This is a genomic window from Pseudomonas sp. SWRI22 (assembly GCF_014268395.2).
Classification (GTDB): Bacteria; Pseudomonadota; Gammaproteobacteria; order Pseudomonadales; family Pseudomonadaceae; genus Aquipseudomonas; species Aquipseudomonas paracarnis.
Genome location: NZ_JABWQK020000002.1, coordinates 344,617 through 1,189,690, shown reverse-complemented (window position 1 = coordinate 1,189,690; position 845,074 = coordinate 344,617). Strand labels below are relative to the sequence as shown.

Below are 845,074 nucleotides of genomic sequence, written 5' to 3'. Positions count from 1 at the left end.
GCTCCTACAAGGGGCGACCGTGCCGCTGCGTTGAATCGTTTCACCCAAGTCATCGTATAACTTCTGCTTGACACGACCTCAAAACCTCGCAAATATCGCGCTCAATGTTGTACGACAACGTATGACAAATAATAAAAACAACAAAACAAAGGGAGCCTCACTGTGAGTCAATCCGCCCGTCATTCCTGCACTCGCCTGGGCCTTCTCGGTCTCGGCAGCCTGGCCGTCACTCTGCCGCTGGGTGCCAACGCCGAAGGCTTTATCGACGACGCCAAGGCCACGCTCAACCTGCGTAATGCCTACTTCAATCGCAACTTCACCAACCCGACCAACCCCCAGGGCAAGGCCGAAGAGTGGACGCAGAATTTTATCCTTGATGCCAAGTCCGGCTTTACCCAGGGCACGGTCGGTTTCGGGATTGACGTGCTGGGCCTGTATTCGCAAAAGCTTGATGGCGGCAAAGGCACCGCCGGTACCCAACTGTTGCCGGTGCATGACGATGGCCGCCCCGCCGACAATTTCGGGCGTCTGGGTGTCGCGCTGAAAACCAGGCTGTCGAAGACCGAGTTGAAGGTTGGCGAATGGATGCCGGTGTTGCCGATCTTGCGTTCCGATGATGGCCGCTCCCTGCCCCAGACCTTTCGTGGCGGCCAGGTCACCTCCAATGAAATCGCCGGCCTGACGCTCTACGGTGGCCAGTTTCGGGGCAACAGCCCACGCAACGACGCGAGCATGGAAGACATGTTCATGAACGGCAAAGCCGCGTTCACTTCGGACCGTTTCAACTTCGGCGGCGGCGAATACACTTTCAACGACAAACGTACCCAGGTCGGCCTGTGGTACGCCGAACTGACTGATATCTACCAACAGCAGTACCTCAACCTCACCCACAGCCAGCCGCTGGGAGACTGGACCCTGGGCGCCAACCTCGGGTTCTTCAACGGCAAGGAAGACGGCAGCGCCCTGGCCGGCGACCTCGATAACAAGACCCTGTTCGCCCTGCTCTCGGCCAGATACAACGGCCATACCTTCTATGTTGGCCTGCAAAAACTCAGCGGCGACAGCGCCTGGATGCGCATCAACGGCACCAGCGGCGGCACTCTGGCCAACGACAGCTACAACGCCAGCTACGACAACGCCAAGGAAAAGTCCTGGCAGGTGCGCCACGACTTCAACTTTGTGGTGCTCGGCGTTCCGGGGCTGACCCTGATGAACCGCTATATCAGCGGCAGCAATGTACACACCGGGGCGATCACCGACGGCAAGGAGTGGGGGCGTGAGTCGGAGTTGGCCTACACGGTGCAGAGCGGTGCGCTGAAGAACCTCAATGTGAAGTGGCGCAACTCGACCATGCGCCGGGATTTCAGCAATAACGAGTTCGACGAGAACCGGATTTTTATCAGCTATCCGATTTCGTTGTTGTAGCTCCAAAGGCAAATCCGATCTCAAAGGTGCCACATATCCATGTGGGAGCTGGCTTGCCTGCGATAGCGGCGGGCCAGTTACCACATTCTTTTCTGACTCACCGCTATCGCAGGCAAGCCAGCTCCCACATTTGATCTCATGCGCCTGGAAGGAAGTTGACAACACCAGGAATCCCTAACACTATTTCTCCATAGTCATACGACAACCTACAACAAAAATCTGGAAGGCCCATGACCACCACCACACCCGCTCCCTTCAACCGTCTGTTGCTCACTGGTGCCGCCGGCGGCCTGGGCAAAGTCCTGCGTGAACGCATGCGTCCTTATGCCCAGGTGCTGCGCCTTTCGGATATCGCTGAAATGGCCCCCGCCACTGACGCTCGCGAAGAGGTACACACCTGCGACCTGGCCGACAAACACGCCGTGCATCAGTTGGTAGAGGGCGTCGACGCCATCCTGCACTTTGGCGGCGTTTCGGTGGAGCGCTCGTTCGAAGAGGTGCTGGGCGCGAACATCAGCGGCATTTTCCATATCTACGAAGCGGCCCGCCGCCACGGGGTCAAGCGGGTGATCTTCGCCAGCTCCAATCACGTGATCGGTTTCTACAAACAGGGCGAGCAACTCGACGCCCATTCCCCGCGCCGCCCGGACAGTTACTACGGCCTGTCCAAGTCCTACGGCGAAGACATGGCCAGTTTCTACTTCGACCGTTATGGCATCGAGACCGTGAGCATCCGTATCGGCTCCTCGTTCCCGCAACCGCAGAACCGCCGGATGATGCACACCTGGCTGAGTTTCGACGACCTGACCCAACTGCTCGAACGCGCGCTGTACACGCCCAACGTCGGCCATACCGTGGTGTACGGCATGTCGGCCAACCTCGACACCTGGTGGAACAACCGCTACGCCGCGCACCTGGGCTTTGCCCCCAAAGACAGCTCCGAAGTGTTCCGCGCCCAGGTCGAAGCCCAACCGCCCGTGGCCGCCGATGACCCGGCCAAGGTCTACCAGGGCGGTGCGTTCTGCGCCGCGGGGCCGTTCGGTGACTGAGTACCCCGCAACCCAAGGGAATGACCATGACTGCTGAACTGATTGTCGATGCCCGCAATGCGGTGGGCGAATGCCCGGTGTGGGTGCCCGAAGAAAACGCCCTGTATTGGGTAGATATCCCCAACGGCGGCCTGCAACGCTGGAACGCCGCCACCGGCCATCTGGCGGCGTGGAAAGCCCCAGAGATGCTCGCCTGTATTGCGCGCACCCAGGCAGGCAATTGGGTCGCTGGCATGCAAACCGGCTTCTTCCAACTCACGCCCCACAACGACGGCAGCCTCGACACCGTGCCGCTGGCCAGCATCGAGCATTCGCGCAAGGACATGCGTTTGAACGATGGCCGCTGCGATCGCCAGGGCCGTTTCTGGGCCGGCAGCATGGTGCTGGACATGGGCTTGAACGCCGCCGAGGGCGTCCTTTATCGCTATGGGTCCGGGGCTGCGCCCCACGCGCTACTGGAGGGGTTCATCACCCTCAACGGCCTGGCTTTCAGCCCCGATGGTCGCACGATGTACGCTTCCGATTCGCACCCGAAGGTACAAAAGGTCTGGGCGTTCGACTACGACATCGAGACCGGCACGCCGTCCAATCGCCGCCTGTTCATTGATATGAACGACTTCCCCGGACGTCCCGACGGTGCAGCGGTGGACGCCGAGGGCGGTTACTGGATCTGCGCCAACGACGCCGGGTTGGTTCACCGTTTCACCCCTGACGGTCGCCTGGACCGCTCCCTGAGCGTGCCCGTGAAAAAACCCACCATGTGCGCCTTCGGTGGCAGCCGCCTGGATACTCTGTACGTCACCTCCATCCGCGACGACCCGAGTGAACAGTCGCTGTCTGGTGGCGTGTTCGCCCTCAACCCCGGCGTCCAAGGACTGCCCGAACCCCGCTTCATCGTTTAATCGCTGTGCCTTGAATACAACAATAACAAGACAGGAGTGACTTCCATGGACTTCAAACGCACCTTGCTCGCCGCTGCAATCTTCACCCTCAGCAGCGCAGCCCACGCGCTGGAAATCAAGTTCGCCGACATCCACCCCGCTGGCTACCCCACCGTTGTCGCAGAAGAAAACATGGGCAAGGCCCTGACCAAGGCGAGCAACGGCGAGCTGACCTTCAAGTATTTCCCCGGTGGTGTGCTGGGCTCCGAGAAGGAAGTGGTCGAACAGGCCCAGGTCGGCGCCGTGCAAATGACCCGCGTCAGCCTCGGCATCGTCGGCCCGGTGGTGCCGGACGTGAACGTGTTCAACCTGCCGTTCGTATTCCGCGACCAGGCGCATATGCGCAAGGTCATCGATGGCGAGATTGGCGACGAGATCCTCGCCAAGATCACCAACTCCGAGTTCGGCCTGGTGGCCCTGGCCTGGATGGATGGCGGCACGCGCAATCTCTATACCAAGAAACCGGTGCGCAAGATCGAAGACCTCAAGGGCATGAAGATCCGCGTGCAAGGCAACCCGATTTTCATAGAAGCCTTCAACGCCATGGGCGCCAACGGCATTGCCATGGACACCGGCGAGATCTTCAGCGCCCTGCAGACCGGGGTCATCGACGGCGCGGAAAACAACCCGCCGACCTTGCTGGAACACAACCACTTCCAGAACGCCAAGTACTACACCCTCACCGAACACCTGATCCTGCCTGAACCCATCGTGATGTCGAAAATCACCTGGAACAAGCTCGACCCCGCCCAGCAGGACATGGTCAAGGCCGCCGCCAAGGCCGCCCAGGCTGATGAGCGCGTGCTCTGGGACGCCAAGTCCGCCAGCAGTGAAGAGAAACTCAAGAAGGCCGGCGTGGAGTTCATCACTGTCGACAAAAAGCCCTTCTATGAGGCCACTGCGGCGGTGCGTGCCAAATACGGTGCGCCGTATGCGGACATGATCAAGCGCATCGACGCGGTTCAATAACCTCCCCTGCCCCTGCATAAGGCCCGGCGCGGTCGGCATCGACGCGCCCGGTCACGGTGAACGCCATGAAGACTTTACTGCTGCGCTTCAATGACCGCCTTTACATGACCTGCATCTGGGTAGCCGGTCTTTCCGTCCTGGGGGTCGCCTTGATCATTCCCTGGGGTATCTTCACCCGCTACGCCCTCGGCACCGGTTCCAGCTGGCCGGAGCCCACCGCCATCCTGCTGATGCTGGTGTTCACCTTTATCGGCGCCGCTGCCAGTTATCGTGCCGGTGCGCACATGTCGGTAGCGATGATCACTGACCGCTTGCCGCCTGTCCAACGCCGCCTCGTCGGCATCCTCTCGCAACTGCTGATGGGCACCATCTGCGTGTTCATGACGATTTGGGGCACCAAGCTGTGCCTGTCCACCTGGAACCAATTCATGAGCGCCATCCCTACCCTGCGCGTAGGCATCACCTATATGCCGATCCCGATTGGCGGCGTGCTGACCCTGGTGTTCGTGGTCGAAAAGCTGCTGCTCGGTGATCAGAGCAACCGCAAGGTGGTGCGTTTCGACCTGGTTGAAGAAAACGAAGGGGCCGCCTGATATGGACGCATTGATTCTGTTGGGCAGCTTTGTTGTATTGATTCTGATCGGCATGCCGGTGGCCTATGCATTGGGGCTGTCGGCGCTGATTGGCGCGTGGTGGATCGACATCCCGTTCCAGGCCCTGATGATTCAGATTGCCGGTGGGGTGAACAAGTTTTCGCTGATGGCGATTCCGTTCTTCGTACTGGCCGGGGCGATCATGGCCGAGGGCGGTATGTCGCGGCGCCTGGTGGCCTTTGCCGGGGTGCTGGTGGGCTTTGTGCGTGGCGGGTTGTCCCTGGTCAACATCATGGCTTCGACGTTTTTTGGCGCGATTTCCGGCTCATCCGTGGCCGATACCGCCTCGGTCGGCTCGGTGCTGATTCCGGAAATGGAACGGCGGGGTTATCCGCGCGAATTCGCCACCGCCGTGACCGTCAGCGGTTCGGTGCAGGCGCTGCTGACGCCGCCCAGCCATAACTCGGTGCTGTACTCCCTGGCGGCAGGCGGCACCGTCTCCATCGCCTCGCTGTTCATGGCCGGTGTGGTGCCGGGCCTGTTAATGAGCGCGTGCCTGATGGTGCTCTGCCTGATCTTCGCGAAAAAGCGCGACTACCCCAAAGGCGAAGTCATCCCCTTGAAGCAGGCGCTGAAGATCGCCGCCGATGCGCTCTGGGGCTTGATGGCCATGGTGATCATCCTGGGCGGCATCCTCTCGGGCATCTTCACCGCCACCGAGTCGGCGGCGATTGCGGTGTTGTGGGCATTCTTCGTGACCATGTTCATCTACCGCGACTACAAATGGCGCGAGCTGCCCAAGCTGATGCATCGCACGGTGCGCACCATTTCCATCGTGATGATCCTGATCGCTTTCGCCGCCAGCTTCGGCTACATCATGACCCTGATGCAGATCCCGGCGAAGATCACCACGCTGTTCCTGACCCTGTCGGACAACCGCTACGTGATCCTGATGTGCATCAACGTCATGCTGTTGTTGCTCGGCACGGTGATGGACATGGCGCCGCTGATCCTGATCCTCACGCCTATCCTGATGCCGGTGATCCTGGGCATCGGCGTCGACCCGGTCCACTTCGGCATGATCATGCTGGTGAACCTCGGCATCGGTCTGATTACACCGCCGGTGGGCGCAGTGCTGTTCGTCGGCGCGGCGGTGGGCAAGACCAGTATCGAGAAAACCGTGAAGGCCCTGCTGCCGTTTTATGCGGTGTTGTTCCTGGTGCTGATTGCGGTGACCTACGTTCCGGCGTTGTCGCTGTGGTTGCCCCATTTGGTGCTGTAAAGGCAAACCAATGTGGGAGCTGGCTTGCCTGCGATAGCGGTGTATCAGTCATGAATGCATTGACTGACAGATCGTTATCGCAGGCAAGCCAGCTCCCACAGTTGAATCCTCAGTGTTTGTTTTGACTTCACTAGGCAGGTCAATCGTGATTGAGCTTACAGATCAATTCACCCATCTGGTGCTCGCCCCCGCCATCGGCGGCAGCCTCGTCAACTGGACGGTACGCGACACCGGGCAACCGCTATTGCGGCACAGCGACAAGCACGCGATCAATACCGGGCTGCCGGGCAAGCTGGGCTGCTATCCATTAGCGCCCTGGTCCAACCGCATCGCCCACGGCGGCTTCGACAACCCCGATGGCTGGCTGGCACTGGCACCCAATAGCCCCACTGACCCTTTTCCGATTCACGGTTCGGCCTGGCAGCAGGTATGGCAGGTGACAAGCCAGTCAGAACATGAAGTGGTGTTGGAGCTGCGCTGCGAAACGCCCTTCGCCTATCACGCCCGCCAACGGTTTCGCTTGAACAACGGTGAGTTGAATATCCAATTGTATGTAACTCACTTGGCCGAGCAACCCGCCTGGCATGGGCTGGGCTTGCATCCGTACTTGCCGCGCCGGCCGGGTACGCGGCTGCAGGCAAAGGCTAGGCAAGTGTGGATGAGTGATGCAGCCAAGCTGCCCACAAGGCTGGAACCTGTTCCCGAGGCCTGGGATTTTCGGCAACTCAAAGGATTGCCAGAGGGGCTGGTGGACAACGGCTTTTGCGGCTGGGATGGGCACTGCGTGATCGAACAACCGGAGCTTGGCTATCGCCTCGAATGCCAGGCCAGCGGCGCCGATTACTTCCTGCTGTACTGCCCGCCAGGGTTGGAGTTTTTCTGCATCGAACCGGTGAGCCATCCGGTGAATGCCCATCACCTGGCGGGCAAGCCTGGCCTTAAGCTGCTGGAGCAAGGCCAGTCAACCCACCTGGCATTCAACCTGAAATGCACTCCAAATGCCTGAACTGTAGGAGCGAGCTTGCTCGCGAAAAACTCACAGGCGCCGCGTTCATTCAGAAAACACGCGTTATCGTTGACGTTTTTCGCGAGCAAGCTCGCTCCTACAGTCAGAGGATGCGTCAACGTCAGGGTGGGCTGTTTTTCAGGCGCCCTGCCGTATCGATACTCACCACCACCGACAACCCCGGCCGCAAGCGCTCACTCTCGGCCTGGTCCGGGTCCACGATGATGCGCACCGGCACCCGCTGGGCGATCTTGACGAAGTTGCCGGTGGCGTTGTCCGCCTGCAACAGGCTGAACTCGGAACCGGTGGCCGGGGAAATATGCTGCACCGTGCCATGGAATTTGCGGTGGTTCAGCGCATCCACGGTGAACGTCACCGGCTGGCCGACCTGCACATTGTCCATCTGGGTTTCTTTCATATTGGCAATCACCCACAACTGCTTGGGCACCAGCGCCATCAGTTGCGCGCCGGAATTGACGTAGGCGCCCAGGCGCACGCCGATTTGCCCGAGCTGACCATCCCGTGGTGCCGTGATGCGTGTATTGGACAGGTCAATGCGCGCCAACTCCACCGCCGCCTCGGCACTCGCGACAGCTGCCTCCAGGGAGCCGCGGTTGACGATTACCGTCTGTAAATCCTGGCGGGCGATTTCCAGGCTGGCCTGGGCCTGGGCCACGGCAGCGATGGTCTGTGCGTTGGCCGCACGGGTCACGTCCAGTTCGCGTTTGGACACCGAGCCATCGCTGATCAGTTCTTCATTGCGGCGCAAATCCGCAGTGCTCTTGCGTGCCTGGGCCTGACTGTCGACCAGCGCGGCCTGGCGCAGCTTGATGGTCGCTTCGGCGCTGTTGCGTTGCTGCACCACGTTGGCCAACGAGGCCTTCTGCACCGCCAGTTGCGCCAGGGCCTGGTCGAGGCGTTGCTTGTAGATACGGTCATCCAGGCGCACCAGCAAGTCGCCGGTCTTGACGTACTGGAAGTCCTGCACCGGCACTTCGAACACATAGCCGCTGAGCTGCGGGCCGATAATCGTCACCTGCCCACGCACCAAAGCGTTCTCGGTGGTTTCCACCGCACTGCTGAACGGCGGCAGTTGCCAGGCGTACAGCACGATCAGCACACCGATGATGGCGATGGCGGCAAAGCCCAGGGACGAGACGATACGCACGCGCAAGGGCCGCAATTGGGTAGGCACCGCGCCCGGGGGCGTGCTGCCTTCCGGCGTGGCGGCGATGGCGGTCGTGGTGGTGGTTGAAGGTTCAGTCATGAAGTTGCGCCGCTGGGTTGAACAGGAGGAATTGCCTTGGTGGTGCTCATCAACCACAGGCTACGGGTGAAGATCCACAGCATGGTCAGGATCGCGATAATCGCGATCAGCATGAAGACATCGTTGTAAGCCATGACGTTCGCCTCGCGGGTGGCCGCCGTGGCCAGGCTGCGGATGCCCATGAGGTTGCGCAGTTCCGGGTCAGCGACGATCTTGCCATAGGCCGCCCCACCACTCTGCACCCGCGCCGCCACAAGCGGATCGATCAGGGTCAGGTGCTCGACGATCATGCTCGAATGATACTTCTCGCGCACGATCTGGAAAGTGCCCAGCAACGCCGCGCCGATCAGGCCGCCAAGGTTCTGGCAGATTCCGAACATCACCGAGAAGCTCACCAGGTTGCGCGGGTTGGTCAGTACGTTTTTGGTGCCCAGCACCATGGTCGGCCCCAGGAAGAACGTACCGCCGAAGCCTAGCAGGAACTGGCTGATATAGAGGTTCTGCGGACGGGTCAGGTTGCTGGAAAAACTGTCCATCACCGAACCTGTCGCCATCAGCGCCAGGGAAATGATCAGCGGCATCAGCAAATGCGCCGGGTTGATCGTCAGCGCGCTGACCACCAGCCCGGCAATCGCCCCGGCCAGCATCACCACGTACAGGGTGTGCATCTGCTGGTAGCTCATGTTCAACATCTGCATGAACCCCACCGCACCGGTGGATTGCTCGGACAGCACCATGCGAATCAGCACCACCGCCAACGCCAGGCGGATCATCACGCCGCTGCCCAGCCAGCGCGTCATCAGCATCGGGTTGCTGCGGTTATGCTCGATGGCGAGCCCCGCCATGATCAGTACCAGGGAACAGGCCGAGGCCACGCCGATCCACGGCGCTTCCAGCCACCAGTCAATACGCCCCAGGGACAGCACCGCACAGAGCAACGCCACGCCGCTGGCGAGGATGGCGAAGGTGAGGAAGTCGAGTTTTTCAAAGGTCTTGAAGCGATCGCCCGGCGGCAGCTTGAGCAGGAACACGCAGCCCAGGCAGATCAGCGCCAGGCCCAGTTCGAACAAGTACAGCCCGCGCCATTCGGCAATTTGCAGCAAATCTTCGGAAAACAGCCGCGCCAGGGGCAGCGCCAACTGCGCGGTACCCAGCCCCAACACCAAAGCTTTCAACCGCCACTTGGCCGGGAATGCCTGGATCATGTAGTACAAGCCCAACGAACTCAGCGCCGCACCCACCATGCCATGGGCGGCCCGTACCGCAATCGCCGAATTGAGGTCATTGACGAACAGGTGGCCGAAGGTCACCAGCGCGTAGAGCACCAGGAACACCTCGGTAAACGCACGCAGGCCGAACTGCTGGCGAAACTTTACCAGCAGCAGGTTCATGCACACGTTGGTCATTACATAGGCGGCGGGCAGCCAGGCCATTTCCGCGGTGGTCGCGCCCAGGGCGCCTTGCAGGTATTGCAGGTTGGCGATGACCAGGGCGTTACCCAAGCCGCCGGTGATTGCCACCAGCACGCCGACCAGCGCGAAAAGCCAGCGCTTACGCGTAGGATGCAGCGGCGTCGACGGCGAGCCAGGCAGGCTCGGCCGCTCGTGGGGTTGCCAGGTGTGGGGGGTGTATTTATCCATTCGGTGACCTTGGTAAGCCGGGGTGCAAGGCCGGTGAATCCGTTATACAGAGGAACAGTAACCTGAGAGGCGTTCATGTTGCCATCTTGAGGACGCAATTGATCGTCAATGGGGCACAGTCAAATGGCGCCCACTGCCCGGCATCATTTGTCTTGCCCCTTCGCCCAGCGCTTGAACTCAGCGATCAGGGTCCGGCTTGATCGCTATATCAGGCACCGGCTTATAGAACGGTCCATAGTCCAGCAGTAGCTCCTCGCCTCTCTTGATGTCCTTGAGCGCCACATAGAACGTCAGGTTTTTCCCGACCGCGATGGACACGACATTGTTGGACATCCACGCAGGCCCCTCGCCCAGTTGCGAGGTATTGATCAGGCTCAGGGTGTTGCCAGTGTGCAGGCCGCTCACCGTCCGGGTACCCGAGCGCGTACCGAACAGGTAAGTCATTACAGCTCGCGAACCTTGCTTGCGCTGCTCCTCGAACAGTGACGCTTCGTCTGCATGGTATTTGCCTGCATAAGGGCCAAGCACTTCAAATTGGGGGATATCGCGCCGCGCCCATACCGAAGCGCCGCGAGCCGGCCCCCCATCGTCCAACGGCGTGACCACCTCCAGGGCATCGTCAAATCGGGTCTGATGCTGGCCTTCGGTGCGCAGCCAGTCTTTGATCGACGCCTTGATCTGTGCTGAAACCCTCGCCTTAGTCGGGCTATCAAGCCCATCGAGCACGCCATTCCAGTGGGAGATGCGGATGTCATCGATCGGGCCTTCGAGTGATTGGGTCAAGCTGACTCTGGGGTTCACCGGGTCCTGCAGAATCGGCAGCGTGTTGTCGATCTGATGACGAGGCAATGTCGGGAAATCGCTGGGTTCAACCTTGATCACCACGGGCGGGACTGTCGAAGCGGGGGCTGGGGCCTCCAGGCCTTGCGCTGTGCCGGCGCCGACCTTTGATGGTGGCGGGTCCAAGGGCTCTGATGCGGGGCGTTTTCGTGGGGTATCCGTAACCGATTGCCCAGGAACGGGGCGCGGCCCAGTGCCTTGCTGTAACCGTCCCAGACGTTGCGAGGCGTTCGCTGTAAACGAGCCGTCCGCTCTCACGTACTTACTCCAGAGGTCTGGACTAAGCCTGTGCTGTTGCACAAACTGCGCCTGCGTGACGGAGTTGTCTGCGCTCTCGGCAAGCGCTTGCCACTGGCGCAAAAGGTCACTGGTAATCCTGCGATAGGCGCCATCGGTTACATTCTTCATCAGGGCTTCGCCGGCCGCCGACAGGGCACCATCAGGACGGACATACGCTCTGAACGAATGCACACTCAGGTTATGCTGAACGGCGAACCCCTCCATGGTCATGGTCTCACGCGCCTGCTGAGTCAGCTTTTGCCACCTATCGATATGCGTTTCGGTCACCCTGCCCGCCGCCATGTTGGCAGAGCGGTCGCGCACCGTCACACCGGCAGGGCTCAGTTTGCCGTCAGGCTGCACGTAATACTCAAAGGTTCTCGGGGATAGATGTTTCTGGCGAGCAAAGCCCCTGCGTGTAAGGCTTCGTTGCTGCGCGGGCGGCAACGCCTCCCACTCGCGCAAATGCCCAGCCGTGACCAACTCCATGCGCGCCCTGGGAACATGGGTGATCGGGCCCAGTGCGGCGCGCTCAAGGCGTTCGCTGGCGGTCTTTTTCAAGGAACCATCAGCGTTGACCCAGTCTCTCCAAGTGGCTGGATGGAGCCCGTTCTCGCTTGTGAACTGCGCTTGCGTGATCGCATTATTCGGGTCCTCGAAATAGGCTTTCCACTGGCGAAGGTGGTCGTCGGTAATCTTGTTAGGGGCAATACCGACCACCCTGTCCATCAGTTCTCTACCGACCGGCCCCAATGTACCGTCTCGCCGCACATGGGTTTTGAACGAGCCTGGATTAACGTGATAAAGCTCGGCAAACCCCTCGAGCGTCATTTCGTCACGCTCCGTCTGTGGCATGTCTTGCCAATCACGGATATGGGTTTCAGTCACGGTATAAAATGGCGTATTGGGTGCACGGTCGCGCACCGCCACGCCGATAGCGGTCAACTGACCATCTGGTTTTACATAGCGATTGAACACTTTCGGGTGCAGATGTTGCTGCCGGGCGAAGCCTGCGGGGGTAAGGCTTTGCTGCTGCTCCAATGATAACGCCTGCCAAGCGCGCAAATGATCGGCCATGGGGGTCTGGGCCTGAACAGCGGACGCCCGTGCGGCGCTTTGCAGTGCGCGTTCCAGACGCTGCGCGCCCGCTCCCTTCAATGAGCCATCCGCGTTGACGTACTGCGCCCAGCTACGTTGGCTGAGCCCGTGCTGGCTCACGAACTGCGCTGACGTCAATGAGTTGCCTGGTTGCCTGAAAAGCTCATCCCACTGGCGTAAATGATCATCGGTAATCTGGTTACTTTTGGCGGGACCAGGGGAGTTGATCAGCGTTTCCCCGCGGGTCATCAGGGTACCGTCCTTGCGCGCATACGTTTTGAACGTACCCGGCCGAAGGTTATGAAGAACAGCAAACCCCTCCTGGGTCATTTCGTCACGCTGCGCCTGGGTCATGTTTTTCCAATCACGCACATGCGTTTCGGTCACCTTTGCGGTGAATGCGTTGGCAGGGCGATCACGCACGAGCACGCCGCTATCGGTTAACTGACCGTCTGGCTTTACGAAAAACTCAAAGGTTTTCTGTGTGAGTTTATTCTGCTTGGCAAAGCCCTTTCGGGTCAGCCTTATCTGCTCCTGCGGCGACAAGGCCTCCCAGGCCTTCAAGTGCTCTGCAGTGATCTGCCCGCCGCCGGGTGCCCCCAGGCGTTGCCATTCGTCGCCCTGTACATGCTGGACCAACAACTCGGTTTGCCGGTTGTTGTGATAAACCCGGGCCTGCACGGTGCCGTCTTCCGTGCGCGACACCTGGCGCACCTCATACACCGCTGTGTCACCGTTGCTGTCGGTATGGCGTATGTGCGAGGAGTGCCCATCGGCTGCCACATATACGCCCTGGCTATTGCGTGTGAGCCCTGCGATTTTGGATTCAGGTACTTTGAAGTGCCCGAACAGCTCATGGCTCAGCTCACTTGGCCCATCGAAGCTCGCAGTGTCCACCTCACCGTCGACAGCCTGGGTTGCGGCCTTGAACTCATCGAGCGGGCCGCCATAAGGCCGCATCGCGTCGGCATCGAATGCATACCACTTGCCACCCTTGAGCACCGCGGCCCCCTCCACCGTCTGGCCTGCCACCTTCACGGTGCCCGTTGCGGCGGCTTCGTACTGTTTGCTGATCGCCTTCAACACGTCATAACTGCCGGTGGCGCCCCTGAGCTTGTTGACGGCCTTGACGCCTTTGGACAATACATAGAGACCAGCGCTACCCACCAACCTGGGCAAATCGCCCACCCCGCCGACGGGGTTGAGTACGTCAATGGCCGCCACGCCGATGACCTTGACCGCCCGCAATGCCTTGGCCCCGGCAGACAACGCAGAACGGCCGACCTTGAGCAACTTTCCTGCGGTGGAGGTGCCGGCGGTAAGAAAACCGAATACATCCAGCAAGAGGTCAAAAGCACCCGCGCCATACTGCCCGTTCTGAAAATTGACAATGGCGGACCTGAACGGGATCAGGTTCAACAAAAACTCGCTCAGCTGTGCGTTCGCCTTGTCCAAGGCGGTTTGCCCACGGGCCTGCTGTTTGATAGCGGGATCGTCGAGGTCCAAGTGTTCGACAAACGCCGTGGCAATCCCATGGGATCGAGCGCTGGTAAAGCTATCCCAAGGCGCGTTATTCAGCGGTCGCTCACGTCCCAGATCATCGGCTTTATGGCTGGGCGTGAATACTTTGGTCGTCGAAACCTTGTTGCCATCCCTGTCTTCCTTAACCTTTGTACTGTAAAGGCTCGTCTTTTCGATCGTGCCTTTGTTGAAGTCGATGACGTAGGCGTGCGACGTGCCTTGCAGCTCGGTTTTGACCAACAGCCCCGGTTCATTTTGAGCATACGTATTATTGAAATGCCCATCCATGACGTATGAGCCTTCCTGGAAAAAACTGACCTTTCCAAACTCGAAATGCTTGCGATCCTGTAAGGGCAGTTGCGAGATCATGTGCCTGACCGTTGTATTGACGGCGGCCTTTTTTTCCTCCATTGCACGGCTGAACTGCCGTTCGAATTCTGCCGGCACGCCAAATTGCCGATTGGCGTTCAAACTCGTTAGTACCCTTTGCAGGTCGTTGCCCTTGAGTGAGCTGCTGGGTTCGTGCGCCTTGAAAGGCCGGGACTCCAGCCAGTCGTCCATGGCGACATCCAAGAGTGAAATACCTCCCCCTTCAATCTTCACGTAGTGCTGATCGACAGCAAATACTTTCGCCTCGAAAAACGCGCCAAGGTCGCCAAATCGCTCCTTGAGCCTGGTCAGGGCGATCTCTTTTCGCGTGGGCAATGCCTTATCCAGTGCATAGGAGGCAGTGAGCCGGGTGTCCAGCTGGGCGTTGAATGCGGCCCTTGCCGATTCAAGTTGCGCGGGTGGATAGTCGCCATTCTGTCTTTTTGTGAGAACGCCACTGGCCACGGCCCAGTCCAGCAATGCCACCGTCTCTGCCGCTTGGGTAACTCCTGGGTCAACCCGCCGTGCTTCTTGCGCCTCGCTCATGACCTGGGCAAACGTCATGCCGGGGACTTTGCCCGGCGTCTGCGCCTCAATCGTCATCGCAGCAATCGCCAGGCTGGCCCATGCCTGGCTGCCGACTTTCACCGTCGCAGGAATGTCTTTGATCAGAAACTGCGGCGCCGACTTGGCCAGCAACAGGTACGCGCCGACACTTGCGAGTGCAGCGCTGGTTTTGCCAGTACGACTCAAATGTTCGGCCAAGCCAGCCATCACCGTGGCTGCGTGGTGTCCCCCATGCGTGTCACCGCCCAGATCAAACCCGGCGACGCTGTTGCAATCGGGTGCGGTGATCGACTCAGGGTCCATCTGCAGTGCGATAGCGGCCAGTAGGTAATCGCTCGCGCTGCTTTCGCTGTCAATGCCCTGCATTGTTTGCTGCAGCGCGTTGCCCATCCGTTGCCCTTGCGGGGAATTGACCAGCGCTTCGAGTATTTTGGCCGGGTCGCTCCCCACTTCTGCCGGCAGCGGCTGGCGATACCGCAGAAACTCCAGTACGCCACCCTTGGTTTGCATCACCAGCGGTTGGTCGCCCAGAGGGTGTGCGTAATTCATCGTCGCAAGGCGCAAGCGCCGCTGCTCGTCTGCACTCAAGGGATTTGGCCAGGATAATGCCCCGCCCAAATGGCCCAGTGAGAAGACAGGACTGTTGGGCAATGGCAAATTCTGGCTGGGACGCTGGGGCGTCAACGACGGTTCAAGGTCATCGGCCACAAGCGGTGGCCGTTTTTCAGTTGCTGCCAAGGGAAGCGAAAAATGCGTATGTGCTGCGGTAATTGTCATAAAGCGCCTGTGCATAGTCGAAGAATCATCCAGGCAAAAGCGCGTTTCGGCGCTTGCGGCCGTTCACTGAGTGTCAGCGCTCAATGAGGAGGTTCCTGACCAAGTACAAGATTTCGTGACAGCGCACAGGTACAGCGTCAGAGCAACGCGCTGGCTAGCATCCCAATCGCCACCAACCCACACAGGCTGGCGAACCCCACTTGCAACACCCGCGCGGGGATCACCGAACACAACCGCCTTCCCGCCAACATGCCGACGACGCTCGCACCAATAAACACCCAGCCCACCGGCTCGATGCTCACGCCCGCATGAAACGCACCGGCCACGCCGATCAGCGACAGCAGGCTGACCACCATTAACGACGTGGCGACGATCCCGCGCATCTGCACGTCGGTCAGTTGCTTGAACGCCGGCACGATCAGGAAGCCGCCGCCCACGCCCAGCAAACCTGAAACGGCGCCGGTCACCGCTCCCAACGCCGCCAGGGTGGCGCTGCATTTGGCGGTCCAGGCCAGGCGACCGGTCTGCTGGTTGAGCATGCAGTTTTTCTGGCCCCACGACGCCGCACCATGGTCACTCGGCCCAGCCTCGCGCTTTTCCCGTTGCAGCATGCGCCAGGCCACCAGCACCATCAGCGCACTGAACAGCCCCATTAGCACCGGTTCCGACAGTTGGTGGGCGACAAACACGCCCAACGGCGAAAACAGCGCGCCGAGCAAGGCGATCAGTAACGCCGCACGGTAACGCACCAAGCCATGACGCAAGCCATCAATGGCACCCACCGCTGCCGCTGCGCCCACCGCAAGCAATGACACAGGCGCGGCCTGGGTCATGGTCAAGCCCAGCCCCAGCACCAGCGCCGGCACCCCAAGGATGCCGCCGCCCGCGCCAGTCAGGCCCATGACCAGGCCCATCAATACACCCAACACACTGGCCAGCAGCATTCAGTCCACCTTGCTCAGACGGGTCAGCCACTCGCGGCCCTTGAGCATGCCATTCCAGTAGAACCACGGCAGCAGCGTGGCCTTGAGGAACCACATCGAACGGCGTGCTTGCGTGGGATCGAGGGGAAAGGTCGGCAGCAACGTGCCGCCGTAGCCAAACTCGGCAAGCACCACCTTGCCCTTCTCCACCGTCAGTGGGCAGGAACCATAGCCGTCATATTTGAGCGGCAAAGGTGCCTGCTTGCGCAGGGCCAGCAGGTTTTCGGCCACCACCACAATTTGCTTGCGCACCGCTGCCGCCGTCTTGGCGTTGGTGGTGCCGCACACATCGCCCAGGCCGAAGATATGCGGGTAGCGCAGGTGTTGCAGGCTATGGGGGTTTACTTCGCACCAGCCGGCGGCGTCGGCCAGTGAGCTCTGGCGGATAAAGTCCGGGGACAACTGCGGCGGTACGACGTGGAGCATGTCGAAGGTTTTCTCTTCGACCGTCGCGTTGCCTTCGGCATCTTTGACTTCAAACCAGGCTTTGCGCGCCGGGCCGTCGACTTTCACCAGGTTGGAGTTGAACGCCAGGCGAGCGTTGTATTTTTCGACGTACTTCATCAGCGGCGGCACAAAGGTTGGCACACCGAACAACGCCGCACCGGCCAGGTTGAACTCGACGTCGATGTGTTTGAGGTCGCCCTGCTTGAGCCAGTGGTCGCAGGACAGGTACAGGGCTTTTTGCGGCGCGCCGGCACATTTGATCGGCATCGCCGGCTGAGTGAACAACGCCTTGCCACCCTTGAGCTGCTGCACCAACTGCCAGGTGTACGCGGCATGCTCGTAGCTGTAGTTGGACGTGACACCGTGCTGGCCAAGGGTGTCCTGCAGGCCTTCGATTTTTTCCCAGGCCAGGCGCAGGCCAGGGCAGACGATAAGGTTCTTCCAGGTGACGCGCTGGCCGCTGTCGAGCACCAGGGTGTTTTCATCGGGCAACAGTTCGCTGACGGCGGCCTGCACCCAGCTGACGCCATTGGGCAGCACGTCGGCCAGGGGCCGGCGGGTCTTGTGCAGGTCGTAAGCGCCGCCGCCGACCAGGGTCCAGGCCGGTTGGTAGCAGTGGTAGTCGTTAGGTTCGATGAGGGTGATGTTCAGCTGCGGGTCGCGCTTGAGCAGGCTGGCCAGCAGGCCGATGCCTGCCGAGCCGCCGCCGATGACTACGATATCGCCACTGATGGTGGGTCCCCAGTGTTGTTCGGTCATTGTCTACTGCCTTTTTGAGTCAATGCACACAAGGGTCGCTGCCGGATGGCGTCACGCCCAGCTTTTTATGACCGCGCCGCAATACAGCCCGGACAGGGTTTTCATCACTTGAATCACTTCGTGGCTGGCAAGCCCGTAGAAAATGTATTTGCCTTCCCGACGGGTGGCGACCAGCCCTTCATCGCGCAGGATGCCCAACTGTTGTGACAGGGTGGGCTGGCGTACGCCGGTCAGGGCTTCCAGCTCGCCGACGTTGCGCTCGCCCTGGGTCAACTGGCACAGGATCAACAAGCGATCTTCGTTGGCCAGGGCCTTGAGCAAGGCACAGGCCTTGGACGCCGATGCACGCAACTGGGCGACCTCGCCCTCACTCAACGTAGATTCCATTTGCCTCGGGTCCTTTATGTCACTTAAGCTCAAAACATTATGTGTAAACGTAAACTGATTGTAACCACTTTTTTCTTCAGCAGAGACAGCCGCCATGCCAGCGTTGATTCAAGCCTTTCTGGATGACGCATCGTCGACCTACACCTATATCGTCTATGAGGCCGATGGCGGCCCCTGCGCCATCGTCGACTCGGTGCTCAATTACGACCCGGCTTCGGGGCGCACCGATACGGCACAAGCCGACAAGGTGATTGCCTTTGTGCGCGAGCATGGCCTGCACGTGCAGTGGCTGCTGGAAACCCACGCCCATGCCGACCACCTGTCCGCCGCGCCCTACCTGCGCCGCACCTTGGGCGGCAAGATCGCGATAGGCGAATCGATCAGCAAGGTGCAGGGCGTGTTCAAGAACCTGTTCAACCTGGAGCCGGAATTTCGCGTGGACGGCTCGCAGTTCGATCACCTGTTTGCGCCGGATGAAGTCTTTCATATCGGCAACTTGAAGGCCCAGGCGTTGCACGTGCCTGGACACACCCCCGCCGACATGGCCTATTTGATCGACGGCCGCTTGATCCTGGTGGGCGACACCCTGTTCATGCCCGACGTCGGCACCGCGCGCTGCGACTTCCCCGGCGGCGATGCGCGGCAGTTGTACGCATCGATGCGCAAGCTGTTGGCGTTCCCTTCGGACACCAAGTTGTACGTGTGTCATGACTACCCGCCCGAGGGTCGAGAGGCCAAGTGCCAGACCACCGTGGCGGAACAACGAGCGGGGAACATTCATGTGCATGATGGCGTGGATGAAGCGGCGTTTGTACAGATGCGCACCCAGCGTGATGCTGGATTGGGCATGCCAACGTTGTTGCTGCCGGCGATCCAGGTAAATGTGCGGGCTGGAAATATGCCGCCGGCAGAAGAGAACGGCGTGACGTACCTGAAAATCCCTCTCAACCAACTCTAGAAGCACCGCCCCCCCTGTGGGAGCTGGCTTGCCTGCGATAGCGGTGGGTCAGTTGGCCTATTTGCCCGATAGACAGCTCAATAACGACCAACAGTAACCACGATGCGAAGCGAGCCGCTCTTGCTCTTGCTCTTGCTCTTGCTCTTGCTCTTGCTCTGCTTTTGATCTTGATCTCAGGCGCTCCGTTAAACCACGCTGGCCGGAATTCGACAGGGATTTGGGGGGGTAAACCGGCAGGGATGCCGGTTTAGCCGCCCCGCGCCATGGATGGCGCGTGGCGGCGGCCCCCCAAATCACTGGCGGATTACGGGCACACCGAGCCTAAGCGAGGTGCCGAGTGGTGGGGCAAGAGCGCTTTGCTTACTTTCGCGCTTTTCGAAAGTGAGCCGCCGTCAGGGCGGAACCCTAAGTGGCCGTTACCGCAGGAATGGATATGTACACAATCCAGCTGCATTGACTGTGAGGCCGTCTTCGCAGGCAAGCCAGCTCCCACAGTTGGATCGTTAGGGTGTCAGGTAGGTAGTCGTCGGCTGTCAGGCCGCCATCGCAGGCAAGCCAGCTCCCACAGTTGGATCGCGGGGTGCCGTCATCACAGGCAAGCCCCACATTTTGTCCCGTGTTGAATCAGGAACCGAGGCTGATGCCGTTGGCCGGCAACGGCAGCGCGGTTTTGTAGCGCACCTGCTTCAAGGCAAAGCTGGAGCGAATGTTCGCCACCCCAGGCACTTTGGTCAAAAAGTCCATCATGAAACGCTCCAGCGACTGGATCGTCGGCACCAACACGCGGATCAAATAGTCCGGGTCGCCGGCCATCAGGTAGCACTCCATCACCTCAGGCCGATCCGAGATAGCCCCTTCGAATTGCTGCAGCGCCAGCTCGTTCTGTTTTTCCAGGCTCACGTGGATGAACACATTGACGTGCAGCCCCAGCAGATCAGCATCCAGCAGCGTAACCTGCTCACGAATCAGCCCCAGTTCTTCCATCGCCTTGACCCGGTTGAAACACGGCGTAGGCGACAGGTTGACCGAGCGGGCCAGGTCGGCATTGGTGATCCGGGCATTCTCCTGCAGGGCGTTGAGAATGCCGATATCGGTACGGTCCAGTTTGCGCATGAGACAAAATCACCTGTTTATTATGTTTATGCAGTTTTTTTATCCGCAAATGGCCGGCGACGCAATGAAACAGAGATAAATATTCTTCTACGCCACGCCTATGATTGTTGTAGGACAAGATTTCTTCTATCCGAAGACTGACTGTCAGCTAGCGCGCCCACTACAAGAAATTCACAAGATAGAGCGTAGAAAGCCATGACCCAGCCGTATGCACCGCTGCGCCTGCACGTTCCCGAACCCTCGGGCCGCCCAGGCTGCAAGACCGACTTCACCTACCTGCGTTTGACCGACGCCGGCCTGGTACGCAAACCCGCCATCGACGTAGAGCCCGCCGACACCGCCGACCTGGCCAAGGGCCTGATCCGCGTGCTCGACGATCAGGGCCAGGCCCTGGGCCCGTGGGCCGAAGGTGTCTCCACCGAGATCATGCGCAAAGGCATGCGCGCCATGCTCAAGACGCGCATTTTCGACAACCGCATGGTGGTCGCCCAGCGTCAGAAAAAAATGTCGTTCTACATGCAAAGCCTTGGCGAAGAAGCCATCGGCAGCGCCCAGGCCCTGGCCTTGAATATCGACGACATGTGCTTCCCCACCTATCGCCAGCAAAGCATCCTGATGGCCCGCGAGGTGCCGCTGGTGGACCTGATCTGCCAACTGCTGTCCAACGAGCGCGACCCGCTCAAGGGCCGCCAATTGCCGATCATGTATTCGGTCAAGGAGGCGGGCTTCTTCACTATTTCCGGCAACCTTGCCACCCAATTCGTGCAGGGCGTGGGTTGGGGCATGGCCTCGGCGATCAAGGGCGATACCAAGATCGCCTCGGCCTGGATCGGCGACGGCGCCACTGCTGAATCGGACTTCCACACCGCCCTCACCTTCGCCCACGTGTACCGCGCGCCAGTGATCCTCAACGTGGTCAACAACCAGTGGGCGATTTCCACCTTCCAGGCCATCGCTGGCGGTGAAGCCACCACCTTCGCCGGACGCGGTGTGGGTTGCGGCATCGCTTCCCTGCGCGTGGACGGCAACGACTTTATCGCCGTGTACGCCGCCTCGGCCTGGGCCGCCGAACGTGCGCGCCGTAACCTGGGGCCCACCCTGATCGAGTGGGTCACCTACCGCGCCGGCCCGCATTCCACCTCCGATGACCCATCCAAGTACCGTCCCGCCGACGACTGGAGCCACTTCCCCCTGGGCGACCCGATTGCCCGCCTCAAGCAGCACCTGATCAAGATTGGCCAGTGGTCCGAAGAGGAACACGCGGCGGTCAGTGCAGAACTTGAAGCCGAAGTGGTCAAGGCGCAGAAGGAAGCCGAACAGTACGGCACCCTGGCCGGTGGCCAGATTCCAAGCGCCGCGACCATGTTCGAGGATGTCTATAAAGAGATGCCGGAGCACTTGAAGCGCCAGCGTCAAGAACTGGGGGTGTGACATGAACGACCACAACAACAGTATCGAACTGGAAACCGCCATGACCACCACCACCATGACCATGATCCAGGCCCTGCGCTCGGCCATGGATGTGATGCTTGAGCGTGACGACAACGTGGTGGTGTTCGGCCAGGACGTCGGCTACTTCGGCGGCGTGTTCCGTTGCACCGAAGGCTTGCAGACCAAGTACGGCAGCTCGCGGGTGTTTGACGCCCCCATCTCGGAAAGCGGCATCGTCGGCGTGGCCGTGGGCATGGGCGCTTACGGCCTGCGCCCGGTAGCGGAAATCCAGTTCGCCGACTACGTCTACCCCGCCACCGACCAGATCATTTCCGAAGCGGCACGCCTGCGTTATCGCTCGGCCGGCCAGTTCACCGCGCCCTTGACCATGCGCATGCCCTGCGGCGGCGGCATCTATGGCGGCCAGACCCACAGCCAGAGTATCGAAGCGGTGTTCACCCAGGTCTGCGGCCTGCGCACGGTGATGCCGTCCAACCCCTATGACGCCAAGGGCCTGCTGATCGCCTCCATCGAAAACGATGACCCGGTGATCTTCCTCGAACCCAAGCGCCTGTATAACGGCCCTTTCGATGGCCACCACGACCGCCCGGTAACGCCGTGGTCCAAACACCCCCAAGCCCAGGTGCCGGACGGTTACTACACCGTGCCCCTGGACGTAGCCGCCATCGTGCGCCCAGGCTCGGCCGTGACCGTGCTGACCTATGGCACCACCGTGTATGTGTCGCAAGTCGCCGCTGAAGAAACCGGCATCGACGCCGAGGTCATTGACCTGCGCAGCCTGTGGCCGCTGGACCTGGAGACCATCGTCAAGTCGGTGAAAAAGACCGGCCGTTGCGTGGTGGTGCATGAGGCCACGCGCACCTGCGGCTTTGGTGCCGAGTTGGTCTCGCTGGTGCAAGAGCATTGCTTCCACCACCTGGAAGCGCCGATCGAACGCGTCACTGGTTGGGACACTCCCTACCCGCACGCGCAGGAGTGGGCGTATTTCCCAGGGCCGTCCCGAGTGGGCGCGGCGTTGAAACGGGTCATGGAGGTCTGAATGGGCACGCACGTTATCAAGATGCCGGACATTGGCGAAGGCATCGCGGAAGTTGAATTATCGGTATGGCATGTAAAGGTCGGCGACCTGGTGGTTGAAGACCAGGTGCTGGCGGATGTGATGACCGACAAGGCGATGGTGGATATTCCCTCGCCGGTCCACGGCAAGGTGATTTCCCTCGGCGGCGAGCCGGGTGAGGTCATGGCAGTGGGCAGCATTTTGATCAGCATTGAAGTGGAAGGCGCAGGCAATACCAAGGATATGCCGGAGGTTGCCGAGCCGGCGAAGGCCGCGCCGCCTGTGGCCGAAGCCAAACCGGTACAGGCGCCGGTAGAAAGCAAGCCCGCTGCAGTAGTGAAAGCGCCGCAAGCGCCCGTGGCCCGTGAAGCCAGCGAACGCCCGTTGGCCTCGCCTGCCGTGCGCAAACACGCGCTGGATGCCGGGATTCAACTGCGCCTGGTCCAGGGCACAGGGCCTGCGGGCCGGATTCTGCATGAAGACCTGGAGGCTTACTTGCATCAAGGGCCGGCCACCAGCACCAGTGCCGCCAACCCGTATGCCGAGCGCAATGACGAACACCAGATCCCGGTGATCGGCATGCGCCGCAAGATCGCCCAGCGCATGCAGGACGCCACCCGCCGCGCCGCGCATTTCAGCTACGTGGAAGAGATCGACGTCACCGCCCTCGACGAGTTGCGCGTGCACCTCAACGAGAAGCACGGTGCGACACGCGGCAAGCTGACCCTGCTGCCGTTTATCGTGCGGGCCATGGTGGTAGCCTTGCGCGACTTCCCGCAGATCAATGCGCGTTACGACGACGAAGCCCAGGTCATCACTCGCCTTGGTGCCGTGCACGTGGGCGTCGCCACCCAGAGCGACGTGGGCCTGATGGTGCCGGTGGTGCGCCACGCCGAAGCCCGCAGCCTATGGGGCACTGCCGAAGAAATCGCGCGTTTGGCCAACGCCGCACGTACAGGCAAGGCCAGCCGTGAAGAGCTGTCCGGTTCCACCATCACCCTGACCAGCCTTGGCGCCCTGGGCGGCATTGTCAGTACGCCAGTGCTGAACCTGCCGGAAGTGGCCATCGTCGGCGTCAACCGCATCGTTGAGCGGCCGATGGTGATCAAGGGCCAGATCGTGGTGCGCAAGATGATGAACCTCTCCAGCTCTTTCGATCACCGCGTGGTCGATGGCATGGACGCGGCGCAATTCATCCAGGCCATTCGCGGCCTGCTCGAACAACCCGCCAGCCTGTTCCTGGAGTAAGGGCATGACTCAGACATTGCACACCACGCTGCTGATTATCGGCGGCGGCCCCGGCGGTTATGTCGCGGCGATTCGCGCAGGCCAACTGGGCATCCCCACCATTCTGGTGGAAGGCCAAGCACTGGGCGGCACCTGCCTGAACATTGGCTGCATTCCCTCCAAGGCGCTGATCCATGTGGCCGAGCAGTTCCAGCAAACCGTGCACCATAGCCAGGGCTCGCAGTTGGGCATTGAGGTGGATGTACCGACTTTGGACATCCGCAAGAGCGTGGAATGGAAAGACGGCATCGTTGACCGCCTGACCACCGGCGTCGCCGCACTGCTGAAAAAACACAAGGTGCAGGTGATCCATGGCTGGGCCAAAGTCATCGACGGCAAGACCGTCGAGGTGGGCGAGCAACGCATCCAGTGCGAACACCTGCTGTTGGCCACCGGCTCGACAAGCGTCAACCTGCCGATGCTGCCGATTGGCGGGCCGATTATCTCGTCCACCGAAGCCCTGGCACCGACCCATGTACCCAAACGTTTGATCGTGGTGGGCGGTGGTTATATCGGCCTGGAACTGGGGATTGCCTACCGCAAGCTGGGTGCCGACGTCAGCGTGGTCGAGGCCCAGGCGCACATCCTGCCGGCCTACGACGCCGAGCTGACCCTGCCGGTGGCTGAATCCCTGAAGAAACTCGGCGTGAAGCTGTACCTGGAACACAGCGTCACCGGCTTTGCCGACAACAAGCTGCAAGTACGTGCACCCAATGGCGACACCCTGGCGCTGGACACCGACCAGGTGCTGGTCGCCGTGGGGCGCAAACCCAACACCCAAGGCTGGAACCTCGAAGCGCTGAACCTGGACATGAACGGCGCGGCGATCAAGATCGACAGCCGCTGCCAGACCAGCATGCGCAACGTGTACGCCATTGGCGACCTCAGTGGCGAGCCGATGCTGGCGCACCGGGCCATGGCCCAGGGCGAAATGGTTGCCGAACTGATCAGCGGCAAAGCCCGCGAATTCAACCCGGCGGCAATTCCGGCGGTGTGCTTTACCGACCCGGAACTGGTGGTGGTCGGCAAGACCCCGGACGAGGCCAAGGCTGCTGGCCTGGATTGCATTGTGTCGAGCTTCCCGTTCGCCGCCAATGGCCGGGCCATGACGCTGGAGTCCAAGGCCGGCTTCGTGCGGGTGGTGGCGCGGCGTGACAATCACTTGATTGTTGGCTGGCAAGCGGTGGGGGCTGGGGTTTCGGAACTCTCCACTGCGTTTGGCCTGAGCCTGGAAATGGGCGCGCGCCTGGAGGATGTGGCCGGCACCATTCATGCCCATCCGACCTTGGGTGAAGCGGTGCAGGAAGCGGCGTTGCGGGCATTGGGGCACGCGTTGCACCTGTAAAAACACAACCCATGTAGGAGCGAGCTTGCTCGCGAAAATCGCCAACGATAACGCGGGCCACCCAGTTAAACGCGGCGTCCTTGCGTTCTTCGCGAGCAAGCTCGCTCCTACAGGGGATGCGAACAGCCCTGTGAATGCAGTATTGTTCGCCCATCCAGAAAAAAATCCGACTTGACCAGAGATAGAGGGTGTCATGGGTAACGAGAGCATCAATTGGGACAAGCTGGGTTTTGACTACATCAAGACCGACAAGCGGTTTCTCCAGGTCTGGAAGAACGGCGAATGGCAAGCTGGCACCCTGACCGACGACAATGTGCTGCACATCAGCGAGGGCTCCACTGCCCTGCATTATGGCCAGCAATGCTTCGAGGGTCTGAAGGCCTACCGTTGCAAGGACGGTTCGATCAACCTGTTCCGCCCGGACCAGAACGCCGCCCGCATGCAGCGCAGCTGTGGCCGCCTGCTGATGCCACAAGTGCCGACCGACGCGTTCATCGACGCCTGCAAACAAGTGGTCAAGGCCAACGAGCGCTTCATCCCGCCGTACGGCAGTGGCGGCGCGCTGTACCTGCGCCCGTTCGTGATCGGCACCGGTGACAACATCGGCGTGCGTACCGCGCCGGAATTCATCTTCTCGGTGTTCTGCATCCCGGTCGGTGCCTACTTCAAGGGCGGCCTGGTGCCGCACAACTTCCAGATCTCCGGCTACGACCGCGCCGCGCCGCAAGGCACCGGTGCCGCCAAGGTTGGTGGCAACTACGCCGCCAGCCTGATGCCGGGTTCGGAAGCGAAGAAATCCGGCTTCGCCGACGCGATCTACCTGGACCCGATGACCCACTCGAAAATCGAAGAAGTCGGCTCGGCCAACTTCTTCGGCATCACCCACGACAACCAGTTCATCACGCCGAAGTCGCCTTCGGTATTGCCAGGCATCACCCGCCTGTCGCTGATCGAACTGGCCCAGACCCGCCTGGGCCTGGAAGTGGTAGAAGGCGAAGTGTTCATCGACAAGCTGGACCAATTCAAGGAAGCCGGCGCCTGCGGTACCGCTGCCGTGATCTCGCCTATTGGCGGCATCCAGTACAACGGCAAGCTGCACGTGTTCCACAGCGAGACCGAAGTCGGCCCGATCACCCAGAAGCTCTACAAAGAGCTGACCGGTGTGCAGACCGGTGACGTGGAAGCGCCAGCGGGTTGGATCGTCAAGGTCTGACAGCCACAAAAGCCAGCGATACCACAAAACCCTGTGGGAGCTGGCTGGTTGATCGTTCCCACGCTCGCTTGATCGTTCCCACGCTCCGCGTGGGAATGCAATGCATCCCCTGACGCTCCGCGTCACCTGTTGTCCGGCGGGACGCGGAGCATCCCAGGCGGCATTCCCACGCAGAGCGTGGGAACGATCAAAGGCCTATCGCTATCGCAGGCAAGCCAGCTCCCACACTGGTTTCTGCACCTTCATGAGCGTGGCGTAATATTCTCGGCAATCTTCTTGCCCATACTGATCCTCGGCTCCACCCCATACCCCAACGCCTCATAAAACCCCACCACCACGTCATTGCCGCCGGTGATCTGCAGGTTGATTTTCATGCAACCCAGCGCTGTCAACGCCTGTTCGGCATAGCGCACCAGCGACGACCCCAGGCCATGGCGCCGATAGTCGGTATGCACCGCCACCGAATACAACCAGCCACGATGCCCGTCATAGCCGGCGAGGATGGTACCGATCACGGCTTTGTTGTCGGTGGCAACGAAGAACAACCCGTCATTGACCGCCAGTTTCTTATCAATCGCCAGGCTCGGCAGGTTATGCGCGGTGTCATAGCCAAACGCCTGCTGCCATAACTCAATCACCTGGGCACGGTGTTGACGGTCGCGATACGGCCCGATGGGGTGGCGGGACAACAGCGCCTTTTCCATCACCAACGTGCGCTCGTTGCCGTGGTACACGTCACGCACGTTGTGAAAACCCAGCTTGGCGTAGAAGGCTTGCGCCGTCAGCGAGGACGGCACGCTCAGCAGCGTCACGCCGGCTTCACGGGCGCGCAGCTCGATCTCGATCATCAACAATCGGCCAATGCCCTGCCCTTGCAGCGCCGGGTTGACGAACACCGAGCGCACCACGTTGCCGTCCAGTGCGGCCGTAGCAACGATCAGTTGATCCTGAGTCGCCACCAACACCACACGCCGCTGGAGTAACGCCATTACCGCGTCGGGAGTGAAATTGCTGGCAACCCGCGCAATCACATCTGCTGGGTAATCACGTGCGTTGCTGCTGTGCAGCGCAGCCAGGATGACCTGGCTGATGCCCTCGGCATCTGAAGGTTGGGCAAGGCGAACAGCGGTAGACATGGTTCCTCCTGGCTGACACAACGATAACAATCACCACAATACCAATGTGGGAGCTGGCTTGCCTGCTCCCACAGGTTGATCGTATTTCAATCTGGCAGCCGATTCGGCTGCGCCACCCCCGTTTTCAGCTTTCTTGGCTGAGCCACCCCGCTGTTTCAGCCGGGATCCTTTCCCCGCAACGTACACAATAGCGGCACAAGATCCCCAACGGACCCGTGCCCCCATGCAAACCACCAACACCGTCCTGATGATCCGCCCGGCGCGCTTTGCCTTCAACCCGGATACCGCGATCAACAACCGTTTCCAACGCCCGCCGCTGGACCCGCTCAGTGCACAGCACAAAGCGCTGGAGGAGTTCGACGGTTATGTCGACACCCTGCGCCAGCATGGCGTGGAGGTGCTGGTGGTGCAGGACACGCCGGCGCCTCATACGCCCGACTCGATCTTCCCCAACAACTGGTGGAGCAGCCATGCCGACGGCAGCCTGGTGCTCTACCCCATGGAAGGCCAGAACCGCCGACTGGAGCGCAACAAGGGCGTGCTGCAAGTACTGGAGCAACGCTTTGCGATCAACACCACCATCGACCTCAGCCACCTGGAACAACAGAACATCTTCCTGGAAGGCACCGGCAGCATGGTGCTCGACCGCCAGCACCGCATCAGCTACGCGTGCCATTCGGGGCGCACCCACCACGCGGCCCTGCGCCAGTTTGCCGAACGCCTCGACTACCAACTCTTTGTGTTCCACGCCCTGGACCGTCACCAGGCCCCCATCTACCACAGCAACGTGATGATGAGCGTTGGCCGCGACCTCGCGGTGGTGTGCCTGCAGGCCCTGCCCGACGACAGCGAGCGCCTGGCCCTGGAACGCTCCCTGCGTGACACCGGCAAGGACATCCTCAGCCTGGACTTCGACCAGTTGGAAGCCTTCGCCGGCAACATGCTGGAGGTCCACGACCGGGACGGCCAGCCATTGCTGGTGATGTCCGCCAGTGCCTGGGGCGCCCTGCATCCGGCGCAGCGTCAGCATGTGGAACGCCATACGCGGCCGGTGGTGGTGAATATCGACAACATCGAACGCATCGGCGGCGGCAGTGCCCGCTGCATGCTGGCCGAAGTGCATCTGCCGGCCCGTCCCTCATTTCAATAAGGAGTCCTGCCATGACCCGTTATATCGACGTCAACGACCTCAGCTACCTGGTATCGCAAAAAGGCCTGCAAACCTGTATCACCGAGATGGCCGACTACATTCGCGCCGACTACCTGCGCTGGCAGGATTTCGAAAAGTGCGCGCGCCTGGCCAACCACTCACCGGATGGCGTGATCGAGCTGATGCCGGTGTCCGACGCTTCGCTGTACGCCTTCAAGTACGTCAACGGCCACCCGAAAAACACCCTGGCCGGCATGCTCACCGTGATGGCATTCGGCGCCTTGGGCGACGTCGACACCGGCAAACCGGTGCTGCTAGCGGAGATGACCCTGACCACTGCGATCCGCACCGCTGCCACCTCGGCCCTGGTCGCCCGCTACCTGGCCCGCGCCAACAGCCGCAGCATGGCGCTGATCGGCAACGGCTGCCAAAGCGAATTCCAGGCACTGGCCTTCCACGCCATGCTGGGCATTACTGAAATCCGCTTGTTCGACATCGACCCCCAGGCCACCGCCAAGCTCGCCGCCAACCTCAAGGCGTTCCCGGCGATCAAGGTGATCCTGGCCGCCAGCGTCGCCGAGGCAGTCAAAGGCGCGGACATTGTCACCACCGTGACTGCAGACAAGGCCTACGCCACCATCCTGACTGACGAGATGATCGAGCCAGGCATGCACCTCAATGCCGTGGGCGGTGACTGCCCGGGCAAGACCGAGCTGGACCGCCGTATCGTCGAGCGCGCCAGGGTGATCGTCGAGTACGAACCGCAAAGCCGCATCGAAGGCGAAATCCAGCACATGCCGGAAGATTCGCCGGTCACCGAGCTGTGGCAAGTGATCAACGGCCAACAGCCGGGCCGCGAGAATGAACGCCAGATCACCCTGTTCGACTCGGTGGGTTTTGCTATCGAAGACTACTCGGCCCTGCGCTATGTACTGGACGTGGCCAAGGCCCTGGATGTGGGGAGCGAGCTGGAGCTGGTGCCAGACCTGGCCGACCCGAAAGACCTGTTTGCACGCCTGGCCCAGCAACCTGTGGTACAGCATAAAAAGCGCGCCTGAAACCGCTCTGGCTTGCCGCTTTGCGCCCAGGGCAGGCCAGATTCGGGTGGGTTGAAAGCCGATTTTGCCGGTGTCACAGCCGATTCCGCTGCATTGCCTGTTTTAACAGCGCAATTTGCGCTTTGCGCAGGGGGTAAACGACACAAAAAACGCACCATCATGAAGCATTCTCTGCTCCCAGTTATTCACTGCCCCTGACATCAATTACAAAATATAGGGACCGACACATGACTCCTCTGCGATCACTCTTCGCTGCGTTGCTGTTGCCACTGTGCGCCACTGCTGCCCACGCCCAGGACTGGAAAGAAATCCGGTTTGGCGTGTTCCCCGAATACCCGCCCTTCGAATCCGTCGCCGCCGACGGCAGCTTGCAAGGTTTCGATATCGAACTGGGCAACGCCATCTGCGCCAAGCTCGAAGTGAAATGCACCTGGGTGCACAACGAATTCGACGGCATGATCCCGGCCCTGCGTGCGCGCAAGTTCGACGCGATCATGTCCTCCATGGCCGTGACCCCGGCCCGCGAGAAAGTCATAGACTTCACCGACCGCCTGTTCCTCAGCCCCACCTCGGTGATCACCCGCAAAAACGCCACCTTCGGTGACACCCCCGAGTCGCTGAACGGCAAGCAAGTTGGCGTACTGCAAGGCTCGTTGCAGGAAGCCTATGCCCGCGCGCACCTGGCCAAGCTCGGTGCACAGATCAAGGCGTACCAGTCCCAGGAACAGAACTACGCCGACCTGCAGAACGGCCGCCTCGACGCCACCCTGACGGACAAGCTCGAAGCCCAGCTCAACTTCCTGTCCAAGCCCGAAGGCGCCGACTTCAAGACCGGCCCGGCCTTCAAGGACCCGACCCTGCCTCTGGACATCGCCATGGGCCTGCGCAAAAACGACCAGGCGTTGCGTGAGCTGATCAACAAGGGCATCGCCGCCGTCCAGGCCGATGGCACCTACGCCCAGATCCAGAAGAAATACTTCGGCGATCAGGACATCTACCACGAGTAACCGGCAACCCGTGCCCATGTGGGAGCGGGCGTGTTGTGGCGAGGGAGCTTGCTCCCGCTGGGGTGCGAAGCGCCCCCAAAAAGCCGGCTCCAGCTGCGCTGTCGAACTGGAGCAAGCTCCCTCGCCACAACAAGCCAGCTCCCACAGTAAATCCGTGCACTCCTTCGAGATCTTCCCCATGAACGACCTCCTCAACCTGCAAGGCTACGGCCCCATGCTGGCCCAGGGTGCCTGGATGACGCTCAAGCTGGCGTTCCTCGCCCTGGCCCTGAGCCTTACCCTGGGCCTGGTCGCCGCGGGCGCCAAACTCTCCAGCGCCAAATGGCTGCGCGTGCCGGCCACGCTCTACACCACGTTGATCCGCAGCGTGCCGGACTTGGTGCTGATCCTGTTGATCTTCTACAGCCTGCAACTGTGGCTCAACGACCTGACCGAAGCGTTCGGCTGGGACTACGTTGAAATCGACCCGTTTACCGCCGGAGTGATCACCCTGGGCTTTATTTACGGCGCGTATTTCACCGAAAACTTCCGAGGCGCGATCCTCAGTGTGCCGGCCGGCCAACTGGAAGCCGCCACCGCCTACGGCTTGAGCCGCTGGCAGCGCTTTCACCTGGTGCTGTTCCCGCAACTGATGCGCTTTGCCCTGCCGGGCCTGGGCAATAACTGGCTGGTGCTGCTCAAGTCCACGGCGCTGGTGTCAATCATCGGCCTGTCAGACCTGGTCAAGGCCGCGCAGAACGCCGGCAAGTCCACCAGCGAGCCGCTGTACTTCCTGATCCTCGCGGGCCTGGTGTACCTGGTGATTACTACCCTCTCCAACCGCATCTTCAAGCGCCTGGAACGGCGCTATAACCTGGGCATCAAGGGGATGGCGCGATGATCGAACTGTTCCAGCAATACGGCCTGGCCTACCTGTTCAGCGATGGCAGCGGCCTGTCCGGTGTCGCCATGACCTTGTGGCTGTTCATTATCTCGGTAGTGCTGGGCTTTGGCCTGTCGATCCCCCTGGCGCTGGCACGCGTGTCAGAGCATTTCTGGCTGCGCTGGCCGGTGGAGGTCTACACCTACCTGTTCCGCGGCACGCCGCTGTATATCCAACTGTTGATTTGCTACACCGGGCTGTACAGCCTGGAAGTGGTGCAGGACAACGCCCTGCTCAACCAGTTTTTCCGCAATGCGCTGAACTGCACGCTGTTGGCGTTTGTGCTCAACACCTGCGCCTACACCGTGGAAATCTTCGCCGGGGCAATCCGCAACATTCCCCATGGCGAGATCGAAGCGGCACGCGCCTATGGCCTGCACGGCTGGCGGCTGAACCTGTTTGTGATCGTGCCCGCCGCATTGCGTCGCGCCCTGCCGGCCTACAGCAATGAAATGATCCTGATGCTGCACGCCACGTCGCTGGCGTTCACCGCCACCGTCGCCGACATCCTCAAGGTCGCCCGCGATGCGAATGCCGAGACGTTCCTGACCTTCCAGGCTTTCGGCATCGCCGCCCTGCTTTACATGCTGCTGTCCTTTGCACTGGTGGGCCTGTTCAGGCTGGCCGAACGTCGCTGGATGCGCTTTCTTGTTCCTACCCGAGGCTAACCCATGAATCAGTCCGCGCAGGCCCTGGCCGCTTATCCAATGGATGTACCCGTCGGCAACACCGCCACGGCGGCCATCAAGCTGCAAGTCGAAGGTATCCATAAACGCTACGGCGAACACGAAGTGCTCAAGGGCGTGTCCCTCAACGCACGCCAGGGCGATGTGATCAGCTTGATCGGCGCCAGCGGTTCGGGCAAAAGCACGATGCTGCGGTGCATCAATTTTCTGGAACAGCCTGACGCCGGGGTGATCACCCTGGACGGCATCAGCATCGAAATGCAACCAGGCCGCGCCGGCACCCGCGCGCCGCACCAGGCGCAACTGCAAAACCTGCGCACGCGCCTGGCCATGGTGTTCCAGCACTTCAACCTGTGGAGCCACATGACCGTGCTGGAAAACATCACCATGGCCCCGCGCCGGGTGCTGAACGTGAGCGCCGCCGAAGCCGAGAAACGTGCGCGGCTGTACCTGGACAAGGTCGGCCTGCCGAGCCGCGTGGCGGACCAATACCCGGCGTTCCTGTCCGGTGGCCAGCAGCAGCGGGTGGCGATTGCGCGAGCGCTGGCGATGGAGCCGGAGATCATCCTGTTTGATGAACCCACCTCGGCCCTGGACCCGGAGCTTGTAGGAGAAGTGCTTAAAGTCATACAGACGTTGGCCGAGGAAGGTCGTACCATGCTGATGGTCACCCACGAAATGGGCTTTGCCCGCCAGGTGTCCAGCCAAGTACTGTTCCTGCATCAGGGCCGAGTCGAGGAACACGGCGGCGCCGAGATCCTCGACCGTCCCACCAGCGAACGCTTGCAGCAATTTCTTTCCAACCGTTTGAAGTGAACTCATGGATACCAAGGCCAACGGACCCCATTCTTCCCCTACGCTGGATCGCATCGACGAAGCGATCATCGACGTACTCAGGCATCAGGGGCGTATCACCTACGAAAAGCTCTCGTCATTGGTGCACCTCACCCCCAGGCCCTGCCTGGAGCGGGTGCGCAAGCTGGAGCGACGCGGGGTGATCCGTGGGTATGGGGCGATCATCGATGTGCAGATGGTCTCACCGGGGCTGTCGCTGCTGGTGCTGGTGGCCCTGTCCAACCAAAGCGGGCGCTCGGCGCAAAAGGCCTTCGAAGCCTGCGTGAAAGCCTGCCCGCAGGTATTCGAATGCCAGTTGATCAGCGGGCCGTTCGACTACAGCCTGCGCATGCGCTGCCGGGATATGGAGCATTACCGGGTGCTGACCGAGACCTGGTTGAACAATGATGAGTTGCACATTGATAAGCTGGTGGCGCATCCGGAGTTGGCGGTGGTCAAGAACACCGCGACCGAACTGGCCTGAACCAGCTAGCTCGTTCCCACGCTCTGCGTGGGAATGCATCCAATGACGCTCCGCGTCACAACTTCAAGAGCAGACGCGGAGCGTCCAGGGTGGCATTCCACGCAGAGCGTGGGAACGATCAATCAGTCACCCCACATCTGACGGGTCGACCGCTATCGCAGGCAAGCCAGCTCCCACATTGACCGGGTTTGCAATTCTTTTGCCTGGCTTGGCACCCACCAGCTTCGCCTGCCCATCCTTCTGCTTGCCCGTACGCGCCTCGCTGATCAGCCCCGGGATCAACTTGCCCTCCGGCAAATTCTTCCAGAAGCGGCTGGGCAAATGCCCTTCCATCACCTTGGGATTCAGCCGCGCCGGGTTGAAGATGTGGCTGTAGTAGGTCAACCACATCGCACTGTGGGGATCTTCAACATTCTGTGCCAGTTGCTGCCAGGCCTCGGGGCACTGGCGCTGATGAATCAATTGCTCGCCGTCGTAATACACCCCGTCCAGGGGCGTGGCGATCATCCAGCGATGGCGGCCCATGCGCCCGATAAAATGCTCGCTGGCGCTCTTGAGAATGTCATGGGCCGGCTCATGCCAGGCCACGTACTCTGGCAGTTCCGGCCCGGCCCCGTCCGGCAGCGCGATGAAGCGCACAAACGCATGCAAGTGGTGGGCTTCCCGGCTGACTTGCTTGATGCGCCGCTGCAATTCGCTGCCAAGCTTGTCCCCCGCGAGCATGGCCGTGCGATCACCATGGCTGACCCGCCACAGCACTTCATACAACAGGCTCCAGCGCTGATCACCGTGATAACAGGCAGCGGACTCCAACAATTGCAACAACGCCTTGGGTATGCGCGCCTGAAACGGTCCCATCCCTGGTGGGATCAGTTCATCGGTAGCGAACAGGTCCGCCGCCTGCACCTCGCCCCAGCTGACCTGGCTGGGGTCGACCTGATGGCTGAGCAACCAGCGCGCCTGTTCGCGCCAGGTGCTGAACAGGTTGTCGCACTCCAGGCTGATCATCCCCACAGCCCCATCTGTTGCGGCTGCGGACGGTCACGCAATTGTTCGCGCAACAACACACTGGTGCTGTCGGCCTGCTGCGGGTGGTAGTCGCTGGTGATGAAAAACGGCTTGGCCTTGGCCAGCACGCAGCGCATGCGCGCCAGGTCTTCGAAGCGGATCTTGCGTTCACGGCGCAGGTCGACCAGGCGCTGGGTGGTGCGCAGGCCGATGCCGGGGATACGTGCGATCAGGGTCGGCTCGGCGCGGTTCAGGTCCAGGGGGAACACCTCGCGATGCTCCAGGGCCCAGGCCAGCTTGGGGTCGATATCCAGTGCTAGGTCACCGGGGCCGGCGAACAGCTCATTGGCGCTGAAACCGTAGCTGCGCAGCAGGAAATCAGCCTGGTACAAGCGGTGCTCACGCATCAAGGGCGGCGCGGCCAGGGGTACGCTTTTCGGGCTGTTGGGGATGGGGCTGAACGCCGAGTAATACACGCGGCGCAGCTTGAAATTACCGTACAACGCCTCGGCACCGTGCAGGATGGTGCTGTCGTCGGTGTCGTCGGCACCGACGATCATCTGCGTGCTCTGCCCGGCCGGAGCGAAACGTGGCGCGCGGGGTTCGTTGAGCACCGTCTGTTCGCCGGTGTAGATGGTCTGCATGGCCTGCTTGATCGAGCCGATCTGCTTCTCGGGCGCCAGGGTCTGCAGGCTGGCGTCGGTGGGCAGTTCGATATTCACGCTGAGGCGATCGGCATAACGGCCAGCCTCGGCGATCAGGGCCGGGTCGGCATCGGGGATGGTCTTGAGGTGGATATAACCGCGAAAGTCATGCTCTTCGCGCAGCAGTTTGGCGACCCGCACCAGTTGCTCCATGGTGTAGTCCGACGAACGGATGATGCCGGAACTGAGGAACAGCCCACTGACGCAATTGCGCTTGTAGAAATCCAGGGTCAGGGTGACCACCTCCTCCGGGCTGAAGCGCGCACGGGGCACGTCGCTGGAGCGGCGGTTGACGCAGTATTGGCAGTCGTAGAGGCAGAAGTTGGTGAGCAACACCTTGAGCAACGACACGCAACGGCCATCGGGCGTGTAGCTGTGGCAGATGCCCATGCCATTGGTGGAACCCAGCCCCGCCTTGCCCTCGGAACTGCGCTTGGGCGCGCCACTGCTGGCGCAGGACGCGTCGTACTTGGCGGCGTCGGCGAGGATGCTGAGTTTTTCGATCAACTGCATGGAGGGCTACCGATACTGGTTTTTTGTACAGTACCAATAGCCACACTTTGTCACAAGTGCCGTCTGTAGGAGCGAGCTCTTGTGGCGAGGGAGCTTGCTCCCGCTGGGCTGCGAAGCGGCCCCAAAAGCTTGCGGGCGCTGCGCACCCGAACGGGAGCAAGCTCCCTCGCCACAATAAGGGGATCGGTCAGCTGGCGGTTGCCAGGAGCAAGTCCTGCACCGAACGCGCCTTGCCACGGTGATGGTCCAGCGCATACAACGACGCCGCAATCTCATCCGCCCGAATCGGCAACACCGACAGCAAGGTATCGCTCAAGCCATGGCTGGCCTGGCTGAAGCCCTGGATGTAGATGCCAGCCTTGCAGCGCTCGTCGGTGACGATGCGGTAGTCGCGGGCCACTTCGAAGTCGCCCATGTAGGCTTGCAGCGGCGCCAGCAGTTCACGGTGCATCTGGCGCTCGTAGCCGGTGGCCAGGATTACCGCGTCGTAATGGTTGAGGCTGGTTTCGCCGGTGGCGCTATTGCGCAGGGCCAGTTCGATACCCAGCGGGCCTGGGGTGGCCTTCTCCACTACGGTCAGGGTGCGGAACGCCTGGCGGGCGATGCCGGAGACTTTCTGGCGGTAGAAAATCCCGTAGATTCGCTCGATCAGGTCCAGGTCCACTACCGAGTAGTTGGTGTTCTGGTATTCGGCGACCAAACGCTCACGCTCGGCACCGACTTGCTGGAACACCAGGTCAGTAAAGGCCGGCGAGAACACTTCGTTGACGAACGGGCTGTCGTCAGCCGGTTTGAGCGCCGAACCGCGCAGGATCATATCGACCTGCACCGACGGGAAGCTGTCATTGAGGTCAATAAAAGCTTCGGCCGCGCTCTGGCCGCCGCCGATCACGGCGATGCGCATCGGCTTGCCGTCTACGCACGGCTGGCTGGCCATGCGCTCCAGGTACTGGGAATGGTGAAACACCCGGCTATCGCCCTTGAGCGCCTTGAATGTCTCGGGGATGCGCGGTGTGCCGCCGGCGCTGACCACCACCGAACGGGTGGTGCGCACATGCTGCTCGCCCTGGGCATCACGGGAGATCACGCGCAACGCCTCGACCTGTTGCTGATGCAGGATCGGCTCGATGGCCAGCACTTCCTCGCCGTAGTTGGCCTGGGCCTGGAACTGCCCCGCCACCCAGCGCAGGTAGTCGTTGTACTCCATGCGGCAAGGGTAAAAGGTGCCCAGGTTGATGAAGTCCACCAGGCGGTCGTGGGCCTTGAGGTAGTTGACGAAGGAATACGGGCTGGTGGGGTTGCGCAGAGTCACCAGGTCCTTGAGGAAGGAAATCTGCAGTTCACTCTGGGTCACCAGGGTATTGCCGTGCCAGCGGTAGTCGGCTTGTTTGTCGAGAAACAGCACGTCCAGCTTGCCCTGGGCCTTTTCACGCTCCTGCAGGGCGATGGCCAGCGCCAGGTTCGAAGGGCCGAAACCGATCCCGATCAGGTCATGAACCGCGGGCGAAGCAATTGCCTGTGTCATTCCAGTGTCCTCTGGATAAGCCCCTTGGCGGTGGGGCGGGAATACCTTCATGGCCTGAACAACAGGCCGTGTGTTGATAGGAAACGAGGACAGTGAAATAAAATTTAACTAACAGCCGATCAGTGCGCTTCCCACTCGCGCATACGCACCCGGCAGTGCTTCATCGCGTTGACGATGTGTTTTTCCACCAGGCTGCGGGAAATGTTCAGGCGTTCAGCGATTTGCAGATGGGACAGGCCTTCGAGTTTGCGCAACAGGAAACTGTCGCGACAGGCCGCCGGCAGCTCGGCCAAGGCGCGCTCGAGCATCTCCAGGCGCTGGCCCTGATCGTGGCTGGCGTGGGGGGAACAGGCGGCGAAGCGCTCTTCGCTGTCCAGCACCTCCAGGGGCTCGGTTTGGCGCACGGCGTTGCGCCGATGGCCGTCGATCACCAGGTTCAAGGCGGTGCGGTACAGGAAGGCGCGGGGCTGTTCGATCGGGGTGTCGCTTGCGCGCTCGAGCACCCGCACATAAGCGTCATGCACCACATCTTCGGCCACCTGACGGTTGCCCAGCTTGGCGTTGAGGAAACACACCAGCTCGCGATAGTAGTTTTCCAACATGACTCCTGACCCCACGGCCTTGGTACAAACGACACCCGGCCCCTGTAGGAGCGAGCTTGCTCGCGAAAAACCCAAGAGCGCATCCCCTTACCTGGATGCGCCCGCAATCATTGGCGGTTTTGCCATCACCGATGATGGCAGTTTGAGTGTGTGCAATTTATAGTAATTCTCATCTACTTTTAAAGAACTCTCTCATCAGCGGTCGGTTTTTTTCGCAATTCGCGCTGTAACTACTTATGTAACAGCCTAAATTCCGGAGCATTTTCCTCGTTTACCTGTCAGCTCTGCGCGACTGCGCCCCGAACTTTCCTGGCTGGAAGCTACCCATGAAACGCCCTCGACCTGCCCGACGCGCCCTGCTTGTGGTGGCGTGCCTGATTCCCATCGTTGCGTTTGCCACCTGGCAGAGCCTGACGCCGGGCCGCGATGCCCTGGCCACCGTCACCGTGACCCGCGCCGACATCGAAAACAGCGTCACCGCCCTGGGCACCCTGCAACCGCGACGTTACGTAGACGTCGGCGCCCAGGCCTCCGGGCAGATCCGCAAGATCCACGTCGAGGCCGGCGACCAGGTCCAAGAGGGCCAATTGCTGGTGGAGATCGACCCCGCCACGCAAAAAGCCAAGCTCGACGCCAGCCGCTATGCCATCGAAAACCTGCAGGCCCAGTTGCAGGAGCAGAAAGCCCAGCACCAACTGGCCCATCAGAAGTACCAGCGTCAGCAGCGCCTGAGTGCCGGCAACGCCACCCGCGAGGAAGACGTGCAGACCGCCAAGGCGGAACTCAGCGCGACCCAGGCGCGGGTCCAGATGTTCCAGGCACAGATCCGCCAGGCCCAGGCCAGCCTGCGCAGCGATGAAGCCGAGTTGGGCTACACGCGCATCTACGCGCCAATGACCGGTACCGTGGTGGCCGTGGATGCACGCGTCGGCCAGACCCTCAACGCGCAACAGCAAACCCCGCTGATCCTGCGCATCGCCAAGCTGTCGCCCATGACGGTGTGGGCGGAAGTCTCCGAAGCCGACATCGGCCATGTCAAACCCGGCATGAGCGCGTATTTCACCACTCTGAGCGGTGGCAGCCGGCGATGGACCAGCACCGTGCGCCAAATCCTGCCGATCCCGCCCAAGCCCTTGAACGAAACCCAGGGCAGCGGCAGCCCGAGCAGCACCAGCAAGAGCGGCACTGGCCGAGTGGTGCTGTACACGGTGCTGCTGGACGTGGACAACGCCGACAACGCGCTGATGGCCGAGATGACCACCCAGGTCTTTTTCGTCGCCAGCCAAGTCAAGGACGCCCTCTCCGTACCCGTCGCCGCCTTGCAAAGCGTGCCCGGCTCCGCAGCGCAAATCGCCCGGGTGGTCGCCAAAAACGGAGCCATCGAAGACCGTGAAGTGCGCCTGGGCATCAGCGACCGCCTGAGGGTGGAAGTGCTCGAGGGGTTGAGCGAGGGCGACCACCTGTTGATCGGCCCGGTTGATAGCCATGGGGGCTGAAATGACCACGCCCCTGATTGAACTCAAAGGCATCCGCAAATCCTACGGCGGCGGCGACAGCCCGCAGGTCGATGTGTTGCGCGGCATCGACCTGTCGATCCATGCCGGCGAGTTCGTCGCCATTGTCGGCGCCTCGGGCTCGGGTAAATCGACGCTGATGAACATCCTCGGCTGCCTCGACCGCCCCACCGAGGGCGACTACCTGTTCGCCGGGGAAAACGTCGCCCACCTGGGCAGCGACGAGCTGGCCTGGCTACGCCGCGAAGCCTTCGGTTTTGTGTTCCAGGGCTACCACTTGATTCCCTCAGGCTCCGCCCAGGAAAACGTCGAGATGCCGGCGATCTATGCCGGCATCAGCGCCGCCGAACGCCATGCCCGCGCCAGCGCCCTGCTCACCCGCCTGGGCCTGGCCGAGCGCACCGGCAATCGGCCGCACCAGCTGTCGGGTGGGCAACAGCAACGGGTGTCCATCGCCCGCGCCCTGATGAACGGCGGCCATATCATCCTCGCCGACGAACCCACCGGCGCCCTCGACAGCCATAGCGGCGCCGAGGTCATGGCCTTGCTCGACGAGCTGGCGAGCCAGGGCCATGTGGTCATTCTGATTACCCACGACCGTGAAGTGGCGGCGCGAGCCAACCGCATCATCGAGATTCGCGACGGCCAGATCATCAGCGATTCGGCTGACACCCGCGCGGCCACGCCCAGCGTGGCGGCCGGCGCCTTGCACGCCGTGGACCTGCGCCAACGCCTGGTCGACGGCGCCGAGCACAATGGTGCCTGGAAAGCCGAATTGCTGGATGCCGTGCAGGCCGCCTGGCGGGTGATGTGGATCAACCGTTTTCGCACGGCGCTGACACTGTTGGGCATCATCATCGGCGTCGCGTCGGTGGTGGTGATGCTGGCAGTGGGCGAAGGCAGCAAGCGCCAGGTCATGGCGCAGATGGGCGCGTTCGGCTCCAATATCATCTACCTCAGCGGGTCTTCGCCCAACCCGCGTACGCCGCTGGGTATCGTGTCCCTCGACGATGTCGCGGCCCTGGCGACGCTGCCTCAGGTCAAGCGCATCATGCCGGTCAACGGCACCGACGCGGGAGTGCGCTTCGGCAACGTCGACTACATGGCTTACGTGGGGGGCAACGACACCAACTTCCCGGAGATCTTCAACTGGCCGGTGGTCGAGGGCAGCTACTTCACCGAGGCCGACGAACGCGCCGCCGCCACGGTCGCCGTGATCGGCGCGCGCATCCGCCAAAAATTGTTCAAGGACGTGGCCAGCCCTATCGGCCAGTACATCCTGATCGAGAACGTACCCTTCCAGGTGGTCGGCGTGCTCGCGGAAAAAGGCTCCAGCTCCGGCAACAAGGACAGTGACGACCGTGTCGCCATTCCCTACAGCGCCGCCAGTGTCCGCCTGTTCGGCAGCTACAACCCCGAATACGTGGCGATTGCCACCACCGATGCACGCAAGGTGCATGAAGCCGAACGCGCCATCGACCAGTTGATGCTGAAGCTGCACAACGGCAAGCACGACTACGAGCTGACCAACAATGCCGCGATGATTCAGGCCGAAGCCCGCACCCAGAACACCCTGTCGCTGATGCTCGGCTCGATTGCGGCGATCTCCCTGCTGGTGGGCGGCATCGGCGTGATGAATATCATGTTGATGACCGTGCGCGAACGCACCCGTGAAATCGGCATCCGTATGGCCACCGGGGCACGCCAGCGCGACATCCTGCGCCAGTTCCTCACCGAGGCGGTGATGCTCTCGGTGGTCGGCGGCCTGTTCGGTATTGCCCTGGCATTGCTGGTAGGCGGCGTGCTGGTGCTGGCTGAAGTGGCGGTGCAGTTTTCCCTGGTGGCGGTGCTCGGCGCGTTTGGCTGTGCGCTGGTGACCGGCGTCGTATTCGGCTTTATGCCGGCCCGTAAAGCTGCCCGGCTCGATCCGGTTAAGGCGTTGACCAGTGAATAAACGATCTCTCACTCCACGACTGTCAGCGTTCAGTGTGTGCCTGTTGCTCACGGCCTGTGGCGCTAACCCGCCGGCCATCGACAGCGGCCTCGCCACGCCCGCCGCCTGGCACTATGCAGAACGCGAAGCGACCCAAGCCATCAACCAGCGCTGGTGGACGCAGTTTGGCAGCCCGGCGTTGAACCGCCTGATCGACCAGGCCCGTCGTGACAGTTTCGACGTAGCGGCCGCCATGGCGCGGGTCCGTCAGGCCCAGGCCACGGCGGTGATTGCTGGCGCGCCGCTGCTGCCGGAGCTGAAGTTCAACCTCACCGCCAGCCGGCAAAGACTGTTGCGCGGCAGCGGCAACTCGGACCTGGACGCCACCGAAAGCAATCGGACCGTCAACAGCTATGACGCCAGCCTCACCGCCAGCTATGAAATCGACTTCTGGGGGGGCCGTGCCGCTGCGCGCGACAGCGCCGTGCAGAGCCTGCACGCCAGTGAGTTCGATCAGGCCAACGTGGAGCTGACACTGCTCAGCAATGTCGCCGACCGCTACGCGCAAACCCTGGCCGCACGCCAGCGCCTGCAGATTGCCGAGCTCAACCTGGCGAATGCACGCCATGTGCTGAACCTGGTACAGACCCGCCACGACGCCGGTTCCGCCACGGCCCTGGAACTGGCACAACAGAAGAGCCTGGTGGCCAGCCAGCAACGGCAGTTGCCGCTGATCCAGCAATCGGTCGAAGAGTCGCAAATCACTTTGGCCGCCTTGCTCGGCCAACCCGTACAGGCCCTGGACCTGGGCGCTGAACCCTTCCAGGCATTGACCTGGCCGAGTATCGGGCCCGGTGTACCGAGCCAGTTATTGAGCCGGCGCCCCGACCTCGCCCAGGCCGAAGCCCAGTTGGCAGCGGCCCGTGCCGATGTCACGGTGGCCCGTGCAGCGATGCTGCCTTCAGTGACATTGGGCGCGACCCTCGGCTCTGGCGCATACAAGGCCCAAGAGGTCTTGCGCAGCCCCTTCTACACCCTGACCTCGGGCCTGATGGCGCCAATCTTCAACAATGGCCGGCTGAGCGCCGAGCGCGACAAGGCTCGGGCACGCCAGGATGAACTGCTGCAAAGCTACCGCGGGGCGATCATCAATGGCTTTGCCGATGTGGAAAAAGCCCTCAGCAGCATCACCCGCCTTGACCAGCAACGCCAGTGGCAAAGCGAGGAGCTGCAACAGGCGCAGACCGCGTTTCAGATTGCCCAGAGCCGCTACGAAGCCGGTGCCGAAGACCTGCTCACGGTGCTGGAAACCCAGCGCACTTTGTACGGCGCCCAGGACCAGAACGTGCTACTGCGCCTGTCGCGCCTACAAGCCAGCATCGCCCTGTACAAGGCATTAGGCGGTGGCTGGAAAACCAACATCTGATAAACGAAACTCATATTTCATACACGAATTGTTTCTTCACCCTACATTCTCCACCTCAAGGTCCTTGGTAAAAAAGCCGTTATCACACGGAAGCCCGGGACCTCATGATGAAACCCAGCGTTGTTGTAAAAGGCCTGGCCTGCATTGGCTGCTGGTTGATACCGAACCTGGCGCTCGCCAAACCCTTGATCGCCCCCACCGCAATCGACTGGCTGCTGGACTGCCCCCTCACCACGACGGCGCACTTGAACCCGCAAGTGGTTGGCCGCACCCAATGCGGCCTGGTCAACGTCCCCCGCGACCATGCCGCCCCCCAGCGCGGCCGCCTAAGCTTGAGCGTGACACGGGTAGGCGCACGGCAACCGCTCAACCGTGAAGGTGTCGTGTTCATCCAGGCCGGCGAACCCCTCCAGGCCAAGGACGCGCCTTTCGTTCTTCACCTCGCCAGCCGCTGGGAGTCGCTTGCCACCCAGGCCTATCGCACCCTGGTCGACCGTTATGACGTCATCGAGCTGAGCGCCCGCGACCTGCGCGAGGGCAATGCCGTGGAACAGGCCGCGCGGGACATGGAGTTCGTGCGCGGGCAACTTGACGAGGCGCGCCTCAACTACCTGGGCAACGCCGCTGCCACCCGCCTCGGCAGCCGCTACGGCACGCTGTTTCCCGAGCGTGTCGGGCGCATGGTGCTGATCAATGCCGAGCCTGGCGAAGCAGTCGCCACCGGTGTCGAGCAACTCTTGCTCAAGGAGTCGGCGCGCGCAGGCGCCGACGGCTGCGTCAACCGCTGGCTGGGGGATTTTCTCGCCTATGGTAGACAACCGCCGGCGTCCACGCGCTGTCTCGACCTCAGCGCCTGGGAGTAAGTAGCCCACGCATTTACGACCTCTTGCCACCAAAAACGACAGCCTGCGTTGACGCACTTCCCCAATCGTTATTAAGTGCTATTTATCCGCATTAATACGATAAATCACCGCCATGCTGACTCGCCCGCTACGCCGCAAACGCCAGAAGCTGTCCGATGTGATTGTCGAGTCGGTCAAGCGCTCGATCGTCACCGACGCCTTGAAGCCCGGCGACCGCCTGCCCACCGAACGCGAGCTGATGGAAAGCTTCCAGTGTTCCAAGGGTTCGGCACGCGAAGCGCTCAAGGCGTTGGAAGTGGAGGGCCTGGTGAGCACGCGCACCGGCCCCAGCGGCGGGGCTTACTTGAACCAGGCCGGCACCGAGCCGGCCAGCCGCGCCTTGCGCAATTACTTGCACTTCCAGCACCTGGACGGCGAGCAGGTCTACCAACTGCGCAAGGTCATCGAAGTGGAATTGGCGGTGTCGGTGCTCGGGCGTTTGAGCGAAAACGATTACACCGCCCTGCAAGCCAATGTGGATTTTTGCAGCGCCCCCGAAGACAGCGAAGCCGGCCAGCGCGAACAGCGCCTGGCGGAACTGGAGTTCCACAACCTGCTGGCCCGGGCCTGCCCCAACCCGCTGCTGAGTTTCATGGCGCAGTTTCTCAATGACTTGCTGCGCGACCTGGTGGTGCTGAAAAAGGCCTACAAGCCCAAACGCAAGCAGTTCGACGCGGCCAACCTCGACTATCACAAGCAACTGCTGATCGCCTTTCGCGCCGGGGACGAAAGCGCGGTGCGCAGCTTGATGCATGAACACATGTGCGATGCCGAACACCATATGACCGCGCTGGAAGGCCAAGTGAGCCCGCATTTCCTCTTGGAGTTCGACCACCCTTAAACACGCCAACAATCCAATGTGGGAACCCGATCAATGTGGGAGTTGGCTTGCCTGCGATGCGGGCGCCTCGGTGTTACAGGGGACCGAGTCGATGCCATCGCAGGCAAGCCAGCTCCCACAGTTGACCCCGTTCACCCGCGAAATCGAGTTACCCAATAACAAGCCTGCCCACAGGCCCTTGCTCCACCGTATCGCCCTTGCCGCTCCTGCCAATAACTAAACCAGGGAGTCACCCCATGCAGCGTCGTACGTTATTGAAAGCCAGCCTCACCGCGGCCGCCGCCCTCAGCCTTCCGCTGAGCGTGCGTTCGGCATTCGCCGCCGAGCCCTTTACCTTTTACGGCCTCAAGTCCATGTCTGGCGCCTTTGCCAGCTATGGCAAATTTGCCGACATGGGTTCGCGCCTGGCGGTGCAGCAACACGCCCAATTGCTCGGCCGCCCACTGAACTACAAGGTCATCGACACCGAAGGCAACGCCGGCAAGGCAGTGCGCAAGGTGCAGGAGGCCATCGCGCAGGACGGCGCACGGTTCTTCCAGGGATGCACGCTGTCATCTTCCGCGCTGGCAGTGGCCAAGGAAGTGGACAAGGTCGGCGGCGTGTTCATGACCCCGGTGGGCGCCGATGAAGTGACGGGCAAGGACTGCAACAAGGCGACCTTCCGCTGGTCGGTGCCCACCTACGGCGCGATACGCGAAACCATGGTGCCGCTGATCAAGCTGCTGCCGGACGCCAAGCGCTGGTACACCATCACCCCGCAATACGTGTTCGGCGAAGCCTTGCTCGAAGGCGCCAGAAACGTGCTCAAGGAACATGGCCTGGAACACGTGGGCAACAGCTACCACTCGCTGCAGGAACAGGAATTCTCCGGCTACCTGACCAACGCCATTTCCACCAAGCCCGATGTGCTGGTGCTGCTCAACTTTGGCAGCCAATCGTCCAACACCCTGCGCCAGGCCGTGAACTTTGGCATCAAGGAGCGCATGAAGGTGCTGCTGGTGTGGTCTGCCGGCCTGGATCAGTTCCAGGAACTGGGCAGTGATGTGCTCGAAGGCGTGTACCTCGGCGCACAGTACTGGCACCAGGTCGACACCCCGCTCAACCGTGAACTGGTCAAGCTGACCCAGGCCCAATACGGCATCAACCCCACCTACCCTCTGGCCGCCGACTACATCAGCACCAAAGTCATGCTCGACACCATCATCGCGACCGGCAGCTTCGATGGCCCGACCGTGGCCAAGGCCCTCCAAGGCTTGAGCTACGAAGGCCCGACCGGCAAGGAGTCGATCCGCGCCGGCGACCACCAGGTGATCAAGGACTACTACCTGCTGATCGGCAAGGCCAGCGGCGACATGGCTGACAAGGACGACCTGGCCAAAGTGCTCAGCGCTGGCCAATCGTTCCCCGCAGTCGAGGCGACAGGCTGCACGCTCGGCTGACCGCTTAACTTTTGTCGCGCAGGGCCGTGCAAGCGGCCGTCTGCGGAGGGTGCCTGCATGCTTAATTTGTACCTGTTCCAGATTCTCAACGGCCTTGGGCTGGGGATGATCTACTTCCTGATCGCGGTAGGGCTGACGATCATTTTCGGCCTGCTCAACTTCGTCAACTTCGCCCACGGCGCGTTTTTCCTGCTCGGTGCCTACATCTGCTACACCGCGGTGAGCCTCACCGGCAACTTCTGGCTGGCGCTGCTGATCGCGCCGCTAGTGGTGGCCGCACTGGCCTGGGTGATTGAGCGCTTGCTGATCCAGCGCATCTACCACTTGCCACACATGTTCCAGATTCTGGTGACCCTGGGGATCGCCCTGATCATCCAGGAAGCCAGTGTGATGATCTGGGGCCCGGTGGGCAAAAGCGTCGCCGTGCCGGAACTGTTGCGCGGCGTGCTGGTAGTGGGTGATTTCGTCTACCCCTACTACCGCCTGTTCCTTATCGTGTTTTCCGGGCTGGTGGGCCTGGGCCTGTGGCTGCTGCTGGAGCGCACGCGCTTCGGTGCTCTAGTGCGCGCCGGCAGTGAAAGCACCGAAACCGTGTCGCTACTGGGCACCAATATTTTCCGCCTGTTCTCCATGACCTTCGCCCTCGGCGTCGCCCTGGCCGGTGTCGCCGGGGTGTTGTTCGCGCCCTTGCGCGGCGCCCAGCCCTTCGTCGGCCCGGAGATTCTCGGCATCGCCTTCGTGGTGGTGGTGATCGGCGGCATGGGCTCGTTCAGCGGTGCGCTGGTCGGCGGTTTGCTGGTGGGCGTGGTGCAAAGCCTGATGACCACACTCTGGCCCCAGGGTGCGAGCCTGATGATCTACGGCGCCATGGCCGTGGTGATTCTGGTACGCCCTTACGGCCTGTTCGGGAGAGCCTGACATGAGCGAGAAAAACCCCCTGCCGTTTGCCAAGACCCAATCCAGAGCCATGTTGCTGTGGGTGTTGGCCGTGCTGATCGGCCTGCCGTTGGTGTTGCCCTCGGCGACCCTGGCCACCGAGATCCTGATCTTTGCCATGGCCGCCCTGGCCTGCAACCTGCTGCTGGGCTACACCGGGCTGCTGTCCTTCGGCCAAGGCATCTTCTTTGGTGCCGGTGCTTATTGTGCGGCGCTGTTGATGATCCACCTGCAACTGGGCCTGTTCACCGCGTTGCTGGGCGCGGCGATTGCCGGTGGTTTCCTGGCGCTGCTGGTGGGCGCCCTGGCGATTCGGCGCACGGGCATTTACTTCGTGATGCTCACGTTGGCGTTCAGCCAGATGGCGTACTTCGTCGCCTACACCCTGAGCGACTGGACCGGCGGCGACAACGGCCTGCTCAGCGTGCCGCGCCCGGAGATTCGTGTGGGCGACACCGTGCTGCTGTCCCTGGCCGATGCCCGTGCCTTCTATGGTTTTGTCGCGGTGCTGTTCCTGCTGATCTTCATCGGCGCACGCCGGGTCATCGCTTCGCCGTTTGGCAGTACGCTGATGGCGATCCGCGAGAACGAAACCCGCGCCTCGGCCATCGGCTACGACACGCGCCACTTCAAGATCCTGGTGTTTGTGCTGTCCGGTGCGGTCACCGGGATTGCCGGGGCGCTGTACGCCATGCTGCTGCACTTTGTGCCGCTGTCGAATATCGATCTGGCAATGTCCGAGAACATCCTGATCATGACCATCGTCGGCGGCACCGGCTCGCTGTTCGGCTCGCTGCTGGGCGCCGGCTCCATCGTGCTGCTGGGCGACTTTCTCTCCGACCTGTGGCCGCGCTGGCTGATGCTGCTGGGGGTAATCCTGATCCTGGTGGTGATCTTCATGCGCGGCGGTTTGTGGGGCGGCCTCGCGTCGCTATTCGAGAAGGTGCGCGGCGCGCGCAAACCCGCGGTCGTCGCCAAGGAGGACGGGCTATGAGTATCTTGCTGGAAACCCAGAACCTGGAGCTGGCCTACGGCGCGTTCCATGCGGTCAATGGCGTCAACCTCAAGGTCGAAGCCGGCACCATCCACACCATCATCGGCCCCAACGGCGCGGGCAAGACCAGCCTGTTCCACTGCCTGACGGGTGAACGCCAGGCCACCGCCGGGGCGATCCATTTCGACGGCAAGAACCTGATGCGCAAGCCCGCCCACGGCCGCGTCTGCCTGGGCATGGCGCGCTCGTTCCAACTCACCAGCCTGTTCCAGAACCTCAGCGTGCGCGAAAACCTGCGCCTGGCCGCCCAAGGCCGCGATGGCTCGCGTGCCTTGAACTTCTGGCGTCGGGTGGACAGCCAGCGCGAACACCTGGAGATGGCTGACCAGGTGCTGGAACGCCTGCAACTCACGGCACGCGCCGACACCCTGGCCGGTGAGTTGTCCCACGGCCAGCAACGGGTGCTGGAGGTGGGCATGTCGATCTGCTCCAAACCCAAACTGTTGATGCTCGACGAGCCCACCTCGGGCATGGGCATCGACGATATTCCGATCATGACCCAACTGATCAGCGACCTTGGGCGCGACCATACGGTGTTGTTGATCGAACACAACATGAGCATCGTCATGTCCATCAGCCAGCGCATCACGGTGATGAGCCATGGGCAGATCCTGGTGGAAGGCACGCCGGAGTTCGTGCGCGCCGATGAACGTGTGCGTACTGCCTATCTTGGGGAGGCTGCCTGATGCTGATCGTCGAGAATATCCATTCCTACTACGACAAAAGCCATGTGCTTGAAGGCGTGTCGCTGAGCGTCAACCCTGGCGAACTGGTGACTCTGCTCGGCCGTAACGGTGCCGGCAAGACCACCACCCTGCGCAGCATCCTCGGCATCATCTGCCCGCGCCAGGGTCAGATCCACTTCAACGGCCAGGCGTTGGTAGGGCAAAAGATCTTTGAAATTGCGCGCCAGGGCTTGGCGCTGGTGCCGGAAAACCGCGGGATTTTCCGCCTGCTGACGGTGGAGGAAAACTTGCGCATCGCTGCCCGCAAGCACAGCCGCTGGCAACTGGAAGACGTATACGCCATGTTCCCGCGCCTCAAGGAGCGGCGCAAAAACGCCGGCCATGCGTTGTCCGGCGGCGAACAGCAGATGCTGGCCATCGCCCGCGCCCTGCTGAACGACCCCAAGCTGCTGATCCTCGACGAACCCACTGAAGGCCTGGCCCCGGTGATCGTCGACGAGCTGGTGAAGATCCTGCGCAAGGTCAAGGACGAGGGTCTGCCGGTGTTGCTGGTGGAACAGAACCTGATGGTCTGCGACAAGCTCGCCGACCGTCATTACGTGCTCGAACAGGGCCGCGTGGTGTACGAGGGCAGCGCCGCTGACTTCCGCGCCGACCCGACGATCAAAAACCGTTACCTGGCCTTGAGTGCCTGAGTGGAGATTCCTGATGAACAGTCTTGCGCAACCGCTCCAGAGCAATGCCCCGCTGATCAACCGCGACCGTTTGTGGCAGTCACTGATGGACCTGGCGCAGCTCGGCGCCACGGCCAAGGGCGGCGTGTGTCGCCTGGCCCTCACCGACCTGGACCGCCAGGCCCGCGACCTGTTTGTGCAGTGGTGCGAAGCCGCCGGGTGCAGCATCAGTGTGGATGCCATCGGCAATATCTTCGCTCGCCGTCCTGGCCGCAACCCCGCCCTGCCCCCGGTCATGACCGGCAGCCATATCGACACCCAGCCCACCGGCGGCAAGTTCGACGGTTGCTACGGGGTAATGGCCGGGCTGGAAGTGATCCGCACGCTCAATGACTTGCAGATCGAAACCCAGGCACCCATCGAAGTGGTGGTGTGGACCAACGAAGAAGGCTCGCGCTTCCCGCCGTGCATGATGGGCTCCGGGGTATTTGCCGGGAAGTTCGACTTGCAGGAGACCCTCGACAAGCGCGACGACCAGGGCCTGTCGGTAGGCAGCGAATTGCAGCGCATCGGCTATGCCGGTGCGCGTGCGGTGCTGGGCCATCCGGTGGGCGCTTATTTCGAGGCGCATATCGAGCAAGGCCCGGTGTTGGAGGACCAGGCGATTACCCTGGGGGTTGTGATGGGCTGCCTGGGCCAGAAGTGGTTCGACCTGACCCTCACCGGCGTCGAGGCGCATGCGGGCCCTACGCCCATGCACCTGCGCAAGGATGCCCTGGTGGGCGCTGCCGAGGTGGTCAGCGCGGTCAACCGTATTGCCCATCAGCATCAGCCTCACGCCTGCGGCACCGTCGGCTGCCTTAACCTGCACCCTGGCTCGCGCAACGTGATCCCCGGCCAGGTGCACATGACCATCGACCTGCGTCACCTGCACGCCGACAAGCTGCAAGCCATGGTCGATGAAGTGCGCGCAGTGATCGAAGACGCGGCCGCCCGCCACGGCTTGACGTTTGAACTGACGCCCACCGCCGACTTCCCGCCGCTGGACTTTCACCCGACCTGCGTCAACGCCGTGCGCGAGGCTGCCCAGGCATTGGGCTTGAGCCATATGGACATTGTCAGCGGCGCCGGGCATGACGCGATTTTCGTCGCTGAACTGGGCCCGGCCGGGATGATCTTTGTGCCGTGCGAAGGCGGCATCAGCCATAACGAAATCGAAAACGCCGCGCCGGATGATCTGGCCGCAGGCTGCGCGGTGTTGCTGCGCGCCATGGTCAACGCGGCGCAGGGAGTTCAAGCATGAGTGAGATCGGCCAATTGACGGCGGTGCAACTGCTGCAACACTTTCGTGACAAGACCTTGTCGCCCGTGGAGGTCACCGAAGACGCGTTGCTGCGCATCGAGCGCTACAACCCGGTGGTGAATGCTTACTGCCATGTCGACCCGCAAGGCGCCCTGGACGCTGCGCGGGCGTCGGAACAACGCTGGTTCAAGGGCGAACCTTGCGGCGCCCTGGATGGCGTGCCGGCGTCGATCAAGGACCTCACGCTGACAGCCGGCATGCCCACGCGCAAAGGCTCGCGCACCTCCAGTGCCGAGGGCCCGTGGGACGTGGACGCGCCCTTCTCGGCCTTCATGCGCAAGGCTGGCGCGGTGCTGCTGGGCAAGACCACCACCCCGGAATTCGGCTGGAAAGGCGTGACCGACAACCCGCTGTACGGCATCACCCGCAACCCGTGGGACACGCGCACCACCGCCGGTGGCTCGTCCGGGGGCGCCGCTGCGGCGGCGGCATTGAACCTCGGCGTGCTGCACCAGGGCAGCGACGCCGGCGGCTCGATCCGTATTCCCTGTGCGTTTACCGGCACCTTCGGGATCAAGCCGACGTTCGGCTATGTGCCGCAATGGCCGGCCAGCTCCATGACGATCCTGTCGCACCTGGGGCCGATGACGCGCACCGTGGAAGACAGTGTGCTGATGCTGCAAGCCGTGGCGCGACCGGATGCACGGGACGGCTTGATCGGCGCGCCGCGAACCACGCCCTGGCTCGTTCCAGGGACGGACTTGAAAGGGTTGCGTGTCGCCTATAGCCCCACGTTCGGCTATGTGAAAGTCGACCCGCAAGTCGCCCAGGTAGTGGATCAGGCTGTGCAGGGTCTGGTGCAACTGGGCGCCCATGTCGAGCAGATCGACCCTGGCTTCAGCGACCCGTTGGATGTCTTCAGCACCTTGTGGGCCGCCGGTGCCGCTCGCCTGACCGGCACGATGAGCGAGGCGCAAAAGCAACTGCTGGACCCTGGGCTGCTACGCATTGCGCAACGGGGCGAGCGCTTGAGCCTGGACAATTTCAACGCAGCCCTGGAAGCCCGGGCGGCGCTGGTTGCACGGATGGCAGCTTTCCATGAGCATTACGATGTGCTGGTGTCACCGATGATGCCGATCACCGCGTTCGAAGCCGGGCACAACGTACCGCCGGATTCGGGAATGACTGAGTGGATGGAATGGACGCCGTTCACCTACCCGTTCAACCTTACCCAACAACCGGCGGCGTCAGTGCCCTGTGGGTTGGCGGCAAATGGCTTGCCGGTGGGCTTGCATGTGGTGGGTGCGCGGTTTGCCGATGAGCAGGTACTTAGGGTGTGTCACGCGTATGCACAGGCATTCCCCACAGCGCACTTGCACACACCGAAAATCCCGACCTGAAATACCTACAACTGTGGGAGCTGGCTTGCCTGCGATAGCACAGGTTCAGTCAGCACATTGGCCCCTGACACACCGCCGTCGCAGCTTCTACACAATTTTGTAGGTTGTAGCAGCCAACGGTAACCACGATGCGAAGCGAGCCGCTCTTGATCTGCTTTTGATCTTGATCTCAGGCGCCCCGTTAAACCACGCTGGCCGGAATTCGACAGTGATTTGGGGGGTAAACCGGCAGGGATGCCGGTTTAGCCGCCCCGCGCCATGGATGGCGCGTGGCGGCGGCCCCCCAAATCACTGGCGGATTACGGGCACACCGAGCCTAAGCGAGGTGCCGAGTGGTGGGGCAAGAGCGTTTTGCTTACTTTGCCGCTTTTGCAAAGTGAGCCGCCGTCAGGGCGGAACCCTAAGTGGCCGTTACCTAAATAACGGATATGTACGCGCTCTGATCCAACATCCCAGTTGACTGTCAGGCCGTCTTCGCAGGCAAGCCAGCTCCCACATAGAACTGCGGCGCGTCAGGTGGATAAGCGTCGCTGTCAGCCCGCCACGGGAGCAAGCTCCCTCGCCACAGATACAGCGTCGTACCAAAGTTATGTAGATATCTATGCTGCGATAGCGGTGTGTCAGAGGCCAATGGGCTAACTGAACCAGCGATTTCGCAGGCAAGCCAGCTCCCACATGGATCGCATTCCAATCCTGCATCGCTCTACAATGCCCCCATTCATCCCCGGGGGTTTCATGGACATCGAACTGGCACGCACTTTCCTCGAAATCACCCGCTGCGGCAGCCTGGCCGCGGCGGCCGAGAAACTGCACGTCACCCAGACCGCTATCACCGCTCGTGTCAAAAACCTCGAGAACCAGCTCGGCTGCACGCTGTTCGTGCGCAACCGTGCCGGTGCGCGGCTGACCGCCGACGGCGAGGCGTTCGTGGTGTACGCCAACCAGTTGCTGCAAACCTGGGAAGCCGCCCGCCGTGACCTGCCATTGCCGGACGGCTATCGCAATGTGCTGCATATCGGCGGGGAGGTCAGCCTGTGCAACCCGTTGATGCTCGGCTGGGCCAAGGCGCTGCGCGAGCAGATACCGGGGCACGCCTTGCGCACCGAAGTGCGTGAAGGCGAATACCTGCTGCGCCAACTGGAGCTGGGTGTGCTAGATGCCGCCTTGGTGTTCCAGCCGCAATACTGGCCGGGCTTGCAGGTGGAGCAGGTGCTGGAAGAAAAACTGATTCTGGTGCAACTGGCGAGCAAACCCTCGCCCTACGTGTATATCGACTGGGGCCAGGGTTTTCGCCAGCAACACGACGCCGCCCTGCCCGACCGTGCGCGTGCCGCGTTGAGTTTCAACCTGGGGCCGCTGGCGTTGCAGTACATCCTGGAGAATGGCGGGGCTGGCTACTTCCGCACGCGGGTGGTGCAGAGCTACCTGGACAGCGGCGTCATGCAGCGCGTGCCCAAGGCGCCGGAATTCAGCTTTCCGACCTACCTTGTGTATTCGCGGGCGCGAGATTCAGCGGTGTTGCAGCAGGCTTTGGAACTGCTGCGCGAAGTGGTGAAGGCCGAAGGCGACTGGTCGCAACGCTGGGATCCGCTGATTTGAATCACTCTACGCTTGCGCACATGCTAGCCTGCTGGTGTTTACTCTCGCAGTCTTACCGATGAACAAGAAAAAGTCCGTCACCATCAGCGACATTGCCAAACGGGTCGGCATGACCACCATTACGGTGTCCCGCGCTTTGAGCAAACCCGACCTGGTCAAACCCGCCACCCTGGCGCGCATCCTGGAAGTGGCACGCGAGCTGGACTACGTGCCCAACGCCTTCGCCCGCGGGCTCAAGCGCAGTGAAAGCCTGATCATCGGGGTCATCACCGCATCGGTAGACAACCCGTTCTACAGCGAGATGATCAAGGCGATTTCCCGCGAGGCGAAAAAGCACGGCTACACCATCATGCTGGTGGACACCGATGAGCTGGAAGAACTCGAAAGCAAGGCAGTCGATACCCTGCTGGGCTATCGCGTGGCGGGGATCATCCTGTCGCCGGTCTCCGACGAGCCGAGCTACCAGCCCGACTACCTGGAGCGCCTGGGCAACGGCAAGACCCCGGTGGTGCTGCTCGATCGCACGATCCACGACAGCCCGTTCAGCCGCGTGGTGCTCGACAACTACCACAGCGGCCTGCAAGCCGCGCACTACCTGTTACGCCAAACCCCGAACCTCAAGCGCCTGCTGGTGCTGACCGGCCCCGAGCACTCCCGTATCAGCGTGGAGCGCCTCAAAGGCCTGCGGGAAGTGCTGGCCGAACATCCCGACATCCAGGTCGAGGTGCAGGCGGGCGACTACACGCTGATGCCGGCTTACCTGCATACCCTCGATTACCTGGCCGCACACTCGGCACCGGACGCGATCATGGGTTTCAACCAGTTGATCACCCTGGGCGCCCTGCGCGCGTTGCGCATGCACAACATCGCCCATGACAGCTTGACCATCTGCGGCATCGACCGCCTGCCCTTCGCCGATATCTTTGGCGTGCCGATTGCCTGCGTGGCCCACGACGCGTCCCTGGCCGGCAGCAGTGCGGTGCGCCTGCTGCTTGATCGCCTGCAAGACCCGCACAAGCCACGGGACAAAGTGGTCATCGCCGGGCAGTTGGAAAACGGCTAGCGGCTGGTGTAGCCGCCGTCCACAGGCAGGCTCACGCCACTGATCATGCTGGCCGCGTCGCTAAGCAAAAACAGCACCGGCAGCGCCACTTCCGCCGGTTGCGCAAAACGCCCCAAAGGAATCGCTGCCAGCGCCGGGTCGCGCTTGGCCGGGTCGGACCAGGCCATGGTCGCCATGGGTGTCAAGGTCACGGTGGGGTTGACGCTGTTGACGCGTATGCCAAAACGGCCCCACTCGGCGCATTGCACGCGGGTGATCGCATCCAGTGCAGCCTTGGAGGCGCAGTAGCTCAGGTGATCATCCAGCGCCACCAACGACGCCTGGCTGGAGACGTTGACGATGCTGCCGGCCATGTTCGCCTCGATCATCTTTGCCGCGACCCGGCTGGCCACTTGCGCAGCGGCGCGGGCGTTGACATGCATTACCTGGTCGAAGGCGTTGGCGCTGATGGCAGCGGCGGGCTCCAGGCGTGAGATACCGGCGCAGTTGACCAGGCCGTGCAGAGGCGGCAGGTCGTGCAGGGCGTTGTCGAGGGCGATGCTGTCAGCGATGTCCACGCACAGGGTGTGGCACCCCAATGCCGCCAACGCCTGGGCATCGCGACCGAGAGCGAAGACTTCAGCGCCGCTGGTGATCAGTTGCTGGGCAATTTCGCGACCGATGCCGCTGCTGGCACCGGTGACGAGGATGCGCTGGTACGAAAAGTCGAAGGTGGTAGACATAAATAAAGATCTCAAAACCAATGAAGACCCACTGTGGGAGCTGGCTTGCCTGCGATAGCGGAGTGTCAGTCTCCTTATCGGGTGCTGATACACCGCTATCGCAGGCAAGCCAGCTCCCACAGTTTTGGACAGTGTTGAATCAGCTGGCTTGCAGGTTGTGCATGACTGGTTTCAGGGCTGGGTACAACTTCAGGTACTCGGCAAACGCCCGGTCATAGGTCATGACATTCTCCCGCTTGGGCTGCGCCCGCAATTGCAACTGCACCCAACCCGTGTCCATCTGCCCATCACTCACCAACCCCATCGTATGCGCCGCCAACAACGCCGCGCCCAGGGCTGCTTCTACCTCCTGCACGATCGTGTACACCGGGTAGCGTGTGACGTCGGCGATGATCTGCATCCACAGGTCCGAATGGCTCGCCCCGCCCACCACAATCAAGCGCGGGTCCAGGGAATGCGCGCCCTGGCTGCCCGCTTCGATATTGTGGCGCAGGGCAAAACTCACGCCCTCCAGCACCGCGCGGTACAGGTGAAAGCGGCTGTGGTAGAGGTTGAGCCCGACAAAACTGCCGCTGGCGCGGTCATCCCACACCGGGCTGCGCTCGCCCATCAAGTAAGGCAAAAACACCACGCCTTCGCTGCCTGCCGGAATCTTCATCGCGCTCTGCTCCAGCAGCGCCAGGCTGTCTTGCCCCGTGGCCTGGGCCTGCTGTTCTTCGGCCTGGCAGAACTGCTCGCGAAACCAGCTGACCGAGGCCCCGGCGGTGATCGCACCGCCGAAGATGTACAGGTCGCGGTGGCCGTTGTAGACGTGGGGCATGCTCACCAAACCGTGACGTGCATCCACCTGCTGGTTCAGATAGCCCCAGCACATGCTGGTGCCGATCATCGCCACATGATTGCCTGGCTGAGTGACACCCGCCGCCAGGGTCGCCATGGCCGCGTCCACGCCCCCAGCGAGGATCGGCGTGCCCGCCTGCAAGCCCAGGCGTGCGGCCCAGTCTGCAAGCAAACCACCCACCACCTCGCCGGAATACAGCAACCGCTCGGGCATCATCGACTGCGCGATACCCAACGCCTCCAGCATCTCGCCTGACCAGTTGCGCGCCGCCACGTCGTAGACACCGCCGATATTCCCGGCGCTGCTGTGGTCCACCGCCAACTCGCCGGTCAGGCACCAATTGATGTAGCTGTTGGGCGGCAACAGGTAACGGGTATTCGCCCACACCTGAGGCTGGTGCTGCTTGAGCCAGAGCATCTTGGTGAAGCCGTAGTAGCTGTCCACCGAATTGCCGGTGATGGCGAACAAGCGCTCCAGGTCCACATGCTCACGCACCCAGGCCACCTGCTCGCCGGCGCGGCGGTCCATCCAGATCAGGCACGGGTGCAGCGGCGTCATCTGCGCATCCACGGCAATGCCCGAACCGCCGTACAAACTGCTGATGCACAGCGCCTTGACCTGCGGCGCCGGCACACCGGCCTTGGCCATGCACTGGGCCACGCAGGTTTGGACGGCATCCAGCCACACCTGCGGCCACTGCTCGGCCCAGCGCACTTTCGGGGTGTCCACTCGGTAGCCGTGGCTGTGCTGGGCGATGATTGTGCCCTGGGCATCCACCAGCAGCGCCTTGGTGCTCTGGGTGCCAATGTCTACACCGATGACGTAGTCCATCTCAGAGCACCGGCTTCAACAGCACCTTGATCGACTTGGTCGAATTGGCCAGTTCAAACGCCTCGGCCCAGTCGTCCAGCGGGAAATCATGGGTGACGATGCCTTGGGAGGTGACCAGGCCACGCTCGAACAGGTCGATGGCGATCGGGTAGCAATACGGGCCCAGGTGCGCGCCGCGCACGTCGAGCTCCTTGCGGTCGCCGATGATCGACCAGTCCACGCTGGTCTCGGCGCCAAACACGCTGAACTCGACAAAGCGCCCGAGCTTGCGGATCAGGTCCAGGCCCTGGGTGACGCCGGCCGGTACGCCCGTGGTTTCGATATAGACGTCGCAGCCGTAGTTGTCCGTCAGCCCGTTGATGATCTCGCGAGCGTTGTCACGGGCGGGGTTGATCACCACATCGGCGCCGAATTTTTTCGCCAGCTCCAGGCGTTCATCGACCATGTCGATCACCACCAGCTTCTTCGGGGTCTTCAGCGCGGCGACCTGGACCATGCACAGGCCCAAGGTGCCCGCGCCGGCAATCACCACCACGTCGTCGAGCTGGATATCGCCACGGTTGACGGTATGGATCGAGCAGGCCATCGGCTCCACCAGCGCCGAGTCTTCCAGGGACACCGACTCAGGGATCTTGTGCACGATGGCGGTCTTGGGAATGCGCATGTATTGGGCCATGCCGCCTTCGGCCACTTCGCGCTGGAAGCCGAAGATGTTGTGCACTTCGCACATCCAGTATTTGCCTGATTTGCAGAAGCGGCACTTGCCACACGGCACGATCTGTTCGGCGATGACCTTGTCACCGACCTTGACCTCAAAGTGCTCCTCGGCGCCCTCGCCGGCTTCGACCACGTAGCCGAAAAATTCGTGGCCCGGTACTACCGGCGCCTTGACCCAGGGGTTGTCGCCGCCCCAGAACATCGCCGCGCCCGAGTGGCACTTGCAGTCACTGGCGCAGATGCCGCAGGCGGCGATACGGATCACCAGCTCATTGGCACGCGCCTGGGGTTTGCCGATGCGCTCCAGGCGGTAGTCTTTCGGGCCGTGGCAGACGACGGCTTGCATGTGAGTGTGCTTGTCCATGTGTTCGGTCCTGTGTAGTGAGGTATTAACGATGGCGCTGACGGCTGATGAAAATCGCCAGCAAGATGATCCCGCCCTTGATCACGCTCTGGACGTAGGGCGACACGCCAAGCATGTTCAAACCGTTGTTCAACACGCCCAGCAGCATGGCGCCGAGCAAGGTGCCGATGATCACTCCGCGGCCGCCGGCAATCGACGCACCACCCAGTACCACGGCGGCAATCGCATCCAGCTCGAACGACACGCCGGCATTCGGCTGGCCGCTCATCAAGCGCGAAGTGAGCACCAGCCCGGCAATCGCGGCGGTGAAGCCGCTGATGCCATACACCAGCAGCTTGAAACGCGCCGCTCGCACCCCGGACAAGCGCACCGCTTCTTCATTGCCGCCGATGGCGTAGATGTAGCGGCCGATGCGGGTGTGTTGCAGCAGCACATAGGCCGCCAGGTAGGTGATCAGCATGATCAGGATCGGCACCTGCAGGCCAAACACACTGGCGCGACCGAAGAACGCGAACCACTCTGGCAAGCCGGAAATCGGGTAGCCGTCGGTGTACATCAGCCCGAACCCGCGGGCGATGCCCATGGTCGCCAGGGTGACGATGATCGGCGGCATATGCAGGTACGCCACGAACAGCCCGTTGCCGATGCCGAAGGCCACGCCCACCAGCAGCCCGACGCCAATCGCCAGGCCCGGCGGCAACCCGGCGACCATCAGCCCGGCGGTCAAGGTGCCGGACAACGCCATCACCGGCCCCACCGACAAGTCGATGCCACCGGTGAGAATCACGCAGGTCATGCCCACCGCTATGATCGCGTTGATCGACACCTGGCGGGCGATGTTGGAGAGATTGCTGGCAGTGAGGAAGGTGTCACTGGCGAGGATCATCACCAGGGTCACCACCACCAGCCCGACAAAGGGATAAAACGCCGGCGAACGCAGCAGCCGCGCCAGGTTCAGGCGCAAGCGGCCGGTGCCGGCGGTGTTAATGGACGTATTCACTTGAGCCCCCTGTTGCATGGCGCATGACCTCTTGAGGATTGACGGCGGACGCTTCCAGTACCTTGACGATGGCGCCCTTGTGGAACACGGCGACGCGGTCGCACATGCCGATGACTTCGGGCAGCTCGGAGGAAATCATGATGATCGCGTAGCCCTGTTCGGTGAGGCTGCGCATCAACGCGTAGATCTGCGCCTTGGCACCCACGTCGATACCGCGTGTGGGTTCGTCGAACACCAGCACGTCGCAGTGGTGGTTGATCCAGCGGGCGATCACGACTTTTTGCTGGTTGCCGCCGCTGAGGTTCACCACAAGGCTTTCGCCACTGGGTGCCTTGATTGACAGCTGGCGCATCAGCGCGTCGACGCTGGCGCATTCCTTGGCCTTGTCGATCAAGCCCGAGGCGTTCTGATACTTGGGCAAATTGTTCAGCGAGATATTTTCGCGAATGCTGAAGGCGGTGATCAGCCCTTCGCTCTTGCGGCTTTCGGGGAGCAGGCCGATGCCGCAGGCCAGGGCTTGGGCCGGGTCATCGAGGCTGACTTTTTCTCCGCGCAGCCACACGTCTTTGCTCACCGTGGGCAGCGCGCCCATCATGCCCAGGGCCAGCTCGGTGCGGCCCGAGCCCACCAGGCCGGCGAAGCCCAGGATCTCGCCTTTATGCAAATTGAAACGGTTGTGGGGACCGTTGCGCACCAGCTGGATATCCTTGACCTCCAGCAGCAACGGGCCGCGTGCGGTAGTGGGTTTAGGCGGAAAACTGCACTCCAGGCGGCGGCCGACCATCATCTCGACCAGGCGGTCGATGTCGCTGTCGGCCACCTCGGTGACGCCCGCATTGCCGCCGTCGCGAAGCACGCTGATGCGGTCGCAGACCTGGAAAATCTCTTCCAGGTGGTGCGAGATAAAAATCACCGCCACGCCCTGGCGCTTGAGTTCGCGCATGATGCCAAACAGCAACTCGGCCTCACTGGGGGTCAGCGTCGCGGTTGGCTCATCGAGCACCAGCAGGCGTGCGTCCAAAGCCAGTGCCTTGGCGATTTCGACAAACTGCTGCTCGGCCACGCTCAGGTGCTTGACCGCGCAGTGCAGATCGATGCTGACCCCGAGGCGCTCGAACAACGCATGCGCCGCCTCGGCCATTTCGCGCTTGCGCAACAGGCCGAAGCGGTTGCTCAGCTCATGGCCGAGGAAGATGTTTTCTACCGCCGTGAGGTAGGGAATCAGGCTGAATTCCTGGAACACAATGCCAATCCCGGCGGCAATCGCATCCCGATAGGTCGCAAATTTTCGGGCCTGCCCGTCGATAAGGATCTGCCCTTCGTCCTGATGCTCGACACCGCCCAGAATCTTCATCAGGGTGGATTTGCCCGCGCCATTTTCCCCGAGCAAGGCGTGGATTTCGCCGCGCTCCACTTGCAGGTTGATGGCCTTGAGGGCCTGCACCCCCGGGTAACGCTTACAGATGTTTTCCAGCTTCAGAAGACTGCTCATACCGCCGACCTCGCACTCAGAAGGAAGACCTGGGCCCCACGAACAACGCGGGGCCTGGGGGGGGTTACCAGCTGAAGTCCTTGGCCTTGGCCTGGTCGATCAAGGTGATGTCCACCGGCACGCTGGCCGGTACTTGGGCGCCCCACTTCTTGGCCAGGGCAATGCCCAGGGCCAGGCGGATCTGATCGCGGGGGTATTGGGCCGAGGTGGCGATGAAATGGCTGCCGGGTTTCTGGATCGCCTTGATCGCTTCCGGCGCACCGTCGACGCTGACAAGCTTCACGTCCATGCCGCTGGCTTCGATGGCCGACAGCGCGCCGAGGGAGCCATTGTCATTCACGCTGAAAATGCCCTTGAGGGTAGGCTGGGCCTGCAACATGTTTTCGGTGACGGTGAGGGCCTGATCGCGTTCCTGTTTGCCGTTCTGGATGCTGACGATCTTGATGTCCGGGTGCTTGGCCACCGCCTCCTTGCAGCCGCGCACACGTTCGAGGATCGGCACCACGGCGATGCCGTCAAGGATAGCGATATTGCCTTTGTCACCGATGGTTTTAGCCAGGTACTCACAGGCCTGGAAACCGGCGTCGAAGTTCTTCGACCCCACGAATGAATCCAACGGGCCATCTGCCTGGGCATCCACCGCCACCACTACGACACCGGCAGCATGGGCCGACTTGACAGCCGATTGCACACCGACGGAATCAGTGGGGTTGATCAGCAGGATGTCGATGCCCTTTTGCAGCATGTCTTCGACATCACTGACCTGCTTGGACACGTCGTGGCGGGCGTCGGTGATGATCAACTTGGCACCGATGGTCGCGCCGGCTTCTTCCAGGGCGTTTTTCATGGTGACGAAATAGGGGTTGTTGATTTCCTGGAACGAGGCGCCGATGCGGATGGGCTTGGCGGCGTCGGCAAACGCGGGGGTCGCGCTGCCCAGGGTGATGCTGGCAGCCAGTAAACACAGGGTTTTTGGGAGCATTTTCATGGCGTGGGTCTCTGTTTTGTTTTTATTTTTAGAGCAAATGTTATCGTTAACATTTTGCCAGAAACTAACAAGTAATTCAGACCTGTGCAAGCCTCCACTGGTCGGTCTCGGGCAAAAACGTGGGAGCTGGCTTGCCCTCCGGTTGTAGGAGCGAGCTTGCTCGCGAAAAACTCACAGGCGCCGCGTTTATTCAGAAGCCCGCGTTATCGTTGACATTTTTCGCGAGCAAGCTCGCTCCTACAGGGGGGATGAGGTGGTCAGTAAAAACTCGCACATCCGCTTACGCCAACTAAGCTCAGCCTCAAATAAAAACACAGCGAGCAGCCGGCCATGCCCCACCCGACCGAGACTTTCCGCGACCGTTACCGCGCAAGCGTCAACCCGCGTTACAACCCCTGGCTGCACGCCGCATTCGTGCTTGGCTACGGCATCGCCTGCATCACGCTGGCCTGGTCCTCCACCGCCGATATCACCGCCCTGCAGTGGCTGACCGTGCCCCTGACCCTGCTGTTCTTCAACCTGTGCATCTACCTCGTGCACCGCCACCTGGGCCATCACAAACATGCATTCGCCCGGCTGTTTTACGCACGCCACACCGGCGATCACCACAGCTTCTTCACCCCCGGCCACATGACCTACGACAGCCCTCGGGACTGGCGCGTCATCCTGTTTCCAGCCTGGCTGATCATGCTGCACAGCCTGGCCATCACCCTTCCCGCCTGGTGGCTGCTCAGCCAACTGAGCACCAACGTTGCCGGGTTGTTTGCAGGCTGCATGATCCTTGGCTACCTGCTCTACGAAGTGTTCCATGCCTGCGAACACCTGCCTGCCGAACACCCGGTGGCACACCTGCCATGGATTCGCCAGATGCACCGCCTGCATGCCTTGCACCACCGTCGCGAGCTGATGCAGGGGCGTAACTTCAACATCGTGCTGCCGTTGATGGACTATCTGTTTGGCACTTTGTATTGCGAGCCGGTCAGCCACGATAACCAGCGGTCGTCATAAGCATCCGGCGGAAAAATGCAGCAATGGCGTTACGCCTTGACGCAAAAAGGGCATACAGGTGCTTTGCCTGTATGCCCTTTGCGCTAAGCCGTCACTGGCTTAGCTCTTGGTACTGCTGAGCAAGGTTTGTTTGCACAAATGGCCAAAGCTCACGAACTGGGTGTTCTCACCGCCGACACCAATGCCCGGGTACTCCAGTACCTCCATGCGCCAAACCCCATAGTTGAAGTCGGTACGCCAGGTATTGTTGTAACCTTGGGAGTAATCGACAAACTCAGTCTGGAAATCACCGAAGCAGGTACCCACGTTGATCGTGCCGCCGGCTTGGCCCGAGCTGTCGGTAGCCGCCGAGTAAGCCTTGTAGACGATATTTCCGGTGTCCGGGTTGACGTGCTGGTCGAGGTAGACAATCGGGTGCAACCCCACCAGGGGCGCACCGGTGCTGTCCGACAGGCCCATGGTCCAGGTCAGATCCCGGTAGGCTTGGGTGGTCATATAGCCGTAACCCACGTTGGAAGCGGAATACGGGATACGCAACACATTCGCCTCGCCTTTCATATCCGGGTTGTTAACACGTGGGTTGGAACCAAAGGACAGCGTGTATTTACCCGTCGCACTCCAAGGCTCATTCGGGTGCTGGTTGGGCCGCACGCGCACCTTCACCACACCGCCTACGCCTGGGCTTGGGATCGACGTCGAGATCACATTGGCGCCCACGGTGACCCACTGGCTGCCATCGAAACGCTCAAGGATCCATTTGCCACGGGTACTACCGCTAGCGGCATCGGCCACCAACGCAATACCCACACTCTGGCCACGCACAGCGGTGAAATCGAAGTAATCAACATCGTCGAGGCTGTCGGCATTACCGCTGAGGTAGTTCAGCGTGTCCGGCAGCTGGAAGGCCGTGTCCGGCGTGTCGTTGGGCTCGTAGGCGTCGATATTGGTGTCGACCGCCACACCGAACTGGAAGCTCGACCCGTCGACCGCCGCATTGGCCTCCATGAACCAGTAATAATCACCGGCCGGCACCACACCGCTTAGGCTTTCGTCGCCATTGCCCGGGTTATTGGAGGTGCCCATGGGAAGCGGGTTGCCCTGACCATCGTCCTGGAACAGTGACAATGACATGTCGGTACCCACCGTCTGATTGACCAGCAAGGCGTTGATCCTGGCCTTCTGCGGCAAATTGAAGTGATAGCACAGCAAAGCGCCGGCCTGCACGCCCTCAATTGTGTAGAGCGCGTTCACGTCCAGCGTGACTTCACAACCCTGGACCAAAGCCGCTTGCGCGGCAGACGCTTGCTTGCCAGTGGCCTTTTGCACTTTGCCTACCGCAGCGGGCGCAATGATGTCTTCCACCACCGAGTCCGCCTTGGACTTGGCAGCGAACACGGGCTTCTTCAGGTGAGCGCTCGATTGCAGTCGCTGTTTGAGCGTAGCGGGTGCCTTGTTGGCTTGGATTTTCGAAGCATCTTTCAAAGCTTGCTTGACGCTGACTTGAGGCGTTTGCGCCGCCAGATGAGGGTATTGCTCGGCCAGGGCAAAGGCCGAAACGAAGCAAGAGGCCGCCATGGCCGCGCCCATAATGAAGGCTTTTTTCGATTTCATTTTTTATCCATCCATAGTTAAAAAATTGAAGCTCAGGTAACCGGCGACATCCGGTCACCTGGGATGGACTGTAGGATAAGACTGTATGCATGTACAGCACTTTTTCTAAAAAATGTGAGCCTGGAATTCAGGCTCAAGAAGCGAGAGCACCTCTAAAGCCAGGTGCACCAATAGCCCCAACTGATCGCCCACATTATCGCGAGCCGATAGGGCCATACAGCCCAACGCTTGAGCGCTGGCGGAATGACGGCTAGCTCTGCCTCGGTCATGTAACCTTCTTTCACGGAGCGTTCTGGCGCGCGGAGGATATCAATCATTAGACACATGCGATGAAACCTGACGAACCGCTGGTTTCGTCCCCAGCGTTGCTGATATTTACGCACCTGCACGTTTTCAATGAAGTAACCTTCCAACGCCTCGAGTTTTGTTCGTTCGACAAAGAGCATTAATCCCAAAATGACGAACGCTCCAACCAACATCACCAGGGTGTAAGCGAGAAAAAACGACATTGTCATGCCCCAGGTGGGAAAATCGAATCACTCTTGATCTATAGCGCCCCGTAATGACCGCCTGCTGGTTCGCACACGTCTACCAATTGCCAATTCAAGAGGTGTTTTCGCGAGTGAGGCCTAGTTCTATGGAATTGGGATATCGCACCATCTGCGCCATACCTCCCACACAATCATTTCGATGATACAAACATCCGCGAGGCGATACGGCCACAAGGCCCAGCGCTTAAGCGTCAAGGGGACAGACGCCAGCTCGGCTTCGGTCACAAGGCCTGCCTTCAGAAAAGCTTTCGGCCCTGACAGGATGTCGATCATCAGGCTCATTCGATGATATCTATCGATCGGATCATATCCTTCCCTGAAACGCTTATGTCTAAGAACCTTCTCGTTCTCACTGAAGTAACTTTCCAGTTCATCCAGCTTTGCGTATTCAGCAAACACTATCAGTACGAAGACGACAAATACCCAAGCGAACATCACAATGCTATATACAAGAAAGAGGGACATCGTTATGTGCCCTCGGGTTGGAATATCAGATCGCCGTCGACTGCCAATATTCTTCCCCCCAAAAACCCACCAAACTCACCAAAAAAAGCGCCTCCCGCCGCCCCACCCACAGCCCCTCCGATAATTCCACAAGCCAGTTCACCGTTGCCTTTCAGTGAAACACCCAATGCAATCCGGCATGCACTGCGAGAAATAGTTGCGCCACGCTTGCCCAAAACAGCAGCCCCAAATACTCCACCCAGCAACCTCCCCGTCTCCACATACTTCGCCCGCCGACACTGCGCCTCCCTTCCCACCACACACGCCTCCTTGATTTCCAAACCCGCCACGCCCACATCCAACGCCAACCCCAGATATGTTCCTTGCTTTAACCATTTCGACATCTGCGTAATCGTCTGAACCCGCTGCGCATACCCCACAATTTCGCCTTGATGCAGATAGCTTTTGGTCGAGATCCCAAGCGCCTCCTTAAGCGGTTGATTGCCACGCAATCCAGAACCAAATCGCGCAGCCCCTTGCAGTTGCATATCCAAAACGCCAAACATCCTTTGACGCTGTCGTATAAACGACTCTTTGTCCAAACCACCGTCCTTCAATTGCCGATGCAACTGCTCGATTTCCTCCAAAGTCTGTGCAACCGCCTGCAGGTGCCGGCTCCAAGCCGACGTCGCACTGCCGATGCCTATCGACCCATACCCCAGAATGCTCTGCGCCAAGTCGTAATTTGTATTTCCTGCTCTATCGAGCGGCACATTCTGGTCCAGTTGGCGACTAATCTCTTCAGCGTGGCGCATCAACCAGGCTTCTTCGATTGAGCAATGGGCACTGGACATTTCGGGAACGATCACCAACTCACCCGGCCTCACCATTCCTTGGCTCAGGTGTTTATTCAGCACATCAAAATGATCTGGGCCCTGTAACAAGCCTCCGCGCCATAGCCGTGATTTCAAAAACGGGTAAGGTGAAGCCTGTTGATTGATGTAACCGTACGCCATGTCCTGGATTCCGATACCGAGAAAGGCATCGAAATATAAGCAAGCACCTACAACCCGGACACAAGCAGGCGGGGGTCAAAAAGTACGTTTGGGAAGTTGCCTACACAGCAAAAGATGAACGCCTACAGAAAGCGCCCCTAATACCCAGTCATCTCCAAATACCCCACCCCACCCTCAAACCGCACCGGCCCTTCCCAGTACGGAATACCCAGGTCCATCCACGCCTTCGGGTTGACGGCCTCGGTGGTGATATCCAGCTGTTTGCCGGGAATTTTCAGCGACCAGCGTGTGGGAATACTGCGCCCGTCGATGGCCGTGGTGGTCAGCGGTGTGAGTTGGATATCGCTGTTGTGCAAGGTCTCGGTGTGGCCCTGGGCGTCGATCCAGGTGCCGGTGAGGTAACCATCGCTGTCTTTCTGCCGCACGCGAAACAGCATCAGCTGCGCGCCGCGGTCCAGATGCAGGGAGAACCAGTCCCAGCCGGTCTGGCTGGCGGCAAGGGGTTGGCTGCTCCATTCGCGGTCGAGCCAGGCTGGGCCGCTGACCTGGTAGGTGTGGCCGTCGAGGTTGACGCTGCCGCTGGCGGTGAAAAACGGCTGGCTGTAGTAGTACGACGCCTGGCCCTGGTCGGATTTGCGGCTGTAGCCATGGTCGCCTTGCAGCACCAGCGGGCGGCTGGAAGTCAGGTGCAGGTCGTAGGCAAATTGCGCGCCACTGGCCTTGAGTTGCATGTCAGCCAGGGGGCTGGCGGCGCCGGGGCGGGTGGCGAAGTTCCAGTCGTCGATCCAGGCGTTGAACGGCTCTGCCTGGGCCCCGGCTTGCCCCACGCCACCCCGGGCCAGGCGTTCGGCGGCGTAGTGGCGGGTGGCGGAGGTGACGGCGGCGTGGCCGAGCCACACGGTTGAATCGCGCCAGCCCGGTTGGACGGGGCCGGCCTTCAATGCGTTGCGAAACAGCGTCCATTGCACGCCGAAGACATTGCCCTGGGCATCCTTGAGGTTGGCCGTGACGTACCACCATTCGATGCGAAAGCCGTCGTGGGGCCCGTGGTCCTCGGGGAAACTGAAGACTTTGCCGGGCACCACCTGGGCAAAGTCCGCCGCATCGCTGCCCAGCCCGGCGAAACTGTCCTCGGGTGCGGGCGCCTGGTCGCAGCCGCTCAGCAGTAACCAGGCGATGCACGCCAATGCCTTAATCTTCATGGGCGAACGTCCTCAACAAATCCGCCGGACGGCTGCGGTACAACTGCCATAAGGGCCAGGCCGACGCGAGCAAGGTGGCAAGCATCGCCAGCCCCAGCAATTGCGCAAGCTGCCCGGGGAATACCTGCAGCGGCAGGCGCCAGCCGAAGGCCTGCACGTTGATCACCGCATCCAGGCACCACGCCAGCAACAGCCCCAGCGGCAACGCCAGGATCAACGTGAGTACCGCCAGCAGCCAGGTCTGGCCGAGGTTGAGCAGCATCAATTGTCGGCGCGTCACGCCCAGCGCCCACAACGGCGCGAGTTGGCCGAGTCGGCTTTGGCTCTGGGTCAGCAGGCTGATGAACAACGCCACGCCGGCGACGCCAAGGGTCAGGCTGTTCAACGCGGCAGTGGCAGCGAAGGTGCGTTCGAAGACCTGGCTGGACCACCCCTTGAGTTGCTGTTGGTCGACAATGCGGCTGTCTTCCATGGCAAACTCACGCTGCACTTCACGGATCAGCGACGGCACGTCGGCGGGCGCTACCCGCAGGTTGAAGCGTGCCGGTGAGAGCGTCGGCCAATGCGCCAACAGGTGCCGGGCATTGACCAGCAGATGGCCCTTGGGGTTGCCGTAGTCGGCGTAGATGCCGACGATCTTCGGCGCCCAGGTGCCCTGCGGCGTGGGGATGGAAACCGTGTCGCCCAGTTGCACCTTCAGGCGTCGCGCCAGTTGTTCGCTGAGCATCAGGCTGTCGTCTTGCAGCAAGCGGTCCCAGGGCGCGTCCACCGCCTCCAGCAACGGCCAGTGTTGACGATAAGTGGGGTTGTCGACCACGCCGAACACCTCGGCGGGCCAGCCTTGCAGTTGCACCGCCACCTGCCAGGCGGGCAATACGGCCTGCACCAGGGGCTGACGGGTCAACCACGTCTTCAGTTGCTCGGCCTGCTGCGGATTTTGCGGGTTGAGGTACAGCTCGGCGGTGAGGCGTTGCTCCAGCCAATGGGTGAAGGTCTGGCGAAAGCCCGAGGTCATGGAGCCGGCGCCGATATTCGCCGCCAGGGCCAACAGCAACGCCATCAGCGCCAGGCTCAAGGCCGGCAGTTGCTGGCGGCAATCGGCCAGGAACCACTGGCCCAGTACCGAGCGACTACGCCCCAGCACGGCTTTCAATAACCCGTTGAGCAGCACCGGTAATGCCAACGCCGCGCCCAACAGCAAGGCCGCCATCAGCACAAACCCGGCGGCCAGGCTATCGCCCAGCCACAGCGCCAACAACGCGATCGCCAGGGCCGCGGACGCCACCCACCCCTGGCGCCGCAGCCAGCGCCCATGGGCTTGATGCCAGGCTTGGGCGTTGGCCAGCGCCAGTAACGGCAAACGCGCTGCGCGCCACAGGCTGCTGGCTCCAGCGAGCAATGCGCCGAGCAGGCTCACGCCAAGGCCGGCCAGCCACCACCAGGGGCTCAAGTTCAATTGGCCGGCGACTTCGGCGCCGTACAGGCCGCGCAAACTGGCGGCGACATCCGGCAGTAACAGGCTGGCCAGCAGGTAGCCGCTGGCGATACCGAGCACACCGCTCAACACCGCCAAAGCGCCCAATTCGACGCCCAGGCTCAGGATCAGCATGCGTGCGCTGACTCCACAAGCGCGCAAGGTTCGCAGCAGGCCACGGCGCTGTTCCAGGGCCAGGCCGATGGCCGCATGCACGATAAACAGCCCCACCACAAAGGATAAAAAACCCACCGCATCCAGGTTCAGGTGAAAGCTTTCGGTGAGGCGTGACAGGTTGCTGTCCTCGCCCTGCTTGAGTTGCAACGCGGCGGGCGGCGTGGGGTGGTGGGCGGCGAAGGTGTTGTCCAACAGTAGGCGCGACAGGCGTCCAGGCATGTTGAGCAGGGGTTGGGCAAAGCCGATATCGGTCAGCAGCAGGCCGGGCGCCATATCGGCCTGTACCTGCAACGGTGGCAGGCGTTGCCCGGTGGACGTCAGCGGCTGCTCGCCCGCCTGCAGCCCCAGCGCCTCTAACGTTTGCGCAGCGACCCAGGTACGCCCCGGCGGCTCGAAAAACGCCAGCATCTGCGCCTGGCTCAAGCGTTGCCCCGCCACGCTGCCGCTGCCGGGTAACGACACCGGGTCGATGCCCATCAGTTGCAGACGCTGCTGCTCACGCCCCTGGAGCACCACCCGCCCCTGCACCACCGGGGATACCGGCCAGCCGGCGCGGCGCAGCTCGGCAAACAGTGCCTGGGGGAAACTGGCGGCGTCCGGCGCAACCAGGCTGGCTTGGGGTTCGCCACCGATCAATTGGCTGGCACGTGCGTAGCTGTCCCGCGCCTGGCTGTTGAGGGCCTGCACGCCGGTCAGTAGCGCGGTGGCCAGCCACAGGCCGGTGAGCACGCTGAAAAATTGCACCGGATGACGCCGCCAGTGGCTCAGCAACGCGCGCAGCGTCCAGTAAAACAGCGCCATCTCAGCGAGCGTCCATCGGCACGACACGCCCACGGTGCAGCACCACTTGCCGGTCAAGCCGTGCGGCCAGGCGCGGGCTGTGGGTGACCATCAGCAGGCTGGTGGGGCTGTCCCGCAGCAGGTCCAACAGCAGTTGCAGCACTTCATCGCTGGTGGCTTCGTCGAGGTTGCCGGTGGGTTCGTCAGCCAGCAACAAACCCGGCCGCGAGGCCAGCGCCCGCCCGACGGCAACCCGTTGCTGCTGGCCACCGGAGAGTTGCTCGGGGTAACGCCGGAGCAAGTCGCCCAGCCCCAGGCGCTCCACCAATTGCGCTTGCCAGTGCGGGTCGAAACGCCCTGCCAGCCGCGCCTGGAACGCCAGGTTGTCTTCCACGCGCAAGCTGCCGATCAGGTTGAACTGCTGGAAGACCAGGCCGATTTGCGTGCGGCGCCAATGGGCCAGTTGCCCTTCGTTGAGTTGGTCAAGGCGCTGCTCGCCGATGCGGATGCTGCCGGCGTCCACTCGGTCCAACCCAGCCACCAGGTGCAGCAAGGTGCTTTTGCCACTGCCCGATTCGCCCATCAGCGCCAGGCTGCTGCGTTCACCCAGGTGCAGGTCGACGCCAGCCAGAACAGTCAGCGGGCCTTGCGGGGTCGCGTAGTTTTTAACAACACCTTGCACCTGCAACATAAGAACGCTCATCTGAAGGACCAGCAATGAGAATAACGGCTGACGCTCGTGCCTACGCAAATTTTTCACATGGATTTCACCGTCTGCCCATCCACCGAACTTTAAAGTGCCCGCCAACTCGTGGTGACTCACAACTTATTAGTTAATCCAAGTGACACTCTTAACATGCAAGTGTTCAGCAAAAAGACAGCGGTGCTGTGACAGTCTCCTGCCTCACCAAGGGCAACTGCCCAATCGTGCAGCCTTTTTATAAACACAATAAACAGTGCCGAGGATGAACCGCGTGGCAGACATGATCCTGGCCAATCCCCAACCCAAAAGGTCAAGGTTAAAACGCCTGAGAAAATACCGCCTGCACCTGCTTGGCATCAGCGTTACCGCCTTGTTGTTGACGGGTTTTTTATTCTGGCCCAGCTCGCCCCTGGACCTGGGCGTGGGCAATCGCCTGGTGACCTCCGGGGTGCTCGCCAGTTGGCGTGAGGGTGAGCTGGTGGTGCTGGTGCGCCATGAGGAGCGCTGCGACCGCTCGGCCAACCCCTGCTTCGGCCCTGCCGATGGCCTGACCATCAACGGCACTGAACGCGCCGTTGAACTGGGCAAAGCCTTTGATTCATTGGGCATGGCTCTGACCGACGTGCTCAGCAGCCCCACCACGCGAACCGCCCAGACGTCACTGTTCATGTTCGGCAAGACCGAGCTGTCCCCCGGCCCGCTGGCCATCTGCGGCGACGCCATGGGCGGTGAAATCCTCGGCCACAAACAGCCGGGACGCAACCTGATGCTGATCACCCACAGCGCCTGCATGAGCGACTTCCAGACCAGCCTCGGCTTCCCTCACGCAGCCGCTGCAGAGTACGGCAGCGCACTGTTCGTCAAGGTGCTGCCCAACGGCACCTTCAAGGCCCTGGGCACCATGAACAGCGAAGAGTGGACCGCCGCACTTAAAAAACTTTAATTACACTTGTTTACATATTAAGCCTTGAGACGTTCAGCAAAACGACAGCCCCACTCTGGCATGTTTAGCCGCGCCTGTTAGTTATGCTCTCCAACAACAACTTAGTGACCCTTACGATGCTTCGCCCTATTAAGTTAATACCGCCATTGCCCGTACTTGAACGTTATGGAGCGATGTGCGCATGCCCCGCATAAACCCTGTGTCCTGGCTATTGCTGGGCGTTGCCGTGTTCTTCCTGTTGCCCCTGGGCTTTCACGGTTTATGGACGCCGGACGAAACCCGCTACGCCCAGGTCAGCCAGGAAATGCTGATGAGCGGTAACTGGGTGGCGCCGCACTTCATGGGCGTGCGTTATTTCGAGAAGCCCGCCGCCGGCTATTGGCTGATCGCCCTTGGCCAGGCGGTGTTCGGTGAAAACCTCTTCGGCGTGCGTATCGCCTCAGTGATGAGCACGGGCTTGAGTGTGGTGCTGGCCTACCTGCTCGCCCGTCGCGTGTGGAACGAGCCGCGCAAGAGCTTTGCCTGCGCCCTGCTCTACCTGAGTTTTGGCCTGGTGGCCGGGCAAGCCGGGTATGCCAACCTCGACCCGCAATTCACCCTGTGGGTGAACCTGAGCCTAGTGGCGTTGTGGTTTGCCCTGGACTGCCGCACGCCATGGGAACGCCTGGGTGCCTGGGCGGTGTTGGGCGTGGCCTGCGCCATGGGGTTCATGACCAAAGGGTTCCTGGCCTGGCTGTTGCCGGTGTTGATCGCCGTGCCCTATCTGGTCTGGCAGCGGCGCGTCGGTGAGTTGATGCGCTACGGGCCGCTGGCGGTGCTGGTTGCCGTGCTGGTGTGCCTGCCATGGGCCCTGGCGATCCACCTGCGCGAACCGGATTACTGGCATTTCTTTTTCTGGCATGAGCATATCCGCCGCTTTGCCGCCGACAACGCACAGCATGCTCGGCCGCTGTGGTTCTTCCTGCCAATCATGGTGGTGGCATGCCTGCCGTGGGCTGCCTTGCTACCCGGCACCCTGCTAAAAACCTGGCAGGAAAAGCGCCAGCCGGCGATTGCCTTTCTCGCCCTGTGGCTGCTGCTTCCCCTGGGCTTTTTCAGCCTGAGCAAAGGCAAATTGCCGACCTACATCATGCCGTGCCTGTTGCCCCTGGCCTTGTTAATGGGCCACGGTCTGATCGACCTGATCAAGCAAGGCAAGGCGCGCACGCTAGTCATCAACGGCGCGCTCAATTTCGTGCTTGGCATGACGGCCATGGTGGTGCTGATCTACCTGCAAATCACCCGCCCGCTGTACAGCAATAGCCATGCGGAGATGTTCAACCTGTCCCTGACGTTTATCGTGCTGCTGGGCTGGATCCTCGCCAACCTGTTGCAAGCGGTGCGCCCGCTGACGTTGTGGGCGATGCCTGCCCTGGGCATTGGTTTGCTGGTGGCATTGCTACCGGCGGGCATGCCGGCTCTGATCGAAGATAACGAGATGCCCGACCAGTTCGTGCTGGAACATCTGGACGAACTGCAACCTACCCGTGCTTTGCTGAGCAATGACCTGGGCCTGGCATCGGCCTTGACCTGGCGCCTGCGCCGGCCCGATGTGGCGTTTTATAACACCCAGGGAGAGCTGCGCTATGGCTTGAACTACGAAGACGCGGCACAGCGCAAGGTCACGCCGGACAGTGTCCAGGCCTGGTTGGCCGAGGCCCGCCAACACGGGTCGGTCGGCGTGCTGATGCAGGTCAAGAGCACCAGCGAACACCGTGAAGAAGGGCAGTTGCCGCCCGGCGGCAAACGCTATCGCAAGGGCAACCTGGTACTGACGATTTACTCCCAACAACCTTGAATGCAGCGCCTGCCACGGGGAACATCCCATGAGTTTCTGGAAAACCGAACGCGGCGCCCTGGTGTTACTGCTGGGTACCTCGGCCTTGCTGCTCTTGCTGGGCCTGGGCAGCCGCGACCTGTGGGGGCCGGAAACGCGCTGGGCGAATATCGCCTTGCAGATGCTGCAAAGCGGTGACTATTTCGACCCATACCTCAAAGGCACGCCGTATTACGACAAACCCCTGCCCTCCTACTGGCTGATCACCGGGTTTGCCCATCTGCTCGGCGGCCTCGGCCCGTGGTCGCTGCGCCTGTCATCGGTGATTGCCGCGTGGTTGAGCATCTGGCTGGTGTACCTGATCGGTGAACGCCTGTTTCGAAAAGGCACCGGGCTGATTGCCGGGTGGATGCTCGCCACCACCTTCTACTTCCTGTTCTGGGCCCGCGTGGCCACCGCCGATGTCCTCACCGTGTGCGGCGTACTGGCAGCGGTGTGGTGGTATTGGCGTGGGCCGGATGACACGCGGCTGGGGCGCTACACGGTGTTTTTTCTGTTGCTGGCCGCCACCTCACTGTTCAAGGGTTTGATCGGTGTGGTGCTGCCGGGCCTGGTGCTGTTGCCACACTTGCTCAGCGAACACCGCTACAAACGCCACCTCAACCTGCGCTTGGTGCTGGCCCTGCTCATCGCAGGCATCGTGTACGCGATTCCCTTTGTACTGTCCCACCGCTACGGCGCCCCCACTTACGGCGAGAGCGGCCTGGAGCTGGTGTTCCGCGAAAACGTGGTGCGCTTCTTCGACCCCTTCGACCATATGGGGCCGATCTACACCTACCTGATCTACTTGCCGGTCTACACCCTGCCCTGGGCACCCTGCTGGTTACTTGGCCTGTGGCTGGCCGTGCGCAACTGGCGCAGGGCGCCGCCCAACGTACGCTGGCTAGTGTGGGGCCTGGGCCTGTTGTTTGTATTCTTCACCGCCAGCGGCAGCCGCCGCAGCTACTACGTGTTGCCGCTGGTGCCCTTCGCCCAACTGCTCGCCGCCTGGTGGCTGAGTGAACGCCTGCACAAAAAACCTTCGAGCTGGCCGCGCTGGCAAGCAGGCTTTGGCCTCAGCGCAGGCCTGCTCTTGCTGGTGCTGGGCGTGATCTACCCCTGGACCAACGGCAACGGCGGCGTCACCCGCTTCGCCGCCGACCTGCAAGCCCAGGCAGAAAAAAGCGCACCCTGGAACCAATGGCAACTGGTGCTGGTAGAGGTCGACAACAAGCTGCCCATGTACCTGCAAAACCACGGCAAACCTTTCTACTACGTCAGCGAAAGCCAGGACTTCCCGCGCCAGGGCGACAGCGCCGCATTCATGGCCTGGCTGGAGAAAACCAACGGCCAGGGGTTTGATCCGCAACGCACGATAATCGTCGCGCAGTATTCCAAGGACGAGCCCGCGCCGTTGGCGTTCCTGGGGGTGGATCATCAAGTGGTGACGACGCAACCGGATAATGGGGAGCGGTTGTTCAAGGCGCGTGAGGGAGGCAGTGTGGCGTTTGTTCCGGGGATACGCTGAGGCACTGTACTTGCAGGCGTTTTTTCATGGCGAAGAACCTGGCCGTGTGGCACTTGTTGGAGATAGCCAAGACTACGGTAGATCGCTCTCTGTAGGAGCGAGCTTGCTCGCGAAAAACTCACAGGCGCCGCGTTTATTCAGGAGGCACGCGTTATCGTTGAGGTTTTTCGCGAGCAAGCGCGCTCCTACATTGGTATTGATGCAAATACCTTGGTAGTTCAGGCGCACCGAGTCGATGCCATCGCAGGCAAGCCAGCTCCCACATGGGTTCGCAGGGCATCAGTTGGATCAATGCCGGCTGTCAGGCCGCTTTCGCGAGCAAGCCGCTTCCACCGCAAGCTCCCCTCACCACAAGTCAGCTAAATCCGTCGACGGCGGTTGAGTTGGGGGATGGCGGCTTGGGGAGCTTCCACGCGCGGGGCCTGCGCCGCCGTTTTCGCGGCCAGTTGTGCCAGCGTGGGCTGGCTGAACAAGGTGCGTGCGTCCACGTCCATCCCGGCCTTGCGCAGGCGGGCTACCAGGTTCACTGCCAACAGGGAGTGCCCGCCCAGTTCAAAGAAGTGGTCATGGCGCCCTACCCGTTCGAGTTTCAACACGTCAGCCCAGATCCCGGCCATCAGGGTTTCCACCTCGCCCACTGGCGCTTCGTAGGCTCGGCTAAGCACGGCCTCCAGCCCTGGCGCCGGCAGGGCCTTGCGGTCGAGTTTGCCGGCGGGGTTGAGGGGCAGTGCGTCGAGTTGCACGAAGGCGGCCGGCACCATGTATTCCGGCAGGTGCTCCAGCACATGGTCACGCAAGGCTTGCAGGCTCGGCGCCTGGCCGCGCAAGGTGAAGTAGGCCACCAGGCGCTCATCGCGAATCAATACCGCCACCTCGTGCAGCGCCGGGTGGGCGGCCAGGTGTGCTTCGATCTCTCCCAGCTCCAGGCGCACACCGCGCAGCTTGACTTGGAAGTCGTTACGCCCAAGGAATTCAAGAGTGCCGTCTGGCAGGTAGCGCACCAGGTCGCCGGTGCGATACAGGCGGTCGCCGGGCACGAAGGGGCTTTCGATGAAACGTTCGGCGGTCAGCTGTTCCAAGCCCAGGTAACCACGGGCAACGCCGACGCCGCCGATGTGCAGTTGGCCGCTGATACCCATGGGCACCGGCGCATCATGAGCGTCCAGGACATACAGGCGGGTGTTGTTGATGGCGCGGCCAATCGGCAGTTGCAAGGCGGGCACCGGCGCGTCGGGTTCGAGGGTCCAGGCGCAGCTGTCTACCGTGGCTTCGGTGGGGCCGTACACGTTATGCAAGCGCACCGTGGGCAAGCGCGCCTGCACGCCACGGGCCAAGGCGGCGGTGAGTTCGCCGCCGCCGCACACTATATCAGTGAGGCTGGTGCACAGGGCCGATTCGTCCAGGTCCAGAAACTGCTGCAACATGGCGGGCACGAACTGGATCACCCTGATCTGCTGCTCACGAATCACCTGGGCCAGGTACGCCGGTTCACGGTGCCCATCGGGCCGCGCCAACACCAGGCGCATGCCGTTGCTCAACGGCCAGAACAGCTCCCACACAGAACCATCGAAGCTGAACGGCGCGCGCTGCAACAAGGCGCCGCCTTCGGCGTTCGGGCACAGTTGCGAGCCCCAATGCAACAGGTTGCCCAGGCCACGGTGCTCGATCATCACACCCTTGGGCGTGCCGGTGGAGCCCGAGGTGTACATCACGTAGGCGAGATTGGCGACGCTCAAGCCTGGCACGCTTGGATTGTCGATTGGCGCCTGATTCCAGGTGCAGTGGTCGAAGTCGATCAGCGGGATCGAGACATCGCCCACCCCTTCGCGAGTGGCAGCTTGTACCAACAGCGCCACTGGCTGGCTGTCTGTGAGCATGTAGGCCAGGCGCTCGCGTGGGTAACCTGGGTCGAGCGGCACATAGGCGCCGCCCGCCTTGAGAATTCCCAATAAGCCCACCACCAAGTCCAACCCACGCTCCACGCACAACGCCACCCGCGAGTCCGGTTGTACGCCGTGCTCACGCAAGTGAAAAGCCAGTTGGTTGGCACGTTCGTTGAGTTGGCGGTAGGTCAATGCGTGCTGACCCGCCTGCACCGCAATGGCATCGGGGTTTCGCCGCGCATGGGCTTCAAACAGCGCTTGCACGGTCAGCGTTTGTGGGTAGTCGGTGGAGGTTGCGTTGAAGTCCACCAATAGAGTTTGCAACTGGCTCGCGGGCAGCACCTGCACACCGCGCAGCGGCATATCCGGCGTGCTTTCCAATGCGTCCAGCAGGCCGTTCAGCACGGTGTCGAAGTAGCTCAAGACAGGTTCAGCGCCCACTGTGTCCGGGGCCATGACCTTGAGCCGGAAGCCGCTGGCCGTGTCGTCCACCGTGAGCATCAACGGGTAACTGAGGATGTCTTCACTGCTAAGCAAGGCAATGCCCGGCACAAGGTTCAGTCCAGGGTCCGCCGAGGTGTGACGATAGTTGAGCAAACTGTTGAACAGTTCCGGCACACCGCTGCGACGCTGGGCCAACGCCAGGGACGCCTGTTCATGGGCGAGCAAAGCGCTCAGTTGCGCGTGAGTGTCGTGCAGCGCATCCGCCACGTTTTGCCCGGCCAGGCGCAGGCGCAGCGGCAAGGTGTTGATAAACATGCCCAAGGCCCGCTCGGCCCCCTCGCCGGCTTGCAAGCGGCCGAGCAGCACGGTACCGAACACCACATCTTCGCGGCCGGCGACACGGCTGAGCACCTGAGCCCAGGCCAGGTGGAAAAGGCTCGCGGCACTGACCCCCAGGGCTCGTGCCTGGCTGCGCAGGCGCAGATTGAGCGCGTCGCTGAGCGAGCGCTGCGCCTCTTCGGTCTCGGCACGCAGGGCCTGACGCTTCTGTAGGCCGAACGCCAAGGTCGGCTCATCGACATCCGCCAGACGCTCTCGAAAGAACGCCTCGTGCGCCGCCTGGCGAGCCGTTGAGCGGGCCTGCGCGACCATGTTTCGATAAGGCACGGGCACAGGCAGTTGCGCCTGTTGACCCAGCAGATGGGCACGAATCTCGTCCACCAGCAGCGTGGTCGACGTGGCATCGTTGACCAGATGATGAAAGCGCAGCCTGGCGACCCAGCGCTGGTGCTGGGGCTCCTCGGCGTAATCCAGGGCCATCAGCGGCGCGTGGCGCAAGTCCAGGGGTTGCGCCGGTTCGCGCAGCGCTTCAACCCGCAGCTGCGCCTGGCGCCACACCACCTGCATCGGTTGTTCGAGGGCATCCCACACCAGGCTGGTGCGCAAAATATCGTGGCGATCGATCACCTGTTGCAGGGCACTGGCGAAGGCATCCAGCTGCTCGCGGCGCGCGAAGCTGAACAGCGCCTGTTGCTGGTACGGGTCGTGCGCGTCGGTGAGGTGGTGGTAGAGCAACCCTTCCTGCAACGGCGCCAGCGGATAGATATCCTGCACGTTGGCGGCGCCACCGGGGATGCTGGCGACGATGCGGTCAAGGCTGGTTTGGTCAAGTTCGGCAAGAACGAGCAAATCCTTGGTGATATGGGTGCAACCGGCCGGGATTCGATTGGCCGGCACCGCCTGTTCGTGACCGACGCACGCCGCCGCCAGCGCCGCCAGGGTGGGCTGGCCGAACAGCACTTGCACATCGGCGCGCAGGCCGGCCTCGCGCATGCGCTGCACCAGTTGCACCGCCAACAGCGAATGCCCGCCCAGCTCGAAGAAATGGTCATGGCGGCCCACTGGCTGCACGTGCAGCAACTCGGCCCAGATCTGCGCCAGTGTGGTCTCCACGCCCTCTTGGGGCGCTTCGAAGCGGCGGGTGATAAAAGCTTCCTGGGTCGGTGACGGCAAGGCTCGGCGGTCGAGCTTGCCGTTGGTGGTGAGGGGCAACGCGTCGAGGCACACGTAAGCCGCCGGCAGCATGTAGTCCGGCAGCGAGGCTTGCAGGTGAGTGCGCAGCACTTCGATTTCCACAGGCTGACGTGGCACAAACCACGCCCATAATTGCCCGTCGCGAAACTGCACCACTGCATCCTGAAGCGCCGGATGGCTGGCCAGGGCCGACTCGATTTCCCCCAGTTCGATGCGCACGCCACGGATTTTTACCTGGTCGTCATTGCGCCCCAGGTAGTCGAGATTGCCGTCTGGCAGCCAGCGCGCCAGGTCGCCGGTGCGGTACATGCGACCGCCGCTGAAAGGGTCGTCGATAAACCGTTCGGCACTCAACTCGGCACGGTTCAGGTACCCCCGCGCCACGCCCTTGCCGCCGACATACAACTCCCCCGCCACGCCAATCGGCACCGGGCGTTGCTGCGCGTCCAGCAGGTAGACGCGGGCATTGGCGACCGGCGCGCCGATATGCAACGGCTGGCCCACCTCAACGCGCCCCGAGGTCGCCACAACGGTGGCTTCGGTGGGGCCATAGTTGTTCACCACCGCGAACGTCTGTGCCTGGGGGAAGGTGCGCAGGCGGTCGCCGCCGATCAGCAAGGTGCGCAAGGTAGGATGCCCCAGCCCCTGGCTGAACGCATATTCGGCCACAGGCGTGGGCAGGAAACACACATCCAATGGTTGCGAGCGCCACCAGCCGAGCAACGCGTCGATATCTTCCGCGCCTTCATGGGCCGGTGGCAGGTGCAAGGTCGCCCCCACGCACAACGCCGGCCAGACTTCCCAGGCCATGGCATCAAAACCGAAGCCGGCGACGCTGGCAGTGTGGCTGCCCGCATGCAGGTCGAACGCTTGGCAATGCCAGTCCACCAGGTTCGACACGCTGTGATGTTCGACCATCACACCCTTGGGCAACCCGGTGGAACCCGAGGTGTAAATCACGTAAGCCAGGTTCGACGGCGTGACGGCAACCTGAGGGTTACTGTCGATGGATGCGCTACCAGGCTCCAGCGCGATCACCGGTACCGTCGAGACGGGCAGACGCTGGCGTAAATCGCGCTGAGTCAGGATGGCCGCGGGCGCGCTGTCGTGCAGCAGGTACTCCAGGCGTTCGCCGGGATGGGCCGGGTCAAGCGGCACGTAGCAGGCGCCGGCCTTGAGGATCGCCAACAGCCCCGCCAGGGTGTCAAGGCCACGCCGGGCCAGGATTGCGACACGGTCATCGGGCTGTACGCCGAGCGCCACTAGTTGATGGGCGAGTGCATTGGCCTGGCGGTTGAGTTGGGTGTAGCTCAGTGAACGGTCCTGAAACACCGCCGCAATCGCGTGGGGCGTGCGTGCGGCCTGGGCTTCAATGCGCTGGTGCAGGGTTTGCGGCGAAGCGTTGGGCTGCGCGGTGGCGTTCCAGTGCAGCAGTCGGGCCTGCTCCTCGGGCAGCAGCATGCAAAACTCGCCGATGGGCAGCGCAGTGTCCTCCAACCCCTGCTCCAGCAGCCCGATGAAACGCTGGGCCAACGCCTGCACATCGTGCGCCTGGAAATACGCCTCGTTGTAGACGCAATGCAGCCACGCATTGTCCTGGTAACGGTTGCTGCGCAAGTGAATGGCGAGCGGTAGCGCTTCATGGTGATTGGAGACTTTGATCGCGCGGGCCTGGACCTGACCGAAGCGCAGGTCGTGGTCGTCCTGCTCGAACGATACCGACACGTCGAAGAGTTGCCCGCGATCTGTTCGGCGCAAGCCCAGTTCGCGGTTCATCTCACTCAACGGGAAGCGCTGATGACGAAAATCCTGCTTGAGCTGATCACGGATGCCCCGTACCAGAGCACCGAAAGACACGCCCTCGTTGAACGCAAAACGTACCGCGCTGACCTGGGTGAAGAGGCCCACAGTGGCGCGGAAACGCGCGTTGGAGCGGTTGAGAATCGGCAGGCCCACTCCCCATTCCTGCCGTTGGCTGGTGCGGGTGAAATACACATACATCGCCGCCAGCAACACATGAAAGGCCGACGCCTGGTAGTGGTTGGCAACCTGCTCCATGCGGCTCTGCAACTGCACCGGAAAGCCTTGCACCCAGGTGTTGCTCGACGTCTTGGTGTTGTGCCTGGGGGTGAGCAGCGGCTCGGGCAGCACCTGGTATTTGCCCAGCCAATAATCACGGTCGCGGGCGTAGCGGGCCGATTGCAGGTAGCGTTGGTCGGTGTCGATAAAGTCGATGTAGGAAGGCGCCAGTGGCTCGGTGGCGCGCCCCTGCTCCAGGGCGCTGTAGAGCTGCGCGAGGGATTGCAGCATCTGGCCGAAGCCCCAGCCGTCGAGGATCAGGTGATGAGCCTGGGTACCGAGGCGGTAGTGATCATCATCAAGTTTGACCAGGAAAAAACGGCACAGTGGCTCGCCGCTCAGGGCGTAGGGCCGAGCCATTTGCGCCTGCATCAAGGTTTGGCTTGCCGCGGATGGGTCGGGCAGCGCGGAGAAATCATGCAGCGCCATTTCCACCTTCAGCTGCGGGGCGAATGTTTGCCCAGGCAGGCCATTGGCGTCGGTGTGCAGTTGGGTGCGTAGTGCATCGTGACGGGCCACCAGCAGTGCGACAGCATGCTGCATGCGTTCGGGCTCGACGGTGCCGGCAAAATCCAGATAGCCGCCAATGTTGTACAGCGGCGAATCGCCCACGCGCAGTTGGTCGAGCCAAATGTCTTGTTGGGCGCCAGTGAGGGGGAAGCGGGCCGGCTGGCTGGAGGAATACTGCATAAGATCCTTCTCATGGGGGTCAGGCACTGGCCGCGCAGAGGTGGCCCATTACGCCGAAGTTGCCGGATTGGAGCATGGCCGCCGAGGGGTGTCTGACACCCGAAACCCGGACATTCAAACGCATGGATAGGCCTTGATCGAAGGTTCATGGCTGAAACGATTAAAGCGTTGTAGGAGATTGGCTACAGCTCATCCATGCCGAGCCTCTGGATAACCCCTTTATTTTAATAATTAATCATTTACATCAATAACTTAACTAAAACTAAAAATAACTTACACCTGTACGTAGCCGGCTTAATTCACGAGAAACGTCGGATTAATGGCGCAGCTTTTATGGCAGCTTGTGTCCCTCGTTTCCGCTACATACGTAGGACAAATCCCTATGGCTAAATAAAATCTCGAACGCCGAGTTACGTTCAAGCAGTACGGAGTGCCCTGCACAGGCCCTGGGCAACCGTTGACGGTTTTCGACATCAAGGATGAGATGGCTATGAGTCTGACCCCAAGTATTGGCGACACCTGCGGCCCGCATTTTTATGCCGAAATGGGCGAGTTGATTTCAAACAGCGGCGACGAACATTTCGCCGCCACGATGTTGCAGCTGGTGGGCAAGTGGGTACCGATTCACCTGGTGGACCTCAGCGAATGGACCCTGGATGAACTGCGCGACCGCGTGCTGGACATCAAGTTACTGGGCAGCGCCGGGGTGAAAAAGGATTTGTCGGTGCCCCAGACCTTGCATGCGCTGAACGACCACCCGTTGCTGCAGCAGATGCTGCACATGCAAGACCCGCTGCTGATCCAGATGAACGCCAAGGCCAACAGCGCGCATCCGCGCGGCACTTCGCACCAGTGCAACCTGGTATCGCGCCAGGGCAATCGACGCTGTGTGATTTCGTTCTATCGCCCGCCGACCCAGCAGGGGTTCTCCCTGGCTGAGTTGTCGTTTCTCAAGTGCTTGTCGGACACGCTGTTGCCGTTGATGGAACGGCACGCCCAGAGCCTGCGCCAGGCGCCGCACGCCGAGACTGAACCGGCCCATACCCTGTTGGAACAATCGCAGTTGCAGCGTGAGTTCTACAAACGTTTATCTTTGAGCGACATCACCCTTTCGGCGCGGGAACAGGAGGTGTGCCTGGGCCTGCTGACCGGCGGTACCGTGCCGCAAATCGCGGAGAAACTCAGTGTCAAAAACAGCTCGATCGAGACCTACCTCAAGCGCGCCGCCGCCAAGCTGGGCGTGAGCGGCCGGCATGGCCTGGCCAAATGGATGGTGGGCGCCTGATGAGCACACGAGCACTGTGCACCGTCGGCATGGCCTGGATGCTCGGCGGTTGCTCGCTGATTCCCGAGTACCAGCGACCAGCCGCGCCGACGCCTGCGCAGTACCCCCAAGACGGCGTATACCGCCTGGCGCAGGCCGGCACCCAGGCGCAAAACCCGGACTGGCAGCAGCTGTTCCGCGACCCGGCGCTGCAACAGCTGATTAATGATGCACTGCTCAACAACCGCGACCTGCGAGTGGCGGCCCTGAATGTGCAAGCGTTCCAGGCCCAGTACCGAATCCAGCGCGCGGATCTGTTCCCGGCGATCTCTGCCACAGGCGCCGGCAAGCGCCAGAAGCTGCCGGGAAGCGTGACCGGCACCGGCAAGTCAGCGATAACCTCCAATTACTCCGCCACCTTGGGCCTGAGCGCTTACGAACTGGATCTGTTCGGCCGCGTGCGCAGCCTCAGCGAACAGGCGCTGCTCACTTACCTGGGCACCGAACAAGCGCGGCGCAGTACGCAATTGAGCCTGGTGGCCAACGTCGCCAATGCCTACCTGACCTGGCGCGCCGATCAGGAACTGCTGGCCCTGGCCGAGCAAACCCTGGTCGCCAACGACCACAGCTGGCAATTGACCAGCCGCAGTAAAAGCGCAGGCAAAGCCTCGGCGCTGGACGTAGTGCAAGCGCGCACAGCAGTGGAAAGTACCCGCGCCAGCGTAGCCCGCTATGAACGCCAGGTGGCCCAGGACCTCAACAACCTCACGCTGCTGGTGGGTGGCCCGGTGGATGAACACCTTCCTGCGCGCCCATTGGCCGACGATCTGGTCGCCCGCGTGCCCGCCGGCTTGCCCTCGGACCTGCTGCAACGCCGCCCGGATATCCTCCAGGCCGAATACCAGTTGCAGGCGGCCAACGCCAATATCGGTGCGGCCCGTGCTGCGTTCTTTCCTTCCGTGACCCTGACGGCAAACGCCGGCAGCACCAGCAAGGAGCTGTCGGGGCTGTTCAAGGGCGGCTCGGGTAGCTGGACCTTTCAGCCGCAGATCAACCTGCCGATCTTCAACGCCGGCAGCCTGCGCGCCAGCCTCGATTACGCCAGGCTGCAGAAGGACATCACGGTGGCCCAGTACGAAAAATCCATCCAGGGCGCCTTCCAGGAAGTTGCCGACGGCCTCGCCGCACGCCAGACCTTCAACGACCAACTGGCGGCGCAACGGGATTTCGTCGCCGCCAACCAGAACTACTATGACCTGGCCGAGCACCGTTACCGCAGCGGCGTGGACAGCAACCTGACGTTCCTCGATGCGCAGCGTTCGCTGTTCAGCGCGCAACAGGCGCTGATTGTGGACCGGCTGGCGCAGTTGGTCGCCGAGGTGAATTTGTATACCGCACTGGGTGGCGCCTGGGATATCAGCGCAACCCCGACTGCCGCAGCCGGTACTCCCCCGGTGTCATCTGTGCATAGCGCAAAAAAAACCGGCTGAAATACGCAGGGTCCTTGAACCCCAGCTGGTAGCAGATTTCATTCGCGGAACTGCCGGTAAACAACAGCAGGCGCTTGGCCTCTTGCATCAGCCGTTCAAGGATCAGGCGCTTGGACGGCAGGTCGGCAATGCGTCGGCACACTTCATTGAGCCGCGCCTGGGTCACGCCAATACTCTCGGCATAACGCGCCAACGGCCAATGTTCCAGGTAGTGGGCTTCGATCAGCTCGTTGAAACGATGGAAGATGCGCAGGTCTTCGTGGGCTGTCGGGCGTGCCGGCTGGGCGTGGGCGCACAGGCGCAGCAACCGGATCATGATCAACCGCGTCAGGCTGTCGAGGGCGGCGGCGCGCCCTGCCCGTTCGGCGTTGATCTCACTGCACAGCGCCTCGAAGAGTTGTTCCAACCCCTCAGCGTCGCCAGTCAAGGCCACACATGCGGCGCCGGAGGCGAGGCTGGGGTCGGCGTCGATCAATCCCCATACAAGCTGCTGGCGCACCGTCAACACATGCCCGTCGGCATCGGCTTCGGTGACAAAAGCATGGGCCACCGTGGGTGGCGTGAGGAAAAACATCGGTCCCGATTCAACGTACTGGCGGTCATCCAGATACACCCGCACTGCACCACTCTTGACGTAATGCACCTGGAAAAACCGGTCATGGCGATGCACCGCCATATTGCGCCCGAAAAACCCCGCCAGGTTGCCGAGCTTGTCGTAATGCACCTCGGCGTCGCTGTAGCGCTGGTCGTAGACCTGCCCGATGTTGATGTTGGGAATCGGCTTCACGGGGCTCTCTTCTTGTTGTTGTGAGGCCAGCGCAGTGTGCCACGCTTGACGGTAGTTAACATATTAATTATAACGTTAACAACTTAACGAACGGCCTGTGCAGCCGTCGTCACCGCCAGGAGAAACGCATGAGCCGAACCCTGCATGATGTTGCCAGCGGCACCCTATTCGGCGTTGCGCTGAACTACCAGGGCCTGCTGGACCAGCATCTCGCCGCCTTCCAACAGCCGCCCTACCAGCAGCCGCCGACCAAGCCGGTGCTGTTTATCAAAACCCCCAACACGCGCAATGGGCACGACGGCGTGGTGCTACACCCGCACGGCGAGCGCCTGCAACCGGGCCCGGCGCTGGGCGTGGTGATCGGTCAGCGCGCCAGCCGTGTCAGCCTGGAGAACGCCATGGCGCATGTGGCCGGGTATGTGGTGGTGAATGAATTCAGCCTGCCGGAAGACAGCTACTACCGCCCCGCCGTCAAAGCCAAATGCCGCGATGGGTTTTGCGCCCTGGGCCCGCAGTTGGTGGCGCGGGATCAAGTGGCCAACCCCAATCAATTGAGCCTCAAGCTGTTCGTCAATGGCGAGCTGCGCCAGGAAAGCTCTACCGCCGATTGGGTACGCGACATCCCGCAATTGATCGCCGAGATCAGCGAGTTCATGACCCTGTACCCCGGTGATGTGCTGATCACCGGCACCCCGCAAGGCCGCGTGGATGTGCAGCCAGGCGACCAGGTTGAGGTCGATATCACCGGCATTGGCCGCCTGAGCAACACCATTGCAGCGGAGGCATCGGCATGAAACGCGCACGTATCCACTTTGAAGGTGCAACCCACAACGTATTGGTGCAAGCCGACTGCAGCGTGCGCCTGGAGGATGGGCGGTTGCTGGCCGAAGACCAGGTGCAATGGCTGCCACCCGCCACCGGCAACATGTTCGCCCTGGGTTTGAACTACGCCGACCACGCCGCCGAACTGGCCTTTACGCCGCCGACCGAACCGCTGGCATTCATCAAATCGGTGGGCACCTACACCGGTCACCGCCAAGTCAGTTGGCGCCCCGACAACGTCGCCTACATGCACTACGAGTGCGAGCTGGTGGCGGTGATCGGCAAGACCGCGCGCAACGTCAAGCGCGCCGACGCCCTGGACTACCTGGCCGGTTACACGGTGTGCAACGACTACGCGATCCGCGACTACCTGGAAAACTACTACCGCCCCAACCTGCGCGTGAAAAACCGCGACGCCACCACCCCGGTCGGCCCATGGATTGTCGACGTGGCCGATGTGCCCGACGCAGGCAACCTGAAATTGCGTACCTGGATCAACGGCGAACTGCGCCAGGAAGGCAGCACGAAAAACATGATTTTCGATATCCCCTACCTCATCGAATACCTGTCCAGCTTCATGACCCTGCAACCGGGCGACATGATCGCCACCGGCACGCCCGAGGGCCTGGCCGATGTGGTGCCGGGGGATGAGGTAGTGGTGGAAGTCGAAGGCGTGGGCCGCCTGGTCAACCGTATCGTCAGTGAAACGGAGTTTTTCTCCGAGCGCAAAGAGGCTTGAGCACCATGATCAAACACTGGATCAACGGCCGTGAGGTCGAAAGCAAAGACACCTTTATCAACTACAACCCGGCCACCGGCGAGGCCATCGGTGAAGTGGCCAGCGGCGGTGCCGAAGAAGTCGCGCAGGCCGTGGCGGCGGCCAAGGCCGCGTTCCCCAAGTGGGCCAATACGCCGGCCAAGGAGCGCGCGCGCTTGATGCGCAAACTGGGCGAGCTGATCGAACAGAACGTGCCACACCTGGCCGAGCTGGAAACCCTGGACACCGGCCTGCCGATCCACCAGACCAAGAACGTGTTGATCCCGCGTGCCTCGCACAACTTCGATTTCTTCGCTGAAGTCTGCACCCGCATGGACGGCCACACCTACCCGGTGGATGACCAGATGCTCAACTACACCCTGTACCAGCCGGTGGGCGTGTGCGGGCTGGTATCGCCGTGGAACGTGCCGTTCATGACCGCCACCTGGAAGACCGCGCCGTGCCTGGCGCTGGGCAATACGGCGGTGTTGAAGATGTCGGAGCTGTCGCCGCTGACCGCCAATGAACTGGGGCGCCTGGCGGTGGAAGCCGGGATTCCCGACGGCGTGCTCAATGTGATCCAGGGCTACGGCGCCACCGCCGGTGATGCACTGGTGCGCCACCCGGATGTACGGGCGATTTCCTTTACCGGCGGCACCGCCACGGGTAAGAAAATCATGCAGAGCGCCGGCCTGAAAAAGTATTCCATGGAACTGGGCGGCAAGTCGCCGGTGCTGATTTTTGAAGACGCCGATCTGGAACGCGCCCTCGACGCCGCGTTGTTCACGATCTTTTCCCTCAACGGCGAGCGCTGCACCGCTGGCAGCCGCATCTTCATCCAGGAAAGCGTCTACCCGCAATTTGTCGCCGAGTTCGCGGCGCGAGCCAAGCGCTTGATCGTCGGCGACCCCCAGGACCCGAACACCCAGGTCGGCTCGATGATCACCCAGGCCCATTACGACAAGGTCACCGGCTACATCAAGATCGGCCTGGAGGAAGGCGCCACGCTGCTGGCTGGCGGCCTGGAACGCCCGGCCAACCTGCCGGCGCACCTCAGCCGCGGCCAGTTTATCCAGCCGACGGTGTTTGCCGACGTGAACAACCGGATGCGCATCGCCCAGGAAGAAATCTTCGGCCCGGTGGTGTGCCTGATTCCGTTCAAGGATGAAGCCGAGGCATTGCAACTGGCCAACGACACCGAATACGGGCTGGCCTCCTACATCTGGACCCAGGACATCGGCAAGGCCCACCGCCTGGCGCGCGGTATCGAAGCGGGCATGGTATTTATCAACAGCCAGAACGTACGGGATTTGCGCCAGCCGTTTGGCGGGGTCAAAGGCTCGGGCACTGGGCGTGAAGGCGGCCAGTACAGCTTCGAAGTGTTTGCCGAGATCAAGAACGTGTGTATTTCCATGGGCAGTCATCACATTCCGCGCTGGGGCGTGTAGCCCAGGCTCAAACAAGCCTCCTGTGGGAGCCGGGCTTGCCCGCGATGCAGACACCGCGGTCCTTCAGCCGTACCGAGTCGATGCCATCGCAGGCAAGCCAGCTCCCACAGGGACCTCACAGGCCATACAAGAATAATTATTCAGGAGAGTCATCATGGGCGAAGTGGTTCTGGCAGCGAAGATCTGCCACGTACCGTCGATGTACCTGTCGGAACTGCCCGGCAAACATCACGGCTGTCGCGAAGCGGCGATTGCCGGGCACAAGGAGATCGGCCGGCGTGCCCGCGAACTGGGGGCCGACACTGCGGTGGTGTTCGACGTGCACTGGCTGGTCAACAGCGGCTACCACGTCAATTGCGGCGAGCAGTTCCAGGGCACCTACACCAGCAACGAACTGCCGCACTTCATCAAGAACATGGACTACGCCTACCCCGGCTGCCCTGAACTGGGTGAGCTGATCGCCGCCGAAGCCAACCTGGCTGGCGTGCGCAGCATGGCCCACAACATCCCGAGCCTGGAGCTGGAATACGGCACCCTGGTGCCCATGCGCTACATGCATATGGGCGTGCCCGACGCAGAGAAATTCAAGGTCATTTCCATCGCTGCCTGGTGCGCCTGGCATCGCCTGGAAGACAGCTTTGCCTTCGGCGCCGCCGTGCGCCGGGCCATCGAAAAGAGCGACCGCAAGGTGCTGGTGCTGGCGTCCGGCTCGCTGTCCCATCGGTTCTCGGACGACCGCCAGGCTGAGGCGAATATCCACAACTGGACCCGCGAATTCGACAAGCAGGTGGACCTGCATGTCGTGGAAATGTGGAAGCAAGGTCGCTTCAAGGAGTTCTGCGCCATGTTGCCCGACTACGCCGAACATTGTTTTGGCGAAGGCAAGATGCACGACACCGCCATGCTCCTGGGCCTGCTGGGTGGGCCCGACTATGCCAAGCCGGCCGAGATCATCACGCCGCCGTTCGGCAGTTCGGGCACCGGCCAGATCAACGCGATTTTCCCGCTTTAACCCTGGGAGAACACCATGCCGCACTTTATCGCTGAGTACACCGACAACCTCGAACAGCAGGCCGATTTGCCCGGCCTGTTTGAAAAAGTCCACCGCGTGCTGGGCGACAGCGGTGTGTTTCCGCTGGGCGGCATTCGCAGTCGCGGCGTGCGCCTGGACACCTGGCGCATGGCCGATGGCAAGCACGACTATGCCTTTGTGCACATGACCCTCAAGGTCGGCCATGGCCGCGACCTGGCTACGCGCGAAGCAGTCGCCCAAGCGGTGTTCGCGGTGATCACCGCACACTTCGCCGAGCTGCAGGCGCAACGGTTGTTGGCGCTGTCGTTCGAGATGATTGAGCTGCACCCACAGCTCAACTTCAAGCAGAACAATGTGCATGCGTTCCTGAACAACCCGGCAAGCTGAAACGGCCCCGCCCCCCTGTAGGAGCGAGCTCGCTCGCGAAGAACCCACAGGCCCCGCGGATCACCGGCAGCGCTGCGTTTTCGTTAACGTTTTTCGCGAGCAAGCTCGCTCCTACAACAAAAAGAACAACGCCATGAGCACAGCCCATTCCACTGCAAGCCTGCGGCTTGCCGAGCACGACCGTACCCATCGTTTGGTGACCTGGCGCCTGATGCCCTTGTTGCTGGTGTGTTACCTGTTCGCCCATCTGGACCGCATCAACATCGGCTTTGCCAAGATGCAGATGAGCAGCGACCTGCACTTCAGCGACACCGTGTATGGCTTCGGCGCCGGCCTGTTCTTCATCGCCTACGCACTGTTCGGCGTGCCCAGCAACATTGCCCTGGACCGCGTCGGGCCACGCCGCTGGATCGCCTGCCTGATGGTGGTGTGGGGCCTGCTCTCCACCGGCATGTTGTGGGTGGAGAGCGCGCGCGGGTTCTACGTGCTGCGCTTTCTGCTGGGTGTGGCCGAGGCCGGTTTTTTCCCGGGGATCCTGGTGTTCCTCAACCGTTGGTACCCGGCACGCCGTCGCGCCCAGGTCACTGCCTTGTTTGCCATTGCGGTGCCCATGGCCGGAGTGCTAGGCGGGCCGATTTCCGGGGCGATCCTGGAGAACTTCCACGACGTCGGCAGCCTGCGCGGCTGGCAGTGGATGTTCCTGATCGAAGGCGCGCCCGTGGTGCTACTGGGACTGGTGGTACTCAAGTGGCTGCCGGACAGTTTCGAGTCGGTGCACTGGCTGACTGCCGAGCAAAAACAGCAATTGCACACCCAACTGAGCAACGAGGAACAGCGCAAGACCATCACCTCGTTCGGCGGCATCCTGCGTGACCCGCAGGTGTGGCTGCTGGTGGCCGTGTACTTTGCGGTGATGCTGGCGGTCAACACCCTGGCGTTCTGGATGCCCACCCTGATCCACGGCGCCGGCATCGGCCGTGACAGCCAGGTCGGCTTGCTCAGCGCCGTGCCGTACCTGGCCGGCTGCTTCTTCATGCTCGGCTGCGGGCGCTCGTCCGACCGCCACCGCGAACGCCGCTGGCACCTGTGCGTGCCGTTGCTGATGGCGGCACTCGGTATCGCCGTCGCGGGCCTGGCGCCCGGCAATGCGCTGCTGGTGATGGGCGGGCTGGTGGTCGCCGGCATGGGCGCCAGTGCCGCGCTGCCGATGTTCTGGCAACTGCCACCGGCGTTTCTCTCCCACACCACCCAGGCGGCGGGCATCGCCATGATCAGCTCGTTCGGCAGCATCGCGGCGTTCCTCGCGCCCTACCTGATCGGCTGGATGCGCGACGCCACCCAGAGCGCCAGCCTGGCCCTGTACGTACTCGCCCTGTTTATCGCCCTCGGCGGCTTGCTGGTGCTGCGCACCCAGGCCGCCATCGTCAACCCACACTAGAGACCGTTGCCATGCTCGACTCCCAGCAAATCCTTGCGGCCGCCGCCCACCTGGACCGCGCCGAACGCAGCCGCGAACAGGTGCGCCAGTTTTCCCTCGACTACCCCGATATGACGATCGACGACGCCTACGCCATCCAGCGTGAATGGGTCGCGCAGAAGATCAAGGACGGGCGCACGCTCAAGGGCCACAAGATCGGCCTCACATCACGGGCCATGCAGGTGTCGTCGAATATCACCGAACCCGATTACGGTGCCCTGCTCGACGACATGTTTTTCGACGAAGGCAGCGACATTCCCTTCGAGCGTTTCATCGTGCCGCGGGTGGAGGTGGAACTGGCTTTCATCCTCGGCAAGCCGCTCAAAGGCCCCAACTGCACGGTGTTCGATGTGCTCGACGCCACCGAGTGGGTGATCCCGGCGCTGGAAATCATCGACGCCCGCATCCAGCAGGTCGACCCGCATACCAACGCCACCCGCAAGGTGTTCGACACCATCTCCGACAACGCCGCCAACGCCGGTGTGGTCCTCGGCGGCCGCGCCGTGCGCCCCACCGAGATCGACCTGCGCAAGGTGCCGGCGGTGTTGTATCGCAATGGCGTGATCGAAGAGTCCGGGGTGTCGGCGGCGGTGCTCAACCACCCGGCCAAAGGCGTGGCGTGGCTGGCCAACAAGCTGGCGCCCTATGACGTCACCCTGCTGCCCGGCCAGGTGATTCTCGGCGGCTCGTTTACCCGCCCCGTGGCGGCCCGCCCTGGCGATACCTTCCACGTCGACTACGACCTGCTCGGCTCGATTGCCTGCCGCTTCGTCTGAACCCAGGAGTGCTTTCATGGACATGCCTGTCAACCGCTTCAAGCAACGCCTGCACAACCGCGAGGTACAGATCGGCCTGTGGCTCGGCCTTGCCAACGCCTACTGCGCGGAACTGGCCGCCAACGCCGGTTTCGACTGGCTGCTGATCGACGGCGAACATGCGCCCAACCAGCTGGGGGACATGCTCGCGCAATTACAGGCCATCGCGCCCTACCCCAGCCAGGCGTTGATTCGCCCGGTGATCGGCGACACGGCGCTGATCAAACAACTGCTGGATATCGGCGCCCAGACGCTGCTGGTGCCCATGGTCGAAAACGCCGCCCAGGCCCGGGAACTGGTGCGCGCCCTGCGCTACCCGCCCCAGGGTATTCGCGGGGTCGGCAGCGCCCTGGCCCGCGCCTCGCGCTGGAACACCATCGCCGATTACCTCGACCAGGCCGACGCGCAGATGTGCCTGCTGGTGCAGATTGAGAATGCCGAAGGCCTGGCCAATCTGGACGCCATCGCCGCCGTCGAAGGCGTGGACGGGGTGTTTATCGGCCCGGCAGATTTGAGCGCGTCCATGGGCCATCGGGGTAACCCGGGGCATCCGCAGGTACAGGCGGCGATTGAGGACGCCATCGTGCGTATCGTCAAGGCGGGTAAGGCGGCAGGGATTCTCAGTGCGGATGAAAATCTCGCACGACGCTATATCGAGTTGGGAGCGACGTTCGTGGCGGTGGGGGTGGATACCACGGTGTTGATGCGGGGGCTGCAAAGCCTGGCCGGGAAGTTCAAAGACGTACCGGTGGCTGCCAATACCGGTGGTGTCTACTGAAATCCATGTGGGAGCTGGCTTGCCTGCGATGGTGGTGCATCAGCGACAGATAAGCCAGCTGACCCGGCGCTATCGCAGGCAAGCCAGCTCCCACAGTTGACCGGTGGTGGTTCAGTCATTAGTTCAGCGCTTGATGTTCTTCAAGTCATCCAGCAACCCCAACAGCATCTGGAATTTCTCTTCGCCAAACTGATCCTGCAAACGCTGGTAGTTGGCCTCCATGCACTGGCTCATGGACTCGAAACTCGCCTTGCCCTTGTCCGCCAGGGTAATCAGCACCCGGCGCTGGTCCTGTTCGGCCTTGCGCCGGTGCACCATGCCGGCCGCTTCCATACGCATCAGTACGCCGGTCATGCTCGGCTTGAGGATGCAGGCCAGTTCCGCCAGTTGGTAGATCTCCAACTCACCATGCTGTTCAAGGATGCGGATGATGCGCCATTGCTGTTCGGTCAGGCCGTGTTCATTCAGGGAAGGACGGAAAAAACTCATCGCGGCCTCGCGCGCTTGCAGCAAGGCCAGGGTCAGGGATTGTCGAGGTGTGGACATAGGGCTCAGGGTCACGAAGTATTTAGTTAATAGTTTAACGAAACTCTAACATTCCCGGCCGGCGAGCGCGCTATAACTTGTAGGTGCCCTCGCCCGTGGCGCGCTGAATCAAAAACCCGGGCACGCAGGATCAAGACTTCCCGCCCGCCAGGGGCCCTAATGGAGGCATCCGCTTTAGCGCCTTCCTTCACTTTTTCAGGCTGCGCCATGATCAACATCGAAACCCCCACGTACTACACCGCCACCAAGAAATACAACCTCAGCTTCCCCACCCTGGAACAGGATATCGACGCAGACGTCGTGGTCATCGGCGGCGGCTTTTCCGGGATCAACACGGCCCTTGAACTGGCGGAAAAAGGCATCACCAACATTGTGGTGCTTGAAGCGCGCTACCTGGGCTTTGGCGGCACGGGCCGCAACGGTGGGCAGATCATGGCAGGCATCGGCCATGACCTGGAGAAGATCAAGAAGGACGTGGGCGAAGACGGCCTGCGCCAAGTGTTCGAGATCAGCGACCTGGGCGCCGACATCATCAAGAACCGCATCGCCAAGTACAACATCGACGCGGACTTTTGCCACGGCTACGGCTACATGGGCTTCAACGCCCGCCAGGAAAAAACCCTGCGCGCCTGGGAGAAGGACTTCAGGTCGATCAACAGCCAGCACGAAATCCGCTTTCTCGGCGGCTCCGACGTACAACAGATCATCGGCTCCACCGCCTACACCAGCGCCCTGTTGCACATGGGCGGCGGGCATGTGCACTCGCTGAACCTGCTGCTGGGCGAAGCCACCGCACTGGCCAGCCATGGCGTGAAGATCTTCGAGAACAGCCCGGCCCTGGACGTCAGCTACGGCGAGCGCATCACCGTGCGCACCGGTCGCGGTTCGGTACGCGCCAGCAAGTTGCTGTGGGCCTGTGACAGCTTCCTCAACAAGCTGGAGCCAGAACTGCACCGCTCGACCATCAACACCTACGCGTTCCAGATGATGACCGAGCCGTTGTCCGAGGAGTTGATCCAGCGCATCAGCCCGATCCGTGGAGCCTATAGCGACATCCGCCCAGTGATCGACTACTACCGCGTCACCAACGAGAACCGCCTGCTGTTCGGCGCCGCCACGCCTTTGGTGGAGCACATTCCCGGCGACCTGAAAGCCTGGAACCGCAACCTCATGCTGAAGATTTTCCCCTACCTCAAGGACGTGAAAATCGACCTGGCCTGGGGCGGCCCGATGGCATGCAGCCCGAACCTGTTCCCGCAGGTGGGCACCTTGCCGGGGCGCAGCAATGCATTTTTCGTGCAGGGCTATTCCGGCTTTGGCGTCACGCCCAGCCACATCATCTGCAAGGTGCTGGCCGAAGGCATGAGCGAAGGCTCGGCGCGTTATGACCTGGTCAGCTCGATTCACCGCCCCACCATCATCGGCAAGGACGCGATTCGCCCCCTGCTGCTGACGGCGGGCAAATCCTGGCACCAACTTTCCGGCTACTGGAACGGTCGCCGCTAACCCCCTGTAGGAGCGGGCTTGCCCGCGAAAAACTTCAACGATAACGCGGGCATTCAGGTGAATCGCGCTGCCTGACGTTCTTCGCGAGCAAGCTCGCTCCTACAAAAATCTCGTACTTATCGGAGCATCTGCCATGACACTTACCACCCTCAAACACAACGTCCAGCTGTCGGAACTCGACGCCTGGGGCACCGTGGCCGACCTCGGCTCGCAAATCCTCGAAGGCGAAGTGCGTGCCTTCGGCAAGATGACCTTCGGCGCGCCCACCGATTCGGTCAGCAGCGCGTACTTCGGCACGACCCAGGGCAAGTTCCGCATGGTCTACCCCTTCGCCGAGCAAGCCACGGTGGTCACCGGCGAAGTGGTGCTGACCGACGAGTCCACCGGCCAAACCACCCGCTACAAGGCCGGTGACAGCTGGTTCGTGACCAAGGGCACGCCGGTGCTGTGGGAAGTGGTCAGCGAGAGTTTCGTCAAACACTACTTCGCCGTCGTGTAAGGGAGGGGTTGCCATGTCGAATTCATCTGACTGGATCACCGTAGGCGCCCTGGCTGAGGGGTTTGCACCTGAGGCCTTCATCCTGCCGAACCTGGCCGACCTGGCCGGCCAGACCTTCACCCTGCACTTTGCCAATGGCTGGCAGATCGAACACCGCTTCGAACAGGAACGCCTGGCCTGGCACGCCGCCGATGGCCACTCTAGCGGCAGCGCCGCCTACCGCGCCAGCTCCATTCGCCCGGGCCTGTACCTGGTGGACTTTATCAAGCACGAGGCCGGGCAAAGCTGGTCGATCAGCCTAGTGCTGGACACACCAAATGCCTCCTTTACCGCGGTGATTGGCCGTATGCCGGAACCAGCGGAGACCCACGAAGGCCTCTACCACCGCGCCCTGGCCGGCAAACCGCTGACCTCGGTACAGGTCGACTTCCTCCACGGCAGCCTCGACCGGCCGTGGCAGGAGGGCCACTGCCTGCACGCCCCCACCGACGAGTTGGTCGGCCTGCGCAACCACTACCGCTACAGCCCTAGCGAGGTCTACGAACACATCTACCTCAACCCGCGGTTCTACGCCTGGCAATGCCTTGAGGGCGTGGAGAAAGGCTTGTGCGACACCGACCGCTGCCATTACTACAAGATCGCCGAACAGCTATACCTGTTCGTCTGGCAGGAGAAGATCGTACCGACCCTCGGCCTGGTGCTGATCGACCTGCAACAGCACCGCAGCGACGGCAAGATCTTCGGCTATGCCGGAGCGTCCTTCGACGCGCTGTCGAACTTCCCGATCAGTTCCTATTGCCAGGTGCTCAACCGCACGGAGTACCCCCGTGACTGAGCCGCGCACGGTGGTGATCACCGGGGCCGGCACCGGCATCGGCGCTGCCTGCGCACGCTTGTACGCACAGGAAGGCGCGCATCTGGTGCTGATCGGTCGGCGTCGTGAGCCACTGGAACAGGTGGCGCAAGACACCGGCGGGCTGATCCTGGTGGGCGATGCCGCCTGCCCGGACACCTGGGACGGCTTCATCCAACAAATCCGCAGCCACTTCGGGCGCCTCGATGTGCTGCTGGCCTGTGCCGGTGGTCACGGGCTGGGCAGCGCGACCCAGACCAGTCAGGCCACCTGGGAAGGCGCGCTGCGCAGCAACCTCGACAGTGCGTTTTACAGCGCCCGCGCCTGCCTGCCGCTGTTGCAGGAAAGCGCCGGGAACATCGTGCTGATTGGCTCCATCGCCTCATTGGCGGCAGGCCCCGAGGTGTGTGGCTACACCACCGCCAAGCATGCGCTGCTCGGGCTCAACCGCTCGCTGGCCCGTGATTATGGGCCCCATGGCGTGCGGGTGAACGCGGTGTGCCCAGGCTGGGTGCACACGCCGATGGCCGACGCGGAGATGCAGCCGTTGATGGAGGCGTACGCCGAGACCTTGCAGCAGGCCTATACACGGGTGTGTGCCGATGTCCCGCTGCGGCGCGCCGCCCGTGCCGACGAGATCGCCAAGGTGTGCCGCTTCCTGGCCAGCGACGACGCCTCGATCATTACCGGCGCCACGTTGGTGGCGGACGGTGGCTCCAGCATCGTCGACGTGCCGACGCTAGCGTTTACGCACCTGGAGCCTGCCCATGACGAATGACCTGGATTTCAGCGGCCAGGTCGTGCTGGTCACCGGCGGCGCCCAGGGCATTGGCCTGGGTATCGTCCAGGCCTTTGCCCAACGCGGTGCGCGAGTGGTGATTGCCGACCGTAGGGTTGAACAGGCTGAAGCCCTGGCTGCCGGGTTATGCGCCCAGGGGCATCACGTTGACGCCGTTGGCGTTGACCTGGCGGATGCCGAAGCGGTGTTCGCCTGCGTCCAAGGCTTGGCGCAACTGGATGTGCTGGTGCACAACGCCGGGTACTTTCCGCTGACCGCCTTTGCCGACATTACCCCAACGATCCTGGAGCGCACCCTGGCGGTGAACCTGTCTGCGCTGTTCTGGCTGACCCAGGCGGCGTTGCCGATGTTTCGCGAACAAGGCCGGGGCTGCGTGCTGGTGACGTCTTCGGTCACCGGCAACCGGGTCGGTTATCCGGGGCTGAGCCACTATGCGGCGTCCAAGGCCGGGGTGAATGGGTTTATCCGCAATGCAGCGCTGGAGCTGGCGCCGTTGAATGTGCGGGTCAACGGCGTGGAGCCCGGCATGATCGCCACGCCGGCGATGGGCAACCTGGGCGATGCGGCCGTGAATGACAGCATCGCCCGCCGTGTGCCGCTGGGGCGCCTGGGCGCTGCGGCGGATATTGCCGGGGCGATGGTGTTTCTGGCCTCTGACCTGGCGGGCTATATCACCGGGCAGACGCTGGTGGTGGATGGTGGCGCGACGCTGCCCGAAATCTGAAACCCGATCGTTCCCACGCTCTGCGTGGGAATGCATCCTGTGACGCTGCGCGTCACGACTTCTGGAGCGGGACGCGGAGCGTCCGGGGCGGCGTTCCCACGCGGAGCGTGGGAACGATCACGCTTACACCGCCTGCAACCGGCTGGAACGAAAATCCTTGGGCGATACTTCGAACTGCTTCTTGAACGAGCGGCTGAAATGCGCCGAGTCGGTAAAACCCCACTTGTAGGCAATCGAGGTGATCGACTCACTGCGCAGGAACGGGTTGGTCAAATCATCCGCACTGCGCTTGAGCCGTGCGCGCTGGATATAGCGGCAGACGCTGTCGTCCTGTTCTTCAAACAGACGGTACAGGTGCCGCACCGAGATATTCAGGCGGTTGGCCAAGCCGATCGGGCTCAGGCCTGGCTGGCTCAGCGACTCATCAATGACTTTTTGTACATAGCTGCGCAGGTTATTGCCGTGCAACGCAGCAACGCCCTCGCGGCACTCGTCGCCCTGCTCCAACGCCGAACCCAACAGAGAGACGAAGGCCGCTTGCAGCGCCTCCACTTGCGTGGCGTCATCGTCGGTATCGTCCTTGCACAGTTGGTCCATCAGCACATGCAGCATGCGCCCACAGGCCTTGGTCGAGGAGATCTTGCCGAAGGCCCGTGCCTGACCGCCAAGGTGCTTGCATACCGCGTTGCGCGACAGGGACAGCGAGGCGTGTTCGATCAGGCCGAAGGGGGTGATTTCGATGGAGCCCACCGAGTCCATCAACAGCATCTCGCCAGGCGCCAGTTGCACGGTCTGCTCATTTTGGGTGATTTGCGAATAGCCGCTGCGCTGGCTGACCAGGAAACATTCCTGGTCGTTGTCATGGTCGGCGTGGTGCGTCGGGCGCTTGATCAGCCCGGCATTGGTGCGCAGGATGGCCAAGCCACGCGGCAGGTTATGGATCTCGCCGATAAACAGCGAACGGTTGAAAGCCAGTTCGGTATCGAAGTGGCCGCACGCGTCGCGCAGTTCGCGGTTCCAGCTGTCGAGCCCGTCGGGTGCATGCTGTGGGATGCTCATTGGGTGTCTCCGCAGTGGCGTTATTCTTGTTGTTCTGGCGCAATAGTTAACATGTTATCTATATGCACGCAACAACAACCTGTTTGCCCTTTGCAGAAGCACTAATGGTGCCAATCAGAGGTCCGACAATACCCGCCGCAATCCGGCCAGTACGACCAAGAGATACCCGCGTTGCTCGGTGCTCAACGCAATGTAGCGCCGGAACGCCGGCATGCGGTTGACCACTTCACTGCCGCCCATATGCTCCAGGCGCACGCACCATTGCTGGTCTTGCAGCTCGATGCGCAGGCGCTTGAAATCCAGCGGCATCAACGCCTGGAACAACACGCTGTCAGCCTGCAAACGCGCCTGCAACTCACGGCCCAGTGCCTGGTTGCCAGCGCGGCGCCGCACATGAATACCGCTGCGCCGGATCGCGCCGCCATGGTGCACCTCGAAGCTGCCAGCGCCACCCGCTGCAGCAGGAACGCGCAGGACACATTCGGTCAGCACCAGGTGCATCAACAACTGAGACTCGGTGCGCTCGACAATCTCGAAGGCCACACCGCCCACTTCAAGGCTTGCCAGGCCCAGGTCACGCCGCAGGTGGGCCAGGGTCACCCCCGGCCGATACCCGCTGGGTGCGCGGTCAGCACGAAACAGCTCAAACAGTTTTTGCCGCAAGGTCGCTATAACCCTCATGGGCGTGCCCCGGTTCGTGATTGAATTCCTTGGCCAACACCTCTTCCACGCAGGCGGGCTTGAAGGGGTTGACCTTCTGCACCACCAGGGTCCAGAACAGCGCATAGGTGGCCGTCACGCCGAGCATCACGCCAAACGGCACATAAATGTCAGCCGGGTTCATGCCTGGCGGAGTGATAAACCACATGCCCAGCAGGATGCCGATGCTGGAGACGATCTGCGGCAGCGGGAACCACGGCGAGCGATAGGCCCGAGGCAAGTCCGGACGCCGAATGCGCAGGATCACCACCGACAGCGTCACCAACAGGTAAGCAAAACTCCACGCGCACACCGCCGCCAGCACCAGGTGCATGATGTTGTCGGTGTTGCCGCCCAGGTACAGCGCATGCAGGCACGGAATCAACATGGCCACCAGGATGCACAACAGCGGCGTCTTGAAACGCGGGTGCAGGTAGGTGAACACCTTGGGCAAGGCGCCATCCACCGCCATGCCATAGAGGATGCGCGGCACGCCGGCCATCAGGGTATTGATGGTCGCAGCGCCAGCGAACAGAAAGCCGATACCCAGCCACAACGGGCCGATCTGCCCCATTACCTGTTCGGCAAATCGGGGGATGGCCATGGGTGTGTCCAGCAGGTGCACGCCGGACGCGGCGTCGAGCACGACGTTTTCCACCTGGCGTTTCATCGCCGCGCCATAGATGAACATGCAGGTGGCCACGCCCATCAGCCCGAGCATCATCGCCCGTGGCATCACCTTGGCCGATTGGCGCAGGTCCGGCGCCAGCGGGGTGACGAACTCGCAACCCACGAACATGAACATCGCCATGCCCACCAGCGACAGCACGGTGACCAGGTCGGTGCCTACCAGCGACTCACCGAACCAGCCCTCCAATTGCACCGCCGGCGCGGCGACCAGGCCCAGTACGCCGAACACCATCAGGGTGGTCCACATGCCGAAGGTCAGGATGATCTCGGCGCGGCCAAATGCGCTGACGCCAAAGGCGTTCAGCACGCCGAACACCAGTACGAAACCGACGCCCAGCAACCACGAGCCGCCGGCCGACTCTGCCAGGGTGTTGAGGTGTTCGAAGTTCACCAGGGCCATGACGCCGGCGAGGATGGTTTCGGCGGTGCCGGCGAACACATGCACGATCAGGTAGGCCGACAAGGTCCCGGTGATCGCAAAGAACCGGCCCATGCCGCAGTTGATGTAGTCGTACACCGAACCGGTGGTGGGCAGCATCGAGGCGGCCTCGGCGAAAGTCGTCGCCTGGGCCAGCATCATCACCACTGCGATCAGCATCGCCAGGGCAAACGCGCTGCCACCGATGCCAAAACCCATCGTGGCGGTGAGAATCACCGGGCTGGCCATGATCAGGCCGATGGTGCTGGCCAACGCAGTGGGAAAACCTACCGTACCCCGGTTGAGGTGTGCGGTGAGTCGGTCGTTGATCGACATGGAGGGGTCCTCGAAGCGGTTTTTTTAATGTGTCGGCACTCTGCGCCCCACTCCCGTTGATCGTCTTGCCCCTGTCTGCCGCCGGTTTTGTTGCTGCCTGCCAAGGCCTGCTGCCTGGCGGCCAGAGTCAATTGTCTGGCACGCAGGGAAAAGACTTGGCCTCACACCGCTCGCCCTAATGCGCCCTCACTCTTAACCAAGATGGGGGCAATAACAATGGAGCACACACTGAAAAACCGCTGCCTGCGCCAGACGGTCGGCCTGGGCGTGGCACTGTTGGTGGGCCAGGCGCAGGCCATCGAGTTGTATGCGGACGCCGACACCCAGGTCACCGGCAACTTCCTCGCCGTGTACGGTATGTTCAACAGCCCGAAGAACTACGATGGGCGCAGCGGCGGCTCCACTTGGCGTGAGGCGTTCATCAAGTACGGTCTGAGCGTCGAACAGCGCCTGGGCAACCTGGGCGGTGTGTATGGCACGGCCAACCTGGTGAGTTCCGGTACCTGGGGCGACGGCGATGCGGCCGGATTGACCAACGGCACCGAGCGCACCACCAAGTTTGACGAAGCCTTCGCCGGCTGGCGGTCTGGCGAGTTGTTACCGGCGCTGGGCAAGGACGGCCTGGACCTGTCGTTCGGTCGCCAGATCATCATGCTCGGCGACGGTTTTATCCTTAACGACGACGGCCCCAACCTGGGCAATGGCGTCGGCGACGGCGACGGCGAGTTCAATCGCGGCGGCGCCTACTACATCGCCGCACGCCATGCCTTCGATAAGACGGCGGTGATTCGCCTGGGCGGCAAGGACGGTGTGCACGGCAGCCTGATGTGGATCAAGTCCGACAACCGCGCCCAAGCCCTCACCGAAATGGCCGCCGGCACCCTGGAATACAGTGCCGCGCCGGGCACCCTGGGGCTGACCTACATTCACGGCATCGATGTGGATGAGCGCTTCGCCACCGACCTGCAGCGCCAGCGCAAAGGCATGAACCTCTACAGCCTGCGCGGCACCGGCAATGCCGGTATCGACAACGCGCACTTCGCCTTCGAACTGGCGCGCCAAAGCCGTCGCGACGGCCAGGAAAATGCCGGTTACGCCGAAGCCGGCTACACCTTCGCCAACCTGCCGTGGTCCCCGGACCTGACCTACCGCTACGCCCGTTATTCGAAGAACTGGGACGGCATGTTCTCAGGCTTCAACCGTGGCTACGGCACCTGGGTGCAGGGCGAAGTGGCGGGCAACTATTCCGGCCCCTTCAACAGTAATACCGCCGTGCAGCACGTGGCGCTCAAGGTCAAACCACTGGAGAACGTCACCCTGGGGGCGCTGTTCTTCGACTACAACACCGTCAGTACGCGCGGCCAATTGAACCTGGATGGCCGCGAACTGGACCTGTATGCCGAATGGGCCGTCAACGAGCACCTGATCATCACGCCGCTGCTGGGCCTGTACAAACCCGATAAATCAGCCGATACCGGTGGCAATCAGGTCGGCGGCAACGGCACCAATGTCTACAGCCAACTGGTGGTCGCCGTGCCGTTCTAAACTGCTTCGGGCGCGCAGGGAGGCAGCGCCCGGACCTCGGCATAGGCGCCCTGATGATAGAGCAGCGGCGCACGGCCAAAATCATCGAAGGCCACCACCTTGCCGATCATGATCCAATGGTCGCCGCCGTCCACCTGCTGGTATTTCTCGCAGTGAAAACGCGCCGAGCAATCGGCGAATACCGGCGAGCCACCCTCCCCCGGCTCGTACTCGATCAGGGCGAAGCGGTCTTCACGGGGGCGGGCAAAATTGTTCGACAGGTGCACCTGGTCCGCCGCCAAGACATTCACGGCAAAGTGGCTGGCCTCCTCGAACACGGCATGGCTGTTGGAGCGCTTGTCAATGCTCCACAGCACCAGCGGCGGGTCGAGGGATACCGAGTTGAAACTGTTGGCCGTCACGCCCACCTTGCGCCCGGAGGCGGTGGCGGCGGTGACCACGGTCACGCCAGTGGCAAAATTGCCCAAGGCGCGACGAAAGGCCCGTGGGTCGAATACGTCAGACATGCAAGACTCCCGGGTGGCCTCTATGGGCCGCCCTGATTGTTGTAGGGAAAACGCAGCTACACCATGCTCGGGTCGGGCTCCAGGCCCATCAGCTCACGGCCAAGGATCTGCGCGCACACGTCATAGTCGGTGTAGGCATGCGCGCCGGTCATGTGGGCATCGCGGAACAGGCGCTGCATTTCGTTGTGTTCGAACCAGGCATTGCCACCGGCGGCGGCGAACAGCCGGTCTACCGCTTCGATGCACATCTTGGTGGCGTAGGCCTGGTTGGTGCGCCAGAACGCCAGGGTTTCTCGCGCTGGGTAGCGGTGGGCGGCGCTGTGTTCGGCGTGGTCTTGCCAGGTCTTCTCCAAAAACGCCCGAGCAGCGGCCACCTGGTGGGTGGACTCGGCCAGGCGCATCAGCGCCGGGGTCGCTGCGCCGACGGCGGCACCGGTATAGGCGCGCACACGGTTTTTGGTTTTTTCGCGGAACACCTCCAGCATGCGCTCGGCCACGCCGAGGCTGACGGTGGAAAAACCACTGGCGAAATACGGCCGGTACGGCGCGTAAAAAATCTGGCTGTCTGGGTAGAGACCAAAGCCTGCGGACTTGCCTTCCATCATGTCCTTGGCCTTCTGGATCCGGTGCTCGGGCACCCAGGCGTTGTCGATGATCAGGGTCTTGGTGCCGCTGCCTTTCATGCCGGCCGCGAACCAGTCATCGCGGATCTGATAGTCACTGCGCGGCAGCACGGCAAAGCAGTAATCCTGGGTACCTTCGGCATTCTGGCGACGGCAGCCGACAATCGCCCACTCGCCATGGTCACAGCCGCTGCTCCAGCCCATCTCACCACTGAAGTACACGCCGCCCTCGCCCTCGGTCACCCGGCCGAACGGCGCAATACTGCTGCTGGCCGTGGCATCCGGGTTGGCGCCCCAGATCTCCTCCTGCAACTGCGCCGAGAACAGCGCCAGTTGATGGCTATGGGTACACAACAAACTCATGGCCCAGGCGGTGCTGGCGCAACTGCCGGCGAGCAAGGCGATGCAGTCGGCGAATTCGGGCAGCGACAGTTCCAGGCCACCGAATGCCTTGGGCTGGAAGGCGCGGTGCAGGCCGATGCTTTTGAGCAGCGCGATATTCTCATCCGGCACCTGGCGAAGCTGTTCGGCACGGCTGGCGTTCGCGGCAATGGCAGGCAGAAGAGGCTTGAGGTCTTCGAGGAGCGGGTTTGGCTTTTTCATGGACGGCCCTGCTTATTATTGGAAGTCCGGCAGGCGCTCCGAATCGTGGAACGGCGCGGGATGCAGGGCCAGTATCAAACGGGTCGTGCAGGCGGGAAATGCACGTTCGGCAGGCAAGCTTGTACTTTTCACAAGCACGGCAGGCACAGACATAAAAGCTGGCAGGCACAGTCAAGCCGCTTATCAGTGCGTTGGTTAACCTCGGGGTTTCTTTGTGAACTGCCAGGAACCTGCCATGAGCGATATCCCGTTGCTGCCTCAAGTGGAAGCCTTTTTGCGTCGCCGCCATGGGCTGTTTATCGAAGGCGCCAGTGTGCACAGCCACACCGACGCACGCCTGAGCGTGACCAACCCCGCCACCGGCCAGGTGATCGCCGACGTGGCCGATGCTGACCTGGCGGATATCGACGCTGCGGTCGCTTCTGCCAACCGTGGTTTTCAGCTGTGGTCCCAGGCTGCGCCCGCCATCCGTGGCAACGTGCTGCTGAAACTGGCCGACCTGCTGGAACAGCACCGCGAAGAACTGGCGCAGATCGAAACCTGTCAGTCGGGCAAGATCATCCAGATTTCCCGCGCCTTTGAGGTCGACCAGGCCGCGCACTTCCTGCGCTACTACGCAGGCTGGGCCACCAAGCTCAGCGGCCAGACCCTAACGCCCTCCCTGCCTTCGTTCAATGGCGAGCGTTACACCGCCTTCACCTTGCGCGAACCGGTGGGCGTGGTGGTAGGCATTGTGCCGTGGAATTTCTCGACCATGATCGCCATCTGGAAGCTGGCCTCGGCGCTGGTGACCGGCTGCAGCATCATCATCAAGCCCAGCGAATTCACGCCGCTGACCCTGTTGCGCATCGCCGAACTGGCCATCGACGCCGGCTTGCCGGCGGGGGTGCTCAACGTGCTGACCGGCGGCGGCCATGTCGGCAAGGGGCTGGTGGAACACCCCGGCACGCACAAGGTGTCCTTCACCGGCTCAGTACCCACCGGTATTGCAGTAGGCCGCAGTGCCATGGGCGCCGGGCTGACCCGCGCGACCCTGGAACTGGGTGGCAAGAACGCCGCCGGCTTCCTGCCGGATATGGATGTAGACAAGGCTGTGGATGGCATTATCGAAGCGGGCTTCCTGCACTCGGGGCAAATCTGCGCAGCGGCCGAACGCTTCTTCGTGCACCGCTCACAGATCGATGCCGTGCTGGAAAAACTCAAGGCGCGTCTCAGCCGCCTGACCATCGGCTCACCCCTGGATGACCACACCGACTTCGGCCCCGTGACCCACCAGCAACACCAACACAAACTGCTCGGCTACTTCAACCAGGCCCGCACCGAAAACAACACGATCATCCACGGGGGCCACCTCATCGACCGTCCCGGCTGCTACGTCGAACCCACCGTGATCCTGGCCAACCACCTGTACGACACCCTGCTCAACGAAGAAACCTTCGGCCCCATCGCCACCTTCCTGCCCTACGACGATGAAGACGAACTGCTGGCGCTGATGAACCACGGGCCCTACGGGTTGAGTGCCAGCCTATGGACCAACGACCTGGGCAAGGCCCTGCGCATGATCCCGGCGATCAAGGCAGGCACCTTGTGGGTGAACATGCACACCCTGCTCGACCCGGCGGTGCCGTTTGGCGGCAGCCGGTCTTCGGGGGTTGGGCGGGAGTTTGGCAGTGCGTTTATCGAGGATTACACCGAGCTTAAGTCGGTGATGATTCGGTATTGATTGGGGGCAGTGCAAGCTTGGACTTGATAGGTGTCGAGTGTACGTCAGACCCAATGTGGGAGGGGGGCTTGCCCCCGATGACGGTGGGTCAGTCACAGATGTATTGACTGACACGATCTCATCGGAGGCAAGCCGTACCGGACAACCTCATGGAGCTGGTCGAGCGCAGTAATATTTTCATCGCCATTGGACATGCGCTGTTCCCATTGCTCCATAGCCAGACGCTGAGGCATCCGTACTTTCCTCCTCTGTCAACGCCGTGTCCTGCATCACACGGGTTCAATGCCGGAATTATCACCTTTGAGTACCAAAGTGACCGTACAAAAATTGTTTTTTGAATCAACCGACGAGCAGCGCCATCCTTACCAAAATGAGGCGCCGCCGCCGACGCGATGGCAACTGTTTCTCCACAGCAGATCGGGTGTGTAATCCACGGCAACAATGAGCAATGCCTGCTGCGGTTTGTGTGACGCAGGCATGCGCTATTGTCGTAGTACCAGCTTCACTACAACGGAATCATTGGCTTACTGTCGCAATTCGACTATCTGGTCAGCACCTACATCGCCATTCACGGCGGACTCCCGTTCGAGGTCGCGACCATCATCTGCGCAGCACAACCGCCAACAGCGAACGCGAAGCTCATCGGCTTGGTAATCGCCCCTCATCTGCTCCAACAGCAGCCTGCCACTACCCTGGCTACGCTGGCGCGCCTTCGCTCAGTAGCCTAACGCGCCCGCAACTCTGGGCGCTATGGGCGAAACAATAGGGCATGGCGTCAGCAATACCGCTCAGTGAGCTTGAGCATTTCTACTATGTGATAGAGGCGGTGAAGGCTGGATTGGGCATAAGCGTGATCCTCTGGCCGCTGGTGATGGATGATCTGCAACAAGGTCAATTGCTTGCCCCCTTTTGCTTTATCGGTAGTGGCCAGTCCTATGTGGAAGTAAGACGGCAGACGTGTTCGGCACGCGCCGAGCACTTTTGCGTATGGCTGGTCAGCGAGGCGCGGGCGACGCCTGTGCCGGGCGACACCAGCTAGCTGACAACGCCGGATAGCCCGAGCCACTCGTCAAGCGTAGAGGTCATTAGCTAGCGACTACCCCACCCTACCGCACTCAAGGCCTCTCCGCAGCAGCCAGCCAATCGCCGATACCTGAAACGCCAAGAGATAACAGTTCATCTTGCGCTGAAACGACTCGTTGCAACATTGCGCCTCCATCCACCTCTTCCCACTCCTCTGCTTCTGCAAATAATTGCGTAAGCAACTGGGTGAGATTTCCTCCGCGGTCATACATATGCGCGCCCTTACCTCGCACATAGGCGAGATACAGTTCGAAGACCACAAGCGCCTCTCCAGCGTCTCGTTGCGCAGTGACGCTTAACCACTCATCAAGCCCATGAATGTATGCACCGACACCACTGCTACCCATCTCACGCACGGAGAAGTAACGACGTACAAGATCAGAAGGTATGCCCGTTACATCACTACAAAACAATTGTCCCACTCGCTGCCCAATAACATCTGAATGCGTATTGAGTGACAACCCATAGTCGAGTCCAGCAATGCACTGCGCTCTGTACCGGGCAAAATTCTGGGCGTTCGCCCAAACGGCTGAAGCCCCCTGCCATCCGGCAGCATCATCTATCTCAGACAGCTCAAGCATCAGCTCCGAAGTCCGGCCAACATCCGACAAGGCGGCCAAAGCAGATATTCGCCCCCAGGTCTCAAAATCTTTACCCACCCCCTCCAAACGAAGTCGCGCCAACCATTTAGAAACTCTCTCAAAATCAGTGCGATAGGAGTAATAAAGACATTGCTCCGCCCCTCCCCAAAGTCCCGAGGTATTGCCTTTCATACATCGATCGAACAATTCCCAGCCTATACCGGAGTCCAGACTCTGCAGATACGCCAAACGCCGGAGTATCACGGCGGCAATAGCCGGATCACCTTCATCAGCAAAGTCGAACAAAAGACGCAGCAATGAATCAGGCAGCGCATTACCACTCTTCAGAAAGTTGATGGTCAAAATCACCAATGCCTCGGCAATATGACCGCGAGCCATATTTATTCCAACGTCGAGATGATCAACCCCATCACCGCTGATAGAAGCTTCTTCTCGCATTGTCAAAAAACATGTAGCAAATTTTATCATCCGTTGAGCTTGGTCAGCATCTTCGACCACATTGGCACATGCGTTGAGGGCGTTAGAAGCCGCGCGATTGTGCTGCCAATACTCTGAGTTAAGTCCAAGCTCGTGAATAACTTTCCCAGCCAATGAGGCTCCATCTATAGTTACAAATGGCGTCCAAGAATCCCCTGATTGCAAATTGCCGTGAAGATGGGCCAAGCAATTGCCCGCACCACTCATAATTGCATCGCGAAAAACTGACGAAAGATCAGCCCAGCTGTCCGTCATAATCCCCAGGAAACGATCAGGGTCACGGGACGCTGCCTCCCGCAGCATTGAAGCCACCTCACCTTCACCACCGACCAAGTGCTCCTCGAAAGCACGCTGATATCCGGTGTAATGCATAAGAAGCTGCAACACTCCGCGATCACTGATTTCAAGGAATACGCTATATGGGAAAGGCGCCGTAACCATCCCGCTCCAAGCCTGAATTGGGGGTCCTTCATTAAGGACGCCTTCGCGCTCAATTGCATCATCAAGTAAAAGCTGAGCACCGGCGGGTCGCAGATGACATGGAATGCACGCAATCAACCGCGCCTGTACCCCGTTTGCCCATAAAACCTCTCGCTCATCTCGTTCAATACCCTCGGTAATCGCGAATAATGCCGCCACCACAGAGTCCTGCTGACTTGAGTCAAAATGCACAAACGCGACCTTGGCAAGACAGCCAAGCTCGTATAAAAACTCACACTCCACCAGCGGCTCGATACAAAATAGCCGAGCAGCAATTTCAGAATTGGTAGACGGGTTTTCTATACAAGCCATTAATCCAAAGTAGCGCAGAGCTCCCTCATGATTAAAACAGAGGCGTTCCCGATTGCTTCGCCACCACTCTGAGTCAATTGAGGCATGACTGAGCACAGCCCCTTCGACCGCCCTCAATAGTAAATGCATAGAATCTTCATGCTGAAAATCACTGTGGGACCGGATTGCTCGGTGAGAAGTGCTCCGCAAAAAACCCGAGCTTCCAGCAGCCCAATCGCCGATTTCAGATATTCGAATTTGGCTCCAACCTTCTATAGAAGGTATTGCAATATTCAACAGGTCCACTGAAGACTTCATGCGCTCGGCGATGTAATTTTTACATTCGGCACCGAACTCATGATCCCGCCACCTTAGCTTGGTGCCAAAATGATGAAGCTCTCGCACGTCATCCTCTGTCACATCACCCGTAATGAATGCCCAAAGTACATCATCTGATAAGACGCCAGCGCCAACGCAACGTGCGATAGAACGTCCTAGGTAGCTGTACTCCTGTATAGGCATACGGAGCAGCGCCTCAACCAACTTACCCGTAAGAGCGGCATGTTCAGACGCTACATCGGATAGCAAGAAGCCCAGTCCGCCAGCGACAAGCCCTCTATCCATCCAGTCCGCCTCAAGCAACTCAGTCCAGAAAGGCAATATTAGTGATGGAGCGTGATTCACCCACAATGAAGATCTGTGCAAATGCGTCATCAGGCCTTCTTGGTCGCGCTCCGCCCTCAGCAGAGGCACTAAATGCGCGAACCAGAACGCCCCCCACTCCATCGCTTTGCCTCGCAAATAGATGATCTGAAACACATCTTTGTAATCTCGGCGGAGATCGCGAAGCATCGGCCAGTCATCACTATGGGGCGGCCGGTCAGCGAATGACTCCGCGACCAATCGACGCATATGGAATGGGCACTGCCCCATGAGAACAGCCCGCAACTGAGTTCGAAACAATCGGCGATCACCAGCAGCCAACTGCGCCACGAAACTTCGGATAGTTGGTCTGACAAATGGTACAGGTGACAAGCTCTGAATGAACTCATTCAACGTCACCCCCCTTCGAATCGCTGAGCTGATCACTAGCACATCAAGCAACGTCTGGTGACCAAACCCGACTCGCCCATCCATAGCCTGGTGCAGCACGTTGTGACTGAGTAGCACACGCAAAACACCCTGGGAGCCGCTGAATCGCTGCGCAGGAATAGTGAGGCTGCGGGTCCGGAGCATCTCGTCGGCAACTGACTCTATCGCTTCAAGCGCTGTGATGCCCAAATTCGCATCAGCATGAACCAGTGTATCCAGATACCGTTGCGCCAGCGCCTGACTAGTTACAACGCTAAACCCACCCCCCCATTGTGCTAGCTCAATAAAAATTGCAAGTTCACGGGGATTCGAGATGAGTTGACGCGTTGGCGCATCCACCCCAAAAATATCAATGCCGAGCGACTGTAGCAATGGAGATACGTCACAGTTCCAATCCAGGGGCTGACAAGCTAACTCGCACTCCCATACTCGCGACGCCAAACGGCGGTCATAGCGCCTATCAAAATCACGACAGGCTGTCAGCACTGTCACGTTGCTGATCAATAACAACCTATCGATCTGTGCCAGGAAATACGTCAACGCCGCGTGCTCCCGCGAGATCGACAATACATCAAGAGAATCAATAACAATGGCGACCCGAGCATTGTCTGCAAGACGTGCAACCTTTTCCACCCAGTCCTCGTACAGGCCCTGAGCGTGGCGGTCTTGGGCCGTTGCAAGGTCAGCAAACTCTCGGGACTGTATGAATAGAGGCACTATAGAACCGTCACCCTCAGCCAGGAGTTCCAGTGCTTCTTGCACTGCCAGAAGAGCGCAGGTTTTCCCCGCCCCAGGCAGCCCGGTGAGCAGTATTGAGCGCTTTCCGTTATCGATGGCAGAAAGCATGTCGTCAACAACACGAATTGGGAGCCGCCTCCCACCCATCTCGCGCCGCCAATTCCTACCGATAGCAGAAATTTCATCGAGAGAGGCACGAACCTCAGACACGTTCATATGCGGCGCGAGCATCGACCCTGATTGCTGAAGCAGGCCGAGAAGGTCCTCTTTTGTCAAACGATGTTGAACTGACGCCGCCTGTGAATCACGCGAGGGCATTCGTGAACCCAACTGATCGAGCCGGTACCAAAGTGCATCGTAAGCGGCCTCCGCATTGGTTGCCAGAATGCGAAGCCGCTCGAGCAACGACTCTTCCAAATCGTTGAAATCATTTGTGTTATGGAAAGTTGTGCGACGTAGAAAGTCATACGTGCGAAGCGATACAGCGGCATTAAACGTAGCACTTAAAGAAGCATCGATTGTCGCGTGCTCGTTCGTAAGGCTGTTCCGGTAGCTGCTCTCATCAGGCTGCGTTGCGCAATGCTCTCGCAGCTTAGCAATATGACCAAACGTACCGCGCGAATAGAAACGCACCACTGTGTTCAGATCCCCCACCAACAGGCGAGAAGCCTTCTCGAACTCACCGGACAGATCAGCAACCGTCCAAGGTTTGAAATCCGGCTGGTTCTTCTTGCATTGACAGCAAATGATTGAACCGTCGGACTTTCCGACAACCACGTCATCCACCAACCAACGAGTGGAGTCGACCTCCAGCCACTCATAGTCGGCGTCGGATAGCATCGAAATGGCAAACCACATAGCAATCAGCGTCTGATAGCTATCCCCTCGATTTGAACGAATACCTGAAAGACTCATTAGCCACCTAAAAAGGCAATAGAACGTGAAAGAGCCAGCTCAAGTGGTGGACAATGCCGACATTCAACAATGCCGTAACATAAAAAACGCAGGTCCGCTGCTTCCGAGCGTAGACGCATAAATCACAAGAGGTCGATATGTGACAACCTCCTCAATGCCCAGAACATTGAATGCTCCGGGCAGTGAGGATCATAGATTTAACGAGGCGACCAGTTAGTCTGTCCAATGGAGATCATTTCGTTCGTCCGCCCATAGCGCGCTTTCAAAATCGCGGAAATCCCAAGATCAACCGTGTCCAGATGCGGCAGCATCATCGAAACATACGTCTCAAACGTCGGATGTTTGGTCCAGTAGCCAGACTCAATCGCCGAGCGAAGAGACCGATCAAACCAACCCCGAGTGACCATGAGCAAACCTAAGATGCGATCCTCTTCATGTTCGCCATTGGTCATTAGATGGTAACCGTCCGTTTTCATACGCTCGCGCTGCACGTATGTCCCTGGCCGGTACCCCAACTCTTCTTCAGCTTCCATAAAAAGCTCATGGATCTCTCGATGCGTTTTCTGATCAGGCTTGTGATCGGACGCGAAGCGAAAGTCACAGTATCGGCAGTGGCTCACACCTTGATGTCCATCCGGCGTATCAATATGCTGACTGATTGTGCGGTCAAACCAACGGCTCAGCTCATGATAGTTCCGCGCACCACAAATCTCGACGGCAGCCTTATCGAGGCGCTTGCCGTGAGAAAGATCAGGGAAGTCGATTCTGAGTTGCTTAGCGTGGCGCTTGACGCGGTGAACATCAGCAAAAGTGATGGTGTTTTGCATTTCAGCCTCCGGGGCCGGGCCTAGTGTCCACTACGAGAACCCAATACAGGGCGGTTGGTACTGTCACGGTAGAGCGCGAGCTTTGCCATTAGTGGACGGCTGGCACCTACCGGGTGCCTTGATTGAATCCTATGTCATTCGCTCCGCAGACCGCAAGCACAGCGGGCTGAGAGCCAGAAGAGCAACTGTTCGGTGGTTGATTCAATGCTTCCGCATCTGGGCTGCACGGTAAGCAACCTAAGAGCGCTAGGCGCAAAAATGTAACCCTATGCGTCGACCGACTTAGCCATCAGACGCCCCACCACTGTCGTCTCTGGCCCGAGCGCGTTTTGCTGCTTCGCAAATCCCCGACATTGGTCGCCATTCTGCTGACTCGAACGCAGCCGTTCGTTGGATGATACCCACGACAGCTACCGGCACCTGCCTCATGACCCCCAACACAGCCGTTCAATCAAGGAACCCATTCAATGCGTCCACTTTTCATGCAGGGTATCGATCATATGACAGCGACCTTCCCCTTTGACAAAAGCCTATTCCCACCCGATTGAAGCGGCGATCCGTTGGAGTGATTCACACCGCTCAGAAGCCTTTATCCTAGCCCAACTTGGCGAGCGTCTACGCTCGACCGAAGATGACTTCCCCGCTGGCCGAAGCTGTATTTGAGCAGCGAACGACTCTACTGCAAGCTTTACAACGGCGAGCTACCCTTAGGCAAGCGCGGTGTGGTCTGTAAGGACCTGAGCCTGGCCGACGCCCGGAGTTGACGCCCCTCCTACATTTTGATCGCATTGCATCAGCGAGACAGCTGTCGTTTCAGCCCTCCAGCGGCCGCACTTCAATCTCGATCAACCTTCCGGCAATGGCCACCCGCTGACGTTGATCCACGCTGCGAGCTTGTCAGACCCCTCTTACATAAACTTCGGGTTGCGTCCGATGAGCCTCGCCGCTAACCTTCGCGGGTCGCTGCAAAATCAGCGGACGGGTGTGGAAGCCCGAACTCTCCAGGCGTATAAGCGCCCATAGCCTTAGCGGGCGCTTTTTTCATGCTCGCTATAAAGTGTTATGGCGGCTGTGCGCGGGGCATTTTCGAGTGCGCCGGGGTCCTGGAGTCCGGTCTTCCACACCTGCGTACAGTCGCCACCCCATCATGTGGAAGTGATTGTGGCGGCTCCTCTAACTCCAGGAGCAACCGTATGAAAAAAGTCACACCCAATCCCCCGTCATCAACTTCGGATGACGACCCACAACTACCTCCCGATGTCATCTTCACCGTCCGCCCCGGACTCAGCACGGAAGCCGCCTTGAGCAATGCCAGCGAAATGCTGGAGTCAGCGACTGTTGTGCCTACGACTGTGCCGAACAGCTCGATGGTCAGAGCCGCAAGCACGTGCTGGCGGTGGTGCAGCTGATCGAGATTGCGCAGTTGCTGGTCGATGAAGCGCTGAACCGGGAATGCCCGGTGGCCTGATGAAAAAACGCAAATTCATCAAGCAATAACGTTCCTATGTGGGAAGGGGCTTGCTCCCGATGAGGTAGTGTCAATCAATACATCTGTGACTGACCCACCGCCATCGGGGGCAAGTCGAATCGTCGCACCGCCCATCCCACATTTTGATCGGATTGCATCAGTGAGATAGCTGTCTTTGTCAGCCACTACTTGCTGCTTTCAAAAAGCGCTCGCCTAACTGAACGGAACCACCGCCTCTGCCTCCACCTCGATCAACCATTCCGGCAACGACAACCCACTGACCATAATCCACGAAGACGGCGGCGGGTTGTGTGCGAAGCGCTGACGCAGAGCTTCAGCAATCGGTTCCTGCTGATCCCGGGCAGACTCGACGATATACAACCGCAGCATGATCACGTGGGACAGATCGCCCCCCACCTCGGCCAGCACCTTTTCGACATTGTCCAACGCCATGACCGTCTGCTCGGCAATGTCTGGGCCCGCCGTGCGCTCTTGGGCATCGACGCCCACCTGCCCGGAAAGCATGATCCGTCGCCCTTGCGGCACTTCCAGGGCCTGGCTGAAACCGTATTGCAGGGAGTTGAATACCGTCGTGGGATTAATGACCTTTCGCTGCATGACCAATCCTTGTTTGTCAGTAGGAAGACAAGGCTAACCCAGAGAAACTGCTCTCGCTGACGGTTCAACATCCAGCAACATGTTCATGGGTGAAGCGCTGGCCTGATGAATAAACGCAAATTCAACAAGCAATGACATCCCACTGTGGGAGGGGGCTTGCTCCCGATGAGGTAGTGTCAGCCAACACATATGTGACTGACCCACCGCCATCGGGAGCAAGCCCCCTCCCACATTTGATCTGATGCACCCGAACCACCGTGTTCGGCGCTGGACGATCACTGCTATCATTCAGCCACTACTCATGACATGGAGGTCGCTATGCGCCGGATAACAGCCCTCGCTTTCGTACTGGCCTGCAGCGCCCTCACCGGCTGCAGCATCACGCAAACCGTCACGCCTGTTCCCGCTTCTACTGTTCACTCCCCTGAAATCTGCATGATCCCCGCTGCCGGCTTGCGTGAAGGCTTCAACACCACCTACACAGCCCAATTGCGCAGTAAAGGCTTTCAAACCCGCGAGTTACCGCCAGGCACCCCGCCCGCCAATTGCGCGCTTTCGACCACTTACATCGGTACATGGAGCTGGGACATGGCGTTGTATATGAGCTTCGCCGACATTCAGGTGTTCGAGAACGGTCGGCGGATCGGACAGGCACTGTATGACTCGACCTCGGGCGGCGCCCGAATGGGTAAGTTCATTGACGCACAAAGCAAGATCATCGAGATGACCAACCAACTGTTTCCCCACACTGACTACGGCAAAACTGCGGGTCAGGCTAACCGCCTTCCATAGACTGAATTCGTCAGACGGCTCTTACACAAACTTCGGGTTGCGTCCGATGAGCCTCGCCGCTAACCTTCGCGGGTCGCTGCAAAATCAGCGAATGGGTGTGGTAGCCCAGTTATTTCATAGACCCCGAAACGCTCAAGGGCGTTTTTTTATGCGGGCTGCTTTGTGGCGGCTGTGCATGGGAGGCTTCGGCCTGCCGGGTTTCTATGACCGGTCTACCACCCCGTGTACAGTCGCCTCCTTACTTCGTGTGGTAGCGAAATGGAGGTGCTCATTCATAGGAGCTTCGCCATGAAGAAAGTCACACCCAATCCCCCGTCATCAACTTCGGATGACAACCCACAACTACCTCCCGATGTCATCTTCACCGTTCGCCCCGGACTCAGCACTGAAGCCGCCTTGAGCAATGCCAGCGAAATGCTGGAGTCAGCGACTGTCTGCGCCTACGACTGTGCCGAACAGCTTGACGGTCAGCGCCGCAAGCATGTGCTGGCGGTGGTGCAGATGATCGAAATTGCGCAGTTGCTGGTCGATGAAGCGCTGAACCGGGAATGCCCGGTGGCCTGATGAGCAAACGCAAACTCAACAGGCAATGACGTTCCTATGTGGGAGGGGGCTTGCCCCCGATTGCGGTGGGTCAGTCACAGATGTGTTGGCTGACACTGCCTCATCGGGGGCAAGCCCCCTCCCACATTTGATCTGGCTGTGCCAGGGAGCGGGTGACAGGCTACCCGATGCCCATCGCCAGGCTGTGCGGCGAAAACTCAGCGAATTGCCAACGCAAGGCCAAGGCTGCCGGGCGGCGGACCACGTGCTCCACCGTCACCGTCCACAAGCGCTGCGCGCCTTCGAACTCAGCCACTTGCGGCCCGCTCAGGATCAACGATGTACGCCCGGCCACTTGCAGCACGTCGCCGGTCTCAAAATCCACAAACAATAACCCTGCCACCGGATTGGCGTGCAGGTTGCCAAGGGTGTTGAAGAACAGGTTGCCGGCGAAATCCGGGATGGTCAGCACGTTACCCTCCACCCGCACAAACCCCGTGTTGCCGCCGCGATGGGAAACGTCCACCGCGCGTTCGCCGTGCTGGTCCACGTAGCTGGCGACGAAGAAGGTGTCAGCGTTGCGGATCAGCGCTTGTGCAGCAGCGTCCAGGCCATTGCTGCGCTCGGCAGCGTTGCCGGGTTTGCGTGCAATTCCGGCGACGGGGCGCAGTTGGATGTACTTGGGGCAATTGCCGAAGGTGTGCACTACGTCCACCGCAAAGCCCTCATCCTCAAGCGATCCGATCCGGCCATTCATGCGATTGCGGCGGCGGGTATTGAGGTCGATGCCCAGCAGGCCGATCGCCGCGCCATCCGTTATCCCAGCCCAGGCGGGATCGCTTTTGGCGGGCAGGCTGTCGATCTGCAGCGTGTGTGGGTCCGGTGAATGCGCAAACCCTGGAGCGCCTTCCAGCATCGTTGCCCAGGGGATGCCTTGTTCGTCCACCACACCCGCGATCAAGTACGGCAGCAGCGGATAAAAATCGCGGTGCTGCTCAGGCAAATGATCACGAATGACCTTGGGCCCGATCATGGCCATGCGTTCAGAGACGCCGGCACTTTCCTGCATGTGTCGTTCGCCGACATGCCAAGGGGTTGCTTCAATCGAGTGCATGGCGCTCACCTCCGGTTAGATACGAGCATGCTGCGCCCAGGCCGTAATGGAGAGAATGCCCACCCAGGGCAATCCACTATTACGCCAACTGAAACGCCGGATGCTCGCGCAACGCGGTGACGCAGTAGTCGACAAAGCTGCGCACGCGCATCGACGCATGACGGCCTTCGCGGTAGACCACATGCACCGGCTGCGGCGGCAACTCGAAGGTAGGCAACAGGCGCTGCAACTGGCCGCTCGCCAGGTGTTCGTGCAGTGGGTAACTCAAGGCTCGAATCACGCCCGCCCCCTGCACCGCTGCATTGATCGCGCCTTGGACAGTGGCGCAACGCAGCCGGGCGCGAGCCTTGAGGGTGTAATGCGGGAAATCCCAGTGCACCGGGTCGGCGCTGGCAATCAGATGATGCTGCTTGAGTTCAGCCGGATGCCGGGGTTCGCCCCGGGTCGCCAAGTAAGCGGGGCTGGCACATACGACAGTGCGCACCTGCCCGACTTGCCGCGCAATGAGTGACGAGTTGGGCAATTCGCCGACCAGCACCGCCACGTCCAGCCCTTCTACGTGCAGGTTAGGGAAATAGTCGTGGTAATGCGCGATGACACGCACCGCTGGGTAGCGATCCGCATAACCGGCCAACAGCGGCGCCATGACATAGCGGCTGAACAGTAACGGCAGAAATATCCGCAGGTCGCCCTGGGCCTGCACATGCAAACCGTTGGCCGAGGCCTCGGCCGCGTCCACCGCTGCCAGCAGGCGCACGCAGTCGGCAAGGTAAGCCTGGCCTGCATCGGTCAGGTTGACACCGCGTGTACTACGTTGCAGCAACACCACGCGCAGGCGTGCCTCCAGGCGCGCAACTGCACGTACCAGCGTCGGCCCGGAAACCTGCGCATGACGTGCCGCCGACGCCAGGCTGGGTTGCCCGGCCAGCGCGGCAAACAGCTGCATATCGCGATAACGCTCCATCAGGCACGCTGCTTGGTCGCGGCGTTCAGGGCCGGGTCCTGCCCGAGGCGATGGCTGAGGAAATCCACAAACGTATTGACCTTGGCCGGTACTCGGCCGTTTTGCTGGAACACCACGTGGATCGGCAGCGGCGCCGGTTCGAAATCCTCCAGTACCAGTTCCAGTTCCCCCGCCGCCACCGCTGCCGCGACTTGATACGACAGCACCCGCGTCATGCCCCACCCCAGGCGGGCCAGGTTGATCGCGGCATTGTTGGCGGTGACAACCAGGCGTGGCTCGATGGGTACCTTCAGCGGCTGGCCGGCGTCAACGAATGTCCACTCACTGACCAGTTGGCTGGACGATGAGGTGACGAGCTTGGCCTCACGCAACTGCTCGGGGCGCTGGGGGCGCCCGTGTTGGTCAAGATAAGCCGGCGATGCGCACACCACCCGGCGTACTTCGCCGACCTTGATCGCTTGCTGCCCGGATTGCTGCAGGTGGCCGATACGCACCGCCACGTCAACACCTTCGTCGGTCATATTGACCACCCTATCGACCAGCAAGGCGTTGATACTCACCAACGGAAAACGGTCCAGATAATCCCCCAGTACCGGCGCCACATACAGCTCGCCAAACAGTACCGGTGCGGTCACCGTCAACTGGCCGCCCGGGATGGAGTAGCTGCCCGCCGCCGCTTCCTCGGCTTCGTCCAGCTCAGCAAGGATGCGTCGGCAATCGTCCAGGTAACGCTGGCCGGCTTCGGTCAAGTGCAGGCTGCGGGTGGTGCGCGCCAGCAACTGCGTGCCGATGCGTTGTTCCATGGCGGCAATGGCGCGGGTCACGCTGGGCGGCGACGTGTTCAGGCGCCGGGCGGCAGCAGCGAAGCCCTCCTCCTCGGCCACGGCCAGGAACACCTGCATTTCATGAAATCGATCCATCTTTACGCCTTCTGATTATGTGTCCCTGTGGCGAGGGAGCTTGCTCCCGCTGGGGCGCGCAGCGGCCCTGAAAGCTGCCAGCGCGGTTTGGCTGAATAAATACGGCAGCCTTGTTGGGGCTGCTGCGCAGCCCAGCGGGAGCAAGCTCCCTCGCCACAGGTGTTGGGCTTCAACTCGATTGCAAACCGACAGCCGTGCGCGGCATGCCCACAAAACCCGGCAGTGCTTCGATGCTGGCGAGCCAGGCGCGTACCTCAGGGTAGTCGGCCAGGGACACATTGCCTTCCGGCGCATGGGCCACGTAGGTGTAGAAAGCGATATCGGCAATGCTGGGCTGCTCACTGGCGAGGAAACGGCTCTGGTTCAGTTGCTGTTCCATCACGCTCAGCAAGGCATGGGCACGGTTGATTGCACTGACAGTGTCCACCTCGGCGCCAAACACCGTGGCCAAGCGCGCCGTGGCAGGCCCAGCATGGAGTGGGCCGGCGGCGGCCGAGAGCCAACGCTGCACCCGGGCTTGCCCGACAGGGTCGCTCGGCAGCCATTCGCCGCGGCCATAGGTGCTGGCCAGATAAATCAGGATCGCATTGGAGTCGGCCAGTACCGTGCCGCCGTCATCAATCACCGGCACCTGGCCAAAGCTGTTCAGGGTGGTGAGGAACTCAGGCGTTTTATGCGCACCTTGCTTGAGGTCCACCAGGATAAATTCACTCGCCAGCCCCAGCAGGGACAACATCAGTTCGACCCGGTGGGAATGGCCGGACAGGGGGAAACCATAGAGTTTGATCGCAGGCTGGGTCATGACAGGCTCCAAATGAGTGGGTATCGACGCCAGGGATGTTCTACCACTGCCATGTCTGGCGGAATGACCAGGATTCACAATCCAGCATTTCATCCAGCGAAACAATCTTCATTGACGTCATAGCCAAGCTTGGCGCGAGGTTTTCATGAAAAAATTCAAACTATCGCCGTCCCCATCGTTCACACCTTCACGTGCAACGTTAAGTAGGAGGCAACATGCAGTACAGACAACTGGGTCATTCCGGCCTGCTGGTATCGGAAATCATCCTGGGCACCGTGCCCTTTGGCGGTCGCGCAGAGTTTGAAAAATGCGGTGCGGTAGACGTGCCCCTGGCCAAGCGCATGTTCGATATGGCGTTCGACGCCGGGGTGAACATGGTCGACACCGCCGACCTCTATTCCCACGGCCTGGCCGAAGAAGTGGTGGGCAAGGCGCTGGGCGACAAGCGCAACGACATTCTGCTGGCCACCAAGGGCCGCAGCCCGGTAGACGACAACCCCAACAACTCCGGCTCGTCGCGCTACCACTTGATCCGCGCCTGCGAAGCCAGCCTCAAGCGCTTGGGCACCGACCACATCGACTTGTACCAACTGCACAACTGGGACGGCATGACGCCAATCGAAGAGACCCTGGAAGCCCTGCGCCTGTTGGTCGGCTCAGGCAAGATCCGCTACTTCGGCACCAGCAACTTCACCGCCTGGCAGATGATGAAAACCCTGGGCAAGGCTGAACTGCACGGCATGCTCAAGCCGATTACCCAGCAGATCTACTACACCCCGGAATCCCGCGAGGCCGAGTACGAGTTGCTGCCGTTGGCCCTGGACCAGCAGGTTGGCACTTTGGTGTGGGGCCCGATGGGCGAAGGCTTGCTGACCGGCACGACCCGACGCGGGCACAAGCCGCCCGCCAATACCCGCCAGGGCAGCGGTTGGCCGGAACCCTACGTCCACGACCAGGAACGTGCACTGGACATTATCGAGACCCTCGCCGCCGTCGGTGATGAACACGGCGTCTCGGTCGCCCGCACCTGCCTGGCCTGGCTCAAGGATCGCCCGGGGATAACCTCGCTGATTATCGGCGCCCGTACGGAAGCACACCTGCGCGATAACCTGGCGGCCACCGAGCTGAAACTCACCGAAGAGCAGTCGGCGCGCATCGAAGCCGTCACTCGCCGTCAGCCGTTGTACCCCTACTGGCACCGCTTCACTGCCGGGATTGATCGTTTTGATCCAGCGGAGCAACCCTTCCTGGCCGAGCATCAAAAAACCCTGGCTGCGCGCCAGGACAAGTAAAACAGCACCTGCCCCAATGTCGATGAATTAAGCGAACGCAATGCACGAAGATTCAATGTGGGAGCTGGCTTGCCTGCGAAAGCGGTGGTGCAGTAACAGATGCAGCGACTGACCTACCGCTTTCGCAAGCCCGCTCCCACACGGGAACTGCGCTTGACAGAGTGGCATTGGGGCAAGCCCACATTTTCAGGGTTGCACCGAACGGCAATGCTGCCTATATTTCCCGCCTGGCGCTCTCTACGCCACCTTCCGCGGAAAGGGCTGCGCCCAAGACATCCCAGCTCCACCACATTTCTACGACTCCCAACCTTGAAGCGGAAAAGGTTTGTGCAAGGAGCTCGTATGTCGCAACGCCCTTTGGCCTCCTCTACCAATGGCCGCCTCAACCTTGAGCAGCAGCGCAAGCGCGCCAAGGAACTGTTGTCGCACCTGAAAAAACTAGACCCCAGCGCCACCTTGGCCCAGGCCCAATGGCAGGTCGCCAGGCAATTGGGTTTTGCCAGTTGGCCCAAGCTCAAGGCGCATATCGATGCCCTGGACTTTGCTGCGCGCCACCCCGGTTTCGAGGCCAGCGACGAGGCACGCACTCACCATTGGCGCTGTGGCAATGACATTGCCCACAGCTTGCTGGTGGCTGGGTTCAAGGGCCGCTTCCAGATGCTCAGCGACCCACTGTGCATGGGCCCCGTACGCAATCTTCCCAGCGCCGAATTCCGCCGCCTGCGCAGCGCTTTTATCAGCCAGACTTTTGCCTTGACCCCTGCTGATGTAAACCTGCGCGTTGACGAGGAATACACCCAATTGGACGCACTGGCCGGCGCCGAACATAGCGTGCTGTGGTGTGAAGCGGACGCCTATGACCAACTGTTCCTGATTCGCGCACTCTCAAGCCTTGAACGCGCGCCAAAAAAGCTTGAGCTGATCGAGGTCGACCGCATACCGGGCGTCGAACGGTTTATCGGCATCGGGCAACTGGCGCCCGACGTGCTTGCCTGGCTGTGGCCTCAGCGACGCTTGATCGACGACGCGGCCGTGCACGTGGCCAAACAAGCCTGGTCGGCTTACTGCGCCCCCTCGCCGATCAAGCTGGCAGAACTGGCCCGTACCGCTCACCCGAGCCTGCCGCTGCTTGCACCGGCGCTACGCCGCCAATTGCAGGAGTTGCCAGGGATTGAGGATGGCCTCTCACTGACCGAGCGCTTGGCGCTGAGGTATATCGCCGAAAGCGGGCCAGTGGCGTTTGCCCGGGTCTTCGCAGAGTTGATGGCCAGGCGCGAACCCCTGCCGTTCCTTGGCGACCTGATGTTTCATGCGCTGATGCGGCCGTTGATCGATGGCGAGCAGCCGTTGCTGGTGGAAACAGAGAGGGATCAACCATGGCCTAAGCGCCCCTTGGCGTTGACGCCACTGGGGCAGGCTGTATTGAACGGCGACGCCAACTGGATGGACCACGTCAGCCATGAGCGTTGGGTCGGCGGTGTGTGCCTCAGGCCTCGGCAGCCCCATTGGCGAATGGGCAATCACCACCTGCCCAGCTGGGGGCGCTGACGCTCAACGCTTGGGTGACATCCCGGCGACACGCGCCATCGCCGCCGGGTCGAGCATTTCCAGGCAACGGCACAGGGAATTGAAATCCGGTGATTGCGACAAGGACAGATGCAAGGTCTGGCTGGCCGACACTGGCACCACCGACCGCTGCGCACACTGCCCGTCATAGATCAGCGCGTGCCGGATCATCGGGTTTTCACGGCAGAACTTCAGCAGGTCGACCTGGCGCGAACGCACCAGCGCGGTGTTGATGATCAACAGGTCGAACATCACGCCGTTCGAGCACGTCAGCGCCTGAACTTCGTCGAATGAGCTCAAGGGGGCGATACGGTAATAGCCCAACTGGTTGAGCATTTTCTCGATTTTGACCCGCTGCAAATGCTCCCCGTCGGCGATCAGAAAACGTAATGTTTTATTGGACATAGGCAAACCTGGCAGATGGGCAGCGACGACGATCCTTCAACGCTCGCTACATTACCCGCCAAGGGTGAAGCCTGGCTTTAAGACGATTCCGAAACAGCACCGAGCCGCGAGCCTCGCAAATGATTAGACTGGCGCGCCGACCACGCCACCACGTTCCTCGAGACCCAGCCCATGCGCAACCTGTTCTTCGCCAGCCTCTGCTTGCTCACCACCGCCCTCCCGGGCTGCCAGCAACACCCGCCGGCCAATGACCAACTCGACGCCGTGCTCTGGACCCAGACCTCCATCGAGCACGAGTTGATCTACCGCCAGCTCTTCGCCAATGCCACCCGCCAACTGGATGTCGCCCTGGCCGACCCGAGCTGGGACGCCCTGCCCTTTGCCCCACGCAACCTGGCCGGCTTGCCCCCGGCCGTGGTGGTGGACATCGACGAAACGCTGTTGGACAACGTGCCCCTCAACGCCCGCGACATCATCAATAATCAGGTCTATTCCTATGACCGCTGGAACACCTGGGTCAACCAGGCCAAGGCCCAGGCACTGCCAGGCTCGGTAGCGTTCCTGCAGGCGGCCCGGCAAAAAGGCATCCAGGTTTACTACCTCACCAACCGCGAACACAGCCAGGTCGCGGCCACCGCCAAAAACCTGCGTTTGCGCGGCTTTCCGATTGAGAGCGACGCACAGATCCTGGCGGCCAGCACCCCCATCGGCCACTGCGAAAGCGCGGGCTACGGCAAGCAGTGCCGCCGCCAGTGGGTCGCCAGCCATGCCCGCGTGCTGTTGATGGCCGGTGACTCGCTGGGAGATTTCGTGCAAGCCGAACACAACACCCTGGATGCACAACGCAAGGCCGTCGAACCCTATGTGAATTGGCTAGGCCAGCGTTGGTTCCTGCTGCCCAACCCGAGCTACGGCAACTGGTATAGCGCGCCGTATGGGGATGATGAGAGCTTGCCGTTTGCACAAAAACGCAGGCTCAAGCAGCAGGCATTGCTGTTGCAGGAATAGAGAGTAACCATGTGGGCCGTTCATCCCACTCATTTGCACCACCGCCCTCTTGTCATCACACTCGTCATCAACCCGCCAACTCAGGAATCACAGATGCCTCACTCGTTGCTCAAGCCTGCCTTGCCCGGCATTGCGCTGCGGCGGTGGCGTTTGCTGCACCGCATCAAGCAAAGTCATGCGGCGCAGTTGTTCAACGTCACGCAATCGACTATTTCGCGCTGGGAAAGCGGCGTACAAGCGATGGATCCGGCTGCGCATCAGCAGCTGGAGCAACTGTTGGCAGCCCGGCTTGATGCAGCCGCCGATCAGGCATTGGCCCGGCTGGTCAGTGAGAGCTCGCAAGCCATGCATCTGGTGTGCGACCTGACGCACCGCCTGCTCGCGTGCTCGCCCTCCCGCGCACGCCAGTTCAGCAGCCCGCTCGCCGAGCTTATGGGCCAGTCGTTGTGGCGCTTCGCAACGCCGCAAATCCAACTGATCGAAGCCAGCCTGGAGCACACCGGCTGGCGCGAAACTCAGGCGCCAGCGGCTCTTGAGTTCGCCACTGGAAGCAACGATTCCAACCTCGTGCCCATACGCCCCAGCATCTGTCGCTGGACACGCATGACCCTGAGCGATGGCAGCGCAGCACGCCTAGTCGAAACACTATAAAGCCCACCGCGCATACTTTATGCGTGGACGATCTGCACTCCCACACCTAGGCTTACCTGCACAACCGACCTTGCGGGGCAGCAGCATGGACATGGAAAAAATCAAAGGCCGTCTCGACTTTCTGCGCGAGGCGGAAAAACTCAAGGATGTGCTCAGAAGCGCCCACACGGCTTCGGGTCGCACTGAAAGCACGGCCGAACACAGTTGGCGCCTGTGTCTGATGGCGATGGTGTTCGCTGATCAATTGCCCGGCCTGGACCTGCTGAAAATCCTCAAGATGTGCGTTATCCATGATTTGGGAGAAGCCATCCACGGCGATGTCCCTGCGGTTAATCAGGTGGCCTTTCCCAACAAGGGCGAACAGGAACGGCGCGATCTGCTGCTCTTGGCGCAGTCCCTGGACAGCCCCCTGAAAGCCGAGATCCTGGCGTTATGGGATGACTACGAGAACGCGCTTTCGCCGGAAGCAAAAGCCGTCAAGGCCATGGACAAACTGGAGACCCTGCTGCAGCACACCCAGGGGCTGAACCCTCCCGATTTCGATTACGCCTTCAACCTGGCCTACGGCAAAAAACACACAGATGCCCAACCCTTGTTCGAAGCGTTGCGGGCACTGATCGATCAAGCGACAGAGCAAAGGCTCCACGCCACAGAGTGACGGGTGTGATCACACCGCCCTGGCCGCAATCGCCTCCACCTCCACCAACGCCCCCGGCAACGGCAACGCCACTACTTGCAACGCGGTGCGCGCCGGTTTGTTTGGCTGTTCGGGCGTGCCAAAGAACTGGGTATAGCCGCGCTGCAACCCGGCAAAATCCAGCTTGCCACCGGTCTCCTCGGCGCCGACCAGAAACACCCGTAACTGCACGATGTCGCCCAGGTCCAGGTCGTGTTGGCGCAGGATCTGGCGCAGTTTGTTGAACACTGAAACGCTCTGCACTTCGGTGTCGCCATACACCCCAGGCACCTTCGGGTCGGCGGGGTCCGGCAGCGTGCCGCTGACAAACACCAGGCTGGCCGAGGCCGGCACGGTGACGGTTTGCGAGATGGGAAATTCGCCGACGCTGGTGCGTTGAATGCTGTCGCTCATGGTGAGGCTCCTCAGGATGCGGCCAACGCCGCGAGTTGGTGTTGTTGGGTGATGCGCTCGGCCAGTTGCGCGACCACATGGCGCGCCGAGTTGGCTGCCGATTCCTGCCAGATACCCACGCCGCTCTGCACCAGGCCGTCGCCGGCGAAGTACATCCGGCCATGGGGCTGTTCAAGCAGGGCGTGGGCCTCGGCGGGGAAGTGTTCGCGTTGCAACCACGGGCCTTCGCTGTAGGGGATCTGCTCCCAGGACACCGCCAAAGGGCTGCGCAAGTGCCTGGAGTAACCTGGATGCAACAGCTCCACGGCTTGCCTGGAAGCGGCGTACTGCTGATTGAGGGGCTGGCCGCCAAACACGTCGGCGCCCTCGCCGGTCACGTAACCGGCCACCAGCACGCCTTCGCGGGTGTTGAGGTCGTTGCTGGGGTACCACAGCAGGCGCGCCGGGTGCTCGATCCACGACAAGCCGCCGTAGGTACGGTAGTCGGTCTCCCAAAAGCGCGGGGATTGCCAGGCCACCTTGGTCGCCTGGTCGCTGCGGGTGCTGAGCAGGGCCGCCTTGACCGGCGCGCTGAAGTCCGTATCGAGCTTGGCCAGCAGGGGCAGCGGCAAGGTGGAGACCAGAAAGTCGGCACGCACCACCTGTTCACGGCCAATGTGCTGGTCGTGGTAAGTCACCGCCACGCCGTCCTCCAGCTGGCGGATCTGCCGCACCTGGGCGCCCAGTTGCACCTGCTCCTGCACGCGTCGGTAGAAGGCCTCGGTGATGCGGTCCATGCCGCCCACTGGCTGGAACATGGTGGCCGAAAACTCCGGGAATTCGGTGTGTAACAGAGCGCCCCAGAGTTCCGGGTGCAGCAAGCGGTCCAACCCCAACGGTTTATGGCGGACGGGCAAGGCGCCAGGGTGGGCGGCAGATTCAAGGTGCCCGGAGCGCAGGGTGCCTTCAAAAGCCAGCTCTTGGGACAGGTCACCGTACACCTGCAAAAAACCGAGCAGGCGTGTGCGCTCTTCGCCACTTAATACATCATCGAGAGCGTCGCGTTGCACCGCCTTGGCCAGCAACCCCGACAGATGCCCGCGGGTATCGTTGAGCGCCTGGCCGACACTGAACGCCGCTTGGCTGAGGTCCGGCCGCACCTGGGCGCCATGGCTGCTGTTGACCAGCACTTCCAACGGCACGCCAAGCTCACTGCAATAATCGAGGATCGTGCGGTGCTGGCTGGGGATGCGCGCCGGCCCGGCGTTGAAATACTGGCCTGGGTCAAACCCCACCGTCTGCGAGCGACCGTCCTTATAGTCCACGCGGTCGCCGTTACGCAGGGTCCATGTGCGGCCACCCACGCGCTCGCGGGCCTCCAGCACCTGCACACTGAAGCCGGCGCGCGTCAACTCCAGCGCAGTGACCAGCCCGGCAATTCCGGCGCCCAGCACCAGAACCCGAGTGCCCTGCCCCAGGTCGTCCTTGAGTTTCAGCGGTTGCGGTCGGCGGTGTGACGATGGGCCCAGACCCAACACCGCCAATGCGTCCTTGACCGCCTTCTCACCGCCGACTGCGGCAATACTCGATAGCGCTTCACGTCGTGTCAGTCCCATGTCGATGCTCCTAGTCCGGCAGGCCCGGTGGGTTGATCAGCGACTTGTCGACGCGCTCGACATCCAGGCCCCAACGTTGCAGCACCTGCTCGTATTGGCCGCCGGCAATCGCACCCTGCAGTGCCGTGTGGATCGGCTGCACCAGGCCGTTGTCCTTGCGCGTGGTCACCGCGATATCCGCCTGCAACGGCCAGCCACCATTGACGGTGCCGACACGCTTGATGCCGCCGGTGATCGCTGCCGAATAGGCATACACCGAGTTCGGCCCGAACAGTGCGTCGCTGCGCCCAGACTGCACCGCCAGTTGTGCGGCGGCCTGGTCGTCGAAGTACTGCAACAACGCAGGTTTGAGGCCGGCTTTCTCATTGGCCTCGTTCCACGCCAGCAGGACTTTTTCCTGGTTGGTGCCGGAGCCGACGATGATCTTCAGCCCGGCAATATCCGCCGCCTGCTTGATCTCACTGATCTTGCTGGTGCTCTTGACGTAAAACCCGAGCACATCCTGGCGGTAGGTGGCGAAGTCGAAACGCTTTTTGCGCGCCTCGGTCACGGTGACGTTGCTGATCACCGCGTCGTATTTGCCCGAGCTGACGCCCAGGGGCCAGTCTTCCCAGCTGGTCTGCACTACGTTGAGTTGCAGGCCAAGGCTGTCGGCTACCAATTGGGCGGTGTCCGCCTCGCTGCCGATGGTGGTCTTGTCGTCACTGGCCAGCAGCGCCAGCGGTGGCCCGGCTACGCCTGACACGGCCACGGTGAACTTGCCCGGCTGGGCGAACTTGAAGCCGGGCGGGATCTGCGCGATGGCCGCTTCATTGCGTGGCGCATGGATGCGCGGGCGATCGGGGCTGAGGTCGACCTGTTGCACGGCAAATGCGCTGTGGGCAGCGGCCCCGGCAATTGCCAGCAGGACGACACGGGCAGTGGTGATAAACATGGGCAGTCACTCCTTGAACTAAAGCACTTTGCCGAGAAAGGCCTGGGTGCGGGGATGTCGGGGTTGGCGCAGGATCTGCTCGGGCGGGCCTTCTTCGATCAGTTGGCCGTCGCAGAGGAACACCACGTGGTCGGCCACTTCGCGGGCAAAGCCGATCTCATGGGTGACGATCACCAGGGTCACGCCCAGTTGGGTCAGGCCCTTGATCACGTCCAGCACCTCGCCCACCAGTTCCGGGTCGAGGGCCGAGGTGGGCTCGTCGAACAGCAGCACTTTGGGGTCGAGCGCCAAGGCCCGGGCGATGGCGACGCGTTGCTGTTGGCCGCCGGAGAGCTGGCGCGGGTAGGCGTCGGCCTTGTCCGCCAGGCCGACCTTGGCGAGTAATTCATCGGCCTTGTCACGGGCCTGCAGCCGGCTCCAGCGCTTGTGCGCCAGGGGCGCTTCGGCGATGTTTTCCCAGGCGGTGAGGTGGGGAAACAGGTTGAAGTTCTGGAACACGAAGCCCACGTCGATACGGCGCTTGAGAATCTCGCGTTCGGTGAGTTCAAAAAGCAGCTCGCCTTTGCGCCGATATCCGACGTACTCACCGTCGATGGTGATATGCCCGCTGTCGATCTTCTCCAAATGGTTGATGGTGCGCAGCAAGGTGGACTTGCCCGAGCCGGACGGCCCGAGGATCACCGTGACCTTGCCAGGGTCAATGCTCAGGTCGATATGATCGAGTACCTGCTGGTTGCCAAAGCGCTTGCCCACGCCCTGGATCTGAATGCGCCCGGCGCGTGCTTCAGGCATGGGCCTTCTCCTTGAACCAGCGGCGCACGCGCTGCAACGGCGTGGGTGGCAGCGCCCGCGCGGTGCCCCGGGCGAAGTGGCGCTCGACGTAGTACTGGGCGCTGGTGAGCACGGTGGTGATGATCAGGTACCAGACCGTGGCGACGATCAGCAACGGGATCACCGCCTGGGTGCGGTTGTAGATGACCTGCACGGTATAGAACAGCTCGGGCAAGGCCAGCACGTAGACAATCGAGGTGCCCTTGACCAGGCCGATGATTTCATTGAACCCCGACGGCAAGATCGAGCGCAGTGCCTGGGGCAGGATGATCCGGAAGATGCGTCGAGAGGCCGGCAACCCCAAGGCCGCCGCCGCCTCATGCTGGCCGGCATCCACGCCAATCAGCCCACCGCGAATGATCTCCGCCGCGTAGGCCGCCTGCATCAGGCTCAAGCCCAGGACGGCCACGGTAAATTGGCTGAGCACATCCACCGTCGACCACTCGGCGAACACCAGGTCGGTGAACGGCACGCCTAGCACGATGTGGTCGTACAGGTAGGCAAAGTTGTAGAGGATGATCAGCACCAGCAGCGCCGGCATCGACCGGAAAAACCAGATATAGCCCCAGGCCAACGCCGCCAGCAACGGCGAACCCGACAACCGCGCCAGGGCCAGCGCGGTACCCAGCAGGATGCTGAAGACTGTGCTCAACAGCGTCAGCAGCAACGTCTGGCCCAACCCGCGCAGCACCGAGGGCGAAAAGAACCACTGGCCGAACACCCCCCATTCCCAGCGCGGGTTCGTAGCCAGGGAGTGCACGATGGCGAGTAATACCAGCGCGGCGAAAATCGACCCGGCGCAGCGCCAGGGGTGCCGGGCCGGCACCACGCGCAAGGCCTTGATCGGCGTGGCGGCACGGCGCTGGCGCAGCGGTTGGGCGCTGACTTCATCCAGCAGGTCATAGGGTTTGGCGACAATGGGCATGTTCTTTTCCTCGCAGGCCTCAGAAGGCGTAAGTCAGCCGGGTGTAGTAATACCCACCGGTAAAACCGTAGGGCGAATAGGTGCCGTAGCTGGCAACCATGGTGCTGCTCGGCACCCCTTGTTTCTTGGGATAGAGGTCGAACAGGTTCTTGGCGCCGATGGCGATGTTCAGGTCTTTGGTGAGGCTGTAGCCCAGGTCGAGGTCGGTGATCCAGCGGGCGTTGTAGACCCGGTCCAGGTCACGATTGGCCGATGAGTTCACTTCCTTGTACGAGCCGTAGCGGGTCAGGGCCAGGTTGAGGTTGAAGCGTTCGATACTCCAGTCACCGCCCAGGATCAGCTTGGTGTTGGGTTGCACGCCGGTGATCAGGTTGCGCGCCTGGCGGTCCATCAGGTCGTAGGAGGTACCAAGAATGTGGGTGGATTCCTTGTAGTTGCGGATTTGGGTCTGGTTCCAGTTGAACGCGGCGGTCCACTTCAGCGCGCCGAACGCGCCCAGGTCCTGGTTGTAGCTGCTGACCTGGTCCAGACCCTTGGTGCGGGTGTCGGCGCCGTTGATAAAGTACTGGCCGCCGGAGGTGGAGTTGATGCCGTTGTTCTGCAGCACCTGGGTGACTTCCGGGCCCAGCAAGGTGCCGGTAAGGGTGATGCGGTCACGCAGGTTGATCACGTAGGCATCGGCGGTGAAGCTCAGGCGGTCGGTGGGCGTGAGCGTGAAACCAAGACTGAAGTTGGTGGAGCGCTCGGGCTTCAACGCCTGCGCGCCTAGCGCCTGGGCCGCCGCCGAGCCCACGGGGAGCACGCCATAGTTGATCGACTGATACACCCCATCGACGACGCCATAGGTGGTGGAGCGCGCACTGAACAGACTGTTGGCCAGGGACGGCGCACGAAAGCCATTGCTCACGGTGGCACGCACCGCGAACTGCGGGGTGAAGTCGTAGCGGGTGGTCAGCTTGCCGCTGCGGGTGGCGCCCACGCCCTCGTTGTAATGCTCATAACGCACCGCCGTGCCAACGTACCAGTCCGGCATGGGGTTGAAACCCACATCCACGTAACCGGCCAGGCTGTTGCGTGACGCGCTGCTTTCTTCGTCCGGTGAAATACCGTTGGTGACCTGTGCCCCGGACGACGCACAGTTACCCGGCGCCACGCAGTAACCGCCATTGGCATAAGACGCGTAATCGCCGGCTTGCACCTCGTAAGTGTCGCGCCGATGCTCGAAGCCATAGGACAGGTCCAAGGGCTTTTGCAGTCCGATGTCGAAGCCACGCTTGAAGTCCAGGTTGGTGGTCAGCTCGGTGGAAATCCAGGTACCGGAGGTGAAGCTGTTCGGCGTGGCTTCGCCCAGGGAAGGGTTCTGGTTGTGGGTGGTGCCCTGCTCCGCTTCGTTGCGCCCATAGGTGGTAGACAAGTCCCAGTCCCACTCGCCCACAGTACCCTTGCCACCAAACGCCGCCTGGAAGTCGTCCTCGTCGATGTACCAGGTCGGGGTGTACCCGGCCGGGTAACCGTTAGGCCCGGTGGTGATGGTGTTGGTGATGGTCGGCAGACGGAAGTTCTGCCCCTGCTCGGCCTTGCGTCGCGAGTAGGTGGTAAAGGAGTAGAGGCTGAGGCTGTCGTCGATCGGCAACTCGGCGTTGTAGCCCAGGGTCAGCAGGTTGGTCTTGGGCGTACCGTAGCCGCCATAGGTGGACTTGCCCGCCAGGCCATAGGCTTGCTCATAGGTGTAGCCGTTGGCGCTGGCCTTGTTGTCATCGTTCTGGCTGCGTGCATCCAGGGCCAGTTGCACGATGCCGCCGTTGCCGATTTCGAAGCCCTTGTTGAGGCTTTGCTGCACGGTCTGTTTCTTGCCGTCGTAGCCAAGGCCCGCGTGGGTCACCGAGGTACCGCGGGTGTCGGCCTTGAGGATCACGTTGATCACCCCGGCGATGGCGTCAGACCCGTATTGGGCAGCCGCACCATCGCGCAGCACTTCGACATGGTCGATGGCGCTGATGGGGATCAGGTCCAGGTCAGCCGGCGCCGCGCCGGTGTTGATGCCGTTGATATTCAAGGTGGCACTGGTGTGGCGGCGCTTGCCGTTGACCAGCACCAACACTTCGGCGGCGCTCAAACCCCGCAGGTTCGGTGCCCGGGCAATGCCGCTGGCGTCCCAACCGGTTTTTTCCGGCAGGGTCAGCGAAGGGATCACCGCGCTCAACGCCTCCATCAACCCGGGCTTGCCGGTGTTTTGCAATTGCCGGGCGCTGACCACGTCAATCGGCACCGGGCTGCTGGTGACCGTGCGCTGCTCGGCGCCACGGTTGCCGGTCACAACGACCGTCGACAAGGTGCTGTCATCCTGGGCCTGGGCTGCTGCGGCGAACAGCGACAGGGTCAGGGCAGCAGTAGGTTGCAGAATTTGCTTCATATCCATTCCCAGCTTTTTCCAAATCGCAAAGTCGGGCAGGCACGCGCCTGGCGCGACGTGGCCGGTAGTCAAAGGGGCGATGCGGCTTGGGCTAGGTGTGGGGCAAGCGAGGGGTTTGAAGTGGCAACATACGTTGAGCTCCCGTCCAACGACTCTGCGGCGGCGGGATGATTACCCGGTCAGGCGCGCAGAATCTGAATCACGCTGGGTACCATCCGAGGTCAGGGGTAGGCTGTTGGGATCAAACATAACGGAATGGATTTTAAAAATATAATGCTATTTGGGCATAAGCTAATATTCTGTACTTTCATTATTTATAAAAACAATTATTCATAAAAATGATTTTTAATCTGAGCGCGCAGAACGCTCAAAGTGTGGAAGGGGGCGTGCTCCTGATGACTGTGGGCCAGCCAAAATGCATTTACTGACACGCCCCCATCGCAACGGTAACTAAGGACGGTAACCACGATGCGAAGCGAGCCGCTCTTGATCTTGATCTGCTTTTGATCTTAAGCGCCCCGTCAAACCACGCTGGCCGGAATTCGACAGGGATTTGGGGGGTAAACCGGCAGGGATGCCGGTTTAGCCGCCCCGCGCCATGGATGGCGCGTGGCGGCGGCCCCCCAAATCACTGGCGGATTACGGGCACACCGAGCCCAGGCGAGGTGCCGAGTGGTGGGGCAAGAGCGTTTTGCTTACTTTGCCGCTTTTGCAAAGTGAGCCGCCGTCAGGGCGGAACCCTAAGTGGCCGTTACCGCAGGAATGGATATGTACCCGGTATAACTGCGTCGCCTGTTAGGCCGCCTTCGCGAGCAAGCCCGCTCCCACAGTTTGATTGCGGAGTGTCAGGTAGATAGGCGTCGGCTGGCACGCCGTTATCGCAGGCAAGCCAGCTCCCACATTTTTGATCGCGGGGTGTCAGGTTGATAGGTGTCGGCTGGCAGGCTGTCATCGCAGGCAAGCCAGCTCCCACATTTTTGATTGCGGAGTGTCAAGCCACCATCGGGAGCGAGCCCCCTCCCACATGGGTACTCGGTGCAGCCAGGATCATTGAGCAGGGCGCAACAGCTGCATCTGCTGGCGATAATCATCCGTCACCTGCCGCGCCTGGCTGCTGCTGGTAATCACCCTCGGCGTAATCAGCACAATCAGCTCCGTGCGGTCCTTGGACTTGCTGGTATTGCCAAACAACCAGCGCAACCCCGGAATCTTCCCCAGGTAAGGCACGGCACTGACGCTCTCAGCATTGTCTTGCTTGATCAACCCGCCGAGCAGCACCGTCTGGCCACTCTGCACCGCCACCTGGGTGGACACCGAGCGCGTGGAGATACGCGGGTTCACCGGCGTCTCACTGTTCCCCGTCGGGTTCTGGGCATCACTGACCTGTTGCTGGATATCCATGTACACCAGCCCACCCGGATTGATGCGCGGCACCACATCCAGAATCACCCCCGTCTGCACATATTCCACACTGCTCAAGGTGGTGTCGGCGTCCCCGGTATTGACGGTGGTCTGGCTGATGGGAATGTTGTCCCCCACCTGGATCTGCGCCGGCTGGTTGTTCATCACCACCAGCGATGGCGCCGACAGCACCTGGGTGCGGCCGTTGGTTTCCAGGGCGTGCAGGGCCACTTGCAGGTTGGAGCTGACGAAGGAGTAGAACAACGAGTCCGCCGCCCCCAGCCCTGCCCCGCCACCGCCCAGGGCGCCTTGGCTGCCGGAGGCGTTGGCCACCGTAGTGCTGGTGGAATTACCGGCCAGGCGGCCCAGGTACCACTGCACCCCCAGGTCCAGTTCGCCGGTGAGCTTGACCTCCAGAATGCGCGTCTCGATCTGCACTTGCAGCGGTGGGTTGTCGAGGCGTTTGATCGCCGCTTCGATTTCTTTCCATTGCGCCGGGCGGGTGCGCACCAGCAGTTGGTTGCTGCTTTTTTGCGCGGTGATGCGCGTGCCCGCCTCGAGGTCGCTGGTGGGCGATGCCTGGGTGTTTTCGGCAGGCTCGGATTCAGGTTCTTCGGCTGCGGGCACCGGGGCGCTCGCCTGCAAACCGGCACTGGTGGACGAGGACAAGGTGGTGGTACGCAACCCCGGCGCTACTTTCGCCGGGGCGTCATCCTTGATCGCGCCATTGCCGTAGATCTGCCGCAGGTACTTGGCCAGATCGGCGGCCTTCATATTGCGCACGTCGTACACATACATCTGCGGCTCGTTGCCGCCGCCCTCGTCGATGGTGCGGATCCAGTCGCCCACTTCGCTGAGGTACTGGGGCTGGGAAGAAATCGCCACCACCGAGTTGGTGCGCTCGACCGGCAAGAACCGCAGCATGCCGGCCAGGGGTGTGCCACTGTCCGCGCCGAACATGGCTTGCAGCTCGGGCATCAGCTCGGCCACCGAGGCGCGTTGCAGGCCGAACACCGCCACCGACATGCCCTTGAGCCAGTCCACGTCGAAGGTGTCGATGGTGTCCTGATAGTTGGCCAGTTCGTCGGGCGTGCCGGCCAGGCTCAGGACATTGCGCGCCGGGTCCACCAACAAAAAAGCGTTTTCACGGGCGAAGGGTTTGAGCAGTTTCTGCATCTCGGTGGCCGAGATATAGCGCAGTGAAAACAGACGTGCCGAGAGGCCGCTGGCCGGTTGCGCCACGCGCATCTGCGGCACCAGCTTGCCCGCCACTGCCTGGTTGGCCGGCAGGATCACATAGCGGTTGCCCTGTTTGATCATGGCGTTGTCGGTCCAGGACAGCAGGGTTTCGAGAATCGACAGCGCTTGCTGTTTGTCCACGGGCTTGGAGGTGGAGAAGCTGACAGTGCCCTTCACGCCCTCGGCGATGCTGTAGTTCTCGTGCAGCAGGTCGCCCATCACGCTGTTGATCACGGCCTCGATGGGCTGATCGGCGAAGTTGAACACGATGTCGCCGCCCTGCTCCGGCACGTTTACGGCTGCCGCGGGCTGGCGCACGAACGCTTGATTGCCACGAATGAGCTGGCGCTGCGGCGGAGCCTGGGTGGCAGGTGGAGCGGTTTCGGCCACAGGCGCCTGAAGCGGCGGGCGTTGTGCGCCGGTGCCCTGCAGGGCCTCGTGCAGCAGGTCGTCGTCCGGGTCGAGAGTGTCGGGCAAAGATCCACAGCCGCCCAGGGAGACGGCGGTAGCCAGGCAAAACAGCGAAGTGCGCATATCGATCAAGGGAGAGACTCGCGGGGATGTGAGTTCAGGGGTAACCGCTTACCGTAGAGGCTCAGGGTCTGGGTGCGCCCGTTGAGGGCAAAACGGGCGTATTGCGGGGTCAGGTGTTCCAGGCGCCAGCCGTTGGGCAGCGCCTGGCCCAAGCGCACCGTGAGCGTTGGGCCACCGGCTTGCTTGAGCATGGCCATTTGCAGGTTGCCGGTGATCATGATGCCGCTGAGGGTCAGGTTGGCCAGGCTCGCCACCTGGGTTTTACCCACCTCCCGGTCCGGGCGGCGATCCGGGCTGAACAGCGGCGTTTGCCAGGTACCGGCAAGGTCTTGCAACGCTGGCGTGGGAGCGGCTTGCACCTGGAACGAGGGTGGCGCGTGCACCGGCGCATCGGGTAACCACCGGGGTGCGTCGCCGATGCTGCTGAGGATCATCGCCATCAACAGCCCCAAGAGCCCGGCCATGCCGAGCCAACCCCATTCAAGAGGACGCAATGGGCCAATCATGGCGCCACCCGCGCCGGTTGCAGGTAGCCGCGCACCAGCAGTTGCACCGCCAGCTTGCCCGCCCCGCCACTGGCTGGCGCCTGTTTGTCGCGACGGATATGCAACTCATCGACGAACAGAAAAGGCGGTTGATATTCCAGCCCATGCAGGATCGCGGTCAGCGGTTCGATGGCGCAATTGAGCGTGAGGCTAACCTTGACCTGACGATAGGGCTCGCTGTCGTTCTGTTCAGGCGTGATCGGTTTGCGCTGGGTGAGGTTGCAGCCGCCACCGAGGTTGGCGTGGCTGTTGATCAGGTCGGCGAGACGCTGCATCAGGTCGGCGGCGACCACGTCCGGGTCGTCCCCTGGCAACAGGCTGGCGCTGCTGGCCGGGTCTTGCTGTGCTTGCGCCAACTGTTCGCGCAAGGCATCGCCCTGGCGTATGACGCTGGCATAGCGCTGCTGCTGTTCACGCAACTGTTCGGCCTGTTCACCCATGGCCCGCAGCGGCCCGGCGAACCAGCTGTCGATCAACAGCCAATAGGCCGCGCCGAGCACCAACGCCAGGGTCAACAAGGCGGCGCCGCGGCGTTCACGGCGTGTGAGGGGTCGGCGCATCGGCGGCCTCCTGGCGTAAGTGGGCACGCAAGGAAAACTGGTCCTTGCCGGTGCGTGCGTCGGGTTGGATCACCCCTTCGAACTGCGCGTTGTCCAAGCGCTGGCAGCCTTTGATGCGGCTGATCAGGCCACTGGCCTTGGCGCTCTGGCCGGAGAAACTCACCTCGCCGTCCTTGACGTCCAATTGGTCGAGCCAGGTGTCGGCGGGCAGGCAACTGGTCAAGTCATTCAGCAGCGCGGCCAGGGGCGGTTGCGCCCGTTTACGCTGGCTGAGGTACTGCGCCGCGCCACGGGTGTTGAGCAGTTGCTGGCGCAGGGCGTGCACCTGGGCGACCTCGGCTTTTTGCTGTTGGACAGTGGCGTGCATGCTGTCGAGTACCCGCTGGCGGTCGTTGAGCCACAACAGCATCGCCGCGATCAGCAACGCGCCGCACAACCACGGCAGGCTGCGCTGCAATTGCTTGCCGGCAGGCCGCGAACGCGGGCGTAACGGCGCGGGCAGCAGGTCGATACCCAGGCCCGCCACATCCACGCGGTGTGGGTACAGGCCGAGGGCGGCGCAGTCAGTGAGGACCTGGTCAAGGCGCTCGCGCAGGATCGCCACCACCCTCACCTCCAGGTGGCTGGGTGTGCGCCGCTCCTGGCGGGCGACGAAGTAGAGCTGCTCGGCATTGAACGGGGTGTAGCGGTCCAGTTCATAGCCAACCACCTCCACGAGGTTGCGCGCGGCAGCCAGAGGCAGTTGCACGCTTTGCTGCAACACGGCATCAGGAGCAAGCATCAGCACCTGGCGCGTATTGCCTGGGACCACCGGTGCCGTCAGCGGCCAGTGATGAACGAGCTCGGGAGGTTCCTGGAACGCCAGCCACTTGGGCACACAGCCGCGTAACTCCGTGAGCCACAAGCGCCAACCTTGTTGCAGCAGGCTGCCGCGCCAATAGCGGGCAATCGGTTCGAGTTGAATCATTCTTGCCACCGCACCACCCGATAGGGCTGTGCGCTGTCCTCCGCAGGGCTCAATAAAAGGGTCAGTCGCAGGCGTGCCTGATAGCCGCCGGGGCGCTCGGCGCGGCTGTCGATTTCCACGACCTGGCCGGGGTCGACGCCCTCGGCGTCCTGGCGTGGCAGGTTCAACGCCTTGCGCATCAGGGGGCTGGCGAATGCCGGAGCGGGCCGGTCGAGGTCGCTCCACAAGGTGATGTGCGGCAGTAGTTGGCTGTAGAGCGCCGGGGTCATGCCGGGAAGTTGACGTACCTCCTCCAGCACCCGAAACGGCGCCAGGCCCTGATGGCGGCGAGTCTCAAGGGCCTTGGCCAACTGCTGGGCCTGAACCGGTGTTGCGCCGCAGGCCAGGGCCAGGCGCGTGAGGTCCTGGGGGGCGGCGTTGACCAGGTACAGCTTGCCGCGCTCACTGCGCACACTGACCTGCAAGCGGGCGTCGTCGAAGGTCAGCGCAATAGAACGCCCGTCCGCCACCCACTGCCCTTGCGCCATCACCTGTGCGATACCGGCCTGGGCGGCCAACAGTGTCTGAGTGTGCTGGCGCAGCCACAGCGCCTGGCGACTTTGCAGTTGCACCCACCCGGCCAGGCCACCCAGCAATACGCTGAGCAAGGCCAGCACCCACAACACCAGCAACAGGGCCGCACCGCGTTGGCGCTTCATTCTTCGCTGCTCGCGCTGGACAGGTTCAGGCGCAGCGCAACCACCTGGGCGACCCATGGCACCGGCCCGTCGACGGAGGCGTCGATGCGCACCGCTGTGGGCAGGCGCCGGGGCCAGGGCCACGGGCTCAACCAGTCGGTGGGCTGGCCCAGTGGCGAGACACCGCGGTAGCTGAACTGCAGCGCCTCGACGTCATGCAAAAGCACCTGCGGCTCATCGCGCTGCGCGTTGGCGTGGGAGGCCCTCTGCGAAAAAGCCACCTGCAGATCCTGCCCGACCCGTTGCAGGGTAAAGCGCTGGATACCCCCGCCCAATACACCGGGCAAGGTCGCCACAAACTGCAGACGTTCAGGCGTGCCGATAAAAAAACCTTCTGCCTGGCTGTCATCGTCAGTGAGCTTTAGCGGCAGCGCCTCGCTGATCGAGGTGCGCAAAAACTGTTGGGCGGCGCGCATTTCATCCAGGCTGACGGTGTAGGCCTGGGCCTTGGCCACCGCCCGATTGGCCCCCAGCAACGCTGCGCTCACCAGCAACAACAACACCGACAGCAAGCTGAGCACCACGAGCACTTCCAGCAGCGCGAAGCCCTGCTCCCGGCGCTTCACAGGCGCGCCTTCAAGGTGCTGAAGTGCGCCTGATGCGCGCCTTCACGCACGTTAAGGTCGAGACGAAACAGGTGCGGCTGTTGGCGGGTACTGGTCAATTGCCAATGGATACCCTCGAGTTCGCCTTGGCGGGTTCCCTCCGTCAGCGGGCCGGCGGCTTCCTGGTCCAGCACCGTGAGCGCGGCATGGCTGAGGCGGTCGCTGCGGGCCACCTGGGACAAGGCGCGCGCGCTCTGGCCGAAGGCAACCAGCAACACGCTGCTGCATACCGCCATCAACGTCAGGGCGGCGAGCATTTCCAGCAGGGTGAAACCGGCCTGGTGCTTCATGGCAGCGCCTTGGACTGCACACTGCCGGTAAGCCAGCCAATGTCGATGCGCCAACGACGGCTGCCGTTGGCCAGCAGCAGGTTACCGCCTGTGGAACTGCCGTCGGGATAGAACACCACCGCGGGCCCAGCCTGCTCGGCACTGTGCAAGGTCACTTGCACCTGCGCTGGCCACTGCTGTGACGCACGCCCTGGAGCCTGGAACGAGCGGCCCTGGAGGTCGAACTGAGTGCGCGCCGCCTGGCCGCTGACGATGGCACTCGCCCGCGTGGCGCGCAGCGCCTCGACCATCTGCGCGACCACCCGGCGCTCTTTGGCCACCTGCAGCCCTTGCCGTACACCCAGCCCCAACAACCCCGCCGCAATGCCGATCAATAGAATGACCACCAGCATCTCCAGCAGGGTAAAGCCTCGCTGGGCCACGGGCGGGTTATTCCCAGTTGCCCAGGTCGGCACTGTAGCCCTCGCCGCCGGGTTGGCCGTCCTGGCCGTAGAAGATCAGGTCGAAGGCACCGTGCTCACCGGGGAAGCGATAGCCGAACCCGTGGCCGAACGGGTCTTTCAGCTCCGAAGGCTTGGCGTAGGGGCCGGACCAGTTGGAAGCACTGGCCGGCTTGTCGAGCAGTTGTTGCAGGTTGTTGGGCGGCGCCCCCACGTCCAGGGCGTAGCTGTCGATCTTCATGCTCAAACTTGCCAATTGCGCCTTGCCCGCGCCGTACTTGCCCTTGTCCACATTGCCACCGACCTGGCGCACCACAATGGTTGCGACAATGCCCAACAGCACGATCACCGCCAGCATTTCCAAAAGGGTGAAGCCGCCTTGGCGGTGTCGGGTTTTCATCGGTTCTGCTCCTTGAAAGTTCATATATGGCTGGTGAGGCTCATCAACGGCAGCATGATCGCCAGCATGATCACCGCCACCAGCACCGCCATGACCACGGTCAGGGTCGGCACCAGTGCCGCGAGCAAGCGTTCGATGGCGCGCTTGGCCTCGACGTCGAAGATGTCGGCGACCTTGAGCAGCATGCTGTCCAGTTCGCCGGCCTGTTCACCGACTTCAATCATGTGCAGCGCCAGCTCCGGTAGCAGCGGCTGGCGGCCGAACGCATCGGCCAGGGTGCCGCCGCCCTTGACCCGTTGCGCGGCCAGCGCCACTTGCGCCTGGAGCGCACGGTTGCTGCAGACTTGCCGGGCGATCACCAGCGCGGGCAGCAGCGCCACGCCGTTGCTGAGCAACGTGCCGAGAGTGCGGGTCAGGCGGGCGGCTTGCACCCGTTGCAATAGCGGGCCGATCACGCGGATGCTCAGCAGGTGACGGTCGTAACGCTCACGGCGAAGGGGGTCGCGCAGGCGCGCCGCCAGGATCCACCCACTGATCGACAACCCGGCCAGCACCACCAGGCCATAGGCGCCGAGGAACTCGCCGAGCGCCAGGATCACCTGGGTGATCAGTGGAATCGGTACGCCAAGGTCCTGAAAAATCGGCACGAATTGCGGCACCACATAGGCCAGCAACAGCGCCAGGGAACCCAGTACACCCACCACCAGGAACGCCGGGTAGATCAGCGCATTGATCACCTCGCCGCGCAGCAACTGGCTGCGCTCCAGGTAGTCGCTGAGCTGGCGCAGGGTGCCTTCCAGCGCCCCGCCGGCTTCACCGGCGCGCACCATGCTCAGGTACAGCGGGGAAAACGTGCCGCCCTCCTCCTCCAGCGCAGCCGACAGCGGTTTGCCGGCCTTGACCTGGTCGCGGATACGCTCGATCAAGGCCCGCACCTGAGGATGGCGGGCTTGCTTGAGCAACAGGTTCAAAGCGCGTTCGAGGGGCTGGCCGGCGCCCAATAACGTGGCCAATTGCTGGGTGAAACTCACCAGCGCTGCGCCCTTCAACTGCCCGTGCGCCTGGCGCAACAAGGGGCTGCTGGCCGTTTCGATGTGCAGCAGCAACCACCCGCGCTGCTGCAAGACAGCGACAGCGGCCGCCTGGTCAATGGCCTGCAACGTGCCGGTCTGGGCCACGCCCTGGCTGTCCAGGGCGCGGAACTTGAACAGGCTCACACGTCATCTCCACGGGTGACACGCAACACTTCTTCCAGGGAGGTGACACCGGCCAGGGCCTGGCGCAAACCGTCTTCATACAAGGTGCGCAAACCGGAGCGGCGGGCGGCGTGCTCGAGGCTGGCGGCGTCGGCGTGGCCCATCAGCAGGCCACGCAACTCGTCGTTCATTACCAACAACTCAGTGAGGGCACTGCGGCCGTGATAGTCACCGCGGTAAAGCAGGATCGGACGCTGCTCGGTCAGGCGATCCAGCCCGTGCTCCTTGATCAATTCCGGCGGGGCCTGGAAGGCCACGCGCGTGGCCGGGTCCAGGCGCCGCACCAGGCGCTGGGCGAGAATACCGCTGACCGTGGAGGCAATCAGGTAGCTCTCCACGCCCATGTCCAGCAAGCGCGTGATACTCGCAGCGGCGCTGTTGGTGTGCAGGGTTGAGAGCACCAAGTGACCCGTGAGGGAGGACTGTACGGCGATACGACAGGTTTCCAGATCGCGGATTTCGCCGATCATGATCACGTCCGGGTCCTGGCGCACGATGGCGCGCAGCGCTCCGGCAAAGTCCAGGCCGATGGCGGGCTTGACCTGGATCTGGTTGATCCCTTCAAGCTGGTATTCCACCGGGTCTTCCACGGTGATGATCTTGCGTTCAGCCGTGTTGAGTTGCGACAGCGCGGTATAGAGCGTGGTGGTTTTGCCCGAGCCTGTGGGCCCGGTGACCAACAGGATGCCGTGGGGCCGCGCCAATAGATCCTGGAAGGCCGCAAGGCGCGGGCCATCAAAGCCCAGGCTGGGGAAATCGAATTGCACGGTTTGCCGGTCCAACAGGCGCATCACCACCGACTCGCCAAAGCTGGTGGGCACCGTGGACACCCGCAGGTCCAACGCTTTGCCCTGGATGCGCAGCATGATGCGCCCGTCCTGGGGCAGGCGTCGTTCGGCAATGTCCAGGCGCGCCATGATCTTCACCCGCGAGATCACCGCCGCCGACGAACTGGCAGGCGGTGCTTCGGCGTCGTGCAGCACGCCGTCGATGCGGTAGCGCACCTTGAGTTGGTTTTCGAAGGGTTCGATATGGATATCCGAGGCGCGCTGTTCCACGGCGCGCTGCAGGATCAGATTGACCAGGCGAATCACTGGCGCTTCGGAAGCCATGTCCTTGAGGTGTTCGATGTCCTCCAGCACGCCGCCCTGCTCATCGAGGTTTTCGACCAGGCTGCCCATGGCGGAACGGCCCTGGCCGTAATAGCGCTCGATCAGCGTCTCGACTTCATTATGCGAACCGACGGCCAGCCAGACCGGCACCTCACAGGCATACGCCAGGGCCTGGAACGGATACCACTGCGCCGGGTTGGCGGCCATTACGCGCAACCCGCCCTGATGCCAACCCATCGGCACTAGCTGGTAATGGCGCATAAAGCGCTCGGTGAGCACGGGAAGCGGGTCGAGCAACGGCGGCGCCGCGTCGGCCACCAGTAGTGGCGCATCCAGCAAATCGGCCCACGCGCGAGCCAGTTCGACTTCGGACACCAGGCCCAGGCGCGTGAGTAAACCGAGCAGGTCGCCAGGCTCAGTGGATAAACGCTGGGCGCGTTCCAGATCAGCGATTTTGAGCCCGGCGTGCTGCATCAGCCACGCGCACACCTGGTCGGTATGCGGGATCTGCATCTTGCAAGCATCGATGGGCGCTGAGGACATCATTGAGGAATATCTAACGTTGCGAAAAGTATGGCTATTTAGAACTACCGAACAATGCCATTAGTTCGCCATAGCCCAGGCAGGCGTTAGCCGGGTGTATCGACTGGAAGTTATAGCCCTAGTTCCGGATAAGGGGGTAATTAAATACAAAACATTGCCCAATGCACTGATTTAGAGCGTTAGCAGCAAATAGCCACTAGTTGCAATTAGCCATAACGGCGGGTCATTCAGGTGCTCTCTCTTTCAATTAACTGACAGTGCAAAAGATTCAAGCGATTAACTTCATCGGTGGCTAATACGCCCAGACTTTGCAGGACGCGTGTGGCAGCGAGTACACCAATCTCCAACGCGGGTGGCTGGAGGGTGCTGAGGCTGGGCAGCAACATGTGGGCAAACGGGTAGTCGCCAAATCCCAATACGGCGCAGTCCTGGGGAATGCTCAGCCCGGCGCGTTGACCGGCCAGCAAACCGCCGGCGGCGAGGTTATCGTTGGCGAAGAAAATCGCGTCGGGCGTGACCGCCTGCCCCATCAGCGCTTCCATGGCCTGCTTGCCGGCTTCGAAGGGCGCACGGTCGGCGTCCGGCACAAAGACCCACGGCTGCACACCCAACTCGGAGAGGGTCGCGGTAAACCCATCGCGCCGCTCCAATGCGCTGAAGTCGCCCACTGCACTGTTTTGTACGAAGGCGATGCGCCGATAGCCTTTGCCATGCAAGTAGCGAGCGGCGGTGACGCCCACTTCATAATGAGAAAAACCCACTTGCAACGGTGCGCGTTCCGGCACGTAGTCCCAGGTTTCGACGATCGGTATATCTGCCTCGGTGATCATCTTCTCGGTGCCAGGGCTGTGAAAGCGGCTGGTCAGCACCAGCGCTGCCGGCGACCAGCCGAGAAAGGCACGCACCGCGCTTTCTTCCTGTTCGATGCTGAAATAGCTGGAGGCCAACAACAGCTGGTAACCGTGACGACTGAGGGTGTCGCTGAAGCCCTGCAGCGTATTGGCAAAAATCGGCCCCGAGATATTCGGAATCACCATCGCGACGATTTTGCCTCGCGCAGAGGCCAAGCCACCGGCCACCAGATTGGGCACATACCCCAATTGCGCCACCACCTCGGCGATACGCTCGCGGCGCTCGGGCGAGACCTGTTCAGGTTGGTTGAAGTAACGCGACACGGTAATGGCCGACACCCCGGCCTGGCGTGCCACGGTGTTCAGGGTGACGCGTCCGGCGCCCCGGCGTTTGCGCGGTGGGTGTTCGCTCACGAAATAGCCCTATAAAAAAGGAATATAAAACTAATTTTTTAGTATTTGACGCTCTAAACGGCCCGCTTCAATAATGCCGATGTTAGCGCTAACAAAGCGCGCTGTCTGCTACTCGCTCGAGCGAATGCCCAAGACATGTTCACAGGCGCTGACGGTCGCAGAACCGCAGCGGACCAGGGTATTTTTTCGAGCGGGCACAGCATGCATAACTTTCCACGGCACACCCATTTGTTGCTTCTGGCCGGCCTCAGCGCCTTGCCCGTCTGCGGCGCTGTTGCAGCTGATGAGCAGGAACCCACGCTCCAATCCGTGACAGTCACCGCTACCCGCCGCGAAGAATCGCTGCAAAAAGTCCCGGTGGCCGTCTCGGTGCTTGAGGGCGAGCAACTGGAGCGTGACAATCGCAACGGGGTGGCGAGCATCGCGCAGCAGGTGCCATCGCTGAACTTTCGCACCGGTGCTTCGAACAAGGACACCTCATTGTTCGTGCGCGGCGTGGGCACCATTTCTACCTCGCCTGGGGTAGAGCCCACTGTGGCCACGGTGATCGACGGCGTGGTCTATGCACGCCCCGGCCAGGCCACACTCGACCTGCTGGACCTTGAGCGCATCGAAGTACTGCGCGGCCCGCAAGGCACGCTGTTCGGCAAGAACGCCTCGGCCGGCGTGCTGAATATCACCAGCAAGGCGCCGACGGCCCAGACCCACGGGTTTATCGATCAGTCGTTCTACAGCGGCAATGAAAGCCGCACGCGCTTCGGCATCGGCGGCAGCCTGGTACCGGAGGTACTCAAAGGCTCGATCAGCACCTTGTTCGGCAGCTACGACGGCAACGTCGACAACCGCCATAACGGTCAGGAGGTCAATGGCTACAACCACAAGGGCGTTCGCGGCAAGCTGGAGTTCACGCCAAACGACGACGTGAAGCTGACCCTGATCGCCGATTACATGCAGTCCCACGATGACGCGCCCAATGGTGTGGTCAGCAAGTCCCTGAACCCGGCGTTCAGCAATGCCTTGAGGCCGGTGCGCGCCTCAAGCGACAACCGCGATATCAACACCGATACCCGCAGCCATGTGCAAGACACCAACAAGGGCCTGTCGGCACAGTTGGACTGGAACCTGGGCGACTACACCCTCACCTCGATCACCGCCTGGCGCGGCTGGGACAACATTCAATATCAGGATGGCGACCGTCTCGGCACGGTCACCGCCGCGTTCCCCGGCACCGCCGACAAAGGCGACCTGGCGTTCGACCAGTACTCCCAGGAGCTGCGCCTGGCCTCGCCCAAAGGTGAGTTCCTTGAGTACGTCGGCGGCCTGTTCTACATGCATGGCAAGGATGAGGAGACCTATCAGCGCACCCTCACCACCACGACGCGTGTCGATAGAGGCATTGCTAACTACAACACCACCAGCGACAGCTACGCGGCGTTCGGCGAGACCACGCTCAACTTCACCTCGCGCTTTCGCGGCATCGCCGGGTTGCGTTACACCCATGACGACTTGAAGTACGACCATCGCCGCGTGTCCACCTCCCTCACCACCGTCAGCGGCATCCAACCGGCAACATCAAGTTCGGGTTCGGTGGATGAGGACGGCTGGTCCGGTCGGCTGGGTGTGCAGTACGACCTCAGCGACAACATCACCAGCTACCTCACCTACTCGCGTGGCTACAAAGGACCTGCCTACAACGTGTTCTTCAACATGCAGCCGCGCGACACCGACGCGCTCAAGCCAGAGACCTCCAATACTTGGGAAGCCGGAATCAAGGCCACGGCCTGGAACAACCGCCTGACCACCAACCTGGCGGTGTTCCACAGTGACTACGACAACTACCAGGCCAACTTTTTCGACACCGTCGCCGGCCAAGTCGTGACGCGCCTGATCAACGCCGGCAGCGTCAGCACCGAAGGCGTCGAGCTCGATTACGCGTTGCAAGCCACCCAGCAACTCAAGCTCTCCGGTGCACTGGCCTATACGCGGGCACGCATCGATCAGTTCGCGTGCCCGCCAGGCGCAGCGGCAACCTGCAACGTCAATGGCAAGCCACTGCCCTTCAGCCCGGACTGGAAAAGCTACGTGCGCGCCGACTACAGCATCCCCTTGGATAACGGCCTGGATATCGAACTGGGCACTGACTACAGCTGGCAGAGCGAAGTGCAGTACGACATCAGCCAGAACCTGAACACCAAACAAGGCGCCTACGGCATCTGGAACGCCAGCGTGGCCCTGGCCGACTACACCAATGGCTGGCGCGTGGCGCTGTTGGCGAAGAACCTCGCCGACAAATCCTACTCACCGCTGCTAGCCAGCGGCGGCAACTACATCTACCGCGCCGTGCCTCGTGACGATGAGCGTTACTTCGGCGTGCAACTGCGCAAGGATTTCTAGCATGAGCCGTCAACTCAAACTCGGCGCCTTCCTGATGGCTACCGGGCACCACGTGGCCGCCTGGCGCCACCCCGATGTACCGGCGAATGCTGGCCTGGACTTCGCCCACTACAAGCATTTGGCACGGGTGGCGGAAGCGGCGAAGTTCGACGCACTGTTCGTGGCCGACAGCATCGCCGCCGCCACCGGTGAGGTCGCGAGCCAGATGGCGCGTTCGGATCATTTCGAGCCGCTCACCCTGCTCTCGGCCCTCAGTGCCGTGACCGAGCATATCGGCCTGATCGCCACCGCCACCACCAGCTACAACGAGCCTTACCACGTGGCGCGCAAATTCGCCTCGCTGGATCACCTCTCCGGCGGCCGCGCAGGGTGGAACCTGGTGACGTCGGATAACGCGGCCGAGGCGCTGAATTTTGGTCGTGACGAGCACCTGGGTCACGCCGAACGCTACAGCCGCGCACGGGAATTTCATCAGGTGGTGACGGGGCTGTGGGACAGCTGGGACGACGACGCCTTTGTGCGCGACAAGACCAGCGGGCGCTATTACGAGCCAAGTAAACGCCACGTGCTGGACCATGTGGGCGAACACTTCCGGGTCAAAGGCCCCCTGAACGTGGCACGCTCGCCCCAGGGCCAGCCGGTGATCGTGCAGGCCGGCTCCTCGGATACCGGCCGTGAACTGGCCGCGCAGACCGCCGAAGTGGTGTTTACCGCGCAGACCTCACTGGCCGACGCGCAGGCCTTCTATGGCGACCTCAAAGGTCGCCTGGGCCAGTACGGGCGCGAGGCCGATTCGCTGAAAATCATGCCAGGTGTGTTTGTGGTGGTGGGGCAAACCGAAGCCCTGGCCCAGGCCAAATTCGAAGCGTTCCAGGCGTTGGTCGAACCCGAGGTGGGAGTGGCGTTGCTGGGGCGCATGTTGGGTAATTTCGACCTTTCCGGCTACCCGCTGGATGGGCCGCTGCCGCAGCTACCCTTGACCGACAGCGGACAGCGCAGCCGTCAGCAACTGCTGAGTGAACTGGCCCAACGCGAACAACTGACGCTGGCGCAACTGGGCCGACGCATTGCCGGTGGACGCGGTCATTACAGCTTGATCGGCACGCCGCTGCAGATCGCCGATGAACTGCAGCGCTGGTTCGAAGAAGGTGCGGCGGATGGTTTCAATATTCTGGTGCCGCACTTGCCGGGCGGGCTGGAGGATTTTGCCCGCTGGGTGGTTCCCGAGTTACAGCGGCGCGGTTTGTTTCGGCGCGAATACACCGGCACCACACTGCGCGAAAACCTTGGTTTGGTGCGCCCGGTCAGCCGTTTCAAGCAAGCACAATTATAAAAACCTCGCCTTGCTACTGACCCAGGCTGCCTTGGGCGGCTGATCCGTCGACCTCATGCATTAAGGTAGGCACAGCCGTGGGCAACGTACGAAACAAAGACCGTGAGCTGACTCTTCCTCTGGATTAACCTCTCACAGTGCACACGCGCTAGTGAAAGCCACCTAAACTAACCAGGGTTTGGGCCGATACCCCGATCAAACTCCCTTTACCGGGAAATTGAGAAACGCTTCAGCGGATTTAGATTATGAAAGACATTTACCTACTCGTAGAACATGGAGCCGATCAAGGGGAGGTGTACATTTTGGGTTGGTTCGATGACCAAAAAAGTGCAGCCGATATTGCAGAAGCAAAGGAATGGCAGGCTTACCGAGAGGCGCTGAACACTGAACACTCATGGTCTCGCCAAAAACCTGTACCTCCCGACCAGACCAAATACCGCCGCTACTGGATTCAGAGTGTCTCTAAATTTTCTGTGCCGACAATTCAAGCAACACCCGCGCTTCATTAAGCTGCGCAACGTCATTTAACGCCGGCATAGCCGGTGCCGTAGGCTTGGTAGGCATGCACAGCCATTATGGCGCTGGCTCCGTCGGCGGTGATGGCGGCGGCGGTTGACAGGCGAGCCTGGCGCAACCGCTAACCCTCCAAAGCGAAAAGTTTTGGAACTCCTCTCAAAAACCGCCCCACCGAAGCGCAAAGCGCTCCATTACCTCAAGGAAATGACAGGGCTAAAGACTGCACTGCGCCTTTAGTTCTGGAACGGTCCACCCTCCCTCGGCGTCCTGCCGAACGAAATTTACCGAATGCCCTGTCGCAATTTCAAAACACGTCTACAGTCACTGTGATTCGAACGGACCTCGATTAATGCAATACAAAGGAATCATCATGCATAGGATTGCTTTTGCGAACGCCTTGCGCGGTATCGCCGCCCTCTGCGTGGTCAATGCCCACTACGTCCTGATGTTCAATTACATCAAGGGCGCATACGGCGGGCTGCTTCCCCTGACTGAGCCTGTATTCCCATCCTGGATGCTCGAAATCTTCAATCCTATAGGAAACATGAACATGGGCGGCTTTGGCGTGGCCCTGTTCTTTCTGATCAGCGGCTTGGTCATTCCGATTTCTGTCGCAAGCCTTAATGGAAGCGCTCTCGCAAAAACAAAATTTGTAATCGGACGTATTTTCCGTATCTGGCCGACGTACGCCGTTGGCCTGCTTGTCACCCTTGGAGCCCTCAGCGTAGCGGCCGCGTATATGGGCAATAACGCGCCCTATACCACTTCGCAGGTGCTCATGCAGATGTCCCTATTCCGTGATTGGTTCGGCAGCTCGGCGCCACTGGATGGGGTGGTGTGGACGCTAGAGGTTGAAGTTAAATTCTATCTAGTAGTGTTGCTGTTCTGGTCGATGATTAGCCGGGGGAAACTTTTCCCTCTATTCGTGCTAGGCGTATCTACCGTGATGGTGGCTAACTTTTATCCGGGGAATATCCACCAGGCCGGCGCGCTAGCCGCCTTCGTTTTTCCGATAAAGTACATTTTCTTCATGCTGATTGGCGTAGCATTCAACTATCACTACCGGCGTTTTATTAGCAGCGAAAAACTCTTTGCCATCACTATCAGTATGCTATGCGTTTTTGGTTACAGTGGATTCACCGAGGGATGGCCATTTGAAGTAATAGCGGCCTACTTTATGGCTTTTGCCGTTTTCACAGTTATGTATCTTTTTGCAAGCACTTGGGCGGGCGGCCCTATCTTCACTTTCTTTTCAAACATCAGCTATCCGCTGTATGCCTGCCATGGCGCACTGGGCTTTGTTGGCATGAGAATTATGATCGACCATGGAATTGGGGCCATGCCTGCCCTGATCATCCAAACGACGGTTACTATTTTTATTTCATGGATCATCCACAAGACGGTTGAAGATCCCACTCATCGTATGGGGAAAAGGATAGCCGCAAGCATAGGGAAGTCACCACAGATAAGCAGGTTCACTAGATCTACTCAATAAAAAAGCCCGCGTTCTGCAGGCTTTCCTTTCACAAAAAAATTCACGAAAAAGGTAGTGGCTCGACAATATAGCAATCCACACAATCATCCGTGATCACTGTATCTAGAATAATCCCGTCCTCAACAGCGGGCCGGAGAAATCCAGTCCGAATTGACGATGTATAAACTCCAACATTTACTGTATTGAGCTGCGCGCGCGCATTAATTGACACGCAATCAATACTGTAATTCATGCCCATCCCGACACCACAGTTCTCACCGCCGGAATTGATCACGCGGGTAGAGTCCTGTCCTTCAATGACTACGCCCCATGCGGTTTGACCGGATTCAATACCAGGTTCCGTCGCAGTGCAGTAACTATTAAGAATAGTGTTGTACTCACCGCCATTATCAAGCAAAAGCATGCAGCGGCCGGTCCAATCTACAGATGTAATGTTCTCGAAAACACAGTGCTGCGCGTAGTGCAAGTGCAGGCCGATAGTGGCGTTACCGGTGAACTCGAGGTTCCGAATGTAAACGTTCTTGATGGGTTCGCACAAGGCAACAATAGCGTTCTCGGGGTGATCACGCTTTATAACTCGGTTAAGAATCAGAGAGTCTGCCAATACATAGATGACTTGGCGCACCTCGAGCGGCCCATCAAGCGGCATCGAGTAGGTCTCGAAGTCTGTGGATGCGTCCGAGATCACGATCCACGACCCATTTGTATAAGGCGTCGTGTCAGCGACAGATATCTGAGTGGTATTTACGTATGCCGGAGCCGTCAGGTAGCTTCCCGGGCGCACGTTCCCCTGGTAGTCGATGCCGGCATAGCTAGGATCGGTCGGCTGTTCTGAATTTCTCCCAACGCCAGAAACGTCAATTGTCACCTTGTCGATGCCTGGTGCCGGCTCGATTATCTGGCCGCTATAGGGCCAGTTGTCGTCACGGTTGAGAAGGACCGTGGTTCCAATTGGGCATTCAGGACCATTGATTTGCAGCCAGCGGTAGCCAGCTTTTAGCAAGGACTGAATCTGAGGGCCGTTGTCATTTTCAGGGTCGGGGGTGAAAACGTAAGGGGTATCTTTATAAATTGGCATGCTTCTCCTCGTAATTATTTAAGTTACGCCAAATCGGCGCACCAACAACTGTACATCCATACAGCTGTTTATTTCAAGAAATTACGTAACCCATTGATAAATTTATTTTTTGCACCTCAGCTGATCAAAATTACCTTGCCACCGGTAGCTGCCAATTAATCCTTTAAGCCCAGCCAACGGGTAACCGCACGCGCGTAAGCCTGACACGCGCACTGAGCTATTACGGCTCTGTTTGCGTCGTCATTTATGACAGTAATTCTTAGAATATTCGCGGGGTCAAGTTTGCTCGACAGCTGTATGAACCATGCCAATTGAGCTACGAGTGGTGAGCTCATTGCAGCCACTGACTGAATCCCAGAGGAAAACTGACAGCCAGCCGGAGATCAGCAATAGCAAGCTGGTCGCGCAGGCGCCCTGGTTACGCTGGGCGTCAGACAATTCCTTGGTGTGTTGTTGATCCTGGGTTGCGAACTACTACTTGCTGGTCAGGCGCTTGTGCTGCTCGGAGGGAGCCTGGGGCAGCGCCCAGTATCTGACTGGGCATCGCACGACACACCCGTGAAGAAGTTGTGGTGACACAGGCGTAGCGTCTGCGCTGCCGCAGTGCCACGTCCTTGATCGATCCGGACGTTCCGCTCTAATAGAGCCACATCAGCGCGCAGTTAGCCTCCCGCTCCGACAGCTCGCCCAGATGGCCCTTTCACCATACCCTTGTGTACTGCAAGTCGGCCCGGCTGAAACATAAGCAAGCACAGACAACGGATACTGGACGCAGATTGAGGAGCGGTATTTGACGCGAGTGCTGAAGGAAACCGGGAAGGATGGGCAGACGATCGCATGCCATGCGAGTGAGGGCATGACCAAAAACTACCAGCGAGATCACGAGGAAATCATCTGGTCCGAGGCGATGCCGGACGTGAATATTAGCGAAATCACCGGATAGTTTGCGCGGGTTTTGCGCAGGCACAAAAAAGCCGATCCATCTGATCGGCTTAAGTGTCTGATTTTACTCAGGAATAATGGTCGGGACGGAGTGATTCGAACACTCGACCCCTAGCACCCCATGCTAGTGCGCTACCGGACTGCGCTACGCCCCGACTAGGCGTGTTACTGGGTTCGCTTCTTAACGAAGCGAACCGGAATATACCGCAAGCTTTTGAAATGTGGAAGTATTTTTAAAGCTTGAATCATTTTTTCAGCACCACCAGTACATCTTCCAATTCGGAGATCATCTGGCGGATCAGTTGCTTGTATTGGGTGGTGTCGTCTTTGGCTTCATCACCGGACATACGCTGGCGTGCGCCGCTGATGGTGAACCCCTGGTCGTACAGCAACGCGCGGATCTGTCGGATCATCAGCACGTCCTGGCGCTGATAATACCGACGGTTCCCGGTGCGTTTGACGGGGTTGAGTTGAGGAAACTCCTGCTCCCAATAGCGCAGCACGTGCGGTTTTACCGCACACAGTTCGCTGACTTCACCGATGGTGAAGTAGCGCTTGCCTGGGATGACGGGTAGCTCGTCGTTATGACTTGGTTCCAGCATAAGCCTCAACTCGGGCCTTCAACTTCTGCCCTGGACGAAAGGTGACCACACGGCGAGCCGTGATCGGGATTTCTTCTCCCGTTTTTGGATTGCGGCCAGGCCGCTGGCGTTTGTCTCGCAGGTCAAAATTGCCGAAACCGGACAATTTGACCTGTTCGTTGTCTTCCAGAGCGTGTCTGATCTCTTCAAAAAACAGCTCGACCAATTCCTTGGCCTCGCGCTTGTTCAGACCCAACTCTTCGTACAGACGTTCCGCCATCTCAGCTTTCGTCAAAGCCCCCATACGTCACTTCCTTAACGTGGCGTTCAACCTTTGTTCGAGCGAGGTGAGGATATTTTGCGTCGTGGTATTCACCTCATCGTCATTAAGAGTGCGCGATGGATGCTGCCAGGTCAAGCCAACTGCAAGGCTTTTTCTATGCGGATCAATGCCTTTACCCTGATAGACGTCAAATAGCCTGAGGTCTGTCAGCCATTCCCCTGCATTTTCACGGATTACATCCAGAACCGCAGTGGCGGCGACTTCACGGTCGGCGATCAGGGCCAGGTCGCGACGCACTTCAGGGAAGCGCGACAACTCGCTGAATTTAGGCATCTTGCCCGACGCAACTTCAGCCAAGACTAGCTCAAACACGAAGACTGGACGGTCCAGCCCCAAGGTTTTCGACAGTTCTGGGTGAATGGCGCCCACAAAGCCTACCAGGCGACCTTCACGCTCTATACGTGCAGTCTGGCCTGGGTGCAAGGCAGGGTGGCTGCCCGATACAAACGTAAAGGCGTCCAGCGCACCGGCAAAGCCCAGCACCGCTTCCACGTCAGCCTTGATGTCGAAGAAGTCGACGACCTCACGGCCTTGCGCCCAACCTTCCGGTAGACGGCTGCCGCAGACAACACCCGCCAGCATCGGCTCTTGCTTCAAGCCATCGAGCTGGCCGACGAAACGCAAGCCGCTTTCGAACAGACGCACGCGGTCTTGCTGGCGGTTCAGGTTGTGGGAAAGTGCCTTTACCAGGCCCGGCCACAGCGACGAACGCATGGCAGCCATATCGTTGGAGATCGGGTTGGCCAGCAGCAACGGCTCAACGCCGGGGTTGAACAGTTCGAACTGCTTTGGATCGATGAAGCTATAGGTCACAGCTTCCTGATAACCACGGGCCACCAGCAGGCGGCGCAGTTCAGGCAGGTGCGCACGCGCTTCGGCCTTGGGTTGCGGTGCCAGGCGTGCTTGCGGATAGCGAACCGGCAGGCGGTTGTAACCGTACAGGCGCGCCAGCTCTTCGATCAGGTCGACTTCCAGACTGATGTCGAAGCGATGGCTAGGTACTGCAACTTGCCACTGCCCTTCCCCGCCCGCAGAAATACCCAGGCCGAGCGCGGACAGCAGTTGCTCGATTTCAGCCGGCTCGATGACCAGGCCAAGCATCTGCTCAACGCTTTTGGCACGCAGGGTGATCGGCGCAATCGACGGCAGGAACTGTTCGTTGACGGTTTCGGTAATCGGGCCGGCTTCACCACCGGTGATTTCCAGCAGCAGGCCGGTAGCGCGCTCCATGGCTTCACGGGCGAGTTTCCAGTCCACGCCACGCTCGTAGCGGTGCGACGCATCGGTGTGCAGGCCGTAGGAACGAGCCTTGCCAGCGATCGCGATCTGGTCGAAGAACGCGCTTTCAAGGAATACGTCACGGGTGGTCGCGGATACACCGCTGTGCTCGCCACCCATCACGCCGGCAATTGCCAGGGCACGTGTGTGGTCGGCGATGACCAGAGTGTCGGCACGCAGGCTGACTTCCTGGCCATCGAGCAGCACCAGTTTCTCGCCTTCCTCGGCCATACGCACGCGGATGCCGCCATTGATTTCGGCAAGATCAAACGCGTGCAACGGCTGGCCGAGTTCCAGCATCACGTAGTTGGTGATGTCGACGGCAGCGTCGATGCTGCGTACATCGGCACGACGCAGGCGCTCGACCATCCACAGCGGGGTTGGCTTGGACAGGTCCACGTTACGGATCACACGTCCCAGGTAACGCGGGCAGGCGTTTGGTGCCAGTACCTCAATCGAACGTACTTCGTCGTGTACCGCCGATACGGCAGCGACCACTGGACGAGTGACAGGTGCGTTGTACAGCGCGCCCACTTCACGGGCCAGGCCGGCCAGGGACAGGCAGTCGCCGCGGTTGGGGGTCAGGTCGACCTCAATGCTGGCGTCTTCCAGTTCCAGGTAAACACGGATGTCCTGACCCACTGGCGCGTCGGCCGGCAGCTCCATCAGGCCATCATTGCCCTCACCCACTTGCAGTTCGGCCTGGGAGCACAGCATGCCGTTGGATTCAACGCCACGCAGCTTGGCCTTCTTGATCTTGAAGTCGCCCGGCAACTGGGCACCGATCATAGCGAACGGGATCTTCAGGCCCGGGCGCACATTAGGCGCTCCGCACACGACCTGAAAGGTTTCCGAGCCGTTGCTGACCTGGCACACACGCAATTTGTCGGCATCCGGGTGCTGCTCGGTGCTCAACACCTCGCCCACCACCACACCACTGAAAACACCGGCGGCCGGCGTAACGCTATCGACCTCAAGACCGGCCATCGACAGGCGAGCAACCAGCTCGTCGCGATCTACCTGCGGGCTTACCCAGCCACGCAGCCATTGTTCACTGAATTTCATCCTGCTCTCCTAAAGATTCGTTACGACTAGCGAAATTGCGCGAGGAACCGCAAGTCGTTGTCGAAGAACAGACGCAAGTCGTTCACGCCGTAACGCAGCATGGCCAGACGCTCAACGCCCATGCCGAAGGCAAAGCCCGAGAACTCTTCTGGATCGATCCCGGACATGCGCAGCACGTTGGGGTGAACCATGCCGCAGCCCATCACTTCCAGCCAGCCGGTCTGCTTGCACACACGGCAGCCTTTACCGCTGCACATCACGCATTCCATGTCGACTTCAGCGGATGGCTCGGTGAACGGGAAGAACGAAGGACGGAAACGTACCGCCAACTCTTTTTCGAAGAACACCCGCAGGAATTCTTCGATGGTGCCTTTGAGGTCGGCGAAATTGATATCGCGATCAACCAGCAGGCCTTCGACCTGGTGGAACATCGGCGAATGGGTGATATCCGAGTCGCTACGGTACACACGGCCTGGGCAGACAATGCGGATCGGCGGCTTGTTCGCTTCCATGGTGCGGACCTGTACCGGCGAGGTATGGGTGCGCAGCAGCATGTTGGCGTTGAAATAGAAGGTGTCGTGCATCGACCGGGCCGGGTGATGGCCTGGGATGTTGAGCGCCTCGAAGTTGTGGTAGTCGTCTTCGACCTCAGGGCCTTCGGCAATGCCGTAGCCGATGTGGGTGAAGAACTGTTCGATACGTTCCAGAGTCCGGGTGATCGGATGCAGACCGCCCGACGCCTGGCCACGACCAGGCAAGGTCACGTCAATGGACTCGGCGGCGAGCTTGGCCGCAAGATCGGCCTCCTCGAGCGACACCTTGCGCGCATTGAGAACCTCTGTGACACGCTCCTTGGCGACGTTGATCAGCGCACCGACTTGCGGACGCTCTTCAGCGGGCAGATTTCCCAGGGTCTTCATCACCTGAGTCAATTCACCTTTCTTGCCAAGGTAGTGAACCCGGATTTGCTCCAGGGCATTTACATCTTCAGCGCTTTGCACAGCCTCAAGGGCTTGGGCGACGAGCGCGTCCAGGTTTTCCATGTACAGACTCCAGATACAAAATAGGGGAAGAGCTTGAAGGCTCTTCCCCTATTTATGACGTTTACCACCTTGGGCCACAGGAGTAGCCCAGGGTGACTGTCGGGGGTACTTAAGCCAAGGAGGCTTTAGCTTTCTCGACAATCGCAGCAAACACCGCTTTTTCGTTCACGGCCAGTTCAGCCAGAACCTTACGGTCGATTTCGATGGACGCTTTTTTCAGGCCAGCGATGAAACGGCTGTAGGACAGACCGTTAACACGTGCACCGGCGTTGATACGAGCGATCCACAGAGCGCGGAACTGACGTTTTTTCTGACGACGGTCACGGTAGGCGTATTGGCCTGCCTTGATTACCGCTTGCTTGGCAACACGGAATACGCGTGAACGCGCGCCGTAGTAGCCTTTAGCAAGTTTCAGAATTTTTTTGTGACGCTTACGGGCCATGACGCCACGCTTTACACGAGCCATGAGTTACTTCCTCTATTCTTGAACCAAAATTAACGAAGGCGCAGCATGCGCTCGACTTTTGCCACGTCAGACGGATGCAGCAAGCTGCTACCGCGCAGTTGACGCTTACGCTTGGTCGACATTTTGGTCAGGATGTGGCTCTTGAAAGCGTGCTTGTGCTTGATGCCGTTAGCAGTTTTCAGAAACCGCTTAGCAGCACCACTTTTAGTTTTCATCTTTGGCATGTTCGGTACTCCGCATTCAGTTGATAAACATAATCAGAAGGCCTGCCGTGCCCTGTTGATTACTTCTTCTTTTTCGGGGCGATGACCATAATAAGCTGGCGTCCTTCCATCTTAGGATGCTGTTCGACCGAACCGTACTCCAGCAGGTCAGCTTCAACCCGCTTGAGGAGTTCCATCCCCAGCTCCTGGTGGGCCATCTCACGGCCGCGGAATCGCAAGGATACCTTGGCCCTGTCCCCATCACTCAGGAAACGTACCAGGTTGCGCAGTTTTACCTGGTAATCCCCTTCCTCCGTCCCTGGACGAAACTTGATTTCTTTTACTTGAATCTGCTTCTGGTTCTTCTTCGCTGCGGCAACCTGCTTCTTCTTTTCGAAGATAGATTTGCCGTAGTCCATCACCCGACAAACAGGTGGGATTGCATCGGCGGAGATTTCCACCAGGTCCAGCTTGGACTCTTCTGCAATACGAAGCGCTTCATCAATCGAGACGATGCCAATCTGCTCGCCATCAGCGCCAATTAACCGAACCTCGCGTGCCGAGATATTCTCGTTGATCGGGGCTTTCGGTGCAGCTCGTTTATCTTGTCTCATTTCACGCTTAATAATAATTACTCCGAATCTGGGCGACCACGCCGGGAAACCGCTTGCGCGAGGAACTCAGCGAACTGGGCGACGGGCATCGAGCCCAGGTCAGCACCTTCACGAGTACGCACAGCGACAGTCTGCATCTCGACTTCCCGATCTCCGATAACCAAAAGATAGGGAACCTTGAGCAAAGTATGCTCGCGGATTTTAAAGCCGATCTTTTCATTTCTCAAGTCGGACTTGGCACGAAATCCGCTTTCGTTGAGAGTTTTTTCAACTTCAGCGGCAAAATCTGCCTGTTTATCAGTGATATTCATGATCACTGCCTGGGTCGGAGCCAGCCACGCAGGGAACGCGCCCTCGTAGTGCTCGATCAGGATACCGACGAACCGTTCGAACGAACCGAGGATCGCCCGGTGCAGCATAACCGGGTGTTTACGGCTGTTGTCTTCGGAGACGTATTCGGCTCCCAGACGGATCGGCAGGTTAAAATCGAGCTGCAGGGTACCACACTGCCAGACACGGCCAAGGCAATCTTTGAGCGAGAACTCGATCTTCGGACCGTAGAACGCGCCCTCACCCGGCTGCAGATCGTACGCAAGGCCCGCACTGTCAAGCGCAGCAGCCAATGCCGCTTCGGCGCGATCCCATAGTTCGTCGGAACCGACGCGTTTTTCCGGACGAGTGGACAGCTTCATCTCGACTTCGGTAAAGCCGAAATCGCGATAAACGTCCATGGTCAGCTTGATGAACGCTGCGGACTCGGCCTGCATCTGCTCTTCGGTGCAGAAGATATGGGCGTCGTCCTGGGTGAAGCCACGCACTCGCATGATGCCGTGCAGCGCACCCGATGGTTCGTTACGGTGGCAGGCACCGAATTCGGCGAGGCGCATCGGCAACTCGCGGTAGCTCTTCAGGCCCTGATTGAATACCTGCACGTGGCACGGGCAGTTCATCGGCTTGATGGCGTAGTCGCGGTTTTCCGACTGGGTGGTGAACATGTTGTCGGCGTAGTTGGCCCAGTGCCCGGATTTCTCCCACAGGCTGCGATCAACCACCTGGGGAGTCTTGATCTCCAGGTAACCGTTTTCGCGCTGCACCTTGCGCATGTACTGCTCAAGCACCTGGTACAGAGTCCAGCCATTCGGGTGCCAGAACACCATGCCCGGCGCTTCTTCCTGAAGGTGGAACAGGTTCAGGCGCTTGCCGATCTTGCGGTGGTCGCGTTTTTCAGCTTCTTCGATGCGCTGGATATAGGCGGCCAGTTGCTTCTTGTCAGCCCAGGCCGTGCCGTAGATCCGTTGCAGCTGTTCGTTCTTGGCGTCACCGCGCCAGTAGGCACCGGACAGCTTGGTCAGCTTGAACGATTTGAGGAAGCGCGTGTTCGGCACGTGCGGGCCACGGCACATATCCACGTATTCTTCGTGGTAGTACAGCCCCATGGCCTGCTCGTCCGGCATATCTTCTACCAGACGCAGCTTGTAGTCCTCGCCACGTGCAGTAAACACGTCGATCACTTCGGCACGCGGGGTGACTTTCTTGATGACGTCATAATCTTTTTCGATCAGCGCGTGCATGCGCTGCTCGATGGCCGCCAGGTCGTCCGGCGTAAAAGGACGCTCATAGGCGATGTCGTAATAGAAGCCTTCTTCAATGACCGGGCCGATCACCATCTTGGCGGTTGGATACAGTTGCTTGACCGCATGGCCAATCAAGTGCGCGCAAGAGTGGCGAATGATCTCCAGCCCCTCTTGATCCTTGGGCGTGATGATTTGCAGGCTGGCGTCGCTGGTGATCAGGTCGCTGGCATCAACCAGCTTGCCGTCGACCTTGCCGGCCACGGTGGCCTTGGCCAGGCCAGCACCAATGGATGCGGCGACCTCGGCTACGGAAACCGGATGATCGAATGAACGCTGACTGCCGTCGGGAAGAGTAATAGTTGGCATGGCGCCTCCTCTCCTAGTGGTGACCCCTACCAAAGGTCACGTGGGTTGGGATGAGCCAGTACAAGATCCAACACCAGGCCGCTCAATAATGAACGCCTGCCTTACAGCGGCAGGAGCCTTTCGGCCAACCGATAATCGAACCAGAGTGACTGGAGTGAACAAAAAGAACCTGGCAAGGCGGCAAATGGCGCGCCCGGAAATAGCCAGGCAAGGATGCTAGCACAGATGAACGGTCATCGCGTCGGCCAAGCGCTGGGTAAAGAGCAATTCATGGCTTTATAGCTGCAAAAGTGAACTTGAGCTGTACGCAGGGCCTCAAAGCCACTGAGAATCGCCGTTCGTCCTCGACCCAAAGGAGCATCCCATGATGCGTTTTACCTCTACCCTCGCTGTCGCCGCTACCCTGAGCCTCCTTTCCCTCGGCGCGCAGGCTGCAGCCCCTTCCAACTGGCCAGCTGGCGCCCGTGACGCCTTCGTCAACGACTGCAGTGCCGCAGCCAGCCAGAACGTGGACGTCAAAACTGCCAAAGCCCACTGTGAATGTGGCGCTGACAAGATCAATGCCGAATTGAGCACTGCCGAGATCAAGGAATTGATGACCAACCAGAACGCCAGCCCGGAGCTTAAAAACAAAGCGGTCGCGGCTATTTCGTCCTGCAAAGTGGTGAAGAAAAAGTAAGATTGGCTGACGATTCGACGGTCATTTCGCTGAAAAAACAGCCTGAAAACTGCTATTTCACACAAATTATGCAGGTTTTACGGCTTTTTTTAACAGCTGATATTTCGTCGCGAAGCCCCGTAAATCGGGGCTTTCAGCCGAACAACGGATCAAACGCAAAGCGATTGATTAGCAAACAGTGCCTTGGGGGGGCTCCCAAGCCGAACATTTCGACTATGATAGCCCTGTGTGCCCAGTTGGCCTGAGCAGCACAGCACTACTGAAAATATATGTTTCTTGGAGATACACCATGTCTAATCGCCAAACCGGCACCGTTAAATGGTTCAACGATGAAAAAGGCTTCGGCTTCATCACTCCTCAAGGTGGCGGTGACGACCTGTTCGTACACTTCAAAGCTATCGAAAGCGACGGTTTCAAAAGCCTGAAAGAAGGCCAAACCGTTTCCTTCGTGGCCGAGAAAGGCCAAAAGGGTATGCAAGCTGCACAGGTTCGCGGCGAGTAATTCTCCGCTGAGCTAAAAAAACCCCGTCCATGTGACGGGGTTTTTTATGGGCGATGCAAAAGCCGTATCAGCCGCAGTTAACCCGGTTGATCACCAGATTGTCATCGGTGTTCAGGTTCAGGCGGTCAGAGCGATACTCCAGCGTGACCATGTCGTTGGGCTTGAGGATGCGTGCATTCTGCGCGCCAGCGCGCGTACGTGCTTGCTCCAGCAACTGGGGCGAGGCTTTCTGGCCGATGGCGAACTCTGCGGCCTTCGACTCACAGCGGCTATGACCGGCATCGGTCACAGTGGCAGCTTTGCCTGGCTCAGAGGCACCCGGGGTACTGCAACCCGCCAACGCGAGCGCAGCCAACAAAGTACCGAATGATGCGAGCTTCCAAGGCATGAAGCCTCCTATGATAAAAAGTGGACAGAGATCGTGCGACAGCATTCAAAGCGATTGGTTTCAAGACGTTAACCGCCTGTGGGCAAGTCTGCCTGAGTCACGGCCTGCAATCGCTTGGTGAATCGTGACTAGATATGAACGTATTCAGTAGATATCGATGTAGTCCGACGAAGGAGTAGGCCAATTCTGCTTCAGCGCGTTGAAAATCTGCATGACCCAGACTTCATCGCTGGCCGCCACGTTGCCGACATAGCCGGAACCTTTGGCCCAGGTCTCCAGGCGAAACACCAGGCCAGCGATATCAGCTCCCCCGACTACGCCGGAAGAAATGTAGGCGATGCCTTCTTTGGTCACCCGCAACTGGGTATGTTCGTCGTCACTGGCGCTGCCAAGCAATTGGCGCACGGCGTCCAGCGTCAGGTTGTCGGGCTTGCTCAAATCGATTTGCACGTGGTGTTCCCGGCCATTTAACAGGCCAACAGTGTCGCACAGCCGCTGCTTCATGCCTAAGTAGCAGTGCCAAATGGCGTACAAAATGCTTAACTGCGCCCCTCTGGAACGGCGTTCCAGTGCATTGCCCCCGCATTTTTAGCCCGTGAGATTTCCATGACCACCGTAACGCTTCAAGCCGACATCAAAGCCAAGTGGCCCCAAGGGCAAAGTTCCTACAGCCCCGGAAGCCCGGAAGAACTGGCGATCATTGGTATCGACCTGTTGATCAAGGAACTGGGCACCCAGGCGGCGCAAGCATTCATCGGCCAGATATTCGAGAAATACCCGGCCGACTACATGGGCGCCCAAGAGCGCGAATAGAACAGGGCGACGAGCGCCGCCCCGCTAACTTACTTCAGACGCGCCAGGCGCTCGGTCAGCAGATCGAAGAAGCCCTGGGCGTCGCCATTCTCAACCCAGAACACATTCTTCGGCTGCTTGAGGCCGTCATACCAATCGACGATGGTCTGGCCGAAGGTCGGGCCTTCGCGGCTGTCGACCACCATATTGGCCTCACGACCGCTGAACAGCGAAGGCTTGAGCAGGTACGCTACCACAGTAGCGTCATGGACCGGGCCACCCGGAATGCCGTAGTGCTCCATATCGCCTTTGACGTACTCATTCAGAATACTGCTGACGACCTTGCTCGCGTTGTTGTTCAGGTCCGCAATCTTCTTCAGGCGGGCGTCGCTGGTGAGGACTTTATGGGTCACGTCCAACGGCAGGTAGGTCAACTTCACACCGCTTTTGAGCACGATCTCCGCCGCCACCGGATCGGCGAACAGGTTGAACTCGGCCACTGGGGTGATATTGCCGCCGTTGAAGTGGGCGCCGCCCATCACGACCACTTCCTTGATGCCCTGGGTGATTTCGGGCGCTTGAGTCAGCGCCAGTGCCAGGTTGGTCTGCGGGCCGAGCATGGCGATGGTGATGCTGTGCGGCTTGGCGCTGCTCAGGGTCTTGATCAGGTAGTCGACTGCATTGCCTTCGGCCAGGCCTTTTTTCGGTTCATGCACCGTGACGCCCGAGATGCCTTCCTTGCCATGGATATTTTCGGCGTAGATCGGTTTGCGCAACAACGGCGCTGGCGCACCTGCGTACACCGGGATGTCCTCGCGCCCTGCCCACTCGCGCGCCAGGCGCGCGTTGCGGGAGGTCTTGTCCAGGCGCACGTTGCCGGCGACGGTGGTCAGCGCACGAATGCTCAACTCCTCCGGCGAGGCCATGGCGAACAGCAAGGCCACCACGTCATCGGCACCCGGGTCGGTATCGATGATCAGGTCGATTTTTTCCGCCGCTTGGGCGCTTGCAGCAGTGAGCGCGGACAAAAGCAGAACACTCCGGAACAGGTTTTTCAGGGTAGGTAGACCACGTTGCATAAAGCACTCCTTGTCATAGGGGGGACGCTAGAACGTTACGCCGGACACCAGCGCGATATTGCAGTACGGCTGGCACTCGCCAGTGCGCACCACAGCGCGGGCATTGCGGCTCAATTGCTTGAATTGGTCATGGCTGAGCAGGCGTCGCTCGCCCAGTGCAGCCTGCTCTGTAAGCGTATTTAGCGCGGTCAGCGCGGGCGGTTGTTTCAGCAGGATCTCTTCTGCCAGAACATGGCTTTCCACCTGCATTTCGCTAAGCACGATGCGCAAGGTGCTGATGAAGTCCGGGATGCCCTGGGTCAGTGCCAGGTCGATCAATTCGACGCCGGGAGGTACCGGCAGGCCGGCATCGCCGATGACCAGAATGTCACCGTGGCCCAGGGACGCGATCACGCGCGACAGGGCGATATTCAGCAAAGGTGTCTTTTTCATGCGGGCACAAAACCTTGTACGTCGTGCAGCGTAGGAATGGAAGGCTGAGCGCCGGCACGGGTCACTGACAACGCCGCCGCCACCTGGCCAAAACGGATCGCCTCGGCTTCGCTCTGGCCCGCGGCCAGCGCGGCGGCAAAGCCACCGACAAAAGTATCGCCAGCAGCGGTGGTATCCACCGCCTTGACCTTCGGCGCCACCAGGTGCTCAAAGCTCTTGCCGTCGGCAAACAGCGCGCCCTGGGCGCCCAGGGTGATGATGACCTTGCCAGCACCCGCCTGGATCAGCGCGGTCGCGGCGACCTTGGCGCTGTCGAGGGAGTCGACCGCTACGCCGCTGAGAGCACTGGCCTCGCTTTCATTGGGGATCAGATAATCGATCGAGGCATACCAGTCAGCGGGCAATGGTCCGCTTGCCGGGGCCGGGTTGAGGATGACGGTCTTGCCCAGCTCGCGACCCCGCTTGAGCGCATACCCAACGGTCTCCATCGGCACCTCAAGCTGGCAGATGATCACGTCTGCCGCCTGCAGCACAGCGTCACACGTTCGCAGCGACGCAGGCGTCAGCTCACCGTTGCTGCCGGCCACAATGACAATGGCGTTCTGGCTGCTGTCATCGACCACGATCAACGCCACACCGCTGGAGCCGTCCACCGTGCTGACTGCCTGGCAATCGATCCCTTCCAACAACAGCGCATCGCACAATTGGCTGCCATAGGCGTCGGTACCGATGCATCCCACCATTGCGACACTCGCTCCCAGACGTGCCGAGGCGACAGCCTGGTTGGCGCCCTTGCCGCCGGGCACAGTGGAGAACGTCTGGCCGATCAGGGTTTCACCGGCACGCGGCAAGCGACTGGCGCGGGTGACCAGGTCCATGTTCAAGCTGCCTATTACCACTACTTTTGCTGGCATACATCAGTACTCATCAATTCGGTTCAGCGGTATTGGGCGAACACATCAGCCAATGGCGCGGTCGACTCACGCAAAACAATACTGGGCGTCACGATACGTTGATCGATCGGCAGTTGGGGTGTTGCTATTCGTTGCAGTAATAATTCGGCCGCAGTCTCGCCCAACTGCAGGATCGACTGGCCGACCGTCGTCAGCGCCGGATAGACGTAGCGCCCCATCTGGATGTCATCGAAACCGATGACCGACAGCTCGCCCGGCACCCGCACATTGCGCTCGGCGGCGGCGCGCAGCACGCCAAAACCAATCATATCGTTGCTGGCGAAAATCGCGCTGGGCGGGTGTTGCGATAATAACTGTACAGCTGCGGTATACCCGCCCGTGCTGGTGAAATCGCTTTCCAGGGTACGACTGGCCAACACCTCGATGCCCGCCTCGCGCAATGCACGCTGGTAACCCGCCAGGCGCATCTGCGCCACGCGGGTATGCCCAGGGCCGCCGATACAGGCGATGTCCCGGTGCCCCAATTCCAGCAAGTGCCGGGTCGCCAGGTAAGCGCCCTCTTCGTGATCGATGCGCACCAGGTCCACATCAATCCCATCCAGCGCCCGGTCGACAATCACCATCGGCGTGCGCACTGCGCTCAAGCCTGCGGCAAGGCCACTGTCATCACCGCCCACGGATGTCACGATCAAGCCGTCGACGCGTTTTTCCAGCAACACGCGCAAATAACTGCGCTGTTTCTCTGCGTCGTCATCCGAGTTGCAGAGGATCACGCAATAGCCATTACGCTCGCAGTAATCCTCGATACCCCGAGCCAGCTCGGCAAAATACGGGTTGAGGCTGTTGGGCACCAGCAGCCCGATGGTGGCCGTGGTCTTGGCCTTGAGCGAGCGTGCCACGGCACTGGGCACGTAGTCCAACTGCTTGATCGCCGCCTCGACCTTGATGCGTACCGGCTCGCTGACTGGGCGCGTCTTGTTCACCACATGGGACACGGTGGTGTAGGAAATACCTGCAAGCGCTGCCACATCCTTGATCGTTGCCATGGTTCAGTCCCGCCGACTGGCGCGCTGGCTGCGATAAGTATCGAGGACCACGGCAATCACGATCACGGCACCGGTAATGATGCGTTTAGTCGGTTCCGTCGCGCCGATCTGCGCCAGCCCGGCGGCCAGGACCGAAATAATCAACACCCCGAAGAACGTACTGATGACCGAGCCACGCCCGCCCATCAGGCTGGTGCCACCGATCACTACGGCGGCGATCACTTGCAGCTCCAGGCCCGAACCGGCATTCGGGTCCGCCGCTTCCAGGCGCGAGATCTGGAACAGCGCCGCCACACCAGCCAACAGGCCCATCAGGCTGAACACCAGGACCTTGTAAGGCTTGGGATTGATACCCGCCAGGCGCACCGCTTCTTCGTTGGTGCCGATGCCGATCAGGTAGCGACCGAAGACCGTACGGGTCAGTACCAACTGGGCCGCGATGATCACCAGCAAGGCGATGATGAACGACGGAGAAATACCGAAGGCAATCGGGTTGGACAGCCAGGCAAACGAGTCACCGATATAAGCGGTGCGCGAGCCCGTCATCTGGTAGGCCACGCCGCGGGCCATCTCCAGCACGCCGAGGGATACGATAAATGACGGAATGCGCCAAGCCACCGTGATGGAACCGGTGATGGTGCCGGCCAACGCCGCGCAACCCATGCCCAACAGAGCGGCAGGCAACACGCTCCAGCCCCAGCCCAGGATCGCCACGCTGACTGCCGAGGCCGCCAATGCCAGTACCGATCCCACAGACAGGTCGATGCCGCCAATGATCAGGATGAAGGTCATGCCCACCGCCAGCACCATCAGGTCTGGAATCTGGTTGGCCAGGGTGCTGAAGGTGTCATAGGACAGAAAGTGATCGCTGAGCATCGAGAACAGCGCAATCATCGCCAGCAAGGCACCTGCCAGCCCGAGGTAGGTACCCAGGCCATAGAAGTTGCCGCCAGTTTTACCGGGGGAAATGTTTGTTTTCATGGGGTATTCCTAGGCGCTGCTTCGTTGAGCAGCGCATCACGTTTCTGATAGCCGGCAAAGGCGGCGGCGAGCAATTCGTCCTGGGTCCAGCTGTCACGCTCGAAGGTCTCGATCAGGCGCCCGGCGGACAGCACACCGATGCGGTCACAGATCAGCATCAGCTCACGCAGGTCACTGGACACCACCACCAGCGCTTTGCCCTGGCGGGTCAATTCACCGAGCAAAGCATAGATATCGAACTTGGCACCGACGTCGATGCCGCGGGTAGGCTCATCGAACAGCATTACTGCGCAGTCGCGCTCCAGCCAGCGGCCAATCACCACCTTCTGCTGGTTACCACCCGACAGCTCGGACACCAGTTGCGTCGGGCTGGAACTGCGGATTCGCATGGCGTCGATCTGGCGCTTGGCCAGAGCGGTTTCGTTACGGCTGTTGACGACGCCCCCGCCGGAAATTTCCGGCATGTTGCCCAAGGCGATGTTGGCGCTGATGGACTGGGTCAGCAGCAGGCCTTCGCCCTTGCGGTCTTCGGTGATCAGGGCAATACCATGACCGACCGCGTCCACCGGCGAGCGAATGCTCACCACCTTGGCCGGCGAACCCAAGGCCACGGTGCCGCTGTCGGCCGGGTCGGCGCCGAAAATCAGGCGCAGCAATTCGGTGCGGCCGGCGCCGATCAGGCCGGAAATTCCATAGATTTCACCGGCGCGCACTTCAAAGGACACATCGCGGACCTTGTCCGAACGGGTCAGGCCCGTCACGGTCAAGGCCGGGCCTCCGATGGTGCGCGGGCCCAAATCGATGTGTTCACCCAGTTCGCGACCGACCATCAAGGTCACCAACTGCTCACTGTTGTAATTGGCCATCGGCTCGACGCAGACCAGCTTGCCGTCGCGCAATACCGCAATGCGCTGGGCGACACGGGCCAACTCTTCGAGCCGGTGCGAAATATAAATGATCGCCACGCCTCTAGCCTGCAGGCGCGTGATTTGTTCAAACAGCATCTCGACTTCACGAGCAGTAAGCATCGCCGTGGGCTCGTCGAGGATCAATACATGGCAGTCGCCGATCAGGTTACGAGCGATCTCGACCATTTGCTGGTGACCAATGCCCAGGGTGCCTACCAGTGTGTCCGGGTCGATCGCGTCCAGGCCGACTTGGGCCATGGCTTCGATCGCGGCTTTGCGCAATTGTTTGCGGCTGATCCAACCACAGCGGCTCGGCAGGTTATCCAGGAACAGGTTTTCAGCCACGGTCAGCGTCGGCAGCAGGTTGAGTTCCTGCATGACCATGCGCACGCCCAAGGCTTCGGCCTGGGTGCGGCTGGCGGGGCGATAATCCTGACCGTTGAATTGCATGTGCCCGGTGGTGGGCGTGACCAGGCCGCCGATGATCTTCGACAAGGTACTTTTGCCTGCGCCGTTCTCACCGGTCAGCGCCAACACTTCCCCGCGATTGAGCGTCAGGGTGATGTCGGACAGAACCGGTTGGGCATAGGTCTTACCGATACCGCTGACCGAGAGGACAGCGTTCGGGGCGGAAGATGACATAGGAAAATCTCCAGGCGCCCGCTCAGGACGAGCGGGCGCTGTTGGGTACTGCCAGGATTACTGCTTGATGACGAGTTCGACCGGGGTTTCGATCACGCCATCTTTGGCATCGACTTTCTCACCCTTGACCAGCTTCAGCGCGTTCTGGATACCGAACACGGCTTGCTGGGCGGCGGCCTGGTCAGCGGTGGCCAACACGCGGCCGTCCTTGAGCATTGGCTTGATCGCGTCAATGTTGTCGTAACCTACCACCAACACCTTGCCGGCCTTGCCTGCCGCACGCACGGCGGAAACAGCGCCCAGGGCCATGTTGTCGTTACCGGCCAACAGCGCCTTGATATCCGGCGTTTCGCTCAGCATCGCTGCCGCGATTTTGTTGCCTTGGTCGATTTCCCAGTTACCGGATTGGGTGGAAACAATCTTCATGCCTGCCGCGTCCATCGCATCCTTGAAGCCTGCGGTGCGCTGCTGGGCATTGGTGGTAGTGGGTACGCCCTCGATGATGCCGACCTTGTCACCGGCGGCCAGTTGCTTGGCCAGGTAGTCGCCCACCAGCTTGGAGCCTTTGCGGTTATCCGGGCCTACAAACGGAATATCGAGGTTTTTGCTTTTGAGTACTTCCGGGTCCAGGCGATTGTCGATGTTGACCACCTTGATACCGGCATCGGAAGCCTTTTTCAGCACACTGGCGAGTGCCTTGGAGTCGGCGGGAGCAATGACAAGCGCATCAACCTTGGCGTTGATCATTTCGTTGACAATGGCGATCTGCGCGCTGGTATCGGTTTCGTTCTTGATGCCGTTGGAGATCAACTTGAATTCTGTTGGGTGCGCTTTCTGGTAATCCTTCGCACCGTCGGTCATGGTGACGAAAAACTCATTGGCAAGGGACTTCATGACCAAACCCACGGTAGGCGTTTTGGCAGCGTCCTCGGCAAATGCAGAAGAGAGAGGCAAAGCGGCGGATGCGGCAGCAAGCACAGCAACAGCAAGAAGACGTCCAGCAAATGGCAGCTTCATGGGTTCACTCCGATCTTATGATTATTGTGAGCAACGCCTGCACCGAAGAGCCCTTCGGCAGCCCTCCCACCTGGGCGGCTGATACGAGCTGTCACGATGCGCCAAGGGCGCAGTGAAACATCTCGCAAACGTTTGCGTTGAGCAAACTATGAGAACCTTGTCGAGATTTGTCAACGGTAGCAGCAAGCCTTTCATTGGCGCCCTCCAAGCTCTCCCTTGAGCCACCGACCGCTGATACGTTTAAGCCAGCTCGCCGTTTCTGCCGTTCGCTGAAACGACAGACTGCACTGCGAATGATCGACCACAGCGCTCGGACATATCGTGATCGCTTTCGGACAACCGAACACCACAACCCTTCGCGTTCGGAAAGCCGGACAGCGCCAAGCCCCATGAAACTAAAATCTTAGGTTAAGTTGTTTTAAATCAATAAGTTAATTTATAAAAACCAACATGCTCAGTCTGGTACAAATCCTGCTCTTTCTCAGCACCTCGCGGCGTTCAGAACCGCCCGGGTGTTCTAGATGAACCTGCTACAGCACTCATCAAAAACCAGAGAGAAAAATAATGAAATCTGCATTGAAGAACGTCATTCCGGGCGCCCTGGCCCTTCTGCTGCTGTTCCCCGTTGCCGCCCAGGCAAAGGAAGTCGAAAGCAAGACCAAACTGTCCAACGTAGTCATCCTCGCCACCGGCGGTACCATCGCTGGCGCCGGCGCCAGTGCTGCCAACAGTGCCACCTACCAGGCGGCCAAGGTCGGCATCGAACAACTGATCGCCGGCGTTCCTGAGCTTAGCCAGATCGCCAATGTTCGCGGCGAACAAGTGATGCAAATTGCGTCGGAAAGCATCAATAACGAAAACCTTCTGCAACTGGGTCGCCGTGTCGCCGAATTGGCCGACAGCAAGGACGTCGACGGCATCGTGATCACCCACGGCACCGACACCCTTGAAGAAACCGCCTACTTCCTGAACCTGGTGGAAAAAACCGACAAGCCTATCGTGGTGGTCGGTTCCATGCGCCCAGGCACCGCGATGTCGGCGGACGGCATGCTCAACCTGTACAACGCCGTTGCGGTCGCGGGCAGCAAGGATGCACGGGGCAAAGGCGTGCTGGTGACAATGAACGACGAGATCCAATCTGGCCGCGACGTCAGCAAGATGATCAACATCAAGACCGAAGCGTTCAAGAGCCCATGGGGCCCGCTGGGCATGGTCGTCGAGGGTAAATCCTACTGGTTCCGCCTGCCGGCCAAGCGTCACACCATGGATTCTGAGTTCGACATCAAGACCATCAAAAGCCTGCCTGACGTTGAAATTGCCTACGGCTATGGCAACGTGAGCGACACTGCCTACAAGGCATTGGCCCAAGCGGGCGCCAAAGCGATCATTCACGCCGGTACCGGTAATGGGTCAGTATCGTCCAAGGTCGTTCCAGCGCTGGTGGAATTGCGTAAACAAGGCGTGCAGATCATTCGCTCTTCCCACGTCAACGCCGGTGGCATGGTTCTGCGTAACGCCGAACAGCCAGACGACAAATACGACTGGGTCGCCGCCCTTGACCTGAACCCGCAGAAAGCCCGCATCCTGGCCATGGTCGCCCTGACCAAGACCCAGGACAGCAAGGAACTGCAACGGATCTTCTGGGAATACTAATCCCTGCTGATTCATCTGTAGAAAGATGCTTTTGTGGCGAGGGAGCTTGCTCCCGCTGGGCTGCGAAGCGCCCAAAATACTTGCGGGCGCTACGCACCCGAGCGGGAGCAAGCTCCCTCGCCACATTCAGCCCCTCTCCCCCCGAACTTCAACAAACTCCCTGATTCGCTGTCAGACGAACTTCTTGAAATTTAAGCAGTTGCGAAATTGCCTACAGTTAAATACTGTATGTGCGTACAGCCAATTAAGGAATGCTCTGTGGCAAAGCCCTCTTCCGCAGCACCTGCAGCGCCTGACGCCTATCAGCGCCTGGCTATCCGCGTGCAAAAAATCATCAATTCGACCAACGCGCAGAAAGCCAAGGCGGCGTTGATCTTCCGTTTACCCGAGGAACCGGAGAACGATTGGCAACGTTTACTGGAAGAGATTGCAGAGAATGACAACGTCACCCTCGCCTATCGGGACGACGGTGGCGTGCAGATTTTTTGGGTTGTACCGAAGGAAGATTGATTGTGAGTGCCCGTTTTATTGCTGTGTGCTGTCTGTTTTTAACCTTCACTGCCAACGCCCAAGCCCCTCGCACCTTTAGCGAAGCCAAGAAGATCGCCTGGAAGCTCTACGCGCCGCAATCCACCGAATTTTATTGCGGCTGCAAATACACCGGTAACCGGGTGAACCTGAAAGCCTGCGGTTACATCCCCCGCAAAAACGCCAACCGCGCTGCACGCATTGAGTGGGAACACATCGTGCCGGCCTGGCAAATCGGACATCAGCGCCAATGCTGGCAAAATGGCGGGCGAAAAAACTGCACGCGCCATGATGAGGTGTTCAAGCGCGCCGAGGCAGACCTGCACAACCTGGTGCCGAGCATCGGCGAAGTGAATGGTGACCGTAACAACTTCAGTTTTGGCTGGCTGCCGGTGCAAAGCGGGCAGTACGGCTCATGCCTGACCCAGGTGGACTTCAAGGCGAAGAAAGTCATGCCGCGCCCGTCCATTCGCGGGATGATCGCACGCACGTATTTTTATATGAGCAAGCAGTATGGCCTGCGCCTGTCGAAGCAGGACCGGCAATTGTATGAAGCCTGGAACAAGACCTATCCGGTGCAAACCTGGGAGCGCCAGCGCAACCAGACAGTGGCGTGCGTGATGGGACGTGGTAATGAATTCGTCGGCCCGGTCAACCTGAAGGCCTGCGGCTGACTGTGGGCGGGGGCCCGCCCACTTCGCCCGCTACTGCGCAGCCTGGTGTTCGATAATCTCCGACACGGTGTCGTTTTTCTTGGCCCGCGCCATTTTTTCGTTTAGCAGCGCCTGCTTGGCTTCGGCCTCGGCTTTGGTCGCGAACGGCCCCAATAGCACCTCATCCTTGCCGTCGACTTTCACGATGTAGAAATTGAACCCGTGCTCCAGCAACCAGGCGGTCAGGTCGGTGATCGCCTGCAGCTTATGGTCCGGCGGGCCGACCCGTATATCCCATTCCTGAGCGGCAATCGCACCGGTTTGCGGCAGGCTTTCGGTCACGGCAGGCTTGGCCTTGGGGGCGTCGACCGACTTACCTTCACCGCATCCGGCCAACGCCAACACCACAATTGCCATCGCTACTTTACGCACTGCCCTGCTCCTTTGAGGATCAAAGAGGCAACTTTACCATTCACTGTCTATTCTGGCCGTCATAAACGTTGGCTTAAACAATGCGAATCATGTATCGCGACCTGTATGATACCGCCATGGGAATTAATGTCGCCTCTATGCGTCCTAGAAAGAGGCAGTCACAGGGAAGCGCTTCGCAGTAAGCTACACACATCCGACACCTACCCTGTCTGAAACATGTGTCCTTAAAAGTAATTCAAGGAGAAGTCCATGCTTATACTCACCCGCAAAGTCGGTGAAAGCATAAACATCGGTGATGACATTACGATCACCATCCTGGGCGTTAGCGGCCAGCAAGTACGAATCGGCATCAACGCACCTAAGGATGTTGCCGTGCATCGCGAGGAGATTTACCAGCGTATCCAGGCCGGCCTGACTGCACCTGACAAAAACCAGACGCCTTGAAACGCCTCCAGTAGCCAGCCTTTTCGTTCACTGTAACGGCTGGCGAAAACCCAATTGGCCTGTTCGCGCTTCCCGGGTGACCAGCGCACGTTGAGCCCTTCCTTCGCTGCAAGATGAAACTGTCAGGGCATCCGGAACTTGTCGCGCTATTGGCAGCCCAACTTCTGACACTTTATCCTGCCGTCCGAGTGCATTTCGGGAACACGTCGATGAGGCCAGCCGCGTCGCAACCGCTTGTTTCAAGATCCTGGATGATCGCCCTGCTGATAGGGCTGGTCTTCGTGGCACTCGGGTGCTGCTTGAGAATGGAAGTGGAAGGGGCCGATCCCGACACCCATTCCTGGTTGGATCTTGCGCTTCTGCTCTGTGGCTACCTGCTTGCGTTCTGCCTCAAGCCCATCCAGAAGGTGATCTTGCGCAAGCTGCGTCAGCGCGCCGCTCATCGCACCCATGGAAAAACCGCACGTTGAGGGCGTTTACCTGTTATCGGATCGCCGGTATTTACAGCGCCGCCGCACCACCTATCATTGGGCTTGCGCAGTCAGTCAAAGGTGCAGATACAGATGGATACCCTCAGTAAAGCCCAGATCGAGTCAGCACTGGCAGCGCGCCTGCCCAGCTATACCGTTGAGTGCACGCTGCATGCCGACGGTACTCTCTCAGCCGTTCTCAGCGGCCCGGGAACCGATCACTTCGCGATTACCGGCATCGTGCGCGCGCATTATCACGGTACAGAAGCCATCAACCGGCTCGCCACCGAGATACTCAGGGAAATGGTGGTGTCGCGCCAGGGGATGAAAAACAGCCGACTGCAGGCACTGTCCGATCCCATCGACTGCATGGAAGGCCGAGACCGGTAACGGGCTCGGCCTTCCACGTATCATGGCGCCAACGAACTTAAGGACAGCAAGCCATCAGCCCCACGCTCGGCTTTCAACGCACCGTATTGCTCGATGCAAGCATGGGCGGTCACCATCGGCGCCACGTGTGTCGAGGTCACCACCATGATATCCGCCCCCGCCGCTTCCCCAGCCTGAATACCCACTGTGGCGTCCTCGAACACCAGGCAGTCCTGCACCGGCACGCCCAGGCGCCGAGCACCCAGCACATAACAGGCCGGATCGGGCTTGCCCGTCTTCACATCTTCGGCTGTCACCAGTACCGCCGGCACGGGGATGCCCGCTGCTTGCAGCCGGCGCACGGCCAATGCCTTTGGCGCTGAGGTGACCAACGCCCATTGATCGACGGGCAGGCTCGCCAAAAACGCCACCGCGCCGGGAATCGCCACGATGCCTTCGACATCGTCCAGCTCAGCCTCGGTGATCCATTGGGCTTCTACCTGCGGATCGACGCCCGGCAATGCCTGGCGGGTGATCGTATCAATCGCGCGGGCGCCATGAATGGTGTGCAGAAACGCCTCGACATCCAAGCCATGCCGTGCAGCCCAGATGCTCCAGACGCGCTCCGCAGCGGCAATGGAGTTGAGCAGGGTCCCGTCCATATCGAACAGAAAGGCGCGGTAACGCCGGGTAAATACATTTGGAGTTGGGCTGGACACTGCGCGGCTTCCTCATGGGCTGGGCCCTGCAATCTACGGATCACCTCGACGCTTGTAAACGCCGAGTCCTGGCCCGTCACCTCCAAGTAAAAAATGACGAACTTGTCATGATCCTGTTGGTTGGCTGTTGGGGTCGCCTGGTTACCGTGAGCTCACTACCCACCCGGAACGTGAGACACCACCATGAAACTGATTGCCCTGGGCTTCGCCGCTTTGCTCGCCACTGGCTCGGCATTCGCTGCCGATACCGCCCCCGCTACCAACGTGATCCACGACAAAACCGGCTTCTTCGTGCACCTGGATGTCGCCAGGGTGCTGTCGAGCACCGACACCTACGGCCAATGCGGGGTTGTGCCGGCGCAACTGCGCTATCTGGACCACCAAGACCGCGAACATGTGCTGGATTACCAAGTCCAGGGCACCGGTTGCGCCAATGACAATTGATCGGGCTACACTGGCGCAACTTATTGGAGCAGAGCACCTTCCATGAACATCCTCGTAGTCGAAGACGAACCCAAGGCCGGTAATTATCTGCTCAATGGCCTGCAGGAGCTCGGGCATTGCGTAAGCCTGGCCCGCGATGGCGTGGACGGCTTGCACCAGGCCCTTGAAACGCCGTTCGACGTGATCGTACTGGACGTGATGATGCCGAAAATGGATGGCTGGGAAGTGCTGCGCCGCCTGCGCAAAGAAGCCGATACGCCGGTGCTGTTCCTCACCGCCCGCGATGACATCGCCGACCGCATCAAAGGCCTTGAGCTGGGTGCCGATGACTACCTGATCAAGCCCTTTTCGTTCGCCGAACTGGTGGCGCGCCTGCGTACCCTCAACCGTCGTGGTCCGAGCCGGGATGAAGAGCAACTGCAAATCGCCGACCTGCACATTGACGTACTCAAACGTCGGGTCACCCGCGCCGGCACGCGCATTACCCTGACCAACAAAGAGTTCGCCCTGCTGCATCTGTTCGCGACGCACCAGGACCAGGTGCTGTCCCGCTCGCTGATTGCTTCGCGGGTATGGGACATGAACTTCGACAGCGACACTAATGTGGTGGATGTCGCCGTGCGCCGCCTGCGCCTGAAAATCGACGACCCGTTCCAGCTCAAGCTGATCCACAGCGTGCGGGGCATTGGCTACCGCTTCGATACCCAGCCATGAACCGTCAACACCCTTACTCCCTGACCCTGCGCCTGGCGTTGATCTTCGCCCTGCTCGCCTTCGCCTTGCTGGCCACCCTGGGCGTGGCGCTGTACCGGGAACTGGAGCGCGAACTGATCCGCCGCGATGACGCCGCGCTGATATCCCGGGTGGACCAGTTACGCAACCTGCTCAACGACAGCAATACCCTGGACCTGATCAAGACCAAGCCAGAGCTGTTCCAGAACATGTTGGGCAACCGCGAATCCGTGCTGAGCATTGCCGCCCCCGACAAACAGCCACTGCTGCTGGTAAACCCGGGGAATATTGAGTTGCCGTCGATCCAGCCGCTGCCCAAGGATCACAAACTCATGTTGAGCGACGTGCAACATTTGCCAGGCCTGAACGGTATTCCCTTCTCGCTGGTGGCCGTGGCTATCGACTCCGGCGACCTGGGCAGCCTGCAAATCACCAGCGGCCGCCTGATGACCGAGCGCACCGCGGTGCTCGCCAGTTATCGACTCAGCGTATACATCCTGGCGAGTATCGCCGCGATCATCCTGGCGCTGGTGGGTTACCTGCTGGTTCATCGCGGCTTGCTGCCATTGCGCCGCCTGGCCCGGCATGCCCAAGGGATCGGCGTCAGCAACCTGGCCGAACGGCTCGACAGCCACGGCGCACCGAAAGAGTTGCTGCCCATGATCGACTCGTTCAACACCATGCTTGAACGCCTGGCCAAAGGCTTTGTACAACTGGGCCAAGTGTCCACCGACATGGCCCATGAACTGCGCACCCCGATCAACAACCTGCTCGGCGAAACCCAGGTTGCCCTGCAGCAGCAGCGCAGCATCGAGAGCTACCAGCAACTGCTGGCCTCCAATGTCGAAGAGCTGGAACGCCTGGCGCGAATGCTCGACAACATGCTGTTCCTGGCCCGCACCGACCCCGCCAGCGCACTGCGCCAACGCCAGGCGCTGGACGCAGCGGATGAAGTGGAACGCATCGCGGATTACTTCGAGGGGTTGGCCGGTGATGTGGACATGCACATCACCGCCTTGGGCGAAGGGGTGATTTGGGCTGAACCGATGTTGCTGCGCCGTGCCCTGGCCAACCTGTGCGCCAACGCCATCAAATATGGCGCGCCGGGCTCGGAACTGAGTATCCAGGCAGTGCCGGATGGTGCGGGCATCAACCTGAGGGTCAGCAACCACGGCCAGACGATCCCGGCCGAGCACCTGCCGCGGCTGTTCGAACGGTTCTACCGGGTGGATGAATCCCGCGAGCGGTCAGCCCAGTCCAACGGCCTGGGACTATCGATCGTGGCGACCATCATGCAGCTGCATAACGGGCGGTACCGCGTAAGCAGTGAAGACGGCGTGACCTGTTTTGAGTTGTTTTTCCCCGGCCGTGAAGCCTGAGGGCGCTGCGACTCAATCAAACGCACCGTTCAGAACTTCGTAGATGATACCGGTCGCAATGGCCACCAATATCAAGTCGGTTCCCGCTTGCTGCCACTCGTAACCGTCGTAGCGAGGCAACTGCCCCAGCAAGCGGCCGTCCAGCTTCTTGGCAATGCCGGGCGGCAGGGGCTTGCCGCGTGCCAGGTTTTTCTGAATGCCAGGCGGCAAGGCTGGCCCTGGGCGCCAATAATCGCGGTGACCGCCCAGCACGTTCAGTACAAGACCGCGATCAACGCTGAAGTCATTTCTGGATTGGCCGCCCTTGTCTTTGGCCTTACCCGGCCCGCCCTGGGCATTACCTTTGTTATTACCGTGACCTTTGCCGTTGTCCTGCCCACCATAGGCATCACCCTTGCTATTGCCTTGGCCTTTGCCCTGCCCACCGTAGACATCACCTTTATTGTTACCCTGGCCTTTGCCATTCCCTGGATCTGCAAAGGCAAGGCCACTGGTCACGGACAGTGCAAGGGACAACGCAACCGACACGAACTTCGTACGCTTTAACATGGCGACTTCCCAAGGCAAATATGTCCTTGAACTGTAGTTGAAATCGCAACACAGCGTACCCAAACAACAGCGCCTGCCGTCAGCTCACCTGACCACCACTCAAGGCGATATCTACCTGGGTTTGCCAGGCTGCCAACGCCGCCACACGCAACCCCTCGACTATTGTCGATAGCGCCATCGAAGGCTCGCCCGCGTCAGGCAAACCAGGTACGTGAATAAACCCACTGCGCACCCCAGTCCCCACCAAGGCGTGCTGCAAATGATAAAACACCTGGTTGCACACAAACGTCCCCGCCGTCTGCGATACCGAAGCCGCGATACCCGCCTCACGTACCGCCTTGACCATGCCCTTGATCGGCAACGTCGAGAAGTACGCCGCCGGGCCGCCATCCACTACCGCAATATCAATCGGCTGCGCCCCCAGATTGTCGGGAATACGCGCATCGTTTACGTTGATCGCAACGCGCTCGACGGAAATATCACTGCGCCCAGGCCCCAGGCCCGTGGCGATGACCATTGCCGGCCGCAGTTCGTTGATCAACTGGAGCAAGGTTTCGGCCGCAGTGGCAAATGCGCAGGGCAAGCAATGCGAAACCATTTGCACCCCCTCGCACAGCTGCACACCGTCCAACTGGCGCACGGCCTCCCAAGAGGGGTTCACCGCCGCCTTATCAAAGGGCTCGAAGCCCGTCAGCAATACGTTTTGCACAGTCGCCTCACATCAACAGATAGAGCAGCACGATATTGACCACCAGCATCATCAGCGCCGTGGGTAGTTGGGCTTTGATCACCGCATTTTTATCCGGCAGCTCCAGTAGCGCCGCCGGTACGATATTGAAGTTGGCCGCCATCGGCGTCATCAACGTACCGCAATAGCCAGAGAACATGCCAATCGCCGCCATCACCGCAGGGTTGCCGCCGTAAATCCCCACCAGCACCGGCACGCCGACGCCACCGGTCATCACCGGAAAGGCCGCAAAACCATTGCCCATGATCACGGTAAACAAGGCCATGCCCAACACATAGACCATCACCGCCACCAACTTGTAGTCCAGGTTGATGTAGGTGGTGGTGACATGAGCGACCGCCGTGCCCACCCCGGCCTCATTGAACAACAGCCCGAGCATCGCCAGCATTTGCGGAAGCACCATGGCCCAGCCCAGGGCTTCGGTCAGGCGACGGGATTCGCGTAACGCTTGTACCGGCGTATCCCTGGTCAGCCAGCAGGCCAGGCCAAGGGCGATCAGGCAACCGATGCCGAGGGAGACAAAGGTGGTGTTCTTCGGGTCCAGCAGCGGTACACCACCGATTTCGGTGTGTTTGAGCAACACTGAGCCAATCACCGTGGTTAGCGGAATCGCCAACGCCGGAATGAACAATTTGTGGCCCAGGCGCCCGGCACTGGCGCGGGACGCCTTGTCGTGCAACTCGGCATGCTGGCCACGACCAACGCCGCCCAAGCCCGCAATCAATGCCATCACCACCACACCCACTCCGATGACCACCGAAGGCAGGCGCTCGCCTATAAGGAACGGTACGGCGAACAACAACCAGAACAGCGCACTGGACCAGCGCTTGGGGTGGGAACGGTCGAGCAGGATCATGCCGGCGGTGATCAGCAACAGCACGCCCGCCAGCCAGTACAGGTATTGAATGGAAATAATCATTGAGCAGCCTCCACCGGAGCGGTGGCCGAGCTCATTTCGTGGGTCAAGCGCCGGTCGAAACGATGCAACCGGATAGCGTGAATGATGAAGGCGCAGATCGCCGTCGGGATGCCCCACACCGCAATGTGCAGCGGCTCCACATCAATCCCCGAGCCAAGCAGGAAGGTGTGCATCAACGCAATCGCACCAAAGGCCACGAAGATGTCCTCACCAAAGAACAACCCGACGTTGTCGGTGGCAGCGCACATGGCCAGTACCTTGTGGCGCAGCTTATCCGGCAACTTGCCATAGCGTTTTTCCGCTGCGCCCTCGGCCATCGGCGCCAGCAGCGGCCGCACCATCTGCGGATGCCCACCCAGGCTGGTCAACCCCATGGCCGCCGTGGACTCACGCACAAACAGATAAATGATCAGCAAGCGCCCGACCGTGGCGCGTTCGAAGCGTGCAATCCAGTTCTGCGCATGCAGGCGCAGGCCATGGCGTTCCAGTAGGCCAATCACCGCCAGCGGCAATAACAGAATCAGTTGCAAGGCACGGGTCTGAAGGAAGCCATCGCCCATGGTGGCTAGGATTTTTTCCAGCGGGAACTGGGCGGCAAGCCCGGTGGCGATGGCGGCCGCGGTGACCACCAACAGCGGATTGAAGCGCAATACAAAGCCGACCACGATGACAAGTACGCCGATCAACGGCCATAAGTTCACAACAGTTTGCATGGCGGGGAGGTCCTTTAGTGCGCGCTGCGGCGCCATTACAGCAGGATGTGGGCAAAGGGCTCACAGCGTGAAAGTGGCGTGCAGTCGGCTCGGTTTTTTATTGTTGACCTGGAAGGTCGAGCGTCAGTGGCGCAACTTTGCTGCCTGGGGCCGGGGGTGTCCAACAAGAAAAATTGTTGCTGCAAACCAATAATTTTTGTGGGGGGATGGCTTCGGGCGGTACGGTGCCATGCAGAGATTCAGCGCAGTTTTTTTGGAAATATCGCGAGGATGAACGCGCTATGGCGTCGGCAGGGAAAATTCCTGATCAGCGCCTATACTCCACGATGCAGATGTGTGTACTTGGAGTTCATTCACGGCGTCATGCCGACAATGAGGGTTCCCGCTATGTATGCCGGACAAATGAGTAGTATGGCGACCACGCTTGGCGAAATACGCTGCCAGCTGTTCGCCCAGGTAATTTGCCTGCTGGCGGTGGCGACGCTGTTCGCCTGATCGAACATTCAAGCCCTGAAAGGACGCCGCTCGGCGTCTTGGCTTTCCTTTGCCCAAATTTCAGGCAACAAAAAAGGGCCCACCTTTCGGTGAGCCCTTCTAGACCGCCCAGCAGAGCGGATTTTGTTTGGTAGGCGCGATTGGACTCGAACCAACGACCCCCACCATGTCAAGGTGACCCCGGAACGCTCGTAAGCATTTGATATATATAGAAATCACGCGTATTTAGGCTAGGCCAAAAACAAGCTTATAGCCCTATAAGAATCAATAATTTAGCGTTGTATATTGCTACAGTGATTCCCATCCCGGCGTCCTGCCGACGAACACCACTCCCCAAACCTGCAACACCTCGATTACTGTACGCACATACAGTATTTGAGATTCACGCTATGAACGTTGACATGGACACCGATGACTGGCTCGGCTGCCCCACCCCGTTGGAGATGTACCAGCACCAATGCGCAATCTTGGTAGATGAGATGGTGGAGACCGAGCGCATGCTGCGTCGAGCGCGGGCGAATATCGCCGGCCTGGTGCAGATGAATGACCTACTGATGACGGGAAAGGATCAAGCGGAGAATTCCTTGAAAGCCGCCCTATCCCAAGTAGCTGTCTTGAACCTGGAAAACTCACGCCAGGGCCGCAAGTTAAACGGGTTGGCGATAATCACGGAACAGAGGGACCACCTTCTCAGGGAAAACCAGCGATTGCTGGAAGAGCTGCGGGCACTCAAGGAGCCACAGCCCTGACGTACGCCTGGCACGCACGCAAGGCGATTATGGCGTTGTCCCCGTCGTCGGTGATGGCGACAATTCGTTGCGCATGCGCTGGGTCAAGTTGGGCTCGACGGGCTGCATGAACCACGCCGACGGTGCCGGGGGCGGTAGGCACGTTGCAGCCACTGGTTGAGTCCTCGATGAGGACTGACAGCCGGACATCAGCAGTAGCAAGCTGATCACGCAGGCGAGCTTGGTTGCGCTGGGCATCGGATAACTCCTTGGAATGTTGTTGGTCCTGGCCGGCGAGCTGCTGCTCCAAGGCCAGGCGCTTGTCCTGTTCGGCCGCCTGCTGACGCCAGGCCTCGCCAGTGATTGCATCCAGTTCCTTCTGATGGTGGGCTCCCTGCTCCGCAATACGCTCGGCCATCTTCTTGCCCATACGCCAGCCCTGAACCTGCCACGCACTACCAAAGCCGATGGCCAGCGCCAGCAGGATTGCCAGCCCAAGGCCGATCAGCTTCTGTACCGGCGTCATCACGGCACATCCTTGAAGAATATGTGGTGACCAAGGCGCAGCGTCTGCTTGGCCTTTGCCGCCCAGGCTGGGGCCTTTGGCATCGTGGTCGCGTAGTAATGCGTGGCGCCGCCGGTTGGATCAGGCGCGGCGCCGGACATCACCTGGTCAGCCGCACGCTGGGCCTGGGCAAACTGCGCAGCCGGGATCTGCTTGGCGCCGCTCAGGTAGGCGTAGTTCGGGTCGTTCTGGTTCCAGCAGCTGAACTGCCAGGGTTTCAGGCACACACCGGCGTAGCCCTCCCCCCACCACGACTTAGCCTTGCCGTCGAACACACGGTTGCGGATGGTCCAGGCCACGGCAATTTGACCATCCAGCCCTTCGCCGCGGGACTCTCCCCACAGGGTGCGCGCCAGGATGTCCCGGTCTTTCTCGGTTGCGTTCATACTTTTCTCCAGGCAATAAAAAACCCGCTCAAGGCGGGCGGCGGTGACCGATGACAATCACGCGGGCACTACGGGCCATTCAATGGCATCCGGGAACTGCGGCTGCTCAATAACGCGGCTCAGCGCAACACGGTACTTTTTCCAGGAATTGAGTGCGGCGAGGTCTGCGTCCGTGGCTTCGTCGACATCTACGGCGTCCTGGAGTGGTGCGATCGCATAGTCTGCGACGGCCCGCAAGCGGGTGATCTCCGCAAAAGCAGTCTCCATGGGGTCGGCTTCAGGCGCTGTTAGCTCAGGAACCACCTGCACTGGCAATGAATCCACGGCTACATGCAGAGTGATGCTGTGCGCCAAGTCGGCGGGCTCGCCATCTTTCGCCACGCTTACGGCCAGCACCCCGTCGTTGTAATTTATGGCTACCGAGCAAGACGCATCGACCTGATTCAACACATAACCCCAGCCTTCTGGCGGCGGAACCATGCCAAGCGTTCCGTGCACCAGGTATTGGCCAGGGCCGGGGTGCTGGGTGGTGATGGTGTTAGCACCCAGGGAGGTGACATCAATAACGGCACCGTCAGCACCGAGAATGTTTACTGCTGCGCGAGTTGTCATTTAGATAGCCTTGAGTGTGCCGTCAGCGGCGCGAGTGGTATTTCCGGTGTGGTATAGCTCAAGCCAGGGTGTTGTGGCGCCATCGTAAATAGACTGAAACTTGATAGTGCCGGTGTTACCAGCCAGGCCGTACGGCCACGCGACTGTCAGTCTGTTAGAGCCGTCCGAATGACGGAAAATCTGCTTGTACCAGTAGCCCGTGCCGCCGGAGGGCATGCTAGGAGACCCTGGCGGATAGAGGTTGGGGTCAAGACCATGCACAGGATTGGTCAGCCAACTTTGAACTACGCTCGTCCGTGTTCTGCCAGTCGCATAAGCATCTGCGACGTTGCCGTTCTCGTAGCCGATAGAAGCCACAGCCGCACTACCCAACTGAAGCCCAGCTCGGGCCGCAGCTGGGGTGGTGCCGCCGGTGCCCCCCATGGTTACAGGTACAGTGTTTTGAGTGGAGACCGTACCAAGGCCCGCCAATGTCGCCCCCCACTGCTGAACCATCAGGTTGACCGCATCGGCCAGGGCCTTTGGGTACCCATTCACGGGCACGATTCCATATGCGGCGCCCGCTGAGGTGGCGCCCCGGTACGCTGGAGAGATCGAGACAGAGGTATTGCTCGACGGGTTGATTACCTGATAGATGCCGTTGTCTGGACCGACAAACATGTCGCCAGACCGGCAGTTAGAAAACTTCGTACCGACGCCAGTTACAACGGCATTGCCGTTCGTAACGTTAACGGTCCCTTCTGAAAACCAAGAAGCCATAGTCACTCTCCAAAACTTTCTAGTTAATATATGACTTACCGTCTGGCGCTACTGAGAAACCCTACCAACCATCACAGTTACGCCTGTGACAATCGCGTTCTGCACCCCAATCATACCGAGAGTGAGAATTCTGCTTGGATAGTTCCACATAGCTGCAATCTGGCGATTAGCTGTACCAGAGCCAATTGTTACCGCCTGCATACATAGATTATTTATGAGCATGTACTCGTCTTCATTCAGATTAAACTGTGAATTAAAGTACGTTATTGACACACCTTGCCCAGTAGTGCCGCTCCCGGCATAAGTCCAAGTATTGCTAGCCCTGACAAACTGAGCGGCGGGTGTACCTGAATCGAAAATCGTTTTGCGACTTGCATCACGAAGCCTCACACCAAAAATAGCTAATGGCTGGGCCACGTACCCAGCAACGAACCATCGCCCCACTGGCTTGATCGTATACATATTGAAAATACGAACCCTGAACCCCGTCCAGTTACCCGCAGATCCAAATATTTCAAGGTTGCTCATGCCAATGATGCCGTTTGCACTATCAGGACGAATGAAAACAAGGGGCTGTTCTTGGGTTGTGATGGGTGATGGGAAATAGGTTGAAGAGGAGTTACCACCCTCCTCGGTTCCAACGTACCTACCCTTGTACATAACAACGAGCCTCGAATACTCCGAATCAATTACTACTCGATTATCGTCACCAGACTTAAATATGAGGCCATACGATTCTGCCATATCATTTAAACCTTACGACTGTCAGTCGCTGCCTTGTAATTGTTATGGTAGATGTATTGTATGGATCGCCCTTGATGGTTCTCCATACCCGTACCGCACCATTTAGAATCTCTGGCTCTACCTGCGCGTCGGATAGCGAGTTGACTGCCTGAACTGGCGTAGGAAAAGCGGCGGCGTTTTGAGGGTTAATTCCGGGAATCGCTATATCTATAAACTTCGCCCCCCAAGTTTGAGGGGTTATTATTTCGGAGTACACCACCCTCATTGTGAATGACGTTTCATCAAGTTCAACGACGCCTGTAGGCCCCTTGATCCGCATACCGAAAGTCATACCGAAAGTCTCCCGACCGATACGCGGTCGACCCCACCTGCATCAAACACCGTCAATCCGTCGTTGTTGAGCAGCGATGAACCACCAGTGCCCGCGCTTCGCAACGTGAAGGTGCCAGCGGGAATATTGATTTCCAGCAGTGGACGCCCAAGCGAGTCCACCGCCGGAGAGCGAAGCACCATCCCCAGAACAATTTCTTGAATGATCGCCTTGCTGATAATCGCCGTATTGAATACGGCTTGGCCGTTCTCAATGACGAACATCGGGTCGATCTTTCCGTCTATCTCGTTAACGACGCCGAACCTTTGAGCGAAGATCAGAAACTCCGACTGCTCTCCGTTCGAACCGAACGCCAGGCCGGACACAACCTTTCTGCCATCTACGATGGTTTGAGCCTTCATGGTGGTCTGTGCCGATACTCTGCCGTCCAGCCGGACAACCGTCTCGCTTACCGTTTGCACCGACGCACTCGTCTGTCCAATGCTCGACTGCAGCGTTTCCGTAGTTTTGGTCAACGCCTCGTTTGCACTCGCCTGCACAACCTTCTCAGCTGCAAAGCTGGCGGTTGACTCCCATGCCTTGATCGCGCCAGCCAGATCACCAGAGCCATCGTCCCCACGAACGGAAGCCCGCAGCGCCTCATTGCTCGACGCCTGGGATGTGATCTTCCCATCCAGGTTTGTGACTTTTGTGTCAAGGCTGGTGAGCGCTTGAGCAGTGCCGCTCGCCTTTTCATCGACCGCAGACAGATCGCTGTTCAGTTTGGTGATCTGCGCTGCGGACGTCTCGCGGTTCGATGCAACAACCTGTTCCAGTACAGTAAGTGACGACTTGTTGTCACCTACCTGGGCACCCAGGTTTAGCAGCTGCTGAGCCATTGCATCGTTTTCGCTGGCTCGGGTTTTACGCTCTACAGCAAGATCAGCTGTTGACGTCCAGCCCCTGACTGCGTCTGCAAGATCGCCGGCGCCGTCATCACCACGAGCAGCTGAGCGCAACGCCTCAACTGAGGTGGCTGTGGCCAACACCTTGCCATCGATTTCCTCGATCTTGGTTTCGATGATCTGGACCTGGGACACCAATGCATCAGTGGTCTCAAGGATAGTGCCGATATCTATCCAGTACGTCACGTCGGGCGGCGTTTTTCCCGCAGGCACAGGGCCTTTCGCTTGGTAGAGGCGCTGATCCAGTCGGACAATGTCGCCCTTCAGATAAGGTTTCGCAGGGTCGTAGGCGAGTGCGTCGTTCACCTGGTCGATCAGGTCTTTCAGCTCCTGCTTGGCTTCCTCGAGGCGTTCATTTACTGAGCCAGGGCCGTCGCCGGTGATCAGCTCGATTTCTTCACGCAGGCTCTGGTACAGGGCGCCCTTGCCGATTTTCTCAGCGTAGTACGCCTCGTAATCGCTCTGTTTAGAACTGGCCTGGCCATTGACGGCGCCGGGTATAGGGAAGAACGGGCCAACGTTGCCAGTCCGGTCTACGAGGCGCGCCCAGAAGAACAGACTCGCCCCTGCCAGCAGGCTGTGCATCTCGTGCTTGGCCTGCGGGTAACTAAAGTCGCTCAGCTTTATCGCGGTCGCCCGGTCAGCCGATTGGCTGTACCAGATTTCCGTGCGCTCGGTGTCCTCTGCGCCTGGTGGAAAACCCCATTGAATGCCTATGCCGTACACAAGGCTTTTGGTGGTAAGGAACGACACTGCCGGCGGCAGGCCGGTTTTGCCTTCCAAGTTGGTCAGCGCAGAGGTTGCCGGAATCGACGAAACGTTGAGCGCACTAACCGCCCGCACCCGGGCCATGTACTGGCCCGAGTAAATACCGCGGACGTCGACCATCTGCTCGGCGGTACGCGGAACCCTGATCCACTCCCGGGCGCCCCACTTCCATTCAACGTCATAAGCCACAGCGTTTGGCGCTGCATCCCAGGCGATCGACATCACCGTGACGGCGATGCCCTGCTCAATCACGACGTGCTGACTGAGCATGACGCGGGCCGGTGCGTCCTGGCTGCCAATCGGAATACCAGTGATTGGGCGAGGATCCACTACGGCGCCGTTGTCGATAGCGTCAAACTTGCTCGGGTCGTGCTGGATCACCTCGAGCTGGAACTGGTGCCACTCCGGCCGCGTGACGTTGCGTACATAGAACTGCATCAGCTTCAAGTCTTGGTAGTCGAGAATCCACCCGCACTCCGCCTGCGGCTGCTCGCTGAAGTCGGCCATGACGGTCACATCTCGCCCTGCCACAGACTTGACCACCCGGCCCTCTGACTTGCCGCTGGGAAGGTTGACCATCAAGCGGGCACCGACCGGCACCACAGTGTCGCGATCCAGAGTGACCAACCGGCCCGCTGCTGCGGCAATACGTCCGCCGTTTTTGCGGCCCACCAGCATGGGGTCGGCCACCGCGATGACCTGCCCAGGCTTGGGAATGTCACCGTCAAGGCCGACACGAAACACTCCGCCCTGTGTTTGTAGCTTCTCGGTCAGCGCCGCCCACTGTCCTGCGCGCTGCGCCTGACCCAGGGATGTGCAGCCAATGGCGCCAACCGTGGTTTCGCGCACGATACCGCCAAGCTCGATCATTGCCTCATCGTCGAAGACAGGCTCTTTGTCCGTTTCAAAGCCCTGGTCTGGATTGTCCCATCCGACCATGTACAGCGTGTGCCGGTCCCGCGCCCGGGTGCCCTCGTACTTAATGGCTCCGTTGTTCAGGATCTGCGTCTGGTTGTAGGTGAACACCGGGTCGCCCGGCATATCGGCGTTGACCACGATCTGGCTGCCGTCCCAGTAGGCCAGGCCGTGGAAGATCGAGGCCAGGTCCTGGAGCACTGCATAAGCTTCGGCTTGCTTCTGGAAGTACAGGTTGCAGGTGAAACGCGGCTCCATGCCCCCCTTTCCGTCCGGCACCATCTGATCGCAGTACTGCGCGATGCGATAGAGCGACCAGCGATCAACCATTGTCGCGTCGATGCGGTCGCCGAGGCCGTAGTACGGGTGCAGCACCAGGTCGTAGAAGATCCACGCAGGGTTGTTGGTATAGGCCTCTTTGAAGGTGCCATCCCAAATGCCGTTGCTCGTACCCGTGCCAGATGTTGAGTACGTGCGTGTCTCCGGGTTGTAGTTGGTGGGAACCCGAATGATGCGCCCGCGCATCAGCACGGCAATCTTGGCGATGTCGCCGCCGAAGGTCTGGGCGTCGTACTCGATGCTGCTTACAGCGGTGAGCGGATATTCCTGATCGCTATCGACCACCTCCGCGATGGCCTTGACCACCATCTGATCGGACACCAGGTCGGAGTTGGCATTCGGAGTCAGGCGGCGCACCCGGACTGTCCAACGGTTGCCGGTGGGAAGCTCAAGCCGATGAGCTCGCTCGTACTCGGTAACGTTCTTCCGGTCGACAAACGAGACCAGCGCTTCTAGGTAGGGGCCATTATCAGTAGAGATATCCACCGCGTAATCAATGCGCACGCCGTTGATGTTGCCGGCTGCATCTTGGCTGCGAAGCACTGGCCAGCTCAGGCGCAGGCGCACCGCGTCGAGTACCGGGTTGGTGATGCTGTGCAGCCAGGGAGTGCCAAAGATCAGCTCTTGCTTGACGTCGATCTCGTTGCTGGACTCGGTGTTGCCTTCCAGACGAGCCTGATTCAGCTCACCGTTACGGAACTGCCATTTGACGCCAGGGTAGTTCAATGTGCCGTCCGGGCCCTGGATTGGGGTGCCGTCCAGCTTGATCGAGCGCAGGCCATCAACCGGGCCAACAATTGGTCCCCAGCTCCACATGTAGAGGATGCGCGCGGTAGAGATCGAAGGAACGCTATTCTGCGCAATGCTTGGCTTTTTCTCTTTGGCCTGGCCGCCTTTGCTGCCGATCACGGCGCGGCGAGTGCGCGCTGCGGCGCGGGACGTCTTCTTTGCTGCTGCGCTCATGCGCCCTCCATAATGCAAAAACCCGCCAAGGCGGGCTGCAAAAATATGCAAACTTGCTCGATTGTTTCGCTTTGCTACATATCTTTGATATACAAGAAACCCATGACAAGGAGCGCTGATATGACCGACTTATTCCACGTAGAAGCACTAGATCTAGCTACTCAGCCACAAGGCACGAAACAGGTTTGGTATGTAAAAGAAGGTGACTTTCTGCACTGCACCTGCGATAGCGAAGAAGCGGGAAGACTTTCTTTGCAGCACTTTAAAGATGTGCATCAAACCAACGCTTCTATAGCCAGAATGAAAATTTTGCATGAGACCCTGACTGCGGAAGAGCATGTATTTGTCGTGGAGACAGAGCTTGCAGCGCAAGCAGTTGGGAGGCTAAAAGCTGTCCTAGAACTTGAAGCTATGATGCAAGCTGCCCCTGATTCGGCTGACAATAACGATGATTCAAAAGCGGGGTTATCCAACAGAAACAAAAACGGTCTAAAGGGCTGAATCAGATGTTGTCTTGCGTGTAGACCCCGCCAGATTCGATGGCGCCACCGATCTCGCGCTCACCGTATAGCAATGGGTAGGGATTGCCCTGGGCAATTGTGGTCACCGCGCCGCCGAAGCCGTAGCTCGGGTTGTTGCCGTCGTCGTTCTTGCCCTCGGCGGTTGCCTTGGTGGTAGGCGAGAGCATCTGCACAACACCGCCTAGCCCCACGGCAGCGCCGGCGGCCAGAAGGCCCATGCCGAGCGCAGACGAAGTACCACCTGTAAACAGGCCGGCCACGATCAGCACCACCCCGAGCAATGTCTGAAACATGCCAGCCTGCTTGCTGCCCTGGATAATCGGCTGTATGCGAATATCGCCTTCGGCACGGCCGACAAGCTCAAGCTCCTGCGCGCTGACGTTCCGCTCATCAACAAACACAGCGAAGACCAGGCCCCGCTCGTGTGCGGTCCGCATGAACTTCTCGAAGCCGGGTTTCATCGCGCACAGCGCCGCAGTGGCGTCATGAATACCGTTCAAATCAAGGCGGTACTCCTTGCCGAACTTTTTGCCCAGCACCCCGCCGAGCTTGATAGTGCGCATGGTCATGGGCGGTAGTCCTTGTGCCGCAGGATCAGTTTCACCCTGTTCGCCATCGACCAGCCGTAGACTTCACGGGCAGCCAGGCGTCCGGGCATGTGGTGGTAAATGAACGGGCCTGACCCGCCGAGCTTCGGCGCCGGCTCACTGAGCAGCGCAGGCTCATCACCCAGATAAATCACGGCGTGGTTAGGGAAATAGCACTCCCGCCCGGGCGTAGGGATCTGCAACACAAGCATGTCGCCGCGCATTGCCTCGTTGACCTGGTAGAAGCCGGTGGCCGCAAAGTTGTCCTCGTAGAGGCTCGGGCCGTCCTTGCATTCCCACCATAGGTCGGCCCGTTCAAAGTTCGGCAACTGCAGGCCCCCCTCCCTGGCGTACCAGTCCCGGCAAGCTGCCCAGCAATCAAGCAGGCCATGGGAAAAGTCACGGCCCAGCAGCGGCGCCTGGAAGCCGGACGGCTTAAACCACTCAATGTCACCGCCAGGCCAGCCGACGATGCCCCAGGGCAGTTCGTGCAACTCGCAGCTGACCCGGTCGGCCATGCTGGGTCTCGGCGCTTTATCCGGATGGCTGTGGATGATCGCCAGCACTTCCCCGCGGTCTTCGGCGCGGGCCAGGTCCTTGTGATCGATCTGGAAGTGTTCTCGCGGCGTTGTGGCCAAGTTCGTGCAAGGCACATACTCGCGGCCCTCGGCAGACTTCACCAGCACCCCGCAAGCCTCGGACGGGTAAGCCCGCTCGGCGTGTGCGCGGATCTCGTTCTGCAGTTTCTGATTGATGCGCATGACTACCTCGAACTTGCGATGAGGCTTGCGCCCATGGAACCACCGAACCGGCGGGTGTTGCCCCTGATCTTGCAACTGCTCCACCAGCCCCCACAGCGGTCGAGCGCGGGGTTGTCGGTGGGTTGGTTCTTCTTATCGAACATCGCAGCTCCTGTGTAGGCGCAAGCCTCCTGCCGGTACCCGCCACGGCAGGCCCACCTGCAGAGCTTGGTTATCTGCTGGCCAGGGAGCATTTGCCCTTCCATATCGGTAGGGCTCGACAGCGAGAACGTGACCGAGATGCTCGGCAACGCCTCGGTCTTCTGCTCGATAAACCAGAGGTTCGTTTTCGATTGATCGCTGGCTTCCGGGTTGCCGTCGGGAAAGTTGGCGGCATCCAGGAAGTGGCGAAACGTCTCGATTACTTTGACCCTGGCACCGGCCAGGTCGCGGAACTGGAAGCAAAGAGCGGTAATCGCTCCGCGCACGCCGCCGAGCTCGTCATCCACCTGCAGCGTCGGTGTCGCTGGGCGGCCATCGCCGCGAATATCAAAGCCCTTGGCCTCGATCTGGAGTGGCGAATACAGCTGCCCCTGCCAGACGATGTCGCCCTCATGGGCGTGGCCGTGGAAGCGCCAAACCGTAGCGCCCAGGCGCGTAGCGTCCAGTTCGTACAGCCTGATCTGGTTACCTGGCTCGAGCTTTTGAATATCGGTGTTGTAATTCATAGGACCCCAGAAACAAGGAACCCCGCACTTGGCGGGGCTTGGTGAGGGTTAAATTCGGGGATTGAACACCTGTTTAACGGTGAAGGTGACGGTGTAGATTTCTTCGCCGAGCGCCTTTTTCTTGTATCCGTTCGCACGGTACCAGCCTTCCGGCTCGCCTGGCGGCGCATAGCGAAAGGCCTTGTAGCCTTCGTGCCGATCCAGAAACGCCAGCAACTCGGGCAACTCCTCGCCCGGCAGATCCTCACCGGTGTGCACCAGGTTCCAGATCTGGCTCTTGGTGTTGATGCCGATCCCGCCGGCCTGGGCCATGCCGTCACCGAACTCGTTCTCCCAAGTGCGCTGGCTGACATCGCCGTCGGCGCCGACCTCAACGTCAAAAGTAAATGTCTCAGCCATCAACGCCTCCACAGCCGGCCGCCCTGGCCCATTTCACGATCAAGGAATTTCCCGAACTGAGCCTCCAGCCCAGAAGACATTGCCTGTCCTTGGCGCGCTGCTTCCTGATCTGTCATGCCCGGTTGGGCCTGCACATTGATTGGCGCGTTGAACACGATCTGTGTTGGGGCGCTTGGGGCCGAGGCTGGCGACGTCCCCGCAAGGGCGACCCTTCCATTGCCGATCGACTCCAGGCTGCCAACTCCGATCTGTGCCTGTGGCTGTGCGCCGCTCAGGCCGTTGTCTATCCTGGACAGCATTGCATCCAGCTTCGCGCTGGTTTGAGCAGTAGTAACCCGCTCGCCCTTTTGCAGAAACCAGCTGCCATCCTCAGGAACCGAGTCGATACCGTCGTGCGCCATACCTGCAAGCGCAGTCATACCAACAGCCGAAGCCAAAGGCCCGGTAACAGCCATGGCCGTAGCCATTGCCGCCGGAGCGGCCGCAGGGCCAATGATGGGGATGCCCGCAGTGGCGGCATAGGCGTTAAGTCCTGCCGTCAGGGACATGGCTTGCGCATTGGCACCCAAAGTCCCGGCAGCGCTCGCCTGGGTGGTCTTGCCCACAAGCAACTGAATGCCCTGATAGATCAACCATTGCGCCGCCATGTCGCCCAGCGCCTTGAGCATCGACTTGGCGAAGTTGCCGACCATGTCGCCGAGAGCGTCGTCGGCATCCTCCGCATCGCTGGCCACGTCAGAAAAGAAGGTTCCCAGTCCACTGGTCCCTTCTTGCAGCGCTGTATTGGTGAGGTCTGCGGCCTGGGCCGAATAGTCCCGCGCTGCGTCTGCGTAGTTTGCCCAAGCTTCGTTGACGCCGTTCATCCAATTGGTTTGCTGCTCGTCGACAGCCTGGTAATACAGTTCTTGCGCAATGAGCCGCTCGGCCAGCGCCTCCTCGAGGACAGCCGTTTCTTGATCGTAAAGCGACTTATCAATGCTTTTCGCCTGCAACTGTTCGTTAAGGCTGGCGACATCGGCCGCGTACTTCTGCTGAAGCGCCAAATCAGCGCGCATACGGTCCCGGGCTTTATCGCCCATTCCTACGCCTTTCAGCTCCTGATCAAACCCATCTTTCATGGTTTGAGTGCCGACGCCCTGGGCATTCCTGAACGCCGTCAGCTTCAGGTCATCCTCGTTTGCCTTCTTCAGCTTGTTCAGCGCATCCAGCTCGGCAGCCATGCCCATAAGCTTTTTCTTTTGAGCCTCGCTCAGCTTGCCGAGCTTCCCCTCCTGCAGCTCAAAGGAAAGCTTCATCACCTCGGTGGCGTCTTTCTGCTTGTCACCGGTGGTGTTGATCAGCTCGATCTGGCGCTTGTAACCTTCCTCTGCGGTGTCAAACGACTTGAGCTGTTGCTTAGCGGCCGATTGCCCTTCGGTGGCGTTCTTCCGGGCGGCCTTGGTAGCGGCGTCATCAGAGGCTTTCTGCGCATCCTTCGCGGCGGCCGCGCGACGGATTGCGACGATCATCCCTTCAGTGAGATCTTTATTTTCAGCAATAAACCGATTGGCAGCTTCAAGAGCGGTTTTATCTTGAGCGGCAGCGATTTGTTTTTGCAACTGCTCCAGATACTTTTGCCCGATACCTGCGGCCGCAGCCTTGGCGGCAGCGTTCTCCAGCTGGGCGCGTGTGTCTTCATCGGTCTGGCCGGTGAGCGCAGTAAGTGCCGCTTTAAGCTGGGAAACCTTTTCGGCATTCTCAGCCGCAGCGCCACCACTTTTCTCCAGGGCGTCTGCCATCTCAGTAGTGACGCCGGGCACCACGCGCACTTGATCCGCCACCGACTTCCAGTCGACAACCATACCGGCCGACTGATCAGAGGACGCTTTCTTGATGATTTCCATTGCCGACTGGAATTCAGGCGGCAGCGGAGCTATGCCGGCCATGAAGCCGGAGGCGCCAGCAAGGCCGGCGTTTGTCAGGCTGCTTTGAAACTCAAAAGCGATTGAGCCCGCCGCGGTAGTTAGATCGCTCTCAGCATCCTCAATGGAAGCCTTGAGCTCCCGAAGGGTGACAGACTGCGTCGCCCTGTTGAGCTTGTTGAATTTCTCAACGAGCTTATCAATCGGGTCGCCGAGATCGCCCAGTTTCTTCTCAAGTCCGCTGGTATTGTCGCGCAAAGTAAGGAATGCAGTGGCCGCGCCTACGGCAAGCGCAGCGATGCCAACAGGACCGCCAAGCATTCCGACCAAGCCAAGGCCGGCCCGGCTGACACCCGACTGCGCTACAGCTACTGCGTTGGTTGCGCGCGTTTCTGCGAGCCTGGCCTCTGCGAGCTGGAGGGACATCTGAGTTTGTACGGCGGTGCCTCGCGCGGCGATAGCTTCTTTCTCAGCCAGAAACACCGATGTCTGCGCTTTCTGTTGCTCCGCTTGCGCAACCAGCAAGACCGATGTCGCTTGGGCCTTTCTCGCTGCCGCATCCTTGAGCGACGAGTAAACAGCCGCCGCGCCCGATGAGGCGGCCATTGCACCGTATCGAGAAAGAGCAGCAACCGCGGCGATGATCGACACATCTGCCAAGGTTGAAAAATTGTCGCCTATCGCGCCAATAGCGTTTCCGAGAACACCGGTAAAATTGGTAGTTTCGTCCAGGCGCCCGACATATACGTCGAAGGCATTTGTCAGATTTTGCAACGCATCACGGACTGCGACCGTCATGCTGTCAGCGAGCTTCCCATTGGCCTCAGCGGCCTTTTGCAAACCTTTCGTAAGTACATCAAGACCAAGCTTGCCGTCCGCACCAAGAGAGCGAATCGCTTCGGCGGATTTGCCAGTTGACGTGGAGACGGTTTCTACGATGGTGGGCATAGCGGCGAGCATCGCCTGCCAACCATCAGCATCTACCTTGCCTGTTTGCAGCGCTTTTGAGTAACCGTCAATAGCGGATTTTGCTCTATCAGCTGATGCCGAGTTGGTCACCAAAAGGAAACTGAAGCTGTCCATAACATCCAGCGCCTGGCTGGTGTTATAGCCCATAGATTTCAGGCTTCCCGAAGTCCTGATGTAGAGTTCTTGTGCTTCGGCGAGCGGTCGATAGGTGCGCTTAGCTGTATCCAGAAGACGTTGCTGGACCAGATCGTACTCAGCAACACTGGATGTGGCCATGCCGATACGGTCGGACATTTGCCCGTAGGAGTCGGCGGCCTCAATGATCTTTCCAATACCAGCCGCGCCGATAGCTCCTGCCAGGGCCGTCTTGATCAACCCTGACGCGTTGAGAGCCCGCTCGCCAACACGATCAAAAGCGCTGTCGATTCTCCCTAGGCTCTTATCAATCTTTCCCGATGCCATGCCTACGCTGGAGTCTGCGCGCGCCATCTCCTGACGCAGCTGGGCCGTGGTCGCTTCGATGCGTACCAGCATCCCCTGTACGTCGGTATCGGCCATGCTTTTCTCCAGACATAAAAAAACCCGCCGGAGCGGGTAGCGAAATTGAAAAAAATTAGCGGCAGAACTGTGACCAAGCTTGCTCAAAGTCAGTCGAGGTCATGCGATCATCACCCGCAAACACCACCATTTCCTCAGACGCCGCGATGAATCTCTTGAAGCCGGCATACCCCCCGAAGGAGTTCTTCGAATTCACCTCGCCGCAAAAACCTTTCTGATTACGAAATTCAGCGCTTTCTGGATCTTTCAAGACCCCGGACACGAACTCTCTCGCAACACGTTGAGATCGTATTTCAGCCATCTCGGCCTTGCTCCTGGCCTTATCGGCCTCGGACTGGCCACAAGCCGCCAGCAACAAAAAAAACGGAACAACCATCATCAGCTTTTGCATTCCCAATCCCTCGCGTTTAATCGGAGAAGACTATCAAAATGCTACGATGACTGCCTCCCCGTGAGCGCCTGCCGCAGCTTATCCGCTACGCTCGACGGCGAAGGTTTGTCGGTCTTGGTCTTTGTCTTGCCGGTGCCAAACGGGTTGGTCATCTGCGCCCACTCGATCTTGGCGTCCATGGCCAGGAACAGTTCGGGCATCGGAATTGACCAGGCCAGGTCTGGCGACCAACCCAGCCACCCCGTGGCCACCGCATAGAGCCGGTCGACGTAGCTGCCGTCCTCGACAGCACTTACGCCGCCGCCGGCTTTTCCTTTCCCGCATCAGGCCCTTTCGGGTTGTAGAGCGCTACCAGGTAGGCGTTCAGCTGCACGGACACATCCAACACGCCCGCCTGCCACACCTGCTCAGCCACGGTCTCGGCCGCCTTGCCATTCAAGCCAGCGCCGCCGGCGATGATCACGGCGCAACCGTCGATGCTCAATGCATTGATGGCCTGGGACGCACCGCGCAGGCCGCCGAAGTGGGCCTCAATCGCACGCACGGCGCCGAGCGTGGGTGTCAGGGTATAGGTCTCGTCGCCAAGCTTGATGTCGACGGTTCCGTAAAGGGTTTTGCTCATGTGTCGAATCCTTTGGGTTCGGGGCCGGAGCCCCTATGTTTAAGGGGTGACGGGCGCCGGGAGGATTTCCAGGATGTCGGAGTTGATGCCGATGGTGACGTTGCGGCGAACCACGTTGTCAGCAGCGCCGGCGGCTACGGTGTTGTTCATCACCTTGCCGCGCAGGTAGAACGTGGTCGGCAGCACGGCCGGAGTGGCATCTGGATCGCCATCGTTCAGGGTGATCTTGATGTTGTAATCGCCCTTGCTGCGATCCCGGTGAGCGATCTTCAGCTTGGCCTGGCCCAGGTCGCCGTTGTCGAGACCAACAGCCAGGGTCAGGTCGCCAGCATCAGCGGTACCCTTGTACTTGCGCACGCGGCCATCGCGCAACGACGTGAATGTCACAGAGCTGAACGTGTCGCCGAACTCGCCCAAGTCTTCCACCTCGCCGATATCGACATAGGTGTCTGCCTTGTAAAGCGCTTCAGTGTCCGCGCCGTTCTTGCTACCGATACCGATCCGGCAGCCGGCGGCTGTATTGAGGTTGTCTTCGGCCATGGGGGTTCCTCCAAGGGCACATTGGATAAAGCCGCGGTGCGGCCGGGTGTTGGGTTTAGTGCGTGGTAATGACGCGGACCGTGACCGATCCTTGATACGTAACGCCGTCAGCATCGCGCTGGGCGTCGGCTTGCTCGACACGGACCGATACAGCGCGCCCAACGGTCAACGGCAGGCGGCGCTCGTCCAGGGCGGCCACAACCTCACCGAGGATGCGTTTCACCTCGGCTTGGCCGTGGGCATCCGACCAGACCGACAGGTAGACCAGGCGCTGCTCACGCTTCCTGCCCGAGATGGGCGAGGCGTTGGCGGATATCTCCCGGTCAATAGAGACGTAAGGCATTGGAGAATCCAAGGGGGCACCATCGTAGACCGGGCATGAAACCTCAGCCGCAAGCCTGGTGAACAGCGCCTTCTGCAGCGCAACAGATGGATCAGCCATTGGATAGCCCCTTGCTTGCCTTGCTGAGAGTCCGACTTATTGCGGCCTGAATGTTGGCGATCACATATTCCCGGTTCACGTCCTTCGCGGGCCGAAGCCATGGATGCGCCGGGCGCGCCGGGATATCTGGGTATTTGCCAAAGAAATCGGCACCATCGCTTTTGTTGGTCGGGCGCCGGTTTCGCCCACCAGACCGCTTGGTGCCTGAATACCCCTTGGTGCCGTATTCAACGAACTTCAGGTAGAAAAAACGGTTGCTGTCCCTCTTCCCACGGATGCCGATCTGCGCATCAAGCCCGCTTTTGGACACAAACACCTTCAGCGCAGCAGCCGCCGCGCCCGTGTCTTTCGGGATCAGGTTCCTCATGGTGGAAAGAATGCGCTCAGCACTGTCGCGCATCACCGGCGCCAACTCGTTATCCATGGTCGCGTGGATGTTGCGTAGCGTCCGGCGCAACTTGAAGTCGCCGGACATGCGTGAGCGGCGGGCAGCCATGGCCTACTCCTTGGCCTTGGTGGCCTTTTCAGTCGCTGTGGCGGGAACAGAAGCTTCCTCTACCAGGCCACGTGCCACCAGGTCAGCGCCAAGCTTGGCGTCGACCACAAAATCTTCACCCTTCTCCCGATCGCCTGTGGCGCCGGACAGGGTTCCCAGGGCAATAACTTTCATGACTCACCTCTATGGGTTGGGTACGTTGGAACACAACAGCCGGAGCATGCTGTTCTCGTTGTCGACCAGCGCAGCGCCGATCAGGTAGGTGGTGGTGACGCCTTTCACCCTGTTAACAAGGCGATTGCCGGCGACGGCATCGGCACGCGGGCGGATGCGGATCTCTGCGGTGACTACGACCTTCAGTTGCTCCGCCACAGGGGTAATGCGTCCAGTTGGCAGCGTTATCTCAGCCCACAGCTTTCCGATTTCGGTCCAGGTAACGACATAACCACCGGAACCGTTGGGCGTGCGCATCTCTTTTTGAAGTGCGCAGCGGTGACGCATTGGGCCTGCTCTCATCAGAAGCGCTTCCTGTACCAGAGCAGCCTTTCGACTGCGAGCGGAAGGGCGGTGGCGATTGTGCCTACAGCCACAGCTTCCCTGTTGGCGTACCAGTGGCCCACGAGCAGCAGCACTGCCTGCTCAACGTCCGAGGTGAACCCCATCTGCTCTGGCCCAACCGGTGAGCCTTCGACCAACTCCCGGTCACAATGCATAGCGACATGGGACTTGGCGGCTTCGAAGTAACCGGTGATGAGCGTGTCTTCCTCGTCGCCGTCCACCTTCAGGTGAAACTTCACGCGCACCAGGTCGATCATTTACTTGGTCTCGTTTGGCTTGGACTGCTTGTTGGATTTCGGGGCGGTACCGTCATCGAGCGCGGCAAGCCCCTTACCGATCAAACAATGGGCGTACTCTTCATCGTCCAGGCCGATGACCTCACCTGCAGATACTCGCCCGTTGTTCACTTTGACCTTGTCAGGATCGCCTTCGAAGCCCCACAGAACTTTGACTTTCATAACGTTCTCCACAAAAAAGGGGCCGTCAGGCCCCGGGATCAATTCGACAAAATCAAGCCTGAGGCTTGAAGCGCCCCTTCACGAAGGCGTAAGGACGACGTACAGCCAGACCCAAACGTTCCTCGACCAAGATGGCGCGCTTGTTCTTGATGAAGTCGTCGTTGATCATGCCGACCTTGATGGTGAACGCCATGCGGTCATAGATCCGCGCACCCTGCGCGAAAGAACCCGTCAGAAACTCGCCGCCAGTGGTTGTGCCATCGCCTTCGTCCATGCTGTCGGAGGCCACAACCGGGCGCCCCCACAGGATCGGAGTAACCAGACCCTGCAGATTGGCGAACAGATAGCGGTTCTGGGCGTCCTTTTCCAACTCGATGTTCATCCAGTCCAGATCAGTCATCACCACGGCATCGGCCGAACGCTTCGATTGCCTGCCAACCTGATAAAGGGCGCGGCGGACAGTGTCGATAGCCGTATCATTCGCCTTGCTCAGCGCCGCGTTGAAAGCAGTAGCCTGAGTCATGATGCCGTTCATGTTTTTGCCGATGCCATCACCCTTGAGGATCTGACCTTCTTTCTTCAGCTTCAGGTCGTAGCGCAGCAGCTCCTGAATGTAGCTGTAGAGCTGCGGCACGTCGTCAAGGGCCTCGTCGGTTACCGGCATCCAAACAGCGATCTTCTTGATGGTGTCGGTGGCTTCTTCGAAGGTCACGTCGCTGGAGGGCTTCGCTTCACCTTCGCCGACCATGCCAGCACCCAGGGTGTGCAGCAGCTCCTTGAAGTAAGTGAAGGAAGTGCCCGTGACCGGCGTCGACGGGATCAGATCCTGAATCACCAGGTTCTGACGTGGCTTGTCCTGAATGATTGGATCGTACTGAGGCGCCACCAGACCCGCGCTGGTCACCTTGACCTCGGACATGGTCGCCATTGCCGATTTGGTAACTTCGATTTCGGCGCGATCCTGCTTCCTGTCGAGCAGCGCTTTGTAATCGTCGTTGCCTTTGACGAAGTCGATAAAGCCCTTCTGCTCGCCGCCGTGAGAACGTAGACGCACGCCCTTTTCTTCGAGCTTCTGCACCTGCTCGATGACGCGCTCGATTTCGCCCTTTTGGTTTTCGATCTGAGACTTAATGTCATTGGTTGCAGCGTTGCCCTTTTCGAGCTCCGCCGACACATGGTCATATTTTTTTTGCAGCCCGCCGAAGCCCTCGGAGAGTTGTTTTTCCAGGGCTTCGCGAATTTCTTTAACATCAGCGGTCATGGCTGAACTCCAAATTGGTTTTTGAACAGGTTGGATATTTCTTTCAGCTCATCCACGATCGCCGTGGCCGCCGTCCCACCATCACGGTGTACGGCGGAATAGCCGAGCGAGGCGACTGCTGCCGCCTCCTTTTGCGAGAGCCCCATGCGTTCGCGCAGGGCTGCTTCAAAAAGTCTGATATCCGACTTCACGTCGGTAACCTTTGCCTCTGGGTTCATGCCGAAAGGCACGATTGAGGCTTCCCACAGTTCAGCAGCACTGATCAGCCGCACAGTGCGGCCATCACGCTCTTCGAACGTGGCTTTGATGGTGTTGAAGCCGATGGACATACTGTCCAGCGTCTCTTCCTTCATGAGCTCGTATGCGTCACGCGCATAGCTCACGGCCAGGTTGATCTTGCCTTTGAGGTAAAGGCCATGATCGTCTTGGGTGAACGCCGCAGAGCCCACTAGCCGGGTCAGATCATGAAACAGCGCCAGTTTCAGGCGGCCCCCGCGAGTCGTCTTCACCTTCGTGAATGCGCCGGGCAGGATCACGTCGTCACCCAGATCGATGTTATTGAACACCGCGGCATAGCCTTCAAAGTTGCCCGCGTCGTCCATCCCTTTCAGCTCAAACGGGACTTCAATCTTTGACATTTGTCTGCATCTCCCACCGGGTGACCCGGTCGTATTCTTCGCCAACCAGCGGAGGAAGGTTTTCTTTGCGCCGAACTTCGTTGATGGTCATCCAGCCGGATCCGCCAGAGCCGCCCAGGGCGCTACCGTAGTAGGTGGCCCGACCAGCGCTGTCAGCCCGCAGAATGCCTTCCACCACGAACTCGACGAACTGAGTCGTGCCGCCAAAGAGCTTGTCGTTGATCTCGTCCTCGATCGCCTTGATGTAGGGACTGAGGCCGAAGGTAATAAAACCGCTGGTTTGCTGCTCCAGGTTGGAGCCCATGATCGAGGTCTTGCCGGCGCGGTTGGCCAGGTACAGCGGCACGCCCCAGATTCCCGCAAGGGCTTCTTCCTGAAACTGCTGAGACTCAATGAATTGGCTGTCTTTCTGCGTCATGCCGGCAGGGACAATCTTCGGGCCACCCTGAAGCAGCCCCATTTTCCCGATGTCCTCTACATCCCCATCACGAATCTTTGGGAACTTGTCGAGGACTTGCGCCTGCTGTTCCGCAGTCAAGAAGTTGTCGTAGATGACGTACCCGCCGGTGAAGCCGCCTTTGCGCATAAACCGCGACGACCAACTCTGAGCCGCTTTTGCCAGGCCCATCGCTTCCTTCTGAAACTCAACCGGGGACAACCCGTTGATTCCATCCGCGCTGAATATCTTGAAGTGCAACATGAACTCCGGAGATACCGGAAATCGTTCGCCCTTCAAGGTCACCCAGTAAATCAAGTCATCGTCGGTGTTCACCTCGACAGAGTCGGCGCCCAGCGGAATAAAACCGATGAACTCGCCTGCATCGTTGCGCTCGATCAGTGCAAAAGCATTCCCGCGCAGCGCCATGTTGACGATGATCGCTTTGATGAAGTTGAGCATTGTCATGTACGGGTTTGGCTTAGCCAGTAAGCGCGCCGCACGGCTGTTACCTTTGGCAAGAGCTCGCCCCGCCGGGAGATCGTCGTAGAGCTTCAGGGGAAGCCCCGACACTGTCTCGCTGAGTATTTTTACGCAGGACCAGACAATGGGAATCGCCATTGCCTTCTTGGGTGTGACAACTTCACCCGAGCGCGTTTGACCACCGATCTCGTTATTGACCTCGATGTACTGGCCTGTTTTTGGATCATTGAAGCCGAAGAAACTCCAGCTCATCGGGTTGTACCAGCGAGAAGCCATAGTGAGCCTATAGAAGTCCGGAGAATCCGTTTTTGAGATAGTGGTCGATGTCGCCCTTGACCTCTTCGGGAGCGCCGAGAGTTGCGCCGAAGGCCATAGCCAGGGCCGACATCCCGTCGATTCGCCCAGTAGCTTTGTCCTTGGCAAACTTGCGGTTGCCTGCCGGGTCTTTTTGGATCACCGCATTGGATGCGCACATCGTGAGCACTGGGTGCATACCGTGGCTTAGCCTCCCGTTGAGCAGCTCTGACTCCAGCGCATCAATGGCCGGGGTCATGTCCTTGTAGCCTTGGCCGTACTCGACCAGAGGTAGCGTGACGCCCTGAGCCTCGGCATCCCGCTTGAAGAGGTCGATCCGGTATCGGTCGAACGCAATGGCCTGGATGTCGCCGCCGAGCTCGGCAAGGATCCGAGCGATATCGGCGGCAACGTAGGCATAGTCCACGGTTGCGCCCGGGGTGGTCAGTAGCAGTCCCTCCCGAGCCCACACCTCGTACGCCTCCCGGTCACGCTTGGCGCGCTCGGCAAGGCCCTGCTCAGGCGTCCAGAAGAATGGCCAGACACTCCAATTGCCGTCGCGTTTGCCGATGACGACGAAGGCCGTAAGGTCAGTCCTGAACGAGAGGTCAAGGCCGCCGTACAGATCCATGCCATCTGGGCTATCCGGATCATCGCCGCAGCCGACCCAAACGCCCTTGGAGACGAACACCGAAACTGTCGACACCCGCTGATTCAGGCAAAGGTTGCGGAACGTGTTCTCCGAAGCAGGCATCCGGTCGGCACGCTCTGCCTGCTTCTCAAGATCTGCCAGCGAACGGAACGAACCAAGCGCCGGGTTTGCAGCCTTCCAACCTTCGCGGTCGGTGACCTTGCAGTCCTTGGGCGCCTGGTAGACGCGGCTGACGATGTGCGGGTCTTGAGACTTCTCCGCGTCGTCGAGCCAGATGCTGAACAGGTCACTGTCCTGCGCGGCCTGGGTACTGATCGCAATCAGCAGCGGCGCCGCGTGGGCGCCCTGTGCTGTCGTGATCGCGTCAATAAAATCGCTTTGCGGGCCGCGCACCTGACCAATCTCATCGAGGATGGCCAATATCGGCGACAGCCCGTGCGCGGTTTTCCCTTCGGCGGATAGCGCTCGGTACTCCACGTTCAGCGGCGTGCCGATCAGTGTCTTGCTGCTGGGCACGATGTGAATCAAAGACTGCAGTTCTGGGTTGAGCTGGATCATCTTCACGGCCAGCTTGAACACAAGCCCAGCCTGTTCGCGACTCATTGCGCCCGAAACGATCTGAGAGTTCTGCACCGCCTCAGGCCCAACGATGTGCGCCAGAAGGATGCCGGCGATCAAACCCGTCTTTCCGTTTTTCCGGGCAATGCTGAGAAAGGCGGTGCTGGTGCCAACAGGGTTGTCGTAGACATCCAGGATGAATTCTTTCTGGAACGGATCAAGCTCCAGGGGCTTGCCAACGTGCTGCCCTTCCGGTACGCGGCAGTATTTCTCGATGAAGGCGATGACCTTTTCGCCACGCGTCCTGCGCTTGACTGCCATCAGTGCATAGCCCTCGGAATGAGATCCTCGTCGTCCTGCTGAGCGAGAACCTTCTCGGCCTCGCGCTGCTTGGTTGCCTTCTTGCCTTGGTCGCGGGAATCACCCTGAGTTGCCTGGGCGTGAACCTGTAGCGTCCGACTCAATGACACAGCCCGACGACTTAGCGTTTCCAGCAGGCTGTGCTTGGGGTTGATGACCTGTGTTCCCCGGTCGTTTTTCAACACATCGCCCTCCAGATCGATTTCCTTTTGCAGGCGTTCGATGTCAGAAAGGCACCGCGCGAGGTTGCCGGCCAGGACCAAATCGGAGTCTGTCCAACTATCACGCGTGCGCGCGCGCACAATGGAATCCCAAAATGGCTTGTCGCCTTTGCGTAGATGGACGAACCTCGGCGGCTTAATTGGACCGGCACTGGCAGCCCGCATAGCGGCAACCGCCGATGTCGCGCTATCGGAGCGGGTGCGGTTGGCTGTCATAGATTTTCTCAATTCGTCCGCCGATGTGTTTTGGCGGGTTTTTCCGGGTTAGGAATGAAACAACAGATCGAGGGCGGTCCTATGTAGCAAGAATGGCCATATTTTGACCGCCCCCTGGGGAACTGACATGCCTCAATCGGGGCTTTGACGTGCTTCAACCCAGATTTCAATAGCTTCGGTCAATCGCGATTCCAGTGGTGGTTCGGGTCAACCGGTATGCCAGACACGTCATGACCAGGCAGGATGCCGGTCCGCTCCTGCCTCTGCTTGGCTCCGTCGTGACAGGGCTTGCAGAGGCTTTGCAGATTCGAGGCGTCGAAGAACAGATCCTCGTCGCCTTTGTGCGGTTTGATGTGGTCGACAGTGTTGGCAGCCTCGACCGCACCCAACGCACGACACAGACGGCATGTAGGTTCAGCCTGCAGTTGATGCCAGCGGAGTCGATACCAGCGCTTGGTCTTGTATAGGTGGTGCCAGGCAGAGGCGCTCGCCATCAGTCAGCATTCCTTCCGGGCAACTTGAAACCAGTGACGCGGTCGGCGAACGCGCGGACCTTATCCACACCAAGCAGCCCGACCATGCCACCAAGCAAGCCGGCAGCTGACGGCGGAATGCCAATCAGCTCGAGGCCGGACAGCATCGACAATGTGATGCAGCCACACAGCAGGCTTTCAAAGAACGCAGCCTTGCGTGTGCCACCGCCATAGATGATCCGCAGCGCAGAGATTGATATTGCAAAGCCTGCGGCATAAAAGGCCGGGGCGTGCTGGCTCAGCCACGCGAGTACAAGAACCCAGGTGTCTGGCTTATCGGGCATGTTGGGCATCTCGGGTTCCTCCCTCTCGGGGAGTTATGAAATAGAAGAGCCCGCTCATGGCGAGCAGCGGCTGCGTGCTATCGTCAGCACGCACTCTTAATTACAAGGAAGAATCAATGAAAACGCGGTTACAACAGACTGATGCTTTCCAAGCCAGAACCGATTCTGGAAAGGTCTACGGCATAACTGAGTTCACAGAACAGATGTATCAGGAGTTTCTCAACTCTGCCGACAACGGCTGGGCGGACGGCATGAAGGAATATCGGGTGTCCGGTGGCGGCCACGCGAATAAGAAAAGCAAAACGGAGTTCGAAATCGTAGCCACAGGAGAGATAGCGACTCGCATCTGATTGAGTAGTGCAGAAACTAAAAAGCCCCGCACATTGGCGGGGCTTTTTTTGGTACTGACTGTCTCTCATAACGCGCAAGATCGACATGATGGGGTTAATTTACGGCCAGTCGGCCAATGGGTCAAGCGGCATCTACAAAGATTTGTTCGCTATCGAATATCTCGGTCGCATGGATCACGGCCTGCTCTTCGAGCCTCTCCAAACGTTTGTGGATTCCGCCTCGCCAGTTGCGACGGGTGCGCTCTGGTGATCCCGCCAGGTCCCAGGTGTTCATGTCGTAAAACTCGGCAGGCAGCACGATCATGTCGGTGGAGCGCTTCCCAACCTGGACACCCTTCAGCTTTGGTATCGCCCAGGCCGTCAGCGCCTTATAGATGAACAGTTGAGGTGCAGGTGACACCATGCGAGCCACCAGCCTGCCGATGGCACCGACCTTGTTGGCCTTGTGCGTGGAGTACTTGGCCACTAGCACATCCCACTGCGCCGGGTCGAGCTGGCGGTGCAGCAGCGCATAGAGGCAGCAGTCGTAATCGAACTTGTCCCGGACAGATAGCGTGCTGCCGGTTCCGCCCTGGCGAAGGTCGGCGTCGATCAGCTTTTGCCAGGACTGCTTGGTGCTGTTGTCGATGTTGTCTGCTGCCAGCACCCGCACCAGGGTACCCATCACGTCGTTGTACATGGCCATGGCTCAATCCCCTGTGAAGTTGGTGGCACCTGGGCCACGGCGGTTGTTCTGTTCGTATTGCTCGTGGGCACCGCCGATGACATGGCGAGCCCTGGCGATCTCGGCGAGCGCATCTTTCAAGCGCGCATTCAGCACGAGCACCACATCGCTTAACGGTAGCGTCTGGAGTGTGTGACCACAGACCCAGCCAGAGCCCAGGCAGTGGTCGCACTCGAGGTAGTGGAAAAGCCCGAGTCGTTCGCCCTTCCCGACACAGGTGTTGCATTCGACGATGAACTTAAGCTCGCGCCTCTGGAGTGATCCGCGTGACTTCTTCATGGGCGCGCCCCGGCGAAGCCCTCAACAACTGCACCGGCAAAGAAGGACGCGATGACCATAGCTGCGGCCCAGCCCGAATTGAACGAGACCGCCAGGCCCATGCCAGCAACGCTGATGATGGTGACGTAGTGCTGCCAGAGGCTGATGCTCGGCTTGAAAAGGTCTTGATTCGCCATTTTTAAACCTCGCCTTTTATGGTTTCTGAATCTGGCTAGAGGCCGCGCCACTAAAGGCCTCGGCGTCATTGTGCGAATTTCCGTTTCTAGTCATGGTCGAGCGGTGAATCAGGTTGAAACCCTTCCCGTCTAACCAGTCATGCCACTTGTTCAATGCCTCGCGCTTGAGCAGTTCCGCCGAGGTATGGATGTAGGTCTGCACGTTTCGAGTCATCGTGTGGTTCACCAGCATCTCGCCAATGAGGAAGTCGACGCCCAGGTCAGTCCAGCCGGTGCGGGCAACCTTGCGCAGGTCGTGACTGGTCCACTCGCCCTTACCCAGTCGGGTGAACACGGCACAGGCCTGGCTATCGCTCATCGGTCCACGGGTGCGAGCCGGGAACAGGTAGGTGCCCTTGTAGCCCTTGGACGACTGCCAGTCCCGATACCGCTCCAGCAAGGCACACACCTGGTGGGTAAGTGGGAGGTGATGCTCGCAACGGGTCTTGGTGTTCTCGGTGGGGATGAACCACTCGCCCTGCTCACCCAGGGTCAGGTGGGACCACTGGGCTTGTCGAGTCTCGCCGGCGCGGGTGCCGTGGCACAGCATCATCAGGGCCAGCATGCAGTCCTGGGGGTGCTGGTCGAACGCGGCGGCCAGTTGCCCGATCACTTCCTCGAGCTGGACGGCGCGTAGGCGCGATGGCTTTGGCTGAATGCGGGCCTTGGTGAAGTCGGTGAACTTGAACCCGGCAATAGGGTTGGTGGTAATCAAGCGAAGCTTCTCGGCCTGGCGGAAGGCAACCACCAGCACGCCCCACATCAATCTCACGTAGGACAGCGACATTTCGGCCTGTATTGGCCACATGACCAGCTTGTCGAGCGTCGAACGGTCAACATCCTCCACCACCAGGGTGCCAAGCCGTGGCTTCAGGTGGCACGAAATGATCGAGGTATTGGTGGAGCGGCGCTTGGCTGACAGGCTCCGGTCCACGGCCTGGCGGGTGGTGAACCAGTCGAGCAGTTCGCCAACCGTGTGCAGTGTGCAGGCGGCGGCGGACGCCTTGGGATCGGCGGCCAAACGCTCGCGGATCTTCGGCAACGCGACGATCAACCCCTTTACCGGCAGTTGAGGAAACGCGGCGATCTTGTCCCACTTGCCACCCGACACCAGGTACCAGGTACCGCGCTCGCGGTTTTGATGGAAACGGAAGTACACGCCCGGGTACCGAGCGTCGCGCAGGTCACGCACTGCGCTGTTGCTGGCCTGGCGACGGATCTCCGCATCGGTAAACGAAGTGAGCATTGTCTGGGTCATGCGGCGGCCTTGGTCTGAGGTTGGAGAAGGTAGGCCCGGATCGCCTCGATGGCGTCGAAGTGCCCGCGGCAGACGATGGCCAGGTAACCCTGATCGGTCAGCGCCTGCAGGTATGCGTCCTGGGCCGGGGAAACGGCGGCGTCATGCGGCGCCGTGGCCTTGAATTCGATGTACAGCCCGAAGTAACCCCCGCGGGCCATGGGAAGCACCAGATCGGGCACGCCAGCCTTCACGCCCTGCTCTTTCAGCTTGATCGCCACCAGCTTGTGCCGGTGCCCACCGTTCGGGACGTGAAAAATGAGCTTGGCGGCGACTGGGTAACGCAGCGCGACTTCCTTGAGCAGCGCGGCCTGCTCCAGGCCCTCACGGTCGATGGACCTGGCGCGCACTGGCTTCGCAATGAATGGCTTCAAAGTTTTACCTTCCGTTCACTGATCAGGATGTCTTGGGTGCGCATGACGCCTTCAGCGAGGAACAGGCGGACCTCGTATTTGGTCAACTCCCCGGGCGCACGCAGGCGTCCGTCGGCAATGTCGTGGCAGTAGCCACAGGCCCAGGCCGCTTGGAAGTCGTTGGGTTTCATGCCCATGCCGCAGGTACCGGCCAGGCGGTAGTGCGCAAGGACTGTGGTGGACGGCTCGCAAGAACAGCCAGGGAACCGAACCTGGCAGTCGCGATCACGCGCGGCCTTCGTAAGCTTGCTCATTGCGCCTCCCGATACCGAATCTGGCCAGCAACTCTTGGCGGGCGGCCTTGCCATCCGTCTTGATACCCATCCGGGCGACCTGCGCACAGGCAACTCGCTCGGTTAGCTCAGAAGCCAGCTCGGCGGCCGACTTGTTGCCGTCATAACCAATGCCCACGGCGATTTCTTCAAGCGGAAGCCCCTGCACCAAGCGGCGAATGGTTATGTCGTAAGCCCGATCAAACACCTTGCTGGCCTTCTCCGGGATCAATTCGCCGAGGTTATGCAGTTCGCACTGCAAAGCAGCGTGACGGACCGCCGGGTGAGACCAGGTGCGCGCACCAAAACGGCTTGGGTGGGAGTTTTCCAGCGCCTCGCGGAACGCCTTGTCGTGGGAAGGTATGCCCAGCATCTCGGGTGTCGGCTGGCACCATTTGATGAACTTGCCGACGCTTGGCGCGAAGTCACCTCCGATCTGCCGGCAGTTCTGCAGGCCGTACCGGATCTGCTCAAGCGTTGTGATCCCCGCAACGATGAACGCCTTGATCCAGCTGCGCTTGGCGGCATTCAGCGATTCGGCATCAGGCCAAGCCTGTTTCCATGCAGGGAAAATCGCCTGCAACTCTTTGAACAGCGCGTTCACGACATCGGCGGTACCCGGCGGCAACTGCTTCGGCTGAACCAACGTTACCGGAGGAAGATTGCCCATCGTGCTGAGCAGTTGTTCGGTGCTGCGTGGCTTCTTGACTTCCATCACAGGTCCCCCAGATCATTCGCCCAGCTGGTGTCATCGAAGTCAGGCGCCTTGCCCTGCCCCGAAGCTTTGACGCGTTCGCGCTTGACCCACTGAACCAGGCGGTAGCACCAGCCGGCCGATGTATCAATGGTTGCTGGCTTGGCGACGAAGAACCCCATGAACGCCCGGATCGCCGCTTCAGGGACCGCATCGGCAGGAAGCCCGGCGATAGTGATTTGATCCGACAGCCCCTTCTCGCTCGGAACCCAGGTGGCGAACATGGCGAAGCGCTGGCGATCATCCTGCGGTTCGATGGCAGCGCTGTTCTGTTCGGCGAGAGCGGCATCAATCTCGCGCTGCTGCAGCTGCTCTTCGGTTCCTTGATGGTTAAGTGGTGGATTGGGTGCAGCTGCTGCACCCCGTTCTGTTCCAGGCTGCACCCCGTTCTGTTGTGGGTTGCACCCCGTTGCGTCATCTGCACCCCGTTTTGTACGGGGTGCAGGATTTGCACCCCGCGATATCTGAAGGTCGTAAACGACTGGGCGGCGGTCATGACGATCGATATGCACAGCCGCGATAGCCTGATTGCCCTTCTGGATCAGCCCGGACTTCTCCAGATCGTCCAGTTTGTAACGTACGGTACGCTCGGATAGTCCTGTGTCTTGGGCCAGGGTGGAAGCAGATGGAAAGGCGCCGGCACCGTTGGAGCCGGCATAGTTGGCCAGGCACAGCAGCACATGCCGAGCGCTGGAGTCTTTGAGGGTTTGAACGGGCAAAGAGAGCGCCCATGACATTGCTTGAACGCTCACAGCGTGATTCCTTGAAGTTTTTCGGCCAGTGCGACAATCCCCAAACGGGTGACCATCACTTGCTCGACCACTTTGATTTCATGCCCTTCCCCGCCGCCAACCTTGACCAGCTTGTGCTTGAGCCACCCAGCAGTCAGGCGGGGCTGATACGCAACCCAGCTGGAATGGGCGGTGCGGCGGTGAATCCAACGATTTTGGTTAAGCCAGGCAAACAACTTTGTCGGGCGAACATCGAGGATTTGTGCGGCAGTTGTGATGCAGACATCGCCTTGGGTTCTGGCGAGACGTTGAAGCGCCTCAACCTTTGGGGCTTGTTGCTGGATCAATTGCTGAAGCTGATGATTCTGTTCGGCCTGATCGGCGGCGAGGCGAAGGGCCTCAACAAATGTGGTGGGGATTTCAAGACGGCCGACCACTCGCGATTCCAGCTCCTGCCAGCGGTCAATAATTTTGGCGCGCAGGACAGCGTTGTAACCCGACACGAGAACCAGGCTGTCTCGTTGGTCAAGGATGAATTCGGGATAGATCTGGCCATTTTGCGAATGCCGATAAGGGGTCTCCTCAGTTTTGAGGACACCCGCTGCGACCAAAGCCCTCGCATCGCGAAGTACGTTGTCGTGAGACTTTCCAGTCAACTCGGCTATCTCACGGGACGACATCGAGTGGTGTGACACCTTTCCAGGCTTATTAAAAAGTGTCGCGACACCAGGGGTATTGCCAGGGGTAGCTGTCATGCTCATAATGGCCCCACAAGTTTTATTGCTGTTGAAAGGACCGCCCTGCCAGGCGGTTTTTTTATGCCTGCGATTTGGGTACTGGATGAATCAACAGCTAATCCAAATCACTTTTACCAAGATCAAACACAGTGGAAAATTCATCCCATCAAAGCGCTGCTGTGTGATGGAAAAGGTCGCACTTCTTCGGCGGTGAATGTCCCGTCCGGATGCTCTTGAACCTGGATATCTCGTTCAGCACGAATCGCTTTGGAGATGGCCGGAGAGCTGACGCCAAGGGCTTTGGCGACAGCGGTCTGCCCGATCTTCTCTACCAGCTCTGGCAATGGCGTCTTCTTCATTTCTTGGCTCAACAAGGATGATGTGTGACCACGATATTAACCGGCGGTTAGCATTCAAGCAATACCGGCGGTTAGCGCAAATTAATTAACCACCGGTTAAATTCCGCGAATGACCAAAAAGAAAGAGTTGTCCCCAGAACTGAAGGCTGAGTGTGAGGCGGCAAAATCCCTATTCGTCTCAAAGAAGAACGCACTTGGACTGACTCAGGCCAGCTTGGCAGAGGCGGCTGATATTTCGGCAGCGGCGGTAGCGATGTACTTAAACGGAACGAACCCGCTAAATGCGAAATTCGCGGCCGTGCTATCCCGGCTATTGGGGGTACCGGTAGATCGCTTCAGCAAACGCCTTGCAGACGAGATTGCTGGACTGACGAACACCAACCAGCAGGATGCCGGCCTTTCAGCATCAGAAATGGTTCGGCAGATGCTCGCCGCAAAGGGAAGGAGCCTTTCAGACTCTACACGTGCAAGCCTCCTCGCTGCTGCGGAGCAAAGCGACTCTGGAAATATGGTACCTGTTCAATTCGCTCGCCCAGGGCAGGTAGGCGACGAGGTATGGATCGCCCACTACGACGTGCGAGCTGCAATGGGCGGCGGACAAATCCCGCACGAATACCCGGAAATGCTCCAGGACATCAGGGTCAGCCCCAAGCATCTACGCGACCTCGGACTCACCTTCAAAGAACACTTTCACCTGAAGATGATCACCGGTTGGGGCCAGTCGATGGCGCCAACGATCAAGGATCGCGATCCGCTGCTCGTCGACATCACGATCCGGGAGTTCACAGGCGACGGTATCTACCTCTTCTCCCACGACGAGATGCTGTACGTGAAGCGTTTGCAGAAGAAAGGCAAGGATCGCTTCAAGATGATCTCGGACAACAAGCACCACGACGCCGAAGATATCCGCATGGATGACACCCATATCCTGGCTCGTGTGCTCTACGTATGGAACGGACAACCGGTGTAACGCTAGCTACTCACCAAGCCAATAGTTGCGCTGCGAATGAAGCTGGCGACAGCTTTTAACAACCGAGCACGGAATGCATTCAATGAGTGATGTTGTTGTCGTTGATGGACCTGAATCCTTCTTGGCCGCCTTGGATCGCATGGAGCTTCTCGGCGATTCATTTCCAGTTTTCCGTGGCTGGCCTAGATTCGACGTCAAGGTCGAAGGCGACCGGTATCATGGAACGCTCACACCCAAGTTCATGGCGGGTCTCATTGAATTTCAAGACCAACTGCTGCGCGCGTACGCTGAGATCCGCTATGGTTCTTCTTCTATTGGAAAGCTAAGCGCTGCCGATAAGGCCGATCTTGAGGTAGTCTTAGCCATCACGAAGGGAAGCACCAATGGGCAGGGTCCGCTTGATGAAGTCCTTAACAAAATCATTTCGGCGCTGCCCATGAACAAAATGAGCGGCGGCAACGTCACGGCCTTGCTAATCATTGCAGTGTTGTGCCTGTCTGGCTATATGGTCTTTTCTGTCTGGAACCAATCAGACTTAGAAAAAGCCAAAATCTCCAGCGTGGAGCGACAATCGACCACGCAAGCAATGCTCATCAGTAAGCTAGCGGATGCGCTTGCCTCTAAGAATCTGCCGCCCGAGGCTGTCGCTATCAAAGATAGAGCGGCCGAAGGTTACAGGGCCATCGTAGCCGGAGCCCCAGATGCCACTTCAATGGATATTCAGGGTGAACACTTCAACGCCGATGAACTAGAAAAAATTAGGACGCAGGAGCCGCAGCCTAAGAGCCGGCTGGAGCGCAGGGAAGATGTTTACATCGACATGGTGAAACGTCACCCGGACTACCTCTCGTTAACCCTTAGGTTGCCGGGGTCCAATTACACTTTCCCAGGCCGAGTTGACTTGTCGAAGTTTGATCAAGGAAAGGTCAATCAACTGTTCGACTCGCTTCGCGATTCCAGCCCTATTCGTCTCTACCACTATTCATCCGAGCAAAAAAACCGAATCCTGAGGACTGACGTAATTGCGGTTGACGACATCACAGTCGGCCAGGCGAAATCTGCACATTAGCGATTTTACGCGAAACCAAGTAGCCCGCCATAGAGCGGGCTTTTTTGTGTCGATCAGAACGGGACCGCTTCTTCTGGCTCAAACTCGACCTCACCCCTCCCCGCTGCCTCGACTTCCTGCTGCTCCCACCTCACCGTCACGCTGCTGTCGTCATTGAGAGTCAGCTCGAGCTCGTCAGTGTCGGCGATCACGCCGAGGACCTCTTCCCACTCCCGGTCGCCGTCTGTATCCAGGCGATGAATCGTGACCCAGCGCTGCGCCTGAGCCACCGGGTGATTAATCATTGAGGACACGCGTAGCGCTAAACGCTCCATTCCGCTCATTTCTGCTTTTTGTTCTTGCTTCTTCTGTGCGCTGGCCATCTTTAGCCTCCCTCAAATACTGTATAGACATACAGCTATAGAAAGATTAACGCATTCAACTTGAAAATAAATTAACCGCCGGTATTGACTCACACATAAACCGGCGGTTAACTTGAGTCATCGCCGGATAACAACCGGCCAGATGGGAGGCAGCGATGAACCGGCCTAAACGGTTCAGATGGGTGGCCACTACCCAAGGCGCGCAGCGTAAAGCGATCAAAAAAAGTGTTCTGGTGGGCTGAGCCGCGACCAGGTGAACAATTTGAATGAGCCCGTACCGCGCCAGCAGCGCCGAAGGGACGGAAATTTTCACTGATGCACCTGGTTGACCGGGTGCATTGGGAAACCAACCGGAGCATAACCATGAACGCAGACGAACGAAGGGTTGCCGCGCCAACTCTGCAGGAGCGAATTGAAGCCGCCCTGATGACCCTAGCTTGTCATGGGGACCCAGGCCTCAGGACGAAAATGAGCCTGATGTATCCGAGCGAGGACATTGCCCCGATCAGCTGCTTGAAGTTCGCGACGATTGTCCTCAGCCGGACAATAGCTGCTTCATTACAAGCTTTGCCTCCTGGGGAGATTGAGAGGACTTCGAAAGAGTTAGCTGAATATCTCTTTTCAGAATTCGAATGTCCGTGACGGCATGCCAAAAGCCATTGGCCACCAAGATGGCATCACCAACCTTGATCGGCTCATCGCTCTCGTAGCTCTTCGGGCATGAGTCATCAAAGTCATATCCGTACTTCAGTTTGAATTTGCGCATAGCAAGTTCGCCCTCCTTTGCAGGCTGTGTTGTGTGAGAGCGCTCAGCCTAGCGCAAAGCCCGTCACCTGGGCAGTGGTGAGGTGGCCGCTGGCCACCTACTAATTTCCCCGAGGGTTCGAAATGGACGCAACAATCATCAGCGGCGCATGGAAGGGTCATCTCGGACGCGGCCTTGCGCCAAAGGAAGTTCAGTACCTGCTGGGCACCGCCCAGGGCAAGACAGCAAAAGAGATAGCCCGCCAGTTCGACGTGGCGGCCTGCACAGTGGCCAAGCGTCTTTCCTGCGCCATGTTCAAGCTTGGCGTGACCCGCCAGACAGCGGCGGTCGCCGAAGCCATGCGCCGGCAGATCATCTCGCCGATGTGCTTTGTGCTGGCCAGCCTGATCGCCATGCACGCAATGATCGGTGACGACTCAATGCGTCGTGATCGCCGAGTACCGGAACGCCGTACGGCCCAGGTGCGGATGGTGCGCCGGGCCGAACAACCCGTGTTGCTCGCCTAATTCATCCACCAGAGGCACCCACCATGAAGCACGCTACAGCAATCTCCCAACTCGAAACCCACGCGTCCAACTGCGAAAACAACGCAGCCATCCAGGAGCGCGAAGGCGAACACGAAAGTGCCGCCACCAACCGTTCCAACGCTGCCGACTACCGCCAGGCAATCGAAGCACTGCAGGCCGAATAAGCATCACCTCTGCCCATTCGATGAGTGGGCTTTGGGATGCGGACGAAAACCCGGCACGCGCCGGCCACCTGCATTCAACAGGCCTAGAGAACGGTAGCCACTGCCAAACCAGTGAGCGAACAGAGGGAGGATTGGCAGCCATGTGAACCACAACGAACCCTAGACGCCACAGCGTCGACCGCGTGACGTAGGGAGGTCTACGAAACGCACTGAAAGCCCGGTTTCGACTGGGCTTTTTTATGGCTCGCCTTTACCCGTCAGCACCCTCCCCTGGGCCCACCGGCACATACCAGGCGGTCAGGGTGCTGACGAATAAACGCAACCCACTGAGGTATCCACCATGCACGCATCAATTCAACAGCGCGTAGACGGGGTTGCGGCCCTGCATATGCGCTCTCGTCTGGCCACTGCCGAGCTCTACGCCATAATCGGCAAAGAGCCGCCGGCGCAGAAGATTCGTTTTCAGATCCGCACCGCCGGCAAGGCTTACCACATCGTGGAGCTCGCCACCGACAAGGTGAAGGGCTTCCGCTGGACATGGAAAGAGGCCAGCAACTTCGCCCAGGCCCTGGAATCTCGTGCAGACGGCGTGAAGGTGACGCTGTCGGGTGGTGCGCAATGATCGGCGAGCCAATGCCGGATCCACGGCACTCGATTATCGACAACCTGAACCAGCAGCTGGAAGCGTTCTTCGGCTCTGGCAAGAAAGCCCAGGTCATCCCGAACGGCGTTGGTGTTGACGGTCCCTACAACGGCACCACGGCGCACCACGAACGCCTGCGCAAAGAACGCGACAAGCTTGCACCGGCCGTACGCGCCGAAGCAGCCGAGGGCGTCGTGGCCAGCGTTGCAGCAAAGAACCTGGGCATGCACATCAAGCGCGTGACGCTGATCGCCCAGGAGAACGGCTTCAAGTTCGCCGACACCCCATGAGACGCATCAGCAAGATAGCCGCCGCGCGGCGCAAACCGACCTGGCTGGCGTTGCCGGCAAGCGGGATAGAAGAGGTAGGCCATGGCCTAATCAGCAAAGGTGCAGCCGACACACGCTGCACCGAAGCGCCAATCGGAACTTCAAAAACGCCAAGCTTTACTTCATAAATCAGTCTTCCGGATTGTAATCAGAAAATGACTTTTCCAACAGAGCCGCAACAACTTTGTCCGGATTGCCCAGAAGCTGTTTATTGAACGTATCTCCTCTTGCTGAGCGCGTAGCGAGAAGCCCCCAGGACTTAGAGCCGTCCGCGCTGAAAACGACGCTGAGCTGATTGTTTGCACAGTCGTGTGGCTTGCACATGTGGCCTACGGTGAAGCTCTTCCCATCAGCCGAAACCTTCTCGACTGGCGACGCTGTGCCCTGAGCTTTACTGACCCAACTTGGAAAACTGAGCATCTCTGCATAGGCTTTTTTGTATGGAGCTTTGCTCGCGATTTCGGGCAGATACTGCTCTGCGAAAGCGCTCGAGGCCATGACCAACAGTGAGGCACCAGCAACAATTGAGAGGCTCAATTTTTTCATCCGAGTAACTCCTTTTCTAAACTACAGGTACGACATTTAGGACACAGCGACAGTATGGAAGTTTCAATATTGGTACGTAACCGAGCTTGGAAATCAGAGGTAGGCCATGGCCGAGGAAGAACAGCAGCCGACCGCGGAAGCGCTGAAGCAGCGACGCAAGCGCGAGAAGGCAGCAGCGAAGGACGCTGCATTGGGCGTCGAGAAGTTTACGGTTGAAGTGGCCGGGGTGTTCAAGGGCGATCTTCGCAAGGTGATGAAGGCCCACGGCATCAACAACCAGCAGGACATTCACCAGCGGCTGATCATTAATCTGATCGCCGCAGACTTCGAAACTCAAGCGCAGATGCTCAAGTGTGTCACGACACCTTTTGTAGTAACTGAAAAGGTGTCGCAGATAATCCGGGCGGCCGGTCTGAAGTCGCTTGCCGATGACACGCCCGAGCCTGACGACGAAATCGAAACACCAGCATAACCCACCCTACTCGCTGCATCCGGTAACCCGGAGGGCGGCGCCTGACTGGAGATAATCCATGAGCAACTACATGTACAAGACCACCGCTCCTGCCGTGGTTGCGGCGGTCATCGCCTGGGAAGCCAAGCGCAAAGAGTGGGACGCCCAGCGCGCCAAACTTGGCCAGGTGCTCGGTGGTGCGGCCTCGCCGATGCGGTCAGGTAGTCGAAGCTACGTCGGCGGGGTGAAGATCAGTGCCAGCCGGGATTTGGATGTGCACTGGTGCCGCCCCGACCAGTACGACTACCGCGCCCTTCGTTCCAGCGCCAAGCCGGCGAAAGGAACACCAAAGGAAGCGCGCGCCGCCCAGGTCGTCGAGCATGAGCGCCTTTCGGCACTGTGGAAGGAGCATTGCCCTGCCAGCATCGATATGGACGAAGCCTGGGAGGCGATCGGCCTGAATCCGGGCGCACTGTGGATGTGCGGCGGTGTGTTCTTCGAGCTGGATGGTGTCGTGTACCTGAACCTAGGCATCAGGCTTGAGGATGGGCACGAGAGCATCGAGGGTGCCGCCGAGATCCTGGGCAGCGAATTTGAAGCCGCACGCCAGCAAGTGCTGGGACAACGCCAGGCCGCCTGATCCGGCTCCATGCCGGTCACCCGTAATACCCCATATCACTGAACAGCGCCAGACGTACGCCGCCTAACTCCCCCACTCCACCGCCCGGGCATGGCCCGGAAGGAAATTACTGTGTCCGAAGTGAAAAGCTTCTGGTGCCACGAAGCATCCAACGTCTTGTGCGTGCGCGCCTCCGACTTCGACCGGGTAACCGCCGAGCGTGACGCCCTGCGAAACGAGGTCGGCCAAGTAAAGGGCGAATACGACCGGGCAGTAAGCAAGGTCGACGTCCTGCAAGCCCTGCTGACCGCAGCGGATGAGCGGGTGGATGTGCTTAGTCTGGGATCTGCGCTGGGTGATGTTCATCTTGAGCGGCTGCGCCAAATAGACGTAGAGAATCGATCCCCGGTTGACGATGACGATTATTCACTGGGCCAGCTTGCATATGCCGCTGCCGGTTACGCGCAGGGCTCTGTGCCGGCTCAGCAGGTTCAAGACTGCCTACGTCCATCCTACTGGCCTTGGCATCCGCACTGGTGGAAACCTGGATCGCCTCGCCGAATGCTGGTTAAGGCTGGCGCATTGATCCTGGCCGAGATCGAGCGCATCGATCGGCTGGCATCAAAGCCCTAACCAGCTCACCGCCTACTGCTGGTGCCTGCTGGCACTGGCACAACTGATTTGATGAGGTGATTTATGCGGAACATTCAAACCCGCGAGGGTTATGACCTGTGGGATAAGGTCCACGCTCTGCCGCGCTTCAACTTCTGGCGCGGCGGCGAGGATGAAAAAGGCAGCGTCATCCGCGTGCCGGAGAAGCATGGCAACTGGGTCAACTTCAACGACCTGACGACCCTGGCCGATCAGTACCAGGATGAAATCAACAGTCTGCGCGAGCGACTTGCCCGCCTCGAACCGAAATCGGTGAAGCCATGACCAACCAAACGATTGACGGCGTGATGGTACTGCGTGCGGCAGTTACCCTGGTCCGTAGCAATGAAGCGCCCGCGAAAGATGCCGCTATTCGTGAGCTGCGCGCCCTGCTGGATGCGCCTGCGTGCAAGACCTGCTGCGACCAAGGCGAAATATTCGTAAGCAAAGGCAAAGTTGAGTCGCACATGCTTACGGAGCCAGACCCAATTTATCGCGGCTGCCCCGACTGCAAGCCAGCCGCCCAGCCCCAGGACGAGCCGGTGGCGTGCGCCATCTGCCTGGATTTGGGCGATCAATGCCTAGAGTGTGAAGAGGCTGCGTTCGTAAGCTGGGCCAATAGACACTTCGCTTCAGCCGACTATAGAAAGACAAATGCAGGCGTCTACATACAAGACTGGATGCGTTCGGCTTTCGCAGCGTGGCAGGCCCGTAAAAGCGAGCAGCCGGCGCCGGTAGCGGTGGCGCTGCCTGAGCGTAGAGACTTCTCGCCTCAAAGCGATTCGGAATGTGGCTGGAACACCTGCCTCGACGAGCTGAAACGCCTCAACCCCTCTTTGTAACCCCTCCCCCTTCAAAGTCAGCCGCTATAGCGGCAAGGACGAACTCGCCCAATGAAAGTTACCGACGCAGAAATCCTGCAGGCCATCTGGCGCGCGCAGGTCAAAAAAACAGCCCGGGGTGTAATCGACAACTACATCGGCGGTACCAAGGGCCTGAAGCGTGATAGCGAGCAGGACCGACACTTTGCCCAGTACCAATACATGATCGGCCGCGGAAACCTGGGCATTGCGCTTGGCAAGGGCCAACTCGCTCGGCGCTTAAAGGCGCTGATCGGCGGGGAGAACCTTCAATGGCAAGGTTCGCCAGGGCATGTCTACGAGTTCCGGACTGAAGCAGCCATGGACGTGTTCCGGTTCGCACGTATCTGGTGGGGAGCCCGCGGTGTGCCGAGCGGATGGGATGCGGACAATCAGTGCATGCGAACCATGCGCCTCGATAATTACGACGACCTGGCCGCCCAGCTCGAACAGGAACTGCTGGAGCGCTATGGCAATTTGGCGGTGACGCGATGATCGCCCCCCTCTGGTTCGCCTACGTCTTCATCTACAAGGGGCCACGGTGATGATCCTGCGCGAAGGCTTCATTCGGCGAAAGCTCGAGGCTTCCCTAATCCGCCTGGCTATCGCAATCCTCATGGGGCGCAACGTTCAGCGCTCCTTGGTCGTTTCGCGCCGCGACAATAACGACATGTGGTACATGGCCGAAACGCTCGAAGCCATCGCCCAGCGCATCAGCAAGAACTACCCCTAACCCCAATCCCCCTACATGCCTGCCGGTGAGCGGCGGGCGAGGTATCTCATCGTGAGCGATGCGCCAATTGATCCGCAAGATTATCTATACGGCGTGAAGGTGGTGCAGATCGAGGACTTGCGAGTAGCCAGGGGCATGACTCGCAGGCCTATATCTTCATGCCGACACAAGACGCTGGTCTACGACGAAAAGGAACGTCGCGTCTGGTGCAGCGACTGCGAATCCGAGGTGGAGGCCTTCGACGCATTCGTTGGCATTGTCGGGGTGTTCAGCGCCGGCATGAGCCAAATAAAGCGACGTGGCAGCGAGTTAGCCGAGGCCGAGAAGTTTCAAATTCGGAGCCGCGCAGCAAAAGTTATGGATGACGCATGGCGAAGCACCAAGACAGCGCCGCTTTGCCCGCACTGCAATACAGCGATTCTCCCTGAAGACGTGGTTGGCGGAGTGGCGAAGACCTCAAAAGCCATCGTAGCTGCTGCCCGCAAGCGTCAGGCCCAGAACAAACCCACCTAACCCACCTTCTGCCGCCCAGCGCGGCAAGGACACCCCATGTTCGCTATGAAACTCACCCTGATACTGCTGGGCGCTTTTCTGTACCTGGTAGGAACACTCGGCTGGTTCTTCTGGGCCGGGCCCGGCCTTGTCGGCACGGGCACCACCGAGGCACTGCTCTACGCCTTCGCCGGCACATGCGCCTGGCTGCTGATTAGCTTCGGCTTGGCAATCCACATCATCAAGACAGCGCGGCCCACGGTGGGCGGGAGGTAGGCATGGCAAAAGTACTTGCCCAAATTACGGTCAAGCTGCCGCGTCTCATGGAGGCTGGCGAATACAGGAAGTTGCGGTACGTTGGCGGAAAGCCGAGCCTGCAGCAGTTGAAAAAATGGATTGAGGAAGGCGAAGTGATTGGAGAGGTAAAAGGCGGGATGTATTTCGTCGACGTGCAGGCGGCGGTTATGGGATCGAGTGACCCGCTGCTGGCCAAGATGCTGGAGATTGGGTGATGGCTGCCCGGCCCCGTACGCTGCAAAACAGAAAGCTGCCGCCAAACCTCTACCCGAACGGGAAGTACTGGCGGTACCGCAACCCGGTCACCGGCGTGATGACCAGCATCAACCGCCCACTGGAGGAGGCAATCAAGCTGGCCCGGGCGGCCAACCTCAAAATGGCCGAGCTGGTCGTAGATGACGGCTCGCTGCTGGCGGTGTTGACCGGCGACCGCCTACCGATCGTGAGCAACCTGCTGACGCGTTTCGAAGAAGATTGGTTGCCGCACCGCTCATACGCCGTACGCACCCTGGAGGAGATCAAGTTCAAGCTCGAGCGGTACCGGCAGGATCTGGGTGACCGCTTGATAGGCCAGTTGGATGTGCTGGCCATGGCCGAGTACCTTGATAACTTCAGCAACAACGCCTACACGAAGCACCGCGGGCTGTGGGTGCAGATATTCGCGTTCGCAGTGGCCAAGGGCCTGGCCGAACGCAACAACGCCGAACTCACCCTAGTGAAGAAGGAGGCAGAGAAAAAGCGCCAGCGCCATACGCTCGACGGGTTGAAGGTGATCATCAATGCCGCAACAACGCCGCCATGGCTAAAGCGGGCAATCCGCCTGGCCCTGGCCAGCCTTCAGCGCCGGGACGACATCGTCACTTGGCTGAAGTCTGCTGCGGACATGGAAAAGAACACGCTCACGGTGTCGCCAGGGAAAACCCAGGGTTACGACAACCCGGTACACCTGAAGATAACCATGGGCGCAACGCTGCGGGAGGTGGTCGGAGAGTGCCTGCGCTCACCGCTCGCCTCGCCCTACCTGATCCACTACAAGCCCAAAGCCCGCAGGCGGGAGCAGATAGACGCCAAGGATCACTGGACATCGGTAACGCCGGACTACCTGACCAAGGAATTCAGCAAGGCCAGGGACGCAGCGCACGCCTATGACCACGTGCCGGCCGGAGAGCGCCCCACTTTTCACGAGATCCGCGCATTGGGTGCCTGGCTTTACGAGCAGCAGAACTTCCCACAGGAGTACATCCAGGCGCTCATGGGCCATGCGGACGAGAAGATGACGAAGCATTATCAGGAGGGGCACGACGAAAAGAAGATCGAGTATGTCGAGGTGGGCGCCGAGTTGGCGTTTTGAGGTGGGGGTTTTGCAAAAGTTTTGCAAAAGTTTTGCAAAAGTTTTGCAAATCGCAGAAAGCAAAAAGGGGTCACCGTTTCCGATGACCCCTCTAGACCGCCCAGCAGAGCGGATTTTGTTTGGTAGGCGCGATTGGACTCGAACCAACGACCCCCACCATGTCAAGGTGGTGCTCTAACCAACTGAGCTACGTGCCTGCTGTGAGGCGGCATTCTACGGAATTCCGAAGGGGTGTCAACATCTTTTTTGCAGCTAACCCTATGAATATGCGAATTTTTTATTTGCGCCGGGTACACCCGTGATTTTCGGGTGGCTGGCAGGCAATTTTCAACTCAGGTAGGATCGGCGCACTCGTAAAAAATATAAAACAGAGGTTCCAGGATGGCGAACACCCCCTACCCCCAGTCGTATTACGCCGCTTCTGCGAATGCAGTTCCGCCCCGCCCTGTGTTGCAAGGTGAAGTCGAGACCGATGTGTGCGTGATCGGGGCCGGCTATACCGGGCTTTCCAGTGCGCTGTTTTTGCTGGAGAACGGCTTTCGCGTCACGGTGCTGGAAGCCGCCAAGGTGGGTTTTGGTGCTTCGGGTCGCAACGGTGGGCAGATCGTCAACAGCTACAGCCGCGATATCGACGTGATCGAGCGCAGCGTCGGGCCTCACCAGGCGCAGTTGTTGGGGCAGATGGCCTTTGAAGGCGGCAGGATCATCCGTGAGCGCGTGGCCAAGTATCAGATCCAGTGCGATTTGAAGGACGGTGGCGTGTTCGCCGCCCTCAACAGCAAGCACATGGGCCACCTGGAGTCGCAAAAGCGCCTGTGGGAGCGCTACGGCCATACGCAACTGGAGTTGCTGGACGAGCGCCGCATCCGCGAGGTGGTGGCCTGTGACAACTATGTGGGGGGTTTGCTGGACATGAGCGGTGGCCATATCCACCCGCTCAACCTGGCGCTCGGTGAAGCCGCGGCTGTGGAATCCCTGGGCGGCACGATCTATGAGCAATCGGCAGCGGTGCGCATTGAGCGCGGTGCCAATCCGGTGGTACACACCGCCGAAGGCAGGGTCAGGGCCAAATTCATTATCGTCGCGGGGAACGCTTACCTGGGCAATCTGGTGCCGGAGCTAGCGGCCAAGTCGATGCCGTGCGGCACCCAAGTGATCACCACGGCGCCACTGGGCGATGAAGTAGCCAAGACTTTATTGCCACAGGATTACTGTGTCGAGGACTGCAACTACCTGCTCGACTACTACCGCCTCACCAGCGACAAGCGCCTGATCTTCGGCGGCGGCGTGGTCTATGGCGCGCGGGACCCGGCGAATATCGAAGCGATCATCCGACCGAAAATGCTCAAGGCCTTTCCGCAACTGAAGAACGTGAAGATCGACTACGCCTGGACCGGCAATTTCCTCCTCACCCTGTCGCGTTTGCCGCAGGTCGGCCGCCTGGGTGACAACATCTATTACTCCCAGGGCTGTAGCGGTCATGGCGTGACGTACACGCACTTGGCAGGCAAAGTACTGGCGGAGGCCTTGCGAGGTCAGGCTGAGCGTTTTGATGCGTTTGCGGGCTTGCCGCATTACCCGTTCCCGGGTGGGCAAATGTTGCGCACGCCGTTTGCGGCGCTGGGGGCTTGGTACTACGGGTTGCGGGATAAATTCGGGATGTAAACACAGGCAGACTGTGGCGAGGGAGCTTGCTCCCGCTGGGCTGCGAAGCGGCCCCAAAAGCCTGGGAGCGCTACGCACTCCAGCGGGAGCAAGCTCCCTCGCCACATTTACATCAAGCCTTCAAGCAAAGATGCGCTCAGAGCTGGTCGCGAGCAATCCCGCTACGAATCCGTACGATATCCGCCAATACCGCCAACGCAATTTCCGACGGCGTCCTGCTGCCCAGGTTAAGCCCGATAGGCGCGTGTATCCGCGCCAGTTCAGGCTCCCCCAACCCACCGATGCGGCGCAGTCGCTCAAAGCGCTTCTGCGAGGTCTGCAACGACCCCATCACGCCAATGTAGAACGCGTCGGTACGCACCGCTTCCATCATCGCCAGATCGTCGATACGCGGGTCATGCGTCAGCGCAACCACCGCCGTATCACGGTGACAGCCGCCGTCGGCAATAAACACCGACGGCAACTGGCGACGAATCTCCACGCCATTGAGCACCACGCCTTCGAGCACTTCATCACGTGGGTCGCAGAGAATCACTTCAAACCCAAGGCCGACTGCAAACTCGGCACACGCCTGCGCCACGCTGGAGTACCCAGCCAGCAATAAACGCTGAGCCGCACCGACGCGGATGCGCACCCGCTCACTGTCACGCTCGATGCGCACGCCCTGCTCACAATCAGCGACCAGGCTGCGCGCCCCGCTGGCCAGGTCGACTTGGCGAATCAAGCGGCGCTGCCCGAGCAGCGCCGACTCCACTTCACGTAGGTGCGCCTGCACCTCGCAGTCAGGCTCGAACTTCTCAACCAATACATCGAGAATGCCGCCGCAGGGCAGGCTGACCCGCGAGCGCGGATCGTCCCCTGCGCCGTAGCGCACCACGTTGACCGCAGCGAAAAACGCACCTTCGGCGACGCGTTCGAGAAAGTCTTCCTCGACGCAACCACCCGACAACGACCCAATCCACTGCCCAGCGGCGTTCACCGCCAGCAGCGAACCCGGCGCCCGCGGCGCCGAGCCGTAGGTGGCCAGCACCGTACAGAGCCAAATGCGCTGCCCCGCCACCGACCACGCCAGCGCCCGTCGTATCACCTGCAGGTCCAGATGCTGCATGTCAGTGCGCCTTGTGCTCGATGGACGGCGCCTCAGCCTGCAGCTTCTGCACATCGCTCACCGCCAACTCCGCCGACTGCCCACCCCAACCTTGGCGCAGGTAATTGATCAGGTCGGTGAGTTGTTCCGGGCTGAGTTTTCCCGCGAAGCCCGGCATCGGTTGCATGTGCTCGAACCCGGAGAACTTCTGCTCGCCGATCCCGTCCTCGATCACCCGCACCAAGTTGCGCGGGTCTTCCAGACGCAGCGTGGTGTTGCCGCGCATCGCCACCGCGATGTGCGGCTTGCCTTCGCCCCCCGCGGCATGGCAACCGGCACAGACGTTCAGGTATTCCTGGCGGCCGCGCTGAGCGCTCGGGCCAAGGTGTTCCACCGGCACTTCGACCAGCGCCTTGGCTGCGGGCGGTTTATCACCGAGCAGGAAGGTCGCCATCGCGGCCAGGTCCGTATCGCTCAGGCCCTGGGTGCTGTTGTGGAACACCGGGAACATCTCGTTGAACATCGTCCCTTGTGCGCTCATGCCATGCTTGAGGAACGTGGCCAGGTCCTGCTCATTCCAGCCGCGCGCGGCCAGGTCGGTGGCGAGCAGGCTGGGCGCCAGATAGCCATTGAGGATGCCGCCGGTCAGGCGCTTGTCCAGCTCCATCGCACCGGGCAGGCCACGTGGGGTGTGGCATTCGCCGCAGTGGCCGAGCACTTCGACCATGTACTGGCCGCGCTTCCAGGCTTCGCTCTTGCCTTCGGCCGGTTCCAGTTTCAGCGCTTTGCCGTACAGCACGTTCCAGCCCATCAGGCCCAGGCGCACGTTGAAGGGAAAGCTCAGGCTCGTGACCGGCGCTGCGCGCTCGATCGGCTCGATGGTTTTGAGGTACGCATGAATGGCGTCCGAGTCTTCACGCGGCATCAGGTGGTAGGAGGTGTAGGGCATCGCCGGATACAAGTACGCACCGTCGCGACGCTTGCCTTCGGTCAACGCAGCGAAGAACTCGTCATCGCTGTACAAGCCGATGCCGTGTTCTTTGCTTGGCGTGATATTGGTGCCATAGATGGTGCCAAACGGCGAGACAATCGGCAGGCCGCCGGCAAACGGCGCGCCGCCCGGTGCAGTGTGGCAGGCCATGCAGTCAGCGGCGCGGGCGAGGTATTCGCCGCGCTTGGCTTGATCATCAGCGTGGGCAAACAATACCGGCGCGGCCAGGCCGACCGCCAAGGCCAGGCGGGTCAGAAAAAGCTTCATGCTTAACCCTCCTTGACCAGGCCGAGATCGGTCAGCACGTTGCGGGTGGCGTTGTAATAACGCACGTACCCGGTACAACGGCAGACGTGATGACCGAGGCTGTCCTCGATGACTTGTTCCAGCTTGCTGTGCACGGTCGGCTGGCGTTGCAGTTTCTCCACCAACACGGTCGCCGCGTTAACGAAGCCCGGCGCGCAATAGCTGCACTGAAAGGCGAACTCATCCACGAAGCGCTGCTGGATCGGGTTGAGCTCAGTGACCTGGCCCGACTCATCGCGCTTGGCGTGGCCTTCGATAGTGCGCACTTGCTTGCCTTCGAAGTAATGCGCGCCGGTGATGCAGGTGCGCACTTCTTCGCTGGTGCCGTCCGGGTTGTCGACGATCACCACACAGGCGTGGCAAATGCCTTGGCCGCAGCCCAGCCGCGAGCCCGTGAGGTTTTTGTATTCGTGCAGGTAGTCGATCATCGGCAGGTCATCAGGGATGTCCACCGGGCCGACGGGTTGACCATTGAGGGTCAGTTGAAGCGGACGGTTAGCCATTGAGGGCCTCCTTGATGCGTGCAGCCGTGATTGGCAGGTCGCGAACACGTTTACCGATGGCGTGTGCCACCGCATTACCGATGGCCCCGACAATCGGGATCATCACCACTTCAGCGATACCTTTGGACGGGTCGCTTGGCGACAGCGCCGGCAGAATCTCCGAGGTCTGCTTCCATACGGCAACGTGACGCGCCATCGGCAGACGGTAGCGGTTGAAGTTCCAGTCGCCCTCCCCCGGCCCGCCTTCGTACAACGGCATTTCCTCCATCAACGCGTGACCGATACCCATGGCCACTCCACCCTCGAGCTGGCCTTTGACCAACTCTTCAACCAGCACACGCCCGCACTCGACCCATGAATGGTGATTGAGCACTTCGACCTGCGCCGAACCCTTGTTGACCTTCAACTCGACCAACGTGGCGACGGGGCTGTAGTACGTCACCGCAGCGTTATTCAACTGGGTGGCGGGATAGCTGACGTTCTGGCGATCGAGCAGGTGGAAACCGGCAGTGCTCATCAGCGCCTGCTTGGCTTTCGGTGCGCCATCACCGTATTTCACCGCCAGACCGTCGAGCGGCAGGCGCTCGCGCACGCCGTCGATGCTGTACTCAGCCTCGGCCCAGCTCCAGCGGTTGAACCCGTGGACCGTGGCAGCGGTGACCAGGCCTCGCTCATGAGCGCGCCTGGCCAGTTCTTCAAAGCTCAATGGCTGCATGCCGTTGGCGGTGAGCTTGCCGTCCACCCAATGTGCGTCTTCGCGGCGTACCACATAGGGGTTGGCCTGGCCGCCGAACGGGCCCTGGCGCCAGATCTCTAGCGCCGCTGGCCACAGGCCGTGGTTGAACAGCACACGCGCCGCTTCGCGGGTGGCGTGGCTGAAGTAGTACGCCGAGTTGGTCGCCGAAGACGCCGAAGCGAGCTTGCCCACCCAACGCGGGTTACGCAGCAGGTTGTCCTGCTCGGCCTGGCTCATGGTGTAAGGGTTGCCGCCGGTGACCAGTTGCATTTCCTGCCATTGTGTTTCGCCGGTCTTCACTTCGTGGGCCGGGCTGCCGAGGAAGTCGGCAACCACCAGCGACTGCGAAGTGGACATGCCGGTGCCGATTTCGATTCCGATGTGGCGCAGGCTGATGCGACCGTCAGCGCTGAATTCAACACTGGCCATCGGCGCTTCGGAACCGGTGCCGAAGTCTTTCTGGCAGATGGCAAAACCGACGCCATACCAGTTATCCGGGTCTGCGGCTTCGCGTTGTTGCTTGATCGCGTCACGGTTTTTCCACACGTCGTGCACAGCGGCCTTGTCGAGAATTTCGTGCAGCCGCAACGCACCGGCAGGGATCGCGCCCTGGGTGTTCTTCATGCCCGAACGCAATGCGTTCTTGCGCCGCAGCTCGATGGCATCCACACCAAGGCGGCCGGCGATTTCGTCGACCATCATTTCGGTCGCCGCCATGCTTTGCAGGGTGCCGTAGCCCCGCATCGAACCGGCTTCAACGCCACGGGAATGGTACGCGGTGACTTGCAGGTCGTTCTGCGGCATGTAGTAGATCGACTGCGCCGCCGTGGCGCCGACCGCAGCCACCGATGGGCTGTAGTTGATCCGGCCACCGCCGTCGACGCTCATGTCGGCGAGGAAGATTTTGAAGCTGTGGTCGTTCTTGTCGACCGCCAACTGATAGCGGATATCGAATGGGTGACGCTTGATGCCGCTCTGGAATTGCTCGTAACGGTCGTTGGCCAGGCGCACCGGCACACCAGCGCCATACAACGCAGCGAGGGCGGCGTAGTAGACGAAAATGTTGTGGTCTTTGGAACCGTAACCAACGGTGTAACCCGGGTGCATGTTCAGATGAGCCAGGCCGAAGCGCGACGGCGAGATCATCTTGGCGGTCTCGGTCGCAACTTCCAATGGGCACTGGGTAGCCACCACAAAGTGCAGGGTTTTGGTTGCTGGATCGTACCAACCGTTGCCGTTGTCCGGCTCCATGGCGGCCGGTTCGATCGATGGGGTTTTGTAGCGCTCGTCAAACACCAGCCAGTTGTCCGGTGGCGTGTTGATCTGGCTCTTCATGCGCTCGGCGTAGAACAGCCCGCGCTCGGTCAGGTTGCCGTGCAGGTTCGGCTGGGAATTCCACACTGGGCGACGGTTTTTCAGCATCGGGAACAGGATCGAATCCTTGAGGCTGGCGAATTCGTCTTCATCGGCCGAGGTCGGGCCACCCACGCGCACGTAGCGGAAGCTACCGTAGGGGTCACCTTCGTAATACGGCACTTTGGCGCCGTAACGAATCGCCTTGTCATTGAACTTGAGTTTGTTCTTGGCCTGACGGAAACGCTCGAAGTCGTTCCAGATCAGGATCGCCACCGGGTGACCGATGAACATCGGCACTTTGCCCTCGGGTAGCAACGGGGCCGGCGCATGTTCTTCCGGGAAGACGATACCGTCCTTGTCCAGGTCGGCAGCGGTGACAATACGGTCCGGCTGCAGCTCGGCGCCAAGCCACGACAGGTCGTAGCCCGCGTAGATGTGGTCGGCCTTGATGGTTTTGAGCAACATGGCGTGACCTTGCTGCTGGGGCCAGCCAGGCATGTCCTTGGAACGGATGTCGCGGGCAAACACCTTGCTGCCGCAGACTTTCGACAAGGCATCGTTACGCTGGCGCGCCTTGCCGTTATGGCCAAGCCACTTTTCAGACGGCACGGTCACGCTGTTTTCCATCAAGGCAGCCAGCGCCTGGGTGCTGAGCGGCGTGAGCGTGACACTCACACCCGCCACCAGCCCGCCCTGGAGGAACGAGCGCCGGGTTATTTCACGGTTGGACATGGATCATCCTCTGAGCGGTTATAAATCCGCCCTTATGGTTAAGTACACCAAATCTGGAGACTTGCAGAAACCTTTCTCGACGAATCAAAAGGCCATGATGACAGTGCAAAGTTGACCGAAGGGTTAACTTTAAAGGTTTCTGCGCCTGCGGCAAATAACCACATTGAAATTTTTTGACACAAGAACGCAAAACGGCCGACAGAATCGAAATGTTCTGCCGGCCGTTTGCCGATAATGAGCACTGTTGGTAGCGAAGAAGATGAGGCTTTTTTTCAAACCCCAGACACAAAAAACCCCGGCCTTTCGACCAGGGTCTTTGCTATCGGATCAAGGTGAGCCAGTGGCTTTCCTTGTGCTTCAAGGCGTTCAGTGGGCCTTGAGGCAGATATGGCGCAGCGGACGGGACTCGAACCCGCGACCCCCGGCGTGACAGGCCGGTATTCTAACCGACTGAACTACCGCTGCGTATCGCTTGGCTGATTGAGCATGAACCCTCAACCACCTTAAACATCTGATCGATCAGCCTTGGCTGTTCAATCTCAAGCCCGATATATCGAACCTGGAAAATATGGCGCAGCGGACGGGACTCGAACCCGCGACCCCCGGCGTGACAGGCCGGTATTCTAACCGACTGAACTACCGCTGCGCGTCGGTGCAACCTTTAACGTTGCGTCTTGCCCTAGGGCAAAACTCTCAAGAAGTGGTGGGTGATGACGGGATCGAACCGCCGACCCTCTGCTTGTAAGGCAGATGCTCTCCCAGCTGAGCTAATCACCCTTTGCTTCGTTGAGGCCGCGAAATTTACGCAGGTAGCGGACCTAAGTCAATAGCCTGCTTGAAGTTTTTCTGAAAAAGACAAAATGACTTCAAGACAGCTACCCGCCCTACTCGCTGTAAATCATCTTCTTGCTCATGCCGCCGTCCACCACGAACTCTTGCCCGGTGACGAACCCGGCCTGGCGTGACAGCAACCAGGCCACCATCGCCGCCACGTCCTCCACCGTCCCCACCCTGCCCGCCGGATGCTGGGCATGATCGGCGTCGGTGAGCGGCTCTGCACGCCGCGCAGCCGGATCACGTGCGTCGATCCAGCCAGGGCTGACCGCATTGACCCGCACTTCCGGCCCAAGGCTCATGGCCAGGGCGTGGGTCAGGGCCAACAGCCCACCTTTGCTGGCCGCATAGGCTTCGGTGTCAGGCTCGGATTGACGCGCCCGGGTCGAGGCCAGGTTGACGATGGCACCGCCATGGGCACGCAGGTAAGGCGCGCAGTGCTTGGCCAACAGCATCGGCCCACTGAGGTTGACCGCCAGCACCCGATTCCAGTACGCCAGGTCCAGGCTTTCCAGGGTGATATTGCGTGGGTCGGCCACCGCCGCGTTGCACACCAACGCATCCAGGCGCCCGAACTGCCCCAGCACCTCGGCGACACCCTGGGCCACTTGCTTCTCGTCGGCCACGTCCATGGTGATAAACCAGGCATTGTCGCCCAGCACCTTGGATACCTTGGCACCGCGCTCGCGGTCCAGGTCGGTCAGCACCACCTGCCAGCCTTCGCTGATCAGCCACGCGGCAATCCCGAGGCCAATGCCCCGCGCCGCACCCGTCACCAGCGCCACGCGCCCGTTACTGGCCGCTGCGGCCTCCATGGACCACTCGATCACAAGGCCGCCAGCCCGCGGGCCAGGTCTGCCTGCAAGTCAGCGACATCTTCCAGGCCCACCGCAATGCGGATCAGGCTGTCACGGATGCCGGCCGCTTCACGCTCCTGCGGCGCCAGGCGCCCGTGGGAGGTAGTGCTCGGGTGGGTGATGGTGGTCTTGCTGTCACCCAGGTTGGCGGTAATGGAGATCAAGCGCGTCGCGTCGATGAAGCGCCAGGCGCCGTCTTTGCCGCCCTTCACTTCAAAACTCACCACTGCACCGAAACCGCGCTGCTGGCGCTGGGCCAAGGCGTGTTGCGGGTGACTCTTGAGGCCGGCGTAATGCACCTTCTCGATACCGTCCTGCTGCTCCAGCCACTCGGCCAGGGCCTGTGCGTTGGCGCAATGGGCTTTCATGCGCAGGCTGAGGGTTTCCAGGCCTTTGAGGAAGATCCAGGCGTTGAACGGGCTGAGGGTCGGGCCGGCGGTGCGCAGGAAGCCCACCACTTCCTTCATCTGCTCGCTGCGACCGGCCACCACGCCGCCCATGCAACGGCCCTGGCCGTCGATGAACTTGGTTGCCGAGTGAACCACAATGTCCGCACCCAGCTTCAGCGGTTGCTGCAAGGCCGGGGTGCAGAAGCAGTTGTCCACCACCAGCATGGCGCCCTTGGCATGCGCGACTTCGGACAGCGCGGCGATGTCCACCAGCTCAGCGAGCGGGTTGGACGGCGATTCGACGAACAACAGCTTGGTATTGGCCTTGATGGCCGCCTCCCAACCGGACAGGTCCGCCAGGGGCACGTAATCGACTTCAATACCAAAACGCTTGAAGTACTTCTCGAACAGGCTGATGGTCGAGCCGAACACGCTGCGCGATACCAGCACATGGTCGCCGGCGCTGCACAGGCTCATCACCACGGCCAGGATGGCCGCCATGCCGGTGGCAGTCGCCACGGCCTGCTCGGCACCTTCCAGGGCCGCAATGCGCTCTTCGAACGCACGCACGGTCGGGTTGGTGTAGCGCGAATACACGTTGCCCGGCACTTCGCCAGCAAACCGCGCAGCGGCGTCGGCGGCAGTACGAAACACGTAGCTGGAGGTGAAGAATATCGGGTCGCCGTGCTCACCTTCCGGGGTACGGTGCTGGCCGGCGCGCACAGCCAGGGTATCGAAAGCTACGCCATCGAGGTCGCTGTCCAACCGACCGGCATCCCATTCCTGACTCATGCTGCGACTCCTTATTCAATTCTTTGTTTAAGATACAAAACCGGCCCCTCAGGGCCGGTGTTTACTCAGTTGTTATACAGGTCGATGATCGCGCTGACCGCCTGTGTCTTGATCTTCGACGAGTCGTTGCGCGCCTGCTCGATCTTGTTCAGGTAGGCCTCGTCGACATCGCCGGTCACGTACTTGCCGTCGAACACGGCGCAGTCGAACTGCTCGATCTTGATCTTGCCACCGCCAACCGCTTCGATCAGGTCCGGCAGGTCCTGGTAGATCAGCCAGTCGGCGCCGATCAGGTCGGCCACGTCCTGGGTCGAACGATTATGCGCGATCAGCTCATGGGCGCTCGGCATGTCGATACCGTACACGTTCGGGTAACGCACCGCAGGCGCAGCGGAACAGAAGTACACGTTCTTCGCCCCGGCTTCGCGGGCCATCTGGATGATCTGCTTGCAGGTGGTGCCCCGCACGATGGAGTCATCTACCAGCATTACGTTCTTGCCGCGGAACTCAAGCTCGATGGCGTTGAGCTTCTGGCGTACCGATTTCTTGCGTGCAGCCTGGCCGGGCATGATGAAGGTACGGCCGATGTAGCGGTTCTTCACGAAGCCTTCGCGGAACTTGACGCCCAGGTGGTTGGCCAGTTCCAGCGCAGCGGTACGGCTGGTATCCGGGATCGGGATGACCACATCGATATCGTGCTCGGGACGCTCGCGCAGGATCTTCTCGGCCAGCTTCTCGCCCATGCGCAGGCGCGCCTTGTAGACCGAGACGCCGTCGATGATCGAATCCGGACGCGCCAGGTAGACGTGTTCGAAGATGCACGGGGTGAGTTTCGGCGCTACGGCGCACTGACGGGTGTGCAGCTTGCCGTCTTCAGTGATGTAGACAGCCTCGCCCGGCGCCAGGTCGCGGATCAGGGTGAAGCCCAGCACGTCCAGGGACACGCTTTCGGAAGCGATCATGTACTCGACGCCTTCGTCGGTGTGACGCTGGCCGAACACGATCGGGCGAATGCCGTGGGGGTCGCGGAAACCAACGATGCCGTAACCGGTGATCATCGCCACCACCGCATAACCACCGACGCAACGGTTGTGCACGTCGATCACGGCGGCGAACACGTCTTCTTCGGTCGGCTGCAGCTTGCCGCGCTGGGCCAGCTCGTGGGCGAACACGTTGAGCAGCACTTCCGAATCGGAGCTGGTGTTGACGTGGCGCAGGTCAGATTCGTAGATCTCCTTGGCCAGTTGTTCAACGTTGGTCAGGTTACCGTTGTGCGCCAAGGTGATGCCGTAAGGCGAGTTGACGTAGAACGGTTGAGCTTCGGCCGAGGTCGAGCTACCGGCAGTCGGGTAGCGCACATGGCCAATGCCCATGTGCCCGACGAGGCGCTGCATGTGACGCTGATGGAACACGTCACGCACCAGGCCATTGTCCTTGCGCAGGAATAACCGGCCGTCGTGGCTGGTCACAATACCGGCAGCGTCCTGGCCGCGGTGCTGGAGGACGGTTAGCGCGTCATACAGCGCCTGATTGACGTTCGACTTACCGACGATACCGACGATGCCACACATGCGACGCAACCCCTACTTAATGAATCTTGACTGAACACAGCTTACTGAGGCGTTTTGGCCGGTAAGAGGTGCTCCTTGAACGGAAGATCAGCGGGTACGCTGATTCCGCTGGCCAGCCACTGACTGCTCCACCCCAGGATGAGGTTCTTGGACCAGTCTGCAACCAATAGAAATTTTGGCACGAGTACCGACTCCTGCCACCACGAATCCTGCTGTACCGGCCCCAGGCTCAACAGCCCGACCGCCACGACCACCAGCAACGCGCCACGCGCAGCCCCGAAGGCCATGCCGAGAAATCGATCGGTCCCGGAGAGGCCGGTGACACGTATCAACTCGCCAATAAGATAATTGACCATTGCCCCCACCAACAGCGTGGCGATGAACATGATGGCGCAGCCCGCGATGACGCGAGCCGAAGGTGTCTCTATGTACCCGGCCAGGTAGACCGACAGTGAACCACCGAACATCCAGGCTACGACTCCTGCGATGATCCAGGTCAGCAACGACAGTGCTTCTTTTACGAAGCCGCGGCTCAGACTGATCAAAGCGGAGATGGCGACGATTGCAACGATCGCCCAATCAACCCAGGTAAATGGCACAGTGCAGCCTACGTACGGATAAGGCGGCGCATTTTAGCAGAGCGCCGGGCTATCGGTAAGCGGTGATTGCGGGTGCTTTGCAAATCAATAGATTGTGACGGGCCAATCGCATTTCAACCCCAGCACAAACCAATGTGGGAGCTGGCTTGCCTGCGATGAGGGCGGCACGCTCGACATCGTTGTCGATTGAACCACCGCCATCGCAGGCAAGCCAGCTCCCACATTTAGAGCATATTGCCCGTTCAGCCGCGCTCGGGCTGGAAACGCACCACAAACCCGTTGAGGTTCTGCTGACGACCCAGCAAATCGCGCAGGCGATCTGCCTCCGCACGCTCGATCAGCGGCCCGACAAACACACGATTCTTGCCGTCAGCGCTGCGGATATAAGCGTTATACCCCTGGGCACGCAGCTTTTTCTGCAAGGCGTCGGCACTTTCGCGATTGGCCAGGCTGGCCAGCTGGATCGACCAACTGATCGGCAGGCCATTAGGGTCGATGCGACTCTGCCCCACATCCGGCTTGCCAGGCGCTGCAGGCTGCGGCGCTACCGGCTTGGGCGCTGGCGCCGGTGCAGCCGGTTTGGCGGCGACAGCCGGGGCTGGCGTTGGCTTGACCACCGGCACACTTGGCTGCACCGGCATCGAAGGGGCCTGTGAAGGCGCCTGCTGTGTGACGACCTCCTCCTCGACGGGCACAGGCTCTTCCGGCAACACCTGAGGCTCAGGCACGACCACCGGTTCGACCTGAACCTGCGGCACCACCGGCGCCTGGGGCGCAGCGGGAGCTTCAACCACCACCTGGCGCTGTTCGTCCTGACGGGAAAACAGCATCGGCAAAAAGATTACCGCCAACGCCACCAGCACCAGGGCCCCGACCATTCGCTGCTTGTATGCGCTATCCAGTAATGCCATGTGCAGCTTCCTCCGTGGAGCGCCGGGCCAGCCATTCAAGCGCCTCGGCAACACAATAAAATGATCCGAACAACAGGATTTCGTCCTCGGCCGTCGCTACCGCACACTGCGCCTCCAGGGCTGCAGTGACGCTTGCATGCGACGTCACCGGCGCGCCAAGGTTCTGCAAGGCAGTTTCCAACTCAACCGCAGGACGGCTGCGTGGCGTGTCCAGCGGCGCAACGGCCCAAGACTGGACGCTGCCCAGCAGTGGCGCAACCACGCCGTCCAGGTCCTTGTCGACCAACAACCCGAACACCGCCAGGCGACGCCCCACCGGCGGCGTACGCGCCAGACGCTGAGCCAGGTACTGCGCAGCATGGGGGTTATGGCCTACATCCAACATCAGGCTCAGGCGCTTGCCTTGCCAGTCGAAGGTTCGGCGATCGAGGCGCCCCACCACTTTCGTTGCCAGCAAGGTCGCCGCGATCTGCGCGGCGTCCCACGGCAGGTCCAGCAGCAAATAGGCTTGCAGCGCGAGCGCGGCGTTTTCCATCGGCAGGTTCAGCAACGGCAAATCAAGCAGCTCTACCCGTTGGCCACGTGCATCCTGCCCACGCCATTGCCAATGGGTGTGGCCGATGTCCAGAGTGAACTCGCGACCCCGCAGGTAGAACGGGCAATCCAGTTCGCGCGCCCTGTCGAGCAAGGGTTGCGGTGGGTCCAGGTCACCACACAGCGCCGGACGGCCCTGACGGAAGATCCCGGCCTTTTCAAAAGACACCGATTCGCGGGTATTGCCCAGGTAATCGGCATGATCGACACCAATGCTGGTTACCAGGGCCAGGTCGGCATCCACCACGTTGACCGTATCCAGACGCCCGCCGAGGCCGACTTCCAGCACGACCACATCCAGTTGCGCATGCTCGAACAGCCAGAACGCCGCCAGGGTGCCCATCTCGAAATAGGTCAGGGAAATGTCGCCACGCCCGGCTTCCAGGGCTGCGAAGGCTTCGCACAGCTGGGCATCAGTGGCTTCGACGCCATTGAGCTGCACCCGCTCGTTGTAGCGCAGCAGGTGCGGCGAACTGTACACGCCGACTTTGAGGCCCTGGGCCTGCAACAGCGCGGCGACAAAGGCACAGGTGGAGCCTTTGCCGTTGGTGCCGGTCACCGTGATCACACGCGGTGCCGGCTGGCCCAACCCGAGGCGGGCCGCTACCTGTTGCGAGCGCCCCAGGCCCATGTCGATGGCGGACGGATGCAACTGCTCAAGGTAGGCGAGCCATTCGCCCAGGGTACGTTGGGTCATAGGTTTGCTGGCACCGGCGGCACGACGATCGGCTCGACCTTAGGCGCGATGTACACAGGCGTCGGCAAGCCCATCATTTGCGCGAGCAGGCTGCCCAGGCGCGGGCGCAGTTCGCCACGCGGAATGATCAGGTCGATCGCACCGTGCTCCAGCAGGAACTCGCTGCGCTGGAAGCCTTCCGGCAGTTTTTCCCGCACGGTCTGCTCGATTACGCGCGGGCCGGCAAAACCGATCAGGGCTTTAGGCTCGCCAACGATCACATCGCCCAACATCGCAAGGCTGGCGGAGACGCCGCCGTAGACCGGGTCGGTCAGTACGGAGATGAACGGAATGCCTTCTTCACGCAGACGCGCCAGTACCGCCGAGGTCTTGGCCATTTGCATCAGGGAAATCAGGGCTTCCTGCATACGCGCACCACCGGAGGCGGCGAAGCAGATCATTGGGCAACGATTTTCCAGGGCATAGTTGGCGGCGCGAACAAAGCGCTCACCGACGATGGCACCCATGGAACCGCCCATGAAGGAGAATTCGAAGGCCGAGACTACTACCGGCATGCCCAGCAGCTTGCCGCTGACCGAAATCAGCGCGTCTTTTTCGCCAGTCTGCTTCTGTGCGCCGACCAGGCGGTCCTTGTACTTCTTGCTGTCGCGGAACTTGAGACGGTCAACCGGCTCCAGGTCGGCACCCAGCTCATTACGGCCATCGGCATCCAGGAAGATGTCGATACGGGCGCGTGCGCCAATACGCATGTGGTGGTTGCACTTGGGGCAAACGTCCAGGGTCTTTTCCAGCTCCGGGCGATACAGCACCGCGTCGCAGGATGGGCATTTGTGCCACAGACCTTCAGGAACCGAGCTTTTCTTCACCTCGGAACGCATGATCGAAGGGATCAGTTTGTCTACTAACCAGTTGCTCATGCTTTCTTTTCTCCAGTACCGGTGGCTCGAACACAGCCCCGCGTATGCCCTTGAGCTAAATTCATATGTGGCGATGACACAGGCGGGACGGGGTCAGACGTTGGACCTGCCATTTCCCGCCCGTATCCTCAGCCTTCCAGACAACCTGCCAGCGCAGGGTTGCCACTTCGTTTCCGGGCCACCCACAGGCGGCGCCGGGCTGTTTTACACAGTGGTAGTTATGGACGGCGGCAGACTGCCAGCCGTCACATCCCACCCCTGCTGTTGCGCACGGCCTGCATGAACGCGCGAATCTTGCTCGGGTCCTTGATCCCCTTGCCCTGCTCCACCCCACCGCTGACGTCCACGGCATACGGCCGGACCTGTTCGATGGCCGCCTGGACATTCGCTGGAGTGAGCCCACCCGCGAGAATGACCGGCTTGCTCAACCCCTCGGGAATCAGCGTCCAGTCGAACGCCTCGCCCGTGCCACCAGGTACGCCTTCGACGTAGGTGTCCAACAGAATCCCGCGAGCGCCGGTATAAGCGGCGCAGGCTGCGGCGATATCGTCCCCGGCCTTGACCCGCAACGCCTTGATGTAGGGGCGCTGATAGCTTTCGCATTCCTCTGGCGATTCGTCGCCATGGAACTGCAACATATCCAGCGGCACCGCATCCAGGGTTTCGTTGAGCTCGCAGCGGCTGGCGTTGACGAACAACCCCACGGTGGTCACGAAGGGCGGCAATGCAGCGATGATCGCCCGCGCCTGCAGCACATTCACCGCCCGTGGGCTCTTGGCATAAAACACCAGGCCAATGGCATCCGCCCCCGCTTCGACTGCCGCCAGCGCGTCTTCTATGCGGGTAATCCCGCAAATCTTGCTGCGAACGGCTGACATGTCGTAGGAACCTCAGGGTTGGACCGAGAAAGTCCCGGATGGTAACAAAAGCTTTTCCGGGCGTCAGCCGCCAAGTTCGCTGAAACCGGTGAGGAAGTGCGGCCCGATAAAGCGTTCCGGCAATTCGAACTCGTCGCGGTACTCCACATCCACCAGGTAAAGGCCGAACGGATGCGCCGTGACCCCGCCCGTGCGGCGAATGCGGCTTTCCAGCACTTCCTTGGCCCACTCCACCGGGCGCTCACCGGTGCCGATGGTCATCAGCACGCCAGCGATGTTGCGCACCATGTGATGCAGGAAGGCACCTGCACGGATATCCAGCACAATCATCTTGCCGTGGCGCGTCACCCGCAGGTGGTGGACTTCCTTGATCGGCGACTTGGCCTGGCACTGCCCGGCACGGAAGGCGCTGAAGTCATGCACCCCGACCAGATGCTGCGCGGCTTCGGCCATGCGTTCGGCATCCAGCGGGCGGTGGTTCCAGGTGATTTCTTCATTGAGGTGCGCCGGGCGGATCTGATCGTTGTAGATCACGTAGCGGTAACGGCGGGCGATGGCCTTGAAACGGGCGTGAAAATGCGCCGGCATGACCTTGGCCCAACTGACACTGACATCATGGGGCAAATTGATATTAGCCCCCATCACCCACGCCTTCATCGACCGCTCGGCCTGGGTGTCGAAGTGCACCACTTGGCCACACGCGTGTACGCCAGCATCGGTACGCCCGGCACACATCAGCGACACCGGCGAGTTGGCGACTTTGGACAGGGCGTTTTCCAGGGTTTCCTGCACCGTCAGCACCCCGGAGGCCTGACGCTGCCAGCCGCGATAGCGCGAGCCTTTGTATTCCACGCCCAGGGCGATGCGGTAAAAGCCTGCGGCCGCCATTTCGGCAGCCGCGTTATCTATATTTGCCAAGAACTGAGAGCCTGATGAGTTGCGCAAAGGCGGGCATTATAGGGCGTCAGGATGCATGAGAGGGGGCTTTTAATCTGGGGTTTTTGTGGCGAGGGAGCTTGCTCCCGTTCGACAGCGCAGCTGGAGCCGGCTTTTCAGGGGCGCTACGCCCCCCAGCGGGAGCAAGCTCCCTCGCCACAACAAGCCCGCTCCCACATTTTTCTGCCTCGGCCGTTAGATTCGGCCGAGCATTTCCTTGGCTTCGCCACGCTGGCCTTCGTTGCCTTCGGTCAGCACCTCGGACAGGATGTCTCGCGCGCCGTCAGCATCGCCCATGTCGATATAGGCCTGGGCCAGGTCGAGCTTGGTAGCCACTTCATCGGTGCCCGAGAGGAAGTCGAAATCCGGCTCATCCTCAGCACCCAGCGCGGCATCTTCAGCCGTGAAGGAAGGCTCGATCGGCGGATGTTCCAGGCTCTGGGACAGTCGATCCAGTTCAGCGTTGACGTCGTCCAGCTCCGACGCGAAGGCATCGGGCTTGGCCGCAGGGTTGCTCGGCTCGTCCGCCAGCGACAGGTCAAAGTCTTCCGGCAGGTCGAATTCGTCCAGCGCAGCCGGCGTCAGGGTCGGCGGCTCCACTGGCGGTACATCCTTGATCTGCTCTTCAAGGCCCGACAGGAAGTCGTCATCGGTTTGCGACGCGGGCGGGTCCAGCTGCAGGTCCAGGTCAAAGTCCGACAGGTCCTGTGCGTCGGCCTTAGACTCGGTCTGTTGTTTGAGCAATGTTTCAAAGGTTTGCTGGTCTTGCGCGATCTCGGCCGGCGAGGCGGCTTCCAGGTCATCCAGGCTCAAGTCGAAATCGGTGTCGAAGGTGTCTGCCTGCGCAGCCGAGGCCGGCTTGTCGTCGAGCAGGTCCTTGACGTATTGCGCATCCAGGGCTGCGGCGGCCACTGCGGCACTGACACCCGCAGCCAACACGGCCATGGCCGGGAAGCGCGCCTTGAGCTGCTCGACCTGGGCATGGTTCTCACCGTTGGCCACCAACTGGCGCTCCTGGGTGACGAACCCGTCCTTGTTGTTCTGCAGGCCATAGACTTCCATCAGCTTCAAACGCAGGTCGCTGCGCTTGGGCTCGTGCTTGATGGCTTGTTCAAGCACATCCGCCGCCTGGTTCAGGTGGCCACGGTCAATATGGGATTGGGCCTGGGCCAGGGCGTCGCTGGAATTTTCCTGAGCCACGGCAACCGCCAACGGCGCCAGCACGGAGGCGACCGTCGGCGCCACAACCGTCTCGACCACCGGTGCTGGCGCGGGTGCGGCTGCTGGCGCCACTGCGGTGGCGAGCTTGACGCTCGGCGGCGGCACTTCAAGGCCCTCGAAGCTGTCAGGCGGCAGGTCTTGATCGATATTGGAAACGAACTCAGGCTCTTCGGCCAACGCCCGAGCCATGCGCAGATGCTTCTCTTCTTCACGGCGAGCATTGCGATGGCGAGCCCATAGCAACAGAAGCAGCAGCACCACCAGCAGGGCCGCACCGCCAAGGATGCCGAGCACAATCGGGTTGGTCAGCAGATCATTGAACTTGCCTTCGGTACTGGCCGGCGCGGCAGCCGGCTTGACAGGTTCAGGCGCTGGCGCTGGCGTTGCAACAGGGGCCGCAGGCTCGGCTGCAGGCTCACCGGGCAACTGTGCGGGGATCGCGGCGGGCTCACCCGTTTGCGCCTGCAAACGAGCCAATTGGTCATTCTTCAGCTGTATCAGCTTCTGCAGCTTGTCCAGCTGGCTTTGCAGGTCGGCGGCACGGCTTTTCAGTTCTTCGTTGTCGCGCCGCGTGGTGTCGAGCTCTTCCTGGGTCATCGCCAGCTTGTCGCTCAGGGCGCGGCTGTCCCCAGCTGCGCCTTTGCCACCTTTCTTGGCGGCTTGCGCCGATACCAGGCTCAAATTGTCCTTGGCCTGGGTGCTCGACGGCGCATTGCCGGCCTGGGTGCGCCGGGTTGCATCCAACTGCGGCTTACCAGCCACTTGCCCCTGAGGACTGCGCTGGCGCTGGCGCCAGGCTGCGTTCTGCGCACTCACTTCGGCAATCGCTTGCGGCTGGGCCAGGGCTGTACTTTGGGTGATATCCGGCAGGCGTAGCACCTGGCCGGTTTTCAGGCGGTTGATGTTGCCGTCGACAAAGGCATCCGGGTTAAGCGCCTGGATAGCCAACATCGTTTGCTGGACCGAGGCGCCATGACGGTTCTTCGCGGCAATTTCCCACAAGGTATCGTGGGGCGTGGTGGTGTGCCGGGCAAGCGTGCCAGTGGCAGGCGCAGAGCTGGCCGGCGCGCTGGCAGTCGGTGCCGGCTGGTCAAACTTGGCCGGGTCGAGCAGCACACTGTAGTCACGCATCAAGCGGCCATTGGGCCATTGCACCTGCATCAGGAAACGCACGTAGGAATCGGGCAACGGCTTGCTGGAGGTCACACGTACCACGCTGCGACCTTCGGGGTTGATCACCGGCGTGAACGTCAGGTCATCGAGAAACGCCTGGCGGTCGACACCCGCATCCACGAAGGCCTGGGCCGAAGCCAGGCTGGGGGTGATCTCGGACGCCGTGAGGCCGCCCACATCGCGCAATTCGATTTCCACCGACAGCGGCTGGTTCAACTTCGACTTGAGGGTCATCTCCCCAAGTTGCAGCGCCTGCGCCATACCGGAGGACAGCGCCGAGGCGGCCGCTATTGCTAACACCAGTTTGCGAACTTGAACCATAGCCTCATCCTTTGTTTGAACACTTCCCGCTCTGCGAGAAGGTTGGTAACCGCTGCCATAAGGCATGGCGAGCCGATAGGTCACCGACGCGCTTGTGTTTCACTTGGGACCAAGCATAGCGCCTGGCTAGAATCAATCTACAAATTGCCGCCAAGTATCTTTTACACAAGGTCTTTTATCAACAACTGCGCCAGTTCCACGGCGTTCAGGGCCGAGCCTTTGCGTACGTTATCTGACGTCAACCAAAGATTTAGTTCCGCCGGGTCGTCGATACCTGCGCGAACTCGCCCGACGTACACCACGTCCTGGCCGACGGCATCGCCTACGGCTGTGGGGTAATCGCCCTCCTCGACCAGCTCGATTCCCGGCGCAGCGTCGAGGGCGCGGTTCACCGCGGCCAGGTCGACCGGCGCGGCCAGTTGCAGCGACACAGTCAGGCTATCGCCGAAAAACACCGGGGCTTGAACGCAGGTGGCGGAAATCTTTAGTAAAGGTGTTTCCAGCACCGCACGCAGTTCGTGTACGAGGCGCTTCTCCAGGGCGGTATGACCTTGGACGTCTGGCGTGCCGACTTGCGCGAGCAGGTTGAACGCCACTTGCCGATCGAAGAACGCTGGCTCCAAGGGACGCACGTTCAGCAGTTCGGCAGTCTGGCGCGCCAACTCGCTGACGGCCTCGCGGCCCTGGGCAGAGATGGCCAGGTTGGCGGTGACGCTCACGCGCTGGATGTCCACTACATTGCGCAACGGTGCCAGCACCACCGCGAGGTAGGTGGCACAAGGGCTCGGGCTGCCGAGCTGGAAAGGCTTTTTCAACGCGCCCAGCACATGGGCGTTGGCCTGCGGCACCACTTGCGGCGCCTGCTCGGCGGGCAATGCGCCAGACAAGTCGATCACCGCGCAGCCAGCGGCGATGGCACGCGGGGCGAAGCTCAGGGTCACCGCGGGGCCTGCAGCGAAGAACGCCAACTGCACCTTGCTGAAATCAAACGTGTCGACCTCTTTGACCCGCACGTTCTTGCCCCGAAACGGCACCGAAGCCCCCGCCGAGTTGCTACCCGCCAGCAGGTACAAGGTGCCCACCGGGAACTCCAGCTCTTCGAGAATCTGCACCAGGGTTTCGCCAACGGTACCGGTAGCGCCGATCACGGCGATTTCAAAGGTCTGGGTCATGGGATTGCCTCGGGCATTACGGGGGAGCGGCACTTTACCGGGTGGTAGAGGGTGAGGCAATTACAGCCCCCCTGATCGTTCCCGCGCTCTGCGTGGGAACGCCTCCTGTGACGCTCCGCGTCACGCCTCTAAAGCAGACGCAGAGCGTCCAGAGCTGCATTCCCACGCAGAGCGTGGGAACGATCACAAGGGCAACAAAAAACCCGCGCCTGTCACCAGAGCGCGGGTTTCTGTTATTACCTCAAGCGATCAACGCTCCAGCAAAATCCGCAACATGCGACGCAACGGCTCAGCCGCGCCCCACAGCAGTTGGTCGCCAACGGTGAACGCGCCGAGGAACTGGCTGCCCATGTTCAGCTTGCGCAGGCGGCCCACCGGTACATTCAGGGTGCCGGTGACCTTGGTCGGGCTCAGCTCCTGCATGCTGATATCGCGGTTGTTCGGCACCAGCTTGACCCAAGGGTTGTGCTGGCTGATCAGCCCTTCGATATCGGCAATCGGCACATCTTTGTTCAACTTGATAGTCAGCGCCTGGCTGTGGCAACGCATGGCGCCAATGCGCACGCAGATGCCATCCACCGGGATCGGGTTCTTGAAACGCCCCAGGATCTTGTTGGTTTCGGCCTGGGCCTTCCACTCTTCGCGACTCTGACCGTTAGGCAGTTCCTTGTCGATCCACGGGATCAGGCTACCGGCCAATGGCACGCCGAAGTTCTCGGTCGGGTAAGCATCGCTGCGCATGGCCTCGGCCACACGGCGGTCGATATCGAGGATCGCACTGGCCGGGTCAGCCAGTTGATCGGCGACAGCGGCGTGGGTCGCGCCCATCTGCTTGATCAGTTCACGCATGTTCTGCGCGCCAGCACCGGAGGCCGCCTGATAGGTCATCGCGCTCATCCATTCCACCAGGCCCGCTTCGAACAGGCCGCCCAGGCCCATCAGCATCAGGCTGACGGTGCAGTTGCCGCCCACGTAGTTCTTGGTACCGGCGTCCAGTTGCTGGTCGATGACCTTGCGGTTGACCGGGTCGAGGATGATCACCGCGTCGTCCTGCATGCGCAGGCTCGAAGCGGCGTCGATCCAGTAACCCTGCCAGCCGGCTTCGCGCAGCTTGGGGAAGACTTCGCTGGTGTAGTCGCCACCCTGGCAGGTCAGGATCACGTCGAGGCTCTTCAACTCTTCAATGCTGTAGGCATCCTTGAGCGGGGCAATATCCTTGCCCACGGACGGCCCTTGGCCACCTACGTTCGAAGTGGTGAAAAACACCGGCTCAATAAGATCGAAATCCTGCTCTTCCAGCATCCGCTGCATGAGCACGGAACCGACCATACCGCGCCAACCGATCAGACCTACACGTTTCATCGCAACTACACCTTGTTAAAAAGTGGGCCGCCTTGCAGCAACAACTGCAAGCGGGCCCGAGAGATTACAGATTCCGCAGCGCGGCGACTACTGCGTCGCCCATTTCTTGCGTCCCGACCTTGGTGCAACCCTGGGACCAGATATCGCCGGTGCGCAAGCCCTGATCCAGCACCAGGCTGACGGCCTTCTCGATTGCGTCCGCCGCATCGCCCAGGTTGAAGCTGTAGCGCAGCATCATCGACACCGACAAAATCGTCGCCAGCGGGTTGGCAATGCCCTGTCCCGCGATGTCTGGCGCCGAACCGTGGCACGGCTCGTACATACCTTTGTTGTTGGTGTCCAGGGACGCCGACGGCAGCATGCCGATGGAACCGGTGAGCATCGACGCCTGGTCGGACAGGATGTCGCCGAACAGGTTGTCGGTGACAATCACGTCGAACTGCTTGGGTGCGCGCACCAGTTGCATGGCGGCGTTGTCGACGTACATGTGGCTCAGTTCGACGTCCGGATAATCCTTGGCGACTTCTTCGACGATTTCACGCCACAGTTGGCTGGAAGCCAGCACATTGGCCTTGTCCACCGAGCAGACTTTTTTGCCGCGCACGCGCGCCATGTCGAAACCGACACGGGCGATACGGCGGATTTCGCTCTCGCTGTATGGCAGCGTGTCATAGGCCTGACGCTCACCATTTTCCAACTCGCGCACGCCCCGTGGCGAGCCGAAGTAGATACCGCCGGTCAGCTCACGCACGATGAGGATATCCAGGCCCGCTACCACTTCCGGCTTGAGGCTCGACGCGTCAGCCAGTTGCGGGTAGAGGATGGCCGGGCGCAGGTTACCGAACAGGCCAAGTTGCGCACGAATCTTCAGCAAGCCGCGCTCAGGGCGGATGTCACGCTCGATCTTGTCCCATTTCGGCCCACCCACGGCGCCGAGCAGTACCGCATCGGCAGCCCGGGCGCGGTCGAGGGTCTCGTCAGCCAGCGGCACGCCGTGCTTGTCGATGGCAGCGCCGCCGATCACGTCGTGGCTCAGCTCGAAGCCCAGGCTGTACTTGCTGTTGGCAAGCTCAAGGACCTTGACCGCTTCGGCCATGATTTCCGGCCCAATACCGTCGCCAGGGAGAATCAGAATCTGCTTGCTCATGCGTTCCTCATTTCATCAAGCGACCCGCCCGTGGGCAGGTCGGGAAAAATCAATCAGCGTTCGGCGAAGACCACCAGCACATCGGTGCTGAAGGTGCCGTCGGCTTGAACTTCGTAATAATCACGTACTTCCTGGCCCATCGCCTTTTGCAGCTCAAGGATTGCTGCACGCAGTACCTCTGGCGTGCGCATGCGTTCAACCCACGAGGTGTACTCCAGGCGCAAGCGCTGGCGACTGCTGTTGCGCACGTGCAGGCCAGCCTCACTCAACTGGCGCATCCACTCGGCGCCGGAATAGTCACGTACATGGCTGGTGTCGCGCAGCACTTCGACGGTTTGCAGGTAAGTGTCCAACAGCGGGCTGCCCGGTGACAAGACATCCACAAACGCCGCCACGCCACCCGGCTTGAGCACACGGCGCACTTCACGCAGGGCCAGGCCGAGGTCGCTCCAGTGATGGGCCGAATAACGGCTGAACACGAAGTCGAATTCGCCATCGGCGAACGGCAGGCGCTCGGCGGCGCCGTGCACGGTGCGGATGTTGTCCAGGTTGCGGTCTTTGGCGGCGGCGGCCACCACGTCGAGCATAGGCTGGGACAAGTCGTAGGCCACCACTTCTTTGACCAGAGGCGCTACATGGAAGCTGACATGACCGGCACCGCAGCCCAGGTCCAGCAGGCGTGCAGCGCCCTGCCCGGCCAGTTCGGCCTGTAGCAGTGCGAATTCGGTGCCCTGGGCGTGTACGGCGCTGCTCAGGTAGGCCGAGGCTTGCTCGCCGAATTGTTTTTGCACGACTTGGGTGTGGGCGGTGGTGGTCATGGTGGCTTTCCTTGAGAGTTGTGTTGCTTGTACTGCCGCCTTCGCGAGCAAGCCCGCTCCCACATTTGATTGCATTTCAACTGAAGAAACTCGTTCGAATGTGGGAGCGGGCTTGCTCGCGAAGGGGCCAGTGCGGCCTACATAACGTCAGGCATCGCGAAACAGCCAGGGCTGGCTCGCCCGGTGCCTGGTTTCAAACGCAGCAATCGCATCGCCGTCCTGCAAGGTCAGGCCAATGTCGTCCAGGCCGTTGATCAGGCAGTGCTTACGGAAGGCATCCACTTCAAAGTGGTACACCTTGCCATCCGGGCGGGTCACGGTTTGCGCGGCCAGGTCCACCGTCAACTGGTAGCCGACATTGGCCTCCACTTGCTGGAACAACTCGTCCACTTCAGCGTCGCTCAAGATGATCGGCAACAGGCCGTTCTTGAAGCTGTTGTTGAAGAAGATATCGGCGTAGCTCGGCGCGATGATGCTGCGAAAGCCGTACTCTTCCAGGGCCCAAGGCGCGTGCTCGCGGCTGGAGCCGCAGCCGAAGTTTTCCCGGGCCAGCAACACGCTGGCGCCTTGGTAACGCTCGGCGTTGAGCACAAAGTCCTTGTTCAGAGGGCGCTTGGAGTTGTCCTGGTAGGCGTAGCCCACGTCCAGGTAGCGCCACTCATCGAACAGGTTGGGGCCGAAACCGGTGCGCTTGATCGACTTCAGGAATTGCTTTGGGATGATCTGGTCGGTGTCCACATTGGCACGGTCCAACGGCGCTACAAGGCCTGTGTGTTGGGTAAAAGCTCTCATCGGGTTTTCCTCAGATCAATTCGCGAACGTCGATGAAACGACCGTTGACGGCAGCAGCGGCGGCCATGGCCGGGCTCACCAGGTGAGTACGCCCACCCGCGCCTTGGCGCCCTTCGAAGTTACGGTTGGAGGTCGACGCGCAATGCTCGCCCGACTCCAGGCGGTCCGGGTTCATCGCCAGGCACATCGAGCAGCCCGGCTCACGCCATTCAAAACCGGCTTCGAGGAAGATCTTGTCCAGGCCTTCGGCTTCCGCCTGGGCTTTAACCAGCCCGGAACCTGGCACCACAATGGCTTGTTTGATGGTCGAGGCCACCTTGCGGCCTTTGGCGATCACCGCCGCGGCGCGCAGGTCTTCGATCCGCGAGTTGGTGCAGGAACCGATAAACACGCGGTCCAACTGGATGTCGGTGATCGCCTGGTTGGCGGTCAACCCCATGTATTTCAAGGCGCGCTCGATGGAGCCACGCTTGACCAGGTCGGCCTCTTTGGCCGGGTCCGGCACGTTCTGGTCGACGGCCAGGACCATTTCGGGCGAAGTGCCCCAGCTGACTTGCGGCTTGATCTGCGCAGCGTCGAGTTCGACCACGGTGTCGAACACCGCATCGGCGTCGGAGACCAGGTCTTTCCACGCTTCGACGGCGGCATCCCAATCGGCGCCTTGCGGCGCGAACGGGCGGCCCTTGACGTATTCGACGGTTTTTTCGTCCGCCGCCACCATGCCCACGCGGGCACCGGCTTCGATGGACATGTTGCAGATGGTCATGCGGCCTTCAATGGACAGGTCGCGGATAGCACTGCCGGCGAACTCGATGGCATGGCCGTTGCCGCCGGCGGTGCCGATCTTGCCGATCACGGCGAGCACGATGTCTTTGGCGGTCACGCCAAACGGCAATTGGCCTTCGACGCGTACCAGCATGTTCTTCATTTTCTTGGCCACCAGGCACTGGGTGGCAAACACATGCTCCACCTCGGAAGTACCGATGCCGTGGGCCAGGGCGCCGAACGCACCATGGGTGGAGGTATGAGAGTCACCGCAGACCACGGTCATGCCCGGCAAGGTGGCGCCCTGCTCCGGGCCGATGACGTGGACGATGCCTTGGCGCACGTCGTTCATCTTGAATTCGGTGATGCCGTATTCGTCGCAATAATCGTCGAGGGTCTGCACCTGCAAACGCGAAACCTGGTCGGCAATGGCTTCGATGCCGCCCTTGCGCTCAGGAGTGGTCGGCACGTTGTGGTCCGGAGTGGCGATGATGGAGTCGACGCGCCAAGGCTTGCGCCCGGCCAGTCGCAGGCCTTCGAACGCTTGGGGCGAGGTCACTTCATGGATGATGTGACGGTCGATGTAGATCAGCGACGATCCATCATCGCGACGTTTCACTTCGTGGGAATCCCAAAGCTTGTCGTAAAGCGTTTTGCCGGCCATCAGTCGGTCCTCATCAGCGGTGCTTCTATACGCCGGGCTTTTCAATAACCCTTTGGCTTGTGAGGCTGATGGTATGGCGCTACATTAAATAACTCAAATTCATATTTTTTATGCTTTGGATTACCAACTGGAATAGCACCATGGACCTGGCCAACCTCAACGCCTTTATCGCCATCGCCGAGACCGGCAGCTTCTCCGGCGCCGGCGAACGCCTGCACCTGACCCAGCCGGCCATCAGCAAGCGCATCGCCGGTCTGGAACAACAATTGAAGGTACGGCTGTTCGACCGCCTGGGCCGCGAAGTCGGCTTGACCGAGGCCGGGCGGGCATTGCTGCCCCGCGCCTATCAAATCCTCAACGTGCTGGACGACACCCGCCGGGCCCTGACCAACCTCACCGGCGAAGTCAGCGGGCGCCTCACTCTGGCCACTAGCCACCATATCGGTCTGCATCGCCTACCGCCGATCCTGCGCACCTTCACCCGGCAATATCCGAAGGTGGCGTTGGATATTCAGTTTCTGGATTCAGAAGTGGCCTACGAAGAAATCCTCCATGGCCGTGCGGAAGTCGCGGTAATCACCCTGGCGCCTGAGCCCCACAACCTGGTACGTGCAACCCGGGTGTGGGACGACCCACTGGATTTTGTGGTGGCGCCGGAACACAGCCTGATCAGCAACGGTTCCGTCAGCCTGGGCGATATCGCCGGGCATCCGGCCGTGTTTCCCGGTGGCAACACCTTTACCCACCATATTGTCAGCCGCCTGTTCGAGGCCCAGGGCCTGACGCCCAATATCGCGATGAGCACTAACTACCTGGAAACCATCAAGATGATGGTCTCCATCGGCCTGGCCTGGAGCGTGTTGCCGCGCACCATGCTTGACGATCAGGTGGCAAGTATCGCTTTGCCGGGCATACAGCTCAGTCGCCAGCTAGGCTATATCGTGCACACCGAAAGGACGCTGTCGAACGCTGCGCGGGCTTTCATGAGCCTGTTGGATGCACAGGTCGATCTGCCAGGGTTACCGGCATGACACCGTGCGGGCCAGGGGTTTAGGTCAAACCGCGCGGTTTTCTCAATGAGCCAAGGCCCTTTGATAATGCGCAACCCCCTTGACCCGATTCCCCCCCTGCCCCGCATCTACGCCCTGGACCCTCAAGCGGCGGAACAAAGCTGGGACAGTGCCCCGCAACTGCTGACGGCCCTCAATGCCGCGCGGCTGGGTGCCTGGTGCTGGGAAATCGACACAGGAAGAATCAGTTGGTCACGGGGCACCCAGGCGTTATTCGGCTTTGACCCGCGCCAGCCTCTGCCCAAGGACCTCGACTATCTCGACCTGCTGGCTCCGCAAGACAGTGCGCGGGTGGTGCGCGGCTTTCATGCGGTGCTCGCCGGAGAGCCGTTCGACCGCGCCATGCACCACCGCATCCAATGGCCCGATGGCAGCGTGCACTGGTTGGAAATCAGCGGCAGCCTGGTTCCCGATAAAGCCGGACGGCGTCGCATGATCGGGGTCATCCGCGAAATCACCCACCAACGCGACCGTGAACACGCCCTCAGCCATTCGGAAAAGCGCTTCGCCACCCTGTTCCACCTGTGCCCGAACATGGTACTGCTGACGCGCCAGGCCGACGGTTTGATCAGCGAAGCCAACCAGTATTTCGAAATGCTGTTCGGCTGGCCGGTGGCTGATGTCATCGGCCGCACCACCCTGGAACTGGGCCTGTGGCGCCACCCGGAACAGCGGGCGCTGCTGGTCAAGGCCACGCAACGCAAAGGCGAACCCATCACCATGGAAGTGCAGTTCTGCGCCAGCAACGGCCAGATTCATGACGGCACCCTCAGCGCACAAAAGGTGGAACTGGACGGCGAGGCGTACCTGATCAGCACCTTTCTGGACATCACCGAACGCAAAAACGCCGAGCAAGCGCTCAAGGAAAGCCAGGAGCGCCTGGACCTGGCTCTGGATTCCGCGCAACTGGGCACCTGGGATTGGCACATCCCCAGCGGCATGCTCTACGGCTCGGCGCGTGCCGCCCAGTTGCACGGGCTGGAACCCGCGCCGTTCCATGAATCCTTCGATGCGTTTTTTGAGGGCATGTCCGATGAGGACCGCGAGGGCATGCGCCATGCGTACCGCAGTTTGCGCGAAGGCCCGGACGGCAACTATCAGCTGACCTACCGCGTGCAAATGGAAGACGGCAGCCCGCGCTACCTGGAGAGCCGCGCACGCCTGTATCGCGATGAGTCAGGCAAGCCCCTGCGCATGGCAGGGACCTTGCTGGATATCACCGACCAGGTCGAGCGCGAGCAACGGCTGACCGCCTCGGAAGAAAAGTTCGCCAGCCTGTTCCAGGCCAGCCCCGACCCGATCTGCGTGACCTGCCTGGACAGCGGCGCCTTTATCGAGATCAACCCGGCGTTTACCCAGACGTTTGGCTGGACAGCCGCCGAAGTGCTCGACAAAAGCGCGGAACAAATCGGCTTGTGGGACGACTCCAGCAAGCGCCTGCAGCGCATCGAGCAGGTGATACGCGAACAGGCCCTGAGCAATGTGGCTATCGTGGTGCATCACAAGGACGGCCAAAGCCTGACCTGCATGATTTCCAGCCGCTTGATCAAGGTCAGTGACCAGCCGTGCATCGTCACCACGCTGCGCGATATTACCCAACAGCAACGCTCGGAAGCCGCACTCAAGGCCAGTGAAGAGAAGTTCGCCAAGGCGTTCCATTCCAGCCCCGATGCGATATCCATCACCGAACGCGACACCGGCCGTTACGTGGAGGTCAACGACGGTTTTTGCCGCCTGACCGGTTACCGCACCGAAGAAGCCATCGGCCTGACGCTGTACCAGATCGGCATCTGGGCCGATGAAAACCAACGCGCCGCACTGTTGGCCGAGTTGCACATCAAGGGGCGCATTCACCACCTGGAAATGCTCTGGCGCAACAAGCGTGGCGAGGTTCTGGCGGTGGAGGTCTCGGTGGAGCCGATCACCTTGAATGAAACCCCCTGCCTGCTGCTGACCGCGCGGGATGTGAGCCTATTGAAGAACGCCCAGGCGCAGATCAGGCACCTGGCCTATCACGACCCGCTGACCAACCTGCCGAACCGGGCACTGCTGATGGACCGCCTGAGCCAGCAGATCGCCCTGCTCAAGCGCCACAACCTGCGCGGCGCCCTGCTGTTTCTGGACCTGGATCACTTCAAGCACATCAACGACTCCCTCGGCCACCCCGTTGGCGACACCGTGCTGAAAATCGTCACCGCGCGCCTGGAAGCCAGCGTGCGCACGGAGGACACCGTGGCGCGCCTGGGCGGCGACGAGTTTGTGGTATTGCTCAGCGGCCTGGAGGGCACCCGCCAGACGGTCAGCAGCCAGGTGCAAGCGCTGGCCGATACCCTGCGCGAATTGCTCTCGGAACCCATGTTTCTCGACGGTCACCGGTTGCAGGTCACGCCCAGCATCGGCGTGGCGCTGATCCCCGACCACGGCACCACACCCGCCGATCTGCTCAAGCGTGCCGACATCGCCCTGTACCGCGCCAAGGACTCCGGGCGCAACACCACGCAGATGTTCCACAACAGCATGCAAAAAACCGCCAGCGAGCGCCTGCGCATGGAAACCGACTTGCGCCTGGCTTTGTCACGCGGCGAATTCAGCGTGCATTACCAGCCCCAGGTGGATGCGCGAGGCAACAGGATAATCGGCGCCGAAGCCCTGGTGCGCTGGCAGCATCCACAATTGGGTGCGCAGTCGCCGGCGGAATTTATCAAGGTATTGGAAGACAGCGGCCTGATCCTGGAGGTCGGCACCTGGATTCTCGATGAAGCCTGCGGCGCCTTTGCCCAGTTGATTGCCGACGGCCTGGTGGACCCGCTCAATTTCAGCCTGTGCGTGAATATCAGCCCGCGGCAGTTTCGCCAGAACGACTTTGTGGAACGGGTGGAGCACAGCCTCAAGCAACACGGCCTGCCGTTCAGCCTGCTGAAACTGGAAATCACCGAAGGCATCGTGATCCAGAACCTGGACGACACCGTGATGAAGATGCGCCGCCTTAAAAAACTCGGCGTGAGCTTTGCGATGGATGATTTCGGCACCGGCTACTCATCCCTGACCTATCTCAAGCGCTTGCCGGTGGACGCACTGAAGATCGATCAGTCGTTCGTGCGCGATGCGACCCACGACCCCAATGATGCAGAAATCATCCGCGCCATTGTGGCGATGGCGCGCAGCCTGAACCTGGAAGTCATCGCCGAGGGGGTGGAAACCCTGGAACAGCTGGCGTTCCTGCAAAAGCTGGGCTGCCATTTGTTCCAGGGGTATTTACACAGCCGGCCATTGCCGATCGAGGGTTTCAGGCGGTTGCTGGAATAGGGCCGCGCCTGATCACGCGAGGTGCAAAAGATGCAGCCAAGCGCCACTGCCGTCAACGGAGCCGCCCGCCTGGCTGCCTGTTCAATTACATAAGCGCTACAGCATCGCCGTAGGTAGGGGCCGAGCCTCGGCGCCCCCACAACTCTTCACGACCATTGATAACCGCTACCGAATGCTTATCCCGGTTGCACATACCCACTTGCCCACCGGCGAGCGCACTGACGGGTACCCTTCTCATGTGTTTCCTCAACCCCAGGCGCAGAAACCCTTCCCCCGGCCCCCACTCATCCTCCCCATTGTTCAGGCTGCGAATGGCAGCATGAAAACTCCTGCTCGCCGTACCATCGTTGTCTTCCATCTGCGCGCGCTTGGCGCTGACGGCAAAAAGAAAATGCGCATCCTTGAGCATCTCTTTATCGGGACCTATAAACCGCGAACCTTGTGCTGCTTGTGCCAACTCCGAGTCGGTCAATCTCAGCTGAAAATCGTCGCGCATGACCACCCGATAACCGCCAGGCTCTTTTCTCACCGAGTGAAAAATGTCCGTTGGGCTTTGACCAAATCGGTACATGGCTGCCTTGATGGCCGATACGGTAACGCAGTTGCCATCTGGCCCTTGGCGAAAGCCACTCCAGATATTCTCCGGCTTAGCCCCATTACGCTTTATCGAAAGACCCGGAATATTTGCGGCGACCTCAGGCTTTGGTGGCAGCGGTTCAGGTATGACCCGAGGCGGAACCTCAGGCAGAACCCTGGGCTGAGGAGGAGTATCAGGAACTGTCGTATCTTTTTTACCGGACAACAGAGAAATCAGCTGTGAAAAAAAAGACGCAAAGAGACCCGACAATGTAGTGACTAATTCCATATTAGCACCAATGCTATTTTTAGCTGTCTCGACAGTCCCGTAATTAACCGGAGTGCACTGAAGAGTGTCATTAATGGGTTTTAACGTATCAACAGGTGCCACCTGACGGACATCTATCACGCGCGCAATATTATTAATCGAACAGCACGACACAAGTTTCTCCTTAAACAGTACTTCTCCGAGTAGTATGCCTCGGAGAAGCCCCCGTTTTATTCAAGCGTTCTTATGAGCCAGCGGGTTTCAAGATCTGGACGAAAGTCGAGCATTGAAGCGCCAGTTTTTGTCGAATTTATTCTCAGCAGGACCTGGGCTGGTCAAATCCGGAACAAACTTATCGGGCTGTGGCGCGGGTGTAGGTATCGGGTTGGTATCCGGATTCGGGCCTGGCTGTGGCACGGGGTTCGATTCAGGCTTCGGACCCGGCTGTGGCACGGGGTTCGATTCCGGCTTCGGACCGGGCTGCGGCACGGGGTTCGATTCCGGCTTCGGACCCGGCTGTGGCACGGGGTTCGATTCCGGCTTCGGACCGGGCTGCGGCACGGGGTTCGATTCCGGCTTCCGACCCGGCTGGGGCACGGGGTTCGATTCCGGCTTTGGACCCGGCTGGGGCACGGGGTTCGATTCCGGCTTTGGACCCGGCTGTGGCACGGGGTTCGATTCCGGCTTTGGACCCGGCTGCGGCACCGGGTTCGATTCCGGCTTTGGACCGGGCTGCGGCACGGGGTTCGATTCCGGCTTCGGACCTTGCCTGGGATTTAAGTCCGGGGTTGGCCCGTCCTTTGTATCAGGGCAGTGACAGTGAGCGACATTGATGTTCACATGCACATTTGCTTCAGCATCATTAGTGACACTCACTGAAGGCATCGGCACTGACGGCTTCACTGGATGATCGTTTCTACCCGGTTTCGGCGTCAATCCGCCGTGATCTATTAACACCCCCGGACCTTTTGCATCCGGCCTCACCGGTTGATCAGTCGTACCTGGCTTCACCGGCTGGTCTTTTGCATTCGGCTTCACCGCTTGATCAGTCGTACCTGGCTTCACGAGCTGGTCTTTTGCATCCGGCTTCACCGCTTGATCCGTCGTACCTGGCTTCACCGGCTGGTCTTTTGCATTCGGCTTCACCGACTGATCAGTCGTACCTGGCTTCACCGGCTGGTCTTTTGCATTCGGCTTAACCGCTTGATCAGTCGTACCTGGCTTCACCGGCTGGTCTTTTGCATCCGGCTTCACCGCTTGATCAGCCGTACCTGGCTTCACCGGCAGGTCTTTTGCATTCAGCTTCATCGCTTGATCAGTTGTAGCTGGCTTCACGGGCTGGTCTTTTGCCTCCAGATCAGGCGTAACACTTTTCCCCAAAAGCATCTCCCGCATGGATTTGAAGAACTGCTCGAGCATGTCAAATACTCTGGTGAGCGCCGTCGCACTCACCATGACCTCACTGTTTTCATTGCGTGCAGATGCGGGGTTGAGGTTGAAATGGCTCGTCGGAGGTTTAGGTTGCATGTCGACTTTCAACGGGGTCGGCAACTGCCCGCTCAGAGGTGATGTATCAACTTTGACAAAGGGCGAATTATTGACAGATAGAGACATTCATAAACTCCTTAATCGGCGCCACCTGACTCCGTTAAATGGCCAGGGAAGCAATAGCCTTAATGAACTGCAAGCAACAGCACTGCCTGACAGCTGCTAATTTGTGGGAGTTAACGCTGACCAGTTCCTAAAATCGCGCGTCATATAAAGAAACCAAACCAAATTTTCAGACTTTGCCTCGTGCTTTTTAAAGAACACCTCGATTTGCCGCCCCCGCACGTGTGCGTGGCAGAAATACAGATTAATAACTCACCTAAAACGCAACTTGTCGATACAATTCAAAACGCCGCGTAACCGCCCACTTTGATATTTCGCGCGAACATATAAGACACAACCAGAACCACGCAACCGAAGACATATATTTATAAATAAACTTACACAGAGAAACTTTTGAATTTAAAAAACCTATAACGTGCCTGTTTATTACCGAGCAACATTCAACCTATGTGAGAACAAACTGCGAGCGCTCTATAAAGGGCGTCAAGTTCAGCCATAGATAATCCCAACAAACAAAAAAATGCCCCATATCTCTCAATATGGGGCATTTTTTGAAACAGGACGCCGACTCAAATAATGTTGTACCCACCATCAACGGACATTGAAGGGTTACAACTCATAACGTTGCCGGTTGTGGGTGAGGCATGCCAAGCAAGCGGCTAACCTGTTCCAATGCGGTTTCACGACGCAGGGCCGTAAACAGCTCGACCGCCTCCGGGTAATTACGCGTCAACATCGCCAGCCATTGCTTCAAACGGCCCGGCGCCTGCTTTTCAGTCAACTGGGCTACCGATTGACGCCAGAACTCGCGGAGCATGGGTTGCATCTGCGCCCAGGTCATCTCCACTACTTCTTCGCCAGCGCGCGCGGCAGCGATTTGCCGGGCCAGGTCGGGCCGCGCGACCAAGCCGCGCCCCAACATGATGTCTTCTACGCCGCTGATTTCCCGGCACCGCCGCCAATCTTCAACACTCCATATATCACCATTGGCAAACACTGGCACCTTCACCACGTCTTGCACACGCGGGATCCACTCCCAATGGGCGGGGGGCTTATAGCCATCGGTTTTGGTACGCGCATGTACCACGATATGCGCCGCACCACCTTCTGCCAGGGCCGTTGCACACACCAACGCGCCATCCGGGCTGTCGAAGCCCAGGCGCATCTTGGCGGTCACCGGGATATGGGCAGGTACGGCACGGCGCACATGTTCGACGATCTGGTTGAGCAGCTCCGGCTCCTTGAGCAGCACCGCACCGCCGCGGGACTTGTTGACGGTCTTGGCTGGGCAGCCGAAGTTCAGGTCGATGACTTGCGAACCCAGCTCGCAGGCCAAGGCGGCGTTCTCCGCCAGGCAAACCGGGTCGGAGCCCAGCAATTGCACACGCAACGGCACGCCCGCAGCGGTGTGCGCACCGTGCAGCAGTTCCGGGGCGAGCTTGTGGAAATAGGCAGGTGTGAGCAGGCGGTCGTTGACCCGGATGAACTCGGTCACGCACCAGTCGATACCACCCACGTGGGTCAACACGTCCCGCAGGATGTTGTCGACCAACCCCTCCATGGGCGCCAAAGCAATTTGCATGGAAAACACTCAACAAAAATCGTGGCGCAGTTTACTGGGTTTCCTGCGGCAACCGTTAACCCCCTGTCAGGGCGGGGCCGTAACCTTCAATAAACTCGGCGGGCATACGCTTGGGCTTGCCGCTGGACAACTCAATACATACGAAGGTTGTTTGCGCACGCAGCAGGGTCGCGCCGTCACGGGGGCGCACAAGCTGGAAACGACGGGTCATTTTCAGGCGTTGGTCCCAATCGACGATCCAGGTGGCCAGTTGTAACTCATCGCCCTCATAGCCTGCGGCCAGGTAGTCGATTTCATGGCGCACCACGGCCATGGCGCGGTCCAGGCGGCGGTATTCGGTGAGGTCCAGCCCCAGGCGCTGCGAATGGCGCCAGGCGCAACGCTCCAGCCATGAGACGTACACCGCATTATTGGCGTGCCCCAGGCCGTCGATGTCCTCAGCCGCAACCTGCAGATCGATGATGAACGGCGTTGCCAAATCCCAGCCCATGCCTTGCTCCAGTCGATTGATGTCGGCGGGGCAGTGTATCAGGCGCTTTGGCGCTCCTGTAGACGGCAGCCGGCCAATAGGGCGAGTACAGCGTCGATGACCTGCGGGTCGGCGAGCACTTTCTGGTGGCCACCCTGCTCCAGGCGCAGCAGGCGGCTGTCGAACCAGGCTTCGTGAATGGCTTGAGCCGCCCTGACCGGAACGAAGGTGTCGTCTTCGGCGTGCACGATCAGGCCGGGAATGTTCAGCTGGTAGTGGGCCACGTCCAGATGCTTGAGCGGCATGCCCATGCTCAACTCCACCTCTTGGATAAAGGCTGAGCGCGCCCGTGGCGGCAAGCCGACCATGCGGGTGAACCCGCGTAGCACATCCAGAAAGCGCGACGGTGCGGCAATGCTGACCAATGCCTGCGTACGCAACCCCAACTGCACCGCCAACATCGCACTGGCGCCGCCCATGGAATGGCCGACCACCGCATACAGCGGTGGCAGCTCGGCCGCCGCCTCAAGCATGGCGCGGGCAAACAGCAGCACATGGGCTTCACGCCCTGGCGAACGACCGTGGGCGGGACCGTCCAGGGCTATCACCGAATAGCCGTTGTCGACCAACGCCGTGATCAAGCTGGCGAATTGAGTCGGCCGGCCTTCCCAGCCATGCATCAGCAGCACCGCCGGGCCATGCCCCCAACGCAATGCCGACAGGCCGAAACGCAGAGTGATGCGCTCCGACTGGGCCAACAGCGGCAACTCCCAGTCACGCGGCGGCAGATCGCGCGGGGTCATGAAGGTGCGACGCATCTTGCTGGCGACAGCATGCGGCGCAAGGCGCCCCACCGTGCCATTGAAACCACGAACCCAGGTCAATGCGCCCATCTTGCATCCCCTTTTTCAGCGTACCGCCGACTTGGCCGCACGTATAACCCGATCTGATAACTCGCCGGGCCCGAGTGCCCGCGCCAGGGTCAGCCCCCCTACCATCAAGGCCATGTCCGCCAGGGCCTTGTCGATGTCTTCGGGGCTGCCGGCCAATTGCGCGGCCATCAACTCGACGTGCTCGTTCAAAACCTCGCGAAAAGCGTCCGGCAAGCGGCCCATCTCCCCCACCGTCGCGGGCAACGGGCAGGCCTGGGTCGTGGAGTCGCGGTGCTTTCGCGACAGATAAAACGCGGCGACCAACGTGCGGCGCTCTTCGCCGGTCAGTTGTTCGTCCAAGTCATCGATGGAGGCGCGACGCTGCGCCAGCAACTGGCTGAACGCTTCCAGCATCAGCGCATCCTTGCTTTCAAAGTGCGCATAGAAGCCGCCGACCGTCAGCCCCGCCGCCCCCATCACTTCGCCCACACTGGGCTCAGCCGGGCCACGCTGGATCAACGCCGCGCTGGCAGCCTGCAAAATACGTTCGCGGGTTTGCGCTTTTTTATCGCTCATCGAAGCCTCCGTCTTTCATGGGTTGAATATTATTACCATAATAATATTTGGCAAGCGATAAGCACGACCGCCGGTCAGAACAGAAAAATGGGTAATAAAGGAGGGAATTGGCTAAACGCCAGACAAACAAAAGGGCCATTCAATAATTGAATGACCCTTAAAAATCCCGCAGAGCGGGTAATCGTGGCGTCCCCTAGGGGACTCGAACCCCTGTTACCGCCGTGAAAGGGCGGTGTCCTAGGCCACTAGACGAAGGGGACACAAACCTTCTATACAACAGATCAGCGCTGAGAACTGATCGATTCAAGGACGGTGTGGCCGGAACCTTGAACCTGTAAAATTGGTGGAGCTAAACGGGATCGAACCGTTGACCTCTTGCATGCCATGCAAGCGCTCTCCCAGCTGAGCTATAGCCCCGGATTTTTCGTCTCGCGACGCAGCAGACCTTTCGAGCTGCTTGTTGAAACTGGCGTCCCCTAGGGGACTCGAACCCCTGTTACCGCCGTGAAAGGGCGGTGTCCTAGGCCACTAGACGAAGGGGACAAAACCTTCTGTACATCTGATCAGAGCTGAGACCTGATCAATTCAAGGACGGTGTGGCCGGAACCTTGAACCTGTAAATTGGTGGAGCTAAACGGGATCGAACCGTTGACCTCTTGCATGCCATGCAAGCGCTCTCCCAGCTGAGCTATAGCCCCTCATCGGTGAGGACGGGGCGAATCTTAATGGCGGTTTGGAAACGTGTCAAATTTATTTTCAACAATTTCCAAAATTTTTTGCCGGGATAACAATCACTTACCGACGAAACCCCGGAAAACCGGGGTTTCGTGCCCTAAGCGGCCTGCTTAGGCGATAGCGCCCAGCAGCTTTTCCCATTCCTTGTTTTCTTTCTTCGACACACCACCAAGCAAATCAAGGGCTTGGCGCAGACGGAAACGGGTCAGGTCCGGGCCGAGAATTTCCATCGCATCAAGCACCGACACCGAACTGGCCTGCCCGGTGATGGCGGCAAACATCAGCGGCATGGCATCGCGCAGTTTCAGCTCAAGGGATTCCACCACCGCCTGGATGGTCGCGGTAATCGCATCCTTCTCCCACTGACGCAGGCTTTCAAGCTTCCACAGGATCAACTGCATCAGCTGGCGAACCTGGTCACCGGAGAGCTTCTTCGACTCGAACAGCTTGGGATCGGGATTCACGCCGCCAGCAAAGAAGAAACTGGCCAAGGGCGCGACCTGGCTGAACGTCTCTACCCTGCCCTGCACCAGTGGCGCGATCTTCATCATGTACTCGGGGTTCAACGCCCACTGCTGCACACGGCTGGCGAACTCTTGCACCGGCAGGTCACGCAGCCACTGGCCGTTGAGCCACGAAAGCTTCTCGATATCGAAGATCGGGCCGCCGAGGGAGACGCGGGACAGGTCGAAGTTGTCGACCATTTCCTGCAACGAGAACTTCTCGCGCTCGTCCGGCATCGACCAGCCCATGCGGCCCAGGTAGTTGAGCATCGCCTCGGGCATGAAGCCCATGCGCTCGTAGAAGGTCACCGACGTGGGGTTCTTGCGCTTGGACAGCTTGCTCTTGTCCGGGTTACGCAGCAGCGGCATGTAGCACAGCTGCGGTTGCTCCCAGCCGAAGTATTCGTACAGCAGGATCAGTTTCGGCGCCGATGGCAGCCACTCTTCGCCGCGCAGCACATGGGTGATGCCCATCAGGTGGTCATCGACCACGTTCGCCAGGAAGTACGTCGGCAAGCCGTCGGTCTTCATCAGCACCTGCATGTCCATGCGGTCCCACGGGATCTCGACGTCACCGCGCAGCATGTCCGGCACCACGCAAACGCCTTCGCTTGGCACTTTCATACGAATGACGTGAGGCTCACCGGCGGCCAGGCGCGCAGCCACTTCTTCCTTGGACAACAGCAACGCACGACCATCGTAACGCGGGGTCTCGCCACGGGCCTGCTGCTCGGCGCGCATCTGGTCCAGTTCTTCGGCGGTGCAGAAGCACGGGAAGGCATGGCCCATGTCAACCAGTTGCTGGGTGTATTGCTTGTAGATGTCGCTGCGCTCGCTCTGGCGATACGGGCCATGCGGGCCGCCGACATCCGGGCCTTCAGCCCAGGTAATGCCCAACCAGCGCAAGGCATCGAAAATCTGCTGTTCCGACTCACGGGTGGAACGCAGTTGATCGGTATCTTCGATCCGCAGGATGAATTCACCACCATGCTGCTTGGCAAAGCAGTAGTTGAACAAGGCGATGTAAGCAGTACCGACGTGGGGATCCCCAGTGGGCGATGGCGCAATGCGCGTGCGGACGGTGGTCATGGCAGGTCTCGAATGGGCGATAAAACTGAAAATTGAAACAAGGGGCGAATGGTAACAGCCTGGGGGATATCTGGAAAACCGAGGCGCGGCCATCGCAGGCAAGCCAGCTCCCACATTTTGACCGTGTTCACAGATCAATGTGGGAGCCGGGCTTGCACGCGATGGGGCCAGCCCAATCAACGTAAATCAAACAGCCAGCAGGCGCTCACGCAACTTGCCAATCTCATCACGCGTCTGCGCCGCCGCTTCAAACTCCAGATCCCGCGCCAACTGGTACATCTTCTCTTCCAGCTGTCGAATCCGCTTGGTGATCTCACTCGGTGAGCGCAGTTCGTTCTCGTACTTGGCGCTCTCCTCGGCGGCCTTGGCCATGCCCTTGCGCTTCTTGCTGCGCGAGCCGGGGACGGTGGCGCCTTCCATGATGTCGGCAACGTCCTTGAACACACCTTTGGGGGTAATGCCGTGTTCCAGGTTGAACGCGATCTGCTTGTCGCGACGACGCTGGGTCTCGCCAATCGCACGCTCCATGGAACCGGTGATGCGGTCCGCATACAAGATCGCCCGCCCATTGAGGTTACGCGCCGCTCGACCGATGGTCTGGATCAGCGAGCGTTCGGAGCGCAGGAAGCCCTCCTTGTCCGCATCCAGGATCGCCACCAGCGACACTTCCGGCATGTCCAGGCCTTCACGCAGCAGGTTGATCCCCACCAGCACATCGAAGGTGCCCAGGCGCAGGTCGCGGATGATTTCCACGCGTTCTACGGTGTCGATGTCCGAGTGCAGGTAACGCACACGCACGCCGTGGTCGGCCAGGTAATCAGTCAAATCTTCGGACATGCGCTTGGTCAGGGTGGTGACCAGCACCCGCTCTTCCAGGGCCACGCGCTTGTTGATTTCCGAGAGCAAGTCGTCGACCTGGGTCAGCGCCGGGCGAATTTCGATTTCCGGGTCCACCAGGCCAGTGGGACGTACCAGTTGCTCGATGACGCGGCCCGCGTGCTCGGCTTCATAGTTGCCGGGCGTAGCGGAGACGAAGATGGTCTGCGGGCTGATGGCTTCCCACTCGTCAAAGCGCATTGGCCGGTTGTCCAGCGCCGATGGCAGGCGGAAACCGTATTCCACCAGGGTTTCCTTACGTGAGCGGTCGCCCTTGTACATGGCCCCCACCTGCGGCACGCTAACGTGGGATTCGTCGATCACCAGCAAGGCGTCCGGCGGCAGGTAGTCATAGAGGGTCGGTGGCGGCGCCCCGGAGTCACGGCCCGACAGGTAACGCGAGTAGTTTTCGATGCCGTTGCAGTAGCCCAGCTCCAGGATCATCTCCAGGTCGAAGCGGGTGCGCTGCTCCAGGCGCTGGGCTTCCACCAGCTTATTGTTGGAACGCAGGTATTCCAGGCGCTCGGCCAGCTCGACCTTGATGCCCTCGATGGCGCTCATCAGGGTTTCGCGCGGGGTCACGTAGTGGCTTTTCGGGTAGAAGGTGAAGCGTGGCAGCTTGCGGATCACCTCGCCGGTCAATGGGTCGAAGGCTGACAGGCTTTCGACCTCATCATCGAACAGTTCGATGCGGATGGCTTCCAGGTCGGATTCGGCCGGGTAGATGTCGATCACATCGCCGCGCACCCGGAAGGTGGCGCGGGCAAAATCCATGTCGTTACGGGTGTACTGCAGGCTCGCCAGGCGGCGCAACAGTTCGCGCTGGTCGAGTTTGTCGCCGCGATCGACGTGCAGCACCATCTTCAAATAGGTTTCCGGGCTACCCAGACCATAGATGCACGACACCGTGGTGACGATGATCGCGTCTTTGCGCTCCAGCAGTGCCTTGGTGGCCGACAGCCGCATCTGCTCGATGTGGTCGTTGATCGACGCATCCTTCTCGATAAAAGTATCGGACGACGGCACATAGGCTTCGGGCTGGTAGTAGTCGTAGTAGGAAACGAAGTACTCCACCGCGTTGTTGGGGAAGAACGCCTTGAACTCACCGTAGAGCTGCGCCGCCAGGGTTTTGTTTGGCGCCAGCACCAGGGTCGGGCGGTTGGTCTGGGCGATCACATTGGCGATGCTGAAGGTCTTGCCGGAACCGGTCACCCCAAGCAGCGTCTGGTGCGCCAGGCCGGCCTCGATGCCTTCGACCATCTGACGAATGGCTTCCGGTTGATCGCCGGCGGGTTCAAAACGGGTAACGAGCTGGAAATCCGACATAACGTACCTCGTGAAGTCACCCCAGACTCGACACCGCCAGGGACGAAATAGCTCAGCACCCCGCGAATAATCATCGCAGGTTGCAGGAAAAAACCATGATAGCTGTAGAAGTGGTGTCGAATGTGACGGGTTTCAAGGCCGTCTTCCTACACGACCTTTATCGTCAATGTTGCAATAAGACTAACGGTCAGCAAATAAACCGAAAAACTTGGCCGAAAAGCCGTTTCCGTTGTCGCTCTCAGCCGTGATGGCCTCTATACTAGCTCCCCGTTTGTGCACCGCTCTAGTGCATTCGGCTGGAGCGCGACACGTCCCTCCTACCCCCCATAGAGCTGCCGCAAAAATGAGCCTGTTCTCCGCTGTCGAAATGGCACCACGCGATCCAATCCTGGGCCTCAACGAAGCATTCAACGCCGACACACGAACCACCAAGGTGAACCTTGGCGTGGGCGTTTACTGCAACGAGGAGGGGAAGATTCCACTCTTGCGTGCCGTTGCCGAAGCGGAAGCCATTCGTGTGGCGCAACATGCCGCCCGTGGCTACTTGCCAATCGACGGCATCGTGGCGTACGACCAGGCCGTGCAAAAGCTGCTGTTTGGCGCTGAGTCGCCACTGTTGAGCGCAGGCCGTGTGATTACCGCCCAGGCCGTGGGCGGCACTGGCGCGCTGAAAATCGGCGCCGACTTCCTCAAGCAACTGCTGCCCAACGCCGTCGTCGCCATCAGCGACCCAAGCTGGGAAAACCACCAGGCGCTGTTTGAAAAAGCCGGTTTCCCGGTGCAGACCTACCGCTACTACGACGCCGCCACCCACGACGTGAACCGTGCCGGCCTGCTCGAAGACCTCAACGCCCTGCCGCCACAGTCCATCGTGGTGCTGCACGCTTGCTGCCATAACCCGACCGGCGTCGACCTCAGCCCGGCCGACTGGCAAAACGTGCTGGACGTGGTCAAGGCCAAGAACCTGGTGCCGTTCCTCGACATGGCCTACCAGGGCTTCGGCGATGGCATCCACGAAGACGCCGCCGCGGTGCGCCTGTTCGCTGAGTCGGGCCTGACCTTCTTTGTATCCAGCTCGTTCTCCAAGTCGTTCTCGCTGTATGGCGAACGCGTAGGCGCGCTGTCGATCGTCAGCGAGTCCAAGGAAGAAAGCGCGCGCATCCTGTCCCAGGTCAAGCGTGTGATCCGCACCAACTACTCCAACCCGCCGACCCACGGCGCAGCCATCGTCGCCGCCGTACTCAACAACCCGGAACTGCGCGCCCAGTGGGAAGCCGAACTGGCCGAGATGCGCCTGCGCATCCGTGGCATGCGCGAGCAGATGGTGGCCGAACTGGCCAAGGCTGCTCCAGGCCATGACTTCAGCTTCGTCGGCCGCCAGCGTGGGATGTTCTCCTACTCCGGCCTGACCGTTGAGCAAGTCACCCGCCTGCGCACCGAATTCGGCATCTATGCGCTGGATACCGGTCGCATCTGTGTGGCGGCGCTGAACCAGTCGAACATTGGTGCAGTGACCAAGGCGATTGTCCAAGTGCTGTAAGCGGACACACGTTATACGAAGGGGGAAGCCAATGGCTTCCCCCTTTTTATTGGCGAACGCACTAGACTGAACACCGACTGCCCCCTTGCTGTGAGAGCTTTATGAGAAACGACGACCTGGATCTGCGCGCCGACCGCGACGAACTGCACGACTACGCCCCACGCGCACCGCAAGCCAAGCGGCAGAAGAGCTTGGTGCTGCAGGTAGCGCTGGGAGTATTCCTCGGTGGGTTGGCGTTATGGCTGGTACAACTGGGCGCCACGGCAATCATGGCCAAACTGGCCATGGGCACCCTGCAATTTGGTGGCTGACCCGCTCTCCTGTAGGAGCGAGCTTGCTCGCGAAAAACCCAAAGACACCGCGTTCATCCAGAATGCCCGCGTTATTGTTAACGGTCTTCGCGAGCAAGCTCGCTCCTACAAAACCCGCGTTCTTGCAGCAGTTTTACGAAACTGTTCAAACTCTGCGACACCGTGCCCCGCCGCCAGATCAGCCAGGTATTCAAGATACGGAACGTGTCGGGCAGCGGCCACACGCTCACCGCCGCACACCCCGGCATACTCTCCAGCATACTGCGCGGCATCAGCGCCAGCCCGGCCCCGGCGCTGACACAGGCCAACATGCCGTGGTACGACTCGATCTCGAAGATCCTGCCGGGCACCGCGCCATCCTGTGAGAACCAGCGTTCGAAGTGATGCCGGTACGAACAGTTGGAACGAAACGTATAGATGTTCTCGCCATTCACATCCTGCCCGCGGGTGATCGGCGCGTGATGCAGCGGCGCAATCACCACCATCTCTTCCTCGAACACCGCCACACCCTCCAGCGTGGAATGCAGCACCGGCCCGTCGACAAAGGCCGCCGTCAACCGCCCGGACAGCACACCCTCAATCATGGTGCCCGAGGGGCCCGTGCTCAGGTCCAGCTCGACCTTGGTGTATTGCTGGTTATACGCCGCCAATAATGCCGGGATACGCACCGCCGCCGTGCTTTCCAGCGAACCCAAGGCAAACGCGCCCTGGGGCTCCTCCCCCGCCACCGTGGCGCGAGCTTCCTGCACCAGATCGAGAATACGCCGCGTATAGCCGAGGAAATTCCACCCGGCCGGGGACAACCGCAAGCGGCTCTTCTCGCGGATAAACAACTCCACGCCCAAATCCTGCTCCAGTTGCTTGATGCGCGTGGTGAGGTTCGACGGCACCCGATGAATCAACTGGGCGGCAGCGCTGATGCTGCCTTGCTCGGCAACGGCCTTGAAGATTTCCAGCTGCACCAGATCCAAATCATTCTCCAATCATGCACATGATCGTTCCCACGCTCTACGTGGGAACGCTGCCTCGGACGCTCCGCGTCCGATCGTTGGCGCGACGCGGAGCGTCATGGGATGCATTCCCACGCAGAGCGTGGGGACGATCTAACATTCTCGAATTGAGAACATATTACTTATTATTATTCAGTTTCCAGAAAACATACAACACCGTACGCTGGCCCTATTCCACTCATTCAGCCGGACGGTGCCATGAACAATGTTATCTCCCACCAGACCCACGCCCTGTCGATCAACCCCGCCAACGGCGAAACAGTCGGCAACTACCCCTACGAAAGCGCAGAACAACTGAACGCCGCCCTCGCCCGCTCGACCGATGCCTTCCGCACCTGGCGCCGCACGCCTGTGAGCCAGCGCGCCGAATACCTGCTGGCCCTGGCTGCCGCCCTGCGTGAGCAAGCTGAAGACATGGCGCAAATGATCACCCTGGAAATGGGCAAACCCATCGCCCAGGCCCGTGCCGAAATCGAAAAGTGCGCCCAACTGAGCGAATGGTACGCCGCCCACGGCCCGGCCATGCTCGCCCCGGAGCCCACCCTGGTGGACAACGGCAGCGCCCGGATCGAATACCGCCCACTGGGGCCGATCCTCGCGGTAATGCCGTGGAACTTCCCGGTGTGGCAAGTGCTGCGCGGCGCGGTGCCGACCCTGCTCGCCGGCAACACCTACGTGCTCAAACATGCGCCCAACGTAATGGGCAGCGCCTACCTCATCCAGCAAGCATTGCGCAAAGCCGGTTTTGCCGAAGGCGTGTTTGAAGTCATCAACGTGACCCAGGATGGCGTGTCCACCGCCATCGCCGACCCACGCATCGCCGCTGTGACCCTCACCGGCAGCGTGCGCGCCGGCATCGCCATCGGCTCACAGGCCGGGGCCGCATTGAAGAAATGCGTGCTGGAACTGGGCGGCTCCGACCCGTTTATCGTGCTCAACGACGCCGACCTCGACGCTGCCGTACAAGCCGCCGTCATCGGCCGTTTCCAGAACAGCGGCCAAGTCTGCGCCGCCGCCAAGCGCTTGATCATCGAAGCGGGCGTGGTTGAAGCCTTCACCGCCAAGTTCCTTGAAGCCAGCCGCGCCCTGGTGATGGGCGAGCCCACCGCGGACGCCACCTATATCGGCCCCATGGCGCGCTTTGATCTGCGTGACGAACTGCACGGCCAGGTCCAGGCGACCCTGGAAGAAGGCGCCACGCTGCTGCTGGGCGGCCATAAAGTCGCGGGCGCGGGCAATTACTATGAACCGACCATCCTGGCCGACGTCACCGACCACATGACGTCGTTCAAACAGGAACTGTTCGGCCCCGTGGCATCGATCATCACCGCCCGCGACGCCGAGCACGCCGTGGCGCTGGCCAATGACAGCGAGTTTGGCCTGACCGCGAGCATCTTCACGGCCGATTCCGCAAAGGCGCGGGCGATTGCCGATCAGTTGGAAACCGGCGGGGTCTTTGTCAACGCGTTCAGCGTGTCGGACCCGCGGGTGGCATTTGGCGGCGTGAAGAAAAGCGGGTTCGGCCGCGAGCTGTCGCACTTCGGCGTACGCGAGTTCTGCAATGCGCAGACGGTATGGCTGGATCGTAAGTAGCCTGCCAGCATTGGCGCTTCAACAATTAATATGCCGTCGCACGCACTGCACCAAACCGTCCAGTGCCGGGGGATTCACCGGCGCGAGTACACAGACTGTGTGCTCGCGCTCGCCCTCCGCTACTGTCAGGGTGTAATGCACTCGGCCTGGGTTGCCAGGCTCGGGATCGGTGCTTTGCGGCAACTGGAAAAAATCGCACGCTTCAATCAGTTGCCGCAACTCCTGCTGGTCGGGCTCGGGCAACGCGTCCAACTCTACCGTGCGCGGCTTGGCCAACCCTGGAAAAAACGCCGGTCCGCCGCTTTCCTTGATTGAAATTCGCATGGCTGTTCCTCGCCGCGCAGGCGGCTTCGTCAAACGTTTATACCTACCGCTTTCCAGCCTTCCTTGACTGCCTTGTGCTCAGCTTTGTTCACACCATAAAGCTGACCGGCAATATCGTGGGTAATGCGCGCAAAACGCAAAAACCCGGAATTGGGCCGCAGCCGCGAATCGCGCAGTGCGTCATACCAGATACGCCCGGCACGCTCCCAGGCGAACCCGCCAATCCGGGTGGCCACCTGATAGAACGCGTGATTGGGAATGCCGGAATTGATATGCACCCCGCCATTGTCCTCGTAAGTTTGCACAAAATCATCCATGTGCCCAGGCTGTGGGTCTTTGCCCAGCAGCTTGTCATCAAACGCAGTGCCTGGCGCCTTCATCGAGCGCAGCGCCGTGCCCTTGATCTTTTTGGTAAACAGCCCCTTGCCGATCAACCAGTCGGCGTCCTCGGCCGTTTGCTTCAGCGCGTACTGCTTGATCAACGAGCCAAACACATCCGACAACGACTCGTTCAGCGCACCGGATTGATTGAAATACATCAGCTTGGCTTCATCCTCGGTCACGCCATGGGCCAACTCATGGCCAATGACGTCGAGTGCCACGGTAAAGCGGTTGAACAACTGCTGGTCGCCATCGCCGAACACCATCTGGGTCGAGTTCCAGAAGGCATTGTTGTAGTCCTGGCCGAAGTGCACCGTGGCGTCCAGCGCCATGCCCGCATCGTCGATGGAATTGCGATCGAATACCTGGTCAAAAAAATCGAAGGTTGCGCCCAGGCCGTCATAGGCTTCGTCTACTGCGGCATCGCCACTGGCGGGCTGCCCTTCACCACGAATCAGCTTGCCGGGCAGGCTGTCGGTGTTTTCGGCGCTGTAGATCGAGCGTTGCTTCTCGGCGCCCACGGCCAGTGCCATGCGGGCCGGGCCCTTGGCGGGTACCGCGACCATGCGCAACGAGCGGAACGTGCTGTCCTTGGCACGCGTGCGTAATGCGACTTCCCGTTGGGCTTTGTCGCCGTGGCGGGCGATCTGGTCGAGCATGTACGGCGGGATCAGGCAAAAAATCGGGTTGCGCGGTTGGCGAACACACATGAGCTGGCTCCTTTTTGGCGTGTGATGAACGTCCGGGTAACGGTTTTCAGGATAGTCCTGAGTTAGCCACCTGGGCCAAATTGTCATGGTTTTGTGTTTCAGTGGTGTTTATCCCAGGCCCATAAGGAACATGCCCATGCCCGCCCGCGCAGCCAACATCGACCTTTCCCACCGCCCAAGGCTTGCCGACCTGCGCCCATTGGTCGCGGCCAGCCCCACCCTGCTGGAAGCCAGAGCCGCGACGCCGCGCGTCACAGCGGCCAAGGACCTCAAAAACCGCGCTGGCTATGCCGACGACTTCCTCAGCGACTTCGTGGTGCCATGGCCCACGGTTGACCAGCCACTGGCGGGCGATGTGCAACCCAAGCGCCTGGACTACACGCATTTCTCCATCACCATGTCGCGCGCTCGACGACTGGCGCTGTACGTGGGGGTGAATATCGATGGCGCCAAGCATGTGGACATCACGCGCAGCAACGACACCTGGGCCTACGATGGTCGCCTGCCCCTGGAGGCGCAGGTAGGTGAAGACCTTTATGCCGGCAATGGCCTGGACCGTGGCCACCTGGTGCGGCGCCAAGACCCCAACTGGGGCGATGAGGCCAACACCGCCAACTTCGACACCTTTCACTTCACCAACTGCTCGCCACAGATGAGCGGCTTCAACCAGAAGACCTGGCTGGAGCTCGAAGACTACATTCTCGACAACACCCAGCGCTGGAAAGCCCGAGCCACGGTGTTTACCGGGCCAGTGTTCGCCGATGACGACCGACTGTACCGTGGCGTGAAAATCCCCAAGGCGTTCTGGAAATTAGTGGCCTACCTCAGCGACGATGGCAAGCCGTCCGCCAGCGCCTACATGATTGACCAGAGCCGCGAACTGGGCCAACTCGACCTGGTATTCGGCCCGCTTCGAACCTACCAGCGCAGTGTGATTGCGATCGAACAATTGACCGGTATCCGCTTCGCCAACCTGGCCGACTACGACGGCTTCAGCAACGAAGAGCGCGCCACAGGCACCCGGATCGAAGCGCTGATCCGCGGCCCCCAGGATATTCGGCTCTGACGCTTCTTTTGTAGGAGCGAGCTTGCTCGCGAAGCACCTGAGAACGCCGCGGCGCATCAGGCTCCCCGCGTTATCGTTAGCGACCTACGCGAGCAAGCTCGCTCCTACAGGGGGTGATCGCTTACCATACCGCCGCCGGTTCCCGTATGGGACTAACAGGGAATTCGAAACGCCGCACGCGACGTGAAACGAAACTGCCCCCGCAACTGTAGATGCCGAGCCTGCCCTTGAATGCCACTGGACCACGTCCGGGAAGGCGGGGCATGGCGACGACGCATCAGTCAGGAGACCTGCCGGCCCAGCTAACTCACTAACCGGCGGGGTGTCCGGGAAGGACATCCTGGCCCTGCGCATCAGCAGCCTCCATGGGCGTATTTCCGAGCCGTACCTCCCCTGCTGCACCTACGGTTCACAAGGAGATCGCCTCATGCTGCCACGCGTTACCGCCCTGATCGCAGGCTTGGGTATGTGTGCCCTGGCGCAAGCCGCGCCCACTCAGTACCCGCTGACCCTGCAAAACTGCGGCAGCACCCTGACCTTCCAGCACGCCCCCGCCCGCAGCGTCACCATCGGCCAGGCCGCCACCGAGATGCTGTATGCCCTGGGCGTGGGCGTGGGCGACAAGGTGGTCGGCACTTCGCTGTGGTTCAACAACGTGGCGGCGCAGTACAAGGCCCAGGACGATCACATCGAGCGCCTGGCCAACAACGAGCCCAGCTTCGAAGCCGTACTCGCCAAGCGCCCGCAACTGGTGGCCGCCGAGCTGGAATGGGTGGTGGGCCCCCAAGGCGTGGTCGGTACCCGTGAGCAGTTTCATGAACTGAAGATCCCCACCTACCTGTTGCCGTCCGATTGCGAAGGCAAGGACAACCTGGTCGGCGCCGACGGCACGCGATTGGAGCCCTTTCGCATCGAGACGATCTACCAGAGCCTCCAGCAACTGGCGCAGATTTTCGACGTGCAGGATCGCGGCCAACAACTGACCGACGAACTCAAGGCGCGCCTGGCCAAGTCCGTCGCCACGGCCCAGGGCAAGGGCTTGCAGCAAGCCAGCGCACTGGTGTGGTTTTCCAGCGCCGAAATGGCCAGCGACCCTTACGTAGCCGGCCACAAAGGCGTGCCGCAATTCATGCTGCAAACCCTTGGCTTGCGTAACGTGGTGCAGTCCGATGAGGAGTGGCCTGCCGTCGGCTGGGAAACCATCGCCAAGGCCAATCCCACCTTCCTGGTGATCGCACGCATGGATCGCCGTCGCTACCCGGCCGACGACCATGAAAAGAAACTCGCCTTCCTGCGCAGCGACCCCGTGACCCGCAACATGGACGCGGTGAAGAACAACCGCATCATCATCCTCGACGCTCTGGCCTTGCAGGCGAGCCTGCGCACCTTCGAGGGCCTTGAACAACTGGCGGCCGCCATTGACGGCTACCACCTAGGCCAATGATGCGCACCCTACTCGCCCTGGCGTTGCTGCTGCTCGCCCTGCTCGCTGGCGTCGCCATCGGTGAAACCGCCATCGAACCGCAGGTGGTGCTGCAGGTGCTCGCCAATAAACTCTGGGGCGCCAGCTATGCACTGGACCCCATCGACGAAGGCGTGGTGTGGAACTACCGCCTCACCCGTGCATTGGTGGCCGCAGCTTGCGGCGCAGGGTTGGCGACGTGCGGCGTGATCCTGCAATCGCTGCTGCGTAACCCGCTGGCCGACCCGTACCTGCTGGGCATCAGCGCCGGCGCGTCAACCGGTGCGGTACTCGTGGCCTTGATAGGCGTGGGCGGTGGCCTGGTGTCGTTGTCGGCGGGCGCGTTTGTGGGGGCGATGGCGGCCTTTGCGCTGGTGACTCTGCTCGCACGAGCCAGTGGATCGTCCAGCGGCACCGGGCAGATTATCCTCGCGGGCATCGCCGGTTCACAGTTGTTCAATGCCCTGACCGCGTTCCTGATCACCAAGTCGGCCAGCTCCGAACAAGCCCGCGGCATTATGTTCTGGCTGCTGGGCAACCTCAGCGGCGTGCGCTGGCCGTCGGTGTGGTTGGCGGTGCCGGTGGCGGTCGTGGGGCTCGCGGTGTGCCTGTGGCACCGGCGTGCACTGGATGCGTTCACCTTCGGCAGCGACTCCGCAGCCTCCCTCGGCATCCCGGTGCGCCGCGTGCAATTTGTGCTGGTGGCCTGCGCCGCGTTGGTAACGGCGGTGATGGTGTCTATCGTCGGCTCCATCGGGTTTGTCGGCCTGGTGATTCCCCATGCGGTGCGCCTGTTGCTTGGCACCGGGCATTCGCGTTTGCTGCCAGCCAGTGCCTTGGGTGGCGCGCTGTTTTTGATCGCTGCAGACGTGCTGTCGCGCACCTTGATCAAGGGCCAGGTGATTCCGGTGGGTGTGGTCACCGCATTGGTGGGCGCGCCGGTGTTTGCGCTGATCCTGATCGGCCGGAGGAATGCCCGATGAGCGTACTCAGTTGCCGCGGCCTGGGCTTCAAAGTGCGCGACGCGCAGTTGCTGCGAGACATTGACCTCGACGTGCAGTTGGGTGAAACCCTCGGTATCGTCGGGCCCAACGGTTCAGGCAAATCCACCCTGCTCAAATTGCTGGCCGGATTACGTGTGCCGGCCAGCGGCGAAGTTCGCCTGGGTGGCAAGCGGCTCGGTGAGTTGTCGCGCCGCACCATCGCGCAGCAATTGGCGGTTGTGGAGCAACAGGCCGACACCGACGACGCCATCCGCGTGTTCGACGCCGTGGCCCTGGGCCGCACACCGTGGCTGTCGGCATTGAGCCCGTGGTCGCGTGAAGACGACGCCATCGTGCACCAGGCCCTGCATGACGTAGACGCCACCCACCTGAGCCAACGCGCCTGGCGCAGCCTCTCGGGTGGCGAACGCCAGCGCGTGCACATCGCCCGCGCCCTGGCGCAACGCCCGCAGATTTTATTGCTGGATGAGCCGACCAATCACTTGGATATCCAGCATCAACTGGCGATCCTCAAAGGTGTGCAAAGCTTGCCGGTGACCACCTTGATTGCGCTGCATGATCTGAATCAGGCGTTGACCTGTGATCGCCTGGCCGTGCTGGATCGCGGGCAACTGGTGGCACTGGGCGCGCCGCTGGAGGTGCTGACGCCGCAGCGTTTACAAGAGACCTTCGGGGTGCAGGGGCATTACCTGACGGACCCGTTCGACGGCGCGCAAATCCTGCGCCTGCGCTCCAACTGAACCTGTAGGAGCGAGCTTGCTCGCGAAAAACTTCCAGGCGCCGCGTTCATTCAGAAAACACGCGTTATCGTTGACGTTTTTCGCGAGCAAGCTCGCTCCTACAGAAGTTGGTGCATATGGATGGTTTGCCAGATCGGGTCGGCCTCGACATCCACCACCTCGAACCCCTGCCGCTGCCAGAAATCAATCGCACCGGGCAGAAACGGATGGGTGTGCAGGTACATCACCTCTACGCCATCGGCCCGCGCCAGCGCTTCCAGCGAGCGGTATAACCGGCCCGCCAGGCCCAAGCGTCGCACAGCCGGGAGCACATACAGGCGCACCACTTCCACTGTCTTGCGCCCCTGGTAGTTCAACTGCGGGAAGCGGCCGTCGTAGGGCCGATAAGCCACCGAGGCAACGATCCTGCCTTCGGCACGAGCAATCAAAAACCGCCCGCCGCCCTCAAGGTAGATGGCTTCAAACTGCGCCAGATCGTGGGGGACACCGGTGGCACTGAGCGTGGGAAACAGTTCATCACGCGCCTGCAAAGCAAAGCTCAGCACCTGGGGAATGTCAGCGGCCTGCACCGCCTCGATACTAACGCTCATCGCCAAGGATCCGGCTCGTTATCCACTGGCGAGCGTAAGCCAACACGCGATCGGCCATCGCCACCGGAAAGTGAATAAACCCATGGGCCGCTTCCGGCAGCAAATGAGCCTCCACCGTTGGCCATCGCTCGGCAATCAGCAGGGTGTCATCCTTGAGCGGGTCCAGTTCGCCCACGAACATCAACGCTGGCGGCAGCCCCTCAAAGTCCCCATACAAGGGCGACAATGGTGGCTGTCGGCGCGTCTCGTCGCTGATCCCCGGCGTCAGCAGGCGCAGCGCCTGAACCATGCCCGGCCCGTCCAGCAACAAGGTGTCCGGCCCGGCCGTGCGCACGCTGGGGGTGCCGGTCAAATCGTAGACGCCGTAATACAACACCGCACCGCTTACCCGCTGGAGCAACTCGGGCCATTGCTTGAGCGCCAACAAAGTGGCCGCCGCCAGGTGCCCGCCGGCCGACTCACCGACAAAAAACACCGGCAGGCCGGCAAACTCCGGGCAGTCCGCCAAAAGCCAGCGCGCAGCCGTCAGGCAATCATCCAGCAGCCCTTCGATCGGCGTATCCACCGCCAGCCGATAATCCACCGACACCACCGCCACATCGCACGCGTTGACCATGCCAAGGTTAAGGTCGTCATCCATTTGCGCATTACCGATCACCCAGCCACCGCCGTGGATATCCAGCACCACGCCTCTTGGCGGGCCAGCGGGCCGCAGGATGCGCAAGGGGATCGCCCCGAGCATTTTGCGTTCCGCCAGGGGCGCCTTCTTGAAGGTCTGGCTGGCACGCAGCAGCGCCTGGATCAGACGCGGCATCACGCGGTTGCGGACCTTGAAGCGCGGCATCCACGCCAGTTTGCGATTGAAGCGGCGCATCTGGGCCAGTTCGGGCTCGCTGGAGGGCCAATGCTGGTAGGCCATCAGCGATTATTACGCAGGATCGAGAAGTTCAACGCCGCGGCCACGCACAGCCACGCCAGGTACGGGAACAGGATCAGGCCGGTGATCAAATCCAGACGCACGGCCAGCACCACCATCGCTGCCACGGTGAGCCACAAGAGCACGATAATTACCATCCCGGCGAACAAGCGATGGGCACCAAAGAACACCGGCGTCCACAGGGTATTCAACGCAATCTGCGCCGCCCACAGGGCCAACACCATTTCGCTGCCGGGGATCAGGGTCAAGCGGTAACCGGCCCAGGCCAACAGCAGGTAGATGATCGTCCATGCCACCGGGAACAGCCAATTAGGCGGGGTGAAGCTGGGCTTGACCAGGGATTCGTACCAGGCGCCGGGTTTGAAGATCACGCCAGTGCTGGCGGCGGCGGCGCAGGCGAGCAGGAAGATGAAAAAGGTCATGGTCGGTCCTTGAGGTCCAGTGGATGGAAAACAGTACACTGCTTTTAAGTGACTCGAACAACCGCGGATAAATTCAATGGGGGCGGCAAAATACCCGCGCTTCTACGCGTCATGAAAATTGGTTATGGTCGGCAACATCCAGCACCGTTGCCCGAGACATCCCCTTGCCCCAGCTTGCCGATCACCGCAGCCGCCCCTGGTCAGTGTTCCTGATCTTCCTGCGCCTGGGCCTCACCTCCTTCGGCGGGCCGATTGCGCACCTGGGTTATTTTCGCCAAGAGTTCGTCACCCGCCGCCGCTGGCTCAGCGAGCGCAGCTATGCCGAACTGGTCGCGCTGTGCCAGTTCCTCCCAGGCCCGGCCAGCAGCCAGGTCGGTATCGCGTTGGGCCTGTCCCGCGCAGGTTACCGGGGCGCGGCGGCAGCCTGGGCCGGGTTCACCTTGCCGTCGGCCATCGCCCTGATCCTGTTTGCCCTGGGGCTGGCCCACTACGGCAGCGCCCTGCCCCCTGGCGCGCTGCACGGCCTCAAGGTGGTCGCCGTAGCCGTGGTGGCCCAGGCCGTGTGGGGCATGGCGCGCAACCTGTGCCGAGGCGTTTTACGGGTGGCGTTGATGTTGATCGCCGCCTGCGTGGTGGTGCTGCAACCCTCCGCCTGGGCTCAGGTCGGGGTCATGGTGGTCGCAGGCGTGGCTGGCCTGCTGTTGTTCAAGCCCGAGAGCAGTGCCGAGCCCGACGCCCTGCCCATCGCCATCAGCCGCCGCGCCGGAGCCCTGTGGTTGATGCTGTTTTTGTTGTTGCTGGTGGGTTTGCCACTCCTCGCCACATGGGCGCTCAACCCCACACTGGCGCTGGTGGACGCCTTCTACCGCACCGGTGCGCTGGTATTCGGCGGCGGCCACGTGGTGCTGCCGTTGTTGCAAGCCGAAGTGGTGCCCAGCCAATGGGTAAGCAATGACGTCTTCCTCGCCGGTTACGGCGCCACCCAGGCCGTGCCCGGCCCGCTGTTCACCTTCGCCGCCTTCCTCGGCGCCTCCATGACCCACGCCCCGAGCGGTTGGCTTGGCGGAGTGATCGCGCTGCTGGCGATCTTCGCCCCGTCGTTTCTGCTGATCTTCGGCGCCTTGCCCTTCTGGGCCAACCTGCGCAGCAGCCCGCGGACCCAGGCGGCGCTGGCCGGAGTAAACGCGGCGGTGGTTGGCCTGTTGTTGGCGGCGCTGTACCAGCCGGTGTGGACCAGCGCGATTTTCAACGGCTACGACCTCGCCCTGGCGTTGCTGGCACTGGTCGCGTTGATGGTGTGGAAACTGCCGCCATGGCTGGTAGTGATAAGTTGCGGCCTACTCGGCACGTTACTGTAGGAGCGAGCTTGCTCGCGAAAAACTCACAGGCGCCGCGTTTAATCTGAAGGCACGCGTTATCGTTAACGATTTTCGCGAGCAAGCTCGCTCCTACAGCATTGGGGCTCAGCCCGGCTCGACTATCTTGAGCCACGGCCAACGCGCCTGATAACTCCTGGCCTTGTGCAAAAACAGCTCCGGCTCCGGATGCAAAGGGTTGATACGCAACACCCCCTGCTCCACATCTTCCAATCCATAAGGCGCATACACCTCACCGCAAGCGATATCCAGCGCAATGCACGTGCCCGCCACCAGGTAACGGTCAACGCCCTGCCGAGCCGAATGCAACTGCGGGTAAGGCCGGCCAAACCGCTGACCATACCAAAGGTGCACCCGCGCCTGATTCCTGACCTCCACATTCACCCCCAGGTCTTGGAACAGCCCCTGCGCCGCACGAATTACCGCGTCTTCCGCCTCGTAGGACAGGTCCTCGTCAAAGTAAAAAACGTCGTAGTCTTTCACGCCCTGAGCCGCCGGCAGATTCGCCTGATGGTTCCACACGGCCTGGAACAAACAGCCCGCCGTGAGCATGCACTGCTGCACACCAAGATCCGGCAAGCGCGCGGTGAGTTGCGCATTGATAGGGTTGGCCATGGCCAATTCGAGCAGGGTGTCGACCGTCAATGTCATGTTCAGTCCTCCATAATCTGGCGCAACAATACCACCCCAACATGTCACTTCTGTAGGCGCGGGCTTTAACACCGAAACGAATCAGGAGTTTGACGAAATCACCTCGCGCCCTGCGTACAACTCAGCGCGAAGCCGAACAAATGAAACCAACATGAAGAATGCCCCCACTTGCTTGTAAAGCAACTTTACGCAGCACTACCCTTACACGCCCTACCTCAGCTGCCCCCTCTGAAATTGATCAGGACACCGGCTAAATGGAGTTCGCCCCTTGCACGCTCCCAAAGGTGCGTATCGCAATACCTGCAACGCCTTTTCGCGCCAAAAGTATGAAGGCCGAGAGCGCTGCATAAATGTGTCTAACTTTAACGCCGAGCATCTAAACCCACACCGTTGATGACACCGGCGTAGTGCCGTCATCGTTTTCGGCGCAGATAGAGCGTAAAGGTCAATTCAAGGAGAATGACAGTGAAGTGGATGGATGATGTGCTGGACACGATCGACAATGCCCGAACCGAAGCTGAATTGTTGGCTCGGATCGTCAGCACGGCAAAACACCTGGGGTTCGACTATTGCGCCTATGGAATCCGAATCCCTATCCCCGTCACCCGCCCTAAAATCGTGATGAGCAATAATTTTTTGCCTTCATGGCGACAACGCTACGCCCACTGCAAATACATCGCCGTGGACCCGACGGTACAGCACTGCACAAAATCGACGATACCGATTGTCTGGGACGAGCAAATGACCCGGCAAAACCCGCAGATGTGGGAAGAAGCCCGCGGCGCCGGGCTGGCCCATGGTTGGGCGCAATCCTGCCTGGACGGCCGCGGCAGCGGCGGCATGCTGACACTTGCGCGCTCCAATGACCCTATTACGGCCCAAGAGCTTGCCGCCAATCAAAAATACATGCGGTTTTTGGTGCATGTCGCTCATCAGGGGTTCTTGCGCGTGCTGACGCCGCACTGGCAGTTACCGCAGGAAAAAACCCTGTCGCAGCGTGAATGTGAAGTGCTCAAGTGGGCAGCCGACGGCAAGACCGCCCACGAGATCGGTTTGATCCTCTCGCTATCGCGGGAAACCATCAAGTTTCACCTGCGCAATGCAGGCTCAAAACTGGGCGTGCATAACTGCACCGCTACCGTCGTGCGCGCCACTTCACTGGGCTTGCTCGTCTGACACATACCTGACTGGCGCACCCCTGATGCGTTAATGCCGCTCAGTGTGAACAACAACAACAATAATACGCGCACCCTCACGACACACCTGCCCAAAAGAGCAGTACCTAAGTGTTCGATTATTCTGCCGAATGGCCCCTCGATTTTTTGCCGAGGGTTCCTCATGTATATAACCACGGGTACGCGCCTGACATTACCGACCGAACTGTGGCAGGCCCTGTTGCTGTATCGCTATCGCGTATTTGTCGAAAAACTTGGGTGGCATCTGGACTGTGCGGTCGGTGAGGAACTGGACCAATTTGACCGCGACGACACGGTGTACGTAATCGCCCGTCAAGGCCCGCACATCGTCGGTGTGGCGCGGCTGCTGCCCACGCACAAACCCTATCTGCTCAAGGAAGTGTTCCCCCAGGTGCTGGGTGGCCGGGCACTTCCTCATTCTGCGCACATCTGGGAAATCTCCCGGTTTGCCGCCGTCGACCTGCAACAACAGACCTTCACGGGCCACTCACTGTCATCGCCCAACGCCGTGGCGCTGCTGCATGAGGTGCTCAAGGTCGCCGCTTGCCACAAGGTTCGCCAATTGATCACGGTATCGCCGCCGGGAATTACCCGCTTGTTGCGCAACGCGGGTTTCGACGCTCATTGCGAGGGCAAGCTGACCGTGATCGACGGGCACAAGATCATGGCCAACTGGATCAGTGTGCCGCCCTGCCTGGCTGATCGAGAAGTGGCCTGAAGCAGCGCAAATGGCCTGCCGCTGCGGGCAAGTCGGCCGAGCCGACTCCCCAAAAGGTTAGGTTACAACCTCAGGCGCCTGCTCTTAAATAAAGCTGCATCGGCATTCCAACCGACTATAAATGGGACACACGATCTACATGAAAAAAGTCATTGTCATTTCTGGCCATCCTGATCTTTCGGTTTCCCGCGTCAATACCGCGATCATGGGCAAGATCAGCCAGCGTGGCGTCAAGGTCCATAGCCTGGCCAGCGCGGTGACGCCCACCGGGTTCGATATGGGTGCAGAGCAGGCATTGCTCAATGCCCATGACCGCATCGTGTTGCTGTTTCCGTTGTACTGGTATTCCTGCCCGGCAATCATGAAACAGTGGATCGATGAAGTCTTCACCCCCGGCTATGCCTACGCACGCGGCGGCGACAAGCTCAAAGACAAGGAATTCATGATCATCACCACGGTGGGTGCGCCCTCCACCGGCTACCGCGCTGGCGGGTTCAACCGTTACACCCTGGATGAATTGCTCAGGCCGTTGCAGCAGACGGTGGCGTACGTCAAAGGCATCTACCTGCCTGTGGTCGGGATTTACGAATCGGTGTTCATCGATGACGAATCAATCGACGTCACTGCTCGGAATGTCGCCGCACAAGTGATTGAGGACCAGGCCAGCGCCGACCAACTCTACGAGAACATGCTGTTGCAGGCCGAGCAGGCACAAATCGCGCTGCTGCAATAAGGTGCCTCACGCATGAAGACGTCAAATAACCAGATCCCACCGTGCGCCAGCCTGGTGGCCGCGCGCAACGAGCTGGGTTTTCTGCACTCTGCCAGCGCACTCATCGACACCCAAGCCACACCACTGGAACTGTACTGCCAGATGACCGCCGCGACGCCCGCCTGGCTCAAAGGCGCGTTCAGGTTGCGCGACAGCATCTCGCAGCACTTTCACGTCGAGCGGATCGGCGGGTTCTCGGGTGTGACACCTCAGTGCGCCCCGGTGGTCGGCGAAAAGCTCGATTTCTTCACCATCGAAGCCATCAGCGCACAGAAGCTGGTACTGACCTCACGCGATACCCACCTGGCGGTCATGGTCTCGATCGATACACCTCTCTCGCAACCGCGTTGCCTGCATATCACCACCTCCGTCAAGACCTTCAACACGTTCGGCCGCCTGTACATGCTGCCGGTGGCGCCGGTACATGGGCTCATCATCAAGCGTTTGCTGTCCCGTCTCCCCCTACATTCCCCAACTCGTTCACTTGGAGATCGCAACTCATGAACAGCGCAGACTCAATTGACCCTCATCTGTTGCACAAAGACACACCCAGGGATGTATTGATCGGTCGACCCAGGCTGATTCTGCCCAGCTTTCTCAATGCTTCGATCGGCGCCGACCTACTGGCTGGCAACCCCCAGGATCAGGACCTGTTCAAACAGCTGTACCGTGCCCAAGACGGCCGGTATGTGCTGCGCCATCTGCCCCTGACCCTCAGTGCGGAACAGGCCGGCACTCTCTCCACCTTCGAGATCCGCCTGGCTGACTTTTATACCGAGTGCGACGACCACTTCATCCTCACGGCTGAATTCATCCCCCACCAGGCCCAACGCTACCTGGCCCAGCATTTTCAAGGCGGTGATGCCCACATACCGCCCGACCAGGTAATGCGCATGATCGAATGCCTTGAGGCGCTCGCGCAGTGGGACAAGGCCAGGCAGGGCTCTTACTTGTTGATCAACGACACCAAGAATTACTACTTCTACAACAAGCAGCACGAACATGTACCGGGCCTGATGTTGATCGAAGTGGCCAGGCAAGCCATGTACCACTACGTCTACAACTACTTGGGCCATCAGCGCGGCGCGGTTTCCATTTCCATCGAAGACTTGCGCATTTCCTTCAACGCCTACACCGAATCGGCTTACGAGGTCGAAGTCGTGGTGCAACAGACCCACGGCCTGAAGCGATCGCAACCCAAGTCCATCGACAAGTGCGCAAACTTCTATCAGAACGGCCGGCTGGTATCGCGTCTCTGGCTGCAAGGCGCAGTGATCAAGTTACCGCTGTTCAAACGCATGCGTTCGTTGAACTACCCTCAGGATCACTGGTTCACCCCTTCCGATCGCTTGCCCAAGAACATCCTCGTGCATCACGCCGACAGTGCACTGCAAGCCAGGCTGAGCCTGCTCTCGGTACTGGGCGTGCTGGTGACTCACCAGGCCGAGGGCATCAATTGGAGCACGGTCACGACCGTATCGCTGTATATCGAAGGGGGCGGCTTCCTCAGCCTGCCCGTTGCTTCGACTTGCTCCACTGGCGAACCCGACCAGCGCGTGCTGGTGTTCGACAAACTGTCCAAGAGCCAGGCCAGCGAACTGCGTGAAACGATCAAGTGCCACTGCTTCTTTGCCGGGCAGATGCAATGGAACGCTGGCTCTTCACCTGACCCTCTGGCGCCCGAGCAAATCGTGGCATGAGGATCCTGCGCCCATGAGCTATGAGTTATCACAACGCCCACTGATGATCGGTCAGGGCGTTTCGCTGAAAAACCGCATGTATTTCGCGCCGATGGGCATCGACCTGGCTACCTCGGACGGTTCGCTGTCCGAGGAAATGCTCAGGTTCTATCAACATGTAATCGACGGAGGCTGCGCCATGGTGGTGCTGGGCAACTCCTCCATAGCGCCCTCCACGCGCCTGCATGCGCGAGGCCTGTGCCTGCATAGCCATGCCAACGTGGAAAAGCTCGCGCCGCTGGTGGAGTACGGTCGCCAGCGGGACTGTCCAGTGGTGGTGCAACTTCAGCATTACGGCGCCCAAGGTGGCACACAGATCAGCGGCCAACCGCTGCTTTGCCCGAGCCGCAGTGCGTTATCCCGCGGCGCCGAGGCATTGGAGATGAGTGTCGAGGACATCGACGCCGTTTGCGATCAGTTTGCTCAAGCGGCTCTGCGAGCCAGACAGGCCGGCGCCAGGATGGTCCAGCTTCAGGCCTCCAATGGCTACCTGCTGAGCAGTTTTCTATCGCCCTGGACCAACCATCGCCATGACGCTTACGGCGGCAGCCCGCTCAAGCGAGCGCGGTTTCTGTTGGAAGTCATCGACCGCATTCACAGGATTACCGCAGGAGAGCTGGAGGTTTCCGTGCGCCTGGGCATTGATGATTGCGTAGGCGCCGACGGGCAGCAACCGGAACTGCTCCAGGATGTGGTGGCGGCCCTGGAAAACGCCGGGACCTCGGCAATCATGTGCTCGATCACCATCAAGGAAACCTTCCGCTACATGCTGTCTGCCCATCCGAGCATTCAGCAACAGTTCGTCGAAGGGGTACGCCTGATCAAGTCATTCACCTCGCTGCCGGTCGGCTATGCCGGTTTCATTGGCTCCCTGCAGGAAGCAGAAAATCAACTGCGGCTGGGTCACTGTGACCTGATCGGTATGAGCCGAGCCCTTTTTGCCGATAACGACCTGATCAACAAATCGCTCGCCGGCCATGAAGACAAGGTTCAGCAATGCCGGTTTGACGGTAACTGCTTTCGGGACAAGAGCAACCCGCAACTCGACCGGGTGTATTGCTGCGTGAATGAGCACTACAAGCGTCCCGCTCACATCCACTACGGAAATCAATAACATGGAATTTCAAGACAAGAACATCGTCATTACCGGCGGTGCCAGCGGCATCGGCCTGGCGGTGGCAAAACAACTGGCCAAAGCGGGCGCACGCCTGTTCCTGATGAGCAGGAGCCAGCAAAAGGCCGACGCCGCTCTAGAGATACTGGGGGCTTCGGCGCAGTTCATCTTTTGCGATGTGGCGTCGCACACGTCGGTAGCCGAGGCATTCGCGACGGTGGATGGCGAGGTGGATCAGTTGCACTTTGCAATCAACAACGCCGGCATTACCGCCCCCTACGCACCGATCGCGACCAGCGCACCGCAGGATTGGGACAGGGTCATCCACACCAACCTGAACGGCCCCTTTTACTGCCTGCAAAAAGAACTGGAACTGATCAGCCGGTACCCCGATGGAGCGATCGTCAATGTGTCTTCGTGCGCGGGCGTAATGCCTATGGCCAATCAGGCCGCCTACGTCGCCAGCAAGACCGCGCTCAATGCCTTGACGCAGGTCGCGGCCATGGAAAATGCCTGCGACAGCGAATCCGGTTTTGCCGTACGCGTCAACGCCGTAGCGCCCGGGCCGACACTGGGCGGTATGAACTCTGCGGAACGGCTGGCGGCCCATCCGGAAAACACCCAGCGCAAGCGTGACGTGACCGCCATGAAACGCTTTGCCCATCCAGAGGAAATCGCCGACGCGATCGTGTTTTTGTTGAGCCGCAGATCCAGCTACATCACCGGCTCGGTGCTCAGTGCCGATGGCGGCTATCACATCGGCAAATTCTAGGGGCAATCATGGCTAGCATATTGATCACCGGTGTGAGCACCGGTATCGGCAACGCTCTGGCACGTTATCACTTGGCCAGGGGCGACGAGGTGCTCGCGGTATCACGCAATCCTGCGGCCAATATCCCGTCACAGGAGCGCTTTCACTTCCTCAGGTGCGATTTGACCGATATCGACCGCGCCCCGGCAACCTTACAGGCGTTGCTGTCGCGCTCCCCTGCCCCGGTAGACACCGTCTACCTGAATGCGGGTCGGTTCGGCAGCCCTCCACAACTGGCCACGCAAACCTCGATGCAGGAGTTCAACAGCGTCCTGGCACTTAACCTGGGCGCGGTGAAAATGGTCCTGGATATCCTGTTGAGTGCGACGCAGCCTCCCGGCACCGTGGTGTTTTCATCATCGATTTCGGCCGTGCGCCAACGGGCCGGGATGCTCTCATATTCGGTCTCCAAGGCGGCGCTGAACGCTCTGGCAAAGATCTATCACCTGGAAAATCCACACACATTCTTTGCCGTGCTGGGGCTCTGCAACGTCCAGACGACGGTGGCGAAGACCATCATGGCGGCGGATGAACGCTTCAGTGATCTTGTCGCACTCCGCCAACGGGCGGCAGTGCCCGGCTACATCGTCGACGCAGAATCCCGCGCTGCGAATATCGTTCAGGTCTTGGCCGAGCGCCATCATCTTGGACTGAAATCGGGTGAGTTCCAGGAAATCCGCGACTTATTGAACCAGCCACTCCAGGAGGAGACCCGCAATGACCCAATCCACCCATGAAAAAATCGTACGTGTCGGCGCTGCATACGACATTCTCGCGATGGCTCCCTTCGCCTTGCCGATCGTGTCCGTCTGGGCCTATGCACTGATCCAATGGGTTGATTTGCAACTGGGCTTCGACAGCCACTTCTCGGCGCTCGACCCCACGGCTATGTTCCTGCTCAACATCGGCGCCTGGGCATACCTTGTGTGGGGCGTTGTACGTTGGCGAGCCCCTACCCGCGAACATGCCCGTCTCAGCGCTTTGCTACGCGTGATCGTAGTGGTAGTGCAGGTAGTGGCCGTCAGCAGTGGCGCTTCACCTTTCCTGCTGGTGCTGGGTGCCGTTCAATTGTTGCTGGCGGTGCTGGAGTTTTCGCATAGGTTATTCGAGCGCAACGCTGCCCCATCCAGCCGAGAAGAGGCACGCGCTTACTGATGCCGCCGGGGGCCAACCTGGTGCTTGATGGAGGCCCCGCCTTCATCTCCTCGACATCGCTGCCGGACCATCCACCCACTGAGCGTTCCTGCTTACCCCTAGCTTTTTCTAGGGGTTCAAGCGCGACGGCTAACAACCCCACAATGCCGCGGTATTGTGGGTTCTTCTCTGTTGGCAAGTTGGCTTTGGATGATGTTGGGCGGGTGGTTACCGTGCGGTTGCCGGCAGCTCCTGGCACCACTTGATAGAACGCAGCGCTTCCTCGGCAGGCACAAGCGCGTAGCGCGAGTAAAACATTGTTCCGCTGAAACGACGGCCGTCGACTTCGCCCAAGGTCTGCCCATCCTTGTAGTCAGAAGTGCTGAGTTGATCAGCGATGTAATACACCTTGCCATTCTCGACGGTGATATCGAAACGCTGGTTAACCATACCGCTGATGATCGGTGGCGAGGTGGAGGCAACGCTGTGCTTGCCGGCGGGAATGCCGGCCTTGAAAAAACTACCGGAAGGCAAGCTGCCGATAGTGCGGCCATCGACCTGAATAGTCGGGGCGACCCCGCCACCGATGCTCGCCGCCGTGCGATAAAAGTAAACCGTCGCCTCATCCGCACGAGGTTCCGCCGGTGACGTGAAGAACGGTTGACCTTTGAGGTCCGGACCGCTGATGCAACCGGTCAGTGAGACCAGGCCTGCGAACAGGCTGGCCCAGAGGAGCGTAGAGCGCTTCATGCATGAATTCCTTGAACGTGGATCAATGGGCGTCGGGTTTGATGACTGTCACCGGTACCGGCTTCAAATCGTGCACAACCCTTTACCGAAGTCAGTGGCATCAGAACTCGGCCAAGGCGCAAAACCACTCTTCGGTGTCAGATTTACGATGTTCCGGTCCTTGAGCATCGGGTACTTGCGCTTGAGCGCCTGCACCGTGTCCTCGGCATTGTTCACGTTGGACAGGCAAAAGCGCAGGGCATCGACGCGCAGATCGCCGATATAGAGAGTTTCCCCGGCCTTCACCGAGAAAACCGCAGGCACCGGGCGCGGCATCGACTTACCCGCGTAATACACGTAATGCCACTGCGTGTACTCATACTCACCCGGCGGCACTTCATACATGAAGTAATGGCCCAGCACAGAGGGGGATGGCTGATCGTCTTCATTGCCCAGCGTCGTCAACCGTAATACGGTGCCCGGGGCTCCCTGTTGCTTGATCTCAACCACCAGCCCATGGGGCTGCATCATCGGAAAGCTCTCACCAACCGAACCCACGATGATCGCCTTACTCGGGTCCGGTGCGTGCTTGCCGTCGTAGCGTGACGTCGCGCACCCGGATAGAAGCATCGCGCAAAGTGCGACCGCGGCCCAGACAAGATGTTTACTGCTGACTTTCCCTAGCATTGGTTTTTTTCCGATCAGTAATCTTGCAGTTCGTAGAGCCCAGCCGAGCGAACCAAACGTTCGCACATCTGGTGCTTCGTTGCTGGCTCGTCGGCCTCTATTGTCCAGCTACCCGCACCTTGATAACAACCCACCCCTGTAGGAGCGAGCTTGCTCGCGAAAAAACCAAACGATAACGCAGCGCCTGAAGGCAAAATCCGATTCCCCTGCCGCACCTTGCTCCATTGCCTACGCCTGCGTCAGAATCCGCCGGCTTGTGCGCTGGGGTAGCCGTCTCTAAGGTGGCTCGGTCGCTGAATTGTTCAGTGATTCGGGTTTAGTAGCCTGAAGGTTAATCCAGACAACGTGCACAAGCTTCACCGATCAGACATTGCGTCTGTGTTTGATGGTGGCTGTGCGCAGGGCACCTTCGGGTGCGCCGGCTTTGTTTGGATTCCCCGGTCTACTAACCTGCGCACAGCCGCCACCCTTATGTTTAGTAGCTAAAGGATGATGGCCCTAAACAGGAATTCAAACATGCTCAAATCAGATTCAAGTGCTCTCTTCAACGTTGCCCCCAACGCCAGCAACGAAACCCTCATCACCAACAGCTACGAAACCTTCACCAGCGTCAGCACCCTGCTGCTCGATCTGTCCGAAGACCTCAACGGCAAACACCGCGACATCGCCCTCGCCATCCACCAACTAAGCGAACTGGGCGTACTCCTCACCGCCAGACTCCTTGACCGCGAAGCACCCTGCCCTGGCTGATGATCATCTCGTCAACTCGTTAGCCTGATGACTCGTCGCGTCGTTGTAAGTCACATACAACGACTCGGCAATTTGGCGCTTGATGGCATTGGGGGATTCAGCCTCGGCACAAAGCCCTCTGCGATGACGAGAGCGGCGACTGCTTTCGGCCCAGAGTGTGTAAATATTTAGCAGGAACGTGCGGCACTGAGGTAAAGCTAGTCTGTAGATGTCAAACCGAAGGGATGCCCTCGAATGACGGGATCTGCTAGAACCAGTGTTCGTGCATTTTCGAAAGAAATGCAGGGGTAATCGGCAGACTGGATGCTGAACCGATGACCGAGTCGATCCCGCACTTTGGACACAGAGCGGTACTATCTAGATCAACCCACTCAGTGATTTCTGAGGGCGAAAACACACTTAAACAGTAAAAACAGCCACAGTGATCGCTGGCTTCAATTTGAGTACGGTGATTTGTAGAAGATAGGTGCGCTGAAATCACATCCATGGGCAGGTCCTTAAGCTCCAAATTTACTAGCATTACTTTCTTGCATCAGAGTACATCAAGAGTCTTCCAACGTTGCTACGATTGCCCAAAGTGATAACGCAGGATTGCCTATGAAACGTTTCATCCAAGGTGACTATCGCGGACAAAGCACCCTGCTTTCCAAAACCTTGACGACTACGCCAGTGATACCAATCCGGTTCGCGTAGTCGACGTCTTTGTCGACGAGCGGGCCAGTTAGCGACGGTCTGACTTCGACCGTCGCTATGCATAGTCAAACCTCAGTCTGTTAGCCATCTCCAGGGCGTCATTGACCTCAATCCCCAGGTATCGAACAGTGCTCTCCAGCTTCGTATGGCCGAGCAACAACAACCGCCCGCAGGTTCTTCGTCCTTTGATAGATCAGTGATGCCTTCGTACGTCTCATTGTGTGTGTGCCATATATGGCTGGATCAAGGCCCACGGCTCACCCAGCCTTTGACGATACGAGCGTATTGACGAGTAGATAGATGGTCTGAAGTATGCAGCCGGCTAGGAAAAAGGTAGTCCTAGCTGCGTAGCTGGGCCCGATGTATCCAGGCCACGAGGGCAGATCGTGTTTAATCAGTGATCTTAAACTGCACAGGCCGCTGCGTTTTCTGCTGCATCACCATGGCTCGTGATGATAAGTGCTCGCCATGAGCAACATCGCGCACGTGGAGCTTGGTTAAGTCGCAGGCTCGAAGCTTGCTGTCGATGGCCAGATCGAAGAGAGCCAGATCTCGGGTTCTTTCCGCAATTTGAAGCCTTACTCGGATGGCCCAGATACCTCTCAGTCAGAGTGAGGTTTTCTGCCCGACCAGTCTTCCTTTGTACCAGGGCTGACGTCTGCAGGTAGCGATGATGTTCATGACAAGTCTTCCACGTGTGGAAGGATAAAGATGGCTAATCGGAGCAACGGTCGCTAACCGGCCAAAAGCGGTTTCTCAGTTTCTTTGCGAATCACGGGTGATTTAGTCACCGGTAGAGTTGAAAAAATTGTCCGCAGCGAGCCTGGAGGATACTTTAGAAAACCCGGTTATTTTAACTCTCGGGTTATGCAGCAATGATGATATTCGATATTTTGTTATAGCGCTCATAGAGCGGGTAATGATCGTCAGCTAAGGCGAAATTACAGGCTATGCATTCATCTCCTACAAGCCCCAATGACAAAAGCTACCATTAAAGTAGCTTCTGCCAGCGCCAACCTATTTTTTTGAGGACTTGCTAGGTTTTAAGTCGGGTTTATTTCCCGGCGTGTCTTTGTTATCACGGCGACGCTGATCAAGTTCACCGGTTGACTTAGCAACTGGCTTTGGGCCTGGTTTAAGAGCCATAAAACTTCTCCTTCATATTAATATTTATTTTGGTTGTTGCAGAATCAGCTTATTGGTTCTGATGAATACTTTCAATAGACATAAGACGCTTAATTTTAGCTACGTGAAAAATTGAATTAGCTTTGGCAGCATATACTTGTTATCTAAAGATAGACCAGTTTGTTGATTTACGCCCATTGGTGCGACATTGCAGGTAGCACAGCACGCCCAGAGTCATTCGAGCATCGCCTAGGGCGCGGTGGGCGCCGACCTCCGGCCCCGCATTCGCTGGTGGCCTTGATCAGCATGATCCAGCGCCATTGCAAGCCCTGGCGCCCTTCTATCCATTCACCATTCCATGAGGCATACAGCGACATTGCGCAGGCGGTAGTCAGCTGGGGGGGGGGTAGTTAGTCCGTGGCGCCGGCGGGTCAGCGACAATCGGCGCCTATCTAAGGAGACGCTGTAAGCCACGACCATTTACCCTGCAGCGATAGCCGCATATTGCTCAGCCACCTCTGGCCCGGTCAATGCGGAGGCCATCATGTCGTCGGTGATATATAAGTTCATGTGAAATCGTGCACGGCCTGAGACAACCAGACCAAGGCCTCCTGACATAGGGACCGAAAAGGGGACCAAAAGGGGACAGATTTATTTTTTCCTAAATAAATCTGTCCCCTTTTCCGAATTTACCCGAGGACTTGAGTCAAACGGTAGATGCGTCGGTGAGCGGGATGATCGCGGGGTGGAAGGCTTTTGGGATGGTGGTTCTGGGTCGCTAACGGTCACGTGCAAGTGACCGCTAATGATCGATAACTGCCATTCCGCGTTAGGCAGCAATCGGCCAAAAGCGGTCACTACCCAAACCACAGTCTCAAAGCTCCGCCAAATAGCGATATGGCGCGTCGCATTTAAGAAGCAAGTCAAACACCCACTGCCCGCAAGAATTGCAGCAACAATTTCTGTGCGAAAACGCCAGCCCCGCCTGTATTCGCGCAGCACACAGACTCCGAGACCTTGGGTTGATTTTGCGCACGAGGTAAGCTCGTAACCGTCGTCTGGTTAACTAGCCCCAGTGGCAACCATCTGGTAGTAGCTAAGGTAAATTTGCCCGGTCTGCGCAGCATGTCTTTTTTTCCGGAGCAGCAAGCTTACAAAGTCGATCCGCTCTTCCAAGATGGCCATCAAGTCACCTCCATCAACCAGCAATATCGAGGCCCCTCCGGCCTGATGTGCGGCAACACCTTCTGAAGAGAAGCCGTTGATGGAGAGGAATATCCCCAAGGTGTTTTCCAGCTTGGTTCTCACCTTATCGGTAAAGATGGCAAGGTCAGCCTTGTTGACTGGCTCTTTTTGCCACTTGGCTTCGAACAGATACTCGGTTCCCTCCAAGGAAAAAGCCCCGTCGATCTGTTCACCGAGGTTCTTAAACGAGGCTTTAGGGTCAAGGTCGAAAAGTTCGAACACCTCATACATTACGCGCTCCAGTTCGAAGCCTCGGGCCTGTGCACTATCAGAGCCAATCAGTGCAAGATAACGAGTATTGATCGCTTGGAGCTTCTGCCGTACGGCAGCGTTTTCGCGAAGCTTCTTCGCAGCGCTTTCCTGCCTGCGCCTGATTTCATCGTGCTCTTTTCTGACGTCTTGGTGCGGTTCAACTAACGATTTGAGTTGGTTGACGGCACTTTTGGCTTTTACCACCTTCTGGGCACCATCTTCCAAGCGCTGGAGGTGTGAAAAGTCAGTCAGCTTGCAAAGCTCGTAACAAATCTTTGTCAAATCACCGAGATGGGTGTCGGGATTCGCACACAAAAAGTCAACAACGTCCGAGGCGATTTGGCGTTTGTAATTTTCCCAGTTAAAACGTGGGAGGATGGCTGGAGTGGAGAGACAAAGCTGTAAAAAACCGCGCAGCTCAGATTTATACCAGTATACCGAGCACAGGGCTTCTTTGAGCGCCATGACTCCTGCGGGGGAAAGCTGCTTGGCCATGTATTCACCAGATATGTAGGTCATATGCGCCTCCCACGGCGGCGGTAACCCCGTGTGCGGCATCTACCAGAGTAGCTGAACGCGGTTAGTTATAGCAGCTAATTCAGATAATCACCCCTAGCACTACCGCGCTCGGATCAGGCCTATGAAGTAATATGCTCACAGCATCTGACTTAAGTTTGCTAGGTCGAATCCACGGCCCTTACACGATAGGAAATTAATCCATGGACGTTTTTGAAAAAAGCACAAGTGAACAGTGGCTATATGCGAATGCACCGGGGTTTAAAGAGCTACCTGATCAAGATCGCCGGGCCATTTTCGACTTCTCCGTTCTCTGGAGCCTTTTCGAAGCGCAGGTCATGGACAACTTTGCTCAGGCGCGAACCATCTCAGATCGGGTCAACGGCTGGGTCGCTGAAAACAGGATTCACCCTAAGGTGTATGAAGAATCACTGGCTTACTTCAGGAACCGTTACTCCGTGAATGGTGAAACAACAGATCACTATGATTACCTCAACCTTCGTAGAACGGACTATCCCGATTTGGTAAGCCGCGTCATCAATGGGAAAAGTGACGATCCCGGCGATAGCATGTTATGCATCCTGATGATTGTCTGGCGGCTTAGAAATAACCTTTTCCACGGATCAAAGTGGGCATACCAAATTCGTGGTCAGCTAGAAAATTTCACGCACGCCAACGCTGTCCTGATGAAAATACTGGAGCAGTACGGACGGGTCTGACACCACTAGCCCATAGGCTAGGTTCATGGCTTGGTCAAATCGTCCAAGATGCGCGGGAGTGCTCACTAAAGGTGCTGCATACTACAGACCGCTTTGGGCCGAATAGCGACGGTCACTCAAGCTTTCACTATTCGAGCGTATTACCTGATCGATAGGTGTCCTGAATCGTGCGGCCGGATTGGAAACAAGAAATCTTCACTTCTAAGGTGAGCCCGACGCAGCCAAGTCTCTAGAGCTATTCGGGTTTGCTCAGTGATTTCAAATTGCACTGGATGTTGGCGGAAAAGGGGACACGGAAAAGGGGACAGGTTTATTTTCCCTAGACATGAATCCGCCCCTTTTCCGTCATGAGCCGGGTAACACAATAGATCTACGTTTCCCGGCGGCATTTACCCCTGTTCCCAATGAACGTACGGGATAGTGCAGCCGTCGTCTGCACGACATGGCTCATTGAAAGGATTTTTGCCAACGGCTAGCGCGTTGGTGCCGAAGCCTAAAGCCAGCAAAGCAGAAAAAAGAACGATATGTAGTTTCATGAGGTTCTCCTTGAGCGACATTGCTCGCCTTAAGCATAGTACGTGCTAGGCGGCAGATCGCCCGCTCACACAGCGCTAAAACCCGATTCAGATTTTTCCTACACTCCGTCGAGTTGATCGCGAAGCAGGGCGAAAGCCGCGTCGATTTTCTTTTCAGCCAGGGCGAAAAGGGACATTTCCTAGAAATAAATCCGGCCCCTTTTCCACTGAGAAGTAGTAACAATGCAAAAACATGCCGTCTTCCATCGACGAATGCCGTCTGGTTACCAACTACGCCGCAGATATCGATACTCGCCCGACGCCGCAAGACGGATGAAGTCCTGATTACTAAATCGGCCTTCGGCTTTGCTGCCAGATGTGAGGGGTAGCGCCATTAACTCTCATTGAATCAGCCCTGCTGAGGATCCAGGACTGATATCCACCGAGAAGATAATCCAACTTACTGGTCGTATCCTTTGATAAAAATCGAATCAGGTACGCTTTGACCAACGAATGTTTTGTTTCGATTATTGCTCAGCTCACGAATCGCGGTCTTTCTAACCTGTTTAAAAAGTGCCGAGAAGGTTGCCCACTTAGATTGTTTTATGCACGCGTCAGAGACTCGCTGATCCATGCAAGCCGTTGAGATGATCAAACAGCGCCAAAACTCATCCGGCGTGGCAGCAAGAGACATATCTCTTATCCATTTTTTTGCCCATTCGCCCGTTTCGTGTGCGATCTTGGCTTTTTTCGCAGCGTCTCCAGTGATTCCTTTGTTATCCAAGTGGCTTTCGATTACGGCCAGCCACTCTTTTGAATGCTTAGAAAAACCAGCTACAGTGATCGCGAAGGACTGATCCAAAGTAGATGAACTGCACGCTTTGTCCTGAACGAATGCCTCAATAAATTTCGCTGCGCCAAACCGTTCGGCCGCGGCAACCTCTTGGGCGAGGACCTCATCGCTCCCCGCGGTTAAGAGTCGCTCCTCCCAGAAAAAATTAAATGCCAGTGAAGGGGTACTAGACCAGATTGCCTGATGCTCAAGGGTCAAGCCGTCAACCAGTTCCAAAGTGACAAAGAACTGGGTTAGCAGGGCTCTTTCGAACAACGCTATCGCCCTCTCGGGCATATCACTCGACACCAGATTGGCGACTGAGAAAGCCAGGTTTTTTAGCCAGCTAAATTCGGCATCACTTGCCTGTTCCAGTATGCCAAGCATGGTCGGCAGCAACGTGGGCTCCGCAAGATTCAGCAATCTCAAGTCTTCGATCGTCACACGCTCCGTAAACAGCAGTGCGTTAGTCCCCTTCAGCTTCGCGAAAAAGTCATCGGAGATTGCGCGAAGGAGATCTTGCTTTGCATAAAAGTCTTCATGAGAGCCAAGCAATTCAGCGAATGTATCTGGGGGGGCAAAGCGACTATTCTGACGCTCAGGTTCATCAATGGAGAGCATAGGATAAGGTGCTGAATCCGATGGTGTGAGCGTGAGCTGCAAGGCTGGCGCTGAGATGTTCCGAATCTCCTCAATCGCCAGCTGTAGTCGTTGTAGAAAATGGCTGGCCAAAGGTACCAACATCTCAGCGCCGACACGCGCAGAGCAATAAAACCAAGTTTCTGGATGGGTCCTATTCATCAGCTCATGGACAGTCAGCTCATTCTTTTTGCACGCGTCCGCAAGCAGAATGGCGCCATACCAGCCCTCTTTAGTAGTCTGAGTATCTAAAGTACGCCCGGACCAACCGCTATGGGCATGGGCATCTCTGATCGTTTTTAAGTCCCCCTGGCTAGCCAACTCTAACGCGAACGCCCTGCCCCTTAACGGTATTGAGTGGTAACAACGAAGTAATAATGACTCAAGCTCATCCGTTATGGGTGTACCACCGTAACGAGTAGTTGCGAGAACTGCATAAGTTTGCATCTCGTCGCCATCATCCAGCGCTAACTGAAGGGCACTGATGATCGCATCAGTGGGTTGCGGCTTCAGCATAGGAATAATGTTGAGCAGGAAATCCGTTCCGAACGCTGGACTAAGCATGCATTCAAGCTGTTCCGATGCCGTTAATTCGGGTGCCAAGTACATGAGTAAAAACATTCTCTGAACGTTTTGCTCCCGACTGACAAGCGTAGCTACTACATCATCTTCGCCTTCACTCAATCGTGCGAGCAGCCGAAGGGCAATGTCACGCGTCATGAGAGGGCCTAACTTCGAACCATTTAGTATCAATTGACGTAACGGTATTGAGGTTCGAGTGAGAAGACCTGAAAGGACCGTGCGAGCCTTCTCAATTGCTTGTTCAGGGGTAAAACGACAGGCTACAGGGAGAAACTCTTCAAATTGGTGATCCTTCACGCTGGACGTCATAGACTGAAAGATGGTGTCGGGGTCGATTGCGCTGAAGCTTTCTAGCCCACGGTCCAGATCGTCTGGTTGAAACGCTTTCGGGTCTGCAACGCGTGAGTGCCGCCATTTACCGAGTGCTGGTGTTGCTAGGTGCAGTATGTCTTCACGTAATAAGTTGGAGATCTCCGCAGCTTCCCGCGCAGCAGTTTCGTCTCCAGTAGCAAATAACATACGTACGACAGTCCATTGCCCACCTTTCGAAGTCTCGGTTGATCTCAGCGGTTCTATCGCCTTCAGAAAAGCATTCATCGTCGCCGCACGATCCAATCGGTTGAAAGTTGTCAAATGGTAAAATGCCCGGCGAGCGTTCGAAACATCTGTATCCATCGAGAGGCCGAGGCCGAAGAAGATAAAGCTCTCAGCAAACTCTGCAAGTGATCGGCCAGACAACAACCGAAGTGCGAGACCGTAAATATCGTCTAACTGACCTGTAACCGCGGTCATTTTCTGCACGAGGTTTTTTTCAAAAAGAGACAGGGAAGAAATAATCTCTTGAATCTCAACCGTTCTCTTCTGTAAACGCTCGGCTCTTTCCTCGTCCGATTGGCTTGGGTATCTACTCACCTGATCAAGTGCATCTTTGTTGTAGTAGCATAACCAGCTACGAACAGCATTTTGGGCTATTGGCCATCCCTCATTTGAAGCTGCAATTGAGAATGACGCATGAACGAACCAATCGTGATTAAGTCTTCGTCTTGACTCAAGTGTGAAAACACCTAGCGATTCAAATAGTGCTTTTGGTTGTTTTTTGACGATCTCGGCGTACTCCTCGAACCGTTGATCATCGACATTCTGCAGGGTAGAAAATGCGTCGAGCAGAACTGCGAAAATAGACTGGTTGAAGCGAACCGAGTCGTAAGCGCAGATCATTAGGGTGGCAAACACGACATCAACTGTTCGATCCATCGCGTAAATTGGATCGATCAAGCAAGTCATTCGCTGAGTTAGGTCGTGTCCAGCACGTTGCGCCTGCCACAGTTGGTCAACAAGTGTATAACCGAGTGCGAGGGTTAGTCCTTCCTCACGCAGCTCATAATTATTTCCTGGACCAATTAGTGTCCGAAAAAAGCGTGTTTCGATCACAGCTGTAGAGTCGTCTTCAAAATTATGCGGAGGTTCATTTCGCGAGTCCCTGATACGCTCCAATACTTTTTTTGCGTGGTCACTCAGACGGTTCGTAAGCTCATCCCAGGTTTCTGGCTCAAAGCTTTCCCGCTGAGAGGCTCGCAAGTGCTCAAAGAGAACTCTGTCTTTTGTCAACCCTTTCCAGGCGACAGAACTCGTGTGAGGCAATGTCGCAATAGCGACCCCAAGTAGCCGTGGATTTAGAAGTATTTGGCGCGTTGAGTCATCAAGCCAGTCAAGGCTAATGCCGTAATTTGTAAGTAGTTGATCACGCTCCTCTAATGACCACTCAGGTATCTCGACCAGGTTTGGTTTAAAACTTATGCCATGGGAGACAACTCTATCCCAAAATTGCGGGCGGACAGTCACAAGCAGTCGCCCGCCGATGGCTAACAGTCTTTCCTTCAGACCGTTAAGAATTCGATCCCATCGTTGACTTCGCCGCTGATTGATACCATCGACGACCACCAACAGTGAAAGCGCTGGTGGCTGACGCTTCCAAGCAGCAAGTCGGTGGCGCCACCTCAATTTCACCGTTTCATCCGCGACGTCACCAGTCTGACTTATCAGCAGTTCAACGATAAAATCGTCTAAGTCTTTAACAGCGACTTCATCGAATTGCTCGGCACTTGAAAAAAGTGCGAGGCCTTCATAATCACAGCAAATTTGCGCCGCTAGCCACGACTTACCATGCCCCTCCCCGCCAGTTAAGACGATGACCTGATCATTTTGTAGATAGTCCTTAATCTGCTGCCGCAGGGCTTCTCGTAGTGACGGCGAGTCCAAGTGTGCGACTACCAATGCCTGCCCCAACCGGTCGCGCGCAATGTGTTCGGAGCCAAACGACACAATGCGCCATGACTTGTTCAGCTCGGTCGAGCGTGCCGTTGCTAGCGTAGAAACATTCAAACTCGACTTGAGTCTTTCCAGCAACGAGTGAAACTCAGGATGATTACTGATGGCTTCGAATATTTGAGCAAGCTCTTGGCAATTGGGCTTTGGATTGCAATGCATCATTAAGAAGTCTTCTGCCGCATTAGCGGTGGCTACAGTGGCGACAGCCAATAGAGGTAATGGACCAGCCCAATCGAGTATGAGAGTAGAAATCGCGTTTTTATCGCCGTCTTCTTGCAACGCCTTCGCTAATTGCGTGCCAATTTCACTGGTGGCGGCAAGCACCCAAAGACGGTCTGCCGCCTCGCTTACACGTGATAAGTCTGCGATTTTTGTTACAACAGTTTCTCTAGAAACCCTACCTGAATAACGCTTTGCTTCGAAGCACACAGCATCATTTTGGAATGCCGAATCGCCATCCAGGCCACCTTGAAGCCCACTTGTGGCCAATCTAAAAGGAATATTCGTCATTGTAGTAAGAACTACCCTGACAAATCCTTCAAAACCCATCGCACCGGCTGCATCAAGCGATAGCAATAGGTCCTTAAGATATTCGAGCTGCTTCATCGTTAATTTTTCAGGCGACATTATTCAAATCCCCCTTTATTTGGAGGACTCAACAGCGTCCTGCTCGCAGAATGGCTCAACCCTAAGACGTTGCGAGAGAATGCGGATTGGTGAGTGTCCACTGGCATTGCGACTTCCTTCCTTGGGTCAGTTACTCTATTTAATTCCTTGAAACTACCATGATGGACGCTTCACGCGCGTCGCTTATTCACTCAACAAAAAACGCCTCATTACCGCAGCCATGGACTGGCTTGCACTACCCCTTCAACTCTGCGGCTCGATTGCTCGCCGCGTCGTCATACGCCACATACAGCGACTCTGCGATTTGGCTTTTGATCGCCTTGGTGGCCTCCAGCCCCAGCACAAAACCCTCGGCTTTACCGCCAGCACGGTTGAGTTCTTCATGGGTGGAGGCGCCAGTAATAGCGTCAAGCAGCTTGGCGGCGTGGGGGCCGACGCCTTTGGGGAGGGAGATCTGGTCGATGGACATTATCGCTACCTTGAAAAATTGAGTTCGGGAGCGAGTGGAACCACTGCCGGGGCTGGCATGGTAGACCTGTTTGCCATGAAAGGGGTCGCTTTACGCGCAGCGGCGCTATTCTTTGCGGCTACGCAGTCAGATTGGGGCATTGGTAAATCTGGAGGGGCTTATGGAGTATTGCGTTGAAGGCTACTGCCTTCGGCCATTGTCGTGCGACGATTTCGAGAGGATCAGCCGTTACGAACGCGTCAATCGCAGGCATCTGCAACCCTGGGAGCCGCTCAGGGACGAGGAATATTTCACCACGGGCAACGCAAAGGCCAGGGTCGAGCAGCAGGTCAACAATATGCACGCTGGCAACGCTCTGTGTTTCCTCTTGCTTGAACCCGAGAGCGGAGAGGTCCTAGCGCGGTGTAACTACACGAACATTGTGAGGGGCGTTTTTCAGGCCTGTCATCTCGGCTTCTCGCTGGCGGAATCTGCCCAGGGTCGCGGCCTGATGAAAAGAACGCTTCAGGTCACTAATCAACACTGCTTTGAGCAGTTGGGTCTTCATCGGATCATGGCCAATCATTTACCCCGCAATGTGCGAAGTGAACGCCTTCTGGAGTCGCTGGGGTTTGAGAATGAAGGACATGCGCGAGCCTATCTGAAAATCGCTGGCATCTGGGAGGACCATACGTTGAGATCGTTGATCAACCCTGAACAATAAGCGCGGCCACTGCCGCCGACCGGTCCTCGACGACAGCCGCAGGCTGCGCCGATCAAGCCTGGGTGCTGCCCCCCTGGGCGGCACGCCGCTCCAACATCGCCCGCTCAGTCTCTTGCGTCGCGCGCTCGCCGTTGGAAGACAATTGGTTTATGAAAAACTGGTTCCTGCCCGCTTTAATATCCGACGGGTCATGCGTTCTGAACAAGGGCGCCAGATCAATAGTGCTGGCGAAGTTTTCATTGGTCAGGCTGTAGTAGCCCAGGGTACTTCCCGACCAGGGTGAGCCTGCGTCTACCATGTCGATGGCGGCGTTGCGGTAGGCCACGGCTGTGGCCTTCAGCTCAACGGATTGATTGAGCAGAACCGTCAGCCTCTCGGTCGCCTCACGGCTGAGCTGGCCAGCCGTATCGAGCACTTTCAGCCGGCCGTCAGCCTCAACGGTAAAACCGTACCCGGTGCTGGCCAGGTCGGGCGCAGTGGCTGCCAGGTTCGCTTCGAATGTCTGGAAGGAAGCTTTCAGCGCACTTTGCGCGCCATTGAACAGGTCGACGAAGCGAGGAAAGTGCGGCGATTCGGAGCGACCGACCCAGGTATCAACGGCCTCCGGGGCTTGTGCCGTGGTTGTCGCCGCTTCACTGGGATGGTAAATGGCCGCGGGGCCGGCGTTTGCCAGGGCTTGCTTGGCGGGGTCCGTCGACGCCTGGGGTACGAGCTTCTGCTCAGAAGGCGTGAGGTTGAGATTGGCCGGTGGAATATAGGCAGGGCTAACGGAAAGTGCCATTTAATCGGTCCTTGATTAGCGGGTTCATACGGGTTATCGACCATAAACGCGTCAGCTTTAGACCGTCACGGGAGCAAGCTCCCTCGCCACAGCTTTTGATCGTTCCACGCCCTGCGCAAGAACGAACACGCGCCCGAAGCATTCCTGGTGCTCGAAGGCTCGCCACGGGGCATTTTGAATACCGGGCATGAAGGTGGGGAGCGTACGGCTGAAAATGCTCGGTGGATTTGAACAGGCTACGCCCCTGCCATTGGGCGTCCAGTTCCCCCCTGCAGGATGCATGTTTTCTTGATGTTTCGACACGACCGCTGCCTGTGTCTCCTTGTATATGATCTGGTCACCGCCAGATTCATTCTGGCCGTTTATCATCTGTCGCCTCAATGCGCTTGAAAAAGAACGCAAGGCGACTCGCCAGAAGGATACGACAATGACGACTTGCGCCCCCCCTGCTGGGTCACGTGAACACTACGACTCGGTAAGCCGAGCAGTGCATTGGCTGATGTTCCTGTTGTTTGCGTGGATCTATTGCTCAGCCATAACCCATTACCTGGCATCAGACTCAACGCTGGATAAATGGCTGTGGCCCTTTCACAAACCCGTAGGGTTGTTATTACTGGTGTTGCTGATCCTACGTGCCGGCTGGAGTCTGCTGAACCGACACCGGCGCCCACTCAGCATCAGCCGTTTCGCCGCCGCCGGGCACGGCATGCTGTATGCACTGATGTTCCTGATCCCGCTGATCGGGATGATCCGCCAGTACGGCTCCGGCCGGGCTTTTTCTGCGTTTGGCGTGCCGGTCATGGAGGGGTTCGAGGGGGAAAAAATCCAGTGGATGGTTGATCTGGGCAGCAACTTTCATAGCTTGCTGGGTTGGACAATGCTGGTGCTTATCCTCGGGCATGTCGGGGCGGTGGTCATGCACTATAGGCAGGGCGATAAGCAGGTGCTGCGGCGTATGACAAGAGGGGTACGCCAGCACTGAAGTGACGCGGCCCACAGGTGGGCAGCGCTGGCAGGATTGCTCCCATATCACCGGCTTGATCGCCCGCCCATGCTGGCGCGCCGTGACCAGGCCGATGGTCGATGACACTTCGCTGCAATGACCAAGCCACTTGCATTGCGGTACCCTTCTCCACCGCGTTGGCGATGGAGCAAGAACGGGGTTACCCGGATATCGTTGCCGAGAATTGCTTGAATGAGTGGCAACGCTTGCGCCCCGCGCTTCAATAACGCCCGCTCTGATCAGCCTATCGCCTGACGCCCCAACCCACTCCCAGGACTCACGGATTTCCTTTATGCCGCCTGCCTCACGCGACCACGCCCGTATCGAACGCCGCCTCATCGCAGCCCTGACCGACGCCTGCGAGATCGCAAAGGCCGAAATTCCGGGCTTCGACTGGTTGACCCACACCGTCGACTACCGCGCGTTTCCCCAAAGCCTGCGGGTGATCTGGGTGTTCGACAACGTCGCGAGCAAGGCTCGCGCCCTTGCGACCGGCGGGGACGCCCGTATGCGCGAGCTGACTACCGCCGCGTTGGATGACGCTGATGTGCACGTCCCGAACATCGCCCGCTGCGTCAGTTTCGACTCCGAAGAGGAATGCCACCTTCGGCATGGCGGCGATTGGCGTCGGCGGTTGGCTACTCTCCGGGCGATCTGAATCGCGCCACGGGTTGTCGAGCAAGGGGAAACATCGCTACCCCACCTTGCACGTCAACCAAGCCCCCCAGAAAAGGCTGCAGAAGAAACGCGTCGCGTCGCCGAAGCCAGCGTCATGCAACAGCTTCTGAACCGCGGCCTCGGAATGGGGCGGGTCAGCGCCTTGAAGGATTTTGCCGAGCTTGGCCTTCACTTCGTCCGAGGTAGCGCCATGCTGACGCCACCGTTGGCCCCATGCCGCCAGCAGCAACGGCTGGCTGGCATACGCGTAATGATTGCCCGCGACGATCAGCGGTGCCCCCGGTTTCAGGTGCGCCCGAATCGATCGCAGCATCCGGTCCTTGGCGTCATCCCCCTCCAGATGGTGGAGCACACCGATCAAGGTGGCGGCGTCGTATGACGCGTCTGCTGCCAGGTCTTCAAGCGTCCCGAGATGCAGGGTGGTTCTGTCAAGCAAGTGGTTGGCTTCCAACTGCTGCCTTGCCGCGTCCAGCATCGGCTGCGAGGGATCAACCGCCATGAAGCGCCAGCCCGGTTCAAGGTTGGCCATGGCGATGATCTCCTGCGCCGTACCGCCGGCGCCGACCACCAGTATCTTGGCCGAAGGGGCATCGCCAAGGCTCGCCGCGAGCATGCAGGCTGCCAGATCCTGGCACGCGTCATAGCCCGCCAGCGCGATACGGCTTTGTCGCGCGTACTCGTTGGCTCTTGAGGTATCGAATTTGTCAGCAGGGTTGGATGAGGATGAGTTCAAGGCGGTTCTCCGTGGCCTTGAAGGAAATTACGTTAACCGTGACAGTAAGAAAAATGCATTAATTTTATGCGCTGCATTCCCGTGGGGAATGCGGGGGTGTAGGAGTGGAAGGGTTGCAGGATCGTACAAGCCTATGACCTGTCGGCCCGGATAATCTGGCCTTCTCACTGACAGGAAGGCTCAGCATGACTCACCTACAGCAACCCGCCCAACCGATAAACCTCGCGCACAAAGCCTCGCTCATCGATCAGCAATGGAGCCCAAGAGTGGTTGCCGAAATGAACGACTACCAGTTCAAGGTGGTGCGTATCGAGGGTGAATTCATTTGGCATTCGCACCCCGAAACCGATGAAGCGTTCCTGGTGCTTGAAGGCACGCTGCGTATCGACCTGCCGGATGGCCCGGTGTATGTGAAGCCGGGTGAGTTGTATGTGGTGCCGCGTGGCATTGAGCACAGGACCGCCGCCGAAGGTGAAGCCAGGCTGATGATGATCGAGCCTAGGGGCATTCTGAATACCGGGCATGAAGGCGGTGAGCGCACCGCGTTGAATGACCAGTGGATTTGAGCGCCGAGGCTTATTGCCTTCTGTAGGAGCGAGCTTGCTCGCGAAAAACGCCAACGATAACGCGTGCTTCCTGAATGAGCGCGGCGCCTGTGAGTTTTTCGCGAGCGAGCTCGCTCCTACTGGCATTCGGGAAAACCCCAAGCCCTATCGCCTTTGAATCTGCACCGTGGCAAACGTCGGCTCGTCGCGCGCCTGCTCCAGTGTATTCCTGGGCTGTTGCGGGGCCCGGGATTGCCCCTCTGGCCGTAACGCAGGCGGCGGATGCAGGCGCATGTCCGAGCGCTCATCGCTGGGCGCAACGCCGAAGAAATCCCGGTAGCACTTGGAGAAATGCGGCGTGGACACAAAGCCGCAAATCACCGCCAGCTCGACAATCGAAATGGGCGTCTGCATCAGCAACTGGCGCGCACGGGTCAGGCGCAGCTTGAGGTAATAGCGCGATGGCGTGCAGTACAGGTGCTTCTGGAACATGCGCTCCAACTGGCGGCGGGACACGTGCACGTAGGCGGCCAGTTCGTCGAGGTCGATGGGTTCTTCCAGGTTGGATTCCATCAGGGCGACCACTTCTTGCAGCTTGGGCTGTTGCGTGCCGAGCAGGTGTTTGAGCGGCACGCGTTGGTGGTCGCGCTCGTTGCGAATGCGCTCGTACACGAACATCTGGGAAATCGCCGCCGACAGCGTGTGCCCGTGATCGCGGCCGATCAGGTGCAGCATCATGTCCAGCGGCGCAGTGCCGCCAGAGCTGGTAAAGCGGTTGCCATCGAGCGTGAATACGCTGGAGCTGACTTTGACGCGGGTAAACGCCTCCTGCATCGACGCCATCAGCTCCCAATGCACGCTGCACTGGAAGCCATCGAGCAACCCCGCCTGGGCCAGTGCCCAACTGCCGGTGCACACCGCGCCGAGACGTTTACAGTACAGGCGCGCCTGGCTGCGCAACCAGGCGATGAGCGCAGGGCTGATAGCCTGTTGAATGCCCACGCCGCCGCACACGATCACCGCATCGAAGCCGCGCTGGTCCTGGGCGCACGCGTCCGGGGTTACCGACACGCCATCGCTGGCCCACACCGGCTGGCCGTCCAGGCTGATGGTTTGCCAACGGTAGAGTTCTTCGCCCGCCAATTGGTTGGCCATGCGCAGCGGCTCGACCGCACACGACAGCGATATCAGGGTGAATTGGTCCAGCAGCAAAAAGCCGATGGTCTGGCAAACAGGTGCCTCGGTTTCCATCACCGCTACCCCACAGGCGTGATCAGGAATGTTCCAGCGCCACCGGCTTGGGTGCCCGGTTGTGCTGGCGCGACGTGACCAGGCCGATGAAGGAAATCACCAACGCCAGGCCAATGGTCGAGGACACTTCGGTGCGGTGTTCCGGCGTCACCATCATCACCCCCAGGGCCAGGCAGATGAACACGATCACCAGATAAGTCAGCCACGGAAATAGCCACATACGAAAGGTCAGTTCGACGTTCTGCCGAAGCAGCAAGCGACGCATACGCAGTTGCGAGATAGCGATCACCAGGTAAACCAACAACGCGATGGCCCCGGAGCTGGCGAGCAGGAACTGGAACAGACCGGCCGGCATGAAGTAGCTCAGCAACGTAACGCCCGCACCGATGATGGTGCTGGCGATCACCGCCGCCCTGGGCACGCCCGCCTTCGAGGTGATTTTAAGCGCCGGCGGCGCATCGCCGCGTTTGCCCAGGGAAAACAGCATGCGCGAAGAAATGTAGATCGAGGAGTTCATGCAACTGGCTACCGCGATCAACACCACCACATCGACCATGAATTTGGCGTTGGGGATGTTCATAATTTCCAGTGCGCGCTGATAGGAACCCACGGAGGCCAACAGCGGATCGTTCCAGGGCACCACGGAAATCACGACGGAGATCGACAACAGGTAGAACACGCCAATACGCCAGATCACCGAGCGGGTGGCCTTGGCGATGTTCTGCGCCGGGTTGCTCGATTCGGCTGCAGCGATGGTCACCGCTTCGGTGCCGATGAAACTGAACATGATGGTAATGAACGCGCCCACCACCGCCGACAGGCCGTTGGGAGCAAACCCGCCGTGTTCCTCCATCAAGCGGCTCAAGCCGCTGGCTTCGCGATCCGGGATCCAGCCCATGAGGACGCTGAAGCCCAGGCCGATAAAGCCGACGATGGCAATCACCTTGGCCATGGCGAACCAGAATTCGAATTCGCCGTATTTGGCCACGCTGAACAGATTGGTGATCACCAGCAAAACGATTGAGATCAACGCAAACAGCCACGCATCAACCTGAGGGAACCACTGATTGAGCACATGCCCGGCGGCCAAGGCTTCGATGGGAATGACCAGCACCCAGAACCACCAATACAACCAGCCGATGGTAAACCCCGCCCACGGGCCGATGGCCTGGTCGGCGTAGGTGGAAAACGAGCCGGTGTCCGGGCGTGCCACCGCCATCTCCCCCAGCATACGCATGACCAGCACCACCAGAAGGCCGGAAAACAAATAAGCCAGTAAAACCGCCGGCCCCGCTGCGGCGATGGCATGTCCGGAGCCGACAAACAACCCCGCGCCGATGATGCCAGCGATGGACAACATGGTCACATGGCGCGGCTTGAAGCCCTGCGCAAGCTGACCGTTGGAATCGTTGCAGTTGAGGCTAGTCATTGTTTTTGTTGTTCTCGGGCGGCCAATGACCTTCACCTTAAGTGCCCGAGGCCAGGCACAAGTAGCCTGGTTACGCCACCATCGTGCCTGATATCGACATGGGGAATAGTGGCATCCTGAAGTAACGGGCGGCGCGCCCTACTCTTGCGCGCTACGTATCAACGACCCGAACAGCTCGCCACGCGGCATCTTGCTCAGCTCGATATCGGCATTTTCAAACCATTCCCGCCCGGCTTCCGGGTGCGGCCCGCTCAGCACCACCACGCCACGTTCGTAGGTATAGCGCGCTGCCGCCACGTCGCCATTATGGTAGGTGGCGATGACCTTGTAGGGCGCAGTGGCATTGGCTTTGGGAAAATACGGACCGTCCTGATAGAACACAGAGTCGGGTTGCCCGTCCCACGTCACCCGCACGGCGGCGTCCTCAATACCGGACACTTCAAAACCGGGACGGCCAGCTTCGGTATCAAGCGCCTGGGGGATCAGGCCGAGGTTGTTGTCGTCGGCCAGGTAGGCGCCCATGCACAGGCCCAGGTAGCGGCCGCCTTTGGCGACGTAATCGCGGATGGCTTCGGCACGCGCATCGCCCAGGCTGTCGAGGGCGGCCGGGATGTCCTGGCCACCGCCGGGTTGCACGTATAGATCGTAGCGCGCCAGGGTTTGCGGGGTGATGTCGATGGGTTCGTCGGCACCGACGAAGTCGATCTGGTAATTGGGGTCCAGGCGCTGCAGGGCGGTTTTCACGTTTTCCGAGCAGTCGGGGCAGCTTGCCGGGCCTCGGTAGATGGCGACATGGGTGACGGGGCCTGCGCCGTGTACGGGTAAAGGATGCAGCGTAGCAACGGCGAGAAACGTGGCAGCGATGGCAGGCAGTTTCATGGGCTAGGCTCAACGGTCAGTTGAATGGGTTTGATCCAGTGGTCGCAGCGCCAAGCCTATAACGGTGAGCCTTTTGAATTCGTGAAGAGTTGTAAATCCAGGTCGGCCATTTATCCACTTGCCAGCATTTGCCATAACGACGCGCCTACGCCGGTAATGCTCTCACCGGCGATCAGCCCCGCCGCTGCCGTGATCGCAAAGCGCTGCGTCACACTTGGCCAGCGACAGCTCACGGCCCAGGTCATGATCGCGCCAAGGGCCATCATCAGCGACACCGACGCAGGCAAGACAAACGCCAGTCCCAAGGCTGCCGCACTTGGCAGATAGCGGGCGCGATGGGTGGGCAGCGTGCTATCGAGTATGCCCAGCAGTACGCCGCACAGGCTTGCAACAGCAATGGCCCAGCGGATGCTGGGTGACAACGAATCCAGCCCGTGGGTCAGGGTTTGGGCCACGGCTTTCCAAGTGGCGACGGCCGGGGCTGGCCATTGTTCGGTGAGCAGCATGGTTTGCGGGTCGGGGATCAACGCCAGGTACGCGAATACGCCGACGACGCTGCCGACAAAAATCCCGAGAATCTGGGCGATAACCTGTTTGTGCGGCGTCGCGCCAATCGCTTTGCCCACCTTGAAGTCATTCATCAGGTCTGTGCACTGCCCCGCCGAACCGCCGGCGGTGTTGGCGCTCATCAGGTTGATCGGCACCTGGCCCGGCGCAACGATGCCAAAACTCAGCTGAGACAGTTGCCCGATGGCGCCAATCGGCGGAATACCGGTCGCCCCCACCACCCGCGCCGCCACGGCGGCCAGGCAGATCGCCAGGGGAATGGTCAGCAGCGCCATCCCAAGGTTGATACCGAACAACAGCGCTTGCAGGCTCACCACCAACGCAATCGCCAAGGCAAACCCCACGGCAGGCCCAGGCTTGGGAACCGCCCAAGGCGTGCCGCCAGCCGCTCGGGTTGAGCGATGCAACGCCCACAGGCGAATCGCCAGGGACGCCAGGGTGGAACACACCATCAGGCTCACCCCAGGCCACAGCAGCCATTCCACCAGCGCGGCAAACTGCGGGCCGCTGCTGTCGGCGGGCAGGCTCACCAGGCCGTTGGCCAACAGCCACGGCCCCAGCCCGCCCCATGCCAGCAAGGCGCCGAGCAGCAGGGTCAGGCCCACGCGAATGCCGATGATGCCGCCGAACCCCAGCAACAGCAGAGAGGGGTCGGCGGTGAAGGTCAGGCGCTCCAACGCGGGGCTCGGCGACCAGCGTGGGAAGGCCCACATAAAGGTATCCACCCACTTGACCAACCCGGACAACAACGCTGCGCCGAGCAGCACTTTCAAGCGCGTGGCGGCTTCGCGACCATGGTTGTAGATGTGCAGCAGGGTCTCCAGGGTGGCCATGCCTTCGGGAAACTTCAGCGCCTTGTCATTGAGCAATGAAGGCCGCAGGTACCACGCGATCCAGATCCCCAGGAAACTTACCGAGAACACCCAGGCGATCATCGGCAGCGCTGCCAGTTGGTTGCCGGTGAGCAAGGTATAAGCCGGGATGGGCGCGACCAGCCCGCCGGAAATGATCGACGCTGCGGCAGAGGCCACGGTCTGGTTGATATTGCTCTCGTGCAGGGTCCACGGCAGGTGTTCAGCGGAACGCCGGGCCAGGCCTTGCCAGAGGCCATAACCGATCAGCAAGGCGATGATCGACATATTGAACGACCAGCCGATCTTCAAGCCTGCGTAGACATTGGAAGGGGTCAGCAGGATGCCCAGCACGATCCCGGTGATAACTGCCCGCAGGCTCAGTTCGCGCTCTACGGGCGCGACTGACGAGGTGGAGTGCATGCAGATTCCTTTCGAGAAAAGCCAGTGCCACCTTTAAGTGAGCGCTGGGAGACTCGAAGGTTCACCTGCCGAAACGGGTTCTGTAGGAGCGAGCTTGCTCGCGAAAAACCCAAAGGCGCCGCGTTCATCCAGGAAACACGCGTTATCGTTTACGTTTTTCGCGAGCACGCTCGCTCCTACAGGAGGCGGTGTCGGTGGGCCCGCTATTTGGCGAACGCGTATTCCCCGCCCCGCTCCACCGCCTTGCGGTATGCCGGGCGCGCCTGGAGCTTTTGCAGCCACGCCGCGAGGTTCGGGTAGGCCTGCAATTTGCCCTGGGCCTGGGCAACTTCGCCGATAAAGCTCATCTGGATATCCGCGCCGCTGAGTGCGTCGCCCACCAGGTACGGCGTGTGGCCCAGCACGTCATTCAGGTACCCCAGGTAGTTGGCCAGCTCCGACTCAATCCGCGGATGCAGCGGTGCGCCTGCTTCACCCAGCCGTCCCACATAAAGGTTGAGCATCAACGGCAACATCGCCGAGCCTTCAGCAAAATGCAGCCATTGCACATAGCTGTCATAGGCGTCGGTAGCCGGGTCGGGTTGCAGTTGGCCGTTGCCGTGGCGGCGGATGAGGTAGTCGATGATCGCGGCGGACTCGATCAGCACACGAGAGCCGTCTTCGATCACCGGGGATTTGCCCAGCGGGTGGATAGCCTTGAGTTCAGGCGGCGCCAGGTTGGTCTTGGCGTCGCGCTGGTAGCGCTTGATGTCGTAGGGCAGGCCCAGTTCTTCAAGCGCCCACAGGATACGTTGCGAGCGGGAGTTGTTGAGGTGGTGAACAGTGATCATCGAGGCGACACCTTGGGGGGATTTAAGAGAAGACTACAGCGTAGCGGTGAAGTGCCGCGAATGTGGCCAGGCAGCACCGGCCTGCGCGATCAAATGTGGGAGATGTCGAGCTTTAGCGAGGCTTCGAAGGCTGCGGCATTCACGACATGGATGTTGCCTGATACACCGCTCGAAGCCTGGCCAAGGCTCCACATCTGCCACACTGGACCGGTGGCGCTCAGGCGAGCAACTGATCGATCCACTTCACCTGTTGCACGATCTCCTGCACTTTCTGCTCGGGCACCGCCTGCCGCGCCTGTTCGAGGCTGGCCAACGTCTTGCGTTTCTCGCGCAATATACGTTGCCACTTCGCCAGGAATTCCGGGCTACGCGCTTGCATTTGCAACGGACCGAAGTACAGCTGCTCGGCGGTATAGGTCATCGCCTCGGCGCGTTCGGCGACAATGATTTCGTAGTAGAAGCGGTTTTCCCGCAGCAACTCCTCATGGAGGATCTGGTAGCCGTTCTCCATCAACCATTGACGCAGCGGCTGCTCACCGCCATTGGGTTGCAGGATCAGGCGTTCCCGCCCGTTCAACCGCGCCTTGCCGCTGTCGAGAATGTCGCGGATCGTCTCGCCGCCCATGCCGCACAGGCTGATGGCGGTAATGTCATCGCCCGATTGAATCGCCGCCAAGCCATCGGCCCGGCGCACGGTGATGTGCTGCGTCAGGCCATTGTCGGCCACGGTACGGTTGGCCGCCTGAAACGGCGTAGCGGCCACTTCCCCCGCCACGGCCGCCGCAATAGCGCCACGGCGCATCAACGCCACCGGCAGGTAGGCGTGGTCTGAGCCGATATCGGCCAGGCGGGCACCCGCGGGTATGTGCGCGGCCACGCGCTCCAGGCGCTGCGACAAGGTGTGTTCGTTCAACGGTGATTCCTTAAGAGTGCCCGGAAAATCGATCCCGGCTGTTGGTCAAGTGCAGCACCATGGCCGCCCGTGCGGCGTCCGGGTCCTGGCGCTTGATAGCGTTGTAGATGGCCTCGTGTTCCAGGTTCGCCAACTGCCCCAGTTGGGCAAAGTCCGCGCCGCCGCGCTCGACGGCATTCACCTGGGTGCGCGGAATCATCGCCGTGCCCAGGTGCTGCATGATGTCGGTGAAAAACGTATTGCCGGTGGCTTCGGCGATCAGTTGGTGAAAGCGCTTGTCCTCCTCCACACAGCTGTCGTTGTTGGCCAGGGAGGCCTGGTAGTCGTCCAGCGCCTGGCGCATGTGGGCCAGTTGTGCCTCGCTCCTGCGCAGCGCGGCCAGGGCCACCGCTTGCACTTCCAAGCCCAGGCGCAATTCGAGCATGTTGCGCACGCTGGCGACCGTGTCCACATGCAGGCGCAGGCCCGGCTGCGTGTGCTGCTCCAGCACAAAGGTGCCGATGCCGTGACGCGTCTCCACCAGCCCCGACGCCTGCAGCTTGGACAAGGCTTCACGCACCACGGTACGGCTCACCCCATGCTCAAGCACGATGGTGGATTCGGACGGCAGTTTTTCACCCGGCTTGAGTTGCCCCAACTGGATGCGCTGGGTCAGTGCCTCGACCAAACCTTGGGCCAGGTTGGCGGAACGTTTGCGCACAGGCGGTGTGCTTTTAATCGGCATCGAGACGGGTCCACGGGGTTGGGCTGGGGGGAGCTTATCACCCTGAACGCACGGGGCGATGGGTGGCGGCGAAAAACACCCAACTTGTATGACAACACACTCATCCCACCTCACCCGACCCTGTCTTCGCTTTGAGAGAAGCGCACACCCCGAGCCGTCAGCAGCGAGACAAATCCCAATAAAATCTGGCAAATAACCAAAATAGCCAACCTCAATACCGGCTTATAAGAACAAAAACAGCCCTGACAGGATTGCGGCCTTTAAAAAACAACTTGTATGATGTCTGTCAACAAAACACCAAACCCGCATAAAAATAATCAGGGGGAGTTTTCATTCGTGAAGCATTCAAGCCCAGCATCTGCCGTACCCGAAAGTGATTCAGCGCTCGCCCGCGCCGTGAGCAAAGTGAAGGGCCATGTGCTCCCACTGTTCGTGGTCATGTTCATCCTCAACTACATCGACCGGGTCAATATCGGCTTCGTGCGCACGCACATGGAGCATGACCTGGGAATCGGCGCAGCGGCCTACGGCTTCGGCGCCGGGCTGTTCTTCATTGGCTATGCGCTGTTCGAAGTGCCGTCCAATATGCTGCTGCAAAAAGTCGGCGCCCGCATCTGGCTGACCCGCATCATGTTCACCTGGGGCATCGTCGCCACGCTGATGGCGTTTATCCAGAACGAAACCCACTTCTACATCCTGCGTTTCCTGCTGGGCGTGGCGGAAGCCGGTTTCTTCCCCGGCGTGATCTATTACTTCACGCGCTGGTTGCCCGGTGTGGAGCGTGGCAAGGCCATCGCGATCTTCCTCAGTGGTTCGGCGGTGGCGTCGTTGATCTCCGGGCCGTTGTCGGGTGCGTTGTTGCAGATCGAAGGCTTTGGTTTGCATGGCTGGCAATGGATGTTCGGCATCGAAGGCCTGGCCTCGGTGGCGCTGGGCTTCTTCGTGTGGTTCTGGCTGGACTCCAAACCCCATGACGCCAAGTGGCTGAGCCGCGAAGAGCAGGATGCGCTGGTGGGCGCTATCGATCAGGAACAGCGTGATCGCGAAGCCCTGACCACGGTGAAACCCACCCTCGGCAAGCTACTCAAAGACCGCCAGATCCTGCTGTTCTGCGCTCTGTACTTCTGCATTCAACTGACGATCTACGCCGCCACCTTCTGGCTGCCGAGCATCATCAAGAAGATGGGTGACCTGAGCGACGTGCAGGTCGGTTTCTTCAACTCGATCCCCTGGCTGATCTCGATCATTGCCATGTACGCCTTTGCGTCGCTGTCGGGCAAGTTCAAGTTCCAGCAGGCCTGGGTCGCGGCGGCCCTGCTGATCGCGGCGGCCGGCATGTTCATGTCCACCACCGGCGGGCCGATCTTCGCTTTCGTGGCGATCTGTTTTGCGGCCATCGGGTTCAAGTCTGCGTCGTCGCTGTTCTGGCCGATCCCCCAGGGCTACCTGGATGCGCGCATCGCCGCCGCCGTGATCGCGCTGATCAACTCTATCGGCAACCTGGGCGGCTTTGTGGCGCCGACTACCTTTGGCTTTCTGGAGCAGACCACCGGATCGATCCAGGGCGGGCTGTATGGCCTGGCCTGTACTTCGGTGCTCGCGGCCATCCTGGTGTTCTTTGCCAAGACCTCACCCTCTGCCGTACCGGCCGTGCCCAGCGGCGCCGCCATCAGCAAACCTCTTTGAACTCAGCCAGGAACGCGCCATGAATACCCCTGTCGTTACTCATTTCCAAGTCATCCCCGTCGCCGGCCACGACAGCATGTTGCTGAACCTCAGCGGCGCCCACGGCCCCTACTTCACGCGCAATATCGTGATCCTCAAGGACAGTAGCGGCAACACTGGCGTGGGCGAAGTACCCGGCGGCGAGCGCATTCGCCAAACCCTGGAAGACGCCCGCAGCCTGGTGATCGGCCAGCCGATTGGCCAGTACCAGCGCGTTCTCAACCAGATGCGCAGTACCTTTGCGTCTCGAGACAGCGCGGGCCGCGGCCTGCAGACCTTCGACCTGCGCATCACCATCCACGCCGTCACCGCCATGGAGGCCGCGCTGCTCGATTTGCTGGGCCAGTTTCTTGAAGTGCCGGTGGCCGCCTTGCTTGGCGAAGGCCAGCAACGCGACGCAGTGAAGATGCTCGGCTACCTGTTCTATGTGGGGGATCGCAACGCCACCGACCTGGCCTACCGCAACGAGGCCGATGCCGATGACGAATGGTTCCGCCTGCGCCATGAAACAGCCCTGACCGCCGATGCGGTAGTGCGCCTGGCCGAAGCGGCCAAGGCCAAATATGGTTTCAACGATTTCAAGCTCAAGGGCGGCGTATTGAGTGGCGACGCGGAAATCGAAGCCGTCACCGCGCTGGCCGAAAGGTTTCCCGATGCGCGCATCACCCTTGATCCCAACGGCGCATGGTCGCTGAAGGAAGCCATCCGCCTGTGCCGCGACCAGCATCATGTGCTGGCCTACGCCGAAGACCCCTGCGGCGCAGAAAACGGTTATTCAGGCCGTGAAGTCATGGCCGAATTCCGCCGCGCCACGGGCCTTAAAACCGCCACCAACATGATCGCCACCGACTGGCGCGAAATGGGCCACGCCATCCAGTTGCAATCGGTGGACATTCCCCTCGCCGACCCGCACTTTTGGACCATGCAGGGCTCGGTGCGCGTCGCGCAAATGTGCAACGAGTGGGGCCTGACCTGGGGCTCGCATTCCAACAACCACTTTGATATTTCCCTGGCAATGTTCACCCAGGTGGCGGCGGCCGCACCGGGCGAGATCACCGCCATCGACACCCACTGGATCTGGCAGGACGGCCAGCGCTTGACGCGGGAGCCGTTGAAGATTGAAGGGGGCTATGTGAAGGTGCCGGCTAAGCCTGGCCTGGGTGTGGATATCGATATGGACGCGGTGGCCAAGGCTCATGAACTGTACAAAAGCATGGGCCTTGGAGCCCGGGATGACAGTGTGGCGATGCAGTTTCTGATCCCGGGTTGGGGCTTTGATAACAAGCGGCCTTGTCTGGTGCGGTAAATCGGCTTTAGGAATGCTCAGCGCAATTTGAGCGTGACGCAAAAAATCCGATGCCCAAACAGGCATCGGATTTTAGTCAGATCAGAAGCTTAGCTGTTTGACCTCTGGCACGTCTGCCAGAGGTCCCTTTTGCGCTACTGCCGATTGGCGATCTCCAGATCCGCCTCTTCCTGCTCCAGGCCAGCGAGATCAGTGCCATTGATCATCGGCCCATAACGGCGGCTGAACTCCCAGTTGTAGGGCACATGGTCTTTGTTGATCCCGTTGTCCCAATTCACCGACCAGGTCATCAGGCCCTTGATCGACAATCCTTTGTCGTGCAAACGCTTGAATGTATTGGTCACGGCTGTCGGGTTGACTACATAACCGGTGGCAGCCGCATCGACGTTGGCGGGCAGGCCAATGACGAACTTGTCTGCCGGGATCTTGGTAAACCCGCGCGTTCCGCTCACCAGACTTTCGGTGAGGTAAAACAGGAAATCCTCCTTCATCGCGTCGTTGTTCTGGGCAATCCAGGCGCCGTTGCCATTGTTGACCTCCTGTACCCAGATGCCGTCGCCCCCCTGGTTGTAATACTGCGGGGCGATGAAGTCGTAATAGCCTTCCAGCGCCTGGATGTAACCGACGTATTTGCCGGCGGTGGTGAGGTACGGAAACTCCGGCGCCATGCTGATGATGAAGTGTTTGCCTTGAGCCGCGTAGTGGTCCTTGACCAGCTTCAAGGCGGCGGGCAGGACAGTCTTGTTGTCGGCGAAATCAATCGCGCTCTGTTCAAGATCGATATCCAGGCCATCAAAGCCATAGGTTTCCACCAGGCGGATAATTTCGCTGGCCAGTGGCTGTTCGTTGCCTTTATGCAGTTCGATGTGTGCATCGGCGCCGCCAAGGGAAATCAGCACCGCCCTGCCCTGGCTGTTCAGCACGCCCACCTGGCGACGAAACTCGGCATCGGACAGGTTGTACGGTTTGAAGGTTGGGATACCGTTGCCCTTCATGAAGGCCACGGCCACCACGTTGTAATCCTTTGGCACATCCACCAGGCTGATATTGGCGAACTGGCCACGCTGGTAGCCATCGCTCGGGCCGGCAGGCCAGTTGTGCCAGAAGCCCATGAGGATCTTTTTGCCGGCAATGCTCGGCATCAGCGAAGCGGCATCGTTGAGCGGCGATTGCAGTGAGGTAAAGTCAATCTTTGACATGTTCTAATCCTTCAGAACGTGTGGGTTTAACGGCGCGGGCTTATTTGAAGTCCACATCGAAGGCTTGATAGAAGGCGTTGCCGGTGTTGGCGACGATCCACATCAACACAATCACATGCTGGCCCTTTTTGTGGGTCGGCAGTTTCACTTCATGATCGACCTTGGCCTTCAGTTCGCCTGCATGGCTGTAGTACGGCACCTGGGCATAGAAGTCTTCAGCGAACGGCTGGGCTTCCAGCTGTGCGCGGGTGATGCGCTGTTTCGGATCCCAGCCATCCTTGGTGATCAGCCAGCGGTAGCCACGGGTGGTGTGCGGCGCGGTGTATGCCCAGGTGACCTTGAAGGTCTGACCCGGCTCGACATTGAGCAACGGCCAGGTGAAGGCGCGGCCAAGTTTCTTGGCCATTTCCTCGTGGGTGAAGTTGATGCAGTCACGGGCATCGGTCTTGCCACCGCTGAGGATAAAGCCGTCGGCGGGAGGGGTGACGCTATCACTGTCGGTTTGATAAGGCGCCGGGAACGCACCGGCCGTCAGTGCCGGGAAGTTCTTGCCGCCTTCCATTTCATTGACCTGCCAGGTTTCCAGCAGGCCAAGATCCACGGCGACTGCGCCACGGCTGGAAGGGGATGTGACACGACCATGGCGAAGAGGTGTCTGGGTTTGTGGTTTGTTCATGTTGTGACTCCATTCACTTGATTAAGAACTCTCCCTTTCTTGAAGGAGAGGACCTCAACCTAACGGAGTTGCTTTTTTTTGCCACAGGCCCATTTTTCACTCATTTTCGTTTCGTGAGCGCGCAGACCCGCAAATACTGGATATACAACCAGTATTATAGAGGAAGCCTTACGCTACTAGAGGTCGATTTCCTACAAGACCAGGCGCATATCAACACGCTTCTCTCGTAAATGGCTTTATCCCCTTCGTAAGGGATGGGCGCTCTGTCGAAAAAAAGGGACGTATCTATTTTCATCAAAACCGTCCTCTGTTTGGTCCATCAGGTTTTGCCGATGACAGCCGTTTTTTTAGCGGTAGTCGCGGTAATCGGTCGCACCGTCAGTTCCACCCCCAATGCCAGCATCAGCTTCTGGACCGTCTCATAACGCGTCTTTGAGCCGCCTTTCAGGGTTTTATACAGACTCTCCCGATTCACCCCCGCCGCTTCGGCAACCTTGTTGACACCCAGGGCCTTGGCAACCTCGGCCAGCGCCTTCATAAGGACTTGCGGGTCATTGCACGCCATGCTTTGCGCAAGATAGGCACTGATGGTTTGCGGGCTATCAAGGAAGCGCGAAGCCTCATAGGCACTGGTGCCGGATGTATCCAGCTCGAGGACCGGCATGTCCTCTGGTTTGAATGTTGACTGACTCATGTCATTGACCTCTCAGGGCATCGAGAATCTCTTTTGCCCGCTTGATTCCTAGGGCGTCCCGCCGATCGTATTGGTCACAGATTCAAATGTAGCCTACTGGCTACTTCTTGTAGATGCCAGTGAATTTTTAATGTCGGTGTGCACCGCCAGAAAAAATCCTAGTCCAGCCGCTGCGCAGGCAGCCGAGCAATACTATTAGCGCTTGTGTCCTCAAGACCGAAACGTTGCGTCGCGACTGTAGGAGCGAGCTTGCTCGCGAAGAACGTAAAGATAAGGTGTGCATCCAGAGTGAACGCGGCGCCTATGATTTTTTCGCGAGCAAGCTCGCTCCTACAGGGAGTGGGTGAGTGGGCCGGCGTTGATGTGGACCCGTCCTACAACAAGCTGCACCGCCTTGCTCCGTTGCCTACAGTTGCGTCAGAATCCGCCGGCTTGTGCGCTTGGATGGGCGTCTCTAAGGTGGCCCGGTCACTGACAATTCAGTGATCGGGTTTAGTAGCCCGAGGGTCAATTACACTAGTGCATGAGCTTCATCTATCAGACGTTCCTGTCTGTGCCTGATGGTGGCTGTGCGTAGGGCGCCTTCGGGCGCGCCGGCTTTGTGTAATTCCCCGGTCTACTAACCTGCGTACAGCTGCCACCCTTTCGTTTAGTAGCGAAACGGTGTCGGCCCCACTCAGGAATTACGCATATGTATAAAGTCACACCCAACCCTCCAAACGATCCAAACCTCAAGCTTGATCACGCATCCCTTAACACCCCCGCCGGACCACCTCCCTCACCGCTGTTCAGCGTTGCCAACGATGCCAGCAGCGAAATGCTCATCGCCAACAGCTACGAAACCTTTTCCTCGGTCACCGCATTGCTGCTTGATCTGTCGGATGAACTGACGGGTAAACAGCGTGATGTCGCGTTGGCGATTCATCAGTTGAGTGAATTGGGTGTTTTGTTAGTGGACAAATTGATGGCGAGGGAAAGTGCTTCAACGGTTAGCTAGCCTTGCAGCCATCAGTCGTCATGATCGACTTCACGACGAATCGACAGCGCCTTGCGCCGGTCAGGCCCTCGGAGCCTGGCGGGCGCTCTTTCTCTTGGAAGACGCTGGAGCCGCCCCATCCTCGCGCAGACGATCAATCAGCATCTGCGCATTCTCGGCACATGCCATGCCCTCGGGCCTACCTTCGATACCCTTGATGACATTCAGCAATTGAGCCTTGTTCTGGGCCAGCCGTTGTTGCAGGACCTCGATTTCCTCGACCTTGTGCTTGAGCCCGATGAGCAGCTCGTCATGCTGCCAACCACCGGCACTGGCACTTCTGGGCATTAACTGCCGGATTTCCTCCAGAGAAAAACCTGCCGCCTGGGCTCCTTTGATGATCTCCAACACTGCCTCGGTGCCGGGCGCATAGTCCCGATAGCCGTTGGATTTACGCGCAACCGATTGGATCAGGCCGCTCGCCTCGTAAAAGCGGATGCGTGAGGCCGCCAACCCGCTGATTTTTGCCAGTTCGCCTATTCTCATGTCCCATCCATAAAAACCATTGACCTTGAAGTTGACTTTAAACCTAAAGTCATTGGGCGGCCAAGGCGCCCGTTACCCTCTACCTGAACGGTCCGTTTCAGTTCATGCTGCGCACTTCATTTCAAGGACGAAAAACGCATGAAAGCCCCCCTCGCCGCTCTGCTGCTGATGTGCCTGAGCGCTCCCGTATTCGCCGGCGACAACCCCGTCGGCTTCCAAACCACCACCTTGCCCGACACCCATAACAAACGACCGTTGGAAATGGCTGTGTGTGGTACCCCGCCACTACCACCGCGCAACCCAAACTGATCGCCGACAACCGGGTGTTCATTGGTGTGCTTGCGGTACCTGATGCCGCACCAACGCCCGGCAGGCATCCTTTAGTGGTGCTCTCCCACGGCTACGGTGGTAACTGGGGCAAGCAGGCGTGGCTGGCCAGTGCACTGGCCCAGCAGGGTTATATCGTGGCGGCGGTGAACCACCCGGGCACTACCAGCCAGGATCGCAGCGCCGAGGCCGCTGCGCAGTTGTGGCAACGGCCCAGGGATTTGAGCCGGGCCATCGATGCGCTGTTGGCGCAGCCCGAGCCATTCGGTGCGGTGGATAGCGGCCGGATCGCGGTGGTGGGTCATTCCCTCGGGGGTTGGACGGTGATGGAGACGGCCGGTGCACGTTTCGACCCGGCGCTGTTTGCGCGGGACTGCAGCGCCAATCCGACGCTGGTCGCGTGTACCGCCTACCGTGAGATGAACCCTGGGGGCACTCCGAACGGGAAAAAGCAATTGGCCGCGGATTTGAGCGACAAGCGCGTCAGCGCCGTGGTGTCTTTGGACCTGGGCCTGTCGCGCGGGTTTACCGATGCGAGCCTGGCGGCGCTGCCGGTGCGGGCGTTGGTGATAGCGGCGGGTGTACCGTCAGCGGATTTGCCGGCGCAGATGGAATCGGCCGACATGGCCAAGCGGCTGCCAAAAGCCTCGACGCAGTACGTGCAGATCAGCGACGCCAATCACTTCAGCTTTATGTTGCAATGCAAACCCGGCGCGGCGGCGGTACTCCACGCGGATGTGCCCGGTGACAGCATCATTTGCCAGGACGGCGAAGGCGCACGGCCACGACCCTTGATCCAGCAGCAGATAACCACGCTGATCACCCAGTTCCTGGCGCGCTGAGCCCGTGGCGAGGGAGCTTGCTCCCGCTGGAGTGCGCAGCGCTCCCAGCTTTTTTGGGGCAGCTACGCAGCCCAGCGGGAGCAAGCTTCCTCGCCACAGTTACCGGCTCTGCCTTAACTGACTGGCATTAACCCAGGGCCCGGTCACATTTGTTGAAACTGGTATCATCCGCGCCTTTCCCCTTCAGGCAACGAAACATGAACCGCCAGAAAAAACTTCAGCAGCTCTTCAAAGCCAAAGCGAAAAAGGCCAGCGCCAAGCTGGCACCTAAAAGCAAAGACAAATACATCAGCAAGGCGGACCGTTTGAAGCTGGCGACCGAGGCCGGCCAAGAGCCGGTCACGGCTGTCGAGACGCCTGCTGAGTAAGGCGCATGGCTGAAGGGGTGGCCGCTTCATATTTGCCCCAGATACGCCGCAGATGCCGCGCCGAGCCAAAGCCTGCGCGCTCGGCGATGGCTTCTATGTCCAGGGCCGACTCGGCCAGCAGTTCACGGGCCACGGCCAGGCGCAGGCGATGCAGGTAATCCAACGGGCGGATGCCGACATGCTCTTGGAACAGGCGCGCCAGGTGCCGGCTGCTGGTGCAGGCCAGGCTTGCCATGCGGGTGAGCGTCCAGGCCTCGCAGGGGGCGGCGGCGATGGCGTCTTGCACGCGATGGACCGCCGGGTGCAGGTGATTGCGCCCGGTCACCCAAGGCGATAGCTGCGGGTCGCTGCCGCTGCGGCGCAGGTACACCACCATGTCCCGCGCCACGGCGCAGGCCAAGCGTGGCCCGGCCAGTTCGGCAACCAGGTGCAGCATCAGGTCGATACCCGCCGTGATACCGGCGCTGCAACTGACCGGGCCGTCGGTGACGTACAGCCGGTTTTCCAGGACCCGGGCCTTGGGTGCGAGGGCTTGCAAGGTGGCGCACAGAGAATGGTGCGTGGTGCATTGGCGCCCATCGAGCAGCCCGGCCCTGGCGGCACTCAATGCGCCGGCGCACACGCACACCAGACGCTCGGCCGAGGGCGCGAAGACGTTTTGCAGCCACTGGGTGAGCTGATGGCTGGCCGATTCGAAGGCCTTTTGGTGGGTTTTCGACACGTTCATCGTGGAGCCCACCAACACCACCAGCGTACCGGGGACCAGGGTCGGCGGCAGCGGCGCCAGCCCCATCAGCGGCAAGCCGATGGAGGTGTGCAGCGTTGCCACCGGGCTGACGTATTGCAAGTCGAAATCCACCGCCGCCGGGTCGTCGACCTGCGCGGCCAGGCGCAGTACTTCGGCAGGCCCGGCCAGGTCGAGCATCAGCACGTTTGGCAATAGCACGAACAGCACCGGTACGCTCACCGCTTCACTCCGCCAGTGCCTGGGCGACCGTTACGATGCGGGCGAAGCGGTCATCGAGGACCAACTCCGTGCGTTCGCGAATCTCAGCCGGCGTATAGACCCGGCCGCTACGCACGTGGGTCATCGGGAAGGTCAACGTCGCCTCGCTGACAAAATCCACCTTGAAGCCGCTGTCCGCAGCCTGCCGCGTGGTGGTCTCGCAGCATTGCTCAGTGCGGATGCCGCTGATGATCAGCGTGGTGACGCCCATTTCCACCAACCGAGCGGCCAGTGGCGTACCGGCCAAAGCACTGTGGTAGCGCTTATGGATCACCAGTTGCGGCTTGATCGACAGCTCGCTCAATGCCCTGACGTTGCCCGATTGCATGGAGAAATGCCCTTGGTCTTCAACATGGAAGACTTGTATCACCGGGATGCCGCGCTGAACACAGCCATCGATGAGGGCCTGCTGTTTTTCCAGATAGTCGGGCAGGTCATTTTCGGACCAGTAGGTTGAATGGCGGAAGGAATGTTGCGCGTCGATCACGATCAGGGCTTTATGGGTCATGGACAGTCCTTGTGGCTTGCATTAGTGGGTAAACGATGCACGCCATGGTAAGGACTACCCACAGTGCGCGACAGACGCAAGGCAGACTACTTCAGGACGGATTCGGACATATCACCGGGCACGCCATGGCACAACGGCTGCCGGGTTCGAAGCCATGGGCGTACTCATCCGCCAGGATCGTTTCCAGACGCGAATCGACGTGAATTGCAAAGCCCAGGCGCCGGTAGAACGGAGCATTCCAGGGTACATGCTTGAAAGTGGTCAGCGTCACCGCACGCAGGTGTTGGGCGCGGGCATGCTCTATCGCCGTTTCCACCAATCTGCGCCCCCAGCCCTGGCCTTGCAGCGGCTGGGCAACCGACACTTCATGGATATGCAGGTCGTCGCCAAAGCGTTCTGCGCTGAGGAAGCCTTGAGGGCGATCGTGGTCATCAACCACCACCCAACAGGTCGATAACGCGATCCACTGCCGATGGCACTCGACGCCGATCGGCGCGGCATCCGCCAGCCAAGCCAGCCCTTCGATTGCGCGAAATGCCTGGGCTGCGCTCTGCTCGATGGCGGGCAACAAACCGGCATCTTGCGCGCGCGCCAGGCGAATGTGGGTGGACTGCTCAGCAGCCACTCAAGGCCACCTGGGGCCGTTCGCCCGCAAAGAAGAAGGGCCGCAGGCGCACGCCCACGCCGTTGCCGATAAAGGCCGCCACCAGCCACACCCAGCCATGCAGGCTGCCCGAGGCGATGCCACTGAAGTACGCGCCGATGTTGCAGCCATAGGCTAGGCGCGAACCGTAGCCAAGCATCAGGCCGCCGATCACAGCCGCGATCAACGAGCGCGCTGGAATATTCAGGCTGGGCGCGAAACGCCCGGCCAGGCCAGCGGCCAGCAGCGCGCCGAGGACAATGCCGATGTCCATGACGCTGGTGATGTCTTCCCACACCGGTGCAGCCAGGGCCTTGGCATTGCCCGGCATCTGCCAGAACGCCCAATTGGCAACGTCCACGCCCAGCCCGCTCGCCACCTTGGCGCCCCACAATGCGAACGCCGAGGTAATGCCCCACGGCCGCCCAGCCAAGGCCAGGGTGGCGCAGTTGAGCAGCGCCAGGCCAATCGCGCCCCACACTAACGGCCATGGCCCACGCAGAAAGCGGCGTAGCCCTGGGTGCTCGCTTTGCACGCCTTGTTCAAGTTGACCATGGCGACGTTTTTCCAGGCGCACGGTCACCATAGCAATCAGCGCGAACACCGCCAGGCTCAGGACCAGCGCCGGCAGCACACCGAAACTTTTGACAATGGAAACCGCCGGGAACGATGGCAGTGCAAACCACCAGTCGACGTGATGGGTGGCGATCAACGAGCCGCAGATAAAGAACAGCAGCGTCACCAACATCCGGGCATTACCGCCGCCCACGGTGAACAAAGTACCCGACGCACAACCACCACCCAGCTGCATGCCGATCCCGAAGATGAACGCCCCGAACACCACCGACACACCGGCCGGCGCCACCAGCCCCACGACCGGCTGACCGAACAAAGTGCCCGCGCCCAACGCCGGGAAAAACAACAGCACCGCCACCGCCAGCATCACCATCTGCGCACGCAAGCCAGCGCCACGCCGATCATTGATAAACACGCGCCAGGCCGAGGTGAAACCGAAGGCTGCGTGATACAGCGTCAGGCCCAGCGCGGCACCGACCACCAGCAGCAACACCTGGCGTGCGCCAACCATGTTTTGCAGGAACAGCGCGCCCGCCACCAGGATGATAAAGGCGATCAGTGGCGCGACGGGCTTGCGCACGGGCGTCAGGGAAAGAGACGTGCTCATGGGGTTCTCGATTGGTTGGAAGGAGGCAAGTATAGCCTCAGAAGGAATTTGATCAGGTGGGGCATTACCGAAAGGATCATCGTTTGAACCACCGCTTTCGCAGCCTCGCTAAAGCTCGACAGCTCCCACAGGGGATCGGCTGTGTATGTGGAATCACGCTTTGCAGGGCCATCGCCACAAGCACAACTCTCGACAGCAACACCGCCCAAATGTGGGAGCTGTCGAGCCCCAGCGAGGCTGCGAAGGCGGCGGCACAGGCAACCTCTTCATCGCCTGAACCACTGCTTTCGCAGCCTCGCTAAAGCTCGACAGCTCCCACAGGGGATGGAGGACTGACTAACCCAGGCTGATCGACTTCCACGCTGCTTCAGCCAGCAGTTCGCGGTATTCAAATGGGTTCTTTTTGACCTTCGCCGACAACCACGCACGCGAATAACTTTCCGCCGCGCCAATGATCAGCGAAGGGATCAGCTCGGCAGGCAAGTGACTGAAATGCTCCTTGCGCCCTTCCCCGCTCATCCACTCCTTCAACTGTTGGTTGCGCTGTTTATTGCGTGCAAGCAGCTCGTCCTTGAACGGGCCGCTGGAGACGGCAAAACGGCTTTGGAACACGAACCGCGCCCAGTCCGGCTGTGCGGTCACCCATTCAACGTAGCTGTACACCAGCCCGACGACGCCTGCGTGGGCGGTGTCCGCTGCTTGCAGATAGTGGTCACGCAGACTGGCCTGGTCCTCCAGCGCCGCAAAGAACAGCGCAGCGACCAACCCTTCTTTATTGCCGAAGTGGTGATAGATAGCGCCCACGCTGGTGTCGCAGCGCGCGCGAATGGTTTCGATAGAGGTCGCCTCGATGCCCACCTCGTTAAAACACGCCAGTGCTTCGCGCAGGATGATGCGCTTGAGGTCGCTGCGCCTGCCGGGGAAGGTGCGCTCGATGAGATCGATGGAGTGCATGGAGGAACGCCAAATCAAAACAGTTTATAGGCTGAACGACCGGCAGAGAAAGCTCAGGTTGACAGTCGTGGAATCAACAGAATATTGTTCCGTTACAGAATATTATTCTGCAAATGACCCTTGAGGATATTCCGATGAGCCAAGCCCTGAGCATGTTCAATAGCGTAGGCCCCGCCGCATTCAGCAACCTGGCGTGCCAAATGGCACCCTACTTCAGCACCATCACTCCCGAGATCGCGGAGCTCAAACCCAACCATGCGGTGGTCACCGTGCCGTTTCGCAAGGAAATCACCAATCACCTGGCCTCGGTGCATGCCATCGCACTGTGCAACGCCGCCGAACTGGCCGGCGGCATGATGACCGACGCGTCGATCCCCGCAGGCGCACGCTGGATTCCCAAAGGCATGACTGTTGAATATCTGGCCAAGGCGAAAACCGATATCCGCGCTGTTGCCGATGGCAGCGCTATCGATTGGCAAACCGCCGGAGACAAGATCGTGCCGGTGGAGATCTTCGATGCGGGCGGCGTCAAGGTCTTCACCGCCCACATCACCATGAATGTGAAGCTCGCTTAGGCACAATCGTTCAACAGACTCCAGATGCGCCGTCTGCCGGCGGCGTGTCCCGTACATTCGTAAAATCAAGAATGACCGTAAACCGCTGTTGCTCACGGATCACCTCAATCTGCCAGCCCAACTTTGCGCACAACTGCCGCATCAACTGCAACCCAAGCCCATACCCAAAATCATCGGACTCCTGCCGCGGCTTGACCTCACTGATGTAATTGGCAATCACCAGCCGGGGGTATTTGAAACTGATATCCACCGTGCCCTCTTCCGCGTATTGCAGCGCATTGCGCAGGAAGTTGCCGATCACGATACGACACGCCGTAGGGGGCAGCCGGCAAGGTTCGTTGTGGATGTCGATGCTTAGCTCAATATCCCGGTGACCGATCAGGTAGCGGTGCCTTTCAATCAGTTCGCCAACGACCTCGCTAAGATTAACGTCTTCCTCGGGCAACGACTCTGGACGTTCGCGGCTCATCCACAGCAATGTCTCGGCGATCAGTTGCATATTCAGCACCGAGCGTTCTACGCGCTGCAACGAGGGTGGTAGCACACCACCCGATTGCAGGGCCAACAATTCGATATTGGCCTTGAGCACCGCCAGCGGCGTGCGCAGTTCATGGCTGGTGTAGCGCAACAGACGGCCTTCTCGCTGGCTGGCGGCCTGCACTTGTTCAACACTTTTGGCCAGGGCATCGGCCAACATATTGAACTCCTTGAAGTTGAAACCCGGCCGCTCGCTGGCCAGGGCGTCAGGATTGTTCAGGGTGCTGGACCATTGGATCAGACGTCCCAGCGGACGCACCAACCACCACACCAACAGCGCGATGATAATCAGCGCCGGCACGAATACGGCCAGGCTGATGAGCTGGACGCTTTCCAGTACCTGGTCAAAGTAGGCGTCGGACAATGGCGTCTCGACCTCACCCCCTACTTCCTTATCGTGGTCGATGTCATACATGTAGAGGGTTTTGCCGTCGCCCAGAGGTTGTTCGAGAACGATATGGAACGGCGCCTCGTCGTCATCGGAATAGAGATCGCCGAAGATATTCACCGCACCAAAGGACAGGCTCGGCGGTGCATTCAGCAACTCGCGCACGTCCTGCGGCAACGCCTCCTTGCCGATGACGCTGGTGTAGTAGTAATTGTGCGGCGTCGGCGTGGTCGGGTCCTGTTTGTAGTGCCGGAGAAAATACAGGGCTTCCTCCTCCATCATCGCGCTGGCGGTGTAGAACAGGCCGCGCACGGTGAATTCAGGTAGCAGCCTGCTATAGATCACCAGCACCACCGCAATCAGACACAGGAAACTGCCGCTGATTACCCACTTCAGGCTCAGGCCGCTACGCATGGGCCTTTACCTGGATGCCGACACCCGCCAGGGTATGGATCAATGGCCGGCCAAAAGGTTTGTCTACCGTCTTGCGCAGCCGATGCATATGCACTTTGAGCGTATTACTGTCGGGCGGCTCATCGCCCCAGATTTTGCTTTCCAACCGCTCCCTGGGAACAGGCTCGGGGCTGGCGCGCATCAAGTGCTCCAGCAAGGCCCAGCAAATGGGTGACAGATGCAGCTCCTGCCCTGCCCGGCTGACTTTGCGGGTGGTCAGCTCCATGACCAAGTCGTCCACTTGCAGGCGGCTGGTCTGGCCGCTGCGCCGCAGGCTCAAGGCGCGAATCCGCGCCACCAGCTCGGCAAGCTCGAACGGCTTGACCAGATAGTCGTCGGCTCCCGCAGCAAAACTGGCGAGCTTGTCGGGCAACGCATCCAGCGAGGTCAGCATCAGGATGGGGGTCTGGATGCCTTGCTGGCGTAACCCTGCGCACAACTGCTGGCCGTTCAGTCGCGGCAGCATGATGTCCAGCAGAATGACGTCGTAATGCTGGTTGAGCGCCAGGTTGAGCCCGGCCTGGCCATTGCTGGCGTGATCGCAGACGATACCGCTGATCTCCAGGTACTCGATGACAGTGGTGGCCAGGTCCAGGTTGTCCTCGACCAGCAGCAGATGAATATGCACGGAAAAACCCTCGGGCAGATGGTGCTCAGCGGTGTGAAGGATAGCGGAAGTCAGGCTGTTTCCTGCGATGTTTACCTGGTGTTAACCCCGCGCTGCTTAGGCTAAGGCTCTTCTTATCCAGAGCTCGTCACCGTCATGAACCTGTATTCGATGATCAAAGGGGTGCTGTTAGCCGTGATTTTCCTCGCGCTGATGGTGGGCATCCTTCCACAGCAAACTCAGTTGGTACGCATGGGAGGCAGTGGCTGGTTTCTGATTGGCCAGAATATTGGGCAGACAGGGTCGTGTCATGTCGCCCGTGCGTCGTGATGAGCTGGGCGCCAGCTATGCCAGCCAGTTGGTCGTCTGCGTGGTGCTGGTTATTGGTGTGGCGGTTTCGATGGGCGTCTATATCGCGCGCTTGAATGCGCACCTCGATGAGCAACGCAACCTGACCTCGGTGTATCTGCCCGACTGCCCTGACGGCCGTGGTGGTTTTATGGTCTATCCCGATGACAGGCGCAGTGGTGACGAGTGCTACACCGCGCAGGAAGATGAGTCGATCGATGTCGATGAGCTGCAGCGGCTATCAGGCTGGAGCCTTGCGCAACGGTTCGACTCCATCTTGCCTGCGGCTCAATCACCGCGCACGTTTTAGATGCACAGCCTTTATGCTTACCCAGTGCAGGCGCCGGGCCGCTCTAAAGCCGCTGCGCTGGAGGCAGACTTGCTGCCCAACGGCGAGCTGTGCAGCGCACCAGAACACCCTCTCAACGTTTCACGCCTGAATATACCGCCGCGTTGATCACTGTCATTGTCAGTTGAAACACATACTGCCAATACTCCACCACACCATTCATCAGCCCCGCTGGCGAGTACACTCGACAGCAATGCCCACCAGGACAACCCTACTGGGCAGGTTGCTGCTGATTATCATGGAAACTTGAGAAGGACACTCAAATGGTACGTGCCGTTACTATTCTCACCGAGAATTTTTCTGACTGGGAGCCCGCGCTGATCAATTCCACGGGCCGCGCCTACTATGGCTTCGAGACTTGTTTTGCCGCTCCCGGTGGCAAGCAAGTAACATCATCCGGAGGCATGACCATCATTCCCGACCTGGCCATCGAAGCCATTCGGCTGGACGATGTCGACTTGCTGATTGTGCCGGGAGGCCCGATCTGGAGAACAGACAACGCCCCCGCCATCGAGGCGCTGGTCCGTGAGGCTCACGCCAGGAACATCGTCGTGGCGGGAATCTGTGACGGTACCCGCGTACTCGCCAAGGCTGGAGTGCTGGATCACTTGCAGCACACCTCCAACTCCGCTGACAACCTCAAGCAGGTGCATTATCGCGGAGCAGATTATTACCAGGACGTACCGTACGCCGTTGCCGACCAGGGTGTGGTCACGGCTCCTGGCAGCGCGCCGGTCAGTTTCATGGCGCAAATTCTCGACACCTTGGGTTTGAAAGACAAGAAGCTGGATGCCTACCTGGCCATGCATGCGGCTGAACATATTCACGGCTGAACCCTTTCCCTCTATCTCTCCCCCTCACCTCGGCGCTGCGGCCAGTTACCGGGCCGTAGCGCGCGTCACCGTTGAACCGCCCCTCCAATACTCAAAGCGGCAGAACCGATGCTGAACATGATTGAGTGGTGGATATGTCTGAACATGCCGCCTGACGAGGTCAACAAAATCGCCCGGTTCCGCGAACTCAATGATGCTCAAAAAGCGCTGATGCTTTCAGCTCGTAAGGAGTCAGGGAAATTCACGGAGGGGTCCTGGGACTCTCAACAGCAACTGAATGCTGATAGCCGCCTCCTCACCGATGACGCGTATCGACATCGACCTCAACCGACATGCCCGGGCGCAGCGAGGACTCGAAAGGCTGGTCCGGATCAACAGATATACGCACCCCGATACGCTGCGGTACCTTGACGAAATTGCCCGTTGCATTGTCCGGCTTGAGCACCGCGAATTCCGAGCCCGTCGCTGGTGAGAGCCGCTCGACATGCCCCTTTAGCGTCGCCCCTCCTAACGCATCAATCCTGAGCGTCGCGATCTGCCCGGGCGCAATAGCCTTAGTCTGCGCCTCCTTGTAGTTCGCGACTATCCAGTGATCAGCGGGTACTACCGACATCAATTGTGTGCCGTGGGTCACGAATTGGCCCAACCGCACGCCCACTTCTCCGAGCACGCCATCCTCCGGAGCCTGGATGACCGTGTGATTAAGATCAATCTGAGCCGCACGCAGTTTTGCCTGTGCCACCCGCACCTGGGCTTCCAGACCTTCACGGCCGACATCCACGGTACGCAACTCCTCCCGAGCAATCGACTCTTGCGCACCCGCCTGCTGTACCTCGGCCTGGGCTTGACTGAACTCGGCTCGTGCCTGGTCGCGCTCGCGCGTAGAAATGGCGCCATCCATGACCAACGCGTTTGCGCGCTGCATATCAGCGCGGGCACGCAATAAGCGCGCCTGCGCACCGGCCGTAGCTGCAACTTGACTCTCGATGCCCGCCATGCGAGCAGCGTGCGCCTGCTGGTTGTTGGAGAGGTCGGCCTTGGCGACGGCAAGATTGGCGGTCGCCTCATCTACCTGCGCCTGATAGACCTCATCGTCAATACGCACAAGGACCTCGCCTCGCTTGACCTGCGCGAAATCTTGCCCGGCCACCTGGACGATATAGCCGCTGACCTGAGGGGCAATCACCGTGGTTCGCCCCCTCACATAGGCGTTATCTGTCTGTTGCAGACCTGCGTCAAAAGGCGGCAACTTCCAGATGTACAGGACGATCGTAATAACGCCAATCGCAGCCAGCACCATGATGATGCCTTGCAAACGGCCCCGGGGCGGGGGCGACCAATGAAAAGCAGTGTGTTCAACATCCGATGGAACAGTCATGGAATCAGTCATTTACGTTCTCAGGCTCGCGACGGATGCGCGAGAGGAAAAAAGCCGACATCTGCAGATAAAACACATACATCGCGGTGCCAAAAGCCAGCACTGACACGATGCGAAAGACGTCATTGAATGCCAGTACGCTAGCCTGTTGCTGCAACGCTTGTCCTAGCAGCTTGCTGCCCTGTTTCTGGCGCTGTTCCGGGTCGACTATATGACTCGAAAGCAACGCCTCGCCAATGCCGAGGCGCGCTACGACAAGGGGATTGGTGATCGGCGTACTGTCCGCCAGGCTAGCGATATGGGACTGAGTTCTGATGAACTCGTAGCTGCCCATTACAGCCGACCCTGCCAGGCTGCCGATACTCTGGCTCGCCCCGTACAGGACCACGAGCGTGATCATGTACTGAGGTCCCTTCGCGAACAGTTTGAGGAAGCCAAAGATCAAGGCAGGCCCGATAAACAGCGTCGCACCGAACCCAATCAAACACTGGCTCAGGTACAGTTGCGGCGCACGCGTGAGGCTGGTGGATTGCGAGTCCAGATACGCTCCCGTTGCGATAAACAACGCCGCGACCATGACCTGCCAGGGGATACGTTTGGGCGACAACGTCAGGCAAGCGACGACGATCCCCGCCAGCATCGACACCAGTACGCACGCAAACAGGACACGCAACTGATCGTTATTGAGCCCGCCCATTGATAGCAAACCTACCGAGCCGAAAGTCTGCTCGGCCAGCGATAGCCGAACCAGCAGCGCAATCGCAACAAAACGCATCAAGTCGAAACTGCCCAGCCATTCCAATTGCAACAGCGGCTGACGCCGACGTCGTTCAATGAACACCACCGTCACCAGCAACGAGATAGCCGCCACCAGCATCCAGCCGAGAAAGGGCGCGTCGGTCCACCAATAGCTCCGGCCGAGGCCAAGCACACCGGCAAACAGCAGGAAGGATGAAACCAGCAATACAATCACGACTGCGTCCGAGGCAGAAAACACGCTGGCCCTATCACTGCGTGGCAAAGGCACCGCCAACGTCACACCCAACACCGCCATACCAATGCCCAGATTCAACAAGTGCAGCCCCAACCAATGTTCCGAGGCGAGAAACTCCACGGGAATCATGCGCGCCACCGGCGATCCTATCTGGGTAAGCCCTACGCTGATAATCAGGGCCATCGGCTGGGCCGATGGGGCTAGGGCCTGCATCAGATAATAGGTACTCAAGGCGATCAACGTCGCGCACATCAAGCCGTTGATCGCCGTGGCAATGACCGCAGTTGTCAAAGTGGGCCACAGTAACTGCAGCACACAGGCAGCGATGTAGGTACCGACAATGCTTGCCGTGACCAAAGGGATTCCGAACTGCATCCGGGCCTTGACCAAGGTCAGGTTGGCGCTGGCATTGATCGCCAAAAAAACTGCCACCAACCATGAGACCTGAGCCGTGTACTCGCCAATAGAGCCAGAGATTACGCCTAGATTGCTCGCCACCAGGCCGTTGCACAGCGTCGTGCAGGTCCCGAGGAATAAGCCTACGACAAAATAGATGCCACGCCTGGCCGGCGACAGCCTGGGCTTATAAGGACTGCCCGCCATCGCCGGTTTCTCGTCAGCTTTGAACACGTATTCAGCGCTGGCCATGTACAGGTAACGCCTTCTTTTGCTGTCGCTGCAGACGCTTCACGGTTGGGATGTCGGAAGGCTGAAGGCCATTACATAGTCACCGGTGTCGGGAGAATGCGCTGCCCCGCCTACGGAAATGACAACGTACTGTTTGCCCGTCGTCGGCGAGACGTAGGAGATCGGCGTGGCGCTGGCGCCGACCGGTAATTCATGTTCCCAGACGAGTTTGCCACTTTGCCCGTCGTATGCCCGGATGTAGTAGTCCTGATAACCGGCAAAGAATACGAGGCCGCCTGCCGTGGTCATCGTTCCTGCATAAGTTGGCATGCCCATGGGCATGGGCAGGTGTGATGCGATACCCAGTGGCCCCAATTGCTCTGTGGTGCCAGCCGGCACTTGCCAGGCCACCTTGTGCGTATTCAGATCGACCGCCGTGACGGTCCCATAGGGTGGCTGGTTGCACGGAACCCCTAGGGATGACATCCAGATATAAATGGCTTGACCGTAAGGTGTTTTCAACTGCGGTGACGGCCCATGTCCGCTCACCTCGATCTGGTGGGTTTTTGTCCAAGTATTGAATTCATCACGAGGCATCAGCCAAAAGATGTTCGGCACCCGGATATCGTTCATGTAAGCCAGATGATTAACGGGGTCGTAGGAGACGCTACCCCAGTTGAATCCTCCGATATTGCCGGGCTGATCCAGCGCCTTGGTCAGACCGATCGGCGTGAAGTCGCCCTCGTAGCGCAGTTGCTTGAACATGATGCGGCACATGAGTTGGTCGAACATGGTTGCCCCCCACATCTTCTTCTCGGTGAGGTGTTCGGCACCGATAGTCGGCATCCCTACCGAATAAGGCTGTGTAGGCGAAAGCTTTTCTTCAGGTACCGCACCGGCCGTAGGCACGGGCTTTTCGACGACGTCGGCAATCGGCTCTCCGGTGGCGCGATTTAGCAGGAAAAGCTGGCCACGCTTGGTGGTTTGCAATACCCCGGGGATGGTTCCGCCTTGGCCGTCAGGCAAATCGACCAGCGCGGGTTGAGAAGGCAAGTCGTAGTCCCAGATGTCGTGATGGACGGTCTGGAATTTCCATTTCGGGCGGCCCGTCATGATATCGAGGGCGACAAGGGAAGAGTTGTATTCATCCGAGTGCGGTGGTCGCTCCATGCCGAAAAAGTCCGGCGTGGCATTTCCCAGCGGCGCATAGATAAGACCCAACTGGTCGTCATAGGCAGCGGCGGTCCACATGTTGGGCGTGCCGGGCGTGTAGGTCTGCCCCGCCGGTGGCAAGCCGGTTATGTCCGGGTTGCCTAGGTCCCACGCCCATGCCAGTGCGCCGGTGCGGGCATCAAAGGCGCGGATCACGCCTGACGGCTCACCGCGACTGTAGTTATCAACTACCCAGCCACTGATAATAATGTAGTCGCGCGCCACCAGCGGCGCGGAGGTCTGAAAGTAGAACCCAGGCTTAACGTCGCCCATGCCCTGCTTCAGGTCGACGACGCCGTCGCTGCCAAAACCTGGGCACTGCTTGCCGGTCTTGGCATCTAGTTCGATCAGGCGCGCATCGATGGTGGAATTGACGATTCGTTCCGCACAGACGCCATCAGCCGGCGCCTCCTTGAGCTTGTAGTAACCCAGGCCGCGGCAACGGTTCCAGATAGGAGATGCACTATGGGTATCGAATTTCCAACGTTCTACCCCCGTATCTGCATCGATGGCAGCAATGCGATCATCGGGTGTGCAAGTGAACAACGTATCTTCAATTTGCAATGGGGTGTTCGAATCCACGGCGCCCTTGTCCAACTGGATCTTCGCGCCGGTACGATAGGTCCAGGCCACTTTCAGGTCCTGAACGTTGTCACGGTTGATCTGCGTAAAGGGCGCGTAGCGCGTACCCGCAGTGGTTCGGCCATATGCGGACCAATTTGAAGGCGTGGTGTTTGTGGCGGCTGCAGTAAAAGGTGTGCCCGAGCCAGGCGAGACGACACCATGTGGAGTAAAGGCAAACCCAAAGAACACCGCCGTCCCTAATAGCGCTAGTACACCCAGACCGCGTATCCGACGCCGGGAGTCCGCAGGCGACCAAGTGGATAACAGGAGCAAGCCGATGCTCGCCAACGCTGCCGGTACGAGCAGGCGTGGAAACAGCGCCCAATAGAACGTGCCTGACTCCCAGAGCGCCCATGGAACACTCAGCACGGCAACCGCTACCAGCAGCCATACTCCACAAACTTGCCTACGCCAAAGCATGACGCCAGCGCTCAGATAGGCCCATCCGGCCAGCACGTAATAAAACGATCCGCCAAGGGTTAAGAGGTAAGCTCCACCTAACAATAACCCCAGCCCCATCAAGGCAACTAGGCTGGCAAAAATACGATTTATCGAGGTCACAGTTGAACTCCTATACGCTAAATGGCTCTCAGACTTGGTGATGATAGTGTTAGCCTATTAATTTTAGCCATGCCATATGGAGCAACTATACATTGCATAAAAGCAACGCCATGTGGAGCGAATACCACACCTTCCTCGTTGCCGCGCAAACATTGAACTTCAGCCGTGCGGCTGAACGGCTTGGGCAGAACACTTCAAGCATCAGTCGCGCCGTGACCCGGCTGGAGGAGCACCTGGGTCTGCGCTTGTTCAATCGGATGCCCTCTATGCGATTGACGGACCCGGGCGAGCGGCTCTATAGCGAAATCGCGCCCTTGTTCGAAGGCCTTCAGGAGGTTGAAAGCGCGATCAAGTCGGATGATGGAAAAATTAGAGGACGTATCCGGGTCGTCGGATCGCCCGAGGTTGTGCACTGGTTTATCAACCCGGCTATCGCTCGAATGCTGGAAGAACAGCACGAAATTCATTTTGAAGTGGAGGCCAGCACACGCGTGCCAAACCCCATTGAAGAGCCAGTGGATGTCTACTTCAGTCATCGCCGCGCCGAAGTGATTAACAAGTCGCTGGTTGCTCGGCCAATCTGTTCAATGCCACAAGGGTTATTCGCTTCTCCCCTGTTACTGGCCGGCAGGAAACCTCCCCGTGTACCGGACGATCTCCTGCAATGGCCCTGCCTTGGGCGTCAGGGAGAACCCGAGTGGGAGCTGATCGACCCCCAAGGACATAAACACCTGATGCCGGTGCAAGCCATCCTGCTTGCCACACCGAACGATGCGCGCATGGATCTTACTCTGCGCGGACTTGGCATCGCGCAGTTCAATTTGCCCAGCGCCAATGAGGCCGTAGAGAGCGGAAAACTGGTACGTGTTTTACCTGGCTATACCCTCCAGAACATGTCGCTGTATGCTTTTCTACTGTCACGACGCTTGATTCCGCAGGCGGTGCAGATCTTTCTGCGCTATACCACGGAAGAGGCAAAAAAATACTTCCCCGATTGACCCCTGACTTGATATCGGTTCGTTAGGGCAGATGACGTACGACCTTAATAATCTTATAGCCTCCTATTCGTTGCATAACCGAGTAAAAACACTATGGGCAATTACTTTCATCATGTTCTTATTGGACTATTGGCCCTGCTTCCTATGGCCAATCCTCTAACTAGCATCTCCCTTTTACTAGGCCTTGGAGGAAAGCTGCCTACAGTAGAGCGTAACCGGCAAATCCTGAAGGCAAGCTTATATGTAGCTCTGATTATGTTTGTCAGCTTCTACGGAGGCAGCCTGGTAATGCAGGTATTCGGAATATCTGTCCCCGGCTTGAGAATAGCCGGAGGCCTGATCGTTACCTACATCGGTTTCGCCATGCTTTTTCCAGCAACGACACCTGACGAAACAGAGGTTCAGAAAGATTTCCTTTCAGAGAAAGAGAAATCAACCCCACATTTCCGCGATCTGTCATTTGTACCTTTAGCTCTTCCTGGTGCAGCAGGCCCCGGCACGATAGCGTTGCTTATCAGCTCCGCCTCTACCCTGCAGTCGACCTACCAGACCCTGCCACTCGTCATTCACCTTGCAGCCGCAACCGTATTCATCATTACTGCGCTTATTTTCTGGATAGCTTTACGATGTTCGGGGCGAATCATGAAAGTGCTTGGTGAGTCAGGAATCGATGCAATTTCCCGAGTCGTTGGTTTTCTGCTGGTTTGTATGGGCGTTCAGTTCGTTATCAATGGTGGTTTTGAGTTAGCGTCTACACCTATGCACTGAATCATAGTTTTCATAATAGTGAATTATTAAAGGCCGTTGATATTCCCGCGGCCACATTCGCTAGCAATTTTATCAAATGCCTGGCTCAGCGCTTCACCTCATTACCGACAGAAGAAAGCGCTCCGCGGAGGCATTTCATTATTAACGATCAGTTGGTAGGTCCCGCCCGGCGCCTCACGCGTTAGCGTATAGAACAAGGACAGTGACGGCTGGGATCGAGATCGATCAGTAAGGTCCAATGACACGCGTCGGCGCAGAACGCGCCTAGATTGGCGCCAACCGTGGTTTTCCCCGGTCCGCCTTTGGTTGAAACGACTGCTGCGACTTTCATTGGCCTTACCTCTGAATCGAAGGATTAGAGATGGCGTCATGCTAAGCGCGCTCAGCGTCTGGATTGCTGGGTCAAATCCCAAGCAAAAAAAAGCCTGCATCTCTGCAGGCTTTTCTCTATCTGGCTCCACGACCTGGACTCGAACCAGGGACCCAATGATTAACAGTCATTTGCTCTACCAACTGAGCTATCGCGGAATGCGCCGTATGTTACTGATTAAAAAGAAGAAGTCAAGCGCCCTCAGAAATTTTCCGCAAATCGTCGCCCTGCTCGCTTGAATACGGCGGTTCCTTGGCCAAATCCAACCAGGCCCGCGCTGCCGGTGGCAGATGAGCGCTGGAACGCCAGGCCAGGGCGATGTGCCAATCGGTATGAGGCTCGTCCAGGGGGATCAAGGCGATGCCGGGATGTTGGTGTTTGTGCGCCAGCATCCTAGGCAGGAAGGCAACGCCCAGCCCAGCGGTGACCAGGTCGACGATAAAGTCTATTTGCCCGCTGCGGGCGGTGACTTTGGGGGTCACGCCTTTGCGTTCGCAGGCGCTGAGGATCTTGGCATTGAGGGCAAAGCCGGCCTCGAACAGGATGAAGGGTGAGTCGGCCAGGTCGGTGAAGTCGATGCGCTCGCGCTGGGCCAGTGGGTGACCTATGGGCAATACGGCGATCAATGGCTCGTTGCGCACCGGTTGGTAGTCAAAACCTTCATCAACCGGCAGCAGCAAGGCGGCGAGGTCCACCTCCCCTGCTTCCAGGCATTCGCGCAGCCTTTTACTGCCGTACTCCGTCAGTTCGATGTCGATGCCCGGGTAACGGCTGCGGTAAGTGGCGAACATCGCCGCAAACAAGACTCCGCACCCTACCGGCGGCAGGCCGATGCGCAGCACGCCGCGCTGGAGGCCGCGCAGGTCGTTGATTTCAGCCATCAGGTCGGTGCGTTCGGCGAGCATTACCAAGGCGCGGCGGTAGGCAATTTCGCCGGCGGCGGTGAGTTCGTTCTTGTGGCCAAGGCGATTGAGCAGCGGCATGCCTAATTCGTCCTCAAGGGTCTTGACCGCTTTGCTGACGGTGGACTGAGTCAGGGCAACCACTTCGGCCGCCTGGGAGAACCCGCCCTGGCGCACCACTTCGACAAACGCACGCAGTGTTCGTAGGTTCATCAGTATTCCTATAACGACTGGATGGCAGTGATAAAAGTTGTTTTCATCATGGCATAACTTTGCTTAGGGTGTAGCACTTTGCCCTGTGGAGACACCGTCGATGATCATCTCGTCCGCTTCCGACTACCGCGCTGCGGCCAAGCGCAAGTTGCCGCGCTTTCTGTTCGATTACATCGACGGCGGCGCCTACGCCGAGCACACGCTGCGCGCCAACAGTTCGGACCTGGCCGAGATCAGCCTGCGCCAACGCATCCTGCGCAATGTCGACGACCTGAGTCTTACCACCCAGCTGTTCGGCACCGAACTGGCGATGCCGGTCATCCTTAGCCCGGTCGGGCTGACCGGCATGTATGCGCGACGCGGTGAAGTGCAAGCAGCCAAGGCGGCGGCCAACAAAAACATCCCTTTTTGCCTATCGACAGTGTCGGTGTGTTCGATTGAGGAAGTGGCCTCGCAAAGCCCGCAGTCGATCTGGTTCCAACTGTATGTGCTCAAGGATCGCGGCTTCATGCGCAACGCTCTGGAGCGGGCGCAGGCAGCTGGCGTGACCACCCTGGTGTTCACGGTGGATATGCCCACACCCGGCGCACGCTACCGCGATGCGCACTCGGGCATGTCTGGCCCCTACGCAGCGCAGCGACGCATGTTGCAGGCGGTGACCAAGCCGCAGTGGGCCTTCGATGTGGGCTTGATGGGCCGCCCTCACGACCTGGGCAATATTTCCAAATACCTGGGCAAACCCACCCACCTGGAGGACTACATTGGTTGGCTGGCCAACAACTTCGACCCGTCCATCAGTTGGAAAGACCTGGAGTGGATCCGCGAGTTCTGGAAAGGCCCGATGATCATCAAGGGCATCCTCGACCCCCAGGATGCCAAGGACGCGGTGAGTTTCGGTGCCGACGGCATCGTGGTCTCCAACCATGGCGGCCGCCAGCTCGACGGAGTGCTGTCCACGGCCAAGGCGTTGCCGCCAATTGCCGAAGCGGTGGGCGATGACTTGACCGTGCTGGTGGACTCCGGCATTCGCTCCGGGCTCGACGTGGTGCGCATGCTCGCCCTGGGCGCCAAGGCGTGCCTGCTGGGGCGCGCCACCGCCTACGCGCTGGCCGCCGAGGGCCAGCATGGGGTAGAGAATCTGCTGGACATCTTCGCCAAGGAAATGCGCGTGGCCATGACCCTGACCGGGGTCACCTCCATCGCGCAAATCGACCGTACCACCTTGGTCTAGTGGTGATGGGTGCGGTGTACTTTGTTCACGAATAACGAAGCGTTGTTTATTTGCGACAAGCAACTCGCCCCACCGAAACAGTTACGTCAACCGGGCCGGCGGCAACGCTGGCCCAAATCAGCCAAATAACTGGCGCCATGCTTTAACGGACTTTTCTTATTTAAAAATTAGTTAATTGATTTATAAGTATTTTTTCCAACTAAAGACACTTGGCATGAATCTCGCTCTAGTACTGTTCAAGCAGGTTCGGCGATGACAAGACGTGCGGCAGGGCCATGGGGTTATAACCCAATGAAAAGCGGTTTAAACTGTTTCCAATGTTTTACGGAACTGAAGGATCAGTAAGACGCTTGGCACTCGCCACCCTCATCCCGCCTGTAAGACAGCCCAGTGCTTAGAGGCCACGCGCTTATGAAAACCCCCACCCAGACCAACGCAATTGACTTTGACAGTGCCAAATTGCAACGCCTGGGATTTGGCCAGCCATCCTTACGCCCACGCCGCCCCGCCACCCTCGCCGAACTTCGCCAGCAACTGAACCAGCAGTTGCAGACCAGCCTGGAGCCGGAGCGCATCCTGGGCCTGTTCTTTCGTGAGGTTCAGCGCCTGGTGCCGCTGGACGCGTTGCAATACCGTCACGCCGCCAGCGACCTGCGCCTGGAGTTTGGCCACCGGGGTCATCACTCCGTCAGCTACACCCTGAGCCATGAAGGCGAACACCTGGGGGAACTGGTCTTTCGTCGCAACCAGCGGTTGCTTGAAGAAGAACTGAGCCAACTCGAACTCCTGCTGGTGACCTTGCTTTATCCGATGCGCAACGCCCTGCTCTACCGCGCCGCCACCCGCAGCGCCCTGCGTGACCCGTTGACCGAAACCGGCAACCGTGTGGCCATGGACCAGACGCTGCAGCGAGAAATCGACATGGCACGCCGGCATTTGCACCCGCTCTCTTTGTTAATGCTGGACATCGACCACTTCAAGAAAATCAACGACACCCATGGGCATGCTGCGGGCGACAGCGTGCTGCGCGCCGTAGCCGGGGCGATCAAACGCCAGCTGCGCAACGTGGACATGGTGTTTCGGTTTGGCGGGGAAGAGTTTTTGATCCTGCTCTCCAACACCGGTCGCGATGCCGCGAGAATGGTGGGAGAACGCCTGCGCCAGGCGGCGCAAGCCCAGGACTACTGGGTGGAGGGCACGCGAATCGAACTGACCGTGAGCCTCGGCTGTTCTACGCTGCTGGCGGCCGAGTCGGCTGAAAGCCTGCTGCGCCGGGCCGACAATGCGTTGTACGTGGCCAAGCGCGAAGGTCGCAACCGCTTGGCGATGGCGGGATAAGGCCAGTTGTGGCGAGGGAGCTTGCTCCCGCTGGGGCGCGAAGCGGCCCCATTTTTTATTTAAAAAGAATGAGCCTGCTACGCAGTCCAACGGGAGCAAGCTCCCTGGCCACAAATACCATCCGAACCGTTACATCACGCCTCGCTGGCGATGCGCACAGGGCGCTCGCGAACGGCTGGCGCCTTGTCTTTTTCCGCATTCTCTAGACGCATGCAGCTTTCCAGGAACAAGTGCATGTAGTCGTAGCTCTTGCACACCGCTTGGCGCAACTCTTCCTGCAAGGCCTTGCTCGGGTTGGTCCCGGCCAGTGTGCAGATGATTTCCAGGGCTTCCCAAGGGTGGGCATCGTCGTATTGGGCGTGCATCTTCAGCCACTTCATCGCCCGCTTGCGATCTTCCTCAGGGAAGGCGGCAGCATACACACCGGTAGAGCAGACCACGGCGGACCACTCCCCCGTCGCCCCCTCGATCGCGTAGTTGGTGGCGGCAATCGCGACGATCAACGCATCCGCCGAGCTGGTGTGCCAGCACCAATGACTCAGGGCGTGCAACTCGGGCGGCACCTCCTGCGCTTGGAGTTCTTCAAGGCTGACGCCGTGAGCCCGCGCCCAATTGACCCAATAGTCGGCATGGTTGAGCTCCACGCGAATGTTGCGCATCAGCCAACGGCGCGCCATATCCTCCCCAGGATGGCGGGCAAACTTGGTCTTGGTCAGGTTCTGCGCCATGTACAAGGCAAACTGTTCCACCACCGGCCAACCACCAATCAGGTAGTGGCGCATGGTCTTGGCGCTGAGGGCGTTGTCGCGCATGCGCTGGTACAGTTCGTGCTCGACAACCCGACGCTTGCTCTCGCTACAGTCCTGGATCAGTTGCTGCGCCCAGGCGGGGTAACTCGAGGCTTCCATAAGCGGGCCGGTTCTGTTGAATGTGTCGATCACTGTGGGGCTCCTTTTCAAGTGTGATTGTACAGACCAGCAAATGTTTCAGCGGAAAGTGCCGGGCGCCTTGAATAACAGAGGCTGCGGCCGCTCAGGTCGGCACTGCAGGCTATCAAAGGTAAACAATTGCGGGCGTTCAATCAGGTAGCCCTGAGCGTAATCCACACCTATCTCAAGTAAAGCCTGTTCGATCTGGGGTGTTTCAACAAACTCGGCAATCGTGCGCTTACCCATGACGTGGCCGATGTGGTTGATCACCTCGACCATGGCGCGGTTAATCGGGTCGTCCAGCATATCCTTTACGAAACTTCCATCGATCTTCAGGAAGTCTACAGGTAAATGTTTCAAATATGCGAATGAGGACATTCCGGCGCAAAAGTCATCCAGGGAAAAATGGCACCCTAACGCTTTGAGTTCATTAATAAATCGAATCGCACTGCCCAAATTGGCTATAGCGCTCGTTTCAGTTATTTCAAAACAAATCATTTCCGGTGGAATGCTGTAACTATCGAATTTCTGACGTAAAAAACCCAAAAAGTCATCATCGCCAATGGTGATGCCTGACAGATTAATCGCACACATGGCCATGGGTCGGCCCGGACGCTCATGCATGCAGCGGGCGATAATCTTGAATACGTTTTCCACTACCCAACGGTCCAGGGACGTCATCAAACCGTAACGCTCGGCAGCCGGAATAAAACTGTTGGGTAAAATGATCCGCCCCGCTTCGTCATGCAGGCGCAGGAGAATTTCGATGTGCCCATTGCCAGCGTCGGTAGGGCCCAACGGCGCGATTTCCTGGGCATAGAGGCAAAAGCGATCTTCTTCAAGGGCGATATGCAGCCGCTGTACCCAGGCCATCTCGCCAAACCGTAGAGACAACTCGGAGTCGTCGACGTGGTAGACCTGCACCCGGTTGCGCCCCTTTTCCTTGGCCATGTAGCACGCCATGTCGGCGGCGCGCAGGGAGGTTTCCAGGGTGGTCGGGGTTTGCGAGATATGCACCAGGCCGATGCTGACAGTGGTCATGAAGGGCCGCCCCTTCCACACGAAGTGCAAGCTTTGCACGGTATGGCGCAGGCTCTCGGCGATTTTTTCCGCCACCGGCGCCGGGCAGTTTTCCAGCAGGATGCCAAACTCGTCGCCGCCCAACCGAGCCAGGGTATCGCCTTCGCGCAAGTCTGATTGCAACAGCGCGCAGATGTGACGCAACAATTCATCGCCTGCCGCGTGCCCACAGGTGTCATTGACCAGCTTGAACTGGTCGAGGTCGAGGAACATCAAGGCATGTCGCCCACTTTGCTGGCGCGCTACCTGTTGCAGCACCTGTTCAAGGCGGAACTCGAACTCGCGACGGTTGGCCAGGCCGGTCAAGGCGTCATGGGTGGCCTGCCAGGAAAGATTGGCGATGTACTGGCGTTCCTGGGTCATGTCGTGCAGCACCAGGACCGCACCGCTGATCTTGCCGGCGCTGCGGATCGGCGCGCCCACCAGGGTGACCGAGACCGTGCTGCCGTCCAGGCGCTGGATCAGCTTGGAATGCTCGCTGCCGCCGCTGAACTGGCCCTTGACGATGTGCTCAATCAGGGTGAATCCGTCGGGCTCGGCGTTTTCATTCAAAAGCTTGAACAACGCCGCCAGCGGCAGGCCCTGGGCCTGCTCCGAGCGCCAGTGGGTCAAGGCTTCAGCGGCAGGGTTCATATAGGCAATGGCCCCGTCGACATCGGTGGTAATCACCCCGTCGCCAATCGACTCCAATGTAATCTGCGCCCGCTCCTTCTCCGCTTGCAGCGCATCGGCAAAGGCATGACGCTGGGCCAGCAGCTTGTGGGTGCGCAGCAGCGCCAACACGATCAGGCCCAAGGCCGTCGCCAGGTTGGTGATCAACAACAGGCGCAGGATCATCCGCGAACCTTCGCCCAGGGCATCGCTGAACGCCTTGGCGGCGGGCGTCACCCCTTCATTGATGGCCGTGATGCGCGCCTTCCAGCTATGGACATCGTCACTGCTGACGTAGCCGGAGGTAATGGCGCCGTGCATCTCCTGGGCCAGCTCATCCAACTGCAGCAGATAGCCGTCGCCCACCGTCCACAGCTCAATGGCTTTTTCCAGGTAGCTGAAATGGCGGAAGTTGAGGTACAGCCAGATCAGGCTGGAAACGTCGTCCGGATGGTTGCCGCCCTTGAGGATACCCAGGCGCGCGGCCTCCATGTCTGGATTGGGACGGTCCAGGGCAATGCGCAATTCATGCCCACCCTGGGGCACGGCAATGGCCTGCTGGTATTTGAGGTAGGTGGCGTCGTTGCGGTTATCGGCGTAGAGGGTCAGGTAGTAGATAGCATCCTTCTGGCCCTTGGACCACAGGCTTTCGCCCGCCACATAACCCCGCACTGCCGAAAGCACGTAGAGACTGACGCAGCCTAACAATGCCTGGAACAACACGACGGCGATGAAGGGCCAGACAATACCCAACAGGCGTGGCGTTCCGAGAGTCCGCTTTTGCTTCATGAAGTCCCTTACACATGCACAGCTTAATACGCACGCGAAAATCCGCTCCCGATAGCACAGCCTAAGCTAAATCAACGTACTTGTTGCAAGTGTCCGTACAGTTTGGCGTACAACCCACCATCGGCAATCAACTGCTGATGGTCGCCATCCTCGGCGATGTGCCCGCCATCGAACACCAACACTCGGTCAGCCTGCTTCACCGCAGACAGCCGGTGAGCGATGATCAGTGTAGTACGCCCGCTGAGAAACCGCGCCAGTGCCTGGTGCAGGTTGTATTCGGTCGCCGCATCCAATGCAGACGTGGCCTCGTCCAGAATCACCACTTTAGGCTCGGCGAGCACCATGCGGGCAATCGCCAGGCGTTGCCGCTGGCCACCGGAAAAGCGCACGCCCGAACGCCCGACCACGCTGTCCAGGCCCAAGGGCAATGCCTTGACAGTAGCATCCAGTTGGGCGATTTCCAGCGCCTGCCAGCAGGCTTGATCGGTGCGGGTGCGGCCCATGGTCAGGTTGGCGCGCACGGTATCGTTGAACAGCGCAGGGTGTTGCAGCACCACCGCGACGTTTTCGCGGATGGTCTCCAGGCCGATCTCCTGCTGGGTGGCAGCACCAAAACGAATGCTGCCGGACTGCGGTGTGTAGAGCCCCAGCAACAGTTGCACCAGGGTGCTTTTACCGCCGCCGCTGGCGCCGACAATTGCCACCTTTTCACCCGGTGCGATGGCCAGGTTCAACTGGTTGAGTACCAGGTCTTCGCCGTAGCCGAAGTCGAGGCCACGCACTTCGATGCCGACCGTCTCGCGCCCGCTGAACGGGTCTGCGCCGCCTGGGTATTGCGGCTCATCGGCACGCGCCAGCAGCTCGTTGATGCGCGACAGCGCGCCACCCGCCGCGTAATAGGCGTATTGCAGGTTCAGCAGTTGTTCCACCGGGCCAATCATGAACCACAGGTAACTGAACACCGCGAGCATCTGGCCGATGGACAGGTCGGAAAACAGCACGGTGAGCATGGCCGCGGCGCGGAAGATGTCGATACCGAACTGGAACAGCAAGCCACTGGCGCGGCTCGACGCGTCGGTTTTCCACTGGGAATGAATGGCGTAGTCACGCACTTCCTGAGCACGCTGGCCCAGCCGCCCGAGGAAAAAGCCTTGGCGGTTGCCGGCACGTACTTCCTGGATGGCATCGAGGGTTTCAGTCAGCGCCTGGGTAAAGCGTGAAGTACTGTCGTTTTCCAGCTTCTTGAGGTGCTTGACGCGCTTGCCCAATTGCACCGTGGCGTAGATCACCAACGGATTGAACAACAGGATCAACAACGCCAGTTGCCAATGCATCCACACCAGGATCGCCGAGGTGCCGACCAGGGTCAGCATCGCCACCAGGAAGCGACTGAGGGTTTCACCCACGAATTTGTCCAGCGTGTCCAGGTCGGTCACCAGATGAGTGGTGACCGTACCGCTGCCCAGGCTTTCGTACTCACCCAGAGAGATACGCTTGAGACGCTCGATCAGGCGCACGCGGATGCGGTACACGATGTCCTTGGCCAAGCGCGCAAACAGCCGCGCCTGCACCACGTTGAACACCAGCGCGCCGCAGCGCAGGGCCAGGGTGACCAAGAGCATCAGGCCGATATAGCCAGCGGCTTTTTGCCAACCCAGGGGCAGCGCGTGGTTCATCACCTTGAGGGCGGCATCGCCATGGCCCAGCAGCACTTCGTCCACCAGCAACGGCAATAACAGCGGGATAGGCACGCTGCACAGGGTGGCGAGCACGGCGACACCGTTGGCGACCCACAGGGATTTCTTGTGGCGCAGGGCCAGGCGGCGAATTTCTGCCCAGGTCAGGCGGTCGGTGCGTGGAGGCTGTTCATACACAGGCAGCTCGCTCCAGCCATCGACCCAGTAACGGCGACAGCTCGGACAGCGGCTGGTAACCATTGGTCAGCAAGGCCAACTGGCCGTTGCGCTCGGCCAGCAGGGTCGGGAACCCGGCAATGCCCAGGTCTTGCACCCAAGTGAAATCGGCCGCCGTGGCGGCGTGCTGCTCGGCACGGTCGAACTCGCCGGCAAACTCGATACGTGGAATGCCGGCCTGCTCGGCCAGCTCAACCAACACATGGGCGAGGGTCACGTCCCGGCCTTCGACATAGAACGCACGCTGGATCAGCCCCAGCAGCTTCCAGGCGCAATCCGGCGCCAGGCTGCGTGCGGTGACGATAGCGCGGCACGCCGGCTCCGTGTCGTAGACAAAACCGTCGGGCAGCGCGCCGTCACGCTTGAACGGCTGGCCGGTGGCGTCGGTGACGGCCTGCCAGTGTTCAAGGATGTAGCGCCGGGTAGTCGGCTCCAGCGCCGCGCCGCTGCCGGTGCGCAAGCCGCCCACCACCAGGTGCACGTCCACGCCGGCCGCCTGGGCCTGCTCCACCAGCGCTTGTGCCACCGGGGCAAAGCCCCAGCACCAGGAACACATCGGGTCCATTACATAGAGCAGGCGCGCAGACATGGCTCAGGCCTCGGAAGGGGTTTGCTTGTAGTTGTAACCAATCGGGTGCGGCATGTTGCGGGCCTTGGCCAGTTCGATCTGCTTCTGGCGGTCGATCGCACTGCGACGGGTCTTCTCCGGCAGCTTATCCCAGCAATGGGGGCAACTGATGCCCGCCACGTAATGCTCGGAGGCGCGGTCTTCTACGCTCACGGGTGTGCGGCAGGCATGACATTGATCGTAGTCGCCTTCGCTCAAGTCGTGGCGCACGGTCACGCGATTGTCGAACACAAAGCAGTCGCCCTGCCATTTGGTTTCTTCCTGGGGCACCTCTTCGAGGTACTTCAGGATACCGCCCTTGAGGTGGTAGACCTCATCGAAGCCTTCGCTGAGCATGTAGCTCGAGGCCTTCTCACAACGAATGCCGCCGGTGCAGAACATGGCGACCTTCTTGTGCTTGGCCGGGTCGAAGTTGGCTTTGATGTAGTCGGGAAATTCGCGAAAACTGGTGGTTTTCGGGTCGATTGCGCCTTCAAAGGTGCCGATGGACACTTCGTAGTCGTTACGGGTGTCGATCAACAGCACTTCCGGGTCGCTGATCAACGCATTCCAATCCTGCGGGTCGACATAGGTACCGACTTTTTTGTTCGGGTCGACGCCTTCAACGCCCAGGGTCACGATCTCTTTCTTGAGCTTGACCTTGGTGCGATAGAACGGCTGGTCGTCGCAGTAGGATTCCTTGTGGTCGATGTCGACCATGCGCGGGTCTGTTTTCAGCCACGCCATCAGGCCGTCAATGCCTTCGCGGCTGCCGGAAACGGTGCCGTTGATGCCTTCTTCGGCGATCAGCAAGGTGCCTTTGATGCCGTTATCGACCATCGCCTGCAACAGGGGCTCGCGCAGGGCGACGTAATCTTCGAGGGTGACGAACTTATACAGTGCCGCCACGACAATCGGTTGAGTCATGGGTGTTCTCTCCAGGTGGCTACCCTCGTAAGGGGTGAACCGGATAGCAGCTGCGAGTTTTTAGCTGCAAGCTACAAGTAAAAGCAAAAAAAACGCGCCGACTAAGCGGCGCGCTGAGGATTGTAGCAAGAAGGCAGCTGCGAGGGCTCTACTCTTGAAGCTTGCAGCTGAAAACTTGTGGCTGCTTCAATGTCCGCCGGCGCAGGTCGGCGAGGCCGGGGCTGCGTCGATTGTCGCCCACTCGTCGGGCGTATAGGTATGCAGCGCCAGCGCATGGAACTCGCTCATCAGATCACCCAGGGTGGCGTAGACCTTCTGATGGCGCTTGACGCGGTTGAGCCCCTCGAACTGCTGGCTGACCAGCACGGCCTTGAAGTGGGTCTGCAACCCACGGCTGTGCATGTGGCTTTCATCCAGCACGCTCAAATGTTGCGGGGCCAGGGCGGCAAGGGCCGTTTCGATACGCTGTTGCATGGTCATTCCTGCTTACTTCTTCTTGGCCGGTGCGGCGGCTTTTGGCGCCAGCTCGTTGGTCATGTCTTCCAACAGCTTGTTCACCACCGGTACGGCGCTTTCCAGCTTGGCCTGGGTCATCTGGGCCGATTGCTGGGTCAGCTGGGGCATTTTTTCCAGGACTTTCTTGCCAAGTGGCGACTGGTAGAACGCTACCAGGTCCTTGAGCTCGGATTCGCTGAAGTTGGTGGTGTAGAGCTTGACCATGTCAGGCTTGAGCTTCGGCCAGCCGATGGCCTGGTCCAGAGCGGCGTTGGCCTTGGCCTGGTAGCTGTCCAGTACCGACTGCTTGGCGGCAGGCGCCTTGGTCTGTTCGAAACGCTGGGCGAACATTTGCTGCACTTGCATGTACACCGGGGTCCCCAGCTTGTCAGCATGGGCCAGGGTAAGGAAGGCTTCGGCACTGGCGTTGTGGCTGGCGGTATCGGCAAGAACCTGGCCGCTGGCGCAAACCAGAGCAACCGCGGTACAGATGGCACGAAGACGAGTCATCGAGTTTCCTTTTCTAGCAGGCGAGGTAAGACCCCAAGGGCGACCATTCTGCGCCTAAAAAACCTCGCGGCTCAACCCCACTCCTTGGCAAGCCCCGGTTTCACGGGGCGCGATGGCACAAATGCGCTTTTAGGGAACCCACGCTGGCCGCCAGGGCCTAAACTGACCAATCACGACTGCATAAGGAGGGTGACCGATGAGCCGTATCGAAACCGACAGCCTGGGGGAAGTACAGGTCCCTGATGACGCCTATTGGGGCGCGCAAACCCAACGTTCGCTGGTCAATTTCGCGATTGGCGAGCAGCGCATGCCGCTGGCGGTATTGCATGCCCTGGCCCTGATCAAGAAGGCCGCGGCGCGGGTCAACGACCGCAACGGCGACCTGCCTGCCGATATTGCCCGCCTGATCGAGCAGGCTGCCGACGAAGTCCTGGACGGCCAGCATGACGACCAGTTCCCGCTGGTGGTCTGGCAGACCGGCAGTGGCACCCAGAGCAACATGAACGCCAACGAAGTGATCGCTGGCCGCGCCAACGAACTGGCCGGCAACAACCGCGGCGGCAAGAGCCCGGTGCACCCCAACGATCACGTCAACCGTTCCCAGAGTTCCAACGACTGCTTCCCCACCGCCATGAGCATTGCTGCGGTGCAAGCGGTGAACAAGCAACTGCTGCCGGCGATCGCCACCTTGTCCGGTGGACTGGCAGAATTGGCCGCGCGGCATATGAAGCTGGTCAAGACCGGCCGTACCCACATGATGGATGCCACACCGATCACCTTCGGCCAGGAACTTTCGGCGTTTATCGCCCAGCTCGATTACGCCGAGCGTGCGATCCGCAGCGCCCTGCCCGCGGTGTGCGAGCTGGCCCAGGGCGGCACCGCCGTCGGCACCGGCCTCAATGCCCCCCATGGCTTTGGCGAGGCGATTGCTTCCGAGCTGGCCGCGTTGTCGGGTCTACCCTTTGTGACCGCGCCGAACAAATTCGCCGCCCTCTCCGGCCATGAGCCGCTGGTGACCCTGCACGGCGCGCTGAAAACCCTGGCCGTGGCGCTGATGAAGATCGCCAACGACCTGCGCCTGCTGGGTTCGGGCCCTCGCGCCGGGCTGGCCGAAGTCAAGTTGCCGGCCAACGAACCGGGCAGTTCGATCATGCCCGGCAAGGTCAACCCCACACAATGCGAAGCGCTGTCGATGCTGGCCTGCCAGGTGCTGGGCAACGACGTGACCATCGGCATGGCCGCCAGCCAAGGGCACTTGCAGTTGAACGTGTACAAACCGGTGATCATCCACAACCTGCTGGAGTCGATTCGCCTGCTGGCCGATGGCTGCAACAACTTCCAGGAGCATTGCATTGCCGGTCTTGAACCCGACGCCGAGCAAATGGCCCAGCACCTGGAACGCGGGCTGATGCTGGTCACCGCCCTCAACCCGCATATCGGCTACGACAAGTCAGCCGAAATCGCCAAGAAGGCTTACGCCGAAGGGCTGACACTGCGTGAGGCTGCACTGGAGCTGGGCTACCTCACCGATGCCGAGTTTGACCAGTGGGTGCGCCCGGAAAACATGCTCGGCGCTTAAACCGACATCCGCAGCCGCCGGGCCCTGAGCCCGGCGAGCAGCGAAGGCGCCAGCGCCACCATCGCCGAGCCAGTCACCACCACCAAAGCCCCCACATACCCCAAGGCATTGATCTCTTCGGCTTGCACATAGTCCGGCCACAGCCAGGCCGACACTGCCACCGCCACAAAGGTCACCAACGGCGTCAACGCCAGGGTCGCACTGACCCGCGAGGCTTCCCAATGCGCCAGGGCTTCGGCAAATGCGCCGTAGGCCACCAGCGTATTCATGCAGCACGCCAGCAGCAGCCAGCCTTGCAGCGGGCTCAATTGCAGCGCCTCCAGCGGGTGCGCCCAAGGCGTGAGCAACACCGCGCACGACAAGTAGATCACCATCATCACCTGCAATGAATTCCATACCGTCAGCAACTGCTTCTGCCCCAGTGCATAGAACACCCAGATGGTGGTGGCGAGCAGGATCGTCAGCACACCGGCAGTGTAAGTGCCCATGGACGTCAGCAACTCCACCAGGCGTTGGTTGAAGAACAAGCCAAAGCCTGCGATCAGCATCATCAGCCCCACCCCCTGCCCCAAGCTGAAGCGCTCCTTGAACACAAACACACTGGCAACCATCAGAAAGATCGGGCCCATCTGCACCACCAACTGCGCCGTGCCTGGGCTGAGCATTTTCAGGCCAACCAGGTACAACACGTAGTTGCCCACCAGGCCACACACCGCCATGCCCACCAGCCACCCACCCTTGGGGCCAAGCACTTTGCGGCTGGGCAGGCGTTTGGTGGCGGCCAGGTAAACGAACAGGCACGTGCCCGCTACCATGAGGCGAAACCAGGTCACGGTGATCGGGTCCATCACCTGCAACACTTGCTTGAGCTTGATCGGGAGAATGCCCCACAGAAACGCGGTCAGCAGGGTCAGGAAGAAACCGTAGACCCAGCGGCCGGAAGAGATGTGCATGAGTGCCCCAGATGCCAGAGGAAGTGGAGCAGGCATTCTAGGGGCAAGTCACTGAGTTCGGATACGTCACAGTCTTGAAGGTGGGGGCTGGCTTGCCTGCGATGGCGATTTATCTGTGTCCAATCTGTCGCTGACCCACCGCAATCGCAGGCAAGCCAGCTCCCACATTGGCGGTATTCCCACCTGACTCAGCGTACGGCTTCGAAGAGTCCGGTGGCGCCCATCCCACCACCCACGCACATGGTGACAATCCCGTAACGCAGGTTGCGCCGTTGCAGCTCGCGCACCAGGTGCCCCACCTGCCGCGAGCCGGTCATGCCGAACGGGTGGCCGATGGAAATCGAGCCGCCGTTGACATTGTATTTGGCGTTATCGATCTCCAGGCGATTGCGTGCGTAAAGGCACTGGGAAGCAAAGGCCTCATTGAGTTCCCACAAGTCGATATCCGCCACCTGCAAACCCTTGGCCTTGAGCAACTTGGGCACCGAGAACACCGGGCCAATGCCCATTTCATCCGGCTCGCAACCGGCCACGGTAAAGCCACGGAAGAACGCCTTGGGCTTGAGCCCCAGTGCCAAGGCTTTTTCCAGGCTCATCACCAGGGTCATCGACGCACCGTCGGAGAGCTGCGAGGAGTTACCTGCCGTTACCGAGCCATCCTCGGCAAATACCGGCTTCAGGCCGCTGAGGCTGGCCAGGGTGGTGTCCGGGCGGTTGCAGTCGTCCCGGTCTACCACGCCATCCAGGATCTGCACCGCGCCAGTGTTCTTGTCCTCGACCTTGTACTTGACCGCCATCGGCACGATTTCATCGTTGAACAAGCCATCAGCCTGGGCCTGGGCGGTGCGTTGCTGGCTTTGCAGCGCATAAAGGTCCTGGTCTTCGCGGCTGACGTGATAGCGGCGCGCAACGATTTCGGCGGTCTGGCCCATGGGGAAGTAAATGCCCGGCACCTGTTCTTTAAGCAGCGGGTTGATCAGGTTATCGGTGTTGACGCTCTTCATGGTCAGGCTGATGGACTCCACGCCACCGGCAACAATGATGTCGCTGCAGCCCGAAGCGATCTGGTTGGCGGCAATGGCAATCGCCTGCAAGCCCGACGAACAGAAACGGTTGAGAGTCATGCCCGCCGTACCGGTGCCCAGTTGCGAGAGCACCGCCACGTTACGCCCGATGTTATAGCCCTGGGCGCCTTCGTTGGAGCCGGCACCGACGATGCAGTCTTCTACCGTCGCAGGGTCGATACCGTTGCGGGCCAGCAGCGCATTGACACAATGGGCCGCCATGTCATCGGGACGGGTCTGGTTGAACTTGCCGCGAAAGGATTTGGCCAGGCCGGTTCGCACGCTGTCGACGATCACTACTTCACGCATGGGCTACCTCGATCTTGTGGTTGTGGATCGAGGATAGATCCAGGCCTGGCCGACCGCGATGATCATTCACTGCGTGGATGCAAAAGCATGGAGCCTCTGTAGGAGCGAGCTTGCTCGCGAAAAACTAATAGGCGCCGCGTTCACTCAGGAAGCACGCGTTATCGTTGACGTTTTTCGCGAGCAAGCTCGCTCCTACAGGCTATTTCTTTTTCTTTTTGTCGTGCTTGTCGCTTTTATCAAACGCTTCTTCCAGCGCACGGTTGATGGTGCGCAGCACCTTGACCCGCGCCCAGCGCTTGTCGTTGGCCTCGACCAGAGTCCAGGGCGCCACCTCGGTGCTGGTGCGGTCAACCATATCGCCCACTGCCGCGCGGTAGTCGTCCCACTTGTCGCGATTGCGCCAGTCGTCTTCGGTGATCTTGAAGCGTTTGAAGGGGATTTCTTCACGGGCCTGGAAGCGCTCCAGTTGCGTCTCCTTGTCGATGGCCAGCCAGAACTTGACCACGATCACCCCCGCATCGCGCAGTTGCTCTTCGAAGTCATTGATCTCGCCATAGGCGCGCATCCAGTCCGCAGGGGTACAGAAGCCTTCGATGCGTTCCACCAGCACGCGACCGTACCAGGAGCGGTCAAACACGGTGAACATGCCGCGCGCCGGGATTTTCTGCCAGAACCGCCATAGATAAGGCTGGGCCCGTTCGTCTTCGCTGGGCGCGGCAATCGGCACGATGTGGTACTGGCGCGGGTCCAGTGCTGCCGCCACTCGACGGATCGCCCCACCCTTGCCCGCCGCGTCGTTGCCCTCGAACACGCTTACCAGCGCGTGCTTGCGCATGCGTTTGTCGCGCATCAGGCCAGAGAAGCGCGCCTGTTCGGTAATCAGTTGCTCTTCATAGTCGTCCTTGTCCAGGCGCAGGGTCATGTCGAGGCTGTCGAGCAGGCTCTTTTGGTCCACCGAGGCAAGCAACGGCGCCGGGTTCATGCCGCTGGCCTTGACCTTGGCCAGGTTCAGGGCACTTTGCAGCCCATCGAGCAGGATCTTGCCCACGGTCAGCCCACGGTAATGGGGGTCGACGCCTTCGATCACATGCCACGGCGCGTAATCGCGGCTGGTGCGGCGCAGCACACGCTCACCGAAATGCACGAACTTGTCGTAGGTCTTGGACTGCTGCCAGTCCAATGGGCTGATGCGCCAGCTGTGCAGCGGGTCGTCGGCCAGGGCCTTGAGGCGCGCCTTCATCTGTTTTTTGGACAGGTGGAACCAGAACTTGAAGATCAGCGCACCTTCATCGCAGAGCATCTTTTCCAGACGTTCGGCGCCGGCGATGGCCTGGTCCAGGCGCGCATCCTTGATCTGCCCATGCACGCGGCCTTGCAGCATCTGGCTGTACCAGTTGCCGAAGAAAATGCCCATGCGGCCCTTGGCCGGCAGTTGCCGCCAGTAGCGCCAGGCCGGTGGACGCGCCAGTTCTTCGTCGGTCTGCTGGTCGAAGGTGCGGACTTCGATCAGGCGCGGGTCCATCCATTCATTGAGCAGCTTGACGGTTTCACCCTTGCCCGCGCCCTCGATGCCGTTGATGAGGATGATCACCGGGAAGCGTTTCTGCTGTTGCAGCTCGTACTGAACTTCCAGCAAGGCTTCACGCAAGGCCGGCACTTCGGCGTCGTAGGTGTCTTTGTCGATGGCGTGACCGATTTCGGCGGATTCGAACATGGGCAGCTCCGTTTCAAGATGGCTCAAGACTAGCGGATTGGGCCCCGACACGCGCAAGGAAATACAACCCAGCCTTGCCATGGATCAATTCAACGCCTGTTGATCGGCTAGAATGGCCGCCTTGCCTTTGCCCGCTTTCATTTTATGAGCCGCCATGAACCCCATCACCCACGCCCAGCTCGACTGGGATGACCAAGGCCGCCCGCATTCGCGGGTATTCGACGACGTGTATTTCTCCGACCAGTCGGGCCTGGAAGAAACCCGCTACGTGTTCCTGGAGCAGAACCGCTTGCAGGAACGCTTCGCCGCCTTGCCCGCAGATGGGCGCCTGGTGATTGGTGAAACTGGCTTCGGCACCGGTTTGAACTTCCTCTGCGCCTGGCAGTTGTTCGAACAGCACGCAGTCGCCGGTGCGCGGCTGCACTTTGTCAGCGTGGAAAAGTACCCCCTCAGCCATGCCGACCTGCAACGCGCCCTCGCCCTCTGGCCCGAACTGCAACCCTTGGCCGAGCAACTGCTGGCGCAATACATTGCCATCCACCAGGGTTTCCAGCGCCTGGTACTGGACAATGGCCGCGTGACCCTGACCCTGTTGATCGGCGATGCGCTGGAACAATTGCCGCAACTGGACGCCCAGGTCGATGCATGGTTTCTCGACGGGTTCGCCCCGGCGAAAAACCCCGACATGTGGACCGCCGAGCTGTTCGCCCAACTGGCGCGCCTGGCGGCACCGGGCTCGACCATCAGCACCTTCACCAGCACCGGCTGGGTAAGGCGGTTGATCAATGCCGCCGGGTTCAAGATGAAACGCACGCCAGGCATCGGCCATAAGTGGGAGATCCTGCGTGGGGAGTTTGTCGGTTGGCCCGCCGACTTACCCGCGCCGGCCCCACGTAAACCCTGGTTCGCCCGGCCACCCGCCATCGAGGGAGAACGCCATGCCCTGGTCATCGGCGGTGGCCTGGCCGGGTGCGCGACCGCCGCCAGCCTGGCCGCCAGGGGTTGGCGTGTCAGCCTTCTGGAGCGCCACGCCGGCTTGGCACAGGAAGCGTCGGGCAACCCACAGGGTGTGTTGTACCTCAAACTTTCGGCCCATGGCACGGCCTTGTCCCAGCTGATAGTCAGCGGTTTTGGCCACACCCGACGCCTGCTGGAACATTTGCACCGAGGTGTCGATTGGGACGGCTGTGGCGTGTTGCAACTGGCGTTTGACGCCAAAGAGATCCAGCGTCAGGCTCAATTGGCAAACGCCTTTGCTCCGGACCTGCTGCATCTACTGGACCGCGAGCAGGCGCAGCAAAAGGCGGGAATCGAACTGGCCCACGGCGGGTTGTTTTTTCCAGAGGGCGGTTGGGTGCATCCGCCCGCGCTGTGCCAGTGGCAGGCCAAACATCCACTGATTGAAGTGCTCACCCACCACGAGGCACTGGAACTGCACCGGCTCGACGACCAATGGCAAGCCCGCGCCGGTGACCGCGTGCTGGCCAGCGCCGGTGTCGTGGTGCTCGCAGGGGCTGCGGAGATCAAGCGTTTCCCCTTCAGTGCAAACATACCGCTCAAGCGCATCCGTGGGCAGATCACTCGGCTGGCGCAAACCTGCGCGAGTAAAGCGCTGACCACGGTGGTCTGTGCCGAGGGCTACGTCGCGCCGGCCCGGCTTGGCGAACACACCCTGGGCGCCAGTTTTGACTTCAACAATCAAGACCTCACGCCCACGCCCGCCGAACACAGCGGCAACCTGCAGATGCTGCGCGAGATGTCTACCGACCTGCTGCAGCGCCTGGGTGCCGACCGCCTGGCGGCCGAACAACTGGAAGGCCGTGCCGCGTTTCGTTGTACCAGCCCCGACTACCTGCCCATCGTTGGGCCACTGGCCGACCATGCGGCGTTTGAGCAGGCTTATGCGGTACTGGGCAAAGACGCCCGGCAAGTGCCGCAAACGCCCTGCCCGTGGCTGCCGGGGCTGTTTCTCAATAGCGGCCATGGCTCGCGTGGCCTGATCACTGCGCCGTTGTGCGGCGAACTGCTGGCTGCATGGCTGAGTGATGAGCCCCTGCCAGTGCCCACCAGCGTAGCCGAGGCTTGCCACCCCAATCGATTTGCCCTGCGCGCGTTGGTGCGAGGCCAGGGCGCTGCACAAAAAAAGCCGGATTAAAGGCAAGGCGGCTATCTGCCTTATAACTTATCGGTCTAAAACTCCACGCATAGCACTGGGTCAGTTTCTGGGTACGCGCCCTTTTGGGCGTATTGAGTATTGACCCCTCCCCAACGGAAAAACCGGTAAGGAATTTATGTGTGGACTAGCTGGCGAGTTACGCTTTGATCATCAACCTGCCGACCTGGCAGCCGTAGAACGCATCACGCACCGCCTCGCCCCCCGAGGCCCCGACGCCTGGGGCTTTCATGCCCAAGGGCCGATTGCCCTGGGCCACCGCCGCCTGAAGATCATGGACCTGTCGGACGGCTCTGCCCAACCGATGGTCGACGCCCATCTGGGGCTGTCCCTGGCGTTCAATGGCGCTATCTATAATTTCCCGGAGCTGCGCCAAGAGCTGGAAGCCCTGGGTTACGCCTTCTATTCCGGTGGCGACACCGAAGTGTTGCTCAAGGGTTATCACGCCTGGGGCGAAGCGCTGCTGCCCAAGCTCAACGGCATGTTCGCTTTCGCCATCTGGGAGCGTGATGCCCAGCGTCTGTTCATCGCTCGTGACCGTCTCGGTGTGAAGCCCTTGTACCTGTCGCGCACCGGCCAGCGCCTGCGTTTCGCCTCGGCGTTGCCAGCGTTGCTCAAGGGTGGGGATATCAACCCGATCCTCGATCCGGTCGCCCTCAACCACTACCTGAATTTCCACGCCGTGGTGCCCGCGCCGCGCACGTTGTTGGCCGGCATCGAAAAGCTGCCGCCCGCCAGCTGGATGCGCATCGACGCCAGCGGCAAGACCGAACAGAAAACCTGGTGGACCCTGCCCTACGGGCCCCATGAGGACGAAAAACACCTGACCCTGGAAGACTGGACCGACCGCGTGCTCGACAGCACCCGCGAAGCCGTGGCCATTCGCCAACGTGCGGCGGTGGATGTGGGGGTGCTGCTGTCCGGCGGCGTCGACTCGAGCATGCTCGTCGGCCTGCTGCGTGAAGTGGGCGTGGAGGATTTGTCGACCTTTTCCATCGGCTTTGAAGACGCCGGCGGCGAACGTGGCGACGAGTTCCAGTACTCAGACCTGATCGCCAAACACTACGGCACCCATCACCACCAACTGCGCATCGCCGAAAGCGAGATCATCGAGCAACTGCCGGCCGCCTTCCGCGCCATGAGCGAGCCGATGGTCAGCCATGACTGCATCGCCTTCTACCTGCTGTCGCGGGAAGTGGCCAAGCATTGCAAAGTGGTGCAGAGCGGCCAGGGCGCCGATGAACTGTTCGCCGGTTACCACTGGTACCCGCAAGTGGACGGTGCCAGCGACCCGTACGCGGCCTACCGCGAGGCGTTTTTCGACCGCAGCTACGACGACTACGCGGCGACCGTCGCGCCCCAATGGCTGACCGCCAACGACGCTGCTGGCGATTTCGTGCGCGAGCACTTTGCAATGCCGGGCGCCGACGCAGCGGTGGACAAGGCCCTGCGCCTGGACAGCACGGTGATGCTGGTGGACGACCCGGTCAAACGCGTCGACAACATGACCATGGCCTGGGGCCTGGAAGCGCGCACGCCGTTTCTCGACTACCGCCTGGTAGAACTGTCGGCCCGTGTGCCGGCCCAGTTCAAGCTACCCGACGGCGGCAAACAGGTGCTCAAGGAAGCGGCGCGCCGGGTCATCCCCAGCGAAGTCATCGACCGCAAGAAAGGCTACTTCCCCGTGCCCGGCCTCAAGCACCTGCAGGGCGATACCTTGAACTGGGTGCGCGAGTTGCTGCTGGACCCGAGCCAGGACCGCGGGCTGTTCAACCCGGCCATGCTCGACCGCTTGCTCACCGACCCGCAAGGCCAACTGACCCCACTGCGCGGCTCCAAGCTGTGGCAGTTGGCGGCGCTGAACCTGTGGCTGAGCGAACAAGGAATCTGATCCATGAAACCGAATGCCGCGGCTTACAGCCAACGCTTACTCAAGGGCCAGGCGCCGACCTACGAGCGCCTGCAAGCGCGCCTGGCCGAAGACGGCAGCGCACTGGCCGCCGACCCGATTGCCGTGCATTGCGGCTGGGGCCGTTTGTTGATCGGGCACACCTTTCCCGACCCGGCAAGCTTGGCCCAGGAACTGCTCAACGAGCAGCCTGGCGAGCGCGATATCGCGCTGTACGTGGCAGCGCCCCAGCAAATCCTGGGCATTGACCCGCAGCAACTGTTCCTCGACCCGTCCGACACCCTGCGCCTGTGGTTCACCGACTACCGCCCGGCCACCCGGGTATTTCGCGGCTTTCGTATTCGCCGGGTGCAGAGCGAGGCCGACTGGCAAGCGGTCAACCACCTGTACCAGGGCCGCGGGATGCTGCCTGTCGACCCGGAACGCCTCACCCCACGCCATCAAGGCGGCCCGGTGTACTGGCTGGCCGAAGACGAAGACAGCGGCGCGGTGATTGGCAGCGTGATGGGCCTCAACCATCACAAGGCCTTCCACGACCCGGAGAACGGATGCAGCCTCTGGTGTCTGGCCGTCGACCCGCAATGCACGCGCCCTGGCGTCGGTGAAGTGTTAGTGCGCCACTTGGTGGAGCACTTCATGAGCCGAGGCTTGAGCTACCTGGACTTGTCGGTGCTGCACGATAACCGCCAGGCCAAGAGCCTTTACGCCAAGCTGGGCTTTCGGGCGTTGACCACCTTTGCAATCAAGCGCAAGAACGGCATCAATCAACCGCTGTTTCTGGGCCCGGGGCCCCAGGCGGAGTTCAACCCTTACGCGCGCATCATTGTGGAAGAAGCCCACCGACGCGGTATTGATGTGCACGTGGACGACGCCGATGCGGGTTTGTTCACCCTTAGCCACGGCGGGCGTCGCGTGCGTTGCCGTGAGTCCCTGAGCGACCTGACCAGCGCCATCAGCATGACCCTGTGCCAGGACAAGAGCCTCACCCACAAGGTGCTCAAGGCGGCGGGCCTGCAAGTGCCGGTGCAACAGTTGGCGGGCAGCGCCGACGACAACCTGGAGTTTCTCGACGAACACCAGCGCATCGTGGTCAAGCCGCTGGATGGCGAGCAAGGCCATGGCGTCGCCGTGGATCTGCGCAGCATCGAAGACGTGCAGCAGGCGATCGAAGCGGCGCGCCAGTTCGACAGCCGCGTGTTGCTGGAAAGCTTCCACGAAGGCCTGGACCTGCGGATTCTGGTGATCGGTTTTGAAGTGATCGCGGCTGCGATTCGTCGCCCTGCCGAAGTGATCGGCGACGGCCAACATTCGATTCGCGCGTTGATCCAGGCGCAAAGCCGTCGTCGCCAGGCGGCCACCGACGGCGAGAGCAAAATCCCGCTGGATGCAGAAACCGAGCGCACCCTCAAAGCCGCAGGTTACGACTACAACAGCATCCTGCCCCGTGGCGTGCAACTGGCCGTGCGACGCACCGCCAACCTGCACACCGGGGGTTGCCTGGAAGATGTCACGGCGATCCTGCACCCCACGCTGGTGGACGCGGCCGTGCGTGCGGCCCGTGCCCTGGATATCCCTATGGTCGGCCTGGACCTGATGGTACTTGCGGCCGACCAGCCAGAGTATGTGTTTATCGAAGCCAACGAACGGGCCGGCCTGGCCAACCATGAACCGCAACCCACGGCTGAGAAGTTTGTGGATTTGTTGTTTCCACACAGTCAGCCGGCTACCTGACTACCGATCGTTACCACGCTCCGCGTGGGAATGCAGCCTGTGACGCTCTGCGTCACCACAGCGGACGCAGAGCGTCCCTGAGGCATTCCCACGCAGAGCGTGGGAACGATCGCACGATCGCAGCGCGTCGATCGCCCTCAACTCATCAGGAGTTTCCATGACCCGAACCATTCCCGAACCCGATCTCGCGTACCTGCAAAAAGTGCTGCTGGAAATGCTCGCCATTCCCAGCCCCACCGGTTTTACCGACACCATCGTGCGTTACGTCGCCGAACGCCTGGAAGAGCTCGGCATTCCGTTTGAAATGACCCGGCGCGGCACCATTCGCGCTACCCTCAAGGGCCAGAAAAACAGCCCTGACCGCGCCGTCTCCGCCCACCTGGACACCATCGGCGCCGCCGTGCGTGCGATCAAGGACAACGGGCGCCTGACCCTGGCGCCGGTGGGCTGCTGGTCGAGCCGCTTTGCCGAAGGCAGCCGGGTCAGCCTGTTCACCGACAACGGCGTGATTCGCGGCAGCGTATTGCCGTTGATGGCCTCCGGGCACGCGTTCAACACTGCCGTGGATGAAATGCCGGTGAGCTGGGACCATGTGGAACTGCGTCTGGACGCCTACTGCGCCACGCGTGCCGACTGCGACTCCCTGGGCATCAGCGTCGGTGACTACGTGGCGTTCGACCCACTGCCCGAGTTCACCGAGAGCGGGCATATCAGCGCTCGCCACCTGGACGACAAGGCCGGCGTCGCCGCCCTGCTCGCCGCGCTCAAGGCCATCGTCGACAGTGGCGAACCCTTGCTGATCGACTGCCACCCGCTGTTCACCATTACCGAGGAAACCGGCAGTGGTGCAGCGGCCGCCCTGCCCTGGGATGTGAGTGAGTTTGTCGGCATCGATATTGCCCCGGTCGCCCCCGGCCAGCACTCCAGCGAACACGCGGTGAGCGTGGCCATGCAGGACTCCGGCGGGCCCTATGATTATCATCTGTCCCGCCACTTGCTGCGCCTGGCGTCGGAGAACGACCTGCCGGTACGCCGCGATCTGTTCCGCTATTACTTCAGCGATGCGCACTCGGCGGTCACCGCCGGCCATGATATACGCACCGCCCTGCTGGCCTTCGGTTGTGACGCCACCCACGGTTACGAGCGTACCCATATAGACAGCCTGGCCGCCCTGAGCCGCTTGCTGGGCGCTTACATCCTCAGCCCGCCGGTGTTTGCCAGCGATGCGCAACCGGCCCAGGGCTCACTGGATCGGTTCAGTCATCAGATCGAGCATGAAACGCAAATGGAGAGCGACACCCGCGTGCCATCGGTGGACAGCCTGGTCGGCCAGAAGTCCTGACGCGGTGAGTTGATACTGGCAACAAAGGTCCCGGCGCAGTAGCATCGCCGGGACCTGACACCTGAGGCTTGTATGCTGATTCCCTACGATGCACTTGAAGTCGACACCCTGACCCGCCTCATCGAAGACTTCGTCACCCGCGACGGCACCGACAATGGCGACGACACGCCCCTGGAAACCCGCGTACTGCGCGTGCGCCAGGCGCTGACCAAAGGCCAGGCGCTGATCGTCTTCGACCCCGAAAGCGAGCAATGCCAGTTGATGCTCAAGCACGATGTGCCCAAGCACCTGTTCGACTGAAAAGCTGCGCCTAAAGGTTGGGTACCGGCACGGGATGGGTAGCCTGGCCCTCGCCTTTGAGAATCTTGCGGTACACCTCGGCGCGGTACACGTTGACATCCATCGGTGCCTCGATGCCGAATTTCACGTGAGTACCGTTCACTTCAAGGATATGCACGGTGATGTCATCGCCAATGGCGATGGCTTCGCCTATGGCACGGCTTAAGACCAGCATGGCGGTTGTCCTTTGCAAATAACAGGACCTCGACCATGCCCCCTTGGCACTGGACCGGCAATGGCTTGCGGGCAAATCAGGCGCTGCCTACACAGGTAGGTAACTTGCCTGACAGACCCCAGCCAAATCAGCCCTTCACAGCTTGCGCCTTGGCGCGCATCTTGTCGGCCATCAGGGTCATTTCGTCATACAGCAACTGCGGATTTTTCTGTTTCAACGCCCAAGCCATGCGGCCTTGCTCGTGGGGCAGGATCATGAATTCGCCTTCGGCCACGCGCTGGTAAATGTAGTCGGCAATATCCGCCGCCGAGATGGGCGAACTCTCAAGCAACTTGCCCACTTGAGCCTTCATGGCTGGGGTTGGCCCACGGAACGAGTCGAGCAGGTTGGTCTGGAAAAACGACGGGCACACCACATGCACGCCCACTTCCTGTTGCTTGAGCTCCACCAACAGGCTCTCGGACAACGCCACCACGCCCGCCTTGGCCACGTTGTAGTTGCTCATGGCGGGGCCCTGCATCAGCGCTGCCATTGACGCGATGTTGATGATGCGGCCCTTGCTCTTTTCCAGCAGCGGCAGGAACGCCTTGCAGCCTTTGACGACGCCCATCAGGTTGATTGCGATCTGCCAGTCCCAATCCTCCAGGGACAGTTCAGCGAAGAACCCGCCCGAGGCCACGCCGGCGTTATTGACGATCACATCGATGCCCCCGAGCTTCACCTCACAGGCCTGGGCGAAGGCCGTGAGCTGGCTGTAGTCACGCACGTCACAGCGCTGGATAAAGCCATCCCCCCCTGCTTCGCGAACCTGCTTGAGGGTTTCCTGCAAACCGGGCTCGCTGACATCAGACAACGCCAACTGCCAGCCTTCACGGGCCCAGCGCAGAGCGATTTCGCGACCCAGGCCAGACCCGGCGCCAGTGATCATCATGCGGTTTTGCATAGGAGGTAGCCTTGTGGTTCACGAAAGAAGTGACCGGCAGTGTAGCGAAGGTTTTTGCTCTACCCACGCACCATCAGGGTGATGAATGCCCCGGGCAAACCGCGGGCTCGGTCGCAAGCGTGCCTATCGACTAAGTTCAATTTTTTTCAACTGATTAGTTCAAGTTGCGCACGCGTTAAAAGAAATAAGCGTCACATCAAAATGTTTTATAAAAACAATGAATTTTCTACGAAGTAGCAGAGTCGGAATGGGTAAGGCGTCCCACTGTACATGGACGAACCAACGGTTAAACAGCCGGTTTTTGCAAAGAACCTATAAGGAATAAAACCATGAGCCTCATTCTGATTATTATCCTGATCCTGCTGCTGGTCGGTGGCCTGCCCGTGTTCCCGCACTCGCGTAACTGGGGTTATGGACCGTCGGGTATCCTGGGTGTGGTGCTGGTTGTTCTGCTGGTGCTGTTGTTGCTCGGCAAGATATAAACGCCGCGCTACGCTTTTTGTAGGTGCGAGCTTGCTCGCGAAAAAGGTACAGGCGCCGCGTTTATTCAGGACGCGCGTTATCGTTGACCTTCTTCCCGAGCAAGCTCTCTCCTACAAGTAAGAAAGCAAAAAAAAGAGGCCCTCTAGAGGGCCTCTTTTTTATTGCCGGTCAGTTAGTCCGGTTTGCCATCTACCACACCTGCGGTGTTATCCAGCAGGCTCTTGGTCGCGGTCTGCAGGAACGACTCGAGCTTCTGCTTGAGCACAGCTTCGTCCGGCGACTCAGGAATCACCTTGCCAGTTGGCTCGGCGCCCAGTGTGTATTCCCACAACTTGGGTGGCATTTCCTTGGGCAATACCAGTACGCGGTCGCCGGTGAGCAAGGCCACGGTCTGGTCGCTGCCCGATGGCTTGATCACGCCGAAACCCTTGTCACCTTCCGGCAGGTTCAGCAGGTCGCGGCCCCAGCACTGGTGCAAGGTATCGCCGCCCAGGCGGCCCATGATGGTCGGCACGATGTCGATCTGGGTGCCCACGGTGTGGTCACGCTCACCGAACTTCTCGCGCATGCCCGGTGCAATCATCAGCATCGGCACGTTGAAGCGACCCAGGTCCATCTCGGTGATCTGCTGCTCATTGCCAAAGCCGTGGTCACCGACGATCACGAACAGGGTTTCCTTGAAGTACGGCTCCTTGCGGGCCTTTTCAAAGAACTGGCCCAAGGCCCAGTCGGAGTAGCGCATGGCCGTCAAATGCTCGTTGAGGCTGCCACGGTCGGTGACTTTCTCTACCGGCAACGGGGTCGGCAATGCGTACGGCGTGTGGTTGGACAGGGTTTGCAGCAGTGCGTAGAACGGCTTGCCGCCTTCGCGCGCCTTCAGTTCTTCCAGGCCACGGTTGAACATGTCCTGGTCGGACACGCCCCATGTCGGGTCGGAGAACACCGGGTCGACGAAGTCATTGCGGCCGATAAAGTTGGTCATGCCCTGGTTGCTGAAGAAGCCCGACTGATTGTCCCAGGCGAAATCGCCGTTGTAGACATACACATCGTCGAAATCACGCGCACTGAGCAACTGCGGCAGGCCCGACAGCTTGTGGCTGCCTTCCGGAGTCTGCATCAGGTATTCGAAACCCGGCAGGTTCGGGAAGCAGGCCATGGTGGCGAACATACCCTGGTGGGTGTGGGTGCCGTTGGAGAAGAAGCGGTCGAACAGCAAGCCCTCGTGTGTCAGCTTGTCGAAGTACGGGGTGATATTGCCCGGACGTCCCAATGCGCCCACCGAATGACCAGCGAAGCTTTCCATCAGGATCACCACGACGTTCTTGATCGGCAGGGTTTTCTCGGCCGGTGGCGTGAAGTCGCGGCGCACGGCAGCGGTGTCGGTGTCTACCAGCTTCTCTTGCGGCAGCACCAGCATGTCACGCACGGTCTGGGTGGCCAGCGGTTGTTCCAGGGTCGCCTTCCAGATGTTGGCGCGGTCTTCACCGAAGCGCGCCTTGGCCGCTGCGATCAGCGACAGAGTGCCATTGAGGCCCAGTTGGTTGGCGAAGTTCGAATCGGTGGTGTAGACGTCACCCCAACGCAGCGGTGGCCCCTGACGCAGGGTGCCACGGATGGCGACCACAGCGACCAGCAGGCAAACCATGAACACTGCGATGCGGCTGTACCATGGCGCCACCTGGCGCGTGCTGATAGTGCCGCCGCTGAAGGGGCCCCGTGGGCGCGTTGCGCGGTCAGCGCCCTTGAAGGCCATGCTCAGGATCAGCGTGCCCACGGCCCAGGCCAGCAGGTAGCGCACCACCGGGAAACCGTACCAGAGCATGCTCATCACGGTCTTCGGGTCTTCCTTCACATACTGGAAGACCAGGCCGTTGAGGCGCTGGTGGAATTCGCGGTAGAAGTCCATCTCCATCAGGCCAAGGAACAAGGCGATGCTGGACGCGACGGTCAGCCACAAACGGAAGAACCCGCGCGCTGCCATGGCCCGCACGCTGAACAGCGCCAACAGCAGCGGGATCAGCAGGTACATCACCAGGCGAATGTCCAGGCGCAGCCCGTTGGCGAAGGCTTCGAGGAACGTCGAAGCCGGCGTATCGAGGATCATCTCGCGGTTGTAGACCAGCAACGCCAGGCGCAGCAGGGAAAACATCACCATCATGACCAGTGCGCAGAGCAGCGTGTACGCCAGATGGGATTTGACGGTCGGTTGCAGCAGGCGATTTGAAGCTCGCTGCTGATTCAGGGCGTCCGGGTTTGCCATGTCGTTTTAGGACCCATTGGAAGTTTAAGTTGCGAAATAATGCAGTGGCGTCCGTCCCTCGCCCAGGCTGGCTGGGGTAGGCGGTTAACGCGGTGGCACAAATGGTGCCCGATCAAGGCCGGCAAGGCTATTAATTACTGAACGCATGCCACGGCCCTGCCTTTAAGGGCGCTGGAGATAGAGCCCTGGCAGCCGGATAAAGCCGGAGAATTGTCTTGGATGGGATGTGAAAATTTCGTGCGGCGAATACTTTCGACACACAAATCTGCTGTTGTAGGAGCGAGCTTGCTCGCGAAAAACTCAAAGTCACCGCGTTCATCCAGGAAGCACGCGTTATCGTTGACGTTTTTCGCGAGCAAGCTCGCTCCTACACTGGCATTAGGGCTCAGATCCGCACGTTACCGCGCGGCCCGGCGATAGCCCAGATGATCAGGCCCAGCACTGGCAACAGCAGGATCAACAGGATCCACAGCACTTTGGCGCCGGTGCTGGCGCCGCTTTTGAACACGTTGATGATCGCCCAGATATCCAGCGCGAGGATGATCAGGCCAATCAGACTATTAAACGTGGAACCCATGGTGTCGCTCCTAAGTGAGGGCATGCACTTGTAGGATAGTTAGCCTTGGCGCGGGTTCCGTTTTATTTCAGACGTGTACGGCAATCTTCAAGGCTTCAAGCGAGGGCGCGGCCTTGATGCCGACTTCGGCACACAGTTCCAGCACTCGCGCCAGGTCGTTGCCGAACACCAACACTGCCTGGATCTCGTCATCCAACAACTGGCTGAAGTTCATCAGCACATAACCGCCATCTTCCGGGCTCAGGGCGCTCATCTGGATCTGGATGCGGTTGAGCGCGGTCAGGTCTTCGGTCTTGGCCAGTTGCTTGGGCTTGAGGTTGAACGCCACGCCCGGACCGAACGACGCAACGATCTGGGCAAACAGGTCGCCATAGGTATCGGCCTGGAACAACACCGTGTCCGGCAGGCTACCGACCACCACCCACTCCCCCAGCGGGATCGGAAAACTGTCGTCGTAGTTGATATCCGGATTGGCCGCCAGGAACGCCGCCGGGTCCGCGTAGGCCTGGGCCGCTTCTTCGGCGATACGCGCTACTTCATCGTCCCCCATGACGCCGGCGCTGATTTTGCTGATGAGTTCGACGAGGGCGGTTTTCATGGGGCGATCCTGTAACGGGCAAGTTTTGAAGGGCGCGTAGCCTACACCAGTTTCTGCAACTGCGCCGCCGTATCCACCGCGCCCATGGTCTGCGCCGCGGCCAGTGCCGTCGCGCCTTGTGCATCGGTGGCCTTGGGGTTTGCGCCTTTACCAAGCAGGTAATCAACCATGTCAACGCGGTTGAACATCGCCGCCATCATCAAGGCCGTACGCCCGTCCGAGGAGGCCGCGTCAATCGGCGTGCCGCCCTCGATCAACGCCTGGACCACCGGCAGATTGCCTTTGAACGCCGCGCCGGCAATCGGCAACTGGTTCTTGTCGTTGGCGATCAGGGGGTCGGCCTTGAACTCCAACAGCACTTTGACCGCCTCGGCATGGCCGTGGTAAGCCGCGAGCATCAACAAGGTGTCGCCATTGTGATTACGAAAGTTGGCCGGCAGGCCTTTCGCCAACAGTGCGGCAAGCATCGCGGCGTCGCCGCGCCGAGCGACGTCGAAGACTTGCTCGGCAAACTCGGCGGCTTCGTCTTCGGTCATTTGTTTAGGCTGATCTGACATGGGGGCTCCTTGCTGAGGCGACTGACATAACTGTTTAAGGCGCCCAGTGTCGCGATGGAGTTCCCCGGTGTCATGGCTTTTTTGTCAAAAGCCGCCATAGCCAGAATCAATAACGGAATTGCCCGCCCTGGATCTGCGCCAGCAATTGCCCGGTCACCGGCACATAGGTGTCCGAACCCGGCAACCAGGCGTAGACCGGATCATTGCCAGCCTTGTCCGGGTCGAACCCTTGCTCCTTGAGCTTCACTTTCTGGTACTTGAACGTGCCGGTGGTTTCCATCTTCACCTTGATCCGCAAAAACAACGGCACCGCATAAGGGGGCAACTGGCCGTGGGCGAATTGCAGCAGTTCGCGCATGTCCAGGCTGGCCAGCGATTCGCTGGGGGTGATGGCGACCATGCCTGCGCGGCCGTTGGTGTTGTTGATCTCGACGCCATAGGCCACCACTTCAGCGATCTGCGGGTGTTTCAGCAGGACGTTTTCCACCTCGGTGGTCGAGACGTTTTCGCCCTTCCAGCGATAGGTATCCCCCAGGCGATCGACAAATTGCGCATGGCCGAAACCGATGCTGCGAACCAGGTCGCCGGTGTTGAAATAGCGGTCGCCTTTTTCGAATACGTCGGTCAGTACCACCTTGCGGTTCTTTTCCGGGTCGGTGTAACCGTCGAAGGGCGACTTATCATCAATGCGCGCCAATAACAGTCCCTGCCCGCCAGTGGGCACCTTGACCATGAACCCATTGTTGCCGCGCAGCGGTTCACCGGTGTCATGGGCGTAATCCACCAGCGCCCAATGCTGCAGGCAAAAGCCGATGGTGTTGTCAAAATTCAGCACGTTGGTAAAGCCGATATTGCCGTCGCTGGCGGCATAGAGTTCGCAGATGTGCTCCACGCCATAACGCTGCTTGAACTGCGCCCACACACCGGGGCGCAGGCCGTTGCCGACCATCTTGGTCACCTGGTTATCGCGGTCCTGCGCACTCGCGGGCTGGTCGAGCAGATAGCGGCACAGCTCACCGACATAGCCCAGGGTGGTCGCCTTGAACTGGCGTGCATCGTCCCAGAACTGGCTGGCGCTGAATTTGCGCCGAATGGCAAAGCCGGACGCGCCGATAATCGCCGCCCCCCAGCACACGCACAGGCCGGTGGCGTGGTATAGCGGCAAGGTGCAATAGAGGACGTCCTGCGGCCCCATGTCCAGAGCGATACTGCCGAAGCTCACGGCGGTTTTGGTCCAGCGCCCGTGCTTCATGATGCCGGCCTTGGGCAAGCCGGTGGTGCCGGAGGTGTAGATATAGAAGCAGGGATCGTGGAAGAACACCTGCGCCGAACTTGCCGGGTTGTCCACCGGGCTTTCGGCACTGGCGGCCATCAGGTCGATGTAGCCGTCGGGCACCCTACTGCCGGGCTGATCGGCCACGAACCAGGTGCGCTCGGCCGGGATCTGGACTTGATCGCGCACTGCTGCGTAAGGGCTCAGCAATTCGGCACCGACCACAATGGCAACCGGATTGACCAGGGTCAGGCTGTGTACCAGCGCCCCTTGAGTTTGCGCCGTATTGAGCATGGCGCAGATGCCGCCCAGCTTGGCCACGGCCAGCACGTTGAGCAGCAACTCGGGGCGATTCTCGATAAACAGCGCCACCACGTCACCCTTGCGGATGCCCTGGGCCTGCAAGTGATGGGCAATACGATTGGCGCACTGATTGGCGTCGCGGTAGCTGATCACGCTGTTCCCATACAGCAGGGCAGCACCCTCCGGGTTACGCAACGTGGCTTGTTCGAAATGCCAGCCCAGGCCGCAGGGTTGGCTGGGGTCGGTGACGTTGGCCGCACGCATGCCGCGCACCACCCGTGGTAGCGCCCGAACGATGGCAGGCACCTTACGCAGCATCATGCGCCAGGTAATCATGTCGATTTGCTGATGAGTCATGGCGGGACGTCCCTTTTCTTATTCTTGGTCTGGTCCAGGTACATCGACTGGTGTAGCGGAAAATACGTCAGCGGTTCTTTGGCTGTACACGCGGGATTTGAAAAGTTTTGTATCCCGTGGCGGCCGCCCGATGCCTATCCCCCTGACACTCCACCATTTAAATGTGGGAGCCGCCTTGCCTGCGATGACGGCCTGCCAGCCGACCGGGATTTTTCCTGGCAAAAGGCGGTCAGTATCATTACAGCCCTTCCCCTCCTGCCGGGAAAATCACCGGGCAGATAGCGCAAAATGCAGGATGCACGATGGCCCTTCATGCAAATTGCACGAAAATGAAAATCCTATAAATTTATAAATGACTGATTTATAAGGATTTTCTAGAAAATCCAATACTGGCACAATCACTGCACCTATCACTCCATGCTTGCCAACTTGAGCCAATGGAGCTGATAGACATGAGCCTGATCCAAGATAAATTCGCTTCGGTATTTTCCAACTACGACGTCACCACCCAGCCACGTCCGGACGGCGGTATCCTGTTGACCCTGCGCAACAGCGAAGGCAAACAGGTCAAGCGCTCGATCTCTTATCAGCAGCTGCACACTGCCGACCAATTGACCTGGGTCATCAGCGCCATTCGCCGTGACTTGGCTGAACAAGCCAGCGAACTGCCGCAGATTTCGATGTTGCAAAGCCAGAACCGCTTTGCGCTGCCGACTTATCATTCGGCCTAAGCTGAAAATCCGAAAAAAAAGGGCCGCGACGCTATTCAGCGTCGCGGCCCTTTTTCATGCCGTTAACATAAGCCCTGGCGTGCGGCCTCATTCTTTGCCTGTACACGGTTGGTGACATCCAACTTGCCGTAGATGTTGCGCAGATGAAATTTAACCGTGGCTTCAGAGGTGGCGCGAATCTGGCTGATTTCCCAGACGGTCTTGCCCTCGGAGGCCCATCGCAGGATTTCCAGCTCGGTGGAAGTCAGGGGCTTGCCGGACAAGCTCATGCGTTTTCTGATAGCCGTCGGCACGATAACCAACGGGCGATACGTCTCCTCGGGGCCACTCATTGCTCTCTCCTTATATCTGCTGATGCGCTGCCATCTTTCGGATTCCTCCCATTGACAGATGGCATAAACATTGACGCCGAACAGAGAGTTACATAAAGAGCGGAATCAAAGCGCACAGCACCGAACAAACAGCGTTGCCCTACAAATAATTAAGTTTCTTCCCACAGCAACTTCCAACTTGCCAGGGTTGAACATTCAGTTATCTATGCTTAGTCATCCAGCCCTGGAAAGCGGGTGGCAATCGCATCACCGGTCAAAGAGGGCGCAACGCCTTGGGCCGTGTTGAACAAACGCAGTGTCACACAGTGCGGGTTTTCGCCGATGTCGAACCAGTGCGGTACACCGGCCGGGATGATCAGCAAGTCATTCTTCTCACAGCGCAAGCTGTACACATAGTCGCCTATGTGCAGCGTAAAAAGCCCCTGGCCTGCGATGAAGAAACGCACTTCATCTTCACTGTAGGTACGTTCATCCAGGAACTGTGCGCGTAACTCGTCTTTCTGTGGATGGTCGTGGGTCACGCTGACCACTTCAACAGCGGCGTAGCCCAGAGCATCGATCTGCGCCTGGTACGCGGCGATCATCTGCGCCGCACTGGCGCCCTTCTCGATTGGGCTGGGCTGCCAGCGCTCGAACCGCACACCGTGCTCGGCCAGGGTCGACTGGATGTCGTCGGCATGGGTCAACACTTTGTTCGGGGTGTCCGGGGTGGCGATGGAGTAGACGGCTACATAGCTCATTGCACGGTTCCTTGGTTCGGCTCTTGCAATCGAAGGCCAATGATAATGGCGGCGGCCAGGGCCGCGAGGCTGGCGATACTGAACGTGAAGGTTGGCCCCAGCAGATTCCAGCTGTAACCGGAATACAGGGCGCCGAGCGCGCCGCCGGTGCCGGCCAGCGCGGCATAAAGGGCCTGGCCCTGGCCTTGCTGGCGGTCACCGAAGCTGCGTTGCACAAAGGCAATTGCCGCCGCGTGGAAGCTGCCGAACGTGGCGGCGTGCATCAACTGCGCCACCAGCAGCAGCCAGAAAACCTCGGCAAATGAACCCAGCAGCCACCAGCGCAGCGCCGCCAGCAAGAAGCTGGCGAGCAGCACCCGGCGCACCGAAAAGCGCGCAAGAATACGGCTCATGGCCAGGAACATCAGCACTTCCGCCACCACCCCAAGCGCCCACAGCAGGCCGATCACGCCACGGCTGTAGCCCAAATGCTCCAGGTGCAGGGTGAGGAAGGTGTAATACGGGCCATGGCTCATTTGCATCAGCGCCACGCAGGCATAAAACGCCAGCACGCCTGGGCTGCGCAATTGCTTGAGAAAGCCATCGCCGGCCAGGCGGTTGCCGTGGCTGGCCGGCTGCGCGTTCGGTACCCACAGGCTGGCGCCGATGATGCCGGCCATGATTACCACGACCACCACCGGGTAAATATCCAGGCTCAGCCAATCGAACAGGCGCCCCATAACCACCACGGTGAGGATAAAACCAATGGAGCCCCACAGACGGATCTGGCTGTAGCGCGAGGTTTGCTTGTGCAGGTGGGCCAGGGTGATGACTTCAAACTGCGGCAGCACCGCGTGCCAGAAGAACGCGTGCAGGGCCATCACCAGCGCCAGCCAGGCGTAGGTTTTGCTGACAAAAATCAGGCAGAAGCTGGCCAGGGTGCACACCGCGCCGAATCGCACAATGGCCAGGCGCCGGCCGGTGTAGTCGCCGATCCAGCCCCACAGGTTGGGGGCCACGCAGCGCATCAGCATGGGAATGGCCACCAGCTCGCCGATGCGCGCGCTGGAGAAACCGAGGTGATCGAAGTACAGCGCCAGGAACGGCGCGGTCGCCCCCAGCAGGGCGAAATAGAAGAGGTAGAAGCTGGAGAGGCGCCAGTATGGGAGCGGTGGGAGCATGTTATTGGGGCTGCTGCGCAGCCCAGCGCGAGCAAGCTCGCTGGCCACAACAAGCTCGCTCATTGCCCCAGGCGATCACAGTTGGCCCAGTATCGGGGTACTCACGCGCACATCGGCATTTTGCCCGCGATTGCGCAGCAGATGGTCCATCAACACGATGGCCATCATGGCTTCGGCAATCGGTGTGGCACGGATGCCGACGCACGGGTCGTGGCGGCCCTTGGTGATCACGTCCACCGGGTTGCCGTGCACATCGATCGAACGGCCAGGCGTGGTAATGCTCGACGTCGCCTTGAGCGCCAGGTGCGCCACGATCGGCTGGCCGGAAGAAATACCGCCGAGGATGCCGCCCGCGTTGTTGCTGAGGAAACCTTCAGGGGTCATCTCATCGCGATGCTCGGTACCGCGCTGGGATACGCAGGCAAAGCCGGCGCCGATTTCCACGCCTTTCACCGCGTTGATGCTCATCAACGCATGGGCCAGTTCGGCGTCGAGGCGATCAAAGATCGGCTCACCCAGGCCCGGTTTCACGCCTTCGGCCACCACGGTGATCTTCGCGCCGACCGAGTCCTGGTCGCGGCGCAACTGGTCCATGTAGGCCTCCAGTTCCGGCACCTTGTCCGGGTCGGGGCAGAAGAAGGCGTTGTCTTCGACGCTGTCCCAAGTCTTGAACGGGATTTCAATCGGGCCTAACTGGCTCATGTAGCCACGGATGACGATGCCCTGGGTGGCCAGGTATTTCTTGGCGATGGCGCCAGCGGCCACGCGCATGGCGGTTTCACGCGCCGAGCTGCGGCCACCGCCACGGTAGTCGCGTTCGCCGTATTTGTGGTGGTAGGTGTAGTCGGCATGGGCCGGGCGGAACAGGTCCTTGATCGCCGAGTAGTCCTTGGACTTCTGGTCGGTGTTACGAATCAACAGGCCAATGGCGCAGCCCGTGGTGCGACCTTCGAACACTCCGGAGAGGATTTCGACTTCGTCCGGTTCCTGGCGCTGGGTGGTGTGGCGGCTGGTGCCGGGCTTGCGGCGGTCGAGGTCGCGCTGCAGGTCGTCCAGGCTCAGCTCCAGGCCTGGCGGGCAGCCGTCGACAATGGCGACCAACGCCGGGCCATGGCTTTCGCCCGCGGTGGTGACAGTGAACAGCTTGCCGAAGGTATTGCCGGACATGCAGGGCGCTCCGTGAAATCAGTTGAATCAAGTCAACCGTAATAACTTAAGACGGCCAGTATACGCAGGCTAACCGACTAGTTCATCCTCGAAACCTTACCGGTAGACGTTGGTCCAACCGGCACCTCTCCAATGATGGCGCTATGATGCTGCGAGTTCTGCTGTTCACCCTCACCCTGTTCACCGCCGTGGCCCAGGCCGCCTCCCCTGTTGTCTTGCAACGCCCGATCAGCTTGGACACCGGCAGCGGCCAACTCTTTGGCTCCCTGCTGTTGCCGCAATCGGATAAACCGGTGCCGGTGGTGCTGATCATCGCCGGCTCCGGCCCCACCGACCGTAACGGCAACAGCGCCGACGGCGCGCGCAATGACAGCCTCAAGCGCCTGGCCTGGGTACTGGCCCGGCATAACATCGCCAGCGTGCGCTACGACAAGCGCGGCGTGGCCGCAAGCCTGGCGGCCACGCCGGATGAACGCAACCTGACCCTGGAGGCGTATGTGGCCGACGCCGTGGCCTGGGGCAAGTTGCTCAAGGCCGACAAGCGCATGGGCCCGCTGATTGTGCTGGGCCACAGCGAGGGCGCGCTGGTCGCCGCCCTCGCCGCGCCGCAACTTGAACCGGCCGGGGTCATTTCCTTGTCTGGCAGCGCCCGCCCGGTGGACCAGGTGATCCGTCAGCAACTGGCCGATCACTTGCCCCCTGCCCTGCTGCTGCGCAGCAATGAAATACTCGATCACCTCAAGGCCGGCCAGGTGGACGCCGACGTGCCGCGCCCATTGGAGGGTATTTTCCGACCCAGCGTGCAGCCGTATCTGATCAGCCTGTTCCGCGCCGATCCGTCGGCCGCCTTTGCGCGCCTGGACATGCCGGCGCTAATCATTCAGGGCACCAACGATATCCAGGTTGGCGTAGGCGACGCCCGGCAACTGAAGCAGGCCAAGCCCGACGCGCAGTTGACGGTGATCGAAGGCATGAACCACGTGATGCGCATCGTGCCCAATAACGTGAAGCAGCAACTGGCCTCCTACAATGACCCGAAACTGCCGCTGGCTGCGGAGCTGGGCCAACGTATCGTCAGCTTTATCGAAGGACTTCAACCCCGTTAAGCGGCAATTGGCCTCCAGTCCTGGGAAAAACGGCCGATAAGTCCAGAGTCGACAGTAAAAAGACTGTCGGCTCGCAGGGCTTGGACAGGATCGCGCCGCATGACAACCACCGAAACAACACCCGAATCTACCGCCGAGACTACGGCCGCAACCGAAGCTGGCGCCGCAGCGGCCCTGCCGTGGGCCGACGTTCACGCCGAACATTTCAAGATGCTGCGCCTGGCACCGCTGGCCACCGACCGCGCGACCGGCGCACGGCCGTTGCGCTTTGTGCAGTTCGGCTATGCCGAGCGCCATGATAAACACCACAGCCTGTTGCGCATGGTCATCCAGTTACCGGGCCAGCGAGTACGGCGCGAGCAGAACCACCTGGATATCTGGGTCGATCACGATAAACACCGCGTGCATTTCGGGCCCGGCAACAGCCTGGAAATCGAGCCGGCCAACCGCGGTATCGGGCGCTTCCTGGTGGCCCAAGGCGCCGCCTGGGCGAAGAAGAAGTGGTCACACTACCGCGTCGACGGCGTGGATCTGGCCAACAAGGACGCCCTCAACGAAGCCACGCGCCTGCGTCGCGATCACTTCCTGCGTATCCAGGGTTTCGATGTGGCCTACGCCGATGTGCAGCACCTCAAGGGCAATGTGCAACCCGGCAAGGTCAGCGACGTGCTGGACAGTTGGAACACCGAGAAAGTGCAGTTCGTGGAGATCCTGGAAGCCGCGCAGATGCTGCAACAGGCAGAGCAGAACCTGGCGGAGCAGGAAGTGAAGCTGCGCAAGGAAGAGGAAAAAGTCACCAAGTTCAAGCGTGAAGACAGCGGGCTGCGCTTTACCATCACCTGTCTGGTGGCGTTTACGGTGTTTCAGGCGGGGTTGTTGATCTGGATTGCCACGCACCGCTGATAGATTGAAATGCAATCAACATGTGGGAGCTGGCTTGCCTGCGATAGCGATGTATCAGTAGCACAAGTGCAAGCTGACCCACCACTATCGCAGGCAAGCCAGCTCCCACATTGACCGAGTTTCTGCAGTTATATCCGGGCAGCGAAAACGGCCTGGTGTTGGCGGCACTGCTCAGCCGTCAACATAAACACCCCATGCCCACCGCGCTTGAAGTCCAGCCAGGCGAAATCCACTTCCGGGTACAGCGCCTCGACATGCACCTGGCTGTTGCCCACTTCGACAATCAGCAGGCCCTTCTCGGTCAGGTGGTCCGCAGCTTCAGCCAGCATCCGGCGTACCAGGTTCAGGCCGTCGTCGCCGCAGGCCAGGCCCAGTTCCGGTTCGTGCTGGTATTCATCGGGCATGTCGGCGAAATCTTCGGCATCCACGTAGGGCGGGTTCGACACGATGAGGTCGAAGCGCTGGCCGGGTAGCCCGTCAAAACCATCGCCCTGCACGGTGTAGACCCGCTCGTCGACGCCATGGCGCTCGATGTTCTGGTTCGCCACTTCCAGGGCTTCGAAGGACAAGTCTCCCAGCACCACTTCGGCCTCGGGGAATTCAAAGGCACAGGCGATGCCGATGCAACCGGAGCCGGTGCACAGGTCGAGGATGCGTGCCGGCGGCTGGGCCAGCCAGGGTTCGAAGCGGTCTTCAATCAGCTCGCCTATGGGTGAACGCGGGATCAATACGCGTTCATCGACGATAAACGACATGCCGCAAAACCAGGCCTCCTTCAACAGGTAGGCCGTTGGCACTCGCTCATGGATACGGCGATGCAGCAAGCGCTGCACGTGGGAGATTTCCTCTTCTTCCAGGTTGCAATCCAAATAGCTGTCGGCGATTTCCCACGGCAGGTGCAAGGCGCCCAGCACCAACTGCCGGGCTTCGTCCCAGGCATTGTCGGTGCCATGGCCAAAAAACAGGTCTTCCCCATGGAAACGGCTGACAGCCCAACGGATATGGTCGCGCAAGGTGCGCAGGCGGGAAGTGATCACGGGGCAAGCTCCTGGAAAAAACGACTGGCGATTCTAACAGCCTTCACCTGTACCGACGATGTACGAAAAACCTGGCGCCGTACGTCGGATTTCATCGAATCTGCCCGCATTGTGTTAAACAGGCCTGCCTCTTGACATGGCTGCACGCCAGCAACGGCGTACCTTACGATAGTAGCGATTCACAGAAGCGCTCAGCCAGTGGACAATGTCGCAAAAGCCCCACTCACAGGAGCCCCAGAATGTCCGTTCCAAAGACGATGTTTCAACTCAGCGGTCGCGGTTACGCAGCAGCCAACCTCAATCATGCGACCCTGGTGATCATCGACGCCCAGAAAGAATACCTCAGCGGCCCGCTCGCCCTCTCGGGCATGGACGCGGCGGTAGAGAACATCAAGCAGCTTGTGACCGCAGCGCGCAATGCCGGGCGCCCGATTGTGCATGTGCGCCACCTGGGCACCGTGGGCGGCCTGTTTGACCCCCAGGGCGAGCGCGGCGAATTCATTCCGGGCCTTGAGCCTGAGGGTGACGAAACCATCATCGGCAAACTGCTGCCCAGCGCCTTCCATGGCACCGGCCTGGAAAAACACCTGCAAGACCTCGGCTCCCTGGACCTGATCGTCTGCGGTTTCATGAGCCACTCCAGCGTCAGCACCACCGTGCGCGCGGCCAAGAACCTGGGCTTTCGCTGCACCCTGGTGGAAGACGCCTGCGCCACCCGCGACCTGCCCTACAAGGGCGGTATCCTGAGCGCCGAGCATGTGCAGCAAACCGAAATGGCCATCATGGCAGACAACTTCGCCACCCTGGCGCTGGCCAAAGACTTGATCTGATGCTGCTGGCGGTGAGCGGTGTGTTTATTGCTCCGCTCATCCGCAAAGCCCTCTCATTTGGCGCATTTACCTCTCCCCCCGGAACAACCTGTGTATCTTCCGGTCGAAGGGCCGATACCCTGGAGGAAAGGTCGGAATGAAGATATCCGATGGTTTTGATGCTCGTCGCTTGCGCCCCAAGGGCCCGAGCAATTGGCGTCTGCGCCTGGTAGCGTGCATGGCCGCGTTGCTGGCGATAGTAGGCTTGTTGTTGGCAGGCGCTGGTGGCGCCGGTCTGTTTGGGCATTCGCCCGCCCTGGGCGAACTGAATGCCAGCCCGGGCGGCTCGGCACTCCTGCTGGGGATCGGCTTGCTGGTGCTGTGGTTGGGCGTGTGGTTGTGGCGTCGCAGCCGCCGGAAAATGCGCCAGCCGCTGTCGTTGAATATCGCCTCTCACCTGATGAAAAAGCACGACTGATGGCGCTTGGATAGCGTTTCCTGCGCCCTGGCCGCCGCGATTTAGGTAAACTGCCCGCCCTTCGCGGAGGCTGACATGCAAGACGACGATTTTTCCCTGTTCAAAAACGAGCTGCGCGGCGTCAAGCCGATCAAGCACGACCGCGCCGACACCGGCAAACCCAAGACTGACCGCGCGCAGATCGCCAAGCTGCGCCAGGCCGCGACCGTGCGCACCGATGCCACTACCGTGGACGGCCTGTCGGACCAGTTCGTGATCGACGTCGGCCCCGAAGATGAACTGATGTGGGCGCGCGACGGCGTGCAGGAAAGCCAGATGCGCAAGCTCAAGGCCGGCCAGATCCCGTTCGAAGGCAGCCTCGACCTGCACGGCATGACCGTGGAAAAAGCCCGGGAAACCCTCTGGGCCTTCCTGGCCGAAGCGACCAAATTCGAAATCCGCTGCGTGCGCGTCACCCATGGCAAGGCTGTGCGGTTGGACGGCAAGCGCCCGATGATCAAGAGTCACGTCAATACCTGGCTGCGCCAGCATGCCCAGGTGCTCGGCTTTACCTCCTGCCAGGCTCGTCACGGCGGTGCCGGCGCGGTGTATGTGATGCTCAAGCGCACCATGATGGAAGGGCGCGACGAGTAACAAGTGCCATCGTCAGGCTTGCAGCGATGTGTCCGCCACCGTAACCTTGCGCTTTGCGAAAATCCCACAGGTAGTTTCATGTCCCTGGAACAGAATTACACCGCGATCCTCGGCCAACTCGGCGAGGACGTGTCCCGCGAGGGCCTGCTCGACACGCCAAAGCGTGCCGCCAAGGCAATGCAGTATCTCTGCCGCGGTTATGAACAGACACTCGAGGAAGTCACCAACGGTGCCTTGTTCAGCTCTGACAACAGCGAAATGGTGCTGGTCAAGGACATCGAGCTGTACTCGTTGTGCGAGCACCACCTGCTGCCGTTTATCGGCAAGGCCCACGTGGCGTATATCCCGAGCGGCAAAGTGCTGGGTCTGTCGAAGGTCGCACGCATTGTCGACATGTATGCGCGCCGCCTGCAGATCCAGGAAAACCTCAGCCGCCAGATCGCCGACGCCGTGTTGGAAGTGACAGGCGCCCTGGGCGTGGCCGTGGTGATCGAGGCCAAGCACATGTGCATGATGATGCGCGGTGTGGAGAAGCAGAATTCGTCGATGATCACCTCGGTGATGCTGGGTGAGTTCCGCGAGAACGCGGCCACCCGCAGCGAATTTCTCAGCCTGATCAAGTAACCGGCTGGGCAGGAAGGAACCGGCGTTCATCGCCGGTTTTTTTTCGCCTGCAGAAATCAGGTAAGCTGCGCCCCCTCAGTCATGGGCAAGAGGTTTCAGCCATGTTCGTCAAAGCACTTCGAGTGGGCCTCGGCCACGTCATCATCGCGGGCGACTTTCTTACCCGCCCACGCAAAAAGCAACGCCCTGCCGAACAACAGGCCAAGGTCAATGCTGCGGCCAAGGACCTGACCCTGTATCAGTTCCACGCCTGCCCGTTCTGCGTGAAGACCCGTCGCACCCTGCACCGCCTGAATGTGCCGGTGGCGCTCAAGGATGCGAAGAACAACGAGCAGGACCGCCAGACCCTGCTGGAGCAAGGCGGCAAGATCAAAGTGCCGTGCCTGCGCATCGAAGAGAACGGCCAGACCACCTGGATGTATGACTCCAAGGTGATCATTGACTACCTGGACAAGCGCTTCGCTGCGATCTGAAGCCCGCGGCGATCAATGTAGGAGCGAGCTTGCTCGCGAAAAACGTCAACGATAACGGGGGCTGCCTGAATAAACGCGGTGCCTGTGAGTTCTTCGCGAGCAAGCTCGCTCCTACAGAAATCAGGTGGGTATTGCCAGGTCGAGATCCAACAGTGCCGAACCCAGGCACTTGCCGTGGGCGTCCAGGGCCAGCGAGCGGGTTACGCCGCCGCGCAGGATTCCCGGCAGGACGAAGTTCAGCGCCTGCACGTTCGGCAGCTCATGGCGCTGAACCGGTGCCGCATCGGGATCGCGTAAATCGGCAAAGAACTCGGCCACGCGCTCAGCCGTCAGCTGTTCACACAGCAACGGATAATCCTCGGCGCGATAGGCAATGATCGAGATGTTCGACGTGTCGCCCTTATCCCCGGTGCGGGAATGGGCCAGCCTGTGCAGTTTCATTCTTCAATCCTCGGTTTGACCGCTTCACGGGGCAACAGCAACGACGCCACCGCCACCACCTGACGCACGCTCTTGCTCGCCCCACCGCCCCCGGCCGGGCCGTTGGTGTAGAGGGTCTCTACTTCATTGCCGACCCGCACGGCGTCGCTGCGCTCGTCACAACGGGCGGCAACCCGCAGGCGCACTTCCCAAGGCTCGACGCTGCTGCGAGGGCCGTGCAATGAATCCATGCCGATCAACTCGGCACGCAGGTCCTGCATGTTGACCCCGATCAACGCGAGACGCTTGAGCACCACTTCCCGCGCCAACTCGGCCCGTGCGACAGCGCCAGGACCACCGTAGGACATCTGCCCTTCACCAATCCAACCGTCCAGATAACCGACGCTGACCTTCAGTTGATCAGGCCGGGCACGCCCACTGGCTCCCTGGGCACGCACCCGGTCCACGCCCTCCTCGACAAACCCCACCAGGGAAAAGTCGGCCGTCACATCCGGGGTCAAATAAGCTGCCGGGTCGTGAACTTCATAAATCAGTTGTTCGACGCAGGTCGCGCGGCTGACCCGCCCACCCGAGCCTGCCACCTTGGTAATCACTGCATTGCCGTCGGCGTCGATTTCGGCCAGAGGAAAGCCCAGGCGCGCCAGATCCTCCACATCCTTGAAGCCTGGATCGGCGAAATAACCGCCACTGACCTGCCCCGCGCACTCCAGCAAATGCCCCACCAGCGTGCCCCGGCCCAGTCGCGGCCAATCATCGAAGGCCCAGCCGAACTCGAACATCTGCGGCGCCAAGAACAGCGAAGGGTCGGCCACGCGCCCGGTGATCACCACATCGGCGTCGGCGCGCAACGCTTGAACAATGCCCTCCACGCCCAGGTAGGCATTGGCAGAAATCAACCGCTCACCCAATGCGCCTATGGTCTGGCCGTTATCCAGCAACTGCTCGGCAGACAAGGTATGCAGCACGTCATCCCCGACCACCGCCACAACCTTGAGGCCCAGGCCCAGCTCGCCAGCAATGCGCCGTACTTCACTGGCCGCCGCCAGCGGGTTGGCCGCGCCCATGTTGGTGATCACGCGCAGGCGTCGACGCCCCGTCCCCTGCCCCACAAAGGGCAAGACACGGCGCATGCGCTCAGCCAGCAGCGGGTCATAACCGCCTTGCGGGTCGCTGATACGCGCCTGTTGCGCCAGGGCGATGGTGCGTTCGGCCAGGCATTCGAAGACCAGGTAATCCAGGTCGCCGTGTTCGGCCAGTTCCACGGCGGGTTCTATACGGTCGCCGGAGTAGCCGGCGCCGGAGCCGATGCGCAAGGTGTTCATGTCAAATCACTCCCAGGAGCAACGCCGTCAGGGTCATCAACACCGAGGCGGCAAACAGGAAAGGAATGGTGAAGCGCTGGTGATCGGCCAGTTCGATCTTGCACAGGCCCACCAGCAGGAAGGTCGCAGGGGTCAGCGGGCTGACCGGGAAGCCGGTGGTGTGCACGCCCAGCAGCGAAGCCTGGGCCACCTGAAGCGGGTCGACGCCCAGGGCTTTGCCGACTTCGGCGATCACCGGCATCACGCCGAAATAGTAGGAATCGGGGTCAAACAACATGCTCATGGGCATGGACAAAAAGCCCACGACGGCCGGGATCAACTTGCCGTGGCCCGCCGGAATCTGCGCCACCGCCACTTCGGCGATGGCCTTGAGCATGCCGGTGCCTTGCATGATGCCGGTAAATACCCCGGCGGCGAGCAGGATACTGGCCATGGTCAGGGCGGTTTTCGCATGGGCGTCAATGCGCGCACGCTGGGCGTCCACGTTGGGATAGTTGATGCACAACGCAACCACGGTGCCGAGCATGAACATCACCACCGGGTCGACCCAGCCGGCGATCATCACCACCATCACCAGCACGGTCAGCACCAGGTTGACCCAGAACAACCGTGGACGGCGCAGCTTGATGTCGTTGTCGCTGAGCACTCGTTGCGGCACCGCCTCCACGCTGGAACCGGCGCCCAGGCCCAGGCGTTTTTCTTCGCGATGACCCAGCCACCAGGCGCAGGCGAAGACAAAGATCAGCCCGACGATCTGCACCGGGATCAGCGGCTGGAACAGGTCGGCCACCGGCACATGCAGCGCCGCCGACGAACGCAGCACCGGGCCGGTCCAGGGCAGGAAGTTGACGCCGGCGGCCATCGCACACACGCAGGCGAGGATGCGTTTATCAATGCCCAGCCGCGTATACAGCGGCAGCATCGCCGGCACCGTCACCAGAAAGGTCACCGCGCCAGAGCCGTCCAGGTGCACCAGCAACGCCAGGGTCGCGGTCCCCACCACAATCCGTGTAGGACGCGTGCCGACCGTGCGCAGGATGCGATCAATGATGGGATCGAGCATGCCCGCGTCGGTCATGATCCCGAAAAACAGGATCGCGAACACAAACATGCCGACCACAGGGGCGACGTTCTTGATACCGGTAATGATGAAGGCACTGGTTTGCAGGCCGAAGCCGCCGATCAGCGCAGCGATGATCGGCAAGGCGATCAAAGCCACCAGTGGCGAGAGGCGCTTGCTCATGACGGCAGCGAGCAGGCACAGGATGGTGATGACACCCAGGGTTGCGAGCATGGGTTACTCCAGGCGGCCTGGTTGGCCAGTTATTGTTTTCCCTGGAGTATTGGAAGCGGGTTAGTCTTTGTAAATTGGAATATTCGGCCTAGCTCGTTCGGAAAAACAAAATGAAGAACTCGATCCAGCACATCCAGGCGTTCCTCGCGGTGGCCCGCACTGGCAGTTTCACCAAAGCGGCCAACGAGTTACACCTTTCGCCGTCGGCCCTCACCGTGCAGGTGCAACAACTGGAAGACTGGCTCGGCGTCGCCCTGCTCGACCGCAGCCCGCGCCACGTGAGCATTACCGCTGCGGGCCAGGAGGCGCGCGGGCCCATGGAAAAACTGGTGCTGGACCTGGACAACATCGTCACCGGCTCCCGCGACCTCGCCGCCTTGCGCCGTGGAGTGGTAACCATCGCCGCGCTGCCCTCAGTCTGCGCTGGCGCCCTGCCCCCGGCCTTGCGCCTGTTTCGCGAACGCTTCGCCGGCATCGAAGTGCGCCTGCATGACCTGGTGGCCCAGCGCATTCACGCAAAGGTCCGCAACGGCGAAGTGGATTTCGGCATCGGCGTGCGCGCCCGCCTGAGCCACGGCCTGGACTTCGTGCCCGTGCTTAATGATCGTTTGTGCGCATTTGTGCCGTCAGGCCATGCGCTCGCCCGCCATCGCCAACTGACGCTGGAACAATTGGCGGACCAGCCGATCATCCTGACCGGGCGCGACAGCAGTGTGCGCGAGCAAGTAGACACGCTGTTCGATGAGACACGGCTGACGCTGAACGCCGGCATGGAGGCCAACTACATGTCGACTGTATTGGCCTTGGTGCGCCAGGGCCTGGGCATCAGTGTGTTGCCGGAGTCAGCGGCGGATAGCCTGGAAGGTTTGAAGCGGATCAGCATCGATCATCCCGGAGTGAATCGAGAGATCGGGTTGATCAGCCGTAGCGGGATGGGCTTGAGCCCGGCGGCGCAGCGCTGCTTTGAACTGCTCAACAAAGCACTGCCTGACACGCCGCCGCGCTGAATGTGGGAGCAAGCTTGCCTGCGATGCAGACACCTCGGTTTAGCCGGGGCACCAGGGTGACGCTATCGCAGGCAAGCCAGCTCCCACATAGGACCGAGGGAGTCAGTCGAGCATCGCCACGTACTTGGGATGACTGGCCACGCGCTGCAACCACGCCTGCACCGCCGGATACGGCGCCAGGTCAAAGCCGCCTTCATGGGCCACATGGGTGTAGGCATACAACGCAATATCGGCAATGGAAAACTGCTCGCCCACTAAATAAGGCGTGGCTTGAAGCTGACGCTCCATCACTCTCAAGGCCTTGTAACCGCCTTTGTGGGTGGTCTTGTATTCTTCCAGCCGATCCTCGGGCATGTTCAGGTAGAACTGAATGAACCGCGCCACCGCAATGTAGGGCTCGTGGCTGTATTGCTCGAAGAATTGCCACTGCAGGACTTGCGTGCGCAGGCGCGGTTCGGTCGGCAGGAATTCGCTGCCATCGGCGAGGAAGTTGAGAATCGCGTTGGACTCCCACAGGCAGGTGCCATCTTCGAGCTCCAATACCGGGACCTTGCCATTGGGGTTCTTGGCCAGGAACTCAGGGGTCTGGGTATCGCCCTTGAGGATATCGATATCGATCCATTCATACGGGATGCCCAACAGATTGAGCATCAATTTGACCTTGTATCAATTGCCCGACTTGTAATCGCCATAAACCTTGTACATGGGGCTCCCCTTTTTCGCCGCGCTGACCGAATGCTTGCGCCCACAAGGTGCGGGTATCGAAGGCTTGTTTCAAGGCGCCGTGCAGAATAAATCCCTTGGCCTGGGCCTTTCATCCCTTTTCGCCAAGATAATCGAAAACATTATTTGCTTTATTTGTATACAAAAGCATAATTCGCTTCGTGCGAGTTCCTGACCTTTTGGTCAACAAAGCCCGCCAGTACCTCAAAGCGCGGTTGCCCACTCATGTAACCGGCGCTGGAAATAACAATAAAACGATTGAGGAGTACTCGCTGTGGATAGCCGTAAAACCGAAGCCCCTACGTTGGATCTGGCCGCGCCCCGAGGCGGTTGGCTGGAGCGCCTGTTCAAACTGCGCTTGCATGGCACCACAGTGAAGACCGAGCTGATCGCAGGCCTCACCACCTTTATCACCATGGCCTACATCATTTTCGTCAACCCCAACATCATGGCCGATGCCGGTATCGATCACGGCGCGGCTTTCGTCGCCACCTGCATCGCCGCCGCGCTGGGCTGCCTGTTGATGGGCCTGTACGCCAACTGGCCAGTGGGACTGGCGCCGGGCATGGGCTTGAACGCGTTTTTCACCTACACCGTGGTCGGCACCATGGGCTACAACTGGGAAACCGCCCTCGGTGCGGTATTTGTCTCGGGTGTGCTGTTCATGATCCTGACGCTGTCGCGTATCCGCGAATGGTTGCTCAACAGTATCCCGGTCAGCCTGCGTCATGCCATGGGCGCGGGCGTGGGCCTGTTCCTGGGGGTGATCGGCCTGAAAACCGCCGGCATCATCGTCGACAGCCCGGCCACCCTGATCAAGCTCGGCTCCCTGCATGAACCCGCCCCACTGCTGGCGGCGGTGTGCTTCCTGCTGATCGCCATCCTCAGTTACCACCGCGTATTCGGCGCGATCCTGATCAGCATCATCGCCGTGACCCTGGCGGGCTGGGGCCTGGGCCTGGTGCATTACAACGGCATTCTCTCTACCCCACCGAGCTTGGCACCGACCTGGATGGCCATGGACGTGATGGGTGTGTTCAATGTGAGCATGATAAGCGTGGTATTTGCCTTTCTTTTTGTACACATGTTCGACACTGCCGGTACACTGATGGGCGTTGCCCAACGCGCAGGGCTAGTCAAGGCAGACGGCAAGATCGACAACCTGTCTCGTGCATTAAAGGCCGACAGTGCTTCCAGCGTGTTCGGCGCCATGGTTGGCGTGCCGCCTGTGACCAGCTATGTGGAAAGCGCTGCCGGTGTAGCTGCCGGCGGCCGCACCGGTTTGACTGCCGTGACCGTAGGCGTGCTGTTTGTGGCGGCGATGTTTTTCGCGCCGCTGGCCGGCATGATTCCCGCCTATGCCACGGCGGGCGCATTGATTTACGTGGCAATGCTGATGATGGCGAGCATGGCCCATATCAATTGGGATGAAGCCACCGACAGCATTCCGGCCATCGTGACCGCGATCATGATGCCGTTGACATTTTCGGTCGCCGACGGGATTGCCCTGGGCTTTATCACCTATGTGGCGTTGAAGGCCGGCACCGGCAAGTACCGTGAGATTTCCATCAGCCTGTGGGTGCTGTGCGCGATCTTTATCGCCAAGTTCATCTTTCTGTAGTTCAGGAAGGGCTGAAAAACCGCCTCACCTTAGGGTGGGGCTTTTGCACGTAAGGGAGAACTGTAGATGAACCTGGATACCTGGCTGTTGTTCAGCGGCGCTGCGCTGGTGGTGATCCTGATCCCCGGCCCGCTGTCATTGCTGATGATCAGCAACAGCCTCAACTTCGGCCTGCGCCGCTCTTACCCGGCGTTTCTGGGCGGCGTATTTGCTTCGATCTGTCTGCTGAGCGCCTCGGCACTTGGCCTCGGCGCGCTGTTGCTGGCATCCGAGCAATTGTTCAGCGCACTGAAGATCGTCGGCGCGCTGTACCTGTTCTACCTCGCCTGGCAAAGCTGGCAGCAATCGCGGCTGCCGAGCGCAGGCGCCGAAGTGCCACAGTCCCCGGCTGTGCCGCGCTTTGGTGCGTTGTTTGGCCGGGCCTTCGTACTGGGGGCCAGCAACCCCAAGGACATCCTGTTTTTTGCGGCCTTCCTGCCGCAGTTTCTCAGCGCCGAGCAGGCGTTTTTACCGCAATTATTGATCATGATCGCCACCTGGACGGTGCTCGACCTGTTGTGCAAGTTGGCTTACGGCTTGGGCGCCCATGGCGCCGCGCGGTATTTGCGCAGCGGTTCGGGCCAGAGCTGGTTCAACCGCACCAGCGCTGCGCTGTTTGGCGGCGCCGGTGCAATGGCTCTCATCAACGCTAAGGGTTCAATTTGACGAAATAGACAGTGGGGGCCAGTTGCCCCTTTGTGGGCCACTGAATGCCGGCCACAATCCGCACCAAGCGTTGTTCTTGCATCGCGTTGTCAACCGCCCTTAATAAAGCAGAGTCAGGGTGGGAGTTGATGGCTACCCGAACCCACTTGTCCGAAAGCTTCGTTCTCACGCTAATTCGCCCTGTCTCAAACCATTGGTAGGCCACGTAGTAAATTGTGCTCGAACGGGGATGAGTCACGACTGATTCAATACTGTTTTCTCCAAGAGGTAACCCTGGACGTCGCACAGACAAGTCCACAATGCGGTAACCCTGCTGCTCCAACACGGTTCTGACGGCGGCGCGCTCTGCTTCAAGCCTCTGCGTCCTGACCGGTCTGACAGCATATTGCAGGCTCGGGTCTAACGGATGAGGCGGTATGAAGTCGACACGCGTGAAGCCGGGCGCCTTGCCTTCAAAACCGATGTATAGATATTCGCTGCGACGTTCATTAGGTCGCAACATCCGCAGTAAATCATCCGTTTGACCGCTCCTCGCAGGAGGCGCGGGTAGCCATTCGTCCAGCGTCGCGCGGATGTCGAGCAAATGGCTTGCCGTGGCAGCCCGGGAAGGACCTGACAATTCAACCAACCTTATGACGGCAAACGTTCGAGCATCATTCGTCAGGGTGGGAAAGGCCATGGTCACATACTGCCTCAACGGCCTGTCGAACAGTGCCGGATGATTTTGCCACCCCCCTGAAGGCAGGCGTGATACGGGAATAGGCTGGTCGCGAATATCAGTGCTTGTCCAGCGCATGATATCGGTTAGCGCGGATCGCCCCGGTGGCTCATTTCGGGTGATAAACACCAGGCCGTTCAACGGTGCACGATCACCCTGCGGGAGCATCCGGTAGAAACCGCTGCTCGGATCCTGGATGGCGGTATAAGGAGGAGCCACGCGTAAAAACCTGGCATTGAGCTCAGAACCTCTGGGCCCCACGCCTACCTCAAACACGCCAGCCGCCGGAAAGTCCACAATTTGACTGGGTTGGACTTGAACACGCCAACTCAGCCAATGAGTATCCGTTGTACGTGACTGCACAATCCGATTCTCGGTAGCCGTACGCGTACGAGGGGGTTGCCAATCCGGCAATGGGGAAACGGGCCATGGGTTATGCACCCCGGAGCTGGGCCCAGGTTGTGGCGCATTCATGCCCAACAACCACTCTTTAGGCTCTTGAATGTTGATGACCAACTCATCCAGTCCCGGTTCCCGGCTATTTCGCAGGCGAAATACCTCTTCGCTTTCGCGCTGGTAAACCGGGTAATGGTGCGTATCGTCCGCTATGAACTGCTCACCGTTCTTGACATGCACGCCTTGCCTGCCCGGCCCTTTCAACGCTACGGCGCCCTCGGGCTTACCCTTGATTCTGAAACGGTCCAAGAGCTTCGATTGCGTCACCAGCGACGAAGACGCGCTGGGCAAATGACTACGTATTGCCATCGGCAAGCGACGGATACGACTCAGAACCTTCATCGGCGAACGCATACCTATGACCTTACCGCCCTTCACTTTGGGAACAGGTGCAAAGTCTGTCGCCAGTTCGACCGCCAGAAACAGGGTCATGAACGCCACATCCACGGCATCGTTAGGGTCGCCAAAGCGGTGATAGCGTCGGGCAGCCAACAGCAAATCATGGAAGTCGTTAGCCTTACCGAATAACGGAATCAAAATACCCAGCAACCCGCGCCTGGTGGCCTCGCTCTGCTCTTCAAGACGTTGAACCCGATAAGTCGCCAACATCCAGCTGGAGTTACTGACGGCTTGAACCCGCCCTTGCAGCTCCAGCGAGCTGGCCGCGTACAGCAGTGCCATGGCGTCACGGTAGGTGGTGGGCACCACCGCCAACCAGTTCGATGGTGCACTGGCAATCTGCTCGTGGATCAGCTCTTCGATTTCATTGACCGCTGGCGTAGGCTCAAGGTGCGTGATTTTGAATGAGCGGAAAAACTCATAGCTCCTCCACACACCTTCGAAGAATGAAAAACCGGCGAGGATATGGTCCACGTCATAAATCGAGCTGTTCTTGTTTGTTGCATCGACGTTATGGGCGATGGCCTCGAATGCCCAACCCGGTGCAACCTGTCGCGCCAGAACCTTAACGTAATCGGGCTCTGCAGCCATACGATTGAGCGCCGCCAGGGCTACTCCCACACTGGTGTATTCGCTGATGACCAAGGCTTGGGGCGCGGCCGGCCAGTAAACCACGCAGCGTCCGCTGGCCTGGTCCGCCATCACCACAATGCCTGCGATGTAACGATCATGCAGCATCGTGTGTCCTACCAAATGAACCACACTGAGCGTCAGCCGATGCCCGTTCTTTAACAGGTCTTCAGCCGTGCGGGCTGCCATTGCAACCTTGAACAGGCTCTGCGCCTGGGCGCTCAAACCCTGGGCGGCCGCTGAAAAAAGCTGCATCTGCGCGCAGTCCCGCAACGTGCGATTTATCAGCACAGGGATACGTTCTTCCCTCTGACCGCTCGCCCCCGCAGGGTAAAATGCACGGTGGGCCCGTATCGCGTAATGACCGCCGATATCCAGCGAAGACACGGTGTTGATCAGATAATCGGCGTTCAGTCGCTGGCGCCACTGCGGTTGCAGATAGCGGCCGCGTGTCAATCGCGGGCGTGTCCAGGGTGCTTGCGAGTCAAGGTTATGCAACGCCAGTTGCAGCATGCTGAACGTGTGGCGTTTGAGGCTGGGTGTCACGATGACTTTGCGATCGCCCGGCGTGCAGCGACTTTCGTGGCCACAAAAACTGCTGTAGGTGTCATCCGGCAAGTCGATCAACGGCTTGTCGATGTCCAGTTCCGGGTAAAAACCGTCTTCAGTCAAACGAGCGATCAATGCACTGCGGGCGAAGGTGTCCAGGTCAGGCAGGATCTGCACGAGCCCGCTTTCAGCGGCAGCGGCACTGCCCAGGTACCTGCGCTTGAGGCGTTGGAATTGTTTGAGCTGGGTACGCGTTGCGCTGGCCAGCCACGGTGGAGATTTTTTCATCTCAAGCGCAACTTTACGCAGCACGTCCACATTGGCCAACGCCTGGCTCAAGGCATGGTTGGGAGGAAACGCGAGATGTTGGTGCAGCTCGACCACCCACAACAAGCGGCTGACCATCGCATCCTTCACCTCGCCGAAAAGCCCCGCCATGCCACCGATGCGTTTGCTCAACCCTGCGTAGTACATCACCAGGTTTTTCAGCGAGAGACCCGTGGGGCTGATGTCGACAGGCTCGTAACGCACAGCCAGCGTGTTGCGCACCGCATGGGCGCGCAAGTCGTGGAGCTTATCCCGTTCGACACAACCCCATAACCTGGAATAGTCACTGCTGCCCAGTGTCGCTTTGAGCCCCTGCGTCAGCGCCTCCAGGCCGGAAAAAGCCATAAGCCCGCCATAGTCTCCAAACGCATACAACACCACCGGAATTGCGCCTGTCGGGTTTTTCAGCGCGGTCACTCGCGTCACCACCCACAGGTTATGCAGCGGATAGAAGGCATCCGGCGCGCTGCCCACCGAGACCGACAGCACCTGGGTTTGACTGCCAGGGCGTTTGCGCGCTGCAGGCTGGTCCAGCACTTCGCTAATCACGTCACGATGCGCCGTGGATATGAGCTTGAGCTGGTGTTGCAACTCAACCTCACAGCGCAATGCTTCGACCTGGGCGCGCAAAAACAGCGCAGCACGCCTGCGCCCTCCCCCAGGGCGCGCAAGCCAGAACGGCAAATCGAACAGTTGATGCTGCGCATCCTTGATCTGCGCGCTCAGCACCTGCGTGTGCTCCTTGCGCTGACGTTCGAGCGCCAACACCTGCTCAAACGCCGCGCTCTGCGCACTCGGATCATCCTGGTTAAGCAACGCAACCAGGCCTTTTTCATAGCGTTTGACCTGTTGCTCTGCCGTAAGCCGGGCCAGCTCGGGCATCGCACTGGCAAACAGGATTTCTGGCTGCCGTCGTTGCCGGTCCCAGGCAAGTAATTGGTCGCACACGTTGTGCAGCCGGGCGCTGCCTGCCAGCCGTTTGCGAGCTTGCTCGATCGAACGGAGAAAGGCCGTGGCCGACAACGTTTCAGGCCGCGGCCTGCTTGCAGCGAACACATGCGCATGATTGATCGCCAGCGCGCAGGCCAACTCATTCGCCCACTGGCCATCCAGCAATGCCCGGGCGCTCAGCGCCAACGCATCCTCCGTCACCGCCGCGCCACGCACGACAACGGAGGCTGGGCTCAGGTGATCGGGTCGGCATAATTGGTGACGACGCTTTAGTGGCAAGCATTGCCAGAGTTCATCGAACAGCGTCTGACTGGTCAACGCCAACAGGCCGCATTGAAGCGAGAAGAACGACGGGTACTCGTAAAAATGGCGGGCCACGCCCGGCAGGTAAATCACATGCGGCGCACCCTCGGGGTCGCCGTCTCGATAAATATGCAGTGCCCCGGGAATCGCGACTGCAGGCAAGCCTGGCCACATCAATTGGCTTACCCGCACGCTGGCCCAACTGCCCCCGGCGCGCTGGCGCGCCTCGGTGTCGGGGGCATCCACCAGTTGCTGGACCAGGGTCATTCCCGCAATGGAAATCTCATCCAGTTGCCGTGCCATGAAAGCCTGCTCGGCAAAAGCTGCGGCGTATGATTCGGCCCAGCACTCCTGACGTGTGTGCCACGATCCATGCGCCAAGGCCTGCCAATATTCCGTTACCGCTTGAGGCAGCCGCTCCAGCAGGTTCATCGCGATCATGCGTCGCAACACCTGCAAAGGCGTATACGGCAGCCGACGGTTTGGATCGCCTTTGACACTCAAGGAGGTGAATTGATTGAGGTTTTCCGGTACCGAAGGCAATGCCAGCGACAGCAGCGCCCGGTCGGTCAAAGTGTCAACTTTGGCGACCGCTCCCGGCAATGCCGCCTGGGTAAACAGCAGGCTGTCGGGGTCAATTTCAAATTCCTTGCGCAGCGCGGCACGAATCACTCCCAGAACCCGGGGCGCATGACCTATCAAGCGGGCGAGCACTCTGGTCGACTGGAAACACCGCCGGTCGGCCTCCGCGAGCTGGTTGATCAGGCGGCCGGGCTGGGGATGAGTGTTGATGCGCCGAGTCAGTTGATCGCGCATCTGCTGCACGCGTTCGGCAGTGATATCCGGATCATCTGAATAGATGTTGCCGATGGCTGAAGTCATGGTGCTTTCTTCTTGATGGAAGGACAAACACCAGCCTAGGCAGCGTCGCGGCTCAAAAGGCGTTAGATAATTGAACACACCACGGGCGAAAAAAAGCCCGCAGTGTGCGCGGGCGAAACCAACGAAGAGCATTTGGGGGTATGAAGCGAGGTGACGACTCAGCTACCGCGATAGGTGGAATAGCTGTAAGGCGAAATCAACAGGGGTACATGGTAATGCTCTTGCTCGGCGCTGATGCCAAAGCGTAGTACCACTACATCCAGGAAAGCCGGCTCCGGCAGCTGCACGCCACGGGCGCGGTAGTAATCGCCGGCGTTGAATTGCAGCTGGTAGACACCGCTGCGGTAATCGTCGCCTTGCAACAGCGGCGCATCGCAGCGGCCGTCGCTGTTGGTGGTGGCGGTAGCGACCAGCTCAAGCTGCGCACCTTCGACGCGGTACAGCTCAACCTTGATTGCGCTGCCGGGGCAACCGTGCGCGGCGTCCAAAACGTGTGTGGTCAAACGTCCCATGGCTTTTATGCGCCTCCCGAAGTCAGTCATAGAGAAACCCGCACTCTTTCAGGGCAGTGAAAAAGCCGGCGATGGCTGATTAAGACATTTTCAAAGAAAATTGTACACAATAAATTTCACAGCGCTTCAATCCCCTGTAGGAGCGAGCTTGCTCGCGAAAAACGCCAACGATAACGCGGGCTCCCAGGATGAAAAGTGGCGCCCTCAGGTTATTCGCGAGCAAGCTCGCTCCTACAGTGGGCTTTTTGATCTTAACCTGACCACTCAGGCAAGTTTCTTGCAGAGACCCGTAGAGAGCCCGTTCAGAAAAAATGCAGAAATGCAGGCTTACAAAGTTTGCAATAAGTTGTATACAATCACTCATCGCTGTGACGCCACTCAGTCATTCCACTGCCCGGACGCCACACACACCTGCTACCACGAACAAGAAGGAAGACTGCAGTGAGCGCTGACTACCCACGCGACCTGATCGGTTACGGCAGTAACCCTCCTCACCCCCACTGGCCGGGCAAGGCACGCATTGCGCTGTCGTTCGTACTCAACTACGAAGAAGGCGGCGAGCGCAACATTTTGCACGGTGACAAAGAGTCCGAAGCCTTCCTCTCGGAAATGGTCTCGGCGCAACCGCTGCAAGGCGAGCGCAACATGAGCATGGAGTCGCTGTACGAGTACGGCAGCCGTGCCGGTGTGTGGCGCATCCTCAAGTTGTTCAAAGAATTCGATATCCCGCTGACCATCTTCGCTGTGGCCATGGCCGCCCAGCGGCATCCGGATGTGATCCGCGCCATGGTCGCCGCCGGCCACGAGATTTGCAGCCACGGCTACCGCTGGATCGACTACCAGTACATGGACGAGGCCCAGGAGCGCGAGCACATGCTCGAAGCCATCCGCATCCTCACCGAACTTACCGGTGAACGCCCATTGGGCTGGTACACCGGCCGCACCGGCCCCAACACCCGTCGCCTGGTGATGGAGGAAGGCGGCTTCCTGTACGACTGCGACACCTACGACGACGACCTCCCCTACTGGGAACCCAACACCCCGAACGGCAAGCCGCACCTGGTAATCCCCTACACCCTGGACACCAACGACATGCGCTTCACCCAGGTGCAGGGTTTCAACAAGGGCGATGACTTTTTCGAGTACCTCAAGGATGCCTTCGACGTGCTGTACGCAGAAGGCGCCGAAGCGCCGAAGATGCTATCGATCGGCCTGCATTGCCGCCTGATCGGTCGCCCGGCACGCCTGGCCTCGCTCAAGCGCTTTATTGAATACGTCAAAAGCCATGACCATGTGTGGTTCACCCGCCGCGTGGACATCGCCCGTCACTGGCACCAAACCCACCCTTTCCCGGGAGCGGCGAAATGACTGCGTTCCAGACCCTGAAACCTTCGACCTTGAGCCGCGACGCCTTCGTCCAGGCCTTTGCCGATATCTATGAACACTCGCCATGGGTGGCCGAAAAGGCCTTCGACCTGGGCCAGGACGCGTCGATCGACCAGATCGAAACCCTGCACCAGCGCATGAGCGATATCCTGTTGAGTGCTGATCACGCCTCGCAACTGGCGCTGATCAATGCTCACCCGGACCTGGCCGGAAAAGCTGCCGTCCAGGGCCAACTGACCCAAGCCAGCACCGATGAACAAGCGGGCGCGGGTATTCACCAATGCACGGCCGAAGAGTTTTCTCGCTTCACCGAGCTGAATGAGGCCTACAAAGCCAAATTCAAGTTTCCCTTCATCATGGCGGTAAAAGGCAGCAACCGGCATCAGATCCTCGCCGCGTTCGAAACGCGCATCCACAACTCGGCAGACACCGAGTTCAAGTGCGCGCTGGACGAGATCAACAAGATCGCGTTGTTCCGCTTACTGACCCTCTAGCAGTCCATCCCCAGCCACTCTATCTAAGGCAGACAAGAAGAATGAAAGCTTACGCCGTACCTTTCGAAAAGTTCGTCAACCTGGCCGACGCCCGCCTGGGCACCAAGATCATCTCGGTGACCGATGACTGGTTCGCTGACGCCAACCGCCTGTTCCAGCCGACCCCGGCCGTGTGGAAGGAGGGCGTTTTCGATGACAACGGCAAGTGGATGGACGGCTGGGAGTCACGCCGCAAGCGCTTCGAAGGCTACGACAGTGCGGTGATCCGCCTGGGCGTGCCGGGTTCGATCAAAGGCGTGGACATCGACACTTCATTCTTCACCGGCAACTTCCCGCCGTCGGCTTCCCTGGAAGCCTGCTTCCTGGCCTCGGGCGAGCCGGATGCCAACACCCAGTGGGTGGAAGTGCTGTCAGCCGTCGAGCTGCAAGGCAACAGCCACCACTACCACGAGATCAACAACGACCAAGCGTTCAGCCACCTGCGCTTCAACATCTACCCGGATGGCGGCGTGGCCCGTCTGCGTGTGTACGGCGTGCCGTTCCGCGACTGGTCTTCAGTGGGCGACAACGAACAGGTCGACCTGGCTGCCGCGCTCAATGGCGGTCGTGCCCTGGCCTGTTCCGACGAACACTTCGGCCGCATGAGCAACATCCTCAACCCGGGCCGCGGCATCAACATGGGCGATGGCTGGGAAACCGCACGTCGTCGCACGCCAGGCAATGACTGGGTGATCGTCGCCCTGGGCCACCCGGGCGAGATCGAGAAAATCGTGGTGGACACCCTGCACTTCAAGGGCAACTACCCGGACACCTGCTCGATCCAGGGCGCCTTCGTGAAAGGCGGCACCGACAGCCAGATCGAAACCCAGTCGCTGTTCTGGCGCGAACTGCTGCCGGCGCAGAAGCTGGAAATGCACGCCGAACACACCTTCGCCGAGCAGATCAAGGCGCTGGGGCCGATTACCCACATCCGCTTGAACGTGTTCCCGGATGGTGGTGTGAGTCGCCTGCGCGTCCTGGGCAAGGTCGCCAAATAACACCCGATCGTCCCCACGCTCTGCGTGGGGATGCACCCCGTGACGCTCCGCGTCACACAGCGGACGCAGAGCGTCCAGGGCAGCGTTCCCACGCAGAGCGTGGGAACGATCTATAGACAAGACAAGAAGACAGCCATGCGCACACTGATGATCGAACCCCTGACCAAAGAAGCCTTCGCCCCCTTCGGAGACGTTATCGAAACCGACGGCAGCGATCACTTCATGATCAACAACGGGTCGACCATGCGCTTTCACAAACTGGCCACGGTCGACACCGCGAAGCCGGAAGACCACGCCATCATCAGCATCTTCCGCGCCGACGCGCAGGACATGCCGCTGACCGTGTGCATGCTGGAGAGACACCCGCTGGGCAGCCAGGCTTTCATTCCGCTGCTCGGCAACCCCTTTCTGATCGTGGTCGCGCCACTTGGCGATGAACCTGTATCGGGCTTGGTCCGCGCCTTCGTCACCAACGGCAGGCAGGGCATTAATTACCATCGCGGCGTCTGGCACCACCCGGTGCTGACGATCGAAAAGCGGGATGACTTCCTGGTGGTTGATCGCAGTGGCACAGGCAATAACTGCGATGAGCATTTTTTCAAAGAGGATGAGCGTTTGATCCTCGCCCCCCACCAATAAGAGAAGGTCTGATCACCCGACAACAAGGGTGACAGGCGAGAGGTAAAGACTGTGGAAGCACATCTGTTGGAATGGCTGAACCTGAGCGTGCGCTGGGTTCACATGATCACTGGCGTCGCCTGGATCGGCGCTTCTTTCTACTTCGTCTGGCTGGAAAACAACCTTAATCGCGTCAACCCCAAGAACGGCCTGGCCGGTGACTTGTGGGCGATCCACGGTGGCGGTATCTACCACCTGGAAAAATACAAACTGGCCCCGCCGACCATGCCGGACAACCTGCACTGGTTCAAATGGGAAGCCTATTTCACCTGGATGTCGGGCGTCGCGCTGCTGTGCGTGGTGTTCTACCTCAACCCGACGCTGTACCTGCTCGCCCCCGGCAGCAGCCTCAGCGGCACCGAAGGCGTGTTGCTGGGCATCGGTTCACTGTTCGCCGGCTGGTTCATCTACTCCTTCCTCTGCGACTCGGCCCTGGGCAAACGCCCTGCCCTGCTCGGCTTGATCCTGTTCGTGCTGTTGATTGCGGCGGCTTACGGCTTCAGCAAGGTGTTCAGCGGCCGCGGTGCCTACCTGCACGTGGGTGCGGTGATCGGCACGATCATGGTGGGTAACGTGTTCCGTATCATCATGCCGGCCCAACGCGCGCTGGTGGCGGCCATCGCCGAGAATCGCACGCCCGACCCGGCGCTGCCGGCCAAAGGTCTGCTGCGCTCACGCCACAACAACTACTTCACCTTGCCGGTGCTGTTCATCATGATCAGCAACCACTTCCCGAGCACCTATGGCAGCCAATACAACTGGCTGATCCTGGCCGGTATCGCGGTGGCAGCAGTGTTGGTGCGCCATTACTTCAACACCCGGCATGACAGCCAGAAGTATGCGTGGACCTTGCCCGTAGGCGCCTTGGCGATGATCAGCCTGGCCTACGTGACCGGGCCCAAGCCGGCTGAACCGATTGCCAAGGCACCGGCTGCCATCGAGTACCAACCCCTGCCAGAAACCGCACTGGGCGGTGGCTTGAAACCGGCCGCGCCGGCCGCGCCTGCCGCACCCGCCGCACCCGCCGCTGAACCGGCACCGGCCCAGGCCACCACGGACTTCGGCCAGGTGCACCACGTGATCGAGCAACGCTGCACCGTGTGCCATTCGGCCAAGCCCACCAGCCCGCTGTTCAGTACGGCACCGGCTGGGGTGATGTTCGACACACCGGCACAGATCCAGCAGCAGGCGGCGCGGATTCAAGCGCAGGCCGTGGCCAGCCAGATCATGCCGCTGGGCAACATTACCCAGATGACCCAGCAGGAACGGGATTTGATCGGCGCCTGGATTAATCAGGGGGCCCGTACCAACTGACTGTTTCACACCGTTCCCATGTGGGAGCTGGCTTGCCTGCGATAGCGGCAGATCACCAACATTTTCGGTGACTGACACACCGCCATCGCAGGCAAGCCAGCTCCCACAAGGGAGATCAGTGATGGTTTGAAGATTAAGTTTCATCCGGCAATTGAATGCCAAACAACACAAAAATAAAAAGATTCGAGGTGTTGCATGTCCCAGTTAGAAACGCAGACTCCTGCCGCGCCCGCCATGGTGCGGCTGCCCCTCTTGCAACTGATCCTGGTAGGCCTGCAACACGTCTTGCTGATGTACGGCGGTGCTGTCGCCGTGCCCCTGATCATTGGCCAGGCCGCCGGCTTGAGCCGTGAAGAAATCGCCTTTCTGATCAACGCCGACCTGCTGGTGGCCGGTATCGCCACCATGGTGCAGTCGTTCGGCATCGGCCCCATGGGCATCCGCATGCCGGTGATGATGGGCGCCAGTTTTGCCGCCGTGGGCAGCATGGTCGCCATGGCCGGTATGCCCGGCATCGGTTTGCAGGGCATCTTCGGCGCGACCATCGCCGCCGGGTTCTTCGGCATGCTCATCGCACCGTTCATGTCCAAGGTGGTGCGCTTTTTCCCGCCGCTGGTGACCGGTACGGTGATCACCGCCATCGGCCTTTCGCTGTTCCCCGTGGCGGTGAACTGGGCCGGCGGGGGCAGCGCCGCCGCCACGTTTGGCTCGCCGGTCTACCTGGCGATTGCCGCCCTGGTACTGGCCACGATCTTGCTGATCAACCGCTTCATGCGCGGCTTCTGGGTGAACATCTCGGTACTGATCGGCATGGGCCTGGGTTACGCGCTATGTGGTGTGATCGGCATGGTCGACCTCAGTGGCCTGGCCCAGGCGCCGTGGGTGCAGGTTGTGACGCCGTTGCACTTTGGTATGCCCAAGTTCGAGTTGGCGCCGATCCTGTCGATGTGCCTGGTGGTGGTGATCATTTTTGTCGAGTCCACCGGCATGTTCCTCGCCCTGGGCAAGATCACCGGCCAGGAGGTCACGCCGAAGATGCTGCGACGAGGCCTATTGTGTGATGCCGGCGCATCGTTCTTTGCCGGCTTCTTCAACACCTTTACCCACTCCTCCTTCGCGCAGAATATCGGCCTGGTGCAGATGACCGGCGTGCGCTGCCGCTCGGTCACGCTCATGGCCGGCGCGTTCTTGATCGTGCTCAGCCTGTTGCCCAAGGCGGCCTATCTGGTGGCTTCAATTCCACCTGCGGTACTCGGCGGCGCGGCGATTGCGATGTTCGGGATGGTGGCGGCAACCGGGATCAAGATTTTGCAGGAAGCCGACATCGCCGACCGCCGTAACCAGTTGCTGGTGGCGGTGAGCATCGGCATGGGCCTGATCCCCGTGGTACGCCCGGAGTTCTTCGCACAGCTGCCGTTGTGGATGAGCCCGATTACCCACAGCGGCATCGCCATGGCCACCCTCAGCGCGCTGTCGCTGAACATCCTGTTCAACATCCTCGGCGGCGCTGAGCGCCCCGAAGTCGCGCATACGCATTGATTCCTTTGTTAGTACAAAAATAACAACAAACAGGGAACCCCCACATGCACAACCTTGACATGGGGCCGGCCACACGCCGCGCCCCATTCTTGCCCCTCGCGCTCTGTTACAGCGCACTTGAGCCCAGGCCTGGGAGCCAGTATTCTCCGCGCCCGCTCGAATCGACTCAAAAAAAAACAGTGAATGTAAAAGCTGACCTCAAGGCCAACTTATCCCGGCCTGATGTTTGCTGCCAAAGTGCACAAAAGTCCCCTGAATTCGACTGCATCCGTTGCAGCCGACGGGGATTTTTTGGCTTTTTCAGCACCTTGGCGCAGCTCTTGCTAAAAGCATCAAAGCTGACCGAACAGACGATTTTTGCAGCGAACCAAAAGGCGCCACACCAGAGCGCCTGCGTAGAAGAAAAACCATAAAATTTTAACTCGGGAGCAACCGAATGAAACCTATGTTCAAAGGCCTGATGCTGGCTGGATCACTGTTGGCCGGTGGCCAGGCCGTAGCCGGTGACTTGTTGCAGTGGCAAAACAACAGCCTGACTTATCTGTGGGGCAAGAGCTTTACCGTCAACCCGCAGATCCAGCAAACCGTCACCTTCGAACATGCCGACGCATGGAAGTACGGCGACAACTTCTTCTTCCTCGACCGTATCTTTTACAACGGCAAGGAAGACGGCAATGTCGGCCCGAATACTTACTACGGCGAGTTCAGCCCGCGTTTGTCGTTCGGCAAGATCCTGGACAAAGACCTGTCGTTCGGCCCGATCAAGGACGTGCTGCTGGCCTTCACCTATGAGTTCGGCGAGGGCGATAACGAGTCCTACCTGCTGGGTCCGGCATTCGACTTGAACATCCCCGGTTTCGACTACTTCCAGTTGAACTTCTACCAGCGCCAGACCGAGGGCAATCGTCCGGGTGACGGCGTGTGGCAGATCACTCCGGTATGGTCGTACACCATTCCCGTGGGTAATTCCGACGTGCTGATCGACGGTTTCATGGACTGGGTGGTGGATAACGACAAGAACGCCCGCGGCACTTATCACGCCAACCTGCACTTCAACCCACAGGTCAAATACGACCTGGGCAAGGCGCTGCATTGGGGCGACAAGCAGTTGTATGTGGGTTTTGAATACGACTACTGGAAGAACAAATACGGGATTGAAGACAGCGGCGCCTTCAAGACGACTCAGGACACAGCAAGCTTCCTGGTCAAGTACCACTTCTGACGGCCCTGTGTAGGAGCGAGCTTGCTCGCGAAAAACTCAAGATCACCGCGCTCATGCTGAATAAACACGGCGTTCTCAGGTTTTTCGCGAGCAAGCTCGCTCCTACAAAGGTTCACGTCAGGCCCAGGAAACGGGTGATTTCTTCGCGCTTGGCCAGCGCATCCTTGCGCCCCAGTTCGATCAACTCACTGCAATACCCCGCCTCGAACAACAGATAGCTCAACACTCCTGCCCCGCTGGTCTTGGTTGCCCCAGGCCCCCGTAAAAACACACGCAACGCCGCCGGCAATTCCTGGCGATGTCGCGCGGCGATTTCATCGATGGGCTGGCTGGGGGCAATCACCAACACCTCTACCGGCGCCAGGCCCTGCACCGCCGCATCCGCAGGCACGACGCGGCTGAACTGGTTCAAGCGCTCCAACAGTTCGATATCGCTTTCCAGGCTGTCAATGAAGGTGCTGTTGAGCATATGCCCGCCGATTTGCGCCAGGGTCGGTTGCTGGCCGGTGTAGGTGCGTTGCGTCGAGGCTTCATTGCCCCTTGGGTTGCCGCTCACACCGACGACCAATACGCGGCTGGCCCCCAGGTGCAAGGCCGGGCTGATGGGCGCGGACTGCCGCACTGCGCCATCGCCGAAGTACTCTTCGTCAAGTTTGATCGGAGCGAACAACAGCGGAATCGCGGAGCTTGCCAACAGGTGCTCTACCGTCAGTTGGGTCGGTACCCCAATGCGCCGATGACGCAGCCAGGCATCGATGGTGCCGCCGCCCTGATAGAAGGTCACCGCTTGCCCGGACTCATAACCAAAGGCCGTCACCGCCACCGCCTGCAAGTGCTTGCGGCGGATAGCCTCGTCGATGCCGTCCAGGTTCAAACGCGCTTGCAGCAAGTCACGCAGGGGGGAGCTATTGAGCAACGCCACCGGCACCTGGGCACCCAGGCCCAACAGGCTGTGGATCAGGAAGCGACTGGCCTGGCGTATCACCCCCGGCCAATCGCTGCGCAGCACCTGATGGCTGCGAAAGCCCTGCCAGAACGCTGTCAGCCGTTGGACAGCCGCGCAGAAGTCACTGGCCCCACTGGCCAGGCTCACCGCATTGATGGCGCCGGCGGAGGTGCCGACGATCACCGGAAAAGGATTCGGTGCCCCTGGCGGCAGCAATTCGGCAATCGCCGCCAGCACCCCCACCTGATAAGCCGCTCGCGCCCCGCCGCCGGAAAGAATCAAGCCTGTGACCGGTTCAACTGGGCGCATTGCGTCACTCCATGTGGCGAAAAGTTGGGCTTATCAACGTCATATCACTGTAGGAGCGAGCTTGCTCGCGAAGATCGCCAATGATTACGCGTACATCCTAGGTGAACGCGGTGTTATTGGGTTTTTCGCGAGCAAGCTCGCTCCTACAATGGCAGCAGGGTTATCGACGGCGCTTTTCGTACAGCTTGGGCTCACCCGGCGGCCGACTCTTGAAGCGGCGATGGGTCCACAGGTATTGCTCGGGGCATTCGCGCACCGAGGCTTCAACCCACTGGTTGATGCGCAGGCAGTCGATCTCGTCGGTTTCACCCGGGAAGTCGGTCAGCGGCGGATGGATCACCAGGCGGTAACCGCTGCCGTCAGCGAGGCGCTCCTGGGTAAACGGCACCACCAGCGCCTTGCCCAGGCGTGCGAACTTGCTGGTAGCGGTGACGGTGGCCGCCTGGATACCGAACAGCGGCACGAAGATGCTTTGCTTGGCGCCGTAGTCCTGGTCTGGCGCGTACCAGATGGCGCGGCCGGCGCGCAGCAGCTTGAGCATGCCGCGCACGTCGTCGCGCTCCACGGCCAGGGAATCGAGGTTATGGCGTTCACGGCCACGGCGCTGGATAAAGTCGAACAGCGGGTTGCCGTGTTCGCGGTACATGCCGTCAATGGTGTGCTTCTGCCCCAGCAGCGCCGCGCCGATTTCCAGGGTGGTGAAGTGCAGCGCCATGAGGATCACGCCTTTGCCTTCCAACTGTGCCTGCGTGAGGTGTTGCAGCCCTTCGACATGGGCCAGGCGCGCCAGGCGCGGCTTGGGCCACCACCAGCTCATGGCCATTTCAAAGAAGGCGATGCCGGTGGAAGCGAAGTTTTCCTTGAGCAGGCGTTTGCGTTCCTTGACAGATTTTTCCGGGAAGCACAGCTCTAGGTTGCGCGCCGCGATGCGGCGACGATCACCTGCCACGCGGTACATGCCCGCGCCCAGCAGGCGACCAATGGTCAACAGCGCCCGATACGGCAATTGAGTGACCAGCCACAGCAGGCCGAGCCCCAGCCATAGCAGCCAAAAACGCGGGTGAAGAAATACAGCTCGAAAACGCGGGCGATCCATTACAGATTCCGGTAAAGACAAGGGCCGCGCATTCTACAACGGTTCGACTCGGCTTGCGGCGGGTGAGTGTTCTCGTTATAAGTCTCGACACTTTTCGTGACAAGCCGCTTTCGCCGACCATGAGCCAAACCGAACCGCTAGACCAAGATCCCGTGTTCCAGCTAAAAGGCAGCATGCTCGCCATTACCGTGCTGGAACTGGCCCGCAATGACCTCGACGCCCTGGACCGCCAACTGGCCGCCAAGGTCGCCCTGGCGCCGAACTTCTTCAACAACGCCCCGCTGGTGCTGGCGCTGGACAAGCTGCCGGCTGGCCAGGGCGTGATTGATTTGCCCGGCCTGATGCGCGTATGCCGTTCCCATGGCCTGCGCACACTGGCGATTCGCGCCAGCCGCATCGAAGACATTGCCGCCGCCATCGCCATTGAACTGCCAGTACTGCCACCGTCCGGCGCCCGCGAGCGTGCGCTGGAGCCATTGGTCGGCGAAGAAAAGAAAAAACCGGAAAAACCACCGGAGCCTGCGATCAGGCCTACAAAGATCATCACCTCGCCGGTACGCGGCGGGCAGCAGATTTACGCCCAGGGCGGCGACCTTGTGGTGGTTTCCTCGGTCAGCCCGGGGGCGGAACTTCTTGCCGATGGCAACATCCATGTATACGGCCCGATGCGCGGACGCGCCCTGGCCGGCATCAAGGGTGATACCAAGGCACGTATTTTTTGCCAGCAGTTGACCGCCGAGCTGGTTTCTATCGCGGGTCAGTACAAGGTTTCCGAAGATTTGCGCCGCGATCCACTATGGGGCGCTTCGGTACAGGTCAACCTGTCGGGCGATGTGTTGAACATCATCCGTCTTTAACGGATACTGCCGCATTTTCCAAGCATCTCTAGACTCTGATAGCAAAGCGAAACCGGCAAGACTTGTGTAGGACTTTTTGGAAGTTGGTGTTTCCCCATGGAAACCCCGTCTTTTTCCTGCAAAGGCTGTCCGCCTGCGGCGAGTTCCAAGAGATGTTTTTCAGGGACCGAAAGTCCTTTTTCCTTAGGGGTGAAACACCTTGGCCAAGATTCTCGTGGTTACATCCGGCAAGGGTGGTGTGGGTAAGACCACCACCAGCGCCGCTATCGGTACCGGCCTCGCTCTGCGCGGCCACAAGACAGTCATCGTCGACTTCGACGTCGGTCTGCGTAACCTTGACCTGATCATGGGCTGCGAGCGTCGCGTGGTGTATGACTTCGTCAACGTGGTGAACGGCGAAGCCAACCTGCAACAGGCCCTGATCAAGGACAAGCGCCTTGAGAACCTGTACGTGCTGGCTGCCAGCCAGACCCGTGACAAAGACGCGCTGACCAAAGAAGGCGTCGGCAAAGTCCTCGCCGAGCTCAAGGAAACCTTCGAATACGTGGTCTGCGATTCTCCGGCCGGTATCGAAACCGGTGCTCACCTGGCGATGTACTTCGCCGACGAAGCCATCGTGGTAACCAATCCGGAAGTCTCCTCGGTACGTGACTCGGACCGCATGCTCGGCCTGTTGGCCAGCAAGTCCAAGCGCGCCGAAGAAGGCCAGGACCCGATCAAGGAGCACCTGCTGCTCACCCGCTACAACCCGGAGCGCGTCAACAACGGCGAAATGCTGGGTGTTGAAGACGTGAAGGAAATCCTCGCCGTGACCCTGCTGGGCGTGATTCCGGAATCCCAGGCCGTCCTGAAGGCATCCAACCAGGGCGTACCGGTGATTCTCGACGACCAGAGCGACGCCGGCCAGGCGTACAGCGATGCCGTGGATCGCTTGCTGGGCAAGACCGTGGAACACCGCTTCCTCGATGTCAAGAAGAAGGGATTCTTCGAGCGTATCTTTGGAGGCAACTAAACAATGAAATTTCTCGACTTCTTTCGCGCCAACAAAAAGCCAAGTACCGCGTCGGTAGCGAAAGAGCGTCTACAGATCATCGTGGCGCACGAACGCGGCCAACGCAGCACGCCGGATTACCTGCCAGCCTTGCAGAAGGAACTGGTCGAGGTGATCCGCAAGTACGTCAATATCGGCAACGATGACGTGCATGTCGCCCTGGAAAATGACGGCAGCTGCTCGATTCTGGAACTCAATATCACCCTGCCCGATCGTTGATCGAACGGGCGGTCGCCACGGCGGCTCCGCTGACGGCCCCCTCGCTCCTACAGGGTGAGGGGGCAGTCAGTGGAGCCGCCGTTGGCGTTTGTTACGAGACTGTTTAATGCCGCTGTCCAATATCCATATCCTGCATCAGGACGACGCTGTCCTGGTGGTGAACAAGCCGACCCTGCTGCTCTCGGTGCCTGGTCGCGCCGACGACAACAAGGACTGCCTGATCACTCGCCTGCAGGAAAACGGCTACCCAGAAGCCCGCATCGTCCATCGCCTGGACTGGGAAACCTCGGGGATCATCCTGCTGGCCCGGGACGCGGATACCCACCGCGAACTGTCCCGCCAGTTTCACGACCGCGAGACAGAAAAGGCCTACACCGCCCTGGCCTGGGGCCAACCGGCACTGGACAGCGGCAGCATCGACCTGCCCCTGCGCTACGACCCGCCGACCAAGCCCCGCCACGTTGTCGACCATGAGTTCGGCAAACATGCCCTGACCTTCTGGAAAGTGCTGGAGCGTTGCGGCGACTGGTGCCGCGTAGAGCTGACACCCATCACTGGGCGCTCACACCAGTTGCGCGTGCATATGCTGTCCATCGGGCATCCATTACTGGGTGATGGTTTGTACGCCCATGAACAAGCCCTGGCCGCGTGGCCGCGCCTGTGCCTGCATGCAAGCATGCTCAGCTTCACCCATCCGCAAAGCGGCGAGCGCCTGCGTTTCGAGTGCCCAGCCCCTTTTTAAGACAAAGACGATGACCTTGTAGGAGCGAGCTTGCTCGCGAAGAACCTGAGAACACCGCGTATAGCCTGAATGGCTGCGGTGCCGTTGAGTTTTTCGCGAGCAAGCTCGCTCCTACAATGAATCGGCGGGGCCAATACGGTAAACTCCGCACACTGCTGTCTGGAGCTATTTATGCGCGAAGCGTTGAATCAAGGCCTGATCGACTTCCTCAAGGCCTCCCCTACTCCTTTTCATGCCACTGCCGCCCTCGCCCAGCGCCTGGAAGCGGCCGGTTACCAGCGTCTCGACGAGCGCGACACCTGGGCCACCGAGGCCAACGGTCGCTACTACGTGACCCGCAACGATTCCTCGATCATCGCCTTCAAGCTCGGCCGCCAATCGCCGCTGCAGGACGGTATCCGCATGGTCGGCGCCCACACCGACAGCCCGTGCCTGCGGGTCAAGCCCCAGCCGGAGCTGCAACGTCAGGGCTTCTGGCAACTGGGCGTGGAAGTCTACGGCGGCGCGCTACTGGCGCCCTGGTTCGACCGCGACCTGTCCCTGGCAGGCCGTGTTACCTTCCGCCGCGATGGCAAGGTCGAGAGCCAACTGATCGATTTCAAGCTGCCGATCGCCATCATTCCCAACCTGGCCATTCACCTCAACCGTGAAGCCAACCAGGGCTGGGCAATCAATGCCCAGACCGAGCTGCCGCCGATCCTAGCTCAGTTTGCCGGTGACGAACGCGTGGACTTTCGCGCCGTGCTCACCGAACAGTTGGCCCGCGAGCATGGTTTGAATGCCGATGTGGTGCTCGACTACGAGCTGAGTTTCTACGACACCCAAAGTGCTGCCGTGATCGGCCTCAATGGCGACTTCATTGCCGGTGCGCGCCTGGACAACCTGCTGTCGTGCTACGCCGGTTTGCAAGCCTTGCTCACCAGCGACTCCGATGAAACCTGCGTGCTGGTGTGCAACGACCACGAAGAAGTCGGCTCCTGCTCGGCCTGCGGTGCCGATGGCCCGATGCTGGAACAGACCCTGCGTCGCCTGCTGCCCGAAGGTGAAGAATTCGTACGCACCATTCAGAAATCCCTGCTGGTGTCGGCAGATAACGCTCACGGTGTGCACCCCAACTACGCCGAGAAACACGACGCCAACCACGGCCCGAAACTCAACGCCGGCCCGGTGATCAAGGTCAACAGCAACCAGCGCTACGCCACCAACAGCGAAACCGCCGGGTTCTTCCGCCACCTGTGCATGGCCCAGGAAGTGCCAGTGCAAAGCTTCGTGGTACGCAGCGACATGGGCTGCGGCTCGACCATCGGCCCCATCACCGCCAGCCACCTGGGCGTGCGTACGGTGGACATCGGCTTGCCGACCTTTGCCATGCACTCGATCCGCGAGCTGTGCGGCAGCCATGACCTGGCGCATCTGGTCAAGGTGCTGGGGGCGTTCTACGCCAGTCGCGATTTACCCTGAGACCCAGGCGCGCCCATCGCGGGCAAGCCCGCTCCCACATTTGACCTGTGAATGCATTTCAGTGTGGGAGCGGGCTTGCCCGCGATGGGTTTCCAAACAGATATAAGGCTATCTGACTCACATAAACTGCACTTCTGCCAATCCGGCCTAGACTTGTCAGAACTTCCAGTCCGACAAGGCCGCCCCTCGCCATGATCTCAATGTCCTCATTCCACGCCATGCTGATCCCCATCGTGATCGGCATGATCATGCTCGCGGTCGGCTTCAACTTTCGCGACAAGCCTCTGGGCGTGTTTGGCATGTGGATCGGCATGCTGTTGATCCTCGGCACCGTGCTCTACAAGATCCTCGCCAAACTGGCGCAGTGACAAATGCGCTCGCATTGGGCATAGCGGCCTCGTACACTCGGTCAATTCGTCGTTTTCAAGGTTGACCGCCTCGTGTTCTCCCGTCTGTTTGCCCTGCCCTGCTACCTGCTGATCGCCCTGCTCACGCTGCTGCCAGTGATGCCCGCCCAAGCCGTGGGCCTGCCCGGGATGCTGGGCGGTTCCAGCAAGACCCAACCCCAGGCGGAAGTGCCCCTGGGGCAGTCGCTGGACGAAGTGATCAAAACCCTGGAAAACGACCAGCAACGCACCCAGTTGCTCAGCGACCTGAAGAAACTGCGCGCCGCCACGCAAAAGGCCCAGCCCGCCGCCGAACTCGGGGTACTCGGGTTGATCGGCAGTACGCTGTCGGGCTTTGAGCAGCAGTTTTCCGGCGCCGACAGCCCGCTGGGGCGCTGGTCCAATGAAGTCGACCTGGCCAAGGATGAACTGGCCGCCCTGATGTTGCCGGCCAGCGAATGGCTGCCGATCATCTTCGGTTTTGCCGTGATCCTGGCCGTATGGAGCCTGCTGGCCGCTGCGCTGATCTGGCTCAGCCACCGAGTGCGCGAGCGCTTCGGCCTGCCCGAAGAGCTGCCGCAGCACCCGCGCACCTGGGACATGCTGCGCTTTGCCCTGCGCAAGCTGGGCCCCTGGCTGATCGCTTTGGTGATTACGGTTTACCTCAGTTACGCCCTGCCTTCCTCTCTGGGCAAATCCCTGGCCATGGTGCTGGCCTATGCCTTGGTGGTCGGCACCTGTTTCTCGGCAATCTGCGTGATTGCCTTCTCCGTACTCGACGGCCCGCACCGCCACCGCGCCTTGTATATCCTGCGCCACCAGGCGTTCCGCCCGCTGTGGTGGATCGGCAGTTTTGCCGCCTTCGGCGAAGCCTTGAGCGACCCGCGCCTGGTTGCCGCGCTCGGCCAGCATCTGGCCCACACCGCCGCGACCGTGGCCAATGTCATGGCGGCGTTGTCCACCGGGGTGTTTATCCTGCGTTTCCGCCGACCCATCGCGCACCTGATCCGCAACCAGCCGCTGTCGCGCCGACTGACGCGCCGCGCCCTCACCGATACTCTGTCGATCATCGGCACCTTCTGGTACATCCCGGCTCTTCTGCTGGTGGGCATCTCACTGTTCGCCACCTTCCTGTCGGCCGGCGACACCAGCACCGCCCTGCGCCAGTCGTTGCTGTGCACGGTGCTGCTGGTGTTGTGCATGGTGATCAACGGCCTGGTGCGCCGCCACGCTCTCAAGCCGCAACGCGGGCACAAACGCCACGCGCTGTACTCCGAACGCCTCAAAGGCTTTGTCTACACCCTGGTGCACCTGGTGGTGTGGCTGGTATTCATCGAACTGGGGCTGCGGGTCTGGGGCCTGTCGATGATTCGCTTTACCGAAGGTGAAGGCCATGAAATAGCCGTGAAGCTGTTCGGCCTCGGTGGGACCTTGTTGTTCGCCTGGCTGATCTGGATCCTCAGCGACACCGCGATTCACCACGCACTGACCCGTTCGCGCAAAGGCCTGGCCAACGCGCGTGCGCAAACCATGATGCCGCTGATCCGCAACGTGCTGTTCGTGACCATCTTCATCATCGCCGCCATCGTGGCGCTGGCGAACATGGGCATGAACGTTACGCCACTGCTGGCCGGTGCGGGCGTGATCGGTATCGCCATCGGCTTTGGTGCGCAATCGCTGGTAGCCGACTTGATCACCGGCTTGTTCATCATCATCGAAGACTCCCTGGCCATCGACGACTACGTGGACGTCGGCGGCCACCTCGGTACCGTAGAGGGCCTGACCATCCGTACCGTGCGCCTGCGCGATATCGACGGCATCGTGCACACCATCCCGTTCAGCGAAATCAAGAGCATCAAGAACTACTCCCGCGAGTTCGGCTACGCCATCTTCCGGGTGGCGATCCCTTACAACATGGAAATCGACGACGCGATCAAACTGATGCGCGAGGTCGGCCATGCCATGCGCAACGACCCGCTGCAACGCCGCAATATCTGGTCGCCGCTGGAGATCCAGGGCGTGGAAAGCTTCGAGTCCGGCAGCGCGATCCTGCGCGCACGCTTCAAGACCGCGCCGATCAAGCAGTGGGAAGTGTCGCGGGCATTCAACCTGTCGCTCAAGCGGCACCTGGATGAAGCCGGGCTGGACCTGGCGACACCGCGCTTGAGCGTGCAGGTGCAGACTGCCGGCAGCGTGCAGGAGAAAGATCCACAACAATAAGCAAGGAGAGGTTGGTATGCGAATGAACGGTCTGACACACCAATGGGTTTTGGGTCTGCTCGGCGCGGTCGCGAGCAGTGCAGTGATCGCCGCCAGCAGCGGCCAGGACAGTGCCCGGGAAACCATTGCCGCCCAGGCAAAAATCCTCGAACCCAGCCTGTTGGAAACCCGCCGCGATATCCACGCCCATCCGGAACTGGGCAATACCGAAACCCGCACCGCCGAGTTGGTCGCCAAACAGTTGCGCGAACTCGGCCTTGAGGTGAAGACCGGGGTGGCCCGCACTGGCGTCGTCGCCATCTTGAAAGGCGCCCTGCCCGGCCCGACCGTGGCCCTGCGCGCCGACATGGATGCGCTGCCGGTCAAGGAAGTGGCCGACCTGCCCTTCGCCTCCAAAGCCAAGGGCACCTACCTGGGCAAAGAAGTCGACGTGATGCACGCCTGCGGCCACGACGCCCATACCGCTATCCTGCTGAGCACTGCGAAGATTCTCACCGGGATGCGCGAGCGCCTGCCCGGCACCGTGGTGTTTTATTTCCAACCGGCCGAAGAAGGCCCCAGCGACTTTATCCCCGACGGCAAGAACACCTGGGGTGCGAAGATGATGGTGCAGGAAGGCGTGATGAAAGCGCCCAAGCCCGATGCGGTGTTTGGCCTGCATGTGTGGGCCGGTGTGCCTGCCGGGCAAATCGCCTACCGACCGGGCCCGACCCTGGCCAGCTCCGATGACCTGCGCATCAGGATCCTCGGCAAACAGACCCACGCCGGCCGCCCCTGGGACGGTATCGACCCGATCACCGTTGGCGCTCAAACCATTGTCGGCCTGCAGACCGTGGTCAGCCGCCGTACCGATATTTCGTCATTCCCCTCTGTGGTGAGCATCGGCACCATCAACGGTGGCACCCGCTATAACATCATCCCCGAGTCGGTGGACATGAGCGGCACCATTCGCTCCTACGACTACGGTATCCGCCAGAAGCTGCATGCAGACGTGCGTCAAACCGTAGAGAAAATCGCCGAAAGCGGTGGCGCCAAGGCCAAAGTGACGATCATCGAGAAGTACGACCCCACCATCAACAATCCGGCGCTGACCGAGAAAATGCTGCCGAGCCTGCGCTGGGCGGCTCAGGATGATGTAGTGCAAGGCCCGTTGGTGGGTGGCGCCGAGGACTTCTCGTTCTATGCCAAGGAGGCGCCGGGGCTGTTTGTCTTCCTGGGGGTGACCCCAAGGGATCAGGACATGAGCAAGGCGGCGCCGAATCACAACCCAGGGTTCTTTGTGGATGAGTCGGCGTTGGTGGTGGGCGTGAGGACGCTGGCGTCGTTGGCGACGGATTACCTCTATACCCATACCCCCCTGTAGGAGCGAGCTTGCTCGCGAAAAACTTCAGAACGCCGCGTTTATTCAGGGTAAACGCGGCGTTCTTGCGCCCTTCGCGAGCAAGCTCGCTCCTACACAGGGTATTGGGTGAATCAGTTGGCGAGGGCCGCGCCGTCCATTTTCTGGCGCAGGCTCAACGGCCGCATGTCGGTCCACACTTCCTCGATATACGCCAGGCATTCCTTCTTCATGCCACTCTTGCCCACGGTGCGCCAGCCTTCCGGCACGGCCTTGTAGTCGGGCCAGATCGAATACTGTTCTTCATGGTTGACCACTACCTGAAAGAGGATGTCGTCGCGGTCAAATACTGAGGTCATTGCTGTTCTCCGTCGCTCAAAGGCTGGCTGCGCACCACGCGCAGCACTGATATCTGTAGAAACGTACCAAGGGCCTGGAAAATTACAGGCTGGCCACGGCCGCCGCCAAGGCGCGCCCGAAAATCTCAGCCACCTGGTCGACTTCGCCAGCGGTGATCACCAGCGGTGGCAGGAAACGCACCACACTGCCATGGCGCCCGCCCAGTTCCAGGATCAGCCCGCGCTTGAGGCATTCGCGCTGCACCAGCGGCGCCAGCTGGCGATGCACCGGCGGATGGCCCTGACTATCAGGCGTGCCAGTCGGGTCTACCAGCTCCACCCCCAGCATCAGCCCACGCCCACGGATATCCCCCAGGTGCGGGAAGTCGCGCTGCAGGATGCGCAGGTGTTCGCCCAGGCGCTCGCCCATGGTCGCCGCATGGCCTGCCAGGTCGTGATCCTTGAGGTAGCGCATCACAGCCGAGCCCGCCGCCATCGCCATCTGGTTGCCGCGGAACGTCCCGGCATGGGCGCCCGGCAGCCAGGTGTCGAGCCAGTCGCGATACACCACCACCGCCAGCGGCAGGCTGCCGCCAATCGCCTTGGACATGACCACCACGTCCGGAATGATGCCGGCGTGTTCGAAGGCAAACATTTTGCCGGTACGCCCAAAACCGCTCTGGATCTCATCGACGATCAGCGCCACCCCCGCTTGCGCGGTGATACGGCGCAGGCCACGCAGCCAGTCGAGGTCCGCCGGGATCACACCGCCCTCACCCTGGACCACTTCGACAATCACCGCCGCTGGCAACAGCACGCCGGCTTCCGGGTCGTTGAGCAGGTTTTCCAGGTAATGCAGGTTGACCCGCACACCTTCGGCGCCACCCAGCCCAAACGGGCAACGGTAGTCATACGGGAATGGCAGGAATTGCACGCCATTGCCGAGCAAGGCGCCCAAGGGTTTCTTTGGCCCCAGGCTGCCCATCAAACTCAGCGCGCCCTGGCTCATGCCGTGATAGCCGCCCTGGAACGACAGCACGGTGCTGCGCCCTGTGGCAGTGCGCACCAGTTTCAACGCGGCTTCCACCGCATCAGTGCCGGTGGGGCCGCAGAACTGGATTTTCGCTTCTCGCGCCAGTTCCGACGGGAGCAAACCGAACAGGTCCTGCACGAATTGATCCTTGACCGGCGTGGTCAGGTCCAGGGTATGCAGGGGCAGTTCGTCGCTCAGCACTTGCTGGATGGCCTGGATCACAACCGGGTGGTTATGCCCCAGCGCCAGGGTTCCGGCGCCGGCCAGGCAGTCGATAAACCGCCGCCCCTCCACGTCCTCCACGTAAATGCCCTTGGCGCGTTTGAGTGCCAGGGGGATGCGCCGTGGGTAGCTGCGGGCGTTGGATTCCTGCTGGCGCTGGCGGGCCAGCAGCGGGCTTTCGTCAAACTGATAGAGCGTTTCCGCGGCCTGCACCGGGGCGTCTTCGATACGGCTGGTAGCGACTGACATCTGTGGATCCCTCAATACGCTGATGATCGTGACCAAACTGCCGATCCGTTGGCGTCTGGCCCAAGGGCATGCGCACGGATTTCCTGTTGTGGAGACGCTTCAGCGTGAAAAGGATTTAGGGGACGAGGGTTGTTAACTGATGAATGAAGATCCAATTGTAGGAGCGAGCTTGCTCGCGAAAAACTCCCCGGCGCCGCGTTTATCCAGAAAGCCCGCGGTATCGTTGACGTTTTTCGCGAGCAAGCTCGCTCCTACATTTGAACAGTGCTCGGTATTAAATCCCGCGGTACTTTTCGTTCAGGGCATACAAGATCGCGCAGGTCTCTGCATCCAGGAATCCACAATAATCCCGTGGCCGAAAGTGCATCTGGAACGCCCGGGTGCGCTGTTCAAAGGCCCGGCGATTCTGCGCGGGCTTGTAGCCATAACGCTGAAACGCCCGCTCCACTTCGACCTCCGGCGGCAAGCCGAGACAAAAGCGGCGCTGGTACATCGCCCGGCTCGATTCATCAAACCAGGCCCCGATGCCGGCCTCATGCAGCACACGCCAGGGCAACCGAGGCCCAGGGTCGCTCTTGCGCCAGTAGGCCACGTCCGAATGCCCGAGCCAGTCAGTGGGGCCCACCTGCGGATAGCGCTCCAGCAGGTCGCGAAGCAATTCAATCAGTAGGTCAATTTGTGCCGGTGCGTACTCCGGAAAGGTAAAGACTCCCGCTTCATGCCGCGCCAGGTTAACGATTTCAATGCCCACCGAGCGGCTGTTGAGATCGGCCTTCCCCGCCCAATAGCTCACGCCTGCGTGCCAGGCGCGCTGGTCCTCGTCCACCAGGCGAAACACCCGCAGCTCTTCATAACCGGCAGCGCGGTAGCTGGGTTCAGCGGGGTCGGGCAGCAGATAGTGGGCGCTGACGCCATCTTGGGTGAGGGTGCGTAGCGAGGAAGCAAAGGGCGCGGCCGTGTAGTGCACAAGCACCTGCTGCACGGATTCGCCGCGGCGGTCGTTGAAATCCCTGGCGGGGAAACTGGTGTCGATCACCAACATAAGAACAGTCCTTTTCAATTCAGGCCGACTCATTCGGCCCGTTCAAGCGCAAAAAAATTACCGCCATCCTGAAGGCTTGGGCCTCAGGCGGGCGGTAATTATTTGCCACGTGAATAGGACTGCTCAGCGCCGCAACGGCATGCCCAGGTCGACCCGCATACCATCGGGCTGGCTGTCGAAGTTCAACGAGCAGGAACAGCGCTGCACGATCGCCTGGACAATCGCCAGGCCCAGGCCACAGCCTTCGCTGCTGCCATTGCGCCAGAAGCGTTGGGTGAGGTATTGCAGGTCTTCGCTGGAGATCTGCTGGCCATGGTCACGCACGCGGAACACCACGTTATCCGGGGTAGAAAACACCTGCAGTTCCACGCGGGTATCGGCCGGGGTATGGCGCAAGGCGTTGTCCAGCAGGTTACGCAAGGCCGCGACGGCAAGGCCCACAGGCATTGCCACTGGAACAGGGGAAAGATCCGGCGCCAGGATCAGATCAATGCGTGAATTGTCGCCGGCGTTGGCATCCTGGATCGCCAACCGGGCGACTTCCTCGGCACTGGACTGCAGGCCATCGTCAAACGACAGGCTGCCCTCCACCCGCGCCAGCAACAACAGTTGCTCCAGGGTGCGATGCAAGCGATCGGCGCCCTCCTCGGCGTGCGCCAGGGACTGGTCGCGGGCCGCGCCCTCGGTCATGCGCGCGACTTGCAGGTGGGTCTTGATCGCGGTCAACGGGCTGCGCAGTTCATGGGCGGCGTCACCGGTCAGGCGACGTTCGCGCTCGATGGTCTTGGCGATGCGCTGCAGCAGTTGGTTCTGGGTGTCGAGCAACGGCTTGAGTTCACTGGGCAGAGGATGAATCTGCAGAGGCTCGAGGGAGTCGACACTGCGCCGCATCAGGGCATCCCGCATACGGTTGAGCGGCACCAGGCTCTGGCCAATGCCCAGCCACAGCAGGCACAGGCAGCCCAGCAATGCCACGCCGACCGGCACCGACGCCGCCAGCAGGATCGACAGGTTGAGGGCTTCACGCTCCACCTGGCGGTCGGCGGTGGTGATCAGCAAGTCGCCACGGGACAGGGTAAAACTGCGCCAGCCCACGCCGTCGATGATCTGGTCGCGAAAGCCGCTGCGGCGCGACTCCAACCCTTCCTCCGGCGTGGTATGACTGCGCGCCAGGATCTCGCCACGCAAGGAGCTGACCTGGCAAGCCATGCCACCCGGCACATTCAGTTGTTCGGTGCGCAAATGCGCGCCCCCGCTGACGCTGGCCAGGCCCGGCATCTGCTCGGTGAGCCCGGCCACCATGCGCGCAGAGGCCACCAGGCGCTGGTCGAGGGAAAACATCATCTGGTTGCGCAAGTCGTTGAGCATCCAGGCGGCCGCCAGCACCCAGATCAGTACAAAAGCGGCGCCCAGCTTGAACGTCAGGCGCAGACGCAAGCTCATCACGGCGTGTTGTCTCCCCCATCAGCCGTACCCAGGCGATAGCCCAGCCCCCTGACGGTTTCCACGATGCCATTGCCCAACTTGCGCCGCAGGTGGTGGATATGCACGTTGAGGGCGTTGCTTTCCAGTTCGTCGCTGAAGCCGTAGACGCTGTCCTTGAGCTGTTCGCTGGACAGTACGCGGCCCTTGTTGTGCAACAGTGCCTGCAACAACGCCTGTTCACGCCGGGACAGATCCACCGGCTGGCCGCCGAGGAAGGTCTCGCGGCTGCTGGGGTCGTAGGCCAGGCGCCCATGTTCGATCAGGTTGACGCTGCGCCCCGCCACCCGGCGCAACAGGGTTTGCAGGCGAGCGGCGAGTTCACGCAAGTCGAAGGGCTTGAGCAGGTAATCGTCGGCGCCGGCTTGCAAGCCATCGACGCGGTTGGTCACCGAGTCCCGCGCGGTGAGGATCAGCACCGGAATGTCCAACCCCTGGCTGCGCTGTTGTTGCAGCAGCTTGAGGCCGTCTTCGTCGGGCAGGCCGAGGTCGAGCACCATGATGTCGAAGGCCGCGGCCTTGAGCATCGCCCGCGCCGCCGAGGCCGTGGCCACGCGCTCCACGGTAAAGCCCTGGGCGGTCAGGCCGGCCACGATGCCACTGGCGATCAGTTCGTCGTCTTCACAGACCAGTACGTGCATGGTTAACCCTTCATGAAAGATGGCGCGATTAGAAAAGCCACGGATTAAGCGCGCATTATGCCGCTAAAGTTCGCAACACCGGACAATCCCTACGCTCTAGAATAGCGGCGGTTAATCATCGGTTAATCAACGCCACACATTGTGTGCCTCACTTGCATCGAACTAAGGCTTGACCATGCGGCATCTGTTTACCTTTCTGCTGGTGTTGTTCGCGGGATTCGCCCAGGCAGCGCCGGGCAGCCCCTTCGAAACCAAACCCGACTTCCTCCCGGTAGGCAAAGCCTTCGCCTTTACCTCCGAACGTCTTGAAAGCGGCGAAACCCAGCTGTTTTGGCAGATTGCCGACGGTTACTACCTGTACCAGCAGCGCATGAAGTTCGACGGCCTGGCCGAAAAACCCGTGCTGCCCGAGGGTGAAGCCCATAGCGACGAGTTCTTTGGTGAACAACAGGTGTATCGCCAGGGCCTGGAAGTGAAGATCCCCGCTGGCACCACCGGCCAGGTCAAGCTCGGCTGGCAGGGCTGCGCCGATGCGGGCCTGTGCTATCCGCCGCAGTCGATCACCGTGGACCTGGGCGGCAACCCGGCCGTCGCCGCGACCGCGCAAGCCCAGGATCAAAGCCTGGCCAGCGGCCTGCAGCAGCGCAGCCTGGGGTGGAGCCTGCTGGTGTTCTTCGGCCTGGGCCTGCTGTTGGCGTTTGCGCCCTGCTCGTTGCCGATGCTGCCGATCCTCGCTGGCCTGGTGGTCGGTAGCGGCGCCAGCCCGCGTCGCGGCTTTGCCCTGGCCGGCAGCTACGTGGTGTGCATGGCGCTGGTGTATGCCGCCCTGGGGGTGATGGCCGCGTTGCTCGGCGCCAACCTGGCGGCGTTACTGCAAACCCCGTGGATCCTCGGCAGCTTTGCGGCGTTGTTCGTGCTGCTCGCCCTGCCGATGTTCGGCTTCTTTGAACTGCAACTGCCCGCCTTCCTGCGCGACCGCCTCGATAACGTCAGCCGCCAGCAAAGCGGTGGCAGCCTGGTAGGTGCCGGTGTGCTCGGCGCGTTGTCCGGCCTGCTGGTGGGGCCGTGCATGACCGCGCCCCTGGCTGGCGCCCTGCTGTACATCGCCCAGAGCGGCAATGCGCTGCACGGGGGGCTGATCCTGTTTGCCATGGGCATCGGTATCGGCATCCCGCTGTTGCTGCTGGTGACTGTGGGCAATCGCTTCCTGCCCAAGCCGGGCACCTGGATGAACGTGCTCAAGGGCATCTTCGGCTTCCTGTTCCTGGGCACCGCGGTGCTGATGATTCGCCCGGTGGTCGGCGACAGCCTGTGGATCGGCCTGTGGGGCGCCTTGGCGCTGGTGATGGCGTACTGTGGCTGGGCGCTGGCCCGTGAGTCCGGCCTGGCGGCCAAGGTATTCGGCGCTGGTTCCCTGGTGCTGGGTCTGTGGGGCGCGGTGCTGGTGGTGGGGGCGGCCGGTGGCAGCGATGAGCTGTGGCAACCCTTGAAGGTCTACAGCGGCTCAAAGGTCGCCGGTGCACCGAGCGCCCACGATGCCTTCACCACGATCAACGACCCGGCCGTGCTGCAAAGCCAGCTCGACAGTGCCAAGGCCCAGGGCCAATGGGTGCTGCTGGACTACTACGCCGACTGGTGCGTGTCGTGCAAGATCATGGAGAAACAGGTGTTCGGCAAACCCGAGGTGATGGACGCGCTCAAAGACGTGCGCCTGTTACGCCTGGACGTCACCGCCGACAACGCCGCCAGCCGCGAGCTGCTGGGCCGCTACAAAGTGCCAGGGCCACCGAGCTTCGTGTGGATCGGCCCGGACGGTGAAGAACGCCGCGCCCAACGCATCACCGGCGAAGTAGACGCCGCCGCCTTCCTGCAACGCTGGACCCAGACGCGGGACGCTCTCTGATGCTGACCCTCACCATCGGCACCTTCGCCATCGCCCTGAATCACCTGCTGCTGATCAGCGCGCTGATTCTCGCCACCCTGGTGGGCTGGCGCGTGGCCAAGCGCGGCGGCGAAAACCCGGAGTCGGTGCTGTTCAGCCTGTTTCTGCTGGGCCTGCTCGCCGCCCGCGTCAGCTTTGTGCTGATGTACTGGAGTTATTACAGCCACGACTGGGTGGAGATGGTCGACCTGCGTGACGGCGGCTTTCTCGCCTGGCCCGGGATCATCGCGCTGATCCTCGGCGCGCTGGTCTACGGCTGGCGTCGCCCTGCCCTGCGCAAGCCGCTCAGCGCCGGGGTGATCACCGGCCTGGTGTTCTGGGGCATGACCAGCCTGTCCCTCAGTCTGTACGAAAAAGGCACGCGCCTGCCGGATATCACCCTGCGCAATGCCAATGGCGAGGTGGTGCAACTGGCGGATTATCAAGGCGGCCCGTTGGTGATCAACCTCTGGGCCACCTGGTGCCCGCCGTGCCGACGCGAAATGCCGGTGCTGGAAAACGCCCAGCGCATGCGCCCCGATGTGACCTTCCTGTTCGTCAACCAGGCCGAAAGCATGCAAAGCGTCAGCACTTACCTGGCCACCCAGGGCCTGAACCTCGACAACGTGCTGTTCGACGCCAGCGGCCGCCTCGGCCAGGCCGTGGGTTCCATGGCGCTGCCGACTACGTTGTTCTACCAAACCGATGGGCGCCTGATCAACAGCCACCTGGGCGAACTCTCCGAAGCCAGCCTGGCCCGTGCCATGGAACCCTTCGACAACACCACGACAAGGAAACCGACATGCCTCGCCTCCGCCACCTGCTGACCCTGCTGCCTTTGACGCTAGCCGCTACGCTGGCCCAGGCCGAAGACCTGCCGGCCCCGATCAAACAGATCGAAGCCAAAGGTGCCAAGATCATCGGCAAATTCGATGCCCCCAGCGGCCTCACCGGCTACGCCGCCCAGTACCAGAACCGTGGCATGGCCCTGTACCTGACCGCCGACGGCAAGCACGTGATCGCGGGCAACCTGTACGACGCCCAAGGCAATGACCTGAGCACCGCGCCCCTGGAAAAACTGGTGTACGCGCCGATGGCCAAGGAAGTCTGGGCCAAGATGGAAAACAGCAGCTGGATCCAGGACGGCGATAAAAACGCCCCGCGCACCGTCTACCTGTTCAGCGACCCCAACTGCCCGTACTGCAACATGTTCTGGGAACAGGCCCGCCCGTGGGTGAAGGCCGGCAAGGTGCAGTTGCGCCACATCATGGTCGGCATCATCCGCGAAGACAGCCCAGGCAAATCCGCCGCCCTGCTCGCCGCCAAAGACCCGCAAAAAGCCCTGCAAGAACACGAAGCCGCCGGCAAGGGCAGCAAGCTCAAGGCGCTGGAAAAGATCCCGGCCGAGGTCGAGGCCAAGCTTGATGCCAATATGAAGCTGATGGATGAACTGGAGCTGTCGGCGACGCCGGCGATCTTCTATCTGGATGACAAGGGTGGGTTGCAGCAGCAGCAAGGGGCGCCTTCGCCGGATAAGTTAGTGAAGATTCTCGGACCAAAATAAGCGCCGCCATCGCGGGCGCCATCGCAGGCAAGCCAGCTCCCACATTTGAATGTATTCACAACTCAAAATGTGGGAGCTGGCTTGCCTGCGATGAGCATAGGTATCTACACAACTTTGTGGGTTGTAACAGCAGACGGTAACCACGATGCGAAGCGAGTCGCTCTTGATCTGCTTTTGATCTTGATCTCAGGCGCCCCGTTAAACCACGCTGGCCGAACGCAGGCTTGAATTCGTGGGTAACCCGGCAGGACGCCGGGTTAGCCGCCCCGCGCCATGGATGGCGCGTGGCGGCGGCCCACGGATTCAAGCCTGTGTTCGGGCACACCGAGCCTAAGCGAGGTGCCGAGTGGTGGGGCAAGAGCGTTTTGCTTACTTTTGTCTGGGCCGGCATTCCGGCTTTTCAAAAGTGAGCCGCTGTAAAAGCGGAACCCTAAGTGGCCGTTACCGCAGGAATGGATATGTACTCGGTATAACTGCGTCGGCTGTCAGGCCGCCATCGCAGGCAAGCCAGCTCCCACATTTGGATCGCGGTGCACCAGCTCGATCAGCGTCGGCTGCCAGGCCGTCACGGGAGCAAGCTCCCTCGCCACAGGTCCAGCTGTGTAGATGCCTATGCTGCAATGAGGCCCTGACAGACAACGAAGATCAAAGCCCCTCCAACTCCGCCATCAAATCGCTCAACCGATCCACCTTCTCGGCACTGATCTCATTGCCCTCCACCCCCTCGATATACTCGGCCAACTCCGCCACGGTGCTGCACTCGAACATCGCCCGCAACGGCACATCGCGTTGCAGTGTCTTCTGCACCCGCGAGGCAATCTGCGTGGCCAGCAGCGAGTGCCCGCCCAGTTCGAAGAAGTTGTCCTGCACCCCGACCCGCTCGACCTTCAGCACCTCGGCCCAGATACCCGCCAACGTGGTTTCCAGTTCAGTGCACGGCGCCACATAGTCCTGATTGTGCAACTGGCCGATCTCCAGGGCCGGCAGGGCCTTGCGGTCGAGCTTGCCGTTGGCATTCAGGGGCAGGCGGTCAAGCCATAGCCAATGCAGTGGCACCATGTATTCCGGCAGTTCGGCACGCAGGCGTTGCTTGATGCGCTCCAACTGCTCGCTCGGGTCGAGTGTGGCATCGGCGGCCACCAGGTAGCCGACCAGATGTTTGCCATTGGCCCCCTCTTGCACACCCACCGCCGCGTCGCGCACGAGGGGTTGTTCATGCAGGCGCGCTTCGATTTCACCCAGTTCGATGCGGTAGCCGCGAATCTTCACCTGGTGGTCGATACGACCGACATACTCCAGCACCCCATCGCTGCGACGCCGTGCCAGGTCGCCGGTACGGTAGAGGCGCTCACCAGGCGCGCCAAAGGGGTTGGGTACAAACACCTGGGCGGTGCGCAGCGGATCGCTGACATAGCCACGACCGACACCGGTGCCGGCGACGCACAGCTCGCCCACCGCCCCTTGAGGCACCAGCTCTAAAGCGCCGTCCAGCAGGTACAAGCGGTTGTTGTCGGTCGGCGTACCAATCGGCAGGTAAGTGCCACGGGTCGACGCCAGATCGACGCGGAAGAACGCCACATCATCGGAGCATTCCGCCGGGCCGTAGGCATTCACCAGGCCAATCTGCGGGTAACGCAGCAGCCACTGATGGGCCAGCTCAGGTGGCATGGCCTCCCCGGTCGGCAACATCCAGCGCAGGCCCTCGAGGCTGATACGCTCCTGGGCCAGCATGCCCTGGATCAGCGACGGCACACTCTCCAGCACGGTGATGCCCTGTGCTTGAACATGGGCCAGCAACCCTTGCGGATCATGGGCGATGGTATTGGGCACAATGTCCACCCGTGCGCCAAACAGCGGCGCGGCGAGGAACTGCCACACGGAAATATCGAAGCTTTGCGACGCGGTCTGGGCAATCACATCGGCATCGCTCAGGTTGAGGTACGGCACCTTGCTCAACTGGTTATTGAGCATGCCACGCTGTTCGACCATCACGCCCTTGGGCAAGCCGGTGGAACCCGAGGTGTAGATCACGTAGGCAAGATTGTCCGGGCCGCTGTAGACACCGGGGTTTTCGCCACGGGCGGGCACTTCCTCCCACACCAGCAGTTGGCAATCAACCCCTTGCAGCAACTCGACGGCCTGCTCGCGGCACGCCTCGGTGCACACCAGCAGCGGCGTGCGGCTCATGTCGATGATGCGGCTCAGGCGCGGGCCGGGCAGCCCTGGGTCCAGCGGCAGGTAACCGGCACCGGCCTTGAAGCTGCCGATGATCATGCCGAGCAAGTCCAACCCACGTTCAGCCAGCAACGCCACCGGTTGGTCCAGGCCCACACCGGCCGCAATCAACGCGTGGCCCAGGCCGTTACTGCGGCGGTTCAGTTCGTCGTAGCTCCATTGCTGGTCCAGGCAACTGGCGGCGATGCGCTGCGGATGCTCTGCCACCTGGGCCTCGAACAGCTCGATGTAGCTCGTCTCCAGCGGATAGGCTCGCTCACTCTGGTTACAGCCCGCCACCAGGAATTCACGTTCCTGCTCGCCAATCAGCGCCAGCTCGGCCATGTCGCCATGGAAGCCCTGCACCAGCGCCAGCAACAGGCGCTTGAACTCAGCGAGCATGCCTTGCACGGTGCTTTCGTCGAAATAACGCTGGTCGTAGGACAGGTGCAAACCGAGGTCATCGCCGGGGTAGCACACCGCCGTCAGCGGGAAGTTGGTGTGGGTACGCCCGGAATCCGAGGTGGCGTTCAGGCTTTGTGCACGGTCCAGCACCGAGACTTCCACTGGCGCGTTCTCAAACACAAACAGGCTGTCGAACAGCGGCTGGCCTTTGGGCAATTCGCTGTGTTCCTGGATCGTCACCAACGGAAGGTATTCGTACTCGCGCAGTTGCATATTGCTGTCGAGCAAGGCGCTCAACCACTGGCGCACGCTGCACGTCTGGCCGTCCTCGGGCAGTTTCACCCGCAGCGCGATACTGTTGATAAACAGCCCCACGGTGCGTTGCATCTCGGGCATGTCCACCGGGCGCCCGGCCACGGTGACGCCGAACAGCACGTCGCGATCGCCACTCAAACGCCGCAGCACCAAGGCCCACGCCGCCTGGGCGAAGGTGTTGACGGTGAGCTGATGCGCCTGGGCCAGTTCGCGCAGTTGCGCACCGTCGCGGGCATCCAGGCGGGTGTAGCAGTCGCCCACCACCATGCCGCCACTGCCACCGGCGTGTTCGCGCAGGAACGGGCGGTCACTCGGGATCGGCGTGGCGCGCTCGAAGCCTTGCAAGTTTTGCTGCCACCACTGGCGCGCCTCGTTGAGGTCCTGGCGTTGCAGCCAGGCAATGTAGTCGCGATAGCGCGGCGGCGTCGCCAGTTGCGCATCGCGGCCTTCGCCCAGGGCTGTGTAGATATCGAAGAAGTCATTCATCAGCAGCGAACGGCACCAGGCATCGATCAGGATGTGGTGGTTGCTCATCATGAACCAGTAGCGCGCCTCGCCCACGCGAATCAGGCGCAAGTGGAAAGGCGCCTGGTTGAGCAGGTCAAAACCGGCTTCGCGCTCGGCCTTGAGCAAGGCTTGCAGACGCGGCTCCTGCTGATCCTGCGGGTCGGCGCTCCAGTCCAGGTACTCGATCGGCGTACTGCCGGGCTTGTGGATCACTTGCAGCATGTCTTCGCCGACGTTCCAGCAGAACGAGGCGCGCAAGGCTTCGTGGCGGGCGATCACCGCTTGCCAGGACTGTGCAAAACGCTTCGGGTCCAGGGCGCTGTTGATGCGGTAGCGGTCCTGCATGTAATACAGGCCAGTGCCGGGCTCCAGCAGGGTGTGCAGCAGCAAGCCCTCCTGCATCGGGGTCAGCGGGTAGACGTCTTCGATGGCGCTGGCCGGTACCGGCAAGGCGTCCAGTTGCACCTGGGTCAGGTGCGCCAGGGGGAAGTCGGACGGCGTGAGGCCGCCGGCATCGTCCTGCAGGCAATGAGCGATCAGGCTGTGCAATTCGGCCAGGTAAGCTTCGGCCAGATCGCCAATCACCTGCTGATCATGCCGCTCACGGCTGAACGTCCAGCGTAGCACCAGCTCGCCGCCGTAGACCTGGCTGTCGATGCTCAGTTCATTGGGCAACGGCGCATCCGGGTCATGGGCCAGGCCGGCGGATTCCTCCAGCGGGTGGAACAGTGCCTCAGTGCCAAAGCTCTGGTCGAACTGACCCAGGTAGTTGAAGGTGACCTGCGCGCTCGGCAATGCGGCCATGCTCTGCTTGCACAGGTCATCGGCCAGGTAACGCAGCACGCCATACCCCAAACCTTTATGGGGCACGCCACGCAGTTGCTCCTTGATCGCCTTGATCGAGTCGCCCTGCTCGGCCTGCGGCGTCAGACGCAACGGATAGGCACTGGTGAACCAGCCCACGCTGCGGGTCAGGTCGATATCATCGAACAAGGTTTCGCGGCCATGGCCTTCCAGTTGGATCAGTGCCGAGGCCTGCCCGCTCCAGCGGCACAGTACGCGGGCCAGGGCGGTCAGCAACAGGTCGTTGACCTGGGTGCGATAGGCACTCGGCGCCTGTTGCAGCAACTGCCGGGTGCGCTCGGCATCCAGGCGCACGCTAACCGTTTCGGCATCGCTATTGCGCCGTGCGCCTTGGGGACGCTGTACTGGCAAGGCCACGGTGGGGCCAGCTAGTTGCGCTTGCCACAGGCTCAACTCTTCGCGCAAGGACTCACTGTGGGCATAGGCTTGCAAGCGCGCAGCCCAATCGCGCAGCGCGCTGGTTTTGGCCGGCAGGCTGACGGACTGGCCTTCACTGAGTTGGCGATAAACATTTTGCAGGTCTTCCAGCAGGACGCGCCACGACACGCCGTCCACCACCAGGTGATGGATGGCGATCAGCAAGCGCTGCTGGCCTTGCGGCCCGTCCACCAGCAAGGCGCGCAGCAGCGGCCCCTGTGCCAGGTCGAGGCTGCGCTGAGTGTCGGTGAACAACGCCGTGCACGCCTGCATGTCGCGCACCTGCGCCTGCAGCAGCACGCCGCCTTCCGGCACGCCCAGGTGTTCGGCATGCCATTGCGCATCGCGCGGGGTAAAGCTCAAGCGCAGCGCGTCGTGGTGTTCCAGCACCGCCAGCAGCGCTTGCTCCAGGCGATGGGCATCGAGCAGTTGCAGTGGCTTGAGCACCAACGCCTGGTTCCAGTGCTGGCGCGCCGGGATATCGGTGTCGAAGAACCAGTGCTGAATCGGCGTGAGGCCCGAGGGGCCGGTCAGCAGCCCTTGCTCGGCGATGACGCGCTCCGAACGGGTCGACACAGCAGCCAGGCTCTGTACCGTCTGGTGCTGGAACAGGTCACGGGGGCTGAAATGAATGCCGGCCTGCCGCGCCCGGCTCACCACCTGGATCGACAGAATCGAGTCGCCGCCCAGTTCAAAGAAGTTATCGTCGAGGCCCACTTGCTCCACGTTCAGCACCGCGCACCAGATGGCGGCCAGGCTGTGTTCCAGCTCGCTGCGCGGCGCCACGTAGGCTTGGCGATTGGCCTCTGGGTCCGGCTCAGGCAAGGCGCGGCGGTCGAGCTTGCCGTTGGCGGTCAGCGGCATGCTCTGCAGCACGATCAGATGCGCGGGCACCATGTAGTCCGGTAGTTGCGCCTTGAGGTGCGCCTTCAACGCGTCGCGCAAGGCGGCGTGCTCGGCATCGCTGACCAGGTACGCCACCAATTGCTTGCCGCTCGGCGCATCCAGTGCCAGCACCACCGCTTCGCGCACAGCTTCATGTTCGAGCAAGCGCGTTTCGATTTCGCCCAGCTCGATGCGAAAACCGCGGATCTTCACCTGATGGTCGATGCGCCCCAGGTACTCCACCAGGCCATCGGCGCGTTGCCGTACCAAGTCGCCTGTGCGGTACAGGCGCCCGCCCTTGCCAGCAAACGGGTCTGCGACAAAGCGCTCCGCCGTCATCCCCGGCCGCTGATGATAACCCTGGGCCAGGCCGGCGCCACCGATGTACAGCTCACCGCTGGCGCCCTGGGGCACCAGCGCCAGGTCGGCGTCGAGAATGTAAGCCACGCGCTCGCCGACGATGCTGCCGATCGGCACGCTGCCAGCGCCCTCCTCCAACTGCTCGGGCGCCAGGCTGGCCAGGGGCATCACCACGGTTTCGGTGGGACCGTAGGCGTTGAAGAACAGCTGGGGCGTAAACGCCGCACGGATGCGTTGCAGGTGTTCGCCGGTCAAGGCTTCGCCACCGGTGATGCACATGCGCACCGGCAGCGTCTGTTGCTGGGTCGCCAGCCACTGCGCCAACTGGCTGCCGTAGCTCGGGGTGAAACCGAGCACATTGATGCGATGGGTACGGATCAGCGCGCAGATTTCCTCCGCATCCCACTGGCCCTGGGCGCGCAATACCACCCGCGCCCCGCACAGCAGCGGCACCAGCAAACGCTCGGTGGCAGCATCGAAGTTGATCGAGTAAAAGTGCAGCTCGCAGTCATCCGGGCGCATATCAAAGCGCTCGATCACCGCCTGGCAATGCATGGCGATCTCACCGTGGGACACCACCACGCCTTTGGGCTTGCCCGTGGAACCCGAGGTGTAGATGAGGTACGCCTGGTGTTGCGCCAGACTCACGAACGCCAGCGCTTCGGCGGGGTAATTCGCCAGCACCGGCGAGTCATCCTCCAGGCACCAGCACGCCACCGTCGCCGGCAACTCACCAAGAGCTTCGAACAGGGCCGCATCACTGAGCAGCAGACCGATGTCACTGTCTTCGATCATGTAATGCAGGCGGTCCAGCGGGTATTCCGGGTCCAACGGCACATAGGCACCGCCGGCCTTGAGGATCGCCAGCAAACCGACGACCATTTCCAGCGAACGCGGCAGCGCCAGGCCCACGCGCATCTGCGGGCCCACGCCACGCTCGCGCAGCATCCAGGCCAGGCGGTTGGCGCGCTCATCCAGTTGCGCATACGAGAGGGTCACACCGGCAAAGGTCAGCGCCGGGGCATCCGGCCGCTGGCTGGCCTGCTGGCTGAACAGTTGATGGATGCACTGGTCGAGGCGATGCTCGCCCTTCTCCACCCCCAGGCTGTCCTGCAAGGCGCGTTGTTCATCTGCGCTCAGCAACGGCAATTCGCTGAGGCGCTGGCCGGGATCGGCGACCAACGCTTCGAGCAGGTTGCGCCAATGCTCGGCCATGCGCGCGATACGCGGCTCGTCGAACAGGTCGGTGCTGTAGGTCAGGCAGCAACCCAGGCGATGGTCGAGGTCGGTGACTTCCAGGTTGAGGTCGAACTTGGTCGCCCGCGCATCGTTGGCCAGGTACTCCACGGTCATGCCAGCCAGTTGGCGGCTTTGCTGGAATTCCCAGCGCTGCACGTTGCACATCACCTGGAACAACGGGTTGTACGCCGCGCTGCGCGGCGGTTGCAGGGCTTCCACCAGATGGTCGAACGGCAGGTCCTGGTGGGACTGGCCCTCGATCACGGTATGGCGCACCTGCTCGAACAACTCGCTGACCTGCATCTGCCCATTGAGCTGGCAACGCAGCACCTGGGTATTGAGGAACGCGCCAATCAAGCCTTCGCTTTCCGGGCGGATACGGTTGGCCACTGGCGCGCCGATGCGCAGGTCGGTCTGGCCGCTGTAGCGGTAGAGCAACACCGCCAGGGTCGCGGTCATGGTCATGAACAGCGTGAGGCCGTACTGGGCGTTGAAGGCACGCACGCGGGCGGCCAGCTCATCGCTCAAATCAAACCGGTACAGCTCGCCCCGATGGCTTTGCACCGGTGGCCGCGGACGGTCGCCGGGCAGTTCCAGCAATGGGTGTTCGTTGCCCAGTTGGGCGGTCCAGTAGTCCAGCTGACGCTGGCGCTCACCGGCTTCCATCCACTGGCGTTGCCACACGCTATAGTCGAGGTACTGCACCGGCAACGCTGGCAGCGGTGAGTCGCGCTCGTCGATAAAGGCTTCGTACAAGGCGCTGAGTTCACGGGCAAAGATGTCCATTGCCCAGCCTTCGGTGACGATATGGTGCAGGGTCAGCACCAGGTAATGTTCCTGCTCGCCGGCCTTGACCAGGCAGGCGCGCAACAGCGGCCCGGTTTCCAGGTTGAACGGCGTGTGCGCCTCGACATCGGCCAGTTGCTGCAAACGCTGCTGGCGCTGCGGCTCATTCAGCGCGGAGAAATCCTGCCAGTCCATGCGCACGCCGGTTTGCGCCGAGACCTTCTGACACGCCACACCATCGACACTTGGGAAGGTGGTGCGCAGGGTTTCGTGACGCATGATCAAGGCCTGCAAGGCGGCCTCGAAACGCCCCACATCCAGTACCCCGCGCAGGCGCGCCATGCCGCCGACGTTGTAGGCCGGGCTGTCCGGTTCCATCTGCCAGAGGAACCACATGCGCTGCTGGGAATAGGACAAGGGGACCGGCTGGCTGCGGTCGACTTTGGCGATGGCAGTCTGTTGGTTGCGCTGGCCCGCCGCCTGGATCAGCCCGACCTGCTGGGCAAAATCGCCCAGCTCGCTGGCTTCGAACAGGGTGCGCAGGGGCAGTTCGACGTCACAGGCCTGGCGGGTGCGAGAGATGATTTGCGTGGCCAGCAACGAGTGCCCGCCGAGTGCGAAAAAGTCATCGCGCAGGCCGATGCGTGGCAGGCCAAGCACCTCGCGCCAGATCGCGGCGATTTGCAGTTGCAAAGGTGTGTGCGGTTCGACGTGTTCGCGGGTTTGCCATACCGGCTCTGGCAAGGCACGCCGGTCGAGCTTGCCGCTGGGGCTCAGGGGCATGGCGTCCAGGCGCATCAGCAGCGCGGGCACCATGTACTCCGGCAACTCGGCGGCCAGGGCAGTTTTGACCCTTTGCTCATCCAGTTCGGTGTCGGCGGTGTAGTAGCCGATCAACTGTGCATCACGCACCAGCACCACGGCCTGGGCAATGCCTACCTGGGCCAGCAGGCGCGCTTCGATTTCTTCCGGCTCCACCCGGAACCCCCGCAGTTTGACCTGCTGATCGAGGCGCCCGAGGTATTCGAGCACGCCATCGGCGTTCCAGCGCGCACGGTCACCGGTGCGATACAAGCGGGTGCCCGCCGCGCCCAGCGGGTCGGCGACAAAACGTTCGGCCGTCAGCCCGGCACGGCCCAGGTAACCCCGCGCCAGGCCGATACCGCCGATGCACAGTTCGCCCGGCACACCGGCCGGCAACGGGTTGAGCTGCTCGTCCAGTACGCGGCAGATCACATTGCCCAACGGCCGACCAATCGGCGAGCGCTCGCCATCCGAGACGGCGCACTGCCAGTGGGTGACGTTGATCGCGGTTTCGGTCGGGCCATAGCGGTTGTGCAACTGCACCGCTGGCAAGCGCGCCAGTACGCGGTTACGCAGTTCGGCGGGCAAGGCTTCGCCGCCGGAGAACAGGCGACGCAGGCTGGTGCATTCGGCCACCAGCGGCTCGTCGATAAACAGCTGCAACAGCGGCGGCACGAAGTGCAGCGTGGTCACCCCATGTTCCTGCACAAGCTGCGCGATGCGGTGCGGGTCGCGATGTTCGCCCGGCCCGGCCAATACCAGGCGGCAGCCAGTAATCAATGGCCAGAAGCATTCCCACACCGACACGTCGAAACTGATCGGCGCCTTTTGCATCAGCACATCGGTTTCGTTCAGTTGATAGGTGGCCTGCATCCACTGCAAACGCTCGGCCAGGGCGCCGTGGGTGTTGCCCACGCCTTTGGGTTGGCCGGTGGAACCGGAGGTGTAGATCACGTAGGCGAGGTTATCGCCGTGCAGGTGCAAGCCTGGCGCCTGGGTCGGCCAGCTGTCGAGGTGCAGGCTGTCCATGGCAATCACGCACACGCCTTCGGCGCTGGGCAGTTGGGGCAGCAACGCGGTCTGGGTGAGCAGCAGTTGCACGCCGCTGTCCTTGAGCATGTAGGCCAGGCGTTCGGCGGGGTAATCCGGGTCCAGCGGCACGTAGGCGCCACCGGCCTTGATGATGGCGAGCAGGCCGATCAGCAGTTGCGGCGAACGCTCGGCGGCGATGGCCACGCACACGTCCGGGCCGACGCCTTTGTCGCGCAGGTAATGGGCCAGGCGGTTGGCCTGGGTGTGCAATTGGGCGAATGTCAGGCTGCCGTCCTGCCAGACCAATGCGGTGGCGTCCGACGTCTGCTGATTGAGCAGCTCGGGCAGCCAGTGCCGGGCCGGCGCGCAGGGGGCTTCGCTCCAGGGTTGCTGTTCGTCAGCCTGCATCAACGGCAGATCGCCGATGGCGTGTTGTGGTTGCGTACACACAGCTTGAAGTAGATGGATGAAGTGCTCGGCCAGACGCTGGATGGTCGCGCAATCGAACAGCTCGTCGGCGTAGTCGAACGACAGGCTCAAGCGCCCATTGCGATCTTCTTCGCTGTGCAGTTGCAGGTCGAACTTGGCTTCGCGGCTGTGCCAGGGCAACTCATCGGCCAGCAGGCCCGGCAGGCGGCGCAAGGCACTGAGGTCGCGCTGCTGGTGGTTGAACATGACCTGGAACAGGCCCTGCTCGCGGGCCTGGGGGAAGGCTTCCAGCAGTTGTTCGAAGGGCAGGTCCTGATGCGCCTGGGCGGCCAATGTGGTCTCGCGGGTGGCGGCCAACAACTGATTGAACGGCAGGCGCCCGTCCAGTTCGGCGCGCAGCACCAGGGTGTTGATAAAGAAGCCGATCAGGCCCTGGGTTTCATGGCGTGGGCGGTTGGCATTGGGCACGCCGATACGGATGTCGCGTTGGCCGCTGTAGCGATAGAGCAAGGTCTGGAACGTCGCCAGCAGCAGCATGAACGGTGTTGAGTCATGAGCCTGGGCGGTCTGGCGGATCGCCGCACTGAGGCGCGCATCCAGGCGCTGGCGATGGCGCGAGGCGCTGTGCCGATGCTGGGCGGCACGCGGGTGATCGGTGGCCAGGTTCAGGGCCGGGTGCTCGTCACCCAACTGCGCTTTCCAGTACGTCAGCTGTCGCTGGCCCTCGCCTTCGGCCAGCCATTGGCGCTGCCAGGTGCCGTAGTCGGCGTATTGCAAGGCCAGCGGCGGCAACTCCAGGGACTGGCCTTGGGCGGCAGCGGCGTACAGGCGCGAGAACTCGTCGATCAGGATATTCAGCGACCAACCGTCGGCAATGATGTGGTGCAAGGTCACCAGCAATTGGTGCTCTTCGTCGTCCAGGCGCACCAGGGTGACCCGCAGCAACGGGCCTGTTTCCAGGTCGAACGGGCTGCGCGCCTGGTCTTCGCGAACCTCTTGCGCACGGGCTTCGCGCTCGGTGTTGGGCAGGTCGCTGAGGTCGATGATCGACAGTTCGAAATCCGCCGTAGCCTCGACACGCTGGAACGCCTGGCCGTCGCGCTCGCAGAAGCGCGTGCGCAGGGCTTCGTGACGCTGGATCAGTTGCTGGAAGCTGTGGCGCAGTGCGTCTTCATCCAGCTCGCCGCGCAGGTGCAAGGCGCCGGGAATGGTGTAGGCACTGCTGTGAGGGTCCAATTGCCAGGTGATCCACAGGCGGTTCTGTGCCAGGGATTGGGGCAGGTCTTCTTGACGTGACAGCACGTGGATTGCGCCTTGGGCCACGCCGCCATCCTGTTGCAGCTGCGCGACGGCCGTGGCGAAGGCGGCGAGGGTCGGCGCTTCGAACAACAGGCGCAGGTTCAGCTCCAGCCCCAGGCTTTCGCGCAGGCGGGCGACCACTTGGGTCGCGGTGATGGAGTTGCCCCCCAGCAGGAAAAAGTGATCGTCGCCCGCCACATGAGCCAGTTGCAGTTGTTCGCACCAGATCGCCGCGATCTGCTGTTGCAGGTCCGATTCCAGCGCCACTTCGCTCGCCTGCCCCGGCTGCCCGGGGAACTGCGCGTAGCTGTCGAGGCTGCCATCGGCATGCCGAATCGCACAGGCGGCACGCTGCACTTTGCCGCTGGAGGTCTTCGGCAAAGCGCCTGGGTTGAGCAGCACCACCACGCTCGGGGCTTGCTGGCAGGCCTCGGCCACGGCTTGGCGGATCGCCTTGATCAGCGCTTCGGGCGGCAGGATTTTCTGCACGCTGCGGCTGATTTCCGCGGCGATGCCGATGCCTTCCAGGCCCTGGTCATTGACCGCAAACGCGGCGACCCGGCCCTTGCGCACCACTTCCACTTCGCGCTCGATGGTCTGTTCGATGTCTTGGGGGTAGAGGTTATGGCCGCGCACGATCAGCAGGTCTTTCAGGCGCCCGGTGATGTACACCTCACCGTCGCGGATAAAACCCAGGTCACCGGTGCGCAACCAGGTGCGGCCAGCATGCTGGACGAAGGTCTTGGCGCTGGCTTGCGGGTTGCGCCAGTAGCCGTGGGCGATGCTCGGGCCCGTGGCCCAGAGTTCGCCGACGCACTGGTCGGGCAGCTCGGTGAGGGTGTGCGGGTCGGCGATCAGCACGGCGTGGTCCGGCTGGCTGGTGCCGCAACTCATGATCGCAGGGCCCTGCCCCGGTTCGGCACGGTTGGCGGCGAGCGCCTGTTCGTCCAGGCGCAGGGCGGGAATGCCACGGCCACGGGTACCGCCGGCGACAAACAGGGTGGCCTCGGCCAGGCCGTAGGAGGCGAAGAAATTATTCGGGGTGAAACCACAGGCCGCGAATTTTTCCGCAAAGCGTTCCAGGGTGTCGAGGCGGATCGGCTCGGAACCCGAATAGGCGACGCGCCAGCGGCTCAAATCCAGGCGCTCCAGGGCCGACTCACTGACTCGTTCGCTGCACAGGCGGTAGGCGAAGTCCGGGCCACCGCTGATGGTGCCGCCGTATTCGCTGATCGCCTCCAGCCAGCGCAAAGGTCGGCCAAGGAAGTAGGCCGGCGACATCAACACGCAGGGCACGCCGCTGAAGATCGGTTGCAGCAGGCCGCCGATCAGGCCCATGTCGTGGTACAGCGGCAACCAACTGACGATCACGTCATCGGGGTTGAGGTCGATGCCAAAACCACGGCGGATCAGCACTTCGTTGGCCACCAGGTTGCCGTGGCTGACTTGCACGCCCTTGGGCAATGCGGTGGAGCCGGAGGTGTATTGCAGGAACGCGATGTCGTCGGCCTTGAGGTCGGGCTCGACCCACTGGTCGGCCTGCTGCGCCTCCAGGGTGTCGACGCTCAACACCTTGGGCGCGTTTTCAATCTGCGCCAGGCCCTCGCTGAGGCTGGCAATGGTCAACAGCAGCCGCGGCTCAGCATCGCTGATGATCGACAGCAGGCGCTCCTGGTGATGACGACGCGTGGATTCCGGTGGATACGCCGGCACCGCGATCACCCCGGCGTACAGGCAACCAAAGAACGCCGCCACATAGTCCGGGCCGCTCGGGAACAGCAACACCGCACGTTCGCCCAGGCCAGCGTTGGCTTGCAAGGCAGCGGCGATGGTGCGGGCGCGTTGGTCGAGGTCGCGATAACTGAGCACCACACTGTGCTCGGCACTCTCGGCGAGGAAGCGCAACGCCACCTGGTCCGGCGTCTGCGCAGCACGCTGTTGAAGGGACTGGACCAGGGTGCGGGGGAGTTCGAAGGCGTCCATCATGGGGTTCCTGCCTGAAATCGGCTTACGGGAAATTCGGGAAGTCGGTGGGGTTCAGCCGGCGACGAGCTGCCGCGCCGCGCCAATGCGCCAGCGCGCCAAGTGCTCGTCGGCATAGCGACGCACGCAGCGCAGCACGGCGCTTTCGTGCTGCACGAGGAAGAAGTGATGGCCGTCAAACATGTCCAGGGAAAACCCACTGGCGGCGTCGAGTTGCCAGTCGAGCAACTGGTCGGCACGCACGCTGTCTTGCTTGCCACCGAACACGTGAATCGGCAGCGTCAGAGGCTGACGCTCGCCATAGGTGAAACTGCCGCACAGCAGGAAATCAGCGCGCAGGATCGGCAACATCAGTTGCATCAGCTCGGGGTTGGCCAGGGCTTCTTCGGCGGTGCCCTGCAATTCGCGCAGCCGGGCAATGAGTTGGGCATCGGTCTTTTCGACGGCGTACTCGCTCACATCACGACGCGCCGGGCCCGCCGTGCCGGACGCGAACAACGCCAGGGGCGCGGGCAGATTGCGCGCGTTCAGAGCGTGAGCCAATTCAAACGCCAACAACCCGCCAAGGCTGTGGCCGAACAAGGCATAGGGGCCATCGAGATCACGGCTGATTTCTTCAGCAAGCTGCGCGGCCAAGGCCTTGATATCGCGCTGCAATGGCTCGTCCATGCGCATGCCGCGTCCCGGCAATTCCAGCGGGCACACTTGCAGCCAGTCCGGCAGGACCCGGCGCCAGCGAGCGTAGACCGAGGCGCTGGCGCCTGAGTGGGGCAGGCAAAACAGGCGCAGCCGCAGGGACGTACTCATCCCGCGAGGACTCCGAACTGAAACACGCTGAATGCACGATAAAAACCCATCTGGTCCTCCTGCGGGTGCTGATCCTTGGCCGTTGTACTAACGAACCTGTCACCCATGAGAACGGACGGAGCCTTCAAATAATTAGTCGCCGGGGGCGAGCGAGACGTGGTTCACACCTTTGCCCAAGCCATAAGATTAGTTCGTCTTCTCATTTGACAATCATTATCATTAAGCATAATTTGTTGCCCGATATGTAGGAGGCCTCAGCAGGGATGCCCTCCCCTAACCTATTCGCAGCAAGGTGATTTCCATGACGGAACAAGTATCCACAGGCAAGTGCGATTCACCCCTTCTCCAAGCGTTCGTCGACAATCGACTGATTTTGGTGAAGATCGCGGCCCGTATCACCGGGTGCCGCTCCCGCGCCGAAGACGTGGTGCAGGACGCCTACTTCCGGCTGCAGTCGGCGCCGACCATCACCTCATCGTTCAAGGCCCAACTGAGTTATCTGTTTCAGATCGTGCGCAACCTGGCGATCGATCATTACCGCAAGCAGGCCCTGGAGCTCAAATACTCCGGGACCGAAGAGGAAGGCTTGAATGTGGTTATTCATGGCGCTTCACCGGAAACCTCGCACATCAATTTCAACACCCTGGAAAACATCGCCGACGCCCTGACGCAACTGCCCCAGCGCACCCGCTACGCGTTCGAGATGTACCGCTTGCATGGCGTGCCGCAAAAAGACATCGCCAAGGAGCTTGGGGTGTCGCCGACCTTGGTGAACTTCATGATTCGCGATGCGCTGGTGCATTGCCGCAAGGTGTCGGGCAGTCATAGTGATACGTTTGCGCGGCGGGTTTAATGCAGCGCAGACATATGTGGGTAAGGGCTCCACGGTAACTACGATGCGAAGCGAGCCGCTCTTGATCTTGATCTGCTTGTGATCTTGATCTGGCTTTTGATCTTAGGCGCCCCGTTAAACCACGCTGGCCGGAATTCGACAGGGATTTGGGGGGTAAACCGGCAGGGATGCCGGTTTAGCCGCCCCGCGCCATGGATGGCGCGTGGCGGCGGCCCCCCAAATCACTGGCGGATTACGGGCACACCGAGCCTAGGCGAGGTGCCGAGTGGTGGGGCAAGAGCGTTTTGCTTACTTTTGCGCTTTTCAAAAGTGAGCCGCTGTAAAAGCGGAACCCTAAGTAGCCGTTACCGCAGGAATGGATATGTACACGGTCCAACTGTGTTGACTGTCAGGCCGCCACCGCAGGCAAGCCTGGTTCCACATTTTGACTGTGGGGTGTCAGGTAGATAGGTGTCGGCTTTCAGGCCGTCATCGCAGTCAAGCCACACAGTTGACCCCCCGAGCCCGAAGGATTTTACTTACTAAGACCTCAGGGCAGCGCCGTCACATCAATACGATACGGCTCAAAAATCTTCAGCATCTGGCCACTGTCGCGCAGACGCTTGAGCAGTTCGGCAAACGCCGGACCAGTGATCGGTGCCTTGGGCCGCAACAACGCATAGTGGTGATACACCTGGTCAATACGCTCCGACACCAAAAACTGCCCCGCCATGTCTGCGTTGCGCACCATGAAATCACTCAGGTACGAACGGGTAACCAGTGCAATATCCGCACGCCCACGAGCAACCATCAGCAAATTACTGTCATGGGAATAGGTCAACGTCGCGTTGAAACGCTCGGCCATGTTCTTGGGATCGGGATTGAAGTCGGCAAAGGCATAGTGATACCCGCTGAATACCGCCAGGCGCTTACCGGAGAGGTCGGCGAAGTAGCTCTGGTCGCGCCCGGGTTGACGCTGGGCAACGAATATTTCCGCATCTTCCAGCCCCATATCAACACTGGTATGGGCAATATTCTGCCAACCCCAGGACGGGTTTTCGAAGATGGCCATGTCGACCCGGCCTTGCTCGAAGTCACGAAAACGCCGGGGGATTGAGGTAGGCACCACCACGAACTGGTAATCGGTTTGCGCAGCGTTCAACGCCTCGACCAATTGCGGCAGCAACCCGGTGTCGGCGCCTTGTTCAGGGCGTACGGTGTAGGGCGGAAAATGCGCCGCGCCGATTCTCACCAACTGCGCGGCACCGGCCTGCGTCCACGCGGCGGTGCCCAGTGCCCATAAAGTAAGTCCTGCAGCCAGCCGCCATGGCGAAAACATCGAGGCACGCACCGTTGAAGAGTTCAATGCCGATAAGCTAGGCGTTTTTGCTGGGGGAGACAACTTTCGCCAGCAAATTAATAACTTGCGCCTCAGTCCGACTTCAGCACCATCAACAAAGCCTCTTCGGCCAACTCTTCAAGGGTCAGGCTGCCTTGGGCGCGAAACCAGGTGGTGGTCCAGGACAAGGCGCCAGTGAGGAAGCGCCGGGTGATAAACACATCGCCCCGGATGTAGCCAGCGGCCTTGGCCTCGCCCAGTACCTGCAACCAGATCTGCTCATACACGTCACGGAGGGCCAGCACGTGCGCCTGGCCTTCGGCCGACAGCGAGCGCCATTCGTAGACCAGCACCGCCATGGCCTCGCCACTGCCACCCATGATCGACTGCAACTCGCAGCGGATCAGCGCCAGCACGCGTTCGCGCACCGTGCTCGCCTCTTCCAGTGAAGCGCGCATCATCGCGGTGTTGTAATGGATGGTTTCCTCCATCACCGCACGCAATATCTCATCCTTGCTCTTGAAGTGATGAAAGATGCTACCGGACTGGATGCCCACGGCGCTGGCCAGATCTCGCACAGTGGTGCGCTCGAAACCCTTGTTGCGAAACAGATGAGCTGCGGTTTGCAGCAACTTGCCGCGGGCGCTCTCGGGGTCGGTCAATTGGCCACCATCGACCATGGTGCGCATCACCCCCAGGGCTTTGTGCTCATCCATGCTGCTCTCCTTCACGTCTACTGTCGTCTTGGCCGGCAATTTAGGCCGTGACTGCCACCCAAGCAAGCGCTTGGGTAAAACTTGTGACTGGAGTTTACAAACCAAGCGCTTGCTTGGTAGTCTCGGCACCAGCCCTTGGAGGAAGGATTTCTCATGAGCAAGACGGTACGTATCGGCTGCGCCAGCGCCTTCTGGGGCGACACCTGCACCGCCGCCGCCCAATTGGTGCAGGGCGGTGCCTTGGATTACCTGGTGTTCGATTACCTGGCGGAAGTCACCATGTCGATCCTCGCCGGTGCCCGCCTGAAAGACCCCAAGGCCGGTTACGCCACGGATTTTGTCGAGGTGCTTACGCCCCTGCTGGCGGATATCCAGCGCCAGGGCATCCGGGTGATCAGCAATGCCGGCGGTATCAACCCCCAGGCCTGCGCCGCCGCCCTGCAAGCAGCCTGCGATAACGCCCACATCCCGCTGAAAATCGCCGTGTTGCTCGGCGATGACCTGCACCCTCAACTCAAACAGCTGCCGACTGTCACCGACCTGTACAACGGCGCCCCGCTGCCGCCCCTGTGCGTGTCCGCCAACGCCTACCTCGGCGCACCGGGCATTGCCCAGGCGCTGGGACTCGGCGCCGATATTGTCATCACCGGCCGGGTGGTCGACAGCGCAGTGGTCAGCGCGGCACTGGTGCATGAATTCAATTGGTCATGGCAGGACTACGATCACCTGGCCCAGGCCGCCCTGGCCGGGCATATCATCGAATGCGGCGCCCAATGCACCGGCGGTAACTTCACCGACTGGCGTGACGTGCCCGACTACGAACATATCGGCTTCCCTATCGTCGAAGTCAGCGCCGACGGCCAGTTCACCGTCAACAAGGTCGAAGGCAGCGGCGGGCTGATCAGCGAACTCAGCGTGGCCGAACAACTGCTGTATGAAATCGGTGACCCGCGCGCCTATGTGCTGCCGGACGTGATCTGCGATTTCAGCCAGGTCAAACTGCAGCAACAAGGCAAACACGCGGTGCGCCTGCACGGCGCCAAGGGCCTGCCACCCACCGACCAGTACAAGGTCAGCGCCACTTACCCCGATGGCTTTCGCTGCACCGCCAGTTGCCTGCTCGCCGGCATCGACGCGGTGGCCAAGGCCGAGCGGGTCAGCCAGGCGCTCATCAACAAGACTTCGGAGCTGTTCAGCCAGCGCGGCTGGGCGCCCTACACCGACGTCAACATCGAACTGCTTGGCAGCGAAGCCACCTACGGCGCCCACGCCCGGCGTGCGGATTGCCGCGAAGTGGTGGTGAAGCTGGCGGTGCGGCATCCGAACAAGCAGGCGCTGGTGCTGTTCGCTCGCGAGATCGCCCAGGCGGCCACCGGCATGGCACCGGGGCTGACCGGCATTGTGGGCGGGCGGCCGACGGTGTATCCGCTGATTCGGCTGTTTTCGTTCCTGGTCGACAAATCACGGTGTAGCGTCGCCATCGAGTACCAAGGCCAACGTCATGCCGTCGAGCTGCCCGCCTCCGCGTCTCTGCTCACGCCGGCTGTGCCCATCGAGCCGGCCAAGCCGGAGGGCCGTGCCGATGCCAGTGTGCCGCTGGTGAAACTCGCCGTGGCGCGCTCTGGTGACAAGGGCAACCATAGCAATATTGGCGTGATAGCCCGCCACCCCGACTACCTGCCGTGGATCGCCGAAGCCCTGACCCCGGAGGTGATCGTCGACTGGATGGACCACGTGCTCGACCCGATCCATGGCCGCGTCGAACGCTGGTACTTGCCCGGCAGCCACAGCCTGAATTTCCTGCTGGAGAATGCCCTGGGCGGCGGCGGTATCGCCAGCCTGCGCATCGACCCGCAAGGCAAAGCCTTCGCTCAGCAACTGCTGGAAATCCCCATCGCCGTGCCGCAACACATTGCCGATCAACTCACCTAAAGGACCGTCGCCGTGGCCTTCGACTCGATCTTCAAAGCCGACCTGTTCAAGGGGCAAACCGTGATTGTCACCGGAGGCGGCAGTGGCATTGGCCGCTGCACCGCCCATGAGCTGGCGGCCCTTGGTGCCTGCGTGATCCTGGTGGGGCGCAAGCCAGAAAAACTGCAGAAGGTCGCGGCGGAAATTGCTGAAGATGGCGGCGTCGCCCATTGGCATGCCTGTGACATTCGTGAGGAAGAGGCGGTGAAAGCGCTGGTCACGCAGATCCTGCACGACCACGGCCCCATCCATGGCCTGGTGAATAACGCGGGCGGCCAATACCCGTCGCCACTGGCGGCGATCAATCAGAAGGGCTTTGAAACCGTACTGCGCACCAACCTGGTGGGCGGTTTCCTGATGGCGCGGGAAGTGTTCAACCAGTCGATGAGCAAGCACGGTGGCGCGATCGTCAACATGCTCGCCGACATGTGGGGCGGCATGCCCGGCATGGGCCACTCCGGCGCGGCGCGCTCCGGCATGGACAACGTCACCAAGACCGCCGCGTTTGAGTGGGGCTATGCCGGGGTGCGCGTCAACGCCGTGGCGCCTGGCTGGATTGCCTCCAGCGGCATGGACACCTACGAAGGCGCGTTCAAGGCGGTGATTCCCACCCTGCGTGAGCATGTACCGCTCAAGCGCATCGGCACCGAGTCGGAAGTCAGCGCGGCCATCGTCTTCCTGCTCAGCCCGGCTGCGGCCTTTATCAGCGGTAGCACCCTGCGCATCGACGGCGCCGCCAGCCTGGGCAGCCGCGCATGGCCGCTGCACAAGGCGCAGGCGCCGAGCGAGCCATTCAACGGGTTCCACCGCGCCTACCTGCCGGATGTGCTCAAGGCGGAGCAATAACGCCATGCCAGTCATTGAAACCATGATCGAGCCTAACAGCCCAGCGTTCGCGCAAAACCGCGAAGCCATGCTGGCGTCCATTGCCCAGCTACGCCAACTGGAACACACCCTGCTGGCCAAGGCCCAGGAAGCCAAGCCCAAGTTCGACAAGCGCGGCCAATTGCTGCCCCGTGAGCGCCTCAACCTGCTGCTGGACCCCGGCGCGCCTTTCCTGGAGCTGGCCAGTCTGGCCGGCTACAAACTCCACGACGACAAGGACGGTAGCGCCGCCGGTGGCGGGCTGATCGCTGGTATCGGCTATGTCAGCGGCGTGCGCATGCTGGTGGTGGCCAACAACAGCGCGATCAAAGGCGGCACCATTTCCCCCTCCGGGCTGAAAAAATCCCTGCGCCTGCAACAGATCGCCATGGAGAACAAACTGCCAGTGGTGACCCTCGCCGAAAGCGGCGGCGCCAACCTCAACTACGCAGCCGAGATTTTCGTCGAAGGCGCGCGCAGCTTTGCCAACCAGGCACGCATGTCCGCCATGGGCTTGCCGCAGATCACCGTGGTGCACGGCTCGGCCACGGCCGGTGGTGCGTATCAGCCGGGCTTGTCGGATTACGTGGTGGTGGTGCGCGGCAAGGCCAAGCTGTTCCTCGCCGGGCCACCGTTGCTCAAGGCCGCCACTGGCGAAGTCGCCACCGATGAAGAACTGGGGGGTGCGCAGATGCACGCGCAAACCGCCGGCACCGCTGAGTACCTGGCCCAAGACGATGCCGACGGCGTGCGCATCGTGCGTGAAATTGTGGGCCTGCTGCCCTGGAATGATCGCTTGCCGCACGCGCCACAACGCTCTTATCGCGAACCGCTGTATCCGATTGAAGAGCTGTTGGGGCTGATCCCCGATGACCCGAAAAAACCCTACGACGTGCGCGAGATCTTGGCGCGCCTGGCTGACGGTTCCAACCTGCTGGAATTCAAAGGCGAGTTCGACCCCCACACCGTCTGTGCCCATCTGCATATCCAGGGGCGCGCCGTGGGAGTGATCGGCAATAACGGCCCCATCACGCCGAAGGGCGCGAGCAAAGCCGCGCAGTTTATCCAGCTGTGCGACCAAAGCCGCACGCCGCTGCTGTTTTTGCACAACACCACCGGCTTCATGGTGGGCACCGAGTCGGAACAGCAAGGGGTGATCAAGCACGGCGCGAAGATGATCCAGGCGGTGGCCAATGCCCGTGTGCCTAAACTCACCATCGTGGTCGGTGGCTCCTACGGTGCCGGCAACTACGCAATGTGCGGCCGCGGCCTGGACCCGCGCTTTATCTTCGCCTGGCCCAACAGCCGCACCGCGGTGATGGGCGGCGCACAAGCGGGCAAGGTGCTGCGCATTGTCACCGAGGCCAAGCAACTCAAGGACGGCCTGGTGCCCGACCCCAAGGTGCTCGACATGCTCGAACAGGTCACCGCGCAGAAGCTCGACAGCCAGTCCACCGCCCTCTACAGCAGCGCCAACCTGTGGGACGACGGGCTGATTGATCCACGGGATACCCGCACCTTGCTCGGGTTTGTGCTGGATATCTGTCACGAAGCCGAACTGCGGCAACTGCAACCGAACAGCTTTGGCGTGGCGCACTGATCGTTCCCACGCTCCGCGTGGGAATGCAAACCAGGACGCTCCGCGTCCCAACAGGGAGAACAATAAAAATGATCTTCACCCAGGAACACCAGGAACTGCGCCGCACCGTGCGCGCCTTCGTCGACCGCGAGATCAACCCGCACGTGCATGAATGGGAAAAAGCCGGGCGCTTTCCCATTCACGAAATCTTCCGCAAGGCCGGCGACCTCGGCCTGCTGGGTATTTCCAAACCGGAAAAATTCGGCGGCATGGGCCTGGACTACAGCTACTCCATTGTCGCCGCCGAAGAGTTCGGCACCATCCGTTGCGGCGGCATTCCCATGTCCATCGGCGTGCAGACCGATATGTGCACTCCGGCCCTGGCGCGCTTCGGCTCCGATGAACTGCGCGAAGAGTTCCTGCGCCCGGCCATCAGCGGCGAACAAGTGGGCTGCATCGGCGTCTCGGAAACCGGCGCCGGCTCCGACGTGGCCGGGCTCAAGACCCATGCGCGCAAGGACGGCGACGACTACGTGATCAATGGCAGCAAGATGTGGATCACCAATTCGCCCAGCGCTGACTTCATCTGCCTGCTGGCCAACACCTCGGACGACAAGCCGCACATCAACAAATCCCTGATCATGGTGCCGATGAACAGCCCCGGCATCAGCGTCAGCCCGCCGTTGGAAAAACTCGGCATGCACAGCTCCGAGACCGCCCAGGTGTTTTTCGACGGCGTGCGCGTACCGCAACGCAACCGCATCGGCCACGAAGGCGCGGGCTTCATGATGCAGATGTTGCAGTTCCAGGAGGAACGCCTGTTTGGCGCGGCCAATATGATCAAGGGCCTGGAGTACTGCATCGACAGCACCATCGAATACTGCAAGGAGCGCCAAACCTTCGGCAAGGCGTTGATCGACAACCAAGTAATCCACTTCCGCCTGGCGGAACTGGCCACCGAAATCGAATGCCTGCGCGCCTTGGTCTACCAGGCCACCGAGCAGTACATCAAGGGCCAGGATGTCACGCGGCTGGCCTCCATGGCCAAACTCAAGGCCGGGCGCCTGGGCCGTGAGGTCAGCGACAGTTGCCTGCAATATTGGGGCGGCATGGGCTTCATGTGGGACAACCCGGTGGCCCGCGCCTATCGCGACGTGCGCCTGGTGTCGATTGGCGGCGGTGCCGACGAAATCATGCTGGGCATCATCTGCAAACTGATGGGCACCCTGCCCGGTAAAAAGCCATGAGCACCTTGCTGCTAGAAGCCCACAACGGCGTGCTGCATATCACCCTCAACCGGCCCGAATGCCGCAATGCAATGAGCCTTGAAATGGTCAATGAGCTGCGCGCGGTACTGGCGCAGTTGGACAGCCAGGTGCGCGCCGTGGTGATCAGCGGCGCGGGCGGGCATTTTTGCGCGGGGGCCGATGTGAAGGATCTGGTCAGCGCGGGGGATCAACTGCAAGCGTTGAACCGCGCATTTGGCACCTTGCTGCAAGAGGTGCAGGCACTGACACCCGTGGTGATCGCGGTGCTGCAAGGCGCGGTGCTGGGCGGTGGGTTCGGGCTGGCGTGCGTGAGTGATATTGCGATTGCAGAGGGCCAGGCGCAGTTCGGCTTGCCCGAGACCCGCCTGGGCTTGTTGCCGGCGCAGATTGCGCCGTTTGTGGTCAAGCGTATTGGCCTTACTCACACGCGGCGCCTGGCGCTGACGGCGGCGCGGTTTGATGGGGTGGAGGCTGGGCGGCTGGGAGTGGTGCATTTTGTCGAGCACGACGCCCAGGCATTGGCGCAGCGGGTGGATGAGGTATTGGGGCAGGTGTTGCAGTGTGCGCCGGGGGCGAACGCACGGACTAAAGCGCTGTTGCTGGCCAGTGTGGATGAGCCCCTTGAGGCCGTGCTGGATCGCGGGGCGCAGTGGTTTGCCGAGGCGGTGATGAGTGAAGAAGGGGTTGAGGGGACGCAGGCGTTTGTGCAGAAGCGAAAGCCGAGTTGGTGCAAATGACGCCTTCGCGAGCAAGCCCGCTCCCACAGGGGGAGACATTTCAAATGTGGGAGCTGGCTTGCCTGCGAAGAAGCCCCAACACACGCCACATCCACCAAGGGATAACCCAATGCCCGCATTCACCAAGATCCTGATCGCCAACCGCGGTGAAATCGCCTGCCGCATCCAGCGCACTGCCCAGGCCCTCGGCTACCGCACCGTGGCCGTGTACAGCGACGCGGATACCGATGCCCTGCACGTGCAGATGGCCGACGAAGCCGTACACATCGGCCCGGCGCCCGTCCACCAGTCCTACCTGAACACAGAGGCCATCCTCGCCGCCGCCCAACTGACCGGCGCCGACGCCATTCACCCCGGCTACGGCTTCCTCTCGGAAAACCCCGACTTCGCCCGCGCCTGCCAGCAGGCCACGCTCACCTTCATCGGCCCCAGCGCCGAGGCGATCGAACTGATGGGCAGCAAACGCCTGTCCAAACTCGCCATGCTCGACGCCGGCGTACCTTGCATCGCCGGTTATCAAGGCAGTGCCCAGGACGATGCCACCCTGCAACGGGAAGCCGAACGCATCGGCTTCCCACTGATGATCAAGGCCAGCGCCGGTGGCGGTGGGCGTGGCATGCGCCTGGTGCACCAGCGCGAACAGCTGCTTGAGCAACTGCGCACCGCACGCTCGGAAGCCATGAATGCGTTCGGCAGCGACGAGCTGATCCTCGAACAGGCGCTGATCGACCCGCGCCACGTGGAAGTGCAGCTGTTCGGCGACAGCCATGGCAACCTCATTTACCTCGGCGAACGCGACTGTTCGATACAGCGCCGCCATCAGAAAGTCATTGAAGAAGCGCCCTGCCCCGTGATGACGCCCGATCTGCGCCAGGCCATGGGCGAAGCCGCGCTCAAGGCCGGGCGGGCGGTGAGCTATGTAGGTGCCGGCACCGTGGAGTTTCTGCTCGACCGCAACGGCCAGTTTTATTTCCTGGAAATGAACACGCGCCTGCAAGTCGAACACCCCGTCACCGAGATGATTACCGGCCTCGACCTGGTGGACTGGCAGTTGCAGATCGCCGCCGGCCAACCGCTGCCACTCACCCAATCACAGGTGACCCTGACCGGCCACGCCATGGAAGTACGCCTGTACGCCGAAGACCCGGCCCAGGGCTTCCTGCCGCAAACCGGTGACGTGTTGCGTTGGGAACCAGCCCCCGGCGTACGCATCGACCATGGATTGCTTGAAGGCCAAACCGTCAGCCCGTTCTACGACCCGATGCTGGGCAAGATCATCGCCCACGGCGCCAGCCGCGAAGAAGCCCGGCGAAAACTGCTGCGGGCCGTGGAAGACAGCGTATTGCTGGGCGTGGCGACCAACCAGCGTTTGCTCATCGACCTGCTCAAGCACCCGGACTTTATCAATGGCGACTTCAGCACGGGGTTGATCGCCGAACACTTCAGCGTCATCCCACAGCAGACGGCGACCGCTGAACAGCTCAAGCTGGCCGCCGCGCTGTTTTATCAACACAGCGCCAACCAGCACACCCAAACACTTGCGCGCTGGCGCAATACGGCGAGTGTCCCCGTAACGTACCGTCTGGAGACCAACGGCCAACTCCACAGTGTCAGCGTTGACGACCTGCAACTCACCACCGACGGCCGTCACGCCAGCCTCGTCATCAAGGGGGTCCGCCGCCGCATCGCTTATCACCTGGACGGCAACCGGCTATGGCTACCAGGGCTGACCGTCACAGACCGCACCCAGCAAGTCGCCAGCCGCCAGGCCGACGCCAGCAGCGGCACGGTCCAGGCGCCCATGGACGGCGCCATCGTCGATATACGGGTGTGCGTCGGTGAGACCGTCAGCAAAGGCCAACTGTTGCTGGTGCTCGAAGCGATGAAAATGGAGCACCCGTTGAAGGCCGGCATCGATGGCACCGTCAAGGAGATGCGCGTCATGACGGGCGACCAGGTGCGCAACCGTCAGGTTTTGCTGGAGATCGAATAACGCCCCTAGGCGGAACTACAGGGCCGGGCTACGCTCTATCCCCATCAGGAAGGGACGAGTACGGGAACCTGCACATGCCTCATTGGCTGATTATTGACCTTGAAGCCACAACGGATGACGGCGGCTGGCCCGTGACAGAGATGGAAGTCATCGAGATCGGCGCCAGCCTGGTCAACCGCCAGGGCCGCGAACTGGACCACTTCCAGCGCTTTGTGCGGCCCTTGCGCCGGCCATTGCTGACACCCTTTTGCCGCAAACTCACCCATATCACCCAGGCCAATATCGACATGGCCGCGCCGATCACCGAGGTGTGGCCGCTGTTCGAGCGCTGGCTGGGCCAACATCAGCCACGCCTGGAAGGCTGGGCCAGTTGGGGTGACTATGATCGCGTGCAGCTTGAGCTGGAGTGGCAGCGCCATGGCCTCGCCAGCGCCCTGGGCGATACGCCGCATGTGAACCTCAAGCAACGCTTTGCCAAGGCCCGGCGCCTGGACAAGCCGCTGGGGCTCAATGGTGCGCTGCAATTGGCCGGAATGCAGTTCAATGGCCAGCAGCATCGCGCCCTGGAGGATGCACGCAACACCGCACGCCTGCTGCCGCTGATATTGCCGGTCTAGGCAGCGTCCACAGCCTTGGGCATACTGGCCAGCCATTTTCCTTTGATGCTGCCCACCTGCACCAACGAAATCCTGTGGCGAGCAAGCTTGCTTGCGCTGGGGTGCGAAGCTCCCCCAAAAAACGGGGACTGCTACGCAGTCAACGGGAGCAAGCTCCCTCGCCACAGAAGCCCGCGCCTGCAGTGATGAGCGTAAGCATCCATCTTTTCCGAGGATTCACCCATGTTCAAAGTCAACGAGTACTTCGACGGCACCGTCAAGTCGATCGCTTTCGGCACCGCAGAAGGGCCGGCGACCATCGGCGTGATGGCTCCGGGTGAATACGAATTCGGCACCGCCCAACGTGAAATCATGCACGTGGTCTCCGGCGCCCTGACCGTGAAGCTGCCCGACAGCAGCGACTGGGAAACCTTCGCTGCCGGCAGCCAGTTCAACGTACCGGCCAACAGCAAGTTCCAGTTGAAGGTTGCGGTGGACACCGCCTACCTGTGTGAATACCGCGGCTAAGCGGTACCCGGCACACAAAAAGCCCATCTCCCACGAGACGAGCTTTTTTATTCCAGCACCGTTACCGACATGCCGACTTCCAGGCGCCCGATGCCATCGTTGACCAGGTTCTGGCCGAACATCGCGCCCTTTTCGGTCTTGCGGTAGGTTTCCAGCGTCGCGAAAGGCTCGCGGTCGGGGCTGCGCTCACCGGTCTGGGGGTCGACTGTGGTGAGGATGCACCGCGAGCACGGCTTGACCACCCGAAACTCCACGTCGCCGATGCGCAAGCGCTTCCAGCCGTCTTCGGCGAAAGCCTCGGCGCCCTCGATGACCAGGTTGGGACGAAAACGCAGCATCTGCATCGGGCGGCCGATCTTTTCACACAAGTCGTCGAGAGAGCCCTGGCCGATCAACAGCAACGGGTAGCCGTCAGCGAAGCCGACCTTGTCGTCATCCTTGCCATACCCGGCTTCGGTGGTGCGCGCACGTTCCAGGGGCAGTTGCACCAGGCGCGTCGGCTTGCCAATGAATGCGCTGACCCAGGCCGCGGCCTCATCGCCAGCATCCGGCACACGCAGGGTGTCGCGCCAGATGGTCACACCACGCAGTTCGCCGGCGCTGCCCGGCAATGCCACATCCAAAGACGCGTAGCCCGGCGAACTCAGGGTCAGGCCCCCGCTGCTGTTCCACAACGCCGAGAGCTGGCTCATCTTCGCCACGGCCCGTTGCGTCAGGAACCGCCCGCTGGCTTCATCCACCAGCATCCAGCGTCGATCCCCGTCCAACCCGAGTTTATCCAGGCCAATCTGCTGCAAGGCTTCGGCCTTGCCGGACTTCAAGGGGTAACGGTACAACGCGCTGAGACGCAGCATGGGCCTGCCTTCCTAGGAAACAAAGTGTCATCCTAAAGTCAGGCGGGCATTTCGTCCAACATCAGTCGCTGGCGTACCACGTCCACCAGCTTGTCCGGCTGGAATTTGGAGAGGAAATTGTCGCAGCCGACCTTTTTGACCATCGAGTCATTGAAGCTGCCCGACAGCGAGGTGTGCATCACCACGTACAGACCACGCAGGCGCGGGTCGTTGCGGATTTCGGTAGTGAGACGGTAGCCATCCATCTCGGGCATTTCGGCGTCGGTGAAGATCATCAGCAGTTTGTCGGTCATCACTTGGCCGCTGTCGGCCCAGGCCTTGAGCATGTTCAGTGCCTTGAGACCGTCGCTGGCGACGTGCATCTTCACGCCCAACTGGCCCAGGGTGTCACGCAACTGCGACAACGCCACGTTGGAATCATCCACCAGAAGCACTTCGCGGCCACGGGCACGCTCCAGCACCGGATCTTCAAGTTTGTCCCGGGAGACCTTGGCGTTGTAGGGCACGATCTCGGCGAGGACTTTTTCCACGTCGATGATTTCCACCAGTTGCTCATCGACCTTGCTGATGGCGGTGAGGTAGTGCTGGCGACCGGCGCTGGTCGGCGGCGGCAGGATGGCTTCCCAGTTCATGTTGACGATGCGGTCGACGCCGCCCACCAGGAACGCCTGCACCGAGCGATTATATTCGGTGACGATAATGGTGCTGTTGGGGCCCGGCACCAAAGGACGCATGCCGATGGCCTGGGACAGATCGATCACCGGCAGGGTCTGGCCACGCAGGTTGACCACCCCACACACGAACGGGTGGCGCTGAGGCATCAGGGTCAGCTTGGGCAACTGCAGCACTTCCTGCACTTTGAACACGTTGATCGCGAACAACTGCCGTCCGAAGAGGCGGAACATGAGAATTTCCAGGCGATTCTCACCCACCAATTGCGTGCGTTGATCTACCGTGTCGAGAATGCCGGCCATTAAAAGCTCCTGGTGTACACGCCGCAGGCGCGTGAAAGGGTATGCAGCTGTATAAGCACGTTATCGGCGGCAAGCGCCGGACCTTGACCCCAATAAAATGCCATGCAAACCCATTGATGTCACACTGACATCATGCTTTACTGCTTGGGCCCTTAATGCTCTATCAAGCCGCCTTGCGCGACAGTCGAATTGACGTGCAGTTCCACCACATAGGGGATTCCCCTATACGCAATCAGGCCCAACCTGATATTCGCGATATCTAATAGCCATTAATGTGACGCCATTCTCATTGCATGAATGGAGTCAGGCTTTTGTTTGCCCACCCAAGCCCTTGGTCTACGGGCCTTTCAGGCACTCACGTATCGGCAACTGAAGTTGCGTCATCCCGCCTAACAGCGGTTAAAGGCGGCATTCGTGAGTTTTTCAATAAACGTCCTACTGGATTATCGGAAGCAACCTACACGTCCCAGTCGTATTTCAGCGCTAGTTTTAAGCCATTCACCCGGTGCGACATCTCATCACCCGACCTTAAGTTGTGGAGACTTGCATGATGAATAGCGCGAACGAATGGCAAACCGCGCTTCCCGAGTTTTTGCTGGAAGCCGAAATGCTCCTGGCCAAGTCCGAGGAATGCCTGAACCACCTGCATTTGATCCGCAATGACAGCGACGCCATCGACTGCATGAAAACCAGCTTGGCCAAACTGGCAGAAAAAGCCGATGGCCTGGCCTTGCAGGCGATCAGCGAGTTCTCCCGGCATATTCAATACCTGATCGCCAATGCCGTGAGCCCGGTGCAACTGCATGACCAAGCCCTGGAGGCGTTGCACGACTGCCTGAGGTTACTGGCTTGGCAACTGGAGCTGATTGACATCCGTACCGGGGAACTGGGCCTGGATGACAGTGAGCAAACTTCGCTGATTGCCACGGTGACCTCGCAGATTCCGCAAAAAGACTACGGCCATCAGCAGCGTCTACAGCAGAGGTCTTAAACCAAGGAGAGGTCGTATTTAATACCCGTGTTATCTAAAAGCGACCGTTTAAGCCAAAGATGAAACACTTTTAGAGACTGAAGAAATATCAATTAGCCAGCACCTTAAAAATTGTACAAATCAGTCTAACTAATACTACTCAAGAGCGCTGGCCTGACCGTCAGGGCATTGACGTGGTTAATATATCGAGGGAGGAATATGCCAGGCGACCAACGGTAATAGTGGTGGTACCATGCCCCGCTCGAAATGAAGCAACTTCATTATGGATAACCACGATCCGGCACCGCACTCTCGACAGAGCCCAGTCAACCGCCGTGACCGGTCTTCGCGCAGTGAACCCTCATTGGCTCCATCCGCTATGTACGCCAGCCTCAAGTCACTCATCGCAAGGTTCGTGTCCCGCCGCCATGCGCGCCCCCTCATCCTTGCCCTGTGCCTGTGCTCACTGCTGGTCAGCCTGTGGGTTTACCTGCAAGGCGCGCCGCTGCCATTAGTGATTGTGTTGCTCAACCTGGTCACGTTGGCAGTGGTCGCCCTGCACCAGTGGCGCTCGCGCAAAGCCATCAAGTTCCAGCCCCAGGAGCTGGCCGACCGCCTGCTGCAAGTCCAGGAAAACGAACGCCACCGCCTCAGCCGCGAGCTGCACGATGACATCGGCCAACTGCTGACCGCCGCCAAGTTGCAGAGCGAATGGTTGCAGCGTCGACTACCCCAAGACCTGCAAATTCATTGCTCGGTGCTATGCAATACGCTCAATGAAACCCTGGCCAAGGTGCGCGACGTGTCCGCCATTCTCAACCCTCGCCAACTGGCAAGCCTGGGGCTGGAAGCCAGCCTGCGCGCGCACCTGCTCAAGGCCCTGGAAAATACCCAGGTGTGCTGGAGCCTGGAGTGTCAGCAACGCCTCACCGGCATTCCCGAAGAAATGGCCGTGGCGGCCTTTCGCATCACCCAGGAAGCGGTCACCAACATGCTGCGCCATGCGAAGGCACACAACCTGCTGGTGCGCCTGCAACGCTTGCCGGAAGGGCTGTCACTGACGATATGCGATGACGGTCAGGGCTTCGCACCTGCCGCCGACCCCGGCAAGGAAGGCCAACGGGGCATGGCCGGCATGTGCGAACGGGCCCACCAGTTGGGCGGCACCGTGTCCGTCAGCAGCCAGCCGGGCAACGGCACACGCATCCACGCACTTTTCCCCTGGGCCCCCCGCGCCCTCGAACGGGCCAGTGCCCATAAGGTTCTCCGGTGACCTGCAATCTGCTCCTGGTCGATGACCATGCCTTGATCCGCGCCGGCGTGCGTGCACTGATCCTGGATATCCCCGGCTACGCCGTCGTTGGAGAGGCCAGCGATGGCGCGCAACTGCTTGAGAAATTCTGCGCCCTGCAGCCCGACATTGTACTGCTGGACCTGTCGATGAAACACACCGGGGGCCTGGATGCCTTGCAGCAGCTCAAGCGCGCCTACCCCAAGTGCAAAGTGCTGATCCTGTCGATGCACACCGATCCCGAGATGATCATGCGCGCCCTGGAGTCTGGTGCCCACGGCTACCTGCTCAAGGACACCACCGCCAATGAGCTGGAACATGCCCTGCTGGCTCTGCGTAACAACGAACGCTATCTGAGCCCTGCCATCGCCCACACAGTGATCAACCAGGCGCTGATCCGTAGCCAGGACTCCAGCGCGCCTGTCGCGCACAGCCACAACCTGACGGCGCGGCAACTGGAAATCCTGCGCTTGATCGTGCGCGGCAAATCCACCCGGGAAATTGCCCACGGCCTGGGCCTGAGCATCAAGACTGTCGAAGCCCACCGCTCGCAGATCATGAAGCGCTTGCAGATTTTTGACGTGGCGGGCCTGGTGCTATTTGCCGTGCGTGAGCAGATCATCAGCCTGGACGACTAACGGCGAACCCAGCGGCAAGTGCACGCGCAGGGCCTTGGGCAGCGCCTCGAAGTGCAGGTCGTCGCCTTCCAGCGGCTCGCCGTCGAGGTTGATGTACAAGCCTTGTGCGACCTTGATCTTCACCCAGGGCAGGCGTGCGCGCACGAACATGGTGTCCAGGCCCCAGCCGTTGTTCATCAACTCACGCAACGTGCCGACCACCTCTTGAGGCGCCGGCAAGATGCTGACATCCAACAGCCCGTCATCAGCCAATGCTCCGGGGCACAGCACATGCCCGCCACCGGCCTGGCGACCGTTGCCGATGCCCAACGCGAGCAACTCGCCTTTCCAATGGAAATCCGGGCCTTCCAATTCACCGTAGGCGGCTTTCAATTCACTGAAGCGGGTTAAACCGGTGAACAGGTACGCGGCACCGCCCAAGACCTTCTTCAGGTCTTCGGAGGTGTTGGCCGTGACCTGGCTGCCAAAACCACCGGTGGCCATGTTCAAGAAGATTTGCCCACCGACCTGGCCAAGGTCGATCGCCCTGGGCTGTACGTCCAGCAAGGCCAGGGCGCCAGCCGGCTCCAACGGCACGCCGGCGGCCTTGGCGAAATCATTGGCGGTGCCCAGGGGCATCAGCACCAGGCTGGCGTCAGTGTTGGCATGGGCCATGGCTTCGGCCACATCGCGCAAGGTGCCGTCGCCACCGCCGGCAATGATATGGGTGTACCCCTCGGCCAGGGCTTCATTGACCAGTCGCCGGGCATCACCGCCCTCCCAGGTCACCCGCACCGCCAACTCCCCACCCTGCTCACGCCGCGCCAGCACAGCAGCGCGCACATCCTCGTTGAGGGCTTGTTTGCCGTGGAGGATCAACAGGGCTTTGGGGGCGGTCATTTGGGAGAATCTCCTGGGTCAAGGTGCTTGAAGGATGTGGACCTTTGGGGAACAGGAAAAGTCTGTGGCTGGAGAAAATTGATTGAGGTATGCAGATCAAAATGTGGGCTGTCAGGCAGATAGATGTCGGCTGGCAGGCCGTCATCGCAGGCAAGCCAGCTCCCACAGTTGGATCGTTGGGCGCAAGGTAGAGAAGCGTCGGCTGCCAGGCCGCTATCGAGAATCAGCCCTTGTGCAACTTGCTCATCAACTGCGCCTCAGCCTGGGTCAGCCCGCACGACTGGGTCAACTCATCCACCGTCGCCCCCATGCCAACCAGCTTGGCCGCCTGGGCAAACGACAGGTTCGACGGATCACGCTGCTCCAATTGCACCAACCTGTCCGGCAACGGCGCAAGAATCGCACGCAGTTCATGCACCTCATCCCCCACCCGCACCGCACTTTGCTGGTAATGATCAACGCGCTTGACCAGTTCCAGAATGCGCCGGTCACGCACCGCATCGCGCTCGGCCTGTTGCAAGGCCAACTCCCGCTGCTGGCGCACATAGCGCAGCACAAACGCCAAGGTCCCGGCCCACAACAGGGCCAGGACAATCACCGCTGCCTCAAGGAACAATCAGATGCTCTCCAGTTCCGACCACTCTTCTTCGCTCATCATCTTGTCCAGCTCAACCAGAATCAGCAGTTCGCCGTTCTTGTTGCACACGCCCTGGATGAACTTGGCCGACTCTTCGTTACCGACGTTCGGTGCGGTTTCCACTTCCGATTGGCGCAGGTAAACCACCTCGGCCACGCTGTCGACCAGGATGCCGACCACTTGCTTGTCGGCCTCGATGATCACAATACGGGTGTTGTCGCTGACTTCAACCGTGTCCAGGCCGAACCGCTGACGGGTGTCGATCACCGTCACCACGTTGCCGCGCAGGTTGATGATGCCCAGCACGTAGCTTGGCGCGCCTGGAACCGGGGCGATCTCGGTGTAGCGCAACACTTCCTGCACGCGCATCACGTTGATGCCGTAGGTTTCGTTGTCCAGCTTGAAGGTCACCCATTGCAGGATCGGATCATCCAAACCTTGTGCGGACGCTGACTTGTTCATTCATCTGACCCCTTCAAATGCCGCTATCGACGGCGTGTGTGCACGTAGGCCGCGCAACCGCACGGCCCTTATTGTTCAATCAACTGCGTTTGTTCTGTGGCATTGCTTTCACCGCACCGCTGGCGATCAACTCGGCCAGTTCGGCGACATCCAGCAACGCGCACATGTGTTCGATCACAGTGCCCGCCAGCCACGGCCGCTGGCCGCGGTGGCTGCGCCATTTGATTTCATTGGGGTCCAGGCGCAGCGAGCGGCTGACTTGATGCACCGCCAGCCCCCACTCGTAGCCCTGCACCGAGATCACGTATTGCAGGCCTTGGCGAAAATCATCGCGGTAGCGGTCGGGCATCACCCAGCGCGCCGTGTCCAGCACCTTGAGGTTGCCGGCCTGGCTGGGCAGGATGCCGAGGAACCACTCCGGCTGCCCGAACAGCGGCGTCAGCTCCTGGCCTTCCAGGGAATAGATCGAGCCCAGGCACACCAGCGGCACCGCCAGGGTCAACCCGGCAACGTCGAACAGCAGGCACTCGAACGGCTCGGCAGCCCATGAGGGCCGACCGTCGCCCGTCACCGGCGGCGGCGTGATGCTGGGAGGCAGGTGCACGTCCACCAGCGGTTCGACCACCGGGGGGGCCACCACTGCCGGGGCGCTCGGCACCACCACGGGCGCCTCCACCACCTGCGCATCCCGCGCCTGTTCTTCCATCACCGCCTGCTGGAATTCATCCAGCGGGCTTTCGGGTTCGACAGCAGGCTCAAGTACCAGAATCGGTTCTGGCAGTTCCTCGGCCGTCGCATCCTGCAGCAAGGCATCCAGGTAGGATTCCAGAGCCAGTTGCGGGCGGGTCTTGAATTCGACAGGACGGTTCATCACGCCACCTGCGCCACAAGCTGTTGCGACAGCAGGTGCTTGAGCAACGCACGGTAGGCCAGCACGCCACGGCTCTTGCCGTCGAACTGCGACGGTGTGAGCCCGGCACGGCTGGCGTCACGCAGGCGCGTGTCCACCGGGATGTAGCCATTCCAGATGGTGTCCGGGTAGGCATCGCGCAATACGCGCAAGGTGCCGAGGGACGCCTGGGTGCGACGGTCGAACAAGGTCGGCACGATACTGAACGGCAGCGCCTGCTTGCGCGAACGGTTGATCATCGCCAGGGTGCTGACCATACGCTCCAGGCCCTTGACCGCCAGGTGCTCGGTCTGCACCGGGATCACCAATTGCTGGCTGGCCGCCAACGCATTGACCATCAGCACGCCGAGCAACGGCGGGCTGTCGATGATCGCGTAATCGAAGTCCTGCCACAGCTGCGCCAGGGTCTTGGCGATCACCAGGCCCAGGCCGCTCTGGCCTGGCGACTGGCGCTCCAGGGTGGCCAGGGCAGTACTCGACGGGAGCAGGGAAATGCTCTCGTTGCTGGTGGGCAACAGCAGTTGCCCAGGCAGATCCGCCGGCACGCTGCCCTTGTGCAAAAACAAGTCATAGCAGCTGTGTTCCAGCGCATCCGGGTCGTAGCCGAAATAGCTGGTCATGGAACCGTGGGGGTCCAGGTCGACCACGACCACACGCTTGCCCGCTTCGGCCAGCAAGCCGGCCAAGGCGATGGAAGTGGTGGTCTTGCCGACCCCACCCTTTTGATTGGCAACTGCCCAGACTCTCATTCGGTTGGTTCCTCCCGGCGGGCACAGGCGCGACCGAGACATTGCATACGGTTATTGAGCCAGCGACGGAGAATTGACGTTACTCGGTCGGACCGGCGGCTTGACAACGGGCGGTGCAGTTTGTGTGCCAGCACGCTTCAACGCCGCATCCGGGGTGGCATTGGCAGTGCCAGTACCGGTCAGGCTGCGACGCACATCCAGGTTGCGCGAGACCACCAGCAACACCCGGCGGTTACGGGCGCGGCCTTCCACCGTGGCGTTATTGGCCACCGGCTGGAATTCACCATAGCCCACCGACGCCAGGCGCTGGGGGTTCACGCCCTGCATGGCCAACATGCGCACGATGCTCGACGCGCGGGCCGAGGACAGTTCCCAGTTGGTCGGGTACTGCGCGGTGCTGATGGGGAAATTGTCGGTGAAGCCTTCCACGTGGATCGGGTTTTCAAACGGTTTGAGGATCGCCGCCACCTTGTCGATGATCGTGAACGCCTGGTCACTAGGCAACGCATCGGCACTGGCGAACAACAGACTGGAGTTCAGCTCGATCTCCACCCACAACTCATTGCCGCGCACGGTCATCTGGTTGGAGCTGATCAGGTCGCCAAAGGCGGCACTGATATCGTCGGCGATACTTTTGAGCGGGTCGCTGGTGCCGCCGATGCCGGCGGCGGTTTCATCACTGTCATTGACCAGGGGCTTGGCCGGGGTCACCGTCTTGGGCCGCTCTTCGCCGATGGGGATCGGCTTGAGCGCCCGCTCGGCATCGTTGAACACGCCGACCAGCGCCTGGGAAATGATCTTGTACTTGCCTTCGTTGATCGACGAGATCGAGTACATCACCACGAAAAACGCGAACAGCAAGGTGATGAAGTCCGCGTAGGACACCAGCCAGCGTTCGTGGTTGACGTGTTCTTCAGGCTCGCGACGGCGACGGCTCATAGGCAAATACCTCCCTGACCGCTATTGGCCGCTCTACTGTGGCGAGCGAGCTTGCTCGCGCTGGGGCGCGAAGCGGCCCCCATCCAGGCAACGCGTTTGTTCAGACAGATTGCGGTACCTGGTTTTGGGGCTGCTTCGCAGCCCAGCGCGAGCAAGCTCGCTCGCCACATAAAGCTCACTGGCCACAGGTCAATGTGCATACCCATCAATCCATGAAGCCCTGAAGCTTCAATTCGATGGAGCGCGGGTTTTCGCCCTCGGCAATCGACAGGATGCCTTCGAGCAACATTTCGCGATAACGCGACTGGCGCATGGCAATCGACTTGAGCTTGCTGGCCACCGGCAGCAACACCAGGTTGGCACTGGCCACGCCGTAGATGGTCGCGACAAACGCCACGGCAATGCCGCTGCCCAGTTGCGAGGGGTCGGCCAGGTTGCCCATCACATGGATCAGGCCCATTACCGCGCCGATGATGCCGATGGTCGGCGCATAGCCGCCCATGCTTTCAAAGACTTTGGCGGCATTGATGTCACGGCTTTCCTGAGTGTAGAAATCCACTTCGAGGATGCTGCGGATCGCTTCCGGTTCGGCGCCATCGACCAATAGTTGCAGGCCTTTGCGCGCGTAGCTGTCAGGTTCGGCATCGGCCACGCCTTCCAGGCCCAGCAGGCCTTCCTTGCGGGCGGTGAGGCTCCAATTGACCACGCGGTCGATGCCGCCTGCCAGGTCGACCCGTGGCGGAAAAATGATCCACACCAGAATCTGCATGGCACGCTTGAACGAGCTCAGGGGCGACTGCAACAACGCCGCGCCCACGGTGCCACCGATCACGATCAGCGCTGCCGGGCCGTTGGCCAAGGCGCCGAGGTGGCCGCCTTCCAGGTAGTTGCCACCAATGATGGCGACAAATGCCATGGTGATGCCGATCAGGCTCAAGACATCCATCAGAGGCAGGCCTCCACCAGGTGCTTGCCGATGTCGTCCAGGCTGTAGACCGCATCGGCCAGGTCAGCCTTGACGATGGCCATGGGCATGCCATAGATCACGCAACTGGCTTCATCCTGGGCCCAGATGGCGCTACCGCCCTGTTTGAGCAGGCGCGCACCTTCACGGCCATCGGCGCCCATGCCGGTGAGCACCACCGCCAGAACTTTGTCGCCGTAGGACTTGGCTGCAGAACCGAAGGTGATGTCCACGCACGGCTTATAGTTCAGGCGCTCATCGCCCGGCAGGATTTTGATCGCGCCACGCCCATCCACCATCATCTGCTTGCCGCCCGGCGCCAGCAGTGCCAGGCCAGGACGCAGGATGTCGCCATCCTCGGCTTCCTTGACGGTGATACGGCACAGCTTGTCCAGGCGCTCGGCGAAGGCTTTGGTGAACGCCGCCGGCATGTGTTGCACCAGCACAATCGGCGCCGGGAAGTTGGCCGGCAGTTGGGTCAGCACCCGCTGCAAGGCCACCGGGCCGCCGGTGGAGGTGCCGATGGCGACCAGTTTGTAAGCCTTGCGCTTGGGCGCGGGCGAATGCGCACTCGGCGCTGCGGCGGCACGTACCGGTGCGACCGCAGGCCGGGCCACGGGCGCAGGCGCCGGGCGCGCAAACGACGAGGTCGGCGCCGCTGCTGCGGGCGCAGGCGTGGCAGCTGGCGCGGGCGTGCTGAACAAGCTGCGACGGTTACTGCGGGAAATGCTGTGCACCTTCTCGCACAGCATCTGCTTGACCTTGTCGGGGTTGCGCGAGATGTCTTCGAAATTCTTCGGCAAAAAATCCACCGCGCCGGCATCCAAGGCGTCGAGGGTCACCCGCGCGCCTTCGTGAGTCAGCGACGAAAACATCAATACCGGTGTGGGGCAGCGTTGCATGATGTGGCGCACGGCCGTGATGCCATCCATCATCGGCATCTCGTAGTCCATGGTGATCACGTCCGGCTTCAAGGCAATGGCTTGATCGATCGCCTCTTTGCCGTTGGTGGCCGTGCCGACCACCTGGATCGTTGGATCAGCGGAAAGAATTTCCGAGACGCGGCGGCGGAAGAAACCCGAATCGTCCACCACCAGGACCTTGACTGCCATAAACACTCCGTTAGGCGGGGCGGGCATGACCGCCCTGCCCCACCAGAATCAAATACGCCGTGCGGCGTAACGCTTGAGCATGCTCGGAACATCGAGAATCAGTGCGATGCGACCGTCACCGGTAATGGTTGCGCCCGACATGCCCGGGGTGCCCTGCAGCATCTTGCCCAAAGGCTTGATCACCACTTCTTCCTGGCCCACCAGTTGGTCGACCACAAAGCCGATGCGCTGGGTACCCACGGACAGAATCACCACATGGCCTTCGCGCTGTTCTTCATGGGCGGCCGAGGCCACCAGCCAGCGCTTGAGGTAGAACAGCGGCAACGCTTTGTCGCGCACGATCACCACTTCCTGGCCGTCCACCACGTTGGTGCGCGACAGGTCGAGGTGGAAGATCTCGTTGACGTTGACCAGCGGGAAGGCGAACGCCTGGTTGCCCAGCATCACCATCAGGGTCGGCATGATCGCCAGGGTCAACGGCACCTTGATGACGATCTTGGAGCCCTGGCCCTTGGTCGAGTAGATATTGATCGAGCCGTTGAGCTGGCTGATCTTGGTCTTCACCACGTCCATGCCCACGCCACGCCCGGACACGTCGGAGATCTCGGTCTTGGTCGAAAAGCCCGGGGCAAAGATCAGGTTGTAGCACTCGGTGTCGGTCAGGCGGTCGGCGGCGTCCTTGTCCATCACGCCGCGCTTGACCGCGATATTGCGCAAGATGGTCGGGTCCATGCCTTTGCCGTCATCGGTGATCGACAGCAGGATGTGGTCGCCCTCTTGCTCCGCCGCCAAAATCACCTTGCCGTTGCGGGACTTGCCGGCGGCTTCGCGTTCTTCCGGGGTTTCTACCCCGTGGTCGACCGCGTTGCGCACCAAGTGGACCAGCGGGTCGGCCAGGGCCTCGACGAGGTTTTTGTCGAGGTCGGTTTCTTCGCCCACCAGCTCCAGGTTGATTTCTTTCTTGAGCTGGCGCGCCAGGTCGCGAACCAGGCGCGGGAAACGGCCGAAGACTTTCTTGATCGGCTGCATCCGCGTTTTCATCACCGCGGTTTGCAGGTCGGCGGTGACCACGTCGAGGTTCGACACGGCCTTCTGCATGGCTTCGTCGCCACTGTTAAGGCCCAGGCGCACCAGGCGGTTACGCACCAGCACCAGTTCGCCCACCATGTTCATGATGTCGTCAAGGCGCGCGGTATCCACGCGCACGGTGGTTTCGGCTTCGCTGGCGGGTTTTTCCGCAGCAGCCGGCGTGGCTGCACGCGCAGGGGCCGGGGCGGCGGCAGGTGCTGGCTTGGCAGCCGGCGCAGGTTTGGCAGCAACCGGTGCCGCAGTGGCAGCGGCTGGCGCTGTAACCTGGGCGGCAGCGGCCGGGGCCACTTCGCTGAACTTGCCTTTGCCGTGCAACTCGTCGAGCAGGGCTTCGAATTCGTGATCGGAGATCAGCCCATCATCGGCAGGTGCTGTGCTGGCCGCTGGCGCAGCGGCGGCAGTGGCCGCCACCTCGGGCAAGGCTTCGGCCACAAAGGTGCCTTTGCCATGCAGTTGGTCGAGCAGTGCCTCGAACTCGTCGTCGGTGATGTCGGTGCTGGCGTTGGCAGCGGGTGCTTCTGGCGCAGCTGCAGGCGGGGCCACGGCATCTGCTGCGAACTGGCCTTTGCCGTGCAACTGGTCGAGCAACGACTCGAATTCGGCGTCGGTAATGTCTTCACTGCTCGGCGTCGCGGCAGGCTGCACCGGCGCTTCAGCTTCGGCCTTGACCGCGCTGAGGGAGTTGAGCAGTTGTTCGAACTCACTGTCGGTCACGTCCGGCTCGGCTTGCGCCACCGGCTCCGGCGCAGCCTCGACCACCGGCACAGCCGCGGTGTCGGCAGGTTCGGCCAGGCGCGCCAGGGCGGCCAGCAGTTCCGGGGTGGCAGCGGTGATCGGTGCACGTTCACGCACCTGGCTGAACATCCCGTTGACCGCATCCAGTGCTTCGAGAATCACGTCCATCAATTCCGAGTCGACGTGACGCTCACCCTTGCGCAGGATGTCGAAGACGTTCTCGGCGATGTGGCAGCACTCCACCAGCTCATGGAGCTGGAGGAAGCCGGCGCCCCCTTTTACAGTGTGAAAACCGCGAAAAATTGCATTGAGCAGGTTCGCATCATCCGGTCGGCTTTCCAGCTCGACCAGTTGTTCGGACAGTTGCTCTAGAATTTCGCCGGCCTCTACAAGGAAATCCTGAAGGATTTCTTCATCGGCGCCGAAGCTCATGTGGGTGCTCCTTAGAAGCCTAAACTGGATAACAGGTCATCTACGTCATCCTGACCTGACACAACGTCTTCACGTTTATCGGCATGAATCTGCGGACCTTCACCCTTGGCGAGATGTTTTTGTGGATCTTTTTCCGAGAGGATCGCTTCGCGGTCATGTTCGATGCCGGCAAAACGATCGACCTGGCCGGCCATCAGCACCAATTTGAGCAAGTTGCTTTCCACTTCGGTGACCAACTGGGTCACGCGCTTGATCACCTGGCCGGTGAGGTCCTGGTAATCCTGGGCCAGCAGGATGTCGTTGAGGTTGCTGGCCACCGTGCGGTTTTCCTGTTCGCTGCGCGACAGGAACCCGTCGACGCGACGCGCCAATTCACGAAACTCTTCAGCGCCCACTTCGCGGCGCATGAAGCGGCCCCAGTCCTGGCTCAAGGCCTGGGCTTCGGTGGCCATGCCGTTGACCAGAGGCGTGGCGTTTTCCACCAGGTCCATGGTGCGGTTGGCCGCCGCCTCAGTCAGTCTGACCACATAGGACAGGCGCTCAGTGGCATCAGTGATCTGGGAAATTTCTTCGGCCTGGGGCATGCGCGGGTCAATCTGGAAATTGACGATTGCGCTGTGCAGCTCGCGTGTGAGCTTGCCCACTTCCTGGTACAGGCCGCGGTCACGGGTCTGGTTAAGCTCATGGATCAACTGCACCGCATCGGCGAACTGGCCTTTTTCCAGGCTGTCGACCAACTGGTGAGCATGTTTTTTCAGGGTCGACTCAAAGTCGCCCTGTGACGTTTCGTTATGCTCCATAGCTCCCCCGCGATGGCATTAGCCGTGGATGCGTTCGAAGATTTTCTCGATCTTCTCTTTCAAGGCCAGTGCCGTGAATGGCTTGACCACGTAACCGTTGACCCCGGCTTGGGCGGCTTCGATGATCTGTTCGCGCTTGGCTTCGGCGGTCACCATCAGCACAGGCAGGCTGCGTAGCTTTTCATCGGCGCGCACATGGCGCAGCAGGTCGATACCGGTCATGCCCGGCATGTTCCAGTCGGTCACCAGAAAGTCGATGCTCCCGCTGTTGAGAATCGGAATGGCCGTCAGGCCGTCATCCGCCTCGACCGTGTTGGTGAACCCAAGGTCACGCAACAGGTTTTTTATGATCCGCCGCATCGTTGAGAAGTCATCAACGATGAGGATTTTCATGTTCTTGTCCAATTCGACCTCCAAGCAGTCTTAAACGCGCCCAGCACCTGGACGCGCCATTTCAATCAACAGGCGTTACACAAAAAGGACTGCCCAGGGCACCACGGCACACAGCCGCGAAACCTTGCGATCTCACGGCAGCGTCTGCAGTGCCCCCACACTGCCTGTCAGCGCGCGCGCCACTCGGCCAATCGGCCCCGCAAGCGGGCTGCGCACTGGCTATGCAACTGGCTGACACGCGATTCGCTGACCCCCAGGACCTCACCGATTTCCTTGAGGTTCAGCTCTTCGTCGTAGTACAGCGCCAGCACCAGCCGCTCACGCTCTGGCAAATTGGCGATTGCATCGGCCAACGCGCCCTGGAAACGTTCATCTTCCAGGTCGCGCGACGGCTCCGTATGCGCGCTCGCGCCGTCCTCGTGCAGCCCTTCGTGCTCGCCGTCCTGTAAAAGGTCGTCGAAACTGAACAGGCGGCTGCCCAAGGTATCGTTCAAAATCCCGTAGTAATCGTCGAGACTCAATTGGAGTTCGGCCGCAACTTCATGATCTTTAGCGTCACGGCCGGTTTTTGCTTCAATTGCACGAATTGCATCGCTGACCATGCGCGTATTGCGGTGTACCGAACGCGGCGCCCAATCGCCTTTACGCACTTCATCGAGCATCGCGCCACGGATACGGATACCCGCATACGTTTCGAAACTGGCACCCTTGCTGGCGTCGTATTTGGTCGAGACTTCAAGCAGGCCGATCATGCCGGCCTGGATCAAGTCTTCGACCTGCACACTCGCGGGCAGGCGCGCCAACAGGTGATAGGCAATGCGCTTGACCAACGGCGCATAGCGCTCGATCAATTCGCCCTGGCTGTCACGTGCCGACTTTTTGTAAAGGTTGTAGCCGCTGGATGTCATAGCACCGGTCCTGCGCTCGTCTGATGCACCAAACGCTCGACGAAAAACTCCAGATGCCCCCGCGGGTTGGCGGGCAACGGCCAGGTATCGACCTTCTGGGCAATGGCCTTGAACGCCAGTGCGCATTTCGAACGAGGGAACGCTTCGTAGACCGCACGCTGCTTTTGCACGGCCTTGCGCACACACTCGTCATAGGGAACTGCGCCGACGTATTGTAAAGCCACATCGAGGAAGCGATCCGTGACCTTGGTCAACTTGGCGAACAGGTTGCGCCCTTCCTGCGGGCTCTGGGCCATGTTGGCCAACACGCGAAAGCGGTTCATGCCGTAGTCACGGTTAAGCAGTTTGATCAGCGCATAGGCGTCGGTGATAGAGGTGGGTTCGTCGCACACCACCAACAGCACTTCCTGCGCTGCGCGCACAAAGCTGACCACCGACTCGCCGATCCCGGCGGCGGTGTCGATCACCAGCACGTCGAGGTTGTCGCCGATGTCGCTGAACGCCTGGATCAGCCCGGCATGCTGCGCGGGGCTCAGGTGCACCATGCTCTGGGTGCCCGAGGCCGCCGGCACGATGCGAATGCCTCCGGGGCCCTGGAGCAGCACGTCGCGCAGCTCACAACGGCCTTCGATCACATCGGCCAGGGTATGTTTGGGTGTCAGCCCCAGCAGAACGTCCACGTTCGCCAAGCCCAGGTCAGCATCCAGCAGCATGACGCGACGGCCAAGCTCTGCCAGGGCCAGGGACAAATTCACTGACACGTTAGTTTTCCCGACGCCACCTTTGCCGCCGGTCACCGCGATCACCTGTACGGGATGCATGCTGCCCATTTTATTTCTTTACCTTGTCTTGCTTAGACGCAGGCTACATGGCTTGGCCGCGTGAATCGCTTGCAGACCATCGATGTAGGTACATTTCACGGTGTTCATCCTGCCTCAACCCACCCGTTTAGCCGGGTGGTGGTAAAGGTCGGCGAACATATCGGCCATCGCTTCCTCGCTAGGCTCGTCTTGCATTTGCACACTCACGGCACGGCTGACCAACTGATGACGGCGCGGCAGATGCAGATCATCCGGGATCCGCGGCCCGTCGGTGAGGTAGGCAACCGGTAATTCATGGCTGATGGCCAGGCTCAACACCTCGCCCAGGCTCGCGGTTTCATCGAGCTTGGTGAGGATGCAACCGGCCAGGCCGCAACGCTTGTAACTGTGATAAGCAGCGGTAAGAACCTGTTTCTGGCTGGTGGTTGCAAGCACCAGGTAATTTTTTGACTTGATGCCTCGCCCGGCCAGGCTTTCGAGCTGCATGCGCAGCGCCGGATCACTGGCTTGCAGGCCGGCGGTATCAATCAGCACCACGCGCTTGCGCAGCAACGGGTCGAGGGCATTGGCCAGGGACTGGCCCGGGTCGACATGGGTTACCGGCACGTTGAGGATGCGGCCCAGGGTCTTGAGCTGCTCCTGAGCGCCGATACGGTAACTGTCCATGCTCACCAGGGCGATATTCTGCGCGCCGTATTTAAGCACGTAACGGGCCGCAAGCTTTGCCAGGGTGGTGGTCTTGCCCATGCCGGCGGGGCCGACCATGGCGATTACACCGCCCTCTTCCAGGGGTTCGATTTCCGGCGTGGCAATCATGCGCGCCAAGTGCGCCAGCAGCATGCGCCAGGCCTGGCGCGGCTCTTCGACTTCAGCGGTCAAGGCCAGCAGGTCGCGGGACAACGGGCCGGACAGGCCGATGCGTTGCAGGCGACGCCAGAGGTTGGCTTGCTGCGGCTTGCTGCCTTGCAGTTGGGTCCAGGCCAGCGAGCCGAGCTGCACTTCGAGCAATTCACGCAGGCCGTTGAGTTCAAAACGCATCGAGTCAATCACGCGCTGGTCAACTGCGGCAGCCGGGGCAGGCGCTGCAGGACGCGGCGGTTCGACAAAGGTGGGTTCAACCAGCGGCTCGGCGGCGGTCAGCGGCAGGCCGGCAAACAACTGGCGATTGGTGCTGGCATCGCTGTCGCCACGCATGCTCAGTTCAGCCTGGGCCGACACAATGCGCGAGGCGGTCTTGCGCAGCTCGTCTTCGAGCTCCATGTTTGGCACGCGCGGGGCCAGCGCCTGGGGCGTGTAATCCAGGGCAGCCGTCAGCTCGACACCGCCGGCAATCCGACGGTTACCGATAATCGCGGCATCGGCGCCCAGCTCATCACGGACCAGTTTCATGGCCTGACGCATATCGGCGGCGAAAAAACGCTTAACTTGCATAACCCACTACCTCAGCCATTGGGCCCAACTGTCGCGACAATAGTCACTTGCTTATTGTCAGGAATTTCCTGGTAAGCCAACACGTGCAAATTCGGTACGGCCAGGCGTCCGAACCGCGACAACATCGCGCGAACCGGGCCGGCCACCAGCAGGATCACCGGGTTGCCCTGCATTTCCTGGCGCTGTGCGGCGTCGATCAACGAACGCTGCAGCTTTTCAGCCATGCTTGGCTCCAGTAAAACGCCCTCTTCCTGGCCTTGCCCTGCCTTCTGAATACTATTGAGCAATATTTGTTCCAACCTGGGCTCCAGGGTGATCACAGGCAGCTCCGACTCAGTCCCTACAATGCTTTGCACGATTGCGCGGGACACGCCGACACGCACCGCCGCCACCAGAGCGGCAGTATCTTGACTCTTGGCGGCATTGTTGGCGATGGCCTCGGCAATGCTGCGAATGTCGCGCACGGGCACCTGTTCGGCCAACAGCGCTTGCAACACCTTGAGCAACTGCGACAGTGACAGCACGCCAGGCACCAGCTCTTCGGCCAGTTTTGGCGACGATTTGGCCAGCAAGCCCATCAATTGCTGGACTTCCTCGTGGCCGATCAACTCGTGGGAGTGCTTGTAGAGAATCTGGTTGAGGTGCGTGGCGACCACGGTGCTGGCATCCACCACGGTGTAACCGAGGGACTGCGCCTGGCTGCGCTGGCTGACTTCGATCCACACCGCTTCCAGGCCGAAAGCCGGATCTTTGGCGGTAATGCCGTTGAGGGTACCGAACACTTGGCCGGGGTTGATCGCCAGTTCGCGGTCCGGGTAGATCTCGGCTTCGGCCAGGATTACCCCCATCAGCGTCAGGCGATAAGCGCTGGGGGCCAGGTCGAGGTTGTCACGGATATGCACCGTGGGCATCAAGAAACCCAGGTCCTGGGACAGCTTCTTGCGCACACCCTTGATCCGCGCCAGCAGTTGCCCACCCTGGTTGCGGTCGACCAGCGGGATCAGGCGGTAACCGACTTCCAGGCCGATCATGTCGATGGGCGTGACGTCGTCCCAGCCCAATTCCTTGGTTTCCTGGGCGCGGGCCGGGGATGGCAGCAGCTCCTGTTGACGGGCGATTTCCTGCTGGGCCTGGACTTTGACCTGGTTCTGCTTTTTCCAGAACAGGTACGCCGCACCACCCGCCAGGGCCGCCATGCTCAGGAACGAAAAGTGCGGCATGCCCGGCACAATGCCCATGATCGCCATGATGCCCGCCGCCACGGCCAGGGCCTTGGGCGAAGCGAACATCTGCCGACTGATCTGCTTGCCCATGTCTTCGGAGCCCGAAGCACGGGTAACCATGATGGCCGCCGCTGTGGATAACAACAGTGATGGCAATTGCGCCACTAAACCGTCACCGATGGTCAGCAAGGCATACACCTTGCCGGCATCGCCGAATGTCATGCCGTGCTGAAACATACCGACGGCCACGCCGCCGATCAGGTTGATGAACAGAATCAACAGGCCGGCGATGGCGTCGCCGCGCACAAACTTGCTGGCACCGTCCATGGAGCCGTAGAACTCGGCTTCCTGGGCGACTTCCGCCCGACGGGCCTTGGCTTGGCCCTGGTCGATCAGGCCGGCGTTGAGGTCGGCGTCGATGGCCATCTGCTTGCCGGGCATGGCGTCGAGGGTAAACCGAGCGCTCACCTCGGAAATCCGCCCGGCGCCCTTGGTCACCACCACGAAGTTGATGATCATCAGGATCGCGAACACCACGATACCGACCACGTAGTTACCGCCGATGACCACCTCACCGAAGGCCTGGATCACCTTGCCGGCGGCGGCGTGGCCGTCCTGGCCGTGGAGCATCACCACCCGCGTGGAAGCGACGTTCAATGCCAGGCGCAGCAGGGTCGCCACCAGCAGAATCGTCGGGAACACCGCGAAATCCAGCGGCCGCAAGGCGTACACGCACACCAGCAACACGACGACGGACAGGGCAATGTTGAAGGTAAAGAACACGTCGAGCAGGAACGGCGGCATCGGCAACATCATCATTGCCAGCATCACCAGCAACAACAACGGCACACCCAGATTGCCCCGCGACAGGTCAGTCAGGGTGCCACGGGCCGTGTTGAGCATTTGAGAGCGATCTACCACCGGTATTCCTCGGGTCCTTGAAGCAAAGTTTTGACGCTGGAGGGCGACTTGGAGGCGGGGTTGCAAGAAGCCTTCCAACTTTGCTTTCGGGGCCGATTTTCGAGTGGTAACCGATTCAAGTGTGGGAGCTGGCTTGCCTGCGATTGCGGTGTGCCAGGCGCACGACTTGAGCACTCTGCAAGGGTGACGCAGAGCGTCACGCGATGCGTTCCCACGCGGGAGCGTGGGAACGATCAAGAGGCTTGATACCTGAGGCTAGAACAATAACGCGGTTCCCTCGATCATTCCCACGCTCTGCGCGGGAATGCCGCCTGGGACGCTCCGCGTCCCGAGCCAGGCGCACGACTTGAGCACTCTGCAAGGGTGACGCAGAGCGTCACGCGATGCGTTCCCACGCGGGAGCGCGGGAACGATCAAGAGGCTTGATACCTGAGGCTAGAACAATAACGCGGTTCCCTGGATCATTCCCACGCTCTGCGTGGGAATGCCGCCTGGGACGCTCCGCGTCCCGAGCCAGGCGCACGACTTGAGCACTCTGCAAGGGTGACGCAGAGCGTCACGCGATGCGTTCCCCACGCGGGAGCGTGGGAACGATCAAGAGGCTTGATACCTGAGGCTAGAACAATAACGCGGTTCCCTCGATCATTCCCACGCTCTGCGTGGGAATGCCGCCTGGGACGCTCCGCGTCCCCAGCCAGGCGCACGACTTGAGCACTCTGCAAGGGTGACGCAGAGCGTCACGCGATGCGCTCCCCACTCGGGAGCGTGGGAACGATCAAGAGGCTTGATACCTGAGGCTAGAACAATAACGCGGTTCCCTCGATCACTCCCACGCTCTGCGTGGGAATGCCGCCTGGGACGCTCCGCGTCCCGAGCCAAGCGCACGACTTGAGCACTCTGCAAGGGTGACGCAGAGCGTCACGCGATGCGTTCCCACGCGGGAGCGTGGGAACGATCAAGCCAGCACCCACATGTGATCGAGTTTTTAAACTGGCCGCACATTCTCAGCCTGGGGGCCCTTTGGTCCTTGCGTGATGTCAAATTCTACTTTTTGGTTTTCAGCCAGGGTTTTTAGCCCCTGCGACTGGATTACCGAGTAATGGACGAAAACGTCATCCCCCCCATCCTCCTGGGCAATAAAGCCAAATCCCTTCTCCGCGTTAAACCATTTCACAGTACCCGCTGCCATTGCCGCTCTCCTTACACTTACTCAGAACCCAACTCACCCCGGTGACGCACCCTGACGGGCAACGCATAGACGCCCTTGGGCCGATGGACCATTTGAAACCTCAGTTGCTTACCCACCGACAACGCTGTGCAACGCCAATCCTTGCGATTGATAAATACCTCTTCTGCCTCATCATCCAATTCGATCAGCCAATCGCCCCTGACCCAGTCATAGGATTTGACAGTTCCTGTAGCCACCTTCAATCCCGCTCTCCCTGCATCTCGTTGACTACATACGCGCAGTGTTTGGTTCAGTCATAGAACAACGGGAAACATCCTTTGGCTACTGTCAAAGTTGACAGGTAGACGCGAGCTGCCGATGGGTGGTAGCGGTGGAACAGCAGAAGATTCATGCATCCGAGGGTTTCTTGCGCTTGCGGGGTTTTCGCGGTTTGGGAGGGGTGGGTGGAACGTTACCGTGTTGAGCGCCTGTCGACTGAACGGCAACCTCGTTGCCATCGCGATCCCGGGCAATAAAGCCGATGCCTTTGACCGCATCAAACCACCTGACCGTACCCCTATCCATCACCGCCTCCCGAGTCGTGCAGAGCTGCACGTCTCATCGCTGTATCAAACAGTGAAGGCGGCGTAATGGCTACTGTCAAAGTTGACAGGTAAACGGCACACCACTGTAGGAGCGAGCTTGCTCGCGGAGATGGGTAACGATAACGCGGGGAGCCAGGATGAACGCGACGACGGTGAGTTTTTCGCGAGCAAGCTCGCTCCTACAGTGAGCAGCAGCGTTCAGGAATCGCGACGCAGGTCCGGCGGGATCGGCAAATCCTTGAGCGGATCAGGCCGCTTGCCCTTGCCGGCGCGGTATTGACGGATTTGGTAAACGTAGGCCAGTACCTGTGCAACGGCCAGGTACAAGCCGGCCGGGATTTCCTGGTCCAGATCGGTGGAGTAGAAAATCGAGCGCGCCAATGCTGGCGACTCCAATAACAGAATGTCGTTGGCCACCGCGATTTCGCGGATTTTCAACGCGGTAAAATCACTACCCTTGGCCAGCAGCATCGGTGCGCCGCCCTTCTCCGGGTCGTACTTAAGCGCTACGGCGTAGTGAGTCGGGTTGGTGATGACCACATCGGCGTCGGGCACCGAGGCCATCATCTTGCGCTGGGACATTTCCCGCTGCAGTTGGCGGATGCGTTGCTTGACCTCGGGGCGGCCTTCCTGGTCCTTGTGCTCGTCGCGCACTTCCTGCTTGGTCATCAGCAGTTTCTTGTGGCTTTCCCACAACTGGATCGGCGCATCCACGGCGGCGATGAGGATCAGCCCGGCCGCCATCCACAGCGCACTCCAGCCCACCACTTGCACGCTGTGGATGATCGCTGATTCCAGCGGCTCATGGGCAATGCGCAGCAAATCGTCGATGTCGGACGATAACACCGCCAGCGCCACGAACAGAATCAGGAAAAACTTGGCCAGGGCCTTGAGCAATTCCACCAGGGCCTTGGCGGAAAACATGCGCTTGAGCCCCGCCCCCGGGTTCATGCGGCTGAACTTGGGCGCCATGCTGCCCGCGGCAAACAGCCAACCGCCGAGGGCCACCGGGCCGATCAGCGCGGCCAGCAACAAGGTGATCAGGATAGGCTGCACCGCCAGCAGCGCGATTTTGCCCGAGTGCAGCAGGTACTGGCCCATGGCATCGGGGTTGAGCAGCACTTCGCGAGGCAAGCTGAAGTTGTGCTTCATCATCTCCAGCAGGTCCAACGCCAGGCCACCGCCGTAGATCAGCAAGGCGCCTGCGCCGGCGATCATGGTGGCGAAGGTGTTGAGCTCTTTGGAGCGCGCGATCTCGCCCTTTTCCCTGGAGTCCTTTTTACGTTTCTCCGTGGGGTCTTCTGTTTTGTCCTGACCACTCTCGCTCTCGGCCATGGCTCAGCGCGCCCGTGCCAGGTCACGTAAGAACTGCAAGGCATCGGTGGCCAGCGGTTGATACTGATTGAGAATGTCAGCCAGGCCGACCCAGAAAATCCCCATACCCAACACCAGGGTCAGCGGGAAACCAATCGAGAAAATATTCAGTTGCGGCGCCGCACGGGTCATCACGCCGAAGGCGATATTGACCACCAGGAGCGCAGTGATCGCCGGCAGCACCAGCAACAGCGAAGCCCCCAGTACCCAGCCGAGGCGCCCCACCAGCTCCCAGAAATGGTTGACCACCAACCCCGAGCCCACCGGCAAGGTGGTGAAGCTTTCGGTCAAGACTTCGAACGCCACCAGATGACCGTTCATGGCCAGAAACAGCAAGGTCACCAGCATGGTCAGGAACTGCCCGATCACCGCCGCCGACACGCCGTTGGTGGGGTCGACCATGGACGCGAAGCCCATGCCCATCTGGATCGAGATGATTTGCCCGGCGATCACAAACGCCTGGAAGAACAGCATGAGGGAAAACCCCAGCATGGCACCGATCAGAATCTGTTCGGCAATCAGCAGCAAGGCGCTCAGATCGAGAGCGTTCACCGGCGGCATCGGCGGTAGGCCAGGCACGATTACCACGGTGATCGCCACCGCGAAATACAGGCGCACACGACGCGGAACCAGGGTGGTGCCGAACACCGGCATGGCCATCAGCATCGCCGTGACGCGAAACAGCGGCAGGATGAACGAGGCCACCCAGGTACTGATCTGGGTGTCGGTCAAGGCCAGCAAGGATTGCATCGGCTCAGCCGATCAACTGCGGAATACTGCCGTACAACTGCAGGATGTATTCCATGAAGGTTTGCACCAGCCACGGGCCGGCGACAATCAGGGTCACCAGCATCACCAGCAGTCGCGGCAGGAAGCTCAGGGTCTGTTCGTTGATCTGGGTGGCGGCCTGGAACATCGCCACCAGCAGGCCGACCAACAGGCTCGGTACCACCAGCACGGCGACCATCAGGGTGGTCAGCCACAGCGCTTCACGGAACAGGTCGACGGCGACTTCTGGCGTCATAGCGCTATACCCCTCCGAAACTGCCGGCCAGGGTGCCAATAATCAGCGCCCAACCGTCCACCAGCACAAACAGCATGATCTTGAACGGCAACGAGATGATCAGCGGCGACAGCATCATCATACCCATGGCCATCAACACGCTCGCCACCACCAAGTCGATGATCAGGAACGGGATGAAGATCATGAAACCGATCTGGAACGCGGTCTTCAATTCGGAGGTGACGAACGCGGGTACCAGGATGGTCAGCGGTGCCTGGTCCGGGGTGGCGATGTCGGTGCGCTTGGACAGGCGCATGAACAGCTCAAGGTCGCTGGAGCGGGTTTGCGACAGCATGAAGTCCTTGATCGGGCCCTGGGCCTTGTCGATGGCATCCTGGGCTGTGAGCTTTTCCGCCAGATAAGGTTGCAGGGCTTGCTGGTTCACCTTGTCGAACACCGGCGCCATGATGAACAGTGTCAAAAACAGTGCCATGCCGGTGAGGATCTGGTTCGACGGCGTCTGCTGCAGGCCCAGGGCCTGGCGCAGGATCGAGAAGACGATGATGATCCGCGTAAAGCTGGTCATCAGCATGACGAACGCTGGGATGAAACTCAGCGCCGTCATGATCAGCAGGATCTGCAGGCTGACCGAATATTCCTGGGCGCCCGCCGCGTTGGTGCCCAGGGTGATCGCCGGGATCGACAACGGGTCGGCGCCCAGGGCCATCGGCGCGGCCAGCAACAGCATGAGCGTCAACAAAACGCGCATTACTTCTTATCCTTCTGATCCTTGCCCAGCAACTCCATCAGGCGCTGGGCGAATTCTGGCGTGGCGGCTTCGGTCTTGACCGCGTCCACCGGGGTCTTGAGTACATGCAGCGGGGTGATGCGGCCGGGGGTGATGCCGAGCAGGATCTGCTCTTCGCCCACTTGCACCAGCACCAGCCGATCACGCGGGCCGAGGGCGCGCGAGCCCACCAGCTCTATCACCTGGCCGTTGCCCGGGCCGATGCGCTGCACGCGGCGCATCAACCAGGCCAGCAGGAAGATCAGGCCGATCACCAGCAACAGGCCCAGCACCAGTTGCGTCAACTGCCCGCCGACGCTGCCGACCGCTGGCGCCGCAGCCACCTGCGCCACCGGCTCGGCCGCCAAGGCGCTCAATGGCAGCGCCAGCAACAGTCCCGCCATCGAGTACTTCATCTCAGCGCAACTTCTTGATGCGTTCGCTCGGGCTGATCACGTCGGTCAGGCGGATGCCGAACTTCTCGTTGACCACCACCACCTCGCCATGGGCAATCAGGGTGCCGTTGACCAGCACGTCCAATGGCTCGCCGGCCAGGCGGTCCAGTTCGATCACCGAGCCCTGGTTGAGCTGCAACAGGTTGCGGATGTTGATTTCGGTGCTGCCCACTTCCATGGAAATCGACACCGGGATGTCGAGGATCACATCCAGGTTCGGGCCATCGAGGCTCACCGGGTCGTTGTTCTTCGGCACGCTGCCGAATTCTTCCATGGCCAGGCGGTTGCCGGCCGGCGCGGTGGCGGCGTCGGCGGCCAGCAGCGCGTCGATGTCGTCCTGGCCAACATCGCCGGTTTCTTCCAGGGCCGCAGCCCACTCGTCAGCCAGGGCCTGGTCTTCGGCGGAAGTGTTTTCGTGTTCGGTAGCCATTACATGTCCTCGGCGCAGCAAACAATCATGAATTGGGGTTGAATCAGCGGCGGTTGATCGGCTCAACCACTTGCAGCGCCAGGTTGCCCTTGTGGGAACCGAGCTTGACCTTGAACGACGGCACGCCGTTGGCGCGCATGATCAACTCTTCCGGCAAGTCGACGGGGATGATGTCCCCAGGCGCCATGTGCAAAATATCCCGCAGGCGCAACTGACGGCGGGCCACGGTGGCGCTCAGCGGCACGTCGACGTCCAGCAGGTCTTCGCGCAGGGCCTTGACCCAGCGTTCGTCCTGATCGTCGAGGTCGGACTGGAAGCCGGCGTCGAGCATTTCGCGCACCGGTTCGATCATCGAGTAAGGCATGGTCACGTGCAGGTCGCCGCCACCGCCATCGAGTTCGATGTGGAAGGTCGACACCACAATGGCCTCGCTGGGGCCGACGATGTTGGCCATGGCCGGGTTCACTTCCGAGTTGATGTACTCGAAATTGACTTCCATGATCGCCTGCCAGGCTTCCTTCAAGTCGATGAAGGCCTGCTCCAGCACCATGCGCACCACCCGCAGTTCGGTGGGGGTGAATTCACGGCCTTCGATCTTGGCGTGACGGCCGTCGCCACCGAAGAAGTTGTCCACCAGCTTGAACACCAGCTTGGCGTCGAGGATGAACAGCGCAGTGCCGCGCAACGGCTTGATCTTGACCAGGTTGAGGCTGGTGGGCACGTACAGCGAGTGCACGTACTCACCGAACTTCATCACCTGCACGCCGCCCACGGCCACGTCCGCCGAGCGGCGCAGCATGTTGAACATGCTGATGCGGGTGTAGCGGGCAAAGCGTTCGTTGATCATCTCCAGGGTCGGCATGCGTCCCCGCACGATGCGATCCTGGCTGGTCAGGTCATAACTTTTGACGCTGCCGGGTTCGGCAGCCATTTCGGTCTGTACCAGACCATCGTCCACGCCATGCAACAGCGCGTCGATTTCATCCTGGGACAGCAGGTCTTGCACGGCCATGTCGTGATCCTACTGCAATACGAAGTTAGTGAAGAGCGCCTGCTCGACCACGACTTTGCCGAGTTCTTTCTGGGCCACTTCCTGCACGCTGGCAGTGACCTTCTGGCGCAGCATTTCCTGGCCGACTGGCGTGGCCAGGCTGTCGAAGCTCTGCCCGGAGAACAGCATCACCAGGTTGTTGCGGATCACCGGCATATGCACTTTGAGGGCATCCAGGTCCGCCTGGTTGCGCGCCAGCAAGGTGATGCTCACCTGCAGGTAGCGTTGACGACCATTCTGGTTGTAGTTGGCGACAAAGGCCGGAAGCATCTGCTCGAAGATTGCCGGTTGCTTGACGTTCGTGGCAGTTTCGGCTGTGGGCGCCGGTTTACTCGCACTGCTGTGCATGATGTACCAGGTGCCGCCCACCGAGGCACCGATCGCCAGGAGCAGGCCCAGCACAATCAACAGGATCAGCTTGAGCTTGCCTTTGCCTGCGGGGGGAGTTGCTGCGTCGTCGCTCTTCGCCATGCCAATAATCCGTCACTATTCGGGGATTCGTAGATCTATGGCAAGGCAAGAGCAAGTGTTATGCCAGAGTTGTCTGGCAGGCGCAGGAAGATGATCGTTCCCACGCTCTGCGTGGGAATGCATCTTGTGACGCTTCGCGTCACCGTGTGCAATGGTCGAAAACATCGCCGACTTCGGGACGCGGAGCGTCCGGGGCGGCATTCCCACGCAGAGCGTGGGAACGATCAGCCACTGACCGGGTTTGAGCAGGAAGTCAGGCGTAGTAGTCGACGGCGCTGGAGCCGATCACGCTCTGGCTCACGGGCGCTGCCACTTCGGCCACATCCACAGGGCCACCGGCGTCGCCGCTGTCAGCGCGCCTGCCGCTGCTACTGACGCCTCGCGCCTGGCTCTGCTGTTGCTGCTGGTCCTGGCCCCGCGACTGGTCGGAGACATTCACATCCACCTGCCCCATGCCCTGCTGGGCAAACATCTCGCGCAAACGGCCAGACTGGCTTTCCAGCGCTTCACGCACCACCGCATGGCCGCTCATGAAGTTGACCTGGGCCTGCTGGTCCGCCGTCATGTTGACCTTGATGTCCAGGCGCCCCAGCTCAGCGGGCTGCAACTGGATCTCAGCCGACTTGAGGTTGGCGCTGGACAGATACATCACGCGGTTGACCACCTCCTCGGTCCAGCCGCTCTGGTGCATGGCCAGGGGCGCATTGGGGACGGGCGGCAAGGCATTCGCGGTTTTCGGCGTGGCCGCCTGGGTCAGCGCCGCCAGGCGGTTGGCGAAGTCATCCACACGGGTGTCGCTGCTGGCGTTCTTGAGGTCCTTGAGGCCGTCATCGATCAGCGCGCCGAAGGCCTTTTCGCCTCCCTGATCGGTGCTGTCCTTGGTGGCTTGCTGGTCGACCATGTTGGCCAGGCCGGCGGCAAAGCTCTGCGCGGCGGTCGGCTGGTCCTGGGTGGTGGGCGCGGCTTTCTGCGGCGCCTGGCTGCTGGCCGAGACATGACCGCCCTGCTCCATCGCCAGGCGCACGGCCGGCATCGAATCCAGCGGGTCGGCCTCAGGGTCGAAGGTTGGCTGCTTGGGCTCCTCGGTTACCGCAATGAGCGGCGGCTGGGCGTTGTCATCTGCGGCCGTGACGGCAGGCGCTTGTACCGGCACAGGCACCGCCACAGGCGTCACGGTAGCAACCAGCGCCGGGTCGGCAACCGGTTGCAACGCCAGGGACGGGTCGGCAGGTTGCTCGCCTTCACTGTCAGCGTGGTCGTCGCTCTTGGCCGGCTTGGCAGGCAAGGGATTGCCGCTATCGGCAACCGCTGGCGCGCTGGCGGCAGGTTTATCGTCGCCGGCGGCCGGTTTGGCGCTGGCATCAGAAGCCTTGTCGCGCACCGGTTTGGCTGGCGCGTCGTCGCTCTTGGCCTGCGGCTTGGCAGCTTGTTTGGCAAACACTTGAGCGAAGCCAGCGCCCTTGTCCCGCGGAGCCGCAGGCGCTACGGCAGGCGTGGCGGCCGGCGCTTGAGGCTTGGCCGCAGCGGCAGCCTGAAGAAGCGAATTGGGAGCGACTGGCATAAGTAAGGGTCTCCACTGCATGGGGTCGGGAATGCAGTCTGTGGAGGTAGAGCAAGAGTCGGGCCAAGTCAGGCCGATAAAATATCAAACCCCAGAAAACCGCTCCCGTTCATGCTCATAAAGCGGCCGAACCAGCGCAAACTCACGATCAATCTGATCCACCAACGCCCCCAAGTCGGAAGCAGACTTGAAGGACTCGGTCTCCAACCGCTCACACAACGTTGCCAACCGCAGCGCCCCCAAGTTGCCACTGCTGCCCTTGAAGCTGTGTGCGATGCGCCCCAACGTCTTGGCGTCGTCCCGCGCCTTGCGCAGCGCTTGCACGCGCTCTTCAGAATCATGCAGAAAGGTGTCCAGCAGCGTGGGGTATTCGCTTTCCATGACTTCCTGCAAACCCGACAACACCTCGGGGTCCATATGAATCTCAGCCACTTGCTCGCTCCTTGATCAAGAATCGGCGGATTATGCCAGAGCCGCCCAACAAAACTCCACGCAGACAGTGCGCCCGCCATCGGACCAGCCTACAGCGCTGCTCAGTTGACGCACCAGGCTCAGTCCCCGACCAGACAGACGGTCGATGTCCACGGGGCGCGCCAGCTCTTGCTCCACATCAAAACCCTGCCCGCTGTCTTCGAGGCGCAAGGTCAGTTTGCCGCCCTTGTCGGTGGGCACCACCTGCATATGCACGCGCACATAGCCGCTGTCCAACTGCGCCAGGCGCTCATGGCGCTGGCGATAATACTGCGCAAACCCTTGGGCATCGCGCTTGAGGCGTGAGTCCAGGCCCAGTACGCCATGCTCCAGCGCGTTGGAATACAACTCGGCCATCACACTGTAAAGCGCCCCGCTCTGCTCACGCAGGCCGTGGATCTCCAACAGCAGTTGCAGCAGGTACGGCAGCGGGTTGTAAGTCCTGAGCGTCTGGGCGCGGAATTCGAAACTCACCGACCAATCCAGCGGGCACGACTGGCCGCTGTCGGCATACATCGGTTCTGCCGCCCGCAAGGGTTGGCCCGCCTGCAACGTGATCTCGACCATGCTGACGTCATCGCGCGCCTGGCCGCGAAAGGCCGCCAGGGCCTGCTCGATGTCCTCGAACAGGCGGTCGGGCTCGCGGTTGGCGGCGAACACCTGCTGCAAGCGCTCGGCACCGAACAGTTGATCGTTGGCGTCAGCGGTGTCCAGCACGCCGTCGGAGAGCAGGAATACCCGGTCGCCCAACGCCATGGGCCAGACCTCGGTGCTGTCATCGAACGCCTCTGCCGACAACACCCCCAACGGCAGGTGCCGCGACATCAATGGCGTGCGCCTGCCCGTGGCGACTTCATGCACATAGCCTTCGGGCATGCCGCCGTTCCACACCTCCACCGCACGCCGCTGGGCGCTCAGGCACAGCAAGGTGGCACAGCAGAACATGTCTACCGGCAGGATACGTTTGAGCTTGGCGTTCATTTCCCGCAGGGTCTGCGTGAGGCCATAGCCCTTGGCGGCCATGCCGTAGAACACCTCGGCCAGGGGCATGGCGCCGATGGCGGCCGGCAAGCCATGGCCAGTGAAATCCCCTAGCAGCACGTGCATATCGCCGGACGGTGTGTAGGCCGCCAGCAACAGGTCACCGTTGAACAACGCATAAGGCGATTGCAGGTAGCGGATATTCGGCGCGGCGTTGATGCAACCGGAATGGGCGACCTTGTCGAACACCGCCTTGGCCGCCCGCTGCTCATGCATCAGGTGTTCGTGATGCCTGGCGATCAGGTCACGCTGTTGCAAAACCGTGGCTTGCAGGCGGCGCAGGCGGTCCATGGCGTTGATCTTGGCCGCCAGGATCAAGGGGTTATAGGGCTTGGGCAGAAAGTCATCGCCGCCGGCGTCCAGGCACTGGGCCAGGGCTTCGCTTTCGCGCAGCGACGTGAGGAAGATGATCGGCACCAGCGCCTCCCCCGCCAGTTGCTTGATCTGCCGCGCGGCTTCAAAGCCATCCATGACCGGCATCAGTGCGTCCATCAACACCAGTTGCGGACGCTCGCGGGCAAACATCTCAATCGCTTCGGCGCCATTGCTGACAGTCAGCACCTGATGGCCCTGGCGGCGGATGATGCTCGCCAGCAACAGGCGGTCGGCGGCGCTGTCTTCGGCGATCAGGATGGTCAGCGCCTCCAGGACAGGGGCCAGGGCGCTCAATTGATATCGAACAGTTTGTCGAAGTTGGAGATGGCGAGGATCTTGCGCACGTCGTTGCTGCTGTTGATCACTCTGACTTCGGCGTCATCACCGCCGGCATGATCCCGTAGCAACAGCAGCATGCCGAGGGCTGAACTGTCCATATAGGTGGCATCCTTGAGGTCGACGATATAGGTCTCGGGGACCTTGTAGAAACGCTCGTAGGCTTCCCGAAACGCCTGGTGGCTGCCGAAATCGAACCGGCCCTTGATTGCGATCGTCAACTTCTTCCCGTCCAGGGATACTTCTGACTCGACTGACATGTGACTGCTTCCTTGTCATTGCACTAGACACAAGGTGTAGCAGTTGAAGAGCATCTGAGCAACACAGTGAATCAACTGTGGGAGCTGGCTTGCCTGCGGTGGCGGCGTGTCAGCCACTGAATCTTTAACTGAACCACCGCCATCGCAGGCAAGCCAGCTCCCACACTGGATTTGTGGTGCCGGTTAGAACTGTTCTGGGCGGGGAAGGCGCTGGGACAATTCATCGAGCAGTTTTTGCTCGCGCTTGTCTTCGATGGCTCGCGCTTCGTCGATGTAGCGCTGCACCAGCTTGCGCAGCCCCTCGACCCGGGCAAACGCCTGTTGCCAAGCCTCGCGGGCTTTGTCGAGGTTGGTCTCGTGCCAGGCCAGGCTCTGGCGTTGCTGGCCGACGGCGGTTTCAAGCTGATTGAGAAAGCCCTGGTACCCCATCAGCCACTGGCCAGAAACACCCTGGCTGCCGCGCTCGATCCACTGTTGTTGGTACTCGCCACGAAAACGCTCCAGGTCGCCCAGCTTGCTTTGGGCCAACCGCACCTGGCCCTGGAAGTAGCCCAGGCGCTGTACGGCGGCTTTCTCGGCCTTTTCGGCCATGTCCACCACCGGGGCCAGGCGTGCGGCGCGGCTGTTGGCCATGGATTAGCCGCCCGGCGCCGGGGCGAAGATGGACTGCAAGTGCGACTGGCTCTCGCCCATGGTGATCTTGTCGTTGAGACCCTGGCGCAGGTAGGTCACCAGTTGCGGCTGCAAGGCGATGGCCAGGTCGGTGTCGCGGTCGCCACCGGCCACATAGGCGCCGACGCTGATCAGGTCACGGCTTTGCTGGTAACGCGACCACAGCTGCTTGAACTGCTGGGCACGGGCCATATGCTCCGGCGTGACCACCGCCGGCATCACCCGGCTGATGGACGCTTCGATATCGATGGCTGGGTAATGCCCCTCTTCCGCCAGGCGCCGCGACAGCACGATGTGGCCGTCGAGCACGCCCCGGGCCGAGTCGGCAATCGGGTCCTGTTGGTCGTCGCCTTCAGACAACACGGTATAGAACGCGGTGATCGAGCCACCGCCGGCTTCGGCATTACCGGCACGCTCTACCAGCTTGGGCAGCTTGGCAAATACCGACGGGGGGTAACCCTTGGTAGCCGGCGGCTCACCGATGGCCAAAGCGATCTCGCGCTGGGCCTGGGCGAAACGCGTGAGGGAGTCCATCAGCAACAGGACGTTCTTGCCCTTGTCGCGAAAATATTCGGCGATGCGCGTGCAGTACATCGCCGCACGCAGGCGCATCAGCGGTGCATCGTCTGCCGGAGAAGCGACGACAACAGAACGCTTGAGCCCTTCTTCACCGAGGCTGTGCTCGATGAATTCCTTCACTTCGCGGCCCCGCTCGCCGATCAGCCCCACCACGATGATGTCGGCCTCGGTAAAGCGCGTCATCATGCCCAGCAATACCGACTTACCCACGCCGGTACCGGCGAACAGGCCCAGGCGCTGGCCGCGACCGACCGTCAATAAACCGTTGATGCTGCGAATGCCCACATCCAGCGGCACGCTGATGGGGTTGCGCTTGAGCGGGTTGATGGTGGGGCCGTCCATCGGCACCCAGTCTTCGGCCTTCATGCCGCCCTTGCCGTCCAGCGCACGGCCGGCACCGTCGAGTACGCGGCCCAGCATGCTCATGCCCATGGGCAGGCGGCCGGTGTCGGCCAGCGGTACCACGCGGGCGCCGGGGGCAATGCCGGTGAGGCTGCCGACCGGCATCAGGAAAATCTTGCTGCCCGAAAAGCCCATCACCTCGGCTTCGACTTGCACCGGGTGGTAGCTGTTGTCGTTTATCACCAGGCAGCGGCTGCCCATTGCGGCGCGCAGGCCCTCGGCTTCGAGAGTCAGGCCGACCATACGCAACAGGCGCCCTTCGAGGACCGGCTGGCCCGGCAACTCAGTGGCCTCGGCGTAGCTGCCCAGGCGCTTGGCGAAGCTGGTGCGATCAAGGCGCATCGGTGGCGTCCAGGTCAACGCTCAGGTCAGGCTCGGCGGGATGCAGGGCCTGTTCATGCAGTTGATCAAATAACTTGGCCATAATCTGGCTGATACGGGTTTCCACCGTCGCGTCAATGCGGCTGTGCTCGGTTTCGACACGGCAACCACCGGGCTGCAACGAAGCGTCTTCGACGATGCGCCAGGTTTCTTCATGACGCTCGCGCAGGGCTTTAACCTGTTCGAAATCTTGCGGGTTGATGTACAGCCGCACATTGCCGACGCCCAGGGGCAGCAGCTTGAGGGCTTCGCGCATCACGCCTTCGATCTGGCTGGAATCGAGCACCAGTTCGCGCTGGATCACTTGGCGCGCGATGTGCTGCACCAGGCCAACCATGGATTTTTCCAGCTGCGAGTCCTGTTCGGCGATAGGGTCGAACAGGTTGCCCATCAAGCGCTCCAGGCTGTCCAGCCTGGCGGCCAGCGCCACCTCGGCCTCCTGGCGAACCTTGAGGGTGGTACTGCGAAAGCCGTCTTTTTCCCCCGCCGCAAAGCCTTCGTTGTAGGCCTCCTGGCGAATGGTTTCCAACTCTTCGAGGGTCAGTGGCTGGACTTCATCCAGTGGCACTTCTTCCATCTCTGCCGGAGGTTCTTCAACCGGTTCAGGCTCGGGCTCCGGCACATGGGGGTCGAAACTGGGCAGCGACCAGATGTCGAAGCCGCCGACATCCCGCGCGCGAATCAGATCGCTGGGCGCCTCATCTTTAGTCGACATGCAAGGCGCCTTAGATCATTTCTTCGCCGCCCTTCCCGCCGAGAACGATTTCTCCGGCTTCGGCCATACGGCGGGCAATGGTGAGGATTTCTTTCTGGGCGGTTTCCACGTCGCTGACGCGCACCGGGCCCTTGGCTTCCAGGTCGTCGCGCAACAGCTCCGAGGCGCGCTTGGACATGTTCTTGAAGATCTTTTCTTTGACGTTTTCGTCCGAGCCCTTGAGCGCCAGCACCAGCACGTCCGAGGACACTTCGCGCAGCAGCGCCTGGATGCCACGGTCGTCGACATCGGCCAGGTTGTTGAACACGAACATCAGGTCTTCGATCTGGCCGGACAGGGTGTCGTCGATCTCGCGGATCGAGTCCATCAACTGGCCTTCGACCGAGCTGTCGAGGAAGTTCATGATGTCGGCTGCGCGCTTGATGCCACCCAGGGTGGTGCGCGAGGCGTTGGAATTGCCGGAGAACTGCTTCTCCAGAATGGTGTTGAGTTCTTTGAGCGCCGCCGGTTGCACAGTGTTCAGCGACGACACACGCAGGATGATGTCCAGGCGCACTTTATGGTCGAAGTGGCCAAGCACTTCGCCGGCCTGGTCCGGGTCCAGGTAGGCCACCACGATCGCCTGGATCTGCGGGTGCTCGTAGCGGATCACGTCGGCCACTGCCCGCGGCTCCATCCACTTGAGGCTATCCAGGCCGCTGGTGTTGCCACCCAGCAGGATGCGGTCGATCAGGCCGTTGGCCTTGTCTTCGCCCAGGGCCGAGGTGAGCATCTTGCGAATGTAGCTGTCGGATCCGACGCCCAGGCTGGTCTGGTCGCCGACGATCTCGACGAACTCGCTCATCACCTGCTCGACTTGCTCGCGGTGCACATTGCGCATCTGCGCCATGGCCACGCCCACTCGCTGGACCTCTTTAGGGCCCATGTGGCGCAGCACTTGGGCAGCGTCGGTTTCACCCAGGGACAGCAGCAGCACGGCGGCTTTGTCGACCCGGGACAGCTTGGCCACAGCGGCTCGATCATTCATCTGCGTTAATCCACTCTTTCACGACCTGAGCCACACGGCCCGGGTCTTCTGCCACCAGACTCTTGATTGCGTTCAACTGAGCGTCATAGCCTTCGCTCGGGCTTGGCAACAGGATGCTTTGCGGGCCGCCGAGGCTGACGCGGTCGTTGGCCAGTTCGCCGTCCAGGCCGCCCATGCCACCCAACTCGACGTCACCACCGGCCAGCGCCAGTTGCTTCTTGCCGCCGCCGGTGATGTTGTTGAGCACCGGGCGCAATACGCCGAACACCAGCACCAGGATGAACAGCACCCCCAGCACTTGCTTGACGATGTCCCAGAACCACGGCTGGGTGTAGAACGCCGGGTCAGCGATCACTTCACCGCGCTCGGCGGAGAACGGCATGTTGATCACGCTGACGCTGTCGCCACGGCTGGCGTCGAAACCAACGGCGTCCTGCACCAGGCGGGTGAAGCGCGCCAGTTCGTCAGCCGTCCACGGTGCACGGGTCACCGCGCCGTCCGCTGGGTTGACCTTGACCTGGTCATCGACCACCACCGACACCGACAGGCGATTGATCTTGCCCTGCTGCTGCTTGGTGTGGCTGATGGAACGGTCGAGTTCGAAGTTCTTGGTGGACTGGTTACGCTTGTCCGCAGGGTACGGCGCAAGCATCGGCTGGCCGGTGGCCGGGTCCATGATCTGCTGGCCGTTGGCGTCCAGCAATGGCTGGCCAGGCTGGATCGCGCCCGCCGTGGCGGCAGCGCCACCGGTGGTCTGCGGTGCCGAGGCCGGCGCGGGTGGCTGGTTGCTCAGGGCGCCCGGCACACCTTGGGGGCCATTGCTGGCGGTGCGTTGTTCGCTGGTGGACTGCTCGCTGCGCAGGGCCGGCTGGTCCGGGTTGAACTGTTCGGAGGTGGACTCGACGGCGCTGAAGTCCACGTCGGCCGACACTTCAGCCTTGTAGCGGTCGTTGCCCAGTACCGGTTGCAGGATGTTATGCACGCGCTGGGTGAGCATGCTTTCCATGCGGCGGCTGTAGTCGAACTGCTTGCCGGCCTGGGTCAGCGCGGAGTTTTCGGCCATGTCAGACAGCAGGTTGCCCTTCTGGTCCACCACGGTGATTTGCGATTTGCTCAATTCGGGAACACTGGTGGCCACCAGGTTGACGATCGCCAGTACCTGGCCAGGCTCCAGGGAGCGGCCGGCGAAGAGTTCGACCAAGACCGAGGCGCTGGGCTTGCGTTCGTCACGCACGAACACCGAGCTTTTCGGAATCGCCAGGTGCACACGGGCGGCCTTGACGTTATTGAGGCTGGAAATGGTGCGCGCCAGTTCGCCTTCCAGGCCACGGCGATAGCGGGTGGCTTCCATGAACTGGCTGGTGCCCAGGCCCTGGTCTTTGTCGAGAATTTCAAAACCGATATTGCTGTCGGACGGCGCCACGCCAGCGGCGGCCAGTTTCATCCGCGCGCGAGCCACGTCATCGGCCTTGACCAGCAAGGCGCCGGAGTTGGGCTCCACGGTGTAGGCGATGTCGGCGGCGGCGAGGGTTTCCATGATCTGCTTGGAATCCATGCCCGACAGGCTGCCGTACAGGGGGCGGTAATCGGGTTGCTGCGACCACAGCACCACGGCAAAACCAATCGCCACGCTGGCGGCCAGGCCCACCATCAGGCCCACCTGACGCAGCATGGTCATTTCCGAGAGGTTTTCCAGGAACGACAGGCCAAACAACGGCGGTTTGCCGTCGGCCTTGGCGGGGAGGTTGTCGGAGACTGCTTCAGCCATGACTTAAATCTCGTCCTTAAACCGGCATCTGCATGATGTCTTGATACGCCTGAACCAGCTTGTTACGTACTTGGGTCAAGGCTTGGAAGGACACACTGGCCTTTTGCGAGGCGACCATCACATCGGTGAGGTCCACGCCGCTTTTACCGATCTCGAAGGCCGTCGCCAACTGGCTGGACGCCTGCTGGGTATCGCTGACTTTATTGATTGCCTGACCGAGCATGTCGGCAAAATTGCTTTGGCCCAATTCCGGCGCTGGCGCGACGGATTTCGGTTGAGCCATGGCATCCATTTGCATGGCGCGCATATCCAACATCAACCGATTGAACTCAATACCCTGGCTCATGACCTTCTCTCTCCGACGACCCGCAATTTTTTGACACTACGCAGCGGTTACTAGGGGTGGTAGCAACAAGGGTGCCAGCTCTGGAGCAACTCGTAAGAAAAGGCGACAAAGCTTGTCGAACTTGTTACCGCAAGTTTTTGGTAGGAGCGAGCTTGCTCGCGAAGAACTCATGGACGCCGCGAGCATCCAGGAAGCACGCGTTATCGTTGACGTTTTTCGCGAGCAAGCTCGCTCCTACAAAAAAACGGTATGGGCGCGAAGTCAGGTGGCGAACAGATAGGCTTCCACATCCATACCGGCGTCGCGCATCTGCGCCAGCTTGTAGCGCAAGGTACGCGGGCTGATGCCTAGGCGCTCGGCCGCTTCTTTGCGGCGGCCACGCTCGGCGCGCAGGGTGTCGATGATCATCTGAAATTCACGGCGGCGCAGGTCATCACCCAGGGCGCCTGCCGATTCCGCCTCGGCGACCACTGGAGCCGGGGCCAGGCTCGGCAACGGCGCAGCGCCATTGCCCATGGCCAGGCAGAAATCCTGGGGCTGGATCAAACCGCCCTGCTGCAAAATCAGCGCACGCTGGATCGCGTTGTCCAGCTCGCGCACGTTGCCCGGCCATGGGTAACTGACCAGGCACGCCTGGGCCTCGGGCGATAAACGCGCCTGGGCATGCTTCATTTTTTTGACGTGGTTGTTGAGAAGACGCTCGGCCAGGGGAATGATATCCGCCGGCCGCTCACGCAATGGGCGCCAAGCCAGCGGGAACACCGACAACCGGTAAAACAGGTCTTCACGGAAGCGCCCCGCCGCCACTTCGCCCGCCAGGTCGCGGTTGGTGGTGGCAACCACGCGGATATCCAACTGGATCGGCTTGCGTGCGCCCACGCGCTCCACTTCACGCTCCTGCAATACCCGCAGCAACTTGGCTTGCAGGCCCAGGGGCATTTCCGAGATTTCGTCGAGCAGAATGGTGCCGCCGTCGGCTTGTTCGAACTTGCCGGCCTGGGCCGCGATGGCGCCGGTGAACGAGCCCTTTTCATGGCCAAACAAGGTGGCTTCCAGCATGTTGTCGGGGATCGCCGCGCAGTTGATCGCAATGAACGGTTGTTTGGCACGGCCCGATTGCTGGTGGATATAACGCGCCAGCACTTCTTTACCGGTGCCGGACTCGCCGGAAATCAGCACAGTGGAATCACTGCGCGCCACCCGCGCCGCCAGTTCAAGCAACTGCGCGCTGGCCGGTTCAAAGGCAATCGGGCCATCGCCGTCGGCTGCGGGCATCACGCCCAGGGCATGCCGGGCGACCAGTTCGATCAAAGCCTTGGGCTCGAACGGCTTGACCAGGTAATCCGCCGCGCCCTGACGCATGGCATCCACCGCCCGCTCCACCGCGCCATGGGCGGTCATCAGCAGCACCGGCAGCTGCGGCTGGCGCACCCGCAGCAGGCCGAGCAACTGGTGGCCGTCCATGCCGGGCATGTTGACGTCGCTGACCACCAGGCTGAAGGTTTCCTGCTCGACCGCCTCCAAGGCTTCCTCGGCAGAGCCGACCGCACGGTAGTCATGGCCCGCCAACAGCAGCGTGTCAGCCAATGCTTCACGCAGGGCGCGATCGTCTTCCACCAATAAAACCTTGATAGCCATCATCCTCTTACTCCGCGCTTGCCGCGCTGGAAAACAGCGGCAAGGTCATCAATGCACAGGTGCCACGCCCCAGGCGCGAACGCAGCTGCAATTGTCCCTGATGGGCACGGGCCACTGCCTTGACCACGGTCAGGCCCAGGCCAGTGCCGTTGGTCTTGGTGGTAAAAAACGGCTCGCCCAGGCGCTGCAGCACCTGCGGGGCGATACCGCTGCCGCTGTCGCTGACGCACAGGCGCAGGGTTTGTCCGCGGCTATACAGGTGCACTTTCAGGCGCGCCCCGGGGCCACTGGCCTGGGTAGCGTTTTCGATCAGGTTGAGCAGCGCGCCCACCAGGGTGTCGCGGTTGCACAGCAATTCGCCCTGGTGGCTATCGCACTGCCAGCGCAGGTTGGCCTCCTGCACATGGGTCGCCGCTGCCGCTTGCAGCGACTGCATCAAACCGGCAGGGGTAACGCGATCGGTCAGCGGCAGTTCGCCGCGGGCAAATACCAGCATGTCACGTACTTGGTGTTCCAACTCATGCAGGCGCTCCTTGAGGCGCCCGGCAAAGCGTTGGTGGGTGGCCGCTGGTAATTGCTCGTCAGTCAAATGGCTGGCGTAGATCAATGCCGCCGACAACGGCGTACGAATCTGATGCGCCAAGGAAGCGACCATCCGTCCCAGGGACGACAGCCGCTCATGGCGAGCCAACTGATCTTGCAGGTGCCGGGTTTCTGTCAGGTCATTGAGTAGCACAAGCTGGCCGGGCTCGGCGTCCAGGGAACGGGTCGCAATGGACAGCCGGCGCCCGTCCTTGAGTGAGACTTCGTGGCCGTCGTCTTCACGGGGGGCAAAACAGCGGGTGATGACTTCACGCCACAGCTCGCCTTCCAGCGGCAAGCCAAGCAGGTCGCAGGCCGCCGGGTTGGCTTCGCGAACGCGGCCTTGGTCGTCGATGACGATCACGCCACCGGGCAACAGGTCCAGCAGGTTTTGCAGACGGTTGGCCAGACGCTCTTTCTCGGCCAGCTCTTGCATGCGCTGGGCGCTGACCACCGCCAGTTCGCCTTTAAGCTCGGAAACCCGGGCCTCAAGCAGGCTGTAGGAGTCGGTCAGCTGGTTCGACATCTGGTTGAACTGCGAGAGCGCGTGCTCCAGGCCCTGGCGGGTCGGCGGTTCTACAGGCGAAACCAGCCCCTGGATGGCAGGGGCCGAAGATAGTTGGGCGGCGTGGGGCATGATGCTCTCTCGCTTGGCTGACCGTCAGTTAAACGGAACGTTGCGAGGGCTGTAGCAATACCCGTGCCGAAAAAAAACCACCTATAAATCAGGTAGTTGAAAAACAGGCGTCAATCATCCGCCTGTTCATCACCTTCTTTGCGGCTCATACCGTACTTGCGCATCTTCTCCACCAGGGTGGTGCGACGGATACGCAGGCGCTCGGCGGCCCGGGCGACGATGCCGTTGGCATCGTCCAGCGCCTGTTGGATCAGGCCTTGCTCCAGGTTGCCGAGGTAGTCCTTGAGATCCAGTCCTTCGGGCGGCAACATCGCGCTAGCGCCAAAGTCTGGAGTATGGCCGTTGATTGCCACGCGCTCTTCCATGTCGCTGCGCAGGCTGTCCATCTGCTCGTCCTCGTCGTCGACGTAGCGGAATTTCTTCGGCAACTCGACCACGCCGATCACCCCGTACGGATGCATGATCGCCATGCGCTCCACCAGGTTGGCCAGCTCGCGGACGTTGCCCGGCCAGCCGTGGCGGCACAGGGACATGATTGCCGCGGAGTTGAAACGAATGGAGCCGCGCTTCTCGTGCTCCATGCGCGAGATCAGTTCGTTCATCAGCAACGGGATGTCTTCCACGCGCTCGCGCAGCGGGGCCATCTCGATAGGGAATACGTTGAGGCGGTAGTACAGGTCTTCGCGGAAGCTGCCGACCTCGATCATGCTTTCGAGGTTCTTGTGGGTGGCGGCAATGATGCGCACGTCCACGCTCTGGGTCTTGTTGCTGCCCACGCGCTCGAAGGTGCGCTCTTGCAGTACGCGCAGCAGCTTGACCTGCATCGGCAACGGCATATCGCCGATTTCGTCGAGGAACAGGGTACCGCCATTGGCCAGCTCAAAGCGCCCGGCACGGCTGGTGATCGCCCCGGTAAAGGCGCCCTTCTCGTGGCCGAACAATTCGCTTTCCAGCAGCTCTGCCGGGATCGCCCCGCAGTTGACCGGCACAAAGGGCCCGTCGCGACGCTTGGAGTGATAGTGCAGGTTGCGCGCGACCACTTCCTTGCCGGTGCCCGACTCGCCGAGGATCAGCACGCTGGCGTCGGTATCGGCCACTTGCTGCATCATCTGGCGCACGTGCTGGATGGCGCGGCTGGTGCCGACCAGGCTGCGGAACAGGTTGGGTTCACGGTGACGGCCGCGCTCGCGGGCCTGGTCGTACATCTCGCGATAGACCTGGGCACGGTGCAGGGAATCGAGCAATTTGCTGTAGCTGGGCGGCATTTCCAGGTTGGATAGCACGCGGCGGCGCTGGTCTTCCGGCAGGTCCACGGAAGAAATATCGCCCATTAGCAACACCGGAAGGAACTCATCCCAGGTAGACAGTGTCTTTAACAGGCCTAGAACTGCGCCAGGAGCGTTTACCGTCCCGATCAATACACAAATGACTTCACGGCTCGACGACAACGAGCTGACCGCCTGCTGCCAATCGTGGCTGCCGCAGGGCAAATTTTCTTCACCGAGAAAATTTAAAATCACCGCTAAATCGCGGCGGCGGACGCTATCGTCATCGATCAGCAGAATTTTGGTTTCACGCCACATGCAATAGCAACTTCCCTAGTAAAACTTCCTGCCCCGGAATGAGGGCAATCAAGACGTCTGTAAGATTTCTTACCTTCTAGACGTCTGAAATCTGAAAACAGCACTAGTTAAGTCAAAAATGATGGCATAGTCAAATATATGACGCGCCGTTCGGATTAACTGCGCCCTTTCAACCGAACAGATGGTAAACCTTTGACGCATTTTTCGCTTGGTTGATCTGCGACATCTCTTCGAAAATCGCCTGGCGCTCGCCGGTCGTCACTTCAAGCAACTGCTGGTAAACCGCCAACAGACTTTCCAGCTTTCCACGCAGCGCATCCTCATCCACCGGCGCTTCGCTCAGCACCTGATCGATCACACTGCGGCAGCCCAGGTCGAGCTCGCTGATGGCATCCCAGTTGCGCGCAGCCAGCGCGTCGACCAGGGCTTCACGGGTTTCATCAATGCGTTGCAGTGCGTGGCTCATGACGAGTTCCTCAAGGCCCGTGGCCTTATTCTGCTGCGCCTTGTGGCGCGCCGATAGCATCCCAGCCTTCTTTTACGGTAATCATCAAGCGAGCGACTTCGTCGATGATCTCGGAGTCGTTTTGCTGGTTAGCCTCCATCAACCGATTGGTCATGTACACATAAAGGCTTTCCAACTGCTGAACATAAGCCGGGTTATCACTCTTTTCAGCATCCAGGCCATCGCGCAGCCCGATAACGATGTCGATGGCCTTGCCGAGCATCAAACCCTTCTGTGCGATGTCACCACGCGCCAGGGCGCCCTTGGCCTGGGACATGCGATCCAGGCCGCCTTCCATCAGCATCTGCACCAGGCGATGCGGGCTGGCTTCGGAGATCTGTGCGTGGGAATTGACCTTCTGGTATTGGCGAAGGGCTCGCATAGGGTTCATGTTTCTACCTCGTGACAGGCGACAGCGAAAAGGATTCTAGTAACCAATATGTCGACTGGGCCGCAAAAAGCTTTAACACCGGTCGTCTTTCGGTACGAAAAGGCCAGGCAGGTTGCCTGGCCTTTTGCGTGAGTGGCGATCAGTTATTGGTTTTAGGGTTGTTCAAGGCGTTGAGCGTGGTCATGACGCTGGTGCTTTGCTGGCGCAGTTGGGCAACCAAGGTGTCCATGGCGTTGTATTTGGCGGAGAGGCTGTTGGTCAGCAGTTCCATGCGCTCGTTCAGGGTTTCCTGCTGCTTTGCGATGTCCTTGAGGCTATCGGACAAGGAATTGGAACGTGTCGCCAGCACCCCGGTTGAGGCCTTGGCAAAGTCATCCGTTGCACTCTTCATGCGCGCCAACATGCCATTCTTGCCAGCGAACATACTGTTGATGTCGGCCGCATTGGTCTTGACTGCAGCGTCCCACTTTTTATCGTCCATGGACAGCAAACCAGTAGTAGAGCTGGTGCTGACGCCAAATTGCGCCAGGGACTTGAACTGACCGGTACCGGAAATGGTATTGAACTCATTGCGGATCGCCGCCTGCAGCGAGCGCATGGTGGAGTCGCCAGTCAGGGCAGCGGCCGTGGTGCTGCCGTCCAGGTTCTTGGTGACCTTGGTTTCGGCGTTCATTGCCGTGATCAGGGCGTTATAGGTGTCGATGAAACCCTTAACGCCAGACTTGAGCGCGGTGTTGTTGGTACTGACAGTGATGAGCGTCGCATTGCGCTCAGGCGTCGGAGAAGTGTCGCCCGCAGTCTTTAGTGCGGATACCGAGACCAGCTTGATATTTACCCCGCTGAGCGCACCCTCGATGTTGTTGGATTTGGAGACAGATGCAACACCATCGATGCTGTACAGCGCGTCCTTGGGCTCGTCGATAACCGTCGAGCCGACATCCAGCCCCGAATTACCCGACAACTTCAGATCCGAACCAGTGCCCATAGTGGTCGACGTCAGGATCAGACGCGAACCATTGGAGTCGGTCTGGATGTTGGCGCTCAACCCGGAGGTGCCGAATTGGGTGTTGATCGAATCGCGCACCTGCTGCAACGTTGCTCCAGCCGGGATATTAACGTCGTAACTCTTGCCCGACTGACTGATTGTCAGGGTCGTAGGCTTGTCGGTAGCGTTGACCACGCTGTTGGCACCACCGGTGAAGATTTTGCTCGATAGCTTCGAAGGCTGCGCCAACTGGTTCACGATCAGCCGGAAGCTGCCGTTGGAGGCTGTATTGCTCGCAGTCATGGTCGCAACTTTTTCATCCGAAGATGAGCCGGTCAAACCCGTGAAGCTGGAGCTGGCAGTCATATTGTCAAGAGCGCCACGGAATGCATCCAGGGCGGCCTGAATCTTGCCGATCGAAGACAGCGTGGTGGTCGCCTTCTGAGACGCGGTATTGATCTGCGTCTGCTTGGGCACCTTTTCGGCGTCCACCAAGGACTTCACGATCGCTTGCGTATCGATGTTCGAACCGATACCACTTACCGTTGAACCCGCCATCATCTATCTCCTGTTCGGTGGCTGCCGTTATCTTGACTTATTGCGCCTCAAGACCTGACAGCAACAAATTTCATGCCAGCTCACACCTTGTCGTCAAACAACACGTTGCTTGCGCTGGAAAGGTTTTGTGCCAGTTTCAACGCCGTTTCCGACGGAATCTGACGGATCACTTCACCACTGTCGGTGGCAATGACCTTGACCACGACCCGGTGGGTCGAATCGTCAATGGAAAAATCCAGGCTGCGCTGGGCAGCCTGGACGAATTCGCGAATGTCGGTTACTGCTTTTTCCAGGTCCGCGCGCTCAGGCTCTTTGCCGGTTGCCGCCACTTCCTGGGCCTTGCTGCTGCTTTGATCGGCAGTCACCTTGGGAGGCGCGCCTTGAGGGGCAACCGGCGGATAAGACTGGTTCAGCTTTACACTCATGTCCATGTCCAATCTCCTCTAAACCGAAAAAACGGAAGGGCACGTAAACGCGCCCTTCCGTTAGTTACCAAGCGCGCTGATTACTGAAGCAGTTTCAGTACAGCGGATGGCAGCTGGTTAGCCTGCGACAGGATCGCGGTGGAAGCCGACTGCAGGGTTTGTTGCTTGGTCAGTTCGGCGGTTTCGGAAGCGAAGTCGACGTCCTGAACGGTGGAGCGTGCAGCGGTGGAGTTCTTCTGAATGTTCTGCAGGTTGTCTGCAGTGGTAGTCAGACGGTTCTGGGTAGCACCCAGGCCCGAACGTACGCTGTCGATGGTGCCGATGGCCTTGTCGATTACAGCCAGAGCGTTCTGAGCATTGGTAGCGTCAGTCACGTCGGTTTGGGCAACGGAAGTCTTCTGGGAAGACACCTGAGCTGCGCCGAACAAAGTGGTTACCGAAGTACCGGTAGCGCCGTTGGCCAGGGAGTAGCCCTTGGACGAATCCAGGGAGATCTGACCAGTTGCAATGATTGGATCGTTGACGGCAGCGCCCAGGTTAGTAGCGGCAGCTGCATATTTGCCAGCACCGTCTTTTACGTTAACGCTGACAGCATCAGCACCCAGCGCGTCGCTGGTAAACTTGATGTTTTCACCGGAGTCGGATTTGACTTCCAGAGTGCCCTTGGCTTCGTCGTAGTTAACGCTCACGCCCAGTTTGGCAGCGTTGGACTTCAGTTGATCAGCCAGGTCGGCAGTGCTGGTTACGCCAACGATTTTGACGGTAGCACCACCTACATCGATCGAGAAGCTGGCTGGAACACCGGCAACAGGCGGAGTTGCAGCAGGATCGCCCTTGGTTTTGGTCTCGTCTACCGAGAACTTGACTTCGGTGCTGGCAGTAGCGCTAAGGCCACCGATGGCGCCGTTCAGACCGGCAGCAATGGTCTTGGCAGAGTCAGCAGGGTTGACAGCAACGTTTGCAGTCTGGCCATTGCCGGTGATGGCGATCGAACCAGCAGCCAGGCCGGTAGCGTTAGGCGTCAGCGCGCCGGATTTAACCTGCTGCGAACCAATGTTGTTAGCCGCAACGTTTTCCAGGCTCAGGTTGATAGTTTCGTTGGCGTTGGCGCCAACCTGGATAGCCTTGGTACCGTACGAACCGTCCAGCAGCTTCTGGCCACCGAAAGTAGTGGTTTGCGAGATACGGGTCAGTTCCGAAGTCAGGGCCTGGTATTCGTCGTTGTTCGACTTACGGTCGTCGGCGCTCAGGGAGCCGGTAGCCGAGGACAGGGCCAGGGTACGCATTTTTTGCAGGATGTCGGTCGAAGCCTGCATCGCGCCTTCAGCGGTCTGAGCGATGGAGATGCCGTCGTTCACGTTTTTTACAGCTTGGCCCAGGCCGTTGATTTGGCTGGTCAGGCGGTTAGCGATCTGCAGGCCGGCAGCGTCGTCTTTAGCGCTGTTGATACGCAGGCCGGAAGACAGGCGCTGCATGGAAGTGGCCAGGGCGCCGCCAGCTTTGTTCAGGTTGCCCTGAGTCGTGATGGAAGCAATGTTGGTGTTTACTGTTAAAGCCATGACGAAATCCTCGTTGGATGGATACTGCGGCTTCCGGCCCTGGCAACCGCCGGGTGTGGCCTGAGAACCTACGTAATAGTTATCGTCGTGGTAGCCGGTTGCTTGAGGGTTTTTTTGATTTTTTTTACTAGCCCTGTGCCAGCCCTTGTATTTCAACGGCTTATAGAGGCGTGAAACGCCAGTAATCACGGGTTACTGGCGCCAAAACTTCGCCTTCAAGACGTCCCCCCTTGCAGGAGCGAGCTTGCTCGCGAAGAACGTTAACAATGACGCGGGCATTCAGAATGCACGCGGCGCCCTCAGGTTCTTCGCGAGCAAGCTCGCTCCTAAAAGGGGGCGCAAAAAAAACGCCGATGATCATTCGATCATCGGCGTTTTTCATGAAGCCGCTAAAGCATCACGGACGATAGAGAATCGCCGAGCCCCACGACAGCCCCACACCAAAACCGCTGATTGCCACGCGCTTCCAGGTGGCGTCCATCACGTGCTTTTCCAGCAGCAACGGAATGCTCGATGACACGGTATTGCCGGTCTCGACCATGTCCTTGATGAACTTGTCCACCGGCGCTTCTTCAAAGCGGCGCGCCACGGCGTCGACGATGGCCGCGCTGCCCTGGTGGATGCAGAACGCATCAATGTCATCTGCCTTGAGGTCCGACTCATTGAGCAGCTCGTGCAAGTGTGCCGGCACCTTGAGCAAGGCGAAGTTGAACACCTGGCGGCCGTTCATGAAGAACACACCATCGCTGACCTTCAAGTGCGGCGCGCCGGAACCGTCGGTACCGAACTTGGATTTGCCCAGCAACCACGGCGCGTCCTCGCCCATCCAGGTGGCGGTGGCGGCATCACCGAACAGCATGGTGGTGTTGCGGTCTTCCGGGTCGACGATCTTGGAATACGGGTCGGCGGTGATCAGCAGGCCGTTTTTCAGGCCGGCGGCTTCCATGAAGCCTTTCATCGCGTAGATGCCGTACACGTAGCCGGAGCAGCCCAGGGAAATATCGAAAGCGGCAACGTGAGTCGGCAGGCCCAATTTGTCCTGGACGATGGCGGCGGTGTGGGGCAAGCCCTCTTCATCGCCGTTCTGGGTGACGACGATCAGCGCGTCGATGGACTCGCGCTTCAAATCCGTGTTGTTGGCAAACAATGCATTGACTGCTTCGACGCACAGGTCGGAAGTCTCCTGTGCAGCTTCCTTGCGCGGCAGGAACGCCGAACCGATCTTGCCGATGATGAACTCTTCATCCTTGGCGAATTTGGCACCCTGGGCGTAGTTATCGATCCCGTCTGCCGGCACGTAACTGGCGATGCTTTTTATGCCAATCATTGTGGCTTCCCAATACTAAATAGCTGGAGAACACCCCTCGGACTACGCCGGGAGTGCTGACAATAAAGGGGATAACCCCATGAAAATCTCGCTGAAAGCCGCCCGATAAAGGCCCTGTGACGACTTATCCTTTTCACACGATACAGTGAAGATGCGCTTTATGACTCACAGGTCACTCAATTTTGCGCGCTTTGTGCAAAAACCGGCAACATTTCCATGCCAGAAACGACAACGGCCTCCCCTGTCGCCAGGGGAGGCCGTTGTTCATTGCGACGATTACATGCGGCTGAACAGGTTCAGCTGGGAGATTTTAACGAACGCCAGTTGCGAGGCCTGCAACATGGTTTGCTGCAACGTGAGGTTGATCGCCGCTTCGCCCATGTCAATGTTCGCCAGATCGCTCATGGTGCTTTTGTTTGCAGTGCCGATACTGATGTTTTCCGCCGACTGGATATCCAGTGCAGCTTCGCGGGCCCCGATGGAACCGCGCACGTTATCGACCTGGGCACGTGAATTGGCAAAATTACTGATGGAAGCGTCGAGCGCATCCTTGAGCTTGACCATCGCCGCCGGGTTGCCGTCGGCCGGTTGCTCCAGCGCCTTGCGCAGTTGGCTCAGGGTATCCAGCGCGTTCTGGGTCTTGGCAGTGCTGGCAGCGACCGCAAACTGATCGCCGGCTTGCGGTGTGCCGCTGACATCAAAGGTCACGCCTGCTGCCGTCACGGTCGTACCGCCACCGGTGTCGCCGGTTGCGATCGCTTTACTGTCGGCACTGTAGGGCTGGGCATAGACTTCATACGCCGTGCCACTGGTGAACTTGATCACCGCCCCGCTGTTAGCCGGGAACGTACTGGCATAGGTGGCCGGGTTGCTCACCTGCGCATTCGTCAGCTGCGCAGTGGAGGCATTACTGGGCGTGCGCGAAACACTGAAGGTGTCGGGTTTGGCGGCCAGGCTGAACGAACGGTCCTTGACCAGCGCATCGGCGTCCGGCCCCGTCGCCATATCCTTGAGATCCACCGCAATATCAAAATTCACGCCGCGCAGGCTCACGGTGGAGCCGCCTTCCTTGGTGGAATCAAAGGTGCCGTTGCCAGGGATTTCCGACGTGATGTCGTTGCCGTTCTTGTCGGAGACCTTGTACTGAGTGCTGCTGGTAAAGGTCAGCTTGTAAGGCTCGCCATCGGCGAATTTATTCGTGTAATCCGAGCCTGAAGTCACCAGGCCGGCCGACACTGAGACTTTATGATCATTGGGCACTGGCGCCGTCGCCGGCGGCACGATTGCAGGTGCGATCCAGGTCGCCTGGGTGCGGCCCGAGTTAACGGCACCGTCCATGATGCTCTTGCCGGTGTCACCGGCACTGACTCTCAGGGAATCGGAAACCTGCAGGCTCAGCGGCGTTTCATCACCCTGATAGGTGTAGGTGCCGTCGCTGTTACGGCTGTAGGGCGGCGTCGAGGTCTTGGAGCCGGAAAACAGATAGTTGCCCGAGGAATCCTTGCTGTTAAGCAAGCCCAGCACCTGGTCTTCAAGCGCACCGATCTGGCCGGCAATCGACTTGCGGTCGGCATCGCTGCGCGAACCGCCCGCTTCAATGGCCAAGGTACTGGCCGCCTGCAGCGCCTCGTTGATTGCACCCAATACGCTTTCCTCGTTGGTCAACGAGTTCTTCAAACTGGTGATATTGCCGTTGAACTGCCCGAGCATGTCCTTCTGCTGTTGCAGCAACAACAACCTCGCCGCCGCCACCGGGTCATCCGCTGCGGTCTGCACGCGCACGCCGGAACTGGCCTGCTCCTGGGCCTTCACCACGCTGGAATAGTTGTCCGTGTACTTGGCGGCACTGGTTTCAAAATACTGTGCAGTGGAAATACGCATCGTCCCAGACTCCCTTAAAGACTATTGATCAGCGTGCTGAAGGTTTCTTGCGCAGCCTTGATGATCTGCGACGAGGCGGTGTAGTACTGCTGGAATTTGATCATGTCGCCCGCCTCTTCATCGAGGTTGACCTGGGACACGGAGTTGCGCGCATCCTGGTTGGCCTTGAGCAAGGCGCCCGTGGCCGTGGTGTCGGTATTGGCCGACGCGGCCTTGGCCCCGACGGTCGACACCAGGCGACTGTTGGCCGCCACCAGGCTCACTCCGCCGCCACTGCCATCGGACAGGCCGACGGTGGCTTTGGTCTGCAGGTCGAGCAACGCCTGGGCGTTACGGTTATCCGACTTGCCCGAGGCGTTGAAGGAAAACGTGGTGCTGTCGCCAGCGGCGGGCGACCCGGCGACCGTGGTATCGAACTTGAAGCTTTTGGCCGGCACCAGCAGCGTGCCGTTGGCATCCCGCATCGGTACATCGACCGTGATTTTGTTGCCTTGGCCCGGCACGATGGTGCCGGTGCCAATCGGGTTGCCCTGGGCATCGTTGAGCGTGTAGCCCTGGGTGCCGTCGGCGGCCGGCTTGCCGAATACCATCTTCACTGGCATCGAGTGCTCAATGCCGGTACGCAATTGCGCGGTATCGGCGCCACCATGAATATCGATAGGCAGGGTCAGGGTCGGCGGTGTAAAAGTGCCGGTACCCTGGTTGGTCTTGCTGCCCTCGCCCAGCAATGGCCCGGCGAACGCGATTTTATTGGCGTCCGTCAAAGTCGTGCCGATGTTGGTGGCACCGCTGGCGGTAGGGCTGACTTTGAAACTATCGCCCGCCGCCATCGGCCCCTTGCCATCCAACGCCAGGGTGAACCCATCGATCACCGGCGGTGGCGCGGTATTGGTGTCGAACGCGCCCATGGCCTTGCCGTCGGAACGCACCACCGTGTAGTTGTTGCCGCTGGTAAAGGTCACTTTGTAGTCGTAGGTCGACAGCTTGCTGGTGTCCGCAATGGTCACATTCAAATTGCCGGAGCCCGTGCTGTTGCCCAGCGCGCCCTGACTGCGCTGAGCAATGGCCGCCGCGCTGTTGATGTCCTTGAACAGCGATGAGCCGAAGTCACCGTTCAAGTCCAGGCCCTGCCCCAGTTGGCTGTTGATGGTATCGGCTGTCGCCAGGGCAATACGCCCCAAGTCATTGATGGCCGGCATCAGGGCATCACTGCGATAACGCAACAGGCCGCCGATGCTGCCCCCACTGAGCACGTTGCCCAGATCGATCGCCGTACCGCCGCCAGCATTGAGCGCAATGGTGTACTGGCTTGGGTCGCTAGCGCTCGGCACTGCCGAGAGGGTGTTGGACCGGTCGCCCAATACCAGGGATTGGCCCGTGCCGGTGCTGACGCTGAACACACCATTCTGTTCACTGGTGGTCACACCCACCAGTTCATTGAGCGAGCGCACCGCCTCGTTACGGGCGTCCAGCAGGTTGGCCGGGGCGCTGTTGCTTGAGCCCTGGGCCTGGGTGATCTGCTTGTTGAGCGAAGCAATCGAGGAGGTCAACTGGTTGACCTGGTCACTCATGGTGCTCAACTGGCCATTGATCGACTCTTTCTGTTGAGTCAATTGGCTGGAGATGGCGTTGAAACGGTTACTCAGGGTCTGGGCGCTGGTCAGCAGCACTTGCCGGGCAGACACGTCGCTGGGGTTGGCCGCGGAGGTCTGCACAGCGGCAAAAAACGCGCTGAGCACCGAAGACATGCCGGTTGTTTTGTCCGACAAGGTCTTGTCGATGGCGCTGGCCTGGCTGGAATAAGCCTTGGCATCGTTATTGAGCGCCGTGCTGTTCTGGTAGGCCGCGTCCAGGAACTCGTTATAGACCCGACGCACATCCGCCAGCGTGGTGCCGCTGCCAATGTACACACCGCCGTAGGGGTTGTTGGCACTCGCATTCTGCGTGGTCTGCTGGCGCGAATAACCCGAGGTGTTGGCGTTGGCGATGTTATTACTCAAGACCGACAACGATCCTTGAGCGGCATTGAGCCCTGACATCCCGATACTGAGCAAACTCATGGTTCAGACCTTATAAATGTGTGGTTGCGCCAGCGGCAGCGTAGTTCTGGTAACTGTTCATGTTTTTTGCGATCTGCGAAATCTTGCTGGCGTAATCCGGGTCGGTTGCATAACCGGCTTTTTGCAACTCGCGTACAAACTGTTCCGGGTTGTCGGCTGATTTCACAACTTCTTTATAGCGATCATGGCTTTGCAGCAGGGTCACGAGGTCGTGGAAGCTGTCCTGGTAGGAGCTGTAGGAACGGAATTGCGCCGTTTCCTTGACCATCGCCCCATCGCGAAACTCGCTGGTGATCGCCCGGGCCTGACCGCCCTGCCAGCTCTGCCCGGCCTTGATGCCAAACAAATTGTGGCTGCTGCTGCCGTCCTCGGCGCGCATGACTGATTTGCCCCAACCGGTTTCCAGTGCCGCCTGGGCCACCAGGTACTTGGGGTCGATACCAATCCGTGCGGCAGCGGCCTTGGCCATCGGCAACATGGTGGCGACAAATTCATCCTGGGAGCTGAAGGCTTTCTTGGCCGGCGCCAGCGGTGGCTGGGCAATGGCGCGGCCATACACCTGCATGCGCCCGCTCGGCACGGCAAAGCTACGCGCGCTGCTGTTGATGACCGTGTCGTCGGCAGCGCTGTTACGCAGGGGCGCGGATTTGGCTTCGACCGGAGCGTTCGGCACGATACCCGCCAGCAGGCGGTCGGCCAGCTTGCTGGGCAAGGCGATACGACGCTGGTTCATCAGTTCCATGTCGTTGGCATGGGTGCTGGCGCCCTCAGGCACGGCCACGCGATACGCCCACAAAGGCCGCTGTCCATTGGAGCGGCCCAACGGGCCTTCGGCCTGGGTACCGGCGGCAATCTCGGTCGGCACATCGACTTTCTTCACCGGCGCATCCGCCGCCGGGCCTTGCAAGGTGGCGGCCTGAGCCTCCACCGGCTTGTTCTTCTGCATCTGGCGCATCAGCACATCGGCCAGGCCGATACCGCCACCTTCGCGGGACATCGACACCGCCAGTTGCTGGTCGTACATTTCCTGGTATTGCTTGGCGGCCGGGGTGTTCAGCGGGTTGTCCTTGCCCAGGGCCTCGGTGGCCGAACGCATGGACTTGAGCATCTCGTTCAAAAACAGCGACTCGAATTCCTGCGCCACTTTGCGCAGGTTGCCTTCGCTGTTTTTGTCGTCACCGACCTTGAGCTGGTTAAGCCGGTTCAGGTCGGAGTAAGACCCCGAGTCCGCCGTGCTGCTGATGCCGCTCTTGCGCATATCCATGGCCATGGCCTCAGATCACGATCAGGTCGGCTTGCAACGCGCCGGCCTGCTTCAAAGCTTCGAGGATCGCCATCAAGTCGCCGGGCGCAGCGCCCACCTGGTTCACCGCACGGACAATCTCGTCCAGGGTGGTGCCGGGGCCGAACTTGAACATCGGCTTGGCTTCTTGCTGGGCATTGACCCGCGAGCGCGGGACCACGGCAGTCTGGCCACCGGACAACGGCCCAGGCTGGCTGACGATCGGGTCTTCGGTGATGGTCACCGTCAGGCTGCCGTGGGTTACCGCCGCTGGCGAGACCTTGACGTTCTGGCCGATCACGATGGTGCCGGTGCGCGAGTTGATGATGACTTTCGCTACGGCCTGGCCTGGGTCCACTTCAAGGTTTTCCAGGATCGACAGGTAGTCCACGCGCTGGCTTGGGTCCAAAGGCGCAGTGACGCGAACCGAGCCGCCGTCGATGGCCTGGGCCACGCCAGGGCCGAGCATGTCGTTGATCTTGTCGACCACGCGCTTGGCGGTGGTGAAGTCGGAGCGGTTGAGGTTCAGGGTCAGGCTGTTGCCCTGGTTGAAACCACTCGGCACGGTGCGTTCAACCGTGGCGCCACCGGGGATACGCCCGGCCGACGGCACGTTGACGGTGATCTTCGAGCCGTCGCGGCCTTCGGCGTCAAAACCGCCGACCACCAGGTTGCCCTGGGCGATGGCGTAGACGTTGCCGTCGATACCTTTGAGCGGCGTCATCAGCAAGGTGCCGCCGCGCAGGCTCTTGGAGTTACCCATGGACGACACGGTAATGTCCACCACCTGCCCCGGCTTGGCGAACGCGGGCAGATCGGCGCTGATCGACACCGCCGCGACGTTCTTCAACTGCACGTTGCCCGAGCCTGGCGGTACCTTGATGCCGAACTGGGAGAGCATGTTATTGAAGGTTTGCAGGGTGAACGGCGTCTGGGTGGTCTGGTCACCCGTGCCGTTGAGCCCCACGACCAGGCCATAGCCGATCAACTGGTTGGAGCGCACGCCGGAAATACTGGCGATGTCCTTCAGGCGCTCGGCCTGGGCCACAGCACTCAAGGCCAGCAAAAGCGCCATCGCCATCAGCTGTTTGAACTTCAAAATGGCCACCTAGAAAGGGAACAGCGGGCTGAGGAAGAAGCGGTCGAACCAGCCCGGCTGGCTCGCATCGGCAAACGAACCGGTGCCCGAGTAGGTAATGCGTGCATCGGCAATGCGCGTCGACGGCACGGTGTTGTCGGTGGAGATGTCATCGGCGCGTACCATGCCGGCGATGCGCACCAGCTCGTCGCCGGTGTTGAGGGTCATCCACTTTTCACCGCGCACGGCAATGATGCCGTTGGGCAATACATCGGCGACGGTCACGGTGATCGAACCGGTCAGGCTGTTGCCCTGCCCGGCCGCGCTCTTGCCGTTGGTGGCGCGGTCGCCGCTGTAGCCGGCGTCCAGGCTCAGGTCACCACCGCCCAGCGGGTTGTTGGTGTTCAGGCCGCCGCCGAACAGCGAGGTCAGGCCGATGCTGGTCTTGCTGTTCTTGCCGATCTGCGAGTTGGCGTTCTTGCTGGCCTGGGTCTTCTCGTTCAGGGTGATGGTGATGATGTCACCGACCCGGAACGCCTTGCGGTCGCTGTACAGGTTCTGCTCGAAACCGGCCTGGTAGATCGAGCCATTGTTGGCCGCCGCCGGCAGCGGCGTGCGTGGCAACACCGGCGCGTAGTACGGGTCATTGGGCTTTGGCGTGGGGGCGACACAGCCCGCAAGCACGGCGATCCCACTCAATGCCAACACACAAACATAGCGATTCATGACCCTAACCTCACGGTGTTGCAGGCACCCTCAAGGGCGCCCCATAGACTGATTACAGATTCTGCGTAACGAACGAAAGCATCTGGTCGGCGGTGGAAATCACCTTGGAGTTCATCTCGTAGGCGCGCTGGGTGGTGATCATGTTGACCATCTCCTCAACGGTGCTGACGTTGGAGGTTTCCAGGGTGCTTTGCAGCGTGGTGCCGAAGCCGTTCAAGCCAGGGGTGCCGATTTGCGGCGCGCCACTGGAGGCGGTTTCCAGGAACAGGTTGTTGCCCATGGCCTGCAGGCCGGCCGGGTTGATGAAGTCGGCGGTTTGCAGGTTGCCGATCACCTGGGACGCTGGGTTGCCAGCGACGGTGATGGACACGGTGCCGTCGTTGCCGACGGTGAAGGTCTTGGCGTCGGGCGGCACCACGACAGCAGGCTCCAGGGCGAACCCGTTGGCGGTCACGATCTGGCCGTTGGAGTCCAGGTGGAAGGTGCCGTCACGGGTGTAAGAAGTGGTGCCATCCGGTTGCAGCACTTGAAAAAAGCCCCGGCCGTTGATCGCCATGTCCAGGGGCTGGCCGGTTTGCTGCAGGTTGCCGGCGCTGAAGTTTTTCTGGGTGCCGACGATCTGCACACCGGTACCCAGTTGCAGGCCCGACGGCAGTTCGCTGTCCTGGGTCGATTGGGCGCCCGGTTGCTTCTTGATCTGATAGAGCAAGTCCTGGAACTCGGCGCGGTCACGTTTGAAGCCCGTGGTCGACACGTTTGCCAGGTTGTTGGAAATGGTCGTCAGGTTGGTGTCCTGGGCGGACAGGCCTGTCTTGGCAACCCATAGAGCCGGAAGCATGCTGTTCTCCTTCGTGCGCCGGATGGTTGGCGCTGCGTTGCAAATTAGTTAATGGGCTTGGATCAGCTCATCTGCATGACGCGCGTCATGGCCTGGTCGTCTTCTTTAGCGCTGTTCATCATCTTGATATGCAGCTCGAACTGCTTGGCCAGCGCCAGCACTGCGGTCATTTCTTCCACGGCATTGACGTTGCTCGCCTGCAGGAAACCCGAGGTCAGCCGCACGTTCGCGTCGGCCTGGGCCGGTTGGCCATCCTTGGTGTGGATGGTGCCGTCCAGGCCCTTGGTCATGTTCTTGAGGTCAGGCTGAACCATCTTGATACGGTCCACTTCCGCCATCACCCGCGGACCTTCGCCCATGGCGCGGATACTGATAGTGCCGTCCGAACCCACTTCGATTTTCTGCTGGGGCGGCACGGCGATCGGGCCACCGTTGCCCATGATCGGCATACCGTTGCCGGCCCGCAGCACGCCCAGGGCATCCACGTTCATGCTGGCGCTGCGCACGTAGGCTTCGCCGCCATCGGGGGTCTGCACCGCCATCCAGCCGTCGCCGCTGACGGCTACGTCCAAGTCGCGGCCGGTTTCGATCATCGCGCCCGGTGAAAAGTCGGTAGCCGGACGTTCGGTCATGGCAAACGCCCGCGCCGGAAAGCTGTCACCGAACACCGGCATCGAACGCGCCTGTTCCAGGTCGCGCTGGAAGCCGTTGGTGGAAATGTTCGCCAGATTGTTGGCATGGGCCTTCTGCGCCAGTGCATTCTGGCTGGCGCCGGTCATTGCCACATAAAGGTACTTGTCCACGCTCTATCCTCTTTCTGACGGACGCTTGCCGCCCACCGCTGTACTGAGGAGGCTTAAGCAATTTGCGAACCAACTTTTTAAATGAGGCTAAAGTCCAGGCGGGGCAGGGGTTTCGTGGAGTAGCTGAAAGAAGTGAAGGGAGAAACAGTCGAAAAAACGGCGGACTACTGCCGCCTGCGGCAAACACCGGCCTGGAAAACGACAAAGATCAAATGTGGGAGCGGGCTTGCTCGCGAATGCGGTGGCTCAGTCACTGATATGTTGAATGACCTACCGCATTCGCGAGCAAGCCCGCTCCCACATTTTTGGCCGCGTTGAATCAGCGAACTATTTATCGGCCTTGAGCACTTCGTAATCACGCAGTTTGTTGGCAATGGTGGTGTGCGACACCCCCAGGCGCTTGCCCAACTGGCGACTGCTCGGGTGTTCGGCGTACAGGCTTTCCAACACCGCCTTTTCAAAGCGCCCGACGATATCCTCCAGGCTGCCATCCAGGGAAAAATCACCCAGCGGCTGACGCACGCCGTAATCGGGCAAGCGAATATGCTCAACCTTGACCGTACCGCCCTCACACAACGACACCGCCTGGAACAGCACGTTTTCCAGCTGCCGCACGTTGCCCGGCCAGTGGTAGTGGCTGAGTTTGTCCATAGCGGCGGGGGCCAACTTGGGCAGAGGGCAACCGATCTGCCGGCTGGCCTGGTCGAGAAAGTGCTCGACCAACGGCGCAAGGCCATCCAGGCATTCGCGCAACGGAGGGATATGCAACGACAGCACATTCAGCCGGTGATAAAGGTCCTGACGAAACTCACCCCGGGCGCAGAGTTCCGACAAATCTACCTGGGTCGCGCAGATCACCCGCACGTCCAGGTACACCTCTTCATCACTGCCCACCCGGCGAAAACAACCGTCCTGCAGAAAGCGCAGCAGCTTGACCTGCAAGCGCGCGCTCATTTCTCCCACGCCATCGAGAAACAAGGTACCGCCCGCCGTCAGCTCAAGCAGGCCCAACTTGCCTTCGGCCCGCGCCCCTTCAAATGCGCCGGGGCCATAGCCAAACAGTTCAGTCTCGGCCATCGACTCGGGCAACCCCGCGCAGTTGAGCGCCATCAACGGCGACTGCCCCCGCGGGCTGGCCAAGTGGCAGGCCCGGGCCAACAGCTCCTTGCCGGTGCCGGTTTCGCCTTCTATTAATAGTGGCGCATCCAGCGGCGCCATGCGTCGCGCTTCACGCACCACTGCGGCCATGACCTTGGAGCTCTGGAAGATGCTGTCGAAACCGCGCAGCTCTTGCTTGCGCACGTTATAGATACGCTCACCGACCCGGTCGGCACGGTGCAGGGTGAGCACGGCGCCGGCCATGGCTTCACTGTCATCGTGCTCGGAGGATTGCAGGGGCGCGATGTCCGCCAGAAATACGTCACCCTTGACCTTGACCCGCAGGCCATTGATTCGTGACTTGCTGGCGCGCACCAGTTCCGGCAGGTCAAAATCCTCGGCATAACGCGACAGGGGAATCCCCGGCACTTCATCTACCCGTACGCCAAGCAACTGCGCCGCCGCACGGTTGGCGGCCACGATGGAGCCGCCCATATCAATGGACAGCACCGGGAATTCCAGGGCGCCGAGCAACGCATTGAGCTCCATATGCCGCCGCTCGCTGGGCATCAGCCCTACCCGCTTGACCCCGAACACCCCGGCAATCGCCTCGAACTGCGGGCGCAACGCCTGGAATTGCATGTTCACCAGGTTGGGGCAGAACAGGTAGATGGCATTGCCGTGCTCGCCGCCGACTTCGCCCTTGGCGACGTTGACGCCGTACTCCACCAGCAGGTTGAGGATGTCCCGCAGGATGCCGATGCGGTTTTGGCAGTGCACTTTGATACGCATGGAAAGACTCGAAAAGGGAGTAGGCGCCGCGGCTTTTTGTCGCTGGGCGCAGATAGTCGTCAAGATTATGTGACAGCGCGGTGACTTTTCCCAGCCCATGGCTGCGACGAGCGGCCTACCGTAACGAATACTTTACGATAATCGGTAATTTTTCCTACGCTAGTCCGTTAAGGCTGATGGAAACCGGCGCCTATCCGGTTATCAATAGGAGCATCCCAGGACATAACAAGAACGAATGCCTAGCAGGAGAGCCGTATGAAGCAGACGCACTACGTGGCCCGCGAGCCCGATGCGCAAGGTTTTATCCACTACCCGCCAGAAGAACATGCGGTGTGGAACACCCTGATCACTCGCCAATTGAAAGTGATCGAGGGCCGCGCCTGCCAGGAATACCTGGACGGTATCGATAAGCTCGGCCTGCCTCTGGACCGCATTCCCCAGTTGGGCGAAATCAACAAGGTGCTGGCCGACACCACCGGCTGGCAAGTCGCCCGCGTGCCGGCGCTGATCCCCTTCCAGACCTTTTTTGAATTACTGGCCAGCAAGCAGTTTCCGGTGGCGACTTTTATTCGCACCCGTGAAGAATTGGACTACCTGCAAGAGCCGGATATTTTTCACGAGATCTTTGGCCACTGCCCGCTGCTGACCAACCCCTGGTTCGCTGAATTCACCCACACCTACGGCAAGCTCGGCCTGGCGGCCACCAAGGAGCAACGGGTGTACCTGGCGCGCCTGTACTGGATGACTATCGAGTTCGGCCTGGTGGACACGCCCCAGGGCCGGCGTATCTACGGTGGCGGCATTCTGTCGTCGCCTAAAGAAAGTGTGTATTGCCTGTCGGACGAGCCCGAGCACCAGGCCTTTGATCCGCTGGAAGCGATGCGCACCCCCTATCGCATCGACATCCTGCAACCTTTGTACTTCGTATTGCCCGAGCTCAAGCGCCTGTTCGACGTGGCGCAGGAGGACATCATGGGTATGGTGGAGCGCGGTATGCAGTTGGGTCTGCACGCACCGAAATTCCCACCCAAGCCCAAAGCCGCGTGAACCTTGCGTTTTAAGGCCAGGTGAGTCTGTTCCCTGGCCCCGCGTTGCTTTAGGGTAACGCCACTGACCTTCAATCATTCGAATTCAGGACACCTTCCATGACCACCTTGAACCAAGCCCACTGCGAAGCCTGCCGCGCCGATGCCCCGCAAGTCAGCGATGAAGAACTGCCGGTGCTGATCAAGCAGATCCCTGACTGGAACATCGAAGTGCGCGACGGCGTGATGCAGCTGGAAAAGGTTTTCCTGTTCAAGAACTTCAAATTCGCCCTGGCCTTCACCAACGCCATGGGTGAAATCTCCGAAGCCGAAGGCCATCACCCAGGCCTGCTCACCGAGTGGGGCAAAGTCACCGTGACCTGGTGGAGCCACTCCATCAAGGGCCTGCACCGCAACGACTTCATCATGGCCGCGCGCACCGACGAAGTGGCCAAGACCGCCGAGGGCCGCAAGTAATGCATTTCGATGCCATCGACCGCGTGCCCGGCGACCCGATCCTAGGGCTGATGGACCTGTATACCCAGGATGCCAACCCGAACAAGTTCGACCTGGGCGTAGGGGTCTATAAGGACGACCAAGGCCTGACGCCGATTCCTCACTCGGTGAAACTGGCGGAACAGCGCCTGGTCGACACGCAAGTCACCAAGACCTATATCGGTGGCCATGGCGATGCAGCCTTCGGCAGCCTGATCAGCCAACTGGTGCTCGGCGCCGACTCGGCCTTGCTGCGTGACCGCCGCGCTGGCGCCACACAAACCCCAGGCGGCACCGGCGCCCTGCGCTTGAGTGCCGACTTTGTCGCCCACAGCCTGCCGGGCCGTGGCGTGTGGCTGAGCAACCCGACCTGGCCGATCCACGAAACCATTTTTGCCAAGGCCGGGCTCAAGGTCAGCCATTACCCTTACGTGGGCAGCGACAACCGCCTGGATGTGACGGCGATGCTGGCAACCCTGTCCAGCGTGCCCAAGGGCGACGTGGTATTGCTGCACGCGTGCTGCCATAACCCGACCGGCTTTGACCTGTCCCAAGATGACTGGCGCCAGGTCTTGCAGATCGTGCGTGAACGCCAGTTGCTGCCGCTGATCGACTTCGCCTACCAGGGCTTTGGCGATGGCCTGGAGCAGGACGCCTGGGCGGTGCGCCTGTTTGCCGCCGAGCTACCGGAAGTGCTGATCACCAGTTCGTGCTCGAAAAACTTCGGCCTGTATCGCGACCGCGTGGGTGCATTGATCGTCTGTGCGGCGGATGCCGAAAAGCTCACCGATGTACGCAGCCAACTGGCGAATATCGCTCGCAACCTGTGGTCGACACCGCCGGATCACGGTGCCGCCGTGGTGGCGACCATCCTCGGTGATGCACAGCTGAAAAAGCAGTGGAGTGAGGAAGTCGAGGCCATGCGTTCGCGGATCGCCCATTTGCGCGCAGGATTGGTGGAAGCGCTTGCACCCCATGGCCTGGCCGAGAAATTCGCACATATCGGCGCGCAGCGTGGGATGTTTTCCTATACCGGCTTGAGTGCCGAGCAGGTCAAGCAACTGCGCGAGAAGCACAGTGTGTATATGGTCAGTTCGGGGCGGGCTAACGTGGCTGGGGTTGATGCGACGAGGCTGACGTTGCTGGCTCAAGCCATCGCCGACGTCTCCAACTGAGCAACAGGATTAACTGTGGGAGCTGGCTTGCCTGCGATGGCGGTGGTTCAGTTGCAGATTAATTGCCTGACCCGCCGCCATCGCGGGCAAGCCCGCTCCCACATTTGAATCGTGGGGTGTCAGGTAGATCAGCGTCGGCTGTCAGGCCGTCACGGGAGCAAGCTCCCTCGCCACAGGTTCAGCCAGCGACCATTTCGGCCTTTAGCATTGCTTCTTTGGCCTGCGCATCCGCCAACCGATACAACTCGATATGCCCATCCCAGTGCTCGATCAAGGCCGTGCACGACTCCACCCAATCCCCGCAGTTGAGGTAATCCACCTCGCCCACCTTGCGAATCTCGGCATGGTGAATATGCCCGCACACCACCCCGTGCAATTCCCGCTTGGTCACCTCGTGGGCAATCGCCTCTTCGAAATCGCTGATAAAACTCACCGCCGTCTTGACCTTGTGTTTCAGGTACGCCGACAGCGACCAATAACCGTAGCCATACCGCGCACGCCAGTGGTTCAGCCAGCGGTTCAGCGTCAGGGTGAATTCGTAGGCCGAGTCGCCGAGGAAAGCGAGCCAGCGGTGATAGCGCGTGATCACATCAAACTGGTCGCCATGAATCACCAGCAAATGGCGGCCATCGGCGGTGACGTGCACAGCCTCATCGACCAATTGGATATTGCCCAGGATCAGCTTGGAATAGCGACGCAGGAACTCGTCATGGTTGCCGGTGACATAGATCACCTCGGTGCCACGCTTGGCCATGGTCAGCAAGCGGCGGATCACGTTGGTGTGGGCTTGAGGCCAATACATGCCGCCGCGCAGTTTCCAACCGTCGATGATGTCACCGACCAGGTAGACCTTGTCGGCGTGGTAGCCCTTGAGAAAGTGCGACAGGTGTTCGGCCTGGCAATCCCGAGTGCCCAGGTGCACGTCGGAAATCCACAGGGTTCGCACCCGTTGCTTGCGGCTGGGCTTGGTGAACTCGGCACGGGTCATGGGCATCCCTCGACGCTGTTTTGGCGAGCTTGCGCCTTGGCGATTAATAGCCCATGACAAGCGTGCGTCAGTCTGATGACAGCGCCCGCGGCCCGCCAAGCGTTGTAGACTGACGGCTTGCCGCCCTGGAGACCGCGATGAGCCCGACCCTCACGCTACGCCACTACCTCGAAGCGCCCATTGCCCACAGCCATGACCATGCGCAGTTGGTGTTCGGCCTGTCCGGGCACCTGGACCTGGAAGTCGATGGCCGTGGCAGCCAGGTGCGCGAAAGCAGCGTGATGGTGCTGCCCTTCTCCACCCATCATGCCTGCATCAGCCGCGATGGCAGCCGCTGCCTGGTGCTGGATGTACCGACTGAGCACTGGGTGGTGCAATCCTTGGGCGAACATGCCGACGCCAGCCGCCGCTTGCTCGACCAACCCGCGCGCCTCGCGTTGGATGCCCGGCAACACCAGTTGGTGCAGTGGCTGGCACAGAGCCCGGTGCACGACCCACTGATCGTCCAGCAAGGCGCCGTGTTGTTACTGGCCAGCCTCAACCACCCTCAGGCCCAACCGCTGCCTGGCCGGCGTCTGCCTTATGCCGCGTTCAATAGCCATATCGAGCGCCATGCGGCGCGTCCGCTCCAGGTGGCCGACCTGGCACGGATTGCCGATTTGTCCGTGCCGCGCCTGCATGCACGGTTTATGGCGGAGTGCGGGCAAACGCCGATGGACTATCTACGCAGTCGTCGCTTGCACATGGCGCTTAGGCTTTTACGCGAAACCTCCCTGCCCATCGGCGAGATTGCCGAGCGCGTCGGCTACGCCTCGCAAAGTGCATTTTGCGCGGCCATGCTTCGGGCGTTTGGCGCCTCGCCCGGTGCATTGCGTCGAGCGGGCTAGCAAGAGTCTTGCGCTAAAAATCACCCCACCCGCGACAGACGCCCATTCTCCAACCCTCTAGACTGCGAGGCTGTCACCCCCTGTTGGATCAAGGATCGCAATGACTCCCCGCTCAGCCCTTGGCGCCCTGCATATCGGCGCATTGATGTTTGGCCTCACCGGCGTGTTCGGCAAGCTGGCGGCGGCCTCCCCCGCCATCATCGTATTTGGCCGGGCGGCGTTTGCCGTGCTGGCACTGGCGGTCTTTGCGCGCTTTGCCAGCAACGCTCCCTGGAAAAAACTGGAGATGCGTGACTGGCGCCGGCTGCTGGTCAGCGGCGTGTTGTTGGCTGCCCATTGGGTGACGTTCTTTATCGCCGTCAAAGTCGCGGGTGTGGCTGTGGCGACCCTGGGGTTCACCGCCTTTCCGGCCTTTACGGTGATCCTTGAGGGGCTGATTTTCCGCGAGCGTATTCGGGCCAATGAAGTGCTGCTGGTGATGCTGGTCACCGTTGGCCTGGTGCTTGTGACCCCGGATTTCAACCTCGCCAGCGAAGCCACGGGCGGCCTGCTATGGGGCATCGTCTCGGGCCTGTTGTTCTCGTTGTTGTCGCTGAATAATCGCGCCAGTTCCGGGCGCATTCCTGCGGTACAGGCCGCGCTGTGCCAGAACGTCGTGGTCGCCGCGTGCCTGCTGCCCGTGGCCGCGCCGGGGTTGGCGGATGTGCGAGGGATAGATTGGCTGTGGATCGGGCTGCTGGGGGTGTTTTGTACCGGCCTCGCCCACAGCCTGTTTGTCGCCAGCCTTGCCGTAATCAAGGCGCGCACCGCTTCGGTGGTGTTTGCCATGGAGCCCGTCTACGGCATCACCGTGGCCTGGCTGCTGTTTGCCGAAACCCCGACCCTGCGCATGCTGCTGGGCGGCGCCTTGATCATCGTCGCCATCGTGCTCTCCGGCCTGATGGGCAGCGCCAGCCAGGCCAAGCAACCGGCGCCGGCCTGACTTCAGACGGTACGGTCGTTATGCCCGAGGTCGCGCTGGGGGGCGATCTGGTCGCGCACTCGCTGCTTGAGCACCTTGGCCTCGGGAAAACCGCCATCGGCCTTGCGCTCCCAAATCTGCACGCCATCGCAGGTAATGCGAAAGGCCCCGCCGGTGGCCGGTTCCAGTGCCACGCGCCCCAAGTCATCGGCAAAGGTGCTGAGTAGCTCCTGGGCCAGCCACGCGGCGCGCAGCAACCACTGGCACTGGGTGCAATAGGTGATAACGATCTCGGGTTTGCATGCAGACATCATTAAGCGGCTCCTGGCGTAACAGGCTCAGCGAATCGGGTGGCTATAATAGCGGCCTTTGTCGCCCAGCCACGAGATTGATGATGCGCCGCCTGCTGTCTTGCCTGTTCCTGTGCCTTGTCCCCCTACTTGCCGACGCGGTAGAAGCCCCCCGCCCGAAAATCGGCCTGGTGCTGTCCGGCGGGGCTGCCCGTGGCCTGGCGCATATCGGTGTGCTCAAGGCGCTTGAAGAGCAAGGTATTCATATCGATGCGATTGCCGGCACCAGCATGGGCGCGGTGATTGGCGGGTTGTACGCGTCAGGCTACAAGATCGACGAGCTGGAGAAGTTGGCGCTGGGTATCGACTGGCAGCAGGCCCTGTCCGACGCGCCACCACGTGAAGACGTACCGTTTCGGCGCAAACAGGATGACCGGGATTTCCTGGTCAAACAAAAACTCAGTTTCCGCGACGATGGCAGCCTCGGCCTGCCGCTGGGCGTGATCCAGGGCCAGAACCTGGCACTGCTGTTGGAAAGCATGTTCGCCCACAGCAGCAACACACGTAATTTCGACAAGCTGCCGATCCCATTCCGCGCCGTGGCCACCGACATCACCACCGGCGAAAAAGTGGTGTTCAGCAAAGGCCACCTGCCCCAGGTGATACGCGCCAGCATGTCGATCCCCGCGGTGTTCGCCCCGGTGGAGCTGGATGGCCGCCTGCTGGTAGATGGCGGCATGACCGACAACATTCCGTTGGATGTGGCGCGGGAGATGGGCGTCGATATCGCCATCGTGGTCGACATCGGCACCCCGCTACGCTCGCGCAAGCAATTGGCAACCGTGGTGGATGTGCTCAACCAGTCCATCACCCTGATGACCCGGCGCAACTCCGAAGAGCAGCTCAAGGCCCTGAACCCCAAGGATGTGTTGATCCAACCACCGCTGGCCGCGTATGGCGTCACCGACTTTGGCCGCGCCAAGGACATGATCGACGCTGGCTACCGCGCCACCCGTGCCCTCGACGTACGCCTGGCACACCTGCGCCCTGCCGAACCCATCGACGCCGACCTGGTAGCCGCGCGCACGCCGGGCGAACGCACCCCGGTGATCACCGCGATCCAGGTGGAGAACGACTCCAAGGTCAGCGATGATGTCATCCGCTACTACATTCGCCAGGGCCTGGGAGAACCTTTGAATCTGGGCCGCCTGCAATCGGACATGGGCACCCTGTACGGCCTGGATTACTTCGAGCAGGTGCAATACCGCGTAGTGAAAAAGGGCCAGGACAACACCCTAGTGATCAGCGCACGCGGCAAGCGCAGCGGCACCGACTACCTGCGACTGGGCTTGAACCTCTCGGATGACATGCGCGGTGATAGCGCCTTCAACCTCGGCGCCAGTTACCGTGTGAACGGCATCAACCGCCTCGGCGCGGAATGGCTCACACGGGTGCAGATTGGTGACCGGCAGGAGCTCTACAGCGAGTTCTACCAGCCCATGGACACCGGCTCACGCTACTTTGTGGCCCCCTATATCAGGGCCGAGGCACAGAATGTCGAGCTGATCCTGGACAACGACCCCATCTCCGAATACCGCCTGGAACGCTATGGCTTTGGTTTGAATGTGGGCCGGCAGATCGGCAACAGCGGCGAGATCCGCTTTGGCGTGGGCGAAGCCTGGGGCAAGGCGGACGTGCGCATTGGCGACCGCGACCTGCCGAGCGTGAGCTTCAGCGAAGGCTTCTATGAACTCAAATATTCCTTCGACTCCCTGGACAACGTGTACTTCCCCCACAGCGGCGAAGACATCGGCCTGGCCTTTCGCGAGTTCGAACCCGGTTTGGGCTCCGACCAGCGCTATCGCCAGTGGGAATTCAAGCTGGACAAGGCCATGAGCCACGGGCCGGACACCTTGATACTGGGCGGTCGTTACGGTCGCACACTGGATAATTCGGATGTGGTGATTTCCAGCTTCCTGCTGGGGGGCGCACGGCAATTGTCGGGCTTCCGCCAGGATGCGATTTCGGGGCAGAACATCAGCCTCATGCGCGCGGTGTACTTCCGCAGGCTCACCCCACGCTCTTACCTGCCGCTGGACTTCCCGTTGTACCTGGGTGCATCCCTGGAACGGGGCCGGGCGTGGAACAACGATAACGAGTTCGACAGCGGCTATATCAACGCCGCGAGTATTTTCCTGGGGTTTGATACACCACTGGGGCCGCTGAATTTCAGCTATGGGTTCAATGATGATAATCAGAAGGCGGTGTACTTGAACCTGGGCCAGACGTTCTAGGAAAGGATTGCCAAGGACTTTTGTAGGTGCGAGCTTGCTCGCGAAAAACCCACAGACGCCGCGTTTATTCAGGAAGCCCGCGTTATCGTTGGCGTTTTTCGCGAGCAAGCTCGCTCCTACATTTTGCAGATCAGGACTTTTCCAGGTTCGCCAGGATGTGCTCATGCACCCGCATGCACACCCGCAGGTCTTCTTCATTCACGCCCACGAACAATTCATGGCGCAACGCCGTGGCAATGGTTTCGATCTGGTCGATCAACGGTTGGGCGGTGTCGCACAGCAGGATACGTTTGGCACGACGGTCTTCCACTACGGCCTGGCGTTGCACCAGGCCCTGGCCCTCGAGGCTGTCGAGCAGACGAGCCAGGGTGGGCCCTTCCACGCCGACACTTTGGGCCAATTCACGCTGGGTGGGTGCTTCGACAAAACGGGCCAGGTGCAGCAGCACCAACCAGCGCGCCTGGGACAAGCCCAGCCCCGCCAGGCGGCGGTCCAGTTCGGCGCGCCAACCTCGCGACATTTGCGCCAACTGCATGCCAAAACGGTGTTGATCGGTTAACGGCATAAAAAACTCGTGTTTAAGACTGAAAATAAAGTATGGCTAATTATTAGTCAGCTAAGCATGAGGCCTGCCCATAGGCAAGGCCCGCTATGTACTGATTCGTTACATTGTCGTAATTGGCACACTAAATTTCGAATTCAGACTGCAAAGCGGCACGCACGCAGTACAAAACGCCTTCCGGAACACGCCCGGTAAACAACGGCGCAATTTCGGTGACAGCTGGCAATTCGCCTTCTCCATCGAGAAAGGCGTCCTGGATTTCACCGAGCAAATCCTCAGGTAAATCAAGGGCCTGCTCCAGGGACAATTGCTGCTTGCCGATGGCTTCGGCAAGCAAGGTGTACACGTTTTTTTCCGAGCATTGCAGTTGGCCTGCGATCTGGATCGGGGTCATGCCGGCACGGGCCAGGCTGATCAGTTCGTGGCGAATATCGGCGATTTCCTTCGGCGCTTCGGCCTGACCGCCGAGCACTTCCAGGAAGGCCTGGCCGTAGCGCTCCAGTTTACGCGCGCCCACACCGCTGACCCGGGCCATCTCGGCCATGGTGGTGGGCTGCTCGCGGAGCATCTCCAGCAGGGTGGAGTCGGGGAAGATAACGTAGGGTGGCACGCTGTGCTCCTGCGCCAGTTTGCGCCGCAGGGTGCGCAAGGCTTCCCATTGTTCGCGCTCTTCACCCCGCACCAGTTGGCTGGCCTGGCTGGTGCTGCTGCTTTTGGCGGTGGTCTGCGGCTTGAGGTCACGGCGCAGTTCCAGGCTCACTTCGCCCTTGAGCAACGGCCGGCAACTGTCATTCAGCCGCAGCCCGCCGTAGCCTTCGATATCGATGTCGACAAGCCCACGGGCAACCATCTGGCGAAACAGCGAACGCCACTCACCTTCGGCGCGAGCTTTACCGACACCGTACACCGAGAGTTTTTCGTGGCCGAAGCTGCGGATTTTTTCGTTGTCCTTGCCCAGCAGAACATCCACCAGATGGCCCACGCCATAACGCTGGCCGGTGCGATAGATCGTCGACAACGCCTGGCGCGCCGGTTCGGTGGCGTCCCAGGTTTGCACGCCGTCGATGCAGTTATCGCAGTGGCCGCAGGGCTCAGGCATGTCTTCGTCAAAATACGCCAGCAGGGTCTGGCGGCGGCAGCGGGTCTCTTCGCACAACGAAAGCATGGCATCGAGCTTGTGCTGCTCCAGGCGCTTGTGGCGCTCGTCGCCCTCGGAGTTCTGCAGCATCTGCTTGAGCATCACCACGTCTTGCAGGCCGTAGACCATCCAGGCATCCGCCGGCAGGCCATCGCGGCCGGCACGCCCGGTTTCCTGGTAATAGGCCTCAAGGGACTTGGGCAGATCCATGTGCGCCACGAAACGCACGTTGGATTTGTCGATGCCCATGCCAAAGGCAATGGTCGCCACCATGATCAGGCCTTCCTCGTTCAGGAAGCGTTTCTGGTGCGCTGATCGGGTTTCATTGGGCAGGCCGGCATGGTAAGGCAGCGCCGGGTAGCCTTGTTCACAGAGGAACGCCGCGACCTCGTCGACTTTCTTGCGCGAAAGGCAATACACGATGCCCGCGTCACTGCGCCGCTCGGACAGGAACGCCAGCAACTGCTTGCGCGGCTGCTCCTTGGGCACGATGCGGTAGAAAATATTGGGCCGGTCAAAACTCGACAGGAAGCGCTCGGCGTTCTGCAAATGCAGGCGCTCGACGATCTCTTCGCGGGTGCGCTTGTCGGCGGTGGCGGTCAGGGCGATACGCGGCACATCGGGAAACAGTTCTGCCAATTGGCCAAGCTGCAGGTATTCGCGGCGGAAATCGTGGCCCCATTGCGACACACAGTGGGCTTCGTCGATGGCGAACAGAGCGATCTCAAGGCTCTGCAAAAAGGCCAGCATGCGTGGCTGCACCAGGCGCTCCGGCGCCAGGTAAAGCATTTTAACCTCGCCACGCTTGATGCGTGCAGCCAGGTCGCGCTGCTGCTCGGCGCTGAGGGTGGAGTTCAACGACGCGGCGGCGACACCGAGTTCTTCAAGGGTGGCGACCTGGTCGTCCATCAACGCGATCAGCGGCGACACCACCACGGCCAGGCCATTGCGCAACAGCGCCGGCACCTGGAAGCACAGCGACTTGCCACCACCGGTAGGCATCAGCACCAGGGCATCGCCGCCACTGGCCACGCGCTCAATGATCGCACCCTGGCGGCCACGAAAACTGTCGTAGCCGAAGATGTCCTTGAGGACGCGTTGAGCCTGCTCGAGCATGTAAAACTCCAAAATGGTGCCGAAATCCCTCAATACAGGCTGGCCGAAAATATCCGCGCTCACGAAAAATAATCCGTAAGCGAAGTTTTCCCGGATTGGCGCTGGGCCTGCTGGGGCATCACAAAACGCGGCAGTATACCCGAGCGTTATCCACCAAAGGGCGCGACTGACGAATAGACGCACCAGGCTAAAACCGGGCAAATATGCCGTGCGGCTGGCCTGGGCGCTCAAGAAAGCCTAGAATTCAGCATCGTTTATTCCCAAGGTAGCCCTTCAATGTCCTTCGCTGAGCAACTAACCCGCCTGCAAGCCTTCCTCGACGCCGATGAGCTGCATGACGAGGCGCTGGACTACGTGGCCGCCCACGGCTACCTGACCGCCCTGTCGATCTGCTCCGACCCCGTCCCGGACCGTGAATGGATCGACGCGCTGTTCGCTGAAGAGCCTCATTACAGCGACGCCGCCCATCGCGAAGAAATCGAATCCACCCTGATCGCCCTCAAGGCCCACATCGCGCGCCAACTGGCCTCCGACGAAGAGTTCGAGCTGCCGTGCGAGCTGGACCTGGGCGACGATCCGGATGACTCCGACCTGCGCGGCTGGTGCATCGGTTTCATGGAAGGCGTGTTCCTGCGCGAAGCCGCCTGGTTCGAAACCGCCGAAGAGGAAGTCAGCGAAATGCTGCTGCCGATCATGGTCGGTTCGGGTCTGTTCGAAGAGGAAGCAGAGTTCTCCGACATCGCCGCCGACGCCAACCTGATGGACGACATGATCGTGCAGATCCCGGAAGCCCTGACCGCGCTGTACCTGCTGTGCAACGCGCCTGACGAAAAACCGGCGATCCTCAAGCCACGTCACCACTGAGTCGCTTGCCCGTGGAACCCATGGGCAACCGTCCACTGCTCCTGCGCTATGCGCTGCTGGCCATCGGCTGGCTAAGCGTAGCGCTGGGAGTCATCGGTATTTTCCTGCCGGTACTCCCGACCACACCCTTCCTGCTACTCGCCGCCGCCTGCTTCGCTCGCAGCTCCCCGCGCTTCTACCACTGGCTGGTGGAACACCCGCGCCTGGGGCCCTGGGTGCGCGATTACCTGGACGGCAATGGCATCCCGCTCAAAGGCAAGGTCTACGCCATCGGCTTGATGTGGCTGAGCATCTCGATTTCCTGCTACCTGGTACCACTGCCATGGGCACGGGGCTTTATGCTGACCAGTGCGGTGCTGGTGACGATCTACATCCTGCGCCAGAAAACCCTGCCGCCACGCTGAGCGCCGCCTGCGACATTCGATCCCACACGACCTTGGTCGACACTGACTAACACCAGGCATCATGCGAGACTGTCCAACCGGGCCTGGAATGCCCGGGTGTTCTTATGCTCGGAGTTACCATGACGCTGTCCAGCGGGCTGATCGCCGCCGTTGCCCTGGCCTATATGGCCACTATGTTTGCCATCGCTTTTTACGGTGACCGCCGCCATGCGCCGCTGCCGCCGCGCGTGCGTGCCTGGGTGTATAGCCTGTCGCTGGCGGTGTACTGCACCAGTTGGACCTTCTTCGGCGCCGTAGGCCAAGCGGCGGAACAACTGTGGGCATTCTTGCCGATCTACCTGGGACCTGTGCTGTTGCTGGTGCTGGCACCCTGGGTGCTGCAAAAGATGATCCTGATCAGCAAGCAGGAAAACATCACCTCAATCGCCGACTTTATAGCCGCCCGCTACGGCAAATCCCAGTCCCTGGCGGTGGTGGTGGCGTTGATCTGCCTGGTCGGCGTGCTGCCCTATATCGCGCTGCAGCTCAAAGGCATCGTGCTGGGCGTGAACCTGCTGATCGGCGCCGGCCCCGACACCACCGGCACCCGCGCCCAGGACACGGCCTTGATTGTGTCGCTGGTATTGGCGCTGTTTACCATCGTGTTCGGTACACGCAACCTCGACGCCACCGAACACCACCGCGGCATGGTGCTGGCGATTGCCTTTGAGTCGCTGGTCAAGCTGTTCGCTTTTCTCGCCGTCGGTGCGTTTGTCACCTACGGCTTGTACGACGGTTTCGGCGATCTGTTCAGCCAGGCCATGCTCGCCCCGCGCCTTGAGGAATACTGGAAAGAGACCATCAACTGGCCTTCGATGGTGGTACAGACCGGCGTCGCCATGATGGCGATCATCTGCCTACCGCGACAATTCCATGTGACGGTGGTGGAGAACATTGACCCCCAGGATTTGCGCCTGGCCAAGTGGGTGTTCCCGGCTTATTTGATCCTAGCGGCACTGTTTGTGGTGCCCATCGCCCTGGGCGGCAAGATGCTGTTGCCCAGCTCGGTGCTGCCGGACTCCTATGTGATCAGCCTGCCAATGGCCGAGGCCCATCCTGCCCTCGCCGTGCTGGCATTCATTGGCGGTGCATCGGCGGCCACTGGCATGGTCATCGTAGCGAGCATCGCCTTGTCGACCATGGTCTCCAACGACATGCTGCTGCCCTGGCTGTTGCGCCGATCCAGCGCCGAGCGGCCATTCGAAGTCTTCCGTCACTGGATGCTGTCGGTTCGCCGGGTGAGCATTGTGATCATCCTGCTGCTGGCGTACGTGAGCTACCGCTTGCTGGGCTCCACCGCCAGCCTGGCGACCATCGGCCAGATCGCCTTTGCCGCTGTGACCCAACTGGCCCCGGCGATGCTCGGCGCCCTCTATTGGAAGCAGGCCAACCGGCGTGGGGTGTTTGCCGGCTTGGCCGCCGGTACTTTCCTGTGGTTCTACACGTTGGTCTTGCCAGTGACGGCGAAAAGTCTGGGCTGGTCGCTCAACCTTTTCCCCGGCCTGACCTGGATGCACTCCCACCCGTTCGGGCTGTCGGTCACCTCGCTGACCCTGGGCACCGTGTTCTCCCTGGCAGGTAACTTCACCCTCTTCGTGTGGGTGTCGATGCTGTCGCGCACACGGGTTTCCGAGCACTGGCAGGCAGGCCGTTTTATCGGCCAGGAAATCAGCCAGCGTGCGAGTGCGCGCTCCATGCTGTCGGTGCAGATCAGCGACCTGCTCAGCCTGGCGGCACGCTTCGTTGGGGAAGAACGGGCCCAGCAGAGTTTTATTCGCTTCGCCTATCGCCAGGGCAAAGGCTTCAACCCCAACCAGAATGCCGATAACGATTGGATCGCCCACACCGAACGCTTGCTGGCCGGCGTACTCGGAGCCTCCTCGACGCGGGCGGTGGTGAAAGCGGCGATTGAAGGGCGGGAAATGCTACTGGAGGACGTGGTCCGTATCGCCGACGAAGCCTCGGAAGTGCTGCAGTTCAACCGCGCTCTGTTGCAAGGTGCCATTGAGAACATCACCCAGGGCATCAGCGTGGTGGACCAGTCGCTCAAGCTGGTGGCCTGGAACCGGCGCTACCTGGAACTGTTCAACTACCCGGACGGCTTGATCAGCGTCGGCCGGCCCATTGCAGACATCATTCGATACAACGCCGAGCGCGGCCTGTGTGGCCCCGGTGAAGCGCAAGTGCACGTGGCGCGTCGCCTGCACTGGATGCGCCAGGGGCGTGCGCACACCTCCGAGCGCCTGTTCCCCAATGGCCGGGTGATCGAGTTGATCGGCAACCCGATGCCCGGCGGCGGGTTTGTCATGAGCTTCACCGACATCACCGCGTTCCGCGAAGCCGAACAAGCGCTGACCGAGGCTAATGAGGGCCTGGAGCAGCGGGTGACCGAGCGCACCCATGAACTGTCGCAACTGAACGTGGCCCTCACCGACGCCAAGGGCGTGGCCGAATCCGCCAGCCAGTCGAAGACGCGGTTCCTGGCGGCCGTGAGCCATGACCTGATGCAACCGCTGAACGCTGCGCGGCTGTTTTCCGCCGCCCTTTCCCACCAGACCGATGGCCTGTCCGGCGAGGCACGGCAGTTGGTGCAGCATCTGGATAGCTCACTGCGCTCGGCCGAAGACCTGATCAGCGATTTGCTGGACATTTCGCGCCTGGAAAACGGCAAGATCAACCCACAACGCCAGCCCTTTGTTCTCAACGAGCTGTTCGACACCCTGGGAGCAGAATTCAAGGCGCTGGCCCAGGAGCAACACTTGCGCTTCCGCTGGCGCGGCAGCCGTTTGCGAGTGGACAGCGACATCAAGCTGCTGCGGCGGATTTTGCAGAATTTTCTGACCAATGCCTTCCGTTATGCCGACGGCCCGGTGCTGCTGGGCGTACGTCGTCGCAAGGGCGAACTCTGCCTGGAGGTCTGGGATCGCGGGCCTGGGATTGCGCCCGATAAACAAAAGGTGATCTTCGAAGAGTTCAAGCGCCTGGACAGTCACCAGACCCGTGCCGAAAAGGGCCTGGGGCTGGGCCTGGCGATTGCCGACGGCCTGTGCCGCGTGCTGGGCCATCGCCTGAGCGTGCGCTCCTGGCCGGGCAAAGGCAGCGTCTTCAGCGTGTGCGTGCCGCTGGCCCGTAACCAGACCAGCGTGCAACCCAAGGCGCCCGCAGAAACCGGCCTGCCCTTGAGTGGCGCACGCGTGCTGTGTGTGGATAACGAAGACAGCATCCTGATCGGCATGCGCAGCCTGCTCACGCGCTGGGGCTGTGAAGTCTGGACGGCCGCCAACCAGGCCGAATGCGCGGCATTGCTGGCCGAGGGTATCCGCCCGCAACTGGCGTTGGTGGATTACCACCTGGACCACGGCGAAACCGGTACCGAGTTGATGGGCTGGCTGCGTGCGCAACTGGCCGAGCCGATTCCCGGCGTAGTGATCAGTGCCGATGGGCGACCGGAGATGGTGGCCGAGGTGCATGGGGCGGGGTTGGATTACTTGGCCAAGCCGGTGAAGCCGGCGGCGCTGCGGGCGCTATTGAGCAGGCATTTGCCCCTGTAGGAGCGAGCTTGCTCGCGAAAAACGTCAATGATAACGCGTGTTTCCTGAATAAACGCGGCGCCTATGAGTTTTTCGCGAGCAAGCTCGCTCCTACAATTTAGCCCCGTATTTATTCCGGGAGATGCGCCACGCCATCCGAATCGGTCATCGCCCGCTCCAGCAGATCCGCCGGCAAGCTCTTGCTGGCGCGGGCACCGAGCAACCTGAGTTGCTCGGTACGGCTGACCAGGTTCCCACGCCCATCCGTCAGCTTGTTGCGCGCCGCGCTGTAGGCCTTGTCCAACTGTTGTAGCCGGTTGCCCACTTCGTCCAGGTCCTGGATAAACAGCACGAACTTGTCATACAGCCAACCGGCACGCTCGGCAATTTCCCGTGCGTTCTGGCTCTGGCGCTCCTGCTTCCACAGGCTGTCGATCACGCGCAGGGTGGCGAGCAAGGTCGTGGGGCTGACGATTACAATATGGCGGTCGAAGGCTTCCTGGAACAGGTTGGGCTCGGCCTGCAATGCCGCAGAAAAGGCAGCCTCGATCGGTACGAACAGCAGGACGAAATCCAGGCTGTGCAAACCCTCCAGGCGCTTGTAGTCCTTGCCGGCCAAGCCTTTGACATGATTACGCAGGGACAGCACGTGTTGCTTCAAGGCGGCCTGGCCAATCACCTCGTCATCCGCCGCAACGTACTGTTGATAGGCGGTCAAGCTGACCTTGGAGTCGACCACCACCTGCTTGTCGCCCGGCAACATGATCAGCACGTCGGGCTGGAAACGCTCGCCATCCGGGCCTTTGAGGCTGACCTGGGTCTGGTACTCACGGCCCTTCTCCAGGCCCGCGTGCTCCAGCACCCGTTCAAGAATCAACTCGCCCCAGTTGCCCTGGGTTTTCTGGCCCTTGAGGGCGCGAGTCAGGTTGGTGGCTTCGTCCGACAGACGCAGGTTCAATTGCTGCAGGCGCTCAAGCTCTTTGGCGAGGGAAAAGCGCTCACGGGCTTCGTTCTGATAGCTTTCTTCGACACGCTTCTCGAAGGACTGGATACGTTCCTTGAGCGGGTCCAGAAGTTGGCCCAGCCGCTCCTGACTGGTTTCGGCGAAGCGTTGCTCACGCTCGTCGAAGATCTTGCCGGCCAGCTCGGCAAATTGCGCACGCAGTTCGTCTCGTGAGCCTTGCAGGTCGGTGAGTCGTTGCTGATGACTCTCTTGCTGCTCGCGCAATTCGGCGCTCAGGGCAGCGGCCAAGGCGTCAAGGCGACGCAGTTCGGTTTCCTTGGCGCTGCGGTCGAGGTTCCAGGCGTGCGCGGCATCGCGGGCGTTATCGCGGTCGATCTGCAACAACTCGACTTCACGGCGCAGCGCCGCCAGGTCGGCTTGTTTGGCGGCATTGGCCTGGCTGAGGTCACTGATCTCATCGCGACTGGCGTCCAGTTGCGCGGCGAGCCCTTCCTGGGCCAGTTGCGCGGTTGCCAGGCGTTCTTCCAGCAGTTCCCAACCGGTGGTGCGTGCGGTCAGACGCCGCTGGAGTTGCCAGCACAGCGCCAGTAGCGGCACGGCTGCACCCACAAGACCCAAGGCGATACTGGTCCAGTCAAACACCATAGCCATTTCTGCCATCACCGAAAAAGATCAAGGTTAACCAAGCCTAAGGCCGGAGGACAGCTCAGTCTTCGACCTGGCCCAGTTCGCGCTGGGCGCGACGGTCGCCGGCGCGAGCAGCCGAACGCAACAAATCGTGGCCGATGCGCCGGTCACGGGCATTTCCGCACTCGCGGCACATCAGTTGGCCAAGACGGCTCTGAGCGGCCACCACGCCTTCGCGGGCGGGCTGCTTGAGCAAGCGTCCGGCGAGATGCTTGATATTGGTGCTCTGCCCCAGGCGCGGGCTGTCGAGCAGCCACAATGCGACCTTCAAGGAAAAACGCTTGGGTGCGGTAACAGTTTGGGGCGTGTCGGTAACAGAAGGTGATACTGAGCGAAACTTCATAAAGCACTGTGGGGCAGAACGGAAGGCGCGCCACTCTACTCTTTTTTTCGTACAGGTAAAGCTGAAAAAACCGTGCACGCCCGTCCTAGAGCAAGCGCTCGGGACAATCCACAGAAGCTGTGGATAACTCAGTGGACAACCCCCCTAGAACAGGCGCAAAGCCCCATGGAACGGGGGCCGCAGTCAAACTGACGATTTTTTCACCAATAAAAAAAAGCGAGATTTTTCATTGACTTAAATTTTGATTACAGGCAAATGGGCGCACTTGCACACCAGTGACAGCAGGGTTACACCCTTGGCCACAAATGTGCACAAGTCCCGATCGACTGGTTATATCGGCGGCGTTTTTTGATTCAACACCGGTTAAACATGTTACTGACCGGGCAAACCCGAGGGCTTTTCAAATCCGCCTCGGCTCGCCACACTGCGCCACCGACAATGCAAACCAGTAGGGCCGATGAAAGGAATTCTGTTATTCGCCGGGCTGCTACTGGCCATCTGCGCGACCTCCCTGGGAATCAATGCTGCGCTCCCCTCTCCGGACGGCGCACTGTTCGCCATTGCTATCTTGCTGTCAGCCGCCTTTACCGCCGTGGTCCTGTGCATCGAACTCAGTGACGGAAAGATCAATGACATGCGCGAAGTGATCCACATGATCGAGACCGGCCAGTCCTTGCGATTGACGCTCGCCGCCTATGGGCTGGGCTGCGCCCTGGCCGCGTCCATGACCGTACTGCTCTATCGCGAGTTGCTCGGCGGCTGATCGAAGTTTTTTTGCAATCGGCCTTCCCTTCCCTGTTTCAATCCGTTACTATCCGCGGCGTTAGTACCAAGCTGAAAGTCAATTCTGGTCGAATACGTCCCCTGAACCACATGGGATCGGCCACCTCGATGGTTTCCAGGTATTCCTTGCGACGACACTGCCTTTGAACAAGCAAAGGGTGGCGCGAAGTTCCAATACTCTGACCGAACCAACCTGCAAATTGATCAGGATCTTCACCCCGGGCCCAGAACCTTTGCCCCTGTTGTGTTGCCTGCCCTCCTAAGTACCTACCTGCCAGCCCAAGCGCGCCTAATTCCATAGCGCTTCAAACTGGCTGCTTTGTTCCAGTCGGGTTCTTCGTTTGATCAATGGTGATCAGCGTTACTGGAACGTTTTAACGTTGCACGGTTCTTATCCGTGTCATTTGTAGGAACACCAATAATATGAACGCTCAAATCCACACTCAGGATGCCATTCGCGCCCTCACCAACGCTTTTGCCCCAATGAACTGCCTGATCATGGCTGCTCGCAAAGGCTGCTTCAGCTTCACCCTGGTCAACGAACACGGCATCGCTCGTCACAGCGAACGCCTGTACCCCGATCAATACTCCAGCGCAGAACCGCTGCAGGCCGTGATCGATCGTACCCGTCAGGCACTGACCGCCTGATCGACCCGCGTCGCTGAAACCTCAAAAACCCTGTTTGAACAACAGGGTTTTTTATTGCCTGGAATTTGGCCTTGAGTCCGTGGCGCTAAGTACAAATCGATATAAACGTTATAACCGATTGCAGAAGATGTTTTAAAAACAGTCCTTTACATCAGGAATATGACACTACACTTCAAGTCAAGCGGCATGATCCGCTTACGACGGGCCTGAGATCCGATTCATTGCTGCCAAGCCCCCCTTCTCAGGCTCGTCCACTCTTTGTAAGGACTGAGGCTCGTATGGGTATTGCCGCCAGTGAATTGTGTCGCTATGTGATCCGGCCGACGCTGATGTACCTCGGCCGTCACAGCTCGACAGCCGAATCCCTGCTGCTGGGCATTGCCGCCAGCCAGTCAGAACTGGGCTCGGCGCTGCATGACCGGCGCGGCCATGGCCTCTACAGCATCACCGAACCACGTCACCGCGCCCTCTGGGATGACTACCTGGCCCTGGACCCTGAACGCGCCAGCCTGGTGCGCGGGCTGGCCAGCCAACATGCGTTCCTCAGCGCGCCTCAGTTGGAGTTGACCGTGAACCTGCGCTACGCCACGGCCATCGCCTGGTTGCTGGTGGAACAACAACGCCCAGCCCTTCCCGCACCCGGCGATGTGCTGGCCATGGCGCGTATCTGGAAAGAAATATTCCATCCACAAGGCCGCCTGCGAGATTTCACCCAAGCGTGGCAAACCTGTGTAAGCCCCCTGAAACAGGCAGCTTGCTGACCGGGCAAATTGCAAGATTCGGCAAAAAACGGCAATTTTGGTCGGATTGTCCTACAAAACCGCTCTATCTCCTGCATTACAGCCTATAGCGCGATGTGAAATTTATTGATACTTTCCGCAGCGGTGATCACACGGAGTTCTAATAATGAAAAAAGTAATGCTCAAGACCACACTTAGCCTCGCCGTTGCCATGGCATCCTCCCAATTGTTCGCCAGCGGCTTTGCCCTCAACGAACAGAGCGTCAGCGGGATGGGTACCGGTTTCGCAGGTCGCTCTTCTTCTGCCGATGATGCGAGCACTGTGTTCGGTAACCCTGCCGGTATGGCACGCCTGGAAGGCCAACAGATCACCGGTGGCGTTGCAGCCATTGATGCCTCCACCGATATCAGCAATGTCAGCGGCCGCTCCGCTGGCAGCAACAAAGGCGATATGGTGCCTTTCACTGCCGTGCCTTTCGGTTTCTACACCAATAAGCTCAACGACCAGTGGGCTGTCGGCTTCGGCGTCTATGCGCCGTTCGGCCTGGTAACCGACTACGAAAGCGGCTTCCAGGGCCGTGGCTTTGGCAGCAAGAGCGAAGTGAAAGTCATCACCTTGCAACCGACCGTCAGCTACGCCTTCAACGACCGCGTTTCCGTGGGTTTTGGCCCGACCATCAACCGCATTGCCGGCACCCTGGAATCGGACCTGACGCTGAACCCTCGCGCGCCAGACACCAATATCAAGATCAAGGGTGACGACACCGCGCTGGGCTTCAACATCGGCGTACTGGTCCAAGCCACCGATACCACCCGTGTCGGCCTGACCTACCACTCCAAGGTCAGCTACAAGCTGGACGGCCACACCGAAGTCACCGCACCGACCGCGACCTCGCCGTTCCTGCGCAGCAACCGCTATGACGCCTCGCTGAAAATCGACACACCTGAGTCCTACGACCTGTCCGTCACTCAAGACCTGACCGACGCGTGGAAACTCTATGCCGGTGCAACCTGGACACGCTGGAGCCGCCTGAAAGACATCACCGTCAAGAACGAAGGCGTCAGCGGCGCTACTGGCGGCGCGCTTGCCCCAGGCTTGGTCAGCACAATCAAGGAAGACCAGAACTGGCACGACACCTGGGCCTACGCCGTGGGTACTTCGTACCAGCTCACCAAGCAAGTGGTACTGCGTACCGGCCTGACATTCGACCAGTCGCCTACCAACAACACGGATCGCTCACCGCGCATCCCGACCGGCGACCGTACTATCTTCAGCCTGGGCCTGGGCTACCAGGTCATGGATAACATGACCATCGACCTGGCCTACTCCTACCTGAAGGAAGAGGACGTCAAGATCTCGCGCTCCAACCAATTGGCCAGCTACAACGCCAAGTATGAAAACAGCGCCAACGGTTTCGGCTTGGGCATGACCTACAAGTTCTAACCGCAGTCGTATAAAAAAGCCCCGCTCTCCTGTGAAGGAGGCGGGGCTTTTGTTTGGCTGGCGGTCAGGGTTTGGAAGCCAATGCCTGTTCCACCGCCTTGATCAGCTCCGGACTGTCCGGCTTGGTCAGGCTGGAAAAACTGGCAACCAGATTGCCCTGGCGATCCACTACATACTTGTAGAAGTTCCACTTGGGCGCGGCGTCGGCCTGCTGTGCAAGCACCTTGAACAGGTGCACCGCATCCGGCCCCTTGACCTTCTGCGGCTCGGTCATGGTGAAGGTCACGCCATAATTCACGTAGCAGACCTTGGCGGTTTCTTCCCCGGTCTTGGCTTCCTGTTTGAAGTCATCGGACGGCACGCCGATCACTTCCAGACCTTCGCCCTTGTAGCGCTGATACAACGCTTCCAGGCCCTTGAATTGCGGGGCAAAGCCGCAGAAGCTCGCCGTGTTGACGATCACCAAGGGTTTGCCAGCGAATTGCTGGCACAGATCGATGGATTCCTTGGCCCGCAGCTTGGGCAGTTGGCCCTCCAGCAACGGTGGGCAACTGGCGGCCATCGCCACGCTGCCAATAGCCATCAGGACGGGTAGAGCGAGCCAGCGCATCTGCATGTCAAAAGTCCTTGAGTCAGTTCAGACCCACAACTTAGCAGATCGCCATGCCCAGTTGCATCAACGCCAGGCCGCCCCGTTGCCAACCCCACCAGGCCAGCAGCAACAACCCCAGCCCCACAGCCAACAGCATAAGACGCGCTGTCATGCTCATGCCGCCTCCATCTGCGCCTGAATGCGCGCCACCGGCCGCTCACGCACCGGCCAATTCAGCGCGGCGGCGAGCACGCTGAGTAAAATTGCCACCTGCCAGATCAAATCGTAGCTACCGGTTCGATCATAGACCACCCCGCCCAGCCACCCGCCGAGGAACGAGCCCAGTTGGTGGAACAGGAACACAATCCCGCCGAGCATCGAGAGGTTGCGTACCCCAAACAGGGTCGCGACGGTGCCATTGGTCAGCGGCACCGTGGACAACCACAGGAATCCCATCGCCATGCCAAACAGATACGCCGTGACTTCGGTGACCGGCGCCCACAGGAACAACACAATCACTACCGCCCGCAACAGATACAAGCCGGTGAGCAGACGCGGCTTGGACATGCGGCCACCGAGCCAACCCGCCGTGTAGGTGCCAAATACGTTGAACAGGCCAATCAAGGCCAGCACCGTGGTGCCCACCGTGGCCGGCAGGTGCTGGTCGACCAGGTACGCCGGCAAGTGCACACCGATAAAAACCACTTGGAAACCGCACACAAAAAAGCCGAAGGACAGCAGCCAGAAGCCGGAGTGGGAGCAGGCCTCTTTCAGCGCTTCGCCCAGGGTTTGCTGGCCCACCGTGACCGCCAGCGGCCGGTCCTTGAGCATGGCGACCAGCGGCAGGATCAACGCCACCATCAAGCCCAGCGCCAGCAAGGCGGCCGACCAGCCCAGCCAACCAATCAAGCCGAGGGTGCCGGGCACCATGGCGAACTGGCCGAACGAGCCGGCGGCGCTGGCAATGCCCATGGCCATGCTGCGTTTTTCGGGCGCAACGGCGCGGCCAACCACGCCGAGAATCACCGAGAACGAGGTGCCGGACAGGCCAATGCCAATCAGCAAACCTGCGCTCAACGACAGTGACCACGCGGAGTCGGACATGCCCATGAGCACCAGGCCGACGGCGTACAACACCCCGCCGACAAACACCGCCTTGGTCGCGCCGAAACGGTCGGCCAAGGCCCCGGTAAATGGCTGCGCCAAGCCCCAGATCAGATTCTGCAAGGCGATGGCAAAGGCAAAGGTTTCACGCCCCCAACCGAATTCGCTGCTCATCGGCGCCAGGAACAGGCCAAAGCCATGCCGTACGCCCAAGGACAACGCCAGGATCAGCGCACTCCCTAAAAGGACCCAACCACTGGTGCGCCACATCGAGGTCATTTCTTATTCTCCGTTCGCGGGTATATACCCTCTTGTAGTCGAACAAACCGCCATTCAGGCGAGTTCATCCAGCAAGGCCAACAACATTTCGCGCTTTTCGGCGCCGAGCTTATCAATCAATTTCTGTTGCGCCGCTTCCCAAGCCGGTAACGCGGCAGTCAGCCGCTCTTGCCCTGTGCCAGTCAACACCACCAGGCGGTTGCGCAAATCGTCACCCTCGACCAACTGCACCAGCCCCTCACCTTCCAGGACGCGCAGGTTGCGCCCCAGGGTGCTGCGATCCAGGCCCATGGCGTCCGCCAGGCTGGAAATGCTCGGCTGGTCGAGACGCTGCAGGTTGCACAACAGAGAATACTGGGCAACGTTGATCCCGAAGCCGTCGAGAGCGCCGTCATAGTGCCTGCTGACGCCACGGGCAGCGCGTCGCAGGTTGGTGCATAAACATTGGGAGGCAAGCATAGAGCGTGTATATACCGGGAGTTAATCAATTGCAAGAAAGCGTTACAGCGCCAGCCCGACCAGTACCGCGACTTCAAGCAGCTCCAGCAGTGCGCCAGCAGTGTCGCCGGTGGTACCGCCCAGACGCTTGACCATCAACTGGCGCAGCCACACGAAACACAGTGCCGCCAGCAACACCGCGATGCCGCCGCTGAAACCACCGATCAGGATGCAGGCCAACCCGCTGAGGATCAGCACCTGTTGGCCGACAATTCGCGGCAGATGATCTGACAGTGCCTGGCCCAATCCGCCCGCCCGCACATAGCGCGTGCTGAGAAACAGCGCCAGCATCGAAGCGCGTCCGATCAGGGGCGCCAGGATCAAGGCGGCGCCATTGTGTTGTTCGATCAATGCCACCAGCGCACTGAACTTGAGTAGCAGCACCAAGCCCAGGGTGACCACCGCAATCGGGCCGCTGCGCGGGTCTTTCATGATGCTGAGGGTGCGCTCGCGGTCGCCAAAACCACCCAGCCAGGCATCGGCGCTGTCGGCCAGGCCGTCCAGGTGCAGGCCACCGCTGAGCAACACCCAGGCTGTGAGCAGCAACGCGGCGTGCAACAGCAACGGGGCGCCCTGCAACAACTGATTGAGGCCCCATAACAGCACGCCGAACAGCAACCCAACCAGCGGATAAAACAACAACGAACGGCCCAGTTCTTGAGGTTGCGGCATGCCCGGCAAGCGAATGGGCAGACTGCTGAGAAATTGCAGGGCGATCCAGAACGGCAGCATCGTCAGAGTCCTTCCTTCAACACACCATCGGCTTCAACCTGCAGGCCGAACAAGGCACCGTGACCCACTTCAACATTCAGCAGTTGCTCACGGGGCAACCCTCGCGCCTGCGCCAGCAGCAGGCGCATCACACCGCCATGACTGACCAACAGCACCCGCTGGCCCGCGTACGCCTGATGCAGCCGGGCGACAGCGCCAAGCACGCGCTCGGAAAACTGGATGACAGGCTCACCCTCCGGCGGCGTGAAGCCATAGGGGTTGGCCCAGAACAAGCCCAGCCCTTCGGCATCGGTATCCATCAACGCGGCCGCACTCTGCCCTTCCCAGGCGCCGAAGTGAAGCTCCCGCAAGTCAGGCTCCAGACTCACCGGCAAATCAAGTTGCGTCCCCAGCTCCCGGGCGAACAGAGCGCAGCGTTGCAGCGGCGAGCTGATCAGCCGATCCCAGGGCCCTTGCCCCACCACTGCGTCACGCATCTGCTGCCAGCCGTTGGCGGTCAGCGCATCGTCCAGGCTGCCACGCAGGCCGCCGCCCAGCTCGGTTTCGCCGTGGCGCAGCAGGTCCAGGCGCAAGGTCATGCGGGGCGATCCGCCACGGCTGCTTCGGCGAAGGTCGCCATCTGCCCGTGCAGCGCACACGCCAGACGCAACAAGGGCACCGCCAACGCCGCGCCGCTGCCTTCGCCCAGGCGCAGGCCCAGTTCCAGCAACGGTTGCGCATCGAGGCTGTGCAGCACGTGGCGATGACCCGGCTCGGCACCCCGATGGCCGAACACCAGCCATTCGCGGCATGCCGGGTTCAAGCGCACCGCCACCAGCGCGGCCACGCTGCAGATGAACCCATCCACCAGCACCACCATGCCTTCCTGGGCGCAGGCCAGGTAGGCGCCAACCAAGGCAGCAATTTCAAAACCGCCGAGATTGAACAGGGTTTGCAACGCATCGCTGCGCTGACCGGCGTGCAACCCCAGGGCGCGCTCGATGACCGCGACCTTGTGGCTGACCCCTGCGGCGTTCAAACCGGTGCCAGGGCCTGTGAGGTCAGTGACCTGGCAATCCAGCAATGCGCAGGCCAAGGCACTGGCGGCAGTGGTATTGCCGATGCCCATCTCACCGCCGATAAAGAGTTGCGCGCCGCTTTCCAGGGCACGGCGTGCGCTGTCTCGTCCAGCTTGCAAGGCCAACTGCCCTTGGGCTTGGGTCATCGCCGGGCCATGCACGAAATTAGCCGTGCCCGCACCGATATTCAGGTGACGAACGCCGGGCAAATCCAGGGACGGCGTGACCGTGCCGAGGTCAATCACCTCCAATTGCGCTTGCAGTTGCCGCGCCAACACGCTGATCGCCGCGCCACCGGTGACGAAGTTTTGCAGCATCTGCCCGGTGACCTCTTGGGGAAATGCCGACACGCCTTCAGCGACCACGCCGTGATCGCCGGCAAAAATCGCGATCCACAGGTGATCCACCGACGGTTTGACCTGGCCCTGCAAACCCGCCAACTGCACCGCCAGCGCCTCCAACTGACCGAGGGAGCCAGCGGGCTTGGTCAACTGCTGCTGACGCGCCAGCGCCTGTTCGTGGGTCGTGGTATCCACCGCCTTGCAGGGGTTGAGCCACCAGGAATCGGTCATAACGCAGTACCTTTCAAAGTCAGGGGCAGGCCGGCAACCGTCAGCACAACGCGCTGACATTGCTCGGCCAAGGCTTGATGCAGCCAACCGGCTTCATCCACATAACGGCGAGTCAATTCGCCCAGCGGCACGACACCCAGACCGGTCTCGTTGCTGACAAAAATGATTTCCCCCGGCAGCGAAGCCAGGGTTTGCAACAGTTGATCACGCTCGCACGCAAGGCGCGCCGGGTCTTCGAGCATCAGAAGATTGGTGAGCCATAAGGTCAGGCAATCCACCAGCAGGCAGCGATCAGTGGCGGCGTTTTCCTGTAGCACACGCGCTAGGTCGATGGGCTCTTCAACCAGGCCCCAATGGTCGGGACGACGCTGGCGGTGCAAAGTGACACGCTCGTTCATCTCACCGTCGAGCGGCTGGCTGGTGGCGATATAAATGACGGCAAGCCCGCTCTCTGCGGCAAGCTTTTCGGCCAGACGGCTCTTGCCCGAACGGGCGCCGCCGAGGATCAATTGATACATGCAAAGGCCCCTGGCAAACGATGTGGCGAGGGAGCTTGCTCCCGTGACGGCCTGACAGCCGACGCTGATCCAGCTGACGCACCGCGACCCAAATGTGGGAGCTGGCTTGCCTGCGAAGACGGCCTGACAGTCAACACAGTTGGACCGTGTACATATCCATTTCTGCGGTAACGGCCACTTAGGGTTCCGCTTTTACAGCGGCTCACTTTTGAAAAGCGCAAAAGTAAGCAAAACGCTCTTGCCCCACCACTCGGCACCTCGCCCAGGCTCGGTGTGCCCGTAATCCGCCAGTGATTTGGGGGGCCGCCGCCACGCGCCATCCATGGCGCGGGGCGGCTAAACCGGCATCCCTGCCGGTTTACCCCCCAAATCCCTGTCGAATTCCGGCCAGCGTGGTTTAACGGGGCGCCTAAGATCAAGATCAAAAGCAGATCAAGAGCAAGATCAAGAGCGGCCCGCTTCGCATCGTGGTTACCGTTGAGCACTACAGCGTTGTGTAGATACACATGGCTATCGCAGGCAAACCAGCTCCCACAGTTGGATGGTGTGAACACCGTCAGATCCCACATAGCTTGCGCAACAAATCGGTGTCCAAGTGGTGCTCCACCAAGTCCGCCAACCGCTCGATATCGCGCTCGCGCAAGCCGTGATAATCCACCTCTTGCACATCCTGCAACCCGGCCCAACGCAGCAACGCGCTGCACGCAGCCGGGGTCTCGAACAGGCCGTGCAGGTAGGTGCCTAGAATTTGCCCATCAGGGCTCTGCGCGCCATCGCTGCGGCCATCGTCCAGCAGTACCGCAGCGCTTGCCAAGGCAGCGCCGCAAGTCACCCCCGCATGGATTTCATAACCGCTGACGTCGGCATCTTCCAATACCAGACGCCCACGCACATTGCGCAGTTGTTTCTCTTGTTCCAGGGTGGTGCTGAACGCCAGCAACCCAAGGCCGTCGCTGGAACCGGCCAGCCCTTCCAGGCCCAACGGGTCGTGGACTTGCTCGCCGAGCATCTGCAAGCCGCCGCAGATCCCCAGTACCTTGCCGCCATAACGCAGATGCCGCGCCACGGCGGTGTCCCAGCCGTTGGCACGCAGATAGGCCAGGTCACTGCGCACGCTTTTCGAGCCCGGCAGGATGATCAGGTCAGCAGCAGGTATCGCCTGGCCCGGCCCGACGAACTGCAAGTCCACCTGGGGGTGCAAGCGCAGCGGGTCGAAGTCGGTATGGTTGCTGATGCGCGGCAGCACCGGCACCACCACCTTGAGCACCTGGGCGGCCTTGTCGATCTGGCGCTGGTCGATGCCGTCTTCCGCCTCCAGGTGCAGGTCCATCACGTAGGGCAGCACGCCGACGACCGGTTTGCCGGTGCGCGCTTCGAGCCAGTCCAGCCCTGGTTGCAGCAACGCGATATCGCCGCGAAAACGGTTGATGATGAAGCCCTTGACCCGGGCCTGCTCACTGGGCGACAGCAGCTCCAGGGTGCCGACCAGATGGGCAAACACGCCGCCGCGGTTGATGTCTGCGATCAACAGCACCGGGCAGTCCACCGCTTCGGCGAAGCCCATGTTGGCAATGTCATTGGCACGCAGGTTGATCTCGGCCGGTGAGCCCGCGCCTTCGACCATCACCACCGGGTAGGCCTGGCTCAAACGCGTGTGGGAGGCCAGCACCGCTTGCATCGCAATGGCTTTGTAGTCGTGGTAGGCCACGGCATTCATGGTGGTGACCGCACGGCCATGGATGATCACTTGGGAGCCAGTGTCGCTGTTGGGCTTGAGCAATACCGGGTTCATGTCGGTATGGGGCGCCAGGTTGGCAGCCTGGGCCTGCACCGCTTGGGCGCGGCCGATCTCGCCGCCTTCGGCGGTCACCGCGCTGTTGAGCGCCATGTTCTGCGGCTTGAACGGCACCACCGCGACGCCCTGGCGTACCAGCCAGCGACACAGCGCAGTCACCAGGGTGCTTTTACCGGCGTCGGAGGTGGTGCCCTGCACCATCAACGTGGTCATGTGGCGTCCTTGTAGGCGGCCAGGGCTTCGTCAAGGCGCAGCCAGTCGGCGTCGGTGCCGGGCAGGCCCAAGCGCACGCTGCTGTTGTGCACAAACAAGCGCAGCAGGATGCCGCGTTGGGCCATGAACTCGTACAGCCGTTCAGCGTGGGGGGTAATCAACCACTGGAACAATGCGCAGCCACCGTGAGGTTGAAGGCCGCGGCGCTCAAGCAACTCGAACAGACGCTGGCCGGCTGCGATGCAACGACTGCGCTGGCGCGCATGCCCGTCGGTGTCGCGCAGGCACACTTGGCCCAGCACCCGCGTCGGCCCACTGACGGCCCAGGGCCCGACCTGTTCGGCCAACAGCTTGAGCAACTTGCGCTCGGCCAGCACAAAGCCCAGGCGCACGCCGGCCAGGCCGAAGAACTTGCCGAATGAGCGCAGCACGATCAAGCCGACCTGATCGGCATGGCTGGCCAGGCTCAAGTCCGGGGTCACGTCAATGAACGCCTCGTCCACCACCAGCCAGCCACCACGCTGGGCCAGCCGCGCATGCCAGTCCAGCAGGCGTTGCGGGCTCAGGCTCAAGCCCGTGGGGTTGTTGGGGTTGACCACCACCAGCACGTCGAGGCTGTCGAGAAAGAAGTCGACTTCCTGCTCCTGCACTTCGCGCACCACATAACCGGCGCGACGCCAGGCTTCGGCGTGCTCGGCGTAACAGGGCGAAAGCACGCCGACCTTACCGGAACGACGCAGTCGCGGCAGCAGTTGGATCGCTGCCTGGGAACCCGGCACCGGCAGCAACGGGCCAGCACCGTAATACTCGCTGGCAGCCTTCTCCAAGCCGTCATCGGTTTCCGGCAAGCGCGCCCAGGCACGCAAGGGAATCTCGGGAATCGGCCACGGCCAGGGCGCCAGGCCGCTGGACAGGTCGAGCCAATCCGCTTCGGCAATGCCGTACTCAATCGCCGCCTTACGCAGCCGACCACCATGTTCAAGCATAGATTTGCGCCCCCACGCACAGGACCAGCAGCCACAGCCATACGCCGCGCTGCACCAGTTGCCAGCCGCGATCAATGGAATCGGCGTCGGCCGGCGGGCCTTCGCCCAATGGCGGGCGCTGATGCACCTCGCCGTGATAAATCGCCGCGCCGCCGAGCTCCACACCCAAGGCACCGGCCCCTGCCGCCATCACCGGGCCGGCGTTGGGGCTGTCCCAGGTCGGCCCCTGGGTGCGCCAGCATTTGAGCGCCAGGCGGGTTTTACCCAATAGCGCGTAGGTTAAAGCCACCAAGCGCGCAGGAATATAGTTGAGCACATCATCGATCCTGGCGGCTGCCCAACCGAAGCGCTCAAAGCGCTCATTGCGATAGCCCCACATGGCGTCCAGGGTGTTGCTCAGACGATAGAGCACCACGCCCGGCACACCGGCCACCACGAACCAGAACAACGCGGCGAATACCGCATCGCTGCCGTTCTCCAGCACCGATTCGGTGGCTGCGCGCGCGACTTCAGTACGGTCCAGTTCGCTGGTCTGGCGGCTGACCAGGTAACTCACACGCGTGCGCGCTTCGTCCAGGTCATCACGGCGCAGAGCCTGGGCCACTGGCATCACGTGCTCGCCCAGGCTGCGCATGCCCAAGGCGCAGTACAGCGCCAGGATCTCCAGCAGCCAGCCGATATAAGGCGCCCAAGACAACGCCGTGGCCAGCAGGGTCAGCGGCACCACCGCGATAAACCACGCGGTCACACCATGGCTGCGCCAGCCACGCCCGCCAGTATTGAAACGTTGCTCGATGCGCCCGGCGAAATTGCCGAACGCCACCAGCGGATGCCAGCGCCTGGGCTCACCCAGCAGCGCATCCAGCGCCACCGCAGCGACACACAGCAAGGCCACACTCATTGACTCACTCCCCACTTGTTTTCATACAGCATGTCACTTAGCGGTCGCGGCTCGGCCCAGCCCTCGAGCTGCAACATCGGTGCCGGGTAAAACTCTGCCACCGGGCCCAGGCACAACACCGCCAGGGGCTTTGCACCGGGTGGCAAACCCAGCAACTCGGCCAGGGCCTGGGGGTCGAACAGCGAAACCCAGCCCATGCCCAACCCTTCCACGCGCGCCGCCAGCCACAGGTTCTGGATGGCGCAGGAGAGCGAGGCCATGTCCATTTCCGGCAAGGTGCGGCGCCCGAAAATGTGGCGCTCACGATCGTCCATCAAGGCGGCGACCAGTACCTCGGCGCAGTCGTTGATGCCTTCAACCTTGAGCTTCATGAACGCATCGGAGCGCTCGCCCAAAGCTTCGGCGGTGCGCACGCGCTCTTCTTCCACCAACTGTTGAATCTGGCTGCGCAACGAACGGTCGCTGATGCGGATAAAACGCCACGGCTGCATCAAGCCGACACTGGGCGCCTGGTGCGCGGCGTGGAGCAGGCGTTGCAGCAGTTCAGGCGCGACGCTGCCACCGCGGAAGTGGCGCATGTCGCGGCGTTCGGCGATGGCGCGATAGACGGCCTCGCGATCGGCTTGGGGGAAAGCGTTGTCAGTCATGGCCTCATCGGGGGCAAGCCCCCTCCCACATTTGGAATGCATTCCCCTGTGGGAGCTGGCTTGCCTGCGATAGCTGTCTCAAGGTCTGGCGCGAACAACGCGGCCACCGCGCCAGGATTCGACGGAAAATAAAAGTGCACATAGGACGCCGTCATCCGCCCCTGTCGATAGACCGCCTCGGCACCGCGCCCGCCGTTAGGGCTAAGCCCACGGGCAATCGGCGCCCATTCGGTACTGGTCAGAGAATGATGATAGGTATGCCCACGCAACGTCCCCTCCGGTAGCTCAACGCTTTGCAGCGCCAGGGCCGCGAGTTTCTTCTGCATCACCGCATCGCCTTGCAACAAGCCAACCAGTTCGGCGCGCCTACCCTCCACATCGGTCAAGGAGTCGAGCAGATAGAGCATGCCGCCACATTCAGCGAGCAGTGGTTTGCCAGCGGTGTGATGAGCACGGATGGCGTCCAGCATCGAGGTGTTGGCCGACAATGCCTGGTGATGCAGTTCCGGATACCCGCCGGGCAAATAGAGGCTGTCCGCTTCAGGCAATTGGCGATCATGGATCGGTGAAAAGAACTTCAACTCGGCGCCCATCGCCCGCAGCAAATCCAGGCTGGCGCCGTAGGTAAAGGCAAAGGCTTCGTCACGGGCCACGGCAATCCGCACACCGGCCAGCAAGGGCTCGGCCTCGACCACTTGCGGCGCGGCAAAGGTCACCGGCGGCGGCAGGGCCACTTCGCAACTGCTGCCCAACGCCTGGGCGGCAGCATCCAAGCGTATATCAAGGTCATTCAGTTCGCTGGCTTGCACCAGGCCCAGGTGGCGGCTGGGCAGTTCGATGCCGGTCTCACGGGATAACGCGCCGTACCAACGCAAGCCCTCGGTGAGGCTGCCTTCAAGCAATTGCGCATGGCGCAGGGTGCCGACGCGATTGGCCAGCACGCCGGCGAACGGCAGGTCGGGCTGATAGCGCGCCAGCCCCAGCGCCAAAGCGCCGAACGTCTGGGCCATGGCGGTGCCATCGATCACGCCCAGCACTGGTACACCGAAGTGCCGCGCCAGGTCAGCGCTGGAAGGCGTGCCGTCGAACAGGCCCATCACGCCTTCGATGAGGATCAGGTCAGCTTCCCCCGCTGCCTCCCAGAGCAGGCGGCGGCTTTCCTGCTCGCCCACCATCCACATGTCCAACTGGTACACCGGCGCGCCAGTGGCACGCTCGTGGATCATCGGGTCGAGAAAGTCCGGCCCGCATTTGAACACGCGCACCTTGCGTCCCAGGTTGCGGTGCAAACGGGCGAGCGCGGCGGTGACCGTGGTTTTGCCCTGGCCGGACGCCGGAGCGGCGATCAATACGGCCGGGCAATGACGGGGCTGATTCAAAGTTCGACGCCTTTCTGTGCCTTGATACCGGCCTGGAACGCGTGCTTGAGCATGCCCATTTCGGTGACGGTGTCGCCCATTTCGATCAGCTCAGGCTTGGCGCCACGGCCGGTGACCACCACATGCTGCATGGGCGGGCGGGCTTGCAGGTCGCTGAGTACCTGGTCCAGGTCAAGGTAACCGTGCTTGAGGGCGATGTTCAATTCGTCCAGCACCACCAAGCCGATAGAGGGGTCATTCAACATGGCCCGGGACACCGCCCAAGCCGCTTCGGCAGCGGCGATATCGCGCTGGCGATCCTGGGTTTCCCAGGTGAAGCCTTCGCCCATCACATGAAAGTGCACCTGCTCGGGGAAGCGGCGGAAAAACAATTCTTCGCCGGTGCTGTTACGCCCCTTGATGAACTGCACCACACCGCATTGCATGCCATGCCCCATGGCCCGGGCCAACATGCCGAACGCCGAACTGCTCTTGCCTTTGCCATTGCCGGTCAGCACCAGCAGCAGGCCGCACTCATTGGGGGAATTGGCGATGCGCTCGTCAATCACGGCTTTTTTGCGCAGCATGCGCGCCAAGTGGCGTTCGTCGCGGTCGGGGGAATCAGTCATGGCAGCTCTCCGTTGGGGCTGGACAAAAACGGCGGGCAGGAAAAAGAAAAAACAGACAGCCAAGCATCGCCCACCGTGATGCTGTTGGATGATCCAGGCCGGTCTCCGGGCTCATGAGTGGCGCTTTTGATAGCAAGCAGCCGAGGGTGCGCCTTCCCATATCGCACGCGATACAGTGGCAAACAGCACCGTCTTGACTCATTTACCGTTGCGGGGGCAGCGCCGGAATCGCGGCGGCACTGTGTACAAGTGCGCTCACTCACCGGCTTCCCTGTTTCACTCTGTCGACGCGCGCGCCACAGAGCACCTGGAACAAGCCGCGAAGGTTAGTGGGTTGGGGGTGGAGCGTCAATTAAAGCTGGCCTTGTACTTGAACCATCTGCCGTTCGTGCTTCTCTACCCCTACAGGTATCAAGGAGAAAACCATGCCTAAAACCCGACTCGCCCTACTGATCATGTTCGCCGGTAGCCTCGCTGCATGCGGCGAAAGCTCAACCCTGCAGGTCGCCGACGGCACCGGGCCCTCGCCCCGGCTGCCGGAGCCGAACAAGACGTTGATCCCCACCGTCAATATCGCCCCGGCCATCGGCTGGCCCGAAGGCGCCAAGCCAATCGCGGCCGCAGGCACCCAAGTGGCCGCATTCGCCGAAGGCCTGGACCACCCGCGCTGGCTCTACGTGCTGCCCAACGGCGACGTGCTGGTGGCCGAGACCAATGCACCGCCCAAGCCGGACGATGCCAAAGGCGTGCGCGGCTGGGTGATGGAAAAAGTCATGGACCGCGCTGGCGCCGGCGTGCCGAGCCCGAACCGCATTACCTTGCTGCGCGATGCCGACCATGATGGCGTGGCAGAAACTCGCACGGTGTTCCTGGAAAACCTCAACTCGCCGTTTGGCATGGCCCTGGTGGGCAACGACTTATATGTGGCCGATTCGGATAAGTTGCTGCGCTTCCCCTATCAGCCAGGTGAAACCGCGATCACCTCCCCAGGCACCAAGGTGGTGGATTTACCCGGTGGCCCCTTGAACCACCACTGGACCAAAAATGTGGTGGCCAGCCATGACGGCAGCAAGCTGTACGTGAGCGTCGGCTCCAACAGCAACGTCGGCGAAAACGGCCTGGAAGCCGAACAGGGCCGCGCCGCCATTTGGGAAGTCGACCGCGCCAGCGGCCAACACCGCATTTTTGCCTCCGGCCTGCGCAACCCCAACGGCATGGCGTGGGAGCCACAGAGCGGCAAGCTGTGGACGGCGGTCAACGAACGCGATGAGATCGGCAGTGACCTGGTGCCGGATTACATCACCTCGGTCAAGGATGGCGGCTTCTACGGCTGGCCTTTCAGTTATTACGGCCAGCATGTGGATGTGCGTGTCACCCCGCAGAACCTGGACATGGTCGCCAAGGCCATCGCTCCCGACTATGCGGTAGGCCCTCATACTGCGTCGCTGGGGCTGACCTTCGCCGAGGGCAGCAAACTGCCCGCGCCCTTCAGTAATGGCGCATTTATCGGCCAGCATGGTTCCTGGAACCGCAAGCCGCACAGTGGCTACAAGGTGATTTTCGTTCCCTTCGAAGGGGGCCAGCCGAAAGGGCAACCGGTGGATGTGCTGACGGGGTTTCTTGATAGCGATGAGAAAGCCATGGGCCGGCCGGTCGGCGTGGTGATAGATCAGCAGGGGGATTTGCTGGTGGCCGATGATGTGGGCAATAAGGTTTGGCGAGTGTCGGCTGTTAAGTAAATCGCCACACACCAATGTGGGAGCGGGCTTGCCCGCGATTACGGTGGCCCAGCCAACCAATCCGTTGACTGACACACTGCATTCGCGGGCAAGCCCGCTCCCACATTTTGGAGTTTTATTGATTCAGGGGTTACGCGCCAGATTTCCTGGCAACACGCGTTTGGCACTCAGGTAGGCATTCTGCCAATACGCTTTGGATAGCGTATCCAGCTTCACCGTACCGCCGGTTTGAGGCGCGTGTACGAAGCGGCCCTCCCCCACATAGATGCCCGCATGGCTGACCCGCGAACCACCACCGGTAGCGAAGAACAGCAGGTCGCCGGTTTGCAGGTTTTGTTCGCTGACGTCCTGGGCACGCATCACGATCAATTCACGGGTGGTGCGCGGCAATGAGATGCCGGCAGCGTCGCGGAATACAAAGCCGATCAGGCCACTGCAATCAAACCCCGAGTCCGGTGTGTTGCCGCCCCAGCGGTAAGGTGTGCCGACCAGGCCCAGCGCACGAAAGAGCACGTCTTCGGCAGCAGGCGAGAAATTCTGGGTGGCATAGTTGAACACCGGCTTAGGCTTGACCGCGACGGGCGCGGGCGGCGGTGTACGACTGGCGCAGGCGCTGAGCAGCGCGGCGCAAACAATAAGCATCAGGCGGGCCGAGGTCGACATGTGCAGAACAATCCTGGTCTGGATGCGGCTTTCGCTGCCGAACGTTGAAAACCAGAACGCGCAAGCAAAGCTCGCGCGAACGGATGACAACAATGTCCAGGGATTCTAGCGCTTACACGTCAAACTTCAAGTATCACTTTAACTTTACTTACTAGCGGTAACCGTAGTCGGAGCCATGGCGAGTGCACGCTTGGCTTCGATGAAGGTTTTGCTCCAGTAGCTGTCACCCAGGTTATCGACCCGAACACCACCACTGCGGCGGCTGCTGGAGTGGATAAATTGGTTATCGCCCAGGTAGATACCGGCATGACTGACACGACCGCGGCCACTGGTACTAAAGAAAAGCAGATCACCGGGCTTGAGGTTGTTGCGTGCGACCAACGGTGCATTCACGTTGATCATCTCGCGTGTAGAGCGCGGCAGATTCATGCCGGCCTCTTCACGAAACAGGTAGCCAATGAACCCACTGCAATCAAAACCGGCTTCCGAGGTGCCGCCGAAACGGTAACGGGTACCGATCAAGGACATGCCGCGCTCAAGGATACTGTCGGCCAGAAGAGGCAGTTGGTAAGGCTTGCTGTCAGAGAACTCGGCGAGTTCTTTTTCGGTTGCCACCTCTTCTTCATAAACAGAAGCAGACTGTGCAGCAACGAACTTTGCCTGATTTTGAACCTGTGGTTTTTGCTGTTCTGCCACCTGCTGAGGGTGGGAGGCGCAGCCAAACAACAGGGTAACGAGTGCGAGAGGCACGAGGGGTGCGAAGCGATTTAGCATGGGCACGACCGTGGCTGATGTGTAAAGAAGCCGAGACTATGCCCTCTATCACATCGATTTGCAAATTCAATCGCGATCTATGTGACTTATCGTTTCGACTATGCCATCTAAGCCGTGATTCCATTTATCGCTTCAGTTGCGTAGCCCTTCTGGCTCAAACGCAGGTTTTCTGACGCCTTGAAAATGCCGACACACGGAAAATCAAGACCTTACCAGCCCAAGGTTTCTTTCAGGAAAGGGATCGTCAATTTTCTTTGTGCCTGCAGGGAAGCCTGGTCGAGTTGCTCAAGCAAATCGAACAGCGCGCTCATGCTGCGGGTGCCACGGGTGAGGATAAAGTGCCCGACTTCGTCGGTCAGGTGCAGGCCACGACGGGAAGCGCGCAGTTGCAGCGCACGCAGCTTGTCCTCATCGGATAACGGACGCATCTGGAAGATCAACGCCAGGGTCAGGCGCGACTTGAGGTCAGCCAGCTTCACCGGCAGTTCACGCGGCGAGGTGGACGCGGCGATCAGCAAGCGCCGGCCGCTGTCGCGGAGGCGGTTGAACAGATGAAACAGCGCCTCTTCCCACTCCGGCTTGCCGGCCACTGCCTGCAGGTCGTCGAGACACACCAGTTCATATTGCTCAAGGTTATCGAAGATGCCGATCCCGCGGTCCATCAACTCGGCCAAGGGCAGGTAGACCGCCGGCTCGCCCGTCTGCTCGAAACGCAGGCACGCGGCCTGCAGCAGGTGGGTACGCCCCACGCCATGCTTGCCCCACAGATAGATCAGGCTTTCAGTCCACCCGGCGTCGGCTTCGCAAAGCCGCTCCACATAGCCGAGTGCAGCGGCATTGGCGCCTGGGTAGTAGTTGATAAAGGTAGCGTCATCACGCAGACGCACACCTAGGGGCAGCTGAATCGGTTTCATGCTGACTGAACGGCTCCCATCGAACCGTTAGTGGCCTCTATGTAAAGTTTGCAAAGTTTATACCCGTGACGCCGGGCGCACAATGCAGCAGACCACAAGCAAAATCAAAGGTTTGCGTTAACCCGGAGGTTTTACGCAGTTTGTTTGACGCACGCCGGGGCCAGAAACAACAAACCCGGCCAGGGCCGGGTTTGTGACACCGCGATTACAACTCGGGCTCATCCACCCCGGTATACACGTCCGAATCCTTGTACAGGTCGTGCACATGGCGCACCAGCACCATGATCACCGCCGCCACCGGCAGCGCCAACAGGATGCCGGTGAAGCCGAACAGCTCGCCACCCGCCAAAATCGCAAAGATCACTGCCACAGGGTGCAGGCCGATCCGATCGCCCACCAGCAGTGGCGTCAGCACCATGCCTTCCAAGGCCTGGCCCACCATGAACACTGCGACAATCCCCAGCATCGGGTACAGGTCGCCGCCGAACTGGAACAGCCCGGCCACCAGCGCCGCGCCGATGCCGATCACAAAGCCCATGTAGGGCACGATGGCCGCCAGGCCCGCGATCAAGCCGATCAACAGCCCCAGCTCCAAGCCGATCGCCATCAGGCCGGCAGCGTAAATCACCCCCAGGGCCAGCATCACCAGCAACTGGCCACGCACGAACGCACCCAATACCTCATGACACTCCGCTGCCAGGGAAACAACACGCTCTTCCCGGTCGCGGGGGAGCAGGCTGCGGATCTTGGCCATCATGATGTCCCAGTCTCGCAGCAGGTAGAACGCCACCACCGGGATCAGCACCAGGTTGGTCAACCAGCCGATCAGCGCCAGGCTCGACGCAGTCGCCTGGCTGAGCACCACCGTGACGATATCGGTGGTCTTGTCCATGTGCTCGCTGATGGCAGCCTTGACCTTGTCGAACTTCCAGAAGCCATCCGCCAGCCCGAACTTGGACTGGGCCCACGGCATCGCCGTGTGCTGCAACCAGTCGAGCATCTGCGGCGCCAGCTCATAGAGGCGGAACAGCTGCTTGGCCAACATCGGCACCAATATCAACACCAGCGCGGTGATGATCAACGTGAACAGCGCAAACACCGTGATCACGCCCCAGGTGCGCGACATGCCGACTTTTTCCAGGCGATCCACCACGGGATCGAACAGATAGGCGAGCAGTAGCGCCACCAGGAACGGCGTCAGGATCGAATGCAGCAAGAACACAAAACCGCACAGCAGGACAATCCCGCCAAGCCACACCCAACGACGCGTATCCGCCATAAACCACTCCATCTGTTTTTTACGCCCTTCTTCTATATAGAAGGAGGACCACTAGTTACCAACGAAAACGCAGTTGCGCCTGGGGCTCAGGTGCAACAGCCGGTTGCGTGCCATCGATCACGGCTGGCTGGGCCGGGGCTTCGCCAGCAGGAATTTCCTGCAGCTTGGCCAGGCTCAATTGGGTGCGCAATTGTTCGGCGCTGCCATTGACGCGATACACAATCCGGTTGCCATCCACCCACTGCGGCTGGCCGCCAAAGGGCTCCAGCAAACGACCCAGGGCGGCGTAGCGCTCAAGGTTCATGCCTTGTACTTCAAGCAGTTGCTCAGTGCTCACGCCCGGCTTGACCGCAAAGCGTGGCGCCAGCTTTTGGCTGACCGCCAGCAATACCGCATCGGCGAGCGCGGCAGTGTCAGCGCCTTGGGCGGTGCCCTCCTCAGCCTTGTCGCCCAGCCACAGGCGCCATTTGGCCTGCCATTGACTGCCTTCCTGGCGCGCATGCACCGCCAGCAAAGCATCGGCACCGTAACGCTCGGAGGCTGCGCGCAAAGGCGTGGCGTCGGGGCTTTCAAGATTCGGCGCGGTGGCGACTACCTGTTCATCCAGGTCTCCCAACGGCAAGCGCAGCGGCAGCCCCCTGTGTTGCGCGGCTCGGCGCAGGGCCTGGGCAACGGCCTGGCCATCGCCGACCAGGCTGCTGCCTTCAGTTGAATCGTTCAGCCACCAACCCAGGATCGACGGCCGGTTGCTGCCCCAGATCGACAGGCCGGCATCACGCAATGCGCGGTCGGTGCTGACCGGGTCGAAGTCTACTTGCAGGCTTTCCGGCGGGCCGGCGTCGTAGCCGTACTGGCTGATGATTTGTTGCGGGTCTTTGCGGATCGCTGCCAGGCCCGGGCCATCGGCGGCCTTGGCGTCGCCGGTCAGGCGGATCACCAGGGTCTGCACGGCACGCTGGGTGGCCTGGTCGCGCTCTTGGGGCGACTGGCTGCTGACCGGTTCAAGTACTTGATAGAGGCCATTGAGGGTTTCGGCATGACTCGCCAGGCTGACCAACGACAAACAGCCCACAAAGAAGAATTTACACAGACGCATGGAAGATTCCCGAACGACAAATTTAGCGGTTGGAACAGACCGCGTGATCTCGGTTTGGCAAGGCTGTGACAAAGCGACCGGTAAAACATTCACAGGGTCACGGTAAGTTTTCATACTGTCATAACGCTAGCGAGCTCAAGGCTATACCTTAATACGCACGATTACCGGCCCGATTTGCATTTTTTTGAGCTCATATGCCCTGCCCGTCGGCCCGAGGATGGCCGCTGCCCCTCAAGCCTGATAAAATCGCGCGCCTTCGCAGACCGTCAACGGCAGGGCCCTTTCCAAAAGCCCCCGCCCGCCCGGTCGTTACCCAGAAATCCCCCCTAAAGGCCTGGATCATGAGCAAGCAACCCTCCCTGAGCTACAAGGACGCCGGTGTAGACATCGACGCCGGTGAAGCATTGGTCGAACGCATCAAGAGCGTCGCCAAGCGCACTGCGCGCCCTGAAGTCATGGGTGGCCTGGGCGGTTTTGGCGCCCTCTGCGAAATCCCGGCCGGCTACAAGCAGCCTGTACTGGTGTCCGGCACCGACGGCGTAGGCACCAAGCTGCGCCTGGCCCTGAACCTGAACAAGCACGACAGCATTGGCATCGACCTGGTCGCCATGTGCGTCAACGACCTGGTGGTGTGCGGCGCCGAGCCGCTGTTCTTCCTCGACTACTACGCCACCGGCAAGCTCAATGTCGAGACCGCGACCCAGGTCGTGACCGGCATCGGCGCCGGCTGCGAACTGTCGGGTTGCTCCCTGGTCGGCGGTGAAACCGCTGAAATGCCAGGCATGTACGAAGGCGAAGACTACGACCTGGCCGGCTTCTGTGTCGGTGTGGTGGAAAAAGCCGAGATCATCGACGGCTCCAAAGTAGCTGCTGGTGACGCCCTGCTCGCCCTGCCATCGTCCGGCCCGCACTCCAACGGCTACTCGCTGATCCGCAAGATCATCGAAGTGTCCGGCGCCGACATCGAGAACATCCAGCTCGACGGCAAGCCACTGACCGACCTGTTGATGGCGCCCACCCGCATCTACGTCAAGCCACTGCTCAAGCTGATCAAAGACACCGGCGCTGTCAAGGCCATGGCCCACATCACCGGTGGCGGCCTGCTGGACAACATCCCGCGCGTCCTGCCAAAAGGCGCCCAGGCGATCGTCGACGTGGCCAGCTGGCAGCGCCCGGCAGTCTTCGATTGGTTGCAGGAAAAAGGCAACGTCAACGAAACCGAAATGCACCGCGTGCTGAACTGCGGCGTAGGCATGGTGATCTGCGTTGCGCAGAAACACGTTGAAACCGCACTGAACGTGCTGCGTGAAGCCGGCGAGCAACCTTGGGTCATTGGCCAGATCGCCACTGCTGCCGAAGGCGCAGCCCAGGTTGAACTGAAGAACCTCAAGGCTCACTGATGCCCCAGACCTGTGATGTCGTGGTGCTGCTTTCCGGCACCGGCAGTAACTTGCAGGCCCTGATCGACAGCACGCGCACCGGCGACAGCCCGGTGCGCATCGCTGCGGTGATTTCCAACCGCAGCGACGCCTACGGTCTGCAACGCGCCCGAGACGCGGGTATCGACACCCGCGCCCTGGATCACAAGGCGTTCGAAGGTCGCGAGGCCTTCGACAGCGCCTTGATCGAACTGATCGACGCCTTCAACCCCAAACTTGTTGTCCTTGCCGGTTTCATGCGCATCCTCAGCGCAGATTTCGTCCGGCACTACGAAGGGCGCCTGCTCAATATCCACCCCTCCCTGCTGCCCAAGTACAAAGGCATGCACACCCACCAGCGCGCTCTCGACGCCGGCGACCGTGAACATGGCTGCAGCGTGCACTTTGTGACCGAGGAACTCGATGGCGGGCCTCTGGTCGTACAGGCAGTGGTTCCGGTAGAGTCAGGCGACTCGGCGCAGACGCTTGCGCAACGGGTTCATACCCAGGAACACAGGATTTACCCGCTGGCTGTTCGCTGGTTTGCCGAAGGACGGTTGATTCTTGGCGACCAGGGTGCATTATTGGACGGCCAGTTACTCGCGGCCAGCGGCCACTTGATTCGAACCTAGGAGATTTTATGCGTCGCGCCCTGCTTTTCGCTTTTGCGCTGTTCGCTTTGCCTGCCGTACAAGCGGCAGACCTTCACCCCTTCTCCGTCAGCTACACCGCCGACTGGAAACAACTGCCCATGAGCGGTTCGGCTGAACGCAGCCTGAGCAAGAATGGCGACGGTACCTGGACCTTGAATTTCAAGGCCTCGATGATGATTGCCAGCCTGACCGAAACCAGTGTGATCCTGTTCGACAAGGACACCCTGCAACCCAAGAGCTACAGCTTCGAACGCGGCGGCCTGGGCAAGGCGAAGAAGATCAATCTGGACTTCGACCAGAGCGCCAAGAAAGTCACCGGCTTTGAAAACAAAGACCCGGTCAATGTCACGCTCGAAAGCGGCATGCTCGACAAGTCCACCTACCAACTTGCTCTGCAACGCGATGTTGCCGCGGGCAAGAAGAGCATGAGCTACCGCGTGGTTGAGGGTACTGATACCGATACCTACGACTTCCGCGTGATCGGCTCGGAAAAGGTCCAGACCAAGGTCGGTTCGATCGACGCGATCAAGGTCGAGCGCGTGCGCGACCCGTCGCAGAGCAAGCGCATCACACAGATGTGGTTTGCCAAGGACCAGGGCGGCATTCTGGTTGCCCTGCGTCAGGTTGAGACTGACGGCAAGGAGTACAACATCATGCTGCAAGATGGCACTGTTGACGGTAAGGCCGTCAAAGGCAGCTGATTGCTGATGCACCGGAAAAGAGCCTCGCTGAATGCGGGGCTTTTTTTTGCCTGGGATTTTTAGGGGACGCTACTCCCGCTATCGCAGGCAAGCCAGCTCCCACCTTGGAGTGCATTCCAAGGTGGGAGCTGGCTTGCCTGCGATAGCGGTGCCGAGGTCAACCTAGCCGACCTGAACATGAAACTTTTGTCATAAAGCCGCTGCGATGGCGACGCAATGCCTTGGTTTACGCGGCCTGCAGCATTGTTGCGTTCCCCGCAATAAATTATTGCGCGCAAAATCGGTTTACTTAGCAAGCTAACAAATCATATAACAGAACCCTGCGACGACTTGCCGCAGATCAACCAGAGATTGGAGCAAGCAGATGACTGTAAAAGTAACTGAACGCGACGATGAACATATGTCTCATGAGGCAGTAGGCCACGGGATTCACATCTGGGATGTCCATCAGCAAGACGTATTGGTCGGCATGTTTCACAACGAGAGCGACGCCAACAATTATAAAAACGAGCTCGAAACTCTCGAACTGCAACGCCAGGCAAAAAGCTCCTGAAGCTCTGAAATCATGTTGACGCCCGGCCCACGCAGCCGGGCCGTCTACAAGAAACCGCGCCTTTGGAGCGCGGTTTTTTTGTTAAGAGACTCCACCTTTACGTTGATTCCGGCCACCCATGCCCGAAGCATCATCGCCGTAAATTAATGTAACAAAAGTACACACAAATAATGATTCTCGATATCATTCGTGCGCCTTTCATTCAGGCTGACGATCAGGGAATCAATTTGATGCACGGAAATAGCAGGAAGCCAGAAAATGCGTTACTGGAACGCTGGAGCGAAGCACTTGCCACTGCGCAATTTCAGACCAGCCACGTCACCCTCGAAGCCCTGATCAATACGCTGGCACCTGCCGCCGAACGTAGCTTCCAACGCCTGATCCAAGCATTGTTTCGTGAAAGCCTGCTGGACCCCAGCACTCTCCTTTATGACGAACATGGGCATTGCTCGCTGACACTGGCTTGCCAGGCCCGATTGCGTTTCGAACATTTGCACCCTGGCCGCATGGCAAGCTGGGACCTGCGTGGCGAAGTCATCCTGTTGCGCGAAGGCCAGCCCGAACAGAAAATCCAGTTCCCATCGCAGTTGTTGACGTTGCTTAACGCCAGCCTCGAGTCGCCTGCCGACCGGGAAGTGCTCAACCGCCTCAACGTAGAGATCGACGACAGCTTCATCAACGACACCTTGTGCCTCGCCTTCCATGAGCAATGGACGCTCAAGCTGCATGCGTCAATGGACCCGGTGCATCAAGACAACCTGCTGAGTCATCTCAAGAACAGCCCGAGCGTTATCAACCCGACTTCCGTGCTTGAACAGTGGGGAACATTGGGTCACCCATGGCACCCCAACTACAAGACCAAGCTGGGCCTGAATACCGCACAAGTCATCGACTATTCGCCGGAGTTCGAAGCACGCTTCCCGGTGCTGCTGTGCGCGCTGCATCGCCAGTTTGCCCATGTCGAAAAGTTGGCCGGTACCGCCGATTACTGGCAGTGGTGGAGCGAGCACTTCCCGCAGTCAGCACAGCAATTGACCGCAGCCCTGCAAGCGCAGGGCCTTCAGGCAGACGATTATCTGCCGTTGCCTGCCCACCCTTGGCAGGCACGCCAGGAGTTGCCTCAACTGTTCGCCAACGAAATCGGCGACAAACTGCTGGTGCTGACCGATATCGTCGCGTTTACTGCCCACCCCACCATGTCATTCAGAACCGTGTTGCCTGAAGGCCGTCGCGATGCACCGATGGTCAAACTGCCCGTGTCACTGCGCCTGACCAGCGTACAGCGCACCGTATCGCCGCGTTCAGCGCGCATGGGCCCACGGATCAGCCATCTGCTGCTGAGCATCCTGGAACGCGAGCCTGCGATTCAAAAATGCCTGAACATCGTTCCCGAGCGGATCGGTGTGCATTTCCAGCCACAACCGGCCAATGACGAGCACTCCCGCCACTTGGCGGTGCTCTATCGCGACAATCCCCAGAGCCAGCTCCAGCCGGACGAAATGGCCGTGCCGGTGGGCAGCCTGTTTGCCATTGATCAACACGGCCAGCCGCTGCTGCGCCAATGGGTGCGCCTGAGCCAAGGCAAGGATGACGCGGCGGCCATGCTCGCCTTCTTCCATGATTACGCGGCGATCAGTGTGCCGGCGCTGCTGGGCATGTATTTGCGCTACGGCATCGCTTTTGAGGCCCATCAACAGAACTCCTTCATGGTGATGGCCGCAGACGGACAATTGAGCCGTCTTCTGTTGCGCGACTTCGGCGATATCCGAATCGATCGCAAAACTTTGCACGCCCACGGCCTGGACATTGAACTGCACGACCCGAAGATGACGCTGTACGACGACGCAGGTTTCGTACGGGACAAGCTGCTGCACACCGTATTCATGTGCCATCTTGGCGAGCTCATCCTGCTTGCCGCGCGCCACTTCGACATCCCCCAGGCGCTGCTCTGGAATGAACTGTCGGCTCAGGTCAGCCAGTGTTTTGACGACCTGCGCTCGCAGGTTGATCCGCAGCGCTGGGCCACCGAGCGCGAAGCACTGCTGGAGCAAGCATGGCCGGCCAAGTCGTTCATGCGCATGCGCCTGCTGGAGAGTCATGCCGATATCGTCGGGCGGTTGCCTAACCCGTTGAGCGCGGCCGCCAATGCCGACTAACAACACAGCGCTGCGGCTGCTGGTGGTGATTCAGTTGGTGTCGATGGGGGCGATGGAAATGAGCGGCCCGTTCTGGCCGCTGCAAATCCAGAAGTTGCTGGGCACTGCAAATGCCCAGTACACCGGCCTGCTGTCTTCGCTGGTGTATGCCGGGCCGATGATGGCAGCGATGATTCTCACACCCATGTGGGGGAAGCTGGGCGACCGTACCGGCCATAAGCCCATGATCATCCGCGCATTGCTGGCACTGGCGGTGTGCCAGGCGCTGGCTGCGATAACGCCTGATCCGTGGTGGCTGGTGGTCATCCGCGTGGTGCAAGGTGCGTTGGCCGGCTTCATTGCAGCGGCCCAAGCCTACGCACTGGCCTGCTGCGGCGAGGGTGGGCGCGGGCACATTCTTGCACGACTGCAATCAGCCACCGCTGTAGGCTCCCTGGCCGGACCGGTATTGGGCGGCTGGCTCATGGACATATCCGGTTTCGCATTGCTGTGCTACAGCGCCACCGTCGTCTGCCTGCTGTGCGCGATAATCAGCGCGTTTTTACCCAGCGACTCACCACGATCGAGACCTGCCCGCACGTCCAAGCCTGCCGCACTCCCCAGAGGCTGGATTGGCGCGATGCTGGGGATCATCGTATTGATCCAGGCAGCCAGGATGATGCCGCAACCGTTTTACGCCTTATATGTCGCCCAGGTTTTGCACGCGCCCGCGTGGCTGATCGGCGCCAGCTATGGCGCCAGTGCCTTGACCCTGGCACTGTCCGCGCCGTTGTGGGGCCGCCTGTTCGATCGACATCAGCCAGCCCATACGCTGCGCATCATCGAGTGGGTCACCTGGGCCTGCGCGCTCACGCTGGCCTGCACGGCGCTGGCCAGTGAGTGGTTGGGGTTCATCGCCAGCAGGCTGCTGTGGGGCGTGTGGCAGGGGGCTTTGTTGCCCGTGGCCTACACACTGATCGCTACTACCGTAGCGCACAGCCAGCAGGGTTTTGCCCTGGGCATGGGCAACAGCGCCGCGAAAGCTGGTGCGCTGTGCGGCGCATTGTTGGGCGGTATCGGCATGGGGTGGGTAGGCCTGGCACACAGCTTCTGGCTGGTCGCACTGACCTATGCCTTGGCCGCCGTGAGTATCCGCGCCATCCGTTCGTTTGCGCGAGCGCCTGAGACATCCGATTTTTCTGTCAATACTTCTAATAACTCTGAGACATGATCATGAACACATCGCAATGGGCAGTACTGCTGCCACTTCTTGGGTCAATAAGTGCCCCTGCCTGGGCCGATCAGACAGAGCAGACACAGGCAGCCCCGACCAGTCTGCAACTGCAGGCGACAGTGGTATCGGCCACGCGCAGCGAAACCAGCATTGCGCAGATTCCAGGCTCAGTGCAGGTGATCAATGAAGCGCAAATCCGCCAGCAGACCGGGGCAGGACGTCGGGTTGCAGATATCCTCGGCCAACTGGTGCCTGGCATTGCCCCTTCCAGCGGCGGCATGAGCAACTTCGGCCAGACGCTTCGCGGGCGCAATACCCTGATCCTGATCGACGGGGTTTCGCAAAACGCCACGCGCGACAACTTCCGCCAGCTCAACAGCGTGGCACCGGAAAGCATCGAGCGTATCGAAGTGATCTCCGGCGCCAGCAGCGTCTACGGCGCAGGCGCATCGGGCGGCATCATCAACATCATCACCAAACGCAACCAAGGTGAAGACCTGGCGTTCAGCAGCAAGATCGGCATGACCGCCGGCAACAACCTCAGCCACAAGGGGTTCGCTTACCAGGCGTTCCAAAGCGCCACCGGGCGCAAAGGCCCGGTGGACTGGTACCTCTCGGGCAACACCGTGCAGCGCAACGATCAGTTCGACGGTAATGGCAAGCGCATTCCCCAGGACACGTCCCAGGGCAGCAACATGGACACCGATACCTACGACCTGCAAGGTCGCTTCGGCTATGAGCTTGATGACGACAAGAAGATCAGCCTGTCGCTGCAAGACTACAAGGACGAACAAGACACCCGCTACACCAAGAACCCCCGCATCACCAGCAACGCAGTCGCCGTAAAAGGCCTGGACCTGGGCGACCAACCCTACACCCACAACCAGGCGGTCAACCTCAACTACGCCGACAAGGATTTCTACGGCCAGGGCCTGCAGATCGAAAGCTACTGGCGGCGGGCCGACGCCCTGTTCTTTCCAGACCTGTCCCGAGGCCGGGCAGGCGTGTCAGATAACAACAGCGTGCAGGACGTCTACGGCCTGCGTGCAGCGGTCGATACCCAGATGCCGGACATCGGCCCGGCAACGGGCAACCTGGTATGGGGCGCGGACTACGACCATGAAACCTCACGCCAGCGTGGCGACCAATACCGGGTCAATGGCCTGACCTACACGAAAACCGGTACCACGTTCGAACTGGGTCCAGATATCGAGACCACCACCAAAGCCATCTTTGGCCAGCTCTCCTACGACATCGACAACTGGACCTTGCGCGGTGGCGTACGTCGCGAATGGATTGAAAGCAAGGTCTCCGACAGCATCGCATACGGCGAAATCGTCCAGACCGGCAACCGCGCGACACTGCCCGGCGGCACGCTCAAATACGATGACACGCTGTATAACCTCGGTGCGGTGTACCACCTGACCGATAACCAGGATGTGTTCGTCAACTTCAGCCAGGGCTTTTCCCTGCCGGATATCCAGCGCTTCCTGCGTGACGTGAACAGCAAATACGATATCCAGGATCTCAATGCCCAGGCCTTGAAAGTCGATAGCTACGAGCTGGGCTGGCGTGGCGACTGGGACAAGTGGCAGGCCAGTGTCACCGCGTACGAAAACACCTCGGATGTCACGCAGTTCTATGATGCCAATGATCGTGTGCTGCGCCTGATCAATCAGAAAGAACGCGTGCGTGGCGTCGAAACCGGCCTGACCTATAACATCAGCGACCAATGGTCCGTCGGCGGTACTTACGCTTACGCCAAAGGCGAGACCCAGCAGAACGGCAAGTGGATCGACCTGCCTGCCACCCGCATCTCCCCCGCCAAGACCACAGCCTTTGTCGGCTATGAGCGTGACGACTACAGCCTGCGCTTGCAGGGTATGCGCCTGGCCAATTATGACGCGGCGGCCAAAGACAACAACGGCCGCGATATCCAGGGCTACACCCTGGTCGACCTGCTGGGCTCGGTAAGGCTACCGGTAGGCCGCCTCGAAGGTGCGGTGTACAACCTCACCAACCGCAACTACCAAAACATGTTCGCCCAGGCCAACGCCCGCGCACCGTACCCGAATGCCGAGGGTCGTACCTTCAGCCTGAGTTACGCAGTGGATTGGTAACCGGCTGGTGCTGCACGCTTAAAACACAAACCCCGCCTTTTGGCGGGGTTTGTCATTTCCAGCGGCTTACCACATCAGATCATCAGGGATCTGGTAAGCGGCGTATGGATCGTCTTCATCCGGCACCTGGCTTTCGGTGAGGATGTTGAGCTGCACGATACGCTCCGGAGCACGCTCCTGGATTTTGAGCGCCGCTTCGCGCGGGATCACCTCGTAGCCGCCACCGTGGTGCACGATGGCCAGGGAGCCGTTGCTCAGCTTGTTGCGCATCAGCGTGTTGACCGACAGGCGCTTGACCTTCTTGTCATCCACGAAGTTGTAGTAGTCCTCGGTGGTCAGCTTGGGCAGGCGCGAGGTCTCGATCAGTTGCTTGACCTGGGCGGTACGCGCCTTGGCCTCGGCTTTTTCCTGCTGCTGACGGTTCAGCTCCTGGTCACGCTTGACCTTCTCGGCGTGTGCCTCAGCAGCCAGGCGCGCCTGGGTGTCATCGACTTCGGCCTGGCCTTTGTGGACCAGGCGCTGCTGTTTCTGTTTCTCTTTGCCGACCTGCTTGGCCTGCTTTTGGTTGACCAGACCTGCTTTGAGCAACTGGTCGCGAAGGGAAAGGCTCATGGTGCTTACTCACTTAGGCAACTGCTCAACCGCAGCTGGACACATTCTTTTCCTGACGTTTGGCTTCACCCCAGAGGGCGTCCAACTCTTCGAGGGTGCAATCTTCTATGGGTTGGTGTGTATCGCGCAATGCCTGTTCGATAAATCGGAAACGTCGTTCGAACTTGGCATTGGCACCGCGCAAGGCGGTTTCCGGGTCGACCTTGAGGTGACGGGCCAGGTTGACCGCGGCAAACAGCAGGTCGCCGACTTCATCGGCGATGGCGGCCGCATCGTTATCGGCCATGGCTTCGAGCACTTCGTCCAACTCTTCGCGCACGTTGTCCACCACCGGCAACGCGGAAGGCCAGTCGAAACCAACCTGGCTGGCGCGCTTTTGCAATTTGGCCGCACGGGACAACGAGGGTAAGGCGGTGGGCACATCATCGAGTAGGGAGAGTTGCTCGGGAACGTCGGACTTTTCTGCGCGCTCCTCAGCTTTGATCTGCTCCCAGCGCTCCTTGACCTGTTCTTCGCTCAACTGCGGGATATCCAGCGGTGCGTACAGGTCGCCGGTTGGGAACACGTGAGGATGCCGGCGAATCAACTTACGAGTGATGCTGTCGATCACGCCGGCAAATTCGAAGCGCCCTTCTTCCCGGGCCAGTTGGCTGTAATACACCACCTGGAACAGCAGGTCGCCCAGCTCGCCTTGCAGATGGTCAAAGTCGCCGCGCTCGATGGCGTCGGCCACTTCATAGGCTTCTTCCAGCGTGTGCGGGACGATGGTGGCGTAGGTTTGCTTGATGTCCCACGGGCAGCCGTACTGCGGGTCGCGCAGGCGGCTCATCAGGTGCAGCAGGTCTTCGAGTGAATACATCGTATCTCTTTCCGCTGAAAATCCAATGTGGGAGCTGGCTTGCCTGCGATGCTTGCGACTCGGTGCTTCAGTTAAACCGAGGTGATGCTATCGCAGGCAAGCCAGTTCGCACAGAAAACAACTCCACATGTCAGTCGGCTGTCATCCTGCTAATCATGGGGTGCGGTTGCGCCGGGTTTCGATGATGTTCGGCAACTGGGAAATCCGCCCCAGCAACCGTCCCAGTGCGTCCAGCCCCGGAATCTCGATGGTCAGGGACATCAATGCAGTGTTGTCTTCCTTGTTCGAACGGGTGTTGACCGCCAGCACGTTGATCCGCTCGTTGAGCAGCACTTGCGAGACGTCACGCAGCAAGCCGGAACGGTCGTAGGCACGGATGATGATGTCCACCGGGTAAGTGAGCACCGGCACCGGGCCCCAGCTGACCTGGATGATCCGCTCCGGTTCGCGCCCGCCCAGTTGCAGCACCGAGGCGCAATCCTGGCGGTGAATGCTCACACCACGGCCCTGGGTGATGTAGCCGACAATGGCGTCGCCCGGCAACGGCTGGCAGCAGCCGGCCATTTGCGTCATCAGGTTGCCCACGCCCTGGATCTGGATATCGCCACGCTTGCCCGGCTTGTAGCCAGTGGCTTTGCGCGGGATCAGCTCCAGCTGTTCGTTGCCGCGCTCCGGCTCGACCAGTTGCTGGGCCAGGTTGACCAGTTGCGCCAGGCGCAGGTCGCCCGCGCCGAGGGCGGCGAACATGTCTTCGGCGATCTTCATGTTGGCCTTTTCGGCCAGCTTGTCGAAGTCCACCTGAGGCAGGCCCAGGCGCGCCAGTTCGCGTTCAAGCAAGGTCTTGCCAGCGGCGACGTTCTGGTCGCGCGCCTGCAGTTTGAACCAGTGGACGATCTTCGCCCGCGCCCGCGAGGTGGTGATGTAGCCCAGGTTCGGGTTCAGCCAGTCGCGGCTCGGCGTGCCGTGCTTGCTGGTGATGATCTCGACCTGTTCACCGGTTTGCAGGCTGTAGTTGAGCGGCACGATGCGCCCGTTGATCTTGGCGCCGCGGCAGTTATGCCCGATTTCGGTGTGCACGCGGTAGGCGAAGTCCAGCGGCGTGGCGCCCTTGGGCAAGTCGATGGCGTGGCCGTCAGGCGTGAAGATATAGACCCGGTCCGGCTCGATATCCACCCGCAGTTGTTCGGCCAGGCCGCCGATGTCGCCGAGCTCCTCGTGCCATTCCAGCACTTGGCGCAGCCAGGAAATTTTCTCTTCGTACTGGTTGGACCCGGCCTTGACGTCGGTGCCCTTGTAGCGCCAGTGCGCACACACCCCCAGCTCGGCTTCTTCGTGCATGGCGTGGGTGCGGATCTGCACTTCCAGCACCTTGCCTTCAGGGCCGATTACCGCCGTGTGCAGCGAGCGATAGCCGTTTTCCTTGGGGTTGGCGATGTAGTCGTCGAATTCCTTGGGAATGTGCCGCCACAGCGTGTGGACGATACCCAGCGCGGTGTAGCAGTCGCGCATTTCCGGCACCAGCACGCGCACCGCACGCACGTCGTAGATCTGGCTGAAGGCCAGGCCCTTGCGCTGCATTTTGCGCCAGATGGAATAGATGTGCTTGGCGCGGCCGCTGATATCGGCGTCCACGCCGGTAGCCTGCAACTCCGAACGCAACTGGCCCATCACGTCGCTGATAAAGCGCTCGCGATCCAGGCGCCGCTCGTGCAGCAACGTGGCGATCTGTTTGTATTGGTCGGGCTCAAGGTAGCGAAAGGACAAATCCTCCAGCTCCCACTTGATGTGGCCGATGCCCAGGCGATGGGCCAGCGGCGCGTAGATGTCGAAGACTTCGCGGGCCACACGGTTGCGCTTTTCATCATCGGCGGTCTTCACCGCACGGATCGCGCAGGTACGCTCGGCCAGCTTGATCAGGGCGACGCGCACATCGTCGACCATCGCTACCAGCATTTTGCGCAGGTTTTCTACCTGGCCCTGGGTGCCCAGCACCATGGACTGACGCGGGCTGAGGCTGGCACTGATGGCGGCCATGCGCAGCACGCCGTCGATCAGCTTGGCCACCACCGAACCGAAACGCTGGCCAACGGTGGCCAACGGAATATGCCCTTCGCGTACGCCGCGATAGAGCACGGCGGCGATCAGCGAATCCTGGTCCAGCTTGAGATCGGCCAGGATCTCGGCGATTTCCAGGCCAGTGCGAAAACTTGAAGTGCCTTCGGCCCACAGGTTCTTGGCCGCATTGTCTTGCTGTTCAGACTCACGAGCGAACTCGCAGGCTGCTTTCAAGGCTTCACGGTCCAGTGCCGGGTCGACACTGACGGCATGATCCAGCCATGCCTCGAGATTGATACTGCCGTCGGTGTTGATCGGCTGGTGTGCTCTCACCTGTACCATCTTGCTTACCTTCCCTACGACGCACCTTCGATGCGCCAAAATCATCGCCGACTTTTACTGCGAGCTCCGTGGCAGTGTTCAGGCCCTGGAGAACGCAGGCCAGTCGGATTAAACGGGCATCCTAGCCCGCTTCAAATAACGCCATGGCCTCGACATGCGCGGTCTGCGGAAACATGTCGAGGATCCCGGCACGCTTTAGCCGGTAGCCTTGCTTGACCAACTCAACCGTGTCCCGCGCCAGCGTGGCTGGGTTGCAGGACACATACACCAGGCGCTTGGCCCCCAAGGCTGCAAGTTTGCGCACAACCTCCAGGGCACCATCGCGGGGTGGGTCCAAGAGTACCGCAGAAAAGCCCTGTTTGGCCCATTCTGCGTCGGTCAAAGGCTGGGACAAATCGGCCTGAAAAAACTGTGCGTTATGCAAATGGTTGCTGACGGCATTGAGGGCCGCACGGTCCACCATGGCCTGTACGCCCTCCACCGCCACCACTTCGCGTACGTGGCGAGCCAGTGGCAGGGCGAAGTTGCCCAGGCCGCAAAACAGGTCCAGTACCCGTTCGTCGGCTTGTGGCGCCAGCCATTGCAGCGCTTGGGCGACCATCGCCTGGTTGACCCCGGCGTTGACCTGCACAAAGTCGCCCGGCCGGTACGCCAGCTCCAGATCCCACGCCTCCAAACGGAAGCCCAATGCCTGACCCGGCTCGACGGGCTCCGGCTGCCCTTCCCCGTGCAGCCACAATTGGGCGTCATGGAAGGTGCAGAATTCCTTGAGGATCTGCAGGTCAGCCTCGGACAACGGCGCCATATGCCGCAGCAACACGGCGATGGACGAACCGCTGAACAACTCGACATGCCCCAACGCCTGCGGTTTGCTCAAGCGACGCAGCATCGTTGGCAAACGCTGCATGATCGGTTGCAAGGCCTGTACCAGCACCGGGCAATCATCGATAGCGACGATGTCCTGGCTGGCCACGGCGCGAAAACCCACTTCGAGCTTCTTTGCCTTGGCGTCCCAACGTACGGCCACACGGGCGCGGCGCCGATAACCGAACTCCGGCCCGCTCAACGGCGCTGCCCACTCCTGTGGCTCGACACCGGCCACCCGGGACAATTGCTCGGCAAGCATGCGCTGTTTCAGGGCAAGTTGTTCTTCATGGGGCAGGTGCTGCACGCTGCAACCGCCGCAGCGGCCAACATGGGCGCAGGGTGCCGGGCGACGCAACTCGCTGGCCTGGAAGACCCGCTCGGTGCGCGCCTCGACCACTTTGCCATGGGCGCCCAACACCCGTGCCTCCACCTCTTCGCCGGCCAACGCACCGTTCACAAACCAGGTGCGGCCTTCAAAGAACACGATGCCCCGGCCATCATTGGCCAGGCGCTCGATGGTCAGGCGCTGTTTCTTGCCCACAGGTATCTGTGGGGCCCGGCTGCCGCCCGTCGGTTGGAAGCGCAGGCCTCTCTCGTGCTTGGCCATCAGTTGGGTTCGTCGAAAATGCCGGTCGACAGGTAACGGTCGCCTCGGTCACAGATGATCGCGACGATCACCGCGTTTTCCACTTCTTTGGACAAGCGCAACATACCGGCCACGGCGCCGCCGGAGGACACGCCGCAGAAGATGCCTTCTTCACGGGCCAGGCGGCGCGTGGTGTCTTCGGCTTCGCGCTGGGCCATGTCGATGATGCGGTCTACCCGCGTCGCGTTGTAGATCTTCGGCAAATACTCTTCGGGCCAGCGGCGAATACCCGGGATGGCCGCGCCTTCCATCGGTTGCAGGCCGACAATCTGGATCGCCGGGTTCTGCTCCTTGAGGTAGCGCGAGTTGCCCATGATGGTACCGGTGGTGCCCATGGAGCTGACGAAGTGAGTGATGGTGCCCTGGGTCTGGCGCCAGATCTCCGGGCCGGTGCTGGTGTAGTGCGCCTCGGGGTTGTCGCCGTTGGCGAACTGATCGAGCACCACGCCACGGCCTTCGGCGGCCATGCGCTCGGCAAGATCGCGGGCGCCTTCCATGCCTTCTTCCTGGGTCACCAGGATCAGCTGGGCGCCATAGGCGGTCATCGCCGCCTTGCGCTCGGCACTGCCGTTGTCGGGCATGATCAGCACCATCTTGTAACCCTTGATCGCTGCGGCCATGGCCAGGGCGATCCCGGTGTTACCCGAGGTGGCTTCGATCAGGGTATCACCGGGTTGGATCTGCCCACGCAACTCGGCGCGGGCGATCATCGACAGCGCCGGGCGGTCTTTGACCGAGCCGGCCGGGTTGTTGCCCTCGAGTTTGAGCAACAGGGTATTGCTGGTTTCACCCGCCATGCGTTGCAAGCGGACCAGGGGCGTGTTGCCGACGCAATCGGCGATTGTTGGGTACTGCAAGGTCATGGCGTATTCGCAATCCAGACTGCGGGGCGCACATCATACCGGGAAAGGCCGGCGGGCCATATCACGCAAAGTGTGGTGCTTATGGCTTAAAGGCATAAGCCGGGTTTATGACGGGTCACCATGGTTGCGCTGGAATACTTCATCGCCCATCGCAGCAATCTGCCCTTCGATCAGCGCTTCAAAGGGTTTGAGCAGTGGCTCGAACGACGTCGGCGCTTCCAATACCTGCAACGCTTGCGTGATCGCTTCGACCGTCGACAAGGCGCCAGGCCCCGGCGCCTTGCGCAAGCGATAGCGGGAAACGCTGCCTTCAGCCAACGTCACCCGGGGCAATGCCGCCAGCAAAGGGTTGAGGTGCAGCAGTTTGCGCGCCTTGCGCCAGGTGCCATCGGGAACCACCAACAGCAGTGGCTGATCGTCAGGTGCGTAGGCGTGCAGCGGCTCGGCATCATCCGCCGGAAACAACAGGCGTGCCCGATAGCCAGGCGGGTTCAATAGCGTCGCAAGGTCATCAAACACCTCCCCCACCACCAACTGCGCGTTGTTCAGGCCCAACGCCGCCAACCGTGCAGTATTGAGCGCATGGCCGACCTCGCTCGGGTGCTGCAACACCAACACACGAGTGCGGCTGTCAAGGTGGGGGATCAGCGCACAAAGGCAGTGCGTGGTCGGGCGCAGGCAGCGCGGGCAATGGGGTCGGGACATGGTGTTTTCAGGCCTGGTTGAGCTGGGTCTTGAGCAAATCGCGGAAGGTCTGGATCAGTGGCTCGCGGCTGCGGCCACGGCGCATGATCAGCGAAAACGGCGCCTGGTAGCCGAAGGTCGCCGGCAGCAAAACGCGCAGATCGCCCTTGTCAGCCCAGGCCTGGGCGTAGTGTTCGGGCAGGTAGCCAATATAAGCGCCCGACAGCACCAGAATCAGTTGCGCCTCCATACTTTCCACCGTGGCAGCGCTGTGCTTGAAGCCGTGGCGCGCCAACTCGGCCTGGCTCCAGTAACCCCGCCCGACCATGCGTTGCTGGGTGATCACTTGTTCCGGGATGCGCCGCTCGTTGAACAATGGGTGCCGGGTGCTGCAATACAACCAGTGCTGTTCGCGGTACAGCGGCATGTAGACCAGCCCGCTCATGCGGTTGGAAAACGCACCGATGGCCAGGTCCAGGCGGTTGTCCTGCACCCCCAGTTGCAATTCGTAGGGGCTCATCACCGACAGGTGCAAATGCACTGCCGGGTGCTCCAGGCTGTAGGCGCCAATCACTTCGGCGAACGGCAAGGCCTTGTCGCTGACGGTGGAGTCGAGAACTCCGAGCTTGAGGGTGCCGCGCAATTCGCCTTTCAACGCGGCGGCGTACTGCTCGAAACCTTCGAGTTCGCCCAACAGGCGCAGGGTTTCCTGATGAAACAGCTCGCCCTTGCTGGTCAGGCTGAAGCCGCCACGGCCACGATGGCACAGCACCAGGCCCAAGGCTGACTCGAGTTGGCTCATGTAGGTGCTGATGGCCGACGTCGACAGGTTGAGCTCATGCTGGGCGTTGGCAAACCCTTGGTGGCGCACGACGCTGACGAAGATGCGCAGGAGTTTCAGGTCGGGCAAGGCGTTGGCCATGGGGGCTCCAATGAAGCGTGACGCAGAGCATCACAGGATGCATCCCCACGCAGAGCGTGGGAACGATCAACTGTAGGAGCGAGCTTGCTCGCGAAAAACCTGAGGACGCCGCGTACATTCTGGGCGTGCGCATCGTCGTTAACGTTTTTCGCGAGCAAGCTCGCTCCTACAGAGATCAGGGAGTTTAACGCAGGCTTTAGTTTAGAAAAATCTGAACTAAGTATTTGCCTCTGCCGATTCTTCATACGCCAGGCTTTTCGCAGAATCGGCCATCAATAAACAAAACAACGATGAGGCAATCCCGTGGACAAGATTTTCCACCAACCACTGGGCGGCAACGAAATGCCGCGCTTCGCCGGCATCGCCACCATGATGCGTCTTCCCCACCTGCAAACCGCCGAGGGCCTGGATGCCGCCTTCGTCGGCGTGCCCCTGGATATCGGCACCTCGCTGCGCGCCGGTACACGCTTTGGCCCTAGGGAAATCCGCGCCGAGTCGGTGATGATCCGTCCATACAACATGGCCACCGGCGCCGCACCCTTCGACTCACTGTCGGTGGCCGATATCGGCGACGTGGCGATCAATACCTTTAACCTGCTCGACGCGGTGCGGATCATCGAAGAGGCCTACGACGAGATCCTCGAGCACGACGCCATCCCCCTGACCCTGGGTGGCGACCACACCATCACCCTGCCGATCCTGCGGGCGATCCACAAAAAACATGGCAAGGTCGGGCTGGTGCACATCGATGCCCACGCCGACGTCAACGACCATATGTTCGGCGAGAAAATTGCCCACGGCACCACCTTCCGCCGCGCCGTGGAAGAAGGCTTGCTCGATTGCGACCGCGTGGTGCAGATCGGCCTGCGCGCCCAGGGGTACACCGCCGAAGACTTCAACTGGAGCCGCAAGCAAGGCTTCCGCGTGGTCCAGGCCGAAGAATGCTGGCATCACTCCCTCGCGCCGCTGATGGCCGAAGTGCGAGAAAAAGTCGGCGGCGGCCCGGTTTACCTGAGCTTCGACATCGACGGCATCGACCCCGCCTGGGCACCCGGCACCGGCACCCCGGAAATCGGCGGGCTGACCACCATCCAGGCCATCGAAATCATCCGTGGCTGCCAGGGCCTCGATCTGATTGGTTGCGACCTGGTAGAAGTTTCGCCGCCTTACGACACCACCGGCAATACCTCGTTGCTGGGCGCCAACTTGCTGTACGAGATGCTCTGCGTACTGCCTGGCGTCGCGCATCGCTGATAAGGCGAACGCGCTGAGAACAATAAAAACCGCGTCTTCACACTCACAACCAAGGGGGTCGCACAGATCCCCGACAACGATGTACCTGACTTTCGCTCGCGTGTTTACCGAGCCAGCTGCCGCCTGATCGCCCATAAAAAATATAATCGGAGAACCGCCGTCATGGCTTTGGATTTATTCGTCGTACTCATCTACGCCGCCGGCATGCTGGTGCTCGGCTACTACGGCATGCGTCGCGCCAAGACCCACGAAGACTACCTGGTCGCCGGCCGCAACCTCGGCCCATCGCTGTACATGGGCACCATGGCCGCCACGGTGCTGGGCGGTGCCTCCACCGTCGGCACCGTGCGCCTGGGGTATGTGCATGGTATTTCGGGTTTCTGGCTGTGCGCCGCGCTCGGCGCGGGCATCATTGCCCTGAACCTGTTCCTGGCCAAGCCCCTGTTGAAGCTGAAAATCTTCACCGTCACCCAGGTCCTGGAAAAACGCTACAACCCCATGGCCCGCCAGGCCAGCGCGGTGATCATGCTGGCCTATGCGCTGATGATCGGCGTGACCTCGATCCTGGCCATCGGCACCGTGCTGCAAGTGCTGTTTGACCTGCCGTTCTGGATGTCGGTACTGGTGGGCGGTGGCGTGGTGGTGGTGTATTCGACCATCGGTGGCATGTGGTCGCTGACCCTCACTGATATTGTGCAATTCGTGATCAAGACCGTCGGCCTGATGTTCATCCTGTTGCCGATCTGCCTGTACCGCGTCGGTGGCTGGGATGAACTGGTGGCCAAACTGCCGGCGTCGAGCTTCAGCTTCACCGCTATCGGCTGGGACACGATCATCACCTACTTCATGATCTACTTCTTCGGCATCCTGATCGGCCAGGATATCTGGCAACGGGTCTTCACCGCCCGTGACGAAAAGGTCGCCCAGTACGCAGGCACTTTTGCCGGCTTCTATTGCATCCTGTACGGCCTGGCCTGTGCGCTGATCGGCATGGCTGCCCATGTGCTGATCCCGGACCTGGACAACGTCAACAATGCCTTCGCCGCGATCGTCAAAGCTTCGCTGCCGGACGGCATTCGCGGCCTGGTCATCGCCGCCGCGCTGGCCGCCATGATGTCCACCGCCAGCGCCGGACTGCTCGCCGCCTCCACCGTATTGACCGAAGACCTGCTGCCCCGCCTGCGCGGCGGCAAGGCGTCGAGCCTGAGCATCAACCGCCTGTTCACCCTGTTGACCGGCATTGCCGTGCTGGGTATCGCATTGGTGGTGAACGATGTGATCAGCGCCCTGACCCTGGCCTATAACCTGTTAGTGGGCGGTATGTTGGTGCCCTTGATCGGAGCGATCTTCTGGAAGCGCGCGACCACCTCGGGCGCAATCACGTCCATGAGCCTGGGCTTTGTGACCGCGCTGGTATTTATGTTCAAGGATGGGTTGGATGCAAATACGCCGATTTACTACAGCCTGGCGGTGGCGCTGGTGAGCTTTGTACTGGTGAGTTTGCTGTCGCGTCGGCCGGCCAAGGTGGCGGCTGCGGTGGTTTGAGCTATAACAGGGACGGGGATATTTTCTTCAGCGGGCGCGACGTCGGAGGTCGCGCCCGTTTTTTTCGCCTGGTGCAAAACAACTGTGGGAGCGGGCTTGCTCGCGAAAGCGGTGTGTCATTCAACCTTATTTTGGCTGATACACCCTATTCGCGAGCAAGCCCGCTCCCACATTTTTTAGACCGCGTGATTAGCGGCGACGTGGCCGACGTTGCTCGTCATCCGTGCGAATCGGCACCGGTTGCAGCGGAGGCTCGATCAAGCCCAACGCAACGCCAAGGTCGTGGAGCCAGTTTTGGATTTTCTCTTTCATGATTGCCCCCTTTGAGGGTAGTGCTGGCCGGCGTGAGTTCTGTCGCCGTTTCCTACAGTGATAGTAGCCCTAAGTCCTAGGTAATGCTTGAAGGAAACCACAACGAACTATTACTGAATTGATCCGAATCCTGACGGATCGTTCAAGCAATCGCGCGAGTGTCTTGCACGCACAGTGGGTTGCCGTCTTGCTGCAGGTCGATCCATGCATTGAGGTTAGCGCCGAGCATGCCCTTTCGCCACATCAGCCAGGTGGTCGCAGTGGCAAAAGGCCCAGTCAGCGGATGAACGGATACGCTGTCCTTGCCGGGCAGGCTTGCGAGCATGGACTCAGACATCAACGCCACGCCGGAACCTGCAATCACGCAAGCGAGCATGCCTTGGTAGGACTCGATCTCGATCGCCCGCCCCATCGCCACACGCTCATGGGAAAACCAGGTTTCCAGGCGCGTGCGGTAGGCGCAACTGCGCCGGAACGTGAACACTGCACGGCCCGCCACATCCTGGGGGCCACGCACCGGCGGATGATCGGCCTCGCAAATCAGCACCAGGCGCTCTTCGCACAGCGGTACGCCATCCAGGGTGGCGATGGTCAGCGGGCCGTCGACGAAGGCTGCGTCCAGGCGCCCGGTAATCAGCCCTTCCAGCAACTCCCCGCTGGGCGCCGACTGCACCTGCAGATTCACCATGGGGTAAGTCTTGTGATAGCGCGCCAGCAGCTTCGGCAAATGAACCGCGGCGGTGCTGTACATGCTGCCCAATACGAAATCACCAGCCGGTTGCCCGCCTTGTACGGCGCCGTGGGCTTCATCGTGCAGCGCCAGCAGGCGGGTGCTGTAGTCCAGTAGTACCTTGCCTGCCGGAGAAAGCTGCAAACGCTGGCGCTCGCGCACGAACAGATCGACACCCAGTTGCTCTTCCATTTGTTTAAGCCGGGTCGACAGATTTGAGGGAACGCGGTGCAGGCGCTCAGCGGCGCGGGTGATGGAGCCCTCTTCCGCCACGGCCTGGAAAATGCGCAATTGACTGAACTCCATTAATTTCTCCAAAACTGAACAAGTTACTCACTATTATTCAATTTTACAGAAAGTCAATCCGTCTTAGCCTGCAAGGCATTCGCTTCTTTGCAGGAAACCTGACCATGTCCCCGCTGATTCGTTTATTCGCCAGCTTCGTCGCCCTGATGATGGCCATGGGCATTGGCCGCTTCGCCCTGACTCCGCAAATGCCGCATTTGCTCAGTGAAGGCCAGATCGACCTGACCGGCGCCGGCCTGATCGCAGCCGCCAATTACCTGGGCTATTTTGTCGGCGCGGTGGACTCGATCTTTGCCCGTAGCCATCAGCATGTGCGCGGGCGCCTCTACGGCGGGCTATGGTTGTGCGTATTGCTGACCCTGGCGTCCTACTGGGCTAACGGGTTCTGGCCGCATTTGTTGCTGCGCTTCGGCACCGGGGTCGCCAGTGCGTGGGCTCTGGTGATGATTACCAGCCTGAGCCAGCCACTGGCGATTGCCGCCGGCCGCCCGCGCCTGGGTGCGCTGGTGTTTGCTGGGCCGGGGTTGGGGATTGTGCTGACGGGGCTGCTGGCGCTGGTGTCGAACCTATCGGGGCAAAGCTCTGCCGCGCTGTGGTTGATCTACGGGACGGTGGCGCTGGTGATGTTGCTGGCGATCCTGCCGTTTCTACCCAAGCCGACCCTCACCGTGACACAGCCCACCAGTGCGGGGAGCAACGGCAGCATCGCGCACTTGTGCTGTATCTATTTCTTGTACGGCCTGGGCTACATCATCCCGGCGACCTTTCTGTCGCAGATGGCCAGCGTACAATTCCACGGCGCCTGGCAGGCCGACTTGTTCTGGCCCTGCTTTGGCCTGGCGGCCGCGCTGGGAGTGGGGGTAGCCAGCCTGCGCCGCAAGCACCCGAACACCACCCGTCGCTGGCTGATGGCGACTTTATGGCTGCAAGCGGCAGGGGTGTTCGCCTGCCTGTTCGGCAATGGCTGGGGCTTGGCGTTGGGCGTTTTGCTGTGCGGTGCGCCATTTCTGGCCTGCATGCAGTTGGTGATGGCGCGATTAAGGGAGGTCGCGCCCCATGGCTACCAACGCAGCACGGGGTTGCTGACCGCCAGCTTCGCCGTCGGCCAATTGAGCGGCCCCCTGTTGGCATCGGTCAGCAGCCATCTCAGTGGCGGCCTGCAACCGGCGTTGGTCGTTGCCGGTACCGGGTTGTTATTAGCCGGTTCAGTACTGATCAACCGCCCTCTACCGCCCCAGCCGATTTGCACACAAGTGGCCAACAGTGCAGCAAATGGCGGTTAGACACGTGCCCCACGCCATGTCCATCAGCGCCAACCCAGCGGACCAGCCTTGAAGCGTGGCCCAGTTGCTCAGGTCATAGGTGCCGTAGGCCACCAGCCCAAGCAAGGCGCCCAAACGCGCAGCGCGCTGCCAACTGGCGCTGGGCACGACCACCAACACTACGCAGCCAAGGACGTACAGGAGATAGAACAATACCGCAGGCAACAGGCGTGGCTGATCAAGCATCAGCGCGCCAAGCAGGGATTTGTAGGTGGGCCCCATGAGCACGCCGAGCCAAAGGCCGTCGAGGACCAGGAAGGCAAGCAAGGTACCGAGGTAGGCATACAACGACTTTCTGGACATGAGCAAGCCCTACTGTGAAGGCAAGCTTGTTGTGGCGAGCAAGCTTGCTTGCGTTGGGGTGCGAAGCGCCCCCAAAAAAGCTTGCGACTGCTACGCAGTCGAGCGGGAGCAAGCTCCCTAGCCACAACAAGCTCGCTCCTACAGGAGAGCGAAGCGTACTCAGCTTAGTTCAATGCGATCCGCATGAATCACGATCTGGCCCTGCTTGTAGAGCGCACCAATGGCCTTCTTGAAGTTGCCCTTGCTCACGCCGAACAAGTTACTGATCACCGCCGGGTCGCTTTTGTCGCTGACCGGCAGGCTGCCATTGTTGTCGCGCAACTTGGCGAGGATCTTCGAGTTCAGGCTGGAGGCCGCTTCCTGGCCCACCGGCTGCAGGCTCAGGCTGATGTTGCCATCGGCGCGGATCTCTTTGATAAAGCCCTTCTCTTCCTTGCCCGGGCGCAGGAACTTGAACACTTCGTTCTTGTGGATCAAGCCCCAGTGCTTGTTGTTGATGATCGCCTTGAAGCCCATGTCAGTGGCTTCGGCCACCAGCAGGTCGACTTCCTGGCCCACCTGATAGTTCGCCGGCGTCTTGTCCAGGTAACGGTCAAGGCGAGCGGTGGCGGTGATGCGCTTGGTGTGCTTGTCGAGGTAGACGTGCACCACGCAATATTCACCCGCGGTCATCTGGCGTTTTTCTTCCGAATAAGGCAGCAGCAGATCCTTGGGCAAACCCCAATCAAGGAAGACGCCAATGCTGTTGACTTCCACAACTTTCAAACTGGCGAATTCACCGACTTGAACTTTGGGCTTTTCGGTGGTGGCGATAAGTTTGTCATCGCTGTCCAGATAAATGAAAACGTTGAGCCAGTCTTCATCTTCACTGGGAATATCTTTAGGGATATACCGATTAGGCAAGAGGATTTCCCCATCTTGCGCACCATCGAGGTACAAACCAAAGTTAGTGTGCTTGACCACTTGCAAGCTGTTGTAGCGCCCGACTAAAGCCATTTCCAATACCCTCATTGCGTGGGCGGCATTCTACCCGAGTTGTGCCCTGCACGCGCACACGCCTGAAAAATCGCGGGCTGGCATGGCGTTCCAGTGGCATCGCCCCACTCGTCTGATCGTTCGGTTCACTTTGAGCAGGCCATCAGCGTGTCCACAAGCCTTGGGTTTCCAGCTAAAACAGTAAGTTAGCGCTTTATTTCAACGCTGAACTTCGGCTATTTCCAGCCGCGAGCACTTATTCTCGAGGGATATTTGCCAAGCAATTGTCAAGTATTTCCTGTACGATAGCTGGCCAAGTTAATTTTCTACAGGTTAGTGGCCGCCATGCGTGTAAAAGCATCCAACAGCAAAGCAAAGCCAGCTCCCGCCGTTGAAACCAGCGAATCGATCAATAGCCAGATTGCTGCGTTCCTCAAGTCCGGCGGCGAAATCCAGCAAATTGCCAAGGGCGTGAGCGGCCAGACTTTCGGCCCGTCCAAGCAGATCAGCCTGGGCAAGAAGTAATAGTCATACCCGCGCACTGCATCTGGTCCCTAAGCGTCTTGCCTTCGAGGCGCTAGGACTAGAGTTGCCACCCCCTCCCGACACCCTCAATACGCAGCTAATCGACGAACGGGCCTCAATGCCTGGCATTCGCCGGTATCCTTGCACACGTCTAGCACGGGCATCTGCCTGAATCTTTCCGTTACTGCTCCTCGCTTTTCATGGAGTGAAGCATGCTTAAACGCTGTATTTTCGTGGTCAGCATCCTGGTCGCCAGCCCTTTGGCCGAAGCGCATATCTTCCAGCGCGAATTGGGTGACTTCGACCTGAAATTAGGTACAACCCCCAGCCGCACCATGGCCCAGGGCCTGGTCAAGCCGACCGCCCCTGGCAGCGACTCGTTCCACGGAGGCCTGGACCTTACCCACGACAGCGGCCTGTATTTCGGCCAGTTTTCCCCGAACATGGGCCTGTCGTCGGCCAATAACCTTGAAGTCGACTCCTACATGGGCTTCAAGCGTCCGTTCGACCAGACCCTGGGCTATGAAGTCGGCTTGATCCACTACAGCTACCCCAAGCTCAGCCCCCTCGACAGCCAAGAGTTCTACGGCGGGCTGAACCTGTTGGGCAATCGCTTTGGCGTGTCTTTCAGCAACGACCCCGACCGCCAGGACAGCACCCTGTTTGCAGACCTGGGCGGCACCCAGCCTTTCGGCATCGGCGTCAGCATGAAGTACACCACCCATCAACTGGGCACACCGGTCTCGGTAGAGAACGGCGCCATCAGCAGTTTCAGCGATTGGTCGGTACAGTTTTCCCGGGCCTGGAAAGGCATTGACCTGGACCTGATCTACAGCGGCTCCAGCCTCAGCGGCAGTGACTGCTCGGCCTACTCCGGACACAATTCGCAATGTGACGGGCTGTTGACCTTGAAGGCCGTGAGGTCGTTTTATTGATGGGCTGAACTGTCGCACCCCGCGCAGGTTCACATGCATTAACGCCCTCCATGCAAGGACCTGCCCATGTTGCGCCGGCTCAAATTCCTGATGGTACTGCTGACCCTGAGCCTGGTGCTCGCCGGCTGCAATCGCGTAGGCCTGGCCTACCGAAACCTCGACGTGATCATCCCCTGGACCCTCAACGATTACCTGGACATGAATGCCGGGCAAAAGAGCTGGTTCAACGACACCCTCAAGGAGCACCTGGCCTGGCACTGCACCACGCAATTGCCTGGCTACCTGGACTGGCTCGACCGCCTGCAGCAGATGGTCGACAGTAACCAGGTCACCGACGCCGCATTGCAAACCCGTACAGTCGAAGCCAAACAGGCAATTGCCGAGATTGCGCGGGAAATCACGCCCTCAGCTGTGCAATTGCTGCAAGGCCTGGACGATCAGCAGGTCAAGGACATGAGCGATGCCCTGGCCAAGGACCTGCGCAAACGCCAGGACGAATACCTCAAGCCGCCGCTGGCCCAGCAGATCAAGGAACGCGCCCAGCGCATGAGCAAGCGCCTGGACGCCTGGATCGGCCCATTGAGTCCGGCCCAGCAAAATCGCGTGACGGCCTGGTCCGCCCAGTTGGGCGCGCAAAACCAAGCGTGGATCGGCAACCGCGCCCATTGGCAGGCGCAATTTATCGAGGCGCTGCAACAACGCCACAGTGCCGATTTCCCGCAGAAAATCCAGCAACTGCTGGTCGATCGCGAAAGCCTGTGGACCCCACAATACCGCGCCGCCTACGCACAGACCGAAGCCGCCGCGCGCGGCTTGCTCGTGGACGTGATGGCCCAAAGCTCCCCAGCGCAGCGCCTGAAACTCACCCAAAAAATCGACAAGGTCCGCAGCGACTTCCAGGCGCTTAAATGCCTGAAAAGCGCACAGTCTTAGTCAGGCGCCAAGGTGCCCAGCCAGGCCACCAGGCCAAGGATGAGCACCACAGCGCCAAACTCCAGGGCCATGCTGCGCCGTAACGCACGGATCGCCACGTTATAATCGCCCGCCGCGATAGATTGTTGCAGAAGCGGCGTCAGGTGAAAGCGATTGAGCGCCGCCAAGGCCAGCATCACGCCGAACAACCCCAGCTTCAGGCATAGCAGCACCGCATAGACTCCGCCGTTGATGCCCCCCAGATTCGGCCCGACAACAAACAGATAATTGGCAACGCCAGTGCCGATCAGCACCAAGACAAATCCCGCGCCAATGCGCTCAAAGCCTGCCAATGCGCTGGCCAGAACCTGCACTCGATCATCCTGTGGCAACGGCGCAGGCATCAACAACAAACCGAATGCCGCCAACGCCCCCACCCAACCCGCCGCTGCCAACAGGTGTGCACTGTCGCTGACGATATGCCACACACCTTGCACGCCTTCGTGCATTACGCCGTGCCCTGTCCACACCAGGGTGGCCAACGCCACGCCAGCCGACAGCGTGGCCAGCGCCAGATGAGTGCTCAGTGCCGCCAGGACCAGCGCCGCGATACGCACCCACCACGTCAGCCCCAAGTCGGTCTGCCACAGCATCATCTGCACATGCGGCCATAGCGCCTGCCAATGAGTGGCGCCGCTCATGGATTGGGTCATGACCAATAGCGACGCCACCGAAAACGCCAGCCCCAAGCCGCCCGTCAATCCCATCCATGCCCTTAGATTGAGCCATCTACGTTGCTCAGCGTGCAGACCATAAAGGCCGAACAGTCCCAATCCAAATAGCATCATCAGGTCGAGATAGAGCGCGAAGCGCAATGCGATGGAGATCAGCTCACTCATGGCTGCACGCTGAACACCACATTACCGGTGATCGGATGTGTATCGGACGACACGGCACGCCAATCCACCCGATAGCTGCCGGTGGTAAGTGCGGAGACCGGCTTGATCAACATCACCTTGGGGTCGCTGCTCGCCGACACGCTGGCCTTCACCGGCATCGGCGAATTGGGCATGCCCGGCATGTCGGTCATGATCAACTTGGCCCCGGAAAACTGGGTCAGCAGGTTTTCTGAGAAATGCAATTCAATCACTGCGGGAGCGGCGCCCTGTGCGCCTGCCGCCGGAATGGATGACAGCAGCTTGGGGTGGGCCGAAGCGGGCAGGCTAAGACTTAAACCTACCCACAGCGCAGCACCCAGCAGCGTGGTTTTCAACATAGACATGCAAGACTCCAGGCCGCGCCAGGCGGCGAATAATAAAAAGGGAAACCCGTCAGAACCACAAGCGCACGCCGACGACCCAGCGCAGTTGATTGATGTCTTCGTCTTCGTCCCGTGCGTATTGCGCGGTCTGGCCATAAGTGCGGTTCCAGCTGAGCCCGACATAAGGCGCAAACTCGCGGCGAACTTCGTAGCGCAAACGCAAGCCCAGCTCACTTTCCGCCAAGCCCGAACCAACGCCGCGTTGCGGATCGTTCTGCGCATAAAAATTGAGTTCTGCGGTGGGCTGCAGGATCAGGCGATTGGTGAGCAGAATGTCGTAGTCACCTTCCAAGCGTGCGGCGGTATGCCCCGATTCGCCGACAAACAACGTGGCTTCGGCCTCAAAATTGTAGAGCGCCATGCCTTGTAGGCCAAAGGCCGCCCAGGTCTGGCTGTCACCGGGTTTGAAGTCCTGGCGCACGCCGCCGACCAGGTCCCACCACGGGCCGATAGCGTGCCCCCATAACGCTTGGGCTTCGGCGCTTTCAGTGCGGCCGGCGCTGCGTTCGCCTTCACTGCGTAGCCACAGCCGGTCGATGTCACCGCCGACCCAACCCTTGATGTCCCAACTCTGCGCGTTGCCGTCGCCGCCCTGCCATTCCAACTGGTTGATCAGCAGCATCGCGTTGACGCCGCTGTCGTGCACCTGATGCCCTCCCGGCGCGTTGTACACCGCTGCGCGGTCTGCGTCGGTCAGCGCCGGAATCGGCGTACGGCTTTGCGTCAGCGCGGGCGTCGCCGGGCTCATGCCCTGAAATGCATCCTCGGCCGCCAACGCCCATGGGGCGAACCCCAGCGTGGCGAAAACGATGCAAAGGGACGAGACGCAACGGTTCATGCTCGCTTCCTTATTCATGCACGCGCACCTCGCGGAACATGCCCATTTCCATGTGGTACAGCAGGTGGCAGTGATAGGCCCAGCGCCCCAGGGCATCAGCGGTGACGCGGTAACTGCGCCGGGAGCCCGGTGGCATGTCGATGGTGTGCTTGCGCACCTGGAACTGGCCGTTTTCGTCCTCCAGATCGCTCCATAAGCCATGCAGGTGAATCGGATGGGCCATCATGGTGTCGTTGACCAGCACCACCCGCACGCGCTCGCCATAAGTCAGTTGCAAAGGCTCGGCATCGGAAAACTTCACGCCATTGAACGACCAGGCGAACTTTTCCATATGCCCGGTGAGATGCAATTCGACGGTGCGCGAGGGGTCGCGGCCATCGGGGTCTTCAAAGGTACTGCGCAGGTCGGCATAGGTGAGCACGCGGCGGCCGTTGTTGCGCAGGCCAATCCCCGGGTCGTCGAGCTTGGGCACCGGGTTCATCGCCTGCATGTCTACCAGCGGGTTGTTCTGCTCGCTGGCCGGGTGTTTCTGCATCGCCATCGCGCCCATGGCGCTGTGATCCATGCCTTCCATGCCCGGCATATCGGCCATGGCACCATGGTCCATGCCGCCCATGCCCATGTCCTCCATCGTCAGCCACGGGCGCGGATCAAGCGGTGGTACTGAGGCGGTCGCACCCATCTGCCGGGCGAGGGTGCCACGGGCATAGCCTGTGCGGTCCATGGACTGGGCAAACAGGGTATAGGCCTCTGCCACAGGCTCGACCAGCACATCGTAGGTTTCCGCCACGGCGATACGGAACTCGTCGACGCTTACCGGCTTTACCGGCTGGCCATCCGCGGCGATGACGGTCATCTTCAACCCTGGAATGCGCACATCAAAATAGGTCATCGCCGAGCCATTGATAAAACGCAGGCGAATCGTTTCCCCCGTCTTGAACACTCCGGTCCAGTTCTGCCCCGGCGGCTGGCCGTTGAGCAAGTAGGTGTAGGTCTCGCCGCTGACGTCCGCAAGGTCGGTGGGGTTCATCTTCATTTGCGCCCACATCAGCCGGTCGGCAGCCGTGGCCGACCAGCCCTGCTTGCCCACATCCCGGATAAAATCGCCCAGGGTGGGTTTGTGCAGGTTGTAGTAATCAGACTGCTTCTTGAGGGTCTTCATCAGGGCGATGGGGTCTTCGTCGGTCCAGTCCGACAGCATCACCACGTAATCGCGCTGGTAGCTATAAGGCTCGGGTTCCTTGGGATCGATAACCAGCGGGCCGTACACGCCCTGCTGCTCCTGAAGCCCGGAATGGCTGTGGTACCAGTAGGTGCCGTGCTGCTTGACCTTGAATTGGTAAACGTAAAGGCCGCCCGGTTCGATGCCCTTGAAGCTCAGGCCGGGCACGCCGTCCATGGTCGATGGCAACAGGATGCCGTGCCAGTGGATCGAGGTGGGCTCGCCAAGACGGTTTTTCACGCGCAGGGTCACGGTGTCGCCTTCGCGCCAGCGTAACAGCGGGCCGGGCAGGCTGCCGTTGACGGTCAACGCGGTGCGCGCACGGCCGGTCAGGTTGACGGGAGTCTGGTCAATAAACAGGTCAAATTCGCTGCCGGCGAGCACCGTGGGCTGGCCGGGGCTGGTCAGTGCCCACACAGGGGGGCGCCAAAGCCCGAGCCCACCCAGCAGGCCGCCTGCGGCCAGGCCTTTGACGAATGTGCGTCTGGAGGTTGTGGAGTGCATGCCGATTCAAGTCCGTGAGTTGAATGGCAGCAGATTAGGAGTCGCCGGCTGTCAGCAACCTTAGCGGCAGATTACCGATTCGACAGGTTCACCCGGCACCCTCAGGGGCGCCGGGGCATAAGAAGATCAGGCGATCTGGGCTTTGGAGGCCACTTCAGCGAACGTTGCCGGATCAAGCGCGTCCTCCTGCTCATCCAACACCTGACGTGGATGATCATTGCCCGGAATCGAACTGTCGATCAGCGCCAGCAATTGCGCACCCAGCGCCGTCAGAATGAAATTCTCGCCATTGCCGCCCTCTTCCTCAGGCCGCGACTCGATAAAGCCACGCTTGAACAGCAGCGCCTCGTAATCGGCAGCGGTCTTCTTCAGTGCGTCCAGGTTGCCAGTGTCCTCGCCGGCCGTCGCCTTCTCGGCGGCTTCCTGTTCGGCGTATTTGCGCGGGGCAAAGCTGCCCTCGCCGTTCTGCACTTCATGCAGCAGACGTTCGATCAGATCCCAATTGTAAGTCGTCATCCTGATTCCTCCTGCAGGCCGATGGAGTTAGCCCGTCTTAGGGAGTGACACGTTCCGGCACGGGCCGTTCAACCAAACGGACGGGCGTCATTTCTCTGAACTTTCCAGAGGTTCGCTGCCTCAACTGCACATCACTGCCAAGGAAGTCCGACCATGAAAACCTTGATGAAGCTGACCCTCGCCGCCACGCTGTTGAGCACCCTGCCCGCCTGGGCCTGCACGCCTGAGGAGGCCACGGCCAAGCGCGAGGAGCTGGCCAAGGAAGTGACCAAGCTCACCGAGCAGAACCCGAACAAGGCCAAGGAGATGAATGACGAGTTGCAGAAGATGGACCTGGATACTGAAAGCGCCAAGTTTCCCGACAAGTGCCAGTTGATCGATGCGCGGCTCAAGGAGCTCAGAGAGGCTGCGGGGAAGCATTGAGCACAACGCGACGCAGAGCGTCTCTGGAGGCATTCCCACGCGGAGCGTGGGAACGATCATGGCGAAAAAAAACCGGACATTGTCCGGTTTTTTTATGCCCAACTGCTTATTCGGCAGCCGGAGCTTCTGGCTTGCGGCGCTTGAGCGGCGCCATGCCGTCCTTGCTGACGAGCGACAGGTTGTCGGTTTTCGGCCGGTTGGCGATCTTGCGCTTGGTCGGCGACTTGGCGCCGGTTTTCTTCTTGTCGCCCTTGGCGTCGGTCTTTTTCTTCTTCACGCCAACGGCCTTGCCCGACGCCTTGACCTTCTTCGGCCCGGTGTACGTGCCTTTGACTTCCTTGATGGTGCGGCGCTCGAACGACTGCTTCAGGTAGCGTTCGATGCTCGACATCAGGTTCCAGTCGCCGTGGCAGATCAGCGAGATAGCCAGGCCATCGTTGCCGGCCCGTCCGGTACGGCCGATACGGTGCACGTATTCGTCGCCGCTGCGGGGCATGTCGAAGTTGATCACCAGGTCCAGGCCGTCGACGTCGAGGCCGCGTGCGGCAACATCGGTGGCCACCAGGATCTTGACGCCGCCCGCCTTGAGACGGTCGATGGCCAGCTTGCGGTCCTTCTGGTCTTTCTCGCCGTGCAGCACGAACGCCTTGTATTCCTGCGCAACCAGGCGCCCGTAGATACGGTCGGCGGCGGCACGGGTGTTGGTGAACACGATGGCCTTCTGGTAGGTCTCGTTGGCCAACAACCAGTTCAGGATCTGTTCTTTGTGCACGTTATGGTCAGCGGTGACGATCTGCTGACGCGTGGTGGCGTTCAGGTCGCTGACGTTGTTGACCTGCAAGTGCTCAGGGTTGTTCAGCACCTTGGCGACCATATCGCGCAGGGTCGAACCACCGGTGGTGGCGGAGAACAGCATGGTCTGCTGGCGGTTGACGCACTCACCGACCAGACGTTGCACATCATCGGCAAAGCCCATGTCGAGCATGCGGTCGGCTTCGTCGAGCACCAGCACTTCGACTTCCTTGAGGTCGAGGTTGCCAGCGTTGAGCTGCTCGATCATGCGCCCTGGGGTCCCGATCAGGATGTCCGGTACCTTGCGCAACATCGCGGCCTGGACCTTGAAGTCTTCGCCACCGGTAATGATGCCGGACTTGATGAAGGTGAACTGCGAGAAGCGCTCGACTTCCTTCAGGGTCTGCTGGGCCAGCTCGCGGGTCGGCAGCAGGATCAGGGTCTTGATGCTGACGCGCACTTTGGCCGGGCCGATCAGGCGGTTAAGTACCGGAAGGACAAAAGCGGCGGTCTTGCCGCTGCCGGTTTGCGCCGTCACCCGCAGGTCACGCCCTTGCAGCGCGAGCGGGATGGCCGCTGCTTGCACAGGCGTAGGCTCGACAAATTTAAGCTCGGCCACGGCTTTAAGCAGGCGTTCGTGCAGGGCGAATTGGGAAAACACGGGTGCTACCTCGAAGAAATACAAAATATCAGCTGCATAGGTTACCGGTTTCGGGCGCCCAAACCGAGTTTCTTTACGCGAACGGGGCTAATCAGGTGCTTTTTTGTCAGCGATTTTGTCCAGAGCGTCAACTTTGTTGCACTTAAATGCTCTAATCGCCCCGTGTTGTCTTACAGAAGAATCGGTTCAATCATGGATATCAAACAGCTCTGGCTCAACGTCCAAGACCTTTGGGGCGCCCTCGATGAACACCCGGTCCTGCATTCCAGCCTAGGCTTGCTGGTGTTGCTGGTGGTGGCATTGGTGGTGGGACGGGTCGCCCGTTACCTCATCCTGCACGCGGTCAAATTGCTCGGCCGGCAGCCGGCCCTGCACTGGCTGAACGACCTGCGGCATAACAAAGTCTTCCATCGCCTGGCGCAGATGACGCCATCGCTGGTGGTCCAGTTCGGACTGTACCTGGTGCCGGACCTGAGCAAGACCGCCATTCTGTTTATCGGCAACGTCGCCCTGGCGATCACCATTCTGTTCATGGTTTTGGCCATGAGTGCCCTGCTCAACGCGCTGCTGGATATCTACGCACGCACCGAACACGCACGCACCCGCTCGATCAAGGGCTATGTGCAACTGGCGAAAATGGTGCTGTTCGTGTTCGGCGCGATCATCATCGTCGCCACCCTGATCGACCGCTCGCCGCTGTTGCTGCTGTCGGGCCTGGGTGCGATGTCGGCGGTGATTCTGTTGGTTTACAAGGACACGCTGCTGTCGTTCGTCGCCAGTGTGCAATTGACCAGCAACGACATGCTGCGCGTCGGTGACTGGATCGAAATGCCCCAGGTGGGTGCCGATGGCGATGTGGTGGACATCACCCTGCACACGGTGAAGGTGCAGAACTTCGACAAGACCATCGTTTCCATCCCCACCTGGCGCCTGATGTCCGAGTCGTTCAAGAACTGGCGTGGCATGCAGGCCTCCGGTGGGCGCCGTATCAAGCGCAGCCTGTACATCGACGCCAGCGGCGTACGCTTCCTGAACGACGAGGAAGAAGTGCGCATGACCCAGGTGCACTTGCTCAGCGGCTATATCAGCCGCAAGCAGGCCGAACTCAAGGCCTGGAACGAGGCTCAGGGCCACAGCGCGCAACTGTCGGCCAACCGTCGGCGCATGACCAACCTCGGCACCTTCCGCGCCTACGCACTGGCATACCTGCAAAGCCACCCGGACATCCAGCCGAACATGACCTGCATGGTGCGCCAGATGCAAACTACCGCCCAGGGCGTGCCGCTGGAGATCTACTGCTTTACCCGCACCACGGCGTGGGGCGATTACGAGCGGATCCAGGGCGATATCTTCGATTATCTGTTGGCGGTGTTGCCGGAGTTCGGGCTGAGCCTGTATCAGCAGCCGAGCGGCAACGACCTGCGCGCCGGCGTGCTGCCGGCATTGGCCGGGGCCACGCAGGTACCCGTCGCCGAAACGGCATGAGGTGATGCAAACGGGATTACGGCAGTGACGCCGTAATCTCCTTGCGGCAAACCTCAAGCACTTCATCGGCCAGTGCGGAATCATCCGGGCACGCCCGCGACAGCATGATTGCGCCGATGGCATGGGCCATGCTGTCGAGCATTTTCGCGCGCACGCCTTCTTGTGGCGTCTCATGAGCTGCGTTGTACTTTGCTTCCAGGGCCTGCAGGGTATTTTCCAAACCGTCGGCAAAGGTCGCCTTCAGCGTGTCCGATTGACGGGCGGCATCGGCACACAACGCCGCCAATGTGCATCCGCCGCCGCGATGGTCGCGGTGCTGCCTGGACAGGTAAACCTCGAAAAACTGCTCCACCTCCATCTCCGCGCTGTCGGCCAGTGACTGCGCCAGACTGTTGGCGGCTGCTTCCGCCATCAAGTCCGCCTTGGAACCGAAGTGCTTGTAAAAGCCGCCTTGGGTAAAACCGGCCGCAGCCATCAACTCGGCCACGCCCACCCCATCGAAACCCCGCTCGCGGAACAGCTCCGAAGCTGTCTCGACGATATGGGCCCGATTGCTCTGTGACTGCGCCTTGGTGATCTTCATGTGTATGGTCCTGCCAGCTTGCGAGATAGGCATATTACTATGATGTCGATCATAATCAAAACCGTTGACAGCTTTGATTATGATCGACATCATAAAACCTCCTCGCACTCACAGAGCATCACACCATGAGCACTTCCACTACCGTTCTGATCACTGGCGCTTCGACCGGCATTGGCGCCGCCTACGCCGAACGCTTTGCCGCACGCGGCCACGACCTCGTACTGGTCGCCCGTGACATCACGCGCCTGGAAGCGCTCGCCGCCAGGCTGCGTAAGCACCACGCCGTCAGCGTTGATATCCTCCCGGCCGACCTGACCCAAAGCGCTGACTTGGCCGCAGTTGAAGCGCGCCTGCGCGATGACGCCAGCATTGGCACGCTAGTCAATAATGCAGGCGCCGCGCAGTCCGGCAGTTTTATTGAACAGTCCACCGAAAGCGTCGCGCAGTTGGTCGCCCTCAACACCACGGCTCTGGTACGCCTGGCCAGTGCCATCGCCCCGCGCCTGGCGGCAGCCGGCAACGGCGCTATCATCAACATTGGCTCGGTAGTGGGCCTGGCCCCGGAATTCGGCATGACGGTGTACGGCGCGACCAAGGCGTTCGTGCTGTTCCTGTCCCAAGGCATGAGCCTGGAACTGGCGCCCAAAGGCGTGTACGTGCAAGCCGTGCTGCCCGCTGCCACGCGTACCGAGATCTGGGAGCGTGCGGGCATTGATATCAACACCCTCACGGACGTGATGGAAGTAGGTGATCTGGTGGACGCAGCGCTGGTCGGTTTCGACCGCCGCGAGCCGGTGACCATTCCGCCGTTGCAGGACGGCGCCCGTTGGGACGCGTTGCAGGCTGCGCGGCAAGGCTTGCTGGCGCAGATCAAGCAGTCCCAGGTTGCCGAGCGTTACCTGGCCAACGCCTGATCAACCGGTAGCAGGCGTGCTCCGCGCCTGCCCTTCTCACCGAAGCAACGAGCGTTGAACCATGAAGGCATTTTCCATCGAACGGTACGGCAAGCAGCCCGGCCGCCTCATCGAGACCCCCGCGCCTGTAGTGGGTGAACATGACGTGCTGGTCCAGGTGCGGGCCAGCAGCGTCAATGTGCTGGATGCAAAGATCGCCAAGGGCGAATTCAAACTGATCCTGCCCTATGCATTGCCGTTGACACTGGGCAACGACCTGGCCGGCGTGGTGCTCAGTGTCGGCGCTGCGGTACGACGCTTCAAGCCGGGGGACGAAGTCTACGCTCGCCCGCCCCAGCAACGTATCGGCACCTTCGCCGAGCGGATTGCCGTGCACGAAGACGCACTGGCGCGCAAACCCGACAACATCACCATGGAGCAAGCCGCGTCCCTGCCCCTGGTCGCGCTTACGGCGTGGCAGGTGCTGGTGGAAACCGCGAAGCTGAAGAAAGGCCAGAAGGTGTTCATTCATGCGGGCTCAGGCGGGGTGGGCAGTATCGCCATCCAACTGGCCAAGCATTTGGGCGCTTTTGTCGCCACCACCACCAGCACCGCCAATGTGGAGTGGGTCAAGGCGTTGGGCGCGGATGTAGTGATCGACTACAAACAGCAAGCCTTCGAGGCCGTGCTGCGGGATTACGATGTGGTGCTGAACAGCCTGGGCCCGGATGCGCTGGCCAAGTCACTGAAGATTCTCAAGCCCGGCGGTCAGCTCATCTCCATCTCCGGGCCGCCGACGCCCGCCTTCGCCCGCGCCCAGAACCTGCCATGGGTATTAGGCCTGGTCATGGGCCTGTTGAGCAGCGGTATCCGCAGGAAAGCACGCAAGCAAGGCGTGAGCTATGAGTTTGTCTTCATGCGTGCCAGTGGCGCACAACTGGATGAAATCACCGCGCTGGTCGAGTCCGGCAGTATCCGGCCGGTTATCGACCGTACCTTTCCGTTCGAATCCACAGCGGCGGCCCTGGACTATGTCGAACAAGGCCGCGCCAAAGGCAAGGTGGTGATCACGATGGGGACGACACCACCCGACGTACACCCAGCCGGCTGATCCAAACCGCCCCCAGAATCACCAGGCCGCCCAGGGCCAAACGGCCCAGCGGTTCGTGCTGGTTCCAGATCAGCAGGTTCAGCAGCAACCCCACCGGCACATGCAGGTTGTTCATCACCGCCAGGGTGCCGCCATTGACCAGGCAGGCGCCCTTGTTCCACCAGTACATGCCCAGCGCGGTGCTGACCAACCCGAGGAACACCAGCACACCCCATTGCAGCGGCGCTTGCGGCAGGAAGTCAGCCTTGCCGAACAGCAGGAATGCCGGCAACACCACCAACAAGGCACCCAGGTAGAAATAACCGAAACGCCGGAAGTGCGGCTGGTCACTGGGATAACGCGCCACCAGGTGTTTGTACATGACTTGCCCGGCGGCGTAGGTGAAGTTGGCCAATTGCAGCAGCAAGAACCCCATCAGGAAGTGCGGGGTGATCTGATCGAAACGAATCACCGCCGCCCCCCCCACCGCCACCAGGGCCGCCACCAGTGCCCAGGGATTGAAGCGACGATTAAGCGCGTCCTCGATCAGGGTCACATGCAGCGGTGTGAGGATGGTGAACAGCAGCACTTCCGGCACCGTCAGCACGCGAAAGCTCAGGTACAGGCATACGTAGGTCACGCCGAACTGCAATGCACCGATCACCAACATGCCGCGCATGAACGCGGGCTCCACCGAGCGCCAGCGCGTCAGCGGAATAAAAATCAGCCCGGCCAGCACGACGCGCACCAGCACCGCAAAGTAGCTGTCGACGTGACCGGCGAGGTATTCGCCAATCAAGCTGAAGGAAAATGCCTGAATCAGGGTGACAACCAGTAGATAGCCCATGCGCGCCTCGTTTCGAATGGGCGCGACATTAAAGCTTTTTGGTTTTTGAAGAAACTCGGCGCAAAAAAAACCCGACCTCGCTAAAGCGGCAGTCGGGCAGGAGCACTCAGGAGCAAAAAGTGCAAAGGGAGGTTCGATACGCGTACTTGAAGGGTTTGCGTGGGGCTATATAAGCAGCACGGGATTATCTGACGATTAACGCCTCAGGCCACCTGGGCCAGCAGTGCCTTGGCGTGATTGACGCCCTTCTCCTGGAAGTCGCCGCCCAGGTTGACGCCTTCGGCGTGAATGAAGGTGACGTCATGAATGCCAATAAATGCCATGACCTGGCGCAGGTACGGTTCCTGGTGATCCGAGGTAGCACCCGTGTGAATACCGCCGCGTGCGGTGAGCACGATGGCGCGCTTGCCGGTCAACAGGCCCTGGGGCCCAGTGGCGGTGTATTTGAAAGTCACACCGGCCCGCAACACGTGATCCAGCCAGGCTTTGAGGGTGCTGGGGATAGCGAAGTTGTACATCGGCGCGGCCATCACCAACACGTCGGCGGCCAGCAGTTCGTCAGTCAACTCGTTGGAGCGGTCCAGGGACACCTGTTCGTCGTCGTTACGCTGCTCCGCCGGTTTCATCCAACCGCCCAGCAGGTTAGCATCCAAGTGGGGTACCGGATTGAGCGCGACGTCGCGCACGGTGATGTGGTCTGCCGGATGGGCGACTTGCCATTGGCTGATGAACTGTTGGGTGAGCTGGCGGGAAATGGAATCCTGCTGGCGCGCACTGCTTTCGATGATCAGAACATTGGACATGGCTTCGTAGGCTCCATCGGTAATTGCTGTAAGTCGATGGAGAGAAGGTTAACCAGGGCCCGTTCGATAAAAAAGCGCAAAAAACTGCTACAACCCATCTAAAAATTCGTTTATAAGCGGAGTATTCCTGTGGGCATGCCCCGCTACCGCTTTATTTTGGGGCGCAGTCCAAGGCAATGCGCATCTTGATGATGGCGCGGTTGAACTTGACCGTGGTGTTGGTGCTTTTGCCTGCCGGCACAGTCACGGTGCGACGGCGTGGCGATTCCGGGCCGTTGGTGAAGGTAACCTTGCACACAGCGTCCTGGGTACCGTAGTTGTTCAGCTGGATCGAACTGATGTCGCCGTCCACATCGGAGGCGGTGTAATCAATGCTCACGCCATCGATCTTTTTCGTCACGTCGATAGGGTAGGCAAACGCGCTCATCGGCAGCAGCGCCAGCAACACACAACACAATTTTCTCATTCGGCAGTCTCCAATAAGGACCGCCAGCTTAGGACAAGAGGAGCTCATCTTGAAAGCGCCCCGCGTTACCCTCGATCAATGGCGCACCTTGCAAGCCGTGGTCGATCATGGCGGCTTTGCCCAAGCCGCCGAAGCGCTGCACCGTTCGCAATCTTCAGTGAGCTACACCGTAGCGCGCATGCAGGACCAACTCGGCGTCCCCTTGCTGCGTATCGACGGGCGCAAGGCGGTGCTGACCGAAGCCGGTGAAGTGCTGCTGCGCCGCTCCCGCCAACTGGTGAAAAACGCCAGCCAACTGGAAGACCTCGCCCATCACATGGAGCAGGGCTGGGAAGCCGAAGTGCGCCTGGTGGTGGATGCCGCCTACCCCAGCGCACGCCTCGTTCGCGCGCTGACCGCCTTTATGCCCCAAAGCCGTGGCTGCCGGGTGCGCCTGCGCGAAGAAGTGCTGTCCGGCGTCGAAGAGTTGCTGCTCGACGGCATGGCGGACCTGGCCATTTGCGGGTTTATCATCCCGGGCTACCTGGGCACGGAAATGAGCGATGTGGAGTTCGTCGCCGTGGCCCACCCCGATCACTCGCTGCATCGCCTCAACCGTGAGCTGAGTTTCCACGACCTGGAGAGCCAGATGCAGGTGGTGATCCGTGACTCGGGCCGCCAACAACCGCGCGACGTCGGCTGGCTCGGCGCCGAACAGCGCTGGACCGTCGGCAGCCTCGCTACCGCCGCCACCTTCGTCGGCAGCGGCCTGGGCTTTGCCTGGCTGCCCCGGCACATGATCGAGCGCGAACTCAAGGAAGGCGTGCTCAAGCAGCTTCCCCTGGAAAAAGGTGGCAGTCGAAACCCGACGTTTTACCTGTACTCCAACAAAGACAAACCCTTGGGGCCCGCCACGCAGATCCTCGTGGAATTGCTGCGCACCTTTGACACCGCCCCCCTGGACGCGCCCTTCGCCGCTCCCCAACAAGCCTGAAACGGAGTTCATCCATGGCCTGGTTCGATCATGAAGGCTGCAGCCTGCATTACGAGGAATACGGCCATGGCAACCCCCTGATCCTGATCCACGGCCTGGGCTCCAGCAGCCAGGATTGGGAACTGCAAATACCGGTACTCGCCCGGCACTACCGCCTGATCGTGGTTGACGTGCGCGGCCATGGTCGCTCGGACAAACCCCGGGAGCGCTACAGCATCAAAGGGTTTACCTTCGACCTGGTCGCCCTGATCGAACACCTGGACCTGCCAGCGGCCCACGTGGTGGGTTTATCCATGGGCGGCATGATCGCCTTCCAACTGGCGGTGGATGAACCCCTGCGGGTCAAGAGCCTGTGCATCGTCAACAGCGCGCCTGAGGTCAAGGTGCGCAGTGCCGACGACTATTGGCAGTGGGCCAAACGCTGGACCCTGGCCCGCGTGCTCAGCCTGGGCACCATCGGCAAGGCCTTGGGCGATCGGCTGTTCCCAAAACCTGAGCAGGCCGACCTGCGCCGCAAGATGGCCGAACGCTGGGCAAGCAACGACAAACGTGCTTATCTCGCCAGCTTCGACGCCATCGTGGGCTGGGGCGTGCAGGAACAACTGTCGAGAATTGCCTGTCCAACCCTGGTCATCAGCTCCGACCATGACTACACCCCAGTGGCGCAGAAAGAAATCTATGTAAAACTGCTGCCCGATGCGCGGCTGGTGGTCATCGAAGATTCCCGCCATGCCACGCCCTTGGATCAACCCGAGGTCTTTAACGCGACCTTGCTCGAGTTTTTAAAGACCGTCGAAACCACTACCCAGGATCACTGACCCATGCTGAAAAAAATCGCCTTCTTTGCCGGTTCCGCCCTGTTCGCTGCCAACCTGATGGCGGCCGAGCCGGCCAAGGCGCCACACGTGTTGCTCGACACCACCAACGGCCAGATTGAAATCGAACTGGACCCGGTCAAGGCGCCGATCAGCACCAAGAACTTCCTGGCCTATGTCGACAAGGGCTTCTACACCAACACGATCTTTCACCGCGTGATCCCCGGCTTCATGGTCCAGGGCGGCGGGTTCACCCAGCAAATGGCGCAAAAGCCGACCGAAGCACCGATCAAGAACGAAGCCAGCAATGGCCTGCATAACGTGCGTGGCACCTTGTCCATGGCTCGCACCAATGACCCGAACTCGGCCACCAGCCAATTCTTCATCAACGTGGCTGACAATGCCTTCCTCGACCCGGGCCGCGATGCCGGTTATGCCGTGTTCGCCAAAGTGGTCAAGGGCATGGACGTGGTAGACATCATCGTCAACTCCCAGACCACCACCAAGCAAGGCATGCAGAACGTGCCTATCGATCCTGTGATCATCAAGTCGGCCAAGCGCATCGACTGAGGTCCGCAGGCAGCTTTGCACGGTGCCCGCATGGCACCGTGCACCTTTGAAAGGAGAGCCCGCCCGGCGGGCGTCAAACCTAATGCTCTATCGTCGTTTTGAACAACTGATCGATATTTTCCGCGACGCCCCCAGCGCGGCCCCTCCCGAAAAAGTCCTGCCCTTCTATCTCTATTACCTGCGCCAGGTGTGGCCGTGCTTCGCCGCGCTGCTGGTGGTGGGGCTGGTCGGCGCCCTGATCGAAGTTGCGTTGTTCAGCTACCTGAGCCGCATCATCGACCTGGCCCAGGGCACGCCACCGGCGAATTTTTTCCAGATCCACAGCGCCGAGCTGATCTGGATGGCCGTGGTCGCCCTGTTATTGCGCCCGCTCTTCAACGGCCTGCATGACTTGCTGGTGCACCAGACCATCAACCCTGGCATGACCAGCCTGATTCGCTGGCAGAACCACAGCTACGTGCTCAAGCAGAGCCTGAATTTCTTTCAAAACGATTTCGCCGGGCGCATCGCCCAGCGGATCATGCAAACCGGCAACTCCTTGCGTGACTCGGCGGTGGCGACCGCGGAGGCTATCTGGCACGTGTCGATCTACGCCATCAGTGCCCTGGTGTTGTTTGCCGAGGCCGACTGGCGGCTGATGATTCCGCTGATCACCTGGATCGTTTGCTACAGCCTGGCCCTGCGTTACTTCGTACCTCGGGTGAAAGAACGCTCGGTGATTTCCTCCGAGGCGCGCTCCAAACTGATGGGCCGAATCGTCGACGGCTACACCAATATCACCACTTTGAAGCTGTTCGCCCATACGCAGAACGAACAGGAATACGCCAAGCAAGCGATCATCGAGCAGACCGAAAAAACCCAACTGGCCGCCCGCGTGCTCACCAGCATGGACACCGTGATCTGTATTCTGAACGGCTTGCTGATTGTCACCACTACTGGCCTGGCCCTGTGGCTGTGGACCCAGTCGCTGATTTCCGTGGGCGCGATTGCCCTGGCCACCGGCCTGGTGATCCGCATCGTCAACATGTCCGGCTGGATCATGTGGGTGGTCAACGGCATCTTCGAAAACATCGGCATTGTGCAAGACGGCCTGAAGACCATCGCCCAGCCACTGGCCGTTATCGATCGGGAAAACGCTCCGCGCCTGACGGTGCCCCACGGCCAGGTACGCTTTGAGCAAGTGGACTTCCACTACGGCAAGAAGAGCGGAATCATTGGCGGCCTCAACCTTGAGATCAAGGCCGGGGAAAAGATCGGCTTGATCGGCCCATCCGGCGCGGGCAAGTCGACGCTGGTCAACCTGCTGCTGCGCCTTTACGACCTGCAGGGCGGGCGCATCCTCATCGACGGCCAGGACATCGCCGAGGTCGCCCAGGAGAGCCTGCGCGCACAAATCGGCATGATCACCCAAGACACCTCGTTGCTGCACCGCTCGATCCGCGACAACCTGCTGTATGGCAAGCCCGACGCAACTGACGAAGAACTCTGGGCGGCGGTGCACAAGGCCCGCGCCGATGAGTTCATCCCGCTGCTGTCGGATTCCGAGGGCCGCACCGGGCTGGATGCCCATGTGGGTGAACGCGGGGTGAAACTCTCCGGCGGGCAACGCCAGCGTATCGCTATCGCCCGTGTGCTGCTCAAGGACGCACCGATCCTGATCATGGACGAAGCCACCTCTGCGCTGGACTCTGAAGTGGAAGCGGCGATCCAGGAGAGCCTGGAAACCTTGATGCAGGGCAAGACGGTGATCGCAATTGCACACCGGTTGTCGACCATCGCACGAATGGACCGCCTGGTGGTGCTGGAAAAAGGCCAGATTGCCGAAAGCGGCAGCCATTCAGAGTTGTTGGCATACGGCGGGCTTTATTCGCGGTTATGGCAGCATCAGACCGGGGGTTTTGTCGGCATAGACTGATTTCGCTGGGTAAAGCCCCGCTCAATTCCGAACAATTCTGACAGCTTTCTCTATCTGGCTGGTCTTGCGACACAATCCTGCTGTACTGCAATCAGGCCCCAGGAGGGCCCTGATTTAAGGCGGCAGGGAAGCCACACAGACCGTTAATCAGATAGAGCAATCTAAGGAAGTGTTCATGTCACTGTTCAAACGCTCCGTAACGGAAGGACTGGGTACGTTTTGGCTGGTGTTGGGTGGCTGCGGGAGTGCGGTGTTGGCCGCAGCGTTCCCCAACGTCGGCATCGGCCTGCTCGGGGTGTCCCTGGCTTTCGGGCTCACGGTGCTGACCATGGCATTTGCCATCGGGCATATCAGCGGCTGTCACCTTAACCCAGCCGTCTCGGTGGGGTTGGTGGTCGGCGGCAGATTCCCGGCCAGGGAGTTGCCGGCCTACATCGTGTCGCAAGTGATCGGTGGCGCCATCGCCGCCGCACTGCTGTACTTCATCGCCAGCGGCAAACCCGGGTTCGAACTGGCCTCCGGGCTGGCAAGCAATGGTTATGGCGAGCATTCACCCGGTGGTTATTCAATGGCGGCAGGCTTTGTCTGTGAGCTGGTGATGACGGCGATGTTCGTGCTGATCATCCTTGGCGCCACCGACCGTCGAGCCCCGGCAGGCTTCGCGCCCATCGCCATTGGCCTGGGGCTGACGCTGATCCACCTTATCTCCATCCCGGTGACCAACACCTCGGTCAACCCGGCCCGCAGCACAGGGCCTGCGTTGATTGTCGGCGGCTGGGCGCTGCAGCAATTGTGGCTGTTCTGGCTCGCGCCCATCGTCGGCGCGGTGATCGGCGGCATTACGTACCGATGGGTGGGTTCAGAAAAAACAGCTTGACCCACTCCCTGCAGGAGCGAGCTTGCTCGCGAAAAACGCCAACGATGACGCGGTGCATACAGCTGTAATCCCGCGTCGTCTGCACGTTCTTCGCGAGCAAGCTCGCTCCTACAGGGTGTTTTACTGGCTGACTTCAATTGAATGCGCTTCAACCTTGGTGGGCTTGCATGTACTGACGCAACAATTGATTAATACGTGTCTGATATCCGGTGCCTTGGCCTTTGAACCACTCCAGAACATCGGCATCCAGTCGAATGGTCACGGCCTGCTTCACCGGAACACGTAACTGGGCGCGTCGAAAAAATTCGGCGTCCAACTCAGGAATATCGCTGGTGTCGATTTCTTTATCATTCATGTGGGCCAGGCGCTCCCAATCAGTTTTCGATGTTTGCGTCATAGTATTTGGCCTCCTTCTTGGTTGCTTTTCGCGCAGATATGATACGGATCACATCACCACACCGCTCGGTATATACGACCACACCCATTAACAATTTGATCCAGCCAATACTGATCCAACGCTCTTCGCCATAATCTGCCCGATCATCGCGCAAGGCCAGCATTGGATGCCGAAAAATATCTGGGGCGTCGTTAAAGTCGATGCCGTGCTTAGAAATATTGGCTTTGTTCTTAGATTCATCCCACTCAAAATGCATGGCACATCCTGTATGTACGTTTGTACATACAGATTAGCGATTTTATTGTTAGTCAGCAGGGTTGCCAGACCGATGGTTCAGACCTGCCGATAAGGCAGGGCCGCCCTCGCCTCTTCGGCATACGCCAGAACCCCCACCCGTTCACGCTCAAGAAAATCTTCCACAGCGTTCTTCAACCCAGGGTGGCGCAGGTAGTGCCATGACCGCGTAATCACCGGCTCAAACCCGCGAATCAATTTGTGCTCACCCTGGGCACCTGCATCGAAGCGTTGCAGGCCGTGGGCGATGGCGTAGTCCATGCCCTGGTAGAAACAGGTTTCGAAATGCAGGCGGTCGAATTCCGCCAGGCAACCCCAGTAGCGACCATAGAAGCTGTCGCCACCGAGCAGGCTGAAGGCCATGGCCACCGGGCGCGTGCCTTGTTTGGCCAAGACTACGCGTATGGCTGCCGGCATGCGCTCAGCCAACAGGCTGAAAAATGCGCGGGTCAGGTAGGGCGATTGCCGGCGCACCGCGTAGGTGTTGGCGTAGCAGGCGTAAACAAAATCCCACTGGGATTCGCTCAGCTCATGGCCTTGCAACCACTCGAACTCGATCCCCTGCCCTGCCACTTGTTCGCGCTCTTTGCGCATCTGTTTGCGCTTGCGTGAACTCAGGGCGTCGAGGAAATCCTGGAAGTCGCGGTAACCACGGTTCTGCCAATGAAACTGACAACCCAGGCGTTGCAACCAGCCGGGGTGTTGGGCCATGGCTTCATCGGCGAGGGCATCGGTAAAGTTGATATGGGCGCTCGACAGGCCCTCGATCTCCAGATACCCCGGCAGGCTATTAAGCAATTCGAAAGCGTCTGCGGCACTGGCAGCCAATACGCGCGGCCCACCGACCGGGCTGAACGGCACGGCCGTCAGCAACTTGGGGTAATAGTCGATGCCGGCGCGCTCGCAAGCGTCGGCCCAGCCGTGATCGAACACGTACTCGCCATAAGAATGCCATTTGCGATAACCCGGCAATGCCGCCATCAACCGGTCGCCTTCCCAGTGCAGCAAGTGCTCCGTCTGCCAGCCCGAATGCGGGCCGATGCTGGCGCTGTCTTCCAGCGCACTGAGAAACCCATGCTGCATAAACGGCTGGGCCTGTGGCATCAGGGCATCCCACGTGTGCGCAGCGATATCGGACAGGCTGTCCAGGCGTTGCAGCGGCATCGGCATCCTCATTGTTTCTTGGCATGAAAACCTGGGGAGTATCGCTGATCACAGCCGCGCACACATCCTCAAAACACGCGGACAGACGTCAAAACCCTTAGTTCCGTTGCGTAACGATTTGTCATCTAGATGAAATCACTTAGCCACTACTCCGTCATAAACGGTCGCGATACTGACGCCAGTTTTTAGAGCGTCCGGGTCTACCGGGCGACATTTTTTCCGTCCGTCATGGGTCGGTTGTGTCCTGGAGGGTGTTGCCCTCCCTCCTCACTTTCGGAGATTGATATGCGTCTTGCTTCCACTAAAACTGCGGCGGTCCTGTGTGGCGGCCTGTTGCTGGCACTGAGCGTTCCGGCCAGCGCTGCAGTCGACGCTAAATTGCTCGACATGCTCAAGGCCAACGGCCAGATCACCGCGGCGCAGTACACCGAACTGCAAATGGAACTGGCCAGGGATCAGAAAGAGCAGCAGATCGCACGCCAGGCTCAACAAGAGACCAACGAGCAGATCGCGGCCACTGCGAAAAAAACCAACGAGCTGAGCAGCTTCGACCAGAAATTGGCTTGGGCAGCCAAGACCCAGTTCAAGGGTGACGTGCGCTTCCGCCAGGAAACCATCAAGATCGACGGCGAGCCCAATAACGGTGGGCGTGACAAAGACCGTCAACGCATTCGTGCCCGCCTGGGTGCCTACACCGAAATCAACCCGCAGGTGGACACTGGTATCCGTATCGCCACCGGCGGCGGCGATGATGCACGCTCCACCAACCAAGACCAGGATGGTTACTTCGATAAGAAGTCGATCTGGCTGGACCTCGGCTACATCGACTACCACCCGGACCAGATCAAGAACCTGCACGTGATCGGCGGCAAGATGCTGCAGCCGTGGGTGAACATGGGCGATGTGATCTGGGATAGCGACATCAACCCTGAAGGCCTGGCCGTCACCTACAAATACCCACTGGGTAGCAGCGCTGAGCTGTTCGGCAGCCTGGGTAACTACAACCTCAAGGACAACGTGGACGGTGACGGCGTGCAATTTCGCCATGACCTGCGCCTGACGTCCGGCCAGTTGGGCACGCGGTTCTCGGTCACCGACAACCTGAAAATGACCTTGGGCGGCAGTATCTACGCCTACAAGAACGACGAGGACAGCCGCTGCACAACCACCACCACGCCTTGCGCACTGGCGGTCAACGGCAACTCGGCCAACAATGAATTCCGCCTGTACGAAGGCTTTGCGCAAGCAGACATCGGTGGCCTGGCCGTGCCGCTGTCGTTCTACGGGCAGTACGTGAAAAACAACGATGCGGTGACCGACCAGGACACCGCCTGGTTGCTGGGTGCCAAGTCCAAGGTGTTCGGTTTGAACCTGGACTACAACTACCGCGACGTTCAACGTAATGCCGTCGTAGGCGCCTTCACCGATTCGGACTTCGCCAACGGCACCACCGGTTCGCGCGGTCACAAGATGAAAGTCAGCTACGACATCGACAAGAACTTCGCCATCGGCGCCACCTACTTCCTGACCAAGGCTGACTTCGCCAGCCGGACCCAGCGGGATGCCGATACCAACACCTTGCAGCTGGATGCTGAAGCCAAGTTCTAACGCTTAACATGTAGGAGCGAGCAAGCTCGCTCCTACATGATGTCTTTACGCCGCTCGGCGGCCAATTGTTCAGCCAGTGCATCAACACCCTCCACCGGCTCCTGCGGCATACGCTTGAGCGTTGCCTGCATCAGGCGCATCTGACGGATAAAGCGCCGGCAGTTCGGACAAAACATCAAGTGATGACGCACCAGCAGACGCTCCCGAAAGGTCAATTGCCCATCGAGATAGTCACTGGAACGCGCTACTTGTTCTTTACAGGTCAACATTCGCCCGTTTCCTCAAAATGCTCCACCGTGGCGAAGACTTTAAGCCGCGCTCGATGCAACAGCACACGGACGTTGGAGAGTGAAAGGGTCAGAAGATTACAGATTTCTTCCAGTTCCAGGCCCTGGCGTTCACGCAGGACCAGCACACTGCTTTGCAATTCTGACAAACTCAGAATCGTATGCTCCAGGCATTTGCGCAGTTCATCTTCGGTCAGCAGCGCTTCCGGGGTGTCCTGGTGCCAAGCGTAAGGGGCGACAGCCCAATGGCCATCATCCGGGCTGAAGCGGTCATCGCCAATGGTGCCGTGGGGTGAGGGCAAATCGTCGAGAAGGACTTCCCGACGATTTTGTTTGTAACGGCTCTTTGCGGAGTTGGCAGTGATCGTCAATAACCATGTCTTGAGGCTCGATCGCCCTTCGAACTTGGCCAGGTTGCGCACCACCGAGAGCCAGGCATCTTGCACCACCTCATCGGCATGGCGCTGACCGACGATGGCATACGCCACTGCCCGCATCGCACTCTGGTAAGTGTTGACCAAATCCTTATAAGCCCGCTGCTCACCCTTGAGCAGGCGTTCAAGCAGGTGCGCATCGTCCGCTGCTGCCATCGATTACCTCAATATTGCCGTGGAAATACGCTCAATGTGGGAGCTGGCTTGCCTGCGATCCAGACAACTCGGTGATTCAGGCACACCGAGCCGATGCCTTCGCAGGCAAGCCAGCTCCCACAGTAGATCGCGTCCGGCCACACACTCAGCGTTTGCGCAGGATCACACTGCCAATCGAATACCCGGCGCCAAAGGAGCTGAGTACGGCAACCGCGCCCTTGGGCAGGTCATCCTGATAAGTGTGAAACGCAATCACCGAGCCGGCCGAGCTGGTATTGGCGTAAGTATCGAGGATCACCGGCGCTTCTTCCACCGATGCCTCGCGTCCCAGCAGTTTTTTCACGATCAAGTGATTCATGCTCAGGTTGGCCTGGTGCAGCCAGAAACGCTTCACATCAGTGACACTCAGCTGGTTTTCTGCCAAGTGTTCGCCGATCAGTTCGGCCACCATCGGGCAAACATCGCGGAATACCTTGCGGCCTTCCTGCACGAACAGCTTGTCGGGGGCGCCGATGCCCTCTTCCGCCGTGCGGTTGAGAAAGCCGAAGTTGTTGCGAATGTTGTTGGAAAACTTGGTCAGCAGCTTGGTGCTCACCACATCGAACTGATGTTCGGACGTCGCCAGGTCAGCACGCTCCAGGATCACCGCCGTGGCGGCATCACCGAAGATGAAATGGCTGTCACGGTCACGAAAGTTCAGGTGGCCGGTGCAGACTTCCGGGTTGACCATCAGGATCGCCCGGGCCTGGCCCAACTGGATGCTGTTGGCCGCGTTCTGGATGCCGAAGGTGGCCGAGGAACACGCCACGTTCATGTCGAAGCCGAAACCCTGGATACCCAAGGCTTCCTGGACTTCAATGGCGATCGCCGGGTAGGCACGTTGCAGGTTGGAGCAGGCGACAATCACGCCATCAATGTCGGCGGCGGTCTTGCCGGCGCGCTGCAGGGCTTGTTCGGCGGCACCGATGGCCATCTGGCAAAGCACCGACCATTCGTCGTTGCTGCGCTCGGGCAGGCGCGGCGCCATGCGCTGCGGATCGAGGATGCCGTCTTTGTCCATCACAAAACGGCTCTTGATGCCGGATGCCTTTTCGATGAATGCCGCGCTCGACTCGGTCAGCGCCTGCACCTCGCCACGTTCGATAGCGGCGGCGTTGTCGGCGTTGAACTGTTGTACGTAGGCATTGAAAGACTGCACCAGCTCTTCGTTGGAGATGCTGTTGGCCGGGGTGTACAGGCCGGTGCCGCTGATGACGACGTTATGCACGGTCGTTCCTCTAAATCTGTCAGGCAGAAGATATTGGTACCGTCGTACCAAACTGTAAGTCGTTTGATTCCGTCCAGCAGGCATCAAACTGGCAACGCTTTATCTAATCTTGTAACCGCGAAGTTTGCCACAACGCCGGTGATTTGGCGCCATATGCCAGACAAACATCCAATTGTGGGAGGGGTTTGTCCTCATACCTGTAGGAGCGAGCTTGCTCGCGAAAAACTCACAGGCGCCGCGTTTATTCAGGAGAGCCGCGTTATCGTTGACGTTTTTCGCGAGCAAGCTCGCTCCTACAAGTGGGCCAGGGCTTCAGGGCTCTACCTGACTCCACTGCTTGCTCAAGCGCTTATCGGAAATCGGCACTTTGGTGCCCAACTGCTGAGCAAACAGCGACACCCGGTATTCCTCCAGCCACCAGCGGTATAGCTCCAACTGCGGGTCGCGCTTGCCTTCCTGGGTGTGTTTGTTCAAGCGGTTCTGGTACTGCGCCCACAGGCCGCCCAATTCGCTGCTCCACACGCGGTCCTTTTGCACCTGGCTCGGCAGTTTTTCCAGGCGCAGTTCGATGGCCTTGAGGAAACGCGGCAGTTCCTTGAACCACTGGGCCGGGGTTTCCCGCACAAAACCTGGATACACCAGGTTGCTCAGTTGCTGCTTGATATCGTTCAAGGCCACGGCCTGGGCCAGGTCGATCTTGCCTTTGAAGCGTTTTTGCAGGCCGTGCCAGAGCTTCAGCACTTCCAGGGTCAGGCGCGCCAAGCGTTCGGCGTGCTCAGTCCAACTGCCGCGCTTGCGTTCAGCCAAGGCTGCCAGGCCAGCGCCGTCCCGTGGCAGGCTATCTTCGCCTTCAAGTACGCAGGTATCGAGGCTGGCCAGCAGGATGTCTTCCACCAGCGCGTCGATACGCCCCAGTTCACGGTACATCAGGCCCAGCTCGGTCAAGCCCGGCAATTTGCCGCGCAGGAATTTCGCCGGTTCCGCCAATTGCTGCATCAGCAGGCGCTGCAAGGCGCGACGGTGCTGGAACTCGGCTTCGGCGGCAGTCGAGAAGCGCCCCTCCTTGACCGTGCCGTTCTCTTCCACCAGTGCCGGGTACACCGTCATTGATAGGCCGGCGATGTTCTGCTGGGTTTTTTCCGCCACCGCCGCAAACACCTTGGCCTCCACCGGCTGCTGGCTTTTCGCGGTTTGCGGCACGGCCAAAGCCGCCTGGCTGGCTTCGGCGAACCGTGCGGTGAGCTCGGCCAGGTCACGGCCTTCGCCGAGGAATTTGCCCTGGCCGTCGACCACTTCCAGGTTCATCTTCAGGTGATTCTCCACCTGTTGCGCCGCTTCCGCCCACGCCTCATCGCTGACCCGCGCACCGGTCATGCGCAGCAATTCACGCCCCAGCGCCTGGGGCAGCGAGCCCTGGCCGAATTCGATGCGTTGCAGCGCGGCCTTGACGAAGTCCGGCACCGGCACGAAGTTTTTGCGCAACGCCTTGGGCAAGTTGCGCACCAGAGCGATGCACTTGGCTTCGATCAACCCCGGCACCAGCCACTCCAGGCGCTCGGCTGGCAACGCCGGCAACAAAGGCGCCGGCACCCGCAGGGTCACGCCGTCACGGGGGTGGTTGGGTTCGAAGTGGTAACTCAAGGCCAGGGCCAGGTCACCCAAGTGCAAGGTGTCCGGGTAATGCGCGGCGGTGACTTCACTGGCCTCGCGGGCCAGTACGTCTTCTTCACGCATGATCAACAGTTGCGGATCTTTCTGGCTGTTGACCTTGTACCAACTGTCAAAGGTGGCGGTCTGGTGAATCTCTGCAGGCAGGCGCGCATCGTAGAAGGCGTACAGGGTTTCTTCATCGGCCAGGATGTCGCGACGGCGAGCCTTGGCTTCCAGCTCGTCGAGTTGCTCCAGCAGTTTCTGGTTGGCCGTCAGGCACTTGGCACGGGACTGAATCTCGCCGCGCACCAGGCCTTCACGAATAAACAACTCACGGGACACCACCGGGTCAATCGGCCCGTAATGCACCGGCCGGCGCCCGACCACGATCAGCCCGAACAGGGTGATCTGCTCAAAGGCCACCACCTGGCCGCGCTTCTTCTCCCAATGGGGTTCGAAGTGGTTTTTCTTGATCAGATGCCCGGCCAGCGGCTCGATCCAGTCGGCGTCGATTTTCGCCACCATGCGTGCATAGAGCTTGGTGGTTTCCACCAGTTCAGCGGTCATCAGCCATTGCGGGCGCTTCTTGCCGATGCCCGAAGACGGGTGAATCCAGAAGCGACGCTGGCGCGCGCCAAGGTAATCGCCGTCTTCGGTCTTCTGGCCGATCTGGCTGAGCAAGCCGGACAGTACCGCTTTATGCAGCTTCGGATAGTCCGCGGGCTCTTTGTTGAGGCTCAGCTGCATGTCGCGGCAGATCAGGCTCAATTGACGATGGGAGTCGCGCCACTCGCGCAGGCGCAAGTAGTTGAGGAAGTTTTTGCGGCACCAGTTGCGCAACGGGCTGGCGGTCAGTTCCTGGCGCTGCTCCTCGAAACCGCGCCACAGGTTGACCAGCCCGGCGAAGTCCGAATCCGGGTCTTTCCACTGTGCGTGGGCCTGGTCGGCCGCTTGTTGACGCTCCGGTGGGCGCTCGCGCGGGTCCTGGATCGACATGGCACTGGCGACGATCAACACTTCCTGCAAACTGCCCAGCTTGGCCGCTTCCAGCAACATGCGGCCCATGCGCGGGTCCACCGGCAAGCGGGCAAGCTGGCGGCCCAACGGCGTGAGCTGGCTGTTGCGGTCTACCGCCGAGAGTTCTTGCAGCAGGTTGAAACCGTCGCTGATGGCCTTGCCATCCGGCGGTTCGATAAACGGGAAATCGGTGATCTCGCCCAGGCGCAGGTGCAGCATCTGCAGGATCACGGCAGCGAGGTTGGTGCGCAGGATCTCCGGGTCGGTAAATTCCGGGCGCCCGATAAAGTCTTCTTCGCTGTACAAGCGCACGCAAATACCCGGCTCAACCCGGCCGCAACGGCCTTTACGCTGGTTGGCGCTGGCCTGGGAAATCGCCTCGATGGGCAAACGCTGCACTTTGGCGCGGTAGCTGTAGCGACTGATGCGCGCCGTACCGCTGTCGATCACGTAGCGAATGCCCGGCACGGTCAGCGAGGTTTCCGCGACGTTGGTCGCCAGCACCACGCGCCGGCCCGGGTGGGACTGGAAAATGCGTTGCTGCTCGGCCGGCGACAGCCGTGCGTACAACGGCAAAATCTCGGTGTGCTTGAGCTGGGCCTTGCGCAGCATGTCGGCCGCGTCACGAATCTCGCGCTCGCCGGGCAGGAACACCAATACATCGCCAGGACTGCGCCGTTCGCTGCGCTCATAGGCGGCGATTTCATCAAGGGTGGCAAGGATCGCCTGGTCGACGGTCAGGTCGTCCTCGACGCGGTTGCCCTCCTCGTCCTGTTCCAGGGTGAGTGGGCGATACCAGGTGTCCACCGGGAAGGTACGGCCCGACACCTCGACAATCGGCGCATCGTCGAAGTGCTTGGAAAAGCGCTCCAGGTCGATGGTGGCCGAGGTAATGATGACTTTCAGGTCGGGGCGACGCGGCAACAGGGTCTTGAGGTAGCCGAGCAGGAAGTCGATGTTCAGGCTGCGTTCGTGGGCTTCGTCGACGATGATCGTGTCGTAGCGCTCGAGGTAGCGGTCGTTCTGGGTTTCGGCCAGCAGGATGCCGTCGGTCATCAGCTTGATCAGGGTGTTGGAGTCACTCTGGTCTTCGAAGCGCACTTGGTAACCGACCAGCGCACCTAATGGCGTGGCCAGCTCTTCAGCGACACGGCTGGCGACACTGCGCGCTGCGATCCGGCGTGGCTGGGTGTGGCCGATCAGGCCGAACTGGCCGCGGCCGATTTCCAGGCAGATTTTCGGCAACTGGGTGGTTTTACCCGAACCGGTCTCACCGGCAATGATCAGCACCTGGTGCTTGTTCAGCGCGTCCTTGATCTCATCGCGCTTGGCAGCAATCGGCAGGCTGTCGTCGTAGCGAATCACCGGCAGGCTGGCGCGCCGCGCCGTGACCTGCGCGCACGATGCCTGCATGCGCGCCACCCACTGCGCCAACTTGTCCTCGTCGGGCTTCTTGCGCAGCTCAAGCAACTGCCGGCGTAAGCGGTGGCGGTCGGCGAGCATGGCGTGATCGAGGGTTTTGAGCAGTTGGTCGATGGTGGGTGCTTGGTCTGTCATCAGGTGCGTTTGGGTCGTCTATTTATGCAGGGGGCGAATTGTCGCAGAAAAGCAGCTGCTAGCGGCAAGCTTCAAGCAGCAAGTAAGGGCAGACCTACTTTCACTTGCCCCTTGCAGCTTGCAGCTTATGGCTGCTCTTTCCTCTTATAAGGGAACACGTCGATCACCTTGCCGGCACGAATCGCGTCCTGCAGGCCCTTCCAGTAGTCAGCGTTGTACAACTCGCCATGCAGCTCATCGAACAACCGGCGTTGCCCGGCGTCGGCAAACAGGAACGGCGGGAACTCTTCGGGGAACACATCCAGCGGGCCGATGGAGTACCAGGGCTCGGAGGCCATTTCATCCTCGGGGGTGCGCGGCGCGGGGATATGGCGGAAGTTGGCTTCGGTGAGAAAGCAGATTTCGTCGTAGTCGTAGAACACCACGCGGCCGTGGCGGGTGACGCCAAAGTTCTTCAGCAACATGTCGCCGGGGAAGATATTCGCCGCCGCCAGTTGCTTGATCGCCAGGCCGTAATCCTCCAATGCTTCGCGCACCTGAGCGGGGTTGGCGTTGTCGAGGTAGAGGTTGAGCGGGGTCATGCGTCGCTCGGTCCAGCAGTGGCGGATGAGCACGGTGTCGCCCTCCACTTCGACGGTACCGGCGGCGACTTCCAGCAGCTCGGCCAGGCACTCGGGCTCGAACTTGCTCAAGGGGAAGCGGAAGTCGGCGAACTCCTGGGTGTCGGCCATGCGCCCTACCCGGTCGACGCTTTTCACCAGGCGGTACTTTTCGATCACCGTGGCGCGGTTGACGTTTTTTGACGGCGAGAAGCGGTCCTTGATGATCTTGAACACCGTATTGAAACCCGGCAGCGTGAACACGCTCATGACCATGCCGCGCACGCCGGGGGCCATGATGAACTGGTCGTCGGTGGTGGCCAGGTGGTTGATCAGCGCGCGGTAGAACTCGGATTTGCCGTGCTTGTAGAAACCGATGGAGGTGTACAACTCGGCAATGTGCTTGCCCGGCAGGATGCGCTTGAGAAAGCCGATGAATTCCGCTGGCACGGGTACATCGACCATGAAATAGGAACGGGTGAACGAGAAGATGATCGACACGTCGGCTTCGTCAGTGATCAACGCATCGATCTGGATGCCACGCCCTTCGCGGTGCAGCAGCGGAATCACCAACGGCCATTGTTCGTCGCGGGTGTAGATGCGCCCCACGAGGTAGGCGCCTTTGTTGCGGTACAGCACTGAGGAAAACAACTCGACCTTGAGGTCCGGGTCCTTGCACACCCAATCCGGCAGGTTTTCCCGCAACTGGGCTTCGAGGCGGCGCAGGTCGGCGGGCAGGTCGGCGTAGGGTTCGCTGAAGCTGTAGTCAGAGAAGACCTGCGCCAGCATGTCCGCTATTTTACCGGCCGGCGTGTAGATATGGGTTTGCGCCGCCCGCGCCCGGCGCAGGCTAGGCCGAGTGGTATGGATGAACATGCAGCCGTCGCTGATCAGGTCATGGCTGAACAGGCCGCAGAAGATCGAGTTGTACCAGGTCTCCGACAGCTCATCGTCAAAGCGCAGGTCGATCAAGCCAATATAAGCGCTTTTTACCAAGGGCCACTGGCCGATGTCCTGCAATCCAGCAGGGTCGAAACTGGCGCGCAGACGGGTAGTCACCTCAGCGACTTTCTCCTCATAGAGATTGATGCGCGCCGCCGACGCGGCCTGCCCCTGCTGCCACTGGGCCTTCTCGAAACGCTCACGGGCGCCATCGGTGATCTGGCGGAAGTGCTCACGGTAATCGTCGAAACCGTCGAGGATCATCCGGGCGATAGCGAGGGCGGACTGCGACATGCGGGAAACCTCGAACGGGTATCTGGAAGCCCAGAGCTTAGCCAGTGAACCGAGGCAGGAGAAGAATGATTTTGCACGGGGGCAAACTGACTGCAATTAGCCATTGTGCCGACCTGCCCGCTGGGCAACACTTCTGCGCCCGATTGGCATAGGAGTTTTCCGTGAGACCTGTTGACACCCTGTATCTGCTGGGGCTGGCTGCCATCTGGGGCGCGAGTTTCCTGTTCATGCGCATCATCGCGCCGGAAATCGGCACGGTGCCCACCGCGTTTTTCCGCGTGTCGATTGCCGCCGCGGGCTTATTGGTGATCCTGGCGATGCTGCGCGTGAGCTGGGATTTCCAGGGCAAGTTCAAGACGGTCCTGCTGCTGGGCGTGATCAACTCGGGGATTCCCGCGACGATGTACTCGGTGGCGGCGCAGGTACTGCCGGCGGGTTATTCGGCGATTTTCAACGCCACCACACCGCTGATGGGTGTGCTGATCGGCGGGTTGTTTTTCAGCGAACGCCTGACGCCGGCAAAAATAGCGGGTGTGGCCTTGGGTCTGCTTGGTGTTGCCGTGCTCACCCGCGCGGGGCCGGTGGCATTTGATCTGGAACTGTTAATGGGCGCATTGGCGTGCCTGCTGGCGACCACCTGCTATGGCTTCGCCGGTTTCCTGGCGCGACGCTGGCTGGATCAGCGCGGCGGGTTGGACAGTCGTCTCTCTGCCTTGGGCAGTATGCTGGGTGCTACGTTGTTTTTGCTGCCGTTCTTCGCCTTCAGCGCCATCACCCAGCCACCGGCGAGTTGGGGCGGCTGGCAGGTGTGGGTGTCGCTGCTGGGATTGGGGCTGGTATGTACGGCGTTCGCCTACATTCTGTACTTCCGCCTGCTGTCATCCATCGGCCCGGTCAAGTCAATGACCGTGACCTTCATGATTCCGCCGTTCGGCGTGTTGTGGGGGGCGTTGTTGTTGGATGAGCCGCTGTCCATGGCTCATCTGTATGGTGGTGTATTGATTGCCGGGGCGTTGTGGTTGGTGTTGCGCCCGCAAAAACTGTAGGAGCGCCCCTGTGGCGAGGGAGCTTGCTCCCGCTCGACTGCGTAGCAGTCGCAAGCTCCTGGGGGCGCTTCGCACCCCAGCGCAAGCAAGCTTGCTCGCCACAGCTAGGTCGCTCCTACAGGGGTGGTTTCTAGCTCCTACGGAACACGAAGACCAAGCCGACGATGATCAACGCCATTCCCAGCACGCTCAACAGCGCCAGGCGGTTACCGAAGATCAGGTAGTCCATCACCGCGGTCACCGCCGGCACCAGATAGAACAAACTGGTGACATTCACCAGGTTGCCGCGGGCAATCAGCCGATACAGCAACAGCGTCGCCAGCACCGACACCACCAAGCCCATCCACAGCACCGGCAGGTAAAAGCCTGCACTGTGCTCGAAGTGGAACGGCTGGAACGGCACGAACACTCCGCACAGCAACAGCCCGGCCAAGTATTGCAGTGGCAGCGTGCCCAAAGGATTGTCGGTGATGCGCTTTTGCATGATCGAGCCAAACGTCATGCTCGCCAGCGCCAGCAGCCCGAACAGCATCCCGGCCAGGGACATGCCCGCCAACCCGATGCCCTGGTACACCACCATGATCAAGCCAGCCAACCCCAACCCCAGGCCGAACAGCCGGCGCCAGGAGCGTTGGCGCTCCATCAGCACCACGGTGAGGATCGGCTGCACACCCATGATGGTCGCCATCACCCCAGGGGTGACGTTGAGGTCCAGGGCCAGCAGATAGAAAATCTGATAGGCCCCCAGCAAAACCAGGCCCGTCGCCGCCGCATACAGCAGCGGCTTGCCGGGACGTGGCAGCTTCAACTTGAGGAGCGGGACCAGCACTACCAACCCCATCAGGGCAACGGCAAACCGGATCAACAGAAAGGCAAAGGGCGACGCATGGGCCAGGCCCAACTTGGAGAAGATCGCCCCGCTGCTCCACAGCAAGACAAACACGCTCGTCGAGGCCGCCGCGGCCACGGATTGTTTCGAAAGCACAGACATGGTTACCACCTGTTATCAGGCAAAAAAGCCGACTCAGTAAAAAACTGAATTTCAGTAGGTTTTTTCAGGCAGGCACGGGCAACAGCGAACCGCTGATCAGCCCGAAATGCCAACATCCGGCGGTGATACGACTGCGTACACCGGCGTGCTACTGACAGGTGGGGGGTAATGACTGATCTGCGCAGGCTGCTTGCCACGGCACGGCACGACCACGGCGTTGACCGCTGAATCGACTACCGCTATGCGCTGGGAAGCTGGCATGTGCTGATCTTTTTGAAGGGATATAAAGACGCGACGACTATAACCAGCCGCAAACATACTTTGCAATCCTTTCCCCCTTGCCTTGTACATGGAGGCGTTTTCATGCCCTAGAACCTGGCCACTCGCTATAATGCCGCCCGGATTTTTCGAAGGATTTCACATGATTGCTTTGCCCTGGCTGTACCTCACCCTACTTTCCATTGGCTATGTCGTAGCTTTGATCTACGGCCAACTGGGCGTACTGGCGGCGGTCTCCATCGCACTGCTGCTGGTGGCCGGGTACGCCGTGCGCCAGCAACGCAACCCTTGGGCACGCTACTTGGGCCAAGGCTTGTTTATCGTACTGGCCCTGGGCCTGGTGATGCACTGGCTGCCGGGTTTCTATAACGGCCGCGGTATTGCGCCCCAGCGTTTAACTCCGGACTCAGTGCCCTTCTCGATGTACCTGAACCAGGACAAGCCCCTGATCGGCTTCTGGCTGTTGCTGGCCTGCCCGTGGATTGTGGCGCGACGCTCATTGCGCCTGTCGATCTGCGTCACCGCCCTGGCACTGACCCTGACCGCCATCGTCGCACTGGGTGGTGCCGCACTGATGGGAATGATCAGTTGGGCGCCGAAATGGCCGGACCAGGCATGGCTGTGGGTACTCAATAACCTGCTGCTGGTGACGCTGGTGGAAGAAGCGCTGTTTCGTGGCTATGTTCAGGGGGGCCTGAGCCAACGTTTCAAACACTTGCCCTACGGCGAGAACCTCGCGCTGCTGCTGGCCTCGCTGTTATTCGGCCTGATGCATTGTGGTGCGGGTTGGCAATGGGTGACGCTGGCCAGTATTGCCGGGGTCGGTTACGGCCTGGCGTATCGCTTTGGCGGGCTCGGCGCAGCGATTGCCACGCATTTTGGCTTGAATCTGCTGCACTTCGGCTTGTTCACCTACCCGATGCTGGCCAGCTAAGCCTGCCCGACTGTAAGAACGAGCTGTTGTGGCGATGGAGCTTGCTCCCGCTCGGGTGCGTAGCGCCCGCAAGTTGTTTGGGGCCGCTTCGCAGCCCAGCGGGAGCAAGCTCCCTCGCCACAGTCGGCACTCTGCTCCCAGGATTGTTGCAAAAATAAGTTAAATAAATACCCAGCATGGCCGATACCCCCTGAAAGCCTTGCGGATTGAACAATCATGCGTAATAACCAACCCGTTACCCAGCGCGAACGTACCTTCCCCGCTCAGCAACGGTTGATCTCCACCACAGATGCCAAGGGTGTCATTACCTACTGCAACGACGCGTTTGTCGAAATCAGTGGGTTCACCCGCGACGAACTGGTCCGTGCTCCGCACAACCTGGTGCGTCACCCGGATGTGCCCTCGGCAGTGTTCGCGCACATGTGGTCCACGCTCAAACAAGGCTTGCCATGGATGGGCATTGTCAAGAATCGCTGCAAGACCGGTGACCACTACTGGGTTAACGCCTATGTAACACCGGTATTCGACGGTAACCAGGTGATCGGCTACGAATCGGTGCGCATCAAGCCCACCGCCGAGCAGATCCGCCGGGCCGAGGCGCTTTATCAACGCATCAACCAGGGCAAGTCGGCGATTCCCCAGCGCGACAAATGGCTGCCGGTGCTGCAGGACTGGCTGCCGTTTATCCTGGTCAGCCAACTGAGTTTCATGATCGGCGCCACCCTCACCTCCCAGTGGGGCTTTGCCTTGGCGGCAGCGTTGTCGGTGCCGTTGGGCCTGCTGGGCCTGAGCTGGCAACAGCGCGGCCTCAAGCGCTTGCTGCGCCTGGCCGAACAGACCACGTCCGACCCGCTGATTGCGCAGATGTACACCGACAGCCGTGGCGCACAAGCGCGCCTGGAAATGTCGATCCTCAGCCAGGAAGCGCGTCTGAAGACCTGCCTGACCCGCTTGCAGGACACTGCCGAGCACCTCAACGACCAGGCCGCCCAGTCCAACACCCTGGCGCACAGCAGCTCCAGCGGCCTGGAACGTCAGCGCGTGGAAACCGAACAGGTGGCCACCGCCGTCAACCAGATGGCTGCAACCACCCAGGAAGTTGCCAGCCATGTGCAGCGCACCGCCGACGCCACCCAGGAAGCCAACCGCCTGACCGGTCGCGGCCGCGATATCGCCGGGGAAACCCGCGAGGCGATTCAGCGGCTTTCGGCCGCCGTTGGCGAAACCGGCGTGACCGTCACTCAACTGGCCAAGGACAGCGATGAAATTGGCGGCGTTGTCGATGTAATCAAGGGCATCGCCGACCAGACCAACTTGCTGGCGCTCAACGCCGCTATCGAAGCCGCGCGTGCCGGTGAGATGGGCCGTGGCTTTGCGGTGGTCGCCGATGAAGTGCGCCAACTGGCGCAGCGTACGGCCGAATCCACCGGGCAGATCCATGCCCTGATCGCCAAGCTGCAACACACAGCGGCTGCGGCCGTGCAAACCATGGACGCCGGGCATCGCCAGGCTGAAGAGGGCGTAGCGCGTGTGATGGAAGCGGATCAGGCGTTGGTGGGCATCAGTGAGGCGGTGGCCAATATCACCGACATGACCACCCAGATTGCCGCGGCCACCGAAGAGCAAAGCGCCGTGGCCGAGGAGATCAGCCGCAACATCAGCACCATCGCGCTGTTGGCAGACCAGACCTCAGAGCAGGCGATGAACTCGGCGCAGTTGAGTGAAGAACTGACTCATACGGCGAATACTCAGTACTCGCTGGTGGAGCGTTTTAACCGGTAGAACTTCAGGGGCTCACTTTCTCCAACAAGTGAGCCCCTTGCAGATGGCTATCACTCATCATCTTTTTATCACCAAGCATTCTATAAAACTGTCAATTCTCACAGTTAACCTTTGAACGCCTCCCTCCTTATAGTGTGAACCTGTCAAACAGGAGCACACCGTTATGTCCCGGTCTACCGACTCAAATAGCGCCCTGCATCCCTTCCCAAAAACCATGGGGCGTGTGCAATGGACTGAAAAATCATCGAACAACGAAAGAACATTGGAAGGCTGGGCTCTGCCACTGCACCTATCCGAATACAATAATCAGTATTGGGTCAAGTTGACGCTCCAGTCCCCAGACACTCAACAATCACTGTTACTGAAAATACCTTGCGACTCCATAAGTACATCACCTAACAAATCAATCAAGCAAAACCCGGAAGCCTTCACCCACGTGTACATTCAAGGTGCAAACAATAACGCACCTGAAACGGAAGAACGTATTAAACCTGTCGGCGACATTGAAGTAACCGTTGACGAAAGCACAGGGAACACAACGCTGAATTTCGAAGGCTCTTTCACTGACACAGCGTCGGAATTATGCGAAATAAAATGCTGCTGTGAGTGGCCTGGAACTGCCCTTAACTCACAACGTTCGGTCTTTAAGTGGACAGAAGGACAAACTCAATACAAAACGGAGGGCTGGTTGGCCTACTCCAATTCAAGCAAGGCATGGTATCTGACCAGCGAGGAGGGAGAATGGGGTACGCCTCAATACCGTGAGTGGGCTATTTATATTTACTGCGACGATGAAAATGAACAGATCATCGATGAAACATTTAAAAACGGTGATGAGAAATCGAATTTTTACTATGCTCCCTTCGGCGGTGGCACCTATGAAGGCGAATACAATGTAACGCTTACACTGACTCAGCAGCCGTTGCGCTGCGAAGCCACCTTTAAAAATAAAATCCGCGACCGTGTAGAGATGACTGACGGCACGTTTCAGCCTATAAAAGACCCTACTCCCCCATCGTAATAAGGCTCGACAAAAGAGGTTTAAAACAAAATAAGTTTCACGTCTCAGCCGAGCGCGACACACTCAAGCTGGCATTTCTGAAAAAATCAGATAGCGCAAACCCCACGCGTAAAAGGTCTCACCATGAACCAAGAAATTATTTTCATCCCCGACTGCTATCTCTCTCAATCTGCAAACAACCATTTTGAATGGACATTTAAAAACTCTCAAACATCAATCACTGCAGAAAGAACAATTTTTGGTCATCGTACACAGACAAATACCTGGATATTTTCAGGGGCCATTGGAGAAAGTGAAAAGAATTTTTCTTCGTATTATTTTCATATCCCCTACCTAGGAGAAGCGCCGATAGACAATACGTATATACTTGACGGAATTTTACATTATGCTCTTTACATCTCTGCCCCTGGGGACATGCCTGGCACTACAGCGATTCCCGCCAAACACGCAACGCTGACAATAAAGCTCAACCCTGTTGAAGGCACGGCCAATGGCAACTTCGAGGCGTCCTTCGACAGTGAGTATGCTCAATACGACGCGACAGGACACTTCACGCTCATTAGGGACCGCTAGTGTTAAACCTCACGAAAACACTAGCCGAAATATCCCAACATAGAGAAACCTGCAAAGCGTCAGGCGAGAAAACCTGACGCTTTGATGGCCGCCGCCTCCAAATGCTGCTCATGACTGAACCCCGACGCCTTTAACGGCTTCAAATCATGATCCCCCGCCACCAGCCACATCACCTCAATGCTCGGCGATAACGCATACCCCTCCACCGCCGCTCGATTGCCCAAGGCATCACGCTCGCCCTGCACTATCAGCGTCGGCGTCGCAAGCGCAGCCAGATGCTCCACCCGAGGCTTTTGCGGCTTGCCCACCGCATAAAACGGATAGCCCAGGCACACCAACCCATCTGCGCCCAGCTCATCGGCCAACAAACTGGCCATGCGCCCGCCCATGGACTTGCCGCCAATCGCCAGTTTCCCAGCGACATGACGTCGCACCAGGGCATACACCTCACGCCACGCCTCCAGCAGTTTCGGCGCCGGATTCGGCGGGCGTTTGCCCCCGTCCAAGCGGCGCTGGGCCATGTACGGGAACTCGAAGCGCAACACGTTCACACCATGCCCGGCAAGGCGTGCAGCCATATCGTTCATGAACGCCGAGTCCATCGGTGCACCGGCGCCATGGGCCAGGATCAGCGTCACAGGCTCGCCCGAACGCTTGCCCGTGGCGACATCCCACAACCAGCCATGTTCCCGTACACACTGCGCCCATTGATCCCCGTCAATACTGGCCTTGTGCTCTTTGCCCATGCTTGCCTCGCTTTTTAGTCTGCCTATAACTCCAGCCCAAGTGCCGCACTTGCTTGGGTTGAACCGTGGATGGGGAACCATGAACACTACTTTAAGTACCGCCTATAACTACAAGGTGGTCCGCCAATTCGCCATTATGACGGTGGTGTGGGGCATCGTCGGCATGGGGCTCGGGGTTTTTCTCGCGGCCCAATTGGTTTGGCCTGCGCTCAACTTCGATTTGCCCTGGACCAGCTTCGGCCGTCTGCGCCCATTGCACACCAATGCGGTGATCTTCGCGTTCGGTGGCTGTGCGCTGTTCGCCAGCTCCTTTTACTCGGTGCAACGCACCTGCCAGACGCAGCTGTTCGCGCCGAAAGTCGCCGCGTTCTGCTTCTGGGGCTGGCAGCTTGTGATCCTGCTGGCCGCCATCAGCCTGCCACTGGGCTACACCAGCTCAAAGGAATACGCCGAGCTGGAATGGCCCATCGACATCCTGATCACCATCGTCTGGGTCGCCTACGCCATCGTGTTCTTCGGCACGATCATGAAACGCAAGACCAAGCACATCTATGTGGGCAACTGGTTCTTCGGTGCGTTCATCATCACCGTGGCCATTTTGCATATCGTCAATAACCTGGAAATCCCGGTCAGCCTGACCAAGTCCTACTCGCTGTACGGCGGTGCGACCGATGCCATGGTGCAGTGGTGGTATGGGCACAACGCGGTAGGCTTTTTCCTGACTGCGGGCTTCCTCGGCATGATGTACTACTTCGTGCCCAAACAGGCCGAGCGCCCGGTGTATTCCTATCGTTTGTCGATCGTGCACTTCTGGGCGTTGATCACCCTGTACATCTGGGCCGGCCCTCACCACTTGCACTACACCGCCTTGCCGGACTGGGCGCAGTCCCTGGGCATGGTAATGTCACTGGTGCTGCTGGCGCCAAGCTGGGGCGGCATGATCAACGGCATGATGACCCTCTCGGGTGCCTGGCATAAGTTGCGCAGCGACCCGATCCTGCGCTTCCTCGTCGTCTCCCTGGCCTTCTACGGCATGTCGACCTTCGAAGGCCCGATGATGGCGATCAAGACCGTCAACGCCCTCTCCCACTACACCGACTGGACCATCGGCCACGTACACGCCGGGGCGCTGGGCTGGGTGGCGATGATCTCCATCGGCGCGCTGTACCACATGATCCCGAAAGTCTTCGGTCGCGAGCAGATGTACAGCCTCGGCCTGATCAACGCGCACTTCTGGCTGGCCACCATCGGCACCGTGCTCTACATCGCCTCGATGTGGGTCAACGGCATCGCCCAGGGCCTGATGTGGCGTGCGGTCAACGAAGACGGCACCCTCACCTACTCCTTCGTCGAAACCCTGGTGGCCAGCCACCCAGGCTTCATCGTGCGTCTGGTGGGCGGTGCGATCTTCCTCAGCGGCATGTTCCTGATGGCTTACAACACATGGCGCACCGTGCGTTCGGCGCAACCTGCCGAAGTCACCGCTGCCGCGCAGATGGCCTGAGGAGTCGATGATGAAACACGAAACGATTGAAAAGAACGTCGGCCTGTTGATGCTGCTGATGGTGCTCGCCGTGAGCATCGGTGGCCTGACGCAGATCGTCCCGCTGTTCTTCCAGGACGTGACCAACAAACCGGTCGAAGGCATGAAGCCCTACACCGCGCTGCAACTGGAAGGCCGCGACATCTACATCCGCGAAGGCTGCGTGCAGTGCCACTCGCAGATGATCCGCCCGTTCCGCGCCGAGACCGAGCGCTACGGCCACTACTCGGTGGCTGGCGAAAGCGTGTGGGACCACCCGTTCTTGTGGGGCTCCAAGCGTACCGGGCCGGACCTGGCCCGCGTCGGCGCGCGCTACTCGGACGACTGGCACCGCGCGCACTTGTACAACCCGCGCAACGTGGTGCCAGAGTCGAAAATGCCGGCCTACCCCTGGCTGGTCACCGCCGCCGTCGACAGCAGCCACACCGAGACCAAGTTGAAAGTGATGCGCACCCTCGGCGTGCCGTACACCGACGACGACATCAATGGCGCCGTCGCCAGCCTCAAGGGCAAGACCGAGATGGACGCGCTGGTTTCCTACCTGCAAGTGCTCGGCACTGCCATCAAGAGCAAGAGGTGAGCCATGGGATTTGAATTCGATGCAGGCACCATCCGCGGCCTTGGCACGCTGGTGGTCGCTATCGCCTTTATCGGCCTGTCGCTGTGGGTGTTCAACAACCGCCGCAACGCGGAATTCGAGCAGGCCCGCCTGCTGCCGTTTGCCGATGAACCTTCCCCACCCGACGCTCATGCAGAGCCAGCCACAAGGAGCACTCGGCCATGACTACGTTCTGGAGTACATGGATCTGCGTATTGACCCTGGGCAGCCTGATCGGCCTGACCTGGCTGTTGGTCGGCACCCGCAAGGGCGAAACCAAGGGCAGCGTCGACCAGACCATGGGCCACGCCTTCGACGGGATCGAGGAATACGACAACCCGCTGCCCCAGTGGTGGTTTATGTTGTTCGCCGGCACCCTGGTATTTGCCGTCGGCTACCTGATCCTCTACCCGGGCCTGGGCAACTGGAAAGGCGTACTGCCGGGCTATGAAGACGGCTGGACCCAGACCAAGGAATGGGACAAGGAAATGGCCAAGGCCGACGCCAGGTTCGGGCCGATCTTCGCCAAGTTCGCGGCCATGCCGGTGGAAGAAGTCGCCAAGGACCCGCAAGCGTTGAAGATGGGCGGTCGCCTGTTTGCCTCCAACTGTGCGGTGTGCCACGGCTCGGACGCCAAGGGCGCCTATGGCTTCCCCAACCTGGCCGACAACAACTGGCGCTGGGGCGGTTCGGCCGAGGCCATCAAGGCCACCATCCTGAACGGTCGCCACGCGGCGATGCCGGCCTGGGGTGAAGTGCTGGGCGAGGACGGGGTGAAGAACGTCGCCGCCTACGTGCGTCACGACCTGGCCAAGCTGCCGTTGCCCGCCGACAACACCGCCGACCTGGCCGCCGGGCAAGCCGCCTTCAGCACCACTTGCGTGGCGTGTCATGGTCCGCAAGGTCACGGCGTGGAAGCCATGGGTGCGCCCAACCTGACCGAGCCTGCGGGCTTTATCTACGGCACCAGCCTGGCGCAGCTGCAGCAGACCATCCGCCATGGTCGCCAGGGCCAGATGCCGGCCCAGGACGTGCTGCAAGGCAATGACAAGGTGCACTTGCTGGCGGCTTACGTGTACAGCCTGTCCCATAACGCTGAAGGCGCAACGCCAGACAGCCAACCGCAGTAAAAGCTCTACCTGTGGCGAGGGAGCTTGCTCCCGCTGGAGTGCGAAGCGCTCCCACGATTTTGGGGCCGCTACGCAGCCCAACGGGAGCAAGCTCCCTCGCCACAGGCATAAGTCGCGACCAAGTGTCGCACCCCTTCCAAACCCAACTTTCCCCTCCTCCTATTCGGGTCTACGCTTGTTCCTACAGTGGAGCAATTCTGGCGTAGGCGACGGTATCCGTTGCGCCCTCTAAAATTCCTGTCCACTTGATCAGCTTTCTATTTCGGTCTTTATCCTTACACCAAACATGGAAAGGGCGCAGAATCTGGCGTGGAACGCATTGATACAGGTCAGCCATTGCGTTGCAATGGCCCCTCGGTTTCTACATACTTGCGGCCGATTTTACCTATAAAAAAACCTAAACCGTGGAACCTTAGAATGAGCACAGCAATCAGTCCGACTGCTTATAACTATAAGGTAGTCCGCCAGTTCGCCATCATGACGGTGGTCTGGGGGATCCTTGGCATGGGGCTCGGGGTGTTCATCGCCTCGCAACTGGTTTGGCCGCAATTGAATTTCGACCTGCCCTGGACGACTTTCGGCCGCCTGCGCCCACTGCACACCAACCTGGTGATCTTCGCCTTCGGCGGATGTGCACTGTTTGCCACCTCCTACTATGTCGTGCAGCGCACCTGCCAGACGCGACTGATTTCCGATGGTCTGGCCGCCTTCACCTTCTGGGGCTGGCAGGCCGTCATCGTCGGCGCCATCATCAGCCTGCCCCTGGGCTACACCACTACCAAGGAATACGCCGAGCTGGAATGGCCGATCGCCATTTTGCTTGCCATCGTGTGGGTGACCTACGGCCTGGTGTTCTTCGGCACCATCGTCAAGCGCAAGACCAAGCACATCTACGTGGGCAACTGGTTCTACGGGGCCTTTATCGTGGTCACGGCGATGCTGCACATCGTCAACCACGCCTCCCTGCCGGTGAACCTGTTCAAGTCCTATTCGGCCTATTCCGGCGCAACGGACGCGATGATCCAGTGGTGGTACGGCCACAACGCCGTAGGTTTCTTCCTCACCACCGGTTTCCTGGGGATGATGTACTACTTCGTGCCCAAGCAGGCCGAGCGTCCGATCTACTCTTATCGCCTGTCCATCGTGCACTTCTGGGCGCTGATCACCCTGTACATCTGGGCCGGCCCTCACCACTTGCACTACACCGCCCTGCCGGATTGGGCACAGTCCCTGGGCATGGCGATGTCGATCATCCTGCTGGCGCCAAGCTGGGGCGGCATGATCAACGGCATGATGACCCTCTCGGGCGCCTGGCATAAGCTGCGCACCGACCCGATCCTGCGGTTTCTGGTGGTGTCCCTGGCGTTCTACGGCATGTCGACCTTTGAAGGTCCGATGATGGCGATCAAGACCGTCAACTCGCTGTCCCACTACACCGACTGGACCATCGGCCATGTACACGCCGGGGCGCTGGGCTGGGTGGCGATGATCTCCATCGGCGCGCTGTACCACATGATCCCCAAACTGTTCGGCCGCGTGCAGATGCACAGCGTCGGGCTGATCAACGCACACTTCTGGCTGGCCACTATCGGCACCGTACTCTACATCGCCTCGATGTGGGTCAACGGCATCACCCAGGGCCTGATGTGGCGTGCGATCAACGATGACGGCACCCTCACCTACTCTTTCGTCGAAGCGCTGCAAGCCAGCCACCCGGGCTTTATCGTACGTGCCCTGGGCGGTGCGTTCTTTGCCAGCGGCATGCTGTTGATGGCCTACAACGTCTGGCGCACCGTGCGTGCCAGCGACCCTGTAGAAGCCGAAGCCGCCGCCAAGATCGCCGTTGTGGGAGCTCACTGATGAAGCATGAAGTAGTCGAGAAGAACATCGGCCTGTTGGCCTTCTTCATGGTCATCGCCGTGAGCATCGGCGGCCTGACCCAAATCGTCCCGCTGTTTTTCCAGGACGTGACCAACAAGCCGGTCGAAGGCATGAAGCCGCGCACCGCCCTTGAACTGGAAGGCCGCGACGTCTACATCGCCAACGGTTGCGTGGGCTGCCACTCGCAGATGATCCGCCCGTTCCGTGCTGAAACCGAACGCTACGGCCACTACTCGGTCGCCGGTGAAAGCGTGTGGGACCACCCGTTCCTGTGGGGTTCCAAGCGCACCGGCCCGGACCTGGCCCGTGTGGGTGGGCGTTACTCCGATGACTGGCAGCGTGCGCACCTGTACAACCCGCGCAACGTGGTGCCTGAGTCGAAAATGCCGGCGTACCCGTTCCTCGTGGAAAACAAGCTCGACGGCAAGGACACCGCGAAGAAGATGGAAGTCTTGCGCACCCTGGGCGTGCCCTACACCGACGAAGACATCGCCGGCGCAGCCGCAGCCGTGAAGGGCAAGACCGAAATGGACGCATTGGTGGCCTACCTGCAAGGCCTTGGCACCATCATCAAAAGCAAACGGTGACCTACATGGATATCGGGATGATTCGTGGCCTGGGCACCGTTGTGGTGATGGTGGCCTTTATCGGCCTGGCGTTGTGGGTGTTCAGCCCACGGCGCAAGTCGGAGTTTGACGACGCGACCATGCTGCCCTTTGCAGATGATCCCGAAGCCATCAAGCACGTCGAGCAAGCTTCTAGGAGTAACAAAGAATGACTACGTTCTGGAGTCTGTACGTCACAGTCCTCAGTCTGGGTACCATCTTCGCCCTGACCTGGCTGCTGCTGTCGACCCGCAAGGGCCAGCGCACCGAACAGACGGACGAGACCGTCGGCCACTCGTTCGACGGCATCGAGGAGTACGACAACCCGCTGCCCAAGTGGTGGTTCATGCTGTTTGTCGGCACCATCGTCTTCGCCCTTGGTTACCTGGTGCTCTACCCTGGCCTGGGCAACTGGAAGGGTCTGCTGCCAGGCTACAACTACCTCGACAACGACAAGCAAACCCCGTTCGCCAACGGCCAGACCGGCTGGACCGGCGTGCACGAATGGGAAAAGGAAATGGCCAGATCGGAGGCCAAGTTCGGGCCGATCTTCGCCAAGTTCGCATCGATGCCCATTGAAGAAGTCGCCAAGGACCCGCAAGCCTTGAAGATGGGCGGTCGGCTGTTTGCCTCCAACTGCTCGGTGTGCCACGGCTCCGACGCCAAAGGCGCCTACGGCTTCCCCAACCTGACCGACGCCGACTGGCGCTGGGGCGGTGAACCCAACACCATCAAGGAAACCATCATGAAGGGCCGCCACGCGGTGATGCCGGGCTGGGCCGAAGTCATCGGTGAGCAAGGCGTGGCTGACGTAGCAGGCTTTGTGGTGACCCAACTCGATGGCCGCAAACTGCCGGAAGGTGCCAAGGCCGATGTGGCCAACGGTGAGAAACTCTTCGCCGCCAACTGCGTGGCCTGCCACGGCCCGGCCGGTAAAGGCACCCCCGCCATGGGCGCGCCGGACCTGACGCATCCGGGGGCGTTCATCTACGGTTCAAGCTTTGCGCAACTGCAGCAGACCATCCGTTATGGCCGCCAGGGCCAGATGCCCGCGCAGGAGCAGTTGCAGGGCAATGACAAGGTGCACTTGCTTGCGGCGTATGTGTATAGCTTGTCGCATGGGGATAAGAAGGCTGAGGAGCAGTAAGACCTCTGAAACAATAATCGAGCCCCGCACAGCGAATGCTGGCGGGGCTTTTTTGTTTTAGCTGCGAACCTTTCAAAGCCAAATCTACCGTTCGTAGCCTCAACCTTGCCGCGCGCATTCGCCAGGTAGTAACGTAACTACATTCAGTCCAGCGAAGGGGGACCTACCCCATGACCATCACGACCATTTCCAGCCGCGAATTCAACCAAGACACAAGTGGTGCCAAAAAAGCCGCCCGCAAAGGGCCGGTTTTTATCACTGATCGCGGCAAGCCTGCCCATGTACTGCTAAGCATTGAGGACTACCAGAAGCTGACAGGTCTGAACGCCGACATCGTTGATCTTTTGGTGATGCCGGAAGCCGCCGATATCGACTTCGAAACCGAACGTGCCGTGATCATTCATCGCCCCGTGGACTTTTCTTGATGTATTTACTCGACACGAATGTGATCTCTGAACTGCGTAAACCTCAGGCTGATGCAAATGTCGTGGCGTGGGCAAAAAGTGTGGTGGCGCCACGTATGTTTATTTCGGCGATCACGCTGAAGGAATTGGAAACCGGAGTCCTGCGAATTGAGCGGCGAGACCCGGCGCAGGGGAAGGTGTTGAGAGCCTGGCTCAAGCGTCATGTGATGCCCGCCTTTGATGCCAGAATCCTGCCCGTCGATGCAGCGGTCGCGTTGCGTTGCGCACACTTGCATGTACCCGACCGAGCCAACGAAAGTGATTCATTGATTGCCGCAACTGCGCTGGTTCATGGGCTCACCGTCGTCACGCGCAACATCAGCGACTTCCAATCGAGCGGCGTTGCACTGATCAATCCATGGGACGAATGACCGGCTTACCGACAAAAACCGTCCATACTTGCCAAGTCAATTGATCCAGGTCACGTACACCATCAATTGATTTCCCCCAACGCGACCAAAGGTCGCACCCTTTGCGCACCATCGGGGGCGTATCATTAGGCCACTGCAACACCCTTAATTTGACCCCGGCTGGCACGTACTGGCCGAGGCAAATCTCCACCGCCGTGGGATGCAATGATGAGCGACCAGATACCGGTACATGACGTTACCCCGCCTGCCAAGACCGTCGACCTCTACGCTTCGCGTGAGAAGATTTACACCCGCGCCTTCACTGGCTTGTTCCGCAACTTGCGCATGGTCGGCGGTGCCGCTCTGTTCCTGTTGTACTTCGGCACGGTGTGGCTGAACTGGGGCGGTCACCAGGCGGTGTGGTGGAACCTGCCGGAGCGTAAATTCTTTATTTTCGGCGCAACGTTCTGGCCCCAGGATTTCATCCTGCTGTCGGGCATTCTCATTGTCGCGGCATTTGGCCTGTTCTTTATCACCGTATACGCCGGGCGCGTGTGGTGCGGCTATACCTGCCCGCAAAGCGTGTGGACATGGATCTTCATGTGGTGCGAAAAGGTCACCGAAGGCGACCGCAACCAGCGCATCAAGCTCGACAAGGCGCCCATGAGCGCCAACAAATTCCTGCGCAAGTTCAGCAAGCACAGCCTGTGGCTGCTGATCGGCTTTGCCACTGGCATCACCTTCGTCGGCTACTTCTCGCCGATTCGCGAACTGGTGTTCGACTTTTTCACTGGCCAGGCCGATGGCTGGTCGTATTTCTGGGTGGGTTTCTTCACCCTCGCCACCTACGGCAACGCCGGCTGGCTGCGTGAGCAGGTGTGCATCTACATGTGCCCCTATGCGCGCTTCCAGAGCGTGATGTTCGACAAGGACACCTTGATCGTGTCCTATGACCCCCGCCGTGGCGAAGTGCGTGGCCCACGTAAAAAGGGTACCGACTACAAGGCTCAGGGCCTGGGCGACTGCATCGACTGCACGATGTGCGTGCAGGTATGTCCTACCGGTATCGATATCCGCGACGGGCTGCAAATCGAATGCATCGGCTGCGCCGCCTGTATCGATGCCTGCGATAACATCATGGACAAGATGGAGTACCCACGCGGCCTGATCAGCTACACCACCGAACACAACCTTTCGGGGCAGAAAACCCATAAGCTGCGCCCGCGCCTGATCGGTTACGCCCTGGTATTGCTGGCGATGATCAGCCTGTTGGTGGCCGCCTTCTTCATGCGCTCGCTGGTGGGTTTCGACGTCAGCAAAGACCGCGTGCTGTATCGCGAGAACGCCGAAGGACGCATCGAAAACGTCTACAGCCTGAAGATCATGAACAAAGACCAGCGCGACCACACCTACGTGCTCGACGCCGCTGGCCTGCCAGACCTCAAGCTGCAAGGCCGGCGCGAAATCAAAGTGGCCGCCGGCGATATCGTCAGCATGCCGGTGGAGTTGTCGAGTGCGCCCGAGCAGTTGCCGTCGAGCACCAACGAGGTGACCTTCATCCTCGAAGACGCCGATGACACCAGCGTCCATATTGAAGCCAAGAGCCGATTCATCGGCCCACAAGTCCGTTAACAGGGAACATACGCATGCCCGCAACTACTGCCGCCAGCCCTTGGTACAAGCACCTCTGGCCCTGGATCATCATCGCGATTCTGGCCTGCTCGGTGACCCTGACCTTGTCCATGGTGACCATCGCAGTGAACAACCCGGACAATCTGGTCAACGACAACTACTACGAGGCCGGCAAAGGCATCAACCGTTCCCTGGACCGCGAGCGCCTGGCCCAGACCCTGCAACTGCGCGGCAAGCTGCACCTGGACGAACTGACCGGCGAGGTCGAGCTGCAACTGACTGGCTACAGCAATCCAAATACCCTGGAGCTGAACCTGATCTCCCCGACCCAGCCAGAGAAGGATCGCAAGATCAACCTCACCCGCAGCGACAGCGAGCCCGGCCGCTACATCGGCCAGGTCACCGACAAGGTCGAAGGTCGCCGTTTCGTGGAACTGCTTGGCGTGGAAGGCGGCAACACCTGGCGCCTGTTCGAAGAAGAAGAGGTCAGCCACGACAAGGACTTGCTGCTGGGTGACGAACCGTTGCAGGGCGCCGAGGACCTGAAGAAGTAGACGATGATCGTTCCCACGCTCTGCGTGGTAACGCCTTGCTGGACGCTCTGCGTCCGCTTTGTGACGCAGAGCGTCACGGGCAACATTCCCACGCAAAGCGTGGGAACGATCTGCGGAACCGAGTAATGACCCAACCCACCCCCTGCTACCACTGCGCCCTACCCGTCCCCTCCGGAAGCCGGTTCACCGCCCAGATCCTCGGCGAACGCCGCGAACTCTGCTGCCCGGGCTGCCAGGCCGTGGCCGAGGCGATAGTGGCCGGCGGGCTGGAAAGCTATTATCAACACCGCAGCGAAGCCTCGGCCAACCCCGAGGCGCTGCCCGTGCAGTTGGTGGACGAGCTGGCGCTGTACGACCGCGCCGATGTGCAAAAACCCTTTGTCCGCCATCAAGGCGACCTGGCCGAAACCACCTTGCTGATGGAAGGCATCAGTTGCGCCGCCTGCGGCTGGTTGATCGAGAAGCACCTGCGCAGCCTGCCTGCGGTGGCCGAAGCGCGATTGAACCTGTCCAACCACCGCCTGCACGTGCGCTGGGCCGATGGGCAATTGCCGTTGAGCCAACTGCTCAGCGAGCTGCGCCATATCGGTTACGCCGCCCACCCTTACCAGGCCGACCGCGCCGCCGAACAATTGGCCAGCGAGAATCGCCTGGCCCTGCGACAACTGGGAGTCGCCGGCTTGCTGTGGTTCCAGGCCATGATGGCAACCATGGCCACCTGGCCGGAATTCAATATCGACCTGAGCCCGGAATTGCACGTCATCCTGCGCTGGGTTGCGATGTTTCTGACCACGCCCATCGTGTTCTACAGCTGCGCACCCTTCTTCAAAGGCGCCCTGCGTGACCTGCGCACGCGCCACCTGACCATGGACGTGTCGGTGTCCCTGGCGATTGGCGGCGCGTACCTGGCCGGCATCTGGACGGCGATCACTGGCGTAGGCGAGTTGTATTTCGATGCCGTGGGCATGTTTGCCCTGTTCCTGCTGGCCGGACGCTACCTTGAGCGCCGCGCCCGGGAGCGTACTGCCGCAGCCACCGCCCAACTGGTCAACCTGTTGCCCGCCTCCTGCCTGCGCCTCAAGGACAATGGCCAGAGCGAACGCATCCTGCTCAGCGAGTTGGCACTGGGTGATCGTGTGCTGGTGCATCCCGGTGCGGTGCTGCCGGCGGATGGGGTGATTCTCGACGGCCAATCCAGCATTGATGAATCCCTGCTGACCGGCGAGTACCTGCCGCAACCTCGGCGCACGGGTGAGAGCGTCACGGCCGGCACGCTGAATGTCGAAGGCGCGCTGACCGTCCAAGTACGCGCCCTGGGGCATGACACGCGCCTGTCCGCCATCGTGCGCCTGCTGGAGCGCGCCCAGGCCGAGAAGCCGCGCCTGGCGCAGATCGCCGACCGCGCTGCGCAGTGGTTCTTGTTGTGCTCGCTGATCGCCGCCGCACTGATCGGCCTGCTGTGGTGGGAGCTGGACCCCACCCGGGCGTTCTGGATTGTGCTGGCGATGCTGGTGGCGACCTGTCCGTGCGCCCTGTCCCTGGCCACGCCCACCGCGCTCACCGCCGCCACCGGCACCTTGCACAGTCTCGGGTTGCTGCTGACCCGCGGCCATGTGCTTGAGGGCCTGAACCAGGTTGATACGGTGATTTTCGACAAGACCGGCACCCTCACCGAAGGGCGCCTGGCGTTGCGCGCCATTCGGCCCTTGAGTACGCTGGACAGCGACCAGTGCCTGGGCCTTGCCGCCGCCCTGGAGAACCGTTCCGAACACCCGATTGCCCGTGCCTTCGGCCGTGCGCCACTGGCCGCCGATGAAGTGCTGAGCACGCAAGGGCTGGGCCTGGAGGGTCGTGTGGGAGAACGTCTGTTGCGCATCGGCCAGCCGGGTTTTGTCTGTGAACTCAGTGGCTGCGCGATTCCCGCCTCACCGGAGGAAGCCGGGCAATGGCTGCTGCTGGGCGACCGCAGCGGGGCGCTGGCCTGGTTCGTACTCGACGACCGTCTGCGCAGCGACGCCCCCGCCTTGCTCGCCGCATGCAAGGCGCGGGGCTGGCGCACGCTGTTGCTCTCCGGCGACAGTTCGCCGATGGTGGCCAGTGTCGCCTCTGAGCTGGGTATCGACGAGGCCCATGGCAGCCTGCGCCCTGACGACAAGTTGCAGGTACTGCAAAACCTGCACAAGGAAGGTCGCAAAGTGCTGATGCTGGGCGATGGGGTCAATGATGTGCCGGTGTTGGCTGCTGCCGATATCAGTGTGGCGATGGGCTCGGCCACCGACCTGGCAAAAACCAGCGCCGATGCGGTGCTGTTGTCCAACCGCCTGGATGCGCTGGTGCAGGCCTTCAGCCTCGCGCGGCGCACCCGCCGAGTGATCATCGAGAACCTGTTGTGGGCCGGGTTGTACAATGGCCTTATGCTGCCGTTCGCCGCCCTGGGTTGGATCACTCCGATCTGGGCGGCCATCGGCATGTCCATCAGTTCGTTGACCGTGGTACTCAACGCATTGCGCCTGACTCGCCTGCCGAGCGCGCAAGCCCCGGGCACCGCCCCAGCAACCCGCCCGCTGCCGGCCTGAGCCGCGTGGGCATGGAGTACAGATGCCAGCTCTCTATGTAATGATTCCGGCGGCACTGCTGTTAGTGGGCGTGGCCATCTACATCTTCTTCTGGGCCGTGGACAGCGGCCAGTACGAAGACCTCGATGGCCCGGCCCACAGCGTGCTGTTCGACGACCAGGACCCGAACCACCTGGCCGCCATCGATGAAGCCAACAACCCCGAGCAAGCGCCCAAAGAGCCCCCTCATGCTTGAGCTGGCGCCTTTGCTGGTCTCGGCGCTGATCCTCGGCCTGCTCGGCGGCGGCCACTGCCTGGGCATGTGCGGCGGATTGATGGGCGCGCTGACCCTGGCGATTCCCAAGGAACAACGCAGCCGCCGTTTTCGCCTGCTGCTGGCGTACAACCTGGGGCGCATCCTCAGCTATGCCACCGCTGGTTTATTGATCGGCCTGGCCGGCTGGGCGGTGGCCAACAGCCCGGCGGCGATGTTCATGCGTGTGCTCGCCGGCCTGCTGTTGGTCTGCATGGGCCTGTACCTGGCCGGCTGGTGGAGCGGCCTCACCCGTATCGAAAGCCTGGGGCGCGGCCTGTGGCGGCATCTGCAGCCGGTGGCCAACCGTTTGCTGCCGGTGTCCAGCCTGCCCCGCGCCTTGTTGCTGGGTGCGCTGTGGGGCTGGTTGCCGTGCGGGCTCGTCTACAGCACCCTGCTATGGGCGGCGAGCCAGGGCAATGCGCTGGACAGCGCCTTGCTGATGCTGGCGTTCGGGCTGGGCACCTGGCCGGTGCTGCTGGCCACCGGGCTGGCCGCCGAACGGGTGACGGCGTTATTGCGCAAGCGCAGCGTGCGGGTGGCCGGTGGGGTGCTGGTGATGATCTTCGGCCTCTGGACCTTGCCCGGCCCCCATCAGCACTGGCTAATGGGGCATTAACAGGCCCTGTGGCATAGCGCCGCTCCCCGTTGATGCAAATCAAGATGGCTGCACCGCCCTGCCCCTAGACTCGGCCCACTAGCCAATCCGGGGGACCGCCCGCATGCTCGACGCCATTCGTTGGGACACAGATCTGATTCACCGCTACGACTTGGCGGGGCCGCGCTACACGTCCTACCCCACCGCCGTACAATTTGACAGCCAGGTCGGCACCTTCGACCTGCTCCACGCCCTGCGTGACAGCCGAAAGGCAGTGCGGCCACTGTCGCTGTACGTGCATGTACCCTTCTGCGCCAACATTTGCTACTACTGCGCCTGCAACAAGGTGATCACCAAGGACCGGGGGCGCGCCCAGGCCTACCTGCAGCGCCTGGAGCAGGAGATCCAATTGGTGGCCTGCCACCTCGACCCGCAGCAACCCGTTGAGCAACTGCATTTCGGCGGCGGTACGCCAACGTTTCTCAGCCACGATGAACTGCGCCAGGTGATGACACGCCTGCGCCAGCATTTCAATTTGCTGGATGATGACTCGGGCGACTACGGCATCGAAATCGACCCGCGCGAAGCCGACTGGGCCACCATGGGCCTGCTACGCGAACTGGGCTTCAACCGCGTGAGCATCGGCCTGCAAGACCTCGACCCCGAGGTGCAACGGGCGGTCAACCGCCTGCAAAGCCTGGAGGAAACCCGCGCTGTGATCGATGCAGCGCGCACCTTGCAATTTCGCTCGATTAATATCGACCTGATCTACGGCCTGCCCATGCAGTCGCCGTTGAACTTTGCGCGCACCGTGGAGGAAGTTATCCGCTTGCAGCCTGACCGCCTGTCGGTATTCAACTACGCGCACCTGCCGGAACGCTTCATGCCCCAGCGGCGGATCAACACCGACGACCTGCCCTCGCCGGCAGAAAAACTGCTGATGCTGCAAACCACCATCGAACAACTGACCCAGGCCGGTTACCGCTACATAGGCATGGACCACTTTGCGCTGCCGGACGACGAACTGGCGGTGGCCCAGGAAGAAGGCAAGCTGCAGCGCAACTTCCAGGGTTACACCACCCACGGGCACTGCGACCTGATTGGGCTGGGGGTGTCGGCGATCAGCCAGATCGGCGACCTGTATTGCCAGAACAGCAGTGACCTGAACCAGTACCAGAATGCCTTGGCGGGCGCGCAACTGGCGACCAGCCGCGGCCTGGTCTGCACTACGGACGACCGATTGCGACGGGACGTGATCCAGCAGTTGATCTGCAATTTCAGCCTGGCATTCGAGGGGGTCGAACAGGCGTACAACATCGATTTTCGCGGCTATTTTGCCGAGTCATGGCCGCAATTGCAGACAATGGCCGATGATGGCTTGATCGAACTGGACGCTCAGGGCATTCGCGTGCTGCCAGCCGGGCGCTTGTTGGTGCGCTCGGTGTGCATGGTGTTCGATGCCTACCTGGAGCACCAGAACAGGCAACGGTTTTCGCGGGTGATTTGATTACATCGCCAGGGAGGCAGCTTTCATCGAATCCTCGGCACTCATGCCTTTCATCGCCTTGGCCAGCGACGTCTGAGCCGACATCAGGCCAGCCTGCAGCGAACCGATCTCGGTCTGCAGCGCGCTGGCCTTGGCACGCGCCTCTTCAGGGGAAAGATTACTGTCCGCGGCCACCGCCGCCAGTTCGGCCTGTTTTTCGGCGATCTGTTGCTTCAGTTGGCGGATCATTTTCAGTACCTGTTTGACGTTGTCTTCCAGGCCACTGTCATCGATGTCCGCATTGCTGCGCTGCTCCACGCCTGCCGCTTTGAATGCCGCAGCGGAAATAGTCACTGTCACACCTTCCACGACCTTGGTTTCAGAAGATTTTTCAAGGGTGGGACCTTCGTCCTTGAGCGCAGTAACCGGCTTCGCGTCAGGCACAACAGGGATGCGAATAGCCGGGTTGTAGGCCGCTATAACAGACATGATCCGAGCTCCGTCTAAGAGATGTGCTCTTTGTATCGACCTCAAGCAACAAATCTTTATACCTGTGCAGGTTTTCTGTACACGCTGGCCTCGCTGCCCCCCAGTGCGTTACCCTTACGTCTTATGTGTGTTTTCCCACAAGGATTTAAGAAATGTCCGAGCCAGTCAAACTGCGCGCTCACAGCCAGGCCCATTGCAAGGATTGCAGCCTGGCCCCCCTCTGCCTGCCACTTTCGTTGAATCTGGAAGACATGGATGCGCTGGACGACATCGTCAAACGCGGCCGCCCACTGAAAAAAGGCGAGTTTCTGTTTCGCCAGGGCGACAAGTTTGATTCCGTCTACGCAGTACGCTCGGGCGCGTTGAAGACCTTCAGCCTCAGCGACGGCGGCGAAGAGCAAATCACCGGTTTCCACCTGCCAAGCGAGTTGGTCGGGCTGTCGGGGATGGACACCGAGATTCATCCGGTGTCGGCCCAGGCCCTGGAAACCACGTCGGTGTGCGAAATTCCTTTCGAGCGCCTGGATGAACTGGCCCTGCAACTGCCGCAATTGCGCCGCCAGTTGATGCGCGTGATGAGCCGCGAGATTCGTGACGACCAGCAAATGATGCTGCTGCTGTCGAAGAAAACCGCCGACGAGCGTATCGCCACGTTCCTGGTCAACCTGTCGGCGCGCTTTCGCGCCCGTGGGTTCTCGGCCAACCAGTTCCGCCTGAGCATGTCGCGCAATGAGATCGGTAATTACCTGGGCCTGGCAGTGGAGACCGTGTCCCGCGTGTTTACCCGTTTCCAGCAGAACCAGTTGATTGCCGCCGAGGGTAAAGAAGTGCATATCCTCGACCCGATCCAGCTGTGTGCATTGGCTGGCGGTTCGCTGGAGGTCTGATCCAGGCTGCGGCCGCGCCAATCGGCGAGGCCGCAGGTATACTTCGAGTCCGTTTTCCGCTCTGGACTCCTCGACGATGACTTTTGATTCGTTCGACATCAAATCCCTGATTCGCCCCGTTATCGACTTCCCCAAGCCGGGTGTGATCTTTCGTGACATCACGCCGCTGTTCCAATCGCCCCGCGCCCTGCGCCTGGTGGCCGACAGCTTTGCCCAACGCTATGTCGAAGCCGATTTCACCCATATCGGTGCAATGGATGCCCGTGGCTTCCTGATCGGCTCGATCATCGCCTACCAACTCAACAAGCCGCTCATCCTGTTCCGCAAGCAAGGCAAGCTGCCGGCGGACGTGCTGGCCGAGGGTTACCAGACCGAGTACGGCGAAGCCTTCCTGGAAGTGCACGCCGACAGCCTGTGCGAAGGCGACTCCGTGCTGATGTTCGATGACCTGATCGCCACCGGCGGCACCCTGATTGCGGCGGCGAACCTGGTGCGGCGCATGGGGGCAAAGATCTTTGAAGCCGCGGCGATTATTGATTTACCGGAGTTGGGTGGCTCGCAGCGGTTGGCAGACATGGGGATTCCGACGTATTGCCTGACGCAATTTGGGCTGACTGAGAGATAAGGGTCGGCAGTACTGCCGTCATCGCGGGCAAGCCCGGCTCCCACCTTGGAATGCATTCCCCTGTGGGAGCCGGGGTTGCCCGCGATGAGGCCGAAAGAACACCCCGGCTTACAACCCCATCTGCTTACTGATGATTTCATTCATCACTTCGCGCGTCCCGCCACCAATCGACAAAATCCGGTTATCGCGATACAGCCGCTCCACCAGACTGCCACGCATATATCCCTGCCCGCCCAATATCTGCACCGCGTCATACGTCACCCGATCAGCGGTATCGGTGGCCAGATTCTTGGCCATGGAAATCTCTTTGATCACGCTCTTGCCGGCGGCCATCTTCGCGGCCTGGCGATAGGTGAACTCGCGGGAAACCTCCACGGCGGTAGCCATTTCCGCCAGGCGATGCTTGAGCACCTGGAATTTGCCGATGGGTTTGCCGAATGCTTCGCGCTGGGCGGCCCACTGGAGGCTTTCCTCCAAGGCCAGTTGCGCGGTCATGTTGGCCATAAGGGCCAAGGCCAGGCGCTCGCTCTGGAAGTTGCCCATGATGCAGGCAAAGCCCATGTTTTCGACACCGACGAGATTGCCCACAGGCACGCGGCAGTCATCGAAGAATAACTCGGCGGTGTCCGACGCCCACCAGCCCATCTTCTTCAGTGGCTGGCCGACGGTAAAACCGGGCGTGTCTTTTTCAATCAGCAGCAGGCTGATGCCACCAAAGCCCGGCCCACCCGTGCGCACGGCCACGGTGTAGAAATCAGCGCGAATGCCGCTGGTGATAAAGGTCTTGGCACCGCTCACGCGGTAATGCTCGCCTTCACGTACGGCGCGGGTTTGCAGGTTGGCTACATCCGAGCCGCCGCTGGGCTCGGTGACCGCCAGGGCGATGATCTTCTCGCCGGCGAGCACCAGAGGCGCTATGCGCTCACGCACGTCGGGCCGGGCCCATTTGACGATGGGCGGCAGGCCGATATCCAGGGAGCCGAGCCCTGCCACCACGCCGCCGGAGCCGCAGCGCATCAGCTCTTCGCTGGCGGCGACCTTGGCGAACAGATCGCCTTCGTGGCTGCCACCCAGCGTTTCGGGGTAGCCGATGCCCAGAATGCCCGCCGCACCGGCCTTGAGGTAAAGCTCACGGGGAAAGCTCTCAGCTTCCTCCCAGTGCTCGATGCCCGGCAGCATCTCGCGCTCGACGAAGCGGCGCACGCTGTCGCGGACCAATTGGTGGCTGGGATCGAAGTATTCCTGATAGGCAGACATCGGCAAGCTCCATGGCGAGATGGAGCGAACTTACCAAGCGCTTGCTTGGTTATCAAGTCATGCACAGGGACTGTGTCTGCGCTAATCCTGTAGGAGCGAGCTTGCTCGCGAAAAACATCAACGATAACGCGTGCTTCCTGAGTGAACGCGGCGCCTATTAGTTTTTCGCGAGCAAGCTCGCTCCTACAGGGTTAGGAAGTCCCAGATTGCAATGGGCTTTAGAGCGCGATGGGTTTGCGGCCTGCGAACGAGTGCGCCAGGGTGCCGCCGTCCACCAATTCCAGCTCGCCACCCAACGGTACGCCATGGGCGATCCGTGAAGTAATCAAACCTTTATTGGTCAGCAACTGGGCGATGTAGTGCGCGGTGGCTTCACCTTCCACCGTCGGGTTGGTTGCCAGGATCACTTCGGTAAAGGTGCCCTGCTCTTCGATTCGCGCCACCAGTTGTGGAATACCGATGGCTTCCGGCCCCAAACCGTCGAGCGGCGACAGGTGGCCCTTGAGCACAAAGTAACGCCCGCGGTAACCGGTTTGCTCCACGGCGTACACATCCATCGGCCCTTCCACCACGCACAGCAACGTGTCGTCGCGACGCGGGTCGGCGCATTGCGGGCAGAGTTCTTCTTCGGTGAGGGTGCGGCACTGGCGGCAGTGGCCCACGCCCTCCATGGCCTGGCTCAGGGCCTGGGCCAGGCGGGTGCCGCCGCTGCGGTCACGCTCCAGCAGTTGCAGCGCCATGCGCTGGGCAGTTTTCTGGCCAACGCCGGGCAAGGTGCGCAAGGCGTCGATCAGTTGGCGAATCAGGGGGCTGAAGCTCATGGGCGAAGGGTCCGACAAAACAACGAGACGCGGTTTATACCCGCGCCCCGGATTAGCGTCAAATACTCAATCCTGCGCGACGCGCACCACCAACTTGCCGAAGTTGCGCCCTTCGAGCAGGCCGATAAAGGCTGCGGGCGCCTGCTCCAGGCCGTCGACCACGTCCTCGCGGAACTTGATCTTGCCCTCGCGCACCCAAGGCGCCATGGCACTGAGGAACTCCGGCTGGCGGTCGCCGTAGTCATCGAACACGATAAAGCCCTGGATGCGCACTCGCTTGGTCAGCAAGGTGCGTTGCAGGGCCGGCAAACGGTCAGGGCCGCTGGGCGCTTCATGGGCGTTATAGCCGGCAATCAACCCGCACAGCGGCACGCGCGCTTTGGGGTTGAGCAAAGGCAGCACGGCATCGAAGACTTTACCGCCGACGTTTTCGAAATAAATGTCCACGCCTTTGAAACAGGCCAGGGCCAGCTCATGGGCGAAATCTTCGCTCTTGTGGTCGATACAGGCGTCAAAGCCCAACTCATCCATCACGTAGCGGCACTTGTCTGCGCCACCGGCAATGCCCACCACGCGCAAGCCCTTGAGCTTGGCCACTTGGCCCACCACCGACCCCACCGCGCCAGACGCAGCCGCCACCACCAGGGTTTCCCCGGCCTTGGGCTGGCCGATATCCATCAAGCCCATGTAGGCCGTCATGCCCGGCATACCCAGTACGCCCAAGGCCATCGACGGACTCGGCAGGCCCTTGGGCAGCGGGATCAGGTTATGGCCTTCGCAAATGCAGTGGCTTTGCCAGCCGGTGGCGCCGACCACCAGGTCGCCCACTTCGAATTTCGGGTTGCGCGATTGCTCGACACGGCTGACAGCCCCACCGGTCATCACCTCGCCGATTTCCACGGGCGCGGCGTAGGACGGCGCGTCACTCATGCGTCCACGCATGTAAGGGTCCAGGGACAGGTACAGGGTCTTGAGCAACACCTGACCGTCTGCCAGGTCCGGCAGGCTCACACGTTCCAGGCGAAAGTTTTCCGGCGTGGGTGCGCCTTGAGGGCGTGAGACCAGAACGATGCGTTGGTTGAGCGTCATTTCTTGAGGCATCAGCGGGGCTCCTTTATCGGTGAGGGGTTTCAACGGTATAGGGTGCAGACCATCGGTGAAGGCCTGGGGTTCGATGTTTCGACCGGCCAAAAAAAATGCCAGGCGCGATGCCTGGCATTTGAGTCTAGCTAAAACCTGTATCAGAACGGCAGTTTCATGCCCGGTGGCAGTTGCATACCAGCGGTCACGCCGGACATTTTGTCCTGGCTGTTGGCTTCGATCTTGCGCACAGCGTCGTTGACGGCTGCGGCGAACAGCGCTTCGAGCATTTCCAGGTCATCTTCACCCACGCCCGGCAATACGCTTGGATCGATGCTGACACGCTTGATGTCGTGACGACCGGTCATCACCACGCTGACCATATCGCCACCGGCTTTACCGGTGACTTCGGCGTTGGCCAGCTCTTCCTGCATCTTGGCCATTTTTTCCTGCATCTGCTGCGCCTGCTTCATCAGGCCGGCCATGCCACCTTTCATCATGGGAATCACCTCAAAAGTACGTGGATCAATGAGTAGCCCGGTGTCATGACGCTTGGGGCACCGGGGCTTCGACAGGTTCAATAGTATCGTGGCGGACGACCGCACCGAACTGTTGCATCATTTGTTGGATAAGCGGATCTGCGTGGATCGAGTCCTCGGCCTCGCGCTGGCGGTTAAGGCGCCGACGGGTCGCTGCCTGGGCCGGGGTTTCCTGCTCGGGCTTGATCAGCTCGATGGCGATGGTCAGCGTGCGCCCATGGTACTGGTTGAGCGCATCGTTGAGCCGGCGCTGCTGGGTGGCGTTGAACAAGGCGCTATGGGCCGGGTCCAGGTGCAGCAGCCAGTGGTCGCCTTCGATGGAAATCAGGGTGCAGTTGGCGGCGATACTGCCGGTCATGCCGGAGATCGGCAATTTCGGAAACAATTCCAGCCATCGCAGGGCCAGGCCGGTAGCCGGGGCCGCGGCAGGTTCTGCCTCGGGCTCGGGCGCAGGTTCCGCGGTGTGCTCACTGGCCAAATCGTCCAGATAGCTGTAGGCCGAATCCATGTCCGGCTCGATGTAGTCTTCGTCCAGCGGCGGTTCGTCGTCCAGGTCAATGCCGGGAGTGGCCGCGTCGACCTGGGCGACCGTCGGTTCAGGAACGGGGGCCGATACCCACTCAGGGGCATCCGGCACCACGCTGTCCGGAGTCGGCGCAGGCATCGGCGTCAGCTCGGGTTGCTCGCCGGTGGTTTCCAGCACGGGCTCCACGGCGGGCTGTTGCTCGGGCTCTACTTGCGCTTCGACCGGGTCATTCCAAGGCAAGTCGACCACGGGCTCGGGCTCGATGACCGGCTCGGGCTCGACCAACGGTGCGACGGCAACCGGCGCAGGTTCAGGCTCAGGTGCCGGCGCAACCGGCTCAGGCACAGCAACCGCAGGCGCAGTAACTACTGGCGCGACAACGGCCGCGCCAGCCACTGGTTTGGCGGAATCAACTGTGGCCTGGCTGATCCCCACTGGCTTTAGCGGCTGTCTCGGTGCGTCTGCCGAATCTGCCGGCCGGAATGCCAGCATGCGCAGCAACACCATTTCAAAGCCACCCCGAGGGTCGGGTGCCAGGGGCAGGTCGCGGCGACCGATGAGGCCCATCTGGTAGTAGAACTGTACGTCTTCGGCCGGCAACGCCTGGGCCAGGGCCAATACGCGATCTCGGTCGCCATGGCCGTTGTCCACGCCTTCCGGCAGGGCCTGGGCGATGGCGACGCGATGCAATACGTTGAGGATTTCCGAAAGCACGCCATTCCAGTCCGGGCCTTGCTCCGACAGGTGGCGCACCGCTTCGAGCAACGCCTTGGCGTCTCCTTCGATCAGCGCGTGCAGCACGTCGAACACCTGGCCGTGGTCCAGGGTACCGAGCATGGCGCGCACGTCGGCGGCCATGACCTTGCCTTCACCAAACGCGATGGCCTGGTCGGTGAGGCTCATGGCATCGCGCATCGAACCATCAGCGGCGCGGCCCAGCAACCACAGCGCGTCGTCTTCGAACGGTACGTTCTCGACGCCCAGCACATGGGTCAAATGCTCGACCACACGCTCGGGGGTCATGTTTTTCAGGGAGAACTGCAGGCACCGCGACAAAATCGTTGCCGGAAGTTTCTGCGGGTCGGTGGTAGCCAGGATGAACTTGACGTAGGGCGGCGGCTCTTCCAGGGTTTTCAACAAGGCGTTGAAGGAGTGGCTGGACAGCATGTGCACTTCGTCGATCAGGTAGACCTTGAAGCGGCCACGGCTCGGCGCGTACTGCACGTTGTCCAGCAGCTCGCGGGTGTCTTCGACCTTGGTTCGGCTCGCGGCATCGATCTCGATCAGGTCGACGAAACGCCCTTCGTCGATCTCACGGCACACCGAACAGGTGCCACAAGGCGTCGAGGTAATACCGGTTTCACAATTCAGGCACTTGGCGATGATGCGCGCAATCGTGGTCTTGCCCACCCCACGCGTACCGGTGAACAGGTAGGCATGGTGCAGCCGTTGGCTGTCCAAGGCATTGATCAGAGCCTTGAGCACATGGGTCTGGCCGACCATTTCGCGGAACGAGCGCGGGCGCCATTTACGTGCAAGAACCTGATAACTCATCGAAAACCGTCGCAACTGGGAAGCAGAAGCCGGTAATGCTAGCGGAGCAAGGGGGAAATTGCATCCGGCACGCTCTTCTAATCTGACGAAGCTTGTTCGATTGGCCTCCCGGAGGGCACCTGCGGGCGTTTTGCTGGCACCTTGGAGCGCCAATGCCCTTCCAGACTGATAGCGGCGACACTTGCCAGCACGATCACCGCGCCCAGCATCACCTGCAGGGTGACGTGTTCGCCAAGCAGCGTGGCGGCCATCAGCATGGCAACCGGTGGAATCAGGTACATCGCCACCGACGCACGACTGACCTCGACGTGCTTCAACACGTAACCCCAGGCCAGATAGGCCAAGGCACTGGGAAAAATGCCCAGCACCAGCACGGCAAGATTCTCCACCATCGGTGCCTGCACGATGGCGACGGGCAGGCCCGGCAGGTTCACGCACAGCATCAGGGTGCCGGACCACACCATGTAGCACGCCATCGTCAACGGGCTGTAGCGATGGGCGTAATGTCGCTGAATGGCGAAGTACACACTCCATGAGCAGGCCGCCAACAAGATCAGCAAACCCCGTGGGTTGATATCGCCTATGCCCCGGTCGCCCCAGATCACCACCACTACGCCGGCCAACCCCAACAGCACGCAGCCCCAGCGCCAGGCGCTGACCTGCTCCTTCAAGCACAAAAACGCAATCAACACACTGAACAACGGCGCCGACTGTGCCAACACACTCGACGCTGCCGCCGTCACCCATTGCTGCCCGTAATTGAGACTGGTGTGGTGCAGGAACACCCCGAAAAAGCCCAGCACAAACAACCACGGCAGGTCGCGCAATGGTGGCCGTCCAATTCCCAACACCGAGGCCACGCCGCCCATGAATACCGACGCGATCAAAAACCGCAGCAGCGCCAATTGGCCGGGGCTGTAACTGTGCAGCCCCATGTGCACGCCGATGGGGGAATACGCCCAACAGAGGATGACGCTGGCAATGACTAGCGTAAGCTTCAGAGGTGACGGAGTATTCATCGACAGCATCCACGCAAAAGGAATGCTGCCAGTCTTGGCCCAGGCAAGGCATAGGACAATTAAGCGTTTCTGACTTCTGAAATCATTGGAACTGAGCAATGGAACTGGCCCAACTGAAAATGGTGCGAGCCGTGGCGCAAACCGGCAGCGTGGCCCAGGCTGCGCTGCAATTGCACTGCGTGCCGTCCAATATCACCACGCGCATCAAGCAGCTGGAAAGCGAGTTGGGCACACCGCTGTTTATCCGTGCTGGCCGAGGGCTGGCGATCAGCGCCGCGGGAGAGATCTTCCTGGATTACTGCGAACGTATCCTGGCCTTGGTGGATGAATCCAAACGCGCCGTGGATGCCAGCGCCATTCCCCGTGGCACCTTGCGCATCGGTGCGGTGGAATCCAGCGCCAGCGGGCGCTTGCCGCCGCTACTGGCGGAATACCACCGGCGTTATCCAGATGTCAGCCTGGAACTGGTCACCGGTGCCTGGGCGCAACTGCTGGACGACCTGCAGCACCACCGCCTGGATGTGGCGCTGGTGGCTGCCGGCGGCAAACGCACGAAGCTGGAACAGAGCGTGGTCTACAGCGAGCGCCTGGTGCTGATCGCCAGCGCGTGCAGCGCACCTATCAACAGTGCCGAGGACCTGGCCGGCCGAACCCTGCTGGTGTGGCCGCCGGGCTGCCCTTATCGCGCCGCCCTGGAAAACTGGCTCAAGCCCCATGACATCAAGCCAGCAATCGCCAGCTACGCCAGTTGGGGCACGATCATCGGATGCGTGAGCGCGGGGATTGGCGTGGCGTTGGCACCCGAGGGGATCCTGGCGCGCTATGAACAGGCCAATCAGCTGGCATCGTATCGCTTTGAAGCACTGGCGCCCGTGGACAACCTGTTGTTCTGGCACACGGACACCCAGCGGCACCTGGCGCGAGATGCGTTTGCCGGGCTACTGCGCGAGACCTTTGGCTGACACAGTCCTAAATGTGCGACGAAAATCGCCCTGATACCAAGTAGGAGCGAGCTTGCTCGCGAAAAACTCACAAGCGCCGCGTTTATTCAGGAGGCACGCGTTATCGTTGACGTTTTTCGCGAGCAAGCTCGCTCCTACAATTCAGGGCTTCGGCGCAGCCAACCGTGCGTACTGGCCCTGGCTGATCCAGCCCGTGAACGAACGGTCATCAGCGTTGATGAATTCCACCTGCGCCCAACCGTCCTTGAACGCCAGTACGCCCACCACGTCATGCTTGACGATGTAGGGCCGCTTTGCCGCTTTGGCGCCCGGCGTTTTCAGCAAGTAAGCCTTGTCGGCAGACACCGTCACCAAGCCGATCCATTGTTTGCTGGCGGTCTGGCTCAGCTCCAGGCCGGTGGCGATTTCCGGCATCAGCACATTGATGCAGCCGGGGTGTTGACGGCCCTGCGCCACGGTCAGGGTCACCCCGTCGGACGCCGCTGCCACACTGCCTGGGTAGGCAGCGTCCAGCCAGGTGGTGAGCGCTTCGGGCTTGCCTTGCAAGTAGAACGTGCAACCACGGGCCACACCCTCGCCCATCGATTCCTGGTAGAAACCCTCCACCTGGTGCCCCGGCGTCACCGCCAGCATCAGCCCTTCAAATTGGCCTGAATGCAACGCCGCCGAGCCGGCCAACGCAGGCGCCACGGCGCACCACGACAACACTCCCATCGCCAGATAACGAATCATCTTATTTCTTCCCTTCAAAGGCTTCGTAGGCTTGTTTCATCAGGACGTCATAGTTGCCGTAATCATCGCCGTTATAGTTTCGGGCCATGGCGGTAAAATCCTTGTTTTTCATGGCACTCAATAATGCCGAGTTGTGGCTGCAAAGGCTGAGATAGGCTTTGAGTTGGTTACCGGCATTGATCTTTAATGACGCCACGAACTCAAACACCGTCTTGAATCCGCACGCAGCAAAATTGAACCCCATGATTTGAAACATGCCCCAAGAGGCCGACATCAAGGCGGCTTCCTGGTCCAGCGCAAAGGCGGTGGCCATGGTCTCCCAGGCCTTGACCTGATCCTTATTGTTCGTCTGCCATTGCGGGCCGGCTTTTTTCTTGTAGATATACGACAGCAACGGCTGCGACTGATCGTAGATGTGCTTGGTGTACTTGCGAAAGTGGTGCCCTTCAAAAGCGATGATCGGCAACTTGGCGGGCCCGAACCCCACCTTCCCGCCCGACTCCACCGTGGCGAACGCCTTGACCACATTCACCGAAATGCCGTTGCCCAATTGCTTGGCGGCGTTCTGGAAATCCGTGTCGCTCAATGTCGTCCCGCCATCGCAGGTGGACTGCATCATCAACTGCCGGTTACGCCGCTCGGCCTCGATCACCGCACGCACGCGGTCCAGGTACACATTGACCGTGGCCTGTACCGCATCGACGTTGTTATTGCCGAAAATGTTGAGAAACGTCGGAATGCGCGTATTGGGAAAAGCCCGCACCGGTACCTTCAGCGCCTCTTCTATCAGACTGTTGAACGTCCGCCCGGTGGGGTCGATCACGCCATCGGGATGGGCGTACTTGAGATGGCGAAACTGATACTGGCTGATGCATTGCACCAACTGGCCGTCGCACTTGCCGTTTTCCAGCAAGGCAAACCCCATCTTGGGAATGATCAAATTGAATAAATACTGGATGCACTGAACATCGGCGGGCAAGTTGCGGGCTTTGCCGGGCGTCCCTACCGAAGCACTGATAAGACGAGGCAACCCTTGCAGGCTTTTCATGACAGACATCCTTGTGAGTGAAAGAAGCGATAGCACTTCAATATCAAATCCACGCCCTTGTCATACTCTGAAACAAGTGGCCGGCGCAAGCTAACAAGGTGGTCTGCGGATTGTCCAGAGGGCTTTATGAAAGTTGTGAAACAGCCGGATTAAATCCGTCAGTAACCGTGGGATTCACGGGTCTTTTGATACTTGTGGTAGTCGAGCCACTCGACCACATCGTAGGGCAGATACAACTGCACCCTGGCCCGTGAAATCGCGATATACACCGCACAGAGTCGTTGATCGAACGCGTAGGCGTCCTGGAACTTCACATTGGTCAACAGTTCCGGGGTAAGCAATACCCGGTCGAACTCCATGCCGCCCGCATCCTGCGCCAGCATCAACAGGACGCGCTCGTCCGGATGGCCAATCAACCTGTTCAAACGCGTGACATCCGCCACGTTAAAGCCTTTTTCCAGCTCGGCCTCGACCCACAGAAACGCCTCATCGAACTGGCAGGCTTCGCGCACCTGCTGCCAATCGGCCATGTCGCTGAAAAACGCATGGGGGCCGAGGTCATTGAACTCATTGCTATAGAAATCGGGTTTGAACAACGCGATAACCGTGTCCATGAAATGCTTGAGCGACTGCTGGGCCTCTTTGCTCGCGAGGCCGAACGCACAGCGGGCGTGGCTCAACTGGATCGCCCACTGCATGGTGTCCCAATGGGAAGCGGTCAACACCACGCAACCTTGCGGGGGCACGAAACCCTGCGGATAAAACTCAATGCCGACATCGGCATCGCGCGCGCCCTCGAAAAGCGATTTGCTTTTTTCCGAGTGCAAGCTGATCAACGGGTTGACCAGGCGCTCGACATTGCGCCCGGAACGCACGGAGTAGCACACGTCGGTATGGCGAACCTCACGGGCACGCTTGACCACGCCGCCACTGGCCTGCTGATACTCATCCCCCAAAGTGATCAGCACCTGGCGGCCGCGCTCGATGATTTGCAACAGCGGCGCCGGGATGTCCTGGCTCTCATCGATGAGCACGTGGGTATAGCGCTCGGGCACCACGCAGCCTGCAAGGCTGGCGCGCTTGATCATCAACAAGGCTTCAAACCCGGTATGCCGGCCCCAGGCCGGTTTCGCCTCAAGGTAGCCCCACAACCGGCTGGCATATTCGAGCAGCACCCTGGCATCGACGCCGGCGAGCGGTTGCTTGAAATGCGGCAAATGCTGGGCCGACAAGCTGTACTCCCAGGAGCGGCAGTAGGCCTCAAGCACCTTGAGGCACACCTCCACCACCGCTTGCCCTTCCAGGCGGCGGAAACCAAAGATATTCAGTTCTTGAGCGAGCGCCTGCTTGGTCGGCACCCTCACCGGCGTATTCAGCGGCTTTGGCCTCGGGCCATGCAATAGAGCATGGGCGAAGTCCTGGAAGGTATGCCCGGCCTTACGCTCCCGCGCTCCCACCATGCGCGCACGCAGGGTTTCGAGTTTTGCCGGGGTGCGTGCCAGCAGCAAGGTCTTTTCCGGGCGCAGGTGCTCCAGCAAGGCCACCAGCAGGTGACTCTTGCCAATGCCTGCATAGCCTTGAACATGCAGGTCTTCGTTCAGGTTGGCGCGGAAGGTTCTGAGCAGCTTGTCTTGCTCAGCGCTCAACCAGCGCTCGCGATGCCTGGGCGTGATCACCTGCTGGCTGAACGGATCATTGGCCTTGAGGTGGCGGACTTTATACTCGACGTCCCATTTGCCACTGGGCAACAGATAGTCCCGAGCCTGTACTTCCTCCTCCAGCAGAAAGCGCAGCTTCAGGCTTTTGACCACATTGAGGCCGAAGTACAGCTTCCTCTGATCGAACAGCCGCTGCGCTTCAGAGAGCAGGGACACACTGGCCGAATGGCTGGCATCGACTGCCCAGTCAACCAGTTTGGCCAACACTTTTTCAGCACCATTGGCGCTCAGCTCGCTTTCCGGCACCTGCGCCAGGTTCTGGATCACCAGCACCGCCGCCAATTCGGGCTCACTCAGGGCTACAAGCGCATCGAAACCCTCGCCGCCCAACAAACCCGCACAGGTGTGCTCGGTGATCGGCAAGAATACGGGGCTGGATAAGTCGAAATGTTCCGAGTGCATAGAGCCTCGTAGCCTGGGGAAGAGACGCTTGGGAGTATGCCACTAGACGCGAAATGACCGTCATGCACTGTGCAGGAAGCATCACAGATGACTGGCTGAAAATAACTTGAGTTTTAGAAGGGACTGCAGGAGGGAGCGTTATGGAGGCAACCCCACCAGCCACACCCCGGCACACAATGTTCCCGCTGTGGCTGCTGCCTTCCGGCTCTGACCAGGTTCACGGGTAATCGTTGCGGGGGGACCGATGGGGTCACCATAACGACGCTGCCTCTCGGCAAGCCGCGCCATTGTACCCATCTCATCGGAAGTTACAACCGTTGGTTCCGGATTAAAAAATGAGAAGGCTCAAGCACTTGCCATAACCCCATCGGCCCTGCCGCCCTCTTCCTGGATGACCAGGTGAATAAAGTGCAGCTTGGCAATCACCGCGGGCGGCAGCACGAAGGGGTAGAAATCCGGCTGGCCCATGGCGCGGGACAGTTCGTTGAGCATGCCGGCCAGTTCGATCCAGGCATTGACGAAGCAGAGGAATGCCGGGCCGCCAGGGTGTTGAGGGTCGTAGAGCGTGGTCAGGGGGAATGGCTGGTAATCCAGGTCCATCTCGCGGGCGCTCATACCAAAGCCCAGGGCCGTGTCCACGGCGTCCATCATGTGCAGGTAGTGAGCCCAGGTTTCGGCCCAGTCTTCCCAGGGGTGCATGGTGGCGTAGGCGCTCACGCAGGTGAGTTGCCAGTCCGGGCGCGGGCCGTTCTGATAGTGCCGGTCGAGGGCCTCGGCATAACTGGCGCGTTCGTCGCCGAACAGGTTGCGAAAAGGTGTAAGCCAATGACTGTTGGCAATCAGGCGGTCCCAGTAGTAATGGCCGACCTCATGGCGAAAATGGCCAAGCAAGGTGCGGTACGGCTCGCGCATCTGTACGCGGACTTTTTCGCGGTGGGCGTCGTCGGCTTCCTTGATGTCCAGGGTGATCAGCCCATTGGCGTGGCCGGTGGTGGGCGCGTTGCCTTCCAGGTCGATACCGATGAAGTCGAAGGCCAGGCCAGCCTCTTCGTCAACGCTTTTGGGCACCACTTGCAGGCCTAGACTGATCAGTTGCGCCACCAAGCGGCGCTTGGCGGTTTCAACCTTGCGCCAGCGTTCGGGGTTTTCCGGAACCGAGAGGTCAGGAATGGTGCGGTTCAGGCTACAGGCCACGCACAACGGCGCGGTGCTGTGGGCAGGAATCAGCCAGTTGCAGGCAGCGGGTGAATCGAGGTTTGCACAGCGCCGGAATGCGCCGGCATCGAGATTATCGTCCGCCAGCCAAGTACCGACCGCCGGCCCAGGTTGCAAGGACGACAGGCGGCTTTGCTGCGGCTGGTAACCCAATGCCGCCTGGCAGGCCAGGCATTGGCTGTTGCGAAAGAACAGCGACTGGCCACATCGGCATTGCCACACCTTGCTGTTGCGCGAGGTTTCGGCCATGAACGGAGCGGCGATGCGCGTGCTGAGTTGCTCGAAGTAGCGGAACATGGCGATCTCTCCCTGGGGTGACAGAGACTAGATCATTTCTCGCTCGGGATCGTTCAACTGCTCCCTGTAGGAGCGAGCTTGCTCGCGAAGATCGTTAACGATAACGCAGGCTGCCTGGTTCACAGCGGCGCCCTCCGGTTCTTCGCGAGCAAGCTCGCTCCTACAGTGTTGAGAGATCGTTCCCACGCTCCGCGTGGGAATGCCGCCTTGGACGCTCTGCGTCTGCGGGAAGGCCGTGACGCGGAGTGTCACAGGATGCGTTCCCACGCGGAGCGTGGGGACGATCAATCAGACGGTGATGTTGTGCTTGGCCAGGAAGGCGACGAAGGCCTCTTCGTCCAGTACTTTCAGGCCAAGCTCATTGGCCTTGGCCAGTTTCGAGCCAGCGCCCGGTCCCGCCACCACACAGTGGGTTTTCGCCGAAACGGAACCGGCCACCTTGGCCCCCAGGCTTTCGAGCTTGTCCTTGGCCACATCGCGGCTCATCAGCCCCAAGGAGCCCGTGAGTACCCAGGTGTGCCCGGCTTCGGGCAAGCCTTCAACGACCTTTTTCTCGCTCTGCCAATGCATACCAAAGTCCTTGAGCTGCTGCTCGATGGCCAAGGCATGGCTGGCGTTGTCGGCATTATCGAAAAAGTCCCGCACAGCCTTGGCTTGCTTCTCGGGCAGCGCCTGGCGCATATCGAGCCAGTCAGCCTTGATTACGCCTTCCAGCGAACCGAACTTGTCCGCGAGTTTCTGCGCAGCACCTGGCCCCACCGACGGCACGTGCAGCTTGTCGAGCAAACCGCCCAAGGTGGTGCTGGCGGCGAATTCCGCGCTGAGTTCGCCTTGCTCCTGCAATTGCAGGCCGCATTCGTCCGGTGACAATAGCGCGCCAATCACCTGCTGATTGTGCCCGTCTTCAAAGAAGCTATGGATCTCATGGGCCACTTCCAGACCTACATCCGGCAAGTACGTCAGCACCTCTGGCAACGCCTTTTGAACGCGCTCCAGGGACGCCAGCGAGCGCGCCAGGACCTTGGCCGTCTCCTCGCCCACATCGGGAATGCCCAAGGCGTAGATAAAGCGTGCCAGGGTCGGGGTCTTGCTGTTTTCGATGGCACTGATCAGCTTCTTGCTGGAGATATCGGCAAAGCCTTCCAGGTCGATGATCTGTTCATATTTGAGTTTGTAGAGATCGGCCGGCGAACCAATGAGCTGTTCATCCACCAGTTGCTCGATGGTCCTGTCGCCCAGGCCGTCGATGTCCATGGCCCGGCGCGAGACGAAATGAATGATTGCCTGCTTGAGTTGCGCACCGCAGGCCAGGCGCCCGACGCAACGGTACACCGCGCCTTCGCTGACGGTTTCCTTGCCCTTGCTACGCTTGACCAGTTGCGTGCGCTCCACATGGGAACCGCACACCGGGCAATTCTGCGGGATCTGCACGGCGCGGGCGTTTTCCGGCCGGCGCTCGGTGACCACCGAGACCACCTGCGGAATCACATCACCGGCGCGGCGGATGATCACGGTGTCGCCAATCATCAGCCCCAGGCGTGCCACTTCGTCCATGTTATGCAGGGTGGCATTGGACACGGTCACGCCGGCCACCTTGACCGGCTTGAGGCGCGCCACCGGCGTGACCGCACCGGTACGACCGACCTGGAACTCCACGTCGAGCAGCTCGGTGAGTTCTTCCATGGCCGGGAATTTGTGCGCGATCGCCCAGCGCGGCTCGCGGGCACGGAAGCCTAGTTCACGCTGGTAGGCAATGCTGTTGACCTTGAACACCACGCCGTCGATTTCATAGCCCAGCGCATTGCGGCGCTCGCCGATGTCGCGGTAGTAGTCCAGACATTCCTGGATACCCTTGGCCAGCTTCAATTCGTGGCTGATCGGCATACCCCACTTCTGCAACTGCTTGAGGTTACCGATATGGGTGTCGCTGATATCCGCGGTCACCTGGCCGATGCCATAGCAGCAGAATTCCAGCGGGCGACTGGCGGTGATCTTCGAATCCAGTTGGCGCAGGCTGCCCGCCGCGGCATTGCGCGGGTTGGCGAAGGTCTTGCCGCCCACTTCCAGTTGCGAGGCGTTCAACCGCTCGAAACCGGCCTTGGACATGAACACTTCACCGCGCACTTCCAGGGTGGCTGGCCAGCCCGTGCCGTGCAGTTTCAGGGGGATATTGCGCACGGTGCGCACATTCACGCTGATGTCCTCGCCGGTGGTGCCGTCGCCCCGGGTGGCACCGCGCACCAGCTCGCCATCCTGGTACAGCAGGCTGACCGCCAGGCCATCCAGCTTCGGCTCGCAGCTGTATCCCACCGCCGCGCCAGCGCCAAATAGATCGCCCACCGGCAGATCAAGGCCCTCGGTGACCCGGCGATCAAACTCCAGCATGGTGGTTTCATCGAAGGCGTTGCCCAGGCTGAGCATCGGGATCTCGTGCTTGACCTGGGTGAACGCCGACAATGCCGCACTGCCGACCCGCTGCGTCGGTGAGTCACGCGTCACCAGTTCCGGGTGCTCGGCCTCCAGGGCCTTGAGCTCGTGGAACAGGCGGTCGTATTCGGCGTCCGGAATGCTCGGCTCGTCGAGGACGTGGTAGCGATAGTTGTGCTGATCCAGCTCAGCGCGCAGTTCGAGGATGCGGGTTTGGGCGGCGGTCATGGGTGTTCTCTCATAAAGCAAAAGAGCAGCCGAAGCTGCTCAATATGTTAGTGCACGGATTCTACAGACAACGCTTAAGATCGATCCTCAGCGTTTCTGTGTCAGGGCGCGACGCTCGAACTCGACGATGCGCTGACGGTAGTGTTCGATGGTCTGGGCGGTGAGCACGCTGCGCTGGTCGTCCTTGAGCTCGCCGTTGAGCTCTTGGGACAGCTTGCGGGCAGCGGCCACCATCACGTCGAACGCTTGTTTCGGGTGACGCGGGCCTGGCAGGCCAAGGAAGAAACTCACCGCCGGGGTGCTGAACAGGTCGATATCGTCCAGATCGAACGTGCCCGGCTTGACCGCGTTGGCCATGGAGAACAGCACTTCGCCGTTACCGGCCATGCTTTCGTGACGATGGAAGATATCCATCTCGCCAAAACGCAGGCCGCTTTCGAGGATGTTCTGCAACAGCGCAGGGCCCTTGAAACCACCGGCATCGCGGCAGATCACGCTGATGACCAGGACTTCTTCGGCAGCCGGCTGATCGTTGACCGATTGGCGCGCCGCACTCTTGGCGGACGTCTCGTCCGGGAAATCGTCATCGCGGCTGCTGAAGCTCGGGCCATCATCGACGTCGAGGTTCAGGTCGCCCTGGTGCGGCTCGGCAACCGCCGCGCTACCGCGCTTGCCACGCTTGGACGACGGCTCGCGGGCTTCACGCAGCGGGGCGCTCATCGACGGCAGGTCGTGCTCGTCCAGTTGCGGCTCTTTATGGGTATCCAGCACACGGGGCGGCCCCAGCAGCTCGGCGGCGCTGTCGTCGTCAGGCAAGTTGGACAGGTTTCGGTCCAGCCGGAACTTGAGCTTGCCCTTGCCACCGCGCATGCGGCGCCAGCCATCAAAAAGAATACCGGCAATGACAATAATGCCGATGACGATCAGCCACTCGCGCAGACCGATTTCCATGTAATCCCGTGCCTCTAATAAAAAATGCTGAAAAATAAGGGGTTTAGCACCGTGCAAACCGCTTTAAAACGTGGCGCCAACTCTATGTTCTGACTGACGTTTTGCCCACGCACACGAAAAATTGACATTAAACTAGCACGACCAAAGATAACTTTACACCGTCTGTCAAAATGCCTTGAACAAATATGTCCATTTGCCACTTTCCCCAGGCCGGTAAATCGCCCTACAGCGTGCTGTAAATTCTCTCTCCCAGCGTGGCTCAGGATTCCACCATCGCCATCGCCTCTTCCACATCCACCGCTACCAATCGCGAACATCCCGGCTCATGCATCGTCACCCCCATCAACTGGTCGGCCATTTCCATGGCGATCTTGTTGTGGGTGATATAGATGAACTGCACGGTCTGGGACATCTCTTTGACCAACCGAGCGTAGCGTCCAACGTTAGCGTCATCCAGCGGCGCGTCAACTTCGTCGAGCATGCAGAACGGCGCCGGGTTCAACTTGAAGATGGCAAATACCAGGGCTAATGCGGTCAGGGCTTTTTCGCCGCCGGACAATAAATGGATGGTGCTGTTCTTCTTGCCCGGAGGCCGCGCCATGATCGTTACCCCTGTATCGAGTAGATCTTCGCCCGTCAGTTCCAAGTAGGCGCTGCCACCACCGAAAACTTTTGGGAATAACGCCTGTAAACCGCCATTAATCTGATCAAAGGTATCTTTGAAGCGGTTGCGGGTTTCCTTGTCGATCTTGCGGATCACGTTTTCGAGGGTGTCCAGGGCTTCAACCAGATCGGCGTCCTGGGCATCCAGATAACGTTTACGCTCGGACTGCTGCTGGTACTCATCGATAGCGGCGAGGTTGATCGCGCCCAGGCGTTGAATACGTGCGGCAATCCGTTCAAGTTCTTCTTCGGCGTCTTTCTCGTTGGCCTGGGCGGTCAGGGTGTTGAGCACGCCGTGCAGGTCATAGCCGTCTTCCAGCAATTGGTCTTGCAAGGTCTTGCGGCGCACGGTGAGGGCTTGCCATTCCATACGCTGTTGTTCGAGCTGGCCGCGGATCAACTGCGATTGCTGCTCGGCCATGGTGCGACGCTTTTCGGCGTCGCGCAGTTCACGGTCGGCGTCTTCCAGGGCGATCTGGGCGGTCTTGAGTTCGACATCGACGGTCATGCGCTTGTCGAGCAACTCCTCAAGCTTGAGGCGCAGCTCTTCCAGCGGCGCCTCGCCCTCCTCCAGGTTGAGGCTCAGTTGCTCGCGCTTTTCGGTCAGGCGTTCGGACTGCATCTCCAGGCGCTCAAGGGCCTGGCGCGTGGAATCATGCTGGGCGCGCAACGAGCCCAGGCGTACGGCCAACTGATGGGCGTGATCCTTGTGCTGCCGGGCTTCCTGGCGCACGCGGTCAAGGCGCTCGCGCAGGCTGTCGCGCTGGGCCAGCAGCAACTCGCGCTGTTCGGTGTCCAGGGCCATGCTGTCGAGGGCCTCCTGCAAGTGCAGGCGCGCTTCACCGATCTGTTCATGTTCCAGGGCGCGCTGTTCGCCCATCTCGGCCACTTCTTCGTCAAGACGGGTGCGGCGCAGGGTCAATTGCTCCACCTTGGCTCTGCTCGCGGAAAGTTGGGCTTTCAACTCGCCTTGCTGGCGCGCTTCGTCCTGCAACAGCCGACGCAGGTGTTCGCGGCCGGTTTCCTGCTGGCGCTGGGTAGCGCGCAGGGTTTGCAGTTCGGTTTCCAGGCTTTCCAGTGTGGCTTCGCGTTCTTCACGCTCGGCGCTCAGGTTGACGATTTCCTGGCCACGGGCCAATACGCCACTTTCCGCCTCACTGGCGCGGCGCACGCGCAGGAAGTGGCGGCCGACCCAATAACCATCGCGGCTGATCAAGCTTTCGCCGGCCGCCAATTGGCCGCGTTGGGCCAAGGCTTGCTCAAGGGTCTCCACGGGCCTGACCTGGCCCAGCCATGGCGACAGATCCATCGCCGCCTCGACCTTGTCCAGCAAGCTGCCCGGCACCCGTGCACCCTCGGGCGCCGGGCTGAGCAGGCGCAAATCGCCCTGGGCAAACCCGGCCAGGTCGAAACCCGCAAAATCATCCACCAGCACCGCTTGCAGATCGGCACCCAACACGGTTTCCACCGCCAGTTCCCAGCCGGCTTCGACTTTCAAGCCTTCAGCCAGGCGCGGGCGCTCGGCCAAATGCTGGTCGCGCAGCCATTCGGCGGTGCCGGTGCCTGGGTCGAGCGCGGCTTGCTGCAAGGCTTCCAACGAAGCCAACCGACCATTGAGCCGCTGCAAGTCGCCCTGGGCTTGCTGCTGCGCCTGGGTCGCGGTGTGCAATTGCTGGCGCAGTTGCTCCAGGCGCTCCACTTGCTGTTCTTCGCTGGCCTCCAGCTCTTCCAGGGTCATTTCGCTTTCGGCCAGTTGTTCGCTCAGCGCCATGATCGCCGCGTCTTCCGGATCGGCAGCGAGCAATACGCGCTCCTCCTGCAACCGACGCTGGCGCTCGGCCAGGCGTTCCATGCTGGTTTCCAACTGCTGGATGCGCGACTGCTGCACCTCGGCCTGGCGGCGTGGCTCGGCGGATCGCAGGTTGAAGGCGTCCCACTGTTCCTGCCAGCCGTGCATGGTGGCTTCGGATTCTTCCAGGGCGGCGGCGGCTTCTTCGGCGGCGGCGCTGGTGATTTCCTGCTCGGGGGTGAGCATGTCCAGCTCTTCGCCCAGGGTCAGCAGCAAGGTACGGTCATGGCCCAGGTGCGATTCGGTTTCCAGGCGTGCGCGTTCGGCTTCCTTCAAGTCATCCTGCAACTGGCGCAAACGCTGCTGGCCGTGCTGGATACTCTGCTCGACCCGGGCAATGTCACCGCCCACCGAATAGAAGCGGCCTTGCACCAGATTGAAGCGTTCGGACAACTCATGGTGACCGTCACGCAGGCGCTCAATGCTGGCGTCGGCATTACGCTGCTCGGCCACCAATGCTTCAAAACTGACTTCCTGAGTGCCAATAATCGCTTCGCGCTGGCCCACCTGGTCATTCAATGCTTGCCAGCGCAGGGCCGACAATTGCGCCTTGAGCTGGCGCTCTTCACCCTTGTATTCCTGATACTTCTCGGCGGCCTGGGCCTGGCGGTGCAGGCGTTCGAGCTGGCGCTCCAGCTCTTCGCGCAGGTCGGTCAGCCGGGCGAGGTTTTCGTGGGTGCGGCGGATACGGTTTTCAGTCTCGCGGCGGCGCTCCTTGTATTTGGAGATGCCAGCCGCTTCTTCGATAAAGTTGCGCAGGTCTTCGGGCTTGGCTTCGATCAGCTTGGAGATCATGCCCTGCTCGATGATCGAGTAGCTGCGCGGGCCCAGGCCAGTGCCAAGGAAGATATCGGTGATATCGCGACGGCGACACTTGGTGCCGTTGAGGAAGTAACTGTTCTGGCTGTCGCGGGTGACTTTACGACGGATGGAAATTTCCGCGTAGGCTGCGTATTCGCCGATCAGGGTGCCGTCGGAATTATCGAATACCAGTTCGATACTGGCCTGGCTCACCGGCTTGCGGCTGGTGGAGCCGTTGAAGATGACGTCGGTCATCGACTCGCCGCGCAGGTTTTTCGCCGAGCTCTCGCCCATCACCCAGCGCACGGCGTCGATGATGTTCGACTTGCCGCAGCCATTGGGCCCCACCACCGCCGCCATGTTGCTGGGGAAGTTGACGGTGGTCGGGTCGACGAAGGATTTGAACCCCGCCAACTTGATGCACTTGAGCCGCACGCTTAGGCGTCCGCCAAGGCTGCGATGACCAGCGAACTGCTGCGCTGGCAATAGGCAGTGAGCACCAGGCGAATCTGCACCAGGTCACGGGCCAGTACTGCGGCGAGCAATTGCTCGAACAGCGCCAGGAACTCGCTCATGGACGCCTTGCGCTGATCCAGCGCCAGGTAATAGGCGCGGTTCATCGCCGGTTGCAGGTTTTCGACGGTTTCCTGCAAATACGGGTTGTTGGCGAAGGGGTACGCAGCGCGCATCACATTGAAGCTTTCTTCGACGAAAGCGCGGATGTCCTCACGCTCCAGGCTCAATTGAAGGCGTTGCTGGATCTGCAGAAACGGCGCCATGTCGGCCTGGGTCTGCCAGCCTTCGGCAACCGCATTGCCGAGCAGGATGTACATCTCGCCCATCAACGTACACAGGCTCTGCACCTTGTGCGCGGTGAGTTCGGTGACGTGGGCGCCACGGCGCGGCAGGATCGCAATCAGATGGCGGCGCTCAAGGATCAGCAAAGCTTCGCGCACGGAACCACGGCTGACGTTGAGCGCCAGCGTGACTTTCTGTTCCTGGATTCGCTCCCCAGGCATGAGATCGCCGCGAATAATACGTTCGGCGAGGTGGTGAGCAATTTGCTCGGCGAGACTGTCCGGCGCCTTGAACGTCATGTTTTCCCTTCGAAATCTGCTATCGGTACAAGCGCGGCAGTGTAGCGCATTGGCCCGCTGATGGCGCTACGCCCACCTTGGCGAATTTGGCACGAAATAAGCAACGTTGAAAGCCTGTAAGCCGCCAAAAACGCCGGTTCCAGAAGACTGGACCATAATTGAAAGTGTTGTGATCGTATTTTCTTGACCCTTAGGTCAGAAAACCATTGACCGAAAAGTCAGACATGACTAGATTCGGCGCAAAGCGGTTAACAACAATAATGAGTCTGCGAGGCCTTCCGTGATCCAGTTTTTACTTAACCAGGAACTCCGTAGCGAGCACGCCCTGGACCCCAACCTGACCGTGCTCAACTATCTGCGCGAGCATGTGGGCAAATCCGGTACCAAGGAAGGCTGCGCCAGCGGCGACTGTGGCGCGTGCACCGTGGTGGTCGGCGAGTTGCACACCGACGAGCGAGGCGCCGAGCAGATTCGTTATCGCAGCCTCAATTCCTGCCTGACGTTCGTGTCGTCACTGCACGGCAAACAACTGATCAGCGTCGAAGACCTCAAGCACCAGGGCCAACTGCACAGCGTGCAACAGGCCATGGTCGAGTGCCACGGTTCGCAGTGCGGCTTTTGTACCCCAGGTTTCGTGATGTCGCTGTTTGCCCTGCAAAAGAACAGCGATGCCCCCGACAGCCAGAAAGCCCATGAAGCCCTGGCGGGCAACCTGTGTCGTTGCACCGGTTATCGCCCGATCCTCGCCGCCGCCGAACAGGCCTGCTGCAACAAACCCCAGGATCAATTCGACAGCCGCCAGGCTGAAACCATCGCCCGCCTCAAGGCCATCGCGCCGACGCAAACCGGTGAACTCAACAGCGGTGACAAGCGCTGCCTGGTGCCACTGACCGTCGCCGACCTGGCCGACCTCTATGACGCCTACCCGCAAGCCCGCCTGCTGGCCGGCGGCACTGACCTGGCGCTGGAGGTCACCCAGTTCCACCGCACCCTGCCGGTGATGATCTACGTCGGCAACATTGAAGCCATGAAGCGCATCGAGCAGTTCGACGACCGCCTGGAAATCGGCGCGGCCACCGCCCTCTCCGACTGCTACGCCGCGCTGCACCACGAATACCCGGACTTCGGCGAACTGCTGCAGCGCTTCGCCTCCCTGCAAATCCGCAACCAGGGCACCCTGGGCGGCAATATTGGCAACGCTTCGCCCATTGGTGATTCGCCGCCGCTGCTGATTGCCCTGGGCGCACAGATCGTGCTGTGCAAAGGCAACACCCGCCGCACCCTGGCGCTGGAAGACTACTTCATCGACTACCGCGTCACCGCGCGCCAGGACAGCGAGTTCATCGAGACCATCATCGTGCCCAAGGGCCACACGCTGTTCCGGGCCTACAAGGTGTCCAAGCGCCTGGACGACGATATTTCCGCGGTGTGCGCAGCGTTCAACCTGAACATCGACAACGGTGTGATCAGCGCGGCTCGCGTTGCCTTCGGAGGCATGGCCGCCACACCAAAACGCGCAAAAAATTGCGAGGCCGCGTTGGTGGGCGCCATCTGGAACTTGGCCACGGTCGAGAAAGCCTGCGCCGCCCTGGCACAGGACTTCACCCCACTCTCGGACTTCCGCGCCAGCAAGGAATATCGCCTGCTCAGCGCGCAAAACCTGCTGCGCAAATACTTCATCGAACTGCAAACGCCGCACATCGAGACTCGGGTGACCGCTTATGTCTAACCATCACGCCGTGGTAAAAACCGAGGCTGAACTTGCCGCACTCTTTGCCCAGGACCTCACCACCGGGGTAGGTCGCAGCGTCAAGCATGACAGCGCCGCCAAGCACGTCAGCGGTGAAGCGCAGTACATCGACGACCGCCTGGAATTTCCCAACCAGTTGCACCTGTATGCGCGCATGTCCGACCGCGCCCATGCCCGGATCATCAGCATCGACACCGCGCCCTGCTACGCCTTCGACGGCGTACGCATTGCCATCACCCATGAAGACGTACCGGGCCTGAAAGACATCGGGCCGTTGATGCCCGGCGACCCGCTGCTGGCCATCGACACCGTGCAGTTCGTGGGCCAGGTGGTACTGGCCGTGGCCGCCCGCGACCTGGAGACCGCACGCAAGGCGGCGATGGCGGCGGTGATCGAATATGAAGACCTGGAACCGGTACTGGATGTGGTCGAGGCGTTTCGCAACAAGCACTTCGTGCTCGACAGCCACACCCACCAGCGCGGCGATTCGGCCACTGCGCTGGCAAGCGCCAAGCACCGTATCCAGGGCACCTTGCATATCGGTGGCCAGGAACACTTTTATCTGGAAACCCAGATCTCTTCGGTGATGCCCACCGAAGACGGCGGCATGATCGTCTACTGCTCCACGCAAAACCCCACCGAAGTGCAGAAGCTGGTGGCCGAAGTGCTGGATGTGTCGATGAACAAGATCGTGGTCGACATGCGCCGCATGGGTGGTGGCTTTGGCGGCAAGGAAACCCAGGCCGCCAGCCCGGCGTGCCTGTGCGCCGTGGTGGCGCGCCTCACTGGCCAGCCGACCAAGATGCGCCTGCCACGGGTCGAAGACATGCTGATGACCGGCAAGCGCCACCCCTTCTATATCGAATACGACGTGGGGTTTGACGACAACGGCCGACTGCACGGCATCAATCTGGAACTGGCGGGTAACTGCGGTTGTTCGCCGGACCTGTCCAACTCGATTGTCGACCGCGCCATGTTCCACGCCGACAACTCATATTACCTGGGCGACGCCACGGTCAATGGCCATCGCTGCAAGACCAACACTGCCTCCAACACGGCCTATCGCGGCTTCGGCGGCCCCCAAGGCATGGTCGCCATCGAGGAAGTGATGGACGCCATTGCGCGCCATCTGGGCCAAGACCCGTTGGCGGTGCGCAAGGCCAACTACTACGGCAAGACCGAACGCAACGTCACCCACTACTACCAGACCGTCGAGCACAACATGCTCGAAGAAATGACCGCCGAACTGGAAGCCAGCAGCCAATATGCCGAGCGCCGCGAAGCGATCCGCCTCTACAACGCCCACAGCCCGATCCTGAAAAAAGGCCTGGCGCTGACCCCGGTGAAATTCGGTATTTCGTTCACCGCCAGCTTCCTCAACCAGGCCGGCGCGCTGATCCATATCTACACCGATGGCAGCATCCACCTGAACCACGGCGGCACCGAGATGGGCCAGGGCTTGAATACCAAGGTCGCGCAAGTCGTGGCCGAGGTATTCCAGGTCGAAATCGACCGCGTCCAGATCACCGCCACCAACACCGACAAGGTACCCAACACCTCGCCCACCGCTGCCTCCAGCGGCGCCGACCTGAACGGCAAGGCCGCGCAGAATGCGGCCGAAACCATCAAGCAGCGCCTGGTGGAGTTTGCGGCGCGCAAGTATGACGTAAGCGAGGCGGACGTGGAGTTTCGCAACGGCCATGTGCGCGTGCGCGAGCAGATCCTGAGCTTCGAGGCGTTGATCCAGCAGGCGTATTTCGCCCAGGTATCGCTCTCCAGCACAGGTTTCTACAAAACCCCGAAAATTTTCTACGACCGCAGCCAGTCACGCGGGAGACCGTTCTACTACTACGCCTTCGGGGCGGCTTGCTGCGAAGTGATCGTCGACACTCTGACCGGTGAATACAAGATGCTACGCACCGACATCCTGCATGACGTCGGCGCTTCGCTGAACCCGGCCATCGACATCGGCCAGGTGGAAGGCGGCTTCATCCAGGGCATGGGCTGGCTGACCATGGAAGAGCTGGTGTGGAACAACAAGGGCAAGCTGATGACCAACGGCCCGGCCAGCTACAAGATCCCGGCCGTGGCCGACATGCCGCTGGACCTGCGTGTGAAGCTGGTAGAGAACCGCAAGAACCCGGAGGACACGGTGTTCCATTCCAAGGCCGTGGGCGAGCCGCCGTTCATGCTCGGGATTGCTTCGTGGTGTGCGATCAAGGATGCGGTAGCGAGCTTGGCTGACTATCGCCAGCAGCCCAGGATCGATGCGCCGGCCACGCCCGAGCGGGTGTTGTGGGGGTGTGAACAGATGCGGCAGTTGCGGGCGCTAAAGGCTGTTGATCGTTCCCACGCTCCGCGTGGGAATGCCGCCCTGGACGCTGTGCGTCCGCTCTAGTGACGCAGAGCGTCACGGTATGCATTCCCACGCGGAGCGTGGGAACGATCTGACTGGAGGTAGACATGGACAACTGGATCAGCGCCCTCGCCACCCTGCAAAACCAGAGCGAACCCTGCGTGCTCGTCACCATCATCGAAGAACTCGGCTCAACCCCGCGCAACGCCGGTTCCAAGATGGTCATCAGCGCCGCGCACACCTTCGACACCATCGGCGGCGGGCACCTGGAATACAAGGCGATGCAGATCGCCCGGGACATGCTGGTGCGCGGCCAGCAGAACACCCATCTGGAGCGCTTCAGCCTCGGCGCCAGCCTGGGCCAGTGCTGCGGCGGCGTGACCGTGCTGCTGTTCGAACCCATGGGCCAGGCGCAAGCGCACATCGCCGTGTTTGGCGCCGGCCACGTCGGCCGTGCGTTGGTACCATTGCTGGCGAGTCTGCCCTGCCGGGTGCGCTGGATCGATTCCCGCGAGCAGGAATTCCCGCAGCACATCCCCGAAGGCGTGCGTAAAATTGTCAGCGAAGAGCCGGTCGACGAAATTGCCGACCTGCCTGCAGGCAGCTACTGCATTGTCATGACCCACAACCACGCGCTGGACCTGGAACTGACCGCCGCCCTGCTCAAGCGCAACGACTTCGCCTACTTCGGCCTGATCGGCTCGAAAACCAAGCGGGTCAAATTCGAACACCGCCTGCGTGATCGCGGCTTTGACGCCGCGCAGTTGCAACGCATGCGTTGCCCCATGGGCCTCCCCGAGGTCAAGGGCAAGCTTCCGGTGGAGATCGCCATCTCCATCGCCGGTGAAATCATCGCCACCTATAACGCCAATTTCGGCCAGCATCTTGCCGGCGCCGAACCTATTGCCAAACTGCTGCCGGCTTCGCGCCGCAGCCACGCTATCTGAATTGAGACGATCATGCCTTTGACTCGCAAAGCCTACCGTGCCGCCATCCTGCACAGCATCGCCGACCCTGCCATCGTGGGGATCGAAGCCTCTTATGAATATTTCGAGGACGGCCTGCTGGTGATCGACAACGGCCAGATCAGTGCCCTCGGGCACGCCAGCGACCTGCTGCCGAGCCTGCCCGCCGATATCGACATCACCCATTACCAGGACGCGCTGATCACCCCTGGCTTGATCGACACCCATATCCACCTGCCGCAGACCGGTATGGTCGGCGCCTATGGCGAGCAGTTGCTGGACTGGCTCAACACCTACACCTTCCCCTGTGAAAGCCAGTTTGCCGACAAGGCTCACGCCGAAGAAGTCGCCGATATCTTCATCAAGGAACTGCTGCGCAACGGCACCACCACAGCGCTGGTGTTCGGCAGCGTGCACCCGCAATCGGTGAATGCATTCTTTGAAGCGGCCGAGAAACTCGACCTGCGCATGATCGCCGGCAAGGTGATGATGGACCGCAACGCGCCGGACTACCTCACCGACACCGCCGAATCCGGCTACCAGGAAAGCAAGGCGCTGATCGAGCGCTGGCACGGCAAGGGGCGCCTGCATTACGCGGTGACGCCACGCTTCGCCCCTACGAGCACGCCGGAGCAACTGACGCTGGCCGGTCAGCTGCTGGGCGAGTACCCGGATTTGTACATGCAGACCCACATCAGCGAGAACAAGCAGGAAATCGAGTGGGTCAATGAGCTGTTCCCGGAGCGCAACGGCTACCTGGATGTCTACGACCACTACAAGCTGCTCGGCGAGCGCTCGGTGTTTGCCCACGGCGTACACCTGTGCGACGACGAATGCGCACGGCTGGCAGAGACTGGTTCGGCGGTGGCGTTCTGCCCGACTTCGAACTTCTTCCTCGGTAGTGGGTTGTTCAACCTGCCGATGGCCGAGAAACACAACTTGAACGTGGGCCTGGGCACCGACGTGGGTGGCGGCACCAGCTTCTCGCTGCTGCAAACCCTGAACGAAGCGTACAAGGTCATGCAGCTGCAAGGTGCGCGCTTGAGCCCGTTCAAGTCGCTGTACCTGGCAACCCTGGGCGGCGCACGGGCGTTGCGCCTGGAAGACAAGATCGGCACGTTGCAGCCGGGTACCGATGCAGACTTCCTGGTATTGGATTACAACGCCACGCCGCTGCTGAGCTATCGCCTGAAACAGGCCAATAACATTGCCGAGACGTTGTTTGTGCTGATGACGCTTGGGGATGATCGGACGGTGTTGCAGACCTATGCAGCCGGGCAACTGGTGCACCAGCGCTGATTCAAGCTACATACAACCAATGTGGGAGCTGGCTTGTGTGGGAGCTGGCTTGCCTGCGATAACATCACCGCGGTGTAACTGATACACCGCGGCGCCTGCATCGCGGGCAAGCCCGGCTCCCACACAAGCCTGCTCCCACATTTGATTGGGTTTACAACTTTACAGACGAGCGCCCAGGTTTTTTAGTCTGTAAAAGATGCGAAAACACCGCATGCAAATCATCCGACGCACTCTCTTCATCGAGGTTGAGCTTGCTGTCAATGTGATCCATGTGATGCATCATCAAGTTCACCGCCAACGTCGCATCCCGGGCTTCGATCGCGTCGATCAACTGGGTGTGCTCATCGTAGGAACAGTGCGAGCGGTTGCCGCTTTCGTACTGGGCGATGATCAATGACGTCTGGGACACCAGGCTGCGCTGGAAGCTGATCAGCGGCGCGTTCTTCGCGGCTTCGGCCAGTTTCAAATGGAATTCGCCAGAGAGACGGATACCGGCGCCGCGATCACCGCGCGAGAAGCTGTCGCGCTCGTCGTTGACCATCTGGCGCAACTCGGCCAACTGCTCGGCCGTGGCGTGCTGCACCGCCAACTCCGTGATCGCCCGCTCCACCAGGCGCCGTGCCATGAACACCTGGCGCGCTTCTTCGACGCTTGGGCTGGCAACCACCGCACCGCGATTGGGCCGCAGCAGTACCACGCTTTCATGGGCCAGGCGCGACAGCGCACGGCGAATGATGGTGCGGCTCACGCCGAAGATCTCGCCCAGTGCCTCTTCACTCAATTTGGTTCCGGGCGCCAGGCGTTGTTCAAGGATCGCCTCGAAGATATGCGCATAGACGATATCGTCCTGGGTTCCGCTGCGACCGGCCTTGCCGGCTCGCGGTTGTTTCTTGAGAGGTTGCAACTGTTCGTTCATGGGCACTCGGGTTTGAGAACGGCGAATTAACGGTAATACGGCAACAGCGTGTCGCTGGCAAGTATCACCTAAAAACAGCGCACATTGTACACAACCCACTGCGCCAACACACTGTACGGCTGTTTGCGGCCTCGGCTGTATTGCAATGACTCGTTACGTTTGAGTTTAGGCTTGATTCCACGATTTCCCATGAACGACATCCCACTGTAGGAGCGAGCTTGCTCGCGAAGAACCCAAGGGCGCCGCGTTTAATCTGATTGCCCGCGTTATCGTTGGCGATTTTCGCGAGCAAGCTCGCTCCTACAGCGTGCGGAGTCAGGTAAAAAGGAACACCTCTCCATGACCGACGCCACCCAAGCGCCCTTGCGCCCGCTGGCCGACACTTCTGCGTCGGCCGTCGTCGCCGGCTTTATCGCCATGATGACCGGCTACACCAGCTCCCTGGTGCTGATGTTCCAGGCCGGCCAGGCCGCCGGCTTGACCACGGCGCAGATTTCTTCGTGGATCTGGGCGATTTCCATCGGCATGGCGGTGTGCAGCATCGGCCTGTCCCTGCGCTATCGCACACCGATCACCATCGCCTGGTCTACCCCTGGGGCGGCGCTGCTGATCACAAGCCTGGGTGGGGTGAGCTATGGCGAGGCCATCGGTGCCTACATCACCTGTGCGGTACTGGTGACGCTCTGCGGGTTGACCGGCAGCTTTGAGAAGCTGGTCAAGCGGATTCCGGCGTCATTGGCGGCGGCGCTGTTGGCCGGGATCCTGTTCAAGATCGGCAGCGAGATTTTCGTCGCCGCCCAGCACCGTACCGGGCTGGTGCTGGGGATGTTTTTCACCTACCTGATCATCAAACGTCTGTCGCCGCGCTATGCCGTGCTGGCCGCCTTGCTCATCGGCACCGCCTTGTCAGGACTGATGGGGCTGCTGGATTTCAGCGGCTTTCATCTGGAGGTGGCGACGCCTGTTTGGACCACGCCGCATTTCTCGCTGGCGGCGACCATCAGCATCGGCATCCCGCTGTTCGTGGTGGCCATGACCTCGCAGAACATGCCCGGCGTAGCCGTGCTGCGGGCCGATGGCTACACCGTGCCGGCTTCGCCGTTGATCACCATCACCGGCCTGGCGTCACTGGTGCTGGCACCGTTCGGCTCCCACGGCATCAACCTGGCGGCGATCAGCGCCGCGATCTGCACCGGGCCGCACGCCCATGAAGACCGCAACAAGCGCTACACCGCTGCGGTGTGGTGTGGGGTGTTCTATGGGATTGCCGGGGTATTCGGCGCCACGCTGGCAGCACTGTTCGCAGCCCTGCCCAAGGAACTGGTGCTGTCGATTGCGGCGTTGGCGTTGTTTGGCTCGATCATCAATGGCTTGAGCATCGCCATGAATGAGCCGAAGGAACGAGAAGCGGCGCTGATTACCTTTATGGTCACGGCGTCAGGCTTGACGTTGTTTTCCATCGGGTCGGCGTTCTGGGGGATTGTGGCGGGGGTGTTGACGCTGCTGATTCTGAATTGGCGCAAGGCATAAAAAAACGGCGACCCTCAGGTCGCCGTTTTTTTCAGTATCACTTAGCCGCGTTGATCGGCTTTTCCGGATACCACACGTCCAGCAACGGGCTGACTTCAGCCTTGGTCAGCTCGGAACGGGTTTTCAGCCAGGCTTCGACCGCAGCACGCTGCTCTTCGGAGACCGAGCCACGCTTTTGCAGGCAAACCAGACCGTAGTCATCGCCGCCGACATAGCCCAGGCCATTGGCTTCCATGGCTTCTTTGATGAATGCTTCGAGGAAAGCGTCGATAGCTTCTTCACTCAGGCCTTCGTTGAAGTCCAGGTTCAGTTCGAAACCCAGCTCTTGAAATTCATCAACGCACAGTTTTTTGCGCAGACGCTGGGAACGGTTAGTCGCCATTGGAACAATCCTCATAAGTATTAACGGGCGGCACTTTAGCAGTTTAAGGCGGCAATTGCCCGACTCTCTGGGACCGACGGGCAAATGCGCGCAAAAAAACCGCAATTAGCGGCTATCGTTCAGCTACAAGCAGTGCCAGCTTGGGGCATAATGCCGACACTTTCGTGACCAATGAGGGATTTTCTTCCGTACCCCTCGCCTTTTTCACCCTCCTCAGCAGTAGGGTTTTATTTCTTATGATCAAATCTTTGCGTTCAGTGTTACTTGCCAGTGTTGTCTTGCCCCTGGCCTTTTCCGTTTCCGCTGCTCCCGTCAATAACACCCTGCCACCCAGCGTTGCGCAGGCCTTGCAGAAGGCCAAGCTGCAAAATACCGCGCTGTCCCTGGTGATGCTGCCCCTGAACGGCCCTGGTACCCCTACGGTTTTCAACGCCGACGTCTCGGTGAACCCGGCTTCCACCATGAAGCTGGTCACCACTTACGCGGCCCTGGAAATGCTCGGCCCCAACCATCAGTGGAAGACCGAGTTCTACACCGATGGCACCCTCAGCGGCGGCGTATTGCGTGGCAACCTGTACCTCAAGGGCGGCGGCGACCCCAAGCTGAACATGGAAAAGCTCTGGCTGCTGATGCGCGACCTGCGCGCCAATGGCGTTCAGCAAGTCACCGGCGACCTGGTGCTGGACCGTAACTTCTTCAACCAGCCGCAATTACCCGAGTTCAACGACGACGGCAACGATGAGAACAAGCCGTTTCTGGTCAAGCCCGACGCCTTGCTGGTCAACCTAAAGGCCCTGCGCTTCGTGACCCGCAATGATTCGGGGCGGGTGATCGTATCGGTCGAGCCGCCGATTGCCAGCATTCGCATCGACAACCAGGTGAAAGTCACCAACGCCAAGCAGTGCACCGGTGACGTGCGCTACAGCCCGGTGACCGCCGCCGACGGCAGCGTGACCGTGACCGTCAGCGGCCAACTGGGTGATGGCTGCAGCTCGCAGACTTACCTGTCGCTGCTCGACCACGCCACCTACACCGCAGGCGCCGTGCGGGCGATCTGGAAAGAGTTGGGCGGTACCATCCAGGGCCGTGATATCCAGGCACCGGTGCCCAAGGATGCAAAAGTCCTGGCTCGCGCCTTCTCACCGGACCTGGCGGAGATCATCCGTGACATCAACAAATACAGTAACAACACCATGGCCCAGCAGTTGTTCCTGAGCCTGGGTGCACAGTTTCGCAACGATGCCGATGGCGACGATGCCAAGGCCGCGCAACGTGTCGTGCGCCAGTGGCTGGCCAAGAAAGGCATCACCGCGCCGCACCTGGTGATGGAAAACGGCTCCGGCCTGTCACGCGCCGAACGGGTCAGCGCCCGCGAGATGGCGGCCATGCTGCAAGCGGCGTGGAAAAGCCCTTATGCGGCGGAGTACATCAGCTCGATGCCGATCGCCGGCACCGACGGCACCATGCGTAAACGCCTGAAAACCACCGCCCTGCGCGGCGAAGCCCATGTGAAGACCGGCACCTTGAACACCGTACGCGCCATTGCCGGTTACAGCCGCGACAACAACGGCAATACCTGGGCGGTGGTGGCGATTCTCAACGACTCCAAGCCTTGGGGAGCCTCGTCGGTATTGGATCAGGTGCTGCTGGACCTGTATCGCCAGCCGAAGGCCGTTGCAGCCGCACCGGTCCTCTAAAGCACCCCTCTGATCGTTCCCACGCTCTGCGTGGGAATGCTTTTTTGGACGCTCTGCGTCCGCGCTCAAGGCGTGACGCGGAGCGTCTTAGGATGCATTCCCACGCGGAGCGTGGGAACGATCATTCAAGCATCAGGGCTTCCTCGACCCGATCCCTGCCCGCCTGCTTGGCCACATACACCGCCGAATCAGCGCGCAGCAGCAACCCATCGATGCCTTCGTCAACACTCCAACTGGCCACGCCGAAGCTGGCGGTGACCACTCCCACCGGTTCCATCGCCGCATCGCGCAACGACTGCCACAACTGTATCGCCAGGCTGTAGGCCTGAGCGCCATCGGTGTTGGGGCACAGCACCACGAACTCTTCCCCGCCGATCCGGCAAAACACATCGGTGCGGCGCAAGCGTTGGCCGATACGCTTGCACAACTCCTGCAACACGCTGTCGCCCACGGCATGGCCGTGCTGATCGTTGATGCGCTTGAAGTGGTCGATATCGAGCATGATCAACGACAGCGCGCCAGATATACGGTTGAGCCGAAGCATTTCGCCCTTGAGACGATCCTGGAAATAGCGCCGGTTATAGATCCCTGTCAGGGAGTCGGTGATGGACAGCGCGCGCAGTTCTTCCTCGACCCGTTTGAGATCAGAAATATCCGATACATAACCGTGCCAAAGCGTACCGCCTCCCGGCAACTCTTCCGGCGTCGCTTCGCCGCGAATCCAGCGCAGGCCTCGCTGGGGTAATTGCACGCGGTACTCTTCTCGCCAATGGCTCATTTGCAACGCAGAAAGACGTATCGACGCACGCACTCGCTCCAGATCCAAAGGGTGAATGCGCTCCAGGACCGTGCGCGCATCCTTCTGCAGCATGCCCAGCTCGATTTCATAGATATCGCGCATGCCTTCGCTGGCATAGATGAAACGCCCGTTGTCCTGGGGCTCCAGGGTGAACTGGAAGATGCCACCAGGCACATGGGCGCTGAGTTTTTTCAGCAGGCGGTCGCGGACGGCAAGGGCCTCATAGGCGCGCTTTTGCTCGGTGACATCCAGGTAAATCGCCAGGTGCCCGACCCATAGGCCATGGTCATCCAAGAGCACGGTCGGCAACATGTTGACCGTCAACTGGCTGCCATCCTTGCGCACCAGCGTCCACTCACGTCCTTCATGTTGACTGTCCGGGCTCTCCACCAGCATCGCCTGACTCGCTGGAATGCGCTTGCCCAGCGCCCTGCTCAACGCCTCGGCGCGGGCGTCGAGTTCCACGGCCACATGCAGACGGTCCAAGGTCATATGCCCAAGCACCTCCTCGGCCTTGAAGCCCAACATCTGTTCGGCACCGGCATTGAAGGTGTTGATCACACCGCGCAGGTCAGTGGCAATGATCGCCACTTGAGTCGCCGCATTCAACACGCTGCGCAGTTGCCCATGGGCGCCACGCAACTCCTGCTCACGGGCACGTAATTGAACGGTGCGTTGCTCCACCAATTTCAGTGCGCGCTGGCGCTGGCTGACCAACATGTAAAGCAGCGCACTGAGCAAGGCGCTGAGCAACACGCCCATCGCCAGAATGGCGTGCATCGAAGAATGGTTGGCCCTGTCGAACACTTCGCTGGCGCTCAGGCTAAGAGCGTACACATGATCGCCCAGGGAGAGGCGGCGTGCAGCCGTCAAGCCACTGCTGCCCAAGGCGTTACTGGACGCATATAACACCCGTTGCTGGGTGTCGGAGGTGTCTACGATCTGCATCACCAGGTTGTCACGGTTGGGCCTGGGCAACCCCTCGGCCACCAGCTGGCGCATGCTGATCACCGCCATCACAAAACCATAAGGCTCGGCCCCCGCGACTTTGCTCACGGGCGCCACCAATAACACGCCTGCCGCATAAGCGGGCTCCACCCCCACCAATTGCATGGGCTGTGACACCGCCAAATGGCCGCTTTGTTGCGCACGCTCCAGCGCTGCACGGCGCAGGGGCTGCGCCAGCAAATCAAAGCCCAGCGGCGAGCCCAGCAAACTTTGCGTCTGGCTGTACAGCACCGGTACGTATTCATCGCGCTCAGCCGCTGGCGCCAATTCACCGGAGGTATTCAGTTCGCGGATACTGAAGGGAATGCCACGCTGGCGAGAAATGTCCTGTTCAAACAGGCTGCGCTGCGTGCGAAATATCCGTGGTGCCCAGGCATAAGCACGGGCATGCAACAACAGCGGTTTGGCGAAACCGTCGAACTCGTTGCGGGACACCTCGCCGGAATTGACGAAGAAACGCTGCAGGCTCCCCAGGCGTTGTTCCTGGTCTTCAAAACGTTCCTGGATGCGGCTGTAGCGCTCGTTGACCAGCAACTGGAACCGCTGGCGCACCTGTTGCTGATACAGGTCGGACGCCGCCCACGCGACGACCACCGTCAGCGCGCTACCAACCACTAACACCACCAATGCCACCAGCCAAGCCGATGCCTGCTCACTGATAAAACCAAGGATTTTCGGGCGAACGACTTGCATCGGCATAGGCAACACTCACAGCGCCAGTGTGCGGGGGTGTCACTTTGGCTAGGGCTTAAGTTATAGCCATCGGTCATGGGTTTGACCAGCGCAAAACCGTCAACTGGCTTATTGTGGCGAGGGAGCTTGCTCCCGCTCGGGTGCGAAGCGCCCGCAAGTTTCCGGGGGCCGCTGCGCAGCCCAGCGGGAGCAAGCTCCCTCGCCACAGAAGCTCGCTCCTACAGGGAAAAATCAGCGTGCGGTGATTTTCCAGGCGCGGTGGATCTTGGCATTGCGCGCAAAATCCGGGTCGATGGTCTTGTCGCTGATCTCCTCGACCGCATAGCGTTCGCTGAGGTTGTCCTCCAGCTGGAACTTGCGGAAGTTGTTGGAGAAGTACAGCACGCCACCCGGCGCCAGGCGCGCCATGGCCAGGTCGAGCAACTGCACATGGTCACGCTGCACGTCGAAGATGCCTTCCATGCGCTTGGAGTTGGAGAAGGTCGGCGGGTCGATGAAAATCATGTCGAATTCATCGCGGCTCGCTTCCAGCCACGCCATCACGTCACCCTGTTCCAGGCGGTTCTTGTCGGAGAAGCCGTTGAGGGAGAAATTGCGACGCGCCCAGTCCAGGTAGGTCTTGGACAGGTCGACGCTGGTGGTGCTGCGCGCGCCGCCCTTGGCAGCATGCACACTGGCTGTGGCGGTGTAGCAATACAGATTGAGGAAGCGCTTGCCCGCCGCTTCCTTCTGGATGCGCATGCGCATCGGGCGATGGTCGAGGAACAGGCCGGTGTCCAGGTAATCGGTGAGATTGACCAGCAACTTAACCCCGCCTTCACTGACCTCGGTGAATTTGCCTTGGGCACTCTGACGCTCGTATTGCTTGGTGCCGCTCTGACGCTCACGACGCTTGACCACCACACGGCTCTTGTCGACGTTCAGTGCCTGGGGAATTGCCGCCAGGGCATCGAACATGCGGGCCGAGGCTTTTTCCGGGTCGATGGATTTAGGCGCGGCGTATTCCTGTACGTGCACCCAATCGTGGTACAGGTCGATGGCCATGGAGTATTCAGGCATGTCAGCGTCATACACACGGTAGCAATCCACGCCTTCGCGCTTGGCCCATTTGCCCAACAGCTTGAGGTTCTTCTGCAGACGGTTGGCGAACATCTGCCCGCCTTCGCTCAAGCGCGCCTGTTCCACCACGGGGGCCGGGGCGGGCTTGATCGGGTTGCCGTTCTTGTTGTACTGACGCTCTGCCGGCTCGCTCGGGGCCTGGTCGTAGGCCGCTTGCTCACGTTCGGCCTGACGCTGTTCAGGAGTGCGGCGCTCGCCCGTGACGAACTGATCCGGGTTGACTTTGATCAGCAGCAACTTGCACGGCAATGCGCCGTTCCAGAACGAATACTGTTTGTGGCTACGGATACCCATGCGCTTGCCCAGGTCCGGCGCGCCGGTAAACACCGCCGCTTCCCAGCCCATGCAGGCCTGGCGCAGGCGCTCGCCGAGGTTCTGGTAGAGGTACAACAGGCTGGCTTCATCACCCAGGCGCTCGCCGTAAGGTGGGTTGCAGATGACCAGGCCTTTCTGGTTCTGGTCCGGGCGCGGCTCGAAAGTACCGACTTCGCCTTGGTACACCTTGATCCAATGGCTCAGCCCGGCGCGCTCGATGTTATTGCGAGCAGGCTGGATCAAGCGTGGGTCGGCTTCATAGCCACGCACCCACAACGGCGGCTTGTTCATGCCGATAGCGGCGCGCTCAGTGGCTTCTGCGTGCAGTTTTTTCCACAGCGCCGGGACGTGGCCCAGCCAGGTGGTGAACCCCCACAGTTCACGATTGAGGTTGGGGGCCATGTCGGCGGCGATCATCGCGCCCTCGACCAGAAAGGTACCCACACCGCACATCGGGTCTGTCAGCGCGCCGCCTTCGGCTGCAATACGCGGCCAGCCGGCGCGGATCAGGATCGCCGCCGCCAGGTTTTCCTTCAGCGGTGCCGCGCCCTGCTGCAGACGGTAGCCGCGCTGGTGCAGGCTGTGGCCGGAAAGATCCAGGGACAGGATGGCTTCGCCACGGTCCAGGCGCAGGTGAATGCGCAGGTCAGGGTTGATCTTGTCGATGGATGGACGTTCGCCGGTAGGGGTGCGCAGTTTGTCGACGATCGCATCCTTGACCTTCAGGGCGCCGAAGTGGGTGTTGTCGATGCCCGAGCCGTGCCCGCTGAACTCCACCGCGAGGGTACCGTCGGGAACCATGTGGTCAGCCCATTCGATGTCCAGCACGCCGTGGTAAAGATCTTCGGCGTCCTTCATCGGGAAGCGCTTGAGCACCAGCAACACACGGTTGGCCAGGCGTGACCAGAGACACAGGCGGTAAGCGGTTTCCATGTCGGCCATGCCGCGCACGGCCGAGGTGTGCTCGCGGGCTTCCTCAAGGCCAAGCCCGACGGCTTCCTCGATCAGCAGGCCTTCGAGGCCCTTGGGGCAGGTGAGGAAGAGTTCAAAACGGTCCGACATGGGGCATTCCAGGCTTTTCAGCAATAAGTGAACAGGCGACGCATCGCCGGTTCGGTTTTCAATCAAGCACTTTTCTCGAAGAGTGCTCGCGTGGCACGAATGTGCCGTTCCACCCCGTCTGACGGGCCCTTGAGCCTTTATTGGCGAGGCAGAAGAAGAATGTTGTGCAACAAAAAGAAATATTCCGACCCTTCGTCGAATAATAACCGACTGCAACAGGCGGTCATTCTCACCAAGGGATTAAACCTTTCCTCTGTGCAGGGCACATCATAGCTGGCTTTGCCCTATAAAAGGGGCGAATAACCATCCCAGCTTATGGCTATAGCATCGTTATCGTTACGTGCTTATGACAAAACGATCATTGAATACATGTGACCTATTGGTTAGAACTCAACACAGGTTGGCGCCGTAACGGTGCCGACACATCGGCTCGCCACGCCGGCAGCGAGCCCACCAACGGCAGAAAAACTCTGCCCGGCCTTGGACAAGGCCGAAGGATATCTAGACAGTCAACAAGTGAGGGAAACACCCTATGAGAAGACTTAAGCGTGATCCGTTGGAAAGAGCATTTTTACGCGGATATCAATATGGCGTTCATGGAAAATCCCGTGAGCTTTGCCCATTTACTCTACCGTCGGTACGCCAAGCCTGGATCAACGGCTGGCGAGAAGGACGCGGCGACAACTGGGACGGTATGACTGGCACTGCGGGCATCCACAGACTCAACGAACTTCACGCCGTCGGCTAATCAGGGGCACTTTATTCCGACACACATCTCTGAACGAGTAACGACTTAACCACGCGCGCCCCATCCGGGCGGCGGGCTTCGGCCCAGGGGCTCCTTTATGGAGCCCTTTTTATTGCCCAGCAGATTGTCAGCGCAAGGCAGCGATGGCATCCACCGACTGGCGAATCAATGCCGGGCCTTTGTAGATGAAGCCGGAGTACAACTGCACCAGGCTGGCGCCGGCCGCGATCTTCTCAGCCGCGTGCTTGCCTTCGGTGATACCGCCCACCGCGATGATCGGCAAACGCCCGGCCAACTCGGCCGCCAGCACCTTGACGATATGGGTGCTCTTGTCACGCACTGGCGCGCCCGACAGGCCGCCCGCCTCGTCACCATGGGCCAGGCCTTCGACACCCACGCGGCTGAGGGTGGTATTGGTTGCAATCACCCCGTCCATCCCTGAATCCACCAGGGCCTGGGCCACCAGGACGGTTTCTTCATCGCTCATGTCCGGCGCGATCTTGATGGCCAGGGGCACACGCTTGCCGTGACGCACGGCCAGGTCTTCCTGGCGCTGGCGCAAGGCTTCGAGCAGTTGCTTGAGGGAATCGCCAAATTGCAGGCTGCGCAGGCCCGGAGTGTTGGGCGAGCTGACGTTGACGGTGACATAGCTGGCGTGGGCGTAGACCTTGTCCAGGCATATCAGGTAGTCATCCACCGCACGTTCCACAGGGGTGTCAAAGTTCTTGCCGATGTTGATACCCAGGATGCCGGTGTATTTCGCCGCCTGAACCCGCGACAGCAGGTGGTCGACGCCGAGGTTATTGAAGCCCATGCGATTAATGATCGCCTCCGCTTCCGGCAGGCGGAAAATGCGGGGCTTGGGGTTGCCCGGTTGCGGCCGTGGGGTCACGGTGCCGATTTCGACAAAGCCGAAACCCAACTGCGCAAACCCGTCGATGGCGGCGCCGTTCTTGTCCAGACCGGCTGCCAGCCCGACCGGGTTGGGGAAGTCGAGCCCCATCACCGACACCGGCATTTTCGCCGGTGCCTTGCATACCAGGCCATTGAGCCCCAGGCGGCCACCAGCACCGATCAGGTCCAGGGACAAATCGTGGGAGGTTTCCGGGGAGAGTTTGAACAACAGCTGGCGGGCCAGGTTATACATGGGCGGGCTAGACTCGGATGGCGGTAAAAGGTGGCGGTGATTATAGCCGCGGCGGTGGGTTGCATGCGAGGCGTGACACTCGATCTCATTGACGCTGCGCCATCAAGGCCTCATAGCGCACCCAGATCCTCTCGGCGTAGCGCAGGCGTAATGCCTCACGCTGAGGGCCGGGACCGGGCCCAACGTTGTAAGCGCCCACTGCCGTCCAGTTGTAGCCAAAACGCTGTATAAAATCGGCAAGAATCGAGGCGCCTACTTCCACCGACAGGCAAGGTTCGTTCAACAACCGCTCTTCGGTAATACCCTGCTTGAGCAAACGAGGCAGGTGAATGCTGTTTATCTGCATCAAGCCAATATCCCGTGTGCCGTTTCGGTTGCTGTAGTTCATCGCTTGCGCACGGTAACCCGACTCGACTGAGGCGATAGCCTGCAGTAACTCTGGCTCGAGATCGTAGCGGCTGGCCGCCTCTTCCCAGCAATAGGCCCATGCCGGGTTACAGCCCATCAGCACACTGAACAACAGGCCTCTGCCCCCGACCCTAACTTTTAACATTACTGGCCTGACCACAGACGGCGCACAGGTGCAGGACAGCCCTCGGTTGATCACCCACCCGTACCGGGCATGTAAAGCGATAGCCCTTGCCATAAATAGTCTTGATAAAGCCTTTGTCGGCCCTCAAATGCTTGCGCAGGGAATAAATACAACGCGTAAGTGACTCATCGGCTACCTCGCCCCGAGGCCAGGCCAGTTCCAGCAAGCGGTCCTTGGTCATCAGTGCGCCACCGGAGGCCAGCAGCAACCTCAGCACCTGCCCCTCCTTGGGAGGCAGCTGTATATCCGCATCCGCGCCTATCAAACGACCATCGCCGTGCAAGGTCCAGCGAGCGAAGACCAGGGATGCCGCCGCTTCTTGCGTCACGACGGCCATACGCACCTCTGTATCGACTACTGACATTCAAATCCTTACTGTGTGAACCGGCTCACCTGCCATTGGCACGACTATAAAAACCGCCCCGCAGACTCGCGTTAGGAAAAAACCCATTCAATGGTTTTTTTTGGGCCGCTGCCGGTCAGACAAATCGCTTGCACCCCTTATCGCGACTGCCACTCCTGGAAAGTCTCCTGCAACTCAACCCCTAGCCGGTCCTCCAACTGCACCAACTCACCTAACGCCATCAATTGTCCATTGACCCGCACCTCCACACATCGTGTGACGCCTGGGTCCAAGGGCAGCACTTTTCCCGGCGCGAACGCGGCCAAACGCTTGCGGCTGATCAATTGCTCCTGCAGCAGTATTTCCAGGTGCATGGACAAATGCCTTTTCAGGGGGAAAACTCGCGCTCCGTCCGTAGGAACGCACGTTGCACACGCTCATATTGCGCGGCGGTCAACTGAGGTGGCCCGGCCTGCGAGTAGCCACCACCGGCATGCGCCTGCCCTGGCAAGGTTTCATTCAGCACCTGGGCCACATCCAGCTCGGCCAGCAGTTTCTCGATAACTTTCACCTGGGCAGGCGAGCCCTTGATCAACACACTGTTGGTATCCGGATAGGCCAGCAACGCAAGGCGGCCGTCGGCCAACTGGACCCTCTGCGCCTGGGATAGCCGGGCATGGATCATCGAGAGCATGCCTGGTACCAGGCCCCTGTTGGTACCCACGCCGTGCCGGTGATCTTCCACCGGGAAATTGACCACTTGCACCACGCCAAATGCAGGCGGGCGCTCTGGCGCCTTGCGAGGGGGCCGATCCATCAGTTGCGTCAGCCGCAATATATGATCGACATAGCTGGGAGGCCCGGACACGTAGAACATGCGCGCCCCGTTTGCGCGCAGCGGATAACGCGGCTCATCCAGCCCTGCACGTCGCATGATGCCACGCAGCCTGTCGACACTAATATGTTGCAGCGCCACCGCCGAGCTTCTCGCTTCGTCGGCAGCGTAGACGTGCAACACTTGGCCATCGCTGTGCCAGATCAAGCCTTCGCGCGCGGCGAGCGTTTCAATGACCTGTTGCGGCGCCGCAAAATCGAACGCTCCGCTCACCTGCCTACTAGCCACGGCACGGCTGGTCACCACGGGCAGGCCCAATGACACAGACAACGCAGCAAAGAAAGCCGGCAGCCCCTCATCCTGTGCCTGGTACACCTCGCCACAGGCCGTGCGACTGCCCAGCAACAGCGCGGCGCACAGCAGCACGCTGTACAGCCAGCGGCAATTGAGGGTTGCGAGGAAATCAGCGTGCACCGTGGGAATGCCTGGCGGTCTGGCCTGAGGAAGCGGCCATACTGCGAGGCGCACGAGGTTCAATCATGATGGAAAGTTGACGGCCAGTTGCACCGGCCCACCCATGGCATGTGCCTTGCTATGCACTCTGTATCAGGCTCGCACCAACGGCGGTACGGGCCTACGGACAGAGGCGTCGTTTCCCTGCAATGGCCTGTAACGCCAGCCTGGGAAACGGCGCTTTTTTTTCAGAAAAGGCAGGTATTGATGAACGATCCGCTGGCTTGGGTACACGGCAGCGATGCCCCGGAAAAGAGCAGCCTGGACCTTGGGTTCATGGCCCTGACCGATTGCGCCTCGTTGGTGGTCGCCGCCACCCAGGGCTTCGCCCAACCTTACGGCCTCACACTCAACCTCAAGCGCCAGGCGTCCTGGGCCAACCTGCGCGATAAGCTGGTCAGCGGTGAACTCGACGCCGCCCACAGTCTCTACGGGCTGATCTATGCCGTACACCTGGGCATCGGCGGCGTCGCCGCCAGCCCCATGGCAGTGCTGATGGGGCTGAACCAGAATGGCCAGGGCATCAACCTGTCCCACGGCCTGCAACAGCAAGGCGTGATCACTCCTGAGGCGTTGAAAGGCCATGTGCACCAAAGCCGGACAAAACTGACCTTCGCTCAGACGTTTCCCACCGGCACCCATGCCATGTGGTTGTACTACTGGCTGGCGAGCCAAGGCATTCATCCATTGCAGGATGTGAACAGTGTGGTGGTGCCGCCGCCGCAAATGGTGGCGCACCTGCAAGCCGGACGCATCGACGGACTTTGCGTGGGTGAACCCTGGTGCGCCAGCGCAGTGCAACAAAACCAGGGCTTTACCCTGGCGACCAGCCAGGCAATCTGGCCGGACCACCCGGAAAAAGTCCTGGGCTGCACCCAAGCCTTCGCTGACGCGTACCCCAATACCGCACGCGTACTGGTCATGGCGATCCTCGAGGCCAGCCGGTTTATCGAGCAGAGCCGTGAAAACCGCCGCTCTACCGCCCAGTTGCTCAGTGCCAGTGAATACCTCGACGCACCTGTGGCCTGCATCGAACCGCGCCTGCTGGGGCACTATGACGATGGCCTGGGCAACCACTGGCAGGATCCCCATGCACTGCGCTTTTTCGCCGACGGCGAGGTGAACCTGCCTTACCTCAGCGATGGCATGTGGTTCATGACCCAGTTCCGGCGCTGGGGCTTGCTGCGGGAAGACCCTGACTACCTGGGAGTTGCCCGGCAAGTTCAGCAATTGGCACTGTATCGCCAGGCTGCCGAGGCGCTGGGCATTAACGCAGGCGACTCGGACATGCGCCGCAGCCAGTTGCTCGACGGCAAGACCTGGGACGGCAGCGACCCCGCTGGCTACGCCCGCAGCTTCCACCTGCATGCCCTGGCCGATGATGCCAATCGCCAAGCGCTGCGCTGACAGGAGCCCGACGATGCTGCGAATCCTGTTGATCAACGACACCCCGCGCAAGGTCGGGCGCCTCAAGGCCGCATTGACCGAGGCCGGCTTCGAGGTGATCGATGAGTCCGGCTTGACCATCGACCTGCCCGCACGCGTCGAAACAGTGCGTCCTGATGTGATCCTGATCGATACCGAGTCACCCGGGCGCGATGTGATGGAGCAAGTGGTGCTGGTCAGCCGCGATCAGCCACGGCCCATCGTGATGTTCACCGACGAGCACGACCCGAATGTAATGCGCCAGGCCATCAAGTCTGGCGTCAGTGCCTATATCGTCGAAGGTATCCAGGCCCAGCGCCTGCAACCGATCCTCGATGTGGCCATGGCGCGCTTCGAGAGTGACCAGGCCCTGCGCGCCCAGCTTCATGCCCGCGACCAGCAACTGGCCGAACGCAAGCGCATCGAGTTGGCCAAGGGCCTGCTGATGAAGATGAAGAGCTGCAACGAGGAAGAGGCCTACACCCTGATGCGCCGCCAGGCCATGAGCCGTCAACAGAAACTGATCCAGGTGGCGGAGCAGATTATTGCCATGAGCGAGTTGCTCGGCTGATCTGGCTCAGCTCTTGCTAAAGAATTATCACAGGTAGCCAACGGCGGTTGCCCCCTCACGACAAAGACGTCGCCCACCCGGTTTGCCCTCGCGAACCCGGTGGCGGCGTTTTTTCGTTTCTAGACCCCCAACCGTTGAGGTGCGTGATGAAATCAAGCTTCTGGAAATCCGGGCACACCCCGACCCTGTTTGCCGCGTTCCTGTATTTCGACCTGAGCTTCATGGTCTGGTACCTGCTGGGCCCCCTGGCGGTGCAGATTGCCGCTGATTTGCACCTGACCACCCAACAGCGCGGCCTGGTGGTGGCCACCCCAATCCTGGCGGGCGCGGTACTGCGCTTCTTGATGGGGATGCTGGCTGACAAGCTGTCGCCCAAGACCGCCGGGCTGATTGGCCAGGTGATTGTGATCGTGGCGCTGTTCTGCGCCTGGAAACTGGGGGTCCACAGCTACGAACAAGCGCTGCTGCTAGGCATGTTCCTGGGCATGGCCGGTGCGTCCTTCGCGGTCGCCCTGCCTTTGGCGTCACAGTGGTACCCCGCGGAGCACCAGGGCAAGGCTATGGGCATCGCCGGCGCCGGTAACTCCGGCACCGTGTTTGCGGCGTTGCTGGCGCCCGTGCTGGCGGCCGCCTTTGGTTGGAGCAATGTATTCGGCTTTGCGCTGATCCCACTGGTGCTGACCCTGATCGTATTCGCCTGGCTTGCGCGCAATGCGCCTGAACGGCCGAAAGCCAAATCCATGGCCGACTACTTCAAGGCCCTGGGCGACCGCGACAGCTGGTGGTTCATGTTTTTCTACAGCGTGACCTTCGGCGGGTTTATCGGCCTGGCCAGCGCCCTGCCCGGCTACTTCAACGACCAGTACGGCCTGAGCCCGGTGACCGCCGGCTATTACACCGCCGCCTGTGTGTTCGGTGGCAGCCTGATGCGCCCATTGGGTGGCGCTCTGGCAGACCGATTCGGCGGGATCAAGACCCTGCTCGGCATGTATAGCGTGGCGGTGATCTGCATTGCGGCAGTGGGGTTCAACTTGCCCAGCTCCTACGCAGCGCTGGCGCTTTTTGTCTGCACCATGCTCGGCCTGGGCGCCGGCAATGGCGCAGTATTCCAACTGGTGCCGCAGCGTTTTCGCAGTGAGATCGGCGTCATGACCGGCCTGATCGGCATGGCCGGTGGCATCGGTGGCTTCGCCCTTGCGGCGGGCATGGGCGCCATCAAGCAGAGTACTGGCAGCTATCAACTGGCCCTGTGGTTGTTCGCCAGCCTCGGTGTGTTGGCCTGGTTCGGCCTGCATGGGGTGAAACGGCGCTGGAGAACCACCTGGGGTTCGGCCGCCGTGACCGCCGCCCGCGTCTGATGAGCCTGCAACTGAGCGTCGCCCAGGCCAGTGCCATCGGCCCGCGCAGCGAGAACCAGGACGCGCTGCGGGTGGTCACGCCCATGGCGGAGCTGGCCGCGAGCAAAGGCTACCTGTGCGCACTGGCCGACGGCGTCAGCCAGTGCGCCGACGGTGGCCTGGCCGCACGCTCGACCCTGCAGGCCCTGGCCCTGGACTACTACGCTACGCCACAGACCTGGGGCGTGGCCCAAGCGCTGGAGCGCTTGTTACTGGCGCAGAATCGCTGGTTGCAAGCCAACGGCGGCGGCCAACCGTTGCTCACCACCCTCAGCGCCCTGGTGTTTCGCGGCCAACGCTTCACCCTGGCCCATGTCGGTGATTGCCGGGCGTATCGTTGGCTTGACGGAGAGTTGCAACGCATCAGCGAAGACCATGTGTGGGAACAGCCGGGCATGCAACATGTGCTCAAGCGCGCCCTCGGCCTGGATCAGCATCTGGTGCTGGATTTCCTCGATGGCCCATTGCGCGAGGGCGAGTGTTTCCTGCTACTCAGCGATGGGGTGTGGGCCACGCTGGGCGATCACAGCATCGGCGCGATCCTGCGCGAACAAAGCGACCTCGAGCTGGCCGTCAACACCCTGGTCAACGCCGCCCACCTGGCGGGTAGTCAAGACAACGCCAGCGCCTTGCTGGTGCGCATCGATCAACTCGGCGCGGCCACCCTCGGCGACGCCTTGGTGCAGTTGCAGCAATGGCCACTGCCGCCACCGCTGAAAGTCGGGCAAACCTTTGAAGGCTGGCAGGTGCAAAGCGTGCTGGCGCAGAGTCGGCAGTCGTTGCTGTACCGCGTGCACGACGCCCAGGGGCAACCCTGGCTGCTCAAGACCTTGCCGTTGCGTTGCGACGATACCGACGCCGCCCAGGCCTTGTTATCGGAGGAATGGTTTCTGCGCCGGGTCGCCGGCCGGGCCTTTCCCGAAGTGCATGCCGCCAGTGGCCGTCAGCATTTGTACTACGTGATGCGCGAATACGCCGGGCAAACCCTGGCCCAACTGTTCCAACAACAGGGCCCGCTGCCGTTGGCACAATGGCAGTCGATTGCCGAACGCTTGCTGCGCGCCGTGGGCCTGTTGCATCGCCGGCAGATCCTGCACCGCGACATCAAGCCAGAAAACCTGCTGCTGGGAGAAGATGGCGAACTGCGGGTGCTGGACTTCGGCCTGGCCTATTGCCCCGGGCTCTCCGAGGACCGTGCGCAACTGCTGCCCGGCACCCCCAGTTTCATCGCGCCCGAGGCGTTCGCTGGCGAGCAGCCTACGGCACAACAGGACTTATATAGCGTCGGCGTGACCTTGTATTACCTGCTGACTGGGCATTACCCCTACGGTGAAATCGAGGCCTTCCAACGGCCCAGGTTTTCCCAACCCGTCAGCGCCAGCCGTTATCGCCCCGACTTGCCGGAATGGTTGCCACACAGCCTGGAACGAGCGGTGACCGCTGTCTCTGCCCAACGTTATGAAACCGCCGAAGAATGGCTGTTGGTGCTGGAGCAGGCCGATCGCCGCGAATTGAGCGTACGCCCACGCCCTTTGCTCGAACGCGAACCCTTGAAAGTCTGGCAGACCCTGGCGTTGGCTTCGCTGCTACTCAATCTGGTGCTGCTGTACTGGCTGATGCACCACTAACGGGCAGAATGCGCCGACTCTCTGTGTAAACGCTCAGTAAACCTGGGCTATAGGGACTTGGCACAGCTGCTGCATTAACGTTCCCAACACCCCACATATAGCCGCTCCTTCAACGACGAAGGGCCGAGCTTCCCGAGAGAACGGGACCAGGACAAAGGCGTCCTCGCTAGCTGACTAGCGGGGATGCCTTTTTTGTTTGCGCACGATTTGTCGAGCCATTGCGGAGAACGACATGAAAAAACTCAAACTGGTGATGATCGGCAACGGCATGGCCGGGGTTCGCACCCTTGAAGAACTGCTCAAGCTGAGCAACGAGCTGTACGACATCACCGTGTTCGGCGCCGAGCCTCACACCAACTACAACCGCATCCTGCTGTCGCCGGTACTGGCCGGTGAGCAAACCTTCGAAGAGATCGTGCTCAACGACCTGGATTGGTACCTGGACAACAACGTCAAGTTGCTGCTCAACCGCAAAGTGGTGCAGATCGACCGGGTCAAGCGCAAAGTCATCGCCGAAGACGGCACCGAGGCCGAATATGACCGCCTGCTGATCGCTACCGGGTCCACGCCGTTTATCCTGCCAATTCCCGGCAACAGCTTGCAGGGCGTGATTGGTTACCGCGACATTGCCGACACCCAGGCGATGATCGACACCGCCAAGACCCACAAGCATGCGGTGGTGATCGGCGGCGGCCTGCTCGGCCTGGAAGCGGCCAACGGCCTGATGCTGCGCGGCATGCACGTGACGGTGGTGCACATCGGTGAATGGCTGCTGGAGCGGCAACTGGACAAGACCAGCGGCCAGCTACTGCAAACCGAACTGGAAAGTCGCGGCCTGGTGTTCCGCCTGTGCGAGCAAACCCAGTCCCTGCACGATGCTGGCAATGGCCGCGTCGGCTCGGTGCAGTTCAAGAATGGCGACATCATCCCCGCCGACCTGGTGGTGATGGCTGCCGGCATCCGCCCCAATACCGAACTCGCGGAAAAGTCCGGCATCCCCTGCAACCGTGGGATCCTGGTCAACGACACAATGCAAACCTACGACCCGCGTATCTATGCGATCGGTGAATGCGCCAGCCATCGCGGCATCGCCTATGGCCTGGTGGCACCCTTGTTCGAACAGGCCAAGGTCTGCGCCAACCACCTGGCCCAATTGGGCTTTGCCACTTACAAGGGCTCGGTGACCTCGACCAAGCTGAAAGTCACCGGCATCGACCTGTTCTCCGCCGGCGACTTCATGGGCGGCGAAGGCACCGAAACCATCACGCTCTCCGACCCGATTGGCGGCGTGTACAAGAAGCTGGTGATCAAGGACGACATCTTGGTCGGCGCCTGCCTGTACGGCGATACCGCCGATGGCGGCTGGTATTTCCGCCAGATCCGTGAGAACCACGCCATCGGTGAAATCCGCGATCATCTGATGTTCGGTGAAAATGCACTCGGCGATGTCGGCCACCAAGGCCAGGACAAAGCCATGAGCATGGCCGACAGCGCCGAAGTCTGCGGCTGCAACGGCGTGCGCAAGGGCACCATCGTCAAGGCGATCCAGGAACAAGGGCTGTTCAGTGTCGATGAGGTGAAAAAACACACCAAGGCCGCCAGTTCCTGCGGCTCCTGTGCCGGGCTGGTCGAGCAGATCCTGATCAACACCGTGGGCGGCGCCGCCGACGTCAAACCCAAAAGTGAAAAAGCCATCTGTGGCTGCAGCGACCTCAACCACGGGCAGATCCGCCAGGCCATCCGCGAGCAGCACCTGCTGACCATCGACAGCACCATGCGTTACCTGAACTGGCGCACCCCCAATGGCTGCGCCACCTGCCGCCCGGCCCTCAACTACTACCTGATCTCCACCTGGCCCGGTGAAGCCAAGGACGACCCGCAATCGCGGCTGATCAACGAACGGGCCCACGCCAATATTCAAAAAGACGGCACCTACTCTGTGGTCCCACGGATGTGGGGCGGCGTGACCAATCCTTCGGAGTTGCGCCGCATCGCCGATGTGGCCGACAAGTACAACGTGCCGATGGTCAAGGTTACCGGCGGCCAACGAATTGACTTGCTCGGTATCAAGAAGCAGGACTTGCCAGGGGTATGGAAGGACCTGGATATGCCGTCCGGGCATGCCTATGGCAAATCCATCCGCACCGTCAAAACCTGTGTGGGCAGCGAGTTCTGCCGGTTTGGCACGCAGAACTCGACGCAACTGGGCATCGAGCTGGAGCATGACCTGTTCAACATGTGGTCGCCTCACAAGGTCAAGTTGGCGGTCTCCGGGTGCCCACGCAACTGCTCGGAAGCGGGCATCAAGGACGTAGGCATTATCGGTGTCGACTCGGGCTGGGAGATGTACATCGGTGGCAACGGCGGGATCAAGACCGAAGTCGCGGAGTTCTTCGTCAAGGTGAAAACCGCCGAGGAAGTACGCGAATACAACGGCGCATTCCTGCAGCTATACCGCGAAGAAGCCTTCTACCTGGAGCGCACCGTGCACTACCTGCAGCGGGTGGGCATGGAGCATATCAAGAAGGCTGTGCTGGAAGACCCGGCCCGCCGCCAGGCCCTCAATGAGCGTTTGCAGTTCTCGTTGTCATTCGAGCAGGACCCGTGGAAAGAACGCCTGGAACAGCCGCTGCTGAAAAAGGAATTCGACGTGATCCCCGTCAAACAACTGGAGGTCTCGCTATGAACTGGCTGGATATCTGCGCGCTCGATGAAATCAACGCCCTGGGCTCGCGCATCATCAGCGGGCCGAAAGGTGACATTGCGATTTTTCGCACCAGTGACGATGAAGTCTTTGCCCTCGACGACCGCTGCCCACACAAAGGCGGGCCGCTGTCCCAAGGCTTGATCTACGGCAAGCGGGTGGCCTGCCCGCTGCACAACTGGCAGATCGACCTGGCGACTGGCCAAGCCCAGGCCCCGGATATCGGCTGCGCCCACCATCATCAGGCCCGGGTCGAAAACGGCCGGGTGATGCTGGCCCTGCGGGACGCGGGTTGATGAACCGCCAGACCACCGCGTCCACCTGTTGTTATTGCGGGGTGGGCTGCGGCGTGCTGATCGAGCATGACGGCGAACAGATCGTGGGGGTGCAAGGCGACCCCAGCCATCCGGCCAACTTCGGCAAGTTGTGCAGCAAAGGCGCGAGCCTGCACCTGACCGGCGACTTGAGCGCCCGCGCTCTTTACCCGCAATTGCGCTTGGGCAAAGAACTGGCGCGCACCCGCACCGACTGGGACACTGCCCTGGACCACGCGGCCAACGTGTTCGCCGATACCATTGCCGAACACGGGCCCGACAGTGTGGCGTTCTATATCTCCGGGCAACTGCTGACCGAGGACTACTACAGCTTCAACAAGCTGGCCCGCGCATTGGTGGGCACCAATAATATCGACAGCAATTCTCGGCTGTGCATGTCTTCGGCGGTGGTCGGCTACAAGCGCAGCCTGGGCGCCGATGCGCCGCCGTGCAGCTATGAAGACCTGGAAAACAGCGACTGCGTGATGATCGTCGGCAGCAATATGGCCTACGCCCACCCGGTATTGTTCCGACGCCTGGAGCAAGCCAAGGCGCAACGCCCGCAGATGAAAGTGCTGGTGATTGACCCTCGGCGTACCGACACCTGCGACTTGGCCGACCTGCACTTGGCCATCTTGCCGGGAACGGATGTGGCGTTGTTCCACGGGATTTTGCATTTACTGCTGTGGGAAGACTGGATCGACTGTGCGTTTATCCAGGCCCATACCGACGGCCTGGCCGAACTCAAGCGCCTGGTGCATGACTACACGCCACAGATGGTCACGCAGCTGTGCGGCATCAGCGTCGAACAACTGCGCCTGTGCGCGCAGTGGGTCGGCACCTCCAGCAGCTTTTTGTCGCTGTGGTGCATGGGGCTTAACCAATCCACCGCCGGCAGCGCCAAAAACAGCGCGTTGATCAACCTGCATCTAGCCACGGGGACCATTGGCCGGCCGGGCTGCGGGCCGTTTTCCCTGACCGGCCAACCGAACGCCATGGGCGGGCGCGAAACCGGTAGCCTGTCCAACTTGCTGCCGGGCCACCGCGAAGCGGCCAACCCTGAACACCGCGCTGAAGTAGCGGCCTATTGGGGCGTGGAACAACTGCCCGCGACTACGGGCCTTACCGCCATCGAACTGTTTGAACAGGTGCAGGCTGGCAAGATCAAGGCGTTGTGGATCGCCTGTACCAACCCAGCCCAATCGCTGCCCGACCAGAACGCGGTGCGCGCCGCTTTGGCAGCGTGCCCGTTCGTGGTGTTGCAGGAAGCGTTTCGTACCACCGAAACCGCCGCCTATGCCGACCTGCTACTGCCCGCCGCCAGTTGGGGTGAAAAAGACGGCACGGTGACCAACTCCGAGCGGCGTATTTCCCACGTGCGCCGTGCCATCAACCCACCGGGTGAAGCACGCGCGGATTGGGCGATCACGGTGGATTTCGCACAGCGCCTGGAGCGTCGTCTGCGTCCGGGGTTGCCGAGCCTGTTCGCCTTTGAGCAAGCGGCGCAGCTGTTTGATGAATTCAAGTCACTGACCCAAGGTCGTGACCTGGATATGTCCGGCATCAGCCACGCCCTGCTCGACCGGCTCGGCCCGCAGCAGTGGCCCTTTCCCGAGGGTGCGCAAGCGGGTACGTCGCGCCTGTACACCGACGGCATTTTCCCTACTGACACGGGCCGGGCGCGATTTGTCGCCGAGCCTTACCGCGCCGCCAAGGAACAGCGCGATGCGCGATTCCCCCTGACCCTGATCACCGGTCGCCTGCGTGATCAATGGCACGGGATGAGCCGCACCGGCACGGCAGCGCAGCTGTTCGGGCACGTCAGTGAAGCATTGTTGAGCCTGCATCCGGATGAGCTACGCCGCCACCGCTTCAAAGAGGGTGACCTAGTCAGCCTGAAAAGCCGTCGCGGCAGCGTGATCGTCGCCGTCGGCAGCGATGACAGTGTGCGTCCCGGCCAAGCGTTTCTGCCCATGCACTGGGGCGACCGCTTTCTCAAGGGCGGCGTCAATACCCTCACTCAACCGGCGTTCGACCCTTTGTCCAAGCAGCCGGAGCTCAAGCACAGCGGTGTGCGCCTGGAAGCAGTGCAACTGCCGTGGCAGCTGTTTGCGCTGATCGAAGGCGATGTACAGCAGCACTTCGAAGCCTTGCGCCCACTGTGTGAAACCTTTGCCTACGTCAGCCTGAGCCTGGCTGGCCGTGAACGCCCCGCGTTGCTGGTGCGCGCCGCGCATACCGAGGCGCCCGACCTGCAACTCTTGACCCGTATCGACCACCTGCTGGGCCTCAACGACGGCCCGGTAATGGCCTATGACGATCCGCGCCGCTCAATCGGCAAGCGCGTAAAAATCGAGAAAGGTCGCATCACCGCCCTGCGCCTGGCCGGCGAAACCCTGGCCCGTCACTGGCTGCAAAGCCTGTGGCTGGAAGGCCGGGCCGACGAGCAACTGCGGCGCTGGTTACTGGCGCCCTTGAGCGCGCCGCCGGGCGGTACCACGGCCAGCAACAAGATTGTGTGCAACTGCAAGAACGTCAGCGAAAACGCCGTGTGTGCCGGTATCGGCAGCGGCCTGGACCTGAATGGCCTCAAACAGGCCCTGGGCTGCGGCACCCAATGCGGCTCCTGCGTGCCGGAAATCAAACGTCTTTTGGCCAGCAACCCGCAGCCAATCGCCATCAGTGTTTAAGGGGAACAACATGAGCGCAAAAGTGTGGCTGGTAGGCGCAGGACCGGGTGACCCGGAGTTGCTGACCCTGAAAGCGGTCCGGGCTCTGCAGGCAGCGGACGTCGTGCTGATTGATGATCTGGTCAACCCGACAGTACTGGAACACTGCACCAGAGCTCGGGTAATTACCGTCGGCAAGCGCGGGGGATGTCGTTCTACCCCGCAGGATTTTATTCACCGCCTGATGTTGCGTTATGCACGCCAGGGCAAGTGCGTGGTACGCCTTAAAGGCGGTGACCCGTGTATTTTTGGCCGCGGTGGCGAGGAGGCAACCTGGCTGCGCGAGCGTGGAATCGAGGTGGAATTGGTCAATGGCATCACCTCAGGGCTGGCCGGGGCGACCCAGTGTGACATCCCTTTGACCTTGCGCGGGGTGAGCCGTGGAGTGACCTTGGTCACCGCGCATACCCAGGATGACAGTAGCTTGAACTGGCGTGCGCTGGCGGAGGGTGGAACCACGCTGGTGGTGTATATGGGCGTGGCGAAGCTGGAAGAAATCCGCGAACAGCTGCTCAACGGCGGCATGGCTGCGGATATGCCGGTGGCAATGATCGAAAACGCTTCATTGCCCCAGCAACGCGAATGCCGCAGCTCCCTGGCGGCCATGCATGAAGCTGCAAAAGCCTTTGCACTGAAGAGCCCGGCCATCCTGGTGATTGGCCAGGTTGCCGGCGCCTCACAGATGGCTAGCATCGCCGCTGCGGCAAGCGCCTGAGGCAAATCGCAGGCGAAAAAAAGCCCGGCCTGAGCCGGGCTTTTCTTTACTCAGTAATTACTGAGCTTGAGCTTCAACCGACGCTTCTACGCGACGGTTAACAGCGCGACCAGCTTCAGTTGCGTTGTCAGCAACTGGGCGGGATTCGCCGTAACCAACAGCAGTTACACGGCTAGGAGCAACGCCGTCTTTAACCAGGACTTGCTTAACAGCGTCAGCACGACGCTGGGACAGCTTCTGGTTGTAAGCGTCTGGACCGACGGAGTCAGTGTGACCAGCAACTTCTACGTTGGTAGCTGGGTACTGAGCCATGAAGTCGGCCAGGTTTTTAACGTCGCCGTAGCTGTTAGGCTTAACAACGGCCTTGTCGAAGTCGAACTTAACGTCCAGCTCAACACGAACAACCTGAGCAACCGGAGCTTCTGGCTCTGGAACTGGCTCTGGAGCTGGTGCTGGGGTAGGAGCTGGAGCAGCTGCGCCAGCGTTACCGCCGAAGTTCACGCCCAGGCCAACCAGTGCGGAGTAGTCCCACTTGCCGTTGTCCAGACCGTAGTCAGCTTCAACACCAGCACGAGCGTACAGGTTGTTGGTGAAGTAGTACTTCACGCCGGTACCGATGGTAGCGAAAGTGGTCTGGTCGCGACCGCTGTGGCCGTCAGCCTGAACGTTGGTACGGCTCTGGTGGCCGAAACCGCCTTCAACGTATGGACGCAGGCTATCAACGCCAGCCTGACCGAAGTGGTACTGAGCAACGAGGCTGCCAGTGTCACCTTTGATCTTCTGGTTGCCAGTGCCGTCGTTCGAACGGGTGTGGTTGGTCTTGTCGTACGACAGATTCAACGACAGATCGTCGGTCAGGAAGTAACCAATGCGAGCGCCTGGATTGAAGCCGTCTTCGATGTGCTTAACGCTATCGTTGTACTGCTTCTTGTAGAACAGCTCGCCTTCAACTGCGCCTTGGCCTTGTGCCAGAACGCCGAAAGAAGTAGCGGCAATAAGAGAACCAATGGCCAAGCCCAAGGTGTTTTTCAGTTTCATCCGTTAAATCCCCATCTGGTGATTGTAAAGCAGTCCCACAAACCGGGGGACAACTCGGCGACAAGTCTAACAGAACTTGCCTACACGTAAGAGATATTTGCTACGCACTAAGTTTCAGTCTCGCCCGCAAATTTCTCACGTAATTTATCAAGAGCACGCTTGTACCGCATTTTTGTAGCACTCAAACCCATATGCATGATGTCAGCGATTTCCTGAAATTCCAGCTCTGCGACAAATCGAAGCACCAGAATTTCGCGGTCAATCGGGTTCACATGCACCAACCAGCGATCAAGTCCGCCCTTTTCCTCGGGTGCCGGCGCCTTCTCTTCAGACGCCTCCTCAAGGGGGTCCAGACTCAAAGCGTCCATCAAGCGACGCTTTCGCCGTTCCTTCCGATACTGCGTGATGCACTCGTTGTACGTGATGCTGTACAGCCAGGTCTTGAACTTCGATTTGCCCTCGAAGTTCTTCAGGCCGTATAGCACCTTGAGCATCACTTCCTGACAGACATCATCCGCGTCTCTATCGTTCCCCAAATACCTTGAACAAACGTTGAACAGAGTGCGTTGATACCTGCGCATCAATTCTTCGTACGCGCGTGTTACGTGAAACAGCTCCGTGTGCGAGCGCGCGACCAACTCCTCATCAGAGAGCTCACGGGGGTCATAGCGCGTGGACAGCGTTTGGGCTTTATTCAAAACAAGTCGTGCCGACAGTCAGGTCAATGTCCGCTGCAACCCGGTCACCCGGGTTTGCGGCGGCGTACATTAGCAGGATTTGCCGGATTAGCGGCTACTGACCTGCTGCTCCAGGAGAATCCGGTTCGACAGCGACACCAGTTCCCCGTCATCGGTCAGCACGGTCGTCTTGACTGTGCCGATCTCCTCGATTTGCCCTTCGACCTCGCCCACACGCACCTGTTGCCCAACTTGATACAGCTCACGCACATAGATTCCCGCAAGAATCTGACCGGCAATTTCCCGGCTTCCCAACCCCATGGCCAGCGCAACTGCCAGACCAACGGTAATCAAAACAATCACAATAACGTGGTTGAGCAGGTCAGTCTTGACCTCCAACTGGCTGATCGCGACGGAAATACTGATGATGATCACCAGCCCCTGTGCGATTCGCCCCAGGCCTGCCGCGTAGTCCAACCCCACGCCTTCGGCGGCCCCGCGCACCAGCCCGTTGGCCAGTTGCGCGAGTAAAACCCCCACCAGCAGCACCAGCGCGCCGCCGAAAACTTTCGGCAAATACAGTGCCAGCATGTCGAGCGTAGCTGAAACTCGCTCAAGTCCAAGGGACTGCGCTGCAGAAACCAGAAAAATAAGTAGAACGAACCAATAGACGATCTTGCCGATCAGGGTCGAAATCGGTACTTGCAACCCCGCGCGGCCGAGCAATTTGGTCAGGCCAGTGCCGGCCATCAGGCGATCGAGCCCCAGTTTGGCGAGCAATTTAGACAGCAGGGTATCAAGCAACTTGGCTACGACAAAACCCAGCAATACCAGGACCAGGGCACCAAACAGGTTGGGAATGAAATTCGCCACCTTGGTCCACAATGCGGTCATCGCGGTGACCAGGCTCTGGGTCCAGAGATCAAGTTCCATATTCAATCAGCCTTATCAGCAGTGCTAGCAAGAGGTTTACGACGGGAAACCGGTGATACATGGGCCGAACCATTGTTCAGGGCCATCATCAACGCTGGCAACCAACGCCCGAGCAGACCGAACAGGTCACCCGCCCCTACCTGACGGTTGGCGGTTTTCAGTACGCGGCCCAGGCAGGCATCGTCATCACGGTTGGATGGCGAAGCATTGAGCATGTCACGCAAAGACTGTTCGAACGGATCGTGCATAGAGACCTCTCGCAAGTGATTTAAAAGACGAGGGTAAAATTCATCGGGTCACATCGGCCCTTTCTTACGTTCAGGTCATATTCAGGTCAAACCCAGCGCAATCGTCGAAACAGCCACCATTGCCCCAGTGCCACAGACACCATCAACAGGCACGCAATCATGAATCCATAAGGGCTGGCAGAGAACGGAATGCCGCCCACATTTATACCGAGCAAACCGGTAAGAAAACTCATCGGCAAGAAGATCCCGGTGATGATCCCGAAGCGGTACATGGTGCGGTTCATGCGCAGGCTCAAGCGCCGGTCTTCAGCCTCCAGCACAAGCCCCACGCGCTCTCTGGCCAATTCCAGCTCTTCCAGGTAACGGGTCAGGCTGTTGTGCAGTTCGTTCCAATAGTCCGCATCGTCGTCGCAGAACCACGCCAATTTGATTCGTGTCAGCTGGGCGAAAATATCCCGCTGGGGGGCCAGGAAGCGCTTGAGTCCGGCGGCTCTTCGACGGATTTGCAGAACGCTGCCGTGCTCCGGGGTATACCGTTCGTCGGCATCCAGTTTTTCTTCCTCGGAATCGACGATTTCAGACAAGCCAGCGACCAGATCCTGCACTTTGTTGGTCAGGTACTGAGCCATATAAAGGATGAGTTCAGACGCCGTCTTGGGGCCTTTGCCGTCTGCCAGTTGCACCAGCAACTCATCGGTAGCGCGCAAGGGGCGCAAACGCAGGGAAATCACTCGGTTGGCGGCGGCGAAGATGCGCACCGACACCATATCTTCCGGCTCCGCGCCTGGGTTGAGATTGATCCCGCGCAGAAACAACAGCAATTCGGCGTCCGGCAGCGGCAACAGGCGTGGACGGGTGTTTTCCTCCAGCAGCAAGTCACAGGCAAACTCGCTCAGGCCGCTGGATTTACGCAGCCAGGTCTGGGTTTGAGGATGGCTGCGATCCCAGTGCAGCCACAGGCTTTCCTGGGGCTGCAACTGCAAATCGTCGAGCTCAGTCCGGGCAATCGAACGCGCACCGCCTTTACCGTCCAGCACCAGGGCATGCACCAGCCCCCATTGCGCGTTTTCTTCTTCGAACATCCTCACCCCGATCGGTTGCGGCAGTTTATTCAGGCATTTTCAGCGGGCTGGGTGACACGATCACCCCGTTGTTATCGGCATAAATGTACTCACCGGGGCGGAACGTCACGCCTGCGAATGTCACCGGCACGTTCAGGTCGCCAAGGCCGCGCTTATCGGTTTTTTTCGGATGAGAGGCCAGGGCCTGCACACCCAGGTCGGTCTGGGCGATGACGTCTACGTCACGGATGCACCCGTAGATCACCAGCCCTTCCCAACCATTTTTCGCGGCTTTCTCGGCAATCATGTCACCCAGCAACGCGCAGCGCAGCGAACCACCACCGTCTACCACCAGCACTTTACCAGCGCCCGGCAGGTCAGCCTGCGCCTTGACCAGCGAGTTATCCTCGAAGCATTTGAGGGTGACTATCTCGCCACCAAAGGAGTCTCGGCCACCGAAGTTGCTGAACATCGGCTCCACTACCTGCACCAGCTCCGGGTAGGCGTCACACAGGTCGGGGGTCACGTAATGGTTCATCGAGAAACTCCTGTCATCAAAGAAGAGGTCGAACATCCACGGTGTACATCAAGAAAACGCCCCGCGACAGGCATTCTTTAAGCGCCTGCGGGTGGGCGGCGGCCATGATCAAACCACGATCAGCGCAACGCAATACACGTTACGCGACTGAATATGACCAGAAGCGCGTGGCGCGTCATATCTTAGCCGCAACCATTCAAGAGTGAAACGCCCTTGGTAGAGCGTTTCGTCAAACCGCTGCGGACACCTCGAGTTGCGTACCCAACAAGGGTGTCAGCGGGTCGTTCAACCAACGCTCGACCAAAGGCCACACTTGGGCCTGGGCCGCTTTGCTGACCAGCATCTGCACATGGCCGAAATCCTCGCTGAAACCTTGCTGACGTCCCAGGCACAGGTACTGGCGATGCTCGCTGCCCACTTGCTCGAAGAGCTTGCGGCAGGCCCAGTCCGGGTCTTGCCGGTCGCCCGCTGCGCTCACCGCCAACAGCGGCACATCGACCTGCGCCAAGCCTTTCCACCAATCATGCTCGGCATCGCCAAACCGGCCGAACAGGCCGTTCCAACGCATCGCTTCGATCATCACGCCAGCCGGTTCGTCCTCCGGCCCACGCTTGAAGCGTGGGCCGGACAGATGGGCAAGGCGCTTGAGAATAAAGCGACCACTCCACTCCACCGGTGGAATTTTCAACGGCCAGTGGGTGCGACTGACCTGGCAGCCGAACAACGCCACCGAGGCCACCCCTGATGCATCCAAGTGCCGCCCACCCAAGGCCGCAGCCAGGGTAGTGGCACCGAGGGAATGCCCGATCCAGTGCGGAATCTGCCCGCTTTGCTCACACACAAACGCCCCCACGGCCGGCAAATCGTAGCGCGCGTAATCGGCGACACGGTTTCTGGCGTAGTCGTGATTGCGTTTGGACAAACCATGGCCGCGCATTTCCGGGATCCACACATCAAATCCGCGACGCGCCAGGTAAGCCCCCAGGCCGATACCTTTGGGCGAATACCAGAAACGCCGATTGGAAAAACTGCCATGCAACAAAATAATCGGCGTGCCCCGGTTTTCCGGGACATCGGCCAGGCCCAAACGGGTAACCGCCAGCTCGACGGTGCCGTCCGGGCTGTTACCGGGTTTGAGCCGGTAGACGTCTTCACTCAGGTCGCCGCGACGTTCAGCACTGATCAGGGCGACAGGAAACAGATGGCTGCTGCTTTGCATAATGCTCTTGCACAAAAAAGGGCGGCGTCCGCAAGGATTCCCGCCCTGTACAGATAAGAATGCCGGTCACCCGCAACGAGTGACCGGCACTTTTGACCTTACGCCCTTAGGCGGACGCTTGGCCTTCAGCCAGGAAGAACCAGGTTTCCAGCACGGAATCGGGGTTCAGCGAGACGCTCTCGATCCCCTGCTCCATCAGCCATTTGGCCAGGTCAGGGTGGTCCGAAGGGCCTTGGCCGCAGATACCGATGTACTTGCCAGCCTTGTTACAAGCCTGGATGGCGTTGGCCAGCAGCTTCTTGACCGCTGGGTTACGCTCGTCGAACAGGTGGGCGATGATCCCCGAATCGCGGTCCAGGCCCAAGGTCAACTGGGTCAGGTCGTTGGAGCCGATGGAGAAACCGTCGAAGAACTCCAGGAACTCTTCAGCCAGGATGGCATTCGACGGCAATTCGCACATCATGATCACGCGCAGGCCGTTCTCGCCGCGGGTCAGACCGTTTTCTGCCAGCAGGTCCACGACCTGGCTCGCTTCGCCCAGGGTGCGCACGAACGGCACCATGATCTCGACGTTGGTCAGGCCCATCTCGTTGCGCACACGCTTGAGCGCACGGCATTCGAGCTCGAAGCAGTCACGGAAGGCTTCGCTGATGTAACGCGAGGCGCCGCGGAAACCCAGCATCGGGTTTTCTTCTTCCGGTTCGTAGAGCTTGCCGCCGATCAGGTTCGCGTATTCATTGGACTTGAAGTCCGACAGGCGCACGATGACCTTTTTCGGGTAGAACGCCGCAGCCAGGGTGCTGATGCCTTCGACCAGTTTCTCGACGTAGAAACCTACCGGGTCGTTGTAGCCAGCAATGCGCTTGTCGACGCTTTCCTTGATGTCCAGCGGCAGCCCGTCATAGTTCAGCAGTGCCTTGGGGTGCACGCCGATCATGCGGTTGATGATGAATTCCAGGCGGGCCAGGCCCACGCCGGCGTTCGGCAACTGCGCAAAATCAAAGGCGCGGTCCGGGTTGCCGACGTTCATCATGATCTTGAACGGCAGGTCGGGCATGGCGTCGATGGAGTTTTGCTTGATATCGAAGCCCAGCTCACCTTCGAAGATAAAGCCGGTATCGCCTTCGGCGCAGGAAACGGTCACGCCCTGGCCATCCTTGAGCAGTTGGGTGGCGTTGCCGCAACCCACGACTGCCGGAATCCCCAGCTCACGGGCAATGATCGCCGCGTGGCAGGTACGCCCGCCACGGTTGGTGACAATGGCACTGGCGCGCTTCATCACCGGTTCCCAATCCGGGTCGGTCATGTCGGAAACCAGTACGTCACCCGGCTGGACCTTGTCCATCTCGGACACGTCCTTGATGATCCGCACCTTGCCTGCGCCAATGCGTTGGCCAATGGCACGGCCTTCTACCAGCACGGTGCCGGTTTCTTTGAGCAGGTAGCGCTCCATGACGTTGGCCGAAGTGCGGCTCTTCACGGTTTCCGGGCGAGCCTGCACGATGTACAGCTTGCCGTCGTCACCGTCCTTGGCCCACTCGATGTCCATCGGGCACTTGTAGTGCTTTTCGATGATCATCGCCTGCTTGGCCAACTCGCTGACTTCAGCGTCGGTCAGGCAGAAACGTGCGCGCTCGGCCTTGTCGACTTCAACGGTTTTGACCGAGCGACCGGCCTTGGCCTCGTCGCCGTAGATCATCTTGATGGCCTTGCTGCCCAGGTTACGGCGCAGGATGGCCGGGCGGCCCGCTTCGAGGGTGCCCTTGTGTACGTAGAATTCGTCGGGGTTGACCGCGCCTTGTACGACGGTTTCGCCCAGGCCGTAGGCGCCGGTGATAAACACCACGTCACGGAAACCGGATTCGGTATCCAGGGTGAACATCACGCCGGCAGTGCCGGTTTCCGAACGCACCATGCGCTGCACGCCGGCAGACAGGGCCACCAGCTTGTGGTCGAAACCCTGGTGTACGCGGTAGGAAATCGCACGGTCGTTAAAGAGGGAGGCAAACACTTCCTTGGCCGCGCGGATCACGTTTTCGACGCCGCGAATGTTGAGGAAGGTTTCCTGCTGGCCGGCAAAGGAGGCGTCCGGCAAGTCTTCGGCGGTGGCCGAGGAACGCACGGCGACGGCCATGTCCGGGTTACCGGCCGACAGGGTAGCGAAGGCGGTGCGAATTTCTTCGTTGAGCTTCTCGGGGAACTCGGCTTCCATGATCCACTGGCGGATCTGGGCGCCGGTCTTGGCCAGGGCGTTGACGTCATCGACGTCCAGGGCGTCCAGCGCGGCGTGGATCTGGGCGTTGAGGCCGCTCAGCTCGAGGAAGTCGCGGTAAGCCTGGGCCGTGGTGGCGAAACCACCGGGCACCGAGACACCAGCGCCTGCAAGATTACTGATCATCTCGCCGAGGGATGCGTTCTTGCCCCCCACATGCTCTACATCATGGACGCCGAGCTTATCGAGGGAAACTACGTACTCTACCAAGGTGATCTCTCCACTTTCTGTGTTGGAAAAGCTCAGGACGCGGGTTGCTCAGTAGGAGCTAACGCCAGCGCTTGTGGCCTGGACCTGGAAAATAAGTGAGAATGCGGCCCACTGCGGGACGGCAAAATCGCGCCTATCATATCCAAGATTCGCCATCAGCTTAAGGCCCAGGGCTCAAATGAAACGATCTGCTTTCTTTATTTCCGACGGCACCGGCATCACAGCCGAAACATTGGGCCAGAGCCTGCTCGCGCAGTTCGAAAACATTACTTTCGCCAAATTCACCCGGCCTTATATAGACAGCGTGGATAAAGCGCGGGCCATGGTACAACAAATCAATCTGGCGGCTGAAAAAGACGGTTTTCGCCCGATCATTTTCGACACCATCGTCAATCAAGACATTCGTGAGATTCTCGCAACGTCGAATGGTTTCATGATCGACATTTTCTCTACCTTCCTGGCGCCGCTGGAACAGGAGTTGAGTGAACATTCGTCCTATTCCGTCGGAAAGTCCCATTCCATCGGGCATAACTCCAACTATATGGAGCGTATCGAGGCGGTGAACTTCGCCCTCGACAACGACGACGGTGCCCGCACCCACTACTACGACAAGGCCGACCTGATCCTGGTGGGCGTGTCGCGTTGCGGCAAGACCCCCACCTGCCTGTACATGGCCATGCAATTCGGTATTCGTGCGGCCAACTACCCGCTGACCGAAGACGACATGGAGCACCTGACCCTGCCCGCCGCCTTGCGCGCGCATTCACACAAGCTGTTCGGCCTGACCATCGACCCGGACCGGCTGACCGCCATCCGCAACGAACGCAAGCCCAACAGCCGCTACTCCAGCTATGCCCAGTGCGAATTTGAAGTGCGTGAAGTAGAAAATCTGTTTCGCCGGGAGAATATTGCGCACATCAATTCCACGCATTTTTCGGTGGAAGAGATTTCGGCGAAGATTCTAGTGGAGAAGGGTGTGGAGCGGCGCTTCAAGTGATCTGATCGTTCCCACGCTCTGTGTGGGAACGCCGCCTGGGACGCTCCGCGTCCCGCAATAGCGACGCGGAGCGTCGCAAGATGGATTCCCACGCAGAGCGTGGGAACGAGCAATAACGCGGTCTCACAGATGAAACCGCCCGCCCCCCTGCCCCAACGCCGTCGCCAGCGCATCAAACCCCTCGCGCAATAACTGATCATCACCCGACGTGTTGCAGATACTCGCCCGAATAAACTGCGGCACCGCCGTCTGCCCCACGGCAAACGCCTCGGCGGTGGCGATCAGGTAATTGTTCTGCTTGAGCTCCGCCTCGATTTCCGAGGCGCGCCAGGGCTCCGGTACTTCGATCCAGAAGTGCGGGCTATTGGGGTGGGTGCGATACGCCAGGCCGGTCAATAAATCTTCGACCAGCGTCTTGCGACGGCTGATCTCGTTGATCTGCTGACGCAACAAATATTCCGCCGTGCCGTTTTCAATCCACTGGGTCGCCAGTTCCAGGGTCACAGGTGTGGCCATCCAGCAGGTCGAACGTAGCGCCGCCGAGATGCGGCTGACCAGCGCCGGCGGCGCATGCACGTAGCCCACCCGCAAACCGGCCGATACCGCCTTGCTCAGGCTGCTGATCAAGATCGTACGCTCAGGCGCGAAATAGCTGAGGGGCGGCGGACGGTCCTCCACCAGCACACCGTGGGCTTCGTCCTCCAGAATCAGCAGGTTATGTTCGCGACACACCCTGGCCAAGGCTTCGCGGCGCGCCACCGACAACACAGCGGTGGTCGGATTCTGGATAGTCGGCGTGCAGTACAACGCCGAAATACGGTGATTGCGACAGACCTCATCCAGCGCCGTGGGCAGTACGCCTTCCTCATCCATCTCCAGGCCGATCAGCCGCACCCCCAGCATACGCGCAGCGGTAATCAGCCCGGGATAAGTCAACTGCTCGGTGACCACCGTATCGCCAGCACGCAGCAACGCCATCATGGCGCACAGCAAGCCGTGCTGGCCGCCGTTGACGCAGATGACCTGCTCGGGAATCGGATGAAACTCGCGCTGCACCAGCCATTGCGCACCCGCTTCACGGTAACGCGGCAGGCCGGCGTCCGGGGTGTAGGCGCTGATGTCCTGGAGGAACTTGGCGTTGGTCGACAGGGTTTGGAAGCTCTGGGCGAGAAACACCGTCTCTTGCCCGGGAATGTGCATGTTGCGGCTCATGTCGAAGTACTGGCGCGGCTCCTCGCTGAAATTACGAAAGCCCTCATCACGCTGGCGCTCCATCCCACGCTTACGTACGAAGGTGCCGTCACCTACCCGTGCAACCACCAGGCCCAGGCGTTCCAGTTCACCGTAAGCCCGGCTGATGGTGCCGATGGTCACGCCTAAATTGTCGGAAAGCACCCGATGGGGCGGCAGTTTTCGTCCCGGTTCAATCAAGCCTTCGAGGATGCCCCGTTCCATCACATCAGACAGGCGCTTGTACTTCACGCCCTGCCCGTTGGACAGGCCCTCACGCATAATTGACACCATGTCAATATTTGTTTTGACAGCCATCTTTCGCCCTAATAGTGTGCTTTTACGGGTTCAATCGCCGATAAACATAACTCATTACAAGTTCAATATAGAGTTCAATTTCGGCCCAGGGAAGCAATAAACGATGCCAATGTCCGCCGTTCTCGAAAACACTGCAAAAACAAAAACGCAAAAACAGTGGCTCGCCGGGCTGGTGACCAGCGTGATGTTCCTTATCGTGTGCCTGAGTTGGGGCACTACGTGGCTGGGCATCAAGATCGCCGTCGAGAGCGTGCCGCCGCTGACATCTGCCGGCCTGCGCTTTCTCATCGCGTTTCCGCTGTTCCTGTGTTTTGCCATGGTGCGCCGTGAGCCGATCCTGTTTCCCCGGGAAAGCCGCTGGTTCTTCGTATTCGTGACCCTGTCTTACTTCAGCGTTCCCTACTATTTGCTCAACTACGGCGAAATGCATGTGTCGTCGGGCCTCACCGCCCTGCTGTTCAGTTGCATGCCGGTATTCATCCTGATCTTCTCGGCGCTGTTCCTGCGCGAGCGCATCTATTTTTCCCAGGTGGTCGGCATCGGCATCGGTTTCGGCAGCCTTTACATGATCATCAAGAGCCAGGGCCTGCACCTGGACCACGCCGAGTTCTTCGGGGTACTGGCCATTCTGAGCGCCGCGATCATGCACGCCTTGTGCTATGTCATTACCAAGCAAAAAGGCAGCGCCATCAGCGTCATCACCTACAACACCCTGCCCATCGGCATTGCCGGGCTGATGCTGTTCCTGGCCGGCCTGTGGTTTGAAACACCGACGTTCGACGCCATTACCCTGCGCTCCTGGAGCGCGCTGTTCTACCTGGGGCTGGTGGCCTCGGTGGGCGGGTTCATTGTGTATTTCATGCTGCTCAAGCGCCTGAGCCCGATCATCCTGTCGTTCGTCTTCATCATCTTCCCGGTGTTCGCGGTCATCATCGGAGCCTGGTACGAAGGCGTGGAAATTTCCCGCGACCTGATGCTGTACTCGGCGATCCTGCTGGCCGGCTTTGCGATCACCAAATTGCCGATCGAAAAACTCATGGCCAAGAAAAAGTGACCCTCAACCAACGCGAGAGAAACATGGACGTCCTCCGCCCTACCGCCCTGGAACCGATCTACGCCCACGCCAGCCGCAGCTATCCCGAGGAGTGCTGTGGTTTCGTCTTCGCCGACGGCAGCGTGTACCTGGGCAGCAATATCCAGAATGAGCTGCACCGCAAGAACCCCGAGATGTACCCACGCAGCGCGGCCAATGGCTACACCTTTTCGGTGGCCGACACCTTGCTGATGAACAAGGCGTTTCGCAGTGACAACCCGGTGGTGGTGATCTACCACTCACACCCGGATGTCGGCGCCTATTTCAGTGACGAAGACCAGGATAAGGCACTGTTTCTGGGCGAGCCGATCTTCCCCGTCAGCTATTTGGTGGTGGATGTCCGCCAGGGCCAGGCCCTGGGCTCCAAGCTGTTTGCCTGGGATGGCAAGCATTTCTCCCTTCAACCTTTCAACGACCTGCACACGGAGTTGTCCATGAACGCTGTCTCTTTCCCCGACATTCTGGTTCGCGTGGCCAAGCTGCCGGAATCGACCCTTGAGGGCGCCGGATCGACATTGCGCGAAGTCATTGAAAATCTCTGCACCCATCACCCCCAATTGCGTCAGCACCTGTTCCATGAAAAGAACAACCAGCTCAAGGAACACTTCCTGTTTACCGCCGAGGAGGCGCTGATCGAAGCCGATGAAGCCCTGCCGCCGAAATCCCGGATCGAAGTGTTGCTCGCCACCTCAGGTGGCATGGACATCGATACCCTGAGCAACGAAGAAGTGCAGCGCTACGTGCGCCACATCACCCTGCCGGGCGTGGGCCGCGAAGGCCAATTGAACCTGAAGAAAGCCAAGGTGCTGGTCATCGGTACCGGCGGGCTGGGCTCGCCCATCAGCCTGTACCTGGCGGCGGCCGGCATCGGCACCCTGGGTCTGGTGGACTTTGATGTGGTGGAAAGCAGCAACCTGCAACGCCAGATTGTGCATGGCAACAGCACCCTGGGCATGCCCAAGGTCGAGTCCGCCAAGCAGCGCCTGCTGGACCTCAATCCGCATATCCAGATCAACGCGTACAACACCGCGCTCAACAGCGACAACGCCCTGGAACTGGTGGGCGCCTATGACCTGGTGATCGACGGAACCGACAATTTCGACACCCGCTACCTGGTCAACGACGCCTGTGTGCAGTTGGGCAAACCTTTGGTGTACGGCGCTATCTACCGTTTCGACGGGCAGATCAGCGTGCTCAACTATAAAGGTGGGCCGTGCTATCGCTGCCTGTTCCCCAAGGCCCCACCCGCAGAGTTGGCACCCAATTGCAGCGCGGGCGGTGTGATCGGCGTGTTGCCGGGCGTGGTCGGTATGATCCAGGCCACCGAGGCGATCAAATTGCTGATTGGTATTGGCGACCCCTTGTCCGGCCGCTTGATGCGCTTCGACGCGCTGGCGATGAAGTTCAGCGAAATCCGCTTCAAGCGCCGCGCTGATTGCCCCTGCTGCTCGGACCTGCGCCATAGCGAAACCGTCGCGCCGGCCACCTGCGCCGATGCCGTACCGAGCCTGCCCTCCCTGGCCGCGGAACGCTACATCAAGCCCCAGGTGCTCAAGCAAGTGCTCGAACACCCCAGCAGCGCCGATGTATTGCTCGACGTGCGGGACGCCAGCGAACTGGAAGTGTGCAAATTACCGGGCGTGGTGCATATCCCGTTGGCAGAGCTGGACGGGCAACTCGCCAGCCTGAGCCGCGACAACACCCACTACCTGATCTGCTACGCAGGCGCCCGTGCCGAGCAAGCCGCCAGCACCCTGTTGGCGGCTGGCTTTGCCAACACCAAAGTCCTCCAGGGTGGCATGAAACATTGGGTTCGCGACGTCGAACCTGACATGCCGTTGTACTGAAAGTGGGGACGTGCTGATGCTGCATAACTCCATTCTCGACGTCATCGGCCAAACGCCGATCGTGCGTCTGGCCCAGTTTTCCGAAGACCTCGGCATCGAGGTCTACGCCAAGCTGGAGTCCCTCAACCCCGGCGGCAGCCACAAGGCGCGCATCGCCCTGGGCATGATCCTGGATGCCGAGCGCCGCGGCGTGCTGATCCGTGATTCCGGGCAGACCATCATCGAACCCAGTGGCGGCAACACCGGCATTGGCCTGGTGATGGCCGGCAATGTGCTGGGTTACAAAGTAGTGCTGGTGATCCCTGACAACTACAGCCCGGAAAAACAGAAACTGCTGCGTCTGTATGGCGCCAGGGTAGTGCTGTCCGACAGTCGCCTGGGCAATAACTCCCACGGCGAAAAGTGCATGGAGCTGCAGTTGGAGAACCCCAACTATGTGATGCTCAACCAGCAACGCAATGGCGCCAACCCCCAAACCCACCGCGACACCACCGCCCCGGAAATCCTTCGCGCCTTCGGTGAACAGCGCGTGGACTACTTCGTCAGCGGCATTGGCACCGGTGGACACATCACCGGTATCGGCGAAACCCTCAAGGCCGCCTGGCCGGCGCTGCGGGTGATGGGTGTAGAACCGGAAGAGTGCGACCTGCTCAAAGACCAACACGCAGCGCACGGGATCCAGGGCCTGTCGATTGGCCTGATCCCCAGCATCCTCAACCTGGACGTGATCGACGGCATGCTCAAGGTGTCGCACGCCGATTGCCTGGACATGATCAAACGCATCATGCGCACCGATGCCATCAGCCTCGGGCTGTCTTCGGCCGCCAACATGGTTGCCATCGCCCAACTCGCCCCCGAACTGCCGCCTGAAACGGTGGTGTTGACCATGGTCTACGACAATGCCGACAGCTACCTGCCCAGTTTCGAATAACGGGGCTTCCAACCATTCAATGTACGGGGGTGTCTCCATGGGGGGCTTTATCGACATGCAACAGCTGCACGATGAGTTGCTCACCCACCTCATCACCACCCTGACGCCCAGACAGATGAAGCAGCTGGAGCCGCACCTGGCACCGTTGATCCAGACCGCCGCCCAGGCGGTGGCCGAAGACCTGATTGCCTATGCCTATCGCGACCCCGCGTCCCGTGGGCGCGGTGAGTTGATCCTGGAATCCTACGCCTCGTTCAAGGCCGTGCTGTTCTACCGCCTTGCGCACCTGGTGTGGCATTTCCAGTCCGCTGATCACGGCGATTTTTCGCGCATGGCCCTCAAACTGAGTAACCAGGGCAAGATTCTCTCCGGCGCCGAGATTCACCCGGCAGCGCGCATCGGCCGGCGCTTTGTGCTGGACCATGGCTACGGCACGGTCATCGGCGAGACCTGCGTGATCGGCAACGACTGCTACATCCTCTGCGGCGTGACCCTGGGTGCGCGCGGTATTGCCAACAACCCGGACGGCAAACGCCACCCGCGCCTGGGCAACAACGTCGAAGTCGGCGCCGGCGCCCGCGTGCTGGGCTATGTTTCGATCGGCGATAACGTGTTTATCAGCCCCTCCTGCGTGATTACCCAGGACGTGCCGGCAGGCACCAAGGTCAAGGTGGTCAACCAGATCCAACTGCAGAAAAACGATGAATCGGACCACAGCAACTACCTCGGCGCCTTTGCCCTGGATGAGCGCTTGCACGTGGTGGGCGAAGTGAGTGCCGGCCACAAGGTCACCGTGCTGGACGCCGACTTTCATCCGCTGCAAGGGCTGATGCTCGAACCCACGGTGAAAGAGCGGCACCACCTGCAGTTTCGCCTGCGTCGCCTCGACAACGACGAGCAACTGCCACGCCTGCCGCTGAACCTGAAGGTGTGCGGGCCGGAATTTGAAATCACCCTGCTCTCTCCCCCTGGCTTGAGCGCACTGGTGCGCCACCTCTTGCAAGCCACCCCATTGATCGTCGGAGGTTGAACATGTCCGTGCATACCATGGAAACCCTGGCGCTGTTTGACAGCGCGCCCTACCAGAACGCCTTCAGCGCCCGGGTGATTGCCGTCAGCGAACAAGGTATCGCCCTGGAGCACACCCTGTTCTACCCCACCGGCGGTGGGCAACCAGGCGATACCGGCCACTTCACCCTGGCCGATGGCACACGGGTCGAGGTGACAGGCACCGTGCGCGATCCGGTGTTGCGCTCGATCATCTGGCATCAGGTAGACCATTGCCCCGAACAGTTGGCCGCTGGCGTCCAGGTCGACGCCGGGCTGGATTGGGAGCGGCGCTACCAGCACATGAAGATGCACACTTGCCTGCACTTGCTGTGCTCCCTCATCGACGCGCCCGTGACCGGTTGCAGCATCAGTGCGGATAAAGGCCGACTGGATTTCGACCTGCCGGAGATGACCCTGGACAAAGACGGCCTCACCCGTGACCTCAACGCCCTGATCGAGCAGGCCCACGCGGTGAAAACGCTGTCGATGCCTGCCACCGAGTACGCGACCCTGCTGCAGATCACCCGCACTCAGGCGGTTGCGCCGCCGGTGGTCTCCGGTTCGGTACGGGTGATTGAAATCCCCGGCATCGATATCCAGCCCTGCGGCGGTACCCATGTGCTCAATACCGAGGAAATCGGTCGGGTGTTCTGCGAGAAGATCGAGAAAAAGAGCAAGCACAACCGCCGGGTGATACTGCGGTTTGGACACGCTTGAGCCTGCGTCATTGCCTCTGTAGGAGCGAGCTTGCTCGCGAAAAAGCCATAGGCGCCGCGCTTACTCAGGAAGCACGCGGCATCGTTGACGTTTTTCGCGAGCAAGCTCGCTCCTACAGTGACTGTGCTGTTTTTCAGATAGTGAGCAGGTCCATGAAACGGTTGACTGGAGTAGCCTCAAGCCGTGCCTGATCCTTGCACAACGCAAAGATTTCGGCGCTGCGTTGCGCGGTGAACCGCGTGGCCAGGTTGGCCTTGAACTTGTCTTCCAGCAGTGGAATGCCGTCCACCCGACGGCGGCGATGGCCAATCGGGTACTCCACCACCACCTGCTCGGTGCAGGTGCCATCCGTGAAAAACACCTGCACCGCGTTGGCAATCGAGCGCTTGTCGGCCTCCAGGTATTCGCGGCTGTAGCGCGGGTCTTCGATGACGACCATCTTGTCGCGCAGCTCATCGATGATCGGGTGGGCCGCGTGGAAATCATCTTCATACTGCTCGGCCACCAGATTGCCGAACGCCAAGGGCACGGCGGTCATGTATTGCAGGCAGTGGTCGCGATCGGCGGCATTCGCCAATGGGCCGACCTTGGAAATAATGCGAATCGCCGACTCATGGGTAGTGATCACGATACGGTCGATTTCATGTAAACGATGCTTGACCTGCGGATGCAGGGCGACTGCCGCTTCACAGGCGGTTTGCGCGTGAAACTCGGCCGGAAAGCTGATCTTGAACAGCACGTTTTCCATCACATAGGTGCCGTAGGCTTGGGGCAGGCTGAAAGCTCGCTTGTCCTCGGGCTTGAGCGCCAGGTCCTTGTTGGTGTGGCTGAACAGCACGTCATAGAAGCCCCACTGCGGCGCACTCAACACGCCGGGGATGCCCATTTCGCCACGCAGGGCGATGTCTGCCAGGCGCACGCCGCGGCTCGACGCATCGCCCGCCGCCCAGGATTTGCGCGAGCCGGCATTCGGTGCATGACGATAGGTGCGCAGCGCCTGACCATCGACAAAAGCGTGGGACAACGCCGATAGCAACTGCTCGCGGTTGGCGCCCATCAGCTTGGCGGTGACCGCCGTGGTAGCGACTTTCACCAGCAACACATGGTCGAGGCCTACCCGGTTGAAGGAATTTTCCAAGGCAATCACGCCTTGGATTTCGTGAGCCATGATCATCGCTTCCAGCACTGCACGCACGGTCAGCGGCGCGTCGCCATTGGCCAGGCGCTTCTGCGACAGGTGATCGGCCACGGCGAGGATGCCGCCAAGATTGTCTGAAGGGTGGCCCCATTCGGCGGCAAGCCAGGTGTCGTTGTAGTCGAGCCAGCGCACGATGCAACCGATATCCCAGGCGGCCTTGACCGGGTCCAGGCGGAACGAAGTGCCCGGCACCCGTGCGCCAAACGGCACCACGGTACCCTCTACCATCGGCCCCAGGTGCTTGGTGCACTCGGGGAAGCGCAGGGCCAGCAGGCCACAGCCGAGGGTGTCCATCAGGCAGTTGCGGGCGGTGTCCAGGGCGTCCTGGGAGTCAATGCGGTAGTTGAGGACGTAGTCGGCGATGCCCTGCAAAACCGGGTCGTAGTCGGGGCGGTTGTTCTGGTCGACGTTGGCGCTCATGGCAGTTCTCCTAAAAGGTGGGGTTGTTCCTCAAGGTCAAGGTTGATGTTGATCGTTCCCACGCTCCGCGTGGGAATGCATCCCGTGACGCTCTGCGTCACAGCAGGACGCAGAGCGTCCCAGGCGGCGTTCCCACGCGGAGCGTGGGAACGATCAAGCTAAAAGGCGTCGCCGGGGATGCGCACGTAGCCTTCCATCAACACCCGCGCACTGCGGCTCATAATGGCTTTTTTCACCACCCATTCACCGTCCACCTGGCTGGCCTCGGCCCCCACACGCAAGGTGCCGGACGGGTGCCCGAAGCGCACGGCATTGCGCTCTACGCCGCCCGCCGCCAGGTTGACCAAGGTGCCGGAAATCGCCGCGGCGGTGCCAATCGCCACCGCCGCAGTGCCCATCATCGCGTGGTGCAGTTTGCCCATCGACAAGGCGCGCACCAGCAGGTCCACATCGCCGGCCTTGATCGCCTTGCCGCTGGAGGCCACGTAATCGGCTGGCTTGGCGACGAACGCCACCTTGGGCGTGTGCTGGCGCTGGGCGGCTTCGTCCAGGTGTTGGATCAGGCCCATGCGCAACGCGCCATACGCCCGCACGGTCTCGAACATCGCCAGGGCCTTGGGGTCGCTGTTGATCGCGCCTTGCAGCTCGGTACCGGTGTAGCCCAGGTCTTGGGCATTGATGAAAATCGTCGGAATACCGGCGTTGATCAACGTGGCCTTGAAGGTACCGACGCCGGGCACCTCCAGGTCGTCGACGAGGTTGCCGGTGGGGAACATCGAACCACCACCGCCCTCTTCTTCCGCCGCCGGGTCCATGAATTCCAACTGCACTTCGGCGGCCGGGAAGGTCACGCCGTCCAGTTCAAAGTCGCCGGTTTCCTGCACCGCGCCGTCAGTGATCGGCACGTGGGCGATGATGCTCTTGCCGATATTGGCCTGCCACACCCGCACCACGGCCACGCCGTTATGGGGCACGCGGGCCGCATCGACCAGGCCGGCACTGATGGCGAACGAACCCACCGCCGCCGACAGGTTGCCGCAGTTGCCGCTCCAATCGACAAATGGCTTGTCGATGGAGACCTGGCCAAACAGGTAATCCACGTCGTGATCGGCGCGGCTGCTTTTGGCCAGGATCACGGTCTTGCTGGTGCTCGAGGTGGCCCCACCCATGCCGTCGATCTGCTTGTCATAGGGGTCGGGGCTGCCAATCACCCGCAGCAACAAGGCGTCGCGTGCAGGGCCCGGCACCTGCGCCGCTGCGGGCAGGTCCTGGAGGCTGAAGAACACGCCCTTGCTGGTGCCGCCACGCATGTAGGTGGCGGGGATCTTGATTTGCGCTACGTGTGCCATGGTTATCCTCTTCAGGCGGTCGCCTTTGATTCCAGGAAGTCCTGGGCGAAACGTTGCAACACGCCACCGGCCTCGTAGATCGACACTTCTTCGGCGGTGTCCAGGCGGCAGGTCACTGGCACCTCGACACGTTCGCCATTCTTGCGGTTGATCACCAGGGTCAGTTGCGCACGCGGGGTGCGCTCGCCGACCACGTCATAGGTTTCACTGCCGTCGATTTGCAGGGTGTGGCGGTCGGTGCCCGGCAGGAACTCCAGGGGCAACACGCCCATGCCCACCAGGTTGGTGCGGTGGATACGCTCGAAGCCTTCGGCGGCAATGGCTTCCACACCGGCCAGGCGTACGCCCTTGGCCGCCCAGTCACGGGACGAGCCCTGGCCATAGTCGGCGCCCGCGATGATGATCAACGGCTGTTTGCGTTCCATGTAGGTTTCAATCGCTTCCCACATCCGCGTGACCTTGCCTTCCGGCTCGATACGCGCAAGAGAGCCCTGCTTGACCTTGCCGTTTTCCTGCACCATTTCGTTGAACAGTTTCGGGTTGGCGAAGGTGGCGCGCTGCGCCGTCAAATGGTCGCCCCTGTGGGTCGCGTAGGAGTTGAAGTCGACTTCCGGCAAGCCCATTTTCGCCAGGTATTCACCGGCGGCACTGTCAAGCATGATCGCGTTGGACGGCGACAGGTGGTCCGTGGTGATGTTGTCTGGCAGCACCGCCAGCGGGCGCATGCCTTTGAGCGGCCGTGCACCGGCCAGCGCGCCTTCCCAGTACGGCGGGCGGCGGATATAGGTGCTTTGTGGGCGCCAGTCGTACAGCGGCGTGACCTTGGGCCCGGTGTCTTCGTGGATGGCGAACATCGGGATATACACCGCACGGAATTGCTCGGGTTTCACCGAAGCCTTGACCACCGCGTCGATCTCTTCATCGCTCGGCCAGATGTCTTGCAGGCGGATTTCCTTGCCGTCGGCGTCCAGGCCGAGCACGTCCTTTTCGATGTCGAAACGGATGGTACCGGCAATCGCATAGGCCACCACCAGCGGCGGCGACGCCAGGAACGCTTGCTTGGCGTAAGGGTGAATGCGCCCGTCAAAGTTGCGGTTACCCGACAACACTGCGGTGGCGTACAGGTCGCGGTCGATGATCTCTTGCTGGATCACCGGGTCGAGCGCGCCGGACATGCCGTTGCAGGTGGTGCAGGCAAAGGCCACCACGCCAAAGCCGAGTTTTTCCAGTTCATGGCCCAGTCCGGCTTCTTCCAGGTACATGGCCACGGTTTTCGAGCCCGGCGCCAGGGACGACTTGACCCACGGCTTGCGGGTCAGCCCAAGCTTGTTGGCGTTGCGTGCCAACAGGCCGGCGGCGATCACGTTGCGCGGGTTGCTGGTGTTGGTGCAACTGGTGATGGCCGCAATGATCACCGCGCCGTCGGGCATTTGCCCCGGCACGTCATCCCATTGGCCGGCAATGCCTTTTGACGCCAGGTCGCGGGTGGCCAGGCGGGCATGGGGGTTGCTCGGGCCGGCCATGTTGCGCACGACGCTGGAGAGGTCGAAGCTCAGGCTGCGCTCGTACTGCGCGCCTTTCAGGTCGTCTGCCCACAGGCCAGTGTGGCGTGCATATTGCTCGACCAGGGCGACTTGTTCGTCTTCGCGACCGGTGAGTTTGAGGTAGGCAATGGTTTGCGCGTCAATGTAGAACATCGCGGCGGTGGCGCCGTACTCCGGGGCCATGTTGGAGATGGTGGCACGGTCACCCAAGGTCAGTGCCGAAGCCCCTTCGCCGAAGAACTCCAGCCAGGCGCCGACCACCTTTTGCTGGCGCAGGAATTCGGTGAGCGCCAGCACCATATCGGTGGCGGTGATGCCCGGTTGCAGCTTGCCGGTCAATTCCACGCCAACGCTTTCCGGCAGGCGCATCCACGACGCGCGGCCGAGCATCACGCTCTCGGCTTCCAGGCCACCGACGCCGATGGCGATCACACCCAGGGCATCCACGTGGGGGGTATGGCTGTCGGTGCCAACACAGGTGTCCGGGAAGGCCACACCGTCACGCACTTGAATCACCGGGGACATTTTCTCCAGGTTGATCTGGTGCATGATGCCGTTGCCCGGCGGGATCACATCGACGTTCTTGAAGGCCTTTTTGGTCCACTCGATGAAGTGAAAACGGTCTTCGTTGCGACGGTCTTCAATGGCGCGGTTTTTTTCGAAGGCTTGCGGGTCAAAGCCACCGGCCTCGACGGCCAGGGAGTGGTCGACGATCAGTTGGGTGGGCACCACCGGGTTGACCTGCGCCGGGTCGCCGCCTTGCTGGGCGATGGCATCGCGCAGGCCGGCGAGGTCGACCAGTGCGGTCTGGCCGAGGATGTCATGGCACACCACGCGGGCCGGGAACCACGGGAAGTCGAGGTCGCGCTTGCGCTCGATCAGCTGGCTCAGGGACGCGTCGAGGGTGGCCGGGTCGCAACGGCGCACCAGGTTCTCGGCGAGCACGCGCGAGGTGTAGGGCAGCGTGGCGTAGGCGCCGGGGGTGATTGCCTCGACAGCCGCACGGGCGTCGAAGAAATCCAGGCGGCTGCCGGGGAGTGGTTTGCGAAATTCAGTGTTCATCGTCAGGACTCGGTCACGGTAAGTTCGAAAGGTGAACTGTCGACACTGGCTTTGTTTCCTGTGGGAGCTGGCTTGCCTGCGATGGCATCACCTCGGTGTACCTGTCACACCACAGTGATGCCATCGCAGGCAAGCCAGCTCCCACAAAAAAGCATATGAGCCAGCGGGCACAGCCCATCCCATTCAGCGACGTTCGATTGGCACGAACTTGCGCTGCTCAACGCCGGTGTACTCGGCGCTTGGACGGATGATGCGGTTGTTGGCGCGCTGCTCGAACACGTGCGCAGCCCAGCCGGTCAGGCGCGAGCATACGAAGATCGGCGTGAACAACTTGGTCGGGATGCCCATGAAGTGGTACGCCGAGGCATGGTAGAAATCGGCGTTGGGAAACAGCTTCTTCTGTTCCCACATGGTCTTGTCGATGGCTTCGGAGACCGGGAACAACACGGTGTCGCCCACTTCGTCAGCGAGTTTTTTCGACCAGCCCTTGATCACCTCATTGCGCGGATCGCTGTCTTTATAGATCGCGTGGCCAAAGCCCATGATCTTGTCTTTGCGCGCCAACATGCCAAGGGTGCCTTCAACCGCTTCCTGGGCCGAGGAGAAACGCTCGATCATTTCCATCGCTGCTTCGTTGGCACCGCCATGCAGCGGGCCGCGCAGGGAGCCGATGGCAGCGGTGACGCAGGAATACAGGTCGGACAATGTCGATGCACACACCCGTGCGGTGAAGGTCGAAGCGTTGAATTCGTGTTCGGCGTAGAGGATCAGTGACACGTTCATCACTTTGACGTGCAACTCGCTCGGCTTCTTGCCATGCAGCAGGTGCAGGAAGTGGCCACCGATGCTCGGCTCGTCGGTCACGCAATCGATGCGCTGGCCGTCGTGGCTGAAGCGATACCAGTAGCACATGATCGCCGGGAACGCGGCGAGCAGGCGGTCGGTGACATCGCGCTGCACGCTGAAGTCTTTCTCCGGCTCGATATTGCCCAGGAACGAGCACCCGGTGCGCATCACGTCCATCGGGTGGGCGTCGGCGGGGATGCGTTCGAGCACTTCTTTCAGGGCCTGGGGCAAGTCACGCAGTTTGCTCAGCTTGTCGCTGTACGCGGCCAGTTCTGCCTGGGTTGGCAATTCACCGTACAGCAGCAGGTAGGCGACTTCTTCAAACTGGGCGTCAGCGGCCAGTTCGCGTACGTCGTAGCCACGGTAGGTCAGGCCGGCGCCGGCCTGGCCCACGGTGGACAGTGCAGTCTGCCCGGCGACCTGGCCACGCAGACCAGCACCACTCAATACTTTTGCTTCAGCCATGGTTCTTCTCCAATTTTGTAATTATTCAGGGAGCCGTCCAGCTCACACCCTGTAGGAGCGAGCTTGCTCGCGAAAAACGCAAGGGCATCGCGTTTCTCCAGGTTTCTCGCGTTATCGTTGGCGATCTTCGCGAGCAAGCTCGCTCCTACAGTGCAATTACTTTTTCGCGGCGAACAGCGCGTCGAGCTTCTGCTCGAAGGTGTGGTAGTCGATGCGATCGTAAAGCTCCATGCGCGTTTGCATGGTGTCGATCACGTTCTGCTGGGTACCGTCGCGACGAATCGCGGTGTAGACATTCTCGGCGGCCTTGTTCATGGCACGGAAGGCCGAGAGCGGGTACAGCACAATGGAAACATCCGCAGATTTCAACTGTTCGGTGGTGTACAGCGGTGTCGCGCCGAACTCGGTGATGTTCGCCAGGATCGGCGCCTTCACGCGGGAGGCGAACAGCTTGTACATTTCCAGTTCAGTGATGGCTTCCGGGAACACCATGTCGGCACCGGCCTCGATGCATGCGGCGGCGCGCTCCAGCGCGGACTCCAGGCCCTCGACCGCCAGGGCGTCGGTGCGCGCCATGATCACGAAGCTGTCATCGGTGCGCGCATCCACGGCGGCCTTGATGCGGTCGACCATTTCCTGCTGGGACACGATTTCTTTGTTGGGGCGATGACCGCAGCGCTTGGCGCCCACCTGGTCTTCGATATGGATGGCGGCGGCACCGAACTTGATCATCGACTTGACGGTACGCGCCACGTTGAACGCCGAGGAGCCGAAACCGGTGTCCACGTCCACCAGCAGCGGCAGGTCGCACACGTCGGTAATGCGGCGCACGTCGGTGAGCACGTCATCCAGGCCGGTGATACCCAGGTCCGGCACGCCGAGGGAGCCGGCGGCTACACCGCCACCTGACAGATAAATCGCCTTGAAGCCGGCGCGCTTGGCCAACAGCGCATGGTTGGCGTTGATGGCGCCCACCACTTGCAAGGGCTGTTCACTGGCGACGGCGTCACGGAAACGCTGGCCGGGAGTGCTGTTGTTGTTGGAACTCATGACTCACCTCGTGATGAAGGCGCACCGTCCGGGAAGTGACGGGCAATGTTGCGTTTGGAGGCGCCGATATGCCGGCGCATCAACAGTTCGGCCAGTTCACCGTCGCGATCGGCAATCGCGTCGAGAATGCGGTGATGCTCGGCAAAGGCCTGGCGTGGACGATTGGGGGTGGCGGAGAACTGGATGCGGTACATGCGCACCAGTTGATACAGCTCGCCGCAGAGCATTTGGGTGAGGGTGCGGTTACCGGCACCTTGAATGATGCGGTAGTGAAAATCGAAGTCGCCTTCCTGCTGGTAATAGCCGACACCGGCCTGGAACGCCGCATCCCGTTCGTGGGTGTGCAACACCTGGCGAAGCTCCTCGATCTCTGCGTCAGTCATGCGCTCGGCGGCCAGGCGACAGGCCATGCCTTCCAGGGACTCGCGAATCTCATACAGTTCGACCAGCTCGGCATGACTCAAAGACACCACGCGGGCGCCGACATGAGGCACCCGCACCAGCAGGCGCTGGCCTTCCAGGCGATGGATCGCTTCGCGCAGCGGGCCGCGACTGATGCCGTAGGTGCGCGCCAGCTCCGGCTCGGAAATCTTGCTGCCGGGGGCGATTTCGCCTTTGACGATGGCGGCCTGGATACGCCGGAAGACGTTCTCTGACATGGTCTGGGAATCGTCTGGTGCCACCGATGGTTTTTCCAGTTGCTCCAGCATATTGTCGACACCTTTAAAATCAATGCCGCAAAAACTAGCCAATAAGCCTCTCACAGTCAAAGAATAAATACACATTGTCGACAATCGTCTAATAACCCCCTCATTCGCTTGCCAAGGCATGGCCGCCTGCCAGCGCTGGCGCCAAAAAAGCATCATGTTAGAATGCCCGCCGCTTTTGCCTGACATCAAATGATGAAAGGGCGCACCCGAGATTGCGCAGCAATGCCAGTCCCCATGAAATGAACAGTGCACTGCCCTGCCTCAGGATTTATGAGACTCAAGCCTTACCTACTAGTGATGTGCCTGCTGTGCATACCGAGCCTTGGCGCTGGCGCCGAGAAGACCGTGTACGGCCTGAATGAATACGCCAAGCTTGCGGGTATCGACCTGGAAGTGGCGGCCAAACTCGACACCGGCGCCAAGACCGCCTCGTTGAGTGCCCGCGATATCAAGCGCTTCAAGCGCAATGGCGAATCCTGGGTACGCTTCTACCTGGCCATCGACACCGCCCATTCCCACCCCATCGAACTGCCCCTGGCGCGTGTCAGCAAAATCAAGCGCCGCGCCGGCGACTACGACCCCGATGAGGACAAGAACTACACCGCCCGCCCAGTGATTGCGCTGGATATCTGCATGGGCAGTGCTTTACGCAGCATCGAAGTGAACTTGACTGACCGCAGCGCATTCCAATACCCGCTGCTGATTGGCTCCGAAGCCTTGAAACGCTTTGATGCGCTGGTCGACCCCAGTCTTAAATATGCAGCAGGCAAACCCGCCTGCGCCGCCGACGCTTAATACCGCCGAGTAAACCGAATGCGCTCTCTGACCCTGCACCTGAAAATCCTGATCACCTTGCTGGTGGTGCTGGGCATTTCGGTCACCGCCTATCAGATCTTCGTGCTGGGAATTCCCGTCACCGAAGATGCCACCGACGACTTGTGGAACATCGACGCCAAGGTCGAGTTCGTCGCCAACCCGAAAGACCCGGTCAAGATCCAGATGTTCGTGCCGCCCTTGAGCCGCGACTTCGTCAGCCTCAATGAGAGCTTTATCTCGAACAACTACGGGGTGAGCGTCAACCGCATCGACGGCAACCGCAAGGTCACCTGGTCGGCGCGTCGGGCCAAGGGCAACCAGACCCTCTATTACCGCCTGGTGCTGACCAAGCGCTACAGCGGCGAAAAGGTCAAGATCAAAGGCCCGACCTTCCGCGACAGCATCGCCGTGGAAGGCCCCGAGAAGATCGCCGCCGAAGCCTTGCTGGCCCCGATCCGCCAGCACTCGGCCGACGTCGAGACCTTTATCAGTGAAGCCATCAAGCGCACCAACAACCTCAACGACGACAATGTGAAGTTGCTGCTGGCCGGCGACCCCTCGACGCCGCACAAAGCCAAGATCGTCGAACTGCTGCTGTCCATCGCCCACGTGCCGGTAGAGAAAGTCCACACCATCCGCCTGGTGGCCGACCAGCCGCAAACCCCGGAACTATGGCTGCGCAGTTTCAACGGCAACGACTGGCTGTACTTCAACCCGGAAACTGGTGAACAGGGCCTGCCCGCCGACCGCCTGCTGTGGTGGACCGGCGATGAAAACCTGATCACCGTCGATGGCGGCAAGAAAGCCATGGTGACCTTCAGCCTGAACAACAGCGAGATGAACGCCATCCGCCTGGCCAAGCTGACGGACGAAAACACCGACGCCAACTTCCTCGAATACTCGCTGTACGGCCTGCCGCTGCAAACCCAGCAGACCTTCATGATCATGGTGATGATCCCGATAGGCGTGCTGGTGATCTTGATCTTGCGCAACCTCATCGGCCTGCAGACCCTGGGCACCTTCACCCCCGTACTGATCGCCTTGGCATTCCGCGAGACCCAGTTGGGCTTCGGGATTGTGCTGTTCACGATCATCACGGCACTGGGCCTGTCGCTCCGGTCGTACCTTGAACACCTTAAACTGCAGATGCTGCCGAGGCTGTCGGTGGTGCTGACCTTCGTGGTGGTGCTGATTGCCGCCATCAGCCTGTTCAGCCACAAGCTGGGGCTGGAACGCGGCTTGTCGGTGGCGCTGTTCCCGATGGTGATCCTGACCATGACCATCGAACGCCTCTCGATCACCTGGGAGGAGCGTGGCGCCAACCATGCGCTGAAAGTGGCTATTGGCACGCTGTTCGCTGCGTCCCTGGCGCACCTGATCATGAGCGTGCCGGAGTTGGTCTACTTCGTGTTCACCTTCCCGGCGATCCTGTTGATTCTGGTGGGCTTCATGCTGGCCATGGGTCGCTATCGCGGCTATCGCCTCACCGAACTGGTACGTTTCAAGGCGTTCCTGAAGGCTGATTCTTGATGTTTGGCTTCTGGAAGACCTGGAAGGCCCTGGAAGCGCGGGGGATCATGGGCATTAACCGGCGTAATGCCGACTACGTGCTCAAGTACAACAAGCGCAGCCTGTACCCCATCGTGGATGACAAGATCATCACCAAGGAACGGGCCCTTGCCGCCGGCATCCATGTACCGGAAATGTACGGGGTGATCTCCACCGAGAAGGAAATCGACAAGCTCGACGAGATCATCGGCGGGCGCAGCGACTTCGTGATCAAGCCCGCCCAGGGTGCTGGCGGCGACGGCATCCTGGTGGTGGCCGACCGGTTTGAAGGGCGCTACCGCACGGTGTCCGGAAAAATCATCAGCCATGAGGAGATCGAGCACCAGATTTCCAGCATCCTCACCGGCCTGTACTCCCTCGGCGGCCACCGCGACCGCGCGTTGATCGAGTACCGCGTGGTGCCCGACCAGATCTTCAAGAGCATCAGCTATGAAGGCGTGCCGGACATCCGCATCATCGTGCTGATGGGCTACCCGGTGATGGCGATGCTGCGCTTGCCCACCCGCCAGTCCGGAGGCAAGGCCAACCTGCACCAGGGCGCGATCGGCGTGGGTGTAGACCTGGCCACCGGCCTGACCCTGCGCGGCACCTGGCTGAACAACATCATCACCAAGCACCCCGACACCACCAACGCGGTGGATGGCGTGCAACTGCCCAACTGGGACGGTTTCATGAAGCTCGCCGCCGGCTGCTATGAGCTGTGCGGGCTGGGTTATATCGGCGTGGACATGGTGCTGGACCAGGAAAAAGGCCCATTGATCCTTGAGCTGAACGCTCGGCCTGGGCTGAACATCCAGATTGCCAACGATTGCGGCCTGACTTTGCGCACCCATGCGGTGGAGGCACGGCTTGAAGAGCTCAAGGCAGCCGGGGTGACAGAAACCCCCGAGGAACGGGTGAAGTTCGTGCAGGAGATGTTCGGGCATATTCCGCCGGTTGAAGGCTAAGCAGCGCATCGCAGGCAAGCCCGGGCTCGATAGGTGGGGGCTGGCTTGCCTGCGATAGCTTTCTGACAAGCCATTTGCCCCTCAGGCTATACCCTCTATCGAGCTATCACCGACATCCCCTCTAGGAGCAAGTCCTACAGAGGACTACAATCCCCTCCCCCCCGCCAATGGCTGATTCACCCTCGCATGTCGACCTGCTCCGTTTACCCCTTACCCTACCGGACCAACCCCGCCGAGTACTTTGCGGCTATTCGCCATGCGCCTGGCGCGGTGCTGCTCGACAGCGGCCGCCCGGCTGCCGAGCGGGGGCGTTATGACCTGCTCAGCGCCTGGCCCGAAGCGACCTTGACGGTTGGGCCGGATGAACGCGGCAGCGATTTCCTGCAACGCCTGCGCGAGAACCTGGCGCAGTTGGGTGAGGCGGCCCTGCCTGCTGGCGTTGAATTGCCATTTGCCGGCGGTTTGATCGGTTACTTGAGCTATGACTTCGGCCGGCACTTGGAACAGGTCTCGCGCCTGGCCGTGGACGACCTGCATCTGCCGGATGCGCGCCTGGGGCTGTATGCCTGGGCACTGGTCAGCGATCACCTGGCGCACACCAGCCAACTGGTGTTTCACCCGGTGCTGGCCGATAGCGAGCGGCAACGTCTGATCGCCCTGTTCAGTCATGCAACAGGTGACACCCCCACCACCTTCAAGCTCCAGGGCACCATGGCGCCGGACCTCAGCGTGGATGCGTACCAGCAGGCCATCCTGCGTATCCAGGATTACATCCAGGCCGGCGACTGCTACCAGGTCAACTTTGCCCAACGCTTTCGTGCGCCGTGCATCGGCGATCCATGGGCAGCCTACTGCGCGCTGCGCGAAGCCTGCCCGACGCCGTTTTCCGGGTTCCAGAGTTTGCCCGATGACGGAGCGGTGCTGAGCCTGTCGCCGGAGCGCTTCGTGCGCATCAGCGAAGGCCAGGTCGAAACCCGCCCGATCAAGGGCACCCGCCCTCGCGGTTTAACACCGGAAGAGGACGCTGCCAACGCCGCTGAGCTGCTCGCCAGCCCCAAGGACCGCGCAGAAAACCTGATGATCGTTGACCTGCTGCGCAACGACCTCGGCCGCAGTTGCCGAATCGGCTCGGTGAACGTGCCGGAACTGTTCAGCCTGGAAAGCTACCCCAACGTGCACCACTTGGTGAGCAGTGTCACTGGCATATTGGCCGACGACAAAGACGCCCTCGACCTGATCGCCGGCAGCTTCCCTGGCGGCTCCATTACCGGCGCGCCGAAGATTCGCGCCATGCAGATCATCGATGAGCTGGAGCCCACCCGCCGCGGGTTGTATTGCGGCTCGCTGGTGTACCTGGACGTGCGCGGCGAAATGGACAGCTCCATCGCGATTCGCAGCTTGCTGGTCAAGGATGGGCAGGTGTGTTGCTGGGGTGGCGGCGGGATTGTGGCGGATTCGCAGTGGCAGGCGGAGTATCAGGAGTCGCTGACAAAGGTGCGTGTGTTGTTACAAACGTTGGAAAATCTGTAGGGCACAGCCCCTTCCTAGCGTTCGAGTAGAACGCCATGCGATAGAAAAAGCCTGAATCAGAACCGCTGTGGACGGGATAGACGCTTGCAGATAGCGTCCGGAGCGACCGTCCACCCGCCACCTGTGAAGGATCACATGAAGCGACTACCTCCTCGTCTGGAAATATTTCCGAGTTTGCCTATCCACGCAATCGCACCTATGATCTCCCAAAACGGGAGGTTGAAGCGATGCGGATAATCGCTCTATCTACCCTACGAATATTCTGGGAAAGCCATTCAGCTTATAGCGACGCCAGAACACCGCTGGTCGAGTGGTATCGGCACATGGAAAAGGCCAATTATCCAACACCGCAAGCACTCAAGGCCGAACTCAGAACAGCGAGCATTCTTAAGGGTGGCAGGGTCGTGTTCAACGTTGGCGGCAACAAGTATCGAGTGATCATGGCGATCGACTACCAGCGACAACTAGGGTTTATACGGTTCGTGGGAACCCACGCTCAGTACGACCAGATCAACGCGGAGACTGCGTGATGAACATCAAACCTATTCACTCCCAGGAAGACCTGACTGCGGCACTCGTACGAGTCGAGCAGATATGGGGAGCACCACCCGGCTCGCCTGAAGGTGATGAGTTGGAAATCCTGGCAGTCCTCATCGAGAAGTACGAAGCCGAGCATTACCCCATGCCCCCTTCGGATCCGGTAGAGGCTATCAAGTTTCGCATGGAGCAATTGGGCATGACCGCCCGCGATCTGGAGCCGTTTATCGGCACCAGTGGGCGGGTGTCAGAGGTGCTGAACCACAAGCGCAAGCTGAGCCTGTCGATGATCAAGCGTCTGCATGAAGGCTTGCGTATTCCTTATGAGCGCTTGCTGGCCGAGGGTAAGGCGGTGACGGCGCCATCGCAGGCAAGCCCGACTCCCACAGTTGACCGCGTCGTTTGACGTTACATGGTCAAAGGTGGGAGCTGGCTTGCCTGCGATGGGGCAATCAGCCGCGCCGCATAACTTACAGGCTCAACTGCCGATTCGACGCCTTGATAAACTCTTTCTTCAGGTCTTCAAACGTATGCACCGCCGGGAACTGCGGGAATTCGCGAATCACATTGTCCGGCGCATGGAACAGAATCCCACGGTCCGCTTCCCCCAGCATGGTGGTGTCGTTGTAGGAGTCATCGGCAGCGATCACGCGGTAATACAGGCTTTTGAACGCCAAAACCGACTGGCGCTTGGGATCTTTCTGACGCAACTGGTAGCTCACCACCCGGTCGTTTTCATCAGTGATCAATCGGTGGCACAGCAACGTCGGGAAACCTAACTGGCGCATCAATGGTTGGGAGAACTCGTAGAAGGTGTCGGACAGGATCACCACCTGAAAGCGCTCGCGCAGCCAATTGACGAACTCAATGGCGCCGTCCAGCGGTTTGAGCGTGGCGATAACGGCCTGGATATCGGCCAGCTTGAGCCCATGCTCGTCGAGGATGCGCAGGCGCTGTTGCATCAGCACGTCGTAGTCGGGGATGTCACGGGTGGTGGCCCGCAGGGACTCAATGCCGGTTTTCTCGGCAAAGGCGATCCAGATTTCCGGAACCAGTACCCCTTCCAGGTCAAGGCAGGCAATTTCCACACGACACTCCTGTTAGATATTGTTAGTTGAGCGAGCAAAAGGACTGCCGAACTCTAGCGACTCAAGCCCGCCGCCGCAACGCGGGACAGTTTTTGATACCATCGCCCTCCTAGAGAGCGCTCAGCGCCACTGACCTGTAGGAACCGTCCTGATGAACCAAGCCTTCGACGTCGTTGAACTCGCCACGACTTATGCCAACAAGTCTGCCCAGGACATTCTCAAGCTGGCGTTCAGCCAGTTCGGCGATGACTTGTGGATTTCCTTCAGCGGTGCCGAGGATGTGGTCCTTGTGGACATGGCCTGGAAGCTGAACAAGAACGTCAAGGTGTTCAGCCTCGACACCGGCCGCCTGCATCCGGAGACCTACCGGTTTATCGAGCAGGTGCGTGAGTTCTACAAGATCGACATCGAGCTGATCTCGCCAGACCCGAGCAAGCTGGAGCCCTTCGTCAAAGAGAAAGGCCTGTTCAGCTTCTATAAGGACGGCCATGGCGAATGCTGCGGCATCCGCAAGATCGAACCGCTGCGCCGCAAACTCGCAGGCGTCAGCGCCTGGGCCACCGGCCAGCGCCGCGACCAGAGCCCCGGCACTCGCAGCCAGGTGGCGGCGCTGGAAATCGACACGGCGTTCTCCACACCGGAACGCACCCTGTACAAGTTCAACCCGCTGGCGCAGATGACCAGCGAAGAGGTCTGGGGCTACATCCGCATGCTGGAGCTGCCGTACAACAGCCTGCATGAGCGCGGCTTCATCAGCATCGGCTGCGAGCCCTGCACCCGGCCGGTACTGCCCCGCCAGCATGAGCGCGAAGGCCGCTGGTGGTGGGAAGAAGCCACGCAGAAGGAATGCGGGCTGCATGCGGGGAATATCATCAGCAAGGCTTGAGCCTCCGATGCCACCGCCTCTGTAGGAGCGAGCTTGCTCGCGAAAAACTCACGGACGCCGCGTTTATTCAGGAAGCCCGCGTTATCGTTGACGTTTTTCGCGAGCAAGCTCGCTCCTACATAACGCGATATTTGCTTTGGGGGTCGGGTAAACCTGTACACAACCTTGTAACCATAGGTGCCATTTTTGTGTGCAACTTAATGTACAACGCACCAAAACGTAACATCTCCCTGCGCCAATGGCGCTGCATATAAATAACCCTGCAATTAATGAAAAAATAAATACCTGTTCAAACGGTCAACTTATAGTGCCCGTAATTCAGTAAGTTATTCGCGACCTATATAAAAACGAAATTAGCCAAGATTTTCATATATCGAGAATTGGCACGCATATGGCTTAGGCAGAAGTACGCTTTGTATACAATCAATACAAAACCTACATACACTTTGCCATCCGCCGCTTTGCTGCAGATGCGCTGGAGCCTGCCGGAATGCGTACAAGTCTCTCGAACACCCTCGCACTGGATCTGCCCTCCTCCACCCAGAATCCTGCAGCCACAGGCCCCGGCCCGCTGGTACTCAGCCCGCGCCTGCACAACAAGGACCTGGCGCCCACCAAGGTCGAAGGCCGACGCTGGGGGCGCTATAGCATCTTTGCGCTGTGGACCAATGACGTGCACAACATCGCCAACTATTCATTCGCCATTGGGCTCTATGCCCTGGGCCTGGGCGGCTGGCAAATATTGCTGTCCCTGGGGATCGGCGCGGCGCTGGTGTACTTCTTCATGAACTTGTCGGGCTACATGGGGCAGAAGACCGGTGTGCCGTTTCCGGTTATCAGCCGCATCAGTTTTGGCATTCATGGGGCGCAGATTCCGGCGTTGATTCGGGCGGTAATTGCGATTGCCTGGTTTGGGATCCAGACCTACCTGGCCTCGGTAGTTTTCCGCGTGCTGCTGACCGCCATTCATCCAGGGTTTGCCGATTATGACCACGACTCGATTCTCGGGCTGTCGACCCTGGGCTGGGCGTGTTTTGTGGCGATCTGGCTGGTGCAGTTGGTGATCCTCGCCTACGGCATGGAAATGGTACGTCGCTATGAAGGCTTCGCCGGGCCGGTGATACTGCTGACCGTGGCCGCACTGGCCGGCTGGATGTACTTCCAGGCGAACGGGCAGATCGCCTGGTCGATCCGCGAGCCCCTGAGTGGCGGCGAGATGTGGCGCAATATCTTTGCCGGCGGCGCGCTGTGGCTGGCCATCTACGGCACCCTGATCCTCAATTTCTGCGACTTCGCGCGTTCATCGCCGTGCCGCAAGACCATCCAGGTCGGGAACTTCTGGGGCCTGCCGGTCAATATCCTGGTGTTCGCCGCGATTACCGTGCTGCTGTGCGGCGGGCAGTTCCAGCTCAATGGCCGCGTGATCGAAAGCCCGACCGAAATCATCGCGGCGATCCCCAACACCTTCTTTATCGTGCTCGGCTGCCTGGCCTTCCTGATCGTCACCGTGGCGGTGAACATCATGGCCAACTTCGTCGCCCCGGCCTTTGTACTGAGCAACCTGGCGCCCAAGTACCTGAACTTCCGGCGCGCCGGGTTGATCAGCGCCTTCGTTGCCGTGCTGATCCTGCCGTGGAACCTCTATAACAGCCCACTGGTGATCGTGTATTTCCTCTCTGGCCTCGGCGCGCTGCTGGGGCCGTTGTACGGGGTGATCATGGTCGATTACTGGCTGATTCGTAGAAGCCAGGTGGATGTACCGCAGTTGTACAGCGAAGACCCCCAAGGCATTTATTACTACAGCCGCGGGGTGAATATGCGTGCGGTGGCCGCGTTCATTCCGGCGGCAGTGATCGCCATCCTGCTGGCGCTGTTGCCGGGGTTTGCCAGCGTCTCGCCGTTTTCCTGGTTGTTTGGCGCCGGCATTGCCGGGTTGCTGTACCTGCTGATTGCCAAGCGTCAACCGCACTACGCCGATGTCAGCGGCGAAAGCATTGCCGTCGATAACGTCAGTCATTAAACAAGGACTTTCCATGCGTATCCTCGTGGTCAACGTCAACACCACCGAATCCATCACCGACACCATTGCCCAGCAAGCACGGGCCGTGGCTTCACCGGGCACCGAGATTGTCGGGCTCACCCCGTACTTCGGCGCAGAATCGGTGGAAGGCAACTTTGAAAGTTATCTGGCAGCCATCGCCGTGATGGATCGGGTAATGGCCTACGACCAGCCCTTTGATGCGGTGATCCAGGCCGGTTATGGCGAGCATGGCCGTGAAGGGTTGCAGGAATTGCTCAACGTGCCGGTGGTGGATATCACCGAAGCGGCGGCCAGCACCGCGATGTTCCTGGGGCACGCCTACTCGGTGGTGACCACCCTGGACCGCACGGTGCCGCTGATTGAAGACCGGCTGAAACTCGCCGGCCTCTACCAGCGTTGCGCTTCGGTGCGTGCCAGCGGCATGGCGGTGCTGGAGCTGGAAGAAGACCCGCTGGGCGCCATGGAAGCCATCGTGCACCAGGCCGAACTGGCCATTCGCGACGACAAGGCCGAAGTGATCTGCCTGGGCTGCGGCGGCATGGCCGGGCTGGACGAGCAGATTCGCCAGCGCACCGGGGTGCCGGTGGTGGACGGGGTGACGGCGGCGGTGATGGTGGCCGAGTCGTTGGTGCGGTTGGGGTTGTCGACCTCGAAGGTCAGAACTTATGCGACACCGCGGCCGAAGAAGGTCATCGGCTGGCCGGGCAAGTTCGGGCGGTAGACCGATGCGCCTGCATCGCGGGCAAGCCCGGCTCCCACATTGGATTGCGATCACTGTGGGAGCCGGGCTTGCCCGCGATGGCCACGACTCGATACAAGGCCCTGCTCAGATAGCACTGAACCGTTGAGCCAGTTTCTGCTCGGCGAACTGCTCAATAATGAAATCCACAAACGCCCGCGTCTTGCCCGGCAGCAATTTATGCTCGGCGTAGTAGATGGAAATATTGCCGTCGTCCACATACCAATCGGGTAACACTCGCACCAACGCACCGCTGTCCAGGAACGGCACCGCCATCGGCATGCTCACCAGCGCGATGCCAAGGCCCTGGGCACTAGCGCAGCAAGCGGCTTCGGAGTCGCTCATGGTCATCGCCGGTTTCAGCACTAAAGGGCTGTGCTCGCGCTCACGATGGGTCAGTTGCCATGAACGCACACGGCCTGTCTGCGGCGAGCGGATCAAGATGCCAAGGCAGTGGGACAGGTCATCGGGCGCCAGCACCAGCGAGCACCGCGCCAGGTAATCCGGCGACGCCACCAGCACCCGGTGCGCCGGGGTCAACTTGCGCGCCACCACGCCTTGGGGCAGCTCAAACCCGCCGCCAATGGCCGCATCGAAGCCTTGCCCGATCAGGTCGACCTGGCGGTTATCGAAATGCCAGTCCGGGCTGATATCCGGATAGCGCCGCATAAATTCGCCCAGCAACGGCACCACGTACCGGTTACCGAACACTGGCCCCATGCTGACCTTGAGCGTGCCCACCGGCCGCCATTCGGCACTGGCCAGGTTGGCGACCGCATTCTGAATGGTGGTGAGGCTGCCGCTGACTTCCGCCAGGAACATCTTGCCGGCTTCGGTCAGCGCCAGACGCCGAGTGCTGCGCTGGAACAGCCGCACACCGAGGCGCGCCTCCAACTTGGCAACGCTTTTACCCACCGCAGCCGGGGTCAGGCTCAGGTGCCGAGCAGCCTCGGCAAAGCTGCCACCCTCGGCGCTGCGCACAAAGCATTCGATACTGCCAAAGCTTTCCATATCGCCACACTCTAAACTTTTGGTTTACACAGACTATAGCAACCACGGGCTACCGAGCAGCGCGGGTGAGGTCGATACTCGCTCCATCAACTACCTCGGAGATCGACATGACCACACACAACCTCACCGGCAAAGTCGCCTTGATTCAAGGCGGTTCCCGCGGCATCGGCGCCGCCATCGTCAAGCGCCTCGCCGCCCAGGGGGCAGCGGTTGCCTTTACCTACGTCAGCTCGGCCGCCAAGGCCCAAGCGTTGCAGAACGAGGTGATCAGCGCAGGGGGTCAGGCTCTGGCGATTCAAGCCGACAGCGCCGATGCCACGGCGATTCGCGCGGCGGTCAACGCCACGGTCGAGGCGTTTGGACGCCTGGATATCCTGGTGAATAACGCTGGCGTGCTGGCCATCGCGCCGCTGGACGAATTCAAGCTGGAAGACTTCGACCAGACCTTGGCGATCAATGTGCGCAGCGTGTTTATCGCCACCCAGGAAGCCGCCAAGCACATGGGCGAAGGTGGCCGCGTGATCAATATCGGCAGCACCAACGCCGAACGCATGCCCTTTGGCGGTGGCGGGCCCTACGCCATGAGCAAGGCGGCGCTGGTGGGGTTGACCAAGGGATTGGCGCGGGACCTGGGGCCACGGGGCATCACCATCAACAACGTGCAGCCTGGGCCGGTGGACACCGACATGAACCCGGCGAGCAGTGATTTTGCCGAAAGTCTGATCGGGTTGATGGCGGTGGGACGGTATGGGCATGTGGAGGAGATTGCCAGTTTTGTGGCCTATCTGGCCGGGCCGGAAGCCGGCTATATCACGGGCGCCAGCCTGACCATCGATGGTGGTTTCAGCGCCTGATTTTTGCAGAACCGCAACCCAAATGTGGGAGCGGGCTTGCTCGCGAATACGGTGAGTCAGTTGATAAATCTACTGACTGACATCCTGCATTCGCGAGCAAGCCAGCTCCCACATTTTTGACCGCGCGGGGTCAGGCCATGGGGGGCAAGCCGTAGGCGGCCAAATCAAAGTCGGCGAGCTTGCGAATAATCTGGTCAGCATGCTGGTACTTGCTGTCAGCCATCGCCTCATCGGGCACCGCAATAGCGGTCATGTGCGCAGCCTTCGCGGCCGTCACGCCGAACGGCGAATCTTCGAACACCAGACAATCCTCAGGCGCTACACCCAACCGGCGCGCTGCGGTAAGGAAGATATCCGGCGCGGGCTTGGCAGCGCCTACTTCCGGGTCGTCAGCGGTGACGATGGTGTCGAACAGGCCAAACCATTCACGGTGCAGGGTGGTCTTGTGGCCAAACGAATTACGCGATGAACTGGTGCCCACCGCAATCGGAATATTGTGCGCCTTCAAGTGCCGCACCAACGCCTCGGCACCGGGCATGCCCAAGGCCTTGGGAAAGCGCTCGCTCATCAGCGGTTCGCGTATTTCCAGAAACTCGGCGGGCGTGATCGGCAGGTCCAGCGCCTTGACCACGTAATCGGCCAAATCCTGGGCACCCCGCCCGATGATGTGCTGCTTGATGCTCCAGTCGTAGGTACGACCATAGCGTTCGGCAATGATCTGCGTGACTTCGGTGTAGATGCCTTCGGTATCCAGCAACAACCCGTCCATATCGAAAATAACGGCTTTGATCGGGACAGCGGTACGCGGTGCATTCATCACAACACAACCTTGGGGCGAGGACTAAAAGGATTCAGCACAATAACGGCCCTCATTGCCTGCAAGCAACCTTCGTGGGCCTTCCGTTGATTCATACCACGCAACAGTTTTACCCGTCGGCGCTGACGGCGGCCGTCTAGGGTTTGAAAGGAAAACGTCATGACCCGTTGACGCGGATCTGAAAATACCGATTGCAAACCTTATAAAAGACTTATTAACCTCCCATGAATTCAATCCAATGGACGCGAAAAGCCGTCAAACAATTGCTTCGGTTGCATTCGTATCATCAGCAACAGGTACGCGATGCCGTGTCCGCTCTTGAACACATGCCCGATGCAATCAACGTCAAGGCGCTGGTTAACCATCCTCACAGCTATCGCTTGCGGGTAAGTCATTACCGGGTCCTTTTCGACTGGGACGGCAGCATCCAGGTCGTCAGCATCCAAGAGGTTAAAAAACGTGACGAGCGAACCTACTGCCGTACAGATCATCCACAATACGCAGGGCGAGCCAGCCTATGTGGTGATTCCCTATGAACACTATGTGGCGCAGCAAAACGATCCAAACCTGATACCCCATGCGGTAGTCAGCCGCCTGGTGGATGGCGCAACACCTATTCGCGCGTGGCGCGAGCACCTGAGCCTGACCCAGGAAGAAGTCGCCAAACGCCTGGGTATTTCACAGTCGGCATTTGCCCAGCAGGAAGCGGTCAGCAAACCCCGCCGCACCACGCGGGAAAAGATAGCCAAAGCGTTCGGTATCAATGCCCGTCAACTGGAGCTATAACGGCACGCTGCAAAACTTCACCTATCCCTTCACCTTACATCGAGCTCACACATGCTCTACCGCCTAGCCGCCGACGGCCTCGTGCTGTTCCACCTGGCCTTTATCCTGTTCGTGCTGTTCGGCGGCCTGCTCACCCTGAAGTGGCCCCGGGTAATGTGGCTGCACCTGCCCGCCGTTGCCTGGGGCATCGCGGTAGAGGTGCTGCACCTGCCCTGCCCACTCACCCGTTGGGAAAACCTGTTTCGCCACTTGGCCGGGCAGGATGGTTATGGCGGTGGGTTTATCGAGCATTACATTCTGACGATGATCTACCCAGCCGGGCTGACTGCGAATACTCAATTAGTGCTGGGGGCCGTGGTGGTGGTGGTCAACCTCGCCGTGTATGCACGCCTGATCAAACGCAAGTAGGCAGGCAACCCAGGCCAACCAGGGTGGCCTCCACCGCCTGTTCCAGCGGTGTGTGGGGCTCATGGCCGAGCGTCGCGAGCAGGCGCTGGTTATCCAGGCGCAACGGTGTTTGCCACAGGTAGCGCATCTCCTGCATCTCACGCACGGTGACGACAAAAGGCGCCGCCCAGTTCAACAACCACCAGGGAAACGCGCCGACCCTGGGTTGCTGGCCCGTCCTGCGCAGCACCACACGCTGGATCGTCTTAGCCATCTGCGTACCGTCCGCATCCATGTACCCAGCCATATGAAAGCAGGCGAAGGCGCCAAGACTGGCACGACGCTCAATCAACTCAAGCATTGTACGCGCTACGTCCGGCAGATAAGCCCATTGATGGGCCACGCCGTAATCGCCTGGGTAGCGGATGGTGTGCACCGGTTTGCCGGGTTTGACCAAGCCTTGGGCAAACCAGTTATTGGCCACCCTGGCGCCGAAAAAATCCCCAGCGCGCACAATCACCACCCGGGCGCCCTGAGTGGAAGCGGCTCGCAAGCGCTGCTCCATCTGCACACGGATCGCGCCCTTGCGAGTCAGCGGGTGCTGGGGTGAGTCTTCGTGCAGCACAGGGAATGCATCCGGCCCGAAGTTGTAGACCGTGCCGGGCAGCACGACTGTCGCGCCTTCGCAGATGGCCGCCGCAATGGAGTTGTCGATCATCGGCAACACCCACTCGGCCCATTTGCGATAACCCGGCGGATTGACGCCGTGCACGATTACCGCGCAGCCCCGGGCGGCCGCGATCACGTCGTCGCGATTCAGGGCATCGCCTTTTAGCCACGTAAAAACAGGATTTTGGCTGCGAGCCTTGATCAGATCCCGAGTCAACGCCCGCACCTCCCAGCCCGCCGCGCTCAACTGCCGCGCCACTTCGCCACCAATGCCACCGGTTGCACCCAAAACCAGAACCTTGCTCATCACCCTCTCCCACTGTTGGTTGATGAGGGTATGTTGGATGCGGAACAGCTATAGAGGAATTGCCCAAGAGTATCGAGCCGCTATACATTTATGTATGGCTACGAATATCGGTTGGGAGCTTTACCGGTCATTTCTCGGTGTACTCAAGGAAGGATCGCTGTCGGGGGCCGCACGGCAGCTCGGCATCACCCAACCCACGGTAGGGCGGCACATCGCCGCGCTGGAAACGGCGCTGGGCGTCGTGTTGTTCACCCGCTCGCCCTCAGGCTTATTACCCACTACGGTCGCCCACACACTGCGGGCGCATGCAGAAACCATGGCGCGTACCGCCGCCGCCCTTGAACGCGCCGCCTCGTCCCAAGGCGATGAGGTGCGCGGCGTGGTACGAGTATCGGCCAGTGAAGTGGTGGGTGTGGAGGTACTGCCGCCGATCATCACGCAATTGCGCCGGGAACACCCGCACCTGAAGGTGGAACTGGTGCTGACCAACCGCTTGAGCGACCTGCTGCAGCTGGAAGCCGACATTGCCGTGCGCATGGTGCGCCCCAGCCAGGAGCAGCTGCTGGCGCGGCGTATCGGCCTGATCGAAGTCGGCCTGCATGCCCGTGACGATTACCTGCAGCAACACGGCATCCCCCAACACATGCACGACCTGGCCGGCCACTCCGTCATCGGCTTTGATCAAGCCACTGCATTTATCCGCAGCCTGGCAATCAAGGGTTTTGAGCGCAACGCCTTCGCCATCAGTAGCGACAGCGACCTGGCGCAACTGGCAATGATCCGCGCCGGTGCCGGCATCGGTGGGTGCCAGGTACAACTGGCCCAGCGCGACCCACGTATGCGCCGAGTGCTGCCTGACGGCTTCGCGTTTAAAATGGACACTTGGGTCAGCATGCACGAAGACCTGCGCAACAGCCCACGCTGCCGGGTGACATTCGATGCACTGGTGGCAGGTTTGCAGCGTTACGTACAGGCTTGAGACAGCTGCGCTGGTGAACAATCAGCGCACCTCAATCCGTTCGCGGTCGCCCCATGTCCGAAGCCTTCGAAGTTCCCAGCCCCCACGAAAAACACCTTGAACACACCACCGAGCATGCTCACGGCCGCGGCGATAGCTTTGCCAGTCGTATCGCCGTGATGACCGCGATCATGGCGACCGTCGGTGCCATGCTCAGCTATCAGGCCGGCTCCAGCGAAAGTGAAGCTGCGATGGACAAGAACAACGCCGCCATCATCAAGACCGAAGCCGCTAACCAGTGGAACTACTACCAGGCCAAATCCAGCCGCCAGAACCTGGCAGAACTGGCCAGCCATATTCCCGGCGTGGATGCGGCGCATTACCAGGCGGAGATCGAGCGCTACAAGCGCCAGAAGGAAGAAGTGCGTAAACAGGCCGAAACGCTTGAGGCCACTTCACGGGACTGGGACCACAAATCCGAGGAAGCGCTGCACCAGCACCATCGCTGGGCCCAGGCGATGACGGCGATTCAGATCGCGATTTCATTGGCGGCGATTACCCTGCTCACGCGCAAGGAATGGCTCAAACGCATGTCGTACACCGCCGGCGGGGTGGCGGTGATGTTGGGTGGCCTGGCGTGGCTGCATCTCTGACACGCCGAAGAATAAATGTGGGCGCTGTCGAGCCCCAACCAGGCTGCAATGGGATCACCGCGCAGTACCCGCCAGACTGCGACCCAGCCTCGCTGATTGATTTCAATCTGCCAACTGAGCGCTTAGAGTGTCGCCCCCCGAGAATTGAATCTCGAGATTGAACCTATGGAGTTATGAGTGAAATACGTCAGTAAAGTCGTTGCAGCAGCCGTACTTGGTTTCACCCTGGCAGGTTGCACCGGCACCGCCATGAAAACCCAGCAATACGACGCCAGCCAATACACCGTCCTCGGCCACAGCGAAGCCAGCGCCACCGGCATCATGCTGCTGGGCGTCATCCCCATCGGCCAGAACAACCGCTTCGTACGCGCCCAGGATGCAGCCATCAAGGCCAAGGGCGGCGACGCGTTGATCAACACACAAGTGCAGGAAAAGTGGTTCTGGGCTTGGGTATTGAACGGCTACACCACCAAGATCTCCGGTGATGTGATCAAGCTGAAAACCGCGCAATAAAGTACGAAATTGCCAGGGCGCTGACCCCGGTAAGCGACGTATCATGGGCCTGACCTTCGAGGATGGCCCATGAATCTCAGTATCGCTTACGCACTCGCCGCCGCCGCCCTGTTCGGGGCCAGCACCCCGCTGGCCAAAAGCCTTGGCCTGGGCCTCTCTCCCATCCTGCTCGCCGGCCTGCTCTACCTCGGCAGCGGCATCGGCCTTGCCGGTGTGCGCTTGATCCGTGATCGCGGCTGGAAACCTACCGGGCTAACCCCATCGGAATGGCCCTGGCTACTCGGCGCCATCGCCTTCGGCGGCATCCTCGGCCCCGTTGCATTGATGTTCGGCCTGACCCGCACCACCAGCGCCAGCGCCTCCCTGATGCTCAACCTTGAGTCGGTACTGACCGCCGTGATCGCCTGGGTCGTGTTCCGCGAAAACGCCGACCGACGCATCGTCCTCGGCATGCTCGCCATTGTGTTGGGCGGCGTGGTGTTGTCGTGGTCCGGTGCTGACAGCAGCCATCAGGACTGGACCGGACCGCTCGCCGTTGCGCTGGCGTGTTTGTGCTGGGGCATTGATAACAACCTGACGCGCAAGGTGTCGGCGTCTGACGCGCTCTTTATCGCTGGGGCCAAGGGCTTGATTGCGGGGTTGGTGAATTGCAGCCTGGCGCTTTACCTGGGGGCGCAGATTCCGGGCGTGGCGCAACTGGCGCCGATTCTACTGGTAGGTTTCCTCGGCTATGGCATCAGCCTGGTGATGTTCGTGCTGGCCCTCCGCGGGCTGGGCAGCGCGCGCACCGGCGCTTACTTCTCCACGGCACCCTTTCTCGGTGCCGCAGTGGCGTTGCTGGTATTTGGCGAGTCGGTGACCGTGGCGTTCTGGATTGCCTCGGCACTGATGGCCGTAGGCGTGTGGCTGCACCTGACGGAGCGGCATGCCCATGAGCATCTGCATGAGGCAACGGAACATGGACACTGGCATGTGCATGATGAGCATCATCAGCATGAGCATGGGTTTGAGTGGGACTCGAAGGTGCCTCATAGTCATGTGCACGCACATGGAGTGATGAGGCATAGCCATGCGCATTTTCCGGATGTGCATCATCGGCATAGGCATTGAGGTCGGGCTTAGGCATAGGGCGTGACGTCATGGGGCCGCAGACTGAAAGGCCAGACAACTGAGCTGATAAAAGTTGTACTTTTCAAACCCCAGAAATCACAAAACCCCTGGTTTCTTTCGAAACCAGGGGTTTTGTTTACATCGAATTTGGCGGTGAAGGAGAGATTCGAACTCTCGATACAATTTCTTGTATACACACTTTCCAGGCGTGCTCCTTAAGCCACTCGGACACTTCACCGTATCTCGTCAAACCAGTTCAGTCTGTCGAGGCGCGCTAATGTAGTCGAAAGCCTTTCTGATGGCAAAGGTTTTTTTCAGAATTTTCATGCGGTTAGACCGTTATGCCATTCACCGTCCGGCAAGGGGTGGTGATTGTGCCATTCTCAGGCATCGGCGGCACGCGTCTGGAGCGCTTGCTGCGCCCTGCTCCGGGGCGTCTACCCTTGGGGATGCAGGAAAAGCCTGACTGGGTAGTCAGTCACGGCGCTTTACCCGCGCGGGCGTGGTGAGTAACGTCTGCGCATCTATCTCTATAACAAGCCCTACAAGGAACCGCGTCATGAGTGAGTTGATTGCCTACCACTTCGAAGACGGTATCGCGACCCTGACCCTGAGCAACGGCAAGGTTAATGCCATTTCTCCGGCGGTGATCAGTGAGTTTAATGCGGCGCTGGATCAGGCCGAGAAGGATCGGGCAGTGGTGATCATCACGGGCACGCCGGGGATTTTGTCGGGTGGTTATGATTTGAAGGTGATGACCGCTGGCCCTAAAGAGGCAATCAGCCTGGTGACCTTGGGTTCGACCCTGGCGCGGCGGATGTTGGCGCATCCGTTCCCGGTGATCGTGGCCTGCCCTGGCCATGCGGTGGCCAAAGGCGCGTTCCTGTTGTTGTCGGCCGATTATCGGATTGGCGTCGAAGGCCCGTTTAGCATTGGTCTGAATGAAGTGGCGATTGGCATGACCATGCACCATGCCGGTATCGAGTTGGCGCGGGATCGCCTGCGTAAGTCGGCGTTTCAGCGTTCGGTGATCAATGCCGAGATGTTTGATCCGCAAGGCGCCTTGCACGCCGGTTTCCTCGACAAGGTGGTGGCACCCGAAGAACTGCACGCTGCAGCACTGGAAGCAGCGCGGCAGCTGAAGAAGATCAATATGAACGCCCACAAGCACACCAAGTTGAAAGTACGCCGCGCGCTGCTCGAAGCCCTGGACGATGCAATCATCCAGGATCAGGGCCATAGCCTGAGCTAAGTCCTACCCCTGCTGCGCCAGAGCCCGACCTTGAGTCGGGCTTTTTCTTACCTATAAATGTGAAACGTCCGTAGCCGCTCTAGCTAGCCGTTATCGGCCCATGTGGAAACATGCGCTTAAACATCGGCTATCTCCTACGTCTGTAGGGGCAATTGCCGAATACAGTGCACATCCGTACACTGCGCCACCTTTTGTCCCGATGGGCCGTGTCGATGCTTTTTCTGTTGCGTATGTTGTTGATGAGCCTGCATTTTATGATCGCTGGCGTGTTGGGTGTGTTGGTCGGTGTGTGCCGGCCGTTCAACCCGGACAACAGCCGTCTCTGCGCTCGCCTCTATGCGTTGCCGGCCATGCGGATCTTGGGCTTGAACGTGAAGACCGACGTCGACTCGCTGCGCGACAAGCCCGGTACCTGCGTGGTGATCGCCAACCATCAGTCCAATTACGATTTGTTTGTGTTCGGCAATGTAGTGCCCCACCGCACGGTCTGCATCGCCAAGAAAAGCCTGAAATGGGTACCACTGTTCGGCCAGTTGTTCTGGCTGGCGGGCAATGTGCTGATCGACCGCGGCAATGCGCACAAGGCCCGGCGTGCGATGCTGACGACCACGCATACCTTGCAGCATGAGGACACGTCAATCTGGGTGTTCCCGGAAGGTACGCGCAACCTGGGCAAAGGGTTGTTGCCGTTCAAGAAAGGCGCGTTCCATATGGCGATTGCGGCCGGTGTGCCTATCGTGCAGGTGTGTGTCAGCAATTACGTGACGCAGATGAAGCTCAATCGTTGGGACAGCGGCAGTGTGCTGATACGCTCGTTGCCGCCGATTCCTACCTGTGGGTTGACGGTGGATGACATCCCTCAGTTGCTGCTGACGTGTCAGACGCAGATGGATGAATGCATTGCACAGATGGACCGCGAACTGCAACGCGCGTAGGCGCACGCTTAGGGTGACGCGGAGCGTCACGGGCGGCATTCCCACGCAGAGCGTGGGAACGATCAGTGATATCAGCCAGCAACAACGGAACGCCATTCAGGCTAAGCTGCCCAACATCTGTCCTCTTGATAAGAAGTGATCAGCACCATGGGTAGAGTTGTTGCGGCTGCCGTCTACAGCGCCGGTAAGAAAGTCTCGGATATCACTCTCGATGAAGGCGCGGCCTGGGCCGCCAAACCTGGGCACTTTGTGTGGATCGGCCTGGAAGAACCCAGCGCCCAGGAACTGAACAACCTGCAACGCCAGTTCAACCTGCACGAGCTGGCGATCGAAGACGCCATGGAAAAACACAGCCGCCCGAAGCTGGAAACCTTCGGCGACGCGCTGTTTATCGTCACCTACTCACCGGTGCGCGAGAACGGCAAGCTGGAGTTTATCGAAACCCATATTTTTGCCGGCAACGGCTACATCATAACCGCACGCAACGGTCACTCGGCGTCCTACGGCTTTGTGCGCCAACGCTGTGAGGCGCGCCCGTTGTTGCTGGAGCATGGGGAAGATTTCGTACTCTATGCGTTGCTGGATTTTGTCACTGAAAACTATCAGCCGGTGAGCGAGGCGATCCATGCCGAGATCGATGAGCTGGAGCGCAACGTGCTGTGCAGTTCACTCAATGAGCGCGATATCCAGCACCTCCACGGGCTGCGTCGTGACGTCCTGCGGCTCAAGCGGCATGTGGCGCCGATGGTGGAAATCAGCCAAGAGTTGCAGAAGCTCAGCTTCCCGTTTATCGACAAGAACATGCGCCCGTATTTTCGTGATGTGCAAATCCACGTTACGCGACAGATGGAAGACCTCACCACCCTGCGCGACATTGCCAGCCAGACCATCGAGATCGGTGTGTTGCTGGAGGCGTCGCGCCAGAGCGTGGTGCAGCGCAAGTTCGCCGCGTGGGCGGCGATCCTGGCGTTCCCCACGGCGGTGGCGGGGATTTACGGGATGAACTTCCAGAACATGCCCGAGCTGCAATGGCACTACGGCTATTTTGCGGTGCTCGGTTTTATTACCTTGGGCTGTACCGGTTTATGGGCCAGCTTCAAGCGTTCGGGCTGGCTTTAAGCCTTGGCTTCAGGCTGGTGCGCCACAAAGCGCATCATCCACTCCGCCACGGTCACGCCGTGGTGGTCGCGCTCCAGGCTGGCCACGCCGTTGCTGTAGACCTTTTCACCCAGGGTTGTCTGAAGTATTTCCAGCAACTCACGGGAATAGTCGTGAACAAACTCCGGATGGCCCTGGAAGCACAGCACCTGGTCGCCAATGTGATACGCGGCAAACGGGCAGAATTCGCTGGAGGCGATCACGGTGGCGTTTTCTGGCAAGGTGGTGACTTGGTCCTGGTGGCTGATCAATAGCGTCAGCTGCGGCACCTCGGGGCTCATCCATGGCGTCTTGGCATCCAGTTTGTAGGCGTGGGTGCCCATGCCCCAGCCCTGGCTGGCACGTTCGGCCTTGCCGCCCAGCAGCAGCGCGAGCAACTGATGGCCGAAGCACACGCCCAGCAGCTTGTCGCCGCGCTCATAACGCGTGAGCAGGTAGGTTTTGAGCGTCTGGATCCAAGGGTCGGTACCGAACGAATCGGCCTTGCTGCCGGTGATCAGGTAGGCGTCAAACACTTCGTCATCCGGCGGGTACTCGCCTTGCACCACGTTGTAGACCACAAACTCGGCGGCTATCGGTTGCTTGGCGAACAGGCGCTTGAACATCTGCCCATAGCCTTGGTACTCATCGATCAAAGCGGGACGCAGAATATCGGTTTCCAGGATGCAGACGCGTAGCGACATAAAAAATACCTGACACGGCGATGGGAATATTGCACACCCAGAGCCTGCCTTGAAATACACCCTCAAAGCAAGCCCTCAATGGGCGCCCACACTCACTGTAGGAGCGAGCTTGCTCGCGAAGAACGTCAACGATAACGCAGGTATCCTCGATAAAAGCGTTGCCTGTGCGTTTTTCGCGAGCAAGCTCGCTCCTACAGTGAAACGTCTAAAACCGCTCGCCTTTTGCGGCTTTTTCCAACAACAACGTCGGCGGCGAGAAGCGCTCCCCGTACTCCTCGGCGAGGTAGCGGGCGCGGGCGATGAAGTCGTTCAGCCCGTACTGGTTGATAAACTGCAACGCGCCGCCACTCCAAGCGGCAAAACCGATGCCGAAGATTGAACCAACGTTGGCATCCGCCGTGGACATCAACACGCCCTCCTCCACACAGCGCACGGTTTCGATGGCTTGGATAAACAGCAAGCGGTCACGCACATCCTGGGGGGAGATTTGCTTGCCGGGCTGTTCGAACCGGTTTTTCAGCTCAGGCCACAGGTGCTTCTGGCCGCCAGCGGGATAGTCGTAAAAACCACCGCCGGCCGCCTTGCCCGTGCGCTTGTATTCGTTCACCAACAGATCAATCACCGCCGTCGCCGGATGGTTCGGCATAGCCTTGCCTTCGGCCTGCAGGTCCTTGGCCGTTTGCTGTCGGATATGGCTCATCAGGCTGAGGGACACTTCATCGGACACCGCCAGCGGCCCCACTGGCATGCCGGCCTTGCGCGCTTCGGTCTCGATCATCGGCGCCGCCACGCCTTCGCCGAGCATGGCGATGCCTTCGTTGGTAAAGGTGCCGAATACCCGCGAGGTAAAGAAACCGCGACTGTCGTTGACCACAATCGGGGTTTTCTTGATTTGCAGTACGAAGTCAAAACCTCGGGCCAGGGTTTCGTCGCTGGTGCGCGCCCCCTTGATGATTTCCACCAAGGGCATCTTGTCCACGGGGCTGAAGAAGTGCAGGCCGATGAACCTGGCTTGATCAGGCACCGCCGTGGCCAGACCGCTGATGGGCAAGGTGGAGGTGTTGGAGGCGATCACCGCGTCGGCCCCCACCACGCTTTGCGCTGCGGCCGAAACCTTGGCCTTGAGTGCGCGGTCTTCGAATACGGCTTCGATGATCAGGTCGCAGCCGACCAGGTCGGCGTCATCCTGCGTAGGATGAATGCGCGCCAGGGTGGTTTCGCGCTGTTCGGCGGTCAATTGCCCACGGCTGACTTTCTTGTCCAGCAATGCGGCCGAATGAGCTTTGCCTTTTTCGGCGGCGGTCAGGGTGATGTCTTTGAGCACCACCTCGATCCCCGCACAGGCACTGACATAGGCGATGCCCGCGCCCATCATCCCGGCGCCGAGCACGCCGACTTTGCGCGTTACATAAGGCGCAAAACCCTGCGGTCGCGAGCTGCCGGCGTTGATTTGGTTGAGCTGGAACCAGAAGGTGCCGATCATGTTCTTCGCCACTTGCCCGGTCACCAGTTCGGTGAAGTAACGGGTTTCGATCAGGTGCGCGGTGTCGAAGTCCACTTGGGCGCCCTCGACCGCTGCACACAGGATTTTCTCCGGCGCGGGGAAGCAGCCCTGGGTCTTGCTACGCAAGATCGACGGCGCAATGGCGAGCATCTGTGCGACTTTAGGGTGGGATGGCGTGCCGCCGGGAATCGCGTAGCCCTTGGTGTCCCAGGGTTGCCTGGCCTGCGGATTAGCCAGAATCCAGGCACGGGCTTGGGCCAGCAATGCCTCGCGATCCGCCGCCAACTCATCAATCAAACCCGCTTGCAGGGCCTGGGCGGGCCGCACCTTTTTGCCTTCGAGCAAATACGGCAAGGCTTTTTCCAGGCCCAGCATGCGCACCATGCGCACCACGCCACCGCCCCCGGGCAACAGGCCAAGGGTGACTTCCGGCAAACCCAACTGCACGGACTTGTCGTCCAGCGCGACCCGGTGATGGCAGGCCAGGCAAATTTCCCAACCACCGCCCAAGGCCGCGCCATTGATCGCGGCCACCACCGGTTTGCCGAGGGTTTCCAGGCGGCGTAATTGCGTTTTCAATACCAAGACACTGTCGTAGAACGACTTGGCATGGGCTTTATCGACCTTGACCAGCTCATTGAGGTCGCCACCGGCAAAAAAGGTTTTCTTGGCCGAGGTGATCACCACCCCGGCGATCTCGTCCTTTTCCGCTTCCAGGCGCGCGAGGGTGGCCGCCATGGCTTCACGGTAGGCGGCGTTCATGGTGTTGGCGCTCTGGCCGGGCATGTCCAGGGTCAGTACCACGATCTGGTCCTGGCCTTTTTCGTAACGAATGGCATCGGTCATGACAAATTCCTTAGGCTCAGAGGCGTTCGATAATGGTGGCGATCCCCATGCCACCGCCCACACACAAGGTGGCCAGGCCGTAGCGTTGCTGGCGCACCTCGAGCTCGTCGAGCAAGGTGCCGAGAATCGCGCAGCCGGTGGCGCCCAAGGGATGGCCCATGGCGATGGAGCCGCCGTTGACATTGACCCGTGCGGTGTCGATGCCCATGTCCTTGATGAACTTGAGCACGACCGAAGCAAAGGCTTCGTTGACTTCGAACAGGTCGATGTCTTCAACCCGCAGGCCGGCTTTGGCCAGTGCTTTGCGAGTGGCCGGCGCGGGGCCGGTGAGCATGATGGTCGGGTCGGTGCTGGTCACCGCCGTGGCGACAATACGCGCCCGCGGTTGCAGGCCCAGTTCACGGCCTTTGGCCTCGGAACCGATCAGCATCAGCGCGGCGCCATCCACAATGCCGGAACTGTTGCCCGGCGTGTGCACATGGTGGATGCGCTCCACGTGGCTATAGACCCGCAACGCGGTGGCGTCGAAGCCCATCTGGCCCATCATTTCGAAGCTCGGCTTGAGCTTGCCCAAGCCTTCGAGGGTTGAGTCGCCGCGGATAAATTCGTCATGGTCCAGCAGCACAATGCCGTTCTGGTCGTGCACCGCGATCAGCGACTTATTGAAGGAACCGTCTGCCCGCGCCCTGGCGGCTTTCTGCTGGGACTGTAGGGCAAAGGTGTCGACATCCTGGCGTGTGAAGCCTTCCAGGGTGGCGATCAGGTCGGCGCCAATGCCTTGGGGCGTGAAGTGGCTGTGCATATTGGTTTGCGGGTCGAGCACCCAGGCGCCGCCATCGCTGCCCATGGGCACGCGGGACATGGACTCGACGCCGCCAACAACCACCAGGTCTTCGAAGCCGGAACGCACCTTCATCGCTCCCAGGTTCACCGCCTCCAGGCCCGACGCGCAGAAGCGATTGACCTGTACACCGGCAACACTGACATCCCAGTCGGCCACCAGCGCGGCGGTCTTGGCGATATCGGCGCCCTGGTCGCCCACGGGGGTGACGCAGCCAAGGACGATGTCATCCACTTGGCGGGTGTCGAGGTCGCTGCGCTGCGCCAGCGCCGTGAGCAAGCCGGCCACCAGGTTTACAGGCTTGACGCTGTGCAGGGCACCGTCGGCCTTGCCTTTTCCCCGGGGCGTGCGTATCGCATCAAAGATCAAAGCTTGGGTCATGACATCCTCGAACCGCTATGGGTGTGTGCCCCTACCTTAGGCCCGATTGACACGGTTTCAATGACGGATGCGCTCATTGCTTTTGACCCCCTCGCTCGGACGAACGGTAGGTACCTACGGGAAATGCCTGATTAATCGTTTTAGCCGTCTAGCCCTAGGGCTGGCGCCAAGATGGCAATAAGCCTCATGCCGTTTTTAGCGCAAATACTTCTTAGCTGATATGAAATGAGTCTAAGCCAGAAAGAACGGGCGCTCTAAGGTTGAATCTGTAAGACGCTGCTGCCGGGTTTTGCTGGAGCAGCTGTAAGAAAAGTGCAACGTCACCTCGCGATACTGACTTCAACGGCACGCATTTGACGCTCAGGAATAACAACAAAAGAAAAGGCAGTCAGCCATGTTCAAACAATCGAAAGTACGTCAGGCGGGACTTATCCTGTTCGCCACCACCTTGATTCTGATCTTGCCCAATTTAACCAAGGTTATTGGGTGACACTCCCAGCTTCCGTGCACACACCGCACCAGGCCTGCAGCTTTTGGCAGCACCTGCCAGGACATTGCGCTTAGCGCTCCTGTTGCAGGGGCTGTCTTTTTACCTGCCGTTTTCCGTTATCGTGTGCGCCCTCACTCTCTCGCAACGGGCCTGTGCCTTGAAACCGATCCTCGCCCTTTTTGCCCTGCTGCTGAGCCTGCCTGCGGCGGCGGCACAGTTGACCATCGAGTTGGACCACACCCACAACACCTGGGAGACCGCCGAGCTGCTCAAGCATCCCGACGCTCAGACGGTGCAGATCGTTGATGATGTGTCCTACAAGCGCAACATGACCTATCGTGCGGTGCCCCTCGCGGTGCTCTTGCCGGGCCTTAAATCTGCGAACCACCTGCAAGCCGTTGCCCTTGATGGTTTTGCCGCCGAACTTGCCGCCGCGCCGTTGCTGGAAAAAAACGGCGCCCGCGCCTGGCTGGCCGTGGAAGACCCGGCCCATCCATGGCCACCACTGGCACAGGGCAAGCCCAGCGCCGGACCGTTCTATCTGGTCTGGACCAACCCTCAAGCCGGACGTATCAGCCCGGAACAGTGGCCGTTCCAGGTCTCCAGGTTCAAACAGTTGCAGACGGTTGGCGAGCGTTTCCCGGCGTTATTGCCCGACCCTAAGCTGGCGGCGAACGACCCGATCAACCAAGGCTTCGCGTTGTTCCAGAAGAACTGCCTGGCGTGCCATCGCCTCAATGGCGGCGGTGATGCCCAGATGGGGCCGGACTTGAATGTGCCCTACAACCCGACCGAGTATTTCAGCGGCGATTTTCTCAAGCGTTACATCCGCGACCCGCAAAGCCTGAGGCATTGGCCACAGGCGAAGATGCCGGCGTTTACAGCCAGTGTATTGCCAGACAATGAGTTGGACTTGCTGGTGGGGTATTTGCGGCATATGGCGGGCCGCAAGTTGTAATTGGATGGACTCGCCCAAGCCGAGGCGTCTATGCGCCACGGTGGCATTCTCGATCGTTCCCACGCTCTGCGTGGTAACGCCTCTCGTGATGCTCTGCGTCACGCTATGGGACGCGGAGCGTCCTGGGCTGCATTCCCACGCAGAGCGTGCGAACGATCAAGCAAGCTTGCTCCGACAGTTATCGATCGTTCCCACGCTCTGCGTGGTAACGCCTCTTGTGATGCTATGCGTCACGCCATGGGACGCGGAGCGTCCTGGGCTGCATTCCCACGCAGAGCGTGGGAACGATCAAGCAAGCTTGCTCCGACAGTTATCGGTCATTGCTGCGGCGCCACGAATACCTTGGCGTGCATCTGCTCATGCCCACCGCCACGGCGCATGCCGCGTACCGGGCAGGCGTCGAGGTAGTCCAGGCCGACGGCCAGCTTCAAGTGCCGCTCCGGCCGCGCCAGTTGGTTGGTCACGTCAAAGCTGCACCAGGCGTCATCCAGCCAGGCTTCGGCCCAGGCATGACTGGCCAGGTGCGCGCTGTCTTCGGTGTACAAATACCCCGACACATACCGCGCCGGGATCCCCAGGCTACGTGCGCAGGCCAGGAACGCATGGGTATGGTCCTGGCACACCCCAGCGGCCCCTGCGAAGGCTTGGGCGGCGCAGGTATCGACGTCAGTCGCGCCGGGGGTGTAGACCATGGTGTGGTTCAGCGCCTGCATCAAGTCGATAAGCGCCGTGCGGTCGCGACGCTGATGGCAGTTTTGCTCGGCAAACCCGCGCAGGGCGTCGTCGGGCTCGGTGAGGCGCGTGGAGCGCAGGAACGGAAAGGCAGACTGGCTTTCGTGTTCGGCCTCGCGCCATTCATCGATCTCCACCACGCCCCGAGCGCCAATGATGATGGCGTCATGGGGTTCGTCCAGCGTGAGCACATGCAATATGTTGCCGAAGGGGTCCACCTGCGCCCGCACCGGGCGCGGCAGGTCGAGTTGCCAGCTCAGCACGTGCTGGCGCTCGCTGTCATGGGGGGTCAGGCGCAGGTACTGGATGCTGGCGCGCACCTGGTCTTCGTAGTGGTAGGTGGTGTCGTGGCTGATGGAGAGTCTCATGCCGCCTCCAGGTAGGAACTGTAGATGGCGTCGCCCAACTGGCGGACCAAGGGGATAAAGTCGGTCAGCCAGGCATGCAGGCCTTCCTCGAGGATTTCGTCGATGGCCGTAAAGCGCAGGCGCGCATCCATCTCGGCGGCCAGGCGCTGGGCCGGGCGACCATTGAGGCCTGGCAGGCTCGCGAGGATCTGGTCGATCTCTTCGCTGCAAGCACGCAGCGAACGCGGCACATCCGCGCGTAAGAGCAGCAGTTCGGCCACTTGCCGAGCGCCCGGCGCATCGCGATAAATCTCGGTGTACGCCTCGAACGACGACAGAGCGCGCAGCAACGCACTCCATTGGTAATAAGCGTGAGCCGTACCATCGCTGACCGCCGCCGCCTGTTCGCCGGCCATTTCGTAGCGGGCATCCAGCAGGCGCAGGGTGTTATCGGCACGCTCAATAAAAGTGCCCAGGCGGATAAAGCGGAAGGCATCGTTGCGCATGATGGTGCCGTACGTGGCGCCCCGAAACAGATGGGAACGCTCCTTGACCCACTCACAAAACCGGCTCATGCCGTAATGGCTGAGCCCCTGCTGGGCGATATCGCGAATGTCCAGCCAGGTGGCGTTGATGTTTTCCCACATGTCGGCGGTGATCCGCCCACGTACCGCATGGGCGCTGGCCCGCGCCGCACCCAGACAGCTGTAGATGCTCGCCGGGTTGGCCGCGTCCAAGGCAAAAAAGTGCAGCAAGCGTTCAGCGTGCAATGGGCCATGGCGCTCGTGGTAATCGTCCAGAGTGCCGGTGATCAACAGCGGCATGGCCAATTCGTGCAGGCCATCGCCGCGCCCGTCCTGGGGCATCAGCGACAGCGAATAGCTGACATCGAGCATGCGTGCGAGGTTTTCGGCACGCTCCAGGTAACGTGACATCCAGTACAAATCCGAGGCAGTTCTACTCAACATGGCATCAGTCCTCGACCACCCAGGTGTCTTTGGTTCCGCCGCCCTGGGACGAGTTGACCACCAGCGAGCCTTCGCGCAGCGCCACACGGGTCAGGCCACCCGGCACCACGCGGGTGTCCTTGCCGGACAACACGAAGGGGCGCAGGTCGATATGGCGCGGGGCGATGCCGTTTTCGACAAAGGTCGGGCAGGTGGACAAGCACAGGGTCGGCTGCGCGATATAGGCGTGTGGCTTGGCCTTGATACGCGCCCGGAACGCTTCGATTTCTGCGGTCGTAGACGCCGGGCCAACCAGCATGCCGTAACCACCGGAGCCCTGGGTTTCCTTGACCACCAGGTCGGGCAGGTTGGCCAGCACGTGGGACAACTCGTCAGGCTTACGGCATTGAAAAGTCGGAACGTTCTGCAGGATCGGCTCTTCATCGAGGTAGAAGCGGATCATCTCGGTGACGAACGGATAAACCGATTTGCCGTCCGCGACTCCGGTGCCAATGGCGTTGGCCAGCACCACATTGCCGCAACGGTAGGCAGCGAGCAAGCCGGGTACACCAAGCATCGAGTCGGGGTTGAATGCCAAGGGATCTAGAAATGCATCATCGAGGCGACGGTAGATCACATCGACAGCCTTGGGTCCATCGGTGGTGCGCATGAACACACGGTCATCGCGCACGAACAAATCCGCGCCTTCCACCAACTCCACACCCATTTCCCGAGCCAGGAAGGCATGTTCGAAGAATGCGCTGTTGAAACGCCCGGGCGTCAGTACTACCACACTGGGGTTATCCAGGGGGCTGGCGCTTTTCAGGGTGTCGAGCAGCAGGTTGGGGTAATGGTCGATGGGCGCGATGCGCTGGGCCGCGAACAGCTCGGGGAACAGACGCATCATCATCTTGCGGTCTTCGAGCATGTAGCTGACACCGCTGGGCGTGCGCAGGTTGTCTTCGAGCACGTAGTACGTGCCGTCGCCATCGCGTACGAGGTCCACCCCGGAGATGTGCGAATAGATATCGCGATGCAAGTCCAGGCCCTGCATTGCCAGTTGGTATTGCTCGTTGGCCAATACCTGCTCGGCGGGGATGATGCCGGCCTTGATGATGCGTTGGTCGTGGTACAGGTCGGTGAGGAACAGGTTCAGCGCCTTGACCCGCTGGATGCAACCGCGTTCGACAACCCGCCATTCACTCGCCGGAATGCTGCGGGGGATGGTATCGAAGGGGATCAGACGCTCGGTGCCTTGTTCGTCCCCGTAGAGGGTGAAGGTGATGCCGGCGCGATGGAACAGCAAATCGGCTTCACGCCGGCGCTGGGCCAGCAGTTCGGCAGGGGTGTCGGCCAACCAACGGGCGAACTCGCGATAATGGGGGCGAACCTGCCCTGCCCCATCGTACATTTCATCGTAATAAGTGCGGATCATGCCGTACTCCTTGTCACCCGGACGCAAGAACCTTCGCAAGGCCCGTGCCAGCGGCATAAACACTTGATAATCAAACAGTTGCATAATCCGAGGGGATTTGCCGCACCGTCCTGGTGCGCGCAATTGCCTGGGCCACGCCGTACGCTCCGTTGCAATGCGGTGTTTGGCTATCAACAGCATAGTCAGAGTTGATTTCACTGCCCGCCTGCACATGCGGATAATCGCCCACATCGGTTGAACAGGACGTGTCCTACAGCCAAACCCTTTGCACATTCAGTAACGTATTGACTCGTGTACTGATGACTCCTCGGTCTTCCCTTTCCGCCACCCTATTCGGGTGGCTTTTTTTTGCGCCTGAAACGGCAGTTTCCGTTGCGACGGTAGCCCAAACAAAATCGGCCGACCCAAAGGTCAGCCGACACGCTGTGCTGCTCATAAATACCAACTACATGGGTAACCCACGCACCTCCTGCTTGACGCCCCATCCTTCGATGATCCCTCCCAGGGGCTCGACCACCGCTTCAAAGTCTTGCTCGAAGTCTCCTATGCCGTCGTAGGTTGCGAACATGATTTTGCTCAGTTCCAGGTACCAGGCGCCATCGTCGCGCGCGCTGACCTGGGCGTTGAGGGACTCCCCACGAAATCGACCCGCAGCCCTGCGCGCCCGTTCCTCATCCGGGAAAATGGCGTAGAACTCGATGGGGTGAAAGCGCGAGAAATCAAAGCCGCCTTCTTTCATGCGGCGCAGTACGTTGGTGCTGATGTCTTCTTGATAGGCTGTGCTCATGAAACGTCCTCCTCACACCGATGGATAGACTTTCCGTGCTTCCTGAAGCCCCGCGCCCTGCTGGCGCGGGCACCACGGCATAACAACACCGCAGGAAAACAAGCATGTAGCTGACAAGACCAGACCTTAGCGATTCATTCGCTGATCTCGATTGCAGAGTAGCGTGAAGCTGTCACCGCCACCAGAGGTGCCTGAAGGGTCTATAGAAAATGTTCAGGCCGCGGGTTCGACCTTGAGGTCCTTGATACCATTCTGATCATGCAGGCTCTTGACCGTGGGGTCGGGGACACGGTCGGCAAGATCGTTAAGGTCCAGCTTTTCCAACACCGGCGACACACGCACGCGCACCATTTGTGCGGCTTCTTCCAGCGTCGGCTCATGCTCGCAGTCGAATTGCTCGACTACCGGCTCGCCGCGGTCGTTGATGAAAGAAACATTCCACTTCGGCATCGGTGCCTCCTCGATAAAACCCATAGGTGGGCTTACTTCTATCTGGACCGTGAGGGCTCGCCAAACGTTCCACTCAAGGCCGGAGGCACCGGATCAACTGCACTTATTTTTCAGCGTGTTCTTTCAAGGCTTTCACGGTGTTAAACGGCGCGTCCACCACAAACTTGTTGGCCAGCCACGACGGCACGCTGCCGCCTGGCTCGGTGTGTACCTGGTAGGTGACTTCGGTCTGGTTATCGCCCTTTGGCACCAGTTTCCAGAAACCCTCCACCTGGGCGACCCGCACGTAGCCTTTTGCTTCAGGCTTGTAGGTCGGCACGCCTTCCAGCTTGCGCGTGACGGTGCCGTCAGCGGCTTTGGTGGTGGTGACGTGGATGTACGAGTCGCGGTCCGTCACAGGGAACGGGGCCTTGAACTGGGTGTAGGTCCAGGCCTCGTCGCCTTTCTTGTCGACGAGTTTCTGGGATTTGCATTCATGGATCCATGCGCAAGCACCGACCACATCTTCCTGCAGCGCCTGGACCTTGGCCAAAGGCGCCTTGATCACGGTCACGCCGCGATAGGCCTTGTACTTGGAACCGGCAATCTCGCTCAGGGACACCTTGATACCGTCTTCGTCCTTGGCGACTTGCCAATCCTCAGCCTGGGCAGTGGCCGCAAACAACAGCGTAAAACCGCACAGCACAGCCACTCGTTTCAGCGAACCCATCGTTGTATTCCTTATTGTTGAAGTTCCGATAGTAAAGCCCATCAAGCCGCCGTCATCTGCTCCCACCAGCCGATCAGGCGGATGGCATCGGCCTGGTCGTTGCCGCACACCTCAATATCGGCCTTGAAATCACTGCACACGGCTGGCCGCTGCGGTTGACCGAACAACTGGCACAGTTGTTCCACCGACAGGTGTACGCAGCGAACGCCAGCGGGTTTGCCCTGAGGCATTCCGGGTAGTGGCGAACTGATGGAGGGGGCAATGCAGCAGGCGCCACAGCCTTCACGGCATTTCATGACCAGCAGGTCCTCGACGACTCAATAGGGATGGCCGGGCTAGAGTACGCCCTTAAACAGCCGTTTTAAAATGGCCCAACAGGAGTTTTTCGCACAAAACAAAAGTGACCGACCAGTCTGCGACAGATGGTCGGCAACCTGGGTCACCTGTGCTCAGAAAGTTTATTGCTTGAATTCGAAATCCAGCGCAGCGCCTTCAACATCACGGCGCTCTTCGTTACGCAGTTGCAGCTTCATCTCATTGCTGAGCAAGCGGCCGTTGATCTGAAACGCACTGTTGTCGGTGGGCTTTTCACCAAACATCGGCGGCAACAGAGGCACGCTCTTGGGCTTGGGCATGGTGCCAATGGGTTGCAAGTGCCTGACCATGTCCGAAGGCAGGGACAGGTCCAACTGTGCCGGTGGCAGTTTGGTCTGGGCGACCTCATGGGCCGACTTGGACTTGCTCGCCACGGGTGCACGCTTTTTGGTCGAAGCGGCTTTCTTTTGCGCGGCGGGGGATTTTTTCGCAGGCGTTGGCTGCTTGGCTGAGGTCTTTTGCTCGGCACCAACAACAGGCTTGCCTTCAACCACCGGCGCTGCAGCCAGCACGCTACCGGCATTGCACAAGCTCAGCAGACCAAGCATCAACGTAACGCGAAAAATAGAAGTCATATCGCCAACAGCATTAACGGCAGAAGGCCATATGCTCGCTTGTTGTGCGCGGCATGACAAGGGCACAGATCAGTCTTGTCCCCTTTGCTCGCCTCAAAAACCCGCTGCGGCCTCCTGGCACAGCTGGCTGGCAAGCATTCCCAGGGTCATCAACGCCCTCTCCGCCTCGCGGTTCCACGGCGTGCCGCAATTGAGGCGAATACAGTGGTTGAACTGTTCGGTATTACTGAAAATCAACCCTGGCGCAATGCTGATGCCTTGTTGCAGGGCACGCACATGCAGTTCCTGAGTATTGACCCGCCCCGGCAAACTGACCCACAAGATAAAGCCGCCGGTGGGGCGGGTCATCTGGGTGCCCTCGGGGAAATACTGCTGCACCGCCAATTGGAAGGCGCTGAGGTTCTTGCGGTATTCCTGGCGGATGTAGCGCAAATGACGGTCGTAGCCACCGTTTTCCAGATAGGCCGCGACGCCCATCTGGGTGACGCTGCATGCCGAGTGCGTGCTGAACATCTGCAGGCGCTGGATTTCCTGCTGGTATTTACCGGCAATCATCCAGCCAATGCGTACGCCCGGCGACAAGGTCTTGGAAAAGCTTGAGCAATAGATCACCCGGTCGAGGCGGTCGTAGGCCTTGAGGGCTTTGGTGCGGCCGAGTTCGAACATCAACTCGCCGTAAATATCATCTTCGACAATCTGGATATCGAAGTCCGACGCCAGGCGCAGCAACTGTTTCTGCCGCTCCTCTGGCATGGTGCCGCCCAGCGGGTTACTCAAGCGCGTGGTCAGCACCAGCGCTTTGATCGACCATTGGTTGGCGGCCAGTTGCAGGGCTTCCAGGCTCATGCCCGTGGCAGGGTCACTGGGGATCTCGATCACCTTGAGGCCCAGCAGATCAGCCAATTGCAGCAAGCCGTAATAGGTCGGTGATTCAGCCGCGATCAGGTCGCCAGGGCGCGTCAGCACGCGCAACGACATTTGCAAGGCATCGACACAGCCGTGGGTGATCACCACTTCGGAAGGGTCCACTACCACCCCGGCATCGCGCATGCGGATCGCCACCTGGCGCCGCAGGGGTTCAAAGCCAGGGCTGAACATGTAGCTGAACGCCCGTGGGCTCTGGAAACGCGTGACCTTGGCCAATTGCTGATGCAATGCCCGCACCGGCAGGTAGTCGACACTCGGCACCGCCGCCCCCAGGGGAAAAACCCCTTCACGGCGCGACTCGACCAGCACCTGCTGGATGATACTGCTACGGGTGACCAAACCTGGGCGCTCGACCCGTGCGATATCAGGCGTAGGCGCCGTGAGTGCTGGCGTCTGGTGCACGTAGTAGCCCGACTGCGGCCGCGCCCGAATCAGCCCCTGGTCTTCCAGGTTGGCGTAGGCCTGCAGCACCGTGGCATGGCTCACATTGAGCTGGGAACTCATCTTGCGTACCGACGGCACGCGCTCCCCCGGTTGGTAGACACCGCGGCGGATGTCCTCAGCCAGTTGCTGGGCAATACGTTGGTAAAGCAACAGATTGGTCATGACGCAGCACTCGATTTCACGGGCATTTTATTTTTGTGTGAAACATACATACCGGCACAGTTTAGAAGTGTACGGGGACAGTTGCCACAATAGTCGAGCGCGGGCAGGAGTGACAGTAAAAACTGCCGGGGAGCTGGGGTGGGCATCGCCGAAACGAAATGTGGGAGCGGGCTTGATCGCGAAGGCAGTGTGTCAGTCAGCACATCCAGTACTGAGCCACCGCATTCGCGAGCAAGCCCGCTCCCACAATTTGGATCTGCGTCAGCTATTAGCGCGCTGCGCCCAATTGGCCCTTCTCGTCAGAGAACACAATTTCCACCCGACGGTTCTGCGCGCGGCCACGCTCGGAGGCATTGGCTTCCACCGGGTATTGGTCGCCATAACCTTCGACTTCGATGCGCTTGTCATCGATACCCAGGTCCATCAACAGGTCGGCCACCGATTGAGCCCGGTCGCGGGACAGTTTCAGGTTTTCCTGCTCGCCACCGGTGTTGTCGGTGTAACCCTCGATGCGCACCCGACGCTTGGGGTTCAGTTGCAGGAATTGCACGATCTTGAGCACCGTGCGGTTGGCCGAGTTCTGCAGCTCCGCTTCGCCGGTGTCGAACAGTACGTCGCCCAGGGTCATCACCAGGCCACGGTCGGTCTGGGTGGTGAGGCTGGCGATTTGCGCTTCAACCCACTTGCCCTGCTGTTGCACGCTGGCCAGCTTGTTTTCGCGCAAGGCCAGTTGCAGGCGCTGACGTTCCAACTCCAGTTGGGTGCCGCGCTCGGCATTCAGGCCCTGCTGGGTGTGCTCTCGGGCGATGGCGCTGTACCGCTGGCTCAGGTAGGCGTAATGCACCACATCGGAGCCGCTGCCCCAGTAGCTGGACAGGCGATCGGCGCGGGCCAGGGACTCTCCGGCGCGGATCACGTCCTTGGGCGCGAAGCGCAGCACGTTGGCGTCTTCCTTGACCTTTTGAAAGTCATCGCCGGCCTGCTGCAACGCCTGCTCACTCGTGGGTTGGCTCGCACAGCCGCCCAGGGCCACGCTGCCCAGCAGCAGTACACAGCTCAGGCCACGGATCATCGGGCTCATTGTGCTTCTCCCAACTGCAGCTGCTTACGCAGGCGAGTGATACGGGTATTGAGCACGTTCAATTGTTCCTGGCTCTTGCCGGTCAGCACTTTGGCTTCGGCCAGGCGTGCGTCCAGCTCAGCCTGCTCGGCGCGCATCCGCGCTCGCTTGTAGGATTGGTCGGCCATGTTGCCCTTGGCCCGGGCGAATTTTTCTTCGGCCAGCTTCAGTTCGGGGGATTCATCGGTGTTGGCCCCGACCGCGGTGGCTTGTTCCAAGGCTTGCTGGGTCAGGCGCATTTGTTCGATCGGCGCAGGATCGGTTGCGCATCCCGCCAGCGCGACAACGGCAAGGGCCGCGAAAAGAGCTCGAAAAATCACTGTAAATCCCTACTTTGTTGGGGTGCCGACAGGTTGTTGCAGTTGCGCTTTCCAACGCTCCAGATTGCGCTGCAGCGCGGCTTGAGCGGCACCGGAGGCGGGCAATTCTGTCATCTTTTTCGTCAGCTGTCCGCGAAGCCAAGGATCATTGCAGGCCGAGTTGTGGGAAATCGCCAGGTACAGGCCAGGCTGATCGGCAGGCACCTCATGGGCCACCAGGTCATTACTCATGCCCAGGGTCTTGGCCATGGCCATGCCGGAATAGCGCCCAGCCAGCACGTAGTCCACCTCACCGAGCAACAGTTTCTGGAAAGCCGGCGTCAAATTGGGCAGGCGTTGCAGGTTGAGTTGCTGGCTGGCGAAGGTTTCGAACTCCGCGCTCAAACGCGCACGTTCCGAGACTGCGCCTTTGTGGCCGTGCAAATCGGCGGCGGTGGAATAGACCACGGCTGAATCCTTGCGCGTCCATACCAGGTAGTCGGTCTGCATCAGCGCCGGATGGATGTAGTCGAAGTGGTCCAGTTCACCCAGGTTCAGCGGTGCGTCGGCGAGAATGTCCATGCGCCCGCTGCGTGCTTCATCAAGGGCCAGGGAGCGTTTGCCGCCGTAGAGCAGGTCGATTTTCAGCCCGAGCTCCTTGCCCACTTGTTGCAGCACGTCAGCGGTCGCGCCGATCAGGTGCGTAGGGTCCTGGGGGTCGCGCCAGAGTAAAGGCGGTGCGTCCGGGCTGCCGGTGATCACCAGGCGCTCGCACTTGCCGGCGGCGAGCGTCAGGCTCGGCAGCAGCGTAAGGCCCAACAGTACAGTCCAGGGGCGCAGCGCCATGGCATGTTCCTTCCTAAAGTGCTCGCGAAAAACGTCAACGATAACGCGTGCGTTCTGAATAAATGCGGCGCCTGTGGTTTTTTCGCAAGCGAGCTCGCTCCTACAGGGAATAAAAAAGCCCGGTCATAAGACCGGGCTCTTTATAAGTGAAGCGGCTGGATTAGACCAGCTTCTCCAATTCAGGTACGGCTTCGAACAAGTCCGCCACCAGGCCATAATCGGCAACCTGGAAGATCGGAGCTTCTTCGTCCTTGTTGATCGCAACGATCACTTTGGAGTCTTTCATACCGGCCAAGTGCTGGATCGCGCCGGAGATACCGACGGCGATGTACAGCTGTGGCGCAACGATCTTGCCGGTCTGGCCGACCTGCATGTCGTTGGGTACGAAACCTGCGTCAACGGCTGCGCGGGAAGCGCCGACCGCAGCACCCAGCTTGTCGGCCAGGGCGTACAGGTGTTTGAAGTTGTCACCGTTCTGCATGCCACGCCCGCCGGAAACGACGATTTTGGCAGCAGTCAGTTCAGGACGGTCCGACTTGGCCAGCTCTTCGCCGACGAAGCTGGAAGTGCCAGCGTCGTGGGCAGCGGAGACGGCTTCAACGGCAGCCGAGCCACCTTCGGCAGCAACCGGGTCGAAACCGGTGGCGCGTACGGTGATGACCTTGACCGAAGCATTGGACTGCACGGTGGCGATGGCGTTACCGGCGTAGATCGGGCGCTTGAAGGTATCGGCGCTTTCTACCGAGATGATCTCGGAGATCTGGTCAACGTCCAGCTGGGCGGCAACGCGTGGCAGGATGTTTTTGCCGTTGGAGGTAGCAGCGGCCAGGATGTGGCTGTAGCCAGCGCCAAGCTCGGCGACCAGCGGTGCAACGTTTTCCGGCAGCTGATGCGCATAAGCGGCATTGTCAGCGTTCAGGACTTTGCTCACGCCTGCGATTTTTGCAGCCGCTTCAGCCACGGCGCCAGCGCCCTGACCAGCAACCAGCACGTGGATGTCCCCACCGATTTTAGCGGCAGCGGCCACGGTGTTCAGGGTGGCCGGGGCCAGTACCTTGTTGTCGTGTTCAGCGATTACCAAGATAGTCATGATTAGATTACCTTCGCTTCGTTTTTCAGTTTCTCGACCAGTTCAGCCACCGACTTGACCTTGATGCCCGCGCTGCGTGCAGCCGGCGCTTCGACTTTGACGGTCTTGTTGGTAGAGGCGGTGGAAACGCCCAAAGCGTCCGGAGTCAGCGTTTCCAGAGGCTTCTTCTTGGCTTTCATGATGTTTGGCAGGGACGCATAACGCGGCTCGTTCAAACGCAGGTCGGTGGTGACGATGGCCGGCAGTTTCAGGGAAACCGTCTGCGCGCCGCCGTCGATTTCACGGGTGACCGCAACGCTGTCGCCGCTCACTTCGACTTTCGAGGCGAAGGTGCCCTGGCCGTAACCGGTCAGTGCAGCCAGCATCTGGCCAGTCTGATTGTTGTCGCTGTCGATGGCTTGTTTGCCCAGGATCACCAGTTGTGGCTGTTCCTTGTCGACAACGGCCTTGAGCAGCTTGGCAACGGCCAGGGAGGTCAGCTCTTCAGCGGACTCCACCAGAATGGCGCGGTCGGCGCCCAGGGCCAAAGCGGTACGCAACTGCTCTTGGGCAGTGGTCGGCCCGATGGACACCACGACGATTTCCGTCGCCACGCCTTTCTCTTTCAGGCGTACGGCTTCTTCCACAGCGATTTCGCAGAAAGGGTTCATCGACATCTTGACGTTAGCAAGGTCGACGCCGGAATTGTCCGCCTTGACGCGAACTTTCACGTTGTAATCGACAACGCGTTTGACAGCTACAAGAACCTTCATGGATTCCTCGTTACTCTCCGGTGAAAAGAAAGTCGCCTAGGCGAACCTGGCGGTTGATGCTCATCGGCACACAAGGGCACCTCCAAAGACCTCGGCAGTGGCCTTGCACACGGGAAATGACGACCGTTCGTCAGTGGTGACTGAGAGGTCATTCTTTATCGTGGCGTGTAAACTGCGCTCCAACGTTTGGGTGCGCATCACCTTCATTGCCTTCGGCCTGTCTTTGGACGTGCTCTTGAAACCTGCAGTCTGCCTACGGGAAGCGCAAAACCGACCGTATCTTGACCGGAACGCCTATTCTGGTCAATACGGCAAAATGGTCAGTCATAAGCCCCGTTGCTTTGATTTATCTAGGCTGCAGGCGATTCAAACAAACGTTTGTATTGGACGCTGTCAGTGGTCTATATATAATGCGCCACCTAGAGAGACAGGTGGGTGCTGCCTTCGCGCAGAACCACACCGAACCTCCACCCATTAGAAAAAAAAGCCTGTTGAGCCTTGAGTAGGAGATAGCCTGTGGAACGCGAATACATGGAATTCGACGTGGTCATCGTCGGCGCTGGCCCGGCTGGCCTGTCTGCCGCCTGCCGACTGAAGCAGAAGGCCGCCGAAGCCGGTAAGGAAATCAGCGTCTGCGTGGTCGAGAAAGGCTCCGAAGTCGGCGCCCATATCCTCTCCGGTGCCGTGTTTGAACCACGTGCCCTGAACGAGCTGTTCCCGGACTGGAAAGCACTCGGCGCTCCGCTCAACACGCCCGTGGTGCGCGATGACATCTATGTACTGCGCAGCCCGGAAGCCTCCACCAAGGTGCCCGACTTCTTTGTGCCCAAGACCATGCACAACGAAGGCAACTACATCATTTCCCTGGGCAACCTGTGCCGCTGGCTGGCCCAGCAGGCCGAGAACCTCGGCGTGGAAATCTACCCAGGCTTCGCCGCCCAGGAAGCGCTGTTCGACGAGAACGGCGTGGTACGCGGCATCATCACCGGCGACCTCGGCGTCGACCGTGAAGGCAAGCCAAAAGACGGCCTGTACACCCCGGGCATGGAGCTGCGTGGCAAGTACACGCTGTTCGCCGAAGGTTGCCGTGGCCACATCGGCAAGCAACTGATCCAGCGCTTCAACCTGGACAGCGACGCCGACGCCCAGCACTACGGCATTGGCCTGAAGGAAATCTGGGAAATCGACCCAGCCAAGCACCAGCCGGGCCTGGTGGTGCACACCGCCGGTTGGCCGCTGGACATCATGGGTAAAGAGAACACCGGTGGCTCGTTCCTTTATCACCTGGAAAACAATCAAGTCGTGGTCGGGCTGATCGTCGACCTGTCCTACAGCAATACCTTCCTGTCGCCGTTCGATGAATTCCAGCGCCTCAAGCACCACCCGGTGCTGGCCCAGTACCTGGAAGGCGGCAAGCGGGTCAGCTACGGCGCCCGCGCGATCTGCAAAGGTGGCCTGAATTCGCTGCCGAAGATGGTCTTCAAGGGCGGCGCGCTGATCGGTTGCGATCTGGGCACCCTGAACTTCGCCAAGATCAAAGGCAGTCACACCGCGATGAAGTCCGGCATGCTCGCCGCCGACGCCGTGGCCGACCGCCTGTTTGCCGAATCCGAGGGCGGTGATGAGCTGACCACATATGTCGACAGCTTCAAAGCCAGCTGGCTGTATGAAGAACTGTTCGCCAGCCGTAATTTCGGCCCGGCCGTGCACAAGTTCGGCGCAATCATCGGCGGCGGTTTCAACTGGCTCGACCAGAACATTTTCGGCGGCAAGATCCCTTTCACCCTGCACGACACCAAGCCGGACTACGCCTGCCTGAAGCTGGCCAAAGACAGCCAGAAGATCGACTACCCCAAACCCGACGGCAAGCTGAGCTTCGACAAACTGAGCTCGGTGTTCATCTCCGGCACCAACCATGAAGAAGAGCAGCCGTGCCACTTGAAGCTCAAAGACCCAAGCATCCCGATCGGCACCAACCTGCCGCTCTACGATGAACCGGCGCAGCGCTACTGCCCGGCAGGCGTGTATGAAGTGGTGACCAAGGAAGACGGCGAGAAACGCTTCCAGATCAACGCCCAGAACTGCGTGCACTGCAAGACCTGTGACATCAAGGACCCCTCGCAGAACATCACCTGGGTGACGCCGGAAGGCGCGGGCGGGCCGACTTACCCGAATATGTAAGTCGTTCGCTTAACCAGAAAAGGCTCCCGAAATGGGAGCCTTTTTTGTGGGCGACATCGATCAATATGTAGGAGCGAGCTTGCTCGCGAAAAACGTCAACGATAACGCGTACTGTCTGAATGAATGTGGCGTCTATTAGTTTTTCGCGAGCAAGCTCGCTCCTACAGTGGGGTGTCAGGCGGCCCGCTCTTCCCCCGGGTTGCGCAGGAAATAGCGCTTGTACTCCCGACTGAACTGCGACGTGCTCTGGTACCCCACCTTGTGCGCCGCCTGCGCCACGCTCATGCCTTCCACCAGCAGCAACTGCTGGGCCTTCAATAGCCGCAGGCGCTTGAGGTACTGCACCGGCGATAACAAGGTGCAGCGTTTGAAATGCTCATGAAAGGTCGACGCACTCATGTGCGCATACCCGGCCAACGTCTCGATATTCAGCGGCTCGGCGTAATGGGCATGCAGGTGATTCAATGAGGTGGCGATGCGCGAAAACTGCCCCTGTTGTTCCACCAGCGCACGCAGCACATCGGCCTGAGGCCCACGCAAGGCGGTGAACAACAATTCGCGCACCCGCGCAGGCCCCATGATCCGGCTTTCCAGCGGATCGTGCAGGCACTGCAACAACCGCTCGACGCAGCCGCGCATCGTATCGTCCAGCACCACCGAACTCATCGACTCCAAAGTCTGCGCGGTCGGCGGCGGCCCGGCCTGCATGCCCATGGCAATCACCAACTCGCCCAACACCACGCGGTCGATGCCTACCGTCACGCCATACAACGGCGCCTCGGGGGCCATGGCAAAGGTCTCGCATTCGAACGGCACCGGCATCGCCTGGATCAGGTAATGCCCGGCGCCATACTCCAACGTGCGCGGGCCGAGGTAGGCGACCTTGCTGCCCTGGGCCACGAACATCAGGCTTGGCTCATAGATCTGCGGCCCACGCGCCACATCGCAACTGGCGCGCAGCACCTGCACGCCGGGCAGGTGAGTCGGGGAAAAACCGTCGCGGGGCGTGAGCCCTTCGATCAAGGCAACCAGCGTGGCATTGGCGTCCAAATGGCGGGTCAACAGCATGGCAAAAAACTTCGCGGATGAGGGATGACAACATCATCGCAGGTCTGGCGGCCAATATATCCAAACCTCAGGCACTGCCGGACGAATAGGCATGAGACTCGGAGCATTTGCCATGTTCGCGCCAGGGGCCGGCGCGCAGAATTTGCCGCCTCTGCAGTCCAAGCTTTTGTGAGGTTTACTATGTACACCGCCATCGGTTACGCCGCCCAGTCGGCCACCACGCCCCTCGCCCCGATGTCATTTGAACGCCGCAGCCCGCGCGTCGATGACGTGGCCATCGAGATCCTTTACTGCGGCGTGTGCCACTCCGATATCCACCAGGCTCGCAACGAATGGGGCATCGCCGTGTACCCGCTGATGCCGGGCCACGAAATTGTCGGCAAAGTCACCGCCGTCGGCGCCAACGTCACTGCGCATAAAGTCGGTGACCTGGTGGGCGTAGGCTGTATGGTCGACTCGTGCCGTCACTGCGAAGCCTGCCAATCAGACCTTGAGCAATACTGCCTCGAAGGCCCGACCATGACCTATGCCACGCCGGACCGCGTGGATGGCAGCAACACCATGGGCGGCTACTCCGACAGCATCGTGGTCAGCGAGCATTTCGTGGTGAAGATCCCGGCCAAGCTCGACCTGGCCAGCGCTGCGCCGATCCTGTGCGCAGGCATCACCACCTACTCGCCCCTCAAGCACTACGGCGTGAAAGCCGGCGATAAAGTCGGGATCCTCGGCATGGGTGGCCTGGGCCACATGGGCATCAAATTCGCCAAAGCCATGGGCGCCGAAGTCACGTTGTTCACGCGCTCGGCCAGCAAGGCCGAGGAAGGCCGTCGCCAGGGCGCCGACCATGTGATCGTGTCCACTGATGCCGAGCAAATGAAAGCTGCTGCCGGGCACTTCGATTTCCTGCTGGACACCATCCCGGTGCAGCACGACCTGAACCCCTACCTCGATGTGCTGCGCTTTGACGGCGTGCATATCCTGGTCGGCCTGATCGAGCCGGTGGACCCACCCGTCAACGCTGCCAAGCTGGTGCTGGGTCGTAAAGTCTTGGCCGGCTCGCTGATCGGCGGCATTGCCGAAACCCAGGAAGTCCTGGATTTCTGCGCCGAGCATGGCATTACCTGCGACATCGAGATGCTCGACATTCGCCAGATCAACGAAGCTTATGCGCGCATGATTGCCGGTGATGTGAAGTACCGCTTTGTCATCGACATGGCGAGCCTGAAAGCCTGATCAGGCCTTGGCGCCCAACTCCGCTGACAGCCGGGCTGCGACCTGTTTGATCACAGGGATCAGTTCGGCCATTTTCTCCAGCGGCATGTAGGGCACCGTACTGGCAATGCTGATGCCGGCGACAATGCGCCCGCTGGCATCGCGCACCGGTGCGGCCACGCAGCGGATCGAAGGCTCGTTGTCTTCGAGGTCAAACGCGTAGCCACCCTCGACATACTCATGCATGCGCTGTTCGAACTGCGCCCAGGATTGCTCCGGGTGCTGCGGCCATTGCAGGCTCTTGCCCACCGCCGGCAAGCTCGCCTCATACAAGCGCTGCCACTCCTGCGGCGAATCGTCCAGCATCAACGCCTTGCCGATACCGGTGCGCGCCAGCGGCATGCGATGGCCGACCCGCGAGCGCATTTCCGGCCCATTGCGGCCGGGGTTCTTGTGCAGGTAAAGCACCTCGTCGTACTCACGAATCGCCAGGTGAATGGTATCGCCGGTCAGCGCCGACAACTCATCCAGGTAGGGCACCGCCAGGTTCACCAAGGGCAACTCTTCACGGGCCTGGAACCCCAACTCGATCAGCTTGGGCCCCAGCAGATAACCGACCTGGGGCACCACGCGCAGGTAACGCTCGTCCACCAGGCAACTGGCCAGGCGGTGCGTTGTGCTGCGCGTGGTGCCGATGCGCCGGGCGATCTCCTTGAGATCCCGCGCACCAGCCGCCACCGCTTGCACCACGCCCAGGCCGCGCAACAGGGTCTGGGTGCCGGTGGGGGCGGCGTCTTTGACGGGGGTGTGGGCGTTTTCCTGCATATCGGGCCTATAAGTATGAAAGCGGGGGCATTATGGCAAATACCGCCCTCTTGAACACAGGAGATCCAAGGTGGGAGCTGGCTTGCTGTGGCGAGGGAGCTTGCTCCCGTTCGACAGCGCAGCTGGAGCCGGCTTTTGGGGGCGCTTCGCACCCCAGCGCAAGCAAGCTTGCTCGCCACAGCAAGCCAGCTCCCACAGTTTGATCTTCACAGGGCGACCATTAGCGTTGTTTCATGCGGTCGATTATCACCGCCAGCAACAGGATCGAGCCACGAATCACATATTGGTAGAAGGTATCGATGTTCTTCAGGTTCATCGCATTCTCGATGATCGCCAGAATCAACACCCCGGCAATCACATGGCGGATCATGCCGATGCCGCCGCTCAGTGACACCCCGCCCAGCACGCACGCCGAAATCACCGTCAGCTCGAAACCCTGGCCAATCATCGGCTGGCCCGAGGTCATGCGTGACGCGAGGATCACCCCGGCCAAGGCGCCGATCAAACCGTGCACGGCAAAGATGATGATCTTGGTGCGATCGACATTGACCCCGGCGAGCAACGCCGCTTCCTGGTTGCCGCCAATGGCCATGGTGTTGCGCCCATAGGTGGTGTAATTAAGCAGCCAGCCAAAGAACACAAAGCACAGGACGGTGATGATGATCGGCACCGGCACGCCCAGCAGCTGGCCGTTGCCGAACACGAAGAACCCTTCGTTCATCACCCCCACCGCCTTGCCGCTGGAGAAGATGTAGGCCAGGCCACGTACGATCTGCATGGTCGCCAGGGTGGCAATCAACGCATTGATGCGCAGCTTGGCGATCACAATGCCGTTGATCAGCCCTACCACCAGGCCCATGGCCAAGGCCGCCGACACGCCGAGTACCACGCTGTCGGTGTCACGCATCACGATGCCCGCCACCACCCCGGCGCAGGCGATCACCGAGCCTACCGACAAGTCGAAGTGCCCTGAGGCCAGGCAGAACAACATGGTGCACGCAGCAATACCGACGGTCGAAATCGCCAGGCCCAGACCGCGCATGTTCAGCGGTGACAGGAAGTTATCGATGAATACCGCGCTGAGCACAAAAATGCCCAGTGCCGCCAGCAGCATCACCCAGTCATCGAGAAATTTGCGCTGATTAAAACCCGGCCAGAAACCCTTTGCAGTTTTTACCTCAGACATAGCCAAACCCTCTTGTTCTTGTTCAAGCCCGCGACTGTGGCAGCGCCAGTTGCAGCAGGCGCGCTTCATCCGCTTGGGCGCGGGGCAACTCACCGGTCAGGGCGCCTTCACTCATCACCAGGATGCGGTCGGAGATGCCCATCACCTCCATCAGGTCGCTGGACACCACGATCACCGCAATGCCACTGGCCGCCAGGTTATGGATGATCTGGTAGATCTCCGACTTGGCGCCGATGTCGATACCCCGGGTGGGCTCGTCCAGCAGCAGGACCTTCATCGGCATCGACAACCAGCGGCCAAGGATGGCTTTCTGTTGGTTGCCACCGGACAGGTAAAGGATTTTCTGCTCGGCACTGGGCGTCTTGACCTTCATGGCCTGGATCTGCCGCTCGGCGTTGTCCCTCTCCCAGCCGTCGCGCAGCAACCAGCCGAACGAGGCATGGGCACTACGGGCGCTGATGTTGATATTTTCCGCCACGCTGGACAGCGGAATGATGCCTTCCTTTTTGCGGTCTTCCGGACACAGCAATACCCCGGCGGAGATGGCGTCCCGGGGTGAGCGCAGTTGCAGCGCTTGCCCGCACAGTTCCAGGCTGCCGGCACTGGCGCGCTCCAACCCACTGAGCAGGCGAAACAGCTCGGTACGCCCCGCGCCCACCAGCCCGAACAGGCCCAGGATCTCGCCCTTGCGCACCTGAAAACTGATTGGTTCACGCAGGCCGGGGCCGAGCAAGCCGTCCACCTTGAGCGCCACTTCGCCCTGCTCACGCGGTCGGTAATCGTAAATATCCTGGATATCGCGACCGACCATGCAGGTCACCAGTTGATCGTGGGTCAGCGTGTTCATGTCCTCGAACGTACGCACGTAGCGACCGTCCTTGAACACCGTCACTGCGTCGCAGATACGGAACACTTCTTCCATGCGATGCGACACGTAGAGCACCACTTTGCCCTCCTCGCGCAGGCGCGTGATGATCGCCATCAAGCGGTCGATTTCCCGCGCCGAGAGGCTACTGGTCGGCTCGTCAAAAGCGATCACATGGGCGCCACGGGACAGCGCCTTGGCGATTTCTACCAGTTGGCGCTGGCCCAGGGACAGGCGCCCGAGTTTTTCGTCGGGGTCGATTTCATCGGCCAGGCCCTTGAGGCAGGCCAGGGCCTGCTTGCGCAGCAGGCTCCGGTTGACCACGCCAAAGCGCGTGGGCAAATGCCCGAGGAACAGGTTCTCGGCCACGCTCATTTCCGCCACCAGATGCAGCTCCTGGTGAATCACCGCCACACCGCTGGCGATGCTGTCGGCGGCGCATTTGAAGGCCATGGTCTGCGCGCCGATCTGCACCGTACCGCTGGACGGAATGTAGGCGCCGCCGAGGATTTTCAGCAGGGTCGACTTGCCGGCACCGTTCTCGCCCATCAGCGCGTGCACCGAATGCGGCCGTGCTTCAAAGCTGATCTGCGCCAGGGCTTTCACACCGGGAAACTCCTTGCCGATGCCATTGAAACGCAGGGCCGCGCCGCTCATTTCCACAGGCCGATCTTGGTCAGTTCTTCCTGGAAATTGGCGCGGGTGATCAAGGTCACTTCGTCCATGGCGGTGTATTTGGCCGGTTCCTTGCCGGTGGTGACCCACTCGTACATCGCCAGCGCGGTGTTATAGCCCTCGATATGCGGGCTGGGCAGCATGGAGCCGAAGAAACCGCTGTCGGCTTTCTTCAATTCGCCAATGGCGTCGGTGCCATTGATGCCGATGCCGATGACGTTGGCGGCCTTGAAGCCGGCACTTTCGGTGGCGCGCACGCCGCCGAGCACGGTGTTGTCGTTCATGCCGCCGATGATCAGGTTCTTCGCCCCGTTCGGCAGCTTGACTAAGGCCGAGTTGGTGGCGTCCATGCTGCCAGGTACGTCGAGGGTTTTCAGCGCAGCGGTGAGGATGTGGTCCTTGGGAATACCGGCCTCCTCGAGGGATTTGATCGAGCCGTCTGTACGCTTCTTACCGGTGTCGAGTTCGTTGAAGGTATTGATCACCGCATAGGTGTCCTTCCAGTCCCAACCGCGTTTTTTCGCTTCGGCGGCCATGGCGGCGCCCTGCTTCTGGCCCACTTCAAACGCGGCCATTCCCAGGTATGGCACGTCTTCCATGAAGTTGCCCTTGGCATCGACAAAGCGGTCATCCACGGCCATCACTTTCAAACCGTTGACCTTGGCCTTGGCAACGATGGCCGGGCCCAGGGACACGTCCGGCGGGCAGATCACAAAACCCTTGGCGCCATTCGCGGCCAGGCTGTCGATGGCCGACAAGGTTTTTTCGCCATCGGGCACGGCGATCTTGATCACAGTAAAACCATGCTCCTTGCCGGCTTTTTCCGCGAATGCCCACTCCGTTTGAAACCAGGGTTCCTCGGCCTGCTTGACCAGGAAACCAATCTTCACTTCTTCAGCCGATACCCAGCCGCAGAACGCCATTGCCAGTGCCACGGCACCGAGTGTTTGCTTGAACATGGACCACCTCCTTCTTGTTATTGGAAAACGCTTTAGTCGTGGTACATCACAGACCGCCCGCCATCGATCATCAGGCAAGTGGCGTTGATAAAGGGCGCCTCGTCGGTCGCCAGGAACAGTGCTGTCATGGCCACTTCGATGGGCTGGCCAATGCGTTTGGGCGGGTGCAGGTCGAACGCACGCTGGCGTTCGGCGTGGGGGTCTGGGAAACCGTTCCAGTAATCGACGTTGAGCTGGGTTTCGATATAGCCGGGGGCGATGGCATTCACGCGGATGCCCTTGGGCGCGTACTCGATGCCCAGTGCACGGGTGAGGCCGAGCAGGCCGTGCTTGGCCACAGGGTAAGGAAAGCAACCGGGAATGATGTGGCTGGAATGGGTGGACGCGATATTGATGATGTTGCCGATGCCCTGCTCGATCATGTGCGGCAATACCGAACGGCAGCCGTACCAGGCGCCGTCGAGGTCGATGGCGAAACAGCGGCGCCAGTCCTCTTCGCTCATCTCCAGCGGGTCACGGAACACGTTGACTCCGGCACAGTTGACCAGCACATCCACGCGACCAAAGCGCTCGATGGCCAGGTTGACCAGTGCCTGCCATTGATCCTTGGAAGTGATATCAACCGGTTGGGCGTAAACCTGCGCACCGTGTTCGCGCCAATGAGCGGCGATTTTCTCGACTTTGTCGCCCTGGATATCCGCAATGATCAACCGCGCCTGCTGGGCCTGGAAACAGGCAACGATGGCTTCGCCAATGCCTTGGGCGGCGCCGGTGACGATCACCACCTTGTTCTTCAGCCGCTCGCCGTAATTCGGCTCGGGCACGGCGGGTAGGGACAACGGTTGCGCCTGCATCGCTTCACCTTTTTATTTTTTGTAGTGAGTGCTGATGCTGGCGACTATAAACCCATCGCCTGAAATATCTCAATATATAAATTAAGATCCCATATATTGAGAAAAATAAAAAATGTTTGAGCGGGTTAGCTGTGGCGAGGGAGCTTGCTCCCGCTGTCTGCGCAGCAGACTCCCGCTTTTGGGGGGCGCTTCGCACCCCAGCGCAAGCAAGCTTGCTCGCCACAGGAAAGCTCACATCTGGTTTTAGTGTTTACATAAATGAGGCGTCAGCCTTGGGCAAAGTCGCGCAGGGCATCGCCTTCCATGCGATAACGCACCCATTCTTCCTGAGGCTGGGCGCCTATGGATTTGTAGAAGGCAATCGCTGGCTCGTTCCAGTCCAGCACGCTCCATTCAAAGCGCCCACAACCGTTGTCACAGGCGATCTTGGCCAAGTGGCGCAGCAACTTCTTGCCGGCCCCGCCGCCGCGTTGTTCCGGGTTGATGTACAGATCTTCCAGGTACAGGCAGTTACTGCCCAGCCACGTCGAGTAACTGAAAAAGAACACCGCAAAGCCAATCGGCAAGCCGTCGCGCAAGCAGATAAGGCCATGGGCCGTGGCGCCTTCGCTGAACAGGCTGCGTTCGATATCCACCACGCTGGCGATCACCTCATGCCGGGCTTTCTCGTACTCGGCAAGTTCAGTGATAAAGGTCAGGATCTGCGCAGCATCGCTGGGCACGGCGGGGCGAATCTCGATGGTCATGGGCGAGCCTTGGGCAAATTCAAAGGCCACATACTAAGACGGTTTGATGGCCGTTTGCAGTGCAATTGATGCCAATCAGCGCGTTTCACTCCGGCGCGGGGTGAAGCAAGCATCAGCAACCACAGAACAAAGCCTGGGGACGCCCATGGTAAACAATGGGCATAAATCCAACGATCAGAGACCTGCTCATGCACGCCACGCCACCAGTGGGCACGAAGACATTCGCGCTGTTCTGCCTCGCCAGTTTCCTGCTGTCACTGTCTTACGGCTCGACCTTTTTGTTGTCACTGCTGATCCATGCCCGTGGCGGTAATGAACACGACGCGGGCAGTGTCATTGCCACGGCAATGCTCAGCACCTTCGTAGCGGTGGTGCTTTCCGGGCATCTGGCCGATGCGATGGGCGCGGCGCGAGCGATTGCGAGCACCGGCCTATTGTTAGTGGTGGCCTGCCTGGGGTTTGCCCTGACGCCAGGGTTTGGCCAGGGCTTGATGCTGTTTGGATTGTCCCTTGGCTTGGGCTGGGGCGTGTTCTATACCTTGGGTCCGATCATCGTGACGCTGCTGGTGGAACCCCGCCAGCGGGCCAAATATTTCGCCTTGCTCTCGGGCAGTATGTTGAGCGGCATAGGTTCCGGCCCTTTGCTGGGACGCGCCGCCACTGCGCTGGACCTGCCCCTGACAACGGCGTTTTATATTGCCGGGCTCGCCAGCCTCGCCGGGGTGGTGATGTTCTGGCGCATGGGCTCTCGGTTGCGACAGCACGCGAATGTACCGACATCCAGGATTTCCTGGGCTGCAAGCCGCCGCGTACTGTCTTCCAAGGCGGCGTTCGCCATCCTGATGGTTGGCCTGGGTGGCTGCGTATTCGGGGGGCTATCTTCGTTCCAGACCAGCTATGCCGTTGCCCATAAGCTGGACTATTCGCTGTTCTTCGCGGGTTTCCTGACAGCGGCAATTATCAGTCGCCTGCTGATCGCCGGTTTCGTGGTCAAACGCGATGCGTACCAGGCTGCCTGCGTATTATCCGGGGTGATGCTCGGCGCGATCACGCTGTTCGCGTTTGGTGTCAGCGGCAACCTCAGTTATGTGCTCGCCGCCGCCACGCTAGGGATCGGGTATGGCCTGACGTATTCAGTGATCAACGGCCTGGTAGCCAACGAAGCGCCCAGCGGCACCACTTCCCAGGCGTTGTTGTTGTTCAGCCTGGCGTACTTTATCGGCGTCTTCGGGTTTCCCTGGCTCGCAGGCAAGATCATCGTTGACTTCGGCCTTGCGACAATGATGTTGAGCGTACTGGTGATCGCGGCCTTCAACTGGGCGATCACGGTGGCACGTGTGATAGCGCGCCGAGTATCGGCACACAAAGTGATACAGGTGAGCTGATACCGTTCGTCGCCCTCCCGGCACGATCGGCAAACGCGGGCAGACCAATACAGGGTAAGGACATTAATCATATGGAGACACCCTGATGAAAAATTCCAAATTTGCTGCCCTCGCCCTCACCGGCCTGTTGTCTGCCGCGTCCTTGAGCGCCTTTGCGGCTAGCTCGACCACTGGCCCCACCGATCCAACGCCGGACGCCACTACCGAGTCGCAAAAATCCATGGGCACCGGCCTGGATACCAACGGTGGCGCGATCATCGACAACAGCGCCGACCCACGCACCAAAGGCAACGACACCCAGCGCCAGGCACCGCCTGCCGTAGGCAACGGCAAGATGGGCCCTGGCACGAGCAACAATGAGCCGAAGATCAACAAGGGCGACGACTCGAACATCCCCGGCGCGCAGAAACAACCAGCGCCTTGATGCACCCTTGGTACGACCAACACCCGACCATTTCCCAGTGAAGAGGTACGCATGAACGTCGATAGAAACCTTGAAAAAGAAGTCCTCACCCGCCTGCTGCACGCCCATCCGCAAGGCTTGGGCAAGGAGGTGCTGGACAATTACCGCGGTGAAAAAGAGGTCGCCAGTGTCTTGGCGTTCCTGCAGGACCGCGGGCTGATCAAGGATGGGCATGTGACCACCGACGACGCCGGCGAATACGCGTTGAACCTGCCGATCAAGCTCACCGCTTCTGGTGTGGATGAGGCGCGCAAGCTCGACGCTCAAAGTACTCAGTAATCCATTTCTGGCCTGGCCCCGCGACTGGGGCCAGAGGGAGTTTTAGCGATGCCTCGTGGAAGCAAAGCCAAATACACCGACGAACAGAAACGCAAGGCCGCTCATATCGAAGACAGTTATGAGCATAAGGGGTTGCCCAAGGACGAAGCCGAAGCCCGCGCCTGGGCGACCGTCAACAAACAGTCCGGCGGTGGTGAAAAAGCCGGCGGATCAGGCAGGCGCAAAGCACCGGCCAAGAAAACCCAGGACCGGCAGGAATCGGCCAAGCGTGCCGCTGCCAGCCGTGAAGGCCACCCGCGCAGCAGTGGGGCTTCGCTGGGTACGCAGACTAAGGAAAGTTTGATGAAAGAGGCGAGGGCCAAGGATATTCCTGGGCGCTCAACCATGCGCAAAGATGAGTTGATTCAAGCGCTGAAAAAAGCAGGTTAAACGCAGAACCCGTTGTGGGAGCGGGCTTGCTCGCGAATGCGGTGTGTCAGTCAGCACATGCTTTAACTGATACACCTCCTTCGCGAGCAAGCCCGCTCCCCTAGGGTTGTGCGTATTTATTCAGCCAGCAATGCGTCGACTTCGGTGACGCCAGGTGAAGTGGCCGGCCCCCAACGCGTCACCGCCAACGCCGCCGCTGCGTTCGCTCGACGCGCCGCCTCAACGGGTTTCAAGCCCTGCGCCAACCCGGCGATAAATACCCCTGCATGCGCATCCCCCGCACCATTGCTGTCTACCGCCTGCACCTTGAAGCCAGGTACATGCTCAGTCTCTACCCCGCGCCCTACCCAGCAACCATTTGGTCCATCACGCACAACCAGCAGTGCCTGCAAGTGCTGATTCAGCATGGGCAGCGCCTGACTCATATCCGCCGCCCCGGTAAACGCGAGGGCTTCAGGGCCATTGCTGGTCCAGATGTCGATACGCGGCAACAAGGCACGCATCAACGCCGAGTCCGGCGCCTTGACCAGCGGGCCCGGGTCGAATACCACCACGATCTCTCGCGGAAGCGCCAGCAGCCAGTCAAGCAACGGCTGCGCCTTACCTTCAAGCAGCAAGCTGTAGCCACTGACGTACACATAATCCTCGATACGCGGGACGATCTGAGCCAAGTCGTCGGCACTCAGCTCCCCCTCGGCGCCGAGATGGGAGATGAAGGTGCGTTCGGTGCTCGCTTCAGTCAGCGACACGCACAACCCGGTATCTTTGCCAGCGCTGGCCGCCAAGGCCATTTCAACACCTTCGGCCTGCATCGCGGCACGCGCCAGCTCGCCAAAGCGCCCCTCGCCATGGCGGCCCAGATAAACCACCGGCAACCCATTGCGCCGTGCCGCAGCCATTACGTTGAAACCGCCACCGACTTGGAAACTGGCGGAGTTGGCCAGCACGTCACCGCCGCTTGCCGGCAGGGTGTCGAGGCCCATGACCAGGTCGACAATGACCTGGCCGGTGTGCAGCAATCTAGACATTGGCGCTCTCTGCTAAACCCGGACGACGGTCAGAGGCCCCGCCCAAGACTGCATATATTCCGCCAGCCACCACGAAGGTCACGATCCAGCCCAGCCCGTTGTGGCCCAGCCAGGAGTCGGACAGCGGCCCGGCAAACCAGATGTTTTCGGCGGTAGTGCCGATGGTGGTGAAGCTGAACCCCAGCACAATGGCCACGGCCCAGGCGCCAAATGCACGCCACTCCACGCCACCGCGATACCAGTAGGCACTGCTGGCGCTGACGTCCAGCAGGTCGGTGGGGCTGTAGTAATGACGGTGAATCAGGTCGACCACGAAGATCCCGACCCACGCCGTGATCGGCACCGCCAGCAGCGAAATGAAGGTAATGAACGGGCCATAGAAACTATCGGCGATCAGCATGAAATAGATGGAGCCGGCAAAAATCGCCACGATATCGACGATCACTGCATGCACGCGCTTGACCTTCAAGCCCAGGGTCAGGGTAGTGAGGCCGGCCGAGTACACCGACAGGTTGTTCGACAGCAACAGGCCGCCGAACGCGGTGATCAGGTACGGCACGGCCATCCAGGTCGGCAGCATGTCGCGGATCGCGATGATGGGGTCGGTGGCCGATGCCAGGTCATTGTTACCCACCGACAACAGGCCACCCAGGGTGATCAGTAGCACCAGCGGGATACCTGCACCAAACGCGGCGGAGGCCACCAGGCGCACGGCCTTGACGCTGCGGTGCTGGTAACGCGACATGTCTGCACCGGCGTTGGCCCAGCCGATACCGGTACCGGCCGCCATGGTGCCTACGCCAATGATCATCGCGCTCAACGGCGCCGGGGTGGCGTTGAACACCGCGCTCCAGTCGATGGTGGCACACAGAAAGCCGCCCACCAGAATGTTCAGGCCGCCGAATACGTAGGTGGCCCACTTCTGGATCACCAGCAACGTGGCGTGGCCCAGGCCCGATACGGCCAGGGTCAGCAGCACAAAGATGGCAATGAAGATCAGGGTGAGCAGCGGCGCGCTCTTGGCCTCCACTGCCGAGCCGAACAGGATGGAGCTCAACGACAACAATACGAAGGCTGCGGTGGTGGTGTTGACGGTTTCCCAACCCAGGCGGGACATCAGCGACACCAATGTCGGGCCGATATTGCCGCGCACACCGAAAATGGCGCGGGACAAGGTCAGGCTGGGCGCGCGACCACGGCGACCGGCAATGGAGATAATGCCAACTACGGCAAAGGAGCCAGCGGCGCCAAGAATCGCGACGATGATCGCCTGCCAGATGGCCAGGCCACGAAACGCCACCAGCGTTGCACCAAGGGGCAAGCCGAGGATGCTGATATTGGCCGCGAACCACACCCAGAACAGTTGCAGCGGATGACCGTTGCACTCGCCTTCCGGGACCGGCTCAATGCCGCGTGTTTCCAGTTGCCCGGCGGTTTGGCCGGAAGAGGGGCTGCTCATTAAGGGGGGCTCCTGATGCCTGTATTGTTGTTGTGGTTGTGGCAGCGAGTCGAATCTTTATCCGGTCTTCCTGACCCAACGCTTTTGAATGTGGGAGCTGGCTTGCCAGCTCCCACATTTGGTTCCGTGTTTATCGCAAGGCCAATAACCCTTGGGCCAGCGGCTGCAAGTCCAGGCCATTGACCCGCTTGACCTGTTCAACCAACGCCTCAGGCCAGCACTGCATACCCAGGCACGCCCCCAGCATGGCGCCGAGGATCGCGGCAATGGTGTCGGTGTCGCCGCCCAGGCTGGCCGCCAGGCACAGGGCTTCGAAGGCATTCATATCACCCGACGCCACTTGCTGGGCCAAGGCAAACGAGACCACCACCGATTCCTGAGAAGCCACCGAAGTACCAATCAACTCGTAAAGCAGGTCGGCAAACAACGCTTTGTCGCCGCTGCCGACGCTCAGGGTGCGAGCCCAACTGATGCGGGTAGAAATGCGTCCGCCCGCGATCCAGTGACCATGGCTTTCGGCCTGTCGGGCAATCTGGGTCCCGATATTCAGGGCTTCCCCCAGGTCCACGCCATTGATGCCAGCCGAGACCACCGCCGCCACGGCCGCAGCGCTGGAAATACCCAGGTTGGTGTTATGGGTGACCTGGCATGCCTGGATCACCGCCTGGATAAACCGCGCCGGGTCGCTGACATCGACGGCGATGCCCACCGGGGTGATGCGCATGGCCGCACCATTGGTGGTGCCGTAGCGCCCGGATTCCTCCGGAGTATGACCGGCGAGGATCATGTCGATTGCGCGTTTGGTGGACGGCCCGAGCAAGTCCTGGGAACCCTTGGCGCGCATCCCCGCTTCCCAGTCGATCAGGCGCTGGGCAAGCACGGTGGGCTCGATCTTGCCCTGGCCTTGCACCAGTAACTCGGCAACCAGGATGGCTTGTTCGGTGTCATCGGTGATGGAACCGGCAGGCATGTTGGGCGCAATGGGCTGGTCCGCGTCGGCATCTTCCAAGGCGGTGATAGCACCGAAGCGCTTTTGTACCTGCTCGCGGCTCAAGGATTGGGTGGGCATGCCCAAGGCATCGCCCAGGGCCAGGCCATAAAAGGCGCCAAGTGCGCGATTTTCTCGGCTCATTTCGACGCTCCAAACTGCAGATGCAGGCGAAAGTGCAACGGGTCAAGCAGGCTTTCGACATGCTCCATGAAACGCTCGCGACGATCATAGGTGGTGCGCGACGCCTTGAGAAATACCGTACCGCTGGGGCGCCCGAGTAATTCGGCGTCTTCATCGCTCAGGGGTTCAGCACCGATCCACTGGTCACCGTCGGCCCCGACGTAGCCGTAGGCGGCCAGAGTGATGGTCAGGGAATTATCGATCAGCCCAATGTGGGGCAGGTTTTCCAGATCGCCAACGGCCGGCATCAACGAGCGTTCCAGCGACACCGCTGTACCGTCAGCCGTGCGCCGGAGGCGGTCGAGGGTAATGAACTGGTCGGTGCCGAAACGGCTGAACAGATCCGGGCGCGTCACGGCTTCGAAACGCAGGACGTCGGTGCTTACATGGGCGCCCGTATCGGCCAAGGCCTGGGCCCAACCGCTGCGTTGGTCCAACACCATGCCGTCAAAGGTGACAATCGAACCGACGCCGCTCTGAGTGGCGATGTAGTTGCGACGCTTGAGCTCGGCCAGCGCCTCGCGCAGCGTGCCGCGGCTGACCGCAAACTCCTCGGCCAGTTGGTGCTCGCCCGGCAACAGAAAGCCGTCGGCCATGACTCCACCTTCGATACGGCGGATGAGCTCATCGACGACGCGTTTTTTCTTATCAAATCGAACATGTCTAATCATGTACAAATTGATAACCGAAAGCCCGTGTTTACCGCAAGAGGATTATTTCAGGCTGAAGGCAAAAACCGCCTCAGGGCTCCAGGCCGATGGGGAAAAACTCCCCGCTGCTCCAGACGCCAAGCCAGTTCTGACCGTTGATCGGACGGCTCACCGCCAGCTCCACCAACTGGTAAAAAACGTTTCTATGCACCAGGGCTTCGAGGTTGGTGCGAACGCGCACATAGGGGGCGGGTTCCTGGGTGATGGGGTCGGTCACCACCCGCAGCGGGTGCTCGAGGCCTGCCTCGACCTGTTCGTCGACGTTGGTGGTAAAGCGTAATACCTGGCTTTCGCCCTGCCCTTGCACTTCCAGTGTCACTGCAACAAAGGGTGCGTCATCGACACGGATGCCGACCTTCTCCACGGGCGTCACCAGGAAATAATCATCGCCATCGCGGCGGATGATGTTGGAGAACAACTTGACCATCGGCTTTCGCCCGATAGGTGTGCCCTGGTAGAACCAGGTGCCATCGCGGGCGATGCGCATGTCGATGTTGCCGCAGAAATCCGGGTTCCACAAATGCACCGGTGCCGGCCCCTTGCCCTTGGGCAGTTGGGCCAATAGATCATTGGCCTTGGCGGAATCGGTCATGGCGGGCTCCTCTGTCTTACTGATCACTCATACCCAGCAAACCGCGGGCATATTGCGCCAGGGGGCGAGCGATCAAATCTTGTGGCGATGTGTCGTGGAACGTCAGTAAACCGCCACGACTGCGAATACGTGCAGTATCAATCAAATACTGGGTGCTGGTCTCGATCAACATGACTTGGATCACCCCGCTGTCCAGGCCAAGGCGGTCCAGGGCTTGCTGATCGGTCCACTCGTCGGCGTTGCCGATACGGTCATCGGCTGCCGCAAAACGGCAATACAGCAGGTAGTGAGCACCGACGGCACGGGCTTCGGCCATGGCCTGTTCAAGACCTTCGGGCTGGCGGGCGCGACGCACCATGGGGAAATATTCAACGAAGCCATTGAATGCTTCCTCGGCCACCACATTGGGCCGCGGATAGGCGCTGCCCGGCGGCACGAAGGCGCCTTGGGCAATAAATACAAAGGAATCCGGCTGTATGCGCACCGAGGCGGTACGGCGCGTATCGCTGTGATCGAGCAGCCCGGCATCGCTCATCTGATAGCGGGTGCCTTCGGCCATATCACTGACGGTCATGCAACCGCCCAGGGCCAATGACGCCAGCAGCAAAACCAGACTACGCATCCTAATCCTCCAGAGGCCGGTGACAGGAAACCGGCGAATGGGGCGTGGGATGCAGAATCCGCGCCATTCAGCTGCGCTACAAATCAAATGTGTGAACCCGCAATATCTAGCTTAGCCACCAATGATCTTCATGATCGTGGCACCGCCGGAGAACGCCACTTCCTGCTTGTCAGCCAAGGCCTTCATCAACAAGCCCTGCAACGCCGGCAACGCCTGGTGACGCGGTTGATCGAGCAAGTCACCGACATAATGGCGATTGCTGGAGGACAGGCACCCATGCAGCCAGCCGGTGGAGGACAACCGCAACCGCGAACAGGTGCGGCAGAACGGTACGCTCTCGTTGGCGATCACACCGAAGAAGCCTTTGCCCGGCACTTGGTAGCGTACCGCCGTCGCATCGACGGGTGCGTTGGCTTGCAGGTATTCATGTTGCTCGCCGATCAAGCTGAGCAGCTGTTGCAAGCTGACGAACTGTTGCAGGAACGCGTTGGAGTCTTTGGCCAGGTGCCCCATGCGCATCAGTTCGATAAAGCGCAGCTCGTAGCCACGCGCCAGGCAGTAATCGAGCAACGGCATCACCTGGTCCAGGTTCTGGCCGCGCAACGGCACCATGTTGACCTTGATCTTGATTCCGGCAGCACTGGCCTGGTCCATGCCATCGAGCACGGTGGCCAGGTCGCCGCCACGGGCGATGCTGCGGAAAGCGTCGGCATCCAGCGTGTCGAGGGAGACATTGATGCGCCGAATACCGGCTGCCACCAGCAACGGCAGTTTACGCGCCAGCAGTTGGCCGTTGGTGGTCAGGCTGATGTCGCTCAGGCCCATCTGCCCTACCGCCCCCATGAAGGCTTCCAACTTGGGGCTGACCAACGGCTCACCGCCGGTAATGCGCAAGCGCTCGATACCCGCCGCTTCGATCAGGTAAGCCACGCCTCGGGCCATGGCCTCGGCCGACAGTTCATCCTGGGCAGCCACCAGCCGCTTGCCGTCAGGCACGCAATAGGTACACGCATAATTGCAGGCTGAAGTCAGGCTGATCCGCAAATTGCGAAAACGCCTGCCTTGACGATCAACGATCATGGATCACTCCGGCAGAGGATAATTCGGGCGCGCTAAAAGCTGACTCATAACTCAGCTTTTAGCAAGGTCCTTGCCTGAGTATATTCCTGGGTTACTGCGCCTGGCAGTAAATCGTTGCGCCATCACTGTGGCGAATGACTTATGTGGCAGGGGTGTCACCGCTCTTCTCGGCGCCCGGCAGTTCCGGGCTGTGCTTGCGCTTGTTGCCCATGCGCACGCCGATGTCCATCAGGAATTGGAAGAAACCTTCCTGGTCTTCCAGCACATTGCTCCAGAACGGCGAGTGGTACAGCGCCACAGCGCCATGCACCAAGGCCCAGGCGGCGCAGTAATGGAAATACGGTGGCACGTCTTCAAGCTTGCCTTCGCTGATACGGCCCTTGATCAGCAGGGTCAGGCGTTCGAAGTTCGAGGCGCGGATCTTGTGCAGCTCCTCGACCATCTCCGGCACCTGGTGACCTTTGACCACTTTCTCTTCCAGGCGGTCGAACAGGCGGTAGCGCTGCGGATCACGCATGCGGAACTCGAAGTAAGCGCGGGACAGGGCTTCCTTGTCTTTGTCGACATCCGCCGAATGCAGCAACTCGTTCAAATCACGCTCGTAGTCGAGCATCAGGCGCAGGTAGATTTCGGCCTTGGACTTGAAGTGTTTGTAGATCGTGCCTTTGCCGATACCCACGGCATCCGCAATCATCTCGACGGTGACGCTGTCTTCACCTTGTTCGAGGAACAGCTTGAGCGCGGTGTCGAGAATTTCCTGCTCACGGCGGCGAAATTCACGGACCTTACGGGGTTCTTTGTGCATGAGGAAGAGTCTGCAAAGGTCGGAAATAGGGAGGGTTGCGCAGGGCCATGGATACGTGGCGATACGATTTACCCGGTGCGAGGGATTATCCCGACTGAACGGTCGTTGGGCAATGTCTATGTGAACCCGTCAGGCACATAACTTTCAATGCACCAACGATTTCGCCGTTATCAGTCAGAAATAATACGCAACACCTGAACCTGCCCATCAGCGCAATGAGAACTCAAGCGAAGGCCGCGTATTCCAAATCTGTTTAAAAAACGATCAATCACGACTGGACTGAATGGGATAGTGGTCAATACTTCAACTGTCGGCGCGACATCTCCCCCAAGTGACGCGTCGACCTGGGTACCGACGGACTGCGTGCCCTTGTTTTACTCCTAATGGTCTTAGCCCGGATTCACCCCCCAGAACCCGGGTTTTTTTTGCCTGGGATTCGACCGCCCTAACCGGCCACGTGGGCCAGCGGGAACAGGCGCTTGAAGTTCTCGGTAGTCTGCTCGGCAAAGCGCTCGTACGACTCACCGCGCAGCATCGCCAGGTAATCAGCCACGTCACGTACATATTCGGGCAAGTTCGGTTTGCCGCGATGGGGGATGGGCGCCAGGTACGGAGAGTCGGTTTCCACCAGCAGGCGGTCGGCGGGCACCTGGCGGGCCACATCGCGCAGCGCGTCGGCATTGCGGAAAGTGACGATGCCCGACAGGGAAATATAGAACCCCAGGTCCAGGGCCGCCTTGGCCATATCCCAGTCTTCGGTAAAGCAGTGCAACACGCCAGCCTGCGACAACGCGGCTTCACGCAGCAAAGCCAGGGTATCGGCACGGGCGCCTCGGGTGTGCACGATCACCGGCTTGCCCGTCTGCTGGGCGGCTTGCAGGTGCAGGCGGAACGAGGCCTGCTGCAACTCGGCAGCTTCAGGCTCGTAGTGATAGTCCAAGCCGGTTTCGCCAATGGCCACCACTCGCGGATGGTTGAGTTCGCCCAGTAGCCAGTCCAGAGCCGGCGCTTCGCCTGGCTTGAGGTCAAGCGGGTGAATGCCCACCGAGCAATCGACGTCGGCGTAGCGATCAGCCAGGGCTTTGACGTCGGCGGCGTTGTCGGCGCTGACGCCAATGCACAGGAAGTGCCCTACCCCACGCTGGCGGGCAGCCTCAAGGGCGACGTCGAGGGAACCGCCGTGCTGGGCAAGGTCGAGGCGATCAAGGTGGCAATGGGAATCTACGAGCATAGGAATCTGAGCTTAAGTCACAAAAGAGGTAGGGCCAACGATACACCCGTCAGCCACGGAATTTAACGGCGCCCGAGCAGGCCGACCCACTGCACCAGCAACGCCTCGAGCAACAGCACGCGGTTGAGGTTGGCCTTGCCGAGGACTTTCTGGCGCTGGGCGAGGATCCAGTCCTGGATGTTCAGCACTTTGTCCTGGGCACTTTTTTGCGCCAGGTATTGCACGACCTTGCGCATATCCGCCAAGCCCAGGCCGTTCTCATCCTGGGTGAGCTGGTAGCGCAGGATCAGGCTGGACCAGTCGCAGAACCAGTCGAACAACAGCAACAGCGGAATATCCTTCCAGGCGCTTTCGGCCAGTTGCGTGGCGGACAATTCCTGCTTGAGCAGTTTCTTCACGCCATCCACGACCAGTGCACGCTGTTCGCGCACGCCCTGAGCCTGCAGCTTCACTGCCGCCAAAGGCGAGCCAGCCGCCAGGGTCAGCAACTCGCCTCGTTCTTCTGCGCTGCATTCCGGCAACGCCTGCGCCAGCCATTGCAGGCTCATGGCTTCGCTGGGCAACGGGCAAGCCTGCTGCACGCAACGGCTGCGAATGGTCGGCAACAAGCGGCTGGACTGGTGGCTCACCAGCAACAGCACGGTATCGCCGGACGGCTCTTCAAGGCTTTTGAGCAAGGCGTTGGCCGCGTTGATGTTCATCGCCTCAACCGGCTCAATCAGCACCACTTTGCGCCCGCCCATCTGCGCGGTCTGCACCACGAAGCTCACCAGGTCGCGCACTTGGTCGACCTTGATGGCCTTGTCCGCTTCCTCGGGCTCCAGCACATAGTTGTCCGGGTGACTGCCAGCCTTGAGCAACAGGCAGGACTTGCACTCGCCACATGCCTCCAGATTGACCGGGCGTTGGCACAACAGGCTGCCCATCAGGCGTTCGGCGAGGTGGCGTTTACCGATGCCCACCGGCCCATGCAGCAGATAGGCGTGGGCGTGCTGGGCGCGCCCCGCCAGTTGCTGCCAGAGGCCGTCCTGCCACGGGTAGGACTCAGCCACGGCTACGCTCCAACAGAGTGGGCAGCAGCGCGTCGATAGCCTGTTGCACGCGGCTCAGCGGCTGGGCGGCGTCCAACAGGTAATAACGTGCGGGCTCAGCCTTGGCGCGCTGCAGGAAAGCGCTGCGCACTGCATCAAAGAAGGCTTGGCCTTCCAACTCGAAACGATCCAGACGACCTCGCGCACTGGCGCGGGCCATGCCCACTTCCACCGGCAGGTCGAACAACAGGGTCAGGTCGGGGCGCAGATCGCCTTGCACGAAGGTTTCCAGGGTGGTGATGCGCTCCATGGACAACCCCCGGCCCCCACCCTGGTAGGCGTAGGTGGAATCGGTAAACCGGTCGCAGATCACCACGGCACCCCGCGCCAGGGCCGGGCGAATCACTTCGGCCAGGTGCTGGGCACGGGCGGCAAACACCAGGAGCAACTCGGTGTCCGGATTCATCGGCTCGTCACCCGGGGTCAGCAGGACGTCGCGAATGCGCTCGGCCAACGGCGTACCACCCGGCTCACGGGTCAGCACCACCTCGATGCCCTGCGCACGCAGGCGCTCGGCCAGGTAGTCACGGTTAGTGCTTTTGCCGGCGCCTTCCGGGCCTTCCAGGGTAATAAACAAGCCAGTCACAGGCAGTCCTTAGTCAGAGTCATTGCGGGCTTTGCGGCGCGGTCGTGTCCGGCGCGGGCTCGATCGGAGCGTCGGGGGTAGGCGCATCGCTGGAAGGTGCCGAATCTTCAGGCGGTTTCACCACCGGTGCCGGGCTGGAACGGTAATCGGCACGGCGCTTGAGTTGGAACTCACGCACGGCGGCATTATGCGCATCCAGGTTATCCGAGAATATATGGCTACCATCGCCACGGGCGACGAAATACAGGCTGCTGCCCGGTACCGGGTTCAGTGCTGCATGGATCGCCTCGCGACCGACCATCGCGATGGGCGTGGGCGGCAGGCCAGCAACCATGTAGGTGTTGTAGGGGTTGGCTTCCTTGAGGTGGGTGCGGGTCAATTTACCGTTGTAGCGCTCACCCAAGCCGTAGATCACGGTGGGGTCGGTCTGCAGCAACATGCCGATCTTCAGGCGACGCACAAACACACCGGCAATCTGCCCGCGCTCCTGAGGCACCCCGGTCTCCTTTTCCACGAGCGACGCCATGATCAGTGCTTGGTAAGGGTCGGTGTAGGGCGCGTCGGCGGCACGCTTGCTCCACTCCTGGGCGAGTACATCGTCCAGGCGGTTGTAAGCTTTTTTCAGGAACTCGACATCAGTCATGCCGCGGACAAAACGGTAGGTGTCGGGGAAGAACCGCCCTTCAGGAAACACACCTGGGTGGCCGAGCTTATCCATCACTTCGCTGTCAGTCAGGCCCGCGAGGGTCTGCACGATCTTTTCATGCTTGGCCAGGGCGGTGCGCACCTGACGGAAATTCCAGCCCTCCACCAAGGTCAGGCTGTACTGCACCACTTCGCCGCGCTGCCACAGGCCGATCAAACCCTCGGCGGTAAGGCCCGGGCTCATGCGGTACTCGCCGCTGTGCAGTGGCTGGCCTTCGAGGTTGAAGCGCCAGTACAGACGCAACCAGAATGCATCGTCGAGCACGCCGTCGGCTTCCAGACGATTGAAGGTGCCCGTCGGCGTAGCGCCAGCAGGTACATCGAGCAACTGCTCCTGAGGCAGCTTCAGGGGCTGCTTGAGGGCAGAGTCGAGTTTCCAGGCAGAAAAGCCCACGAGCAAAGCCGCCGAGATCAGGCTGATCTGCAGCAGTAACACCAGTTTTCGTATCAACTCAAATATCCAATAGCGCGCGAACAATGCCCTGCAGTTTACGGGTGAGCGGCCCAACCGGCCAGCTCATCGCAGCGCAGCCTCGCACCGGCCAAATGCCATAAACGCTGTTGCAGACGAAGACTTCATCGGCCTGTTGCAACTGCTCAACACTGATGTCGGCCACGGCCACCGGGACGCCCAGCGCTTGTGCCTGGGCCAGCACTTCGGCGCGCATCACGCCCGCAACGCCACAACGGCTCAGATCAGCGGTTAGTAACAAGCCGTTGCTCACCAGGAAAAGATTGCTGAATATGCCTTCGATCACCCGGCCAGACATATCCAGCATCAGGCCTTCGGCATGTTCGGTATCTTGCCATTCGGCACGCGCGATCACCTGCTCCAGGCGATTGAGGTGCTTGATACCGGCCAGCAACGGCTGCTGCGCCAAGCGCGTGGCACACGCGAACAGGCGCACGCCTTCGACTTCATGGATGGGCGGGTAAACAGCGGGCGCGCTGCCCTGCAAGATGCGGCGCACCGGGGCGCCAGGGTTGATGCCGTAACCGCGCAAGCTGTCGCCACGGGTGAGGATCAATTTGAGAATACCGTCGCCAAGGGCGGCGGCGAAGCTCAGCACTTCGTGGCGAATCAACCCGTGATCCACCGCCAATGCCAAACGCCTGCAACCCTCTTCCAGGCGTTGCAGGTGACGGTCGAGCAGCAACGGCTGCCCGGCCTTGACGGCGATGGTCTCGAACACCCCATCGCCATAGGCCAGGCCGCGATCTTTCAGGGGCACGCTGTCCGCTGGCTGACCGTCGACCCAGCTGTGCATCACTCGGCGAACCGGCGGAACACCAGGGAACCGTTGGTGCCACCGAAACCGAACGAGTTGGAAATCGCCACGTCGATCGGCATGGGCTGCGCTTCGTGGGGCACAAAGTTCAGGTCGCAGCCTTCGTCCGGCTCATCAAGGTTGATAGTCGGCGGAGCGACCTGATCCCTGATTGCCATCACACTGAAGATCGCCTCGACCGCGCCCGCCGCACCCAATAGGTGGCCGGTCATGGACTTGGTGGAGCTGACCGCCAGCTTATAGGCGTGCTCGCCGAACACCGACTTGATGGCCTCTGCTTCCGCCAGGTCGCCGGTCGGGGTCGAAGTGCCATGGGCGTTGATGTACTGCACCTGGTTGGGGTTGACCTTCGCATCGCGCAAGGCATTGGTGATGCAACGCGCAGCACCCGCTCCGTCGGACGGCGGCGAGGTCATGTGGTAAGCGTCGCCGCTCATGCCAAACCCGATCAATTCGGCGTAGATAGTGGCACCACGCGCCTTGGCGTGCTCCAGCTCTTCGAGCACCAGCGCACCGGCACCGTCGGAGAGCACAAAGCCGTCACGGCCCTTGTCCCACGGACGACTGGCACGGGTCGGCTCGTCGTTGCGGGTCGACAGCGCACGGGACGCGCCGAAGCCGCCCATGCCCAGGCCGCACGCGGCCATTTCGGCGCCGCCGGCGATCATCACGTCGGCTTCGTCGTAGGCAATGTTGCGTGCCGCCATGCCAATGCAGTGCGTACCTGTGGTACACGCCGTGGCGATTGCGTAGTTCGGTCCCTGTGCACCTAGATGAATGGACAGGAAGCCGGAAATCATATTGATGATCGAGCCCGGTACGAAGAACGGTGAAATTCGACGTGGGCCAGTCTCATGCAAGGTGCGGCTGGTTTCTTCGATATTGGTCAGACCGCCAATACCTGAACCCATGGCCACGCCGATGCGGTCACGGTTGGCGTCGGTGACTTCCAGGCCGGCGTTACGCACAGCCTGAAACCCGGCAGCCAGGCCGTACTGAATGAACAGGTCGAGCTTGCGGGATTCTTTGATCGAGAGATATTCCTCGACATTGAAGCCCTTTACCGAGCCGCCAAAACGGGTGGAATAGGCAGAAAGGTCCGTGTGTTCGATCAGACCAATACCACTGCGGCCAGCCAGAATGCCCTGCCAACTGCTCGGCACATCCGTACCCAGTGGCGACAACATACCCATACCGGTGACTACGACGCGTCTACGCGACACAGCACTCTCCTTTTTCTAATGACGACACTTTTCATCGCCGCTAAAGAAAAAACCGCACGCCTTTACAGCAGTGCGGTTTTTCCCTGACAGCAAGCGACGACTACAAACTATTACGCCTGGTGGCTAGTAACGTAGTCGATGGCAGCTTGAACAGTAGTGATTTTTTCAGCTTCTTCGTCCGGGATTTCGGTCTCGAATTCCTCTTCCAGAGCCATCACCAGCTCAACGGTGTCAAGGGAATCGGCACCCAGGTCTTCTACGAAGGAAGCAGTGTTGACCACTTCTTCTTCCTTAACGCCCAGTTGCTCGGCGACGATTTTCTTGACGCGCTCTTCGATGGTGCTCATACCTTGTTTAACTCCTAATGGACAAATTCAGGCAGCTGGCCAGTGGGTAAGTGTATAGAAAGCCATTTCAGCTTTTCAACTGAAAGCTTCACCCTGTACCCGGTCGGCCACCTGCCTATAAATTAAGTTGCAGCTTTATAACGGATTTTAGACAGCTCGTATGACATTTTTTTGAAGCGATCCGTCACAATTTAACTCATGTACATCCCGCCGTTAACCGGGATTGTAGCCCCAGTCACGTATGCCGCACCGTCAGATGCCAGGAAAGTGACCACATTCGCGATCTCTTGGGCCTGGCCCAGACGGCCCAGCGGAATCTGCGTCAGCAAGGCTTCGCGCTGTGCTTCCGGCAGTTCGCGGGTCATATCGGTGTCGATGAACCCAGGGGCCACCGAGTTGACCGTAATCGACCGCGAGCCGACTTCACGCGCCAGTGCGCGGCTGAAACCTTCCAGGCCGGCCTTGGCAGAGGCGTAGTTTACTTGGCCTGCGTTGCCCATGGCACCCACTACGGAGCCAATATTGATAATTCGGCCCCAACGCGCCTTGGTCATGCCGCGCAAAACGCCCTTGGACAGGCGAAACAGACTGTTCAGGTTGGTATCGACCACGTCGTACCACTCGTCGTCTTTCATGCGCATCATCAGGTTGTCACGGGTGATCCCGGCGTTGTTCACCAGGATAGCCGGTGCACCGAACTGAGCAGTGATCTGGGCCAGTACGGCAGCCACGGACTCATCGCTGGTCACATTCAGTTCAAGACCGGTACCTTGCACGCCGTTTTCCTTCAGGGTCGCGGCAATACGCTCGGCGCCCGAGGCGGAGGTGGCGGTGCCGATCACAACGGCGCCCTGACGGCCCAGCTCCAGGGCGATCGCCTGGCCAATGCCACGGCTTGCGCCGGTAACCAGTGCAACTTTACCTTGCAGACTCATGCAGGCTTCTCCTAAGTACGGGATTCAGGCCAGTGCCGCGCGAGCGGCAGCGAAGGCTTCTGGGGTATTGAGGTTGGCGGTCGACACACCGTCGGCGCAGCGCTTGTTCAAGCCAGCCAGGACTTTGCCCGGGCCGCACTCGACCAGTTCGGTGGCACCGTTGGCGGCCAGGGTCTGGACCGATTCAACCCAGCGAACTGGCTTGTACAGTTGCTCCAGCAGGTCGCGCTTGAGGGTGTCGAGGTCGGCGGCCACTGCCGCGCTGACGTTCTGCACCAGCGGGATCTGCGGCGCCTGCCAGTTGATGGCAGCGATAGACTCGGCAAAGCGCTCGGCCGCCGGGCGCATCAGTTCGCAGTGGGACGGTACGCTCACCGGCAATGGCAGCGCTCGCTTGGCGCCACGAGCCTTGCAACCCTCGATGGCACGCTCGACGGCCGCCTTGGCACCAGCGATCACCACCTGGCCTGGGGAGTTGAAGTTCACCGCGCTGACCACTTCGCCTTGCGCCGCTTCGGCGCAGGCCTCGATCACCACCGCGTCGTCCAGGCCCAGGATAGCGGCCATGCCGCCCTGCCCGGCCGGAACGGCTTCTTGCATCAGTTGACCACGACGCTCGACCAGCTTGACCGCTTCAGCCAAGGTCAGGCTGCCCGCGGCCACCAGGGCGCTGTATTCGCCCAGGCTGTGACCCGCGACGAAGGCAGGGCGTGCGCCGCCTTCAGCCAGCCACAAGCGCCACAGGGCGATCGAAGCGGTCAGGATGGCCGGCTGGGTTCTATCTGTTTGGTTGAGCAATGCTTCCGGACCTTGCTGGGTCAGTGCCCACAGGTCATAACCCAGGGCGTCGGAAGCTTCCTTGAAGGTGTCCAGGATCAGCGGGTATTGCGCGCCCAGCTCGGCCAACATGCCGAGGGACTGCGAACCCTGCCCTGGAAAGACGAATGCGAGGGATGTAGACATGTAACAAGCCCCTAATGATCTGGTCGTCAAAAATGCTCGCGCCTACGGTGGGCGCGAACGAAACTGACTGATTGGATGGTCAATTGAACTGGCCGGTCACATTTAAGCACTCCCGGGCCAATTCGCCTAAGGCAACAGATCCTCGAGACGGCCGTGCAAGCGTTGCGGCAGGTTCTCCTGAATCTCGATCAAGGCCCGTGCAATTGCACTTTGAAAGCCCAGCACACCAGCCGAGCCATGGCTTTTTACCACAATGCCCTGCAAGCCAAGAAAGCTTGCACCGTTGTGCCGTGCTGGCGCCAGGTCAGCCTGCAAGCGTCGCATCAGGGGCAACGCCAAGGCACCCACCATACGTGACCCCAGGTTGCGCTTGAACAAAGCTTCAATACGCGTGGCAATCATGGTTGCCAGGCCTTCGCTGGACTTGAGCAGGATATTACCGACAAAGCCGTCGCACACCACCACATCAGCTTCACCACGGTACAAACCATCACCTTCAACAAAGCCGATGTAGTTCAAGCCCCGCGCGCTTTGCAGCAAGGTGGCGGCAAGCTTGACTTGCTGGTTGCCCTTGATGTCCTCGGTACCGATATTCAGCAGGGCAACCCTGGGCCGGGCCACGCCCAGCGCTTCGGCGGCCACCGAGCCCATTACGGCGAACTGCAGCAGGTGCTCGGCGCTGCAATCAACATTGGCGCCCAGGTCCAGCAGTTGGCAATAGCCCTTCTGCGTCGGGATCGCCGCCACCATTGCCGGCCGATCAATACCCGGCAGGGTTTTGAGCACGTGCCGCGACAAGGCCATCAACGCGCCGGTATTACCGGCACTGACACAGGCGTGCACCTTGCCATCACGCAATAGCTCAAGGGCCACCCGCATTGAAGAATCGGGTTTGCCACGCAGGGCAACCGCCGGCTTTTCATCCATGCTGATGGTTTCGCTGGCTGGCGTAATCGTCAGGCGCGCGCGATCCACCGCCGGATGGCTGGCAATCAGTTCTTCAAGTAGGGAGGGTTGACCGACGAGGGTCAGATGCAGCGAGGGCGTGGCAGACAGGCTGGCAATGCAGGCCTGAACAATGCTGCGGGGACCGAAGTCCCCGCCCATTGCGTCAATCGCGATGACTTGAGCAGACAAGTGATTACTCGTCAGCGCCCTTGTCGATCACTTTACGGCCACGGTATACGCCTTCTGGCGATACGTGGTGACGCAGGTGAACTTCACCAGTGGTCTTTTCCACGGACAGGGTGCTAGCCTCGAGAGCGTCGTGCGAACGGCGCATGTCACGGGCGGAGCGGGATTTTTTGTTCTGCTGAACAGCCATAATTGATTAACTCCTAAACGTTTGGGTCACGCTTTAACTGCGCCAATACACTGAACGGGTTGGACCGCGTTACCTCGTCCTCGCTCGGCTCGGCCTCGTCATCGAGACCCTCCGGCTGCTGGCATTCTTCCGGATGATGAGCAGGCACAATGGGCAAGGCGAGCAAAAGCTCCTCCTCGATCAGTGCATGCAGATCCAATGGATCTTCGCCCAGTTCCAGCACGTCATAACCTTTCGGCAACGACTGGGTATTCGCACCCTCTTTCACCACAGCATAACTGCATTCGCTGTGGATCGGCAGGGTGACCAGCTCAAGACAACGCTGGCAAACCATTTTGACTTCGGTGTCGATAACGCTGTGGATTACCACAGATTTACGTTCATCTCGTTCAAAAACGAATTTCGCCTGCACCGTACCGACAGTGTCGGAAAGCGGGTCGCAGAGTCTCTCCAAATCGGCCAGCAGCACTTCACCTTGAAGGGTGGTGCCACGATCAGCCAATTTGCGCGGGTCAACGTGAGGTGGAATCGGGTCATTCAACATAGGCGCAGCATTATAGGGATGCACCCGGCCATGTCAAAGGAAATTCAGCCCTGTGCGTCAGCCGGTCACGTCGATAGAATCGGCGACTGCCTTGAGGAGACGTATATGCTGCCTTTATTACTCGCGTCCAGCTCGGTTTATCGCCGAGAATTACTGAGCCGCCTGCACCTGCCGTTCACCTGCAGCTCGCCGGATATCGACGAAAGCCACCGCCCGGATGAATCCGCTATCGAGCTGGTCAAGCGTCTGGCCGAACAAAAGGCTCGCGCCCTCGCCGCCAGCCATCCTGGGCATTTAATCATTGGCTCGGATCAGGTCGCCGCACTGGAAGGCCGGATCATTGGCAAGCCGCACACCTTCGAAAATGCTCGCGAGCAACTGCTTGCTGCCAGCGGCAAGCGTGTGAGCTTCCTCACGGGCCTGGCACTGCTCAACAGCGAAACCGGGCACTGCCAGGTCGACTGCGTGACGTTTACCGTACACATGCGCGAACTGGATGCAGAACGTATCGAGCGCTATGTGCGGATCGAGCAGCCTTATGACTGTGCGGGCAGCTTCAAAGCAGAAGGGCTCGGTGTGAGCTTGTTCCGGAGCACCGAGGGACCGGATGCGACCAGCCTGGTTGGGCTGCCACTGATTCGACTGGTGGACATGCTGCTGACCGAAGGCGTACAGATTCCTTGAAACCTTCGTAAAGCAATGTGGGAGCTGGCTTGCCTGCGATAGCGATGTACCAGGCGACACTTATATCGACTGATCCATCGCTATCGCGGGCAAGCCCGCTCCCACAGCTGATCTACACCTAGCTTGGAATTTCAGCGCAGGGACGGCCCCTGGAAGCCCATGTACAGGGCTAGCTTCTCCGCCACGCTAGCACCGAGCTTCTTGGAGAAGCGATCAAACGGCGATTCCTCGACCGTAAAATCCACCAACTCCTTCTCACCCACTACATCCCGCGCCACCGAGCTGGCGCTGCCCAAGCCGTCAATCAAGCCCAGCGGCAATGCCTGCTCGCCCGACCAGACAAGGCCGGAGAACAGCTCCGGATGCTCTTTATCTTTCAAGCGATCCCCACGCCCCTGCTTGACGCTGGCGATGAACTGACGATGGGTAGTGTCGAGCACGCCCTGCCAGAACGCGGTTTCATCCGCCTTCTGCGGCTGGAAAGGATCGAGGAACGACTTGTGCTCACCCGAGGTATAGGTGCGACGCTCAACCCCCAGTTTCTCCATGGCACCGACAAAACCGTAACCGGCCGCCGTCACACCGATAGAACCCACCAGGCTGGCCTTGTCGGCATAGATCTGGTCTGCAGCACTGGCAATGTAATAGGCACCCGAGGCACCCAGGTCGGAGATCACGGCATAGAGCTTGGTATCCGGATGCAAGGCGCGCAGACGACGAATCTCGTCATACACATAACCCGACTGCACTGGGCTGCCACCTGGGCTGTTGATGCGCAGGATAACGCCCTTGACCTTGGCATCCTCAAAAGCCGCGCGCAGGCTGGTGACAATATTGTCGGCACTGGCGGGCTCCTTGTCGGCAATCACGCCGCGCACTTCGATCAAGGCGGTGTAGTGACTGCCACGGGTGGCGCTCTTTTCCATGTCCATCAGCGGACTGAACAGCGCCAGCATCCCAAGCAGGTACACAAAGGTCAGCAGCTTGAAAAAAATCCCCCAGCGCCGCGAACGCCGCTGTTCCTGGACGCTGGCCAGGAGGGTCTTCTCCAAAAGCTTCCAGCTTTTATCATCACTGCTCTCGGCCTTTTCAGGCGCCTTCCACTCGTCACTCATGCCATCAACCCCAGCAAAGACTTATCGGGCCCGGCTGAGCCAGACCTGCAGTTCGGAAAAATGATCAATCGTCAGCCTCGGCTCGTACTGCTGCAACGCCTCGGCAGACTGGGCGCCGTAGCTGACGGCGACACTATCCATGCCTGCATTGCGCGCCATCATCAGGTCGAAAGACGCATCACCCACCATCAATGCCTCGCGTGGCGTAACGCCACAGTGCGCAAGGATCTGCTCCAGCATCAAGGGATGAGGCTTGCTGGCGGTTTCATCCGCAGCGCGGGTGATATCAAAGTAATCTTCCCAGCCGTGAGCCTTGAGCACACGGTCCAGGCCGCGACGAGCCTTGCCGGTGGCGACCGCCAGGTGATAGCCCTCGGCACGAAACGCTTGCAGCGATTGCACCACACCTTCAAACAGCGGCGAAGGCGTAGCTTCCAGCGCAATGTAGTGGTCGGCGTAGTGCTCGCGAAACGCTACCAACTCGGCGTCGCTGATGTCGGGGTACAAGGTGCGAATGGCTTCAGGCAAACCCAGGCCGATAATGCCCTTGACCGCCAGGTCCGTGCACAACTCAAAGCCCGAGCGGGTCGACGCCATGTGCATGGACTCGACGATGCGGCCAATGGAATTGGCCAGCGTCCCGTCCCAATCGAAGATCAGCAGCTTGTAGTCAAGGTGCGACACTCAAACGCTCCACGGTCTTGGCCCACATTTCATCGACCGGCGCCTGCAATTTCAGCTCGCCGCCATCGGGTAGCGGCACGGTGAGCATGTAGGCGTGCAGGAACAGGCGCTTGCCGCCCAGGTCGCGAATTTCCTTGGAGAAATCTTCGTCGCCGTACTTGGTGTCGCCCGCAATGCAGTGGCCCGCATGCAGGGTGTGCACACGAATCTGGTGAGTGCGGCCAGTGACCGGCTTGGCCTCGACCATCGTGGCGAAGTCACCGAAGCGACGCAGCACCTTGAACAGGGTCAGGGCCTCTTTGCCCTCTTCGTCCACTTCGACCATGCGCTCGCCGGAGCGAAGGTTGCTCTTCTGCAGCGGCGCACGCACGCTCTTGATCGAGCTGGCCCAGTTGCCGCGCACCAGCGCCATGTAGCGTTTGTCCACGCCATCGCCACGCAGGGCGGTGTGCAAGTGGCGCAACATGCTGCGCTTCTTGGCGATCATCAACAGGCCGGAGGTGTCACGGTCCAGGCGATGCACCAGTTCCAGTTCCTTGGCATCCGGGCGCAACTGACGAAAGGCTTCGATCACGCCGAAGTTCAAGCCACTGCCACCATGAACCGCAATGCCACAGGGCTTGTTGATCACGATCAGCTTGTTGTCTTCGAACACGATCGACGCTTCCAGGCGCTGCAACAACCCCTGGGCCAGCGGTACCGGTTCGTCGCGTTCAGGCACGCGCACTGGCGGCACACGGACGATATCGCCCGCCTGCAGCTTGTACTCAGGCTTGATGCGCCCCTTGTTCACGCGCACTTCGCCTTTACGCAAAATGCGATAAATCAAGGTCTTGGGCACGCCTTTGAGCCTGGCCAAAAGAAAGTTGTCGATGCGTTGGCCGGCATATTCCGGCGAGACCTCAAGCAGCTGGACGCTGGGGGTCGGGGGGGTGGTAGTCGTCATGGCGGCGATGATAACAATTTTTTATGGAATTGAAGCACTTAATCATTACTGCTATAGTCGCGAACGCCGCCAAAAGCGGCCTGGACAGAGGACATGCGGCAAACTGCCGGCCCTGACCATCGCAATTCATCAGGACGCGAGGCCGTCCTACGGGGCTTTCGCCACCCAGGAAGGCTCAAGATTGTAACAAGCGCAGGTGACATGAGGCCTGAAGCGAGTGCAGAAAGCAGAGTGAATACTCGCCTTTTGCGCCGATATTTACGGCCAGTTCACAAAGTGCAGTCAGTTTTGAGCCAGACCATGGCGAATGCTTCGGAAACAACGCCTGTTAAGAGCTGAGTGAGAGCGCAACCGCCCACACCTAGTCTTGTTTAGCCATGAGCGTGGACTCCCCATTGGAGAACACGGTAAATGCCAACCCGCTGCGGATTCTGCGCGCGGCAGCACCCGAATTATCAGGGATACGTGTAGGGTGGAGATGCACAACCGTCGGACTGTGTAGCACTAGGCTTGTTTTAGACGCTTCATCTCGTCCACAGTCGCCGGTTGATTCCTCCTCCTGACCTTAGCTTTTGTTGAAGTGGTGCCTTTGTCACCACCGCTAACGAGCAGGACGCGTCCGTCGCGATACCGGCCCAATTGGCCGATTTTGCTGGACACTGGAGTGGCCAACCACTCTTGACGCACCTGACACCGACCGTGAGAAGTCGTGTGTGCCGAACGCCGTTTCCGGCAGCCCGGAAACCGACGGTACAACATGAAAAGAATGCTGATTAACGCAACTCAACCCGAAGAGTTGCGTGTTGCACTGGTAGATGGCCAACGCCTCTACGACCTGGACATCGAATCCGGTGCACGCGAGCAGAAAAAGGCCAACATCTATAAAGGCCGTATCACTCGCATCGAACCAAGCCTTGAGGCTGCCTTTGTCGATTTCGGCTCCGAGCGCCACGGCTTCCTGCCCCTCAAAGAAATCTCCCGCGAATACTTCAAGAAAGCCCCTGAAGGCCGCGTGAACATCAAGGACGTCCTGAGCGAAGGCCAGGAAGTCATCGTCCAGGTCGAAAAAGAAGAACGTGGCAACAAGGGCGCAGCCCTGACCACCTTCATCAGCCTCGCCGGTCGTTACCTGGTGCTGATGCCGAACAACCCACGTGCAGGCGGTATTTCCCGTCGCATCGAAGGCGAAGAGCGCAACGAACTGCGTGAAGCGCTGAACGGCCTGATCGCACCGGCCGACATGGGCCTGATCGTTCGCACTGCAGGCCTTGGCCGCAGCAGCGAAGAAATGCAGTGGGACCTCGACTACCTGCTCCAACTGTGGACCGCTATCAAAGAAGCGTCCCTGGATCGTTCCGCGCCGTTCCTGATCTACCAGGAAAGCAACGTAATCATCCGCGCCATCCGCGATTACCTGCGCCAGGATATCGGCGAAGTGCTGATCGACAGCGTTGAAGCCCAGGACGAAGCCCTGACCTTCATCCGCCAGGTAATGCCGCAGTACGCCAGCAAGATCAAGCTGTACGAAGACAGCGTTCCGCTGTTCAACCGTTTCCAGATCGAAAGCCAGATCGAGACCGCCTTCCAGCGCGTGGTCGAACTGCCTTCCGGCGGCTCCATCGTGATCGACCCGACCGAAGCCCTGGTGTCCATCGACATCAACTCGGCACGTGCGACCAAAGGCAGCGACATCGAAGAAACCGCCCTGCAGACCAACCTGGAAGCGGCTGAAGAAATCGCCCGCCAACTGCGTCTGCGTGACATCGGCGGCCTGATCGTGATCGACTTCATCGACATGACCCCTGCCAAGAACCAGCGCGCCGTGGAAGAGAAAGTCCGCGAATGCCTGGAAGCTGACCGCGCTCGCGTGCAAGTCGGCCGCATCTCGCGCTTCGGCCTGCTGGAAATGTCCCGTCAGCGCCTGCGTCCATCCCTGGGCGAGAGCAGCGGCATCGTCTGCCCGCGTTGCAACGGCACCGGCATCATCCGTGACGTTGAATCGCTGTCCCTGGCGATCCTGCGCCTGATCGAAGAAGAAGCCCTGAAAGACCGCACCGCCGAAGTTCGCGCACAAGTGCCGATTCCGGTTGCCGCCTTCCTGCTCAACGAAAAACGCAACTCGATCACCAAGATCGAACTGCGCACCCGTGCCCGTATCGTCATCCTGCCGAACGATCACCTCGAGACGCCGCACTTCGAAGTACAGCGCCTGCGTGACGACAGCCCGGAAGCCCATAGCGGGCAGTCCAGCTATGAAATCGCCGCGGCTGCCGCCGAAGTCGAAGAAGTCCAGCCAGCCGCTGCGACCCGCACCCTGGTTCGCCAGGAAGCCGCGGTGAAGACTGCACCGGCCCGCGCCAACGCACCGGTACCGACCGAAGCTGCCGCCCCGGTTGCCGCGCCGGCCGCCCTGCCTGAGCCGAGCCTGTTCAAGGGCCTGGTGAAGTCACTGGTCAGCCTGTTCGCCACCAAGGAAGAGCCTGCTGCCCCGGTTGTGGTTGAAAAGCCTGCTTCCGAGCGCCCAGCACGCAATGAAGAGCGTCGCAACGGTCGCCAGCAGAGCCGTAACCGCAATGGCCGCCGTGACGAAGAGCGCAAGCCTCGCGAAGAACGTGCCCCGCGTGAAGAACGGGCACCACGTGAAGAACGTGCGCCTCGCGAAGCCCGTGAAGACACCCCGACCGTAGCCCGTGAAGAACGTGCACCGCGTGAAGAGCGCGCCCCACGTACCCCACGCGCTCCACGTGAAGATCGCAAGCCGCGTGGCGAGCGTGAAGAACGCGTGCGTGAACTGCGTGAGCCTCTGGACGCGGCACCTGCCGCTGCCGCAGCCGTTAGCACTGAAGAACGCCCGGCCCGCCAGCCGCGTGAAGAACGCGCACCACGCGAAGAGCGCCAACCGCGCCCGCCACGTGAAGAGCGTCAACCACGCGCCGAGCAAGCCGCTGCTGCCACCGAAGAAGAAGTACTGACCGGCGAAGAGCAGTTGCAGGAAGACGGCCAGGACAACGCCGAAGGCGATCGTCCACGCCGCCGCTCCCGTGGCCAGCGTCGTCGCAGCAACCGTCGTGAGCGTCAGCGTGATGCAAACGGCAACGTAATCGAAGGTTCGGAAGAAACCGGCGAGAACCCAGAAGCTGCCAACAACGAGCCAACAGGCGCCGAACTGGCTGCCGGCTTGGCCGTTACCGCTGCCGTTGCCAGCTCAGTCATCAGCGCACCTGCTGAAGCCCAGGCTCACGAGCAAGCCGAACGCGCTACCGCTGCCGTCGAAGACACTGTTGCCGTAGAAGCGCCAGCCGCCGAAACCCCAGCGGTTGAAGCGCCGGTTGTTGAAGCGCCAGTCGTTGAAGCCACGACCCCTGTCGAAGCCCCAGCGGTTCCGGAAGTGGAAGTTGCCCCGGTTCGCGATGCACAGCCAGAAACCGACGTGGTTGCCGTTGAACCAGCTCCATCGGTTGAGCCTCAGCCAGTAGTCGAAGCGGCTGTAGAAGCTCCGGTGGTCGAAGAAGCTGCCCCGGCTGTGCGTGAAGTTCGCGAAGAACAGACCGCCTTCCAGTGGACCGCCGAACCGGCTGCACCGGTTGAAGCGCCAGCGCCTGCCCCAGTGGTAGAAGAAGCACCGGCACCGGTTGCTGAAGTCGTCGCCGAGCCAGCCCCAGTGGTTGAGCCGACGCCGGTTGCTGAGCCTGCGCCCGTGGTTGAAGTTGAAGCCCCAGTGGTTGCCGAAGTGGCCGCCCCTGTGGTTGAAGCTGCACCTGCAAGCGCCCTCACCGAAAATGGCCGTGCGCCGAACGACCCGCGTGAAGTGCGTCGTCGCCGCAAGGAAGCCGAAGCTGCTGCAGCCGCAGCCAAGGCGGTAGAGCACGAGGCCCAGGAAGCAGAGCACGAGCCTAAACCCCTCGTCTGATTCCATAAGCCACTAAAAAGCCCCGCCTGAGTGATCAGGCGGGGCTTTTTTATGGCTGATTATCTCGACCTGGAATGCGATCACTGCGGGAGCTGGCTTGCCTGCGATAGCGTCGATTCAGCCAGCGTGGCGGTGACTGACACACCGCTATCGCAGCAGAGGTATCTACACAACTTTGTGGGCTGTAACGGCAGACGGTAACCACGATGCGAAGCGAGTCGCTCTTGATCTGCTTTTGATCTTAGGCGCCCCGTCAAACCACGCTGGCCGGAATTCGACAGGGATTTGGGGGGTAAACCGGCAGGGATGCCGGTTTAGCCGCCGTCAGGGCGGAACCTTAAGTGGTCGTTACCGCAGTAATGGATATGTACACAATCCAACTGTGTTGACTGTCAGGCCGCTATCGCAGGCAAGCCAGCTACCACATTGGACGGTGGTGCGTCAGGTAGATAAGCGCCGGCTATCAGGCCGTTACGGGAGCAAGCTCCCTCGCCACAGGTCCAACGTCGGCTCTAAGTAGATACCTATGGCTATCGCAGGCAAGCCAGCTGCCACACTTAACCTGCAGTAAAACTCAACCGTTGCGGCACATCCACATCCCAAAGCACACCAGGATCATCTACCTGCACCTCTCGCACCTGAGTTTGTGCAAACAACGGCCTGGCCCCACGATCCCCACTCAGAGCCATCAGCGCCGACCCAAACCTGTGATGGAAAGCCACCGGGTGCCCGTACTGCCCGGCAGATACCGGCACAGTGACGCCCTCCACGCTGGCGATCACCCGTTCGATACTCGATGACCGAATAAACGGCATATCCCCCAACACCACCAGCCACCCATCCGCTGCACCGCTGGCCTTGACCGCCGCCGCAATGCTGTCGCCCATACCGCTCGAATCCAGCAGTACAACCTGACAGCCATAAGCCTCTGCCAGGCGGATAACCTCCCCGCGCTCCGGCGACGTCACCAGCCAGCGCGTTACCACACGCTCAGGCAAGTTGCGCAGCACCTGCTCGATGACCGGCCGGCTAACGCCATCCAGCCCCACACACGCGGCGAGCAATTTGTCTTGATCAGCTCCAGCTTCGGCACGAAAACGACTGCCCTGCCCCGCCGCCAGCACAATCGCCGTCACCGTCACTCGGCCACCACTGCCATCGGTTTTTTCTGCATCGGTGCCACCCCGTTTTTGATCGCAACAATTTCCGCCATCAGCGACAGCGCAATTTCCGCCGGCGTATGGCTGCCGATGTGCAGGCCGATCGGCCCGTGCAAACGCGCAATGGCCTCCGCCGACAGGCCCAGCGCGGCCAGGTTCTCCCGACGCTTTTGGGTATTGACCCGCGAACCCAGGGCGCCGATATAGAAGGCCGTGGAGTTCAGCGCCGTCAGCAACGCCATGTCATCCAGACGTGGATCGTGGGTCAGGCAGACAATAGCCGTGCGTTCATCGGTATGAATATTCAACACCGCTTCGTCGGGCATGCCCGGCACAAAGCGGCCATGCTGGTCTTCCCAGCCGTAGACGAACTCTTCGCGGGGGTCGCAGATCAGCACTTCGAAATCCAGCAGGCGTGCCATTTCCGCTACGTAGCGCGACAGCTGCCCGGCGCCGATCAACAGCAGGCGCCAGCGCGGGCCATAGATGGCGCGCAAGCGTTCGCCGTCGAAGCTCACCACGTCGGTCTTGCTGGCGGCGCTCAAGGTCACTTCGCCGGTGGCCAGGTTCAGCTCGCGAGCGACAATCTGATGATCTTCACAACGCGCCAGCAGTGTTTCGACCCAACCCCACTCTTCCACGCGCTCCTCGGTGAGCCGCAGGGTGCCGCCGCAGGGCAGGCCAAAACGCGCCGCCTCGTCGCGAGTGACGCCGTAGGTCACCAACTGCACGGGCGGGCCGTCAGCGGGTAAGCGGCCGTCCTGCAGGCGCGCGATCAAGTCATCCTCGATGCAACCGCCCGACACAGAACCAATCACCACACCATCACCGCGCAGGGCCAGCATTGCTCCTGGCGGGCGCGGCGCGCTGCCCCAGGTTTGCACCACGCTGTACAACATCACGCGCTGCCCGGCGCGGCGCCATTGCAGCACGCTGCGCAGGACGTTCAGATCCACACTGTCCATCAGGCCTCCGGTAAGTACTGTCGCGCTCACTGTAAACCAAAAATATCCGTTGCATCCCGCCAGAAACGCAAACGCCCCGAACCAGTCGGGGCGTTTACGGATAGCGTTGGCGTCAGTTCACGCCAGCAGCCACTTACTTGACGACAGGCGCCGGGCCTTCAGCCACGCCCAGGTCATCGAGCTCGCGGGTTTCGGAAATACCGGTACCGCCAGATGCCAGCTCGCTTTGCAGCTTGTCGGTGTCCAGTTCCTTGACCCACTTGGCCACAACGATGGTGGCAACTGCGTTACCCACCAGGTTGGTCAGCGCACGGGCTTCGGACATGAAACGATCGATACCCAGAATCAGCGCCAAGCCGGCAACCGGCAGGTGACCAACGGCCGACAGAGTGGCGGCCAGTACGATGAAGCCCGAACCGGTCACGCCAGCAGCGCCTTTGGACGACAGCAGCAGCACCAGCAGCAGGGTGATCTGGTGAGTGATGTCCATGTGGGTGTCGGTCGCCTGGGCGATAAACACGGCCGCCATGGTCAGGTAGATCGACGTACCGTCGAGGTTGAAGGAGTAACCGGTTGGAATCACCAGGCCGACCACGGACTTCTTCGCGCCCAGGCGTTCCATCTTGATCAGCATACGCGGCAGTGCGGATTCCGACGACGAGGTGCCCAGTACGATCAGCAGTTCTTCACGGATGTAGCGGATCAGCTTCAACACGCTGAAACCGTGAGCGCGGCAGATAGCGCCCAGCACCAGCACCACGAACAGGATGCAGGTGATGTAGAAGCAGATCATCAACTGGCCCAACTGCACCAGGGAACCGACACCGTAGGCGCCGATGGTGAACGCCATGGCACCCAGTGCACCGATTGGCGCGAGCTTCATGATCATGTTGATGATGTTGAACATCACGTGGGCGAAGCGATCGATGAAGTCCAGCACCGGCTTGCCGTAGGCACCCAGGCGGTGCAGGGCGAAACCGAAGATCACCGAGAACATCAGCACTTGCAGGATGTCGCCGTTGGCGAAGGCGCCGACGATGGTGTTCGGGATGACGTTGAGGATAAAGCCGACGATGCTCTGGTCTTTACCGGCGGTGACGTAGGCCGCCACTTTGGAAGCATCCAGGGTCGCGACGTCGATGTGCATGCCGGCGCCCGGCTGCACCACGTTGACCACGACCAGGCCAATCAGCAGGGCGATGGTGGAAACGATTTCGAAGTACAGCAGCGCGTAGCCGCCGGTCTTGCCCACCGACTTCATGCTTTGCATGCCAGCGATGCCGCTGACCACGGTACAGAAGATGATCGGGGCGATGACCATTTTGATCAGCTTGATAAAGCCGTCACCCAGTGGCTTGAGGGCCACGCCGGTCTGCGGGTAGAAGTGGCCGAGCAAAATACCGATAACGATTGCAACGATCACCTGGAAATACAGGGATTTGTAGATTGGCTGACGAGTCGTCATTGCAAAGTTCCTCAATCGTCCCGTGTGGCAAATATCCGCCATTGCCCACGGCACTTGAATTGCGAACCCTCCTGCACTGGAGGGATTTGTTGTTTGCGAAGCCTGTAGGAGCAAGCCTGCGCTGTAATCCTTATCGCAAACAGCGTGCCACTTTGCTTAAACGCGCTGAAGGCCTTTAGACATCAGGGCTTTTGGGTTCACGGGCGACTTCGGAGAGTGCAACACAGTGGCGGATTTCCGCCCACTCATCCTGTCTCGTCCTACAATTTGGCGGATATCCGCCTTGTCGCCCCACCGGGTGATAGCTACCATCCGCCACTCCATGGATGAGGCCCTTGCATGCGTGAACGTACCATCGCCAGCCATTACGCCCGAGCGGCCCTCGGCGGTGCGCGCCGAGCCGGTTTTGACTACTCGGGGGTGCTGCAGCAGGTGGGCATCACCCCGGAACTACTGACCGAACCCCGCGCCCGCATCGCTCCAGAGCAATTTACGCGCTTGCTGCAAATGCTCTGGCTGGGGTTGGATGACGAATACCTGGGGTTTGCCGAAGCGCCGAGCAAACGCGGCACTTTCGCCATGATGTGCCACGCGCTGATCCATTGCCGCACGCTGGAGAAGGCGCTGGAGCGCGGCTTATTGTTTTATAGCCTGTTCCCCCAAGGCCCACGCTGGCAACTGACCAAAGAAGGCGACATGGCGCGCCTGAGCCTGGACGACTCACAGCTATGGGACCCGGACCACTTCCTCAGTGAATGCCTGCTGGTGATCTGGCATCGCCTGGGCAGTTGGTTGATCGGCCAGCGTATCCGGCTGCAGCAGGCCACCTTCAGTTACCCGGTGCCGGCCCATGCCGGTGAATATGACCTGCTGTTCCCCTGCCCCCAGGTGTTCGGCGCGCCGACCAGCAGCCTAGTGTTTCCCAGCCGCTACCTGAGCCTGCCGCTATTGCAGGATGAACGCACCCTCAAGCACTTCTTGCAGCGCTCCCCTGCCGACTTGTTGTCCCGGCCGGATGAAGGTGACAGCCTGAGCAGCCAGTTGCGCCGCCTGCTGAGCCGCGACCGCACGCCCTGGCCAGACCTGGAAGCCGTCGCCCAGCACTTACACATCAGCCCACAGACCCTGCGTCGGCACCTGCGCGAAGAAGGCACGAGCTTTCAGGCATTGAAAGATGAGTTACGCCGGGATATCGCCATTTACCACCTGGGGCGGGCGGATTTGTCTTTGCAGGAGATCGCCGAGCAGTTGGGGTTTTCCGAACCGTCGGCGTTTCATCGGGCGTTCAAGAAGTGGACAGGACTGACGCCGGGGGCCTACAGAGCGCAGGAGAGTTAGCGGTGTATTGGCTGGGAGGGCCTCATCGCAGGCAAGCCAGCTCCCACAGTTGAATGTATTCACACATCAAAATGTGGGAGCTGGCTTGCCTGCGATGAGGCCAGTGCAGATCACAAGGCAGGAAAGTGAATCCTGAACGCCGCCCCACCCAACGCTGAATCCCCCAACGTCAACCGCGCGTGATAGCTTTCGATGATGTCCTTGACCACCGCCAGCCCGATCCCCTGCCCCGGGTGCTGGCGATCTAGCCGTTCGCCGCGCTGCAGGATCCGTGCACGCTGGTCCGGTGGTACGCCGGGGCCGTCGTCTTCGATACACAGCTCAATGCCATCGAGGTTTTCCACCAGGCTGATACGCACTTGCTTGAGACACAGGCGGTAGGCGTTTTCCAGCAGGTTGCCGAGCATTTCGAGCAACGCGCCCTTCTCGATGGGCACTTCGCAGGCCTGCGGTAAATCGAAGGTCACGGTGACCCGCTTGTCGCGGTAAACTTTTTCCAATGTATCGCACAGGCTTTGCACCACCGGTTCCAGGCGGACCTGGTGGCGCACCAGGCCACTTTTACGCAGGCTGGCACGCTGCAGTTGGTAACCGATCTGCTGGCTCATGCGTTCGATTTGCGATTGCAGCACCCACGCCTGGCTACGTTCTTCAGGCCGCTGGGCCATGTCTTCGCTCACGCCCTGCAACACCGCCAGTGGCGTTTTCAGGCTGTGAGCCAAGTCATCAAGAGAATCGCGGTAGCGCGCACGCTGTTCGCGCTCGCTGTGCAGCAAGCGGTTCAGGGAGCCGGTCAGGCGCAGCAGCTCACGGGGGTGTTCTTCGCTGAGGCTTTCGCGGGTGCCGCCTTCGATCTGGTCGAGCTCATGGCTCAGGCGCCGCAGGGCTTGCAGGCCCCAAGTCAGGCCGAGCCACAACAGCGTCAACAGCACCAGCAACGCCGCGCCGAACCCTAGGTAGAGGTTCTCACGCAGGCCTTCGAGGGTCAGTTGGTATTCGCGCACCGGCTGCAAGGCGACAATGCTGAACGCCGCGCTCTTGCCTCCCAGTAGGCGCACCTCGACGTCATACACGAAGAATTCCTGGCCATTGGCCTCGCGAATCCGCGCAAATTCGTTGCCGCGCCCGTCATAGCGCGGTTTGTAGTTGATGTTTTCTTCCTGGGTCGCCCGCGAGCGCCATACCAGATGGCCTTCACGGTCGTAGATATAACCCAGCAGCCGACTGTCGGTGAGGTTGAAACGCTCATCGGGCAGCTGCGCCGGCATCAGCAGGCGGTTATTGTCGACCCGCGCCGCAGATATCAGGGTGGTCACATCCGACGCCAGGCGCTGTTCGATGGAATCCTGCAGCGCCAGGCTGAACGCGCCTTGCATGGCCGGCAACAGGCCGAGCATAAACAGCACGGCCAGGGTAGCGGCCGCCAGCATCAGGCGCACACGTAGCGAACGAATCAACGGCAGCGCTCATTGAACAGGTAGCCCAGGCCACGCACGGTGTCGATCGGCTTGAACCCGGCCGGGCCTTCCAGCTTGCGGCGCAGGCGGCCGACCAGCACTTCGATCACGTTTGGATCGCGCTCGTCGTCATCCGGGTACAGTTGCTCCATCAAACGGTCTTTGGCGACCACTTGTTGATGATGACGCATCAAGTATTCGAGGATCCGATACTCGTAGGCGGTCAGCGCCAAGGGTTGCTCGTCCAGGGAGGCTTGCTTGCGGTTGAGGTCCAGCAGCAGCGGCCCGGCAACGATAGTCGACTGGGTAAAACCGCTGGAGCGGCGCAGCAAGGCGTTCATGCGTGCCTCCAGCTCTTCGAACTGGAACGGCTTGACCACGTAGTCGTCGGCCCCGGCCGCCAAGCCTTCAACCTTGTCCTGCCAGTTGCCGCGGGCGGTGAGGATCAGGATCGGGAAAGTCTTGGTCTGGGTGCGCAACTGGCGAATCAGGTCCAGGCCGCCCATGCCGGGCAGGCCAAGGTCGATGATCGCCAGGTCATGGTTGAACTGGCCGGTCTGGTACAGGGCTTCTTCGGCATTGGCCACGGCTTCGACCACATGCCCGCTGTCGGTCAGGCGGGTAAACAGGTGATGACGCAGCAGCGCCTCATCTTCCACCACCAGCAATTTCATAAGGTTCTCCACTGCAATTCAACTAGCCGACAGGGGGATATCATAGCGGCCCTGCAGCTCTTGGGGGCGCAGTTTTATGCCATTGTAGTGGCCAGTCAGGTGCGCGTAGCCGCTGCGATAGTCGGGTTGCGCAGGGGTAGCGCCCAGGGCCTGGCCCCACGGCGCGGCCTGGGTGCCGGCGTCTTCGAAGCTGACACGATGGATCAGGTTGCTGGATTTCTTGGTTTTCTCGCTGCCAAAGGCCGCAAAGGCGCCATCGGACGCCTGCACGCCGGCAGTGGCGCCGAGCATGGTCAAGGCCAACATCAGCTTTTTGATCGCAGTCATGGTGGTTACCTCATACGCATTTAGGCTGTGGGGCCCAGACTACGCAGGCGCCCCTGAACTCCCCCTGAACGGGCTCTGAACCGCAGCTGAACCGCATCGGGCTATCCACTGGCGCACCAACTCGGCAAAATACCGCGCATGACGCCCCTACCCGCTTGCTGCACCCCACTCGATGATCATTGGCCGTTGCCGGTTTCTTTGCCGGGCACGGTGTTTTTGAGCACGCGATTCGACCCGGCTTTATTGAGCCACGGCGATTTTCAGCGCTGCGATGTGCCGCCGCCCGCGAGCATCCAACGCTCGGTCGCCAAGCGCCAGGCGGAATTTCTCGCCGGCCGCCTGTGCGCGCGCGAAGCGCTGCAACGACTCGATCATCTGCACTGCATCCCGGCCATCGGCGAAGACCGTGCCCCGGTCTGGCCAGGGCATATCAGTGGTTCCATCACCCACAGCACCGGGCACGCTGCGGCGATTGTCGGGCACAAGGCGCAATGGCGCGGGCTGGGCATGGACCTGGAGCATCTGCTGACGGTGGAACGGGCCGAACGCCTGGCCGGGGAAATTTTGACGGCCGATGAGCTCCAGCGCATGGCCGCCCTGCCCCGTGAGCAACACGCCTTGCTGGTGACGCTGACGTTTTCGGTCAAGGAAAGCCTGTTCAAGGCGCTCTATCCGATCGTGCACAAGCGCTTTTATTTCGAGCATGCCGAGGTGTTGGAGTGGTCAGCGGCTGGGAAGGTGCGCCTGCGGTTGCTGACCGATCTTTCGCAAGAATGGAAGCATGGCAAAGAGCTGGAAGGGCAGTTTGTGGTGCAAGGGGAGCAGTTGTTGAGCCTGGTGGCTATCAGCGCCTGGTAGACCACCATCGCGGGCAAGCCCGGCTCCCACATTGGGAACGCCTTCACCTGTGGGAGCTGGCTTGCCTGCGATAGCGGTTTCAGGGTTTATGCTGATCCCTGGGCCAGCTCAGGCTGAAACACGCCCCACCCAGGTTATTGCTCTTGCTGATCAGCGCCCGCCCGCCGTGCCAATAGATAATCCGCCGCACGATCGACAAGCCCAGGCCATGCCCGCCAGAAGCGCGGGTACGGCTGTCATCCAAGCGTAGGAACGGCGTGAAGATGCGCTCCCAGGCGCTTTCCGGCACACCGGGGCCGTCGTCTTCCACATCGATGCGACAGCGTACCTGCCCCACCTGATAACTGATCAACACCTGGCCTCTGGCGTGGCGCATGGCATTGCTCACCAGGTTTTGCAGGGCGCGGTGCAGGTAGCGCGGTTCAGCGTCGACCCAGGCGTCATCCCAATGCGCCGATGACAGGCAAATACCCCGGGTGACAGTGACCTGCGGGCGCAATGGCGATAATTCGCCAATCACCTGGTCGAGCAATGCATCAAGGTCTACGCGCTGGAAATTCAGCTCCGGCGCGCCCTGTTCCAAGCGCGCATAAGTGAGCATCTCGTCCACCAGGCCATCGAGGTCCTGGATATCGCCATCCATGCCTTCCAGGTATTTGCGCCGCGCCTCGGGCGTGGCGGCGTCACCGATCATCTCCAGGCCAAAACGCAGGCGCGCGACCGGTGTGCGCAGCTCGTGGGAGACCGCCCGCACCAGCTCACGCTGAATCGCCAGCAATTGCTGCAGGTGCTCGGCCATGCCATTGAAAGCTGCCGCCAGCCGCCCGACCGAGTCTGCACCGCGAGCGGGTACGCGCACTTCCAGGTTGCCCTTGGCGATACGCGTAGCCGCTGCCTCAAGGCCTTTGAGCCGACGCTCAAGTTGACGCACCAGCAGATAGACGATCAAGCCGATCAGAGTCAGGCCGATCAAGGTGATCAGGATCAGCCATTGCGCCGGGTACGGGTTCATCTGGTACAGCGGGCCGATCTCCAGTACCCACGGGGTGCCGACCATGCCGGCAAACACGCGAATCGAATCGCCGCCCTTGCCCAGCGCCATCACCGTATCGCCCTCCGCCACGCGACGACGCTGGTCGTCGTCCATGTCGGCCTGGTCAAGGGCCATCAGGTGCATTTCAAAACCAAAACCCTTGGCGTGTTTGATGTCGGCCAGGCGCTGGGGCTGTTCGGCCACCGGGAAACGCACCAGTTCGTCGGCCAGCAGGTAAATAGTCGCACGGGCCAATTGCTCGCTGATCTGCTGCACTTCGCCCGTGAGCACCAATTGCTCTTGCTCGCTGACTAACCGCAGCACTCGCGCCGCATGAGGCCCGGTCTGCTCAACCAGGACCTGGCCGCGTTGCAGGCGGTTGCGCTGGCCCAGGTCCAATTGCGCATCGGTGAACGTGCGCAGCTCTAGCGGGATGCCCAGCAAGCGCTCCCACACCGCCAAGGCGCGCTGCCGTTCAATGGTGCTCATGGGTTGCAGGTTATCGCCCATCAACGCAAAGGTGCCGTGGGCCAGGCGCTCACGGTACTGGCCGCTGCGCACGTCATTAAGCAGGTGCAGTGCCAGAGCGCCGAGCAACGCCACCAGGATCAGCGCCGCGCACATGCCGCCGTAGATGCGCAGGAAGATCGAGTTCACAGCGGCATATCGGCAGCGGCTTCGGGGACGAACAGGTAGCCTTTGCTGCGGATGGTCTTGATAAGGCGTGGGTGGAGCGGATCGTCGCCGATCTTTGGCCGAATGCGCGAGATACGCACGTCAATGGAGCGATCCTGGCCGTCATAGCCGATACCACGCAGCGCTATGAAGATTTCTTCGCGGGACAGGATGCGCCCGGCGTTCGCAACCAGCAGCCACAGCAAGTCGAATTCAGCGCTGGTCAGTTCGATGCTGCTCTCATGCAACCAGGCTTCGCGCAAGGCATTGTCCACCACCAGTGGGCCAAACTGGAGGCGGCGTTGATGTTCCATTGCGGGCGGCAACACCGGCTCGCTGCGGCGTAGCAGCGCCTGGATACGCGCCAGCAGCAACCGCGGGCGCACGGGTTTGCACACGTAGTCGTCGGCGCCCATGTCGAGGCCCAGCACCTGGTCCATGTCGTCGGTGCGCGCGGTAAGCATCAGGATCACGCCGTCATAGCGCTCGCGCACTTTACGGCAGATGCTCAGGCCGTCTTCGCCGGGCAGCATCAGGTCGAGGATCACCAGGTCCGGCTGCTCGGCGATGATGCGCGCCGCGGCCTTGGCACCATCGCCTTCCACGGACACACGCAGGCCATTGCTTTCCAGGTACTCACGGGTCAACTCGGCGAGTCGCTCGTCGTCCTCGACGATCAGTATCTGCCAGGCTTCTTGCTCCATGCGCTACCTCGGTTCTCTATTGTAGGAGCGAGCTTGCTCGCGAAGAACGCAAGAGCACCGCGGTTATCCAGGTTTGCTGCATTATCGTTGACGATTTTCGCGAGCAAGCTCGCTCCTACAGTTGTCATGTGGAGCAAGCATGCTATTGCCCTGATCAAGGCCGATTGTAGCCATGCACCGGCCCTTGAACACAAGCCGGGAAATCCATTCGGTCATGGCGATTTTTTGTGGTAGGGTTCGCGCCCTCAAAATTCCCGCCGGCAGTTTCTATCTGGGAATATTCGGTGACAAACGGTGTAATCCAGCAGTAATGCGGCCTACACGGGTGTTCCATGATTCATACACATTTTACCCACAGCGTTATCCACAGGTAGTGCGTTGCTAAGCCCCCAAAAACGCATTATCTTGTACCTCGGCGCTAAAAAAACCCTACATGTAGGGTTTTCAGCGAAAAGACCAAACACAGATCAGACAAGAAACTCAAGCGCTTTCTTGCTCGCGTTTGGTTGAACCAAAGCATTTTTTGAAAGCCCAAACCGCGCACGCGGATGGCGGCCGTTTTCCAACCCGATTGGCAGAAAACGGTACGGGTGTTGCAGGGCTTGAATGGGGCCACTGTCACCCACCAGGAATACGGCGAAGGGCTCCCCGGCCCCGAACCAAAGACTTCGGCATGGAAGCGGCGCGATGAGCTCCCTTCCTCCTGTCCCGAAGTTGTTATGCCAGGCCCAGGCCTGCTGTAAGTGCTTCAGGACGGAACGGTGGGCACCGTGATGGTGCCCAAATAAATATAGAATGTGGAGACACCCCCTCATGCAAACCGACACAACTCGCGAGAACCCGCAGGGCTCCGTGCCGCAGGCCGCTGATTCGAACCTGGATCTGTCCGCCACTGCACCTGGCCAACTGCGCGTGATCAAGCGTAACGGCACTGTCGTTCCTTATACCGATGACAAAATCACCGTCGCCATCACCAAAGCGTTTCTTGCAGTTGAAGGCGGCACCGCTGCCGCTTCGTCGCGCATCCACGACACCGTTGCACGCCTGACCGAACAGGTCACCGCGACCTTCAAGCGTCGCATGCCATCGGGCGGCACTATCCACATCGAAGAAATCCAGGACCAGGTAGAACTGGCCCTGATGCGTGCCGGCGAGCAAAAAGTGGCCCGCGACTACGTGATCTACCGTGATTCGCGCGCCAAGGAGCGTGCCGTACGTTCCCCGGCCGAAGAAGCCGCCGTACAAGCGCACCCGTCGATCCGCATCACCCTGGCCGACGGCAGCTTTGCCCCGCTGGACCTGGGCCGCCTGAACACCATCATCACCGAGGCCTGCGAAGGCCTGGAAGAAGTCGACGGTGACCTGATCCAGCGCGAAACCCTGAAGAACCTGTACGACGGCGTAGCCCTGACCGACGTCAACACCGCCCTGGTAATGACCGCCCGTACCCTGGTCGAGCGTGAGCCGAACTACTCGTTCGTGACCGCCCGCCTGCTGATGGACACCCTGCGCGCCGAAGGCCTGGGCTTCCTGAAAGTCGCCGACAGCGCCACTCACCACGAGATGGCCGACCTGTACGCCAAGGCCCTGCCGGCCTACATCGCCAAAGGTATCGAATTCGAATTGCTGAACCCGATCCTGGCCACTTTCGACCTGGAAAAACTCGGCAAGGCGATCAACCACGAGCGTGACCAGCAGTTCACCTACCTGGGCCTGCAAACCCTGTACGACCGTTACTTCATCCACAAGGACGGCATCCGCTTCGAACTGCCGCAAGTGTTCTTCATGCGCGTGGCCATGGGCCTGGCGATCGAAGAGAAGAACAAAGAAGACCGTGCCATCGAGTTCTACAACCTGCTGTCGTCCTTCGACTACATGTCGTCGACCCCGACCCTGTTCAACGCCGGCACCCTGCGTCCACAGCTGTCGAGCTGCTACCTGACCACCGTGCCGGATGACCTGTCGGGCATCTACCACGCGATCCACGACAACGCCATGCTGTCCAAATTCGCCGGCGGCCTGGGCAACGACTGGACACCGGTGCGTGCACTGGGTTCGTACATCAAGGGCACCAACGGCAAGTCCCAGGGCGTCGTACCGTTCCTGAAAGTGGTAAACGACACCGCCGTTGCCGTGAACCAGGGTGGCAAGCGCAAAGGCGCTGTATGTGCCTACCTGGAAACCTGGCACATGGACATTGAAGAGTTCATCGAGCTGCGCAAGAACACCGGTGATGACCGTCGTCGTACCCACGACATGAACACCGCCAACTGGATCCCTGACCTGTTCATGAAGCGCGTCTTCGATGACGGCAAGTGGACCCTGTTCTCGCCATCCGAAGTGCCGGACCTGCACGACCTGACCGGCAAGGCCTTCGAAGAGCGCTACGAGTACTACGAAGCCCTCACCGAGTACCCAGGCAAGGTCAAGCTGTTCAAGACCATCCAGGCCAAAGACCTGTGGCGCAAAATGCTGTCCATGCTGTTCGAAACCGGCCACCCATGGTTGACCTTCAAGGACCCATGCAACCTGCGCAGCCCGCAGCAGCATGTGGGCGTGGTGCACAGCTCGAACCTGTGCACCGAGATCACCTTGAACACCAACAAGGACGAGATCGCCGTTTGCAACCTGGGCTCGATCAACCTGCCGAACCACATCGTCAACGGCAAGCTGGACACCGCCAAGCTGGAACGCACCGTCAACACCGCCGTACGCATGCTCGATAACGTCATCGACATCAACTACTACTCGGTGCCACAGGCGCAGAATTCCAACTTCAAGCACCGTCCGGTTGGCCTGGGGATCATGGGCTTCCAGGACGCGCTGTACCTGCAGCACATCCCTTACGGTTCCGATGCAGCGGTCGAGTTCGCCGACAAGTCCATGGAAGCGGTCAGCTACTACGCGATCCAGGCTTCCTGCGACCTGGCCGACGAGCGCGGCGCCTACGAGACGTTCCAGGGTTCGCTGTGGTCCAAGGGCATCCTGCCGCTGGATTCGCAACAGATCCTGATCGAAGCCCGTGGCCAGAAGTACATCGACGTCGACCTGAACGAAACCCTGGACTGGGCCCCGGTACGTGCCCGTGTGCAGAAAGGTATTCGTAACTCCAACATCATGGCCATCGCACCGACCGCCACCATCGCCAACATCACTGGCGTGTCGCAGTCGATCGAACCGACCTACCAGAACCTGTATGTGAAATCGAACCTGTCGGGCGAATTCACCGTGATCAACCCGTACCTGGTTCGCGATCTGAAGGCCCGTGGCCTGTGGGACTCGGTCATGATCAACGACCTGAAGTACTACGACGGTTCCGTGCAGCAGATCGAGCGCATCCCGCAAGAACTCAAAGAGCTCTACGCGACCGCCTTCGAAGTGGACACCAAGTGGATCGTTGACGCCGCCAGCCGTCGTCAGAAGTGGATCGACCAGGCCCAGTCCCTGAACCTGTACATCGCCGGCGCTTCGGGCAAGAAGCTGGACGTGACCTACCGCATGGCGTGGTACCGTGGCCTGAAAACCACTTACTACCTCCGTGCCCTGGCCGCCACCAGCACCGAGAAGTCGACCATCAACACCGGCAAGCTGAACGCAGTGTCCAGCGGCAACCACGGTGATGACTCGGTACTCGCAGCGCCAGCCGGCCCGGCACCTGTGCCAAAGGCCTGCGCGATTGACGAGCCGGATTGCGAAGCTTGCCAATAAGCTGAACCTGCCCTGGGTTTAACCACCCGAGGCAGAAAAGCCCCCGATACACCTAGGGTGTATCGGGGGCTTTTTCTTGGGCGGGCATAAATCCCTTGTTGCGGTATTGCTGTTCGGTCAATACCTGGATGGACAGCGTGAAGCAGATGCAAATGTGGGAGGGGGCTTGCTCCCGATAGGGTGTCAGTCAATGGATACTTGGCTGATTCACCGCTATCGGGGGCAAGCCCCCTCCCACATTTTAAAGCGCTAACCTATCAGGTCATCTGAATGATGGTCTGCATGATGGTGCTTTGGGTGGAGATGGTCTTGGCGTTCGCCTGGTAGTTGCTCTGGGCCTTGATCAGGTCCACCAGCTCGTTGGTCAAGTTGACGTTGGAGTTCTCCAGGGAACTGGCCTTGATCGACCCCAGAGTGCCAGATTCCGGTGCGTCGTAGCCCGGCTGGCCCGACGCGAAGGTCTCTTTCCAGGTCGTACCGCCGGCGGGCTGCAGGCCCTGCTCGTTGTTGAAGCTGGCCAGGGAAATCTGGCCGATGGCCTTGCTCTGCTGGTTACTGAAGGTGGCGAAGAGCACGCCGCTGCCATCGATCTTCAGGCCGGTGATCTGGCCGGTGGCGTAACCATCTGTGACCGGCGGGTTACGGTAGCTGGCCGAGTTGTACTGGGTGACGGTGCCCATGTTGATGGCGATGCCATCCTTGTTAGCCGTCGCATCGTTAGCCTTCCATACGCCATCGGTCACCGTGCCAGGTACCCAATCCTTGATGGTCAAGGTGTTACCGGCAACACCGCCGGTCACGATGCTCTTGAGGTTACCAGCACCATCGAAGCTCAACGTCGACGGCACAGGCGCCTTCACGTCAGCACCGGTACCGGTAGGAGCCGAACCATCAGGATTGCGGCCATCGATCAAGGTGTAGGCCTGCCACTGGTTGGCATCGGTTTTGACCAAGTACTGCACCATCGGGTGCGCATTGCCCTGGGAGTCGTACAAGGTGGTGCTGTATTGCGTGGTGAAGCTTTCGGACTTGGTTGGATCAAACGGGTTCTTGGACTGATCGATCACCGGCGACGAGGAGTTCAGGTTGCTGGAAGAGTCCACCTTGGTAGACGCCTTCGGCGGCAGGTTCGCCAGGTTCAGCTGCAGGTCAACCAGGCCGCCTTTGGTGATTTTGCCATTCTCGTCCGCGGCATAGCCTTGCAGGCGCGAGGTGCCGGTATTGTTGGTGATATAGCCGTCTTTGTCCGCACGGAAAGCACCGCTACGGGTGTATTCCAGCGAACCGTCGCTGCCCTTCTGCACGAAGAAGCCACCACCCTGGATCGCCATGTCGAGGATGCCGCCACTCCCGTTGACGTCGCCCTGGGTGAACTGCTGGGACACCGCCGCCAGGTTCACACCGTTGCCGATGCTGTTCTGGCCGGTGCCCAGCTTGGAGGCCGCGTAGATATCCGCGAATTCCGCACGGGATGACTTGAAGCCAGTGGTCGCGACGTTGGCGATGTTGTTGCCGGTCACGTCCAGTTGTTTGTTGGCCGCATAGAGGCCGCTAAGGCCGATGTTAAAAGACATGTTTCTCTCCTCTGCCGTATTTAGCCGGCTCTATGTACCGATAGTCTGAATTTGCGACAGCTTGACGCTGCCCATGCCGCCTGCAAGGTTGAGCAGCATTTCGCCGCCGGTCTTGCTCAGGGTCACGCTGGTGACCGTGGCTGGTAGCGAGGTGGTCAGGGCCACCGCGTCACCTTTGTCGTTCTTGGTGGAGGCATTGAAGGTGTAGGTGCCGGCTGGGGCGACCTCACCCTTATCGTTCTTGCCGTCCCAGATAAAGCTCTGGCTGCCGGCACTCTGCGCGCCCATATCCACGGTGCGTACGACGTTGCCGTCCTTGTCGGTGATCTTGACGGACACGTTGCCCACCGCCGATGGCACCGCCACTGAACCGTTCATGCTCTTGCTGGTATCAACCATGGCTTTGTCGGTCTGGATAATGATCGACCGCCCCACCAGCGACGAAGCCTGCAGCGCTTGAGAAGAGCTGAAGTTGCTGGAGATGTTGTTCACCGAGTCGTTCAGGGTGTTGATGCCTTCCAGGCTGCTGAACTGGGCAAGCTGGGCCACGAACGCGCCGTTGTCCTGGGGCGACAGCGGGTTCTGATTTTTCAGCTGGGTCACCAGCAACTGCAGGAATGCGTCCTTGCCTAGCGCCTGGTTACCCGTCGCCGCTTTGGAAACATTCGATACATTGTTCGAAGCGTCCTTGACCTTGGAGTTGAACAGGTCCTGGACAGCCGTGTTGTTTGACGTATCAACGATGGCCATTATTTGGCGCCTCTTATCACTGACCCAGGGTCAGGACCTTCTGCATCATGGTTTTGGCGGTGTTCATCATTTCCGCGTTGGTCTGGAACGAGCGGCTGGCGGAAATCATGTCAGCCATTTCCTCGACCACGTTGACGTTGGGGTAGTAGACGTAACCCTTTTCGTTCGCGGCAGGATGGTTGGGCTCGTAACGGGCCTCCAGGTTGCTCTGGTCTTCGACCACGCCCAACACCTGCACGCCGGAGCCGGCGGCGTCCTGATTCTGGAACAGCGACTCGCTGCCGCCTGCCTGGCCACCCTGGAACATGGTGGCGAATACCGGATGGCGGGCGCGATAGGTCTGGTCAATACTCGAGGAGACGGTCTCGGCGTTGGCGATGTTACTGGCGACGGTGTTCAAACGCGTGGTCTGCGCGCTCATGCCACTGCCGGCAATATTGAAAACACTGGACAGGGACATGGCTTACTCTCCGCGCAGGGCTGACATCAGCCCTTTGAATTTGCTGTTGAGCAGGGTGAAGCTGGCCTGGAAGTTCACCGAGTTTTCGGCGTAGTTCGATTGCTCCAGCTGGGCGTCAACGGTGTTCTGGTCGATCGACGGCTGCATCGGCGTGCGATACAGCAGCGACTCGTCACCATTGCCCAGGCCTTGCGCTTCGATATGACGGCTATTGGTCATGTTCAAGGCGAAGGTGCCGTTCTTGGTCTTGTCCTGTTGTGCGGCGAGCACGGCGGAGAAGTCCAGGTCCCGAGCCTTGTAGTTCGGGGTGTCGGCGTTGGCGATGTTGTTGGCCAGGACTTCGGCACGCTGGGCGCGGAAGCCCAGGGCTTGTTCGTGGATACCGAGCGCTTTATCGAAGCTGATGCTCATGGCGGAAACCTTTAGGCTGACCTGCTGTTCGTTAGCAGGGTTATAGCAAGGTGTATGCCAAACTTGCGAAAGCCCCGTATATAAAGGGTTTCGAGGGAAGTTGCCAGCGACTATGCCAGAAAAGCGGCAAGCGATTTCCGCGTAGTGCCAGTAAAGCGGCAATGGGCAGTTGCCGCTTTACGCCAGCTTGCCGAGAAAACAAATGTGGGAGCTGGCTTGCCTGCGATGGCGGAGTGCCTGCCGACCTATTCGTCGACTGACAAAACGCTATCGCGGGCAAGCCCGGCTCCCACAATTTTATTGCATACACCCAGGCTACTTGGCCTGGTAGATGATCCCTGGGCTGCATTGCACCATCTGGAAGTGATCCGGCAGCCCATTGAGCGCCTCGGAAGCACCGAGGAACAGATAACCTCCGCGCTTGAGGGTGCCGTGGATGCGCAACAGAATGTCTTTCTTCACTTCAGCCGAGAAATAGATCAGCACGTTGCGGCAGAACACCATGTCGAACTTGCCCAGGCTGGCGTAGCTGTCGAGCAGGTTGAACGAGCGAAATTCGACGCGGTTCTTGATCGGCGCCTTGATCGCCCAACGCCCTGCCCCTTTGGGGTCGAAGTAGCGTTGCAGGCGTTCCTGGGACAAACCTCGGCCCAGGGCCAGGCTGTCGTACTCACCGGTCTTGCAGTTGGTGAGCATGGTGCCGGACAGGTCCGTGGCCACAATTTGCGCACCGGCTTTCAACTGGCCCATGTTGGTCCGCTCGAACTCATCGATGGACATCGAGATCGAGTACGGCTCCTGCCCCGAAGAACAGGCCGCCGACCAGATACGCAGGCGCTGGCCCGGGCTGGCCTTGATGGCTTCGGGCAACACTTTGTTCTTGAGCACTTCAAAGGGATAGGTATCGCGAAACCACAAGGTTTCGTTGGTGGTCATGGCATCGACCACCATTTCCTTGAGCCCACTGCGCGGCTGCCCCTGGATCCGCTGGACCAACTCACCCAGGGACTTGATGCCCTGCTGTTCCATCAGCTTGTTGAGACGGCTGGATACCAGGTACTGCTTGTTTTCACCGAGCAATATGCCACAGGCTTTTTCCAGGAAGACCCGGAACTGTTCGAAATCCAAATTACCCGTAGACAATGATGCCGCCTCTTAAATCGTGTGACCGCCGGGGGAAATCCCCTAGCCGTGATCTGCTGCCTTGATCCGGTCGACTACCCGGGATGCGAGGTCATCAGGACGGAACTTGGCCAGAAAGTCATCCGCACCGACCTTCTTGACCATTGCCTGATTGAATACCCCCGACAACGAAGTATGCAGGATGATATGCAACTTTTGCATGCGTGGATCGTTACGTATTTCGGCCGTGAGCGTGTAGCCATCCATTTCCGGCATCTCGATGTCAGAGATCATCATCAAGAATTCTTCTTCAGGCCTCTTGCCTTCGTCTGCCAGCTTGCGCAGGTAATCCAAGGCCTGGCGGCCATCATTGAGCGCTACCACCTCAACCCCGACCGTTTGCAGGCAACGGGTGACCTGCTTGCGCGCCACAGAAGAGTCGTCCACGGTCAACACACGCAGCGAAACCGCCTTGTGTGCCGTTTCGGCATCCACCACCCCGACGGAAATGGTTTCCGAGGTGGGGGCCACTTCGGCGAGGATCTTCTCCACGTCGATGATTTCCACCAACTGGTTATCGACCCGCGTCACCGCCGTCAGGTAGTGATCGCGCCCCGTGCCCTTGGGCGGCGGATGGATCTCTTCCCAGTTCATATTGACGATGCGCTCCACCGAGCGCACCAGGAAACCCTGGGTCTTGGTGTTGTATTCGGTGATGATCACGAAGGGGTTCTGGCGGTCTTGCAAACCCGCGGCCCCCGTGGCCATGGCCAGGTCAAGAATCGGAATGGTCGCGCCACGGATGTTGGCCACGCCGCACACCACTGGACTGGACTTGGGCATGATCGTCAACTTGGGACATTGCAGCACTTCACGCACTTTAAACACGTTGATGCCATACAACTGTTTGCCATCCAGGCGGAAAAGCAACAACTCCAGGCGATTCTGCCCTACCAGCTGTGTGCGCTGGTTTACTGAATCCATTACACCTGCCATGCCCAGACTCCTAAATCCTAGGGGTACGACGCGTACCCAACACTAAACGGCACGAGCTTTGCTATTTACTGAGTATGGATATTAAAACGACAGTTTCCCGACACCCTGGCCGCTCACGCTACCGTAGACTGCTCTGCGCCGCGATGGCACTGCTTGTCTCGGGCCTGGGCGTCACGGCCCGTGCCGACAACGTCACCCTGCCTGATCTACTTATCGGCGTCACCCAAGGCTTTCTTGAGTTCACTGTAGAAGATTATCTGGCGACTACCCAGACGCCGGGGCGTTATGAAATTCAGGTCAACCAGTTGGACCCTCGCTTGCGCATGCCAATGTGCGACAAGGAATTGACAGCCACTCTGGAAAGCCCCGCCCAGCCCATCGGTCGTGTGACCGTAAAGGTACGCTGTGAGGGCGCCTCGCCCTGGACGGTTTTCGTACCGGCTCAAGTCAAGCTGTATCGCGATGTGGTGGTAGTGGCGCGACCGTTGAAGCGCACGGGCATCATCGGCTACGACGACGTGGCGTTGCGCGAGCGGGATATCAGCTTGATCAACCAGGGCTACCTGACGTCGCTGGACCAGGCCGTCGGGCAGAAACTCACGCGGCCAGTGGTCACCGACCAAGTCCTCACGCTGGTTCATCTGGAACAGGCCGAGGTGATTCGCAAAGGTGACCAGGTGGTAATTTCCGCCAGCAGCGGCGGCCTGAACGTCAGGATGCCGGGCGAGGCGCTGTCAAATGGCGGCATGAGCGAACAGATCCGCGTCAAGAACCTCAACTCCAATCGCGTGATCAAGGCGCGGGTCACGGCACCAGGCCAGGTCGAGGTGGCGCTATAGATGACTGGAATCAAATGCCAGCTTTTCCTACACTGTGTGCTGGATATTGAGCCGTACAGGTTTATTGTCAATCGAGCCTAAAGTTTGCCCGGGTATGGCCGAAAACATGGCAAGCGTCCAAATACCCAGAGGTTTTTCAACATGGTCATTGATTTCAGTCGTTTGAATAACGCCCCGGCTTTGCCCGGCAATACGCGCACCGGCGGTACCAAGGACAGCGTAGAGGCCAAGCCGCAGCCCTTGCCTGCCAAAGCAGAACAGGCCGCCGCCAGCCAGAGTGGGGAATCGGTACACCTGAGCAATGAGGCTCAACAGTTGCAGAAGGTCACTGACTCGCTGCGCGATCAACCCGTCGTCAATAAAGCCCGCGTGGCCGAGTTGAAACAGGCTATCGCCGATGGCAGCTATAAAGTCGACAGCAACCGTGTAGCCAGCAAGCTGCTCAACTTCGAAGCCGAGCGCTAGGCAAAAGCCTGCGCAGGGCTTTTGGACGCTTAAAACCCAAGGCCAGCCATGCACCACGACGAACATTTGCTCCAACTGATCATTGATGATCTGGCGCCGACGCAACAATTGCTCGAGCTGCTCAAGGAAGAATCACTGGCCTTGTACGGCCGGGATATGCCCTTGCTGGAAGAAATCCTGGCGCGCAAACAGTCGCTGATTGTCTTGCTCGAACAGCACGGCAAGAAACGCAGCGAGATTCTGATCAGCCTGGGCCTGCCCGCCGATCATGATGGCCTGGCACAACTGGCCAGCCACTCCTCAGTCGGCGATCAACTGCTGGCACAAAGCAAAGAACTCAATCATTTGCTCGCCCAGTGCCAGGAAGCCAACCTGCTCAACGGTCAGTCGATCCAGCTTCAGCAAGCCACCACCGCCAATCAGTTGCGCATACTGCACGGCGGAGAACCTCCGGCCCTGTATAACGCCCAAGGCTCCACCTCACGCCTGATCAAACCAAGCACCCGCAGCCAAGCCTGACGCCGGTTTACAGCGCGACCTATCCAAGGCGCGCTACATACTGGCAAAATGCCGGTTCTTGCGTGTAGTCGTATTTTGCCTGGAGATGGAAGAACCGTGTTCAACGCCCTTAATGCGGAAGATGCACCGCAGCCACCCAAGGTGCTCACCACGCCTCTGGAAATCGCCAGCACGTTGCGGATGCTGCAAGAAAGCCATGACCCGCTGATCATCACTTTCCACGAACGTAGCCAGCGCTTCCAGAGCTACCTGGTGGACATCGACCGGGACAGCAAGACGCTGGTACTGGACGAAATGATTCCCCGCGACGGTGAACGCTATCTTGAGAATGGCGAAGCCTTCCGTATCGAAGGCTTCCATGAGGGCGTGCGGGTTGCCTGGGAAAGCAACGGCACCTTGACCATCAGCGAGAAAGGCGGCCACCGCATCTACAGCGGCAGCCTGCCCGGCGAAGTGGTTTACCATCAAAGACGCAATGCCTTCCGCGCCGCACTGAAACTCGCGCAATTGGTGGATATTCAGTTAGGTGGCGAGAAGCTCAAGGCCCCTGTCAGCGGTAAGCTGTTGGATATCTCGGCAACCGGCTGCAAATTGCGCTTTGAAGGCGACATCTCCGAGCGTCTGCAGTTGGGCCAGGTCTATGATCGCTTTATCGCTGCCCTGCCCTTCGGCAGCATGACCACCTCCGTGGAACTGCGCTATCTACACTTCGAAGACAAGATCAACACCACCTTCGCCGGCGTGCGCTTTCACAACATGAGTGGCTTGGTGCAGCGACAAGTGGAACGCTTTGTCTACCAATTACAGCGTGAAGCTCGGCGCTTCGATAAAGACGACGATCTTTAAGCGTTAGACGCTGAGATAAAAAACGGGCAGATCCTGATGGGATCTGCCCGTTTTTTCGTTCAGGGGCGTGCCCTGCTCAAGTCATGGGGATGTTCGTCCGGGTCTGGTGGCTCGTGCGGCTCTTCGCTCGTCGGCTCATCGGTTTCAGGGGCAGGCTCTGGATCGGGCACAGTGACTTGCATCTGATCCTGTACCACCTGCTCATCCACCCGCGGGTCAAGGGCAGCCACCAAAGGCGAACTGGACATGCTGTCGGGCATCGCCACGTGATGCAGCGGCGCGTCATCGACCTGATGCAGGTTGGTCACCGCCTTGGGGCGAATGCGCCACACCAGGATCAATGCACACAGGCTGAAAAACGCATAGAGCATCTGGCTGCCGAATAGCTTCATTACCACACCGGCCAACAGCGGCCCCACGCTGGCGCCGATCCCGTAGGTCACCAGCAACATGGCCGTCAGCGATACCCGACGATCACCTTCCACATGGTCGTTGGAAAAGGCCACTGCCAAAGGGTAAAGGCAGAACTGCACCAGCGAACAGAAGAAGCCCGCCACGAACAACACTTCCAGCGGAACCTGCGTCATGATTGCCAACGGCAAGGCCGTCACCGCCAGGCACAAGGCGAAGCAGCGAATCAGCAGCGCACGGTCATAGCGGTCCGACAACCAGCCCAGTGGCCACTGCACGACCAATCCAGCAAAAATGCAGCTACCCATGAACAGGCCGACTTGCTCGGTCGTCAGGCCCTGCTGAGAGGCGTACAGCGGTGCCAAGCCGTAGAACGAACCGACGATCAACCCAGCGCCTAACACGGTGCTGAGCGACTGCGGCACACGCTTGATAAAGAAGCGCGGCTCCATCGGGGCCGGGTGCAGTGGGGCCGGGTGAATGCGTCGAGTCATTGCCACCGGGACCAGGCACAGCGCAAAGCACAACGCCACGAGCATCAACAGCTCAAGCCCAAGATGAGGATGCATGACCAGGATCAGTTGGCCCAGCACCAACCCAAGGTAGGACGCAATCATGTAGCCGCTGAACACTACACCGCGCTGCTTGGCATCCGCCTGCTCGTTGAGCCAACTCTCGATGACCATGTACTGGCACATCATCCCCAAGCCCACGATCATCCGCAGCACAATCCAGGCTGGTAGCCAATCAATCAAACCGTGACCCAGCACCGCTGCACCGACGATGCCTGCGCAGGTGGCGTAGGCGCGAATATGCCCGACCCGGGCGATGAGGCGGTGTCCGAGCTTGCCGCCCAGCACCAAGCCAAAATAGTTGGCGGCCATTAGCGCACCGACCCACAGGCTGTCGACATTGTCTGCTGCCAGACGCAAAGCCAGATAAGTACTAAGTAGGCCGGAGCCGATCAGCATCATCAAAGAGGCGAAATAAAGGGCTCGAAAAGATTTCCAGATCTGGCGCATCGGCGTTCCGAGCGGCTCCTTGCGGTGAGGGGTAGGGCTATCAGCATGATAGTCCGGGGCGGTTGGATCCGGACAGGCAGCAGGGCCTGTTCCCGGCGATTATTTTGTTTCACAGCTCAGACGCTACGTGGGTGTCTGCGAGGTACATAACCGTGGAGATAAATACATGGCGCACCACCTGTGAACCTTGATAACACGCAAGGTTCGACTGGTATTCGGGTATCTGTACAAAAGGTTTCAATGGAACGCTATGCAGGCTTTGGAAGTTGGCGTGCTTTTCGAGCGCCCAAAACAAAACCCCAACTGCTTTCGCAATTGGGGTTTTGGAATTTAATCTTGACGATGACCTACTCTCACACGGGGAAACCCCACACTACCATCGGCGATGCATCGTTTCACTGCTGAGTTCGGGATGGGATCAGGTGGTTCCAATGCTCTATGGTCGTCAAGAAATTCGGGTACTGAGTCGTGGCCAGCTGGCCTCGCTTCAGCAAATTGGGTATGTGATAGATCGTGGTGTTTTGTGAGCGTCGAACTTTCGGTTCATTGCGTCTTCACACACCGCAATCTGGCCTTTCGACTCAAATTGCTTGGGTGTTATATGGTCAAGCCTCACGGGCAATTAGTATTGGTTAGCTCAACGCCTCACAGCGCTTACACACCCAACCTATCAACGTCGTAGTCTTCGACGGCCCTTCAGGGAACTCAAGGTTCCAGTGAGATCTCATCTTGAGGCTAGTTTCCCGCTTAGATGCTTTCAGCGGTTATCTATTCCGAACATAGCTACCCGGCAATGCCACTGGCGTGACAACCGGAACACCAGAGGTTCGTCCACTCCGGTCCTCTCGTACTAGGAGCAGCCCCTCTCAAATCTCAAACGTCCACGGCAGATAGGGACCGAACTGTCTCACGACGTTCTAAACCCAGCTCGCGTACCACTTTAAATGGCGAACAGCCATACCCTTGGGACCGGCTTCAGCCCCAGGATGTGATGAGCCGACATCGAGGTGCCAAACACCGCCGTCGATATGAACTCTTGGGCGGTATCAGCCTGTTATCCCCGGAGTACCTTTTATCCGTTGAGCGATGGCCCTTCCATACAGAACCACCGGATCACTAAGACCTACTTTCGTACCTGCTCGACGTGTCTGTCTCGCAGTCAAGCGCGCTTTTGCCTTTATACTCTACGACCGATTTCCGACCGGTCTGAGCGCACCTTCGTACTCCTCCGTTACTCTTTAGGAGGAGACCGCCCCAGTCAAACTACCCACCATACACTGTCCTCGATCCGGATAACGGACCTGAGTTAGAACCTCAAAGTTGCCAGGGTGGTATTTCAAGGATGGCTCCACGCAGACTGGCGTCCACGCTTCAAAGCCTCCCACCTATCCTACACAAGCAAATTCAAAGTCCAGTGCAAAGCTATAGTAAAGGTTCACGGGGTCTTTCCGTCTAGCCGCGGATACACTGCATCTTCACAGCGATTTCAATTTCACTGAGTCTCGGGTGGAGACAGCGCCGCCATCGTTACGCCATTCGTGCAGGTCGGAACTTACCCGACAAGGAATTTCGCTACCTTAGGACCGTTATAGTTACGGCCGCCGTTTACCGGGGCTTCGATCAAGAGCTTCGCGTTAGCTAACCCCATCAATTAACCTTCCGGCACCGGGCAGGCGTCACACCCTATACGTCCACTTTCGTGTTTGCAGAGTGCTGTGTTTTTAATAAACAGTCGCAGCGGCCTGGTATCTTCGACCGGCATGAGCTTACGGAGCAAGTCCTTCACCCTCACCGGCGCACCTTCTCCCGAAGTTACGGTGCCATTTTGCCTAGTTCCTTCACCCGAGTTCTCTCAAGCGCCTTGGTATTCTCTACCCAACCACCTGTGTCGGTTTGGGGTACGGTTCCTGGTTACCTGAAGCTTAGAAGCTTTTCTTGGAAGCATGGCATCAACCACTTCGTTACCTAAAAGGTAACTCGTCATCAGCTCTCGGCCTTAGAATCCCGGATTTACCTAAGATTCCAGCCTACCACCTTAAACTTGGACAACCAACGCCAAGCTGGCCTAGCCTTCTCCGTCCCTCCATCGCAATAACCAGAAGTACAGGAATATTAACCTGTTTTCCATCGACTACGCTTTTCAGCCTCGCCTTAGGGACCGACTAACCCTGCGTCGATTAACGTTGCGCAGGAAACCTTGGTCTTTCGGCGTGGGTGTTTTTCACACCCATTATCGTTACTCATGTCAGCATTCGCACTTCTGATACCTCCAGCAAGCTTCTCAACTCACCTTCACAGGCTTACAGAACGCTCCTCTACCGCATCACTTACGTGATACCCGTAGCTTCGGTGTATGGTTTGAGCCCCGTTACATCTTCCGCGCAGGCCGACTCGACTAGTGAGCTATTACGCTTTCTTTAAAGGGTGGCTGCTTCTAAGCCAACCTCCTAGCTGTCTAAGCCTTCCCACATCGTTTCCCACTTAACCATAACTTTGGGACCTTAGCTGACGGTCTGGGTTGTTTCCCTTTTCACGACGGACGTTAGCACCCGCCGTGTGTCTCCCATGCTCGGCACTTGTAGGTATTCGGAGTTTGCATCGGTTTGGTAAGTCGGGATGACCCCCTAGCCGAAACAGTGCTCTACCCCCTACAGTGATACATGAGGCGCTACCTAAATAGCTTTCGAGGAGAACCAGCTATCTCCGAGCTTGATTAGCCTTTCACTCCGATCCACAGGTCATCCGCTAACTTTTCAACGGTAGTCGGTTCGGTCCTCCAGTTAGTGTTACCCAACCTTCAACCTGCCCATGGATAGATCGCCCGGTTTCGGGTCTATTCCCAGCGACTAGACGCCCTATTAAGACTCGCTTTCGCTACGCCTCCCCTATTCGGTTAAGCTCGCCACTGAAAATAAGTCGCTGACCCATTATACAAAAGGTACGCAGTCACCCAACAAAGTGGGCTCCCACTGCTTGTACGCATACGGTTTCAGGATCTATTTCACTCCCCTCTCCGGGGTTCTTTTCGCCTTTCCCTCACGGTACTAGTTCACTATCGGTCAGTCAGTAGTATTTAGCCTTGGAGGATGGTCCCCCCATATTCAGACAAAGTTTCTCGTGCTCCGTCCTACTCGATTTCATGACTAAGAGATTTTCGCGTACAGGGCTATCACCCACTATGGCCGCACTTTCCAGAGCGTTCCGCTAATCTCAAAGCCACTTAAGGGCTAGTCCCCGTTCGCTCGCCACTACTAAGGGAATCTCGGTTGATTTCTTTTCCTCAGGGTACTTAGATGTTTCAGTTCCCCTGGTTCGCCTCTTGCACCTATGTATTCAGTACAAGATAACCATCTTATGATGGCTGGGTTCCCCCATTCAGACATCTCCGGATCAAAGTCTGTTTGCCGACTCCCCGAAGCTTTTCGCAGGCTACCACGTCTTTCATCGCCTCTGACTGCCAAGGCATCCACCGTATGCGCTTCTTCACTTGACCATATAACCCCAAGCAATCTGGTTATACTGTGAAGACGACATTCGCCGAAAATTCGAATTTCTCAATTAAGAGAACTCACAAATTTTACCTTAGCCTGATCCGTTACCAGTGAAAGTAACGTTCAGTCTATCTTTCTATCACATACCCAAATTTTTAAAGAACGATCTAATCAAAGACTAGAAATCAATATTCACTTCAGAATATTCATTTCTAAACTCTAACAAGTAGAAGCAGTTAATGGTGGAGCCAAACGGGATCGAACCGTTGACCTCCTGCGTGCAAGGCAGGCGCTCTCCCAGCTGAGCTATGGCCCCATAACAAAATTGGTGGGTCTGGGCAGATTCGAACTGCCGACCTCACCCTTATCAGGGGTGCGCTCTAACCAACTGAGCTACAGACCCAATTTCGAGCGCGTAACTGATTAGCTAAGAGCTATCAGCTTGGAGCTTAAAGCTGCTTCTATCGTCTTCTTCAATGAATCAAGCAATTCGTGTGGGAACTTATGGAGCAGCTGATGTCGTCGATTAAGGAGGTGATCCAGCCGCAGGTTCCCCTACGGCTACCTTGTTACGACTTCACCCCAGTCATGAATCACACCGTGGTAACCGTCCTCCCGAAGGTTAGACTAGCTACTTCTGGTGCAACCCACTCCCATGGTGTGACGGGCGGTGTGTACAAGGCCCGGGAACGTATTCACCGCGACATTCTGATTCGCGATTACTAGCGATTCCGACTTCACGCAGTCGAGTTGCAGACTGCGATCCGGACTACGATCGGTTTTATGGGATTAGCTCCACCTCGCGGCTTGGCAACCCTCTGTACCGACCATTGTAGCACGTGTGTAGCCCAGGCCGTAAGGGCCATGATGACTTGACGTCATCCCCACCTTCCTCCGGTTTGTCACCGGCAGTCTCCTTAGAGTGCCCACCATTACGTGCTGGTAACTAAGGACAAGGGTTGCGCTCGTTACGGGACTTAACCCAACATCTCACGACACGAGCTGACGACAGCCATGCAGCACCTGTCTCAATGTTCCCGAAGGCACCAATCTATCTCTAGAAAGTTCATTGGATGTCAAGGCCTGGTAAGGTTCTTCGCGTTGCTTCGAATTAAACCACATGCTCCACCGCTTGTGCGGGCCCCCGTCAATTCATTTGAGTTTTAACCTTGCGGCCGTACTCCCCAGGCGGTCAACTTAATGCGTTAGCTGCGCCACTAAAAGCTCAAGGCTTCCAACGGCTAGTTGACATCGTTTACGGCGTGGACTACCAGGGTATCTAATCCTGTTTGCTCCCCACGCTTTCGCACCTCAGTGTCAGTATTAGTCCAGGTGGTCGCCTTCGCCACTGGTGTTCCTTCCTATATCTACGCATTTCACCGCTACACAGGAAATTCCACCACCCTCTACCATACTCTAGTCAGTCAGTTTTGAATGCAGTTCCCAGGTTGAGCCCGGGGATTTCACATCCAACTTAACAAACCACCTACGCGCGCTTTACGCCCAGTAATTCCGATTAACGCTTGCACCCTCTGTATTACCGCGGCTGCTGGCACAGAGTTAGCCGGTGCTTATTCTGTCGGTAACGTCAAAATTGCAGAGTATTAATCTACAACCCTTCCTCCCAACTTAAAGTGCTTTACAATCCGAAGACCTTCTTCACACACGCGGCATGGCTGGATCAGGCTTTCGCCCATTGTCCAATATTCCCCACTGCTGCCTCCCGTAGGAGTCTGGACCGTGTCTCAGTTCCAGTGTGACTGATCATCCTCTCAGACCAGTTACGGATCGTCGCCTTGGTGAGCCATTACCCCACCAACTAGCTAATCCGACCTAGGCTCATCTGATAGCGCAAGGCCCGAAGGTCCCCTGCTTTCTCCCGTAGGACGTATGCGGTATTAGCGTCCGTTTCCGAACGTTATCCCCCACTACCAGGCAGATTCCTAGGCATTACTCACCCGTCCGCCGCTCTCAAGAGAAGCAAGCTTCTCTCTACCGCTCGACTTGCATGTGTTAGGCCTGCCGCCAGCGTTCAATCTGAGCCATGATCAAACTCTTCAGTTCAAACATCTTTGGGTTTTTAAGAAACCCTAAACTTGGCTCAGCAATCGCTGGTTACATCTTTGATTTCTCGCGGAGTAACTTGTGATGCTGATAATCTTGTTGACTATCAGTCTGACTCCACAAGCACCCACACGAATTGCTTGATTCAGTTGTTAAAGAGCGGTTGGTTAAGATCTTTCGTCTCAACCGAGGCGCGCATTCTACAGCAGCCTCATTTGCTGTCAAGTGGTTATTTTCAGAAGTTTTCGAAGATTTCTTCAACAACTTCAACCACTTGCGCTTGCGATCTCTCGTAAGCGGGAGGCGAATTCTACAGGGATCGCCATGAACGTCAACCCCTTATCCGCAAAAAAGCTAAAAAACCATTCGCCTATAAAATCAGGATGCCTCGCCGCCTCTTCTATATAAGAAGAAGCGTATAGCCCTGGGGCGTGAATACCCCCTCCCACACAAATGCATCGAACTCCAACCGGAAGAAGCCCGGCCGAGACCTGCGAAAGCGAGGAGCGAGAAAGACTGTTTTTTTAGACCGGCGAATACCGGAAAGGGAAAGCTCAACAGAGATGGTGTCCCAGGGCCGGTTCGAACGGCCAACCTTCCCCTTAGGAGGGGGATGCTCTATCCAATTGAGCTACTGGGACAAATGCCAAATGCTTACCCGGAAGGGCTAGCGACAGACGGCGTGCATCTTAACGGCCGAGGCTGGTTTTGTCATGTCGTCCGTTGGCATTTTGAATGTAGGCCGATCCCTGCGAATGCATTCAAAGCCTCTCGCTGCAGACCAAAGCCTTCAGATGTATCGTGCAAATTGCACTGCGCCAATATGCCATCATTGCAAACTGCAACCTCAAAACCCCACAAATCAAATCTAACTCTTTGTTTTTATTGGCCTAATAGGTTGGCACGACATCTGCAAAGTCATATATACACAACCAATCGTTTCAGGCACCGTGGAGACCATGACTATGAACAGCGCCCTTCTATTAGCACTGAACGCTGTGGCACTGGCCGCGGTGGTGACGTTTCATTTTCAGCCGACCAATACTGAAGACGGCGCGCAAATCAGCCAAGCCATTCCCCACCATCTGCAACAGCGCCCTCAACTCGCACTGATGACTGCCAACCCCCAGCCCCCCATCCGCCTGACCCAAGAAACCGAATCTGCCCCAGCGGCCGAGCATTGGGTTTTCTGAGAAAATATTCATGTCCAAATCTGCCTGGTTATTTCTGTGCCTGACCCTCATGTCCGCCGCACTAGGCCTGGGGGCCATCTCACAACAAGCTCAAACCCTAGCCTTCGTCGCGAGCGCCGTGCTGGGCAGCCTACTGATAATTGCACTCATCAAGGGTCGCCGAATCAAATTCGATCCACTCCTTCGCTAGCCCTCCCCCGCCGTCCCTTCTCCCTACCTTATGTCGCCTGACACTCGTAAATAGCCGAACAGCTACTAACCTTAAGCTTGCGGGCAAAAGGCCATACCCCTATAGAAAGGACACCCTTCGACTCAGATTCCGCGCTGGCCTGGACGAAGGTTGCCGAGCTTCGCTGCAGCTGCAGGAAATTTTTCCAACCAGTCCGCAAAAACGCAAATCAGTACTGGCATAAAGCCTTTAGGCGGTTCAATATTTGTCACAGAATTGACGCCAATGAAATGGCAAATCTGAGGCATGATGCGGCCTCTTTGCAATTCGCGTTGAACTTTGGTCGTGAGCCTTGTCTTAACACTCATCTTGCGGCCAATTCCAGAAACCGCTCCCCTGAACTAACCGGTTAAATATATGCGCCCATTGAAACAGGCAATTTATTCCAGCCGTACGGCTGACAAATTCGTCGTACGTCTGCCAGACGGAATGCGGGAACGCATTGCCGAGGTGGCTCGCAATCATCACCGCAGCATGAACTCCGAAATCATCGCACGCCTGGAACAAAGCCTTATTCAGGAAGGTGCCTTGGGTGAAGAGTTGAGCATGCGCCTGGACAGCCCCGAGCTGTCACTGCACGAACGCGAACTGCTGCAGCGTTTTCGTCAGCTCTCCCACCGCCAGCAAAATGCTCTCGTCTCGCTTATCGCGCACGACGTGGAGGCGGCCGCAGAAGCCAATTGATTGACACCTGAAAGCCGAAGCCAGCCCTGTGCTGGCTTTTTTTTGCGTCGAGTTTGGGGATAAGAAGCAAAGCGAGGGCAGGTTTGCCCTCGCGGGAAGGGTCAGAGCAGGAAGATCGTTGCCAGGCCCAGGAAGATGAAGAAACCACCACTGTCAGTCATGGCCGTGATCATCACACTGGCACCCATGGCGGGATCGCGACCTAGACGCGCCAAGGTCATGGGGATCAATACCCCCATCAAGGCCGCCAGCAACAGGTTAAGGGTCATGGCCGCAGTCATGACCACACCTAGGGACCAACTACCGTAGAGCAAGTAGGCCACCACGCCAATCACGCCCCCCCACACCAATCCGTTTATGAGGCCTACAGCCAGTTCCTTGCGCAACAGCCGTGAGGAATTGGCGGTACTGACCTGGTCCAGCGCCATGGCGCGCACGATCATGGTGATGGTCTGGTTCCCGGAGTTGCCGCCAATGCCCGCCACAATCGGCATCAACGCCGCCAAGGCAACCAGCTTCTCGATGGAGCCTTCAAACAACCCGATCACGCGAGAAGCGATAAACGCGGTAATCAGATTGATAGCCAGCCAAGCCCAGCGGTTATGCAGTGAACGCCAGACCGACGCGAAAATATCTTCCTCTTCACGCAAACCCGCCATGTTGAGGACTTCGGTTTCACTTTCCTCACGGATCAAGTCGACGATTTCATCGATGGTCAGACGACCGATCAACTTGCCGTTCTTATCTACCACCGGAGCCGAGATCAAGTCGTAACGCTCGAATGCCTGGGCCGCGTCGTAGGCATCTTCGTCCGGGTGGAAGCTCACGGTATCGCTGGCCATCAGGTCAGCAACTTTTTTCTCCGGATCATTGACCAGCAGGCGCTTGATCGGCAAAACGCCTTTGAGGATGCCCTCATAGTCGACCACAAACAATTTGTCGGTGTGGCCGGGCAACTCTTTGAGGCGGCGCAGGTAACGCAGCACCACTTCCAGGCTGACGTCTTCGCGGATGGTGACCATCTCGAAGTCCATCAGGGCGCCGACCTGATCCTCGTCGTACGACAGCGCGGAACGCACACGCTCACGCTGCTGCGTGTCGAGCGCTTCCATCAACTCATGGACAACATCACGGGGCAGCTCAGGGGCCAGGTCAGCAAGCTCGTCCGCATCCATCTCCTTGGCGGCAGCCAGGAGTTCGTGGTCATCCATGTCGGCGATGAGCGTCTCACGCACCGAGTCCGATACTTCCAGAAGGATGTCACCGTCGCGATCAGCCTTCACCAACTGCCACAGGGTCAGTCGGTCATCCAACGGCAAGGCTTCAAGAATGTAGGCGACGTCGGCGGAGTGCAGGTCATCGAGCTTGCGTTGCAACTCGACGAGGTTTTGCCGGTGAACCAGGTTTTCGACGCGGTCGTGGTTCGGACCTTCCTGGCGGTGCGTGAGGTCTTCGACCACTCGCTGGCGCTGCAGCAGCTCGATAACTTGAGCCAGACGATCCTGCAGGCTTTCTTGTGTTTTCTTTACTTCTACTTCGGTCATAGGCGAACTCCACTCCCAGCAGCGGGGCACGCCGGAAGGATCAATCAGTCAATTCATGATTGGTAAAACGGGGTACTGAGTAACTACTGGGTAAGTCCATGGAGGTATTCCACAAGCCCCGGCGGGGCTGACGGGCGCATGATACACCGCCCGGACGTTTTAAACGTTAAAAAACTGGAAAGAACAAGCGCTTGCACGCCAAAGCTCAGTATTGGCTGCATCTATGAACTGCGACGACGCAGACGCATGGGAAAACACATGAGGAGGGAGAAAAAGGAGGACGCCGGATAAAGCCTATAAAAACCCCAGACGGCAAAAAGCCCGCACTAGGCGGGCTTTTTGTTTGTATGGTGCACTCGACAGGATTCGAACCTGTGACCGCTCGGTTCGTAGCCGAGTACTCTATCCAGCTGAGCTACGAGTGCAGATTGTGTTTTTAGACCAGATCACAACTGGTTGAAGCCAAGCTACCTGCATCGCTGCAACTAACTCTTAAATGGTGCACTCGACAGGATTCGAACCTGTGACCGCTCGGTTCGTAGCCGAGTACTCTATCCAGCTGAGCTACGAGTGCATTTGTTGCCGCGCATTATAGGCCGTTCAATCTCTATGTAAAGCTATTTTTTCGAGTATTTTCAACAACTTACCGAAAAAACCAGATTGCAACGTACTAAGCAAATAATGGCGGAGAACGGGGGATTCGAACCCCCGACACCCTTTTGAGGTGTACTCCCTTAGCAGGGGAGCGCCTTCGGCCACTCGGCCAGCTCTCCGCAACACGGGGCGTATATTAACCACGTTCCTCCCCGTTTGCAAACATAAAAAACGATAAAAATTAAAGGCTTGGTTCTTCGTCCTTCTCTTTCTTGATCCGCAGGTAGATTTCCTCGCGGTGGACCGCCACCTCTTTCGGAGCGTTAACCCCAATACGTACTTGATTGCCTTTGACGCCGAGCACGGTCACAGTGATTTCGCCATCACCGATAATCAGGCTTTCTGCGCAACGACGAGTCAGAATCAGCATACCTTTCACCTCACGCATTTCAGTTCAGGAACAACAGTCTGCAAAAAAAAAGCATTCGACCTACAACCAAAAGGTCGTAGCCCTACTCGCTAAGTATTGTCGAGCCCATGCAAAAGACCATGTACCCCACAAAAAAATGAAAGGCGCGGTAAACCGCGCCTTCCTGGCAACGCATCACTCGCCCTGTCGGGCCGGAGCATCCAACTCAAAAGCCGTATGCAGCGCGCGTACAGCCAGCTCCAGGTACTTCTCTTCGAGGACGACCGAGACTTTGATTTCCGAGGTGGAAATCATCTGGATGTTGATACCTTCTTTGGCAAGAGCCCCGAACATACGGCTGGCAACGCCAGCATGGGAACGCATGCCCACCCCGACGATCGACACCTTGGCAATCTTGGTATCGCCGACCACTTCACGGGCGCCAATCTCGCTCGCAGTGTTCTGCAGGATTTTCAATGCTGCATCATATTCATTGCGGTGCACGGTGAAGGTGAAATCGGTGGTGTTGTCGTGCGAAACGTTCTGCACGATCATGTCGACTTCAACATTCGCATCGCTGACAGGCCCCAGAATCTTGAAAGCCACGCCTGGGGTGTCTGGCACGCCACGGATCGTCAGCTTGGCTTCATCGCGATTGAAAGCGATGCCGGAAATGATCGGCTGTTCCATGGATTCCTCTTCATCAATAGTAATGAGGGTGCCCGGACCCTCCTTGAAGCTGTGCAATACGCGCAGCGGAACGTTGTACTTGCCGGCGAACTCCACCGCGCGAATCTGCAACACCTTGGAACCAAGGCTGGCCATTTCCAGCATTTCTTCAAAGGTGATCTTGTCAAGACGCTGGGCCACTGGCACGACGCGTGGGTCAGTGGTGTAGACGCCATCCACATCGGTATAGATCTGGCATTCGTCAGCCTTGAGCGCTGCCGCCAGGGCCACACCGGTGGTGTCCGAACCGCCACGACCCAGCGTGGTGATGTTGCCGTGCTCATCTACGCCCTGGAAACCCGCTACAACTACCACGCGCCCTGCTTTGAGATCAGTGCGAATTTTCTGATCATCAATCTGCAGGATCCGCGCCTTGGTATGTGCGCTGTCTGTAAGAATGCGCACCTGGCTACCAGTGTAGGACACCGCTGGCACGCCACGCTTGTTCAGCGCCATTGCCAACAGCGCAATGGTTACCTGCTCGCCCGTGGAGACGATCACATCCAGCTCGCGCGGCAGCGGCTGTTGATCACCGCTGATGGCCTTGGCCAGATCGATCAGGCGATTGGTCTCGCCACTCATGGCCGACAGCACCACTACCAGGTCATCGCCAGCATCGCGGAACTTCTTAACCTTGTCGGCGACCTGCTCGATTCTTTCGACAGAACCGACCGAGGTGCCTCCAAATTTCTGTACGATCAAAGCCATTTCCAAGCCGCCTCAGCCCGTAAAGGGGCGCCTAATTTCCAATCCACCCGCACTGAACAAGCCCGTGACTAGACCACGGACCAGTTAACAGTGCTTTAAATACCTGCCTCGACAAATGGCACGGTCAAGGCCAGCGCCGCGTCCAGGGCTGCGGCATCGACACCACCGCCTTGCGCCATGTCCGGACGACCACCGCCCTTGCCGCCCACTGTCGCAGCGGCTTGCTTCATCAAATCACCGGCTTTGAGTTGGCCAGTCAGGTCCTTGGTTACACCAGCAACCAGAACGACCTTATCCTCATGGACACTGCCGAGCAGGATCACTGCGCGGCCGAGCTTGTTCTTCAACTGATCGACCAAGGCCAACAGCGCCTTGCCATCCTGGCCGTCCAGGCGCGCAGCCAGGACTTTTACGTCCTTGACGTCAACCGCCGCGGCCGACAGGTCATCGCCCGCAGCGCTCGCCGCCTTGGCCTGCAACTGCTCCAGCTGTTTCTCAAGCGCACGGTTGCGCTCCAGCACGGCGGACAGCTTGTCGATCAGGTTGTCGCGGCTGCCCTTGACCAGGCCGGCCGCTTCCTTGAGTTGTTCTTCGGCTGCATTGAGGTAAGCCAGGGCCGCAGCACCGGTTACCGCTTCAATACGACGTACGCCCGAGGCCACACCACCTTCGCTGATGATCTTCAGCAGGCCGATATCGCCGGTGCGGTTGGCGTGGATGCCACCACAGAGTTCTACCGAGAAGCTGCCGCCCATGCTCAGTACGCGGACTTCGTCGCCGTACTTCTCGCCAAACAGCGCCATGGCGCCTTTATTCCTGGCGGTCTCGATATCGGTTTCTTCGGTTTCAACCGGGGTATTCTTGCGAATCTCGGCGTTGACGATGTCTTCCAGGGCCTTGATCTGCTCAGGCTTGATCGCTTCAAAGTGGCTGAAGTCAAAACGCAGGCGCTGGCTGTCCACCAACGAACCTTTTTGCTGCACGTGCTCGCCCAGTACCTGGCGCAGTGCGGCATGCAGCAAGTGAGTAGCCGAGTGGTTCAACGCGGTGGCATGCCGTACGTCGGCATCGACCTGGGTGTCTACCGGTGCGCCCACGGTCAAGTTGCCCAGCACCAGCACACCGTGATGCAGGAAAGCCCCGCCGGTCTTGGTGGTGTCGCGCACATCAAAACGACCGGATGTCGAGCTCAGGAAACCGCAATCGCCAATCTGGCCACCCGACTCGGCATAGAACGGCGTCTGGTCCAGCACCACAACCGCCTCTTCACCTTCGCTCAACACGTCGACCGACTTGCCGTCTTTATAGATGGCGACGATCTTGGCCGAGCCCGCAGTCGCCTTGTAGCCGGTGAACTCGGTCGGTACGTCAACCTTGACCAGGGTGTTGTAGTCCAGGCCAAAGGAGCTGGCCGAACGTGCGCGCACGCGCTGGGCTTCCATCTCACGCTCGAAACCGGCTTCGTCGACGGTCAACTCACGCTCGCGGGCGATGTCGGCAGTCAGGTCCATCGGGAAACCATAGGTGTCGTACAACTTGAACACCACATCACCCGGCACCACGGTGCCTTTGAGCTCAGCCAGGTCCTGTTCCAGAATCTTCAGGCCATGCTCCAGGGTCTTGGAGAATTGCTCCTCTTCAGCCTTGAGCACCCGCTCGATGTTGCTTTGCTGTTGCTTGAGTTCCGGGAAGGCATCGCCCATCTCGGCAACCAGCGCGGCCACGATCTTGTAGAAGAAGCTGCCGGTAGCGCCCAGCTTGTTACCGTGGCGGCACGCGCGACGGATGATGCGACGCAGCACGTAGCCACGGCCTTCGTTGGACGGCAGCACGCCGTCGGCGATCAGAAAACCGCAGGAACGGATGTGGTCCGACACCACCTTGAGCGAAGACTGGCCTTCATTGGCGCAGCCAATGGCCGCCGCCGAGGCGCTCAGCAGGTTGGTGAACAGGTCGATTTCGTAGTTGGAGTGAACGTGCTGCATCACCGCACTGATCCGCTCCAGGCCCATGCCGGTGTCCACCGACGGTGCCGGCAGCGGATGCAACACGCCATCGGCGGTGCGGTTGAACTGCATGAACACGTTGTTCCAGATCTCGATGTAACGGTCGCCGTCTTCTTCCGGCGAGCCTGGCGGGCCACCCCAGATATCGTCGCCGTGATCGTAGAAAATCTCGGTGCACGGGCCGCACGGGCCGGTATCACCCATGGTCCAGAAGTTATCGGACGCATAGGGCGCGCCTTTGTTGTCACCGATACGGATCATGCGCTCGGCAGGTACACCGATTTCCTGGGTCCAGATGTCATACGCTTCATCGTCCGTCGCGTACACGGTGACCCAGAGCTTTTCCTTGGGCAGCTTCAGCACGCCGGTGAGGAAGGTCCAGGCGAACGTGATCGCGTCTTTCTTGAAATAGTCGCCGAAGCTGAAGTTACCCAGCATCTCGAAAAAGGTGTGGTGACGAGCGGTGTAGCCGACGTTTTCCAGGTCACTGTTCTTGCCGCCGGCGCGTACGCACTTCTGGCTGCTGGTAGCGCGGGTGTAGGCGCGCTTTTCCTGGCCCAGGAAGCAGTCCTTGAACTGGTTCATCCCCGCGTTAGTGAACAGCAGGGTTGGGTCATTGCCTGGGATCAAGGAGCTGGAGGCTACACGGGTGTGACCTTGCTCTTCGAAGAAGCGAAGGAAGGCTTCACGGATTTCTGCGCTTTTCATTAGGTTCTTCCACGGAGGCTGCGGCCAAAGGCCAGTGCGCAACATCATCAGACGGAGCGACGGCAAAGGGCCGCATTATATCGGCCCTTTGCCGGTGGTACAGCGTGTTTATGTGATAGAAACAGTCAATTAGACGGCCTGCACTGTCATTTCTGCGAAAACGCGACGAATGTCTGCAGCACTTGCTCGATCTGCGCCCGGCTGACGTCCAGATGGGTGACCATGCGCAGGCGCGGCGCGGCACTCAACTTGACCCCACGCTCGGCCGCAAAGGCCTTCAGCGCCTGCGCCTGATCGCCTACCTGCACATACACCATATTGGTCTGCACCGGCTCGACGCTGTAGCCGGCCTTGCGTAACTCATCGCCCAGCCATTGCGCGTTGGCATGGTCGTCAGCCAGGCGCTGTACCTGATGATCGAGAGCATACAACCCCGCCGCCGCCAGTGAGCCGGCCTGGCGCATGCCGCCGCCGACCATCTTGCGCAAGCGCCGAGCCTTGGCGATCAGCGCCGCCGAGCCACACAGCACCGAACCGACCGGCGCGCCGAGGCCCTTGGACAGGCACACCGACACCGAATCGAAGTGCTGGGCGATTTCTCTCGCATCCACCCCCAGCTTGACTGCTGCGTTGTAAAGGCGGGCGCCATCCAGGTGCAGGGCCAGGCCGTGCTCGTGGGTAAATGCCCGGGCCTTGGCCAGATAATCCAGCGGCAGCACTTTGCCCTGCATGGTGTTTTCCAGCGCCAGCAGGCGCGTGCGCGCGAAGTGGAAGTCGTCGGGCTTGATGGCTGCAAGCACCTGGTTCAGATCAAGGGAGCCATCAGCTTGCACTTCCAGGGGCTGCGGCTGGATCGACCCCAGCACCGCCGCACCGCCACCTTCGTATTTGTAGGTGTGGGCCTGCTGGCCGACGATGTATTCCTCGCCGCGCTCACAGTGAGCCATCAACGCCAGCAGGTTGCTCATGGTGCCGGTGGGTACGAACAGCGCCGCGGCAAAGCCCAGGCGCTTGGCCAACTCGGCCTCCAAGCGGTTGACGCTGGGGTCTTCACCATAAACATCATCGCCGCTGACGGCGCTGGCCATTGCGTCGAGCATGCCGGGGGTAGGTTGGGTCACTGTGTCGCTGCGCAGGTCGATCACGGTCATGAAGGGGGCCTCTAACGGAGTGGATAAGTCCTTTTGTGTGTGATTACTGCGGGCAAAGCCACGGAATATCAAGCCCCTATTGCATTCATTCGAATACCAACCAATCAAACCGATATAAGTTATCGAGACGGCAGCCGTGCAGTTTTCGAAAAACCATGTTAAAAACTCTCCGCCGCCAGGGTTCTGGCGGCAACGTTCTCAGGGCGGGGTGCAATTCCCCACCGGCGGTAATTGCACGCAATGTGCATAGCCCGCGAGCGCTTGGCGCCTTGAACTGCTCAGGCAGGACGGCGACAAGGTCAGCAGACCCGGTGTGATCCCGGGGCCGACGGTCATAGTCCGGATGAAGAGAGAACGGGATTGGCACCTAAGGGCCGCGCGCCTGTTTGCGCATGCGTACCCTTAAATCCCATTCGATTCATAACGCCCTGTTTTTTTCTTAAACAGGAGTCAGAACATGCAACCCACCGCAATCGACAGCAAAAGCAAAAACCATCACGGCGAGCGCGTCGCGTTTATCCAGGCCTGCTGGCACAAGGATATTGTCGACCAATCGCGCAAAGGCTTCCTCGCCGAAATGATCGCCCAGGGTTATCAGGAATCGGACATCGACTTCTTCGAAGTCGGCGGCGCCTTTGAAATGCCCCTACACGCCAAATTGCTGGCCAAGACCGGCCGTTACGCCGGGATCGTCGCTGCCGCGCTGGTGGTGGACGGTGGCATCTACCGTCACGAATTCGTCGCGCAATCAGTGGTCAGCGGCCTGATGCAGGTGCAGTTGGAAACTGAAGTGCCGGTGTTCTCGGTGTCCCTGACGCCGCACCACTTCCATGCCGGCAGCGAGCACACCACGTTCTTCTATGAGCACTTCGTGCACAAGGGTCAGGAAGCTGCGCGTACCTGCGCCGATACACTGCACAAAGTGCGGGCGATCCGTCGTAGCGAGCCGCGTGCGGTAGCGGTCTAAATCCAAGCCTCACCGCAAACCAGTGTGGGAGCTGGCTTGCCTGCGAGCAGACACCTGGGGTGGATCAGTGATACCCAGGTGATGCTATCGCAGGCGAGCCAGCTCCCACATTGGACTGAGCCAGACTTGGCTCTCAGGCCAGGCCGGCATCGGTGGTGGGCACGATCAATATCCCGGCGCGCAAGCCGTTCTTCACCTTTGGGTTGGGGAAGATGATGCGGGCGCCCTCCTCCTCGATCACCCAGCGGGTCTTGGCCACGTCTTCGGCCAGCAGGTAGCCCTTTTCCAATTCCGAAAAGTTTTCCACATCTGCGGGCAGGTGCAGCAGGAAGGCGTCGCTGTGCTTGATCACTTCCCGTGCAACGGCGAAGAGCTTCAGGCCGTCGAGGTTGCCGGTCTCAGGCTCGTTGCCCTCGATGATCTGCTTCAGACGCACTTCCAGGCGCGACACGTCCACACCGTCGTTCTGCCCGAACGGGCGCGCCTTGCCCAACTCCAGGGTAAAAGCCTCGGCGCCGAGTTGCTCGTAGGTAAAGGCGGTGAAGGTAATCGAGGTTTTGTTCTGCAGCAGCACCGCCTGCATGCCGGCCGCGTTCAAGCGCTCCAGCTCACGGCGCGAATGCTGTCGGTCTTCCTTCCACGGGTACAACGCGAACTGCTCGATTTTTGAACCACGAATCGCGGTATGCAGGTCGTAATGCAGGCGCGAGCGGCCAGGCAGGCTGAAAAAGCTGCGGGCCAATTGCTCAAGCTCGGCGGCGCGCATGGCTTCGGGGCCGATGTTTTGTTCGTGACGGCCATTGAACAGCCGGTTGACGTCCAGCTCGAGGTAACGCTCACCGCGGCGCATGGCCTCGGTATTACCGAACAGGAACAGAATACGGGTTCGGGGTTTGATCTCCCCGCGGGCAATGCCATGCAACAGGCGGTCGAGCAATTCGATCGGCGCGGTTTCGTTGCCATGGATGCCGGACGACAGCAGCAAGTCGCTGCCGTTGTCCAGAGCTTCAGGAGGACGCACTTCAAGCGCGCCTTCGCTGAGCCAGCGCATCTGCACGCCGTCGACAGTCAGTTGAATTTTTTGCGCCGGTTCACGACCGGCGAGGGTCAGTTCAAGCAGTTTGCCGAGGGCGAGCATAAGCAGCTTCCTTAGTGGTTGCAGCCTGGGCCATGGACGTGATCGTCGTCACCTTCAACGTCGGCCGGTTCCATTTCCAGCTGCAGGCTCATCAGGTTGGTGGCCAATGGGCGCATCAGCAGGTTGGCGTACTCGGCGTCGCCCTCCTCTACGTCTACGCCAATCAGCAGTTGGCCGCGGCCATCGTGCTGGATCCAGATCTCCTTGCCCTGCCAGACCACGGCGACGCGGGTGCAGGAGGTTTCCAGCTGGGTGCCGTCGGTGTCTTCAAGGATGAGTTTCAGGGTGTCGGTCATAAATAAAATATCTCAGCCGTGTGGCATTAATTGATCTGGAAAGGATAAACCGAGCCCAGTTTAAGGATTTGCGTCAGTTCATCCAGTGCCGTCCGGCACTCAAGCAGCAACTGCGGGTCAGCCAGGTCGGTTTCGCGCAGGCTGTCGCGGTAGTGCTTGCCCACCCAATGGGTCAGGGTTTCGTACAACGGCGCGGTCATGATAACCCCTGGGTTCACGGCCGCCAGCTCGGTTTCGTTCAACGCCACGCGCAGGCGCAGGCACGCCGGCCCACCGCCATTCTGCATGCTTTGCTTGAGGTCGAAGACCTTGACTTCGCGGATCAGCCCGCCGGAAGCGGTCAAGCCTTGCAGGTACTGCCACACGCGCTCATTGGCGCGGCACTCTTCCGGCACGATCAGCAGCATCGAACCGTCAGGACGAGTCAGCAACTGGCTGTTGAACAGGTAGGAACGCACCGCGTCCTCGACACTGACCAACGCGCGGGGCACACACACCGACTGGAAGTTGCCGCCCAGCTTGCTCAACTTGCCGTGTAGTTCGGCGAGCACCTGTTCGGTGTTGAGGAACGCATCCTCGTGATAGAACAGCACCTCGCCGTTGCCCACCGCGATCACATCGTTGTGGAACACACCGGCATCGATCACCGCAGGGTTCTGCTGGGCGTAGACCACGCCGTGCTCCTTCAAGCCATGCAGGCGCGCAACGGCCTGGGAGGCTTCGAGGGTCTGGCGCGCCGGGTACTTCTGCGGGGCCGGGTAACGGGGGTCGAAAGCACTTCGGCCGAAGACGAAAAACTCGACGCCCGCCTCGCCGTACTCACGACAGAAACGCGTGTGGTTGGCCGCGCCTTCATCGCCAAACTGCGCCACGGCCGGCAAGGCGGCGTGGTGAGCGAAATGCTTGCCATCGGCGAACATCGCCCCCAGCACTCGGCTGGTGGTGGGGTGCTCGATGCTGCGGTGGTATTTGCAATTGAGGTTGGCAGCGGTGAAATGCACACGACCGTCTGCGGTGTCGGCGCTTGGGCTGACGGTGGCGGCGTTGGCTACCCACATGCTGGATGCCGAGCAGCTCGCTACCAGCAAAGGCATGGCCTGCCTGGCAGCCTGCTCGATCACCTGAGCGTCGGTGCCGCTGAAACCCAAGCTGCGCAAGGCGGCTACATCCGGGCGCTCCTGGGGCGCCAATACACCTTGCACAAAGCCCATGTCCATCAGGGCTTTCATTTTCTGCAGGCCCTGCAACGCCGCTTCCTTCGGGTTGGAAGACTGCTGGCTGTTGCTTTGGGACGCGACGTTGCCGAAGGACAAGCCGCCGTAGTTATGGGTCGGCCCCACTAGACCGTCAAAATTGACTTCATAGGATTTCATCGGCGAGGCTCCACAAACATCTGTTTTTATAGGCATCAAATCACTTGAATACACCACAGATCCATTGTGGGAGCGGGCTTGCTCGCAAAAGCGGTGGTTCAGTCACTTCAAATGTTGAATGAAACACCGCATTCGCGAGCAAGCCCGCTCCCACATTTAGATCAGCGTTATACCTGGCGTGAGCGTTGCCGGGACTATCAGGCTTGGCGTTTCCAACGACGCCACCGGGTACGCGCAATAATCCGCCGCGTAATAGGCACTGGCGCGATGATTGCCCGACGCCCCGACACCACCGAACGGCGCGGTACTGGCAGCGCCGGTCAACTGCTTGTTCCAGTTGACGATACCGGCGCGGCTTTCCAGCCAGAACTGCTGGTAACGCGCTTCGGAGTCCGACAACAGGCCAGCGGCCAGGCCGTACTGGGTGTTGTTGGCCTCAGCGATGGCACCGGCAAAATCCGCATAGCGGATCACCTGCAGCAGCGGGCCGAACAGCTCTTCGTCTTCACGTTCCGTCACCCCGGTTACGTCGATGATTCCAGGGGTCAACAAAGCGGCCTGAGCCTGAGGCTGGGTCATCTCCAGCAGTGCCACGGCGCCATTGGCCAACATCAGTTCCTGGGCTTGCATCAAGGCTTTGGCCGCAGCCAGGGAGATCACCGACCCCATGAACGGCGCCGGTTGCTGGTCGAAAGCGCCCACTTCAATGCTCGCACTCACCGCCACCAAGCGCGCCAGCAAGGCATCGCCCCAGGCACCTTGCGGCACCAGCAAGCGGCGCGCGCACGTGCAACGCTGGCCCGCCGAGATAAACGCCGACTGGATGATGGTGTACACCGCCGCATCCACGTCGGCGACTTCGTCCACGACCAGCGGGTTATTACCGCCCATTTCCAGGGCAAGGATCTTGTCGGGGCGCCCTGAGAATTGCTGGTGCAAGTGGTTGCCGGTGCGGCTGGAGCCGGTAAAGAACAGGCCGTCGATGCCTGGGTTGGCCGCCAGGGCGATGCCGGTTTCCCGCGCGCCTTGCAGCAGGTTCAGCACGCCCGCCGGCAAACCGGCTTCGATCCAGCACTGTACGGTCAGCTCGGCGACCTTGGGGGTCAGCTCGCTCGGTTTGAACAGCACGGTATTGCCCGCCAGCAACGCCGGGACGATGTGCCCATTGGGCAAGTGCCCAGGGAAGTTGTAAGGGCCGAACACCGCCACCACACCGTGGGGTTTATGGCGCAACACAGCGGTGGCGTCGCCCAGGGGGCCGCTCTTCTCGCCGGTACGCTCGCGGTAGCTTTGCACCGAGATCGCAATCTTGTTGGCCATGCTGGTGACTTCAGTGGCCGACTCCCACAGTGGCTTGCCGGTTTCTTCGCCAATGCAGCGGGCGATTTCATCGGCACGGCTTTTAAGCGTGGCGGCGAAGGTTTCCAGCACGCTGATGCGTTCTTCGAGCGGGCGCTTGGCCCATGCCGGGAATGCCTGACGCGCAGCCTGCACGGCGGATTCGACCTGTTCAGCACTGGCACCATTGCCAGCCCACAGCACTTGCTGAGTCACCGGGTTGCGCGATTCAAACAGCTCACCCTGGCCAGCCAGCCAGCTACCTGCGATATACAGCGAATTCATTATTTGGACTCCCGAGCAGCAGACAACGCAACAGCACGTACTTGATCACCCACCACCAATTGCAGGCGCTTGGCGGTCTGTGGATCGACCACCAGCGTACCTGCCGCCAGACGGGCCGGAGCGGCGGTGATACGGCATTCCTCGCGCTTGCGGTTATGGATCAGGAACGGCGTGGCATCGTCCCCCGGCGTGCCGATGGCCAACACCAGTGACTGGCTGTCGCGCACCGCACGGATCTTGCTGGTTTCACATTCCACCGCCGGGCCGGCGTCGAAAATATCCACGTAGCCCTGGTAGCTGAAGCCTTCGCTCTTGAGCATGCTCAAGGCCGGCTCGGTGTCCGGATGGACCTTGCCGATCACATTGCGCGCATCCTCGGACAGGAAGCAGCTGTACAGCGGAAACTTCGGCATCAGCTCGGCGATAAACGCCTTGTTGCCCACACCGGTCAGGTAGTCGGCCTGGCTGAACTCCATCTTGAAGAAGTGGCGGCCCAGGCTTTCCCAGAACGGCGAACGCCCGGCGTCGTTGGATACGCCACGCATCTCGGCAATGATCTTGTTGCCGAACAACTGCGGGAATTCGGCGATAAACAACATGCGCGCCTTGGCCAACATGCGCCCGTTAAGCCCGTTGCGGTAATCGGCGTGCAAAAACAACGAGCACAATTCGGAATTGCCGGTGAGGTCGTTGGCCAAAAACAGCGTCGGAATCTCGCGGTAGATATTCAGCTCCTGGGAGGCGCTGACGGTCAGCCCGACCCGGAAGTTGTACCAGGGCTCACGCAGGCCCACGGCACCGGCAATGGCAGAAATACCCACCACGCGGCCTTCGTCGTTTTCCAGCACGAACAGGTAGTCGGCATCGCCGCGCCCGGCTTCGCCGCGAAAGGTTTTTTCCGCCCAGCCCACCCGGTGGGTCAGGCGCTCTTCGTTGGCCGGCAAGGTGGTGAGGCCGGTGCCAGTGCTGCGCGCCAGGTCTATCAGGGCCGGTAAATCGCTGCTGCGTACGGGACGAACGATCATGCTATCTCCTCGAACGGGCCGCTGTTGTCAGCCACCCGCGAAACTCTCTTTTTAAACCGCAACCAGGCGCACACTGGCGCCTTCGCCAACACCCAGCGCTTCGGCTGCCGCCAGGTCCAGGGTCACTGGTTTGCCGGGCGCGTAGTCCAGCTCCAGCATCACCGCGCGGTAATCCTGCAACTGCGCGTTGCTCACCAGGTATTGGCGACCGACGCCCTTGACCATCTCACCGATTTTCACTGGCACCACGCGGCTCTGGGCAATCGAGCGAATGCCCGACACCCGGGCGTGCAGCGTCGGGCCACCGTCGAAGATGTCGATGTAATGGTCAGTTTCGAAACCTTCACGCATGAGGATGTCGAAGGTGATTTGCGCACGCGGGTGCACCTGGCCCATGGCTTCTTGCGCTTCGTCCGGCAGCAGCGGCACGTAGATCGGGTAGTGCGGCATCAGCTCGGCGAGGAAGGTACGGCTTTTCAGCCCGCACAGGCGCTCGGCGGCGGCGTAGTTGAGGTCGAAGAAGTTGCGGCCAATGGCATCCCAGAACGGCGAGTCACCGTTCTCGTCGCTGTAGCCGACAATCTCGGTCACCACCGAGTCGGCAAAACGCTCGGGATGGCTGGCGACAAACAGCAGTCGGCCACGGGAATTGAGTTCCGACCACGGCGAACCGACCAGCGCAGGCTTCACGTAGAAACTGGTGAGCAGGCTGTTGCCGGTAAGGTCGTGGCACTGGGAAAGCACGTGGATCTTGTTGTGGATCTTCAGCTCGCGGGAGGCGTGCACGAAGGTCTCGTTACGAAAGCTATAGAACGGCTCGGAGTAACCGGCCGAGGCCACGATGGCCGAGCAGCCGGCGAGCTTGCCGGTCTCGGTGTCTTCCAGCACGAAGAAATAGCTCTCTTCACCGTTGAAACTCACCTCGGCCGCGAAAGAAGCTTCGCTGGCCGCGATCTTGTCGCTCAGGCGTTCCACATCATCCGGCAAGGAGGTGACACCAATCGGGCTGTCCGCAGCCAGACGCTGTACCTCGCCCAGATCAGCCATTTGCGCGGGGCGCATCACCAGCATGGTGTCACTCCTTAACTCGAAAACTCACAGAGGAAAAAATGCCGGACACAGGCCCTGGATACACATCGGTCTCAATGTGTCAGCAGATCCATGTGGGAGCTGGCTTGCCTGCGATACAGGCAACTCGGTATATCAACGGCACCGAGGTGATGCTATCGCAGGCAAGCCAGCTCCCACATGTGTTCAGGTCCGGCCAATAAAATGTGTCGCTATCAGGCTTGCGTCAACGTCTTCACAGCACGCTCAAAACGATTCAGGCCTTCATTGATGTCCGCCTCTTCCACCACCAGGCTCGGTGCAAAACGCACCACGTCGGGGCCGGCTTGCAGGATCATCAGGTTTTCTTTCTCGGCCGCGTTGAACACGTCCTTGGCCTTGCCTTTGAAGGCATCGCTGAGTACGCAACCGATCAACAAGCCCATGCCACGCACTTGGGTGAAGATGCCGTACTGCTTGCCGATCTGCTCCAGGCGCGCCTTGAACAGGTCGTGCTTGGCATTCACACCCGCCAGCACTTCTGGGGTGTTGATCACGTCGATCACCGCTTCCGCTACCGCGCACGCCAGCGGGTTGCCGCCGTAGGTGGTGCCGTGGGTGCCGACCACCAAGTGCTTGGCCAGGTCTTCACGGGTCAGCATCGCCGCAATCGGGAAGCCGCCGCCCAGGCTCTTGGCGCTGGTGAGGATGTCCGGCGTCACGCCGTAATGCTGGTAGGCAAACAGGTGGCCGCTGCGGCCCATGCCGGTTTGCACTTCGTCGAATACCAGCAGCGCATCGTGGGTGTCGCACAGTTCGCGGGCGCCTTGCAGGTAAGCCAGTTCGGCTGGCAGTACGCCGCCTTCGCCCTGGATCGGTTCCAGAACCACGGCGCAGGTCTTATCGGTGACCGCCGCTTTCAGCGCAGCCAGGTCGTTATAAGGAACGTGGGTGATGCCGGTGATTTTAGGCCCGAAACCATCGGAGTACTTCGACTGGCCACCGACGTTGACGGTGAACAGGGTACGGCCATGGAAGCTGTTCAGCGCGGCGATGATCTCGTACTTCTCGCTGCCAAAACGGTCGAACGCCACGCGACGGGCCAGCTTGAAGGCGGCCTCGTTGGCTTCGGCGCCGGAGTTGCAGAAGAACACGCGCTCGGCAAAGGTGGCGTCGATCAGCTTGTGGGCCAGGCGCAGCGCCGGCTCATTGGTGAACACGTTGGAGACGTGCCAGAGTTTGTTGGCCTGTTCGGTCAAGGCACCGACCAGTGCCGGATGGGCGTGGCCCAGAACGTTAACCGCGATGCCGCCGGCAAAGTCGATCAGCTCTCGACCGGCCTGGTCCCACACGCGCGAACCTTGGCCACGCACAGGAATAAAGGCAGCAGGTGCGTAGTTGGGCACCATCACCTGGTCGAAATCGGCACGTTGCACCGGGGCTTGCTCAACGGACATCGGAGTCTCCTGAAGAGGAACGCCTGCCTGGAACTGGCGGGCGATGCAGGGATTGTAAGGACAGTTTTCAGTGGGGCCTTGTCGCCAAGCGACAACTTCTTATAGCGCCAACCCGTGTTTTTCGCGGGTTTACGCCAATGCGACAAATAGCGTCGCAATGGCGCAGTTTAAACGCTGCGGCAGGTTTACGTCAGGATCATGCAGCGAAAGGGTTGGCGCGCCCTGACGATCTAATCGCGCCTACCTGAGTTCCGGGCAGCACGGCCTGATAAGCAAGGGAGGCAAGCGCAAGATCTGCAGGTTTCTTTGCGGGCATCACTATATATGCTCCCGCCCTGCATCAAAGTTGGTGTGATGTCGCTGCCTCAACTCAATGAAGATCCAGCCCATGCCCACCCCAACTCAGACCTCGCTCTCCCAACACCTCGCACAAGTCGCAGCCGTAGTGCCCGCCGAGGTCAACCCCCGCCTACCGAAATGGCTAGGGAACGCCTCAAGTGCCCGGCGTCAGGCCCTGAAAAACAGCCCAATTGAATTCGCCGATTGGTATGGCGATGCCAACCGCACCCAGCAAGCTCCTGCCAAGAAGGCCCTGGAGAACAGTTGGAAGGCACAAAACCAAGTCGACAGCGCCCTATCCACGCTCCAATCCCCGCAGGCATTTGCCGCCCCCTTGCTGCAGCAGGCACTCAAGCAGCAGTTCGACGCCGACTGCGACGTCAGCGCTATTTACCTGCGCTTGTATATCCCACAGACCACACCGCTGCTTCCCATAGAAACTGGCGCCAAAACCTGGACCGTTTCACTGGTGGAGGCGGCATTGCACAACTTTGATGCGGGCGAAAGCAAGCCGACGGCATATGCCCCAGAGTCGACATTCATTACTCAGCCCTCCGCCACCGGGCAATTCAACACGCTGCCCCAATTACGCGAGAAAATCAGCATCGCGCAATTCATTGGGTTATGCCGCACGCTGGATGTCGGCAAGCAATACCAGCGCTACCTCAAGAACCTTTTGGGCTTCAATGACGCGGCGATCAAGGCTCAACTGCGCCAAAAGGTCATCAACAGCCTGAAAGCCGACGCCCAAGCCAGCTTGCATATGGCGCAGCTGAAAAAAGATGTATCGCCCCAAGCGTTCAATGCACTTCGCAGCTTTCTCAAAAACCTGATCGGCGACCTGAACGGCAGGCCGTTGCTGTGCCATGACCTTAACCTGATGAACGCCCCCCTGACCGGCATCGTGCTGTTCGCCGCCGACCTGGAGTCCAATCGCAGCGCCGTCCCGATGGTGGCCTATATTCCGGGCGACCCGCAATCGCCGCTCAAGTATTACGCCAACGGTCAGGCCTTCATGCAGGACCTGGCGAACAAACTGCGCAGCGCCGACTATCAGGCGTTTTTCAGCCGTTTCGTCAGGCATGAACAGCGTGGCTACTTCTTTGCCGATCTCAACAGCCGCTTATCACAGGTCGTCTGGCACGAGCATGTTTCGGGCGACCCCCGCCCTGTCTGGCGTGACGAACCCGTGGCCAAAACCAACCTGCAATTCTATGCGACGAAAATCACCAACGACCTGTACGAGCACCTGTATGAGAACAAGCTTGATAAGTTGCTCAACGATGCTCGCGTAACAGCCATTCCCACCGCCGACGCTGACAGAAATGCTCGCTGGCGGCACTGGGAGGTTGTGCAGAAAATCGGTGAAGCCATTCTCGAAATCGCCGCCTTCATCGCAACACCCTTTGTTCCGCCGCTGGGCTTACTGATGCTCGGCTATACCGCCTATCAACTGCTCGACGATGTGTTCGAAGGCGTGCTCGACTGGGCTGAAGGGCTCAAGCGCCAGGCATTCGGGCACCTGATGTCAATCCTTGAGCAAATGGTCCAACTGGGGATGTTCGCGGTCGGCGCACCGATAGCCGAAAACCTGTTGCGACAGACGCTACCGAAGGCGCTATGGGACTTCTTTGACAGACTCACTCCGGTGACCACCGACCGTAAAACCCGCCTGTGGAACCCCGACCTGGCGCCCTACGCCCACGACATTCAACTGGTTCCAGGGTCGCGCCCCGGCCCGCAGGGATTACATGCCCATCAACAAAAGCAGATCCTGGCGCTGGACGGGCAATTTTTCTCCATCAAACAACCCTCGGGCAACGCTAGCCTTGAACACCCTACGCGCCCCCACGCCTACCGCCCACGCGTACTGAGCAATGGCAAGGGCGCCTGGTTGACACCCGTGGATCGCCCGTTGACCTGGAATCGCACCACCTTGCTGCGCCGGCTCGGCCCATCTGCCGAAGGTATCAGCGAAGCGGGTCTTGAAAGAGCCAGTCGCATCAGCGAGACCAATGATGACGCCCTGCGCAAACTGTACATGGACCACCAACCGCCACCGCCGCTGTTGGCCGACACACTCAAGCGCATCCGGATCGATGAGCAGCTGCAAACTTTCATCGACCAAATGAACAGCGATGACCCTGCGATGTATCAGAAGGCTGATACCCAAACGCAACTGTGGCTGCTGAGCCAGACGGGCCTATGGCCCGAATCCAAGACCCTGCGGTTTCTCAACGCCAAAGGTGAAACCGTCTGGGAGCACAAAGGCCATAAAAACGCCGCCGTGGCACAGATACACGAAGCCCAGATGAACAAGGGCGATTTGCTGACGATCGTGCTGGAAACCTTGAACGAGTCGGAACGCAAAACCTTGCTTGAAGAGCCGTTCGGCCCCACGCCCACCCTGCCTGCACGCACCGCTAAACTGCGCAAACAACTGGCACGCGCAGCTCAGAAAAGCCGCGCCTCGCTGTTCGACTCGCGTTATCGCGGGCTGGAGATAACCGCTGACGCACGCCTGCAAACCATCATCGACGCCGCGCCCGGCCTGCCAACGAGCGCCGCCGAAGACGTATTACGCTGCTCCACCGGCCAGCAGTTGCTGGACATCGACCAAGGCAAGGTACCCGCGCCGGTACTTGAGCGAGCACGCTGGGCCGCTCATCACGTTCGAATCAGCCGGGCGCATGAAGGGTTGTACATGACCGCTCTGGAAAACAGCGACACCCACCGCCTCGCCCTGCACTCGCTGGAAAACCTGCCGGGCTGGTCGCCGTCTGTGCGCCTGGAAGTGCGCGATTTCAAGCAAACCGGCAAGCTGCACGATGCAATCGGCGCTCCTGAAGCACCGATCAAACGCACCCTGGTGCGTACCATCGAAGGCGAGTACATCCCCGAAGACGAAAAAGGCATGGTGCTTGCCGAAACGGATTTTTACACTGCCGTCCTGCAGGCCCTGCCTGACACTCAGCGCGATGCGCTGGGCATTCATATCGGCCAGGGTCCGTTGTTGCGGCAAACCTTGAGCCAGCGCCCCCTGACACGTGAAGCGCTCGGCGCGTTGTTGGCCCAGGATCCAGTGCGCAAACCTGCCTACGACCCCAGGCTGATGCGCCTGCCCGGCGGCATGGAAGGCTACCCCGCCACACCGCCTGAGGCCGGCAGCACCCCCGAGTTGGCGTTGTTACACGAACTGTACCCTGGCCTGAGCCCGCAAGAGCTGGCTCAGACACTGGACATTTTGAACAGCTATCCCAGCACTCCCTTACAGACGCTTCGCTACCTGAAAAACGAGCTTTTACGACTGAAAACCGATCTGATGGCCTGGCGCTCGAGCCTCTTGCAGGCCTCTCTCAACACCGATGCCCCGCTGCCCCCTTCCACGGTCGCCGAAGCGGAACTGCACCGCTGGATATGGACACAAGAACTGCTCCGCGGCTGGCGCCATGAAACGCCGATCGATACTGACCACGCAATCGGACGCACACTGAACCTTGGCTACCCCATTCACGGCGAACTGCCTGTACTCAATGCAAACTTCGATCACATTTCCAGTTTGACGCTAAAGGGTTACCCCACTACCCGGGGAGCGCCAGGTTTCCTCACCCACTTCCCCAACCTACGTACGTTGCATCTGAGCGACGTTGCCCTCAACACAATTCCTCCCGAGGTCATCGCACTTTCTCACCTTGACAGACTGACGCTGCGCAACTGCAACCTGACCCTGCAAAACCGCGCAGACCTTGATCCATTCACAGGACTCAAAAGCCTGGACCTGTCCAACAACAATCAGCTGTCACGGTCTCCCAACCTCGGGCACATGCCCGAACTACAGACGCTGAACCTGAGCGGAACCCATATCTCCCTGTTTCCCGAGAACTTGCTCAATCGCCCCCAACTAGTCAGCGCCGATCTGAGCAACAACTATTTGAGTCGGCTGCCTGATTTGATCTTCCAACTGCCAGGCAATGCCGCCAAAGCCTTTAACCTGTCAGGCAACGGGTTCTCACGCGCCACGCTGCAGAGGATCAAAGCCTATTGCCAGGCAACCGGCGAACATTTTGGTGCTGATGCCAACCCCGCGCAGCGGCTTATGGTGCAAGCGCTTTACCCCAAGTACAACGTCGACCAGGCGAATAACTTCATTTTCAGGCTGCCCGGCGGCCTGGACGACTCAATGGCACACTTGGTTCGCTTGAAAGCGGACTACGAGCGTCTTCAAGCCGATTTGCAGGAATGGATAGTGAGTGTGCCGGCGCAGCATCCGCGTACGAGGGCACCACTGGACGAGCAAGCCCAGGCTCAGCAGCAGTTGGTGCGAGACGAACTCAAAACAGTGCTGGAAGCAGCTTGGCGACGGGAAACCGCTCTGGACTCCGATCAAGAGCCGCCTGCCGCCTCCCACGAAATGGAAGTGACGCTGGCGCCGCTAGGCGATCTACCGTCATTGAATATCGATTTCGAGCACATTTCGAAGCTGGAATTGAGAGCAGAGGAAACTACGTCGATTCCCCAGGGATTTCTCGAGCACTTTCCCAACCTGGAAAGCCTGCTGATCTACCGCTATGCCTTGAACGACATTCCTGGCGCCGTGTTCAATCTACCCAAACTCAAGTCACTGAGCCTTGCAAACAGCCATATTCGCTTGACCACCACCAGCGCCGACGCCCTGAGCGACCTGCAAAACCTTGAGTACCTGGACCTGAGTCATAACCCGCTGGGCGTCGTGCCCGACATCAGCAAAATGTCGGGACTGACAGGTTTGATGATCGAAGAAGCCGGCCTCACGCAAGTGCCGAACGGAATATTCAACCTGCCATCGCTTGATCAAGTGAGCTTGCGCAACAACCAGATTAGCGAGCTGCCCAGCGACCTCCTTGAAATGGATGCAGACAGAGCCCAGGGCTTCGACCTCAGCGGCAACCCCTTCTCGCCCGCGGCGATCGCCATGCTGCGCAGTTATTACAACCGCACGGCGGTAAGTTTCGATGTACCGGAAGCTTTACAACCCCCGCCGATCAATCCCAACCAGGACTCCGTCAGCGGTGGACCCGACACAGAGGGCGATGAATAGCCCGCCGCTCAACCGCGCTCGGAGGGCACCGACGACAACTCGAACGGGCTGCTGCTGCGCCGTTGGTTGCGGTCTTCACGGGGAGTAGCGCCGAAGAAGTTACGGTAGGCGCTGGAGAAATGCGGCCCCGAGGAGAAGCCGCACGACAGGCCGATCTGGATGATCGACTTGCTGGTTTGCATCAACATCTGGCGCGCCTTGTTCAGGCGCAGTTCCAGGTAATACTGGCTGGGAACGCGGTTAAGGTACTGCTTGAAGATGCGCTCCAGCTGTCGTCGTGACACGCACACGTGCTGGGCAATTTCATCGGTGGTCAGCGGCTCTTCAATATTGGCTTCCATCAACAACACCGCCTGGGTCAGCTTCGGATGGCTGGAGCCCAGGCGGTTTTGCAACGGAATGCGCTGGCGCTCGCCGCCTTCACGGATGCGCTCCACCACCAATTCTTCAGACACGGCACCGGCCAACTCGGCGCCATGGTCACGGGCCAGTACCGCCAACAGCAGGTCAAGTACCGACATGCCGCCGCAAGCGGTCAGGCGATCACGGTCCCAATCAAACAGGTGGCTGGTGGCGATGACCTTGGGGAAACGCTCGGCGAAATCGTCCTGCCAGCGCCAATGCACGGCAGCACGATAACCATCCAGCAAACCAAGCTGAGCCAATGGGTACACGCCCGCCGATAACCCGCCGATCACGCAACCAGCCCGAACCAGCTGCTTGAGCGCTGTGCTGAGCTGCGAGGCGATGGCGGCAGGCGGCTCATCCGCCAGCAGGAACAGTTTCTGAAAACCTTCCAGCTTGCCGGCCCACGGCTCGCCCGGCAGTTGCCAGGCCCCCTCGGTTTGCGGCTCGGCCTGCAGAAACGACAATTCGTAGACCACATCCGGATGCACCCGCTGAGCAACGCGCAAGGCCTCCTCAGCCAGCGCAAGCGTGAGTGCTTTTGTGCTGGGCCAAATCAGGAAACCAATTTTGTGGGCGGTCATGGAGTGCTATCCGGAGCGAAAACGGTGAAAGAAGCTGTGGGCCAATGCTAGCCCGTAAACCAACACAAATCTCAAAAACAATGAAGCCCTGCCCTCCTGTAGGAGCGAGCTTGCTCGCGAAAAACCTGAGAACGCCACGGGGTATCAGGCTTCCCGCGTTATCGTTGACGATCTTCGCGAGCAAGCTCGCTCCTACAGGGAATGGGTGGCAACCTTGACTATTTCAAGCTGCCGGACAGGAATTGCTGAAGGCGCTCGGACTGCGGGTTCACCAGCACTTCCCTCGGATTGCCACGCTCTTCAACAATGCCTTTGTGCAAAAACACCAACTGGTTCGACACTTCGCGGGCAAAGCCCATTTCGTGGGTCACCACCACCATGGTGCGGCCTTCCTGGGCCAGGTCCTGCATGACCTTGAGCACTTCGCCCACCAACTCCGGATCCAGCGCCGAAGTAGGTTCGTCGAACAGCATCACCTCAGGTTCCATCGCCAGCGCACGAGCAATCGCTACGCGCTGCTGCTCGCCACCGGACATGTGGCCCGGGAACGCATCCTTACGATGGCCCACGCCGACTTTGGCCAGGTAATGCTCGGCCTTTTCACGGGCCTCTTTCTTCGATATGCCCAACACGTGCACCGGGGCTTCCATCACGTTTTCAATCGCGGTCATGTGCGACCACAGGTTGAAATGCTGGAACACCATGGACAGGCGTGAACGCATACGTTGCAGTTGCTTGGGGTCGGCAGCCTTCATGGCGCCGTCCTTGTTGGCCACCAGTTTCAGCTCTTCGTTATTGAGCAGAATCTTGCCGGCGTGGGGCTGCTCCAGCAGGTTGATGCAGCGCAAAAAGGTACTTTTGCCCGAACCGCTGGAACCGATGATGCTGATCACATCACCGGCGGCGGCGGCCAGGGACACACCCTTGAGCACTTCATGACTGCCATAGCGTTTATGCAGGTCTTGGACTTCAAGCTTGTACATGCGGTCGGTTCTCACAAAAACAGGTGGTCAGTCGTTGAGCAAGCGCCCGTGACGCAGCGCTTCGCGCCCCGCCACCTTGGCCAGCCAGAAACCCGCTTGGGCATAACGTAGCCGTTCAACGGCAAACAACACCCCCGAGGTGCCCGCGCAAATAGTGCTTACGCGGTCAGTCAGGGGGTCAATCACTTCAAAAATCTCGTCGCCGGTTTCTACCCAGTCGCCCGCTTTACGCAGGTAACTGATCACCCCGGCATGGGGCGCGAACAGCAGTTCGGTGCCCTCGAAAGGCACACCTTCGCAAGGTTCGTGTTGCGGCGCGGGCCACTCGCCCTTGATCAAGCCTTGTTCGGCGAGGAACGCAAGGATGCCTTCGGCGTGGAAGATGGCTTCATCACGGCCGGTGTCGGCCTGGCCGCCCAACTCCAACGTCGTTGCCAGGCAGGCCAGCGGAATCTGCGCCTGCGGGAACATGCGCGACAAACGCAGCCACGGCAACGAGCACGCCTCGTCAAACGAACTGCCGCCGGAATCTTCCGCCAGCAGGCCGACCTTCACATTCAGATGTGCCGACAGCGACCGCCACTGCGGCCAGTGTTGGGGCAGCGCGTACATGTGCAGTGCGGCTTCGGCGTCGCAATGCAGGTCCAGCACCACATCGGCGGTGCAGGCATGGCTCAGCAGGATACGCTGCATGCCTTGCAACTGGCTGCTCGGCTCGGGCAAGGCGGCCAGCGTATCGCTCATGGCCTGGCGAATCATGCGCACATTGGCGTGCGGGTCATCACCCAGTTTGCCTTGCAACAATGCACCGACCGGCTCGCTCAGCTCAACGAAGTCGCGATTGAAGTTCTTGCCGCTGCCCACTTCGAAACGCCCCTGGTGGCTGCCTTGCAACAGCTGGCCAAGGCCCATCGGGTTAGCCACCGGCACCAGCTCGATCACGCCGTTGAGGGCGCCCTGCCGCTCCAGCTTTGTGAGGCGTTTTTTCAGTTCCCACGCGGCACGCATACCCGGCAACTCATCGGCGTGCAGGCTGGCCTGGATATAGGCCTTGCGCTCGCCGCTGCCAAAGCGGAACACGCTCAGTTGGCGCTCGCAGCCCAAATGCCCCCAGGGCAGCAGATGATCGATACGTTCCATATCAGTGCTTCCGTGGAGCCAGGTAGCTCAGCCAGCGGCGCTCGGCCAACTTGAACAGGCGCACCAGGATGAAGGTCAGGCACAGGTAGAACACGCCAGCGGTGATATAGGCTTCGAACGGCAGGTAATACTGGGCATTGACCGTACGCGCGGCACCGGTGATGTCGATCAGGGTAACGATGGACGCCAGGCTGGTGGTCTGCAGCATCATGATCACTTCGTTGCTGTACTGCGGCAGCGCACGGCGCAGGGCCGACGGCAACAGGATGCGGCGGTACAGTTTGTAGCGCGACATGCCCATGGCCTTGGCCGCTTCGATCTCACCGTTAGGCGTGGCCTTGAGGCTACCGGCGATAATTTCGGCGGTGTAGGCGCTGGTATTGATCGCAAACGCCAGGCACGCACAGAACGTTGCGCTGGACAGCAGCGGCCACAGGAAGCTTTCGCGCACCACTTCGAACTGTGCCAGGCCGTAGTAGATCAAAAACAGCTGCACCAGCATCGGCGTGCCGCGGATCACGTAGGTGTAAAGCCAGGCCACGCCGTTGACGATCGGCTGCTTGGACACGCGCATCAAGCCCAGGGGCAAGGCCGCGAGCAGGCCGAAGAACAGCGAGATAGCGAGCAGTTTCAGGGTGGTCAGCAAGCCGCCAAGGTACAGCGGCATGGCCTCCCAGATGACGTTGTAGTCGAAGATCATAGATCAGCCGCCCTTACGCCTACCGAGTAGCGCTTCTCAAGGTAACGCAAGGCCAGCAACGACACGCTGGTGATCACCAGGTACATCGCCGCCACTGCGAGGAAGAAGGTAAAAGGCTCGCGGGTGGCGTCTGCCGCCTGCTTGGCCTTGAACATCATGTCTTGCAGACCTACCACCGAAATCAGCGCGGTGGCCTTGGTCAATACCAGCCAGTTGTTGGTAAACCCGGGGATCGCCAGCCGAATCATCTGCGGCACCATCACCCGGAAAAACACCTGGAAGCTGCTCATGCCATACGCCAGGCCGGCTTCGGCCTGGCCCTTGGGAATGGCCATGAAGGCGCCACGGAAGGTTTCCGAGAGGTAAGCGCCAAAGATGAAACCCAGGGTGCCGATACCGGCGGCCAGGGGGTTCAAGTCGATATAGTCGTCAAAGCCCAATAGCGGCGCGACGCGGTTAAGCAAGTCCTGACCGCCGTAGAAAATCAGCAGGATCAGCACCAGGTCGGGGATCCCGCGGATCACCGTGGAGTACAAGTCGCCCAGCCAAGCCAGCCAACGTACCGGCGACAGGCGTAGCGCGACCCCGATCAGACCCAGAACAATGGCCAAGGCCATGGACGACAAGGCGAGCTGAAGCGTCAACCAAGCGCCATCGAGGATAACGGCCCCGTAGCCTTTCAACATGATTCAGGTCCTCGAAAAGGGGGATGAAAAAATGGCGCAAACTTCAGGATGACTGTTGCTTGCGCCATTTCGGACAGACAGCTGCGATGAGTTACTTGGCGTCAGCGCCGTAAATATCGAAGTCGAAGTACTTGTCCTGGATTTTCTTGTATTCGCCGTTGGCACGGATTGCAGCGATGGCCGCATTGATGCGCTCAAGGTTTTCCTTGTCGCCTTTGCGCACTGCGATGCCGATACCGTCGCCGAAGTATTTGGCTTCGGTGAACGATGGGCCTACAAACGCGTAGCCTTTGCCGGCGTCGGTTTTCAGGAAACCATCTTGCAGCAGGGTGGCGTCAGCCACGGTACCGTCGAGACGACCGGCAGCCACGTCCAGGTAGATTTCGTTCTGGGTACTGTAACCCTTGATATCCGCACCTTTTGGCGCCAGGACTTCACGGGCGAAACGATCGTGGATCGAACCGCGCTGCACACCGATCTTCTTGCCCTTCAACTCATCCAGGCTGTCGCTGACGGTGGTGCCTTCCTTCATCACCAGGCGCGCTGGGGACAGGTAGTAGCGGGTGGTGAAGTCCACGGATTTCTTGCGGTCTTCAGTGATGGACATGGACGACAGAATCGCGTCGATCTTGCGCACTTTCAGCGCAGGGATCAGGCCATCGAATTCCTGCTCAACCCAGGTGCACTTGACGTCCATCTGCTTGCACAGCGCATTGCCGATGTCGTAGTCAAAACCGACAATGCTGCCATCCGGCGCCTTCGAGGCAAACGGAGGGTAAGCCGCTTCGATACCAATTTTCAGCGGCTTGCCTTCGGCGAAAGCCTGCATGGACAGCACGGACAGCGCCAGGGCGCCCAACAGCACGAGTTTCTTCATCTTGGGACTCCATCGGTATAGGGCAAAAACAGCAGTATGAGCCATGGCCCACGATGCGGCGAAGGTGTAACCGAATAGCGGTGCTGCGTCCTGCGCGGGCGACACCTGCGACGACGAGCGAGTGATCGGCATTCTAACGACAGGCCGGAAGCCGATATTTCCTCAATGCGACAACAATTTACAGAAGCACTGAGAAAGCGGTTCCAACACATTGACAGCCTCTGAATTTTATGCAGAGACAAAAGATATTAAACCTGATGATGCTGCAAATTGCGGGCCTATTATTCGCAAACCCTTCTAGCACGGCAAGTCTGGCGTTTAATCTTATTTTTGGGAGTGTCTAGAACGCGGTTTTTCGGGGCGGGGCGTGGTCCATTGCCCCAGCTTTGTGCGGATGGTTACACATTTGAGCGGGCCGGTAACATTCAGAAACGTCCTACCGGAAAAACCGATATTTATTGGCTTGGTTGTGATGCGGCTCTGTCAGACCGCCGCCTACACCCCTTTATGAAATGCGATCTGAACTGTGGGAGCTGGCTTGCCTGCGATAACGGTGTATCAGCCAAAGATGGGCTAACTGATAAATAGCTATCGCAGGCAAGCCAGCTCCCACACTGCATCTCGGTGTTACATGGCCCCCCACAAAAAAGCCCCACCCGGCTTGCACCGAATGGGGCTCTGTCCCACCTTCCCCGCTTACGCGACGTTCATGGTCTTGTGCGTTTCAATCAAATGCGCCACCACGCTCGGATCTGCCAGGGTGGAGATATCCCCCAACCCGTCGTATTCAGCCGTGGCGATCTTGCGCAAAATGCGCCGCATGATTTTCCCAGAGCGCGTTTTCGGCAACCCGGGCGCCCACTGGATTACGTCCGGCGAGGCAATCGGCCCGATTTCCTTGCGCACCCAGTTTTTCAGCTCCAGGCGCAGTGCTTCGTTGGGCTCTTCACCATTCTTCAAGGTGACATACACATAGATACCCTGCCCCTTGATGTCGTGGGGCACGCCCACCACCGCCGCCTCGGCGACTTTGGGGTGAGCAACCATGGCGCTCTCGATCTCGGCGGTGCCCATACGGTGGCCGGACACGTTCAACACGTCATCCACGCGACCGGTGATCCACCAGTAACCATCCTCATCGCGACGTGCGCCGTCACCGGTGAAGTACATGCCGCGGAAGGTCTTGAAGTAGGTGTCGACAAAACGGTCATGGTCGCCGTACAGGGTACGCGCCTGGCCTGGCCAGGAATCCAGAATCACCAGGTTGCCTTCGGCGGCGCCTTCGATGATGTTGCCCAGGTTGTCCACTAGCGCCGGCACCACACCGAAGAACGGCCGTGCCGCCGAACCCGGCTTCAACGCATGGGCGCCTGGCAGTGGGCTCATCAGCGTGGCACCGGTTTCGGTCTGCCACCAGGTATCGACGATCGGGCAACGGGATTGGCCGACGTTCTTGTAGTACCAGTCCCAGGCTTCCGGGTTGATCGGCTCACCCACCGAGCCCAACAGGCGCAGGCTGCTGCCGTCGGCGCCTTCGCAGGCTGCGGTGCCGGAAGCCATCATCGCGCGGATCGCGGTCGGTGCGGTGTAGAGGATATTGACCTTGTGCTTGTCGACGATCTTCGCCACGCGGGTGATGTCCGGGTAGTTCGGCACGCCTTCGAACAGCAGCGTGGTCGCGCCATTGGCCAGCGGGCCGTAGACGATGTAGGTGTGGCCAGTGACCCAGCCGACGTCGGCGGTGCACCAGTAGATTTCGCCCGGGCGATAGTCGAATACACGCTCGTGAGTCAGGGCCGCATAGAGCAGGTATCCGCCGGTAGTGTGCTGCACGCCTTTAGGCTTGCCGGTAGAGCCGGAGGTATAGAGGATGAACAGCGCTTCTTCGGCGCCCATCTCTTTTGGCGCGCAGACAGTGCCCGCCACTTTCATCAAGTCTTCGTACCAGATGTCGCGGTGCTGGTTCCACTTGATCGCGCCATTGGTGCGCTTGCACACGATCACCTTCTGGATGCTGCTGGTTTCCGGGTTGGTCAGTGCGTCGTCAACGTTAGCCTTAAGCGGAATTTTCTTACCGGCGCGAATGCCTTCGTCAGCGGTAATCACCACTTTCGACTTACAGTCGATGATGCGACCGGCCAGGGCTTCTGGGGAAAAACCGCCAAACACCACCGAATGGATCGCGCCGATGCGGGTACAGGCCAGCATGGCGACCACGGCTTCGGGAATCATCGGCATATAGATAGTCACCACATCGCCGCGGTGCACGTCCTGGCCGCGCAAGGCGTTGGCGAACTTGCAGACTTCTTCATGCAACTCGCGGTAGGTGATGTTGCGGCTCTCGGCAGGGTCGTCGCCCTCCCAGATGATTGCGATCTGGTCGCCACGCTCGGCGAGGTGACGGTCCAGGCAATTGTAGGAAACGTTCAGGGTGCCATCGGCGAACCATTTGATGTCGACATGGTGGTCGTCGAAAGAGGTCTGCTTCACCGCGGTGAAAGGCTTGACCCAGTCAAGGCGCTTGGCTTGCTCGCGCCAGAAGCCATCGGGGTTGACCACCGACTGCTGGTACATGGCCTTGTAGGTCGCCTCGTCGGTCAGCGTATTGGCTGCTACTTCGGGGCGAACGGGGTACAGGGAAGCCGCACTCATCTTTCTTACCTCGGTGACATAGTTGTTGTTGTATGGCCCCTGTTGTAGCCGGGGTGGGCCTATAGAACCATTCGACGATGGTAGTAACAAGACCCTACAAATTGCCCTGCTATGCCTTTTCAACGCTCTGGCCCGCGTGCTGCGGCGGCTGGCAGGTTTCTGAAAAAATCTTGATTGAGGGATTGTTACAAAAACCGCCAAAAGTGTTTATCAAAACCACGGGTATATGAATATAACCGAGGCGCCTAAAATCAACTCCGCCAACAAGGCACTCTGATTAACAACGCAACAGCCCCCACGAAGGCAACGTTAATCCGAACTTCCCAACTTTTAAGTGACACACGCGGCCTCACAAGGGCCCCGTGCCCCCTTTCGCCCTGAAGAAGGTAATGAAGAAATGAAAGCGTTATTAGTGATCGCCCTGAGCAGCTTGTGCGCCACCGCCGCCCTGGCGGACGAAGCCCCGACTGAACTGGCCGGCCAGAACGCGCCGATTGTCGAGGACTACACCTATAGCACGCACTTGGATGTGGCCAAAGTCTTGTCCATGAGCAGCATTCCAGAAGTCTGCGAAGTTGTACCGGTGAAGATGGAATATGAAGATTCTCAAGGCCAGCGTCATATTCTTAACTATCAAGTAATGGGCAATGGTTGCTCTAACGGCTAACAACTTCTGAAGTTGGATTCTTAATTGCCGCAAGAAATCGTTCTTGCGGCCAAGAACCCGCCCTTGAATACACCCCACATCAATTGTGGGAGCTGGCTTGCCTGCGATGGCGATTTCAGCCACGACCACTCTTTTTACACCCCCTTCCCCTGCCCCAAAAAAAACATCCCCGCCCGTCAAAAAAACCCACGCCCAGCAAAGCCTTGCAAACACTCGCTTTGGCCGAAACCCACGTCATTTTGGCGCTCCCAAGTGACCATCCGCCGCAACACAAACCTGAATTTTTCCCTATAATGCGCGGGTAAATCGGGCCTGCAATATCCCTTTACACAGGGATAAAGAGCCAGACCTTGAGCCTGCGCTGCAGCAAGTACGCATCGCTGCGCCCCTCAAGCCTCATGCAGCACCCGCAACCTGATTCCGTTTATTTGCCTGCGCGAGCTGTTGCAACAAACGATTCCTTAAGATCCACCGCGGCCCTAGGGCCGTGTGAACACCCAACCATCCGGTTTCACACGGGCACCTTTGAGCCCTCACGCAGGAGACGACACGTCATGCTGAGCTGGGACGAATTCGACAAAGAAGAAGAAGGCGAAGTAGCCGCCAAAGGCGCCAACGCCGGCCACGCCACCGAAGCCAACATGGACCGCCTCGACGGTGCCGGCGCCGCCGCCGCCGTGGAAGCCCGCGCCGTCACCGCCAACGACTCCGCCGCCATCGTGCGCGCCAAGGCCGCCCTGGACAAACTCGACGTCGCCGAAGGCCTCGCCGAGCTCGAAGGCGCCTCCGCCCGCGTCGCCGTTGACGAAAAGCGCATGATCAACTGCCGCGCCGACCTCAACCAACTCGTGCCATTCAAGTACGACTGGGCCTGGCAGAAGTACCTCGACGGCTGCGCCAACCACTGGATGCCGCAAGAGGTCAACATGACCGCCGACATCGCCCTGTGGAAAAACCCCGAAGGCCTGACCGATGACGAACGCCGTATCGTCATGCGCAACCTGGGCTTCTTCTCCACCGCCGACTCCCTGGTAGCCAACAACCTGGTGCTGGCCGTGTACCGCCTGATCACCAACCCGGAGTGCCGCCAGTACATCCTGCGCCAGGCCTTCGAAGAAGCGATCCACACCCACGCCTACCAGTACTGCATCGAATCGCTGGCCATGGATGAAGGCGAGATCTTCAACATGTACCACGAGATTCCATCGGTCGCCAAAAAGGCCGCCTGGGGCCTGAAATACACCCGCTCGATCTCCGATCCGAAGTTCGAAACCGGCACCGTCGACACCGACAAAGAACTGCTGCGCAACCTGGTCGCCTACTACTGCGTGCTGGAAGGCATCTTCTTCTACTGCGGCTTCACCCAGATCCTGTCCATGGGCCGCCGCAACAAAATGACCGGCGTGGCCGAGCAGTTCCAGTACATCCTGCGCGATGAGTCGATGCACCTGAACTTCGGTATCGACGTGATCAACCAGATCAAAATCGAAAACCCGCACTTGTGGGATGCCGAGATGAAAGAAGAAGCGACCCAGATGATCCTGCAAGGTACGCAGCTGGAGATCGAATATGCGCGGGATACCATGCCGCGTGGGGTGTTGGGCATGAATGCGGCGATGATGGAAGACTATCTGAAGTTCATCGCAAACCGTCGCCTGTCGCAGATCGGCTTGAAGGAAGAGTACCCAGGCACGACTAACCCGTTCCCGTGGATGAGCGAGATCATGGACTTGAAGAAAGAGAAGAACTTCTTCGAGACCCGTGTGATCGAGTATCAGACCGGCGGCGCGCTGAGCTGGGATTGATCCGGACTAAGCACTAAAGGAAGCCCTGGCATGTTCAGGGCTTTTTTTCGTCGGTAAAAAGGAATTTGCTATTTCTTGAAGTACATCACGTCAAGCACCTAGCCCAGAAGGGTTCGGATCGCATCACCAATGCTGTAGCCTTGTGCCCAATTGCCATCAGCGTTGTCATCGGTCGAGTGGTCGGGAGGCTTTTAGCGAAAGGCTTTACGCCAAGATCGGAAGACTGGCACGGCAGTAGGCTCCTGTTGTCATAGCTGATGCATGCTTAATACTATTAGATAGGACCTAGGCCAACCCGTGTACCCAGACATGCTCGAAGCCGAACCTAAGGCCTAAGTACTCTCTGCCTCCGACAGCCTACACTCTCTTTTTTCGTTCAAAACCAGCGCCTGACCTCCCACTTCACCGGAAGTGCAAATCCATGAGCCAATATGCCGAAAAAGGCAATCCACTCGATGATTGGATACTGAATAATAAAATCAGTCCTAATCCCAAAAAAAGGAAACTCGCCATACTTAATCACCTCAATATAGGACACGACAAAAAAACCGTTAAATATCACACATAAAAATAACTTCAAGGTATTAAGACCTTCCCCCGAAAGCCTAGCCCTTAAGGCATACGCACCGACCACACCAAAAACCACAAAAACAAGAGCATAGAACACAATCAATCTACCACCCCCTGATACACCTGCTTCCCTGTCTCGTAATCAATATAAACCTCAACACCTAATGGAAACATCCCCATTCTTTTGTAAGCCCTCTCCTTATCTGACCTTATATATCTGAACAAACGCCAAGCATCCGGCTTCAATACAAGCCTACGTAGACTATAAAAAGACATAATCATATCCGTGCCACCATAGGCTAAATCACCTCCACTTTCGCCATACCCGAGGGACTGTGCTGCGCCGCGATATCCAGTTCTGACCGGTCCAACTGTATCGGAATGCCCCTCAAGCATATTCCTACCATTTTCATACATGTTATTAGCGCCGTGCGCCATAATCGGGATGCCCGCGAGCAAACACAGCGTACCGACTGAGGCGTAGCAAATTCCTGCCCCCGTCGCAAACTGAAGTGCGCCCGCGATAACCCCGATGCCTTTCCTCCCCACCTCCAGGGATTGGTTTAGGAGGCTTTCTTGTTCGTGCTTTATTTCTTTCAATCCCTGATCAACAGTTTTTCTGCCGTCCTCAACTTCCCTAACAATACTCCGAGCGTAATAAGCCACCTCACGATTGAATTGCAGCCGAACAATCCCATCATTAATATTCCGAGCACTTATCGTACAAGCCTGGTTAGTCAGATACGCCGCAGCCTGACTAACCACCCATAGGTCTTGAAAGGTAGGTTTCCGTTCTTCATTTATGTTCACCGGCCTGTCTCCCAAGTACTGAAGCCACTTGTTCCCGCCTGATGATGAGTCCAGATTATTTCACGATATTTAAGCGCAACATGCTCTTGTGCCTCTGCATCAATATGCAAAACAGAATGCGGTACGTCGACAGTGAGGTCGGTGATGATGCAGCCTCGAATATCGACGCTGTAGTATTTTTCATGCCAGCCCGATTGGGCGATCCGATAAAAATTGATGACGCAGTTGAGCTCTTCCCTGTTGGAGAGCGCTACCGCCAGCAAGGGTGACGATTTATCGATATTTTTGGTAATGGCAATCGGCCCATGACTCGACGCCCTGACGTTGCCCCTGTTGGCCATATTATGGTGGAAGGACAGCACCATTATCTCGTCGCAGTGCCCCTCCTGCCACTTGTTGCCGATAGAGTCTTGAGTCGAACACTTTGCAGAAATCAGACCTTGGGATTTGCCGCTGATGGTCATGTAGCCGTGGTTTGCCATAGGGTTAACGCCTTTTTGTTTTTGGCATTTACCATACGAAAAATAGCAAATAGGAAATATCGGAAAGTTCGCTTTAAGTGGTGCGAGTGGTATGTAGGAAATTTAACCCACACTCCAATCAGTCGGCCAAAACACTTGTAAGACCTAACTGCACTCGCTCTCGAATGAGCGTGCCGGAACCTCGGAAGCCCCACTCCTGGCTCAGGGGTAGTAAACTCGTATCGCCATAAACGCATGGACCGTCGCACGCACACAAAAGAGCGCAGAGGCTGACCCGCAGCGACCAGGCTGAACCGTCAACCTGAACCCCGGCAGGCAAGCGCCAGTCACAACGCTATGAAACCGCCCTACCTGATAAGGACCACCCGTGAACCCAGACATGCTCGAAGCCGGCCCCGCAGACGCCAAAGTACTTTCCGTCTTTGACTTCGACGGCACCCTTACCCACCACGACAGTTTCGTGCCCTTCCTCAAGTTTGCCTTTGGCCCCGGTGAGTTTTATGGCCGGATGGTCAAGCTGGCGGTGCCGGGGCTGCGGTTTTTGGTGCGGCAGATCAGCCGGGATGAGCTGAAGGCGCAGTTGATTCGCACCTTTATGACCGGGGTGGAGAAGGCTTGGGTTGAGCAGCAAGCGCAGGAATATTGCCAGGCGCGCTGGAGCAAGCTGATGCGCCCGAGCGGTTTGCAGTCGGTGGCGGATGAGGTGAAGTCCGGGGCGGTGGTGACGCTGTGTTCGGCGTCGCCGGCGTTGGTGTTGCAGCCGTTTGCCGACCGGCTTGGCATCCGCTTGATCGGCACTGAGCTTGAGGTGGTGGATGGGGTGCTGACCGGCAAGCTCACCGGGAATAATTGCCGTTGTGAGAATAAGGTGCTGCGCCTTGAAGCGGTTTATGGCGACCTGGGGGAGTATCGGCTCAGGGCCTGGGGCGATACGCGCGGGGATCGAGAGTTGCTGGCGGCGGCGCAGGATGCGCATTTTCGGCATTTTCATGCGAAGAAGAAAAAGCGAGCTCGGTTGCAGCGGTGATGCGGGTGGGTGAGGTTGGCGGGGAGACCGAGGCGATCCCATCGCAGCCTCGCTGGGGCTCGACAGCTCCCCCATTTGATCTGCGTAGCTCGGGAGAGCTATGTCGAAGCTTTGAGGTCCACGCTCAAGGCTGTGGCGAAGGCTTTGACCATCGGGCTCCGTGGCGCGTTGTGGCGCAGGATCAGGTTGAGCGCGGTGCTTAAATGAACCTGCTCTGGGCACAGTGCGCGCAGGCGCCCTTCCTTCACCAGTGGCGTGGCGTAGTGTTCTGGCAGAAAGCCCAGGAAGCGGCCGGTGAGGATCAGGATGGCGACGGCTTCCACTTGTGAAGCCGAGGCGGACTGGCTGTCGTGGCCGACGAAGTTGGCCTTGTCGCGATGGATCGCATACCGATGGTTGACCACTTCGTATTGGCGAAGCGCATCGGGGGTGATGTCGCTCGCAGTGAACAAGGGATGCCCTACGGCGCAGTAGGCGTGGGCCTTTTCTTCGTAGAGCGGGAAGTAGTCGAATTCTTCACGGCGTTGGTACACCGGGACGATGCCGGCGACCAGGCGCCCTTCCACTACTCCGCGTTCAACTTCGTCCAATTGCGAGGCGTGTAGGCGCAATCTTATTTTTGGCGATTGGCGATGTAAGTTGCCCAGAGCGGTAATCAGCGGGGAATTGACATCAGAGACGGTGTTATCAATAACGCCCACACTCAGGTCGCCGATCAGTTCGTTTTGCGCCGAACTAAGCTTGTCGCGAAAACTGTCCACTGAGGTAAATAACTCGATGGATGCTTGATACACCAACTTGCCTTCTTCGGTCAGCCCGAACCCTTCGCGGCCCCGTGTGCACAGGCGCATGCCGATGCGAATCTCCAGGTCGGAGATCTGTTTGCTGATGGCCGCCAGGCCCACGTTCAGCTCGTTTTGCGCAGCACTGAAGCCGCCGGCTTCGACCACGGCCATAAATACCCGCAGCAATTTGAAGTCCAGCCCACTCAGTTGCAGCGGTGCTCGTGTGCCGGGTTTTGGCGGCAGGTTTCCAGAAGTGGAAAGTGGGGTTTCCATAATGCGCGTTGACCTCGAGTGCCATATTCAACAGGCTTGAACCCAATCCTTGAACATAGCCAGGCGGCGATAATGAACATAAACATCCGCCCTTGGCAACCTTGAATACGGCGCGTCAGACGTCGGTTCTACACCGATAAACTTCTGTTGAAACTGCCTCCGACTCTTCTAAAAACAAGCGTGAGGAACACCCATGTCCCAGCCCACCGACCGCCTTTGGGGCGCTCGTTTCAAGACCGGTCCGTCTGCGGCGTTGGCCGCGTTGTCGCGTTGCCCTGAGCGCTATTTTCGCCTCACGCCCTACGACCTGGCCGGCTCCCGCGCCCATGCCCGTGAGTTGCAGCGCGCCGGTTTGCTGGATGAATCGGAAACCCTGCGCACCCTCGAAGCCCTGGACCGTATCGGTGAGGATTTCGCCGCCGGTCGCCTGCATCCCACCCTGGATGACGAGGACGTACACACCTTTATCGAACGCGTATTGACCGAGCGCCTCGGTGCCCTGGGCGGCAAGTTGCGTGCCGGACGTTCGCGCAATGACCAGACGGCCAACGACCTGCGCCTGTTCCTGCGTGACCATGCGCGCACCATCGCCAACGAGGTGTTGGGTTTGCAGCAGGCGCTGGTTGAACAGGCCGAGCAACATGTGCAGAGCATCTGCCCGGGCTTCACCCATTTGCAGCAGGCGCAACCCATTGTGTTTGCCCATCACTTGCTGGCTCACGCGCAGTCGATGCTGCGCGATGTGCAGCGCCTGGTGGATTGGGATGCGCGTACGGCCCTGTCGCCGTTGGGCGCGGCAGCGATGGCAGGTTCGGCGATAGCGCGTCAGCCAGAGCACTCGGCCAGGGAAATGGGCTACACCGGGCCATGCGAAAACTCCATCGACGCTGTCGCCAGCCGTGACCATGTGGCGGAGTTCCTGTTTGTGGCCGGCATGCTCGGGGTGAATATTTCGCGGCTGTCGGAGGAGTTTTGCCTGTGGTCGTCGCGCCAGTTTCGCTGGGTAGTGCTAGACGATGCCTACGCCACCGGCAGTTCAATCATGCCGCAGAAAAAGAACCCGGACATTGCCGAATTGGCGCGGGGCAAGGCCGGGCGTTTGATCGGCAACCTGACCGGGCTGATGTCGACGCTCAAGTCGTTGCCGCTGTCCTACAACCGTGACTTGAGTGAAGACAAGCACAGCGTGTTGGATAGCGTGGACACCTTGCTGCTGGTGTTGCCGGCGATGGCCGGCATGGTGGCGACCATGAAGGTGCAGGTAGAGGAGTTGCGGCGCCAGGCACCAATGGGCTTTACCTTGGCGACTGAGGTGGCGGATTGGTTGGCCACCCGTGGTGTGCCGTTCAAGGAGGCCCATGAGATTACCGGCGCGCTGGTGCAGGCCTGTGAGCAGCATGAGATTGAGTTGTGGCAAGCCTCACCGGCGATGTTGGCCGAGGTGGATGGGCGACTCACCCCGGACGTGCGCGACTGCCTGACCCTGGAGGCGGCGATTGCGGCGCGCAGTGGGTGGGGTGGGACGGCGCCGGAGCGGGTGAAGGAGCAGATTGGACGGTTGAAGATGGCGTTGGCGGCTCAGCAAAAGTGGACTGAAAGTTATCAAGGATTTCGGATTTAAGCCGGTGACGATCGTTCCCACGCACTGCGTGGGAATGCATCCCGTGACGCTCCGCGTCGTCACGTTACGCGCCAACGGCGGGACGCGGAGCGTCCGAGGCGGCGTTCCCACGCGGAGCGTGGGAACGATCACGCATCAAGAATAAATTTTGGAGTAGCAACATGAACCAAACCCCGGCC

778 protein-coding genes, 17 tRNA genes, 3 rRNA genes, 1 other RNA gene, 15 pseudogenes and 3 riboswitches (1 of these 817 cut by a window edge) are annotated in these 845,074 nt (G+C 60.3%); of the genes and pseudogenes, 320 read left to right on the top strand and 494 right to left on the bottom strand.

Annotated elements, in window-relative coordinates:
- Positions 1-162 precede the first annotated feature (162 nt).
- From HU730_RS22920 to HU730_RS22890, 7 genes are all read left to right on the top strand, one after another.
- Positions 163-1,425 carry an OprD family porin gene (locus HU730_RS22920; RefSeq protein WP_034127961.1) on the top strand — a complete coding sequence of 421 codons (1,263 nt, stop codon included), beginning with the start codon at positions 163-165 and terminating at the stop codon, positions 1,423-1,425.
- A 230-nt stretch (positions 1,426-1,655) separates the two neighbouring features.
- The gene (locus HU730_RS22915) at positions 1,656-2,474 is read left to right on the top strand and encodes an NAD(P)-dependent oxidoreductase (protein ID WP_186527049.1); all 819 of its coding nucleotides are present in this window, start codon (positions 1,656-1,658) and stop codon (positions 2,472-2,474) included.
- Positions 2,475-2,500: 26 nt separating this feature from the next.
- Positions 2,501-3,376, top strand: coding sequence for an SMP-30/gluconolactonase/LRE family protein (locus HU730_RS22910; RefSeq protein ID WP_054917394.1), 876 nt, complete (start codon positions 2,501-2,503; stop codon positions 3,374-3,376).
- 45 nt (positions 3,377-3,421) lie between these two features.
- Positions 3,422-4,384 carry a TRAP transporter substrate-binding protein gene (locus HU730_RS22905; protein WP_003192291.1) on the top strand — a complete coding sequence of 321 codons (963 nt, stop codon included), beginning with the start codon at positions 3,422-3,424 and terminating at the stop codon, positions 4,382-4,384.
- 65 nt (positions 4,385-4,449) lie between these two features.
- On the top strand, positions 4,450-4,977 hold the full coding sequence (locus tag HU730_RS22900; protein WP_054898249.1) for a TRAP transporter small permease: 528 nt from the start codon (positions 4,450-4,452) through the stop codon (positions 4,975-4,977).
- A gap of 1 nt (position 4,978) precedes the next feature.
- Entirely contained in the window at positions 4,979-6,259 is a 1,281-nt protein-coding gene (locus HU730_RS22895) for a TRAP transporter large permease (RefSeq protein WP_032903436.1), read from the top strand.
- A gap of 145 nt (positions 6,260-6,404) precedes the next feature.
- The gene (locus HU730_RS22890; RefSeq protein WP_127880748.1) at positions 6,405-7,265 is read left to right on the top strand and encodes an aldose 1-epimerase; all 861 of its coding nucleotides are present in this window, start codon (positions 6,405-6,407) and stop codon (positions 7,263-7,265) included.
- A gap of 121 nt (positions 7,266-7,386) precedes the next feature.
- Here HU730_RS22890 and HU730_RS22885 read toward each other — a convergent pair whose 3' ends face one another.
- The 6 genes from HU730_RS22885 to HU730_RS22860 form a co-directional block, all read right to left on the bottom strand.
- Positions 7,387-8,532 carry an HlyD family secretion protein gene (locus tag HU730_RS22885; RefSeq protein ID WP_034127965.1) on the bottom strand — a complete coding sequence of 382 codons (1,146 nt, stop codon included), beginning with the start codon at positions 8,530-8,532 and terminating at the stop codon, positions 7,387-7,389.
- Positions 8,529-10,172, bottom strand: coding sequence for an MFS transporter (locus HU730_RS22880; protein ID WP_181125301.1), 1,644 nt, complete (start codon positions 10,170-10,172; stop codon positions 8,529-8,531). The genes HU730_RS22885 and HU730_RS22880 overlap by 4 nt, the downstream gene beginning before the upstream one ends.
- A 177-nt stretch (positions 10,173-10,349) precedes the next feature.
- Positions 10,350-15,623 carry an SET domain-containing protein-lysine N-methyltransferase gene (locus tag HU730_RS22875; protein WP_186527050.1) on the bottom strand — a complete coding sequence of 1,758 codons (5,274 nt, stop codon included), beginning with the start codon at positions 15,621-15,623 and terminating at the stop codon, positions 10,350-10,352.
- 137 nt (positions 15,624-15,760) lie between these two features.
- A complete protein-coding gene (locus tag HU730_RS22870) occupies positions 15,761-16,567 on the bottom strand; it encodes a sulfite exporter TauE/SafE family protein (protein WP_054917402.1) in 807 nt (268 codons plus the stop codon).
- The gene (locus HU730_RS22865; protein WP_186527051.1) at positions 16,568-17,812 is read right to left on the bottom strand and encodes an FAD/NAD(P)-binding oxidoreductase; all 1,245 of its coding nucleotides are present in this window, start codon (positions 17,810-17,812) and stop codon (positions 16,568-16,570) included.
- A gap of 51 nt (positions 17,813-17,863) precedes the next feature.
- A complete protein-coding gene (locus tag HU730_RS22860) occupies positions 17,864-18,199 on the bottom strand; it encodes a metalloregulator ArsR/SmtB family transcription factor (protein WP_003174875.1) in 336 nt (111 codons plus the stop codon).
- 94 nt (positions 18,200-18,293) lie between these two features.
- Here HU730_RS22860 and HU730_RS22855 point away from each other — a divergent pair, with 94 nt between their 5' ends.
- Positions 18,294-19,157, top strand: a complete 864-nt coding sequence (locus tag HU730_RS22855) for an MBL fold metallo-hydrolase (RefSeq protein ID WP_127880752.1) — start codon at positions 18,294-18,296, stop codon at positions 19,155-19,157.
- 624 nt (positions 19,158-19,781) lie between these two features.
- Here the strand turns inward: HU730_RS22855 and bkdR are convergent.
- Positions 19,782-20,270, bottom strand: coding sequence for a Bkd operon transcriptional regulator BkdR (gene bkdR, locus HU730_RS22850; protein WP_003174877.1), 489 nt, complete (start codon positions 20,268-20,270; stop codon positions 19,782-19,784).
- 195 nt (positions 20,271-20,465) lie between these two features.
- On the opposite strand from bkdR, the gene HU730_RS22845 reads away from it, so the two are divergent.
- The 5 genes from HU730_RS22845 to HU730_RS22825 all read left to right on the top strand — a co-directional run bounded on the left by HU730_RS22845 (position 20,466) and on the right by HU730_RS22825 (position 26,624).
- Positions 20,466-21,701, top strand: coding sequence for a 3-methyl-2-oxobutanoate dehydrogenase (2-methylpropanoyl-transferring) subunit alpha (locus tag HU730_RS22845; protein WP_054898243.1), 1,236 nt, complete (start codon positions 20,466-20,468; stop codon positions 21,699-21,701).
- A 1-nt stretch (position 21,702) separates the two neighbouring features.
- The gene (locus HU730_RS22840; RefSeq protein WP_005789444.1) at positions 21,703-22,761 is read left to right on the top strand and encodes an alpha-ketoacid dehydrogenase subunit beta; all 1,059 of its coding nucleotides are present in this window, start codon (positions 21,703-21,705) and stop codon (positions 22,759-22,761) included.
- Positions 22,762-24,027, top strand: coding sequence for a dihydrolipoamide acetyltransferase family protein (locus HU730_RS22835; RefSeq protein ID WP_034127972.1), 1,266 nt, complete (start codon positions 22,762-22,764; stop codon positions 24,025-24,027).
- A 4-nt stretch (positions 24,028-24,031) separates the two neighbouring features.
- Positions 24,032-25,411, top strand: coding sequence for a dihydrolipoyl dehydrogenase (gene lpdA, locus HU730_RS22830; RefSeq protein ID WP_034127973.1), 1,380 nt, complete (start codon positions 24,032-24,034; stop codon positions 25,409-25,411).
- Positions 25,412-25,604: 193 nt separating this feature from the next.
- The gene (locus tag HU730_RS22825) at positions 25,605-26,624 is read left to right on the top strand and encodes a branched-chain amino acid aminotransferase (RefSeq protein WP_003192309.1); all 1,020 of its coding nucleotides are present in this window, start codon (positions 25,605-25,607) and stop codon (positions 26,622-26,624) included.
- A gap of 242 nt (positions 26,625-26,866) precedes the next feature.
- On the opposite strand, the gene HU730_RS22820 is transcribed toward HU730_RS22825, so the two are convergent.
- Positions 26,867-27,760, bottom strand: coding sequence for a GNAT family acetyltransferase (locus HU730_RS22820; RefSeq protein ID WP_186527052.1), 894 nt, complete (start codon positions 27,758-27,760; stop codon positions 26,867-26,869).
- 223 nt (positions 27,761-27,983) lie between these two features.
- Between HU730_RS22820 and HU730_RS22815 the strand changes: the two genes are divergently transcribed.
- From HU730_RS22815 to HU730_RS22785, 7 genes are all read left to right on the top strand, one after another.
- On the top strand, positions 27,984-28,910 hold the full coding sequence (locus HU730_RS22815) for an arginine deiminase-related protein (RefSeq protein WP_034127974.1): 927 nt from the start codon (positions 27,984-27,986) through the stop codon (positions 28,908-28,910).
- Positions 28,911-28,921: 11 nt separating this feature from the next.
- A complete protein-coding gene (locus HU730_RS22810) occupies positions 28,922-29,968 on the top strand; it encodes an ornithine cyclodeaminase (protein WP_034127975.1) in 1,047 nt (348 codons plus the stop codon).
- 227 nt (positions 29,969-30,195) lie between these two features.
- Positions 30,196-30,975 (top strand): ABC transporter substrate-binding protein, encoded by a 780-nt coding sequence (locus tag HU730_RS22805; RefSeq protein WP_186527053.1) that lies wholly within the window; start codon positions 30,196-30,198, stop codon positions 30,973-30,975.
- Between the two features lie 178 nt (positions 30,976-31,153).
- A complete protein-coding gene (locus HU730_RS22800) occupies positions 31,154-31,855 on the top strand; it encodes an ABC transporter permease (protein ID WP_014719023.1) in 702 nt (233 codons plus the stop codon).
- Positions 31,852-32,565 carry an ABC transporter permease gene (locus HU730_RS22795; protein ID WP_014719024.1) on the top strand — a complete coding sequence of 238 codons (714 nt, stop codon included), beginning with the start codon at positions 31,852-31,854 and terminating at the stop codon, positions 32,563-32,565. The genes HU730_RS22800 and HU730_RS22795 overlap by 4 nt, the downstream gene beginning before the upstream one ends.
- A 3-nt stretch (positions 32,566-32,568) precedes the next feature.
- Positions 32,569-33,399 carry an ATP-binding cassette domain-containing protein gene (locus tag HU730_RS22790; RefSeq protein ID WP_269836098.1) on the top strand — a complete coding sequence of 277 codons (831 nt, stop codon included), beginning with the start codon at positions 32,569-32,571 and terminating at the stop codon, positions 33,397-33,399.
- A 4-nt stretch (positions 33,400-33,403) separates the two neighbouring features.
- Positions 33,404-33,901 (top strand): Lrp/AsnC family transcriptional regulator, encoded by a 498-nt coding sequence (locus HU730_RS22785; RefSeq protein ID WP_003192319.1) that lies wholly within the window; start codon positions 33,404-33,406, stop codon positions 33,899-33,901.
- Positions 33,902-34,027: 126 nt separating this feature from the next.
- Here the strand turns inward: HU730_RS22785 and HU730_RS22780 are convergent, their stop codons facing one another.
- The 4 genes from HU730_RS22780 to HU730_RS22765 all read right to left on the bottom strand — a co-directional run bounded on the left by HU730_RS22780 (position 34,028) and on the right by HU730_RS22765 (position 38,253).
- Positions 34,028-34,909: a TIGR03915 family putative DNA repair protein gene (locus HU730_RS22780; protein ID WP_054917426.1), complete on the bottom strand. Its 882-nt coding sequence runs from the start codon at positions 34,907-34,909 to the stop codon at positions 34,028-34,030.
- On the bottom strand, positions 34,906-36,126 hold the full coding sequence (locus tag HU730_RS22775; protein ID WP_014719028.1) for a putative DNA modification/repair radical SAM protein: 1,221 nt from the start codon (positions 36,124-36,126) through the stop codon (positions 34,906-34,908). The genes HU730_RS22780 and HU730_RS22775 overlap by 4 nt, the downstream gene beginning before the upstream one ends.
- A 187-nt stretch (positions 36,127-36,313) precedes the next feature.
- Complete coding sequence (locus HU730_RS22770) at positions 36,314-37,651, bottom strand: SidA/IucD/PvdA family monooxygenase (protein WP_060763709.1); 1,338 nt, start codon at positions 37,649-37,651, stop codon at positions 36,314-36,316.
- Between the two features lie 119 nt (positions 37,652-37,770).
- Positions 37,771-38,253 (bottom strand): sigma-70 family RNA polymerase sigma factor, encoded by a 483-nt coding sequence (locus HU730_RS22765; RefSeq protein WP_054917433.1) that lies wholly within the window; start codon positions 38,251-38,253, stop codon positions 37,771-37,773.
- A gap of 326 nt (positions 38,254-38,579) precedes the next feature.
- On the opposite strand from HU730_RS22765, the gene HU730_RS22760 reads away from it, so the two are divergent.
- From HU730_RS22760 to HU730_RS22695, 14 genes are all read left to right on the top strand, one after another.
- Positions 38,580-39,749, top strand: coding sequence for an efflux RND transporter periplasmic adaptor subunit (locus tag HU730_RS22760; protein WP_096143778.1), 1,170 nt, complete (start codon positions 38,580-38,582; stop codon positions 39,747-39,749).
- Position 39,750: 1 nt separating this feature from the next.
- Positions 39,751-41,721 (top strand): MacB family efflux pump subunit, encoded by a 1,971-nt coding sequence (locus HU730_RS22755; protein WP_186527054.1) that lies wholly within the window; start codon positions 39,751-39,753, stop codon positions 41,719-41,721.
- The gene (locus tag HU730_RS22750; RefSeq protein ID WP_186527055.1) at positions 41,714-43,126 is read left to right on the top strand and encodes an efflux transporter outer membrane subunit; all 1,413 of its coding nucleotides are present in this window, start codon (positions 41,714-41,716) and stop codon (positions 43,124-43,126) included. Before HU730_RS22755 ends, HU730_RS22750 begins: the two co-directional genes overlap by 8 nt.
- A 107-nt stretch (positions 43,127-43,233) precedes the next feature.
- On the top strand, positions 43,234-43,989 hold the full coding sequence (locus tag HU730_RS22745; RefSeq protein WP_057975027.1) for a hypothetical protein: 756 nt from the start codon (positions 43,234-43,236) through the stop codon (positions 43,987-43,989).
- A 112-nt stretch (positions 43,990-44,101) separates the two neighbouring features.
- Positions 44,102-44,869, top strand: a complete 768-nt coding sequence (locus HU730_RS22740; protein WP_034127984.1) for an FCD domain-containing protein — start codon at positions 44,102-44,104, stop codon at positions 44,867-44,869.
- A gap of 236 nt (positions 44,870-45,105) precedes the next feature.
- Positions 45,106-46,308 carry an ABC transporter substrate-binding protein gene (locus tag HU730_RS22735; protein WP_034127986.1) on the top strand — a complete coding sequence of 401 codons (1,203 nt, stop codon included), beginning with the start codon at positions 45,106-45,108 and terminating at the stop codon, positions 46,306-46,308.
- A gap of 57 nt (positions 46,309-46,365) precedes the next feature.
- Positions 46,366-47,226: a branched-chain amino acid ABC transporter permease gene (locus HU730_RS22730; RefSeq protein ID WP_003192337.1), complete on the top strand. Its 861-nt coding sequence runs from the start codon at positions 46,366-46,368 to the stop codon at positions 47,224-47,226.
- A gap of 1 nt (position 47,227) precedes the next feature.
- The gene (locus HU730_RS22725; protein WP_057974973.1) at positions 47,228-48,238 is read left to right on the top strand and encodes a branched-chain amino acid ABC transporter permease; all 1,011 of its coding nucleotides are present in this window, start codon (positions 47,228-47,230) and stop codon (positions 48,236-48,238) included.
- Positions 48,235-48,984, top strand: a complete 750-nt coding sequence (locus HU730_RS22720; RefSeq protein WP_186527056.1) for an ABC transporter ATP-binding protein — start codon at positions 48,235-48,237, stop codon at positions 48,982-48,984. Before HU730_RS22725 ends, HU730_RS22720 begins: the two co-directional genes overlap by 4 nt.
- Positions 48,984-49,679, top strand: coding sequence for an ABC transporter ATP-binding protein (locus HU730_RS22715; protein ID WP_003192343.1), 696 nt, complete (start codon positions 48,984-48,986; stop codon positions 49,677-49,679). Before HU730_RS22720 ends, HU730_RS22715 begins: the two co-directional genes overlap by 1 nt.
- Positions 49,680-49,692: 13 nt before the next feature.
- Entirely contained in the window at positions 49,693-50,961 is a 1,269-nt protein-coding gene (locus HU730_RS22710; RefSeq protein ID WP_034127988.1) for a Zn-dependent hydrolase, read from the top strand.
- On the top strand, positions 50,958-52,361 hold the full coding sequence (locus HU730_RS22705; RefSeq protein ID WP_186527057.1) for an amidase: 1,404 nt from the start codon (positions 50,958-50,960) through the stop codon (positions 52,359-52,361). Before HU730_RS22710 ends, HU730_RS22705 begins: the two co-directional genes overlap by 4 nt.
- 735 nt (positions 52,362-53,096) lie before the next feature.
- Positions 53,097-53,960 carry a LysR family transcriptional regulator gene (locus HU730_RS22700; protein ID WP_073526797.1) on the top strand — a complete coding sequence of 288 codons (864 nt, stop codon included), beginning with the start codon at positions 53,097-53,099 and terminating at the stop codon, positions 53,958-53,960.
- Between the two features lie 58 nt (positions 53,961-54,018).
- A complete protein-coding gene (locus HU730_RS22695) occupies positions 54,019-55,023 on the top strand; it encodes a LacI family DNA-binding transcriptional regulator (RefSeq protein ID WP_054897430.1) in 1,005 nt (334 codons plus the stop codon).
- On the opposite strand, the gene HU730_RS22690 is transcribed toward HU730_RS22695, so the two are convergent.
- The 6 genes from HU730_RS22690 to HU730_RS22665 form a co-directional block, all read right to left on the bottom strand.
- On the bottom strand, positions 55,020-55,745 hold the full coding sequence (locus HU730_RS22690) for an SDR family oxidoreductase (protein WP_034128168.1): 726 nt from the start codon (positions 55,743-55,745) through the stop codon (positions 55,020-55,022). The genes HU730_RS22695 and HU730_RS22690 overlap by 4 nt on opposite strands.
- Before the next feature lie 139 nt (positions 55,746-55,884).
- Positions 55,885-57,417 carry an FGGY-family carbohydrate kinase gene (locus tag HU730_RS22685; protein WP_034128275.1) on the bottom strand — a complete coding sequence of 511 codons (1,533 nt, stop codon included), beginning with the start codon at positions 57,415-57,417 and terminating at the stop codon, positions 55,885-55,887.
- Between the two features lies 1 nt (position 57,418).
- Positions 57,419-58,498, bottom strand: a complete 1,080-nt coding sequence (locus HU730_RS22680) for an alcohol dehydrogenase catalytic domain-containing protein (RefSeq protein ID WP_034128169.1) — start codon at positions 58,496-58,498, stop codon at positions 57,419-57,421.
- Positions 58,499-58,523: 25 nt separating this feature from the next.
- Positions 58,524-59,516 (bottom strand): sugar ABC transporter permease, encoded by a 993-nt coding sequence (locus HU730_RS22675; RefSeq protein WP_014719047.1) that lies wholly within the window; start codon positions 59,514-59,516, stop codon positions 58,524-58,526.
- Complete coding sequence (locus tag HU730_RS22670; protein ID WP_034128170.1) at positions 59,482-60,990, bottom strand: sugar ABC transporter ATP-binding protein; 1,509 nt, start codon at positions 60,988-60,990, stop codon at positions 59,482-59,484. The genes HU730_RS22675 and HU730_RS22670 overlap by 35 nt, the downstream gene beginning before the upstream one ends.
- 64 nt (positions 60,991-61,054) lie before the next feature.
- The gene (locus HU730_RS22665; RefSeq protein WP_014719049.1) at positions 61,055-61,978 is read right to left on the bottom strand and encodes a substrate-binding domain-containing protein; all 924 of its coding nucleotides are present in this window, start codon (positions 61,976-61,978) and stop codon (positions 61,055-61,057) included.
- Between the two features lie 330 nt (positions 61,979-62,308).
- Here HU730_RS22665 and HU730_RS22660 point away from each other — a divergent pair, with 330 nt between their 5' ends.
- The gene (locus HU730_RS22660) at positions 62,309-62,986 is read left to right on the top strand and encodes a sterol desaturase family protein (protein WP_034128171.1); all 678 of its coding nucleotides are present in this window, start codon (positions 62,309-62,311) and stop codon (positions 62,984-62,986) included.
- 99 nt (positions 62,987-63,085) lie between these two features.
- Here HU730_RS22660 and HU730_RS22655 read toward each other — a convergent pair whose 3' ends face one another.
- The 7 genes from HU730_RS22655 to HU730_RS22625 all read right to left on the bottom strand — a co-directional run bounded on the left by HU730_RS22655 (position 63,086) and on the right by HU730_RS22625 (position 70,932).
- A complete protein-coding gene (locus tag HU730_RS22655; protein ID WP_034128172.1) occupies positions 63,086-64,597 on the bottom strand; it encodes a hypothetical protein in 1,512 nt (503 codons plus the stop codon).
- A 152-nt stretch (positions 64,598-64,749) separates the two neighbouring features.
- Entirely contained in the window at positions 64,750-65,106 is a 357-nt protein-coding gene (locus HU730_RS22650) for a hypothetical protein (RefSeq protein ID WP_034128276.1), read from the bottom strand.
- 126 nt (positions 65,107-65,232) lie between these two features.
- A complete protein-coding gene (locus HU730_RS22645) occupies positions 65,233-65,613 on the bottom strand; it encodes a hypothetical protein (protein WP_034128173.1) in 381 nt (126 codons plus the stop codon).
- Positions 65,614-65,615: 2 nt separating this feature from the next.
- Positions 65,616-66,608, bottom strand: coding sequence for a hypothetical protein (locus HU730_RS22640; protein WP_169922049.1), 993 nt, complete (start codon positions 66,606-66,608; stop codon positions 65,616-65,618).
- A 137-nt stretch (positions 66,609-66,745) separates the two neighbouring features.
- Complete coding sequence (locus HU730_RS22635; RefSeq protein ID WP_034128175.1) at positions 66,746-67,810, bottom strand: lipocalin-like domain-containing protein; 1,065 nt, start codon at positions 67,808-67,810, stop codon at positions 66,746-66,748.
- On the bottom strand, positions 67,800-70,262 hold the full coding sequence (locus HU730_RS22630; protein WP_186527058.1) for an FtsX-like permease family protein: 2,463 nt from the start codon (positions 70,260-70,262) through the stop codon (positions 67,800-67,802). Before HU730_RS22630 ends, HU730_RS22635 begins: the two co-directional genes overlap by 11 nt.
- A gap of 1 nt (position 70,263) precedes the next feature.
- Positions 70,264-70,932: an ABC transporter ATP-binding protein gene (locus tag HU730_RS22625; protein ID WP_020301318.1), complete on the bottom strand. Its 669-nt coding sequence runs from the start codon at positions 70,930-70,932 to the stop codon at positions 70,264-70,266.
- Between the two features lie 274 nt (positions 70,933-71,206).
- Here HU730_RS22625 and HU730_RS22620 point away from each other — a divergent pair, with 274 nt between their 5' ends.
- The 3 genes from HU730_RS22620 (at position 71,207) to HU730_RS22610 (ending at position 75,270) form a co-directional block, all read left to right on the top strand.
- Positions 71,207-71,887, top strand: coding sequence for a histidine phosphatase family protein (locus HU730_RS22620; protein ID WP_089042201.1), 681 nt, complete (start codon positions 71,207-71,209; stop codon positions 71,885-71,887).
- Positions 71,888-72,068: 181 nt separating this feature from the next.
- Positions 72,069-73,724 (top strand): lipid IV(A) 4-amino-4-deoxy-L-arabinosyltransferase, encoded by a 1,656-nt coding sequence (gene arnT, locus HU730_RS22615; protein ID WP_127880768.1) that lies wholly within the window; start codon positions 72,069-72,071, stop codon positions 73,722-73,724.
- 28 nt (positions 73,725-73,752) lie between these two features.
- Positions 73,753-75,270, top strand: a complete 1,518-nt coding sequence (locus HU730_RS22610) for a glycosyltransferase family 39 protein (RefSeq protein ID WP_186527059.1) — start codon at positions 73,753-73,755, stop codon at positions 75,268-75,270.
- Positions 75,271-75,629: 359 nt separating this feature from the next.
- Here HU730_RS22610 and HU730_RS22605 read toward each other — a convergent pair whose 3' ends face one another.
- Positions 75,630-81,899 carry a non-ribosomal peptide synthetase gene (locus tag HU730_RS22605; RefSeq protein WP_186527060.1) on the bottom strand — a complete coding sequence of 2,090 codons (6,270 nt, stop codon included), beginning with the start codon at positions 81,897-81,899 and terminating at the stop codon, positions 75,630-75,632.
- Between the two features lie 490 nt (positions 81,900-82,389).
- Here HU730_RS22605 and HU730_RS22600 point away from each other — a divergent pair, with 490 nt between their 5' ends.
- A complete protein-coding gene (locus HU730_RS22600; protein WP_034128181.1) occupies positions 82,390-83,184 on the top strand; it encodes a helix-turn-helix transcriptional regulator in 795 nt (264 codons plus the stop codon).
- Complete coding sequence (gene adeC / locus HU730_RS22595; RefSeq protein ID WP_054917482.1) at positions 83,184-84,653, top strand: AdeC/AdeK/OprM family multidrug efflux complex outer membrane factor; 1,470 nt, start codon at positions 83,184-83,186, stop codon at positions 84,651-84,653. Before HU730_RS22600 ends, adeC begins: the two co-directional genes overlap by 1 nt.
- Here adeC and hpaA read toward each other — a convergent pair.
- Positions 84,580-85,440: a 4-hydroxyphenylacetate catabolism regulatory protein HpaA gene (hpaA, locus tag HU730_RS22590; protein WP_054917478.1), complete on the bottom strand. Its 861-nt coding sequence runs from the start codon at positions 85,438-85,440 to the stop codon at positions 84,580-84,582. The genes adeC and hpaA overlap by 74 nt on opposite strands.
- A 128-nt stretch (positions 85,441-85,568) precedes the next feature.
- On the opposite strand from hpaA, the gene HU730_RS22585 reads away from it, so the two are divergent.
- The 8 genes from HU730_RS22585 to hpaI all read left to right on the top strand — a co-directional run bounded on the left by HU730_RS22585 (position 85,569) and on the right by hpaI (position 92,957).
- Complete coding sequence (locus HU730_RS22585; protein WP_096144676.1) at positions 85,569-86,234, top strand: fumarylacetoacetate hydrolase family protein; 666 nt, start codon at positions 85,569-85,571, stop codon at positions 86,232-86,234.
- On the top strand, positions 86,231-87,001 hold the full coding sequence (locus tag HU730_RS22580) for a fumarylacetoacetate hydrolase family protein (protein WP_186527061.1): 771 nt from the start codon (positions 86,231-86,233) through the stop codon (positions 86,999-87,001). The genes HU730_RS22585 and HU730_RS22580 overlap by 4 nt, the downstream gene beginning before the upstream one ends.
- A gap of 5 nt (positions 87,002-87,006) precedes the next feature.
- Positions 87,007-88,467: a 5-carboxymethyl-2-hydroxymuconate semialdehyde dehydrogenase gene (gene hpaE / locus HU730_RS22575; RefSeq protein WP_186527062.1), complete on the top strand. Its 1,461-nt coding sequence runs from the start codon at positions 87,007-87,009 to the stop codon at positions 88,465-88,467.
- A gap of 154 nt (positions 88,468-88,621) precedes the next feature.
- The gene (hpaD, locus tag HU730_RS22570; protein ID WP_186527063.1) at positions 88,622-89,479 is read left to right on the top strand and encodes a 3,4-dihydroxyphenylacetate 2,3-dioxygenase; all 858 of its coding nucleotides are present in this window, start codon (positions 88,622-88,624) and stop codon (positions 89,477-89,479) included.
- 15 nt (positions 89,480-89,494) lie between these two features.
- On the top strand, positions 89,495-89,887 hold the full coding sequence (locus HU730_RS22565; RefSeq protein WP_034128187.1) for a 5-carboxymethyl-2-hydroxymuconate Delta-isomerase: 393 nt from the start codon (positions 89,495-89,497) through the stop codon (positions 89,885-89,887).
- Between the two features lie 133 nt (positions 89,888-90,020).
- Positions 90,021-91,325 (top strand): MFS transporter, encoded by a 1,305-nt coding sequence (locus HU730_RS22560; protein ID WP_057974990.1) that lies wholly within the window; start codon positions 90,021-90,023, stop codon positions 91,323-91,325.
- A gap of 11 nt (positions 91,326-91,336) precedes the next feature.
- A complete protein-coding gene (gene hpaH, locus HU730_RS22555; RefSeq protein ID WP_014719076.1) occupies positions 91,337-92,140 on the top strand; it encodes a 2-oxo-hept-4-ene-1,7-dioate hydratase in 804 nt (267 codons plus the stop codon).
- A gap of 16 nt (positions 92,141-92,156) precedes the next feature.
- Positions 92,157-92,957, top strand: a complete 801-nt coding sequence (gene hpaI, locus HU730_RS22550; RefSeq protein ID WP_034128189.1) for a 4-hydroxy-2-oxoheptanedioate aldolase — start codon at positions 92,157-92,159, stop codon at positions 92,955-92,957.
- Between the two features lie 123 nt (positions 92,958-93,080).
- Here the strand turns inward: hpaI and hpaR are convergent, their stop codons facing one another.
- Positions 93,081-93,503, bottom strand: coding sequence for a homoprotocatechuate degradation operon regulator HpaR (gene hpaR, locus HU730_RS22545; protein WP_186527064.1), 423 nt, complete (start codon positions 93,501-93,503; stop codon positions 93,081-93,083).
- Between the two features lie 207 nt (positions 93,504-93,710).
- Between hpaR and HU730_RS22540 the strand changes: the two genes are divergently transcribed.
- From HU730_RS22540 to HU730_RS22520, 5 genes are all read left to right on the top strand, one after another.
- Positions 93,711-95,009, top strand: coding sequence for an FAD-binding oxidoreductase (locus HU730_RS22540; RefSeq protein ID WP_034128190.1), 1,299 nt, complete (start codon positions 93,711-93,713; stop codon positions 95,007-95,009).
- Positions 95,010-95,142: 133 nt separating this feature from the next.
- Entirely contained in the window at positions 95,143-95,508 is a 366-nt protein-coding gene (locus HU730_RS22535; RefSeq protein ID WP_060763688.1) for a cupin domain-containing protein, read from the top strand.
- 13 nt (positions 95,509-95,521) lie between these two features.
- Positions 95,522-96,343 (top strand): molybdenum cofactor biosynthesis F family protein, encoded by an 822-nt coding sequence (locus HU730_RS22530; protein WP_186527065.1) that lies wholly within the window; start codon positions 95,522-95,524, stop codon positions 96,341-96,343.
- The gene (locus HU730_RS22525) at positions 96,336-97,139 is read left to right on the top strand and encodes an SDR family oxidoreductase (protein ID WP_186527066.1); all 804 of its coding nucleotides are present in this window, start codon (positions 96,336-96,338) and stop codon (positions 97,137-97,139) included. The genes HU730_RS22530 and HU730_RS22525 overlap by 8 nt, the downstream gene beginning before the upstream one ends.
- Positions 97,129-97,884: an SDR family oxidoreductase gene (locus tag HU730_RS22520; protein WP_089042187.1), complete on the top strand. Its 756-nt coding sequence runs from the start codon at positions 97,129-97,131 to the stop codon at positions 97,882-97,884. Before HU730_RS22525 ends, HU730_RS22520 begins: the two co-directional genes overlap by 11 nt.
- A gap of 123 nt (positions 97,885-98,007) precedes the next feature.
- Here the strand turns inward: HU730_RS22520 and feaR are convergent, their stop codons facing one another.
- From feaR to HU730_RS22505, 3 genes are all read right to left on the bottom strand, one after another.
- Positions 98,008-98,943, bottom strand: a complete 936-nt coding sequence (gene feaR, locus HU730_RS22515) for a transcriptional regulator FeaR (RefSeq protein ID WP_186527067.1) — start codon at positions 98,941-98,943, stop codon at positions 98,008-98,010.
- A 114-nt stretch (positions 98,944-99,057) separates the two neighbouring features.
- Positions 99,058-99,624: a DUF3156 family protein gene (locus HU730_RS22510; protein ID WP_060763685.1), complete on the bottom strand. Its 567-nt coding sequence runs from the start codon at positions 99,622-99,624 to the stop codon at positions 99,058-99,060.
- Positions 99,587-101,086: an APC family permease gene (locus HU730_RS22505; RefSeq protein ID WP_060763686.1), complete on the bottom strand. Its 1,500-nt coding sequence runs from the start codon at positions 101,084-101,086 to the stop codon at positions 99,587-99,589. The genes HU730_RS22510 and HU730_RS22505 overlap by 38 nt, the downstream gene beginning before the upstream one ends.
- A 216-nt stretch (positions 101,087-101,302) precedes the next feature.
- On the opposite strand from HU730_RS22505, the gene HU730_RS22500 reads away from it, so the two are divergent.
- Complete coding sequence (locus HU730_RS22500; RefSeq protein ID WP_186527068.1) at positions 101,303-102,631, top strand: hypothetical protein; 1,329 nt, start codon at positions 101,303-101,305, stop codon at positions 102,629-102,631.
- Between the two features lie 38 nt (positions 102,632-102,669).
- On the opposite strand, the pseudogene HU730_RS22495 reads toward HU730_RS22500, so the two are convergent.
- Positions 102,670-103,137, bottom strand: a pseudogene (locus HU730_RS22495) (flavin reductase family protein); the annotation flags it as partial.
- Positions 103,138-103,193: 56 nt separating this feature from the next.
- Positions 103,194-104,363 (bottom strand): p-hydroxyphenylacetate 3-hydroxylase oxygenase component, encoded by a 1,170-nt coding sequence (locus HU730_RS22490; RefSeq protein WP_032901980.1) that lies wholly within the window; start codon positions 104,361-104,363, stop codon positions 103,194-103,196.
- 235 nt (positions 104,364-104,598) lie between these two features.
- On the opposite strand from HU730_RS22490, the gene HU730_RS22485 reads away from it, so the two are divergent.
- Both HU730_RS22485 and HU730_RS22480 read left to right on the top strand, forming a co-directional pair.
- Positions 104,599-106,086 carry an aldehyde dehydrogenase family protein gene (locus tag HU730_RS22485; RefSeq protein ID WP_186527069.1) on the top strand — a complete coding sequence of 496 codons (1,488 nt, stop codon included), beginning with the start codon at positions 104,599-104,601 and terminating at the stop codon, positions 106,084-106,086.
- 769 nt (positions 106,087-106,855) lie between these two features.
- Positions 106,856-107,125 carry a hypothetical protein gene (locus HU730_RS22480; protein WP_186527070.1) on the top strand — a complete coding sequence of 90 codons (270 nt, stop codon included), beginning with the start codon at positions 106,856-106,858 and terminating at the stop codon, positions 107,123-107,125.
- Between the two features lie 76 nt (positions 107,126-107,201).
- Here HU730_RS22480 and HU730_RS22475 read toward each other — a convergent pair whose 3' ends face one another.
- Complete coding sequence (locus HU730_RS22475) at positions 107,202-111,764, bottom strand: AAA family ATPase (protein WP_186527071.1); 4,563 nt, start codon at positions 111,762-111,764, stop codon at positions 107,202-107,204.
- Positions 111,765-111,961: 197 nt separating this feature from the next.
- Positions 111,962-112,591: a hypothetical protein gene (locus HU730_RS22470; RefSeq protein WP_186527072.1), complete on the bottom strand. Its 630-nt coding sequence runs from the start codon at positions 112,589-112,591 to the stop codon at positions 111,962-111,964.
- 1,193 nt (positions 112,592-113,784) lie between these two features.
- Here HU730_RS22470 and HU730_RS26935 point away from each other — a divergent pair.
- Positions 113,785-114,059 (top strand): annotated as a pseudogene (locus tag HU730_RS26935) (DUF3077 domain-containing protein).
- 213 nt (positions 114,060-114,272) lie between these two features.
- Here HU730_RS26935 and HU730_RS22465 read toward each other — a convergent pair.
- Positions 114,273-114,677, bottom strand: a complete 405-nt coding sequence (locus HU730_RS22465) for a Rid family hydrolase (RefSeq protein WP_186527073.1) — start codon at positions 114,675-114,677, stop codon at positions 114,273-114,275.
- Between the two features lie 318 nt (positions 114,678-114,995).
- On the opposite strand from HU730_RS22465, the gene HU730_RS22460 reads away from it, so the two are divergent.
- Together HU730_RS22460 and HU730_RS22455 are read left to right on the top strand one after the other, a co-directional pair.
- Positions 114,996-115,469 (top strand): Sbal_3080 family lipoprotein, encoded by a 474-nt coding sequence (locus tag HU730_RS22460; RefSeq protein ID WP_186527074.1) that lies wholly within the window; start codon positions 114,996-114,998, stop codon positions 115,467-115,469.
- 288 nt (positions 115,470-115,757) lie between these two features.
- On the top strand, positions 115,758-116,033 hold the full coding sequence (locus tag HU730_RS22455; protein ID WP_186527075.1) for a DUF6124 family protein: 276 nt from the start codon (positions 115,758-115,760) through the stop codon (positions 116,031-116,033).
- 160 nt (positions 116,034-116,193) lie between these two features.
- On the opposite strand, the gene HU730_RS22450 is transcribed toward HU730_RS22455, so the two are convergent.
- The 4 genes from HU730_RS22450 to HU730_RS22435 form a co-directional block, all read right to left on the bottom strand.
- Positions 116,194-117,126, bottom strand: coding sequence for a pyridoxamine 5'-phosphate oxidase family protein (locus HU730_RS22450; protein WP_186527076.1), 933 nt, complete (start codon positions 117,124-117,126; stop codon positions 116,194-116,196).
- Positions 117,127-117,205: 79 nt separating this feature from the next.
- Positions 117,206-118,090, bottom strand: a complete 885-nt coding sequence (locus HU730_RS22445; protein ID WP_034128203.1) for a LysR family transcriptional regulator — start codon at positions 118,088-118,090, stop codon at positions 117,206-117,208.
- Positions 118,090-119,010, bottom strand: coding sequence for a LysR family transcriptional regulator (locus HU730_RS22440; RefSeq protein WP_057975001.1), 921 nt, complete (start codon positions 119,008-119,010; stop codon positions 118,090-118,092). The genes HU730_RS22445 and HU730_RS22440 overlap by 1 nt, the downstream gene beginning before the upstream one ends.
- Before the next feature lie 169 nt (positions 119,011-119,179).
- Positions 119,180-119,812: a glutathione S-transferase gene (locus HU730_RS22435; protein ID WP_034128205.1), complete on the bottom strand. Its 633-nt coding sequence runs from the start codon at positions 119,810-119,812 to the stop codon at positions 119,180-119,182.
- Between the two features lie 215 nt (positions 119,813-120,027).
- Between HU730_RS22435 and HU730_RS22430 the strand changes: the two genes are divergently transcribed.
- Together HU730_RS22430 and HU730_RS22425 are read left to right on the top strand one after the other, a co-directional pair.
- Positions 120,028-121,104 (top strand): aldo/keto reductase, encoded by a 1,077-nt coding sequence (locus tag HU730_RS22430; RefSeq protein WP_186527077.1) that lies wholly within the window; start codon positions 120,028-120,030, stop codon positions 121,102-121,104.
- 342 nt (positions 121,105-121,446) lie between these two features.
- Complete coding sequence (locus HU730_RS22425; RefSeq protein ID WP_034128207.1) at positions 121,447-122,652, top strand: DUF1835 domain-containing protein; 1,206 nt, start codon at positions 121,447-121,449, stop codon at positions 122,650-122,652.
- Positions 122,653-122,655: 3 nt separating this feature from the next.
- Here HU730_RS22425 and HU730_RS22420 read toward each other — a convergent pair whose 3' ends face one another.
- Positions 122,656-123,075, bottom strand: coding sequence for a chemotaxis protein CheY (locus tag HU730_RS22420; RefSeq protein ID WP_186527078.1), 420 nt, complete (start codon positions 123,073-123,075; stop codon positions 122,656-122,658).
- 171 nt (positions 123,076-123,246) lie between these two features.
- Between HU730_RS22420 and HU730_RS22415 the strand changes: the two genes are divergently transcribed.
- From HU730_RS22415 to HU730_RS22405, 3 genes are all read left to right on the top strand, one after another.
- Positions 123,247-124,083: an HAD family acid phosphatase gene (locus HU730_RS22415; protein WP_186527079.1), complete on the top strand. Its 837-nt coding sequence runs from the start codon at positions 123,247-123,249 to the stop codon at positions 124,081-124,083.
- A 93-nt stretch (positions 124,084-124,176) separates the two neighbouring features.
- The gene (locus HU730_RS22410; RefSeq protein ID WP_186527080.1) at positions 124,177-124,734 is read left to right on the top strand and encodes a helix-turn-helix transcriptional regulator; all 558 of its coding nucleotides are present in this window, start codon (positions 124,177-124,179) and stop codon (positions 124,732-124,734) included.
- An 85-nt stretch (positions 124,735-124,819) separates the two neighbouring features.
- Complete coding sequence (locus tag HU730_RS22405) at positions 124,820-125,392, top strand: HD domain-containing protein (RefSeq protein ID WP_034128211.1); 573 nt, start codon at positions 124,820-124,822, stop codon at positions 125,390-125,392.
- A gap of 9 nt (positions 125,393-125,401) precedes the next feature.
- On the opposite strand, the gene HU730_RS22400 is transcribed toward HU730_RS22405, so the two are convergent.
- The 18 genes from HU730_RS22400 to HU730_RS22315 all read right to left on the bottom strand — a co-directional run bounded on the left by HU730_RS22400 (position 125,402) and on the right by HU730_RS22315 (position 144,416).
- The gene (locus HU730_RS22400; protein ID WP_072446228.1) at positions 125,402-125,824 is read right to left on the bottom strand and encodes a RidA family protein; all 423 of its coding nucleotides are present in this window, start codon (positions 125,822-125,824) and stop codon (positions 125,402-125,404) included.
- A gap of 11 nt (positions 125,825-125,835) precedes the next feature.
- A complete protein-coding gene (locus HU730_RS22395; protein ID WP_186527081.1) occupies positions 125,836-127,419 on the bottom strand; it encodes an FAD-dependent oxidoreductase in 1,584 nt (527 codons plus the stop codon).
- 10 nt (positions 127,420-127,429) lie between these two features.
- On the bottom strand, positions 127,430-128,353 hold the full coding sequence (locus HU730_RS22390) for an ABC transporter substrate-binding protein (protein ID WP_054917520.1): 924 nt from the start codon (positions 128,351-128,353) through the stop codon (positions 127,430-127,432).
- A gap of 18 nt (positions 128,354-128,371) precedes the next feature.
- On the bottom strand, positions 128,372-129,145 hold the full coding sequence (locus HU730_RS22385; protein WP_034128215.1) for an amino acid ABC transporter ATP-binding protein: 774 nt from the start codon (positions 129,143-129,145) through the stop codon (positions 128,372-128,374).
- A complete protein-coding gene (locus HU730_RS22380; RefSeq protein ID WP_186527082.1) occupies positions 129,138-130,109 on the bottom strand; it encodes an amino acid ABC transporter permease in 972 nt (323 codons plus the stop codon). The genes HU730_RS22385 and HU730_RS22380 overlap by 8 nt, the downstream gene beginning before the upstream one ends.
- A 19-nt stretch (positions 130,110-130,128) precedes the next feature.
- Entirely contained in the window at positions 130,129-132,522 is a 2,394-nt protein-coding gene (locus HU730_RS22375) for a TonB-dependent receptor (RefSeq protein WP_186527083.1), read from the bottom strand.
- 1,047 nt (positions 132,523-133,569) lie between these two features.
- On the bottom strand, positions 133,570-135,696 hold the full coding sequence (gspD, locus tag HU730_RS22370) for a type II secretion system secretin GspD (RefSeq protein WP_186527146.1): 2,127 nt from the start codon (positions 135,694-135,696) through the stop codon (positions 133,570-133,572).
- Positions 135,697-135,701: 5 nt separating this feature from the next.
- Positions 135,702-136,202, bottom strand: coding sequence for a general secretion pathway protein GspN (locus HU730_RS22365; protein WP_106117803.1), 501 nt, complete (start codon positions 136,200-136,202; stop codon positions 135,702-135,704).
- Positions 136,199-136,801, bottom strand: coding sequence for a type II secretion system protein GspM (gene gspM / locus HU730_RS22360; protein WP_032902001.1), 603 nt, complete (start codon positions 136,799-136,801; stop codon positions 136,199-136,201). Before gspM ends, HU730_RS22365 begins: the two co-directional genes overlap by 4 nt.
- The gene (locus HU730_RS22355; protein WP_186527084.1) at positions 136,776-137,768 is read right to left on the bottom strand and encodes a PilN domain-containing protein; all 993 of its coding nucleotides are present in this window, start codon (positions 137,766-137,768) and stop codon (positions 136,776-136,778) included. Before HU730_RS22355 ends, gspM begins: the two co-directional genes overlap by 26 nt.
- Positions 137,765-138,466 carry a hypothetical protein gene (locus HU730_RS22350; protein ID WP_060764331.1) on the bottom strand — a complete coding sequence of 234 codons (702 nt, stop codon included), beginning with the start codon at positions 138,464-138,466 and terminating at the stop codon, positions 137,765-137,767. The genes HU730_RS22355 and HU730_RS22350 overlap by 4 nt, the downstream gene beginning before the upstream one ends.
- Positions 138,463-139,071: a prepilin-type N-terminal cleavage/methylation domain-containing protein gene (locus HU730_RS22345; protein WP_186527085.1), complete on the bottom strand. Its 609-nt coding sequence runs from the start codon at positions 139,069-139,071 to the stop codon at positions 138,463-138,465. Before HU730_RS22345 ends, HU730_RS22350 begins: the two co-directional genes overlap by 4 nt.
- A complete protein-coding gene (locus HU730_RS22340; protein WP_034128223.1) occupies positions 139,068-139,400 on the bottom strand; it encodes a type II secretion system protein in 333 nt (110 codons plus the stop codon). The genes HU730_RS22345 and HU730_RS22340 overlap by 4 nt, the downstream gene beginning before the upstream one ends.
- The gene (locus tag HU730_RS22335) at positions 139,397-139,822 is read right to left on the bottom strand and encodes a GspH/FimT family pseudopilin (protein WP_034128224.1); all 426 of its coding nucleotides are present in this window, start codon (positions 139,820-139,822) and stop codon (positions 139,397-139,399) included. Before HU730_RS22335 ends, HU730_RS22340 begins: the two co-directional genes overlap by 4 nt.
- Positions 139,823-139,829: 7 nt before the next feature.
- Positions 139,830-140,240: a type II secretion system major pseudopilin GspG gene (gspG, locus tag HU730_RS22330; RefSeq protein WP_087715863.1), complete on the bottom strand. Its 411-nt coding sequence runs from the start codon at positions 140,238-140,240 to the stop codon at positions 139,830-139,832.
- Between the two features lie 20 nt (positions 140,241-140,260).
- Positions 140,261-141,457 (bottom strand): type II secretion system inner membrane protein GspF, encoded by a 1,197-nt coding sequence (gene gspF / locus HU730_RS22325; RefSeq protein WP_186527086.1) that lies wholly within the window; start codon positions 141,455-141,457, stop codon positions 140,261-140,263.
- Positions 141,454-143,121, bottom strand: coding sequence for an ATPase, T2SS/T4P/T4SS family (locus HU730_RS22320; protein WP_254914153.1), 1,668 nt, complete (start codon positions 143,119-143,121; stop codon positions 141,454-141,456). Before HU730_RS22320 ends, gspF begins: the two co-directional genes overlap by 4 nt.
- A 257-nt stretch (positions 143,122-143,378) precedes the next feature.
- A complete protein-coding gene (locus tag HU730_RS22315; RefSeq protein WP_169922047.1) occupies positions 143,379-144,416 on the bottom strand; it encodes a LacI family DNA-binding transcriptional regulator in 1,038 nt (345 codons plus the stop codon).
- 201 nt (positions 144,417-144,617) lie between these two features.
- Between HU730_RS22315 and HU730_RS22310 the strand changes: the two genes are divergently transcribed.
- The 4 genes from HU730_RS22310 to HU730_RS22295 all read left to right on the top strand — a co-directional run bounded on the left by HU730_RS22310 (position 144,618) and on the right by HU730_RS22295 (position 150,154).
- Complete coding sequence (locus HU730_RS22310) at positions 144,618-146,810, top strand: TonB-dependent receptor (protein ID WP_186527087.1); 2,193 nt, start codon at positions 144,618-144,620, stop codon at positions 146,808-146,810.
- A gap of 1 nt (position 146,811) precedes the next feature.
- Positions 146,812-148,143, top strand: a complete 1,332-nt coding sequence (locus tag HU730_RS22305) for an LLM class flavin-dependent oxidoreductase (RefSeq protein WP_186527088.1) — start codon at positions 146,812-146,814, stop codon at positions 148,141-148,143.
- 245 nt (positions 148,144-148,388) lie between these two features.
- Positions 148,389-148,652, top strand: a complete 264-nt coding sequence (locus tag HU730_RS22300; protein ID WP_080751120.1) for a hypothetical protein — start codon at positions 148,389-148,391, stop codon at positions 148,650-148,652.
- A 356-nt stretch (positions 148,653-149,008) separates the two neighbouring features.
- Positions 149,009-150,154, top strand: a complete 1,146-nt coding sequence (locus HU730_RS22295; protein WP_230633865.1) for an acyltransferase — start codon at positions 149,009-149,011, stop codon at positions 150,152-150,154.
- A gap of 40 nt (positions 150,155-150,194) precedes the next feature.
- On the opposite strand, the gene HU730_RS22290 is transcribed toward HU730_RS22295, so the two are convergent.
- Positions 150,195-151,232 carry a hypothetical protein gene (locus tag HU730_RS22290; RefSeq protein ID WP_034128231.1) on the bottom strand — a complete coding sequence of 346 codons (1,038 nt, stop codon included), beginning with the start codon at positions 151,230-151,232 and terminating at the stop codon, positions 150,195-150,197.
- A 790-nt stretch (positions 151,233-152,022) separates the two neighbouring features.
- On the opposite strand from HU730_RS22290, the gene HU730_RS22285 reads away from it, so the two are divergent.
- Positions 152,023-152,175, top strand: coding sequence for a hypothetical protein (locus HU730_RS22285; RefSeq protein WP_230633866.1), 153 nt, complete (start codon positions 152,023-152,025; stop codon positions 152,173-152,175).
- 77 nt (positions 152,176-152,252) lie between these two features.
- On the opposite strand, the gene HU730_RS22280 is transcribed toward HU730_RS22285, so the two are convergent.
- The 9 genes from HU730_RS22280 to thrS all read right to left on the bottom strand — a co-directional run bounded on the left by HU730_RS22280 (position 152,253) and on the right by thrS (position 159,707).
- Positions 152,253-152,329, bottom strand: a tRNA-Pro gene (locus HU730_RS22280).
- Positions 152,330-152,419: 90 nt separating this feature from the next.
- Complete coding sequence (locus HU730_RS22275) at positions 152,420-152,776, bottom strand: MerR family transcriptional regulator (RefSeq protein WP_003174972.1); 357 nt, start codon at positions 152,774-152,776, stop codon at positions 152,420-152,422.
- Positions 152,757-153,059, bottom strand: a complete 303-nt coding sequence (gene ihfA, locus HU730_RS22270) for an integration host factor subunit alpha (protein WP_002553164.1) — start codon at positions 153,057-153,059, stop codon at positions 152,757-152,759. The genes HU730_RS22275 and ihfA overlap by 20 nt, the downstream gene beginning before the upstream one ends.
- A gap of 3 nt (positions 153,060-153,062) precedes the next feature.
- Positions 153,063-155,441 carry a phenylalanine--tRNA ligase subunit beta gene (pheT, locus tag HU730_RS22265; RefSeq protein ID WP_186527089.1) on the bottom strand — a complete coding sequence of 793 codons (2,379 nt, stop codon included), beginning with the start codon at positions 155,439-155,441 and terminating at the stop codon, positions 153,063-153,065.
- Positions 155,442-155,467: 26 nt separating this feature from the next.
- The gene (gene pheS / locus HU730_RS22260) at positions 155,468-156,484 is read right to left on the bottom strand and encodes a phenylalanine--tRNA ligase subunit alpha (RefSeq protein ID WP_186527090.1); all 1,017 of its coding nucleotides are present in this window, start codon (positions 156,482-156,484) and stop codon (positions 155,468-155,470) included.
- 109 nt (positions 156,485-156,593) lie between these two features.
- Positions 156,594-156,950: a 50S ribosomal protein L20 gene (gene rplT, locus HU730_RS22255; RefSeq protein ID WP_003192488.1), complete on the bottom strand. Its 357-nt coding sequence runs from the start codon at positions 156,948-156,950 to the stop codon at positions 156,594-156,596.
- Positions 156,951-156,979: 29 nt separating this feature from the next.
- Positions 156,980-157,174: a 50S ribosomal protein L35 gene (rpmI, locus tag HU730_RS22250; RefSeq protein WP_002553160.1), complete on the bottom strand. Its 195-nt coding sequence runs from the start codon at positions 157,172-157,174 to the stop codon at positions 156,980-156,982.
- A gap of 59 nt (positions 157,175-157,233) precedes the next feature.
- Positions 157,234-157,785, bottom strand: a complete 552-nt coding sequence (gene infC / locus HU730_RS22245) for a translation initiation factor IF-3 (protein ID WP_015884933.1) — start codon at positions 157,783-157,785, stop codon at positions 157,234-157,236.
- Complete coding sequence (gene thrS, locus HU730_RS22240) at positions 157,785-159,707, bottom strand: threonine--tRNA ligase (protein WP_003192490.1); 1,923 nt, start codon at positions 159,705-159,707, stop codon at positions 157,785-157,787. The genes infC and thrS overlap by 1 nt, the downstream gene beginning before the upstream one ends.
- 364 nt (positions 159,708-160,071) lie before the next feature.
- Here thrS and HU730_RS22235 point away from each other — a divergent pair, with 364 nt between their 5' ends.
- Positions 160,072-160,386: a hypothetical protein gene (locus HU730_RS22235; protein WP_019820908.1), complete on the top strand. Its 315-nt coding sequence runs from the start codon at positions 160,072-160,074 to the stop codon at positions 160,384-160,386.
- A 289-nt stretch (positions 160,387-160,675) separates the two neighbouring features.
- Complete coding sequence (locus HU730_RS22230) at positions 160,676-160,888, top strand: cold-shock protein (protein ID WP_003234260.1); 213 nt, start codon at positions 160,676-160,678, stop codon at positions 160,886-160,888.
- A 67-nt stretch (positions 160,889-160,955) separates the two neighbouring features.
- Here HU730_RS22230 and HU730_RS22225 read toward each other — a convergent pair whose 3' ends face one another.
- Together HU730_RS22225 and HU730_RS22220 are read right to left on the bottom strand one after the other, a co-directional pair.
- A complete protein-coding gene (locus HU730_RS22225; RefSeq protein ID WP_054898318.1) occupies positions 160,956-161,276 on the bottom strand; it encodes an I78 family peptidase inhibitor in 321 nt (106 codons plus the stop codon).
- 144 nt (positions 161,277-161,420) lie between these two features.
- A complete protein-coding gene (locus tag HU730_RS22220) occupies positions 161,421-161,726 on the bottom strand; it encodes a hypothetical protein (RefSeq protein WP_034128280.1) in 306 nt (101 codons plus the stop codon).
- A gap of 156 nt (positions 161,727-161,882) precedes the next feature.
- Here HU730_RS22220 and HU730_RS22215 point away from each other — a divergent pair, with 156 nt between their 5' ends.
- Complete coding sequence (locus HU730_RS22215; protein ID WP_186527091.1) at positions 161,883-162,089, top strand: hypothetical protein; 207 nt, start codon at positions 161,883-161,885, stop codon at positions 162,087-162,089.
- A gap of 29 nt (positions 162,090-162,118) precedes the next feature.
- Here HU730_RS22215 and HU730_RS22210 read toward each other — a convergent pair whose 3' ends face one another.
- The 7 genes from HU730_RS22210 to HU730_RS22180 are packed head-to-tail and all read right to left on the bottom strand — an operon-like array spanning position 162,119 to position 169,087.
- Positions 162,119-163,147: a nucleoside hydrolase gene (locus HU730_RS22210; RefSeq protein ID WP_034128235.1), complete on the bottom strand. Its 1,029-nt coding sequence runs from the start codon at positions 163,145-163,147 to the stop codon at positions 162,119-162,121.
- A gap of 27 nt (positions 163,148-163,174) precedes the next feature.
- Positions 163,175-163,579 carry a D-ribose pyranase gene (rbsD, locus tag HU730_RS22205; protein WP_034128236.1) on the bottom strand — a complete coding sequence of 135 codons (405 nt, stop codon included), beginning with the start codon at positions 163,577-163,579 and terminating at the stop codon, positions 163,175-163,177.
- Positions 163,576-164,493: a ribokinase gene (gene rbsK, locus HU730_RS22200; RefSeq protein WP_186527092.1), complete on the bottom strand. Its 918-nt coding sequence runs from the start codon at positions 164,491-164,493 to the stop codon at positions 163,576-163,578. The genes rbsD and rbsK overlap by 4 nt, the downstream gene beginning before the upstream one ends.
- A gap of 23 nt (positions 164,494-164,516) precedes the next feature.
- A complete protein-coding gene (locus HU730_RS22195) occupies positions 164,517-165,539 on the bottom strand; it encodes a LacI family DNA-binding transcriptional regulator (RefSeq protein ID WP_186527093.1) in 1,023 nt (340 codons plus the stop codon).
- A 3-nt stretch (positions 165,540-165,542) separates the two neighbouring features.
- The gene (locus HU730_RS22190; RefSeq protein ID WP_186527094.1) at positions 165,543-166,520 is read right to left on the bottom strand and encodes an ABC transporter permease; all 978 of its coding nucleotides are present in this window, start codon (positions 166,518-166,520) and stop codon (positions 165,543-165,545) included.
- Positions 166,517-168,070 (bottom strand): sugar ABC transporter ATP-binding protein, encoded by a 1,554-nt coding sequence (locus HU730_RS22185; protein WP_186527095.1) that lies wholly within the window; start codon positions 168,068-168,070, stop codon positions 166,517-166,519. Before HU730_RS22185 ends, HU730_RS22190 begins: the two co-directional genes overlap by 4 nt.
- Before the next feature lie 57 nt (positions 168,071-168,127).
- The gene (locus HU730_RS22180; protein WP_186527096.1) at positions 168,128-169,087 is read right to left on the bottom strand and encodes a sugar ABC transporter substrate-binding protein; all 960 of its coding nucleotides are present in this window, start codon (positions 169,085-169,087) and stop codon (positions 168,128-168,130) included.
- 564 nt (positions 169,088-169,651) lie between these two features.
- Here HU730_RS22180 and HU730_RS22175 point away from each other — a divergent pair.
- The 3 genes from HU730_RS22175 to HU730_RS22165 all read left to right on the top strand — a co-directional run bounded on the left by HU730_RS22175 (position 169,652) and on the right by HU730_RS22165 (position 171,942).
- Positions 169,652-170,740, top strand: coding sequence for an asparaginase (locus HU730_RS22175; protein WP_034128241.1), 1,089 nt, complete (start codon positions 169,652-169,654; stop codon positions 170,738-170,740).
- Positions 170,741-170,998: 258 nt separating this feature from the next.
- A complete protein-coding gene (locus HU730_RS22170) occupies positions 170,999-171,250 on the top strand; it encodes a DUF1654 domain-containing protein (RefSeq protein ID WP_034128242.1) in 252 nt (83 codons plus the stop codon).
- Positions 171,251-171,252: 2 nt separating this feature from the next.
- The gene (locus tag HU730_RS22165) at positions 171,253-171,942 is read left to right on the top strand and encodes an endonuclease I family protein (protein ID WP_052199994.1); all 690 of its coding nucleotides are present in this window, start codon (positions 171,253-171,255) and stop codon (positions 171,940-171,942) included.
- Between the two features lie 30 nt (positions 171,943-171,972).
- On the opposite strand, the gene HU730_RS22160 is transcribed toward HU730_RS22165, so the two are convergent.
- Complete coding sequence (locus HU730_RS22160; protein WP_034128243.1) at positions 171,973-172,338, bottom strand: hypothetical protein; 366 nt, start codon at positions 172,336-172,338, stop codon at positions 171,973-171,975.
- A 264-nt stretch (positions 172,339-172,602) separates the two neighbouring features.
- Here HU730_RS22160 and csrA (HU730_RS22155) point away from each other — a divergent pair, with 264 nt between their 5' ends.
- The 3 genes from csrA (HU730_RS22155) (at position 172,603) to HU730_RS22145 (ending at position 173,657) form a co-directional block, all read left to right on the top strand.
- Positions 172,603-172,797, top strand: coding sequence for a carbon storage regulator CsrA (gene csrA / locus HU730_RS22155; protein WP_003192511.1), 195 nt, complete (start codon positions 172,603-172,605; stop codon positions 172,795-172,797).
- A gap of 209 nt (positions 172,798-173,006) precedes the next feature.
- Complete coding sequence (locus HU730_RS22150) at positions 173,007-173,267, top strand: hypothetical protein (RefSeq protein WP_057978631.1); 261 nt, start codon at positions 173,007-173,009, stop codon at positions 173,265-173,267.
- 93 nt (positions 173,268-173,360) lie between these two features.
- Positions 173,361-173,657 (top strand): hypothetical protein, encoded by a 297-nt coding sequence (locus tag HU730_RS22145; protein ID WP_054898326.1) that lies wholly within the window; start codon positions 173,361-173,363, stop codon positions 173,655-173,657.
- A gap of 20 nt (positions 173,658-173,677) precedes the next feature.
- Here HU730_RS22145 and HU730_RS22140 read toward each other — a convergent pair whose 3' ends face one another.
- Complete coding sequence (locus HU730_RS22140; RefSeq protein ID WP_186527097.1) at positions 173,678-174,355, bottom strand: HAD family hydrolase; 678 nt, start codon at positions 174,353-174,355, stop codon at positions 173,678-173,680.
- 183 nt (positions 174,356-174,538) lie between these two features.
- Here HU730_RS22140 and HU730_RS22135 point away from each other — a divergent pair, with 183 nt between their 5' ends.
- The 3 genes from HU730_RS22135 to HU730_RS22125 are packed head-to-tail and all read left to right on the top strand — an operon-like array spanning position 174,539 to position 176,910.
- On the top strand, positions 174,539-174,799 hold the full coding sequence (locus tag HU730_RS22135) for a DUF2790 domain-containing protein (RefSeq protein ID WP_054898328.1): 261 nt from the start codon (positions 174,539-174,541) through the stop codon (positions 174,797-174,799).
- Positions 174,800-174,841: 42 nt separating this feature from the next.
- Positions 174,842-175,513, top strand: coding sequence for a heavy metal response regulator transcription factor (locus tag HU730_RS22130; protein ID WP_032896183.1), 672 nt, complete (start codon positions 174,842-174,844; stop codon positions 175,511-175,513).
- Positions 175,510-176,910 carry a heavy metal sensor histidine kinase gene (locus tag HU730_RS22125; protein WP_186527098.1) on the top strand — a complete coding sequence of 467 codons (1,401 nt, stop codon included), beginning with the start codon at positions 175,510-175,512 and terminating at the stop codon, positions 176,908-176,910. Before HU730_RS22130 ends, HU730_RS22125 begins: the two co-directional genes overlap by 4 nt.
- A 12-nt stretch (positions 176,911-176,922) precedes the next feature.
- Here the strand turns inward: HU730_RS22125 and HU730_RS22120 are convergent, their stop codons facing one another.
- The 4 genes from HU730_RS22120 to HU730_RS22105 all read right to left on the bottom strand — a co-directional run bounded on the left by HU730_RS22120 (position 176,923) and on the right by HU730_RS22105 (position 179,839).
- Complete coding sequence (locus HU730_RS22120; protein ID WP_186527099.1) at positions 176,923-177,459, bottom strand: anti-virulence regulator CigR family protein; 537 nt, start codon at positions 177,457-177,459, stop codon at positions 176,923-176,925.
- Positions 177,460-177,538: 79 nt separating this feature from the next.
- Entirely contained in the window at positions 177,539-178,168 is a 630-nt protein-coding gene (pcp, locus tag HU730_RS22115) for a pyroglutamyl-peptidase I (RefSeq protein ID WP_034128250.1), read from the bottom strand.
- Between the two features lie 7 nt (positions 178,169-178,175).
- The gene (locus tag HU730_RS22110; protein WP_034128251.1) at positions 178,176-179,126 is read right to left on the bottom strand and encodes a DUF979 domain-containing protein; all 951 of its coding nucleotides are present in this window, start codon (positions 179,124-179,126) and stop codon (positions 178,176-178,178) included.
- The gene (locus HU730_RS22105) at positions 179,123-179,839 is read right to left on the bottom strand and encodes a DUF969 domain-containing protein (protein ID WP_054898332.1); all 717 of its coding nucleotides are present in this window, start codon (positions 179,837-179,839) and stop codon (positions 179,123-179,125) included. The genes HU730_RS22110 and HU730_RS22105 overlap by 4 nt, the downstream gene beginning before the upstream one ends.
- An 884-nt stretch (positions 179,840-180,723) precedes the next feature.
- Between HU730_RS22105 and HU730_RS22100 the strand changes: the two genes are divergently transcribed.
- Positions 180,724-181,083, top strand: a complete 360-nt coding sequence (locus HU730_RS22100; protein ID WP_186527100.1) for a hypothetical protein — start codon at positions 180,724-180,726, stop codon at positions 181,081-181,083.
- On the opposite strand, the gene HU730_RS22095 is transcribed toward HU730_RS22100, so the two are convergent.
- The 6 genes from HU730_RS22095 to HU730_RS22070 form a co-directional block, all read right to left on the bottom strand.
- Positions 181,064-181,588, bottom strand: a complete 525-nt coding sequence (locus HU730_RS22095; protein ID WP_186527101.1) for a lysis system i-spanin subunit Rz — start codon at positions 181,586-181,588, stop codon at positions 181,064-181,066. The genes HU730_RS22100 and HU730_RS22095 overlap by 20 nt on opposite strands.
- Positions 181,588-182,013 (bottom strand): cell wall hydrolase, encoded by a 426-nt coding sequence (locus HU730_RS22090; protein WP_186527102.1) that lies wholly within the window; start codon positions 182,011-182,013, stop codon positions 181,588-181,590. The genes HU730_RS22095 and HU730_RS22090 overlap by 1 nt, the downstream gene beginning before the upstream one ends.
- 57 nt (positions 182,014-182,070) lie before the next feature.
- Entirely contained in the window at positions 182,071-182,625 is a 555-nt protein-coding gene (locus HU730_RS22085; RefSeq protein ID WP_186527103.1) for a tail fiber assembly protein, read from the bottom strand.
- Complete coding sequence (locus tag HU730_RS22080; RefSeq protein WP_186527104.1) at positions 182,626-183,384, bottom strand: hypothetical protein; 759 nt, start codon at positions 183,382-183,384, stop codon at positions 182,626-182,628. It lies immediately after the preceding gene.
- Between the two features lie 48 nt (positions 183,385-183,432).
- On the bottom strand, positions 183,433-184,128 hold the full coding sequence (locus HU730_RS22075) for a hypothetical protein (RefSeq protein ID WP_052199982.1): 696 nt from the start codon (positions 184,126-184,128) through the stop codon (positions 183,433-183,435).
- Positions 184,129-184,455: 327 nt separating this feature from the next.
- Positions 184,456-188,388 carry a phage tail protein gene (locus HU730_RS22070; protein WP_186527148.1) on the bottom strand — a complete coding sequence of 1,311 codons (3,933 nt, stop codon included), beginning with the start codon at positions 188,386-188,388 and terminating at the stop codon, positions 184,456-184,458.
- Between the two features lie 120 nt (positions 188,389-188,508).
- On the opposite strand from HU730_RS22070, the gene HU730_RS22065 reads away from it, so the two are divergent.
- Positions 188,509-188,889 (top strand): hypothetical protein, encoded by a 381-nt coding sequence (locus tag HU730_RS22065; protein WP_186527105.1) that lies wholly within the window; start codon positions 188,509-188,511, stop codon positions 188,887-188,889.
- Between the two features lies 1 nt (position 188,890).
- Here the strand turns inward: HU730_RS22065 and HU730_RS22060 are convergent, their stop codons facing one another.
- From HU730_RS22060 to HU730_RS21955, 22 genes are all read right to left on the bottom strand, one after another.
- Entirely contained in the window at positions 188,891-189,478 is a 588-nt protein-coding gene (locus tag HU730_RS22060) for a tail assembly protein (RefSeq protein ID WP_057977709.1), read from the bottom strand.
- Positions 189,475-190,257 (bottom strand): Mov34/MPN/PAD-1 family protein, encoded by a 783-nt coding sequence (locus HU730_RS22055; protein WP_186527106.1) that lies wholly within the window; start codon positions 190,255-190,257, stop codon positions 189,475-189,477. Before HU730_RS22055 ends, HU730_RS22060 begins: the two co-directional genes overlap by 4 nt.
- A 2-nt stretch (positions 190,258-190,259) precedes the next feature.
- Complete coding sequence (locus HU730_RS22050) at positions 190,260-190,964, bottom strand: phage minor tail protein L (RefSeq protein ID WP_186527107.1); 705 nt, start codon at positions 190,962-190,964, stop codon at positions 190,260-190,262.
- A gap of 48 nt (positions 190,965-191,012) precedes the next feature.
- Entirely contained in the window at positions 191,013-191,363 is a 351-nt protein-coding gene (locus tag HU730_RS22045; RefSeq protein ID WP_186527108.1) for a phage tail protein, read from the bottom strand.
- The gene (locus HU730_RS22040; RefSeq protein WP_186527109.1) at positions 191,363-194,791 is read right to left on the bottom strand and encodes a tape measure protein; all 3,429 of its coding nucleotides are present in this window, start codon (positions 194,789-194,791) and stop codon (positions 191,363-191,365) included. Before HU730_RS22040 ends, HU730_RS22045 begins: the two co-directional genes overlap by 1 nt.
- A 55-nt stretch (positions 194,792-194,846) precedes the next feature.
- The gene (locus tag HU730_RS22035) at positions 194,847-195,182 is read right to left on the bottom strand and encodes a hypothetical protein (RefSeq protein ID WP_138739195.1); all 336 of its coding nucleotides are present in this window, start codon (positions 195,180-195,182) and stop codon (positions 194,847-194,849) included.
- Between the two features lie 41 nt (positions 195,183-195,223).
- A complete protein-coding gene (locus tag HU730_RS22030; protein WP_189673539.1) occupies positions 195,224-195,382 on the bottom strand; it encodes a hypothetical protein in 159 nt (52 codons plus the stop codon).
- A 92-nt stretch (positions 195,383-195,474) separates the two neighbouring features.
- A complete protein-coding gene (locus HU730_RS22025) occupies positions 195,475-195,804 on the bottom strand; it encodes a hypothetical protein (RefSeq protein ID WP_186527111.1) in 330 nt (109 codons plus the stop codon).
- Positions 195,805-195,843: 39 nt separating this feature from the next.
- The gene (locus HU730_RS22020) at positions 195,844-196,344 is read right to left on the bottom strand and encodes a hypothetical protein (RefSeq protein ID WP_038449260.1); all 501 of its coding nucleotides are present in this window, start codon (positions 196,342-196,344) and stop codon (positions 195,844-195,846) included.
- A 55-nt stretch (positions 196,345-196,399) separates the two neighbouring features.
- Entirely contained in the window at positions 196,400-196,786 is a 387-nt protein-coding gene (locus HU730_RS22015; RefSeq protein WP_186527112.1) for a DUF3168 domain-containing protein, read from the bottom strand.
- Positions 196,779-197,282, bottom strand: coding sequence for an HK97-gp10 family putative phage morphogenesis protein (locus HU730_RS22010; protein WP_186527113.1), 504 nt, complete (start codon positions 197,280-197,282; stop codon positions 196,779-196,781). Before HU730_RS22010 ends, HU730_RS22015 begins: the two co-directional genes overlap by 8 nt.
- 3 nt (positions 197,283-197,285) lie before the next feature.
- Positions 197,286-197,456, bottom strand: a complete 171-nt coding sequence (locus tag HU730_RS22005) for a hypothetical protein (RefSeq protein WP_186527114.1) — start codon at positions 197,454-197,456, stop codon at positions 197,286-197,288.
- Between the two features lie 9 nt (positions 197,457-197,465).
- Complete coding sequence (locus HU730_RS22000) at positions 197,466-197,783, bottom strand: phage head closure protein (protein ID WP_254914149.1); 318 nt, start codon at positions 197,781-197,783, stop codon at positions 197,466-197,468.
- A 14-nt stretch (positions 197,784-197,797) separates the two neighbouring features.
- Complete coding sequence (locus HU730_RS21995) at positions 197,798-198,097, bottom strand: head-tail connector protein (protein WP_186527116.1); 300 nt, start codon at positions 198,095-198,097, stop codon at positions 197,798-197,800.
- Positions 198,098-198,298: a hypothetical protein gene (locus HU730_RS21990; RefSeq protein WP_186527117.1), complete on the bottom strand. Its 201-nt coding sequence runs from the start codon at positions 198,296-198,298 to the stop codon at positions 198,098-198,100.
- A gap of 52 nt (positions 198,299-198,350) precedes the next feature.
- Positions 198,351-199,559, bottom strand: coding sequence for a phage major capsid protein (locus HU730_RS21985; protein ID WP_186527118.1), 1,209 nt, complete (start codon positions 199,557-199,559; stop codon positions 198,351-198,353).
- Positions 199,556-200,197, bottom strand: a complete 642-nt coding sequence (locus HU730_RS21980) for an HK97 family phage prohead protease (protein WP_010564188.1) — start codon at positions 200,195-200,197, stop codon at positions 199,556-199,558. Before HU730_RS21980 ends, HU730_RS21985 begins: the two co-directional genes overlap by 4 nt.
- A complete protein-coding gene (locus tag HU730_RS21975) occupies positions 200,184-201,392 on the bottom strand; it encodes a phage portal protein (protein ID WP_170058970.1) in 1,209 nt (402 codons plus the stop codon). Before HU730_RS21975 ends, HU730_RS21980 begins: the two co-directional genes overlap by 14 nt.
- A gap of 7 nt (positions 201,393-201,399) precedes the next feature.
- Positions 201,400-202,941, bottom strand: coding sequence for a terminase TerL endonuclease subunit (locus tag HU730_RS21970; RefSeq protein ID WP_186527119.1), 1,542 nt, complete (start codon positions 202,939-202,941; stop codon positions 201,400-201,402).
- Positions 202,941-203,417 carry a TerS protein gene (locus HU730_RS21965; protein ID WP_186527120.1) on the bottom strand — a complete coding sequence of 159 codons (477 nt, stop codon included), beginning with the start codon at positions 203,415-203,417 and terminating at the stop codon, positions 202,941-202,943. The genes HU730_RS21970 and HU730_RS21965 overlap by 1 nt, the downstream gene beginning before the upstream one ends.
- Before the next feature lie 179 nt (positions 203,418-203,596).
- Positions 203,597-203,911, bottom strand: coding sequence for an HNH endonuclease signature motif containing protein (locus HU730_RS21960; protein ID WP_186527121.1), 315 nt, complete (start codon positions 203,909-203,911; stop codon positions 203,597-203,599).
- Positions 203,911-204,243 (bottom strand): phage holin, lambda family, encoded by a 333-nt coding sequence (locus tag HU730_RS21955; RefSeq protein ID WP_034118361.1) that lies wholly within the window; start codon positions 204,241-204,243, stop codon positions 203,911-203,913. Before HU730_RS21955 ends, HU730_RS21960 begins: the two co-directional genes overlap by 1 nt.
- A 107-nt stretch (positions 204,244-204,350) precedes the next feature.
- On the opposite strand from HU730_RS21955, the gene HU730_RS21950 reads away from it, so the two are divergent.
- Positions 204,351-204,584, top strand: a complete 234-nt coding sequence (locus tag HU730_RS21950) for a hypothetical protein (protein ID WP_186527122.1) — start codon at positions 204,351-204,353, stop codon at positions 204,582-204,584.
- 121 nt (positions 204,585-204,705) lie between these two features.
- On the opposite strand, the gene HU730_RS21945 is transcribed toward HU730_RS21950, so the two are convergent.
- The 10 genes from HU730_RS21945 to HU730_RS21900 form a co-directional block, all read right to left on the bottom strand.
- A complete protein-coding gene (locus HU730_RS21945; RefSeq protein WP_186527123.1) occupies positions 204,706-205,269 on the bottom strand; it encodes a hypothetical protein in 564 nt (187 codons plus the stop codon).
- Positions 205,270-205,272: 3 nt separating this feature from the next.
- Positions 205,273-205,587, bottom strand: a complete 315-nt coding sequence (locus HU730_RS21940; protein ID WP_186527124.1) for a hypothetical protein — start codon at positions 205,585-205,587, stop codon at positions 205,273-205,275.
- Complete coding sequence (locus HU730_RS21935) at positions 205,584-205,763, bottom strand: hypothetical protein (RefSeq protein ID WP_186527149.1); 180 nt, start codon at positions 205,761-205,763, stop codon at positions 205,584-205,586. Before HU730_RS21935 ends, HU730_RS21940 begins: the two co-directional genes overlap by 4 nt.
- 16 nt (positions 205,764-205,779) lie before the next feature.
- Positions 205,780-207,060 (bottom strand): tyrosine-type recombinase/integrase, encoded by a 1,281-nt coding sequence (locus HU730_RS21930; RefSeq protein ID WP_186527125.1) that lies wholly within the window; start codon positions 207,058-207,060, stop codon positions 205,780-205,782.
- Entirely contained in the window at positions 207,057-207,473 is a 417-nt protein-coding gene (locus tag HU730_RS21925; RefSeq protein WP_032903589.1) for a VRR-NUC domain-containing protein, read from the bottom strand. The genes HU730_RS21930 and HU730_RS21925 overlap by 4 nt, the downstream gene beginning before the upstream one ends.
- Positions 207,470-207,766, bottom strand: a complete 297-nt coding sequence (locus HU730_RS21920) for a DUF1364 domain-containing protein (RefSeq protein ID WP_186527126.1) — start codon at positions 207,764-207,766, stop codon at positions 207,470-207,472. The genes HU730_RS21925 and HU730_RS21920 overlap by 4 nt, the downstream gene beginning before the upstream one ends.
- Positions 207,738-208,499: a replication protein P gene (locus HU730_RS21915; RefSeq protein ID WP_186527127.1), complete on the bottom strand. Its 762-nt coding sequence runs from the start codon at positions 208,497-208,499 to the stop codon at positions 207,738-207,740. Before HU730_RS21915 ends, HU730_RS21920 begins: the two co-directional genes overlap by 29 nt.
- Positions 208,499-209,275: a helix-turn-helix domain-containing protein gene (locus HU730_RS21910; protein WP_034118359.1), complete on the bottom strand. Its 777-nt coding sequence runs from the start codon at positions 209,273-209,275 to the stop codon at positions 208,499-208,501. Before HU730_RS21910 ends, HU730_RS21915 begins: the two co-directional genes overlap by 1 nt.
- A gap of 11 nt (positions 209,276-209,286) precedes the next feature.
- Positions 209,287-209,949 (bottom strand): phage regulatory protein/antirepressor Ant, encoded by a 663-nt coding sequence (locus tag HU730_RS21905; RefSeq protein WP_186527128.1) that lies wholly within the window; start codon positions 209,947-209,949, stop codon positions 209,287-209,289.
- A gap of 215 nt (positions 209,950-210,164) precedes the next feature.
- Positions 210,165-210,365 carry a Cro/CI family transcriptional regulator gene (locus HU730_RS21900; RefSeq protein WP_138761623.1) on the bottom strand — a complete coding sequence of 67 codons (201 nt, stop codon included), beginning with the start codon at positions 210,363-210,365 and terminating at the stop codon, positions 210,165-210,167.
- A 109-nt stretch (positions 210,366-210,474) separates the two neighbouring features.
- On the opposite strand from HU730_RS21900, the gene HU730_RS21895 reads away from it, so the two are divergent.
- Positions 210,475-211,335, top strand: coding sequence for a S24 family peptidase (locus tag HU730_RS21895; protein ID WP_138761624.1), 861 nt, complete (start codon positions 210,475-210,477; stop codon positions 211,333-211,335).
- A gap of 82 nt (positions 211,336-211,417) precedes the next feature.
- Entirely contained in the window at positions 211,418-212,404 is a 987-nt protein-coding gene (locus HU730_RS21890; protein ID WP_186527129.1) for a hypothetical protein, read from the top strand.
- 53 nt (positions 212,405-212,457) lie between these two features.
- On the opposite strand, the gene HU730_RS21885 is transcribed toward HU730_RS21890, so the two are convergent.
- From HU730_RS21885 to HU730_RS21875, 3 genes are all read right to left on the bottom strand, one after another.
- Positions 212,458-212,766, bottom strand: a complete 309-nt coding sequence (locus HU730_RS21885; RefSeq protein WP_186527130.1) for a DUF1654 domain-containing protein — start codon at positions 212,764-212,766, stop codon at positions 212,458-212,460.
- 55 nt (positions 212,767-212,821) lie between these two features.
- Positions 212,822-213,079 (bottom strand): hypothetical protein, encoded by a 258-nt coding sequence (locus tag HU730_RS21880; protein ID WP_186527131.1) that lies wholly within the window; start codon positions 213,077-213,079, stop codon positions 212,822-212,824.
- A 222-nt stretch (positions 213,080-213,301) separates the two neighbouring features.
- On the bottom strand, positions 213,302-213,532 hold the full coding sequence (locus HU730_RS21875; protein ID WP_186527132.1) for a hypothetical protein: 231 nt from the start codon (positions 213,530-213,532) through the stop codon (positions 213,302-213,304).
- 122 nt (positions 213,533-213,654) lie between these two features.
- On the opposite strand from HU730_RS21875, the gene HU730_RS21870 reads away from it, so the two are divergent.
- The 4 genes from HU730_RS21870 to HU730_RS21855 all read left to right on the top strand — a co-directional run bounded on the left by HU730_RS21870 (position 213,655) and on the right by HU730_RS21855 (position 215,156).
- Positions 213,655-214,038 (top strand): LuxR C-terminal-related transcriptional regulator, encoded by a 384-nt coding sequence (locus tag HU730_RS21870; protein WP_047711387.1) that lies wholly within the window; start codon positions 213,655-213,657, stop codon positions 214,036-214,038.
- A gap of 23 nt (positions 214,039-214,061) precedes the next feature.
- The gene (locus tag HU730_RS21865) at positions 214,062-214,223 is read left to right on the top strand and encodes a hypothetical protein (protein WP_155290851.1); all 162 of its coding nucleotides are present in this window, start codon (positions 214,062-214,064) and stop codon (positions 214,221-214,223) included.
- A 340-nt stretch (positions 214,224-214,563) separates the two neighbouring features.
- Positions 214,564-214,845, top strand: coding sequence for a hypothetical protein (locus HU730_RS21860; protein WP_186527133.1), 282 nt, complete (start codon positions 214,564-214,566; stop codon positions 214,843-214,845).
- Positions 214,842-215,156, top strand: coding sequence for a hypothetical protein (locus tag HU730_RS21855; RefSeq protein WP_186527134.1), 315 nt, complete (start codon positions 214,842-214,844; stop codon positions 215,154-215,156). Before HU730_RS21860 ends, HU730_RS21855 begins: the two co-directional genes overlap by 4 nt.
- A gap of 168 nt (positions 215,157-215,324) precedes the next feature.
- On the opposite strand, the gene HU730_RS21850 is transcribed toward HU730_RS21855, so the two are convergent.
- The gene (locus HU730_RS21850; protein ID WP_186527135.1) at positions 215,325-215,741 is read right to left on the bottom strand and encodes an Ivy family c-type lysozyme inhibitor; all 417 of its coding nucleotides are present in this window, start codon (positions 215,739-215,741) and stop codon (positions 215,325-215,327) included.
- A gap of 106 nt (positions 215,742-215,847) precedes the next feature.
- Here HU730_RS21850 and HU730_RS21845 point away from each other — a divergent pair, with 106 nt between their 5' ends.
- The 11 genes from HU730_RS21845 (at position 215,848) to HU730_RS21795 (ending at position 221,195) form a co-directional block, all read left to right on the top strand.
- Positions 215,848-216,213 carry a hypothetical protein gene (locus tag HU730_RS21845; protein WP_186527136.1) on the top strand — a complete coding sequence of 122 codons (366 nt, stop codon included), beginning with the start codon at positions 215,848-215,850 and terminating at the stop codon, positions 216,211-216,213.
- A gap of 58 nt (positions 216,214-216,271) precedes the next feature.
- Positions 216,272-216,832: a hypothetical protein gene (locus HU730_RS21840; protein ID WP_186527137.1), complete on the top strand. Its 561-nt coding sequence runs from the start codon at positions 216,272-216,274 to the stop codon at positions 216,830-216,832.
- A 111-nt stretch (positions 216,833-216,943) separates the two neighbouring features.
- The gene (locus tag HU730_RS21835) at positions 216,944-217,444 is read left to right on the top strand and encodes a hypothetical protein (RefSeq protein WP_186527138.1); all 501 of its coding nucleotides are present in this window, start codon (positions 216,944-216,946) and stop codon (positions 217,442-217,444) included.
- Positions 217,445-217,507: 63 nt separating this feature from the next.
- A complete protein-coding gene (locus HU730_RS21830) occupies positions 217,508-217,747 on the top strand; it encodes a hypothetical protein (protein WP_186527139.1) in 240 nt (79 codons plus the stop codon).
- The gene (locus tag HU730_RS21825) at positions 217,744-218,304 is read left to right on the top strand and encodes a hypothetical protein (RefSeq protein WP_186527140.1); all 561 of its coding nucleotides are present in this window, start codon (positions 217,744-217,746) and stop codon (positions 218,302-218,304) included. The genes HU730_RS21830 and HU730_RS21825 overlap by 4 nt, the downstream gene beginning before the upstream one ends.
- Before the next feature lie 51 nt (positions 218,305-218,355).
- Positions 218,356-218,817: a hypothetical protein gene (locus tag HU730_RS21820; RefSeq protein ID WP_186527141.1), complete on the top strand. Its 462-nt coding sequence runs from the start codon at positions 218,356-218,358 to the stop codon at positions 218,815-218,817.
- A gap of 49 nt (positions 218,818-218,866) precedes the next feature.
- Positions 218,867-219,055: a hypothetical protein gene (locus tag HU730_RS21815; protein ID WP_186527142.1), complete on the top strand. Its 189-nt coding sequence runs from the start codon at positions 218,867-218,869 to the stop codon at positions 219,053-219,055.
- A gap of 51 nt (positions 219,056-219,106) precedes the next feature.
- Positions 219,107-219,568 carry a hypothetical protein gene (locus tag HU730_RS21810; protein WP_186527143.1) on the top strand — a complete coding sequence of 154 codons (462 nt, stop codon included), beginning with the start codon at positions 219,107-219,109 and terminating at the stop codon, positions 219,566-219,568.
- 36 nt (positions 219,569-219,604) lie between these two features.
- Entirely contained in the window at positions 219,605-219,823 is a 219-nt protein-coding gene (locus HU730_RS21805) for a hypothetical protein (protein ID WP_186527144.1), read from the top strand.
- A gap of 2 nt (positions 219,824-219,825) precedes the next feature.
- Positions 219,826-220,059 carry a hypothetical protein gene (locus HU730_RS21800; RefSeq protein ID WP_034134173.1) on the top strand — a complete coding sequence of 78 codons (234 nt, stop codon included), beginning with the start codon at positions 219,826-219,828 and terminating at the stop codon, positions 220,057-220,059.
- The gene (locus tag HU730_RS21795) at positions 220,059-221,195 is read left to right on the top strand and encodes a phage integrase Arm DNA-binding domain-containing protein (RefSeq protein WP_054898771.1); all 1,137 of its coding nucleotides are present in this window, start codon (positions 220,059-220,061) and stop codon (positions 221,193-221,195) included. The genes HU730_RS21800 and HU730_RS21795 overlap by 1 nt, the downstream gene beginning before the upstream one ends.
- 120 nt (positions 221,196-221,315) lie before the next feature.
- On the opposite strand, the gene HU730_RS21790 is transcribed toward HU730_RS21795, so the two are convergent.
- Positions 221,316-221,392, bottom strand: a tRNA-Val gene (locus tag HU730_RS21790).
- Positions 221,393-221,576: 184 nt separating this feature from the next.
- Here HU730_RS21790 and HU730_RS21785 point away from each other — a divergent pair.
- Complete coding sequence (locus HU730_RS21785) at positions 221,577-222,860, top strand: FAD-binding oxidoreductase (RefSeq protein WP_054898770.1); 1,284 nt, start codon at positions 221,577-221,579, stop codon at positions 222,858-222,860.
- Between the two features lie 136 nt (positions 222,861-222,996).
- Here the strand turns inward: HU730_RS21785 and HU730_RS21780 are convergent, their stop codons facing one another.
- From HU730_RS21780 to leuC, 23 genes are all read right to left on the bottom strand, one after another.
- Positions 222,997-223,968, bottom strand: a complete 972-nt coding sequence (locus HU730_RS21780) for an XdhC family protein (RefSeq protein ID WP_054898769.1) — start codon at positions 223,966-223,968, stop codon at positions 222,997-222,999.
- A 1-nt stretch (position 223,969) separates the two neighbouring features.
- Positions 223,970-225,205: a cytochrome c gene (locus HU730_RS21775; RefSeq protein ID WP_096143889.1), complete on the bottom strand. Its 1,236-nt coding sequence runs from the start codon at positions 225,203-225,205 to the stop codon at positions 223,970-223,972.
- A gap of 2 nt (positions 225,206-225,207) precedes the next feature.
- Entirely contained in the window at positions 225,208-225,747 is a 540-nt protein-coding gene (locus tag HU730_RS21770) for a (2Fe-2S)-binding protein (protein WP_034128255.1), read from the bottom strand.
- On the bottom strand, positions 225,740-228,571 hold the full coding sequence (locus tag HU730_RS21765; protein ID WP_186527145.1) for a xanthine dehydrogenase family protein molybdopterin-binding subunit: 2,832 nt from the start codon (positions 228,569-228,571) through the stop codon (positions 225,740-225,742). The genes HU730_RS21770 and HU730_RS21765 overlap by 8 nt, the downstream gene beginning before the upstream one ends.
- A 388-nt stretch (positions 228,572-228,959) precedes the next feature.
- A tRNA-Asp gene (locus tag HU730_RS21760) sits at positions 228,960-229,036 on the bottom strand.
- A 104-nt stretch (positions 229,037-229,140) separates the two neighbouring features.
- A tRNA-Asp gene (locus HU730_RS21755) sits at positions 229,141-229,217 on the bottom strand.
- 55 nt (positions 229,218-229,272) lie between these two features.
- Positions 229,273-229,348, bottom strand: a tRNA-Val gene (locus HU730_RS21750).
- Between the two features lie 107 nt (positions 229,349-229,455).
- The gene (locus HU730_RS21745) at positions 229,456-230,220 is read right to left on the bottom strand and encodes an SDR family oxidoreductase (RefSeq protein ID WP_003192533.1); all 765 of its coding nucleotides are present in this window, start codon (positions 230,218-230,220) and stop codon (positions 229,456-229,458) included.
- 11 nt (positions 230,221-230,231) lie between these two features.
- A complete protein-coding gene (locus tag HU730_RS21740) occupies positions 230,232-231,443 on the bottom strand; it encodes an O-succinylhomoserine sulfhydrylase (protein ID WP_186527882.1) in 1,212 nt (403 codons plus the stop codon).
- Between the two features lie 65 nt (positions 231,444-231,508).
- Complete coding sequence (purF, locus tag HU730_RS21735; protein WP_003192537.1) at positions 231,509-233,014, bottom strand: amidophosphoribosyltransferase; 1,506 nt, start codon at positions 233,012-233,014, stop codon at positions 231,509-231,511.
- A gap of 41 nt (positions 233,015-233,055) precedes the next feature.
- Positions 233,056-233,613 (bottom strand): CvpA family protein, encoded by a 558-nt coding sequence (locus HU730_RS21730; protein ID WP_003192538.1) that lies wholly within the window; start codon positions 233,611-233,613, stop codon positions 233,056-233,058.
- Between the two features lie 242 nt (positions 233,614-233,855).
- Positions 233,856-234,524 (bottom strand): SPOR domain-containing protein, encoded by a 669-nt coding sequence (locus HU730_RS21725; protein ID WP_014719152.1) that lies wholly within the window; start codon positions 234,522-234,524, stop codon positions 233,856-233,858.
- Positions 234,508-235,815, bottom strand: coding sequence for a bifunctional tetrahydrofolate synthase/dihydrofolate synthase (folC, locus tag HU730_RS21720; protein WP_186527883.1), 1,308 nt, complete (start codon positions 235,813-235,815; stop codon positions 234,508-234,510). Before folC ends, HU730_RS21725 begins: the two co-directional genes overlap by 17 nt.
- The gene (gene accD, locus HU730_RS21715) at positions 235,812-236,732 is read right to left on the bottom strand and encodes an acetyl-CoA carboxylase, carboxyltransferase subunit beta (protein WP_003192545.1); all 921 of its coding nucleotides are present in this window, start codon (positions 236,730-236,732) and stop codon (positions 235,812-235,814) included. Before accD ends, folC begins: the two co-directional genes overlap by 4 nt.
- A gap of 245 nt (positions 236,733-236,977) precedes the next feature.
- Positions 236,978-237,610: a phosphoribosylanthranilate isomerase gene (locus HU730_RS21710; protein ID WP_034126238.1), complete on the bottom strand. Its 633-nt coding sequence runs from the start codon at positions 237,608-237,610 to the stop codon at positions 236,978-236,980.
- 63 nt (positions 237,611-237,673) lie between these two features.
- Positions 237,674-238,498, bottom strand: coding sequence for a tRNA pseudouridine(38-40) synthase TruA (gene truA / locus HU730_RS21705; RefSeq protein ID WP_003192549.1), 825 nt, complete (start codon positions 238,496-238,498; stop codon positions 237,674-237,676).
- Between the two features lie 243 nt (positions 238,499-238,741).
- Positions 238,742-241,261, bottom strand: coding sequence for a FimV/HubP family polar landmark protein (locus tag HU730_RS21700; protein ID WP_096144799.1), 2,520 nt, complete (start codon positions 241,259-241,261; stop codon positions 238,742-238,744).
- 161 nt (positions 241,262-241,422) lie between these two features.
- Positions 241,423-242,433, bottom strand: coding sequence for an aspartate-semialdehyde dehydrogenase (locus HU730_RS21695; protein WP_186527884.1), 1,011 nt, complete (start codon positions 242,431-242,433; stop codon positions 241,423-241,425).
- Between the two features lie 249 nt (positions 242,434-242,682).
- The gene (gene asd / locus HU730_RS21690; RefSeq protein ID WP_003192554.1) at positions 242,683-243,795 is read right to left on the bottom strand and encodes an aspartate-semialdehyde dehydrogenase; all 1,113 of its coding nucleotides are present in this window, start codon (positions 243,793-243,795) and stop codon (positions 242,683-242,685) included.
- Positions 243,796-243,859: 64 nt separating this feature from the next.
- Positions 243,860-244,942: a 3-isopropylmalate dehydrogenase gene (gene leuB / locus HU730_RS21685; RefSeq protein WP_003192555.1), complete on the bottom strand. Its 1,083-nt coding sequence runs from the start codon at positions 244,940-244,942 to the stop codon at positions 243,860-243,862.
- A gap of 53 nt (positions 244,943-244,995) precedes the next feature.
- Positions 244,996-245,760: a class I SAM-dependent methyltransferase gene (locus tag HU730_RS21680; RefSeq protein WP_034126235.1), complete on the bottom strand. Its 765-nt coding sequence runs from the start codon at positions 245,758-245,760 to the stop codon at positions 244,996-244,998.
- 147 nt (positions 245,761-245,907) lie between these two features.
- Entirely contained in the window at positions 245,908-246,552 is a 645-nt protein-coding gene (gene leuD, locus HU730_RS21675; RefSeq protein WP_014719160.1) for a 3-isopropylmalate dehydratase small subunit, read from the bottom strand.
- Between the two features lie 10 nt (positions 246,553-246,562).
- Positions 246,563-247,981, bottom strand: coding sequence for a 3-isopropylmalate dehydratase large subunit (gene leuC, locus HU730_RS21670; protein ID WP_003192562.1), 1,419 nt, complete (start codon positions 247,979-247,981; stop codon positions 246,563-246,565).
- A 140-nt stretch (positions 247,982-248,121) separates the two neighbouring features.
- Between leuC and HU730_RS21665 the strand changes: the two genes are divergently transcribed.
- Complete coding sequence (locus tag HU730_RS21665) at positions 248,122-249,012, top strand: LysR family transcriptional regulator (RefSeq protein ID WP_034126233.1); 891 nt, start codon at positions 248,122-248,124, stop codon at positions 249,010-249,012.
- Positions 249,013-249,078: 66 nt separating this feature from the next.
- Positions 249,079-252,357: a PAS domain S-box protein gene (locus tag HU730_RS21660; protein ID WP_186527885.1), complete on the top strand. Its 3,279-nt coding sequence runs from the start codon at positions 249,079-249,081 to the stop codon at positions 252,355-252,357.
- 85 nt (positions 252,358-252,442) lie between these two features.
- On the opposite strand, the gene HU730_RS21655 is transcribed toward HU730_RS21660, so the two are convergent.
- The 12 genes from HU730_RS21655 to uvrB form a co-directional block, all read right to left on the bottom strand.
- Complete coding sequence (locus tag HU730_RS21655) at positions 252,443-253,222, bottom strand: hypothetical protein (RefSeq protein WP_186527886.1); 780 nt, start codon at positions 253,220-253,222, stop codon at positions 252,443-252,445.
- A gap of 240 nt (positions 253,223-253,462) precedes the next feature.
- A complete protein-coding gene (locus tag HU730_RS21650; protein WP_217862481.1) occupies positions 253,463-254,815 on the bottom strand; it encodes a hypothetical protein in 1,353 nt (450 codons plus the stop codon).
- 613 nt (positions 254,816-255,428) lie between these two features.
- On the bottom strand, positions 255,429-256,394 hold the full coding sequence (locus HU730_RS21645; protein ID WP_034126231.1) for a tRNA-dihydrouridine synthase: 966 nt from the start codon (positions 256,392-256,394) through the stop codon (positions 255,429-255,431).
- 55 nt (positions 256,395-256,449) lie between these two features.
- The gene (locus tag HU730_RS21640) at positions 256,450-256,884 is read right to left on the bottom strand and encodes a thioesterase family protein (RefSeq protein ID WP_020300953.1); all 435 of its coding nucleotides are present in this window, start codon (positions 256,882-256,884) and stop codon (positions 256,450-256,452) included.
- A gap of 38 nt (positions 256,885-256,922) precedes the next feature.
- Positions 256,923-257,756, bottom strand: a complete 834-nt coding sequence (locus HU730_RS21635; protein ID WP_054921654.1) for an alpha/beta fold hydrolase — start codon at positions 257,754-257,756, stop codon at positions 256,923-256,925.
- Positions 257,757-257,771: 15 nt separating this feature from the next.
- Entirely contained in the window at positions 257,772-258,311 is a 540-nt protein-coding gene (locus HU730_RS21630) for a TetR/AcrR family transcriptional regulator (protein ID WP_054898574.1), read from the bottom strand.
- Positions 258,312-258,495: 184 nt separating this feature from the next.
- Positions 258,496-258,571 (bottom strand) — tRNA-Glu (locus tag HU730_RS21625).
- An 81-nt stretch (positions 258,572-258,652) separates the two neighbouring features.
- Positions 258,653-258,728 (bottom strand) — tRNA-Ala (locus tag HU730_RS21620).
- A 50-nt stretch (positions 258,729-258,778) separates the two neighbouring features.
- Positions 258,779-258,854 (bottom strand) — tRNA-Glu (locus HU730_RS21615).
- 79 nt (positions 258,855-258,933) lie between these two features.
- Positions 258,934-259,009 (bottom strand) — tRNA-Ala (locus HU730_RS21610).
- Between the two features lie 147 nt (positions 259,010-259,156).
- Positions 259,157-260,638, bottom strand: a complete 1,482-nt coding sequence (gene gltX, locus HU730_RS21605) for a glutamate--tRNA ligase (protein WP_032896132.1) — start codon at positions 260,636-260,638, stop codon at positions 259,157-259,159.
- A 186-nt stretch (positions 260,639-260,824) separates the two neighbouring features.
- Positions 260,825-262,840 (bottom strand): excinuclease ABC subunit UvrB, encoded by a 2,016-nt coding sequence (uvrB, locus tag HU730_RS21600; RefSeq protein WP_057977608.1) that lies wholly within the window; start codon positions 262,838-262,840, stop codon positions 260,825-260,827.
- Positions 262,841-263,183: 343 nt separating this feature from the next.
- Here uvrB and HU730_RS21595 point away from each other — a divergent pair, with 343 nt between their 5' ends.
- Positions 263,184-264,380, top strand: coding sequence for an amino acid aminotransferase (locus HU730_RS21595; protein ID WP_034116881.1), 1,197 nt, complete (start codon positions 263,184-263,186; stop codon positions 264,378-264,380).
- A 101-nt stretch (positions 264,381-264,481) separates the two neighbouring features.
- Positions 264,482-264,691: a hypothetical protein gene (locus tag HU730_RS21590; RefSeq protein ID WP_005789784.1), complete on the top strand. Its 210-nt coding sequence runs from the start codon at positions 264,482-264,484 to the stop codon at positions 264,689-264,691.
- A gap of 77 nt (positions 264,692-264,768) precedes the next feature.
- Here the strand turns inward: HU730_RS21590 and HU730_RS21585 are convergent, their stop codons facing one another.
- A complete protein-coding gene (locus tag HU730_RS21585) occupies positions 264,769-265,662 on the bottom strand; it encodes a LysR family transcriptional regulator (protein WP_057977606.1) in 894 nt (297 codons plus the stop codon).
- 237 nt (positions 265,663-265,899) lie between these two features.
- On the opposite strand from HU730_RS21585, the gene HU730_RS21580 reads away from it, so the two are divergent.
- Positions 265,900-267,294 (top strand): aldehyde dehydrogenase family protein, encoded by a 1,395-nt coding sequence (locus tag HU730_RS21580; RefSeq protein WP_186527518.1) that lies wholly within the window; start codon positions 265,900-265,902, stop codon positions 267,292-267,294.
- Between the two features lie 18 nt (positions 267,295-267,312).
- Here the strand turns inward: HU730_RS21580 and HU730_RS21575 are convergent, their stop codons facing one another.
- Positions 267,313-267,618: a protealysin inhibitor emfourin gene (locus HU730_RS21575; RefSeq protein WP_034126226.1), complete on the bottom strand. Its 306-nt coding sequence runs from the start codon at positions 267,616-267,618 to the stop codon at positions 267,313-267,315.
- Positions 267,619-267,647: 29 nt separating this feature from the next.
- Positions 267,648-268,709 carry a M4 family metallopeptidase gene (locus tag HU730_RS21570; protein ID WP_054898578.1) on the bottom strand — a complete coding sequence of 354 codons (1,062 nt, stop codon included), beginning with the start codon at positions 268,707-268,709 and terminating at the stop codon, positions 267,648-267,650.
- Positions 268,710-268,845: 136 nt separating this feature from the next.
- Here HU730_RS21570 and HU730_RS21565 point away from each other — a divergent pair, with 136 nt between their 5' ends.
- The 4 genes from HU730_RS21565 to HU730_RS21550 all read left to right on the top strand — a co-directional run bounded on the left by HU730_RS21565 (position 268,846) and on the right by HU730_RS21550 (position 272,981).
- Positions 268,846-269,775 carry a DNA/RNA non-specific endonuclease gene (locus tag HU730_RS21565; RefSeq protein WP_186527517.1) on the top strand — a complete coding sequence of 310 codons (930 nt, stop codon included), beginning with the start codon at positions 268,846-268,848 and terminating at the stop codon, positions 269,773-269,775.
- Between the two features lie 119 nt (positions 269,776-269,894).
- Positions 269,895-270,088, top strand: a riboswitch (cobalamin riboswitch).
- A 114-nt stretch (positions 270,089-270,202) separates the two neighbouring features.
- Positions 270,203-271,219 (top strand): ABC transporter substrate-binding protein, encoded by a 1,017-nt coding sequence (locus tag HU730_RS21560; protein ID WP_186527516.1) that lies wholly within the window; start codon positions 270,203-270,205, stop codon positions 271,217-271,219.
- Positions 271,216-272,220 (top strand): iron ABC transporter permease, encoded by a 1,005-nt coding sequence (locus HU730_RS21555; protein WP_034126222.1) that lies wholly within the window; start codon positions 271,216-271,218, stop codon positions 272,218-272,220. Before HU730_RS21560 ends, HU730_RS21555 begins: the two co-directional genes overlap by 4 nt.
- Entirely contained in the window at positions 272,217-272,981 is a 765-nt protein-coding gene (locus tag HU730_RS21550) for an ABC transporter ATP-binding protein (protein WP_186527515.1), read from the top strand. Before HU730_RS21555 ends, HU730_RS21550 begins: the two co-directional genes overlap by 4 nt.
- A gap of 98 nt (positions 272,982-273,079) precedes the next feature.
- On the opposite strand, the gene HU730_RS21545 is transcribed toward HU730_RS21550, so the two are convergent.
- From HU730_RS21545 to HU730_RS21535, 3 genes are read right to left on the bottom strand one after another with little or no spacing between them, the layout of a single operon-like run.
- The gene (locus tag HU730_RS21545) at positions 273,080-273,571 is read right to left on the bottom strand and encodes a GNAT family N-acetyltransferase (protein WP_106118230.1); all 492 of its coding nucleotides are present in this window, start codon (positions 273,569-273,571) and stop codon (positions 273,080-273,082) included.
- On the bottom strand, positions 273,561-274,490 hold the full coding sequence (locus HU730_RS21540; RefSeq protein WP_186527514.1) for an alpha/beta hydrolase: 930 nt from the start codon (positions 274,488-274,490) through the stop codon (positions 273,561-273,563). The genes HU730_RS21545 and HU730_RS21540 overlap by 11 nt, the downstream gene beginning before the upstream one ends.
- On the bottom strand, positions 274,490-274,930 hold the full coding sequence (locus HU730_RS21535) for a TspO/MBR family protein (RefSeq protein WP_003192600.1): 441 nt from the start codon (positions 274,928-274,930) through the stop codon (positions 274,490-274,492). Before HU730_RS21535 ends, HU730_RS21540 begins: the two co-directional genes overlap by 1 nt.
- 164 nt (positions 274,931-275,094) lie before the next feature.
- On the opposite strand from HU730_RS21535, the gene chrA reads away from it, so the two are divergent.
- Positions 275,095-276,288: a chromate efflux transporter gene (gene chrA, locus HU730_RS21530; protein ID WP_186527513.1), complete on the top strand. Its 1,194-nt coding sequence runs from the start codon at positions 275,095-275,097 to the stop codon at positions 276,286-276,288.
- Positions 276,289-276,393: 105 nt separating this feature from the next.
- Here chrA and HU730_RS21525 read toward each other — a convergent pair whose 3' ends face one another.
- Complete coding sequence (locus tag HU730_RS21525) at positions 276,394-276,957, bottom strand: nucleotidyltransferase family protein (RefSeq protein ID WP_034126216.1); 564 nt, start codon at positions 276,955-276,957, stop codon at positions 276,394-276,396.
- Between the two features lie 474 nt (positions 276,958-277,431).
- On the opposite strand from HU730_RS21525, the gene HU730_RS21520 reads away from it, so the two are divergent.
- The 9 genes from HU730_RS21520 to HU730_RS21480 all read left to right on the top strand — a co-directional run bounded on the left by HU730_RS21520 (position 277,432) and on the right by HU730_RS21480 (position 284,462).
- Complete coding sequence (locus HU730_RS21520) at positions 277,432-278,133, top strand: LuxR family transcriptional regulator (RefSeq protein ID WP_230960017.1); 702 nt, start codon at positions 277,432-277,434, stop codon at positions 278,131-278,133.
- Positions 278,134-278,295: 162 nt separating this feature from the next.
- Positions 278,296-278,871, top strand: a complete 576-nt coding sequence (locus HU730_RS21515) for an acyl-homoserine-lactone synthase (protein ID WP_057700767.1) — start codon at positions 278,296-278,298, stop codon at positions 278,869-278,871.
- Positions 278,872-279,010: 139 nt separating this feature from the next.
- Positions 279,011-279,604, top strand: coding sequence for an NAD(P)H-dependent oxidoreductase (locus HU730_RS21510; RefSeq protein ID WP_052199940.1), 594 nt, complete (start codon positions 279,011-279,013; stop codon positions 279,602-279,604).
- A gap of 12 nt (positions 279,605-279,616) precedes the next feature.
- A complete protein-coding gene (locus tag HU730_RS21505; protein ID WP_186527512.1) occupies positions 279,617-280,147 on the top strand; it encodes a DUF2867 domain-containing protein in 531 nt (176 codons plus the stop codon).
- Positions 280,144-281,343 (top strand): AfsA-related hotdog domain-containing protein, encoded by a 1,200-nt coding sequence (locus tag HU730_RS21500; protein WP_186527511.1) that lies wholly within the window; start codon positions 280,144-280,146, stop codon positions 281,341-281,343. Before HU730_RS21505 ends, HU730_RS21500 begins: the two co-directional genes overlap by 4 nt.
- A gap of 13 nt (positions 281,344-281,356) precedes the next feature.
- Complete coding sequence (locus HU730_RS21495; protein ID WP_186527510.1) at positions 281,357-282,496, top strand: NADH:flavin oxidoreductase; 1,140 nt, start codon at positions 281,357-281,359, stop codon at positions 282,494-282,496.
- 1 nt (position 282,497) lies between these two features.
- Positions 282,498-283,268 (top strand): SDR family oxidoreductase, encoded by a 771-nt coding sequence (locus HU730_RS21490; RefSeq protein ID WP_186527509.1) that lies wholly within the window; start codon positions 282,498-282,500, stop codon positions 283,266-283,268.
- 8 nt (positions 283,269-283,276) lie between these two features.
- On the top strand, positions 283,277-284,044 hold the full coding sequence (locus tag HU730_RS21485) for an SDR family NAD(P)-dependent oxidoreductase (protein ID WP_186527508.1): 768 nt from the start codon (positions 283,277-283,279) through the stop codon (positions 284,042-284,044).
- A complete protein-coding gene (locus HU730_RS21480; RefSeq protein WP_186527507.1) occupies positions 284,025-284,462 on the top strand; it encodes a hypothetical protein in 438 nt (145 codons plus the stop codon). The genes HU730_RS21485 and HU730_RS21480 overlap by 20 nt, the downstream gene beginning before the upstream one ends.
- 207 nt (positions 284,463-284,669) lie before the next feature.
- Here the strand turns inward: HU730_RS21480 and HU730_RS21475 are convergent, their stop codons facing one another.
- Both HU730_RS21475 and HU730_RS21470 read right to left on the bottom strand, forming a co-directional pair.
- Positions 284,670-285,191, bottom strand: coding sequence for a DUF2846 domain-containing protein (locus HU730_RS21475; RefSeq protein ID WP_014719182.1), 522 nt, complete (start codon positions 285,189-285,191; stop codon positions 284,670-284,672).
- A gap of 63 nt (positions 285,192-285,254) precedes the next feature.
- A complete protein-coding gene (locus HU730_RS21470) occupies positions 285,255-285,857 on the bottom strand; it encodes a hypothetical protein (protein WP_186527506.1) in 603 nt (200 codons plus the stop codon).
- A 516-nt stretch (positions 285,858-286,373) separates the two neighbouring features.
- Here HU730_RS21470 and HU730_RS21465 point away from each other — a divergent pair.
- Together HU730_RS21465 and HU730_RS26840 are read left to right on the top strand one after the other, a co-directional pair.
- A complete protein-coding gene (locus tag HU730_RS21465) occupies positions 286,374-286,607 on the top strand; it encodes a DUF6124 family protein (protein ID WP_034136022.1) in 234 nt (77 codons plus the stop codon).
- A 597-nt stretch (positions 286,608-287,204) separates the two neighbouring features.
- Positions 287,205-287,320, top strand: a pseudogene (locus HU730_RS26840) (hypothetical protein); the annotation flags it as partial.
- Between the two features lie 35 nt (positions 287,321-287,355).
- Here the strand turns inward: HU730_RS26840 and HU730_RS26835 are convergent.
- Both HU730_RS26835 and HU730_RS21460 read right to left on the bottom strand, forming a co-directional pair.
- Positions 287,356-287,906 (bottom strand): annotated as a pseudogene (locus HU730_RS26835) (tyrosine-type recombinase/integrase).
- A 1,581-nt stretch (positions 287,907-289,487) separates the two neighbouring features.
- Complete coding sequence (locus HU730_RS21460) at positions 289,488-290,441, bottom strand: restriction endonuclease (RefSeq protein ID WP_202883913.1); 954 nt, start codon at positions 290,439-290,441, stop codon at positions 289,488-289,490.
- Positions 290,442-290,641: 200 nt separating this feature from the next.
- Between HU730_RS21460 and HU730_RS21455 the strand changes: the two genes are divergently transcribed.
- A complete protein-coding gene (locus tag HU730_RS21455; protein ID WP_186527505.1) occupies positions 290,642-291,157 on the top strand; it encodes a hypothetical protein in 516 nt (171 codons plus the stop codon).
- A gap of 143 nt (positions 291,158-291,300) precedes the next feature.
- Here the strand turns inward: HU730_RS21455 and HU730_RS26830 are convergent.
- From HU730_RS26830 to HU730_RS21440, 4 genes and pseudogenes are all read right to left on the bottom strand, one after another.
- Positions 291,301-291,435: pseudogene (locus HU730_RS26830) on the bottom strand (integrase); the annotation flags it as partial.
- A 111-nt stretch (positions 291,436-291,546) separates the two neighbouring features.
- A complete protein-coding gene (locus HU730_RS21450; RefSeq protein WP_186527504.1) occupies positions 291,547-291,693 on the bottom strand; it encodes a hypothetical protein in 147 nt (48 codons plus the stop codon).
- A 439-nt stretch (positions 291,694-292,132) separates the two neighbouring features.
- On the bottom strand, positions 292,133-296,680 hold the full coding sequence (locus HU730_RS21445; protein WP_186527503.1) for a hypothetical protein: 4,548 nt from the start codon (positions 296,678-296,680) through the stop codon (positions 292,133-292,135).
- A gap of 235 nt (positions 296,681-296,915) precedes the next feature.
- A complete protein-coding gene (locus HU730_RS21440) occupies positions 296,916-297,149 on the bottom strand; it encodes a hypothetical protein (RefSeq protein ID WP_032896099.1) in 234 nt (77 codons plus the stop codon).
- 160 nt (positions 297,150-297,309) lie between these two features.
- Between HU730_RS21440 and HU730_RS21435 the strand changes: the two genes are divergently transcribed.
- On the top strand, positions 297,310-297,852 hold the full coding sequence (locus HU730_RS21435) for a GNAT family N-acetyltransferase (protein WP_186527502.1): 543 nt from the start codon (positions 297,310-297,312) through the stop codon (positions 297,850-297,852).
- Positions 297,853-297,904: 52 nt separating this feature from the next.
- On the opposite strand, the gene HU730_RS21430 is transcribed toward HU730_RS21435, so the two are convergent.
- Positions 297,905-298,633, bottom strand: a complete 729-nt coding sequence (locus tag HU730_RS21430; protein ID WP_127881986.1) for a hypothetical protein — start codon at positions 298,631-298,633, stop codon at positions 297,905-297,907.
- Positions 298,634-299,060: 427 nt separating this feature from the next.
- Between HU730_RS21430 and HU730_RS21425 the strand changes: the two genes are divergently transcribed.
- Both HU730_RS21425 and HU730_RS21420 read left to right on the top strand, forming a co-directional pair.
- Positions 299,061-299,615, top strand: a complete 555-nt coding sequence (locus HU730_RS21425) for a cytochrome b (RefSeq protein ID WP_186527520.1) — start codon at positions 299,061-299,063, stop codon at positions 299,613-299,615.
- Between the two features lie 313 nt (positions 299,616-299,928).
- Entirely contained in the window at positions 299,929-300,294 is a 366-nt protein-coding gene (locus HU730_RS21420; protein ID WP_186527501.1) for a hypothetical protein, read from the top strand.
- 36 nt (positions 300,295-300,330) lie between these two features.
- Here the strand turns inward: HU730_RS21420 and HU730_RS21415 are convergent, their stop codons facing one another.
- Positions 300,331-301,047 (bottom strand): class I SAM-dependent methyltransferase, encoded by a 717-nt coding sequence (locus HU730_RS21415; RefSeq protein ID WP_186527500.1) that lies wholly within the window; start codon positions 301,045-301,047, stop codon positions 300,331-300,333.
- Between the two features lie 185 nt (positions 301,048-301,232).
- On the opposite strand from HU730_RS21415, the gene HU730_RS21410 reads away from it, so the two are divergent.
- Positions 301,233-301,613, top strand: coding sequence for a cupin domain-containing protein (locus HU730_RS21410; RefSeq protein WP_057977550.1), 381 nt, complete (start codon positions 301,233-301,235; stop codon positions 301,611-301,613).
- Between the two features lie 144 nt (positions 301,614-301,757).
- On the opposite strand, the gene HU730_RS21405 is transcribed toward HU730_RS21410, so the two are convergent.
- The 7 genes from HU730_RS21405 to HU730_RS21375 all read right to left on the bottom strand — a co-directional run bounded on the left by HU730_RS21405 (position 301,758) and on the right by HU730_RS21375 (position 309,459).
- The gene (locus tag HU730_RS21405) at positions 301,758-302,843 is read right to left on the bottom strand and encodes a GlxA family transcriptional regulator (protein ID WP_096143263.1); all 1,086 of its coding nucleotides are present in this window, start codon (positions 302,841-302,843) and stop codon (positions 301,758-301,760) included.
- A 22-nt stretch (positions 302,844-302,865) separates the two neighbouring features.
- Positions 302,866-304,272, bottom strand: a complete 1,407-nt coding sequence (locus HU730_RS21400; protein WP_034126190.1) for an amino acid permease — start codon at positions 304,270-304,272, stop codon at positions 302,866-302,868.
- 138 nt (positions 304,273-304,410) lie between these two features.
- A complete protein-coding gene (locus HU730_RS21395; RefSeq protein WP_186527499.1) occupies positions 304,411-305,151 on the bottom strand; it encodes a BPL-N domain-containing protein in 741 nt (246 codons plus the stop codon).
- 110 nt (positions 305,152-305,261) lie between these two features.
- Entirely contained in the window at positions 305,262-306,992 is a 1,731-nt protein-coding gene (locus tag HU730_RS21390; RefSeq protein WP_186527498.1) for an OPT family oligopeptide transporter, read from the bottom strand.
- Positions 306,993-307,195: 203 nt separating this feature from the next.
- Positions 307,196-307,822, bottom strand: coding sequence for a glutathione S-transferase (locus HU730_RS21385; protein ID WP_034126187.1), 627 nt, complete (start codon positions 307,820-307,822; stop codon positions 307,196-307,198).
- A 217-nt stretch (positions 307,823-308,039) separates the two neighbouring features.
- A complete protein-coding gene (locus HU730_RS21380; RefSeq protein WP_186527497.1) occupies positions 308,040-308,735 on the bottom strand; it encodes a tRNA (adenine(22)-N(1))-methyltransferase TrmK in 696 nt (231 codons plus the stop codon).
- A gap of 10 nt (positions 308,736-308,745) precedes the next feature.
- Positions 308,746-309,459: a FadR/GntR family transcriptional regulator gene (locus HU730_RS21375; protein WP_186527496.1), complete on the bottom strand. Its 714-nt coding sequence runs from the start codon at positions 309,457-309,459 to the stop codon at positions 308,746-308,748.
- Between the two features lie 336 nt (positions 309,460-309,795).
- Here HU730_RS21375 and HU730_RS21370 point away from each other — a divergent pair, with 336 nt between their 5' ends.
- Both HU730_RS21370 and gudD read left to right on the top strand, forming a co-directional pair.
- Positions 309,796-311,145 (top strand): MFS transporter, encoded by a 1,350-nt coding sequence (locus HU730_RS21370; protein WP_060763593.1) that lies wholly within the window; start codon positions 309,796-309,798, stop codon positions 311,143-311,145.
- Positions 311,146-311,164: 19 nt separating this feature from the next.
- Positions 311,165-312,490, top strand: a complete 1,326-nt coding sequence (gene gudD / locus HU730_RS21365; RefSeq protein ID WP_186527495.1) for a glucarate dehydratase — start codon at positions 311,165-311,167, stop codon at positions 312,488-312,490.
- Positions 312,491-312,687: 197 nt separating this feature from the next.
- On the opposite strand, the pseudogene HU730_RS21360 reads toward gudD, so the two are convergent.
- From HU730_RS21360 to HU730_RS21350, 3 genes and pseudogenes are all read right to left on the bottom strand, one after another.
- Positions 312,688-313,689, bottom strand: a pseudogene (locus tag HU730_RS21360) (chitinase); the annotation flags it as partial.
- A 40-nt stretch (positions 313,690-313,729) separates the two neighbouring features.
- On the bottom strand, positions 313,730-314,365 hold the full coding sequence (locus HU730_RS21355) for a lytic polysaccharide monooxygenase auxiliary activity family 9 protein (protein WP_014719208.1): 636 nt from the start codon (positions 314,363-314,365) through the stop codon (positions 313,730-313,732).
- 319 nt (positions 314,366-314,684) lie between these two features.
- Positions 314,685-315,059 carry an addiction module antidote protein gene (locus HU730_RS21350; protein ID WP_096143258.1) on the bottom strand — a complete coding sequence of 125 codons (375 nt, stop codon included), beginning with the start codon at positions 315,057-315,059 and terminating at the stop codon, positions 314,685-314,687.
- A gap of 691 nt (positions 315,060-315,750) precedes the next feature.
- Here HU730_RS21350 and HU730_RS21345 point away from each other — a divergent pair.
- The gene (locus tag HU730_RS21345) at positions 315,751-316,056 is read left to right on the top strand and encodes a DUF6124 family protein (protein WP_096143257.1); all 306 of its coding nucleotides are present in this window, start codon (positions 315,751-315,753) and stop codon (positions 316,054-316,056) included.
- 60 nt (positions 316,057-316,116) lie between these two features.
- Here HU730_RS21345 and HU730_RS21340 read toward each other — a convergent pair whose 3' ends face one another.
- Entirely contained in the window at positions 316,117-316,581 is a 465-nt protein-coding gene (locus tag HU730_RS21340) for a MerR family transcriptional regulator (protein ID WP_186527494.1), read from the bottom strand.
- Positions 316,582-316,719: 138 nt separating this feature from the next.
- Here HU730_RS21340 and HU730_RS21335 point away from each other — a divergent pair.
- Together HU730_RS21335 and HU730_RS21330 are read left to right on the top strand one after the other, a co-directional pair.
- Positions 316,720-317,750 (top strand): annotated as a pseudogene (locus HU730_RS21335) (alpha/beta fold hydrolase).
- 197 nt (positions 317,751-317,947) lie between these two features.
- Positions 317,948-318,118, top strand: a complete 171-nt coding sequence (locus tag HU730_RS21330; protein WP_069558568.1) for a DUF2986 domain-containing protein — start codon at positions 317,948-317,950, stop codon at positions 318,116-318,118.
- Here the strand turns inward: HU730_RS21330 and HU730_RS21325 are convergent.
- The 5 genes from HU730_RS21325 to HU730_RS21305 all read right to left on the bottom strand — a co-directional run bounded on the left by HU730_RS21325 (position 318,090) and on the right by HU730_RS21305 (position 322,412).
- A complete protein-coding gene (locus HU730_RS21325) occupies positions 318,090-319,085 on the bottom strand; it encodes a helix-turn-helix domain-containing protein (RefSeq protein WP_096143255.1) in 996 nt (331 codons plus the stop codon). The genes HU730_RS21330 and HU730_RS21325 overlap by 29 nt on opposite strands.
- A 4-nt stretch (positions 319,086-319,089) precedes the next feature.
- On the bottom strand, positions 319,090-319,632 hold the full coding sequence (locus HU730_RS21320; protein ID WP_089041992.1) for an isochorismatase family protein: 543 nt from the start codon (positions 319,630-319,632) through the stop codon (positions 319,090-319,092).
- Between the two features lie 91 nt (positions 319,633-319,723).
- Complete coding sequence (locus HU730_RS21315; RefSeq protein ID WP_186527493.1) at positions 319,724-320,257, bottom strand: GNAT family N-acetyltransferase; 534 nt, start codon at positions 320,255-320,257, stop codon at positions 319,724-319,726.
- Entirely contained in the window at positions 320,247-321,458 is a 1,212-nt protein-coding gene (locus HU730_RS21310) for a YeeE/YedE family protein (protein ID WP_186527492.1), read from the bottom strand. Before HU730_RS21310 ends, HU730_RS21315 begins: the two co-directional genes overlap by 11 nt.
- 336 nt (positions 321,459-321,794) lie before the next feature.
- Positions 321,795-322,412, bottom strand: a complete 618-nt coding sequence (locus tag HU730_RS21305) for a TetR/AcrR family transcriptional regulator (RefSeq protein ID WP_054896303.1) — start codon at positions 322,410-322,412, stop codon at positions 321,795-321,797.
- A gap of 134 nt (positions 322,413-322,546) precedes the next feature.
- Here HU730_RS21305 and HU730_RS21300 point away from each other — a divergent pair, with 134 nt between their 5' ends.
- A complete protein-coding gene (locus HU730_RS21300; protein WP_003192702.1) occupies positions 322,547-322,987 on the top strand; it encodes a hotdog fold domain-containing protein in 441 nt (146 codons plus the stop codon).
- Between the two features lie 10 nt (positions 322,988-322,997).
- Here the strand turns inward: HU730_RS21300 and HU730_RS21295 are convergent, their stop codons facing one another.
- Both HU730_RS21295 and HU730_RS21290 read right to left on the bottom strand, forming a co-directional pair.
- Positions 322,998-324,326, bottom strand: a complete 1,329-nt coding sequence (locus HU730_RS21295) for a HAMP domain-containing sensor histidine kinase (protein WP_034126173.1) — start codon at positions 324,324-324,326, stop codon at positions 322,998-323,000.
- Positions 324,319-324,993: a response regulator transcription factor gene (locus tag HU730_RS21290; RefSeq protein WP_034126172.1), complete on the bottom strand. Its 675-nt coding sequence runs from the start codon at positions 324,991-324,993 to the stop codon at positions 324,319-324,321. Before HU730_RS21290 ends, HU730_RS21295 begins: the two co-directional genes overlap by 8 nt.
- A 289-nt stretch (positions 324,994-325,282) precedes the next feature.
- Between HU730_RS21290 and HU730_RS21285 the strand changes: the two genes are divergently transcribed.
- The gene (locus tag HU730_RS21285; RefSeq protein ID WP_186527490.1) at positions 325,283-325,630 is read left to right on the top strand and encodes a hypothetical protein; all 348 of its coding nucleotides are present in this window, start codon (positions 325,283-325,285) and stop codon (positions 325,628-325,630) included.
- Between the two features lie 302 nt (positions 325,631-325,932).
- The gene (locus HU730_RS21280) at positions 325,933-326,502 is read left to right on the top strand and encodes a type 1 glutamine amidotransferase family protein (RefSeq protein WP_034126170.1); all 570 of its coding nucleotides are present in this window, start codon (positions 325,933-325,935) and stop codon (positions 326,500-326,502) included.
- Between the two features lie 295 nt (positions 326,503-326,797).
- Here the strand turns inward: HU730_RS21280 and HU730_RS21275 are convergent, their stop codons facing one another.
- Genes HU730_RS21275 through HU730_RS21265 form a run of 3 tightly spaced genes read right to left on the bottom strand, consistent with a single transcriptional unit; the run spans position 326,798 to position 331,898 of the window.
- A complete protein-coding gene (locus HU730_RS21275; RefSeq protein WP_186527489.1) occupies positions 326,798-327,892 on the bottom strand; it encodes an HlyD family secretion protein in 1,095 nt (364 codons plus the stop codon).
- The gene (locus HU730_RS21270) at positions 327,885-329,522 is read right to left on the bottom strand and encodes an MFS transporter (RefSeq protein WP_186527488.1); all 1,638 of its coding nucleotides are present in this window, start codon (positions 329,520-329,522) and stop codon (positions 327,885-327,887) included. Before HU730_RS21270 ends, HU730_RS21275 begins: the two co-directional genes overlap by 8 nt.
- 39 nt (positions 329,523-329,561) lie before the next feature.
- Positions 329,562-331,898, bottom strand: coding sequence for a membrane-bound PQQ-dependent dehydrogenase, glucose/quinate/shikimate family (locus HU730_RS21265; protein ID WP_186527487.1), 2,337 nt, complete (start codon positions 331,896-331,898; stop codon positions 329,562-329,564).
- 92 nt (positions 331,899-331,990) lie between these two features.
- Between HU730_RS21265 and HU730_RS21260 the strand changes: the two genes are divergently transcribed.
- The gene (locus tag HU730_RS21260) at positions 331,991-332,896 is read left to right on the top strand and encodes a LysR family transcriptional regulator (protein ID WP_069868682.1); all 906 of its coding nucleotides are present in this window, start codon (positions 331,991-331,993) and stop codon (positions 332,894-332,896) included.
- A 93-nt stretch (positions 332,897-332,989) separates the two neighbouring features.
- Positions 332,990-333,664 carry a MarC family NAAT transporter gene (locus HU730_RS21255; protein ID WP_014719246.1) on the top strand — a complete coding sequence of 225 codons (675 nt, stop codon included), beginning with the start codon at positions 332,990-332,992 and terminating at the stop codon, positions 333,662-333,664.
- A gap of 146 nt (positions 333,665-333,810) precedes the next feature.
- On the opposite strand, the pseudogene HU730_RS21250 reads toward HU730_RS21255, so the two are convergent.
- The 3 genes and pseudogenes from HU730_RS21250 to HU730_RS21240 all read right to left on the bottom strand — a co-directional run.
- Positions 333,811-333,995, bottom strand: a pseudogene (locus tag HU730_RS21250) (ParA family protein); the annotation flags it as partial.
- Between the two features lie 121 nt (positions 333,996-334,116).
- Positions 334,117-334,192: transfer RNA gene (locus HU730_RS21245), tRNA-Asn, on the bottom strand.
- A gap of 33 nt (positions 334,193-334,225) precedes the next feature.
- A complete protein-coding gene (locus HU730_RS21240) occupies positions 334,226-335,149 on the bottom strand; it encodes a LysR family transcriptional regulator (protein WP_096143246.1) in 924 nt (307 codons plus the stop codon).
- A gap of 100 nt (positions 335,150-335,249) precedes the next feature.
- Between HU730_RS21240 and lldD the strand changes: the two genes are divergently transcribed.
- A complete protein-coding gene (lldD, locus tag HU730_RS21235) occupies positions 335,250-336,380 on the top strand; it encodes an FMN-dependent L-lactate dehydrogenase LldD (RefSeq protein WP_034126164.1) in 1,131 nt (376 codons plus the stop codon).
- Between the two features lie 411 nt (positions 336,381-336,791).
- Positions 336,792-337,718: a GGDEF domain-containing protein gene (locus HU730_RS21230; RefSeq protein WP_014719251.1), complete on the top strand. Its 927-nt coding sequence runs from the start codon at positions 336,792-336,794 to the stop codon at positions 337,716-337,718.
- Between the two features lie 134 nt (positions 337,719-337,852).
- On the opposite strand, the gene HU730_RS21225 is transcribed toward HU730_RS21230, so the two are convergent.
- The 7 genes from HU730_RS21225 to HU730_RS21195 all read right to left on the bottom strand — a co-directional run bounded on the left by HU730_RS21225 (position 337,853) and on the right by HU730_RS21195 (position 345,619).
- Positions 337,853-338,659: an iron-containing redox enzyme family protein gene (locus HU730_RS21225; protein WP_034126163.1), complete on the bottom strand. Its 807-nt coding sequence runs from the start codon at positions 338,657-338,659 to the stop codon at positions 337,853-337,855.
- 45 nt (positions 338,660-338,704) lie between these two features.
- Entirely contained in the window at positions 338,705-341,167 is a 2,463-nt protein-coding gene (locus HU730_RS21220; protein ID WP_034126162.1) for an EAL domain-containing protein, read from the bottom strand.
- Positions 341,168-341,238: 71 nt separating this feature from the next.
- Entirely contained in the window at positions 341,239-343,041 is a 1,803-nt protein-coding gene (locus tag HU730_RS21215) for an ABC transporter ATP-binding protein (protein WP_072447997.1), read from the bottom strand.
- Positions 343,034-343,636, bottom strand: a complete 603-nt coding sequence (locus tag HU730_RS21210; protein ID WP_170949794.1) for a DsbA family protein — start codon at positions 343,634-343,636, stop codon at positions 343,034-343,036. Before HU730_RS21210 ends, HU730_RS21215 begins: the two co-directional genes overlap by 8 nt.
- Before the next feature lie 36 nt (positions 343,637-343,672).
- The gene (locus HU730_RS21205) at positions 343,673-344,614 is read right to left on the bottom strand and encodes a rhodanese-related sulfurtransferase (RefSeq protein ID WP_186527486.1); all 942 of its coding nucleotides are present in this window, start codon (positions 344,612-344,614) and stop codon (positions 343,673-343,675) included.
- 186 nt (positions 344,615-344,800) lie between these two features.
- Positions 344,801-345,094 carry a BolA family protein gene (locus HU730_RS21200; protein WP_054896313.1) on the bottom strand — a complete coding sequence of 98 codons (294 nt, stop codon included), beginning with the start codon at positions 345,092-345,094 and terminating at the stop codon, positions 344,801-344,803.
- 6 nt (positions 345,095-345,100) lie between these two features.
- Positions 345,101-345,619 (bottom strand): DUF2059 domain-containing protein, encoded by a 519-nt coding sequence (locus HU730_RS21195; RefSeq protein ID WP_014719258.1) that lies wholly within the window; start codon positions 345,617-345,619, stop codon positions 345,101-345,103.
- 196 nt (positions 345,620-345,815) lie between these two features.
- Between HU730_RS21195 and HU730_RS21190 the strand changes: the two genes are divergently transcribed.
- Positions 345,816-347,198 carry a class II fumarate hydratase gene (locus tag HU730_RS21190; RefSeq protein WP_014719259.1) on the top strand — a complete coding sequence of 461 codons (1,383 nt, stop codon included), beginning with the start codon at positions 345,816-345,818 and terminating at the stop codon, positions 347,196-347,198.
- On the opposite strand, the gene HU730_RS21185 is transcribed toward HU730_RS21190, so the two are convergent.
- The 3 genes from HU730_RS21185 to pap all read right to left on the bottom strand — a co-directional run bounded on the left by HU730_RS21185 (position 347,195) and on the right by pap (position 351,238).
- The gene (locus tag HU730_RS21185; RefSeq protein ID WP_034126157.1) at positions 347,195-348,151 is read right to left on the bottom strand and encodes a DMT family transporter; all 957 of its coding nucleotides are present in this window, start codon (positions 348,149-348,151) and stop codon (positions 347,195-347,197) included. The two genes, HU730_RS21190 and HU730_RS21185, sit on opposite strands and share 4 nt — an antisense overlap.
- Positions 348,152-348,339: 188 nt before the next feature.
- The gene (locus HU730_RS21180; RefSeq protein WP_169912603.1) at positions 348,340-349,524 is read right to left on the bottom strand and encodes a thiolase family protein; all 1,185 of its coding nucleotides are present in this window, start codon (positions 349,522-349,524) and stop codon (positions 348,340-348,342) included.
- Between the two features lie 199 nt (positions 349,525-349,723).
- Positions 349,724-351,238, bottom strand: a complete 1,515-nt coding sequence (pap, locus tag HU730_RS21175; RefSeq protein ID WP_186527485.1) for a polyphosphate:AMP phosphotransferase — start codon at positions 351,236-351,238, stop codon at positions 349,724-349,726.
- A gap of 154 nt (positions 351,239-351,392) precedes the next feature.
- On the opposite strand from pap, the gene mnmC reads away from it, so the two are divergent.
- The 5 genes from mnmC to HU730_RS21150 all read left to right on the top strand — a co-directional run bounded on the left by mnmC (position 351,393) and on the right by HU730_RS21150 (position 358,693).
- The gene (mnmC, locus tag HU730_RS21170; RefSeq protein ID WP_186527484.1) at positions 351,393-353,393 is read left to right on the top strand and encodes a bifunctional tRNA (5-methylaminomethyl-2-thiouridine)(34)-methyltransferase MnmD/FAD-dependent 5-carboxymethylaminomethyl-2-thiouridine(34) oxidoreductase MnmC; all 2,001 of its coding nucleotides are present in this window, start codon (positions 351,393-351,395) and stop codon (positions 353,391-353,393) included.
- A 136-nt stretch (positions 353,394-353,529) separates the two neighbouring features.
- Positions 353,530-355,302, top strand: coding sequence for an N-acetylglutaminylglutamine amidotransferase (locus HU730_RS21165; RefSeq protein ID WP_186527483.1), 1,773 nt, complete (start codon positions 353,530-353,532; stop codon positions 355,300-355,302).
- Between the two features lie 3 nt (positions 355,303-355,305).
- Positions 355,306-357,051, top strand: a complete 1,746-nt coding sequence (gene ngg, locus HU730_RS21160; protein WP_106118214.1) for an N-acetylglutaminylglutamine synthetase — start codon at positions 355,306-355,308, stop codon at positions 357,049-357,051.
- A 157-nt stretch (positions 357,052-357,208) separates the two neighbouring features.
- Positions 357,209-358,393: an osmoprotectant NAGGN system M42 family peptidase gene (locus tag HU730_RS21155; protein WP_034126152.1), complete on the top strand. Its 1,185-nt coding sequence runs from the start codon at positions 357,209-357,211 to the stop codon at positions 358,391-358,393.
- 72 nt (positions 358,394-358,465) lie between these two features.
- Positions 358,466-358,693: a YheU family protein gene (locus tag HU730_RS21150; RefSeq protein WP_003192759.1), complete on the top strand. Its 228-nt coding sequence runs from the start codon at positions 358,466-358,468 to the stop codon at positions 358,691-358,693.
- Between the two features lie 10 nt (positions 358,694-358,703).
- Here HU730_RS21150 and csrA (HU730_RS21145) read toward each other — a convergent pair whose 3' ends face one another.
- Together csrA (HU730_RS21145) and HU730_RS21140 are read right to left on the bottom strand one after the other, a co-directional pair.
- Positions 358,704-358,907 (bottom strand): carbon storage regulator CsrA, encoded by a 204-nt coding sequence (gene csrA / locus HU730_RS21145; RefSeq protein WP_034126151.1) that lies wholly within the window; start codon positions 358,905-358,907, stop codon positions 358,704-358,706.
- 127 nt (positions 358,908-359,034) lie between these two features.
- The gene (locus HU730_RS21140) at positions 359,035-359,850 is read right to left on the bottom strand and encodes an SDR family oxidoreductase (RefSeq protein ID WP_057977010.1); all 816 of its coding nucleotides are present in this window, start codon (positions 359,848-359,850) and stop codon (positions 359,035-359,037) included.
- Positions 359,851-360,179: 329 nt separating this feature from the next.
- Between HU730_RS21140 and HU730_RS21135 the strand changes: the two genes are divergently transcribed.
- A complete protein-coding gene (locus HU730_RS21135; RefSeq protein ID WP_003192767.1) occupies positions 360,180-360,332 on the top strand; it encodes a DUF3309 family protein in 153 nt (50 codons plus the stop codon).
- 173 nt (positions 360,333-360,505) lie between these two features.
- Here the strand turns inward: HU730_RS21135 and HU730_RS21130 are convergent, their stop codons facing one another.
- The 5 genes from HU730_RS21130 to HU730_RS21110 form a co-directional block, all read right to left on the bottom strand.
- Positions 360,506-362,593, bottom strand: a complete 2,088-nt coding sequence (locus tag HU730_RS21130; RefSeq protein WP_034126149.1) for an LTA synthase family protein — start codon at positions 362,591-362,593, stop codon at positions 360,506-360,508.
- A gap of 385 nt (positions 362,594-362,978) precedes the next feature.
- Positions 362,979-363,170 (bottom strand): PLDc N-terminal domain-containing protein, encoded by a 192-nt coding sequence (locus HU730_RS21125; RefSeq protein WP_003192770.1) that lies wholly within the window; start codon positions 363,168-363,170, stop codon positions 362,979-362,981.
- Positions 363,171-363,237: 67 nt separating this feature from the next.
- Positions 363,238-363,768, bottom strand: coding sequence for a hypothetical protein (locus HU730_RS21120; protein WP_186527482.1), 531 nt, complete (start codon positions 363,766-363,768; stop codon positions 363,238-363,240).
- A gap of 41 nt (positions 363,769-363,809) precedes the next feature.
- On the bottom strand, positions 363,810-364,325 hold the full coding sequence (locus HU730_RS21115; RefSeq protein ID WP_014719271.1) for an ankyrin repeat domain-containing protein: 516 nt from the start codon (positions 364,323-364,325) through the stop codon (positions 363,810-363,812).
- A gap of 106 nt (positions 364,326-364,431) precedes the next feature.
- A complete protein-coding gene (locus tag HU730_RS21110; RefSeq protein ID WP_186527481.1) occupies positions 364,432-366,258 on the bottom strand; it encodes a long-chain-acyl-CoA synthetase in 1,827 nt (608 codons plus the stop codon).
- A gap of 452 nt (positions 366,259-366,710) precedes the next feature.
- Between HU730_RS21110 and HU730_RS21105 the strand changes: the two genes are divergently transcribed.
- On the top strand, positions 366,711-366,989 hold the full coding sequence (locus HU730_RS21105; RefSeq protein ID WP_003172952.1) for a DUF3509 domain-containing protein: 279 nt from the start codon (positions 366,711-366,713) through the stop codon (positions 366,987-366,989).
- Between the two features lie 62 nt (positions 366,990-367,051).
- On the opposite strand, the gene HU730_RS21100 is transcribed toward HU730_RS21105, so the two are convergent.
- The 4 genes from HU730_RS21100 to aroC all read right to left on the bottom strand — a co-directional run bounded on the left by HU730_RS21100 (position 367,052) and on the right by aroC (position 370,388).
- Complete coding sequence (locus tag HU730_RS21100) at positions 367,052-367,321, bottom strand: helix-turn-helix transcriptional regulator (RefSeq protein ID WP_054896323.1); 270 nt, start codon at positions 367,319-367,321, stop codon at positions 367,052-367,054.
- A gap of 209 nt (positions 367,322-367,530) precedes the next feature.
- Positions 367,531-368,061, bottom strand: coding sequence for an acireductone dioxygenase (locus HU730_RS21095; RefSeq protein WP_186527480.1), 531 nt, complete (start codon positions 368,059-368,061; stop codon positions 367,531-367,533).
- Positions 368,058-369,221 carry an MFS transporter gene (locus tag HU730_RS21090; protein ID WP_034126374.1) on the bottom strand — a complete coding sequence of 388 codons (1,164 nt, stop codon included), beginning with the start codon at positions 369,219-369,221 and terminating at the stop codon, positions 368,058-368,060. The genes HU730_RS21095 and HU730_RS21090 overlap by 4 nt, the downstream gene beginning before the upstream one ends.
- 75 nt (positions 369,222-369,296) lie before the next feature.
- Positions 369,297-370,388 (bottom strand): chorismate synthase, encoded by a 1,092-nt coding sequence (gene aroC / locus HU730_RS21085; protein WP_003192786.1) that lies wholly within the window; start codon positions 370,386-370,388, stop codon positions 369,297-369,299.
- Positions 370,389-370,531: 143 nt separating this feature from the next.
- Here aroC and HU730_RS21080 point away from each other — a divergent pair, with 143 nt between their 5' ends.
- Complete coding sequence (locus HU730_RS21080) at positions 370,532-371,494, top strand: alpha/beta fold hydrolase (protein ID WP_019818577.1); 963 nt, start codon at positions 370,532-370,534, stop codon at positions 371,492-371,494.
- A gap of 99 nt (positions 371,495-371,593) precedes the next feature.
- A complete protein-coding gene (locus HU730_RS21075; RefSeq protein WP_034126144.1) occupies positions 371,594-372,397 on the top strand; it encodes a hypothetical protein in 804 nt (267 codons plus the stop codon).
- Positions 372,398-372,525: 128 nt separating this feature from the next.
- On the opposite strand, the gene prmB is transcribed toward HU730_RS21075, so the two are convergent.
- Positions 372,526-373,434, bottom strand: coding sequence for a 50S ribosomal protein L3 N(5)-glutamine methyltransferase (prmB, locus tag HU730_RS21070; RefSeq protein WP_186527479.1), 909 nt, complete (start codon positions 373,432-373,434; stop codon positions 372,526-372,528).
- Between the two features lie 239 nt (positions 373,435-373,673).
- Between prmB and HU730_RS21065 the strand changes: the two genes are divergently transcribed.
- The 5 genes from HU730_RS21065 (at position 373,674) to HU730_RS21045 (ending at position 376,451) form a co-directional block, all read left to right on the top strand.
- Positions 373,674-374,264: a cysteine hydrolase family protein gene (locus tag HU730_RS21065; RefSeq protein WP_057977001.1), complete on the top strand. Its 591-nt coding sequence runs from the start codon at positions 373,674-373,676 to the stop codon at positions 374,262-374,264.
- A gap of 136 nt (positions 374,265-374,400) precedes the next feature.
- Complete coding sequence (locus HU730_RS21060) at positions 374,401-374,721, top strand: hypothetical protein (protein WP_014719281.1); 321 nt, start codon at positions 374,401-374,403, stop codon at positions 374,719-374,721.
- 75 nt (positions 374,722-374,796) lie between these two features.
- Complete coding sequence (locus HU730_RS21055) at positions 374,797-375,354, top strand: Smr/MutS family protein (RefSeq protein ID WP_003192796.1); 558 nt, start codon at positions 374,797-374,799, stop codon at positions 375,352-375,354.
- A 78-nt stretch (positions 375,355-375,432) separates the two neighbouring features.
- Positions 375,433-375,978, top strand: coding sequence for a GTP cyclohydrolase I FolE (gene folE, locus HU730_RS21050; protein WP_014719282.1), 546 nt, complete (start codon positions 375,433-375,435; stop codon positions 375,976-375,978).
- A gap of 101 nt (positions 375,979-376,079) precedes the next feature.
- Positions 376,080-376,451 (top strand): glutathione S-transferase N-terminal domain-containing protein, encoded by a 372-nt coding sequence (locus HU730_RS21045; protein WP_020302241.1) that lies wholly within the window; start codon positions 376,080-376,082, stop codon positions 376,449-376,451.
- A gap of 120 nt (positions 376,452-376,571) precedes the next feature.
- Here the strand turns inward: HU730_RS21045 and HU730_RS21040 are convergent, their stop codons facing one another.
- Genes HU730_RS21040 through HU730_RS21030 form a run of 3 tightly spaced genes read right to left on the bottom strand, consistent with a single transcriptional unit; the run spans position 376,572 to position 379,508 of the window.
- A complete protein-coding gene (locus HU730_RS21040; RefSeq protein WP_034126142.1) occupies positions 376,572-376,892 on the bottom strand; it encodes a hypothetical protein in 321 nt (106 codons plus the stop codon).
- Complete coding sequence (locus HU730_RS21035) at positions 376,889-378,214, bottom strand: acyclic terpene utilization AtuA family protein (protein WP_186527478.1); 1,326 nt, start codon at positions 378,212-378,214, stop codon at positions 376,889-376,891. The genes HU730_RS21040 and HU730_RS21035 overlap by 4 nt, the downstream gene beginning before the upstream one ends.
- 1 nt (position 378,215) lies before the next feature.
- The gene (locus tag HU730_RS21030; RefSeq protein WP_186527477.1) at positions 378,216-379,508 is read right to left on the bottom strand and encodes a citrate:proton symporter; all 1,293 of its coding nucleotides are present in this window, start codon (positions 379,506-379,508) and stop codon (positions 378,216-378,218) included.
- A 110-nt stretch (positions 379,509-379,618) separates the two neighbouring features.
- On the opposite strand from HU730_RS21030, the gene HU730_RS21025 reads away from it, so the two are divergent.
- Positions 379,619-380,515, top strand: a complete 897-nt coding sequence (locus HU730_RS21025) for a LysR family transcriptional regulator (protein ID WP_034126139.1) — start codon at positions 379,619-379,621, stop codon at positions 380,513-380,515.
- A gap of 102 nt (positions 380,516-380,617) precedes the next feature.
- Here the strand turns inward: HU730_RS21025 and HU730_RS21020 are convergent, their stop codons facing one another.
- Positions 380,618-381,166, bottom strand: a complete 549-nt coding sequence (locus HU730_RS21020) for a glutathione S-transferase family protein (protein WP_254914143.1) — start codon at positions 381,164-381,166, stop codon at positions 380,618-380,620.
- A gap of 346 nt (positions 381,167-381,512) precedes the next feature.
- On the opposite strand from HU730_RS21020, the gene HU730_RS21015 reads away from it, so the two are divergent.
- A complete protein-coding gene (locus HU730_RS21015; protein ID WP_034126137.1) occupies positions 381,513-382,859 on the top strand; it encodes an NCS2 family permease in 1,347 nt (448 codons plus the stop codon).
- A gap of 66 nt (positions 382,860-382,925) precedes the next feature.
- Positions 382,926-383,564: a LysE family translocator gene (locus tag HU730_RS21010; RefSeq protein ID WP_034126136.1), complete on the top strand. Its 639-nt coding sequence runs from the start codon at positions 382,926-382,928 to the stop codon at positions 383,562-383,564.
- Here the strand turns inward: HU730_RS21010 and HU730_RS21005 are convergent.
- Together HU730_RS21005 and uraH are read right to left on the bottom strand one after the other, a co-directional pair.
- On the bottom strand, positions 383,548-388,911 hold the full coding sequence (locus HU730_RS21005) for a DUF6543 domain-containing protein (protein ID WP_254914142.1): 5,364 nt from the start codon (positions 388,909-388,911) through the stop codon (positions 383,548-383,550). The two genes, HU730_RS21010 and HU730_RS21005, sit on opposite strands and share 17 nt — an antisense overlap.
- Positions 388,912-388,937: 26 nt before the next feature.
- Positions 388,938-389,321 carry a hydroxyisourate hydrolase gene (gene uraH, locus HU730_RS21000; protein ID WP_169918711.1) on the bottom strand — a complete coding sequence of 128 codons (384 nt, stop codon included), beginning with the start codon at positions 389,319-389,321 and terminating at the stop codon, positions 388,938-388,940.
- 411 nt (positions 389,322-389,732) lie between these two features.
- On the opposite strand from uraH, the gene puuE reads away from it, so the two are divergent.
- The 8 genes from puuE (at position 389,733) to HU730_RS20960 (ending at position 396,961) form a co-directional block, all read left to right on the top strand.
- Positions 389,733-390,659, top strand: a complete 927-nt coding sequence (puuE, locus tag HU730_RS20995) for an allantoinase PuuE (protein WP_054896335.1) — start codon at positions 389,733-389,735, stop codon at positions 390,657-390,659.
- On the top strand, positions 390,656-391,171 hold the full coding sequence (uraD, locus tag HU730_RS20990) for a 2-oxo-4-hydroxy-4-carboxy-5-ureidoimidazoline decarboxylase (protein WP_014719293.1): 516 nt from the start codon (positions 390,656-390,658) through the stop codon (positions 391,169-391,171). Before puuE ends, uraD begins: the two co-directional genes overlap by 4 nt.
- A gap of 41 nt (positions 391,172-391,212) precedes the next feature.
- On the top strand, positions 391,213-392,208 hold the full coding sequence (alc, locus tag HU730_RS20985) for an allantoicase (RefSeq protein WP_017137848.1): 996 nt from the start codon (positions 391,213-391,215) through the stop codon (positions 392,206-392,208).
- 135 nt (positions 392,209-392,343) lie between these two features.
- Positions 392,344-392,847, top strand: coding sequence for an ureidoglycolate lyase (locus tag HU730_RS20980; RefSeq protein ID WP_014719295.1), 504 nt, complete (start codon positions 392,344-392,346; stop codon positions 392,845-392,847).
- Between the two features lie 51 nt (positions 392,848-392,898).
- Complete coding sequence (locus tag HU730_RS20975) at positions 392,899-394,200, top strand: urate hydroxylase PuuD (RefSeq protein ID WP_186527476.1); 1,302 nt, start codon at positions 392,899-392,901, stop codon at positions 394,198-394,200.
- Between the two features lie 195 nt (positions 394,201-394,395).
- Positions 394,396-395,739, top strand: a complete 1,344-nt coding sequence (locus tag HU730_RS20970) for a nucleobase:cation symporter-2 family protein (RefSeq protein ID WP_032896003.1) — start codon at positions 394,396-394,398, stop codon at positions 395,737-395,739.
- 44 nt (positions 395,740-395,783) lie between these two features.
- Positions 395,784-396,152 (top strand): hypothetical protein, encoded by a 369-nt coding sequence (locus HU730_RS20965; RefSeq protein WP_186527475.1) that lies wholly within the window; start codon positions 395,784-395,786, stop codon positions 396,150-396,152.
- Between the two features lie 23 nt (positions 396,153-396,175).
- Positions 396,176-396,961, top strand: coding sequence for an outer membrane protein OmpK (locus HU730_RS20960; RefSeq protein WP_003192827.1), 786 nt, complete (start codon positions 396,176-396,178; stop codon positions 396,959-396,961).
- Positions 396,962-397,073: 112 nt separating this feature from the next.
- Here the strand turns inward: HU730_RS20960 and HU730_RS20955 are convergent, their stop codons facing one another.
- Entirely contained in the window at positions 397,074-398,216 is a 1,143-nt protein-coding gene (locus HU730_RS20955; protein ID WP_034126132.1) for a patatin-like phospholipase family protein, read from the bottom strand.
- Positions 398,217-398,376: 160 nt separating this feature from the next.
- Positions 398,377-399,312: a lipid A biosynthesis lauroyl acyltransferase gene (locus tag HU730_RS20950; protein ID WP_034126131.1), complete on the bottom strand. Its 936-nt coding sequence runs from the start codon at positions 399,310-399,312 to the stop codon at positions 398,377-398,379.
- A gap of 119 nt (positions 399,313-399,431) precedes the next feature.
- Here HU730_RS20950 and minC point away from each other — a divergent pair, with 119 nt between their 5' ends.
- The 8 genes from minC to HU730_RS20910 all read left to right on the top strand — a co-directional run bounded on the left by minC (position 399,432) and on the right by HU730_RS20910 (position 407,611).
- Positions 399,432-400,169 carry a septum site-determining protein MinC gene (minC, locus tag HU730_RS20945; protein WP_003192832.1) on the top strand — a complete coding sequence of 246 codons (738 nt, stop codon included), beginning with the start codon at positions 399,432-399,434 and terminating at the stop codon, positions 400,167-400,169.
- Between the two features lie 199 nt (positions 400,170-400,368).
- Positions 400,369-401,181 carry a septum site-determining protein MinD gene (gene minD / locus HU730_RS20940; protein ID WP_003192835.1) on the top strand — a complete coding sequence of 271 codons (813 nt, stop codon included), beginning with the start codon at positions 400,369-400,371 and terminating at the stop codon, positions 401,179-401,181.
- A gap of 3 nt (positions 401,182-401,184) precedes the next feature.
- Positions 401,185-401,439, top strand: a complete 255-nt coding sequence (gene minE, locus HU730_RS20935) for a cell division topological specificity factor MinE (RefSeq protein WP_003175252.1) — start codon at positions 401,185-401,187, stop codon at positions 401,437-401,439.
- 106 nt (positions 401,440-401,545) lie between these two features.
- Positions 401,546-402,181, top strand: coding sequence for an RluA family pseudouridine synthase (locus tag HU730_RS20930; RefSeq protein ID WP_003192838.1), 636 nt, complete (start codon positions 401,546-401,548; stop codon positions 402,179-402,181).
- A 171-nt stretch (positions 402,182-402,352) separates the two neighbouring features.
- Positions 402,353-403,642 (top strand): M18 family aminopeptidase, encoded by a 1,290-nt coding sequence (locus HU730_RS20925; protein ID WP_034126129.1) that lies wholly within the window; start codon positions 402,353-402,355, stop codon positions 403,640-403,642.
- Positions 403,643-403,842: 200 nt separating this feature from the next.
- Entirely contained in the window at positions 403,843-404,010 is a 168-nt protein-coding gene (locus HU730_RS20920; RefSeq protein ID WP_003192842.1) for a hypothetical protein, read from the top strand.
- 72 nt (positions 404,011-404,082) lie between these two features.
- Positions 404,083-406,248: a mechanosensitive ion channel domain-containing protein gene (locus HU730_RS20915; RefSeq protein WP_034126128.1), complete on the top strand. Its 2,166-nt coding sequence runs from the start codon at positions 404,083-404,085 to the stop codon at positions 406,246-406,248.
- Between the two features lie 16 nt (positions 406,249-406,264).
- Positions 406,265-407,611 carry an amidohydrolase gene (locus tag HU730_RS20910; RefSeq protein WP_034126127.1) on the top strand — a complete coding sequence of 449 codons (1,347 nt, stop codon included), beginning with the start codon at positions 406,265-406,267 and terminating at the stop codon, positions 407,609-407,611.
- A gap of 110 nt (positions 407,612-407,721) precedes the next feature.
- On the opposite strand, the gene HU730_RS20905 is transcribed toward HU730_RS20910, so the two are convergent.
- The 5 genes from HU730_RS20905 to HU730_RS20885 all read right to left on the bottom strand — a co-directional run bounded on the left by HU730_RS20905 (position 407,722) and on the right by HU730_RS20885 (position 412,594).
- Positions 407,722-407,946 (bottom strand): MbtH family protein, encoded by a 225-nt coding sequence (locus HU730_RS20905; RefSeq protein WP_003192847.1) that lies wholly within the window; start codon positions 407,944-407,946, stop codon positions 407,722-407,724.
- Between the two features lie 82 nt (positions 407,947-408,028).
- Positions 408,029-409,429 carry an aspartate aminotransferase family protein gene (locus HU730_RS20900; protein WP_054896341.1) on the bottom strand — a complete coding sequence of 467 codons (1,401 nt, stop codon included), beginning with the start codon at positions 409,427-409,429 and terminating at the stop codon, positions 408,029-408,031.
- Between the two features lie 274 nt (positions 409,430-409,703).
- Positions 409,704-410,471 carry an N-acetylmuramoyl-L-alanine amidase gene (locus tag HU730_RS20895; RefSeq protein WP_106118209.1) on the bottom strand — a complete coding sequence of 256 codons (768 nt, stop codon included), beginning with the start codon at positions 410,469-410,471 and terminating at the stop codon, positions 409,704-409,706.
- Between the two features lie 123 nt (positions 410,472-410,594).
- Positions 410,595-411,914 (bottom strand): ATP-binding protein, encoded by a 1,320-nt coding sequence (locus HU730_RS20890; protein WP_186527474.1) that lies wholly within the window; start codon positions 411,912-411,914, stop codon positions 410,595-410,597.
- On the bottom strand, positions 411,914-412,594 hold the full coding sequence (locus HU730_RS20885) for a response regulator (protein ID WP_034126124.1): 681 nt from the start codon (positions 412,592-412,594) through the stop codon (positions 411,914-411,916). The genes HU730_RS20890 and HU730_RS20885 overlap by 1 nt, the downstream gene beginning before the upstream one ends.
- 175 nt (positions 412,595-412,769) lie before the next feature.
- Between HU730_RS20885 and dsbD the strand changes: the two genes are divergently transcribed.
- The 3 genes from dsbD to dsbG are packed head-to-tail and all read left to right on the top strand — an operon-like array spanning position 412,770 to position 416,079.
- Positions 412,770-414,497 carry a protein-disulfide reductase DsbD gene (gene dsbD / locus HU730_RS20880; protein WP_034126123.1) on the top strand — a complete coding sequence of 576 codons (1,728 nt, stop codon included), beginning with the start codon at positions 412,770-412,772 and terminating at the stop codon, positions 414,495-414,497.
- The gene (locus HU730_RS20875; protein WP_186527473.1) at positions 414,497-415,342 is read left to right on the top strand and encodes a TlpA disulfide reductase family protein; all 846 of its coding nucleotides are present in this window, start codon (positions 414,497-414,499) and stop codon (positions 415,340-415,342) included. Before dsbD ends, HU730_RS20875 begins: the two co-directional genes overlap by 1 nt.
- Entirely contained in the window at positions 415,318-416,079 is a 762-nt protein-coding gene (dsbG, locus tag HU730_RS20870) for a thiol:disulfide interchange protein DsbG (RefSeq protein WP_020302229.1), read from the top strand. The genes HU730_RS20875 and dsbG overlap by 25 nt, the downstream gene beginning before the upstream one ends.
- A gap of 645 nt (positions 416,080-416,724) precedes the next feature.
- Here the strand turns inward: dsbG and HU730_RS20865 are convergent.
- Positions 416,725-429,621, bottom strand: a complete 12,897-nt coding sequence (locus HU730_RS20865; protein ID WP_186527823.1) for a non-ribosomal peptide synthetase — start codon at positions 429,619-429,621, stop codon at positions 416,725-416,727.
- Positions 429,622-429,672: 51 nt separating this feature from the next.
- Positions 429,673-430,425, bottom strand: coding sequence for an alpha/beta fold hydrolase (locus HU730_RS20860; RefSeq protein WP_034128165.1), 753 nt, complete (start codon positions 430,423-430,425; stop codon positions 429,673-429,675).
- A gap of 301 nt (positions 430,426-430,726) precedes the next feature.
- On the opposite strand from HU730_RS20860, the gene HU730_RS20855 reads away from it, so the two are divergent.
- Positions 430,727-431,278 carry an RNA polymerase factor sigma-70 gene (locus tag HU730_RS20855; protein ID WP_186527822.1) on the top strand — a complete coding sequence of 184 codons (552 nt, stop codon included), beginning with the start codon at positions 430,727-430,729 and terminating at the stop codon, positions 431,276-431,278.
- Positions 431,279-431,807: 529 nt separating this feature from the next.
- Here the strand turns inward: HU730_RS20855 and HU730_RS20850 are convergent.
- Together HU730_RS20850 and HU730_RS20845 are read right to left on the bottom strand one after the other, a co-directional pair.
- Positions 431,808-432,596, bottom strand: a complete 789-nt coding sequence (locus HU730_RS20850) for a transporter substrate-binding domain-containing protein (protein WP_096143453.1) — start codon at positions 432,594-432,596, stop codon at positions 431,808-431,810.
- 92 nt (positions 432,597-432,688) lie between these two features.
- Entirely contained in the window at positions 432,689-433,312 is a 624-nt protein-coding gene (locus HU730_RS20845) for a TetR/AcrR family transcriptional regulator (RefSeq protein WP_034126813.1), read from the bottom strand.
- A 153-nt stretch (positions 433,313-433,465) separates the two neighbouring features.
- Between HU730_RS20845 and HU730_RS20840 the strand changes: the two genes are divergently transcribed.
- From HU730_RS20840 to HU730_RS20805, 8 genes are all read left to right on the top strand, one after another.
- On the top strand, positions 433,466-435,244 hold the full coding sequence (locus tag HU730_RS20840) for an acyclic terpene utilization AtuA family protein (protein ID WP_096143455.1): 1,779 nt from the start codon (positions 433,466-433,468) through the stop codon (positions 435,242-435,244).
- Positions 435,245-435,256: 12 nt separating this feature from the next.
- Positions 435,257-436,129: an SDR family oxidoreductase gene (locus tag HU730_RS20835; RefSeq protein WP_034126811.1), complete on the top strand. Its 873-nt coding sequence runs from the start codon at positions 435,257-435,259 to the stop codon at positions 436,127-436,129.
- A 4-nt stretch (positions 436,130-436,133) separates the two neighbouring features.
- On the top strand, positions 436,134-437,747 hold the full coding sequence (atuC, locus tag HU730_RS20830) for a geranyl-CoA carboxylase subunit beta (protein ID WP_186527821.1): 1,614 nt from the start codon (positions 436,134-436,136) through the stop codon (positions 437,745-437,747).
- 68 nt (positions 437,748-437,815) lie between these two features.
- Positions 437,816-438,973: a citronellyl-CoA dehydrogenase gene (gene atuD, locus HU730_RS20825; RefSeq protein WP_186527820.1), complete on the top strand. Its 1,158-nt coding sequence runs from the start codon at positions 437,816-437,818 to the stop codon at positions 438,971-438,973.
- Entirely contained in the window at positions 438,970-439,731 is a 762-nt protein-coding gene (locus tag HU730_RS20820; protein WP_186527819.1) for an enoyl-CoA hydratase-related protein, read from the top strand. The genes atuD and HU730_RS20820 overlap by 4 nt, the downstream gene beginning before the upstream one ends.
- Positions 439,732-439,840: 109 nt before the next feature.
- Positions 439,841-441,724 (top strand): acetyl/propionyl/methylcrotonyl-CoA carboxylase subunit alpha, encoded by a 1,884-nt coding sequence (locus HU730_RS20815; RefSeq protein WP_186527818.1) that lies wholly within the window; start codon positions 439,841-439,843, stop codon positions 441,722-441,724.
- Positions 441,725-441,798: 74 nt separating this feature from the next.
- Positions 441,799-442,341, top strand: coding sequence for an exonuclease domain-containing protein (locus tag HU730_RS20810; protein WP_019818536.1), 543 nt, complete (start codon positions 441,799-441,801; stop codon positions 442,339-442,341).
- Between the two features lie 222 nt (positions 442,342-442,563).
- Complete coding sequence (locus HU730_RS20805) at positions 442,564-442,848, top strand: pyrimidine/purine nucleoside phosphorylase (protein WP_003226701.1); 285 nt, start codon at positions 442,564-442,566, stop codon at positions 442,846-442,848.
- 47 nt (positions 442,849-442,895) lie between these two features.
- Here the strand turns inward: HU730_RS20805 and HU730_RS20800 are convergent, their stop codons facing one another.
- Both HU730_RS20800 and HU730_RS20795 read right to left on the bottom strand, forming a co-directional pair.
- Positions 442,896-443,702, bottom strand: a complete 807-nt coding sequence (locus HU730_RS20800; protein ID WP_186527817.1) for an MOSC domain-containing protein — start codon at positions 443,700-443,702, stop codon at positions 442,896-442,898.
- A gap of 38 nt (positions 443,703-443,740) precedes the next feature.
- Entirely contained in the window at positions 443,741-444,676 is a 936-nt protein-coding gene (locus HU730_RS20795) for a chemotaxis protein CheV (RefSeq protein ID WP_034126805.1), read from the bottom strand.
- 547 nt (positions 444,677-445,223) lie between these two features.
- On the opposite strand from HU730_RS20795, the gene HU730_RS20790 reads away from it, so the two are divergent.
- From HU730_RS20790 to HU730_RS20780, 3 genes are all read left to right on the top strand, one after another.
- Positions 445,224-445,667, top strand: coding sequence for a hypothetical protein (locus HU730_RS20790; protein ID WP_169918712.1), 444 nt, complete (start codon positions 445,224-445,226; stop codon positions 445,665-445,667).
- Positions 445,668-446,025: 358 nt separating this feature from the next.
- On the top strand, positions 446,026-446,919 hold the full coding sequence (locus tag HU730_RS20785; protein WP_034126804.1) for a sensor histidine kinase: 894 nt from the start codon (positions 446,026-446,028) through the stop codon (positions 446,917-446,919).
- Positions 446,916-447,575: a response regulator transcription factor gene (locus HU730_RS20780; RefSeq protein ID WP_034126803.1), complete on the top strand. Its 660-nt coding sequence runs from the start codon at positions 446,916-446,918 to the stop codon at positions 447,573-447,575. The genes HU730_RS20785 and HU730_RS20780 overlap by 4 nt, the downstream gene beginning before the upstream one ends.
- Here the strand turns inward: HU730_RS20780 and yegS are convergent.
- The 51 genes from yegS to HU730_RS20520 all read right to left on the bottom strand — a co-directional run bounded on the left by yegS (position 447,534) and on the right by HU730_RS20520 (position 501,006).
- Positions 447,534-448,454 carry a lipid kinase YegS gene (gene yegS / locus HU730_RS20775; RefSeq protein WP_034126802.1) on the bottom strand — a complete coding sequence of 307 codons (921 nt, stop codon included), beginning with the start codon at positions 448,452-448,454 and terminating at the stop codon, positions 447,534-447,536. The genes HU730_RS20780 and yegS overlap by 42 nt on opposite strands.
- A 223-nt stretch (positions 448,455-448,677) precedes the next feature.
- On the bottom strand, positions 448,678-449,070 hold the full coding sequence (locus tag HU730_RS20770; protein WP_014719330.1) for a DUF2802 domain-containing protein: 393 nt from the start codon (positions 449,068-449,070) through the stop codon (positions 448,678-448,680).
- Positions 449,071-449,553, bottom strand: coding sequence for a chemotaxis protein CheW (locus HU730_RS20765; protein ID WP_003192896.1), 483 nt, complete (start codon positions 449,551-449,553; stop codon positions 449,071-449,073).
- A 79-nt stretch (positions 449,554-449,632) separates the two neighbouring features.
- Positions 449,633-450,424: a CheW domain-containing protein gene (locus HU730_RS20760; RefSeq protein ID WP_096143459.1), complete on the bottom strand. Its 792-nt coding sequence runs from the start codon at positions 450,422-450,424 to the stop codon at positions 449,633-449,635.
- Entirely contained in the window at positions 450,424-451,212 is a 789-nt protein-coding gene (locus HU730_RS20755) for a ParA family protein (RefSeq protein WP_014719332.1), read from the bottom strand. The genes HU730_RS20760 and HU730_RS20755 overlap by 1 nt, the downstream gene beginning before the upstream one ends.
- Before the next feature lie 51 nt (positions 451,213-451,263).
- Positions 451,264-452,151 carry a flagellar motor protein MotD gene (gene motD / locus HU730_RS20750; RefSeq protein ID WP_186527816.1) on the bottom strand — a complete coding sequence of 296 codons (888 nt, stop codon included), beginning with the start codon at positions 452,149-452,151 and terminating at the stop codon, positions 451,264-451,266.
- 205 nt (positions 452,152-452,356) lie between these two features.
- Positions 452,357-453,097 carry a flagellar motor protein gene (locus tag HU730_RS20745; RefSeq protein WP_003192902.1) on the bottom strand — a complete coding sequence of 247 codons (741 nt, stop codon included), beginning with the start codon at positions 453,095-453,097 and terminating at the stop codon, positions 452,357-452,359.
- Positions 453,097-454,227: a chemotaxis response regulator protein-glutamate methylesterase gene (locus HU730_RS20740; RefSeq protein WP_034126798.1), complete on the bottom strand. Its 1,131-nt coding sequence runs from the start codon at positions 454,225-454,227 to the stop codon at positions 453,097-453,099. The genes HU730_RS20745 and HU730_RS20740 overlap by 1 nt, the downstream gene beginning before the upstream one ends.
- Positions 454,228-454,275: 48 nt before the next feature.
- Positions 454,276-456,483: a chemotaxis protein CheA gene (locus HU730_RS20735; RefSeq protein ID WP_186527815.1), complete on the bottom strand. Its 2,208-nt coding sequence runs from the start codon at positions 456,481-456,483 to the stop codon at positions 454,276-454,278.
- A gap of 11 nt (positions 456,484-456,494) precedes the next feature.
- Positions 456,495-457,283, bottom strand: coding sequence for a protein phosphatase CheZ (locus HU730_RS20730; protein WP_003192906.1), 789 nt, complete (start codon positions 457,281-457,283; stop codon positions 456,495-456,497).
- A gap of 18 nt (positions 457,284-457,301) precedes the next feature.
- Positions 457,302-457,676: a chemotaxis response regulator CheY gene (locus tag HU730_RS20725; RefSeq protein WP_003192908.1), complete on the bottom strand. Its 375-nt coding sequence runs from the start codon at positions 457,674-457,676 to the stop codon at positions 457,302-457,304.
- 167 nt (positions 457,677-457,843) lie between these two features.
- Positions 457,844-458,584, bottom strand: coding sequence for an RNA polymerase sigma factor FliA (gene fliA / locus HU730_RS20720; RefSeq protein WP_003192909.1), 741 nt, complete (start codon positions 458,582-458,584; stop codon positions 457,844-457,846).
- Positions 458,581-459,414: a flagellar synthesis regulator FleN gene (gene fleN, locus HU730_RS20715; RefSeq protein ID WP_003192912.1), complete on the bottom strand. Its 834-nt coding sequence runs from the start codon at positions 459,412-459,414 to the stop codon at positions 458,581-458,583. The genes fliA and fleN overlap by 4 nt, the downstream gene beginning before the upstream one ends.
- Before the next feature lie 105 nt (positions 459,415-459,519).
- Positions 459,520-460,836, bottom strand: a complete 1,317-nt coding sequence (flhF, locus tag HU730_RS20710) for a flagellar biosynthesis protein FlhF (protein WP_003192914.1) — start codon at positions 460,834-460,836, stop codon at positions 459,520-459,522.
- Between the two features lie 11 nt (positions 460,837-460,847).
- On the bottom strand, positions 460,848-462,962 hold the full coding sequence (gene flhA, locus HU730_RS20705) for a flagellar biosynthesis protein FlhA (protein ID WP_034126796.1): 2,115 nt from the start codon (positions 462,960-462,962) through the stop codon (positions 460,848-460,850).
- A gap of 1,003 nt (positions 462,963-463,965) precedes the next feature.
- The gene (locus HU730_RS20700; RefSeq protein WP_034126795.1) at positions 463,966-464,169 is read right to left on the bottom strand and encodes a cold-shock protein; all 204 of its coding nucleotides are present in this window, start codon (positions 464,167-464,169) and stop codon (positions 463,966-463,968) included.
- Between the two features lie 782 nt (positions 464,170-464,951).
- On the bottom strand, positions 464,952-466,088 hold the full coding sequence (gene flhB / locus HU730_RS20690; protein ID WP_054920172.1) for a flagellar biosynthesis protein FlhB: 1,137 nt from the start codon (positions 466,086-466,088) through the stop codon (positions 464,952-464,954).
- 3 nt (positions 466,089-466,091) lie between these two features.
- Positions 466,092-466,877 carry a flagellar biosynthetic protein FliR gene (fliR, locus tag HU730_RS20685; protein ID WP_034126792.1) on the bottom strand — a complete coding sequence of 262 codons (786 nt, stop codon included), beginning with the start codon at positions 466,875-466,877 and terminating at the stop codon, positions 466,092-466,094.
- 4 nt (positions 466,878-466,881) lie between these two features.
- Positions 466,882-467,151: a flagellar biosynthesis protein FliQ gene (gene fliQ, locus HU730_RS20680; RefSeq protein ID WP_003192936.1), complete on the bottom strand. Its 270-nt coding sequence runs from the start codon at positions 467,149-467,151 to the stop codon at positions 466,882-466,884.
- Positions 467,152-467,155: 4 nt separating this feature from the next.
- Positions 467,156-467,899: a flagellar type III secretion system pore protein FliP gene (fliP, locus tag HU730_RS20675; RefSeq protein WP_003192937.1), complete on the bottom strand. Its 744-nt coding sequence runs from the start codon at positions 467,897-467,899 to the stop codon at positions 467,156-467,158.
- On the bottom strand, positions 467,899-468,333 hold the full coding sequence (fliO, locus tag HU730_RS20670; RefSeq protein ID WP_034126791.1) for a flagellar biosynthetic protein FliO: 435 nt from the start codon (positions 468,331-468,333) through the stop codon (positions 467,899-467,901). Before fliO ends, fliP begins: the two co-directional genes overlap by 1 nt.
- Position 468,334: 1 nt before the next feature.
- Positions 468,335-468,802 (bottom strand): flagellar motor switch protein FliN, encoded by a 468-nt coding sequence (gene fliN, locus HU730_RS20665; protein ID WP_003192941.1) that lies wholly within the window; start codon positions 468,800-468,802, stop codon positions 468,335-468,337.
- 43 nt (positions 468,803-468,845) lie between these two features.
- On the bottom strand, positions 468,846-469,814 hold the full coding sequence (gene fliM / locus HU730_RS20660) for a flagellar motor switch protein FliM (RefSeq protein WP_014719344.1): 969 nt from the start codon (positions 469,812-469,814) through the stop codon (positions 468,846-468,848).
- 9 nt (positions 469,815-469,823) lie between these two features.
- Positions 469,824-470,324, bottom strand: a complete 501-nt coding sequence (gene fliL, locus HU730_RS20655) for a flagellar basal body-associated protein FliL (protein WP_019818373.1) — start codon at positions 470,322-470,324, stop codon at positions 469,824-469,826.
- Positions 470,325-470,577: 253 nt separating this feature from the next.
- A complete protein-coding gene (locus HU730_RS20650) occupies positions 470,578-471,885 on the bottom strand; it encodes a flagellar hook-length control protein FliK (protein ID WP_186527795.1) in 1,308 nt (435 codons plus the stop codon).
- Positions 471,886-471,969: 84 nt separating this feature from the next.
- Positions 471,970-472,317: an Hpt domain-containing protein gene (locus tag HU730_RS20645; protein ID WP_014719347.1), complete on the bottom strand. Its 348-nt coding sequence runs from the start codon at positions 472,315-472,317 to the stop codon at positions 471,970-471,972.
- 30 nt (positions 472,318-472,347) lie between these two features.
- Positions 472,348-474,066, bottom strand: a complete 1,719-nt coding sequence (locus HU730_RS20640) for a fused response regulator/phosphatase (RefSeq protein ID WP_186527794.1) — start codon at positions 474,064-474,066, stop codon at positions 472,348-472,350.
- Positions 474,063-474,368: an STAS domain-containing protein gene (locus HU730_RS20635; RefSeq protein WP_034126788.1), complete on the bottom strand. Its 306-nt coding sequence runs from the start codon at positions 474,366-474,368 to the stop codon at positions 474,063-474,065. Before HU730_RS20635 ends, HU730_RS20640 begins: the two co-directional genes overlap by 4 nt.
- A gap of 183 nt (positions 474,369-474,551) precedes the next feature.
- The gene (fliJ, locus tag HU730_RS20630; protein WP_034126787.1) at positions 474,552-475,001 is read right to left on the bottom strand and encodes a flagellar export protein FliJ; all 450 of its coding nucleotides are present in this window, start codon (positions 474,999-475,001) and stop codon (positions 474,552-474,554) included.
- Between the two features lie 3 nt (positions 475,002-475,004).
- The gene (gene fliI / locus HU730_RS20625) at positions 475,005-476,363 is read right to left on the bottom strand and encodes a flagellar protein export ATPase FliI (RefSeq protein WP_034126786.1); all 1,359 of its coding nucleotides are present in this window, start codon (positions 476,361-476,363) and stop codon (positions 475,005-475,007) included.
- Positions 476,353-477,117: a flagellar assembly protein FliH gene (gene fliH, locus HU730_RS20620; protein ID WP_096143464.1), complete on the bottom strand. Its 765-nt coding sequence runs from the start codon at positions 477,115-477,117 to the stop codon at positions 476,353-476,355. The genes fliI and fliH overlap by 11 nt, the downstream gene beginning before the upstream one ends.
- A 10-nt stretch (positions 477,118-477,127) precedes the next feature.
- Positions 477,128-478,144, bottom strand: coding sequence for a flagellar motor switch protein FliG (fliG, locus tag HU730_RS20615; RefSeq protein WP_003192957.1), 1,017 nt, complete (start codon positions 478,142-478,144; stop codon positions 477,128-477,130).
- On the bottom strand, positions 478,137-479,912 hold the full coding sequence (gene fliF / locus HU730_RS20610) for a flagellar basal-body MS-ring/collar protein FliF (protein WP_014719351.1): 1,776 nt from the start codon (positions 479,910-479,912) through the stop codon (positions 478,137-478,139). Before fliF ends, fliG begins: the two co-directional genes overlap by 8 nt.
- 16 nt (positions 479,913-479,928) lie before the next feature.
- The gene (gene fliE, locus HU730_RS20605; RefSeq protein ID WP_003192959.1) at positions 479,929-480,258 is read right to left on the bottom strand and encodes a flagellar hook-basal body complex protein FliE; all 330 of its coding nucleotides are present in this window, start codon (positions 480,256-480,258) and stop codon (positions 479,929-479,931) included.
- A 261-nt stretch (positions 480,259-480,519) separates the two neighbouring features.
- Entirely contained in the window at positions 480,520-481,896 is a 1,377-nt protein-coding gene (locus HU730_RS20600) for a sigma-54 dependent transcriptional regulator (RefSeq protein ID WP_032897832.1), read from the bottom strand.
- A 7-nt stretch (positions 481,897-481,903) separates the two neighbouring features.
- Positions 481,904-483,115, bottom strand: coding sequence for an ATP-binding protein (locus tag HU730_RS20595; protein ID WP_054898642.1), 1,212 nt, complete (start codon positions 483,113-483,115; stop codon positions 481,904-481,906).
- A 110-nt stretch (positions 483,116-483,225) separates the two neighbouring features.
- Positions 483,226-484,698: a sigma-54 dependent transcriptional regulator gene (locus HU730_RS20590; RefSeq protein WP_034126784.1), complete on the bottom strand. Its 1,473-nt coding sequence runs from the start codon at positions 484,696-484,698 to the stop codon at positions 483,226-483,228.
- A gap of 169 nt (positions 484,699-484,867) precedes the next feature.
- The gene (locus HU730_RS20585; protein ID WP_034126783.1) at positions 484,868-485,164 is read right to left on the bottom strand and encodes a flagellar protein FliT; all 297 of its coding nucleotides are present in this window, start codon (positions 485,162-485,164) and stop codon (positions 484,868-484,870) included.
- A 25-nt stretch (positions 485,165-485,189) separates the two neighbouring features.
- Positions 485,190-485,594: a flagellar export chaperone FliS gene (gene fliS, locus HU730_RS20580; protein WP_034126782.1), complete on the bottom strand. Its 405-nt coding sequence runs from the start codon at positions 485,592-485,594 to the stop codon at positions 485,190-485,192.
- Positions 485,595-485,733: 139 nt separating this feature from the next.
- Positions 485,734-487,137, bottom strand: a complete 1,404-nt coding sequence (gene fliD, locus HU730_RS20575; protein WP_034126781.1) for a flagellar filament capping protein FliD — start codon at positions 487,135-487,137, stop codon at positions 485,734-485,736.
- Between the two features lie 80 nt (positions 487,138-487,217).
- Positions 487,218-487,568: a flagellar protein FlaG gene (locus HU730_RS20570; RefSeq protein ID WP_034126780.1), complete on the bottom strand. Its 351-nt coding sequence runs from the start codon at positions 487,566-487,568 to the stop codon at positions 487,218-487,220.
- A gap of 74 nt (positions 487,569-487,642) precedes the next feature.
- On the bottom strand, positions 487,643-489,121 hold the full coding sequence (locus HU730_RS20565; protein WP_034126779.1) for a flagellin: 1,479 nt from the start codon (positions 489,119-489,121) through the stop codon (positions 487,643-487,645).
- A gap of 397 nt (positions 489,122-489,518) precedes the next feature.
- Entirely contained in the window at positions 489,519-490,448 is a 930-nt protein-coding gene (locus tag HU730_RS20560; protein ID WP_034126778.1) for a ketoacyl-ACP synthase III, read from the bottom strand.
- 276 nt (positions 490,449-490,724) lie between these two features.
- Positions 490,725-492,329, bottom strand: a complete 1,605-nt coding sequence (locus HU730_RS20555) for a flagellar hook-associated protein 3 (RefSeq protein WP_034126777.1) — start codon at positions 492,327-492,329, stop codon at positions 490,725-490,727.
- 14 nt (positions 492,330-492,343) lie between these two features.
- Entirely contained in the window at positions 492,344-494,389 is a 2,046-nt protein-coding gene (gene flgK / locus HU730_RS20550) for a flagellar hook-associated protein FlgK (RefSeq protein WP_034126776.1), read from the bottom strand.
- Positions 494,390-494,399: 10 nt separating this feature from the next.
- Positions 494,400-495,659, bottom strand: coding sequence for a flagellar assembly peptidoglycan hydrolase FlgJ (flgJ, locus tag HU730_RS20545; RefSeq protein WP_034126775.1), 1,260 nt, complete (start codon positions 495,657-495,659; stop codon positions 494,400-494,402).
- Between the two features lie 4 nt (positions 495,660-495,663).
- Complete coding sequence (locus tag HU730_RS20540; protein ID WP_161793221.1) at positions 495,664-496,773, bottom strand: flagellar basal body P-ring protein FlgI; 1,110 nt, start codon at positions 496,771-496,773, stop codon at positions 495,664-495,666.
- 6 nt (positions 496,774-496,779) lie between these two features.
- A complete protein-coding gene (flgH, locus tag HU730_RS20535; protein ID WP_034126774.1) occupies positions 496,780-497,475 on the bottom strand; it encodes a flagellar basal body L-ring protein FlgH in 696 nt (231 codons plus the stop codon).
- A gap of 52 nt (positions 497,476-497,527) precedes the next feature.
- Complete coding sequence (flgG, locus tag HU730_RS20530; protein WP_003192986.1) at positions 497,528-498,313, bottom strand: flagellar basal-body rod protein FlgG; 786 nt, start codon at positions 498,311-498,313, stop codon at positions 497,528-497,530.
- 62 nt (positions 498,314-498,375) lie between these two features.
- On the bottom strand, positions 498,376-499,116 hold the full coding sequence (locus tag HU730_RS20525; protein WP_003192988.1) for a flagellar basal body rod protein FlgF: 741 nt from the start codon (positions 499,114-499,116) through the stop codon (positions 498,376-498,378).
- A gap of 327 nt (positions 499,117-499,443) precedes the next feature.
- The gene (locus HU730_RS20520; RefSeq protein WP_034126773.1) at positions 499,444-501,006 is read right to left on the bottom strand and encodes a sigma-54-dependent phenylalanine hydroxylase transcriptional regulator PhhR; all 1,563 of its coding nucleotides are present in this window, start codon (positions 501,004-501,006) and stop codon (positions 499,444-499,446) included.
- A 255-nt stretch (positions 501,007-501,261) separates the two neighbouring features.
- Here HU730_RS20520 and phhA point away from each other — a divergent pair, with 255 nt between their 5' ends.
- From phhA to HU730_RS20505, 3 genes are all read left to right on the top strand, one after another.
- Positions 501,262-502,053, top strand: coding sequence for a phenylalanine 4-monooxygenase (gene phhA / locus HU730_RS20515; protein WP_003192992.1), 792 nt, complete (start codon positions 501,262-501,264; stop codon positions 502,051-502,053).
- Between the two features lie 98 nt (positions 502,054-502,151).
- The gene (locus HU730_RS20510) at positions 502,152-502,508 is read left to right on the top strand and encodes a 4a-hydroxytetrahydrobiopterin dehydratase (RefSeq protein WP_003192995.1); all 357 of its coding nucleotides are present in this window, start codon (positions 502,152-502,154) and stop codon (positions 502,506-502,508) included.
- Positions 502,508-503,701, top strand: coding sequence for an amino acid aminotransferase (locus HU730_RS20505; protein ID WP_096143467.1), 1,194 nt, complete (start codon positions 502,508-502,510; stop codon positions 503,699-503,701). Before HU730_RS20510 ends, HU730_RS20505 begins: the two co-directional genes overlap by 1 nt.
- Positions 503,702-503,879: 178 nt before the next feature.
- On the opposite strand, the gene HU730_RS20500 is transcribed toward HU730_RS20505, so the two are convergent.
- Positions 503,880-504,689, bottom strand: coding sequence for a UDP-2,3-diacylglucosamine diphosphatase (locus HU730_RS20500; RefSeq protein ID WP_054898652.1), 810 nt, complete (start codon positions 504,687-504,689; stop codon positions 503,880-503,882).
- Between the two features lie 137 nt (positions 504,690-504,826).
- Between HU730_RS20500 and HU730_RS20495 the strand changes: the two genes are divergently transcribed.
- Positions 504,827-505,576: an AraC family transcriptional regulator gene (locus HU730_RS20495; RefSeq protein WP_103452155.1), complete on the top strand. Its 750-nt coding sequence runs from the start codon at positions 504,827-504,829 to the stop codon at positions 505,574-505,576.
- 100 nt (positions 505,577-505,676) lie between these two features.
- Complete coding sequence (locus HU730_RS20490; RefSeq protein ID WP_186527793.1) at positions 505,677-506,558, top strand: DMT family transporter; 882 nt, start codon at positions 505,677-505,679, stop codon at positions 506,556-506,558.
- Between the two features lie 2 nt (positions 506,559-506,560).
- Here the strand turns inward: HU730_RS20490 and HU730_RS20485 are convergent, their stop codons facing one another.
- Positions 506,561-506,848 (bottom strand): SelT/SelW/SelH family protein, encoded by a 288-nt coding sequence (locus HU730_RS20485; RefSeq protein WP_186527792.1) that lies wholly within the window; start codon positions 506,846-506,848, stop codon positions 506,561-506,563.
- Between the two features lie 83 nt (positions 506,849-506,931).
- On the opposite strand from HU730_RS20485, the gene HU730_RS20480 reads away from it, so the two are divergent.
- Positions 506,932-509,121, top strand: coding sequence for a patatin-like phospholipase family protein (locus HU730_RS20480; protein ID WP_034126768.1), 2,190 nt, complete (start codon positions 506,932-506,934; stop codon positions 509,119-509,121).
- 130 nt (positions 509,122-509,251) lie between these two features.
- Here the strand turns inward: HU730_RS20480 and HU730_RS20475 are convergent, their stop codons facing one another.
- Positions 509,252-509,686, bottom strand: a complete 435-nt coding sequence (locus HU730_RS20475; RefSeq protein ID WP_003193007.1) for a MarR family transcriptional regulator — start codon at positions 509,684-509,686, stop codon at positions 509,252-509,254.
- 121 nt (positions 509,687-509,807) lie between these two features.
- On the bottom strand, positions 509,808-511,937 hold the full coding sequence (gene recQ / locus HU730_RS20470) for a DNA helicase RecQ (RefSeq protein WP_014719373.1): 2,130 nt from the start codon (positions 511,935-511,937) through the stop codon (positions 509,808-509,810).
- Positions 511,938-512,213: 276 nt separating this feature from the next.
- Here recQ and HU730_RS20465 point away from each other — a divergent pair, with 276 nt between their 5' ends.
- From HU730_RS20465 to HU730_RS20455, 3 genes are all read left to right on the top strand, one after another.
- Positions 512,214-512,801, top strand: coding sequence for a YecA family protein (locus HU730_RS20465; RefSeq protein ID WP_034128344.1), 588 nt, complete (start codon positions 512,214-512,216; stop codon positions 512,799-512,801).
- A 20-nt stretch (positions 512,802-512,821) separates the two neighbouring features.
- Entirely contained in the window at positions 512,822-513,205 is a 384-nt protein-coding gene (locus tag HU730_RS20460; RefSeq protein ID WP_019818414.1) for a YbaN family protein, read from the top strand.
- 119 nt (positions 513,206-513,324) lie between these two features.
- Positions 513,325-516,795: a PAS domain-containing hybrid sensor histidine kinase/response regulator gene (locus tag HU730_RS20455; protein WP_186527791.1), complete on the top strand. Its 3,471-nt coding sequence runs from the start codon at positions 513,325-513,327 to the stop codon at positions 516,793-516,795.
- Between the two features lie 109 nt (positions 516,796-516,904).
- Here the strand turns inward: HU730_RS20455 and rmuC are convergent, their stop codons facing one another.
- Together rmuC and HU730_RS20445 are read right to left on the bottom strand one after the other, a co-directional pair.
- Positions 516,905-518,269 carry a DNA recombination protein RmuC gene (gene rmuC / locus HU730_RS20450; RefSeq protein WP_169918249.1) on the bottom strand — a complete coding sequence of 455 codons (1,365 nt, stop codon included), beginning with the start codon at positions 518,267-518,269 and terminating at the stop codon, positions 516,905-516,907.
- A 175-nt stretch (positions 518,270-518,444) separates the two neighbouring features.
- Positions 518,445-518,768 carry a hypothetical protein gene (locus tag HU730_RS20445; protein WP_034128342.1) on the bottom strand — a complete coding sequence of 108 codons (324 nt, stop codon included), beginning with the start codon at positions 518,766-518,768 and terminating at the stop codon, positions 518,445-518,447.
- 457 nt (positions 518,769-519,225) lie between these two features.
- Between HU730_RS20445 and HU730_RS20440 the strand changes: the two genes are divergently transcribed.
- From HU730_RS20440 to HU730_RS20425, 4 genes are all read left to right on the top strand, one after another.
- The gene (locus tag HU730_RS20440) at positions 519,226-519,531 is read left to right on the top strand and encodes a hypothetical protein (RefSeq protein WP_096143471.1); all 306 of its coding nucleotides are present in this window, start codon (positions 519,226-519,228) and stop codon (positions 519,529-519,531) included.
- Between the two features lie 443 nt (positions 519,532-519,974).
- A complete protein-coding gene (locus HU730_RS20435; RefSeq protein ID WP_034128340.1) occupies positions 519,975-520,199 on the top strand; it encodes a hypothetical protein in 225 nt (74 codons plus the stop codon).
- A gap of 278 nt (positions 520,200-520,477) precedes the next feature.
- Complete coding sequence (locus tag HU730_RS20430) at positions 520,478-520,960, top strand: hypothetical protein (protein ID WP_034128339.1); 483 nt, start codon at positions 520,478-520,480, stop codon at positions 520,958-520,960.
- A 145-nt stretch (positions 520,961-521,105) separates the two neighbouring features.
- On the top strand, positions 521,106-522,383 hold the full coding sequence (locus tag HU730_RS20425) for an outer membrane protein transport protein (protein ID WP_003193026.1): 1,278 nt from the start codon (positions 521,106-521,108) through the stop codon (positions 522,381-522,383).
- A 64-nt stretch (positions 522,384-522,447) separates the two neighbouring features.
- Here HU730_RS20425 and HU730_RS20420 read toward each other — a convergent pair whose 3' ends face one another.
- The 13 genes from HU730_RS20420 to cobO all read right to left on the bottom strand — a co-directional run bounded on the left by HU730_RS20420 (position 522,448) and on the right by cobO (position 534,265).
- Positions 522,448-522,999 (bottom strand): redoxin domain-containing protein, encoded by a 552-nt coding sequence (locus HU730_RS20420; protein ID WP_186527790.1) that lies wholly within the window; start codon positions 522,997-522,999, stop codon positions 522,448-522,450.
- A gap of 150 nt (positions 523,000-523,149) precedes the next feature.
- Positions 523,150-524,349, bottom strand: a complete 1,200-nt coding sequence (locus HU730_RS20415) for an MFS transporter (RefSeq protein ID WP_161992133.1) — start codon at positions 524,347-524,349, stop codon at positions 523,150-523,152.
- A gap of 63 nt (positions 524,350-524,412) precedes the next feature.
- A complete protein-coding gene (locus tag HU730_RS20410; protein WP_060764465.1) occupies positions 524,413-524,817 on the bottom strand; it encodes a MarR family winged helix-turn-helix transcriptional regulator in 405 nt (134 codons plus the stop codon).
- A 42-nt stretch (positions 524,818-524,859) separates the two neighbouring features.
- Positions 524,860-525,588, bottom strand: a complete 729-nt coding sequence (locus HU730_RS20405) for an adenosylcobinamide-GDP ribazoletransferase (RefSeq protein WP_106120686.1) — start codon at positions 525,586-525,588, stop codon at positions 524,860-524,862.
- A 2-nt stretch (positions 525,589-525,590) separates the two neighbouring features.
- A complete protein-coding gene (gene cobC, locus HU730_RS20400) occupies positions 525,591-526,166 on the bottom strand; it encodes an alpha-ribazole phosphatase family protein (protein WP_186527789.1) in 576 nt (191 codons plus the stop codon).
- Positions 526,163-527,218, bottom strand: a complete 1,056-nt coding sequence (gene cobT, locus HU730_RS20395; RefSeq protein ID WP_186527788.1) for a nicotinate-nucleotide--dimethylbenzimidazole phosphoribosyltransferase — start codon at positions 527,216-527,218, stop codon at positions 526,163-526,165. The genes cobC and cobT overlap by 4 nt, the downstream gene beginning before the upstream one ends.
- Positions 527,215-527,736, bottom strand: coding sequence for a bifunctional adenosylcobinamide kinase/adenosylcobinamide-phosphate guanylyltransferase (cobU, locus tag HU730_RS20390; protein ID WP_034128332.1), 522 nt, complete (start codon positions 527,734-527,736; stop codon positions 527,215-527,217). Before cobU ends, cobT begins: the two co-directional genes overlap by 4 nt.
- A 556-nt stretch (positions 527,737-528,292) precedes the next feature.
- Positions 528,293-529,744 (bottom strand): cobyric acid synthase, encoded by a 1,452-nt coding sequence (locus tag HU730_RS20385; RefSeq protein WP_186527787.1) that lies wholly within the window; start codon positions 529,742-529,744, stop codon positions 528,293-528,295.
- Positions 529,741-530,730 carry a threonine-phosphate decarboxylase CobD gene (cobD, locus tag HU730_RS20380; protein ID WP_054899033.1) on the bottom strand — a complete coding sequence of 330 codons (990 nt, stop codon included), beginning with the start codon at positions 530,728-530,730 and terminating at the stop codon, positions 529,741-529,743. Before cobD ends, HU730_RS20385 begins: the two co-directional genes overlap by 4 nt.
- Positions 530,723-531,631: an adenosylcobinamide-phosphate synthase CbiB gene (gene cbiB, locus HU730_RS20375; protein WP_054899034.1), complete on the bottom strand. Its 909-nt coding sequence runs from the start codon at positions 531,629-531,631 to the stop codon at positions 530,723-530,725. Before cbiB ends, cobD begins: the two co-directional genes overlap by 8 nt.
- Positions 531,628-532,278, bottom strand: a complete 651-nt coding sequence (gene bluB, locus HU730_RS20370) for a 5,6-dimethylbenzimidazole synthase (RefSeq protein WP_054899035.1) — start codon at positions 532,276-532,278, stop codon at positions 531,628-531,630. Before bluB ends, cbiB begins: the two co-directional genes overlap by 4 nt.
- Positions 532,275-533,657 carry a cobyrinate a,c-diamide synthase gene (locus tag HU730_RS20365; RefSeq protein WP_186527786.1) on the bottom strand — a complete coding sequence of 461 codons (1,383 nt, stop codon included), beginning with the start codon at positions 533,655-533,657 and terminating at the stop codon, positions 532,275-532,277. The genes bluB and HU730_RS20365 overlap by 4 nt, the downstream gene beginning before the upstream one ends.
- A complete protein-coding gene (gene cobO, locus HU730_RS20360; RefSeq protein ID WP_034128326.1) occupies positions 533,654-534,265 on the bottom strand; it encodes a cob(I)yrinic acid a,c-diamide adenosyltransferase in 612 nt (203 codons plus the stop codon). The genes HU730_RS20365 and cobO overlap by 4 nt, the downstream gene beginning before the upstream one ends.
- 78 nt (positions 534,266-534,343) lie before the next feature.
- Positions 534,344-534,591: riboswitch (cobalamin riboswitch) on the bottom strand.
- A gap of 99 nt (positions 534,592-534,690) precedes the next feature.
- Here cobO and HU730_RS20355 point away from each other — a divergent pair.
- Positions 534,691-536,004: a sorbosone dehydrogenase family protein gene (locus HU730_RS20355; RefSeq protein WP_186527785.1), complete on the top strand. Its 1,314-nt coding sequence runs from the start codon at positions 534,691-534,693 to the stop codon at positions 536,002-536,004.
- A 123-nt stretch (positions 536,005-536,127) separates the two neighbouring features.
- Here HU730_RS20355 and HU730_RS20350 read toward each other — a convergent pair whose 3' ends face one another.
- The 5 genes from HU730_RS20350 to HU730_RS20330 form a co-directional block, all read right to left on the bottom strand.
- Positions 536,128-536,667: a C40 family peptidase gene (locus HU730_RS20350; protein ID WP_003193049.1), complete on the bottom strand. Its 540-nt coding sequence runs from the start codon at positions 536,665-536,667 to the stop codon at positions 536,128-536,130.
- Between the two features lie 144 nt (positions 536,668-536,811).
- A complete protein-coding gene (locus HU730_RS20345; RefSeq protein ID WP_003193051.1) occupies positions 536,812-537,441 on the bottom strand; it encodes an NlpC/P60 family protein in 630 nt (209 codons plus the stop codon).
- Positions 537,442-537,650: 209 nt separating this feature from the next.
- Complete coding sequence (hda, locus tag HU730_RS20340) at positions 537,651-538,355, bottom strand: DnaA regulatory inactivator Hda (protein ID WP_014719395.1); 705 nt, start codon at positions 538,353-538,355, stop codon at positions 537,651-537,653.
- 205 nt (positions 538,356-538,560) lie between these two features.
- Positions 538,561-539,634, bottom strand: coding sequence for an AI-2E family transporter (locus HU730_RS20335; protein WP_014719396.1), 1,074 nt, complete (start codon positions 539,632-539,634; stop codon positions 538,561-538,563).
- A 55-nt stretch (positions 539,635-539,689) separates the two neighbouring features.
- Positions 539,690-540,730: a DUF2066 domain-containing protein gene (locus HU730_RS20330; protein WP_070415432.1), complete on the bottom strand. Its 1,041-nt coding sequence runs from the start codon at positions 540,728-540,730 to the stop codon at positions 539,690-539,692.
- 341 nt (positions 540,731-541,071) lie between these two features.
- On the opposite strand from HU730_RS20330, the gene purM reads away from it, so the two are divergent.
- The 7 genes from purM (at position 541,072) to HU730_RS20295 (ending at position 549,544) form a co-directional block, all read left to right on the top strand.
- Positions 541,072-542,130, top strand: coding sequence for a phosphoribosylformylglycinamidine cyclo-ligase (purM, locus tag HU730_RS20325; RefSeq protein ID WP_186527784.1), 1,059 nt, complete (start codon positions 541,072-541,074; stop codon positions 542,128-542,130).
- Positions 542,130-542,780 carry a phosphoribosylglycinamide formyltransferase gene (purN, locus tag HU730_RS20320; RefSeq protein ID WP_057976913.1) on the top strand — a complete coding sequence of 217 codons (651 nt, stop codon included), beginning with the start codon at positions 542,130-542,132 and terminating at the stop codon, positions 542,778-542,780. The genes purM and purN overlap by 1 nt, the downstream gene beginning before the upstream one ends.
- Before the next feature lie 8 nt (positions 542,781-542,788).
- Positions 542,789-543,502, top strand: coding sequence for a DUF3108 domain-containing protein (locus tag HU730_RS20315; RefSeq protein WP_014719399.1), 714 nt, complete (start codon positions 542,789-542,791; stop codon positions 543,500-543,502).
- Between the two features lie 364 nt (positions 543,503-543,866).
- Complete coding sequence (locus HU730_RS20310; RefSeq protein WP_034128323.1) at positions 543,867-544,055, top strand: hypothetical protein; 189 nt, start codon at positions 543,867-543,869, stop codon at positions 544,053-544,055.
- A gap of 230 nt (positions 544,056-544,285) precedes the next feature.
- On the top strand, positions 544,286-546,211 hold the full coding sequence (locus HU730_RS20305) for an IucA/IucC family protein (RefSeq protein ID WP_186526522.1): 1,926 nt from the start codon (positions 544,286-544,288) through the stop codon (positions 546,209-546,211).
- Positions 546,201-547,421, top strand: coding sequence for an MFS transporter (locus HU730_RS20300; RefSeq protein ID WP_054920202.1), 1,221 nt, complete (start codon positions 546,201-546,203; stop codon positions 547,419-547,421). The genes HU730_RS20305 and HU730_RS20300 overlap by 11 nt, the downstream gene beginning before the upstream one ends.
- 2 nt (positions 547,422-547,423) lie before the next feature.
- A complete protein-coding gene (locus HU730_RS20295; protein ID WP_060767395.1) occupies positions 547,424-549,544 on the top strand; it encodes a TonB-dependent receptor in 2,121 nt (706 codons plus the stop codon).
- A 66-nt stretch (positions 549,545-549,610) separates the two neighbouring features.
- Here the strand turns inward: HU730_RS20295 and HU730_RS20290 are convergent, their stop codons facing one another.
- From HU730_RS20290 to HU730_RS26815, 8 genes and pseudogenes are all read right to left on the bottom strand, one after another.
- Entirely contained in the window at positions 549,611-550,156 is a 546-nt protein-coding gene (locus HU730_RS20290) for a DUF2058 domain-containing protein (RefSeq protein WP_014719402.1), read from the bottom strand.
- Between the two features lie 25 nt (positions 550,157-550,181).
- Entirely contained in the window at positions 550,182-551,015 is an 834-nt protein-coding gene (gene mazG / locus HU730_RS20285; RefSeq protein WP_034128320.1) for a nucleoside triphosphate pyrophosphohydrolase, read from the bottom strand.
- Between the two features lie 153 nt (positions 551,016-551,168).
- Positions 551,169-553,412, bottom strand: a complete 2,244-nt coding sequence (gene relA / locus HU730_RS20280; protein WP_005790193.1) for a GTP diphosphokinase — start codon at positions 553,410-553,412, stop codon at positions 551,169-551,171.
- Between the two features lie 121 nt (positions 553,413-553,533).
- The gene (rlmD, locus tag HU730_RS20275) at positions 553,534-554,886 is read right to left on the bottom strand and encodes a 23S rRNA (uracil(1939)-C(5))-methyltransferase RlmD (RefSeq protein WP_034128319.1); all 1,353 of its coding nucleotides are present in this window, start codon (positions 554,884-554,886) and stop codon (positions 553,534-553,536) included.
- The gene (gene cysM / locus HU730_RS20270; RefSeq protein WP_034128318.1) at positions 554,886-555,788 is read right to left on the bottom strand and encodes a cysteine synthase CysM; all 903 of its coding nucleotides are present in this window, start codon (positions 555,786-555,788) and stop codon (positions 554,886-554,888) included. Before cysM ends, rlmD begins: the two co-directional genes overlap by 1 nt.
- Before the next feature lie 105 nt (positions 555,789-555,893).
- Positions 555,894-556,493: a DTW domain-containing protein gene (locus HU730_RS20265; RefSeq protein ID WP_034128317.1), complete on the bottom strand. Its 600-nt coding sequence runs from the start codon at positions 556,491-556,493 to the stop codon at positions 555,894-555,896.
- A 7-nt stretch (positions 556,494-556,500) separates the two neighbouring features.
- A complete protein-coding gene (locus HU730_RS20260; RefSeq protein ID WP_034128316.1) occupies positions 556,501-557,394 on the bottom strand; it encodes a LysR family transcriptional regulator in 894 nt (297 codons plus the stop codon).
- A 68-nt stretch (positions 557,395-557,462) separates the two neighbouring features.
- Positions 557,463-557,573 (bottom strand): annotated as a pseudogene (locus HU730_RS26815) (outer membrane lipoprotein carrier protein LolA); the annotation flags it as partial.
- 124 nt (positions 557,574-557,697) lie between these two features.
- On the opposite strand from HU730_RS26815, the gene speB reads away from it, so the two are divergent.
- Both speB and HU730_RS20250 read left to right on the top strand, forming a co-directional pair.
- Positions 557,698-558,648, top strand: coding sequence for an agmatinase (gene speB / locus HU730_RS20255; RefSeq protein WP_089041936.1), 951 nt, complete (start codon positions 557,698-557,700; stop codon positions 558,646-558,648).
- 162 nt (positions 558,649-558,810) lie between these two features.
- On the top strand, positions 558,811-560,193 hold the full coding sequence (locus HU730_RS20250; protein WP_089041935.1) for a sodium:solute symporter: 1,383 nt from the start codon (positions 558,811-558,813) through the stop codon (positions 560,191-560,193).
- Between the two features lie 189 nt (positions 560,194-560,382).
- Here the strand turns inward: HU730_RS20250 and HU730_RS26810 are convergent, their stop codons facing one another.
- A complete protein-coding gene (locus HU730_RS26810; protein WP_003193089.1) occupies positions 560,383-560,505 on the bottom strand; it encodes a PA1414 family protein in 123 nt (40 codons plus the stop codon).
- A gap of 142 nt (positions 560,506-560,647) precedes the next feature.
- A complete protein-coding gene (locus HU730_RS20245) occupies positions 560,648-561,541 on the bottom strand; it encodes a LysR family transcriptional regulator (RefSeq protein ID WP_014719409.1) in 894 nt (297 codons plus the stop codon).
- Positions 561,542-561,645: 104 nt separating this feature from the next.
- On the opposite strand from HU730_RS20245, the gene HU730_RS20240 reads away from it, so the two are divergent.
- Complete coding sequence (locus HU730_RS20240; RefSeq protein WP_186526523.1) at positions 561,646-562,824, top strand: MFS transporter; 1,179 nt, start codon at positions 561,646-561,648, stop codon at positions 562,822-562,824.
- Here the strand turns inward: HU730_RS20240 and HU730_RS20235 are convergent.
- Together HU730_RS20235 and HU730_RS20230 are read right to left on the bottom strand one after the other, a co-directional pair.
- Positions 562,768-563,166, bottom strand: a complete 399-nt coding sequence (locus tag HU730_RS20235; protein WP_082430463.1) for a DUF2177 family protein — start codon at positions 563,164-563,166, stop codon at positions 562,768-562,770. The two genes, HU730_RS20240 and HU730_RS20235, sit on opposite strands and share 57 nt — an antisense overlap.
- A 159-nt stretch (positions 563,167-563,325) precedes the next feature.
- Positions 563,326-564,162: a S1-like domain-containing RNA-binding protein gene (locus tag HU730_RS20230; RefSeq protein WP_054897831.1), complete on the bottom strand. Its 837-nt coding sequence runs from the start codon at positions 564,160-564,162 to the stop codon at positions 563,326-563,328.
- 324 nt (positions 564,163-564,486) lie between these two features.
- On the opposite strand from HU730_RS20230, the gene HU730_RS20225 reads away from it, so the two are divergent.
- From HU730_RS20225 to HU730_RS20215, 3 genes are all read left to right on the top strand, one after another.
- A complete protein-coding gene (locus HU730_RS20225) occupies positions 564,487-564,666 on the top strand; it encodes a hypothetical protein (RefSeq protein ID WP_003193095.1) in 180 nt (59 codons plus the stop codon).
- Between the two features lie 212 nt (positions 564,667-564,878).
- Positions 564,879-565,601: a TorF family putative porin gene (locus tag HU730_RS20220; protein WP_054920217.1), complete on the top strand. Its 723-nt coding sequence runs from the start codon at positions 564,879-564,881 to the stop codon at positions 565,599-565,601.
- Positions 565,602-565,667: 66 nt separating this feature from the next.
- A complete protein-coding gene (locus tag HU730_RS20215; RefSeq protein ID WP_186526524.1) occupies positions 565,668-566,534 on the top strand; it encodes a DUF6279 family lipoprotein in 867 nt (288 codons plus the stop codon).
- Here HU730_RS20215 and copD read toward each other — a convergent pair.
- The 5 genes from copD to HU730_RS20190 all read right to left on the bottom strand — a co-directional run bounded on the left by copD (position 566,531) and on the right by HU730_RS20190 (position 570,914).
- Positions 566,531-567,412 (bottom strand): copper homeostasis membrane protein CopD, encoded by an 882-nt coding sequence (gene copD / locus HU730_RS20210; RefSeq protein ID WP_034128307.1) that lies wholly within the window; start codon positions 567,410-567,412, stop codon positions 566,531-566,533. The genes HU730_RS20215 and copD overlap by 4 nt on opposite strands.
- Positions 567,409-567,795, bottom strand: coding sequence for a copper homeostasis periplasmic binding protein CopC (copC, locus tag HU730_RS20205; protein ID WP_003193103.1), 387 nt, complete (start codon positions 567,793-567,795; stop codon positions 567,409-567,411). The genes copD and copC overlap by 4 nt, the downstream gene beginning before the upstream one ends.
- Positions 567,796-567,844: 49 nt before the next feature.
- On the bottom strand, positions 567,845-568,672 hold the full coding sequence (locus HU730_RS20200; RefSeq protein WP_186526525.1) for a copper resistance protein B: 828 nt from the start codon (positions 568,670-568,672) through the stop codon (positions 567,845-567,847).
- A gap of 10 nt (positions 568,673-568,682) precedes the next feature.
- Complete coding sequence (locus HU730_RS20195; RefSeq protein WP_186526526.1) at positions 568,683-570,398, bottom strand: copper resistance system multicopper oxidase; 1,716 nt, start codon at positions 570,396-570,398, stop codon at positions 568,683-568,685.
- 126 nt (positions 570,399-570,524) lie between these two features.
- Positions 570,525-570,914 carry a hypothetical protein gene (locus HU730_RS20190; RefSeq protein WP_034128303.1) on the bottom strand — a complete coding sequence of 130 codons (390 nt, stop codon included), beginning with the start codon at positions 570,912-570,914 and terminating at the stop codon, positions 570,525-570,527.
- A 153-nt stretch (positions 570,915-571,067) separates the two neighbouring features.
- On the opposite strand from HU730_RS20190, the gene HU730_RS20185 reads away from it, so the two are divergent.
- Positions 571,068-571,337 carry a hypothetical protein gene (locus HU730_RS20185; RefSeq protein WP_034128302.1) on the top strand — a complete coding sequence of 90 codons (270 nt, stop codon included), beginning with the start codon at positions 571,068-571,070 and terminating at the stop codon, positions 571,335-571,337.
- Between the two features lie 106 nt (positions 571,338-571,443).
- Here the strand turns inward: HU730_RS20185 and HU730_RS20180 are convergent, their stop codons facing one another.
- Positions 571,444-572,790, bottom strand: coding sequence for a DEAD/DEAH box helicase (locus HU730_RS20180; RefSeq protein WP_003193110.1), 1,347 nt, complete (start codon positions 572,788-572,790; stop codon positions 571,444-571,446).
- 192 nt (positions 572,791-572,982) lie between these two features.
- Between HU730_RS20180 and HU730_RS20175 the strand changes: the two genes are divergently transcribed.
- Positions 572,983-574,275 carry a mechanosensitive ion channel family protein gene (locus tag HU730_RS20175; RefSeq protein ID WP_034128301.1) on the top strand — a complete coding sequence of 431 codons (1,293 nt, stop codon included), beginning with the start codon at positions 572,983-572,985 and terminating at the stop codon, positions 574,273-574,275.
- A 16-nt stretch (positions 574,276-574,291) separates the two neighbouring features.
- On the opposite strand, the gene HU730_RS20170 is transcribed toward HU730_RS20175, so the two are convergent.
- Positions 574,292-574,858, bottom strand: coding sequence for a TetR/AcrR family transcriptional regulator (locus HU730_RS20170; protein WP_072447462.1), 567 nt, complete (start codon positions 574,856-574,858; stop codon positions 574,292-574,294).
- Positions 574,859-574,983: 125 nt separating this feature from the next.
- Here HU730_RS20170 and HU730_RS20165 point away from each other — a divergent pair, with 125 nt between their 5' ends.
- Both HU730_RS20165 and HU730_RS20160 read left to right on the top strand, forming a co-directional pair.
- Positions 574,984-575,772, top strand: coding sequence for an SDR family oxidoreductase (locus HU730_RS20165; protein ID WP_072447460.1), 789 nt, complete (start codon positions 574,984-574,986; stop codon positions 575,770-575,772).
- Positions 575,773-575,833: 61 nt separating this feature from the next.
- Entirely contained in the window at positions 575,834-576,862 is a 1,029-nt protein-coding gene (locus HU730_RS20160; protein WP_127881102.1) for an NADP-dependent oxidoreductase, read from the top strand.
- On the opposite strand, the gene HU730_RS20155 is transcribed toward HU730_RS20160, so the two are convergent.
- The 3 genes from HU730_RS20155 to HU730_RS20145 all read right to left on the bottom strand — a co-directional run bounded on the left by HU730_RS20155 (position 576,819) and on the right by HU730_RS20145 (position 578,957).
- Positions 576,819-577,688, bottom strand: coding sequence for a carboxylate/amino acid/amine transporter (locus HU730_RS20155; RefSeq protein WP_054920237.1), 870 nt, complete (start codon positions 577,686-577,688; stop codon positions 576,819-576,821). The two genes, HU730_RS20160 and HU730_RS20155, sit on opposite strands and share 44 nt — an antisense overlap.
- 203 nt (positions 577,689-577,891) lie before the next feature.
- Positions 577,892-578,491 (bottom strand): FMN-dependent NADH-azoreductase, encoded by a 600-nt coding sequence (locus HU730_RS20150; RefSeq protein ID WP_044275035.1) that lies wholly within the window; start codon positions 578,489-578,491, stop codon positions 577,892-577,894.
- A 151-nt stretch (positions 578,492-578,642) separates the two neighbouring features.
- Positions 578,643-578,957, bottom strand: a complete 315-nt coding sequence (locus tag HU730_RS20145) for a 3-phosphoglycerate kinase (protein ID WP_034128295.1) — start codon at positions 578,955-578,957, stop codon at positions 578,643-578,645.
- 49 nt (positions 578,958-579,006) lie between these two features.
- On the opposite strand from HU730_RS20145, the gene HU730_RS20140 reads away from it, so the two are divergent.
- The 5 genes from HU730_RS20140 to aqpZ all read left to right on the top strand — a co-directional run bounded on the left by HU730_RS20140 (position 579,007) and on the right by aqpZ (position 584,107).
- Positions 579,007-579,930, top strand: a complete 924-nt coding sequence (locus HU730_RS20140) for a LysR family transcriptional regulator (RefSeq protein ID WP_003193120.1) — start codon at positions 579,007-579,009, stop codon at positions 579,928-579,930.
- Positions 579,931-579,944: 14 nt separating this feature from the next.
- The gene (locus HU730_RS20135; RefSeq protein WP_034128294.1) at positions 579,945-580,748 is read left to right on the top strand and encodes an alpha/beta hydrolase; all 804 of its coding nucleotides are present in this window, start codon (positions 579,945-579,947) and stop codon (positions 580,746-580,748) included.
- Positions 580,749-580,751: 3 nt separating this feature from the next.
- On the top strand, positions 580,752-581,315 hold the full coding sequence (locus HU730_RS20130) for a peptidylprolyl isomerase (RefSeq protein WP_034128293.1): 564 nt from the start codon (positions 580,752-580,754) through the stop codon (positions 581,313-581,315).
- An 82-nt stretch (positions 581,316-581,397) separates the two neighbouring features.
- Positions 581,398-583,230: an ABC transporter ATP-binding protein gene (locus tag HU730_RS20125; RefSeq protein WP_054897840.1), complete on the top strand. Its 1,833-nt coding sequence runs from the start codon at positions 581,398-581,400 to the stop codon at positions 583,228-583,230.
- Between the two features lie 175 nt (positions 583,231-583,405).
- Positions 583,406-584,107, top strand: coding sequence for an aquaporin Z (aqpZ, locus tag HU730_RS20120; protein WP_186526527.1), 702 nt, complete (start codon positions 583,406-583,408; stop codon positions 584,105-584,107).
- 148 nt (positions 584,108-584,255) lie between these two features.
- Here aqpZ and HU730_RS20115 read toward each other — a convergent pair whose 3' ends face one another.
- From HU730_RS20115 to HU730_RS20105, 3 genes are all read right to left on the bottom strand, one after another.
- Positions 584,256-584,504, bottom strand: coding sequence for a BrnA antitoxin family protein (locus HU730_RS20115; protein WP_186526528.1), 249 nt, complete (start codon positions 584,502-584,504; stop codon positions 584,256-584,258).
- Positions 584,482-584,760 carry a BrnT family toxin gene (locus tag HU730_RS20110; RefSeq protein WP_186526529.1) on the bottom strand — a complete coding sequence of 93 codons (279 nt, stop codon included), beginning with the start codon at positions 584,758-584,760 and terminating at the stop codon, positions 584,482-584,484. The genes HU730_RS20115 and HU730_RS20110 overlap by 23 nt, the downstream gene beginning before the upstream one ends.
- Positions 584,761-584,837: 77 nt before the next feature.
- A complete protein-coding gene (locus HU730_RS20105; RefSeq protein WP_034128289.1) occupies positions 584,838-585,962 on the bottom strand; it encodes a GNAT family N-acetyltransferase in 1,125 nt (374 codons plus the stop codon).
- A gap of 285 nt (positions 585,963-586,247) precedes the next feature.
- Between HU730_RS20105 and HU730_RS20100 the strand changes: the two genes are divergently transcribed.
- Entirely contained in the window at positions 586,248-587,570 is a 1,323-nt protein-coding gene (locus HU730_RS20100) for a putative porin (RefSeq protein WP_003193136.1), read from the top strand.
- A gap of 32 nt (positions 587,571-587,602) precedes the next feature.
- On the opposite strand, the gene HU730_RS20095 is transcribed toward HU730_RS20100, so the two are convergent.
- The 5 genes from HU730_RS20095 to aceK form a co-directional block, all read right to left on the bottom strand.
- On the bottom strand, positions 587,603-587,839 hold the full coding sequence (locus tag HU730_RS20095; protein WP_014719432.1) for a zf-HC2 domain-containing protein: 237 nt from the start codon (positions 587,837-587,839) through the stop codon (positions 587,603-587,605).
- Complete coding sequence (locus HU730_RS20090; RefSeq protein ID WP_014719433.1) at positions 587,833-588,447, bottom strand: RNA polymerase sigma factor; 615 nt, start codon at positions 588,445-588,447, stop codon at positions 587,833-587,835. Before HU730_RS20090 ends, HU730_RS20095 begins: the two co-directional genes overlap by 7 nt.
- 145 nt (positions 588,448-588,592) lie before the next feature.
- Positions 588,593-589,714: a beta-ketoacyl-ACP synthase III gene (locus HU730_RS20085; RefSeq protein ID WP_034128411.1), complete on the bottom strand. Its 1,122-nt coding sequence runs from the start codon at positions 589,712-589,714 to the stop codon at positions 588,593-588,595.
- A gap of 312 nt (positions 589,715-590,026) precedes the next feature.
- Entirely contained in the window at positions 590,027-593,938 is a 3,912-nt protein-coding gene (hrpA, locus tag HU730_RS20080; RefSeq protein ID WP_096143525.1) for an ATP-dependent RNA helicase HrpA, read from the bottom strand.
- Between the two features lie 125 nt (positions 593,939-594,063).
- Positions 594,064-595,773, bottom strand: a complete 1,710-nt coding sequence (gene aceK, locus HU730_RS20075; RefSeq protein ID WP_186526530.1) for a bifunctional isocitrate dehydrogenase kinase/phosphatase — start codon at positions 595,771-595,773, stop codon at positions 594,064-594,066.
- A 161-nt stretch (positions 595,774-595,934) separates the two neighbouring features.
- Here aceK and HU730_RS20070 point away from each other — a divergent pair, with 161 nt between their 5' ends.
- Complete coding sequence (locus tag HU730_RS20070) at positions 595,935-596,819, top strand: DMT family transporter (RefSeq protein ID WP_060764443.1); 885 nt, start codon at positions 595,935-595,937, stop codon at positions 596,817-596,819.
- A gap of 130 nt (positions 596,820-596,949) precedes the next feature.
- Here the strand turns inward: HU730_RS20070 and HU730_RS20065 are convergent, their stop codons facing one another.
- Positions 596,950-597,810 carry a DMT family transporter gene (locus HU730_RS20065; RefSeq protein ID WP_096143526.1) on the bottom strand — a complete coding sequence of 287 codons (861 nt, stop codon included), beginning with the start codon at positions 597,808-597,810 and terminating at the stop codon, positions 596,950-596,952.
- A 421-nt stretch (positions 597,811-598,231) separates the two neighbouring features.
- Between HU730_RS20065 and HU730_RS20060 the strand changes: the two genes are divergently transcribed.
- The 4 genes from HU730_RS20060 to HU730_RS20045 all read left to right on the top strand — a co-directional run bounded on the left by HU730_RS20060 (position 598,232) and on the right by HU730_RS20045 (position 602,399).
- Positions 598,232-599,023 (top strand): CPBP family intramembrane glutamic endopeptidase, encoded by a 792-nt coding sequence (locus HU730_RS20060; RefSeq protein ID WP_096143527.1) that lies wholly within the window; start codon positions 598,232-598,234, stop codon positions 599,021-599,023.
- 216 nt (positions 599,024-599,239) lie between these two features.
- Positions 599,240-600,805, top strand: a complete 1,566-nt coding sequence (locus HU730_RS20055) for a PAS domain-containing methyl-accepting chemotaxis protein (protein ID WP_034128405.1) — start codon at positions 599,240-599,242, stop codon at positions 600,803-600,805.
- A gap of 163 nt (positions 600,806-600,968) precedes the next feature.
- A complete protein-coding gene (locus HU730_RS20050; protein WP_034128404.1) occupies positions 600,969-601,826 on the top strand; it encodes a hypothetical protein in 858 nt (285 codons plus the stop codon).
- Positions 601,827-601,949: 123 nt separating this feature from the next.
- Positions 601,950-602,399 carry a hypothetical protein gene (locus HU730_RS20045; protein ID WP_138763826.1) on the top strand — a complete coding sequence of 150 codons (450 nt, stop codon included), beginning with the start codon at positions 601,950-601,952 and terminating at the stop codon, positions 602,397-602,399.
- Positions 602,400-602,458: 59 nt separating this feature from the next.
- Here the strand turns inward: HU730_RS20045 and HU730_RS20040 are convergent, their stop codons facing one another.
- Positions 602,459-603,145 (bottom strand): alpha/beta family hydrolase, encoded by a 687-nt coding sequence (locus HU730_RS20040; protein ID WP_034128403.1) that lies wholly within the window; start codon positions 603,143-603,145, stop codon positions 602,459-602,461.
- Positions 603,146-603,224: 79 nt separating this feature from the next.
- Here HU730_RS20040 and ccoN (HU730_RS20035) point away from each other — a divergent pair, with 79 nt between their 5' ends.
- The 16 genes from ccoN (HU730_RS20035) to hemN all read left to right on the top strand — a co-directional run bounded on the left by ccoN (HU730_RS20035) (position 603,225) and on the right by hemN (position 618,022).
- Positions 603,225-604,649, top strand: a complete 1,425-nt coding sequence (gene ccoN, locus HU730_RS20035; RefSeq protein ID WP_034128402.1) for a cytochrome-c oxidase, cbb3-type subunit I — start codon at positions 603,225-603,227, stop codon at positions 604,647-604,649.
- A gap of 10 nt (positions 604,650-604,659) precedes the next feature.
- Positions 604,660-605,268: a cytochrome-c oxidase, cbb3-type subunit II gene (gene ccoO / locus HU730_RS20030; RefSeq protein WP_003193159.1), complete on the top strand. Its 609-nt coding sequence runs from the start codon at positions 604,660-604,662 to the stop codon at positions 605,266-605,268.
- Positions 605,269-605,271: 3 nt separating this feature from the next.
- Complete coding sequence (locus HU730_RS20025) at positions 605,272-605,472, top strand: cbb3-type cytochrome c oxidase subunit 3 (protein ID WP_060764189.1); 201 nt, start codon at positions 605,272-605,274, stop codon at positions 605,470-605,472.
- Positions 605,469-606,416, top strand: coding sequence for a cytochrome-c oxidase, cbb3-type subunit III (ccoP, locus tag HU730_RS20020; RefSeq protein ID WP_054897851.1), 948 nt, complete (start codon positions 605,469-605,471; stop codon positions 606,414-606,416). The genes HU730_RS20025 and ccoP (HU730_RS20020) overlap by 4 nt, the downstream gene beginning before the upstream one ends.
- Before the next feature lie 417 nt (positions 606,417-606,833).
- The gene (ccoN, locus tag HU730_RS20015; protein ID WP_014719443.1) at positions 606,834-608,276 is read left to right on the top strand and encodes a cytochrome-c oxidase, cbb3-type subunit I; all 1,443 of its coding nucleotides are present in this window, start codon (positions 606,834-606,836) and stop codon (positions 608,274-608,276) included.
- On the top strand, positions 608,276-608,884 hold the full coding sequence (gene ccoO, locus HU730_RS20010; RefSeq protein WP_003193167.1) for a cytochrome-c oxidase, cbb3-type subunit II: 609 nt from the start codon (positions 608,276-608,278) through the stop codon (positions 608,882-608,884). The genes ccoN (HU730_RS20015) and ccoO (HU730_RS20010) overlap by 1 nt, the downstream gene beginning before the upstream one ends.
- 5 nt (positions 608,885-608,889) lie before the next feature.
- Positions 608,890-609,075, top strand: a complete 186-nt coding sequence (locus HU730_RS20005; RefSeq protein WP_003193169.1) for a CcoQ/FixQ family Cbb3-type cytochrome c oxidase assembly chaperone — start codon at positions 608,890-608,892, stop codon at positions 609,073-609,075.
- Positions 609,072-610,049 carry a cytochrome-c oxidase, cbb3-type subunit III gene (gene ccoP, locus HU730_RS20000; RefSeq protein ID WP_014719444.1) on the top strand — a complete coding sequence of 326 codons (978 nt, stop codon included), beginning with the start codon at positions 609,072-609,074 and terminating at the stop codon, positions 610,047-610,049. Before HU730_RS20005 ends, ccoP (HU730_RS20000) begins: the two co-directional genes overlap by 4 nt.
- Positions 610,050-610,219: 170 nt before the next feature.
- Complete coding sequence (locus HU730_RS19995; protein WP_034128400.1) at positions 610,220-610,474, top strand: type II toxin-antitoxin system Phd/YefM family antitoxin; 255 nt, start codon at positions 610,220-610,222, stop codon at positions 610,472-610,474.
- Complete coding sequence (locus tag HU730_RS19990; protein WP_034128399.1) at positions 610,474-610,884, top strand: type II toxin-antitoxin system VapC family toxin; 411 nt, start codon at positions 610,474-610,476, stop codon at positions 610,882-610,884. Before HU730_RS19995 ends, HU730_RS19990 begins: the two co-directional genes overlap by 1 nt.
- Positions 610,885-611,091: 207 nt before the next feature.
- Positions 611,092-612,495, top strand: coding sequence for a cytochrome c oxidase accessory protein CcoG (gene ccoG / locus HU730_RS19985; protein WP_034128398.1), 1,404 nt, complete (start codon positions 611,092-611,094; stop codon positions 612,493-612,495).
- 14 nt (positions 612,496-612,509) lie between these two features.
- Positions 612,510-613,049, top strand: coding sequence for a FixH family protein (locus tag HU730_RS19980; protein WP_014719446.1), 540 nt, complete (start codon positions 612,510-612,512; stop codon positions 613,047-613,049).
- 125 nt (positions 613,050-613,174) lie between these two features.
- Positions 613,175-615,625: a heavy metal translocating P-type ATPase gene (locus tag HU730_RS19975; protein ID WP_096143530.1), complete on the top strand. Its 2,451-nt coding sequence runs from the start codon at positions 613,175-613,177 to the stop codon at positions 615,623-615,625.
- 22 nt (positions 615,626-615,647) lie between these two features.
- Positions 615,648-615,860, top strand: coding sequence for a cbb3-type cytochrome oxidase assembly protein CcoS (ccoS, locus tag HU730_RS19970; RefSeq protein ID WP_014719448.1), 213 nt, complete (start codon positions 615,648-615,650; stop codon positions 615,858-615,860).
- Positions 615,853-616,536: a sulfite exporter TauE/SafE family protein gene (locus HU730_RS19965; protein WP_060764192.1), complete on the top strand. Its 684-nt coding sequence runs from the start codon at positions 615,853-615,855 to the stop codon at positions 616,534-616,536. Before ccoS ends, HU730_RS19965 begins: the two co-directional genes overlap by 8 nt.
- A gap of 103 nt (positions 616,537-616,639) precedes the next feature.
- Positions 616,640-618,022, top strand: coding sequence for an oxygen-independent coproporphyrinogen III oxidase (gene hemN, locus HU730_RS19960; RefSeq protein ID WP_096143531.1), 1,383 nt, complete (start codon positions 616,640-616,642; stop codon positions 618,020-618,022).
- On the opposite strand, the gene HU730_RS19955 is transcribed toward hemN, so the two are convergent.
- Positions 618,023-618,490 carry a FlxA-like family protein gene (locus tag HU730_RS19955; protein WP_080757733.1) on the bottom strand — a complete coding sequence of 156 codons (468 nt, stop codon included), beginning with the start codon at positions 618,488-618,490 and terminating at the stop codon, positions 618,023-618,025.
- A gap of 152 nt (positions 618,491-618,642) precedes the next feature.
- Between HU730_RS19955 and fnr the strand changes: the two genes are divergently transcribed.
- Both fnr and HU730_RS19945 read left to right on the top strand, forming a co-directional pair.
- Positions 618,643-619,377 carry a fumarate/nitrate reduction transcriptional regulator Fnr gene (fnr, locus tag HU730_RS19950; protein WP_005790290.1) on the top strand — a complete coding sequence of 245 codons (735 nt, stop codon included), beginning with the start codon at positions 618,643-618,645 and terminating at the stop codon, positions 619,375-619,377.
- Between the two features lie 76 nt (positions 619,378-619,453).
- Entirely contained in the window at positions 619,454-620,002 is a 549-nt protein-coding gene (locus tag HU730_RS19945) for an adenine phosphoribosyltransferase (RefSeq protein WP_034128393.1), read from the top strand.
- A gap of 108 nt (positions 620,003-620,110) precedes the next feature.
- On the opposite strand, the gene HU730_RS19940 is transcribed toward HU730_RS19945, so the two are convergent.
- The 6 genes from HU730_RS19940 to HU730_RS19915 all read right to left on the bottom strand — a co-directional run bounded on the left by HU730_RS19940 (position 620,111) and on the right by HU730_RS19915 (position 626,798).
- The gene (locus tag HU730_RS19940; protein ID WP_060764193.1) at positions 620,111-621,259 is read right to left on the bottom strand and encodes an acyl-CoA dehydrogenase family protein; all 1,149 of its coding nucleotides are present in this window, start codon (positions 621,257-621,259) and stop codon (positions 620,111-620,113) included.
- A 218-nt stretch (positions 621,260-621,477) separates the two neighbouring features.
- Positions 621,478-622,080, bottom strand: a complete 603-nt coding sequence (gene recR, locus HU730_RS19935; protein ID WP_014719453.1) for a recombination mediator RecR — start codon at positions 622,078-622,080, stop codon at positions 621,478-621,480.
- Between the two features lie 66 nt (positions 622,081-622,146).
- Positions 622,147-623,181 carry an NADP-dependent oxidoreductase gene (locus tag HU730_RS19930; protein WP_096143534.1) on the bottom strand — a complete coding sequence of 345 codons (1,035 nt, stop codon included), beginning with the start codon at positions 623,179-623,181 and terminating at the stop codon, positions 622,147-622,149.
- Between the two features lie 140 nt (positions 623,182-623,321).
- Positions 623,322-623,660 (bottom strand): YbaB/EbfC family nucleoid-associated protein, encoded by a 339-nt coding sequence (locus HU730_RS19925; protein ID WP_003193199.1) that lies wholly within the window; start codon positions 623,658-623,660, stop codon positions 623,322-623,324.
- Between the two features lie 43 nt (positions 623,661-623,703).
- Complete coding sequence (gene dnaX, locus HU730_RS19920; RefSeq protein WP_186526531.1) at positions 623,704-625,779, bottom strand: DNA polymerase III subunit gamma/tau; 2,076 nt, start codon at positions 625,777-625,779, stop codon at positions 623,704-623,706.
- 77 nt (positions 625,780-625,856) lie between these two features.
- Complete coding sequence (locus HU730_RS19915; protein WP_127881125.1) at positions 625,857-626,798, bottom strand: DMT family transporter; 942 nt, start codon at positions 626,796-626,798, stop codon at positions 625,857-625,859.
- A gap of 98 nt (positions 626,799-626,896) precedes the next feature.
- On the opposite strand from HU730_RS19915, the gene HU730_RS19910 reads away from it, so the two are divergent.
- The gene (locus tag HU730_RS19910; protein WP_060772981.1) at positions 626,897-627,760 is read left to right on the top strand and encodes a LysR substrate-binding domain-containing protein; all 864 of its coding nucleotides are present in this window, start codon (positions 626,897-626,899) and stop codon (positions 627,758-627,760) included.
- Between the two features lie 141 nt (positions 627,761-627,901).
- Here the strand turns inward: HU730_RS19910 and HU730_RS19905 are convergent, their stop codons facing one another.
- The 5 genes from HU730_RS19905 to HU730_RS19885 all read right to left on the bottom strand — a co-directional run bounded on the left by HU730_RS19905 (position 627,902) and on the right by HU730_RS19885 (position 633,172).
- Positions 627,902-628,492 (bottom strand): hypothetical protein, encoded by a 591-nt coding sequence (locus tag HU730_RS19905; RefSeq protein WP_186526532.1) that lies wholly within the window; start codon positions 628,490-628,492, stop codon positions 627,902-627,904.
- A 1-nt stretch (position 628,493) separates the two neighbouring features.
- Complete coding sequence (locus tag HU730_RS19900) at positions 628,494-629,540, bottom strand: N-acetylmuramidase family protein (protein ID WP_034128386.1); 1,047 nt, start codon at positions 629,538-629,540, stop codon at positions 628,494-628,496.
- A 158-nt stretch (positions 629,541-629,698) separates the two neighbouring features.
- Positions 629,699-631,660, bottom strand: a complete 1,962-nt coding sequence (locus HU730_RS19895) for a hypothetical protein (RefSeq protein WP_186526533.1) — start codon at positions 631,658-631,660, stop codon at positions 629,699-629,701.
- Positions 631,661-631,810: 150 nt separating this feature from the next.
- An RNA gene (ffs, locus tag HU730_RS19890) (signal recognition particle sRNA small type) lies at positions 631,811-631,907 on the bottom strand.
- 98 nt (positions 631,908-632,005) lie between these two features.
- Positions 632,006-633,172: a putative zinc-binding metallopeptidase gene (locus tag HU730_RS19885; RefSeq protein ID WP_034128384.1), complete on the bottom strand. Its 1,167-nt coding sequence runs from the start codon at positions 633,170-633,172 to the stop codon at positions 632,006-632,008.
- A 48-nt stretch (positions 633,173-633,220) separates the two neighbouring features.
- Here HU730_RS19885 and HU730_RS26805 point away from each other — a divergent pair.
- A pseudogene (locus tag HU730_RS26805) lies at positions 633,221-633,340 on the top strand (outer membrane lipoprotein carrier protein LolA); the annotation flags it as partial.
- Positions 633,341-633,460: 120 nt separating this feature from the next.
- Here HU730_RS26805 and ligA read toward each other — a convergent pair.
- From ligA to HU730_RS19865, 4 genes are all read right to left on the bottom strand, one after another.
- Positions 633,461-635,827 carry an NAD-dependent DNA ligase LigA gene (gene ligA, locus HU730_RS19880; RefSeq protein ID WP_186526534.1) on the bottom strand — a complete coding sequence of 789 codons (2,367 nt, stop codon included), beginning with the start codon at positions 635,825-635,827 and terminating at the stop codon, positions 633,461-633,463.
- An 87-nt stretch (positions 635,828-635,914) separates the two neighbouring features.
- On the bottom strand, positions 635,915-636,778 hold the full coding sequence (zipA, locus tag HU730_RS19875; protein ID WP_186526535.1) for a cell division protein ZipA: 864 nt from the start codon (positions 636,776-636,778) through the stop codon (positions 635,915-635,917).
- Positions 636,779-637,037: 259 nt separating this feature from the next.
- Complete coding sequence (gene smc, locus HU730_RS19870) at positions 637,038-640,526, bottom strand: chromosome segregation protein SMC (RefSeq protein WP_072447427.1); 3,489 nt, start codon at positions 640,524-640,526, stop codon at positions 637,038-637,040.
- 2 nt (positions 640,527-640,528) lie between these two features.
- Entirely contained in the window at positions 640,529-641,188 is a 660-nt protein-coding gene (locus HU730_RS19865; RefSeq protein WP_034128379.1) for a GntR family transcriptional regulator, read from the bottom strand.
- A gap of 280 nt (positions 641,189-641,468) precedes the next feature.
- Between HU730_RS19865 and xdhA the strand changes: the two genes are divergently transcribed.
- From xdhA to guaD, 4 genes are all read left to right on the top strand, one after another.
- The gene (xdhA, locus tag HU730_RS19860) at positions 641,469-642,917 is read left to right on the top strand and encodes a xanthine dehydrogenase small subunit (RefSeq protein ID WP_034128378.1); all 1,449 of its coding nucleotides are present in this window, start codon (positions 641,469-641,471) and stop codon (positions 642,915-642,917) included.
- Positions 642,910-645,336 (top strand): xanthine dehydrogenase molybdopterin binding subunit, encoded by a 2,427-nt coding sequence (gene xdhB / locus HU730_RS19855; protein ID WP_034128377.1) that lies wholly within the window; start codon positions 642,910-642,912, stop codon positions 645,334-645,336. Before xdhA ends, xdhB begins: the two co-directional genes overlap by 8 nt.
- A 65-nt stretch (positions 645,337-645,401) precedes the next feature.
- Positions 645,402-646,241 (top strand): xanthine dehydrogenase accessory protein XdhC, encoded by an 840-nt coding sequence (gene xdhC, locus HU730_RS19850; RefSeq protein WP_186526536.1) that lies wholly within the window; start codon positions 645,402-645,404, stop codon positions 646,239-646,241.
- 12 nt (positions 646,242-646,253) lie between these two features.
- A complete protein-coding gene (guaD, locus tag HU730_RS19845) occupies positions 646,254-647,558 on the top strand; it encodes a guanine deaminase (RefSeq protein ID WP_034128375.1) in 1,305 nt (434 codons plus the stop codon).
- 151 nt (positions 647,559-647,709) lie between these two features.
- On the opposite strand, the gene HU730_RS19840 is transcribed toward guaD, so the two are convergent.
- Positions 647,710-648,474 (bottom strand): GntR family transcriptional regulator, encoded by a 765-nt coding sequence (locus HU730_RS19840; RefSeq protein ID WP_014719469.1) that lies wholly within the window; start codon positions 648,472-648,474, stop codon positions 647,710-647,712.
- Between the two features lie 339 nt (positions 648,475-648,813).
- Here HU730_RS19840 and HU730_RS19835 point away from each other — a divergent pair, with 339 nt between their 5' ends.
- Positions 648,814-650,004 (top strand): benzoate/H(+) symporter BenE family transporter, encoded by a 1,191-nt coding sequence (locus HU730_RS19835; protein ID WP_057976252.1) that lies wholly within the window; start codon positions 648,814-648,816, stop codon positions 650,002-650,004.
- Between the two features lie 37 nt (positions 650,005-650,041).
- Here the strand turns inward: HU730_RS19835 and HU730_RS19830 are convergent, their stop codons facing one another.
- Entirely contained in the window at positions 650,042-650,386 is a 345-nt protein-coding gene (locus HU730_RS19830) for a YggL family protein (RefSeq protein WP_003193255.1), read from the bottom strand.
- Positions 650,387-650,622: 236 nt separating this feature from the next.
- Here HU730_RS19830 and dacB point away from each other — a divergent pair, with 236 nt between their 5' ends.
- Positions 650,623-652,083, top strand: a complete 1,461-nt coding sequence (gene dacB / locus HU730_RS19825) for a D-alanyl-D-alanine carboxypeptidase/D-alanyl-D-alanine-endopeptidase (RefSeq protein ID WP_034128373.1) — start codon at positions 650,623-650,625, stop codon at positions 652,081-652,083.
- 121 nt (positions 652,084-652,204) lie between these two features.
- Here the strand turns inward: dacB and HU730_RS19820 are convergent, their stop codons facing one another.
- Together HU730_RS19820 and rlmKL are read right to left on the bottom strand one after the other, a co-directional pair.
- A complete protein-coding gene (locus tag HU730_RS19820; protein ID WP_186526537.1) occupies positions 652,205-654,589 on the bottom strand; it encodes a GGDEF domain-containing protein in 2,385 nt (794 codons plus the stop codon).
- A 225-nt stretch (positions 654,590-654,814) separates the two neighbouring features.
- Positions 654,815-657,079: a bifunctional 23S rRNA (guanine(2069)-N(7))-methyltransferase RlmK/23S rRNA (guanine(2445)-N(2))-methyltransferase RlmL gene (gene rlmKL, locus HU730_RS19815; RefSeq protein WP_034128371.1), complete on the bottom strand. Its 2,265-nt coding sequence runs from the start codon at positions 657,077-657,079 to the stop codon at positions 654,815-654,817.
- A 532-nt stretch (positions 657,080-657,611) separates the two neighbouring features.
- Between rlmKL and HU730_RS19810 the strand changes: the two genes are divergently transcribed.
- Positions 657,612-657,827, top strand: a complete 216-nt coding sequence (locus HU730_RS19810; RefSeq protein WP_002553055.1) for a ribosome modulation factor — start codon at positions 657,612-657,614, stop codon at positions 657,825-657,827.
- 127 nt (positions 657,828-657,954) lie between these two features.
- On the opposite strand, the gene HU730_RS19805 is transcribed toward HU730_RS19810, so the two are convergent.
- The 5 genes from HU730_RS19805 to HU730_RS19785 all read right to left on the bottom strand — a co-directional run bounded on the left by HU730_RS19805 (position 657,955) and on the right by HU730_RS19785 (position 661,218).
- Positions 657,955-658,974: a quinone-dependent dihydroorotate dehydrogenase gene (locus tag HU730_RS19805; protein ID WP_186526538.1), complete on the bottom strand. Its 1,020-nt coding sequence runs from the start codon at positions 658,972-658,974 to the stop codon at positions 657,955-657,957.
- Positions 658,975-659,059: 85 nt separating this feature from the next.
- Positions 659,060-659,479 carry a transglycosylase SLT domain-containing protein gene (locus tag HU730_RS19800; protein WP_096143572.1) on the bottom strand — a complete coding sequence of 140 codons (420 nt, stop codon included), beginning with the start codon at positions 659,477-659,479 and terminating at the stop codon, positions 659,060-659,062.
- A gap of 34 nt (positions 659,480-659,513) precedes the next feature.
- Positions 659,514-659,903, bottom strand: a complete 390-nt coding sequence (locus HU730_RS19795; protein WP_054897216.1) for a winged helix-turn-helix domain-containing protein — start codon at positions 659,901-659,903, stop codon at positions 659,514-659,516.
- Positions 659,904-660,067: 164 nt separating this feature from the next.
- Positions 660,068-660,283 carry a FliM/FliN family flagellar motor switch protein gene (locus HU730_RS19790; protein ID WP_060764200.1) on the bottom strand — a complete coding sequence of 72 codons (216 nt, stop codon included), beginning with the start codon at positions 660,281-660,283 and terminating at the stop codon, positions 660,068-660,070.
- Positions 660,284-660,297: 14 nt separating this feature from the next.
- On the bottom strand, positions 660,298-661,218 hold the full coding sequence (locus tag HU730_RS19785; RefSeq protein WP_346345353.1) for a secretin N-terminal domain-containing protein: 921 nt from the start codon (positions 661,216-661,218) through the stop codon (positions 660,298-660,300).
- 246 nt (positions 661,219-661,464) lie between these two features.
- Between HU730_RS19785 and HU730_RS19780 the strand changes: the two genes are divergently transcribed.
- From HU730_RS19780 to cobA, 8 genes are all read left to right on the top strand, one after another.
- Positions 661,465-662,664 (top strand): CmpA/NrtA family ABC transporter substrate-binding protein, encoded by a 1,200-nt coding sequence (locus HU730_RS19780; RefSeq protein WP_054897187.1) that lies wholly within the window; start codon positions 661,465-661,467, stop codon positions 662,662-662,664.
- Between the two features lie 13 nt (positions 662,665-662,677).
- Entirely contained in the window at positions 662,678-663,253 is a 576-nt protein-coding gene (locus HU730_RS19775; RefSeq protein ID WP_003193274.1) for an ANTAR domain-containing protein, read from the top strand.
- 146 nt (positions 663,254-663,399) lie between these two features.
- The gene (locus HU730_RS19770) at positions 663,400-664,611 is read left to right on the top strand and encodes a nitrate/nitrite transporter (protein WP_096143548.1); all 1,212 of its coding nucleotides are present in this window, start codon (positions 663,400-663,402) and stop codon (positions 664,609-664,611) included.
- The gene (locus HU730_RS19765; protein WP_186526539.1) at positions 664,611-666,278 is read left to right on the top strand and encodes a bifunctional protein-serine/threonine kinase/phosphatase; all 1,668 of its coding nucleotides are present in this window, start codon (positions 664,611-664,613) and stop codon (positions 666,276-666,278) included. Before HU730_RS19770 ends, HU730_RS19765 begins: the two co-directional genes overlap by 1 nt.
- A gap of 232 nt (positions 666,279-666,510) precedes the next feature.
- Positions 666,511-668,964: a nitrite reductase large subunit NirB gene (nirB, locus tag HU730_RS19760; protein WP_186526540.1), complete on the top strand. Its 2,454-nt coding sequence runs from the start codon at positions 666,511-666,513 to the stop codon at positions 668,962-668,964.
- Positions 668,961-669,278: a nitrite reductase small subunit NirD gene (nirD, locus tag HU730_RS19755; RefSeq protein ID WP_014719483.1), complete on the top strand. Its 318-nt coding sequence runs from the start codon at positions 668,961-668,963 to the stop codon at positions 669,276-669,278. The genes nirB and nirD overlap by 4 nt, the downstream gene beginning before the upstream one ends.
- Positions 669,278-671,986: a nitrate reductase gene (locus tag HU730_RS19750; RefSeq protein WP_034128363.1), complete on the top strand. Its 2,709-nt coding sequence runs from the start codon at positions 669,278-669,280 to the stop codon at positions 671,984-671,986. The genes nirD and HU730_RS19750 overlap by 1 nt, the downstream gene beginning before the upstream one ends.
- A 10-nt stretch (positions 671,987-671,996) precedes the next feature.
- Complete coding sequence (cobA, locus tag HU730_RS19745; RefSeq protein WP_186526541.1) at positions 671,997-672,740, top strand: uroporphyrinogen-III C-methyltransferase; 744 nt, start codon at positions 671,997-671,999, stop codon at positions 672,738-672,740.
- A gap of 57 nt (positions 672,741-672,797) precedes the next feature.
- Here cobA and HU730_RS19740 read toward each other — a convergent pair whose 3' ends face one another.
- From HU730_RS19740 to ppsA, 8 genes are all read right to left on the bottom strand, one after another.
- Complete coding sequence (locus HU730_RS19740) at positions 672,798-673,778, bottom strand: OmpA family protein (RefSeq protein WP_034128361.1); 981 nt, start codon at positions 673,776-673,778, stop codon at positions 672,798-672,800.
- A 107-nt stretch (positions 673,779-673,885) separates the two neighbouring features.
- Positions 673,886-674,476 (bottom strand): RNA polymerase sigma factor SigX, encoded by a 591-nt coding sequence (gene sigX / locus HU730_RS19735; protein WP_003193286.1) that lies wholly within the window; start codon positions 674,474-674,476, stop codon positions 673,886-673,888.
- Between the two features lie 87 nt (positions 674,477-674,563).
- Positions 674,564-675,388 carry a mechanosensitive ion channel domain-containing protein gene (locus tag HU730_RS19730; RefSeq protein ID WP_003193288.1) on the bottom strand — a complete coding sequence of 275 codons (825 nt, stop codon included), beginning with the start codon at positions 675,386-675,388 and terminating at the stop codon, positions 674,564-674,566.
- Positions 675,389-675,390: 2 nt separating this feature from the next.
- Entirely contained in the window at positions 675,391-675,636 is a 246-nt protein-coding gene (locus HU730_RS19725; RefSeq protein ID WP_014719486.1) for a hypothetical protein, read from the bottom strand.
- 86 nt (positions 675,637-675,722) lie between these two features.
- The gene (locus HU730_RS19720) at positions 675,723-676,718 is read right to left on the bottom strand and encodes a zinc transporter ZntB (RefSeq protein WP_014719487.1); all 996 of its coding nucleotides are present in this window, start codon (positions 676,716-676,718) and stop codon (positions 675,723-675,725) included.
- Between the two features lie 25 nt (positions 676,719-676,743).
- Entirely contained in the window at positions 676,744-677,235 is a 492-nt protein-coding gene (gene rraA, locus HU730_RS19715; protein WP_014719488.1) for a ribonuclease E activity regulator RraA, read from the bottom strand.
- A gap of 229 nt (positions 677,236-677,464) precedes the next feature.
- A complete protein-coding gene (locus HU730_RS19710) occupies positions 677,465-678,454 on the bottom strand; it encodes an alpha/beta fold hydrolase (protein WP_186526542.1) in 990 nt (329 codons plus the stop codon).
- A gap of 106 nt (positions 678,455-678,560) precedes the next feature.
- Positions 678,561-680,936 (bottom strand): phosphoenolpyruvate synthase, encoded by a 2,376-nt coding sequence (ppsA, locus tag HU730_RS19705; protein WP_003193296.1) that lies wholly within the window; start codon positions 680,934-680,936, stop codon positions 678,561-678,563.
- Positions 680,937-681,114: 178 nt separating this feature from the next.
- Between ppsA and HU730_RS19700 the strand changes: the two genes are divergently transcribed.
- Positions 681,115-681,933 carry a pyruvate, water dikinase regulatory protein gene (locus HU730_RS19700; protein ID WP_003193298.1) on the top strand — a complete coding sequence of 273 codons (819 nt, stop codon included), beginning with the start codon at positions 681,115-681,117 and terminating at the stop codon, positions 681,931-681,933.
- Positions 681,934-682,056: 123 nt separating this feature from the next.
- Here the strand turns inward: HU730_RS19700 and HU730_RS19695 are convergent, their stop codons facing one another.
- Positions 682,057-683,481, bottom strand: a complete 1,425-nt coding sequence (locus HU730_RS19695; protein ID WP_034128356.1) for a PLP-dependent aminotransferase family protein — start codon at positions 683,479-683,481, stop codon at positions 682,057-682,059.
- A 109-nt stretch (positions 683,482-683,590) separates the two neighbouring features.
- On the opposite strand from HU730_RS19695, the gene HU730_RS19690 reads away from it, so the two are divergent.
- Genes HU730_RS19690 through HU730_RS19670 form a run of 5 tightly spaced genes read left to right on the top strand, consistent with a single transcriptional unit; the run spans position 683,591 to position 689,119 of the window.
- Positions 683,591-684,535, top strand: a complete 945-nt coding sequence (locus HU730_RS19690) for an EamA family transporter (RefSeq protein ID WP_019820549.1) — start codon at positions 683,591-683,593, stop codon at positions 684,533-684,535.
- 23 nt (positions 684,536-684,558) lie between these two features.
- Entirely contained in the window at positions 684,559-686,421 is a 1,863-nt protein-coding gene (moeB, locus tag HU730_RS19685; protein WP_186526543.1) for a molybdopterin-synthase adenylyltransferase MoeB, read from the top strand.
- A gap of 16 nt (positions 686,422-686,437) precedes the next feature.
- Positions 686,438-687,352, top strand: a complete 915-nt coding sequence (locus tag HU730_RS19680; RefSeq protein ID WP_127881138.1) for a cysteine synthase family protein — start codon at positions 686,438-686,440, stop codon at positions 687,350-687,352.
- 37 nt (positions 687,353-687,389) lie between these two features.
- Entirely contained in the window at positions 687,390-688,382 is a 993-nt protein-coding gene (locus HU730_RS19675) for a serine O-acetyltransferase (RefSeq protein WP_186526544.1), read from the top strand.
- A 2-nt stretch (positions 688,383-688,384) separates the two neighbouring features.
- Positions 688,385-689,119, top strand: coding sequence for an alanyl-tRNA editing protein (locus HU730_RS19670; RefSeq protein ID WP_034128353.1), 735 nt, complete (start codon positions 688,385-688,387; stop codon positions 689,117-689,119).
- A gap of 133 nt (positions 689,120-689,252) precedes the next feature.
- On the opposite strand, the gene prpD is transcribed toward HU730_RS19670, so the two are convergent.
- From prpD to HU730_RS19640, 7 genes and pseudogenes are all read right to left on the bottom strand, one after another.
- The gene (gene prpD / locus HU730_RS19665; RefSeq protein WP_089041905.1) at positions 689,253-690,737 is read right to left on the bottom strand and encodes a 2-methylcitrate dehydratase; all 1,485 of its coding nucleotides are present in this window, start codon (positions 690,735-690,737) and stop codon (positions 689,253-689,255) included.
- Positions 690,738-690,895: 158 nt separating this feature from the next.
- Positions 690,896-692,086 carry a 2-methylaconitate cis-trans isomerase PrpF gene (gene prpF / locus HU730_RS19660; RefSeq protein ID WP_054920636.1) on the bottom strand — a complete coding sequence of 397 codons (1,191 nt, stop codon included), beginning with the start codon at positions 692,084-692,086 and terminating at the stop codon, positions 690,896-690,898.
- An 11-nt stretch (positions 692,087-692,097) separates the two neighbouring features.
- Positions 692,098-694,692, bottom strand: a complete 2,595-nt coding sequence (acnD, locus tag HU730_RS19655) for a Fe/S-dependent 2-methylisocitrate dehydratase AcnD (RefSeq protein ID WP_019820558.1) — start codon at positions 694,690-694,692, stop codon at positions 692,098-692,100.
- Positions 694,693-694,875: 183 nt separating this feature from the next.
- Positions 694,876-696,003 carry a 2-methylcitrate synthase gene (prpC, locus tag HU730_RS19650; protein WP_054920630.1) on the bottom strand — a complete coding sequence of 376 codons (1,128 nt, stop codon included), beginning with the start codon at positions 696,001-696,003 and terminating at the stop codon, positions 694,876-694,878.
- 50 nt (positions 696,004-696,053) lie between these two features.
- A pseudogene (locus HU730_RS26800) lies at positions 696,054-696,140 on the bottom strand (outer membrane lipoprotein carrier protein LolA); the annotation flags it as partial.
- Positions 696,141-696,159: 19 nt separating this feature from the next.
- A complete protein-coding gene (prpB, locus tag HU730_RS19645) occupies positions 696,160-697,053 on the bottom strand; it encodes a methylisocitrate lyase (protein ID WP_003193320.1) in 894 nt (297 codons plus the stop codon).
- A complete protein-coding gene (locus HU730_RS19640; RefSeq protein WP_014719500.1) occupies positions 697,050-697,763 on the bottom strand; it encodes a GntR family transcriptional regulator in 714 nt (237 codons plus the stop codon). Before HU730_RS19640 ends, prpB begins: the two co-directional genes overlap by 4 nt.
- A 270-nt stretch (positions 697,764-698,033) precedes the next feature.
- On the opposite strand from HU730_RS19640, the gene HU730_RS19635 reads away from it, so the two are divergent.
- From HU730_RS19635 to HU730_RS19610, 6 genes are all read left to right on the top strand, one after another.
- Positions 698,034-698,558 (top strand): ATP-dependent zinc protease, encoded by a 525-nt coding sequence (locus tag HU730_RS19635; RefSeq protein WP_014719501.1) that lies wholly within the window; start codon positions 698,034-698,036, stop codon positions 698,556-698,558.
- Positions 698,559-698,576: 18 nt separating this feature from the next.
- Positions 698,577-700,109: an inactive transglutaminase family protein gene (locus HU730_RS19630; RefSeq protein ID WP_003193324.1), complete on the top strand. Its 1,533-nt coding sequence runs from the start codon at positions 698,577-698,579 to the stop codon at positions 700,107-700,109.
- On the top strand, positions 700,109-701,095 hold the full coding sequence (locus tag HU730_RS19625) for an alpha-L-glutamate ligase-like protein (RefSeq protein WP_003193326.1): 987 nt from the start codon (positions 700,109-700,111) through the stop codon (positions 701,093-701,095). The genes HU730_RS19630 and HU730_RS19625 overlap by 1 nt, the downstream gene beginning before the upstream one ends.
- 186 nt (positions 701,096-701,281) lie before the next feature.
- A complete protein-coding gene (pabB, locus tag HU730_RS19620) occupies positions 701,282-702,625 on the top strand; it encodes an aminodeoxychorismate synthase component I (RefSeq protein ID WP_127881141.1) in 1,344 nt (447 codons plus the stop codon).
- Positions 702,626-702,852: 227 nt separating this feature from the next.
- Positions 702,853-703,155: a type II toxin-antitoxin system HigB family toxin gene (locus HU730_RS19615; protein WP_032903090.1), complete on the top strand. Its 303-nt coding sequence runs from the start codon at positions 702,853-702,855 to the stop codon at positions 703,153-703,155.
- On the top strand, positions 703,155-703,568 hold the full coding sequence (locus tag HU730_RS19610) for a transcriptional regulator (protein ID WP_186526545.1): 414 nt from the start codon (positions 703,155-703,157) through the stop codon (positions 703,566-703,568). Before HU730_RS19615 ends, HU730_RS19610 begins: the two co-directional genes overlap by 1 nt.
- A 64-nt stretch (positions 703,569-703,632) precedes the next feature.
- Here HU730_RS19610 and thrH read toward each other — a convergent pair whose 3' ends face one another.
- Positions 703,633-704,250: a bifunctional phosphoserine phosphatase/homoserine phosphotransferase ThrH gene (gene thrH / locus HU730_RS19605; protein WP_186526546.1), complete on the bottom strand. Its 618-nt coding sequence runs from the start codon at positions 704,248-704,250 to the stop codon at positions 703,633-703,635.
- Between the two features lie 151 nt (positions 704,251-704,401).
- Between thrH and HU730_RS19600 the strand changes: the two genes are divergently transcribed.
- From HU730_RS19600 to HU730_RS19590, 3 genes are all read left to right on the top strand, one after another.
- Positions 704,402-705,136: a phosphoadenylyl-sulfate reductase gene (locus HU730_RS19600; protein ID WP_014719506.1), complete on the top strand. Its 735-nt coding sequence runs from the start codon at positions 704,402-704,404 to the stop codon at positions 705,134-705,136.
- A gap of 490 nt (positions 705,137-705,626) precedes the next feature.
- Positions 705,627-707,156, top strand: coding sequence for an NCS1 family nucleobase:cation symporter-1 (locus tag HU730_RS19595; RefSeq protein WP_186526547.1), 1,530 nt, complete (start codon positions 705,627-705,629; stop codon positions 707,154-707,156).
- Between the two features lie 13 nt (positions 707,157-707,169).
- Complete coding sequence (locus HU730_RS19590; RefSeq protein ID WP_034126767.1) at positions 707,170-707,898, top strand: aspartate/glutamate racemase family protein; 729 nt, start codon at positions 707,170-707,172, stop codon at positions 707,896-707,898.
- Positions 707,899-708,003: 105 nt separating this feature from the next.
- Here HU730_RS19590 and HU730_RS19585 read toward each other — a convergent pair whose 3' ends face one another.
- Positions 708,004-708,927 (bottom strand): LysR family transcriptional regulator, encoded by a 924-nt coding sequence (locus HU730_RS19585; protein ID WP_186526548.1) that lies wholly within the window; start codon positions 708,925-708,927, stop codon positions 708,004-708,006.
- Positions 708,928-709,034: 107 nt separating this feature from the next.
- Here HU730_RS19585 and HU730_RS19580 point away from each other — a divergent pair, with 107 nt between their 5' ends.
- Complete coding sequence (locus HU730_RS19580; protein ID WP_096143561.1) at positions 709,035-709,781, top strand: 3-oxoacyl-ACP reductase family protein; 747 nt, start codon at positions 709,035-709,037, stop codon at positions 709,779-709,781.
- A gap of 130 nt (positions 709,782-709,911) precedes the next feature.
- Here HU730_RS19580 and HU730_RS19575 read toward each other — a convergent pair whose 3' ends face one another.
- A complete protein-coding gene (locus HU730_RS19575; protein ID WP_065949853.1) occupies positions 709,912-710,598 on the bottom strand; it encodes an HAD-IA family hydrolase in 687 nt (228 codons plus the stop codon).
- 224 nt (positions 710,599-710,822) lie between these two features.
- Here HU730_RS19575 and HU730_RS19570 point away from each other — a divergent pair.
- The 3 genes and pseudogenes from HU730_RS19570 to HU730_RS19560 all read left to right on the top strand — a co-directional run.
- Positions 710,823-711,074, top strand: a pseudogene (locus HU730_RS19570) (type II toxin-antitoxin system RelE/ParE family toxin); the annotation flags it as partial.
- Complete coding sequence (locus HU730_RS19565) at positions 711,058-711,384, top strand: helix-turn-helix transcriptional regulator (protein WP_096143563.1); 327 nt, start codon at positions 711,058-711,060, stop codon at positions 711,382-711,384. The pseudogene HU730_RS19570 and the gene HU730_RS19565, both read left to right, overlap by 17 nt.
- 51 nt (positions 711,385-711,435) lie before the next feature.
- Positions 711,436-711,792, top strand: a complete 357-nt coding sequence (locus tag HU730_RS19560; protein WP_014719513.1) for a DUF2784 domain-containing protein — start codon at positions 711,436-711,438, stop codon at positions 711,790-711,792.
- Here HU730_RS19560 and HU730_RS19555 read toward each other — a convergent pair.
- Complete coding sequence (locus HU730_RS19555; protein WP_014719514.1) at positions 711,779-712,747, bottom strand: NAD-dependent epimerase/dehydratase family protein; 969 nt, start codon at positions 712,745-712,747, stop codon at positions 711,779-711,781. The two genes, HU730_RS19560 and HU730_RS19555, sit on opposite strands and share 14 nt — an antisense overlap.
- Before the next feature lie 94 nt (positions 712,748-712,841).
- On the opposite strand from HU730_RS19555, the gene HU730_RS19550 reads away from it, so the two are divergent.
- The 4 genes from HU730_RS19550 to HU730_RS19535 all read left to right on the top strand — a co-directional run bounded on the left by HU730_RS19550 (position 712,842) and on the right by HU730_RS19535 (position 715,981).
- Positions 712,842-713,726 (top strand): LysR family transcriptional regulator, encoded by an 885-nt coding sequence (locus HU730_RS19550; RefSeq protein WP_186526549.1) that lies wholly within the window; start codon positions 712,842-712,844, stop codon positions 713,724-713,726.
- Between the two features lie 53 nt (positions 713,727-713,779).
- A complete protein-coding gene (locus HU730_RS19545; RefSeq protein WP_003193347.1) occupies positions 713,780-714,358 on the top strand; it encodes a DUF4337 domain-containing protein in 579 nt (192 codons plus the stop codon).
- A 177-nt stretch (positions 714,359-714,535) separates the two neighbouring features.
- Positions 714,536-714,871, top strand: a complete 336-nt coding sequence (locus HU730_RS19540; RefSeq protein WP_003193349.1) for a hypothetical protein — start codon at positions 714,536-714,538, stop codon at positions 714,869-714,871.
- A 69-nt stretch (positions 714,872-714,940) separates the two neighbouring features.
- A complete protein-coding gene (locus tag HU730_RS19535) occupies positions 714,941-715,981 on the top strand; it encodes a DMT family transporter (protein WP_186526550.1) in 1,041 nt (346 codons plus the stop codon).
- Positions 715,982-716,129: 148 nt separating this feature from the next.
- Here the strand turns inward: HU730_RS19535 and HU730_RS19530 are convergent.
- Positions 716,130-716,219: transfer RNA gene (locus tag HU730_RS19530), tRNA-Ser, on the bottom strand.
- A 103-nt stretch (positions 716,220-716,322) separates the two neighbouring features.
- On the opposite strand from HU730_RS19530, the gene HU730_RS19525 reads away from it, so the two are divergent.
- The 4 genes from HU730_RS19525 (at position 716,323) to HU730_RS19510 (ending at position 719,287) form a co-directional block, all read left to right on the top strand.
- Positions 716,323-716,490: a hypothetical protein gene (locus tag HU730_RS19525; RefSeq protein ID WP_155290843.1), complete on the top strand. Its 168-nt coding sequence runs from the start codon at positions 716,323-716,325 to the stop codon at positions 716,488-716,490.
- Between the two features lie 50 nt (positions 716,491-716,540).
- Positions 716,541-717,233, top strand: a complete 693-nt coding sequence (locus HU730_RS19520; protein WP_186526551.1) for a crotonase/enoyl-CoA hydratase family protein — start codon at positions 716,541-716,543, stop codon at positions 717,231-717,233.
- Positions 717,234-717,445: 212 nt separating this feature from the next.
- The gene (locus HU730_RS19515; protein ID WP_096143565.1) at positions 717,446-718,168 is read left to right on the top strand and encodes a 1-acylglycerol-3-phosphate O-acyltransferase; all 723 of its coding nucleotides are present in this window, start codon (positions 717,446-717,448) and stop codon (positions 718,166-718,168) included.
- Between the two features lie 147 nt (positions 718,169-718,315).
- Positions 718,316-719,287: a magnesium and cobalt transport protein CorA gene (locus HU730_RS19510; RefSeq protein ID WP_003193449.1), complete on the top strand. Its 972-nt coding sequence runs from the start codon at positions 718,316-718,318 to the stop codon at positions 719,285-719,287.
- Here the strand turns inward: HU730_RS19510 and HU730_RS19505 are convergent.
- The 3 genes from HU730_RS19505 to HU730_RS19495 all read right to left on the bottom strand — a co-directional run bounded on the left by HU730_RS19505 (position 719,284) and on the right by HU730_RS19495 (position 723,581).
- Positions 719,284-720,009, bottom strand: coding sequence for an amidotransferase (locus tag HU730_RS19505; protein WP_032901593.1), 726 nt, complete (start codon positions 720,007-720,009; stop codon positions 719,284-719,286). The two genes, HU730_RS19510 and HU730_RS19505, sit on opposite strands and share 4 nt — an antisense overlap.
- 205 nt (positions 720,010-720,214) lie before the next feature.
- Positions 720,215-722,359, bottom strand: coding sequence for a 3-hydroxyacyl-CoA dehydrogenase NAD-binding domain-containing protein (locus tag HU730_RS19500; protein ID WP_106118062.1), 2,145 nt, complete (start codon positions 722,357-722,359; stop codon positions 720,215-720,217).
- A 16-nt stretch (positions 722,360-722,375) separates the two neighbouring features.
- A complete protein-coding gene (locus tag HU730_RS19495) occupies positions 722,376-723,581 on the bottom strand; it encodes an acetyl-CoA C-acetyltransferase (protein ID WP_034126758.1) in 1,206 nt (401 codons plus the stop codon).
- A gap of 647 nt (positions 723,582-724,228) precedes the next feature.
- Between HU730_RS19495 and HU730_RS19490 the strand changes: the two genes are divergently transcribed.
- Complete coding sequence (locus HU730_RS19490; RefSeq protein ID WP_186526552.1) at positions 724,229-725,029, top strand: cytochrome c; 801 nt, start codon at positions 724,229-724,231, stop codon at positions 725,027-725,029.
- A gap of 317 nt (positions 725,030-725,346) precedes the next feature.
- Here the strand turns inward: HU730_RS19490 and HU730_RS19485 are convergent, their stop codons facing one another.
- The 14 genes from HU730_RS19485 to HU730_RS19420 all read right to left on the bottom strand — a co-directional run bounded on the left by HU730_RS19485 (position 725,347) and on the right by HU730_RS19420 (position 737,026).
- A complete protein-coding gene (locus HU730_RS19485; RefSeq protein ID WP_186526553.1) occupies positions 725,347-726,129 on the bottom strand; it encodes a transglutaminase family protein in 783 nt (260 codons plus the stop codon).
- Positions 726,126-727,076, bottom strand: coding sequence for an alpha-E domain-containing protein (locus HU730_RS19480; RefSeq protein WP_034126756.1), 951 nt, complete (start codon positions 727,074-727,076; stop codon positions 726,126-726,128). Before HU730_RS19480 ends, HU730_RS19485 begins: the two co-directional genes overlap by 4 nt.
- 4 nt (positions 727,077-727,080) lie before the next feature.
- The gene (locus HU730_RS19475) at positions 727,081-728,490 is read right to left on the bottom strand and encodes a circularly permuted type 2 ATP-grasp protein (protein WP_186526554.1); all 1,410 of its coding nucleotides are present in this window, start codon (positions 728,488-728,490) and stop codon (positions 727,081-727,083) included.
- A 445-nt stretch (positions 728,491-728,935) separates the two neighbouring features.
- Positions 728,936-729,277, bottom strand: coding sequence for a ribonuclease E inhibitor RraB (locus HU730_RS19470; protein ID WP_003193463.1), 342 nt, complete (start codon positions 729,275-729,277; stop codon positions 728,936-728,938).
- Between the two features lie 213 nt (positions 729,278-729,490).
- Positions 729,491-729,751, bottom strand: a complete 261-nt coding sequence (locus HU730_RS19465) for a hypothetical protein (RefSeq protein ID WP_034126755.1) — start codon at positions 729,749-729,751, stop codon at positions 729,491-729,493.
- 79 nt (positions 729,752-729,830) lie between these two features.
- Positions 729,831-730,436, bottom strand: coding sequence for an START domain-containing protein (locus HU730_RS19460; protein ID WP_186526555.1), 606 nt, complete (start codon positions 730,434-730,436; stop codon positions 729,831-729,833).
- Positions 730,437-730,477: 41 nt separating this feature from the next.
- Positions 730,478-730,732: a YkgJ family cysteine cluster protein gene (locus HU730_RS19455; protein WP_034126753.1), complete on the bottom strand. Its 255-nt coding sequence runs from the start codon at positions 730,730-730,732 to the stop codon at positions 730,478-730,480.
- Between the two features lie 162 nt (positions 730,733-730,894).
- Complete coding sequence (locus tag HU730_RS19450) at positions 730,895-731,386, bottom strand: translation initiation factor 2 (RefSeq protein WP_096143569.1); 492 nt, start codon at positions 731,384-731,386, stop codon at positions 730,895-730,897.
- 93 nt (positions 731,387-731,479) lie between these two features.
- Positions 731,480-732,919: a PLP-dependent aminotransferase family protein gene (locus tag HU730_RS19445; protein ID WP_003193472.1), complete on the bottom strand. Its 1,440-nt coding sequence runs from the start codon at positions 732,917-732,919 to the stop codon at positions 731,480-731,482.
- A gap of 268 nt (positions 732,920-733,187) precedes the next feature.
- Positions 733,188-734,000, bottom strand: coding sequence for an OmpA family protein (locus tag HU730_RS19440; RefSeq protein ID WP_034126751.1), 813 nt, complete (start codon positions 733,998-734,000; stop codon positions 733,188-733,190).
- Complete coding sequence (locus tag HU730_RS19435) at positions 733,997-734,359, bottom strand: DUF4398 domain-containing protein (protein ID WP_003193475.1); 363 nt, start codon at positions 734,357-734,359, stop codon at positions 733,997-733,999. The genes HU730_RS19440 and HU730_RS19435 overlap by 4 nt, the downstream gene beginning before the upstream one ends.
- Positions 734,360-734,368: 9 nt before the next feature.
- Complete coding sequence (locus HU730_RS19430) at positions 734,369-735,184, bottom strand: transporter substrate-binding domain-containing protein (RefSeq protein ID WP_186526556.1); 816 nt, start codon at positions 735,182-735,184, stop codon at positions 734,369-734,371.
- A gap of 160 nt (positions 735,185-735,344) precedes the next feature.
- Complete coding sequence (locus HU730_RS19425; protein ID WP_034120769.1) at positions 735,345-736,274, bottom strand: FAD-binding protein; 930 nt, start codon at positions 736,272-736,274, stop codon at positions 735,345-735,347.
- A gap of 2 nt (positions 736,275-736,276) precedes the next feature.
- A complete protein-coding gene (locus HU730_RS19420; RefSeq protein ID WP_014719538.1) occupies positions 736,277-737,026 on the bottom strand; it encodes an electron transfer flavoprotein subunit beta/FixA family protein in 750 nt (249 codons plus the stop codon).
- A gap of 516 nt (positions 737,027-737,542) precedes the next feature.
- Between HU730_RS19420 and HU730_RS19415 the strand changes: the two genes are divergently transcribed.
- Positions 737,543-739,207, top strand: coding sequence for an electron transfer flavoprotein-ubiquinone oxidoreductase (locus tag HU730_RS19415; RefSeq protein ID WP_034126749.1), 1,665 nt, complete (start codon positions 737,543-737,545; stop codon positions 739,205-739,207).
- Between the two features lie 174 nt (positions 739,208-739,381).
- Here the strand turns inward: HU730_RS19415 and HU730_RS19410 are convergent, their stop codons facing one another.
- Positions 739,382-740,275 carry an AraC family transcriptional regulator gene (locus HU730_RS19410; protein WP_054922615.1) on the bottom strand — a complete coding sequence of 298 codons (894 nt, stop codon included), beginning with the start codon at positions 740,273-740,275 and terminating at the stop codon, positions 739,382-739,384.
- A gap of 180 nt (positions 740,276-740,455) precedes the next feature.
- Here HU730_RS19410 and HU730_RS19405 point away from each other — a divergent pair, with 180 nt between their 5' ends.
- Positions 740,456-741,508 (top strand): NAD(P)-dependent alcohol dehydrogenase, encoded by a 1,053-nt coding sequence (locus HU730_RS19405; RefSeq protein WP_054897943.1) that lies wholly within the window; start codon positions 740,456-740,458, stop codon positions 741,506-741,508.
- Here HU730_RS19405 and HU730_RS19400 read toward each other — a convergent pair whose 3' ends face one another.
- From HU730_RS19400 to HU730_RS19375, 6 genes are all read right to left on the bottom strand, one after another.
- The gene (locus tag HU730_RS19400; protein ID WP_034126746.1) at positions 741,509-742,312 is read right to left on the bottom strand and encodes an IclR family transcriptional regulator; all 804 of its coding nucleotides are present in this window, start codon (positions 742,310-742,312) and stop codon (positions 741,509-741,511) included. It abuts the gene before it with no gap.
- A gap of 220 nt (positions 742,313-742,532) precedes the next feature.
- On the bottom strand, positions 742,533-743,498 hold the full coding sequence (araH, locus tag HU730_RS19395) for an L-arabinose ABC transporter permease AraH (RefSeq protein WP_127881155.1): 966 nt from the start codon (positions 743,496-743,498) through the stop codon (positions 742,533-742,535).
- A gap of 22 nt (positions 743,499-743,520) precedes the next feature.
- Positions 743,521-745,020: an L-arabinose ABC transporter ATP-binding protein AraG gene (araG, locus tag HU730_RS19390; protein WP_186526557.1), complete on the bottom strand. Its 1,500-nt coding sequence runs from the start codon at positions 745,018-745,020 to the stop codon at positions 743,521-743,523.
- Complete coding sequence (locus HU730_RS19385) at positions 745,017-745,997, bottom strand: substrate-binding domain-containing protein (protein WP_082423423.1); 981 nt, start codon at positions 745,995-745,997, stop codon at positions 745,017-745,019. The genes araG and HU730_RS19385 overlap by 4 nt, the downstream gene beginning before the upstream one ends.
- Before the next feature lie 32 nt (positions 745,998-746,029).
- Entirely contained in the window at positions 746,030-746,851 is an 822-nt protein-coding gene (locus HU730_RS19380) for an SDR family oxidoreductase (protein WP_186526558.1), read from the bottom strand.
- A gap of 266 nt (positions 746,852-747,117) precedes the next feature.
- Complete coding sequence (locus HU730_RS19375; RefSeq protein ID WP_034128422.1) at positions 747,118-747,597, bottom strand: GNAT family N-acetyltransferase; 480 nt, start codon at positions 747,595-747,597, stop codon at positions 747,118-747,120.
- 188 nt (positions 747,598-747,785) lie between these two features.
- On the opposite strand from HU730_RS19375, the gene HU730_RS19370 reads away from it, so the two are divergent.
- From HU730_RS19370 to HU730_RS19355, 4 genes are all read left to right on the top strand, one after another.
- Positions 747,786-748,982, top strand: coding sequence for an MFS transporter (locus tag HU730_RS19370; RefSeq protein WP_072448769.1), 1,197 nt, complete (start codon positions 747,786-747,788; stop codon positions 748,980-748,982).
- 85 nt (positions 748,983-749,067) lie between these two features.
- Entirely contained in the window at positions 749,068-749,406 is a 339-nt protein-coding gene (locus HU730_RS19365) for a hypothetical protein (protein ID WP_034128424.1), read from the top strand.
- A 51-nt stretch (positions 749,407-749,457) separates the two neighbouring features.
- Positions 749,458-749,724: a hypothetical protein gene (locus HU730_RS19360; protein ID WP_032895690.1), complete on the top strand. Its 267-nt coding sequence runs from the start codon at positions 749,458-749,460 to the stop codon at positions 749,722-749,724.
- Between the two features lie 48 nt (positions 749,725-749,772).
- Positions 749,773-750,153, top strand: a complete 381-nt coding sequence (locus HU730_RS19355) for a hypothetical protein (protein ID WP_034128425.1) — start codon at positions 749,773-749,775, stop codon at positions 750,151-750,153.
- 116 nt (positions 750,154-750,269) lie between these two features.
- Here the strand turns inward: HU730_RS19355 and HU730_RS19350 are convergent, their stop codons facing one another.
- From HU730_RS19350 to HU730_RS19255, 20 genes are all read right to left on the bottom strand, one after another.
- A complete protein-coding gene (locus HU730_RS19350; protein ID WP_186526559.1) occupies positions 750,270-751,181 on the bottom strand; it encodes a PfkB family carbohydrate kinase in 912 nt (303 codons plus the stop codon).
- Complete coding sequence (locus tag HU730_RS19345) at positions 751,174-752,640, bottom strand: cytosine permease (RefSeq protein WP_096144590.1); 1,467 nt, start codon at positions 752,638-752,640, stop codon at positions 751,174-751,176. Before HU730_RS19345 ends, HU730_RS19350 begins: the two co-directional genes overlap by 8 nt.
- A 130-nt stretch (positions 752,641-752,770) precedes the next feature.
- Entirely contained in the window at positions 752,771-753,772 is a 1,002-nt protein-coding gene (locus HU730_RS19340) for an ADP-ribosylglycohydrolase family protein (RefSeq protein WP_034128428.1), read from the bottom strand.
- Positions 753,769-754,482 (bottom strand): GntR family transcriptional regulator, encoded by a 714-nt coding sequence (locus tag HU730_RS19335; RefSeq protein WP_034128429.1) that lies wholly within the window; start codon positions 754,480-754,482, stop codon positions 753,769-753,771. Before HU730_RS19335 ends, HU730_RS19340 begins: the two co-directional genes overlap by 4 nt.
- Before the next feature lie 70 nt (positions 754,483-754,552).
- Positions 754,553-755,113: a DUF1285 domain-containing protein gene (locus HU730_RS19330; protein ID WP_034128430.1), complete on the bottom strand. Its 561-nt coding sequence runs from the start codon at positions 755,111-755,113 to the stop codon at positions 754,553-754,555.
- A gap of 16 nt (positions 755,114-755,129) precedes the next feature.
- Positions 755,130-755,735: a DUF4823 domain-containing protein gene (locus tag HU730_RS19325; protein WP_034128431.1), complete on the bottom strand. Its 606-nt coding sequence runs from the start codon at positions 755,733-755,735 to the stop codon at positions 755,130-755,132.
- Between the two features lie 111 nt (positions 755,736-755,846).
- Positions 755,847-756,815, bottom strand: a complete 969-nt coding sequence (locus HU730_RS19320) for a radical SAM protein (RefSeq protein WP_186526560.1) — start codon at positions 756,813-756,815, stop codon at positions 755,847-755,849.
- 139 nt (positions 756,816-756,954) lie between these two features.
- On the bottom strand, positions 756,955-757,620 hold the full coding sequence (locus HU730_RS19315) for a TetR/AcrR family transcriptional regulator (RefSeq protein WP_034128432.1): 666 nt from the start codon (positions 757,618-757,620) through the stop codon (positions 756,955-756,957).
- A gap of 445 nt (positions 757,621-758,065) precedes the next feature.
- Positions 758,066-758,851, bottom strand: coding sequence for a TatD family hydrolase (locus tag HU730_RS19310; RefSeq protein ID WP_034128433.1), 786 nt, complete (start codon positions 758,849-758,851; stop codon positions 758,066-758,068).
- A gap of 62 nt (positions 758,852-758,913) precedes the next feature.
- Entirely contained in the window at positions 758,914-759,903 is a 990-nt protein-coding gene (locus HU730_RS19305; protein WP_034128434.1) for a DNA polymerase III subunit delta', read from the bottom strand.
- Positions 759,896-760,528, bottom strand: coding sequence for a dTMP kinase (tmk, locus tag HU730_RS19300; protein WP_034128435.1), 633 nt, complete (start codon positions 760,526-760,528; stop codon positions 759,896-759,898). Before tmk ends, HU730_RS19305 begins: the two co-directional genes overlap by 8 nt.
- A 19-nt stretch (positions 760,529-760,547) precedes the next feature.
- Positions 760,548-761,684 carry an endolytic transglycosylase MltG gene (gene mltG / locus HU730_RS19295; RefSeq protein ID WP_034128436.1) on the bottom strand — a complete coding sequence of 379 codons (1,137 nt, stop codon included), beginning with the start codon at positions 761,682-761,684 and terminating at the stop codon, positions 760,548-760,550.
- A 1-nt stretch (position 761,685) separates the two neighbouring features.
- Positions 761,686-762,501, bottom strand: a complete 816-nt coding sequence (gene pabC / locus HU730_RS19290; RefSeq protein ID WP_096144594.1) for an aminodeoxychorismate lyase — start codon at positions 762,499-762,501, stop codon at positions 761,686-761,688.
- On the bottom strand, positions 762,501-763,745 hold the full coding sequence (fabF, locus tag HU730_RS19285; protein ID WP_034128438.1) for a beta-ketoacyl-ACP synthase II: 1,245 nt from the start codon (positions 763,743-763,745) through the stop codon (positions 762,501-762,503). The genes pabC and fabF overlap by 1 nt, the downstream gene beginning before the upstream one ends.
- Before the next feature lie 110 nt (positions 763,746-763,855).
- Positions 763,856-764,092 carry an acyl carrier protein gene (acpP, locus tag HU730_RS19280; RefSeq protein ID WP_003175607.1) on the bottom strand — a complete coding sequence of 79 codons (237 nt, stop codon included), beginning with the start codon at positions 764,090-764,092 and terminating at the stop codon, positions 763,856-763,858.
- Between the two features lie 191 nt (positions 764,093-764,283).
- Positions 764,284-765,027: a 3-oxoacyl-ACP reductase FabG gene (gene fabG / locus HU730_RS19275; RefSeq protein WP_003189275.1), complete on the bottom strand. Its 744-nt coding sequence runs from the start codon at positions 765,025-765,027 to the stop codon at positions 764,284-764,286.
- Positions 765,028-765,051: 24 nt separating this feature from the next.
- The gene (gene fabD, locus HU730_RS19270; protein WP_054897933.1) at positions 765,052-765,990 is read right to left on the bottom strand and encodes an ACP S-malonyltransferase; all 939 of its coding nucleotides are present in this window, start codon (positions 765,988-765,990) and stop codon (positions 765,052-765,054) included.
- A gap of 126 nt (positions 765,991-766,116) precedes the next feature.
- A complete protein-coding gene (gene plsX, locus HU730_RS19265) occupies positions 766,117-767,127 on the bottom strand; it encodes a phosphate acyltransferase PlsX (protein ID WP_081095862.1) in 1,011 nt (336 codons plus the stop codon).
- A gap of 4 nt (positions 767,128-767,131) precedes the next feature.
- Positions 767,132-767,314 carry a 50S ribosomal protein L32 gene (gene rpmF, locus HU730_RS19260; RefSeq protein WP_003179396.1) on the bottom strand — a complete coding sequence of 61 codons (183 nt, stop codon included), beginning with the start codon at positions 767,312-767,314 and terminating at the stop codon, positions 767,132-767,134.
- A gap of 13 nt (positions 767,315-767,327) precedes the next feature.
- The gene (locus HU730_RS19255; RefSeq protein ID WP_003175611.1) at positions 767,328-767,858 is read right to left on the bottom strand and encodes a YceD family protein; all 531 of its coding nucleotides are present in this window, start codon (positions 767,856-767,858) and stop codon (positions 767,328-767,330) included.
- A 105-nt stretch (positions 767,859-767,963) separates the two neighbouring features.
- Between HU730_RS19255 and HU730_RS19250 the strand changes: the two genes are divergently transcribed.
- Positions 767,964-768,542 carry a nucleoside triphosphate pyrophosphatase gene (locus HU730_RS19250; protein ID WP_186526561.1) on the top strand — a complete coding sequence of 193 codons (579 nt, stop codon included), beginning with the start codon at positions 767,964-767,966 and terminating at the stop codon, positions 768,540-768,542.
- A gap of 131 nt (positions 768,543-768,673) precedes the next feature.
- Here HU730_RS19250 and HU730_RS19245 read toward each other — a convergent pair whose 3' ends face one another.
- The 3 genes from HU730_RS19245 to rluC are packed head-to-tail and all read right to left on the bottom strand — an operon-like array spanning position 768,674 to position 771,287.
- Positions 768,674-769,657: a S49 family peptidase gene (locus HU730_RS19245; protein WP_034128442.1), complete on the bottom strand. Its 984-nt coding sequence runs from the start codon at positions 769,655-769,657 to the stop codon at positions 768,674-768,676.
- A 21-nt stretch (positions 769,658-769,678) separates the two neighbouring features.
- Positions 769,679-770,341, bottom strand: coding sequence for an HAD-IA family hydrolase (locus HU730_RS19240; RefSeq protein ID WP_034128443.1), 663 nt, complete (start codon positions 770,339-770,341; stop codon positions 769,679-769,681).
- Positions 770,328-771,287: a 23S rRNA pseudouridine(955/2504/2580) synthase RluC gene (gene rluC, locus HU730_RS19235; protein WP_034128444.1), complete on the bottom strand. Its 960-nt coding sequence runs from the start codon at positions 771,285-771,287 to the stop codon at positions 770,328-770,330. The genes HU730_RS19240 and rluC overlap by 14 nt, the downstream gene beginning before the upstream one ends.
- A 766-nt stretch (positions 771,288-772,053) precedes the next feature.
- Between rluC and rne the strand changes: the two genes are divergently transcribed.
- Positions 772,054-775,197, top strand: a complete 3,144-nt coding sequence (gene rne / locus HU730_RS19230; RefSeq protein WP_186526562.1) for a ribonuclease E — start codon at positions 772,054-772,056, stop codon at positions 775,195-775,197.
- 557 nt (positions 775,198-775,754) lie between these two features.
- On the opposite strand, the gene HU730_RS19225 is transcribed toward rne, so the two are convergent.
- From HU730_RS19225 to HU730_RS19215, 3 genes are all read right to left on the bottom strand, one after another.
- Positions 775,755-776,339, bottom strand: a complete 585-nt coding sequence (locus HU730_RS19225; protein ID WP_034128446.1) for a nucleotidyltransferase family protein — start codon at positions 776,337-776,339, stop codon at positions 775,755-775,757.
- Positions 776,336-777,322 (bottom strand): XdhC family protein, encoded by a 987-nt coding sequence (locus tag HU730_RS19220; RefSeq protein ID WP_054897927.1) that lies wholly within the window; start codon positions 777,320-777,322, stop codon positions 776,336-776,338. The genes HU730_RS19225 and HU730_RS19220 overlap by 4 nt, the downstream gene beginning before the upstream one ends.
- A 133-nt stretch (positions 777,323-777,455) precedes the next feature.
- Positions 777,456-778,787, bottom strand: coding sequence for a dicarboxylate/amino acid:cation symporter (locus HU730_RS19215; protein WP_003189258.1), 1,332 nt, complete (start codon positions 778,785-778,787; stop codon positions 777,456-777,458).
- A gap of 339 nt (positions 778,788-779,126) precedes the next feature.
- Here HU730_RS19215 and HU730_RS19210 point away from each other — a divergent pair, with 339 nt between their 5' ends.
- Positions 779,127-780,125, top strand: coding sequence for an AraC family transcriptional regulator (locus HU730_RS19210; RefSeq protein WP_186526563.1), 999 nt, complete (start codon positions 779,127-779,129; stop codon positions 780,123-780,125).
- Positions 780,126-780,235: 110 nt separating this feature from the next.
- Here HU730_RS19210 and HU730_RS19205 read toward each other — a convergent pair whose 3' ends face one another.
- The 3 genes from HU730_RS19205 to HU730_RS19195 are packed head-to-tail and all read right to left on the bottom strand — an operon-like array spanning position 780,236 to position 782,583.
- The gene (locus HU730_RS19205) at positions 780,236-781,582 is read right to left on the bottom strand and encodes an ATP-binding protein (RefSeq protein WP_019817208.1); all 1,347 of its coding nucleotides are present in this window, start codon (positions 781,580-781,582) and stop codon (positions 780,236-780,238) included.
- Positions 781,579-782,256, bottom strand: coding sequence for a response regulator (locus HU730_RS19200; protein WP_003193559.1), 678 nt, complete (start codon positions 782,254-782,256; stop codon positions 781,579-781,581). The genes HU730_RS19205 and HU730_RS19200 overlap by 4 nt, the downstream gene beginning before the upstream one ends.
- 18 nt (positions 782,257-782,274) lie before the next feature.
- Positions 782,275-782,583: a hypothetical protein gene (locus HU730_RS19195; RefSeq protein WP_003193560.1), complete on the bottom strand. Its 309-nt coding sequence runs from the start codon at positions 782,581-782,583 to the stop codon at positions 782,275-782,277.
- A 138-nt stretch (positions 782,584-782,721) separates the two neighbouring features.
- On the opposite strand from HU730_RS19195, the gene HU730_RS19190 reads away from it, so the two are divergent.
- A complete protein-coding gene (locus HU730_RS19190) occupies positions 782,722-783,441 on the top strand; it encodes a 4'-phosphopantetheinyl transferase superfamily protein (protein WP_057976399.1) in 720 nt (239 codons plus the stop codon).
- 79 nt (positions 783,442-783,520) lie between these two features.
- On the opposite strand, the gene HU730_RS19185 is transcribed toward HU730_RS19190, so the two are convergent.
- The 3 genes and pseudogenes from HU730_RS19185 to HU730_RS26795 all read right to left on the bottom strand — a co-directional run.
- Positions 783,521-785,131, bottom strand: coding sequence for an ATP-binding protein (locus HU730_RS19185; protein WP_060765199.1), 1,611 nt, complete (start codon positions 785,129-785,131; stop codon positions 783,521-783,523).
- Positions 785,128-785,853, bottom strand: coding sequence for a response regulator (locus HU730_RS19180; RefSeq protein ID WP_034128451.1), 726 nt, complete (start codon positions 785,851-785,853; stop codon positions 785,128-785,130). Before HU730_RS19180 ends, HU730_RS19185 begins: the two co-directional genes overlap by 4 nt.
- A gap of 17 nt (positions 785,854-785,870) precedes the next feature.
- Positions 785,871-785,981 (bottom strand): annotated as a pseudogene (locus tag HU730_RS26795) (outer membrane lipoprotein carrier protein LolA); the annotation flags it as partial.
- A 685-nt stretch (positions 785,982-786,666) separates the two neighbouring features.
- On the opposite strand from HU730_RS26795, the gene HU730_RS19175 reads away from it, so the two are divergent.
- On the top strand, positions 786,667-789,561 hold the full coding sequence (locus HU730_RS19175; protein ID WP_032879843.1) for a ribonucleoside-diphosphate reductase subunit alpha: 2,895 nt from the start codon (positions 786,667-786,669) through the stop codon (positions 789,559-789,561).
- 257 nt (positions 789,562-789,818) lie between these two features.
- Here the strand turns inward: HU730_RS19175 and flgE are convergent, their stop codons facing one another.
- From flgE to HU730_RS19145, 6 genes are all read right to left on the bottom strand, one after another.
- Positions 789,819-791,135 (bottom strand): flagellar hook protein FlgE, encoded by a 1,317-nt coding sequence (gene flgE, locus HU730_RS19170; protein ID WP_054922158.1) that lies wholly within the window; start codon positions 791,133-791,135, stop codon positions 789,819-789,821.
- Positions 791,136-791,165: 30 nt separating this feature from the next.
- Positions 791,166-791,885: a flagellar hook assembly protein FlgD gene (gene flgD, locus HU730_RS19165; RefSeq protein ID WP_034128455.1), complete on the bottom strand. Its 720-nt coding sequence runs from the start codon at positions 791,883-791,885 to the stop codon at positions 791,166-791,168.
- Positions 791,886-791,901: 16 nt separating this feature from the next.
- Entirely contained in the window at positions 791,902-792,345 is a 444-nt protein-coding gene (gene flgC, locus HU730_RS19160; protein ID WP_032895649.1) for a flagellar basal body rod protein FlgC, read from the bottom strand.
- A gap of 3 nt (positions 792,346-792,348) precedes the next feature.
- Positions 792,349-792,756 (bottom strand): flagellar basal body rod protein FlgB, encoded by a 408-nt coding sequence (gene flgB, locus HU730_RS19155; RefSeq protein ID WP_034120825.1) that lies wholly within the window; start codon positions 792,754-792,756, stop codon positions 792,349-792,351.
- Positions 792,757-793,071: 315 nt separating this feature from the next.
- Positions 793,072-793,899, bottom strand: a complete 828-nt coding sequence (gene cheR, locus HU730_RS19150) for a protein-glutamate O-methyltransferase CheR (RefSeq protein ID WP_014719581.1) — start codon at positions 793,897-793,899, stop codon at positions 793,072-793,074.
- Between the two features lie 42 nt (positions 793,900-793,941).
- Positions 793,942-794,874, bottom strand: coding sequence for a chemotaxis protein CheV (locus tag HU730_RS19145; protein WP_034128456.1), 933 nt, complete (start codon positions 794,872-794,874; stop codon positions 793,942-793,944).
- 74 nt (positions 794,875-794,948) lie between these two features.
- On the opposite strand from HU730_RS19145, the gene flgA reads away from it, so the two are divergent.
- The 4 genes from flgA to HU730_RS19125 all read left to right on the top strand — a co-directional run bounded on the left by flgA (position 794,949) and on the right by HU730_RS19125 (position 797,543).
- On the top strand, positions 794,949-795,713 hold the full coding sequence (flgA, locus tag HU730_RS19140) for a flagellar basal body P-ring formation chaperone FlgA (protein ID WP_054922160.1): 765 nt from the start codon (positions 794,949-794,951) through the stop codon (positions 795,711-795,713).
- A 141-nt stretch (positions 795,714-795,854) separates the two neighbouring features.
- Entirely contained in the window at positions 795,855-796,178 is a 324-nt protein-coding gene (gene flgM, locus HU730_RS19135; protein ID WP_034128458.1) for a flagellar biosynthesis anti-sigma factor FlgM, read from the top strand.
- Positions 796,179-796,226: 48 nt separating this feature from the next.
- Positions 796,227-796,697 (top strand): flagellar protein FlgN, encoded by a 471-nt coding sequence (locus HU730_RS19130; RefSeq protein WP_034128459.1) that lies wholly within the window; start codon positions 796,227-796,229, stop codon positions 796,695-796,697.
- Between the two features lie 96 nt (positions 796,698-796,793).
- On the top strand, positions 796,794-797,543 hold the full coding sequence (locus tag HU730_RS19125; RefSeq protein ID WP_072448795.1) for a flagellar brake protein: 750 nt from the start codon (positions 796,794-796,796) through the stop codon (positions 797,541-797,543).
- 59 nt (positions 797,544-797,602) lie between these two features.
- On the opposite strand, the gene HU730_RS19120 is transcribed toward HU730_RS19125, so the two are convergent.
- The 7 genes from HU730_RS19120 to HU730_RS19090 form a co-directional block, all read right to left on the bottom strand.
- Positions 797,603-798,976, bottom strand: a complete 1,374-nt coding sequence (locus HU730_RS19120; protein ID WP_054922167.1) for an MFS transporter — start codon at positions 798,974-798,976, stop codon at positions 797,603-797,605.
- 334 nt (positions 798,977-799,310) lie between these two features.
- A 5S ribosomal RNA gene (gene rrf / locus HU730_RS19115) occupies positions 799,311-799,426 on the bottom strand.
- Positions 799,427-799,577: 151 nt separating this feature from the next.
- Positions 799,578-802,469: ribosomal RNA gene (locus HU730_RS19110) — 23S ribosomal RNA — on the bottom strand.
- Positions 802,470-802,707: 238 nt separating this feature from the next.
- Positions 802,708-802,783: transfer RNA gene (locus tag HU730_RS19105), tRNA-Ala, on the bottom strand.
- A gap of 10 nt (positions 802,784-802,793) precedes the next feature.
- Positions 802,794-802,870, bottom strand: a tRNA-Ile gene (locus tag HU730_RS19100).
- 124 nt (positions 802,871-802,994) lie between these two features.
- Positions 802,995-804,531, bottom strand: a 16S ribosomal RNA gene (locus HU730_RS19095).
- The 16S, 23S and 5S rRNA genes sit together here with 2 tRNA genes alongside, the layout of an rRNA operon.
- Positions 804,532-805,095: 564 nt before the next feature.
- Positions 805,096-805,172 (bottom strand) — tRNA-Arg (locus HU730_RS19090).
- A gap of 324 nt (positions 805,173-805,496) precedes the next feature.
- Here HU730_RS19090 and HU730_RS19085 point away from each other — a divergent pair.
- Complete coding sequence (locus HU730_RS19085) at positions 805,497-805,724, top strand: hypothetical protein (RefSeq protein ID WP_034128462.1); 228 nt, start codon at positions 805,497-805,499, stop codon at positions 805,722-805,724.
- A gap of 10 nt (positions 805,725-805,734) precedes the next feature.
- Positions 805,735-805,914: a PA3371 family protein gene (locus HU730_RS26790; RefSeq protein ID WP_233101268.1), complete on the top strand. Its 180-nt coding sequence runs from the start codon at positions 805,735-805,737 to the stop codon at positions 805,912-805,914.
- Positions 805,915-806,036: 122 nt separating this feature from the next.
- On the opposite strand, the gene HU730_RS19080 is transcribed toward HU730_RS26790, so the two are convergent.
- Positions 806,037-806,261 (bottom strand): hypothetical protein, encoded by a 225-nt coding sequence (locus tag HU730_RS19080; RefSeq protein WP_106117681.1) that lies wholly within the window; start codon positions 806,259-806,261, stop codon positions 806,037-806,039.
- A gap of 49 nt (positions 806,262-806,310) precedes the next feature.
- On the opposite strand from HU730_RS19080, the gene HU730_RS19075 reads away from it, so the two are divergent.
- Positions 806,311-806,637, top strand: coding sequence for an Arc family DNA-binding protein (locus HU730_RS19075; RefSeq protein ID WP_003193592.1), 327 nt, complete (start codon positions 806,311-806,313; stop codon positions 806,635-806,637).
- Positions 806,638-806,738: 101 nt separating this feature from the next.
- Here HU730_RS19075 and mgtE read toward each other — a convergent pair whose 3' ends face one another.
- The 8 genes from mgtE to ltaE form a co-directional block, all read right to left on the bottom strand.
- Positions 806,739-808,181 (bottom strand): magnesium transporter, encoded by a 1,443-nt coding sequence (mgtE, locus tag HU730_RS19070; RefSeq protein ID WP_003193593.1) that lies wholly within the window; start codon positions 808,179-808,181, stop codon positions 806,739-806,741.
- 348 nt (positions 808,182-808,529) lie between these two features.
- Positions 808,530-808,606: transfer RNA gene (locus tag HU730_RS19065), tRNA-Arg, on the bottom strand.
- A 72-nt stretch (positions 808,607-808,678) separates the two neighbouring features.
- Positions 808,679-808,755, bottom strand: a tRNA-Arg gene (locus HU730_RS19060).
- Positions 808,756-808,863: 108 nt separating this feature from the next.
- Positions 808,864-808,954: transfer RNA gene (locus HU730_RS19055), tRNA-Ser, on the bottom strand.
- A 62-nt stretch (positions 808,955-809,016) separates the two neighbouring features.
- The gene (gene csrA, locus HU730_RS19050; RefSeq protein ID WP_003175645.1) at positions 809,017-809,205 is read right to left on the bottom strand and encodes a carbon storage regulator CsrA; all 189 of its coding nucleotides are present in this window, start codon (positions 809,203-809,205) and stop codon (positions 809,017-809,019) included.
- A 174-nt stretch (positions 809,206-809,379) separates the two neighbouring features.
- Positions 809,380-810,621: an aspartate kinase gene (locus HU730_RS19045; protein ID WP_003193595.1), complete on the bottom strand. Its 1,242-nt coding sequence runs from the start codon at positions 810,619-810,621 to the stop codon at positions 809,380-809,382.
- 95 nt (positions 810,622-810,716) lie between these two features.
- Complete coding sequence (alaS, locus tag HU730_RS19040) at positions 810,717-813,335, bottom strand: alanine--tRNA ligase (protein WP_014719590.1); 2,619 nt, start codon at positions 813,333-813,335, stop codon at positions 810,717-810,719.
- Positions 813,336-813,481: 146 nt separating this feature from the next.
- Positions 813,482-814,486, bottom strand: coding sequence for a low-specificity L-threonine aldolase (ltaE, locus tag HU730_RS19035; RefSeq protein ID WP_034128464.1), 1,005 nt, complete (start codon positions 814,484-814,486; stop codon positions 813,482-813,484).
- A 190-nt stretch (positions 814,487-814,676) separates the two neighbouring features.
- A riboswitch (FMN riboswitch) is annotated at positions 814,677-814,846 on the top strand.
- Positions 814,847-814,943: 97 nt separating this feature from the next.
- Here ltaE and HU730_RS19030 point away from each other — a divergent pair.
- Positions 814,944-815,453, top strand: a complete 510-nt coding sequence (locus tag HU730_RS19030) for a 6,7-dimethyl-8-ribityllumazine synthase (protein WP_003193604.1) — start codon at positions 814,944-814,946, stop codon at positions 815,451-815,453.
- 133 nt (positions 815,454-815,586) lie between these two features.
- On the opposite strand, the gene astE is transcribed toward HU730_RS19030, so the two are convergent.
- The 7 genes from astE to HU730_RS18995 all read right to left on the bottom strand — a co-directional run bounded on the left by astE (position 815,587) and on the right by HU730_RS18995 (position 823,412).
- Positions 815,587-816,591 (bottom strand): succinylglutamate desuccinylase, encoded by a 1,005-nt coding sequence (astE, locus tag HU730_RS19025; protein ID WP_034128465.1) that lies wholly within the window; start codon positions 816,589-816,591, stop codon positions 815,587-815,589.
- An 11-nt stretch (positions 816,592-816,602) separates the two neighbouring features.
- The gene (locus HU730_RS19020; protein WP_054922326.1) at positions 816,603-816,887 is read right to left on the bottom strand and encodes a hypothetical protein; all 285 of its coding nucleotides are present in this window, start codon (positions 816,885-816,887) and stop codon (positions 816,603-816,605) included.
- A 26-nt stretch (positions 816,888-816,913) separates the two neighbouring features.
- Positions 816,914-818,260, bottom strand: a complete 1,347-nt coding sequence (astB, locus tag HU730_RS19015; protein WP_186527870.1) for an N-succinylarginine dihydrolase — start codon at positions 818,258-818,260, stop codon at positions 816,914-816,916.
- A gap of 156 nt (positions 818,261-818,416) precedes the next feature.
- On the bottom strand, positions 818,417-819,886 hold the full coding sequence (gene astD, locus HU730_RS19010) for a succinylglutamate-semialdehyde dehydrogenase (RefSeq protein ID WP_161793223.1): 1,470 nt from the start codon (positions 819,884-819,886) through the stop codon (positions 818,417-818,419).
- Positions 819,883-820,908 (bottom strand): arginine N-succinyltransferase, encoded by a 1,026-nt coding sequence (gene astA, locus HU730_RS19005; protein WP_003193612.1) that lies wholly within the window; start codon positions 820,906-820,908, stop codon positions 819,883-819,885. Before astA ends, astD begins: the two co-directional genes overlap by 4 nt.
- Before the next feature lie 51 nt (positions 820,909-820,959).
- Complete coding sequence (gene aruF, locus HU730_RS19000; protein WP_015885475.1) at positions 820,960-821,979, bottom strand: arginine/ornithine succinyltransferase subunit alpha; 1,020 nt, start codon at positions 821,977-821,979, stop codon at positions 820,960-820,962.
- Between the two features lie 212 nt (positions 821,980-822,191).
- Positions 822,192-823,412 carry an aspartate aminotransferase family protein gene (locus HU730_RS18995; protein WP_186527871.1) on the bottom strand — a complete coding sequence of 407 codons (1,221 nt, stop codon included), beginning with the start codon at positions 823,410-823,412 and terminating at the stop codon, positions 822,192-822,194.
- 388 nt (positions 823,413-823,800) lie between these two features.
- Here HU730_RS18995 and HU730_RS18990 point away from each other — a divergent pair, with 388 nt between their 5' ends.
- The gene (locus HU730_RS18990; protein ID WP_186527872.1) at positions 823,801-828,828 is read left to right on the top strand and encodes a leucine-rich repeat domain-containing protein; all 5,028 of its coding nucleotides are present in this window, start codon (positions 823,801-823,803) and stop codon (positions 828,826-828,828) included.
- An 8-nt stretch (positions 828,829-828,836) separates the two neighbouring features.
- On the opposite strand, the gene argR is transcribed toward HU730_RS18990, so the two are convergent.
- The 8 genes and pseudogenes from argR to acs all read right to left on the bottom strand — a co-directional run bounded on the left by argR (position 828,837) and on the right by acs (position 836,855).
- Positions 828,837-829,817 carry a transcriptional regulator ArgR gene (gene argR / locus HU730_RS18985; protein ID WP_034128470.1) on the bottom strand — a complete coding sequence of 327 codons (981 nt, stop codon included), beginning with the start codon at positions 829,815-829,817 and terminating at the stop codon, positions 828,837-828,839.
- 97 nt (positions 829,818-829,914) lie between these two features.
- Positions 829,915-830,001: pseudogene (locus HU730_RS26785) on the bottom strand (outer membrane lipoprotein carrier protein LolA); the annotation flags it as partial.
- Between the two features lie 34 nt (positions 830,002-830,035).
- Positions 830,036-830,800, bottom strand: a complete 765-nt coding sequence (locus tag HU730_RS18980; protein ID WP_014719598.1) for an ATP-binding cassette domain-containing protein — start codon at positions 830,798-830,800, stop codon at positions 830,036-830,038.
- Between the two features lie 27 nt (positions 830,801-830,827).
- On the bottom strand, positions 830,828-831,940 hold the full coding sequence (locus tag HU730_RS18975; protein ID WP_060765194.1) for a succinylglutamate desuccinylase/aspartoacylase family protein: 1,113 nt from the start codon (positions 831,938-831,940) through the stop codon (positions 830,828-830,830).
- 1 nt (position 831,941) lies between these two features.
- A complete protein-coding gene (locus HU730_RS18970) occupies positions 831,942-832,640 on the bottom strand; it encodes an ABC transporter permease (RefSeq protein WP_003193625.1) in 699 nt (232 codons plus the stop codon).
- Complete coding sequence (locus HU730_RS18965) at positions 832,637-833,326, bottom strand: ABC transporter permease (RefSeq protein WP_003193627.1); 690 nt, start codon at positions 833,324-833,326, stop codon at positions 832,637-832,639. Before HU730_RS18965 ends, HU730_RS18970 begins: the two co-directional genes overlap by 4 nt.
- A 91-nt stretch (positions 833,327-833,417) precedes the next feature.
- A complete protein-coding gene (locus HU730_RS18960) occupies positions 833,418-834,203 on the bottom strand; it encodes an ABC transporter substrate-binding protein (RefSeq protein ID WP_034128472.1) in 786 nt (261 codons plus the stop codon).
- A gap of 696 nt (positions 834,204-834,899) precedes the next feature.
- Positions 834,900-836,855: an acetate--CoA ligase gene (gene acs / locus HU730_RS18955; RefSeq protein ID WP_005790645.1), complete on the bottom strand. Its 1,956-nt coding sequence runs from the start codon at positions 836,853-836,855 to the stop codon at positions 834,900-834,902.
- Positions 836,856-837,252: 397 nt separating this feature from the next.
- Between acs and HU730_RS18950 the strand changes: the two genes are divergently transcribed.
- From HU730_RS18950 to HU730_RS18940, 3 genes and pseudogenes are all read left to right on the top strand, one after another.
- On the top strand, positions 837,253-837,522 hold the full coding sequence (locus tag HU730_RS18950) for a DUF2790 domain-containing protein (RefSeq protein WP_034128473.1): 270 nt from the start codon (positions 837,253-837,255) through the stop codon (positions 837,520-837,522).
- A 554-nt stretch (positions 837,523-838,076) separates the two neighbouring features.
- Entirely contained in the window at positions 838,077-839,327 is a 1,251-nt protein-coding gene (locus HU730_RS18945; RefSeq protein ID WP_014719604.1) for a ribonucleotide-diphosphate reductase subunit beta, read from the top strand.
- A 71-nt stretch (positions 839,328-839,398) separates the two neighbouring features.
- Positions 839,399-839,565 (top strand): annotated as a pseudogene (locus HU730_RS18940) (HNH endonuclease); the annotation flags it as partial.
- A 138-nt stretch (positions 839,566-839,703) separates the two neighbouring features.
- On the opposite strand, the gene HU730_RS18935 reads toward HU730_RS18940, so the two are convergent.
- From HU730_RS18935 to HU730_RS18925, 3 genes are read right to left on the bottom strand one after another with little or no spacing between them, the layout of a single operon-like run.
- Positions 839,704-840,000 (bottom strand): hypothetical protein, encoded by a 297-nt coding sequence (locus HU730_RS18935; protein ID WP_054918287.1) that lies wholly within the window; start codon positions 839,998-840,000, stop codon positions 839,704-839,706.
- Positions 839,997-840,707: a DUF4225 domain-containing protein gene (locus HU730_RS18930; protein WP_186527837.1), complete on the bottom strand. Its 711-nt coding sequence runs from the start codon at positions 840,705-840,707 to the stop codon at positions 839,997-839,999. The genes HU730_RS18935 and HU730_RS18930 overlap by 4 nt, the downstream gene beginning before the upstream one ends.
- The gene (locus HU730_RS18925) at positions 840,704-841,189 is read right to left on the bottom strand and encodes an Hcp family type VI secretion system effector (protein ID WP_034128476.1); all 486 of its coding nucleotides are present in this window, start codon (positions 841,187-841,189) and stop codon (positions 840,704-840,706) included. The genes HU730_RS18930 and HU730_RS18925 overlap by 4 nt, the downstream gene beginning before the upstream one ends.
- 379 nt (positions 841,190-841,568) lie before the next feature.
- Here HU730_RS18925 and HU730_RS18920 point away from each other — a divergent pair, with 379 nt between their 5' ends.
- Positions 841,569-842,216 carry an HAD-IB family hydrolase gene (locus HU730_RS18920; RefSeq protein ID WP_054918285.1) on the top strand — a complete coding sequence of 216 codons (648 nt, stop codon included), beginning with the start codon at positions 841,569-841,571 and terminating at the stop codon, positions 842,214-842,216.
- Between the two features lie 98 nt (positions 842,217-842,314).
- Here HU730_RS18920 and HU730_RS18915 read toward each other — a convergent pair whose 3' ends face one another.
- Positions 842,315-843,274, bottom strand: coding sequence for a LysR family transcriptional regulator (locus HU730_RS18915; protein ID WP_096144845.1), 960 nt, complete (start codon positions 843,272-843,274; stop codon positions 842,315-842,317).
- Between the two features lie 193 nt (positions 843,275-843,467).
- Between HU730_RS18915 and argH the strand changes: the two genes are divergently transcribed.
- Both argH and HU730_RS18905 read left to right on the top strand, forming a co-directional pair.
- Positions 843,468-844,895: an argininosuccinate lyase gene (argH, locus tag HU730_RS18910; RefSeq protein WP_034128479.1), complete on the top strand. Its 1,428-nt coding sequence runs from the start codon at positions 843,468-843,470 to the stop codon at positions 844,893-844,895.
- A gap of 161 nt (positions 844,896-845,056) precedes the next feature.
- Positions 845,057-845,074: the 5' end (the start) of an amino acid ABC transporter permease gene (locus HU730_RS18905; protein WP_019819278.1), read on the top strand. It continues 861 nt past the right edge of the window; 18 of the gene's 879 nt are visible here — the first part of the coding sequence; it begins with the start codon at positions 845,057-845,059; its stop codon lies beyond the right edge, outside the window.

Coding starts and splice junctions, on each gene's coding strand:
- HU730_RS19310 (WP_034128433.1), bottom strand. CDS start 758,851: ATGCTCGTAGATTCCCATTGCCACCTTGATCGCCTCGACCTTGCCCAG.
- HU730_RS21240 (WP_096143246.1), bottom strand. CDS start 335,149: ATGAACCTACGAACACTGCGTGCGTTTGTCGAAGTGGTGCGCCAGGGC.
- HU730_RS19080 (WP_106117681.1), bottom strand. CDS start 806,261: ATGAGTGTTAAGACAAGGCTCACGACCAAAGTTCAACGCGAATTGCAA.
- HU730_RS19555 (WP_014719514.1), bottom strand. CDS start 712,747: ATGAGCAAGGTTCTGGTTTTGGGTGCAACCGGTGGCATTGGTGGCGAA.
- HU730_RS21665 (WP_034126233.1), top strand. CDS start 248,122: ATGGACCTGGCCAACCTCAACGCCTTTATCGCCATCGCCGAGACCGGC.
- HU730_RS20190 (WP_034128303.1), bottom strand. CDS start 570,914: ATGACGACTTACAATTGGGATCTGATCGAACGTCTGCTGCATGAAGTG.
- HU730_RS21795 (WP_054898771.1), top strand. CDS start 220,059: ATGGCTGCCCGGCCCCGTACGCTGCAAAACAGAAAGCTGCCGCCAAAC.
- HU730_RS21505 (WP_186527512.1), top strand. CDS start 279,617: ATGAAGACGTCAAATAACCAGATCCCACCGTGCGCCAGCCTGGTGGCC.
- HU730_RS20410 (WP_060764465.1), bottom strand. CDS start 524,817: ATGCTTGCCTCCCAATGTTTATGCACCAACCTGCGACGCGCTGCCCGT.
- HU730_RS22420 (WP_186527078.1), bottom strand. CDS start 123,075: ATGTCCAATAAAACATTACGTTTTCTGATCGCCGACGGGGAGCATTTG.
- HU730_RS20930 (WP_003192838.1), top strand. CDS start 401,546: ATGCCGCTGTCCAATATCCATATCCTGCATCAGGACGACGCTGTCCTG.
- HU730_RS20905 (WP_003192847.1), bottom strand. CDS start 407,946: ATGACCTCAGTATTTGACCGCGACGACATCCTCTTTCAGGTAGTGGTC.
- HU730_RS22710 (WP_034127988.1), top strand. CDS start 49,693: ATGAACAGTCTTGCGCAACCGCTCCAGAGCAATGCCCCGCTGATCAAC.
- HU730_RS22455 (WP_186527075.1), top strand. CDS start 115,758: ATGAAGAAAGTCACACCCAATCCCCCGTCATCAACTTCGGATGACAAC.
- HU730_RS21350 (WP_096143258.1), bottom strand. CDS start 315,059: ATGAGTCAGTCAACATTCAAACCAGAGGACATGCCGGTCCTCGAGCTG.
- HU730_RS22320 (WP_254914153.1), bottom strand. CDS start 143,121: ATGCAGATCCCGCATACCGACCAGGTGTGCGCGTGGCTGATGCAGCAC.
- HU730_RS20265 (WP_034128317.1), bottom strand. CDS start 556,493: ATGTCCCGACCCCATTGCCCGCGCTGCCTGCGCCCGACCACGCACTGC.
- fliJ (WP_034126787.1), bottom strand. CDS start 475,001: ATGGCCAACAGCCGCGCCGCACGCCTGGCCCCGGTGGTGGACATGGCC.
- HU730_RS19700 (WP_003193298.1), top strand. CDS start 681,115: ATGAAACGATCTGCTTTCTTTATTTCCGACGGCACCGGCATCACAGCC.
- HU730_RS19640 (WP_014719500.1), bottom strand. CDS start 697,763: ATGCTGGAGCAACTGGAAAAACCATCGGTGGCACCAGACGATTCCCAG.
- pap (WP_186527485.1), bottom strand. CDS start 351,238: ATGTTCGAATCCGCCGAAATCGGTCACGCCATCGACAAAGACACCTAC.
- HU730_RS21590 (WP_005789784.1), top strand. CDS start 264,482: ATGAGAAACGACGACCTGGATCTGCGCGCCGACCGCGACGAACTGCAC.
- HU730_RS21930 (WP_186527125.1), bottom strand. CDS start 207,060: ATGACCCAGACAATGCTCACTTCGTTTACCGATGCGGAGATCCGTCGC.
- HU730_RS21055 (WP_003192796.1), top strand. CDS start 374,797: ATGCAAGACGACGATTTTTCCCTGTTCAAAAACGAGCTGCGCGGCGTC.
- HU730_RS21515 (WP_057700767.1), top strand. CDS start 278,296: ATGTATATAACCACGGGTACGCGCCTGACATTACCGACCGAACTGTGG.
- HU730_RS19780 (WP_054897187.1), top strand. CDS start 661,465: ATGAACGATCCGCTGGCTTGGGTACACGGCAGCGATGCCCCGGAAAAG.
- HU730_RS20595 (WP_054898642.1), bottom strand. CDS start 483,115: ATGCCCCACGCCGCCCAACTATCTTCGGCCCCTGCCATCCAGGGGCTG.
- HU730_RS19830 (WP_003193255.1), bottom strand. CDS start 650,386: ATGGCGACTAACCGTTCCCAGCGTCTGCGCAAAAAACTGTGCGTTGAT.
- fabG (WP_003189275.1), bottom strand. CDS start 765,027: ATGAGTCTGCAAGGTAAAGTTGCACTGGTTACCGGCGCAAGCCGTGGC.
- HU730_RS20200 (WP_186526525.1), bottom strand. CDS start 568,672: ATGAACCGTTGCGTCTCGTCCCTTTGCATCGTTTTCGCCACGCTGGGG.
- rne (WP_186526562.1), top strand. CDS start 772,054: ATGCTGATTAACGCAACTCAACCCGAAGAGTTGCGTGTTGCACTGGTA.
- purF (WP_003192537.1), bottom strand. CDS start 233,014: ATGTGTGGCATCGTCGGTATCGTCGGTAAGTCGAACGTCAATCAGGCG.
- HU730_RS21340 (WP_186527494.1), bottom strand. CDS start 316,581: ATGAGAATAGGCGAACTGGCAAAAATCAGCGGGTTGGCGGCCTCACGC.
- HU730_RS21595 (WP_034116881.1), top strand. CDS start 263,184: ATGAGCCTGTTCTCCGCTGTCGAAATGGCACCACGCGATCCAATCCTG.
- HU730_RS19325 (WP_034128431.1), bottom strand. CDS start 755,735: ATGCGTAGTCTGGTTTTGCTGCTGGCGTCATTGGCCCTGGGCGGTTGC.
- HU730_RS21065 (WP_057977001.1), top strand. CDS start 373,674: ATGTCCGTTCCAAAGACGATGTTTCAACTCAGCGGTCGCGGTTACGCA.
- HU730_RS22010 (WP_186527113.1), bottom strand. CDS start 197,282: ATGGCTGCCCGCCGCTCACGCATGTCCGGCGACTTCAAGTTGCGCCGG.
- HU730_RS21960 (WP_186527121.1), bottom strand. CDS start 203,911: ATGGCGAGCGCCTCTGCCTGGCACCACCTATACAAGACCAAGCGCTGG.
- HU730_RS19495 (WP_034126758.1), bottom strand. CDS start 723,581: ATGACCCAAGCTTTGATCTTTGATGCGATACGCACGCCCCGGGGAAAA.
- HU730_RS20005 (WP_003193169.1), top strand. CDS start 608,890: ATGGATATCGGGATGATTCGTGGCCTGGGCACCGTTGTGGTGATGGTG.
- HU730_RS20855 (WP_186527822.1), top strand. CDS start 430,727: ATGACGGAACAAGTATCCACAGGCAAGTGCGATTCACCCCTTCTCCAA.
- HU730_RS21330 (WP_069558568.1), top strand. CDS start 317,948: ATGAACCGCCAGAAAAAACTTCAGCAGCTCTTCAAAGCCAAAGCGAAA.
- HU730_RS21495 (WP_186527510.1), top strand. CDS start 281,357: ATGAGCTATGAGTTATCACAACGCCCACTGATGATCGGTCAGGGCGTT.
- HU730_RS22050 (WP_186527107.1), bottom strand. CDS start 190,964: ATGAATTACAACACCGATATTCAAAAGCTCGAGCCAGGTAACCAGATC.
- atuD (WP_186527820.1), top strand. CDS start 437,816: ATGATCTTCACCCAGGAACACCAGGAACTGCGCCGCACCGTGCGCGCC.
- HU730_RS20955 (WP_034126132.1), bottom strand. CDS start 398,216: ATGCGCCCAGTTGAACCGGTCACAGGCTTGATTCTTTCCGGCGGCGGG.
- HU730_RS19510 (WP_003193449.1), top strand. CDS start 718,316: ATGGGTAGAGTTGTTGCGGCTGCCGTCTACAGCGCCGGTAAGAAAGTC.
- HU730_RS22095 (WP_186527101.1), bottom strand. CDS start 181,588: ATGACGCCGGTACAGAAGCTGATCGGCCTTGGGCTGGCAATCCTGCTG.
- HU730_RS19765 (WP_186526539.1), top strand. CDS start 664,611: ATGAGCCTGCAACTGAGCGTCGCCCAGGCCAGTGCCATCGGCCCGCGC.
- HU730_RS20910 (WP_034126127.1), top strand. CDS start 406,265: ATGCGAATGAACGGTCTGACACACCAATGGGTTTTGGGTCTGCTCGGC.
- prpD (WP_089041905.1), bottom strand. CDS start 690,737: ATGAGCGCCAACGTCGACCAGAACAACCGCCCCGACTACGACCCGGTT.
- HU730_RS20500 (WP_054898652.1), bottom strand. CDS start 504,689: ATGACCCGTGCCGAGTTCACCAAGCCCAGCCGCAAGCAACGGGTGCGA.
- HU730_RS21825 (WP_186527140.1), top strand. CDS start 217,744: ATGACCAACCAAACGATTGACGGCGTGATGGTACTGCGTGCGGCAGTT.
- HU730_RS19330 (WP_034128430.1), bottom strand. CDS start 755,113: ATGACCGATTCCGCCAAGGCCAATGATCTATTGGCCCAACTGCCCAAG.
- HU730_RS21095 (WP_186527480.1), bottom strand. CDS start 368,061: ATGAGCTATGTAGCCGTCTACTCCATCGCCACCCCGGACACCCCGAAC.
- HU730_RS20805 (WP_003226701.1), top strand. CDS start 442,564: ATGTTCAAAGTCAACGAGTACTTCGACGGCACCGTCAAGTCGATCGCT.
- HU730_RS20100 (WP_003193136.1), top strand. CDS start 586,248: ATGCGTCTTGCTTCCACTAAAACTGCGGCGGTCCTGTGTGGCGGCCTG.
- HU730_RS19805 (WP_186526538.1), bottom strand. CDS start 658,974: ATGTATAACCTGGCCCGCCAGCTGTTGTTCAAACTCTCCCCGGAAACC.
- HU730_RS21560 (WP_186527516.1), top strand. CDS start 270,203: ATGCTGCCACGCGTTACCGCCCTGATCGCAGGCTTGGGTATGTGTGCC.
- HU730_RS22365 (WP_106117803.1), bottom strand. CDS start 136,202: ATGATTGGCCCATTGCGTCCTCTTGAATGGGGTTGGCTCGGCATGGCC.
- HU730_RS21745 (WP_003192533.1), bottom strand. CDS start 230,220: ATGGAGGCCGCAGCGGCCAGTAACGGGCGCGTGGCGCTGGTGACGGGT.
- dnaX (WP_186526531.1), bottom strand. CDS start 625,779: ATGAGTTATCAGGTTCTTGCACGTAAATGGCGCCCGCGCTCGTTCCGC.
- HU730_RS22640 (WP_169922049.1), bottom strand. CDS start 66,608: ATGGCGTACGGTTACATCAATCAACAGGCTTCACCTTACCCGTTTTTG.
- HU730_RS19190 (WP_057976399.1), top strand. CDS start 782,722: ATGACGCCCCTACCCGCTTGCTGCACCCCACTCGATGATCATTGGCCG.
- HU730_RS21470 (WP_186527506.1), bottom strand. CDS start 285,857: ATGCTAGGGAAAGTCAGCAGTAAACATCTTGTCTGGGCCGCGGTCGCA.
- HU730_RS21310 (WP_186527492.1), bottom strand. CDS start 321,458: ATGAGCACGTCTCTTTCCCTGACGCCCGTGCGCAAGCCCGTCGCGCCA.
- HU730_RS19425 (WP_034120769.1), bottom strand. CDS start 736,274: ATGACTATCTTGGTAATCGCTGAACACGACAACAAGGTACTGGCCCCG.
- HU730_RS22490 (WP_032901980.1), bottom strand. CDS start 104,363: ATGAAAAAGCCAAACCCGCTCCTCGAAGACCTCAAGCCTCTTCTGCCT.
- HU730_RS21275 (WP_186527489.1), bottom strand. CDS start 327,892: ATGACTGATTCCATGACTGTTCCATCGGATGTTGAACACACTGCTTTT.
- HU730_RS21100 (WP_054896323.1), bottom strand. CDS start 367,321: ATGAGTGGCCCCGAGGAGACGTATCGCCCGTTGGTTATCGTGCCGACG.
- HU730_RS19545 (WP_003193347.1), top strand. CDS start 713,780: ATGTCCGAAGCCTTCGAAGTTCCCAGCCCCCACGAAAAACACCTTGAA.
- HU730_RS22700 (WP_073526797.1), top strand. CDS start 53,097: ATGGACATCGAACTGGCACGCACTTTCCTCGAAATCACCCGCTGCGGC.
- HU730_RS22485 (WP_186527069.1), top strand. CDS start 104,599: ATGAGCGATATCCCGTTGCTGCCTCAAGTGGAAGCCTTTTTGCGTCGC.
- HU730_RS19195 (WP_003193560.1), bottom strand. CDS start 782,583: ATGACTGCGATCAAAAAGCTGATGTTGGCCTTGACCATGCTCGGCGCC.
- HU730_RS22690 (WP_034128168.1), bottom strand. CDS start 55,745: ATGTCTACCACCTTCGACTTTTCGTACCAGCGCATCCTCGTCACCGGT.
- rlmKL (WP_034128371.1), bottom strand. CDS start 657,079: ATGTCGGACCGTTTTGAACTCTTCCTCACCTGCCCCAAGGGCCTCGAA.
- HU730_RS18920 (WP_054918285.1), top strand. CDS start 841,569: ATGCTCGAAGCCGGCCCCGCAGACGCCAAAGTACTTTCCGTCTTTGAC.
- HU730_RS19955 (WP_080757733.1), bottom strand. CDS start 618,490: ATGTCTGTTATAGCGGCCTACAACCCGGCTATTCGCATCCCTGTTGTG.
- HU730_RS21110 (WP_186527481.1), bottom strand. CDS start 366,258: ATGACTCATCAGCAAATCGACATGATTACCTGGCGCATGATGCTGCGT.
- HU730_RS20845 (WP_034126813.1), bottom strand. CDS start 433,312: ATGGATGAGCACAAAGCCCTGGGGGTGATGCGCACCATGGTCGATGGT.
- fliI (WP_034126786.1), bottom strand. CDS start 476,363: ATGCGCCTTGATCGCACCAGCTTCGCCAAGCGCCTGGGCAGCTACGCC.
- HU730_RS20245 (WP_014719409.1), bottom strand. CDS start 561,541: ATGGAGTTCAGTCAATTGCGCATTTTCCAGGCCGTGGCGGAAGAGGGC.
- hpaH (WP_014719076.1), top strand. CDS start 91,337: ATGCTCGACTCCCAGCAAATCCTTGCGGCCGCCGCCCACCTGGACCGC.
- adeC (WP_054917482.1), top strand. CDS start 83,184: ATGAGCACACGAGCACTGTGCACCGTCGGCATGGCCTGGATGCTCGGC.
- HU730_RS21125 (WP_003192770.1), bottom strand. CDS start 363,170: ATGGGTTCCACGTTTAATAGTCTGATTGGCCTGATCATCCTCGCGCTG.
- HU730_RS20560 (WP_034126778.1), bottom strand. CDS start 490,448: ATGATTGGCATAAAAAGCATCGCCAGTTACGTGCCGGCAGACGGGATC.
- HU730_RS21910 (WP_034118359.1), bottom strand. CDS start 209,275: ATGTCATGGGCGCTCTCTTTGCCCGTTCAAACCCTCAAAGACTCCAGC.
- HU730_RS22425 (WP_034128207.1), top strand. CDS start 121,447: ATGTCGCAACGCCCTTTGGCCTCCTCTACCAATGGCCGCCTCAACCTT.
- HU730_RS18950 (WP_034128473.1), top strand. CDS start 837,253: ATGAAAGCGTTATTAGTGATCGCCCTGAGCAGCTTGTGCGCCACCGCC.
- HU730_RS22075 (WP_052199982.1), bottom strand. CDS start 184,128: ATGGCAGAATCGTATGGCCTCATATTTAAGTCTGGTGACGATAATCGA.
- HU730_RS19220 (WP_054897927.1), bottom strand. CDS start 777,322: ATGGACAGTGTGGATCTGAACGTCCTGCGCAGCGTGCTGCAATGGCGC.
- yegS (WP_034126802.1), bottom strand. CDS start 448,454: ATGACCGCCCCCAAAGCCCTGTTGATCCTCCACGGCAAACAAGCCCTC.
- HU730_RS22910 (WP_054917394.1), top strand. CDS start 2,501: ATGACTGCTGAACTGATTGTCGATGCCCGCAATGCGGTGGGCGAATGC.
- HU730_RS22450 (WP_186527076.1), bottom strand. CDS start 117,126: ATGCACTCGATTGAAGCAACCCCTTGGCATGTCGGCGAACGACACATG.
- HU730_RS22060 (WP_057977709.1), bottom strand. CDS start 189,478: ATGACCATGCGCACTATCAAGCTCGGCGGGGTGCTGGGCAAAAAGTTC.
- HU730_RS19475 (WP_186526554.1), bottom strand. CDS start 728,490: ATGATCCGCACTTATTACGATGAAATGTACGATGGGGCAGGGCAGGTT.
- HU730_RS21890 (WP_186527129.1), top strand. CDS start 211,418: ATGAGTGATGTTGTTGTCGTTGATGGACCTGAATCCTTCTTGGCCGCC.
- HU730_RS20045 (WP_138763826.1), top strand. CDS start 601,950: ATGAACCAAGAAATTATTTTCATCCCCGACTGCTATCTCTCTCAATCT.
- HU730_RS22120 (WP_186527099.1), bottom strand. CDS start 177,459: ATGTTAAAGCGTACGAAGTTCGTGTCGGTTGCGTTGTCCCTTGCACTG.
- HU730_RS19085 (WP_034128462.1), top strand. CDS start 805,497: ATGAACAGCGCCCTTCTATTAGCACTGAACGCTGTGGCACTGGCCGCG.
- HU730_RS21570 (WP_054898578.1), bottom strand. CDS start 268,709: ATGTGTGTTCGCCAACCGCGCAACCCGATTTTTTGCCTGATCCCGCCG.
- HU730_RS21950 (WP_186527122.1), top strand. CDS start 204,351: ATGAAAACGCGGTTACAACAGACTGATGCTTTCCAAGCCAGAACCGAT.
- HU730_RS19550 (WP_186526549.1), top strand. CDS start 712,842: ATGGCTACGAATATCGGTTGGGAGCTTTACCGGTCATTTCTCGGTGTA.
- hda (WP_014719395.1), bottom strand. CDS start 538,355: ATGAAACCGATTCAGCTGCCCCTAGGTGTGCGTCTGCGTGATGACGCT.
- HU730_RS19725 (WP_014719486.1), bottom strand. CDS start 675,636: ATGCACGATCCGTTCGAACAGTCTTTGCGTGACATGCTCAATGCTTCG.
- HU730_RS21210 (WP_170949794.1), bottom strand. CDS start 343,636: ATGTGTTCCTGGTGCTGGGGCTTTGCCCCGGTGGCACAAGCGCTGGTG.
- HU730_RS20820 (WP_186527819.1), top strand. CDS start 438,970: ATGAGCACCTTGCTGCTAGAAGCCCACAACGGCGTGCTGCATATCACC.
- HU730_RS19945 (WP_034128393.1), top strand. CDS start 619,454: ATGACTTTTGATTCGTTCGACATCAAATCCCTGATTCGCCCCGTTATC.
- HU730_RS20150 (WP_044275035.1), bottom strand. CDS start 578,491: ATGTCCAATGTTCTGATCATCGAAAGCAGTGCGCGCCAGCAGGATTCC.
- HU730_RS21180 (WP_169912603.1), bottom strand. CDS start 349,524: ATGCGTGAAGTAGTGATCGTCGACAGCGTGCGAACCGGCCTGGCCAAA.
- fliQ (WP_003192936.1), bottom strand. CDS start 467,151: ATGACGCCAGAAGTCGCCGTCGACCTGTTCCGTGAAGCGCTGTGGCTG.
- HU730_RS22610 (WP_186527059.1), top strand. CDS start 73,753: ATGAGTTTCTGGAAAACCGAACGCGGCGCCCTGGTGTTACTGCTGGGT.
- HU730_RS19905 (WP_186526532.1), bottom strand. CDS start 628,492: ATGATTCGTTATCTGGCGATGGGAGTGTTGTCGTGGTGCGCCGTGGCG.
- HU730_RS22005 (WP_186527114.1), bottom strand. CDS start 197,456: ATGAAAGTTATTGCCCTGGGAACCCTGTCCGGCGCCACAGGCGATCGG.
- fliG (WP_003192957.1), bottom strand. CDS start 478,144: ATGAATGATCGAGCCGCTGTGGCCAAGCTGTCCCGGGTCGACAAAGCC.
- HU730_RS19670 (WP_034128353.1), top strand. CDS start 688,385: ATGTCCGTGCATACCATGGAAACCCTGGCGCTGTTTGACAGCGCGCCC.
- HU730_RS22720 (WP_186527056.1), top strand. CDS start 48,235: ATGAGTATCTTGCTGGAAACCCAGAACCTGGAGCTGGCCTACGGCGCG.
- HU730_RS20745 (WP_003192902.1), bottom strand. CDS start 453,097: ATGGATGTCTTGAGCCTGATCGGCATCACCATGGCATTTGTCGCCATC.
- rluC (WP_034128444.1), bottom strand. CDS start 771,287: ATGACGACTACCACCCCCCCGACCCCCAGCGTCCAGCTGCTTGAGGTC.
- HU730_RS21490 (WP_186527509.1), top strand. CDS start 282,498: ATGGAATTTCAAGACAAGAACATCGTCATTACCGGCGGTGCCAGCGGC.
- HU730_RS20405 (WP_106120686.1), bottom strand. CDS start 525,588: ATGCTGCCGTTCTGGATCGCCCTGCAATTTCTCAGCAGTCTGCCCATT.
- HU730_RS20810 (WP_019818536.1), top strand. CDS start 441,799: ATGCCTCATTGGCTGATTATTGACCTTGAAGCCACAACGGATGACGGC.
- ccoO (WP_003193159.1), top strand. CDS start 604,660: ATGAAACACGAAACGATTGAAAAGAACGTCGGCCTGTTGATGCTGCTG.
- HU730_RS22290 (WP_034128231.1), bottom strand. CDS start 151,232: ATGCCAATTTATAAAGATACCCCTTACGTTTTCACCCCCGACCCTGAA.
- HU730_RS20590 (WP_034126784.1), bottom strand. CDS start 484,698: ATGTGGCGTGAAACCAAAATTCTGCTGATCGATGACGATAGCGTCCGC.
- HU730_RS21985 (WP_186527118.1), bottom strand. CDS start 199,559: ATGACCGCTGATGTTAAAGAAATTCGCGAAGCCCTGGAAAAACAACTC.
- HU730_RS20700 (WP_034126795.1), bottom strand. CDS start 464,169: ATGGCAGCGGGTACTGTGAAATGGTTTAACGCGGAGAAGGGATTTGGC.
- recQ (WP_014719373.1), bottom strand. CDS start 511,937: ATGCTCGAGCAGGCTCAACGCGTCCTCAAGGACATCTTCGGCTACGAC.
- HU730_RS22100 (WP_186527100.1), top strand. CDS start 180,724: ATGAACGTTGACATGGACACCGATGACTGGCTCGGCTGCCCCACCCCG.
- HU730_RS20815 (WP_186527818.1), top strand. CDS start 439,841: ATGCCCGCATTCACCAAGATCCTGATCGCCAACCGCGGTGAAATCGCC.
- HU730_RS19375 (WP_034128422.1), bottom strand. CDS start 747,597: ATGACCATCGAGATTCGCCCCGCCGTGCCCAGCGATGCTGCGCAGATC.
- HU730_RS21840 (WP_186527137.1), top strand. CDS start 216,272: ATGAGCAACTACATGTACAAGACCACCGCTCCTGCCGTGGTTGCGGCG.
- HU730_RS20785 (WP_034126804.1), top strand. CDS start 446,026: ATGTACGCCAGCCTCAAGTCACTCATCGCAAGGTTCGTGTCCCGCCGC.
- HU730_RS21500 (WP_186527511.1), top strand. CDS start 280,144: ATGAACAGCGCAGACTCAATTGACCCTCATCTGTTGCACAAAGACACA.
- acs (WP_005790645.1), bottom strand. CDS start 836,855: ATGAGTGCGGCTTCCCTGTACCCCGTTCGCCCCGAAGTAGCAGCCAAT.
- HU730_RS20055 (WP_034128405.1), top strand. CDS start 599,240: ATGCGTAATAACCAACCCGTTACCCAGCGCGAACGTACCTTCCCCGCT.
- HU730_RS19900 (WP_034128386.1), bottom strand. CDS start 629,540: ATGAAAAGCCTGCAAGGGTTGCCTCGTCTTATCAGTGCTTCGGTAGGG.
- HU730_RS21060 (WP_014719281.1), top strand. CDS start 374,401: ATGAAGATATCCGATGGTTTTGATGCTCGTCGCTTGCGCCCCAAGGGC.
- HU730_RS22520 (WP_089042187.1), top strand. CDS start 97,129: ATGACGAATGACCTGGATTTCAGCGGCCAGGTCGTGCTGGTCACCGGC.
- leuD (WP_014719160.1), bottom strand. CDS start 246,552: ATGAGAGCTTTTACCCAACACACAGGCCTTGTAGCGCCGTTGGACCGT.
- HU730_RS21270 (WP_186527488.1), bottom strand. CDS start 329,522: ATGGCCAGCGCTGAATACGTGTTCAAAGCTGACGAGAAACCGGCGATG.
- HU730_RS20330 (WP_070415432.1), bottom strand. CDS start 540,730: ATGCGTCTGTGTAAATTCTTCTTTGTGGGCTGTTTGTCGTTGGTCAGC.
- HU730_RS21035 (WP_186527478.1), bottom strand. CDS start 378,214: ATGAACACCTTGCGCATCGGCTCCGGCGCCGGCTACTCCGGCGACCGT.
- fliL (WP_019818373.1), bottom strand. CDS start 470,324: ATGGCGAAGAGCGACGACGCAGCAACTCCCCCCGCAGGCAAAGGCAAG.
- HU730_RS22000 (WP_254914149.1), bottom strand. CDS start 197,783: ATGCGTCACCGCTGCGCACTTCAAAAAGAGATGCGCACGCCCAACGGT.
- cobA (WP_186526541.1), top strand. CDS start 671,997: ATGAGCGCAAAAGTGTGGCTGGTAGGCGCAGGACCGGGTGACCCGGAG.
- HU730_RS21355 (WP_014719208.1), bottom strand. CDS start 314,365: ATGAACAAACCACAAACCCAGACACCTCTTCGCCATGGTCGTGTCACA.
- HU730_RS22820 (WP_186527052.1), bottom strand. CDS start 27,760: ATGTCTACCGCTGTTCGCCTTGCCCAACCTTCAGATGCCGAGGGCATC.
- HU730_RS22210 (WP_034128235.1), bottom strand. CDS start 163,147: ATGCAACGTGGTCTACCTACCCTGAAAAACCTGTTCCGGAGTGTTCTG.
- xdhC (WP_186526536.1), top strand. CDS start 645,402: ATGGACAACTGGATCAGCGCCCTCGCCACCCTGCAAAACCAGAGCGAA.
- HU730_RS21540 (WP_186527514.1), bottom strand. CDS start 274,490: ATGGCCTACCAGCATTGGCCCTCCAGCGAGCCCGAACTGGCCCAGATG.
- HU730_RS22400 (WP_072446228.1), bottom strand. CDS start 125,824: ATGAGCGACAGCATTCAACGCACCAGCGTCGGCGAATTTCCCATCTCG.
- HU730_RS20420 (WP_186527790.1), bottom strand. CDS start 522,999: ATGCAGATGCGCTGGCTCGCTCTACCCGTCCTGATGGCTATTGGCAGC.
- HU730_RS19200 (WP_003193559.1), bottom strand. CDS start 782,256: ATGAAATTGCTGGTGGTGGAAGATGAGGCGCTGCTGCGTCATCACCTG.
- HU730_RS20160 (WP_127881102.1), top strand. CDS start 575,834: ATGAAGGCATTTTCCATCGAACGGTACGGCAAGCAGCCCGGCCGCCTC.
- rbsD (WP_034128236.1), bottom strand. CDS start 163,579: ATGAAAAAGACACCTTTGCTGAATATCGCCCTGTCGCGCGTGATCGCG.
- HU730_RS21995 (WP_186527116.1), bottom strand. CDS start 198,097: ATGATCGACCTGGTGCGCGTGAAGTTTCACCTGAAGGTGGACGGCGAC.
- HU730_RS22390 (WP_054917520.1), bottom strand. CDS start 128,353: ATGTTTATCACCACTGCCCGTGTCGTCCTGCTGGCAATTGCCGGGGCC.
- purN (WP_057976913.1), top strand. CDS start 542,130: ATGCCCCAGACCTGTGATGTCGTGGTGCTGCTTTCCGGCACCGGCAGT.
- flgG (WP_003192986.1), bottom strand. CDS start 498,313: ATGCTTCCGGCTCTATGGGTTGCCAAGACAGGCCTGTCCGCCCAGGAC.
- HU730_RS22795 (WP_014719024.1), top strand. CDS start 31,852: ATGATCGAACTGTTCCAGCAATACGGCCTGGCCTACCTGTTCAGCGAT.
- HU730_RS21965 (WP_186527120.1), bottom strand. CDS start 203,417: ATGACAGCCAACCGCACCCGCTCCGATAGCGCGACATCGGCGGTTGCC.
- HU730_RS19910 (WP_060772981.1), top strand. CDS start 626,897: ATGGAACTGGCCCAACTGAAAATGGTGCGAGCCGTGGCGCAAACCGGC.
- HU730_RS21945 (WP_186527123.1), bottom strand. CDS start 205,269: ATGGCCATGTACAACGACGTGATGGGTACCCTGGTGCGGGTGCTGGCA.
- pabB (WP_127881141.1), top strand. CDS start 701,282: ATGTCGACCTGCTCCGTTTACCCCTTACCCTACCGGACCAACCCCGCC.
- cobT (WP_186527788.1), bottom strand. CDS start 527,218: ATGACCGATTCCTGGTGGCTCAACCCCTGCAAGGCGGTGGATACCACG.
- HU730_RS22070 (WP_186527148.1), bottom strand. CDS start 188,388: ATGAGCGCAGCAGCAAAGAAGACGTCCCGCGCCGCAGCGCGCACTCGC.
- nirB (WP_186526540.1), top strand. CDS start 666,511: ATGAAAAAACTCAAACTGGTGATGATCGGCAACGGCATGGCCGGGGTT.
- HU730_RS21575 (WP_034126226.1), bottom strand. CDS start 267,618: ATGCGAATTTCAATCAAGGAAAGCGGCGGACCGGCGTTTTTTCCAGGG.
- HU730_RS20795 (WP_034126805.1), bottom strand. CDS start 444,676: ATGGCCGGCATTCTCGACACGGTAGATCAACGCACGCAATTGGTGGGT.
- HU730_RS21230 (WP_014719251.1), top strand. CDS start 336,792: ATGAAAACCCCCACCCAGACCAACGCAATTGACTTTGACAGTGCCAAA.
- HU730_RS20895 (WP_106118209.1), bottom strand. CDS start 410,471: ATGTTGGTGATCGACACCAGTTTCCCCGCCAGGGATTTCAACGACCGC.
- HU730_RS22440 (WP_057975001.1), bottom strand. CDS start 119,010: ATGGATCGATTTCATGAAATGCAGGTGTTCCTGGCCGTGGCCGAGGAG.
- astE (WP_034128465.1), bottom strand. CDS start 816,591: ATGCTCGCCCTCGGCAAACTGCTTGAACTGACCCTCGCCGGTCGTGAA.
- HU730_RS22125 (WP_186527098.1), top strand. CDS start 175,510: ATGAACCGTCAACACCCTTACTCCCTGACCCTGCGCCTGGCGTTGATC.
- HU730_RS22585 (WP_096144676.1), top strand. CDS start 85,569: ATGAGCCGAACCCTGCATGATGTTGCCAGCGGCACCCTATTCGGCGTT.
- astB (WP_186527870.1), bottom strand. CDS start 818,260: ATGAAATCCTATGAAGTCAATTTTGACGGTCTAGTGGGGCCGACCCAT.
- HU730_RS22035 (WP_138739195.1), bottom strand. CDS start 195,182: ATGCAAAAGCTGATGATGGTTGTTCCGTTTTTTTTGTTGCTGGCGGCT.
- astA (WP_003193612.1), bottom strand. CDS start 820,908: ATGATCGTTCGTCCCGTACGCAGCAGCGATTTACCGGCCCTGATAGAC.
- fnr (WP_005790290.1), top strand. CDS start 618,643: ATGTCCGAGCCAGTCAAACTGCGCGCTCACAGCCAGGCCCATTGCAAG.
- HU730_RS19145 (WP_034128456.1), bottom strand. CDS start 794,874: ATGGCAGGTGTAATGGATTCAGTAAACCAGCGCACACAGCTGGTAGGG.
- HU730_RS19470 (WP_003193463.1), bottom strand. CDS start 729,277: ATGAGCACAGCCTATCAAGAAGACATCAGCACCAACGTACTGCGCCGC.
- aruF (WP_015885475.1), bottom strand. CDS start 821,979: ATGCTGGTGATGCGCCCCGCGCAAATGGCTGATCTGGGCGAGGTACAG.
- HU730_RS21220 (WP_034126162.1), bottom strand. CDS start 341,167: ATGAAGCAAAAGCGGACTCTCGGAACGCCACGCCTGTTGGGTATTGTC.
- HU730_RS26790 (WP_233101268.1), top strand. CDS start 805,735: ATGTCCAAATCTGCCTGGTTATTTCTGTGCCTGACCCTCATGTCCGCC.
- HU730_RS22685 (WP_034128275.1), bottom strand. CDS start 57,417: ATGGACTACGTCATCGGTGTAGACATTGGCACCCAGAGCACCAAGGCG.
- HU730_RS22505 (WP_060763686.1), bottom strand. CDS start 101,086: ATGTCGATCAACGACCGACTCACCGCACACCTCAACCGGGGTACGGTA.
- HU730_RS22670 (WP_034128170.1), bottom strand. CDS start 60,990: ATGAGCAGTCTTCTGAAGCTGGAAAACATCTGTAAGCGTTACCCGGGG.
- HU730_RS18915 (WP_096144845.1), bottom strand. CDS start 843,274: ATGGAAACCCCACTTTCCACTTCTGGAAACCTGCCGCCAAAACCCGGC.
- minE (WP_003175252.1), top strand. CDS start 401,185: ATGAAATTTCTCGACTTCTTTCGCGCCAACAAAAAGCCAAGTACCGCG.
- HU730_RS19045 (WP_003193595.1), bottom strand. CDS start 810,621: ATGGCTTTGATCGTACAGAAATTTGGAGGCACCTCGGTCGGTTCTGTC.
- HU730_RS19680 (WP_127881138.1), top strand. CDS start 686,438: ATGCTGCATAACTCCATTCTCGACGTCATCGGCCAAACGCCGATCGTG.
- araH (WP_127881155.1), bottom strand. CDS start 743,498: ATGTCTGAGGTAAAAACTGCAAAGGGTTTCTGGCCGGGTTTTAATCAG.
- flgD (WP_034128455.1), bottom strand. CDS start 791,885: ATGGCCATCGTTGATACGTCAAACAACACGGCTGTCCAGGACCTGTTC.
- HU730_RS22215 (WP_186527091.1), top strand. CDS start 161,883: ATGACCACCGTAACGCTTCAAGCCGACATCAAAGCCAAGTGGCCCCAA.
- HU730_RS22705 (WP_186527057.1), top strand. CDS start 50,958: ATGAGTGAGATCGGCCAATTGACGGCGGTGCAACTGCTGCAACACTTT.
- HU730_RS19625 (WP_003193326.1), top strand. CDS start 700,109: ATGTTTGGCTTCTGGAAGACCTGGAAGGCCCTGGAAGCGCGGGGGATC.
- HU730_RS21935 (WP_186527149.1), bottom strand. CDS start 205,763: ATGGCGAATCAAGACCTTTTCAAGCCGAGCATCAGCCTCTGGCAGCAC.
- HU730_RS22110 (WP_034128251.1), bottom strand. CDS start 179,126: ATGATTATTTCCATTCAATACCTGTACTGGCTGGCGGGCGTGCTGTTG.
- argR (WP_034128470.1), bottom strand. CDS start 829,817: ATGACCGCCCACAAAATTGGTTTCCTGATTTGGCCCAGCACAAAAGCA.
- HU730_RS21045 (WP_020302241.1), top strand. CDS start 376,080: ATGTTCGTCAAAGCACTTCGAGTGGGCCTCGGCCACGTCATCATCGCG.
- HU730_RS20130 (WP_034128293.1), top strand. CDS start 580,752: ATGCTGAAAAAAATCGCCTTCTTTGCCGGTTCCGCCCTGTTCGCTGCC.
- HU730_RS22350 (WP_060764331.1), bottom strand. CDS start 138,466: ATGAAGCGCCAACGCGGTGCGGCCCTGTTGCTGGTGTTGTGGGTGCTG.
- HU730_RS22780 (WP_054917426.1), bottom strand. CDS start 34,909: ATGATCAGCCTGGAGTGCGACAACCTGTTCAGCACCTGGCGCGAACAG.
- HU730_RS22810 (WP_034127975.1), top strand. CDS start 28,922: ATGACCCGTTATATCGACGTCAACGACCTCAGCTACCTGGTATCGCAA.
- HU730_RS21150 (WP_003192759.1), top strand. CDS start 358,466: ATGCTGATTCCCTACGATGCACTTGAAGTCGACACCCTGACCCGCCTC.
- HU730_RS21385 (WP_034126187.1), bottom strand. CDS start 307,822: ATGATCACTGTTCACCACCTCAACAACTCCCGCTCGCAACGTATCCTG.
- HU730_RS22430 (WP_186527077.1), top strand. CDS start 120,028: ATGCAGTACAGACAACTGGGTCATTCCGGCCTGCTGGTATCGGAAATC.
- HU730_RS21300 (WP_003192702.1), top strand. CDS start 322,547: ATGAGCCAAGCCCTGAGCATGTTCAATAGCGTAGGCCCCGCCGCATTC.
- HU730_RS22355 (WP_186527084.1), bottom strand. CDS start 137,768: ATGATTCAACTCGAACCGATTGCCCGCTATTGGCGCGGCAGCCTGCTG.
- HU730_RS22535 (WP_060763688.1), top strand. CDS start 95,143: ATGACACTTACCACCCTCAAACACAACGTCCAGCTGTCGGAACTCGAC.
- csrA (WP_034126151.1), bottom strand. CDS start 358,907: ATGCTGGTCTTAAGCCGTGCCATAGGCGAAGCCATCGCCATTGGCGAT.
- gudD (WP_186527495.1), top strand. CDS start 311,165: ATGAATACCCCTGTCGTTACTCATTTCCAAGTCATCCCCGTCGCCGGC.
- dsbG (WP_020302229.1), top strand. CDS start 415,318: ATGCCTCGCCTCCGCCACCTGCTGACCCTGCTGCCTTTGACGCTAGCC.
- HU730_RS20730 (WP_003192906.1), bottom strand. CDS start 457,283: ATGGAGCATAACGAAACGTCACAGGGCGACTTTGAGTCGACCCTGAAA.
- HU730_RS22405 (WP_034128211.1), top strand. CDS start 124,820: ATGGACATGGAAAAAATCAAAGGCCGTCTCGACTTTCTGCGCGAGGCG.
- HU730_RS20445 (WP_034128342.1), bottom strand. CDS start 518,768: ATGAAGTTTCGCTCAGTATCACCTTCTGTTACCGACACGCCCCAAACT.
- HU730_RS21485 (WP_186527508.1), top strand. CDS start 283,277: ATGGCTAGCATATTGATCACCGGTGTGAGCACCGGTATCGGCAACGCT.
- HU730_RS20170 (WP_072447462.1), bottom strand. CDS start 574,858: ATGAAGATCACCAAGGCGCAGTCACAGAGCAATCGGGCCCATATCGTC.
- HU730_RS21295 (WP_034126173.1), bottom strand. CDS start 324,326: ATGCGTAGCGGCCTGAGCCTGAAGTGGGTAATCAGCGGCAGTTTCCTG.
- HU730_RS20495 (WP_103452155.1), top strand. CDS start 504,827: ATGAGCCCGACCCTCACGCTACGCCACTACCTCGAAGCGCCCATTGCC.
- HU730_RS20490 (WP_186527793.1), top strand. CDS start 505,677: ATGACTCCCCGCTCAGCCCTTGGCGCCCTGCATATCGGCGCATTGATG.
- HU730_RS19835 (WP_057976252.1), top strand. CDS start 648,814: ATGACCGACGCCACCCAAGCGCCCTTGCGCCCGCTGGCCGACACTTCT.
- HU730_RS20230 (WP_054897831.1), bottom strand. CDS start 564,162: ATGGCTTTAGTCGGGCGCTACAACAGCTTGCAAGTGGTCAAGCACACT.
- hpaE (WP_186527062.1), top strand. CDS start 87,007: ATGATCAAACACTGGATCAACGGCCGTGAGGTCGAAAGCAAAGACACC.
- HU730_RS22560 (WP_057974990.1), top strand. CDS start 90,021: ATGAGCACAGCCCATTCCACTGCAAGCCTGCGGCTTGCCGAGCACGAC.
- HU730_RS22675 (WP_014719047.1), bottom strand. CDS start 59,516: ATGCAACAGGGGGCTCAAGTGAATACGTCCATTAACACCGCCGGCACC.
- HU730_RS19635 (WP_014719501.1), top strand. CDS start 698,034: ATGAGACTCAAGCCTTACCTACTAGTGATGTGCCTGCTGTGCATACCG.
- HU730_RS22680 (WP_034128169.1), bottom strand. CDS start 58,498: ATGGACAAGCACACTCACATGCAAGCCGTCGTCTGCCACGGCCCGAAA.
- HU730_RS21630 (WP_054898574.1), bottom strand. CDS start 258,311: ATGAGCGATAAAAAAGCGCAAACCCGCGAACGTATTTTGCAGGCTGCC.
- HU730_RS21280 (WP_034126170.1), top strand. CDS start 325,933: ATGGTACGTGCCGTTACTATTCTCACCGAGAATTTTTCTGACTGGGAG.
- HU730_RS20415 (WP_161992133.1), bottom strand. CDS start 524,349: ATGTGGCGCACCAGTGGTTGGGTCCTTTTAGGGAGTGCGCTGATCCTG.
- HU730_RS21450 (WP_186527504.1), bottom strand. CDS start 291,693: ATGAAACTACATATCGTTCTTTTTTCTGCTTTGCTGGCTTTAGGCTTC.
- rraA (WP_014719488.1), bottom strand. CDS start 677,235: ATGAACCATTACGTGACCCCCGACCTGTGTGACGCCTACCCGGAGCTG.
- HU730_RS19535 (WP_186526550.1), top strand. CDS start 714,941: ATGAATCTCAGTATCGCTTACGCACTCGCCGCCGCCGCCCTGTTCGGG.
- HU730_RS22380 (WP_186527082.1), bottom strand. CDS start 130,109: ATGCCCATTGTCGCCAAACCCTATGACCTGCTGGATGAAGTCAGCGCC.
- fleN (WP_003192912.1), bottom strand. CDS start 459,414: ATGGGCAGCATGCATCCCGTACAGGTGATCGCGGTGACCGGCGGCAAA.
- HU730_RS21645 (WP_034126231.1), bottom strand. CDS start 256,394: ATGCAAATTGCTTTGGCGCCCATGGAGGGGTTGGTCGACAACATCCTG.
- HU730_RS20060 (WP_096143527.1), top strand. CDS start 598,232: ATGATTGCTTTGCCCTGGCTGTACCTCACCCTACTTTCCATTGGCTAT.
- HU730_RS22855 (WP_127880752.1), top strand. CDS start 18,294: ATGCCAGCGTTGATTCAAGCCTTTCTGGATGACGCATCGTCGACCTAC.
- HU730_RS20600 (WP_032897832.1), bottom strand. CDS start 481,896: ATGGCTATCAAGGTTTTATTGGTGGAAGACGATCGCGCCCTGCGTGAA.
- truA (WP_003192549.1), bottom strand. CDS start 238,498: ATGGCGGCCGCAGGCTTTTACCGCATCGCCCTGGGCGTGGAATACAAA.
- purM (WP_186527784.1), top strand. CDS start 541,072: ATGAGCAAGCAACCCTCCCTGAGCTACAAGGACGCCGGTGTAGACATC.
- HU730_RS20185 (WP_034128302.1), top strand. CDS start 571,068: ATGAAAACCTTGATGAAGCTGACCCTCGCCGCCACGCTGTTGAGCACC.
- HU730_RS22295 (WP_230633865.1), top strand. CDS start 149,009: ATGCAATACAAAGGAATCATCATGCATAGGATTGCTTTTGCGAACGCC.
- HU730_RS21775 (WP_096143889.1), bottom strand. CDS start 225,205: ATGAAGCTTTTTCTGACCCGCCTGGCCTTGGCGGTCGGCCTGGCCGCG.
- dacB (WP_034128373.1), top strand. CDS start 650,623: ATGATCAAATCTTTGCGTTCAGTGTTACTTGCCAGTGTTGTCTTGCCC.
- HU730_RS19020 (WP_054922326.1), bottom strand. CDS start 816,887: ATGACCGACACCCTGAAACTCATCCTTGAAGACACCGACGGCACCCAG.
- cobC (WP_186527789.1), bottom strand. CDS start 526,166: ATGACCTTGCGCCTGGACCTGCTGCGCCACGGCGAAACCGAGCTGGGC.
- HU730_RS19355 (WP_034128425.1), top strand. CDS start 749,773: ATGCCTCGTGGAAGCAAAGCCAAATACACCGACGAACAGAAACGCAAG.
- HU730_RS21445 (WP_186527503.1), bottom strand. CDS start 296,680: ATGTCGCCTGAAAAATTAACGATGAAGCAGCTCGAATATCTTAAGGAC.
- HU730_RS19990 (WP_034128399.1), top strand. CDS start 610,474: ATGTATTTACTCGACACGAATGTGATCTCTGAACTGCGTAAACCTCAG.
- HU730_RS19130 (WP_034128459.1), top strand. CDS start 796,227: ATGCACCACGACGAACATTTGCTCCAACTGATCATTGATGATCTGGCG.
- HU730_RS20965 (WP_186527475.1), top strand. CDS start 395,784: ATGCACAACCTTGACATGGGGCCGGCCACACGCCGCGCCCCATTCTTG.
- HU730_RS22905 (WP_003192291.1), top strand. CDS start 3,422: ATGGACTTCAAACGCACCTTGCTCGCCGCTGCAATCTTCACCCTCAGC.
- HU730_RS21990 (WP_186527117.1), bottom strand. CDS start 198,298: ATGAAAGTCAAAGTTCTGTGGGGCTTCGAAGGCGATCCTGACAAGGTC.
- HU730_RS22500 (WP_186527068.1), top strand. CDS start 101,303: ATGGAGCACACACTGAAAAACCGCTGCCTGCGCCAGACGGTCGGCCTG.
- HU730_RS19995 (WP_034128400.1), top strand. CDS start 610,220: ATGACCATCACGACCATTTCCAGCCGCGAATTCAACCAAGACACAAGT.
- HU730_RS21555 (WP_034126222.1), top strand. CDS start 271,216: ATGATGCGCACCCTACTCGCCCTGGCGTTGCTGCTGCTCGCCCTGCTC.
- HU730_RS20040 (WP_034128403.1), bottom strand. CDS start 603,145: ATGGGCAAAGAGCACAAGGCCAGTATTGACGGGGATCAATGGGCGCAG.
- HU730_RS21830 (WP_186527139.1), top strand. CDS start 217,508: ATGCGGAACATTCAAACCCGCGAGGGTTATGACCTGTGGGATAAGGTC.
- HU730_RS21080 (WP_019818577.1), top strand. CDS start 370,532: ATGATGCTGCGAGTTCTGCTGTTCACCCTCACCCTGTTCACCGCCGTG.
- HU730_RS20520 (WP_034126773.1), bottom strand. CDS start 501,006: ATGCGTATCAAAGTGCACTGCCAAAACCGCATCGGCATCCTGCGGGAC.
- ihfA (WP_002553164.1), bottom strand. CDS start 153,059: ATGGGGGCTTTGACGAAAGCTGAGATGGCGGAACGTCTGTACGAAGAG.
- mgtE (WP_003193593.1), bottom strand. CDS start 808,181: ATGACCGAAGTAGAAGTAAAGAAAACACAAGAAAGCCTGCAGGATCGT.
- HU730_RS22540 (WP_034128190.1), top strand. CDS start 93,711: ATGATCAACATCGAAACCCCCACGTACTACACCGCCACCAAGAAATAC.
- minC (WP_003192832.1), top strand. CDS start 399,432: ATGAGCCAAACCGAACCGCTAGACCAAGATCCCGTGTTCCAGCTAAAA.
- rpmI (WP_002553160.1), bottom strand. CDS start 157,174: ATGCCAAAGATGAAAACTAAAAGTGGTGCTGCTAAGCGGTTTCTGAAA.
- fliH (WP_096143464.1), bottom strand. CDS start 477,117: ATGTCGACTAAAGATGAGGCGCCCAGCGATCTGATTCGCGCGCGGGAT.
- HU730_RS20740 (WP_034126798.1), bottom strand. CDS start 454,227: ATGGCAGTCAAGGTCCTGGTGGTGGACGATTCGGGTTTCTTCCGCCGC.
- HU730_RS19740 (WP_034128361.1), bottom strand. CDS start 673,778: ATGAAACTGAAAAACACCTTGGGCTTGGCCATTGGTTCTCTTATTGCC.
- HU730_RS19430 (WP_186526556.1), bottom strand. CDS start 735,184: ATGGCGCTGCGCCCCTGGACTGTACTGTTGGGCCTTACGCTGCTGCCG.
- prpB (WP_003193320.1), bottom strand. CDS start 697,053: ATGAGTTCCAACAACAACAGCACTCCCGGCCAGCGTTTCCGTGACGCC.
- HU730_RS21785 (WP_054898770.1), top strand. CDS start 221,577: ATGGCGAACACCCCCTACCCCCAGTCGTATTACGCCGCTTCTGCGAAT.
- HU730_RS19365 (WP_034128424.1), top strand. CDS start 749,068: ATGAAAAATTCCAAATTTGCTGCCCTCGCCCTCACCGGCCTGTTGTCT.
- HU730_RS22015 (WP_186527112.1), bottom strand. CDS start 196,786: ATGGCTGATCCATCTGTTGCGCTGCAGAAGGCGCTGTTCACCAGGCTT.
- HU730_RS20155 (WP_054920237.1), bottom strand. CDS start 577,688: ATGGGCTATCTACTGGTTGTCACCCTGATTCAGGCATTTTCCTTCAGC.
- acnD (WP_019820558.1), bottom strand. CDS start 694,692: ATGAACACTGAATTTCGCAAACCACTCCCCGGCAGCCGCCTGGATTTC.
- HU730_RS19580 (WP_096143561.1), top strand. CDS start 709,035: ATGACCACACACAACCTCACCGGCAAAGTCGCCTTGATTCAAGGCGGT.
- HU730_RS20765 (WP_003192896.1), bottom strand. CDS start 449,553: ATGAACAAGTCAGCGTCCGCACAAGGTTTGGATGATCCGATCCTGCAA.
- HU730_RS20295 (WP_060767395.1), top strand. CDS start 547,424: ATGAACACATCGCAATGGGCAGTACTGCTGCCACTTCTTGGGTCAATA.
- HU730_RS20350 (WP_003193049.1), bottom strand. CDS start 536,667: ATGTCGACCTCGGCCCGCCTGATGCTTATTGTTTGCGCCGCGCTGCTC.
- HU730_RS22185 (WP_186527095.1), bottom strand. CDS start 168,070: ATGTCATCTTCCGCCCCGAACGCTGTCCTCTCGGTCAGCGGTATCGGT.
- HU730_RS22650 (WP_034128276.1), bottom strand. CDS start 65,106: ATGTCGTTTTTTCTCGCTTACACCCTGGTGATGTTGGTTGGAGCGTTC.
- HU730_RS22135 (WP_054898328.1), top strand. CDS start 174,539: ATGAAACTGATTGCCCTGGGCTTCGCCGCTTTGCTCGCCACTGGCTCG.
- HU730_RS21905 (WP_186527128.1), bottom strand. CDS start 209,949: ATGTCGTCCCGTGAGATAGCCGAGTTGACTGGAAAGTCTCACGACAAC.
- HU730_RS21680 (WP_034126235.1), bottom strand. CDS start 245,760: ATGACCACCACCGCCCACACCCAAGTCGTGCAAAAACAATTCGGCGAG.
- HU730_RS22340 (WP_034128223.1), bottom strand. CDS start 139,400: ATGAAGCACCAGGCCGGTTTCACCCTGCTGGAAATGCTCGCCGCCCTG.
- HU730_RS22805 (WP_186527053.1), top strand. CDS start 30,196: ATGACTCCTCTGCGATCACTCTTCGCTGCGTTGCTGTTGCCACTGTGC.
- HU730_RS22180 (WP_186527096.1), bottom strand. CDS start 169,087: ATGAAGCTGCCATTTGCTGGACGTCTTCTTGCTGTTGCTGTGCTTGCT.
- HU730_RS20865 (WP_186527823.1), bottom strand. CDS start 429,621: ATGATGGACGCCTTCGAACTCCCCCGCACCCTGGTCCAGTCCCTTCAA.
- HU730_RS20555 (WP_034126777.1), bottom strand. CDS start 492,329: ATGCGTATTTCCACTGCACAGTATTTTGAAACCAGTGCCGCCAAGTAC.
- ccoG (WP_034128398.1), top strand. CDS start 611,092: ATGAGCGACCAGATACCGGTACATGACGTTACCCCGCCTGCCAAGACC.
- HU730_RS20225 (WP_003193095.1), top strand. CDS start 564,487: ATGCGTGTAAAAGCATCCAACAGCAAAGCAAAGCCAGCTCCCGCCGTT.
- HU730_RS20735 (WP_186527815.1), bottom strand. CDS start 456,483: ATGAGCTTCGGCGCCGATGAAGAAATCCTTCAGGATTTCCTTGTAGAG.
- rplT (WP_003192488.1), bottom strand. CDS start 156,950: ATGGCTCGTGTAAAGCGTGGCGTCATGGCCCGTAAGCGTCACAAAAAA.
- hemN (WP_096143531.1), top strand. CDS start 616,640: ATGCTCGACGCCATTCGTTGGGACACAGATCTGATTCACCGCTACGAC.
- alc (WP_017137848.1), top strand. CDS start 391,213: ATGAAAGCTTACGCCGTACCTTTCGAAAAGTTCGTCAACCTGGCCGAC.
- HU730_RS21395 (WP_186527499.1), bottom strand. CDS start 305,151: ATGAAACTGCCTGCCATCGCTGCCACGTTTCTCGCCGTTGCTACGCTG.
- pheS (WP_186527090.1), bottom strand. CDS start 156,484: ATGGAAAACCTGGACGCGCTCGTCGCCCAAGCCCTTGAGGCTGTGCAA.
- HU730_RS22025 (WP_186527111.1), bottom strand. CDS start 195,804: ATGAGCAAAACCCTTTACGGAACCGTCGACATCAAGCTTGGCGACGAG.
- HU730_RS21320 (WP_089041992.1), bottom strand. CDS start 319,632: ATGACCCATAAAGCCCTGATCGTGATCGACGCGCAACATTCCTTCCGC.
- HU730_RS20760 (WP_096143459.1), bottom strand. CDS start 450,424: ATGAACCGTCCTGTCGAATTCAAGACCCGCCCGCAACTGGCTCTGGAA.
- gspD (WP_186527146.1), bottom strand. CDS start 135,696: ATGCGCACTTCGCTGTTTTGCCTGGCTACCGCCGTCTCCCTGGGCGGC.
- HU730_RS19250 (WP_186526561.1), top strand. CDS start 767,964: ATGCTGCCTTTATTACTCGCGTCCAGCTCGGTTTATCGCCGAGAATTA.
- ccoO (WP_003193167.1), top strand. CDS start 608,276: ATGAAGCATGAAGTAGTCGAGAAGAACATCGGCCTGTTGGCCTTCTTC.
- HU730_RS21400 (WP_034126190.1), bottom strand. CDS start 304,272: ATGACTAGCCTCAACTGCAACGATTCCAACGGTCAGCTTGCGCAGGGC.
- bluB (WP_054899035.1), bottom strand. CDS start 532,278: ATGACTGACAACGCTTTCCCCCAAGCCGATCGCGAGGCCGTCTATCGC.
- HU730_RS19885 (WP_034128384.1), bottom strand. CDS start 633,172: ATGTTCCGCTACTTCGAGCAACTCAGCACGCGCATCGCCGCTCCGTTC.
- HU730_RS22845 (WP_054898243.1), top strand. CDS start 20,466: ATGACCCAGCCGTATGCACCGCTGCGCCTGCACGTTCCCGAACCCTCG.
- HU730_RS20135 (WP_034128294.1), top strand. CDS start 579,945: ATGGCCTGGTTCGATCATGAAGGCTGCAGCCTGCATTACGAGGAATAC.
- fliE (WP_003192959.1), bottom strand. CDS start 480,258: ATGAGCCAGGGTATTGAGTTCAATCGGTTGATGTTGGATATGCGCGCC.
- HU730_RS21765 (WP_186527145.1), bottom strand. CDS start 228,571: ATGTCCAACCGTGAAATAACCCGGCGCTCGTTCCTCCAGGGCGGGCTG.
- araG (WP_186526557.1), bottom strand. CDS start 745,020: ATGAGCGGCGCGGCCCTGCGTTTCAATGGCATCGGCAAGGAGTTTCCC.
- HU730_RS19410 (WP_054922615.1), bottom strand. CDS start 740,275: ATGCTGTTGACCCGCCATTTGGACGCCAATGCCACGCTGGTTGCCTTG.
- HU730_RS22635 (WP_034128175.1), bottom strand. CDS start 67,810: ATGAAGATTAAGGCATTGGCGTGCATCGCCTGGTTACTGCTGAGCGGC.
- HU730_RS19940 (WP_060764193.1), bottom strand. CDS start 621,259: ATGTCTGCCTATCAGGAATACTTCGATCCCAGCCACCAATTGGTCCGC.
- guaD (WP_034128375.1), top strand. CDS start 646,254: ATGCCTTTGACTCGCAAAGCCTACCGTGCCGCCATCCTGCACAGCATC.
- HU730_RS19690 (WP_019820549.1), top strand. CDS start 683,591: ATGTCCGCCGTTCTCGAAAACACTGCAAAAACAAAAACGCAAAAACAG.
- HU730_RS20305 (WP_186526522.1), top strand. CDS start 544,286: ATGCACGGAAATAGCAGGAAGCCAGAAAATGCGTTACTGGAACGCTGG.
- HU730_RS20650 (WP_186527795.1), bottom strand. CDS start 471,885: ATGCCAGTCGCTCCCAATTCGCTTCTTCAGGCTGCCGCTGCGGCCAAG.
- HU730_RS19345 (WP_096144590.1), bottom strand. CDS start 752,640: ATGAGCAGCCCCTCTTCCGGCCAAACCGCCGGGCAACTGGAAACACGC.
- HU730_RS20195 (WP_186526526.1), bottom strand. CDS start 570,398: ATGCACTCCACAACCTCCAGACGCACATTCGTCAAAGGCCTGGCCGCA.
- HU730_RS21455 (WP_186527505.1), top strand. CDS start 290,642: ATGGACGTTTTTGAAAAAAGCACAAGTGAACAGTGGCTATATGCGAAT.
- HU730_RS22130 (WP_032896183.1), top strand. CDS start 174,842: ATGAACATCCTCGTAGTCGAAGACGAACCCAAGGCCGGTAATTATCTG.
- HU730_RS18960 (WP_034128472.1), bottom strand. CDS start 834,203: ATGAAGAAACTCGTGCTGTTGGGCGCCCTGGCGCTGTCCGTGCTGTCC.
- HU730_RS22770 (WP_060763709.1), bottom strand. CDS start 37,651: ATGACACAGGCAATTGCTTCGCCCGCGGTTCATGACCTGATCGGGATC.
- HU730_RS19520 (WP_186526551.1), top strand. CDS start 716,541: ATGAGTGAGTTGATTGCCTACCACTTCGAAGACGGTATCGCGACCCTG.
- HU730_RS21565 (WP_186527517.1), top strand. CDS start 268,846: ATGCCCGCCCGCGCAGCCAACATCGACCTTTCCCACCGCCCAAGGCTT.
- HU730_RS20900 (WP_054896341.1), bottom strand. CDS start 409,429: ATGTCAGTCGCTACCAGCCGTATCGAAGACGCCCCGGTGCAGGCCGCG.
- HU730_RS21885 (WP_186527130.1), bottom strand. CDS start 212,766: ATGGCCAGCGCACAGAAGAAGCAAGAACAAAAAGCAGAAATGAGCGGA.
- HU730_RS20025 (WP_060764189.1), top strand. CDS start 605,272: ATGGGATTTGAATTCGATGCAGGCACCATCCGCGGCCTTGGCACGCTG.
- HU730_RS21285 (WP_186527490.1), top strand. CDS start 325,283: ATGTCGCCCGTGCGTCGTGATGAGCTGGGCGCCAGCTATGCCAGCCAG.
- HU730_RS19210 (WP_186526563.1), top strand. CDS start 779,127: ATGCGTGAACGTACCATCGCCAGCCATTACGCCCGAGCGGCCCTCGGC.
- flgE (WP_054922158.1), bottom strand. CDS start 791,135: ATGTCTTTTAACATCGGCCTTAGCGGCCTCTATGCGGCCAACAAACAA.
- HU730_RS20635 (WP_034126788.1), bottom strand. CDS start 474,368: ATGTCAGTCGAGTCAGAAGTATCCCTGGACGGGAAGAAGTTGACGATC.
- HU730_RS22900 (WP_054898249.1), top strand. CDS start 4,450: ATGAAGACTTTACTGCTGCGCTTCAATGACCGCCTTTACATGACCTGC.
- feaR (WP_186527067.1), bottom strand. CDS start 98,943: ATGAGCATCCCACAGCATGCACCCGACGGGCTCGACAGCTGGAACCGC.
- HU730_RS18970 (WP_003193625.1), bottom strand. CDS start 832,640: ATGATCTTCGACTACAACGTCATCTGGGAGGCCATGCCGCTGTACCTT.
- HU730_RS21520 (WP_230960017.1), top strand. CDS start 277,432: ATGGATGATGTGCTGGACACGATCGACAATGCCCGAACCGAAGCTGAA.
- HU730_RS21970 (WP_186527119.1), bottom strand. CDS start 202,941: ATGGCAGTCAAGCGCAGGACGCGTGGCGAAAAGGTCATCGCCTTCATC.
- HU730_RS20345 (WP_003193051.1), bottom strand. CDS start 537,441: ATGCTAAATCGCTTCGCACCCCTCGTGCCTCTCGCACTCGTTACCCTG.
- HU730_RS19865 (WP_034128379.1), bottom strand. CDS start 641,188: ATGACGTTCAAGGCGCCGGACAGTCTCGCCGAGCAAATTGCTCACCAC.
- HU730_RS20840 (WP_096143455.1), top strand. CDS start 433,466: ATGAGCAAGACGGTACGTATCGGCTGCGCCAGCGCCTTCTGGGGCGAC.
- HU730_RS21805 (WP_186527144.1), top strand. CDS start 219,605: ATGTTCGCTATGAAACTCACCCTGATACTGCTGGGCGCTTTTCTGTAC.
- HU730_RS20980 (WP_014719295.1), top strand. CDS start 392,344: ATGCGCACACTGATGATCGAACCCCTGACCAAAGAAGCCTTCGCCCCC.
- HU730_RS19925 (WP_003193199.1), bottom strand. CDS start 623,660: ATGATGAAAGGTGGCATGGCCGGCCTGATGAAGCAGGCGCAGCAGATG.
- HU730_RS22775 (WP_014719028.1), bottom strand. CDS start 36,126: ATGCAGTTGATCGAAAAACTCAGCATCCTCGCCGACGCCGCCAAGTAC.
- HU730_RS22625 (WP_020301318.1), bottom strand. CDS start 70,932: ATGTTGCAGGTGCAAGGTGTTGTTAAAAACTACGCGACCCCGCAAGGC.
- HU730_RS19930 (WP_096143534.1), bottom strand. CDS start 623,181: ATGCCTCAAGAAATGACGCTCAACCAACGCATCGTTCTGGTCTCACGC.
- HU730_RS22385 (WP_034128215.1), bottom strand. CDS start 129,145: ATGCCTGAAGCACGCGCCGGGCGCATTCAGATCCAGGGCGTGGGCAAG.
- HU730_RS19595 (WP_186526547.1), top strand. CDS start 705,627: ATGCGTACAAGTCTCTCGAACACCCTCGCACTGGATCTGCCCTCCTCC.
- gspG (WP_087715863.1), bottom strand. CDS start 140,240: ATGAAAACCCGACACCGCCAAGGCGGCTTCACCCTTTTGGAAATGCTG.
- HU730_RS21475 (WP_014719182.1), bottom strand. CDS start 285,191: ATGAAGCGCTCTACGCTCCTCTGGGCCAGCCTGTTCGCAGGCCTGGTC.
- HU730_RS20175 (WP_034128301.1), top strand. CDS start 572,983: ATGGATATCAAACAGCTCTGGCTCAACGTCCAAGACCTTTGGGGCGCC.
- cbiB (WP_054899034.1), bottom strand. CDS start 531,631: ATGAGTGTGGCCTTGCTGTGTGTCGCTGCGGTGGCGCTGGATGCGCTG.
- HU730_RS22715 (WP_003192343.1), top strand. CDS start 48,984: ATGCTGATCGTCGAGAATATCCATTCCTACTACGACAAAAGCCATGTG.
- HU730_RS22085 (WP_186527103.1), bottom strand. CDS start 182,625: ATGACAACTCGCGCAGCAGTAAACATTCTCGGTGCTGACGGTGCCGTT.
- hrpA (WP_096143525.1), bottom strand. CDS start 593,938: ATGACAGACCAAGCACCCACCATCGACCAACTGCTCAAAACCCTCGAT.
- HU730_RS19630 (WP_003193324.1), top strand. CDS start 698,577: ATGCGCTCTCTGACCCTGCACCTGAAAATCCTGATCACCTTGCTGGTG.
- HU730_RS20950 (WP_034126131.1), bottom strand. CDS start 399,312: ATGGATCGCCCGCGTTTTCGAGCTGTATTTCTTCACCCGCGTTTTTGG.
- HU730_RS20220 (WP_054920217.1), top strand. CDS start 564,879: ATGCTTAAACGCTGTATTTTCGTGGTCAGCATCCTGGTCGCCAGCCCT.
- HU730_RS22445 (WP_034128203.1), bottom strand. CDS start 118,090: ATGGAGCGTTATCGCGATATGCAGCTGTTTGCCGCGCTGGCCGGGCAA.
- aqpZ (WP_186526527.1), top strand. CDS start 583,406: ATGTCACTGTTCAAACGCTCCGTAACGGAAGGACTGGGTACGTTTTGG.
- HU730_RS19175 (WP_032879843.1), top strand. CDS start 786,667: ATGCAAACCGACACAACTCGCGAGAACCCGCAGGGCTCCGTGCCGCAG.
- HU730_RS19980 (WP_014719446.1), top strand. CDS start 612,510: ATGCCCGCAACTACTGCCGCCAGCCCTTGGTACAAGCACCTCTGGCCC.
- HU730_RS21695 (WP_186527884.1), bottom strand. CDS start 242,433: ATGACCCAGACCTTTGAAATCGCCGTGATCGGCGCTACCGGTACCGTT.
- HU730_RS19965 (WP_060764192.1), top strand. CDS start 615,853: ATGCTTGAGCTGGCGCCTTTGCTGGTCTCGGCGCTGATCCTCGGCCTG.
- copD (WP_034128307.1), bottom strand. CDS start 567,412: ATGAGTGAGCTGATCTCCATCGCATTGCGCTTCGCGCTCTATCTCGAC.
- HU730_RS22600 (WP_034128181.1), top strand. CDS start 82,390: ATGAGTCTGACCCCAAGTATTGGCGACACCTGCGGCCCGCATTTTTAT.
- HU730_RS22195 (WP_186527093.1), bottom strand. CDS start 165,539: ATGGCAACGATCAAGGATGTGGCAGCGCTTGCAGGTATTTCCTACACC.
- HU730_RS21635 (WP_054921654.1), bottom strand. CDS start 257,756: ATGGGCGCATTGACCTGGGTTCGTGGTTTCAATGGCACGGTGGGGCGC.
- HU730_RS21700 (WP_096144799.1), bottom strand. CDS start 241,261: ATGGTTCAAGTTCGCAAACTGGTGTTAGCAATAGCGGCCGCCTCGGCG.
- gspM (WP_032902001.1), bottom strand. CDS start 136,801: ATGCGCCGACCCCTCACACGCCGTGAACGCCGCGGCGCCGCCTTGTTG.
- HU730_RS22745 (WP_057975027.1), top strand. CDS start 43,234: ATGAAACCCAGCGTTGTTGTAAAAGGCCTGGCCTGCATTGGCTGCTGG.
- ligA (WP_186526534.1), bottom strand. CDS start 635,827: ATGACCGCCGCCCAAACCCGCATCCTCGAACTGCGCGCTGAGCTGGAT.
- HU730_RS19400 (WP_034126746.1), bottom strand. CDS start 742,312: ATGCAGGAAAACGCCCACACCCCCGTCAAAGACGCCGCCCCCACCGGC.
- flgH (WP_034126774.1), bottom strand. CDS start 497,475: ATGAATCGCTATGTTTGTGTGTTGGCATTGAGTGGGATCGCCGTGCTT.
- HU730_RS20095 (WP_014719432.1), bottom strand. CDS start 587,839: ATGTTGACCTGTAAAGAACAAGTAGCGCGTTCCAGTGACTATCTCGAT.
- HU730_RS21375 (WP_186527496.1), bottom strand. CDS start 309,459: ATGCCGATTAAAAGCACACCGCCTGTGCGCAAACGTTCCGCCAACCTG.
- HU730_RS20105 (WP_034128289.1), bottom strand. CDS start 585,962: ATGCCGCTGCAACGCCTGGACAGCCTGTCCGATATCGCTGCGCACACG.
- HU730_RS19590 (WP_034126767.1), top strand. CDS start 707,170: ATGCGTATCCTCGTGGTCAACGTCAACACCACCGAATCCATCACCGAC.
- HU730_RS22160 (WP_034128243.1), bottom strand. CDS start 172,338: ATGGCAATTGTGGTGTTGGCGTTGGCCGGATGCGGTGAAGGTAAGTCG.
- moeB (WP_186526543.1), top strand. CDS start 684,559: ATGGACGTCCTCCGCCCTACCGCCCTGGAACCGATCTACGCCCACGCC.
- HU730_RS21465 (WP_034136022.1), top strand. CDS start 286,374: ATGCTCAAATCAGATTCAAGTGCTCTCTTCAACGTTGCCCCCAACGCC.
- HU730_RS20145 (WP_034128295.1), bottom strand. CDS start 578,957: ATGAGAAAATTGTGTTGTGTGTTGCTGGCGCTGCTGCCGATGAGCGCG.
- HU730_RS22915 (WP_186527049.1), top strand. CDS start 1,656: ATGACCACCACCACACCCGCTCCCTTCAACCGTCTGTTGCTCACTGGT.
- ccoN (WP_034128402.1), top strand. CDS start 603,225: ATGAACACTACTTTAAGTACCGCCTATAACTACAAGGTGGTCCGCCAA.
- HU730_RS21430 (WP_127881986.1), bottom strand. CDS start 298,633: ATGGCACTTTCCGTTAGCCCTGCCTATATTCCACCGGCCAATCTCAAC.
- atuC (WP_186527821.1), top strand. CDS start 436,134: ATGCCAGTCATTGAAACCATGATCGAGCCTAACAGCCCAGCGTTCGCG.
- HU730_RS21130 (WP_034126149.1), bottom strand. CDS start 362,593: ATGGCAAACCCGGACGCCCTGAATCAGCAGCGAGCTTCAAATCGCCTG.
- HU730_RS20425 (WP_003193026.1), top strand. CDS start 521,106: ATGAAAAAAGTAATGCTCAAGACCACACTTAGCCTCGCCGTTGCCATG.
- HU730_RS20315 (WP_014719399.1), top strand. CDS start 542,789: ATGCGTCGCGCCCTGCTTTTCGCTTTTGCGCTGTTCGCTTTGCCTGCC.
- HU730_RS22800 (WP_014719023.1), top strand. CDS start 31,154: ATGAACGACCTCCTCAACCTGCAAGGCTACGGCCCCATGCTGGCCCAG.
- HU730_RS18995 (WP_186527871.1), bottom strand. CDS start 823,412: ATGTCCGTTGAGCAAGCCCCGGTGCAACGTGCCGATTTCGACCAGGTG.
- thrS (WP_003192490.1), bottom strand. CDS start 159,707: ATGCCAACTATTACTCTTCCCGACGGCAGTCAGCGTTCATTCGATCAT.
- HU730_RS21940 (WP_186527124.1), bottom strand. CDS start 205,587: ATGAAGAAGTCACGCGGATCACTCCAGAGGCGCGAGCTTAAGTTCATC.
- lpdA (WP_034127973.1), top strand. CDS start 24,032: ATGACTCAGACATTGCACACCACGCTGCTGATTATCGGCGGCGGCCCC.
- HU730_RS21115 (WP_014719271.1), bottom strand. CDS start 364,325: ATGTCAGATCAGCCTAAACAAATGACCGAAGACGAAGCCGCCGAGTTT.
- folC (WP_186527883.1), bottom strand. CDS start 235,815: ATGACCCAACGTACCCTGGGCGAATGGCTCGCCTACCTTGAGCAGTTG.
- HU730_RS21860 (WP_186527133.1), top strand. CDS start 214,564: ATGCACGCATCAATTCAACAGCGCGTAGACGGGGTTGCGGCCCTGCAT.
- HU730_RS21660 (WP_186527885.1), top strand. CDS start 249,079: ATGCGCAACCCCCTTGACCCGATTCCCCCCCTGCCCCGCATCTACGCC.
- HU730_RS20925 (WP_034126129.1), top strand. CDS start 402,353: ATGCGCGAAGCGTTGAATCAAGGCCTGATCGACTTCCTCAAGGCCTCC.
- csrA (WP_003175645.1), bottom strand. CDS start 809,205: ATGCTGATTCTGACTCGTCGTTGCGCAGAAAGCCTGATTATCGGTGAT.
- HU730_RS22880 (WP_181125301.1), bottom strand. CDS start 10,172: ATGGATAAATACACCCCCCACACCTGGCAACCCCACGAGCGGCCGAGC.
- HU730_RS19320 (WP_186526560.1), bottom strand. CDS start 756,815: ATGATCGTTGATCGTCAAGGCAGGCGTTTTCGCAATTTGCGGATCAGC.
- gltX (WP_032896132.1), bottom strand. CDS start 260,638: ATGACCACCGTCCGCACGCGCATTGCGCCATCGCCCACTGGGGATCCC.
- HU730_RS21975 (WP_170058970.1), bottom strand. CDS start 201,392: ATGGCTTCTCGCTGGTACAACCCGATGAGCTGGAGTTTCTTCGGCTTC.
- HU730_RS22605 (WP_186527060.1), bottom strand. CDS start 81,899: ATGCAGTATTCCTCCAGCCAGCCGGCCCGCTTCCCCCTCACTGGCGCC.
- HU730_RS19350 (WP_186526559.1), bottom strand. CDS start 751,181: ATGTCTAGATTGCTGCACACCGGCCAGGTCATTGTCGACCTGGTCATG.
- HU730_RS19445 (WP_003193472.1), bottom strand. CDS start 732,919: ATGACCAATCTGTTGCTTTACCAACGTATTGCCCAGCAACTGGCTGAG.
- ltaE (WP_034128464.1), bottom strand. CDS start 814,486: ATGACCGTGATCGACCTGCGCAGCGACACAGTGACCCAACCTACCCCC.
- HU730_RS19790 (WP_060764200.1), bottom strand. CDS start 660,283: ATGCACCTGGAAATACTGCTGCAGGAGCAATTGATCAGCCGCAAGCGT.
- HU730_RS21650 (WP_217862481.1), bottom strand. CDS start 254,815: ATGTCTCTATCTGTCAATAATTCGCCCTTTGTCAAAGTTGATACATCA.
- HU730_RS21010 (WP_034126136.1), top strand. CDS start 382,926: ATGAACCTGGATACCTGGCTGTTGTTCAGCGGCGCTGCGCTGGTGGTG.
- HU730_RS22865 (WP_186527051.1), bottom strand. CDS start 17,812: ATGACCGAACAACACTGGGGACCCACCATCAGTGGCGATATCGTAGTC.
- recR (WP_014719453.1), bottom strand. CDS start 622,080: ATGAGCTTCAGCCCCCTGATTCGCCAACTGATCGACGCCTTGCGCACC.
- HU730_RS19515 (WP_096143565.1), top strand. CDS start 717,446: ATGCTTTTTCTGTTGCGTATGTTGTTGATGAGCCTGCATTTTATGATC.
- HU730_RS19455 (WP_034126753.1), bottom strand. CDS start 730,732: ATGAAATGCCGTGAAGGCTGTGGCGCCTGCTGCATTGCCCCCTCCATC.
- HU730_RS20890 (WP_186527474.1), bottom strand. CDS start 411,914: ATGAGCTTGCGTCTGCGCCTGACGTTCAAGCTGGGCGCCGCTTTTGTA.
- HU730_RS19180 (WP_034128451.1), bottom strand. CDS start 785,853: ATGGAGCAAGAAGCCTGGCAGATACTGATCGTCGAGGACGACGAGCGA.
- HU730_RS19255 (WP_003175611.1), bottom strand. CDS start 767,858: ATGTTGAATGACCCGATTCCACCTCACGTTGACCCGCGCAAATTGGCT.
- HU730_RS20510 (WP_003192995.1), top strand. CDS start 502,152: ATGACCACCTTGAACCAAGCCCACTGCGAAGCCTGCCGCGCCGATGCC.
- flgK (WP_034126776.1), bottom strand. CDS start 494,389: ATGAGTTTGCTCAGTATCGGGATGTCAGGGCTCAATGCCGCTCAAGGA.
- HU730_RS21740 (WP_186527882.1), bottom strand. CDS start 231,443: ATGAGTCAGGAATGGGATGCCGGTCGGTTGGACAGCGACCTCGATGGC.
- HU730_RS22230 (WP_003234260.1), top strand. CDS start 160,676: ATGTCTAATCGCCAAACCGGCACCGTTAAATGGTTCAACGATGAAAAA.
- fliS (WP_034126782.1), bottom strand. CDS start 485,594: ATGAACCCTATGCGAGCCCTTCGCCAATACCAGAAGGTCAATTCCCAC.
- fliD (WP_034126781.1), bottom strand. CDS start 487,137: ATGGCGGGTTCAACGGTAAGTGGTATCGGTTCGAACATCGATACGCAA.
- HU730_RS22860 (WP_003174875.1), bottom strand. CDS start 18,199: ATGGAATCTACGTTGAGTGAGGGCGAGGTCGCCCAGTTGCGTGCATCG.
- HU730_RS21435 (WP_186527502.1), top strand. CDS start 297,310: ATGGAGTATTGCGTTGAAGGCTACTGCCTTCGGCCATTGTCGTGCGAC.
- HU730_RS20875 (WP_186527473.1), top strand. CDS start 414,497: ATGCTGACCCTCACCATCGGCACCTTCGCCATCGCCCTGAATCACCTG.
- HU730_RS21410 (WP_057977550.1), top strand. CDS start 301,233: ATGACTCACCTACAGCAACCCGCCCAACCGATAAACCTCGCGCACAAA.
- flgM (WP_034128458.1), top strand. CDS start 795,855: ATGGTCATTGATTTCAGTCGTTTGAATAACGCCCCGGCTTTGCCCGGC.
- HU730_RS18990 (WP_186527872.1), top strand. CDS start 823,801: ATGCCCACCCCAACTCAGACCTCGCTCTCCCAACACCTCGCACAAGTC.
- HU730_RS19615 (WP_032903090.1), top strand. CDS start 702,853: ATGCGGATAATCGCTCTATCTACCCTACGAATATTCTGGGAAAGCCAT.
- HU730_RS21480 (WP_186527507.1), top strand. CDS start 284,025: ATGACCCAATCCACCCATGAAAAAATCGTACGTGTCGGCGCTGCATAC.
- HU730_RS19340 (WP_034128428.1), bottom strand. CDS start 753,772: ATGAGCCGAGAAAATCGCGCACTTGGCGCCTTTTATGGCCTGGCCCTG.
- HU730_RS20430 (WP_034128339.1), top strand. CDS start 520,478: ATGGGTATTGCCGCCAGTGAATTGTGTCGCTATGTGATCCGGCCGACG.
- HU730_RS22665 (WP_014719049.1), bottom strand. CDS start 61,978: ATGAAAATGCTCCCAAAAACCCTGTGTTTACTGGCTGCCAGCATCACC.
- HU730_RS21165 (WP_186527483.1), top strand. CDS start 353,530: ATGTGTGGACTAGCTGGCGAGTTACGCTTTGATCATCAACCTGCCGAC.
- ngg (WP_106118214.1), top strand. CDS start 355,306: ATGAAACCGAATGCCGCGGCTTACAGCCAACGCTTACTCAAGGGCCAG.
- HU730_RS21195 (WP_014719258.1), bottom strand. CDS start 345,619: ATGACTCGTCTTCGTGCCATCTGTACCGCGGTTGCTCTGGTTTGCGCC.
- HU730_RS20260 (WP_034128316.1), bottom strand. CDS start 557,394: ATGGCCAACGCCTTGCCCGACCTGAAACTCCTGCGCATCTTCGTCAGC.
- HU730_RS22765 (WP_054917433.1), bottom strand. CDS start 38,253: ATGTTGGAAAACTACTATCGCGAGCTGGTGTGTTTCCTCAACGCCAAG.
- HU730_RS21915 (WP_186527127.1), bottom strand. CDS start 208,499: ATGGAAGTCAAGAAGCCACGCAGCACCGAACAACTGCTCAGCACGATG.
- HU730_RS20860 (WP_034128165.1), bottom strand. CDS start 430,425: ATGAGTACGTCCCTGCGGCTGCGCCTGTTTTGCCTGCCCCACTCAGGC.
- HU730_RS22080 (WP_186527104.1), bottom strand. CDS start 183,384: ATGGCTTCTTGGTTTTCAGAAGGGACCGTTAACGTTACGAACGGCAAT.
- HU730_RS22150 (WP_057978631.1), top strand. CDS start 173,007: ATGAGGCCAGCCGCGTCGCAACCGCTTGTTTCAAGATCCTGGATGATC.
- flhA (WP_034126796.1), bottom strand. CDS start 462,962: ATGCTCAACACGGCCCGTGGCACCCTGACTGACCTGTCGCGGGGCAAT.
- HU730_RS19810 (WP_002553055.1), top strand. CDS start 657,612: ATGAGAAGACTTAAGCGTGATCCGTTGGAAAGAGCATTTTTACGCGGA.
- HU730_RS20240 (WP_186526523.1), top strand. CDS start 561,646: ATGTCCCCGCTGATTCGTTTATTCGCCAGCTTCGTCGCCCTGATGATG.
- HU730_RS22875 (WP_186527050.1), bottom strand. CDS start 15,623: ATGACAATTACCGCAGCACATACGCATTTTTCGCTTCCCTTGGCAGCA.
- fliM (WP_014719344.1), bottom strand. CDS start 469,814: ATGGCCGTGCAAGACCTGCTGTCCCAGGATGAAATCGACGCGCTGTTG.
- HU730_RS22375 (WP_186527083.1), bottom strand. CDS start 132,522: ATGAAGCAAATTCTGCAACCTACTGCTGCCCTGACCCTGTCGCTGTTC.
- HU730_RS19820 (WP_186526537.1), bottom strand. CDS start 654,589: ATGCCGATGCAAGTCGTTCGCCCGAAAATCCTTGGTTTTATCAGTGAG.
- HU730_RS21040 (WP_034126142.1), bottom strand. CDS start 376,892: ATGAAACTGCACAGGCTGGCCCATTCCCGCACCGGGGATAAGGGCGAC.
- HU730_RS22735 (WP_034127986.1), top strand. CDS start 45,106: ATGCAGCGTCGTACGTTATTGAAAGCCAGCCTCACCGCGGCCGCCGCC.
- HU730_RS21390 (WP_186527498.1), bottom strand. CDS start 306,992: ATGCACTCCACCTCGTCAGTCGCGCCCGTAGAGCGCGAACTGAGCCTG.
- fliN (WP_003192941.1), bottom strand. CDS start 468,802: ATGGCTACCGAACACGAAAACACTTCCGCCGAAGACCAGGCCCTGGCT.
- HU730_RS20050 (WP_034128404.1), top strand. CDS start 600,969: ATGTCCCGGTCTACCGACTCAAATAGCGCCCTGCATCCCTTCCCAAAA.
- HU730_RS22040 (WP_186527109.1), bottom strand. CDS start 194,791: ATGGCCGATACCGACGTACAGGGGATGCTGGTACGCATCGAAGCGACC.
- HU730_RS20725 (WP_003192908.1), bottom strand. CDS start 457,676: ATGAAAATCCTCATCGTTGATGACTTCTCAACGATGCGGCGGATCATA.
- HU730_RS22760 (WP_096143778.1), top strand. CDS start 38,580: ATGAAACGCCCTCGACCTGCCCGACGCGCCCTGCTTGTGGTGGCGTGC.
- HU730_RS19770 (WP_096143548.1), top strand. CDS start 663,400: ATGAAATCAAGCTTCTGGAAATCCGGGCACACCCCGACCCTGTTTGCC.
- HU730_RS21640 (WP_020300953.1), bottom strand. CDS start 256,884: ATGGGCTGGGATTTGGCAACGCCGTTCATCATCGATCTGCAGGTTGCG.
- HU730_RS21185 (WP_034126157.1), bottom strand. CDS start 348,151: ATGCACATCTCTTCCGGCCGCTGGGTCTACGGTTTCTTCCTGACCCTG.
- HU730_RS21980 (WP_010564188.1), bottom strand. CDS start 200,197: ATGTCAAAGATTGAAGTCCCGTTTGAGCTGAAAGGGATGGACGACGCG.
- HU730_RS21870 (WP_047711387.1), top strand. CDS start 213,655: ATGGACGCAACAATCATCAGCGGCGCATGGAAGGGTCATCTCGGACGC.
- HU730_RS21140 (WP_057977010.1), bottom strand. CDS start 359,850: ATGCAAAACCGCATGATGATCACTGGCGCCGGGTCTGGCCTGGGTCGC.
- HU730_RS20920 (WP_003192842.1), top strand. CDS start 403,843: ATGTCCTCATTCCACGCCATGCTGATCCCCATCGTGATCGGCATGATC.
- HU730_RS19245 (WP_034128442.1), bottom strand. CDS start 769,657: ATGAGTGACGAGTGGAAGGCGCCTGAAAAGGCCGAGAGCAGTGATGAT.
- HU730_RS19600 (WP_014719506.1), top strand. CDS start 704,402: ATGAACCAAGCCTTCGACGTCGTTGAACTCGCCACGACTTATGCCAAC.
- HU730_RS22740 (WP_034127984.1), top strand. CDS start 44,102: ATGCTGACTCGCCCGCTACGCCGCAAACGCCAGAAGCTGTCCGATGTG.
- HU730_RS21725 (WP_014719152.1), bottom strand. CDS start 234,524: ATGGCATTACTGGATAGCGCATACAAGCAGCGAATGGTCGGGGCCCTG.
- HU730_RS21135 (WP_003192767.1), top strand. CDS start 360,180: ATGAGCCTCATTCTGATTATTATCCTGATCCTGCTGCTGGTCGGTGGC.
- HU730_RS20850 (WP_096143453.1), bottom strand. CDS start 432,596: ATGTTTTCGCCATGGCGGCTGGCTGCAGGACTTACTTTATGGGCACTG.
- HU730_RS20110 (WP_186526529.1), bottom strand. CDS start 584,760: ATGCATTTTGAGTGGGATGAATCTAAGAACAAAGCCAATATTTCTAAG.
- HU730_RS19120 (WP_054922167.1), bottom strand. CDS start 798,976: ATGCGCCAGATCTGGAAATCTTTTCGAGCCCTTTATTTCGCCTCTTTG.
- HU730_RS20165 (WP_072447460.1), top strand. CDS start 574,984: ATGAGCACTTCCACTACCGTTCTGATCACTGGCGCTTCGACCGGCATT.
- HU730_RS21425 (WP_186527520.1), top strand. CDS start 299,061: ATGACGACTTGCGCCCCCCCTGCTGGGTCACGTGAACACTACGACTCG.
- HU730_RS20355 (WP_186527785.1), top strand. CDS start 534,691: ATGCCTAAAACCCGACTCGCCCTACTGATCATGTTCGCCGGTAGCCTC.
- HU730_RS21855 (WP_186527134.1), top strand. CDS start 214,842: ATGATCGGCGAGCCAATGCCGGATCCACGGCACTCGATTATCGACAAC.
- HU730_RS20115 (WP_186526528.1), bottom strand. CDS start 584,504: ATGACGCAAACATCGAAAACTGATTGGGAGCGCCTGGCCCACATGAAT.
- mazG (WP_034128320.1), bottom strand. CDS start 551,015: ATGTATTCACTCGAAGACCTGCTGCACCTGATGAGCCGCCTGCGCGAC.
- HU730_RS19465 (WP_034126755.1), bottom strand. CDS start 729,751: ATGGGTTTTATCGAGGAGGCACCGATGCCGAAGTGGAATGTTTCTTTC.
- relA (WP_005790193.1), bottom strand. CDS start 553,412: ATGGTACAGGTGAGAGCACACCAGCCGATCAACACCGACGGCAGTATC.
- HU730_RS21920 (WP_186527126.1), bottom strand. CDS start 207,766: ATGAGCAAGCTTACGAAGGCCGCGCGTGATCGCGACTGCCAGGTTCGG.
- HU730_RS22655 (WP_034128172.1), bottom strand. CDS start 64,597: ATGAAATCGAAAAAAGCCTTCATTATGGGCGCGGCCATGGCGGCCTCT.
- cysM (WP_034128318.1), bottom strand. CDS start 555,788: ATGACCTTGCAGTACCCAACAATCGCCGATTGCGTCGGCAACACGCCC.
- HU730_RS21580 (WP_186527518.1), top strand. CDS start 265,900: ATGAACAATGTTATCTCCCACCAGACCCACGCCCTGTCGATCAACCCC.
- HU730_RS20570 (WP_034126780.1), bottom strand. CDS start 487,568: ATGGACATGAGTGTAAAGCTGAACCAGTCTTATCCGCCGGTTGCCCCT.
- HU730_RS22225 (WP_054898318.1), bottom strand. CDS start 161,276: ATGCCTTGGAAGCTCGCATCATTCGGTACTTTGTTGGCTGCGCTCGCG.
- cobD (WP_054899033.1), bottom strand. CDS start 530,730: ATGCTTGAACATGGTGGTCGGCTGCGTAAGGCGGCGATTGAGTACGGC.
- HU730_RS21895 (WP_138761624.1), top strand. CDS start 210,475: ATGACCAAAAAGAAAGAGTTGTCCCCAGAACTGAAGGCTGAGTGTGAG.
- HU730_RS19485 (WP_186526553.1), bottom strand. CDS start 726,129: ATGAGACTCTCCATCAGCCACGACACCACCTACCACTACGAAGACCAG.
- csrA (WP_003192511.1), top strand. CDS start 172,603: ATGCTTATACTCACCCGCAAAGTCGGTGAAAGCATAAACATCGGTGAT.
- HU730_RS19720 (WP_014719487.1), bottom strand. CDS start 676,718: ATGTTCGAAGAAGAAAACGCGCAATGGGGGCTGGTGCATGCCCTGGTG.
- HU730_RS22885 (WP_034127965.1), bottom strand. CDS start 8,532: ATGACTGAACCTTCAACCACCACCACGACCGCCATCGCCGCCACGCCG.
- HU730_RS21305 (WP_054896303.1), bottom strand. CDS start 322,412: ATGCACTCCATCGATCTCATCGAGCGCACCTTCCCCGGCAGGCGCAGC.
- HU730_RS20385 (WP_186527787.1), bottom strand. CDS start 529,744: ATGACCACGTTGATGGTGCAGGGCACCACCTCCGACGCCGGTAAAAGC.
- HU730_RS19450 (WP_096143569.1), bottom strand. CDS start 731,386: ATGACTTCTATTTTTCGCGTTACGTTGATGCTTGGTCTGCTGAGCTTG.
- HU730_RS21345 (WP_096143257.1), top strand. CDS start 315,751: ATGTATAAAGTCACACCCAACCCTCCAAACGATCCAAACCTCAAGCTT.
- HU730_RS22835 (WP_034127972.1), top strand. CDS start 22,762: ATGGGCACGCACGTTATCAAGATGCCGGACATTGGCGAAGGCATCGCG.
- folE (WP_014719282.1), top strand. CDS start 375,433: ATGTCCCTGGAACAGAATTACACCGCGATCCTCGGCCAACTCGGCGAG.
- HU730_RS20485 (WP_186527792.1), bottom strand. CDS start 506,848: ATGTCTGCATGCAAACCCGAGATCGTTATCACCTATTGCACCCAGTGC.
- HU730_RS21190 (WP_014719259.1), top strand. CDS start 345,816: ATGAGCCGTATCGAAACCGACAGCCTGGGGGAAGTACAGGTCCCTGAT.
- fliO (WP_034126791.1), bottom strand. CDS start 468,333: ATGAAGTACTCGATGGCGGGACTGTTGCTGGCGCTGCCATTGAGCGCC.
- HU730_RS19575 (WP_065949853.1), bottom strand. CDS start 710,598: ATGAATGCACCGCGTACCGCTGTCCCGATCAAAGCCGTTATTTTCGAT.
- HU730_RS19675 (WP_186526544.1), top strand. CDS start 687,390: ATGGGGGGCTTTATCGACATGCAACAGCTGCACGATGAGTTGCTCACC.
- HU730_RS20505 (WP_096143467.1), top strand. CDS start 502,508: ATGCATTTCGATGCCATCGACCGCGTGCCCGGCGACCCGATCCTAGGG.
- HU730_RS19840 (WP_014719469.1), bottom strand. CDS start 648,474: ATGAACGAACAGTTGCAACCTCTCAAGAAACAACCGCGAGCCGGCAAG.
- HU730_RS22415 (WP_186527079.1), top strand. CDS start 123,247: ATGCGCAACCTGTTCTTCGCCAGCCTCTGCTTGCTCACCACCGCCCTC.
- HU730_RS20455 (WP_186527791.1), top strand. CDS start 513,325: ATGACGCTGTCCAGCGGGCTGATCGCCGCCGTTGCCCTGGCCTATATG.
- uraD (WP_014719293.1), top strand. CDS start 390,656: ATGACTGCGTTCCAGACCCTGAAACCTTCGACCTTGAGCCGCGACGCC.
- HU730_RS19460 (WP_186526555.1), bottom strand. CDS start 730,436: ATGGGTTCGCTGAAACGAGTGGCTGTGCTGTGCGGTTTTACGCTGTTG.
- HU730_RS22630 (WP_186527058.1), bottom strand. CDS start 70,262: ATGGCGCTGTTTTACTGGACGCTGCGCGCGTTGCTGAGCCACTGGCGG.
- flgA (WP_054922160.1), top strand. CDS start 794,949: ATGGATATTAAAACGACAGTTTCCCGACACCCTGGCCGCTCACGCTAC.
- HU730_RS20800 (WP_186527817.1), bottom strand. CDS start 443,702: ATGCTGCGTCTCAGCGCGTTGTACCGTTACCCCTTGAAGTCCGGCAAG.
- aroC (WP_003192786.1), bottom strand. CDS start 370,388: ATGTCCGGCAATACCTTCGGCAAGCTGTTCACTGTCACCACCGCGGGC.
- HU730_RS20335 (WP_014719396.1), bottom strand. CDS start 539,634: ATGGCGGATACGCGTCGTTGGGTGTGGCTTGGCGGGATTGTCCTGCTG.
- leuC (WP_003192562.1), bottom strand. CDS start 247,981: ATGGCCGGCAAAACGCTTTACGACAAGCTTTGGGATTCCCACGAAGTG.
- HU730_RS19525 (WP_155290843.1), top strand. CDS start 716,323: ATGCCATTCACCGTCCGGCAAGGGGTGGTGATTGTGCCATTCTCAGGC.
- HU730_RS19560 (WP_014719513.1), top strand. CDS start 711,436: ATGCTCTACCGCCTAGCCGCCGACGGCCTCGTGCTGTTCCACCTGGCC.
- HU730_RS22790 (WP_269836098.1), top strand. CDS start 32,569: ATGAATCAGTCCGCGCAGGCCCTGGCCGCTTATCCAATGGATGTACCC.
- HU730_RS21820 (WP_186527141.1), top strand. CDS start 218,356: ATGAAAGTTACCGACGCAGAAATCCTGCAGGCCATCTGGCGCGCGCAG.
- HU730_RS18965 (WP_003193627.1), bottom strand. CDS start 833,326: ATGTTGAAAGGCTACGGGGCCGTTATCCTCGATGGCGCTTGGTTGACG.
- HU730_RS22410 (WP_186527080.1), top strand. CDS start 124,177: ATGCCTCACTCGTTGCTCAAGCCTGCCTTGCCCGGCATTGCGCTGCGG.
- asd (WP_003192554.1), bottom strand. CDS start 243,795: ATGAAACGTGTAGGTCTGATCGGTTGGCGCGGTATGGTCGGTTCCGTG.
- HU730_RS22055 (WP_186527106.1), bottom strand. CDS start 190,257: ATGCGCATCAATCAGAAACTGCAGAACGAGATCCGCGCACACGCCGAG.
- HU730_RS21780 (WP_054898769.1), bottom strand. CDS start 223,968: ATGCAGCATCTGGACCTGCAGGTGATACGACGGGCGCTGGCGTGGTCG.
- HU730_RS22645 (WP_034128173.1), bottom strand. CDS start 65,613: ATGTCCCTCTTTCTTGTATATAGCATTGTGATGTTCGCTTGGGTATTT.
- HU730_RS20300 (WP_054920202.1), top strand. CDS start 546,201: ATGCCGACTAACAACACAGCGCTGCGGCTGCTGGTGGTGATTCAGTTG.
- HU730_RS21440 (WP_032896099.1), bottom strand. CDS start 297,149: ATGTCCATCGACCAGATCTCCCTCCCCAAAGGCGTCGGCCCCCACGCC.
- HU730_RS19480 (WP_034126756.1), bottom strand. CDS start 727,076: ATGTTGAGTAGAACTGCCTCGGATTTGTACTGGATGTCACGTTACCTG.
- HU730_RS21255 (WP_014719246.1), top strand. CDS start 332,990: ATGGGCAATTACTTTCATCATGTTCTTATTGGACTATTGGCCCTGCTT.
- prpC (WP_054920630.1), bottom strand. CDS start 696,003: ATGGCTGAAGCAAAAGTATTGAGTGGTGCTGGTCTGCGTGGCCAGGTC.
- HU730_RS19030 (WP_003193604.1), top strand. CDS start 814,944: ATGCAACCCACCGCAATCGACAGCAAAAGCAAAAACCATCACGGCGAG.
- HU730_RS22045 (WP_186527108.1), bottom strand. CDS start 191,363: ATGGCTGAGACATTTACTTTTGACGTTGAGGTCGGCGCCGACGGCGAT.
- HU730_RS22530 (WP_186527065.1), top strand. CDS start 95,522: ATGTCGAATTCATCTGACTGGATCACCGTAGGCGCCCTGGCTGAGGGG.
- ccoP (WP_054897851.1), top strand. CDS start 605,469: ATGACTACGTTCTGGAGTACATGGATCTGCGTATTGACCCTGGGCAGC.
- cobO (WP_034128326.1), bottom strand. CDS start 534,265: ATGACTGATTCCCCCGACCGCGACGAACGCCACTTGGCGCGCATGCTG.
- HU730_RS20585 (WP_034126783.1), bottom strand. CDS start 485,164: ATGAGCCACGCACTGCAACGCATTGATGAAACCCGTGAAGCCCTGGTC.
- dsbD (WP_034126123.1), top strand. CDS start 412,770: ATGCGGCATCTGTTTACCTTTCTGCTGGTGTTGTTCGCGGGATTCGCC.
- HU730_RS20475 (WP_003193007.1), bottom strand. CDS start 509,686: ATGCCGTTAACCGATCAACACCGTTTTGGCATGCAGTTGGCGCAAATG.
- HU730_RS19695 (WP_034128356.1), bottom strand. CDS start 683,481: ATGGCTGTCAAAACAAATATTGACATGGTGTCAATTATGCGTGAGGGC.
- aceK (WP_186526530.1), bottom strand. CDS start 595,773: ATGTCGCAGTCCGCCCTCGCTATCGCCCGGATGATCCTCGACGGTTTC.
- HU730_RS22785 (WP_003192319.1), top strand. CDS start 33,404: ATGGATACCAAGGCCAACGGACCCCATTCTTCCCCTACGCTGGATCGC.
- HU730_RS22020 (WP_038449260.1), bottom strand. CDS start 196,344: ATGGCCGAAGACAACCTCAATACAGCCGCCGGCTGCCGGATCGGTATC.
- ccoS (WP_014719448.1), top strand. CDS start 615,648: ATGCCAGCTCTCTATGTAATGATTCCGGCGGCACTGCTGTTAGTGGGC.
- HU730_RS22840 (WP_005789444.1), top strand. CDS start 21,703: ATGAACGACCACAACAACAGTATCGAACTGGAAACCGCCATGACCACC.
- HU730_RS21120 (WP_186527482.1), bottom strand. CDS start 363,768: ATGAAAACCGCCCTCGTCGAACTCATCAGCAAAATCAGCGCCGGCGTC.
- HU730_RS19215 (WP_003189258.1), bottom strand. CDS start 778,787: ATGACGACTCGTCAGCCAATCTACAAATCCCTGTATTTCCAGGTGATC.
- alaS (WP_014719590.1), bottom strand. CDS start 813,335: ATGAAAAGCGCAGAAATCCGTGAAGCCTTCCTTCGCTTCTTCGAAGAG.
- pheT (WP_186527089.1), bottom strand. CDS start 155,441: ATGAAATTCAGTGAACAATGGCTGCGTGGCTGGGTAAGCCCGCAGGTA.
- HU730_RS20465 (WP_034128344.1), top strand. CDS start 512,214: ATGTCCTTCGCTGAGCAACTAACCCGCCTGCAAGCCTTCCTCGACGCC.
- HU730_RS22275 (WP_003174972.1), bottom strand. CDS start 152,776: ATGCTGGAACCAAGTCATAACGACGAGCTACCCGTCATCCCAGGCAAG.
- HU730_RS19730 (WP_003193288.1), bottom strand. CDS start 675,388: ATGGAACTTGATCTCTGGACCCAGAGCCTGGTCACCGCGATGACCGCA.
- HU730_RS20235 (WP_082430463.1), bottom strand. CDS start 563,166: ATGTCCAGAAAGTCGTTGTATGCCTACCTCGGTACCTTGCTTGCCTTC.
- HU730_RS20065 (WP_096143526.1), bottom strand. CDS start 597,810: ATGTCTGTGCTTTCGAAACAATCCGTGGCCGCGGCGGCCTCGACGAGC.
- HU730_RS22435 (WP_034128205.1), bottom strand. CDS start 119,812: ATGACCCAGCCTGCGATCAAACTCTATGGTTTCCCCCTGTCCGGCCAT.
- HU730_RS19420 (WP_014719538.1), bottom strand. CDS start 737,026: ATGAAGGTTCTTGTAGCTGTCAAACGCGTTGTCGATTACAACGTGAAA.
- HU730_RS21510 (WP_052199940.1), top strand. CDS start 279,011: ATGAAAAAAGTCATTGTCATTTCTGGCCATCCTGATCTTTCGGTTTCC.
- HU730_RS21655 (WP_186527886.1), bottom strand. CDS start 253,222: ATGGAATTAGTCACTACATTGTCGGGTCTCTTTGCGTCTTTTTTTTCA.
- flgC (WP_032895649.1), bottom strand. CDS start 792,345: ATGTCCCTGTCCAGTGTTTTCAATATTGCCGGCAGTGGCATGAGCGCG.
- rpmF (WP_003179396.1), bottom strand. CDS start 767,314: ATGGCTGTTCAGCAGAACAAAAAATCCCGCTCCGCCCGTGACATGCGC.
- ccoP (WP_014719444.1), top strand. CDS start 609,072: ATGACTACGTTCTGGAGTCTGTACGTCACAGTCCTCAGTCTGGGTACC.
- HU730_RS21845 (WP_186527136.1), top strand. CDS start 215,848: ATGGCCGAGGAAGAACAGCAGCCGACCGCGGAAGCGCTGAAGCAGCGA.
- HU730_RS21900 (WP_138761623.1), bottom strand. CDS start 210,365: ATGAAGAAGACGCCATTGCCAGAGCTGGTAGAGAAGATCGGGCAGACC.
- HU730_RS21545 (WP_106118230.1), bottom strand. CDS start 273,571: ATGAGCGTTAGTATCGAGGCGGTGCAGGCCGCTGACATTCCCCAGGTG.
- mnmC (WP_186527484.1), top strand. CDS start 351,393: ATGAACCCCATCACCCACGCCCAGCTCGACTGGGATGACCAAGGCCGC.
- HU730_RS22480 (WP_186527070.1), top strand. CDS start 106,856: ATGGCGTCAGCAATACCGCTCAGTGAGCTTGAGCATTTCTACTATGTG.
- HU730_RS21155 (WP_034126152.1), top strand. CDS start 357,209: ATGACCCGAACCATTCCCGAACCCGATCTCGCGTACCTGCAAAAAGTG.
- HU730_RS22145 (WP_054898326.1), top strand. CDS start 173,361: ATGGATACCCTCAGTAAAGCCCAGATCGAGTCAGCACTGGCAGCGCGC.
- HU730_RS21030 (WP_186527477.1), bottom strand. CDS start 379,508: ATGCTCGCAACCCTGGGTGTCATCACCATCCTGTGCCTGCTCGCTGCC.
- HU730_RS22090 (WP_186527102.1), bottom strand. CDS start 182,013: ATGAACGCAACCGAGAAAGACCGGGACATCCTGGCGCGCACCCTGTGG.
- motD (WP_186527816.1), bottom strand. CDS start 452,151: ATGAGCCGTCGCCGTCGCGAGCCTGAAGAACACGTCAACCACGAACGC.
- fliR (WP_034126792.1), bottom strand. CDS start 466,877: ATGCAATCCTTGCTGGCCTTGACCGACACCCAGATCAGTACCTGGGTG.
- HU730_RS18975 (WP_060765194.1), bottom strand. CDS start 831,940: ATGGAACGTATCGATCATCTGCTGCCCTGGGGGCATTTGGGCTGCGAG.
- zipA (WP_186526535.1), bottom strand. CDS start 636,778: ATGGAAATCGGTCTGCGCGAGTGGCTGATCGTCATCGGCATTATTGTC.
- HU730_RS20290 (WP_014719402.1), bottom strand. CDS start 550,156: ATGAGCCTTTCCCTTCGCGACCAGTTGCTCAAAGCAGGTCTGGTCAAC.
- HU730_RS21405 (WP_096143263.1), bottom strand. CDS start 302,843: ATGGAAACCGAGGCACCTGTTTGCCAGACCATCGGCTTTTTGCTGCTG.
- HU730_RS22465 (WP_186527073.1), bottom strand. CDS start 114,677: ATGCAGCGAAAGGTCATTAATCCCACGACGGTATTCAACTCCCTGCAA.
- HU730_RS20250 (WP_089041935.1), top strand. CDS start 558,811: ATGGCTTTGGATTTATTCGTCGTACTCATCTACGCCGCCGGCATGCTG.
- HU730_RS19800 (WP_096143572.1), bottom strand. CDS start 659,479: ATGGGCTGTAACCCGGCATGGGCCTATTGCTGGGAAGAGGCGGCCAGC.
- HU730_RS20215 (WP_186526524.1), top strand. CDS start 565,668: ATGTTGCGCCGGCTCAAATTCCTGATGGTACTGCTGACCCTGAGCCTG.
- HU730_RS20125 (WP_054897840.1), top strand. CDS start 581,398: ATGCTCTATCGTCGTTTTGAACAACTGATCGATATTTTCCGCGACGCC.
- uvrB (WP_057977608.1), bottom strand. CDS start 262,840: ATGTCGGATTTCCAGCTCGTTACCCGTTTTGAACCCGCCGGCGATCAA.
- HU730_RS21460 (WP_202883913.1), bottom strand. CDS start 290,441: ATGACCTACATATCTGGTGAATACATGGCCAAGCAGCTTTCCCCCGCA.
- leuB (WP_003192555.1), bottom strand. CDS start 244,942: ATGAGCAAGCAGATTCTGATTCTCCCTGGCGACGGTATTGGGCCGGAA.
- HU730_RS20960 (WP_003192827.1), top strand. CDS start 396,176: ATGAAACCTATGTTCAAAGGCCTGATGCTGGCTGGATCACTGTTGGCC.
- HU730_RS22620 (WP_089042201.1), top strand. CDS start 71,207: ATGAACCGCGTGGCAGACATGATCCTGGCCAATCCCCAACCCAAAAGG.
- HU730_RS19500 (WP_106118062.1), bottom strand. CDS start 722,359: ATGACCGATGCCATTCGTTACGAAAAAGGCCAGGACCAGATCGTGGTA.
- nirD (WP_014719483.1), top strand. CDS start 668,961: ATGAACTGGCTGGATATCTGCGCGCTCGATGAAATCAACGCCCTGGGC.
- HU730_RS19335 (WP_034128429.1), bottom strand. CDS start 754,482: ATGATTAGACATGTTCGATTTGATAAGAAAAAACGCGTCGTCGATGAG.
- HU730_RS21955 (WP_034118361.1), bottom strand. CDS start 204,243: ATGCCCAACATGCCCGATAAGCCAGACACCTGGGTTCTTGTACTCGCG.
- phhA (WP_003192992.1), top strand. CDS start 501,262: ATGAAGCAGACGCACTACGTGGCCCGCGAGCCCGATGCGCAAGGTTTT.
- HU730_RS26810 (WP_003193089.1), bottom strand. CDS start 560,505: ATGAAAGAGAAAATCCAAAACTGGCTCCACGACCTTGGCGTTGCGTTG.
- HU730_RS20970 (WP_032896003.1), top strand. CDS start 394,396: ATGTCCCAGTTAGAAACGCAGACTCCTGCCGCGCCCGCCATGGTGCGG.
- HU730_RS21005 (WP_254914142.1), bottom strand. CDS start 388,911: ATGCTCTTCGTTGGTTTCGCCCGCGCACACTGCGGGCTTTTTTTCGCC.
- HU730_RS19385 (WP_082423423.1), bottom strand. CDS start 745,997: ATGTTCAAGCAAACACTCGGTGCCGTGGCACTGGCAATGGCGTTCTGC.
- cobU (WP_034128332.1), bottom strand. CDS start 527,736: ATGTATCAATTGATCCTCGGCGGCGCCCGTTCGGGCAAGAGCCGTCTG.
- HU730_RS22470 (WP_186527072.1), bottom strand. CDS start 112,591: ATGCAAAACACCATCACTTTTGCTGATGTTCACCGCGTCAAGCGCCAC.
- HU730_RS18945 (WP_014719604.1), top strand. CDS start 838,077: ATGCTGAGCTGGGACGAATTCGACAAAGAAGAAGAAGGCGAAGTAGCC.
- HU730_RS21525 (WP_034126216.1), bottom strand. CDS start 276,957: ATGACATTGACGGTCGACACCCTGCTCGAATTGGCCATGGCCAACCCT.
- HU730_RS21205 (WP_186527486.1), bottom strand. CDS start 344,614: ATGACTCAACCGATTGTCGTGGCGGCACTGTATAAGTTCGTCACCCTC.
- HU730_RS19360 (WP_032895690.1), top strand. CDS start 749,458: ATGAACGTCGATAGAAACCTTGAAAAAGAAGTCCTCACCCGCCTGCTG.
- hpaR (WP_186527064.1), bottom strand. CDS start 93,503: ATGTCCACACCTCGACAATCCCTGACCCTGGCCTTGCTGCAAGCGCGC.
- HU730_RS21550 (WP_186527515.1), top strand. CDS start 272,217: ATGAGCGTACTCAGTTGCCGCGGCCTGGGCTTCAAAGTGCGCGACGCG.
- HU730_RS21800 (WP_034134173.1), top strand. CDS start 219,826: ATGGCAAAAGTACTTGCCCAAATTACGGTCAAGCTGCCGCGTCTCATG.
- HU730_RS20435 (WP_034128340.1), top strand. CDS start 519,975: ATGAACGCTCAAATCCACACTCAGGATGCCATTCGCGCCCTCACCAAC.
- HU730_RS19315 (WP_034128432.1), bottom strand. CDS start 757,620: ATGCACAAAGAACCCCGTAAGGTCCGTGAATTTCGCCGCCGTGAGCAG.
- fliF (WP_014719351.1), bottom strand. CDS start 479,912: ATGGCTGAAGCAGTCTCCGACAACCTCCCCGCCAAGGCCGACGGCAAA.
- fliA (WP_003192909.1), bottom strand. CDS start 458,584: ATGACATCCAGCGGCTACAACCTTTACAAAAAGTCGGCACGTGACAGC.
- flgB (WP_034120825.1), bottom strand. CDS start 792,756: ATGAGCATCAGCTTCGATAAAGCGCTCGGTATCCACGAACAAGCCCTG.
- HU730_RS19750 (WP_034128363.1), top strand. CDS start 669,278: ATGAACCGCCAGACCACCGCGTCCACCTGTTGTTATTGCGGGGTGGGC.
- HU730_RS19915 (WP_127881125.1), bottom strand. CDS start 626,798: ATGAATACTCCGTCACCTCTGAAGCTTACGCTAGTCATTGCCAGCGTC.
- acpP (WP_003175607.1), bottom strand. CDS start 764,092: ATGAGCACCATCGAAGAGCGCGTCAAGAAAATCGTCGCCGAGCAACTG.
- HU730_RS19075 (WP_003193592.1), top strand. CDS start 806,311: ATGCGCCCATTGAAACAGGCAATTTATTCCAGCCGTACGGCTGACAAA.
- HU730_RS20440 (WP_096143471.1), top strand. CDS start 519,226: ATGAAAGGAATTCTGTTATTCGCCGGGCTGCTACTGGCCATCTGCGCG.
- rbsK (WP_186527092.1), bottom strand. CDS start 164,493: ATGCCAGCAAAAGTAGTGGTAATAGGCAGCTTGAACATGGACCTGGTC.
- HU730_RS22895 (WP_032903436.1), top strand. CDS start 4,979: ATGGACGCATTGATTCTGTTGGGCAGCTTTGTTGTATTGATTCTGATC.
- fliP (WP_003192937.1), bottom strand. CDS start 467,899: ATGCGCGTTTTGTTGACGCTCATGCTGTTGCTGGCCGCGCCGATGGCC.
- HU730_RS20090 (WP_014719433.1), bottom strand. CDS start 588,447: ATGGCAGCAGCGGACGATGCGCACCTGCTTGAACGCCTGCTCAAGGGT.
- HU730_RS22105 (WP_054898332.1), bottom strand. CDS start 179,839: ATGCAAACTGTTGTGAACTTATGGCCGTTGATCGGCGTACTTGTCATC.
- HU730_RS20790 (WP_169918712.1), top strand. CDS start 445,224: ATGATGAATAGCGCGAACGAATGGCAAACCGCGCTTCCCGAGTTTTTG.
- HU730_RS22310 (WP_186527087.1), top strand. CDS start 144,618: ATGCATAACTTTCCACGGCACACCCATTTGTTGCTTCTGGCCGGCCTC.
- flhF (WP_003192914.1), bottom strand. CDS start 460,836: ATGCAAGTTAAGCGTTTTTTCGCCGCCGATATGCGTCAGGCCATGAAA.
- HU730_RS19895 (WP_186526533.1), bottom strand. CDS start 631,660: ATGCACTCGGAACATTTCGACTTATCCAGCCCCGTATTCTTGCCGATC.
- HU730_RS21710 (WP_034126238.1), bottom strand. CDS start 237,610: ATGTCAGCCGTTCGCAGCAAGATTTGCGGGATTACCCGCATAGAAGAC.
- HU730_RS19405 (WP_054897943.1), top strand. CDS start 740,456: ATGTACACCGCCATCGGTTACGCCGCCCAGTCGGCCACCACGCCCCTC.
- HU730_RS19710 (WP_186526542.1), bottom strand. CDS start 678,454: ATGCAAAGCAGCAGCCATCTGTTTCCTGTCGCCCTGATCAGTGCTGAA.
- bkdR (WP_003174877.1), bottom strand. CDS start 20,270: ATGCGCAAACTGGACCGTACCGATATCGGCATTCTCAACGCCCTGCAG.
- arnT (WP_127880768.1), top strand. CDS start 72,069: ATGCCCCGCATAAACCCTGTGTCCTGGCTATTGCTGGGCGTTGCCGTG.
- HU730_RS22695 (WP_054897430.1), top strand. CDS start 54,019: ATGAACAAGAAAAAGTCCGTCACCATCAGCGACATTGCCAAACGGGTC.
- HU730_RS22305 (WP_186527088.1), top strand. CDS start 146,812: ATGAGCCGTCAACTCAAACTCGGCGCCTTCCTGATGGCTACCGGGCAC.
- HU730_RS20885 (WP_034126124.1), bottom strand. CDS start 412,594: ATGCACGTACTGGTCTGTGAAGACGACGAACTGATCGCCAGTGGCATC.
- xdhB (WP_034128377.1), top strand. CDS start 642,910: ATGTCTAACCATCACGCCGTGGTAAAAACCGAGGCTGAACTTGCCGCA.
- flhB (WP_054920172.1), bottom strand. CDS start 466,088: ATGGCCGAGAGCGAGAGTGGTCAGGACAAAACAGAAGACCCCACGGAG.
- ccoN (WP_014719443.1), top strand. CDS start 606,834: ATGAGCACAGCAATCAGTCCGACTGCTTATAACTATAAGGTAGTCCGC.
- HU730_RS20480 (WP_034126768.1), top strand. CDS start 506,932: ATGCGCCGCCTGCTGTCTTGCCTGTTCCTGTGCCTTGTCCCCCTACTT.
- HU730_RS21200 (WP_054896313.1), bottom strand. CDS start 345,094: ATGACCATGCAACAGCGTATCGAAACGGCCCTTGCCGCCCTGGCCCCG.
- hpaD (WP_186527063.1), top strand. CDS start 88,622: ATGGGCGAAGTGGTTCTGGCAGCGAAGATCTGCCACGTACCGTCGATG.
- HU730_RS22175 (WP_034128241.1), top strand. CDS start 169,652: ATGAAATCTGCATTGAAGAACGTCATTCCGGGCGCCCTGGCCCTTCTG.
- prpF (WP_054920636.1), bottom strand. CDS start 692,086: ATGGCACACGTAGCGCAAATCAAGATCCCCGCCACCTACATGCGTGGC.
- HU730_RS21875 (WP_186527132.1), bottom strand. CDS start 213,532: ATGCGCAAATTCAAACTGAAGTACGGATATGACTTTGATGACTCATGC.
- HU730_RS20565 (WP_034126779.1), bottom strand. CDS start 489,121: ATGGCTTTAACAGTAAACACCAACATTGCTTCCATCACGACTCAGGGC.
- HU730_RS22870 (WP_054917402.1), bottom strand. CDS start 16,567: ATGCTGCTGGCCAGTGTGTTGGGTGTATTGATGGGCCTGGTCATGGGC.
- HU730_RS19610 (WP_186526545.1), top strand. CDS start 703,155: ATGAACATCAAACCTATTCACTCCCAGGAAGACCTGACTGCGGCACTC.
- HU730_RS19380 (WP_186526558.1), bottom strand. CDS start 746,851: ATGCAGGCGCAACCGTTGTCCCTACCCGCCGTGCCCGAGCCGAATTAC.
- HU730_RS19585 (WP_186526548.1), bottom strand. CDS start 708,927: ATGGAAAGCTTTGGCAGTATCGAATGCTTTGTGCGCAGCGCCGAGGGT.
- HU730_RS22660 (WP_034128171.1), top strand. CDS start 62,309: ATGCCCCACCCGACCGAGACTTTCCGCGACCGTTACCGCGCAAGCGTC.
- copC (WP_003193103.1), bottom strand. CDS start 567,795: ATGTCTATGTTGAAAACCACGCTGCTGGGTGCTGCGCTGTGGGTAGGT.
- uraH (WP_169918711.1), bottom strand. CDS start 389,321: ATGACTGACTTCGGGAGGCGCATAAAAGCCATGGGACGTTTGACCACA.
- HU730_RS22580 (WP_186527061.1), top strand. CDS start 86,231: ATGAAACGCGCACGTATCCACTTTGAAGGTGCAACCCACAACGTATTG.
- rlmD (WP_034128319.1), bottom strand. CDS start 554,886: ATGGCCAAGCACGAGAGAGGCCTGCGCTTCCAACCGACGGGCGGCAGC.
- HU730_RS19370 (WP_072448769.1), top strand. CDS start 747,786: ATGCACGCCACGCCACCAGTGGGCACGAAGACATTCGCGCTGTTCTGC.
- HU730_RS22730 (WP_003192337.1), top strand. CDS start 46,366: ATGCTTAATTTGTACCTGTTCCAGATTCTCAACGGCCTTGGGCTGGGG.
- HU730_RS20755 (WP_014719332.1), bottom strand. CDS start 451,212: ATGAGAGTCTGGGCAGTTGCCAATCAAAAGGGTGGGGTCGGCAAGACC.
- HU730_RS18925 (WP_034128476.1), bottom strand. CDS start 841,189: ATGGCAAACCACGGCTACATGACCATCAGCGGCAAATCCCAAGGTCTG.
- HU730_RS21815 (WP_186527142.1), top strand. CDS start 218,867: ATGATCCTGCGCGAAGGCTTCATTCGGCGAAAGCTCGAGGCTTCCCTA.
- HU730_RS22825 (WP_003192309.1), top strand. CDS start 25,605: ATGGGTAACGAGAGCATCAATTGGGACAAGCTGGGTTTTGACTACATC.
- HU730_RS22460 (WP_186527074.1), top strand. CDS start 114,996: ATGCGCCGGATAACAGCCCTCGCTTTCGTACTGGCCTGCAGCGCCCTC.
- flgJ (WP_034126775.1), bottom strand. CDS start 495,659: ATGGCCATGGATATGCGCAAGAGCGGCATCAGCAGCACGGCGGACTCG.
- HU730_RS19440 (WP_034126751.1), bottom strand. CDS start 734,000: ATGAGCCCGATGATCCGTGGCCTGAGCTGTGTACTGCTGCTGGGCAGC.
- lldD (WP_034126164.1), top strand. CDS start 335,250: ATGATCATCTCGTCCGCTTCCGACTACCGCGCTGCGGCCAAGCGCAAG.
- HU730_RS21535 (WP_003192600.1), bottom strand. CDS start 274,930: ATGACCTTTTTCATCTTCCTGCTCGCCTGCGCCGCCGCCGCCAGCACT.
- HU730_RS21105 (WP_003172952.1), top strand. CDS start 366,711: ATGAGCCTGATCCAAGATAAATTCGCTTCGGTATTTTCCAACTACGAC.
- HU730_RS22300 (WP_080751120.1), top strand. CDS start 148,389: ATGAAAGACATTTACCTACTCGTAGAACATGGAGCCGATCAAGGGGAG.
- HU730_RS22755 (WP_186527054.1), top strand. CDS start 39,751: ATGACCACGCCCCTGATTGAACTCAAAGGCATCCGCAAATCCTACGGC.
- HU730_RS19975 (WP_096143530.1), top strand. CDS start 613,175: ATGACCCAACCCACCCCCTGCTACCACTGCGCCCTACCCGTCCCCTCC.
- HU730_RS22565 (WP_034128187.1), top strand. CDS start 89,495: ATGCCGCACTTTATCGCTGAGTACACCGACAACCTCGAACAGCAGGCC.
- HU730_RS21090 (WP_034126374.1), bottom strand. CDS start 369,221: ATGCTCCCACCGCTCCCATACTGGCGCCTCTCCAGCTTCTACCTCTTC.
- fabD (WP_054897933.1), bottom strand. CDS start 765,990: ATGTCTACATCCCTCGCATTCGTCTTTCCAGGGCAGGGTTCGCAGTCC.
- HU730_RS19795 (WP_054897216.1), bottom strand. CDS start 659,903: ATGGCCGTCGTGACGCAAGAAGCGGCGGCATCCCTGGTCTTCGCTCGC.
- accD (WP_003192545.1), bottom strand. CDS start 236,732: ATGAGCAACTGGTTAGTAGACAAACTGATCCCTTCGATCATGCGTTCC.
- HU730_RS21420 (WP_186527501.1), top strand. CDS start 299,929: ATGCCGCCTGCCTCACGCGACCACGCCCGTATCGAACGCCGCCTCATC.
- HU730_RS20310 (WP_034128323.1), top strand. CDS start 543,867: ATGACTGTAAAAGTAACTGAACGCGACGATGAACATATGTCTCATGAG.
- hpaI (WP_034128189.1), top strand. CDS start 92,157: ATGGACATGCCTGTCAACCGCTTCAAGCAACGCCTGCACAACCGCGAG.
- HU730_RS19505 (WP_032901593.1), bottom strand. CDS start 720,009: ATGTCGCTACGCGTCTGCATCCTGGAAACCGATATTCTGCGTCCCGCT.
- HU730_RS20460 (WP_019818414.1), top strand. CDS start 512,822: ATGGGCAACCGTCCACTGCTCCTGCGCTATGCGCTGCTGGCCATCGGC.
- HU730_RS22065 (WP_186527105.1), top strand. CDS start 188,509: ATGACCGACTTATTCCACGTAGAAGCACTAGATCTAGCTACTCAGCCA.
- HU730_RS18980 (WP_014719598.1), bottom strand. CDS start 830,800: ATGTACAAGCTTGAAGTCCAAGACCTGCATAAACGCTATGGCAGTCAT.
- HU730_RS21025 (WP_034126139.1), top strand. CDS start 379,619: ATGAAGAACTCGATCCAGCACATCCAGGCGTTCCTCGCGGTGGCCCGC.
- HU730_RS19775 (WP_003193274.1), top strand. CDS start 662,678: ATGCTGCGAATCCTGTTGATCAACGACACCCCGCGCAAGGTCGGGCGC.
- HU730_RS22030 (WP_189673539.1), bottom strand. CDS start 195,382: ATGCCCGAACTGTTCCTGGCCATGGACGCCAAGATCGAGTGGGCGCAG.
- HU730_RS22815 (WP_034127974.1), top strand. CDS start 27,984: ATGCAAACCACCAACACCGTCCTGATGATCCGCCCGGCGCGCTTTGCC.
- HU730_RS22510 (WP_060763685.1), bottom strand. CDS start 99,624: ATGAGGGTTATAGCGACCTTGCGGCAAAAACTGTTTGAGCTGTTTCGT.
- HU730_RS22235 (WP_019820908.1), top strand. CDS start 160,072: ATGATGCGTTTTACCTCTACCCTCGCTGTCGCCGCTACCCTGAGCCTC.
- HU730_RS22725 (WP_057974973.1), top strand. CDS start 47,228: ATGAGCGAGAAAAACCCCCTGCCGTTTGCCAAGACCCAATCCAGAGCC.
- argH (WP_034128479.1), top strand. CDS start 843,468: ATGTCCCAGCCCACCGACCGCCTTTGGGGCGCTCGTTTCAAGACCGGT.
- HU730_RS22395 (WP_186527081.1), bottom strand. CDS start 127,419: ATGGGACTGACACGACGTGAAGCGCTATCGAGTATTGCCGCAGTCGGC.
- HU730_RS22190 (WP_186527094.1), bottom strand. CDS start 166,520: ATGAAAACAAACATTTCCCCCGGTAAAACTGGCGGCAACTTCTATGGC.
- HU730_RS21020 (WP_254914143.1), bottom strand. CDS start 381,166: ATGCTCAATCTGTTGGGCATCCCGTATGAATGGATCGATATCGATATC.
- pabC (WP_096144594.1), bottom strand. CDS start 762,501: ATGCACAGCTGGGTCGACGGTCAGCCAGCGGACAGCGTGCCCCTGAAA.
- HU730_RS21075 (WP_034126144.1), top strand. CDS start 371,594: ATGACAACCACCGAAACAACACCCGAATCTACCGCCGAGACTACGGCC.
- HU730_RS21865 (WP_155290851.1), top strand. CDS start 214,062: ATGAAGCACGCTACAGCAATCTCCCAACTCGAAACCCACGCGTCCAAC.
- HU730_RS21770 (WP_034128255.1), bottom strand. CDS start 225,747: ATGGCTAACCGTCCGCTTCAACTGACCCTCAATGGTCAACCCGTCGGC.
- HU730_RS22475 (WP_186527071.1), bottom strand. CDS start 111,764: ATGAGTCTTTCAGGTATTCGTTCAAATCGAGGGGATAGCTATCAGACG.
- HU730_RS21850 (WP_186527135.1), bottom strand. CDS start 215,741: ATGAAAAAATTGAGCCTCTCAATTGTTGCTGGTGCCTCACTGTTGGTC.